We start from the raw sequence: 922,746 nt of genomic DNA on the forward strand, positions 1-922,746 counted from the left end.
GTCGGCCGGCCGGTTGGTCGTCAGGTCGTGCACGCCCGAACTGCCTCTCCAGACGCCCTCGGTGCCCCCGACCCGTACCAGCGCGGCCGTGGCATCGCTCGTCGGCAGCTCCGCGATGGCGGCCTCCAGCTCGGGAATCCCGGTCCGCGCGGAGGCCGTGGGCGACGAGGTGTCCGCGGGCGACGAGGCGGCCGCGAGGGCCGGCGGCACCGCCGGGCCCGCCACGACGCCCAGGACGAGCGCCGCGGCCAGCAGGGTGCGGCTGGTGCTCTTCATGGTCAACTCCAGTGAAATGAGCCGTTGTTCTCGGTGGCTCCATCCTGGTGACCGGCGGTCTCGCGCGGATCGCCCGCGCGAGCGGTGTCCGGGGGGTCAGTTCCTCGCCGACGCGGGGGAGGAGCCGGGCCGGGGCGCTCCCCCGGGCGGGGGATCCCCGGCCGTGATCAGGCCCGTCTCGTAGGCGCAGATCACCGCCTGGATCCGGTCCCGCAGCCCCAGCTTGGCGAGCACATTGCCGACATGGGTCTTGACCGTGTGATCGCTGACGACCAGCTCCGCGGCGATCTCGGCGTTCGACAGGCCCCGCGCGAGCAGCAGCAGTGTCTCCCGCTCCCGTCCGGTCAGCGCGTCCAGCCGGGGGTCGGGCCGCCGTGGCCGGGCGGTGGCCCGGGTGTACTGCTCCACCAGGCGCCGGGCCACCGACGGCGCGAGCAGCGAGTCGCCCCGTGCCACCACCCGTACCGCGTGCACCAGATCGTCCCTGCGCACATCCTTCAGCAGGAAGCCGCTCGCGCCCGCGTGCAGCGCCTCGTAGACATACTCGTCGGAGTCGAAGGTCGTCAGCATCACCGTCCGGCAGGCACCGGACGCGGCGATCTCACGGCATGCCTCGATGCCGTCCACACGTGGCATCCGGATGTCCAGCAGGGCCACGTCGGGCGTGTGCCGCCGCACCGCCTCGACGGCCTCGGCCCCGTCGCCCGCCTCCGCGACCACCTCGATGTCCGGCTGGGCGTCGAGGATCATGGCGAAGCCGCTGCGCACCAGCTCCTGGTCGTCGGCCACCACCACCCGGATCGTCAACCCGCCACCTCCGCCGCGGAGGGTACGGGGAGACGGACCCGTACCTCGAAGCCCCGGCCGTCCGGGCCCGGCCCGGTGACCGCCGTACCGCCGTGCGCCGCCGCCCGCTCGCGGACCCCGATCAGACCGTGGCCGCCACCGGAACCGGGCCGCGGTCCGCGCCCGTCGTCCAGCACCCGGATGTCCACCGCGCCTTCGCCATAGGCGAGTTGGACGGAAGCACCGCGGGCCGCCGCGTGCCTCACCACGTTGGTCAGGGCCTCCTGGACGATCCGGAAGACGCTCGCCCCGGTGGCCTCCGGCAGCGGCCGCACGGCCCCCGTCGACTCGTACGCCACCTCGATGCCACTCGCCCGTATCCGGTCGAGCAGCTCGGGCAGACCGGCCAGGCCCGGCTGCGGCTCACGCGGGGCGCGGCCCGGCTCATCGCCCTCGCGCAGCACACCCAGCATCCGGCGCAGCTGGGCCATGGCGTCCCGGCCCGTGGCGGAGATGGCGTCGAAGGCGGCCTCGGCCCGCTCCGGGGCCGTCCGCACCGCCACCGGACCGGCCTCCGCCTGCACGATCATCAGGCTCACCGCATGGGAGAGGATGTCGTGCATCTCCCGTGCGATCCGGGCCCGTTCACGCGCGGCGGCCCGCTCCGCCTCGATCCGGTGCTCCCGCTGCCGGGCATCGGTCAGCCGCCCGAAGACGTAGGCCGCCGCGAACACGAAGAGGGAGAAGGTCAGCTCACGCGCCGTCCGGGTGTTCAGCCACACCGACACCGGCACGGCGACCGTCAGCAGCCCCCCGGCGACCAGCCGCTTCCACGGCGGTGAAACGGCGGCGATCGTGTAGATGATGACGAGCCCGGTGTACGGCAGCGGCTGGCCGGGCCCCTCAACCGCCAGCTTGTACAGCGCGCTGGTCACGATGATCGCGGTCAGCACGGCGAGGGGAGCGCGCCGCCGCCAGAGCAGGGGGATGACGGTGAGCGTGGTCAGCCCGTAGGCGGGCCAGGTCGCCGGTTCCAGATCGGGTGGGCGTGGCACCACGAACGGCATCGTCATGGCCGCCTGGACCAGGAGCGCGATCCCGATGTCCACGGCCTGGGGGTGGGCTGCTCCCAGCACCCGGCCCCGCTCCCACCACCCCCGCATGAGACTGGATGGTAACGGCTGGGCCCTTGATCGTGACGGCTGCGTCCTTGATGGCGACGGCTATGCCGCCTCCAGCAGGACGCGTGCGGCCGCTTTCGCCTGATGCGCGGGTTCGGCGCTGCCGGTGATCGCCGCGGTGGTGATGGCGCCCTCGGCCAGCAGGGCCAAGTGGTCGCCCAGCGAGGCCGGTTTGCCCGCGGCCGCCGTCAGCCCGGCGAGGTAGCGGAAGAACTCCTCCTTGTGCGCCCGGGCCGTCTCGGCGACGGCCGAGGAGGTGGCGCCGAGTTCCCCGAAGGAGTTGCTGAAGGCGCAGCCGCGGAAGTCCGGCTCGCCGAACCACTCGTGGAGCCAGTCGAAGACCGCCAGGATGCTCTCCTCGGGGGTGGCCCGAGAGTCGGCGTACGTGGCGAGCTTCTGGCGCCAGCGGACGTCGCGCCGCCGCAGATACGCCTGTATGAGCTCCCCCTTGGACGGGAAGAGCTGGTAGAGCCGCTTGAGGGAGACGCCTGACGCGGAGCGGATCTCGTCCATGCCCACCGTCTGGAGGCCCCGTCCGTAGAACAGGGTCTCGGCCGCGTCGAGGATCCGGAGCTCCGCGGTCTCGGGACTGATCATGTCATCGCTCTCCTGGTGTCCGGCCGGTCAGCGGCCGGGGTCTCAGAGGCCGAGGTCGCTCAGCCCGGGGTGGTCGTCGGGGCGGCGCCCGAGCGGCCAGTGGTACAGCCGCTCCGACTCCTCGATGGGGAGGTCGTTGATGCAGGCGTGGCGCAGGCGCATCAGACCGTTGTCGTCGAACTCCCAGTTCTCGTTGCCGTAGGAGCGGAACCAGTTGCCGGAGTCGTCGTGGGATTCGTAGGCGAAGCGTACGGCGATGCGGTTGCCGTCGAAGGCCCACAGCTCCTTGATGAGCCGGTAGTCCAGCTCCCTCGCCCACTTGCGGGTGAGGAAGGCGACGATCTCCTCGCGCCCGGTGGCGAACTCCGCGCGGTTCCGCCAGCGCGAGTCGACGGTGTAGGCCAGGGCGACCTTCTCCGGGTCACGGGAGTTCCAGCCGTCCTCCGCCAGCCGGACCTTCTCGATGGCGGTCTCGCGGGTGAACGGGGGGAACGGAGGACGTGCGGCGTCGGTCATGTCGACTCCTCGAGTCGTGGCGGGGGGAGGGGAGAACGAGCATTCTCCCTTCTCGGTCACGACCCTAGGAGAACGCTGGTTCTCACGCAAGTGCCGACCCGCCGCCGGTCCGGTGACAGGGGGTGGTGATCACGCTCTCCGACGCCGGTGGGTACCGTGCGAGCGGGAAGCACCGTGCTGGACGACAAGGCAGGGGACCGGCGTGTTGATCGACGATCTGCGGCAGGAGCTGCCGGACGGCCGGATGGTCGAGGACCCCGGTGTCGCCGCCGGGTTCGTCCACGACGAGGCGGAGTGGGCGCCGTACGGCACGCCCCGCGTGGTGGTGCGGCCACGTACGGCGCCGGAGGTGCGCTCCGTGGTGCGGGCCTGCGTACGGCACGGCGTTCCGCTGGTCACCCGGGGGGCCGGCACCGGTCTCTCCGGCGGTGCCAACGCCGTCGAGGGCTGTGTGGTGCTCTCCACCGAGGCCATGGACACCATCCACGAGATCGACCCCGTGGAGCGCCTCGCGGTCGTCGGACCCGGGGTGGTCAACGACCAGCTGCGGGCCGCCTGCGCCGAGCGGGGGCTGTGGTACCCGCCGGACCCGGCGAGCGCGCCCTGGTCCACCATCGGTGGCAATGTGGCGACCAACGCGGGCGGGCTGTGCTGTGTGAAGTACGGCGTCACCCGCGACTATGTGCTCGGCCTGGAGGTGGTGACCGGCACCGGTGAGCTGGTGCGGCTCGGCCGCAGGACCGCCAAGGGCGTCGCCGGGTACGACCTGGCGGGGCTGATGGTCGGTTCCGAGGGCACCCTGGGAGTGATCACCGAGGTCACGGTGCGGCTGCGGCCGCGGCGCGAGGCGGAGCGCACGGTCGCCGGATACTTCTCCTCCGTCGTGGCGGCTGGACGCGCGGTCGCCGCGATCGGGGCCGCGGGGCTCACCCCGTCCGCGCTGGAACTCATCGACCGGCACTGCCTGGCGGCCGTCGACAAGTGGAAGAACATGGGCCTGTCCGTCGACGCGGACGTGGTGCTCCTCGGGCGTACGGACGCCCCGGGCCCGGCGGGCGCGCAGGAGGCCGAGCGCATGCTCGCCTGTTTCGAGGAGGCGGGGGCGACCTGGGCCGCGCAGTCCACGGACCAGGAGGAGGCCGACGCGCTGTTCGCGGCCAGGCGGCTCGCCTACCCGGCGCTGGAGCGGCTGGGCCCGGTGCTCACCGAGGACGTGTGCGTGCCCAAGGCGGCCGTACCGGAGATGCTGGCGCGCATCGAGCGCGCCGCCACCCGCCATGACACGCTCATCGCCAACATCGCCCACGCCGGAGACGGCAACCTCCATCCGCTGCTGATCACCCAGCCCGGCGACACGGCGGCCCGGGAGCGGGCCCAGGCCGCGTTCCACGAGATCATCGCGGACGCCATCGACCTCGGCGGCACGGTCACCGGTGAACACGGTGTGGGCCTGCTGAAACGGGACGGCTTGGAGCGGGAGCTCACCCCGGCCGTTCTGGACATGCACCGAGCGGTCAAGACGGCCCTCGACCCGCACGGCATCCTCAACCCGGGCAAGGTCATCGCCCGTGGCTGAGCGCGTGGCGAGGGACGTCGCGGACCACGCACACCGGGCGACACCTGAAAACCCCGAGAGGCAAGAGACACCCATGCCACACACCGACGTCCCCCAGCAGGTCAGCGGCCACGCCCGCGCACTGGACGGCACCCTCCTCGCCTACCAGCGCCAGGGCACGGGAACGCCGCTGGTGCTCCTGGCGGGCCAGGCCAACAACCACCACTGGTGGGACGGCATACGGGCGGACTTCCACGCCACGCACTCCACCCTCACCATGGACTGGCGCGGCACGGGGGAGAGCGGAAAGCCCGACCACCCCTACGCGACGCGGGACTTCGCCGACGATGTGATCGCCGTCCTCGACCATCTGGGCATCGAGTCGGCCGATCTGTACGGGACCTCCATGGGCGGACGGGTCGCCCAGTGGGCCGCCGCCCGCCACCCGGACCGGATCCGGCGGCTCGTCCTCGGCTGCACCTCACCCGGCGGGCCACGGGCGACGGAGCGCGACATGGCGGTACGGCGCTCCCTGGCCCAGACCGACGCGCGGGCGGCGAGGGAGGCGCTGATCGACCTCATGTACACCCCGGCCTGGCGGTCCGGGCACCCGGGGCCGTATACGACCCTCGGCGATCCCGGCATGCCCCCGCACGCCCGGCGGCGCCATCTGGTGGCCAGCAATGAACACGACGCCTGGGACGTCCTCCCGCTGATCGCCGCGCCCACGCTGATCCTGCACGGAGCGGACGACCGGCTCACCCCGGCGGCCAACGCACCGCTGCTCGCCTCCCGCGTCCCCCGGGCGCGGACGCATATTTTCGAGGGTGCCCGGCACGGCTACTTCGAGGAGTGCCGCCCGGAAGCGGGGGCGATCGTGTCGTCGTTCCTCACCGACTGACAGGCCTTCGTGGGTGGGGGTCGGCGGTGCGCTCGTCCTGGCGTATCGCCGTGGTGGTGCCGCGGGGTGCGATGTGGGCGCGCAGGGACACCACCGTCAGCAGGGCCAGGGCCGTGCCCACGAGCGGCACCGTGAAGGCGGCGCTCGCGCCGAAGCCGTCCGCCAGCTGTCCGCCCGCCGTCACCGCAGCCGCCTGCCCCAGCGCGACCGCGCCGGTCAGCCAGGTGAACGCCTCCGTCCGGGAGGCGGCCGGGACCAGCGCGTCCACCAGGGTGTACCCGGTGATCAGCGCCGGTGCGATGCACAGGCCCGCCAGCAGCCCCAGCCCGCCCAGCGGCAGCGGCGCGGACACCGCCCACAGCGTCGAGCAGATCAGCGTCAGCGCGGCGTAGGCGGTCAGCAGCCGCCGTCGGGGGGAGGTGCGCCAGGCGATGGCGCCGCAGGCCACGCCCGCGAGCATGTTGCCCGCCGCGAACACGCCGTACAGCACACCGTTCAGGCCCGGTTGACCCTGCTCCTGGGTGAAGGCGGTCAGGGCGACCTGCATCCCGCCGAAGACGGAGCCGATGCCCAGGAAGGCCACCGCCAGTACCCGTACGCCCGGCACGGACAGGGCCGAGGCGTGCTGCTCCCGCGTGTCCGCCCGCGCCGGGCTCGGCGGTGGCTCGGTACGGCGCCGGGCCGCGAAGAGCAGCCCGCCCACCAGCGTCAGCGCGGCCTCCGCGATCAGGCCGGAGGCCGGGTGCACGGCGGTGCTCAAGGCGGTGGCGAGCACCGGGCCGATGACGAAGGTGAGCTCGTCCGTCACGGACTCGAACGCGGCCGCGGTCGCCAGCAGCGGATGGCGTCCCGGGCGCGGCCCGGATCCGCCCGGCGCGCCGTCCCCGAGGGCGGTCGCCCAGCGGGCCCGCACCATGGGCCCCACCTGTGGGACGGAGGCGCCCGTGGGCACCGCGGTGGCGATCAGCGCCCACAGCGGCGCGTGGGCCAGTGCGAGCGCCGTCAGCAGGGCCGCGGCCGCCGCGTGGAGCAGTACGCCCGGCACCAGGACCGCGCGCTGCCCGTGGCGGTCGGCCAGTTTGCCGCTCCGGGGCGCGAACAGCGCCATGGAGACGCCGGTGACGGCCGCGACCGAACCGGCGACACCGTACGACCCGGTGGTGTGGCGCAGCAGGAGCACGATGCTGATCGTCAGCATCGCGAACGGCTGCCGGGCGGCGAACCCGGGCAGCAGGAAGGTCCATGCGCCCGGGGTGCGCAGCAGTTGCCGGTAGCCGACGCGCGGTACGGGGGGAGGGGTGTCGCTGGAGACCGCGGATGCCACGGCCGACGCCTTTCCGCCGCCTGGTAGCGCACCCGGGCCGGCGTGGCGGAGTGCGCCGAGAGCTGTCCTCTCGCGCTGGACCGGGGTAGATACCGGGTCCGCGCCGATCGGAGGGCTTGAAGGACCGCGGCCGCCGAGCGGTCGCGCCAGCTCTGCGTCAGGCAGAGTGGTTCGTTGCTTGCCGGCTCATCGTACAGGGGGAGCCGCCACCTCGCCGGTGGCGGCCTGTCACGTGCGCGCTCAGGTGCCGGGCAGGGGCCGGACGGTGAGGATCTGCTGGGCGTGGCCGACCGGACCGCGCAGATCGTGCAGCACGGTGCTGGTGATGCCCTGGCCGGTACTGCCGAAGGTGACCGTGGTGTCCAGCCCGGTCCAGCGGCCCTCGGGCTGCCGGTGGAGGTGGATGGTCAGGTCGACGTTGGGGAACATCCAGGCCGTGGGCGACTGCCGTACGGCGATGCCGTTGGCGGTGTCCACGAGCGTGATGTACGAGGCCAGCGGGGTGCTGGTCTGCCCGGCCACCAGGGCGAGCGGGGTGGAGACCCAGACGCTCGCGCGGCCCGGCTCGCGCGGCGCGAGCGGCCGGGAGTCCAGGGAGGCGATGTATCCGCCGGGCCACAGCGAGCCCATCGCCCAGGGGTCGAGCTTCTCGGGAGGGGTGAGCCGGTCCCCGGCGCCACCGGCCACGGACGCGGTGTCCACTTCGGCGAGGAGCCAGGCGCGCGCCCGGACCACGGGACGGTCGGCGATGAGCACCACGGCCTCGAGGAGTTCGATGGTGCGGCCGGGCCGGATGGTCTCCACCCGGATCTCGCACTCGTCGAGGGCGAGGCGTCCCAGGATGTCGAAGCTGATCCGGCTGAGCAGCAGCCCGGTGTGCGGACGGGTGGCGAGGTGGCGCTCGACGGCGTGGACGATGAGCCCGCCGAGCGGGCTGAAATGCTGTTCGTCGGTGCTCCAGGCGCCGCTGACGTGGGCGGTGGGCTTGTAGCGGTGCTCGTCGATCGGCTCGTAGTAACTATCGGTCGTCAACGGGGGCTTCTCCTCGGGGGGAACATCGCAGACACTTACTCAAGATCCTTGAGTATCTGCTCTTGATCAAGGGTTGCGTCATCCCCTAAGTTGAAATAACAACAGGTGGCATGAACCTGTTCAGCCGCAGTACCGCCCGCCGCGCGATCACCAGCGCCGCACCGGCGGCCCCCACTACGCGGGCGACGTCCGGCGCCGTCGCTCTGCCGGACCCCGGCCTCGCGGCTCTCACCGGAGAGTGGATCGTCGACCCGGCGCACAGCCGGATCGGTTTCTCCGTCCGGCACGCCATGGTGAGCACGGTGCGTGGCGCCTTCACCGAGTTCGAGAGCCGACTCTACTTCGACGGCCGCGACCCGCGCCGTTCCCGGGCCGAGGTCCTGCTGTCCACCGCAAGTGTCCAGACCGGTGTCGAGCAGCGCGACGACCACTTGATGGGCCGGGACTTCCTGGACGCCCGGAATTTCCCGCACATCCGGTTCATCAGCACCGCCGTTGAGGTCGCGGGCCCGGACGTCTACCGCATGGCCGGGGACCTCACGATCAGAGATGTCACCCGCCCCGTCGTCCTGGAGCTCACCTACATCGGACATGTCACGGACCCCTTCGGCTACCAGCGGGCGGGCTTCGACGGCACGACCACCATCAACCGCTCCGAATGGGGGCTGACCTACAACGCCAGGCTGGCCGAGGGCGGCGCCCTGGTGAGTGAGAAGGTCCGCCTCCAGTTCGACATCGCCGCCATCCGCACCGTCCCCACCGCCTGACAGGGCCCGGCCCGGGGCGCCCTCTCGTTCTGCGAGGAGGGTGCCGAGGGGGGGCCGGGCGGCGACCGGCAGGGGAACCGGCGCCGTCACGTCGGCTTCGCGGCCGCGGCCGTGGTGGTGAGATCCAGATTGTCCTCCACCCACAGACGCAGATTCCTGAGCGGGACGGACGCGCTGTGGCCCAGGGAGGAGAGCTCGTACTCCACATGGAGCGGAACTGCCGGGTAGACGGTCCGCTCCACCAGCCCGGCGTCCTCGAGACGCCGCAGTGTCTGGGTGAGCACCTTGGGGCTGACCCCCTGAAGCCGGCGCTGCAGCGCGCCGAACCGGAGGGGGCCGTCCTCCAGGGCGCCGATGGCCAGCGCCGACCATTTGTTCGCCAGCAGGTCCAGCATGGCGCGGCACGGGCACTGCGCCTCGTACACATCATGATGGGCGTGCTGGCCCGTGTGGCATCGCGTACTCATGGAGGAAACCTTCCGGGCCGCTTCGTACTACCTAAAAGGTAGCAGTGTCCCTTGTGGGTAACCAGGTCCCCGAGGTTAGCGTGCGAGCGCGTCCGGAGAGCGGGCGTGAGGATACGGATGAGCTCAGGAGGCACACGTGGCCAGGTCCATGATGCGTGCGGTGGTACAGGACGCGCCCGGCGGCCCGGAGGTGCTGCGCGTCGCGGAGGTCGCGCGGCCGGAACCGCTGCCCACCGAGGTGCTGGTGCGGGTGCACGCCGCCGGAGTCAACCCGGTCGACTGGAAGACCCGTCAGGGCGCCGGTATGGCGGGCGTGCTGGGCGAGCCGCCGTTCACCCTGGGCTGGGACGTCTCGGGTGTGGTCGAGGAAGTCGGGTTCGGGGTGACCACGCTGGCCCCCGGCGACGAGGTGTACGGGATGCCGTGGTTCCCCCGTCAGGCGGGTGGCTACGCGGAGTTCGTGACGGCCCCCTCCCGTCAATTCGCCAGTAAGCCCGCCACGTTGAGCCATGAGGCGGCGGCCGCCGTGCCGCTGGCGGCGCTGACGGCCTGGCAGATCCTGGTGGACACGGCCAAGGTGGAGGCCGGTCAGCGGGTTCTGGTGCACGCCGCCGCCGGTGGCGTCGGGCACTTCGCCGTCCAGTTCGCACGGCATCTGGGGGCGACCGTCGTGGGGACCGCCCGGAAGAGCCGCCACGAGTGGCTCGGCCGGCTCGGAGCGGCGGAGCTGATCGACTACACCGAGCAGCGCTTCGAGGACGCGGTCGAGGACGTCGATGTGGTGATCGACCTGCTGGGAGAGGAGCACGGCGCCACCAGCACCCGTTCCCTGGAGGTGCTCAAGAAGGGGGGACTGCTGGTCGCCGTCCCCGGTGGCGTCAGCCCCGAGCTGCGGGAGGCCGCGGACGCCCGCGCCGTGCGCACCAGCCCCTTCCTCGTCGAGCCGGACGGCGCCGCCCTGACCACCATCGCCGGGCTGATCGACCAGGGCGCGGTCGAGGTCGCGGTCGAGGACGTCTTCCCGCTGGAGGAGGCCGCCCGCGCCCACCGCCAGGGGGAGGACGGCCACACCCGCGGCAAGCTGGTGCTCCGCACCGGCGTCTGACCGCCCCCGGCCCCCGGCCGACGCCAGACGCCGGACGCCCGGGGCCACTTCGCACCACCCGTCACACCAGCCCGAGGAGACGCGCATGTTCTATGAGATCCGCCGCTACCAGACCAGGCCCGGCCGCCGGGAGGAATGGGTCAGCTTCATGGAGGAGGTGGTGATCCCCTTCCAGACGTCGCAGGGGATGAACGTCATCGCCTCGTTCATCGACGAGGAGGACCCCGACGGCTATGTGTGGATGCGGCGCTTCGCCGACGAGGCGGAGCGCGGGCGGCTCTACGAGGCCGTCTACCAGAGCGAGCGGTGGCGGCAGGAGCTCGGCCCCCGGGTCGACGAACTGCTGTTCCGGGAGAAGATCCAGGTCACGCGGGCCGTGCCCACACCCGCGTCCGGGCTTCGCTGACCGCGCCGGGGTCACCCGGAGGCGGTCCGGGCGGGGGCGGGCGCGGCGGCCTCCGCTCCGCCACGGCCGCCGCCCCGGCGGATGAAGTAGACGCCGGCGGTGGCGAGCAGCGAGGCCGCGGAGAGCGCGTAGAGGCCGCCGTTGGTGCTGCCCGTCGTCTCCTCCAGATAGCCGAAGAGGGTGGGGGAGACGAAGCCGCCCAGGTTGCCGAGGGAGTTGACGACGGCGAGCCCCGCGGCCGTGACCTTGAGGTCGAGCGTCGACTGGGCCAGCGGCCAGAAGAGGTTGGCGGCGCATTTGCTGCCGACGGCGGCCAGGGTGACGGCCGCGAGCCCGAACCACGGGGAGCCCAGGGTGGCGAGGAAGGTGCCGATGGCGGACAGCACCAGCACGATGGCGAGGTAGGGCCGACGGTCCGGCACCCGGTCGGTGTAGCGGCTCATCGTGTACATCGCGATGACCGCGCAGATCCACGGAACGGCCGTGAGCAGCCCGATCTGGAAGGACGAGAGCCCGCCGATGTCGTCCACCAGACTCGGCAGCCAGAAGGTGATCGCGTATCCGGTGAGCGCCATGGCGAAGAACACGCCGGTCAGCAGCGCCACCTGAGGGTGGACCACCAGTCGCAGCCTGGACACCTGAGGCTCGCGGCTGCGCGCCTCGCGGTCCCGCTCGACCGCCGCGCTGAGGGCGGCCTTCTCCTCGCCGCTCAGCCAGCGGGCGTCCTGGATCCGCGAGACGAGGAAGAAGGCGGCGACGAGGCCCACGGTGATGGAGAGGCCGCCTTCCAGCGCGAACATCCAGCGCCAGCCGGCGAATCCGCCCAGGCCGTGCATTTCCAGCAGCGCGCCGCTGATGGGACCGGTGACGATGTAGGCGGTGGCCGAACCGCCGAGGAAGATGGCGCTGGCCCGGCCGCGCGCGGAGTCCGGCAGCCAGGTGGTGAGGTAGTACATCACGCCGGGGAAGAACCCCGCCTCCGCGATGCCCAGCAGGAACCGCAGGGCGTAGAAGGAGGTGGCCCCCGTCATGAAGCACATGAGGACGGTCACCGCGCCCCAGCTGATCATGATCCGGGTGAGCCAGACGCGGGCGCCGAAGCGTTCCATGAGCATGTTGCTGGGGACTTCGAGCAGGGCGTAGCCGATGAAGAACAGCCCGGCGCCGAGCCCGTAGGCCGCGCTTCCGATGCCGATGTCGGCCTTGAGGTCGTCCTGGACGAAGCCGACGTTGGTGCGGTCCATCTGGTTGACCACGAGCATGATGACCAGGATGGGCATCACACGTCGCAGAAACTTGGTCACGGACCGTTGGACGAGCTCCGAGGAGGCGGCCGCGTCGCGGTCGGGGGCGGGGGGATTCACCATGGCGGCGCTCCTCGCTTGGTTCATGTACATGAACCCACTGGGAGTGGGGTGCAGACCTTACGATCACCCGTTGCCCCGGTCAATGGTTCCGGAAGCAACAATTCCGCGCGGAATCGCATGGGTTGTGCTGGGTGTTTTGGCTGCTCGTCGGTGGGGCAGCCCCTTGGTAGGGTTCACACACCTACCATCTGTTCAACCATATGAATGGACGTCGATGTCTGACGGAGCACCCCTGCGCATCACCGATGTCACCATCACCCCCGTCGCCTTCCGCGACCCGGCCCTGCTCAACTCCGTCGGCGTCCACGAGCCCTTCGCGCTCCGCTCGATCGTGCAGATCCACACCGACGCGGGCCTGACCGGGCTCGGCGAGACCTACGCGGACGAGCTCCACCTGGAGCGCCTCACGGCCGTCGGACAGGAGATCGTCGGCCTGGACGCCTTCGCCACCGAGGAGCTGCATCAGCGCGTCCAGCGGGTCATCGACCGCGTGGGCGGCTCCGGCGGCTCCGGGCTCACCGGCATGATCACCACCAGCAGCACCGTCGACCGCGTCGTCTCCCCGTTCGAGGTGGCGCTCCTGGACATCCAGGGCAAGGCCATCGGCCGCCCGGTCAGCGACCTGCTCGGCGGCGCCGTGCGGTCCGCCGTCCCGTTCAGCGCCTACCTCTTCTACAAGTGGGCCGCCCACCCGGGCCAGGAGCCGGACGAGTGGGGCGAGGCCCTCGACCCCGACGGAATCGTGGCGCAGGCCCGCCGGATGGTGGACGACTACGGCTTCACCGCGATCAAGCTCAAGGGCGGCGTCCGGCCCCCCGAGGAGGAGATCGAGGCGATCCGGGCGCTGCGCCGCGCCTTCCCCGGCCATCCGCTGCGCCTGGACCCCAATGCCGTCTGGACGACGGAGACCTCGGTGAAGGTCGGGCGCGCGCTCGAGGGCGTACTGGAGTACCTGGAGGACCCCACCCCCGGGATCGACGGCATGGCCGCGGTCGCCCGCGAGGTCCCCATGCCGCTGGCCACCAACATGTGCGTGGTCGCCTTCGACGAGCTGGCCCCCGCGGTGGCCGCCGACGCCGTCCAGGTCGTCCTCTCCGACCACCACTACTGGGGCGGGCTGCGCCGCTCCAAACTGCTCTCCGGCATCTGCGACACCTTCGGCATGGGCCTGTCCATGCACTCGAACTCGCACCTGGGCATCAGCCTGGCCGCGATGACCCACCTGGCCGCGGCCACCCCGAACCTCACCTACGCCTGCGACACCCACTGGCCGTGGAAGACCGAGGACGTGATCGTGGACGGCGCGCTGACCTTCGTGGACGGCGCGGTGCCCGTGCCGGACGCCCCCGGTCTCGGTGTGGAGCTGGACCCCGACGCCCTGGCGCGCCTGCATGAGCAATACGTCCGGTGCGGACTGCGCAACCGCGATGACACCGGGTACATGCGGCGCTTCGACCCGTCCTTCCAGGCGGACCTCGCCCGCTGGTAGCCCGCCGCCACCGCGGCTCACCTCCCGCGATACCTCGATCGAAGGAGGCCGCACTCGGTCACCTGGTGTATCCGGATTTCGGCTAAGCGTACGAAGCTGCAGGCCAGGGCCTCTTCATAGCCTCTGAGGGACGAAAAGAGACGCCGAACCCCCGGAAGTGCTGAGTCTTGTCTGCTACTGCTCCTCGCGTACGGATCACCCCTGACCGGACCGACCGCCGCCGCCGGCGCATGGTGGGCGCGGCGGTCGCGGCCGGACTGACCCTGGGCGCCCTGGCCGCACCCGCGGCGGGCGCCGTGGACCACCACGCGCGGCACGGCGCCGGGACGGCCGCTCCCAAGGCCGACACCGGCTCGCCGGTGCGGGTGAACCAGGTCGGCTATCTGACCAACGGCCCCAAGAAGGGCACCGTCGTCACCCCCGCCACCAAGCCGCTGACCTGGACGCTCCGGGCCGCCGACGGCACCGAGCGGGCGAGCGGCACCACCACCCCCGCGGGCGTCGACCCCAGCTCCCGGCAACGCGTCCAGACCTTCGACTTCAGCAAGGTCACGGACGCGGGCCAGGGGTACACCGTCACCGTCGGCGGGAAGAAGAGCGAGCCGTTCGGCATCGGTGACCACCTCTACGACTCGCTGCGGAGCGACGCGCTCGCGTACTTCTACCACAACCGCAGCGGCATCAAGATCGACGCGGATCTCGTGGGCTCCAAGTACGCCCGTCCCGCCGGCCATGACAAGGCGGCCCCGCACCGGGGCGACACCGACGTCCCGTGCGTCAACGGCGAGTGCGACTACCGCCGGAATGTCGCCGGTGGCTGGTACGACGCCGGTGACCAGGGCAAGTACGTCGTCAACGGCGGTATCTCGGTGGCCCAGCTGATGTCCGCGTACGAGCGCACCCGCACCACCAAGGGCGTCGACGCCGCGTCGCTGGGCGACGGCCGGCTCCGGGTGCCCGAGCGTGGCAACGGCGTCCCGGACATCCTGGACGAGGCCCGCTGGGAGATGGAATTCCTCCTGCGCATGCAGGTGCCGAAGGGCAAGCCGCTCGCGGGTATGGCGTTCCACAAGGTGCACGACAAGCAGTGGACCGGGTTCCCGACCCGGCCGGACCAGGACCGGCAACAGCGTGAGCTGCACAAGCCGTCCACCGCGGCCACGCTCAACCTGGCGGCGTCCGCCGCGCAGAGCGCCCGGCTGTTCAAGTCCTACGACCCGGAGTTCGCCGCCCGCTGTCTGCACGCGGCCCGGGCCGCCTGGGACGCGGCCAAGGCACACCCGAAGATCTACGCCAGCGACAAGGACTCCACGGGCGGCGGTGCCTACGGCGACCGGTACGTCGGCGACGAGTTCTACTGGGCGGCCGCCGAGCTGTTCATCACCACCGGCGACCACGGCTACGCCAAGGCGGTGCTCGACTCACCGCTGCACCGCGACGCGGGCGCGCTCTTCCCGCGCGGCGGCGGCATGTCGTGGGCCTCGACCGCGGGCCTCGGAGCGCTGGACCTGGCCACCGTCCCCAGCAAGCTCACCCCGAAGCAGCGCGCCGAGGCGCGCGCGATGGTGACGAAGGCCGCCGACCGCTACGCCGCGGACTCCGCCAAGTCGGCCTACGGCGTGCCGTACGCGCCGAAGGACGGCAAGTACGAGTGGGGCTCCAACAGCCAGGTGCTCAACAACATGATCGTGCTCGCCACCGCGCACGACCTGACGGGCAAGGACCGCTACCTCGACGCGGTGCTCCGCGGCATGGACTACCTGCTGGGCGGCAACCCGCTGAACCAGTCCTATGTCACCGGCCACGGCGAACGGGACTCGCACAACCAGCACCACCGCTTCTGGGCCCACCAGCGCGACCACCGGCTGCCGCATCCGGCGCCCGGCTCGCTGGCGGGCGGCCCGAACTCCGGGCTCCAGGACCCGGTGGCCAAGAAGAAGCTGAAGGGCTGCGCCCCGGCGATGTGCTACACCGACAGCCTGATGGCGTTCTCCACCAACGAGATCACCATCAACTGGAACGCCCCGCTGGCCTGGATCGCGTCGTACGTCGACGGTCTGGGCGGCGGCGCGGCGGAGCACTCCGTGCGCTGACCCGGCCCGGCCGGAACACGCCGCCGCTCACCCGCGCTCGGGCGCGGGTGAGCGGCGGACCAGGGGAGCGGGGAGGTCAGTCGGCGCCGAACTCCATCGCGGCGCGGTCGAGCAGCTTGTCCTGCCCGGACACCTGCCCGTCCGAGGCGATCGCCTCGGAGGCGCCCTGCGGCATCGCGCCGATCAGCCCGGTGGAGGCCGCCTGCGCGGCGCCGATCAGCGCCGGATGCGAGCTGCCGACCATGCCGAGACCGGCGTACTGCTCCAGCTTGGCGCGCGAGTCGGCGATGTCGAGGTTGCGCATGGTCAGCTGGCCGATCCGGTCCACGGGACCGAAGGCGGAATCCTCGGTCCGCTCCATGGAGAGCTTCTCCGGGTGGTAGCTGAACGCCGGTCCGGAGGTGTCCAGGATGGAGTAGTCCTCACCGCGCCGCAGCCGCAGGGTCACCTCGCCGGTGATCGCCGCGCCGACCCAGCGCTGCAGCGACTCGCGCACCATCAGCGCCTGCGGGTCCAGCCAGCGGCCCTCGTACATGAGCCGACCGAGGCGGCGCCCCTCGGTGTGGTAGGTGGCGACGGTGTCCTCGTTGTGGATCGCGTTGACCAGGCGCTCGTAGGCCGCGTGCAGCAGCGCCATGCCCGGTGCCTCGTAGATGCCCCGGCTCTTGGCCTCGATCACGCGGTTCTCGATCTGGTCGGACATGCCCATGCCGTGGCGGCCGCCGATGGCGTTGGCCTCCAGCACCAGATCGACGGCGGAGGCGAACTCCTTGCCGTTGATCGTCACCGGGCGGCCCTGCTCGAACCCGATCGTGACGTCCTCGGCCGCTATCTCGACCGACGGGTCCCAGAACCGGACGCCCATGATCGGCTGGACGATCTCGATACCGGTGTCGAGGTGCTCGAGCGACTTGGCCTCATGGGTGGCGCCCCAGATGTTGGCGTCGGTGGAGTACGCCTTCTCCGTGCTGTCCCGGTAGGGCAGGTCATGGGCGAGCAGCCACTCCGACATCTCCTTGCGGCCGCCGAGCTCGCTGACGAAGTCGGCGTCCAGCCACGGCTTGTAGATCCGCAGGGAGGGGTTGGCCAGCAGGCCGTAGCGGTAGAACCGCTCGATGTCGTTGCCCTTGAAGGTGGAGCCGTCGCCCCAGATCTGCACATTGTCCTCGAGCATGGCGCGCACCAGCAGGGTGCCGGTGACCGCCCGCCCGAGCGGGGTGGTGTTGAAGTAGCTGCGGCCGCCGGAGCGGATGTGGAACGCCCCGCAGGCGAGGGCCGCGAGCCCCTCCTCCACCAGGGCCGCCCGGCAGTCCACCAGACGGGCGACCTCCGCGCCGTACGTCGTGGCGCGCCCGGGGACCGAGGCGATGTCGGGCTCGTCGTACTGGCCGATGTCGGCGGTGTAGGTGCAGGGCACCGCGCCCTTGTCGCGCATCCACGCGACCGCTACCGAGGTGTCGAGGCCGCCGGAGAAGGCGATCCCGACGCGTTCGCCGACAGGGAGGGAGGTGAGTACTTTGGACACAGCAGGAGTATGCAGTCTTCCGCATGATCATGCAAGCGTCGCTGGTGATGACCTTGATCCACACCTCGCTCCCCGGCGCGAAGATGGGGGTCACGAGGAGGTCAGATACGCCTCCACCTCACTGACCTGGGCCGCCGGCCAGCCGGTGTTGCCGGTGACGTTGAGCCTCAGGTACCGCACATTGGTGCTGTCGGGCAGGGCGACGGTGACCTTGTTGCCGGACGCCGGGTCGAAGCGGTAGCCCTGCGAGCCCACCACCGTCGAGTACGCGGAGCCGTCGGCGCTGCCCAGCGGGCGCCCCACACCGACGAGGGCGGCAGCTTCAGCACCAGCCGGCGGACCGCCTGGCCGGAGCCGAGGTCCACGGTCAGGGCCTGCGGAAAGGCGTTGTTGACCGACTCCCAGTAGGTGTTCGCGTCGCCGTCGACCGCCTTGCCGGGGGTGTAGACGTCTTGGGAGCCGGTCGCGGTGGCCGGGCGGCCCTTGGCGAGGTTGCGGCCCGGCTCGGGATCCGGGTTGCCCTGGCCGGGCTGGGGCCAGCTGGCACAGTCCGACCAGCTGCTGCTCCAGCCGGAGTTGCCGCCGCCGTCGGTGAGGCTGAAGGTGCCCGAACCGGCGGGGTACGGGCAGTTGTAGACGCCCGCCGCGCCGACGCTGGACGCCGTGACGTCGCTGAACTTCGCCGCGCCCTGCGCCTCGGCCTGGACGACGACCGTTCCGGGGTTGTTGACGGTCGCGCCGGACACATTGACGTTCTTGACCGCGTAGCCCCTGCCGCCGCCGGAGACGAACTCGAAGGCGCTGTACGGGCTGTCGGTGATGGTCGTGTTGGTGATGTTGACGGTGGCCTCGATCGCGCTGTCGTAGGAGTCGACGCGCAGGGCCCCCATCGGGTGGTTCCAGTTGGGGTTCATGGCGCCCGCGCGGACCAGCGTGTTGCCGTCGACCGTGATCGTGCCCGCCAGCGGGTGGAACGGGTCCATGAACTTCTGGTTGGAGATGGCGATACCGCTGCCCAGGGCGTTGGTGTCGGAGATCAGGTTGTTCTTGACCGTGATGTCCGTACCGCCGTAGATCGCGATGCCATTGGCGAGGTTCGGCTGCGAGATGGTGTTGCTCTCGAAGCTGCTGTTGGTGTCCGGCGAGTTCAGTGACCACATGGCGAGCGCGTCATCGCCCTGGTTGCGCAGGAAGTTGTTCCGCACGCGTACGTTCTTCGCGGTGCCGTTGAGGTTGAGGCCGTCGGCCGTCATGTCCAGGAAGCGGTTGTTCTCGACCACCAGGTTGTCGTTGTTGCCCATCAGCCACAGACCGACCTTCAGGTGCTGCAGCCACATCCCGGACACGCTGGAGCCCGGGCCGAGCGAGCCGTTGACGAAGTTGTCGGGGTTGGAGTCGACGCGCTCGGTGACCTCGCCGATGACCGCGAAGTCCTTGATGTGCACGTTGCCGGAGGAGCTGGACTGGTCGATGAACCGCGAGGTGTGCACCACCGAGTGCCAGCCGCCGGCGCCCTGGAGGGTGACGTTGTGGACGCCGTTCAGCGAGGAGGTGAGCTTGTAGTCACCCGGCGGGATCCAGACCACTCCGCCCTGGGCGGCGGCGATGGCGTCCCGGAACGCCTGGGTGGAGTCGCCCTGCCCGCTGGGGTCGGCGCCCTTGGCGGTGACGGACACCGAACCGGCGGGCTGGGAGGCGGCCGACGCGACCTGCTCGAAGTCGGCCACGTCCACGGTGACCTGGGTGTTCGCCGCCTCAAAGGCGATCTTGTCACCTGCCTGGACGTGTCGGCCGAGCAGCACCCGGGCGTTGTCGTAGAGGTGGTGGGTCTTCGACCCCGCGATCCAGCCGGTGTCCACGTACGAGTACTTGGAGGTGACCGCGATGGTCTTGGCCAGCTTGGTGCCGTTGACATAGACGTTCAGCGTGCCCGACTGGCCGTCGGGCACGCTGTAGGCCACGTTCACCGCGTTGGCCGCGCGTGGTGCGGTGAACTCCACGCGCTGCCCGGAGGCGAGGCGGACGGCCTGGCGCCCGGACGCCTCGGAGGCGAGCGTGCCCTGGGTGAAGTCGGGACCGATCTTCGTCCCCGTGGTGGTGGCCGACTCGGCCTCGGCCGAGGTGAACGGCAGGGAGGCGCCCGCGGCCGCGTGTGCCGCCGTGGGGGTCAGGGTCACGAGCGTGCCGGCCGCGAGGGCGACGGCCACGCCGATCGCCGACAGGCGTTTGGTGGATGCCGATGCGGTACTGCTGCGGTGCATGTGCTGATCCCTTCATGGTGGGGGTGGTGGGATAGCGCGGTGCGGGGGTGGCGGTTCAGCGGAGCAGCCAGGCCGCCGTGTCCCGCGGAAGGCGGCCCCGGTCGTCCAGCGGGCCGCTGCTGAGCAGCAGCCGGGAGGTGCCGTCCAGTTCGGCGGGGGTGTCCGCGAGATTGACCACGCAGACCAGACCGTCCGTACGGGCGAAGGCCAGCACACCGTCGGCCGAGGGGAGCCAGGTCAGCGGCCCGTCGCCGAAACCGGGGGTGGCGCGGCGGACGCGGATCGCCGCGCGGTAGAGGCCGAGCATCGAGCCCGGGTCCTCCGTCTGCAGATCGGCCGCGTACGCCGCCCAGTGTGCGGGCTGCGGCAGCCACGGCTCCTCGCGCGAGCCGAAACCGGCGTACGGCCGCTCCGCCGCCCACGGCAGCGGCACCCGGCAGCCGTCCCGGCCCGGGTCGGTGCCACCGGAGCGGAAGTGCATCGGGTCCTGGATGCGGTCGCGGGGGATGTCGGCCTCGGGCAGGCCCAGTTCCTCGCCCTGGTAGACGTAGACCGCGCCGGGCAGGGCCAGCGACAGCAGGGCGGCGGCCCGCGCCCGCCGGGTGCCGAGGGCGAGGTCGGTGGGGGTGCCGAAGACCTTGGTGGCGAAGTCGAAACCGGTGTCCTCGCGCCCGTAGCGGGTGACCGTGCGGGTCACATCGTGGTTGCACAGCACCCAGGTGGCCGGAGCGCCCACCGGAGCGTGTTCGGCGAGCGTCTCGTCGATCGACGTCCGCAGCCGCCGGGCGTCCCAGGGGCAGGCCAGAAAGGAGAAGTTGAAGGCGGTGTGCAGCTCGTCGGGGCGCAGATAGCGGGCGAAGCGCTCGCTGTCGGGCAGCCACACCTCGCCGACGAACACACCGCCGTACTCGTCGGCCACACCGCGCCAGGAGCGGTAGATGTCATGGAGCTCATCGAGGTCGACGTACGGATGGGGATCGCGGCCCTCGACGAAGTCGGGCAGCCGGGGATCCTTGGCCAGCAGGGCGGCCGAGTCGATGCGCACCCCCGCGACACCCCGCTCGAACCAGAAGCGCAGGATGTCCTCGTGTTCCTGGCGTACGGCCGGGTGGGCCCAGTTGAGGTCCGGCTGCTCGGGGGCGAACAGATGCAGATACCAGTGGCCGCCCGGCAGCCGGGTCCACGCCGGCCCGCCGAACTCCGACGTCCAGTCGTTGGGCGGCAGTTCACCGTGGTCGCCGCGGCCCGGGCGGACGTGGAAGAGCTCGCGTTCGGCGCCGCCCGCGAGGGCTCCACGCCACCAGGGGTGCTGGTCGGAGACGTGGTTCGGCACGATGTCGACGATGGTGCGGATGCCCAGCTCGCGGGCCTCGGCAATGAGCTTCTCCGCCTCGGCCAGGGTGCCGAAGGCCGGGTCGATGGCGCGGTAGTCGGCGACGTCGTAGCCGCCGTCCTTCATGGGCGACTGGTACCAGGGGCTGAACCACAGCGCGTCGACGCCGAGTTCGGCGAGGTACGGCAGCCTGGCGCGGACGCCCGAGAGGTCGCCGGTGCCATCGCCGTCCCCGTCGGCGAAGCTGCGTACGTACACCTGGTAGATGACGGCGGAGCGCCACCAGTCGTTCGGTGTCCGGGCAGGGGTGGGCTGGGCCACGGTGGGAGCCTTTCTGTCGAGAAGGGGGCGGTGTCAGCCCTTCGTGCTGCCCGCGCTGATCCCGGCGATGATGTGCCGCTGGAAGACGAGGAACAGCGCGACCATCGGGATGCTGGCGATGACCATCGCGGCGATCAGCACCGTCAGCTGGATGTTCTGCGACAGCTGGACGAGTGCCACGCTGATCGGCTGCTTGCCGGTGTCGGAGAAGACCATCAGCGGCCACAGGAAGTCCTGCCACACCGCCACCAGCGCGAAGATCGACACAACGCCGAGCACCGGACGCGACATGGGCAGCACGATCGACCACAGGGTGCGCAGCTTTCCGGCGCCGTCGATCTCGGCGGCCTCCAGGACATCGCGCGGGATCTGGTCGAAGAACCGCTTGAGGAGATAGAGGTTGAAGGCGTTGGCGACGGCCGGCAGCCAGATCGCGAGCGGGTCGTTGAGCAGGCTGGTGTGGATCAGCGGCAGGTCGGCGACGGTCAGGTACTTCGGCACGACCAGCGCCTGGGCCGGGACCATCAGCGTGGCCAGGATGCCACCGAGGATCACCTTGCCGAAGGCGGGCTTCAGCCTGGACAGGGCGTAGGCGGCGGCCGTGCAGAAGACCAGCTGGAACAGCCAGGCCCCGGCCGCCTGGACCACCGTGTTCCACAGGTGCTGCGGAAGCTGCATCAGGTCCCAGGCGTCGCCGTAGCCGCTGAGGTGCCACTCCTTCGGAGCGAGGGTGGGCGGGGTCCGCGCCACCTCGTCCGGCGACTTCATCGCACCGGTCACCATCCAGTAGACGGGGAAGAGGAAGGCGATGGCGAACAGCACCACCACGGCGGTGAAGACCGTCCAGTAGACGGCCCGGCCACGGGGACGGGTCAGGGTGGCGGGGGAGACGAGGGTCCGGGTGCTCATGCGTCGTCCTCCCCGGAGCGGGTGAGCCGCAGATAGAGGGCGGAGAAGGCGCCGAGCAGCACCAGCAGCATCACGCTCAGCGCGCAGGCGCCACCGAAGTCGTTGTAGAGGAAGGCGTACTTGTAGATCAGGTAGAGAACGGTGACCGTGGCGTCCTCCGGGCCACCACCGGTGATCACGAACGGCTCGGTGAAGACCTGCATCGTCGCGATGATCTGCAGCAGCATCAGCATGAGGATCACGAACCGTGTCTGGGGGATCGTGACGTGGCGGATGCGCTGCAGCAGGCTCGCACCGTCCAGTTCGGCCGCCTCGTACAGCTCACCGGGGATGGACTGCAGCGCCGCCAGGTAAATCAGGACGGTGCCGCCCATATTGGCCCAGGTGGCCACGGCGACGAGGGAGATCAGGGCGGTGTCGGCGCCGTTGGACCAGTTCGAGGTGGGCAGGTGCAGGAAGCGCAGCGCCTCGTTGGCCAGCCCGGCGCCCGGGTCGTAGAACCACTTCCACAGCAGGGCGCTGACCACCGGCGGGATCATCACCGGCAGATAGACCACGACCCTGAAGAACGCCTTGGCGTGCCGGAGTTCATTGAGCACGAGGGCGAGCAGGAACGGGATCGCGAAGCCGATGAGCAGCGCCAGCAGGGTGAAGGTGAGGGTGTTCCGCCAGGCCGCGGTGAACTCCGGATCGTGCAGTACGCGGGTGAAGTTGGCGGTGCCGACCCATTCGGGGGACGACCCTGGCGTGTACTTCTGGAAGGCGATCACGACCGCACGGACCGCCGGATACCAGGAGAACAGCGCGAAGCAGATCAGGCCGCCGAGGAGGAAGCCATAGGCCCGGACCTGATCGGTGAGACGGCGCCGCCCCCGACCCCCCGCCGGGGGCGGCGCCTGCACGGGGTGGACGGCGATCGCCTCGGCGGGCGGCCGCGCAGCGGTCTTGGTCATCGGGTCAGCCCCGGGCCAGAATGCTGTCGATCTTGCCGGAGGCTTCCTTCAGGAGCTGGTCGACATCGGCGTCCTTCTTGGTGAGGACGGCGGAGACGGCCCCGTCGAGCACGGAGTAGATCTGCTGGGCGTGCGGCGGCTCGATCTTCATCCGCAGCTTCTGGTTGCCGTCGAGGAAGGTCTGGTAGTTGCCCACGGGAACATTGGCGTTGGCCTTCTTGATCCGCTGGTCCCTGGCGTCGGCGGCGCCGGTGAACAGCCGCGGCTCGGGCAGGCCCACCGGGGCGTTTTGCTTCTTGGCGCGCACGTAGTCGCCGAGGAAGCCCTTGCCCGGGGTGAGGAACATGTGGTCCAGCCACTTGAGACCGGCCCGGATCTGGGCGGGCGTGTCCTTCTTCTGGAACATATAGCCGTCGCCGCCGATGAGCGTGCCCTTGCCGCCGGGCATGGGGGCGATGGCGAGGTCCTTGTAGTTGCCGCCCTTCTCCTTCACCAGGATCGGGAGGTTGTCGGGCGCGGCCAGGTACATGCCCAGCTTGCCGGAGCCCATCAGCTGCTGGGCGTCGTTGATGACCAGGAGCTGTTTGCTGCCCATCGAGTCGTCCACCCAGCGCATGTCGTGCAGGTTCCGCAGGACGGTCCGCGCCTCGGGGGTGTCGATGGTGGCCTTCTCGCCGTCCGCGCTGACGACGTCGCCGCCCTGTGAGTACAGCTCGGCCGTGAAGTGCCAGCCGCCCTGGTTCTGGGCGCTGTAGTCCGCGTAGCCGACCGTGCCACCGCCCAGCTCGGCGATCCTCTTGGCGTCGGCGCGGACCTCCTCCCAGGTCATCGGCGGTTTGTCGGGGTCGAGTCCGGCCTTCTCGAAGAGCTTGCGGTTGTAGATCAGACCCATCGAGTAGCCGGTGCGCGGGATGCCGTAGATCTTGCCGTCGACCGTGTAGATGTCGCGCAGCTGCTTCTGGAGGGTGGAGTAGCTCTTCAACTCCTTGACGTACGGGGTGAGATCCGCCGCCTGGTTGATGTCGACCACATGTCCGGCGTCGGTGAAGTACGTGTAGAAGACGTTCTCCATCTGGCCCCCGGCCAGCTTGGCGTCGAACGTCTTCGGGTCCTGGCACGGGAACGCGTCATGCGCGACGACGTCGATGTCCGGGTTCTGCTTCTCGAAGGAGGCGATGTCCTCCTCGAAGAACCTGCGGTCGACCTCGGCGCTCTTGGGCGGCATGCAGTTGACCGTGATACGCGTCTTTCCGCCCGCCGAGCCGTCGCCCGACCCGCCGCAGGCGGTGAGGGCGAGGGAGAACGTGCTGAGCGCGATGAGAGTACGACGGAACCCGGTGCTTCTCATGGGTGGACCCCTCTGTACAGGAGCAGGGAAGCCCCACGGCCGCGAGCGGGGCGCACACAACCGTGAGTGCGCCGCACACTCAAGCACCGACGACATCGGCCCGCAAGATGTCGCGTAGATTCTGTAATTATTCAACTGCACTGCGAATGGGGTGGATTGAGCCTGCCTACCGCCTCTCGGCCGCCCTTTTGATCACCCCTCGACGGCCCTCCGCCCGCTCACTCCCGTGGCGCCTGTGCGGTGGAGCCGCGCACCACCAGCTCCGGCTCGAACAACAGCTCCTCGGCGGGTACGGCCACCCCGCCGATCCGCGCGTTCAGCACCTCCACCGCCGCCCTGCCCATGGCCTCGATGGGCTGGCGGACGGTGGTCAGCGGCGGCTCGGTGCAGTTCATGAACGCGGAGTCGTCGTAGCCGACCACGGACACCCGCGACGGCACGCCGAACCCCTTGCGGCGCGCGGCTCGTATCGCGCCCAGGGCCAGCGGGTCGCTGGCGCAGATGATGCCCGTGACACCCCGGTCGATCAGCCGGGAGGCCGCGGCGTGGCCGCCCTCGATCGAGAAGATCGCCCGAGCCACGAACTCATCCGGAAGGTGACCGGCGATCGCCCGCGCGGCGGCCAGCTTGCGCGCCGACGGCATGTGGTCGGCGGGCCCGAGCACCAGCCCGATCCGCTCGTGGCCGAGGGAGGCCAGATGCCGCCACGCCTGCTCCACGGCCACGGCGTCGTCGCAGGAGACAGCCGGGAAGCCGAGGTGTTCGATGGCCGCGTTGACCAGCACCACCGGGATGTTGCGCTCGGCGAGCTGCCGGTAGTGGTCATGCTCCGCGTCGGCCTGCGCGTACAGCCCGCCCGCGAACACCACTCCGGAGACCTGCTGTTGGAGCAGCAGGGCCACGTAATCGGCCTCGGAGACCCCGCCCTTGGTCTGTGTGCACAGCACCGGAGTCAGTCCAAGCTGGGCCAGTGCCCCGCCGATGACCTCGGCGAACGCCGGGAAGATGGGGTTCTGCAGCTCGGGCAGCACCAACCCCACCAGCCGGGCCCGGTCGCCCCGCAGCTGCGTGGGCCGCTCATAGCCGAGGACGTCCAGCGCGGACAGCACCGCCTGCCGGGTGGCTTCGGAGACCCCGGGCTTGCCGTTGAGGACCCGGCTGACCGTGGCCTCGCTGACTCCGACCTTCTTCGCCACTTCAGCAAGTCGTCGCGTCATGCACGCAAGCGTAGCGCAAGCACTGCAAGTGGCTTGCGTAAAAGGGGTGCAGAACCTGTGGCGCCGGCGGCGGCTCCCGGCTCGGAGTGCAAATCGCCGCGCCGCCGCCGACCCGCGGATCGGGCGGGCGGGTGAGTTCGCAGAGGTCGGCAATTCGCCCTATTTGCCGCCCCAAAAGTATGGGTTGACAGCGGATCAGCGAACGATCTAGGTTCCCTTCGAGGGGGCTCGTTGGACGGGGGACGGGGACTGCAGTGAGTGTTTCGGAGTTGCAAACCTCCGGGATTGCCGCCTTGGGCTGCGCGGAATACGACCACTCGGCGCTGCGTGGCGGATTCATCGGCAATATCGACGCCGACCACACAGTCGATGCCGGTCCTACGACCCGCGCCGAGGGTGGGCGCCGGCAGTCGGCGGAGTGCACCGTATTCGAGCCCCTCGACGCCCCCGGCTCCCTCGGCGCTGCGGGATCCACGCTCCAAGAACACTTCGCTTCCGATCCCTATTCTCGGGTTTGCCGCCGAATGTAATCCCGGCCGTACTGCCGTCTGAGAAGCGTTTGCGCCATCGTTTGGCAAGCGACAGCACCAGCGTAATAACCGCGAAAAGCAATTTCCATCAGTCGTCGGGGAAGGCTGTGTTGTGGGGAATTCAGGCGCATCCAAATCCCGTGGTCTCAGCGCGGCCATGAGCAATCTCTTCGAGCGGACCAGGAGAAACGAATCCACCGGCATTGTGCCGGTCGACCGGGGCCGGGAGCTGAGGGCGTCGTTCGCCCAGCAACGGCTGTGGTTTCTGGACCAGTTGGAACCCGGCAACGCTTCGTACAACCTCCCCTTCGCCGTGCGGGTGCGCGGCCGCTTGGACATCTCTCATCTCTCCCGGGCCCTTTCGCTCGTGGTCGCCCGGCACGAGGCGCTGCGCACCACCTTCGGCGAGACCGGCGGTCAGCCGGTGCAGCGGATCGAGCCTCCCGCCCCCGTCCCGGTGCGCCTCGAACCGGTGCCCGGCGGCTCGGAGGAGGAGCGGCTGGCAGAGGTCCGGCGGCTGGCCGGGGCCGAGATCACCGAGCCCTTCGACCTGAGCACCGGGCCCCTGCTGCGAGCCAAGGCGCTGCGACTGGACGAACAGGACCACGTCCTGCTGCTGACGGTGCACCATGTGGCGACGGACGCCTGGTCACAGGGCATTGTGGTGCGTGAGCTGTCCGTCGCGTACGCGGCGCTCGACGCCGGGCGCGAGCCCGTACTGCCCCCGCTGCCCGTGCAGTACGCGGACTACGCGGAGTGGGAGCGCGACTGGCTGTCCGGCCCGACCCTGCGCCGCCAGGTGGACTACTGGACGAAGCGGCTCGACGGCATGGCGCCCGCGCTGGAGCTGCCCACCGACCGGCCCAGGCCCTCGATCGCCCGCCAGGAGGGCGACGCGGTGCGCTGGGAGCTGCCGCCCGAACTGATCCGGTCGGCCCGCCGGCTGGGCGCCGGTGAGAACGCGACCCTCTATATGACCCTGCTGGCCGCGTTCCAGCTGGTACTGGGCCGGTACGTGGACAGCGACGACATCACGGTGGGCACCCCCGTGGCCAACCGGGGCCGCGCCGAGGTCGAAGGGCTCATCGGGTTCTTCGTCAACACCGTGGTGCTGCGGACCGACCTGTCCGGCGACCCCACCTTCCGCCAACTGCTGGGCCGGGTCCGCGACATGGCGGCCGGTGCCTTCGCCCATGGCGACCTGCCCTTCGAGTATCTGGTGGAGCAGGTGCACCCCGAGCGGGACCTGTCGCGGAACCCGCTGGTCCAGGTGCTCTTCCAGATGATCAACGTACCGGCGGAGCGGCTCGAGCTGCCCGGCGCGCGGACCGAGCCCTACGACCACGGCGGCATCCTCACGCGAATGGATCTGGAGGTCCATCTCGTCGAGACCGGGGACGGGGTTCTGGGACACATCGTCTTCAGCAAGGCCCTGTTCAACGCGAGCACCATCGAACGGCTGCTGCACCACGTCACCGTCGTCCTTCGGGGCGTCCTCGCCGAGCCGGACCGGCGCCTCTCCGAGATCTCGCTGCTCGACGAGGCGGAGCGGACGAAGGTCCTGGAGGAGTTCAACACGACCGCGGGCCCCGTACCCGCCGGATCCCTGCCCGGGCTCTTCACCGCCCAGGCCGAGCGCCGCCCCGACGCGGTGGCCGTGATCAGCGGTGAGGACCGGGCGACCTACGCCGAGCTGGATCAGCGGGCGAACCAGCTCGCCCATCTGCTGGAGGGCCGGGGGGTCGGCCCCGAGACCCTGGTCGGGCTCTGCGTCGATCGCGGCATCGAGATGATCGTGGGGATCCTCGCGATCCTCAAGCTCGGAGCGGCCTATGTGCCGATCGATCCCAACCACCCCCGAGACCGCGTCCAGTTCGTCCTGGCCGACTCCGGAGTGACCGTCGCCGTCACCCAGCAGCGCTTCACCAGCCTGCTCGAAACCCCGGAGGCAACCAGGACGCCCGACGCGTCCGGTACGGCCGGGATCCGGCTCATCCTGCTCGACGCCGAGCGTGAACCGCTCGCCGGGCAGCCCCGGACCCCGCCCATGGCACGGCCCAGCGCCCAGAACCTCGCCTACGTCATTTACACCTCCGGTTCCACCGGAGTCCCCAAGGGCATCCTCATGCCCGCCACCTGTGTGCTCAACCTGGTGGCCTGGCAGAAGCGGGCCCTGCCGATCGGTCCCGACGCCAAGACCGCACAGTTCGCCACGCTGACCTTCGACATCTCATTGCAGGAGATCTTCTCCGCGCTGCTGTACGGCGAGACGATCGTCGTCCCCGGCGAGGAACTGCGCATGGACCCCGTCGAGTTCGCCGACTGGGTCCACGCCCACGAGATCGACCAGCTCTTCGTCCCGAACGTGATGCTGCGGGCGATCTCCGAGGAGGTGGATCCGCACGGCACCGAGCTGGCCGCACTGCGCCACCTCTCACAGGCCGGCGAACCCCTCTCCCTCCACCACGATCTGCGCGAGCTGTGCGCCCGCCGCCCCGAGCTGCGGCTGCACAACCACTACGGTCCCAGCGAAGCCCACGTGGTGACGTCGTACTCGCTCCCCGCCGAGGTGGCCGAATGGCCGCTCACCGCACCCATCGGCCGCCCGATCGGCAACACCCGGGTGTATGTGGTCGACCGGCGGCTCCGGCCCGTCCCGGTGGGGGTGCCAGGTGAGCTGTGCGTGGCCGGAGCGGGGCTGGCCAGAGGCTATCTCGGCCGCCCGGACCTGACCGCTTCCCGGTTCGTGGCGGACCCGTTCCGCGGCGACGGATCGCGTATGTACCGCTCCGGCGACCTCGTGCGCTGGCTGCCCGACGGCAACCTGGAATTCCTCGGCCGGATCGATGACCAGGTGAAAATACGCGGCTTCCGGATCGAACCGGGCGAGATCGAGGCGCTCCTCGCCCGGCACCAGGACGTTCTGCACACGGCCGTGATGGTGCGCGAGGACACCCCCGGCGACAAGAGGCTGGTGGCCTATCTGGTGGCCGATGCCACCGCCGCGGACCGGCACGGCCGGCTGACCGAGAGCCTCCGCCGGCACGTCGAGTCCGCGGTGCCCGAATACATGGTGCCCTCCGCGTTCGTCCTGCTGGACACCATGCCCCTCACCTCCGGCGGCAAGATCGACCGGAAGGCGCTGCCCGCCCCTGATCTGCGCACCGTTCTCGAGGTCGGCTACGTCGCCCCCCGCACCCCCGAGGAAGAGGCCGTCTGCCGGGTTTACTCGGATCTGCTCGGCGCCACCAAGGTCGGCATCGACGACGACTTCTTCGCACTGGGCGGCCATTCCCTCATCGCCACCAGGGTGGTCGCCAGGCTCCGGTCCGCCCTCGGTATCGCCGTACCGCTGAAGACCGTCTTCCAGCAGCGCACCCCCCGAGAGCTGGCGGCCACGCTCACCGCCGCGGCCCGCTCCGGCCCCGAAGCCGAGCTGCCGCCACTGGTACCCACACGGCGCGACCAGCCCGTCCCCCTCACCTTCGCACAGCAGCAGACGGACCTCTTCTTCGACGATGTCCTGAACGCCGGGCACTGGAACATCCCCATGGCGGTGCGGGTGTCGGGCGAACTGGACCTCGACTGTCTGCGACGGTCGATGGACCTGCTGATCGACCGCCACGAGGCCCTGCGCACCACCTTCGTGCGGGAAGCCGACGGATACGTCCAGGTGATCCGGCCGAGCGCGCCGGTCCAGCTGGAGGTGGCCGAGGCGCACGACGAGACCGAAGCCTCGGTCCTGGCCGGCCAGGAGGCGGCCCGCCCCTTCGACCTCACCCGCGGCCCGCTGGCGAGACTGCGCGTTCTGCGGCTGTCCGAGTCCGACCATGTGCTGGTGCTCACCCTTCACCACCTGGTCACCGACGGCTGGTCCCAGGGAGTGCTGGTTCGCGATCTGTCCATCGTGTACGCGGCACTGCTACATGGCACCGAACCCGAGCTGCCACCCGTGCCCGTCCAGTACGCCGATCTCGCGAGCTGGGAGCGGAAGTGGTTGCGCGGTCCGCAGCTGCAACGCCAACTCGACTTCTGGAAGCGGCATTTCGAGGGCATGGCCCCCGCCGAACTGCCCACCGACCGGCCCCGCGCCGGGTCGGCCCGCTACGAGAGCGACATCTTCCACTGGCGACTGCCGAAGGACGCCGTCGAGACCGCCCGGCGGCTGGGCGAATCGTCCAACGCCACCTTGTACATGACGCTGCTGACCGCCCTGAAGGTGGTCATGTCCGCCCGCTCGGACAACCAGGACGTCATCGTCGGTGTGCCCACTGCCAACCGTGGCCGGGACGAACTGGAGAACACGGTGGGCCTCGTCTCCAAGATGCTCGCGCTGCGCACCGAAGTGTCCGGCGCCACGGAGTTCGGCACGCTGCTGACCAGGGTGCGCGATGCGATGTCCGACGCCCATGCACACCAGGACGTGCCCTTCGTTTCCGTTCTCAAGCACATCGGTGACCACATCGCTGAGCCCGCCGCTGAGCCCGCCGCTGACCCCGCCGGTGACCCCGCCGGTGACACCGTCGGCGGCCGGACCGGGACGCGGCTGTCGGACGATCCGCCGGTGAAGGTGATCTTTCAGATCGTCAACACTCCGCCGCGGCCACTCCGGCTCACCGGACTGACGGCCGAGCCGTTCCTGATGACTCACCCGCCGGTGACCGTCAACGTGGACATGGAGATCGACCTGTACGAGAGCGTGGAGGACGGCGGCCTCGCCGGCACCGTGCTGTTCAGCAAGTCCCTCTTCGACCGCGCCACGATCGAGCGGTTCTGCGACGACGTGGCGGCGGTCGTCTCCGCGGCCGCCACGGATCCCGGACGGCCGGTCTCACAGGTGTGGCAGGGCCGAGGCCGCGACCAGTGAACGATCCCGCCCCGAGGAAATGCATGGAACCGGATGAGGCCATCGCCGTTGTCGGAATGTCCTGCCGCTTTCCGCAGGCACCCGATCCCGAGGCGTTCTGGCGGCTGCTGAGCGAGGGCATCTCGGCCATCGGTGAGGTGCCCGCGGGGCGGTGGACCGACGACCGGTCCACGCCGTCCGGGACCGACGACCGGTCCACGCCGCCCGTCATCCGCCGCGGCGGCTTCATCGACGACGTCGACCGCTTCGACCCCGCGTTCTTCGGCATCTCACCACGGGAAGCCGCGGCGATCGACCCCCAGCAGCGGCTGATACTCGAGCTGGCCTGGGAAGGGCTGGAGGACGCGGGCATCGTGCCCGCCACCCTGCGGGGCGCCACCGTCGGAGCGTTCATCGGCGCCGGGTCCGACGACTACGCCTCGCTGATCCGCGCCCGCGACCGTTCACACCACACGCTGACCGGCACCCAGCGGGGCATGATCGCGAACCGGCTCTCCCATGTGTTCGGTCTGAGCGGCCCGAGCGTGACCGTGGACGCCGCCCAGGCGTCCTCCCTGGTCGCGGTACACATGGCCGTGGAGAGCGTGCGCCGTGGCGAGTCACGGCTCGCGGTCGCGGGCGGGGTCAACCTGAACCTCTCCGCGGAGACCGCCGCCGATATCGCCGCGTTCGGCGCTCTCTCCCCGGACGGCCGCTGCTTCACCTTCGACGCACGCGCCAATGGCTATGTGCGGGGCGAGGGCGGCGGACTCGTCGTCCTGAAGCCGCTATCCGACGCTCTCGCCGACGGCGACACCGTCTACTGCGTGATCGAGGGCAGCGCGGTCAACAACGACGGCGGCGGTGCGTCGCTCACCGCACCGGACCCGAACGGCCAGCGACAGGTGCTCCGGCTCGCCCAGCGGCGGGCCGCGATCTCCCCCGAGGCCGTTCAGTACGTGGAGCTGCACGGCACCGGAACGGCACTCGGCGACCCGGCGGAAGCGGCGGCCCTGGGCGCCGTCTTCGGCCGGAGCGGAGCGAGGCCGGTGCAGCTGGGGTCGGTGAAGACCAACATCGGCCACCTCGAGGCCGCCGCCGGTATCGCCGGACTCCTGAAGACCGCACTGGCCATCCACCACCGGCAGCTGCCGGCCAGCCTCAATTACCGCACGCCGAATCCCCGTATCCCCATGGGTGAGCTCAACCTGGAGATGCGCCTCGCACCGGGGGAGTGGCCGAAGCCGGACGACCGCCTGGTCGCCGGTGTCAGCTCGTTCGGGATGGGCGGCACCAACTGTCATGTCCTACTCGCCGAACCACTTGTCGGCGTCCCCTCCCACGACTCCGCGCATCACCCCGAGCCCGAGTCCCTCCCCAGCTCGCCCCCGGGCCCGATCCCGGCCCCGGCCCCGACCTTGGCCCCGGTCCCGATCCCGGTCCCGGTCCCGTTGTCCGGGGCGTCCGCTGCCGCGCTTCGCGGCCAGGCGATGCGGCTACGGCCGTATCTGGAGCGATCGCCGAACCTCACCGACCTCTCCTTCTCCCTCGCCACCACACGAACCTCCTTCGACCACCGCGCGGTACTGATCACCGGGCAGGCGACCGACGCGGCACACGGCCTGGACGCGCTCGCCGAAGGCGGCACGGTGGCAGGTTTGGTGACGGGCACGGCGGGCACGGCGGGGACGGCGGGGACTGCGGGAAAGCTCGCCTTCGCCTTCGCCGGCCAGGGCTCGCAGCGTCTCGGCATGGGACGTGAACTCAGCGCCGCCTTCCCCGTGTTCGCCCACGCTCTCGACGAAGTGTGCACGGCGTTGGACGCACACCTGGACCGGCCGCTTCGGGACGTGATCCACGGTGAGGACGCCGAACTGCTCAACCGGACGGTGTACGCCCAGGCCGGACTCTTCGCGGTGGAGGTGGCGCTGTTCCGGCTGCTCGAGGACTTCGGCCTCGTGCCGGACCTGCTGATCGGTCACTCCCTCGGTGAGGTGAGCGCCGCCCATGTCGCCGGTGTGCTGTCCTTGGCGGACGCCGCCGCCTTCGTCGCCGCCCGTGGGCGGCTGATGCAAGCCGTGACGGAGCCGGGCGCCATGGTGTCGCTCGAAGCCACCGAGGACGAGGTCACCCGGACGCTCATGGCGGGCGGCGCCCCGGACGACGGTGCCCGGGTCTGCGTGGCGGCGGTCAACGGCCCCACCGCCACGGTGATCTCGGGGGACGAGCACGCCGTACTCGATCTGGCGGCGGAGTGGACCCGCCGCGGACGCAGGACGAAGCGGCTCCGGACGAGCCACGCCTTCCACTCGCCCCATCTGGACCCCGTACTCGACGAGCTTCGGCACATCGCCGAGAGCCTCAAGTACCGGGCACCTCGGATCCCGCTGGTGTCGAATGTGACCGGCCGACGTGCCACGGCGGAAGAGCTGTGTTCTCCGGGGTACTGGGTCCGGCATGTCCGCCGGACCGTACGGTTCCTGGACGGCGTCCGCTGTCTGGAGGACGAGGGCGTCACCACCCTCGTGGAATTGGGCCCGGACAAAGCGCTCACCACCCTGGCCCGCGACTGCCTGACCGGGCCCGGGACGCTGGTGGGCACCCTCCGTCGCGACCGACCCGAGCCATCGGCCCTGGTCACCGCGCTGGCCGAGCTGTATGTCTCGGGTGTCGAGGTGGCATGGAGCCCGCTGGTGTCCGGTGGGCGGCGGATTCCACTGCCCACGTACGCCTTCCAGCGGCAGCGCTACTGGTTCTCCGCCCCCGGGACCGAGAGCGGAGCCACGCCTGGCCATGGGGTCACACCCGGGCCCGAGCGCACGGACACCGGCCCGAGCCGCGACGAGGCGCCCGGCGAGGTGCCCGACCCCGGCCTGAGCGGCGGCGAGATGCTCGGCATGGTCCGGACGCACGCGGCCGTCGTGCTCGGATACCCATCGGCAACCGCCATCGGTGCCGAGCACACCTTCAAGCAACTCGGGTTCGACTCGATCACCGCCGTCGAACTGTGCGAACGGCTCGGTGCGGCGACCGCCCTTCCGCTGCGCGGCACATTGCTGTTCGACTATCCGACGCCCGCCGCGCTCGCCGAGCATCTGCACCGCAGGCTCCACGGCCGGACGGATGAGCGGACCGCGCCCGCGACCGTGCCAACACCTGACGGCGGCGATCCGGTGGTGATCGTGGGGATGGGCTGCCGGTTCCCCGGCCGGGTCCACTCGCCGGAGGACCTATGGCGGATCGTGGCCGACGGCGAGGACGCCATCTCCGGCTTTCCGTCCGACCGGGGCTGGGACCTCGACGGTCTCTACCACCCCGACCCCGACCGCCCCGGCACGTCATACGCACGCGACGGCGGATTCCTGTACGACGCGGCCGAGTTCGACGCGGAGTTCTTCGGGATCTCACCGCGTGAGGCCGAGGCGATGGATCCGCAGCAGCGGCTGCTGCTGGAGACATCGTGGGAGGCGTTGGAACGGGCGGGGATCCCCGCGGAGCACATCAAGGGCAGCAGCACGGGCGTGTTCATCGGCGCCTCGTCGGTCGGCTACGCGGCGGACGCCGGAGAGGCGGCCGAGGGGTACCAGCTGACCGGCACCGCCGCGAGCGTGGCCTCGGGCCGGGTGTCCTACACCCTGGGCCTCGAAGGCCCGGCGGTCACCGTGGACACGGCGTGCTCGTCCTCGCTGGTGGCATTGCACCTGGCCGTACAGTCGCTGAGGGCGGGCGAGTGCTCACTGGCGTTGGCGGGCGGTGTGACCGTGATGGCCACACCGGCGATGTTCGTGGAGTTCTCCCGTCAGCGGGGGCTGGCCACGGACGGTCGGTGCAAGGCGTTCGCGGCGGCGGCGGACGGCACGGGGTGGGCCGAAGGCGCCGGGGTGCTGGTGGTCGAGCGGTTGTCGGACGCCGAGCGCAATGGGCACCGGGTGTTGGCGGTGGTGCGGGGCAGCGCGGTGAATCAGGATGGCGCGTCGAATGGTCTGACGGCGCCGAACGGTCCGTCGCAGCAGCGTGTCATCCGGCAGGCGCTGGTGAGTGCGGGTCTTGTGGTGTCGGACGTGGACGCGGTGGAGGCGCACGGTACGGGTACGACGCTCGGTGATCCGATTGAGGCACAGGCGCTGCTGGCCACGTACGGTCAGGGCCGGGATGCGGATCGGCCCTTGTGGTTGGGGTCGGTGAAGTCGAACATCGGTCATACGCAGGCGGCTGCGGGTGTGGCCGGTGTGATCAAGATGGTGATGGCCATGCGCCACGGGGTGCTGCCGCGAACGCTGCACGTGGATGAGCCGTCGCCACACGTCGACTGGTCCGGCGGCCGGGTAGAGCTGCTCACCGAGACAACGCCATGGCCCACGACCGGTGGCCTTCGCCGAGCGGGCGTCTCATCGTTCGGAGTGAGCGGCACCAACGCCCACGTCATCCTGGAGCACGCCCCGGAGACGGCCCCGCCGACCGGTCCCAGCGGGGAAGGCGATGGCGAAGCGGCGGCCGTCGCCTGGGTGTTGTCGGCACAGGGCGAGGCTGCGCTGCGAGCCCAGGCCGAGCGGCTGCGTGCCTTCATGGCGGCCGGTCCCCGCCTCACCCCGGCGGAAGTGGGATGGTCACTGGCATCGACGCGTACGACGTTGTCGCACCGCGCGGTGGTCGTGGGCGCGGGACGCGACGAGTTGCTGCGTGGTGTGAACGCGGTGGCGAACGGGATGCCCGCGCCGGGAGTGGTACGGGGCACCGGAGCCCCCGGAGACGTGGTGTTTGTCTTTCCGGGGCAGGGGTCGCAGTGGGTGGGGATGGCGTTGGAGTTGGTGGAGTCGTCGGCGGTGTTTGCGGGGCGGTTGGGTGAGTGTGCGGTTGCGTTGGCGCCGTTTGTGGAGTGGTCGTTGTGGGATGTGTTGGGTGATGAGGTGGCGTTGGGGCGTGTTGATGTGGTGCAGCCGGTGTTGTGGGCGGTGATGGTGTCGTTGGCGGAGTTGTGGCGTTCGTTTGGTGTGGTGCCGTCGGTGGTGGTGGGTCATTCGCAGGGTGAGATTGCGGCGGCGTGTGTGGCGGGGGGGCTGTCGTTGGAGGATGGTGCGCGGGTGGTGGCGTTGCGGAGCAAGGCGTTGCTGGCTTTGGCGGGTCGGGGTGGGATGGTGTCGGTTCCGGTGGCTGCTGATCGGCTGCGGGATCGTGTGGGGTTGTCGGTGGCGGCGGTGAATGGTCCGGTGTCGACGGTGGTGTCGGGGTCTGTTGGGGTGCTGGATGGGGTGTTGGCGGAGTTCCCGGAGGCCAAGCGGGTTCCGGTGGATTATGCGTCGCATTCGGTGCAGGTGGAGGAGGTTCGGGAGGGGCTGGCGGAGGCGTTGGCGCCGGTGCGGCCGCGTGTGGGTGAGGTGCCGTTCTTTTCGACGGTGACGGGGCGGTTGATGGAGACCGTGGAGTTGGATGCGGAGTACTGGTATCGGAATCTGCGGGAGACGGTGGAGTTCCAGAGCAGCGTTGAGGCTCTGATCGGCCAGGGCCATACGGTGTTCGTCGAGGCCAGTCCGCATCCGGTGCTGACCGTCGGCATCCAGGACACCGCCGACGCCACCGCCACCGACATCCTCGTCACCGGATCGCTGCGCCGCGATGACGGCACTGTCCAGCGGTTTCTGACCTCCCTGGCCGAGCTCCACGTGGGCGGTGTCCGGATCGACTGGGGCCCGCTCTTCGCCGGTGTCTCGCCCGTTGAGCTGCCGACGTACGCCTTCCAACGGGAACGGTTCTGGCTTGGGGCGGACATCGCCGAGTCCGCCGTGGACACGTGGCGTTACCAGATTTCCTGGAAGCCGCTGCCGGACATGGACACCCCGGCCCTCTCCGGCACCTGGCTTGCCGTGGTCCCCGAAGGGGACGAGTGGGCCATGGCGGGTGCACGGGCGCTGATCGAGTCGGGCATGGCCAGCGTCCGTACCGTCCAGGTGACCTGCGACGCGGACCGCCGGACCCTGGCCGGGCTGCTGACGGATGTGGCGGGATCCGAGGACATCACCGGTGTCGTCTCGTTCCTTGCCGCCGACGAAGTTCCGCATCCGGCCCACCCCGCGCTGTCCCGGGGGATGGCGCACACGGTCGAGCTGGTGTGCTCGCTCACCACTGCCGATGTCGGGGCCCCGCTGTGGTGTGTCACCCGAGCGGCCGTCACGGCACTGCCCGCTGACCCGGCGCCGAGTCCCGCCCAGGCGGCGGTATGGGGATTCGGACGGGTGGCCGGGCTGGAGCGATCCGAGCGTTGGGGCGGCCTGATCGACCTGCCCGTCCACTGCGACGCACACGTGCTGCGGCGGTTCGTCGCCGTACTCGCGCGGGCAGCCGGTGAGGACCAGGTGGCGGTGCGGCCATCGGCGGCCTTGGGCCGACGGTTGGAGTCGGCGCCGAGGACCGGACCGGCCGGCGCATGGCGCCCGCACGGCACGGTGCTGATCACCGGTGGCACCGGCGTGCTGGGCGCACATGTGGCACGGTGGCTGGCGCGGTCCGGCGCGGAGCACCTGGTGCTGCTCAGCCGCCGTGGCCCGCAGGCCCCTGGGGCGGCCGTGCTCGACGACGAACTGACCGCGCTCGGCGTACGAGTGACCGTGACGGCCTGCGACGTCACCGACCGGGCCGCTCTCGCCGGGGTGCTGGCATCGGTGCCGGACCTCACCGCCGTGGTCCATCTCGCGGGGACCGTGCGATTCGGCAACGCCATCGACGCGGACCTCGACGAGTACGCGGGCGTCTTCGACGCCAAGGTCACCGGTGCCCTGCATCTGGACGAGCTCCTCGACCACTCCTCACTGGAGGCGTTTGTCCTCTTCTCCTCTGCGGCAGCCGTCTGGGGCGGTGTCGGCCAGGCCGGTTACGCGGCGGCGAACGCAATGCTCGACGCGGTGGCACAGCGGCGTCGCGTACGCGGTCTACCGGCCACTTCGATCGGATGGGGCACCTGGGGCGGCAGCCTCGCGCCCGAGGACGAGGAGCGGCTGAGCCGCATCGGCCTGCGCCCGATGCGGCCGGAGGCGGCCGTCACCGAGCTGCGCCATGTCGTCGGATCGGCCGAGCCCTGCCCGGCCATCGCGGACGTCGACTGGGAGACCTTCGGCCCGGCCTTCACAACAGGTCGGCCCAGCCCCCTGCTCGGCGAGTTGCCGCAGCTGCGAAACACCTCCGGTTCCATGGCGATGACCGGCGACCACGCCGCGTTGCGGAGGCGACTGGCCGGGGTGTCCGCGGCCGACCAGGCCCGGACGCTGGTGGACCTGGTACGTGAACACGCGGCCGAACTCCTGGGGCACCGCGGCCCGGCGGCGATCGATCCCACAGTGCCATTCCGGCAACTGGGCTTCGACTCGCTGACGGCGGTCGAGCTGCGGACCCGGCTGAACGCGGCCACGGGACTGCGCCTCCCGGCCACCTTGCTGTTCGACCACCCGAGCTGCCGGGCGGTCGGCGATCTGCTGCGTTCGGAACTGCTCGGCGACCGGTCGGGCTCCCTCGCGGCGTCGTCCGCCACGGAGGCTGTGCCCACCGGCGTGGCCTCCGACGAGCCGATCGCCATCGTCGCGATGAGCTGCCGCTTCCCGGGAGGAATCGGAACTCCCGAGGACTTGTGGCGGGTGGTCAGCGAGGGCCGGGACGTGCTCTCCGACTTCCCCGACGACCGCGGCTGGGACGTGGACTCGCTGTACGACCCGGACCCGGACCGGCCCGGCACCAGTTATGTGCGTACCGGCGGATTCCTCCACGACGCTGCGGAGTTCGACCCGGAGCTCTTCGGGATCTCCCCGCGTGAGGCGCTGGCGATGGATCCGCAGCAGCGGCTGCTGCTGGAGTCGGCGTGGCAGGTCCTGGAGCGCGCCAGGATGGCGCCGACCTCCCTGCGATCCAGCAGGACCGGTGTCTTCATCGGCGGCTGGGGCCAGGGCTACCCCTCGGCCTCGGACGAGGGGTATGCCCTGACCGGCGCCGCGACCAGCGTGATGTCCGGTCGTATCGCCTACGCGCTGGGGCTGGAGGGCCCGGCCCTCACCGTGGACACGGCATGTTCGTCCTCGCTGGTGGCGCTGCATCTGGCGAGCGAGGCGCTACGGCGCGGCGAGTGCTCGCTGGCGCTCGCCGGCGGCGTGACGGTGATGGCGACACCCAGCACCTTCGTGGAGTTCTCGCGCCAGCGCGGGCTGGCCCCGGACGGGCGCTGCAAGGCGTTCGCCGGAGCGGCGGACGGCACGGGGTGGGGCGAGGGCGTGGGCATGCTGCTGCTGGAGCGGTTGTCGGATGCTGAGCGGCTTGGGCATCGGGTGTTGGCGGTGGTGCGGGGCAGCGCGGTGAATCAGGATGGTGCGTCGAATGGTTTGACGGCGCCGAATGGTCCGTCGCAGCAGCGGGTGATCCGGCAGGCGTTGGCGAGCGCTGGGTTGTCCGCGGTGGATGTGGATGCGGTGGAGGCGCATGGTACGGGTACGGCGCTGGGTGATCCGATCGAGGCGCAGGCGTTGCTGGCCACGTACGGTCAGGGCCGGGATGCGGATCGGCCGTTGTGGTTGGGGTCGGTGAAGTCGAACATCGGTCATACGCAGGCGGCTGCGGGTGTGGCCGGTGTGATCAAGATGGTGATGGCCATGCGGCACGGGGTGCTGCCGCGAACGCTGCACGTCGATGAGCCGACACCGAAGGTGGATTGGTCGGTCGGCGCGGTGGAACTGCTCGCCGAGTCGGCCGAGTGGCCGGAGGATCGACCGCGCCGAGCCGGGGTGTCGGCTTTCGGGGTGAGCGGCACCAACGCCCATGTGATCCTGGAGCAGGCCCCGGAGCAGGCCCCGGAGCAGGCACCGGGGGTGGCGGCGGAGGGCAGGAAGGGGCACGGTGAGCCGCCGACGGTGCCGTGGGCGCTGTCGGGCGCGAGCGAGGCGGGTCTGCGGGCGCAGATCGAAGGCCTGCGGGCCTTCGCTGACGACAACCCCACGCTCGATCCGGTTGATGTGGGCTGGTCGTTGGCATCCACACGTGCGCTTCTGCCGTATCGCACCGTCGTCGTGGGCACCGAACTCGATGAGTTGCGGCGTGGGTTGGACGCGGCGGAGGTGGTGGGCGCGGCCGAGCCCAACCGTGGCGTCGTGTTTGTCTTTCCGGGGCAGGGGTCGCAGTGGGTGGGGATGGCGTTGGAGTTGGTGGGGTCCTCGGCGGTGTTTGCGGGGCGGTTGGGTGAGTGTGCGGTTGCGTTGGCGCCGTTTGTGGAGTGGTCGTTGTGGGATGTGTTGGGTGATGAGGTGGCGTTGGGGCGTGTTGATGTGGTGCAGCCGGTGTTGTGGGCGGTGATGGTGTCGTTGGCGGAGTTGTGGCGTTCGTTTGGTGTGGTGCCGTCGGTGGTGGTGGGTCATTCGCAGGGTGAGATTGCGGCGGCGTGTGTGGCGGGGGGTCTGTCGTTGGAGGATGGTGCGCGGGTGGTGGCGTTGCGGAGCAAGGCGTTGCTGGCTTTGGCGGGGCGGGGTGGGATGGTGTCGGTTCCGGTGGCTGCTGATCGGCTGCGGGATCGTGTGGGGTTGTCGGTGGCGGCGGTGAATGGTCCGGTGTCGACGGTGGTGTCGGGGTCTGTTGGGGTGCTGGATGGGGTGTTGGCGGAGTTCCCGGAGGCCAAGCGGGTTCCGGTGGATTATGCGTCGCATTCGGTGCAGGTGGAGGAGGTTCGGGAGGGGCTGGCGGAGGCGTTGGCGCCGGTGCGGCCGCGTGTGGGTGAGGTGCCGTTCTTTTCGACGGTGACGGGGCGGTTGATGGAGACCGTGGAGTTGGATGCGGAGTACTGGTATCGGAATCTGCGGGAGACGGTGGAGTTCCAGAGCAGCGTTGAGGCTCTGATCGGCCAGGGCCATACGGTGTTCGTCGAGGCCAGTCCGCATCCGGTGCTGACCGTCGGCGTCCAGGACACCGCCGACGCCACCGCCACCGACATCCTCGTCACCGGATCGCTGCGCCGTGACGACGGCGGTCCTGCCTGTTTCCTCACCGCGCTGGCCCGGCTACATGTCCGGGGTGTCGCGGTGGAGTGGCGGGAGGCGTTCGCCGGGCTGGACGCCCATGCCGTGGACTTGCCGACCTACGCCTTTCAGCGTCGGCGCTTCTGGGCGGCCTCCCTGCGGCGGACACCCGGGGCGGCAGAGTTTGACCATCCCCTCCTGGGCGCGGTGGTGCCCTTGCCCGAGTCCGGCGGCGGTCTGCTCACGGGCGTGCTCACGCTGGCCGGACAGCCGTGGCTGGCCGAACACTCGGTGGCCGATGTGGTCTTGTTCCCGGGTACGGGGTTTGTGGAGTTGGTGTTGCAGGCGGGTTTGTGGTTGGGGTGTGGGGTGGTTGAGGAGTTGACTTTGGAGGGGCCGTTGGTGTTTCCGGAGCGGGGTGAGGTTGAGGTTCAGGTTTCGGTGGGTGGTGTGGATGAGGTGGGGTGTCGGTCGGTGTCGGTGTTTTCGTGTTGTGGGGGTGAGTGGGTTCGGCATGCGGTGGGTGTGCTTGGGGTGGGGGGTGGTGTGGTGCCGGGGGTGGAGGTGTGGCCGCCGGTGGGTGCGGAGCGGGTTGGGGTGGAGGGGGTTTATGAGGTGTTGGCGGAGCGGGGGTATGTGTATGGGCCGGTGTTCCAGGGGTTGCGGGACGCCTGGCGCCGGGGAGACGAAATCTTCGTCGAGGCGGTGATATCGGCGGAGGCGCGGGGCGATGCGGCTCGCTGCGCCATCCATCCCGCGCTGCTCGACGCAGCCCTGCACGGCGTCGGATTGGGCGGCCTGATCAGCGACGACGGCCGGGCGTACCTGCCGTTCTCCTGGAGCGGGGTCAGGCTGCACGCGGTCGGCGCATCCGCTGTCCGGATGACGCTGACGCCCGCCGGGCCGGACGCGGTCTCGCTGAGGGTGACCGATGAGTCGGGCGAGGCGGTGCTGACGGTGGACTCCCTCGTCCTCCGCCCGGTTGTCGAGGGACAGCTTGCCGAAGCCGAGATCGGCAACCGCGATGTGCTTCATCGGGTGGAGTGGGTGGATGCGGGGGCGTGTTCGGTGGGGTCGTTCGTGGAGTGGGGTGAGGTGGCTGCTGGTGGGGTGGTGCCGGAATGTGTGGTGTTGGCCGGAGCTGATGTGGCGGGTGTGTTGGAGGTTTTGCGGGCGTGGGTGGTGGAGAAGCGGTTTGAGGGTTCGCGGTTGGTGGTGGTGACGAGGGGTGCGGTGTCGGTGAGTGGTGAGGGCGTGGAGGATGTGGGCGGTGGCGCGGTGTGGGGGTTGGTGCGGTCGGCGCAGTCGGAGCATCCGGGGCGGTTTGTGCTGGTGGATACCGATGCGGACATGGATGCGGTTCCGGATGTGGTGGGGCTGGGGGAGTGGCAGGTTGCGGTGCGTGGGGGTCGGGTGTGGGTGCCGCGTCTGGTGGGTGTGGGTGCGGCTGGGGGCGTGGTGCGTGGGGGGTTGGGCTCGGGTGTGGCGTTGGTAACGGGTGGCACGGGGTTGTTGGGTGGGTTGGCGGCGCGTCATCTGGTGTCGGCGTATGGGGTGGGTGAGTTGGTGTTGGTGAGTCGTCGAGGGATGGCTGCGCCGGGTGCGTTGGAACTGGTGGGGGAGTTGGAGGGGTTGGGCGCGCGGGTGCGGGTGGTGGCGTGCGATGTGGCGGATCGGGGTGCGGTGGCGGAGTTGGTGGGGTCGATCGAAGGGTTGCGGGTGGTGGTGCATGCGGCGGGTGTGGTGGATGACGGGGTGATCGGTTCGTTGGACACGGGGCGGTTGCGTGGGGTGATGGGGGCGAAGGCATGGGGTGCTTGGCATCTGCATGAGCTGACGCGTGGATTGGATCTGTCGGCGTTCGTGTTGTTCTCGTCGGCGGCGGGTGTGTTGGGCAACGTGGGTCAGGGCGGTTACGCGGCGGCGAACGGGTTCCTGGACGCGCTGGCGGTTCACCGTCGTGGGCGGGGACTGCCCGCGGTGTCGATCGCGTGGGGCTTCTGGGAGGAACGCAGCGAACTGACCGCCGACCTGGCCGAGGTGCAGCTGTCGAGGATCGCCCGGTCCGTGGGGGCCAGCATCAGCAGCGCACAAGGACTGGATCTGTTCGACGCGGCGCTCGCCGCCGACGAGCCGATGGTGCTGGCCACACCCCTGAACCTGCCCGCTTTGCGGGACCAGGCCGCCGCGGGTTCATTGCCCTCGATCCTGAGCGGACTGGTTACCGCTCCCGTCCGCAGGGCGGCCGGCACCGGGCGCACTCCGGCCGGGCTCCGGCACCAACTCGCCGGGGTGACAGAGGCCGAAAGGCAGCACCGGGTCATGCGTCTGGTGCAGGAACATGCGGCCGGCGTTCTGGGCCATGCCTCCGCGGAGTCGGTCGACACCTCGCGGACCTTCCAGGAGATCGGCTTCGACTCGCTGACCGCGGTGGAACTGCGCAACCGGATCAGCGCCGCCACCGGCATACGGCTGCCCGCCACCGCGGTCTTCGACCACCCCACGCCCCGGCTGCTGGCCGAGCGGGTACTGGCCGAGGTACAGGGCTCCCTGCCGACCGCCGCCCCGATCGCGCCGGTGTCGGCTGTCGACGACGAGCCGATCGTGATCGTGGGTATGAGCTGCCGCTTCCCCGGCGGCGTCGAATCCCCCGAGGACCTGTGGCACCTGGTCCACTCGGCCACCGACGCGGTTTCCGCGCTGCCCACGGACCGGGGCTGGGACCTGGCCACCTTTTCCGGGGCCAAGGGCGGTGCCGGTGCCTCGAACGCCCGGGACGGCGGATTCCTTTACGACGCGGCTGAGTTCGACGCCGGATTCTTCGGGATCTCGCCGCGCGAGGCGACCGCGATGGATCCGCAGCAGCGGCTGCTGCTGGAGGCGGCCTGGGAGGTGTTCGAGCGGGCCGGAATCGCCCCGGACACGCTCAAAGGCAGCCGGACGGGCGTCTTCACAGGCGTGATGTACCACGACTACGGCTCGTGGCTCACCGATGTCCCGGAGGACGTCGAGGGCTATCTGGGCACAGGCATCGCGGGCAGTGTGGCGTCGGGTCGGCTCGCCTATACGTTCGGCCTGGAGGGGCCTGCCCTGACGGTGGACACGGCCTGCTCCTCATCACTGGTGGCGCTGCATCTGGCGACCGAGTCGCTACGGCGTGGGGAGTGCTCGCTGGCACTCGCGGGTGGAGTCACCGTACTGGCGACTCCGCAGGTCTTCGTGGAGTTCACACGCCAGGGCGGACTGGCACCGGATGGCCGCTGCAAGCCCTTCGCCGCCGGTGCGGACGGGACGGGCTGGTCGGAGGGGGTCGGGCTGCTGCTGGTGGAGCGGTTGTCGGACGCCGAGCGCAATGGGCACCGGGTGTTGGCGGTGGTGCGTGGTTCGGCGGTGAATCAGGATGGTGCGTCGAATGGTTTGACGGCGCCGAATGGTCCGTCGCAGCAGCGGGTGATCCGGCAGGCGCTGGCGAACGCCGGGCTCGTCGCCCGGGATGTCGATGCGGTGGAGGCGCATGGTACGGGTACGACGCTGGGTGATCCGATCGAGGCGCAGGCGCTGCTGGCCACGTACGGTCAGGACCGGGATCCGGATCGGCCACTGTGGTTGGGCTCGGTGAAGTCGAACATCGGTCATACGCAGGCGGCTGCGGGTGTGGCTGGTGTGATCAAGATGGTGATGGCGATGCGGCATGGGGTGCTGCCGCAGAGTCTGCACATCGACCAGCCGACACCGCACGTGGACTGGTCCACCGGTGCGGTGGAACTCCTGGGGGAGCACACGGGCTGGCCGGAGGCCGGGCGGCCTCGAAGGGCGGGTGTCTCGTCGTTCGGGGCGAGCGGTACCAACGCCCATGTGATTCTTGAGCAGGCTCCCAACATGGCGGGTGAACCTGAGCAAAGGCCGGATCGGCACGAACTACCGGCGATTCCCTGGGTGTTGTCCGCTGGCGACGAGGCGGGTTTGCGGGCGCAGGCCGTACGGCTGCGGGCCTTCGCGGACCGGAATCCTGATCTGGATCCGGTGGATGTTGGGTGGTCTTTGGTGGCTACTCGGTCTGGGTTGTCGCATCGTGCGGTGGTGGTGGGTGCGGATCGTGGTGAGTTGTTGGGTGGGTTGGGTTCGGTGGTGGTTGGTGTTCCGGTGGTGGGTGGGTTGGGTGTGTTGTTTGCGGGTCAGGGGTCGCAGCGGTTGGGGATGGGGCGTGGGTTGTATGAGGGGTATCCGGTGTTTGCTGCGGCGTGGGATGAGGTGTGTGGGGAGCTGGATCGGTATTTGGATAGGCCGTTGGGTGAGGTGCTGTGGGGTGATGATGCCGGGTTGATTGGGGAGACGGCGTATGCGCAGGCGGGGTTGTTCGCGCTGGAGGTGGCGCTGTATCGGTTGATCAGGTCGTGGGGTGTGAGGCCGGATTATTTGTTGGGTCATTCGATTGGTGAGTTGGCTGCGGCGTTTGTGGCGGGTGTGTGGTCGTTGGAGGATGCGGCTCGGGTGGTGGCGGCTCGGGGTCGTTTGATGCAGGCGTTGCCGTTGGGTGGTGCGATGGTTGCGGTGGCGGCGTCGGAGGGTGAGGTGCGGCCGCTGCTGAGCGAGGGTGTGGTGGTTGCGGCGGTGAATGGTCCTGAGTCGGTGGTGGTCTCGGGTGATGAGGGTGCGGTTCAGGTGGTTGTGGATGTGTTGGCTGGGCGTGGGGTGCGGACGCGGCGGTTGCGGGTGAGCCATGCGTTTCATTCGGCTCGTATGGATGGGATGCTCGCGGAATTTGGTGAGGTGCTGAACGGTGTTGAGTTCTGTGCCCCGAGCGTGCCCGTCGTGTCGGACGTGTCCGGTGCGGTGGCCGGTGAGGAGCTCTGTTCGCCGGAGTACTGGGTTCGGCATGTGCGGGAGACGGTCCGGTTCGCCGATGGCTTGGAGACGTTGCGCGAGCTGGGTGTTGGTTCGTTCCTGGAGCTCGGACCGGACGGGACGTTGGCCGCGCTGGCCGATGGCGATGGACTGCCCGTGCTGCGCCGGGATCGTCCGGAGCCTCTCACCGTTATGGCGGCTTTGGGCGGGCTGTACGTCCGGGGTGTCCAGCTCGACTGGGATGCGGTGTTCCCAGGTGGTCGGCGGGTCGATCTCCCCACCTATGCGTTCCAGCGTGAGCGGTTCTGGCTGGAGTCGGCCTCGGACCAGACCGCGACCAGTGCCGTTGACGCGGCGTTCTGGGACGCGGTCGAGCGCGGGGACGCGCTGGCGCTGGGCATTGACGAGGAACAGCCGTTGAGTTCCGTACTGCCCGCCCTCTCGTCGTGGCGGAGGGCGCGGCAGGAGCAGTCGGTCATCGATGGTTGGCGTTACCGGCTTGGCTGGACGCCGATCCCGGCGGTGTCCGGGGAGGTGGGCCTCACCGGCAGCTGGCTGGTCGTGGTCGAGGCGGGTACGGACAGTACCGATGTGGCTGCCGCGTTGCGGTGGGCCGGGGCCAGTGTCGAGGTCGTGACGGGCGAAGCGATCGGCGAGCTGGTCGCGGGGCCGGTCGCGGGTGTGGTGTCGTTGTTGTCGGTCGAGGCGACGGTGTCGTTGCTGCAAGTTCTTGTGGCGGCCGGGGTTGATGCGCCGTTGTGGTGTGTCACTCGTGGTGCGGTCTCGGTGGTCGATGGAGACCTGGTGGATCCTGGCCAGGCCGGAGTCTGGGGCCTGGGCCGTGTGATCGGTTTGGAGCATCCGGACCGTTGGGGCGGGCTGGTCGACCTGCCTGGTGAACTGGACGATGGCGCTGGGAAAGCGCTGGTCGGCATCCTTGCGAGGGGCAGCGGTGAGGATCAGCTGGCTGTCCGTGCCACCGGCGTATGGGGTGCCCGTCTGACGCGGGCGACGCCGGTCGGTGGCGCGGGTGAGGTTGCGGCGATGTGGTGTGGGCGTGGTACCGCGTTGGTCACCGGTGGTACGGGTGCTCTGGGTAGCCGGGTGGCGCGTTGGCTGGTGGACAGGGGTGTGGAGCGGGTGGTGGTGACGAGTCGTCGGGGGGTCGAGGCGCCTGGTGCTGCCGAGTTGGTGGCTGAGCTGGGGAGGCGTGTGCGGATTGTGGCTTGTGATGTCGGTGACCGTGAGGCGCTCGCGGCTGTTCTGGCGGCGGTCCCGGATGTGCGCACCGTCGTGCATGCGGCGGGTGTTCTCGATGACGGGGTGCTTGAATCGCTGGCTCCTGAGCGGGTCCGTGAGGTGATGCGGGCCAAGGCTGATGGCGCGCGCCATCTTCACGAGTTGACCCGTGACGTCGATCTCGATGCCTTCGTGTTGTTCTCCTCGGCGGCCGGGACTGTGGGCAGTGCGGGTCAGGGGAGCTATGCGGCGGCCAACGCTGTCCTGGACGGGCTGGCGTGGCGGCGCCGGGCGGAGGGCCTGGTGGCCACGTCGGTGGCCTGGGGAGCCTGGGCCGATACCGGCATGGGGGCGGCCCAGCGGCAGCTCCCCGGCATGGCCCCGGAGCTGGCGCTGGCAGCCCTCCAGCGGGCACTGACCGAGGACGAGACCGCACTCATGATCGCGGACGTGGATTGGTCGAGCTTCGGCTCCCGGTTCACCGCCGTACGGCCGAGCCCGCTGCTGAGCGAACTGCTGCCCCTCTCCACCGCGCCGATGGAACCGGTCGAGGCACTCGCCACCCGGTTGCGCGGCATGTCGCGGATCGAGCGCGAGCGGGCGGTGCTGGAGCTGGTCCGTGCCCAAGTGGCGGCCGTGCTGGGGCATGCGAAGCCCGCTTCGGTCGACCCCTCGCGGACCTTCCAGGAAGTCGGCTTCGACTCGCTCACCGCGGTGGAGCTGCGGAACCGGCTGGCCACCTCCACCGGCGTACCGTTCCCCGCGTCGGTCATCTTCGACTATCCGACTCCCGCGGCGCTCGCCGACCACGTCCGGGCCCGGTTCGTCCCGGACAAGGACGGTGACGAGGACGAGAGCGCCGCGACGTCCGTGCTCGACGAACTGACCAGGCTGGAAGCCGTGCTGTCCGACCTGTCCCCGAGCGACGTGGCCGGTGCCGAGGTCGCCGCGAAGATCAAGAGCCTGCTGTCCCACTGGGGAGCGGCCACCAACAGTGACATCGACATGGATTCCGCGACGGACGAGGAGATGTTCGACCTCCTCGGCAAGGAGTTCGGGATCTCGTGAACCTGCCGTCGAGTTCGTCTCCGAGTGAGTCCAGCACCGCGTTGAGAGGGCCGTCCCGTGGAGAATGAAGAGAAACTTCGGCATTACCTCAAAGAGGTCACGAAGGATCTGCGGCAGACCCGCCAGCGGCTGCAGGACGTCGAGGCGAAGAGCCGCGAGCCCATCGCGATCGTCGGCATGAGCTGCCGTTTTCCCGGTGGTATCGCGACACCGGAAGCGCTGTGGGACCTGGTGCGCGAGGGCGGCGACGCGGTGTCGGAGTTCCCGGCAGACCGTGGATGGGACACGGACGGCCTCTACGACCCCGCCGGCGGCTCCGGGAAGTCGGTCACTCGCTACGGCGGATTCCTGCGCGGCGTCGCCGATTTCGACGCGGCGCTCTTCGGGATCTCTCCCCGTGAGGCCATCGCGATGGACCCGCAGCAGCGGTTGATGCTGGAGACCTCCTGGGAGGCGTTCGAGCGGGCCGGTGTCAGCCGTGACGCGGTGCGGGGCAGCCGGACCGGGGTGTTCATCGGCACCAATGGCCAGGACTACGCGACACTGCTCAGCGCCGCCCGGGACGATGTGCAGGGCCACCTCGGCACGGGCAGCGCGGCCAGCGTGCTCTCGGGACGGGTCGCCTACACCTTCGGTCTCGAAGGGCCGACGGTCACCGTGGACACCGCGTGCTCGTCCTCGCTGATCGCCCTGCATCTGGCCGTCCAGGCACTGCGCAACGGGGAGTGCGAGCTGGCACTGGCGGGCGGCGTCACGGTGATGACGACGACGAACACCTTCGTCGAGCTGTCCAAGCAGGGCGGGCTGGCGCCGGACGGCCGGTCCAAGGCGTTCGCGGCGGCGGCCGACGGCACCGGCTGGGGTGAGGGCGCCGGGATGCTGCTGGTGGAGCGGCTGTCCGACGCCGAACGGCACGGCCACCCGGTACTGGCGGTGGTACGTGGCACCGCCGCCAACCAGGACGGCGCGTCGAACGGGCTGACCGCGCCCAACGGGCCCTCCCAGCGCCGGGTCATCCGCGCGGCGTTGTCCAACGCCCAGCTGTCCACGGGCGATGTCGACGTGGTGGAGGCACACGGCACCGGCACCCGGCTCGGCGACCCGATCGAGGCACAGGCCCTGCTGGACACCTACGGCCAGAACCGGGACCGGCCGCTGTGGCTCGGATCGGTCAAGTCGAACCTGGGACACACCCAGGCCGCCGCGGGTGTCGCCGGGGTCATCAAGATGGTGCTCGCCATGCGCCACGGTGTGCTGCCGCGCACCCTGCACGTGGACGAACCGACTCCGCATGTGGACTGGTCCGCCGGGGCGGTGCGGCTGCTCACCGAGCGGACCCCGTGGCCGGACACCGACCGGCCGCACAGGGCGGGCGTCTCCGCCTTCGGAGTGAGCGGCACCAACGCCCATGTGATCGTGGAGCAGGCATCGGGGGCCGAGCCCGTCGAGCCGCCCCGGACCGAACCGGTGGCGGTGCCCTGGGTGCTCTCGGGCCAGGGCGACGCCGGTCTGCGGGCGTTCGCGGCCCGGCTCGCCGACGTGGCCGCTGAAGCCCACCCCGGGGACCTCGGATGGACCTTGGCCACCACCCGCTCGGCGCTGTCGCACCGTGCGGTGGTGATCGGATCCACACCGGAGGAACTGCGGAGCGGCCTCGCGGCGGTGGCCGCCGGAGAGCCGGCCCCGAACGCGGTGGAGGGAGTGGCCGGTTCCGACACCGGCGTGGTCTTCGTCTTCCCGGGACAGGGCTCGCAGTGGGCCGGTATGGCCGTGGAACTGCTGGACTCCTCCCCGGCCTTCGCCCGCCGGTTCGCCGAATGCGCCCGTGCCCTCGAGACACACCTCGACTGGTCCATCGAGGACGTGGTGCGCTCCGCGCCCGGTGCGCCGTCGCTCGACCTCATCGAGGTCGTCCAGCCGGTCCTGTTCACCATGATGGTGTCCCTCGCCGAGCTGTGGGCCTCCTACGGGATCACTCCATCGGCCGTGGTCGGCCACTCCCAGGGCGAGATCGCGGCGGCCTGTGTGGCCGGGGCGCTGTCGTTGGAGGACGCGGCCAAGGTGGTGGTGTTGCGCAGCCGCCTCTTCGCCGAAACGCTGGTGGGCAACGGCGCCATCGCCTCGGTCGCCCTGCCGGCGGAACAATTGGCCACCCGGATCGAGCCGTGGGGCGAGCGCTTGGTGGTGGCCGGGGTGAACGGGCCCGCGGCTGCCACGGTGTCCGGCGACCCCCGGAGCCTGGAAGAGTTCGTCGCCGCATGCGCGGCGGACGGCGTACGCGCCCGCGTCGTGCCCGCCACCGTGGCCTCCCACGGCCCGCAGGTGGAACCGCTGCGGGAACGGCTGCTCGCCCTGCTGGCCGGCGTGGCGCCACGCCGGTCCACCGTTCCGTTCTACTCCACGGTGACCGGCGGACTCCTGGACACCACCGAACTCGACGCGGACTACTGGTTCTGGAACGCCCGTAAGCCGATCGACTTCCTCGGCGCGCTCCGGGCGCTGTTCGCCGACGGCCACCGCGTCTTCGTGGAATCGAGCACCCACCCCGCGCTGACCATGGGAATCCAGGACACCGCGGACGCCTCCGGCGAGTCCGTGGAGGTCACCGGCTCGCTGCGGCGTGGCGAGGGCGGGCTCGCCCAGTTCCACTCGGCCGTGGCGCGGCTGCATGTGCACGGGGTGCGGGTGGACTGGTCCGCGGCCTTCGGGGCGGCGCGGCGGGTGGAGCTGCCGACCTACCCATTCCAGCGGGAGCGTTACTGGCTGACGCCCCGGCCCGGCCAGGGTGACGCCTCCGCCCTGGGGCTGGGCGCGCTTGACCACCCCCTGCTGGGGGCCACGGTCGTGCTGCCCGAGTCCGGCGGTTGCCTGCTCACCGGTCGGCTGTCCCTGGCCGGCCACCCCTGGCTGGCCGATCACGCCCTCTCCGGAGTGGTGTTGCTGCCGGGTACGGGGTTTGTGGAGTTGGTGTTGCAGGCGGGTTTGTGGTTGGGGTGTGGGGTGGTTGAGGAGTTGACTTTGGAGGGGCCGTTGGTGTTTCCGGAGCGGGGTGAGGTTGAGGTTCAGGTTTCGGTGGGTGGTGTGGATGAGGTGGGGTGTCGGTCGGTGTCGGTGTTTTCGTGTTGTGGGGGTGAGTGGGTTCGGCATGCGGTGGGTGTGCTTGGGGTGGGGGGTGGTGTGGTGCCGGGGGTGGAGGTGTGGCCGCCGGTGGGTGCGGAGCGGGTTGGGGTGGAGGGGGTTTATGAGGTGTTGGCGGAGCGGGGGTATGTGTATGGGCCGGTGTTCCAGGGGTTGCGGGACGCCTGGCGCCGGGGAGAGGAAATCTTCGTCGAGGTGGCGGTGGCGCAGGAGGCACGCGCGGACGCGGCGCGGTGCGCGATCCACCCCGCGCTGCTCGACGCCGCGCTCCACGGGGTGCGATTCGGCGACTTCGTATCCGACGACGACCAGGCTTATGTGCCGTTCTCCTGGACCGGCGTCACGCTGCACGCGGTCGGTGCGACGGTCCTGCGCGTCACGCTGTCCCCGGCAGGACGCGACGCGATCGCCCTCCGGGCCACGGACACCACCGGTGCGCCGGTCCTGTCGGCACGCTCATTGGCCCTGCGCCCGGTCTCCGCTCAGCGGCTGAACGACACGCGGGGGAACAGGGCTGACGCCCTCCATCGGGTGGAGTGGGTGGACGCGTCCGGAACCGTGGCGGCGGGGGGTGAGGTGGCGCCGAGGACTGAGGTGGTGCGGGTCGTCTCCGACGGTCCGGATGTGGTGGGTGAGACGTACGGGCATGTGCTTGAGGTGCTGGAGCGGGTGCGGGCGTGGGTGGCGGATGAGGATCCGGCGGATGAGCGGTTGGTGGTGGTGACGCGGGGCGCTGTCGACGCGGGCGATGGTGTGGAGGACGTGGCGGGGGCCGCGGTGTGGGGCCTGGTGCGGTCCGCGCAGTCGGAGAACCCGGGGCGCCTGGTGCTGGTGGACACCGATGACCTGGACGGCGTCGACAGTCTGCTTTCCGGGGTGCCGGCTCTCGGCGAGGAGCAGCTGCTGGTGCGGTCGGGTGCGGTGCGGGTGCCGCGTCTGGGCCGGGTGCCGGTGCCGGGCGAGATGTCGGATGGGTTTGGCTCCGGTGCGGTGTTGGTGACGGGCGGCACTGGTGTGCTGGGTGGTTTGGTGTCGCGCCATCTGGTGGCGCGGCATGGGGTGAGCAGGCTGGTGCTGCTGTCGCGTCGTGGTGCGGACGCTGATGGCGCGGCGGAATTGCGGGCGGAGCTGGAGGCCGCGGGCGCCGAGGTGGTGATCGCGGCGTGTGACGCCGCGAATCGTGAGGCTCTGGCCGGGGTGTTGTCGGGGCTGTCGGCGGACTTCGCCTTGAGCGGTGTGGTGCATGCGGCGGGTGTGCTGGACGACGGGTTGCTCACGTCGTTGACGCGTGAGCGGGTCGAACTGGTGTTGCGGGCGAAGGTGGACGCGGCGTGGAATCTGCATGAGCTGACCTCGGGCATGGATCTGTCGGCGTTCGTGTTGTTCTCGTCGGCGGCGGGTGTGCTGGGCAACGCGGGCCAGGGCAGCTATGCGGCGGCGAACGGGTTCCTGGACGCGCTGGCGGCTCAGCGGCGGGCGCGAGGACTGCCCGCGGTGTCGATCGCGTGGGGCCTCTGGGAGGAACGCAGCGAACTGACCCAGCACCTCTCGCCCGACGACCTGGCGCGTGCCCACGCGGTGCCGATGCCCACCTCCCAGGCACTGGATCTGTTCGACGCGGCGCTCGCCGCCGACGAGCCGATGGTGCTGGCCGCACCCCTGAACCCGCGGGCATGGTCGGACGCCGGCCACCTGCCTCCCGTCCTCCGTGACCTGGTCCGGCCGCGGATCCGGCGCGCGACCGAGGCAACCGACGCCCCTGAATCGGCCTCCGCGCTCGGACACCGGCTGGCCACCGTGGACCGCTCCGAGTGGGACCAGGTCGTACGCGAACTCGTGCGCAACCACATCGCGGCGGTGCTGCGCCATGCCTCCGCGCAATCGGTCGACACCTCGCGGACCTTCCAGGAGATCGGCTTCGACTCGCTGACCGCGGTGGAACTGCGCAACCGGATCAGCGCCGCCACCGGCGTACGGATGCCCGCCACGGCCGTGTTCGACTATCCGACACCACAAGCGCTCGCCGAGTACCTGCTCGCCGAAGTCCTCGGGAAGGACAGCGGCGCCGCCGCGACATCCGCCGGAACCGCCCTCGTCGCCGACGATCCCATCGTCATCGTCGGAATGAGCTGCCGCTACCCCGGCGGGGTCACCTCGCCGGAAGCGCTGTGGGACCTGGTGCGCTCGGACGGCGATGCCATATCCGTCCTGCCGGCCGACCGCGGATGGGACCTGGACGGTCTCTACGACCCGGATCCGGACCGCGCCGGTACGTCGTACGCCCGCAGCGGTGGATTCGTCTACGACGCGGCCGAGTTCGACGCCGCGTTCTTCGGGATCTCGCCGCGCGAGGCCACCGCGATGGACCCGCAGCAGCGGCTGCTGCTGGAAACCTCATGGGAGGCGTTCGAGCGCGCGGGCATCCCCGCCACCTCCGTCAAGGGCGAGCGGATCGGCGTGTTCACCGGGGTGATGCACCACGACTACCTCACCCGCCTGCCGACCACACCGGACGGTGTCGAGGGCTATCTGGGCACGGGCGCGGCAGCGGGCGTCGCCTCGGGCCGCGTGGCGTACACCTTCGGGCTCGAGGGCCCAGCGGTCACCGTGGACACGGCCTGCTCGTCGTCGCTGGTCGCCCTGCACCTCGCCGTACAGGCGCTGCGCCTCGGTGAGTGCTCGCTCGCGCTGGCCGGTGGTGTGACGGTGATGTCCACGCCCACCGTCTTCGTGGAGTTCTCCCGTCAACGCGGGCTCGCGCCGGACGGCAGGTGTAAGGCGTTCGCGGGAGCGGCGGACGGCACCGGCTTCGCCGAAGGCATCGGCATGCTGCTGGTCGAACGGCTCTCGGACGCACGGCGCAACGGGCACCCCGTCCTGGCCGTGGTGCGTGGTTCGGCGGTGAATCAGGATGGTGCGTCGAATGGTTTGACGGCGCCGAATGGTCCGTCGCAGCAGCGGGTGATCCGGCAGGCGTTGGCGAGCGCTGGGTTGTCGGCGGCGGATGTGGACGCGGTGGAGGCGCACGGTACGGGTACGACGTTGGGTGATCCGATCGAGGCGCAGGCGTTGCTGGCCACCTATGGTCAGGGCCGTGATGCGGACCGGCCGTTGCTGCTGGGGTCGATCAAGTCGAACATCGGTCACACTCAGGCGGCCGCCGGTGTGGCCGGGGTGATCAAGATGGTGATGGCCATGCGCCACGGTGTGCTGCCGCAGAGCCTGCACATCGATGAGCCCACTCCCCACGTGGACTGGTCCACCGGCGCGGTGGAGCTCCTCAGCGAGCGGACGGCATGGCCGGAGACCGCACGGCCCCGCCGCGCCGGGGTGTCGTCGTTCGGCATCAGCGGAACGAACGCGCACCTGATCCTTGAGCAGGCGCCGCTGCCGACGGCAGTGGAGCGGCCCGGTGACGCGGAGCCCGGTGCGGCCGGGCCTGGTGCGGTGGTCCCGTGGATCGTCTCGGGACGCGACCGGCACGCCCTGCGCGCACAGGCGGAACGACTGCGCGCATACGTGGTGAGCCATCCTGACCGGAGCGTGGCGGACGTCGGTTTCTCGCTGCTGACCAGCCGCGCCGTGCTGGCCCACCGAGCGGTGGTACTCGGCGGTGACCATGCCGAACTGCTGGCCGGGCTGACGGCCCTGGCACGGGACGAACCCGCACCGGGCGTGGTGGAGGCCCTGGACGTGGCCGAGCCGGGGCGCAAAGTGGTGTTCGTCTTCCCCGGTCAGGGGTCGCAGTGGGCCGGGATGGCGCTGGAACTGCTGGCGTCCTCGCCGGTGTTCGCCCGGCGGATGGGCGAGTGCTCCGATGCGCTGGCCTCGCTGGTGGAGTGGTCGCTGCTGGATGTGCTGGCGGATGAGCGAGCGCTGGACCGTGTCGATGTGGTGCAGCCGGTGTTGTGGGCGGTGATGGTGTCGCTGGCCGAGCTGTGGCGTTCGTACGGAGTGGTGCCGTCGGCGGTGGTGGGTCATTCCCAGGGTGAGATCGCGGCGGCGTGTGTCGCGGGCGGCCTGTCCCTGGCGGACGGGGCAAGGGTGGTCGTGCTGCGCGGCAAGGCGCTGCTCGCCCTGTCGGGCCGGGGCGGAATGGTGTCCGTTCCGGTGCCCGCCGACCGGCTGCGGGACCGGCCCGGGGTCTCCATCGCGGCGGTGAACGGCCCATCCTCGACCGTGGTGTCCGGCGGCGACGAGGTGCTGGACGCGGTACTGGCGGAGTTCCCGGCGGCCAAGCGCATCCCGGTGGACTACGCCTCCCACTCGCCCCAGATCGACGACATCCGGGACGAACTGCTCATGGCCCTGGCGCCGATCGAACCGCGCACCGCGGCGATCCCCTTCCACTCCACGGTGACCGGACGGCCCATCGACACCGCCGGCCTGGACGCGGACTACTGGTACCGCAATCTGCGCGAGACCGTGGAGCTCGAGCGGGTCACCCGTGCGGCGGTCGAGGACGGCCACCACACCTTCATCGAGATCAGCCCGCACCCGGTGCTGACCACGGGCCTGCGCGAAACACTCGACGACGCGGACGCGCACGGCGGCCTCGTACTGGGCTCACTGCGCCGGGACGACGGTGGCCCCACCCGCTTCCGCACCGCCTTGGCCGAGGCTTACGCACACGGCGTCGAGGTCGACTGGCTGCCGCTGTTCCAGGGCGCCCGCCGGGTGGATCTGCCGACGTACGCCTTCCAGCGCGAGCGCTACTGGCTGGACGCCACCTCTGCCGAGGCCCCCACCAGCGCGATCGACGCGGAATTCTGGGCCGCCGTCGAGCGCGAGGACCTCGAGTCGCTCGCCGCGACGCTGCGCGTCGACGGGCAGCCGCTGCGCGAAGTGCTGCCCGCCCTGTCCCAGTGGCGACGCGAACGCCGTGACGGCTCCACCATCGACTCATGGCGTTACACGATCCGGTGGAAGCCGCTCACCCCGCCCGCCACTTCGGCCACCGGCACATGGATGGTCGTGGTCTCCCACGCCGAGGCCGGGCACGAGTGGGTCGCGGGGGTGACCGATGCGCTGACCCGTCACGGTGCCGAGCCGCTCGTGGTCGTGCTCGGCGAGCCCGAGCTGGACCGTGCCACGCTGGCCGCCCGGCTGGGCGCGGTACTGGCCGGCACCCCCAGGATCAGCGGTGTGGTGTCGCTGACCGCGTTGGACGAAAACCCGCACCCCGCGTACCCCTCGGTCCCTCAGGGATACGCGATGACGCTGCTGCTCTCACAGGCGCTCGGGGACGCCGGGGTGGAAGCTCCGCTGTGGTGCCTCACCCAGCGCGGCGTCTCGCTCGTCGATGCCGGAGCCAGTGCCAGTGCCAGTGGTAGTAGCGACGGCGACGGCACGGGCAAGGGCGATGTGGCCGTCAGCCGGAAGCAGGCCCTGACCTGGGGCCTCGGCAAGGTGATCGCCCTGGAACAGCCTCTGCGCTGGGGCGGTTTGATCGACCTGCCGGAGGACGTGGCCCCGCAAACCCAGGACTACCTCGCCGGTGTGCTGTCCGGCACCTCGGACGAGGACCAGGTGGCGATCCGCCCGACGGGGCTCTTCGGCCGCAGGCTGGCCCACGCACCGGCCCGCGAGCGTGGCGGGAGCTGGCAACCCCGCGGCACCGTACTGGTCACCGGTGGCACCGGAGCGCTGGGCGGCCATGTCGCCCGGTGGCTCGCCGGCCAGGGCGCTGAACACGTCGTGCTGACCAGTCGCCGGGGCCTGGCCGCGCCCGGTGCCGAGCGGCTGGCCGGGGAGCTGGAGGCGCTCGGCGCCCGGGTGACGGTGGCGGCGTGCGACGTCGGTGACCGGGACGCCCTGGCCGGGTTGCTGGCCGAGGTCGGGCCGCTGACCGCTGTGGTGCACACCGCGGCGGTGCTCGACGACGGCACGCTGAACTCACTCACCACCGACCAGCTGCAACGCGTGCTGCGCGTCAAGACCGATGGAGCGGTGCATCTGCACGAACTGACGCGGGACATGGAGCTGTCCGCGTTCGTGCTCTTCTCCTCGCTGTCCGGCACTCTGGGCGCACCCGGTCAGGGCAACTACGCGCCGGGCCACGTCTTCGTGGACACGCTGGCCGAGCAGCGGCGGGCCGAGGGTCTGGTCGCCACCTCCATCGCCTGGGGGCTGTGGGCCGGTGACGGCATGGGCGAGGGCGGTGTGGGCGAAGTGGCCCGCCGCCATGGCGTACCGGAGATGGCGCCGGAGATGGCGGTCGCCGCCATGGCACGCGCCGTCGAGCAGGACGACACCGTCGTCACAGTGGCCGAGATCGACTGGGACCGGCACTACGTCGCGTTCACCGCGACCCGCCCCAGCCCGCTGCTGTCCGACCTCCCCGAGGTGCGTACGCTGGTCGACGCCGGAGTCGGCCAGGAGAGCGCCGAGCCCGGCCACGAGCGCTCGGAATTCGCGGAGCGGCTCGCCGGGATGGCCGACGCCGACCGGAACCGCGCGTTGCTGGATCTGGTCCGGCGCCATGTCGCGGCCGTACTCGGACACACCGGCCCGGACGCGATCGACCCCGGCCGGGCCTTCCACGAGATCGGCTTCGACTCGGTCACCGCGGTCGAACTGCGCAACCGGCTCAACCGGGCCACCGGCCTACGACTGCCCGCCACCATGACGTTCGACCAGCCCACCCCGCTGGCGATGGCGCAGTACCTCCGTGGCGAACTGCTGCAGGACGCCCAGGACCGATCGGCCCCGGCCCTCCCGGTCCGCGCGATCGGCGCCGTGGACGACGAACCCATCGCGATCGTAGGAATGAGCTGCCGCTTCCCCGGGGACGTCGCGTCCCCCGAGGACCTGTGGCGCCTGCTCGCCGACGGCTCCGACGCCATCGGCGAGTTTCCCGAGAACCGGGGCTGGGACATCGCGCACCTCTTCCACCCGGACCCCGACCACCGAGGCACCTCCGCCACCCGAGCGGCCGCGTTCGTCCACGGGGCCGGTGAGTTCGACGCCGGATTCTTCGCGATCTCCCCGCGGGAAGCGGTGGCGATGGACCCGCAACAGCGGCTGCTGCTCGAAGTGTCATGGGAGGCGCTGGAGCGGGCCGGGATCGACCCCACGACCCTGCGGGGCAGCGAGACCGGCGTGTTCACGGGGACGAACGGCCAGGACTACGCGTCGTTGCTGAAGGCGGACGAGACGGGTGACTTCGAGGGCCGGGTGGGTACCGGCAACTCGGCGTCGGTCATGTCCGGCCGGATCTCCTACGTCCTGGGACTTGAAGGCCCCGCGCTGACCGTGGACACGGCGTGCTCGTCATCGCTGGTGGCATTGCACCTGGCGGTGCGGGCCCTGCGGTCGGGCGAGTGCTCAATGGCCCTGGCGGGCGGAGCGAGCGTCATGACGACCGCCGGCATCTTCGTGGAGTTCTCCCGTCAGCGCGCGTTGGCGGCCGATGGGCGCTGCAAGGCGTTCGCGGCGGCGGCGGACGGCACCGGCTGGGGCGAGGGCGCCGGAATGCTGGTGGTGGAGCGGCTGTCCGACGCGGAGCGCAATGGCCACCGGGTGCTCGCCGTGGTGCGTGGCTCTGCGGTGAATCAGGATGGTGCGTCGAATGGTTTGACGGCGCCGAATGGTCCGTCGCAGCAGCGGGTGATCCGGCAGGCGTTGGCGAGCGCTGGGTTGTCGGCGGCGGATGTGGATGCGGTGGAGGCGCACGGTACGGGTACGACGTTGGGTGATCCGATCGAGGCGCAGGCGTTGCTGGCCACCTATGGTCAGGGCCGTGATGCGGACCGGCCGTTGCTGCTGGGGTCGATCAAGTCGAACATCGGTCACACTCAGGCGGCCGCCGGTGTGGCCGGGGTGATCAAGATGGTGATGGCCATGCGCCACGGTGTGCTGCCGCAGAGCCTGCACATCGATGAGCCCACTCCCCACGTGGACTGGTCCACCGGCGCGGTGGAGCTCCTCAGCGAGCGGACGGCATGGCCTGCGACCGCACGGCCCCGCCGCGCCGGGGTGTCCGCCTTCGGGGTGAGCGGCACCAACGCACATGTGATTCTGGAGCAGGCCCCTGAGCCGACCGCCCAGCCCGAGCTCTCGCCGGAACGCGACGAAACGAGGGCCGTGCCGTGGGTGGTGACCGGTGCGAGCGAGACCGGTGTCCGCGCACAGGCCGCGCGCCTCAAGGCCTTTGTCGACGACCGGCCGGAACTCCGCCCGGTGGACATCGGCCGGTCACTGGCCTCGACCCGCTCGGTGTTGTCACACCGTGCGGTGGTCGTGGGCGCGGACCGCGATGAACTGCTGCGTGGGCTGGAGGCCGTGGCCGGTGGCAGTGCCGTGGTCGGGGAGGCCCGCATGCGTTCCGGGGTGGTGTTTGTCTTTCCGGGGCAGGGGTCGCAGTGGGTGGGGATGGCGTTGGAGTTGGTGGGGTCCTCGGCGGTGTTTGCGGGGCGGTTGGGTGAGTGTGCGGTTGCGTTGGCGCCGTTTGTGGAGTGGTCGTTGTGGGATGTGTTGGGTGATGAGGTGGCGTTGGGGCGTGTTGATGTGGTGCAGCCGGTGTTGTGGGCGGTGATGGTGTCGTTGGCGGAGTTGTGGCGTTCGTTTGGTGTGGTGCCGTCGGTGGTGGTGGGTCATTCGCAGGGTGAGATTGCGGCGGCGTGTGTGGCGGGGGGTCTGTCGTTGGAGGATGGTGCGCGGGTGGTGGCGTTGCGGAGCAAGGCGTTGCTGGCTTTGGCGGGTCGGGGTGGGATGGTGTCGGTTCCGGTGGCTGCTGATCGGCTGCGGGATCGTGTGGGGTTGTCGGTGGCGGCGGTGAATGGTCCGGTGTCGACGGTGGTGTCGGGGTCTGTTGGGGTGCTGGATGGGGTGTTGGCGGAGTTCCCGGAGGCCAAGTGGGTTCCGGTGGATTATGCGTCGCATTCGGTGCAGGTGGAGGAGGTTCGGGAGGGGCTGGCGGAGGCGTTGGCGCCGGTGCGGCCGCGTGTGGGTGAGGTGCCGTTCTTTTCGACGGTGACGGGGCGGTTGATGGACACCGTCGAGTTGGATGCGGAGTACTGGTACCGGAATCTGCGTGAGACGGTGGAGTTCCAGAGCACCGTTGAAGCTCTGATCGGCCAGGGCCATACGGTGTTCGTCGAGGCCAGTCCGCATCCGGTGCTGACCGTCGGCGTCCAGGACACCGCCGACGCCACCGCCACCGACATCGTCGTAAGCGGATCGCTGCGCCGCGACGACGGCGGTCCGGCGCGCTTCCTCAGCACCGTCGGCCGACTGTTCACCGAGGGTGTGCCCGTGGAGTGGCAGCCGCTGTTCGCCGCGACCGGAGCGCGGCAGGTCGATCTCCCGACGTATGCGTTCCAGCACGAGTGGTTCTGGCTGGATCCGGTGCGCGGTGCGAGTGATGTGGGCGGCGCGGGCCTCGTCGGCCTCGCTCACCCCTTGGCGAGCGCCGTGTTGCCCCTACCCGAATCCGATGGCTGTGTGCTGACCGGCGCGCTCTCCTCGGCCACCCATCCTTGGCTGCTTGACCACGCTGTGCTGGACAAGGTGTTGCTGCCGGGCACCGGGTTCGTGGAACTGGCCCTTCAGGCCGGGCTGCACCTGGGCTGTCGGACGCTGGATGAGCTGACCCTACAGGCGCCGCTCGTCTTGCCCGCGCACGGAGACGTACAGCTCCAGGTGGCGGTCGGCGGACCGGACGACAGCGGCCGGCGGCCGGTCACGGTGTACTCCAGGCCGGGCCAGGACCGGACCTGGACACGGCACGCCACCGGCACCCTCAGCCCCGGCGGTGAAACGGCCACCGCGGACCGGGCGGTGTGGCCCCCGGCGGACGCCACACCGGTCGACCTCACCGGTGTCTACGCCGAGATGAGCACACGCGGCTACGCGTATGGACCCGTCTTCCAGGGGCTGCGCGCCGCATGGCGGCGTGGCGACGAGGTGTTCGCCGAGGTGGTCCTGCCCGAGACGGCCGAGAGCGACGCGGGCCGTTGCGGCGTCCACCCCGCCCTGCTCGACGCCGCCCTGCACGGCGCCGGACTGGGCAGGTTCGTGACCGAACCAGGCCGACCGCACCTTCCGTTCGCCTGGACCGGTGTCACTCTGCACGCCGTCGGTGCCACGACCCTGCGGGTCGTTCTGTCGCCCGCCGGGCCGGACGCCATCTCACTGCTGGCCATGGACGGCACGGGTGCGCCGGTGCTGACGGCGGACTCTCTGGTCCTGCGCCCGGTGTCCGAGGGCGGGCTCGGTGGCGCCCACGACGACTCACTGTTCCGAGTGAACTGGACCGAACTCACCCTGGACACCTCGGACTCCTCAAACACCTCGAACACCTCGGACGAAGTCGCCTTCCCCGCCGTCGAGTCCGCGGCCCAGCTGACCGGGCTGGCGGCGCCCCAACTTGTGCACGGGGCCGTGGTGTTCGGGCTTTCCACCACGGAGACCACAGGAGGCACCGCCGAGGAGGGCCCGGAGGACGTCTACGCGTTCACCAGCCATGTCCTCGAGGTCGCGCAGGCGTGGCTGGCGGACGACCGGTTTGGGGACGCCCGCCTCGTCGTGATGACGCGGGGCGCGGTCGCGACCACGCCCGGCGAAGACCCGCGGAGCCTTGCCGCCGCCGCGGTCTGGGGTCTCATCCGGACCGCGCAGACCGAGAACCCCGGCCGTTTCGTACTCGTGGACACGGTGGACGAGGATCCGTCGGCGTTGCCGGCGGTGCTCGCCACCGATGAGCCACAGGTGGCGATCCGGGCGGGGAGGGCGCTGGTGCCCAGGCTGGTACGGGCCGCCCCGTCGGCATTGCCGGTACCGGCGCAGACGGACACCTGGCGGTTGAGGACCGGCGCTCAGGAGACTCTGGAGAACCTGGCCATCGCGCCCTGCGCGGAGGCGTCCAGGCCGCTGGCCGCGGACGAGATCCGGGTGGCCGTGCACGCGGCCGGGGTCAACTTCCGCGACGTACTGCTCGCCCTGGGGATGTACCCGGACAAGGCCGGTCTGCTGGGCAGCGAAGCCGCCGGAACGGTGTTGGAGATCGGCTCCGGGGTAGCGGGAGTGGCACCCGGAGATCGGGTGATGGGCCTGTTCTCCGGCGCCTTCGGACCGGTGGCGATCACGGATCACCGGCTGGTGGCGCCGATCCCGGAGGGGTGGTCCTTCCCGCAGGCCGCCGCCACCCCGATCGCCTTCCTCACCGCGATGTACGCCTTGATCGATCTGGCCGAAGTGCGGAGCGGCGAGTCGGTACTGGTGCACGCGGCGGCCGGTGGCGTCGGGATGGCGGCGGTGCAGGTGGCGCGCTGGCTGGGCGCCGAGGTGTTCGCCACCGCGAGCCCGGCCAAGTGGGCTGCGGTGCGCGCATGCGGGGTCGCCCCGCGGCGGATCGCGTCCTCCCGCACGACAGAGTTCGCGGACCGCTTCCGCTCCGACACACCGGACGGTGTGGACATCGTACTCAACTCGCTGACCGGCGAACTCCTCAACGCGTCGCTCGGACTGCTGCGCCCCGGTGGACGGCTGATCGAGCTGGGCAGGACCGACCTCCGGGACGCCGATGCGGTCATGGCGCGCCACGGTGTGTCGTACCGGGCCTTCGAGCTGCTCGACGCCGGTCCGGACCGTATCGGCCAACTGCTCACCGAACTGCTCTCCCTGTTCCGGCAGGGCGTGTTCACCCCGCTGCCACTGCGCGTCCAGGACGTACGGCAGGCGAGCGATGCCTTCCGCCACCTCTCTCAGGCGCGCCACATCGGCAAGCTGGCCCTCACCATTCCGCGACCGGTCTCCGGCGGCACCGTGCTGATCACCGGGGGCACCGGGACACTGGGCGGTCTGGTGGCTCGCCATCTGGTGCGGGAGCACGGAGCGACGGAACTGGTGCTGGCCGGGCGTCGCGGTGACGCCGCCCCGGGCGCGGCCGAGCTGGTCGCCGAGCTGGAGGCCGCCGGGGCACGAGTGCGGGTGGTCACATGCGATGTGTCGGACCGGGACGCCACCGCCGCACTCCTCGCCTCGCTGCCGGACCTGCGGAGCGTGGTGCACACGGCCGGTGTCCTCGACGACGCCGTGATCGGGTCGCTCACCGCGGAGCGGCTGCGGACGGTACTGCGCCCCAAGGCGGACGCCGCATGGCATCTGCATGAACTGACCCGGGACCGCGACCTGGCCGAGTTCGTGTTGTTCTCCTCGGCGGCCGGTGTGCTCGGCGGCCCGGGGCAGGGCAATTACGCGGCGGCCAACGCCTTCCTGGACGCGCTGGCCGCGCGCCGCCGGGCACAGGGACTCCCCGCGACCTCTCTGGCCTGGGGCTTCTGGGAGCAGCGCAGTGGACTGACCGAACACCTGACCACCGACCGGCTCGCCCGGTCCGGTGTGCTGCCGCTGTCCACCGACGAGGGGCTGGCCCTCTTCGACGCCGCCCGCGCGACCGGCGACACCCTGCTGGTGCCGATGCGTTATGAACCGTCGTCGCCGGGCCCCGAGCCGGTACCCGCCCTGCTGCGTGGCCTCGTACGTGCTCCGCTCGCCCGCGCCCTTCCGGGCCCGGCCGATGGTGCGGGCAACGGTGTGGCTGAGGGCCTCACCGGGCTGTCGGTGGACGAACGCCTCGGCGCCCTGCTCGACCTGGTCCGCCGGGAGGCGGCGGCCGTGCTCGGCCACGGCGGTCCGGAATCGGTGACACCCCAGCGTCCGTTCAAGGAACTCGGCTTCGACTCGCTCTCCGCCGTGGAGCTGCGCAACCGGCTGCGCACGGCGACCGGCCGACGCCTGCAGGCCACCCTGATCTTCGACCACCCCACTCCGGCCGCGCTCGCACGCCACCTCGACACCGAGCTGTTCGGCTCCACGGATGTGGCGGCGCCCGTACCGGCACCGGCGGCCGCGCACCCGGCCGACGAACCGATCGCCATCGTCGGCATGAGCTGTCGGCTCCCCTCCGGGGTGGACTCCCCGGAGGCGCTGTGGAAGCTGCTGATGAGCGGCACGGACGCGATTTCGGAGCTGCCCGCCGACCGAGGCTGGGACCTCGACACGCTCTACGACCAGGACCCGGGCCGGTCCGGTACGACATACGCCAGGACCGGTGGCTTCCTGAAGAACGCGGCGGACTTCGACGCGGGATTCTTCGCCATCTCCCCGCGAGAGGCGCTGGCCGCGGATCCCCAGCAACGGCTGTGGCTCGAGGCGTGCTGGGAAGCCTTCGAACGCGCCGGTATCGATCCCCTCGCCCTGAAGGGCACCCGAACCGGGGTGTTCGCGGGTGCCGCTTCGACGACGTACGGCGCGGGCCAGGCCGCCACTCCGGACGGCTCCGAGGGGTACCTGCTCACCGGGAACTCCACCTCCGTGATCTCCGGCCGCGTGGCCTACACCCTCGGCCTCGAAGGCCCCGCCGTCACCGTGGACACCGCGTGCTCGTCCTCGCTGGTCAGCGTGCACTGGGCGTGTGAGTCCCTGCGCCGGGGCGAAAGCACACTGGCGCTGGCGGGCGGCGTGGCGGTGATGACGACACCGGACCTGCTGGTCGAATTCTCCCGCCAGCGCGGACTCGCACCGGACGGGCGGTGCAAGTCGTTCGCCGCCGCCGCTGATGGCACCGGGTTCGCCGAAGGCGCCGGGGTGCTCGTCCTGGAACGGCTCTCCGACGCCACGCGGAACGGCCACCAGGTGCTGGCGGTGATCCGTGGCTCCGCCGTCAACCAGGACGGCGCGTCCAACGGCCTGACCGCGCCGAACGGCCCCTCGCAGCAGCGGGTGATCCGGCAGGCGCTGGCGAACGCCGGACTCGCCTCCCAGGATGTGGACGCGGTGGAGGCGCACGGCACGGGTACGACGCTGGGTGATCCGATCGAGGCGCAGGCGTTGCTGGCCACGTATGGCCAGGACCGGGATCCGGATCGGCCGCTGCTGCTGGGCTCGGTAAAGTCCAACATCGGGCACACCCAGGCGGCCGCGGGTGCCGCCGGACTCATCAAGATGGTTCTGGCGCTGCGCAACGGCGTACTGCCGCGCACCCTGCACATCGACGAGCCCTCCCCGCACGTCGACTGGTCCGCCGGGGCCATGGAGCTGCTGACCGAGCAGACCGCGTGGCCCGACCGGGACCACCTGCGCCGGGCCGGGGTGTCCGCGTTCGGGGTGAGCGGCACCAACGCCCATGTGATCCTCGAACAGGCCCCGGAGCCGGATGAGAACGGCGGACCGGACACCGGCCGGTCGGGGTTGCCCACGGTGCCCTGGGTGCTGTCGGGCGCGGGAGCGGCCGGGCTGCGGGCCCAGGCCCAGCGGCTGGCGTCCTTCGTACGGGAGAACCCCGAGCTCGACCCCGTGGACGTGGGCTGGTCCCTGGTCGCGACCCGCGCTGCCCTGTCGCACCGAGCCGTCGTCGTGGGCGCGGACCGCACGGAACTGCTGTGCGAGCTGGACGCGGTGGAATCCGTGGGCGCCGCCGAGGCGGGGCGCGAAGTGGTGTTTGTCTTTCCGGGGCAGGGGTCGCAGTGGGTGGGGATGGCGTTGGAGTTGGTGGAGTCGTCGGCGGTGTTTGCGGGGCGGTTGGGTGAGTGTGCGGTTGCGTTGGCGCCGTTTGTGGAGTGGTCGTTGTGGGATGTGTTGGGTGATGAGGTGGCGTTGGGGCGTGTTGATGTGGTGCAGCCGGTGTTGTGGGCGGTGATGGTGTCGTTGGCGGAGTTGTGGCGTTCGTTTGGTGTGGTGCCGTCGGTGGTGGTGGGTCATTCGCAGGGTGAGATTGCGGCGGCGTGTGTGGCGGGGGGTCTGTCGTTGGAGGATGGTGCGCGGGTGGTGGCGTTGCGGAGCAAGGCGTTGCTGGCTTTGGCGGGTCGGGGTGGGATGGTGTCGGTTCCGGTGGCTGCTGATCGGCTGCGGGATCGTGTGGGGTTGTCGGTGGCGGCGGTGAATGGTCCGGTGTCGACGGTGGTGTCGGGGTCTGTTGGGGTGCTGGATGGGGTGTTGGCGGAGTTCCCGGAGGCCAAGTGGGTTCCGGTGGATTATGCGTCGCATTCGGTGCAGGTGGAGGAGGTTCGGGAGGGGCTGGCGGAGGCGTTGGCGCCGGTGCGGCCGCGTGTGGGTGAGGTGCCGTTCTTTTCGACGGTGACGGGGCGGTTGATGGACACCGTCGAGTTGGATGCGGAGTACTGGTACCGGAATCTGCGGGAGACGGTGGAGTTCCAGAGCAGCGTTGAGGCTCTGATCGGCCAGGGCCATACGGTGTTCGTCGAGGCCAGTCCGCATCCGGTGCTGACCGTCGGCATCCAGGACACCGCCCACGTGATGGACACCCCAATCGTGGCCAGCGGTTCGCTCCGCCGGGACGAGGGAGGCGTACGACGGTTCCTGACGTCACTGACCGAGGTGTCCGTCCGCGGTGTCGAGGTCAACTGGCAGACGGCCTTCGACGGCACCGGCGCTCGACGAGTCGACTTGCCCACCTATGCGTTCCAGCGTGAGCGGTTCTGGCTGGCGCCGTCGACGGGCACGGGCGACGCGTCCGGGCTGGGCCTGGGCACCGTCGACCATCCGCTGCTGGGCGCGGCGGTGCCGCTTCCGGACGCGGACGGCTGTGTGCTGACGGGTGTGCTGTCGCTGGCCGGGCAGCCATGGCTGGCCGACCACTCCGTCCTCGGCATGGTCCTGCTGCCGGGCACCGCGTTCGTGGAGCTCGCGTTGCAGGCGGGGGCACGGTTCGGCTGCGACACACTGGAAGAGCTGACGTTGCACGAGCCGCTCGTCCTGCCCGAGCAGGAGACCGTGCAGCTCCAGGTGTCGGTCGGCGGCCCGGACGACCTCGGAGGTCGTCCCTTCACGGTGTTCTCCCGCTGTGAGGGTGACTGGACACGCCACGCCGGAGGCACCCTGCGGGCGGGCGAGCGTGGCGATCCGCCCGCGAACCCGTCGGTCTGGCCACCGGCCGATGCCCGGCCGGTCGATGTCGCCGAGTTGCATACGACGATGGCCGAGCGGGGCTATCAGTACGGCCCCGCCTTCCAGGGCCTGCGGAAGGCATGGGTCCGGGACAGCGAAGTGTTCCTCGACGTCGCGTTGCCCGAACAGATGAGGGGCGACGCCGCCCGCTGCGGAGTGCATCCCGCGTTGCTGGACGCGGCCCTGCAAGGCATCGGCCTTGGCGCCTTCGTCAGCGAACCGGGCCAGGCCCATCTCCCCTTCTCCTGGAGCGGGGTGACCCTGCACGCGGTGGGCGCCACCACCGTGCGGGTGACGCTCAGCCCGGCCGGACCGGACACGGTGGCCATCCGGATGGCGGACACCATCGGGACGCCCGTGCTGTCCATCGACGCGCTGGCGATGCGTCCGCTCGCGGAGCAGCGACTGCTCGAGGCGGGCGGCAGCCGCGGCGATGCGCTGTTCCGGCTGGAGTGGAAGGAGCTTCCCGTCCCCACGGCGGCCACCGGCCCGCAGGCCCTGTCCTGGGGCCTGCTGGGCGGCCACGACGAGCCTCGACTGACCGCGGCGCTGACCGCGGACGGTGTGTCGCCACAACACCATCGGGACCTCGCCTCCATCGACCAGGTGCCGGATGTGCTGGTCCTGTCGTGCCCGCCCGGGGCGGATGGCGGCCCGGCCCCGGAAGCGACCTCGTCCGCCCTCCGCCGAGTGCTGGGCGTGGTGCGGGAGTGGCTCGGGGACGCGCGGTACACCGACACCCGCCTGATGGTGCTCACCCGCCGCGCGGTGGCCACAACCACCGGTGACGACGTGGAGGATCTGGCGGCGGCCGCCGTACGGGGACTCCTGCGCACCGCACAACAGGAGAACCCCGACCGGCTCGTCGTGATCGACCATGACGACTCGGACCTTGGGGTACTGCCCGCGATGCTCGCGACAGGGGAACCCGAAGCGGCCGTCCGGGCCGGTACGGTGCTGGTGCCGAGGCTGGTCAAGGCGGCCGTACCGGATGGGAAGACTTCCGCCTGGGACACGGGCACCGTACTGATCACGGGCGGGACGGGGACACTCGGCGGCCTGGTCGCCCGCCATCTGGTGACCACCCATGGCGCACGTGACCTGGTGCTGGCCAGTCGCGGAGGTGACACCGCGCGCGGCGCCGTGGAACTGGCCACCGAACTGGAGGCGCTCGGCGCCCGAATCCGCGTCGCCGCCTGCGATGTGGCCGATCGTGCCCAGCTGACCGCGCTGCTCGACACCATTCCGGCGCTGCGCTCCGTCGTCCACACCGCCGGTGTGGTGGACGACGGTGTCATCGGCTCGATGACCGCAGATCGAGTGGAGACCGTCCTACGGCCGAAGGCGAACGCGGCGTGGCACCTGCACGAGCTGACCCGCCGACTGGACCTGGACGCGTTCGTACTGTTCTCCTCCGCCACCGGAGTGCTGGGCAGCGCCGGGCAGGGCAACTACGCCGCGGCCAACGCCTTCCTCGACGCGCTGGCCGTGCACCGGCGGGCCCAGGGGCTCCCCGCGGTGTCGGTGGCATGGGGCCTGTGGGAGCAGCGCAGTGGCCTGACCGCACATCTGTCGGAGCAGGACGTGGCCCGTATGACCAGTACGGGCGCCGTTCCCCTCTCCGACGAGCGCGGTCTCGAGCTGTTCGACGCCGCGTGCCGGAGTGGCGAACCCACACTCGTGGCCACCCCGTTGCACCTGCGTGCGGTGGCGGCCACCGGTACGGTGCCGCCCGTGCTCAGCGCGCTGGCACCGGCCCCGCCACGCCGGGCCGCCGAGGCCGGTGACGGTGGGGTGGCTCTACGGCAGAGCCTTGCCGAGATGTCGGGCGCGGAACAGAGCCAGACCGTACTGGGGCTGGTACGCGGGCAGGTCGCCACCGTGCTGCGGCACCCCGACCCGTCGGCGATCGACACGGCCCGGACCTTCCAGGAGATCGGCTTCGACTCGCTGACCGCGGTGGAGCTGCGCAACCGGCTGGGTGCTACCACCGGAATCAGGCTGGCGGCGACCGCGATCTTCGACTATCCGACACCTGTCGCGCTGGCGGAGCACCTGCTCGTCGGGATCGTGCCGGAGACCGCTGACCCGGTCGCGGCCCGGCTCAGCGAGCTGGACAAGGTGGCCGCCATGATTTCCGCGATGGCCGAGGACGACACCCTGCGCGAGCAGCTGTCCTCGCGAATGGAGACCATCGTTGCGATGTGGGCCGACCTGCACCGTCCGGAACGGCCGGGCACGGTTGAGCGGGACCTCGAATCCGCCTCGCTCGACGACATGTTCGGAATCATCGACCAGGAACTCGATGGGTCATGAGCAGCGAGAACGTCCGACCGGAAATCGAGGGGACTGGCACGGGGATGTCGAACGACGAAAAGGTACTCGAGTACCTCAAGAAGCTCACCGCCGATCTGCGCCAGACGCGTCAGCGTCTCCAGGACGTCGAGGCCAAGAGCCGCGAGCCGATCGCGATCGTCGGTATGAGCTGCCGTCTTCCGGGTGGGGTGAGCTCCCCGGAAGACCTGTGGCGGCTGACGGAGTCGGCGGTGGACGCGGTCTCCGGTTTCCCCACCGACCGAGGCTGGGACCTGGACGGACTGTACGACCCCGACCCGGATCGCGCGGGCCGGTCGTACGCCCGTGAGGGCGCGTTCCTCCCCGATGCCGGCCACTTCGACCCCGGCCTCTTCGGAATCTCGCCACGTGAGGCGCTGGCGATGGATCCGCAGCAGCGGCTGCTGCTGGAGGCATCGTGGGAGGCCCTGGAGCGGGCGGGTATCCCGACCGATTCCCTGAAGGGCAGCCGGACCGGGGTGTTCGCCGGACTGATGTCCTCCGACTACGTCTCGCGGCTGTCGGCGGTCCCGGACGAGCTCGAGGGGTACGTCGGAATCGGAAGCGCGGCGAGCGTCGCCTCCGGCCGCGTGTCGTACACGCTGGGGCTTGAGGGGCCGGCGGTGACGGTGGATACGGCGTGTTCGTCGTCGTTGGTGGCGTTGCATCTGGCGGTGCAGGCGTTGCGGTCGGGCGAGTGCTCGCTGGCGCTCGCGGGCGGTGTCACGGTGATGGCGACACCCGGCACCTTCGTCCAGTTCTCCCGGCAACGCGGCCTGGCCGCCGATGGGCGCTGCAAGGCGTTCGCTGCCGGGGCGGACGGCACCGGCTGGGGCGAAGGCGTCGGCATGCTGGTGGTGGAGCGGTTGTCGGATGCTGAGCGGCTTGGGCATCGGGTGTTGGCGGTGGTGCGTGGTTCGGCGGTGAATCAGGATGGTGCGTCGAATGGTTTGACGGCGCCGAATGGTCCGTCGCAGCAGCGGGTGATCCGGCAGGCGTTGGCCAATGCGCGTTTGTCCGTGGTGGATGTGGATGCGGTGGAGGCGCATGGTACGGGTACGGCGCTGGGTGATCCGATCGAGGCGCAGGCCCTGTTGGCCACGTACGGTCAGGATCGGGATGCGGGTCGGCCGTTGTGGTTGGGGTCGGTGAAGTCGAATATCGGTCATACGCAGGCGGCTGCGGGTGTGGCTGGTGTGATCAAGATGGTGATGGCGATGCGGCATGGGGTGCTGCCGCGGACGTTGCATGTGGATGAGCCGTCGCCGCACGTGGATTGGTCTGCTGGTGCGGTGGAGTTGTTGACGGGGCAGGTGGCGTGGCCGGAGGTGGATCGGCCACGTCGGGTGGGTGTGTCGGCGTTCGGTGTGAGTGGGACGAATGCGCATGTGATTGTGGAGCAGGCGCCTGAGGTGGAGGAGTCCCGCGCCGAGGGCGTTGCGCTGCCTGCGGTGCCGTGGGTGGTGTCGGGTGCGGGTGAGGCTGCGGTGCGGGCGCAGGTGGAGCGGTTGCGGGAGTTTGTGGTGGGTGATCCGGGGTTGGATCCGGTGGATGTGGGGTGGTCGTTGGCGACTGGGCGTGCTGGGTTGTCGCATCGTGCGGTGGTGGTGGGTGCGGATCGTGGTGAGTTGTTGGGGGCTTTGGAGGGTGTTCCGGTTGTGGGTGTTCCGGTGGTGGGTGGGTTGGGTGTGTTGTTTGCGGGTCAGGGGTCGCAGCGGTTGGGGATGGGGCGTGGGTTGTATGAGGCGTATCCGGTGTTCGCTGCGGCGTGGGATGAGGTGTGTGGGGAGCTGGATCGGTATTTGGATAGGCCGTTGGGTGAGGTGGTGTGGGGTGATGATGCCGGGTTGATTGGGGAGACGGCGTATGCGCAGGCGGGGTTGTTCGCGCTGGAGGTGGCGCTGTATCGGTTGATCAGGTCGTGGGGTGTGAGGCCGGATTATTTGTTGGGTCATTCGATTGGTGAGTTGGCTGCGGCGTTTGTGGCGGGTGTGTGGTCGTTGGAGGATGCGGCTCGGGTGGTGGCTGCGCGGGGTCGTTTGATGCAGGCGTTGCCGTTGGGTGGTGCGATGGTTGCGGTGGCGGCGTCGGAGGATCAGGTGCGGCCGCTGCTGGCCGATGGTGTGGTGGTTGCGGCGGTGAATGGTCCCGAGTCGGTGGTGATCTCCGGTGATGAGGGTGCGGTGCACGCTATCGAGGAGAGGTTCGCCGAGGGTGGGGTGCGGACGCGGCGGTTGCGGGTGAGTCATGCGTTTCATTCGGCTCGTATGGATGGGATGCTCGCGGAATTTGGTGAGGTGCTGAACGGTGTTGAGTTCTGTGCCCCGAGTGTGCCCGTCGTGTCGAACGTGTCCGGTGCGGTGGCGGGCGAGGAGTTGTGTTCGCCGGAGTACTGGGTGCGGCATGTGCGGGAGACGGTTCGGTTCGCCGATGGGCTGAGTACTCTCCGCGAGCAGGGGGTTGGTTCGTTCCTGGAGTTGGGGCCGGATGGCACGTTGACCGCGCTGGTCGACGGCGATGGTGTGCCTGTCTTGCGCCGGGATCGTCCGGAGCCCCTGGCCGTCATGGCTGCTCTGGGTGGGCTGTATGTGCGGGGTGTGGAGGTGGAGTGGGATGCGGTGTTCCCGGGTGCTCGGCGGGTTGATTTGCCGACGTATGCCTTTCAGCGTGAGCGGTTCTGGCTGGAGTCATCCCCTGGGCGGCCTGTGACGAGCGCGGTGGACGCGGGGTTCTGGGACGCGGTCGAGCGGGGCGATGCGGAGGCTCTTGGGGTTGATGCTGAGCAGCCGTTGAGTGTCGCGTTGCCCGCGTTGGCGTCGTGGCGACGGGCGCGGCAGGAACAGTCGGTCATCGACGCATGGCGGTATCGGCTGTCCTGGGCCCCGGTCACGGGCCCTTCTTCGCAGCTCTCCGGCCTGTGGTTGGTGGTGGTCGAGCCGGATGAGGCGGAGGCGGACGTTGTCGCCGCGCTGCGGGGCGCCGGTGCCGAGGTGCGTGTCGTAACGATCGATGAGCTGGACGCGGGGCCGGTCGCGGGTGTGGTGTCGTTGTTGTCGGTCGAGGCGACGGTGTCACTGCTCCAGGCCCTTGTGGCAGCGGGGGGCGATGCACCGTTGTGGTGTGTGACGCGGGGTGCGGTCTCCGTTGTGGACGGGGATGTGGTGGATCCGTATGCGTCGGCCGTCTGGGGTCTGGGCCGTGTGATCGGGCTTGAACACCCGGACCGTTGGGGTGGGCTGATCGATCTGCCCACCGCATGGGGCGAGCGAACCTCCGGTTTGTTGTGCTCGGTGCTTTCGGGCGCCACGGGTGAGGACCACACGGCGATCCGTGGCGACGAGGTGTTGGGCTGTCGCCTGAGCCGCGCGACGACGTCGGGCCCGGGGCCGTCCACTGCTTGGGAGGCGTCGGGGACCGCGCTGATCACCGGTGGAACGGGTGCCCTGGGGAACCATGTCGCCCGATGGCTCGCGGCTACCGGGGTCGACGAGATCGTGTTGACGAGCCGGCGAGGCGCGGACGCTCCCGGAGCACGGGAACTGGTCGCCGAACTGTCGGCCACTGGCCTATCGGCTCGCGTCGTGGCGTGTGATGTGGCCGACCGGGACGCGGTCGCGGAGCTGCTCGACACCATCCCGGAACTGCGCGTGGTCGTCCATGCCGCGGGAGTACCGAGCTGGGATCCGTTGAGCGCCCTCACCGCCCAGGCTCTTGAGGACGGGATGCGGGCGAAGGTCGCGGGAGCCATTCACCTGGATGAGCTGACTCGCGATATGCCCTTGGATGCCTTTGTGTTGTTCTCGTCGGTGGCGGGGGTGTGGGGGAGTGGTAGTCAGTCGGCGTATGCGGCGGGGAATGCGTTTTTGGATGGGTTGGCGTGGCGGCGTCGTGGTGTTGGGTTGGTGGCGACGTCGGTGGCGTGGGGGATGTGGGGTGGGGGTGGTATGGCTGTTGGGGGTGAGGAGTTCCTGGTTGAGCGTGGTGTGTCGGGGATGGCTCCGGGGTTGGCGGTGGCTGCGTTGGGGCGGGCGTTGGGTGATGGTGAGACGGCTCTTGTGGTGGCGGATGTGGATTGGGAGCGGTTCGGGTCGAGGTTCACCGCGTTGCGTCCGAGCCCACTGCTGAGCGAGCTGATCCCCGACGCGTCCGAGTCTGGGGCTTCACTGGGTGAATTCGCGGCCCGTTGCCAGACCATGTCCGAGGGCGAGCGCATGCGCGTGGCCGTCGAGCTGGTGCGTGTTTCGGCCGCGGCAGTGCTGGGGCACCAGGGGCCGGAGGCCATCGATCCCGTCAGGACGTTCCAGGAGATCGGCTTCGACTCGCTGACGGCGGTGGAACTCCGCGACCGGATCGCCACGGCCACCGGTATCCGACCGCCGGCCACGATGATCTTCGACTATCCGACTCCTGTGGCCCTCGCCGAATATCTGAGCGTGGAATTGCTCGGTTCGCCGCAGGACAGTGTGGCGCCGTTGCAGGCGACCGCACCGGACGACGGTGATCCCATTGTCATTGTCGGCATGAGCTGCCGCTTCCCCGGGGATGTCGAGTCTCCCGAGGACCTGTGGCGGCTGGTCGACTCCGACGGCGATGCCATAACGGCCTTTCCGACGGACCGTGGATGGGACCTGACCGGCCTCTTCGACGCGGCTGTGGGGGAGTCGGGGACGTCGTATGCGCGTGTCGGCGGGTTCGTCCAGGGCGCGGGCGAGTTCGATCCGGGCTTCTTCGGCATCTCGCCGCGTGAGGCGATCGCGATGGATCCGCAGCAGCGGCTGCTGCTGCACGCGGCATGGGAGGCATTCGAGCGGGCCGGTATCCCGGCTGCCTCGGTCAGGGGCAGTCGGACGGGAGTGTTCGTCGGAGCCTCGCCGCAGGGGTATGGCCATGCCGAAGCATCCGAAGGCTATTTCCTCACCGGTAGTTCGGGCAGCGTCATTTCGGGTCGGGTGTCGTACACGCTGGGGCTTGAGGGTCCGGCGGTGACGGTGGATACGGCGTGTTCGTCGTCGTTGGTGGCGTTGCATCTGGCGGTGCAGGCGTTGCGGTTGGGTGAGTGCTCGTTGGCGCTTGCGGGTGGTGTCACCGTGATGGCGACACCCACCGCTTTCGTGGAGTTCTCGCGTCAGCGTGGGCTGGCCGCCGATGGCCGCTGCAAGTCCTTTGCCGCTGGTGCGGATGGGACGGGCTGGTCGGAGGGTGTTGGGCTGTTGTTGGTGGAGCGGTTGTCGGATGCCGAGCGGAACGGGCATCCGGTGCTGGCCGTCGTCTCCGGCTCCGCGGTGAATCAGGATGGTGCGTCGAATGGTTTGACGGCGCCGAATGGTCCGTCGCAGCAGCGGGTGATCCGGCAGGCGTTGGCGAGCGCTGGGTTGTCGGCGGTGGATGTGGACGCGGTGGAGGCGCATGGTACGGGTACGGCGCTGGGTGATCCGATCGAGGCGCAGGCCCTGTTGGCCACGTACGGTCAGGGCCGGGATGCGGATCGGCCGTTGTGGTTGGGGTCGGTGAAGTCGAACATCGGTCATACGCAGGCGGCTGCGGGTGTGGCTGGTGTGATCAAGATGGTGATGGCGATGCGGTATGGGGTGCTGCCGCAAACGCTGCACGTGGATGAGCCCTCCCCGCATGTGGACTGGTCGGCCGGAGCGGTCGAGTTGTTGAAGGAAAGGGCTGCTTGGCCGGACGTCGATCGGCCGCGTCGGGCGGGCGTGTCGTCGTTCGGAGTGAGCGGGACGAACGCGCATGTGGTGTTGGAGCAGGCGCCTGGGGTGGTGGAGAAGTCCCGGGGCGAGGGCGTTGCGTTGCCTGCGGTGCCGTGGGTGGTGTCGGGTGTGGGTGAGGCTGCGGTGCGGGCGCAGGTGGAGCGGTTGCGGGAGTTTGTGGTGGGTGATCCTGGGTTGGATCCGGTGGATGTTGGGTGGTCTTTGGTGGCTACTCGGTCTGGGTTGTCGCATCGTGCGGTGGTGGTGGGTGCGGATCGTGGTGAGTTGTTGGGTGGGTTGGGTTCGGTGGTGGTGGGTGTTCCGGTGGTGGGTGGGTTGGGTGTGTTGTTTGCGGGTCAGGGGTCGCAGCGGTTGGGGATGGGGCGTGGGTTGTATGAGGGGTATCCGGTGTTCGCTTTGGCGTGGGATGAGGTGTGTGGGGAGCTGGATCGGTATTTGGATAGGCCGTTGGGTGAGGTGGTGTGGGGTGATGATGCCGGGTTGATTGGGGAGACGGCGTATGCGCAGGCGGGGTTGTTCGCGCTGGAGGTGGCGCTGTATCGGTTGATCAGGTCGTGGGGTGTGAGGCCGGATTATTTGTTGGGTCATTCGATTGGTGAGTTGGCTGCGGCGTTTGTGGCGGGTGTGTGGTCGTTGGAGGATGCGGCTCGGGTGGTGGCGGCTCGGGGTCGTTTGATGCAGGCGTTGCCGTTGGGTGGTGCGATGGTTGCGGTGGCGGCGTCGGAGGGTGAGGTGCGGCCGCTGCTGGCCGAGGGTGTGGTGGTTGCGGCGGTGAATGGTCCTGAGTCGGTGGTGGTCTCGGGTGATGAGGGTGCGGTTCAGGTGGTTGTGGATGTGTTGGCTGGGCGTGGGGTGCGGACGCGGCGGTTGCGGGTGAGCCATGCGTTTCATTCGGCTCGTATGGATGGGATGCTCGCGGAATTTGGTGAGGTGCTGCACGGTGTTGAGTTCTGTGCCCCGAGCGTGCCCGTCGTATCGAACGTCTCGGGTGTGGTGGCGGGCGAGGAGTTGTGTTCGCCGGAGTACTGGGTTCGTCATGTGCGGGAGACGGTCCGGTTCGCCGATGGCTTGGAGACGTTGCGCGGGCTAGGTGTTGGTTCGTTCCTGGAGCTCGGACCGGACGGGACGTTGGCCGCGCTGGCCGATGGCGATGGACTGCCCGTGCTGCGCCGGGATCGTCCGGAGCCCCTGACCGTTATGGCGGCTTTGGGTGGGCTGTACGTCCGGGGTGTCCAGCTCGACTGGGATGCGGTGTTCCCGGGTGCTCGGCGGGTTGATTTGCCGACGTATGCGTTCCAGCGTGAGCGGTTCTGGCTGGAGCCGTCTCCTGGGCAGCCTGCGACGAGCGCGGTGGACGCGGCGTTCTGGGACGCGGTCGAGCGTGGGGATCTCGCTTCGTTCGGCATCGATACCGAACAGCCGCTCAACTCCGCCCTGCCCGCCCTTTCGTCCTGGCGCCGCCGCCGCCAGGAGAGGTCACTGGTCGAGTCCTGGCGGTACCGCCTCGACTGGTCTCCGATCGGGGCCGTTTCCGAGCAGCCGAGTCTGCGCGGTACGTGGCTGGTGGTGGGTGACGCCGGAGACGACGTGGTCGCCGTGCTGCGGGGTGCGGGGGCCGATGCGCGAATGGTGACGACGGCGGAGCTGGGCGAGGTCGCGGCTGCGGGTGTGGTGTCGTTGTTGCCGGTTGAGGAGACGGTGTCACTGGTGCAGGCCCTGGGGACGGCCGGGATCGATGCGCCGTTGTGGTGTGTGACTCGGGGTGCGGTGTCGGTGGTTGATGGGGATGTGGTGGATCCGGGGCAGTCGGGGGTGTGGGGTCTTGGCCGGGTGATCGGTTTGGAGCATCCGGACCGGTGGGGTGGTCTGATCGATGTGCCGGCGGTGGTGGGTGAGGAGGCTGGGGTTTGGTTGTGTCGAGTGTTGGGCGGGGGTACGGGGGAGGATCAGGCGGCGGTTCGTGGTGGTGGGGCGTGGGGTGCTCGGTTGGTGCGGGTGTCGGGGTCGGTGTTGGGGTCGGGGTTGGGTGGGTCGGTTGTGTGGCGGGGTCGGGGGACGGCGTTGGTGACGGGTGGTACGGGTGCGTTGGGTGGTCATGTGGCGCGTTGGCTGGCGGGTTCGGGTGTGGAGAGTGTTGTGCTGGCCAGTCGTCGGGGGATGGCTGCGCCGGGTGCGTTGGAGCTGGTGGCGGAGTTGGAGGGGTTGGGCGTTGCGGTGCGGGTGGTGAGGTGTGATGTGGGGGATCGGGATCAGGTGGCGGAGTTGGTGGGGCCGATTGGGGATTTGCGTGTGGTGGTGCATGCGGCGGGTGTGCTGGATGACGGTGTGCTGGAGTCGCTGACGGCTGAGCGGGTCCGTGAGGTGATGCGGGTGAAGGTGGAGGGTGCGCGGTATCTGGATGAGTTGACGCGGGGTTGGGATTTGGATGCGTTTGTGTTGTTTTCTTCAGCTGCGGGGACTGTGGGTAATGCGGGGCAGGGGGGTTATGCGGCGGCGAATGCGGTGTTGGATGGGTTGGCTTGGCGGCGGCGGGCGGAGGGGTTGACGGCCACGTCGGTGGCCTGGGGCGCCTGGGCCGACACCGGCATGGGGGCCGGGCACGCACGGGCCATGGCACCACGGCTGGCGCTGGCCGCCCTTCAGCGAGCGTTGGAGGACGACGAGACCGCACTGATGATCGCGGACATCGACTGGGAACGCTTCGGGTCCCGGTTCACCGCCGTGCGGCCCAGTCCGCTGCTCGGTGAATTGCTGGGTGGCGCCGCTCATTCCACGCCCGCGGCGGGCGAGTTGGTCGACCGGCTACGCGTCCTCCCTCCGGCCGAGCGGGAACGGACGGTCCTTGAACTCGTACGTGGCCAGGTGGCCGTCGTTCTGGGACATGCCACCCCGGCGGCGATCGACACCGCAGCGACGTTCCAGTCAGCCGGTTTCGACTCCCTGACCGCGATCGAACTCCGCAATCGGCTCATGGCGGCCACCGGAGTGCAGACACCTGCCTCGGTCGTCTTCGACTACCCCACTCCGGAACTTCTCGCCGGTCACCTGCGGGAGCAACTGCTCGGGGCAGGGTCGGCAGCATTCTCGACGACGGTCGCCACGGCTCCGGTGGATGACGACTCGATTGCCATCATCGGCATGAGCTGCCGATTCCCTGGTGGTGTCAACTCGCCCGAAGAGCTGTGGCGGCTCCTGGAGTCGGGGACGGACGCCATTTCCGCCTTTCCACCGGACCGCGGCTGGGACCTCGTCGGCGGGGCCGATGGCGCGTCGGTCCGGGCGGGTGGCTTCCTCTACACAGCGGCCGAGTTCGACCCCGCGTTCTTCGGAATCTCGCCGCGCGAGGCGATCGCGATGGATCCGCAGCAGCGGCTGCTGCTGGAGGCTTCGTGGGAGGTCTTTGAGCGGGCCGGGATCGCTGCGGACGCGTTGCGGGGCAGCCCCACCGGAGTGTTCGTCGGCACCAACGGCCAGGATTACGCCGCCCTCGTCGGTAACGCGCCACAGCGTGAGGACGGTCATCTGGCCACCGGCAGCGCGGCGAGCGTGGCATCCGGCCGACTGTCCTACACCTTCGGGCTCGAGGGCCCGGCCATCACCGTGGACACCGCGTGTTCGTCGTCGTTGGTGGCCATGCACCTGGCCGCGCAGGCGCTGCGCTCGGGCGAATGCCGTATGGCCCTTGCGGGCGGCGCCACGGTAATGGCCACGCCCACCGCGTTCGCCGAGTTCTCCCGGCAAGGCGCGCTGGCCGCTGATGGCCGGTGCAAGGCGTTCGCGGCGGGCGCGGATGGCACCGGCTGGGGCGAAGGCGTAGGCGTTCTGCTGTTGGAACGGCTGTCCGACGCCGAGCGGAACGGCCACCGGGTGCTGGCGGTGATGCGTGGCTCCGCCGTCAACCAGGACGGTGCCTCGAATGGGCTGACGGCGCCGAATGGTCCGGCGCAGCAGCGGGTGATCCGGCAGGCGCTGGCGAACGCCGGACTCGCCTCCCAGGACGTGGACGCGGTGGAGGCGCACGGTACGGGAACGACGCTGGGCGACCCCATCGAGGCACAGGCACTGCTCGCCACCTACGGCCAGGACCGGGAGCCGGATCGGCCGCTGCTGCTGGGCTCCGTGAAGTCCAACATCGGCCATACGCAGGCCGCGGCCGGTGTGGCTGGTGTGATCAAGATGGTGATGGCGATGCGGCATGGGGTGCTGCCGCAGAGCTTGCACATCGACGAGCCCACTCCCCACGTGGACTGGACGGCCGGACGGATCGCACTGCTCACAGAACCGTCCCCCTGGCCTCAGACGGGAGCGCCGCGCCGCGCCGCGGTCTCATCGTTCGGTGTGAGCGGCACCAACGCGCATGTGATCCTCGAACAGGCATCCGTGGTGGCCGAACCCGAGGAAACCGACACGGCGCGAACGCCCGAACCGCCAGCTGTTCCGTGGGTGCTCTCGGCACGGAGCGAGGCGGGGCTACGGGCGCATGCCCTCAGGCTTCGGTCCTTCGTGAGCGCCGATGCTGATCTGCGTCCGGTCGATGTCGGCTGGTCGCTGGCGTCGGCTCGCTCGGTGTTGTCACACCGTGCGGTGGTCGTGGGCGCGGACCGCGATGAACTGCTGCGTGGGCTGGAGGCCGTGGCCGGTGGCAGTGCCGTGGTCGGGGAGGCCCGCATGCGTTCCGGGGTGGTGTTTGTCTTTCCGGGGCAGGGGTCGCAGTGGGTGGGGATGGCGTTGGAGTTGGTGGAGTCGTCGGCGGTGTTTGCGGGGCGGTTGGGTGAGTGTGCGGTTGCGTTGGCGCCGTTTGTGGAGTGGTCGTTGTGGGATGTGTTGGGTGATGAGGTGGCGTTGGGGCGTGTTGATGTGGTGCAGCCGGTGTTGTGGGCGGTGATGGTGTCGTTGGCGGAGTTGTGGCGTTCGTTTGGTGTGGTGCCGTCGGTGGTGGTGGGTCATTCGCAGGGTGAGATTGCGGCGGCGTGTGTGGCGGGGGGGCTGTCGTTGGAGGATGGTGCGCGGGTGGTGGCGTTGCGGAGCAAGGCGTTGCTGGCTTTGGCGGGTCGGGGTGGGATGGTGTCGGTTCCGGTGGCTGCTGATCGGCTGCGGGATCGTGTGGGGTTGTCGGTGGCGGCGGTGAATGGTCCGGTGTCGACGGTGGTGTCGGGGTCTGTTGGGGTGCTGGATGGGGTGTTGGCGGAGTTCCCGGAGGCCAAGCGGGTTCCGGTGGATTATGCGTCGCATTCGGTGCAGGTGGAGGAGGTTCGGGAGGGGCTGGCGGAGGCGTTGGCGCCGGTGCGGCCGCGTGTGGGTGAGGTGCCGTTCTTTTCGACGGTGACGGGGCGGTTGATGGACACCGTCGAGTTGGATGCGGAGTACTGGTATCGGAATCTGCGGGAGACGGTGGAGTTCCGGTCCGCGATCGAGGGGCTGTTGGAGCTTGGCCATACGGTGTTTGTCGAGGCCAGTCCGCATCCGGTGCTGACCGTCGGCGTCCAGGACACCGCCGACGCCACCGCCACCGACATCGTCGTAAGCGGATCGCTGCGCCGCGACGACGGCGGTCCGGCGCGCTTCCTCACCGCGCTGGCCGAGCTGTCCGTGCGAGGGGTGGCGACGGACTGGCGCCAGGCGTTCGAAGGGACCGGCGCCCAGTACGTCGACTTGCCGACCTACCCCTTCCAGCGGGAACGCTTCTGGGTCGAGCCCACCGCCCCGGACATGGACCGGGACGCTGGCGTCGCCACTGCGGACGGTGAGTTCTGGGCGGCCGTCGAGCGCGAAGACGCCGCATCACTGGCAGCCACCCTGCGGGTCGACGACGCCACACTGGGCGATCTGCTGCCCGCCTTGTCGGCCTGGCGCCGCCGGCGGCACGAATGGTCCGCGCTGGAGGCCGTCCGGTACCAGGTCAATTGGAAGCCGCTCGTCGACGACCGACCCGCGACGTTGTCAGGCGCTTGGCTGGTCGTGGTTTCCCAGGCCGATGCCGACCATGAGTGGGTCTCCGGCGTAAGCGAGACGCTCGCCGAGTACGGGGCCGAGCCAGTGGTGTGCCTGGTGGACGAGCGACACCTGGATCGTGCCCTGCTGGCCGACCGGCTGGCGAGCATGACCGGTGCGAGCAGCAGCAGGACCAGCGCAAGCGGCACGAGCAACACGACGGGCGCGGCGAGTGTCAGTGGCGTGGTGTCGCTGGTCGCGCTGGACCAGCGGCCGCACCCGGACTACGCCTCCGTGCCCATCGGTTTCGCGATGACGGTGCTGCTGACTCAGGCGTTGGGTGACACGGGGGTGGAGGCACCGCTGTGGAGTCTGACCCAACGCGCCGTGTCCACCGGGCCCGCCGACCCCCTCCTCGCATCCGCATCCGCATCCGCATTCGCATCGGCGCAGGCACTGGTGTGGGGCGTCGGCCGAGTGATCGCACTCGAGCAGCCCCTGCGCTGGGGCGGTCTCATCGACCTGCCGACCGAGGTGAACACGAGGGCGCGGGAACAGCTGGCAAGGGTCCTGTCAGGCGTTTCGGGCGAGGACCAGGTCGCGATCCGGATGGTGGGGGCCTTCGGGCGCAGGCTCGTCCATGCCCCCGTGTTGCGGACCGATCTGCCGTCCTGGCAGCCGAGCGGGACCGTACTGGTCACCGGAGGCACCGGAGCGCTGGGCGGTCATATCGCGCGGTGGCTGGCGCGCGAGGGTGCGGAGCACCTCGTGCTGACCAGTCGGCGCGGTATGTCCGCGCCCGGGGCGTCCGCACTCGTGGCGGACCTGGAAGCGGCCGGAGCGGTGGTGACGGTGGCCGTGTGCGACGTGGCCGAGCGCGCCCAACTGGCCGAGTTGGTGGCGGGTGTCGGCCCGCTGACGGCTGTTGTGCACACGGCCGCCCTGCTGGACGACGCGACGGTCGAGTCCCTCACCACCGAGCAACTGCACCGGGTGCTCCGCGTCAAGGTCGACGGTGCGAGGCATCTGCACGAATTGACCCGTGACATGGAACTGTCCGCGTTCGTGCTCTTCTCCTCCTTGTCCGGGACGGTCGGCACACCGGGGCAGGGCAACTACGCGCCGGGCAACGCCTTCCTCGATGCGCTGGCCGAGTACCGCAGGGCCCAGGGCCTGGTGGCGACATCAGTGGCCTGGGGCTTGTGGGCCGGTGGCGGGATGGGAGAGGGTGAAGCTGGCGAGGTGGCCCGGCGGCATGGTGTTCCCGCACTGTCGCCGGAGCTGGCGGTGGCCGCTCTGCGTACGGCCGTCGAACAGGGCGACGCGGTGGTCACGGTCGCCGACATCGAATGGGAACGCCATTACGCCGCCTTCACCGCGACGCGCCCCAGCCCCTTGCTAGCCGACCTTCCAGAGGTACGGCGACTCATCGACGCGGGGGCCGCTTCGGTCGTCGAGGAGACGGACCTCGACCGATCCGGACTCAGCGGGCACCTGGCAGGGCTCGACGGGGCCGAACAGCGCCGACTGCTGCTCGATTTGGTGCGCCGCAATGTCGCGGTGGTGCTCGGGCACACCGATCCAGAAGCCGTGTCGTCCCACCGCGCCTTCCAAGAGCTCGGTTTCGACTCCGTGACGGCGGTCGAGTTCCGCAACCGGCTGGGTGCCGCGACGGGGCTGCGGCTCCCGGCCACTGCCGTATTCGACTATCCGACCCCGCTGGCCCTGGCGGAGTACGCGCGGTCGGAACTGCTGGGGACGGCCGGGGAGCCCCTTCGCGCCGAGCCGAGCGGCTCCCCAGTGGACGACGATCCGATCGTGATCGTTGGAATGAGCTGCCGTTTCCCCGGCGGGGTGAGCTCGCCGGAGGATCTGTGGGACTTCCTCACCGAGGGTGGGGACGCGATGTCGGCGTTCCCCGGGGACCGTGGCTGGGACCTGACCGGGCTCTTCCACAGCGACCCCGGCCACCCGGGTACCTCGTATACCAGGACAGGTGGCTTCCTCCATGACGCGACCGCGTTCGACGCCGACTTCTTCGGCATCTCGCCACGTGAAGCGACCGCGATGGATCCGCAGCAGCGGCTGCTGCTGGAGGCGTCCTGGGAGGCGTTCGAGCGAGCGGGGATCGACCCTCGGTCGCTGCGGGGCAGCGAGACCGGGGTGTTCGCAGGCACCAACGGTCAGGACTACGCCAGCCTTTTGGGCGGAGACCAGCCGCAGGAGTTCGAGGGCCATGTCGGAACGGGCAATTCGGCATCGGTGATGTCCGGCCGGATTGCCTACGTCCTGGGGCTTGAGGGTCCGGCACTGACGGTGGATACGGCGTGTTCGTCGTCGTTGGTGGCGTTGCACCTGGCGGTGCAGGCGTTGCGGTTGGGTGAGTGCTCGCTGGCGCTCGCGGGCGGTGTCACAGTGATGGCGACACCGGGTCTGTTCGTGGAGTTCTCCCGCCAGCGCGGCTTGGCCGCCGACGGTCGGTGCAAGGCGTTCGCGGGGGCGGCCGATGGCACCGGTTTCTCCGAGGGTGTGGGGATGCTGGTGGTGGAGCGGTTGTCGGATGCTGAGCGGCTTGGGCATCGGGTGTTGGCGGTGGTGCGTGGTTCGGCGGTGAATCAGGATGGTGCGTCGAATGGTTTGACGGCGCCGAATGGTCCGTCGCAGCAGCGGGTGATCCGGCAGGCGTTGGCCAATGCGCGTTTGTCCGTGGTGGATGTGGATGCGGTGGAGGCGCATGGTACGGGTACGGCGCTGGGTGATCCGATCGAGGCGCAGGCGTTGTTGGCCACGTACGGTCAGGGCCGGGATGTGGATCGGCCGTTGTGGTTGGGGTCGGTGAAGTCGAATATCGGTCATACGCAGGCGGCTGCGGGTGTGGCTGGTGTGATCAAGATGGTGATGGCGATGCGGCATGGGGCGCTGCCGCAGAGCCTGCACATCGATGAGCCGACGCCGCACGTGGATTGGTCTGCTGGTGCGGTGGAGTTGTTGACGGGGCAGGTGGCGTGGCCGGAGGCCGGGCGTCCCCGTCGGGTGGGTGTGTCGGCGTTCGGTGTGAGTGGGACGAATGCGCATGTGATTGTGGAGCAGGCGCCTGAGGTGGAGGAGTCCCGCGCCGAGGGCGTTGCGCTGCCTGCGGTGCCGTGGGTGGTGTCGGGTGCGGGTGAGGCTGCGGTGCGGGCGCAGGTGGAGCGGTTGCGGGAGTTTGTGGTGGGTGATCCGGGGTTGGATCCGGTGGATGTGGGGTGGTCGTTGGCGACTGGGCGTGCTGGGTTGTCGCATCGTGCGGTGGTGGTGGGTGCGGATCGTGGTGAGTTGTTGGGGGCTTTGGAGGGTGTTCCGGTTGTGGGTGTTCCGGTGGTGGGTGGGTTGGGTGTGTTGTTTGCGGGTCAGGGGTCGCAGCGGTTGGGGATGGGGCGTGGGTTGTATGAGGCGTATCCGGTGTTCGCTGCGGCGTGGGATGAGGTATGTGCCCAGCTGGACCAGCATCTGGATAGGCCGTTGGGTGAGGTGGTGTGGGGTGACGATGCCCAGCTGATTGGGGAGACGGCGTATGCGCAGGCGGGGTTGTTCGCGCTGGAGGTGGCGCTGTATCGGTTGATCAGGTCGTGGGGTGTGAGGCCGGATTATTTGTTGGGTCATTCGATTGGTGAGTTGGCTGCGGTGTTTGTGGCGGGTGTGTGGTCGTTGGAGGATGCGGCTCGGGTGGTGGCTGCGCGGGGTCGTTTGATGCAGGCGTTGCCGTTGGGTGGTGCGATGGTTGCGGTGGCGGCGTCGGAGGGTGAGGTGCGGCCGCTGCTGAGCGAGGGTGTGGTGGTTGCGGCGGTGAATGGTCCCGAGTCGGTAGTGGTATCGGGTGATGAGGGTGCGGTGCACGCTATCGAGGAGAGGTTCGCCGAGGGTGGGGTGCGGACGCGGCGGTTGCGGGTGAGTCATGCGTTTCATTCGGCTCGTATGGATGGGATGCTCGCGGAATTTGGTGAGGTGCTGAACGGTGTTGAGTTCTGTGCCCCGAGTGTGCCCGTCGTGTCGAACGTGTCCGGTGCGGTGGCCGGTGAGGAGCTCTGTTCGCCGGAGTACTGGGTGCGGCATGTGCGGGAGACGGTTCGGTTCGCCGATGGGCTGAGTACTCTCCGCGAGCAGGGGGTTGGTTCGTTCCTGGAGCTGGGGCCGGATGGCACGTTGACCGCGCTGGTCGACGGCGATGGTGTGCCTGTCTTGCGCCGGGATCGTCCGGAGCCCCTGGCCGTCATGGCTGCTCTGGGTGGGCTGTATGTGCGGGGTGTGGAGGTGGGCTGGGGTGCGGTGTTCCCGGGTGCTCGGCGGGTTGATTTGCCAACGTATGCCTTTCAGCGTGAGCGGTTCTGGCTGGAGTCATCCCCTGGGCGGCCTGTGACGAGCGCGGTGGACGCGGGGTTCTGGGACGCGGTCGAGCGGGGCGATGCGGAGGCTCTTGGGGTTGATGCTGAGCAGCCGTTGAGTGTCGCGTTGCCCGCGTTGGCGTCGTGGCGACGGGCGCGGCAGGAACAGTCGGTCATCGACGGGTGGCGTTACCGGATCGGCTGGACGCCGATCCCGGCGCTGCCGGGGGAGCCGGGCCTCACCGGCACTTGGCTGGTCGCGGTCGAACCGGGTGTGGACAGCACCGATGTGGCTGATGCGCTGCGGTGGGCCGGGGCCAGTGTCGAGGTCGTGACGGGCGAAGCGATCGGCGAGCTGGACGCGGGGCCGGTCGCGGGTGTGGTGTCGTTGTTGTCGGTCGAGGCGACGGTGGCGCTGGTGCAGGCTCTCGGGGCGGCTGGGATCGATGCGCCGTTGTGGTGTGTGACGCGGGGTGCGGTTTCCGTGGGGGACGGGGACGTGGTGGATCCGTACGCGTCGGCCGTCTGGGGTCTGGGCCGTGTGATCGGGCTGGAGCATCCGGACCGTTGGGGCGGGCTGATCGACCTGCCCACGGAGGCGGATGCGCGTGTGGGCGCGTCGTTGGCCGGGGTTCTCGCCGGGCGCACCGGGGAGGACCAGGTGGCGATCCGGGCTGCCGGGGCGTGGGGTGCCCGGCTGAACCGGGCGACACCGGTGGCGGACACGTCTGCCGGGTGGCGTGGTCGGGGAGCTGCCTTGATCACCGGGGGTACGGGTGCGCTGGGCGGCCATGTGGCGCGCTGGCTGGCGGGGACCGGGGTGGAGCGCATCGTACTGACGAGCCGCCGGGGGATCGAGGCCCCGGGTGCGGCCGAGCTGGTGACCGAGTTGGAGGAGTGCGGGGTCCGGGTGACGGTGGTCGCGTGCGATATCGCCGATCGGGAGGCGGTCGCGACGCTGCTGGCCACCATCCCCGATCTCCGGGTCGTCGTACACGCCGCAGGGGTGCCGAGCTGGCGTGCGGTGGACAGCCTGACACCCGAGGAGTTCGAGGAGAGTACGCAGTCGAAGGTTGCCGGGGCGGCGAACCTGGACGCACTCCTGGCGGACGCCGAGCTGGATGCCTTTGTGTTGTTCTCGTCGGTGGCGGGGGTGTGGGGGAGTGGTAGTCAGTCGGCGTATGCGGCGGGGAACGCGTTTTTGGATGGGTTGGCGTGGCGGCGTCGTGGTGTTGGGTTGGTGGCGACGTCGGTGGCGTGGGGGATGTGGGGTGGGGGTGGTATGGCTGTTGGGGGTGAGGAGTTCCTGGTTGAGCGTGGTGTGTCGGGGATGGCTCCGGGGTTGGCGGTGGCTGCGTTGGGGCGGGCGTTGGGTGATGGTGAGACGGCTCTTGTGGTGGCGGATGTGGATTGGGAGCGGTTCGGGTCGAGCTTCACCGCGTTGCGTCCGAGCCCACTGCTGAGCGAGCTGATCCCCGACACGTCCGAATCACTCGCCTCGACGTTGGGTGAGTTCGCGGTCGAGCTGCGCGGATTGCCGAGCGAGGACCGGGACCGTGCGGTCGTGGAGCTCGTACGGACGCATGCCGCCGAGGTGTTGGGCCACCAGAACCCGACCGCGATCGGCCTCGACCGGACGTTCCAGGAGCTGGGCTTTGACTCGCTGACCGCCGTGGAATTGCGGGATCGGCTCGGCACGGCTACTCAGCTGCGATTCCCGGCGTCCGTGATCTTCGACTACCCGACTCCGGCGGCACTCGCTGAGCATGTGTGCGGAGCGGCGCTCGGACTGGCCGAAGAGATACAGATACCGCACACGCCCAGCGCGGTGGCCGACGATCCGATCGCGATCATCGGCATGAGCTGCCGGTTCCCGGGCGGTGTGGACTCTCCGGAGGCGCTGTGGCGGCTGGTCAGCGCCGGTGGCGACGCCGTATCGTCCTTCCCGTCCGACCGTGGCTGGGACCTGGCCGGTGTGTACGACGCCGACGCCACTCGCTCGGGCCGGTCGTACGTCCGCTCCGGTGGCTTCCTCCATGACGCGGCCGAGTTCGACGCCGGATTCTTCGGGATCTCGCCACGCGAGGCGACCGCGATGGATCCGCAACAGCGGCTGCTGCTGGAGGCGTCCTGGGAGGCGTTCGAGCGGGCCGGAATCCCGGCCTCGACGCTCAAGGGCAGCCAGACCGGCGTCTTCGTGGGCGCGTCCGCGCAGGGCTATGGCGGCGGGGACGGGCAGGCCCCGGAAGGATCCGAAGGATACCTCCTGACCGGCAACGCGAGCAGCGTGGTGTCCGGTCGCGTGGCCTATACGTTTGGGCTGGAGGGCCCGGCGGTCACCGTGGATACGGCGTGCTCGTCCTCGTTGGTGGCGCTGCACTGGGCGGTGCGGGCTCTTCGGTCGGGCGAGTGCTCCCTCGCGGTGGCCGGCGGAGTGACGGTGATGGCGACCCCCGCCACCTTTGTGGAGTTCTCGCGTCAGCGTGGGCTGGCCGCCGATGGCCGCTGCAAGTCCTTTGCCGCTGGTGCGGATGGGACGGGCTGGTCGGAGGGTGTTGGGCTGTTGTTGGTGGAGCGGTTGTCGGATGCCGAGCGGAACGGGCATCCGGTGCTGGCCGTCGTCTCCGGCTCCGCGGTGAATCAGGATGGTGCGTCGAATGGTTTGACGGCGCCGAATGGTCCGTCGCAGCAGCGGGTGATCCGGCAGGCGTTGGCGAGCGCTGGGTTGTCGGCGGTGGATGTGGACGCGGTGGAGGCGCATGGTACGGGTACGACGCTGGGTGATCCGATCGAGGCGCAGGCGTTGTTGGCCACGTACGGTCAGGGCCGGGATGCGGATCGGCCGTTGTGGTTGGGGTCGGTGAAGTCGAATATCGGTCATACGCAGGCGGCTGCGGGTGTGGCTGGTGTGATCAAGATGGTGATGGCAATGCGGCATGGGGTGCTGCCGCAAACGCTGCACGTGGATGAGCCCTCCCCGCATGTGGACTGGTCGGCCGGTGCCGTTGAGTTGTTGAGGGAAAGGGCTGCTTGGCCGGACGTCGATCGGCCGCGTCGGGTGGGTGTGTCGGCGTTCGGTGTGAGTGGGACGAATGCGCATGTGATTGTGGAGCAAGCGCCTGAAGTGGCGGGGCTTGAGGCTGAAGGTGTGGTGTTGCCTGCGGTGCCGTGGGTGGTGTCGGGTGCGGGTGAGGCGGCGGTGCGGTCACAGGTGGAGCGGCTACGGGCCTTCGCGGACCGGAATCCTGATCTGGATCCGGTGGATGTTGGGTGGTCTTTGGTGGCCACTCGGTCTGGGTTGTCGCATCGTGCGGTGGTGGTGGGTGCGGATCGTGGTGAGTTGTTGGGGGCTTTGGAGGGTGTTCCGGTTGTGGGTGTTCCGGTGGTGGGTGGGTTGGGTGTGTTGTTTGCGGGTCAGGGGTCGCAGCGGTTGGGGATGGGGCGTGGGTTGTATGAGGGGTATCCGGTGTTTGCTGCGGCGTGGGATGAGGTGTGTGGGGAGCTGGATCGGTATTTGGATAGGCCGTTGGGTGAGGTGGTGTGGGGTGATGATGCCGGGTTGATTGGGGAGACGGCGTATGCGCAGGCGGGGTTGTTCGCGCTGGAGGTGGCGCTGTATCGGTTGATCAGGTCGTGGGGTGTGAGGCCGGATTATTTGTTGGGTCATTCGATTGGTGAGTTGGCTGCGGTGTTTGTGGCGGGTGTGTGGTCGTTGGAGGATGCGGCTCGGGTGGTGGCTGCGCGGGGTCGTTTGATGCAGGCGTTGCCGTTGGGTGGTGCGATGGTTGCGGTGGCGGCGTCGGAGGGTGAGGTGCGGCCGCTGCTGAGCGAGGGTGTGGTGGTTGCGGCGGTGAATGGTCCCGAGTCGGTAGTGGTATCGGGTGATGAGGGTGCGGTGCACGCTATCGAGGAGAGGTTCGCCGAGGGTGGGGTGCGGACGCGGCGGTTGCGGGTGAGTCATGCGTTTCATTCGGCTCGTATGGATGGGATGCTCGCGGAATTTGGTGAGGTGCTGAACGGTGTTGAGTTCTGTGCCCCGAGTGTGCCCGTCGTGTCGAACGTGTCCGGTGCGGTGGGTGGTGAAGAGTTCTGTTCGCCGGAGTACTGGGTGCGGCATGTGCGGGAGACGGTTCGGTTCGCCGATGGGCTGAGTACTCTCCGCGAGCTGGGTGTTGGTTCGTTCCTGGAGCTGGGGCCGGATGGCACGTTGACCGCGCTGGTCGACGGCGATGGTGTGCCTGTCTTGCGCCGGGATCGTCCGGAGCCCCTGACCGTCATGGCTGCTCTGGGCGGTCTGTACGTCCGGGGTGTGGAGGTGGACTGGGGCACGGTGTTCCTGGGTGCTCGGCGGGTCGATCTCCCCACCTATGCGTTCCAGCGTGAGCGGTTCTGGCTGGAGTCGGCCTCGGACCAGACCGCGACCAGTGCCGTTGACGCGGCGTTCTGGGACGCGGTCGAGCGCGGGGACGCGCTGGCGCTGGGCATTGACGAGGAACAGCCGTTGAGTTCCGTACTGCCCGCCCTCTCGTCGTGGCGGAGGGCGCGGCAGGAGCAGTCGGTCATCGATGGTTGGCGTTACCGGCTTGGCTGGACGCCGATCCCGGCGGTGTCCGGGGAGGTGGGCCTCACCGGCAGCTGGCTGGTCGTGGTCGAGGCGGGTACGGACAGTACCGATGTGGCTGCCGCGTTGCGGTGGGCCGGGGCCAGTGTCGAGGTCGTGACGGGCGAAGCGATCGGCGAGCTGGTCGCGGGGCCGGTCGCGGGTGTGGTGTCGTTGTTGTCGGTCGAGGCGACGGTGTCGTTGCTGCAAGTTCTTGTGGCGGCCGGGGTTGATGCGCCGTTGTGGTGTGTCACTCGTGGTGCGGTCTCGGTGGTCGATGGAGACCTGGTGGATCCTGGCCAGGCCGGAGTCTGGGGCCTGGGCCGTGTGATCGGTTTGGAGCATCCGGACCGTTGGGGCGGGCTGGTCGACCTGCCTGGTGAACTGGACGATGGCGCTGGGAAAGCGCTGGTCGGCATCCTTGCGAGGGGCAGCGGTGAGGATCAGCTGGCTGTCCGTGCCACCGGCGTATGGGGTGCCCGTCTGACGCGGGCGACGCCGGTCGGTGGCGCGGGTGAGGTTGCGGCGATGTGGTGTGGGCGTGGTACCGCGTTGGTCACCGGTGGTACGGGTGCTCTGGGTAGCCGGGTGGCGCGTTGGCTGGTGGACAGGGGTGTGGAGCGGGTGGTGGTGACGAGTCGTCGGGGGGTCGAGGCGCCTGGTGCTGCCGAGTTGGTGGCTGAGCTGGGGATGCGTGTGCGGATTGTGGCTTGTGATGTCGGTGACCGTGAGGCGCTCGCGGCTGTTCTGGCGGCGGTCCCTGATGTGCGCACCGTCGTGCATGCGGCGGGTGTTCTCGATGACGGGGTGCTTGAATCGCTGGTCCCTGAGCGGGTCCGTGAGGTGATGCGGGCCAAGGCTGATGGCGCGCGCCATCTTCACGAGTTGACCCGTGACGCCGATCTCGATGCCTTCGTGTTGTTCTCCTCGGCGGCCGGGACTGTGGGCAGTGCGGGTCAGGGGAGCTATGCGGCGGCCAACGCTGTCCTGGACGGGCTGGCGTGGCGGCGCCGGGCGGAGGGCCTGGTGGCCACGTCGGTGGCCTGGGGAGCCTGGGCCGAATCCGGTATGGCCGCGGAGGTGGCGCGGTCGCAGGGAATGGATCCGACGTCGGCGCTCGCCGCTCTGGGGCAGGTGCTGGCCGCTGACGAGACCACGGTGATGGTGGCCGACATCGACTGGGCGGCCTTCGGGGCCCGGTTCACCGCCGCACGGCCGAGCCCGCTGCTCAGCGAGTTGCTCGGCGACGGATCCGTGCCGACCGCGGCGGCCGACGGCGAACCGGCCGACGCGTTCGCCACCCGTCTGGAGGCCATGGCCGAGCGGGAGCGGGCGGCCACCGTGCTGGACCTCGTCCGTAGGCAGGTGGCCGCTGTTCTGGGACACGCGGCAGCCGAGGCGATCGACCCGGCCCGGCCCTTCCAGGAGATCGGCTTCGACTCGCTCACCGCGGTGGAGCTGCGGAACCGGCTCACCGCGGCCACCGGGGTACGGTTCCCGGCTTCCGTGATCTACGACTACCCGACCCCGGCCGCGCTCGCCGAGCATGTGTGCCGGGAGGCGCTGGGCCTGGGCGGACGGACACCGGCCCCGGTGGTGGTACGCCCGGTGGACGGCGAACCGATCGCCATCATCGGAATGAGCTGCCGTTTCCCCGGCGGGGTGAGCTCGCCGGAGGACCTGTGGGGGCTGCTGGCCGAGGGCCGTGACGCCGTGTCGGAGTTCCCGGCGGACCGTGGCTGGAACCTGGCCGAGCTGTACGACCCGGATCCCGACCACCCTGGCTCCTCGTACGTCCGGGCGGGCGGATTCCTCGATGACGCGGCCGCGTTCGACCCCGGCTTCTTCGGCATTTCGCCACGCGAGGCGCTCGCGATGGACCCGCAGCAGCGGCTGCTGCTGGAGGTCGCCTGGGAGGCGTTCGAGCGCGCCCATACGTCCCCCGCCACCCTCAAGGGCAGCCGGACCGGCGTGTTCATCGGGACCAACGGCCAGGACTACGCCGCTCTGGCGAGCGGGGCCCCGCGGAGCGCGGAAGGGTATCTGGGCACGGGCAGCGCCGCCAGTGTCGCCTCGGGCCGGCTGGCGTACACCTTCGGCCTCGAGGGCCCGGCGGTCACCGTGGACACGGCCTGTTCGTCGTCGCTGGTCGCGCTGCACCTCGCGGCACAGGCCCTGCGCTCCGGCGAATGCTCCTTGGCCTTGGCCGGCGGCGCGACCGTCATGGCCACTCCGGCGGCCTTCCTGGAATTCTCCCGTCAGCGTGCGTTGGCGGCCGATGGGCGCTGCAAGGCGTTCGCGGCGGCGGCGGACGGCACCGGATGGGGTGAGGGCGTCGGCATGCTCCTGGTGGAGCGGCTCTCCGACGCGGAGCGCAACGGCCACCGGGTGCTGGCGGTGATGCGTGGCTCCGCCGTCAATCAGGACGGCGCGTCCAACGGGCTCACGGCGCCGAACGGCCCGTCGCAGCAGCGAGTGATCCGTCAGGCCCTGGCGAACGCCCGGCTGTCCGCCACGGACATCGACGTGGTGGAGGCGCACGGCACCGGCACCAGCCTCGGCGACCCGATCGAGGCGCAGGCACTGCTTGCCACGTACGGTCAGGGCCGGGCTGAGAACACGCCACTCTGGCTCGGCTCGGTGAAGTCCAACATCGGGCACACCCAGGCGGCCGCCGGCGTGGCCGGTGTGATCAAGATGGTCATGGCCATGCGACACGGTGTACTGCCGCCGACACTGCATGTCGACTCGCCCTCGCCCCATGTGGACTGGGCGGCGGGCCAGGTCGAGTTGCTCGTCGAAGCGAGGGAGTGGCCGCGGACCGGCGCTCCTCGCCGGGCGGGTGTGTCCTCGTTCGGGGTCAGTGGCACCAACGCCCATGTGATCGTCGAGCAGGGGCCGGTGGTGGCCCGGCCCGATCGGGCGCGCGGATCCGACCTGGAGCTGCCCGTGCCGTGGGTGTTGTCAGGTGCGGGAGAGGCCGGGCTGAGGGCCCAGGTCGAGCGTTTGGCGTCCTTCATCGACGCCCATCCGGGCCTGGATCCCGCCGATGTCGGGTGGACGCTGGTGGCCGGCCGTTCGCGTCAGTCGCACCGCGCCGTAGTGGTGGGTGCGGACCTCGCGGAGCTACGACGTGGACTGGACGTCGTCTCGACCGGTGGCGCCGCCCGGTCCGGCCGCAAGGTGGTGTTCGTCTTCCCCGGCCAGGGGTCGCAGTGGGCCGGAATGGCCTTGGAACTGCTGGAGTCTTCGCCGGTGTTCGCGGGGCGGATGGGTGAATGCGCCGATGCGCTGGCTCCGTTCGTCGAGTGGTCGCTGTTGGACGTGTTGGGTGACGAGGTGGCGCTCGGCCGGGTTGATGTGGTGCAGCCGGTGTTGTGGGCGGTGATGGTGTCGCTGGCCGAGCTGTGGCGTTCGTACGGTGTGGTGCCGTCGGTGGTGGTGGGTCATTCGCAGGGTGAGATCGCGGCGGCGTGTGTGGCCGGGGGTCTTTCGCTGGAGGACGGTGCCCGTGTGGTGGCCTTGCGGAGCAGGGCGCTGCTCGCCCTGTCGGGCCGGGGCGGGATGGTGTCCGTACCGGTGCCCGCCGATCGGCTCCGTGACCGTCCGGGGTTGTCGGTGGCGGCGGTGAATGGTCCGGCGTCGACGGTGGTGTCCGGGGCGGTTGAGGTGCTGGACGGGGTGCTGGCGGAGTTCCCGGAGGCCAAACGCATTCCGGTGGATTACGCCTCGCACTCCCCGCAGGTGGCCGAGATCCAGCGGGAGCTGGCGGACGTGCTGGCGCCGGTCCGGCCGCGCGGTGGGCACGTCGCGTTCCACTCGACGGTGACCGGACGGCTCACCGACACCTCCGAACTCGACGCCGACTACTGGTACCGCAACCTCCGGCACACGGTGGAATTCCAGAGCACCGTCGAAGCCCTGATGAACCAGGGCCACACCGTGTTCGTCGAGGTGAGCCCGCACCCCGTGCTGACCATCGGCATCCAGGACACCGTCGAGACCCCAGACACCCCCGACACCACGGACGCCACCGGCGCCCCCGATGCCGCTGACACCGCTGACGTCTCCGGCACCGCCGACGTCACCGGCGCCGACATCGTCGTCACCGGAACGCTGCGCCGCGACGACGGTGGCCCCGCCCGCTTCCTCACCGTACTCGGCGACCTCCACACCCGGGGCGTGGACGTGGACTGGCGCCCGGTCTTCACCGGGGCCCGGACGGTGGACCTTCCCACCTACGCCTTCCAACGGGAACGCTTCTGGCTGAAGCCCGCGCGGGCGGTGACCCAGGCGTCCGGGCTGGGCCTCGGCGATATCGAGCACCCCCTGCTGGGCGCGGTACTGCCCCTGCCCGGGGACGAGGGCGGCGTGCTGACCGGACTGCTCTCCCTGGACGGACAGCCCTGGCTGGCCCACCACATGGTGCGGGACACGGTGGTCTTCCCCGGCACGGGATTCGTCGAACTCGCCCTGCGGGCCGGTCAGCACTTCGGCCACTCGGTGGTGGAGGAGCTGACCCTGCAGACCCCGCTGGTGGTGCCGGACCAGGGCGGGGTCCAGGTACAGGTGGCCGTCTCGGCGGTGGACGAACGGGGCCGGAGGCCGGTCACGGTGCACTCGTGCCGCGCCGGGGAGTGGGTGCTGCACGCCTCGGGCACCCTCGGCATCCTCGGCACCCCCGGCGCCACCGGAGCCCCCGGCGCCACCGGAGCCCCCGGCGCCACCGGCGCCCCCGGCGCCCCCGGCGCCCCCGGCGCCCCCGGCGCCCCCGGCGCCCCCGACGTCACCGGGCCGCGCCCCGCCGAGGTGGCCCGGCCCCTGCAGGTCTGGCCGCCCGAGGGCGCGCGGAGCCTCGATGTCTCGGGGATGTACGAGGCGATGGCGGAGCGCGGTTACGGGTACGGTCCCACCTTCCAAGGGCTGCGCGCCGCGTGGACACGGGACGACGAGATCTACGCCGAAGTGGCTCTGGAGCCGGAGGCACAGGACGTGGCGGCGCGGTGCGGTGCGCATCCGGCCCTGCTCGACGCCGCGTTGCACGGAGTGGGGCTCGGCCGCTTCCTCACCGACCCCGGCCAGGCGTATCTGCCGTTCTCCTGGAGCGGGGTGGCGCTGCACGCGGTCGGCGCCTCCGCCATCCGCGTGGTGCTCTCCCCGGCCGGTCCGGACGCGGTGTCGCTGGAGGTGACGGACCCGACGGGAGCGCCTGTGCTGTCGGTGGCGTCGCTCTCGTTGCGTCCGCTGACCAGCGAGCGGATCGCGGACACCCGAGGGGTGGACCAGGATTCGCTGTACCGCGTGGACTGGGTCGAGATTCCGCTGCCGACTGCCCCGGCAGGTTCGGCCCCGGCCGAGTACGACGCGTCACCGACGTTCGACGCCCCGGTCGAGTACGACACTCTCGCCCTCGACGCCCTCGACGCCCTCGACGCTCCCGACGTTCCCGACGTTCCCGTGCCCGACGCGGTGGTGCTGCCGTGTGAGTCGGCCGGTGACGCGGTGTCCACCGTCGTGTGCCGGGCGCTGGCGGCGGTACGGCGATGGCTCGCCGACGAGCGCTGTGCCCGGTCGCGGCTGGCCGTGCTGACGCGCGGCGCGATGGCGACCGCTCCCGGCGAGAGCGTCGAAGACCTCGGCGCGGCGGCGGTCTGGGGCCTGCTCCGCAGCGCACAGGCCGAGCATCCTGACCGCTTCGTCCTCGTCGACCACGACGGCCACCAGGATTCCCGTACGGTGCTTGCCGCCGCGTTGGCCGCCGCGGCGGACGGTGGCCATGCGCATCTCGCGCTGCGCCGTGGCCGTGTCCTGACGCCTCAGCTCGCTCCGCTCACCCCGTCCGCGACCGCCCTGTCCACCACCACACCGCCCGCCACCACACCGCCCGCCGCCACTCCGCCCGCCGCCACTCCGCCCGCCGCCACCCCGGCCCCGGAGGCCGGGGCACCCTGGCGAATGGACGTCACCAGTCAGGGCACGCTGGAGAATCTGGCCGCCGTCCCCTGCCCGGAGGCCGCCGGTGTCCTCGGCGCCGGACAGGTGCGGGTGGCGATGCACGCGGCCGGGGTGAACTTCCGGGACGTCGTCGTCGCCCTCGGCATGATCCCCGGTCAGGACGTCATCGGCAGCGAGGGTGCCGGAGTGGTGCTCGACATCGGCCCCGATGTGTCCGGCCTGGCGCCCGGTGACCGAGTGATGGGTCTGTTCTCCGGGGCGTTCGGTCCCGTGGCGGTGACCGATCACCGGCTGTTGGCGCGGCTGCCGGAAGGCTGGTCGTTCGCCGACGCCGCGGCCACGCCGGTGGTGTTCCTGACCGCCATGTACGGGCTGATGGATCTGGCCGGTCTGCGCCCTGGCGAGTCGGTGCTGGTGCACTCGGCCGCGGGCGGGGTCGGCATGGCCGCGACACAGGTGGCCCGCTGGCTCGACGCCGAGGTGTACGCCACCGCGAGCCCCGGGAAGTGGGACGCGTTGCGCGCCGGAGGAGTGGCGGACGACCGGATCGCCTCGTCCCGCTCCTTGGAGTTCGCCGACCGCTTCGGCCGGGTGGACGTGGTGCTGAACTCGCTGGCGGGCGAGTACGTGGACGCCTCGCTCGGCCTGCTCGCCGACGGTGGCCGTTTCCTGGAGATGGGCAAGACCGACATCCGCGACGGTGAGCGCGTGGCCGCGGAGCACGGGGTGCGGTATCAGGCGTTCGATCTCATGGACGCGGGGCCCGACCGGGTCGGGGAACTGCTCCGGCTGCTGGTGTCGCTCTTCGAGCGAGGGATCTTCACCGCACTGCCGACCCGCGTCTGGGACGTCCGGCAGGCGGGTGACGCGCTGCGCTTCCTCTCCCAGGCACGCCACATCGGCAAGCTGGTGCTGTCCATTCCGCAGCCGCTGCGGGAGGGGGACACCGTGCTCATCACCGGTGGCACCGGCACACTGGGTGGGCTGGTCGCCCGTCACCTGGTCGAACGGCACGGAGTACGGGATCTCGTCCTGGCCGGCCGACGGGGGCCGGACGCCCCGGGCACGGCCGAACTCGCCGCCGCCCTGCGCGAATACGGCGCCCGCGTGCGGGTGGTGGCCTGTGACGTGGCCGACCGGGACCAGCTGGCACGGCTGCTGGACACCGTCCCCGGCCTGCGGATGGTGGTGCACACCGCGGGTGTGCTCGACGACGGGGTGATCGAGTCGCTCACCCCGGAGCGGGTGCGCGAGGTCCTGAGGCCGAAGGTGGACGCCGCCTGGTATCTGCACGAGCTGACGGCCGGTCGTGAGCTGGCGGAATTCGTGGTGTTCTCCTCGGCCGCGGGTGTTCTGGGAAGCCCCGGGCAGGGCGCCTACGCGGCGGCGAACGCCTGGCTGGACGCGCTGATGGCGCATCGCCGGGCCGCCGGGCTGCCGGGTCTCTCCGTGGCCTGGGGGCTGTGGGCCGAGCGCAGCGGGATGACCGGCCACCTGTCGGACCGGGACCTCGCCCGGATGGCCAGGGCGGGCGCCACGACTCTCACTACCGATCAGGGGCTCCGGCTCCTGGACAGCGCCAGGGCGGCCACCGAGGCGCTCGTGCTGGCCACACCGCTGGACGCCACGGCGCTGCGGGCACAGGCCGACGCCGGGGCGCTGCCCGCGCTCTTCCGCGGTCTGGTCCGCACGCCGATCCGCCGTGCGGCCGGCGCGGGCCCGGTGGCGGACGAGTCGTCGCTGCGGGGCAGGATGGCCGCGATGCCGGTCGCCGAGCGCGAACAGCTGGTGCTGGACCTGGTCCGTACGCAGGTGGCGACCGTGCTGGGGCACGGCACTCCCGCCGCGGTCGATACGGCGCGTACGTTCGCGGAGACCGGCTTCGACTCGCTCACGGCCGTCGAGCTGCGCAACCGGCTGCGCACCGCCACCGGGGTCGGGCTGCCGGCCACCGCGATCTTCGACTATCCGACACCGGCGGTCCTGGCCGGTCATCTCCTCCGGGAGCTGGACGGCACCGTCGGCGAGGCCGTGACACGGCCCGCCGCCCCGGCCACCGCCACCGACCGGGACCCGATCGTGATCGTCGGAATGGCCTGCCGCTATCCGGGCGGAGTGACGTCGCCCGAGGAGCTGTGGGAGCTGCTCGCCACCGGGCGCGACGCGGTCGCGGATCTGCCGGACGACCGGGGATGGGACCTGGACGGCCTGTACAGCGCCGATCCGGACAGCTCGGGCACCTCGTACGTCCGCGCCGGTGGCTTCGTGTACGACGCGGGCGAGTTCGACGCCGGATTCTTCGGGATCTCGCCGCGCGAGGCGCTCGCGATGGATCCGCAGCAGCGGCTGCTGCTGGAGGTGGCCTGGGAGGCGGTGGAGCGGGCCGGTATTCCGGCCGCGTCGCTGAAGGGGAGCCAGACCGGGGTGTTCGTCGGTGCCGCCGCACAGGGCTACGGAACGGGGGCCGGGCAGGCGGCGGAGGGCTCCGAGGGCTACTTCCTGACCGGTGGCGCGGGCAGCGTGGTCTCCGGCCGGCTCTCGTACACCTTCGGCCTGGAGGGGTCGGCGGTCACCGTGGACACCGCCTGTTCGTCGTCGCTGGTCGCGCTGCACCTGGCGGCGCAGGCGCTACGGTCCGGCGAGTGCTCGCTGGCACTGGCGGGCGGGGTGACGGTGATGGCCACCCCGGGCATCTTCGTGGAGTTCTCCCGTCAGCGCGGACTGGCCGCCGACGGCCGCTGCAAGGCGTTCGCCGACGCGGCGGACGGCACGGGCTGGGGTGAGGGCGTCGGCATGCTGCTGCTGGAGCGGCTGTCCGACGCCCGCCGCAACGGCCACCGGGTCCTGGCGGTCGTACGGGGCTCCGCCGTCAACCAGGACGGCGCCTCGAACGGCCTGACGGCGCCGAACGGGCCCTCGCAGCAGCGGGTGATCCGGGCCGCGCTGGCGAACGCCGGGCTGGCCGCGTCGGACGTGGACGCGGTGGAGGCACACGGCACCGGCACCAGCCTGGGCGACCCGATCGAGGCACAGGCGCTGCTGGCCACCTACGGGCAGGAGCGCGAACGGCCGTTGCTGCTGGGCTCGATCAAGTCGAACATCGGGCACACCCAGTCGGCCGCGGGAGTGGCCGGTGTGATCAAGATGGTGCTGGCGATGCGGCACGGGGCGCTGCCCCGGACCCTGCACGTGGACGAGCCGTCGACCCATGTGGACTGGTCGGCCGGTGCGGTGGAGCTGCTGACCGAGCCCGCGGAGTGGCCGGGGGCCTCCCGCCCCCGCCGGGCCGGGGTGTCCTCGTTCGGGGTGAGCGGGACCAACGCCCATGTGATCCTCGAACAGCCACCCGCGGAGGCGGAGTCCGGGCCCGCTCCGGAGTCGGAGTCCGGGCCCGCCCCGGCGGTGATGCCATGGGTGCTCTCCGGCCAGGGCGAGCGCGGACTGCGGGCGCAGGCCGCCCGGTTGCGGTCCTTTCTGGCCGCGCGCCCCGAGTCCGGCCCGGCCGACGTGGGCTGGTCGCTGGCCGCCACCCGTTCGGCGCTCTCGCACCGGGCCGCGGTGGTCGGGGCGGACCGGGCGGAGCTGCTGGACGGACTGGCCGCGCTGGCGGCCGGCGAGCCCGCGCCGGGCGTGGTCCTGGGCACCGCGGACCCGGGCCGGGTGGGCGTGCTGTTCGCGGGCCAGGGGACCCAACGGGTCGGTATGGGGCGTGAGTTGTACCAGGTGTTCCCGGTTTTCGCGGCGGCGTGGGACGAGGTGTGCGCCGCGCTCGACCCGCATCTGGACCGTCCGCTCGACGAGGTGGTGACCGACGCCACCGGCGCGCTGGACGCCACCACGTACACGCAGGCGGGCCTGTTCGCCCTCGAAGTGTCGCTGTTCCGGCTGATGTCCTCCTGGGGGGTGCGGCCGGACTATCTGCTGGGCCACTCCATCGGCGAGCTGGCGGCCGCGCATGTGGCCGGTCTGTGGTCGCTGGAGGACGCCGCCAAGGTGGTGGCGGCCCGGGGCCGGCTCATGGGCGCGCTGCCGCCGGGCGGGGCGATGGTGGCCCTGGCCGCGCCGGAGGACCAGGTACGGCCGTTCCTGGCCGACCGGGTCGCCCTCGCGGCCGTGAACGGGCCGTCGTCGGTCGTGGTGTCCGGGGACGAGGACGCGGTGTGCGGTGTGGCCGAGGCGTTCGCCGACCGCGGGGTGAAGACGCGGCGGCTGCGGGTCGGCCACGCCTTCCACTCGCCGCTGATGGACGAGATGCTCATCGCGTTCGCCGAGGTACTCGGCACGGTGGACTTCCACACCCCGCGGATAGCGGTGGTGTCGAACCTCTCCGGCGCGGTGGCGGGGGAGGAACTGTGCTCCCCCGGTTACTGGGTGCGGCAGGTGCGGGAGACGGTGCGGTTCGCCGCCGGGCTGGAGCGTCTGCGGGAGCTCGGCACGGGCACCTTCCTCGAACTCGGGCCGGACGGCACCCTCACCGCCTTGGCCCAGGCCCAGGTCGCCGGGGCGGACGCCGAGTTCATCCCCACTCTGCGCGCCGACCGGCCCGAGCCGGTCACGGTCACCACCGCCCTCGCCCAGTTGCACACCCACGGTGTGGAGCCGGACTGGTCCGCGGTCTTCCCCGGCGCCCGCCGGGCCGAGCTGCCGACCTACGCCTTCCAGCGCTCCCGCTTCTGGCTGGAGCCCTCCCGTACACCCGGCGACGCGGCCGACTTCGGGCTCGGCGCGCTGGATCATCCGCTGGTCGGCGCGAGCGTTCCGCTGCCCGACGCGGACGGCGTTCTGCTCACCGGCCGGGTCTCCGCCGACGCCCACTCCTGGCTGACCGGTCGGCGGACGCTGGGTGTGCCCCTGTTCCCGGCGACCGGCTTCCTGGAACTGGTGCTCCAGGCGGGGTTCCAGTGCGACTGCCGGACGGTGGACGAACTCACCATCCATGAACCACTCGTCCTCCCCGAGCGAGGCGGGGTCGAGGTGCAGGTGTCCGTCCGTGGCGCCGACGAGTCCGGCCGCCGCCCGGTCACCGTGTACTGTCGCCGCGACCAGCGGTGGGTCCGGCATGCCACGGCCGTCCTCGGCGCGGACCGGCCGCCCGCGCCGGAGCGGCGCCCCGAGCCCTGGCCGCCCACCGGCGCCCGGCCGCTGGAGTCCGGCGGGACACCGGCGTGGCGCCGTGACGACGAGGTCTTCCTGGACATCGAGCTGCCCGAGGTGGCCGGGGCCGGGGCCGAACGCTGGGCGCTGCATCCCGCCCTGCTCGAACCGGCGTTGCGCGGGGAGGCGCTGGCAGGGCTGGTCACCGCGGCCGAGGGGACCCATCTGCCGTTCTCCTGGGCGGGGATCACCCTGCACACGACGGGTGCCACGAGACTGCGGGCCACCCTCGCGCCCGTCGGCCCGGACACGGTCTCGCTCCACGTGGCCGACGCCGCCGGAACCCCCGTACTGTCGGTGAACTCGCTGGTGCTCCGCCCGGTGTCCGGACATCGGCTGCGGCAGGCCAACGCGGCACTGTTCCGTCCGGTGTGGGCGGCTTGCCGTACGCGGGCCGAACCGGACACCGGCACCGTCCGGTGGGGGCTCATCGGCGACCCGGATGCCTGGAAACCGGACACGCTCGGCGCGCCGGTCGCGGTGTATCCGGACCTGTCGGCCATCGAGGACGTGCCGGACGTCATCCTCCTGCCGTGCGTATCCGAGGGCGGGACGGCGTCCGAGGTGGCCGTCCGCGTAGCCGAAGCCGTGCGGACGTGGCTGGCCGGGGAGCGGTTCGCCGCTTCGCGTCTGGTGCTGGTGACCCGGGGTGCGCTCGCCACGGCGGCCGGTGAGGACGTCGAGGACCTGGCCGCGGCCGGGGTGTGGTCGCTGGTCGAGCCCCGCCAAGTGGCCGTGGCGGGACGGCTGACACTCGTCGACACCGATGCGTGCGATCTGCGTATGCTGCCCGCCGCGGTGGCCGTGGGAGAGGACCGGGTCGTGGTCCGGGCGGGAGCGGTGCTGGTACCGGACCTGGTCACGCCGGTGGCCACCCGGCAGGATCCGCCCGCCTGGGGCCCGGGGACGGTGCTGGTCACCGGTGGGTCGGCCATGGCTGTCTCCCGCCACCTGGCCGCCGAACACGGTGTGCGGGACCTGGTCCTGGCCGGGGACGGCGACGCGGCCGAACTGGCGGCCCTCGGAGCCACGGTTCGGCTCGCCCCGTGTGACCCGGCGGACGGTGAGGCGCTGGCAGCGCTGCTGGCGGAGATTCCCGGACTGCGGAGCGTGGTGCACACCGCGGCCGACGCCCCGGATCCGACCCGGGCCGGCGCGCTCTCCCCGGAAACCCTGCGGCCACAGCTGCGGTCGAGGGTGGAGGCGGCCTGGAACCTGCACCTGGCTACTCGGGGCCTGGAACTGGACCGTTTTGTGCTGTTCACTTGCGCCGACGGGACGCTGGGCCCCGCGTACGCCGACGCGCTGGCCGCACACCGGCGGGCTCGCGGACTGCCCGCGGTGTCCGTCTCCACCGATCTGGGCCTCACTCTGTTCGACGAGGCGTGCGCCGGGCTCGGGGAGGCGGTCCGGGTCACCACCGAAACGCCGGTCCCCGCACGCACCGAAGCGGACCGGCGGCCGGTGGAACAGCCCCCGGCGACCGAGGCTTCCGCGACCACGCTGCTGGAGCGGCTGGCCGGGCGGACGGAGGACGAGCAGGACGAGATCCTGCTGGAGCTGGTCCGTGGCCAGGTCGCCATGGTGCTCGGCCATCCCGACGCCACCATGATCGACCCGGACCGAGGCTTCGTGGACCTGGGCCTCGACTCGGTGGCGGCCCTGAAGCTCCGCAACCAGCTGGCCGGAGCCACCAGGCTCGAGCTGCCCGCCAGCCTCACCTTCGACCACCCCACGGCCGTCGACCTCGCCCGCCATCTGCGCGCCGAAATGCTGCCCGATGACGCGGCGGCCGCCATTCTCGTGCTCGAAGAGCTCAACAAACTCGACGATTCGATCCTCGTGCTCGACCCGGCAGGCGCGGCACGGGTGCGGATCTCGACCCTGCTCCAGGACCTGGCCGCGAAGTGGGTCGAGCCGATGGATCGTCCATGACCACACACCATCACTTGACACGCATACGAGGGAGTCAACAGTGAGCGAGACCTTGTCCCTTCCGGGGACCGTGAAGGCCGAACGGCGTTGTCCGTACGACCCGCCGGAGGCACACCGCCGACTGCGGGACGCGGGCGAACTGGGCAAACTGGAGCTGCCCGGCGGTCTGGTGATGTGGTTCCTGACCAAGCACGACGACATCAGGACCATGCTGGCCGACTCCCGGTTCAGTGGTGCGAGGGTGCCGTTCCCGGCGATGAGCCCGGAGATACCCGCGGGCTTCTTCTTCTCCATGGACCCGCCGGACCACACCCGCTACCGCCGCACCCTCACTGCCGAGTTCTCGGTGCGCGGTGCACGCGAACTGACCGGCCGGATCGAGCGGCTGGCCGACCGGCACCTCGATGCGATGGAGGCGGCGGGCACGAGCGCGGACCTCGTGGCGGCCTATGCCAGCCCGGTGCCCGCGATGGTGATCTCCGAAATCCTCGGCGTGCCGTACACCTACCACCAGAAGTTCGACCACGAGGTACGCACGCTCCGGGAGACCGGCGGCGACGATCAGGCCGTCGGCGCGATGGCGACCGCGTGGTGGGACGAGATGCGCGGATTCGTGCGTGCCAAGCGGGCAGAGCCCGGGGACGACATGATCAGCAGGCTGCTGCACGATGACGTCGAGGGCGGTGCGCTGACCGACGAGGAGGTGGTCGGCATCGCCATGACCATCATTTTCGCCGGTCATGAACCGGTGGAGAACCTGATCGGCCTCGGCATGCTGGCGCTGTTCCAGGACCATGAGCAGCTGACCCGGCTGCGGGAAAACCCCGACCTCATTGACAGCGCCGTGGAGGAGTTCCTTCGGTACTTCCCTGTCAACAACTTCGGCACCGTGCGTACCGCCACCGAGGATGCCGTGATCAACGGTCACCCCATCGCGAAGGGCGAGATCGTGGCCGGTCTGGTGTCCACCGCCAACCGGGACCCCGAGCGGTTCGCCGACCCCGACCACCTTGTCCTCGACCGGTCGCACACCTCGCACCTCGCGTTCGGGCACGGTGTGCACCAGTGTCTGGGCCAGCAGCTGGCGAGGGTGGAATTGAAGGTGCTCCTACAGCGGCTGCTCGTCAGGTTCCCCGCGCTGCGGCTGGCGGTGGCCCCGGAGGAGATCAGGTACCGGGAGAACACCTCGTTCTACGGTGTCCACGAGCTGCCGGTGACCTGGGCGGCCGAATAGCCGCGACCGGGGCCGTAAGGCACGGTGCGGGCGGTGGCCGCGGGGTCCGGCGCGAACGGTCGCCGGATACCCGGCCACCGGCTCATCGTGACCGCGGACCTCAAGAGCCGAGCCGGCCGCCGGTCAGCCGGGCCAGCGGGCGGCGACGGCGAGCCGCGCGCCTGCGCAGGACGACCGCGGTGGTGGCGCCCGCCGCGGCGGCACCGGCACCGGCGACGGCTGCCAGGACCTTCCGTGCCTTGATCGCCACCCAGGCCGAACCCGCCGCCGCGGCCGCCTTCTTGGGCGCCTCAGCGGCCACCGTACGACCGGTGGTCACGGCCTTCCCGGCGGCCACTTGAGCCTTGTCGGCGGCGACATGCGCGGTGTGCGCCGCGCTCGTCGCCGCGCCGGCCGCGGCGGTCTTCGCCGTGGTCTCCGCCTTGCCCGCGGTGTCCTTGGCCTTTTCCGCGGTCTCCTTGGCCTTGGTGGCGGTGGCCTTCGTGTTCACGTCGGTGCTCCGGGTAGTGTGTGCGTTCCTTTTCTCGGTCATGTTCACCGCGTTACCACTCGACCCGACAGCAAACCCGCGCCCCCGGGGGCATTGGCGCCCTCGGATCATTCGGTGTCCGAGCCACCCGAGTCGCCCGAGCCGCGCCGCTGCTGGAACAGCACAAACCCTCCGGCCAGGGCGAACAGACAGACGCCGATGATGATGCCCACGGCGGGCCACGCGGATCCGCCGTCAGACGCCTCCGACTCGAACGTCAGGGTGACATTCTTTGCCAGGGCGCGGGAGCCGGAGGCGCTCACCTCGGTGTGAGCCAGGGCGGGGGCCGCCGTGGCGAGGACGAGCGCCGAGGTGGCGACGGCCAGGGCGCCGATCCGCCGCGGGCGGCACGGCAGACGATGTGCTTTCACGGTATCTCTCCTCGTCCGAGGGGCGGGCACCCGAGCCCTCCGCACCGGTCACCCGGCGCGCTCACCAGGTGTGTTCACATTCTCCGGTACGTACGGCCCGGGTGCGATGTTCAGGACGGCACGGGAGCCGTGTCCCAGTGCGGTGATGTGCCCGGTGGTCAGGTGGTGGGCAGGTCGAGGGCCGTTCCGTACAGCCGGGACACCCGGATCCTGATCACGACCCGCCGGTCCGCCACCAACTGCTCCAGGAAGGCCGTCTCGTCGTGTGGATCGGCGAAACCGGGCGTCATGGACAGCAGTTCCCGCCCGACCGCGTCCCCGGCGACGGCCGTCACCTCCGACACCTCCGCTTCGCCCTCGGCGACAGCGAACGACCAGCCGTCCGGGGCGCCCACATGCACGGCGGCGCGCGGGTCGCGGCGCAGCTGACGCACCTTGAGCCGGTCGGCGGTCGAGGAGACGCGCAGCACGCGCTCCCCGGGGCTCCACTGGTGGATCACGGTCGACAGATGGGGGTGGCCGCTGCGCTTGACGGTGGCGAGCACACCGAACCGCTGGTCCCGCAGTGTCCGGGACAGCTCCTCCTCGGTGAGCACCCGGGGCGCGGGTCCGGCACCGGGCTTCGTCTCGGCGCCGCTCGCCGGGCTCTTGTCCTCGGTCGTCATCATATGAGTGAACCTTTCGCAGGTGGTGATGGCGGAGGAGGGGATCAGGCGGTGGTGACCGGTGTGGCGGGCGGATTGGCGTTCCGCGGCATGGCAGGGGGCTTCCGGGCAGGTCGTCGCAGTACGGTGACCGCCACCGCGAAGGCCGTCACGATGAGTCCGGTGCCGACGGCGAAGGCCAGGTGGTAGCCGCCGGTCAGCGCCTCGGCCCGGCCCTCGCCCCGGGCGAGCAGGGCGTCCGTGCGGGAGGCGGCCAGGGTGGACAGCACCGCGACGCCCAGCGCCATGCCGATCTGCTGGGTGGTGTTGAACAGCCCGGAGACGAGCCCGGCGTCGTCCTCCTTCGCGCCGGACATTCCAAGGCTGGTCAGCGCCGGGAGGGCCAGCCCGAAACCGGCGGCGAGCAGCATCACCGGGAGGAGGTCGGGGACGTACCGGGCGTGCGTGGGGACGCGGATGAGCAGGCCGAGAACGCCGGTCAGGAGGACCAGCCCGGTCAGCAGTACCGCGCGGTCGCCGAAGCGGGCGCTGAGCCGCGCGGGGACGCCGAGGGACACCGCGCCGATGGCGATGGCGGCCGGGAGCATGGCCAGACCGGTTCTGGTGGCGTCGTACCCCAGCACATTGCGCAGATAGAGGGCGACGAGGATCTGGAACGAGAAGAGCGCGGCCACCATCAGGAGCTGGACCAGATTGGCCCCCGCCACCCCGCGCGACCGCAGGATCCGCAGGGGCATCAGCGGCGTGCGGGCGGTGGCCTGGCGGACCAGGAACAGGGCGATCAGGACGATGGAGACGGCGCCGAGGGCGAGTGTGTGCGCCGCCGTCCAGCCGTAGTCCGCCACCTTGACCACAGTGTAGATGCCCAGCATCAGCCCGGCCGTGACGAGCAGGGCGCCGAGGACATCGGCGCCCGCCGCGAGGCCCGGCCCGCGGTCGGCGGGCAGGACGGGTATGGCGACCGCGAGCGTCAGCAGCCCGATCGGCAGATTGATCAGGAAGATCCAGTGCCAGCTGAGCGCGTCGGTGAGGAGACCGCCGAGCACCTGGCCGATCGACGCTCCGGCGGCGCCGGTGAAGCTGAACACGGCGATCGCCTTTGACCGTTCGGCGGGTTCGCTGAAGAGCGTGACGAGGATGCCCAGGCTGACCGCCGAGGCCATCGCGCTGCCGACCCCCTGGAGGAAACGTGCGGCGATCAGCGTCGCGGGGGAGGTGGCCACGGCCGCGAGCAGCGAGGCCGCGGTGAACACCGCGGTGCCGGCCAGGAATACGCGCTTGCGCCCGATGAGATCGCCGATGCGGCCGCCGAGCAGCAGCAGACCGCCGAACGCGATCAGGTAGGCGTTGACGACCCAGCTGAGCCCGGCGGGGGAGAACCGCAGATCGCTCTGGATGGCGGGCATGGCCACGGTCACGATGCTGCCGTCGAGGATCACCATCAGCATCCCGGTGGCGATGACCCCGAGGGCCAGTTGGCGTGAAGGGGGAACGCGGGGAGACGCCGGGTCGGAAGAGGTGGCGGACATGCGGACACTCCTGTCAGTAGGCGCGACAGGAGTGACCGTAGCAGATGGTTTTGTTGCAGACTATTTGTTTCGGCTCTACTTGGGCGGTCGTGTGACGGGCCGCGCGGGTGTCTCCGCTCTACTTCTCGCGCTGCCGCGCCCTCCGGGCCGGGCGGGGGCTCTCGGCGGGCGTGGCCAGATGCCCCTCGGACAGCCGGGTCAACGCCCTTACCAGTGCGGCGCGTTGGGTCTCGGGTAGCGCTGCCAGCGCCTCACGGTGGACTCGGTCCACGATCTCCTGGCTCCGCTCGGCGATCCGCGCACCCTCCTCGGTGACCGCGATGATCCGGGCCCGGCGATCATGGGTAGCGGCGCGTCGCTCCGCAAGCCCTGCCTTCTCCAGGGCATCCACCGTCACCACCATCGTGGTCTTGTCCATGTCGCCGATCTCGGCGAGCTGCGCCTGGGTGCGCTCCTCCGCCAGGGCGTGGACCAGTACGCAGTGCATCCGCGACGTCAGCCCGATCTCGGCGAGCGCGGCCGACATCTGGGTGCGGAGGACGTGGCTGGTGTGGTCGAGGAGGAACGACAGGTCGGGTTCGGTCTTGGTGGGCGCCATGGCGGTCATGTGGCCCAGGGTAACAATTCGATCCGTACTGGATTATCCGGAACAGTCCATCTGGAGGGTCGGAGGTCCAGGAGGTCCAGGAGGTCAGGGGGCCAGGCGGACCGCGGGCACGGGTCAGCCATTGCGGTAGAGGGTGGTGAGCAGCTCGACCGCGGTCTGGGTGGCGGGGTGCGGATCGTCCCGCCACCAGGCGAGGCGTACCGCGATCGGCTCGGCGTCGCGGACCGGCCGGTAGGCGATTCCGGGCCTCGGATACTGGTTGGCGGTGGACTCCGCCGTCATCCCGACGCAGCGGCCCGCGGAGATCACGGTGAGCCAGTCCTCCACGTCGTGGGTCTCCTCCGTGGCCGGCCGGGAGTCGGGCGGCCACAGCTCCGCGGTGGTCGTGCCGGTCCTGCGGTCGACCAGCAGGGTACGCCCGCTGAGGTCGGCCAGCCGGACCGAGCGGCGCCTGGCGAGCGGGTCGTCGGCGGCCACGGCGCACAGCCGCCGCTCCAGCCCGACGATGGCGGAGTCGAAGCGGCGCTCGTCGAGCGGTCTGCGCACCACGGCCAGGTCGCAGGCGCCCTCCGTCAGCCCCGCGGTGGCGGAATTGACGCGGACGAGGTGCAGCTCCGTTTCGGGGTACGCCTGCGCCCAGCGGCGCTGGAAGGCGGGGGTGTGGCGGCCGAGCGCGGACCAGGCGTAGCCGATCCGCAGATGGGCGTGGCCCGATACGGCCTCCCGGATCAGGCCGTCCACCTCGGCCAGCACCCGCCGGGCGTGTGCCACCACGCGCAGCCCGGTGCCCGTCGGGGTCACCTCGCGGGAGGTGCGCCGCAACAGCCGTGTGCCCAGGGCGCGTTCGAGCGCGGCCACGGCCCGGGACACGGCCGCCTGGGAGACGCCGAGCGCGATGGCGGCGTCGGTGAAGGTGCCCTCGTCGACGATCGTGACGAGGCAGCGAAGTTGCCGCAGCTCCACATCCATACGTCCAGCGTATAGATGGAGTGCGGAACGCATTTTGCGCATGCATGGGCCGGGCGCACGATCGACGCATGCGACTCGCCCCCGCGTCACGCACCCCGTCCCCACGAGCGACGGAAACCGCGCACCGGACCGCGCCGACCCCTGCCGACTCCGGCCCGGGGCCGGGCCTGGACCCGGACCCGGGCCCGGGCGCGGGCCCGGGCGCGGGCCCGAACCCGGAGCAGGGCCTGGAGCGGGACCTGGCCCCTGACCTGGATCAACGGCCGGCCGGACGGCGGTTCGCCGGAGTGGCCACGATGATCGGCAGCGGGCTGTCCAACCAGACCGGCGCCGCGATCGGATCCCAGGCGTTCCCCGTCATCGGCCCGGTCGGGGTCGTCGCCGTCCGCCAGTACGTGGCCGCGATCGTCCTGCTGGCTGTCGGCAGGCCGCGGCTGCGGAGCTTCACCGGGTGGCAGTGGCGGCCGGTGGTGGGGCTCGCCGTGGTGTTCGGCACCATGAATCTGTCCCTCTACAGCGCCATCGACCGCATCGGCCTCGGCCTGGCGGTGACCCTGGAGTTCCTCGGCCCGCTCTGCATCGCGCTCGCCGGGTCACGGCGCCGCGTGGACGCCTGCTGTGCGCTCGTCGCGGCGGCCGCCGTGGTGAGCCTCATGCGTCCGCGCCCCTCGGCCGACTATCTGGGCATGGGGCTGGGGTTGCTGGCCGCCGTGTGCTGGGCCTCGTACATCCTGCTCAACCGCACCGTGGGGCGGCGGGTCCCCGGCGCCGAGGGGTCGGCGGCGGCCGCGGGGATCTCCGCGCTGATGTTCCTGCCGGTCGGGATCGCCGTCGCCGTCCACCAGCCGCCGACCGTGAGCGCCGCGGCGTACGCCATCGTCGCGGGCGTCCTCTCCTCGGCCGTGCCGTACCTCGCGGACCTGTTCACCTTGCGCCGTGTGCCCGCCCAGGCGTTCGGGCTCTTCATGAGCGTCAACCCCGTCCTCGCCGCGCTGGTCGGCTGGGTCGGTCTGGAGCAGCGCCTGGGGTGGACGGAGTGGATCAGCGTGGGCGCCATCGTCGCGGCCAACGCGCTGAGCATCCTCACCCGGCGCGGCTGAATGACCAGCGGGGCCGGCCCGGCGCCTCGGATGGCCTGGGCCCGGGGGCGGAGGCGTCTTCCGTCCCCGGGCCACCGCTCAGCCCGTGGCCTCGAACAGCGCCTCCGCGGCGGCGATCGCCTCGGCCAGGGCGGTGGGCTCCGGCCGCAGCCCCGCCACGATCGTGTCGATGCCACGCAGGTCCGCCCGCTGGAGGAGCCGCTTCTCGTTGGTCACCCACTCACCGCGCGCCGCCAGCACCGCGTGCGCCGTCTGCAGGGCGGCGGTCGCCACCGCGCCCGCGACCTCGGTGGCCTGGCCACGTGTCACGTACGCGGCCGAGGCGTACCGCAGGGTCAGGGCCGCGCGCCCGCGCCATACCGGGGGCGCCGCCGCACGCAGCGCCCCCGGGTACTCGGGCCGGGGCAGGGTGCCCCGCAGCACCTGGTTGAGGGCGAGTTCGGCCACCACCAGATAGCTGGGGATGCCCGCGAGGTGGAACATCAGCGGCTCCCAGTGGAAGCGGCCCTGCCGCGACTCGGCGAGTTCGTGTTCCACCACCTCGAGGTCGCGGTAGTGGATGTCCACGCGCCGTCCGTCGATGGTCAGCCAGGCGCCCCCGTTGAAGACACCGCCGCCCCACTCGCCGAGCCCGGAGACCTCGCCCTCCCAGCCGACGGCCCGCAGCGTGGCCGGGTCGAAGCCGCCCCGGTAGTACAGGGCCAGGTCCCAGTCGCTCTCCGGGGTGTGGGTGCCCTGCGCACGCGAACCCCCGAGGGTGACGGCGCGCACGGCGGGCAGGGCGGCGAGTCGCTCCGCGACATCGTCGAGGAACATGGCGTCGGTCATGGCGTCGGTCATGGCGTCGGTCATACGGATTCCGATCGTGTGAAGTGGATGACGGGTGCCGCGGGCACACCGAACACACGCCGGAGCACAGGCTCCAACGACGGCGTTCATACGGATCGGTGTGCCGGGTCATCACTCCACGACGCCGACCTTACCGCCCCCGTCAGAGGGCGGCAGCGGCCAGGCGTGGATCAGCCCTTCACCAAGCCCAGGCGGAAGAGGCTCTCCGCGGTGTCGAGGATCGTCGTCACCGGATCGCGCGGGGTCCATCCGAACACGGAACGCGCCTTCTCGGTGCGCAGGATCGGTACCCGCTCCGTCACGCCGACCGCTTCCCGCGCTCGTCCGTCGTCGAACTCCCGCGTGGGCACCCGTGCGGCGCGCTCTCCGAGGTGCTCGGCCAGCACCCGGGCGATCCACAGGAAGCTGACGGTCCGGTCGCCGCTGGCGAGGAAGCGCTCTCCGGCCGCGGCGGGATGTGTCATGGCCCGGAGGTGGAGCTCGGCGACATCGCGTACGTCCACCATGCCGAAGTGTGCGCGAGGGACGGCCGGCATCGCCCCCTCCAGCATCGCCCGGACGTATCCCGTCGAGGCGGACAGCCGGGGGCCGAGTGCCGGACCGAAGATCCCGGTCGGGTTGATCACCGTCAGTTCGAGGCCGTCCCCCTCCTTCGCCACGAAGTCCCAGGCGGCCCGCTCCGCGATGGCCTTCGAGCGGATGTAGGGCGGGTTGTCGTCCTCGGGGTCGGTCCAGTCGCTCTCGTCGTACTCGTCGCCGTCCTTGCGGCTGTACCCCACCGCGGCGAACGAGGACGTCATCACGACCCGCTTCACACCGTGGTCCCGTGCCGCCCTCAGCACACGAAGGGTGCCGTCCCGCGCGGGGATGATCAGCTCGTCGGCGTTGTCCGGCTGGACGGAGGGGAACGGTGACGCGATGTGGTGGACGCGCGTACACCCCGCCATCGCGTCGTCCCAGCCGTCGTCCGTGGTCAGGTCGGCGCTGACGATGTCGAGCCGCCCGCCGGGATCGACACCGGAGGCCGCGACGGCCGACCGGACACTCGCGGCGGCGCCAGTGGCGGCGCCAGTGGCGGCGCTCGTGGCCGGGCCGTGTGAACGGACCGTGGTGCGGACCCGATGGCCGCTCCGCAGCACGCCGCTGATCACATGGGTGCCGAGATACCCGCTGCCTCCGGTCACCAGGACGAGTTCGCCACCACCGGTGTCGGCACCGGCGTCGGCACGGGCGGCGGAAACGGCGTCAGCGGACACGGGGGTCGTCTTGCCTTCCATCGGTTCCTTCGGATTCCTTCCCAAGTGTGTTCTCGCAGCGGTGTCTCTCACGGCTGCAACGCGTCGATGACGTCCGTGACCTCGTCGATCGCCCGGCGCTCCGCATCGGTGTCGGCGCGCTCCCGCGCATCCCACATGTCCGCCTTGAGCCGCAGATAGCGCAGGCGGACCTCCATGAGCGCGATCTCGTGCTCCAAGCGGTCCGCGTTGCGCTGGAAGAGGTCGCGCAGGGGAGCCGCGCCCTGGTCGCCTTCGTCGAGGTGGCCGAGGTAGGCGCGCATGTCCCGCATGCTCATGCCGGTGGATCTCAGGCACCCCAGTGACCTGATCGTCTCCACCACGGAGGGGTGGTAGCGCCGGTGGCCGCTGTCCGGGTCGCGGTCCACCGCGGGGATCAGGCCGATCTTCTCGTAGTAGCGCAGTGTCGGCTCCGAGAGGCCGCTCAGCCTCGACACCTGCTGGATGGTCATCGGGGAGCCCCGGACTTCTGTCCTCGTCGCTGTCATGGAACGAGCATCCGATACTTGAAGCGCTTGAGGTCAAGTGCGCCGATCGGCCTTCGCCGGGACGGCGGACGCGGGAGTGGGCGCGCCGGGGCGCTTTCCGGCCGTGGCGATGGGGATGTCCCGCATCCGGAGCAGCGCCCCGAGGGCGAGGAGCCCGGCCGCGCCGCCGCTCCAGGCGACGGTGGAGCCGATGGCCGTGGCGGTGGGCGCGGCCGCGCCGGAGTGGCCGATCAGGGACTGGGCGCCGGCCAGGCCGACCGCGCCACCGATCTGCTTGGTGAGCGCGGAGCCCGCGGTGGCGGTGCCCATGTCCGTGCGCGGGACGGCGTTCTGGGTGGCGATGGTGAGCCCGCCCATGGCCGGTCCGGCGCCGAGCCCGACGAGCAGCAGCAGGACGGACGTCAGCGCGAGAGGCGTCGTGGCCCGCAGGGCGACGAAGGCCGCGGTACCGGCGGTGAGCAGCCCCGCGCCGATCAGCAGGACCGGTTTGACGTGCCCGCTGCGCAGCACGGTGGCGGCGGTGAGCCGGTTGCCCAGGGTCATGCCGATGAGCAGGGGGAGCAGCAGCAGACCGGAGGCGGTGGCCGAGTGGCCGCGGATGTGCTGGAAGTACAGCGGCAGGAAGATCCCCACTGGCACCGCGGCGACCTGGAAGAAGAAACCGGCGGTCAGCAGGGCGGTGTAGGTGCGGTGCCGGAACAGCCGTAGGGGCAGGACGGGGACGGCGGCCCGCCGCTCGACCGGTATGAGCGCGGCGAGCAGCGCCGGACCGCCGAGCAGACAGCCGAGCACGGCCGGGTCCGTCCAGGAGGGCGCGCGTCCGGCGGTCGCGTTCCCCTTGAGGCTGAGACCGGTCAGCGCGAGGGAGAGCCCGGCGGCGAGCAGGAGGATCCCCGCCACGTCGAGCCGGCCGGACGGCGGGGTGGCGGGACGGCGGTCGGGCAGGGCCAGGGCGATGACGGCGCCCGCGGTCAGCCCGAGCGGGAGGTTGAGCCAGAACGCCCAGCGCCAGCCGATGTGGTCGGCGAGTAACCCGCCGAGGAGCGGGCCGCCCACCATGCCCAGGATCATCATGGCGGCCATCGCCGTCTGCATCCGGATCAGCCCCTGGGGGCGGGACGGCGGGTGGAGGTCGCGGACCAGCGCCATGCCGAGGGTCAGCAGGGATCCCGCGCCCAGGCCCTGGAGCGCGCGGGAGAGGACCAGGGCGGGCATCGAGGCGGACAGGCCGCAGGCGGCGGAGCCGACCAGGAAGACGGCGAGCCCGCCGATCAGCAGCCGGCGGCGGCCGTGGAGGTCGGAGAAGCGGCCGTAGACCGGCACGCTGACCGAGGAGGTCAACAGGTAGGCGGTGACGAGCCAGACGTACCAGGAGTCGCCTCCGCCGATCTGCTCGACGATGCGGGGCAGCGCGGTGCCGACCACGGTGCCGTCCAGCATGGCCAGGAAGGCGGAGCCCAGCAGGGCGACGGTGACCAGGGTCCGGCGGCGGGGCGGGAGCGCCTCGTACGCGTCGGGTCCGGTCACCGGGCCTCCCCGGGCGCCATGAGCGCGCCGTGCAGGAAGAGGTCCACGACCTCCTCGGTGGTCAGCGGCTCGGGGGCGCCCAGGCGCCCGGCCGACATCAGCGTCAGCTGGAAGGCGTCGGCGAGCCGCTCCGGGGCGAGCCGCAGGCGGTCCCGGTCGGGTTCGAACAGCGCGGCCAGCGCGGCGCGCGGCCGGACCAGGCCCGCCTCGCGGTCCGGGAGGCGCCCGTCCTTGCCGGGCTTGGGCGCCATGCGCTCCAGCCGCCCGGCCGCCGCGAGCGCTCCGGCGGCCGCGCCGATGCGGCCCATGTGCCCGCGCACCACATCGGCCGCCTCGGCGAGCCGGTCCGCGAGCGGCTGGTCCAGGGCGATCGACTCCAGGTGGGCCACGGTGTCATCGGGCCGTACGGCCTCCGCCATACAGGCCGCGAGCAGGGCGTCCTTGTCCTCGAAGACCCGGAAGATCGTGCCTTCGCCGATGCCCGCGGCCCGTGCGATCTTCGCGGTCGTCACGGAGGCGCCGTATTCGACGACGAGGGGGAGCGCCGCGGCGACGATCATCGCGCGGCGCTGCTCGGGATCCATGGCCGGTGCGCGGCGCCGGGGCGGGGTGGCGGGGTTCGCTGCCTTCTCCGTCATACGGGACACACTACGGAGTGAGTACTCACTCCGTCAATTGTGTGGCGCATGACCACAGGGGGAGTGGCGGGTGAGACCTTCGGCTTCGACGTCGTCGGTCAGCGCGCGGCGAGCAGGGTCCGGCGCAGGGCGCGGCCCGCCTCGGACGGGGGATGGTTGCGCGAGGCGGCGAGGCCGAGACCGTGGAGCGGCGGCGGATCGGCGAGATCGACCTGGGTGAGGCCGGGCTGCGAGGCGATGGTCTCCTCGGCCACGAAGGCGAGCCCGAGACGCCGCCGGACCATGGTCAGGGCGGTGGTGGTGTCCACGACCTCCAGTGCCACGGTGCGCTGGACCCCCGCGGTGCCGAAGAGGCTGTCGACGATGGTGCGGTCGCCCCACCCCGTGGGGAAGTCGATGAAGCGGCGGTCCGCGAGGTCGGCGTAGGTCACGCCGTGGGCCTCGGCCAGGGGGTCGTCGGCGCGGCAGACCAGCCCGAGGCGTATCCGCGACACATCATCGATGACCAGATCCGGGCCGAGGACGGCGGGGCCGTGCGGGGGCACGGGCAGCAGCATGAGGTCGAACCTGCCCTCGCGCAGGGCGGTGGCGTGTCCGGCCAGCGGACCGGTCGAGTGGCGCAGCCGCACCACGACATCGGGATGCTCGGCCTGAAACGCGCTCAGCGCCCCGATCAGATCGAACGAGCCGGTGGACAGGACCGTCCCGAGCGTGACCGTGCCACTGAGCCCTCCGGTGAGACGGCCCATGTCATCGCGCGCCCGCTGCGCCTCCGCGAGCAGGATCCGGGCCCGGGCCAGCAGCGTGCGCCCCGCGGTGGTCAGTTCCAGGGTGCGGTGCGAGCGGTCGAAGAGCGCGGTCTGGAACTCCTGCTCGAGCCGGGCCACGGCGGCGGAGGCCGCCGACTGGACGACGTGTTCCCGCTGGGCGCCGCGGGTGAAGCTGCGCTCCTCGGCCACCGCGACGAAGTACGCCAGCTGTCGGAGCTCCACCGTCATCTCCATTCGCGATGCCACACAGCACACATCATCGTTGGACACGATACCTATGGGCCCGCCACCGTGGAGGGGAAGCGGAACGCCCCCGCCGAATACCCCGGCCGAACCGCCCGGTTCGGCGCCGCATTCCCTCAACTTCCCCCTGCGCCAACGCACTTCACCACGGAAGGCATCCATCGTCATGAGCGTCTCAGCCATCCAGATCGGGCTCCACCCCGATTCCATCGACTACGAGGCGCCGGAGTTCACCGCCTTCGCCGGTCTGACGCGGGAGAGGTTGCGCGCAGCCAACGACGACAACCTCGCCCTGCTGCGCGACGCCGGATACGAGGCGGACGGATGTCAGATCGACTTCGGGGAGACCGCCCTCGACACCATCCGCGCCATGCTCGGCCGCAAGCGCTACGACGCGGTCCTCATCGGCGCCGGGGTACGGCTCACCGCGGGCAACACGCTGCTCTTCGAATCCATCGTCAACCTCGTCCACACCGCACTGCCCCACGCGCGGTTCATCTTCAACCACTCAGCCGCGGCCACCCCCGACGACATCCGCCGCCACTACCCCGACCCGGCCTCCACCGTTGCCCTCGACATCCCCCGTGACCTCGAGGAGGCCGCGGTGAAGAACCCCGGCAACGCCGCCCGCCCCGAAGCAGCCCACGGCCCGAGGGAGACGCGGTGACCGCCGCCCCGTCCCGGCCCCACGAGGAGGCGAACCCCGACCTCCACCCCACGGATGTGCTCGTCGTCGGCGGCGGACCGACCGGAATGACCCTGGCCGGGGATCTGGCCCGGGCCGGACGCGCGGTCACCGTGCTGGAGCGCCGACCGGAGATCCATCCGTCCAGCCGTGCCTTCGTCACCATGCCCCGCACCCTGGAAGTCCTCGACAGCCGCGGTCTGGCCGACGGCCTCCTGGCCGAGGCGAACACCACCGAAGCCGTCCACCTGTTCGCGGGCGCCACGCTCGACCTGACACATCTGCCCTCCCGCCACCGATACGGGATGATCACCCCGCAGACCAATGTGGACCAGGCGCTCGAACGCTACGCCCGCGACCAGGGCGCCCAGGTGCTGCGCGGCACCGAGGTCACCGGCCTCGTACAGGACGCCGACGCGGTCACCGTCACCGCCCGCCCCAACGCCGGCGGACCCGCCTCCACGTGGCGAGCCCGGTACGTCGTGGGGGCGGACGGGGCGCACAGCACCGTCCGCGACCTCCTCGGCGCCGACTTCCCCGGTAAGACGGTCCTGACCTCCGTGGTGCTGGCCGACGTCCGCCTCACCGACGGCCCGGCCGGAAACGGGCTCACCCTGGGCAACGCCCCCGGGGTCTTCGGCTTCCTCGTGCCGTACGGGCAGGCGCGCCCCGGCTGGTACCGGTCGATGACCTGGGACCGTCGCCACCAACTGCCCGACCGGGCCCCCGTGGAGGAGACGGAGGTCACCCGGGTACTGGCCGAGGCCATGGGGCGCGACGTCGGGGTCCGTGAGATCGGCTGGCACTCCCGGTTCCACTGCGAGGAACGCCAGGTCAGCTCCTACCGGCACGGCCGGGTCTTCCTCGCCGGGGACGCCGCCCACGTGCACTCCCCGATGGGTGGCCAGGGCATGAACACCGGTATCCAGGACGCGGCCAACCTGGCCTGGAAACTCGACCTTGCCCTCGGCGGCGCCGACCCGGCCATCCTGGACACCTACCACCGGGAGCGCCACCCCGTCGGCCGCCGTGTCCTGCTCCAGAGCGGTGCCATGATGCGCGCCGTCACCCTCGGGCCGCGCCCGGCGCGGTGGCTGCGCGACCACCTGGCCCCGGCCCTGCTGGGCGTCGGCCGGGTGCGCGACACCATCGCCGGAAGCTTCACCGGCGTCACCCTGTGCTATCCGCGCGGACGGCGCCGGCACGCGCTCGTGGGCACCCGCGCCACGGAAGTCCCCCTCGCCGAGGGCCGGTTGACCGAAGTGCAGCGGACCGGTGGCTTTCTGCTGATCCGTGAGAGGGGCGCGTCGCGCGTCGACACCACGGTGGCCCAGGCCGAGCGCGCCGACTCCGGCCCCGCCCTGCTGGTCCGCCCCGACGGCTATATCGCCTGGGCGGGACCCGGTGTCCGTACGGACGGCCCCGACGGCTGGCACACCACATGGCGGGCCTGGACCGGCCCGGCCGCCGAAGGGGTGCGCGCCGGGGGCTGAACAGGGAGATACCGGGGGCTGAACAGGGAGATGGGGGGATGGCGCCGGGCGGGTGGCCCGGCGCCGATGCCCTCATCCATTCCCCGCCGCCTGCCCGGCGGACTGGGAGCCGGACAGGGCGGTGGCGGCCGGTCCCTCCGGCCGTTCCTTGCGGAAGAACCGGAGCAGCGACGGGCCGCCCCGGAAACACCACAGCGCGATGACCGGATCGCAGATCGCACAGCCCAGCGACGAGCCATGGGCGAAGGGAACGATGGGGTTGCCCTTGATGTGGTGCACGATGTCCCACGCGGTGTGCAGCAGCCAGCCGATGCCGATGAAGGTCCACGACTCCAGGCCACGGTAGGCCACATAGGTGGCGACCACGGTGAAGGCGAACTCCCAGCCGTCCAGGCCGCCGCCGCTGAGGTAGGCGGCACCCGCTCCGCCGACCATGATCGCGTTGAAGCGCCGTCGGTGGGGTTCACGGATCAGGGACATCAGGAGCGCGTAGAGGAGTCCGATGAAGACCGGGGCGATGTATTGGATCACGGTTCATCACGCTAGATCCGCTCCCGGCCGCCCCACAGGGCTATTCCCGACACGTTCCAACGGATAATCGCCGGGGCGGATCACACCAGCCGCCACAGATGGTCATCGGTTCCGTTGTCGTCGTACTGCACCACCTGGGCGCTGTTGGCGGTGGACATCCCGTCGACCCCCAGCACCTTCTGGCTGTTCTTGTTGAGGACGCGGAACCAGCCGTCGCCGTTGTCCACCTTCCGCCAGAGGTGATCGGCCGTGCCGTTGTCCTCGTACTGGACGACGATGGCGCTGTTGGCGGTGGACATCCGGTCCACGCCCAGGACCTTGCCGCTGTGGCCGTTGCGGACCAGGAACCAGCCGTCGCCCCGGTCGATCCACTGCCAGGCGTGGTCGCCCGTCGGTGTGTTGTCGAACTGCACCACACGGGCGCTGTTGGCCGTGGACATCCCGTCGACCGCCAGCACCTTGCCGCTGTGCTTGTTGAGCAGTCGGCGGAAGGGCGGCTCCGGGGTCCACGCCCGGCCGTCCGGCGAGGCCGTCGGAAAGCAGGTGACGCGCAGCCGGGCGGCGCCCATGGGAATGAGGGTGACCGTCTCCGCCGGTGCGTCGGTACGGGCCGGGCTCTGCTGCAGCGGGGTGACCACCCGCTCGTCGTCCGAGACCCACTCGGGGATGCGGCGCGCCCGGGCGGCCATGCGGACCGGGGTGGTCTCGTGGGTGAAGGGGTTGGCGGCGAGCGGACCGTCGTCGCGGGTGAGGACGGGGAGGGCTCCGGGGGCGAGGCCGTAGTTCCACGGCGTGGTGGCGTGCACCTCGTACTCGGGGAAGGTGTCGGTTCCGGCGTAGCGCACGAAGTCCTCGCCGATGCGCAGGGAGTACGTCAGCGGGCCGTGGTCGACGCTGACCGCGCCGTGCTGCGCTGACCAGGTCCGCAGGGTGGTGCGCTGCGGCAGCCGGATCGTCACCACATCGCCGTCCGTCCAGCTCCGGTCGACCTTGACGAAGGCCGGACCGCCGCGCGCGGCCACCGCCCGGCCGTTGACCTCGATACGGGGCTCCTCACACCAGCCTGGGACACGCAGATGAAGCGGGAAGGCCACCTTCTCGGGGGTGGACAGCGTGAGTGTGATGATCTCGTCGAACGGATAGTCGGTGTCCTCGGTGACGGTGACCGTCGTGCCACCGGCCACCTTCGCGGTCACCTGGCAGGCGGCGTACAGGGAGGCGGCGAGCCCCTTGTCGGGAGTGGCCAGCCACAGCTCCTCCGTGAAATACGGCCAGCCCATGCCGTAGTTGTGCGGACAGCAGCGGTACTGGTCGACGCCCGGCTGGTAGGACTGCATCGCGAAGCCGTTCTGGAACTGCCCCTGGGACTTCACCGCGTTGTTCAGATCGATGCTGTTGGCGCTGGTGATGTAGTGGGTGCCGGTGCCCTGGGGGTCGAGCGCGGCGGGCAGCATGTTGAACGCCAGGTCCTCGCAGCGGTCCGCCCACACCGGGTCGCCGGTGATCCGGGTCAGCAGCTCATGGCTGGCCATGAACTCGACGACGCCGCAGGTCTCGAAGCCCTGCCGGGGATCGGCGAAACCCGGGCGGTAGTTCTCGTCCCCGGCGAAGCCACCGCCCGGGAACTGGCCGTACGCGCCCAGCACCGACGCATAGGCGCGGTAGGTCGCCTGTCTGAGCTCGGCGGAGCCGGTCAGCTGGGCGTACTGGGCGGGCTCGCGGAAGCCCTGGGCGATATTGACGTTGTGCGGGGTCGGGATGTTGTCGACCCAGTCGGCGCCGTACGTGTGCGTCTTCTGGACGAGGTCGAGGAGGAAGGCCTCGCCGGTGCGGCGGTGGAGCCACATCGCGGTGTCGATTCCATCGCCCCAGCGGTAGGAGACCCAGCTGGAGTCGAAGGCGCCCGGGCCCTGCGCGTTCATGAACCGCAGGAAGCGGGTGAGGAAGGGGACGATGCGCTCGTCGCCGGTGAACTCCTCATGGGTGCGCAGGGCCATGAGGAGGGGGAGGAACGGCCAGAAGTCGGGGCCGCCGTTCAGCTTTGTCCGCAGGGAGCGCGGTCCGAAGAAGCCGTCGCTCTGCTGGGTGGCGAGGATGGCGTCGATCCACTTACGGGAGTTCGCGAGGGCCGCCCGGTCACGGGTGGCCACGGCCAGTGGGACGTAGCCGCGCAGCCAGTAGGGCACCTCCTCCCAGCCCTCCCGGTCCGGGTGGGTCCACCCGGTGGCGTTGACGTCGAGGAAGTGCGAGCGCTCCTCGTAGCGGCCGCAGAGGCCGTGGAGTTGGAGGCGCAGCTGCTCGGCCAGCCAGCCGCGCGGGGTGATGCTCCCGGACGGGAGCCGGTCGAAGGCGTCGGGCAGCGGGGCCCTTGGCCGCCTGGCCGGGGATGCCACGGCGTCCGTGGCCAGGTGTCCGGCGAGCGCGGGGGCGCCGAGGGCGAGGGCGCCGGTGCGGAGGAAGCGACGTCGATCGAGGGGCATCGTGCGGCTCCTGTCGGTGGGGTGCCGAGGAAGACGGGTGGCGCCTGACATCGTTGTCGCGCATCACAGCACGCCACCGGCGCGCTGTCCATAAGTTCGACGGGCCGCCCTGCCCGGTGGGCTCTATGCTGAGCGCGATGTCCGCACCTCAGGGCCAGGGCCCCAGCTTCCGTGAACTCGTCGTCCAGGCGCTGTCCTCCGTCGAGCGCGGCTACGATCTGCTGTCCCCGAAGTTCGACCACACCGCGTACCGGACGTCGGCCTCGGTGCTGGACTCCGTGGCCGGCGCCCTGCGCCCGCTCGGGCCCTTCGGCAGTGGCCTCGACGTGTGCTGCGGAACCGGCGCGGGCATGGGCGTGTTGCGCCAGGTCTGCCGGGAGCGGATCACCGGCGTCGACTTCAGCGCGGGCATGCTGGCCGTGGGCCGGGCCCGTGCGCGGGCGGTGCCGGACGCCCCGCGCACGGACTGGGTACGCGCCGACGCGCGCGCCCTCCCGTTCGGTCCGGTCTTCGACCTGGCGGTGAGCTTCGGGGCGTTCGGCCACTTCCTGCCGCGCGAGCGGCCCGGGCTCTTCGCCCAGGTCCACTCCGTACTCCGCCCGGGCGGCCGGTTCGCCTTCCCGATCGTGGCACCGGCCCGCCCGGGCTCCCGGCCCTACTGGTCGCTCCTGGCGTTCGACACCGCGATGCGGGTGCGCAACGCGGTGTGGCGGCCGCCCTTTGTGATGTACTACCGGACCTTCCGGCTCGGGGATGTGTGGAAGGAGCTGATCGGGGCCGGGTTCGAGGTCGAACTGCGGGCACTTGAGGACCTCGGCCGCCGGGCGGACGGCAGCCCGCGTTGCCGCCTGGTGGTGGCCACCCGGCCGGTGTGAGCGGGCCGCACGCCACGGAGCCGTCGCCGGGCACGACGTCCGGGCCCTGCGTGGCGCGTGGGAACGCCTCGGTGGCCAGGTGCTCCTCGACCGCGACGGCCCTCATGCCCGCCGTCCGCCGTCGACCGACAGGGCGACCCCGGTGATGTAGGACGCGTCGTCCGAGCAGAGCCAGACGGCAGCGGCCGCGGCCTCCTGAGGGGTGGCCATCCGGCCGAGCGATGTGATCGCCTCCTGCATCGCGATCATGTCGGTACCGGCCGCCACCTGCTCGAACCCGGGGGTGCGGGTGGGGCCGGGGCAGGCGGCGTTGACCCGGATGCCATCCGGTGCGTAGTCGACCGCGGCGACCTTGGTGAGCCCGACGATGCCGTGTTTGGCGGCCACGTAGGCGGGGGCGGTCGGGATCGCGTACGGGCCACCGTTGGAGGCGACGTTGACGATCGCGCCGCCGCCTTCGAGCAGGGGCAGCTCGTACTTCATGCACAGGAAGGTGCCGGTCAGGTTGGTGTGGACCACGCGCTCGAACTCGTCCAGGGGCATTTGGTCGAGCTGCCGGTGGTGCGAGGCCAGACCGGCGTTGTTCACGGCGAAATCGAGTCCACCGTAGGCCGCGACCGTGCGCTCGACGGCCGCCCGCACGGAGTGTTCGTCGGCGATGTCGACGGGGACGGACAGCGCTGTTCCGCCGTCCTTCCTGATCATCTCGGTGGTCTCGGCGGCCGTGCTCTCGTCGATGTCGAGTACGGCGACCGCGGCGCCGGACCGGGCGAACTCCAGCGCCGCCGCGCGGCCGATCCCGCTGCCGGCGCCGGTGACCAGACCCACCTTCCCGGTCATGCCGCTCATACCAGCGGCTCGTGGTTCGCCCAGGCGACCTTGTACGGGTGCCGCGACTGCCAGTGCTCGATGACCTCGTGCATACCGGGCGCGGTGAACGCCCCTTCGCCAGCGCCTCGGTGTCGGCCACGGCCACCTGCACGATCGCGGTCGCGATCAGTGCCGGAATGGCCTCCTTGCCGGGGATGGGAAGGTGGCGCCGGGTCACCACCGACCGTACGAGACCGGAGTCGAGCATGACCCATTCGATGTCCGTGAGGTATTGGTCGAGTTCGGTCTCGTGCGGCGGCTGATCGAAGGAGATGATCATCGTGTGGTAGATCACGCCTCGATTCTTGGGGGCGCACGCCGCCGGTGTCCAAGCCCGGTTCGGAGTCCGGCGATAACCTGGAGGCATGATCGAACTGGAGACCCGCGAGCTCGAGTACTTCCTGGCGGTCGCCGATGAACGGCACTTCGGCCGGGCCGCCGTACGGCTCTCGATCGCCCAGCCGGCCCTGTCGAAGGCGATCCGGCGGATCGAGACCCGGCTCGGCGTCCAGCTGTTCGTCCGGTCCAGCCGACACGTCGAGCTCACCCCGGCTGGGGAGGCGTTGCGGGAACACGGGCGGCATGCGCTCAACGCGGTCGGCGCCGCCGTCCGGAACGCCCGGCGCGCCGGGGACACCCAGGCCCATCTGCGGCTCGTGCTCAAGCCCGGTGGCGATGCCGGTCTGCTGTCCGGGATCCTGGCCGGGTACGCCCACCAGCCCGACGCGCGCCGGGTGGACATCCTGTTCAGCGGCCCCGCCGACCGCTCCGACTTCCTGCGCGACGGCCGGGCCGACGTCGGCCTGCTCTACGCGCCGTTCGACGATCTCGACGGCCTGGCCCACGAAACGCTGCACACCGAGGACCGCGTGGTCATCGTCCCGTCGGGGCACCGGCTGGCCGGGCGCGCCGCGGTACACCTGTCCGATCTGGAGGGTGAGACGCTGCCGCGCTGGAAAGGGGTCCCCGGAGGCGACGGCACCGGGCCCGAGGTCGCCGACGTGGTCCAGATGCTCCACATGATCACGGTGAGCCGGATGATCGGGGTGCTGCCCCGTTCGCTGGTCGAGCCGGTCCCGGACGGCCTGGTCTGCGTCCCGGTGACCGACGCGCCGCCCAGCCGTCTCGTGTTCGCCTGGAACGAGCAGGACCGCCGGTCGCTGGTCGCGTCCTTCGTGGCCGCCGCGCTCACCGCTCAGATCCGCTCCGATACTCCCCGGGGGTCACACACGACGGCAACCGATGCGGCCGTGGCGGCGACCTGATGCTGACAACCTGTCAGCCACTCAAGGGAGTTCACAGTGCGTTCATTCCTCGCGCGCCTGGCCACCGTGCTGGCCGCCTTGGCCGCGCTGGTCGCCGCGCCCGGTGTCGCGACGGCCGCCCCGTCGCGGGCCGCCGACGACTGGAACCCGCCCGCGAACCTCGTACAGCCGCTGGGCGAGGTGTGGAACCACGTCGAGTCGACCTATCCGGACCTCTACGGCTTCCGCAACTACGGCTGGGACCAGGTCATGGCCAACAGGGGAAGCGTCAACTACTGCGTCCGCTGGGAGTCCGACGCCCCGGTCAGCGCCGCGCTGCGCGACCAGGTCCACGCCGCGCTGAAGAAGCAGTTCGCCAAGTGGATGGCGGCCATGGTGGAGAACGGCAAGGGCCACAACGCCTGGCCCTACACCAACGTCCCGGTCAACATCGTCGGCTGGGCGGTGAAGAACCGCTCGACGCTCCAGTGGACGGACAACTCGGTCGACGTCTACGCCGGGAACCTCGACAGCGGCGGCGCCCCGCAGTGCTCACCCGACTGCGGCCGCTTCTTCCACCAGGACGGCAACTACTCGCGCTGCCCCGGCGGTGCGGCCCGCCACTACGACCAGTCGCTGTGGCTGACGAAGGGGTTCCAGGGCGGGGCCGGCGGGGACTGGGGCCAGCGCGTGGGACAGGAGTACTTCACCGGTGCGCTGAACCAGGAGAACATCCACATCTACCTGCATGAAGTCGGCCACACCTTCGGCCTCGACGACTTCTACGACTGGACCCCGACCGGCCAGTGCTGCTTCCTCATGAAGGCGGGAAGCGCCACGCAGATCACGGACTTCGACAAATGGATGCTCCGTGACTTCTGGCGCCACCTGAAGAGCCGCTACGGCCTCTGAGCGCTTCCCCTGCCCTGCCGGGCAGGGGAAGTCGGCCCGCTCAGAAATCGCATTCGCCACGCCAGGTGAGGCTGGTGATGGTGGCGTGGTCACCGATGATCAACTTGTAGTCGCCGGGGCCGGGGTTGAAGTGGAGGCACCTGTCGTACGTCCGTCCGTTGAAGACCCAGGTGGCCTGGATGTGATCGTGGCCCGGCTGACGGGTGCCGTTGTTGAAGATGGTGCTGCCGACGATGCTGGTCTGGTGGGAGCCCCGCCAGTTGCCGGTCGTCTTGATGACGGCCGGACCGTCGGTGCCCACGTTGCTGTCGAACACACAGACGTTCCCTGAAGGGCAGTTGGGCGGACTGGGCTCGGCCGACGCGGTGGGCGCACTGGCCAGTACGGCGACGAGGGCCGCGGACATGGCCGCCGTGGCGGCGAGGCGCTGGTGCATGGTGTTCCTCCCGGCTTCCGCGGGGCGCCCTCCTGGTCGCCCCTTCCGGCAGACAGGGCACCACAATCCGCGGGGACTGGTCCCGAAGCGCCCGTCATCGGCCATCTACGAGGAAATCGGACCCACCCGGAACCAGTCGAACTCCGCCACGCCGGCCGTGCGTCCGGCCGCCACGTCGCCCGTGCCGTCGGCTGCCACGTCGCCCGTGCCGTCGGCCGCCACATCGCCCGTGTGTCCGGTCGCCACACCACCCGTGCCGTCCGTCGCCGGACCGGTGGCGAAGAGCCCCAGTGTGGCCCCGATCCACTTGCCCGCCATCGCCGGGAACGGCGCCCCGAGCGGTGTGAACCCCCGCCCGTCCACATCGGCCGCGAACTGGCACACCGCTCCCGGCCGCACACTCACCCGGAGCGGTACGGCCGAGCGCCCCCTCGGCAGTGGTACCGGTGTGATGGTGTCCGCCTCGGCGGCGTCCTTTGCAGCGGTACGGCATACGAGGACGATTCGGTCACCGTCGTGGCGCAGGCCCACCCAGGCGTAGGTCTCGCCCAGGACCACCAGCCCGGCCCGGGACCCCGCCGTCGCGGTGGACAGTTTCATCGAAGTCGTCGCGGTGAACGACTCGGCGGGCAGCCGCTGGCCCAGCACATTGGGCAGCAGCCGGAGGTCATGGGTGACCGGGCCCGGACCGCAGACCAGCGCGAGCCGGCTCGGGAAGCGGCGCAGCGACCACCAGGCCGGATCGGCGTTCGCCTGCCACATCCACTGCTTCCCCAGCCCCGACCCGGTGAAGTCGTCGCTGGTGGCCGGTGCGGTCACCTCCGTCCGCCCGTCCACCCGCGGCTTGGTGTGCACCAGCACCGGCGCGCCCCGGCCGCTGCCGTCGTCGGTGCCCATCACCGGCCAGCCGTCCGTACGCCACCGCATCGGCTGGAGGTGCACCACCCGTCCGTAGGCCCCGCGGTCCTGGAAGTGCAGGAACCAGTCCTCGCCGCCCTCGGTGGTCACCCACGCCCCCTGGTGCGGCCCGTTGACGGGGGTGTCGCCCTGGGCGAGCACGACGCGGTCCTCGTACGGGCCCCATACGGAGCGGGAGCGGAACGCCGACTGCCAGCCGTTGGTGACGCCTCCGGCCGGAGCGAAGATCCAGTACCAGCCGTCCCGCTTGTAGAGCTTCGGCCCCTCCAGAGTGGTGTAGCCGGGGAGGTCATCGCCGTTGATCACGATCCGGCCCTCGTCGAGCAGAGCGGTCCCGTCCGGGCTCATGCGGTGCAGGGTGAGCCGGTTGTTGATGCCGCTGCGGCTCTTCGCCCACGCGTGGACCAGATACGCCCGCCCGTCGTCGTCCCACAGCGGACACGGGTCGATCAGCCCCTTGCCCGGCTTGACCGGACGCGGTGTGCTCCAGGGCCCTCGCGGGTCGGTGGCGGTCACCATGAAGATCCCGAAGTCGGGATCGGGGTAGAAGATCCAGAACTTGCCGTCGTGATGGCGCAGGGCCGGGGCCCACACCCCTTCGCCGTGCCTGGGCTCGCCGAAGTGCTCCCTGGGCAGCAACTCGGTCAGGGCGTGTCCGATGACGGTCCAGTTGACCAGGTCGACCGACCGCAGTACGGGCAGTCCGGGAACGCGGTTGAAGGTGGAGGCCACCAGGTAGAAGTACGGGCCCACCCGGATCGCGTCGGGGTCGGACCAGTCGGCGTTGAGCACCGGGTTCTGATAGCGGCCGTCTCCCAGGTCGGCCACCCATGGCAGGTCCGCCCGGGCTGACTCCCGCTCGCCTCGCGTCACCCCGCCGCCTGCCCCAAGTGGCCCGTCGGGTCGTGGTGTCGCCGAAGCCGGGGTGGCGGCGCCGATGGCTCCGAGCACCGTCGATCCGGCGACCGCGCCGAGGCCGGTCCGTAACACCTGCCTGCGACCGTGTTCGCTCACTGTTCCCTCCGGGGCGACTCAGGGGTGTGGTGCGTCCGTTCGGTAAGCGCTTGCCGCCGGAGTCTGTCAGCGCGTCGTGGCGTGGGCAAGACGGGGTGAGAATCCGCCCCCCCGACGATCGGCCCGCCCCGGCAACCTCCTGGCCCGACCCGGCAACCTCCTGGTGCGCGGTGGCGACAGTCGCACGGCAGGAGCCGTCGAGCAGTGGGAGTGAGGGGTCATGGAAGCCGAACGTCGAGGGGTGGGGCGCGGCAGGCGTCGGGTGCTGGGGGTGGCCGCCGGAGCTCTGGCCCTGGCCAGTACGGTCGCCCTGCCGGGGCAGGGGGCGTTCGCCGAGGGCGGGCGGGGCCCGGCCGCCGCGTCCTGGAAAGCGGATGCCGCCGACGGCTTCGCGTCGGTCGACGCGCTGGGGCAGAACGGCACGTACGGGGGCCGGGACGGCCGTACGGTCACCGTGCGCACGCTGGCCGACCTGGAGAAGTACGCGACCGCGCCCGAGCCGTACGTCATCGTCGTGGCCGCGGCGATCACCATGGACCCCAAGGGCAAGGAGATCAAGGTCGCCTCGGACAAGACGATCGTGGGCTCGGGCACGTCGGGCCAGATCGTGGGTGGTGGCTTCTTCCTGGGCCAGGGCGTGCACAACGTCATCCTCAGGAATCTGACGATCCGCGACTCCTACGAGGGCACCTGGAACGACAAGGAGCACGACTGGGACGCCGTCCAGATGGACGGCGCCCACCATGTGTGGATCGATCACAACGATCTGCGCCACATGGCCGACGGCCTGATCGACAGCCGTAAGGACACCACCTACCTCACGGTGTCCTGGAACCGGCTGCAGCAGAACAACAAGAGCTTCGGAATCGGCTGGACGGAGAACACCACGGCCGACATCACGATCCACCACAATTGGTTCCGTGAGAGCGAGCAGCGCAACCCGTCCGCCGACAACATCGCCCACGCACATCTGTACAACAACTACCTGGAGGACGACCCCGGCACGGACATCAACTCCTCCTACGGCAACTACGCCCGGGGGAACACCAGGATGGTGCTGGAGAACAGCTACTTCCAGGGCTTCAAGAACCCCGTCATCAAGGACGCCACCGCCACCCTGGTCCAGCGCGGCAACGTCTTCGTCAACACCTCCGGCCGCAACGAGAGCGGTGGCACCGCGTTCGACCCGAAGGCGTACTACTCCTACTCCCTCGACCCCGCCGACCGGGTGCCGTCCATCGTGAGCTCCGGCTCGGGCCCCACCCCGGCCATCGGCGCCACCGGCTGACGCGGCGCCGTCCTCACGGGGCGTCGGAGCCGTCGTAGCCGGGGAGGGCCAGCGCCGAATGCACCTCCCGGCCGACGCTGTTGAGCACGGCGGACGGCTCGCGCAGCGCCCTGTTGCGCCGGGCCAGGTCCTCGGCGGTGCGAGGGGAGACGCTGCCGGCTCCTTCCCCGGCGAGGGCCTGGTTCCGCTCGGCGAACGACCGCAGGGTGCGCTCGTACGCCTCGAAGGCGCCGTCGTGATCGGCGTGTGCGGCCAGTTCACCGGCGAGGACGTACGCGCCGACCAGCGCCAGACTCGAGCCCTGGCCGGAGAAGAACGACGGCGCGTAGGCGGCGTCGCCGATCAGGGCGACCCGGCCCGTGGACCACCGTGGCATGTGGATCTGGCTGACCACGTCGAAGAAGAGGTCGTCGCTGTCGCGCATGGCGGCGACCATGCGCGGGACCTCCCATCCGTATCCGGAGAACACCTCGGCCACGAGGTCGCGCTGGGCGGCGGGGTCGTGGAAGGCGTCGAAGGACGGTTCGGGGTGCAGGAAGGTGAGGAAGGCGTGGACCCGGTCGTCGTCGCGGGGCGCGTAGAGGACGGCGGTCCGGCCCGGGACGTTCCAGGTGAGCCCCTCGTGCACCAGCCCCAGGTGGTTGGGCATGGTGAATCCGGCGAAGCAGTGGTCGAGGTAGCGGTGGTAGCCCTCCTCGGGGCCGAAGGCCAGGCTCCTGGTGTGCGAGTGGATGCCATCGGCGCCGATGACCACGTCGAAGGTGCGCCGGGCGCCGCCGCGGAAGGTCACGTCCACCCCGCCGTCGTGGTCGTGGAGGGTGGCGATGGAGTCGTTGAAGAGGATCTCGACGTCGTCGCGGATGGCGCCGTAGAGGATCTCGGCCAGCTCTCCGCGCGGGATTTCGAGGTCATGGCCTTCCTCGCCACCGGAGATGGCCTCGGGCGGGACGGCGCCTACCGGATCGCCTTGCTCGTTGAGGAAGGTGATCCGGTGCATGCCGACGTGGGCGTCCCGGAGCCGGGGGAGCACCCCCATCCGCCGGGCGACCTCGATCGCGGTGCCGCGGATGTCGATGGGGTAGCCGCCACCGCGCAGTGCGGCCGCCTTCTCGACGAGGGTGACCGCGAAGCCGTACCGGCGGAGCCAGTAGGCCAGCGCGGGGCCGGCGATGCTGGCACCGGAGACCAATACCGTACGCCGCGGTGTGATGTTCATAGCACCCATGGGTGCTCCTCTCCGGCCCTCCTGCGGGGAGGGCCCGGTCGCGTACCTAACTCAGGTATCCTTTTTCATGGCGTGAAAAGCCCCGGAGGTTCGGGGTCGATGAGAAGACTATATACCTAAGTTAGGTAGATGTGGAGGCCGGGCATGACCGCCGAGGGACCGGAGGCCGGGCAGGGCGGCGACGGTGAACACGACCTACTGGCCATGCTGCCCCGTCTGACGCAGCTCAGCGGCGCCGTGAACCGGGGCCGGGTGACCGAGCGCGCCATGGAGGCCGCCGGCGTATCCGTGGACCGCCCCGCGATGTCGGTCCTGGTCGCCCTGCACGTGGCGGGCACCCCACTGCGGGTGGGGGAGATCGCCGCGCGGATGCAGGTCGTCGGGCCCCACGTCACCCGGCAGATCAACGAGTTGGCGCGGCGGGGGCTGGTCCGCCGGGTCACCGACCCGGACGATCAGCGCGCCCGGCTCATCGAGCCGACCGCCGAGGGAGCCGCCGCGACCGACCGCTATATGCGGACCGTCCTCGGCTGGTTCAGCGACGCCCTCGCCGCCTGGAGCCCCCAGGACCGCGAGACCTTCGGCCGTCTGCTCGCGCGCTTCGTCGACGACCTCACCGCCCACCTGAACTCCTTCGACGACGATCGGGCCGGCTGAGCGGATACCGGTCGGCCGTCCGGGATCGGGGACCGGTGGTGGCCGACGGGCCGCTCAGCGAGGCGCCCCGCCCGCCTCGACGAGCTCGGCCAGCTTGTCCAGGGCCATGCGCTGCCCCAGCTCGTTGTCGGCGGCCGGTACGGCGTCGGGGATCCCCTCGTGCGCGAGGTGGACGTCGGTGCCGCCGCCCGCCGCGTCGGTGAGCGTGGTCGTCATCGTCATCGTGGAGCGCAGGGCGGGGTCCGCGGTCTCGAACTCGAGCACCTCGACCACCTGCTCATCCGGCACCAGCCGGGTGAATCGGCCGTGGTAGGTGTCCGTATGGCCGCCCGACTTGCCGGTGCTCGCCGGGTCGTCGTAGACGAGGGAGACACGGAAGGCGCCCCCTTCGCGGGGGTCGAACTCATGCACCCGGCTGGTCATGCCCTCGGGCACCCGCCAGGCCGCGACGGCGCCCGCGTCGAGGAGCGCCCGGTAGACGGCGGAGCGCGGAGCGTTCACCCGCCGGGAGAGTCGCATGCTGTACATGCGCTCAACCTAGCGGCCCGGTGGCGGGCATGTGACCCGATGGCACCGGAGCCACCGCCCTTGATGTACGGGGGCGGCGGAGGTCTAGCGTCCGGAAAGACCTCCGCCGCCGGGACACCCCATCCACGGAGCGTTGTCGAGGGGTGCCGTTCTGGGGGAGTGGGGTCAGCGCTTGACCTTGCGGGTCGCCCGCAGCCACTCCTTGTTCATCGCGGTGATGGAGAACAGCGGGATGCCCTTGGGGCAGGCCGTGGCGCACTCACCGGTGAGGGTGCAGCCGCCGAAGCCCTCGGCGTCCATCTGCGCCACCATGTCCAGCACCCGGGTCTCCCGCTCCGGAGAGCCCTGGGGCAGCACATTGAGATGGTTGACCTTGGCCGAGGTGAACAGCATCGCCGCGCCGTTGGGGCAGGCCGCCACGCAGGCGCCGCAGCCGATGCACTCGGCGTGCTCGAACGCGTAGTCCGCGTCCGCCTTGGGCACCGCGGTGGCGTGTGCCTCCGGCGCGGATCCGGTCGGGGCGGTGATGTAGCCACCGGCCTGGATCACCCGGTCGAACGCGGAGCGGTCCACCACCAGGTCCTTGATGACCGGGAAGGCGGAGGCGCGCCACGGTTCGATGTCGATGGTGTCGCCGTCCTGGAAGGACCGCATGTGGAGCTGGCAGGTGGTGGTGCGCTCCGGACCGTGGGCGTCACCGTTGATCACCAGGCTGCACGCACCGCAGATGCCCTCACGGCAGTCGTGGTCGAAGGCCACCGGCTCATCGCCCTTGACGATGAGCTCCTCGTTGAGGACGTCGAGCATCTCCAGGAAGGACATGTCCTGGGAGACGCCGTCGAGCTCGTAGGTGGCCATGGCACCGGGGGTGTCGGGGTTCTTCTGGCGCCAGACGCGCAGGGTGAGCTTCATGCGTAGCTCCGCTGAGTGGGATGGACGTGACTGAAGGTCAGCTGCTCCTTGTGGAGCACGGGGGCGGCGCCGGTGTCGGTGAACTCCCAGGCCGCGGCGTAGGAGAACTCCTCGTCCCGGCGGGCCGCCTCACCGTCGGGGGTCTGGGACTCCTCGCGGAAGTGGCCACCGCAGGACTCGGCCCGGTGCAGGGCGTCCAGGCACATCAGCTCGGCCAGCTCCAGATAGTCCACGATCCGGTTGGCCTTCTCCAGCGACTGGTTGAACTCCTCACCGGTGCCCGGCACCTTGAGCCGCCGCCAGAACTCCTCACGGATCTGCGGGATGCGGTCCAGCGCCTTGCGCAGCCCCTCGTCGGTCCGGGCCATACCGCAGAACTCCCAGACCAGCTCGCCGATCTCACGGTGGAAGGAGTCGGGGGTGCGGTCGCCGTCCACGGCCAGCAGCCTGGCCAGCCGGTCCTCGGTCTCCCGTACGGCCTCGACGGCCGCCGGGTGCGAGGCGTCGACCTCGTTCTTGTGCGGGTTACGGGCCAGATAGTCGTTGATGGTCGAGGGCAGGACGAAGTAGCCGTCGGCCAGGCCCTGCATCAGCGCGGAGGCGCCGAGCCGGTTGGCGCCGTGGTCGGAGAAGTTGGCCTCGCCGATCGCGAACAGCCCCGGCACGGTGGTCTGCAGGTCGTAGTCGACCCACAGCCCGCCCATCGTGTAGTGGATCGCGGGGTAGATGCGCATCGGGACCTCGTACGGGTTCTCCGCCGTGATCCGCTCGTACATGTCGAAGAGGTTGCCGTACTTCTCCTCGACCGCCTTGCGGCCCATCCGGGCGATGGCGTCGGCGAAGTCCAGATACACGCCCTGGCCACCGGGGCCCACGCCACGGCCCTCGTCGCAGACGTTCTTCGCGGCGCGGGAGGCGATGTCGCGCGGCACCAGATTGCCGAACGACGGATAGATCCGCTCCAGGTAGTAGTCGCGCTCGTCCTCGGGGATCTCGGCGGGCGGACGGGTGTCGCCCTTCGCCTTGGGCACCCAGATCCGGCCGTCGTTGCGCAGCGACTCGCTCATCAGGGTCAGCTTGGACTGGTGGTCCCCCGAGCGCGGGATGCAGGTCGGGTGGATCTGGGTGAAGCAGGGGTTGGCGAAGTACGCACCGCGCCGGTGCGCCCGCCAGACGGCGGTCGCGTTGGAGTTCATGGCGTTCGTCGACAGATAGAAGACGTTGCCGTAGCCGCCGCTGGCCAGCACCACCGCGTCGGCGAAGTACGTGGAGATCCGGCCGGTCACCAGATCGCGGGCGACGATGCCACGCGCCCGTCCGTCGACCACGATCAGATCCAGCATCTCGGTGCGGGCGTGCATCTCCACATTGCCCGCCGCGATCTGGCGGGACAGCGCCTGGTAGGCGCCGAGCAGCAGCTGCTGGCCCGTCTGGCCGCGGGCGTAGAAGGTGCGGGAGACCTGCACACCGCCGAAGGAGCGGGTGTCCAGCAGGCCGCCGTACTCCCGGGCGAAGGGCACGCCCTGGGCCACGCACTGATCGATGATCTCCACCGAGATCTGCGCCAGGCGGTGGACATTGGACTCGCGGGCGCGGAAGTCGCCGCCCTTGACGGTGTCGTAGAACAGGCGGTGGATCGAGTCGCCGTCGTTGCGGTAGTTCTTCGCCGCGTTGATCCCGCCCTGGGCGGCGATGGAGTGGGCCCGGCGCGGCGAGTCCTGGTAGCAGAACTGGACCACGTGGTAGCCCTGCTCGGCCAGGGTGGCGCCGGCGGCGCCACCGGCCAGCCCGGTGCCCACCACGATGATGGTGTGCTTGCGGCGGTTGGCGGGGTTGACCAGCTTGGCCTCGAAGCGGCGGGTGTCCCAGCGCTCGTTGACCGGCCCGGAGGGGGCCCGCTCGTCCTGGACCGGCTCGCCGACGGTGTACTCGGTGTATTCGCTGTACTCGGTGTACGAGGTCATGGTCAGCTCACCACTCCGGTCATGACACCGACGGGTATGGAGATGAACCCGGCGGTGAGAACGATGGCCAGGGCGTTGGCGATGGCCTTGAGGGCGCGGTCACGGGTGTGGCTGCCCGCGCCGAGGGTCTGCGCGGCGCTCCAGAAGCCGTGCCGGACGTGCATGCCCATGGCCAGCATCGCCACGATGTAGATGACGTTCCCGTACCAGGTGGAGAAGGTGTCCACCACGTTCTGGTACGGATGGCCCTCCTGGAATCCGCCGGAGTGCGTGGTGCCGGTGGTGAGGTCCAGGACGTGCCAGACGATGAACAGGCCCAGGATCACCCCGCCCCAGCGCATGGTCCGGGTGGCATAGCTCATCCGTGGCTTGGTATGGACGTACTTCTGCGGGCGGGCCTTGATGTCGCGCCGGCTCAGCTGGTAGGCGGACACGGCGTGCAGGATCACCGCGGCCAGGAGGACGATCCGGGCGATCCACAGGCCCCACTCATGGTGCAGAACGGGGGCTCCCATGACACGCAGCCAGTGTCCGTAGGCGTTGAACTCCCCAGGGCCGAAGAAGATCTTCATGTTCCCGAGCAGGTGGGCGCAGAGGTAGCCGATCATGATCAGACCGGTCGCGCCCATGACGATCTTCTTGCCGAGGGTCGATTGCCAGAAATTGAGCGCGATGGACGGCCGCCGCTCCGCCCGCGTCGGCCGCTGCTCCGGCCGCGTTGTCAATGCCATGCACACGACGGTAGAACCGGACGGGTCAAAAGGGCCAAGATATGATTCTGATCATCTCGATAGGCGATGCCTATCGAAGGCCGCTCGGATCCGGCCACGCTTGACGTTGTCGTCCATGCGGCCAGGGAAAAACGGCCAGGGAAAACCGGTCAGCGGAAGCCCTCGCGGGTGATGGCGAGCGCCCGGCGGAGGAGGTCCACGACGTCGCGCTCGCGGCGTTCGAGAGCCGTCTGCCCGACGACGCGGAAGGCGGCGAGCAGGGTCGCGGCGAGGATCTGGGCCCGCAGGGGCGTATCCGGTCCGGCGGGCAGGCGCTCCTCGACGGCCACGGCGAGATCGCGTTCCGCGGCGGCGTAGGTGGCGACCAGCTCGGACAGCAGCGCCGGGTGCAGCCGCAGGGTCCGGTAGCGCTCCTCCTGCTCCGGGTCGGCCGCGAACTCGGTGGAGTGCTGTTCGGCGGCGCCGATGACCGCCGCCATCAGGGATTCTCGCGCCGGGCGGGCGCGGATGAGCTCGACCAGCCGGACCGTACGCGCCCGGTCGTGGTGCAGCAGCGCCTGCTCCTTGCTGGCGAAGTAGTTGGAGAAGGTGCGCCGGGAGACGGTGGCGGCATCGGCGATGGCCTCCACCGTAAGGCTCTCGACGCCGTGCTCGGCGGCTAGGAGCACGGCGGCGTCGTGCAGTGACTGGCGGGTCGCCGCCTTCTTGCGCTCACGCAGGCCGGTAGTCATCGCCGATGAGCATACGGGAGAAGGCCGATTCTTTCCCGTTGGGCAATCTTGCGCACTGGGAATGTTTCTGTGAGGCTGAGCCGGCGCCGCCGATCAACCGTCGGCCGGTCAGCAGCGGCTGGTCAGTCGCCGACCGGTCAGCCGTCGACCGGTCAGCCACCGGTCAACGCCGCCCCGGATGGCATCCGAGCTCCGGACGGCATCCGAGCCCCGCACACCTTCCGACGCCAGAGGCCCGAGGACCCCCTATGCCCACCCCCCAACGCCCGCCCACCGCCACCACCCCCATGGACACCGAGGAGCTGGGATTCGACCCGGACGCCCTGCGGACGAAGTACCGGGCCGAACGCGACCGCCGGATCCGCCCCGACGGCAACAAGCAATACCGGCGCATCGCCGGGGAGTTCGGCTCGTACGCCCAGGACCCGTATGTGGAGCCGGGGTTCACCCGGGAGCCACTGCGCGACCGGGTCGAGGTGCTGATCATCGGGGGCGGATTCGGCGGTCTGCTCGCCGGTGCGAGGTTGCGGCAGGCCGGTGTGCGCGAGATCCGCCTGATCGAGCAGGGCGGAGACTTCGGCGGGACCTGGTACTGGAACCGCTATCCGGGGGTCCAGTGCGACATCGAGTCCTACGTCTATATGCCCCTGCTCGAGGAGGTCGGCTACGTACCGCGGTGGCGCTACGCACCCGGTGAGGAGATCAGACAGCACGCACGGGCGATCGGGCGACACTTCGACCTCTACCGCGATGTCCGCTTCCAGACCCAGGTGACCGAACTCCACTGGGACGACACCGAGTTGGAGTGGACCGTGCACACCGACCGGGACGACCGCATCCGTGCCCGCTATGTGGTCATCTCCAGCGGAACACTCAGCCGGGCGAAACTCCCCGGCATCCCCGGGATCGAGACCTTCCAGGGGCATACGTTCCACACGAGCCGCTGGGACTACGACTACACCGGCGGCGACGCGAGCGGCGGTCTGCGCAAACTGGCCGACAAGCGCGTGGCCCTCATCGGCACCGGCGCGACCGCCATCCAGGCCGTGCCACATCTGGGGCGCGACGCCGAGCAGCTGTATGTGTTCCAGCGCACGCCGTCCTCGGTCGATGTACGCGGCAACCACCCCACCGACGACGGCTGGGCCGCGTCGCTCACGCCCGGCTGGCAGCGGCGCCGCAGGGACAACTTCCTCGCCGTCGTCACCGGTGGCCAGGCGGACGAGGACCTGGTGGGCGACGGCTGGACGAGCACCGCCCGGTTACAGCAGAAGCTCATCCCGACCGACAGCTACGCGGACCTCCCGCCCCAGGAGCGCGAACGCCTCTACGAGCTCGCCGACTTCCAGAAGATGAACGGAATCCGCGACCGAGTGGACTCCATCGTCGAGAACACGGCGACGGCCGAGGCCCTCAAGCCGTGGTACCGCTATATGTGCAAGCGCCCCACGTTCAGCGACACTTATCTGGACACCTTCAACCGGCCCAATGTCACGCTGGTGGACACGGCCGACCACGGGGGCGTCGAGCGCATCACCGAGAAGGCCGTCGTGGTCGGCGGGGCCGAGTACGAGGTCGACTGCGTCATCTTCGCCACCGGCTTCGAGGTCGGCGTCTCCGGAATCACCTCCGGACTCCTCCCGGTGCACGGCCGGGGCGGTGTCGCCCTGACCGAAGCCTGGAGCGGCGGCCCGAAGACACTGCACGGCTTCTACAGCCACGGCTTCCCCAACCTCTTCCAGCTCGGCCCGCTGCAGAACGCCAGCTCCGTCAACTATGTGCACATCCTCGATGAGCAGGCCATTCACGTCGCCGAGGTGCTCGCCGAGGCGCGCAAGCGCGGGGCCCGGCATGTCGAGCCGACCGCCGAGGCCGAGGCGGCGTGGCGCGCCACGATCCGTGAGAAGGCGGCGGACCTGTACGCCTTCCATGCCGAGTGCACCCCCGGCTACTACAACAACGAGGGCATGCCGAGGGAGCGCAGCGAGTCCTTCGGCGACGGGCCGGTCGCCTTCCACGAACTGCTCAGGCGCTGGCGCGCGGACGGCGGCATGGACGACGTCCTGGTCCCCTGACACCGATGTGTGCCACTTGTACGGAAGGAGAGGCGATGCACCCCAGCCGGTTCGACGACACCGGCCGTACGCAGGTCACGAGCGATCGTATGGAGGTGCGGCGACTCACCCGGGCGAACCGGCTGTGGGGTTCCAACGGCGTCACCTTCGGCCCCGACGGGCGGCTGTACGTGGCGCAGTTCCTCGCCGGGCAGATCAGCGCCGTGGACCCGGCCTCGGGCGACATCGAGGTGGTGGTGCCGCTCGACGGCCCGGTGGAGGCGCCGGACGACCTGGCCTTCGGGGCGGACGGCTCGATGTACATCGCCGATCTGACCCCCGGCCGGGTGTGGCGGCGCGGCCCCGGGGGCGAGTACACGCTCGTCTCCGACCAGGTGTCGGTGCCCAACGGCATCACCTGCGTCGGCGACCGCCTCTTCGTCAACGAGATGAAGATGAACGGCCGCCTGATGGAGCTGTTTCCGGACGGTGGCGACCCGGCGGTGCTGACCGACGGACTGGCCCTGGGCAACGCGATGCAACTCGGCCCGGACGGATGTCTGTACTACCCGCAGATGATGCGCAACCAGGTCTGGCGGATCCCGCCCGACGGCGGGGTGCCCGAGCTGGTGGCCGAGGAGGTGGACGACCCGGTCGCGGTGCGGTTCGACCGTGGCGGCGTCCTCGTCGTCCTGTCCCGTGGCAGGGCCGGGGTGGTGACCCGTATCGATCTGAACACCGGGGCCCGGTCGGTCGTCGCCACCGGCGTCGTGGGGCTGGACAACGCCGCGTTCGACCACGAGAACCGCATGTTCGTGTCCAGCTTCGCCAGTGGCGGGATCGCGGAGGTGCACACCGACGGCCGGACCCGGGTGGTGGTCCCGCAGGGGTTCGACGGGCCCTTCGGCATTACGGTCGACCTCGGTGGCACGGTGTACGCGGCCGACCACTTCCGGCTGGCGAGCCCGGATGCCACCGGCCACGACGGGCAGGAGCCCGGTGTCGTCACCCATGAGCTGATGTACGCCGTGCACAACGTCACCGCCGACGACGGCCTGCTCCACCTCACCTCACAACTCGGCGATGTACGCACCCACGACCCCGTGGACCGGACCATGCGGGTGCGCGCGACCGGGCTGGACCAGCCCACCGGAATCGCCGTCGCACCGGACGGCTCCCTCGTGGTCGCCGAGACCGGCGTCGGCCGCGTCCTGCGCATCGATGACACCGACACGGTCAGCGTGCTCGCCGAGGGACTCGACCACCCTTTGGACATCGCCTTCGACGGCCAAGGGCGCTGCTACGTGAGCGACGACCGGCGTGGCGCGGTGCTCCGGCTGGAGGACGGCGAGGCGGTGGTCGTCGCGGACGGGCTCGGCGAACCGCAGGGCCTCGCCGTGCGCGGCGACGAGCTGTTCACGGTGGAGGTCGCGCACCGGCGGCTGCGGGCGATCTCGCTCGCCACGGGCGAGAGCAGGACCGACGCGGAGGGCCTGGCGGTCGGCCTGCCGCCCGGGGTCACCCGCACCGAACCCGAGCCGGTTCCCGGAGTCCCCGGCCGCCCGCGCCAGTTCGCCGGGCTCGCCGTGGCACCGGACGGGGCCCTCCTCGTATCGGCCAACGGGGAGGGGAGTGTGCTGCGTCTGGACGCGCCTGCCGAGTGAGCCACCGCGACTCCAGGACCTCATCAGGACCTCATCAGGATCCCATCCGGGATGATTTTCCCTCCTTCGTGTGATCTTCCAGGTGCATGCCCCCATGTGCTGGTCTGTTCCTGAACACTGGACGGACAGGGGAGGCACGTCGAGGAGGGGATATGGCGGGCGACACGGTTCTGTTCGCGGTGCGGGAGCACCCCGGGGACGACACGGTCGGAGCCGAGCAGCTGCGCAGGATCCGCACGGAGCTGGAAGCGGGCGGGTTCGCGGTGCGATGGGCCGGCACCGGCGCCGACGCCCGGACGGTGTTGCGCACCGAGGCCGGTCTCGCCGCCGCGCTGGTCGACTGGGGACTCGACTCGCGCGACGAACCCAGCGGCGAGTTGGGTGGCGAGTTGGGTGGCGCCGCGGTGCTGCGCCAGGTCGGCCGGCGGTTCCAGAATCTGCCGGTCTTCCTGATCGCGGCCGATGAGAGCCTTGAAGAACTGCCGCTGTGGGTGTCGGAGACCGTGGTCGGCTATGTCTGGCCCACGGAGGACACCGTCGCCTTCATCGCCGGGCGGATCTCCAGCGCCGCCCGCGTCTACCGCGAGGCCGTTCTGCCGCCGTTCTTCAAGGCGCTGCGCCGCTTCGACGATACGCATGAGTACTCATGGCACACCCCGGCCCACTCCGGCGGTGTCGCCTTTCTGAAGTCACCGGTGGGCCGGGCCTTCCACGACTACTTCGGGGAGCGGCTCTTCCGCAGCGATCTGTCGATCTCGGTCGAGGCGCTCGGTTCGCTGTTCGAGCACACGGGCCCGATCGGCGACGCGGAGCGGAACGCGGCCCGGGTCTTCGGCGCCGACCTCACCTACTTCGTCCTCCACGGGGACTCCACCTGTGACCGCCTGGTCGGCCACTTCAGCGTCACCCGGGACGAGATCGCGCTGGTGGACCGGAACTGCCACAAGTCGGTGCTGCACGGCCTGGTCGTCTCCGGCGCCCGGCCGGTCTATCTGATCCCCACCCGCAATGGCTACGGACTGTCCGGGCCGCTGCCCCCGGATGAGATCCGGGCAGCCACGGTGGCCGCCCGGATCGCGGGAAACCCGCTGACGCGCGGCGCGCTCTCCGCCGAGGCCCAGTACGCGGTCTTCACCAACTCCACCTACGACGGACTGTGTTACGACGCCGTGCAGGCCGCCCGAGGGCTCGCGGCCAGCACCCCACGCGTCCACTTCGACGAGGCATGGTTCGCCTACGCCCGTTTCCATCCCCTCTACGCGGGGCGCTACGGCATGTCGGTGGGGCCCGAGACCTTCCCCGGGCCCGAGCGGCCCACCGTCTTCGCCACCCAGTCCACCCATAAGCTGCTGGCCGCGCTCTCGCAGAGCGCCATGGTGCACATCAAGCCCGCGCCCCGGGCCCCGGTGGAGCACGACCGGTTCAACGAGGCGTTCATGATGCACGGCACCACCTCGCCGCTGTATCCGATGATCGCCTCCTTGGATGTGGCCACCGCGATGATGGACGGGCCACAGGGCCGCTGGCTGATCGACGAGGCGGTGGCCGAGGCGGTCCGCTTCCGTCAGTCGGTGGTGCGGATCGGGCGCCGTATCAAGGCCGCCGGGGACCGCCCCGCCTGGTTCTTCGGGATCTGGCAGCCGGAGACCGTGACCGACCCGGCCAGCGGTGAGCGGCTGCCCTTCGACGAGGCCCCGGCCGAACTGCTGCGCACGGACCCCTCGTGCTGGGAGCTGGAACCGGACGCCGAGTGGCACGGTTTCCCGGGGCTCGGCCAGGGCTACTGCATGCTCGATCCGCTCAAGGTCACCGTGACCTGCCCGGGGATCGACGCGAGCGGCCGGATGGCCGATTGGGGCATCCCCGCCCGGGTCCTCACCTCCTATCTGGCGACCCGGCACGTGGTGGTCGAGAAGACGGACAGCTACACCACCCTGGTCCTGTTCTCCATGGGCATCACCAAGGGCAAATGGGGAACCCTGCTGGACGCCCTGATGGACTTCAAGGCCCTCTACGACGAGGACGCGCCACTGGACCGCGTCCTGCCCGGACTGGTCGCCGCGTATCCCGGCCGCTACACCGGCCGGACCCTGCGTGAGCTGTGCCAGGAGATGCACGACCAGCTGCGGGAGGTGAGCCTGGTGCAGCTGCTGGACACCGCCTTTCAGGAGCTGCCGGAGCCGGTCGTCCCACCACAGCTCTGCTACCAGCGACTCATCCGCGGCGGTACGGAGCGGGTGCGGATTTCCGAGGCGGCGGGACGGGTGGCCGCGGCCATGGTCACCGTCACTCCACCCGGTATCCCGGTGCTGATGCCCGGCGAGGGCATCGGCACGCCCGACGGTCCACTGCTGCGCTATCTGACCGCGTTGGAGACGTTCGACCGGCGCTTTCCCGGATTCCGCAGCGAGACCCATGGCGTGACCCTCGACCCGGAAACCGGCGACTACCTGATCGAGTGTCTGTCCCAGGGCGAGGAGGCTCCCAGAGCGGCCCTGGGCGATGCGCGCGAGCTCGCTGTCCCGGCTCCGGCCACGGCTCCGACCGCGGCCCCGGCGGAGCACCCCTGAATTCGTCGGCGGCGCCTGTCGCCAGATCGGCGGCCGCTCGGACACCTCAGGACAGGTCGACCCACACCTTTCCCGACGCGGTGTACGCCGCGGTGAATGCCTCCTGGACGTCGTCGAGGGGGTAACCGTCGCTGACCACCGCGCCTAGCCGGGGTGGGGTCCGGGACTCCAGGGCACTGACGGTCTGTGCGAAGTCCACCGGATGGTCGTAGATCATGCTGCCGATGAGGGTGATCTGGCCCGCCACCAGATCCCGCGGCGAGACCCCGAGCGGGGCGGCGTTCATCCCGATCAGCACGGCGGTGCCGGGTTTGGCGAGCCGCCGCAGCCCCTGCTCGACCACGCCGGGGGCTCCGGAGGTCTCGAAGAGACAGGGGAGCCCGGCCACGTCCACCGGCAGGGGCGTCGCGCCGAGGGAGCACGCGCGGTCGAGCCGGGCCTCGTTGGGCTCCTGGACGAACACCGTCACACCATGGCCGACCAGCGCCTGGCACAGCAGCAGACCCTGGGAACCGGCCCCGATCACCAGGCAGCTCTGCCCCGGTGCGATCCCCGAGCGCCGCATCGCCGCCCGTGCCACCGTCGCGGGTTCCACACAGACCAGGTCCTCGAGGGGCAGACGCGGGGCGACCGGCCATACGAACGCGGCCGGAGCGGCCACATAGTCACTCAGCAGACCGGGGACGGTCAGCCCTACGGCGGCCCGCCCCTCACAGGCCGACGTCCGCCCGGCGCGGCAGGGTTCGCACATCAGACAGCAGTAGTCCGGTTCGATGACCACGTCCTGGCCGATGCGCGGACCGCTGACCTCACGGCCCAGCTCGACGATCCGCCCCGTCCCCTCGTGGCCCAGGACCCAGGGCAGGCTCGGTGGCCGCCGGCGTCCCGAGTGCACCGCGAGATCGGAGCCGCACAGCCCCGTGCCCCGCATGCGGATCAGCACATCTCCCGGGCCGCAGGACGGCTCCGGCACGGACACCACGGACAGCGCGCCGGGCTCGGTCAGCACGGCGGCCCTCAAGGGGGCGCCTGCTTTCCGATGGGACGCGCCGTCGGCATCATGCCAAAAGCGTGCCACACATGATCGGCGCGGCGGTAGACCACGGCACCGGCCCACATCAGCCGCCCACGCCACCGGCCCACCTGAGCGAGTCCCCGGCCACCGCACACCTCGTACGCGTACGCTGTGGGCGCAATCGACTTACCAGAGTTAGGAGTTGGAACGGCCATGTCGGACAGCACCCTGGCCCCCGATATAGATCAGGCCCTGTACGCACTCTCACCCGAGGGTCGGAAGCTTCTCTTCACCGAGGCCAAGACGGCCTATGACTTCAGCGACAAGCCGGTGGGCGACGACCGACTGCGGGCCATCTACGAACTGTTCAAATGGGCCCCGACGTCGGCGAATATCAATCCGCTGCGCATTCTGTACGTACGCACCGAGGAAGGAAAGCAGCGGCTGCTGCCCGGGGTGGCGCAGCCCAATCAGGAGCAGACCGCCTCGGCCCCGGTCACCGCGGTACTGGCCGCGGACACCCGTTACCCGGAGTATGTGCCGTTCCTCGCTCCGTCCAACCCGCAGTTACAGCAGATGCTGGAGGCCAACCAGGAACTGCGCGAGACCCACATGGACTTCAACGCGGTACTCCAGGCAGGCTACTTCGTGCTGTCCGTCCGCGCGGCGGGGCTCGCCGCCGGGCCGATGAAGGGATTCAACGCCGAGGCGGTGGACAAGGAGTTCTTCCCCGATGGCCGGTGGCGGTCGCTCCTGCTGGTCAACATCGGCTACCCGAGCCCCGAAGCCTTCCGGGACCGGCTTCCGCGGCCCTCGTACGAGCAGGCGGTACAGCTGGTCTGACCTCAACGGAGTGATGTGAGGCGCCCGCCTCCATGGGATCAGGCCACTTCAGCCGCGGTGGCCTGATCCCCCTTCGCACCGGCCTTCGCCGGACCTCCGCCCGGCTTTCGCACCGGGCGGCGCGCCCTCGCGCGCGTCCGTCTCGCCCGACGGCGGCACGCCGAGCCCCGTACGAGGAACCCATCAAGCACCGTCGATTTTCGGCCCAATCACCGACCCCCGCCCCCTCGCCCACACCGCCCGTACCGTGCCTTCCCATGGCGACGGGGGCCACGTAGCATCGGCCGAAAAGTGCGGCGTGATCGTTTCGTGATATACAACTCATTCGCTTGACAGTGCGGCGCGCCGGGACCTACGCATAGGACCCGAGAGTGCCCCCTACCCGGTGCATGTCGCCCCCTACCCGGTGCATGTCACAGCCACCACGCGCTGTTCGCATGCTGTTGAAACACAAGACTCCGGCCGGCTCGCGTCTTTCCCTCATCCATTTCTCTTCCCCTGGCGGTTGGCCACGGGCATCAAGGGTGGACAACGCACCTGTGCCGCTGAGGAGTTCTGCCTGCTCGTCATGCGCTTTCGCGCGGGCACGCCCCATGAGTGGCCGCGCGGATGGAGGAATGTCAGAAAGCGGGGTGCCTGTGAGCTTGTTGGAATGCCACGATTCCACGGTTGGCGCCGGTCGGTCGGCGATCGGTTTCCGGAAGGACCAGGAGGACCGGGAAAATGAGGGGGGCCGCGCGCCCGGCGGGGCGCTTCCCGACCTGGTCGAGCGCGATGACATCCTGACCGGCCTGGGTCGCCTGCTCGCCGATGCCACGAAAGGCAAGGGGCAGCTGGCCGTCGTGGACGGGCCGCTGGGAAGTGGCAAGAGCAGGCTGGTGCACGAGTTCCTCGAAGACCTCGAACCGGGCGGCGCCCGCGTGCTGAGGGCCACCGCCTCGCTCCGCGAGCACCTTCTGCCGTTCGGCGTGGTGACCCAGCTCTTCCACGGCATGACGATTCCGCCGCCCAGCCGGGACCGGGTGCGCGCGCTGCTCGCCTCGGCGGTCGAACACACGGTCACCGACGGGCGGTTAGCCGGGAGCGGCTGGGAGACGCAGGTCGTCGACGTCTTCCAGAAGCTGACCATGGAGCTGGCCCATCTGGCCGAGACCACCCCCTTGGTGATCTGCGTCGACAACGCCCACTACCTGGACCAGCCCTCGCTGCACTTCCTCGCCGGCCTCGTCCCCTGGCTGCATTCCGCCCGTATCCTGGTGCTCCTCACCGATGACCACACCCTGCGGTGGCCGCGCTCGCCCCTGCTGGCCGGGCTGCTCTCGCAGAGTCCCAACGCCCACCGGATCGCCGTGCGGCCCCTGAGCCGCAGCGGAGTCGACGCCCTGGCCGTCCGGCTGCTCGGCCCGCACACCGCGTCCCCCCGGCTCACCGCGGAGTTCCACCGCATCAGCGGCGGCAACCCCTTGGCCGTGCAGGCCCTGATCATCGATCAGCAGGCGGGGGGCGCCTGCTACCCCGAAGGCTACGGACGGGCGCTGCTCGAGCTGGTGGCGCACTCCCGGCCGTCGATGCTGTCCGTGGTGCGCGCCCTCGCCGTGCTCGGCGGCACGGCACCGGTGGCGGACGTGGCCCGACTGGCCGGAGTGGATTCCACGGTGACCGGCTGGGCCCTGCACGCCCTGTCCGGCGCCGGGCTGCTCACCAAGGGCCAGGCGTTCCGCCATCCGGTGGCCGCCACCGCCGTGCTGGACGACATGCCCGCCGACAGCCGGGCCGCACTGCACCGCGCGGCCGCCGAGCTGCTGCACGAGGCCGGGGCGCCCGCGCTGACGGTGGCCGGGCAGTTGCTCAGCGCCGGGGGCCCCGGTGCCGACTGCGCCACCGAGGTGCTGGTCACGGCCTCCGACGAGGCGCTGGCGACCGGCGATGTGGGCACCGCGCTCAGCTGCTTGGACCTCGCCCAGCACACCCGGGCCGACGACCCCACCGCGGCACGCATCCGCGCCCGGCTCAGCAGGTTGGAGTGGCAGCTGAAACCGCAGGTCGCCGTCCGCCATCTCCGCCCCCAGCTGCGCGACTTCACCGCGGGCCACCTGGACCGGCGGGAGGTCTCCGAACTGGTGCTGGGCCTGACCCAGGCCGGTGCGCTCGATGAGCTGACCGCCCTGCTGGAGGCCCTGCGCACCCGCGCCCACCAGGGCGCCGGCCCCGGAACCGAGGACATCCGCCCCCTGACGAACTGGGCGGCGATGGCGTACCCCCTCCACACCGGGCTGCGGAAACTGGCCCATTCGGTGGCCGCCGCCACCCCGGAGGCCGCCCCCTGCCATGACCCGTGGCTGCCCTCGGCGGTCACCCTGGCCGACGATCTGATCAGCGGACGCAACGACCAGCTGACGCACCGCGCCGAACTGCTGCTGCGCACCTTCCACCTCGACCACGGCTCGCTGTGGAACGCCGAGTCCGGAGCGCTCGCCCTGCGCGCACTGCTCCACGCGGGCCGCCTGGACGAGGTCGTGGTCTGGTGCGAAAAGCTCGAGACCGAGGCCGCCGCCCACCAGGCCGTCGCCTGGCAGGGGAAGTTCCTCGCCATCCGCGCCGAGGCCCATCTGCGGCAGGGGCGCCTGACCTCCGCCCATGACCTGGCGGCCCGCGCCATGGCCCTCGTACCGCCCCAGGGCTGGGGCATCGGCCTGGCCGGGGTGCTGGGCTGCGCCATCCTGGCCGCCACCCGCTCCGGCAGGCTGGAGCAGGCGGAGAAGTATGTGGCGCAGCCGATCCCCGAGCAGGCCCTGTACGGCCGCCACGGCGCGCACTATCTGCACGCCCGGGGCCACTACCGGCTGGCCACCCACCACCCTCAGGCCGCGCTCGCGGACTTCCTGGCCTGCGGCAGATTCGCCGAGACCTGGCAGACGCCCGGCCCCGACGTGGTCCCGTGGCGCACCAGCGCGGCCGAGGCATGGCTGGCACAGGACGACCAGGACCAGGCCAAGCGTCTGGTACGGGAGCAGATGGCCCGGCTGCTCCCGGGCCCCTCCCGGGCCCGCGGGCTGTCTCTGCGTACCCTGGCGGCGGTCAGCCGGGTCACCCGCCGCCCGCAACTGCTCACCGAGGCGGTCGACATGCTCAAGGACAGCGGCGACGACTACGAGCTGGCCTGTGCGCTGATCGACCTCAGCACGGCCTTGAAGGACACCGGGGACCAGCGCAACGCCCGCCGGGTGGCCCACCGAGCCTGGCACCTGGCGAAGCAGACGGGGGCCGAGCACCTGTGCCGGGAGGCCGCGCTCGACCCCATCGACCCCGAGGCGGCGATGTCCGCGCATCAGCGCCAGGACGGGTTGTCCGCGCTCACCACACAGGAGCGGAGGATCGCGCTACTGGCGGCCAAGGGCTACACCAACCGCGAGATCGCCGCCAAGCTCTACATCACCGCCAGCACGGTCGAGCAGCACCTCACCCGGGTGTTCCGTAAAGTCAACGTCAAGCGGCGGCAGGATCTGCCGCACTTCCTCTAGCCTCCTTCTCACTCCGGTCACTTCACCAGCCCGGACCTGAACTGGTTGACCAGCTCGGCGAGTTCACGTGAGGTGCGGGCCGCGCCATAGATGTGGTGATCCGGGCGCACCAGCAGGAACCGTGCCCGTGCCGCTCGCAGAAACGGCAGATACACCTCGTCGACGTCGATGACGGCACCCGGTGCCGCCTCGGCACCCTCCGCCACCATATGCACCACACGCGTACCGAGCCCGGTGAGGAAGGTGAGCTCGGACTCCTCAAGCGCCACGGCCGGATCCGCCGACCCCAGCAGCACCGGACCGGTGCCCACCACCTCGTCGAACAGCCCGGTCGCGCCCTCGTGCCGCACCCGGCCCTGGGGCATCACCTCCCCGGCCGGTGGCACCGGCGCCGTGCCGATGCCGGTGTACAGCAGGCCGGTCCGCAGCGGCGGACCCGCGGCGCCGCGCTGCCCGCCCCGGCCGGTGTCGGCGCCGCCCGCGAGCAGCGAGGCGTCCCGGCTCGTGGCGGTGGCGGCGTCGGTCACGCACAGCACTCTGCCCAGCCGCACCGCCGTGTCGATGGCCTCCCGCACATGGCCGACGCGCTCTCGCGGATAGGTGTCCAGCAGTCCCTCACCTGCGGCGCCCCGCAGCACCAGATCCAGCTTCCAGGACAGATTGAGCACGTCCCGGATGCCCGCGCACATGCCCTGACCGGTGAACGGCGGCATCAGATGGGCGGCGTCCCCGGCCAGCAGCACCCGCCCCCGCCGCCACTCGTCCGCCCAGGCGGCCTGGAAGCTGTAGACGGCGTGCCGGTGCAGGGTGGCGTTCTCCGGGGTGACGTCGAAGCGCTCCAGCAGCCGCCAGGCCGTCTCCGCCCGGTTCAGCTCGGCCACGCTCTCCCCGGGCAGCCGCATGAACTCCCAGCGCCTGCGCCCCGGTCCGCTTCCCACCGCCGTCGTGGGCCGGGCCGGATCGCAGTGCTGCACATTGAGCGGGGAGAACACCCGCGGTTCGTGGAGCACCACATCGCACAGCAGCCAGTCGAAGGAGAAGCCGAGATCCGTCCGGCGCACCCCGATGTGGTCGCGGACGAAACTGTTCGCCCCGTCGCACCCGACCACCCACGAGGCGCCGCACCGCAGCCGCTCACCCGCCGTGTCGGTCGCGGTGAGCTCCACTCCGGTACCGTCGTCCACCAGGTCCGCCGCCTCGTAACCGCGCAGCACCCGCAGGTTGGGCAACTCCTCGGCGCGGGCGCACAGCACCGCCTCCAGCGCGGGCTGGTGCATCGTGGTCGTCTCCGGCCAGCCGTGCACACCGCGTTCGGCGAGCTCGACCCGTAGCAGGGACCTGCCCTCGGCATTGCGCCAGTCGTAGGCGTCGGCCGGCAGACCGATCTCCGGATACGACCCGGCCACCCCCAGCGACGCCAGGGTCCGGGCCGTCTCACCGTCGAAGCTGGTCGCCCGCGGCAGTGTGTACGGCTGCTCCCACCGCTCCACGACCAGCACCCGCCACCCCCGGGTGGCCAGCAGGATGGACAGCACCTGACCGATGGGTCCGTAGCCGACGACGAGCACATCCGCATCCGGAGTGTCCGGCCCCCTGCCAGAGCCCGCAGAGCACATCCACGCCTCCCTCATCCGGTGCCGCGAAGCTATCAGCGGAGGCCCGAACGGACTGTGACAAAGGGGGCTTGACGATCACGAAGTAAGGGGGGATGAGGGGGGTGAATCAGGGGATTCTCCTAGTTTTCCGGTGTGAAGCTGGAGTGGGTGAAGCCGCTGACGCGTCACCTGGAACCCTGACCGCAGGGAGGGTAGAGGTGGCATGCTGCGCACCGAACTGATCCGCCCGATCCAGGACCTCCTCACCGAACAGAGCCGCCGCTTCGGCGCCAAGACCGCTTACGCCGACGCCCGGCGCGCCATCAGCTACGCCGAGCTCGAGGCGCGCACCCGCCGGCTCGCCGGCCATCTGGCCGGACTGAGCCTGCTGCCGGGCGACCGCGTGGCCATGTACCTCGGCAACCGCGTCGAGCTGGTGGAGAGCTACTTCGCCATCGTCCGCGCCGGGGGGATCGGCGTTCCGGTCAACCCACATGTCTCCCAGGCCGAACTGGAGCATCTGCTCACCGTCAGCGGCAGTCAGGTCGTCATCACGGACTCCGCCCACCTGCCGCTGCTGCGCCGGCTCGACCCCGGAGCGAGTCCGCTGACCGTGCTGGTGGTGGGGGAGGACCCGGTCCCCGCGGGCTGCCTGTCCTACGAGCGGTTCGCCACCACCGAGCCCGACACCCCGGCCCGCGACGCCCACGGACTCGACGACATCGCCTGGATGCTCTTCACCTCCGGCACCACCAGCAAGCCCAAGGGTGTGCTCGCCACCCAGCGCAACTGCCTCTGGTCGGTCGCCGCGTCGTACGTACCCGCGCTCGGCCTCACCGCCGAGGACCGGGTGCTCTGGCCGCTGCCCCTGTTCCACAGCCTCTCCCACATCGTGTGCGTGCTGGCCGTGACCGCCGTCGGGGCGACCGCCCGGATCACCGACGGACACTCCGCCGAAGACGTGCTGGAGCTGTGGGGCCAGGAGCGCTCCACGGTCATCGCCGGAGTCCCCACGCTGTACCACTACCTCGTCCGTGCCTCCAAAGCGCCCGGGTTCACCGCCCCTGACCTGCGGGTGGGCCTGGTCGGCGGCGCCGTGACCACGGCGGCGCTACGGCGCTCGGTCGAGGACGCCTTCGGGGCCCCGCTCATCGACGCGTACGGCAGCACCGAGACCTCCGGTTCCATCGCCATCAACTGGCCGACCGGGCCCAGGGTCGAGGGCTCCTGCGGACTTCCCGTCCCCGGCCTCGCCCTGCGGGTGGTCGACCACCGCACCGGCCTGGACGTACCCGACGGGACCGAGGGCGAGGTGTGGGTCCGCGGCCCGAACATCATGGCGGGCTACCACGACCAGCCCGAAGCCACCGCCGAGGCGCTGCGCGACGGCTGGTTCCACACCGGCGACCTCGCCCGCCGTGACCGGGACGGCTATCTGACGGTCACCGGGCGGCTCAAGGAACTCATCATCCGCGCCGGGGAGAACATCCACCCCGTCGAGGTGGAGGACGTCCTGCGGACGGCGCCCGGCGTGGCCGACGCCGCAGTGGTCGGCAAACCGCACGACGTCTTCGGCGAAGTCCCGGTGGCCTTCGTCGTCCCCGCCCCCGGCGGCTTCGACCCGGCCCAGGCGCTCGCCCTGTGCCGGGAGCGGCTCTCGTACTTCAAGGTGCCCGAGGAGCTGTACGAGATCGAGCGGATCCCGCGCACCGCGACCGGCAAGGTCACCCGGCACCGGCTGCTGGACGGCCCGGCACGGCTGCGCGCGGTGGGCAACGCCCACCATGACGCGCTCTTCCGTACGAGGTGGGTCCCACAGCCGTCGGCTCCACAGCCGTCAGCCCCTCAGGCATCGGTCCCTCAGATGGCTGCCTCACGCCCTCGGCCCGGCCGTTGGGTCCTGCTCGGGCGGCATGCCCCCGGGTTCGTCGGTCTGCTGCGGGCCTCGATTGGTACCGAGTTGGGCGAGCACGTCGACACGGTCGACCTGAGAGCGGCGGTGGCTGCCGGAAGTCCCCCGCCCGCCGTAGCTCTGCTTTCGGCCCCCGCGGACACCACCGAGGGTGTCCTGAGGGACGTCGAGACGTGGCTGGCCTCCGCCGAACTGTCCGATGCGCTGCTGGTGGTGGTCACCCAAAGCGCCGTGGCGACGACCGCGGGCGAGGATGTGCCGAACCCGGAACAGGCCGCGTTGTGGGGGCTGGCGCGCTCCCTGCAAGCCGCTCATCCCGGCCGTATCGCCATCGTCGACCTCGACGCGCCCGATGACGAGACGTGTGCCGGTGCGCTGTTGGCGGCGGTGGCGTCGGGCGAGCCCCAGAGCGCGGTGCGCTCGGGCGTCGTGCTGCTGCCACGGCTCGAACGCGTGGCCCTGGATATGGGTCTGGGCATGGGCCCGGACACCGAGCCGGATGCGTCCGTGGCCTTCGACCCCCATGGCACCGCGGTCGTCACCGGAGTGGACACCCGGCGCGGCGCCGCGATCGCCCGGCATCTGGTGACCGGTTACGGCGTACGCCAACTGTTGCTGATCGCTCCACCGGGGCAGGGCGGCCGGGCCTACGAGCTCTGCACCCAGCTCACCGATGCCGGAGCCGGTGTCCGACTGGTCGAATGCGACTTGGACAACCGCACCAAACTGCGGCGGGCGCTGGCGAAGGCCACCAGCCCCCTGAGCGTGGTCGTCCACGCCTGGGAGGCCGTGGACGAGCCGTCGGACGGGCGCGTGGTCGCCGAGGCCAGGACGCTGTACGAGCTCACCCGGAAGGCAGATCTCACCGCGTTCGTGCTGTCCTCCTCGACCAAGGGGTTGCTGGGCGCGGCAGGGGAGACCACCGAGGCCGCCTCCGCCGCCTTCCTCGACGCCTACGCCCAGCATCTGCGTATGCGAGGGGTACCGGCTCAGTCCATCGCCTGGGGGCCGTGGGAGGGAGAGACCGACGAGACGACCGGTGCGCTGAGCTCCAGGGAGGCGCTCGCCGCGCTGGACGCCGCCCTGGGCGTGGACCACGCCCAACTCGTCGCCATGAAGCTCGACCCGACCGCCGTGCCGACCGGGACGGCCTCCCCGCTGCTCCAGGACCTGATCGACGTCCCGGCCCGTACCGCCACCGTGGACGAGGCCGTCACGGTCGCCCTGCGGGAGCGGCTGATGGACACGCACGAGGCCGACCGGGACCGGCTCCTCACGGATCTCGTCCGCGAACACCTGGCCGACCTGCTCGGCCTGGCCGACAAGCACGCCGTAGAGCCCGAGCGGGCCTTCACCGACCTGGGCCTGACTTCGGTCACGGTGGTGGAGCTGCGCAACCGGCTGAGCGAGGCCACCGGGCTCCGCCTGCCCGCCACCTCCGCCTTCGACCACCCCACACCGGTGGCGTTGGGGAGCCTGCTGCGGCGGGAACTGCTCGGCGGTACGGGAGTGCCGACCGTCCCGCTCCTGGCCCCCGATTCGGTCCCGGCTCCGGCCCCGGTTTCGACTGTGGTCGCGGGGGCGGGTCCGGTCGATGACCCGATCGCGATCGTGGGGATGGCCTGCCGGTTGCCGGGTGGGGTCGGGTCGCCGGAGGAGTTGTGGGAGCTGGTTCTGGCAGGTGGTGAGGGTATCGGGGAGTTCCCGGCGGATCGGGGGTGGGATCTGGAGCACCTCTTCGACCCGGATCCGGATCACGCGGGGACGAGCTATGCGCGTCGGGGCGGGTTTCTGTATGACGCGGGGGAGTTCGACGCCGATTTCTTCGGGATTTCGCCGCGTGAGGCGCTGGCGATGGATCCGCAGCAGCGGTTGCTGTTGGAGACGTCATGGGAGGCTTTGGAGCGGGCCGGGATCGATCCGGTCTCGTTGCGGGGCCAGGACGTGGGCGTCTTCGCCGGGATGATGCATCAGGACTACGGAGTCGGCTCCACCGAAGGAGCAGATGCCCCCGCCGGTCTGGAAGGCCACCTGATGACCGGCACCTCGGCGAGCGTGGTGTCGGGTCGGGTGTCGTATGTGTTGGGGTTCGAGGGTCCTGCGGTGACGGTGGACACGGCCTGTTCGTCGTCGTTGGTGGCGTTGCATCTGGCGGGTCAGGCGTTGCGGGCGGGGGAGTGCTCGATGGCGCTGGCCGGTGGGGTGACGGTGATGGCGGGGCCGGATGCCTTTGTGGAGTTCTCCCGTCAGCGCGGCCTCGCCGCCGATGGTCGCTGCAAGTCGTTCGCGGCCTCGGCGGATGGTACGGGGTGGGCTGAGGGCGTGGGTGTGGTGGTTTTGGAGCGGTTGTCGGATGCGGAGCGGAACGGTCACCGGGTGTTGGCGGTGGTGCGGGGCAGTGCGGTGAATCAGGACGGTGCGTCGAATGGGCTGACGGCGCCGAATGGTCCGTCGCAGCAGCGGGTGATCCGGCGGGCGTTGGCGGGGGCTGGGTTGGTGGCGGGTGATGTGGACGCGGTGGAGGCGCATGGGACGGGTACGCCGCTGGGTGATCCGATCGAGGCGCAGGCGGTGCTGGCGACGTACGGCCAGGATCGTGATCGGCCGCTGTTGATGGGGTCGTTGAAGTCGAATATTGGTCATGCGCAGGCGGCTGCGGGTGTGGCAGGTGTGATCAAGATGGTGTTGGCGTTGCGGTATGGGGTGTTGCCGAGGACGTTGCATGTGGATGAGCCTTCGCGGCAGGTGGATTGGTCGTCGGGTGCGGTGGAGTTGCTGACGGAGGAGCGGGTGTGGCCTGAGGTGGGGCGTGTGCGTCGGGCGGGGGTGTCGGGGTTCGGGGTGAGTGGGACGAATGCGCATGTGATTTTGGAGCAGGCGCCGGGGGTGGCTGTGGGGGTGGTGGCGGAGGCTTCGGGTCGTGGTCGTGGTGGTGTGGTGCCGTTGGTGGTGTCGGGGCGTGGTGGTGCGGGGTTGCGGGGGCAGGCGCGGAGGTTGCTGGATTTCGTTGAGGGTCGTCCGGATGTGGGTGTGGTGGAGCTGGGGGCGGCGTTGGCTTGTGGTCGGGCGGGGTTGTCGGATCGTGCGGTGGTGGTGGCGGGGGATCGGGAGGAGGCTCTGGCGGGGCTGGTGGCGGTGGCGGAGGGTGGTGGTGCGGGGAGGGCTGAGGTTCGGGGTCGGGTGGTGTTGGTGTTTCCTGGTCAGGGGGCGCAGTGGGTGGGGATGGGTGCGGAGTTGTTGGAGTCGAGTGTGGTGTTTGCGGAGGGGCTTTGGGAGTGTGCGGGGGTGTTGGATCCGTTGACGGGTTGGTCGTTGGTGGATGTGGTGCGGGGTGTTGGGGGTGTGGGGTTGTTGGAGCGGGTGGATGTGGTGCAGGTGGTGTCGTTTGCGGTGATGGTGGGGTTGGCGCGGGTGTGGTTGGCGGCTGGTGTGGTGCCGTCGGCGGTGGTGGGTCATTCGCAGGGGGAGATTGCGGCGGCGTGTGTGGCGGGTGGGTTGTCGTTGGAGGATGCGGCGCGGGTGGTGGTGTTGCGTAGTCGGGCGATTGCGGCGGGGCTGTCGGGTGGTGGGGGGATGGTGTCGCTGGGTGTGGGTGTGGGTGAGGCGGAGTTGTTGGTGTCCCGTTGGGGTGGTCGGGTTGAGGTGGCGGCGGTGAATGGGCCGTTGTCGGTGGTGGTGGCTGGTGAGCCGGGGGCGTTGGGGGAGTTGGTGGGGGAGTGTGAGGGCGTGGGGGTGCGGGCTCGGTGGATCGATGTGGATTACGCGTCGCATACGGTGCAGGTGGAGGCGATCGAGGGGGAGTTGGCGCGTTCGTTGTCGCGGGTCCGGCCGGTGTCCTCGGGTATTCCGTTCTTCTCCACGGTGGAGGGGGAGTGGTTGGATACGGCTGAGTTGGATGCCGGGTACTGGTACCGCAATCTGCGGAGCACCGTCCGCTTCGCCCCGGCCATTGAGCGCCTGTTGGAGGAGGGCTTCCGGGCGTTCGTTGAGGTGAGTGCGCATCCGGTGCTGACGATGAGTATTGAGGCGGCGGCAGAGCAAGCGGACGCCGGACCGGTCGTGGTGACCGGGACGCTTCGCCGGGGTGAGGGTGGTATGCGCCGTGTGCTGACCTCCCTGGCCGAGGCGTATGTACGCGGTGTCACCGTCGACTGGTCCGCCCTGCTCGGCGACGTCCCCGCACACACCGCGTGTGACCTCCCGACCTACGCCTTCCAACGCCAGCATTACTGGCTGAAGCGCGGCCCCCGGACCGGTGAGGTGACCGCCATCGGCCTCGCCGGTGCTCAGCATCCTCTGCTGGGCGCTTGGGTGGAATTGCCGGATACGGACGGGGCGTTGTTCACCTCCCGCCTGTCGCTGAGCACCCACCCGTGGCTGGCCGATCACACGGTGGCCGGTATGGCCGTCCTCCCCGGATCGGCCCTTGTGGAGCTGGCGGTGCGCGCCGGTGACGAGGTCGGCTGCGGCGGTGTCGACGAGTTGCTGATCGAAGCCCCGATCGTGCTGACGGAGGGCATGAGTCTGCAGCTCCAGGTGGTCGTCGGTGGGGCGGATGACTCCGGCCGACGGCGCCTCACCGTCCACTCCCGCCCGCAGGGCAGCGGGCCGGGTCCGCGCGGTACGGACTGGACCCGACACGCCACGGGCACGCTCGCCCGGCCTGCCACCGCGCCTGACATCGACCTCGCGACGTGGCCGCCACCTGGAGCCACGCCCATCGATGTGGACCAGGTCTACGACGATCTGGCACGGGCTGGACGTGGCATCGGCCCGGCGTTCCGTGTGCTGCACTCGGCGTGGACCCGTGGCACCGACGTGTTCGCCGAGGTGGAACTGGCCGACGACCAGCAGGCCGAAGCCGCGCGCTACACACTGCACCCCGCCCTGCTGGAAGCCGTATGCCACGCCGACACGCACGCTGAGGCATCGGCCCTTCCCGTCGCCTACCGCGCGGTGTCCCTGTCCGCGACCGGCGCGGCCGAGCTGCGCGCGCGCATCAGCCCCGACGGTCAGGGCGGCGTGACGCTGCGACTGGCGGACTCCGCCGGGAGGGCGGTCGGGTCCGTGGGCTCGGTGACGTCGCGGCCGCTCCCGGCCGACGTATGGGTGTCGGCAGCCGGGACGGAACCGCAGGACGCGCTGTTCGAGGTGGAGTGGTTCCCCCTCCCTGTTCCCTCGCCCGCCTCGGATCCCGCGATGGTGACGGTGACGAGCCCGCCCGAGTTGACAACGTTGGCCGACCACGGCGACGCACCGCCCTTCGTACGCGTGGACCTGACGGACACCACCCACGGCCTCCGGGCGGTCACCTCGCGGGCGCTGGAGTGGGTCCAGGCCTGGCTGGCCGCGCCGGAGACGGACCCGCGGCTGGTCATCGTCACGCGCGAGGTCACCGACCCGATCTGCGCGGCCGTCTGGGGGCTGGTGCGTTCGGCACAGTCCGAGGCCCCGGACCGGCTGGTCCTGGTGGCGATGGACGCGGACGACGCCTCCGGCGCGCTGCTGCCCGCCGCCCTGGCCACCGGCGAACCGCAGATCGCCATCGCCGACGGGGTGGCATCCGTACCGAGGCTGGTGCGCGCCGCGCCAAACGAGGAAGTGACACGACGGCCGCTGGACCCGACCGGCACGGTGCTCATCACCGGTGGCACCGGTGCGCTGGGCGGGCTGTTCGCCCGCCACCTCGCCGCCGAGCACGGTGTACGTAACCTCCTGCTGGTCAGCCGCCGTGGCGGCGCGGCCGAAGGCGTGGCGGAGTTGGAGTCCGAACTCGGCGCGCTGGGCGCGTCCGTACGCGCCGTGGCCTGCGACATCGCAGACCGGACCGCGGTGGCGGACCTGTTGGCCTCGCTTCCCGCCGAAGCACCCCTCACGGCGGTCGTGCACACCGCGGGTGTCCTGGACGACGGCGTGGTCACCGCCATGACACCCGAACGGCTCGACACCGTCCTCCGTCCCAAGGCGGACGCGGCCCTCATCCTGCACGAGCTCACGCGCGGCATGGACCTCGCCGCCTTCGTGATGTTCTCCTCGGCCGCGGGCGTCTTCGGCAACCCCGGGCAGGCCAACTATGCCGCGGCCAACGCCTTCCTGGACGCCCTCGCCCAGCGACGCAGGGCGGAAGGGCTCCCGGCCACCTCCGTCGCCTGGGGCCACTGGGCGCTCAATAGCGAGATGACCGCACACCTCACCGCGGCAGACCTGCGGCAGCACACCCGGCGCTTCGGCATGACCGCCCTCTCGGAGGAGACCGGTCTGGCGCTGTTCGACGCCGGTGCGCGCAGTGCCACGCCCGCGCTGGTGGCGGCTCGCCTGGACCTCGCGGGACTGCGCGCCGGAGCGGCGGCCGCCACTCCGGTCGTCCCTCTGCTGCACAAGCTGGTGCCACCGGGCCGCCGGGTCGTGAGCCGTACGGCAGCGTCGCGGACCGACCTCGTACGGCGGCTGGAGTCGGTGGACCCCGCCGAACGGGAGCAGAGGCTGCTGGACCTGGTCACACACCACGCCGCCCAGGTGCTCGGACACTCATCGACGGACGGCATCGCCGCCGAACGGGCCTTCCGGGAGCTCGGGTTCGACTCGCTGACGTCCGTGGAACTGCGCAACCGGCTCAACGCCGCCACCGGCCTCCGGCTGCCCTCGACCCTGCTCTACGACCACCCCAGCCCACGGGCGCTCACCCGGCATCTGCACACCGAGCTGCTGGGGTCGCCGAGCGCCCCCGCCGCCCCGGTACCCGCCAGCAAGGCTTCGGACGAGGGCATCGCCATCGTGGCGATGAGCTGCCGCTTCCCGGGCGGGGCGAACAGCCCCGAGGACTTCTGGCGGCTGATCAGTGAAGGCGGGGACGCCGTCGGCGACTTCCCGGACGACCGTGGCTGGGATCTGTCCGCGCTCTACGACCGCGACCCGGACCACCCCGGCACCTCCTACGTCCGGCACGGCGCCTTCCTGTCCGACGCAGCCGGGTTCGACGCCGAGTTCTTCGGCATCTCGCCGCGTGAGGCGCTGGCGATGGATCCGCAGCAGCGGCTGCTGCTGGAGACCTCGTGGGAGGTGTTCGAGCGGGCCGGGATCGACCCGACCACGCTGGGCGGCAGTGGCATCGGAGTGTTCACCGGAATGAACACCCAGGACTACGCGATCCGCCTGCGCCATGTTCCGGACGAGGTCGAGGGGCACCGGATCACCGGCGTCTCCGCGGCAGTGCTGTCCGGGCGCGTGGCCTACACCCTGGGCCTGGAGGGACCCGCGGTCACGGTCGACACGGCGTGTTCGTCGTCGTTGGTGGCACTGCATCTGGCCGCGCAGGCGCTGCGGGCGGGGGAGTGCTCGATGGCGCTGGCCGGTGGGGTGACGGTGATGGCCGGTCCCGACGCCTTCGTGGACTTCTCCCGTCAGCGTGGACTGTCGGTCGATGGCCGGTGCAAGCCCTTCGCCGCCTCAGCCGACGGTACGGGGTGGGCCGAAGGTGTCGGTGTGCTGCTCCTGGAGCGGCTGTCGGACGCGGAGCGGAACGGCCACCAGGTGCTGGCGGTGGTGCGGGGCAGTGCGGTGAACCAGGACGGTGCGTCGAACGGTCTGACGGCGCCGAACGGCCCGTCGCAGCGGCGTGTCATCCGGCAGGCGCTGGCCGGCGCGGGTGTGTCGGCCGCCGAGGTTGACGTGGTCGAGGCGCATGGCACGGGTACGGCACTGGGCGATCCCATCGAGGCGCAGGCCATCCTCGCCACCTACGGACAGGACCGCGACCGGCCGCTGTGGCTGGGCTCGGTGAAGTCCAACATCGGCCATGCCCAGGCCGCCGCGGGCGTGGCCGGTGTGATCAAGATGGTCATGGCGATGCGGCACGGTGTCCTGCCGCGGACGCTGCACGTCGACGCCCCCACACCGGAGGTGGACTGGTCGGCGGGCTCGGTGGAGCTGCTGACCGAGGGGCGTGCGTGGCCGGAGGCGGGGCGTCCGCGCCGGGCCGGGGTGTCCGCGTTCGGCGTCAGCGGCACCAACGCCCATGTGATCGTGGAGCAGGCCCCAGCGATCGTGGAGCAGGCGCCGGTGAACCTGGAGCAGGCACCGGCCACCGCCGCCGAGCCCGCCACGCAGGACCCGGAAACGATCCCCGCCGTACCGTGGGTGATCTCGGCCAGGAGCGCCGAGGCGCTGTACGGCCAGGCGGCCCGGCTCGCGGAATTCGCCCGCAGCCACCCGGAGCTCGGCCCGAGCGACATCGCGCACTCCCTGATCACCACACGGGCCACATTCGACCACCGGGCCGTGGTCGTGGGCACGGGGCGGGCCGAGTTGCTGAGCGGACTGGACGCCATCGCCGGGCCGAGCGACGGCCCCGTGGCGCGAGGCGTGGCGAGCCCCGGCAGGCTCGCGGTGCTGTTCACCGGGCAGGGCAGCCAGCACCCGGGGATGGGCCGGGAACTGCACGCACGCCATCCCGTGTTCCGCGACGCCTTTGACGCGGCCTGCGCGCAACTGGACCGCCATCTGGTCGACGCCGGGCATGCCGCACACCCCGTCCGCGCGGTCGTGTTCGCCCGGCCCGGGACCCATGAGGCGGAGTTGCTCGACCACACCGTGTTCGCCCAGGCGGGGCTGTTCGCGCTGGAGACCGCGCTGTTCAGGCTGTACGAGTCCTGGGGAGCGCGCCCCGACTTCCTCGCCGGCCACTCCGTGGGCGAGCTGACCGCGGCCCATGTGGCGGGCGTGCTGTCCCTGGAGGACGCGGCCGCGTTGCTGGCCGCGCGGGGGCGGCTGATGCAGGCCCTGCCGGGTGGCGCGATGGTGGCGCTCAACGCCCCCGAGACCGTGGTGCGGTCTCTGCTGGCCGATGTACCGGGCGCCGTGGACATCGCCGCGGTCAACGGGCCCGCCTCTGTCGTCGTCTCCGGTGACCGGGACGCGGTGGCGGCCGTCGAGCGGCTATGCGCGGCCCAGGGGCACCGGACCAAGCGCCTGCGGGTGAGCCACGCCTTTCACTCCGCGCATATGGACGGCATGCTCGACGAGTTCCGCGCAGTCGCCGCCGGGCTGTCGTACGCGCCTCCGGCGGTGCCGATCGTCTCCGACGTCACGGGCGAGCTGGCCACCCCGGATCAGCTGTGCTCCCCGGAGTACTGGGTCGGGCACGCACGCAGGACCGTCCGTTTCCTCGACGGCGTCACCACACTCCACGCCCAGAACGTCACCACCTTCCTCGAACTCGGCCCCGGTGGTGTCCTCACCGCCATGGCGCAGGAGGCGCTGGGCGACGGCGCCGACCCGGGCATGTTCGTCCCCACGTTGCACGGTGGCGAACAGCCAGATCCGGTCGCCGCCGTGGCCGCGCTCGCTCGACTGCATGTCCGTGGTGTCCGGGTCGACTGGACCGCGCTGCTCCCGGGAACCTCGCGGCGCAGGATCGACTTGCCGACGTACGCCTTTCGGCACCGGCGGTACTGGCCGGACGCTCCCGTATCGGACGCCTCCGCAGTGGGTGAGCCGCGTCCTCGGCCGCTGCCGGAGACAGCGGCCCGGAATGGCAACGCCACGGCCTTCGTCGAACGGCTGAAGGCCGGCACCGAGGCCGAGCAGCACCGGCTGGTCCATGACCTGGTGCTGAGCAGCGTGGCCGCCGTGCTGGGGCACGACGAAGCGTCGGCGATCGACGGCGAACGGGCCTTCCAGGACCTCGGCTTCGACTCCCTGAACGTGGTCCGGCTCCGCAACCGCCTGCGAGACCTGAGCGGTGCCGAGCTCCCCACCACGCTCGCCTTCGACCATCCGACACCGGCCGCGCTCGCGTCATTCCTGCACGCCCGGCTGCTCGGACAGGACACCGGACGGACCGAACCGGTGCGGATGGCGGGCGATCCCACGGAGCCGATCGCCATCGTGGGGATGGCCTGCCGGTTGCCGGGTGGCGTGGCCTCGCCGGAGGACTTGTGGGAGCTGGTCCTGGCGGGGGCCGAGGGCATCGGGGAGTTCCCGGTGGACCGAGGCTGGGATCTGGAGAACCTGTTCGACCCGGACCCGGACCACGCGGGGACCAGCTACGCGCGACAAGGCGGTTTCCTCTACGACGCGGCCGAGTTCGACGCGGACTTCTTCGGGATTTCGCCGCGTGAGGCGTTGGCGATGGATCCGCAGCAGCGGTTGCTGTTGGAGACGTCTTGGGAGGCGTTGGAGCGCGCCGGGGTCGACCCCGTCTCGCTCCGTGGCCAGGACATCGGTGTCTTCGCCGGAATGGTCAACTACGACTACACCAGCCGCCTCGACACGGCTCCCGACGGTTCCGAGGGCTATCTCATGACCGGCGGCGCGGGCAGTGTGCTGTCGGGTCGGGTGTCGTATGTGCTGGGGTTCGAGGGTCCTGCGGTGACGGTGGACACGGCGTGTTCGTCGTCGTTGGTGGCGTTGCATCTGGCGGGTCAGGCGTTGCGGGCGGGGGAGTGCTCGATGGCGCTGGCCGGCGGGGTGACGGTGATGGCGGGGCCGGACGCCTTTGTGGAGTTCTCCCGTCAGCGCGGGCTCGCCCCCGACGGCCGATCCAAGTCGTTCGCGGCCTCGGCGGACGGCACGGGATGGGCCGAGGGTGCGGGCGTGCTGCTGGTGGAGCGGTTGTCGGATGCGGAGCGGAACGGCCATCGGGTGTTGGCGGTGGTGCGGGGCAGTGCGGTGAACCAGGACGGTGCGTCGAACGGTTTGACGGCACCGAATGGTCCGTCGCAGCAGCGGGTGATCCGGCGGGCGTTGGCGGGGGCGGGGCTGGTGGCGGAGGACGTGGACGCGGTCGAGGCCCATGGCACGGGCACACCGCTGGGTGATCCGATCGAGGCGCAGGCGGTGCTGGCCACGTACGGCCAGGATCGTGATCGGCCGTTGCTGATGGGGTCGTTGAAGTCGAACATTGGTCATGCGCAGGCGGCTGCGGGTGTGGCAGGTGTGATCAAGATGGTGTTGGCGTTGCGGTATGGGGTGTTGCCGAGGACGTTGCATGTGGATGAGCCTTCGCCGCAGGTGGATTGGTCGGCGGGTGCGGTGGAACTGCTGACTGAACAGCGGGTGTGGCCTGAGGTGGATCGCCCGCGCCGCGCGGGGGTGTCCGCGTTCGGCGTCAGCGGCACCAACGCCCACATCATCCTGGAACAGCCCTCGAACGTCCCTGACCTGGCATCGCCCGCACCGCAGCTGCCCAGTGGCCAGGCGCTTCTTCCGGTGTCCGCGCGAGGCGAGGGCGCCCTGCGGGCTCAGGCGCAGCGGCTGTTGTCCTTCCTGGATCAGCGACCTGACCAGGACCTGGGCGAGTTCGCCCTGGCGTTGGCTCGTGGTCGGGCGGGGTTGTCGGATCGTGCGGTGGTGGTGGCGGGGGGTCGTGAGGAGGCGTTGGCGGGGTTGGGTGTGGTGGCGCGGGGTGAGTCGGCTGCCGGGGTGGTGTCGGGTTCGGTGGTGCGTGGTCGGTTGGGGGTGTTGTTCGCTGGTCAGGGGTGTCAGCGGGTGGGGATGGGGCGTGGGTTGTATGAGGTGTTCCCGGTGTTCCGGGAGGTCTTCGACGCGGTGTGTGTGGCGTTGGACCGGGAGTTGAACACCGGGGGTGTGTCTGATTCGGTACGGGAGGTGGTCTTCGGGGGCGGTGAGCTGCTGGAGCGGACGGTGTTTGCTCAGGCGGGGTTGTTCGCGGTGGAGACGGCGTTGTTCCGGTTGGTGGAGTCCTGGGGTGTGGTGCCGGATGTGGTGGGTGGGCATTCGGTGGGTGAGGTGACGGCGGCGCATGTGGCGGGTGTGTTGTCGTTGGAGGATGCGGCGGTGTTGGTGGCGGCGCGGGGTCGGTTGATGGAGGCGTTGCCGGGGGGTGGCGTGATGGTGGCGGTGGGCGCGGGTGAGGAGCGGGTGCGTCCTCTGCTGGTGCCAGGAGTGGATATCGCGGCGGTGAATGGTCCTGCGGCGGTGGTGCTCTCCGGTGATGAGGAGCCGGTGTTGCGGGTGGCGGGGGAGTTGTCGGAGCGGGGGTGCCGGACGAGGCGTCTGGCGGTCTCGCACGCGTTCCACTCCGCCCGGATGGAGCCCATGCTGCGGGAGTTCCAGGAGGCGATCGCCGATCTGTCCTTCACCGCACCGCTGATCCCGCTGGTCTCCAACGTGACGGGCCGACTAGCGGACGCAGATGCGGTGTGTTCGCCCGAGTACTGGGTGGAGCATGTGCGTGCCGCCGTGCGCTTCGCGGACGGAGTGCGGGCGCTTGCCGACCACGGCGTGAGCACCTATCTCGAACTGGCGCCGGATGCGGTGCTGTCCGCGATGGTCGGGGACTGTCTGCCGGAAGAGGCGGCCGAACGGCCCGTGGTGGTGCCGTCGCTGCGACGTGAGGGTGACGAGCCCCGCGCGCTGCTGTCCGCCGTCGCTCACCTGCACGTGGCAGGCGTACGCATCGACTTCAGCGCTCTGTTCGGCGCCACCGTTCCGCCCGTCCACCTCCCCGATCTGCCCACCTACGCCTTCCAGCGCGCCCACTACTGGCTTCACGACACCCGGCCCGCCTCTGACCAGAGCCCCGCCGGTGCCCCCAGCGGCGCGGACGCCATCGACGCCCGGTTCTGGGCCGCGGTCGAACGCGGCGACCTCGGCGCGGTGGCCGATGCGCTTGACCTTGCCGACGCCGATGAGAACCGTGCCGCTCTGGACGCCATGGGTGGTGCGCTGGGCGTGCTGTCGGACTGGCGGCAGAAGCGCGGTGAGAAGTCCGCGGCGGACCGGCTGCGCTACCAGGTCACCTGGAAGCCACTCCCCGGCGCCACCTCCGGTGTACCCACCGGCACCTGGCTGGTCGTCCTGCCGTACGGCTGCCAGGACGAGGAGTACGCGGCCCAGGTGGCCCCGGCGCTGAATCGCCAGGGTCTGCGCACCACGACCCTGCGGCTCGACGGACCGGAACCACCCGACCGCGCCGCCTTCGCCGGGATGCTGCGCGGCGCGCTGGCGGACCATGACGACATCGGTGGTGTGCTGTCCCTGCTCGCTCTCGATCAGCGCGTACGTTCCGGCTCCGCGACGCTCACCGAGGGGTCCGCGGCCACGTTGGCGCTGGTGCAGGCCCTCGGCGACCTGGCCCCGGCAGGTGCGGCGGGCTCGGGGCATCGCCTGTACTGCGCCACCCAAGGCGCGGTGACCGTCGGCGCGACGGACCGGCTCAGTGCCCCGGAACAGGCGGCGGTGTGGGGGCTCGGCCTGGCCGTGGCGCTGGAGCAGCCGGACCGATGGGGGGCGCTGGTGGACCTCCCGGACGTGTTCGACGACCGGGCCGCCCGGACCCTGCTCGCCGCGCTGGCCGGTCCGGGCGATGAGGATCAGCTCGCGATCCGTGCCACGGGCGCGTTCGTACGCAGGCTGCGGAGCCATCCACTGACCACCGGCGCGACGAAGCCGGAGTGGCGGCCGCGTGGCACCGTCCTGGTCACGGGGGGTACGGAGGGTCTCGGCAGGCATGCCGCGCGCTGGCTGGCCGGTGCCGGCGCCGAGCATCTGGTGCTGACCGTCGGCTCGGATCCGGAGGCGCCGCATGAAGCACCGCACGTGGTGGCATTGCGGGACGAGCTGAGCGGTCTGGGCGCGAAGGTGACGGTGTGCCCGACGGACCTCACCGACCGGGACGCGGTGGAGCGGCTGCTCACCGGCCCCGCCGCGTATCCCGAGCTCTCCGGTGTCGTCCACACCGCCGACCTGGCACGGATCGCCCAGACCGACGCCACCAGCACCGATGAACTGGCGGAGACGCTGGCGGCCAAGGTCGACGGTCTGCTGCATCTCGACACGCTCCTCGCCGATCGGGAACTGGATCTGTTCGTGGTCTTCTCGTCGGTCGCCGGCGTCTGGGGCGGTGGCGGCCAGGGGCTGATCGGCGCGGCCAACGCCCAGCTCGACGCCCTGATCGAGCGGCGCCGTGCCAGGGGCCTGGTGGCCACCTCGGTGGCCTGGGGTGTGATCGACGGCTTCGGTGTGGCCGCCGATGCCACGGCCCAGGAGCAGCTGCGCCGCCGTGGTGTGCTGCCCATGGCGCCCGAGGCGGCCATGGCGGCTCTGACGCACGCCGTCCGCCATGACGACACGCTCGTGGCCGTGGTGGACATCGACTGGTCTGCGTTCGTTCCGGCCTTCACCTCACTGCGGCCCAGTCCGCTGATCGGTGATCTGCCGGGCGTTCAGGAGATCGTCGACAGCCTTCGTACGGACGACACCACCGACGGATCCGCCTCCGAGTTCCTGCGCGAACTGGCCGCGGGCTCCGACGCCGAGCGGGAACGCGCCCTGATGAAGGCGGTGCGCGAGAACGCGGCCGTCGCGCTGGGCCACAACGGTGTCGAGGCCGTCAAACCGCAACGCGCGTTCCAGGAGATGGGTTTCGACTCCCTCGCGGCCGTGAACCTGCGCAACACCCTCGGCGCCGCGCTGGGTACTCGGCTGCCGGCCACTCTCGTCTTCGACTACCCCACGCCCGCCGCGCTGGTGGAGTACCTGCGCGCCGAGCTCCTGGGAGACCAGGGCGATGACGAGGCCACCGAGGCCGATGAGGAGGAGATCCGCCGCGTACTGGCCGCCGTGCCGTTCAGCCGGTTCCGTGAGGCCGGAGTGCTCGATGCGCTGCGGTCGCTGGCCAGGACCGAGGCGGCCGCACAGGACGGCAGCCGGCCGTCCGCCGATGAGGAGCTCGACCTGATCGATGGAATGGATATCGCCGGACTGGTCCAACGGGCGTTCGACGGAACCCAGTTGTGAACGTACTCGACGCGGTGGGAGGCAGCCATGAGCAGCAGCCAGAGCGAACAGATCGTCGACGCACTGCGCGCCTCGCTGAAGGACAACGCCCGGCTGAAGCACGAGTACGACAAGGCGGTCGCTGCCACCTCCGCCCCCATCGCCATCGTCGGGATGGCCTGCCGGCTGCCGGGCGGGGTGAGCACACCGGAAGACCTGTGGGAGCTGGTGTCCACCGGCGGTGACGGCATCTCCGGCTTTCCGGTGAACCGCGGCTGGGACCTGGACAACCTCTTCCACCCCGACCCGGACCACCCAGGCACCAGCTATGCCACGGAAGGCGGTTTCCTGCACGACGCCGGGGAGTTCGACGCGGGCTTCTTCGGCATCTCGCCCCGGGAGGCCGTGGCGATGGACCCCCAGCAGCGGATCATGCTGGAGCTGTCCTGGGAGGTGTTCGAGCGCGCCGGGATCGACCCGGCCGGCAAGCGGGGCAAGGACGTCGGCGTCTACTCCGGTATCGCGTTCCACGACTACGGCGCCGGTCTCGCCGAGGTCCCCGAAGGGCTGGAGGGGTTCATCCTCACCGGTGGCGCGGGCAGTGTGCTGTCCGGGCGGGTCTCCTACGCACTCGGCCTCGAAGGCCCCGCCGTGACGATCGACACGGCGTGCTCCTCGTCGCTGGTGGCGCTGCATCTGGCCGCGCAGGCGCTGCGGGCAGGGGAGTGCTCGATGGCGCTGGCCGGTGGCGTCACCGTGATGGCGGCCTCCGACGCCTTCGTGGGCTTCTCCCGCCAGCGCGGACTGGCCCCCGACGGCCGGTGCAAGGCCTTCGCGGCCTCGGCGGACGGCACCGGGTTCTCCGAGGGCGCCGGTGTGCTTCTGCTGGAGCGTCTGTCCGACGCCGTCGACGCGGGGCACCCGGTGCTGGCGGTGGTGCGCGGCTCGGCGGTGAACCAGGACGGCGCCTCCAACGGCCTCACCGCGCCCAACGGCCCCTCTCAGCGGCGCGTCATCCGCCGGGCGCTGAGCAGCGCGCGGCTGTCGGGCGCCGATGTGGACGTGGTGGAGGCACACGGCACGGGTACGGCGCTGGGCGACCCCATCGAGGCGCAGGCCCTGCTGGCCACGTACGGCCGGGACCGCGACCGCCCGCTGTGGCTGGGGTCGGTGAAGTCCAACATCGGTCACACCCAGGCCGCCGCCGGTGCGGCCGGTGTGATCAAGATGGTGATGGCGCTGCGGCATGGTGTACTGCCGAAGACGCTGCATGTGGACGCGCCCACGCCCCAGGTGGACTGGTCGGCCGGTGCGGTGGAACTCCTGACCGGCGAACAGCCGTGGCCGGAGACGGGGCGGCCGCGCCGGGCCGCCGTATCGGGCTTCGGCATCAGCGGCACCAACGCGCATGTGATCATCGAAGAGGCCCCGGCCCCTCAGCTCACCGAACCCGGCCCCGCGACCGGCGCGGCCGCGGAGACCACCACCGCCGTCACCGATCCGGCGCCGTCGTCACCGCCGGTCCTGGACGACGCCCCGGTGCCGCTTCTGGTGTCCGGGCGGGGCGACTCGGGGCTGCGCGCTCAGGCCCAGCGCCTGCTGTCGTTCCTGGACGAACGCCCCGACGTGGCCCTGCCGGACCTCGGCTGGTCGCTGGCCTCCGGGCGGGCCGCGCTGGAGCAACGCGGCGTGGTGCTGGCCACCGACCGGGACGGCGCGCTGCGCGGTCTTGCCGCACTGGCCCAGAACACCCCCGCACCCGATGTGATCCGCGGCACCGGCCCGGCCACCGGCCACATCGCCTTCGTCTTCCCCGGCCAGGGCTCGCAGTGGCAGGGCATGGCGGCCGAACTGCTCGCCTCCTCACCGGCGTTCGCCGGCCGGTTCGCCGAATGCGACGACGCGCTGGGTCGCCTCCTGGACTGGTCCGTCACCGATGTGATCCAGGGGGCCGAGGGAGCGCCTTCCCTGGACCGGATCGAGATCCTGCAACCCGCGCTGTTCGCGGTGCACGTGTCCTTGGCGGCGGTGTGGGCGGCGGCCGGGATCGAACCCGCGGCGGTGGTCGGCCACAGCCAAGGGGAGATCGCGGCGGCCTACGTGGCCGGGGCGCTGTCGTTGGACGACGCGGCCAGGATCGTGGTCCTGCGCAGCGCCCTGTTCGCCGAGGAGCTGGTGGGCAAGGGCGCGGTGGCCTCCGTGGCGGTGGCGCCCGACGCCGTGGAGAAGCGGCTGGCGGACTGGGGCGAGCGACTGGTGATCGCCGGACGCAACGGCCCCTCGGCGGTGACCGTCGCGGGCGAGGTGGCCGCGCTGGAGGAGTTCGTGGCGGGGTGCAAGGCCGACGGGATCCGGGCGCAGGTCGTGGGCTCGACGGTGGCCTCGCACTGCGCCCAGGTCGATCCGTTGCGCGGCCGTATCCTCGCGATGTTCGCCGACATCACCCCGCGCCGCGGCCACATCCCGTTCTACTCGACGGTCACCGGCGGTGTGCTGGACACCGGCGAACTGGACGCCGAGTACTGGTTCCGCAACGCGCGCCACCCGGTGAACTTCGAGGGCGCCGTCCACGAACTCCTCGCCGACGGCTTCGGCTTCTTCGTCGAGTCCAGCGCCCATCCCGTGCTGGTGACCGCCATGCAGCAGATGTTCGAGGACGCCGGGGCAGACGCGGTGGCCGTGGGCTCCCTGCGGCGCGACGAGGGCGGTGCGCGACGGTTCCTGGCCTCCCTCGCCGAGGGCCATGTGAGCGGACTGCCGGTGGACTGGGCCACGGCGTTCGCCGGTTCGGACCCGCGCCGGATCGATCTGCCCACGTACGCCTTCCAACGGCACCATTACTGGCTGGAGTCGACCGACGTCTTCGGCGACGCGGCCGGGCTCGGCCTCGAACCGGCCCAGCACCCCCTGCTGGGCGCCGTCGCCGAAGTCCCCGAGTCCGGCGGGGTGTTGTTCACCTCCCGGCTGTCGTTGCGTGCGCATCCGTGGCTGGGCGACCACGCGGCGGCGGGCACGGTGTTGCTGCCCGGGGCGGCGTTCGTGGAGCTGGCGGTGCGCGCCGGTGACGAGGTCGGCTGCGGCGTCGTCGAAGAGCTCGTCATCGAGGCACCGCTCACCCTGGCCGAGGGCGATGGCGCGCGCCTCCAGGTGTTCGTGGGCGAGGCGGGCGACTCCGGGCGGCGCCCGCTCTCCGTGAGCTCCCGCGCGGAGGGAAGCGGCCCCGGGACGGCCTGGACCCGGCACGCAACCGGTGTCCTGGCCCCGGCCGCCGTCGCCACCCCACCCGACACCGGCCTCGCCCAGTGGCCACCGGCCGGGGCGGTCGCGGTGGACACCGAGCGGGTGTCCGAGGCGTACCAGGACATGGCCGCCGCCGGTTACGGCTACGGACCGGCCTTCCAGGGGCTGCGCGCGGTGTGGGCCCGGGGCGAGGAGGTGTTCGCCGAGGTCGCACTGGCCGACGACCAGGGGCTCTCGGCGGACGGCTTCGGCCTGCACCCGGTGCTGCTCGACTCCGCCATGCACGCGATCGCCTTCCGCGACGTCGGCGCCGTCCAGGCCACACTGGCACTGCCGTTCGCCTACCGCGATGTCGCCCTGCACGCCGCCGGGGCGTCCGCGCTACGCGTCCACATCACACCGAACGGCCCCGAGGAAGTGGCGCTCGCCTTGGCGGACACCGGCGGCGCGGCCGTCGCCACCGTCGGATCGGTGGTGTCCCGGCCGGTGGCCACCGAACTGCTCGACACCGGCACCAGCCCCGCCCGGGAGTGGATGTTCCGCGTCGGCTGGGACGAGCTCCCGGCACCGGCGGCCGACACCACACCGGACACCCTCCACCCCGTACCGGTGGCGACCGCCGAGGACATCCGCGAACTGGCCGGGACGGCCGACCTGGGCGTGCCCGACGCGCTGCTCCTGGACCTGGCCGCCGACGGCCAGGAGCCGACCGCGAGCGGCGTACGGGAGGCGACCGGCCGGGTGCTGGAACTGCTGCGGACCTGGCTGGCCGCACCCGAACTCGACGACACCCGGCTGCTCGTACTCACCCACGGCGCGGTGGCCGTGCACCACGACCGTGAGCTCACCGACCCCACCGCCGCCGCCGTATGCGGTCTGCTCCGGTCCGCCCAGGCCGAGAACCCCGGGCGCATCACACTGGTGGACACCGACCGGGCCCAGGCGTCCCTCGCCCTGCTGCCCGGCGTGTTCACCGGGGGAGAGCCGCAACTCGCCCTGCGCGACGGCATCCGCTACGCCCGCCGCCTCATCCGCGCGGACACCACCGGCGCGCTGGCCCCACCCTCGGGCGCGGTGGCCTGGCGGCTGGAGCCCGGCACCGACGGCACCCTCGAAGGTCTGGCGCTGCGCCCCGCACCCGCCGCGCTGCAACCGCTGGCGGCCGGTCAGGTCCGGATCGAGGTCCGGGCGGCGGGGCTGAACTTCCTGGACGTCCTGGTGGCGCTGGACATGAACCGGGTCGACGCCACCATCGGCAACGAGGGCTCCGGAGTGGTCACCGAGATCGGCCCCGGAGTGGCCGGGCTCGCCGTGGGCGACCGGGTGATGGGGCTGTTCCCCGACGCGGTCGGCCCGCTGGCCGTGGCCGACCACCGCACCGTGGCCAGGATCCCGCACGGCTGGTCGTTCCAGCAGGCCGCCACCGTGCCGATGGCGTTCCTCACCGCCTACTACGGGCTGCGCGACCTCGCCGGTCTGCGATCCGGTGAGTCCGTACTGGTCCACGCCGCCGCCGGCGGGGTCGGAATGGCCGCCGCGCAGCTCGCCCGGCACTGGGGCGCCGAGGTGTTCGCCACCGCCGCCCCCGCCAAATGGGACGCCGTACGCGCCACCGGAATCGGCGGGGACCGGCTCGGCAACTCGCGCACCGTGGACTTCGAATCGCACTTCCTGGACGCCACCCGGGGACGGGGCGTCGATGTGGTGCTGGACAGCCTCGCCGGGGAGTTCGTGGACGCCTCACTGCGGCTGCTGCCCCGAGGAGGCCGGTTCCTGGAGATGGGCAAGGCCGACCTGCGGAGCCCCGAGGAGGTCGCAACCACCCATCCCGGCGTCTCCTACCAGGCGTTCTCCCTCTACGAGGCGGGCAACGACCGCATCGGGGAGATGCTGCGCGAACTGGTCGAGCTGTTCGACCGAGGAGCGCTGCACCCCCTGCCGCTGAACACCTGGGACGTACGCCACGCCCCGGCCGCCTTCCGCCACATGAGCCAGGGACGGCACATCGGCAAGAACGTGTTCACCCTGCCCCGCGCCCCCGACGCCGGCGGCACCCTCCTGGTCACCGGCGGCACCGGCTCGCTGGGCCGCCTGGTGGCCCGGCGCATGGTCACCGGACACGGAATGCGCAACGTCGTCCTGGCCGGCCGGCGGGGCAGGGACGCCACGGGGATTCCCGAACTGGAGGACGAGCTCAGCGCGCTGGGCGCCACCGTGCACACGGTGGCCTGCGACCTCGCCGACCGCGAGGCGGTGGCCGCACTGCTCGGCTCGATCCCCGAGGACACCCCGCTGACCGCCGTGGTGCACACCGCCGGACTGCTGGACGACGGCGTGATCACCACCCTGACCCCGGAACGCCTGGACACGGTGTTCCGCCCCAAGGTGGACGCGGTGCTCAACCTGCACGAGCTGACCCGCGGCCTCGACCTCGCCGCGTTCGTCCTCTTCTCCTCCGGCGCGGGCACCTTCGACTCCCCGGGCCAGGGCAACTACTCCGCCGCCAACGCCTTCCTCGACGCGCTCGCCCGCTACCGCCACGCCAACGGGCTGCCCGCCACCTCCCTCGCGTGGGGCCTGTGGGGGCAGGTGACCGACATGAGCGCGCACCTGGACGACTCCGACCAGCGGCGCATGGCCCAGGGCGGCATGCTCGCACTCTCCGTACCCGAGGGCATGGAGCTGTTCGACACCGCGTTGCGCGGCCCCGACACCGTACTCGTCCCCGCCCACATGGACTTCGCCGCCCTGCGCGCCCTGGCCGCCTCCGGCTCGCTGCCCGCGTTGCTGCGCGCCCTCGTCCGCACCCCGCGCCGGGCCGTCGACAACGCGGCGGCGGACATGGATGACCTGGTGAGCAGGCTGGTCAGGGCAACCACCGGCCAGCAGGAGAAGATCCTGCTGGACCTGGTCCAGCAGGAGGCCGCCGCTGTCCTCGGCCACGCCTCGGCCGACCTGATCGAGCCCAGCCAGCCCTTCAAGGAGATCGGCTTCGACTCGCTCACCGCCGTGGAACTGCGCAACCGGCTCTCCCGCCGGGCCGGAGTACGGCTGCCCGCCACGCTCATCTTCGACCACCCCGCCCCCGCGTCCCTCGCCCGCTACCTCCTGGCCGAACTGGGCCAGGAGGTCGACACCTCGGAGGTGCTGATGGCCGAGCTCGACACCGTGGCCACGACCCTGGCCGAGGTGACCCCCGACGCCACGACTCACGCCACGGTGCTGGCCCGCCTCCATCTGCTGGTCGAGCAGTGGGAGACCACGGCAGGTGCCACAACCGCAGACCAGGACGAGGAGTTCGACGTGGACACCGCGACCGACGAGGCCATGTTCGAGCTCATCGACCGGGAGTTCGGCGCCTCGTGACCGCCCGGCCCCGCGCGACGACACACCACACGCCGCCGACCCTCCAGCAGACGCCACCGTTTCCTTCGGGAGTGAACACTCATGGCAGATGACGGGAAGCTGCGCGACTACCTCAAGCGCGTGCTGGCGGACGCCCGCCGTTCCCAGAAGCGGGTCCGCGAACTGGAGGCCGAGAAGTCGGAGCCGATCGCGATCGTCGCGATGGCCTGCCGGCTTCCGGGCGGGGTGTCGTCCCCGGAGCAGCTGTGGGAGCTGGTGCTGCACGGGCGGGACGGAATCACCGGCTTCCCCGTGAACCGCGGTTGGGATTTGGAAGATCTGTTTCATCCGGACCCCGACCACCGGGGCACCAGCTATGTCCGCGAGGGCGGATTTCTGCATGACGCCGGGGAGTTCGACGCGGGCTTCTTCGGGATCTCCCCGCGCGAGGCGGTCACCATGGACCCGCAGCAGCGCATCATGCTCGAGCTCTCCTGGGAGGCGTTCGAACGGGCGGGGATCGACCCGGCCGCGTGGCGCGGCGAGGACGTCGGTGTCTTCTCCGGGTTCGCGGGCAGCGACTACGGGGCCGGGCTGCCGGAGCTGCCCGAGGCCCTGGAGAGCTATCTGATGACCTCCGACGCCGGAAGTGTGCTCTCCGGCCGGATCTCCTACACCTTCGGGTTCGAGGGCCCCGCCGTCACGGTCGACACCGCGTGTTCCGCGTCCCTGGTGGCACTCCACCTCGCGGCGCGCGCCCTCCGGGCCGGGGACTGCTCGATGGCGCTGGCCGGTGGCGTCACCGTCCTGGGCACACCCCGGGCGTTCATCGGCTTCTCACGCCAGCGCGGACTCGCCGCCGACGCCCGCTGCAAGGCCTTCGCCGCCGCGGCGGACGGCACCGGATTCTCCGAGGGCGCGGGAGTGCTGCTGCTGGAGCGGTTGTCGGACGCGGAGCGGAACGGCCATCGGGTGTTGGCGGTGGTGCGGGGCAGTGCGGTGAACCAGGACGGTGCGTCGAATGGGTTGACCGCCCCGAACGGTCCGTCGCAGCAGCGTGTCATCCGGCAGGCGCTGGCCCATGCGCGCCTTGGTCCGTCCGACGTGGACGCGGTGGAGGCCCACGGGACCGGGACGGCGCTCGGCGATCCGATCGAGGCACAGGCGCTGCTGGCCACGTACGGCCAGGGGCGGCCCGAGGACCGCCCGCTGTGGCTGGGCTCGCTCAAGTCCAACATCGGCCATACCCAGGGCGCGGCGGGCGTGGCCGGGGTCATCAAGATGGTCATGGCGCTGCGGCATGAGGTATTGCCTCGGACGTTGCATGTGGATGAGCCTTCGCCACAGGTGGACTGGTCGTCGGGTGCGGTGGAGCTGCTGACCGAGCGGCGGGCGTGGCCGGAGGTGGGGCGTCCGCGCCGGGCGGGGGTGTCGGGCTTCGGGGTCAGCGGGACGAACGCCCACGTGATTCTGGAGCAGGCGCCGGAAGCGGCGGCTGAAGCGGCGCCGGTGGCGGAGGCTCCGGGGGGTGTGGTGCCGTTGCTGGTGTCGGGCCGTGGTGATGCGGGGTTGCGGGCCCAGGCGCATCGGCTGCTGGACTTCGCCGAAGGCCACCCCGAGGTGGGAGTGACGGAGCTGGGTGTCGCGTTGGGTTGTGGTCGGGCGGGGTTGTCGGATCGTGCGGTGGTGGTGGCGGGGGGTCGTGAGGAGGCGTTGGCGGGGTTGGGTGTGGTGGCGCGGGGTGAGTCGGCTGCCGGGGTGGTGTCGGGTTCGGTGGTGCGTGGTCGGTTGGGGGTGTTGTTCGCTGGTCAGGGGTGTCAGCGGGTGGGGATGGGGCGTGGGTTGTATGAGGTGTTCCCGGTGTTCCGGGAGGTCTTCGATGCGGTGTGTGGGGCGTTGGACCGGGAGTTGAATACCGGGGGTGTGTCTGATTCGGTACGGGAGGTGGTCTTCGGGGGCGGTGAGCTGTTGGAGCGGACGGTGTTTGCTCAGGCGGGGTTGTTCGCGGTGGAGACGGCGTTGTTCCGGTTGGTGGAGTCCTGGGGTGTGGTGCCGGATGTGGTGGGTGGGCATTCGGTGGGTGAGGTGACGGCGGCGCATGTGGCGGGTGTGTTGTCGTTGGAGGATGCGGCGGTGTTGGTGGCGGCGCGGGGTCGGTTGATGGAGGCGTTGCCGGGGGGTGGCGTGATGGTGGCGGTGGGCGCGGGTGAGGACCGGGTGCGTCCTCTGTTGGTGGCGGGGGTGGATATCGCGGCGGTGAATGGTCCTGCGGCGGTGGTGCTCTCCGGTGATGAGGAGCCGGTGTTGCGGGTGGCGGGGGAGTTGTCGGAGCGGGGGTGCCGGACGAGGCGTCTGGCGGTCTCGCACGCGTTCCACTCCGCACGGATGGAGCCCATGCTGGAGGAGTTCCGGCGGGTGGTTGAGGGTTTGTCGTTTGCCGCTCCCGAGATTCCTCTGGTGTCGAATGCGACCGGGGAGTTGGTGGATGCGGAGGTGGTGCGTTCGCCGGAGTACTGGGTGGAGCATGTGCGGTCGGCGGTGCGGTTCGCGGATGGTGTGCGGGCGCTTGCCGAGTACGGGGTGAGTACGTATCTGGAACTGGGTCCCGACGGCACGCTGTCCGCGATGGGCCGCGAGTGCCTGGACGACGGGCACGCGGCCTTCGTACCGGCCCTCCGTCGGGAGGGTGACGAGACCCGCGCCCTTGTCACGGCTCTGGCCACCTGCCATACGCGTGGTGTGCGTGTGGACTGGGCAACGGTGCTGGGCGGAACGCATACCGGTTCGGTCGATCTGCCGACGTACGCCTTCCAGCGGGAGCATTACTGGCTGGTGGGGGAGCGGCGGAGTGTGGGTGATGTGACGTCCGCGGGGTTGGTGGGCGTCGGGCATCCGTTGTTGGGTGCGGTGACGGAGGTGCCGGGGTCGGGTGAGGTGTTGTTCACCTCCCGACTGTCCCTGCGTACGCATCCGTGGCTGGCTGACCATATGGCCGCGGGTGCGGTGCTGTTGCCCGGGGCCGCGTTTGTGGAGTTGGTGGTGCGGGCCGGTGATGAGGTCGGGTGCGGTGGGGTGGAGGAGCTGGTGATGGAGGCTCCGCTGGTGTTGGCGGAGGGCGGGGCCGTTCAGGTCCGGGTGAGCGTGGCGGAGGCCGATGAGGGCGGTCGGCGTGTGGCACGGGTGTATTCGCGCGCGGACGACGCGGGCGTGGGCGCCGCGTGGGTGCGGCACGCGAGCGGGACGTTGCGTCCTGCGGCGGGGGTCTCCACTCCTGATGCGGAGTTGTCGGTGTGGCCTCCGGCGGGTGCGGTGGCGGTGGACCCGGCGGAGGTGGAGGGCCTGTACGACGGTCTGGAGCGGGCTGGGTATCGGTATGGGCCGGTGTTTCAGGGGGTGCGGGCGGCGTGGCGGCTGGATGGCGCGGTATATGCGGAAGTGGCTCTGCCGGAGGAGCATCGGGCCCAGGCCGCGGGGTTCGGGCTGCATCCGGCACTCCTCGACGCGGCCCTGCACGCCGCCGCGTTCCAGCACCGTGCGGAGCGTGCCGACCAGCGGACGGCGTTGCCCTTCGTCTGGCGCGATGTGGCGCTGTACGCCACGGGTGCCATGGCCTTACGGGTACGGGTGGTCCCCACCGGAGAGGACACCCTGACGCTGGAGTTGGCCGATGAGACCGGCGCCCCGGTGGCCTCGGTGGGTTCAATGGTGTCCCGCCCGGTCGAACCCGGGCAGTTCAAGACCGCCTCGACACATGACCGTCTGCTCCGCCCGGGATGGGAGGAGGCGGCGCTGACACCGGATGGCACCCCACTGGGCGCGGTGCGGGTGGCCACGGCCGAGGACGTGCGCGCGCTGGCCGAGCGAGGTGACCGGTTCGACGCCGTGACGGTCGAGGTGGCCGAGACCGGAGGTGTGCGTGAGCTGACCAGCCGCGTCCTGGAAGTCGTCCAGGCGTGGTCGGCCGAACCCGCGCTGGACAGCACGCGGATGGTCGTGCTGACGACGGGCGCGGTCGCCGTCGATCCGGGCGAGCCGGTCGACCCCGCCATTGCCGCCGTATGGGGGCTGGTCGGCACCGCGCAGTCCGAGAACACCGGCCGGATCCTGCTGCTGGACGTCGACAACGAGCCGTCCTCGTACGGGACGCTGAGCACCCTCGTGCCCGCCCTGTTCGCCGCCGACGAGACCCAGGCCGCGGTCCGCGCCGGAGCGTGCTTCCTACGGCGGCTCACCCGTGTGGTGGAACCGCCCGAGGCCGAACTGGGCGGTGTGGGCGTGGACGGGACGGTGTTGGTCACCGGCGGCACGGGGGCGTTGGGCGCGGTGGTGGCGCGGCATCTGGTGGCCGTGCATGGGGTGCGGAGCCTGGTGTTGGCGAGCCGGAGCGGGCCTGGGGGGCCCGGTGCCGCCGAGTTGGAGGCGGAGCTGGTGGGGGCGGGTGCACGGGTGCGGCTCGTCGCGTGTGATGTGGCGGACCGGGCGGCGGTGGCCGGGCTGCTGGATGTCGTCCCGGAGGATGCGCCGTTGTCGGCGGTGGTGCATACGGCCGGTGTTCTGGATGACGGTGTGCTGACGGCGTTGACTCCGGAGCGTATGGACGCGGTGTTCCGGCCGAAGGTGGACGGGGCGCTCCATCTGCATGAGCTGACCCGGGACCTGGACCTCTCCGCCTTCGTCCTGTTCTCCTCCGCCGCGGGCACCTTCGGCAGCTCCGGACAGGGCAACTACGCCGCCGCCAACGCCTACCTCGACGCGCTGGCACAGCACCGGGCCGCTCAAGGACTTCCCGCGATTTCCCTCGGCTGGGGCATGTGGTCCCAGGACACGGGGATGACCGCCCAGCTCGGCGACGCCGACCACCGCCGACTGGCACGCGACGGACTCGCCGCGCTGACCTCGGCCGAAGGCATGGAGCTCTTCGACGCCGCGCTGCGCACGCGCGAACCCACGGTCCTCCCCATCAAACTGGACCTCGGCGCACTGCGGGCCCAGGCCGCCACCGGGGCGGTGCCGCCACTGTTGCGCGGGCTGGTCCCCCAGTCCCGGCGGATCCGGCAGAAGGCCCAGTCGGCGCATGCACATGACGCCGACGCGCTCACCGCACGACTGGCCGGGGTGGGCCCCGCGGACCGGCAGGCGATCCTGCTTGACCTGGTCCGGCAGGAGGCGGCGTACGTACTCGGTTACGCCTCGGTCGGCCGTATCGGCCCCGAAGCGGCCTTCACCGACGTCGGCTTCGACTCGCTCACCGCTATCGAGCTACGGGACCGGCTCCTCGCCCGTACCGGGCTGCGACTCCCGGCCACGTTCGCCTTCGACTTCCCCACGCCCCTGGCCCTGGCGGACCATCTGGACACCCGCCTGGGCGCCGAGACCCCGCGGGACCCGGTGCTGGCCGAAGTGGCGAGGCTCGAAGAGCTGGTAGCCGCCCGGCCACCGGACGGTGCCAAGAACACGGGCGCCGCCGCCCGGCTCCGGGCGCTGGCGGCCAAGCTCAGCTCCGACGCCTCCGGGCCGGCCGGAGGCGCCGACATCGAAGCGACGCTCGATGCGGCGTCGGTCGACGACGTACTGGCCTTCATCGACGACGAGTTCGGAATCGTGGACCCGGCGGATTCCGACCGCGCCTACGAGTGAAGGGGAAGGTGACCTCCGGTGGAGAACGACGAGAAGCTGGTCCGGTATCTCAAGCGGGTGACCGCCGACCTGCACCAGGCGCGGCAGCGGCTTACCGAGATCGAGGCCGCGCAGTCGGAGCCGATCGCGATCGTGGGGATGGCGTGCCGGTTGCCGGGTGGGGTGACCACACCGGAGGAGCTGTGGGACCTGGTGGTGTCCGGCGGTGACGCGGTCGGTGGGTTTCCGGAGGACCGTGGCTGGGATCTGGAGAACCTCTTCGACCCGGATCCCGATCACCCCGGCACCAGCTATGTCCGCGAGGGTGGTTTTCTGCGCGACGCGGGGGAGTTCGACGCGGGCTTCTTCGGCATTTCGCCGCGCGAGGCGTTGGCGATGGATCCGCAGCAGCGGTTGCTGTTGGAGACGTCATGGGAGGCGTTGGAGCGCGCCGGGATCGATCCAACGGCCCTGCGTGGCAAGGACGTCGGTGTCTACTTCGGCACTCTCAACCAGGACTACGCCACGGACGTGGACACGGTCCCCGAGGGCGTCGAGGGCTATCTGATGACGGGCAGCTCGGCGAGCGTGCTCACCGGGCGGGTCGCTTATGAGCTGGGGTTCGAGGGCCCGGCGATGACGATCGACACCGCATGTTCCTCCTCACTGGTGGGCCTGCACCTGGCCGCGCAGGCGCTGCGCTCCGGCGAGTGCTCGATGGCGCTGGCCGGAGGGGCCACCGTCATGTCCACCCCCAGCGCCTTCGTCGGCTTCTCGCGGCAGCGCGGCATGGCTGAAGACGGCCGCTGTAAGTCGTTCGCGGCGTCGGCGGACGGTACGGGGTGGGCTGAGGGTGTGGGTGTGCTGGTGGTGGAGCGGTTGTCGGATGCGGAGCGGCTTGGACACCGGGTGCTGGCGGTGGTGCGGGGCAGTGCGGTGAATCAGGACGGTGCGTCGAATGGGCTGACGGCGCCGAACGGTCCGTCGCAGCAGCGGGTGATTCAGCAGGCGTTGGCGGGTGCGGGGCTGGCGGCGGGCGATGTGGACGCCGTGGAGGGCCACGGCACGGGCACCACACTGGGTGATCCGATCGAGGTCCAGGCGCTGATGGCGACCTACGGCCAGGACCGGCCTGAGGGGCATCCGCTGTGGTTGGGGTCGTTGAAGTCGAACATTGGCCACGCGCAGGCGGCTGCGGGTGTGGCTGGTGTGATCAAGATGGTGTTGGCGTTGCGGTATGGGGTGTTGCCGAGGACGTTGCATGTGGATGAGCCTTCGCGGCAGGTGGATTGGTCGTCGGGTGCGGTGGAGTTGCTGACGGAGGAGCGGGTGTGGCCTGAGGTGGGGCGTGTGCGTCGGGCGGGGGTGTCGGGGTTCGGGGTGAGTGGGACGAACGCGCATGTGATTTTGGAGCAGGCTCCGGGGGCGGCTGTCGAGGTGGCGCCGGTGGTGGTGTCGGAGGGCCCGGGCGGAGTGGTGCCGTTGGTCGTTTCGGGCTCTGACGGCGCGGGGTTGCGGGGGCAGGCGCGGCGGCTGCTGGACTTTGTGGAGCGACGGCCGGACCTGGAGCTGGGCCAACTGGCACGTTCCTTGGCCGCGTCGCGGGCCGGGCTGTCGGAACGTGCGGTGGTGCTGGCGGGGGACCGGAGTGAGGCGTTGGCGGGGCTGGAGGCCGTGGCCGGGGGTGAGGTGGCCGGTAGCGAGGTGGTGGGACGGGCGGACGCCCAGGGTCGGGTGGTGTTGGTGTTTCCTGGTCAGGGGGCGCTGTGGGTGGGGATGGGGGCGGAGTTGTTGGAGTCGAGTGTGGTGTTTGCGGAGGGGCTTCGGGAGTGTGCGGGGGTGTTGGATCCGTTGACGGGTTGGTCGTTGGTGGATGTGGTTCGGGGTGTTGAGGGTGCGGTGTCCTTGGAGCGGGTGGATGTGGTGCAGCCGGTGTCGTTTGCGGTGATGGTGGGGTTGGCGCGGGTGTGGTTGGCGGCTGGTGTGGTGCCGTCGGCGGTGGTGGGTCATTCGCAGGGGGAGATTGCGGCGGCGTGTGTGGCGGGTGGGTTGTCGTTGGAGGATGCGGCGCGGGTGGTGGTGTTGCGTAGTCGGGCGATCGCGGCGGGGCTGTCGGGTGGTGGGGGGATGGTGTCGCTGGCTGTGGGTGTGGAGGAGGCGGAGCGGCTGGTTGAGGGGTGGTCGGGTCGGGTTGAGGTGGCGGCGGTGAATGGGCCGTTGTCGGTGGTGGTGGCTGGTGAGCCGGGGGCGTTGGGGGAGTTGGTGGGGGAGTGTGAGGGCGTGGGGGTGCGGGCGCGGTGGGTCGATGTGGATTACGCGTCGCATACGGTGCAGGTGGAGGCGATCGAGGGGGAGTTGGCGCGTTCGTTGGTGCAGGTCCGGCCGGTGTCCTCACGTATTCCGTTCTTCTCCACGGTGGAGGGGGAGTGGTTGGATACGGCTGAGTTGGATGCCGGGTACTGGTACCGGAACCTGCGGAGCACCGTCCGCTTCGCCCCGTCCATCGACCGGTTGATCGGGGAAGGCTTCGCGGCGTTTGTCGAGGTGAGTGCGCATCCGGTGCTGACGATGAGTATTGAGGCGGCGGCAGAGCAAGCGGACGCCGGACCGGTCGTGGTGACCGGGACGCTTCGCCGGGGCGAGGGTGGCATGCGCCGCGTGCTGACCTCCCTGGCCGAGGCGTATGTACGCGGCGTCACCGTCGACTGGTCCGCCCTGCTCGGGTACACCCCCGCGCACGTCGCGATGGATCTGCCCACCTACGCCTTCCAACGCCAGCACTACTGGCTGGGACGGCGAGGCGGATCGGTGGACGCGACCGCGCTGGGGCTTGTGCGGGCCGACCACCCACTGCTGGGCGCCGTGACCGAACTGCCCGAGTCGGGGGGCTTGTTGTTCACCTCCCGCCTGTCGTTGCGTACGCATCCGTGGCTGGGCGACCACGCGGCGGCGGGCACGGTGTTGCTGCCCGGGGCGGCGTTCGTGGAGCTGGCGGTGCGCGCCGGTGACGAGGTCGGCTGTGGTGTCGTCGAAGAGCTCGTGATCGAGGCACCGCTCACCCTGCCCGAGCGCGACGGTGTGCAGGTACGGGTGAGCGTCGGCGCCGTGGACGATTCCGGCCGACGCCCGGTGGCAGTGCACTCACGCGGCGAGGACGGCGGCGGCGACACGCCATGGACCCGCCACATCAGCGGCACCCTTGCCCAGGACACCCCCGATGACCTGGACGCGGACCTGACGCAGTGGCCCCCCACCGGGGGGGTGGCGGTCCCGGAGGAGCGGGTGCGCGGCATTTACGAGGAGCTGGAGGCGAGCGGTTACGGATACGGCCCCGCCTTCCGTGGCCTACGGGCCGCATGGACGCGGGGCGACGAGATCTACGCCGAGGTGGCCCTGCCCGAGGAGCTGTCGGCCGAAGCCACCGCGTTCGGGCTGCACCCCGCACTGCTCGACGCGGCCCTGCACGCCACCGCGTTCCGAGACCGTACCGATGACCAGACAGGGCCCACCCTGCCGTTCGCCTATCGCGGAGTGTCCCTGCACGCCTCCGGCGCTTCGGCACTGCGCGTACGCATCACACCCAACGGCAAGGATGGGGTGGGCCTTCGGCTTGCCGATCCGAGCGGGGCGGCGGTGGCGGTGGTCGAGTCGTTGGTGTCGCGGCCGATGCCGGCGGCGCTGCTGGACGCCGCCACACGGACCTCGACCGACCGGATGTTCCTCGTAGGGTGGGAGGAACTGCCGGTCGACGCCGCCGACGCACCACTGGACACCGTCCACACCGTCTCCGTACACACCGCGCAGGACGTTCGGGAGTTGGCCACCCGAGCCGACGCCCCGGTCGGGGCGCCGCCGGTGTTGCGGTACGAGATCGGCCCCGACGATGCCGTAAGCGATGACACCAGCGCGGTCCGCGCGCATGAGCTGACGGGCCAAGTACTGGACGTGCTGCGGACGTGGCTGACCGAGCCCACGCTGGAGGACTCACGCCTGCTGGTGCTGACACGGCGCGCGGTAGGAGTCCGGGACACCGATCAGATCGATCCGGCGGTCGCCGCGGCCTGGGGGCTGGTCGCCACCGCGCAGTCGGAGAACCCCGGGCGCATCGTGCTCCTCGACCTGGACTGCGCACCGGCCTCCGCGGAGGCCCTGCCCGCCCTTCTGCCCGCCCTGCTCGCCGGAGACGAACCACAGCTCGCACTGCGCGCGGGCGTCTGCCGCCAACGCCGTCTGACCCGCGCGACGGCCGACGAGGCACTGGTGGCGCCCGAGGGAGAACCCGCGTGGCAGCTGGGCACCCGCGGCCCGGGAACGCTGGAGGGCCTGGCGCTGCTGCCGTCGCCGAAGGCACTGGCGCCACCGCCCCCGGGCCATGTCCGGATCGAGACACGTGCCGCGGGGCTCAACTTCCGCGATGTGCTGATGGCGCTGGGCATGTACCCCGGTGAGATCAGCATCGGCAACGAGGGCGCGGGTGTGGTCACGGAGGTCGGCCCGGGTGTCACCCGCTTCGCTCCGGGCGACCGCGTCATGGGGCTCTTCGAGGGCGCGGGCGGCCCCATCGCCGTCGCCGACTCCCTCACTCTCGTCCATATGCCAGAGGGGTGGTCCTTTCAGCAGGCGGCCGCGGTCCCCTGCGCATTCCTCACGGCCTACTACGGCCTGCGGGACCTGGCACGGCTGGAGCGCGGGGAGTCGGTCCTCATCCATGCGGCCGCCGGTGGCGTCGGCATGGCCGCGGTGCAACTGGCGCGGCATTGGGGTGCCGAGGTCTACGGCACCGCCGGCCCGGCCAAGTGGGACGCCGCGCGCGCCGCCGGTGTCCCGGACGGACGGCTGGCCAACTCCCGGACGCTGGAGTTCGAGCGGCGGTTTCTCGAGGTGACCGGCGGCCGTGGCTTCGATGTGGTGCTGGACGCCCTCGCCGGAGACTTCGTGGACGCCTCACTCCGGTTGCTGCCCAGGGGCGGCCGGTTCATCGAGATGGGCAAGAGCGATATCCGGGACGCCGAAGAGGTGGCCGTTCAGCACCCCGGCGTGGCCTATCGGGCGTTTGACCTGGCCGAGGCCGGTGGCGAGCGCATCCAGCGGATGCTGACCGAGCTGGTCGACCTCTTCGAGAAGGGGGTGCTGACCCCGCCACCGGTGACCGTATGGGACATCCGGCGCGCTCCGGCCGCCTTCCGCTTCATGAGCCGGGCGCAGCACATCGGCAAGAACGTGTTCACCCTGCCGCGCCGACTGGACCCGGACGGCACCGTGCTCATCACGGGTGGCACCGGATCGCTGGGCAAGGTGGCCGCCCGGCGCCTGGTGGTCGAGCATGGCGTACGGAATCTGGTGCTGACCAGCCGGAGCGGACCCCAGGCCGCCGGCGCCGCCGAGCTGGAGCGGGAACTGACCTCACTCGGCGCACGCGTACGGATCGCCGCCTGCGATGTGGCAGACCGCGATGCCCTGGCGGGGCTGCTGTCCTCGCTGCCCGAAGACGCACCGCTGACCGCCGTGGTGCACAGCGCGGGAGCGCTGGACGACGGCGTGATCACCGCATTGAACAGGGAGCGGCTGGACACGGTCTTCGCCCCGAAGGTGGACGCCGCACTCCATCTGCACGAGCTGACCCGGCACCTGGACCTGGCGGCCTTCGTCCTGTTCTCCTCGGCCGCGGGGACGCTCGGCAGCTCGGGGCAGGGAAGCTATGTGGCGGCCAACGCCTTCCTGGACGCGTTGGCACATCGGCGCCGCGCCGAGGGGCTCCCGGGCATCTCCCTGGGCTGGGGGCTGTGGGCACAGGGTGCGGGGGTCGGGCTGACCGGCCACCTCACCGACGCCGACCAGTGGCGCATGGCGCGCGGGGGAGTGGCCGGGCTGTCGGAGGGCGAAGGCGGAGCACTGTTCGACACCGCACTGCGCATGCCCCAGCCGGTGGTGCTTCCGATGAAACTGGACCTGAGCGCACTGCGAGCCCAGGCCGCCGCCACCGGACCAGTGCCACCGTTGCTCCGTGGCCTCGTCCGGCAGGGTCGGCGCATTGCGCGGACGGCCGCCGATCTGGACGCCTTCACCCAGCGCCTGACCAGGGCCACCCCCGAGGAGCAGGAGCAGATCCTGCTCGGCCTGGTCTGCCGGGAGGCGGCTCGGGTACTGGGCCACGCCTCCGCCCACGCCATCGGGCCGGACCTGGCGTTCAACGAAATCGGCTTCGACTCCCTCACGGCGGTGGAACTGCGCAACCGGCTGGCCAACCACACCGGGATACGGCTCCCGGCCACGCTGGTCTTCGACTATCCGACGCCCACCGCCCTGATGCGCCACTTGCGGACGAAGCTCTGCCCGGACGCCCCACCTGAGCAGGGCCCTGCTGGGAGGGAGGAGGATCTGCGCCGCGCGTTGGCCGGCACACCGCTGAGCCGCTTCCGGGAGCTGGGCATCCTCGACACCCTCATGGCACTGGTCCGGGAACCCGAAGCGGAGCAGCAAGTGGACGGGCAGTCGGCGGAGGAGCGACCGGCTGCCGCGATCGCCGACATGGATGTCGACAGTCTGGTGCAACGAGCCATGAGCAAGGCCGGGAAGTAATGTCGGTTCGGAATGCGGAGGCCGGGATGACCACTCCCGAAGCGAAGGTCGTCGAAGCGCTGCGTGTCACGCTCATGGAGAACGAGCGGCTCGAGCGGGAGAACGCCGACATACGCCGCGGCCTGTCGGAACCGATCGCGATCGTCGGGATGGCATGCCGGTTGCCGGGTGGGGTGACCACACCGGAGGAGCTGTGGGACCTGGTGATGGAGGGTGGTGACGCGATCGGCGGGTTTCCGGAGGACCGTGGCTGGGATCTGGAGAACCTCTTCGACCCGGATCCGGACCACCCGGGCACCAGCTATGTCCGCGAGGGTGGTTTTCTGCGCGACGCGGGGGAGTTCGACGCGGGCTTCTTCGGCATCTCGCCACGTGAGGCGCTGGCGATGGATCCGCAACAGCGCATCATGCTCGAGACCTCCTGGGAGGCGTTCGAACGCGCCGGGATCGACCCGACCGCTCTGCGGGGCAAGGACATCGGCGTCTTCTCCGGGGTGACCTACCACAGCTACGGCTCCGGAGCGCGGGTCCCCGAGGAGCTCGAAGCGGTCATGGGAACGGGCACCTCGGCGAGCGTCCTGTCGGGGCGGGTGTCTTATGTGCTCGGTTTCGAGGGGCCCTCGGTCGCGGTGGACACGGCGTGTTCCTCGTCGCTGGTGGCGTTGCACCTGGCCGTACAGGCACTGCGGTTGGGCGAGTGCTCGATGGCGCTGGCCGGAGGTGTGACCGTCATGGCCAACCCGGGCATCTTCGTCGGCTTCTCGCGGCAGCGCGGCATGTCCAAGGACGGCCGTTGCAGGGCCTTCGCGGCCGCGGCGGACGGCACCGGCTTCTCCGAGGGCGCGGGAGTGCTGCTGGTGGAGCGGCTGTCGGATGCGGAGCGGCTTGGGCATCGGGTGTTGGCGGTGGTGCGGGGCAGTGCGGTGAATCAGGACGGTGCGTCGAACGGTTTGACGGCGCCGAACGGACCGTCGCAGCAGCGTGTCATCCGGCAGGCGTTGGCGGGTGCAGGGTTGGTGGCGGGGGATGTGGATGCCGTGGAGGCGCATGGGACGGGCACGGCGCTGGGTGATCCGATCGAGGCGCAGGCGCTTCTGGACACGTATGGCCAGGGTCGGCCTGAGGGGCGTCCGTTGTGGTTGGGGTCGTTGAAGTCGAATATTGGTCATGCGCAGGCGGCTGCGGGTGTGGCTGGTGTGATCAAGATGGTGTTGGCGTTGCGGTATGGGGTGTTGCCGAGGACGTTGCATGTGGATGAGCCTTCGCGGCAGGTGGATTGGTCGTCGGGTGCGGTGGAGTTGCTGACGGAGGAGCGGGTGTGGCCTGAGGTGGGGCGTGTGCGTCGGGCGGGGGTGTCGGGGTTCGGGGTGAGTGGGACGAATGCGCATGTGATTTTGGAGCAGGCGCCGGGGGTGGCTGTGGGGGTGGTGGCGGAGGCTCCGGGTCGTGGTCGTGGTGGTGTGGTGCCGTTGGTGGTGTCGGGGCGTGGTGGTGCGGGGTTGCGGGGGCAGGCGCGGAGGTTGCTGGATTTCGTTGAGGGTCGTCCGGATGTGGGTGTGGTGGAGCTGGGGGCGGCGTTGGCTTGTGGTCGGGCGGGGTTGTCGGATCGTGCGGTGGTGGTGGCGGGGGATCGGGAGGAGGCTCTGGCGGGGCTGGCGGTGGTGGCGGAGGGTGGTGGTGCGGGGAGGGCTGAGGTTCGGGGTCGGGTGGTGTTGGTGTTTCCTGGTCAGGGGGCGCAGTGGGTGGGGATGGGTGCGGAGTTGTTGGAGTCGAGTGTGGTGTTTGCGGAGGGGCTTCGGGAGTGTGCGGGGGTGTTGGATCCGTTGACGGGTTGGTCGTTGGTGGATGTGGTTCGGGGTGTTGGGGGTGTGGGGTTGTTGGAGCGGGTGGATGTGGTGCAGGTGGTGTCGTTTGCGGTGATGGTGGGGTTGGCGCGGGTGTGGTTGGCGGCTGGTGTGGTGCCGTCGGCGGTGGTGGGTCATTCGCAGGGGGAGATTGCGGCGGCGTGTGTGGCGGGTGGGTTGTCGTTGGAGGATGCGGCGCGGGTGGTGGTGTTGCGTAGTCGGGCGATTGCGGCGGGGCTGTCGGGTCGTGGGGGGATGGTGTCGCTGGGTGTGGGTGTGGGTGAGGCGGAGTTGTTGGTGTCCCGTTGGGGTGGTCGGGTTGAGGTGGCGGCGGTGAATGGGCCGTTGTCGGTGGTGGTGGCTGGTGAGCTGGGGGCGTTGGGGGAGTTGGTGGGGGAGTGTGAGGGCGTGGGGGTGCGGGCGCGGTGGGTCGATGTGGATTACGCGTCGCATACGGTGCAGGTGGAGGCGATCGAGGGGGAGTTGGCGTGTTCGTTGTCGCGGGTCCGGCCGGTGTCCTCGGGTATTCCGTTCTTCTCCACGGTGGAGGGGGAGTGGTTGGATACGGCTGAGTTGGATGCCGGGTACTGGTACCGCAATCTGCGGAGCACCGTCCGCTTCGCCCCGGCCATTGAGCGCCTGTTGGAGGAGGGCTTCCGGGCGTTCGTTGAGGTGAGTGCGCATCCGGTGCTGACGATGAGTATTGAGGCGGCGGCAGAGCAAGCGGACGCCGGACCGGTCGTGGTGACCGGGACGCTTCGCCGGGGTGAGGGTGGTATGCGCCGTGTGCTGACCTCCCTGGCCGAGGCGTATGTACGCGGTGTCACCGTCGACTGGTCCGCCCTGCTCGGCGACACCCCCGCGCACGTCGCGACGGATCTGCCCACCTACGCCTTCCAACATCAGCACTACTGGCTCAAGAACGCCGCCCCCGCTGACGCGGGATCCGTAGACGATCAACTGCCGGGTCTGGCCGAACTGTCCGAGGAGACCGGCACGTTGACCGCTCGCCTTCGTGGGGAGTCGGCGCAGGAGCAGGAACGCATCCTGTTGGAGACCGTCCGCCAGGAGACCGCAGGCGTCCTGGGCCATCCCTCGCTGGATGCCATTGAACCGGACATGGTGTTCAACCAGATCGGGTTCGATTCGGCCACCGCCGTGCAGTTGCGTAACCGTCTGAACGCACTCACCGACCGGACTCTGCCGACCACCCTGCTCTTTGACTACCCCACCCCCCTGATCCTCGCCGACTTTCTGCGTGACGAGCTCATCGGGGACACGGCCGCCCAGGCCCCGGAGGAGGCAGTGGGACCGACGTCGGCGTCCGTAGCTGTGTCGACCGAGCCGGTGGCGATCGTGGGCATGGCGTGTCGACTTCCGGGGGCAGTCACCACGCCGGAAGAGCTATGGGAGCTGGTGCTTCAGGGCCGGGATGGGATCAGCGACTTCCCGGTAAACCGAGGCTGGGACCTGGAGAACCTGTTCGACCCGGACCCGGACCACCCCGGCACCAGCTATGCGCACCAAGGCGGATTTCTGCACGATGCCGGAGAGTTCGACGCGGGCTTCTTCGGGATCTCGCCACGTGAGGCGCTGGCCGTGGACCCGCAACAGCGTCTGATGCTGGAAACCTCGTGGGAAGCGCTGGAGCGGGCCGGGATCGACCCGACCACCCTGCGGGGCAAGGACGTGGGTGTCTTCTCCGGTGTGACGTACCACAACTACGGCTCGGGCGTGGAGCCGGTGCCCGCCGAGCTCGAGGGCATGCTGGGCCTCGGGGCCTCGGCCAGCGTGCTGTCGGGACGGGTGTCCTATGCGCTTGGGTTCGAGGGTCCGTCGGTCGCGGTGGACACGGCATGCTCCTCGTCCCTGGTGGCGTTGCATCTGGCGGCTCAGGCGTTGCGAGCCGGTGAGTGTTCGATCGCCTTGGCCGGTGGTGTCACGGTGATGCCCACGCCCGGTATCTTCATCGCCTTCTCGCGGCAGCGCGGCATGTCGATCGATGGCCGGTGCAAGTCGTTCGCCGCCTCGGCTGACGGTACGGGGTGGGCCGAGGGCGTGGGTGTGTTGGCGCTGGAGCGGCTGTCGGACGCGGAGCGGAACGGCCATCGGGTGTTGGCGGTGGTGCGGGGCAGTGCGGTGAACCAGGACGGTGCGTCGAATGGCCTGACGGCGCCCAACGGTCCGTCGCAGCAGCGTGTTATTCGGCAGGCACTGGCCAGTGCGGGCGTATCGGCCACCGAGGTGGATGTGGTCGAGGCGCATGGCACGGGCACGGCGCTGGGCGATCCCATCGAGGCGCAGGCGGTGCTGGCTACGTACGGCCAGGACCGCGATCGGCCGCTGTTGATGGGGTCGTTGAAGTCGAACATCGGCCATGCGCAGGCGGCGGCGGGGGTGGCCGGTGTCATCAAGATGGTGTTGGCGTTGCGGCATGGCATCGCGCCTCGGACGTTGCACGTGGAGGAGCCGACGTCGCAGGTGGACTGGTCGTCGGGTGCGGTGGAGCTGCTGACCGAGGAGCGGGTGTGGCCGGAGGTGGGGCGTCCGCGCCGGGCGGGGGTGTCCGCGTTCGGCGTCAGCGGCACCAACGCCCACGTCATCCTGGAACAGGCGGCGCCGGAGGCGACCGAGCCGACCGAGCCGACCGACCCGGCGATGTCCTGGCCGAAGGGCGTCCCCGTGCCGCTTGTGGTGTCGGGGCGTGGTGACGCGGCCTTGCGGGCCCAGGCACAACGCCTGCGGTCCTTCCTCGCAGACGAGCCGCAGCTCGATATGAGCGAACTCGGTGTCGCGTTGGGTTGTGGTCGGGCGGGGTTGTCGGATCGTGCGGTGGTGGTGGCGGGGGGTCGTGAGGAGGCGTTGGCGGGGTTGGGTGTGGTGGCGCGGGGTGAGTCGGCTGCCGGGGTGGTGTCGGGTTCGGTGGTGCGTGGTCGGTTGGGGGTGTTGTTCGCTGGTCAGGGGTGTCAGCGGGTGGGGATGGGGCGTGGGTTGTATGAGGTGTTCCCGGTGTTCCGGGAGGTCTTCGATGCGGTGTGTGGGGCGTTGGACCGGGAGTTGAATACCGGGGGTGTGTCGGGTTCGGTGCGGGAGGTGGTGTTCGGGGGTGGTGAGTTGCTGGAGCGGACGGTGTTTGCTCAGGCGGGGTTGTTCGCGGTGGAGACGGCGTTGTTCCGGTTGGTGGAGTCCTGGGGTGTGGTGCCGGATGTGGTGGGTGGGCATTCGGTGGGTGAGGTGACGGCGGCGCATGTGGCGGGTGTGTTGTCGTTGGAGGATGCGGCGGTGTTGGTGGCGGCGCGGGGTCGGTTGATGGAGGCGTTGCCGGGGGGTGGCGTGATGGTGGCGGTGGGCGCGGGTGAGGACCGGGTGCGTCCTCTGCTGGTGCCAGGAGTGGATATCGCGGCGGTGAACGGCCCCGCTGCGGTGGTGCTCTCCGGCGACGAGGAGCCGGTGTTGCGGGTGGCGGGGGAGTTGTCGGAGCGGGGGTGCCGGACGAGGCGTCTGGCGGTCTCGCACCCGTTCCACTCCACGCGGATGGAACCGATGCTGGAGGAGTTCCGGGAGGCGATTGCCGACGTGTCGTTCGCTGCCCCGGTGATCCCTCTGGTGTCCAACGTGACCGGGCAGCTAGCAGACACGGAGGCGGTGTGTTCGCCCGAGTACTGGGTGGAGCATGTGCGTGCCGCCGTGCGCTTCGCGGACGGAGTGCGGGCGCTTGCCGACTATGGCGTCGGCACATACCTGGAGTTGGCGCCGGATGCGGTGCTGTCCGCGATGGTCGGGGACTGTCTTCCTGAGAAGTTGGCCGAAGAGTCCGTGGTGGTGCCGTCGCTACGGCGTGAGGGTGACGAGCCCCGTGCGCTGCTGTCCGCCGTCGCTCACCTGCACGTGGCAGGCGTACGCATAGATTTCGGTGTCCTGTTCGGCAACACGGTTCTGCCTGCCCATATCTCGGATCTGCCGACGTATGCGTTCCAGCGCGAGCATTACTGGTTGGTGGGGGACGGGCGTGGAGCCGGTGATGTGACGTCTGCCGGGCTGGCCGGGGTGGGACATCCGCTGTTGGGCGCGGTGACGGAGGTGCCGGGGTCGGGTGAGGTGTTGTTCACCTCCCGGCTGTCGTTGGGGTCCCATCCGTGGCTGGCTGATCATGTGGCCGCGGGTGCGGTGTTGTTGCCGGGTGCGGCGTTTGTGGAGTTGGTGGTGCGGGCCGGTGATGAGGTCGGTTGCGGTGGGGTGGAGGAGTTGGTGATGGAGGCTCCGCTGGTGTTGGCGGAGGGCGGGGCGGTACAGGTGCGGGTGAGCGTGGCGGAGGCCGATGAGGGTGGTCGGCGCGGCGTGCGGGTCTATTCGCGGGCGGAGGACGCCGGTCTGGGGGCTGCGTGGGCGCGGCACGCGACCGGGACGTTGTGCCGTGCGGAAGAGCTCTCCGCTCCCGACACTGGGTTGTCGGTGTGGCCTCCGGCGGGTGCCGTAGCCGTGGATCCGGGGGACGTGGAGGGCCTGTACGACGGTCTGGAACAGGTCGGCTATCGGTATGGGCCGGTGTTCCAGGGGGTGCGGGCGGCCTGGCGGCTGGATGGCGCGGTGTATGCGGAAGTGGCTCTGCCTGAGGAACATCGGGTACGGGCCGCAGGGTTCGGGCTCCACCCGGCGCTCCTCGACGCGGCCATGCACACCATCGCCTTTCACGATCGCGACGAAGCCGATGCGGAGCTCGTTCTGCCGTTCGCCTATCGCGAGGTGGCGTTGCATGCCTCCGGGGCCTCAGCGCTGCGGGTACGTGTGACACCGTCCGGCACGAACACCATGACCCTGGAACTGGCCGATGAGAGCGGCTCTCCCGTGGCTTCGGTGGGCTCGGTGGTGTCCCGTCCGGTCAGCGCCGAGCAGTTCGGCACGGCGGCGACGGCGGACCGGATGTTCCGCATCGCTTGGGAGGAACTGCCGGTTCGGCCGGACGGTACGACCGTGGAACCCGTATCGGTGGCCGACGCCGAGGACGTACACCATCTGGCCACGGTCCCGGAGGCTTCCCAGCCGGACGTGCTGCTGCTGGACCTCGGCGGCGGCACAGCCGATGTGCGGGAGCTGACCGGGCGGGTGCTGCGGGTCGTACGGGCGTGGCTGGCCGAGCCCTCGTTGGCGTCCAGCCAACTGGTCGTGGCGACGCGGGGTGCCGTCGCCGTCCGGGAGGCCGATCCGGCCGATCCGGCAGCGGCCGCCGTATGGGGCCTGGTGGGGTCCGCACAAGCGGAGAACCCCGGGCGGATTCTCCTCCTCGACATCGACGAAGCGACGATACCCACCGCGTTGCTACCCGCGCTGCTCGCCGGTGACCAGCGCCAACTGGCCCTACGCGATGCCACGTGCTTCGCCCGGCGCCTCACCCGTGTCGCGGATGTGTCTGAAGCCGCTCCGGGCGGTTTCGGTTCCGGCGGGACGGTGTTGGTGTCGGGCGGTACGGGGGCGTTGGGCGCGGTGGTGGCGCGGCATCTGGTGGCCGTGCATGGGGTGCGAAGTCTGGTGTTGGCCAGTCGGAGTGGGCCCGAAGCCGTCGGCGCCGTCGAGTTGGAGGCGGAGCTGGTCAAGGCAGGGGCGCGGATACGGATCGTCGCATGTGATGTGGCCGACCGCGACGAGGTGGCCGGGCTGCTGGATGCCGTCCCGGAGGATGCGCCGCTGTCGGCGGTGGTGCATACGGCCGGTGTTCTGGATGACGGTGTGCTGACGGCGTTGACTCCGGAGCGTATGGACGCGGTGTTCCGGCCGAAGGTGGACGGGGCGCTCCACCTGCATGAGCTGACCCGGGACCTGGACCTTTCCGCCTTCGTCCTGTTCTCCTCCGCCGCCGGCACCCTGGGCAACGCGGGCCAGGGCAACTACGCCGCCGCCAACGCCTACCTCGACGCGCTGGCCCATCAGCGCCGGGCCCAGGGGCTGCCCGCCGTGTCCCTGGCCTGGGGCATGTGGCAGCAGGCGGCCGGAACGGGGATGACCGGCCGCCTCGGCGATGCCGATCAGCGCCGTATGACACGCGGCGGTGTCGCCCCCTTGTCCCCGGCCGAGGGCATGGGACTGTTCGACACCGCGCTGCGTATGGACGGACCCACGGTCCTCCCCATCAAGCTGGACCTCGGCGCGCTCCGCGCCCAAGCCGTCAGCGGGACGGTTCACCCGCTGCTGCACCGGCTCGCCCCGGTGACTCGCCGAGCCGCTGCCCCTCGGGCCACGGCCGATCAGGGCCTGGTGACCGGCCGACTGGCCGGGGCCACCCCCGAGGAGCGGGAGCGGATTCTGCTGGACATGGTGCAGCAGGAGGCCGCTCGGGTTCTGGGACACTCGGCGGCCGCCACCCTCGACCCCGACGTTCTGTTCACCGAGATCGGTCTGGACTCACTGATGGCGGTGGAACTACGCGATCGCCTGGCCAAGCGCACCGCGCTGCGGCTGCCTCCCAGCTTTGTCTTCGACCACCCGACTCTCCGGATGCTGGCCCGGCAACTGCGGGACGAACTGGAGAAAGCCGATGCGGATGATCCTCCTGGAACCGTCCCGGACCCCGGAGCCGCCCGGGAGTGACAGCGCCCAGCACACCCGGTTCAGCCTGACCGGGCACCGACCGAAGCGGCAAGAAAGGGATCGCGCATGTTCAGCACGGACACCTACCTGGCGCATCTGGGGTTCTCCCAGCCCCCCGCCCCCACCCTGCCGAACCTGCGGCAGTTGCACCGCGGCCATCTGATGACGGTCCCCTACGACACCAACCACACCCACCGCCTCAGTGCGGAGAACATGGCCGACATCGATATCGACAAGGCATTCACCGCCATCGTGCCGACCGGCGACGGTGGCATGTGTCTGGAGCTGAACACCTTGTTCGCCCGGTTGCTCCGCGAATTGGGCTATGACCTGGACGTCATCAGCGGAGGCACGTATCTGCCCGGTGACATCTTCGCCCCCGACCCCGAACACATGCTGATGCTCGTCCGTATCGAGGGGCAGGAGTGGCTGGCCGACGTAGGACATGCCGGTCTGTGCTTCACCGAGCCGCTGCGTCTGGCCGAGGAGGAGGTGCAGTGGCAGTACGGCTGTGCGTTCCGGCTGATCCGGCGGGACGGCTATCTCGTACTGCAGGCCAAGACCCTGGACCACGACTGGCGCACCACCTACCGCTTCACCACCCGGCCCAGGACCTATGACGCCTGGGCCGGTGTCGGTGAGGGCAATGGCCCGGCCATCCTGGCCGCGATGCGCCGGCGCAGGCGCGCCATCGACAAGGGGCAGGTCTTCCTCACCAACAACATGTTCACGATCGTGGAGGACGGCCGTGAGAAGGTCACTCTCCTCGTCGATCCGGAACAGCGCGCGAAGGTGCTCGACACGTACTGGGACGGTCGCGACTGACCGAACCGGTGCCGCTGCCGCCGACGACCAGCAGATGAGAGTGATGATGCGCCATGAAATTCGGCTTGCTGTACGGGGCCCAGCTGCCCCGCCCCTGGACCCAGGACTCTGAACACCGCTTGTTCAAGGAGATGTTGGAGGAGATCGAGCTGGCCGACCGGCTGGGCTTCGACCATGTGTGGTGCCCTGAACACCACTTCCTGGAGGAGTACTCGCACATGTCCGCGCCGGAGGTGTTCCTCGGCGCGGTCAGCCAGCGCACCAGCCGCATCCGCATCGGCCACGCGGTCGCCCTGATGCCCCCGGGGTTCAACCCGACGGCACGGGTCGCCGAGCGGATCGCCATGCTGGATCTGCTCTCCGACGGGCGAGTGGACTTCGGCACGGGCGAGTCCACCACCCCCACCGAACTGGGTGGCTTCGGCGTGGAGCGCTCCGTCAAACGGGACCAGTGGGCGGAGGCGGTGGACGCCGTCGCCCGTATGTTCGTAGAGGAGCCCTTCGCCGGGTACGAGGGCAAGTACGTGTCCGCTCCCATCCGCAATGTGCTGCCCAAGCCGCGGCAGAAACCGCATCCGCCGATGTGGATGGCCTGCGGCAACCGGGACGCGATCCGCATCGCGGCCACCAAGGGGCTCGGCGCGCTGAACTTCTCCTTCTTCGGTCCGGCGGAGACCAAGAAGTGGGTCGACGCCTACTACTCGGGCATCGAGTCGGTGGACTGCGTGCCCGCCGGGTTCGCGGTCAATGCCCAAATCGCCGCGACCATTCCGATGTTCTGCCACGAGGACGAGACCACGGCGGTGGAACGCGCCGTCGACGGCGTCCAGTTCTTCAACTTCGGCCTCGGCTTCTACGCGGGCTTCGGCACCGCCGCACCGGGCCGCACCCGGCTGTGGGAGGAGTTCCAGCGCGACCGCGACAAGCACGGCATGGGCCGCTCCTCCTTCGGCAAGCCCGGTATGCCACTGGGCAATCCGGCCCGGGGCGCGGTGGGCACTCCGCGCCAGATACGCGACTTCCTGCGGCTGCACGAGGAGGCCGGACTGGACCAGGCGATCTTCCTCGTCCAGGGCGGCGGCACCCGGCACGAGCACATCTGCGCGTCGCTGGAGCTCTTCGCCAACGAGGTGATGCCCGAGTTCAAGGAGCGCGACGAGACCGCCGAACGGCTGAAGGCGGCCCGGCTCCGGCCCGCCATCGACGCCGCCATGGCCCGGCGCGAGCCGCCACGGACGGCCGACCTCGACTACATCATCCCCGCCCGGAGCCAGAGCTGACACCGGAGCCAGAGCTGACCCCACAGCTGACACGGCACCGGCACCGGCATCGGCATCACCAAAGCAGAAGGAGAACGTGGTACCGCCATGGCTGACACCCCCGAAGAAGAACTTCGCATCCTCGACCCGCAGACCGTCGCCGAGGAGCTGCGCAAACACGGCCCGCCGAGGCAGATCACGATGAACGGGACCACGGCGTGGCTGGTCTCCCGCTACGAAGACGTCCGGGACTGTCTCGGACACCCCGGCATGAGCCCGGCCGCCGCCTACGCCGCATCCCAGGGCCAGACCACTCCGGTCAGCGGGTTGTTCGAGGACACGCTGCCCGGCACCAATCCGCCCCAGCACACCCGGCTGCGCAGGCTGCTCGCCAAGGCGTTCACGACACGCAGGGTGGAGAGCCTGCGGCCGCGGGTGCAGGAGATCACCGACACACTGCTGGACCGGATCGCCGTCGACGGCCGGGCCGATCTCGTCACCGCGCTGGCCGTCCCGCTGCCCATGCAGGTGATCTGTGAACTCCTCGGCGTGCCCATCGCCGACCGCACCGAATTCCACCAGTGGGCCGATCTGATGCTCATGCCCCCGCTGGACCCGGACACCGCCGCGCGCTCCCAGGACGCCTCCGCCAAGCTGTGGGCGTACATGGAGGATCTCGCCGAGGCCCGGCGGAAGGCCCCCGAGGACGACCTGATCAGCGATCTGATGTCCGCACACGAGGACGACCGGCTCAGCCACCGCGAGGTGGTCGCCACCGCCCGGATGATGCTGATCGCCGGGTACGAGCTGACCGGCAGCTTCATCAGCAACGCTGTCTTCTCGCTGCTGTCCCAGCCGGATCAGATGGAGCTGTTGCGCAAGGACCCCGAACTGGCCGGGCGCGGGCTGGAGGAGCTGCTCCGGCACGCCGGGCCGGGCATCCTCGTCGTGCGTTTCGCCAACGAGGACGTGGAGATCGGCTCCGTACCCATCCGCGCCGGCGACCAGGTGCTCCTGGACATGGACGCCGCACACTCCGACCCGGCACACTTCACCGACGGCGAGCGGCTGGACCTGACCAGGGACTCCGCCACGCATCTCCAGTTCGGCCACGGCATCCACTACTGCATCGGTGCGCCACTGGCCAGGGTGGAGGGGCAGATCGCCCTGGAGAGCCTGGTCCGGCGGTTCCCCGGCCTCCGGCTGGGCGTTCCCGCCGCCGAGATCGGCCACAGCAAGAACCCGTTCATCCGCTCGCTGACCACGCTCCCCGTCGAGCTCGAGGCTCAGCGGCCCGCGGGCGCTGGGTGATCGCGGGACGGCGTCGGATCGGCCAGGCCGGTGACCCGCATGGTGATGTTCAGCCGCCCGGACTTCAGTCCGGTGGCCGGGTCGCCGGTCCCCGGAAGGATCTTGGGGACGGCATGGTAGGCGTAACGGGAGGGGCCGCCGAAGACGAACAGATCGCCGGAGGCGAGTTCGAGGTCGGTGTAGGGCTTGGTACGGGTCTCGGTGTTGCCGAAGCGGAAAACGCAGCTGTCGCCGATGGTGAGCGAGACCACCGGGGCGGATGACCGCTCGTCCTTGTCCTGGTGCATGCCGAGTTTCGCCTGGGCGTCATAGAAGTTGATGAGTGCGGTGTCGGGGGTGTAGCCCTCACCGGCCGTCTCGTCGTCGTACGCGTCGGCCAGGGCGCGGCGGCCCAACTCGACCATCCAGTCCGGGAATTCGGCGACCCGCGCGCCGTTCACATCGTCGGCGGTGCGAGTGTAGGCATAGGGCTGCCAGTGCCAGCCGATGCACACCGTCCGCACCGACATGACGCCCCCGCGCGGCAGCTTGGTGTGCCGGATCGGGACCGGGCCGGTGGCCCAGCCCCGGCAGGCGATGACCAGCTCCCGCTGCTGCTCGAGGCCGAGCCAGCCCGGCACATGGACGGCGCCGGGAGCCACTTCGAGACGTGGGCGGGGGATCAGGGCGTTCATACGGGATTCTCCGCGGACGAGGACTGGATGAGAGCCATCAGGTGGCGTCGTGGAAGACCAGCCCCAGCGCGTGGCGCCGCCCGGACCGCACCGTGCTGACCCCGTGCCGCATGACCCCGGCCGACCAACCGCGTTTGGTGGCCACGGGGCGGTCACGGGTGGTGAAGATCAGGCCGTGGCCCTGCTGGAGGACGGTCGTGGTGCCCCGCGACTGGGCCCGGGGCCGCTGCTCGACCAGCAGGAACTCCCCGCCCGTGTAGTCCGTGCCGTACGCGTCCAGCCCGATCACCACCTGGAGCGGGAAGAGCATGGCGCCGAACACATCGCGGTGCAGGGCGTTCCAGTCGCCGGGTCCGTAGCGCAGCAGGATCTGCGCGGAGCGGCCCTGTCCGGCCTCATGGCACATGGCCAGCCACTTCTCGAGGCTGTCCGGCCAGGGCGCCGGGCGGCCGAGCCGCTCCGCCCAGTCACGGGCGATGGTCAGCAGCCGCGGATAGAGCGCCGCGCGCAACTCGGCGACCGGTTCGGGCAGGTCATGGGTGAAGTAGCGGTACTGACCGGAGCCGAAGCGGTGCCGGGCCATGTCGATCGTGCTCCGGAACTGCTCGTCCCGCTCATAGAGCCCGGCGACGCGGGCGCACTGCGCGGGGGTCAGCAGCCGTGGCGTGAGCGCGCACCCGTAGGTGTCCAGCTCCTCGGCCAGCTGTGTCCAGTCGGCCGCGGCCACGCGCTGGTGGAGGCGTGCGGTGTCGGTCGTGGTGCTCATCGGTGTGCTCCGGGTTCTCCGGGATCCGGGAGGGGTGCGCTACGGGCCCCGGCAGTGGGTGCGAGGCCCGCGCTCAGGCCGTCTGCCGGGCGCCTTCGTGGACGAGGAGCCGCTCCTTGCGCTCCAGCCCGCCCGCATAGCCGGTCAGCGCGCCGGTGGCGCCGATGACACGGTGGCAGGGCCGGACGACCAGCAGCGGATTGCGGCCGATCGCCGTGCCGACGGAGCGGACCGCGGTGCGCGGGGCGCCGATCTGCCGGGCGATGTCGCCGTAGCTGACCGTGGTGCCGTACGGAATGGACTCCAGCGCCTGCCAGACCCTGCGCTGGAACGCCGTACCGCCCTCGACACACTCGATGTCGAAGCGGGTGAGCTTGCCGTCGAAGTAGGAGCGCAACTGGGAGACGATCTCCGTGAACGCGTCGGCGTCCTCGCTCCAGCCGTCCTGGACGACGGCCCCGCCCTTCTGCCCGGGCACGGACAGGGAGACGAGCGCGGTACCCCCCGTCGCGGTGGCGGACATCTCGCCCACCAGCAGCAGCTCGCCGAGCGGGCTGTCGATCGTCGTGTGGACCGTCATGGCCGTGGTCCCTCTCTTCTTCTCGCCGTTCTGTCTTGCGTTGCTCCCAGCATGCGTCTTTCGGACACGGAAAGCTGGCGGGATTCGGACATGGCGTTTCGGACGCCCCTTCCCGCGCTCCCGCGCACCGGATGACGCGGCCGGCCTGCGGTGCTCAGTGGCCGTCCAGGGGGGTCTCGGCCCAGATGACCTTGCCGTGCGGGGTGTAGCGGGTGCCCCAGCGCTGGGCGAACTGGGCGACGAGGAACAGTCCGCGCCCGCCCTCGTCGGTGGTCGCGGCGCGGCGCATATGGGGTGCGGTGTTGCTGCCGTCGGAGACCTCGCAGATCAGGCGGCGGTCGCGCAGCAGGCGTAGGTGCACGGGAGGGGCGCCGTAGCGCAGGGCGTTGGTGATCAGTTCGCTGATGATCAGCTTGGCGGTGCTCGCGGCGTCCTCCAGGCCCCATGCCTGTAGCCGGCGGGCACAGGCGGTGCGCAGCGAGGCGACCGCCGCCGGGTCGGACGGCACATCCCATTCGGCCACGTTCTCCGGGTCGAGCAGGCGGGTGCGGGCCACCAGCAGGGCGACATCGTCGCTCGGGTGGGGTGGAAGGACGCTCTGGAACAGGCTCCGACAGGTCTCGTCGGGGTCGAGGTCCGGCTCGGCCGCGAGGGCGCGGCCCAGCAGGTCCAGGCCGGTTTCGGTGGTTCGGTCGTGGCCTTCGAGGAGACCGTTGGTGTAGAGCACCAGGCGGCTTGCGGCGGGCAGTGAGAGGCCGACCGCCTCGAAGGGCTCCCGGCCCAGGCCCAGGGGCGGGGAGACGGGCACCGCGGGGATCTCCACGGTGCCGTCGGGGTGGGCCAGGGCGAGGCCCGGATCGCCGGCCCGGGCCACGGTGCAGTGGCCCGACACCGAGTCGTGGATCGCGTACAGGCAGCCGGCGCCCGCGATGCGGGTGCCGTGGGCGTCGGCGTCATGCTCCAGGGCGAGACGCGTGACCAGCTCGTCCATATGGGAGAGGAGCTCATCCGGGGGCACGTCCCGGGCCGAGAAGTTCTGCACCGCCGTGCGCAGCCGGCCCATCGTGGCCGCTGTGTGCAGGCCCTGCCCGGCCACCTTCCCGACGACCAGCGCGACCCGGGCGCCGGGGAGAGGGATCACATCGAACCAGCTTCCGCCCGTCCCGCCCGGCGCGGGCAGATAGCGGGCAGCCACCTCCGCGGCGTTCTGATCGGGCAGGGCGCCGGGGAGGAGGGTGCGCTGCAGGGCGGTGACCATGGCGTGTTCGCGGGCGTAGCGGCGGGCGTTGTCGACGCAGACGGCGGTGCGCACGGCCAGCTCCCGGACGATGGCCAGATCCGTTTCGTCGAACGGCGCACGGTGCCGGGCCCGCCAGAAGGTGGCGAGGCCCAGGGTGACACCGCGGAACCGCAGCGGGACGGTGATCAGCGAGTGGATCCCGTGGTCGAGGAGGCGCCGGGCCTCTCCGGCCGGCCATTCGCCGGTACCGGTGGGATCGGCCTGGAGGAGGACGGCGGCTCCGGTCCGCACGGCCCGGCTCTGCGGTGTGGAGGGGGCGTGGACGACCCGCTCGCCCACGCGGAAGAGGGGGGCTTCGGCGGGTGTCCCGCCGACGGCGGTCCGGTGCGGTGCCAGGGGCTCGTACGGCGGCTCGGGCTCTTCGCCGCGCAGTACGGGGTCCAGCAACTCGACGGCGGCGATGTCGGCGAACCGGGGGACGGCCACCTCCACCAGCTTCTCGGCGATGCCCGTCAGTTCGAGGGTGGAGCTGATCCGCACACCGGCGTCGGACAGCAGCTTCAGCCGGTCGCTCGTCTCCACCGCCCGGTCGGAGAGCACCCGCAGCGCGGTGGTGTCCCGCAGCGTCACCACGCTTCCGGCGGGGGCGCCCGCACGATCCGTGGACCGCAGGTTGACCGACAGTAGCCGCTCCCCGCAGGGGTGCACCTCGTCCGTGACGTGCCGTCCCGACGTGAGCAGCTCCGTCAGGTGGGGTTCGAGGCCGAGCGCGCCGACGTGGCGCCCCTCCGCGTCCGGAGCCAGCCGCAGCAGCTCCCGGGCCTCGTCGTTGACGAGCAGCAGCCGCTTGTCCGCCGTCAGGACCAGCACCCCTTCGCGGACCGAGTGCAACACCGCGTCGTGGTGCTCGTACATCCGCGTCATCTGCGCGGTGCCCAGGCCGTGGGTCTGCCGCCGCACCCGCCTGTTCAGCAGCGCCGCCCCGCCCGTGGCCAGGACCAGCGCCCCGGCGCCGCTGCCGAGCAGCATCGGCAGCCGGCGGTCCATGGTGCTGTGCACGCTCTGGATCTTGACCCCGACCGACACTCCGCCGAGGAAGGTGCCATCGGCCCCGGTGATGGGGACCGCCGAGACGACGGATGGGCCCTGGCTGGCCCGGAAGGTCTGCGAGATCGTCTTTCCGCGCAGCTCTTCCCGCACCAGCCCGGCGGGTCCGACGATCCGTTTGCCGATCAAGGGCCTCTCGGGGTGGGTGAGGCGGATGCCACGAGTGTCGAACACGACGACGCTGTCGACGCCGGAGCCCTTCCGTGTCGCCTCCGCATGCGACTCCAGTGCCGATGTCGGTTTGTCGCCGCTCATGGCCCGGGCCATGCCGGGAGCATGCGCGAAGGTCTCGGCGACCGCGAGCGATCGCCGACGGGCGTCGACCGTACCGTGAGCCCGGGCATCCGCGGCGACGGCCGCCACCGCGGCGGCCACCAGAACCAGGATCAGCAGAAGCTGCAGGATGAACGCCTGCCCGGCGACGCTGCGCAGATGCGGCAGGAGCCCCAGCCGCCTCCGGGCCGGGCGAGCATGTCTGCTCATAACGGCATTTATAACACTCTCGTCCTCGTAGTCGGCGGGGAGTCCGCGGTATCGCTTGATCGATCAATGTGCTGATCAAGGGTGGTCCGCGATGACACGGGGAGGTGGGTTACGCGCCCGCCCGGCCACGGGCACAATGAGGCGGCTGGACCAACTACCGCCCCATTCAAGGAGGTTCGGGTGAGGACAGCACGCCGTACCAGAAGACGTGGTCGGTTCCGGTTGATCGCCGCGGTGTCCGGTCTGTTCGTCACGGCAGCCCTCGGGGCGGTCGGCACGAGTGCGGCCGCTTCCGCCGCGTCGACCTCCGCGGCCACGTCCCCGTCCGCGTCCGTGTCAACGTCCCCGTCCGCGTCAACGTCCGTGTCCGGTGCCGCCTCGGCCGTGGAGTCCCTGGATGTCCCGGGCACCGCCTGGACCGTGGACGAGCGCACCGGAACGCTGCGTGTCCTCGTCGGCTCCACGGTCCGGGGCGCCGACCGGGCCAGGATCGACCGCACCGCCGAGCGCTTCGGCGGCGCCGTCACCGTCGAGCGGCTCGACGGCCCGCTGCGGACCCTCCTCTCCGGTGGCGACGGGATCTACTCCTCCACGGGGGTGCGCTGCTCCGCGGGGATCAATGTGCAGAGCGGCGCCACGTACTACTTCGTCACCGCCGGCCACTGCGCCGATGGCAACGCCACCTGGTACACCGGCTCCGGTACGACCACCCCGGTCGGCCCGACGACCGGGACCAGCTTCCCGGGCAACGACTACGGCGTCGTCCGGTACGCCAACACCGCCGTTCCGCACCCCGGGACCGTGGGGACCGTCGACATCACCGGGACCGCCACCGCCCACGTCGGCCAGCAGGTCTGCCGCCGGGGCGCCACGACGGGTGTCCGGTGCGGTGTGGTCACCGCGCTCAACGCGACCGTCAACTATGGCGGCGGTGACATCGTCTACGGCCTGATCCAGACCAATATCTGCGCCGAACCGGGCGACAGCGGTGGCCCGCTCTACGCGGGCGACAAGATCATCGGCATTCTCTCGGGCGGCTCCGGGGACTGCACCTCCGGAGGCACCACGTACTACCAGCCGATCCAGGAGGTGCTGAGCGCCTACGGTCTCACCGTCTACTGACACCGACCGGCGGTGGTGGTGGCTCCGTGATGCGTCGCCGGGCCGGGATCGCCCGTGCCGGGCCGGGATCGCCCGTGCCGGGCCGGGATCGCCCGTACTGGGCCGGGACCGTCCGCGCCCGGAGGTCCCGGCCCGCTGGGCATGAGCCGGTGCGGGCCGACGAAGGACCGCGCGCCGTGCACCGCGCCTCACAGACCGTGGCGGCGGTCGCCCAACACCGCTTCGCAGACCCGCGATTCCACCTCCGCGGAGAACGCCACCTCACTGCGGGCCCGGGCCGCGGCGACCGCCTCTCGGGTCTCCTCGGCGATCAGATCCGCGTTGATATGGGCGGCAGCGGTCGCTCCCGCCGCCGCGGCGGCACCCACCTGGGCCGACAGATCGGTGACATTGCCCGCGACCCACACCCCGGGCACATCCGTGCGGCCGGTCGCGTCGGACGGGATGTGCTCACCGGCGCCACTCGGATGCTCCACCGGCCGCAGCCCGAGCGCCGCCAGGAAGCCGGTGTGCGCCACCATCCGGGGCGCGACGGCCAGTGCCTCGCGCTTGACCACGTGGCCATCGCGCAGGCGCACGCCGACGAGGCGGTCCTCGACGATCTCCACGGACGCCACCTCGCCGCTCACCACCCGGATGCCACGGGCGGCCAGCTGCTCCGCCTCCTCGCCGGTCGGCACCGGCAAGGTGTGGGAGAAGAAGGTGACATCGTCGCTCCACTGCCGGAAGAGCATCACCTGGTGCAGCGACAGCGGCCCGCTCCCCAGTACGCCGATGGCCTGGTCGCGGACCTCCCAGCCGTGGCAATACGGACAGTGCACCACATCCCGGCCCCACCGGGACCGCAGCCCGGGGATGTCCGGCAACTCGTCGACCAGCCCGGTGGCCAGCAGCAGCCGGAGTGCGCGGACGCTCCGGCCGTCGGTCAGGGTCACCTGGAACCCGGTCTCCTCCCGGGCCACGGCGCCCACCTCGCCGGACACCACCTGACCGCCGTAGCCGCGGACCTCGGCCCGGCCCCGCTCCACCAGCTCCTCCGGGGGGACCCCGTCCCGGGCCAGCAGTCCGTGCACCCCCGAGGCCGGGGCGTTGCGCGGGGCGCCCGCGTCGATCACCACCACCGAGCGCCGCGCCCGAGCCAGCATCAACCCCCCGCTCAGCCCCGCGGCGCCACCGCCGATCACCACCACGTCGTAGGCGTTCTTCAGCTCATCGGTCACCTTGACCACCTCCACGGCCCACCATGCGAGCCTGCCTCGTCGCTAGGCAAACCACCTTGCCGAGATGGCAAACGGCAGTTCGGGCTTGTCGGCCCCTGCCGGCTGCACCGGATAGTCGGCGAACCGCTGGACGTGAGTTCCGGGTATCTTCCGCGAGCCGGTTCACAGGGGTTGGGTGGCGGCGATGCATGGGCCACGCTTGTCACCCGCGTGATGAAGATTGAGCCACCGTCACGCTCACCGGCCACGGCTGGCACCATGGCTGCCATGTCCGCCGGGCCACCCTTCCGCCTCGCACGAGCCGCCGTCTTCGCGACGGTGTGCGTCGTGGTGACGGCGCTCGGACACGCGCTGATGTCCGGTGACACCCTGCCGGTGTGGGCCGTGGCCGCCGCGTTCGCCGGGACGACGGCCGCCGCGTGGTGGGTCGCCGGGCGCGAGCGCGGTGCGCTGGTGGTGACCGGTGCGACGGTGGTCGCGCAACTCGGCCTGCACATGGCGTTCCGGTTCGCGGAGGCGACAGCCGCTCCCGCGGCGGTAAGCGCCACGGGCGACGGGGTGCCGGGGACGCGGGACATGGGCGCCGCCCCGATGAGTGGCGGCGCCATGGGCCATATGCACCATGGCGCGGACGCGATGTCCGCCACCACGCCGTCCATGGGGCATCTGCCGTGGCCCTGGGCGGGTCCGGGCGGGCCGGGCATGGCCACGGCCCACCTTCTCGCCGCGCTGATCTGCGGGTTGTGGCTGTGGCGCGGTGAGCGGGCCGTCTTCCGGCTCGGCCGCGCGCTCGCGGCCCTGCTGTTCGTCCCGCTCGTTCTCGCCCTGCGCATCCTGGGCGCGGGCGCCACTCCGCTGCCCGCGTGGCCGTCCGCACCGGCCATCGCCCGCCGGTTGCGCGGAGTCCTGCTACGGCACGTCATCCTCCGCAGAGGGCCACCGGCGCGGTTCGCCGCCTGCTGAACCGCCCGTCCTTCCCCGCTCCTGTCGGGGCCCCGCCCCGATGCGGGGTCCTGACCCGAGCTGGGGCACCGCCCCGATCCGGGGTGAGCGCCGACGACGGGCGGAGTACCGGCGCCTGCCCGGCGCCGGCCCCATCCGTCGGCACCGCCGGCCCCTCGCCGCCCCGCAGCGCCCAAGCGCGCCGGTGGCGCCTGCCGGTGTGCCGTTCACCGCCTTCCGAAGGACGTTTGACGATGCCTTCCCCCATGCTGTCCACCGCACCGAGAAGGGCCGTGCAGCCCGTTGCCGTGCACGGGCAGGGCTTCGCCGCCGCGGCGAACGACCGGCAGGTCACCGAATGGGCCCTGGCCGCCCGCGACGGCGACCGCGACGCGGTCGACCACTTCATCCGCGCCACCTACCGCGATGTGCGCCGCTTCGTACTCCATCTCAGCGCGGACCCGCACGGCTGTGAGGACCTCGCCCAGGAAACGTATCTACGGGCGCTGACGGGGCTGTCGCGCTTCGCGGGCCGCTCGTCGGCCCGGACATGGCTGCTGTCGATCGCCCGGCGCGTGGTCGTCGACCGCTACCGCATGGCCGCCGCCCGCCCCCGCACCCTGGACGCGGACGACTGGCAGGAGGTGGCCGAACGGGCGCAGCCCGTCGGCCTCCCCGGGTTCGACGAGGGGGTGGCGCTGATGGATCTGCTGGCGGCGCTCGCCCCGGCGCGCCGTGAGATGTTCCTGCTCACCAAGGTGCTCGGCCTGCCGTACGCGGACGCCGCCACCGCCACCGGCTGCCCCATCGGCACCGTACGTTCCCGTGTGGCCCGCGCCCGCGAGGACATCAACGCACTGCTGGCCGCGGCGGAAAGGGCGGCGGGGCCCGTGCGGTTGGCGGGCTGAGTCCGAAGCCCGAACGACGATACGGGGCGCGGCGGGCGGCAGGCCATCAGCGGCTGCCCGCCGCGCCCCGCACGTCGCCGCCTGCCCGGCCGGTGACGTACAGGACCCGAGTCCTACGGAACGCGAGTGGGACGTGAGCTCTACAGACGCGAGCTCTACAGGCGGGAGCCCTACAGACGTGGGCCTTACAGACGGGAGGCCCTACAGGACGCGGACCAGCCGGGCGCATCGGCGGCAGGCGCGGGCCGAGGGAGCCACGACCGCGTGTGATACGGCGGCGAAGGCCCCGGCCAGCGCGATCAGCGGCCAGTCCGTGGCCAGGAGGGACGCGACGGTGAGCGTGAGCGTGGCGACCCCCATGGCCACGCCCGCCGTGGTACCGGCCCAGGCGATCGCCAGGGGCAGCCGGGGAGGTGTGGGCAGCCGACGGGCCAGGGTGCCGGTGACGGCCAGTGCCAGCGCGGCGAGCAGCGCGATGGTGCCGACGACCGTGGCCAGTTGCGTGGCGAGCAGCTGGGCGGCGCGTGGCACCGGAGCGTCCTGGCCGGATGCGGTGCTCGAGGTCAGATACCAGCAAGCGGTGAGGAAGGGGGCGGTGAGCGCGACCGCCCGGGCGGTATGGCGCGCCTGTGCGATGGTCAGCTCCCGCTGACAGCCGGGCGCGAGTTCTTGCGGCGTCCCGAACTCCCGGACCGCGTCGTCCGCCGCCCGGGTGGGGGTGCTCCCGGCGCGGATGTGCGCCGCCACCGTCTCCGTAAGGCCGTCGCGCATCTCCTCGATCATCCGCGCCTTGGCCCGCGCCGGACCGTGCAGGACGGCCGTCAGGTCGGCGACGTACACCTCGACGGGATCGGCTTCGACGGGATCGGCCTTGAAGGGATCGGCGTCTACGGGACCGGTCTGCCGGTCGTGGGTGTTCATACGGCGGACCGGGGCTCCGCCCCCGGGTTCAGCACGGAGCCGATCGCCATGGTGAACTCCCGCCATGCGGTGCGTTCCTCGGCCAGACTTCTCCGTCCCGCGTCGGTGAGCTGGTAGCTGCGCCGCCGTCGTTCGCCGACCGACTCCCAGCTGCTGGTCAGCAGCCCCAGCCGCTCCAGCTTGTTCAACGCCGGGTAGATCGTGCCCGTGCGCAGGTCGAGCACGCCTCCGCTGCGCCGCTGAACCGCGGTGATGATCGCGTACCCGTGCAGTGGTCCCTGTTCGAGAACGGCCATCAGCAGGCCGTCCAGGTGTCCTCGCACTCTGTCTGCCCTCATGGATAGGCAGCCTACCTATAGGGGGTGTAGGCGTGCTATGTATTGGCAGCCAACATATAGACCGCCGGGTCGGAAGGCCTCCCATGACCAAGCTGTTGCTGTCCATACATGTCATCGCGGCGATCCTGGCGATCGGGCCGATCGCGGTGGCCGCCTCGCTCTTCCCGCGCTATGCGCGCCAGTCCGCATCGAACCACTCCGCCCAGTCCACCCAGTCCGCATCGGCGCGGCCCGAAGGCTCCGACGCCCAACGCGCCACCGCGGTCGCCGCGCTCCTGCACCGGATCTGCCGTGGCTATGCCCTCGTGGGTATCGCCGTACCGCTCTTCGGCGTGGCCACAGCCGCCCAGCTCGGTGTGCTCACCGACGTCTGGCTCATCGCGTCGATCGTCCTGACCACGGTCGCCGTGCTCGTCCTCGCGCTGGCCATCATCCCGGCCCAGGGGGGTCTGCTCACCGCACCGGAGGACACGGCCACGAACGGGAATTCCGCGGTGGCGGCTCGGCTGGCCATGCTCACAGGGGTCTTCAACCTCCTCTGGGCGATCGTCGTCGTGCTGATGATCGTCCGACCGGGCTCGACCACCGGAGCGTGATGCCGTGCGCGAGCCGCATGGCCCGGGCCCTGTGCGGGGACCCGGACCCCGGGCGGAGGCATCGGCCGGATGGAGGGACGGACCTACGGAACCGTCAGCGACAGCAGCTCGGACGGCTTGTGCAGGATCACATCGGGCTCCGCCGCGAGCAGGGTCTTCTCATCGGTCTCACCCCACATCGCGGCCACCGCGGTGATTCCGGCCCCCCGCGCGCTGGCCAGGTCGGTCACCGCGTCCCCGACCATCACGGTCCGGTCGGGGTCCGCGCCCATGATGTCCATCGCCTTCAGCACGATGTCCGGCGCGGGCTTGGGCCGGGCCACCTCGTCCGAGCCGAGGATCACATCGAACTGCTCATGGATACGAAGGGTGTTGAGCAGCGAGCGCGCCCGCGGGCCGCTCTTCCCGGTGGCCACGGCGAGCCGCAGCCCGCGGTGGCGCAGCTCCGACAGCAGTTCGGGCACACCGTCGAACACCTCCACCAGGTGGGCGAGCCGGTAGCTCTCGCGGACGAACGGGCCCTCCATCTCCAGTGGCAGACCCATGATCCGCATGATGTCGGGGAAGTAGCGGCCCAGATGGCGGTTGTACTCCTCGAAGGGCGGCTCACCGTCGCCGACGACCTCGGCGTAGGCGAGGGTGAATGCCTGGCGCATCACCGCGAAGCTGTTGACGAGGACACCGTCGAGGTCGAAGACCACCGAGGTGGCCGGGGCGATACCCGCGCCGGAGGGCGGGCCGCCGTGACTGATCGGATGGCTGGTCATTGAGCACTCCCGTGGTGCGGGCGACGAGGGCGGAGCCGAGGAGGCGGTGGGAGGTGGGAGCAACCCGTGTCGGCGCGGTTCACACCGGCGCCGACTCCCGGACATCCCGGACCTCCCGGGGAATCCGGGCCGAGGCGTAGACCCGTTCGATGGCGCCGATGGTCCGGCGGACCTCCTCGATCACCCGCCCCCGCCCCGCCGGGTCGCGCAGCTGCGCGGGAAGCATGTCGAGCTGCCGGTCGTACTCGGTGCCGATCGGTTCGGTGGGTACGGCCACCGGGCGGGTCGTACCATCGACGGTGCGGGTCAGAGTGGACTTCTCGAGGCGGTTCGGGCTGAATCCGAAGGTACAGTGCAGGGTCGCGCTGCCGTCGCTGCCGTCGATCGTGACCCGGGTGGTGTCCAGCGCCTCGTGCGAGGCCCAGCTCGCGTGCAGTACGACCGAACGGCCGTCCTCGGTGATGAGGAACCCGCGGGCGGTGTCCTCGACATCGGTGGTGCCGTTGGTGGCGCCCGGGAGCGCGGGGCCGCCGTCGTCGCCGCGCCACGCGGCCCGGGAGGACCGCTGGGTGATGAAGTCGGCGGACACGGTGCCGATGGCGTGCCGGAACGCGGCGGTGCCCAGCAGCGGAACGGCGATGTCGAACAGATGCCAGCCCAGGTCGACCAGCGCCCCGCCGCCCGCGAGCGACCGCTGGGTGAACCAGCCGCCCCGGTCGGGTACGCCGCGCGCCCGCACCCAGGCGAGTTCGACATGGCGGATACGGCCCAGCCGGGCGGCGATCCGGTACAGCCCGCGCACATCGGCGCGGTAGCGCGCCGCGCTTCCGGCCAGCAGCACCGCGCCACCGGAGCGCTCCGCGGCGGCCAGCCGCTCGGCCTCCTCCGAGGTCAGGCACACCGGCTTCTCCAGGAACACCGGAATGCCCTTGGCCAGCAGCTCGCCCGCGACCGCGCAGTGCAGATGGTTGGGCACCGCGACCACCGCCAGATCCACCTCGGCGGGGTCGAGGTCATGGACCGCCGCCAGCAGCGGCAACCGGTCCGCGCCCTCGGCCTCGGCCTCCGCCACCGCCGCGCGGCCGCGTTCGTCGGGGTCCACCGCGGCGGTCACGGTGAAGGCGGGGTTGCGGCGCAGCCGGGGCAGCCAGATCGAGCGGGCCGCCCACCCCAGACCGACCACCGCGGTCCGGATCGGCGTCTCGCCGATGTGCGGGGCGCTCATGCGCCCGCGAGCACATCGGCGACGACGGCGGCCACTTCGTGCATCTGCGCCTCGCTGCCCAGCAGCACCCGGTGGTGCAGCCATACGCAGTCGCGGGTGAGCGCCTCGGAGTGCGGGCAGCGGCGGGCGAGTTCGTCCACCGTCAGATCCGGCGCCGCGGCCTCCCAGAAGGCGTCCGTGCGGTAGACCGCGCGGAAGGCGACGAACGCGGGCACTCCGCGCTCGATGAGCACGTCGACGACCTCGGCGCGGCGCTCCTCGGTGATGCCCGGCACCCGGAACATCGCCATGTAGTGCGGGTTGCGGTCGCCGCGGTCGTCGCGCGACTGCGGTACGACACCGGGGATCTCGGCGAGCAGCCGGCCCAGCACCGGCCAGCGCTGCTCACGCGTGGTGATCTGGTCCTCCAGACGGGCGAGTTGGGCGCGCAGCACCGAGGCGGAGAATTCGTTCAGCCGGAAGTTGGAGCCCGAGGTGCGATGGAAGTAGCCGCGGTCGGTGCGCGGACGTCCGCAGCTGTGCCGGACGAAGCCCTTCTCGTACATCTCGGCGTCGGGGAAGAGCACGGCGCCACCCTCACCGGCGGTCATCAGCTTGCCGTTCTGGAAGCTGAACGCCGCGACCGAGCCCAGCTCGCCGACCCTCTTGCCGCGCCATCGCGCACCGTGAGCGTGGGCCGCGTCCTGGATCAGCGGCACCCCCGAGTCGGCGGACAGCTTGTCCAGCGCGTCCATGTCGCACATCTGACCCGCCATGTGCACCGGCATGATCGCGCGGGTCCTCGGGCCGATGGCCGCCTCGACCGCCGACGGATCGACGCAGTACGTGTCCGGGTCCACGTCCACCGGAATGGCCACCGCGCCCAGCCGCTGCGCGGCCTGCGAGGAGGAGATGAAGGTGAACGCGGGAACGATCACCTCGGTGCCGGGGCCGACGCCGAGCACTTCGAGGGCGAGCTCCAGCGCGTGCGTCCCGTTGGTGACCGCCAGGACGTGCTCGCTGCCATGGGCCGCGGCGAACTCCGCCTCGAAGGCATCGACCTCACCGCCCCCGACGCGCCACCATTGCCCCTGCTCCAGGGCCCGGATCAGGGCCTCGCGCTCCTCGTCGCCGTACTGCGGCCATGCGGGCAGCTCGGATCCCAGTCGCACATCATTGCTCATGATTTCCCTACTCCCTTAATGCGTTATGGAGGCGGGTCCGCGGCGGACGCATTAGCACGCTAACCGGACGGCGGGCGAAACGTCATTCCCCCTCAGGGCCCCCCTACAGCCCCCTTAAAAACGTGGTTGATCAAACTCCCACACCGAGGCCAAGGGGGTCGTGCTATAAATGGCACTTCCGTGATGAGCCGCTGTAATTCAGCCGATCCCACATGGTGAGGTGCGCAGTGAGCAGGCTGTTGTTGGTGAACGGACCGAATCTCGGCATCCTCGGGAAGCGCCAGCCCGAGATCTATGGCACGGATACGCTGGAGGACATCGAGCGCTGGGTCGGGGAAGAGGTCGCGGAGCGCGGCTGGAAAGTGGATTCCTACCAGTTCGACGGTGAAGCGGAGATCATCCAGACCATTCAGGGGAACTACGACACGGCCGGCGCCATCATCAATCCGGCCGCGCTCATGATGGCCGGATGGGGACTTAGGGACGCACTGGCCAACTATCCGCGGCCCTGGATAGAAGTGCATCTGTCGAATGTCTGGGCCCGTGAGCAGTTCCGCCATGAGTCGGTGACCGGACCGCTGGCCGCGGGCGTCATCTTCGGGCTCGGCGCCGTGGGCTATCGGCTAGCAGCACGCGCCCTGCTGGAAAAGGTGCCGGACTGAGCGCCCGCCGCGCCGTCACCCCACACCGCGAAGGCTGACGAGCCGGGAGACGACCATCAGTCATCTGGGAATCGACGTGGGCGGCAGCAAAGTGGCGCTGCGCCTCGAACACGACGACCTGAGCGTCCGTGAATCCTCCTTCCGCTGGGCCGGGCCGGACGGTACGGACGCCATCACGCCCGGCGGTGCCACCCACGACCTCGAGCTGCTGGCGCGGCACATCAGGGAGCTGTGCGCGGGCCACCCCGAGCGGCTCACCGGCGTCGGGGTCGCGCTGCCCGCCACCCTCGACGCCACCGGCGCGGTCATCGCCTGGCCCGGCCGCCCCGGCTGGGCCGGAGTGGATCTGCGGGGCGCGCTGTCCGCGCTCTTCGGCGAGGCCGAGGTGCGCTGCGCCGACGACGGCGATCTGGCCGCCCTCGCCGAAGCACACGAGGCGGGCTGCCCCGATCTGCTCTACCTCGGTGTCGGCACCGGGATCGGCGGTGGCATCGTGCTGAACGGAAAGCCCGTCCCCGGTGTGGGCCGCGGCTCCTGCGAGGTCGGCCACCTGATCGTGGACCGCGACGGCCCGCTGTGCGACTGCGGCCGGCGCGGCTGCGTCCAGGCGGCGGCCTCGGGCCCGGCGACGCTGCGCCGGGCGGCGCGGCGGCGGGGCCAGGAGGTGGCGTTCACCGCGCTGCGCGAGGCCGTGCGGGACGGAAGGCAGTGGGCCGTGGCGGCGCTGCGGGAGAGTGGCCGGGCCCTGGCCACGGCCGTGACCGGTGTGTGCGAGCTGGTCCATCCCTCGCTCGTGCTGATCGGCGGAGGGTTCGCCGCGGTGATGCCGGAGCTCGTGGCGATGGTGGCCGAGCGGACGAAGGCGCTGGAGCGGCCGGGGCATCCGCTGCCACCGGTCCGGCCTGCGACACTGGGTGGGCTGTCGTCACTGCACGGCGCCGTTCTGCTGGCCAGGGGATTGCCGGACTGATCCGGCGCCCCTTGACCCTCACACCGTGTCAGGCGCTGAACTCGGAGCCATCATGTTCACCATCGGAGACTTCGCCCGGCACGGCCGCGTCTCGGTCCGGATGCTGCGCCACTACGACGCCACCGGACTGCTGCTCCCGGCCCATGTCGACCCCGCCACCGGATACCGCTCCTACTCGGCCGCCCAGCTCAGCCGGCTGAACCGGATCATCGCGCTGAAGGAGCTCGGCTTCACCCTCCAGCAGGTGCGGGACATCGTGGACGACAAGGTCGGCACCGAGGAGCTGCGCGGCATGCTGCGGTTGCGGCGGGCCGAGCTGGAGGCCACGGTGGCCGCCACGGCGGCACGGCTGGTGCAGGTCGAGGCGAGGCTCCGGTCGATCGAGAGCGAGGGGCACATGCCCACGAACGACGTCGTCATCAAGACCCTCCCCGCGGTCCGGGTGGCGGAGCTCACCGCCACCGCCGCCGGTTTCGGCCCCCAGGACATCGGCCCGGTCATCACGCCGCTCTACGACGAGCTGTTCCGGCGCCTCGACACGGCGGGCATCGCCCCGACGGGCCCCGGTGTCGCGTACTACGAGGACGCCCCGGAAGGCGGCGGCGCCGTCACCGTCCACGCCGCCGTCCAGGTCGCCGCCCCGCTCCGGGACGGTGCGGACCTGAGGATCCTCGATCTGCCGCCCGTGGACCGGGCCGCGACCATCGTGCACCGGGGCCCGATGGACGCCGTGGTGCCCACGGCCCAGGCCCTGGCCCATTGGATCGACGGCAACGGCTACCGGTCGGCCGGCTACCCCCGGGAGATCAACCTGGAGTGCCCGGAGAACCGCGACGAGTGGGTCACGGAACTCCAGGCACCGGTGGTCCGGGCCTGACGGCCGGGCCGCGGCGGGACGACAGGCGCGGCCACGCGAGTGGCGGCCATGCGAAGGGCGGCCACCGGCCGGGTGGCCGCCCAGTCGGCCGAGGTGGTCAGGAGGCCTATGATCGGCTCCTTCCGCGGGGGCGGCCCGCCCCGGGCGGTTCGGTGCGCGGGTCCACCCCCAGCTGCCTCAGCTGTTCGAAATCGGCCGTGTCCATCCTCTCCAGGATCTCCAACTGCCGGGCCAGGGCATCGGTTTGGCCCTCGACGTCGTCATGCCGTCGGAGCGCGGCCGCCGTGGTGATGTGGAAGCGGGCCAGGGCCACCTTCAGACTGCGGCTCTCCAGGATCATCCGGTAGCGGGTCTCCTCAGCCAGCGCGTCCTGTACCGATCGGACCGGCCGGGCGAAGAACAACGTGACGATCTGCCCCACCCCGAGCGCGCCGAGCACGGCGGGGCTCTGCCACCCGATACGGTCCGGGAGGAAGACGCCGACGAGCGACAGCAGAAGTGCGCCGGCCAGCAGACATGTGCCCAGCCCCAGCAGGAACTTGCTGGCGAAGCCCACCGTGTGCTGCGCTCGCCGGAGCCGTTCGGCGGTCTGGATGCGATAGTCCCGCATCCTGGCGTCCTCGTAGGACAGGATGCCCTGCTTGTCCTGGATGTACGAGGAGTAGCCCACGAACTCCGCGTCCCCGCCACGGGACAGCCGCCGGTCGTCGTCCGGCCGCGAGCCCAGGAAACGGGCCAGCTCCGCGAGACCGATCATCACCTCGGTGTGCAGCACACGCTGGCAGAAGTCCAGGGCCGTCAGATGGCGCTCCAGGGTCCTGCTGGCGGTGAGCGCGTCGGAGACGACGAGCTGCCGCACGTCGTAGCGGGAGCGGATACCGGTCAGCAGCAGCTGGACCTTGATGTCGGTGAGGACACCGATCACCACGACGTGCGTGGTGTCCTGCCGCCCGTCGCCCAGCAGACCGTCCAGCAGCGTCGTCAGCGGCGCCGGTTCGCCGAGGTCGGGGCGTCCGCCGGAGCTGTGCTGGAAGTCGAAGAGCGTATTGGACCGCACATGGTGGACGCGGAGTTTCCCGCCCCAGCCGTCCTCGGCGTCCGCGGGCGCGCGCAGATCCGGGGCCAGCACGTCGGTGAGCCCGTCGACGTACGCCGCCCCCCAGGTGCCGGCCTCGCAATGCGCCCCGTACTGCCTGCGCTCCAGGTCGTACGTTTCCCCCGGGACATGCCAGTCACGGATGTTGATCAGATGCAGGACGCCGTCGCCGTGTCCGCGCATCCGGGAACCGACGGTGGCGTCGAGGAAGCGGGCCAGTGGCGAACGGCGCAGCTCCGCCTCGGACAGGACCCGGCGGTGGCCCTCCGTGCGGAGGGACGCACCGCTCTCGCTGTCCAGCAGCAGCTTGGAGACCGCGCTGTCCGGCAGGGACAGCTGGCAGTCCAGGTTGAGGAAGAAGTCGTTCTGCAGGCACTGCGTGATGAGTATGTACTGCGACGGTGCCGTCGGCTCCATCGCCACCCCCCATGGATCTGAGTGTGTCTTCCCGGTGTGCCACAGGCCCTCAGCGCGGCAGCAGCGGCCACTGGCTGGACAGCCGCATGGCGGCCTCGGTGACCGCCGGATCGCCGGACTCCATGGCCACGCCGTCCAGATAGGCGTGGGCCGCCGCCTCGTACAGCTCGTCGACCGCGTAGAGCCGCTCCTCATGGGCCGCGCGGCGGGCGCCCGCTCGGGCGCTCACGGTGGCCTCGGCCTCCCTGGCGCGCTCGGAGCCGGCGAGGTCCGTCTCGATGTCCTGCTCCAGCTCCCGCAGCCGCTCGGCCGTGGTCCGGTACGCCGCCAGATACGGGTGCTCCTCGCCCAGCCCGATCAGGAAGGCGATGCCACCGGAGAGCAGCAGCAGCGCGACGAACATCCAGGACACGCTGTGCGGGTCCAGGTGCAGGGACTCGATGAGGCTCGGTGGGTTGCGCACGCTGTCCCCGACATCCGCGGCCACATCGGGCGGCAGATCCAGCGGAGGCTCCTCCCGGAACGCCACCTTGGCCCGCAGGTCCCCCAACGCCCAGGCGCCGTACGCCCATACGCCCAGCAGAGCGAGGGCGGGCACGGACGCCAGCCGGATCCCGCCGGTGACCGAGCGGCGCCGCAGGATCCAGCCCGCGATATGCGGGGCGAGGATCATCGCCACCGCCACGGCCACCATGAGGCTGTAGGAGAGCAGATCGGCGAACCGCCCGACACCGTGCAGATTCTCGAACACCGAGTAGTAGACGGGCAGTTCGACCACGATCAGCGCGGCCAGCACCCCGAACTTCATCCAGCGCGGCATGCCGGGGCGCGCCGCCGCGCCCTCCCACGCCGCCCTGGTGGACAGGGCCCGCTGGGCCGCGTCCGCCTCCGCCACCGGATCTTGGTCGGACACCGCCTGCCAGCCGGCGTGGCCGCCGGTGGTCTCCGGCTCGTCCTCGCGCCGCTTGGCGCCCGGCGGCTCGGGACCGGTGGCGCCGTTGCCGTCGGCGGGCATACGGGCGCGCAGCCACCGGCGCTCGAAACCGCCTCGTACGGTGTCGCGGAAGGTCTGCCACCGGTCGGCCCGCCGCGCCAGCCGGTCCAGTTGGTCGATGGTCACCGATTGCTGCTGCTCCAGGGCGGCCCGCCGCCGGCCCGCCCGCTCCAGCCGCACTCCGGCGGCGCCGGCGGCCGCCCGGACCCGGCTCGCCTCCAGCGCGCCGTCCTCCTCGGCCCGCGCCTGCTCCTCGGCGAGCCGGTGTCTGACCTTGTTGCGCACACTGGCCAGTTCGGCGAAGTAGGGCACCCGGTCGGGACTGGCCAGCACCCAGGGGTCGAAGACCTTGCGCGTGGCCGCCGAGGCGCCGTGCTTGCGCGCCCGGTCCAGCAGCCAGGCGCTGTCACCGGCCCGGATGACATCCGAGGCGACGGGCTCGGGCTGGGGCAGCGCCCCGTCGGGAAACCGCCGCGCGGCAGTCCGCCCGCCGCGGCGCCCGCGGTCCGCGTCGGCCCTGCGGCGGAGCAGCCTCAGCCGCCGCGGGGCCTCGTCGTCACCGGCGGTAGGTGGTGTGGACATGTGCCTTCACCCTCCCCTCCAGAAGCTCCGTCCAGAAGGAGTTGAACTGCTCGTACCGGGAGGTGTCGGTGCCGTACTTCATGCCGTAGCCCACCGGGTAGACGTCGGCGCCGGACAGCTCCGGCCTGCCGTGCGACTTCAGGAACCTGTCGATGACGGTCCGGCGGCTCGCGGCGGTGGACAGGTCCTGCCGCCCCAGCCGGAAGTCGGTGTCGCCCTGGTCGAAGTCGCTCACCACCAGGACGTCGAACGAGGCGTCGTCGCCGGACGGCTTGGACAGCGCGATGCGCGACAGGCCCCCGAGCACATCGGAGCCGGGCTCCTCCTTCTGGGCGCAGCGCAGCAGCTTCAGGGCGTTGGAGAGGGCCACCGCGCGCATGGTGGTGCGGGCCCGCTCGCGGTCGGCGGTCTTCGAGGTGCCCGGATCCAGGTCCAGCGGGCTGACCTGGCACTTGGACGCCTTGGACACCTTGGTGATGGGGGCGAAGGACGTCTTGCGGCACTTCTTGTCCGCCAGGAACGTCTGCAGGGTGGCCTTGAGCTTGGCCTCCGAGTCGAAGCCGGTCCGGGTGGCAGCCGCCGAGCCGGAGCCGTCGACCACGACGCCGCACGTCTGGGAGTAGCGTGACGGCTCGTCGGAGCCGCAGGCGGTGGCGCCCGCCGCCAGGGCGAGCGCCAGCGCGGCGGTGAGCGCGCGCCGCCGGTGCCGGCGCCGCCGGGCGCCCGGGTGCTGCGGAGCGGGGCTGTGGACGGTCTGGACGGTCATCGCGCGGTCCTCCCGTCGACGCGGTCGGTGTTCTGCCGTTCGAGTATGTGCAGCGCCCGAGAGGTGGCCGTCCGGGCGCTGTCGTCGTCGGCCAGCAGCCAGACGTCGGGCCGGTACCAGGACCCGTCCAACTCCACCCGGCCGGGCAGCCAGTCCCCGGGCGGGCGCCGGGGGAGCCGGGAGAGCTGGGGATGGGTCTCGCGCACCGCGTCCCAGTAGCAGGCCAGTCGCTGATTGGCCTGGTCGACGACGGCCTGGGCATGCGACCGGCACCGGTCAACGCTGGTGCGCCACTGGCCCATCCAGTGGCCGTACCGCGCGAGCGCCGCGGGCCGGGGGTCCTCCCGGACGTCGTACTGGGTGACCACGCGCACCGATTCCGCGCGCAACCTGCTGAGCAGGGCGTGCTCCCGCCCGATGAGGGCGGCGCGCATCTGCTCGGTGGCCCGGCGGACACCGGTGCGCACCTCCATCACATACGGAGTGATCAGCAGTTCGGGGGCCGGTGGCTCGATGGGCGGCGGTGGCGTCTTGCCCCGCTCCTCCTCGGGCGGCGCCGGGAGCGGGACGCGGGGGACGCCGCGGGCGCCGTCGCGCCTGCCCCGCCATCGGGCCGCGAAGCGGGCGGTACGGCCGAGCCTTCCCCGGCGCACCACCCCGTTGACACTGTCGGTTGTGATCATGGAAATGGATCCCCCGATTTCCCCGGCGCGGGAATTCCCGCACCGGACAGCCGCATTGCGGACAGTGGAATTCCGCTTTCTCCCGCAAAGGGCTCGCAGTCGATGTGGATGACGATGACGATGTCGTTGTCGATTCGATTCCCTGTCAGACCGTATCGATGAGGTCGTACCCGGGAATGCTCCCCATAGGACACGATCCTGAAAACGCCCGGAAGTCGACCGGAGAACGCCCTCGTCGATGCCTGACGCCGGGTCATACTGGAACGGTTCCGGGGCCACGCCTCTTTGATCATGAATCTCGGAACACGACCTCGGGGGAATGGGAGATGGGTCGGTGGAGAACGTTCCAGGGTGCGCGGAGCCCACGCTCCGGATCAGCCAGACGCACTTTCCGGTGGAGACCCTGGGCCCGGGGCGGCGCCTGGGCATCTGGTCCCAGGGGTGCGGACTGGCCTGCGCCGGCTGTATGTCCCGGCACACCTGGGATCCATCGGGCGGCGCCTCCCGTACGGTGTCGTCCCTGCTCGGGCTGTGGCGCGAGGCGTTGGCCCGGGGCGCCGACGGGCTGACGGTCAGCGGCGGCGAGCCGCTCGACCAGCCCACCGCCCTGGAGGCCCTGCTGGCCGGGGCGGCGCGGGCCCGTGCGGAGGCGGTGGCACCGGGCGGCCCGGCGGCGGGCCGCGAGATCGACATCCTCCTGTACACGGGATACGAGGAGGAGGAAGTGGAAGCCGACGCGGTGCGCTCCGCCGCCGTCCGCCACGCCGATGTGCTGGTGTCCGGGCGCTTCCGGGCGGCCGAACCCACCGCCCTGGTGTGGCGCGGCTCGGCGAACCAGCCCATGCGGCCGCGCACGGAGCGGGGGCGGGCGCGTTACCAGGAACATCTGGCCCGGACGGAGAGCGGGCCGCGTCTGCAGATGGTCGAGGGGGACGGCGATGTGCGGCTCTACGGAGTGCCGCGGCGCGGCGAACTGGCCGCGCTGGAGCGTCGGTTGCGGCGGGCGGGGATCGCCCTCACCGGTGCCAGCTGGCGCCCCTGAGCGGGGGCACCGGCCCGGCTGGTACGGCGCGTGGTGGGCCGGTCCGCCGTGCTCACAGCGCGCCCACGGCCTCGGCGATCTCCCGGCTGCGCACCACCAGATGCACCCGCCAGCGGGCGTCCCGGGCGAGTTCGTCGCGGATCGCCCAGCGCAGCCAGGTCGCGCTGACCGCCGGTGCCAGTCCGCCCCGCCCCGCGCCGAGCAGTGGAAAGCAGATGGAGGACAGGGCGGGCTCGTAGCGGTCGCGCTCGGCCCGGGCGAGCGCGAAGCACGCGCTGACCGCGCGGGCGATGCTCTCCGGGCGGACCTCGTACGTGTCGTCCAGCGGTGTGGCCACCGCGGCGTGGTAGATCCGCCGGACGCCGCGCGCGGCCAGCGCCCCCGGCGAGGTGGGCACCACCGTGCCCGGCCGGATCGGCAGCCCCGGGCGGCCGTGGGCGCGCAGCCACGCGGCCAGTTCGCGGGCGAGCACATCGTCGACGATCTCTCCGGCGGGGTCGCGTACGGCGGCGGCCAGGCGCAGCGCGCCGGAGACGGTGGGGCGGAAGGTCTTGGACATCTCCAGGTAGACGTTCTCCGAGGAGACCAGCACCTCGATGTCCCGCAGCAGTTCGATGGGGGAGACATGGAGGGTGAACGTGCTCTGCGCGTCCACCGGCACACTGTCCACCCGCAGCGGAGGCTCCTGGCCGATCCGGCTGACCCGGCCGCCGCGCGCGAGCGTGCTCTGCCCGGCCGCGCTCGGTTCGGCGGGAAGCCGGGCCCCGGCGCCCGGTCCGGGGCTCCGTCCCGTCGGGCCCGGTCCACCGGAGAGGGGCGGCGGCTCGCGCAGGATGGTCAGCACGGCCTCGGCGAGTTGCTGGACGACCTGCGGTTCCTGGTGCTTGCGGAACCGCTCGGAGGTGACTCCGTACACGGCGGCGGCCGTCTTACGGCGGTCATGGGCGGGCGCGCCCCGGCGGTCGGGGAGCAGTCCGAAGGTGTGGGCCGCGGCCTGGCCCAGCAGATCGCGCTCGCCGAGGCGCCGTACCGCCTCCTTGAGCAGCGCCTCGATACCGGCCGGGGCGTCGTCGGAGCCATCGCAGAAGCCGCCCGCCACGGCCGCGGCGCGCAGCGCCGGCCGATCGATGCTGCGCAGATCTGGCAGCCCGGGCCTGCGTATGCTTTTGAGTTCTTCCAGGAGTTGATCGTATGTGGGCAAATTTGACTCAAATGGCTCCTGACTCATGGTCACCAGGCTAGCGACCGGCCGAGAAAGAGGAAATCGGTCTCCCGGCGGCCGTTCCCTGCCGGGCTTTGTACCGCCGGTAATTCACGCCGCGCTGGAACAGATTTCCGATTTCCGGGGTTCCGCTTTCTTGATCCACGGCCCGGCGCCCCCCGCCCGCCGTCGCCGCCATGAATGCGACAACGCCTGCCCGTTCACGAGGTGACCTCTGTGACCCATCCGCACCGGCAACCGCCCCCCACGGAATACGAGGACGACGAGGAGTACGGGGTCTCCGGGGAGCCCGGAGGGCCGCGGCGCGCGCACGACGCCGGGCCGCCGCCCACCGAACACGAGGAGCCGCCCCCGTCGGCGGCCGCCGCATCGGCCGGGCCCACCGAGGACGAGGTCCCCTCGGCCGCCTCCGCGCAGGCCGCGGACGGGGGTCGCGACCTGCGCGGGGACACCGGAGCGCTGCCCGTCTCGCTGCGCGGCCGGTTCCGCCTGAGGGCCGTGCTGCGCCGCCCCGACCATCCGCACCAGGCGGCCGTCTACCGTGTCGAGGACGACCGCGGCAGCCACATCCTGAAGTGGTACCACCGCGGCCACGGCCCGGACCGCCGGGTGTGGGAGCTGCTGCGGGACCGCCCGCGCCGCCACCTCACCCACTTCACCGAGACCAGCGACACCGGGGCCGACGGCCATCCGTACGACCTGGCGCCCTCCTACGGCGAGACCGACCTGGCCGGATATCTGGGGGACAATCCCGGCCCGGCCGACCCCGTGCTCATCCACGGCGTCGTACGGCAGTTGCACGAGGCCCTCACCACCCTGCACGAACTGAACATCGTGCACCGGGACCTCAGCCCCGCCAACATCGTGCTCGGCAGCCTCGACCCGGCCCACCCGGACCTCGTCCTCGTGGACTTCGCCGTCTCCGCCCACGAACCCGCCGAGCGCTACACCCGGGACGAGCGCTGGGTCGGCACCGCCCTCTACATGTCCCCGCAGGCGTCGCTGCGCCACCAGCTGATCCATCCGCCCGCCGACTGGTGGTCGCTCGGCATGATCGTCGCCGAGATGGCCGGGGGACGCCACCCCATCCGGTTCACCGACAACGACTTCGTACGGGAGGAGATCAGCTCCCGCGCCCCGGATCTGTCCCCGGTCACCGACCACCGGCTGCGGCTGCTGTGCCGGGGGCTGCTCACCCGTGACCCCGACCACCGCTGGGGCACCGACGAGGTGGCGCAGTGGCTGGTGGGCGGCTCGCCGCCGGTCGCCCCCTGGGAGGCGGGCGCGGCCCCCGGCGCCTCGGACCCCGCGGACGACCCGGACATCGACCCGTTCGCCTTCCTCGGCGAGCGCTACACCAGGCCGAAGCAGCTGGCCAGGGCGTTCAGCGAGAACTGGCGGCCCGCCCGGCAACTCCTCTCCCGGCGGCGCGGCCGCAGTGAATTCACCCGCTGGCTACGGCAGTTCGAGGGCGTTCCGGGCCGCGACCCCGAGGAACTGACCGCGCTGCTCGGCCTCCTGGAGCCGCACCACCCCGCCCCGCCGCCGCGTGAGCCCAAGCCGGTCACGATGGTGCGGCTGATCACCTGGCTCGGCCCCACCCTCGACGCCTCCTACCGCGGGGTTCCGCTGGACCACGCGGGGCTGGGCGATCTGCTCCGGGAGGCCGGGCGCGGCGATGAGTTCGCCCTCTCCGTCGTGGCGGACCTGCGCGACCACACCATCCTGCCGCTGCTGGACTCACGGCCCGGCGGCGAAGGGCTCGCCGAGGTGCAGCAGCGCTGGCTGACGGCCCGCTCCCGCTGGCAGCACACCGTGGACGAGGCGCTGCACGCGTCGCCCTGGCTGCGCGACCGCCGTGCCGAGGTGCGCGCCGCCACCCGGCTCGACCGCTCCCGGCTGGCCGCCCTCCTCTCGCTCGCCGCCGCCCCCACCGCGCACCGGCGCAGGCTCCGGGAGCGGACCGCCCGTATCCAGGCGGCGTTCCCGAAGCCGGTGGCCTGGTACGGCCGGTTGCTGCGCGACCCCGACGACCTGGTGCGGATGCAACTGGCCGAGTGGCTGGCCGGATTCGCCGAGCAGGAGTCCACGGAGGCGCAGGGCCGGGTGAACGACGAGCGCGCCCTCCTCCGCCAGGAGCGCGACATGGACGTGGCCACGCTGTGGGTGCGCAGACAGGACATGCTGCCCACGCTCGGCTGGGCCCTCGGCGGAGCCGTCGGCCTAGTCCTCCCGTGGATCTTCGCGATCGGCCTCGGCGATCTGGTGGGATGGCCCGCCCAGCGCGCGGTGCTGACGGCGTGGATGCTGGCCGTCCCGGCGGCCGCCGCCGTGCTGGCGCTGGAGCTGTGGACGGCGTACCGCATCGGCAGCCCCGGCTACCATCCGGACCGTTCCCTGGCCGGGCTGCTGATCGACCGCGCGCTGCCCGTGGCCCGGTTCATCCGCCGCCCCGGCTCGCGCTTCCCCGTCCAGAGCCTGCTGATCCTCCCGGCCATCGCCCTGTTGTGGGCCACCGTGGCCTACGCCCCCTGGGTGTGGCCGGTCGCCACGGTGGCCGTTCTTCTCTGGTGGACCTGGCACCGGACGCGGTGCTGGCGCCGCTATGTGGCGGAGCTTCGTGGCCGGGACGGCCGGGTCCGCCCCGGCCGTCCGAGGGCAACCGCCCCGCCGACGTCAGGGAGTGTCACATGAGTTCGGGCCAGGCGATCCCCAGCATCGGCGATGTGATGCCGGATGTGTACTTCCCCCAGCCTCCGGCCGCCGAGACCCTCCAGCACACGGTCCAGGACACCGTCCAGAACACCGGAGTGCCGCACCAGACGGTCCAGGGCACCGGGCTGTCGGACCACATCGGCACCGGTGTCGGCCAGCACATCGGCGACGCCGTGCAGAACGCCGGGGGCCATGCGCTGCACGCCGCCATGGACCAGCTGCACGACCTGATGGTGCCCGCTCTGATCGGCCTCGGCTCGCTCAGCGGGGCGCTGCTCGTCGGCCGCGCCACCATGGCCGGGGCGCAGGTGCTCGCGGCCGCCGCCATCCGCGCCGCCGAGTACCAGGCCGAGCTGCGGGAGCGGCAGTTGGACGCCCGGCAGGCCGCCGAGTGCTGGCGGGACGCCGCCTTCGCCGCCGTCCGGGCCAACGCCCGCCTCGACACGCTCCGTGCGCGCATCCGGCGGGCCGCCACGGCCGCCGGACCCGACGGGCCCCCGGAGCCGCCCGACCTGCCGCCGCCGCTGGCCCTGACCGGCATGAGCCTGGACGAGGTGTGGCGACGGCTGGCCGACACCGACCGCCGGCTGCGCCGCGCGGAGGTCGCGTACGCACGCGCCACCATGGAGGCCGCCGCCCGCCCGGTGGCCGGAGCGCACCCCGCGGACTCCGGCTGGCACGCCACCCTGCGCGCCCGCCGCGTCAAGGCCCTGGAGGCGTACGAGGAGGCCGCCACCGAAACCGAGGCCCGCGACGCGCTGCCGCAGCCGCCGCCCGCCGCCACCGCGGCCCCGGGCGAGGAGGAAGTGCTGCGGCTGGGCGCCGACCTGCTGGCCATGCTGCCGCGGAATGTGGCGGTGGCCGACTACCGGCTGGTGGAGGAGAAGGTCACCGTCGCCGCGGAGGTGGCCGCCCAGCGGCCCGCGGCGGCCAGGCGCCATCTGCGGGAGGCCGCCCGGTTCGCCGAGCGGGTCTCGCGTGACGCCGAGCGGCGGCAGGAGACCGAGGAGTGGGCCGCCCAGCAGCTCGCCTTCCTCCGCGCCGACCACCCCGGCACCCCCGTTCCACTGCCCGACGCCGGGGCGGAGATCGCCGTCCTGGAGCGCTTTCTGCACCACGGCGGGACGCTGGAGGAGGCCGAGCGCGCCCGCGTCGCGGCCCGCGTGGGAGAGCGGGGCGACGCGCATCAGCGGATGTACGCCGCGGAGGTGATCCGCGCGGCGGTCCAGCGGTCGGAGCCGGAGACGGCCGGATACGCCACCTCCGGAGCGGTGCAGTTCATCGACTGGACCCCGCCGGGCTGGGGGGACGACCACTGGCTGCGCGTCAGCGTGGACGCCGAGGGCACCGCCCGGGTCTCCACCATGCACCGCGAGCGCGACCCCGCCGAGGAGACCGACGGCGATCTGGACCTCGACTGGCGGCGGTGCGTCGAGGCCCCCGACCATCTGCGCGAGCTGCGGAAGCTGGCCGAACGGGCTGGGCTCAGCGTGCCGTTCGAGTTCGACGAGCCACCCGCGCGGCCGGCCCCGCGCACGGCGGCCCGCCCCGCCCACGACCATCGCACCGGACCCAAGGTCCGCCACCGTGACCAGGAGACGTAAGTATGACCGAGGCAGCCACCTCCCCGGACCGCGGAGACCGCAGCCTCCCGGCCTTCGCCGAAGAGCTGGTCGGCACGCTCAGCGTCCACTCCCAGTACGTCCTGCACGGCAGCATCCGGGACATCCACCTCGTCCGCCACGACAAGGACCCCGACGTGGGCGGTCCCGAGCGGACGTACGACGCCCACCACACCCTCACCGAGGTGCTGTGGAACGCCCTGTGGCAGGAGGGGTACGAGGCGCTGATCCGCTTCGACATCGCCGACGGCTTCACCGTCGTCGCGGGCCCCGCGGCCAAAGAGGTCCGCGAGGTGCTGCACGGGCGGGACGCCACCGGAGCCGGGCGCGCCCGCCGTGCCGACACCCCCGTCCACCTGGCCGACGCGGAGCGGATCCTGGGTGACATCGTCACCGGCTGGAAGCAGCGGGGGCGGCAGCAGAAGACACCGGACGGACGCCCCCGCCCGGACACCGCACAGCGTCAACAGCCCTACCGGGTGGTCCTGTTGATCGACTACGCCGCCCGGATCCCCACCGATGTCACCCGGCTCAGCGATGCGGAGCGGGACTTCTTCCTCAACTGCCTGAAGCTGGCCGAGGACGCGCGGCCGATCTCCTCACCGGGCAGCGGACGGCGGCTGTTCAACCCCGTGATCTGGCTCGCCGACGGGGAGCGCGACCTGCCCACCTGGCTGGTGGCGGGCAGCGAACGGGTCCGTACCATCGGCATCCCGCTGCCCGACCTGGGCAGCAGACGGCGCATGGCCGAGCTGCTGGCCGGGGAGCACACCGCCGCGTCCGCGCCCGAGGACAACGGGGACGACGGGCCGGTGCGGCTCGACAAGCAACGGCCGCCGGACGAGCACGACCTCGACACCTTTGCCCGCGCCACCGCCGGACTGACCCTGCGCGCGATGCGGGAGAGTGCCCGGATGGCGCTCGACCGCGGGCTGTCGTTCGCCGAGATGCGGGACGCGGTCCGGGTCTACCAGCTCGGCGTCAAGGACAACCCGTGGCAGGCGGATTACATCCGCGCGCAGATCAAGAAGGGCGAGGCGGATCTGCGGGCGCGGGTGAAGGGCCAGGAGAAGGCGGTCGGCAAGACCCTCGACATCCTCAAGCGCGCCGCCCTCGGCCTCTCCGGCGCCCAGGCGTCCCACCCCGGCAGCCGGCCGCGCGGTGTGCTGTTCTTCGCCGGGCCGACCGGCACCGGCAAGACCGAGCTGGCCAAGTCGGTGGCCAAGCTGCTGTTCGGCACCGAGGACGCCTGTCTGCGCTTCGACATGAGCGAGTTCTCCGCACCGCACTCGGTGGACCGGCTGCTCGGCGCACCGCCGGGATACGTGGGCTACGAGGCGGGTGGCGAGCTGACCACGGCGGTGCGCAACGACCCCTTCCGGGTGGTGCTGTTCGACGAGATCGACAAGGCCGACAAGGGGGTGCTGGACAAGTTCCTCCAGGTGCTCGAGGACGGCCGGCTCACCGATGGGCAGGGGGTCACCACGTACTTCAGCGAATGCGTGCTGATCTTCACCTCCAACCTCGGGGTCAGGAAACCGACCGGCGAGGGCGGCCGCGAAGGGCGGGTGGCCGAGCCCGGTATGCCGTACCACCAGCTGGAGGAGATCATCCTGGCCAATGTGAAGGAACACTTCGTGGAGGGGATCGGCCGCCCGGAGCTGATGAACCGGTTCGGCGGCAATGTGGTGGTCTTCGACTACATCGACGCCAAGGTGGCCGCCGAGATCTTCGACTCCCAGGTGGGCAACATCCAGCGGGTGCTGCGCGAGGACCAAGGGGTGCATCTGCGCCTCTCCGACGAGGCGCATCAGGCGCTGTCCACCTACTGCACGGCGGATGTCGACAACGGCGGCCGGGGCATCGGCATGCTGCTGGAGACGCATCTGATCAACCCGCTGGCACGGGCGCTGTTCGACCAGGAGCAGCTGGCGGGCACGGTGGTCACCGTCACCGGTGTGCGGCCCGCCACGGACGGGACGGTGGCCCTGGACCTGCGGGTGGTACGCACCGGGGCCGCGGGTTCCGGTCCCGGCGGCGGCCGATGAGTGGTGGGGCCGCTCCGGCGGGGTGGTGGCGCGAGCCGGACGACGAGGAGGGGGAAGCACCGGCGGGTCCGCCGGAAGCGGCCCCACCGGCGGGACCGGCGGAAGCGGCGGGGAGGGCGGACGCGGAGGCCCCGGAGGCGCGGCCCGTGCCCGAGCCCCGGCCGGAACCCCGGCCCGCGCCGCCCCCGGCCGGGGTCGAGGTGTCCGCGCCCTGCTGGAACTGCCGTGCGCCGGTGGCCCCCCGGGACACCCGCTGCGCGTCCTGCGGCCGTGCGCGCACCCATGCGCTGCTGGTCTGCGCCGAGCCCTGTCTGGAGCTCCGCCACGGCCCGGGCCCACCGCTGGGCTTGGGCCGCCACCCGGACTGGGCGCCCCGGACCGCCGCCGCGTTCGCGGGCTGGAACAAGGTCTCCCGGCATCATGCCTCGATCACGGTGGAGCCGGACGGCACCGCCTGGGTCGAGGAGCCGGAGGCGGGCAGCCGCAACGGTACGTATCTCAACGGTGCCCGGATCGCGGCGGGTGTGCGCACCCCCGTCCGCGACGGCGACCAGCTGCGGCTCGGGCTGCGGGTCAGCTTCGCCATACGGCTGTACGGACCGGAGCCCGGCACCGGCTGAGCCGGTGCCGGGCGGGGTCGCGGGGCGGACCCCCGTGCCGCCCCGCGCGCTCATGCCCGCATACCGGGCGGAATGATGACCGCCCGCAGCGGTGCCAGCAGCTGGTTGGCCTCGCCCGCCCCCTCGAACGTGCCCAGGTTGTGGGCCTGGCCGGGCACCGCCTTCAGTGGCTCCTCCCCGCAGCGGTCGCCGAACAGCACCAGGGCGGGGTGCGGGCGGTGCCGCCGCGACTGCCACACCAGCCCCTGGGCGTCCGGCACCTGACGCCGGATCTCCCTCGCCCAGGCGCGGGTCTGCGCGTACTCGTCGGTCTCCAGCAGCCAGGAGGTCTGGAACACCGCGGCCAGGTCCTCCTCCTCGACCAGCCGTACCAGGAGCAGATGCTCGGTCACTCGCACCTTGGACAGCGAGCGGGGGGCCGCCAGCGCCCACGGCACCTGACGCCGCCCCTCCGGCCCGGTGAACTCCATGTCCCGCAGCATCACCTCGGCGAGGGTGGTGGCCGGTGCCACGGCCGCGTAGAGATAGGGGTACCGGTCCTCGGTGGTGGCGTCGAAGCGGTTGCCGCCGAAGAAGGAGTGCGCGGGCCTCGGGTTGAACTCGGTGCAGGCGTAGGCGGTTTCATGGCACCTCCACAGCTCGGTGCCCGCGCTCAGGACGAACAGGTTCGGACTCATCCGCGCGCCCTCGGGGGGCGCCTGCCTCACCATCCGCCGTCTCCGATCAGCGCGGCGGCGGCCTCGGTCAGCCGGGCGTCCGGCACCCGCCCCACCAGGGCGGCGGGCGCGTCGCGCAGCCAGGTGTTGCCGCCGAGCCACCAGTCGGCGGCGCCCCACGGGTCCTGGTCCGACAGCAGCATCCTGTTGATCCGCTGCACCACCGGCCGTGGCTCACCGGTGTCCGGGTCGAACTGGAACTCCGGGTAGCGGTCGCCGCGTTCGGGATCGGACAGCCGGATCAGCCCGGCCCCGGTGGGATCCTCGGCGGCCGTGCCGGTGAGCTGCTCCGGGCCCCGCGCGGGGGCGGTCAGCAGCCGTTGCCGTACGGCCCGGGCGATCTCGGCGCTCTCGGGGTCCAGCGCCGGCCAGTCCACGGAGTCCAGCAGCCGGATCAGCTCGGCCAGCCGGTCGGTGTCCGGCAGGACCGCGGCGGGAGCCGCGCCCCCGGACCTGAACTGGTCCAGCTTTCTGCGCAGTTCCATCTCGCGGGGGAGGGGCAGCAGCGCCAGCCGCACCTGCCGCACGGCACCGCGCACGGCCCTGGTGTCGTCTTCGGCGGCCCGCAGCCGCAGCACACTGTCCTGGAAGCCGCTGAACTGCGCGGCGGTGAGCGAGGCGCGGATCTCCGGCAGATGCCGGCGCAGCAGCTCCAGGAGATCGTCGGTGGTCATGCCTGTCGTCCTTCCACGGGTGCGTGGGGCGCGGGGTTCCCCTGGTGGATGAATCCGGCCCAGGAGACGGTCCGGGCCAGGCCGCCCGCGTCGCGCTGCGTCTCGGCCAGCAGAAGCCCGGTCAGCCCGGGGACGGGGTGGCGGTCATGGTCGAGCATCCACAGCTGGGCGGCGCGCAGGGCGTCCGGCGGGGCCAGCCCGACGACGGTCAGCCGGTGGTGGAAGACCACCATCAGCGCGGCCGAGGCGCTGTCCGAGACCTTCCACCGCGAGCCGACCACATCCGTGGCGCCGCGCGCCAGCAGTGCGGTGGTCGGGGTCAGCGCCTCGTCGTGGTCACGGCTGCTGAGGTCCGTCTCGCAGGCGCTGAGCACGATCAGCGGCCCGGTGGCGGCCCGTTCCCCGGCGGGTACGTCGAGGATGCGCGTAACCGTCAGCCTGCCCGGGGCCGGGGTGTCCGCGGGGTCGGGGGCGTCTGCGGTGTCCGGGCCGGCCAGGTGGAGGGCCGAGTCGGTGGGCCGCAGCCCGGCCAGGCCGTGCGCCACCAGGTGCAGCAGCGAGGCGGCGGGCGCGGCCGGGCCTCCGGGCAGGTGGAAGAGCACGTCGTCGGGCGTGCCCAGGGCGTGCCCGGGCGCGTCCTCGTGCCAGCCGTAGAGCAGGGCCTCGGTGTAGTACGCGGTACGCAGCGCCGTCACCTCGTCCTGCGCCCAGGTCAGATCCCCGCTGGGGTCGGCCACCAGCACCGCGCGCTCGTTCGCGGGCACCCGGCCGCGCCGGGCGGCCCGCAGGAACTCACCGCCGGACGCGGCGTACGAGATGACCGCGTCCTCGCAGGCGTACGCGTACCGGCGCCGCACACCGTCCCGTGGCCCGGGGAGGCGGGCGGCGTGCCACGGCACGGCACCGAGGTTGCCGCACGGCACGAGGACCAGCCGGACCGGCGCGTCGCGCTCCCCGCGCCCGTCCTCCGCTTTCCCGCGCCCGCCTTCCGTCGTCCCGTACCCCCGCACCAGATCGGAGCCGCGGCCCGGCAGCCGCTGCGCCGTCTGCTCGGCCAGGTCGGCCATCTGCCCGAGGTCCCGGGAGCGTACGACGGCGGGCACCCGCTCGAGGATGTCGGCCGCCCAGAACAGGGATTCGGCGGCTTCTTCGGGGAGCGTCGGCGCCAGGTCGGCCACCAGACCGCGCAGCTCGGTCAGATCGGCGGTGAGCTCAGGGTCCCCCAACGCCACTCGGCGCCCGATGTCGAAGGACTCCAGGAGACGGGACAGGGTGCCGTCCCATCCGGCCGTCATGGCGGGCGTCAGCAGCAACCGCACCAGGTGGAAGGCGGAGGCACGCTCGTCCCGTGGGCCGAGCACCGCAGGGGCGCGGGCGGCCCGCAGCACCCGCAGGCCCCTGCTCCGGTCGCCGTCCGTGGGATCGCGCCCGTAGCGCTCGGCGTACAGGCCTCCGAGCCGGGCGCGTACGGTGCACAGCAGCGCGTCCCCGTCCGCTACGGCCGCCGCCAACTCGGCTTCCAGGCCGTCGAGTTCGGTGATGTGCCGGTCGAGCAGGGTGGAGTCGGCGGTGAGCGGCGGCCGAGTGCCGTCGGGCGCTCGCGTGGCCGCCGGGCCGTCGGACGGGCCGTCCGGACCGGGGTCCTGCGATCCGGGGTCCTGCGATCTGGGGTCCTGCGATCCGGGGTCCTTCGAACCGGTGCCGGCCGCCGGGTGCTCGGGCGGGGGCGGGGCGATCCACGCCAGCGCGTCGGCCGCGGCCCGTTCGGCGCGGTCACGTAATGCCGCGAGATCCCTGCCGTGCATGAAACGTCCCCCTTCGTCATGCCGCTCTCAATCATCCGCCCGTCCGCGCGGGCACAGGAGTCCTTTGATCGCTCTTTCCGGAAACCGACCAGAAGACGTCCGCGAATCGCCCGGCCGGATACGCGGGTGCGGAGCATCACCGGGTGTCCGGACCGGACGGCGAGGAGCGCCGGGTGCCGGGCACGTGCCCCCGGCACAACCCCGCCCACCTGCGGCAAAGGGGAAAACGGACATGAGGTGAATCGCATGACATCCCGTCACGCCCGGTGAGACACCTTTATCGATGCGTGACCAAATGTGTGGGTGGCGTGCTCGGCCGAGCCCTACTCTCGCCGGTGAACCAACGTTTCTGCACAGGACCCCCGCGGCGAAAAGGGTGGAGCGTACATGTACGGCACGATCGACGGGTTCAACTACGGGGCCGTCACTCCGCTGGCGGCCTACCTCATGGCCTGTCTGGGAGGAGCCCTCGGCTTACGCTGCACCGCCCGGTCGGTGCGTACCCAGCGCCCCTGGAAGGCGGGCTGGCTCGCGCTCGGGTCCGCGTCGATCGGCTCGGGCATCTGGACGATGCACTTCATCGCCATGATGGGGTTCCATGTGAAGGAGACCCCGATCGGCTTCGACATACCGATCACCCTTCTCAGCCTCGTCGTGGCGATCGTCGTCGTGGGCATCGGCGTCTTCATGGTCGGCTACCGGGGCACCTCCCCGGGAGTGCTGCTCTCGGCCGGTGTCTTCACCGGACTCGGCGTCGCGGGCATGCACTACATCGGGATGTCCGCGATGCGCATGCAGGGGCATCTGGAGTACTCCGTGCCGACCGTCCTGCTCTCCGTCCTGATCGCGGTCGCGGCCGCGACCGCCGCCCTCTGGGCCGCCGTGACCATCTACGGCTTCCGCGCCAGTCTGGCGTCGAGCATGGTGATGGGGGTCGCCGTGACCGGGATGCACTACACGGGCATGGCCGCGGTCAGGGTGCGGCTGGACGATGTGCTCAGCGCCTCCGTGGGCGGTGAGGCGCCCGCTTCGCTCATCCTCCCGATGCTGATCGGCCCGGTGATCTTCCTGGTGATCGCGGGGACCATCATCATGTTCGATCCGCTGCTCGTCCTGGGCGAGGGGGAGTGGAACGAGAAGAAGGCGGACAGTGCGCGCAGGACCCCGCCGCCACCACCGCCCCGGCCGGTCTGGCCCGCCTGGCCACCGGAGGAGCCCGCCCGGGCCCGGACCTGGCCACCGGAGGAGCCCGCCCGGGCCCGGACCTGGCCACCGCAGGAGGAGCCCGCCCGGGCCCGGACGAGCCGCCCCGCCCCGCGCCACGGCCGCCGGGAGTACCGCGAGTGGTGAACCCACGACCGTTCCGGGGCCCTGTCGTCAAATGATTACGGGGTCCGGCTCACGGCCGGGTGGTACGTCGTTGTGGGCCCTCCGCATCCGTGGCGTCGTTCGTTGTCACCGGCGTCGGCGGCTTCCAGGACGCGGTGGCGGCCTCTCTGACCAGGGCCGTCACCGAGTCCGGGGTGACCCGCGTCGTCGGACTCAGCAGCTGGGGCGCCCAGCACGCCGAGGGCACAGGGCCGGTCGCGGGGCTCCACCGTTTCGAACGGCTCCTGTCGGCCGCCCCCGGGGTCGACACGCTGTGGCTGCGGGCGGGTTACTTCATGGAGAACCTGCTGGATCACGCGGACACCGCGAGGGAACACCGCCGTATCAGCGCTCCCCTCGACCCGGATCTACCGCTGCCGTTCGTCACCACCCGGGACATTGGCACAAGGGCCGCCGAGGAGCTGGTCACCGGCGCCTTCAGCGGTACGGAGGTGCTGGAGCTCCAGGGCGGGCGCGAGGCGAGTATGAGGGAGGTCACGGAGGTGATCGCGAATGCCGTGGGCGCGCACGACCTCGTGTACGCGCAGCTCAGCCTCGACGCCTTCCGTGCGGAGCTGCGCGGGAACGGCGTTTCCCCCAACGTCGAGCGGATGATGGCCGAGGTCGGCACGTCCCTCAACTCCCGGCACACGCGAATGCGGCAGCCCCGTACCGCCCGTACCTCAACTCCCACCTCCATCGAGAAGTTCGTCGAGGAGGAGTTCGCTCCCCGGTACCGCCGTGCCGCGCGGACCGAGTCGTCCGAGGCCACGCCCGCATCAGGCCGGAAACGGGGGCGGAGCGTGGCCCATGGACCGTACCGCTGAAGACAGCGCCTAATGGAACCGGTGCGTTCCCGACCAGCCGGGATCGCCGCTCATGGCGAAGCGCACCCACGCGCCGTGCATCTCCGTGGCCAGCGACGCCGGGACGTCCGGTCCGAGCAGTCCGTTCGCCGTACGGAGCGCGGGCAGATCGGTGGTGTCGAAGACGAACGGGAGCTCCACGGCGTGGCACGCGCCGAATGGCCCGCCCCGCCAGTCGAAGTCGTAGGTGAACGCCTTGCCGGAGCGGGACACCAGCCGCTCACGGGCGTCGCGGAAGATCGCGTCGATGGCCGCGCCCTGATCCGGCCGCTGGTAGAGCAGTGACTCCTGGGTGTTCGTGCCCACCAGCAGGTCCACCGGATGCGGCGGTGGCGTGTCGTCGAGCCCGTCGAGCACCACACCGAGCGGCGACAGCCTCGGCCCCACCCCCGGCACCTCGGCGAGCGCGGACACCAGACGCTCGTCGGGGATGTCGGCGAACGCCTCGACCGTCGCCGGAACGCCCAGCCGGTCCGCCAGGGCCCGGGTCGTCTCCGCCGCCTCGGCGCCGGTCAGGGCGTGGAGCCCACCGCTCTGGCTGATCGCGCCCCGGAACAGCCCGGCGGCCTCGGGCATCACCAGCAGCGCGCTGATGATCATCCCTCCCGCCGACTGCCCGAAGGCCGTGACCCGGTCCGGGTCCCCGCCGTAGTCCGCGATGTGCTCACGCACCCACCGCAGTGCGGCGAGCACGTCCAGCAGGCCCCGGTTGCGCGGGGCGTCCGGTAGATCGAGCCAACCCAGCGCGCCGAGGCGGTAGTTGAGGGTGACCAGGACCACGCCGTCGCGGGCGAAGGACGTCCCGTCGTACACCGGCGCCTGGCCGGTGCCGGAGAGGAACGCGCCGCCGTGCACGAAGACCATCACCGGGGCGTTTCCGTCGGTCCGCGGCGTCCAGACGTTGAGCGTCAGATAGTCCTCGCCACGCACCCAGCCCGGCCCCGTCAGCGGGCTCAGATCCGCCGGGAACCGCCGCTCGGGTGCCGGAGCCGTCGGCCCCGGCACCCGAGCGGCGCCGGGTGCGGCGGGTACGCCGGGCACGGGGGCCGGTGCGGCGAATCGCGCGGCGCCGGTCGGCCCGGCCGCGTACGGGATGTTCCGGAACACTTTCACTGCCATGCCGCCCACTCCTTCACCGCGAACCGCCCGCCGTCACGCCGCACTTCGGCCGCGCTCGCACCGGGGAAGTGCGCGGGGAACAACAACGCACCCTCGTCCGCGGCCGCGCCCAGCACCCGGCGCCGGGAGACCCGCGCCCGTGGCTCGTCCTCGTCGAAACAGGGACAGGCGTCCGGCTCCACGATCTGCAGCGGGCTGTGCATCAGATCGCCCACGAAGACCGCCCGATCCGTACCCGACCGCAGCCGCACCACCGACGAGCCGGGGGTGTGGCCCGCGGCGGGCTCGACGCGCAGCTGCGCGTCGACGTCGTAGTGGTCGCCCTCCCACAGCACGGCCTGCCCGGCCCGGTGGACCGGGGCGACGCTGTCCTCGAACACATTCGTCATCCGGCGGCCGGAGCGGGTCCGATGCCCGTTCTCCGGGTTCCAGTAGTCGAAGTCGACGCGGGGGAGCAGGTACCGCGCGTTGGGGAAGGTCGGCCGCCACTCACCGTCCGCCCATGAGGTGTTCCAGCCGACGTGGTCCCCGTGCACATGGGTGCAGATCACCAGGTCCACATCGGCCGGGCGGACCCCGGCCGCGGCCAGCTCCGCGAGGTAGTTCGTGTGCAGATGGTGGAAGGGCGGCATGCCCGGCCGCTCCCGGTCGTTGCCGATGCCCGTGTCGATCAGGATCGTCCGGCCCTCGCTGCGGAGCAGCCAGGTCTGGATCATCGTGCGGATCTCATCGGCGGCCGGATCCAGGAATTCGGGGGCCAGCCAGTTCTCGTGCGCGCGCCAGAGCTCAGGGGCCACGTCGGGAAAGACGAAGCCACGTGGCAGACCCCTCGGGGCCACCTCTACCACGCGGGTGATCTCGACGTTTCCAAGCGTGATGGTGTCCATGTCCCCAGCCTGCGCCCCGGCGGGCGCCGGCGGTATCGGTCAGATGACTGCACCACGTAGAGTCAAAGGATGACCATGGTCGGGCGGGAGAGTGAGAGCGCGGTCGTACTCGGTCTGACCAGCGGTGTACTGATCCTCACGGGTGAACCGGGCGCGGGCAAGAGCACCCTGCTCGGCCTCGCGGCGGATCGTCACCGGGGCCGGGTGCTGCGGATGACGGGCAGCGAGAGCGAGGCGAACCTGACGTTCGCGGGGCTGCATCAGCTGCTGCGTCCGGTGCTGGCGGAGACCGCGCGGCTGCCGGGGCGGCAGCGGTCGGCGCTGCTGGGGGCCATGGGCCTGGGGGCCGACTTCGGGGGCGGTGGTTTCGGGCAGGCCGAGCCCGACGACGCCCACCTCGGGGAGGCCGGACCCGACGGGTACGACACCGGACGCGGCGGCCCGCCCGATCGGCTGTTGCTCGGGGTGGCGCTGCTCACGCTGCTGTCCGACCTCGCCCGGCAGTCGCCCGTCCTCGTGGTCGCCGACGACCTGCAGTGGATCGACGCGGGCTCGCTGGAGCTGCTCGCCTTCGCCGCCCGGCGCATCGGCGACGAACCCCTCGCCGTGCTGGCCGGGGCCAGGGACAGGGCGGGCGAGGGCGCCCGGGGCGGGGCCACGGCGCCGTTCTCCGGCTTTCCCCTGCTTAACCTCGACCCGCTGGACGCGACCGCCGCGGGCCTCCTGCTGGACCGGCAGCCGTATCCGCCGACCGGCAGCCGCCGGCTGCGCATCCTCGACCAGGCCGCCGGAAATCCGCTGGCGCTGATCGAACTGTCCCGGGCGAACGGCGCCTGTGGCGTGGACTCGGCCGGCTCCGCCGACGGTGAGCTCCTGCCGCCCACCGATCGCCTGATGCGGGTCTTCGCCGCCGACCTCGAGGCCCTGCCCGAGGCCACCCGGCGGGCACTGCTCCTGGCGGCGGCGGACGACCGGGCGGTGGCGGACCGGGTCGAGGCGCTGGCCCCGGCCGAGGCCGCCGGACTGCTGCGGATCACCGGCGGTGGCCGTGACGGCTGGCGGGCCCGCTTCCGGCATCCGCTGATCAGGTCCGCCATCTACCACTCCGTACCGCTGGCCGCCCGCCGTCAGGCCCACCGCGACCTCGCCACGCTGCTCGGCGCCGAGCCGGACCGCCGGGCCTGGCATCTGGCCGCCGCCGCGGAGGGGCCGGACGAGGAGATCGCCGCCGCGCTGGAGGAGTCGGCGGCCAGGGCCCGGGAGCGGGGCGGATACACCGCCGCCACCACCGCGCTGGAGCGGGCCGCGGAGCTGAGCCCCGGGCGGCGCGACCGGGCCCGCCGCCTGGTGGCCGCGGCGGGTGCCGCGGTGTCCACCGGACAGCCGCACTGGGTGCGGCGGCTCGCCGCGCAGGCCGCCGCGCTCACCGACGACCCGGAGCTGTCGGCCGAGGCATCCCTGCGCGTGGGCCAGGTGCTCACGCTGAGCACCGAGCACGACACCGCGATGTCCTTGCTGCTGCGGGCGGCGGAGGACCCCAAGCTGCGCCGGGCCGCGCTCTCCTCGGCGTCGGTGGCGGGCTTCTACTCGGGCGACGAGGAATACCGCCGCACCGTACGGGCCCGGGCACACGACGACCCCTGGACACTCACGGTGACCGACCCCACCGCGCACCGGTCCGAGCGGGTGGCGGCGATCCCGGCGCTGGTCGAGCGGGCGGACGGCGACCCCGCCCGGCTCATCTCGCTCGGCGCGATGGCCTGGCTGCTCGACGAGACCGCACTCGCGGTACGGATCTTCGACGACGCCCTCCACCGCTGGCGGCTGGGCGGCTCCCTGCCCATCGGTCTCGGCTGCTCGGCCGGGTGGTCGTACCTGGACCACGGGCGGTGGGCGCAGGCCCGTACCGCCGCCGTGAACACCAACTCCGCGGGCGCCGGGCTGCCGCACCTCGACGCCGCCGCACGGTCGCTCGAGGCCGCCGCGCTCGCGCTGACCGGACGGACCGATGAGGCCCGTACCGCGGGCTCGGCCGCGCTGTCCCTCGTCGACCCGCACCGCAGCCGCGCCGTCGCCGTCCGGGCCCGGTGGGCGCTGGGCATGGCCGCGGTGGCCGACGGCGACCACGTCGGCGCGTACGAGCAGTTCCGCCTGCTGTTCACCGCCGACGGTGACCCCGTCCACTACGCGTGCTCCTACCCGGGGGTCGCCGAACTGGCCGCCGCAGCCATCCGCACCGGCCACGGCGCCGAGGCCGCCGCCATCGTGGAGCGCACCGCCGACCGGCTCGCCGAGGACCCCTCGCCCCGGATGCGCGTCCTGATCCACCGCGCCCGCGCCCTGCTCGAACCGTCCCGGGCCGAGCCGCACTTCACCGCGGCCCTCGCCGAACCGGCGGGCGGCCAATGGCCGTTCGAACGCGCGCAGATCCTGCTGGACTACGCCGAATGGCTGCGCCGCCGCCACCGCATCACCGAGGCCCGCCACCAGCTGAACACCGCGCTGGAGACCTTCCGCCGCCTCGGCGCCCCCTCCTGGATCGACCGCACCCAGGCCGAACTGCGCGCCGCCGGTGTCGAATCCGCCCCCGCCGGTCCCGACGCCCTCACCTCGCTGTCCCCGCAGCAGCAGCACATCATCCGCCTGGCCGCGCAGGGCCTGAGCAACCGCGAGATCGGCGAACGGCTCTTCCTCTCTCCCCGCACCGTCGGCTCCCACCTCTACCGCAGCTTCCCCAAGCTCGGCGTCACCGCCCGCTCCCAGCTGCGCGACCTGATCGAGGCGTCCGGCCGGTAGTAGTGGCGGTGGCCGGGTGCGCTCCCGGCGATCGCCACCGGCAGGGCAGCTCCACCGCGATGACCGTCGGCCCGCCGCGCGGGCTGCTCACCGTCACCGTTCCATCGAGCGCGGCGACACGGCGGCGTATCCCGAGCAGCCCGAGGCCACGTTCGGCGCCATGCCCGGGGCCACGCCCCGGACCACCCGTCTCCCCGGCGCCGGGCCCGTCCGCGCCGGGCCCGCCGGTGGCGGCCTCGGCGCCGCCACGTCCCTCGTCACGCACCGAGACACACAACCCGCTCGGGGTACGGGCCAGCCGGACCTCGGCCCGGTCGGAACCGCTGTGCCCGGCCACGTTCGCCAGCGCCTCCGCCACGACGAAGTACGCGGCCGCTTCCACCGCCGCCGGTGCCCGCGCCCCGTCCTCCAGACCGTCCGCCCGCACGGTGACATCGAGCCCGCTGCTCGCCGCGAGCGCCCGTACCGCCCCGGCCGGACCACGGTCGGTGAGGACCGGCGGATGCATGCCGCGCACCACATGGCGCAGCTCCGCCAGCGCCTCGTCGGCCAGGTCCTGCGCGTCGTCCAGCATCCTGCGCGCCGCCGTAGGATCCCGGTCGTACGCCCGCTTGGCCAGCCCGATCCGCAGGGAGAGGGAGACCAGCCGCACCTGGGCGCCGTCGTGCAACTCCCGCTCGATACGCCGTAGTTCGGCGCCGTGTGCGGCGACGGCACCCGCCCGAGTCTCCACCAGTTCCTCCACCCGCCGGGCCAGCCGGGCCGTGGCCCGCGCCGCGTGCCGCATTCGCCTACCCATACCGACGAGGCTAGAAGACCGGCCGGGCCCACGCGGGAGAGCGGGCCGCCCCTTCGGGGGTGGAGCCCGCTACACCCCCGTGCCCCCGGCCCGGGACTCACCGGCATGGGCGCGTCAGGGTGCGGGTACGGGCCGGGGGAGTCATGGTGGAGGAACCGGTCCGCCCAGAAAGGCACCCGATGACGGATCTTCAGGAAGTGGACCGCATCGCCGCGGCCGACCACCACTTGGCGGTCGTGTCGACGACGCGCGCCGACGGCTCGGTCCAGGCATCCGTGGTCAACGCCGGGATCGTCGGCCATCCGGCCTCCGGTGACCAGGTGGTCGCCTTCGTCACCTACGGCCCCGCCAAACTCGCCCATCTGCGGGCGCGTCCGCGGGCCACCGTGGTCTTCCGCGCCGGATGGAACTGGGCCGCGGTCGAGGGCCGCACCGAGATCGCGGGGCCCGACGACCCGTTCCCCGGGATCGACCCGGAGCGTCTGCGGCTGCTGCTGCGCGAGATCTTCACCGCCGCGGGCGGCAGCCACGACGACTGGGCGGCCTACGACCGTGTGATGGCCGAGCAGCGCCGCGCCGCGGTCTTCGTCCACCCCGAACGCGTCTACGGCAACTGACCCCCGTGGCGGCGCCGGGGCTACGGGACGGCCCCGGCGCCACCACGCGGTGGCTGATGCGGCCCGGTAGCCACCGTCACCCGGTGTGACACCGCACCATCGCCGGGTTGTGACACCGGCGGCGTCAGAAACGGACGTGGCCGTCCCCGCCGACCCTCGTCGCGGGCGCCAGCTCCCGGGAGACCTCTTCGACCTGCCGCAGGATCCGCCGCGCCGTGGAGGCCGAGGGAATCACCGGCTCGCCGTCGGCGGTGAGCTCGACCGGATGGAGGCGCAGCCGGGGCGGGCCGTCCCCCAGGGCCACCTCGAACACCGCGCTCTCGAACCACGGCCGGTCGAACATCCGCTCCTTGTAGCGGGTGGGCGGGCGCCGGTCGGCGGGAGCCACCTCCTCGCAGGGATGGAACAGGAAGTTCCCGGTCGAGTAGAGGATGAGGCCGTCCCCGTACCGCTCGACCGGATGGAGGCAGTGCGGATGGTGTCCGATCACCAGATCCGCCCCGGCGTCGACAAGACGACGCCCCAGCGGCCTCTGGTACTCGGCCAACGGCCCCTGGTTGCTGGGCAGATAGCACCAGGGCACACCCCAGTGCACCGCCACCACCACCGTGGCGGCCAGCTCCTTGGCCCGCCGGACCGCCTCCTCGGCCCGCACCACATCGGCCTCCCGCGCCGTGGTGCGGACATACGGCACGGTCCCGGGCTGCTCCTCGATCAGCACACCGTCGAACTCATAAGTCTGCTCGACCCGCACCGGCGCGATCCCGGGCCGGTGCGAGGTGGCGTTGAAGCCCGGCGGCAGGGCACAGCACAGGCTCAGAAAGGCCACCTCGGCGCGGCCCCGGCCGGAGACCCTGACGGCGCGCAACGCCTCGTCGAGGTTCTCCCCGGCCCCGGCGTGGGCGACACCGACCTCGTCCAGAGCCGCCCTGGTGCCGCGCAGACCGTCGATGCCGTAGTCGAGTGCGTGGTTGGTGGCCACCGAACAGGCGTCGAAGCCGAGCCGGGCCAGCTCGGGGGCCATGTCGCTGCCCACACGGAAGGCGACCGGCTTCTCGGCCGGGTACCCGGTGTCGGTCAGCGGGACCTCGAGATTGCCGATCGTCAGATCGGCGTCCCGCAGCAGCGGCAGCGCCGAGGTACCGGCGGAGAGGTCCCCGTCGAGGGCCACGGCCGGCCTCCGGGCGACCACCACGTCCCCCACGGCGATCAGCTTCATATGCCACTCCTCCCACTCGGGACGGTCCGCGACGGGATCAGGCTACGCGGGAGGCCGGGAGCCGTCGGCCGGGGTATCCGCCGGGCCGGTCAGCCGTCCGCGCGGAGGATCATGCAGGTGGTGGTCGCGTGGGCGATCAACTTCCCTTGTTCGTCCAGCACCTTGCCCTCGGCGGTGGCGGTGCGGCGACCGGCGTGGAGGACGGTGCCTTCGGCGCTGAGGGTCTGCCCGTCGGTGCGGGCGGCGCGGATGTAGTTCACCTTGAGCTCCAAGGTGGTGTAGCCCACACCGGCCGGGAGAGTGGTGTGAACGGCGCAGCCCATGGCCGAGTCGAGCAGGGTGGCGGCGATGCCGCCGTGCACGGTGCCGAGGGGGTTGGCGAAGTCGGGGCGGGTGTCGAGGGAGACGACGACGCGTCCGGGGTCGACCTCGTCGAAGCGCATACCGAGCAGCCGGCCGATGGTGGGTACGTCGGTGGGACCCTCGGACTGCACCCATCGGATGAGGTCGAGGCCGGAGAGGGTGGTGGGGTCGGTGATGGTCACAGGCGTTCCTTGCGGTCGTGGTGGCCCGCGCCGTTCGGGATGGGTACGGCGCGGGAGCCGGTGGGGCTGTCGTCCAAGAGGGCTGTCGTCCAACAGGGGTGTCAGCCGAGGGGTTTGGGTTTGTCAGCCGAGGGGGTTGTCCTTCGCACGCAGGGCGGCCAGTACGGGGGCGTACATCCGGGCCTTGATGGTGCCGAGGGTGTCACCGGCCTTGCCCGCCTGCGCCGCCGCGAGCTCGACGGCGGTCGACCGGACGGAGCCCTCCGCCACCGCGTGGTCGACGATCCCGGCGGTCAGCGCGTCATGGCCGCCGTAACGACGAGCGGTGACCATGGCCTCGTGGGCGGTTCGCGGGCCGAGCCGACCCTGGATGAGCGCGGACATGCCCGGGGTGAAGGGGATGTTGATGTCCGCCTCGGGCAGACACCAGAAGCCACGGTCGGCGCGCATCACCCGGATGTCATGGGCCAGGGAGAACATCGCGCCCGCCGCGAAGGTGTGCCCCTGCAGCGCGGCCACGGTCACGAGCGGCAGCGACAGCATCCGGGCCAGGAGTCCATGGACGGAGGTGACATAGTCCTGGTGCTGGTCGGCGTGTGCCAACAGCCACTCCAGGTCCAGGCCGTTGGAGTAGAACTTGCCGGTGGCGGCCGTCACCAGGGCGCGCGCCCCCTCGGCCTTCTCCACCTCGTCCAGTGCCCTGTTTACGGCGGCGAGCCAGTCGGGGTGGAAACGGTTCTCGTCGTCCCCGAGGTCGAGCACGAAGACGTTGTCCTGGCGGTCCAGCGTGGGCATGGCTGCTCCTTCACACAGGGCTGAGTCGGCCGACGGGTCCGCGCGCCACACATCCGGCGGCCCGCGGAACACGGCGGTGGTTCACCGCGGCTTGACGGCGGTTGATTCACCGTGGCCTCACGGTGGTGGCGTGTCGCGGTCGCGGGCACGATCCGCCGATGAGCCGGCGGTACGCAGAGCGTGGGCCAGAAGGTCGTGGATCTCGGCGGCGGCGGCCTCCAGCGGGGCGGTGCTCCGCTCGGCCCGGCACATGATGACGGCGCCCTCCACCGCGGCGATGATGAACGCGGCCAGCCGCCTTCCCCGCTCCTCCGGCAGACCGTGCCGGACGAACAGGGCGGCCAGCGCCTCCTGCCAGCGGGTGAACGCCGCGGCCGCGGAGCGGGCGAGCTGCGGGGCGTCGTCGTTGGTCTCGACGGCCACCGCCACGACGGGGCAGCCGGTCCGGAAGTCGTTTTCGACGAGCCGTCCGCGCCACAGCGTGAAGAACGCGTCGACCGCCACCGCCGGGTCATCGGCCCGCACACCGGTCTCGATCAGCCCGGCGATGAAGTCACCGGCGAGCGCCACCGCCTCATCGATCAACTGCGCCCGCCCGCCCGGGAAGTGGTGGTAGACCGAGCCACGCGGGGCCCCGCTGTGCGCGAGCACCCGGTCGATGCTCGTGGCGCTCGCACCGTACTCACGCAGCAGCGCCGCGGCGCTCAGCACCATCCGCTCACGGCTGTCGCTCTTGCGCCGGACCATGCGACCCACCACCTCCCTTACGTGTGGGTAACTTATGCTCCATGACATAGAACATGCAAGAGCCGTCGGCGAAGACGCCCGGCCACCGGCCGTTGTCCGAGGGCGTCGTCAGGGTGGTCCTCACACCCTGTGCCGATCAGTGGAGAAGGATCATGTTCGAAGAGCGGCTCGCGCAGTTCTCCCGGGACCGTCTGGACGGCCGCCCCGTCCCCGATGACGTGCGCGTCATGCTGGTGGCGCAGTGGGAGGCCCGCACCGACTTCAGTGCCCTTCTCGGCATGACGTTCCTGGAACGGTAAGGGCTGGATCGGCTACTGGGTGCACCCCGATGAGCCCACGGACCGTCCCTGGCCCCTCGTCGAGCTGGACACCGAGTTCTCGTACTGGGGCATGATGGGCAGCATCCTGGCCGAGGCGTGCGCCGCCGATCAGGTGCGCTACGAACCCGACCGGCGGATCGCGTTCTCGCGTCTCGCCGACCGGCTCGCCGAGCTCGGCCTGCCGCTCGGCGTGCGGGACTACGACGCTGTCCGCGACGGCGAGTTCACGGTGGATCCGGACGAGCTCACCGAGGAACTCATCGACGCCGAGCGGGTGAAACGGGGCCTCGCCTGAGCCCCGGAGCCGATCGCCCGGGGGCGAGCGTGCTCACACCGCATCGACCAGCTCCCGGGTGAGGTGGTGCAGGCGCAGTGCCGCTTCTCGGCCGAACGCATGGCCTTTGAGCGGCACTTGGCGGGTGGCGCGGTAGGCGCTGACGGGGGCGTCCGGCGGTTCGTCCAGCAGGCGTGCCATCGGGGCGACGGCCTTCGGCACGGAGGCCGCGAGCAGGGCGAAGGAAGCCTTGGTGACGGCACGCAGAGGCTGCGGGAGGTGGTGGGGCATGCCGGTTGACACCACGCCGGGGTTGTAGCCGATGTAGCGGATCGGCGTATCGGCGTGGAGGGCGGCGAAGGCCACGCCGAGCAGGTCGTTGGCGCGGAAGGACTGCAATGTGGCCCTGGTGCCGCTGTAGCGCCGCGCGAGTTGCAGATCGTCCCAGTGGATCCGGCCCAGGCGGACGCCGGGGGTGCCGACATTCATGATGACCGGCCGCTGCGAGGACTCCAGGGCATCGCGCAGGCCGTGGCTGAGGACGTATCGGCTCAGGTAGGCAAGAGCGAAGCTGTGCTCGAACCCCTCGCGGGTGACGGTGCGGGAGCCGAAGAGCCGGTACCGCTGAGCGCACAGGATGAGCTTGTCCACCGAGGAACAGGCGCTCTCGACCGTGGCGACGAGTTCTTTGGCCGCCGTGACCGAGGTCAGGTCGGCCTCCACGAAGACGGCGCGTCCAGCAGCCGAGATGGCCGCCGCTTCCGCCAGCAGCGCCTCTCCCTTCGTGGGGGTGCTGCCGACCGCGAGGACGCGCGCCCCTTGGCGCAGGTAGTGCAGGGCGAGCCCCTTGCCGAGCCCATCGGTTCCTCCGGTGATGACGACAGTCCGCATCCCTGACTCTCCTCCCCCTCGTCGTCGATCCGGATATGGCATATCCGCTTACGCGAGGACCATACCACGAACCGGATATGATGTATCCGCATCGCGGGCGTATCGGCGGGAGAGTCTCCATGGACAGGAAAAAGGCAGGCCAGGACCCTGCGGCAGCAGGGGCGCGGCCACTGAGACGGGACGCCGAACTCAACCGTCGGCGCATCCTCCAAGCCGGACGCGAGGTCTTCGCCGCCCGCGGACTTCAGGCCACGCTCAACGACGTCGCGCACCATGCCGGGCTCGGCGTCGGCACGGTCTACCGGAAGTTCCCCGACAAGCAGGCGCTCGCGGAGGCCGTCTTCGCGGAAGAGCTCAACGAGATCGCGGCGGCGGCACACAGAGCCCTGGCCGAGGACGACGCCTTCGGCGCCCTGGCCGACTTCCTGGAGGCGGCGCTGGAGCGGGCCGCGCACAACCGCGGACTGCGCGAGTTGATGCGCCACCCCACCTTCGAGGGCACGGGCCTCGCCCAGGCACGACGGGAGATCACCACCCACTGCGCGGGGCTTGTGGCCCGGGCCCGCGCCCAGGGCACACTGCGGGAGGGTGTCACCGAGGCCGATATCGCGCCGATCGCCGCGATGATCGACGCCGTCATGGCACTTCCCGGCGAACGCCCCTCCGCGTCGTGGCGACGCTATTTGGCGATCATCCTCGACGGGCTCCGCGCCCGTCCTGAACGCACACCGCTGCCCGCCCCCGGCGACGCCGTCTGACCTCGGCCCTCATCGCATGGCGGCCACATGGGGAACGGTCCCGCGGGACATCATGGTCCTGCGGTTCCAGAGATGAGCAGGGTACTGGTTGGGCCACGCGGATGGGCTGATGCTTCTTCCCGCAGGCCAGTCCGTGGTTGCCCGGGAGGCCGGGGGAACATCCGTTGTTCCGTCTTCATCCCGCTTGCCGCGGTGGCCTGACCGTTATGAAGCGCATCTCTCGGAGGCGATCATGTCGAAACACCTTGTCTTCCGCCTGGCGGTGACCACCGCGGGCGCGGTGATCGGACTCACCGCGGTCTCGTCGACAGCCGAAGCGGCCGCACCGCCCCTCTCGCACCCGCGGATCGTTGCCCACTTCGACCGCCCGGCCGGGCAGGTGGCGGAGAGCGTCATCGTGCGGCCGGACGGGTCCGCGGATGTCGGCCTCATCCTGTCGCGGCAGGTGGCTCACGCCACGCTTGGCGGGCGTGTTGAGGTATTGGCAACCATGCCTCTCCCCGCGGACGGGGGCGTGAACACCCCCGGCACCGGGTTCGCTGCCGTGACGGGGGTCGAACGAACTGGAGATGGAACCGTCTACTTCCTCTACTCGGCGGGAGACGAACACCTCACCGGTCTATGGGAACTGCGCCCGGGGGGCAAGCCGGAACGCGTCGCGGCCCTGCCGGCCGCGAGCTTCCTCAACGGACTGGCCAGGGACGGCCGTACGGGGAACTTCTACATCACCGACTCCACTCAGGGCCGAATATGGCGGGTCGGATCGCACGGCGGAACCGCTGAGCTCTGGGCCGGGGGAGAGGACCTTGCCCCGGTTCACTTCTTCGGCGCCAACGGCGTGAAGGTGCACAACGGAGCCGTATGGGTCTCCAATATCGATCGGGGAACGATCCTTCGTATACCGCTGACAGGCAAGGGAACGGCTGGTCCACATCAGATCAAGGCATCCGGACTCGACAGCGTCGATGACTTCGCCTTTACCGGTCGCGGCGATCAGCTGCTGGCCGCACTCAATGTCCCGAGTAAGGTGGTCCTCATTACCCCGGGCAAGGCTGACCGTATCGTCCTCGATGAGAGCGATGGCCTGCAGAACACCACATCGGTGGCGGCCGACGGGGATACGGTCTATGTCGCCAGCGGTGCGCTCACCACGGGCGGGGATGCGAATCTCCTGACGGCCCGCCTCGGACACCTCGACTGAGGCGGCGGCAGGTTCGCCCAGCGGATCAGTCGTCCGATTTATCCCAGGAATGGCAGTACCACGCTATCGACCGCGGGGTCGGTCACAATGGGAACATGAGTCGTCCAGAGAACTCGCTGGGTAACACGCTGCGTGCATGGCGTGCCCGGATCACGACTGAAGACGTTGGGCTGCCGGCCACCCGGCGGCGGCGCACCGCTGGCTTGCGCCGCGAAGAACTCGCTCTTCTGGCCGGAATATCCACGGACTACCTGCTGCGTCTTGAACAGGGCCGGGCCCTGCGCCCATCTCGGGACGTCGTGGCCTCGCTCGCCCGCGCGCTGCAGCTGAGTACGAATGAAACCTGCCACTTGCACCTGGTGGCCGGACTTCTTCCGCCGACGCCCAAAAACGTCCCGCATCAGATGCCGCCCGGTGTGCGACGGCTCGTCAGCCGCTGGGGGAACATTCCGGTGGGAGTGTTCTCCGCCTCATGGACCTTGCTGACATGGACATCCATGTGGGCGGCCTTGCTGGGTGACCCGTCCCTTCGGCCGCCGGAAGAACGAAATCTGGTACGCGCGGTGTTCAAGGAGCCGCCGGGCACGGGCCATCCGCTCTTTCCCATGGAGCAGAGCATCACCGAATTCAAAGCCGCTCTCGTCGCAGATCTTCGGATCACGTACGGAGCGTATCCTCATGACGAGGAATTGAGAGTTCTGATCGGTGAGGCCATGAGCAACAGCGAAGAGTTCCGGGGCATGTGGCGTACCCCGGCGCTCGGCTCGCGCCTGGGTGGCCACAAACGCCTGCAGCATCCTCTGGTAGGGGAGATAAGCCTCGACAACGATGTACTGAAGGTGCCCGACCACGATGTGAGGATCGTGACCTATACGGCAGAGCCGGGTACCTCGGATGAGGAAAAACTGGAGTACTTGCGAGTCGCCGCTATCCGGACCGCGCTGCCGCTGTCGTCCGGCTGAGCCGGGCGGGTCGTCAACGGGGGAGGAGCGGGCACGTCGCGCGCCGGGTGTGCTCCTACGGCACCCGCGCTGTCCACTCTTCGTTGCTGTATTTCACGAGAGCGAGTTCTTCGGCGCGTGCCATCTCCTCGTCGGTGACATGCCCCTGAGCGAGGCCGTAGCGGGCGCGGAAGGAGGCCAGCATGCGGTCGATGATCTCGGCTCTGGGCAGGCCGGTCTGACGGCGTAGCGGGTCGACGCGCTTCCTGGCGCTTTCGGTGCCCTTGTCGGACAGCTTCTCCTTGCCGATGCGCAGCACGTCGAGCATCTTGTCGGCGTCGATGTCGTACGCCATCGTCACGTGGTGCAGTACCGCGCCGTCACCACTGGCAAGGCGCTTCTGCGCGGCACCGGCGATCTTGCCTTCCGCGGAGGCGATGTCATTGAGGGGCTGGTACCAGGCCTTGATGCCCATGTCGGCGAGCGCGGTCAGAACCCAGTCGTCGAGGTAGGCGTAGGAATCGGCGAACGACAGGCCGGAGACGAGGGAAGCCGGCACCGAAAGGGAGTAGGTGATGGTGTTCTCGGCCTCCACGAACATGGCTCCGCCACCGGAGACGCGCCGCACTACCGTGACTCCGTGGCGAGCCGCGCCCGCAGGATCCACTTCGTTGCGGAGTGACTGGAAGCTGCCGATGATGACCGCCGGGCGGCCCCACTCCCACACCCGAAGCGTGGGTGGCCGCCGTCCGTCGGCGACCTCGTCGGTCAGCACCTCGTCCAGGGCCATGTGCAGCGCCGGGTCCTGCGGCCCGTCGTGGATCAGCTGCCAGTCGTAGTCCGTCCAGTCGGTGGCACGGGCCAGCGCCCGCCGCACCGCGATGCCCACGGCCTCGGGGGAGAAGCCGAACATCACGGTGTCGGCCGGCAGCCCCGCCCTGACGCGGGCGGCGAGCGCCTGTGCGTCGGCGTCGGCGGGCGCGCCCTCCAGGGCCCGGTCGATGGCGTGCAGTGCCTCGTCCGGTTCCAGGAAGAAGTCGCCCGCCACCCGCACCCCGCGCAGCGCGCCGTCGTGGACCTCCAGATCCACGACGACCAGCTTGCCGCCCGGCACCTTGTATTCACCGTGCATGTCCCGCACCGCCTCCTGTTTCCGCCCCGGCGCTCCCGATCATTATCCCGCGCCAATGGCCGGATCCCGCGCAGTGACCGGCTTCGGGCCATAGCGCGGGGGATGGGGCGGGGTCAGGCTCCGGTGGTCGAGCCCGGGCGGACGATCATAAGGATGGTCACCGTCGCCCACAGCAGGTTGAACACGCCCGTGAACATGGCCAGTTGGGCGGTGTCGGACCGTTCCAGGGCCTTGCTCGCACCGAGGCTGTCGATGAGTTCGCCCTGGCGGGGCAGGACGAAGGCGACCAGGACTCCGGCGGCCGCGGCTGTCAGGCCGATGGAGGCGGTGAGCCAGCCGCTGTCGAGGACGCCCATCACGGCCGCCGTGGCGAAGCCGAAGACGGGCACGGCCAGGCCCATCGTGGCGTAGACACGGCAGATGCGGTGCAGCAGCCGGACCGTGCCCAGGTCCGCCGAGCTCTCGGCGGCGGCAGCGTGGGCGCTGCGGGCCGCGGGCGGGAACATGCTGGCGGCGACGGTGACGGGGCCGATCGCGACAATGGCGGCGAGGACGTGCAGGGAGAGAAGGATCTTGGTCATCGGGTGGCGTCCGGCTCCCTTGCGAACGTGACAGGCACCGGCGTCTCCTTCCTGGCGTGGGGCGGGTGGTGCCCGCCCCACGCTAGGGAGCCGGGAGAAGATCGCCCAGGGGCTCGAACGACAGAAACCAACGGCTTCTCGCCATGCCGGGCCCGGGGGCGACCTCTCATCCCTCGACGTACTGCGCCACTCCGTGTCCGAACGACCAGTCGGCCGACTCGTTCTCGGTCAGGGTGATGAACACGTTCCGCGGCTCGGTCCCCGCGTACTCCTCGGCGAGTTCGGCGATCCGCCGGTACAGCGCCCGCTTCTGTGCCGGTGTGCGCCCCGAGCGCATCGTGAGGGCGACGTAGACGATGCCGTCGTCGCGCGGCACACCGAGGTAGTCGTCGTAGCGCAGCATGCCGCTGGTGCCGTCATGGCTGGCCAGGACCTGGAACCGGTCGTTGGGCGGGAAGCCGATGGTTTCCACCAGCGCGTCGTGCACGGCGCGGCCGAGCGCGTCGAGCCGGTCGGCGTCGGCCCGCAGTGCGTCAATGCGGACGAAGGGCATGTCGGGGCTCTCTTTCGGGCAAGGGGCGAAGGTCGCGGGCTCAGCGGACATGGGCGGTGAGCAGGCCGAGCGCCCCGTCCATCGCCCGGGCGTACACCTCGGCCGAGTCGGCGGCGCGGGCCAGCACATAGCCGCCCTGCAACACCGCGACCAGCGCGGTGGCCGTGGCCACCGGATCGAGCCCGGTGGCGAGCTCGCCGCTCGCCCGGCCCTCCGCCAGCAGCCCGGCCAGCCGGTCGGTGAGCCAGCCGAAGGTCTCCTCGACCGGTCGGCGCAGCTCCGGATCCGCCATCACATCGGGGTCCTGGGTGAGGCGGCCGACCGGACACCCCTTCAGCGCGTCCCGCTCCCGCCGCAGATAGGCGGTGATCCGCTCGACCACGGTGCCGGGACCGCCGAATTCGGCCTCCGCCCTGCCCCTCAGCTCCTCAACGCTGCGCCTGATCGCGGCGAGTGCCAGGTCGGGCTTGCCGCGGAAGTGGTGGTACATGCTGCCCTGGCCGGCTCCGGAGCGCTCCTGGATCGCCTTCGGGCTCGTGCCCACGTAGCCGCGCTCCCAGAGCAGCTCACGGGTGCTTGCGATGAGTCGTTCCCGGGTGTCCATGGATACGACCCTACATACTAGTAGGTACAAAAGGAAACGCGCGGACGGCCCCTCGGTGAGAGGATCGGCCCGTACTGCGCGAGCCGGTTCGGACGGTGGAAGGTGACGATGTACGCGATATCCCTGGGCGAGGACGGCGCGGAGCTGCGCCCGCTGGAGCCGTGGCAGGCCGAGGAGTTCCTCGCCCATATGGACCGCGGGCGGGAGTTCATCGGGCGGCATATCGCGCTGGCGGACGCCGCCGCCGACCTGGAGTCGGCCCGCGCTTTCCTCCAGGGGTACGCGGACAAGGCGGCGGCCGACACCGGGCGGATCCACGGCATCTGGACGGACGGGAAGCTGGTCGGCGGGGTCCTCTTCCGCACGATGGACGTCAAACAGCGCACCGCGGAGGCGGGTTGCTGGCTGGAGCCGTCGGCGGTGGGCAAGGGGCTGGTGACCCGCGCCACGCGCGTGATCATCGACTGGGCCGTCGAGGAGCGGGGCATCCAGCGCGTGGAGTGGTGGGCGGCGGCCGCGAACGAGGCCAGCATCGCCGTGGCCCGGCGGCTGGGGATGACCAAGGACGGTGTGCTGCGGGAGGGCCGTCTGCACCGGGGCAAGCGGCATGACATGGAGATCTGGTCGGTGCTCGCACCGGAGTGGCGGGCGGCCCGGCGGCCCGCCTGATGGGAACCTGGACCGACGCCTTCGTCGCGCCCGCCAGGCCGGACCCGCTTCCGCCGGAGTCCTTCGGCCGTCTCGTGGTGGACCTGGCCCGGGAGCGCGTGGTCCGTACGCCGTGGTGGCTCCTGGCGGGCAGGCTCTGTGCCAACGCGAGCCTCAACTGGGTCAGCGTCAGCGGACGGGCGCGCTATGACCGGCCCGCCCCGGGGACGTCGCTGCGCACCGAGCGGCATCCCCTGTGGCAGGAGGACGACGACCCGCCGCCCTGGGGCGATTCCCACGAGGAGGCCAGGCTGCTCGCCACCGGTGAGTCGATACGCCACGTCCTCCCGGCCATCCGGGCGGCTCCCTACGGCCGGGAGGACATCGCGGTCGTCTTTCCCTGTCTGGACTTCCGCCACCGCGGCGTCTCCGACTTCCTGATCCGCGAGGACCACCGCACCATGCTGGTGTGCTTCGCCCTCGCCCGCCCGCAGATCCGCCCGCTCGCCACGGATGACACGGCGGAGGCGGGCGGGGAGGTGCACCCGGTGCGGACCTGTGTGGTCCACACCTACAAACTCGCCCGCCGGACCGGCCCGGCCTCGGCCATCACCGCCGTCGCCGCCCGCCACTTCGGCCCCGACCTGGTCACCGGCAGAACCTGGGGCTGACGGCCGTGCCCGGCGTGGTCAGTGGCGTCGGGCCACGGTGATGATCTCCGGACTGGTGTCCGTCAGCGGCCCGCGGTCCCAGTCCCCGTACCGCTCCGCCACGGCCAGCCCCGCCTCGTCCAGGAACCCCGCGAGCGCGTCCTGGCCGAGGAACCGCAGGGTGCTGCGGCTCAGCATGGGCCGCTCCCAGCCCGGGCCGCTGTAGGTGTGCGTGGCCGCGACGAGATCGCCCCGCACCGGCCTCTCCACCTCGCACACACAGCGCACCACGGCCCCGGTGGCGTCCACCACCTCGCCCGAGTACCGCACGTCCCAGTCCTCCCACTCACGCACCAGCGGATTGCGGGTCTCGAAGACGAAGCGGCCATCGTCGGTCAGCGCCGTGGCGATCGCGGCCAGCGCACCGCGCAACTCCTCGTCTCCGAGCAGCGTCTGGAAGGCGTGGCCGGTCATCACGACCAGTTCGAACTCACGGTGCCACCGCGGCGCCGACGCCAGGTCGCCGAGCACCCACTCCACATCCGGGCACTCCCGAGCCACCTCCAGCATCCCCATCGCGGGGTCCAGCCCGCACAGCCGCCCCTCGTGCCCGTCCTCCCGCGCCCCGCGCAACAGCGCGCCCGTGCCGCATCCCACGTCCAGGACGGAACGGGCGGACATCACCAGGGGCAGATAGAACCCGAAGTCCCCGCGCTCGTCCCAGGGGCAGAACAGGTCGTACAGCGCGGCCAGCCGGCGATCGGAGAACTGCGTGTCCACCATGGCCGTCACAGTGCCCTCGGACCAGCGGGCGCGCAAGGCACGGCCCCGGCCGATGGTGCCGTGGACCAGCCGTCATACGATCGAAAGGGGCCTTTGTCGTCTCCGGGAGCCTTGGGAGCCTTCGATGTCCGACCCGACGCCTGACTCGTCCGAGCCTCCGGCGCCTGACTCGTCCGAGCCTCCGGCGCCTCACTCGGCCGAACCTCCGGCGCCTGACCCGGCCGAGCCGCTGCCTGATCCGTCCCCTCCGGCGCCCAACCCGTCCGGTCCGGGCCCCGGATCGCTCGACCGGCGGCTGGCGGCCATCGCGCGCCATCCGTTCCGCGCGAAGTTCCATCTGCGCGGTCGCGATCTTGCCACGGCCGAGCTGCGCGGACCGTCGACGTTGCGGTGGCACGCCTGCGACCTGATCGCCAAGCGGCTGGCCCCCGCCGAGCCGTACAAGGACGGCAAGCAGACGCCCTATCGCGGCCACCCCGTGTTCGTCGCCCAGCACGCGACCGCCACCTGCTGCCGCACCTGTCTTCAGCGTTGGCACGAGATCCCCAAGGGGCGGGAGCTGAGTCGCGCGGAGCGGGCCTATGTGGTCGATGTGATCTGCCGTTGGATCGAGCGCGAGGTGGCGGGGGCGCGGACCAGGCCGGGCCCATGAGGTTTTTTGCCATCGACGGAGCCGGACGGTAAACCTCTCCGGGTCCGATCGCGTCTAGATCGACAACGGACGCACAGCATCGGCGGCCCTGACGGGGTCGGTTTCCCGGCTCCTATACACGCCGTGTATACATAGGGTGCATACACCCCGTGTATGCACCCTATGTATAGAGGTGTGCGCTCCTGGGAAAAACAGACGGAAAGGCATCCATGTACGGCAAGGCATTCGCCCCTGAGTACCAGGGCTCTCTCACCACCCTGTCCGTGAACTCGTCCCTGGTCGAGGTGTTGGCGGCGGGCACCGAGCAGTTGCGGGCGGCCGAGCGGGGCGGCTCCCCGGGCGAGGCGGCCCGCGCGGGGCTCGCGGTCGCCGAGGCGCACCGGAGGCTGGGGCAGGTGGGCGAGGCCGACCGCGAGTGGAAGGCCAGCTACCGTGCGGCCCGTGCCGCGGGGGACCTCGGCGCGATGGCATGGGCGCTGTGGAGCGGAGGCACCCTCGCCCGGCAGCGGGGCGCGCTGGCGCTGGCGTGGCGGCTGCTCGGCCTCGCGGCCGACCTCGGCGAGCGCGGCGGGGACATCGTCGTCCGTGGCTACTCACTGGCCGGGATGGCGGAGACCGGCCGCATCCAGGGCGACTACGACGCCGTGGGCGCGCTGCACGAGCGACTCCTCGCCGAGGCACGGAAGCGCGGCGAGGCACGCCACACCGTGTGGGCGCTCGAGGGCATCGCCCAGATGCACCGCAACACCGGGTCGTACGACTCGGCCTACGCGATGTTCGAGGAGGCCGCGGAGATAGCCGCGAAGGCCGAGGACCGGCGCGGACACGCATGGGCGCTGCGGGGCATGGCCGACATCGTCTCCGTACGCGACGGGGACGTGGAGCGCGCGCTGGAGCTGCTCTCCGAGGCCGAGCTGACCTGCCGCGAGATGAACCTGGTGAGCGCGCTGGCGTACAACCACAAGATGCGCGGCAATGTGCTCTACCGCGCGGGCCGTTACGAGGCGGCCCGCGCGATGTACCAGCAGGCGCTGGACGAGTTCCGCGACATGAGCGAGCCGCGCGGCGAGGGTCTCGCCCGGCTCGGGCTCATCAAGTCCCTGGCCCGGCTGGGCCGCGACCGTGCCGAAACCGCCGATGACCTGTCCGAACTGGCCGGTGTGCTGGAGCGGATCGGGCTGCGGCACGCCCGCCGGATGGTGGACCGGGCCCGCGAGGAGTTCGGCCTCACGGAGGCCCTGGAGGTGGCACTGTGACGACGACGTTCCCCGAGCTCCTCGGAGCGGACGAGACCACCGCCACCGCGGGCGAGATCCTCGGCCGCTGCCGGGAGTTGGTGCGCCCCGCGCTGGCCGACACGGTCGGTCGGCTGCACCCATGGGTGGCCGAGATGGCCGCGTACTCCTTCGGCTGGTGCGATGTGGGCGGTACGCCCGCCGAGGGATCGGGCGGCAAGGGGGTGCGGCAGGCCCTGGCCGTGCTGTGCGCGGAGGCGGCCGGGGCATCCGGTGAGGCGGCGGTCGCCGGGGCGGTGGCGGTGGAGCTGGTGCACACCTTCTCGCTGCTGCACGACGACATCATGGACGGCGACCAGACCCGCCGCACCCGCCCCACCGTGTGGAAGGCGTACGGGACCGGCCCGGCGGTGCTCGCCGGTGACGCCCTGTTCGCGCTGGCAGTGGAGGCACTGGCCGGCGTGGACGGCGCCGGAGCCGCGGCCGCGGTGCGGCAGCTGAGCGCGGCGCTGGGCGACCTCGTCCGCGGCCAGGCGGACGACCTGCTCTTCGAGTCGCGCCCCTGGACGGGACCCGAGGCGGTGGGGCCGGAGGAGTACCGCACGATGGCCGAGCACAAGACCGGCGCGCTGCTCGGCTGCGCCGCCGCCCTGGGTGCCGCGCTCGCCGGGGCGCCGGAGCCCACCGTGGCCGCCCTGGACCGGGCCGGACGGCACATGGGCGTGGCGTTCCAGGTGGTGGACGATCTGCTGGGCATCTGGGGCGATCCCGCGGTCACCGGTAAACCCGTCCACCGCGATCTGCGGCAGCGCAAGAAGACCTTCCCCGTGCTCGCCGCGCTGAGCGCCCGCGGCCCCGGCGCCCCGGCCGCCGAGCGGCTGGCCACGCTGCTGGAGGAGTCCTCGGAGACCCCGGACGACGTCACCACGCGCCGGGCGGCCGCCCTGATCGAGCAGGCCGGTGGCCGCTCCGCGGCCCTGGAGGAGGCCGACCGCCACATCGCGGCCGTGGAGACGTGCCTGGAGAGCCTGTCGCTCGCGCCCCGGGCGAGCGCGGAACTGCGCACCCTGCTGGGCTTCCTCGTACGGCGTGACATCTGATCCGCGGCGGGCCTGCCGCCGCGTGGTCAGCGGCGGTCGCGCACCGCGTCCAGCCGGTCGCGGACCCACAGCTCCACATCGCCCACATGCCGGCTGGCCGCGGTGAACGCGGCCAGGCTGTCATGGGCGCGGAGCGCGGTGTAGATGTCCATGTGCTGCTGGTGGGTCCAGGACAGCACATCGGACTTGACCAGGGCGCGCCAGATGCGGGCCCGGGCGGTGCGCTGGGTGACCGAGTCGGCCAGCGAGGCCAGGGTGCGGTTGCCGGACGCGGCGACGATGTCGGCGTGGAAGGCGATGTCCTCGCGGACCAGCTCCTCCGGGTCGTGCAGACCGCGCATCCGCTCGATCCGCTCCTGGAGCCGGTCGAGAGTGGCCTCGTCCACGCGGGTCGCGGCCAGCGCGGTGGCGCCCGGCTCCAGGACCTTGCGGCATTCCAGCATCTCGTTCAGACCGGTGTCCTGGGCCAGGTCCAGGAAGCTGCCGAGGGCGCGCAGCAGCCGGTCGGGGCGCAGATCGGTGACGAAGGTGCCGTCCCCGCGGCGTACGTCCAGGACCCCGGCCATCGCCAGGGCGCGGACCGCCTCCCGCAGCGACGGGCGGGAGAGTTCGAGCTCGCTCGCCAGCACCGCCTCCGGCGGCAGACGGTGGCCCGGCGTGAACTCACCGCTCTCGATGCGATTGCGCAACCGGCCGATGGCTATGTCGACGACACTGCTCCCGGCGGCGGGGACACCGTCGCCGCCGGGGCCGGAGCGGTCTGGATTGGTGGACATGGCGACCAGGATGCCACTCAGCCGCGGTGGCTCCAGACCGGTCCGTCGGGGTAGCGGTACGCCTCCAGGGTCTCCCGCCGGATGCGGGCGCTGAAGCCGGGTGCCTCGGGGACGAGATAGCGCGAGCCACGGATGCGGACCGGGTCGTGGAAGTGTTCGTGGAGATGGTCGACGTACTCGATGACACGGTCGTCCATGGAGCCGCTGACGGCCACGTAGTCGAAGATCGACAAATGCTGGACCAGCTCGCACAGGCCGACCCCGCCGGCGTGCGGACACACCGGCACGTCGTACGCCGCGGCCAGCAGCAGAACGGCCACCGCCTCGTTCACACCGGCCAGGCGGCAGGCGTCGATCTGGCAGACGCCGATCGCGTCGGCCGCGAGGAACTGCTTGAACATCACCGCGTTGTGGGCGTGTTCGCCGGTGGCCACCCGGGTCGGGCCGATCCGCCGGGCGATGGCCGCGTGTCCGAGGATGTCGTCGGGGCTGGTGGGCTCCTCGAACCACCAGACGTCGAACTCCCGGAGCGCCTCGGCCCAGGAGACCGCCTCCGCCACGCCCAGGGTCTGATTGGCGTCGATCATCAGCCGGCGGTCGGGTCCGATGACACCGCGGGCGATACGGCAGCGCCGGATGTCGTCCTCCAGATCGGCGCCCACCTTCAGCTTCACCGAGTCCCAGCCCTGGTCGACGGCCTCCTGGCAGAGCCGGGCCAGCTTGGCGTCGTCGTATCCGAGCCAGCCCGCGCTGGTGGTGTACGCGGGATATCCGTGCTCGCGGACGTACGTCTCGCGCTCGGCGCGGCCCCCGGCACGGGATTCGAGCATCTTCAGGGCGGCATCGGGGGTGAGCGCGTCCTTGAGGTAGCGCCAGTCCACCAGGTCGACCACCTGCTGGGGCGAGAGGTCGGCGAGGAGCTTCCACACGGGTTTGCCCGCCCGCCGGGCGGCGAGGTCCCAGGCCGCGTTGATGACGGCGGCGCTGCCCAGGTGGATGGCGCCCTTGTCCGGGCCGAGCCAGCGCAGTTGGCTGTCGCCCAGCAAGTGGCGTGAGAAGGCGCCCAGATCGCCGGTGATCTCCGCCACGGACAGGCCGATGGCCCGCTCCCCGATGGCGCGCGCCGCCCGCACCGCCAGGTCGTTGCCACGGCCGATGGTGAAGGTGAAGCCATGGCCCTCCAGGGGTTCGGCGCCGGGCGCGGACTCCGGCGCGCCCTGGCCGGAGGGGGCGTCATCGGCGGTCTTGAGCACCACGTACGCCGCCGAGTAGTCCGGCGCCTCGTTCATGGCGTCGGAGCCGTCGAGGTGCTGGGAGGTCGGGAAGCGGACATCGATGGTCTCGACGTCGACGACACGAAGGGTCATGGCACGCGCTCCTGTGGGCAAAAGGGCGAGGGAAAGCGAGCAACGCCGACCAACATGTCAGATGTCTGCCGTAGTCGCCAAGGGTCATCTGGCAGAAAGCTCGTGGTTGTTGAGGTCTTGTCAAAGTCTGCAGATGACACCTACGTTCCACGGGTCAGATGTTTCCGCGAGACAGCGTGGTCCGCAGGGAGGCCCGGTGAACCCGGTTCGGGCTCGGCGCAGGTGTCTTCTTCATCGGCTACGCCCTGCTGGGCGTACCCTCCAGCCTGGTGCTGCACCGCTTCGGGGCCCGCCGGTGGTCGGCCGCGCTGATGTTCGTCTGGGGGCTGCTGTCCTGTGCGATGGCGCTGGTGTCCAACCCCACCGGGATGTTCCAGGCCGCCGTGGCGGTCGCCAGCATCATCGGCAACCCCCTCGGCGGCAGCCTCATCGGGCTGCACGGCATCGCCGGCCTGGAGGGCTGGCAGTGGATGTTCCTCCTGGAGGGCGCCCCGACCGTGGTCCTGGCGCTGGCCGTACCGTGGCTGCTCACCGACCGCCCCGAACCGGCCCGCTGGCTGACCGCCGAGGAGAAGGACCTGCTCGCCCGGCGCATCGAGGCCGACCGACCCGGCGAGAGCGTCAGACCGCCGCGCCGGGCCCGCGAAACGCTCCGCGACGGCCGGGTGCTGCGGCTGATGTTCGTGTACTTCGCCATCCAGATCGGCGTCTACGGCGTGACGTTCTGGCTCCCCGCCCTGGTCGGCCGGATCGACGGGCTGGGCGATGTGGGCATCGGCTTCGTCTCGGCGCTGCCGTGGGTGTGCGCGCTGCTGGGTGTGCTGATCCTGCCGTGGATGTCGGACCGCAGCGGCGACCGGCGCGGGCCGCTGCGGCTCGCCCTGGTGCTGACCGTCGTCGGTCTGCTCGGCGGGGTGCTGCTGCCCCCGGTCCCCGCCATCGCCGCCCTGTGCGTGGCCGCCTTCGGTTTCCTGGGCGCGCAGCCGGTGTTCTGGACCGTGCCGCCGACCATCCTGTCCGGCGTCCATATGGCCGGGACCATCGCGCTGATCTCCGGTTTCGGCAACCTGGGCGGCTTTCTGGGCCCGTATCTGATGGGCGTCGCGGAGTCGGCGACCGGCTCGGGCGCCACGGGCCTCTACGCCATCGCCGCCATCGTGGCGGCCGGTGTGTGCACGGCCACCACCCTCCGCTGGGTAGGAGCACCGACCACACCGTCACGAGAGGAGAGGACGACAGATGACACGCATCGTGCGCTTCGCCGATGAGGCGGGGACGGTCCGGACCGGAGTGGCCGACGACGCCGGCGGGATCCGGCCCTTCCCCGGTGTGCCGCTCATCGCCGAGCTGCTGCGGCTGCCCACGGCGGAGCTGCGGGCCCTGGTGGAGAACACCGCCACCGGCCCGGCCGCCGCCCATGAGCGGGACGTCCTGCCGCTGCCGCCGCTGGACGGGCTGATGGAGCTGTGGGCGGCGGGGGTGACGTATGAACGCTCGCGCGCGGCCAGGGTGGAGGAGAGCACCGAGCAGTCGGTGTACGAGCGGGTCTACGACGCCGAGCGCCCGGAGCTGTTCTTCAAGTCCCCGCCGTGGCGAGTGGTGACCGATGGCGAGCCGATCGCCGTACGGGACGACTCCGAGCTGAACGTCCCCGAGCCCGAACTGGCGCTGGTCCTCAACCGGCACGGCGAGACCGTCGGCTATCTGGTCGCCGACGACGTGAGTTCACGGTCCATCGAGGGCGAGAACCCGCTCTACCTCCCGCAGGCCAAGATCTACGCCGGAAGCGCCGCCGTGTCCTCGGCCATCGTGCCCGCCTGGGAGATCGGCGCGCCCGACGCGCTGGACATCACCATGGCGGTGTGGCGCGACGGCGAGGCGGCGTACCAGGGGGCCACCTCCACCAGGGCGTTCCACCGCACCCCGCAGGGGCTGGTGGACCACCTGTGGCGCTCCCAGCCCTTCCCCGACGGCGCCGTGCTGTCCACCGGCACCGGCATCGTGCCCGCGCTCGATTTCACCCTGCGCGCCGGGGACGTGGTGGAGATCTCCATCGAGGGGGTGGGCGTCCTGCGCAACCCGGTACGGGCCCATCAGTCCGAACTGGACTGGCTGGTGGAGGCCATCGCCGAGCCGCTGACCCGCCGTGCCCACCGCGGCCGCTTCCCGGAGTGAGCCGGGAAGTGACCCGGGAGGGGATCCGGGAGGGGATCCGGGAAGTGGCCCAGGAGGTGGCCCCGCGGATGGCACGGCCCTCAGCGCTCCAGTGAAGCCGCGTCGCCCATGACGACGACGGGCTCACGGCCGGGGTCCAGCGCCCGGAGCAGTTCCTTCATGGCACCCTCCGCGAGGCTGACACAGCCGCGGGTGGGGCCGCCGTGGTCGACGTGCAGCCAGATGCCGCCGCCCCGGTCCGGGCCGAGCGGGCGGGTCCGGTCCAGGGGGGAGGTGCCGGGCCGGCGGTTGTAGTCGATGGCGATCACGTAGTCGAACGAGCCGGACAGGGGCTCGCCTTCGAAGCCCGTACCGCTCGTGGTGAAGCGGGCCGACCGGTCGTAGGGCAGCCGCGTTCCGGGGTCGGCGAGCCGTCCGCCGGCGTCCGTGAGGGTGTGGACGCCGATGGGGGAGCGCAGATCGCCTTCCCGGTGGTCGTCGGTCCAGCCGTGGAGCGCGTTGTGCGCCGCCCGGGCCGCCCCGGCCCGCCACCCGTCCCCGGCGCGCTCGTACAGGACCGCCGTGGACACCGGTGAATTCCGGTCGTGGCCGGTCACCACCAGCACCTGCCGGGACCGGCGCGGCACCTCGGCCCAGGTCATGGGCCCGAGCCCCGGTGGCCGCGAGGGCGCCGGACACGGTGTGCGCCGTGGTGTGCCACGCGATGTGCCATGTGGTGTGCGCATGGTCATGGACCGGCCCCCGGCCTGGATGGAGAGCGACGCGTCAGGCCAAGTGTCGCGCGACGGCTCGAATGATGCCGCCGCTGCCGCTGTTCGGCGCCGAAGCGTCGCTGACCTGCGGTGTTGTCACCCAAGCGGCCATGGGTGCATCCGCCCGGACCCGCCAGTAGAACGCTTGCTCGATTACGCGGGTACGCTGCACATATGGGTGCGTATCTCCAGGGCTCGCTCTTCGACCAGACCGATGACATCGGTCTCGGCTCGCTGCGTGGGACACAACGGGCCGAACTCGGGTCCGGGGCCTGGATCGATCTGCTGCCCGGGTGGCTGCGGGGAGCGGACGACCTGTTCGCGCGGCTCGTCGCCGAGGTTCCGTGGAAGGCCGAGCGGCGCCATATGTACGAGCAGGTGGTGGACGTGCCACGGCTGCTCGCCCACTACGGCGCCGGGGACCCGCTGCCGCACCCCGTCCTGGCCGAGGCCCGGGAGGCGCTCTCCACGTACTACGCCACCGAGCTGGGGGAGCCCTTCACCACGGCCGGGCTGTGCTACTACCGCGACGGCCGGGACAGCGTGGCCTGGCACGGCGACCGCATCGGCCGCGGCAGGACCGAGGACACCGTGGTGGCCATCCTGTCCCTGGGCACGCCCCGGGACCTGCTGCTGCGCCCGCGTGGCGGCGGCAAGGCCATGCGGCGGCCGCTCGGCCACGGCGATCTGCTGGTGATGGGCGGCTCCTGCCAGCGGACGTGGGAACACGCCATCCCCAAATCCTCCCGCGCCACCGGCGCACGCATCAGCGTCCAGTTCCGTCCCAGCGGCGTGGGGTGACACCCGCCGACCACCCCGGTGCGATCAGGGGTCTCACGGCGCGCTGTTGATGCGGCTGGATTTTGGTACGGACCATTGACATATATGTTCGGGGGCGGTGTCATGGGGCCCGTCAGCTCTTGAGAGTGCCTCGGGTGGATGTCGTCATCCGGGGCCGGACCTCGGAGAGTTCCCCGTGAATGGACGTCCCGTCTCAGGGGTGTGGGCCGCTGCCGTGGCCACGCCGTCGCTGGGTCGATTATGGACGGACCGGGCCGCAGAGCCCGTGTCCGATGTGGAAGGTTGTCATGGTCGTGACAATCCATTCTTCCGTGTGCCCCCTCAGGTCGCGGCCGCGAAGGGCCTGAGCGGACCGAGTCACGGTCCACCGTGGCAGGGCCACGGCGCATGACCTCTAGTGGATTCACCAGTTTTCCGTAGCACCTTTCCCGCCGCGCCATCACGCGGCACCTTCCCACGGGCCTCCCGCCCCAAGGGCGGCGGCGCGTCGCCCGTGCGTCACCACGCCCGATGACCGCCCGAAGCGCACGTTCCCGTGCGTCATCGGCGCGGTGGCATCCAATGTTCCGCCACGAAAGAGAGATGAGACATGCCCATAAGACGTGCCCTCGTGGCCACGGCCGCGACGGCGGCGGCCGGAATATCGGCGCTCGCGCTTCCTCCTTCGGCCGCTGACGCGGCCTCCGGCGCGGCGCGGGACTCGTCGTCGGCCCAGGCGCAGGCCGCCGGCTTCGTGGTGAGCCGGGCCCAGTACCAGCGGATGTTCCCGAACAAGAACGCGTTTTACACGTATGACGCGCTGGTCAGCGCGATGAACCGGTTCCCCGCCTTCGCCAAGACCGGTACGGATACGGTCAAGAAGCAGGAGGCGGCGGCCTTTCTGGCCAACGTCGGCCATGAGACCGGTGGCCTCCGCCACATCGTGGAGCAGGACACCTCCAACTACCCGAAGTACTGCGACACGACGCGCCCCTACGGATGTCCGGCGGGGAAGGCCGCGTACTTCGGACGCGGGCCGATCCAGCTCAGCTGGAACTTCAACTACAAGGCGGCGGGCGACGCGCTGGGCGTCAATCTGCTCAACAAGCCGGGCCTGGTGCGGACGGACGCCGCCATCTCCTGGAAGACCGCGCTCTGGTACTGGACCACCCAGTCCGGGCCCGGCTCCATGCCCGCACACAAGGCCATGACCACCGGCGCCGGATTCGGGCAGACCATACGTGCCATCAATGGCGCGAAGGAGTGCAACGGGGCCAACCCGGCGCAGATGCAGGACCGGGTCAACCTCTACAAGAAGTTCACCAGCCTCCTCGGCGTCGCGCCGGGCGCCAATCTGACCTGCTGAGCGACGTTCCCACGGAGGAGTCATGCGCAGAATTCTGATCGGCCTGGCCACCGCGGCACTGGTGGTGCTGGCGGCCCTGCTGCCGACCGCGGGGACGAGCGCGGCCACGAGCGTGGCGCTGCCGACCGGCAACGCACCCGCCGCGGCCAAGGCGACACTCGCCGCCAACCACACGGTCACCTTCGTCAATCACACCGGACGGAAGGTGTGGATCGGCAGCGCCGTCAATGCCGATGGCTCGAAGCAATTCGCCAAACTGCCCATCCTGGAACCCGGTCGGTCGGCGTCGGTGACGGTCCCCGAGAACGCCGACCCCGGCCACTGGCGTGGAAAGTTCTTCGCCCGCCTGGGATGCACCGGCGCCTCGGGCAGCACCTTCCACTGCAAGGTGGGGGACTGCGGCAAGTTCGCCGACCGCTGTGAGCTGGGCGAGCAGCCCGTCAGCCTGGCCGAGTTCAATTTCGACACCAAGGACACGCTCGCTCCCTGGTACAACGTGAGCTACGTCAACGCGTTCTCCAACCCCATCACGATCGCCCCCAACAACCCCGCCGGTGGCGGAGGTTGCGGCACCCAGGGCTGCACTCAGAACCTGCTGCCGTTCTGCCCGGCCGCCAACCTCACCCGCTGGCCGGACGGCACGCCGATGCTGTGCACCAACCCCAACCGGGACGTGAAGACGCCGTACAGCAACGCGATCGCCTCACGGTGCCCCAAGGCGTACGCCTACTCCAAGCAGGACCAGGAGCCCGGCAACCAGGTGATGCAGAACTGCGGTAAGTGCAGTGGCTTCACCGTGACCTTCAACGCGGGGTCGTGACCATGCGCAGGATGCGACTTCTCGCCGTACTGCTGGCGGTGGTGACCCTGCTGACCGCGGGAAGCCAGACGGGCGCCGGCGCGTCCACGGCCGCGGTGAAGAAGAAGGGCGTCAGCGCCTGGAAGTTCAACGGGGTCACGGCGGCGATGTCCGATGCCAAGGTCGGCTGGTTCTACACCTGGGCCTCGGGCAAACAGCAGATCCAGGCTCCGGCCGGGGTCGAATTCGTGCCCATGATCTGGGGTCCCGGCTCGGTGACCGACGCCGAACTCAACCAGGCCAAGAGTCAGGGCACGACCCTGCTCGGCTTCAACGAACCGGACATGGCGGGCCAGGCCAATATGACCGTCGCCAAGGCGCTCGATCTGTGGCCCCGGCTCCAGTCGACCGGTATGCGGCTCGGCGCGCCCGCGGTGGCCTACGGCGGCGATGTCGCCGGGGGCTGGCTCGACCGCTTCATGAAGGGCGCCGCCGACCGCGACTACAAGGTGGATTTCATCCCCCTGCACTGGTACGGCGCCGACTTCGACGCCACCCGCGCGACCGAACAGCTGCGCGGTTATCTCCAGGCCACCCACAACCGCTACAACAAGCCGATCTGGCTCACCGAATACGCGCTGATCGACTTCTCGACCGGTACCCCGAGGTATCCGACCCCGGCCCAGCAGGCCGCGTTCGTGAAGAAGTCCACCGCCATGCTGCAAGGCCTGTCCTTCGTCCAGCGGTACGCGTGGTTCACGCTCTCCGCGGACCGCGGCGGCACCGGTCTCTACAACGGCGCGACGCCAAACCAGATCGGCACCGCCTACCGCGCGGCCGGCTGAGACAAGGCCACTCGCGCACGCCACACCACTCACACCACATCATGACAACCGAAACGAGGTCCTCCGCCATGCGCAAGGCAACGCTGATCGGCCGACTGGCGGTCGGAGCCGCCGCACTGACCGCCGTAGTGACCGTCGCCCCGACGAGCACCGCGGCCACCAGCGACACCCCGCCGCCCGGGCAGAACTGCTGGGCCACGCACTACGGGTACATACCGCCCGGTGCCTACACCGCCAGCGGCGAACTCTTCGACAACAACGCGAACACCGTCGCCACCTCCCTCAGCCGCAGCCCGCAGCTGCCGTTCGGCACCAAGGTGAAGGTCACCAACGTGGCCAACGGCAAGTCACTGGTCGTGCGCGTCAACGACCGCGGCACCTTCGGCTGGACGCCGTCCGTGCCCAAGTGTCTGGACCTGACCGACGGCGCCTACTCCCGGCTCGGCGGAGTCCTCAATCCCGACTCGGGCCACATCGTGGTCAAGGAAAAAATCGTGAGGTGAGAGGGTATTTGGTGAAGGATGTGGGGCGCCGGTTCCGGCGCTCCACATCGGCCCCCTGACGCCCGGCTCGCGAAGCGACCGTCGTGCGCCGGAGGCTTCCCTCTTTCCGGGGGCTGTCCGCCGGAAGCGCTACCCACTGACCTCGCGGGCAAGTACTCTCCGTGGCGACACTGGAACGTAACGGGTGATGAAGCGGGGTAGCGGGGGTGCGGGTGATGGCGGAGGCCGGTGACAAGGTCGCCGACCGATATCTCCTCCAGGAGCCCATCGGGAGAGGTGGGATGGGCGTCGTCTGGCTGGCGCACGATGAACTGCTGGACCGCCAGGTCGCGGTGAAGTGTGCCCGTCCGGACGACGACCGCGCGGTGGGGCGCCTGACCAACGAGGCGCGCAACGCCGCACGGCTGCACCATCCGCACATCGTCTCGGTGTTCGACTTCGTGGACGAGGGCGAGATCTGCTGGATCGTCATGGAGTACGTGTCCGGGGGCAGCCTCGCGGACATGGTGCGCGCCCGTGTCGCGCTCCCTCCGGAGGAGGCGGCCGCCATCGGCTGCCAGATCGCCGCCGCGCTGGCGAAGTCGCACGCCGAGGGCGTGGTGCACGGCGATGTCACCCCGGAGAACGTCCTGATCACCGAGGACGGGGTCGCCAAGCTGACCGACTTCGGCATCTCCCGGGCGCTGTGGAGCGAGGCCACCATGACCCAGACGGGCGGGGTGCGCGGCAAACCGCCGTATCTGCCGCCCGAGGTGGCCAGGGGAGAGGCGGCCGACCGGAAGTCCGATGTCTTCTCACTGGGCGCGACCCTCTACGCGGCGATCGAGGGGCGGTCCCCGTACGGCGAGGCATCGCATCCCATGGCCTATGTGGCGCGGGCCATCGAGGGCTATATCGAGACCCCGCACCGGGCCGGTCCGCTGGCGGACGCGCTCACCAAGCTGCTGCATCTGGAGCCGAGGCGGCGCCCCGCCGCCGACCAGGCCGTACGGCTGCTGCGACGGGTGGCGCCGTCGTCCACGCCGATCGAGGACACCGAGGGCCCGCACGACGGCGACACGCTGGACCGCACCCCCTTCACGATGCGCCTGGTGCCGCCGTCCGTCCGGGGGGCCCGGCGCCGCCCGGGCCGCCGGGTGGTCATCACCGCGGCCGCGCTGGTCACCGCCGCGGTCCTGGTGGGCTGGGCCACCCTCTTCGGCCCCTGGGGCGGCGGGCGCTCCGACGAGAGCGGCGGGTCAGGGAAGGACGGCGGGCGTGGCACGTCCGGTACGGCCGACTCGGCGACCCGGACGGGACCGGCCGGCACCATAGGCGACGCGCGGACCGCCGATCCCTGCAAGTTGCTCAACCCGGCCTCGCTCAGCCGCTTCGGCGAGACCGTGCTCGACCCGGACTACGGCGAGATCGACCGGTGCGATGTCCTGCTGCAGGGCGAGAGCGGCGATGACATCGCCGACGTCCAGCTCAACTTCAGCGCCGATCCGCCGGAGCCGGGTGGCGATGTGCCCACCAGAAGGGTCGGCAATGTCACCGTCGGCGCGTATCAGCGCGATGGCGACGAGTGCCTGCGGAACATCGCGTCCGCCGACCACAAGCAGATCTGGATCATCACCGAGCGGCTCGACGCCCCGGCGCCCGACCCCTGCCAGCTGGGCGACGCCGCCACCGACTACGTGGTCAGCGTGCTGGACCGCGGCCAGGTCCCCCGGCGTTCCGGGCAGCCGGTGGCGAGCTCCCTGCTCCGGGGACACGCATGCCGGGTGCTGGACGGCGATGAGCTCAAGCGGGTCGCCGGTGTCCGGGTGGCGGACCGCGACCCGGGCTTCGGGGACTGGCAGTGCGAGTGGACGGACGGCTCGGGCGACGCGGGGGTGAAGGTGGTGTTCAACCGGGACAACCAGTTCACCACGGACGACGGACAGTCGGCGGTCATCGCCGGCAGGCGGGGCTCGGTGTCGCCGAATGAGTGGGACGACGACTCATGCCTGGTCCGGGTGTTGCACCGGTCGTACCGCAACTCCCTCGGCGACGACACCGTCGAGTTCATGTCGTTGAACGTCTACGGACCGGAGTCCACCGGAAAGGTCTGCAAGACCGCCAAGGCGCTCGCCGCCGCGGCCGCGAAGAAACTCCCGGCATCATGATCACAACACCTCCCGGCAGCGACCGTCCTGCCACCGGGCGGGCACCCGCCGCCCGTCGCCCCGCCACCGGCCGTCCCGCCGCGGGCGGCCGCCCGCTGCCCGCCGCGCACGGCAGCCTGGCCCGCGGGGTGACCGCGCCGGTGCCGGGCACCGCCTTCGCGCTCGCCCTGACCGGTGGCATGACCCTCGGCCCCGGTGACGGCCGTGAGCTGCTCTTCGGGCGGAACCGCCCCGAGGTGCACATCTGTGTGGGCGAGGACGATCCACAGGTCAGCCGCTGCCAGGGCAGACTGACCCACCGCCACGGCCGCTGGTGGGTCGCCAACAACGGCCGGCTGCCGCTCCGGTTCCCGTCCCGGCTGCTCTTCACCGGCGAGGAGCCACTGCCCCTCGAGACCGGCTACACCCCGCTGTTCGTCCGGGGCTCGCGCGACCGTGAGCATCTGCTGGAGGTCTTCGTCAGCGGCCCCGAGACCGAGCGGCCGGTGGCCCTGCCCGGGGATGTCACCCGCCCGCCCCGCGTATGGGTGCTCAGCGACGAGGAGAAGCTCGCGCTCGTCGTCCTCGGCCAGCGGTATCTGCTCCACGAGCCCAGGCCGCAGCCCCTCACCTGGCGGCAGACCGCCTCCCAGCTCGCGGAGTTGCGCCCGGCAGAGGGCTGGAGCGAGAAGCGCGTCGAGCACCTGGTCAACCGGGTCCGCACGATGCTGTCCCGCGACGGAGTGCCCTGGCTGACCCGCGAAGAGGTCGGCGAACCGGTCGGCAACGCGCTCAACGACCATCTGATCCGGGCCCTGATGATGTCGACCACGCTCGTCCCCCCGGACCTGGCCCTGATCGACGCCGCCTGACCGCCCGGTGAGTTCCCACCGCTCAGCGCGCCCTGACCGTTCGTCGACCGTTCAGCGCGCCTCCTCGACCCCCGCCGTCGTGCCGGTCTCCGGGCGCTGGAAGAGCGCGTAGAGCCAGCCCAGGGACGGGATCAGCAGCAGCGCCCCGACCGCGAACACGATCAGCACGGCGGCCAGCACCGACGGCGGTGCGGCCGCCCGTGCCACGGTGAGGTCCGGGACCAGCATCAGCGGGTACTGCGCCACGCCCCAGGCCCAGACGATGAGGGCCACGGCGAGGGCGGCGGCGGCCCGGGCCCAGCCCCACAGCGACCGCATGAGCAGGACCAGCCCGGCCACTCCGGTGACGGCCGACAGCACCACCAGGGGCAGGGCGCGATGGGTGAGTCCGTGGAACAGCCGTGGCGCGTCGGCGTGCAGCACGGCGATGCCCGCCAGCGCCACGGCACCCGCGGCCAACCCGCTGGCCAGGGCCCGCCGCCGGAACGCCCGCACCAGGTCGGGCCCGCCGCCGCGCGCCGCGTCCGCGCACAGATAGACGGCGGCCAGATGGGCGCAGGTCACCACGGCCAGCACACCGCCGAGGAAGGACGCCGGATTGAGCCAGCTGGTGACCGTACTGCCCGCGGCGAGGCCCGGGGGTACGCGCCCGGAGGCCACACCACCGGCGACCGTGCCCAGGAAGAAGGGCGTGACGACCGAGGACGTGGCGAAGCAGGCCCCGAACAGCCGCTGCTGCCACAGCTGGGTGCTGGCCTTGCGGAACGCGAACGCGGCGCCGCGCGCGATGATGCCGAGCGCCGCCAGGGTCAGCGGCAGATAGAGGGTGGACATCACGGCGGCGAACACCTCGGGGAAGCCGCTCCACAGCATCACCACCACGAAGATCAGCCACACGTGGTTGGCCTCCCAGACCGGTCCGATGGCGTGCTCGATCAGTGCGCGCTGCGGCCGCCCGCGACGGCTGCCACCGGCCACCAGATCCCACAGCCCCGCCCCGAAGTCGGCGCCGGCGAAGAGGGCGTAGCACATCAGACCCAGCCACATCACCGCCAGGACGGTGTCCGCGAGCATCAGTACCTCCAGCGCTTCACACGACCGGATAGCCGGTCACATCGGCTTCCTGCGGGGCCACCGGGACCGGGCGCTCGCCCGCGAGCCGGCGCAGGACGTAGACGGTGGCCACCGTCATCGCGGCGTACACCACGAGCACCAGCCACAGCCCGGTCATGAGGCCGGGGGCGGGATTCACCGCGTCCCGGACGCTGAGGACCCCCTGCACCACCCACGGCTGACGACCCTCCTCGGTGACCACCCAGCCGCACTCCAGCGACACGACCGCCGCCAGACCGCTGAAGGAGGCCAGCCACAGGAAGAGGCGTGTGCCGCGGCGGGCCAGCGGGTCGCTCTCGCCCCGGCGCCGGGTGCGCCACCAGGCCAGCAGCAGCCAGACCCCGAGCCCGATCAGGAACAGCCCGCCGAGCACCATCAGGTCGAACGCCAGATGGGTGCCCGTGATCGGGGGCCGCTGGGCGGGAGGCACCTGGTTCAGACCCTCGACGACCGTGCTGGGACTGAAGCCGACCAGCAGCGACAGACCGTTGGGGATCTCCAGACCGCCCTTGATGCCGTGGTCGCCCGCGATACCGCCCACGGTGAGCGGCACATGGCTGGAGGTGGTGAGGACACCCTCCATGGCGGCGAGCTTGACCGGCTGGTAGTCGGCCACGAAGCGGGCGATCCAGTCGCCCACCACGAGCTGGACGGGTGAGACGACGGCGCCGAGGACGAACGGGATGAAGAACCCCGCGCGGTGGTAGCGGTCGGTGCGGCCGCGCAGCAGGGAGACCGCGTACACGCTCGCGGTCAGGAAGGACGCCACCATCAGCGCGGCGAGGATCATATGGACGGTCTGCGGCGGACTGGCCGGGTTGAACATCGCGGCCAGCGGATCGACGCCCACGACCCTGCCGTGGCGGACGGTGAAGCCACGCGGCTGGTTCATCCACGCGTTGGCGCACACCACGAAGAACGCCGAGGCCACACCGGCGATGATGATGGGGATCGCGGTGAGCATATGGACGCGCGGCGGCAGCCGGTCCCATGCGTAGAGGTAGATGCCGAGGAAGATGGCCTCGATGAAGAAGGCGATGCCCTCGATGGCGAACGGCAGCCCGATGACCTGGCCGTAGCGGCCCATCAGCCCCGGCCACAGCAACCCCATCTCGAAGCTGAGGATGGTGCCGGAGACCGCGCCCACGGCGAACAGCACCCCCATGGCCCGCGCCCAGCGCCGGGCGAGCAGCCGGTACGAGGGGTCGCCGGTGCGCACCCCCCACCATTCGGCGATCAGGGTGAGCAGCGGAAGCCCCACGCCCAGACAGGCCACCACGATGTGCCAGGCGAGCGAGAAGCCCATCTGGGCGCGGGCCGCGGCCAGATCGCCGGACGTGGCCGGGCCCGCCAGCCAGTCCCTCACCGCGGCCGCGGCCTGCGGCCACGGGTGCTGGTCGACAGCGGGCACGGCCGCTCCTCACTCGTCGCTGAGCCCCCTCCCGGAAAACACCTTTACCCGCCTCTGCCGTGTCGCGGTGGTTTCCCGGCCGCGACACGCCGGGGTGGGGCAACGGGCGGTCGCCCCACGACCGTCACTCGGTGTCCGCGCCGATGGCCTCCAGCATCGGGATGCGCGCGGCCTGACGGCCCGGCCAGAGCGAGGCCAGCACGCCGATCGCGGCACTCGCGAGGAAGAAGAGGGCCGTCCTGTCCCAGGGGATGACGAGCGGAACGGCCTCCTGGCCGAGGACCGCCGCCGCGCCGATGGCCGTACCGGCGACGACACCGAGCGCGGAGCCGAAGAGGGAGATGGTCACCGACTCCAGGCGCAGCACGGATCCGATGCCACCGCGGTCCAGCCCGATGGCCCGCAGGAGCCCGATCTCCCGCACCCGCTCGAAGACGGCCATGCTCATGGTGTTGACCACCCCGAGGGCGCCGATCAGCACGGTGACGCTGAGCATGGCGTACATGATGTTCAGGAACGGCGCGGTCCGCGCGGTGGCGGCGGCCCTCGCGTCGGCGCGGTCCTGGACGAGCAGCGCCGGGTTGTCCAGGGCGCGTCGGATCTCCTCCTGGAGCGCGGCGGTGCGGCCGGGGGCCGCCTTGACCAGGACCGAGCCGATGCTCGGCCGGCCCTCGGCGCCGGCCGGACGTGGCAGGGCGCGCTCGGAGACGAGGGCGGGGGTCAGCTCCTCCGGGCCGTCGTAGATCGCGACGACGGGCAGACTGGCCCTGGTGTCCGGCGTACGCCCGCTCGCACTGGTGAAGCTTCCGGTGACACGGGAGCCGAGCCGCCAGCCGTGGGCGGCGGCCAGTTCCTCGGTGACGGCGATGCCCCGGTCGAGGCGGTCCAGCGACCCCTCCCGGACCGTGAGCGACGCGGCGCGTTCCACCGCGGCGGGGTCGACCGCGGTGACCGAGAGGGGGGTCTTGCCGGCGAGGTCGAAGTAGGTGGGGATGACGGAGGTGACGGCCTCGGCGTCGGCGAGCCGCGCCACCCGGGCCGCCGTGCCCTGGCCGACCTCCCCGAAGTCGACGGCCGTGATGCGCAGGTCCGAGGCCATGGAGCGGTCGGCCTCCCGCTCGTCGAAGCGGTTCACCGAGGTGACGGCCACGGTGACCGCGGTGACCATCGCCAGACCGACCATCAGGGTGGTCGCGGTGGCCGCCGTACGCCGTGGATTGCGGCGGGCGTTCTCCACCGCCAGCTTGCCCCGGACGCCCGCCAGCCGGGTCAGCGGGGAGCGCAACAGCCCGGTGAGGCCCAGGGCGAGCAGCGGGGTGAGGACGATCAGCCCGACCAGCAGCAGGGGCGCGGCGCCGAAGAGGAGGTCCGGCTCGCCGACGGCGGCGGCGATCAGCAGCGCGCCGCACGCGGTGGTGATCAGCCCGATGGCGTTGCGGCGGCGCAGCGAGGCGGCGGTGGACGGCTGGACGGTCCGCAGCGCCGCCACGGGCGGTACGGCCGCCGCCCGGCGGGCCGGGAGGTAGGCCGCGAGGACGGTGACACCGATGCCCACGGCGAAGGCCGCGAGCAGCGGTTCGGCGGACAGCGCGGGCACGGTGGCGTTCCCCGCTCCGGCGGCGTCGAACAGGCCGCCCAGCAGATGTGCGACGCCGACGCCGAGACCGTAGCCGATGGCCGACGCGGCCGTGCCCACCACGGCGGCCTCGGTCAGGACCATGCGCATCACGTAGTTGGTGGTGGCGCCGATGGCCCGCAGCAGTGCGTGTTCCCGGGCGCGGGCCGCGCTGAGCATGGTGAAGGTGTTGGCCACCAGGAAGGTGGAGACGAACAGGGCGATCCCGGCGAAGCTGAGCAGCAGTGTGGTGAGCTTGTCCGCGTCACCCGCGGGAGCGGCACCGGACTCCAGCTCGGCGCGGGTGACCGCCCGCAGTCCGGAAGGCAGCGACGTCTGTGCCCGCTGGGCGAGTTGGGCGTCCGATGTGCCCTCGGCGGCGGTCAGTGTGATCGCCGAGTAGCCCTTCGGCGCGGGGGCGAAGTGCCGTTGCGCGGTGGCGGTGTCGAAGGCGGTGAGCGTGCCACCGGAGTCCACCCGGCTGTCATGGGCGGTGAAGACGCCGACCAGCCGTGCGTCGAGTGCCGTGCCCGCCACGACGATGCGCACCCGGGCGCCGACCCGGTACCCGGCCCGCTCGGCGGTCCGCCGGTCGACGGCGATCTCGGCGGCGCCACGGGGGCCACGGCCCCCGGCGAGCGGATAGCGGATGTCCTTGCCACTGCCGTCGGGCACGTAGTTGACGCCCGCGGCCTGGTTCAGATCGCCGACCAGAGTGCCGTCGGAGCCGACGAGGAAGGAGCGGCCCTCCACCACGCCGCGCGCCGCGGCCGCCGACGGCAGCGCGCGCAGCCGCCGCAGCAGCGTGTCGTCGAGCCGGTGTGGCGCGGCGGGGTCCGCGGTGATGGAGACGGACGCATCGGGCTGGGAGTTGGACCGGGCGCGGTTCACGGCCGCTCTGACGGAGTCGCCGTAGAGCAGCGAACCGGTCACGAAGGCCACCCCGAGCACGACGGCGAGGGCGGGCATCGCGAAACGGAGCCGATGGGATCGGAGGGTGCGCAGGGCGGTGCGGAACATCGACGGCCTTCGGGAGGGGTGAGGGGCAACGGTTGAGAAGGGGCGTGGCGCAGCGGGCTTGAGCGCTCTCCGGTCGCCCCGGATGCCATCCTTCGCGGGGACGTGGCGCGGCGGATCCACCGGAATGCCGAAGCGGGCCGTGCCACTTCCCCGGTTTCCTCGGCCGAAAGTCTGATGTGGCGACGGCGGCCGGACCGTAGCGTGACCTGCCATGATCTCCGAGTTCCGGTCCCGTTTCCGCTTCCGGCACCTCCGGCAGGGCCTGGTCGGCGTCGCTCTGGTCGTCCTCGTGGTCCTGGAGGGGCTGAACGCGCCGCATCCGGCGATGGCCGCGGCGACGATGGTGTCCGGGGTGCTGTGCCTGGCCGCGCTCGCGGTGCCGGAACGCCTCTTCGCGCGCTACGGCCTCGGCGCGGCGGCCCTCTCATGCGCGCTGACCGTGACGGAAGCGCAGCTGTCCGAGCGTCCCCCGAACACCCCGGGCATGGTGGAACTGGGTGCGCTGCTGCTGCTCAGTACCCGCGCCGTGCGGCGCTGCCCGCCCCTGCGAGCGACCGGGCTGGTCGCGGTATCCTCCCTCGCCGCCGTGGTCCTTCCGCTGCGGATCGAGCTGTGGGACGACTACCTCAAGAACCTGATCACCGTCATCGCGGTCTGCGCCGTGCCGTTCATGGTGGTGGTGGGGCTGTGTCTGCGTCTGTACGACACACTGCGGGAGCGGGAGCGCGAGACCATCCGGCAGGCCCAGCGCCTGGAACACGCCCGGGAGTTGCACGACTTCGTGGCCCACCACGTGACGGCGATCGTCGCCCAGACCAAAGCCGCGCGTTTCACCGCCGCGGCCGGACACACCCAGTCCCCGGAGGATCTGGACCGGATGCTCGCCCAGATCGAGCGGGCCGGATCCCAGGCACTCGGTTCGATGCGCGCCATGGTCACCAGCCTGCGGGACCATGCCACCGCCTCCGCCACGACCCGGCCCACGGGTGATCCGGCGGGCCCGCGCGGACCGCGTAGGCTGCGTGATCTGCGTGCCCTCACCGAGGAGTTCTCCGAGGTGGGGCCGGCCGCCGAGCTGATCCTCGCCCCGGAACTCGCCGATCGGCCGCTTCCGACCGGCATCGCCACCACGGTCCACCGCGTGGTGCAGGAGTCCCTGACCAACGTCCGCAAACACGCCACCGGGGTCGGCCGGGTGGAGGTGCGGATCGGCGTCCGGCCCGGCCATCCGGAGCGGCTGGAGGTGTCGGTCGTCGACGACGGGCAGGTTGGCGCCTCGCCCGCCGCCGGGCGGTCGGTCGAGGGGAGCGGCTACGGTCTGGTGGGGCTCGCGGAACGGGCCGAGAAGGTCAACGGGCACATCACATCAGGGCCACGGGACGGCGGCGGCTGGCACGTCCTGGCGGTCCTGCCGCTGGACAAGGCGGCCACTGACAAGACGGCCACCGAGGAGACGATCGCCTGCGATCATGCGTGACATGACGATCCAGGTACTCATCGCCGACGACCAGGAGATGGTCCGTGCCGCCTTCCGCATGATTCTCGACTCCCAGCCGGACATGCGAGTCGTCGCCCAGGCGAAGAACGGCGTCGAGGCGGTCGAGCAGGCCCGCCGCCTGCGGCCCGATGTCTGCCTCCTCGACATCCGCATGCCCGAACTGGACGGTCTGGAGGCCACCCGGCTCCTCGCCGGGCCCGATGTGCCGGATCCCCTCAACGTCCTCATCGCCACCACCTTCGACCTCGACGAATACGTCTACCGGGCGCTGCGCAACGGCGCGTGCGGCTTTCTGCTCAAGGACGGCGCACCGGGGCTGCTCACCGAGGCGGTACGGGCCGCGGCGTCGGGCAACTCGCTGATCTCCCCGTCGGTGACCGTCCGCCTGCTCGCGCACATGGCACCCCACCGCGACCGGCCTGCCCCTTCCGAGGCCCGTCCGGCCCGCCGGGGCAGGGGCGGGCTCAAGGATCCGATCGAGCCGCTGACCCAGCGTGAGGTCGAGGTGGTCCGGCGGGTCGCCCGTGGCCGTACCAACGAGGAGGTGGCCGCGGATCTCCATGTCACCCTGTCCACCGTCAAGACCCACCTCGGCAACGTCCAGCGCAAGCTGGCCGCCCGCAACCGCGTCGAGATCGCGGCCTGGGCCTGGGAGCACGGCATGGTGGACGAGTCCTCGCCGAACCGCGGCGGCTGACCCGCCCGGCGGGTGTCCCCGGTGTGTGCGCTACCAGGTGCGTGCGGTGCGCTGAAGCCGCTCCCGGACCCGGGCGACGTCCGGGTTGGCGTCGGCACCCGGCCGCTGTACGAGGAAGAGCGTGTTGAGCGGCGGCTCTTCGGGCTCATGGAGCAGGACGAGTCCACCGGAGGCGAGTTCGTCCTGGCACAGATAACGGGGGAGCACGCTGTAACCGGCGCCCGCGGCGACGGCCGACACGGCCCCGCGCAGATCCGGCACGGTCACCGCGGCCTGGGCGGTGAGCCGCTTGCCGAAGACATTGCGCCAGTACCGGCGGGCGATGGGGAGGTCCTCCGCGTAGGTGATCAGGGGTATGTCACGGACGGCCGCGCACGGCCCGTCGGCCGCCAGCCGCTCCCCGGCGCGCCGGGCCCAGCCGGGCGAGGCGACCAGCACATAGTCCTCGTCCGCCAGCGGGAGCGAGGTCAGCGTGCGGCCACCGGGGCGTCTGGTGGCGATCACGAGGTCGTGGTGTCCCGCCCGCAGCGCCTCCAGCAGCGGATCGGTCAGCCCCATGGTGATCCGCAGCCGCACCCCCTCGGCGACCAGCGGGGCGAGTGCGGGCAGGGCGCGGGCGCACAGCAACTCCGCGGGCCCGGCCAGGTGGACGAGGGTGGTGCGGCCGGTGAGTACGGTGTTCCGGCCGCCGAGTGAGGCGAGGGCGTCGAGTGGTCCGGCGATGTGTCCGGCCAGGTCATGGGCGAGGTGGGTGGGCTCCGCACCGCGCGGGAGCCGGGTGAACAACGCGCGTCCGGTCTGCTGCTCCAGGGCCCGGATCTGGGCGGTGACGGTGGGCTGGGAGAGCCCGAGCAGCGGGGCCGCGGCGGTGAACGAGCCGGAGCGGTAGACGGCCAGGAAGGTGCGCAGCAGATTCAGATCGGCATGTTGCGGGGGCGCCCCGCCGCCGATGACGATGTCGCCGTCCTGGTGTGTCCCGTCCGCCATGCGGCCCAGCATAGAGAGGTACCCGGCGCTTCCTTCCATCGGAAACCCGATGTCATCGATCGACTGATCTATTGGCATTCCGATGCCCAGTGGATCTACCTTCGAGCACGCCGCCAGGACGGCGGCGCGATGTCGGGGCGGCGACGCCCCAGGAGAACCCAGCGACCGCGCTCAGCGCGCGTGATCGCATCGAGGAGTGAGCATGGCGAAGATCCTGTTCGTGATGACCGGTGCCGACCAGTGGACACTGGCCGACGGTACGAAGCACCCCACCGGCTACTGGGCCGACGAGGCCGTGGTCCCCTATGAGGCGCTCAAGGCCGCGGGCCACGAGATCACGGTGGCCACCCCCGGCGGCGTCGTCCCGCCCGTGGACTCCGCCAGCCTCAGCCCCGAGGCCAACGGCGGCCCGGAGAACGCCGCCAGGGTCAGGAGCGTCACCGAGACCGCGGCGGAGTTCCGTGCCCCCATCGCGCTGAGCGACGTAACGCTGGACGACTACGACGCCGTCCATGTGCCCGGTGGCCACGGCCCCATGGAGGACCTCGCGGTCGACGCCGCCTCGGGCAAGATCCTCACCCTGGCGGTGCGCGGTGGCATGCCGGTGAGCGTGGTCTGCCACGGCCCGGCGGCGCTGTTGGCGGCGGTCACGGAGGACGGCACCCACGCGTACGCGGGCTACCGGATCACGGCCTTCACCAATGAGGAGGAGAAGATGGCCGGGAACGCCGACAAGGCCAAGTGGCTCCTTCAGGACCGGCTGACCGAGGCGGGCCTGACGGTGCGGGTCGGCGACCCCTTCGCACCGCATGTGGAGGTCGACCGCAACGTCATCACCGGCCAGAACCCGGCCTCCTCCGGCCCGCTCGCCGAAGAACTGCTCAAGAAGCTCGGCTGACCTCTCGACCCTCCCCCCCCGCCTCAGGCGGGCTCGGCCGTGGTGCCCCGGATGACGAGATGGGGGGCGACCACGGCCTCCCCGTCGGGGACCCGCTCTCCCTCCAGGCGGGCGATGGCCCGGCTGACGGCGAGTTCGGCGAGGCGGGGGATGTCCTGGCCGACGGTGGTGAGGTCGATATGGGCCAGACGCGCCAAGTGGCTGTCGTCGAAGCCGACGACGGAGATCTCGTCGGGGACGGGGACCCGGGCGCGCAGGAGGGTGTCCAGAACCCCGGTGGCGGAGCGGTCGTTGAAGGCGAGGACGGCCGTGGGCCGGGGAGTGGTGTCGAGGAGGGCGCGGGCGCCCGCGGCGCCGTCCTCCTCGGTGAGCCCGCCGGGCAGGACGCGGACGCGGTCGGCCAGGCCGTGGCGGCCCATGGCGGTACGATAGCCACGGCGCCGGTCGGCGGCGCCGGGTGCGCTGCCGCCGTCGATATGGGCGATGTCGCGGTGGCCGAGGGCCACCAGGTGGTCCACGGCCTGACGGGCGCCCTCGTCATCGGCGGTCCGCACCACCTCCACCCCCGGGGCGGCCCCGCGCAGCCGCCGGGCCACGGAGACCACCGGGAGCTGTGCGGCGAGTTCGGCCAGCCGCGCGGCCGGGGCCTGCGGGCCGAGCAGGATCAGGGCCTCGCAGCGGTCGGCCAGCAGGGTGTCGGTGGCCCGCTGCTCACCACGCCCGGCGGCCACGGCGCTCAGCGCGATCTGGTACCCGGCGGGCTCGGCCACCGCGTACACGCCCTCCAGCAGATCGGAGTGGAAGGGGTGCTGAAGGCCGAACTGCACGCCGAGGAGATGGGACCGGTGGCTGCGCAGCAGCCGGGCCCGGGCGTCCGGCCGGTAGCCGATCTCCTGTGCCGCCTGGAGGACCCGCTCACGGGTGGCGGCACCGGCGCCCTTGGCGTCCCGCATCACGATGGAGACCAGCGCCGTGGACACGCCTGCCCGCGCCGCCACGTCCGCGAGGGTCGGGCGCTTCCCATGGGGGACGGCCGGCGTCGGTGGCACCACTGGTCTCCCTGGTCTAGGTGTCGTCTTCGGTCGAGGAGTCGTCTCGGGCCGGGGTTTCGCTTCCGGGCGCGACGATCGTAGCCCAGGGCCCCGGGCGCACGCGCCCCCGCTGCTATAACGTTCTAGTGATTCCGCCGTCATCCCTTGACAGGGATGGTCGGCGGCTGGCGTACTGCTGCTCGACATCTAGAACGTTCTAGTAGCTGCAACGTTCTAGTCGCTTTGTTGCCGGGCCGGACAGGGAGCGAGAAGTAGCATGTACACATTGGCGGTCTGCGCCGAGATGGTCTTCCGGGATCTGCCGGTCCACGAACGGGCGCGGCGCATCCACGACGCCGGTTTCCAGGTCGAGATCTGGGACTGGAGCCGACACGATCTGGCCGCCCTCGAACGGACCGGCGCGGTGTTCTCCTCCATGACCGGCTACCTGCGCGGCAGCCTGACGGACAGGGACGGGGCGGCCGAACTCCTGCGCACCGCCGAGGAGTCGGTCAAGGTGGCCCATCAGCTCGGCTGCCCCCGGCTGAATCTGCACGGCACCGGGCTGGACGGCGACGGTCTGCCGGTGGCGCCGGTGGCGGGCGAGGCCACCGGCCCGATGTGGATCGCCGCCCACCGCACCCTCACCCGCCTCGCCGAGCTGGGCGAGCGCACCGGGGTCACCTTCACCCTGGAGAACCTCAACACCGCCGTGGACCACCCCGGTGTGCCGTTCGCGAAGGCCGCCGACACCCTGGCACTGGTCGAGGCCGTGGACCGGCCGGGGTTGCGGATGAACCTGGACTTGTACCACGCGCAGATCGGCGAGGGGAACCTCACCGAGCTCGTTCGCCGGGCCCACGGCCGGGGCCTGATCGGCGAGATCCAGGTGGCCGACGTACCCGGCCGCCGCGAGCCCGGAACGGGAGAGATCAACTACCCGGCCATCGCCCGGACCCTCGCCGACCTCGGCTACGAGGGCACCGTCGCCATGGAGGCATGGGCCTCCGGCGACAGCGACCTCGCCCTGGAGCGCTTCCGCTCCGCCTTCACCGGCTGAGGCGCGCGCCCGCGAGGCCGTCCAGCCCTCATCGCACGCCGCCACCCACCGACCCCACGGAGCACCGCATGACCACACCGCATCCCCTCCCCGTAGGCCTCATCGGCGCCGGACGCATGGGCTCCTTCCACGCCGAGACCCTCGCCCACCGTCTCCCCGGTGTCCGTCTCGCCGCCGTCGCCGACCCGGCGCCCGGCGCCGCGCAGGGGCTGGCCGACCGGCTGGGCGGCACCACGGCGTACACGGAGATAGCCGAGCTGCTCGCCGACCCCGGGGTCGAGGCGGTGGTCATCGCCACCCCGGCCCGTACCCACGCCGGGCTGGTCGAGGCCGCGGCCCGGGCGGGCAAGGCCGTCTACTGCGAGAAGCCCATGGCCGTCACCCTCGAGGAGGCGGACCGCGCCATCGCGGTCGCGGCCGACGCCGGTGTCCCCCTCCAGGTGGGCTTCAACCGCCGCTATGACACCGGCTTCCACGCCGCCCACGAGAAGGTCCGGGCGGGCGCCGTCGGCACCCCGCAGCTGCTGCGCTCGCTCACCCGCGACCCCAAGCTGGCCGACCCGGGCCGTATCCCACCGTGGACGATCTTCCTGGAGACCCTCATCCACGACTTCGACACCCTGCGCTACCTCAACCCCGGCGCCGCGCCGGTCGAGGCCTTCGCGTTCGCCGACGCACTGGTCCGCCCCGACTTCAAGGACCGCGGACTGCTCGACACCGCCGTGGTCACCATCCGCTTCGACAACGGCGCCCTCGCCACCGCCGAGGCGAACTTCCAGGCGCTGTACGGGTACGACGTGCGCGGCGAGGTCTTCGGCTCGGCGGGGATGCTCACCATGGGCGACATCCGCCGCGGCCATCTGACCGCCTACGGCCCGGACGGCGGCGCCACCGAATGCGTCACCTACGACCAGGAACTCTTCCATGACGCCTACGTGGCCGAACTCGCCGACTTCGCCGAGTGCGTGCGCACCGGCCGCGCCCCCTCCGTCACCGGACAGGACGCCCGCGCCGCCCTGTCCGTCGCGCTCGCGGCCATCCGGTCGGTCACCACCGGCGTCCCGGTCCGCATCGACGACATCGCGTAGTGACACCGCCCTTCGGCTCTTGGTGACGGCGTCCGGCGAGGTACGCCGATGACCATGTCCGGAGGCCGGGACTCGTTTCCGGAGAGGCGTTATATTCGGGCTATATAGGACGCGGCCGGCCTGCGATCCGTACGGCACCGGGCTCCCGAGGACGATGACAGGTGACGCCATGGGTGTGGATGAGCAGCACCCAGACAGCGCGGACACCCGGATCACTCGGTCGGCGCGGACACGGCTTCGGCTGATGGGTTCCGCGGGTGGCCAGCTGAGTGGCACCGGGCCGGTGAGACTCGCCCTCGGGCAGGCGGTCGCCGAACTCGGCGCCCTGGGCGGCATGATCCATGTGCGTGATCCGCGCCGGGGCGTGATGCGCCTGGTGGCCAGCATGGGGCTGCCGGACAACCTGGTCGCGGGGTGGGAGACCCTCACGGACGAGGACAGCGCGGCCCCGGTGTCCTGCGTCCGCTACCGCACCCACGTCTGGACGCCGCCACCGCCCGACGTACCGCACCGGGCGCCCCTCTCGTCGCCCGGCCGCCCCTCCCACGGGGACTTTTCTCCCGGTGCCGGGTCGCTGCCGCCCGGCAGCGGTGTGGTGTCGGTGCCGGTGGTCACGGCCGGCGGGCGGTCGGTGGGCGCGCTGTCCGTCCTGGTGGAGGCGCCGGATGAGCTCGATGACGGGCAGTGTGAGTTCCTGCGGAGGGTCGCCGACTGGGTCGCCGAGTATCTGCGGCCCGTCCGGCCCGCCGCCGCGGACGTCGAGCACGAGCGACAGCCCCTCGGCGGTGACGCCGTCGGCAGTGCCGTATGGCGGATGAACGACGGCCTCCTCGCTCTCGACGGCCAGGCGCGGCTGACCTTCGCCAACCCCGCGGCCCTGAAGTTGCTGGGTGCTTCCGCCCAGGAGGTGCTGGGGACGGTGCTGTGGGACCACCCGGTGGTCCGGGACACCGGGATGGCCGCCTGCCACGGGCGGGCCGTGACCACTCACGCACCGGCCGGATTCGACACCCGGTGGCCCGGCAGAGCGGGCTGGTACCACGCACGTTTCGACCCGGCCCCCGACGGACTGGTCATCCACATCGCGGACATCACCGAACGCCGGAGGGAGGAGGCCGAGCAGTCCGCGGCCCAGCGCACCGCGGCCGAGCGGGTCATGCGCATGGGCGAGCTGACCTCGGCGCTCGCCGAGGCGCTGACCGTCCAGGACGTGGTGAAGGCGGTCGCCGACCGGATGCTTCCGCCGTTCGGCGCCACCGGCCTGATCTGCGGGCTGATCGAAACCGCGCGGCTGCGGATCGTCGGTTCGGCCGGATATCCGGAGGAGTTCCTCGAGATCGTCAAGAAAATGATGGTCTCGGAGATGTCCGCGGTCGTCCAGGTGCTCAACACCCGCACTCCGACCTTCCTGTCCACCCCGCAGGAGTACGCCGAACGGCATCCGGACGCGGTCGGCTATCTCCACCGCAGCGGGATGAAGGCGTGGGCGTTCCTCCCTCTGATCGCCTCGGACCAGCAGATCGGCTATTGCGTGGTGAGCTTCTCGCGGCCGCGCCACTTCTCCGAGGAGGACCGCTCCCTGCTCATCGCGCTGAGCGGGCTGGTCGCCCAGGCGCTGGAGCGGGCCCGGCTCTACGACGCCGAGCACACCCGCGCCCAGGAGCTCCAGCGCGGGCTGCTGCCCCGTACGCTGCCCGTCGTACCGGCCGTCGCCGCCGAGGCGCGCTATCTGCCCGCCACCGAGGGCGTACAGGTCGGCGGCGACTGGTACGACCTCATCCCGCTGTCCGGGGAGCGGGTCGCCCTCGTCATCGGCGATGTCATGGGCCACGGGCTGTCCGAGGCCGCCACGATGGGGCGGCTGCGCACGGCCGTCCACACTCTCGCCGATCTCGAGTTCCCGCCCGATGAGCTGCTCACCCATCTCAACGATCTGGTCGGCGACCTCGGCGATGACTTCTACGCCACCTGTCTGTACACGGTCTACGACCCGGTCACCAATCGCTATGCCTTCGCGAGCGCCGGACATCCACCGCTCGCCATCGTCCACCCCGACGGCACGGCCCACTTCCCCCATGTCGACGCCGATCCGCCGCTCGGCGCCGCCAGCCCGCCCTTCGAGACCCATGAGGTCCAGGTGCCCGAGGGCAGCCATCTGGTGCTCTACACCGACGGCCTGGTCGAGTCGTCGACGGTCGACATCGACGAGGGCATGGCGCGGCTCGCCCAGGCCCTCACCAGGGCCGCCGCACCCCCCGCCGATTCGCCCGGGACCGCGTCCGCACCCACCTCCGCCCCCACCACGCTGCACGATCCCGGCCGGCTGTGCGACGCCGTCATCAACGCGCTGGTGCCGGAGCAGGCCGAGACCCACGACGACGCCGCGCTGCTGATCGCCCGAACGCGGTCGATGGCCGCCGACCGGGTGGTGTCGTGGGCGCTGCCGGACGGCCCCATCGCCGCGGCCGAAGCCCGCCACCATGTCACCGAGCAGCTGTCCGCATGGCATCTCGACGAGCTGACGATGACCACCGAGCTCCTGGTCAGCGAGCTGGTCGGCAACGTCGTCCGGCACGCCAAGGGCCCGCCGCGGCTGCGCCTGCTGTACGGCCGGACGCTGATCTGCGAGGTCTCCGACCGCAGCCTCACCACCCCGCGGATCCGCCGCGCCGCCGAGACCGACGAGGGCGGGCGCGGGCTGCAGCTGGTGGCGGCGCTGTCCGATCGATGGGGCATGCGGTTCTCGGCGGCGGGCAAGTGCATGTGGACGGAACAGGCACTGCCATCGCCCGGCCACCCGGCCGCCGCCTGAGGGGACGGGGCCCGCGGTGTGCCCGGCGGTGCGGCCCGCGACCGGCACGCTCTAGGATCGGTCGGTGACCGCCGTGAAACAGCAGACCACCAGGGACCAGGCGACACCGGGGCGGAAGCGCTCGGACGGTGCCGGCCGGAGCGCCACCGTCAAGGACGTGGCGACGCTCGCCGGGGTCTCCCCGAAGACCGTGTCGAATGTGATCAACGGCTTCGTACATGTGTCCCCGGCGACCCGGGAGCGGGTCCAGCGGGCCATTCGCGAACTCGGCTACCGGCCCAACCGGGTGGCGCGCAACCTCCGGCGCGGCAGCACCGGCATGATCGGTCTTGTCCTGCCCGAGCTGGACGTCCCGTACTTCGCCGAGCTGGGACGACACTTCCTCACCACGGCCGAGGAACACGGCCGCACCCTGCTGATCGAGCAGACCCTCGGCGACCGCGAGCGGGAGGCGGCGGTGATCCACGGCCTCGGCGACCAGGTCGTGGACGGCATGGTGGTGAGCCCGCTCGCCCTGCACGGCAGCGCCCTGGCGAACCACCTCGGCACCGTGCCGCTCGTGCTCATCGGCGAACGCCCCAGCGGCGGCCTCGCCGACCATGTGGTGATCGACAACGTGACCGCCGCCAAGGAGGCCGTGGCCCATCTGGTGGCCGGCGGGCGCCGCCGGATCGCCGCCATCGGCATCCAGCCCGAGCCGTACATCGGCACACCGCTGCTGCGCAGGACCGGCTACCGCGAGGCACTGGAGGAGGCCGGACTGCCGCTGGACCCCCTCCTGGAGCGGGAGACGCCCCGCTACCACCTGGCCGAGGGCGCCCGGGCGATGGCGGCACTGCTGGACCGGCCCGAACCGCCGGACGCCGTGTTCTGCTTCAACGACGCGCTCGCCCTCGGCGCGCTGCGCACCCTGTACGAGCGCGGACTGCGGGTGCCGGACGACATGGCCGTGATGGGCTTCGACGACATCGAGGCCGCGCGCTACAGCACACCGAGCCTGAGCAGCGTGGCGCCGGACAAGAGCGCCATCGCCCGGCGCGCCGTCGATCTGCTGCTGGAGCGGATCGAGACACCTGACCGTCCGGCCCAGGAGGTCGTCGTCGGCCACACCCTCCACACCCGTGAGTCCACCGAGGGCGGAATCGCCACTACCGCTCACTGACCTCCCAGACCCGTGGTGGCCACCGATTTCACGATCTGACGCTGGAACAGCATGAAGACGATGAGCAGCGGGATGGAGCCGAGGATCGAGGCGGCCGACTCCTGGGCGTTGCGGAGCCCGGTGGAGTCCTTCACGGTCGACAGCCCCACCGGCAGGGTCATCAGCTGGGGATCGCTCGTGCTGATGAACGGCCAGAGGAAGTTGTTCCAGGTGTTGATGAAGACGAAGATGGCCACGGCCGCGAGGATCGGCCGGGACAGCGGCAGCACCACACTCCAGAACACCCGGAAGCTGCCGGCCCCGTCGATCCGGGCCGCCTCCTCCAGCTCCCGCGGAATGCCGTCGAAGAACTTCTTCAGGATGAACACCATCGCGGGCGCCACCACCTGCGGCAGGATCACCGCCGCATAGGTGTCGACGAGGTTCATCGCGAGCATCTGCCGGAACAGCGGCACGATCAGGATCTGCGGCGGCACCATGATCGAGGCGACCGTGACGGCGAAGAGCACCCGGCGGCCGCGGAAGAGCGTCCGCGAGAAGGCGTACGCCGCCATCGCCGAGATGGCCACGGTGATGGCCGTGACGCACACGGCGATCACCACGCTGTTCACCGCCCACACCGGCAGATTGCCCTGGCCGAAGATGGTCCGGTAGGCGTCGAGGGTGAAGCCCGCCTTGGGGATCCAGTCGACGCCCGACGCGCTCGCGTCGACCTCCGTCTTGAACGAGGTGTCCACCCCCCAGCCGAACGGCACCAGCCAGACCACCGTCATCAGCGCCAGCGCCAGCAGCGTCAGCACACGGGGGAGGGGGCCCGTCCCGAGCGAGGGGTGCCAGACATGGCCGCCGTAGCGGCGCCGCCGGACCACCTCCCGGGGCATGGTCGACCGGGGCTTTCCGGGGGTACGGGGGGAGAGTGTGTCGGTGGTCATGGCGCGATCAGTCCTCCCTGCGCGAGAAGATCTTCAGCTGGGCGATCGAGAGGATGATGATGAGCCCGAAGAACACATACGACACCGCCGAGGCGTAGCCGAGCCGGTAGTTGGTGAAGCCGGTGTCGTAGATGTACTCCAGGATCGGCCGGGTGGCGCCGTTCGGGCCGCCCTTGGTCAGCAGATAGATCTGGTCGAACACCTTCAGCGACGCCATCACCTGCAACACCGCGATCAGCCCGGTGGTCCGGCGCAGCTGCGGCAGGGTGACCGACCACAGCCGGCGCCACGCCCCGGCGCCGTCCAGCGCGGCCGCCTCGTAGAGGTGGTCGGGTATGGCCTGGAGCGCGGCCAGATAGAGCAGGAAGTTGAACCCCACGGTCCACCACAGGGTCACCAGCGCGATGGACCACATCGCGTACTTCTCGTCGGTCAGCCAGCCGATCCCGTCGATCCCGAAGATCTTCAGCAGGCCGTTGAGCATCCCCCGGTCCGGCTGGAACAGCATGCTCCAGATCTGGTAGACCACCGCGACCGGCAGCAGGTGCGAGGCGAAGAAGGCCAGCCGCCACAGCCACTGCCCCGGCATCCCCGTGTACACCAGCAGGGCCATCGCCAGGGCGACGAGCACGAGGGGGACGGTGGTCAGAACGGTGAACCAGACCGTGTTGCCGAGGGTCTGCCACACCTGGCTGTCGCCGAACGCCTCGGTGTAGTTGTCCAGGCCGACGAGGGTGCTGTCACCGTGCCCGGTCAGACTGGCGTTGGTGAAGCTCATCCACAGGCCGATGCCGATCGGCACGATGAGGAAGAGCGTGAAGAACACCAGGAAGGGGGTGGCGAAGAGCCACCCGGCGCCGCCCGACCGAAGCCGGTCCGTGGCGGCGGCCCGCCGGAATCCGGCGCGCCGGGATCCGGCCGCGGCCCGCCGCGCGGGCGTGGAGACGGAAGCCATGACATCGCTCCTTTCCATTGCGACTCCGTCGCGATCAGGCCGGATTCGGCTGGGCCAGCAGGGTGTTGATCTGGGAGACCATCGTGCGCACCGCGCTCCGCGCGGACGACGAGCCGCCGAGCGCGGGATCGAGCGCCTGGCACATCCGGGTCTGGAAGTCCGAGCCGGAGCCCGCGAACCACACCGGCGGGTCGAGCACGAGCTGTTTCGCGGCGCCCGCGTACTCGGACTGCGGGCGCAGCTTCGCGTACTGCGGGGACGAGACGGCCGGTGTGTACGCGGGGATGTGGCCCGCCGTCGCCCAGGTCAGCCCGGACTTCACCAGCTCGGCCACGAACCGGTGGGCGCGCCGCCTGCGCTCCGGATCCGGGTTGTCCTGGTGCGGCAGGACCAGGGCGTGGCTGTCCGAGGCCCCGGCCGGACGGTCGTAGAAGGTGGGGATGGGGGAGCCGCCCAGCTTGTCCTTCAGGGTGGACTTGTAGGTGGCCATGTCCCACTCGCCCGAGAAGATCATCGGGGAGCGGCCGTTGGCGAAGGCGGCGATGGCCGTCTGGACGTCCATGGTGCGGCTGTCGCGCGTCAGGTCGGCCATGAAGCGCACCACCTCGACGGCGGTGTCCTCGTCGATCTCGGCCCGCTTCCCCGTGAGGTCGAAGGTGGCGCCGGTCTGGCTGAACAGCGTCCAGAACATCCGCCAGCCCATCGCCGCGTCGTTGGCGTGGCCGAAGACGGGCCCCAGCTTGCCGCCGTCCTTGCGGAGCTTGTCCAACAGCTCCAGGGCGTGCTTCGGCGATTCGAAGGGCACCAGCCGCCCGTCGCCCGTGAGGAGACCCGCCTTGTCCATGACGTCCCGGTCGAAGAAGACGACGAACGGGTGGGTGTCCAGCGGAATGGCATACGGGTCGCCCTGGTACAGACTCCGCTTGACGAGCGTCTTGTTGAGGTCCTCCTGCTTCAGCCCGAACTCGGCCAGCAGATCCAGGTCCCAGGGGTCGAGCAGACCGCCCGGGGCATAGCCCGCCAGCCGGGTCAGATGCATGATCGCCACATCCGGCGAGCGGCCACCGGCCGAGGCCATCGCCAGCTTGGTGTAGTACGGCGGGCCCCAGTCCAGCACCGTCGTCCTGACCTTGAGACCCGGGACGCGCTTCTCCACGTTCCGCGTCATGGTCTTCATCAGTTCGCCGTCGGGGCCGGTGAACAGGGTCCAGTACTCGATCTCGTCCGCGCTCCGCACGCTCCCGGCGATCGAACCGCAGCCGCTGAGCGCGGACGCCGACACGGCGGCCCCCGCCCCGTACACCGCGCCTCTCAGCAGACCACGCCGTGACAGGCCGCTCATCGCCCCTCCTCACCGGCCGGGCGCTCGAAGGCGGCGGGGCGCCGCTGCGCCGCGCGCAGCCGCTCCACGTCCAGCTTGTGGCTCCGGTCGAAGCGGTATACGCCGTTCTGCTCCTGGAACACGTCGGTGAGCTGGGTGTAGCAGTAGCCGAACATCAGGGGGTCGTCGAGCAGCGCCCCGGTCAGCCCCGCGAAGCGGGTCTGGAACTCCTCCTCGGTCCGCGGCCGCTGCCCGTACCCCCAGGACACGTCGCGGTCGTCACCGGCCGATCCATCCGCCTCCTCCGGATTCCACCAGATGCCGCCGAACTCGCTGCAGAAGTAGGGCTGGCCGCGGTACGGCAGCGACCACACCGCGTCGGTGTCCTTCTTGCCGGGGTTCCCCCGGTTGTCGGGGTTGAGATACGGGTCGTCCTTGTCCAGCCCCGCCATCTGGCGGCGGAACGCCTCCGGGTCCTGCTCATAGCTGTGCGAGTCGTACACGTCGGTCTCGGCCACGCGGTGGGAGTAGCCGGAGGCGTCCAGGACCGGACGGGAGGTGTCGGCGGCCTTCGTGGCCAGGAACATGCCCCGGGTGACATCGTCCAGGACGGTCTGCCGGTCGTGGAGTTCCTGGTGCGTCTCGTTGAGCGGGCACCAGCCCACGATCGACGGATGCGAGTAGTCCCGCTCCACGGCCTCCAGCCACTGGGCGATGAATCCGGCGGTGGGCCGCTGGTTGTCCCCCGTGGTGCGCCCGGTGCTGGCTCCCCAGTCGCCGAACTCGCCCCAGACGAGATAGCCGAGCCGGTCCGCGTGGTGCAGGAAGCGCTCCTCGAACACCTTCTGGTGCAGTCGCGCCCCGTTGAAGCCCGCGGCCAGCGACAGTTCGATGTCCCGGACGAGGGCGGCGTCGTCGGGCGCGGTCATCAGCCCGTCCGGGTACCAGCCCTGGTCCAGGACGAGCCGCTGGAAGACCGGGCGGCCGTTGAGCAGCAGCCGCTTGCCGTCGATGGCCACCGACCGCAGCCCGGCGGTGCACTCGGCGCGGTCCAGGGTCTCGCCGCCGCCGTCCAGCAGCTCGATCCGCACCCGGTACAGATGGGGGTCCTCCGGAGACCACGGGCGGCGCCGGTCCTCGGGCAGCGCGAGCACCATCCGGGGCGCCAGATCCAGGTCGGCCCGTACGCTCGCCTCGGCCACCGCCCGGCCGTCCGCGTCGCTCACCCGGGCCGTGATCCGGTGGCCCGGGCGGTTGGCGCTGAGCGGCAGTTCGAGGTGGAAGGCGCCGGACGCGAGGTCGGGGGTGATCCGGGGCCTGCGCAGATGGACCTCGGGCACCGGCTCCGCCCACACCGTCTGCCAGATTCCGGTGGTGCGGGTGTAGTGGCAGTCGCTGTTGGCGTAGTCGGTGGCCTGCTTGCCGCGGGCCTGAGTGCCGTGACGGGCGTCCCGGGCCCGCACCACGATCACCACCTCCGCGTCGCCGCCGGCCGTGCCCGCCACCGCGCCGAGGTCGGCGGTGAAGGAGGTGAAGCCGCCGCTGTGCCGGGCCACTTCGCGGCCGTCGGCCCATACGGTGGCGTCGTGGTCGACGGCCCCGAAGTGCAGCAGCACCCGCCGGCCGGCCCAGCCCGCCGGTATCCGGACCGTGCGCCGGTACCAGACCGCGGGGTGGAAGTCGGTGTCCCCGATCCCCGACAGCTCGGACTCGGGGCAGAACGGGACCAGGATCCGTCCGTCCAGCTCCTGGTGCACCAGGCCGCGCTCGAGCCCGCTGTCGCCGGGGTCGAAGGCGAACTGCCAGCCGCCGTTGAGATTGAGCCAGTCCTCACGGACGAAACTGGGCCGGGGATATTCGGGTCGTGGAACGTCGTTCGACACTTCGGGCGAGGTGATGTCCGGGTGAGCCATGGGATCTCCGGGAGGGCGGGGGATTCGACCGGGCAGGGGTATGCCATCACCCGTTTACATCGATGTAAAGATCCCGCGCAGCAACTTTTGCCACGACCTCGGACGGCCGCCGGTGGGCCTGGCTAGATCTCGCCCTTCCGCACCTTGTACAGCTCGACGTCCTTGTTGGCGAAAAGGTGCACATAGCCGCAGTTCCAGCAGATCAGCCCGGTGGCCGATTCGTTGGCCCAGCCGAACTTGAACAGCTCCATGCCGGTGCTGTTGAGCTTCACCTCGCGATCCCGGAAGAGATCGCCCTTGCAGAACACACATGTGATCCACACGTCCCCGACAGCCGCACGCACAGGCTTGGCCACGCTCTCTCACCTTTTCCGGCCACCGAAGTGGCCCCCGTCTCGCGTCAACAACGGTGATCAGCATAGGACGGGGGCCCACTCGGCACGTCAGCCGCGATAGGTGCGCAGATAGTCGAACCGCGCGACCGCGCCCGCGGTGTTCTGTGAGACCAGGCCGATCCTGAACTCGCTCACGGTCGGCAGGGTCCAGACGCCGGTGTGGACCCAGTGCACACCGTCCGTGCTGGTGGCGGCGCGCACCTCGGTCTCGTCCCGTGCGGTGTCGGCGTGGTACGACAGCCGCATCCACAGCGTGTCCGCGGGCGGGCCGCCGAACATCGGCCCGTAGGCCACCGGGGTCGGTGGTGTGGTGGTGGGCCGCTCGCCCTCCTTCGCGAACTCGGTGACATGCGTGGTCCTACCGTCCGCGTGGCTCACCGGCAGCACCCCGTGCACCAGCTTGTAGTAGCGGTCGTCGTTCCCGTACAGCACCAGCCCGGCCTGCTGATCGGCCCGCCCCGGCGCGAACCGGAGCCTGGTCTCCACGGTGTAGTCGCCCCGGGGAGCGTCCCGGGTCAGCACCGACGCCGTATTGGTGCCGAGATAGAGCTCGGCACCCTGAGCGGGCCAGGACAGGGCGCCATCGGACATCGTGACCCCGGACGCCGGTCCGCGCACCCAGGACCACGGGGAACCCGCGGTGGTGCCGGGGACGGTGGCGGTGTCGAAGTCATCGCTGTAGCCGGGCAGCAGCGGACCCGGCACATGCTCGGGGACGCGGCTGGTGACCGGTGTGTGGAGCGCCGCGGCCCCCACGTTGTCGGCCGCCGCACCGGCGCCCCGGGCGGCCACGCCGACCTTGCCGGAGCGGACCGCCGCCGCGGGCAGCGACCGCTCCTGGGTGGCCACCGCGTCCCGCAGCCGGTCCGCGCTCACCTCCACGGTCAGCCGGGTGCCACGGATCTCCGCCGACACGTTGTGCCAGGTGTCCCAGGCGAAGCCGGGTGGCAGCGGGGTCGTACGGGTGCCACGGCTGCGGCCGTCGACCCGTACGTCCGTCACCAGTGCGTCGCGCTGCCGGTCCAGCCACGCCACCACGAAGTCGTCCGGGCCGGTGTAGCCGGCCAGCAGCCCGGCCGCGCCGGTGGCCGAGGTGACCCGCAGATCGGCCTCGGCGCGCCGGGCCGCCGGGGCGGACCGGTCCGAGACCAGGTGGGCGGGGGCGGTGGGATTCCCGCGCGGTGTGACGAAGCCCCGCGCGTCCTGCTCATGGCCGACGCTCCAGCCGTCCGTACCGGAGCCGCCACCGCCGTGCCACCCCTTCAGCGAGCCGTCGTTGAAGGTGCCGCCCGCGGCCCAGGAGGCCACCGGGGCCCGCTGTGCGCCCTGGGAGGCGCCGGCCCCCGCCCGTACCACCGGCCAGCCGTCGATCCAGTCCAGCCGGTCCATCAGCATCGGCCGCTTGGACAGCTTCAGCGTGCCGCCCGAGGCCGGTTTCAGATCCGGGTCGTCGGAGGAGATGGCGTGGTAGACGAGCCAGTCCTGGCCGGACAGATCGGTCTGGAGGGCGTTGTGCCCGGGGCCGATCCAGCCGTTGCCGTTCGCGGTCAGCACCACACCGCCCTTGCTGGTGGCGGCCGTCAGCGGAACGCCCTGGTCGTCCACGAAGGGCCCGGTCGGGCTGGTCGCCCGGCCGACCTTGACCTGATAGCCGCTGTAGGCGCCGTCGCAGCAGCCCGCGTCGGAGTAGAACAGGTAGTAGTGGCCACCGCGCCGGACGACGAAACCGCCCTCCATCCGGCGGCCCTGCGCCACTTCGGTCACCGCGCCCTCGATGCGGGTCCGGGCGGCGTTCATCTTCGCCACGCAGATCGTGTCGTAGCTGCCCCAGTACAGATACGGCTGACCGCCCTCGTCCGTGAACTGGGCCTGGTCGATGTTGCCGGTGGCGCAGCCGCTCGGCGAGGGCAGCACGGCTCCCCGGTCGGTCCAGGGGCCGGTGGGGGTGGGCGCGGTCGCCACGGCGACGGTGTTGCCGGCGGACACCGAGTAGTAGAGGTTGTAGTGGCCGTTCACATAGCGGATGTCGGGGGCCCACAGCCGGGCGCCCTTGTGCCAGGCGGGTTTGGTCTCCGGGGTGAAGACCTCCCCGGCGTACTCCCAGTGCGCCAGGTCGGCCGAGCGGAGGATCGGCAGCATCCGCTCACCGTCCTCGCCCTTGCTCTGGAACACCGGGTTCTGAGTGCCGTACGCGTACCACAGGCCGTCCTTGCCCCGGATCATCACCGGGTCGGGGAAGGTGTCGACCACTCCGGCCGTGAGGGGGTTGTGGTAGGTGGGCGCCTGGTGGGCCGTGGTGGTGTGCTCCGTCGCCGGGCGCTGGGCGGCCGTCGCCCGGGCCGCGGGCAACAGCCCGGCCAGCAGCGCGCACAGCAGCGCGGCGACGAGGGTGCCGGGGCCGTGTCGAGTGCTCCGTCTACGGCTTGGTCTCATCTACGCGGTCCCTTCCGGCTCGAAGGAGCTCAGGCTCGGGTCGTAGTCCAGGTCGCCGATGTCGAACATCGGGGTCATCCAGTGGTAGAAGTTGTCGCCGCGCTCCCGCAGCAGGTCGTACAGGCGGCGCATCAGACGGCGGCGCACGGGCAGCAGCTCGGGGTGCTCATAGCGGTTGGTCAGCTCATGGGGGTCGGTGTCCAGGTCGTACAGCTCGTTGACCGACTCGGGGTTGACGATGAGCTTGTGGCGCTCGTCGCGGATCATCCGCTGTGGATACGGGAAGTGGTGGCCGTGGAACTCGGCGAGCAGCTCCTCCGGCCACCGCGGATGCTCACCCCGCACCAGCGGCACCAGGCTTCGGCTGTCCACGGCCGGTGAGGTGTCACAGCCCGCGAGGTCCAGGATGGTGGCGGTGCAGTCGGTGAGGCTGACGAACTCCTGGCGCACCTGGGGGGCTTCCCCGGGGATGCGGAGGATGCCGGGGATGCGGTAGATGTCCTCGTACATCGCCGGGCCCTTGTCGTGCAGCCGGTGGGCGCCGGTGAACTCGCCGTGGTCGGCGGTGAAGAACACCGAGGTGTCATCGGCCAGCCCGAGCTCGTCGAGCCGGGTGAGGATGCGCCCGATCTGCTCGTCGATCAGCGTGACATAGCCCCAGTAGACCGCGATCAGCTTGCGGGTCACCTCGATGGGGATGGTGTCGAAGGTCCAGTGGGCGCTGTAGTTGCGCTGTACCGGTGGCTTTCCCTCGAAGGTCTCGGCGATCGAGGCGGGCAGGTCCACCAGGTCGGGGTCGTAGCGGTCGAAGTACGCGTCGGGCAGCAGATACGGCAGATGCGGCCCGAAGAAGTGGGTGGCCAGGAAGAACGGCCGCCCGTCCGCGGCGTAGCGCTCCAGCTGCTCGATGGCGCGGGTGGCCAGATAGTGCTCGAAGGTGGCCTCCACCGGCTGGTGCAGCCGCGCCGCCAGCAGATTGCCCGGGTTGCCGTTGGGCGTGGTGCCGCGGATCGGATCGGATATCCGGTACGGCGGCAGGCCCCGCTCCGCCAGGTACGCCGCGTAGTCCGGGTGGTCCACGGGGTTGTGCCAGCCGGGCAGATCGGGTCCGTCGAAGCCGTACGAGGCGGCGTTGCGGTGGGTGCCGACATGCCACTTGCCGACCAGGCCGAGCTGGTAGTCGCGCTCGGCCAGGGCGCCGGGGAAGGTGAACGCGTCCTCGCGCAGATCCTCCAGATAGCCGACGTTGCGCTCGTAGTTGGCCAGCAGCCGGTGGCGAAAGGGCGCCTGCCCGGTGAGCAGACTGGCGCGGGCCGGGGTGCAGATGGCGGTGGGGGTGTAGAAGCGGTCGAAGCGGGTGCCGGTCGCCGCCAGCCGGTCGAGGTTCGGCGTGGCCACATGCGGATTGCCATAACAGCCGAGGGTGTCGACGCGGTGCTGATCGGTCATCAGGAACAGCAGGTTCATCGGGCGGCCGCCTTCGTGTAGAGGTCACCGGCGTAGAACGTGGACGAGTCGGGGGACTTCGGCAGCTGCCCGGTCCGGACGAAGAAGCTGCTCATGCCGTCCAGCCACTTCTCGACGGTGCCGTCCTTGGTCCTGGCCACCAGCTCGGCGGTCGTCATCGTCTTCACGTGCTTCGCGTCCGCCGCGACCTTCGCCTCATCGGCCTTGAGCAGCTTCGCGGCCAGCGCGATGGACTCCTTGGAGTGTGCGGCCCGCCAGTCGTTGGCCTCCTGAAGGACCTTCACGACCTTCTGGTCGCGCTCCGGCTTCGCCTTGGCGGCGGAGACGAACGCGGTGGGGAAGGAGGAGCCGGGGAGGTCCTCGGTGCTCGCCACCTCCTTCATCCCCGGTACCTTCTCCTTGATGGTGTCGATGAGCGGATACCAGATCCCGGCGCCGTCGATCTGCCCGGAGGCGAACGCGGAGACCACGGTGGGCGCGTCCATCACCACCTTCGAGATGTCCTTCATCGTCATCCCGGCCTTCTGGAGCGCCAGATTGAGCGCCATCTCACCGGAAGTGCCCTCGGGGACGCCGACCTTCTTGCCTCTCAGGCCCTGGATCGAGTCGATACCGGGCCTGGCGATGACCCGGTCGGCGTAGGTGAGGGTGTCGATGGCCACGATGGTGGCCTTGCCGGAGGCGGGCAGCCACAGGGCGCCAGGACCGATGTAGCCGTAGTCGAGATTGCCGGTGCGCAGGGCCTGGATCTGGACCGGACCGTTGACGAACACCTTGGGCTCGGCGGTCAGGCCGTGCTTCTTCCACAGCCCCCGCTCCTCGGCGATGGCCAGCAGGCTCGCGCCGTTGTAGTCGGCGATATAGCCGAACCTGACCGCGGAGCCGCCGCCGCCGGAGGACGAACACGCCGCCACCGAAAGTGCCGCTCCGGTCGCGGAGAGTGAGATCATGAAGTCGCGTCGGCTCATCCTCATCTCGGGTGAGTCCTTTCGAGAAATAAGTGCGGTTGGGGAGTGCGGTCAGGCGGCGGAGTCGGCCGGTGACTGGTGGTAGACGTGGGTCCAGACGTCGTTGCGGATGCGCGCGAACTCCGCGGAGAGCCGGATCTCCTCGGTCCGCGGATAGGGGAGGTCCACATCGATGACCCGGTGGATCCGGCCGGGCCTCGCGGCCATCACGACCACGCGACCGGCCAGATAGACGGCCTCGTCGACGTCATGCGTGATGAACAGGACGGTGCGCCGCTCCTGAGTCCAGGTGTCCAGCAACTGGTCCTGCAACTGCACCCGGGTCAGCGCGTCCAGCGCCCCGAACGGCTCGTCCATCAGCAGGACTTCGGGGTCCGCGGCGTAGGCGCGGGCGATGGCGCAGCGCTGTTTCATTCCTCCGGAGAGGGTCTTGGGCAGGGCGTCGGCGAAGTCGGCGAGCCCGACCAGCTCGATGGCGTGATCGGCGCGCCGCCGGCGCTCCGCGGCGGGGACGTGTGCCAGCTTCAGCCCGAACTCGACATTGCCGCGCACCGTCAGCCACGGGAACAGCGCGTACTGCTGGAAGATCACCCCACGGTCCGGCCCCGGCCCGATGACCGGCGTGCCGTCCACCGTGACCGAGCCGGAGGTGGGCTCCACCAGTCCGGCCACCATGGACAGCAGGGTGGACTTGCCACAGCCGGACGGGCCGACGACCGCGACGAACTCCCGGTCCCCGATGTCCAGGGAGACCTGGCCGAGGGCGGTGAAGGTGGTGTTCTTCATCGGGTACGTCTTGACCACGTCCCGGAAAGAGATCTTGGGGCTCATCGGCGCTCCTGCCACGCGGTGAGACGGCGTTCGGCCAGCAGCAACAGACGGTCCATGACCAGGCCGATGACACCGATACTGATCAGACCCACGAAGATCGTGGGCACGTCGTAGTAGGTCTGGGCGTGGACCATCTCGAAGCCGAGACCCTTCTGGGCGCCGATCATCTCGGCCGCCACCACGGTCGCCCACGCCGCGCCGAGCCCGATGCGCATGCCCACCAGGATGAACGGCGTGGACGCCGGAATGACCACCTTGAGGAAGACGGTCCGGTCCGAGGCGCCGAGCACCCGCGCCGCGTCGATCAGCGTCCGGTCCACTCCGGTCACCCCCTGGAAGGCGGCCACCACACAGGACATGAACGCGGCCAGGAAGATGACGAAGATCTTCGGGGCCTCGCCGATGCCCATCAACACGATCACCAGCGGGATCAGTGCGAGTGGCGGGATCGTGCGGAAGAACTGGACGTACGGCTCCAACAGGCCCCGGGCCACCGGGTACCAGCCCATCAGGAAGCCCACGGGCACGGCGACCAGAGTGCCGAGCGCGAACCCCAGGAGCACTCGCTGGAGGCTGGCCAGCGCGTCCTCGGTGAGGGTCCCGTCGGAGAGCAGTTCGCGCGCCCGGGAGCTCACGGAGAGTGGTCCGGGGATGTCCGCGAGCCCCGCCGCGGCGGTCAGCGCCCAGAGGGCGATGGCCAGGACGAGGGCGATCAGATTGAACACGAGGGGGTGGACGGTGCGTCGTGCGCCGCGTGGCGCTTGTGGTGCTGTGGGGGTCTTCTCGGGTGCGGTGACCACCGTCATGGACGCCTCGCGGGGTACATGGGTCCTCCTCTTCGGCCCGGGACCGGGCCGGATCAGCCCGGACGGGCCGGGTAATGGCTGAGCAGGGGGGATTCACGAAGGACGAGGGCGATACCGCCCAGGGCGCCACCGGCCTCGCCGAGTGTCGCCGGCCTCAGGTCCACGCGGTCCCGTGAGATCGGCATGATGTGTGCGCGCAGCGCCTGTTCGACCGGCTCGAAGAGCGGTGGACCGGCCGCGGCGAGTTCGCCACCGAGCACGATCACCCCGGGGCCGATCGCGTTGCACACCGCCGCCAGCACGGTGCCGATATGGGTGCCGGCCGCCTCCAGTGTGCGCAGTGCCACCGGATCACCGGCCTCCAGCGCCCCGAGGAGCGCGGCCAGGCCGTCCGCGTGGCCGCCGGCGCGGCGGTAGGCGGCGAGCACGGCGCCCACCGAGGCCACTGTCTCCAGGCAGCCGGTGGCGCCGCACGAACATCGTCCGTCGCCCGACTCGACCGCGATATGCCCGAACTCGCCGGACAGGCCGTACGCCCCGCGGTGCAGGGCGCCGGACACCACCAGCCCGCCGCCCACACCGTGCGACAGCCGCAGGTACAGCACGTCCTGACCGCCCGCCGCGGCACCCCAGGTGGCCTCGGCGAGCGCGGCGAGCCGGGTGTTGTTGTCCACCAGCACCGGGGCCTCGAAGCGCTTGCGCAGCAGGGCTGGCAGATCGGCGGAGGGGCACGGTTGCGCGGGCCCCGCGTCGGGGTCCCCGACCGGGCCGACGACACCCACGCCGATGGCGTGCAGCGCGTCCAGCCGCAGTGCGCCGTCGGCGAGCGTGCCGACCAGCCGCTCGGCCAGCGCGATCCGCTCCTCCCAGGGCAGCCCCGGGTCGTGCGGTTCACTGGCCGAACCGATCACCTCGTGGGCGACGTTGACCGCGGAGACATGCACCGCCCGGCGGGCGAAGTCGATACCGATGGCCTGGCCCGCGCTGGGGTTGAGCGTCAGCGCCTCCACCGGCCGCCCCCGCCTGCGCGGGGCCGTTCCGGGCGCCGTGGCGACCACGGCGCCGCTCTCGATCAGCTCCGTGACGATATCGCTGAGGGTGGTCCGGGAGAGCCCGCTGTGCTGCCCCAGTTCGGCCCGGCTGAGCGGGCCGTGTTTGCGCAACAGGTCCAGTACCAAGTCTTCGTGTCCCCGCCGTAGCCGGGCCAGCGGGCCGTCCTGATGGGGGTGCATGCCGACCAGCATGCGCACGCCGACCTATTTCGTCAACACCCCGGAATAAAAGAAGTCCCAGGCCCCGCCGCACCGTGCCTGCTATAGCTGTTGGCTGACTCTTCATCACGGCGACATATCCCGCCGCAGCTCAAGGAATGCGATCATGCTGACCTGAGCATGCCAACCCCCCCACCTTCCCGGCGTGCAGTCACGCCGCGGTCGTCCAGGAGGACCCAGTGAAGAAGAGTTCGCGGATCGGCAGAGTATCCGCCATCCTCGGCAGCGCCATCGCGCTGGTCGTGGCCTTCCCGGGCAGTGCGCTCGCGGATCCGCCCACGTCCCTGCCCGCCAACGCGGACGGCACGGAGCAGACGTTCCAGCCGGCGTTCGACTACGACACCGACGGTTGCTACCCCACGCCCGCCATCGGCCCTGACGGGACGATCGCGGGCGGTCTCGACCCGAGCGGCGCCCTCAACGGCCAGTGTCGCGACTCCTGGGACCTGGACAACACCAACGGATACTCCCGCTCCAAGTGCAACAACGGCTGGTGCGCGATCATCTACGGCCTGTACTTCGAGAAGGACCAGGCCGTGGCCGGGAGCGGTCTCGGCGGCCACCGCCACGACTGGGAACACGTCGTGGTGTGGGTGCAGGGCGACGAGGCCAAGTACGTGGCCACCTCGGCCCACGGCAACTTCAACATCTACAACCGGGACCAGATCCGCTGGGACGGCACCCACCCCAAGGTCGTCTACCACAAGGACGGCCTGAGCACCCACTGCTTCCGCCCGGCGAACTCCAACGACGAGCCGCCGGAGAACCACAAGCACACCTGGCAGTACCCCGCGCTGGTCGGCTGGAACGGCTACCCCGCCGGGCTGCGCGACAAGCTGAGCCAGGCCGACTTCGGCAGCGCCACCCTCGGCCTCAAGGACAGCACGCTCAACTCCCACCTCGCCAAGGCCAAGCCGTCCGACATCCCCTTCGACCCCAACGCGTGAGCGACACCGCCCCGGGAGGCGACATGGCGTCAGCCCCCGCCTCCCGGGGCCGGGGGCGGCTCGACCTCGAGGTAGCGGTGGCGGCGCGGCCCCCGGTACTCCAGCGCGTCCCAGCCCAGCCGCCGCAGTACGTCCGCACAGTTCCGCAGCGCCTCTTCCGCCGCGTACCCGGCGCCACTTCCCGGCGGCCCCAGCCACTCGACCCGCACCGCCCCGGTCCGCTCCGCCGCGCCGAGGCAGTATCCGGTCGCCGTACGGCGGCCCTCCGCGTCGACGGCCGACGGCGGAACACCGGCCGCCTCCAGCGCCAGGGCCACGGCCCGCACCGGTTGGCGCCGCTCCCACTCGGCGGGCACCCCTCCGGGGTCGGTGGCGCCGGTGTTCATCAGCCGGCGGATCTGCAGCAGCCCCTCGAAGGCGGTCCGCACCGCGGCCCCGCGGCCCCGGTCGTCGCCGGCGGGGAGTTCCGCGGCGCCGGTGGCCACCTCGAACTCCGCCATCCCCTGCCCCCTTCGGACCTGGCCTTCCACGGCCTCCCGTGGCCCGGCCGCGCTGCTCAGCCCAGTCGCGCTGCTCAGCCCAGTCGCGCCGCTCGGTGCCGTCGCAGACGGTCGGCCTCGACCACGGCGTCGGCGAAGGCTTCCGGAGCCTCCTGGGGCACATTGTGGCCGATGCCCGTCAGCGTCCGGTGGGCATACGGGCCCGAGAACTTGTCCCGGTACGCGGCACCGCCCCCGGCCGGGGTGAACGGATCGCGCCCGCCGTCCAGCGTGACCGTGGGGACGCCGATGACGGGCCCCTTGGCCAGGCGCCGCTCCAGACCGTCGTACCGGGGATCGCCCGCCGCGAGCCCCAGCCGCCAGCGGTAGTTGTTTATCACGATGCGCACGTGGTCCGGATTCCTGAAGGCGGCGGCGGTGCGCGCGAAGGTGGCGTCGTCGAAATGCCAAGTCGGGGAGTTGAACCGCCAGACGAGCCGCGCCAGTTGGCGTCGGTAGTCGGGATTCTCCAGCCCGAGCACACCCCTCTCGGTGGCGAAGTAGTACTGATACCACCAGGCCCATTCGACCTTCGGCGGCTGCGGCCGCTTGTTCGCCTTCCGGTTGGTGATCAGATAACCGGTCACCGAGACCAGGGCCTTGCAGCGCTCCGGCCACAGTGCCGCGACGATGTCGGCCGTGCGCGAGCCCCAGTCGAATCCGGCGAGGACCGCCCGCTCGATCCCGAGGGCGTCCATGAAGGTGATGAGATCGACGGCGAACACCGACTGCTGGCCGTCGCGGAGTGTCCGGGGCGACAGGAAGCGCGTCGTCCCGTAGCCGCGCAGATACGGGACGATCACCCGATAGCCCTCGGCGGCCAGCAAGGGCGCCACAGCCGCATAGCTGTGGATGTCATAGGGCCAGCCGTGCAGCAGGACGACCGCGGGGCCATGGGCCGGACCGGCCTCGGCGTAGCCGACGTTCAGCACCCCGGCCCTGATCTGCCGCGGGGCGGCGAAGGACGGGTGCGGCCGCGCGGCCGACGTGCCCCGCTCCGCCGAGTCCGAAAGCACCCCCGCGGCCTCCGCCGAGCCGGTGGCGGCCCGTGTGGCGAGCGGTGCACCGACCGCGCCCGCACCCACGATCTTCCAGAAGCTGCGCCTGCTGAACATCCGCACCCTCCACCAGTGCGCACCGCTCCCCGGGCCTGGCATCCACCATGGCGCACGGGGCCGCCCCTCGCACGCCGTGCGTCACCTGCCAGGGAGGTGATACGACGCGGGGCGGAAGGGTCTCCGCCCGGGTGGATGGGTCTCTGCCCGGGTGGATGGGCCTACTCGTAGAGCTCCTCCTCCTCGGCGAACTCACGCTCCGCGGTCACCGCCATCCTGCGCTTGATCACCGCGGCTGCCGCCAGCGCGCTCGTCGTGAACGCCGTCGCGATCAGCCACGGCCGGTCCAGCACATGGCAGGTGAGGTGGTCGAGGGAGTAGCGGCCGGGCCCCGAGATCCCGAGCGCCGCCGCCGAGCAGCCGAGCAGGGCCGGGAACTCATAGCCTCCGGACTGGGCGAAGAACCCGGCCGGCGCGCTCACCGACACCGCCCCCGCCATCGTCCCCGCGGCCGCCGCCCCGGCCCCGGGAGTGGCGAACCCGAGCGCCAGCAGCAGCCCGCCGCCCGCCTCGCCCAGCCCGGCCAGCACTGCGCCGGCCCGCCCCGGACGGAAGCCCATCGCCTCCATGGCCTCGGCGGTACGGCCCAGGCCGTCGCCCCCGCACCAGCCGAAGAGCTTCTGCGTGCCGTGCGCGACCAGCACCCCGCCCACGCCGAGGCGCAGGACGAGCAGTCCGAGGTCCTTGCGGTGGTGCATGGGGTCTCCTCCGCTCCGGGGCATGGGGTCTCCTCCGCTCCCGTACGGGCACACCACGGGTGGCCGCCCGGCCTCTCACCCAGTCTCGGTACGCCTCGCGGGCCCCGCCGTCGCTGCTACGCCATCGGAGTGCATCAGCTCCGTCGTGGTGACCGCGCGCAGCCCGCGCCGGTCCAGACCGTCGAGGACGGCGGGCAGCGCGGTCAGGGTCCCGGAGTGGCCGAAGTGCAGACTGACCACGGAACCGGCGCGGACCTGGCCGAGGACCGTGTCCCGCACCGCGTCCGGGCCCGGGTCCTGGAAGTCGAGCGAGTCCACGTCGTAGGAGAGGACGTGCGGGTATCCGGCGCGGGCCGCGAGACGGGTCACGAGGTCCGTGGCGGTACGGGCCTGTGACGGCCGGAACCAGCCGCCGATGGTCCCGGTGAGGCGGCGCAGCCGCTCGGCGCACCCGGCGATCTCCGCGTACGCCTCGTCGGCGGGCAGGGCGCATACGGCGCGGTGCCGCATGGTGTGGTTGCCGAGCTCATGGCCGCCGTCCAGGACCCGCCGGGCCATCTCCGGGTGCTCGTCCAGCCAGGTTCCGACGGCGAGGACGGTGACACGGGCCCCGGCGCGCTCGGTCTCGGACAGCAGCGAGCGGGCGAGTTCCGCGTCGCCCTGGCCGTGGAAGGTGAGGGCCACCGCGCTTCCGTCGCGCGGCCCGTGGTCGATCCGCGGTGGCAGCCCGGGGAAGCGCACCGGTCCGCGTGGCGCGTGTCCGGCGGGCGTGGCCCGGTCCGAGGCCGCGCCCGAGGAGGGCGTCTCGCCGGGACCGGCCGGCCGGGACGACGAGGAGTCGGCGTGCCGGCCGCAGCCGACGCCACAGGTCGTGGCCGCCACGGCACCGCTCGCGGACCGCAGGAGAGCACGGCGGGAGGGAGAGGACATCTGAAGCATGAGAGCACGCCCCCGGCCGATATCCGGCGATTCCTCTCCGGTGGGGTGTGTTTTTCCGTCGATCGCCTCGCACGGGCTCGCGCCGAGGCCCGGGGCGCGTCGGCGGAGCCCCTCGGCACGCATGGCACGCTGGGCCTTCGCATGTTCGTGCACCACCGAGGAGACGAGCCACCGTGTCGCAGAACCACCCGCCGGAGTCCATCGCCGCGCCGGCGGTGCTCGCCGAGGAGCGACGACTCCACAAGGACCTCGGATTCTGGGCCCTGACCGCGATCGGGTTCTCCAACATCCTGGGGTCCGGGTGGCTGTTCGCGGCCCTGTACGCCGCCCAGACCGCCGGCCCCGCCGCCCTGCTGTCCTGGATCGCGGCGGGTGTGCTGTGCGCCCTGATCGCGCTGGTCATGGTGGAACTCGGCGCCACCCGCCCGGAGGGCGGCGGCACCGTGCGATGGCCGCTGTACGCCAGCGGACGGCTGGTCGGCACGATGATCGGCTGGTCGGTGCTGCTCTCGGTGGGCGGTACGGCGGCCGAGATCAGCGCGATCATGCAGTATGCCGCCCACTATCTGCCGGGGCTCTACAACGGCGGCACCCTGAGCGCCTCGGGCCTCGCGGTGGCCGTCGCGCTCAGTGTCGTACTGACGGCGTGCAACTGGTTCGCCGTGCGGATATTCGCCCGGCTGAACAACCTGATCTCGGTGTTCAAGGTCGTCGTCCCCATCCTCACCATCGTCGCGCTGTTCCTGTCCGGCACCCATTCCGGACGCCTCACCGATCACGGCGGTTTCGCCCCGTACGGCTACGCGGCCTGCCTGACCGCGCTCGCCGGCGGCGGCATCGTGTACTCCGTCAACGGCTTCCAGGCCCCGCTCGACTTCTCCGGTGAGGCCCGTAATCCGCGCCGTAACGTACCGGCCGCGGTGCTCACCGGCATCGGCCTCGCCGTGCTGGTCTACCTCGGGCTCCAGCTGGCGTTCCTGTACACGGTGCCCGAGTCGCTGCTGGGCCACGGCTGGAAGGGAGTCGACTTCGAGTCGCCCTTCGGACAGCTCGCCCTGGTGCTCAACCTCCACTGGCTGGCCACGCTGCTCTACGCCGACGCGGTGGTCTCACCGGGTGGATCGGCCTATGTGGGCGTGGCCATCGACGCTCGCCATACGTACGCCCTGGCCAAGAACGGTCTGCTGCCCCGCTTCTTCATGCGCATCCACCCCTGGTCCGGGGTGGCGCGGCGGGCGCTGCTGCTCAACCTCGCGGTCATCGTCGTCTTCATGCTGCCGTTCGGCGGCTGGCAGGACATCGTGAGCGTGATGGGGGACATGTATCTGCTGATCTACGCCGCCTCGGCGGTGGCCGTCGCGGCGTTCCGGGCACACGACCGCGAGCGGGGAGTGGCGCGGGCCGAGGGCCAGGTGCCGGGGGTGCGCTGGATCGCACCGGTGAGCTTCGTGGTGGCGAGCGAGTTCGTCTACTGGTCGGGCTGGCACGATCTGCGGCTGGCGCTGCCCTTCGTGCTGGTCGGCGCTGTGTTGTTCCTGCTGCAGCGGCGCGAGGACGGAGGCACACCGCTGGGGGAGGAGCTGCGGCGCGGCGCCTGGCTGGTCTTCCACCTCGCCGCGCTGACCGTGCTGTCGTGGCTGGGCACCTTCGGTGGTTCCGGCCGCCTCCCGGCGCCGTACGACACCGTGACGGTGGGCGTCCTCGCGCTCGCCGTGTTCCTGTGGGCGGTCCGCTCGGGCGCCCAGCACCTGCGCACCTCGCGGCTCAGCGCAGCGTCGCCGTGAAGCTCCGGCCGTAGGCGTGCCGGGTGGTGACGACGATCCGGGTGCCGCCGGGGACCCGGCCCACCCGGACACCGTCGTCCACCGCCAGGGCCCTCATCCTCCGGCCCCGGATGACGACCGAGACCGTGTCGCGCTCGGTGGTCGGATCGGACACCGCGACCGACACACCGCCGTCCCGAGTCTCCCGCAGGATCACCGAGCCGGGGCCGCGCACCGACAGCCGCCCGGCGTGGTGGGTGCCGGGGGCGAAGGCGTTGAGCGCGGTGATCCGCAGGCCCCGGTGGGCCACGGCCTGCAGCCGGGTGGTGTTGGCCAGGACGGTGAGCGGGCGGCGGGCGTAGCCGCCCAGTTGACGCTCGGTGGCGTTCGGGACGAGGGCGTACGCCATCGAGGTGTGCGGCGCGCCCGCCGCCCGCTCGACCGTGACGGCGAAGAGCTGTTTGGTCACCGGGAGGTCGGGGTTGGCGAGGCGGACCGCGCGGCGGCTGCGGGTGACGGTGTCCAGCGTGACGGTGGGCGGCGGCCCGTCGAGGAAGACATATCCGACCGAGGCGGCCCGGGTGGTGTTGGCGTAGCGCAGCCAGGCGAGGGAGGCGGTGCCGGTGCCGGACCAGGGCGCACCGTCGCGGAGCCGCCCGGTGAGGGCGAGGGTGTCCGAGGGCGCGGCGATCCGGGTGTCGAGGGTGGTCGTCACCGCGCGGCCGGTGGCATCGCCGGCCCCCGCGGCCAGCACCACGATCTCGTCGTCGAACAGGAACCACGACTTGGTGGCATCGGCGTTGCGGTACACCACGAAGTCCTCGGGCAGGTCGCCCGCCCGCTTCGCGGCGTACGCCACGTCGTCGGACTGGACGAACCCCGCCAGACCGTACGGGCCCAGGGCGGCGCCACCGGAGAACGGGTGGGTGCTCCGGGGGAAGTAGACATAGGTGTTCTGCGCCTCCGAGGAGGAGGTGAAGCCACGTTCGGGGTTGTCGTACCAGAGCGTGCCGTACAACTCGGGGATCGTGCGGCGGGTCTCCACGGGGGCGGTGACACCGGCGAGGCGCTGGGGCGGGACGGTGGTGAGGTAGTCGATGCCGAACGCCTGGGTCTGGTCCTGGCCGGACAGATAAAGATGGTGGGCGCCGTCCCCTTGGAACCAGGGCATCAGGTTCTCACCGCTCATGTACTCGTATCGGCTGATCCTGGACGAGCTCCGGGCCAGGGCGAAGGCGTAGCCGGGGCGCCGGTGGACGGTTCTGTCCATCGCGTTGAACGCCACATGGCGCTCGGCGGGCCCGAGGTCGCTCGCCGGGATCGAGGAGTCGGCGAGGATGTCGGCGTAGCCCGCGATGCTCACCGGGGACACGAACCCCGAAGGGTCGAGCGTGGCCTTGGAGGTCTGCCGCAGATACGCCACATAGCCCTTGAGCGCCGTGGCGTCGGCGCCGGTGGCATGGCCGGAGAGGCCCACCACGGCCTCCACGACCTCGGCCGCGTCGGCGTACCCCGTGGCCGGCCGGGACACCCCGCGCCCCTTGACGATCTCCATCAGCCAGCCCTCGAAGATCAGCGGTGCGAAGCCGTCCACCACCCACCCCTGCACGACGCGGACCAGCTGGTCGTCGGTCGTGTAGCCGGTGCCTTCGAGCATCTTGACGCTCTGTACGACGCGGGTGAGCAGGCCCTTGCCGTAGGAGCCCGTGTAGGCCACGGACGCGTGCTGGATGAAGGAGCCGTCGGCGTAGAAGCCGTCGGTGACCCCGTGCCGGAGCTCGTACGGGTCGATGGTGGCCAGGATGGTCAGCTGGTCGGCGATGGCCTTGGTGATCCGGGCCTCGTCGCCGAGGACGGCGCCCTGGAGGATGCGGTTGGTGGTGATGTCGGCGAGGTTGGCGCCGGTGTGGAAGCGTGAGTCGAGGTCGACGTCGCCGTCCTCGCCGTTGCGCAGATACGCGTCCATCGAGGCCACGTAGGTGGCGGCGAGATCGGGCCGGTAGGCGGCGAGTTCGTCCGCGAGCAGCGCCAGCATCTTGCTGACGTGGGTGGAGATGCCGATCTCCCAGGTGAACCAGTTGCCGTAGTAGCCCTTCGACTGGTCGCCGTAGTAGTGCTCGTGGAGCCATATCAGACCGTCGATGACGCGCCGCTGGACATCGGTGTCGCCGTGGAGTGCGGACGGTGTGCCGCCGTCCGGGGTGCGGGTGGCGAGGGCGATCTCGTAGAGGTACTGGAAGGAGGTGACCAGGTTGGGATCGCTGGTGCCCAGGGCGAGACCCTGGAAGAGCTCGCCCTGCCCGGCGCGGTCCATCGCGGTGAGCCGGGAGCGGGCGGTCGCGGCGATGGAGGCGAGTTTGGCGCGCACCTCGGGGCGGGCGTTGGTCTCCGGTGTCCCGGCGAAGACGGCCAAGGTGTTGTCGATCAGCCGGGTGTGAGCGGCACCGGTCGCTTCACCGGCCGCGGCTCCCGCGGCCCGTGCGCGCAGCGGGAGGGCCATGGCCGCCAGCGCGGCCGCCGGGAGCGTGGAGACGAGAGCACGACGCGAGAGGGGCACGGGCACGCTCCAGCGGTCTACGGGGTCCGATGGGGAACCGCCGGACCATTGAAGCAACCCCGGCTTTCCCTGTCACGGGGCCGGAGCGAGGCCGGAATCAGGGGTGCGTGGGCCGGTTCCTGTCGCCAATATAGGCAACGAAATCGTTGACAATCTTGTTGGCCTAGATTTACCTTCGACAGGCACCCACTCAGGGAGGGCACACGATGCCGAAGGAAGCTCGTCCAGGCACCGGAGAGCAGGCCAAGCAGCATGCCTTGGAGCAGCTGCGGCAGGCGATTTTGCGCGGGGAGATGGCGCCGGCCCAGCGGCTGGTGGAGAACGAACTCGCCGAGCAGTTCGGTGTGACCCGGGCGAGCATCCGCGCGGCGCTGATCGATCTGGCCTCCGAGGGTCTGGTCGAGCGGATCCGCAACCGTGGCTCACGGGTGCGGGTGGTGAGCGTGGAGGAGGCCGTGGCCATCACGGAATGCCGCATGGTCCTGGAAGGGCTGTGCGCGGCCAAGGCGGCCGTCGAGGCAAGCGACGAGCAGCTGACCGAGCTGGCCGACCTCGGTACGGCGATGTCCAAGGCGGTCGCCGACGGCGAACCGCTGACCTACTCCGACCTCAACCACCAACTGCACGCCCGCATCCGGGAGTTCTCCGGTCAGCAGGTGGCGGTGGAGCTGCTGGAGCGGCTCAACGCACAGCTGGTGCGCCATCGCTTCCAGCTCGCGCTGCGGCCGGGGCGTGCCCAGCGGTCCCTGGGTGAACACCTGGCCGTGATCGAGGCGATCAGGGCCAGGGACCCACAGGCGGCCGAAGTGGCCGTCCGTGCCCACCTCGCCAGTGTGATCGACGCGTTGGGCGAATGACGCGGGGCTCGCGCCGCGGGGTGGGTCACCGACCTGTCCAGCAAGGAGATATCAGCAATGACGCACGGTAGCGCGGGTGACGTGCCCGCCGCCGCACGGCCGAGCGGTGTGATCGTCACCGGCCCGCCACGCGCCGGGGCCAAGCATGTGGAGGCCCTGCGGGAGTACGGCGTGGCCACGGTGCACGAGGCCATGGGCCGTACCGGATGCCTCGGCCCCGGGCTGCGCCCCGTCCAGCAGGACGTGCGCATCGCGGGCACCGCGGTCACGGCCCTGTGCTGGCCCGGCGACAACCTGATGATCCACGCCGCGGTCGAGCAGTGTGCCGAGGGCGACATCCTCGTCGTCGCCACCACATCGCCGTCCACGGACGGCATGTTCGGCGAGCTCTTCGCCACCGCGCTCCAGCACCGCGGGGTCCGCGGCCTGGTCATCGACGCCGGGGTGCGCGACACCGCCGAGCTGCGCGCGATGGGCTTCCCCGTGTGGTCGGCCGCCGTATGCGCGCAGGGCACCGTCAAGGCCACGGCCGGATCCGTCAATGTGCCCGTGGTGGTGGGCGGGCAGTGCATACGCCCCGGCGATGTGATCCTCGCCGACGACGACGGGGTGATGTGCGTACCGCGCCAGTCGGCCGCCACGGCCGTCGAGGCGGCCGAGGCCCGCGCCGCGAAGGAGGAGGCGACCAGGGCCGCCTTTGCCGGGGGCCAACTCGGCCTGGACCGCTATGGGTTGCGGGAGACCCTGGCCCGGCTCGGGGTGCGGTACCAGCCGTACGCCGAGTACGCCGGGGACGTCCGTGGCGGGGCCGTCTCATGAGCGGGCCGGAGGGCGTGCGCTGCATGCTGATGCGCGGCGGCACCTCCAAGGGCGCCTACTTCCTCGCGGAGGACCTGCCGTCCGGCCCCGGCGCCCGGGACGATCTGCTGCTGCGGATCATGGGCAGCCCCGATCCACGGCAGATCGACGGCCTCGGCGGAGCGCACCCCCTCACCAGCAAAGTGGCCGTGGTCTCCGCCGCCCGGGGCCCGGACACCGATGTCGACTATCTGTTCCTTCAGCTCGGCGTGGACAAGGCCGACGTCTCCGACCGGCAGAACTGCGGCAACCTCCTGGCCGGGGTCGGCCCCTTCGCCGTGGAGCGGGGCCTGGTCGCCGCCCGGGACGGGCGGACACCGGTACGGATCAGGATGGTCAACAGCGGCGACCACGCCACCGTGACCGTTCCCACCCCGGACGGGCGCGTCGACTACACCGGTTCGGCGGAGATCGCGGGTGTCCCGGGCTCCGCCGCCCCGATGGTGATCGGCTTCGAGCAGGGCGGCGGCCCGCTGCTGCCCACCGGCCACGCCCGCGACCTCATCGACGGTACCCCGGTGACCTGCGTCGACAACGGCATGCCGACCGTGCTCATCGCCGCGTCCGCCCTGGACGTCACCGGCTATGAGGACCCCGAGGAGCTGGAGGCGAACGCGGCGCTCGGCGCCCGGCTCCAGGAGATCCGGCGGGCGGCGGGCCGGTTGATGGGCCTGGGCGACGTGAGCGCCACGACCGTGCCCAAGCTCAGCCTGCTGGCCCCGCCCGCGCACGGTGGCACCGTGATGACCCGCACCTTCATCCCGGTCCGCTGCCATACGGCGATCGGCGTCCTGGGCGCCGCCAGTGTCGCCGCCGGGCTGTGCGTCGCGGGAAACACCGGCGAGGACGTGGCCCGGCTCCCGGCGATGGGGGAGCGGCTGCGCATCGAACACCCCACCGGCTTCCTGGACATCGGCACCTCCGTGGACGACGGCGCCACTCCGGTGGCGCAAGGGACGGCCGTCGTACGCACCGCACGGAAGATCTTCGACGGTACGGTCTTTCCCCGCCCGGCCTGATCCGGCGCCCCGTTCCGCGCCCGCACCACCCCTCCACTCCCGCCACGGCACCACCATGCCTCCTCCCCGCCCACTCGACTCAAGGAACTGCCGATGACCCCGCCGCTCGGGGACGTCGCCCACCTCGGGCATGTCGAACTGCTCACCCCCGACCCCGACCGCAGTCCGTGGTTCTTCACCACCATCCTCGGGCTGACCGAGAACGGCCGCTCAGGCGACTCGGTCCACCTGCGGACCTGGGACGACTACGAACACCACAGTCTGACCCTCACCGCACACTCCACCTCGGGCATCCGCCGCACCGCCCTGCGCGCGGCCGGCGCGGAAGCCCTCCACCGCCGGGTGGAGGAGGCCGAGGCCGCCGGGCTCCCCGGGCGCTGGGCCGATGCCATGTCCTCCATACCCACCCCTCGCGCCGCCGGTTCGCGCGGCAGGGCACTCGCGGTCCTCGTGGTCGCGCTGTGCTGGACGGTCGTCCTCTTCGACGGCCTCGACCTGTTCATCTACGGTGCCGTGCTGCCCGGCATGCTCGGCGACCCCGACCTCGGGCTGAGCCCCGGCCGGGCCGGTGACCTCGGCAGCTACGCCACGTTCGGCATGTTGCTCGGCGCCCTGTCGGCGGGCATCGTCACCGACCGGATCGGACGCAAGAAGGTGATCATCGGCTGTACCACGGTGTTCTCCCTGGTGTCCGCCGTCTGCGCCATGGCCCCCGGCCTGGGGGTCTTCGGCGTCGCCCGGTTCGTCGCCGGCTCGGCCTGGGCGGTCTGCTGCCCACCACCATCACCCTGGTCGCCGAATACGCCCCGCGCGGCCGCGGCAACCTCATGATCGGTCTGTTGATGACCGCCCATCAGGCGGGCGGCATCCTGGCGGCGTTGCTGGGCCTGTGGCTGGTGGAGCCGTTCGGCTGGCGCTCCGCCTTCTGGGTCGGGCTGGCGCCGCTGGTCGTCGCGGTGCCGCTGGTGGCGATGTACCTCCCCGAGTCGCTCGGTTTCCTCCTCGCCCGCGAGCGTACCGACGAGGCCCGCCGGCTCGCCGACCGGTACGGGGTCGAACTGCCCGCCGGCGAACCGGCCACCGGGATCTCGCCCGACCGCCGCCACGCCCTGTTCGCGCTGTTCCGCGACGGCCAGTGGAGGAAGACCCTGCTGTTCTGGTGCGCCTCCTTCGGCGGGCTGCTCCTCGTCTACGGCGTCAGCACCTGGCTGCCGACCATGATGCGCGGTCAGGGCTATGAACTCGGCTCCGCCCTGGCCTTCCTCATCGTCATCAACCTCGTCGGCATGCTGGTGGCCGGGCGCATCGCCGACGGCTTCGGCGCCGCCCGGGTGGCGGCGGTCTGGTTCGGCTGCACCGCCGTCGGCATCTATCTGCTGGGCATCCATATGCCGCTGGCGCTCACCTACATCGTGGTCTTCCTGACCGGTCTGTGGCTCTTCAGCGCCCAGACCATGGTCTACGCGACCGTCGCGGGGCGCTCCACCACCGAGAACCGTGCCACCGCCGTCGGCTGGACCTCCGGCATGGGCCGCTTCGGCGCCGTCTTCGGGCCCTGGCTCGGCGGGCGGCTCGTCGCCAACGAGGCGCAGGACTGGGGCTTCACCGTGTTCGCCGCCACCGCGCTGTTCGCCGCCGTGATGATCGGCCTCACCGGCCTCCGTACCGTGCGGAGCACACCGCGGAGCGGCCCCGCACGGCCCGTGTCCACCCCTGGCTGACGTATTCCACCACCGGCTGACGTCTCCACCCCTGGCCGACGTGTCCGCCCCTGCCCGGCCACGCCGCACAGCGGGGTCACAGCAACGCCTCATGCCCGTCAAAGGTTCGCGGTCTAGCCTCCGGGCATGCCGATGACGCGCTCCACGGACGAGGCACTGGCACGGGGCGCCGTGCTCGCCCTGATCGCCCAGGCGGAGCTGACGCCCAAACCGGGCCTCGCCGACACCCGCGATCTCCAGGCCCGCGCCACCGGTGCGGATCTGCTCGCGCTGCGCTGGTCGGCCAAGGCGCTGACGCCCGGGTTCGCGGCCATGGCCGCCGCGGCCCGCCGTCCCGGGGAGCCGACCCGGGCGCTGCGCGAGGAGTTGGGTGCCATCGGCCGCTGTGCCGAGTGGACGATGGCACGGGCCGGTGGCGGCGCGGCCACCGGCCCCCTCCACCACGGCGCGCTGTGGGTGATGGGCCTGCTGGTGGCGGCCGCCGCGCTGCGCCCCGGCGCCGGGCCCGACGAGGTGACCGCCACCGCCAAACGGATCGCGGACCACCCCGACCGCGGCGCACCGCGCCGCCCCTCACCGGGCTCGCACGTCTCCGCCACCTATGGGGCGCCGGGCGCGCGCGGCGAGGCACGGGCCGCCTTTCCCCATGTGCGCCGCGCCCTGGACGCCCTGTCCCGGGTGCGTGCGGCGGGGGCCACCGAAACCCAGGCGCGCCTGGACGCGCTGCTCACCGTGATGAGCACCCTCCAGGACACCGGGCCGCTGTACCGGGCGGGCCCGCCCGGCCTCCGGCGGGTGAAGGAGGGGGCGCATACCGTGCTCGAGGCGGGCGGCACCGCCACGCCCGAGGGCGCCGCCGCCCTGGCCGCGCTGGACACCGAGCTGCGGGAGCTGGACATCGCGCCGCGCGGAAGCGCCACGCTGCTCGCGGGCGCCCTGTTCCTGGACGGCCTCCCGGCACCGGCGGTCACGGTACCGGCGATCACGGCGCCGTCCGGGCGGTGACTCCCCTCGGACTTCGGGCTTCCGGGTGTTCAGTCCTTCGCCGGTGCCGTCAGCCCGTGGCGCTGGAGGAAGGCGTCGACGAGCCGGTCGGTGAACTTCTGGCCGACGGGTTCGCCGGTCACCAGCACCCGGTAGTAGACGGGGCCCATGAGCTGGTCGGTCTCGGCCGTCAGATCGAGGCCGGGCGACAACTCCCCGCGCTCCAGGGCCCGTTCCAGCGGAAGGCGGTCGCGGCGGCGCTGGTCGTCGAGGTACCGGGACCGGAAGTCCTCGGCGAACGCCGGATCGTGCTGCGCATGGGCGATCAGCGCCTTGAAGACGGCACCGGAGTCGGACGCGCTGAGGAACCAGGCCAGCTCGCGCAGATAGGTGCGCAGGTCCCGGGCGAGGTCACCGTGGTCGCGCACGGTCAGGTCCTCGGCCACGTCCTGGAGGAAGGCGTCCATGAGGACGCCGGTCTTGGTGCTCCACCAGCGGTAGATGGTCTGCTTGGCGACACCGGCCCGGGTGGCGATGCCCTCCATGGTGACGCCCGCGAAGCCCTTCTCGACCAGCAGGTCGTCGGCCGCGTTCAGCACCGCGAGCCGGGCCTGCTCGCTGCGTCCGTGCCGGTTGCCGTGGTGGCGTGCCGCCGGTCGGCCGGTGCCTGGTGTCCCGGTGGTCTGTGTCGCGCGTGCCATCTCGCCTCCCCGGTCAGGATAGCGACCCGCCGGGGCCGCTCCGACCGGGAGGCCCTCCCGGCGTGGGGGGCGGCATTACGCGTCAGCCGCCGCGTCCGGGGCACATGGCTGGGCCCGCCTGCCGGTGGGAGATCACCGGCCCGCGGGCCCGGGTGCCGAGAGGGGGCTAGGGCCTGTCTGGAGTTGTGATCTGGGCTCGCGGGGCGTGGCACGCACGCTCGCGGCGTTGCCGAAATGCCCTAGTAGCTCCGCTACGAGGGCCTTCCGGCGCCTTGCGATCGCACGCACCACGCCCCGCTCCCTGATCCAGATCACAACTCCAGACAGGCCCTAATCCCGTTCCCCTTCGGCCTGTGAGGGAGTCGTCCTCTGTACGTCGGGGTGGCCGGTGTCCATCTCGTCGTCGCGCTCGCCCTCGGCCTGCGAGGGGGTCGTCCACGGCACGTCCGGGTGGCCGGTTTCCCGTTTGCGTTCGGTGCGGGAGGGGGCTGCCTCGGTCATCTGATGCCTCCGCTCCTCGTGCCCTCCTGAGTGCGGACGCGGCCCATTTTACGCCCGAATGCCCACGTCGGCGTAGTACGGCCGGGTCGCGGGGGCCTCGCCACCGTGTGCCACCGCCTCTCACGGGCTGTCCCCGCCCGCCCATGCGCTGATGTCGGCACGTGAGAATGTCTAGACCAGTGTCATGTTCACTGCCATGATGACTCTGCACTTCCGGCACCCCCGCTTCATGAGACCCCCCATTCCCCCCGCAGACGCGGCCCCGTGGGGCCGCGCGAGAGGTGGCGTATGTCCAGACGCGTCTCCACCCGATTCCGGACCCTGCCCTGCTGGGCGTCGGCCTTGCTCCTGGCCCTGGGCATGACCGCACTGGCCCCCGAGGCGTCCGCCCGGCCGGCCGTGCCGAGCACGATCCCGCTGAAGTTCACCAACAACTCCGGGCGCGGCGACCAGATCTACGTCTATACGCTCGGCACCCTGCTCTCGACCGGGCAGCAGGGCTGGGCCGACGCCTCCGGGACCTTCCACCCCTGGCCCGCCGGTGGCAACCCGCCCACCCCGGCGCCCGACGCGTCGATCGCCGGACCGGCCAACGGCCAGTCCCTGACGATCCGCATCCCCAAGCTCTCCGGCCGGGTCTACTTCTCCTACGGCCAGAAGATCGACTTCCGGCTCACCACCGGCGGCCTGGTGCAGCCCGCCGTGCAGAACCCCTCCGATCCCAACCGGAACATCCTGTTCAACTGGAGCGAGTTCACCCTCGACGACTCCGGGCTGTACATCAACAGCACCCAGGTCGACATGTTCTCCGCGCCGTACGCGGTGGGCGTGCAGGGCGCCGACGGCAGCGCGAAGACCGCCGGGCACCTCAAGCCCGGCGGCTACAACGGCGTCCTCAACGCGCTGCGCGCACAGGCCGGCGGCTGGGGCAAGCTCATCCAGACCCGCCCGGACGGCACCGTGCTGCGGGCCCTGTCACCCGGGCACGGCATCGAGGCGGGCGCCCTGCCCGCCAACGCCATGGACGACTACATCAACCGGGTCTGGCAGAAGTACGCCGGCACCACCCTCACCGTCACACCCTTCGCCGACCGGCCGAACACCAAGTACTTCGGGCGGGTCTCCGGCGACGTCATGAACTTCACCAATGGTTCGGGAGCCGTGGTCACCAGCTTCCAGAAGCCGGACTCCGACTCCGTCTTCGGCTGCTACAAGCGCCTCGACGCACCCAACGACCAGGTGCGCGGCCCCATTTCGCGGACTCTGTGCGCGGGCTACAACCGCACGACCCTGCTCACCAACCCCAACCAGCCGGATACCGGCGCCGCCGGGTTCTACACCGACGGCGTGACCAACCACTACGCCCGGATCATCCACGGCCAGATGGCCGACGGAAAGGCGTATGCCTTCGCCTTCGACGACGTCGGCCAGCACGAGTCGCTCGTCCACGACGGCAATCCGCAGCAGGCGTCCATCACCCTGGACCCCTTCAACTAGGCCGGGAGGAGGCACGGCATGAGACGCAAGAGACCGCTGCGCACCCGCCTGGCCGCCCTCGCCGCCGGAGCACTCGCCCTGCTGGCTCCGCAACTCCTCCCGGCCACGGCCGAAGCGGCACCGTCCGCCACCGTGTGCAACAAGTACTGCGACGCCCGCGATCCGGCGCTCGCCCCGCAGAGCCGCACCCCCGTCACGGCCACCGTCTTCGCCCGCTCCATCGCCCTGCACTTCGACGACACCGACGCGATGGGCTGGGCCTCCATCGACAACGGCAGCCCCGGTGACGAGGTGTGGCTGGACCGCTCCTTCGACGGCGGCCGGACCTGGTCCTCGGGCAGCCGCCTCGGCAACACCGCCATCCCCGCCGGACAGCGCGGCTGGCGCACCCTGATGTACAACGTGGACGACTGGGGCGCCCAGGGCGTCGGCGCGCTGCGGGCCTGCGGCAAGGCCGGTGACCGCGCCGACATCGCGTGCACACCGTGGGCCCGTACGACCTGGAACGCATGGGACCGCCGTACGGCCGCCGCCACCGCCCAGATGGCGTTCTACTCGAACGGGACCGGCCTGTTCTCCACCACCGGCTGGTGGAACTCGGCCAACGCCCTCACGGCCGTCATCGACAACATCCGCGTCACGGGCATGCACAGCTATGAGTACGCGATCGCCCGCACCTACGACCTCAACCTCGGTGCGCAGGGCGGGCAGTTCCGCAACGACTACATCGACGACACCGGCTGGTGGGGTCTGGCCTGGGTGGCCGCCTACGACCTCACCGGGGACTACCGCTATCTCGCCACCGCCCGCGCCGACGCCGACTACATGGCCTCCTACTGGGACTCCACCTGTGGCGGCGGTGTGTGGTGGAGCACGGCGAAGACGTACAAGAACGCCATCGCCAACTCCCTCTACCTCCAGCTCAACGCCGCCCTGCACAACCGGATCCCCGGCGACACCGCCTATCTCCAGCGGGCGAGGGCGGAGTGGACCTGGTTCCAGGGCACCGGCATGGTGAACTCCTCGAACCTGGTCAACGACGGCATCGACCTGGGCACCTGCAAGAACAACGGCAGCGCGGTCTGGTCCTACAACCAGGGTGTGCTGCTCGGCGGCCTCACCGAGCTGTACCGGGCGACCGGTGACGGTTCCGTGCTCGCCACGGCCCGTCGCATCGGCACGGCCGCCACCACGTCGTCCCAGCTCAACACGGCCGACGGCATCCTCAGGGACCCCTGTGAGACCGGCGACTGCGGTGCCGACGGCCCGTCGTTCAAGGGTGCCCATGTGCGGGGGCTGGCCAAGCTGAACGCGGCCCTGGCCGACCACCCCTACACGGCCTACCTCAAACGGCAGGCGGACCGTGCCTACGCCGCCGACCGCAACGCCCTGGACCAGTACGGACTGCGCTGGTCAGGACCGCTGGACAAGACCGACGCGGCACGACAGCACAGCGCACTGGACCTGATGAACGCGGCCTCCTAGGCCACGACAGCGGCCACGACAACCGGCTACGACAACCGGCCACGAAAGCGGCTGCGGCAGCGCTCACCACGGCCGCAGGACGAGCTTGCCGCGGCTGTGGCCGGCCTCGCTCCGCTCATGGGCCGCGGCGGCGTCGGCGAGCGGGAAGCTCCGCACCACGGGCACCCGCAGCCGGCCCTCCGCGGCGAGCCGGGCGTAGTCGGCGATGGCCTCCATGGGGCGGGCGCCGCCACCTCCCGAGAAGGTGACACCGAGATCGGCGGCCGCGGGGTCGGCGATGGTCACGACGCGGTCGGTCGTGCCGCCCCGCAGCTCGATCGACACGGGCAGGGCGCCCTGCCCGGCCGCGTCGTACACGGCGTCGACACCCTTCGGCGCAACGGCGCGCACCCGGTCGGCCAGGCCCTCGCCATAGGCCACCGGGATCGCGCCGAGCGAGCGCAGATAGTCGTGGTTGGCGGGCGAGGCGGTGCCGATGACGGTGGCGCCCCGGGCCACCGCGAGCTGGACACCGACCCCGCCGACCGCACCTGCGGCCCCGTGCAGCAGCAGGGTCTCGCCCTCCGTCAGCCCCAGCAGGTCCAGGACGCGTGCCGAGGTCTCGGTGGCGACGGGCAGCGCGGCGGCCGTCTCCCAGTCGAGTCCGTCCGGTTTGGGGGCGACATCGGTGGCCAGCGCGTACGGGGCGTAGGCCCCGGTGTCCGTCCAGCCCAGCACCTCATCGCCCACCGACACATGGGTGACCCCGTCACCGACCTCGTCGACGACCCCGGCCGCCTCCCCGCCCGGGATCGCGGGGAACGAGGCGGGGCCCATCTGCGGCATCCAGCCACTGCGGATCTTGTAGTCGAGGGGGTTCACGGCGGCGGCCATGACCTTCAGCCGCACCTGCCCGGGTCCCGGATGGGGCTCCTCCGTCTCCTTCAGCCGCAGCACCTCGGGGCCGCCGTACTCCTCGTAGACGATCGCCTTCATCACTCTCACTCCCGTCAGCCCTGTCGAGGGGGCATGTCTGTGGCGACAACGCCATCCTCGGCCGGGACATGCCCCGCCCCGGCAGTTCCTCCGGCCAGGTGGAACTGGCCGGAGGAACAGCCGGGGCCGCGGGACGGGCCCATTACGCTGACGGACATGGACCTCACGGCCGCAGTCGATGTGATCCGGGCGCCCCTGGGCGAGATCCTGCCGCGCCTGTCCGCCGCGCTCTCCGGGGCGATCGCGCACCGGGCGGTGGCCGAGCTCTCCGGCAACTGCCCGCACTCACCGTTCAAGGCCCATGGCGACCCGCCCGGCGACCCCGGAACCACCATCACCAGCGCCGAGATGGCCGCCATCGCCCCGGTGGCGCGCGCCGAGGGAACCTGGCAGGGCCGGGCATGGATGGCCGGGGCCGAGGTGCCCGTACTGGCCGTGCACAGCGACGCCACCGCGCGGGGCGCGCTGTGGGACCTGGTGACCGCGCACCGCGACCGGATGGCGGTGGAGGCGGTGCCGGGGATGCTGGTCCAGTCGCGGGCCGCGGCGGCGGCGCGGGCCACGGCCATCGCCGAGCTCGTCGACGCCCACGGCGCCGCCTTGTCCGCCCTGCTCGGCGTGTTGCGCGGCCGCGATCTGGACGACCGGACCGCCCGGGCCCGCGCGGTGGACCTCGCCGTCGGCGCCCTGGCCGAACTGCGCGCCCGGACCGACCGCGATCAGGCGCTGGTGGAGGAGCCGGCCGGTGACGCCTTCGCCCGGCTCGCCGAATCGCTCCGCCCGGTGCTGCGCGGCCTGTCCGTACGGCTGGACCTCGGCCCGCCCGGTACCGAGGAGGGCGCGGACCGGCTGCTCGCCGCCGACGTGGCCAATACGGCCCGCGCGGTGGTGCGGGCCGTGGTGCACGCCATGCTCGACGAGCAGGGACCGGGCCGGGACGGCGCGCCGCGCCCGGTGCACCGCGTGCACATCGGCTGGAAGGTCGGCGAGGGCGAGCTGCGCGCCACCGTACGGGACGACGGCCCCGGCGTCCTGAGACGGACCGCACTGGACGCCCGCCGGGTCGGCGAGCGGCTGGCCGCGCTGGGCGGACGGCTGGACGTGGACGCGGTCCCGGAGTGGGGCACCACGGTGACGGCCACCCTGCCGCTCGGCCCGCCGCAGCCCGCCCGCGAGGATCCGCTGGACGGCCTGGGCGCGCGCGAGCCGGAGGTACTGGAGCAACTGGCCCGCGGCCGGCGCAACCGGCAGATCGCCCAGGAGCTCCACATCAGCGAGTCGACGGTGAAGTTCCACGTGGCGAACATCCTGGAGAAGCTGGGCGTCACCTCGCGCGGCGAGGCGGCCGCGCTGGCCCACGCATGGGAGGCCACCGGCTCCTGAGCCGCCGCCGACATGGCGTACCCGGCAGGCACGTCGGCGGACGGCCTTACGCTTCGGAACGTATCGTTGGCGAGGAACGGCGAGCGGAGCGTTTGATGACCACACCGCGGGACCTGCTGATCGTCACTCTGGACGTGGCGCCCATCCGACCCCTGGAGCGGGGCGACCTGTCGCTCGCGCTCGCGGGAGCCGAGCTGATCGACCTCCTCGGCACCGATGCGCTCACGATCGAGGACGAGCGGATCGTGCCGGGGCTCTGCCCGCCGACCGGGGACCGCCTGCTGGACGAGGCCGCGGCGTCACTCGTTCGCCAGCCGCCCCACGAGCCGGTCGGCGAGTGGCTGTGGCGCAGGGGCCGCGGTCTGTCCTCCGCCTATCTGGACGCCCTGGAGGAGGCGGGACAGATCACCCGGCGTCGCCACGGCTGGCTGCCGCTCCGCGCCGGGCAGGCGGTGCCGGTCGACTCGCCCGCCCGCCGCCACGCGACGGACCGCTGGGCCTCGGACGAGCCCGTCCTCGCCACCCTCGCGGCGGCCATCGGCATCCGTGAGGAGCCCGCCGAGGACGCCGCGGGCGCGGCCGGCGACGCGACCGTGACCGTGCTCGCCGCCGTCAACGACGCGGTGATGGAGCTGGAGGCCGAGCGGCAGCGGCGGGCCATCGAGGAAGCGGCCTACGACAACATCTGGCGCGGCGAATGATCGCGTGACGGTGACGGGGGAGTGGCGGACGCCGCCGGGGGTGGCGCGGTGTGCGGTTGTGGGTGGCGCGGCGCCGCCCACGATCCGCAACCGTGGCCGCGGGCGGGCCGTGCCGCCGTATCGTGTCGGGTGATCCACCACGTCCCATTGGGCACCACCCCCGAACGGAGACGCACATGGACACGTTAGCCGGAGCATCCGGTCACAGACCCCCCCACCGCGACGCCGGGCCCATCACGGCACCCTTCCCGCAGGCCCTCCTCGACGCCTTCCGTGCGCGGCCGGAGCTGCCCGCCTTCGAACACCGCTCACGCGTCCTCACGCGCGGCGAGGTGCTGGAGCTGATCGGCCGGTGCGCGGACGGGCTGCGGGCGGCCGGACTCGGCCCGGGCCGTTCGGTGGCGGTGGCCACCGATGTGACGCCCGAGGGTTTCGCGCTGCTGGTGGCGGCGTACGCGCTGGGCTGCCGGGTGACGGGGCTGCGGCCCGGCATGACCCCGGCCCATCTGGTGTACGTCCTTTCCGACGGAATCGACGTCCTGGTGGCCGACGAGACCGGTGACACCCCCGAATTGCTGGACGCGGCGGGTGGGGTGACCGGGTTGCGGCTGGGCCCGGACCTCCTGGACGCCCACCCGAAGGCCACGGGAGAGCTGACCGCTCAGGGCCGCCCCGATGACATCGCCCTGGTGACGCTGACCAGTGGCAGCACCGGACGCCCCAAGGGCTGTGCGCACAGCTACCGTTCGCTTGCCCTCAACTGGGCTTGGCAGCCCGCGCGTTGGCCCGAGCGGACCGCACGGCTCGCGGCGGGCTACGGGCGGTATCTGCTCTTCGGCACCCTGAGCAGCGCGGTGATCTTCGAGCATCTCGGGGTCTGCCTGATGGGGGGCGGCACCGCCGTCATTCCCGAACCGCCGTTCGCCTTCCCCCAGGTCTTCGAGCGCCACCGGATCAGCGCGTGTCTGACGACCGTGCCCCGGCTGCACCATGTGCTGGACGTCCTGCGCACGGAGCGCGTGGACACCTCCAGCCTCCGGGTGCTGCTGGTTGCCGGGTCCCCGCTCGCCCCGCACCGGCTCGCGGAGGCGGCCCGGCTGCTCGGCCCGGTGGTCCACCAGGGCTACGGGCAGACGGAGACCGGCATGCTCACCCTGCTCACCCCGGACGAGATGGCGGAGTTTCCGGGCCAGGTGTACGACTCGGTGGGCCGGGCGTGGTCCGGGGTGGAGATGGACGTCCGCGATCCCGAGGGGCGGCCGGTGCCCGGCGGGACCACCGGCGAGATATGGGTGCGCACCGACTCGGCGATGGCGGGCTACTGGAAGGACGAGGAGCGGACCCGGGAGGTGCTGCGGGCGGGGTGGGTGCGCACCCGCGATGTCGGACACCTGGACGACCAGGGCTTTCTGCGGCTCACCGGGCGCGCCCGGGACGTGGTCATCATCAACGCGATCGTGCACTACGCCGGGGCGATCGAACGCGCGCTGGCGGCCCATCCCGATGTTGACCAGGCGTATGTGGTGGGCACGCCCGACGAGCGCACCGGCGAGGCCGCGCACGCCTTCGTCGTCCCGGCCGAGGGCCGTGAGCCGGACCTGGACACCGTACGCGCGTTCGTCGTGGCGGAGTTGGGGGAGGCGAGTGTCCCCGCCACCGTCACCGTCGTGACCGAGGTGCCGGTGGCGCCGAGCGGGAAGCCGGACAAGCGGGCGCTGCTGTCGCGGATCACCGGGCCGCTGGAGACGGCGTGATGGTGTGGGGTCGCCCGGACTGAGAGGTCCCGGTGTGCCAGCGGGCACACCGGGACCTCTCCCGTGCGAAGGGTGGCGCTCAGCTCCCGGCCGGCACCGCCGCCGCGGTGCCGGCCGGCTCCCCGGCTGCCCGGGACCTGGCGTCCCGGCGGTCCAGCCAGTTGAGCACCGGGACGGTCATCACCGTGGTCACCAGGGCCACCAGGACCAGCGCCGCGAACAGCTCATCACCGACGATCCCGGCCGAGAGCCCGATGTTGAGCGCGATGAGCTGCATCAGCCCGCGCGCGTTCATCAGGGCGCCGACCCGGACCGCCACCGCACCCGGCTCCCCGCACAGCTTGGCGGCTGCCCAGCAGCCGCCGAACTTGCCGACCGACGCGAGCACGACACAGCCCGCGCCGAACGCCATCACGGCCGGGTCCGCGAACACGTCGAAGCGCGTGTTGAGACCGGAGTAGGTGAAGAACATCGGCACGAAGATGACCTGGGTTGATCCCTGAACCGTCCGCACCACCCGCTCGGATGCCTCGTGGCGGGGCATGGACAGGCCGATGCAGAACGCCCCGAAGACCGCGTACAGCTGGATGGTGTCGGTGAACCAGGCGCCGCAGAACAGCACCGCGACCGTGAGCAGCAGTCGGGACTCGTCGCTCAGCCCCGGCTTGGTCAGGATCCAGGCCAGCAGCCGCCGCCCCACCAGGAGCAGGACGGCCACGAAGAGCAGCGAACCGCCCAGCGCCTTGACGATCGGCCCCGTCTTCTCCGAGGCCACGCTGAGCACCCCGGCGAGCATGAGCCACGCGGCCGCGTCATCGGTGGCCCCCGAAGCGAGGGAGAGCGACCCGTGCCGGGTCCCGGAGATCCCCTGCTCGGTGATGATGCGGGCCAGCATCGGGAAGGCGGTGATGGCGAGGGCGACCCCGACGAAGGCCGCCGTCACCCAGATCGAGACCCCGTCGACGAAGATGGGGACATGGCCGTCGGACGCGAAGGTCAGCCCCACGCCCAGCAGCAGCGGCACCAGCACCCCGGCGGCGGAGACCGTCACCGCGGTTCCGGCCAGCCCGCGCCCGGCATGGGCCCGGAATTCGTACCCCGCGTGGAACATCAGGGCCACCAGGCCGATCTGCCCGGCCACGTACAGCACCGGTTTGAGCTCCGGCGGGAAGACCGCGTCCGACGCGCCCGGCGCCACCAGACCGAAGAGCGACGGGCCGAGCACCACACCGGCGATCATCTCCCCGACCACCGGCGGCTGGCCGAACCGGCCCATCACCAGCACCACCAGACGGCAGGTCAGCAGAATGACCACGGCGGCGATGAAGAAGGCGGGGGCGAGCTCTGTGGGAGTCATCGTCTCACCCTCCTCATCGGCTGCCGGCGACGGCGGGTACGGCGGTGTCACCGGCAGCCGTGGCGAAGTAGTTGCGGCACAGCCCCTGGCGCCGGGCGTCCCACACCATGTAGCCACCGAGCGCCAGCTGGATGAGGCTGCGCGGGATCGCCCCCCACCGGTCGCCCAGCCGCATCCCCGCGAGCCTCGCCGCCCGCGTGGCCGGTCGCCAGGCCACCGTGGTCCGCCGGGGGGTGTGCGGGATCAGCAGACAGGGGCCGCGGCTGGGCAGCGACCGGGTGTGCTCGGCCGCGGACGCCAGCCGGAAGCGCCGGAGCAGCTCCTCGGCCGCGACCCGCATGGTCAGCACGGCGAAACCACGGGCCGGGCACGGCCGGTTGGCGGTCACGCCGAACGGGATGAAGGCCGAGGGCCGGGTGTCGGCGGACAGCCAGCGGCCGGGGTCGAACCGCTGCGGACCGGTGGATCCCGACCGCTGATACTCGGGGTAGTTGAACAGCAGGACCGAGCCCGCCGGTATCGCAGGTCTTCCGGCCCGGGGGATCTCGTCGGTGGTGATGCGGTGGGCCACGCCGAACAGCGGGAAGTGCTGGAGCGTCTCGTTGATGACATGGTCCAGGTAGTCGGCGTCCTCCTCGCCGGAGAGCAGACGGTTCTGGACGCTCTGGTGCGTGGCGAGTGCCAGCAGCAGATGGGCCATCGCCTCCGACGTCTGCACCACGGCGGTGTTGAAGAACGTGCCCTGGAGGTAGTACGCCTGCTCCCGCCGACTGAGCAGCGACGGCAGCGGCACCGGCGGGGGATCGCCAGCCAGTCGATCGCGCAAATACGCGGTGAGCCGGTTCCGCCGGTCCATATGGCGCAGGCTGGTGCACTTCAGGGCGCTGACCACGTCATCGGCGTTGCCGACGATCAGGTCCCGGACATGGCGCGGGCACGGTTCACGGAACACCACTTCGTAGTAGACCTCGGCCCACACCGGCATCATGAGATCGCGCAGCCGTACCCGGTGTTCCCGGGCGCCGTATCCGCCGATGCCCTGGTCGAGTTCATCGAGCACCCGCCGGGTGCAGCGGCCGACCAGTTCGCTCCACCGTTCCCGGGAGAGCCCGGCGAGGATCTGCCGGGTCGTCCTGGCCACCTCGTCGTACCGCGGGCCGGGTTCCAGATGCTCCTGGTGGACCTCGGGGCCGGGGGAGAGCCAGTACCAGAAGAGGTCGGACAGGGCGGCGCCGCGGCTGCGGCCGTTAGCGGCCGGATGCCCGTAGACCCGCTTGAACTCCTCGACGGGCACCTCACGGCCGGGCGCCGGTATCCCCTCCTCTCCGTTGACCTGCGCGAAGAGACGCACCCGCAGGTCGATCACCAGCCGGGGCAGCCAGTACGGCAGGCTGGCCGTCAGCGCCACGGCCGTCGCACCGGTGGCCGCCCGTCTGAGGCGGCTCATGACGCCACTCCACCGGGCGGAGTGGTGGAGGCGTCGGCGGGAGGCCATGCCGGGGCACGCACCAGATCCGGGGTGAGGCCCTGGACACCGGAGGCGCCGCACAGCGCGAGGGCCTGGTCGAGCTCCTCGCGCAGCAGCTCCAGCAGCCGCCGTACGCCCTTCTCACCGCCCTCGGCCAGGGCCCACATCACCGGTCGGCCGATGCCCACGGCGGACGCGCCGAGCGCCAGCGCCTTGACCACATCGGTGCCCCGCCGCACACCGCCGTCCAGCACGATCGGGATCCGTCCGGCCACCGCCGCGTGGATCTCGGGGAGGAGCTCGATCGTGGCGGGCACGGTGTCCAGCTGACGGCCCCCGTGGTTGGACAGCAGCAGCCCGTCGACGCCGTGGCGCACCGCCAGCCGGGCGTCCTCGGGGTGCACGGCGCCCTTGAGCAGGATCGGCAGCGAGGTGATCCCGCGCAGCCAGTCGATATGGGTCCAGGAGATCTCCGGCGACATGGCGATCGGCCGCACCCGGCCGCCCTCGCACGGATCGACCATGTGCTCGCAGCGCAGTCCGTCCGGCAGGTCGAGGAAGCCGTTGCGCAGATCGCGCTCGTGCGCGCCGCGCACCGGGGAGTCCACGGTGACCACCAGCGCGGTGCACCCCGCGTCGGTGGCCCGCCGTACCAGGGACCGGGTGAACTCCAGGTCCGGCTGGAGGTAGAGCTGGAACCACAGGGGCGCCGGGTCGCCGCCCTCACCGGCGCCACGGGTGGCCTCCGCGATGTCCTCCACCGCCACTGTGGACGCCATGCTCACGATCATGATCGTGCCGGCGGCCGCGGCGGCTCGTGCGGTGGCCAACTCCCCTTCCTCGACGAGGAGTTTGTGGAAGGCGGTCGGCGAGAGCAGGATCGGCGTTCGCGCGCGGCTGCCGAGCACGGTGATGTCCAGCGCCCGCTCGGCGTTGCCGCGCAGCACCCTGGGCAGCAGCCGCAGCCGCCGGAACGCCTCTTCATTGGCCCGTACGGTGATCTCGTCCCCGGCGCCACCGGCGATGAAGTCGGCGTAGACGGGGTCGAGTCTCGTCCGGGCGGTGGTTTCGAAGTCCTGGACGGTCATCAGCATGGCGCGGTGTCACCGCCCCGCGCCGGCGGGTTGGGCGTCCGGCTCACGCGCGAAGAACTCGACCAGCGGGACATGGTGGACCTTCGGGTGGTTCCACTCGTTCTCCAGGTTCTCGGCCATGTGGTGGATGCCGAGGAGTTCACCGCCCCGGAAGTGGCGGATCACCGGATGCAGATAGGAGGCGTCGAAGGCTTCCCCGACCGAGTTCTGCGCCGCCCGGCGCACCGTGATGTCAAAGGGATCGACCTTGTCGTGGTCGGGGCCGTACTCCAGGGTGACGATGAAATAGTCGGCGCCCGCCGTCAGGGGGCTTTCATGGGCGTAGGCGACCGGCACCTCCTCGTGGTAGCGGGCCTGGTCGCCATCGGCCGCGACCAGCAGGTCGCCGATCACACCGAACTGCTGCCACAGCGCGGAACTGCGGTTGACCCGCGCCACCACGGCGTCCGCCAGCGCAGACGGATCTGTGGCCAGCGGCTGCGCCGGCCAGGCCCGGTCATGGTGGCGTTCGTCGAGAATGCGGCTCAACGCCCGTACGCCGTAGCGGAATCCGTGGATGAAGCCATTGGTGGACTTCTTGAAGTCGCGCTGCTGGGTGAGGGTACCGGCGAAGTACAGCCCGGGCACATTGACCGACTCGTACGCCGGTGTGAGGGCCGCGAAGCGGTCGTTGATGACCAACTCGGGGCGGCATTCGGGGTCGAACGGCGAGGCGTCGAAGCGGAAGCCGGTGCACACGATGATCCGGTCGTAGGGGATCTCCTTCACGACCTCGTTCGCCCGGGAGAAGCTGAACCGCACTCGGTACCGGCCGCCGTCGCCCGGCTCCTTCTCGATCGAGAGCACATTGCCGTCGAGTATGGCGTTCTGTGATTTGAGCTGGTATGTGTCGAGGAAGTTGTTGTTGACGGCGCGCAGATGGCCCACATAGTGGCTCGCCCATGCCAGCCGCAGGCTGTGCGGTCCGGCCACATGGATGACGGCGGCCGTCTCGATGAGGTTGTCGGCCGTCTCCAGTGCGGAGTTGCCCTTGCCGAGGATCAACACGCGCTGGTCGGTGAAGTTCTCGGGGTCCACCGAGACATCGGAGTAGTCCTCGGCGGTCTCGATACCGGGAACATCGGGGATATAGGGCCGGCTCACCCCGGTGGCCATCACCAGCCGACGGCCACGGTGGTCGCCGCCGTGCTGATCGGTGACGGTGAAGCCGTCGTCGTCGCGGCGGATCCGCACCGCCCGGGTGTCAAAGGCGATGTCGAGGTCGAACGCCTCGGCGAAGTCGGCCAGATAACGCACATAGTCGTCGGCGGCCGGGAAGTAGCGCTTGCTGTAACGGGTGAACAGCAGCTCCGGGTCGGGGGACAGCAGGGAGTTCCAGTCCATCCGGAGGTTGAACTCGGGGTCGTCGATACCGGTGTGCACCTTGTTGCTGGAGATCAGCTGGCGGTGGCGGGGGAACTTTTGGAAGAAGGTGCCCGGTCTGTTTCCGGCTTCCAGGATCCGGTAGGTGTGGCCCGCCGTCGCCAGCAGGTGCCCGAGCTGGAGGCCGGCGGGGCCGGCACCGATGACAAGGTAGTCAAGAGCCTCGGAAGAGTAGAGAGGTTGGTTGTGCACAGTGCCTTCCTTTCAAGAGCGCGATGCAGTGGGGAGCGCGATGACAGGGGAAAGCCGTGACAATTTTCCTTTAAATCTCAACAACTACTCTAATGAGCCGCCGTCACCTTGAGCAATATCGAAAACAGGCCAGTGTGATCGGCCCGGCATCGGATCAGACGGCCGACCAGCCGTTGTCCACGGGCAGGATGACGCCGTTGACATTGCTCGCGGCGTCGGAGGCCAGGAAGAGGATGGCGGCGGCCTGCTCCTCGGCCGTGGCGATCCTCCCGACGGTCGAGGTATGGGCTCCGATGACGGCCGGGCCATGCTCTCCCGGCCGGGCGTCGACCCGCATGGCGGTGGCGGTGCCGCCGGGGGCGATCGCGTTGGCCCGGATCCCCTGCTCGCGGTACATCACCGCGAGGGACTTCACCAGGCCCACCACACCGTGCTTGGAGGCGGTGTAGGCGGCGCCGGCCGTACTGCCGCGCAGCGACGCCTCCGAGGCGGTGAAGACGATCGCGCCCCGGCCCGCCGCCAGCATGTGCGGCAGCGCGGCCCGGGTGAGCATGAACGGGGCCGTCAGGTTGATCCGCAGCACCCGGTCCCATTCGGTGTCGTCGGTGTCCGCCACCGTCGAGAAGCGGTCCATGATGCCGGCGTTGTTCACCAGGACGTCCAGACCGCCGAACGCCTCGATGGCCGTGGCGACGACCTCGTCCACCACCCGCTGGTCGCCGAGGTCGCCGACGACCGCGCGGGCCACTCCGCCCGCCGCCCCTATCGCTGTGACAACCTGTTCGGCGCCGTCCCGGTCGAGGTCCGCGACCAGTACCTTCGCCCCCTCGGCGGCAAACGTCAGGGCCGTGGCCCGGCCGATCCCCGATCCCGCTCCGGTGACGATGACGCCGCGATCCCCAAGACCGGTGCTGCTCACGGTTGTCTTCCCTTCTTCATGATGTCCGAGATCGACGTGTTCTGAGGACCGTGCGCATCCCACGGGGTGTGCACGGGGTGGCGGCGGTGCGGACGAGGAAAACGCCCGCGCCGCTGCCCTGTTGCGGTCGTACGGTCCGGGACCCGGTCCCGGAACCCGCCCTAGTCCTGGACCTCGATGGCCACGGCCGGGCACACCGCCGCGGCGTGCCGGATGTCGTCGGCCTGCTCGGCCGGGGGCTCGGCGTTGAGCAGCACCACGATGCCGTCCTCGTCGCGCTGGTCGAAAACCTCCATCGCGGCGACCACACACTGGCCGGACGCGACGCACTTGTCCTGATCGACGGTCACCTTCATCGGGGTTTCCTCTCCGCTCACCAGGCCACGGGCAGTTCGTAGACGCCGTAGACCGATCCGTCGTGTTTGAACGGGATCCGCTCCAGCTCGGTGGCCGGCCGCAGGGTGGGGATACGGCGGTAGAGGGTGCCGTAGACGACCTGGAGCTCCATCCGGGCCAGTGGCTGGCCCAGGCACTGGTGCACCCCGAAGCCGAAGGCCACATGGCGGCGGGCGTCCCGCCGGAGGTCCAGCCGGTCGGGCTCGGCGAACATTCCGGGGTCCCGGTTGGCGATGTCATTGGCCAGGATCAGCCCCTCGCCCGCGCGGATGACCTCCCCGCCGATCTCGATGTCCGCCACCGCCACCCGGCGCCGCCCGCTGTGGGTGATGTGCAGATAGCGCAGCAGTTCCTCCACCGCCGACGCGGTCAGCCGGCGGTCGTCGGTGTCGCGCAGCAGGGCGAGTTGCCCGGGGTGCTCGAACAGGGCGAGAGTGCCGAGCGCGATCATGTTCGCGGTGGTCTCGTGGCCCGCGATCAGCAGCAGCACGCCCATCTGTGCCGCTTCGTTACGGGACAGCTCGCCCGCCGTGACCCGCTCGGCAAGACCGGACAGCAGATCGTCCACGGGACGGGCGATCTTCTCGCCCATCAGGCCGTCCAGATACTCGATCAGGTTGCCATGGGCGGCCGAGCGCTGCTCGGGGGTGACGTTCCGGTTGATGATGACCTTGCTGTTGTCCTGGAAGAAGTCGTGGTCGGCGTAGGGCACTCCGAGCAGCTGACAGATGACCAGCGAGGGCACCGGCAGGGCGAACGCCTCCACCAGGTCCACCGGGTTCGGACCGGCCAGCAGCTCGTCGATCAGGTCGTCCACGATCTTCTGCACACCGGGCCGCATGGCCTCCACCCGCTTGATGGCGAACGGCGCCGTCACCATGCGCCGCAGCCGGGCGTGCTCGGGGTCGTCCTTGAGGATGAAGCTGACCCCCGTACCTCCGGGTGGCATCGGGGCCTGGCGGGGGTAGCCGGGCCGGTGGATGTCGGCGCTGACCCTCGGGTCGCCCAGCAACGCCCGCTGATCGGCGTACCGGGTCACCAGCCACGGCGTACTGCCGTCCCACAGGCGGACCCTCGCCAGCGGGCCCTCTCGCTGCAGGTCCCGCAGCGCCGGGGGCGGGTCGAACGGGCAGCCCGACGCCCTGGCCATCGGAAACTCCGGGGCCCGCGCGGCGCGCTCGTCCACCGGGTTCACTGTGCTGGTCATCGCTTCCTCAATTCGTCCGAGGCGTGTGGTGGAACCCCCGTTGTCCCCCGGCGTCCCGCGGCGGGCCGCCGGTGTGTGCGGGCCGCGGTCAGCGGGTGACCGGCGCCAGCCACAGCCCGACGATCCCGTCGATCAGGCCGGTGGCGGCGTCGTGCCAGCTGGAGCGGGGCGTGGCGGTGTGCTCGGCGAGCGCGCGCTCCCGCTCGGCGCACATGTGCAGGATCAGATGGCGCGCCATGGCCCCGCGTTCGATGTGCACCTCGATCGGCAGCTCGGGGAGGCACCGGTTGAACCCCTCGACGGTCTGCCGCAGCGCCGGAGAGGCCATGGACTCATCGGCCATGATCTCGTGGAGCGCCGGGTCGGTCATCACCTGGGCGCAGAACCGCGCGTACCAGGTCGGGCTGGGCAGCTCCGCCAGATGCTCGAGGACCGGGCGCACCAGACAGGCCACCCAGTCCCGTACGTCGGTGGAGTCGCCGATCTCGCCCAGCATCCGCAGGCGCAACCGCTCGACCTGCTCGGCGTGTTGCCGGGCGATCGCCCGCACCAGGTCGGCCTTGGTGCCGAAGTGGTAGCCGACCGCCGCGTTGTTGCCCTGTCCGGCGGCCTCGCTGACCTGGCGGTTGGAGACCGCGTACACCCCGCGCTCGGCGAACAGCCGCTCCGCGGCGGCGAGGATCGCCCCACGCGTGGCATCGGCCCGCTCGTGCCGTACGGCCCTGCCCGCCATGGTCACCACCGCACCGGGAGCTCGCGCAGCCCGCCCACGGCCAGGCCCTCCAGTCGCCGCAACTCCGTTACCGAAACAGCGAGTTCGAGGGTGGGGAGGCGGCGCAGCAGTACGTCCAGCGTGGCCTGCAGCTCGGTGCGGGCCAGCGCCTGGCCCAGGCAGGAGTGTGCACCGGCGCCGAACGCCAGATGGGGGTTGGGGCTGCGGTCGAGCGTGAGCTCGCCGGCGCCCTCGAAGGCGGTCTCGTCACGGTTGGCGGCGGCCATGCTGCACACGACGGTGGTGCCGCGCGGCAGTACGGTGTCGGCCACTTCGGTGTCCTCGCCGATGTACCGGGGCATCCCGAACCCCGGATTGGCGTCGAACCGCAGCGTTTCCTCCACCGTGGTGCGCACCAGCGAACGGTCGGCCAGGAGCCGCTCCCAGTGGCTCCGGTCGGCCAGCAGCATGGCCATCATCTTCCCGATCATGTTCGCGGTGGTCTCGTGCCCGGCGACCAGCAGGGCCTGGCCGGTGGCCACCAGCTCAGCGTCGGGCATCCGATGGCCGCCGGGATCGGTGGCCGTGATGAGCTCACTGAGCAGATCCTCGCCCGGCCCGGTGCGCTTGGCGGCCACATGGGCGGCCATGTAGTCGGCGAACTCGGCCTGGGCGGTGTCGACTTCGTGCTGCCGGTACCGGGTGAGACTGAGCAGGGTGTCGGACCAGTGGGCGAACCGGTCGCGATCGCTGTCGGGGACGCCCAGCAGATCGCAGATCACCCAGACCGGCAGCGGGAAGGCGAGGTGGGCCTTGAGGTCCGCCGGATGGCCGTGGGCCAGCATGGCGTCGATGAGCCGCTCGGCCATCTCCTCGATCCCCGGCCGCAGCGCGTTCATGCGCTTGGCCGTGAACCATTTGGCCACCATCCGGCGCCATCGCTGATGGTCCTCGCCGCCCTGCGGGAGCGACTGCGCCATCGAGCTGTTGAACACTCCGCCCGATTCGCTGTCCGAGACCCGGGCCGCGTCGTCGGCGTTCAGCAGCCGGGTGAACCTCGGGTCGGACAGTACCTGTTTCACATCGTCGTAGCGGGTCAGCAGCGATGCCTCGTCCCCGCTGGGCAGGGCCACCTTCGCCACCGGACACCGCCGGCGCAGCCGGGCCCATTCGGCGGGTGGCCCCAGCGCCGTATCGCTGGGGATCGGATAGCTGAGTAACTGCTCGCCGTCTCCTGGAGTCACGACGCTCTCCCTCGGTCCGGGGCGGGGCGGTCATCGACAAGATCAGGCAACCCCATGGGCCATGCTTAAGTCAAGCGACTGATTTAAATTGTCCCTCATCGTTCACACCCCGAGGCGCGACGAGCCGCGTTCAGCCGCCGCCCGGCGCGCCGGCGTCATGGACCAGCAGGGCGATCTGGACGCGGTTGTTGAGATCCAGCCGGGTCAGGATGCGCGACACATGGGCCTTCACCGTCGGCAGCGCCAGATGCAACTCCCGGGCGATCTCCGCGTTGGAGCGGCCCCGCCCGACCGCCCGGGCCACTTCCCGCTCCCGTTCGCCCAGCAGCGCCAGCCGGGCCCGGGCGGCGGTGGCCCGGTCCTCCTGTCCGCCGCCCGCCACCTGTTCGATGAGCCGGCGGGTGACGGCGGGGGAGAGCACCGGATCCCCGGCGGCCACCGTGCGGATGGCCGCGACGATGTCCCGTGGCGGGGTGTCCTTGAGGAGGAACCCGGCCGCGCCGCCGCGCAGCGCCCGCAGCACATGGCCATCGGTGTGGAAGGTGGTCAGCACCAGCACCTCAGGGGCGCCGGGCCGGGCCCGGAGCTCCGTGGTGGCGGTCAGCCCGTCGACGCCCGGCATCCGGATGTCCATCAGCACCACATCGGGCCGGTGCGCGGCGACCAGGGGCGGCACCTCCGCCCCGTCGGCGGCCTCCGCGACGACCTCGATGTCCGGGGCGCCACCCAGCATCAGGCGCAGCCCGGCCCGTACGATCGCGTCGTCGTCCACCAGCAGGACATGGATCACCCGCGCCGTCCTCCCTCACCCCTGGCCCGCGGCGGAGACCGTGTCCGCCGCGGGCCAGGGTAGCCAGGCGCGCACCCGGAAACCGCCCTGGGCCGGGCCCGCGCTCAGCTCGCCGCCCGCCAGCCGGGCCCGTTCGGCCAGCCCGATCAGCCCCTGCCCGCCGCCTTCGCCATGGCTTCCGTCGCCACCGCCGGTGTCCGCGGCCGCCCCGGGCGGCGGCGCGTTGCGCACCTCCACCGTCAGCCCGCCGGCCGGGCCTCCGGCCACCCGTACCGCGACCGCCGCGCCGGGCGCGTGCTTGCGCGCGTTGGTCAGCCCCTCCTGGACGATGCGGTACGCCGTCCGCCCCACCACGGGCGGCGGGGCCGGGTCGTCGGGCGGCCCGGTCAGCTCGATCCGGCCGCCCGCCGTCCGGGCCTCCGCCACCAGCCGGGCCAGATCGGCCAGTTCGGGCTGGGGCCGCTCGTCCTCCGCCGGTCCCGCGCGCAGCACCCCGATCACCTCACGCAGATCGCTCAGCGCCAGGCGGGCGCTCTCCCGGATCACCCCGGCGGCCTTTCCGATCTCCTCGCGGGGTGCCTTCGTATGGAACTCCAGGGCCCCGGCGTGCAGGCTCAGCAGCGTCAGCCGGTGCCCCAGCACATCGTGCATCTCCCGCGCGATCTCCTCCCGCGCCTCCCGGCGGGCCCGCTCGGCCCGCAACTCCGCGTCCGCCTCGGCCAGTTCGGCCCGCGCCCGCAGGGAGGCGATCAGCTGCTGCCGGGACCGCCGGAACAACCCCCATCCGATGGTCCCGGCGATCAGCGCGAAGTACGTCAGCGCCGAGCTCTTCCGGTCCGCGGACACCTCCGGCAGCTGCCACAGGAACACCGGAAGCGGTACGAAGGCCACCGCCGCCACCCACGCGGTGGCCCGCCCCGGCCGGGTCGCGGCCACCGTGAACACCGCCACCATCGCGGGGCCGGTGAGATAGTGCGAGAGCTCGCTGCCGGCCAGCAGCAGCGCCACCGCCAGCGCCACCGGCCACCGTCGCCGCAGCAGGACCGTCGCACACCCCAGCCCGCCGATCACCTGATCGACGGTCAGCCACACCGGATCCAGGTTCTCCTCGATCGGTATGGAGTCGGAGCTGGCGGCGGCGAAGCAGGCGGCGAAGAGCATCAGCCCCAGATCGGCTGCCCAGTCCCGGCGGGTGCGGTGGATGCGGCGCATGTCCCGGAAATCTACGCGGACCGGGCGGGCGAGCGGGGACTCGTGCCGCGAGCGGATACTTAAGTACCACTCCCCGGTGGCGGACGGCCTCCTTTGGTCACCGCCGGGCCGCCTTGTGCCCGATCCGCCGCCCGGGGCGGCCCGCCTAGGTTCGGGTCATGACATCCACCAAGGACACCTCCCCGCTCGCCGCCGTGTCGCATCTGCTCTCCTTCACCCTCGTCGTCGGCGGCGGAAGCGGTCTGCTGCACGAATGGTGGGGCTGGCTCCACTTCATGGGGTTCGTCCGCTTCCTCGTCCCCGACGGCCATGCGGTGTACGGCTATGTCGTGATGGTCGTCCTCGGCCTGGCGCTGGGCGCGGCGGGCGGTGCGCTCGGCGATCGGAGCCGCGGATGAGCCCGCGGCCGGTGACCGCTCCGGTCACCGGCCGCGAGCCCGGCTCACTTCCGCGTGGCGATCCGCATGAAGGTGATGGAGTTGGCCGGGAAGGTGTAGCTGAAGGTGCTGTCCACGCCGTCGAACGTGGAGTTGCCCGGCTTGATGGGCTGATCGGACGCGGTGTTCACCGCGTCCGGGGCGCCCTGGAGCGTGGTCAGCCGTGCGGTCCGCCGGGCCTTGATCCCCTGGCCGAGGTCGATCCGGGTGCGGGCGGCGGCGTCCTGGGCGTTGACCACCTTGACGATGGGCTCACCGGTGGCCTTGTCGCGGGTCACCACCTGGCGGAACGGCTCGGCCACCTTGTCATCGGTGAACGCGCCCCACTTCTTCCTGTCCAGGTACAGCGTCACCTGCCGGCCGCGGACCTCGATCCGCAGGTCGTACGCCCGGCCCGTCTCGATCTTCGTGCCGTCCTCGGCCATCGTCTGCTTGGCGCCGTCCGTGGCCTTCTCCACGGCGGACCGGGTATTGCCCCAGCCGCCGAGGTTCCACCAGTAGTAGTTGCCGGTGTCCTTGACCCCGAAGGCGATGAGGAAGCCCTCGCTGCCCGCGCGCTTGGTGGCCTTCAGCTTCAGGTCGTAGTTCTGCCAGCCGCTGTCGCCCGCGGTGACCATGGTGTTCTCGGCGGCGGTGTCGGACTGGACGTACGCGCCGTCCCGCACCTGCCAGGAGCCGGTCCCGGTGGCCTTGGTCCACTTGCCGTCGCCGCCGGAGAAGTCGTCGCTCAGCAGGGTGGACCCGTCCGCCGAGGTGACCTGGACATCGTCGTACGCGGCGCCGGTGGCCCAGGTGGACAGGCCGACGGCGCCGGTGATCGGGCCGGAGGGGAGGGACGGGGTGGCGGGCGCCCGGCTCGGCACCACCTGGTCCCCGACGTTGTTCATGAACAGTTTCTGGGACTTCGAACGGACGATAGGCAGGGGACCGACGGGCGTCAATGGCCGGTGCGCGACGGTCAGTCGGCCGGACGCGGCGGCGCCGTCGTACCGCGGACCTCGAGGACCGGGGCAGTGAGTGCCACCTCGCCGGGGCGGGCGGGGTCGGCGATCCGGTCGAGCAGCCGCCGCGCGGCGCGGCGGCCGATGTCATGACCGGCGTTGTCCACGGTGGTGAGCCACAGATGGCGCAGCCGCGCGAGATAGGTGTTGTCGTAGCCGACGAGGGAGAGGTCGCCCGGCACCCGCAGGCCCAGCTCCTCGGCGGCCGACAGGGCGCCCACCCCCGCCATGTCGTTGAACGCGAAGACGGCGGTGGGCCGGTGCGGCGCGCCCAGCAGCCGGACCGTGGCCCGGTAGCCGCCCTCCTCGGTCAGATCGCCCTGCTCCACGGTCGCCGACCCGGACAGGCCGTGCTCGCGCATGACCGCCTCGAAGCCACGGCGGCGCAGTTCGCCCACCACGCCCTGCCCCGCGATATGCGCGATGTGCCGGTGGCCCAGGCCGATGAGGTGCTCGGTGGCCAGGCGGGCGCCCAGCTCGTCGTCGCCCGCGACGACGTCCACGTTCGGCAACACGGGCTCGCGGGTGCCCGCGACCACCGTGGGCACCCGCGCGGCCGCCGTGCGCACCGCCGCCGGGTCCGGGAGCGTGCCCACGGCGATCAGGCCGTCCACCCGCAGCTCGGTGAAGGTGTGGGTGAGGTCCTCGCCGAGCCGCCGGTTGAGCCGGCCGTCGGCCAGCAGGGTGCGCAGACCGCTCGCGTACAGCTCGGAGTTGAGGCCGTCGAGCAGCTCCACGAACCAGGGGTTGCGCAGATCGTTGAGGAGCACCCCGACGGTCCGGGTGCGCCGCTCGCTGAGGCTGCGCGCGGCGGCGTTGGGCCGGTAGCCGAGCTCCTCGACGGCGGCCAGAACGGCCCGCCGCTTCTCGGGGCGCACCTGCTGGGAGCCGCGCAGCACCAGGGAGACCAGCGACTTCGACACTCCGGCCCGTTCGGCGACATCGCGGATCGTCGGTGGTCTCATGGTCTGGACCGTTCCACAGGGCGGATGCGGTTGTCAAAGGGGTTGACACCTGCGAGGAGGACTTTCAGTGTGGGCCGGGAGAGATCTGGAACGGTCCAAAGAAGGTTTCGAAGAAGGGCAGTCATGGTGAGTACGCTCGGGGTCGCCGTCGTGGGATTCGGCTGGATGGGACGGGTGCACACCCAGGCGTACGTCCGGCTGCCGCACCACTTCCCGCAGCTGTCCGTACGGCCCGAACTGGTCGCCGTCGCCGACGAGGTGCCCGGCCGGGCCGAGGAGGCCGCCGGGCGGTACGGGTTCGCCACCGCCGCCCGGGACTGGCAGGAGGTCGCCGCGGACCCCCGGGTCCAGGCGGTGAGCATCGCCGCGCCGAACTTCCTGCACCGCGAGATCGGCGTCGCCATGGCCCGGGCGGGCAAGCACATCTGGATCGAGAAGCCCGTCGGGCTCACCGCCGACGACGCCCGCGCGGTCGCCGTGGCCGTGGCCGGGGCCGGGGTCCAGGGCGCGGTCGGCTTCAACTACCGCAACGCACCCGCCGTCCAGACCGCCCGTGCCATGATCGCCGCCGGGGAGATCGGCACCGTCACCCACGCCCGCGTCCGCCTCTTCAGCGACTACGCCGCCCACCCCGAAGGTGCCCTGACCTGGCGGTACGAACGTGCGCGCGGCGGCAGCGGAGTGCTGGGCGACCTCGCCTCGCACGGGGTGGACCTGGCCCGTTTCCTGCTCGGCGAGATCGACGCGCTGACCGCCGACACCGCCGTGTTCGTGCCCGAGCGGGCCCGCCCCACGGGCGCCACCGCCGGTCACACCCGGGCCACCGGCGGCGAGCTGGGCCCGGTGGAGAACGAGGACTACGTCTCCTGTCTGCTGCGCTTCGCCTCCGGCGCGCGTGGGGTGCTGGAGGCCTGCCGGGTCTCGGTCGGCGAACAGAACACCTACGGCTTCGAGATCCACGGCACCAAGGGCGCGGTCTTCTGGGACTTCCGGCGCATGGGCGAACTCGGCGTCAGCCGCGGCACCGCGTACCAGGACCAGCCCGTCTCCACCGTGTACATCGGCCCCGGGCACGGCGAGTACGCCGCCTTCCAACCCGGCTCGGCCAACGGCATGGGCTATGACGATCTGAAGGTGATCGAGGCGTACCACTTCCTGCGCTCCATCGCCGAGGGCACCGCCCACGGCGCCACCCTGGACGACGCCGTGCACAGCGCCACCATGCTGGACGCCATGACCCGCTCCGCCGACCTGGGCACTTGGGTGAGCCCCGGCTGAGCGAAGCGGCGGACGCCAGGGCGACTTCCGGCTCACGGTGGCCGCGGTGAGCACGCGGGGCCGAACCGACGTACTGGAGGGGGCGGGGAACCGCGCCACGCACCCTCGACGCCGGAGGTACCTCACCCGTGACCACCTCGACCGAAGCGGCCCCGACCGGGGCCGGCCGCCGCGACGCGGGCGATCCGCGGGGCGGGCGGTTCGATTCCTCCCTCGGCCTCATCATGCTGCTGCTCCTGGTGGTGGTCGCGCAGGGGCCGGTCCGCCGGGCGCTGTCGGCTCCGGTGGCGCAGAGCTGGATGACCGTGTTCACCGCGGTGGTTCTCCAGGCCCTGCCCTTCCTCGTCATCGGGGTGCTGCTGTCGGCGCTCATCGCGGTGTTCGTCCCGCCGTCGTTCTTCGCCCGCGCGCTGCCGCGGCGGCCCGCCGTCGCGGTGCCGGTGGCGGGCGTGGCCGGGGCGGTGCTGCCCGGCTGTGAATGCGCCTCGGTACCGGTGGCGGGGGCGCTGGTGCGGCGGGGCGTCACTCCGGCGGCGGCGCTCGCGTTCCTGCTGTCCGCCCCGGCGATCAACCCGATCGTGCTGACCGCCACCGCCGTCGCGTTCCCCCGCCAGCCGCAGATGGTGCTCGCCCGGTTCGTGGCGAGTCTGTTCGTGGCGTGCGCGATGGGCTGGCTGTGGCAGCGGCTGGGGCGGGCCGACTGGCTGCGCCCACCGGCCCGCCCCGCCTTCCACGGCCACGGAAAGGGCGCCGCGTTCTGGGCGTCCGTACGCCACGATGTGATGCACGCCGGTGGCTTCCTCGTCGTCGGCGCCATGGCCGCGGCCACCCTCAAGGCCGTGGTCCCGGCGAGCTGGCTGCGCGGCGCCGCCGATGACCCGGGCGTGTCGATCCTGGCCCTGGCGGTCCTCGCGGTGCTGCTGTCGATCTGCTCCGAGGCCGACGCCTTCGTGGCCGCGTCCCTGTCGCAGTTCTCGCTCACCGCCCGGCTGGCGTTCCTCGTCGTCGGCCCGATGATCGACCTGAAGCTGTTCGCCATGCAGACCGGCACGTTCGGCCGCGGTTTCGCGCTGCGGTTCGCGCCCGCCACCTTCGTCCTCGCCATCCTGGTGTCGACCCTGGTCGGGGCGGTGCTGCTGTGAACCGGAAGGCTCAGGCGATCGTGCTGTTCCTGGTCGGCGGGGCGGTGCTGCGGGCCGGATCCACCGACCTCTATCTGCGCTATGTGAAGGCGGGGCTGCGCCCGCTGCTCCTCGCGGCCGGTGTCGTCCTGATGGCGGCCGCCGTGGCCACCGTCTGGTACGAGCGGCGGCCGCGCCCGGCCGGCGAGGACGCGAGGGAGGGCGAAGACGGCCACGGTAAGGGCGAAGACGGCCACGGTGACGACGAAGACGGCCACGGTGAGGGCGAGGGTGGCAACGCTGAGGGCGAAGACGGCCACGCCCACCGGGAACCACGTGTCTCCTGGCTCCTCGTGCTCCCGCTGTTCGCCCTCATCCTGGTGGTGCCGCCCGCGCTCGGCTCGTACACCGCCATGCACACCGGCACGGCGCTGCAACGCCCTTGGGGCTTCCCCGCCCTCCCCGCCGGGGACCCGCTGCCGCTCAATGTGGCCGACTACGCCGGGCGCGCGGTGTACGACCACGGGCGCTCCCTGGAACACCGAAGGGTCAAGATCACCGGCTTCGTCGCCCTCGACGGCCACGGCGCCCCGTATCTCGTCCGGATGGCGCTCAACTGCTGCGCCGCCGACGCCCAGCCCGTCAAGATCGGCCTGACCGGGCGGATCCCCGCGGTGCTGGAACCCGACACCTGGCTCCAGGTCATCGGCACCTACACCCGCAAACGGACCAAGGACCCGGTGGGCGGTGGCGCCATCCCGTACCTCGAGGTCAGCCGGTCCAGGCCGGTCCCGGCCCCGCGCGATCCGTACGACGAGAGCTGGAACGGCTGAACGACGGGAGCCGGAACGGCTGAGGGCTGACCGTTCGTCAGGCCACCTCGTGCCGCCTCGCCACCCGGCCGATACAATCCGCCGCGCGGCTGCTGATCTTGGGGCAGTGGGCGGCCGACCACAGGAGTTCCCCCTGCCACCACCCTGGGAGTCGACCATGGAACACACCCCGCCCGTACGGACGGCCACCGCACCACTCGGGCCACCACCGCCGTTCGACCCGGAACTCACCACGGCGCTCGCGGCCATCTACGAGCTCCTGCCGCCCGGCGGCTCCGGGGCCGATCCGGGCGCGACGCCCCCTCAGAACGTGCCCGGCATGGAGCCGGTGACGAACGAGGCCCTGGAGCGCGACGGGGTGTTCCGGGTCGAGGAGCGGTCCGTCCCCGGCCCGGTGGGCGCGCCGGACGTCTCCCTGCTGATCTGCCGCTTGGCGGACGCGGCCACTCCGGTGCCCGCGCTCTACCACATCCACGGGGGCGGTATGACGGTCGGGGACAACCGCACGGGCGTGCCGGAGATGCTCGACCTCGCCCAGGAACTGCGGCTCTCCGTGGTCTCCGTCGAGTACCGCCTGGCCCCCGGGACCCAGCACCCCGGACCGGTCGAGGACTGCTACGCCGGTCTGGTGTGGACGGCCGAACACGCCGCCGGGCTGGGCATGGACCCCGGGCGCCTCATCGTCGTCGGGGGCAGCGCCGGTGGCGGCCTCGCTGCCGCGGTCGCTCTGATGGCCCGGGACCGCGGCGGCCCCGCCCTGTTCGGGCAACTGCTGATGTGCCCCATGCTGGACGACCGCAACGACACGCCCTCCGCCCTGCAGATGGCGGGAGTCGGGGTGTGGGACAGGGCCGCCAACGAGGCCGGGTGGACCGCGCTGCTCGGCGCCGCACGCGGTGGTGACGACGTATCGCCCTACGCCGCACCGGCCCGGGCGACGGACCTGTCCGGTCTGCCTCCCGCGTTCATCGACGTGGGGGCCGCGGAAACCTTCCGCGACGAGGACGTCGACTACGCCGGCCGCATCTGGCGAGCCGGGGGACAGGCCGAACTGCACGTCTGGCCGGGTGCCTTCCACGGATTCTCGGGCATGGCACCGCAGGCGGCCGTCTCGCGGGACGCGCGGGCGGCGCGGCTGCGGTGGCTGCGCAGGCTCCTGGCCAACTGACGGCCGGTGGTGGCGGGGCGGGTCAGATCAGCTCGGACAGCAGCCGAAGGGTCCGGCCGGCGGTCCGGTACGAGGCGCCGACGGGCAGCAACCGCAGCTGGACCTGGGTGACCCCCCAAGCGCGGTAGCGCTCCAGCCGCTCCCCCACCTCATCGAAGGAGCCGGCCAGCACGGGGGAGGGGCCGTCGGGCGATCCCCCGATGTTCCACAGGCCCCGGCTGGAGTAGTACCGCGTCACCACGCCGAACTCCTCGGTGGCCGCCCGGACCCGGTCGGCCGAGGTGTCCACCACGCACAGCCGGTTGACCGCGATCGTGGGCGACCGCCCCTCGGGAAGATGCGCGAGATACCGTGCGCACTGGGCCCGCAGCAGCTCGTCCGCGTAGTTGGTGGCCGCGTAGTAGCCGTCCGCGAGGGTGGCGGCGCGCCGGGCGGCGGCTTCCCCCTGGCCGCCCACCAGCAGTTTCGGCCCGCCGGGCTGGACCGGAGCCGGAACCACGGGTGCCGGGGCGTCGGCGCCGCCCGGCGCGGCGGCGGTCCAGCTCCGGCGCACCTCGGTGAGCAGGTCGTCCAGGCTCGCTCCGCCGGGCCGGTCCGGGCCGCCCAGTCCGCCGCGGAGGTCCGGCGTGCCGAGGCCGAGGCCCAGGGTGAGCCTGCCGCCGCTGAGCTGATCGACGAGCGCGCCTTCATAGGCCAGCCGCCGCGGGTGGTAGCCGCGGGCGAGGAGCACGCCGGTGCCGAGCCGCAACGGGGTGAGGGCGGCGAGGTGGGCCAGGGTGATCAGAGCCGAGGGCAGATGGAACGCCTGCGGGGAGCGGTGGTAGCTCTCGCCCACCCACACCGATGTCACCCCGGTGGCGACGGCGTCGTTCAACAGGGGCTGTGCGGCGGCGAGTTGGTCGGACAGCGGCCGGGTGGACCCTAGATCCAGGGCCAGCCCGAAGGCGAGTTCGGACATGGCGCGGCTACTCCTCGATGACGGGTACGAACTGGGGCAGGGCCGTATCGGCCATTGCTTCCCCGGGCTCCTCGATCAACGTGTGCACCCGCCCGCCGATGCGGATGTCCTCCGGGCGGTCGGTGATCAGGCGGCCCATGACCCGTACGCCCTCGTCCAGGTCCACCAGCGTCACCGCGTACGGGGCGAGTCCGGTGAACCCCGCGGGGGCCCGGTGCACCACGGTGAAGCTGTACACGGTGCCGTGGCCGGACAGCGCCAGCTGCTCGACCGGGCCGCCGCAGTGGACGCACAGCAGACGGGGGTAGAACTGGAGCCGGTCACAGTGGGTGCACCGCTGGCAGCTGCGGGCCCGGGCCGTGCGCACGGTGTCCCAGTACGCGTCGGCGTCAGGGGTGATCCTCGGCTTCGGCCGTGGGGCGCTGTCGCTCGGTGCGGTCATGTTCCGTCCCTTCGGAGAATCGCGGTCGCCGCCGTGGAGAGCTGCCCACCAGTGCCATGGCACAGGGCGACCTCGGGAGTGTCGGCCTGGCGTTCGCCCGCCTCCCCGCGGAGCTGCCGCACCGCCTCGATGAGCAGGAAGATGCCGAACATCCCGGGGTGGCAGTAGGACAGGCCACCGCCGCTGGTGTTGAGCGCGAAGCCGCCCCCGGGGCGGATCCTGCCGTCGGCGATGAACTCCGCGGCCCCGCCCTTGGCGCAGAACCCGAGGTCCTCCAGGCTGAGCAGCACGGTGATGGTGAAGGAGTCGTAGATCTGGGCGATGTCCACCTCCGTCGGGCCGAGTCCCGCCCGCTCGAAGGCCAGCCGTCCGCTTTCCCGGGCCGCGGTATCGGTGAGTTCGGCGGCGTTCGCCACCGACTCATGCGACTGTGCGTATCCGGTGCCGCTGACCAGGACCGGGTCGGAGCGCAGACTCCGGGCTCGGTGTGCCGAAGTCAGCACCACCGCGCCGCCACCATCGGTGACCAGGCAGCAGTCAAGGGTGCGCAGCGGGGAGCTGATCACGGGGGAGGCCAGGACGTCGTCGACCGTCAGGTCTCCCTTGCGTACGGCCTTGGGGTTGAGCCGGGCCCACTGGCGGGCGGCGACCGCGACCTCCGCGAGATCGGCCGGAGTAGCACCGTACAGATGTGCGTAGCGCTGGGCGGCAAGGGCGTATCCGCCCAGCGGCAGGGGCAGTCCGTAAGGTACCTCGAACTGGTAGCCGAATTCGGCGGGGCGGCCGCCGAGCGCCCGGGTTCTGCTGGAGTACTGCGTCGATCCATAGGAGATCAGCACGGTCTCGCACAGCCCGCAGTGAATGGCCGCCGCCGCCCGTTCGAGCGCTGCGATGAACCCCGAGCCGCCGGTGTTGGTGTCGTCCACGTACGACGGCCGGATGCCCAGATACTCGGCGAGGCTGACAGCCTGCCGCTCGGCGTAGGGATAGCCCGAGGTCATCAGTCCGTCCACATCGCGGGGGCGAAGACCGGCCTCGGCGAGGGCCGTCACCATGGCCTGCTGCTGGAGTGAGAAGACCGTGTGTCCCGGTGTCTTGCCGAGATCGCTCTCGGCGACGCCGACGATGGCCACCTGGTCCCGCAACGGATAATGCCGCTGGGTCGGCGGCATGGCACACCTCCTTGAAGGTCGTGGAGTGGTCAGACGGAGGCGGTCTCGGCGAGCGCCACCCGCACCGGGGCGTCGGTGCGGTTCACCACGTCGTCGGCGCTCACACCCCGGGCCAGTTCGGTGAGGGTGAACATCCCGTCCGAGGCGTCCAGCACCCCGAGATCGGTGATGACCCGGTTCACCACGCCCCGGCCGGTAAGTGGCATGGTGCACTCGGCCACGAGCTTGGGGGCGCCGTTCTTGTCCGTGTGGCTGGTCAGGACGAGCACCTTCTTCGCGCCCGCGACCAGGTCCATCGCGCCACCCATGCCCTTGACCAGGCTGCCCGGCACGGTCCAGTTGGCCAGATCGCCGTTGGCGCCCACCTGCATGGCGCCCAGTACGGCGAGGTCGATATGGCCACCGCGAATCATGGCGAACGACAGGGCCGAGTCGAAGCACGCGGCGTTCGCCGTCAGGGTGACGGTCTCCTTGCCCGCGTTGAGCAGATCCGGGTCGACCTCCTCCGGGGCCGGATAGGGGCCGACGCCCAGCAGCCCGTTCTCACTGTGCAGCACCACCTCACCGTCGTCGGGAAGGTGGTTCGCCACCAGGGTCGGCAGCCCGATCCCCAGGTTGACGTACCGTACGCCGCGCAGCTCATGCGCGGCCCGCCGGGCTATGTCGTCCCTGCTCCAGACCATGGCGGTCAGCCTCCTGCGGGCGTGGCGGCGGTGGCGGCCACGGTCGTGACCTTCTCGATGGGCTTGTCCTGGCGCCGTGCGAGGGTGAGCCGCTGCACGAAGATCGCTGGTGTGTGCACCTGATCGGGGTCGAGCGCGTCCACGATCCGTTCCGCCTCGGCTATGGTCACCGCGCCCGCGAGGGCGGCCATCGGATTGAAGTTGCGGGCGGTCAGCCGGTAGCGCAGATTGCCCGCGATGTCCGCGGTGTGCGCCCTCACCAGGGCGAAGTCGGCGCGCAGCGCCCGTTCCAAAACACACGGGCGCCCGTTGAACTCCCGGGTCTCCTTGGGCGCTCCGGCCTCGGCCACCGTACCGTCCGGGGCGTAGCGCAGTGGTAGCCCGCCCTCGCTGACCTGGGTGCCCGCACCGGTGGGCGTGTAGAACGCCTCGATTCCGGCGCCGCCGGCCCGCAGCCGCTCGGCGAGCGTGCCCTGCGGGGTGAGGTCGATCTCGACCTCCCCGGCCAGGACCTGCCGGGCGAACTCCTTGTTCTGACCGATGTAGGAGCAGGTGACGCGGCGCAGCCGGCGCGCGGCCAGCAGCCGGCCGAGTCCTTCGCCGTCGATGCCGCAGTTGTTGGCGATGATGTGCAGATCGCGGGCGCCGTGGTCGAGGAGCGCTTCGATCAGTTCGAACGGGGTGCCGCAGATGCCGAATCCGCCGACGGCCACGGTCGCGCCGTCGGGGATGTCGGCGACGGCGGCCGCGGCGCCGATCACGCCTCTGGACATTCCGGACCTCCCATTTCCCTGGTGAGCCGGCGCGCACAGTTCAGGAGCTGGCGCGTCTGGAGCGACTCGGGCTGAAGCGACACCGCCTCGGTGGTGTTGAGCAGGGCGATGGTGGCGCAGAGCCCGTGCTCGTCGAAGACCGGTGCCGCGAGGATGGCCACTCCGCGGCCGTTGTCCTGGGCGCAGTACCCGGTGGAGCGTACGTCCTTCAGCCGGGTCCGCAGCTCGGCCCGGGCGGCCTCGGGCCAGTTCGCGATCAGCCGGTCCATCTGGAGCTGGTCCTGGTGGAAGGCGAGGAACACCCCGGCCTGGGCCGTGTCGAGGCCCAGCTGTGTACCGACCTTCACCCGCACCGTGACGGTGCTGCCCAGATCCTCCTCGACCCGGGACACCACCGGGCCCGAGGACCCCCACAGGCCGAGGACGGCGGTGGAGTGGGTCTTGGCCGCCAGGTCGCGCATATGGGGAGTGGCGAGGTCGAGGATCTCCCGGCGGGAGAGGGCGAAGACGCCCAGTTGCAGCGCCAGGCGACCGGGGGCGAACGCGCCGTCGTTACGCCGCTCCAGAAGGCCCGCCGATGCCAGGGACGTGCAGTAGCGATACGTGGTCGTGCGGTTGAGGCCGATACGAGCGGCCGCTTCGGCGGCGGTGATCTCGGGGGTCTGTGGGCCGAAGAGCTCCAGGATTTGGCCCGCACGGCTGACCGCCTGGATATCGGCGGGCTGCCCCGGGGCTGCTTCGGCGTCGAGGGGGGTCATCTCCGAGGGCACTCCCTGTGCGTGATGTGAACGATGAGTTCGAATGCTAGGTGGGGACGTTGTGTCAGACAAGGGCTGAAGCGTTCTGACCTCGGTGGAGTGCTCCGGGCTCGCCAAATCTTGTTCGGAATGACGTATTGACTTTCATAATGCGAACGCTCAATCGTGAGAGGCGACTGCTGCGGCACTCACATCACGACGGCCCACGCCCACCCCAGAGAAAGCAGGGCTCCATGACCATGGCTTCGTCCCCTCCGATCGCCGAGGTTCTCAGCGGACTGGCCGATCTGCACTGCCACTCCGGCCCCAGCCCCTTCGCCAGGGAGTTCGACCATGTCGAGGGTGCCAAGGACGGCGGGCGCCTCCAGATGCGGGCGATGCTGGTGAAGTCGCACCACCACAACACCGTCATGGATCTGCTGGCCATGAAGGGCCGGTTGGCCGATGTGCGGACCGAGGTGTTCGGTGGTATCGCACTCAACGCCCAGGTGGGTGGTATCAACCCCTACGCGGTGGCGATGTGCCTGCGCATGGGCGGCCGCGCCGTGTGGTTCCCCACCTTCTCCTCCCAGCGCCACTTGGACGCCCACCCCGAAGGCACCGGCTTCCCCACCGCCACCGTCGAACTGCCCTCCAGGATCGTGCCGATGCGCGACGAGAGCGGAAAGTTCCTTCCCGAGGTGCACGAGGTGCTGGACCTGGTCCACGAGAACGAGGCGATCGTCTCCGGTGGACACGGCCACCCGGAGGACATCCGGGAGCTGTTCACCCACGCACAGGCCCGTGGCATCGAGCGGATGGTCATCAACCATCCCAACTTCGTGATCGGCGCCGACCCCGAGCTGTGCCATGAGTTCACCCGGATGGGCGCCTTCGTGGAACACGAGGTCGGGATGTACGACCCGCTCGGCAACAAGAAGTGGGACCCGGCACTGCTGCTCGACTGGATCCGCCGGATCGGCCCGGAACACACGGTCCTCGCCTCTGACCTCGGGCAGATCGGTCGGCCGATGCCGGTCGACGCCTTCACCAGGGTCGGCCAGGCCCTGCTCGACCTCGGCCTGCCGCCTGCCGACCTGCGCCGCATGGTCCGGGACAACCCGCTGTTCCTGCTGCGGGTCTCCGACTGACCCCGACCGTCCGACCGACCCAGCGAGCGAGAAGGAAACCCGACGTGTCCTACGCGTCCGACGACCCCAGGTCCCGGCTGGAGACCGCTCCGGCCACCACCGCGAAGTCCCCCGCGGCCGCCCCCGACCCGAACGCCCCCATCGCCGCCCCCGAGATCTTCGACTTCAGCCGCACCGGCCCCGACGAGACCAGCCCCGCCGGATCCCGCTCCTGGATCGTGCGGGCCCAGAACGTAGTGCTCTTCTACACCAGGGCCGTCCCCGGAGAACGGCTCACCCGGAACGGCCAGCAGGACGAGTACATGATGATCCTGCCGCACGACGACGCCAAGGCCACCCTCACGGCGGGCGAGCACACCGCGAGCACGAGCGGAAAGTCCATCGCCGTGGTTCCACCCGGCGACAGCGAGATCACCGTCCACTCCGCCACGGATGTGGTGCGGCTGTTCACCGTCCACGACCCCGAGCTCGCCCGGCGCGCCCGCAACGCCGACTCCTACGCCGCGCCCCACCCCCGGGCGAGCCTCCTCGACGAGTGGCCCGAGCCCGTCGGCGGCCACCGGCTGCGGGTCTACGGCGGCATCGCCGACATCGAGCGCAGCTCGCAGCGGCTGGGCCGGATCTTCCGCTCGCGGGCCTTCATGGCGAACTTCCTCTACCACTACGACGGGCCACGCGACCCCGGTAAGCTCTCTCCCCACCACCACGACGACTTCGAGCAGGTCTCGCTGGCCGTCTCCGGAGAATTCGTCCACCACATCCGCACCCCCTGGACCGGTAGCCGGATGAGCTGGCGCGAGGACGAGCATCACCGCGTCGGCAGCCCCTCGGTGGCGATCATCCCGCCGCCGACCGTGCACACCACGGAGGCCAGTGGACACGGCCGTAACCAGCTGCTGGACATCTTCGCCGGACCCCGTCGGGACTTCTCGGCGAGGGCCGGCTGGGTGCTCAACGCCGAGGACTACCCGGAACCGGACGATCTGGAGGTACGGGGATGAGGTTCCACAGGGCCTTCGAGGGCGCCCCCGGGCCCATCCCGGTCGGCACCTGGATCAAGCTCCCGGCCGGGGAGTCGGTGGAGGCCCTGGCGGCGGCGGGCTTCGACTTCGTGGTCATCGACCTGGAGCACACCCTGCTGTCCACCGAGACGGCGGCCCGGCACATCACCCTGGCCTCCGCACTCGGCGTGCGGCCGCTCGTACGCGTCCCCGACCACAACCCCTCGACCGTGCAGCGACTGCTCGACGGCGGTGCGGTGGGGATCCTGTTCCCGCACGTCGATGACGCCTCGGCGGCGCGGAGGGCCGCCGAGGCCACCCGTTTCCCGCCACACGGCGTACGGGGCAGCGGCGGCACCTCCCGGGCCGGGGGCTGGGGCACACTGTCCCGGGCCGAATATCTGCGGCGGGGCAACGAGGACGTGCTGTGCCTGCCGCAGCTGGAGAGCCGCAAGGCCATGGAGGCGGCACCGGAGATCCTGGCCGTCGACGGAGTGGACGGGGTGTTCATCGGCACCGCCGATCTGGCCCTCGACATGGGAGTGCCCGGCAACGCCCCGGAGATCGCGGAACTCGTCGCAGCGGTGGGCGCGGCCGCGAAGAAGGCGGGAAAGCCCTCGGGAGTGGCCTTCGGCGCCCAGCCCCGGGCCTTCGCCGAGGCCGTCCGGGACGGCCACGGATTCGTCGTCCTGGGCAATGACACCTCACTCCTCGCCGACGCCGCCCGCGAGCTGGTCACCGCGGCGCGGGAAGCGGCACACGACAAGGCCGGAGCGGACCCGGCGACACAGGAGGTCCCCTCATGAGCTACCGGCGCCAACCAGGGCGGCTGTACCGGATGCCGGCCCACTTCGGGCCCACCCCCGGGCCGCGGCAGCGGCTCGACGCATCCCGCTGGACGGGCGCGCCCTCCCCCCGGCAGACCACACTGTGGGCGGACTTCGCCACCCCGGCCGGGCAGCTGGAGCCGCTGCTGCCCGAGCGTTTCGCGCTCGACGGCGAGCCCCGGCTGCGGGTGCGCTTTCGCTATCTCAGCCAGATCGCCTGGCTCGCCGGACGCGGCTACAACATCCTCGACCTCGCCGTCCCGGTCGTCCACCAGCCCTCGGGCTGTGGCGAGCCGGTACACGGGGATCTGGTCCTGGTGCTGTGGGAGAGCCTTGCGGACCCGATCATCTCCGGACGGGAGGAGCTGGGCTACGCCAAGCTCTACGCCGAGATCCCCCCGGCCCGAGGAGCGGCCGGCACCGGATACATGGCCGGGCAGGCATCCTGGGATGGTTTCACCTTCGCCGAGCTGTCCATCGACGGCATCGGCGAGCCGCTGCCGTCGGGCAGCGGTGACGCCGAAGCACCCCTGTTGCACTGTCGGTACCTCCCCTCGGCCGACGATCCGGGGCGGGCCGACGTCGACGAGGTGACGGTCACCCCCGCCGGCTATCCCAAGCGGGAGGTCCTGGACCGGCGGACCGGCTCCGGTGCCACCGTCCGCTTCACGGCGGGCGACTTCGACCGGCTGCCGACGCTGTACCACATCACCGCGCGCCTCGCGGCGCTCGACCTCGCCGAGACGACCTCATGCGGGGTTCTCACCACCCTCGGCGGCAAGGACCTGTCGGATCAGTACGTCCTGCGCTGACCCCGCCTGAACGGAGCACACTCATGGCACGTCAACGGAGACGGCCCATCATCGAACTCGACCACGTCGACAAGCACTACCGGGCCAGGGGCCGGTCCGATGTGGTCGCCCTGCGCGACATCAGCGCATCCATCGCCGACGGGGAGTTCGTCTCCCTCGTCGGACCCAGCGGGTGCGGCAAGTCGACCCTGTTGAAGATCATCAACGGTCTGGAGCGGCACACCGCGGGAACCATGCGCTTCCACACCGGCACCGACGACCGGCGCCAGGCGATGGGCATGGTGTTCCAGCAGCCCCTGCTGCTGCCCTGGCGCACGGTCAAGGACAACGTTCTGCTGCCCCGCGACCTGGTCGGCGGTCGCCGTCGCCGGGACGACACCGAACGGGCCGAGACTCTGCTGCGCACCCTCAGCCTCGGCGACTTCATGGACCGCTATCCCCGGGAACTCTCCGGCGGTATGCAGCAACGTGTGGGCATCGCCCGGGCCCTGATGCACGATCCCCGGATCCTGCTGATGGACGAGCCGTTCGGCGCGCTGGACGCCATGACCCGCGACCAGATGTCCTTGGAGCTCCTCCAGATCTGGGAACGCGACCGCAAGACCGTCCTGTTCGTCACTCACAGCATCTCCGAGTCCGTTCTGCTCTCCGACCGGGTGATCGTGATGTCCTCCAGGCCCGGTCGCATCGTCAGCGTGGTCGACGTCGAACTGCCCCGTCCCCGCAGGCTCTCCGACATCAACACCGAGCAGTTCGGCCATTACGTCAAGGGGATCCGTCGCACCTTGGACTCCGAGCATGAACTCAGCCCCAGATGACCGCCCGGCAGGTCCTCCGTCCCCGGCACGAAGAGGCGCCATGAAGACGCATACCGATTCGTCGCAACCATTCCGCCCCGGCACATCCGGCACCGCGACCGATGCCGCGGACCCCGCCGACCGCGACGACCACACACAGATCATCGAGGCGGCCGGCGACCGCGTCCGTCGCCGGCAGCTCAAAGACCTCCCCGGATGGCTGCTCAGCTCCGCCCTGTTCGCCGTGCTGCTCGGCATCTGGGAAACGGCGGTGCGCGTGGCCGGAGTGTCGCCCATCATCGTCCCGCCACCCAGCGAGGTCTTCACCGCCCTCTGGGACGGCATCCTCGACGGGCAACTGGCGTTCCACACCTGGGTCACCCTCCAGGAGATCATCGGCGGCTTTCTGCTGGCCGTGGCGTTCGCGCTGGCGACCGCGCTGCTGGTCACCCAGTGGAAGGTGGCGGAGAAGGCGGTGCTTCCCCTGGTGGTGGTCGTCCAGACCGTCCCCAAGGTCGCCATGGCCCCGATGCTGCTCATCTGGTTCGGCTTCGGTATGACCTCCAAGACGCTCACCACCGCGCTGATCGCCTTCTTCCCTCTGCTCATCAACGCGATCCTGGGACTGAACTCCGCGGGCTCGGACGAACAGAACATGCTGCGCTCCTTCGGCGCCTCCCGCTGGCAGGTGCTGCGCCGACTGCGGATCCCCGCGGCGCTGCCCCACGTCATCGCCGGACTCGACTCCGCCGCGGTGCTGTCGGTACTGGGCGCCATCGTGGCCGAATTCGTCGGCGCACAGGCGGGACTCGGCTATGTCATCCAGGCTTCCAACACCCAGTTGGACACCGCGTCGATGTTCGCCGTGCTGGTGATCCTGTCCGTGATCGGTCTGTGTCTGCACTTCCTGATCACCGGCGTCGGCAAGAAGATCGCCTTCTGGTCCCATGACGACGATGTACGGATCAAGGACGTCTGACCATGATGACCATCAGGAAACGGCCCCGTACGACCGCGCGCAGGCTGACGCTGTGGCTGACCGTCGGCCTGCTGGGACCCTCGTGGCTGACCGCCTGCGGACTGCCGTCGGACGGGGTGGGCGCACGGGACGGTGACAAGGTCGTCATCAGTCTCTCGGCGAAGACCTGGAACGCCGGACTGGCGAGCCTCGCCGTCGCCGAGAAGCGCGGCTACTTCACCCAGGAGAACCTCAACGTCAACTTCGTCCTGCTCGACGGCGCCACCATCCAGGCGCAGCAGGTGGCCACGGGCAACACCACGGTCGGCGCGATCACCCCGGAGCCGGTGATCTACGTGGACCAGCCCAGCAAAAAGCTCGACCTGCGCTACTTCGCCTCCTTCTACCGGCACAACATCTACGGGCTGCGTGTCCCCGCCGCGTCCTCCATCAAGAGCCTGAAGGACCTGCGCGGAAAGACGGTCGGGGTGGCCTCGCTGGGCAGCGCCGCCGTCACCAACATCAAGGTGCTGCTCCGTGACGAGGGCATCCCCGAGAAGTCCGTCACGTTCGTCTCCATCGGCACTGGAGGGCAGCAGGCAGCCGCGGTGAAGAATGGGGACGTCGACGCGGTCGCCCTGTTCGACACCCAGTTCCAGATCCTCCAGAACAGCGGTGTGCCCCTGCGCCGTATCCCGCTGCCCAGGGTGGACAGCCTCGCGGGCGGCGGCCTGGTGGCCGACGCCTCCCGGCTGCGACGGGACCCGGACCTCTTCGCCAGGATCGGCCGGGCGGTGGCCAAGGGCGTCGTCTTCGCCCAGACCAACCCGGAGGCCGCCATCGACGACCTCTATGCCACCCACCCCGAGGCCCGCAACCGCGCCCTGCCGCGGCAGAAGTCCCGTGCCAACGACGCCAAGGTGCTCCGGGTCCGGATGAGGACGATGGGCGTGCAGTCCGGCGAGAGCGAATGGGGAATCCTCAAGCGCTCGGAACTGCAACGCAACATCGACTTCATGAACCATGCCGGGCTGATCGACGAGAAGGTGGACGTGGACAAGGTGTTCACCGGTCAGCTCACCGACGAGATCAACGACTTCGACGCCGATGCCATCCGGGCGCAGGCCCGGGCGGCGACGCCCGGCCACTGATCCGGTCCGCCCCGCGCCGGTTCCGGTCAGTGGGACTCGCGGGGCACCGGATGTCCGCTGCCACCGACCAGGAAGTCCAGGTCAAGGCCCTGGTCCGCCTGCAGCACATGCTCGGTGTAGAGCCTGCTCCAGCCACGGTCGGCGACCGGCGGCGGGGGCTCCCAGGCGGCCCGTCGGCGCTCCAGCTCCGCCTCGCCCACGTCCAGGGTCAGCGTACGCGCCGGGACGTCCAGGGTGATCCAGTCGCCGTCGCGCACCAGCGCCAGCGGGCCACCGACGGCGGACTCGGGGGACACATGGAGGACCACGGTGCCGAAGCCGGTGCCGGACATCCGGCCGTCACATATGCGCACCATGTCCTCGATGCCCTTGCGCAGCAACTTGGGCGGCAGCACCACATTGGACACCTCGGGCATCCCCGGGTAGCCGCGCGGGCCGCTGCCCCGGATCACCAGCACGGTGTTCTCGTCCACCGGCAGATCCTCATCCGCGTGCACGGCGAGGTAGTCCTCCGGGGTGTCGAACACCAGGGCCCGGCCCCGGTGGGTGAGCAGATGGCGCGATGCGGCGGACTGTTTGATCACCGCGCCGTTCGGCGCGAGATTGCCGCGCAGCACGGCGGTGCCGGTGCCCGCCTCCTGGAACGGGTCGTCGAGTGTCCGGATCACCTCACGGTTCCAGCACTCGGCGTCGGCGACGTTCTCCGCCACCGTACGGCCGGTCACCGTGGTCGGCTCCGGGTGCAGCAGCGCGCCCAGCTCGCGCATCACCACCGGCAGCCCACCCGCGTAGCAGAAGTCCTCCATCAGGAACCGTCCGGAGGGCTGGAGGTCGACCAGCGTGGGCACCTCCCGGGCCAGCGCGTCGAAGTCGTCGAGAGCCAGCGGCACCCCCAGCCGCCCCGCTATGGCCAGCAGATGGATCACCGCGTTGGTGGAGCCGCCGATGGCCGCGTTGACGCGGATCGCGTTCTCGAACGCCTCCCGGGTCATGATCTGCGACGGCCGCAGATCCTCCGCCACCATGGCCACGATCCGTTGCCCGGCGCGCTGCGCCGTCTCGTACCGCCGCGAGTCCACCGCAGGCCAGCTCGCCGAACCGGGCAGCTGCATACCGAGTGCCTCGGCCATGGAGGCCATGGTGGACGCGGTGCCCATGGTCATGCAGTGCCCGTTGGACCGGGCCATACAGCCCTCGGCGAAGAAGCACTCCTCCTGGGTCATCCGCCCGGCCGCCAACTCGGCCTCGAACCGCCACACCTGGGTGCCCGAGCCCACATCCCCGCCCCGGTACTTGCCGTTGAGCATCGGGCCGCCGGTGACCATGATGGCCGGCAGATCGACGCTGGAGGCGGCCATCAGCAGACCCGGGGTGGTCTTGTCACAGCCGGACAGCAGCACCACACCGTCCAGCGGATTGGCCCGCATCAGCTCCTCGGCCTCCATGGCCAGCAGATTGCGGTACAGCATCGCGGTCGGCCGCATCAGGGTCTCGCCCAGCGCCATCGCGGGGAACTCCAGCGGAAAGCCCCCGGCCTGCCACACCCCGCGCTTCACCGACTCCGCCACCCGCTGCAGATGGCTGTTGCAGGGCGCCAGCTCCGACCACGTCGTGGCGATGCCGATCACCGGACGGCCGTCGAACACCTCACCGGTATAGCCCTGGTTGCGCATCCAGGACCGATAGACCATCCCGGACCGGCCCTCCGCACCGAACCAGGCCGCGCTGCGCCGACGGCCGTGTGTTCCCGTGTCAGTCACTTCTGCACTCCCTCTGGCGATCCTTGTCAGCGAAGGGTGATGACGTTTCCGGTGATGAGCGCGGCCTCGTCCGAGGCGAGGAAGACGATGGTCTTCGCGACCTCCGCCGGATCGGCGACATGGAAATGGGTGGGGCTCGCGGCGACGAACCGCCGGACCTCGTCCGTGACCCACCCGGTGTCGGTCACCGGCGGCTGCACCACATTGGCCGTGATGCCGAGGCCGGCCAGCTCCGCGGCCGCCGACAGGGTGTAGTCGGTCTGTGCGGCCTTCGCCGCACCGTAGGACACCTCTCCGGGGAAGCCGAGTTCGCCTCCCGATGTCAGGCCCACGATCCGCCCCCAGTCGGCACCGCGCGCCCGGTGGCGGCGGGTCAGTTCGCCGATCAGCAGCGCGGGCGCCATCGCGTCCACCGAGAACTGCCGGGACCAGGTCTCCGCGGTGACGGGGCGCAGCGGCCGGTCGAACCGGTCGGCCGGATCGGGGGTGAAGGTGTCCTGGATCCACCCCGAGGCGTTGTTGACCAGGATGTCGACCGGGCCCAGGCGGTCCTCGGCGAGGTCGAAGAGCCGCTCCGGAACCGCCGGGTCGCCGAGGTCCGCCTCAAAGGCCTCCGCCCGCCCTCCGGCCCGGCGGATCTCCGCCGCGACCTCTTCACCGTCGGTGGATCGCGCGGCGTGGTACGGATCCGGGGCGTCCTCCTCGCCGGTGCCGGGTGGCGGTCGCAGATAGGCGCAGAGCATCGCGACACCGCGGGCCGCCAGCGCTCGTGCCGTCGCGGCGCCGATCCCCTGGTTCGCCCCCGTCACCAGGGCGACATGGCTGGTTGACGATGTTTTCCGCACCCAGGCAGTACAGCAAAGACGAGCGCCACGCGGAAGATCGTGTCCTCGGCCTTCTCGGCGAAGCTTCGACCCGGAGCCATTCGGCGGCTCCGCGCGGACGTCCGTTCAGCCCCTGCGGCGGCGAGCCGTACGGCCCGGTGGGGGTGGGTGCGGTAAGCATCCGGTGCGTGTGGTGTGGATCGGTGTCCGGCCTACGGTGAGGAGTGTCCGCATGAGTGGTGAGCTGTCCGGTGCCACGGCCCTGGTGACGGGCGCCACGGCGGGGATCGGCCGGGCCGTGGCCCTGCGGCTGGGGGCGCTGGGGGCCGAGGTCGTCGTCCACGGCCGGGACGCGCGCCGGGGCGCGGACGTGGTCCAGGAGGTGTCCGCGACGGGCGCCACGGCCAGGTTCGTGGCGGCGGATCTGGCCGAGGCCGACGATGTGCGGCGGCTGGCCGCCGCGGCGGGGGACGTGGACATCCTGGTCAACAACGCGGGTGTCTACCGGTTCGCGGACACCGCCGGGACCTCGTCCGAGATGTTCGACGTCCATATGGCCATCAACGCCCGTGCGCCGCTTCTGCTGGTGGGACGGCTCGCACCGGGTATGGCCGCCCGGGGCCACGGGGCCATCGTCAACCTCAGCACCATCGCCGCCGGTGCCCCCGCCCGCGCCGCCGGGGCGTACGGCGCATCAAAGGCCGCGCTGGAGCTGCTGACCCGGGTGTGGGCGGATGAGTTCGGCGGCCGCGGAGTCCGGGTCAACGCGGTCCGCTCGGGCCCGGTCCGCACCCCGGGCACCTCTGAGATGGGGGAGGAGGCCCTGCGGACCGTGGTACGGGCCACGGTTCTGGACCGGCCCGCGGCACCCGAGGAGATCGCCGAAGCCGTGCTCTTCCTCGTCTCCTCCCGGTCGAGTTACATCACCGGCGCCATCCTGGAGGCCCGGGGCGGCGAGCCGGCCATCGGCTGACGCCCGCCGGGCCCTGGGGGCCGCGTCAGGGCGGCGCACCGGTCCACGCGATGGGCTGTTCCGTCCAGATGCACTTGCCCTCGGCGGTGTAACGGGTCCCCCAGCGCTGCGAGAGCGCGGAGACCAACTGCAGCCCCCGCCCTCCCTCGTCCGTCTCGGCCGCCCGGCGGATCCGGGGGGTGGTGGCGCTGGCGTCCGAGACCTCGCAGATCAGCGATCTGCCGCGGATCAGCCGGAGCCTGGTGGGCCCCCTGGCGTGCCGGACGACATTGGCGACGAGCTCGCTGACCAGCAGTTCGGTGGTTGTGATGAGCTCGTCGAGCCCCCATGCCCGGAGTTGTTCGCGCACATGGGTGCGGGCGAGACCCGCGGCCACCGGGTCTTCCGGCAACGGCCACCCGGCGGTGTTCCCGGACGCCAGCCCGTGGAGCCGGGCGATCAGCAGGGCGGTGTCGTCGGCGGTCAGCAGCTTCGGGGGCAGCATGACCCCGACCAGGAGGTCGCAGAGCCGGTCGAGTCGGTCGTGGTCCACCCCGTGTTCACTGCCCGCGCTCCGGCCGCTCGTACGCGGACGGTCGGGAGGACAGGTGAGGAGTCGGCCGTACTCGCTGGTGAGCACCTGGGTGCACTCGGCGATGCCGGTGTCGATGTCGCGTGCCGCGGACTCGACCAGACCGTCGGTGTACAGCACCAGCAGACTGCCGTCGGGCAACTGGAGATCCACGGTGGCGAACGGGGGCTCGGCGGCGCCCAGCGGTGGATCGGGCGTCGGGTCCAGGCACTCCACGCTTCCGTCGGGCCGCACGATCAGGGGTGGGGGATGACCGGCGCGGGCCAGGGAGCACCATCCCGAGACGGGGTCGTACACCGCGTAGAGACAGGTGGCGTAGGAGTCGTCGCCCAGATCGCTGACGACCTCGTTCAGATGGGCCAGGACCTCCTCGGGGGGCAGCTCCAGGTTGGCGAGCGTGTGCACGGCGGTGCGCAGCCGCCCCATGGTGGCGGCCTCGGCCAGACCGTGGCCCATTACGTCTCCGATGACGAGGGCCACCCGCTCGGCGGACAGAGGGATGACGTCGTACCAGTCGCCGCCGATATCCGTACCGCTGCTGGCGGGCAGATAGCGGACGGCGGCGGTGAGGGCGGCCGGAGTGGGCAGCGCCCGGGGGAGCAGACCGCGCTGGAGCTCCTGGGCGCGGGCGTGCTCCGCGTCGTAGAGGCGGGCCCGGGCTATCGCCTGGGCGACCATGCCGGTGAAGGCGGTGAGCAGGGTGCGCTCATCGCCGGAGAACTGCCGGGGCTCGGCGAAGGAGACGATACAGACGCCGATGGCGACTCCCGAGGCGATCATGGGCAGCACTGCCCAGGCCTTCTTCTGCGAGAGGGCGGGTCTGCCGACCAGGTTGGGGAAGAGCTCCTCGTACTCCTCGACCGATGAGATGAAGTAGGGCAGGCGCGAGTCGAGTACATCATTGAGCGGGCGGAAGCCCTCGAATGCCGAGATCCCGTCGACCATGCGGAGGAAGACGCCCGGATACCCGACCGCTCCGCCCAGGTGCAATCGGCCGCCCTCCAGGATCTCGATCAGCAGACCCGATGCGCCGAACGGCGGCAGGACATGCTCGGCGACGACCTCGACGACGTCCTGGGTGGTCACCGCATCGGCGAGCGCACTCGTCAACTCTCGTATCCGGGTCGCCTGTTCGGTGCCGACCCGCTCGGCCTCCGCGCGCCGTGCGGCCTCGGTGCGTCCTTCGGTGACATCGGTGAGATAGGCCGTCAGCCCATCGGGCACGGAGACCAGCCGGATGTGGTACCAGCGGTCGTCGGTGGGCCACTGGATGTCGAACCCGGCCGGCCTGCCGTCGGCGGCGGCGCGCCGGCAGCGGTCCTCCAGCTCGGGGACCGTGCCCGCGGGGCCCTCCCAGAGCGGCCTGCCGAGCACCTCTCCGGCCGGGCCGACCAGACGCTCGGCCTCGACATTGAGGAAGGTGATCCGCCAGTCCAGGTTCACCGCGAAGAACGCGTCGCTCATGTACCGCAGCGCCTGCCCGACCGACTCCCGCGCCATCCGGCTCACGGTGGTGTCCCAGACCTTCCCGAGCATGCGGACAGGCTCGCCGTTCGCGTCGAGCTCGAGATGGGCACGGCTCTGCACCCAGCCGGTGGTGCCGTCGGGGCGGCGGACGCGGTACTCGGCCTCGTAACCGCTCCGCTCGCGCAGCGACTTCTCGGTGGCGGCCATCACCCGCGGCATGTCCTCGGGGTGGATGAGGTTGAGCCAGCTCTCGATCCGCCGTTCGTAGCCGCCGGGGAGGCCGAGAAGTGTCAGCCCCGCCCGGTCCCAGCGCATCTCACCGCTGTGGATGCCCCATTCCCAGGAGCCGGCCTTGACCGCGTCCAGGGACTGCTGGACCACCGAGCCGCCCGGCCGCTGCTGCCACCACGGGTACTCGTCGCAGTCGCCGACCCCGACTCCCGACCGCGAGAGGCGACGCTCCGCCCAGTGCCCCACCGCCTCGAGGAAGGCGGCCTGCTCGGGGGTCGGCTCCCGTGGGCCGGTGAGGACGGACAGCGCGCCCACCGGCCCGTCCGGCCCGGTCAGCGGAACGGACGCCACCGTGGTCGCGGCCGGAAGGCTCCCGGAGGCGGCGCGGGCGGTCTCCCCGGGGCTGGGGACCCCGCCGACCCCGGCGGTTTCCCCGACCCCGGCGGCCTCCTCGACCCCGGCGGTCTCCTCGGTCCCGGCGGTTTCCCCGACCCCGGCGGTCTCGCCGGAGGCCGCCGGCAGCCATACGAAGCGGCCGTCGCGCACTGCGCGCGCGGGGGCGAGCGGGGCCTCGTCCTGGCGGATCTCCTCCCAGCCGCCGAGGGCGGCGAGCGGCAGCCCGCCGGCGAGGACCAGGCGCAGCGTACGGCTCCCGGCCGGGCCGCAGGACCAGTGCACCAGGCCCGCGAGTCCGCCCAGCTCGGAGACCGCCTGGTCAAGGGCGTGCTGCATTACCTCGCGGTCGGTGAGCGCGGTGCCGACGGCCGAGAGGAGGGAGAGCCGTTCATCGCCCCATGAGTGGGAGCGCCCCACCGCGTCTGTTCCGCGCCACTCCGCCATCCCAGGACCTCACTCACGGAATAGGGCGTTCTCGGACAAACGTAGCACTGGCATATGCCGGACATCGCTCACCGGACGTCCGCCGCCAAGTTCCCTATTTTCCCTACTGGAAAAATAGGGAATGATGATGTCCGGCCGATGGAGGGGAGCGGGCGTGACGGTGGTGGATGCGGCGGCCGAAGCGGTCGACCGCGCGTGGTGGCTGCAGATCGCCGGTGAGGCGGCGGACGACCTCGCCACGGACGCGGTCGTCCGCGACCAGGCCGGTAAGACGCCGTACGACGAGATCGCGCGGCTCCGCGAGGCGGGGCTGCTGGCGCTGCTGATCCCCGTCGAGCGCGGCGGCGGGGGAGCGGGCTGGTCGACGGCCTGCGCCGTCGTACGGAAGATCGCCGCGGCCGACGGCGCGATCGGCCAGGTGCTCGGCTGCCACTACCTGCTGTCCTTCAGCGCCCGCTTCTTCGGCGGGGCCGATCTCGCCGCCCGGGTGGAGCGCGAGTCGGCGGCCGGGCAGTGGTGCTGGGGCGGGGGTCTGACCCCGCGCGAGCCACGGCTGACGCTGACCTCCGGGAGGGACGGCCGGCTGGTGAACGGACGCCAGGGGTACGCCACCGGCGTGCTGGTCGCCGACCGGCTGGCCGTCCGCGTCACCCACGCCGACACCGGCGAACCGCTGGCCGTGCTCGTCGACACCGCCCACCCCGGTGTGGTGTGCGGCAGCGACGACGGGGACACCTTCGGGCAGCGGCTGGCGGCCGGCGGCAGTGTGGAGTTCGACGGGGTGCCGGTCGAGGACGACGCGGTGCTCGGGCCGCTCTCCTGGGACGAGGACACCCTCTCGCCGTTCAGCGGGCTGGCCGCGCCGACCGGCCGGCTGGTCTCGGCGCAGATATGTCTCGGGATCGCGCAGGGGGTGCTCGCCGAGGCCCGCGAGTACACCAGGGCGGTGCACGCGCCCTGGCCGCACACCTCCCCGCGCGATCCGTACGCGCTGACCACCTACGGGGAGCTCACCGTCGCCACCTTCTCCGCCGCCGCCCTCGCCGACCAGGCGCTGGAGGCCCTGGACGGCGGGCTGGCGCGCGGCGAGGACCTGACCGACGACGAATGCGCCGAGATCACCGTGCTGGCCGCCGCGGCCGAGGCCGCCGCCTCCCGGGCCGCCCATGACGCCACCGCCCGTGCCCTGGACGTCGTCGGCGCCCGCGCCGCCTCCTCCGCCTACGGATTCGACCGCTTCTGGCGCAATGCGCGCACCCACACCCTCTACGACCCCGTCGCCCACCGGCTCCACGAGGTCGGGGACTACTTCCTCAACGGTGAGCACCCCCCGTTCACCCTGCCCTTCTGACGGCCCGGTGCTCAAGGGGCGGATAATCAGCGCATGCGGATCTCGGCGAAGGCGGACTATGCGGTGCGGGCGGCATTGGAACTGGCCGTGGCGGGGGAGGACACCTCGGTCAAGGCCGAGGTGATCGCCGGTGCGCAGGGCATCCCGCACAAGTTCCTCGAGGGGATCCTGGGCGATCTGCGCCGGGGCGGCCTGGTGGCCAGCCAGCGTGGCGGCAAGGGCGGCTACCGGTTGGCCCGCCCGGCGGACACCATCAGCATCGCCGAGGTGATCCGGGTGGTCGACGGCCCCCTGGTGTCGGTGCGCGGAGTGCGCCCGCCCGAGCTGTCGTACTGCGGCCCCGCGGAGTCGCTGCTGCCGTTGTGGATCGCGGTACGGGCCAACGTACGCAAGATCCTCGGCGAGGTGACCCTCGCGGAGGTGGCCGCGGCCGAGCTGCCCGGCGACGTCCTGGGCCTCGCCGAGGACCCGGAGGCGTGGACCAACCCCTAGGGGGCTTCTGACGCCCCGCCGCCGGCGCCCGGGCCGCCCTGCGAGCCGGCGTCCAGACCGTCGACCATGCGGTCGAGCAGCCGGGCGAACGTGGCGTCGGGGGTGAGCGGGCGGGCCGGGGCGGAGAGGGCCTCGGCGAGCTCCGGATGGTGTCCGTCGGCGGCCACCGCGGCGAGGTAGCGGGCCTCGGCGGCGGCCCGCTCGGGCGAGGCGGAGAGCGCGGCCTGGGCGATCTCGTCGGCGACGAGTCTGGCGGCGAAACCCGTGATCAGGCTGAACACCTCCAGCTTCGCGCCGCCGTCCAGCGCGGTGGGCCGCAGGGCGGCGAGCGCGTGTTCCAGGAAGGCCAGGGTGTTGGGCCCGAGGGACCAGCGGCGGTTGAACAGCGCGGTGGGGAGCCAGGGGTGGCGGAGCATCAGGGCCCGCTGGGCATGGGCGATGGCCTTCAGATCGGCACGCCAGTCGCCGGTCAGCGGGTCCGGCGGTGAGAGCTCGCCGCTCACATGGTCGACCATCAGCCGCAGCAGCGTCTCCTTGTCGGGGGCGTAGCTGTACAGCGACATGACCCCGGCGCCGACCTGCGAGGCCACCCGCCGCATGGTGACCGCGTCGATTCCCTCCGCGTCCGCGAGGGCGACCGCCGCTTCGGTGATCGCCGCCCGGCTGAAGGCGGGTTTGCGCCCCTTGCGGGGGCGGTCGGAGTTCAGCCACAGCTGCTGGGGGTCGACGCCTCCGGCGTCCGACCCGTCACCGCGCACCACGACCTGATCGCTCCTTCCCCGCCATGGCGACTCGCCTCGCCATGCCGACTTGCGGAATCCATCCAAGCATCTACTATTCTCGTACGTGGTACGGGATTAGGGGAGGGGAACGCGGGATGACGTCACACACGCGCGATGGAGTGTCCGGGGCCACGGACGGCGGGGCCGGAAACACCTGGATCGCGCCCCCGGGGAAGCCGCCGCTGTCCGCACGGATGATGAGGGCGACCTGGCGCGGCCTTCCGGCCAGGCGGTTCGAGGCGGGATGGGAGCCGGGCCTCGAGGTACCGGCCGCCGACGGCAGCCTCCTCCGCACGGACCACTACTTCCCGCGCGCGGACGGCGACTTCCCCACCCTGCTGGTGCGCTCGCCCTACGGCAGGGGTGTGCCCTGGTCACCCATGTACGGCATGCTCTTCGCCGAGCAGGGCTTCCACGTCGTGCTGCAGAGCTGCCGTGGCACCGGTGGCTCGGGCGGCGAGTTCCACTTCTGGCGGAACGAGGCGGCCGACGGCCTGGCCACCGTGGACTGGCTGCGGGACCAGCCCTGGTTCACCGGCGCGCTGGGCACCCTCGGCCCGAGCTACCTCGGCTATGCGCAGTGGGCGCTCGCCCTGGACCCGCCGCCGGAGCTGCGGGCGATGGTGGTGCAGGTCGGCCTGCACGACCCGCACGCCCTCTTCCACCGCAACGGCGCCCTGCAACTGGAGAACGCGCTGCTCGTCGGCTCCGGTATGACCTCCCAGCACCGGGGGTTCGGCCCCTTCCTCCGGGCCACGCTGCGGCTGCGGCGCCACTTCGCGGAGATGACCCGGGCGCTTCCGCTGCGCGGCAGTTACGTCCGCGGGCTCGGGGGTGAAGTGCCCTGGCTGGACGAGGTGATGTCACACCCGGACGCCGGCGACCCGTTCTGGGAGGGCGCGGCCACGGGTGGCGCCGCGGCCACCTCGCGCGTCCCCACCTGTCTGATCAGCGGGTGGCATGACGCGCTGGTGGACCAGACCTTCGAGCAGTACGGCCGGTTGCGCGGGGCGGGCTGCGAGACGTCCCTGCTCGTCGGCCCCTGGACCCACGCCTCCGCGCTCCAGAAGGGCTGGCCGGAGGTCTTCGCCGAAAGCCTCGCCTGGTTGCGCGCGCATCTGTGCGACGACCCCTCGGGGCCGCGCCCGGCCAGGGTGCGGGTGCACATCGGCGGTCAGGGGCACTGGCGGGACCTCGCCGAGTGGCCGCCGTCCCCGGCCGTCGGCCAGTGGTTCCCGGCGGGGGACGGGCGGCTCGTCCGGCAGCCGTCCGAGGCGCCCGTCCCGCTCGCCGCCTTCCGCTACGACCCGGCCGATCCCACCCCGTCCATCGGTGGGCCACTGCTCTCGGCCACCGCGGGGAGCCGTGACAACGGCGACCTCGAGGGGCGCCCCGATGTGCTGACGTTCACCAGTGAGCCGGTGAACGAGCCCATGGACGTCCTGGGCCCGGTGGCCGCACGGCTGCGGATCTCCACGGACACCGGCTACGCCGATGTCTTCGCCCGGCTGTGCGACGTCGACGAAAAGGGCCGCTCCGTCAATGTGTGCGACGGGCTGGTGCGGCTGCCCACCACACCGGAACACCCCCTGGAGGTCACCGTGCCGATGAGCTCCACCGCCCACCGCTTCGCCCCCGGCCACCGGGTCCGGCTCCAGATCAGCGGTGGTGCCCACCCGCGTTTCGCCCGTAACTCCGGAAGCGGCGAGCCGACGCTCGACGCGACCACCCTCACGCCCGTGCGCGTCACCGTGCACGGGGGCTCGGCGCTGGAGCTGCCTCAGGTCCGCGCCGAACGATGAAACGGTCGCTGGCGCGCGGGGGGCGTCAGCGGCCGTCTCATCCGTCGACCACATAGCCGAGGGCCTTGTCGACCACATTGCGCAGGGGGCGGCCCTCGCGGTGTCGGAGCAGATTGTCGAGGAAGAGTTCGCCCAGGTCGGCGCGCCAGTCCGTGACCTCGCCCGCGGTGTGCGGGGAGACGATGACACCCGGCATCTCCCACAGGGGCGATTCCACCGGCAGCGGCTCATGGGTGAAGACATCCAGCGCCGCCCCGGCCAGCCTGCCCTGGGCCAGGGCGTCCACGAGGGCCTGCTCGTCGACCAGCGGGCCACGCCCGACGTTGACCAGCCGGGCGCCCCGCTTCATCGCCGCCAGTACGGGCGCGTCGACCATGCCACGAGTGGCGGGGGTGAGCGGGGCGGCCAGGACCACATAGTCCGCCTCGCCCAGCGCCGCGCGCAGGCCCGCCGGGCCGTGCACCACGCCGAAGTCCGGGTCGGCGGTCCGCGGTGCGCGCCCCGCGCCACTGACCCGCATGCCGACCGCGCGCAGCAGCCGGGCGACGGCCCGCCCGATGGAACCGGTGCCCCAGACCAGGACCGTACGGTTGCCGATGCGCTCGCTGTCCGAGGGGCGCCACTCCCGGCGGCGCTGATGCTCCCAGGTGCCGGGGAAGTCCTTGGCGAGGGAGAGGACCAGCCCCAGGACGTACTCGGCGATGGGCCGGTCGTAGACGCCCCGCGCGTTGGTGAGTACCACCTCGGGGTTGCCGGTCAGCGCGGGGAAGAGGAACGGCTCCACCCCCGCCGCGGCCACATGCACCCAGCGCGGGGCCTTCGCCGGATCGTCCGGCCAGGCGCCGGCCACCGCTGAGGTCAGCGGCCACCACGCGAGCAGGGCGTCCGCGCCGGGGAGGAACAGCGGCAGCTCCTCCTCGGTGGCGTACACCGTCTCGGCGAGGGACTCGATCCGCGCCCGGTTGGGCGGCAGATGGTCCCGGTACAGGACGACCAGCCGGTCAGCCACGTCCGGCTCCCACGGAGTCGGACGCGGCGGTGGCATCGGTCATGACGGGGCTCCCACGGGCGTGACGGGTACGGGCGGACGCCTCAAGCGTGGCCGAGACCACGGCGGTGGACAACGGACAGAGTGTCCACCCGATGACGAGGGACGGAACACGGTGGACGTTGACGGTGGCCGACGGCTGAACCAGGGTGATGGCCAGCCGGAACGCGCCACCGGTCGCTCCGGAGCCCATCCCGTCCCCGACTCCCGGAGCCCGTCCCCGACTCCCCGGAGCCCATCCCCGTCCCCGGGGCGCCCCCCCCCCCCCGCCGCAGGCGTCCGCCCCCACCGCGTACCACGCCGTGCGTGTCCACCGAATGCTTGATCCACGATGCCCGCCACCGCCCCGGCATCGGCCCGCGCCGCAGCGCCCCTCCTCGTCCCCAGGAGATGCAAGCATGTCCCTTCCCAGAACCTCCCGCGATCCCTCCCGAGAGCCCCTTCAGGGTTCCGCCGCCACCCTGGACAACGCCCCCGTCACCGCCTTCCACCGCAGGATGGTCGCCGTCGCCATGGGCGGTCCGTTCTGCGACGGCTATCTGCTCGGCATCATGGGGGTGGCGCTCAGCCTGATCACCCCGGCCCTGGACCTGGACACGATGTGGACCGGGCTGGTGGCGGCGTCCGTCCTCGTCGGTGTCTTCCTCGGCGGTGTGGTGTTCGGCCCGATCACCGACCGGGTGGGCCGCCATCTGATGTACGTGCTCAATCTGGTCGCGTTCGTGATCGGCTCCGCGCTGCAGTTCTTCGTCACCGAGGCGTGGCAGCTGGTGGTGCTGCGGCTGTTCATCGGCGTGGCGATCGGCGCCGACTACCCGATCGCCTCCGCCCTCACCACCGAACTGGTGCCGCGCCGGATGCGCGGCCCCGCCCTGTCCGGGCTGGTCCTGGCCTGGTGGGTGGGGTACGGGGTCAGCTTCTGGGGCGGCTGGCTGCTCCTGGGCACCGGCGACGACTCCTGGCGCTGGATGCTCGCCTCCGGCGCGGTCCCCGCCGTGCTCTTCCTGCTCCTGCGGGCGGGTGTGCCGGAGTCGCCGCGCTGGCTGGCGTCGCGGGGACGGGTGGAGGAGGCCAGGGCGGTCGTACGCCGCCACCTCGGCCAGGAGGTCAGCGCCGAGGAACTGCTCGCCGAGGTCCGCCAGGACCGGCGCGGCGGCTCCGGGCTCGGCAACCTCGCCGAGATATTCCGCCGTGGCTATGGGATCCCCGCGCTGTTCTGCTCGCTGTTCTGGATCTGCCAGGTGGCCCCGGCCTTCGCGGTGCGGTCCTTCCAGCCGCAGATGCTGGAGTCCTTCGGGGTGACCGGCACCTTCGGCGCCAGCGCGCTGATCACCACACTCGCGGTGGCCGGAACGGGCCTGGGGCTGGTCGTCGTCAACCGCATCGGCAGGCGTCCGCTGCTCATCGGCAGCTTCCTGTGCGTCAACGTCTCCCTGATCGCGCTCACCGTGCTGCCGCTGCACTACGCGGCCCTGGTGGTGGCCCTCTTCGCCGCCTTCCAGTTCTTCGAGGCCGCGGGCAGCGGACTGCAGTTCGTCTACCCCAGCGAGCTGTTCCCCACCGACCTGAGGGCCACCGGCGTCGGCGTCGCCACCGCCATGAGCCGGGTGGGCTCCGCCTCCAGCACCTTCCTGCTCCCGATGGCCACCGCCGACCTCGGGGTCCGCGGCACCCTCGCCATCGGGGTGGCCATCACGCTCATCGGCCTGGTGGTGTCCGTCGTCCTCGCCCCCGAGACCAAGAACCTCGGCCTGGCCGAAGCCAGCAGCCGTGCCTGACACCCCGCCTGACGCCCTGACTGACGGCCCATCCGACGCTCCGTCAAAATCGTTCACCGGAAAGGACTCGTCCATGCGCAAGCTGGTCTCCTTCGACTGCTACCGCACGCTCATCAACTTCGACACCCGCACCGCCACCCACGAGATCGTCAAGGACCGGCTCGCCGAGCTCGGCGTCGACCCCGATCGGTTCCACCACGACGCGTATGTGATGCGCTTCCAGGGCGTCCTGGACGAGTACCTGCCCTACCGGGAAGTCGTCCGGCGCACCCTGCGCAACGTCATGACGCTGCACGGCCTGGTGTACCGGGACGAGGACGGCGAGGCGCTCATCGAGGCCATCAAGAAGTTCATCCCGTTCCGCGAGGTCCCCGACGCGCTGCGCCGCCTCAAGGGCGGGTACGACATCGCGATCCTCTCCAACAGCGAGGACGACCTGATCACTTACGCCGTCGAGGCACTGGGCGTGGACTTCGACTACGTGCTCACCGCCGAGCAGGCCGGTGCCTACAAGCCGCTGCCGCAGGCCTTCGAGTACCTCATGACGGCCACCGGCCGCGGCCCCGAGGACATCATCCACACCGCCCAGGGCTGGGAGTACGACATCATGCCGACCAAGCGGTATCCGGGCATGCGGCGGATCTGGGTGAACCGCTACGGCTTCCCGGGCTCGGCGGCCTTCCAGCCGTACGAGGAGATCAAGGACTTGTCCGAGCTGCCCCCGCTGCTCGGCGTCTGACCCTCGCCCCTCGCCTCCCGCCCCTCGCCCCCGGCCCCACCGCCACCCACCCCACCGCTCTTCGCCGCGAAGGGAACCCATGACCGCCACCACGGCCGGCCGGCCGGCACCGGTCAATGGCCGCGTCGCCCACTGGTTCGCCGAACTCCCCACCCCCCGTCCGGCGTTGCCCGGCGATCGCGACGCGGATGTGTGCGTCGTCGGCGCCGGACTGACCGGGCTGTGGACCGCGTACTACCTCAAACAAGCCGACCCCGGTCTCCGGATCACCGTCCTGGAGGCCGAGTTCGCCGGATTCGGCGCCTCGGGCCGTAACGGCGGCTGGGCCTCCGGGCTGATCCCCGGTGCCCGCGACCGGATGGCCAGGGCCTACGGCAGGCCCGCGGTCCTGGACTGGCAGCGGGCCATGAACGAGGCGGTGGACGAGGTGATCGACGCGGCCGCCCGCGAGGGCATCGACGCGGGCATCGTCAAGGGCGGCACCCTGCGCGTCGCCCGCACCCCCGCCCAGGCCACCCGGCTGCGCCACAAGGTCGAACAGGACCATGAGTGGGGGGTGGCCGACTCGGTGCTGCTCACCCCCGCCGAATCCGCGGCGCGCATCCGTATCGACGGGGTCACCGCCGCCGCCTTCACCCCGCACTGCGCCCGGCTGCAGCCCGCCACCCTGGTCCGCGGCCTCGCCGACACCGTCGAGCGGCTCGGTGTCACCATCCATGAGAAGTCCCCGGTCACCGCCATCGAACCGGGCCGTGCGATCACCGCGCACGGCACCGTACGGGCCCCCGTGGTGCTCCGGGCCACCGAGGGGTTCACCGCGTCCCTCAAGGGGCTGCGGCGCGCCTGGCTGCCCATGAACAGCTCCATGATCGTCACCGAGCCGCTGCCCGCCCGGATCTGGCGGGAGATCGGCTGGGAGGGCCGGGAGACCCTCGGGGACACCGCCCACGGCCATATGTACGCCCAGCGCACCGGCGACGACCGGATCGCGATCGGCGGGCGCGGGGTGCCCTATCGCTTCGGCTCGCGCACCGACCACGAGGGGAGGGTCGGCGAGCGCACGATCGGCCAGCTCACCCGGACCCTGGAGCGGATGCTGCCGCAGACGGCCGGGGCCCGGGTGGACCACGCCTGGTGCGGGGTGCTGGCCGTGCCCCGCGACTGGTCCGCCACCGTCGGCCTGGACCGGGCCACCGGGCTCGGCTGGGCCGGTGGGTACGTCGGCCACGGAGTCACCTCCACCAACCTGGCCGCCCGCACCCTCACCGATCTGGTCCTGGCCCGCGACACCCGGCTCACCCGGCTGCCGTGGACCGGCCACGCCCCGGGCACCTGGGAGCCCGAGCCGTTCCGCTGGCTGGGGGTGCGCGGCCTGTACACCGCCTACCGCCTCGCCGACCGCCACGAGGCGGGCGGACGTGTCCGTACCTCACCCATCGCCACCGTCGCCGACCTCATCGCACGCCGTCCGTGAGCCCGGGTGCCGCCGCGTCCGGGCCCGGTCCGACGGCCCTGGGCGCGGCGGCCCGGCTCTGCGATGATGAGCGGTATCCGGAGGGAGTCCGTCCAGATGCCGTTGCTCACGGTTGCCGACGTCCTGCGTCTTCCCGTCATCGTCGCGGGACTTCCCCGTGTGATGGCCGGTGAGGACCAGCTGGCCCGTGCGGTCCGCTGGGTGCACGTCACCGAGCTGCTCGACCCCGCCTCGTTCCTCGAAGGCGGTGAGCTGGTGTTGACCACCGGCATGCCCCAGCCCAACGACCCCAGCCGGTTGCGCGGCTATGTGGACCAGCTGGCCGACATCGGTGCCGCGGGGCTCGTGGTGGAGCTCGGCCGCCGCTACCAGCAGGCGCCACCGGACCTGGTGGCCGCCTGCCGCGCCCGGGACCTGCCGCTGATCGTCCTGTCCCGTGGCATCCGCTTCATCGAGGTGACCCAGCACGTCCACGCGCTGATCCTCGACGCACAGGGCGAGCTGCTGCGCCGCTCCCAGCAGGTGCATGAGATCTTCACCGGGCTGACGCTGCGCAACGCCGAACCGAAGGAGCTGGTACGCGCCGCCGCCGATCTGATGGGCCGCCCGGTGGTCCTGGAGAACCTGCTGCACCACGCGGTGTTCTCCGGTACGGCGGGCGGCACGGCCGGCCAGGTCCTGGAGGCGTGGCAGCGCCGTTCCCGCGCCACGCCGACCCCCGACACCACGCAGGCCAGCGGCCCGGAGGGCTGGCTGGTGGCCCCCGTCGAGCACAACGGCCGCCGCTGGGGGCGGCTGGTGGCGGTGCCGAACGCGGCCGCCCCCGCGGCCGACCCGGAACACACCATGATCCTGGGACGGGCCGCCACCGCCCTCACCCTCGCCCGGCTGACCGGCCACACCCAGTGGGACCGCCAGGCCCACACCTGCGCCCTGCTGGAGCTGCTGCGCTGGAGCTACCGCGGCCGCACCGAGGCACGCATCCGCATCGAGGCCCTCGGCATACCGGTCGTCGGCCACCGCCTGATCGCCCTGGCCATCGGCCACCACGGCGCCACCGCCGACGAGACGGGCCTGGACGACCGGCTCGCCGACGCCCTTCAGGGTTCCGGCATCCGGGCCCTGGTGGGACGGGTCTCCCCGGACCGGACCGGGGTGCTGCTCGCCCTGGCCCGGGCCAGCGCCTGGCAGCCGGTGGTGGAGCGGGTCAGCCGGCTCACCGAGGAGACACTGGGCGCGCCCGCGGTGGTGGCGGTCGGACCGGGGGTGACCGAGATCGACCAGGTGGCGAGGGTGTTCCGGGAGGCCGAGGAGGTGGCGGACGCCATCGGCCCCACCACCCCGCACCGGCCGTTCCACGTGCCCTCCGACGTCGGACTGCCCGAGCTGCTGTACGCGCTCCGCGACGACATCCGTGTGCAGAGGTACGTCGAGCACCAGCTGGGCAGGCTGATCGAGTACGACGAGCGCCACGCGGGCGATCTGCTGACCACGCTGCGCCACTACCTCGCCGCGGGCAACAAGTCCATCGCCGCCAAACAGATCGGCCTGTCCCGCCAGGCGTTCTACCAGCGGCTGCACACCATCGAACGGCTCCTCGGCCGCGACCTGGAGTCCGGTGTGCAGCGCACCCAGCTCCATGTCGCCGTCACCGCCCTGGACACGCTGACGGCGTCCGGCGCGGGAGGATGGGGCGCATGACATCCGAGACCGGCTATCTGCTGGACAACCGGCAGCGCGAGGCCGGCCGGCGCTTCGACGCGCTGGCCGAGCTCTTCGACCCCTGGACCCTGGACCACCTCGACCAGCTCGGCCTGGCCGCCGGATGGCGCTGCTGGGAGGTGGGAGCGGGCGGGCCCTCGGTGCCCACCGCCCTCGCCGGGCGGGTCGGGCCCACCGGACAGGTGCTGGTGACCGACATCGACACCTCCTGGCTGACGCGGCTGTCCGGCCCGGCCACCGGACCGGTCGAGGTGCGCCGCCACGACGTGGCCCGCGACGAGCCGCCGGGCGACGGTTTCGACCTCGTCCACGTCCGGCTGGTGCTGGTGCATCTGCCCGACCGGGCCGAGGCGCTGCGGCGGATGGCCGGGGCGGTGCGGCCGGGCGGATGGCTGGTCGTGGAGGACGCCGACCCGGCGCTCCAGCCGCTGGCCTGCCCCGATGAGCGCGGCCCGGCCGAGGAGCTGGCCAACCGGATCCGCCGCGGATTCCGCGCACTGCTCGCCGAGCGCGGGGTGGACCTCGCCTTCGGCCGCACCCTGCCCGCCCTGCTGCGCGGCGCCGGGCTGCACGACGTACGTGCCGAGGGCTGCTTCCCGCTGACCTCCCCGGCCTGCCGGGAGCTGGAGGCGGCCACCGTGCGTCAGCTGCGCGGACGGCTGGTGGCGGGCGGCCTGGCCACCGAGCAGGAGATCGAGCGCCACTTGGACCAGCTGCGCGGCGAGGGCATGGACGTCACCACCGCCCCGCTCATCACCTGCTGGGGCCGGCGCCCGCACTGAGAGCCTGTGTCATATCCCGGCCGTGGATATGACACAGGCTCTGAGCGCCGAACGCCCCGGGAATCCGCGCTCAGTCGAGCAGACCGAGTTGGCTCGCCGCCCGGATCGCCAGCCAGACCTCGGCGAACGCGCCGGTGGTGGACAGATCGCGGCCGGTCAGCTCGCTGAAGCGGCGCAGCCGGTAGGCGAGCGTATTGGGGTGCACATGGAGCGCCGCGGCCGCCTCGTCCGTACGGCGGTCGCGCTCCATCCAGGTGCGCACCGACGTCAGCAGCCGTGAGCCGTGGCCGGTGTCGTAGCGCAGCGCCTCGCCCAGCACATGCTCGACCAGATCGGTGAGCGCGGCCGGGTCGTCGGGCAGCCAGCGGCCGGTGACATCGTCGCCGTACCGCACGAGGGCACGGCCGGACGCGACGGCGTGGGACGCCGCCCACAACGCCTCGCGCTGGGCGATCCGCAGCGGGGAGCCGGGGCTGAACGGGCGGCTCATCCCGGCGGCCACACCCGGCAGGGACTCGACCGCCTCGCCCAGGCCGGGCGAGCCGAGCAGATAGCGGTCCTCGCCGCGCTTGAGCAGCAGACACGGCTGATCCTCCAGCGCCCGCAGTACGACATCCTCGGTGACGCCCCTGACCACCGCCAGCACGGTCTCGCCCTCGATGGAGTGGCGCAGCAGATGGCGGCGCGCCACCGCGGGTTCGAGGGCCCCTTGCAGCAGCTCGGCGAGGATCTCCGCGCCCTCGCGGCGCAGCGTCTCCCGCTCGGTGCGGACCATGGCGAGCTGGAGGGCGGCCACCGTGGCGATGTGCTGCACCACGGCGAGCCCCGCCGGGCGCGCGCCCTCCCGTTCGAAGGCGATGAGGAAACCCGCCGGGCCACCGGGGGAGGGGACCGGGAGGGCGAAGCCACCGGGGATGGTCGGCGGGGCGTCCGCCGAGCCGGGGATCACCGACGCGTCGGGCGCGGGCACCCCCGGCAGCAGCGGCCGGCCCTGGGTGGTGCACAGATAGATGTCGTAGCCGGACAGCTTCTCCAGCCGGCCGAACAGCGTCGCGGTGTCCAGGTTCTCCGAGGTCAGCCAGCGCAGCGCGCCGAACACCTGCAGCTGGGCGCCCAGCCGGTGGCGGGCGTCCTCCTGGACGGCGGCGGCCACCTCCTGCGCCACCGCCATGAACGGCACGGCCAGCGGGATCTCCAGGACCGGTATCCCCCGCTCCTCGGCGGCGTCGAAGAACGCCCGGCGCAGCGGGGGCATCCGCAGCTGGGCGGAGACCGCCAGGGCGGCCACCCCGGCGTCGTCCAGCCGCTCCAGATAGGCGCGCTGCCCGGCCGCCGAGCGGGGCATCGCTATCCCCGTCGTCATGATCATCTCGGAGCCGAGCAGCCAGGGCGTGGGGTCGTCCAGCTCGCTCACATGCGCCCAGGACACAGAGCGGTGCAGCCCCGCGCCACCCGCGATCAACCGCAGCTGCAGGGCCGGATACGACAGCAGATCGTCGACCGTCACACCCTGCTCTTTGTTGTTCACCACAAATTGAGCCTAACTCTTTGTCTCAGCAACGATTGTCGCGCGGTTCCTCCGCTGTGCAGACTCGCTCGACCGGACCCCACCGGCGCACGTCAAGAAGGGACCGCAACACCATGACCGAACCCCGAGGGCCCGTCGACTCCTCCCGGGTCCCGCGCTTCGCCGGCCCGGCCACCTTCGCCAGGCTGCCCCGCCTCGACGAGGTCGCGGGGGCCGACGTGGCGGTGGTGGGCGTCCCGTTCGACGGCGGTGTCTCCTACCGCCCCGGCGCCCGTTTCGGGCCCGCCGCGGTCCGCGAGGCCAGCCGGCTGCTGCGCCCCTACCACCCGGGCCTGGACGTGTCCCCGTTCGCCACCCAGCAGGTGGCCGACGCCGGTGACATCGCCGTCAACCCCTTCGACATCGGCGAGGCCATCGAGACCATCCAGGACGCCGCGGGCAGCCTCCAGGCCGAAGGCACCCGCCTGGTCACCATCGGCGGCGACCACACCATCGCGCTTCCGCTGCTGCGCGCCGCCGCGACGAGGCACGGCCCGGTCGCGGTGCTCCACTTCGACGCCCACCTGGACACCTGGGACACCTACTTCGGCGCCGAGCACACCCATGGCACCCCGTTCCGCCGGGCCGTGGAGGAGGGCATCGTCGACACCTCCGCCCTCTCGCACGTCGGCACCCGAGGCCCGCTGTACGGCAAGCAGGACCTCACCGAGGACGAGAAGCTGGGCTTCGGCATCGTCACCTCCGCCGATGTCTACCGGCGCGGCGCCGACGAGGTGGCCGACCAGCTGCGCCAGCGCATCGGCGACCGGCCGCTGTACATCTCCATCGACATCGACTGCCTCGACCCGGCCCACGCCCCCGGCACCGGCACCCCCGAGGCGGGCGGCCTGACCTCCCGCGAGCTCCTGGAGATCCTGCGCGGACTGGCCGGATGCCGTCTGATCGGCGCCGATGTGGTGGAGGTCGCGCCCGCCTACGACCACGCCGAGATCACCTCGGTCGCGGCCTCCCACGTCGCCTACGACCTGATCAGCCTGCTCGCACTCCAAGGGAAGCGGGAGACGACGGATGAGTGAATCCCCGGCACTGACCGAGGTCGAGAGCTACGGGGTCGAGCGCATCCCCGACGCGGACCGCAGCGCGACCCCCTTCGACCTGTTCCGCGTCGCGTTCGGCGGCGCCAACACCTTCGCCACCTGTGTGCTCGGCGCCTTTCCGATCCTCTTCGGGCTCTCCTTCTGGCAGGGCCTGGCGGCCACCCTGCTCGGCGTCGTGGGCGGCTCCCTGATCCTCGCCCCGCTCGCCGTGTTCGGCCCGTGCAACGGCACCAACAACGCCGTCTCCTCCTCGGCGCACCTGGGGGTGCACGGGCGGATCGTCGGCTCGTTCCTGTCGCTGCTCACCGCCATCGCGTTCTTCTCCATCTCGGTGTGGTCCTCCGGAGACGCACTGGTCGGAGGCGCCCACCGGCTGATGGACGTGCCGCAGAACGACGGGACGTTCGCCCTCGCCTACGGCGTCTTCGGGGCGCTGGTGCTGACGGTGTGCGTGTACGGCTTCCGGTTCATGCTCTTCGTCAACAAGATCGCGGTGGTGGCGGCCTCGACGCTGTTCGTCCTCGGCTTCTTCGCCTTCGTGGGGGACTTCGACCCCGGCTACCAGGGGGTCTTCCCCTCGGCTTCCACGGCCGGGTTCTGGCCCGCGTTCATCGGCTCGGCGCTGATCGTGCTGTCCAACCCGGTGTCCTTCGGCGCCTTCCTCGGCGACTGGGCGCGCTACATCCCCGCCGACACCTCGCGCCGCAAGGTCGTCACGGCGGCGTTCGCCTCGCAGATCGCCACCATCCTGCCGTTCTTCTTCGGTCTGGCCACCGCCTCGATCATCGCCAAGAAGGCCGCGCCGTACATGGACGCCGGGGCGCCGAACTACGTCGGCGGGCTGCTGGCCATCTCGCCCGGCTGGTACTTCCTGCCGGTGTGCCTGCTCGCGCTCATCGGCGGCCTGTCCACCGGCACCACCTCGCTCTACGGCACCGGCCTGGACTTCTCCAGCGTGTTCACCCGGTTCAGCCGGGTGCAGGCCACGCTGTTCGTCGGGGTCCTCTCGATCGGTTTCATCTTCCTGGGCCGGTTCGCCGCCAATCTGTCCCAGTCCATCTCCACCTTCGCCACGCTGATCATCACCTGCACCGCCCCCTGGATGATCATCATGGTGCTCGGCTATGTGACCCGGCGCGGCTGGTACGACCCCGATTCGCTCCAGGTGTTCAACCGGCGCCAGCGCGGCGGCCGTTACTGGTTCCACCACGGCTGGAACTGGCGTGGCATGTCCGCCTGGCTGACCGCGGCGGTGCTCGCCCTGCTCTTCGTCAACGTCCCCGGCCAGTTCGTCGGGCCGCTCGGCGATCTGGCCGACGGCGCGGACATCTCGCTGCCGGTGGGCCTCGCCACCGCCTCGCTCCTCTATCTGGCGCTGCTGTGGCTCTTCCCCGAGCCGCGCGAGGTGTACGGGCCCGAGGGGCCGCGGCTGGTCCGCGCCTCGGACGCGCCCGTACCGCCGATCACCACGGAGGCCGGCGCGCCCGTGCCCGCGGTGGCGGAAGGGGCGTGAGGCCACCGTGCGCCTCATCGACCTCTCCGTACCCGTAGCCACGGGGATGCCCGTCTACCCCGGCGATCCGCGGGTGGCCATCGCCCCCGCGCTGAGCGTCGCCGCCGACGGGGTGAACGTGCTGCACCTGGACATGGGGTCGCAGTCCGGCACCCATGTCGACGCCCCGTTCCACATCGACGACGCGCTGCCCACCCTCGACCGGCTGCCCCTGGAGCGCTTCTGGGGCCGCGCGGTGGTGGTGGACGCCCGTGGCGCGGAGCCCCGGACACCGCTCGGGCCGTCCCTGTTCGAGGGCCGGCTGCGGGCCGGGGCCATCGTGCTGGTGGCCACCGGCTGGTCGAGGTACTGGGGGCACGACGACTACCTCGCCCATCCGTATCTCACCCCGGAGGCCGCCGAACTCCTCGTGGACGCCGGGATCCGCACCGTCGGCATCGACGCGCTGAGCGTCGACGCCACCCCCGCCGACGACCTCCCCGCCCACCGGATCCTGTGCGGCGCCCACGCCGTCATCGCCGAGAACCTCACCGGTCTCGGCCCCCTGCTCGACGCGCAGACGGCGGGAGAGCCCATCGAGGTCTCCCTGCTGCCGCTGCGGCTCCCCGCCGCCGACGGCGCCCCGGTACGGGCCGTGGCCCGCGTCGGCTGAACCACCCACGCAAGGAGCACCACCCCATGCACGACGAGGTTCTGCGGGCCGCCGACGCCCTGGTGGCGGCGTTCGGCGAAGGCCGCCTCGACGACTACTTCGCGGCGTTCGCGCCCGACGCCACATTCGTCTTCCACACCGCCTCCGGACGTCTCGGCTCCACCGCGGACTACCGGGCCCTGTGGGACCGCTGGGTCGCGGAGGACGACTTCCGCGTCGTCTCCTGCGCCTCCACCGACCGGCTGGTCCAACTCCTCGGCGACAGCGCGGTGTTCACCCACCTGGTGCAGACCACGGTGCGCACCACGGCCGGTACGGAGACCACCCACGAGCGCGAGACCATCGTCTTCCGCCGTCAGACCCACGGCCACTGGCTGGCCGTGCACGAACACCTCTCGGCAGCGCCCGGCACGACGACGGCCCCGGCCACGACGACGGCCCCGGCCACGACGACGGCCCAGCCCCCGGCCACGTCCACGATCACGGAAACGGAACGATGAGCGAGCTTCTCGTACTGCGCAACCACATCGACGGCGAGTACGCCGACGCGGCCGACGGCCGCCGCCTGGAGGTCACCGACCCCGTCACCGGCGAGGTGTACGCCACCTCGCCCCGGTCCGGCGCCGCCGACGTCGACGCCGCGATGGCCGCCGCCGCGGCGGCCTTCCCCGCCTGGCGCGACGCCACCCCGTCCATCCGGCAGAAGCTGCTGCTGAGGATCGCGGACGCGGTCGAGGCGCGGGCGGAGGAGATCGCGGACGCCGAGTGCCGCAACACCGGAAAGCCGCGCGCCCTCACCCTCACCGAGGAGATCGCCCCGATCGTCGACCAGATCCGGTTCTTCGCCGGAGCCGCGCGTCTGCTGGAGGGCCGGTCGGCGGGCGAGTACATGGAGGGCCTGACTTCGATCGTCCGGCGGGAGCCGATCGGGGTGTGCGCCCAGGTGGCGCCCTGGAACTACCCGCTGATGATGGGCGTGTGGAAGTTCGCCCCGGCCCTCGCCGCGGGCAACACGGTCGTCCTCAAGCCGTCGGACACCACCCCCGCATCCACCGTGCTGCTCGCGGGCGTCATCGGCGACATCCTCCAGGAACTGGGCCTTCCGGCCGGCATCTTCAACGTGGTGTGCGGCGACCGCGAGACCGGCCGGCTGATGGTCGAGCACCCCACCCCGGCGATGGCGGCCATCACCGGCTCGGTGCGCGCGGGCACGCAGGTCGCCGCGTCGGCGGCGAAGGACATCAAGCGGGTCCACCTCGAACTGGGCGGCAAGGCCCCCGCGGTGGTCTTCGAGGACGCCGACATCGCGGCGGCCGTCGAGGGCATCTCCCTCGCCGGATTCTTCAACGCGGGCCAGGACTGCACCGCGGCCACGCGCGTCCTCGTCCACGAGTCCGTCCACGACGCGTTCGTGAGCGCGCTCGCCAAGGCCGCCGCCGCTACCGGGACGGGCGGTGGCATCGACGACGAGGACGTGCTGTACGGGCCGTTGAACAACGCCGGCCAGCTGGCCCAGGTCACCGGCTTCATCGACCGGCTGCCCGCGCACGCCACCGTTGAGACGGGTGGCCACCGGGTCGGCGACAAGGGCTTCTTCTACGCGCCCACCGTGGTCTCCGGGCTCGAGCAGGACGACGAGATCATCCAGAACGAGGTCTTCGGCCCGGTCATCACCGTGCAGTCCTTCCGGGACGAGGCCGAGGCCGTCGCGTACGCCAACGGCGTGGAGTACGCGCTGGCCTCGTCGGTGTGGACCAAGGACCACGCCCGCGCGATGCGGATGTCCAAGGCCCTGGACTTCGGCTGCGTCTGGATCAACACCCATATGATCCTCGCCGCCGAGATGCCGCACGGCGGCTACAAGAAGTCCGGCTACGGCAAGGACCTCTCCGCGTACGGCTTCGAGGACTACACCCGCGTCAAGCACGTCATGACGGCCCTCTGAAGCAACCGTCGCCACTCCGGTGTGTCAGCACCGCGCCGCCGACCCGGCGCGGTGCCGACACACCCGGTGCCGTACGTGCGTAGCCTGGTGCGCCATGAGCGAGATGACACTGCGCCGGGCCCAAGTCTCCGACCACGGGACGATCGTCGAATGCGTGCGGGAGTGGTGGGGCGACTCACGCACCCCCGGCCAGGCGCGTGAGCTTTCCATGCTGCTGCCCAGGCTGTTCCTGCAGTTCTTCGCCGGCACCAGCCTGGTGCTGGAGGACCGCGACGGCGTCAAGGCGTTCCTCGTGGGCTTCCACGCCGCGGACAACGACCACGAGGCGTACATCCACTTCGTCGGGGTGGCGCCCGAACTGCGCGGGCAGGGCGTGGGGCGCAGGCTCTACACGGCGTTCTTCCGGCGCGCCGCCGAGGCGGGCCGCCGTGAGGTGCACGCCATCACCTCGCCGCTGAACACCGGGTCCGTGGCCTTCCACCGGGCCATGGGGTTCATGCTGGAGGAGGGCGACCGTGAGGTCAACGGCCTTCCCGTGCACGGCGATTACGACGGACCCGGGCAGCACCGGGTGTGCTTCCGCCGGCAGATCGCCGTTCGTCCCTGACCGCGGACGAGAGGGCTTGACGGTGGGGGTGCGCTGCTCTACACCAGTATGGGAGCGCTCCCATGGCTCCCGTGACGTGTTCCACGGCCAGGGCGTCCGCACCCGTTCCTCGGGCGCCCACGCAACGAACCTCATGGACCGCCGAAAGGAAAGCGCATGGCACGCACCAGGCATCCGCTCGCCGCCCTGATTCCCTTACTCGCGTTCCTCGCCGTTCTCGTCCCGCTCGGCGCCGGGACGGCCCACGCCGAGTCCAACGGCGGGGTGAAGGTCATGCCGCTGGGCGACTCGATCACCGACGGGTTCAACGTCCCGGGCGGTTACCGCGTCGGCCTGTGGCAGAAGCTCACGGCGGGCCGTTACAAAGTCGACTTCGTCGGCTCGCTCTTCAACGGCCCGTCCGGCCTCGGCGATCACGACCACGAGGGCCACTCCGGCTGGACGATCCAGCAGATCGACGACAACGTCGTGAACTGGCTGCGCACCCAGAACCCGCATACGATCCTGCTGCACATCGGGACCAACGACATCTACGGCAGCAACCCCGCCGGGGCGCCGGCCAGGCTCTCCACCCTGATCGACCACATCACCGCCCAGGCGCCGGACGCGGAGCTCTTCGTCGCCACCATCACCCCGCTGGGCTTCATGGACTCCACCGTACGCGCGTACAACGCGGCGATCCCCGGCATCGTGCAGAGCAAGGTCAACGCGGGCAAGCACGTCCATCTGGTTGACATGTACAGCGCATTGACGCCCGCGGACCTGGCCGACGGAGTGCATCCCAACGCCGGTGGCTACGACAAGATGGCCGACGTCTGGTGGCGGGCGCTGCGGTCGGTGCCGGGCAGCATCGGCAACCCCACGTTCGCCACCACCGGGTCCGGGGCGCGTGGCAACGGGTCGGCCGCACGGGCGGCATGAACCGCCCCTTCACCGTCACAGCCCAGGAAGGACCGTCCATGAACCACACCCCCGCCTCCGCGGAAACCACGCACACGCCCGGGCGACGCCCAAGGGCCCCGAGGTCGATGGCCGCGGCGTTACTCGGCGGCGTACTGCCGCTGCTCGCCGCACTGTTCCTGCTGGCGCCGCCACCCGCCGCGGCCGCCTCGCTCACCGAGGTCACCGGCTTCGGCAACAACCCGAGCAACCTCCGCATGCACGAGTACGTGCCGGACAACGTCGCGGCACGGCCCGCCGTCCTCGTGGCGGTGCACTACTGCACCGGCTCGGGGCCCGCGTTCTACTCCGGTACCGAGTTCGCCTCCCTGGCCGACCGGTACGGCTTCATCGTCATCTACCCCTCCGCCACCAGAAGCGGCGCCTGCTTCGACGTCTCCTCCTCGCAGGCGCTGCGGCACGACGGCGGCAGCGACCCGGTGGGCATCGTCTCGATGGTCCGCTACGCCCAGCAGCGCCACAACGCCGACCCCAACCGGGTGTACGTCACCGGCGCCTCGTCGGGCGCCATGATGACCAACGTCCTGCTGGGCGACTACCCGGATGTGTTCAAGGCGGGCGCGGCGTTCGCGGGCGTGCCCTTCGGCTGTTTCGCCACCACGGACGGATCCGGCTGGAACACCGCCTGCGCCAACGGCACCATCACCAGGACACCGCAGGCGTGGGGCGATCTCGCACGCGGGGCCTACCCCGGATACCAGGGCGCCAGGCCGAGGATGCAGCTGTGGCACGGCACCGCCGACGGCACCCTGCGCTATCCGAACTTCGGCGAGGAGATCAAGCAGTGGACCAATGTGCTCGGCGTGAGCCAGACCCCCGCCGTCACCGACCATCCGCAGTCCTCCTGGACCCGCACCCGCTACGGCGCCACGGGCAACCAGGCCCCCGTTGAGGCGATCAGCGTTCAGGGCACCGGACACTCCCTCCCGACCGCCGGAATGGCCGCACGGGCCATCACCTTCTTCGGCCTGGACGCCGGATGACCCGCTGACGGGCCGAGAACACGAAGATCGAGCCGACCCGGTGAACCGGCCGACACGATGTTGAGAAAGGCGCCTCGGGGCCGCCGAAACCGGCCCCCTGGCGGCCTTCCACGGCTACCTGGGCGGCCGGTGCCCACGGCCGCGGACAGCTCCTCCGCCGCCCGGCCCCCGCCCCCGCCGACGCCCGCCCACGCCCTTGCCACATACCCTCTGAGCTGGTCTTTCTCCGGACCCGTGGCTAGGCCACCTCGCCCTCCGAGCTGACCGAGGTCGAGCTGCGCCGTATGCGCGACGAGCCGCCCGGCTCCCCGCTCTTCGGGGAGCCGTTCCTGTGGGCGGCCCTCTTCCGCCGTCCGACGGGGGCGGGGAGCACCGCGGCCTGAGGTGCCGCTTACGGTCAGCGTGCCGGAGCGGGGCCCGACACCGACACATCGGCCGAGGCGTCCCCGAGGCCGGCGTTCCACCGCTGGTCGTCGCGGTCCTCGGCCGAGCGCAGCCCAACCTCGCTGTCGGCGTCGTCGCCGTCCGGGGTGACCGCGAAGTCGGGTGCGATATGAGGGCGGATCACCCCGTCGCGGTCGACCGCGAACCGCAGGTTCTCGCCGTTGTCGCCGTCGGCGGACGAGCACGGCCAGATGCCGACACCCCGGTCGGTGTCACCGCGCGAGTCCAGACAGAAGTCGGGGTCGGCCTCGGTGTGCAGCAGCCCCTCCGAGTCCAGCCGCCACCGTTGGGTGTCGCTGCCGCTGCACCGGGCCAGGACCGCGTCCGTGCGCTTCTCCAACCGCTGGTCGCGGATGTCCAGACAGAGCCCGGACGCGGCGTTGATCACCGCCGAGAAGCTGTCGTCCGGAATCGGGGCGGAGGGCGCGGGGGCGGTGCCCGGGGGAGTGGTGGCGGGAGCGGTTGTCGGCGGTTCGGTCATGCCACCGGGGTTCGGTGGGCGCTGTGGCCTCTTCGTCGGAGCAGGCGAATCCGTCGTCGGGTCCGACGAAGGACCCGCCGGAGTGGCCGTGGGAGCAGGGGTGTTCGCGCGACCGGCCGGGGCCATGTCATCCCCGTCGGACACCAGGAGGGCGACGGTGAGGGCCACCGCCGCCACGACCGCCACCGCGACCAGCGCGGCCGTCGCGGGCGGCCGGGAGCCCGTCCGGGCCCGTCGGCGCCAGCCTCCCGTGGACCCACCGTCCATCGGCGCATTCACCGCGACTCCGACGGCACCGGTGGGCCCCACCGGCGGATACGGCGGCGGGGGAGCGGCGGCCAGGGGAGGCTCCGGCCGCGGCGGCTCCGCGGGCGACGGCGCCGCCGATCCCATCGAGGGCACACCGCCGACCGGTTCCGCCGTGACGTAGGCCGTTCCGCGCCACCCCAGGAGCCCATCGGCGATCACGGGCCGGGGATCCTCGTCCATCCGCATCAGGTCGCCGTACACCCCGGCGCACGAGAGACAGCCGGACAGGTGGCGGTCCAGGTCGTCGCAGCGCCGGGGGTTCTCCGGCCGTACCGCCGCCTCGATGAGGCCCCGGAACCCCCGACACGTCTGCTCGCCGCCACGCTCCAGATGGGTCCGCAGCCACGCCTCGCGCAGCGCGCCCTGAGCCGTTTCCCGGAGCGTGGGGACGGTGTGCGGCGCCACGCCCGCGAAGGTGGCCACCACCGTATCGGGCTCCTCCTCCACCACGCTGTACCACAGGACATCGCGGGTGCGTGCCGAGAGGGTGAGGAAGCCGCCGAGCATGGGCGAACGCTCCCTCGGCCCCGGGAGTCCGGCCGCACCGCCCGCGGCGGTACCGGAGTGGCCGAGCCACTCGGCGAACGCGGGATCCAGCCGCTCCTCCCGGCTGCCCTCCGCCCAGGTGGCGGCCACCCGCTGGACGAACAGCAGCAGATGGTGGCGCCACGGCCCCCAGGGATCGATACCCCGGCAGGTCTCCTGCGCGGCGAGGCCGAAGGAGAGGTCGGCGAGCTGGTCGGCGTCCGCCCGGGTCCTGCCGCAGAGCCGGGCGTAGGACAGCACCGCCGAAAGGTGGCGCTCCCTCAGTTCCTGGGTGGCGGGGAGGGCGGTGGGCGCTCCGGAGCGGATCCGTTCGGTGAGCTCGGTGTCGGACAGTTGGGCGTACGACCGCTGCCCGGTGGTGGCATCGGGTTCGGTTCCGTGCGGGTCGGTCACCCTCACCACTCCTCGCGTCACCGGCAGTGAGACGGGTGCCCATAGTGGTGGAGGGCGCGGGCGCGGGTAAAGGTATCCGCCAGTAACTCCCCTGAGGCGACAATTCTTTACCGGTCGGTTGGCTACTGGCCGGTTGGCTACTGGCCGGTTGGCTACCGACCGGTGGTGAAGCGTCCGGCGAGTTCGCGTTTGAGCACCTTGCCGCTGGGGCCCAGGGGGAAGGCGTCGATGAACTCCACCCGGCGCGGGTACTTGTGCCCGGCGAGCCGCTCCCTGGCCCACGCCACGATCCCGGAGCCGAGCGCCGCGTCCGGAACCGTCCCGGTGCGTGGCCGCACCACGGCGCACACCTCCTCGCCGTACACCTCGTCGGGCAGTCCGATGACGGCCACCTGGGCGATGGCCGGGTGGCGCATCAGCACGTCCTCCACCTCGCGCGGGTAGACGTTGTAGCCGCCGCGCACCACCAGGTCCTTCTTGCGGTCCACGAGGGTGAGATAGCCCTCCGCGTCCTTGGTGCCGAGGTCGCCCGAGCGGAACCACCCGTCGACCAGCACCTCGGCGGTGGCCTCCGGGCGGTTGAGGTAACCGGCCATCACATTGTGGCCACGGATGACGATCTCACCGACCGCGCCCGTCGGCAGCAACTCGACGCGGTCCTCCACATCGGCCGCGGCGATCTCCGCCTCGACGCCCCAGATCGGGCGCCCCACCGTCCCCGGTTTACACGGCCACGCCTTCTGGTTGTAGGCGACCACCGGTGACGCCTCGGTCAGCCCGTACCCCTCGTAGATCGGGCAGCCGAAGACCTCCTGGAAGTCCTCGAGCACCTTCACCGGAAGCGCCGAGCCCCCGGAGAAGGCGCGGTCGAGGGCCGGGCGGCGGGGGTCCTCGGCGGCGGCGTCGAGCAGGGCCAGATACATGGTGGGCACGCCCATGAAGACGGTGCACCCCTCGGTGACCATCAGGTCCAGCGCCCGGGGGCCGTCGAACCGGCTCATCAGCACCATCGTGCCGCCCGCCAGGAAGGTGGTGCTCATCCCGCAGGTCTGCCCGAAGGTGTGGAACAGGGGCAGACAGCCGAGCAGCACATCGTCGGGGCCGAGGTCGAACGGCGAGCGCATCGTGGTGCTCACGTTCATCACCAGGTTGAACTGGGTGATCATCGCGCCCTTGGGATGGCCGGTGGTGCCCGAGGTGTACAGGACCACGGCGAGGTCGCCCGGTTCGCGCGGAACACACCGCTCGATGGGCTCGGCGCCTTCGGCGAGGGCGTCCAGCCGCGGCCGGCCGCCGTCGTGCTCCGCCAGCACGGTGACCACCGGAACCCCGGCCACCTCCGCGCCCTTGGCGCCCTCGGTGAGCATCGGCGCCCCGCACACCAGCACCTTCGACTCCGAGTCGCGGAGCACATGGACGATCTCATCGGCCCGCAGCAGACCGTGTACCGGCACGGCCACGGCGCCGAGCGCCAGCACCCCGTAGTACACCATCGGGAAGTGCGGGGTGTTCGGCAGCAGCAGCGCAACCCGGTCGCCGGGGCCGATGCCCTGGTCGCGCAATACGGCGGCGTACCGCCGGGTGGCGTCCCACAGCTCGCGGTAGGTGATGCGCCGCGAGCCGAAGACGAGCGCGGGGTGGTCCGGGCGCCGCAGTGCGGACTCGGCGAGCACCGCCGCCGCGGTGAGCGTCACGCCTCGGCCCGCTCGGCGGCCAGCCGTTGCTTGTCCGGCTTGCCCGCGCCGGTCAGCGGAAGGTCGTCATGGAAGGTGATGGCGGCCGGCACATGCTTGGGCGAGAGCTCACCGGAGACATGGCCGAGCAGCGAGGTGAAGTCGGCGGCACCACCGGGCCGGAGCACCACGGCGGCGTGGATGTGCTCCACCCGGTCCCCGTCCGCCACTCCGTACACCGCGGCCTGGGCCACATCGGGGTGGGTCAGCAGCGCGTTCTCGACGGCGGTGGGATGGACCTTGATCCCGTTGGTCTTCATCACCTCGCCCACCCGGCCGTGCAGCCGTACGTAGCCGCGCTCGTCGAGGGAGCCGAGGTCGCCGGTGTACACCCAGCCGTCGCGTACGGTCTCCGCGGTCAGCTCCGGCTCGCGCCAGTAGCCGAGCATGTTGAACGGCGACCGTACGCAGATCTCGCCGATCTCGCCCACCGGCAGATCGCGCTGGTCCTCCAGGTCGCGGATGCGCACCTCCGCGGTCAGCCGGCCGGCGGTGAACCGCAGTTCGGGGTCGAAGTGGTCCGGCGGTGCGAGCACGCTGATCCCGCTGGTCTCGGTGGTGCCGTAGAACTGGAGCAGCACCGGGCCGAACACCTCGACCGCCTCGGCCAGCCGGGCCGGGGCGGCGGGGCAGCCGCCGTAGGAGATGATCTGGATGCTCGACAGATCGGTGTCCTTGATGGCCGGGTGGTCCACCAGCATGTACAGCTGCGGAGGGGTGAGGGTGAGCGCGGACACCCGGTGGCGCTCCACCGCGTCGAGCACCGCGCTCGCGTCGAAGCCCTCGTGCAGCACCACCGTGCCACCGGAGGCGAGCGCGAGGTCGGCGCCCGAGCCGTTGGAGTGGCTAACCGGCAGCGTGGACAGATAGGTGATCGGGCCGGGCGCCTCGAGTCCCGCGCGCAGATAGAGAGTTCGGACGCGGAAGGGGAGTGTCACACCCTTCGGGGTGCCGCTGGTGCCACTGGTGAACAGGACCACGGCCGGGCGCTCGGGGTCGGTCTCCACGACCTTCAGATCGAAGGCGTCCGCGTCGCCCGTGGTCAGGTCCAGCACATCGGGGCCGAGGGGGCCCAGCGCGGCGAGCCGGGGCGGCTTCGGCAGCCGCTCGCACAGCTCCCGGGCCAGGCTCAGGTTCTCCTCGTCCACGGCGAGGAACGTGGCGCCCGTCTTCTTCAGGATCTCGTGCCGTTCGCGGGTGGCCAGCTGATCGGTGGGGTCCACCGCGTTGGTGGAGTGCAGATGAACCACCGTGGCACCGATGAGGTTCGCCGCATAGCGCAGAATGATGGTGGCCGGGGTGTTGGCGACCGTCAGCACGGCCACGACCGGAATTTCTTCCTCCGCTGTCTGGCGGCGCAGCAATTCCGCCGCCGCGACCACGGTGCGGGTGAACTCACCGGCGGTGAACCGCTCATCGTCGCGGAGCAGGGCAACCCGCTCCGAATCGGCTGATAGAGCCTCGAGGACCCGTCGGACGTAATTGTCGGTCGGAGACATCGAAACTCCAGTTCGCCGTGTGCCGATGAGTTCAAGGTGCCGTTTCCCGCTGAAGGATGACACCCGGCCCCCGGCATGGCAACCTTCTTCCAACCACCCGTCAGTTTCCTGCCGTGAAACCGGGTCGGTGTGCGGAGGTTGCCTTTCGGTATACCGATTGACGGCCGACCGCATGTAGATTGGCGGCGGCGGGGGGTCGTTACGGCTCATCCCGCTTTCTGCGCGATCCCCAAGTAGCCTAAAAGCGAAGTGAGCGGACGTGACGACCCAATATCTGGACCTGTTTTCGCGCCTCACCGAAGGTTCTGACGGTGGAAAGCGGGAGTTCCTGGAGATCGGACGGCTCGCCGGTCAGTTCCCCGTCGCCAGCGTCATCGGCGTCGAGGACACCTCCCGGATCAGCGTCTGGTGCAGCAACGACTACCTCGGCATGGGCCAGCACCCCGCCGTCCTGGAGGCCATGAAGGAAGCCGTCGACGAGTACGGGGCGGGCGCCGGCGGCTCGCGCAACATCGGCGGCACCAACCACTACCACGTCGCTCTGGAGAAGGAGCTCAGCGCGCTCCACGGCAAGGACGACGCGCTGCTGTTCACCTCCGGCTACACCGCCAACGACGGGGCGCTGTCCGTCATCGCGGGCCGCATGGAGGGGTGCGTCGTCTTCTCCGACGCGCTGAACCACGCCTCCATCATCGACGGCCTGCGCCACAGCGGCGCCCAGAAGCGGATCTTCCGGCACAACGACACCGCGCATCTGGAGGAACTGCTCGCGGCCGCCGACCCCGACGCGCCGAAGCTGATCGTCAGCGAGTCGGTCTACTCGATGAACGGCGACATCGCGCCACTCGCGGAGATCGCCGACATCGCCGACCGCCATGGTGCCATGACCTTCCTCGACGAGGTGCACGCGGTGGGCATGTACGGCCCGCAGGGCGCGGGCATCGCGGCGCGCGAGGGGCTGGCCGACCGGTTCACCGTCATCATGGGCACGCTGGCCAAGGGTTTTGGCACCAACGGCGGATACATCGTGGGCCCGGCGGAGGTGATCGAGGCGGTGCGGATGTTCTCCCGCTCCTTCATCTTCACCACCGCGATGCCGCCCGCCGTGGCGGCCGCGGCCCTCGCCGCCGTCCGTCATCTGCGCTCCTCGGAGGCCGAAAGGGAGCGGTTGTGGGCAAACGCACAGTCGATGCACCGGCTGCTGAAGGAGCGCCGGATCCCGTTCATCTCCGACCTCACCCACATCGTGTCCGTGCTGGTGCGGAACGAGGCCCTGTGCAAGCGGATGTCCACGGCCCTGCTGGACCGGCACGGCATCTATGTGCAGGCGATCAACGCGCCCAGCGTACGGGCCGGTGAGGAGATCCTCCGGGTGGCACCCGGAGCCGTGCATTCCACCTCCGAGGTCGAGATGTTCGTCAAGGCTCTTGACCAGGTCTGGGAGGAGCTCGGCGGCCCCCGCGAGGACGCCGAAATACGGTTGCGCAATGAGACCCACCGGGGTTAGGCAAAGGTGGCGCAAGGCATGTGGATCTTGCTTGACACGCCTTGGCGGCGAGAGGTTTGATGAGCCCACGCGAACAGCTGGGTGATTCTTGAGACCCGCTAGCGGAACGGGGATCTCGGGGGAGCAGTTCATGGGGTGCCGCGGCGATGTGGCACGCTTTGGCCCGGCGCGAACGGGCGGAAACGGGGGTTTCGGGGTGACGCTTGCGTATGTCCTCGACGGTGGTATGAACGATCAGCCGGGAGCCGGCGCAGAGCTGTATGAACTCTTTCCGAGTGTGCAGCACACCTATCAACGAATCGCCGAGTGGACGGGTATCGACGTCCAGCGGATATTCGAAGAAGAACGGCAACCCGGACAGGAGCACCGACAAGGGATCGGTGCCATTCGTCAGGCCGCTGCTGTATTAGGAATTGCGGATGTCCTCGCCGAGGAATACGGCATAACACCGGTCGCCGTATGCGGACTGAGTTTCGGCGCACTGGTCGGCGCCACTCTCGCCGGAGCCGTCGAGCGTCAGGATCTCTTCACCCTTCTGATGCGATTGCGGGAAGTACCCCCGCCGGCCGCGGACAACGGCCCACAGGCCGTCGCCATGCTGCGCATCCCCTACGACACCGACGCCGACGAACTGCTCGCCGATGGCGCCGATGTGTATCTCTCCGCCGACCTCGGGAGGGTCGGCACGGGGCAGGAGCGCATGGTGCTGCTGGGCGGCTACCGTTCCGCGCTCCAGGAGTTCGGCACGGGGTTCCCGGCCGGCGCGCTGCATGTGTCCGACGACCACGGCGCGGCCTTCCACTCGCCGCTCCAGCAGCACATCAGCGACCACCTCGAGCCCACGCTGAAGGCCATGACCTTCCATGACCCACGAGTGCCCGTGCACTCGTGCATGGAGCGCAAGGCCCTCACCACCGCCGAGGAGATCCGCGACCTCTTCCGCCGCAACCCCACCGCCCCCGTGAGCGTCCCGCACATGATCGGCGGACTGGAGGACGGCGGCACCGAACTGGGTCTGGTGCTCGGCCCCGCCGCGTTCGGCACCTTCCAGAACGCGTCGTTCCCCGTGGTCCACGTGGAATCCCCGGACCATGTCTTCGAGGCGATGACCGCGGTCTACGACTTCGGCATCGAACTCCCTTCCACGGAAGCCGGGGTGACCCAGTGAAGGACGTGACCGAGCAGATCGACCAGTGGCTGTCGCAGGACATCGACGCCTGGACCCGCCGGGTCGTCCGCCGCCACTTCGACCCGGACACCGGCACCCCGTACTGGCTCAAGCGCGCGGCCGAACTAGCCATCGACCCACGGGACATCACCCGCCACGACGAGCTGTCGGCGTTCGGCCCGATGCCGCTGGGCGACCTGCGCACCCTGGACCCCACCGAGCTCGTGCCCCAGGCCGTGCCCCGGCCCCTGACCGGCCGGATCTGGGACTCCGGAGGCACCACCGGCAACCCCTGCCGCGTGTTCTACACCGAGCCGATGCTCCAGCACCGCGCCGCGTGGCGCCGCTGGGTGATCGAGCGTGAGGGATTCGAGCCGGGCCGCACCTGGCTCCAGGCCACCCCCACCGGGCCGCACCTCATCGGACAGGGCGCCGTGGATCTGGCCGACCTGTACGACGGCCGGGTGTACGGCATCGACTTCGACCCCCGCTGGGTCAAGCGGCTGCTCCGCGACGGCAGGCTCAAGGACGCACAGGAGTACACGGCCCACATCACCGAGCAGATCGCCGCGGTCCTGGAGCACCAGCCGGTCGACTACCTCGTCACCACACCGGCCCTGCTGCAGGCCCTGATCAAGGCCAGGCCCGAACTGGTGGCGCGGCTCAAGGGCGTACGGCTCAGCGGGACACACGCCACCCCCGCCATGCGCAGATCCTTCCACAAGGCCCTGGGCGGCGGACTGGTCGTCGTCACCTACGCCAACACCTTCGGGAACACCGTGGGCCTGCCCGCGGAGGACGACGGCGCCCTCATGCCGTACCTGCCGAACTACCCGCAGGTGACCATGGCCGTCGTCGACAAGGACGACTGGTCCAAGGTGGTCGGATACGGCGAACAGGGCCAGGTCCGGCTGACCGTCCTGCACGACGACCTCTTCCTGCCCAATGTGCTCGAGCGCGACCTCGCGGTGCGGTACGACACGGGCCCGGAGTGGCCGTGTGACGGCGTCGCCAACGTCAAGCCACTGCAGGTCGTGCGATCGGCGCCGGAAGGCATCTACTAGGCACCGCCAGACCCACAAGACATCCACGGAGCCCGGGGAACACGGTCCACGAATCAAGGACCACGGGCCACCGGACACGGGACATGAGCGCCCCGCGTGGCATCCGCCACGCGGGAGGTTCCCGCCCGCCCATGTCCCGTCCGTTCCCCGCCCGCTTCGCCATCTCGTTCTCCTGTCCCGCTGTCCTGCCCGGACGCGGCACAGACCTTCGCGTTGCGCTGGGGTGCGCCCGGCGTCCTACGTTCCTGGATCCAGGGAGTCACGCTCATGAAGGGTTCCGACGGCACCTCGCCGAGCACCACGGACGCGCCGATCGCGGTCGTCGGACTGTCCTGCCGCCTCCCCGGAGCACCCGACCCCGCCACCTTCCGGCAACTGCTCCGCGACGGCGCCGACGCCATCACGGAGGCCCCGGAGGGACGGCCGGGAGGGGACACCGGCGCCCCACACCGGGGCGGATTCCTGGACCGGGACCGGATCGACCACTTCGACGCCGCCTTCTTCGGCATCTCGCCACGCGAGGCCGCGGCCATGGACCCCCAGCAGCGCCTGACCCTGGAACTGACCTGGGAGGCCCTCGAAGACGCCGGAATCGTTCCGGACCGGCTCCGCGACAGCCGCACCGGCGTGTACATCGGTGTGATCGCGGACGACTACGCCACGCTGATCCGGCGGGGCGGCCCGGAGGCCATCGACCGGCACAGCTTCACCGGACTCCACCGCGGCATCATCGCCAACCGCGTCTCCTACCACCTCGGCCTGCGCGGCCCCAGCCTCACCCTCGACGCCGGACAGGCGTCCTCGCTGGCGGCCATCCACCTGGCCTGCGAAGGCATCCGCCGCGGCGAGACATCCATCGCCATCGCCGGCGGCGTCCACCTCAACCTCGCCCCCGAGAGCGGCATCAGCGCCGCCCGGTTCGGCGGGCTGTCACCGGACGGCGTCACCTACACCTTCGACGCCCGCGCCAACGGTTTCGTACGAGGAGAGGGCGGCGGCGCCGTCGTCCTCAAGCCGCTCGCGGACGCCCTCGCCGACGGGGACCCCGTGTACTGCGTCATCCGGGGCAGCGCACTCAACAACGACGGTGGCGGGGACCACCTCACCACCCCCCACCAGGGGGCCCAGGAGGACCTCCTGCGCCGCGCCTGCCGGCAGGCCGGAGTCGACCCGGCCCGTGTCCAGTACGTGGAGCTACACGGCACCGGTACGAAGGTCGGCGACCCGATCGAGGCGGCGGCCCTGGGCGCGGTCCTGGGCACGGCACGGCGGCCCACCGACGCTCCGCTGCTGGTGGGGTCGGCCAAGACCAACGTGGGCCATCTGGAGGGCGCGGCCGGGGTCGTCGGCTTCATCAAGACGGCCCTGGGGCTCAAGCACGGTGAGCTCTTCCCCAGCCTCAACTTCCGGACACCCAACCCGGACATTCCGCTGGACCGGCTGAGGCTGCGGGTGCAGACGGCATCCGAGCCGTGGCTCGCGGATGCGGCGGGGACGCGGGAGGCGCTGACCGCCGGGGTGAGCTCGTTCGGGGTGGGCGGGACGAACTGCCATGTGGTGGTGTCCGGGGCCCCGGAGCCGGTGGCCGTGGCACGGGTCGCGGTGGGAGCCGATGGGAAGGGTGCTCCGGGCCGGATCCCGTGGGTGGTGTCGGGGCGCTCCGACGCGGCGCTGCGGGCGCAGGCGGGCCGGCTGGGGTCGTATATGGGGGAGCGGGCGGAGCTGTCGGCCGGAGATATCGGGTTCTCTCTGGCGGTGACGCGTAGCGCGTTCGAGCATCGTGCGGTGGTGTTGGGGTCCGACCGTGCGGCTCTGGCCGAAGGTCTGAGCGCGGTGGCTGAGGGTGGCGGTGCTCCGGGGTTGGTGCGGGGTGTGGTCGCGGGTGGTGATGGTCGTGCGGTGTTGGTGTTTCCGGGGCAGGGGTCGCAGTGGGTGGGGATGGCGGCGGGGTTGTTGGAGTCGTCTGCGGTGTTCGCGGAGCGGTTGGGTGAGTGTGCGGCGGCGTTGGCGCCGTTCGTGGACTGGTCGCTGGACGATGTCCTGGGTGATGCGGTGGCGTTGGGGCGGGTGGATGTGGTGCAGCCGGTGTTGTGGGCGGTGATGGTGTCGTTGGCTGAGGTGTGGCGTTCGTATGGGGTGGAGCCTGCTGCGGTGGTGGGTCATTCGCAGGGTGAGATTGCGGCGGCGTGTGTGGCGGGTGGGTTGTCGTTGGAGGATGCGGCGCGGGTGGTGGCGTTGCGGAGTAGGGCGTTGCGGGCGTTGTCGGGGATGGGCGGGATGGTGTCGGTGTCGTTGCCGGTGGACTCGGTGCGGGAGCGGCTGGGCCGGTGGGGTGAGCGGTTGTCGGTGGCGGCGGTGAACGGGCCGTTGGCGGTGGTGGTTTCCGGTGACGCGGATGCGTTGGAGGAGTTGCTGGCCGTATGCGGGGGCGAGGGGGTCCGGGCGCGGCGTGTTCCGGTGGATTACGCCTCGCATTGCGCTCATGTGGAGGCGATCGAGGGCGAGTTGGCGAGGGAGCTTGCCGGGATCAGTCCTCGGTCGTCGTCGGTGCCGTTCTATTCGACGGTGACTGGTGGGGTGCTGGATACGGCGGGGCTGGATGCCGGGTACTGGTATCGCAATCTGCGTCAGACGGTGCGCTTCGAGGAAACCGTACGCGCCCTGCTGTCGGATGGCTTCCAGGTGTTCATCGAGGCCAGCGCCCATCCCGTACTCACGGTGGGCGTAGAGCAGACCGCCGAGCAGCATGGCTCCGACGTGGCGGCCGTCGGGTCGCTGCGCCGTGACGAGGGCGGTCTGGAGCGCTTCCTGACTTCCGTGGCCGAGGCCTATGTGGGCGGGGCATCCGTCGACTGGGCTCGGACGTTCGCGGGCACGGGAGCGCGTCGAGTTGAGCTGCCCACGTACGCATTCCAGCGCAAGCGGTACTGGCTGGACGTCCAGGCCCTGCCGCAGCCGAGCCCGCTCGCCCGGCCCGATGCGACCGACCTCGGTGACAGCGCGGACCACGCATCGGCGACCGACGCGGCGTCGTTCCTGCGCGCGCGTCTCGCCCCGCTGGACGACGCCCAGCGAGCGGAGATGCTGGCGGACCTGGTACGTGACCAGGTCGCCACCGCGCTGGGGTACGAAGGGCCGGACGCCGTCGAGCTCGGTCGGACCTTCAAGGAACTGGGCTTCGATTCGCTCGGCGCCGTCGACTTCCGCAACCGTCTGAACACCACTACCGGACTGCGGCTGTCGACCACGCTGCTGTTCGACCACCCCACGCCCCGGGCCCTCGTTCGCCATCTGCGGGACAGGCTCCTGGGTGACGACGGGCGCGAGGAGACCGCACCGGCGCCGGTCGGCGTGGCCCTGGACGAGCCCATCGCGATCGTGGGCATGAGCTGCCGCTACCCCGGTGGTGTGCGATCGCCCGAGGAGCTGTGGCAGCTGATCGCCTCCGGTGGCGACGCCATCGGGGCGTTTCCGGCGGACCGGGGCTGGGATCTGTCCGGGCTGTATGACGCCGACCCCGGACGAGCCGGGACGACGTATGCCCGCGAAGGCGGATTCCTCTACGACGCCGGGGACTTCGATGCCCCCTTCTTCGGGATCCCGCCGCGCGAGGCGCTGGCGATGGACCCCCAGCAGCGGCTGTTGCTGGAGACCTCCTGGGAGGTCTTCGAACGCGCGGGTATCGACCCGGCCGGGCGGGAGAAGAGCCGGACCGGTGTCTTCGTGGGCGCGATGTCCCAGGACTACGGCCCGCGGATGCACGACGCCTCGGACGAGCTGCAGGGATACCTGCTGACCGGCAACACCGTCAGCGCCGCTTCCGGCCGTATCTCCTACACCATGGGCTTCGAGGGCCCGGCGATGACGGTGGACACCGCCTGCTCGTCCTCCTTGGTGGCCCTGCATCTGGCGGTCCAGTCGCTGCGCCAGGGCGAGTGCGCGCTCGCGCTCGCCGGTGGTGTGACGGTGATGCCGACGCCGGGGCTGTTCGTGGAGTTCAGCAGGCAGCAGGGGCTGGCTCCGGACGGCCGGTGCAAGCCGTTCGCGTCGGCGGCGGATGGCACGGGCTGGGCCGAGGGCGCCGGGATGCTGCTGCTGGAAAGGCTGTCCGACGCGCGGCGGAACGGTCACCGGGTGCTCGCGGTGGTGCGCGGCAGCGCCATCAACCAGGACGGTGCGTCAAACGGTCTGACCGCGCCGAACGGTCCGTCCCAACAGCGCGTGATCCGGGCGGCGTTGACGAACGCCGGACTTTCGCCCGCCGACGTGGACGCGGTCGAAGCGCATGGCACGGGCACGGCCCTGGGCGACCCGATCGAGGCCGAGGCGCTGCTCGCGACCTACGGGCGGGAACGGAGTGCCGAGGACCGGCCGCTGTGGCTGGGGTCGGTGAAGTCGAACATCGGTCATACGCAGGCGGCGGCTGGTGTCGCGGGCGTGATGAAGATGGTGCTGGCGATGCGGCACGGTGTGCTGCCCAAGTCGCTGCACGTGGATGAGCCGTCGCCGCATGTGGACTGGTCGGCGGGTGCGGTGGAGCTGCTGACGGAGGCGGTGGAGTGGCCGGAGACGGGCCGGTCATGGCGTGCGGGTGTGTCGTCCTTCGGCATCAGCGGAACGAACGCCCATGTCATCGTGGAGCAGGCTCCCGCAGAGGTGGGCGTTGCCGAGCCGGTGGACGAGGGGCGGGAGACCCCGGCGTCGGTGCCGTGGGTGGTGTCGGCGAAGTCCGAGGATGCGTTGCGGGCCCAGGCGGAGCGGCTGCTGTCGGCGGTGTGTGGGGAGCTGGACGCCGAGGCGTCGGTCGTGGATGTGGCCTCGTCACTGGTGGCCACGCGCTCCATGTTTGAGCACCGGGCGGTGGTGCTTGCCGGTGACCATGAGGGGCTTACGGCCGGGCTGGAAGCGCTGGTGGAGGATGCACCGGCGGCGGGTGTGGTGCGGGGCTCGGTGGTGCCGGGGAAGTTGGCGGTGCTGTTCTCGGGTCAGGGTCGTCAGCGGGTCGGCATGGGCCGGGAGTTGTATGGGGCGTTCCCGGTGTTCGCGGACGCGTTTGACGAGGTGTGTGGGCACTTCGATGGGGTGTTGGAGTGTTCGTTGCGGGATGTGGTGTTCGGGGATGTGGCGGGGCTGGATGAGACGGGGTTTACGCAGTGTGGGTTGTTCGCGGTGGAGGTGGGGCTGTTCCGGTTGGTGGAGTCGTGGGGTGTGCGGCCGGATTTTGTGGCGGGGCATTCGATTGGTGAGCTGGTGGCGGCGCATGTGGCGGGGGTGTTGTCGCTCGAGGACGCGTGTGTGTTGGTGGCGGCTCGTGGGCGGTTGATGCAGGGGTTGCCGTCGGGTGGGGTGATGGTGTCGGTGCAGGCCGCCGAGGCCGACGTACTGTCGCTCCTGGCTGGTCGTGAGGCCGAGGTGAGTGTGGCGGCGGTCAACGGTCCGTACTCGACCGTGATCTCCGGGGCGGAAGAGGCGGTGTCGGAGGTCGCCGGGCGGTTTGAGGCTCAGGAGATCAAGACCAAGCGGCTGCGGGTCTCCCACGCCTTCCACTCGCCCTTGATGGAGCCGATGCTGGCGGAGTTCCGGCGGGTGGCCGAGGGGTTGTCGTACGCGCCTTCCCGCGTCCCCGTCGTATCGAATGTGACGGGTCTGGTGGCGGATGCCGAGGCGCTGTGCTCGGCCGAGTACTGGGTGCGGCATGTGCGTGAGGCCGTGCGGTTCGCGGACGGGGTACGGAGTCTGGCCGACGCGGGAGTCACCACCTTCCTGGAGCTGGGTCCGGACGGGGTGCTCTCCGGGATGGGACAGGAGTGCGTCTCGGACGCGGTCTTCTCATCGGCGCTGCGCGATGGCCGGGGCGAGATCCCTTCGCTGCAGGAGGCGCTCGCCGAGATCTATGTGCGGGGGCGGCAGGTCGACTGGACAGCCCTGTTGGCACCGGGCCGCCCCCGCCGTGTGGAGTTGCCGACGTACGCGTTCCAGCGGGAGCGCTTCTGGCTGGAGCCGGTCCGTACCGGCACGGCCCCGGCGCTGGCGCGGGTGGCTGATGGCTGGCGCTATCCGGTGTCGTGGTCGCCCGTTTCGGACGTGGTGGGTGCTGCCCTGACGGGCACGTGGCTGGTGGCGGTCCCGGCGGGGCTGGCCGGGGACGAGTGGGTCGCGGATTGTGTGGCCGCGTTGGCTGGGCGCGGTGCCCAGGCTGTCGTGGTCGAGCTTGGCCGGGACGACGCCGACCGTGCGGTGATGGCGGACCGGTTGCGCCGGGCCCTGGAGGAGACCGAAGTCTCCGACGCCGCGGGGGTGGTGTCGCTGCTGGCGCTGGCAGAGGGGCGGCACGGTGAGTACGGGTCGGTGCCGTTGGGGCTGGCGCTGACGTTGACCTTGCTCCAGGGGATCGGGGATGCGGGCGTGGGTGGCCGCGTGTGGTGTGTGACGCGGGGCGCGGTGGCGGTGGGCGGTTCGGAGAGCCCGTTGAGTGTGGAGCAGGCGGCGGTGTGGGGGATGGGCCGGGTGGCCGGGCTGGAGGCCCCGGAGCGCTGGGGCGGCCTTGTCGACCTGCCCGAGGTATGGGGTGCGCGGGTGGCGGACCGGCTGGTGGGCGCGGCGAGTGGCCGTGTCGACGAGACCGAGGTGGCGGTGCGGGCATCGGGTGTGTTCGGCCGCCGCGTGGTGCGTGCCGTCGAGGGTGCGCAGGGTGTCGGGGGGTGGGTGCCGTCGGGGACGGTGTTGGTGACGGGTGGTACGGGTGCGTTGGGTGCCCATGTGGCGCGGTGGCTGGCGTGTGCGGGTGTGGAGCATCTGCTGTTGGTGTCGCGTCGTGGTTCTGAGGCTGCGGGCGTGGGTGAGCTGTGTGCCGAACTGCGCGAGATGGGCGTTCGGGTGACGGTTGTGGCGTGTGATGTGGGTGATCGGGATGCGTTGGCTGGGGTGTTGGCGGGGGTGCCGGAGGAGTTGCCGTTGACGGGGGTGGTGCATGCGGCGGGTGTGCTGGATGACGGGGTGCTGGATGGGTTGTCGGTGGAGCGGTTCGAGGGTGTGTTGCGGGCGAAGTCGGAGGCGGCGTGGCATTTGCATGAGTTGACGCGGGGGCTGGATCTTTCGGCGTTTGTGCTGTTCTCGTCGTTTTCGGGGATGGTGGGTGCCGCTGGGCAGGCGAACTATGCGGCGGCGAACGCGACTTTGGACGCGTTGGCGGGGTGGCGGCGGGGTGCGGGGCTTCCGGCCACCTCGGTGGCCTGGGGTCCCTGGGCCGACAACGGCATGGCAGAGGCTGTCGCGGACCGGTGGCGGCGCCACGGCCTTCCCGCGATGGACCCCGAGTCGGCCGTCGCCGCCCTGGAGCACAGCGTCAACCATCCAGCGGCAGCGTCTCTGATCGTCGCCGACGTCGAGTGGGACACCCTGGCCCGGACGATGCCGGACACCCGTTCGCGTCGGCTCCTCCACGACCTCACGGCCCATGGCTCACCCGACACCGCCAACGAGGTCACCACCACCGATGGGTCGCTTCGGCGCCGACTCGCCGGGCTGGGGACGGCGGAACAAGACCGTATCCTCCTGGAGTTCGTACGCTCCCATGTGGCAGCCGTCCTTGGACACCGACGTCCCGGGGCCATCGACGCCGACCGGGCCTTCAAGGAACTGGGTTTCGACTCCCTCGCGGCGGTGACCCTGCGCAACCGGCTGAACGCGGCCACCGGACTGACCCTGCCGAGCACCCTGCTCTTCGACCACCCCACCGTGACGGCGCTGGTCAAACTGTTGCGCACCGAGGCGCTCGGGCTGCGGAACGGCGCGGACGACGCGTTGCCCGTCGCCGTGGCCACCGACGACGAACCCATCGCCATTGTGGCCATGAGCTGCCGCTTCCCAGGTGAGGTGCGGACACCGGAAGACCTGTGGCAGCTGCTGCTCGCCGGGCGCGAGGTGCTGACCGAGTTCCCCGCCGATCGTGGATGGGACCTGGAAACGCTCTACGGGCCGGACCCGGACGAGCACGGCAAGAGCTACGTCCGCGAGGGCGGATTCCTCGACGGAGCGGGCGACTTCGACCCGAAGTTCTTCGGCATCTCGCCGCGTGAGGCGGTGGCGATGGACCCGCAGCAGCGGTTGCTGCTGGAGACGTCGTGGGAGGCGTTCGAGCGGGCCGGGATCGATCCCACACTGCTCCGGGGCAGCCGGACCGGGGTCTTCGTGGGCAGCAACGGGCAGGACTACGCGACCAGCCTGCGCCAGGCGGCAGCGGAGCACGTCGAGGGCCACCTGGTCACCAGCAGCGCCGCAAGCGTCGTCTCCGGCCGTATCTCCTACACCTTCGGCTTCGAGGGCCCGGCGGTCACGGTGGACACCGCCTGTTCGTCGTCGCTGGTCGCCCTGCATCTGGCGGCGCAGTCCCTGCGCCAGGGCGAATGCTCGCTCGCGCTCGCCGGCGGGGTCACCGTGATGTCCACCCCCGAGCTCTTCGTGGAATTCAGCCGACAGCGCGGTCTGGCGGCCGACGGTCGGTGCAAGGCGTTCGCGGCGGCCGCGGACGGCACCGGCTGGGGCGAGGGTGTGGGCCTGCTGCTGTTGGAGCGGCTGTCGGACGCGCGGCGCGAGGGTCATCAGGTGCTGTCGGTGGTACGCGGTTCCGCCGTCAACCAGGACGGTGCGAGCAACGGCCTCACCGCGCCGAGCGGACCGTCGCAGCAGCGGGTGATCCGGGCCGCCCTGGCGAACGCCCGGCTGTCGGCCGCCGACGTCGATATGGTCGAGGCGCACGGCACGGGCACGACGCTGGGCGATCCCATCGAGGCGCAGGCGCTGCTGGCCACGTACGGCCAGGAGCGGCCCGGCGAGTGGCCGCTGTGGCTCGGCTCGATCAAGTCCAACATCGGCCACACCCAGGCGGCGGCCGGTGTGGCCGGGGTCATCAAGTCGGTGCTGGCCATGCGCCACGGCGTGCTCCCGCAGACCCTGCACATCGATGAGCCATCAGCGCATGTGGACTGGTCCACGGGCGCGGTGGAGCTTCTGACCGGCCCGACGGCATGGCCCGAGACCGGCCGGCCCCGTCGGGCGGGTGTCTCCTCCTTCGGCGTGAGCGGCACCAACGCCCATGTGATCCTGGAGCAGGGGCCGATGGTGTCCGATGCCGCCACGGACGCCACCTCCGAACCGGGCAGCGTGGTGCCGTGGGTGGTATCGGCGCGGTCCGAGGCGGGGCTCCAGGATCAGGCCGCACGCTTGCTGTCTATGGTGGGCGACGAGGCCGGTCCGGCGGCAGCGGATGTCGGTCTGTCGCTGGTCACCACACGTGCGGCGTTCGAGCGGCGGGCGGTGGTGCTGGGTGATGACCGTACCGCCCTCGTCAGTGGCCTGACCGCGCTGGCCGAGGGGCGCGAGGCCACGGGTGTGGTGCGCGGGACGGCCACTGGCTCCTCGGACCGCGTCGCCTTCGTCTTCCCTGGTCAGGGGTCGCAGTGGGTGGGGATGGCGGCGGGGCTGTTGGAGTCGTCGCCGGTGTTCGCGGAGCGGATGGAGGAGTGCGCGGCGGCGTTGGCGCCGTTCGTGGACTGGTCGCTGGTGGATGTGCTCAGCGACCCCGCGGCGCTGGAGCGGGTGGATGTGGTGCAGCCAGCCTTGTGGGCGGTGATGGTGTCGCTGGCGGAGCTGTGGCGTTCGTACGGTGTCGAGCCCGCGGCCGTCATCGGTCACTCCCAGGGTGAGATCGCGGCGGCGTGTGCGGCGGGTGCGTTGTCGCTGGAGGACGCGGCACGCGTGGTGGCCCTGCGCAGCAAGGCGCTGCGTGCGCTGTCAGGGCTGGGCGGCATGGTGTCCGTGTCGTCGCCGTTGGAGACGGTGAGGGAGCGGCTCGCGCCGTGGGATGAGCGGCTGTCGGTGGCGGCGGTCAACGGTCCCTCGGCTGTCGTGGTCTCCGGCGACGCGGACGCGCTGGACGAGCTGCTGGCGGCGTGCGAGGCGGACGAGATCCGGGCGCGTCGCATTCCCGTGGACTACGCCTCGCACTGTGCCCACGTCGAGGCCATCGAGGACGAGCTTCAGCGGACTCTCGGGGGGATCACCCCGCACTCGTCGTCGGTGCCGTTCTACTCCACGGTCACGGCAGGTGCGCTGGACACCAAGGAACTGGACGCCGGGTACTGGTACCGCAATCTGCGTCAGACGGTGCGCTTCGACGAGGCCGTCCGTGCCCTGCTCGCCGACGGCTTCGATACGTTCATCGAGGCCAGCGCCCATCCCGTCCTGACGATGGGCGTGGAGCAGACGGCCCAGGACCACGGCACGCACATCACGGCCGTCGGATCCCTGCGCCGCGACGAAGGCGGTCTCGACCGGTTCGCCGGCTCCCTGGCCGAGGCATACGTCGGCGGCGCGGCCGTCGACTGGGCGGCCATGTTCGCGGGCACGGGCGCCCGGCGCGTCGACCTGCCGACGTACGCCTTCCAGCACCAGCGCTACTGGGTCGAGCCCTCAGCCGTGGCGGGCGATGTGTCCTCGGCCGGACTGACCTCCGCCGACCACCCCCTCCTCGGCGCGGCGACCGCGCTGCCCGACTCGGACGGGTGGCTGCTGACGGGCCGCCTCTCGCTCCGTACGCATCCCTGGCTGGCCGAACACACCGTGCTCGGCCGGGCCCTGCTGCCCGCGTCCGCGTTCGTGGAGTTGGCGCTGCGCGCCGGTGACGCGGCCGGATGCGACCGCGTGGCGGAGCTGACTCTGGAGGCGCCTCTGGTGCTTCCCGAACAGGGCGCCGTACAGCTCCAGTTGACCGTCGGCGGGCCCGGGGAGGACGGCGGACGTCCCGTACGGGTGTACGCGCGGCCGGAGGGCAGCACGGACCGGCCATGGACCCGCTGTGCCTCGGGAACGCTGGTCCACGGCGAGGCCCACAGCGAGGCCCATGGCGAGGCCCACCTCCACGCCAATGACCTCAGCGTATGGCCGCCTACCGGCGCGGAGGCCGTCGACACCGCCGGTCTCTACGAGCGGTTGGCCGACGCCGGGGTGACGTACGGGCCCATCTTCCGCGGCGTTCGCGCGGTATGGCGCCGCGGTGAGGAGCTCTTCGCCGAGGTGGTGCTGCCCGAGGAAGCCCATGGCGAGGTGTCCAGGTTCGGCATCCACCCGGCCCTGCTGGACACCGCCTTGCAGCCGGGTCTGGCGCCCTTCTCGGGCGATGTGGACGGCATCCGCCTGCCGTTCCTCTGGAGCGGTGTGTCGTTGCACGCGACCGGGGCGTCGATGCTCCGCGTGCGGCTGACCCGCGAGGGCACCGACACCCTGTCCGCGCTGGTCGCCGACCCGGCCGGAACACCGGTGGCCACGGTGGACGCGCTGGTGGCGCGGCCGGTGACGGAGGAGCGGTTCGCGGCCGCGACAGCGCGGCCCGGCGACGGCCGACCGGAACGGGCCGCCGTGGTCCGCCGCGCACTGGCCCGGACGACGCCCGCAGCGGAGGAGGCGTCACTACGGCAGCGGCTGCGCCGGGTGGGCGAGGCGGAGCGGGAGCGGATCGTGCTGCGCATGGTCCAGGACCAGGCCGCCACCGTCCTCGGCCACAGCACACCGGACGCCGTCGAGCCGGAGATCTCCTTCAAGGAGCACGGCTTCGACTCCCTCACGGCGGTGGAGCTGCGGAACCGGCTGAACACGGCCACCGGCGAACGGCTGCCCGCCACGGTGGTCTTCGACTACCCGACCCCCACCGCGCTCGCGGAATACCTCCGCGCGGAACTGCTCGGCCTCCGGGAGGGCGATGCGCCCTCGGCACCCGCGCCCGTCACCCGGGCCGAGCCGGACGGCGATCCGATCGCCATCGTCGCCATGGGGTGCCGTCTGCCCGGCGGTGTCCGGTCCCCGGAGGAACTGTGGGACCTGCTGGCCGAGGGCCGTGACGCGATATCCGGCTTCCCCGAGGACCGTGGCTGGGAGCTCGACGGACTCTACGACGCCGACCCCGACGCCCCCGGGAAGACCTATACGCGCCACGGTGGCTTCGTCAACGGCGCGGGCGAATTCGACGCGGCGTTCTTCGGCATCTCACCGCGTGAGGCGGTGGCGATGGACCCGCAGCACCGACTGCTGCTGGAGACGTCCTGGGAGACCTTCGAACGCGCGGGCATCGACCCGGCCTCCCTGCGTGGCAGCCAGACCGGTGTGTTCGTGGGCGCCGGATCACACGGATACGGCGCGGGCCCGATCCGGCCGTCGAGCGGTGTCGAGGGCTATCTGCTCACCGGTAACGCCCTCAGCGTCACCTCCGGTCGGCTCGCCTATGCGTTCGGCTTCGAAGGGCCCGCCGTCGCCGTCGACACGGCGTGCTCGTCGTCGCTGGTGGCGCTGCACCTGGCCGCGCAGTCGCTGCGGCAGGGCGAGTGCTCCCTGGCCCTGGCCGGTGGCACCGCCGTCATGTCCACCCCCTGGACGTTCGTCGGCTTCAGCCGCCAGCGGGGACTGGCCCCGGACGGGCGCTGCAAGCCCTTCTCCGCCGCCGCCGATGGCTTCGGCCCGGCGGAGGGCGTCGGTGTGCTGCTGCTGGAACGCCTGTCGGACGCCCGCCGGAACGGACACCGTGTGCTCGCCCTCGTACGGGGCACCGCCATCAACCAGGACGGTGCGAGCAACGGCCTCACCGCGCCCAACGGCCCCTCACAACAGCGGGTGATCCGCCTCGCGTTGGAGAACGCCCGGCTGTCGCCGGCCGAGGTGGACGCGGTCGAGGCCCATGGCACCGGCACCAAGCTGGGCGACCCCATCGAGGCACAGGCCCTGCTGGCCACGTATGGCAGGGGCCGCCCCGAAGAACGGCCGCTGCTGCTGGGCTCGGTGAAGTCGAACATCGGACACACGCAGGCGGCGGCGGGTGTGGCCGGTGTGATCAAGATGGTGCTCGGCATGCGACACGGTGTGCTGCCGCGCACCCTGCACGTGGATGAGCCATCGCCGCATGTGGACTGGTCCGAGGGCGGATTGCGTCTGCTGACGGACGATATGACCTGGCCGGAGACGGGACGGCCGCGCCGCGCGGCGGTCTCCGCCTTCGGGATGAGCGGAACCAACGCCCACGCCGTGCTGGAGCAGGCCCCGCTCGACGACGCCCCCGGCCATGGTGTCGATGACGACACCCCGGCCGAGGGACTGCCGGAGATCACGCCATGGGTGATCTCCGGGCGGTCGGACACCGCGGTCGAGGCACAGGCGGAACGGCTGCTGACCCGCGTGCGCGAGCGCGGAGAGGTTTCGCCCGCCGATGTCGGGCTGTCGTTGGCGACCACGCGCAGTGTCTTCGAACACCGCGCGGTGGTGCTGGCAGGAGACAGGGACGGCCTCCTCAACGGCCTGGGCGCGTTGGCCGAGGGGAACGTGGCCCCCGGCATGGTGCGCGGGATGGCGACCGCCCGGGATCACGCGGTGCTGGTCTTCCCTGGCCAGGGGTCGCAGTGGGTGGGGATGGCTGCGGGGTTGTTGGAGTCGTCTGCGGTGTTCGCGGAGCGGTTGGGGGAGTGTGCGGTGGCGTTGGGGCCGTTCGTGGACTGGTCGTTGGTGGATGTGTTGGGTGATGCGGTGGCGTTGGGGCGGGTGGATGTGGTGCAGCCGGTGTTGTGGGCGGTGATGGTGTCTCTGGCTGAGTTGTGGCGTTCGTACGGTGTGGAGCCTGCGGCGGTCATCGGTCATTCGCAGGGTGAGATCGCGGCGGCGTGTGTGGCGGGTGCGTTGTCGTTGGAGGACGCGGCGCGGGTGGTGGCGTTGCGGAGTAAGGCGTTGCGGGCGTTGTCGGGGTTGGGTGGCATGGTGTCGGTGTCGTTGCCGGTGGGGGAGGTGCGGGAGCGGCTGGGCCGGTGGGGTGAGCGGTTGTCGGTGGCGGCGGTGAACGGGCCCTCGGCCGTGGTGGTCTCCGGCGATGCGGATGCGTTGGAGGAGTTGCTGGCCGTAAGCGAGGGCGAGGAGATCCGGGCGCGGCGCGTTCCGGTGGATTACGCCTCGCACTGCGCTCACGTCGAGGCCATCGAGGATGAGCTTCGGCAGGTCCTCGCGGGGATCGCGCCGCGCTCGTCGTCGGTGCCGTTCTATTCGACGGTGACCGGTGGGGTGCTCGATACGGCCGACCTGGATGCCGGGTACTGGTATCGCAATCTGCGTCAGACCGTGCGTTTCGACGAGACCGTACGCGCCCTGCTGGCCGACGGCTTCCAGGTGTTCATCGAGGCCAGCGCCCACCCCGTCCTGACGATGGGTGTGGAGCAGACTGCCGAGGAGCACGGGACCCGGGTCACCGCGGTCGGTTCGCTGCGCCGCGACGAAGGCGGTCTGGAGCGCTTCATGACCTCCTTGGCCGAGGCGTACGTGGGCGGCGCGTCCGTCGACTGGGCGGGGATGTTCGCGGGGACGGGCGCGCGGCGCGTCGATCTGCCGACGTATGCGTTCCAGCGCACCCACTTCTGGTTGGAGTCCGAGGCCATCGACGCCGCAGGCGATGTGGCATCGGTGGGGCTGGACTCGGCCGGGCATCCGTTGCTGGGGGCCGCCGTGCCGCTGCCCGACTCCGACGGCTTCCTGCTCACCGGTCGGCTCTCGCTCCGTACCCACCCCTGGCTCGCCGACCACGCGGTGTTGGGCCGGGCCATCCTGCCCGGTACGGCGTTTGTCGAGCTGGCGTCGAGGGCCGGTGACGCGGTCGGTTGTGACCGGTTGGAGGAGCTGACGCTGGAGGCGCCCCTGGTGCTGCCCGACGAGGGGGCGGTCCAGGTGCAGCTGGTCGTGAGCGGGCCCGGGCAGGACGGGCAGCGCGAGTTCAGCGTGCACGCCCGCCGCGACGACGTCCCGGACGCCTCGTGGACGTGCCACGCGAAGGGCGTCCTGGCACTGAACTCACCGGCGATCGACGGGACGACCGGCCCGGTGGACCTGAAGGCATGGCCACCGGCGGGCGCGGAGGCGGTCGAGACCGCGGGTTTCTACGAGGATGTGGCGGCCACCGGACTGGTGTACGGACCGGTGTTCCGAGGGCTGCGCGCCGTCTGGCGCAAGGCTGACGAGGTCTTTGCCGAGGTGGCGCTGCCGGAGGAGTCGCGCGCCGACGCGGCCCGGTTCGGGCTGCATCCCGCCCTCCTCGACACGGCGCTGCACGCCTGGCTGGTATGCGCCGCCTCCCATCCGGAGAAGGACGCGCGTAAGGCCGGGATCCGGCTGCCGTTCGTATGGAGCGGTGTGTCGTTGCACGCCACCGGCGCGACCTCTCTACGGGTACGGCTGGCCCGTGTGGGCGCCGATGGGATGTCCGTCCTGGTGGCCGACGCCGCCGGAACACCGGTGGCGACGGCGGAGGCGCTGGTCACCCGGCCGGTCTCGGAAGCGCAGCTCGCGTCGTCCGCCGACGACGGCGAGTCGCTGTACCGAGTGGAGTGGATCGCGGGGCCCACGACCGCCCGGGCCCCCGCCAGCGACCGATGCGCGGTGGCCGGACCGGACCCCTTCGGCCTGGCCAGGGCGTTGAAGTCGGCCGATGGATCGGTGGAGGAACACGCCGATCTGGCCGCTCTCGCAGCGCATGTGCGATCGGGCGCTCCCGTGCCGGACCTGGTGTTCGTGACCGTGTCCTCCGCCCCCGGTGAGGACGTCGTCCCGGCGGCACACGCCGTGGCCCACCGGACCCTGGACACGGTGCGGGCATGGCTGGCGGAGGACGGGTTCGCCGCGGCCCGGCTGGTGTTCGTCACCCGGGGCGCGCTGGCGACCGAGGACGGTGAGGACCCGCGCGACCTGGCCGCGGCTCCGGTCTGGGGGCTGGTGCGATCGGCGCAGGCCGAGCATCCGGACCGTTTCGTCCTGCTGGACGTGGACGGCGCCGAGCCGTCGCTCGCCGTGCTGCACCAGGCGGTGGCGACCGGGGAGCCGCAGCTCGCGGCGCGCGGCGCCGAGGTGCTGGTGCCACGTCTGGCCCCCGGCGCCGCGAGGGATGTGCTGACACCACCGGATGACACGGCGGCGTGGCGGCTGGAGGCGTCCGGAGCGGGCACGCTGGAGGGGCTGACCCTGGCCACGGCCACGGACACCACCCGGGCACTCGGCGAGCACGAGGTGCGGGTGGCCGTGCGCGCCACGGGCCTGAACTTCCGCGATGTCCTCATCTCCCTGGACATGTATCCGGACGAGGCCATGATGGGCGGTGAGGGGGCCGGTGTGGTCGTGGCCACCGGTTCCGGTGTGACCTCCCTCGCCGTCGGCGACCGGGTGATGGGGCTGTGGTCCGGGGGGTTCGGGCCGCTGGCCGTGGTGGATCACCGCACCCTGGTACGGATCCCGGACGGCTGGTCCTTCACCGAGGCCGCGTCCGTCCCCGTGGTGTTCGTGACGGCCCTGTACGCGCTGCGGGAGCTGGCGGGCGTACGGCGCGGTGAGTCGCTGCTGGTCCATTCCGCCGCCGGTGGTGTGGGGATGGCCGCGGTGCGGCTGGCGCGGGCCTGGGGCGTCGAGGTGTTCGCCACCGCGAGCGAGGCCAAGTGGGACGTCCTGCGCGGCCTCGGGCTTGACGAGGCGCATATCGCGTCGTCGCGCACGCTGGAGTTCGAGGAGCGGTTCACGGACTCCTCGGCCGGCCGTGGTGTGGATGTGGTCCTGGATTCCCTGTCCGGTGAGTTCGTGGACGCGTCGCTGCGGCTGCTCGCCGAGGGCGGGCGGTTCATCGAGATGGGCAAGACGGATGTGCGGTCCGCCGATGCGGTGGCCGCGGCCCATCCGGGCGTGCTGTACCGGGCGTTCGACCTGGGGGAGGCGGGGCCGGAGCACATCGGGGAGATGCTCGCGGAGATCGTGGCTCTCTTCGAGCGCGGTGTGCTGGAGCCGCTGCCCGCACGGGTGTGGGACGTGCGCAGGGCTCCCGAGGCGTTCCGGTTCATGAGCCAGGCCCGCCATGTGGGCAAGCTGGTGCTGAGCGTTCCGGCCGCGCCGGCCCCGGAGGGGACCGTACTGATCACCGGCGCCGGTGGCGTCCTGGGCGGACTGATCGCCCGGCATCTGGTGGCGGAGCACGGCATCCACCGGCTGCTGCTGGTCAGCCGCCGTGGCCGCGCGGCCGAGAGCATGGCGGCGCTCGAGGCGGAGCTGACGGCCCTGGGAGCCTCGGTCACCGTCGCCGCCTGCGATGTCGCCGACCGCGACGCGCTGGCCGACCTGCTGGCGGACCTCCCCGATGGCCACGGTCTGAACGGTGTGGTCCACGCCGCGGGCATCCTGGACGACGGAACGGTGGCCTCGCTGACACCGGAGCGGCTCGACGCGGTACTGCGCGCCAAGGTCGACGGGGCGTGGCATCTGCACGAGCTGACGCGCCGTTTCGACGTGGCCATGTTCGCCTTGTTCTCGTCGACCGCCGGGGTCCTGGGGTCCGCGGGGCAGGCCAACTACGCCGCCGCCAACACGTTCCTGGACGGACTGGCCCAGCGGCGCCGGGCGATGGGTCTGCCCGGAGTGTCGCTCGCCTGGGGTCTGTGGGCCGAGCGCACCGGAATGACCGGACACCTCGGCCAGGCGGACCTCTCGCGGATGACACGGGTCGGACTGGTGCCCTTCCCCACCGAGGAGGGGCTGCGGCTGTTCGACACGGCCGGGCGGCTGGCCGAGGGCGTGGTGGTGCCCGCGCGGCTCGACCTCGGCCACCTGGCGGCCGCCGCCGACGCCACGCCCGTACCGCCCTTGCTCAACGCACTCGTACGACGGCCCGCTCCGCCCCGGCGTGCCTCGGCCCAGGAAGACCCCGGCTCGCGGGAGGCGCCGCTGGCGCGGCGGCTGGCCGGGCTCGGCCAGGGGGAGCGGCAGCGGACGCTGCTGCGTCTGGTCCAGGAACACGCCGCCACGGTCCTCGGCCATGGGACGGCGTCCGCGGTGGTCACCGACCGCGGCTTCCTGGAGCTCGGCTTCGACTCGCTCACCGCGGTCGAGCTTCGCAACCGGCTGAACGCGGCCACCGGGCTGCGGCTGCCCGCGACCCTCGTCTTCGACTACCCGACCCCCGCCGCGCTGGCCGGACACCTGGGGGAGGAGATCGCCCCCGTGGCGGCGGACGACCCGTCGGACGCGGCCGCCGAACTCGACCGGCTGGAAGCCGCGTTGCTCGGCACGGAGACGGCGGCCGACGACACCACCCGCGCGATGGTGGCCGACCGGCTGAAGCGCCTGCTGTCCCACTGGGACGGGGACCGCGGCGGCCCGGCGCCGGACGGCCGGGCCGGTGGCCCCGCTCCCGGTGCCGCCCTCGGTCCCGCCCTCGGTCCCGCCACCGGTCCCGCCACCGGTTCCGCCACCGGTCCCGCCACCGGTTCCGCCACCGGTTCCGGCGACGCGGACGACGTCGCGGAGCACTTGGAGACGGCGGCGGCCGACGAGCTCTTCGCCTTCATCGACCAGGAGTTCGGGTCGTGATCCGAGCAGCAGCCGCCGCCATGGCGCACCCACGAACCCACCCCACCTGCCCGCCGAACACCCCGCTCCCGAAGCCCGACCCCGAGAGGTTCTGATGTCGGAACAAGAAAAGCTGCTCGGTTACCTCCGGCGGGTGACGGCTGATCTGCACCAGACACGGCAGCGGCTGCAGGACGTGGAGTCCGCGGCCCGCGAGCCGATCGCGATCGTCGGGATGAGCTGCCGCTTCCCCGGCGGGGTGCGCTCCCCCGAGGAGTTCTGGCGGCTGCTGAGCGGGGCCGAGGACGGCATCACACCATTCCCCGACGACCGCGGCTGGAACCTCGGCCCGCTCTACGACGCGGACCCCGACCGGCCCGGCACCTCCTACGCGCGCGAGGGCGGATTCCTGTACGACGTCGGCGACTTCGACGCCGACTTCTTCGGTATCTCGCCGCGTGAGGCGCTGGCGATGGACCCCCAGCAGCGGCTGCTGCTGGAAACTTCATGGGAGGCCGTCGAGCGGGCGGGCATCGACCCGGCCTCGCTCAGGGGCAGCCGGTCCGGAGTGTTCGTCGGGGCCGTGGCCCCCGACTACGGGCCGCGGGTGCACGAGGCCACCGACGGCGTCGAGGGCCACCTGGTGACCGGCAGCGCCATCAGCGTCGTATCCGGGCGCGTGGCCTACACCCTGGGCCTGGAGGGCCCGGCCGTGACGGTGGACACCGCGTGTTCCTCGTCGCTGGTCGCCCTGCACCTGGCCGTACAGGCCCTGCGCCAGGGGGAGTGCTCCCTCGCCCTGGCCGGTGGCGTCACCGTCATGGCCACGCCCGGTACCTTCATCGGCTTCAGCCGGCAGCGCGGACTCGCACCCGACGGGCGGTGCAAGCCCTTCGCGGCGGCGGCCGACGGTTTCGGGCCCGCCGAGGGCGTCGGCATGCTGTTCCTGGAGCGGCTCTCCGACGCACACCGCAACGGGCACCCCGTGCTGGCCGTCGTCCGGGGCACGGCGACCAACCAGGACGGCGCGAGCAGCGCGCTCTCCGCCCCCAACGGCCCGTCCCAGCAGCGGGTGATCCGCCAGGCGCTGGCCAACGCCGGACTCACGGCCGGGCAGGTCGACGCCGTCGAGGCACACGGGACGGGAACCAAGCTGGGCGACCCGATCGAGGCACAGGCACTGCTGGCCACCTACGGCCGTGAGCGCGCCACGGGCCACCCGCTGCTGCTGGGGTCGGTCAAGTCGAACATCGGACATACGCAGGCGGCGGCCGGTGTGGCCGGTGTGATGAAGATGGTGCTGGCGATGCGGCACGGAGTGCTGCCCCGCACCCTGCACATCGACGAGCCGTCCCCGCATGTGGACTGGACGGCGGGCACCGTCGAACTCCTCACCGAGGCCACCGCGTGGCCCGAGGGTGAGGAGCCGCGCCGGGCCGGTGTGTCCTCGTTCGGCATCAGCGGCACCAACGCCCACGCCATCATCGAGCAGGCGCCGCCACCGGCCGCTACCGATGCCACTTCCGACGCCGTTTCCGACGCCGCTTCCGGTGCGGACGTGGCGGAGGAAGCGGCGGTGCCCCGGGCGGCGCTCCCGCTCGTCCCCTGGCCGCTGTCCAGCAAGTCCGCATCGGTGCTGCGCTCCCAGGCGACGCGGCTGCTGGACCACGTGGAGCGGCACCCGGAGGTCACGGCCGAGGACATCGGACTGTCCCTCGCCACCACGCGGACCGCCTTCGAGCACCGCGCGGTCGTGCTGGCCCCGGACCGTGCGGAAGCCGTACGGACCCTGGCCGAACACCTCGCGGGCCGGTGCGCCTCCGGGCTGGTCGAAGGCGTCGCCAAGCGCAGCGCCGGAGTCGCCTTCGTCTTCCCCGGCCAGGGGTCGCAGTGGGTGGGCATGGCGGCCGGACTGCTGGATTCCGCGCCGGTGTTCGCCCGGCGGATGGAGGAGTGTGCGGCGGCGTTGGCGCCGTTCGTGGACTGGTCGCTGGTGGATGTGCTCCGCGACCCCGCGGCGCTGGAGCGGGTGGATGTCGTACAGCCCGCCCTGTTCGCGGTGATGGTGTCGCTGGCGGAGCTGTGGCGTTCGTACGGCGTGGAGCCGTCGGCCGTCATCGGCCATTCGCAGGGTGAGATCGCGGCGGCGTGTGTGGCGGGTGCGTTGTCGCTGGAGGATGCCGCGCGCGTGGTGGCCCTGCGCAGCCGCGCCCTGCGCGCGCTGTCCGGGCGCGGTGGCATGGCGTCGGTGTCGCTGCCCGTGGAGCGCGTACGGGAGCGGCTCGCGGCATGGGGCGAGCGGCTGTCGGTGGCGGCGGTGAACGGCCCGTCGGCGGTCGTGGTCTCCGGCGACGCGGACGCGCTGGACGAGTTGCTGGCGGCGTGCGAGGCGGAGGAGATCCGGGCGCGCCGCGTACCCGTGGACTACGCCTCGCACTCCGTCCACGTCGAGAGCATCGAGGACGAGATCCGGCGCACCCTCGCCGGGATCGCTCCGCGCTCCTCATCGGTGCCGTTCTACTCCACGGTGACCGGCGGCGTGCTGGACACCACGGAGCTGAACGCCGGCTACTGGTACCGCAATCTGCGTACGACGGTGCGTTTCGACGAGACCGTACGAGTGCTCCTCGGCGAGGGATTCCAGACGTTCGTGGAGGCCAGCGCGCATCCGGTGCTCACCATGGGCATCGAGCAGACGGCCGACGACCACGGCACCCCCGTGGCGGCCATCGGCTCGCTGCGCCGCGACGAAGGCGGCCCGGACCGGTTCCTGACCTCCCTGGCCGAGGCGCACGTCGGCGGCATCGCCATCGACTGGCGGACGGTGTTCGCCGGAACCGGCGCGCACCCCGTCGAGCTGCCCACCTACGCCTTCCAGCACCAGCGCTACTGGCTCACCTCGGCCACCACCGCGCGCCCCACCGGGAGCGCCCCGGCCGAAGACGGCGCGGACACGCACTTCTGGCAGGCCGTGGAGCGCGAGGACACCGAGGCGCTGGCCGCCGCGCTCCAGGTCCAATCCACCGAGCAGCACGCCTCGTTGGGCACCGTCCTGCCCGCCCTCGCACAGTGGCGTCGGCAGCGGCGCTCCGAATCGACCGTGGACGAGTGGCGCTACCGCGTGATCTGGCGCCCCAAGAGCGGCACCCCGGCCGCCTCGCTTCCGGGGCCATGGCTGCTGCTGGCCCCCAGCTCCCGCCCCGGCGACCCGCTGGTCACGGCCTCCCGCGAGGCACTCGCGGCACACGGCGCCGATGTCGTCCTGGTCGAGCTGGGCGCGGACGACGCACACCGCGCCACGGTGGCCGAGCGGCTGCGCGCCGCCACCGCCGGCCACCCGCTGGACACGCTGTCCGGCGTGCTGTCACTGCTGCCGCTCGACGAACGCCCGTACCCCGCACATCCCGTGGCCACCACCGGCCTGACCCTGACCCTCGCCCTGATCCAGGCCCTCGACGACCTCGGTGTCCGGGCGCCGCTGTGGTGCGCCACCCAGGGCGCGGTGTCCATCGGCAGCTCCGATCCGCTCACCAGCCCCGCCCAGGCGGCGGTGTGGGGCCTGGGCCGGGTGGCCGGAGTGGAGTACCCGGACAGCTGGGGCGGGCTGATCGACCTGCCGCGCACCATGGACGCCCGGGCCGGGGCCCGGTTCGCCGGAGTGCTCGCGGACGGCGGCCCCGAGGACCAGGCCGCGATCCGCGCCTCGGGGGTGATGCTGCGGCGGCTCGAGCCCGCACCCCTCGGGAACACCCCCGCGCGGCGCACCTGGAAGCCCCGTGGCACGGTCCTCATCACCGGTGGCACCGGCGCCCTCGGCAGCCGTCTGGCCCGGTGGCTGGCGCACAACGGCGCCGAACACCTGGTGCTGACCAGCCGCCGCGGGCTCGCCGCCCCCGGCGCCGAAGACCTGGTCGCCGAACTGGCCGAACAGGGCACCCGGGTCACCGTCGCCGCCTGCGACGTGGCGGACCGCGCCGCGCTTCAGCGCGTCCTCGCGTCCGTACCCGACGACCGGCCGCTCACCGCAGTCATCCACGCCGCGGCATATATCGACCTGGCCGGTCTTGGCGCGACGACCTCGGCGGAGTTCGCCCAGGTCATGGACGCGAAAGTGGCGGGCGCGGCCCATCTGGACGAGCTGCTGGGCGACACCCCGCTGGACGCGTTCGTGCTGTTCTCCTCGGTGTCCGGGCTGTGGGGCGTCGGCGACCACGGCGCGTACGCCGCCGCCAACGCCTACCTGGACGCGCTCGCCGAGCGGCGGCGGGCGAACGGCCTGACGGCGACCTCGGTGGCCTGGGGAGTGTGGGACGCCACCGGCGACAACATGCCCGAGGCCCTGGACCTGGACCAGTTGCGGCGGCGTGGACTGCGGTTCATGGACCCTGAGCTCGGCATCGCCGCGCTCCGGCAGACGCTCGACCACGACCAGACCCACCTGGCCATCGCCGATATCGACTGGGAGAACTTCATCCCGGTCTTCACCTCCGCCCGCCCCAGCCCGCTGCTGGACGAACTGCCCGCGATGCGACGGATCCAGGAGGGCACCGACCCCGCCGGGGCGGTCACGAACGCGTCGGCCGACGCCTCGTCGGGCCTGCGGCAGCGGCTGACCGGACTGACCCCCGCCGAGCGTGAGCACACCGTCCTGGAGCTGGTGCGCGCTCAGGTGGTTTCCGTCCTGGGACACGCCACCTCGGACGCGGTGGATTCCGAACGCGCGTTCAAGGACCTCGGCTTCGACTCGCTGACGGCCGTCGAACTGCGCAACCGGCTCAACGCGGCCACCGGGCTGCGCCTGCCCGCCACGCTGGCCTTCGACTACCCCAGCACCGCCGTCCTGAGCGACCACATCCTCACCGAGCTGACGGGCACGACGGCCGACGAGGCGGACGCCCCCGCCCTCCCGCAGACGGCGGCGCGGGCGGAAACGTCCCGGACCGTGCCCGTGGACCCCGACGACGACCCCATCGCCATCGTGGCGATGAGCTGCCGTTATCCGGGTGGGGTGTCCTCGCCCGATGAGCTGTGGCAGCTCGTCATGTCCGGCGGTGACGCGATCGGCGGGCTGCCCACCGACCGTGGCTGGGACATCGAGGCCATCTACGACCCGGACCCGGACGCGCCGGGCAGGACGTATGTGCGCGAAGGCGGTTTCCTCTACGGCGCGGGCCACTTCGACCCGGCGTTCTTCGGTATCTCGCCGCGTGAGGCGCTGGCGATGGACCCCCAGCAGCGGCTGCTGCTGGAGACCTCGTGGGAAGCGTTCGAGCGCGCCGGTATGCCCGCGCTCGCGCTGCGCGGCAGCCGCACCGGCGTCTTCATCGGCTCCAACTACCAGGAGTACGGACCGCGGGTACATGAGGCGCCCGAGGGCTCCGAAGGCCACCTGATGACGGGAAGCGCGGCCAGCGTCGTGTCCGGACGTGTCGCGTACGCCTTCGGCTTCGAGGGCCCCGCGGTGACGGTGGACACCGCGTGCTCCTCGTCCCTGGTGGCGCTGCACTTGGCGGCGCAGGCACTGCGGAACGGGGAGTGCTCCCTGGCGCTCGCCGGTGGCGTCGCCGTCATGCCGAACCCCGGCGCCCTCATCGGCTTCAGCCGCCAGCGGGGCCTGGCGCCCGACGGCCGTTGCAAGGCGTTCGCGGGGGCCGCGGACGGCATGGGGCTCGCGGAGGGCGTCGGCGTGCTGCTGCTCGAGCGGCTGTCCGACGCGCGGCGGAACGGTCACCGGGTGCTGGCCGTGGTGCGGGGCAGCGCGGTCAACCAGGACGGTGCGTCGAACGGCTTGACGGCGCCGAACGGCCCGTCGCAGCAGCGGGTGATCCGGGCGGCGCTGCGGAGTGCTCGGTTGTCGGCTGCTGAGGTGGACGCGGTCGAGGCGCATGGTACGGGTACGAAGCTGGGCGATCCGATTGAGGCGCAGGCGCTGCTGGCGACGTACGGCCAGGAGCGGACGGCCCAGGACCGGCCGCTGTGGCTGGGGTCGGTGAAGTCCAACATCGGCCATACGCAGGCCGCCGCCGGCGTCGCGGGCGTGATGAAGATGGTGCTCGCCATGCGGCACGGTGTGCTGCCGCAGACGCTGCACGTGGATGAGCCGTCGCCGCATGTGGACTGGTCGGCTGGTGCGGTGGAACTGCTGACGGACGCGGTGGAGTGGCCGGAGACCGATCGGCCGCGGCGTGCCGGTGTGTCGTCGTTCGGGATCAGTGGCACCAACGCACACGTCATCCTGGAACACCTCGCCGAGGAACTGCCCGTCGCCGAGCCGGTGACCGACGCGCCTGAGGAGTCGGCGCTGGTGCCGTGGGTGGTGTCGGCGAAGTCCGAGGGTGCGCTGCGGGCGCAGGCGGAGCGATTGCTTCCCTACGCCCGGGGTGAGGCCGGGGCGGAGGCGTCGCCGGCTGATGTGGCGTTGTCGCTGCTCACGACGCGGTCGGCCCTCGATGAGCGGGCCGTGGTGCTGGCGGGCGACGGTGCGGGGTTTGCCGCCGGGTTGCGGGCGCTGGTGGATGGCGTACCGGCGGCGGGTGTGGTGCGCGGATCGGTGGTGCCGGGGAAGCTGGCGGTGCTGTTCTCGGGGCAGGGCAGTCAGCGGGTCGGGATGGGCCGGGAGCTGTATGAGGCGTTCCCGGTCTTCGCGGACGCGTTTGACGAGGTGTGTGCCCTGTTCGACGTGGAGTTGGAGCGGCCGCTGCGGGATGTGGTGTTCGGGGATGTGGCGGGGCTGGATGAGACGGGGTTTACGCAGTGTGGGTTGTTCGCGGTGGAGGTGGGGCTGTTCCGGTTGGTGGAGTCGTGGGGTGTGCGGCCGGATTTTGTGGCGGGGCATTCGATTGGTGAGTTGGTGGCGGCGTGTGTGGCGGGTGTGTTGTCGCTGAAGGACGCGTGTGTGTTGGTGGCGGCTCGTGGGCGGTTGATGCAGGGGTTGCCGTCGGGTGGGGTGATGGTGTCGGTGCAGGCCGCCGAGGCCGACGTACTGCCACTGCTGGCCGGTCGTGAGGCCGAGGTGAGTGTGGCGGCGGTCAACGGTCCGTACTCGACCGTGATCTCCGGCGCGGAAGAAGCTGTGGTGGAGATTGCCGGGCTGCTGGGGGCCGATGGCGTCAAGACCAAGCGGCTGCGGGTCTCGCACGCGTTCCATTCACCCTTGATGGAGCCGATGCTGGCGGAGTTCCGGCGGGTGGCCGAGGGGTTGTCGTACGCGCCTCCCCGCGTCCCCGTCGTATCGAACGTGACGGGACTGGTGGCGGACGCCGAGGCGCTGTGCTCGGCCGAGTACTGGGTGCGGCACGTCCGCGAGACCGTGCGGTTCGCGGACGGTGTGGAGTGCCTGGCCGGGCAAGGCGTAGTCAGTTACCTGGAGTTGGGCCCCGACGGAGTCCTCTCCGGGATGGGGCAGGAGTGTGTGCCGGACGCCGTCTTCGCCCCTGTTCTTCGCGGCGGCTGGGAAGAGACCGCCTCGGTCATGGAGGGGCTGGCCCAGATCCATGTGCGGGGCCGCGCCGTGGACTGGGCCGCCCTGCTCGCACCGGCGCGCCCCCGGGCCGTCGAGCTGCCCACGTACCCCTTCCAGCGGGAGCACTTCTGGCTGGAGTCGTCCGTCCCCACGGCTGAGACGGGCCCCACGGACGCGGTGGACGCCGACTTCTGGGACGCGGTGGAGCGTGAGGATCTGCCCGCGCTCAGGGACACGCTGGCGGTCGCGGACGAGAACGGTGCCGGTGAGTCGCTGGCGGCGGTGTTGCCGGTGCTGTCGTCGTGGCGTCGCCGTGGACGTGAGCGTGCCACGGTGGACGGGTGGCGCTACCGCGTGTCGTGGTCGCCGATGTCCGACGGGGCGGGCACGGTGACCGGTCCGTGGCTGGTCGCGGTCCCCGCGGGGATGACCGCCGACCCGTGGGTGTCGGCGTGTGCGGACGCCCTCGCCGGGCGTGGTGCACGGCCGGTGATGGTAGAGCTGGGGCCCGATGACGCCGACCGTGAGTTGGTGGCGGCGCGGCTCCGCGCGGCTCTGGACGGGGCCGAAGCGGCCGCCGCCGCAGGGGTGTTGTCCCTGCTGGCGCTGGCCGGGGGACGCCACGGCCGGCATCGGTCGGTGCCCCTGGGCGTGGCCTTGACGCTGTCTCTGGTGCAGGCGGTGGGCGACGTGGGCGTAGCCGCTCCGGTGTGGTGTGCGACGCGCGGTGCGGTCGCCGTCGCTGGTTCCGAGGGCGTACGTACGGTGGAGCAGGCGGCGGTGTGGGGCCTGGGCCGCGTGGCCGGTCTGGAGGTGCCCGAGCGCTGGGGCGGCCTGCTGGATCTTCCCGAGGCGTGGGACGCGCGGGTGGCGGATCGCCTCGCGGATGTGGTGAGCGGTCGTACGGGCGAGAGCGAGGTCGCCGTGCGCGGCTCGGGATTGTTCGCGCGCCGTATCGTCCGGGCGTCGGGCGGCGGGCATGGTGTCGGGGGGTGGGTGCCGTCGGGGACGGTGTTGGTGACGGGTGGTACGGGTGCGTTGGGTGCCCGTGTGGCGCGGTGGCTGGCGTGTGCGGGTGCGGAGCATCTGCTGTTGGTGTCGCGTCGTGGTTCTGAGGCCGCGGGCGTGGATGAGTTGTGTGCCGAGCTCAGGGAGATTGGTGCTGGGGTGACGGTTGTGGCGTGTGATGTGGGTGATCGGGATGCGTTGGCTGGGGTGTTGGCGGGGGTGCCGGAGGAGTTGCCGTTGACGGGGGTGGTGCATGCGGCGGGTGTGTTGGATGACGGGGTGTTGGACGGGTTGTCGGTGGAGCGGTTCGAGGGTGTGTTGCGGGCGAAGTCGGAGGCGGCGTGGCATTTGCATGAGTTGACGCGGGGGCTGGATCTTTCGGCGTTTGTGCTGTTCTCGTCGTTTTCGGGGATGGTGGGTGCCGCTGGGCAGGCGAACTATGCAGCGGCGAACGCGACGTTGGACGCGTTGGCGGAGTGGCGGCGGGGTGCGGGGCTTCCGGCCACCTCGGTGGCCTGGGGTCCCTGGGCCGACAACGGCATGGCCGTCAGCAGCGCCGAGGTCAGCCGCACCATCCGGCGCAATGGCATGACCGCGATGGATCCACGGCTGGCTCTGGCGGCGCTGGAGCGCGCCGTCACCCACCCGGACGCCGCTCTCGCCGTCGTCGACGCCGACTGGGAGCGTTTCGCCGACACCTTCGAGGCCCGGCGGCTGTCCCGGCTGCTCAGCGGAGTCCCGGAAGTCCGGAAGCTGACCGCGACCGCCCGGCCCGGCGACACCGACCCCGCGCACACCGAGGAGTCCTCGGCACTCGTCCGCCGTCTGGAGACCCTGTCCGAGGCCGAACGGCAGCGCGCCCTGCTGGAGCTCGTGCGTGCCCACGTGGCCGCCGTACTCGGGCACAGCGGTGTGGACGCCATCGGCCCCGGCCGCGCCTTCATGGAGATCGGCTTCGACTCCCTGACCGCGGTGGGCCTGCGCAACCAGCTCAGCGAGGCCACGGGCGTTCAGCTCCCAGCCACCCTGGTCTTCGACTACCCCACCCCGAACGCGCTGGCCGGATATCTGCTCACCGAACTGCTCGGCGGCCACGCGCGGCCGGACGGCGCGCCGACGGACGCCGCCACGACCGCGTCCGCCGCGGCGGACGAGCCGATCGCGATCGTCTCGATGAGCTGCCGCTTCCCCGGCGACGTACGCTCCGCCGACGATCTGTGGCGGCTGCTGGCCGCCGGAGAGGATGCCGTCTCGGCCTTCCCCACGGACCGTGGCTGGGACCTCGACGGGCTGTACGACACGGATCCGGACGCGATCGGAAAGAGCTACGTGCGCGAGGGCGCGTTCCTCTCCGAGGTGAGCGGCTTCGACGCGTCCTTCTTCGGCATCTCGCCACGCGAGGCACTGGCGATGGACCCCCAGCAGCGGCTGCTGCTGGAGACGTCATGGGAGCTGTGGGAGCGGGCCGGAATCGACCCGGAAGCGGTGCGCGGCAGCCGTACCGGCGTGTTCATGGGCACCAACGGGCAGGAGTACGTGTCCCTGGTCGACCGGGCCCCGGAGACCACCGAAGGCTATGTGGCCACCGGCAACGCGGCCAGCGTCGTCTCCGGCCGCATCTCGTACACCTTCGGCTTCGAGGGCCCGGCGGTCACGGTGGACACGGCCTGCTCGTCGTCCCTGGTGGCGCTGCACCTGGCGGCGCAGGCGCTGCGCCAGGGCGAGTGCTCCCTCGCGCTCGCCGGTGGCGTCTCGGTGATGGTGTCACCGCGTGGCTTCGTGGAGTTCAGCCGTCAGCGGGGTCTCGCGCCCGACGGCCGGTGCAAGCCGTTCGCGGCGGCCGCCGACGGCACGGCCTGGGGCGAGGGCGTGGGCATGCTGCTGCTGGAGCGGCTGTCGGACGCGCGCCGCAACGGCCATCAGATCCTCGCGGTGGTACGTGGCTCCGCCGTCAACCAGGACGGTGCCAGCAACGGCCTCACCGCGCCCAACGGCCCGTCCCAGCAGCGGGTGATCCGCCAGGCCCTGGCCAACGCCGGGCTCCCGGCCGGGCAGGTCGACGTCGTCGAGGCGCACGGTACGGGTACGACACTGGGCGATCCGATCGAGGCGCAGGCGCTGCTGGCCACGTACGGCCGGGAGCACACCGATGACCAGCCCCTGTGGCTCGGCTCGATCAAGTCCAACATCGGGCATACGCAGGCGGCCGCCGGTGTGGCGGGCCTGATCAAGGTGGTGCTGGCCATGCGGCACGGTCTGCTGCCCGGGATGCCGAACGTGGACGAGCCCTCCCCGTATGTGGACTGGTCGCCCGGCACCGTCCAGCTGCTGACCGATGCCACGCCGTGGCCCGAGACCGGTCGCCCCCGGCGGGCGGGCGTGTCCTCCTTCGGCGTCAGCGGCACCAACGCGCACGTCATCCTCGAACAGGCGCCTTCGCCGCGACCGGAGCTCGAGCGGGCCGCCGTGGGCATGCCCGCCGGTGACCTGGGGCGGCTGCCCGTCACTCCCTGGCCGGTCTCGGGCAAGTCCGAGGCCGCGCTGCGCACACAGGCGGACCGGCTGCTGGCGCATGTGCGCGAGCGGGCGGAGCTCTCGGCCGATGACATCGGCCTGTCGCTGGCGACCACGCGCAGTGCGTTCGAGCACCGTGCGGTGGTCCTGGCCGGGGACCGGGCCGGTCTGGTCGATGGCGTGGCGGCACTCGCGGAGGACCGGGACGCCTCGGGGCTGATCCGGGGTGTGGCCGGTGCTGACGGTCGTGCGGTGTTGGTCTTCCCTGGTCAGGGGTCGCAGTGGGTGGGGATGGCGGCGGGGTTGCTGGAGTCTTCGCCGGTGTTCGCGGGGCGGATCGGGGAGTGTGCGGCGGCGTTGGCGCCGTTCGTGGAGTGGTCGCTCGGGGATGTGTTGCGGGGTGGTGAGGGTGCTGCGGTGGCGTTGGAGCGGGTGGATGTGGTGCAGGCGGTGTTGTGGGCGGTGATGGTGTCGTTGGCTGAGCTGTGGCGTTCGTACGGTGTGGAGCCTGCGGCGGTCATCGGTCATTCGCAGGGTGAGATCGCGGCGGCGTGTGTGGCGGGTGCGTTGTCGTTGGAGGACGCGGCGCGGGTGGTGGCGTTGCGGAGTAAGGCGTTGCGGGCGTTGTCGGGGTTGGGTGGCATGGTGTCGGTGTCGTTGCCGGTGGACTCGGTGCGGGAGCGGTTGGGCCGGTGGGGTGAGCGGTTGTCGGTGGCGGCGGTGAACGGGCCGTCGGCGGTCGTGGTCTCCGGTGACGCGGACGCGTTGGACGAGCTGCTGGCGGCGTGCGAGGCGGACGAGGTCCGGGCGCGTCGCGTTCCGGTGGATTACGCCTCGCACTGCGCCCATGTGGAGGACATCGAGGGCGAGTTGCTGCGGGAGCTCGCGGGGATCGCTCCTCGGCCGTCGTCGGTGCCGTTCTACTCGACGGTGACCGGTGGAGCGCTCGATACGGCCGACCTGGACGCCGCGTACTGGTACCGCAATCTGCGCCACACCGTGCGCTTCGAGGAGACCGTACGCGCCCTGCTGGCCGATGGCTTCGATACGTTCATCGAGGCCAGCGCCCATCCAGTGCTCACCATGGGCGTGGAGCAGACCGCCGAGGACCATGGAGCACGGGTCACCGCGGTCGGTTCGCTGCGCCGCGACGAAGGCGGGCTCGACCGGTTCCTCACCTCACTGGCCGAGGCGTACGTGGGCGGCGCGTCCGTCGACTGGGCAGGGCTCTTCGCGGGCACGGGCGCGCGGCGTGTCGATCTGCCGACGTACGCCTTCCAGCACCAGCGCTTCTGGGTCGAGCCGTCAGCCGTGGCGGGCGATGTGTCGTCGGCCGGGCTGGTCTCCACCGACCATCCACTGCTCGGCGCGGCGGTCGCGCTGCCCGAGTTCGGCGGGCAGCTGTTCACCGGTCGGCTCTCGCTCCGTACGCACCCGTGGCTGGCCGACCACACCATTCGCGGCACCGCGCTGCTCCCCGGATCCGCCCTGGTCGAGTTGGTGCTGCGAGCCGGTGACGCGGTCGGCTGCGGCCATGTGGAGGAGCTGACGCAGGAAACGCCCCTCGCCCTTCCCGAGAGTGGCGCCGTCCAGCTGCAACTGACGGTGGGCGGCCCGGACGACTCCGGACGCCGCACCGTGAACCTCTACTCGCGCTTCGAGGACGGGCCCCCCGACCTGTCGTGGACCCACCATGCCACCGGTGTGCTGGCCACGGAGGGGCCCACGGCGCCGACGGAGACCGGGCTCGGCCAGTGGCCGCCGGCGGATGCCTCGCCGATGGACCTCGGCGACCGGTACCCGAGCGCGGCCGCGCTCGGCGGTGTCGAGTACGGTCCGGCGTTCCGTGCCCTGCGCCATGCGTGGCGTCGCGGTGCGGAGATCTTCGCCGAGGTGGCGTTGGCGGAGGACATGCGCCCGGAGGCCGGTCGCTTCGGTCTGCACCCCGTGCTGCTCGACGCGGCCCTGCACGCCGCGGCCGAGCTGACGGCCGACGACGGCGGCCGCGTCCGGCTCCCGTACCGGTGGACCGGTATGTCCCTGTACGCCACCGGTGCGACGACCCTGCGCGTACGGCTCTCCACGGAACGGCCGGACGGCATGGCGATCCTGCTGGCCGACGAATCGGGCCACGCGGTGGCCGATGTCGACGCGGTGGCGACCCGCACCTTCACATCGGAGCAGCTCACCGGGGGTCGGAGGCCCCATGAGTCGCTGTTCCGGGTGGAGTGGATGAGTGTCCCGGCGGCCTCCGCCGGTGTCGAGCCGGACCGTGCCCACTGGTCGATCGTCGGCCCTGACGGCGCCGGACTGCGCACCGCGCTCGGAACGAGCGGTGGCCGGATCGACGAGTACGACGACATGGGCGCACTGCTCCGGCCCGACGCATCGGCCGCGGCCGTGCCCGACCTCGTACTCCTGCCGTTCCTCACCGACTCGGCAACCGACCCCGTCGCGGCGGAGGACGACCTGGTGTCCGCGACCCGTCAGGCGACGCATCGCGCCCTGGACGTGCTCCAGGCGTGGCTGGCAGAGGAGCGGTGCGCCGACTCGCGACTGGTGGTGGTGACGCGGGGTGCCGTGGCGGCCGTGGCGGGTGAGGACGTGCCGGACACGGCGGCTGCCGCGGTCTGGGGGTTGGTGCGCTCGGCACAGGCCGAGCATCCGGACCGATTCGTCCTGGTGGATCTGGAGAGCCTGGAGTGGGCCGCTGAGGCGATCGGCGCGGCGGTGGCCACCGGAGAGCCGCAGATCGCCGTGCGTGGGGGCGGCGCGTACGCCCCCAGGCTGACCCGGGCTCTGGTACCCGTGGCGCCTCAGCGAGAGCCGGTGTGGGAGCCCGATGGTTCGGTGCTGATCACCGGCGCCAGTGGTGTGCTGGGCGGTTTGGTGGCACGCCATGTGGCCGCCCGCCACGGGGTGCGCAGCGTGGTGCTGGTGTCGCGTCGCGGCCGCGACGCGGCGGGCGCGGCGGAGCTGGAAGCCGAGCTCGCCGACATCGGCGCACGCGTGGTGTTCGAGGCGTGCGACGTCGCCGACCGGGAGGCGTTGGCCGGGGTGCTGGCGCGTATTCCGGCGGATCGTCCGCTGCGCGGTGTGGTGCATGCGGCCGGTGTGCTGGACGACGGTCTGGTCGAGTCGTTGACGCCGGAGCGCATCGACGCGGTGCTGCGGCCGAAGGCCGACGCGGCGGTGCATCTGGATGAGTTGACGCGGGATCTGGAGCTGTCGGCGTTTGTGATGTTCTCCTCGGCCGCTGCGACATTCGGTGCGGCGGGTCAGGGGAACTACGCGGCGGCGAACATGTTCCTGGATGCGCTGGCGGCGCGGCGTCGGGCGCGTGGGCTTGCGGGGGTGTCGTTGGCCTGGGGTTTCTGGGCCGAACGCAGCGATATGACCGGCCACTTGGGCGAGGTCGACATGGCCCGGATGGCACGGTTCGGGATGACCCCCCTGACCGCCGACGAGGGACTCGCGCTCTTCGACGCGGCACACACGACCGATGACACCCTGCTGGTGCCGACGCGTATGGACGTGGCGGTGCTCCGCGCACACGCCCGGCCCGGAACCACACCCGCCCTGCTGCGCCACCTCATCGGAGCCCCGGCCCGACGGGTGATCGACGCCGCCACCGACGATCTGGGCGGCGCCACCGCCCTCGTACGCCGTCTCATGGATCTGCCCCGGTCCGGGCGGGAGGAGGTCCTGCTGGAGCTGGTGACCGATCACGCGGGAGCCGTCCTCGGCCACACGGAGTCGGACGCGATCGCTCCCGACCGCGCCTTCAGCGACATCGGCTTCGACTCGCTCACCGCGGTCGAACTGCGCAACCGCCTCAACGCCGCCACCGGTCTGCGGCTTCCGGCCACGCTGGTCTTCGACTATCCGACACCGACCGCGGTCGCCCGCCACATCCTCGGCGAGGTGATGGGCTCCGCGCGGGCCGAAGCCGAAACCCCGGCCCTCGACCGGACCCGGGCCACGCCGTCAGCGCGCCACGCCGTGACCGACGACGAGCCGATCGCCATCGTCGGAATGGGCTGCCGCTTCCCGGGCGGTGTCCGTACGCCCGAAGAGCTGTGGCAACTGCTCATCAGCGGCGGGGACGCGATCGCGGGGCTGCCCGACGATCGCGGCTGGGACCTGGAGGGTCTGTATCACCCGGATCCCGATCACCGGGGCACGGCGTATGCGCGTGAGGGTGGTTTCCTGTACGACGCGGGTGATTTCGATCCGGCGTTCTTCGGGATTTCGCCGCGTGAGGCGCTGGCGATGGATCCGCAGCAGCGGTTGCTGCTGGAGACGTCGTGGGAGGCGCTGGAGCGGGCCGGTATCGACCCGGCGTCGGTGCGCGGCAGCCAGACCGGCGTGTTCTGCGGGCTGACCTACCACGACTACACCGACGCGGTGCAGCAGGCCGGCGAGGCCACCGAGGGCTACCTCATGACGGGCAACGCGGGGAGCGTCGCCTCCGGGCGCATCTCCTACACCTTCGGCTTCGAGGGACCCGCGGTGACGGTGGACACCGCCTGCTCGTCGTCCCTGGTGGCGCTGCACTGGGCCGCCCAGGCGCTGCGGCAGGGCGAGTGCTCGCTGGCCCTCGCGGGCGGCGCCACGGTCATGGCCAGCCCGCTCGCTTTCGTCGAGTTCAGCCGTCAGCGCGGACTGGCCCCGGACGGGCGCTGCAAGCCCTTCGCGGGAGCCGCCGACGGCACCGGATGGGCCGAGGGCGTCGGGATGCTGCTGCTGGAACGGCTGTCCGACGCGCGGCGGAACGGTCACCAGGTGCTCGCGGTGGTGCGTGGCAGCGCCATCAACCAGGACGGTGCGTCGAACGGTCTGACCGCGCCGAATGGTCCGTCGCAGCAGCGGGTGATCCGGGCGGCGTTGGAGAGTGCTCGGTTGTCGGCTGCTGAGGTGGACGCGGTCGAGGCGCATGGTACGGGTACCAGGCTTGGTGACCCGATTGAGGCGCAGGCGTTGCTGGCGACGTACGGGCAGGAGCGGGCGGCCGAGGGGTGGCCGCTGTGGCTGGGTGCGATCAAGTCGAACATTGGCCATGCGCAGGCGGCTGCGGGTGTGGCGGGTGTGATGAAGATGGTGCTGGCGATGCGGCACGGTGTGCTGCCGCAGACGCTGCACGTGGATGAGGCGTCGCCGCATGTGGACTGGTCGGCGGGTGCGGTGGAGCTGCTGACGCATGCGGTGGAGTGGCCGGAGACCGGCCGTCCCCGGCGTGCGGGTGTGTCGTCGTTCGGCATCAGTGGCACCAACGCACACGTCATCCTGGAACACGCCCCCGAGGAACTGCCCGTCGTCGGGCCGGTGACGGACGGATCCGCCGGGTCGACGCTGGTGCCGTGGGTGGTGTCGGCGAAGTCCGAGGGTGCGCTGCGGGCCCAGGCGGAGCGGCTGCTGTCGTACGCGCGCGGTCAGGCCGGGGCGGAGACGTCGGTGGCCGATGTGGCGTCGTCACTGGTCACGACGCGTAGCGCGTTTGAGCACCGTGCCGTGGTGCTGGCCGCTGACCGGGCTGGTCTTGTCGATGGGCTGAAGGCACTGTCGAGTGGTGACCTGGCGCCGGGCGTGGTTCAGGGTTCTGCGGTGCCGGGCAAGTTGGCGGTGTTGTTCTCGGGGCAGGGCAGTCAGCGGGTCGGGATGGGTGAGGGGTTGTATGAGGCGTTCCCGGTGTTCGCGGAGGCGTTCGATGAGGTGTGTGCGTGGTTCGATGGGGTGTTGGAGTGTTCGCTGCGGGAGGTGATCCGTGGGGACGCGGCGGGGCTGGAGGGGACCGCGTATACCCAGTGTGGGTTGTTCGCGGTGGAGGTGGGGCTGTTCCGGTTGGTGGAGTCGTGGGGTGTGCGGCCGGATTTTGTGGCGGGGCATTCGATTGGTGAGCTGGTGGCGGCGCATGTGGCGGGGGTGTTGTCGCTGGCAGACGCGTGTGCTTTGGTGGCGGCTCGTGGGCGGTTGATGCAGGGGTTGCCGTCGGGTGGGGTGATGGTGTCGGTGCAGGCCGCCGAGGCCGACGTACTGCCGTTCCTGGCCGGTCGTGAGGCCGAGGTGAGTGTGGCGGCGGTCAACGGGCCGCACTCGACCGTGATCTCCGGGGCGGAAGGGGCGGTGTCGGAGGTCGCCGGGCGGTTTGGGGCTCAGGGCGTCAAGACCAAGCGGCTGCGGGTCTCGCATGCCTTCCATTCACCCCTGATGGAGCCGATGCTGGCGGAGTTCCGGCGGGTGGCCGAGGGGTTGTCGTACGCGCCTCCGCGCATCCCCGTCGTATCGAACGTGACGGGCCTCGTCGCGGACGCCGATGCGCTGTGCTCGGCCGAGTACTGGGTGCGCCACGTTCGCGAGACCGTGCGCTTCGCGGACGGTGTAGGGAGCCTGGCCGACGCGGGAGTCGCCACCTACCTGGAGCTCGGCCCGGACGAGGTTCTGTCCACGATGGGTGAGCAGTGCCTGCCGGAGGAGACAGCAGATGACGCCGTCTTCCTGCCTGCCGCGCGTTCCGGTCGCGACGAGGCCGAGACCGCACTGACGCTCGCCGCCGGGGCCCATGTCCGGGGTGTGCCGGTGGACTGGACGGCCGTGCTCGCGCCCATCGCCGGACGACCGGCGCGGCGGGTGGAGCTGCCGACGTACGCGTTCCAACGCACGCGCTACTGGGTTGCGACAGGCGCGGCGCCGGAACCCCATCGCGGCACGGCGGACGTTCAACGCGAGTCCGCCGACGCCGACTTCTGGGACGCGGTGGAACGCGGGGACCTGTCGGCGCTCGCGGACACGCTGGCCGTCGAGAGCGAGGCCGTCACGGGTGAGTCGCTCGCGACGGTGCTGCCGGTCCTGTCGTCGTGGCGGCGTCGTAGCCGTGAGCGGTCGCAGGTCGACGCGTGGCGCTACCGGATCGACTGGTCGCCGGTCTCGGAGGCGGCGGCCGCGTCGCTGACGGGAACGTGGCTGGTGGCGGTGGACGCCGGGCTGGCCGACTACGCATGGGTCGCGGACTGCGCGGCGGCCTTGGCCATGCACGGCGCGCTGCCCGTGGTCGTCGAGCTCGATGCTGCCGACGCCGACCGTGAGGCGGTGGCGGCACGGCTGCGCGAGGCCCTGGGCGGCGCGGAAAGGGCTGCCGCCGAGGTCACGGGAGTGCTGTCGCTGCTGGCTTTGGCCGAGGGGCGGCACAGCCGGTATGCGGCGGTGCCATCGGGTCTGGCACTGACGTTGTCCCTGCTCCAGGGGATAGGCGATGCGGGCGTGGGCGGCCGTGTGTGGTGTGTGACGCGGGGCGCGATGGCGACGCGCGGTTCGGAGAGCCCGTTGAGCCTGGAGCAGGCGGCGGTGTGGGGGCTGGGCCGGGTCGCCGGGATGGAGGCCCCGGAGCGCTGGGGCGGCCTGGTCGACCTGCCTCAGGACCCGGATGGCCGGGCCCTGCAGCGGCTGACCGCCGTCATCAGCGGTGCCACCGGTGAGGACGAGGTGGCCGTGCGGGCGTCGGGTGTGTTCGCTCGCCGTGTGGTCCGGGCGGCCGTGGGCGCCGAGAACGGGGAGACGTGGCAGCCGTCGGGCACCGTGCTGGTGACCGGTGGTACGGGTGCGCTGGGCGTTCACGTGGCGCGGTGGCTGGCGCGGGCCGGTGCGGAGCATCTGGTGCTGGTCTCGCGGCGCGGTCCGGCGGCCGAGGGCGTGGACAAGTTGCGGGCGCAGCTGGCCGAGTTGGGTGCCCGGGTGACGGTCGCGGCATGTGATGTGGGCGACCGCGAGGCGCTGGCCGGGGTGTTGGCCCGGGTGCCGGAGGAGTTCCCGCTGACGGCTGTGGTGCATACGGCGGGTGTGCTGGATGACGGGGTGCTGGACGGGCTGTCGGTGGACCGGTTCCAGGGTGTGCTGCGGGCGAAGTCCGAGGCGGCGTGGCATCTGCACGAGCTGACGCGCGAGCTGGACCTTTCGGCGTTCGTGCTGTTCTCCTCGTTCTCCGCGACGGTGGGCGGTGCCGGACAGGGCAACTACGCGGCGGCGAACGCCTTCCTGGACGCGCTCGCCGAACACCGCCGCGCCGAGGGCCTGCCCGCCACCTCCGTGGCCTGGGGGCCGTGGGCCGACGGCGGCATGGCCACCCAGGACGCGGCCATCAGCGGCCGCATGGAGCGGTTCGGCCTGCCCGCGATGGAACCCGAGCTGGCCGTCACCGCGATGGCCCGGGCCGTCAACCAGCCCGACAGCTGCCCTGTCATCACCGACATCGACTGGCCGAGGTTCACCGCCGGTGTCGACGGCACCCGGCTCGGCCTCCTCTTCGGTGACATCGCCGAGGTCAGGACGGCACGGCAGGCCGCCGACGCCACGCTGGACGGGCAGCCCGCCGGCCCCCACCGGCCGACGCTCGCCACGACACTCGCGGAGCTCCCGGCGGCGGAACGCGAACCCGCCCTGCGCGACCTGGTGCGTACGCATACGGCGGCCGTCCTCGGATACGCCACGCACGAGGGCATCGACACCGAGCGTGGCTTCTTCGACATGGGGCTCGATTCGCTGACCGCCGTGGAGCTGCGCAACCGGCTCAACGCGGCCACCGGGCTGCGGCTGCGGCCGACCGCACTGTTCGACTACGGATCACCGTCCGCGCTGGCCCGCCACCTCAAGGGGGAGCTGGTCGAGGACGAGGCCGCCCCGGAGAAGTCGCTGCCCGCCGAGATCGACCGACTCGAAACCGTCCTCACGGCCATGCCGCAGGACGACATCGCCCGGACGAAGGCCATCGTCCGGCTCCAGTCGGTGCTGGCCAAGCTGAGCGAACCCGTCGGCGGGGGCGGGAGCTCCGTACGGGACGACAGCGCCAACGACGACCTGGAAAGCGCATCGGTGGACGAGCTCTTCGACGTCATCGACCGAGAACTCGGAGACGCCTGACATGAACGAGAACCATCTGGTTTCTTCGAGGGGGCAGGGCCAAGTGTCAAACGAAGAGAAGCTCGTCGACTACCTCAAGCGCGTCATGGCCGATCTGCGCCAGACGCAGCGGCGTCTCCGCGATGTCGAGGAGAAGTCCCGGGAGCCCATCGCGATCGTGGCGATGAGCTGCCGCTTCCCCGGCGGTGTGCGGTCTCCGGAGGAGCTGTGGGGGCTGCTCGCCCGTGGCGAGGACGCCGTGGGCGCGTTCCCGGAGGACCGCGGCTGGGACCTGGAGGAGCTGTACGACCCGGACCCCGACCGCTCCGGCACCTCGTACGTCAAGGAGGGCGCGTTCCTCTCCGACGCGGGCGCCTTCGATCCCGCCTTCTTCGGCATCTCGCCCCGTGAGGCGCTGGCGATGGATCCACAGCAGCGCCTGCTGCTGGAGACCTCGTGGGAGGCCATGGAGCGGGCCGGTGTCGCTCCGGCATCGTTGCGGGGCAGCAAGGCCGGTGTCTTCGTGGGCACCAACGGTCAGGACTACACCGTCGCCCTGCGGCAGGCCCCGAAGGGCGTCGAGGGCTTCCTGGCCACCAGCGGTGCGGCCAGTGTGATGTCGGGTCGGCTCTCCTACACCTTCGGCTTCGAAGGGCCCGCGGTGACGGTGGACACCGCCTGCTCATCGTCGCTGGTGGCACTGCATCTCGCGGTGCAGTCCCTGCGGCAGGGGGAGTGCCCGCTCGCCCTCGCCGGAGGCGTGACCGTGATGTCCACGCCCGGCCTCTTCGTGGAGTTCAGCCGTCAGCGGGGTCTCGCCCCGGACGGCCGGTGCAAGGCGTTCGCGGCGGGCGCGGACGGCACGGGCTGGGGTGAGGGTGTGGGCATGCTGCTGCTGGAGCGGCTGTCGGACGCGCGCCGCAACGGCCACCCGGTGCTGGCGGTGATACGTGGCTCCGCCGTCAACCAGGACGGCAGCAGCAGCGGCCTGACCGTGCCCAATGGCATCTCGCAGCAACGCGTCATCCTTCAGGCCCTCACCAACGCGCGGCTGTCGGCCGCCGAGGTGGACGCGGTCGAGGCGCATGGCACGGGTACGACGCTGGGCGACCCCATCGAGGCGCAGGCGCTGCTGGCCACCTACGGGCAGGACCGCGCGGACGGTCGGCCACTGCTGCTGGGGTCGGTGAAGTCCAACCTCGGCCATACGCAGGCGGCGGCCGGTGTGGCCGGTGTGATGAAGATGGTCCTGGCCATGCGGCACGGTGCGCTGCCGAAGACCCTGCACGTCGATGAGCCGACACCGCATGTGGACTGGTCGGCCGGCGCGGTCCAGCTGCTGGCCGAGCAGATGGCATGGCCGGAGAGCGGCGAACCTCGCCGGGCCGGTGTCTCGGCCTTCGGCGTCAGCGGCACCAACGCCCATGTGGTGCTGGAACAGGCGCCGGTCGGCGATGACGATGACGCGGCGGATGAGGGGGTGCGCGGGGGCGGCTCCACGGTGGTGCCGTGGGTGCTGTCGGCCCGATCCGAGGCGGCCTTGCGGGCTCAGGCCGGTCGGCTGGCGTCGTACGCGGAGAAGCGGGCGGAGCTGTCGGCCGGGGATGTCGGGTGGTCGCTGGCGACGACTCGTACGGTCTTCGAGCATCGTGCGGTGGTGCTGGCGGGGGACCGGGGCGGTTTGGCCGATGGAGTGGCGGCGCTGGCGGCGGGCCGGGACGTCTCTGGCGTGGTGCGGGGTGTGGTCGCGGGTGGTGATGGTCGTGCGGTGTTGGTGTTTCCGGGGCAGGGGGCGCAGTGGGTGGGGATGGCGGCGGGGTTGTTGGAGTCGTCTGCGGTGTTCGCGGAGCGGTTGGGGGAGTGTGCGGCGGCGTTGGGGCCGTTCGTGGACTGGTCGCTGGTGGATGTGCTGGGTGATGCGGTGGCGTTGGGGCGGGTGGATGTGGTGCAGCCGGTGTTGTGGGCGGTGATGGTGTCGTTGGCTGAGGTGTGGCGTTCGTATGGGGTGGAGCCTGCTGCGGTGGTGGGTCATTCGCAGGGTGAGATTGCGGCGGCGTGTGTGGCGGGTGGGTTGTCGTTGGAGGATGCGGCGCGGGTGGTGGCGTTGCGGAGTAGGGCGTTGCGGGCGTTGTCGGGGCGTGGGGGGATGGTGTCGGTGTCGTTGCCGGTGGGGGAGGTGCGGGAGTGGCTGGGGGCGTGGGGTGAGCGGTTGTCGGTGGCGGCGGTGAACGGGCCGTTGGCGGTGGTGGTTTCCGGTGATGCGGATGCGTTGGAGGAGTTGCTGGCCGTGTGTGAGGGTGAGGGGGTCCGGGCGCGGCGTGTGCCGGTGGATTACGCCTCGCATTGCGCTCATGTGGAGGCGATCGAGGGCGAGTTGGCGAGGGAGCTTGCCGGGATCAGTCCTCGGTCGTCGTCGGTGCCGTTCTATTCGACGGTGACTGGTGGGGTGCTGGATACGGCGGGTCTGGATGCCGGGTACTGGTATCGGAATCTGCGTCAGATGGTGTGTTTCGAGGAGACTGTACGCGCCCTGCTGGTCGACGGTTTCCAGGTGTTTGTTGAGGCCAGTGCCCATCCGGTGCTCACGATGGCTGTGGAGCAGACGGCTGAGGAGCACGGCGCCCGTGTCACCGCTGTCGGTTCGCTGCGCCGTGACGAAGGCGGTCTGGAGCGCTTCCTGACTTCTGTGGCCGAGGCCTATGTGGGTGGGGCTTCTGTTGACTGGGCTCGGACGTTCGCGGGGACGGGTGCGTGTCGCGTTGAGCTGCCCACGTACGCCTTCCAGCGGGAGCGGTACTGGTTGGAGTCCGCGGGTGTGGTCGTTGGTGATGTGACGTCTGCGGGTTTGGGTTCGGCTGATCATCCGTTGTTGGGTGCGGTGGTGGGGTTGGCGGGTGTGGATGGGGTGTTGTTGACGGGGCGGTTGTCGTTGGTTTCGCATGGTTGGTTGGCTGATCATGCGGTGTGGGGTGTGGTGGTGGTGCCGGGGTCGGCGTTGGTGGAGTTGGTGTTGCGTGCGGGTGATGGGGTGGGGTGTGGGTGGTTGGAGGAGTTGACGTTGGAGGCGCCGTTGGTGGTGCCTGAGTGTGGTGGGGTGCGGGTGCAGTTGTCGGTGGGGGCGCCGGATGGGGTGGGTCGGCGTGTGGTGGGTGTGTTTTCGCAGGTGGAGGGTGAGGGTGAGGGGGTGTGGACGCGGCATGCGTCGGGGGTGTTGTCGGTTGGTGTTCCGGTGGTGGTGGATGGGTTGGGTGTGTGGCCGCCGGTGGGTGCGGTGGGGGTGGATGTGGGTGGTGTGTATGAGCGGTTGGCTGGGGTGGGTTTGGAGTATGGGCCGGTGTTTCAGGGGGTGCGTGCGGCGTGGCGTCGTGGTGATGAGGTGTTTGCTGAGGTGGCGCTTGCGGAGGAGCAGCGTGCGGAGGCGGGTCGCTTCGGTCTGCACCCGGCACTCTTCGACGCCGCCCTGCATATGGCCGGGGTGGGTCCGGAAGACGAGGAGGCGGGCCCCGCGCGTCTGCCGTTCGCCTGGACGGGCGTCTCCCTGTACGCCACGGGGGCGACGGAACTGCGGGTGCGCCTGTCGCCGTCGGGCGCCGACGGGATCTCGGTGCTGGTGGCGGACGCCGACGGAGTGCCGGTGGCTTCGGTCGACTCGCTGGTGGGGCGACCGGTGGCGGCCGAGCAGCTCACCGCGTCCCCGCAGGTCGCCAGGGACTCGCTGTTCACCGTGGAATGGGACCGCGTGCCCACAGAGGGCGTGCAGGGGGCGGCATCTCAGGCTCAGTGGGCGATGGTCGGATCGGACGATCTCGGCCTCGCCGCCGCGTTGGAGGCGGCAGAGCAGGATGTAGTGAGCGGCCCGGAGCTGGCCATCCTGACCGACTCCCCGGATGTCGTCCTCGTGACGTGTGCGTCCGAGTCGGATTCGGGTGCACAGGATCTTCCGTCCGCCACGCGCCATTTCGCGCACCGCGTTCTGGGTGTGGTGCAGGAGTGGTTGAGGGAAGAGCGGTTTGCCGGTTCGCGGTTGGTGGTGGTGACGCGGGGTGCGGTGGCGGCCGTACCGGGTGAGGATGTGCCGGATGTGGCGGCGGCCGCGGTGTGGGGTTTGGTGCGATCGGCGCAGGCTGAGCATCCGGATCGGTTCGTCCTGGTCGACGTCGATGACGTACCGGTGTCGGCCGGTGTGCTCCGGGCGGTGCTGGGGTGCGGGGAGCCCCAGGTGGCCGTGCGGTCCGGGGATGTGCTGGCGCCTCGGCTGTCGCGTGCCGTTGCTCCTGCGGCTTCTGCCGAGGGTGTTGGGTCGGGCTTTGCGTGGGATCCCGAGGGTACGGTGCTGGTGAGCGGTGCCACCGGCACGCTGGGTGGTTTGGTGGCGCGGCATTTGGTGGCCGAGCGTGGGGTGCGGCATCTGGTGTTGCTCTCTCGGCGGGGCCGGGAGGCCGTCGGCGCGGTGGAGTTGGAGGCCGAGCTGGCGGAGCTGGGCGCGTCGGTGACCATGGTGGCCTGCGATGCGGCCGACCGTGAGGCGTTGGCGGGGGTGCTGGCGCGTATTCCGGCGGATCGTCCGTTGCGCGGGGTGGTGCACGCGGCCGGTGTGCTGGATGACGGCGTGGTGGAGTCGTTGACGCCGGAGCGTATTGATGTGGTGTTGCGGCCGAAGGTCGATGCGGCGGTGCTTTTGGATGAGTTGACGCGGGATCTGGAGCTGTCGGCGTTTGTGATGTTCTCGTCGGCCGCTGCGACGTTCGGGGCGGCGGGGCAGGGGAACTACGCGGCGGCGAACATGTTCCTGGATGCGCTGGCGGCGCGGCGTCGGGCGCGTGGGCTTGCGGGGGTGTCGTTGGCCTGGGGTTTCTGGGCCGAACGCAGCGATATGACCGGCCACCTCGCCGACGCCGACGTCGCCCGGATGGAGCGCGGCGGCGTCATCCCGCTGTCGTCAAACGAAGGCCTTGCGCTTCTCGACGCGGCGAGCGCCATGGACCAGTCGCTGCTGGTTCCCGTGCGGATCGCCCCGGCAGCGCTCCGTGGTGGGGCCGGGGCAGTACCGCCGTTGCTTCGACGGCTGGTGCGTACCCCCTCGCGGAGGGCCCTTGCGGACGCCGCGCCGGGCATGGACACACCCCTGCACGGTGACCTTGTCCGGCTCGAGGGGCTTTCGGCGGCCGAGCAGGAGCAGACGCTGCTGGATCTGGTGCGCCGCGGGGTCGGCGCGGTGCTCGGCTACTCGGATGTGGAGCAGGTCGACCCGGAGCGTGCGTTCAAGGAGCTCGGGTTCGATTCGCTGACGGCGGTCGAACTGCGCAACCGGCTGAACACGGCCACCGGGCTGCGTCTGCCCGCCACCCTGGTCTTCGACTACCCCTCGCCCCTGGCGCTCGCCCGCCACCTCCGCGATGAGCTGCTCGGCAGGAGCGGCGAGGTGGCTGCCGACGCAGGACGTCGTGTGCCGGTGACCGTCTCTCAGGATGCGCCGATCGCCATCGTGGGCATGAGCTGCCGCTTCCCGGGCGGGGTGAAGTCCCCCGAGGATCTGTGGCGGCTGCTGGCCCGCGGCGGAGACGCCATCGCGGCCTTTCCGGACGATCGCGGCTGGGACCTGGAGGGTCTGTATCACCCGGACCCCGATCACCGGGGCACGGCGTATGCGCGTGAGGGTGGTTTCCTGTACGACGCGGGTGATTTCGATCCGGCGTTCTTCGGGATTTCGCCGCGTGAGGCGCTGGCGATGGATCCGCAGCAGCGGTTGCTGCTGGAGACGTCGTGGGAGGCGCTGGAGCGGGCCGGTATCGACCCGGCGTCGGTGCGCGGCAGCCAGACCGGCGTCTTCGCCGGAATCATGCACCACGACTACGGCTCGGCCACGGTGCCGGAAGGAGTCGAGGGCTACATCGGCAACGGCACCGCCGGCAGCATCGCCTCGGGCCGCGTCTCCTACACCTTCGGGTTCGAAGGGCCCGCCGTGACGGTGGACACCGCCTGCTCGTCGTCGCTGGTGGCGCTGCACCTCGCGACCCAGTCGCTGCGCCAGGGCGAGTGCTCGCTCGCGCTCGCGGGCGGCGTGACGGTGATGTCGACCCCCGCCCTGTTCGTGGAGTTCAGCCGTCAGCGGGGACTGTCGGCCGACGGTCGCTGCAAGGCGTTCGCGGGAGCGGCGAACGGTACGGGATTCTCCGAGGGCGTCGGCATGCTGCTGCTGGAACGGCTCTCGGACGCACGGCGCAACGGCCACCGGGTGCTGGCCGTCGTCCGTGGGTCCGCCGTCAACCAGGACGGCGCGTCCAACGGACTGACGGCCCCCAACGGCCCGTCGCAACAGCGAGTCATCCGGGCGGCGCTGGCGAGTGCCGGGCTGTCCGCCGCCCAGGTGGACGCGGTGGAGGCACACGGTACGGGCACGACGCTCGGCGATCCCATCGAGGCACAGGCACTGCTGTCGACCTACGGGCGCGAGCGGGGCGCCGAGGAGCGGCCGTTGTGGCTCGGCTCGATCAAGTCGAACATCGGCCATACGCAGGCGGCGGCCGGTGTGGCGGGTGTGATGAAGATGGTGCTGGCGATGCGGCACGGCGTACTGCCGCAGACGCTGCACGTGGATGAGCCGTCGCCGCATGTGGACTGGTCCGAGGGCGCGGTGCGGTTGCTCATGGACGCGACGGAATGGCCGGAGACGGGGCAGCCGAGGCGTGCGGGTGTCTCCTCCTTCGGCGCCAGCGGGACCAATGCGCATGTGATCGTGGAGCAGGCCCCCGAGGAGCTGCCCGTCGCCGGGCCGGTGACGGACGGATCCGCCGGGTCGACGCAGGTGCCGTGGGTGGTGTCGGCGAAGTCCGAAGGCGCGCTGTGGGCGCAGGCGGAGCGGCTGTTGCCGGTGGTGCGTGGAGAGCTGGACGCCGAGGCGTCGGTCGTGGATGTGGCCTCGTCGCTGGTGACCACGCGCTCGGTGTTCGAGCATCGGGCGGTGGTGCTGGCCGGTGACCGTCAGGGCTTCGTGGCCGGGCTGGAAGCGCTGGTGGATGACGTACCGGCGGCCGGTGTGGTGCGGGGTTCTGCGGCGCCGGGGAAGCTGGCGGTGTTGTTCTCGGGGCAGGGCAGTCAGCGGGTCGGGATGGGGCTGGAGCTGTGCGAGGCGTTCCCGGTGTTCGCGGAGGCGTTCGATGAGGTGTGTGGGCACTTTGAGGGCGCGCTGGAGCGTTCGCTGCGGGAGGTGATCCGTGGGGACGCGGCGGGGCTGGAGGGGACCGCGTATACCCAGTGTGGGTTGTTCGCGGTGGAGGTGGGGCTGTTCCGGTTGGTGGAGTCGTGGGGTGTGCGGCCGGATTTTGTGGCGGGGCATTCGATTGGTGAGCTGGTGGCGGCGCATGTGGCGGGGGTGTTGTCGCTGGCAGACGCGTGTGCTTTGGTGGCGGCTCGTGGGCGGTTGATGCAGGGGTTGCCGTCGGGTGGGGTGATGGTGTCGGTGCAGGCCGCCGAGGCCGACGTACTGCCGTTCCTGGCCGGTCGTGAGGCCGAGGTGAGTGTGGCGGCGGTCAACGGGCCGCACTCGACCGTGATCTCCGGGGCGGAAGGGGCGGTGTCGGAGGTCGCCGGGCGGTTTGAGGCTCAGGAGATCAAGACCAAGCGGCTGCGGGTCTCCCATGCCTTCCATTCACCCTTGATGGAGCCGATGCTGGCGGAGTTCCGGCGGGTGGCCGAGGGGTTGTCGTACGCGCCTCCGCGCATCCCCGTCGTATCGAATGTGACGGGCTTGGTGGCGGATGCCGAGGCGCTGTGCTCGGCCGAGTACTGGGTGCGCCACGTCCGTGAGACCGTGCGCTTCGCCGAAGGCATGGCGGCTCTCGCGGAGGCGGGTGTGACGACCTCCCTGGAGCTGGGGCCGGATGGGGTGCTGTCCGGCATGGGACAGGAGTGTGCGCCGGACGTCGAGTTCGTCTCCGCCCTGCGCAGCGGCCGAGGCGAGAGCGCCACGCTCCAGGAGGCATTGGCTCGGATCTTCGTCCGTGGCGTCCCGGTGGATTGGACGGCGTTGCTCGCGCCGACTCCCGTACGCCATGTGCCGACTCCCGTACGCCATGTGGAGCTGCCGACCTACCCCTTCCAGCGGAAGCGGTACTGGCTCGAGGCCGGTGGGGCGGCGGGCAACGTGGCTTCGGCGGGGCTGCGGCCCGAGGAGCATCCCCTGCTCGGTGCCGCCGTGAGGCTGCCCGACTCCGACGGATGCCTGTTCACCGGCCGACTGTCCGCGCGTACCCACGCCTGGCTGGCCGACCATGAGGTGCTGGGCGCGGTGGTGGTGCCGGGGACGGCCTTCGTGGATCTGGCGTTGCACGCCGGTGGCCGTTTCGGCTGTGACCAGGTGGACGACCTGGTGCTGGAAGCGCCGCTGGTCCTTCCCGAACGCGGCGCGATTCAGCTCCAGGTGCTGGTGGCCGGAGCCGATGACGACGGCCGCCGACCCGTCACCGTCTACTCCCGGCAGGAATCCGCTGATGAGGACGGGCCCTGGACGCGCCACGCCACCGGCGTTCTGGCCCAGGCCGAGGGGCCGGACGCGGCGATCTCGGCCGAGCTGAGCGTGTGGCCGCCCGCGGATGCGGAGGCGATCGACATCAGCGGCATGTACGAGCGCTTCGCGCTGGGCGGGCTCGCGTACGGGCCGGCGTTCCAGGGCGTGCGGGCCGCCTGGCGGCGCGAAGACGAGGCGTTCACGGAGGTGTTCGCCGAGGTGGCCCTGGCCGAGGAGCAGTGGCCGGACGCCGCGCGGTTCCGCGTGCACCCCGCGTTGCTCGACGCGGCCCTTCACATGGCGGGGCCCGGCGGTCTGGTGGCCTCGGACGCGGAACATGTCCGCTTGCCGTTCGCCTGGAACGGGGTGTCGGCGCACATCACCGGCGCGACAACGGTCCGCGTACGGCTGGCGGCGGCCGGGGCCGACGGACTGTCGCTCGCCGTGGCCGATGAGACGGGCCGGTTGATGGCCTCGGTGGCAGAGCTGGTGACGCGCCCGGTCTCCGCCGAGCAGCTCGACGCCGCGCGCGGCACCGACCATGAGTCGCTGTACCGGCTGCGGTGGGACGCCATGCCACCCCTGGGCGACGAGCCGTCCACCGCCCGCTGTGCGGTGATCGGTGAGGAGGACGGTGAGCTGGCCGTGGCGTTGCGGTCGGCGGGCTGGCAGGTGCGGACGCATCCTGACCTGGGAGCCCTTGCCCGGTCCGGCGCCGAGGGCGAGTCTCTGCCGGAGTGGGTGCTGCTGGCCTCCGCGACCGGCACCGGTGGCGACACCCGCCAGGGTCTACGTGGCGCGGCGCACCAGGCGCTGGAGCGGGTGCAAGAGTGGTTGGCCGAGGAGCGGTTCGCCGATTCCCGCCTGGTCATCACCACTCGCGGTGCCGTGGCCACCACCTCCACCGAGGGCGTGGACGACTTGGCCGGGGCGGCGGTATGGGGCCTGGTGCGATCCGCGCAGGCCGAACACCCCGGCCGACTGCTCCTCCTCGACGCGGACGGACCCATGGGGCTCGGCTCCGTTCCGCTGGCCGCTGCCCTCGCCTCGGGCGAGCCGCAGTTGGCCGTACGAGGTGGGCGCGTACTCGCGGCGAGGCTGGTCCGAGCCGAGGGGACGGCGGAACAGGGCGCTTCGGCGACATGGGATCCCGAGGGCACGGTCCTCATCACCGGGGCCAGCGGCACCCTGGGCGGTCTGCTGGCCCGGCACCTGGTGGCCGACCACGGTGTGCGGCATCTGGTGCTGCTCAGCCGCAGGGGCTCGGCGGCCGAGGGCGCGGCCGAGCTGGCTGACGAACTGACCTCGGCCGGGGCATCGGTGACCTGGGCGGCCTGCGATGTGGCCGACCGGGATGCCCTCAGCGCGGTGTTGTCGGACATACCCGCCGCACGTCCGCTCAAGGGCGTCGTCCACGCCGCCGCCGTGCTGGACGACGGTGTGATCGCGTCGTTGACTCCGGAGCGGCTGGACACGGTGCTGCGGCCGAAGGCGGAGGCGGCACTGGCCCTGCATGAGTTGACGGCCGGGCTCGACCTGTCGGCGTTTGTGGCCTTCTCCTCGGTGGCGGGCATGTTCGGGGCCGCCGGACAGGGCAACTACGCCGCCGCCAACGCCTTCCTCGACGCGCTGGTCTCACAGCGCCGGGCGCACGGTCTCCCCGGCCTGTCGCTGGCCTGGGGCCTGTGGGAGGAGCGCAGCGGAATGACCGAGGGGCTGGCCGAGGTGGACAGGCGGCGGATGGACCAGGTCGGCATCTCCGCCCTGTCGTCGACCGAGGGGCTTGCCCTGTTCGACGCGGCTTGTGCGGGCGATGGTCCGGTCATCGCGGCCGCACGGCTGAACACGACGGTCTGGAGGTCCGCCGCGCATGACGGCTTCGTGGAAGTACCGCATGTGATGCGGGAGTTGGTGCGCGTGCCCGCCCGTCGGGTGACGGCGGAATCCACCGGGGTGGCCGGAGCGGCCGGGGCGGCGGAGGCGTTGCGGGCGCGCCTGGCCGGAGCCTCGTATGCGGAAGGCGAACGCCTGGTGCTGGACACGGTACGACGGAATGTCGCCGCCGTGCTGGGCCATGGCGGCCCCGAAACCGTGGAACCGGGCCGTGCGTTCAAGGACTTCGGCTTTGATTCGCTGACGGCGGTGGAATTGCGCAACCGGCTCGGCACGGTGACCGGGCTGCGCCTGACCGCGACGCTGGTCTTCGACCACCCGACCCCCACCGCCCTGGCCCAGCACCTGCACCACGAACTGACGCGGGACACCAGCTCCGCCACCACCTCGGTGCCGGTATCCGTGGGACTCGATCAGCTCGAAGCCGGTCTGTCGGCGATGACCTGGGAGGAGATCGGCCGCACGGATGTGGTGTCACGCCTGCGGGAGCTCTTGGCAAAGTACGGCGACGCACAGGAAGTCCCGAGCAGCGACGCTGCTCTCGTCGACCAACTCGAATCGGCGACGGATGGCGAACTCTTCAAGATGGTGGACGAGGATCTCGGAATTCTCTGAAGCGATCCGAAGCAATACCCCTCCGCGATCTGCCGACAGCCTTGTGATTGGGAAAGCGCGATGAGCAACGAAGACAAACTCCGGGATTACCTCAAGCGAGTCATTGCCGAACTCCACCAGACGCGTCAGCGCCTCCAGGAAGCGGAGTCCGCGGACCACGAGCCGATCGCGATCGTGGCGATGAGCTGCCGCTACCCGGGCGGGCTGCGTTCGCCCGAGGAGCTGTGGCGGTCGGTGGCCGCCGGCGAGGACGCCATCTCGGGCTTCCCCCAGGACCGCGGCTGGGACGTGGAGGGGCTGTACGACGCCGACCCGGGCGCGGTCGGAAAGAGCTATGCGCGCGAGGGCGGCTTTCTGCACGGCGCCGGTGAATTCGACCCGGCCTTCTTCGGGATGTCCCCGCGCGAGGCGCTCGCGACCGACCCCCAGCAGCGGCTGCTGCTGGAGACGGCGTGGGAGGCGTTCGAGCGGGCCGGTATCGACCCGGAGTCGGTGCGGGGCAGCAAGACCGGTGTCTTCACCGGTGTGATGTACCACGACTACGGCACCGGTCTGACCTCGCTGCCCGCAGGTGTGGAGGGCTACCTGGGCAACGGCACCGCGGGCAGCATCGCCTCCGGCCGGGTGGCCTACACCCTCGGCCTCGAAGGCCCGGCGGTCACCGTCGACACGGCGTGCTCCTCGTCGCTGGTGGCGCTGCACTGGGCCGGTCAGGCCCTTCGGCGCCAGGAGTGCACACTCGCCCTCGCGGGCGGTGTCACGGTGATGTCCACCCCCGGAACGTTCGTGGAGTTCAGCCGTCAGCGCGGGCTGGCGCCGGACGGCCGGTGCAAGCCGTTCGCGGCGGCCGCCGATGGGACGGGCTGGGGTGAGGGTGTGGGCATGCTGCTGCTGGAGCGGCTGTCGGACGCGCGCCGCAACGGCCACCCGGTGCTGGCGGTGATACGTGGCTCCGCCGTCAACCAGGACGGTGCGAGCAACGGTCTCACCGCGCCCAACGGACCGTCCCAGCAGCGAGTGATCCGCCAAGCCCTGGCCGACGCGAAACTCTCCGCCAAGCAGGTGGACGTCGTCGAGGCGCATGGCACGGGTACGACGCTGGGCGACCCCATCGAGGCGCAGGCGCTGCTGGCCACGTACGGGCAGGACCGGCCCGACGAGAGGCCGCTGTGGCTCGGCTCCATCAAGTCCAACATCGGCCATACGCAGGCGGCTGCGGGCGTGGCAGGCGTCATCAAGATGGTGCAGGCGATGCGGCACGGGCTGCTGCCGCGGACCCTGCATGTCGACGAGCCATCGCCCCATGTGGACTGGTCGGCGGGCGGGGTGAGGCTGCTCACCGAGGCAACGCCGTGGCCGGAGGACGACGAGCCCCGTCGGGCGGGTGTCTCGTCTTTCGGGATCAGCGGCACAAACGCACACATCATCCTGGAGCAGGAGCCTCCGGCCGACCCGGAGGGCGAAGCGCCGGAGGAGACAGGGCAACTGCCTTCCGGCATCGTGCCGTGGCTGGTCTCGGCGAAGTCCGAGAGCGCGCTACGGGCCCAGGCCGAAGGACTGCTCGCCCACCTCGGCGCCCGGGCGGAGCTGTCGGTCACTGATGTCGGGTTCTCTTTGGCGGCGACGCGTAGTGCGTTTGAGCATCGTGCGGTGGTGTTGGGGTCTGATCGTGCGGCTTTGGTCGAGGGTTTGGGTGTGGTGGCTGAGGGTGGTGGTGCTCCGGGGTTGGTGCGGGGTGTGGTCGCGGGTGGTGATGGTCGTGCGGTGTTGGTGTTTCCGGGGCAGGGGTCGCAGTGGGTGGGGATGGCGGCGGGGTTGTTGGAGTCGTCTGCGGTGTTCGCGGAGCGGTTGGGGGAGTGTGCGGTGGCGTTGGGGCCGTTCGTGGACTGGTCGCTGGTGGATGTGCTGGGTGATGCGGTGGCGTTGGGGCGGGTGGATGTGGTGCAGCCGGTGTTGTGGGCGGTGATGGTTTCGTTGGCTGAGGTGTGGCGTTCGTATGGGGTGGAGCCTGCTGCGGTGGTGGGTCATTCGCAGGGTGAGATTGCGGCGGCGTGTGTGGCGGGTGGGTTGTCGTTGGAGGATGCGGCGCGGGTGGTGGCGTTGCGGAGTAGGGCGTTGCGGGCGTTGTCGGGGCGTGGGGGGATGGTGTCGGTGTCGTTGCCGGTGGACTCGGTGCGGGAGTGGCTGGGGGCGTGGGGTGAGCGGTTGTCGGTGGCGGCGGTGAATGGGCCGTTGGCGGTGGTGGTTTCCGGTGATGCGGATGCGTTGGAGGAGTTGCTGGCCGTGTGTGAGGGTGAGGGGGTCCGGGCGCGGCGTGTTCCGGTGGATTACGCCTCGCATTGCGCTCATGTGGAGGCGATCGAGGGCGAGTTGGCGAGGGAGCTTGCCGGGATCAGTCCTCGGTCGTCGTCGGTGCCGTTCTATTCGACGGTGACTGGTGGGGTGCTGGATACGGCGGGGCTGGATGCCGGGTACTGGTATCGGAATCTGCGTCAGATGGTGTGTTTCGAGGAGACTGTACGCGCCCTGCTGGTCGACGGTTTCCAGGTGTTTGTTGAGGCCAGTGCCCATCCGGTGCTCACGATGGCTGTGGAGCAGACGGCTGAGGAGCACGGCGCCCGTGTCACCGCTGTCGGTTCGCTGCGCCGTGACGAAGGCGGTCTGGAGCGCTTCCTGACTTCTGTGGCCGAGGCCTATGTGGGTGGGGCTTCTGTTGACTGGGCTCGGACGTTCGCGGGGACGGGTGCGTGTCGCGTTGAGCTGCCCACGTACGCCTTCCAGCGGGAGCGGTACTGGTTGGAGTCCGCGGGTGTGGTCGTTGGTGATGTGACGTCTGCGGGTTTGGGTTCGGCTGATCATCCGTTGTTGGGTGCGGTGGTGGGGTTGGCGGGTGTGGATGGGGTGTTGTTGACGGGGCGGTTGTCGTTGGTTTCGCATGGTTGGTTGGCTGATCATGCGGTGTGGGGTGTGGTGGTGGTGCCGGGGTCGGCGTTGGTGGAGTTGGTGTTGCGTGCGGGTGATGGGGTGGGGTGTGGGTGGTTGGAGGAGTTGACGTTGGAGGCGCCGTTGGTGGTGCCTGAGTGTGGTGGGGTGCGGGTGCAGTTGTCGGTGGGGGCGCCGGATGGGGTGGGTCGGCGTGTGGTGGGTGTGTTTTCGCAGGTGGAGGGTGAGGGTGAGGGGGTGTGGACGCGGCATGCGTCGGGGGTGTTGTCGGTTGGTGTTCCGGTGGTGGTGGATGGGTTGGGTGTGTGGCCGCCGGTGGGTGCGGTGGGGGTGGATGTGGGTGGTGTGTATGAGCGGTTGGCTGGGGTGGGTTTGGAGTATGGGCCGGTGTTTCAGGGGGTGCGGGCGGCGTGGCGTCGTGGTGATGAGGTGTTTGCTGAGGTGGCGCTTGCGGAGGAGCAGCGTGCGGAGGCGGGTCGCTTCGGTCTGCACCCGGCACTCCTCGACGCCGCCCTGCATACCGCGGCATTGGGAGGGGACGACCCGGAACAGGGCTCCTCCCGCCGGGGGCCCGGACTGCCGTTCGTCTGGAGCGGTGTGTCCCTGTACGCAACGGGCGCGGACACCCTGCGCGTACGGCTCACTCCGGCCGGACCGGATGCGGTTTCGCTTCTCGTCACTGACACCACCGGGGCACCGGTGGCCTCGGTGGCGTCGCTGGTGACCCGTACGGTGACTCCCGACCAGCTCCGGGGAGCGCGGAGCGTGACGCATGACGCGCTGTTCCACACCACATGGCGTGAGGCCCCCGCCCGGCATGAAACCCCCGCGGCCACGGGCCGGTGGGTGTTGCTCGGGAGCGTGGCGCCGCACCTTGATGCCCTGAGCGGTGCGGATGACACCACGTATCCGGAACTGGCGGATCTGCACCAGGCCATCAATGAAGGTATGGCCGCCCCCGACACCGTTCTGGTCTCCTTCACGGCGGACTCCGGAGCCCGCACCGGCGACCCGGCCGAGGCACGGGGGATGGCCCATCGTGCCCTGGGTGTGGTGCAGGAGTGGTTGGCTGAGGAGCGGTTTGCCGGTTCGCGGTTGGTGGTGGTGACGCGGGGTGCGGTGGCGGCCGTACCGGGTGAGGATGTGCCGGATGTGGCGGCGGCCGCGGTGTGGGGTTTGGTGCGATCGGCGCAGGCTGAGCATCCGGATCGGTTCGTCCTGGTGGACGTGGATGACGTACCGGTGTCGGCCGATGGGCTTCAGAGGGCGCTGTCGTGTGCGGAACCTCAGGTGGCTGTCCGTTCCGGGAAGGCCCTGGCGCCTCGGCTGTCGCGTGCCGTTGCTCCTGCGGCTTCTGCCGAGGGTGTTGGGTCGGGCTTTGCGTGGGATCCCGAGGGTACGGTGCTGGTGAGCGGTGCCACCGGCACGCTGGGTGGTTTGGTGGCGCGGCATTTGGTGGCCGAGCGTGGGGTGCGGCATCTGGTGTTGCTCTCTCGGCGGGGCCGGGAGGCCGCCGGCGCGGTGGAGTTGGAGGCCGAGCTGGCGGAGCTGGGCGCGTCGGTGACCATGGTGGCCTGCGATGCGGCCGACCGTGAGGCGTTGGCGGGGGTGCTGGCGCGTATTCCGGCGGATCGTCCGTTGCGCGGGGTGGTGCACGCGGCCGGTGTGCTGGATGACGGCGTCATCGAAGCCTTGACTCCCGAGCGTATCGACACGGTGCTCCGCCCCAAGGTCGATGCCGCCTTCCACCTGCACGAGCTGACCTGGGACCTGGATCTGGCGGCGTTCGTGGTGTTCTCCTCCGCGGCCGGCACGTTCGGCGGCGCCGGACAGGGCAACTACGCCGCGGCGAACGCATACGTCGACGCCCTGGCGGCACACCGACGCGCGCTCGGACTGCCGGCCGTCTCGCTGGCCTGGGGGTTCTGGGCCGAGCGCAGTGGAATGACGGGCCACCTGGCCGACGAGGACGTACGGCGCATGCGGCGCGGCGGCATCACCCCGCTGACGTCGGAAGAGGGCCTTGAACTGTTCGACGTTTCCGGGACCATGACGCAGCCCGTCCTGCTGCCCATACGTCTGGACCTCCCGGCGCTCCGCGCCCAGGCGGCGTCCGGGGCGGTGGCCGTTCTCCTCCGCGATCTGCTGTCCGCTCCCACGCGTCGTACCGTACGGCCGTCGAGCGGTGGCGCGGGCGAGTCGGAACTGTGGCGGCGGCTTGCGCCCCTGTCGACGGACGAACAGGACGAAGTCCTGCTGAACCTGGTGTGCACCCACGTCGCCGAGGTGCTCGGACACGCGGGGGCGGACTCCATCGAGGTGGGGCGTGCGTTCAAGGAGCTCGGGTTCGACTCGCTGACGGCCGTCGAACTGCGCAACCGGCTGAACACGGCCACCGGATTGCGCCTGCCCGCCACCCTCGTCTTCGACTACCCCACGCCCGTGGTGATCGCCCGCCGTCTGCGCGCCGAGCTGGCCGAGGCGCACCAGGGCACCACCCTGTCGGTCGCTCCGTCCGGCGCCGCCGCTACGGGCACGCTCGCCACCCTGGACGAGCCCATCGCGATCGTGGCGATGAGCTGTCGCTTCCCCGGTGGGGTGCGTACGCCGGAGCAGCTGTGGCAGCTGCTGGAGCGCGGCACGGATGCCATCTCCGCCTTCCCGGAAGACCGCGGCTGGGACGTGGAGGGCCTGTACGACCCGGACCCGGACGCCGCGGGGAAGAGTTATGCCCGCGAGGGCGGCTTCCTCTACGACGCGGGTGACTTCGATCCGGCGTTCTTCGGGATTTCGCCGCGTGAGGCGCTGGCGATGGATCCGCAGCAGCGGCTGCTGCTGGAGACGTCGTGGGAGGCGCTGGAGCGGGCCGGTATCGACCCGGCGACCCTGCGCGGCAGCCAGACCGGGGTCTTCGCCGGTGTGATGCACCACGACTACGGGCTGTTGCAGGGACCGGGCGGTGGCCCCGGCGCCCCCAGCGCGGGCAGCATCGTCTCGGGGCGTATCTCCTACACCTTCGGTTTCGAGGGCCCGGCGGTCACGGTGGACACCGCGTGTTCCTCGTCGCTGGTGGCGTTGCACCTGGCGACGCAGGCACTGCGGCGGGGCGAGTGCTCGCTCGCGCTCGCGGGCGGTGTGACGGTGATGTCGACACCGGGTCTGTTCGTGGAGTTCAGCTGGCAGCGCGGGCTGTCGGCGGACGGGCGGTGCAGGGCCTTCGCGGGAGCGGCGGACGGCACCGGGTTCTCCGAGGGCGCGGGGGTGTTGCTGCTGGAGCGACTGTCGGATGCGCGGCGAAACGGGCACCGCGTACTGGCGGTGGTGCGTGGTTCCGCGGTGAATCAGGACGGTGCGAGCAATGGGATGTCGGCGCCGAATGGTCCGTCGCAGCAGCGGGTGATCCGGGCGGCGTTGGAGAGTGCTCGGTTGTCGGCTGCTGAGGTGGACGCGGTCGAGGCGCACGGTACGGGTACGAAGCTGGGCGATCCGATTGAGGCGCAGGCGCTGCTGGCGACGTACGGCCAGGAGCGGGCGGCCGAGGGGGGGCCGCTGTGGCTGGGTGCGATCAAGTCGAACATTGGCCATGCGCAGGCGGCTGCGGGTGTGGCGGGTGTGATGAAGATGGTGCTGGCGATGCGGCACGGTGTGCTGCCGCAGACGTTGCATGTCGATGAGCCGTCGCCGCATGTGGACTGGTCGGCGGGTGCGGTGGAGCTGCTGACGCATGCGGTGGAGTGGCCGGAGACCGGCCGTCCCCGGCGTGCGGGCGTGTCGTCGTTCGGGATCAGTGGCACCAACGCACACGTCATCCTGGAGCAGGCCCCGGCGGCGCTGCCCGACGCCGAATCGCCCAGCCGGCCAAGGGCGTTGACGTCCTCGGTGGTGCCATGGGTGGTCTCGGGACGGTCCGAACCCGCGCTCCGAGCGCAGGCGAGTCGGCTTGCGTCGTTCGCGGAGGAGCGGTCGGAGCTGCCGCTCGTGGATGTGGCGCTGTCGTTGGCGACAACGCGTAGCGCGTTTGAGCATCGTGCCGTGGTGCTGGCCGCTGACCGGGCTGGTCTTGTCGATGGGCTGAAGGCACTGTCGAGTGGTGACCTGGCGCCGGGCGTGGTTCAGGGTTCTGCGGTGCCGGGCAAGTTGGCGGTGTTGTTCTCGGGGCAGGGCAGTCAGCGGGTCGGGATGGGTGAGGGGTTGTATGAGGCGTTCCCGGTGTTCGCGGAGGCGTTCGATGAGGTGTGTGCGCGGTTCGATGGGGTGTTGGAGTGTTCGCTGCGGGAGGTGATCCGTGGGGACGCGGCGGGGTTGGAGGGGACCGCGTATACCCAGTGTGGGTTGTTCGCGGTGGAGGTGGCGCTGTTCCGGCTGGTGGAGTCGTGGGGTGTACGGCCGGACTTCGTGGCGGGGCATTCGATTGGTGAGCTGGTGGCCGCGCATGTGGCGGGGGTGTTGTCGCTCGAGGACGCGTGCGTATTGGTGGCGGCTCGCGGTCGGTTGATGCAGGGGTTGCCCCCGGGTGGGGTGATGGTGTCGGTGCAGGCCGCCGAGGCCGACGTACTGCCGTTCCTGGCCGGTCGTGAGGCCGAGGTGAGTGTGGCGGCGGTCAACGGGCCGCACTCGACCGTGATTTCCGGCGCGGAAGGGGCGGTGTCGGAGGTCGCCGGGCGGTTTGGGGCTCAGGGCGTCAAGACCAAGCGGCTGCGGGTCTCGCATGCCTTCCATTCACCCTTGATGGAGCCGATGCTGGCGGAGTTCCGGCGGGTGGCCGAGGGGTTGTCGTACGCGCCTCCCCGCATCCCCGTCGTATCAAACGTGACGGGCCTCGTCGCGGACGCCGAGGCGCTGTGCTCGGCCGAGTACTGGGTGCGCCACGTCCGCGAGACCGTGCGCTTCGCCGAAGGCGTGAAGAGCCTGGCGGACCAGGGCGCCACGACCCATCTGGAGCTGGGCCCGGACGGTGTGCTGTCCGGGATGGGGCAGGAGTGCGCTCCCGACGCCACCTTCGCCCCGGCCCTGCGCACCGGTCGTGACGAGGCCGCCTCGCTGCTCGAAGCGCTGGCTGACCTCCATGTCCGGGGTCGCTTCGTGGACTGGGCGGCACTGCTCGCACCGGCGCGCCCCCGGACCGTCGAGCTGCCCACGTATGCCTTCCAGCGGGAGCGGTACTGGCTCGAGTCGGCCGCGTCCACTGCGGATGTGGCCTCGGCGGGGCTCGGTTCCGCGGAGCACCCGCTGCTCGGTGCCGCGGTGACGCTGCCCGACTCCGACGGATGCCTGTTCACCGGCCGGCTGTCCGCGCGTACGCACGCCTGGCTGGCCGACCATGAGGTGCTGGGGGCGGTGATGCTGCCGGGGACGGCGTTCGTCGAGCTGGCGCTGCACGCGGGCGACCGCGTCGGATGTGCCCGGCTGGAGGAGCTGACGCTCGAGGCACCGCTGGTCCTGCCCGAGCACGGTGGCGTACAGGTGCGGGTGACGGTCTCGGACGCCGATGACTCGGGGCGCCGGGCGCTGACCGTGCACTCACGCGAGGACGGCGGGGAAGGACCGTGGCTTAGGCATGCGACGGGCAGTGTCGCGCCCGAGCCGTCCACCCCCGCTCGCGCCGCCTTCCCCGCCTCCGTATGGCCGCCACGGGACGCCGAACCCGTGGCGCTGGACGGGCACTACGAGCGGCTTGCCGAGACGGGGCTGCGGTACGGGCCGGTGTTCCAGGGGCTGCGTGGCGTGTGGCGGCGCGGGAACGAGGTGTTCGCCGAGGTCGCGCTGCCCGACGAGGCGGAGCAGGATCCGCGCCGCTTCGGCCTCCACCCGGCCTTGCTGGACGCCGCCCTGCACGCCGTGGGCGCCGCGGCCGCCGGTATGCCGCAGGCCACCGGCGCCTCGGAAGCCACCGCCGCGTCGGAAGCCACCGCCGCCTCGGAGGAGATCCGGCTGCCGTTCTCATGGAGCGGGGTGTCGGTGTACGCGGCGGGCGCCGCCATGCTGCGCGTACGCCTCACCCTCACCGGACCCGATGGCATGGCGCTGTCGATGGAGGTGACGGACGGGACCGGTGCGCCGGTGGCCACAGTGGACTCGCTGGCGACGCGCCCCGTCTCCCCCGAGCAGGTCAACGCGGCGCGCGGGGCGGTGCACCAGTCCCTCTTCCAGCTGAACTGGACCGTACTGCCGGGCGCCGAGGCTTCGGTGAACAGCTCCGTGGCCCAGGTGGCGCCGCTGGACGGCGTCGACTGGCACGATATGGCGGCGTTCAGGGAGGCGATCGGCGCCGATGGGGCCGTGCCTCCGGCGGTGGCGTGTGTGGTCCCGTCCGCGCCCGCCACCAAGGGCGACGGGCCAGTCGAGGCCGACGCGATACGGGACGTGATCCATCGGACGCTGGAGCTGGTGCGGGGATGGCTGGCCGATGAGCGGTTCGCCGGATCGCGGATGGTGGTCGCCACGCATGGCGCGGTGACTGTCGAGGACGATGAGGGCGGCCAGAACGACAAGGCCGTGGTGGATCTCGCGGCGGCCGCCGTATGGGGTCTGGTACGGACCGCGCAGACCGAGCACCCGGACCGGTTCGTCCTGGTCGACCTGGACGGTGGGGATCGGGAACCGGAGCACGAGGCCGGGCGTCGGCCACTGCCCCCCAAGACCCTCTCCCTGCTGTCCGCGGCGGTGGCGAGTGGCGAACCCCAGGTGGCCGTGCGGGGTGGGCGGCTGCTGGCACCCCGTCTGGGCCGGGTACGGACCATCGGGACCACCCCGGCTCCCGATGCCACCCCGACCACCCGAGCCGCCACTCACTCGGCGGTGTGGGACGCGGAAGGCACGGTCCTGGTGACCGGCGCCACCGGCACGCTGGGCGGTCTGGTCGCCCGCCACCTCGTGGCCGAGCGCGGCGTACGCCATCTGCTGCTGGTGAGCCGTCGCGGCGCGGACGCCCCCGGCGCCCGCGCGCTGGAGGACGAGCTGGTGGCGGCGGGCGCGTCGGTCAGCTGGGCCGCCTGCGACGTGGCCGACCGGGACGCCCTGACCGCCGCCGTGAAGGGCGTCTCCGAGGCACATCCGCTGCGCGGAGTCATCCACACGGCCGGGGTGCTCGACGACGGCGTCATCGCGTCGCTGACACCGGAGCGCCTGGACGCCGTGCTGCGCCCGAAGATGGACGCGGCCGTCGCGCTGCACGAGCTGACCGAGGCGATGGACCTGTCGGCGTTCGTCGTGTTCTCCTCGGCCGCCGGGACCTTCGGCACCGCCGGACAGGCCAACTACGCCGCCGCCAACGCCTTCCTCGACGCCCTGATGCGGCGCCGACGGGCCTCGGGGCTGCCCGGCCTGTCCCTCGCCTGGGGCTTGTGGGACGAGCACGACGGAATGGCCGGCGGGCTGGCCGAGGCGGATCTGCGGCGTATGGGCCGGGCCGGAGTGGACGGCCTGTCGCCGGAGGAGGGCCTGGCCCTGTTCGACGCGGGATGTGCCGGGGAACTGCCCGTGGTCATCCCGATGCGGCTGGATCCGGCCAAGGCGCGTGGCGTCGACGGCGAAGTGCCCCACAGCATGCGGGAGTTGGTGCGTCCTATGGCGCGCCGGGCCGCGGCGGAGGGCACCGGGGCCGCGGGCGACCTGCGGGAACGGCTCGCCGCAGCATCGTCGGAGGATGGCGAACGCCTGGTGCTGGACCTGGTGCGGCGGTGCGTGGCCACGGTGCTCGGACACGGCGGGGCGGCCGCCGTGGAGCCGGGCCGCGCCTTCAAGGACTTCGGCTTCGACTCGCTGACGGCGGTGGAACTGCGCAACCGCCTGGGCACGGCCACCGGACTGCGCCTCACGGCCACGCTGGTGTTCGACTATCCGAACCCGATCGCTCTGGCCCGCCATCTCCACCAGGAGCTGACCGGCGGGGACGACGGCGTACGTCCTGCCCAGCCCGCCCTGCCCACCGGCAAGGCGGACACGGGTGACGACCTGGTGGCGATCGTCGGCATGGCCTGCCGATTCCCCGGTGGCGCCCGGTCCCCGGAGGAGCTGTGGCAGCTGCTCGCGGCGGGTGACGAGGCCATTTCCGGCTTCCCCGTCAACCGTGGCTGGGATGTGGCGGGGCTCTACGACCCCGACCCGGAGGCGGACGGCAAGAGCTATGCGCGGGAGGGCGGCTTCCTGCACACCGCCGGTGAGTTCGACCCGGCGTTCTTCGGCATCTCGCCACGCGAGGCGCTGGCGATGGACCCACAGCAGCGGCTGCTGCTGGAGACGTCATGGGAGGCGTTCGAGCGGGCCGGAATCGACGCGACGACCCTTCGGGGCAGCGCGACCGGTGTCTTCGCCGGTCTGATGTACCACGACTACGGCTCCCAGCTCCGGAGCATCCCCGAGGGCGCGGAGGGCTACCTCGCCACGGGTGGGTCCGGAAGCATCGCATCGGGACGGGTCGCCTACACCTTCGGTCTCGAGGGCCCGGCCGTGACCATCGACACCGCATGCTCGTCGTCCCTGGTGGCGCTGCACTTGGCGGCGCAGGCGCTGCGCCAGGGCGAGTGCTCGCTGGCGCTGGCGGGCGGAGTGGCGGTGATGTCCACCCCCGCCACCTTCGTGGAGTTCAGCCGTCAGCGCGGGCTGGCGCCGGACGGCCGGTGCAAGCCGTTCGCGGCGGCCGCCGATGGGACGGGCTGGGGTGAGGGTGTGGGCATGCTGCTGCTGGAGCGGCTGTCGGACGCACGCCGCAACGGCCACCAGGTGCTGGCGGTGGTACGTGGCTCCGCCGTCAACCAGGACGGTGCGAGCAACGGCCTCACCGCGCCCAACGGCCCCTCGCAGCAGCGGGTGATCCGGGCGGCGCTGGCCAACGCGCGGGTGTCGGCGGCCGAGGTGGACGCGGTGGAGGCGCACGGTACGGGTACGACGCTGGGCGATCCGATCGAGGCGCAGGCGCTGCTGGCCACGTACGGCCGGGAGCACACCGATGACCAGCCCCTGTGGCTCGGCTCGGTCAAGTCCAACATCGGACACACCCAGGCCGCGGCCGGTGTCGCGGGCATCATGAAGATGGTGCTGGCCATGCGGCACGGTCTGCTGCCGCAGACGCTGGGTGTGGACGAACCGTCGACGCACATCGACTGGACGGCGGGAGCCGTCGAACTGCTCACCGAGGCCAGGCCCTGGCCCGAGACCGGCCGCCCGCGCCGGGCGGGCGTCTCCTCCTTCGGCCTCAGCGGCACCAACGCGCACATCATCCTCGAGCAGGCGCCGTCGGCCGAGGGCGAAACCTCCGAGCAGAGCGGAGAGTTGGCGCCCACCGTGGTGCCATGGGTGCTGTCGGCGAAGTCCGATGCCGGTGTGCGTGAGCAGGGCGGGCGGCTGCTCTCGCTCGTGGCCGGGGAGACCGGTCCCGCGGTGGCGGACATTGGTCTCTCGCTGGTCACCACGCGCTCGGCGTTCGAGCGGCGCGCGGTGGTGCTGGGCGGTGACCGTACCGCCCTCGTCAGCGGCCTGACCGCGCTGGCCGAGGGCCGCGAGGCGCCGGGTGTGGTGCGCGGGGCCGTGGTCGGTTCCGATGCCCGTGCGGCCTTTGTCTTTCCTGGTCAGGGGTCGCAGTGGGTGGGGATGGCGGCGGGGTTGCTGGAGTCTTCGCCGGTGTTCGCGGGGCGGATCGGGGAGTGTGCGGCGGCGTTGGCGCCGTTCGTGGAGTGGTCGCTCGGGGATGTGTTGCGGGGTGGTGAGGGTGCTGCGGTGGCGTTGGAGCGGGTGGATGTGGTGCAGCCGGTGTTGTGGGCGGTGATGGTGTCGTTGGCTGAGCTGTGGCGTTCGTACGGTGTGGAGCCTGCGGCGGTCATCGGTCATTCGCAGGGTGAGGTCGCGGCGGCGTGTGTGGCGGGTGCGTTGTCGTTGGAGGACGCGGCGCGGGTGGTGGCGTTGCGGAGTAAGGCGTTGCGGGCGTTGTCGGGGTTGGGTGGCATGGTGTCGGTGTCGTTGCCGGTGGACTCGGTGCGGGAGCGGTTGGGCCGGTGGGGTGAGCGGTTGTCGGTGGCGGCGGTGAACGGGCCGTCGACGGTCGTGGTGTCGGGTGACGCGGACGCGTTGGACGAGCTGCTGGCGGCGTGCGAGGCGGACGAGGTCCGGGCGCGTCGCGTTCCGGTGGATTACGCCTCGCACGGCGCCCATGTGGAGGACATCGAGGAGGAGTTGCTGCGGGAGCTCGCGGGGATCGCTCCCCGGGCTTCGTCGGTGCCGTTCTACTCCACGGTCACCGCGGGTGTGCTGGACACCACGGGGCTGGACGCCGGGTACTGGTACCGGAATCTGCGTCAGACGGTCCGTTTCGAGGAGACCGTACGCGCCCTGCTGGCCGATGGCTTCGATACGTTCATTGAGGCCAGTGCCCATCCGGTGCTCACGATGGGTGTGGAGCAGACCGCTGAGGACCATGGGGCACGGGTCACCGCGGTCGGTTCGTTGCGCCGCGACGAAGGCGGTCTGGAGCGCTTCATGACCTCCTTGGCCGAGGCGTACGTGGGCGGCGCGTCCGTCGACTGGGCGGGGATGTTCGCGGGGACGGGCGCGCGGCGCGTCGATCTGCCGACGTATGCGTTCCAGCGCACCCACTTCTGGTTGGAGTCCGAGGCCATCGAGGCCGCCGGTGATGTGGCATCGGTGGGGCTGGACTCGGCCGGGCATCCGTTGCTGGGGGCCGCCGTGCCGCTGCCCGACTCCGACGGCTTCCTGCTCACCGGTCGGCTGTCGCTCCGTACCCACCCCTGGCTCGCCGACCACGCGGTGGCGGACGTCACGCTGCTGCCCGGCACGGCCTTCGTGGAGTTGCTGATGCGGGCCGGTGACGCGGTCGGCTGCGAACGGGTGGACGAACTGACCCTGGGAGCACCGCTGGTGCTGCCCGAGCAGGGCACGGTCCGGCTGCAGGTCGCCGTCGGCGGCCCCGACGAGGCGGGGCGGCGTTCGGTCGGTGTGTACGCACAGACGGAGGACGGCCCCTGGACACAGCACGCCACCGGTGTGCTCGGCAGCGGCGGCACCTCGGCGGCGGCCGATCGTGTCACCGCGCCAGAGGCATGGCCTCCGGCCGGTGCGGAGGCGGTGGACATCGGCGGGCTCTACGAGCGGTTCGCACGGACCGGACTGGGCTACGGGCCGTCCTTCCAGGGGCTGCACGCCGTCTGGCGCAAGGGCGACGAGGTTTTCGCCGAGGTCCGCCTGGCGGAGGAGGCACAGCGGGACACCGAGCGCTTCGGCCTGCACCCGGCCCTGCTGGACGCCGCGTTGCACGCGATGGCGTTCGGCGGCTTCGTCCGCCTCCCCGAGCCCGATGGCAACGTCCGCCGGGACGAGGGGTACGGCACCGGACGGGTCCGGCTTCCCTTCGCCTGGAGCGGCGTGGCGCTGCACGCCACCGGCGCGTCCGCGTTGCGGGTGCGGCTGGCCCCGGCCGGGGCGGACGCGGTGTCGCTGACCGCGCTCGACGAGTCGGGGCAGCCGGTGGCCTCGGTGGATTCGCTCGTTACCCGCGCGGTCGCCCGCGACCAGCTCGGTGCGGCGCATGGGGCCTTCCACGAATCGCTCTTCGGCCTGGAGTGGACGGCGCCCGCGGTGATGTCCCCGTCGTCCGGCGCCCCCGGCCGCTGGGCCGTGCTGGCCGAGGGCGACACGGGGCTGTCGGCGGGGCTGAAGTCGGCGGGTACGGCCGGTGCCCTGGCCGCGACGTATGCGGATCTGCCCGCCCTGCAAGAGGCCATCGAGGCGGGACGAACGGCACCGGATCTGGTGTTCGCCTCTCTGACCTCCCCGGCCTCTCTGACCTCCCCAATCTGCCCAACCTCCCCACCCTCTCTAGCCCACTTCTCCTCTCCGTCCTCCCTCGCTCCGACCGCCGAGGCGGTCCGTGCCGCGGCGCACCGGGCGCTCGCGCTGGTGCAGTCGTGGCTGGCCGATGAGCGGTTCGGACGGTCCCGGCTGGTGCTGGTCACCCGTGGGGCGGTCGGGGTCCGGCCCGGGGAGCCGGTGGCCGATCCGGCCTGCGCGGCGGTGTGGGGGCTGGTGAGGTCGGCGCAGTCGGAGAACCCCGACCGGTTCCTGCTGCTCGACCTGTACGACCAGGAGGCGTCGTTCGCCGCCCTGCCGCAGGCCCTGTCGGGCGACGAGCCGCAGATGGCGGTGCGCGGTGGCGCGGTGCTGGTGCCACGGCTCGCCCGGGTCCCCGCGGCCCGCCAGGCCACGTCCACGTCGGCCGGGGAGCGGGACGGTGAGCCCGTGGCCACCCCGCTGTGGGACCCGGAGGGAACGGTCCTCATCACCGGCGCCACGGGGGTGCTGGGCTCCCTGGTGGCGCGTCACCTGGTGGCCGAGCACGGGGTACGGCATCTGCTGCTGACCAGCCGCCGGGGCGGTGAGGCCACCAGCGCCGCCGAGTTGGTGGCCGAGCTGACCGCGTCGGGGGCATCGGTGTCCCTGGCCGCCTGCGACACGGCCGACCGCGCCGCGCTGGCGCGGCTGCTGGCCACCGTACCGGCCGAGCATCCGCTGACCGGGGTGGTGCACGCGGCCGGTGTGCTCGATGACGGGGTGATCGGGTCGCTGACCCCGGAGCGCGTCGACACGGTGCTGCGGCCCAAGGCCGATGCCGCCATCAACCTCCATGAGCTGACGGAAGACCTGCCGCTGTCCGCGTTCGTGCTGTTCTCCTCGGCGGCGGGCGTTTTCGGTGGCAGTGGCCAGGCCAACTACGCCGCGGCCAACGCGTTCCTGGACGCGCTGGCGCAGCGGCGCGGGGCGCGGGGGCTGCCAGCGGTCTCCCTGGCCTGGGGGTTGTGGGCCGAACGCAGCGCCATGACGGGGCACATGGACGACAGCGACGTCGAACGGCTCAACCGGGCGGGAGTGACCGCGCTGTCGTCCGAGGAGGGCCTGGCGCTCTTCGACGCGGCGACGGCGCGGGCGCATGCCCGGGCTGCCCGGGCCGGGGACCCCGGCCCGGGCGAGGGCGCCGACGCGAGCGGCGGCGGCCACCCGGAAAGCGTCACGGACGTGCACCCGGAAGTCACCACCGATGCGCACCCGCTCCTGGTGCCCATGCGGCTCGACACCGCCGCCCTACGAGTCCAGGCCGCCTCCCTCGGCGTCCCGCATCTGCTGCGCGGCCTGGTCCGGGTCCCGGCCCGCCGCGCCGCCCATAACGCCGCATCCGGCTCCGCCACCGGTGCCGGGGGAGTGGAGCCGATCGGGCAGCGCCTGAACGGGCTTTCGGCCAGGGAGCAGACCCAGGCCCTGACCGAACTGGTGCGCACCCATGCCGCCACCGTGCTCGGCCACGACTCACCGGACCTGGTGGAGGACGACCACGCCTTCCTGGAGCTGGGCATCACCTCGCTCACCGCCGTGGAGATCCGCAACCGGCTCAACCTCGCCACCGGTCTCAACCTGCCCGCCACACTGCTCTTCGACCACACCACGCCCGCGGCGCTCGCCGCCCACCTGCGCGCCCAACTGGTCACCGGCGCCCCGGACTCCGCACCCCAGGGCGCAGCGTCGGCCACGGCAACCGCACATCAGGTCACGAGTGCTGCCGGTGCGGCCACCAGCGCCGGCGCGGCCAAGGCCACGAGCGGATCGACGATCGAGGCGCTGTACCGGCAGGCGTGCGCCGATGAACAGTACGTGGCGGGCACCCAGTTGCTCATGGCGGCGGCCCGGCTGCGCCCGTCGTTCCGTACGGCGGCGGAGCTGACCACCCCGCCCAAGCTGGTGCGGCTCTCCAAGGGCAGTACGGCGCCCGGACTGGTGTGCTTCCCGTCGCTGGTCGCCATCTCGGGGCCGCGTGAGTACGCCCGCTTCGCGGCCGGGTTCCGGGGCCGCCGCGATGTCTCCGTGCTGCCCGAACCCGGCTTCGGCAAGGGGGAGTTGCTTCCGGCGAGCGTCGACGCCGTCGTGCAGATGCAGGCGGAGGCGGTGCTGCGCTGTGCCGGGGAGAAGCCGTTCGTACTCGTCGGACGCTCGTCCGGCGGCTGGATAGCCCAGGCGGTGGCCGGGTGGCTGGAGGCGCGTGGCAGCGCGCCTTCGGCGGTCGTCCTGCTGGACACCTATCTGCCGCGCAGCGAGGCGTTGCCGTGGATCCAGACGAATCTGTCCGGCAAGATGTTCGACCGGGAAAAGATGTTCGGCGTGGTGGACGAGGGCAGGCTGACCGCGATGGGCGGCTATCTGCGTCTCTTCTCCGACTGGGGGCCGACGCCGATCGGCGCGCCGATTCTCACGGTGAAAGCGGAGGAATCCTTTCCGGGATCCGGGGAGACGAACGACGAGGAATCGGCATGGGGTGCCGCGCTCACTCGTATCGACGTTCCCGGTGACCACTTCACCATGATGGAGGATTTCGCCGGCGTGGCCGCCGAAGCGGTCCTCAACTGGCTTGCGGAGAACGTGTGATTCGCATTGCCTGACATCCTGATAGGCTCGCGCTCATTCGAAGCGCGGAAGAAAAAACGGGGAAGGCGCTCGCGGATTTCTGATGTCGCCGAAGACCTTTCCATTACTGCGGGAGGAAACATCATGACGTCCAATGTCAGCGCGGTCGGTGAGCGGGTCGGCGAGTTCTACGACCAGCTGGTCGGCATGTTCGACGCCTCGCTGTACGGCCCGAACATCCATGTCGGCTACTGGAACAGCCAGGAGGACAGCACCACCCTGGCGGACGCCGCCGACCGGCTCACCGACATGATGATCGCGCGGCTGCGCATCGGCGCCGGCTCCCGGGTCCTGGACATCGGCTGCGGCTTCGGCGGGCCCGCGATCAGGCTGGCGCAGAAGACGGGTGCCGAGGTGGTGGGCGTCAGTGTCAGCCGTAAGCAGGTCGAGAAGGCCAATGAGCTGGCCGAGGCCGCCGGGGTGAGCGGCAAGGTCACCTTCCAGTACGGCGACGCGATGGACCTGGCCTTCGACGACGGCTCCTTCGACGCCATCTGGATGCTGGAATCCGTGATGCAGATGCCCGACCGCACGGCGGCGCTCGGGGAGGCGGCCCGAGTCCTGCGCCCCGGCGGACGGCTCGCGCTCACCGACAACTACGAGCGCGAGGAGATATCCGAGGAGCGGCGGCCGGTCATCGAGAACATTCTCCAGCGGTACCTCACCCAGCCGCCCGCGTCTTTCGAGACATACCCGGCGATGCTGCGCCAGGCCGGGCTGCGCTGTACGGAGCTGCTCGACGTCAGCGAAAGCACCACCAAGCAGTCGGTCCGGCGGCTCGGTGAGGCCATGGCCCAGAACATGGAGCAGCTGGCGTCCAAGGTCGACCCGGAGGTCTTCAACAAGTTGAAGCCCGCCGAGGGCGAGAACATGGAAATGCCCGAGCTGGGTTATCTGATCGCCACCGCGCGGCGGCCCGAAACCGCGTAAGTTCTCGGCGCCGGAATTTCCCGGTTCTCGTCGGGGAGTCATTCAGTCGGGGAGTCATTCAGGGGCGGGCCGGCACATTCGGCCCGCCCCTCGGCGCGGAGGCGCCGCGACGGACCACCGGGGCCACGCGGTGCGGACGTCGCATCGCCCGTGGCGTCGCCTACCGTGGGAGGCAGCCGGACAACCAGGGAGGCGGGCAGGATGACCAGCGCACCGGACACCGTCCAGCTGTCCTCGGGCGAGCGGATCCCGCTGCTCGGCCAGGGCACCTGGCACATCGGTGACCGCCCCCGGCGCCGTGCCGATGAGATCGCGGCGCTGCGGCGTGGCCTCGACCTCGGAATGACCGTCGTGGACACGGCCGAGATGTACGGCAGCGGGGCCTCCGAGGAACTCGTCGGAGAGGCGATCGCCGGACGCCGCGATGAGGTGTTCCTGGTCAGCAAGGTGCTGCCCGGCCACGCCGACCGCGGCGGCACCATCGCGGCCTGCGAGGACAGCCTGCGGCGCCTCGGCACGGACCGGCTGGACCTGTATCTGCTGCACTGGCGGGGGCGGATCCCGCTGGAGGAGACCCTCGGAGCCTTCACCGAACTCACCGAGACCGGCAAGATCCGCCACTGGGGGGTGAGCAACTTCGACGCCTCCGATATGACGGATCTCGTCTCCATCCCCGGTGGCGACCGTGTCGCCGTCAATCAGGTGCTCTACAACCTCACCCGGCGCGGTGTGGAGTACGACCTCATGCCCTGGTGCCATCGGCGCGACATCCCGCTGATGGCCTATTCGCCCATCGAGCAGGGACGCCTGCCGCGCACGGGCGCGCTGCGGGAGGTCGCACGGGCCCTTGACGCGACCCCCGCTCAGGTGATGCTGGCGTGGGTGCTCCGACAGGGGGTGATGGCGATCCCCAAGGCCGGGCGGGCCGACCATGTCGAGGAGAACCGCCCCGCGCTGGATCTCGAGCTGACGTCGGAGGACCTGGCCGCGCTGGACCGCGCCTTCCCACCGCCCACGGGGCCCGTACCCCTCGATGTCCTCTGATCCACCGGCAGCGGCCTGAGCCCGTTGTCAGACGTCCGCGCTACCTTGCCGCCATGACGGAATTCGTACTGGTGGCGGGTGCGTGGCTGGGGTCGTGGGCATGGGACGAGGTGGTGCCGGAGCTACGGGCGGCCGGACACGGCGCCCATGCCCTCACGCTGTCCGGACTCGCCGATAAACAGGGTGTGCCGGCCGGACAGCAGACCCACGTCCAGGACATCGTCGGCGAGGTCGAGCGCCTAGAGCTGCGCGATGTGGTCCTGGTGGGGCACAGCTACGCGGGCATCCCGGTCGGTCAGGCCGCCGAGCGCATCGGTGACCGGCTGGCCCATGTGGTGTTCGTGGACTCCAACGTTCCGGTGGACGGTGAGTCGTTCCTGTCGGCGTGGCCCAGCGGCCGGGCCACGGTGGAGGCGTCGATGGCCGCGAACGACGGCTTCTGGGCGCCCCTGACCGAGGCCGACTGCGAGGGCCAGGGGCTCTCCGACGAGCAGATCGCGCGGTTCGTGGCCGGTTCCACGCCGCATCCGGGTGCCACGCTCTCCGAGGCCGCCGTGCTGGCGCGCCCGCTCGGCGGGCTGCCGGCCACGTACATCAAGTGCCTGCTCGACGGCGATGAGCCGATGGGCGACGCGGCCGGGCTGCTGAAGAGCGAGCACTGGCGGCTGGCCGAGATGGACACCGGCCATTGGCCGATGTTCTCCCAGCCCCGTGAGCTCGCCCGGATACTGCTCGGCTGCGCCGGGGCGTCGTGACCCCGCACCACGCCTGACGGGCGATGGCACACGGCGGGCCGCGCCGTGTGCCATCGCACCGCCGGAGCGGTCACTCGCAGCCGTACCGCCAGTTCCACCCCACGAAGGTGTGCCGCAGCTCCACATCGAAGCGGCAGCTCGCCGTCCCGTCCGCCTTCAACTGGACATACGAGTGGTGGGTGTTGTCGTACCAGTCGCCGGTCGGGTCGAAGACCCCCTTGTACGCGAAGTCGGCGTGTGCCTCGGAGTTGACCTCGGCGCAGTCCGTGACGCAGTCGTCCTTCGCGTTCTGCGAGGTGAGCGACCAACCGGCGTCCCACGGCTCGCGGTTCCACTCCTGGGTGGCCGTGGTGGCGCCCGTGGTGACGCGCCCGTTCGCCGTGTCCCATGAGGAGGCGGTGTACAGGCCCGTCATCCGGATGTTGCAGCAGTCGTACATCTCGTTCCAGCCACGCAGCTGATGGCCGGCGGCGGTGGCTGCCGTGGCGGCGCTCCCGGCAGCGGCCGCGGTGCGGGCCGAGCGGGCCGACGCCGGGCCGTGCCGGACGGAGACCCGCTCCGGCTTGCAGTCGGCGCCAATGGTGATCTGCCCCGAAACGGCCTGGCCGGGCGCCGGAGCGGGGAGCTCGCCGGTCAGCCGGACACCGTCACAGGACTTCGGCGCCGGGTCGGACTCCTGCGCCGTCGCCACTGTCGCGCCGCCCAGGAGCGCCGCCAGGGAGACGGCCGACACGGCCGCGATGCTTAACCGGCTGTTCACTTCTCACGCCCCTTGATCCGATGATCCATGCGATCCGAAACGGGCGGCGCGCCTCGGTGCCGATGCGCCGCCAGGTCACGCGGATGATCGTAACGGCGGCCGTACGAGGCGGCGGGGGAGTGGGAAAGGTTGGCAGGAAGGTGGCAGCGTGGTCCCCGCCCGGCCGCGTCCACGACACCACAGGCCACGGCTGGGGTACACTGCCGGGGTCCTGTTGTCTCCGATAGAGGTGGACGTTGCGTATCTGAGGTTCGCGATCATCGCGCGGTACGGCACAAGCCGTAGCCCGTCACGCCGTAGTCGGCCTTCCTGCCGCCCGTGACCCGCGTGGATGCGACCTCGGTGCATACGCCGTCCCTCACCCTCCGGAGGGCCGCACCCCCCATTTCCCGGCTTGGTCGCCGCGTGGTGCTCGCATACGTAGCCCCTTGTTCACAGCGCTTACGAATGCGAGAACACCATGGCAGCATCCACCACCCCCAGCGCCTCCGTGACCTGCTCGGCCGTGTCCTTCCAGTGGGCCGACGGCACGCCCGTCTTCGACGGGCTCTCGCTCGGTATCGGGCGGGGCCGCACCGGTCTCGTCGGCACCAACGGCAGTGGCAAGTCCACCCTGCTGCGGTTGATCGCCGGCCGGCTGCGCCCCACCGAGGGGTCGGTGACCGTCGGTGGCAGCCTCGCCCACCTTCCGCAGAACATCACCCTGGACACCACCCTCCGCGTGGACCAGGCGCTGGGCATCGCCGAGCGGCGCGCCGCGCTGCGCGCCATCGAGGCCGGAGACGTCGACGAGGCCCACTTCGAGACGATCGGCGACGACTGGGACGTCGAGGAGCGGGCCCTGGCGACACTGGGCTCACTCGGGCTCGGCGATGTCGAACTGGACCGCACCGTCGGCCATCTGTCCGGCGGGGAGACCGTACTGCTGCGCCTGGCCGCCCTGCTCCTGGAGCGCCCGGACGTCCTGCTGCTCGACGAACCCACCAACAACCTCGACCTGTTCGCGCGGCGCCGGCTCTACGACGCCGTCGACTCCTGGCGCTCCGGTGTGCTGATCGTGGTCAGCCACGACCGTGAGCTGCTGGAGCGGGTGGACCGCATCGCCGAACTGCGGTCCGGGTCGGTGACCTGGTACGGCGGCGGCTGGTCCGCCTACCAGGAGGCGCTGGCCACCCAGCAGGAGGCGGCCGCGCGCATGCTGCGGGCCGCGGAGGCGGATGTGCGGCGGCAAAAGCGCGAACTGGAGGAGACCCATATCAAACTGGCACGCCGTCAGCGGCACAGCAAGAAGATGGACGTCGAGCGACGAGCCCCGAGGATCGTCGCCGGTGCCCGTAAGCGGGCCGCGCAGGAGTCGGCGGGCAAGCTCCGCGATCTGCACGAAGACCGCCTCCACGAGGCGCGCGAGCGACGTGAGGAGGCCGCGGACGCGGTCCGCGACGACGTCGAGATCCGGGTGAGCCTGCCGCACACCGCCGTGCCCGCGGGCCGTACCGTGCTCAGCCTGAGTGAACTGCGCCCCGTGTACGGCGCGTTGCGCGATGCCACCCTCCATGTGCACGGGCCCGAACGCATCGCGCTGGTCGGGCGCAACGGAGCCGGCAAGACGACACTGCTGCGCACCCTCACCGGCGAACTCGACCCGCTGTCGGGGGAGGCCAGGACGTACGTACCGCTGCGGTTCCTCCCCCAGCGGCTGGATGTGCTGGACGACGAGCTGAGCGTGGCGGCGAACGTGGCGAGCCGGGCGCCCGGTGTCACCGACAACCACATCCGTGCCCAGCTCGCGCGCTTCCTCTTCAAGGGGGCACGAGCGGAGCAGCCGGCGGGCACCCTCTCCGGTGGGGAACGCTTCCGGGCCGCACTCGCGGCCACCATGCTCGCCGCACCGGCCCCGCAACTGCTGATGCTCGACGAGCCGACCAACAACCTCGACCTGGCCAGTGTGCGACAGCTGACGAGCGCGCTGGATTCCTACCAGGGCGCGCTCGTGGTCGCCAGCCACGATCTGCCGTTCCTGGAGTCGGTCGGCATCACCCGGTGGCTGCTGGTCGGCGAGGAGCTGCGGGACATCGCCGCCGATGAGGTCCGGGAGGTGCTCGGGACGACATCCGAGGCAGGGGAAGTGACGGAAACGGGCTGAGGCCGGGCTCCTCCGGAAACCGGCTGAGGCCGAGCCGTCTGCGATCTCCCCGAGGGCGGGGCGCGCCGCTTGCCCCCAGGCCGGGCGTCCCGCCGCTCCCTTCCGCAGCCGAAATTCGCGACAGCGAAATGAGGATCCGATGTCCGCGCAGGTTAAGGCGCATTCAAGGTTCACTCATGCGCCTCGGCCTACCTTCGAAAACGATCTCGTTCGCACGAGATATATGAACGTTTAACAGGGGGGAGAGAAGGTGGCGACGCGGCCCGTGTCCTCGCGCCTGGCGAGATTCAGCCCGTCGCGGCGAGAGCGTGAACGACTGCTTGTTGACTCTTCAGTAATAACGTGGCTAATTTCAGTCGGCGCCGTTTCGCGGGATTGCCATGCCATACGTTCGACATGCCTTGCCCGAATTATCTCCATTTCCTGCCGCGCTAGCGATTTTGGAGAAAACATGTCAACCGCCGTGGACGCAGGCGATCTTGTCATCGGCATCACTCCGTTCGGGGAACCGGACGCCAGACTCGCCGCGGCGGTCAGCCGCGCGGGCGGACTCGGCGTCCTCGACCTGGGAACGACGGGCCGTGCGGCCCTCCAGGCATGGGAGGACGTCGGCGAGTGGGTGGCCGACGGCCGGTACGGTGTGCGGGTCGCGGCGGGCTGCCGCCTCACCCCCGCGGACCTCCTGGACGCCCCGCCCACCGGCGCCCCCACCGGCGCCCCCACCGGCGGCTCGCACGGTGGCCTGCCCGGTCCGCATACGGTGGTGCTCGGCGTGGACTCGCCCTGGCCGGTGGAGGCCGTTGCCGACCGCTGCCGTGTGCTGGCCGAGGTCACCGACCTGGACGAGGCGCTCGAAGCCATCCGCGCCGGGGCACACGGGCTGATCGCCAGGGGGAGCGAGAGCGGCGGCCGGATCGGTCCGCTGGGCACCTTCGTCCTGCTCCAGCGGCTCCTCGCCGACCCCCGGGTGTCCTTACCGGTGTGGGCCTGCGGCGGCATCGGCCCGAGCACCGCCGCCGCGTCCGTGCTCGGCGGCGCGGCCGGGGTCGTCCTCGACACCCAGCTGGCCCTGCTCGCCGAATCGGGGCTCCCGGAGGACCGCGCCGCCGCCATCCGCTCCATGGACGGCTCCGAGACCACCGTCCTCGACGGACACCGGATCCTGCGCCGCCGGGGGCGCGGTCCGCATACCGGACCCGATCTGGCGATAGGTCAGGATGGCTTTCTGGCCACGCGGTTGGCCGAGCGGTGGCGGGATGTCGGCCGCACCGTCCGGGGCATCACGGACGCCGTCCGGGAGGCAGCGCACGAGGCCGCACGGAACGGCTCCGCGGTCGTCTCGGGACTGCGCCCCGGCGCCCCGCTGAGTACCCGGCTCGGCACCCGGCTGCCCCTCGCACAGGGCCCGATGACCCGGGTCAGCGACCAGGGCGCGTTCGCCTCCGCCGTCGCCGCCGGGGGAGCACTGCCGTTCATCGCGCTCGCCCTGGCCGGACGCGAGCAGGCGCGCACGATCCTGGAGGAGGCCGCGGCCGCGCTGGACGGACGCCCCTGGGGCGTCGGCGTCCTCGGCTTCGCACCCGAGGAGATCAGAAACGCCCAGCTCCAGGCCGTACGGGAGGTCCGCCCCAGCCACGCGATCATCGCGGGCGGACGGCCGTCCCAGGCCAAGGCGCTGGAGCGGGACGGCATCGCCACCTTTCTGCATGTGCCCTCGCCGGGGCTGCTGCGCCAGTACCTCCGGGCCGGGGCCCGGCGGTTCGTCTTCGAGGGCTCCGAATGCGGCGGCCATGTGGGGCCGCGCAACAGCTTCCCGCTGTGGGAGGCCCAGATCGCCGTCATCGAGGACTTCCTCGACGAGGCCGCACACGACCCGCGTCACACGGCGGGCACGGACGGCGTCGGCGGGACGGGCGGGACCGAGTCCACCGACGGCGCGGGTGTCGAGATCTTCTTCGCCGGGGGAGTGCACGACGAACGCTCCGCCGCGATGGTGGCCGCGCTCGCGGCCCCGCTCACCCGGCGCGGCGTCGCCGTCGGCTCGCTCATGGGCACCGCGTATCTGTTCACCGAGGAGGCGGTGGCACACGGCGCCGTACAGCCGCTCTTCCAGCGCCGGGTGGTGGCCGCCGAGCACACGGTGCTGCTGGAAACCGCCCCCGGCCATGCCACACGCTGCGTGCCCAGCCCCTTCACCGAGAGCTTCGGCACCGTGAAGGAGCGGCTGCGGAACGACGGCCTGCCGGACCGGGAGGTCTGGGAGCGGCTGGAGCGGCTGAATGTGGGACGGCTGAGGATCGCCAGCAAGGGCATGGACCGCGGGCCCGACGGCGCGTTGGCCCCGGTGGATGAGGAAGGCCAGCTCAGCGGCGGGATGTTCATGGCCGGGCAGGTGGCCGTGATGCGTTCGGCCACCACCACGATCGCCGCACTGCACCATGCGGTGGGCCCCGGCGCCGCCGACTTCCTCACCGCACGCGCGGAGGCGGTGTGCGAGCGCCTGGGCGTGGCCACGGCCCCGGCGGCGGCCGAGCCGCCCGCGCCGCTGGACGTGGCCGTCGTCGGCATGGCGTGCATGTTTCCGCAGGCACCCGACCTCGCCGCGTTCTGGGCCAACGTGGTGGGCGGTGTGGACGCCGTCACCGAGGTACCCGCCGAGCGCTGGGACCCCGCCGTCCACTACACGGGCGACAAGGACGGCGCCTCCGCCTCCCAATGGGGCGGCTTTCTGCCGCCCATCCCCTTCGACCCGCTGCGCTACGGCATCCCCCCGGCCTCGCTCGGCAGCATCGAACCCGTACAGCTGCTGGCCCTGGAGGCCGCCCGCCGGGCCCTGGACGACGCCGGATACGGCGACCCCGGCGACGGCGGCCGGGCCTTCGAACGCTCCCGCACCTCCGTGGTGTTCGGCGCCGAGGCGGGCAGCGACCTGTCCAACGCCCAGACGCTGCGCGCCGTCCTGCCGTCCTACGTCCACGAGGTGCCGCAGGCCCTGGCGGACCAGCTGCCCCGGCTCACCGAGGACTCCTTCCCCGGCATGCTCGCCAACGTCATCTCCGGCCGGATCGCCAACCGGCTCGACCTCGGCGGCGCCAACTACACCGTGGACGCGGCCTGCGCGTCATCGCTGGCCGCCGTGGACGTGGCCTGCAAGGAGCTGACCGGGGGCACCAGCGACCTCGTGCTGTGCGGCGGAGCCGATCTGCACAACGGCATCAACGACTATGTGCTCTTCTCCTCCGTGCACGCCCTCTCCCCGACGGGCCGGTCCCGGACCTTCGACAGCTCGGCCGACGGGATCGCGCTCGGTGAGGGCGTCGCCTGCGTCGTTCTCAAACGGCTGGCCGACGCCGAACGGGACGGCGACCGCGTCTACGCCGTCATCAAGGGCGTCGGATCCTCCAGCGACGGCCGCTCGCTGGGGCTGACCGCCCCGCGCCCCGAGGGACAGCGGGCCGCACTGGAGCGCGCCTACGCCAATGCCCGCGTCTCGCCCGCCGACGTGGGCCTGATCGAGGCGCACGGCACCGGTACGGTCGTCGGCGACCGCACCGAACTCACCGTCCTGGGCGAGGTGTTCACCGAGTCGGGGGCCACCCCCGGGGCGTGTGCGCTGGGCTCGGTGAAGTCCCAGATCGGCCACACCAAATGCGCCGCGGGCCTCGCCGGGCTGGTGAAGGCCGCGATGGCGCTGCACACGGGCATCACACCGCCGACCCTCCATCTGACCCGGCCCAACGAGGCATGGGACGCGGACCGCAGCCCCTTCGCCTTCCACACCCGGGCCCGGCCCTGGGCCGCCGCGCCCGCCGAACGGGTGGCCGGGGTCAGCGCGTTCGGCTTCGGCGGGACCAACTTCCATGTGGTGCTCGCGGCACACGGCCGCGGAGCGCCGCCCGCACGGGGGCTGGACGACTGGCCCGCCGAGCTGTTCCTCTTCCGCGGGGCCGACCGGGCGGCGGCGCTGCGGGTGGTCCAGGAGACACTCGACCAGCTCATGGCCAATGAGGCGGCGGGCCGGCCGTGGCGGCTGCGCGACCTCGCGCTGACCGCCTCCCGGCGGGCCGACGCCGGCCGGGAACCGGTCCGGGCGGCCGTCGTGGCCGCGGACCTGGACGACCTGGCCGCGCGATTACGTCAGGTGCTCGCGGGCGATCCGCCGGGCCAGGGGCCGCGCGGAGCGGACGGGCTGTACCTGGCCCCGGACGCGCCCGAGGCGGCGGGGGACCCCGGGGAGGCCGAGGGCGAGCTGGGGCGCGGCAAGGTCGCGTTCCTCTTCCCCGGGCAGGGCAGCCAGCGGCCCGGGATGTTCGCCGACGCCTTCGTCACCTTCCCCGAGCTCCAGCGCCATCTGCGCCACGGACGCGGCTACGCCGACGCGCTGTATCCCCCCGCGGCCTTCGACAAGGCCGGGGAGGCGGCACAGCGCACCGCGATCACCGACACCCGCGTGGCCCAGCCGGCACTGGGCATCGTCGGGCTCGCCGCGTACACCCTGCTCACCTCGGCCGGAGTACGGCCCGACATGGCGGCCGGACACAGCTACGGCGAGCTGGTGGCGCTGTGCGCCGCGGGCGCCCTCGACCCCCGTACGCTGCCGCGGCTGAGCGCCGAGCGGGCGGCCGCCATCCTCGGCGCCGCCGAGGCCGCCGGGGAGGAGCCCGGCACCATGGCGGCCGTGACCGCGGCCCCCGGCGAGGTCGAGCCGGTGCTGAGCGCCGCCGGACTCGACGGGCGCGTGGTGGCCGCCAACCACAACGCGCCACGGCAGACCGTGATCTCCGGACCCCAGCAGGACGTCGACGAAGCGGTGCGGCTGCTGCGGGAGGCCGGGCACTCCGTCAAACGGATCCCGGTGGCCTGCGCCTTCCACAGTCCGCTGGTGGCCGGGGCCGGTGCGCGGTTCGCCGAGGCGCTGGCCCGTCATCCGGTGCGCGCGGCGGAGTTCCCCGTCTGGGCGAACCGCACCGCCGCCCCGCACGGCACGGAGCCGGATGCCATCCGCACCGAACTCGCCGCCCAGATAGGCGCGCCGGTCCGCTTCATGGCCCAGATCGAGGCCATGTACGAGGCGGGCGCACGGATCTTCGTGGAGGCGGGTCCGGGGGCGGTGCTCACCCGGCTGGTGGGGGAGATCCTCGACGGCCGCCCGCACCTCGCCCTCGCCTGCGAGGGGCGGCGGTCCGGCGCCGCCGGACCGCGGGGGCTTCTGGACACCCTCGCCCGGCTGGCCGTCGCGGGCGTTCCGGTGCGTACGGCCTGGCTGTTCCACGGCCGGGACGCGGTGGCGGCGGGATCCGCCCCGCCACCGAGGCGGCCCGGCTGGACGGTCGACGGACACCTCGTCCGCACCGCGAACGGTGAGCTACTGCCCGGTGCGCTGGCACCGGCCCGACGTGTCATGGAGGCTACGGTGAGCCGGACGGATCGGACGGGTGGCGGTGAGTACGGCGACAGAGACGCCCTGATCTCGGAGTTCCTGAGGACCAGCCGGGAGATGATCGCCGCCCAGCGCGATGTGCTCCTCACCTACTTCGGCAGCGCTCCGGGCGAACGGCGCGCGGCGCCACCGTCCCCGGTCGGCCCGGCCACGTCCCTGTCCGCCGAGCTCGCCCCGGTGGCCGCCGCCCCGGAGACCCCGGCCCCGGTCGACGTGGCTCCTGCCCCGTCCGCGCTCGCCACCGGGCCCGATGTGCTGCGCGCGGTCTCCGAAATCATCAGCGAACGCACCGGCTATCCGGTCGACATGATCGAACCGGACCTCGATCTCGAGGCCGATCTCAGCATCGACTCGATCAAACGCGCCGAGATCGCGGGCGAGTTGGCGCGGCGGCTCGGCGTCGCGGGCGCGGACACCGCGACCTTGGGCGATGAGGAGCTGGAGGAGCTGGCCAAGGCGCGTACCACCGCCGCCGTCACCGATTGGCTCACCGCCCGTCTCGCGCCCGCGACCTCCGCGACCTCCGCGACCCCCGCGACCTCCGCACCGGCCGCTGAGCCGGAGCCGGTGGCCGTGCCGATGGCTCAGCAGGTGGCCGGGCCCGTGGCCGAACCAGGGCCGGTGTCCGTGGCCGTGCCCGGCGTGGCGCCCAAGCGGATGCGGCTGGTGCCCGTGCCCCTCGGCGCACCGGACGACGGCGCCGCCGCGCCGCCCGACCTGACCGGCAGGCGCTTCGCCCTGCTCGGCGGGGACGCTGACGGGGTGGCCGAAGCGGTGGCCGCGCGCCTCGGCGAGCGCAGTGCCGAGGCCGTCATCCTCCCCGCCGGTCATCAGCTCACCGAGGACGACGGCCGGGTGGACGGTGTGCTGCTGCTCGATCCGCTGGCCGCCTCCGGTTCGCCGGTGCTGCCCGAGGCGTTCACGGTCGTCCAGTCGGCGCTGCGGCGCGCCCCCCAGTGGCTGCTGGCGCCGCGCCGCGCCGACCCGCTCGCCGCGCGCACGGCCGGGCTGCGCGGGGTGTTCCGTACGATGGCCAGGGAGTACCCGGACACGGTCACCCGGCTGGTGGAGTTCCCAGCTGAGGCGACCGGACTCGCCGAGGCGGCTGGATCCCCCGACGCGGCCGGGTCCGCTCACGCGGCCGGATCCGCCGACGCCCTGGCCGACGGGCTGCTCGACGAGTTGCTCGCCCCGGACCGTACGCCCGTCGTCGTGCGCACCGAGGGAGGGCGGCGCCACCGGCTGGACCTCGTGGAGGCCCCGCTGGGCGCGCTCGCCGGTTCGGGTGCCGGGCCCGCCGGGGGCGGCGCGGCGGAGGCCGAGGCGCTCGGGCTGGACCGGGACGCGGTGGTGGCGTTGGCCGGTGGGGCGCGGGGCATCACCGCGCGGTTCGCCGCCGCCCTCGCGTCCGCCGCCCGCTGCCGGATCGAGCTGCTCGGCCGTACGCCGGAGCCCGTGGGCCCCGAGGACCCGGCCACGGCCGGGGCCCGCGACGAGACGGCCCTGCGCGCGGCGCTCGCGGCCCGGGGCGGGCTGGGGCCCGCCGAGATCCAGCGGGAGGCCGCCCGGATCCTGGCGCGGCGCGAAGTGGCCGCCACCGTCGAGGAGTTGACCGCGCTCGGCGCCCGGGTCCGCTATCGCTCGGTGGATGTCCGCGACGCCGAAGCGGTGCTCCAGGCGGTGAAGCAGATCCACGCCGACCACGGACGGCTGGACGGTGTGGTCTACGGGGCCGGTGTGATCGAGGACCGGCTGATCGCGGAGAAGTCCGCCGAGTCCTTCCAGCGGGTGTACGGCACCAAGGTGGAGGGCGCCAGGACGCTGCTGGACGCGCTGGCCGAACTGCCCGAACCCCCGGCGTTCGCCGTGTTGTTCGGCAGCATCGCCGCCGTGCTCGGCAACCGCGGCCAAGTGGACTACGCGGCGGCCAACGACGCGATGGAGACCCTCGGCGCGCGATGGCGGGACCGCACCGGCCGCCGGGCGCTGACCGTGCACTGGGGTCCCTGGGCACCCGACGGAGCCCACGGCGGGATGGTCACACCGGAGCTCGGCCGTGAGTACGCCCGGCGCGGCATCTCGCTCATCGACCCCGAGGAGGGCACGCTGGCGCTGCTGCGCGAGCTGGCCTGGGGCGACGAGTCCACGGGGTCCGTCGTCTACACCGCCTCGGGCTGGTGAGCGTGACGGACGAGCAGCCGCACCGGCAGCCGCCGGTGGCCATCGTCGGGATGTCCGTGGTGCTGCCCGGCTCGCCCGACCTGGACACGTACTGGCGCAACCTGGTCGGTGGCGTGGACGCGATCAGTGACGTCCCGGAGGGCCGGTGGGACACCGGTTTCTACGCCCCGGACGGCGGTGGCGACACGCCGGCGGCGCCCGACCGGGTGTACTGCCGACGGGGCGGATTCGTCGACGAGTTCGCCCGGGTCGAGGCCGCCCGGTTCGGGATCATGCCGAACTCGGTGTCCGGCACCGAACCCGACCAGCTGATCGCCCTGGGTGTCGCGGCGGCGGCCATCGCCGACGCGGGCGGCGAGGACCGGCTGCCCGAGCGGCAGCGGGTGGGCGTGGTGCTGGGCCGGGGCGGCTATCTCACCCCCGGGCTGGTCCGGCTCGACCAGCGGGTGCGCACCGCCCACCAGCTCGTACGGACCCTCGGCGAGCTGCTGCCCGACCTCGGGCCCGGCCAACTCGACCGCGTACGTGAGGCGTTCACCGAACGTCTCGGCCCCGACCGGCCCGAGGCGGCCATCGGTCTGGTGCCCAACCTCGCCGCCTCGCGCATCGCCAACCGGCTCGATCTGCGCGGCCCCGCGTACACCGTGGACGCGGCCTGCGCCTCCTCGCTCGTCGCCGTCGACCAGGCGGTGGGGGAGCTGGCCTCGGGGCGGTGCGATGTGATGCTCGCGGGCGGGGTGCACCACTGCCACGACATCACCCTGTGGAGCGTCTTCTCGCAGCTGCGCGCGCTGTCGCCGAGCCAGCGGATCCGGCCCTTCCACCGTGCGGCCGACGGTCTGCTGATCGGCGAGGGCACCGGTGTGGTCGTCCTCAAACGGCTCGCCGACGCACTGCGCGACGGCGACCGCGTCTACGCGGTGATCCGGGGCACCGGCGTGACGTCCGACGGCCGTGCCACCGGTCTGGTCAACCCGGACCCGGGCGGTCAGACCCGTGCCGTACGGCAGGCGTGGCGGGCCACGGGACTCGATCCGCGCGAGCCGGGCGCCATCGGGCTGCTGGAGGCGCACGGCACCGCCACGCCCACCGGGGACACGGCCGAACTCGCCACGCTGGCTGAGGTGTTCGGCCCCGGTGGCACGCCCGGGGAGACGGCCGTCATCGGCTCGGTGAAGTCGATGATCGGTCACACCATGCCCGCCGCCGGTGTCGCGGGCCTGGTGAAGGCCGCCCTCGCGGTCCACCACGGCCGGCTGCTGCCCACCCTGCACTGCGACGACCCCCATCCGGCGCTCGCGGCCACCCGCTTCTCGGTGCTCGACGCGGCCGAGTCGTGGGACGCGCCCGTACGGCGCGCCGCCGTCAACGCCTTCGGCTTCGGCGGGATCAACGCCCACGTGGTGCTGGAGCAGCCGCCGCGGGTGCCGGAGAAGCGGCGCGCCACGACCCTCGTCATCGAACCGGAGCGAGTGCTGGCGCTGGCGGCGGACACCCCGGAGCGGCTGGCCGGACTGCTGGCGGCGGACGACACGACCGTACGGGCGACGGTGACGGGGCGGGACGCCCGTACCCGGCTGGGCATTGTCGAGCCCACCGCCAAACGGCTCGCGCTCGCCCGGCGCATGGTGGCCAAGGGCCGCCCGTGGCGGGGCCGCAACGACATCTGGTTCACCCCCGCGCCACTGCTCGGCGCGGGGCCGGCGCCGAGGGGGAAACTCGCCTTCGTCTTCCCCGGTCTCGAAGCCGAGTTCGTCCCCCGTGTCGACGGTGTCGCGGAGTACTTCGGGCTCTCCCGGCCCGCCGGGGACCGCTTCGGCGCGGCGGCGCGCGTGGGCGACATCGGCCGCCATGGCGTCGGCGTCTTCGGCGTCGGGCGGCTGTTGGACGCGGCGCTGCGGCGGATGGGGGCCGTACCGGACGCGGTGGCCGGACACAGCGTGGGGGAGTGGACCGCGCTGGTCGTGGGCGGCCTCTACGCGGGCGAGGAGGTCGATGCCTTCCTCGACTCCTTCGACCCGGACGCGCTGCGGGTGCCCGGTCTGGCCTTCGCCGTCCTCGGCGCGGGCGCGCGGCGGGTGTCCGACGCGCTCACCGGGCGGGCGGACGGCCGGATCGTGCTCTCGCACGACAACGCGCCCAGCCAGTCGATGGTGTGCGGACCGCGCGACGATGTCGGGGAGTTCGTCCGGGACATGCGCGCCGAGGGCGTGATCGCGCAGGTCCTGCCCTTCCAATCCGGCTTCCACACCCCGATGCTGGCGCCCTACCTCGACCCCATCCGAGCCGTCACGGAACGCTTCGAGCTGCTGCTGCCGCCCAGGGTCCCCGTCTGGTCCGGGACGACCGCCGCACCGTATCCGGCGACCGAGGTGGAGGTGCGCGAGCTGTTCATCCGGCATCTGCTGGAGCCGGTGCGCTTCCGGCTGCTGACGGAAGCGCTGTACGAGGCGGGGTTCCGTGCGTTCGTCCAGGTCGGTACGGGGCAGTTGGGGTCGCTCATCGGTGACACGCTGCAGGGGCGTGACCACCTGGTGGTGGCCGCCAACTCGCCCCACCGGGACGGCGTGTCCCAACTTCGGCGCGTGGCCGCGGCGCTGTGGGCGGAGGGGGCGGAGGTGGATCCCGCGCTGCCACGTGAAGCCTCGGGCACGAGATCGGCGCTTCCCGCGGTGCGGCTGGACCTGACCGGTTCGCTGGTCTCGCTCAGCGAGCCGCGCCTGAAGGAGTTGCGCGAGGAAGTACTCCATGTGGTGGGCAATCGTTCTGCGGGGCGGAACGGGTGGGCACCACCCCACCCGCACCCGGCAACGGCGAACTCGTCTCACGCAGCGCGCCCGCACACCGCATGGGGAGCCGAACTCGACGCCCTGCTCAGCGAGACCGCCGCCACCGCGACAGCGGTCATCGCGGCAAGCCGCCCACCGGCCCCCCGCACCCACGATCTGCGGGTCTCCACCGAGACCATGCCCTACCTCCGCGACCACTGCTTCTTCCCCCAACGCCCCGGCTGGCCCGATGAGCCGGACCGCTGGCCCGTGGTTCCGGCCACCACGATCGTCCAGCACCTCATGGACACGGCGGAACGCACGGCGGGCGGCAACACCGTGGCCGTCGCCGTGCACGGCGCCCGCTTCGACCAGTGGGTGACGGCGTCACCACCCACCACCGTCCAGGTCACCGCGACCCGCACCTCAGGGACGGCCCACCACACCGTCACCTTCGGGCGCGGCGCCCGCGCCACCGTGGAAGTGGCCGACCGCCACTCCGACACCCGCCCCACGCCCTGGAGCGTCGATCCCGCCACCGAGCGCACCCCGGACCACACCGCACAGCTCATCTACGCCGAGCGCTGGATGTTCCACGGCCCGGCCTTCCAGGGGCTCACCGAACTCACCGCGATCGGCGCATCGCACATTCGCGGCACGATCACCACACCCCCCGCGCCCGGAGCGCTGCTGGACAACGTCGGACAGCTCCTCGGCTACTGGATCATGGCGACCCGCACCGAACGGACCGTGGTCTTCCCCATCGGCATGCGTCTGATGCGCTTCTTCGGACCGCATCCGGCCCCCGGCACACCCGTGGAGTGCCTGATCAGGATCACCTCGCTGACCGACACCGCGCTCGAGGCCGACGCGCAGCTGCTGATCGGCGGCGAGGTGTGGGCGGAGCTGTCCGGCTGGCAGGACCGCCGGTTCGACAACCACCCCGAGACCCGGCCCGTGGAGCGCTTCCCGCAGCGCAACACGCTGTCCCGGCCCCAGCCGGGCGGCTGGGTGCTGCTCCACGAGCGCTGGCCGGACCTGGCCTCGCGCGACCTGATCATGCGTAACCACCTGGGCGGCGACGAGCGAACCGGCTATGAACACCAGCCGCCACGCGGCCGCAGACAGTGGCTGCTGGGCAGGATCGCGGCCAAGGACGCCGTACGACGATGGCTCTGGGACCACGGTGAAGGCCCGGTCTTCCCCGCCGAGATCGGGATCCGCGAGGACGCCCAGGGGCGCCCGTACGCCATCGGCGTGCACGGCCGGACCCTCCCCGAACTCGCCCTCTCGCTGGCACACCGGGCCGAGACCGGGGTCGCCCTCGTGGTACCGCGCCACGCGAACGGCGCCGCGGGCCCCGGGATCGCCCTCGAAGAGGTCACCGACCACGATGACGTGGCCGTCGCCCTCGCCCGGCCGGAGCGCGAACTCCTCGCCGCCGTCACGGCCGCGAACGGTGGGGCACGTGCCCGCTGGGCCGCCGCCTTCCGGGCCGCGAAGGAAGCGGTCGCCACAGCGGAGGGCACGCGTCTCCGCGACCGGCCACGGGACCTGACCATCGCCGAGGTACGGCCCGGTGCGGACCGCCCCGGCGCGCCACCGGCCCGGCTCATCGTCGAGGCGGCGGCCACCACCGCTCCCGGACAGCCCCCGCGCCGCTACGAAGTCCACACCATCACCATCGCCAACCCGCCCGGACTGCCGGACCGGGACTACGCCGTGGCCTGGACGACCGGCCCGGACCAACAGGAACAGGACGAGGAGAGCGATCAGTGACCACCGCCAATCAGACCGCCCCGTCACCAGCCGCCGACGCACCGGCCGAGGCACCGGCCGGCGCACCAGCCGACGCACCGGCCGTGCTCGCGGAGATATCCGGGATGCTCCGGACGATGCTCGACGAATACGGCCTCGACGATATCGAGGTCACCATGGAGACCCGCTTCACCGAGGATCTGGAGCTGGAGAGCATCGACCTGGTGGCACTGGCCGGGAGCCTGGAGGCCCGGTACGGCAGACAGGTCAACTTCGCCGAGTTCGTGGCCGGACTCGAGCTCGACGAGATCATCGACCTCACCGTGGGACAGCTCGTCGAGTATGTCGTCCGGTGCCTCAGGGCCGCCCGGGAGCGCTGACCGATGGCGATGATCGACACCGACCACGCCACCGACCACGACGGCCCACATACCGGGACGGACGGCGTCCGACTGCATGTCCAGCGGCTGTCCCCGCCCGACGGCCGTCCGCCCACCGCCACCGCCGTGCTCATCCACGGCCTGCTCACCGACTCCCTCGCCAGCTGGTACTTCACGGTGGCCCCGGACCTCGCCGCCGCCGGGCTTGAGGTGGTGATGTACGACCAGCGGGGACACGGCCGCAGCGAGCGCCCCGGCTCCGGGTACCGGCTGGACACCTTCGTCACCGATCTGGAGCGGCTGCTCGACCGGCTGGACATCACCGGTCCGGTCCATCTCGTGGGCAACTGCTTCGGCGGAACGGTGGCGTTCGCCTACGCCATGCGCCGTCCGGAGCGGGTGGCCGGTATCGCGGTCATCGAGGCGAAGCCCGCCACCGAGAGCTGGCTGACCGAGATCAGCGGGATCCTCCGGCGTGTCGAGGAGGAACTCGTCGTCCACGAGGCCGAGTCGCTGGCCTGGGTGAGCGCCCACCGGGGCGCCCACACCGCACGGCTGGCCAAGTCGGCCGCCCGTCTGGTCCGTACGACCACCATCGCCGAGGACGTACCGGCGAGCCGGGTGGTGAGCGAGGAGCAGGTCCGCGCGGTGCGCTGCCCGGTGCTGGCCGTCTACGGCGCCGATTCCGAACTCGCCGGGGAGGAGCGGTGGTTGGAGTCGGTGCTGCCCGCCACCCGGACCGTCGTCCTGCCGGGGCAGGGCCACTCGGTCCTCGCCGAGGCGCCCACGCGCATCCGCGAACTGCTGCTGTCGTGGATCGACGAGCGTGAACACGAGGGTGAACACGAGCGCCGTACGCCCACCGGCACCGCGGCGGCCCTGGAGGCCGATGCCCGATGAGCCAACCGAGCAGAGCCCCGGAGGCCTCATCCCGCACACCACGCCGCTTTCTCTTCGTCGTGCCGCCGCTCGTCGGCCACGTCAACCCCACCGTCGGCGTCGCGGCCGAACTCACCGCACGGGGACACCAGGTGGCCTGGGCCGGGATGCCCGAGGTCGTCGAGCGGCTGACCGGCCGGGGGACGACGGTCCATCGCTGCGCCGGGCCGGTGCTGGGCGAGGGCGGGGCGGGCCGTCCACCGGACGTACGCGGTCCCGCGGCGCTGAAATTCCTGTGGGAGCGGTTCCTGGTGCCGCTCGCCGAGGCCATGGCTCCGGACGTGGCCAAGGCCATCGGGGAGTTCCGCCCCGATGTGGTGATCGCCGACCAGCAGACCGTGGCGGGTGCCCTGGTGGCCGAACGACTGGGGGTGCGCTGGGCGACGTCCGCCACCACCTCGGCGGAGTTCACCGGCGCGCTGGACGGGATGCCCAAGATCGACGCCTGGCTGGATGGGCTGCTGCACGAGGTGCGGGGCCGGATCGGCGACTCGGACGGCACGGCCGATCCCCGGTTCTCACCGGATCTCGTCCTGGCCTTCACCACCGAGGAACTGGCCGGACGACCGGCCCGGGCGGGCGACCGCATCCACTACGTGGGCCCGTCGATCGCCGAGCGACCGGCCACGACGGACTTCCCCTGGGAGTGGCTGGACGCCACGCGCCCCGCCGTCCTCATCACACTCGGCACCGCGAACACCGACGCCGGGGCGCGCTTCCTCGCGGAGTGCCTGGAGGCCGTACGGGCGCGGGCCGGTCGTTTTCAGACTGTCGTCGTCGACCCCGACGATGTACTCACCCGGGCCGCCAGGGACATCCAGATCAGGCCCGTGACCCCGGCCGACAACGACGTCCTGGCGCTCCGCTACGTCCCGCAACTCCCCCTACTGCGAAGGGTGAACGCGGTCGTGTGCCACGCGGGCCACAACACCGTCTGCGAAACCCTCTGGCACGGCGTACCGCTCGTCGTGGCGCCCATCCGGGACGACCAGCCAGTGGTAGCCGCCCAGGTGGTGGACGCGGGCGCGGGCATCCGGGTGCGCTTCGGCAGGGCGCGGGCCGCCGCCATCGGCGAGGCGCTCGACGCCGTGCTGGACGAACCGCGCTACCGCGCCGCGGCCGAGCGCGTGAGCGCGTCCTTCCGCGCGGCGGGCGGTGCCACCGCGGCCGCCACCCACCTGGAGCGGCTGGCCACCGCGGGCGCCGCTACCCGTCCCACAGCGATCGCCCCTCACGCCACCGCGAGCACCGCCGGCCACGCCACCGCGAACCCGGAAGGGGAACGATGAGCCGAGAGAGTGCCCTGCCCCGCGCACCGGAGAAGCCGTCCCGCGCCGAGACCGTCGCCGCGCTGCGCCCCCGCTACCAGGCCGATCTGGCGCGGGGCACCGAGCGGTTCTTCGAACCCCGCCGCACGGACTGCCCGTGGTGCGGCTCCACGCGGCTGGTGCGGCGGCTGCGCACCAAGGACCGGTACCAGAGCAAACCCGGCCGCTTCCGGCTCGACAGATGCCGCGACTGCCGCCATGTCTTCCAGAATCCACGGCTGAACGACGACGGGCTGGAGTTCTACTACCGCGACTTCTACGACGGGATGGGGGAGATCGAGCTCGGCAACGTCTTCTCCGGCCGCGACAAGGTGTACCGGCGGCGCGCGATGTTCCAGGAGCCCTCCGCCGCGCCCCCGGAGACCTGGCTCGATGTCGGCACGGGACACGGCCACTTCCCCGAGGTGGCCCGTACCGTCTTCCCCGGCACCCGCTTCGACGGACTCGACTTCACCGCCGGTGTCGAACTGGCCGAGCGCACGGGCCGCGTCGACCGGGCCATCCGCGGCAGCTTCCCCGAACTGGCCGAGGAGCGGCTGGCCGGGAGCTACGACGTGGTGAGCATGTTCCACTACCTGGAGCACAGCACGGACCCCCGCACCGAACTCCGCGCCGCCCGCCGCGCCCTGCGGCCCGGCGGCCATCTGCTGATCGAGGTGCCCGACCCGGAGTGCTGGTTCGGCCGCCTCTTCGGCCGGTTCTGGCTACCGTGGCTCCAGCCCCAGCATCTGCACTTCCTTCCGGTGGCCAACCTCCGCGAGGAGCTGACCGCGCTGGGCTTCACCGTGACCGACGAACAGCACCGCGGGCCTTCGGACACCGTCGATCTGCTCGGTGCCGTCTGGCTGACGCTCAACGCGATCGCCCCGCCCGATGACGCCCCCGCCCTCGCCAAACCGCCCGGCCGGCTCCGCTGGCTGCTGCGCTGCGCGATCCTGCTGGCGGGCGTGCCCGCCCTCGTGGTCGCGACCACCCTCGACCGCCTGCTGCTCAAACCGCTGGCGGGGCTCGGCAAGATGTCCAACGCCTATCGGGTGGTGGCCCGGTGTGATGACTCCGCCCGTTCCGGCCCCCGTTAAGGTGGCCCCCGGGTCCCGCTCCGGGGCCCGGGGGAGGGGTGATGCACGGCGAAGCCGAGACCGAGGGGGCCAGACGGCCGCGCACGGCCGGAGGGCCACGCCCGCCCGGAGGGCTGCGCACGGCCGCGCGCGTCAGCACCATGGCCCTGGTCGCGGGGCTGCCGGTGGTGCTGCTCGGCGGTGTCGCCATCGCCCTGAGACCGGACATCACCGCCGCGCTGGACGACCGTGCGGTGGCCGCGTGGCGCACGGTGTTCACCGCGATCGTCATCCAGGGCGTGCCGTTTCTGCTGCTGGGCACGGTGGTGTCGGCCACCATCAGCGCGTTCGTACCGGCGTGGGTGTTCACCCGGGTGCTTCCGCGCAACCCGGCGCTCGCCGTACCCGTGGCCGGTGCCGCCGGGGCGGTGCTGCCGGGGTGCGAATGTGCTTCGGTGCCGGTGGCCGGCAGTCTGATGCGGCGCGGGGTGGCCCCGGCGGCGGCGCTGGCCTTCCTGCTGTCGGCCCCGGCCATCAACCCGATCGTGCTGGTCGCGACCTATGTGGCGTTCCCCGGCAACCCCTGGATGGTCGCCGCCCGTCTGATCGCCTCGCTGCTGACCTCCGTCGCCATGGGCTGGCTGTGGATCCGGGCGGGCCGCGAGGAGTGGCTGCGGCTGCCGAAGGGACCGGTCGGGCACACGCCCGGCGTGAGCCGCGCGGAGGAGTTCCGGCTCTCGCTCCAGCATGACTTCCTGCACGCCGGGGGCTTCCTCGTGGTCGGCGCGGCGGCCGCCGCCACGTTCAACGTCGCGGTGCCGCACTCCGTACTGCGGCTCTTCTCCGACTCCCCGTGGCTCTCGCTGCCCATGCTGGGGCTGCTCGCGGTGGTCCTCGCGGTCTGCTCGGAGGCCGACGCGTTCGTCGCCGCCTCGCTCAGCGGGTTCTCGCCCACCGCCCGGCTCGCCTTCATGGTGGTCGGCCCGATGGTGGACCTGAAGCTCATCGCCCTGCAGTCCGGCACCTTCGGGCGCGCGTTCGCGGTGCGCTTCTCGTCGGCCACCTGGGTGGTTGCGGTGCTGTGCAGCGGGCTGGTGGGGTGGTGGCTGCTGTGAAGCGCAACGTCCAGGTGCTGCTGCTCCTCTTCCTCGGGGTCGGTCTGCTGCACATCTCCCTGCTGACCGATCTGTATCTGCGCTATGTGCGCCCGGGGCTGCGGCCCGCGCTCATCGCCTCCGGGATACTGCTGATCGCGCTCGGCGCGGTGAGCGCCGCCCGCGACGGTTTCCCGTTCAACCGCCCCCGTACGGACGGTGACCAGGGCCACGACGGCGACCAGAGCGAGGGCGACGGCCACGGACGCGGCCACGCGGACGGCCACGGTCACAGTCACGCGGGCGGCCCGAAGGTCGCCTGGCTGCTGTACGTACCGGCCCTGACCATCCTCTTCCTGGCGCCGCCCGTACTCGGCTCGTACACCGCCTCCCGTGACGAGGCGAAGGCCCCCCAAGCCCCCTCCTCGGGCGACAGCGGCGACAGCCTCTTCCCGGCCCTGCCGGACACCGGTGTGGTGCCGATGACGCTGAACGACTTCAGCTCCCGCGCGGTCTGGGACACCGACGGCACCCTCAAGGGCCATATCGTCCGGCTCACCGGCTTCGTCACGCCAGGGCGCCACGGCACCTGGTACGTCAGCCGCCTCGTCATCAGCTGCTGCGCCGCCGACGCCCAGGTGCGCAAGGTGCGGGTGCACGGGGCATCGGCGCCGCCCGCCGACGCCTGGGTGACCGTCACCGGCACCTGGCATCCCACCGGAAAGGTGGGCACGGACGGTGCGAGCCCCGCCCTGGACGCCACCGCCGTACGGCGTGTCCCCGCGCCCAAGGACCCCTACCACGACATGGTGACCGGCCCGGACGGCGGTTGAGCCACCCCGCCGGGACCGGACGCGCCCCGCCGGGACCTGGTGTCAGGGGCCCGGCGCCGTGCCGTCGGGCCGCGGCGGCTCCTCCCCGGAGGTCTCCTGGGTCTGGGCCTGGGCCTGGGCCTGGGCCCGGGCCTGCGGCGGTGGCGGCGGCTCGGTGGCGGCCAGGGCCGTCGGCGTCCCGCCGGGCTTGCTGTTGACGTAGGTGGTGAGCCGGTGCACCTGACGTTCCAGGGCCCTGATCCGGTCCACGATGTCCTCGGGCAGGTTCGCCATCAGTCTGCCTCCTCCAGATACAGGTCGGCGGTCTCCGGACGTCCCCGCTCCGGGGCGGTGACCTTGATGCCGACGACGCGGTAGCGGGCGTCCAGCCCCTCGGAGAACCACACGTCCTTGATGCGCAGCCGCACGGCGGTGCCGAGCAGCGCGGGGGTGGTGCCCGAGCCGAGGCGGATCCGCACCGAGGGGATGACCACCGTGCCGCGCAGGGCGGCGAGTTCGGACCGGGCGAACGCGTCGAGCGTCGCCTTGTCGGTGACATTGCTGTGGTCGGACGAGGTGTCCAGACGGGGGAACCCGGCCGCGAGGAGATCCTCGGCCACCTGTTCCCCGGACATCGCCGGGCCGCCCGCCCCGCCCTCCGGGGTGCCGCCCCTGGCCCGCGCGGTCGTCCCGCCGCGCGTGGCGTCGCGGGGGAAGGAGTACGAGAGCACATCGCCCGGCAGATCCAGCATCACCGGCTGGCTGCCCACCCGGATCGTCGGAGAGCCCAGCTGGAGCAGCTTGACCCGCCGCCCGGTCACCGGATCCCGGTACACCGCGATCCGGTGCTCGAACCCCGGTTCCATCGCCGCGAGTTGCGCGATGGCCTCCTCCACCAGGGTCTCGTCACCATCGCTGTAGGCCACCGTACGGGCCGCGGTGGGGCCCGTCGGCTCGTACTCCACACCGATGTGACCGCCCTCGGACCCCTGCATGTAGTCCCACAGCCGGTGGACGATCTCCAGGTGGTCGAGCGCGGTGAAGCTCAGGTTCGCGCGGATGTAGCGACGGCCCGCGTAGGAGTCGAAGGTGGCCGCCTGAAGCCCGACGGTGGTGAGGCCCCGGTCGTCCGTGGCCGGGGTCAGCGTCCAGACGATGCCACCCCAGCAGACCTCGTCACCCCGTTCCAGGTAGACGGCGGTGCGCCCCTCCACCAACTCCCGGACGCGTCGGGCCATCCGGGTGTCGGGCACCGGGATGGTCGCGGTCAGGGATCCCGGCTTGCCGAGGTAGTCGTCGTACTCCACCTCTCGCAGGGGCAGTACGTCGATGGCCTGGTCGGTGCGCAGGTCGGTGAAGACGGCGCGGTAGCGGGCGTCCACGGCGCCTCACGCCACCGGGTCCACGCGGACGAAGCGGTTGTCGAAGTGCACACGCGTCCCCGCGATCGAGGAACGGTACGTGGCCGTCGCCGTGTAGACGGCGCCGGGGGTGAGGTTCCCCACCGGGAAACAGGTGGAGATCGAGGCCCGCCCGGCGCCGAAGAGGGCCGCCGCCCGGTCGTCGGCCGGGGCGAGCACCTCGGTGCCGCTCTGCGTCCTGAGCCGGAACGAGATGTACGCGGTGGCGTCCCCGTCCGCGGCCGTGAAGGCGCCGAAGGTGAGGGACACCCACCGGGACGCCGGGGCGGTGAAGGTGGCGGTGAGCGTGGCGACGGTGTCGGTGAGCATCTCCTGATAGGTGGCGGCGGTGGTGGCTCCCCAGTCCGCCGTGTGCCGGAGCACGGTGTCCGGAATGTACTTCGTCCACTGGGTGCCGTCCCAGCGCTCCAGCCGGCCGCCCGCGTCGCGGTACTGCCCGGCATACGCCCCGTTGTGCGGCGCGCCGCCCGCGGCGGGGACGATGCCGCCGAGCGCCGCGGTGTAGCGGCGGCGGTCGGTGATGGCGGAGGCCCAGGTGATGCCCTTGGCGGCGGACGCCCCGGCGGGGACGGCGATCTCGTAGAGAAGCTCCGCGCTCTTGGGCACGGCCGGGGCGGTGGGGGAGCCGGCCGGGGTGCCCTGGAGGAGTTCCAGGGCGGCCTCGTACTTGCCGGAGCCGTCGTAGTCGGTGTCGTAGACCCGTACGACGAGCGCGTCCACACGGGCCAGGCTGGAGTGCCCGTCGGCGACGGTCAGCAGGGTGTCGGAGTCGACGGTGACCGGATAGCCGCCCTGCGATCCGGTGGAGGTGCCCGGGATCCACACCTGGCCCGGGGAGAGCTTGGCCTGCATACCGGTGGCGGTGGTGCCGGTGAGCTGCAGCCCGCCGAACACGCATCCCGCCCGGGTCAGCAGCGGTCCGGCGGACGCCATGCCGAGGCTGACGGCCAGCCGGGTGTCCTCACGGGTCTGGCCGGTGGGCAGATGCCAGGCGGAACGGACGGTCATGAGACGGCTCCCACGGTCATCGGAGAACTCCTTGTGGTCGTACGGGATTTGAGGGTCGGAGCGGATGGTGGGGCGGCGCGGCGCCTCACCACTCGGCGCGGCGCCAGGTGATCGTGGCGGTGGCTCCCTCCCCTCCCGACGCGGCGCGGAAGGACAGCTGCGAGGTCCCGGACGGCAGGGTGAACGACTCCTCCGGGGCGCTGCCCGGTGTGGCGGTGTGGCGGCGCGACGCGGTGCCGTTGAACATCACGGTCCCCTCGGCGGTGTCGACGACGAGTTCGTCGTCCGGGGCGAGGGTGATCGCGTACTCCAGCCAGTCGCCGCTGGTCCGGTTGGCCAGCCGCGGCCGGGTGCACGGCCCGGTGAAGGTGATCACCGGATGGGCGGGTGCGCTGCCCTCGTTCTCCACCGCGAGGTCGCCGGTGGAACCGGGCGCGCCCCAGGCCAGCGGCCAGTTGAGCGGCCAGGTCAGCCCCGCCTCCGGCTGGGGGAGCCCGGCGGTGTCCCGCCGCCCCACCGCCTCGTAACGGCGTGGATCGCTCGCCTTCCACTGGAGCGTCATCTTGGCCAGGCGGCTCGCGGCGAACTGCCGGTCGGTGGGGACCACGCGCTGGGTGACCCGGGCCCGTACGGCCAGCGTCTCGCCGTGCAGCCGGACGGCCAGCCACTCCTCCTCGTCGCGGACGGCGGTGGCGGCGCGCAGCGTGCGCAGCGCGTCCCGCACGGCCTCCGGTCCGGCGTCCGGGTCGGGTGCGAACCACACCTGCGCGGTGACCGTACGGGCCTGCGCCCACTGGGAGCCGGGCCAGCCGCCGTGCCCCACCGGGCGGTCCGCGTCGGAGGTGTCCAGCGCGGGCAACTCCTCCCAGCCGGTGAGCCCTTCGGCGGCGATCCAGTAGTCGGTGCCGGGGCCCATCAGCAGCCCGGCCCACTGCGCCTGCCCGTCGGTGGTGATGAGCGGCCCCGGTTCGGTGGCGGTGGTCTCGTCCGCCATGTCACCCCCTCGCCTTCATCAGGAACATCAGATCCTCGGCGGTCTGCCGGGCGTTGCCGCCCGGGGCTTCGTGGTAGTGCTCGATGACGAATCCGCCGCCCGGCCTGCCGGATCCCGCCGGGGCGGGTGCGGGCCCGGTGCGGGCGAGCAGGGTGCTCAGCCGGTTCAGCGGCAGTACGGCCTCGGCCTGCCCGCCCTCGGCGAGCAGCGCGAGCGTGCCACCGGGGCGCGGCAGCACGATGCCGCCCTGGGCGAGCGTGGGGATGGTGGGGATGTTCACCCCGAACGACTTGCCGCCGATCCCCGGCACCCATGAGGGCACCGAGACCTTGACCCGGTTCAGCGCGCCGATCGCCCGGTTGACCAGCCCGATCACCCCGTTGAGCGGCCCGCGCACGGCCCCGAGCACGGCGCTGAACGCACCCCGGACGATGCCCGCCAGCCCGTTGAAGGCGCGCTGGATGCCGTTACGGGCGGAGCGGAAGGCGCCCGGGATCCGCTCCGAGAAGAAGGACAGCAGGGGCCGGACCACGGCCATGATGGCGTGGATGACCGTGGTGATGATGGTCTTGTAGATGTTGAAGTACGTCTTCACGACGGTCCAGATGACCTTCAGCACGACCGTGAACGCCGTCTTGATGCCGTTCCAGGTCGTCTGGACCACTTGTTTCGCCACGCGCATGGTGGAGCCGATGACCTGGCCGATGATCCTGAAGGCCGCCTGGACGATGCGCTGGACGGTCTTGGACTGCATCGCCATGTCGACGAGCTTCATGATCAGCGGCATCAGCAGCGCCATGATGGCGCCGAACACGTTTGACTTCATGGCGGTGTTGAGGCCCTTCTGGGCCGTTGTCACCCCCTGGAGCCCCGTCTTCATCCGCCCCATCAGCCCACCCCCGGTGGCCGCGCCGCGGCCGGCGGTGGTCATGGAGCGGCCGCTCCTGGCGACGCTGCGCTCGGCGGCGTTGGCCTCTCGCTGCAGGGTGCGCATCGAGTTGGCCGACTTGTCGACATCACCCTTGACGCGGCCCACGGCGCCGGATGCTCCGGTGACGGAGCCACGCAATCTGGCGACGGTGGTATCGGCCTGGCGAGCCGAGGTCGTGAAGTTCCGCAGGGCGCCGACGGACGACCGCAGGGCGGCCACGAGCGACATGGCATCCTCCTCGATGTAGGGACAGCGGCGGCTTCAGGAGCCGAGCTCACGCCGAAGGCCCGCCGCCCGCGTTTCCAGCGTCCGCATTCCCTGGTCCAGGGCGTTCATATGGTTGACGGTCTCCCGGCGCGTGTTTCTCGCCTCCTGCTCGGCCTGCGCGATGCGATGCGCTGCCGACACGACTCGCTGCTGGCTGCCTTCGACCCTCCCCCGGGCCTGCCGGGCGCGGCGCTCCGCCCCCTCCAGCGCGCGCAACTCCCGGCTCAGCGCCTCCTCGCGGAAGCGCTGCTCGCCGTACAGCGCGCGGCTGTCGCCGCCGGGCTGGGCGCGACGCTGCCGGGTCTCCTCCAGATCGCTGCGGCGTTGTTCGACACGCTCCAACTGCTGCTGGAAGCGGTCCACGGCGCCTTGCAGACGGTCCGTGCGCTGTTCCAGCTTCCGCTCGGCGGTCTGCAACCGCTCATCGGGCGTGCGCATATGGCGCCAGGTCACGACCTGGCGGCCAGCCACGAACACCCCGGTCTCATCGACCTTCAGCAGGGAGAACCCGATGCTCGCCGCGGCCGCGGCCCCCAGGACGCCGGCCAGATCCGACTTGCCGAGACCCGGCTCGATCTTCGGCTTGTAGGTCTGTATGAAGTTGTCCTGCTCCTTCTGCATGTGCGCGAGCGTGACGTTGGTGGCCGTCATGCGGCGCTTCAGCTGGGCAAGGGCCGTCTCGGTGCGCTCTTGGAAATCGCTCACGTACCCTCCTGCGGGTCACCCGAAGAACCGCGCCAACTCCGCGCCCGTCGGCGCGTGATCGGCGGCCGGGCCGTCGGGCGTATCGGCGGCCCCCACCCCCGGGCGGGGCACCGGAATCGGCGCCTCCGGCGGGTCCGCGTACTCGTCTCGATTGGCCGACGCGAACATCCAGTTGGCGATCGCCAAGTGGTCCACGACCGCTGCCAGCAGATGATCCGTCAGCCCCCACTCCGCGGCCTCGCCCTCCCGCGCCCGTACGAACGACGAGTCCGGCGGAAGGTGGCGCACCAGGACCGCCAGGCGCCGCGAGGACAGCGCCTCGCGGTGCCAGTCGAGCAGGTCGACGCCGTAGTACCGCAGCAGATCGGCCTCCAGCGCCTCGGCGTGCTCCTCCACGAGCGCGCCGAGGCTCAGCCTTCCCCCACGCCGAGCCCGGTGTCCTGGCCGTACGCCTCGAGGATCGCGGCGATGTCCTGCACGCTCACCTCGTGTTGGCACAGCCGCTGGTAGGCATCCTCGCCCATGAGGAGGGCGAGCAGCCCGTCCAGGTCGTTGTCCTTGAGCTCGGCCAGCGCCTGCGCCGAGCGGCGGGGGATCTCGGTGGGCAGCGAGAACGTCTCCCCGTCCACCTCGAAGTCCCAGGTCAGGCCCAGCGCCTCCAGACGCTGGGCGCGGGCGGCGTTGACGTTGAACGTGGCCATGGCGGCGGCTCCTTCGCGATCGACTTCGGGGATCGACTTCGGGGGAGGGGATCAGGATCCGGCGAATGCCGGGTCGTTCATCAGCCAGGTGGCCAGCGGGGTGTCGTTGTCCACGGCCAGTGCCGTGAAGGTGACCCCGAGCCGGACCGCGGCCGTGCGGGTGAGCTGGAGCTCCTCGGTCTCGGTGACCTGGCCGCGGCGGAGGACGAACCGGTACTTGATGACATCGCCGTCGGCGAACTCCACGCCCAGCATCCGCTCGTCCTTCTTCGGCTCGGCGGCGAGTTCGTAGCGGTACACCTTGGACTCGGCCTCCGTCTCCGTCACCAGGGCGCCGCCGAAGAAGAACGGCAGGGTGTCCTCGTTGAGCTGGAGCAGCTGGAACTTCACGGTGAGGTCGCGGTCGGAGTAGACGAAGCGGGCCGGGCTGACCGACTGCCAGGTGTCCACCGGGTCGATCTTGTCCTTCTTGTTGAACTTGATGCCGTCGGTGGTGGTGTACCCGAGGTCCTTCCAGCCCGCCGCCCACGCCGTGGAGACATCGGCCGGGACGGTGGTGCCGAGCGGGGCGGTGAGGATGCGGCCGGTGCCCGCGACGCGGATCTCATTGGGGTTCATTCCGGGCATGCGATTGCTCCTTGTGGCGTGGTGATGGGGGCGGACGGTCGGCGGTGACGTGGCCTACGCCGGGCGGATGGAGAGCCGGGCCGTGGACACATAGCGGCTGGCGGCGGCGTGCAGGTAGTCGGGCAGCCACCGGGGGCCGTCCACTTCGGAGACATCGGTGACACAGGCGGTGCCGAACGTGGTGCCGCGCACGGTGAACAGCGCCGTACGGGCGGCCGTGGCGACCGTGTGGGCCGTGGGTTTGTCCGGGCCGTACACCTCGAGGTCGACCAGCGGCTGGTCCAGATGGATGTCCTCGACCCAGACGCCGCCGGCCCGGGAGACCAGCACGGCCCTCTGGGTTCCGTCGAAGTCCGGCGGGGTCCGGTTGTCCACGAGTACCCCGGCCAGTTCGGGGCGGTTCTTCAGATGCTCGACGACGAGGCGCTCGACGTCAGGAAAGATCACCAGGGGCTCGGTCATGCGCGCACTCCTTGCTGTGGTCAGGGGCTGCGCACAGCGAAAAGCGGCGGGGCCGTGGCCCCTTCAGGGGGCACAGCTCCGCCGCTGGCACCAAGTGTGATGCAATGGATGCCCATTGACAACCACTTGTCGTCACTTATGCCGAGATGACCATGGGTCCCGCAGGTCACGTACGCCGTTGTGTGGCCCGCTCGGCCGCGAACACATCCTCCAGCCGATAGAGGAACGCCTTGCCCTGACGCCCCGCGGGCCGCAGATGCTTCAGCTGCACCCACTTGCGGATGGTGGCCGGGGCGACGCCCACCTCCGCGGCGGCCACGGCGGCGGTCAGCAACGGATACTCGGGCGCCTGTGTGGTCCTCATCGGCTCACCGCCACGGCGGTGGAGCCTCCGTCCAGGGCGGCGGTGATCTCCTCCAGGGTGAGCGCGCCGCCGGCCGCCAGCTCCGCCCACTCGTCCTCCGGCCAGGAGTGCCGATGTGCCCGGTCCGCATGGCAGCCGCACCCGGGGTGCGGACAGCGGCAGGCGGGGTTGATGCACAGCACCGCCCGGCGCAGCGGAAAGGCCCGCAGCGACACCGAGGCGCACAGCGGGCACCGGCCGCGCAGCCGGACCACGGGTTCGGCGTCCCCGAGCGTGCCCGAGCAGCGCCGCGCCATTGCGCTGACCTCCTCCAGCAGATGGCGCATCAGCGGCGGGTCGGCCTCGACCCGTTCCAGCAGCCCCGCGAGGCGGGCCAGCCTGACCTCGACCGTTCCCCTGTCCGTGGGCGGCAGCCCGAGCCGGTCGTGCACCGCCTCCTCCAGTTCCACGACGCCGTCGGTGATGTCGCGTACGGTGTCGGAGACCCGTAGGCGCAACGGCTCCGAGGGCCCGTGGCGGTCGGCGCCTCCCCGCTGCCGGCCGAGGCCGGAACGGTGCGGGGAGGGCGTCAACTCCGCCTGGAGCTCGGGGAATTGCCGTCTCAGAACGGTGATCCAGTGGCTCGCTCTGACGCGGTCAGGATGCGCGAGTGCGTCATTGCTCAACAGAACCCCCCAGGTTGTCTGCTTCTTCGCTCCCTAGGAACCCCGGTCCACGCGGAACGGTTCCCACCGGAAGGGCGCGCGGAAGCGGGGATCAGGGGGGCGCCGAAACGGGCATCGGGAAGGCGCCGGGGCGGGTGTCAGGGGAGGATCGAGTCGACGTAGCCGCCGTCCACGCGCACGGCTCCGCCGGTGGTGGCCGAGGCGAATGAAGAGCTGAGGTAGACCGCCATGTTGGCGATCTCCTCGGGCTCGATCAGCCGCTGGAGCAGCGACTGCGGCCGGTGCTTGGCCATGAACTCCCGCTGCGCCTCGTCCCAGGGCAGCTCCGGGTCCACCAGTTCGTACACGAAGTCCTCGACCCCGCCGGTGTGGGTCGGCCCGGCGATCAGCGAGTTGACCGTGACCCCGGTACCGGCGGCGTCCTTGGCGAAGCCGCGGGTGACGGCGAGCAGTGCGGTCTTCGACATCCCGTAGTGGATCATCTCGGCGGGGATGACGACGGCGGAGTCACTGGCGACGTTCATGATCCGGCCCCAGGAACGGTCCTTCATCCCGGGCAGGAAGCTCCGGATCATCCGGACGGCGGCCAGGACGTTCACCTCGAAATAGCGCCGCCACTCATCGTCGCTGATCTCCAGCGGCGGAGTGGCCCCGAAGATGCCGAGGTTGTTGACCAGGACATCGGTGTCCGGCACCGCTTCGATGACCTGGCGGGCGCCGTCATCGGTGGTGATGTCGCCGGGGGCGGGGATGAACGAGCCGCCCTCGGTGTCCTCCTCCAGCTTCTGGATGGCGGCCTCGACGGACTCCTGACGGCGCCCGTTGACGGCGACACGGGCACCCGCCCGCGCCAGCCCGGCGGCGATGGCGAAACCGATGCCCTGGGTGGAGCCGGTGACCAGGGCGGTCCTACCGGAAAGGTCGATCTGCACGGCGCTCCTTCGTCGATGCCTTATTGCTTGCGTGCGCCTTTAGTTGCACACGCGCCATACTAGCGTAGCCCGATGCGCCGACGGCCGTGGCAGCTCAGGAACCATGGCGGACCTCGATATGCCCCCGCAGCCTCGGATCGCGCGAGGAGGAGCCAACTTCCACGGTCCGGCGTCCGGTGCCCAGTACCCATCCATGGCGCTCGGAGTCCCATGCGGACAGCGCCCGGGCGGCCACCCGCACCGTCACCTTCCGCGCCTGGCCGGGCCGCAGATGGATCCGCCGGAATCCCGCCAGGGACCGCCCGGCCTGGTCGAGCGGCAGATCGGGCGAGGGCCCCACATACACCTGGGCCACCTCCGCCCCGGCCCGCCGCCCGGTGTTGCGCACGGTGAAGACCGCCTCCAGGCCGCTTCCACGCCGCCGCAGCCGCAGCCCCGCATAGGCGAAGGTGGTGTACGACAGGCCGTGGCCGAAGGGGAAGAGGGGCCGCACCCCCTCGGCGTCGTACCAGCGATAGCCGGTCCGGACGCCTTCGGAGTACTCCTCACGGCCGTTCACCCCGGGGTAGCGCCGGGGGTCCCCGGCCATCGGATGGCGGTCGTCGGAGACGGGGAAGGACTGGGTGAGCCTGCCACCGGGGTTGGCGTCGCCGAAGAGCAGGGCGGTGGTGGCGGCGGCGCCCTCCTGACCGGGGTAGTACATCTGGAGGACGGCGCCGGTGCGCTCCAGCCAGGGCATCGAGGTGCACGAGGAGGTGTTGAGGACGACGGTCGTGCGCGGGTTGGCCTCGGCGACGGCGGCGATCAGCGCGTTCTGGTGGCCGGGGAGGGCGACGGTGGTGCGGTCCCTGCCCTCGGTGGCGTCCTCGTAGCCGAAGAGCACCACACTGTGCGCGGCGCGGGCGGCGCGGACGGCCTCGGCCACATCGGCGGCGCGCGTGGCGGAGGTGGTGCGGCGCAGCCGGAAGGTCAGCCCCTCCCCGCCGCCCTTGGCGGCGACCTTCAGCCGGTGCCTTCCCGCCGTCAGCTCGACGGCCGTCCGGCGCACGGCGAGGCCGTCCGGGGTGGCGCTGACGAAGCCACCGGTGAAGTACTCGCCCAAGCCGGCCCGGAACGGGAACAGCTCCTCGCCGTCCAGCAGCACCTTCGGGCGGCCGGTGGGCGGACCGCTGAAGTGCAGCACGAACGTCCACTCATCGGCCTCGGCCACGGTGAGGGTGCCGTCATACGTCCAGCTCTTCCCCGCCGCCACCTTCCGCTTCTCCAGCCCGGCGGCCGGGGAGAGCGCGGCGGCGGGGATCTTCTTGCCGAACACGTCCTCGCCCCGGGCGTAGTCCACCCGGGCCCCCCTTCCGGCGCGCTCCCGGATCGCCTCCAGCGGGCTCGCGGCGTGGTCGGGGACCACATGGGCGCTGCCGCCGCCACTGACGAAGGGGATGGAGCCGGTGGGCCCGATCACGGCGATCGACCGGGCGGCGGGCCCGGTCAGCGGCAGTGTGCCGCGCTCGTTGCGCAGCAGGACGCCGCCGGCCGTGGCGACCTTCAGTGCGGTGCGCGCCCCGGCCCCGGGGTCCCGGCCGGGCCGGGGCGGGGCGCCGCCGTCCAGCAGGCCGAAGCGGTCCATGACGGTCAGGACGCGGCCGGCCGCGCGGTCCACCTCGGCCTCCGGTACGGTCCCGTCGGCCACCGCCTTCCGCAGCGCGCCGCCGAAGTACTCGCCGTCCGGCATCTCCATGTCGAGCCCGGCGCCGAGGGCCGCCGCGGTGCTGTGGGCGGCGTGCCAGTCGGTCATCACCCAGCCGTCGAAGCCCCAGTCCTCGCGCAGCACCCCGGTCAGCAGCGGCCCGCTCTCACCGGCGAAGGCCCCGTTGACCTTGTTGTAGGCGCTCATGACCGCCCCCGCGCCCGCCCGTACGGCCGCCTCGAAGCCGGGCAGCTCCAACTCCCGCATGGTCCGCTCGTCGACGATGACATCGATCGACTCCCGCTCGTGCTCCTGGTTGTTCATGGCGAAGTGCTTGACGGTGGCGATCAGGCCCTCGTCCTGGATCCCGCGCACCTCCTCGGCCACCAGCTCGGAGGTGAGCAGGGGGTCCTCGCCGAAGGTCTCGAAGTTGCGCCCGGCGTATGGAGTGCGGATGAGATTGACCATGGGGGAGAGCAGCACGTCCTGGCCCAGCGCACGGCCCTCGCGCCCGATGGTGCGCCCGTACTCCCGCGCCAGACCCGGATCGAAGGCGGAGGCGAGCAGCACCGGCGCGGGCAGCGCGGTGGCATGCCGGGTGACCCGTACGCCGGCGGGCCCGTCCGCGAGCCGGAGTGGGGGAATGCCGAGCCGGGGGACACCGGGGGTGTACCCGGCCTGCCCGAGGCCGTGGGGATCCTTCGCGCCGTGCAGCAGCGAAAGCTTCTCCTCGATGGTCATCCGGCCGATGAGGGAGTCCACCCGGGAGCCGGGCCCGGGGGCGGGCCCGGTGGCGGCTCCGGGGCCGGAAGCGGCCGCGGGCCATCCACTGCCACCAGTGGCGGCGACGGCCATCGTCCCGCCCAGGAGGGACAGGGCGGAACGGCGTGACAGGGCGCCCGGCATGGCGTCACTCCATCTCTCGCGGCTCGAAGACGTGTGTGTACGCAGGCGTGCTGACGTGGCTCCGGTGTCCGTCGGGTGAACACCGTGCGGACATCACATCACGGGGTCGGCCGCTCGTCGGGGTGCGCCGGGTTTCGGGATCGAGGTGTCGCCGGTCAGAGCCTGTGTCGTATCCCCGGCCGGATCAGCGTGCGGCGATCCGCGCGGCCACGCAGAGGTCCTCGTCGCGGTAGCCGAGGCGGGTGTAGAGCCGTTCGGCGGGGGCGTTGTCGGCGAGCTGCCACAGGGTGCAGAAGCCGTACCGGCGTACCGCGTACCGGGTGAGAAAGGAGGCCAGCGCCGCGCCGAGCCCCTGGCCGCGCAGCCGGGCGTCGGTCGCCACGGACGCCATCAGCGGGGCGCCGCTGTCCCGCAGGCTGCTCAGGGCACCGCAGGCCACCAGCCGCCCGTTCTCGTCCCGGATCCCGGCCCACAGGCTGATACCGGCGGAGCCGGGGCCGGTGGAATGGCCCGGGCTGTGCTCCCGCAGAAAGGCCAGCAACTCCTCGTGGTGGTGTTCACCGAGCTCGACCACCCGCTCCTCACCCGGATGGGCGGGCGGCTCGTCCGGCGTCCAGCGGCAGCTGAGCCGGTCGGCCGACCGTCGGCGCGCCGCGCCGAAGCGCAGCAGAGCGGAGCCCGGGCGGTTCTCCAGGCCCTGGGTGAACAGATCCGCGGTGCGGGGAGGGAACGTCGTGGACTGCATCACTCTCGGGGGAAGGAGCTCACAGGGGAGAGGGGGATGGGGGCGGCGGTCCACTCTGACACACAGCCCCTGGGCGGGCGCAAACGCGGTGGACCCCGCCCGGGGGCGGGGTCCACTGTCACGGGGAGACACGGGTGCGCGCCGGGCGCCTCAGGTGCGGTAGGCGTAGTAGAGCGAGTTCGGGTACGAGGCGATGATGCTCGCCACGGACTTCCGGTAGGTGTTCACCGAGTGGTACGTCATGTACGGCACCCCGCTGGAGCTCCGGTAGGTGACGATCATGGTGTGGTCCTTGGACCCGTCCTTGTCGAAGTCCATCTGCATGACGTCACCGACGCCCATGTAGTAGACGTTCGCCAGGTTGGTGGCCCGCTTGGCGTCCAGGGTGAACCAGGACCACTCGTTGGCGCCCACCCAGGACGTCGACTGGTACGAGGTGTCGTACCACCAGCTGCGGTAGTCCTCGGCGTCGCCGGACTTGTTGGCCCAGCCGCCCGCCTTCAGGGACTGGCTCACGAAGTTGGTGCAGTCCCCGCCGGCCTCGTTGAACTTCCGGTAGGCGGGGTTGTAGTTCTGCCAGTACTTCTCCGCGTACGAGGCCATCGCCGCGTAGTTGTGGCTTCCGGCGGGCTTCGTCTGCGGCTGGGACGGCTTGGAGATGGCGGCGGGCGTCGCCTCGGGCAGCGCCGTCGTCCGGGCCGTCGCCACCCGCGCGGTGGCGGGCTCGTTGACCGCCAGCGGGCCGTCGTCGGTCGAGGTGAGGCCGGTCAGCTGCCACTTACCGTCCGCCGTGGCGGCGAAGCTCAGCCGGTGGTGCGCCTGGAAGCCGGTGGTCGCGGGCTCGTCGCCGCGTATCTTCTTGTAGGTCAGCGTCGTGGTCTCGGTGGCCCGGACCGTGGCCTGCCCGGCCTCGACCCGTATCCGGTCCACCGCCACCCGGGTGTCGGCGGAGGTGTACGCCTCGCCCAGGGCGGCGAGCCGCGCCTTGCGGGTGTGCAGCGTGGACAGCGCGGTGTCCTCGGTCCGGGTCTGCCGGGCCGACAGGCGGACGTTCTTCTCGGCGAGCGGGGCCGCGCGCCGCACCGACTGCTTGTTGTTGTCCAGCAGAGCCGCCGTGCGCTGGGTCAGCACCGCGTCGGCCAGCCGTCCGAAGGACCGCGCGGTCGCGGTGTCCACGGTGCCGGCCGCCGCCGGGCTCTCCGCCGCGCTCGCGGCGGAGGCGGGCGGGACCACGGCGGACAGGGCCGCCGTCAGCACGGCCCCCACGGCGGATCTGAAGGTCGTTGACTTCACGTGTATTTCCCCTCCACACCCCCGGACCGGACGGGCCGGGGTCACCGAATCATCACATGAACTCCGCGTCCGTGGAGCTCATGTGATGATTTCGGCCGTGCGGGGGCCGGGCCCGGTCCGGCCCGGCGCCGTCACCAGGTGACGGGCAGTTCGTGCGCTCCGTAGATGACCATGTCGCTGCGCATCCGGACCTCCTCCGGGGGCACGGCGAGCCGCAGCCCCGGGAACCGGCGGAGCAGTCCGCGGTAGCCCGACACCAGCTCGATCCTGGCCAGATGCTGTCCCAGACACTGATGGATGCCGTAGCCGAAGGCGAGGTGGCTGCTGCGGGGACGCCCGACGTCGAGCGTGTCCGGGTCGTCCACCAGCGCCGGGTCCCGGTTCGCCGCCGGGACCGAGACGGCCACGGACTGGCCCGCGGTGACGGTGACCCCGCCGACGACGACGTCCTCCAGCGCGATACGGACGGGGAAGGCGTTGACGATGCTCAGGTAGCGCAGCAGCTCCTCGACGGCCTGGGGCAGGAGCGACTCGTCGGCCCGCAGCCGCTCCAGCTGCTCGGGGTCGCGCAGCAGGGCGAAGGTGCCGAGGCTGAGCATATTGGTGGTGGTCTCGTGACCGGCGATCAGCAGCAGCCCCGCGATGCCGCCGATCTCCTCGTCGTCGAGCTCGTCGACGGCGGTCAGCAGGGAGATCAGATCGTCCCTCGGGTCCTTGCGCTTGGCCTCGACCAGGGTGCGCAGGAAGGTGTCGAGCTCGGTCTTCCCGGCGACGAACTCCGCGTCGGTGCGGTCCTGGCGGAGCAGCCGTGCGGCGACGGACTGGAAGAGCTCCCGCTCCTCGTACGGCACGCCGAGCATCTCGCAGATCACCAGCGAGGGGATGGGCAGGGCGAAGTGCCGCACCAGATCGGCCGGTTTGCCCGCCGCTTCCAGCGCGTCCAGCTGGTCGGCCACGATGTCCTCGATGCGGGCCTCCAGCTCCCGCATCCGACGCACCGTGAAGTACCGCGTGAGCTGCCCCCGGTAGTGGCCGTGCTCCGGCGCGTCCATGGCCAGGAACGACCCCGCCCCGCTGCTCCGGTCCCTGCGGATCGACTCGGGGACCGGCCGCATCGCGTCGTCGCCCCGCCAGCGCTCGGCGCTGAACCGGGCGTCCCGCAGCACCTCCCGCGCCTCGTGATAGCCGGTCACCAGCCAGCCGGTGCTGCCGCCCGCGAACCTCAGCGGGCTGATCGGCGGCCCGGTGAGCAGTGCGCGTGCCGGGTTGATGTAGTCGTCCCGCTCTTTCGGATACGAAGGGAGGTCATGGAGGTCTCGGAGGTCGTCATGGGTTGTGGGCATCGGAGCGTTCACGATGGCTCTCCTTCGTGATCCTCGAACTGTCCCGGGGCGAACGTCCCGGAGCCGTCGGCCGCGGCCTTCGATAGGGAACGCTACCGATAGGGTTCCCTACTGAACAGGGGGACAGATCGGCTACCGTACGGATCTGGCCAGGTTTCCGAACAGCTGGGGGAGAGGGGCACACCGATGCCGCCGCAGCGGTCAAAGACCGTGGAAGCGCTGATCGTCGGGGCGGAGCGGGCGTTCGCCGAACGCGGCTTCCACGGGGCGTCGATCGGCTACATCTGCCAGTGCGCGGGCAGGACCACCGGGGCCTTCTACTCCAACTACGACAGCAAACTGAAGCTCTTCCTCGACGTCTTCCGGCGGCACAGCGACCGCACCGCCGACTACATCGGGGAGCGGATCGACGAGATGGACACCGGGCGGGATCTGGCCCCCCAGCTCGCCCGGACCTTCGCCGAGATCTTCAACGGCGAGCACCTGGACGTCCGCTGGGTCTTCATCCACCTGGAGTTCCGGCTGATGGCGCTCCGGGACGGCGATGCCGCCGCCGCGCTGGTGGACCATGAGAAGCGGTTCAGCCGCCGGATCGGCGCCATGCTGGACGGGCTGTTCGACCGGGCGGGCCACCAGCCCGTCCTGCGGGGCACCGAAATGGCCTCGCTGCTCGGCGCGATGACGCGCGGCATCAAACTGGACCGGGGCGTCTACGCGGCGGGCGGTGTCGACGACCCGCTCTCCACCGACCAGGTGGCCATGGCGCTGGAAGGCCTGTTCCGCTCGGTGGTCTGAAGGCCGGTCCCGATCCGTTCGGCGTGGTGCTTCGGCAAGCGGCTGAACGCTGATGTGTCCTGAGGGCCCTGTGGTCAGCCCGCCCTGCGGAAGCTGTCGACGGGGCCGCCGAAGCCGCCCTCGGGGCCCTTCCAGTTGATCGCCAGGGCGTCGTCGCCCTTCATTCCGACCGTGCCCCGGCCCCGCCCTCCGTCGCTGCCGCCCTTGCACGACAGGGTCAGGGAGGGCTCGTCCTCGCCGCCCTTCTGGCCGGGCTCGAGCGTCCCGGTGCAGTCGAGCTTCGGGCCCTTCGCCGTGACCTTGCCGTCCGCGATGGTGAGGGTCGCCAGGTCGTCGTCGGACTTCGCCGCCACGATGGACTTCCAGGAGCCCGCCGAACGCTCCATGATCGTGCCCCGCGCCGAGGGGGCGGAGCTCGGCGACTGCTGGGCGGCCCGAGTGGCCTTGGTGGCTCCGCCGCTCGGCTTCGATTCCTTCTTCCCGTCGTCGCCGCCCCCGCAACCGCTGACGACAAGACCGACAATGACCGAAGTGACCGCCATGTGCACTGCCTTGCGCACGTGAATTCCTTTCCCCGTACAACTGAGCATGTCAACCTAACAGGCCCCACCACGGCCCCAGGCAGGGCCCTGGCCTGCGCGGACACTCCCTGATGGGACAGACCCGCCGCGCGAAACCGGCCTGATACGTACGGCACTGTCCGGGGTCCCGCGTACCGGTCAATAAAGTACGTCGGAGCGCGGATCGCCGATCGGTCCGCGCGGGATGACGCGGCGCGGGGGGTGAGGAGGAGTACGGCTGTGGAGGCACGGGCCCACACCGGGCGGCTGGACGAGCTGCTGCACGAGGTGCGGCGGCAGATGAGCCGAGGGGCCGGGGCGGACCCGCGGCCGGTACTCGACTGGCTGGCCCGGCAGATCGACGCCGATGTCGCGCTGGTCGGCGGCGCGGGCGCGGTCGAGACCTCCACCGCGCGCTTCCCGCGGCGGATCCTGCCCTCGCTCGAACCGACGCTGGCACGGCTGTCCGGTGGGCAGATGGCCGCGGCGGCCACCGAGAGCGGCGCCCTTCGGGTGCGTCTCGAGGCGCTCGGCGCGCACGCGCCACGCCCCGTGCTGGTGGTGGCGGGCACCTCGGCGCCCACCCGCGAAGCGGCGTCGCTGGTCTCGCACGCCGGGAGTCTCATCGCGCTCCTGGACCGCGCGCAGGACGCGGACACCACTTTCCGCGGCTATCAGTACAAGGCGCGGCAGCTGCGGTTCGCCGTCTTCAGCGCCCTGCTGGCGGGAGATCTCACCCTGGCCCGCCGGATGACCACCGGCGCCGTCCCCGCGCTGCTGGACGCCGCACGGCTGCGCGTCTATCTGCTGCACTGCCCGCCGGAGGACCGGGACCGGCTGGCGCAGACCTACCAGGACGGCTCGGGCTACCACGGCACCGGCCTGATGGTGCACTGTCCGGCCTTCAAGGAGCACCTCATCTGTCTCGTCGCGGACGGGGCCGCCGACGGAGCCGCCGAGGGGTCCGGCGACGAGACCGGTGGCCGGTCCGACGGCGATCCCGACACCGACCCCCATGACTCCGCCGACGGCCCCGGGACGTCACACGGCCAGGGCGCGGTGCTGCGCCGCCTGGTACGGGACAACCCGCTCTACGCGCTGGGCATCAGCAGCCCGTATCCGCTCGGCGCCACGGCCGAGGCGTACGGGCAGGCCCTGCACGCCCTGGCCGCGGCGCGCCATACGCCCGAGCGGATGGCCGCCTACCTCGGCCAGACCCCGCTGGTGCCCCTGCTGCCCCATGCGGAGGCGGGCAACTGGGCCCGCGCCCTGCTGCGGCCACTGGGGTCCACCCCGAGAGCCACCCTGGACATCACCCGGCTCGCCGTCACCTTCCCCCGGTCCGCGGTGGCCCGGCTGCTGGACATCAGCCGCAACACCGTGTCCCACCACCTCAGCCGGGTGGAGGCCACCCTCGGCCTGGACCTGGGGGAGGTACGTACCCGGGCCGCCCTCGACCTGGCCTTCGGCCTGACCGGAGGGCAGCCGGAGGGCGGCTTCGGGGCCCGGGGCGGGCGGCCGGTGCCCACCCTGGAGGAGCTGTTCCGCACCGAGCCCGCCCACGCTTGGGCGCGGGAGTTCCTCCGCCCGCTCCAGGACACCCGCGGCCGCGATCTGCACACCACCCTGCGCGCCTGGATCGACGCGAACACCGACGCCCAGCGGACCGCCCGCCATCTCGGTCTCAGCCGGAACACCGTCAGGGCGCATCTGCGAGCCGCCGAACACCGGCTCAGCCGGGACCTGCTCACCACCGGCTCCGGGATCCACGACCTGGTGCACGCCCTGCACATCACCGGGCTCCACCCGGCGGACTGACTGCGCACCGTGCACATGTCGCGGGCGGGCGATGCGCACCGTGCACCGTTGTCCGCCCGCGTGATCGGCTTTAGCGTCACTCCTGCCGCACCGCGCGGGAAACGAAGCCCCGCCTCCCAGCGTGGCGGGCGGTCCGCATCACCACGAGGGGAGTGATGCAGACCGGCGCCGTACGGTGCTCACAGCTCCGAGGGCTTCTTTCCCGCGGTGGGCGCGGTGCGCGCTCGGGGACGTGCCGGTACACGTCCCCGAGTGACGGCGAGCACCGCGCCCGACAGCAGCACCAGGGCGCCCAGCGCCTGGAGACCGCCGAAGGACTCGTCCAGGAAGGCCATGGCGCACACGGTGTTGACCACCGGGACCATGAACATCATCAAGGACGCGGACGCCGGACCCACCGTCCCCACTCCCCGGTAGTACAGGAGATTGGCCACGGCGGCCGGGCCGATGGCGAGGAACACCACGTTCAGCCAGAGGCCGGCCGGCAGTCCGTCCCAGTGCACCTCGCCGAGGTCGGGCGCGGCGAGCACCCCCAGCAGCACCGCCCCCGCACACGTCGCGTACGTCGTGGCGCGCAGCGGGTCGGTCCCGGCCAGCACCCGGGGCCCGATGAGCGTGTACGCGGCCCAGCACACCGCGCTGAGCAGATACAGCAGATCGCCCGAGAGCCGGGTGGTGCCGCCGTGCGCGCTGCCGCCCGCGCCGAAGAAGAACACCACCGCCCCGGCGAGCCCGAGGGCGAGCCCCGCCAGCCGCCCCCCGGAGGCCCGCTCACGGCCGGTGACCAGGAGGAAGGCGCTGGTCAGCACCGGGCTGAGGACGGGGATGACGATGCCCGCGTCGAGCGAGGGGGCCAGCGACAGCCCCCAGAAGAAGAAGCCGTTGTAGGCGAAGACCCCCAGGACGCCCGCGAGCGCCGCGCGCCGCCCGCCGCCCCGCGCGGAAGCCGGGGCGGCCGCCGGTTTGCCGAAGACCGCCACCGCCGCCAGCAGGGCGATCGCCCCGCCACCGAAGCGCAGCAGCGCCGCCACGGTGTGCGGCAGCTGGGCCACCACCGACTTGGAGCTGGAGAAGGCGCTGCCCCACAGCAGCATGGTGACCGTGAGCAGCAGGTACGGGCTCTTCCATCCCTTGTCTTCAGACATGCCCCGACCCTGCCCGTGGCCTCGCCTCCGGTCTTGAACGCTGGTGCGCCGCCCCGGCGCCACCCGTTCCGCATCGCCACCCTGTCCGTTCCGTGAGGAATACCCCTTCCCGAGATGTGGAACCGGGTAGGTGTCACCCGTGGCACCAGAGCCCGGCAGCCGATTCGTGACCCGGGCCGTCCACGACGGTTCCCGCTTCGGAAGGTGGTAGGTGGTCCCGTTGAACACCGCTGACCAGGAGACACCCCGCGAGCGCAAGGAGTTCCGCCGCTCGGCACCGCACTTCGCCGACCGGATCACCGCCGACGGCCGGGACGGCTGGCCGGTGGAGGCCGGCCGCTATCGGCTGGTGGTCAGCCGGGCCTGCCCCTGGGCGAGCCGCGCGCTGGTCTCACGGCGGCTGCTCGGCCTGGAGCCGGCCCTCTCGCTGGCCGTCACCGACCCCATCCAGGACGAGCGCAGCTGGCGCTTCACCCTGGATCCGGGGGACCGGGACCCGGTGCTGGGTATCGGGTTCCTCAGCGAGGCGTACGACGCCCGTGAGACGGGATACCCGGGCGGGGTGAGCGTGCCCGCGGTGGTGGACGTCCCCAGTGGACGGCTGGTCACCAACGACTACCACCGGATCACCCTGGACCTCGCCACCGAGTGGACCGCCCTCCATCGCGAGGGCGCGCCGGATCTGTACCCCGAGGAGCACCGCGACGAGATCGACGACGTGGCGGAGGGCATCTACCGCGATGTGAACAACGGTGTGTACCGCGCGGGCTTCGCCGAGCACCAGCACGGCTACGACGACGCGTACCGGCGGCTCTTCGCCCGCCTCGACGAGCTGTCCGAGCGGCTGGCCACGCGGCGCTATCTGGTCGGCGACACCATCACCGAGGCCGACATCCGGCTGTTCACCACGCTGGTCCGGTTCGACGCCGTGTACCACGGCCACTTCAAGTGCAACCGCAACAAGCTCAGCGAGGACCCGGTGCTGTGGGGGTATGTCCGTGATCTCTTCCAGACGCCGGGTTTCGGGGACACCGTCGACTTCGACCACATCAAGCGCCACTACTACCAGGTGCACACCAACATCAACCCCCGCCGCATCGTCCCGCTCGGTCCCGGCCTCTCCGGGTGGCTGACGCCACATCACCGGGAGGAGCTGGGCGGGCGCCCGTTCGGCGACGGCACCGCACCCGGGCCGGTTCCGGACGGCGAGGCGGTGCCGGAGGAGGGCCGGGTGGCTTGAAGTCGCACATGTCGCATTCCCGTGCCGTCCAGCGCCGCATGTCGCTTCGTTCGCCCGGTCTTCAAGTGATCGGCACACCTGTTACACACATCCCATGTGTGCGCCCCGGCCCGTGCGCCGCCTGAGCCCCGGTGGTGGCGGGCAGGTCCGACATGACGCGCGTCACCTCGCACAAGGGGCGCGCCCGGCGGTGAGCTCGGTGACCTTTCTGTGAGGGAACGGCGCCGAGGAGGTGCGCACTTGTGCCCGCCGTGTGATCGGAAAGTGGCGGAATGCCCGGTTCCGGACTTGGCTGATTCGCAGCGTGGCGAGCCCCGTGATTACATCCGTTTCCGCGCTAAGGCATCCACGGATCCCCGGTTCCCACCGGAACCCCGTGACCGTGCCGCGGGTGCCGATTCCCCTCGGCACCCATGCGCTGTTGCAAGCTCAAAGAGACAGTCACCCAAGGGAGACGCAACAATGAACAACGCGCCCAAGGTCGCCACCCAGGAGATCTCCGACGCCGAACTGGACAACGTGGCCGGCGGGATCGGCAACCCGGTGGGCGACGTCCTCGGCACCGTGGACTCCGTCACCGGCCCGGTGACCGGCGCCCTCGGCACCGTCACCGGCACGGTTGACGGCGTCACCGGCCTGAACACCACCGGCATCGTCGGTGGGGTCGTCGGCAGCCTCTGAGGCTGACACACCGCCTTCCCTGTGCCCCGGGCCTGCCTGGTCCGGGGCACTCGGCGGTCCACGGCGCCCTTTTCGATCACTCCCTTCGCGGTTTTCCATCACTCCCTTCGCGGTTGAGGAAAGACTCTCGTGCAGTTCCGCCAGCAGGCCCTCTCCAAAGCACAGTCGGCAGAGGACATCGACCTGCCGGTGCGCTACGCCCGTCCCCAGGGATGGCTGGCGCTGGCGGTCACGGTGGTGGTCATGGCCGGGGCCGCCGTATGGGCCGTCACGGGCACCGTGTCCAACACCCTCGACGCCACCGGGATCCTCACCCACGGCCAGGGCAGCTATGTGCTGCAGAGCCCGATCGCGGGCCAGGTGACCTCCGTCCTCGCACAGGAGGGCAGCACCCTCCCGGCGGGCGCGCCGCTGCTGAAGGTCCGCACCAGCCGTGGCACCACCGTCGTGCGCACCATCGCCGCCGGCCGCCTCACCACCCTCTCCGCCTCGATCGGCTCCGTGCTGAACACCGGCGCGAACGTGGCCTCCGTGGAGCGGGTCCGCCACTCCAACGACCCCCTGGTGGCGACCCTGTACGTCCCCGCGGACCGGGCGGCCTCGGTGCGGCTGGGCGCGTCGGTCGACCTCAGCGTGCAGTCCGCGCCCACGCAGACCTACGGTGTGCTCCGCGGTGAGGTGCGTGCCGTCGGCCGGACCGCCCAGTCCAGCCAGCAGATCGGCTCCTACCTCGGCAGTGAGCAACTGGGCGAGGAGTTCTCCAAGCACGGCCCGCCGGTCGCCGTCCAGATACGCCTCGACCGCGACTCCGGCACCCGTTCCGGCTACCGCTGGTCGTCCCCCGAAGGCCCGCCGTTCGCCCTCGGCTCCATGACCCTGACCGACGGCACCGTCCACCTGGACGCCCAGCACCCCATCGATTGGCTGCTCCCGTGACCGCGACGAACGAGGCCGGACCGCCCCGGCCCGCACCCGCCGGAAGCAGCGGGGCGCGCCGCCCCCAGCCGGCCCGCGGACGGCGGCGCGCCCCGCGTGGCGGAGCCGGGCCGAGGAAGCCCCGGCGCCGTACCGTACGCACCCCCACCGTGCTCCAGATGGAGGCACTGGAGTGCGGTGCGGCGTCGCTCGCCATGGTGCTCGGACACTACGGGCGCCATGTGCCGCTGGAGGAGCTGCGGATCGCCTGCGGAGTCTCCCGGGACGGCTCGCGCGCCAGCAATCTGCTCAAGGCCGCCCGGAGCTACGGTCTGCGGGCCAAGGGCATGCAGATGGAGCCCGATGCCCTCGTGGAGGTCCAGGCCCCGGCCATCCTGTTCTGGGAGTTCAACCACTACGTCGTCTACGACGGCATGGGGCGGCGGTTCGGCAAGCGCGGCGTCCACATCAACGACCCCGACAAGGGGCGCCGCTTCGTCCCCGTCGAGGAGTTCGACACCAGCTTCACCGGTGTGGTCCTGGTCCTCGAACCCGAGGATTCCTTCCGCCGCGGCGGGCGCCGCCCCGGGGTGCTGGGCGCCCTGCCCGCGCGCATGCGCGGCACCACCGGCACCTTGCTCGCGTCGCTGCTGGCCAGCCTGCTGCTGGTGGCGGTGGGGGCCGCGGTCCCGGCGCTCAGCCGCACCTTCATCGACACCTTCCTGATCGCCGGCCAGGACTCGACGCTTCAGCCGCTGTTCGCGTCCATGGCCGTGGCGGTGGTCCTCACCGCCGTACTGACCGGTGTCCAGCAGGCGAACCTGCTGCGCGGGCGCATCATCTCCTCCACCCTCAGCAGCGCGCGGTTCCTGCGCCATCTGCTGCGGCTGCCCGTCACCTTCTTCGCCCAGCGCAGCCCGGCCGACCTGGTCCAGCGGCTGCGCTCCAACGACACCGTCGCCGAGACGCTCGCCCGCGATCTGGCCGCCGCGGCCGTCGACGGGGTCGTCGTGGTGCTCTACGCCGTGCTGCTGTGGACCTACGACCCCCAACTCACCGGCGTCGGCGTCGGGTTGGCACTGCTCAACGTGGTGGCGATACGGGTGGTGGTGCGGCTGCGGGCCACCAGGACCCAGAAGCTGCGGGCCGACACCGCGCGGCTGACCACCACCTCGTACACCGGTCTCCAGCTCATCGAGACGGTGAAGGCCACCGGCGGCGAGGCGGGCTACTTCCGCCGCTGGGCCGGTCAGCACGCCATCACCCTGGAGGAGCAGCAGCGCCTCGGCGTGCCGAGCTCCGTACTGGCCGTGGTCGCCCCCACCCTCGCCACGCTCAACAGCGCCCTCATCCTCTGGATCGGCGGGCTGCGGGCCGTCGAGGGCCATATCTCCATCGGTCTGCTGGTGGCCTTCCAGGCGCTGGTGACCCGTTTCACCGCGCCCATCACCCGGCTCAACGGAGTGGCCGGGCGCATCCAGGACTTCTCCGCCGACGTGGCCCGGCTCAAGGACGTGGAGAACTTCCCGGTGGACTCCCTCTACACCCGCGACGAGCCGCGCGCGGACACCCGCCGGCTGACCGGGCAGGTGACCCTGGAGAACATCACCTTCGGCTACAACCCGCTGGACGAGCCGCTGCTGCGCGACTTCTCGCTGTCCGTCGGGCCCGGCCGTCAGGTGGCACTGGTCGGCGCCTCCGGCAGCGGCAAGTCCACCGTCTCCCGGCTCGTCTCCGGCCTCTACACCCCCTGGGAGGGGGTCATCCGCATCGACGGACAGCGCCTGGAGGACATCCCCCGCGGCGCCCTGGCCGCCTCCGTCTCCTTCGTGGACCAGGAGATCTTCCTCTTCGAGGGGACGGTGCGGGACAACGTGGCGCTGTGGGACCCGTCGATCCCGGACGAGGCGGTGGTGGAGGCCCTGCGGGACGCCGCGCTCCACGACGATGTGATCGCACGGCGCCCGGAGGGGATCCACTGCCGGGTGGAGCAGGACGGCCGCAACTTCTCCGGCGGCCAGCGGCAGCGGCTGGAGATCGCCCGTGCCCTGGTGCGCCGCCCCAGCGTGCTGGTGCTCGACGAGGTCACCAGCGCCCTGGACGCGCGGACCGAGCAGCTCGTCATGGACAACCTGCGCCGCCGCGGCTGTGCGTGTGTGGTGATCGCCCACCGGCTCAGCACCGTGCGGGACAGCGACGAGATCCTCGTCCTGAACCGCGGCACGGTCGTCGAACGCGGCCGGCATGAGGACCTCGCCGCCGCCGGAGGCCCGTACGCCGAGCTGATGAAGGAGCACTGACATGGCGTCCGTTCACCCGGCCGCGGCGGTGGCCGCGGACGGCGGCGACGCGGTGGTCCAGGCACTGGGCGCCCTCGGCGCGCCCGTCGACTGCGCCGGGCTGCGCAGCCTCCCGCTGGAGGGCCCGCAGGTGCTCTGGCTCGTCGTCGGCGGCGCCCTGGACCTGTTCGCGGTGGACGCCGCCGAGGAGGGGCAGTGGCACTTCCTCGGCCGCCTGGAGACGGGCGCGGCGCTCCCCGGCCCGGTCGAGGGGCCGCGCCACACCCTGCTGGGGAGGCCCTCGCAGGACTGCCTGGTGCGCCGCATCCCGCTGCGCGAGCTGTACCGCCCGGAGGCCTACGACGCCTACGGCACCGGCCAGTCCGGCGATCCGTACGCCACGTACGGCGGCGGATTCCAGGACACCCCGCCCACCCCGCTGGAGCACGCCGTGGCGCTCGGGGTGAGCCGCAGCCTCGGCGTCCTCTTCCAGGCCCCGCTGGACGGCGGGGCCGCGTCCGAGGCGGAGGCGGCCGACGAGGACCTGCTCTGGCTCCCGGTGCCGCCCGGCAGTGTGCGCTACGGCGCCGAGTACAGCGCCCAGGCCGCCGGTGACCTGCTGATCGACGGCGCGCTGTGGCAGCGGATGGTCAACCAGCAGTACCGCCTCGGCACCGCGGTGGACCGCTGGATCGAGACCATGGAGCGGGCCCACGCCGACCGTACGGCGGCCGGTATCCGGGCCGGTGAGGCCGTGCGCACCCGCGCCGACCAGGCGCTGATCGCCTCCATCGGAGGGCCCCGGCGGGACCGGCGGCCGTCGGAGGAGAGCACCGACGACGCCGTGCACGCGGTGTGCCGCGCCGTGGCGGAGGCCGCCGGGATCACCCTGCCCGACGCGCAGCGGGGCCGCGCCACCGACGACCGTACGGACCCGGTGGAGCGCGTCGCCGCCCACGCCCGGATCCGCACCCGCGCCGTCCGGCTGGAGGGCCGCTGGTGGCGGGAGGACGCCGGACCGCTGGTGGGCTACCGCGCCAAGTCCGGGGCCCCGGTGGCGCTGCTGTGGCGGCGCGGCCGGTACGAGGCGGTCAACCCCGCCTCCGGCCTGCGGATCCGGGTGGGCGGCGGCAACGCGGACGAGTTCGAGCCGCGGGGCGTGATGTTCTACCGTCCGCTGCCCGACCGGCCGATGACGGTGTGGCGGCTGATGCGCTTCAGCGTGCGCGGCGCGGCGGGGGACGTCCGCAACCTCCTGATCAGCGGGCTGGTGACGGTGGCGCTCGGCGCGCTGGTGCCGCTCGCCACCGGCCAGGTGCTGGGCGGCTTCGTGCCCCGCGCCGAGAAGAGCCCCATCGTCCAGATCTCCCTGGCCCTGATCGTCGCCGGCGTCGTGGCGGCCGCCTTCATGCTGCTGCAGAACCTGACCCTGCTGCGTCTCGAGGGGCGGCTGGAGTCCACCCTCCAGCCCGCGGTGTGGGACCGGCTGCTGCGGCTGCCCACCACCTTCTTCGCCCAGCGCTCCACCGGAGAGCTGGCCAGCGCGGCACTCGGCATCAGCACCATGCGCCGGGTGATGTCCGGGATCGCCCCGACGGTCCTCCAGGCCGGGACCGTGGGCGTGATGAACCTCGCCCTGCTGCTGTACTACAGCGCCTCCCTGGCGCTCGCGGTGATCGCCGTACTGCTGGTCGTCTCCGGGGTCTTCCTCGGCATGGGGCTGTGGCAGGTGCGCTGGCAGCGACGGCTGGTGGAGAGCGAGAACAAGCTCAACAACCAGGCGTTCCAGACCCTGCGCGGGCTGCCCAAGCTGCGGGTCGCCGCGGCCGAGAACTTCGCCTACGCGGCCTGGGCCCGTGGCTTCGCCCACTCCCGCGATCTGCACCAGCGCACCGGGCGCATCAAGAACCTCACCCAGGTGCTGGACTCCGTCTACCTCCCGCTGGTCTCCCTCGCCGTGTTCATGCTGCTGGCCGGTCCGGCGCGGGGGAGCATGTCGGCGGGCGCCTTCCTGACCTTCAACACCTCCGTGACCATGCTGCTCACCTCCCTCACGCAGCTCACCAACTCCCTGGTCTCGGTGGTCGCCGTGCTGCCCATGTTCGAGCAGGTCAAGCCGATCCTGGACGAGCCGCCCGAGGTGCGCGGCGGCAGCGCCCAGCCGGGGCGGCTCTCCGGCGACCTCCGGGCCCGAAACCTCACCTTCCGCTACGGCGACGACGGGCCGCTGGTGCTCGACGACGTCTCGCTGGAGATCCGGCCGGGCGAGTTCGTGGCCGTCGTCGGCCCGAGCGGCTGCGGCAAGTCGACCCTGCTGCGGCTGCTCATCGGCTTCGAACGGCCGGTGTCCGGCAGTGTGCTCTACGACGGCCAGGACCTCGCCGCCCTCGACCAGGCGGCCGTGCGCCGCCAGTGCGGGGTGGTCCTCCAGAACGCCCAGCCCCTGGGCGGTACGATCCTCGACTGCATCCGCGGCGCCGAGCCGTACACCCCCGAGGAGGCCATGGAGGCCGCCGAACTGGCGGGTCTGGCCGAGGACATCCGGCAGATGCCCATGGGGCTCCAGACCATGATCTCCGGCAGCGGCGCCATCTCCGGCGGCCAGCGGCAGCGGCTGATGATCGCCCAGGCCCTCATCCGCCGTCCGCGCGTCCTCTTCTTCGACGAGGCCACCAGCGCCCTGGACAACGAGACCCAGCGCATCGTCATCGACAGCACCCGCCGGCTCAACGCCAGCCGGCTGGTGATCGCCCACCGGCTGTCGACCGTCATGGACGCCGACCGCGTACTGGTCATGGAGGACGGCCGGATCGTGGAGCAGGGCGCCCCGGCCGAGCTGATGGCCATCCCGGGCGGCAAGCTGCACGAGCTGGTGCGGCGGCAGACGCTCTAGTGCGGCGCCCCCCGGCGAGTTCGCGCGACGCTCCGGCGAAGCGCGCCTCGGCGAGTTCCACGGGGCGGCGGAGCGTCCGCGGCGCTACGGGGCGGCCGGGGTGGCGGCCTCCTCGGCCTTCCGCGGCTGGGCCGCCGGGCCCGGCCTGCCCCGCAGCGGGACCTCCTGCACGCACAGGGCGGCGATGAAGGCCACGGTGCATACGACGGCCGCGGTCAGGAAGATCCGCTGGGTGCCGGTGGCCACCGCGTGGAGATAGCCGTCCCGGACGGACTCCGGCAGCCGGGCCAGCGCCGCCGGATCGGGCTGGGCCTCGCCCGTCTCCGCCCCGGCGGGCGCGTGGCCCCGTACGGCGCCGGTGAAGAGCGAACCGAAGACCGCCACGCCCAGGGAGCCGCCGATGGTGCGGAAGAGGGTGACCGACGCGGAGGCGGCTCCCATGTCGCGCATCTCCACGCTGTTCTGCGCGATCGTGGTGACCATCTGCATCTGGCAGCCCATGCCCGTGCCCACCAGGGCCATGAAGCACCCGGTGGCCGTGCGGGAGGTCGTGGTGTCCATGGTGGCCAGCAGGAACAGTCCGACGGCCATGCAGACGGTGCCCACGATGGGGAAGATCTTGTACCGGCCGGTGGCGGACATGACCTTGCCGCCGACCTGGGACATGATCACCACGGGGATCATCAGGGGGAGCAGCAGCAGACCGGAGCGGGAGGCGGAGACGCCCTGGACGGTCTGCTGGTACAGCGGCAGATACAGCGAGCAGCCGAACATCACCACCCCGCCCACCAGGATCAGCGAGGACGCCAGGGAGAAGTTGCGGTGCCCGGTGAAGATGCGCAGCGGCATGAGGGGTTCGGGCGCGCGCCGCTGCCGGGCCACGAAGGCGGCCACGCCCACCGCGGCCAGGGTGAACAGACCCACGATCTGCCATGAGCCCCACGCGTAGGTGGAGCCGGCCCAGGTGGCGGCCAGGGTGAGGGCGCATACGGTCGTCGTCATCACGGTGATGCCCGGCCAGTCGATACGGGCCTTGGCGCGGGTGGCGGGCAGCCGCAGCATCAGCTGACACCACACCAGGGTGAGGACGCCGAGCGGCAGATTGATGAAGAAGGCCCAGCGCCAGCCGAGATGGCCGGTGACGAAGCCGCCGAGCAGCGGGCCGCCGATGGTGCCGATGGCCATGATGGAGGCGGTCATGCCCTGGTAGCGGCCGCGCTCCCGGGGCGGTGCCAGCGAGGCGATCAGGGCGAAGGCACCGGCGCCGATCCCGCCCGCGCCCAGGCCCTGCAGCGCTCGGAAGACGATCAGCTGGGTCATCGTATGGGCCGCGCCGGACAGCGCCGAGCCGAGCACGAAGACGACGACGGCGATCAGATACATGTGCTTGCGGCCGTACAGATCGCCGAACTTGCCCCAGACGGGGGTGGAGGCGGCCGTGGCCAGGGTGTAGGCGGTCACCACCCAGGAGATGTGCTCCAGGCCGCCGAGATCGCCGACGATCGTCGGCATCGCGGTGCCGACGATCGTGGAGTCGAGCATCGACAGCAGCATCGCGAGCAGCACACCGAGCAGGGCCAGACGGACGCTTTTCGGGGTGGTCTCCGGCGGGGCGGGACTGCCGGACGGCGGTGCGTCGGATACGGACATGGCGGATCACTTCCTTGTCAACGCGCTCGGCGCGGGGTTTCCGAAAGACGGGAGCCGAAAGGGCGGGGCCCCACCCCGAACAGAAGAGCACACCGACTAAAAAAGTGCAACGACTCAACTTTTCAATTCGGTCCACCTGTAGGTAGGGTGGTCCTCGTGAGCGAGACGATGGGGCGCCGTGAGCGCAAGAAGGCCGCCACCCGCCAGTCGCTGGCGGACGCGGCCCTGAGGCTGTTCCTCGACCATGGCTTCGACCAGGTGAGCGTGCGGGACATCGCGGAGGCCGCCGACGTCTCCACCACCACGGTCTTCAAGCACTTCCCCAGCAAGGAGGCCCTGCTCTTCGACCTCGACTCCGACCGGGAAGCCGCCCTCATAGCCGTCGTGCGCGACCGGCCCGAGGGGACGTCCATCCCCCGCGCCCTGCGCGAGCACACGCTGCGGACGCACTCCGAGGGTGCGGGGGACCCCGAGATGGCGCGGTTCGTCGAGCTGACGGAGAGCACCCCGGCGCTGCGGGAGTACGGCCGCCGCATGTGGATGCGCCACGAGACCGCTCTCGCCGCCGCCATCGCCGAGGCCACCGGCGCCCCCGAGGACGACCCCGGGTGTGCGGCGCTCGCCCACTTCGCGCTGGAGACCGTCAGCTTCGCCCGGGGCCGGGCCGACTCCCGGCAGGCCATCGAGGCCGCCTTCGCCCTCCTCGAACACGGCTGGCCCGCGGCCGGTCAGCGATAGCCCGCCGCAACGTCCGGACCGGTTTGCGGACTTGGCGCAAGTTTCGGGCGGCTGCCGGATGCGGGGGCACGAGGGCGTTAGCGTCTGTCGCTATGCGGTGGGCCGGTGTGATCGACAGCGTGACCAGGACCGTCGGCGGGCCGAAGGGCCGGTGGCCGGCGGCGCCGGCGCGGCATCGGCGGTGGCTGGTGGTGGCCGCCGTCGTGGCGCTCCTCGTCCAGATGGCCGTCGCGATGGTCACCACGGCAGTGGAGCAGACGCCGACCATCGACGAGCCCGTGTACGTCGGCGCGGCGGTGGACTCGCTGCACCATCACCGGGTGCGCTACAACCCCGAGCACCCACCGCTGGGCAAGCTCATCGTCGCGACGGGGGTGGCGTTCGCCCGGCCGCACCTCGACGCCGGGTTCGCCGGCGACCAGACGGCGCTCGGGCGGCATGTGCTGTACGAGGCGGGCAACGACCCCTGGCGGCTGATGCTGTGCGCACGGCTGCCGATGATCGCGCTGACGCTGCTGTTCGGGCTGGTGGTGTTCGCGTTCGCCCGCGAACTGACCGGCCCCGTCGGCGGGGCGGTGGCCCTCGCCCTCTACACCTTCTCGCCGGACATCATCGCGCACGGCTCGCTCGCCACGCTCGACGTACCGGCGGCCGGGTTCCTGCTGACATCGGTCTGGCTGCTGTGGCGGGCGCGGCGGCGGCCACGATGGCACCTGCCACTCGCGGGGGTTGCGCTCGGAGCGGCCCTCGCCACGAAGATGAGCATGCTGGCCGCGGTCCCGGTACTGCTGCTCCTGGCTGTGTTCTCCGTCTGGTGCGCCCGCCGTACGCGCCACCGCGCACCGCGCGACCACGCGCGGTCGCTCGGCATCGGAGTGGCGGCGGCGGTGGCCATGGCGCTGATCGCGGTGGCCGTGGTGTGGGCCACCTACCTCGTGGTCGACCCCCGGCTGCGCTGGACGCCCACCGGGCCGGTGCCCGCCGTTCACGGACTGCGCGGGCTCGCCGTCCACTGGCTGCCGCTCCCGGAGGCGTACCGCGACGGGATGCGCATCCAGTTCGGCTTCGAGCAGGACACCTGGCGCGGTTTTCTGCTCGGCCGCCGCTACGTCGGGTCGCTTTGGTACTACCTGCCCGTCGCGCTGCTGGTGAAGACGCCCCTGGGCATGCTCGCGCTCTGGTCGGCCGGGGCGGTCACGATGGCGGCGGTGCCCCGGCTGCGGCCCGCCGCGCCGTATGTGCTCGTCCCCGCGGCCGTACTGCTGCTCGCCGCGATGGACGGGGCCCGCAACCTCGGGGTGCGGTACGCAATCTTCCTGCCGATGTTCCTGGCGGTGGCGGCGGCCGGGCTGATGGCCGTGCGGCGGCGATGGGCGTACGGGGCCACGCTGGCGCTGGTCCTGTTCGTCGCGGTCAGCTCGCTGCGGACGTATCCGTACTACCTGCCGTACTCCAACGAGGCGTTCGGCGGCCCGTCCCGAACCCATCTGCGGCTGCACGACTCGAACGTGGACTGGGGGCAGGATCTGGGGCGGTTGGCGGACCGCCTCCGGGAGCGCTACCGGGGCGAGCGGATCTGGCTCGTCTACAAGGGCAGCGGTGTGCCGTCCGCATACGGCATCCACGCCTCGGACCCACGCCGGGCCGCCCCGGAGCAGGTGCGCGGGCTGCTGGTGGTCTCGGACTCCTCGATCGCCCAGGCCACCGGACGGCTGGCGGCGCTGATCGACGGCGGCCGGCCGATCGACGAGGTCGGCCACTCGATCACCATCTACCGCTGCTGACCGCCCTCCGCCATGTCATGACATCTCTCACATCGAGCGCCGGAGTAAAGGGGTCGTAGCGGTGCATATCGACTAGGCGGCATAGTGGCTTTTGTCTGCCCTGTCGGACATGGAGGATTCTGCGTCGCTCCGGCCCCCGGCACTTCGGGCCCGCCGCCCACTCGCCTGGTTGCCGGGATTTCTGAGGGCGTGTCGGGTCACCGTGGCCACCCCCGGTACCCGTTCAGCATGACTCGCCCCTGAGCGCAAGTTCCGTCCGCGCTACGAACCCGTGTCGTACGAACACGTGTGTTGCCCGTGTGGCGGACGGCTCCAAGAATGACGGGCCTCAACCGAGTGTGAGGTCCCGAATGAGCAAGCATCGCAGCAGCACGACGCACCGCCGCAAGATAGCCATCGCCACGCTCGCCGTGGCCGCCGTGGGCGTTCCCTCGGCCGCGATGGCGTCGCAGTCCGCCGCACCCGCCGGCTCCCCCTCCGCCACCTCCGCGGCCGCCACCGACCAGCAGGAAGTGGTGGACCTCGTCAACAGCGAGCGCAGCAAGGCCGGTTGTGAGCCGCTGACCGTGAACGAGAAGCTGACCAAGGCCGCCCAGGACCACAGCGAGGACATGGCGGCCCACGACAACATGTCGCACACCGGCTCCGACGGCTCCTCCCCGGGCGACCGGATCGAGCGCGCGGGCTACTCCTGGAGCAGCTACGGCGAGAACGTGGCCTACGGCTATGACTCGCCCAAGAGCGTCATGGCGGGCTGGATGAACAGCTCCGGCCACAAGGCCAACATCCTGAACTGTGACTTCAAGGAGATCGGCGTCGGCCTGGCGCAGCCCGGCAACTACTGGACGCAGGACTTCGGCACCGCCCGATAGCTCATCCTCCGGATGTCCGGGGCAACCGGCCTGGGATCCGTCAGAAGGACCCCAGCCCCAGCGGGGCGGGTGGCGGGAGGGGGCGGGCCGGTTCGGCCCGCCCCGCCTCGAAGGACCGCAGGAGGTGGGCGATCAGCCGCCGGGACGCGGCCGGTGCCGTCGCCGCGTCGCCGATGACACCTCTGTTGGCCAGGAAGACGAGGCTCAGGTCGGACACGTCGAAGTCCTCGCGCAGCCGCCCCGCGGCCTTGGCGCGCCGGACCACCTCGGCGAAGCCCTCTTCGATGCGCAGCCGCTCCCGCTCGAAGCCGGCCGCGTCGGGGAGCGACGACAGCAAGGCGTCGTTGAACTCCCGGTCCCGCGTCTGCGACGCGCACACCGTCTCGATGGTCCGGCGGAAGGCCCGCCACGCGTCGTCGTCGGCCAGGGCGTCGTCGACGATCGTCGCGCAGGCGGCGAACTCGTCCGAGAACACCTCCGAGACCAGCGCCTCCCGGGTGGGGAAGCGCCGGTAGAGCGTGGCCACCCCGACCCCGGCATGACGGGCGATGGTGGCCATCGGCACATCGAGCCCACGCGAGACGAACAGCGTCCGGGCCGCATCGAGGACGCGCCGGCGGTTGGACGCCGCGTCGGACCGCAACCCCGGACTTCCGGTGTCCCGGACACCGGTCGCGGGCGCTATATGAGAGACGTGAGCAGGCATGTTTCTCACCTTACGCCGAGCGGGCGGTTTCCCTATTTGCGCGCATTAGCGTGGCGGCGACCCCGATGTGCGAAAGGGACGATGAGGGCGATGAGCGAAATGCGCGCGGCGCGGTACGACCGGTACGGACCCCCCGAGGTGCTGTACGAGGGCACTCTGCCGAAGCCGGTGGCCGGTCCGGGCGAGGTGCTGGTGCGGGTACACGCCACGAGTGTGAACGGCGGCGAGCTCTCGGGCCGGGCGGGCAAGCTGAAGCTGGTGACCGGGAGGAGGTTCCCGAAGGGCACCGGCGTGGACATCGCCGGGGAGATCGCCGAGGTGGGCTCCTCCGTGCGCCGGCTCGCGGTGGGCGACCGGGTGTGGGGTGCGATGCCGCACCTGAGGTTCGGGGCGGCCGCCGAGTATGTGGCCGTCCGGCCCCGTCAGCTCTCCTACGCCCCCGAGAGCCTCGATCTGGTCCGGGCCGCGGCCCTGCCCGGAGTGGGCACCACGGCCATCACGGCGCTGCGCGACAAGATCGGCCTGATGAGCGGTGAGCGGCTGCTGGTGCGTGGCGCGGCCGGCGGTGTGGGCAGTGTCGCCGTCCAGCTCGGACACGCGCTCGGCGCCCATGTCACCGCGCTCGCCGGGGCGAAGGCGCTCGACCTCGTCCGGGAGCTCGGCGCCGATGAGGCGCATGACTACCGGACCACCGGCCCGGCCGACCTCGGGCCGTTCGACGCGGTGCTGGACACGGTGGGCACCGAGCTCGGCGTCTACCGCGGGCTGCTGGCGCCCGGCGGGCGCATGGTGGGCATCGCCTTCGACACCGACCGCCCGCTGTCCTCGCTGGGCTCCGTGCTCCTCTCCACCGTGCACGGCGCCCGGCGGGTGCGGTTCTTCACGGGAAATCCCCTGCACCAGCTCTTCGCCGACCTGGCCGGGTATGTGGAGAACGGGGCGATCCGGCCGGTCGTCGACACCGTCCATCCGCTCTCCGGCATCGCGGAGGCCCATCGCGCCATGGAAGCCGGTGGTGTCCGCGGCAAGCACGTCATCCAGGTGAAATAAGGCCATAAAACAGAGAAACGCCCCGGCTGCCTTGACGGCCGGGGCGTTTCTCGGCGTATATTGGGGATTTCCTTTGCCGTTGCATTTATGGCATGGGGAAACCTGATGAAGTCATCGTATCCCGGCGGGAGTCGAATTGTCAAACGAGGAATGGGACCGTGAGCAAGAGTTCCTTGATCTGCTCAACGGGCGCCTCGCCGAGCTCAGGGCACGAGCCGAGGAGTCGGTGACCGAGGCCCTGTCCTTGGAGGGCACCACCTTCCAGGCGCGGCTGGAGCGCGATGTGCTGGTGGCCGAGCGGTCCGGGCTGCTCGCCGCGTTCGAGGCGGGGGAGCGGGGGCTGTGCTTCGGCCGGCTGCTGTTCCGCGACGACAGCGACTACCACATCGGCCGCATCGGCATCCGGCGCGATGACGCGGACCGCACCCCGCTGGTCATCGACTGGCGGGCCGATGTGGCCCGTCCGTTCTACCTCGCCACCGGGCACACCCCCATGGGGCTGCGCCGCAGGCGCCACATCACCACCGAGGGACCCAAGGTCACCGGGCTGCACGACGAGATCCTGGACCTCTCGGACACCATACGGACCGGGCATGAGGGATCCGACGCGGACGCCGTGCTGCTCGCCGCGCTCGACGCCGCCCGCACCGGCCGGATGCATGACATCGTGCAGACCATCCAGGCCGAACAGGACCAGATCATCCGCGCCCCGCACCACGGCGTTCACGTCGTGGAGGGCGGCCCCGGCACCGGCAAGACCGTCGTCGCGCTGCACCGCGCCGCGTATCTGCTCTACGCGCACCGGGAGTCACTGGCCCGCCGTGCGGTGCTGATCGTCGGGCCCAACCCGGCGTTCCTCGGCTACATCGGCGAGGTGCTGCCCTCGCTCGGCGAGACCGGTGTGCTCCTGGCCACGCTCGGCGAGCTCTTCCCCGGTGTGACGGCCACCGGCACCGACACCCCCGAGGCAGCCGAGGTCAAGGGCCGTGCGGCGATGGCGGATGCGCTGGCGCGCTTCGTACGGGACCGGCAGACGCTGCCCGACCCCGCGATCGTCATCGAGCACGACGACGGCGATCTGGTGCTGGACAAGGACATCGCGTCCGAGGCGGGCCACAAGGCACGGGAGACCGGGCTACCGCACAACCTCGCCCGTCCGCACTTCGCCTTCCGTGTCATCGACGCCCTCACCGACCAGCTCGTGGACCGGATCGGCGCGGACCCCTTCGGCGGGCCCAACCTCCTCGGCGCGGACGACGTCGCCCAGCTCGGCAAGGCGATCGCGGTCAACCCCGAGGTGCACGCGGCCATCGCGGAGCTGTGGCCGGTCCTCACCCCGCGGCAGCTCGTGGCCGACTTCCTCGGCGACCCCGTCCACCTCGCCGGCGCCGACGCCGCCGCGATCCGCCGCACCGACGGCGAATGGACCCCCGCCGACGTCCCGCTGCTGGACGAGGCGGCCGAACTGCTCGGCCACGACGACGCGGCGGCCCGCGCCGCCGCGGAGGCCGAGCGCCAGGAGCGCATCGAGTACGCACAGGGTGTGCTCGACCTCTCCTACGGCTCCCGCACCCTGGAGTTCGAGGACCGCGAGGACGAGGAGTCGGAGGTGCTGGCCGCCCACGACCTCATCGACGCCGAACGGCTGGCCGACCGCGCCGAGGAGCGCGACCACCGCAGCGCCGCCGAACGCGCCGCCGCCGACCGCACCTGGGCCTTCGGCCACATCATCGTGGACGAGGCCCAGGAGCTGTCCGCGATGGCGTGGCGGCTGCTGATGCGGCGCAGCCCGACCCGCTCGATGACCCTGGTCGGCGACCCCGCGCAGACCGCGGAGCCGGGCGGCTGCGGCTCCTGGTCCTCGATCCTGGAGCCGTACGTCGGCGACCGCTGGGAGCACAGCCGGCTCGGCGTCAACTACCGCACCCCGGCCGAGATCATGGACGTCGCGGCGCGGGTGGCCCGTACCGTCGACCCCGCCTTCCAGCCGCCGCGCTCGGTCCGCGCCACCGGGGTACGGCCCTGGGCGGAGCACACCGGCGATCTGCCGGGCGCGGTGGCCGACGCCGTGGCGCGGGAGACCCGCACCGAGGGCCGTCTCGCGGTGATCGCCCCGAGGGACCGCCATGACGCGCTGTCGGCCGCCCTCCCGCAGGCGTCCACCGGCCGGTCACCGGACCTGACCAGCGCGGTGGTGCTGCTCGACCCCCGGCAGGCCAAGGGTCTTGAGTTCGACACCGTGATCGTGGCCGAGCCCGTGGAGTTCGGCACCAGCGACCTCTATGTGGCGCTCACCCGGGCCACCCAGCGGCTGGGCGTGGTGCACACCGGGCCGCTCCCGGCGGGCCTGCGCGACCTGGCCGACGTGGCCGGGGACTCCGCCCGGGCGTCCTCGGTGTAGGCGCCGGTGCTCCCCGCCGTGTACGGCGTTCCCGGTCGGTGAGGTCGTGCGGCCCACCGGCGGGACCGCACCACGGCGGGGTGTGGTCAGCCGTCGTGGGTCACGAGGCGCAGTTCTCGCTGGATCCGCTGGTGCTCACCCGCAGCGCCCCGCCGGAGGTGTTGGCGCTGTCGGCGAGGCAGTAGCCGGACACGTTCTGGACGATGACGTCAGCCGGGCTGTCGCCGCCGCGCTGTGCGGTGAAGTGGTTGAACCGCAGCGCGCTCCCGGAGTTGGCGATGACCGCCGGACGGCCGTCGTCCTTGGCGAACCGCACCGAGCTGTCGTTGAAGGTGATGTGATCCGCGTTGTGCAGATACCAGCCGAAGGCGGGACGGGTGCCGATGCTCTTCGGGTTGTAGTCGTCGGCGTCATTGCCGGGAACACCGGTGGACATGGTGCCGTTGCCGCCGGGGACGGTGAGATTCACATGGTCGAAGGTCACACCGCTGATGTGATTGCCACCGGACTCGCCCCACAGCGTCGGGCTGAAGGACGGGCTGTTCCCGGTCCCGGTGATGTTGTCGTAGGTGATGTCGCTGATGTGACCGACTCCCGGATTTCCACCACACCGTTTTCTCGTCCCGATCTTCTGCATGATGGGGGAGTGCACATTGGTCATGGTGATGTCGCGGTAGTGCACATCGGAGATGTTGGCGCCGTCCATCGAAACCATGCCGAGCCCGGACTTGTCCGCACCGGTGATGGTGATGCCCTGGAAGTCGTAGTCGGAGAAGTCACCACAGGTCTCGGAGCCGAACATCAGGGCGTTGCAGCACTTCGCGGAGAGATGTGAATCGGTCACCCGCACATGGCCGTTGGACAGCTTGGCGCCCAGGGCGTAGTCGCTCTTGAAGGCGAGCGCGTCGTCGTTGGCGGCGATGTCGGCATGGGTGATGGTCACATTGGTGGTGCTGATGATGTTCCAGCCGTCACGGTCGCTCGCCGTGTCGATGGTGAGGTGGTCCGAGGTCACGTTCGCGCAGCCGTTGATGAGGGCCGCGAAGTGGCCACCGCGCCGCAGGGTGATCCCGTCGAGGGTCAGCCCGTCGCAGCGGGTCAATGAAATGATCTTGTCCGCCTCGCCGGAGTCGGGGGTGCCGGTGATGAGGTTGCCCGCGCCGTCGATGGTTCCCGAACCGGTGAACCCGATGTTGGTGAGCTTGTCGCCGTAGAACATCGCGTTGTGGAAGTGGCTGTGGCCGTAGTCCTGGTAGTCGTCGTTCGGATTGGACTCGGGCTTGTCATAGGTGTCCGCGCTCGACCCGAGGATCGTGGCCCCGGAGTCCAGCTGGAGGGTCACCTCGCTCTTGAGGTGGACGGTGTTCTTGGACTTGTACTGTCCGGACGGGAAGCGGACGATTCCGCCCCCGGCGCCGTTGGCCGCCGTGATGGCCTTCTCGATGGCGGCGGAGTCATTGGACGAACCGTCGGCCTTCGCGCCGTAGTCCATCACGCTGAACACCGGTGCCGCGGAGGTGGCCGTGTCCTGTGCGGGGACGGCGGCGGCCTGGGGCACTTGCGATAACCCGAAGACGGCGGCGAGGGCGAGCGCCGCGCCTGCGGCGAGTCTCTTCATCTCTCGTTCTCCTTCTCCTGTGGAGCCGTGGAGATCCGATGTGTTGGTAGGTCTGAACCTGATTGAGCTGCGGAAATCCCATTGATGGGGCGACTTCTGTCCGTGCCGGGCCAGAAAGGTAGGATCTCTCTCTTTCTGTGGAAGGTAACAGGCGGATCCGAGCTGTCAATGGCCTCAGCCGCCACGACCGCCTCCCCGGCCGTCGTTCGCCTACGATCCCGCTGTGGCCCCCTTCCGTATCGAGCGGTGCTCCCCGCTGTCCGTCGAGGAGACCTGGCGACGGCTCACCGACTGGCCGCGCCACGGCGCTCATGTGCCGCTGAGCGGCGTCACCGTCCGCCCGGCGGGGCCGACCCGGGTGGGCACCGTGGTCGTGGTGCGCACGGGCGTCGGCCGTGCCGGATTCGACGACCCCATGGAGGTCGTGCGCTGGGACCCGCCCACCGGGGACGCTCCCGGCGGCTGCAGGCTGGAGAAGCGCGGTTCGGTGGTACTCGGATGGGCCGAGATCGAGGTGCGTCCCCGGGACGGCGGATCCGAGGTGGTGTGGCGCGAGGAGGCCCGGATCCGGGGCCTGCCCCGCCTGTTCGACCCGCCGACGGTCTGGTCCGGCCGCCTGCTCTTCGGCCGGGTGGTCGACGCGTTGCTCAAGGGGTGACGGCGCCTCGGTTTCGCCGGTGGCCCCGCCGCCGCGCCGATCATCCGTACCCATCGCTGGGTAGGGATACGCCGGGCCCGCCGCGGGCTCGCTCCGCACACCGCACGCTACCTCCGCATCACCGCACCGCCCCCGAAGGCACCGCCCCCGAAGGCCCCGCCCTCGAACGCCACGGAGGAGATGTCCCATGCGCAGTCGCTTCAGAACCCTGGCACCCGTCACGGTGTTGTTCACCCTCCTCGCCCTGCTGCTGCCCACCGGCGCGGTCACCACCGCGGCCGCCGCCGCCCCCGGGCCGCTGCCGGTCGTCACCCCGCGCCCGCAGGAGATGTCCCGCATCGGAGCGGACGTCCACGTCCCCTCCCGCGTCCGCCTCGTCATATCGGACGGTGTGGACCGTCCGACCCGCGATCTCGTCGCCGCCGTGCTGCGCCGAGCGGGGGCCTCGCGGATCCAGGACGGCCCCGGGCCGAAGCTGACCGTGGCCGTCGGCCGGATCGCCGATCCCCGGGTCGCGCGGGCACTCCGGGCCGCCGGGGGCCGGGTGCCCGGCCCGCTGCCCGCCGAGGGCTACGCACTCGCCGCCGGACACGGCTCGGTGGCGCTCGCGGGCGCCGACTCGGACGGGACGTACTACGCGGCGCAGACGCTGCGTCAGCTCGTGTCCGGACACCGCACGATCGCGTCCGTCTCGGTCACCGACCATCCGCTGATGCCGCTGCGCGGGGTGATCGAGGGGTTCTACGGCAGCCCCTGGACCCACGCCGAGCGCATGGACCAGCTGGCGTTCTACGGGGACGTCAAGATGAACACCTACATCTACGCGCCCAAGGACGACCCGTACCACCGCGAGAAGTGGCGCGAGCCGTATCCGGCCGCCAAACTCGCCGAGCTGGGCGAGCTCGTCCGGCAGGCCACCGACCACCATGTGCGGTTCACGTTCGCCGTCTCCCCGGGCAACTCCATCTGCTACAGCGACCCCACCGACCTCGCCGCCCTGGAGGCCAAGCTGGACGCGGTCCACGACCTCGGGGTGCGCAGCTTCTCCATGCCGCTGGACGACATCAGCTACACCCGCTGGAACTGCGAATCCGACCGCGCCGCCTACGGAGACCCCTCGTCGGAGACCGCCGCCAAGGCCCAGTCCGACCTGCTCAACACGGTGCAGAAGACCTTCCTGGACGAGCGGGCGGACACCAGGCCGCTCCAGATGGTGCCCACCGAGTACGGGGACGTCACCGACACCCCGTACAAGCGCGTCCTGCGCGAGCGGCTGGACTCGCGGGTCGAGGTGATGTGGACCGGAACCGATGTGGTGCCGCCGCGGATCACCGTGGCCGACGCGGAGCGGGCCGCCACCGTATGGGGGCGCAAGGTCTTCGTCTGGGACAACTACCCGGTCAACGACTACGGCCAGGCCGAGGGACGGCTGCTGCTCGCGCCCTACGACGCCCGTGAGCCCGGACTGCACCGGCAGCTCTCCGGCCTGGTCCTCAACCCGATGAACCAGGCCGCCGCCAGCAAGGTCGCCCTCTTCGGCGGAGCGGACTTCGCCTGGAACGACACCGGCTACGACGCCACCCGCGCCTGGGAGGCGGCCGCCCGCCACCTCGCCGGGGACGGCCTCGGCGCGCACCCGGGCCGTACGGCCGCGACCGTTCGCTCGCTGCTGGCCTTCTTCGACACCCAGCACCTCGCACCCACCTTCGGCGCCGAACCCTGGCAGCCGCAGGCCCCCGAACTCGCCGCCCGGCTCGACCGGTTCCACGCCGCCTGGGACGCGGGGCGCGAACGAGCGGCCCTGCGGGAGCTGGGCCCGTACGCCCGGCTGCTCGCCGCCGCCCCCGAGCGCATCAGGGCCGGTGCCGCGGACCGGGGATTCGTGGCGGACTGCGCGCCCTGGCTGGACGCGCTGTCGCTGTGGGGGCGCGCCTTCGAGCGCACCCTGGACGCGCTGGGCGCCCGTCTCGACGGCCATGACGCCCAGGCCACGCGGTGGTTCGCCGAGGCGGCGGCCGACGCGCGGCGGGCCGGGGAGATCCGTACCATCCCGGGCGAGACCCGGCCCGAGGGCCCGGTGCGCATCGCCGACGGAGTCCTCGACACCTTCATCACGGAGGCCGCCGAAGGCGCCTGAGCCGTCGGAGCGGTTGTATTTACCACCCTTGGGGGTGGTGACGCTCGGATGGTTCTGCACTACGCTCCGTAGTATGGGGGTACCGGGGGAAGGTACGGAGCGAGGGACCGCGGTAGTGATCGGCGGAGGTCTCGCCGGGCTGCTGGCCGCATGGGCGCTGCGGGGATATGCCGAGCGCATTGTCATAGTCGAGCGCGACCGCTATCCCGAGGGGCCGGCGTTCCGCTCGGGCGTTCCGCAGGCGCGCCACGCGCATCTGCTGCTCGAGGCCGGGCATCGGGCGCTGGAGGAGCTGATGCCCGGCGCGCGCGAGGAGTTGCTGGCCGCCGGCGCGGTGCGGGTGCCGATGTCGGGCGTGCGCTGGCTCAGCGCGGCCGGGTGGCTCGCGAAGTACGAGAGCGAGGTCGCGTTCCTCTCCTGCACCAGACCGCTGCTCGACCATACGGTGCTGCGCCGGGTGCGCGCCGAGCCCTCGGTGCGCTGGCTGGAGAACACCGACGTCGTCGGACTCCTCGGCACCCCGGGCGAGCTGACGGGCGTCCAGGTCCGGACGCGGGGCGACGCCCGCGCCCCGGTCCGCGAGCTGCGCGCGGAGATGGTGGTCGACGCCTCCGGGCGCACCTCCTCGGTCCCGTCCTGGCTGGCCGGGCTGGGCTGCCCGCCCACCCCCGAGGAGCATGTCGACGCGGGGGTGTCGTACGCCAGCCGGATGTACCACCGCCCGGCCGGGGCGGATCCGGGCTTCGACGCGCTCTATCTGCAGACCAAGGCGCCCGACGCGCCAAGGCTCGGCGTGGTGCTGCCCGTGGAGGACGGCCGGTGGATCACCAGCGTCGGCAGTATGCGGGGAGCGCAGGCCGAGCCGGGTGCGGCCGGTTTCGACCGGCAGCTGCGTCTGCTGCGGGACCCCAGCCTGCACGAGCTGCTGGCCGCGGCCGAGCCCGCCGGTGCGGTCCGCGGCTTCTGGCCCGGCCCCGGTGTGCGGCGGCACTACGAGCGCCGCGCGCCGCGGGGTCTCGTCGTCATCGGCGACGCCGTGTGCACCTTCAACCCGGTCTACGGCCAGGGCATCACCGTGTCCGCGCTCGGCGCCCGCGCCCTGCGGGCCGCCGCCGAGCGCCACGGCGGCATCGGCCACCGTACGGCGCACACCGCCCGTAAGGGCATCGCGGCCGCCACGGACACCGCGTGGCTGCTGTCCTCCAGCGAGGACGTGCGCTTCCCCACCACCACCGGCGGCCCCGCCGGATTGGGGGTGCGCGCCCAGCACCGCTATCTGGACCGGGTCATCCGGCGTGCCACCGTCGACCCGGGGGTCTGCAAGGCCCTGCACGAGGTGATGTCGATGGTCGCCGCGCCCACCGCGCTGATGCGCCCCGCCGTCCTCGGGGCCGTGCTGCGCGGGGGAGGGAGCGGCCGACCCGCATCCCCCTAGTGATCGTCGCGGATCACGGACGGTGCCGGGCGGCCGCCCTAGCATCGGCGGCATCCGGGTGTTGTGAGACCACCCGCACCCATGCCCCGACGGCATGTCAATGGACCGGACGCCCTACCAGGAGCACAGCGTGCGAGCGACTTTTGCGGATTTCACCATCGATCCGCCTCGATTCGGCAATGGCACGGCCCGGTACATACGGTGCCATCCCGACCGGGACCGTCTCGCGATCGGCGCGGGTGGACGTGTCGAGCTCGACTTCGCGCTGGACGGCGGGGAACTGCCGGAGCAGCTGACGCTGACCCTGGTCGCGCGGGTCTCACCGCTGGGGGAGTCCCTGGGATCGGCGCCCATCGACATCACCGTCAACGGGCATGCGGTGATCTCGCGGTTCACCGTGCCCGGTGGCGCCCGCCCCCGGGAGGTGGCCTTCGCGGTCCCCGGTGAGGCGCTGGTGGCGGGCCCGAACACGCTGTGCGTCCGGGGCTGCGCCGAGGCGCGCGGGCTGCTCTGGCTGTACCGGATCGGCGTCGAGCCGTCCCGCATCTGCGCCCCGATGCACCTCATGACTGAGGAGCGCCCCGCCGAGGCGGCGGTCTGCGCCTACCGCACCGAGTGGCGCGCCCCGGGCTCCGCCGAATGGCGGCCCGCCCCACGGCTGCTGGTCCACCTCGACCGGGGCGAGGGCTCGCTGCCGGTCCGGCTCGCCTGGCGCGGGCAGGACGGCGCGGAGGCGTCGATCGGCTTCCAGCCGGCGATGACGGAGTTCTACGGACACCGCCGGGCCGCCGACGGCACGCTCACCGAGTACCGGGGGGTGCTGGAGGGCCGCTCACCGCTGCGGGACAGTGCGCTGGAGGAGGTGATGCACCGCTTCCGTACGGTGGAGGGCTGTGGGTCCGGGGGTCCGGGGCACCGTCAGGAGCTGCGCCTGCTGATCGAGGACGGAGGGCCGCCCGTCGAGCGGGTCATCTGGGGCGATCCGTCGGGCCACTCGGGCACGGTGGCGCTGCTCGCCGCCGAGCCCGGTCCGGAGGCCGAGGTGACCGACCTGGTCACCAAGGTCCGGGCGCACAGCGAGTTCGCCGAGGTGGGCGAGGTCGCGGAGAACCTGCTGCACGACTCGTGGCACAAGTGGCTGGGCCATGGCGGCCGCGCCTGGCTGGAGTTCACCCTGCGGCGGCCGGTGGCCGTCGGCCACTACGTGCTGACCTCGGCCAACGACGTCCCGGGCCGCGACCCGAAGGACTGGACCCTCAAGGGCTCGAACGACGGGGAGCACTGGGTGGACCTGGATTCCCGGGTCGAGGAGAGCTTCGCGCACCGCCATCAGCCCCGGGGATTCACCTTCGCCGCCGCCATGGCCTACCGCCACTACCGCCTGGAGATCACCCGGAACGCGGGGGCGGACCAGATCCAGCTCTCCCAGGTCCGCCTCTTCACCTCCGCCCCGCAGCCGAAGGGTTTCATCGGCCACTACCAGCGGGCGGGCGAGGCGCCCACCGGATACCGCGGCACGTCGGTGTCGGCCGACCCGGAGCCGGGGTCCATGACGGCGCCGCCGCGGACCGTCGAGCAGTGGCGGTCCTATCTGGCCGAGTACAGCGCGACCATCCTGCGGGTGGCCGACGAGGAGGAGCTGAGCGAGGTCGACGACGGGCAACGGGCCGCCGGATGGCTCGGATTCGAGGGCGCGGACGAGGAGAGCGTCCTCGCCCTGGAGGAGCGGCTCGGCACCCGGCTCCCGCCGAGCTACCGCGCCTTCCTGGGCGCTTCCGACGGCTGGCTGAACATCAGCCCGTTCATGTGGCGGATGCGCCCGGCCAAGACCGTCGGCTGGCTGCGCGAGGCCGACCCCGAGACCTGGAGCGTCATCCGGGGCGGCGAGGGCGAGGACTGGGACGACACCGCGTTCATGGACCGGGCGCTGCTGGTCTCCGAGGAGGGGGACGCCCAGCACTGGCTGCTGGACCCCGCCGATGTGTCCGAGGACGGGGAGTGGGCCGCGTACATCTGGGCGAGCTGGTATCCGGCCCTGGGGGACCGGCACGCCTCGTTCGCCGAGCTGGTGGCCGAGGAGCGCACCGGTTTCGAGGGCCAGGCGGCCCATGAAGTGCGCGTGGGGCGTCCCGGGACCGCCGAGGATCTGGTGGCCGAGGGCAGGGCGCAGGCCCTGCGGGGCGAGGTGCGCAAGGCGATGGCCACCTTCGAACAGGCCGCGGTCAAGGGCTCGGGCGCCGGAGCGTATCTGGGCATCCTCCTGGGGGCGTTCCTCGACATCAGCGCCGCCCACCACTGGATACGCACCGGCATCCTCGGGGACCCGCGCGTCCTCGAGGCGATCGGCATGGAGCAGTTACGGGCCGAGGCCGCCCCGCTCTATCTGCGCTGCGCGGCCGAGGAGTGGACCGGCGCCCCCGGGGGCTATCTCTCGGCCCTCGGTGACATCCTGCCGCGGCTCCCCGACGGCGTGGACGGTGTCGTGGGCGCGGGCGGTGTGGCCGCGAGCGGCGCCGCCACCGAGGGCGACGACACCGCCGCCTGGATGGCCAGGGCCGCCGCCTTCGTCCCGCCCGCCCTGCCCGAGTCCCGCACCTTCCAGCAGGCCCTGGACCTGGCCAGGGCGCTGGCCGACCGGGGCGCCACCGATCAGTCCTGGGCCGTGATCGAGGCCGCCCTGCCGCACTGGCACTGCGACTCCCCGCACCGCATCGCCCCGGTCGTGCTGCTCACCGACCCGGCCTTCCGCGAGGTGGTCACCCCGGCCCGGGCCCGTCGCGTCGTCACCACGCCCCGCGGGGAGTTCCGCGAGTAGCGCCTGACCTCTTGCGGCCCGGCCCTCTTGCGGCCCGGCCCTCTTGCGGCCCGGCCCTCCTCCGGCATGGCCGCCTACCGCCTGCCGTCCGCCGCCGGAAGGCCGTCCAGGAGGGTGCCGAGCGCGGACGTGACCAGCGCGCACACCTCGTCCGGGTCCGCGTTCGCCAGCGGCTCCTTGCCCACCAGCACCCGCATCATCCCTATGCCGAGCAGCCAGGACAGGGCCAGATCCGCCCGCAGTCCGTGGTTGTCGGCGCTGGACAGGGAGGCCAGCACCCGCGCGTAGTCGTCGCTGATGGCGCGCACCGCCGTACCGATCTCGTCGCCGCTGCCCACCGAGCGCAGCAGTGTGGCCAGCGCACGGCTGCCCGGCTCCCTGCCGCCGTGGCCCAGCAGCCCGCGCAGGGCGGCCTCCAGCAGCTCATGGGGTGGGGTGGTGCGCAGTTGCTCCTCCCCATTGTGCGCGATCACCTCGCCGAACAGCGCTCTCTTCGAGCCGAAATAGCGGAACAGCAGCGCCTGGTTGACCCCCGCGCGATCGGCGATGTCCCGGACCGTCGCCCGTTCATAGCCCCGCTCGGCGAACAGCGCCGCAGCGGCCTCCAGCAGCCGCCGGCGTGTGTTCCGCGCGTCCCGGCGCTGCCCCTCGGACACGGTCGTCCCCATCACGACACCCCTCTCGTCTGCCTCCGGCGATTCCCTCCGGCCCGTCAGATCAACGGCGCAAAGGGGCCGTTGACCGTACCAGCCGCCGCCTCCTAGCTTTGTAAGCACGTGCTTACGCAAGGGAGGTCACGGTGACCACAGCGGAGACCACGCCCATCGCCTATCCCTTCAACTCCGCCGAGGGGCTCGCGCTCAGCGAGGCGTACGACCAGGCCAGGAACCACACCGGATTACTCCGGGTGCGCATGCCCTACGGTGAGCCCGCCTGGCTGGCCACGCGGTACGCCGACGCCCGGCTGGTGCTCGGGGACCGGCGCTTCAGCCGGGCCGCGGCGCTCGACCACGACGTGCCACGGCAGTCCGAGGGGCGGCGCGACAGCGGCATCCTGAGCATGGACCCGCCCGACCACACCCGGCTGCGCACCCTCGTCGCCAAGGCGTTCACCGTCCACCGGGTGGAGAAACTCCGCCCGTGGGTCCGGCAGTTGACCCAGAACCTGCTCGACGAGCTCGAGGCCGCGGGACCACCCGCCGATCTCGTGGACAGCTACGCGCTGCCCATTCCGGTCGGGGTCATCTGCGCCATGCTCGGCGTCCCGGAGGAGGACCGGCCCAAGTTCCGCACCTGGAGCGACGCCGCGCTGTCCACCAGCTCCCTGAGCGCCGAGGAGTTCGACCGCAACCGCGATGAGCTGCGCGCCTATATGGCCGGGCTGATCGAGGACCATCGCATCCGCCCGCGGGACGACATCATGACGTCGCTGATCGAGGCGAGGGACGCGGGCGACCGGCTGTCCGAGCTCGAACTCGTCGATCTGTGCGTGGGCATCCTGGTGGCCGGGCACGAGACCACGGCCACCCAGATCCCCAACTTCGTGCTGACGCTCCTGGACCACCCGGACGAACTGCGCCGGCTGCGCGAGGAGCCCGCACTGCTGCACGGCGCCGTCGAGGAACTGCTGCGCTTCGTCCCGCTGGGCATGGCCGCGTCCTTCCCCCGCTACGCCACCGAGGACGTCGAGGTGGGCGGCACCCTGGTGCGCGCCGGGGAGCCCGTGCTCGTCGCCGTCGGCTCGGCCAACCGCGACGCGCTGCGCTTCGACGAGCCGGGCACCCTGAACGTGGCCCGCCCCGCCACCCAGCACCTGGGCTTCGGCCATGGTGTGCACCACTGCCTGGGCGCGTCCCTGGCCCGGCTGGAGCTCCAGGAGGCGCTCGGCGCGCTGCTCGCCCGCTTCCCGGAGCTGCGGCTGACCGGGGATGTGGAGTGGAAGGGCCAGATGCTGGTCCGCGGGCCCCGTGTCATGCCCATCGGGTGGTGAGCCGGATGACCTGGAAGGCGGAGGTCGACGGCGGCCGGTGCATGGCGTCCGGGATGTGCGCCGGTATCGCCCCCGACCTGTTCGCCCTCGACGAGGACCACGCCAGGCCTCGACGCGAGGAGGTCCCGGAGGAGGAGCGGGTGCTGGACGCGGCGGACTCCTGTCCCGCGCTGGCGATCACCATCCGCGACGGCACCACGACCGTCGGACCGCGTCCCTGAACCCCGTCCGGGAGGCCCCGCGTCAGGACTTGTGCGCGACGCCCGCCCAGAAGGACACCTCCGCGTCGGTCACATCGCCGGTCTCCACATGGGAGTCCCTTTCGGCCAGGTCGGCCCGCCAGCGGTGCGGCACCTCCAGGCCCGGTTCGACCAGCTCCAGACCGGTGAAGAAGCGCTCCACCTCGTCCCTGGTGCGGATTTTCCCCTGGATGCCGCCGCTGTGGTAGACCTGCACGGTCTTCTGGGTGGCCTCGGGGTCGAAGTCCGGGGTGATGTGGCTCAGTACCAGGAAGGAGCCGGGGGCGAGCGCGTCGACCAGCCGCTGGACCAGGTCGTACGGGCCCCACTCGTCGGGGACGAAGTGCAGGAGCGAGACCAGGCTCAGCGCGACCGGCTGGGACAGGTCCAGCACCTCGGTGAGGTCGGGCGAGGCGAGGATGGCCTCGGGCTCGGTGATGTCCCCGTGCACATAGGCGGTACGGCCCTCGGGGCGGCTCTTGAGCAGGGCCTGGGCGTGGGCGAGGACGATGGGGTCGTTGTCCACGTAGACGACGCGGGACTCCGGGGCGATCCCCTGGGCGACCTCGTGCAGATTCGGCCGGGTGGGAATGCCGGTGCCGATGTCGAGGAACTGGCGGATGCCCCGCTCGTCGGCGAGGAACCGGATCGCGCGGTGCATCCAGGCCCGGTTGGTCCGCGCGGCGATCATGACACCCGGCCACAGGGTGAGCACCTTGGCCGCGGCCTCACGGTCGGCGACGTAGTTGTCCTTGCCGCCCAGGAAGTAGTCGTACATCCGGGCGCTGTGCGGTCGCCCCTGGTTGAGGGGGGTGTTGGGGGGCTCCGGCCCGCTTCCGGTCTGGGATGCTACCCCTTGCGCGGTCACGTGGTGTTCTCCTCCGTATCCGGGCGCGATCCCTCACGCCGCGGCCGACTGTTCTTCAGGATGGTAACCGCGTGACCGTACGGGGAAGTTGATGGGCCCCGGTGCGGCCGGCGCCATCACGCGCCGGCCGCGCCGCGTCACGAGGCCCGGGTCAGGAGGCCGCGTTGTCCATGCGTTCGCGCAGGCTGCGCGGCCGCATGTCGGTCCACACCTCGTCGACGTACGCGGAGCACTCGTCCTTGGTGCCCTCCTTGCCGACGGCGTGCCAGCCCTCGGGCACCTCGAGGTCGGCGGGCCACAGCGAGTACTGGTCCTCGTCGTTGCGCAGCACCTGGTAGCGGGCGGTGTCGTCCATGGTCGTTCTCTCCTGTCGGTGATCGGTCAGGTCGGTCAGGTCGCTCAGGTCGGTCAAGTCGGGAATGGTCGGTCAGATCGGGAATGGTCGGTGAAGTGCCGGATGGCGGTCAGCCGGCCGGCCGTCCGGACTCATGGCGGCGGGACAGCGTGCGCAGGGTCGGGCTGACGGTGGCCAGGACGGCCGCGGCGGCCATCCCCGCCGAGCAGAGCAGGATGGCCCGGTCGCCCGGCAGGGCCTGGGCGAGCGATCCGCCCAGCGCGGGGCCTGCCGCGCCCGCGGCACCGCAGGCCAGGACGAGTGTGCTGGTGAGCCTGCCGCGCAGCTCGTCCGGGGTGCGCAGCAGTTGGTCGGTCATGATGGCGGTGTTCGCCGTCGGCGGGAACAGCGCCATCAGGGCGAACAGCACCCCGATGAGATAGCCGCTGTCCATCAGCACGGTGACCGGGGCGAGCACGGCCAGGGCCCAGAACACCGCGATGATGCCGCCGTACGGGCCGAGTCGCCGGTGCAGTGCGGGCGCCAGCAGCGCGCCCGCCACCCCGCCCACCCCGAGCATGGCCGCCATCACGCCGACCTCCCCGGAGGGCACCCCCCGGGATTCGGCGAGCACGATGACGACGAGGTAGAAGGCGCTGAAGAACAGGTTGAGCACCACCGCGCACACCACCGTGACCCGGATCCGGCGCTCCCGCCACACCCACCGCAGCCCGGCCAGGGCCTCCCGGCCCAGCGGGCCCACCCCGTCAGCGGACCGCTCGCGCCGGGGCAGCCGGACGAAGAGCAGCGCGAAGAAGGAGAGCGTATGTGTCACGGCGTCCACCAGGAAGGGCACGAACCGCCCCACGGCGAACAGGAACCCGCCGGTGGCGGTGCCCGCCAGCTGCCCCATCGAGGCCCGTGCCGTGTTCATCGCCACCGCCGTGGGCAGATGCTCGTCCGCCACCAGGGCGGGCAGCGACGCGCTCTCGGCCGGTTCGAAGAGCGCCGCGCTCGCCCCGAACACCGCCGCCACCACGACCATGTGCCACACGGTGGCCGCGCCCGCCCACACGGCGGCCACCAGGCTGATGGCGGAGACCGCCTGGGCCGCCTCGCAGCCCAGCATGATGGCCTTGCGGTCGTAGCGGTCCACCAGGACGCCCGCCGGGAGCCCGGCCACCATCTGCGCGGCGGCGATGGTGCCCATGACCAGACCGGAGGCGGCGCCCGATCCGGTGAGCGCGAGGACCAGCAGCGGAAACGCGATCAGCGCCGTGTGGAAGCCGAACTCCGAGAGCGCCTGACTGCCCCACAGCAGCCGGTAGTCCCGGTTGTGGGACAGCGGAACCGGCGGCGACACCGGCGGGGCGGCGGTCATACGGAGCCCCGGCAGTCCCCGGCGATCCACCGCAGGGCCTCCGCGAAGTCCCCGGCCACCGCCTCCACGGTCGCCCTCTCGTGCACATCGGGGCGGTAGCGCCAGGTGAAGCCGAGCCGGCCGTCCTGCACCGCGCCCACCACCTCCAGCAGATGGGAGCCGCCCTCGCGCGGATCGTGGTCCTGGCCGAACGAGCCGTGTTCGGCGTGGACCAGACCGCCCTGGGACTCGGCCGACCGGGCGCCCCACTGGCCCAGGTAGTTGAACACGATCTGCGGTCCGGCGCCGTGCCGGGACAGCCGCTCGCGCAGCTCGGGCGGGCCGAAGACGCGCAGCGCCCCGAAGCCGAAGCCGTTGCCGGGGACGGTCCGCAGCCGCCGCCGCACCGACTTGACCAGCCCCCGCCAGTCGGCCGGCCCGCCGTCGGGGAGGTCCGGCAGCTCGAAGGAGACCGGATACATGGTGGTGAACCAGCCCACCGTACGGGAGAGATCGACACCGTCCAGGACGTCCTCGCGCCCGTGGCCCTCCAGCTCCACCGACACCCGTTCCCGGCCCGTCCAGCGGGACAGCGCCAGCGCGAGGGCGGCGAGCAGCACATCGTTGATCCGGGTGCGGTAGGCGGTGGGCGCCGAGCGCAGCAGCGCCTCGGTGTCCCGCTCGCCGAGCTCGACCGGCACCGTACCGATCCCGGGTCCGGGCGTGGCCACTTGACGGTCGACCGGCAGCGGCCGGGCGTCGAGGGCCTCGCACCAGTGGTCGGCCTCGTGGTCCAGGCCGCCCTCGGCGACATGCTCCGCGAGCCGCCGCGCCCAGTCGCGGAAGGCGGTGGTCTTGGTGCCGAGGTCCACCGGTTCGCCCCGCACGCCCTGCTGATAGGCGATGTCCAGATCGTCCAGCAGGATCCGCCAGGACACCCCGTCGATGACCAGGTGGTGCGCGGTCAGGAAGAGGAACGGCCGCCGGGCCTCGCCGAAACGGAACAGCGCGGCCCGCAGCAGCGGCCCCCGGCCCAGGTCGAAGCCCGCGTGGAGGGCGTCGGCCGCCTTCTCCATCGCCGCGTCCGCCTCCCGCGCCGGCAGACCGGACAGGTCGTGGCGGTCCAGGACGGCGCCGTCGCCATCCGGTTCCGGGACGTGGCCGCGCCACTCGCCGCCGTCCTCGGTGAACCGGGTGCGCAGCGCGTCATGGTGGACCAGGAGCGACGCCAGCGCCCCCTCCAGCGCCTTCTCGTCCGGCTCCTGGTGCAGCTCGAGCAGCGTGGACTGGTTGAAGTGGCGCGGATTCACGGTGTGGGTGGCGAAGAACCAGCGCTGGATCGGGGTGAGCGGAAGCGACCCGGTCACCGGCTCCGCACGGCCCTCGTCCCGTTCGGCGGTGGCCACGGTGGCGAGCGCGGCCACCGTCTGATGGGCGAACAGATCCTTGGTGGTCAGCCGCAGCCCGGCCTGCCGGGCGCGGGAGACCACCTGGATGCTGAGGATGGAGTCCCCGCCGAGCTCGAAGAAGTTGTCCTCCACGCCCACCCGCGCCAGACCGAGCACATCGGCCCAGATGTCCGCGATCCGGCGCTCCATCGGGGTGCGCGGGGCGACATGGCCCGCACCGGAGGTGATGGGCGCCGGGTCCGGATCGGGCAGCGCCCGGCGGTCCACCTTGCCGTTGGCCGTGAGCGGAAGGGCGTCCAGAACGGCGAACGCCGACGGCACCATATGGGACGGCAGGGTCCGCCCCAGGACGTCGCGCAGCGAGGCGGCGGTCGGCGAGGTACCCGGCGCCGGGACGACATAGCCCACCAGACGCTTCCCGCCGGAGGGCCGCTCCGGGGCCGGGGCGGTCTCCCGTACGGCGACCACCGCTTCCCGCACCTCCGGGCTGCGCCGCAGCGCGCTCTCCACCTCGCCGAGTTCGATCCGGAAGCCCCGCACCTTGACCTGGTCGTCGGCCCGGCCCAGGAACGTGAGCTCACCGTCGCCGGTCCACCGCACCACATCGCCGGTGCGGTACATCCGTCCGCCCGCCGGGCCGAACGGATCGGCCACGAACCGCGCGGCGGTCAGCCCCGGGCGGCCCAGATAGCCCCGCGCCAGCCCCGCGCCCGCCACATACAGCTCCCCGGCCACGCCCACCGGCACCGGGCGCAGCGCGTCGTCCAGTACGTAGACCCGGGTGTTCGGGATCGGCCGGCCGATCGGCGGCACCCCCGACCCGGCGGTCAGCGGCCCGGACCAGGTGCTCACCACCGTGGCCTCGGTCGGGCCGTAGGAGTTGACCATCCGCCGGCCCGGCGCCCAGCGGTCCACCAGCTCCGCGGAGCAGGCGTCGGCGCCGACGATCAGGGTCCGCAGATCCGGCAGCCCCGCCCGCCGATCCGCCTCCTCCACGGTGGCCAGCGCGGCCGGGGGGATCAGCGCATGGGTGATCCGCTGCCCGCCGAGCACCTGGGCCAGCCGCTCGCCCAGCAGTGGGCCCTCGTCACCGATCACCAGCGCCGCGCCACGGGGCAGCGAGACACACAGCTCCAGGACGGAGGCGTCGAAGCTGGGGGAGGAGAACTGCAGCACCCGGTCCCCGGCCCGCACGTCGTAGTGCGCGGCCGCGGCGGCCGAGAAACCGGCCAGCCCCGCATGGGTGACCACGACCGCCTTGGGCACACCGGTGGAGCCGGAGGTGTAGATGACATACGCCGGATGGTCCGGCGTCAGGCCACGGAGTGGCGGCGGCCCGGCGGGGCCCGCCTCGGCCCACACCGAGGCCGCGTCGTCGAGCACCACCGAGGGCGCGGCGTCGCGCAGCATGAACGCCACCCGCTCCTTCGGATAGCCGGGGTCGACCGGCAGGAACGCACCGCCCGCCTTCGCCACGGCCAGCTGCGCCACCAGCATCTCCACCGAACGCGGCAGCACCAGCGCCACCAGCCGCTCCGGCCCCACGCCCCGGCCGATCAGCCGGTGCGCCAGCCGGTTCGCGGCCACCTCCAGCTCGGCGAAGGTGAGATCGCCCTTCCCGTACCGCACGGCCGTGGCATCCGGCGAGACGGCCACCTGCCGCTCGAACAGTTCGCGCAGCGTGGCCCGCTCCACCTCCAGCCGGGTGTCGTTCCACTCGACCAGGGTGCGCCGCAGCTCGGCCGGGGTGGTCAGGGGCAGCGCGCCCACCGGCCGCTCCGGATCCTCGGCGATCCCGGCGAGCAGCGCCCGCAGGGCCGTGCCCATTCGCTCCACCGTCGAGGCGTCGAACAGATCGGTGCTGTAGCCGATCAGCCCGCGCAGCACACCCTCCTCGGCCTCGGCGAACTCGAAGGTGAGGTCGAAGGCGGCGGTCCGGGTGTCGAGTTCCACGTCCGCCAGCTCCAGACCGGGCAGCTCCAGCCCCCGGCCCAGGGCGTTCTGGAGCACCACCATCACCTGGAACAGCGGTGTCCGGCTGGTGTCCCGCACCGGCCGCACCTCGTCCACCACCCGCTCGAACGGCACGGACTGATGGGCGAAGGCGTCCAGGACGGTGCCGCGCACCTCGGCCAGGAAGTCGCCGAAGCGGGTGTGCGGATCGACGGTGGAGCGCAGTACCAGGGTGTTGACGAAGAAGCCGATCAGCCGTTCCACCTCGGGGCGTTCGCGTCCCGAGGTGACGGTGCCCACGGCGATGTCCCGCCCGCCGGACAGCCGGGCCAGCAAGATCTGGGCCGCCGCCACCAGCGTCATGAACAGGGTGGTGCCCCGCGTCTGCCCGAACTCCTTGAGGCGCGAGCTCACCCCGGCGGGCACCGTGAACTCCACCGTGGCGCCGTGCTTCGTCCGCACCGCCGGGCGGGGCCGGTCGGTGGGCACCTCCAGCGGCGGCACCCCGACCAACTGCCGTTTCCAGTAGGTCAGTTCCTCATCCGTCCGGGGAGCGGAGAGTTCGGTGCGCTGCCAGGCGGCGAAGTCCGCGTAACTCACCGGGAGCGGGGGCAGCGCCGCGGGCTCACCGCTCAGCGCCGCCCGGTACAGCTCCCGCAGATCGCCGGTGAGCACACCGGTGGACCAGCCGTCCGTGATGATGTGGTGCAGGGTCAGGCTCAGCATGTGCTCCTGGGGGCCGAGCCGGATCAGCCCGGTCCGCAGCAGCGGGCCGCGCCGCAGATCGAACGGGCGCGCCCGTTCGTACGCCAGCAGCTCCCGCAGCTCCGCCTCCCGCTCGGCGGCGGGCAGATGGGACAGGTCGTACGGGTCGAGCCGGATCTCCCAGGGGCCGTGCACGATCTGCACCCCACGGCCGTCCACCGCGTCGAAGGTGGTCCGCAGCGACTCGTGCCGGGCCACCAGCGCGGTCAGCGCCGCACTGAGCGCGGCCACGTCGAGGGCTCCCCGCATCCGCAGTGCCAGCGGGGTGATGTACTCGGCGCTGTCGGGGGCGAAGGAGTCCAGGAACCACAGCCGCTGCTGCGGATACGACAGCGGCAGCTCGCCGTCCCGGGCCACCGGTGTGATCGGGGCGGGCCGGTCCGCGCCCCGGCCGTCCGCGCCGTCGAGCGCCTCGGCCAGGGCGGCGACGGTCGGATGGGTGAACACCAGACGGGGTGACGGCTCCACCCCGAGCACCTCCCGCAGCCGTGAGGTGAGCCGGATGGAGAGGATCGAGTCGCCGCCGAGTTCGAAGAAGTTGTCCCCGGCGCCGACGCGTTCGACCTCCAGCACCTCGGCCCAGACCGCCGCCACGGCCCGTTCGGCCCCCTCGCGCGGCGCCCGGTAGGGCGTACGGCGGGTGTCAGGACCGGGTGCGGGCAGCGCCGCGCGGTCCAGCTTCCCGGTGGGGCCGAGCGGCAGCGCCTCCAGCGGGACGACGGCCGACGGCACCATGTAGTCCGGCAGCCGCTCGGCCGCGTACGCCCGCAGTGGGTCACCCTCCACCGGGGCATCGCCGGCGGCCACCAGATAGGCCACCAGCCGCTTGCCACCGGGGCCGTCCTCCCGGGCCACCACCGCGACATCCGCCACCTCGGGGTGCCCGGCCAGCACGCCCTCCACCTCGCCCGGCTCGATCCGGAAGCCACGGACCTTGACCTGGTCATCGGCGCGGCCGAGGAACTCCACCGTGCCGTCCGGGCGCCGTCGCGCCAGATCGCCGGTGCGGTACATCCGCTCCCCGGCGGGCGCGTACGGATCGGGGAGGAAGGCCGCCGCGGTCGGTCCTGGGCGGCCGAGGTAGCCACGGGCCACCCCCTCCCCGGCGACGAAGAGCTCGCCGACCACACCCGGCGGCACGATCCGCATCCTGGAGTCCAGGACGTGGACCCGCGTGTTGTCCAGCGGACGGCCGATCGGCACCACCTCGGGCACCTCGTCGGCGCGGGACATCGGGAAGTACGTGGCGAAGGTGGTGGTCTCGGTCGGCCCGTAGCCGTCCACCACGGTCAGCCCGGGGCAGCGCTCCAGCACCCGGCGCACCGCGGCCGCGGGCACCACGTCGCCACCGGTCCACACCTCGTGCAGCCCGGTGAAACAGTCCGGCGCGTCCCCGGCCAGCAGCCGGAACAGCCCGGCGGTCAGCCAGAGACCCGTCACCTTCTGCTCGGCCACCAGTCGGCGCACCACCGCGGCGTCCAGTTCGCCCGATGTCACCACCACCCGGCCACCGTTCAGCAGCGGCACCCACATCTCGTAGGTGGCGGCGTCGAACGCCACCGGCGAGTGCAGCGGCACCCGCTCATGTCCGCCACCGGCGAAGGCACGGTCCAGGGCGAGCGCCGCCACATCGCGATGGCGCACCCCCACGGCCTTCGGCACACCGGTCGACCCGGAGGTGAACATCACATACGCCAGCTGGTCCCGGTGCACCGGCACCGCCGCCACCACCGGCCCGCCCTCCCGGGCGGCGGCCACCTCCTCCGGTGTCAGCACGACCGCGGCGCCGGCCTGGTCCAGCAGCGTGCGCCGCCGGTCGCGCGGGGCGCGGGCGTCCACCGGTACGTACACCGCACCGGCCCTGACGACCGCGAGCTGGGCCACGACCAGCTCCACCGACCGGTCCATGAGCAGCGCCACCCGGTCCTCGGGACGCACCCCGGACCGCAGCAGATGACCGGCTAACCGGCCCGCCCACTCGTCGAGTTGGGCGTAGCTGAGCGACGTGGCGCCGTCGGTGGCGGCCACGGCGTCCGGGGCCCGGTGGACCCGCTCGGCGAACAGCTCCGCGAGCGAACCCTCCGGCAGCGGCCGGGCGGTGGCATTCCACTCGCCCGCCGCCCGCAGGCGCTCCGCCTCCGTCAGCAGCGGCAGCTCGTCCAGCGACCGCCCGGCGCCGTCCGCGATGCCGGTCAGCAGCGTCTCCAGATGGGCCGCCGCCCGATCCACCGTGGCCGCGTCGAACAGCGCCGGATCGTAGGCGAGGTCGAAGCCCAGCCGGTCGCCGAGATAGGCGCGCAGACACAGCGGGAAGCTGGTGGAGTCCTCGGCCCGCACCTCCCGCACCCGGATTCCGGCACCGGCGGCCGACGCCTCGTCGAAGGGGTAGTTCTCGAACACCATCATGCTGTCGAAGAGCGCCTCACCGGCCGGGACCGCGCTGAGTGCCTGGATCCGGGGGAGGGCGACGAAGTCGAAGCGGCGGGACTCGCTCTGCCGCTCCTGGAGCTCCCGCAGCCACGCCACGACCTCACGGCCGCCCTCGGCCACGGCCCGGGTGGGGACCGTGTTGATGAACATGCCGACCATCGTCTCCACGCCGGGCAGCCCCTCCGGACGGCCCGAGACGGTGGTGCCGAACACCACGTCGCGCACCCCGCCGTACCGCGACAGCAGCAGCGCCCACGCGCCCTGCACCACCGTGTTGACCGTCAGCCCGCCGCCGCGCGCGGTCTCCCGCAGCCGGGCGGACACCTCATCGGTCAGCTCCAGCCGGGTCAGCGCGGTCGAGGTGGTGCGATGCGCCTCCCGGGGCGGCCGGTCGTACGGCAGCGGTGTGCGGGTGCCGAACCCCGCCAGCACCTCGCGCCAATGCCGCTCCGCACGCTCGTGGTCCTGCTCGCGCAGCCAGCGCAGGAAGTCCCGGAAGGCCCGGCGGGCGGGCGGCCGGGGCGAGCGCCCGGCCACGAGGGCCGCGTAGGTCTCGCACACCTCGGCGAAGACCTGGCCGGTGCTCCAGCCGTCGAGCATCAGATGATGCGAGGTCCACACCAGCATGACCTCGTCATCGGGCAGCCCGGCCACCGCGATCCGGCTCAGCGGGGCCGAGGTGAGCTCCATCCCGGCGGCGCGGTCCTCGGCCAGCAGCCGCCGCAGCGCCTCCTCCCGCGCGGATGGCGTCAACTCCCGCCAGTCCAGCCGGACGGTGGGCAGATCGGCCCGGCGGTGGACGACCTGGACCGGCTCGGCGAGCCCCTCCCAGCGGACGGAACTGCGCAAGCCCGGTGTACGGTCCACCACCCGCTGCCAGGCGGCCGCGAAGGCGTCCGGGTCGGCGATCCCGCCGATCCGGATGGCGATCTGGTCGAAGTAGGCGCCACCGGTGGCAGCGCTGTCCACGAGGCCGTGGAAGAGCATGCCCGCCTGGAGCGGGGTCAGCGGATACACGTCCTCCACCGCGCCGCCGTCACCGGCGATCAGATCCACCTGCCGCTGGCCGAGCCGGGCGAGCGGGAAGTCGGACGGGGTGCGCCCGCCCGCGCCGGGCTCGGCGCAGTGCGCGACGATCTCCCTCAGCGCGGCCAGACAGTCGTCCGCGACCCGGCGCACGGTGGCCTCGTCGTACATCCGGGCCGGATAGCTCCAGCCCAGCTCCAGCCGCCCGTCCTGGACCGCCCCGGTGACCTCCAGCAGACACGGGCGGGTCTCCCCGGGAGCGGCGTCCTGGCCGGTCACGGGGAGGGCCGCGCGGTACAGGCCCGGGGCGCTTTCGTCGATTGCCCCTACGTCCCACTGGCCGTGGTAGTTGAAGACGATCTGCGGCGACGGACCGCCCCGCGGCTCCCCGGCCGGGGAGCCCCCGGGGGCCAGATGGCGCAGCGCTCCGTGGCCGAGCCCGTGGTGCGGAACGGCCCGCAGCTGCTCCTTGACGGACCGGAGGGTGTCGCGCCACCCCGCCCCGGCGTCGACGGCCAGCGCGAGCGGGTACTCGGCGGTGAACCAGCCGACCGTACGGGACAGATCCAGATCCTCGAAGAGGTCCTCGCGGCCGTGTCCCTCCACGCCGATCAGCACCGTGTCCCCGCCGGTCCAGCGCGCCAGGCTCCGGCCGAGCGCGGCGAGCAGTACGTCGTTGATCCGGGTCCGGTAGACGCCGGGGACCCGGCGCAGCAGCGCCTCGGTCTCGGCACGGCCGAGGACCGTGGTCACCGTGGCCGCCGTCTCATGGGTGTTGGGGCCCTCGCGGTCGACGGGGAGCGCGGCGGGCGCGGAGCGCGCCACGCCCGTCCAGTACGCCAGGTCGCCGTCGAACCCGCCGGAGCGCACATGGTCCGCCAGCCGGACGGCCCACTGGGTGAAGGCGCTGCTCGCCGGGGGCAGGGTGGCCGCGCCACCGGCGGCGGCGCCTCGGTAGGCGGTCTCCAGATCGCCGAGCAGGATCCGCCAGGAGACGCCGTCCACCACCAGATGGTGGGCGGTGAGCAGCAACTCGGACGCCTGCCCGGGGCCGAAGGTGAACAGCAGCGCCCGCAGTACGGCCCCCTCGGCGATGTCCAGCCCCGTCTGGGCCGCGACCGTGGCCTCCCGTACGGCTCCGGCGCGTGCCGCGTCGTCCAGACCGGACAGGTCGTGCCGCTCCAGGACGCCGCCGGGGGCGGTGGGCAGGATCTCCTGGCGCCACCGCCCGTCGACGACCAGGAAGCGGGTGCGCAGCGCGGCGTGGTGCGCCACCAGGGCGTCCACCGCCTGCCGCAGGGCGGCCTCGTCGAGGTCGCCGGTGAGCTCCAGCCGGTGGCTCATGGTGAAGTGGTGCGGGTCGCCGGGCCGCCGCCCGTCCAGATACCAGTGCTGGATGGGGGTCAGCGGCGCCGCCCCGGTCGCCGCCCCGGCCACCGCCCCGGCCGTCTCGGCGAGCGGCCGCCGCCCGGCCGTCTCGACGCTCAGCGCGAGCTCCGCGATGGTCTGGTGGCGGAAGACGTCCTTGGAGGTGAGCGTCAGTCCGGCCCGGCGGGCGCGGGAGACGATCTGGATGCTGAGGATCGAATCGCCGCCCAGGGCGAAGAAGTTGTCCTCCACCCCCACCTCGGGGACGCCCAGCACCTCGGCCCACACGCCCGCCAGCACCGTCTCGGCCGGGTTCCTGGGCGCCACATGCGGCGAGCCCCGCTCGGGGCGGTCCGGGGGAGCGGGCAGTGCGCGCCGGTCCACCTTGCCGCTGTCGGTGCGGGGCATCCGGTCCAGCGTCACGAAGGCGGCCGGGACCATGTAGTCGGGCAGGGTGCGCTTGAGCAGCGCGCGCAGCTCCACCGGATCGGGGGAGCCGGCCGAGTCGCCGGAGCGGGTCACCAGATAGGCCACCAGCCGCCGGTGGCCGGTGTCCTCGCGGGCCACGACCACCGCCTCCTGGACCGCCTGATGGCCCAGCAGCGCGGCCTCGATCTCGCCGGGCTCGATCCGGAACCCACGGACCTTGAGCTGTTCATCGGCGCGGCCGAGGAACTCCAGCGTCCCGTCCGCCGTCCAGCGCGCCCGGTCGCCGGTGCGGTACATCCGGCCGCCGGGAGGGCCGTACGGGTCGGCGGTGAAATGCGCCGCGGTGAGCCCCGGGCGGCGCAGATAGCCGCGGGCGACCTGCGCCCCGGCCAGATGGAGTTCGCCGGGGACGCCGGGCGGCACCGGCCGCAGCGCTCCGTCCAGGACGTACGCCCGCAGATTGCGGCCGGGGCGTCCGATGAGCGGCCGGTCACCGAGACCGGCCAGGTCGCCGTAGACCGCGTCCACGGCGCATTCGGTGGGCCCGTAGAAGTTGTACGCCGCCACGCCCGGCACCGCGCGCAGCTCCCGCCACAGCGCCGCGCCGAGGGCCTCGCCGCCCACCATGACGATCCGCGGGCGGTGGCGGTCCCCGGCGAACAGCCCGGCCGCCATCAGCTCATGCAGGTACGACGGGGTGACGTCGAGGAAGTCCAGGCCACGGTCCTCGACCAGCGCCACGAGGGCGGCCGGGTCCAGCCGTACCGCGTCGTCCACCAAGTGCACCTCCTGGCCCGAGGCCAGGAACACCGCGCCCTCCCAGGAGGTGTCGAAGGAGAACGCGGCGGTCAGCGCCGAGCGCAGCGGACGGCCCGCCTCGGCCTGGTGCGGTGCGATGAGCCCGGCCCGGTGGTCGAGGCAGAGGTTGACCAGCTGGCGGTGTTCGACGGCGACACCCTTGGGGCGGCCGGTGGACCCCGAGGTGTAGGTGATGTACGCGGTGTGCCCGGGCAGCAGCGGGGACAGCAGGTCCGCGTCGGTGGGATCGGTGTCCGGCAGCCGGTCGAGGGGCGCGTCCCGCAGGGCATCGGGGGTGAGGACGACCTCGGGCGCCGCGTCTTCCAGCAGGAACCGCGCGCGTGTCGCGGGCAGCCCGGGGTCCACGTACAGGTGGGTACCGCCCGCCTTGAGGACCGCGAGCAGGGCCACCACAGAATCGGCGGTGCGCGGAAGCCTGACCGCGACCACCCTCTCCGGGCCCACGCCCTGGGCGATCAGATGGTGGGCCAGCCGGTTGGCGGCCGCGTTCAGCCCCGCGAAGTCGTAGCCGGCGTCGGAGGCCACCAGCGCGGTGGCGCCCGGGGTGCGGGCGGTCTGCTCCTCGAAGAGCCGGGGGAAGGTGGTGTCCGGCACGGCGAGCGCGGTGTCGTTCCACTCCTCCAGCACGGTCCGCCGCTCCCCGGCGGTCAGCAGCGGCAGTTCGCCCACCCGGAGCCCGGGGTCCTCGGCCACCGCTGCCAGCAGCAGCCGCAGCTGATGGACCATCCGCTCCACGGTGGCCGCGTCGAACAGATCGGTGTTGTACTCCACGAAGCCGGTCAGCCCGCCGGGGCCCGCCACGAAGTCGAAGCTCAGGTCGAAACCGGCGGTCCGGCCCGGGACCCGTACCGCCTCCACGGTGAGGCCGGGCAGGTCGGGCACCTCGGCGCCCAGGTTGTGCAGCGCCACCATGACCTGGAAGAGCGGAGTGCGGCTGGTGTCCCGCTCCGGCTGGAGCGCGTCCACGATCCGCTCGAACGGCACGTCCTGGTGGGCGAAGGCGTCCAGCACGGTGCCCCGCACCCGGGTGAGCAGCTCCTCGAACGAGTCGTCGGCGTCCACCCGGGTGCGCAGCACGAGCGTGTTCACGAACATCCCGACCAGACGCTCCAGTTCGGGCCGCTCCCGTCCCGAGGTCACGGTGCCCACCGCGATGTCCCGCTGTCCCGACCAGCGGGACAGCAGTACCTGGCAGGTGGCGAGGAGCGTCATGAAGAGGGTGGAGTCGCGCCGCCGCCCGGCCGCGCGCAGCCGCTCCACCAGCGCGGCGGGCAGGGTGAACTCCCGCAGTGCGCCGTTCTTGGTCTGCACGGCCGGCCGGGGACGGTCGGTCGGCAGCTCCAGCGGCACCGGATCCGCCAGCCGTGCCCGCCAGTACTCCAGCTGCGGCTCCATCCGCGCCGCGCCACCGAGCGGATCGCGCTGCCACGCCGCGTAGTCGGCGTAGCCCAGCGGCAGCGGGGCGAGCGCGGGCCGCCGTGCCATGACCGCCGCGCCGTACAGCTCGCTCAGATCGGCGCTGATGACGGCCGTGGACCAGCCGTCCGTGACGATGTGGTGCATCGTCAGGGTGAGCACGTGCTCCTCGTCGTCCAGCCGGACCAGGGACGCCCGCAGCAGCGGCCCGGTGCGCAGATCGAAGGGGGTGGCGCCCTCCCGCTCCAGCAGCCGCTCCAGCTCCCGCTCGCGCTCGGTTACGGGACGGACCGCGAGATCGTGCACCGGCAGCGCCACCGGATACGGCTCGTGCACCCGCTGCACCCCACGGCCGTCCACCTCGGCGAACGTGGTCCGCAGCGGCTCATGCCTGGCCACCAGGGCGTCCAGGGCGGTGCGCAGCGCGGCGGTGTCCAGGCGGCCGCGCAGCCGCAGCGCGAACGGTGTCACATACTCCGTGCCGCCGCCGTCGAAGGAGTCGAGGAACCACAGCCGCGCCTGCGGATACGACAGCGGCAGCTCCCCGTCCCGTGGCACGGCCGGTATGACGTCCGCCGTCCCGCCGACCTGCGCCGCCTCGCCCGTCTCCGGCGCGTCCAGCGCGGCGGCGAGTTCGGCCACGGTGGTGTGGGTGAACAGCGCACGCGGGGTGACCTCGGTGCCGAAGGCCGCCCGCAGCCGGGAGGCCACCCGGATGGCCAGGATCGAATCGCCGCCCAGGGCGAAGAAGTCGTCCGTCGCCCCGGCCTCCTCGACCGGGAGCACCTCGGCCCACACCCGCGCCACCGTGCGCTCGGCCTCGGTGCGCGGCGCGATCCGCTCCGCGCTCGCCGCGAAGCCGTCGAGGCCGGGCGCGGGCAGCGCGCGCCGGTCCAGCTTGCCGTTGGCGGTCAGCGGCAGCGCGTCCAGCGCCACGAACGCCGCCGGGACCATCTGCGCGGGCAGCGTCCGCTGGAGGAACTCCCGCAACTCACCGGCCCGTGGTGGCGCGGCCGAACCGGCGGCGGCCACAGCGGCCGAACCGGCGGCCACCACATGGGCCACCAGCCGCCGTACCCCGGGCTGGTCCTCACGCACCGTCACCACCACGTCGCCGACGCCCGGATGGGCGGTCAGGGCGGCCTCGATCTCCCCGGGCTCGATCCGGAAACCACGGATCTTCACCTGGTCGTCGGCGCGGCCCAGGTACTCCAGCTCGCCGTCCGCGCTCCACCGGGCCCGGTCGCCGGTGCGGTACATCCGGCTCCCGGCGGGCCCGTACGGATCGGCCACGGAACGGGACGCGGTCAGGCCCGGGCGGCGCAGATAGCCCCGGGCGAGCCCGGCCCCCGCCACATACAGTTCGCCGACCGCCCCCGGTGGCACCGGCTCCAGCGCCTCGTCCAGCACATACACCCGCAGATCGGGGATGCCGGTGCCGATGGTGCTCACCGCGACGGACGTCGCCGCGCGGTCGAGCGGGGCGTAGGTGACATGCACGGTGGTCTCGGTGATCCCGTACATGTTGACCAGCACCGGCGCGGTGTCCGGATGCCGTGCGTACCAGCCCGCCAGCCGCCGCGCGTCGAGCGCCTCACCGCCGAACACCACTCGGCGCAGGGCGAGTTGGGCTCCGGGGCGCTCCTCGTCGGCGCGCATCAGCCCCTGGAAGGCGGACGGCGTCTGGCTGAGCACCGTCACCCCCTCCTCCGCCAGCAGCCGCAGGAACTCCTCGGGGGAGCGGGAGACGGCGTACGGGACCACCACGAGCCGGCCGCCGTGCAGCAGCGGCCCCCAGATCTCCCAGACGGAGAAGTCGAAGGCGTAGCTGTGGAACAGCGTCCACACATCGCTCGCGTCGTACGAGAACCACTGACGGGTCCGGGAGAACAGCCGGACCACATTGGAGTGCGGGATCACCACTCCCTTGGGCACACCCGTGGACCCGGAGGTGTAGATGGCGTAGGCGGGGCTCTCCGGCAGCGGCCCGGAACCGGCCGGGAGGGCGGCGGGGCGGCGCTCTAGATCGGCGATCAGGGCGGGGTCGTCCAGGCAGAGCCGGGCCGGGCAGGTGTCCGCGTCGTCGTCCCCACCCAGCCGTGCCGCGAAGGCCGAGGTGGTCAGCAGGGCCACCGGTGCGGCGTCGGCGAGCATCCGGGCGATCCGGCCGGACGGCTGGTCCGGGGCGAGCGGCAGATAGGCCGCCCCCGTCTTCAGCACCGCCACGATCGCCACGATCATCTCCGGCGAACGGGGCAGCGCCAGCGCCACATACCGCTCCCGCCCGGCGCCCTCGGCGATCAGCCGGTGCGCCAACCGGCCCGCCCGCACGTCGAGTTCGGCGTACGACAGCGAAACCCCGGCATGCGAGACGGCGATGGCGCCGGGGGCGCGGGCGGCCTGCTCCTCGAACAGGTCCACCAGGGTCCGCTCCGGCGCCTCAGGGGGCGTGCCGCCGCCCCATTCCACCAGGATCCGCCGCCGCTCCTCGGCGGTGGTCCACGGAAGCGCCCGCAGCGGACGGTCGGGGTCGGCCGCGATCGCGGTGAGCAGCAGACGCAGCCGGTCGGCGAGCGCGGCCGCGGTCCGGGCGTCGAACAGCCCCGGGTCATAGCCGAGGTCGAGGCCCAGCCGGTCGGAGAGACGGGCTCGCAGACTCAGGCCGAAGTTGGTGGCGTCCATCGAGCGGACCTCGATGATCCGCAGGCCCGCCTCGCGCGCCGAGGAGTCGTCAAAGGGGTAGTTCTCGAAGGCCACCATCGAATCGAAGAGCGAGGTCCCGGCCGGAATCTCGCTCAAGCCCGCCACCTGCGCCAGCGAGACGGACTCATGGCGCCGGGACGCGGTCTGCGCCATCTGGAGGTCCCGCAGCCAGTCCCCGGTGTTCCGGGCGGCGTCCACCCGCACCCGGGTCGGCAGGGTGTTGATGAACATCCCCACCATCGACTCGACCCCGGCCAGCTCCGCCGGACGGCCGGAGACGGTGGTGCCGAAGACCACGTCCTCCTCGCCGCCGTACCGGGACAACAGCAGCGCCCAGGCGCCCTGCACGATCGTGTTGACGGTCAGGCCGCCGCCGCGGGCCGTACGGCGCAGCTCCTCCGACACCTCGGGGGTGAGCGAAACCGCCACGGTCGCCGAGGACCGTGCCCGGTGGGACTCGACGGCCTTGCGGTCGGCGGGGAGCGGCGTCGGCGCGGTGAAACCGGCGAGCACATCCCGCCAGTGGCGCTCGGCCTCCCGCCCGTCCCGCCCGTCCAGCCACTGCAGATAGTCGCGGAACGGGCGGCGGGCGGGGAGCGCCGGAGCACGGCCCTGGGCGGCCGCGGTGTACCGCTCGCACACCTCGGTGAACACCTGCGCCAGGCTCCAGCCGTCCAGGACCAGATGGTGCGAGGTCCACATCAGCGCCACCCGGTCGTCGGTCAGCCGGGCGATGGCCAGCCGCATCAGCGGCGGCGCGGCCAGATCGATGCCCCGGGCCAGGTCCTCGGCCCGGTACCGCTCCAGTTCGGCCTCGCGCCGCTCCTCCGGCAGCTCGCGCCAGTCCAGCCGGGTCACGGGCACCTCGGCCCGGTGGCGGACGATCTGCAGCGGCCGTTCGACGCCCTCCCAGACGACGCCGGTGCGGAGCACCGGTGTGCGGTCCACCGTCCGCTGCCAGGCGCGGGCGAACGCCTCCGGGTCGCCCACCCCGTCCAGGATCAGCGTGGCCTGATCGAGGTAGACGTCCTCCTCGCCGCCGACCAGCCGGTGGAAGAGCATGCCCTCCTGAAGCGGCGTCAGCGGATACACGTCCTCGGCCCGGCGCCCGTCGCCCACCAGCCGGTCGACGGCGGCCTGGTCCAGCCGGGCCAGCGGGAAGTCGGAAGGGGTACGGCCGCCCGCGTCCGGTCCTTCGCAGTGCGCCACGATCTCCCGCAGTGCCGTGAGCATCGCGTCCGCGAGCCCCCGCACCGTGGCCGCGTCGTGGACCCGGTCGGAGTACAGCCAGGTCAGCTCCAGCTCACCGTCCGTCACCACGGCGGACACATCGAGCGGATACACCGACGGCTCGTCCGCTGCCAGATCCCGCCCCAGGCTCTCCCCGGTGAGCGTGAACGCGCCCCCGTCCCCGCCCGAGTCCCACTGGCCGTGGTAGTTGAAGCAGATGCCCGGCAACGGCGCGCCGGCGAGGGCCCGCGCGGGGGAGTCAGGGGCGCTCAGATACGCCAGCGCCTCATGGCTCAGCCCCCGGTGCGGCACCGCGCGCAGCTGCTCCTTCACCGACTTCAGCACCGCGCCCCAGCCGTCCCCGGGCAGCGTCAGCGCCACCGGGTACTGCGTGGTGAACCAGCCCACGGTCCGGGACAGATCGACGGCCGCGTCCAGCTCCTCCCGGCCATGGCCCTCCATGGCCACCAGCACCCGGTCCTCGCCCGTCCACCCGGCCAGCACCCGCCCCAGGGCGCTCATCAGCACATCGTTGATCTGCGTCCGGTACACCCCGGGCACCCGGCGCAGCAGCCCGTCGGTGACCTCGCGGTCGAGCGTCACGCGCACGGTGCGGGTGGACCCGGCGGTGGCCGTGCCGGAACGGTCCACCGGAAGGTCCCGGCCGCCCGCCCGCCGTACGCCCTCCCAGTACGGCAGCTCGTCGTCCAGCTCACCCTCCCGCACCCGCCCGACCAGCCGATGGGCCCAGGTGGTGAAGGGGGTGGAGGCGGGCTCCAGGCGCACCGGCTCCCCGGCGGCGGCCTGCCGGTAGGCGCTCTCCAGGTCGCCCAGCAGAATGCGCCACGAGACGCTGTCCACGGCGAGGTGGTGCACGGTGAGGAACAGCCGCGGCCGGGCCCCCGCCCCGCGCCGCAGCAGGGCGCCCCGCAACAACACCCCTGCGGTCAGGTCGAGTTCGGCGCGGGCGGCCTCGGCGGCCGCCTCGGCCGCGGCCGTCTCGGCCGCGGCCGTCTCGGCCGCGGCCGTCTCGGCCGCGGCCGTCTCGGCCGCGGCCGTCTCCTCGGCGCCGCCGCGCCCGGACAGATCGTGGCGGCGCAGCACCGGCCCGCCCGGCGCGCCGTCCGCGAACTGCCGCCACCCGCCGTCGTCGCCCTGGGTGAACCGGGTGCGCAGGGCCGGGTGGTGCGCGACCACGGCCTCCAGCGCCGCCTCCAGCGCGTCCTCGTCCACGTCGGTCGGCAGATCGAGGACCATCGACATGGTGAAGTGGCGGAGCGGGCCATGGGTGGCGAAGAACCAGTGCTGGATCGGGGTGAGCGGCGCCGGGCCCGCCACGTCCGCCGACGCGTCGCCGTCCTGAGGTGCTGTGCGCGGTGCCACGGCGGCGGCCAGCTCGGCGATGGTCTGGTGCAGGAAGACATCCCGCGAGGTGAGCGCGAGCCCGGCCTGACGGGCGCGGGAGACGATCTGGATGCTGAGGATCGAATCGCCGCCCAGCTCGAAGAAGTTGTCGTTCACCCCCACCGTCCGGGCGCCCAGCACCTCGGCCCAGATCCGCGCCAGCTCCCGCTCCGCCTCGGTGCGCGGCGCGGTGGTGTCCCGCTCCGGCCGGTCCGTGGCAGGCCGCGGCGCGGGCAGCGCCCGGCGGTCCAGCTTGCCGCTGGTGTTGAGCGGCATGGCGTCGAGGGCGACGAAGGCGCCGGGGACCATATGGCCGGGCAGGGTGCGCCCGAGGGCCGCGCGCAGCTCACCGGGGGCGGGCGGCTCACCGCCGGGCTCGGGCACGTAGTAGGCGGCCAGCCGGGTGTGGCCGCGGTCGTCGGTCACCGCGACGACGGCCGCCTCGGCGACGGCCGGCAGATCCAGCAACGCCGCCTCGATCTCGCCCGGTTCGATCCGGTGGCCCCGGATCTTCACCTGGTCGTCGGCCCGGCCGAGGTAGTCAAGATCCCCGTCCGCGGTCCAGCGGGCCAGGTCCCCGGTGCGGTACATCCGGCTCCCGGCGGGCCCGTACGGATCGGCCACGAAGCGGGACGCGGTCAGCCCAGGACGGCCCCGGTACCCCCGGGCCACCTGCGCACCCGCCAGATACAGCTCACCCGCCACCCCCACCGGCACCGGCTGGAGCCGGGAGTCGAGCACATGGGCGCGGAGATTGCCCAGCGGGCGGCCCACCACCGGGCGCCCCGCGCCGCCGATCCGGGCGGCGAGCGCGTCGATGGTGCACTCGGTCGGACCGTAGAAGTTGTACGCCGTCGTCCCCGGTGTGTCCGCCAGCCGCCGCCACAGCGACGTACCGATGGCCTCGCCGCCCAGCATCAGCACCCGCGGCCGGTGCCGGGGGTGGTCCAGCAGCCCGGCCGGGAGGAGCTGCCGCAGATACGAGGGGGTGAGGTCGAGGAAGTCGATGCGCCGCTCGGCGACGCGCGCCACGAGCGCGGCCGGGTCGAGCCGGGTGGCCTCGTCGATGAGGTGCAGTTCATGGCCGTCGGCCAGCAGCAGCAATCCCTCCAGCGAGGTGTCGAAGGAGAACGAGGCGGTCAGCGCCGCGCGCAGCGGCCCGCCGCCCGCCTCGGCCACAAAACCCTCGCGGTGGCCGACCAGCAGATTGACCAGCGACCGGTGCTCCACGGCCACCCCCTTGGGGCGGCCGGTGGAGCCCGAGGTGTACAGGACGTAGGCGGCGCCGTCGGGGTGCAGTACGGCGGTCCGGTCCGCGTCCGTGGGGTTCGCCACCGGCAGCGTGGCCGGCACGGCGCGCAGGGCGGACTCGTCGAGCACCAGCGCGGGTTCGGCCTCGGACAGGAGGAACGCGAGGCGCTCGGCGGGGAGTTCGGGATCGAGGGGCAGATAGACCCCGCCCGCCTTGAGCACACCCAGGATCGCCACGACCATGTCGGAGGTCCGGGGCAGCTTCACCCCGACGACGCGCTCCGGGCCCACGCCCTGGGCGATCAGATGGTGGGCCAGCCGGTTGGCGGCCGCGTTCAGCTCCGCGAAGCCGTAGGTGGCGTCGGAGGCCACCAGCGCCGTGGCCTCCGGGGTACGGGCCGCCGCCGCCTCGAACACCGCCGGGAACGTGGCCGGTTCGACCGCGAGCGCCGGGCCGTGCCCGGCGGCCGTCGTCCGCCGCCGCTCCCCGTCCGTGAGCAGGGGCAGCTCGCGCACCGGCCGGTCCGGTTCGGCCGCCACCCCGTCCAGCAGCACCAGCAGATGTCCCGCCATCCGCTCGGCGGTCGCCCGGTCGAACAGCTCGGTGCTGTACTCCAGCAGCCCCCGCAGCTCCTCCCCGTCCTCCACGAACTCGACGCTGAGGTCGAAGGTGGCCGACCGGCGGGGCACGGCCACGCCCGTCGCCCCCAGGCCGGACAGCCGGGGCGCGCTCCTCGGGGCGCTGTGCAGCAGCACCATCACATCGAACAGCGGATTGCGGCCCGCCTCCCGGCGCGCCCCCACGGCCTCCACCAGCCGCTGGTACGGCGCCTCGTCATGGGCGAAGGCGTCCAGCACCGTGGCCCCGGCGTCGGCCAGCAGCGCGCGGTAGGAACGGGCCGTGTCCACCGCCGACCGCAGAACCACCGTATTGACGAAGAAGCCGACGGCGCGCTCGAGTTCGGTCCGGCCACGGCCGGAGGTGACGGTGCCGATGGCGATGTCGTCCTGCCCCGACCAGCGGGCGAACAGCCCCTGGCAGGCGGCGACCAGCGCCGTGAACAGCGTGGTCCGCTCGCGCGCCGCGAGCGTCCGCAGCCGGTCCGCGGTGGCGCGGCCCACCGTGAACTCGTGGATCGCCCCCGCCGAGGTGGGCGCGGCGGGCCGGGGCCGGTCGGTGGGCAGCTCCAGCGGGACGACGCCGTCCAGCCGCTCCTTCCAGTAGTCGAGCTGGCGGTCCAGGGCGGCCCCCGAGAGCCGTTCCCGCTGCCACACGGCGAAGTCCGGGTACTGCACCGGCACCGGGGGCAGAGGGTCCGCGCCGGGCCCGGCGCCGTACAGCGCGCACAGCTCGTCCTGCAGCACACCCATCGACCAGCCGTCGGTGACGATGTGATGGGCCGTGAGCAGCAGTACGTGCGCGTCCTCGGCCAGGCGGATCAGCAGCGCCCGCAGCGCCGGACCGGTCCGCAGCCCGAACGGCCGGGCGTACTCGGCCAGCAGCAGCCGGTCCAGCGCCCCGGCATCCCCGCCCTCGCCGGTGAGGTCGGCCACCGGCAGCGGGACGGGCGCGGCCAGGCGCACCACCTGGGCGGGCCGGCCGTCGAGGTCGTCGAACGTGGTCCGCAGCGCCTCATGGCGCTCCACCAGCGCATCCAGCGCCCGGGAGAGCGCCGCCACGTCCAGGGCGCCGGTCAGCCGCAGCGCCAGCGCGCTGTTGTACCCCGCCTCCTCCGGCTGGAGGGTGTGCAGGAACCACAGCCGCTCCTGGGCGAAGGACAGCGGCAGCGGCCGTGCGCGGTCCGCGCGGGGGATGGCCTCGGTGCACCCGGCCTTGCCCGCGAGGCGGCGGCGCAGCGCCTCCCGCAACTCCTCGGGCAGGGCGGAGGCGCGATCCTTCCTCGAAGACGTCATGTCGTCCTTCCTCACCGGTCGTCGTGGTCGCTGCCGCCGGAAGCGGCGTCTTCGAGCTCGCGCAGGATGTGCTCCTCGACCAGGTCGGCGAGGGCGGAGACGGTGCGCGCGGTCAGGATGTCCCGCGGCGTCAGATCGACGGCGAACGCCTCCTTTGCGCGGGAGGCGATCAGCAGGCTGCGGACCGAGTCACCGCCCAGGGCGAAGAACTCGTCCTCCGCGCCGACCGGCGACACCTCCAGCACCTCCGACCAGATCTCCGCGATGACCTCCTCGGTGGGAGTGCGCGGGGCGATGTGGGCGGCCGGTGCGGCGGCGGTGGTGGCGGGGCCGGGCGCGGGCAGCGCCGCGCGGTCGGTCTTGCCGTTCTGGTTGAGCGGCAGCCGGTCCAGCACGGCGAACGCCGACGGGACCATCGGACCCGGAAGCGTCCGGCCCAGATGGGTGCGCAGCTCGGCGTCGGCCGGGGCGCCGGCCCCGGGCGCGAGGACCAGATGGGCCACCAGCCGGCGCACCCCTGGCTCGTCCTCCCGCACCGTCACCACGGCCTCCGCGACGGCGGGGTGGCCGCACAGCGCGGTCTCCACCTCACCGGCCTCGATGCGATGGCCGTGCAGCTTGAGCTGGTGGTCGCCGCGCCCCAGATGGTGCAGTCGGCCCTCCGCGTCGTAGCGGGCGAGGTCGCCGGTGCGGTACATCCGGGAGCCGGGCGGCCCGAACGGGTCGGCGACGAAGCGGGCGGCGGTCAGCCCGGCGCGGCCCAGATAGCCGCGGGCGAGCGACGGACCGCTGACCCACAGCTCGCCCACCGCCCCCACCGGCACCGGGCGCAGCCGCGCGTCGAGCAGCTGGACCCGGGTGTTGGGGATGGGCCGCCCGATCAGCGGCGGGGCCCCGTCGGGGGCGAGCGGCTCGGACCAGGTGGCCACCACGGTGGTCTCGGTCGGCCCGTACGCGTTGATCATGCGGTGGTGCGGCGCCCAGCGGGCGGCCAGGTCCGCGCCGCAGGCGTCCCCACCCACGATCAGCGTCCGCAGATCGGGCAGCTCCCGCTCGGTGCCCGGGGGCAGGGTCGCGAGGGCGGCGGGCGGGATGAGGGTATGGGTGATCCGCTGCCGCCGCAGGACGTCCGCGAGATGGCCGCCCAGCAGCGGGCCGGGCTCGGGCACCACCAGCGTGGCCCCGGACGGCAGCGCCATGCACAGCTCCAGGACGGAGGCGTCGAAACCGGGCGAGGAGAATCGCAGCACCCGGTCGCCCGGCCGCACCTGGAAGTGCTCGGCCTCGGCGGCGGCGAACCCGGCGATCCCGCGGTGGGTGACCACCACCCCCTTGGGGGTCCCGGTGGACCCGGAGGTGTAGATCACATAGGCGGGGTCGTCCGGGTGGACGGCGCTGAGCCGGTCCCCGTCCGTGGGGCGGTGCGCCGGGCCGTCCGGGGCCTCGGCCTCGGCGGCCCGCTCGATCACCAGATGCGGGGCGGAGTCCTTGAGCATCAGCTCGACTCGCTCGGCCGGGTAGCCGGGGTCGATGGGCAGATAGGCGCCACCGGCCTTGGCCACCGCGAGCCGGGCCACGACGGACTCCACCGAGCGGGGCAGCACCAGCGCGACGATCCGGCCGGGGCCCACACCCCGCCCGATGAGGTGATGGGCGAGGCGGTTGGCCCGACCGTCCAGCTCCGCGTAGGTCAGCCGGAGGCCGGGGGAGTCCACCGCCGTGGCGTCGGGACGGCGGTCCGCCACCGCCTCGACAAGCTCCGCCCAGGTCGCCCGGGGCACCTCCCGGGCGGTGTCGTTCCAGTCCACCAGGAGGCGGCGGCGCTCGGCGGCCGGGAGGATGTCGATCCGGTCCAGCGGCAGTTCGTCGGGTGCCGCGGCAAGTGCGCCGAGGAGATGGATGAGCCGGTCGGCCAGCGCCCCGGCGGTGGACTCCTCGAAGAGCCGCGGGTCGTAGCCGAGTTCCACGGACAGTTCGGATCCGGGCGAGACCACCACGGTCAGCGCGTAGTTGGTGGACTCCAGGGCGTTCAGATCGCGCACCCGCAGCCCGTGCTCGGCCGCGGCCGAGCTGTTGATGGGGTAGTTCTCGAACACCACCAGGCTCTCGAAGAGGTCCACCCCGGCGGGCAGTTCGCTCCAGCCCCGCAGCCGGGCCAGCGGCACATGGCCGAAGCCGCGCGCGTCCGCCTGCTCGGCCTGGAGCTCGCGCAGCCAGGCGGCGGCACCGGCGGTGCCCTCCACCGCGCACCGCACCGGGAGGGTGTTGATGAAGATGCCGGTGATGTCGTCCGCCCCGGGCAGCTCCGCCGGCCGCCCGGAGACCGTCGTCCCGAAGCAGACGTCCGACTCGCCGCTCAAGCGAGATACGAGCAAGGCCCAAGCGCCCTGCACGATCGTATTCAGGGTGAGTCGGTGCCGCCGTGCGAAGTCCTGGAGGGCGGCGGTGTCCCGCTCACCGAGCCGATGCGACAGCCAGCGCGAGGACCGGGTGGCGATCTCCGGCGTCGGCCTGCGGTCGTAGGGGAGGGGAGTGGGAGAGGTGAATCCTTCCAGGGTTTGCCGCCAGTGCGCCTCGGCACGCGTGCGGTCCTGACGGGCGAGCCAGGCCACATAGTCGGCGAACGGCCTGCGAGCCGGCAGCCTCGGCTGCTCACCGGCGGCCAGGGCGGCATGGGCGGCGAAGACATCGCCGAGCACCTGGAAGACGCTCCAGCCGTCCAGCAGCACATGGTGGAAGGTCCACAGCACCCGTACCTCACCGGGCGAGAGCCGGGCCAGCGTGACGCGGAGGAGCGGGGTCGCGGTGAGATCGATCCCGCGGGCGCGGTCCCGGTCCAACAGCCGCTCCAGCTCGGCCGTGCGCTCGTCCTCCGTGAGGCCGCTCCAGTCGAGCTCCTCGACCGGTACGGCCGCGGTGCGGCGCACGATCATCAGCGGCTCGGGCACATCGTGCACCACCACCGCGCCGCGCAGCACCGGGGTGCGGTCCACGACATGCTGCCAGGCGGCGGCCAGCACTCCGGAGTCGCCGACCCCGTCCAGCACGAACGTCGCCTGCTCCACATAGAGCCCTTGGCCCCGCTGGGCCAGGGCATGGAAGACCAGCCCGGACTGGGTCGGGGTCAGCGGATGGATATCGGCCACGTCCCGGCCGTCGCCCGCCAGCCGGTCGACGGTCTCCTGGTCAAGACCGGCCAGCGGGAAGTCCGACGGCGTCCGCCCGCCCGCCTCCGGACGGGTGCACAGCCGGACGATCGCCCGCAGCTCCTCGGCCATCTCCTCCGCGAGTCGGCGCACCGTGGCGCGGTGGTGCAGCGACCTGGAGTACGACCAGCTGAGTTCGAGCCGCCGGTCCGCCACCCGGCCGATCACATCGAGCAGATGCGGCCGGGGCGCCTCCGGGCTCATATCGCCTTCCAGCCCACCGGCCAGGGCGTGCAGCAGACCACCCGCCGGGGGCTCCCAGTCCTGCTGGCCCAGATAGTTGAAGCTGATCTTCGGGGTGGCGGGGAGGCCGGAGGCGGCCACGCCGGACAGCTGGCGCAGCGCGCCGTAGCCCAGGCCGTTCCCGGGGACCGCCCGCAGCCGTTCCTTGACGGCCTTCAGCGTCCGCCCCAGCCCCCAAGAGGCGGGGGCTTCGAGCGCGACGGGGAACATGCTGGTGAACCAGCCGACCGTACGGGACAGATCGACCCCGTCGAAGATCTCCTCCCGGCCGTGCCCCTCCAGGGCCACCGTCACCGTGTCCCGGCCGGTCCAGCGTGCCAGTACCCGTCCCAGGGCGCACAGCAGCACGTCGTTGATCCGGGTCCGGTACGCGCCCGGCACCTCCTGCAGCAGCAGCCGGGTCTCCTCGGCGTCCAGCCGGACGTTCACCTCCTCCGCCGAGGCGGCGGTATTGGGGCCCTCGCCGTCCGTGGGGAGGTCGCCGTCCGTGGGGAGGCCGACGCCGCCGGGGGAGGCCGCCCAGTGGCCGCGCTCGGCGTCGAAGCCCCCGGCGGCGGTGTGCTCGGCCAGGCGCAGCGCCCAGGTCCGGAACGACGTGGTCCTGGGGCCAGGCTCCGGCGTCCGGCCCGCCACGATCTGCCGGTAGGCGGTGTCCAGGTCCTCCAGCACGATGCGCCAGGAGACGGCGTCCACCACCAGGTGGTGGGCCGTCAGCAGCAGTACGGGCCGTTCCGTCTCGCCCCGGGTGAAGAGCGCGGCGCGCAGCAGCGGTCCCCGGACCAGGTCGAACCCGGTCCTGATCCGCCCGGCCGTCTCCCGCGCCACCGCGTCCCGCCGCTCCGGCGCCACGGCGGACAGATCGTGGACGTCCAGTACCGGCTCCGTGTCCGGCGGGGCGTTGTGCTGGCGTACGGTGCCGTCGTCGGTCCGCTCGAAGCGCAGCCGCAGGGCGTCATGGTGGGTCAGCACCGTGGACAGGGCGGTGCGCAGCGCGTTCTCGTCCACCGGCGCGGTCAGTTCGGCCGAGATCGACTGGCTGAAGTGCGCTGCGGTGGCGTCGAGTTGGGCGAAGAGCCAGTGCTGGATCGGGGTCAGCGGCACCTCGCCGACGACCGGACCCCGCTCGCTCCCGGCCACCGTGGCGGTGGCCTCCCGCGCGGCCGTCGCCAGATCCGCCACGGTCTGGTGGACGAAGAGGTGGCGCGGGGTCAGCTCGATCCCGGCCCGCCGGGCGGCGGAGACGATCTGGATGCTGAGGATGGAATCGCCGCCGAGGGCGAAGTAGTTGTCCTCCACGCCGATCCGCTCCACGCCGAGCACCTCCGCCCAGATGGCGGCGAGGGCCTTCTCGGTCTCCGTACGCGGCTCGACGTGGCCGGTGGCGCGGGCCGCCCAGACGGGTGCGGGCAGCGCCCGCCGGTCCAGCTTGCCGCTCGACCCCAGCGGCAGCCGGTCCAGGACGACCACGGCCGAGGGGACCATATGGTCCGGCAGACTCGTGGCGAGGAAGGCGCGGATCGCGGTGGTGTCCATCGGCGGGGAGCCCGGGACCCGCACCACATAACCGGCCAGCCGCTTGTGGCCGCCGGTGTCGACGACCGCCGCGGCCGCCTCGGCGACATCGGGATGGCGCGCCAGCGCCGCCTCGACCTCGCCCAGTTCGATACGGAAACCGCGCACCTTGACCTGTTCGTCGGTTCTGCCGAGGTACTCCAGCTGCCCCCGCTCGTCCCAGCGGACCAGGTCGCCGGTGCGGTACATCCGGCCGCCCGCGGGGCCGTACGGATCGGCCGTGAACCGCTGCGCGGTCAGCCCCGGCCGGCCGAAGTACCCCCGGGCCAGGCCCGGCCCGGCCAGATAGAGCTCTCCCGGCACCCCGACCGGCACCGGCCGCATCCGCGCGTCCAGGGCGTAGGCCCGGGTGGCGGCCACCGGGGCGCCGATGGGCGGGGTGCGGTCCGGATCGTCGGGGTCGCAGATCCAGGCGGTGGCGTAGACGGTGGCCTCGGTGGGCCCGTAGATGTTCGCCACCCGGCAGCCGGGGATGGCCGCCCGGACCTCCTTGACGGTACGGGCCGCGAGGCCTTCGCCCGCCAGCACCACGGTCCCCGCCGTCACCGAGACCGACCCCTTGCCGAGCACCTGCCCGAGCGCCGAGGGCACGGCGCTGATCAGGCTCGCCGTTCGGCCTTCCGTTCGCTCGGCCAGGGTGAGCAGATCGCGGACGATCTCGATGGCGCCGCCGGCCAGCAGCGGGCAGAGGATCTCGAAGACCGACACATCGAAGTTGAGGGAGGTCGAGGCCACCACATGGGAGAGCTCCCGGGCGCCGAACTCCTCCCGTGCCCACGCGGCCAGCGCCGCCACGCTCTCATGGGTGACCACGACGCCCTTGGGCGTACCGGTGGACCCCGAGGTGTGGATGGCGTACGCCGGATGGGCGGGGAGCAGTGGGCCGCGCCGCTCGTCGTCGCCGACGTTCCGGGCGGGCAGTTGGGCCGGCCGCCCCCGGAACTCCGCGCCGTCCAGCAGGATCCGGCCGCCGCCCGCCCCGGCGGGGATCCGGTCCGCCACCTCCTCGGTGGTCACCACCGTGTCCGGGGCGATGTCGCCGAGCATGAAGGCGATCCGCTCCGCCGGATACGCCGGGTCGACCGGGAGATAGGCCGCCCCGCTCTTGAGCACCGCCAGCACCGCCACCACCAGCTCCGGTGTGCGCGGCAGGGCCAGGGCCACGAAGTGTTCAGGACCGGCGCCCGAGGCGATCAGCAGCCGGGCCAGCCGGTTGGCGCGCTCGTTCAGCTCCCGGTAGGTCAGCGGCCCGCCGTCGCCCAGCACCGCCACCGCGTCCGGCGTACGGGCCGCCTGCGCCTCGAACAGCGCGGGCAGTACCGCGTCCGGCGCGGCGGAGACCGGGCCGCTGAAGCGGTCGAGGATGCCGCGCGTCTCGGCCTCGCCGACCAGCGGCAGTTCGTCCAGCCGCCGCTCCGGATCGGTCGCCATCTCCACCAGCAGATTCCGCAGACAGCCGCCCAGCCGCTCGATCGTCGGGGCGTCGAACGCGTCGGGGTCGTAGTCCAGGCAGATCGACAGCCGCTCCTCGGGCGCCACCACCACGCTGAGCGCGTAGTTGGTGGGCTCCACATCCCGCTCCTGCCGGATGCCCAGGCCGTGGGCGGCGATGGCCTCGCTGTCGAACGGGTAGTTCTCGAAGACCACGATGGAGTCGAAGAGGCTCACCCCGCCGGGCACCTCGCTCCAGCCGCCCAGCTGCGCCAGGGACACGAACTCGAAGAGCCGGGACTCCGACTGGGCCGACTGCAGCTCCCGCAGCCAGTCCAGCAGTCCGCTCTCCCCGGCCACCCGGACCCGGGTGGGGATGGTGTTGATGAACACTCCGACCATGGACTCGACACCCGGCAGCGCGGCCGGCCGCCCCGAGACGGTGGTGCCGAAGCACAGGTCGTCGGCCCCGGTGTACCGGGACAGCAGCAGCGCCCAGGCGCCCTGCACCACCGTGTTCATGGTCAGCCCGCCCCGCTGCGCGGTGGTACGCAGCCGGGCGGACTCCTCGGCGTCCAGCGTGACCCGGTGCGAGCCCGAGGAGGCGCTGCGGTGGGCCTCCGGCTCGGGCCGGTCCCGCGGCAGTTCGGTGGGCGAGGTGAACCCGGCCAGCGCCGTACGCCAGTACCGCTCGGCCTCCGCCGTGTCCTGCTCGCCCAGCCAGCCCAGGTACTCGCGGAACGGCCGGCGGGCGGGCACCACGGGCGCCCGTTCCGAGGTCAGCGCCGCATACCGCTCGCAGACCTCGTCGAAGACCTGCGCCGCGCTCCAGCCGTCGAGCAGCACATGGTGGAAGGTCCACACGATCCGCACCTCGTCGGCGGACAGCCGGATCAGCGCCAGCCGCATCAGCGGCGCCGTGGCCAGGTCGATCCCCTCGGCCCGGTCCTCGGCGAGCATCCGGAGCAGCTCGGCCTCGCGCCACTCCTCGGGCCGCCGGGTCCAGTCGTGGTGGACGATCCGGAGCGCCGCCCGGTCCGTCACGACCTGGAGCGGCTCCGGGGTGTCCGCCCACACCAGATGGGTGCGCAGGATCGGATTGGCGTCCACCGTCTGCCGCCACGCGGTGGCCAGCGCCCGCGGATCGCCCGCCCCGGTCAGCGTCAGCTGGACCTGGTTGACATACGCGTCCGACGCCGGGTCCATCAGCCCGTGGAACAGCATCCCGGCCTGGGTCGGGGTCAGCGGATAGATGTCCTCCACCGCCCGGCCGTCGGCGGCGATCCGGTCCACCGCGGCCTGGTCGAGCCGGGCCAGCGGGAAGTCCGACGGGGTGCGGCCGCCCGCCCCGGGGCCGGCGCAGTGGCCGATGATCTCTTCCAGCGCGCGAAGCATCCCCCGCGCCAGCCCGGCCACCGTCTCCTCGGTGTGCGTCCCCGAGCCGTAGTACCAGGTGATCTCCAGGCACCTGCGCTCCACCCGGCCCACGACGTCCATCAGATGCGCCCGGGCCGTGTCGGGCGCGGCGTCACCGCCGAGACCGTCCCGTACGGTGCGGACGAGACCGCTGTCGTCGTCCGCCGCCGACCAGTCGAACTGCCCGAGGTAGTTGAAGCTGATCCCCGGCTCCGCCGCGTCCAGGAGCCCGGAGCCGGGGGAGAGGTGGCGCAGCGCGCCGTAGCCGATGCCGCGTGCGGGCACCGCCCGCAACTGCTCCTTGACGGACTTCAGCGTCTCGCCCCAGCCGCCGCCCGGCACGTCCAGGGCGACCGGATAGAGGCTGGTGAACCAGCCGACGGTGCGGGACAGGTCCACCCCGTCCAGCAGATGCTCCTCCCGGCCGTGGCCCTCCAGGTCCACGGCGATCCGGCGCCGCCCGGTCCAGCCGCCGAGCACCCGGCCCAGCGCCGCGAGCAGCACATCGTCCACACGGGTGCGGTAGACCTCGGGGACCTGCCGCAGCAGCGCCTCGGTGCGCTCCCGGTCGAGACGGACGGTGACCGACGCCATGGATGCCACCGTGTTGTCCCCTTCACCGTCCACGGGCAGTCCCGCGGCGCACTCCGCGGTCACCGCCCGCCAGTGGGGGAGTTCGGCGTCGAAACCACCGGCGGCGGTGTGCTCGGTGAGCTTTCGGGACCAGTCCCGTACGGAGGTGGTGCGTGGGCCGAGGTCGGCCCGGTTGTCCGTGAGCAGTTGCCGGTACGCGGTGTTCAGATCCTCCAGCAGCACCCGCCAGGAGACCCCGTCCACCACCAGGTGGTGGGCGGTCAGGAAGAGTGTCGGCCGCTGGCCGTCGCCACGGTGGAACAGCCGCGCTGCCAGCAGCGGGCCCCGCGCCAGGTCGAACCCGGCCTGCGCCTCGGCCATCGCCGCGGCCTCGGCGGCCCGGCACTGGTCCGCGTCGAGCCCCGACAGGTCGTGCTCCCGCAGGGGCGCCGGGGCCGTCAGGTCCGGCTGCGGGCAGTACTGTCCCGGGCCTCCGTCGGCGCCGGGCCCGAACCGCGTGCGCAGCGCGTCATGGTGGACCAGCAGCGCGTCGAGCGCCGCGCGCAGCGCGCGGAGGTCGGGCTCCCGCTGGAGTTCCACGACCACGGACTGGTCGAAGTGGCCGGGCCGGTCGGTCCGCATCCCGAAGAACCAGTGCTGGATCGGGGTGAGCGGTACCTCGCCGGTCACCGGCCCGGTGTCGGCGGCGGGCGTGGCGGTGGGCGTGGTGACGGCTGCGAGCGAGGCGATGGTGGGATGCCGGAAGAGCTCGCGGGGGGTGAAGGCCAGCCCCGCCTGCCGGGCGCGGGAGGCCACCTGGATGCTGAGGATCGAATCCCCGCCCAGATGGAAGAAGTTGTCCTCGGCGCCGATCCGCTCCCGGCCCAGCAGGGTGCCCCAGATCTCCGCGAGGGCCCGCTCGGTGTCGGTACGGGGCGCCACATAGCCCGCCGTCCCGGCCGCCGCCGGGTCGGGCGCGGGCAGCCGTCGGCGGTCCACCTTGCCGTTGCGGGTGAGCGGCAGCGCGTCGAGGGTGACGAACGCCGAGGGCACCATGTAGTCGGGCAGCAGGCCGCCCAGGAAGGACCGCAGCTCCCCGGCGTCCGGCACCTCGGCCCCGCCCACCGGCACCGCGTAGCCGGTCAGCAGCGTGCGGTCGCCCACCCGGGAGAGCGCGACGACCGCCTCCGCCACGGCCTCGTGGCGGGTCAGCGCCGCCTCGATCTCGCCCGGCTCGATGCGGAAGCCCCGGACCTTCAGCTGGTCGTCGGCGCGGCCCACGAAGCGCAGTTCACCGTGGTCGGTCCAGGCCACGATGTCCCCGGTGCGGTACATCCGGGAGCCGGACGGCCCGAACGGATCGGCGACGTACCGCTCGGCGGTGGCGCCGGGGCGGCCGTGGTAGCCGCGCGCCACCCCGGCCCCCGCGATGTACAACTCCCCGGGGATGCCCGGCGGTTGCGGCTGGAGGGCGCCGTCGAGGACGTACGTGCGGGTGTTGTCCAGCGGCCGCCCGATGGGCAGCGAGCGCGGCAGCTCCTCCCCGGCGCGGAAGGGGCGCCGGGTGGCGAACGTCGTGGTCTCGGTGGGCCCGTAGCCGTCCGTCACCGTCAGCTCGGGGCAGGCCGCGAGCACCCGGCGCACCGCGCCCGGGGGCACCGCCTCGCCGCCGGTCCACACCTCCCGGGCGCCGCGCAGACACTCCGGCGCCTCCTGCGCCAGCAGCCGGAACAGCCCGGCGGTCAGCCACAGGCAGCTCACCCCGTACTCGGCGACCGCCCGGCGCACGGTGTCCGCGTCCACGTCCCCGGCGGGCGCCAGCACGGCCCGGCCGCCGCGCAGCAGCGGCACCCACAGCTCGTATGTCGAGGCGTCGAACGCCTGGGGCGAGTGCACCAGCACCCGGTCGTGGTCCGCGAAGGCGCGGTCGGCGACGAGGGCGGCCACATCGCGGTGGCGCACCGCGATCCCCTTGGGCCGCCCGGTGGAGCCCGAAGTGAACATCAGATACAGGGCGTTGTCGGGGGAGAGCGCCACGCTCGGCGGCCCCGACGGGCTGTCGCCGCCGCCGTCGCCGGGCCCGGAGACCACGAGCAGGGTCCGCGCGGCGTCCGAGGTGCCCGCCGCCGTGCGCTCCCACGCGCGGTCGGTCAGCAGCACCTCCGCGCCCGCCTCCGCCAGCACGCTCCGCAGCCGGTCCCCGGGGGCGCGGGTGTCCAGCGGTACGTACACCCCGCCCGCCTTGACGACCGCCAGCAGCGCCACCACCAGCTCCACCGACCGGTCCATCAGGACGGCCACCGGGCGCTCCGGGCCGACGCCGTGTCCGATGAGCCGGTGGGCCAGCCGGTTGGCGCGGCTGTCCAGCTCCCGGTAGCTCACCGGGCCCGCCTCGCCGTCCAGGGCCACCGCGTCCGGCGCACACCGCACCCGCTCGGCGAACAGCCCGGCCACCGTGGACTCGGGCAGCGGAACGGCGGTGTCGTTCCACTCCCGGAGCACCTGGTGGCGCCGGGTGGCGGTGAGCGTCGGAAGGTGTGCGGGCGCCCGGTCCGGGGTGTCGGCCATGGCCGTCAGCAGCACCGTCAGATACTCCGCCATCCGCCGGGCGGTGGCCTCGTCGAACAGCGCCGGGTCGTAGCCGAGCCGCAGCGCCAGCTCCGCACCGGGGTAGACCACCAGGGACAGCGGGTAGTTGGTGGTCTCGACGCCGTTCAACTCGCGCAGGGCGAGACCGTGCGCGGCGGCGAGGTCCCCGCCGATCGGATAGTTCTCGAAGACCACGATGGAGTCGAAGAGGTTCACCCGCTCGGGCAGACCGGTCCAGGACCGCAGCCGGGTGAGTGGCACGAAGTCGAACCGCCGGTCCTCGGTCTGCCCGGACTGCACCGCGCTCAGCCAGGACAGCAGGGTGGACCCGGCCGGCACCGTGAGGCGGGCCGGCACGGTGGTGATGAACAGCCCGTTCATCGTCTCCACGCCCGGCAGCTCCGGCGGCCGTCCGGACACCGTGGTCCCGAAGACCACGTCCTCGCGGCCGGACTGCCGGGCCAGCAGCAGCGCCCAGGCGCCCTGCACCACCGTGTTCAGGGTCAGCCCCTCGTCCCGGGCCAGGGCCTGGAGCCGCTGGGTGGTGGCGGCGGGCAGGGTCACGCGGAGATCCTCGGTGGACTCGGCGTGATGGGTCTCGGTGGGCTCCCGGTCGTACGGCAGCGGGGTGGGCTCGGTGAGATCGCCCAGCCGGGTCCGCCAGTGCTCCTCGGCCAGGGCCCCGTCGCGCTCCCGCAACCAGGCCACATAGTCGCCGAACGGGCGGCGGCCGGGCAGCCCGGCGGCCATGGCCGCGCCGGACGCCCCGTCACGCGCCCGTGCGTGGCAGTGGAAGACGTCGGAGAGCACCTGGAACAGGCTCCAGCCGTCCAGGATCAGATGGTGGAACGTCCACACCACCTGGACCTCGGTCTCCGACAGCCGTGCCAGCGCCAGCCGCGTCAGCGGTGCGGCGGCCAGGTCCAGGCCGCGCTCCCGGTCCTCGGCGAGGAACCTCCGCAGCTCCTCCCGGCGCTCGTCAGGGCCGGACAGATGACGCCAGTCGAGCAGGGCCACCGGGATCCGGACCCCGCGCTCCACCACCTGGACCGGCTCGGGAACCCCCTCCCACACCGCGCGGGCGCGTAACACCTGGGTGCGGTCGGCGACCTGCTGCCAGGCCGCGGCCAGCGCCGCCGGCTCCGGCACCCCGCCGAGGACGAAGGTGAGCTGCTGGAAGTAGGCCCGCCGGTCGTCCTGCGCCAGCGCGTGGAACAGCATGCCCGCCTGGGTGGGGGTGAGTGGGTAGATGTCCTCCACCGTGCCCCCGTTCCCGGCCAGCCGGTCCACGGCGGCCTGGTCGAGGGCGGCGAGCGGGAAGTCGGACGGGGTGCGGCCGCCCGCGCCGGGCGCGCCGCCGTGCCGGGCGATCTCGCACAGCGCCTCGCGGAACTCCCCGGCGAGCCGGGCGACCGTCTCCTCCCGGTGCAGATTCGCGGAGTAGAACCAGGTGAACTCCAGGTCGTCACCCTCGACCCGGCCCACCACCTCCAGCGGATGCGGGCGCGGCGAGGTGGGGTCGGCGTCCAGGGCCAGCTCCCGGTGCAGACCGCGGAAGAGCCCGTCGGCACCGCCCGGCGCCCCGAACCGGCCCAGGTAGTTGAAGCTGATCCCGGCGGTGGGGCCGTCGGGGAGGCCCGCGCCGTCGAGCAGATGGCGCCGCACCCCGTAGCCAAGACCACGCCGCGGCACGGCCCGCATCTGCTCCTTGACGGACTTGAGGACCTCGCCCCAGCCGCCGTCCGGGAGGTCGAGCGCCACCGGGAAGCGGGTGGTGAACCAGCCGACCGTACGGGACAGATCCAGGTCCGCGAAGAGCTCCTCGCGGCCGTGGCCCTCCACGTCCACCGGCACCCGGGCGCGCCCGGTCCAGCGGCGCAGCACCCGGGCCAGGGCGCTCAGCAGCACGTCGTTGACCTGTGTGCGGTAGACCTCGGGAAGCGTCTGGAGGAGTGCGGCGGTCTCCTCCGGGCCGAGCCGGACGGTGACCGACCGGGCCGAGGCATAGGTGTTCTCCGCCTCGTGCACCCCGTCCGACCCGTGCAGGTCCGTAGGCAGCGAGGGGTCGCAGGCCCCGGCCAGGCCGGTCCAGTACGCCTCCTCGTCGGCGAACCCGCCCTCCCCGGCATGGGTGTTGAGCCGCAGCGCCCAGCGGCGCAGCGGGGAGGACTTCGGGGGAAGCCCGGCCCCCTCGCCCCGGGCCGCCCGACGGTAGGCGCTGTCGAGATCCTCCAGGACGACGCGCCAGGACACCCCGTCCACCACCGCGTGATGGATGGTGAGGTGGAGGACCGGGCGCGGCCCGGCGTCCCGGTCCAGCACCGCCCGCATCAGCGGCCCCTCGGCCAGGTCGAAGCGGCCCAGGTGCGCGGCGCCGGTGTTCTCGAGCGGTACGCGGACGGCCGCCGCGTCCTCGATCCACTGGTACCAGCCGCCGCCCCGGCGCCCGAAGCGGGAGCGCAGGGCGTCATGGTGGTCCACCAGCGCGTCCAGGGCGTGGCGCAGCGCGTCCTCGTCCACGTCCTCGGGCAGCACCAGCGAGATGGTCTGGTTGAAGTGGCCGGCCCGCTCGGGGTCGGCGGTGAACAGCCAGTGCTGAATGGGGGTCAGCGGCAGCTCCCCGGTGGCCGTGTCGTCCCCGCCGGAGACGGGCTCGGCCGGGGCGGTGGTGGTGTCCAGGTGCAGGGCCAGCGCGGCGATCGTCTGATGGCGGTAGACATCGCGCGAGGTGACGGCGAGCCCGGCCTGGCGTGCCTGGGAGACCAGCTGGATGCTGAGGATCGAATCGCCGCCGAGGGAGAAGAAGTTGTCCTCCATCCCCACGCGGTCCACCCGCAGGATCCGGGCCCAGACCGTCGCCAGGGCCCGCTCGGTGGCGGTCCGGGGCGCCACATAGCCCGGTGCCGCGGCCTCGGCCCAGTCCGGCTCGGGGAGCCGGCCGCGGTCCAGCTTGCCGTTGGGGTTGAGGGGCATCCGCTCCAGGACGACGACGGAGGCGGGCACCATGTAGTCGGGCAGCGAGCGCCGCAGGAACCGCCGCAGCCCCGCCGGGTCGGGCCCGGCGCTCGCGGCGGCCACCACATAGGCGATCAGCCGCTGGCGGCCGTGCGTCTCCCGGGCGACGGCCGCCGCCTCGGCGATGTCCGGATGGCGCAGCAGCGCCGTCTCCACCTCGCCCAGTTCGATGCGGAAGCCGCGGATCTTCACCTGGTCATCGGCTCTGCCGACGTACTCCAGCTGACCCTCGCCGTTCCAGCGGACCAGGTCACCGGTGCGGTACATCCGGCTGCCGGGCGGCCCCAAGGGGTCCGCGAGAAAGCGGTGGGCGGTCAGCCCGGGCCGCCGCAGATAGCCCCGGGCCAGGCCCTGCCCGCCCAGATACAGCTCACCGGTCACCCCGGGCGGCACCAGCCGCAGCGTCGGGTCCAGGACGTACGCGCGGGTGCCCGCGACCGGGCGGCCGATCGGCGGGGCCTGCGCGGGCGCCCGGCCGTCGCAGAACCAGCCGGTGGCGTACACCGTGGCCTCGGTCGGTCCGTAGAGATTGGCGATCCGGCAGGACGGCATGGCCTCCCGGATGTCCCGTACGGTCTGGGCGGGCAGCGCCTCGCCCGCCAGTACGACGGTCCGGGCCCAGTCCGCCGGGCGATCCCCGCCCAGCAGCCGGGAGAACACCGACGGCACCCCGCTGAGCAGCCCCGTCGCCCGCGGCCGCCCCTCGGGATCGGTGAGGGCGAGCAGGTCGCGCACCACCTCGACGCTGCCGCCGGCCAGCAGCGGGCAGAGGATCTCGAAGACCGACACATCGAAGTTGAGCGAGGTCGAGGCGACCACGTCGGTCAGCCGCTCCCGCCCCAGCTCCGCCTCGGCCCAGGCCGCGAGCCCCGCCACGGCGTGGTGGGTCACCACCACGCCCTTGGGCCGGCCGGTCGATCCGGAGGTGTAGATGACATAGGCGGGATGGGCCGGGAAGAGCGGCCGGAGCCGTTCGGCGTCGGTGATGTCGCCGTCCGCGAGCCCGCCCAGCCGGGCGCGTACCTCCGGGTCGTCCAGCAGCAGCGGCGCGGCGTCCGCGGGCAGGCAGCCGGCCGCCCCGGTGGTGGTGAGGACGGTCGAGGGCGCGGCGTCCGCCAGCATGAACGCGATGCGCTCGGCCGGGTATCCGGGGTCCACCGGCAGATATCCGGCGCCCGCCTTGAGCACCGCCAGCAGGACGACGACGAGCTCGGCCGAGCGGGGCAGGGCGAGCGCCACCAGCCGCTCGGGACCGGCACCCCGGTCGATGAGCAGCCGCGCCAGCCGGTTGGCGCGCCGGTTCACCTCGTCGTAGGAGAGGCTGGTGTCCCCGCAGGTCACGGCGGTGGCCGCGGGCCGCCGCGCCACCTGGGCGGCGAAGAGGCCGGGCAGGGTGGCCTCGACCGCGGGCCGCTCCGGCCCGTTCCAGGCGTCGAGCATCGCATGCCACTCGGCGTCGGCCAGCATCCGCAGCTCGATCAGGGTGGCGCCCGGATCGGCCACCATGGCGGTCAGCAGCCGGTGCAGATGCCCGGCCATCCGCTCGATCGTGGCCGGGTCGAACAGATCGGAGTTGAACTCGACGGTCAGCCCCAGCGAGCCGTCGTCGCGGGGCAGGAACTCCAGCACCAGGTCGAACCGCGCGGCCGGGCGCGGCAGGGAGTGCTCGGTGATCCGCACACCTCCCGCCTCCTGGCCGGGCACCATGGCGCTCTGCTGGACGACCAGCGCCTGCACCAGCGGATTGCGGCTGGGGTCGCGGCGCGGGGCCAGCTCCTCGACGACGCGCTCGAACGGCAGCCGGTCATGGCTGAAGGCGTCCAGCACCGTCTCGCGCATCGCGTCCAGGAACCGCTCGACGGTGCTGTCCCCGTCCACATCGGCGCGCAGCACGAGGGTGTTGACGAAGAATCCGGCGACCGACTCCAGCTCCTTGCGGTGGCGCCCGGCGGTGACGGTGCCGAAGGCGATGTCCCGCTGGCCCGAGTAGCGGGAGAACAGCACCGCGACGGCGGCCGCGAGCAGGGTGAACCGCGTGGTGTCCCGCTCCCTGCCGAGCCGGGCCAGCTCCGCCACCAGCTCGGCGGGCAGCTCACGGCGGTGCACCGCGCCCGCCGTGGTGCGCACCGGCGGGCGCGGGCGGTCGGTGGGCAGCTCCAGCGTCCGCATCCCGGCCAGCCGGCCCCGCCAGTACTCCAGATCGGCGTCCGCACCGGCGGTGGCGGGACGGCTCCGCTCCCACACCGCGAAGTCCGGGTACTGGAGGGCGGGTTCGGGGAGATCGGCGTCGGTGCCGGACACCTCGGCGGCGTAGAGCGCGGCCAGTTCGCGCACCAGCAGCCCCACCGACCAGCCGTCGGTGACGATGTGGTGCTGCGCCAGCAGCAGGATGTGCTCGTCGTCTGCGAGCCGGATCAGCAGCGCCCTGGTCAGCGGGCCCTGTCTCAGGTCGTAGGGGCGGTTCAGCTCGGCGGTTAGCGTGGCGTCGAGCGCCTCGGCGCGCCGCCGCGCCGGATGCCCGCCGAGGTCGAGCCGCTCGAGCGGTACGTTCCCGTGCGCGGCCACCCGCTGCACTCCGTGCCCGTCCACGGTGGCGAAGGTGGTGCGCAGGGCGTCATGGCGGGCGGTGAGCCGGTCCAGCGCCCGGCGCAGCGCGGCCGCGTCCAGCGGTCCGTCGAGCCGTAGTCCGGCCCCGGTGTTGTACTCGGTTCCGCCGGAGGTCAGATCGTCCAGGAACCACAGCCGCCGCTGGGCGGAGGACAGCGGCAGCGGACGGTCGCGCGGCGCGGGCGGGATCGGCGCCTCGGGCGTCTCGGCCGCCGTGGCGGGCAGCCTGCCGGCCAGCCGCGCCACCGTCCTGGCGTCGAGCAGATCGCGCAGCGAGAGCTCCACGCCCAGCTCGGCGCGGATCCGGGTCAGCAGCCGCACTCCGAGGACGGAGTCGCCGCCCAGGCCCAGGAAGTCGTCCTCCACGCCCACGGTGTCCACCGGCAGCACCTCGGACCAGATGCGGGCCAGGGTCCCCTCGGCGGGGGTGCGCGGGGCGATGTGGCGCGAGTCGCCGTCCGGTGCGGAGCGCGGGGCGGGCAGCGCCTCCCGGTCGATCTTGCGGTGCGGGGTGAGGGGGAACGCGTCCAGTACGACGTAGGCGGACGGCACCATATGCGCCGGCAGCACCCGGGCCACCGCGGCGCGCACCTCCGCGGCCTTCGGCGGGGCCCCGCCGCCGGGCGGCACCAGATAGGCGACCAGCCGCTTCTGACCGGGCTCGTTTTCCCGCACCGTGACCACGGCGGATCCCACCCGGGGGTGGCGGGCCAACGCCGCCTCCACCTCGCCCAGTTCGATGCGGAAGCCGCGTATCTTCACCTGGTGGTCGGCCCGGCCGAGGAATTCCAGTTCGCCGTCGGCGTTCCAGCGGACCAGGTCACCGGTGCGGTACATCCGCGAGCCGGGCGGGCCGAACGGGCAGGCGGTGAACCGCTCGGCGGTCAGCCCCGGCCGGTCGAGATAGCCGCGGGCCAGCCCCGCGCCGCCGATGCACAGCTCTCCGGTCACCCCGACCGGCACCTGCCGCGCCGCCTCGTCCAGTACGAAGACCCGGGTGTTGGGCAGCGGACGGCCGATCGGCGGGGCGCCGGTCCCCGCCGCCAGGGCGTCCGTCCAGGAGGCCACGACCGTGGCCTCGGTCGGGCCGTAGGAGTTCACCATCCGCCGCCCGGGCGCCCACAGGTCCACCAGATCGGCGGGGCACGCCTCCGCGCCCACGATCAGCGTGCGGAAGTCGGGCAGCCCGTCGTGGAGCTGCTCCGGGGGCACGGTCGCGAGCGCCGCCGGGGGGATCAGGGCATGGGTCACCCGCCTCTCCCGCAGCACCGACGCCAGTTCGGCGCCCAGCAGCGGCCCTTCCGGGGGCACCACCAGGGCCGCCCCGGCGAGCAGGGAGGAGCACAGCTCCAGGACGGAGGCGTCGAAGCTGGGCGAGGAGAACTGCAGCACCCGGTCGCCGGGCCGGACCCGGTAGTGGGCCGCCGTCGCGGCCGAGAAGTTGCCCAGACCGGCATGTGGCACCAGCACGCCCTTGGGCACGCCCGTGGAGCCGGAGGTGTAGATGACATACGCGGGATGCTCGGGGCACAGCGGGCCGAGCAGCTCCCCGCGGCCGGGCGCGTGGTCCGGGCCCGCCCCGGCCCCCACCTCACGGATCCACGCCGGGTCGTCCAGCACGGCCACCGGCCGGGCGTCGGCCAGCATCATGGCCCGGCGCTCCCGGGGGTGCGCGGGGTCGATCGGGAGGTACGCGCCCCCCGCCTTCGCCACCGCCAGCTCGGCCACCACCAGTTCCGCCGAGCGGGGCAGCACCAGCGCCACCACCCGCTCCGGACCCACGCCCTGCCCGATGAGATGGTGGGCCAGCCGGTTCGCCCAGCGCTCGACCTCCCCGAAGGACCACTCGCGCCCGTCCGCCACCAGGGCCGGCGCCTCGGGGGCGCGCTCCGCCCGGACGGCGAAGAGCTCGCCGAGCGGCGCGCGCGAGACGGCGCGGTCCGTGGCGTTCCACGCCTCCGGAGGGAGGTCCGGGACGGGCTGGGGTGCGGACACCGATGAGGTCTCGTAGTGGTCCGTCATGGTGGGTTGTGGCCCTTCAGAGCGGTTGAACGGGCGGATATGGGGGCGGCTCGGGCCGGCCGGCGCCGAGCCGGTGCGCCCGCGCCCGGCCGGGGGAGACGTGGGGAGAACGGCCGTGTGCGGGGCGGTGGGAACCTCAGACCAGGGCGCTCTTACGGGCCATCCGGCCCGAGAGCTGGATCCGGTCCACGGCGCCGGTCCGCGGATCGCGGACGAAGCGTCCGCCGGGGAGCCGGCGTCCGGAGGAGGGGTCCACCAGATCGCAGGTGAGGTCCTCGTGGCAGACCAGCGGCGCGGGGAGGTCGCCGTCCACGGACAGGGCGAGAACGCCGCCGTCGCTGATGGTCACCTGGTACTCGACGTCGCCGTTGAGGTAGACCCCGGTGCACTGCGAGGTGGTGGCCATGGGAGTGGCCCGGCGCCGTGGGGTGGGTGTGGGGGGCACCCGGACGCCGGTGATCTCGACGAGGACATCGGTCAGTTCGTGCCACAGCTCGGTGCCGGTGCCCGCGTTGGCGGTGAAGCCGACCACCGCGCCCGTGGCGGGCTCGGCCCGCAGGAAGCAGGAGGTGCCCTGGGCGTTGCCGTCGTGCCCGAACCACAGGGCGTCGCCGTGCCGGAAGAGCCCCCAGCCCAGGCCCCAGCCGTCGGCCAGCACACCGGGGTCGGCGCCGGGCACCGGGCGGCGCATCTCCTCCGCGAGCTCGCGGGGCGGCAGCCCCGCGGCCCCGTCGCCGAGATGGGCCCGGCCCAGCGCCACCAGATCGAGGGCACTGACCCTCAGCGCACCGGCCGCGGCCTCGGCGGGGGCGAGGTTCTGCCGCACCGGCCGCGTTCTGCCCGTGGCCTTGTTGGCCGAGTGGCCGCGCGCCGTGGGCCGGTGCGGGGCGCCGGCCGTGCCGATGAAGGACGGCACGGTGCCCAGCGGATCGAGCAGAACGGACCGCACGGTCTCCTGCCAGCTCATTCCGGTGACCGTCTCGATCAGCCGGCCCGCGGCCACATAGCCCGCGTTGGAGTAGGAGAAGTCCGTCCCCGGGGGCATCACCAGGGTGCGGTCGGTGCAGTGGTCCAACAGATAGCGCGCGGCGCTCAGCGAGGCCACCTGGTCGGAGTCGGGCCCGGACGGCAGCCCCGCGGTGTGGCTGAGCACCTGGCGCACCGTGCACGGAGGACCGGCCCGCCGCAACTCCGGCACATGGTCGCCGAGCGGGTCGTCCAGCTCCACATCGCCGTCCGCCACCAGGAGCATCACCACGGTCGCGGTGTACGCCTTGGTGATGGAGCCGATGGGCACGGCCGCGTCGGCGGTGCACGGCTCGCCGGTGTCCGCGTCCAGGACGCCGGTCTCCACGGCGAGGGTCATTCCGCCGCTGTGCACGGCGAGTTGGGCCCCGGGCACCTGATGGGCGCGGGCCAGGGCGGTCAGCCGGTCCTCGAGGACGCGGCGTATCTTCGACTCCTCCTCGACGGACGGGGCCGGGGTCGGACGTAACACGGTGCACTCCTTGCCGGGGGACGGGACGGGCGACGGGGACCGGGTCATGGCAACTGGCTCGTGGCCGTGAGGTCCCGGGGCACGATCCTGAAGCCCTGCCAGTGGGTGGGCATGGGGTCCTGGTCCTCGTCCCTGGGCACATGGTGGAAGTCGACACTGACCCAGGCCACCGGGTCGGTCAGCTTCTCGTCGCCGGTGTACTTGTCGACCGAGGTGGCGCAGTCCGGGGCGGTGTTGCCGTAGGCCAGCCGTTCGCACTCCCGGTACTGCGTGAAGTACATGTCGTGGTGGGTGAACTCCTCGGTCTCGTGCGGGCCCCGGTACTGATCGCTCTGGTGGTTGTCGATCTCCCAGGACTTGGCGTGGCCGTCGGAGTTCTCGGTGGCGGGGTTCACCACCCGCCAGAAGCGGGTGGGCGCGAGATCCGCCGCGGTCTCATGGGAGAACACCGTGCGCTTGGTGGTGCGCGCGGCCGTGCCGCTGCCCAGGTAGTCGTACTGCTCCACGGTGTTCTTCGACTCTCCGTCGACGTCGAAGTCCAGCCGCCAGAAGATGTTGTGCGAGTGGTTCTCGCTGAACCGGGTGGAGCCCACCCCGGTCGGCCAGCCGCTGCTCGCGTCGGAGAACTGGAACGGCGAGAGGCTTCCGGTGGCGCCCGACCGGGGGGTGATGGAGCCGTCGTCCGAGAAGCGCCACTCGGTGATGTAGTCGTACCAGCCGATCTCGGAGACCGAGAAGACGACCAGATCGGTGCCGTGCAGCACGCCCTTCTCCACGGCGCTCTTGTAGGCGAACGGCCGCGGCTGCTCCTCGACGCACAGCACCGGGGTGTCCGAGAAGTCGCGCAGCCGTCCGTCGGGGCAGTCCTCGGCGCTGAGCGGGGTGAGCGTGCCCTGCTCCAGATCGCCGAAGCCGATGGCCGAGACGTCGTAGAAGCGCGGCTGACCGCTGTCGTAGGGCACATGCACCTCGGCCAGCGAGGCGCTCTTGAGGACCCGGGTGGGGGTGGAGCGGTTCGGGGTGTAGATCACATCGCTCAGCACCGCACCGGTGTTGCGGTCGATGTCCCAGCACATCTGCCACCGGGCACCGTTCTTGAGAGTTGTGTCGATGCGATCCGCGGCGGGGCAGGACGGGTCCGCCGAGGCCTTCGCGGGCGCGGCGGAGGCCGGGCCCGGCACCCACAGGGTCAGCAATCCCACCACGGCGATCAGCACACGAGCGCGTCGAAGCGGATGGGCACGCCGAAACACCCGGGCACGCCGAAACAGACTGGACACGGACAAGGCTCCCCTCACAGGCCGATGACGGCGGCGCGCCTGGCCGACAGATCGATGACGATCCGGCTGGTGTCGATCCACTTGCCACCCGGAATGCGCACGAACAGCTGCACACACCGGTGCTCACCGCACCGGGACACCTTCCGGGCGCCGTCCACCCCCTCGGCCCGGGAGCCGAGGAACGACATGCTCTGGAGCCGCAGTTGGGCGGGCGAGGCCAGCCGCTTCCCGGTCTGCGAGGCGTAGGACTCGCGCATCCCCGGGCCGAGCCGGCGGTCGGCGAGGATGACCTTCACCGCCTCGCGTGCCTCGGCCAGGGTGGGCGGCGGCTGGACGCCGTGCCGGCGGGTGGCGTCGAGGACCTTCTTGGAGCGCAGATCGACCACCCTGGTGATGAGGGTGTCCGAGGCGTAGTCGTAGAGCTGGACCTCGGCCCGGCTGTCGGTGGCGGATGACGCCGACTTGGCCCGGGGCACACGGCGGGTGTCCAGCGGCTCGGCGCCGGAGCCGCCCGCGGCGTTCCGCTCCCCGTCACTCTTCTTCGTCGCTTTCTGACGGTCCTTCGCGGTCCTGGTCCCGGTGGCGGCGTCGATGGCGATACGGGACGCCTCGCGCGATTCCTCCGATGTCAGCCGGCCGGAGTGTGAGGCGACGGCGGCCGCGGGCTCCGAGGCATCGGACGCGGGCGATCCGGCGGTGCGGAGGGCGGCGATCCCGCCGCCCGCCAGCACCGCGGTCAGACCCAGCGCCGCGGATACGCGCCATCTCCGGTGACGGCGCCTCCTGGTATCGGCCGCACCCTTGTCCGTCGCGTTGTCTGTCATCACCCAGCCGTTTCCGTTGTCGGTCAAGTAAGCCCGGTGGGGCTCGCGGTGACAGCACTCGGCCGGATACCGGATTGTCGCTGGTGCGTTCCCCGTCGTGCAGACGGGATTCAAGCCGCTGACAACGGCTCGCGCGGACTCCCCCCGGACTCTTCGCTGTCCACTGTTAGCTCACGCTTTCACCACTCCGGGCGGCGTAACAGTCGCATTTGTCATCAAGCGGCTGTGAGAAACGCATGTCCCATGGACGGCCGAGCGGCCGCAAAGCGATGACGGGGAAGGCTCGTGGGAAGGCTCTCTGCCATCATGCTCACATGAGCCATTCGATCACCATTCGATGTGACATCTGTGGCGCCACTCATTCCTCCTCAGCGGCCGACAGCGTCGGTGCGCTCCGCGAAGTCATCGTCCAAATGAGCTGGTCGAGGGCGCGATGGGATGGCCGGGTGATCGATATGTGCGGTGGTTGCGGAGCCCGGGAAATGGCGCCCAGCGCACCCGGACGGAGCTGCGGTTCCTGCGAGGGGGGCGAACTCTTCGATGCCCTCGGACACGACAGAATCGGACATCGTTTGGCCAACGCATTGCTCAGGGCCGGTGTCGATAATCTCGAACTGCTCTCCGGTTTTTCCGCGCGTCAGCTTCGTGATCTGGACGGTATCGGTGCGGTGAGCGCACGTCACGCACTCAATCGTCTGCACTCCGCACCGAACGAAAGGCGATCGTGAACGAATATTCCACCGGAACATCCGCACGGCCCGCTCTCTACGGCAGTCGGCGGCACCGGGTGCTGTGGGTGGCGGGCGTGGTGTTTTCGGCCGGGCTGCTGGCGCCGCTGTTATTCCTCGGCGCCGCCCGAAAGGGGATCGTGCCGCGTACCGTACCCGCCGGATACGCGGTGGCGATCTGTCCGATCGCGCTGGGGCGGCAGTGGCTGCCGGACCCGGGGGACTGGATCTCATGGGCACTCGCGGCCGCGGTGCTCACCGCGGCCGTCCATGCCGCGGTCCTGGACACCGGCCGCACGCCCGCCCATTGCCCCCCGGGCACGGACCTCAGCCCTGCGCGGTGGGACGGACCACGATCTCATTGACGTCGACATCGGCCGGCTGCTCGATGGCGAACGCGATGGCGCGGGCGATGGCGCCCGGGGAGATCGCGATCTTGTCCATGCGGGTCTGGATCCCGCCCCTCGTGTCCGGGTCGGTGATGGAATCCGCGAGCTCCGTCCGGATGAACCCCGGCGAGACGGTGGTCACCCGCAGCGATTCGCCCGCCTCCTTGCGCAGCCCTTCGGAGATGGCGCGCACGGCGTTCTTGGTGCCGGCGTAGACCGACATCGTCGGGACGATGGTCAGCCCGGCGGTGGAGAGGGTGTGCACGAAATGCCCGGAGCCCTGCTCCCGGAAGACGGGCAGGGCCTCGGCGATGCCGTACAGCACCCCCTTGATGTTGACGTCGACCATCGCCTCCCAGTCCTCGACGCGCAGATCGTCGAGGGCGGAGATCGGGCTGATACCGGCGTTGCCGACCAGGACGTCCAGCTTTCCGTACCGCTCGCGTGCCGTCGCGACCAGACGGGCCATATCCGCGCGCCGCTTCACATCCGTGACGACGGCGACGGCCTCGCCGCCCGCCCCGGCGATCCGGGCCGCCAGTGCCTCGATGCGGTCCGACCGCCGCGCCGCGAGGGCGACCTTGGCGCCGCGCTCGGCCAGCAGCAGCGCGGTCGCCTCGCCGATACCGCTGCTCGCGCCCGTAATGGCGACGACCTTGCCTTCGATACCCGATGTCATGGGGGTTCCTTCCAGTGGAAATATTGCGGGAGGGCAGGGGGAAAGGAGGTGGCGGCGATGGCCTACAGTGAGAAGTGGAGGCGCCGCCACTTCACCCCACACTAAGTGGGTGCTCCTCCACTTAGCAACCGGGAATGAGGAGAGCCGCCGATGGCCAGGGATCCAGGGCGCCCGCTGCGCGCCGACGCACAGCGCAACCGGGAGAAGATCCTCTCCGCCGCGGTGCGGGTGTTCGCCGAGGAGGGGCTGGACGCCCACCTGGAGCGCATCGCCAAGGAGGCGGGCGTCGGCACCGGCACCCTCTACCGGAACTTCCCGACCCGTGAGCTGCTGATCGAGGCCGCCTACCGCAATGAGCTGGCCCGGCTCTGCGACGCCGCCCCCGAACTGCTGGCGGCCCTGCCCCCGCGCGAGGCCCTGCGGGCGTGGCTGGCCCGCTTCATGGACTACGCCAACGCCAAGCTGGGCATGGCGGACGCGCTGCGGGGCGTGGTCGCGTCGGGCGTCAATCCGTACGCGCGGAGCCACGAGATGATCCAGGACGCGCTCTCGCGGCTGATGGACGCCGCCGTCGCGGCTGGTGTGATCCGGTCGGACATCACCGCCACCGATATGTTCGCCGCCCTCACCGGCATCGCCCTCGCCTCGGGGAAGCCCGAACAGCGGGAGCAGGCCGACCGCCTCCTCGACCTCACCCTGGACGGGCTGAGCGCCGGATCCGGTCAGTAAAGATTTCTGAGTTTTCAGTTCAGACTCTTGTGTCATCCACTCAGTGCTCTTAACGTGTGCGGCCATGGAGAACGAACACACCACGGACCGGGCCGCGGAAACCGGCGACGAGTCCGTGGGCGACCGGCTGCGCGCGCTGCGCAAGGCGCGCCGGCTGACGCTGCGGACCGTCGCCGAGGCAGCCGGGATCAGTGAGGGCTATCTCAGCCAGATAGAGCGCGGGCAGGCCAATCCCAGCATCGCCACCCTCCAGCAGGTCGCCCGCGCCCTCGGCCTGAAGGTGGCGGATCTGTTCGGCGACGACTTCACCAGCGGCCCGAGCGTGCTGCGCGCCGAGGAGGCGCCCCGGCTCGCCCTCGGGGTGCTCGGCGGGCGCAAGTTCCGGCTGACCCCGGGGCCGCAGCACCATCTCGAAGTGTTCCTGGGGGAGTTCGACGCCCATGGCTCCACGGGAGAGACCCCCTACAGCCACGGCGACTCGGAGGAGTTCCTGTACGTCCTCGAGGGCACGGTCGGACTCCAGCTCGGCGAGCGCTCCTTCACCCTCGGCGCCGGTGACAGCATCCGCTACTCCTCGGCCGTACCCCACCGGCTGAGCGAGACGGCCGGGGCGGCCGCCCGGGTGCTGTGGGTGATCAGCCCACCCAGCTACTGATCCACCCCGCCCCGGCCCATCCCACCTCCAACCACTTCGATCCGCGATGAAACCGGGGCCATCCCAGGCCGCCCGACCAGCGGCCGTTCGACCACGATTGGCTGAGTGCCGCAGTGCTGAACGGAAATGTGTCCTTCTGGTACCGACAGACCGGCTTCCCCGAACGGCGTCCGCCGCTCGACGGCGACCTCGCCACCGATGTGTGTGTCGTGGGCGGGGGCTTCACCGGGCTGTGGACCGCGTACTACCTCAAACAGGCCGCCCCCGATCTCGACATCACCGTCGTGGAGCGGGAGTTCGCCGGATTCGGCGCCTCGGGGCGGAACGCCGGCTGGCTCAGCTGCAAGATCGCCGGATCGGCCGGGACCTATGCGAGGAAGCGCGGGCGCGAGGCCGTGATCGCCCTCCAGCGGGAGATGATCCACACCGTGGACGAGGTGATCTCGGTGGCCCGTACCGAGGGCATCGAGGCCGACATCGTCAAGAGCGGCTATCTCACCGTCGCCCATGGTGCCGCCCAACTGCCCCGGCTGCGCGCCGCGTACGACCAGCTGCGCCACTGGGGCGGGCAGGACCTGGAGTGGTTGAGCGCACCCCGGCTGGGCGAGCGGCTGCGCCTGGACGGGGCGCTGGCCGGCTACCACAATCCGCACTGCGCCCGGGTCCACCCGGCCAAGCTGGTGCGCGGCCTGGCGGCCGCGGTGGAGGCGCTGGGCGTGCGAATCCTGGAGTCCACCCCGGTCACCGCCATCGCCCCCGGCCGGGTCAGCACTCCGTTCGGCACCATCCGCGCGGGCCGGATCGTCCGCGCCACCGAGGGCTTCACCAGCGGTATCGAGGGCGAGCGGCGCACCTGGCTGCCGATGAACTCCTCGATGATCGTCACCGAGCCGCTCCCCGGCGAGCTGTGGAAGCGGCTCGGCTGGGAGGGGCAGGAACTCCTCAGCGACGCCACTCACGCCTACACCTACGGACAGCGCACCGCGGACGGCCGCATCGCCATCGGCGGCCGCGGAGTGCCCTACAGGTTCGGCTCCCGCACCGACCGGGCGGGGCAGACCAGCGCGGACACCGTGCGCGCCCTGCGGCGGATCCTCACCGGCCTGTTCCCGGACACCGCCGAGGCCGCCATCGACCACACCTGGTCGGGGGTGCTGGCCGTGCCCCGCGACTGGTGCGCCTCGATCGGCTACGACCCCGCCACCGGCGTCGGCTTCGCCGGTGGCTACGTCGGCCATGGCGTGGCCGCCACCAACCTCGCCGGGCGCACCCTGCGCGATCTGCTGCTCGGCCACTCCACCGAGCTGACCGCGCTGCCCTGGGTCGGCCACCGCACCCGGCGCTGGGAGCCCGAACCGTTCCGGTGGATCGGGGTGCACGGTATGTACGCCGCGTACCGTGCCGCCGACCGCTCGGAGTCCTCCGGCCGCACCACCACATCGCCCATCGCCCGTCTCGCCGACCGCATATCTGGACGCTGACCATGAGCAAGCCCACCGCCACCGCGGCGGCCACCGGCCGCGCCCCGGCCACCGACCGCGAGCGGACCGCCCGCAAGGCCGGTCTCGCCTCGTTCATCGGCACCACCGTCGAGTGGTACGACTTCTACATCTACTCCACCGCCTCCGCGCTCGTCCTCGGCAAGATCTTCTTCGGCGGCGGCGGGGACACCACCGGCGCGCTGCAGGCGTTCGGCAGCCTGTGGCTCGGCTTCCTCGCCCGGCCGATCGGCGGCATCGTCTTCGGCCACCTCGGCGACCGGATCGGCCGGAAGAAGACGCTGGTCACCACGTTGCTGATGATGGGCATCGCCACCACCCTGATCGGGCTGCTCCCCGGCTACGACGAGGTCGGCGTCGCCGCGCCGATCGCGCTGGTGCTGCTGCGCTTGGTGCAGGGCATCGCGGTCGGCGGCGAGTGGGGTGGCGCCGTCCTCATCGCCAGCGAACACGCGCCCAAGGAGAAGGCGCTGTCCTTCGGCGCCTTCGCACAGCAGGGGTCCCCGGCCGGATCGATCCTGGCCACCGGGATGTTCGCGCTGCTCACCCAGCTTCCGGACGACGACTTCGACGCCTGGGGCTGGCGCGTGCCGTTCCTCTTCTCCGCCGTGATGGTGGTCATCGGCCTGGTGGTGCGCCTCAAGGTCGAGGAGTCCCCGGAGTTCGCCCGGCTGCGCGATGAGAAGCGGGTAGCGAAGGTGCCCCTGCGGGAGCTGGTCACCGGCCACCCCGGATCCCTCGTGCTCGGCGTGCTCGCCAGCTCCATCGGCATCGCCGCCACCTACTTCATCACCACCTTCGTCCTGGCCTGGTCCACCGACAGCCTCGGCATGGAGCGCTCCACCATGCTGAACGTGCTGCTCGTCTACAGCGTTCTGCAGTTCATCACCCAGCCCTTCGGGGTGGTGCTGGCCGCCCGTTTCGGCCCGCGCCGCACCGTGGCGGCCCTGCTGGGGCTCAACTTCGCTCTGGTGCCGGTGATGTACGCCTGTGTCTCGACGACCCAGCCGGTCGTCGTGGGGCTCGGCATCTCCCTGCTGGGCATCACCGGCGCGATGAACTACGCGATCCTGGCCGGACTGCTCGCCGCGGCCTTCCCGATCTCGGTGCGCTACACCGGTATCTCGCTCTCCTACCAGCTGTGTTCGGCGCTCATCGGCGGTACGGCACCCCTAGTCGGCGAGTGGCTGCTGCACTCGGCCGGCGGATCCATCGTGCCGGTCGTGATCTACCAGATGGTGCTGGTGGCCGTGTCCCTCGTCTGCTCCCTGGCGCTGCTCAACCGCTCGCGGACGGCATAGCCGCGGCCGGGCCTTGGCCGAACGGTCAAAGCCACGGGTGGGTCTTTGGCCGATGCGTGCACCTCCCCGCCCGCTCCCTTCCGCATCATCAGGGGCCGTACAGCGCGGCGGCGCGGACAAGGGAGGCAATGTGAACGGTGTGCGAACACAACCGCACGGCCGGCGGACCCCGGGGCGGGCCACCGGCCCGGTCGGCAGGCTGACCCGCCGCCGGGAGGTGGCGGAGCTGGTCGCCGAGGCCGGTGGCGGTCCGCTCCGCCGGACCCTGGGCCTGACCCAGCTCACCCTGCTCAGCGTCGGCGCCACGCTCGGCACCGGGATCTTCGTGGTGCTCGGCGAGGCGGTGCCCCAGGCGGGCCCGGCGGTGGTGCTCTCCTTCGTCCTCGCCGGGGTCACCGCGCTGTTCTCCGCCCTGTCCTACGCCGAGCTCGCGGGCATGATCCCGGGCGCCGGGTCCTCGTACAGCTACACCTACGCCACCTTGGGCGAGCTGGTGGCCTGGGTGTGCGGCTGGTGTCTGATCCTGGAGTACGGCGTCTCCGTGGCCGCGGTCGCGGTCGGCTGGGGCCAGTACGTCAACGAACTGCTCCAGCTCACCGTCGGCCGGACCCTGCCCGACGCGCTCGCCGCCCCGCCCGGCGACGGCGGGGTGCTGAACGCCCCCGCCGCCGCCATCGTCGTCCTCGCCATGGTGGTGCTGCTGCGCGGCGCCCGGGAGAGCGCCGTGGTCAACACCGTGATGGTGGCGGTGAAACTGGCCGCGCTCGTCATCTTCTGCGCGGTGGCCTTCACCGCCTTCCACGCCGGGAACTTCCGGCCGCTCTTCCCCCTCGGCACGGCCGGGATGACCGCGGGCGCCTCCTCGCTCTTCTTCTCCTACATCGGCTTCGACGCCGCCTCCACGGCGGGGGAGGAGGCCAAGCACCCACAGCGCGATCTGCCGCGCGCCATCGTCCTCTCGCTCGGCCTGGTCACCGCCCTGTACTGCGCGGTGGCGCTGGCGGCGGTCGGCGCGATGCCCTGGCAGCGGTTCGAGGGCACCGAGGCCACGCTCAGCCAGGTCCTCGTCAGCTCCGTCGGCGGTGGCGAGCTGTGGCCGATCCTGCTCTCCATCGGCGCGGTCGTCGCCACCACCAGCGTGGTCCTCACCGTGCAGTACGGACAGATCCGCATCCTGTTCTCGATGTCCCGCGACGGGCTCGTCCCCGGCCTCTTCTCCAGGGTCCACCGGCGCACGGGGGTGCCGCGCGCGGGCACCGTCATCGTCTCCGCCTTCGTCGCCCTCCTCGCCGCGCTCATCCCGCTCGGCGACCTCGCCGACGCCACCAGCATCGGCACCCTCTTCGCCTTCGCCCTGGTCAACCTGGCCGTGCTGATCCTTCGCCGCCGCAAGCCGGACGCGCCACGCAGCTTCCGGGTGCCACTCGCACCCGTGACACCCCTGCTGGGAGTGGCCTGCTGCGGGTATGTGATGTACGGGCTCGGGGCCGACACCTGGATCGCCTTCGGCGCCTGGATGGCGGTCGGACTCGCGATCTACGGGCTCTACGGCATCCGGCACTCCACCCTCAACCGCCCCGCCCCCGAACCGGAGGCCACCCCATGACCCCGCTCGACCCCACCGCCGATGTGCTCGCGCTCACCCGCGCCCTGGTCGACATCCCCTCGGAAAGCGGCCATGAGGCGCCGCTCGCCGACGCCGTCGAGAGCGCGCTGCGCGCCCTGCCGTGGCTGACCGTCGAGCGGATCGGCCACTCCGTCGTGGCCCGCACCCAGCTGGGCCGCGACCGGAGGGTGGTCATCGCCGGGCACCTGGACACCGTCCCGGCCGCGGACAACCTTCCCTCCCGGCTGGCCGGGGGACTGCTGTACGGGCTCGGGGCCTGTGACATGAAGGGCGGTGTCGCGGTCGCCCTCCGGCTCGCGGCCGCGCTCCCCGCGCCCGCGCACGACATCACCTACGTGTTCTACGAATGCGAGGAAGTGGCCGGCGACCGCAATGGACTGGCCAGGATAGCCGCGGAACGCCCCGAGCTGGTCCGGGGCGATCTGGCGATCCTCATGGAGCCCTCGGACGCCGGTGTCGAGGCGGGCTGCCAGGGTGTGCTGATGGCGGACATCGCCGTACGCGGCGAGCGAGCGCACACCGCCCGCGCCTGGAAGGGGGTCAACGCCGCCCACCGCGCCGCCGCCGTCCTGCGGCGCCTGGACGACCACACCGCCGGGCGGATCACCATCGACGGGCTGGAGTACCGCGAGGGGCTGAGCGCCGTGGCCGTACGCGCGGGCGTGGCCGGGAATGTGGTGCCCGACCTGTGTGTGATCACGGTCAACCTGCGATTCGCGCCCAGCCGTTCACCGCGGGAGGCCGAGGCGTACGTACGCGACCTCTTCCCCGAGTACGAGGTCGAGATCACCGAGAACACCCCGGGCGCCCTTCCCGGCCTGGACCGGGAAGCGGCCGCCTCGCTCGTGGCGTACCTCGGCGTGGCGCCCCGCCCCAAACTGGGCTGGACCGATGTCGCCCGCTTCACCGCGCTCGGCACACCGGCACTCAACTACGGCCCCGGCGACCCGTCCCTGGCCCATACCGCGGGCGAGTGCGTGCCGGTGGAGCAGCTGCGGGAGTGCGAGGCGCGGCTCATGGGCTGGCTCGGGCCTTCCAGCCCTTCCAGGGGGTACCTCCCAGCGGTAGCTGGGGGAGATTGAGGAGCGGGGTCTGGGGCGGAGCCCCAGTTGCGGGAAGGGGCGGGGAGGGGAACAGCCCGCCGCAGGCGCCAAGCGCCGCCGGACAACCCCCTAGACGCCCGCGCCCCGCAGCCCCGCGAGGGTGCGCAGCTGGAGCCAGAGCACCAGCCGCTCGTCCGGGTCGTCCAGGTCGATCCCCAACTGCGCCCGGGCCTGCCGCAGCCGGTAGCGGCAGGTGTTGGGGTGGACGGCCAGCAGCCGGGCCGCCCGCGCCATATCGCATCCGGCGTCCAGCCAGCACACCAGCGTCCGGGCGTAGTCCGTGCCGTGCCCGGCGTCGTACGCCACGATGTCCCGCCAGGCCCCGGCCGCCAACTCCCGCCGCTCGCCCAGGAGTTCGCCGAGCCGGAGCAGTACGGCCCGGGCCCGGACCTCCGCCATCGCGGCCACCGTCTCCTCCGGGCCCAGCACCCGCAGCACCAGATCGGCGTCCTCCCGCGAGCCGCGGACCTCCGCCACCTCCGGCACCACATCGCCGAGACCGGCCCGTACCGGCACCCTCAGCGCCTGCCCGGCGCGGCGCACGATGTCCTCGGCGAGCCGCCGCTGCCGCTCCCCGGCCCGCCCGTCGGCCACCGGCAGCAGCGCGTACACCACCCCGTCGACCAGCACACAGGCATGCCGCCCGTACCGCGCCTCACACTGCAGCCGTACGAGATCCAGCAGCCGCAGCGCGGCCTGCTCCCCGTCCGGCGCGCCCGCCGCGCCCTCCAGCGCGAAGGCGGCCACCCGCACCGGTGTGCCGGGGGCCAGCCCCAGCCGCTCGGCGGCGGTGGCGGGCTCGGCGGTGCCGTCCAGGAGACGGCGCAGCAGATCGCCGGTCATATGGCGGGACAGCTCCTGTGCCGCCCGCGCCCGCAGCAGGAGCAGGGCGGCCGTCGAGGCGCCCTGGGCCAGCGCCTCCTCGGCATCCGGTGCGAGGGTCCCGTCGTCGACGACCCACAGCGAGCCGAGGGTCTCACCGCCCGCCCGTACGGCGACGGCCAGCCGTGGCAGTTCCTCGGCGCTCAGGGCGGGCAGGCGCACCGGCCCGTGGGAGGCGAACAGCACCCGGTACTGCTCGGTGTTCTCCGGGCTGCCCGGCACCTGACGGCCCAGGATGCCCTGGCGCCGGGGCTCGTCCACGGGCTGGCCCGGGATGGTGGAGTGGGCGAGGATGCGCTGGCGCGGATCCTCGATCACGGTGGCGCCGCCCACGGCCGTGGCCACGGCGCCCGCGAGCGAGAACAGGTCGCCGAGCGCGGCGCCGCCCGCGGGGGAGGGCCGGGCCCCGACCGCACCGGCCAGCAGCAGATGGACATGGTGCCAGGCGGCGTCCTCGTCCACGGTGAGCAGGGCCAGCCCCCGCTCCCGCGCCCGGGCGACGGCGTCCGCGAGTCCCTGCCCTTGCCCGGACGAGGGCCCTTGCCCGGACGAGGGCCCGTTCTCACCGCGTACGACGAGACCCGCCATCCGCGCGGCCGCCGCCTCGTCCACCAGCGCCCCGGCCGCGTCCGCCCGCACCCCGACCGCCAGCAGCAGGGCGCCGGGCGCCCGGTCCGGGAAGGGGGAGTGGGGGTCGTACAGCAGCACCTCGGTGACGGGCGTGGTGAGCCCGGACGGGGCGGTGACCAGCCGCAGCGCGGGCTCGCCCAGGGTGTCCAGAAGCTCCCCGAGGGTGCGGGTGTCCATGGGTGGTACCGGGCCTTCCAGGGGCTGACGCGCGAGGCGATTGGCTGATCGCAACAGGACCCTAGGCCGCGCTTGTGCGTCCGGACAAGCCGAGCGCGGGCCCGTCCCGGGAGACTCGGGCCCATGACATCAGTGACGATGGACGCCGAGGCGCTGGCCACCGCCGCCGCCCGCGCCGCCGGGGTCGCCGTCCGCACCGTCCACGACGTGGCCGGTGTCCAGGCGGTGGCCGACTTCTTCGCCGAGGTGTGGCGGCTGCCGCGCAGCCATCCGCCCTATCCGGCCGAGGTGCTGCACAGCATCGTCCACGCGGGCGGCGCGGTGCACGCCGCGTACACCACCGGGCCCGACGGGCGGGAGGGCGAGCGGCTGTCCGGTGCCGCGGTCGCGGTCTTCGGCCCACCGGCCGACCGGGAGGTGTACTCGCTCGTGGCCGCCGCCACCGCCTCCGACCGGGGCGTCGGCCACGCCGTCAAACAGGCCCAGCGCGGCTGGGCCCTGGCGCGCGGGGCCCACACCATGCGCTGGACCTTCGACCCGCTGGTCGCCCGTAACGCCCGCTTCAACCTGGTCAAACTGGGTGCCGTCGGCGCCGAGTACCTGGTCGACCTCTACGGCCCCATGAACGACGGGGTGAACGACGGCGACGAGAGCGACCGGCTCACCGCCCGCTGGGACCTCCTCGCACGACCCGCGCCCGCACCCGCCCCCGCCGATGACACCGGCGACCGGGCAGCCGCCCCGGTCGTCCGCCACGCCCCCGACGACGGCCCGCTCGCCGCCCGCCACGCGGACCGGCTGTGGTGCAGGGTGCCCGGGGACATCGTCGCGCTGCGCACCGCCGACCCGGCCCTGGCGCTGCGCTGGCGGCACGCCGTGCGCGAGGTCTTCACCGAGGCGTACGCCGAGGGCTTCCGGGCCACCGCGATGTCCCGCGACGGCTGGTACCGGCTCACCCGGAACCCCGCCCCGACCACCCCCGGAGAGGATCCGCGGCCATGAGGCTCGAACGCGCCGAACTGCTCCATGTCGCCCTTCCGCTGATCACCCCCTTCCGTACCTCCTTCGGGACGATGACCAGCAAGGACACCTTTCTGCTGCATATCGTCACCGACCGGGCCGAGGGCTGGTCGGAGTTCGCCGCCGATCCGGAGCCGCTGTACTGCGCGGAGTTCATCGCCGGCGCCGAGATCGTGATCCGCGACTTCCTGCTGCCCCGGGTGGCCGCCCTCCCCACGCCCACGACGGCGGCCCTCGCCCCCGCCATGGCCGCCGTCAAGGGCCATGAGCTGGCCAAGGCCGCCCTGGAGACCGCACTGCTCGACGCCGAACTGCGCGCCCATGGCATGCCGCTGGCCACCTTCCTCGGCTCGGTCCACGAGCGGGTGCCCGCAGGGGTGTCCGTCGGCATCAAGGACTCACTCCCCGAGCTGATCGACGACGTCGAGCGGTATCTCGCCGAGGGCTATGTGCGCATCAAGCTGAAGATCGAGCCGGGCTGGGACGTGGCGCCGGTGCGCGCGGTACGGGAACGGTTCGGCGAGGCGCTGCCGCTTCAGGTCGACGCCAACACCGCGTACACCCTCGCCGACGCCGAACACCTCAGGAAGCTCGACGAGTTCGGGCTGCTGCTCATCGAGGAGCCGCTGGAGGAGAACAACCTCCACGCCCACGCCCGGCTCCAGCGGCGGCTGACCACCCCGGTCTGCCTGGACGAGTCCATCCACAACGCGCGCGACGCCGCGTCCGCGATCGCGATGGACGCCTGCCGGGTCATCAACATCAAACCGGCCCGGGTCGGCGGCTATCCGGAGGCCCGCCGCATCCACGACCTCGCCGCCGCCCACGGCGTCCCGGTGTGGTGCGGGGGCATGCTGGAGACCGGTATCGGCCGCGCCCCCAACCTGGCCCTCGCCGCCCTGCCCGGCTGCACCCTGCCCGGCGACACCTCGGCCTCCGGCCGGTACTTCGCCGAGGACATCACCGAGCCGTTCGTCCTCCAGGACGGCCACCTCCCGGTGCCCACCGCGCCCGGCATCGGCATCGACCCGCTCCCGGACGTCCTCGCCCGCTTCACCACGGCGCGGCGGCAGCTGTACCCGCGCTGACCCGCACCCGCCACCGTCCCGGTCAGGTCCGGCCGTTCAGGTCCGTCAGGTCAGGTCCGGCCGGTCAGCACGACCGTGCAGCCGCGCAGCTCGTAGCTGTCGATCCCGTCCTTGAAGCCGACCCTGGGCGGGGCCGCCATACGGATGCCGGGCAGGGCGAACAGCCGGCTGAGGAAGACATCCGTCTCCAGGAGCGCGATGGTGGCCCCGGGGCATTTGTGCGCACCGTCCCCGAACGACAGCCCCGGCGCCCCCGCGCCCGCGGCCATCGGGCGCCCCGGACACAGCCGCTCCGGCCGCTCGCCCACCGTACGGGCGTCGACATTGGCGCGGTGCAGCAGGACGTCGACCAACTCCCCGGCCGGGACGGTCACTTCCGCGTCCGGGTCCCGGCCGTCGCCGGTCAGCCGGAGCGGTGCGGTGGTACGGCGGCGGAGCCGGCCGATGACCGGTTCGAGCCGGAGGATCTCCTGGAGGACCGCGATCCGGTCGGGCTCGTCGGCGGCCCGGTAGCGCGCCAGCAGGGCGGCGTCGCCGAACAGATGCCACGCGGCCACATTGACGAACTCCCGGGTGGTGACCATGCCCGCGGCCGCGAACGTGAGGCATTCCCCCAGGATCTCGCCGGATGAACACCCCTCGTCCAGCAGATGGGAGATCAGGTCGTCGCGCCGCCGTCGCCGCCGGGCCCGTACGGCCGGGCGGACATCGCCCCAGTAGAACCGCAGCCAGTTGGAGTTCTGCCGCACCAGCCAGCGGATTCCGTGGAGGCTGGTCAGCCCGGGCGTCCCGAACTTCTCGGGGAAGAAGCGCTCCAGCCGTCCCCGGATCCCGGGCCGGCTCTCCGTGAGGCCGATCACGGCACTGGCCACCTCGATGGCCAGGTGGAAGCTCAAGCGGGCGAGGTGGCCCCGGCCGGTCTCCCGGACGGTGTCGAGCTGTGCCTCCGCCACCTCGACCATGACCTCGCGGTAGTGCTCGTCGACCCGGCGCGGGGTGAAGAACCGGGCGGTCTGCCGCCGGTCCTCGCGGTGTTCCGCACCGTCCCGGTAGAGCACCGGCCGCCGGAATCGGGACGGCAGCTTCTCCACCGTCTCGACGCCGAGCCCGGCCTGCACGGTGGCCGTGGCGCGCAGTACGGCGCGGGCCTCCTCGTAGCCGGACACCTGCCAGATCCCGTCCGGCCTCCGCCGCACCGGACAGCCGTCTCCGTCCGGCCCCCGGCCGACCCTGCGCTCCCCGTAGTGGTCCATGGGCGGCACCCCCCGGCCCAGGGTAGGAGTAGCGCGGCCACCTTACGAGGCCCTGACCGTGCTTTCCCCGGTCTACGCTCGGTTTCATGGACAGCGAGAACCCTCTGGGGCGCTTTCTGCGCGCCCGCCGTGAACAGGTGCGGCCCGAGGACGTGGACATCCTGCCCGCCGGCCGACGCCGGGTGGCGGGGCTGCGCCGGGAGGAGGTCGCGCTGCTGGCCGGGGTCAGCACCGACTACTACATACGGCTGGAGCAGGGCCGGGAGCGGCATCCCTCGGCACAGGTGGTCGAGGCGCTGGCCCGGGCGCTGGTGCTGGAGGAGGACGCGGTCGCCCATCTGCACCGGCTGGCCCGTCCGGCCCCCGGCCGGCGCCGCCCGGCCGCGCGGCGGGAGCGGGTGAGCCCGACCCTGCTGCGGATGATGGAGGGCTGGCCGCGGACCCCGGCCGTGGTCCTGGGCCGCTGTCTGACCGTACTGGCCCACAACACCCTGGGCAGGGCCCTCTTCGACGGGCACACCCACAGCCGGGATCTGATGCGGCTGGTCTTCCTCGACCCGGACGCGCGGGAGTTCTACCCCGACTGGGAGCGGGTGGCGGTCAACACCGTCGCCGGGCTCCGCGCGGCGGCCGGAATCGACGCCGAGGACCCGGAACTGATCGCTGTCGTCGGCGAGCTGTCGCTGAAGAGCGAGACGTTCCGGCGGCTGTGGGCCCGCCATGACATCCGCCAGAAGACCCATGAGACCAAGCGCTTCCGGCACCGCCTGGTCGGTGAGCTGACCCTGGAGTACGAGGCACTGACCGTGAACAGCGCCCCCGGTCAGCAGCTCATCGTCTACCAGGCCGAGCCGGGCAGCCCCTCCGAGCAGGCGTTGGCCCTGCTGGGCAGCCTCACCGCCGACGTGGTGGAGGCGCCCCACGACCCCATGAGCACCACGACGAAGGACTCTTCCGCATGACCGTCAATGACTCGCCCGTCTGGTTCATCACCGGCTGTTCCACCGGTCTGGGCCGGGCCCTGGCCACCGCCGTCCTCGGCCACGGCCACCGCGCGGTGGTCACCGCCCGCGACCCCCGGCAGGTGGCCGACATCGTCGCCGGTCACGGGGATCGCGCGCTGGCCCTGGCGCTCGACGTCACCGACAAGGACCGGGTGGCGGAGGCGGTGCAGGAGGCGGAAACCGCCTTCGGCCGCATCGACGTACTCGTCAACAACGCGGGCTACGGCTATCTCGCCGCGCTCGAGGAGGGCGAGGACGAGGAGGTCCGGGCCCTGTTCGACACCAACGTCTTCGGCCTGGTGGACGTCACCCGCGCGGTGCTGCCGGGCATGCGCGCCCGCCGCGCCGGCCACATCGTGAACATCTCCTCACTCGGCGGCCTGGCCGCCTTCGGCACCACCGGCTACTACCACGCCACCAAGTTCGCCGTGGAGGGCCTGTCCGAATCGCTCGCCGCCGAGGTGGCGCCGCTGGGCATCAAGGTGACGATCGTAGAACCGGCCGCCTTCCGCACCAACTGGTCCGGCCCCTCCATGCGCCAGTCCGCCACCACCATCGACGACTACGCCGGGACCGCGGGCGCACGGCGCGCCGGCACTCTCGCCACCTACGGCCATCAGCCCGGCGACCCGGTCCGCGCGAGCGAGGCCATCATCGGCGCGGTGGAGGCGGCGGAACCCCCGCTGCGGCTGCTGCTGGGCAAGGCCGCCTACGACATCGCCCAGGCCCGGCTCGACACCCTCAGGGCCACCTTCGACACCTGGCGCGAGGTCACCCTCGGAGCCGACTACCCGGTGGCCGCGACGTCCTAGGGGCGCCCGGCGGCACGCGTACGCCTGCGGCGGCCTGTTCCCCGCCCCTTACCGGGGCTGCGCCCCGGGCCCCCGAACGGGGGCTGCGTCCCGGACCTCGGATGGGGGCTGCGTCCCGGACGCCGGGCGGGGGCTGCGTCCCAGCCCTCCGCAGGGGCTCCGCCCCTTGACCCCAGGGTCCAGGGGCGGAGCCCCTGTCACGCGGCGGAGCCGCAAATGCGTGCTGTGGGAAGGGGCGGGGAGGGGAGAGATCAAGATCCGCCGGGCACCCCCTGGGCCCGCTGGGCGGCCCTCAGCGCCCCCGCACCCGGCGGCCCCACCGGCGCAGCAGCCCCCGCCGGGCCCGGGGAGCCCGCGGGCCGGAGGGCCTGCGGCCCTCCGGCCCTATGCGGCTCGGCGTCCACTGACCGTCGGGGGAGAGGATCGGCGCCTTCCGCTCCGCCTGCGCCACGATCTCGTGGTGGGAGTCGTAGGCGGTCACTCTGAACGCCTCGTCGTGGGAGGCCAGCGCCGCCCGCAGGGCCGCGCCGGTGGCGCCACGGCGACGGGCGAGGGACGCCACCCAGCCGAGGAAGCCCATGAGCCCGGCGAGCACACCGGCGACGATCAGATAGGGCAGTAAGTCACTCATGGGCCGAGGCTACGTGAGGCCGTACGCCGTCGAGGAGGCCCAGTTCCAGACCGCTCAGCCGCTCGGGGTCGGCGATCACCTCGTACGCGGCGATCCTCCCGCCCTCGACGGTGACGGTCAGGGCGAGGAGCAGCCGGCCGTGCGGGGCCACGACGACCCCTACGGACCCGTTCACCAGCGCGGGCTCCGCGAACCGCGCCCTCGGCGCGAAACCGGCGGTCTCCTCCGCCACCGCCCGCGCACCGCGGGCCACCGTGGGCACCCCCTCGGGCAGGGCGGCGCGGTCGGCACGCCGGACGACATCCGGGTCCAGCACCGCGAGCAGCGCCGCCATGTCCCCGCCGCGCGCGGCGGCGAGGAAGGCGTCGACGGTGCGCCGCTGCCGGTCCAGCTCGGCGCGGGGCACCGCCGCGATGCCCCGCACCTTCTGGCGGGCGCGGCTGGCCAGCTTCTTCGTGGCGACCGGTGAGCGCTCCACGATGGGCGCGATCCGGTCAAAGGGCACCGCGAACACATCGTGCAGCACAAAGGCGATCCGCTCGGCCGGGCCCAGCGTGTCCAGCACCACCAGCAGCGCCCTGCCGACCGAGTCGGCCAGCACCGCCTCGTCCTCCGGACCGCCGCCGTCCCCGGTCTCCCGGGCCATCTCGGGCAGCTCCTGGCCGACCGGCTCCTCCCGGCGCGCGGTGCGGGAGCGCAGCATGTCCAGGCAGATGCGGGAGACCACCGTCCGCAGCCAGCCGGTCAGGTTCCCGACCGCCTCGGCGTCCGCGCGGCTGAGCCGCAGCCATGTCTCCTGCACGGCGTCGTCCGCCTCGCTGAGCGAGCCGAGCATCCGGTAGGCGACCGCCCGCAACTGGCCGCGGTGGGTCTCGAAGCGCTCCGCCAGCCCGTCCTGCGGGTGCCGACGCTGTCCGTTCCCCGGTTTCCGCCCGTCCATCGGTCACCTTTCCTCGCCGCGCTCCGTCACTTCCCCAGACGTAACCACGACGTATCCCATGCGGCAGAGGTGACGAGGAGAGACACCATGACCACCACCTGTTCGACCGTCCTGGACCAGCCGCTGCTGCGCCCCGCGGCGCTGGGGGACCTCCAGCTGCCCAACCGGGTGGTGATGGCGCCCATGACCCGGGCCCGGGCCACGGGCGAGGGGCTGGTCCCGAACGGTATGCACACGGACTACTACGGGCAGCGGGCCGGGGCCGGGCTGATCATCACCGAGGGGACCTGGGTGAGCGAGCGGGCCATCGGCTTCCCGAACGTCCCCGGTGTCTACAGCGAGGAGCAGATCGGCGGATGGCGCCGGGTCACCGACGTCGTCCACGCACTCGGCGGCCGGATCGTGCTGCAGCTGTGGCACACCGGCGCCGCCTCGCACCCCGACCACCTCGGGGGCGCCCTTCCGGCCGGTCCGTCGGCGGTCGACCCCCGGGAGCGGACCCACACCCCCGGCGGGCCCAAGGTCACGGTCACCCCACGGGAGATGACGATCACCGACATCCGGGACACGGTCGCGGAGTACCGCGCGGCCGCGGTGCACGCCCGCCGCGCCGGTTTCGACGGCGTCGAGGTGCACGCCGTCGGCTCGTTCCTGATCCCGCAGTTCCTCAATCCACGGCTGAACCGCCGCCGCGACGCCTACGGCGGCGACCAGGCAGGACGGCGGCGACTGCTGATGGAGATCGTCGACGCGGCCGCCGCGGTCTGGGACGGCCGCCGGGTGGGCGTGCGCCTGTCGCCGTACTGGACCGCCGAGCGGTTCACCGCCGACGAGCGGACGCTCGCCGACTACGACGCGCTGGTGGCGGAGCTGGGCGACCACCCCTTGGCCTATCTGCATCTGCGGGGACCGGCCCCCGCCGAGCCCGGCGCCGCCCCGGACCACGACGCCTTCGCCCGCTACCGCCGCCTCTTCGGCGGCCCGCTGATCGCCAACCACGGCTTCGGCCGGGAGACCGGCAACGCGGTGATCGAGGCCGGGCTCGCGGACGCCGTCTCCTACGCCACCCACTTCGTGGCCAACCCCGACCTCGTGGCCCGGTTCGCCCTGGACCGCGAGCTGGCGGCGGGCGACCCGGGCACGTACTACACCGGCGGGGCGGGCGGCTATGTCGACTATCCGGCGAGCCGCTGGAGCGACGGCGTCAGGCGTTGAGGGGCGCCCACAGCGGCGTCAGGCGTTGAGGGCACCCGCGCCGAGCAGTCCGAACAGCGCCAAGCCGATCACGATCCGGTAGATCACGAAGGCGTTGAACGAATGCTTGGCGACGAACTTCAGCAGCCAGGCGATGGAGGCGTAGGCCACCGCGAAGGACACCACCGTGCCCACCGCGAGCGGCATCGTGCCCACGCCACCGCCCATGGCGTCCTTGAGCTCGTAGAGCCCCGCGCCGGTCAGCGACGGAATGCCCAGGAAGAACGAGAGCCGGGTGGCGGCCACCCGGTCCAGGTCGAGCATGAGGCCGGTGGCCATCGTGGCGCCCGAGCGGGAGAAGCCGGGGAAGAGCAGCGCGAGGATCTGCGAGGAGCCGACCAGCATCGCGTCCTTGGCGCTGGTGTCGTCCTCCCCGCGCTTGTGGCGGCCCATCCGGTCGGCCAGCCACATCAGCCCGCTGCCCACGATCAGCGAGGCGGCCACCACCCACAGGGAGGCCAGCGGGCCCTCGATCAGCGGCTTGGCGGCCAGGCCCACGACCACGATGGGGATCGTGGCGTAGATGACCCACCACGCGAACTTGTAGTCGTGGTGGTACCGCTCCTCGCGGTTGACCAGCCCCCGCGCCCACGCGGTGGCGAAGCGGCGGATGTCGCGGAAGAAGTACAGCAGGACGGCGGCGATGGCGCCGACCTGGATCACCGCGGTGAAGGCCACGACGGACTTGTCGTCCACCGGGATGTCCATCAGCCCCTCGGTGATCTTGAGGTGGCCGGTGGACGAGACCGGGAGGAACTCCGTGACCCCCTCCACGACGCCGAGAACGACGGCCTGTCCGATGTTGATCGCGCTCACGTGGTCCGTCCCGCCGGTGGCTTTCCGTGATCAGTTGTCCACGGGACGGTAGACGATGAATCGGGACGATGGCCAATCAGCGAACGGCCCGCCGGGAGCGGGCATCGCCGCGGCCCGTGCCCGTACGGAGCGGGGGCACGGACCGCCGCGGGAGGGTCAGGCGGCCGGGCCGGAGCCGCTGAGCAGGCTCCGCACGCCGTTGGCCGAGAGGGTGACGGCCTCCGGGGCGCCCGCGTCGATGGTCAGCGAGAGCTCTTCGGAGGGCCATCCCTGGGCCAGCGCGCCCAGCGGCACCAGGTGGTACCGCTCGATCTGGGGCAGGGCCTGGTGCATCCGGGCCGGAGTGGTGAAGACCGGTACCAGCTGCGCGCCGTCCTCCTGCTGGAACACGGGCAGGGTCACGGCCTGCGGGTCCGCCTCCTCTCCGGTCTCGGCGGAGGGGAGGAGGACCTCACTGTTGGCAAGGGTGTTCAGCGCCGACTCGTCCGCCCGGTCGGCCGCCAGCTCGCCGAGGGCCTGCTGGGTGGCGGAGACGTTTTCATCGGAAGGGCTGGTCATGATTCCGTCCATGGATCGGGTTTTGGGTCTTGATGGGTTTCTGGGTCCCAGAGCGGCTCGGGTGAACAGCCGCGGCTGGCTCGAATACCCCGCCTCAGGGAACTCACACGTCCCGTTCCGCCTCGATTCCCGCGCGGCCCGTGGAGGAATATGCCCCGGGCTACGACCCGGCCCAGCCCAGCGACCTCTCGACCGCCCGCCGCCAGCTCTCGTACTCCGCGTCCCGCCGTGCGGGGTCCATCGTGGGCATCCACTGGGCCGCGCGGTGCCAGTTGCGGCGCAGCCCCTCCAGATCCGGCCAGTAGCCGGAGGCGAGCCCGGCGGCGTAGGCGGCGCCGAGGGAGACGGTCTCGGAGACCATGGGGCGCACCACGGGCATGTCCAGAACGTCGGCCAGGAACTGCATCAGCAGATTGTTCGAGGTCATTCCGCCGTCCACCTTCAGCTGGCGCAACGGCCGGGGCGAGTCGGCGTTGACGGCGTCGACCACCTCCCGGGTCTGCCACCCGGTGGCCTCCAGGACGGCCCGGGCCAGATGCCCCTTGGTGATGTACGAGGTGAGCCCGACGATCACCCCGCGCGCGTCGCTGCGCCAGTGCGGGGCGAACAGCCCGGAGAAGGCGGGGACGATGTAGCAGCCGCCGTTGTCCTCGACACCGCGGGCGAGCGTCTCGATCTCCGGGGCGCTGTGGATCAGCCCCAGGCGGTCGCGGAACCACTGCACCAGTGAGCCGGTGACGGCGATCGGGCCCTCCAGGGCGTAGACCGGCGGCTCGCCGCCGACCTTGTAGCCCACCGTGGTCAGCAGCCCGTGCCGGGACCGTACGAGCTCGGTGCCGGTGTTGACCAGGAGGAAGCTGCCGGTGCCATAGGTGCACTTCGCCTCGCCGGGGGCGAAGCACGTCTGCCCGAACAGCGCCGCCTGCTGATCGCCGAGGGCCGCGCAGATCGGGACGTCCGGCAGCAGGGCGCGGGCCATGCCGTAGCACTCGGCGGAGGAGCGGATCTCCGGCAGCATCGCCCGGGGCACATCGAAATAGGCCAGCAGTTCATCGTCCCAGGCCAGGCTGCGGATGTTCATCAGCATGGTGCGGCTGGCGTTGGTGGCGTCGGTCAGGTGCAGTCCGCCGTCGGGCCCTCCGGTGAGGTTCCAGATCAGCCAGCTCTCCATGGTGCCGAACAGCACCTCGCCGCGCTCCGCGCGCGCATGCAAGCCGTCGACATGGTCGAACAGCCAGCGCAGCCGTGGCGCGGAGAAGTACGTCGTGGGCGACAGTCCGCAGCGCTCCAGGAAGAAGTCGTCACCGGTGGTCCGCCGCAGCTCCTCGACATAGCCGCTGGTACGGGTGTCCTGCCAGGTGATGGCGTGGCCCACCGGAACGCCGGTGCGGCGGTCCCAGACCACCGTGGTCTCGCGCTGATTGGCGATGCCGATCGCCGCGATCTGCTCGGGGCGGATCCCGGCGCCCTCCAGGGCCCGGGGGACGACGACACGGCGCAGATGGGACCAGATCTCGGTGGGGTCGTGCTCGGCCCAGCCGGGCCTGGCGAAGTACTGCTCGTGTTCACGCTGGCCGACTGAGACCAGCCGTCCCTGGTGGTCGAAGAGGATGCACCGGGTGGACATGGTGCCCTGGTCGATGGACATCACATAGCGTTCAACCATGGCCTGGCCTGTCTTCGGGCGGGTTGGAGCAGGGCATGGGGCATCACCAGCGGGCCGCGCCGAGATCGCGGGAGATCGCCCGGGCGGCGTCGCGCGTCAGCCCGACGAGCGAGCCGAGCGGCCGGCCCTTGCTGTCGCAGAGGCGGTCCATGGCGCCGGAGATGCCGACGGCGCCCACCACCAGGCCGCCCTGTCCGCGGATCGGCGCGGCGATGTCCGCCTCGCCCATCATCATTTCCTGGGCCGCGAACGCCCACCCGGTGTCGCGGATCTCGGCCAGCGCCCGGTTCAGCCGCTGGGGGGAGTCGAGCGTGTGCCGGGTGTAGCTCTCCAGTTCGGTTTCCATGAGCGGCTCCAGGGGAGTCGCCCCGTACGCCAGCAAAATCTTGCCCAGCGCGCTGGCGTGCAGGGGCAGCAGCGAGCCCACGTCCAGGGTCTGGAAGGTGTCATCGGGCCGGAAGACGTGGTGGACGATGAGGACCTTGCCCTCCAGGGGCACTCCGAGGCGGACCGCCTCACCGCTGCGCGCGGCCAGGGCGTCGGTCCAGTTGATGGAGCGGGACCGCAGCTCGTTGATGTCGAGATAGCTGGTCCCCAGGTGCAGCAGCGCCGCGCCGAGCTGGTACTTCCCCGTCGCCTTGTCCTGTTCGACGAAGTCGACGCTCTGCAGGGTGCGCAGAATCCCGTGCGCGGTGCCTTTCGCGAGGCCGAGGGAGGCCGCCACCTCGCCCAGACTGAGCCGACCGGACCCCTGGGCGAGCAGCCGCAGGATCGCCGCCGCCCGCTCGATGGACTGCACCGGGCCGGCCATGTCGCGATCGTAGCTCTTCGGCCAGTGGCACAGCCTGTCGGCGAGAACGCCAAACGTTCGGCAATGCCGACCCGGATTCGTTGACCCCGGCGGTTGGTGCCCATAGCGTCCGTATCGGGACAAGAAGAGCAGTATGTCGAAAGGTGACCCGAAGGGTGCCCGGCAGAGAGACACAACCCGGCTTGGAGAGGAGGAGACGTGGCGGAACAACTGAGCCTGCCGACGCCCGGCGTCACCGGGCACGGCGCCACCGGGCCCGGTATCACCAGGCACGGCGTGACCGGGCAGGCCGCGGGGACCGTCGATCTCACCGACGTCCGTCTCATCGGCTCCCAGGCGCCGGACTCGGACTCCCTGATGGCCTCGGGGGCCACCCGCGCCGAAATCCCGGACCGGCCGTCGGCGGCGATGCGCGATGAGGCCCCGGACCGGCCCTCGGCGGACGAGGCCGGCGACCATGTCCTGCCCGTCCCGCACATCTGCGAGGCCGTCGCCACCGTACGGCGGCGGGCGCACGCGCTGCTGTCCGAATGGGAGCTGTCGGCCGACCGGGTCGACGAGGCGCTCATGGTGATCTCGGAGCTGGTCACCAACGCGATCCTGCACGCCCTGCCCCCGGCCGTGCTGCGGCTGAGCTGGACCGAGTGCGAGGGCCGCGCCGGACTGCGCATCGAGGTCACCGACGGCGGCCCGATCCCCGCCGATCAGCGGGCGGACGAGGACATCGAGCCCGATGAGCACGGCCGCGGGCTCGGCATCGTCACCGCGCTGTCCTCGCGCCACGGCAGCCACACCTGCCATGAGGGCATCACCTGGTGGGCGGACCTGCCGGCCGCCTAGGGGGCTGCTGCCCGGTCCCAGGTGACCGGGAGCCGGTGGACTCCGTAGATCAGCATGTCGTGGCGCAGCGGCACCTCGTCGGGCGGCACCGCCAGGCGGAGCGTGGGGAAGCGCCGCAGCAGGGCGGGGTAGCCCGTCCGCATCTCCATCCGCGCCAGATGCTGGCCCAGGCACTGGTGAACGCCGTGGCCGAAGGCGATCTGATCACCCGGATCGCGGGTGACGTCCAGGGTGTCCGGGGCGGCGAACCGCGCGGCGTCCCGGTTGGCCGAGGCCAGCGCCCCGACCACGGTCTCCCCGGCCCGTACCCGCGCCCCGGCGATCTCGAGGTCTTCCCGCGCGACCCGTACGATCCCGAACTGGACGATGGTCAGATACCGCAGCAGCTCCTCTACCGCGTGGTCGATCACCTCGGGCCGCTCGCGCATCCCGCGCGACTGCTCGGGGTGGCGCAGCAGCGCGTAGGTGCCCAGGGCCAGCATGTTCGCCGTCGTCTCATGGCCCGCGACGAGCAGCAGCAGCCCCACACCGGTCAGCTCCTCGTCGGTCAGCCCGGCCGCCGTGGCGCTGCCGGGGCCGCCGGGCGCGTCGTGATCGCCGTTGACGAGACGCGAGAGCAGCGCCTCGTCCGGCCGCTGCCGCTTGGCGTCGATCAGCCCCCGCATGTAGTCCCACAGCGCGTCCCGGGCCGCGTAGACCTCCTCCTCGCGCTGGCCGAGCCGGAGCAGAACGGTGGCCCACCGCTGGAAGTCGGCCCGGTCCTCGTATGGCACCCCCAGCAGCTCGCAGATCACCAGCGACGGGATCGGCTGGGCGAACGACGTCACCAGGTCGACCGGGGGACCGGCGCGCTCCATCGCGGCCAGGTGGTCCTCGACGATCTCCGCGATCCGCGGTTGCAGCCCCCGCAGCCCCCGGGCGGTGAACCACTTGCTCAGCAGCCGCCGGTAGCGGGTGTGCTCGGGCGGGTCCATACCGATGAACGAGCCCAGCATGCGGCGGTCGCCCGGGCGGACCGGAAACGCGTGTACGGGTGAGGAGGTGCGGCGGCGGTCCGAGCTGAAGCGGTCGTCCGCCAGCAGCCGCGTCACGTCCTCGTGCCGGGTGAGCAGCCAGCCCGCCTTGCCGTCCGGGAAGGCCAGCCGGCTGGCCCCGCCGTCCTCCCGCAGCGCCGCGTAGGCGCCGGGCGGATCGAAGGGGCAGTCGCGATGTCTGGGCAGTGGCGCCGGAGCCGCCGCGCGTGATGTGACGGACACGGAAACGCTCCCTTCGAAGACGAACCGAGTCCCTCCCTTTCGAGCGTAGCTCCGCACGGTGGGCCGGGCGACGGGAGCCTTACGGCAACGGGCCGCCACCGTGGGCGGCTTCCCGGGCCACCTGCGTGGTGCCGGGCCACCTGCGTGGCGCCGGGCCACCTGCGTGGTGCCGGGCCACCGGCGCGGTGGCGGGGCTTCATGGAGTGGCGGGGGCTTCGTGGCGGGGCCGGGGCGGAGCGGACGCCGGAAGGTCCCGGGAGCGCCGGATGGGGGAGAAGAGCAGGATCAGCCCGGCGAGCGGAATGCCCGCCGTGGTGATCCACATGGCGGCGCGCAGGCCCAGCGCGGTGCCGAGCGCACCGCCGAGCAGGGCCCCGAGGGGCAGCGTTCCATAGCTGACGAACGCCGAGGTGGCGGTGAGCCGGCCGAGGAGCTCCGGCGGGCAGTAGCGCTGCTGGAAGCTCGCCTTGATCACATTGCCGGCCACCACACCGGCGCTGACGCAGAAACCGCCCGCCACGAACAGCGCCATCCCCGGCCCCCCGGTGGTCATCGGCATGAACAGGGCGCCCACGGCCAGCCCCAGTTCGAACAGGAGCGTCGCCCGTGCGTCGCCGACCCGGGCGGCCACGCGGCGGGCGCAGAACGCCCCGGCGACGCCTCCGAGGCTGACGGCCGCGGCGAGGCCACCGACCAGCCCCGGTGACAGACCGACGGTCCGGACCAGGAAGACCACCCGGATCGACTGGTATCCCATCAGCGCCAGATTGGACGCGGCCGCGAAGAGCGTCAGGGTGCGCAGCCATTGGTCGCCGGCGATCAGCCGCAGTCCCTCGGCCACCTCGCGGACCAGCGCCCGGGGCGGGCGTTCGGCCCGGGGGACGCGCGGTTCGCGGAAGCGGATGCCGGTCAGGCAGAGAAGGGAGACCAGAAAGGTCGCGGCGTTGACGAACATCCCGTTCACCGCGCCCGCCAACTGTGCGATCAGACCGCCGGAGCCCTGGCCGGCGATCTGCGCGGCGGACGCGCTGCCGTGCAGTTTGGCATTGCCCTCGGGCTGGTCGGCGGGGTCCAGGAGACCGGCGAGATAGGCGCTGTAGGCGGTCTGGAAGAAGACCGTCGCCGTACCCGTCAGCAGGGCGACGGCCAGCAGCAGCCCGACGCTCAGCAGCCCGGACCGGGCGGCCACCGGGACGGACGCGAACAGCACCAGCGAGACCGCGGCGGCGGCCACCATGACCGGCCTTCTGGGCAGCCGGTCGACCCACGCCCCCACCGGGAGGCCGATGAGCAGCCAGGGGGCCCATGTGGCGGCGGCCAGCAGACCGACCTCGAAGGTGTCCGCGTGCAGCGTGGAGACGGCGATCAGGGGCATCGCCACACCGGTGACGGCCGCACCGTACTTCCCCGCGGTCTCACCGCACCACAGCAGCCGGAAGTCGCGGTGGCGCCGCAGCAGGCCACCGGAGGTTCTGGGAGTCAAGCCGGTCGGGCTCCTCGGTCGGGGAGAAGGGCGGCCGCGTGGCGGAGAAGCGCGTGCAGGGCCGGGTTGTCATTGTTCTTGCGCCACACGAGGTTGAGTTCTACCGGCTCCGGAGTGGTCAACTCCACCGATTTGAAGACGGTGTTGGGGTAGCGCGGCCGGGCGGCGGTCTCCGGGACCAGGGCCACTCCCCAGCCGCCGTTCACCAGCGCCAGGATGGTGTGGACCTGGCTCAGGTACTGGGCGAAGACCGGGGTGGCGTGTGCGGCCCGGAAGATGCTGATGAGCAGCTCGTTGAAGTAGCGCGCCTCGATGGGCGAGTACATCAGCAGTTCCTGCCCGTCGAAGTCGGCCACCTTCAGCGGCCCGTCGCCCGCCGCCAGCGGATGTCCGGTCGGCAGGGCGGCCAGCAGCCGCTCCCGGGCCGCGGGCCGGGAGCGCAGATCCGGTCCGGTGACCGCGGGCCGCACCAGACCCAGGTCCAGGCTCTGCTCGGTGACGGCCTCCAGCTGGTCACGGGTGACCATCTCGCGCAGGGTGATCTCCGCGCCCGGCATGGCCGCACGGGCGATCTCCAGCAGTGTGCCCAGCACGGAGTGGGCACTGGCCGCCGTGAAGCCGATGGCGATGCTCCCCGCCTCGCCCGTGGCCACCTGCTGGGCGGCGAGCGCGGCGTGCTCGGACTGGCGCAGGATGCGGCGGGCCTCGGTGAGGAAGGCGCGTCCCGCGGGGGTGAGCCGCACCGAGCGGTTGGTGCGCTCCAGCAACTGGACCCGCAACTCGGTCTCCAGCAGCTGGATCTGGCGGCTCAGCGGCGGCTGGGTCATCTTCAGCCGCTCCGCGGCCCGGGTGAAATGCAGCTCCTCGGCGACCGTCACAAAGCTGGTGAGTTGCATGAGCGTGAACAACGATGCTCTCCCGGTATCAACGCATGCCAATTTTAAGTTAGACGTAGATCGTCCGGCGACCTTAGCTTGCAAAGGAGCTCGCCGGCCGCCCGGGGGCGGTTTCGACGACATCCACTCGCCCCGCATACGGGCCCCACACACAGGGACAACACGTGGTGACCACATCGCATACGGCAACGCACGCCGCGCAGCAGGCAGGTGAGGCGACCCTCGACCGGGTCTCCTGGATCCGAGTGTCCTCGGTCGTCCTTCCCCTGGCCACACCCATCAGCGACGCCAAGGTGCTCACCGGGCGCCAGAAGCCGATGACGGAAGTGGCCTTCCTCTTCGTCGAACTCGCCACCGAGGAGGGACACGAGGGCATCGGCTTCAGCTACTCCAAGCGCGCCGGAGGGCCCGGCCAGTTCGCCCACGCCCAGGAGATCGCGCCCACCCTCCTCGGCGAGGACCCCAGCGACATCGCCAAGATCTGGACGAAACTGGTGTGGGCCGGCGCCTCCGTGGGCCGCAGCGGACTGTCCACCCAGGCGATCGCGGCCTTCGACATCGCCCTGTGGGACCTCAAGGCCAAGCGGGCCGGGCTGCCGCTGGCCAAGCTGCTGGGCGCACACCGCGACACCGTCCGCTGCTACAACACCTCCGGTGGCTTTCTGCACACGCCGACCGAGGAACTGCTGGAGAACGCGACGGCGTCCCTGGCCAGCGGAATCGGCGGCATCAAGATCAAGGTGGGCCAGCCGGACGGCAAGGAGGACCTGTGCCGGCTGACCGCCGTACGGGAGCACCTGGGCGACGGCGTACCGCTCATGGTGGACGCCAATCAGCAGTGGGACCGGCCCACCGCACAGCGCATGGGGCGCGCCTTCGAGGAGTTCGGCCTGGTCTGGATCGAGGAGCCGCTGGACGCCTATGACGCGGCCGGCCACGCGGCCCTCGCCGCCTCGCTGGACACCTCCGTGGCCACCGGGGAGATGCTGGCCAGCGTGGCCGAACACTGGGAGCTGATACGCCACAACGCGGCGGACATCATCCAGCCCGACGCACCGCGCATCGGCGGCATCACCCAGTTCCTGAAGCTGGCCACTCTCGCCGAGCAGCACCATCTGCAACTCGCCCCGCACTTCGCGATGGAGATCCACCTCCATCTCGCGGCCGCCTATCCGCAGGAGCCGTGGGTGGAGCACTTCGACTGGCTGGAGCCGCTGTTCAACGAGCGGCTGGAGATCCGCGACGGCCGGATGCGGGTGTCCGCACGGCCCGGGCTCGGCATCACCCTCAGCGAGCAGGCCCGCGCCTGGACGGGTGCCAAGGCGGAGTTCGGGGCCCGATAAGCCCGTTTCGCACCGCGCCGGTCACTGATCCCTGGCCGTACCCATTGACCGGTGGTGTTCACCCCTCTAGCCTCCATCTGCATATATAGACGGAGTGCATGTACGTGGACTCCTTGGCCCGTCTGGCAGCCGTTCGAGTCTCCGGCTCAACCGCCCGCAGTTCAAAGGGGAACTGAAGACATGCCTCTAGTCGTCGTCGGAATCAGCGTGGCGATCCTGCTGTTCCTCATGACCAAGCTGAAGCTCAACGGCTTCATCGCCCTGCTCCTCGTGGCCGTCGGCGTCGCGCTGGTGCAGGGGGTCGAGATGGAGAAGATCCCCGATGTCCTCGGAGAGGGCGTCGGGGGTCAGATCGGCGACACCATGCTCGTCGTCGGTCTGGGCGCCATGGTCGGCCGGGTCATGGGCGACTGCGGCGCGGCCCAGCGCATAGCCAACACCCTCATCGACACCTTCGGACTGCGCTGGGTCCAGGTGGCGATGGTGGTCACCGCCATGCTCATCGGCGTGACCATGTTCTACGAGGTGGCCTTCGTCATCATCGTGCCGGTGGCGTTCACCATCGTCCGGGTCACCCGCAAGAACCTGCTGTGGGTCGGCCTTCCGATGTCCATCGCCCTGTCCACCATGCACAGCTTCCTGCCGCCCCACCCCGGGCCCACCGCGGTGGCCTCGACCTTCAACGCCTCCGTCGGCCTGACCCTGTTCTACGGGCTGTTCATCGCCGTTCCGGCCGGTGCGCTGATCGCCCTGGTGTGGCCGCGCCTTCCGTTCGTCCGCCGGATGGACCCCGAGATCCCCAAGGGCCTGGTCAGCGAGCGCACCTTCACCGAGGAGGAGATGCCGGGCCTCGGCTGGTCGCTGTCGGTGGCCCTGGTCCCGGTGGTGCTGATCGCCGGCGCCGCGGTGACCGACATGGCCGTGTCCGGCTCCAGCCCGGTCCTGCACTTCGTCACCTTCATCGGATCCGCGCCGATCGCGCTGCTGCTGACCCTGCTGCTGGCGGTGTGGGCGTTCGGCCCGCGGATCGGCCGCAGCCTGTCCGAGGTCAGCGCCTCCTGCAACTCCGCCGCCCAGGCGATGGCGATGATCCTGCTGGTCATCGGGGCCGGTGGCGCGTTCAAGCAGGTCCTGGTCGAGGGTGGGATATCCGACTACATCAAGGACCTCACCGACGACTGGTCCATCTCGCCGATCATCCTCGCCTGGCTCATCGCCGTCGTCCTGCGGGTGGCGCTCGGATCCGCCACGGTCGCCGTGGTCACCGCCGCCGGTGTGGTGCAGCCGCTCCTGGAGAACAGCGGGGTCCACCCCGAGCTGATGGTCCTCGCCGTCTCCTGCGGATCGATCGCCTTCAGCCATGTGAACGACCCCGGCTTCTGGATGTTCAAGGAGTACTTCAACCTCTCCGTCATCGACGCCATCAAGGCGCGCACCACCTACACCACCGTGCTCGCGGTCCTCGGCCTCGGCGGCGTGCTGGCCGTCGAGGCCGCCCTCGAAGCACTCAATGTCTGACACTCGAGGTCCGACACTCAAGGTCTGACCGCCCCCGACCCAAGGACGCCACGATGAGCCAGCAGACCGTCACCTCGTTCTCCGTCTACCCGGTCGCCGGCCGGGACAGCATGGAGCTGAACCTCTCCGGTGCCCACGGCCCCTACTTCACCCGCAACGTGGTGGTCCTCGAGGACTCCGAGGGCCGTACCGGACTGGGCGAGGTGCCCGGCGGTGAGAAGATCACCCAGACGCTGCGGGACGCCGAATCCCTCGTCGTCGGGGCGCGGGTGGGCGACTACAAGCGGGTGCTGCGCGAGATCGGGCAGCGGTTCGGCGACCGCGACGCCGGGGGCCGGGGCACCCAGACCTTCGATCTGCGCACCACCGTGCACGCCGTCACCGCCGTCGAATCGGCCATGCTGGACCTGCTGGGACAGCATCTGGAGGTGCCCGTCGCGGCGCTCCTGGGCGACGGGCAGCAGCGCGACTCGGTACGGGTCCTGGGCTATCTGTTCTACGTCGGCGACCCCGACCGGACCGATCTGGAGTACGTCCGGGAACCCGGCGCCGACGCCGAGTGGTACCGCATCCGCCACGAGGAGGCGCTGACCCCCGAGGCGATCGTCCGCCAGGCCGAGGCCACCTACGACCTCTACGGCTTCGCGGACTTCAAGCTCAAGGGCGGGGTCCTGGAGGGAAACGAGGAGGTCAAGGCGGTACGGGCGCTCAAGGAGCGGTTCCCCGAGGCCCGTATCACCCTCGACCCCAACGGCGCCTGGTCGCTGCGCGAGGCGATCGAACTGTGCCGGCCGCTGCTCGGCACGCTCGCCTACGCCGAGGACCCGTGCGGCGCCGAGGACGGCTACTCCGGCCGGGAGATCCTGGCCGAGTTCCGGCGCGCCACCGGGCTGCCCACGGCCACCAACATGATCGCCACGGACTGGCGGCAGATGACCCACGCGCTGGCGCTGCAGTCCGTCTCCATCCCGCTGGCCGACCCCCACTTCTGGACCATGCAGGGGTCGGTACGGGTGGCCCAGCTCTGCCATGAGATGGGGCTGACCTGGGGCTGCCACTCCAACAACCACTTCGACATCTCCCTGGCCATGGTGGCCCACTGCGGAGCCGCCGCCCCGGGCGCGTACAACGCCCTGGACACCCACTGGATCTGGCAGGAGGGGCTGGAGCGGCTGACCGTCGAGCCGCCGCGGATCGCCGGTGGTGAGATCGCCATCCCGGACGCCCCCGGGCTGGGGATCCGGCTCGACCGCGACCGGCTCCTCGCCGCCCACGCCCTCTACCAGGAGAAGGCGCTGGGGGCGCGGGACGACGCGGTCGGCATGCGCTACCTCATTCCGGGCTGGACCTTCGACAACAAGCGTCCCTGCCTGGTGCGCTAGCGGGCCGCCGTCCGGCGGGCCGGACCGGCCCACCGGATTCGCGGGCTCCGGACCGGGCCGTACGGCTCAGACCTCCAGCTCGGTCTCGATCTTGCGCAGCTGGTGGCGTGCCATCGCCAGATTGGCCCGGTTCTTGTCCAGCGCCAGATAGAGGAAGAGGCCCTGGCTGTCCCGGCCCTTCAGCAGCCGGATCAGGTGGTACTGGTTGCCGAGGGTGATGAGGATGTCCTCGATGGTGTCCTGCAGACCGAGCTGTTCCATGGTCCGCACCTTGGCGCGCACCACATCGGTGTTGCCCGCCGCGGCCACCGTCAGGTCGAGCTCCTTCCCTCCGCCCACGGTGCCGAGGGCCATCCCGCTGGAGTAGTCGACCAGCGCGACGCCGAGGGAGCCCTCGATGGACGTCATCGCCTCTTTGAGCGCGGTCTGGGTGTTCGCCATGATCGTGGCTGTTCCTTTCGATGTCATTGACGTGCGGTTGGATCTCGGCGCGCGGGGTGCGCGCCGGGCGGGGGAGGTCATGGGGTCAGGGCTGCTCGGCCCGGCTGAGGGCGACGCCCATCAGATCGGCGAGTCGGGCGCCCGAGCGCCGGGCCTCCATATGGAGGCGGCCGACGTTGGTGCGGTCACCGGCCAGTACGGTCAGCACGGCCGTGGACCCCGCGGCGTAGGTGGCCACGTAGCCGTTCTCACCGCGGACCAGCAGCTCGCGGAAGGAGCCCCGCCCGGTGGCACCCGCCAGCGACTGCGCCACCCCGAGGGCCGCGGCGGTGAGCGCCGCTACGCCCTCGGGCTCGACGGTGGCCGTGTCATGCGCCAGCACCACGCCATCGCTGGTGGCGGCGAGGGCGCCGGTCACATGGGTCACCCGGGCCCGCAGCCGGCGCAGCTCCTCCAGCACTTCGGGCTCGGCGGCCAGCAGCCACTTCCGCTCCGTGCGCTGCCGCAGGGTGAGCCTCATGACGCCGCGCACGGGGCGGGCGGGTCGGTCGGGGGAATCACGGGGTTGCCTCCAAGGCATCGCGGAGCCGACGCAGCAGGTCGATATCGGGATCGGTGAAGACGACCGCGCCGGGACCGCGGTCCGGGGCGGTCGGTGCGGAACCGGCGGAACCGGCGGGCGGGCCGGGGTGGCGGCCCGGATGTTCCGGACGTGCGGAGCGTGGGGTGGCGACATGGCCCGCCGCCGCCAGCCGCCGTATGTCGATCAGCGTGTGGAAGGCGGGTCGGCCCAGCTCGTGGGCGATACGGGCGGGGGTGCGGACCCCGTCGGCCAGCGCCAGCACCGCGCGCTGACGGGGGGTGACGGCCGGGGCGCGGCCATCCGGCCGGCGCAGCACCACCGGCTCCGTGTCCACCTGGGGATACGGCCACAGGGCGGCCAGCAGCTTGCCCCGGCGCCGGGTCTCGCGCTCGACGGCCACCGCGCCCACCGGTCGCACCGGCCCGAGCCAGTGGGCCGCGCCCCGCTGGAAGCCGCGCGGCCCGCTGCCGTGCCCCAGTGCGAAGTACGCCGCGTCGAACAGCGCGCCCAGATGGCAGATCTCCAGCTCCGCGCCCGACAGCCGGCCGCTGTCGACGAGGAACCGCCCGACCCCACCGGCCCGGCCGGTCCGGCCCACCGCCTCCCGCCAGCTGTCGGCGGTCAGCCGTCCACCGGTGGTGAGCAGCACCTCGATCCCGGGGGCCACCGGGCTCTCGGCGTGCACCACCTGGCCGTCCCGGAGATAGACCGTGCCCGCGTCGCACAGCAGGGCGCCGCTGGCCCGCTCGTCGGCGAGCCCGGTGAGGCTGGGGGCACGCCCGGCTCGGGCTCCGGTCCGGTGCGGCAGGCTCATATCAGCGCCAGCCGCCCGCACAGGTCGCGCAGCCGGATCCGGGCGAGCGCCAGATTGCCCTCCCGGCGGTCGAGCCACAGGTAGAAGAAGACGCCGCTGTCGAAGGCCGTGTCGACGAAGCGCAGCAGGTGGTAGCAGGTGCGGGTGGTGACGATGACGTCCTCGACGGTGGGCTCCCCGTCCGCCTCGTCCGGGCCGGCGCCGCTTTTGTCGCTCCCGGGGTCCAGCGCGGCGAACGCCCGCTGTTCGGCGGCCATCCGGGCCAGCTCCGCCGTCTCCGCCGCGGTGGCCTCGGGGTCCTCGTCGCGCACCTCGCCGACCATGCCGAGCGCGAGTCCGCTGGTCCACTCGATCACGGCGGCTCCGCGCGCGCCGTTCACGGTCATCGCTTCCAGTAAGCACTCGTCGATTCCGGGCATGCGGCCTCCCCTCCCTGCGTCACCCATGGCAGGCGCCCACCGGTGGCGCTTCGCCAGTGACGGTGAGGTTACGCAGGGTTCAGCTGTTGGGGGTCAAATCCAGTAATGCTCGGAAATGGCGGGCGGTGCGTAGTAAGGTCCGCCGCCCCATGGGCCCCGCAGGTCCCGGCAGCCCCTGCCAGGAGCCGTACCGGGCCCGGTCATCGGCCCTCTGGACGATTCCTAGCGGGTGCGGAGCCCACCGGGCCACAAGTGGGCGGGCGCATATTCCACCGTCCTATTGCAGGCGTGGTGGATGGGTCAGTAGACGGTCGTGCGATGGTCGAGTACGCATACGCATGGAGCCGGGGCGCGGCGCGGTGCCCGCCAGGGGTGGTCATGAGACTCTCCCGGAGCCGTTTCGCACCCCCGCGGCGCACAGAGTGGCGTGATTTGACGGTACCGATGTGGCGGAAACCGCCCGCGTTTCACCCGGCTTGTCTGCGCTCTCCTGACGGTGTGTTACGGAACGGCGGGCGCGGAGGGGGAGGAGGTGGCGCCCGGAGTGGCCGGGGAGGCCGACGAGCCCGGCGCGTCGTCGACCGGGGCGGGCGGGGACGCCGTGGGGGGTTCACCCTTGCCCTCGAGCGAGGCCGGCTTCTTCAGGACGACCATGGGCTCACCGGGCTTGGGCAGCACCGGCTTGGTGAAGTTCGGACCCTGGGTCGGGGTCGCGGTGATCTGGGCGGGAAGCCGCTCGTAGTCGACCATCCCGGTGTTCTCCATCTGCGTGATGTGATCCAGCACCGTGTTGTTGGCCTGGGTGGCGAGCTGACGCACCAGGGTGTTCTTGCTGGTCGCCCGGATCTTGGCGATGGAGCTGAAGATCTGGCCGTGGGTGATGCGCAGGATCTGGGCCATCTGGCTGTCGAAGTTCTTGCCCGTGGCGGCCGTCAGGGTGTCCAGGAACCCCTGCTGCTGCGGTGTGGGCTTGTTGGGCAGGGTGATGCCGAGTTTGGGTGCGATGTCCCGTGAGGCGTCGTCCAGTTGCGCATGCCCCACGACCAGGTGTTCACCGGCTGTCTTCACCGCCGCCGTGGTGCCCTTCTTGATGGCCAGCTCACCGACGGGGTACTCCCACAGCCCGGCGAGCCGGACCTTGACCACGAAGTCCCGGTCGGCGCCGGTGAGCGGTCCGTACTGCGTCGTGCTCGTCTTCGCCAGGTTCGTCTGGTTCGTCTGCTGCACACCCGTCAGGACGGGCGACATGATCACACCGAGGGTGACCACCACGGAACCTATGAGGAGGGAGGTACCTGTCACGAAGTACCGGGATCGCATAGAGCCTCCTGGCGGGGACGCCGGTCGTTGTGCGGAGCAATGTCTGCCCGTGCTTGCACCGGCGAATACGGATCACGAGGGCCCTCTGCTCAATGGCCTGGCGGCTGTTTATATATCTTTGGGCCGTTACTCACCGCCGCATATGGTCTATCTCACAGCCGCCTCCCGGGCGCTCCTGGCTGAGGACGTCCACCAGTCGCTGGAGCGCCGGGTTGGGGCTGTCCGGGCTCCAGCAGGCGTGGAGGGTGACGGAGTGGGCGTCGGCCGGGGCCAGTTCGCGGTAGCGCACGCCGTGGACGCCCATCGCCATGATCGAGCGGGGGATCAGGGCGCAGCCCAGGCCCGCGCGGACCAGGGCGAGCATGGTGGGGACCTGGGAGGTCAACTGGCTGACGGCGTAGCGGTCCACGCCGATCATCGCGGCGCAGATGTCGTGCAGATAGCGGGAGCCCTCGGGGCTGTAACCGATGTAGTCGTCGGCCGCGTCGGTCAGGGCGACGGGGGTGTCATCGTGGTCATGGGCCAGTGGATGGCCGGAGGGGACCGCGAGGACGAGGTCCTCGGAGTGGACCAGGAGCGAGGCGTACCCCTCGGGGATGGGCGGCCGCACCAGACCCAGGTCGATGCGCAGCTCCGAAAGGGCGGCGAACTGATCGGGGCTGACCAGTTCGGTCAACTCGACGGTGACATCGGGGAGATGCCGCTTCACCAGGTCCAGCACGTCGGCCAGGATGGCGTACGCGCCGATCGCGGTGAAGGCCAGCCGCAGGGTGCCGGTGCGGCCCTCGGCGGCGCGGCGGGTGGCGGTCGGCGCCGCGTCCAGCAGGGCCAGCACCCGGTGGCAGTGGTCGAGGAAGACCCGGCCCGCGGCGGTGATCCGGGCGCCCCGTCCGGTGCGCTCGAACAGGACGACGTCCAGGGCGCGTTCCAGCGCCTGGATCTGACGGGTCAGCGGGGGCTGGGTCATGTTGAGGCGGGCGGCGGCACGGCCGAAGTGCTGCTCCTCCGCCACCGCCACGAAGCCGCGGAGCTGCTGCAGGGAGAGGTTCATGCCCTCACGGTATGGGGCGATGCGAAAGTGGGCTTGGACGGGCATGGCGGCGCGCCCCTACGGTCATGACGACCGCGCAGGGCAGATCCGCACCGATCCCGTCCGAGGAGCCAGGTTGTCCAGACTCGCCGTCGCCATGACCCCCCAGCGTGCCGCCGATGTGATCAGCGCCGAGGCACGGCGGCTGATGGCGGAACGCTACGAGGTGAGCTGGGCCGATGAGCCGCTGACCGCGGACGTGGTGGCCCGGCTCGCCGTCGGCAGCGATGTGCTGCTGACCAGCTGGGGCACACCCCCTCTGGACCGGGCGATCTGGGCCGGTGGCGATGGCCCCCGGGTGGTGGCCCACGCCGCCGGGACGGTGAAGAAGCTCATCGACCGCGAGGTGCTCGACCAGGGCGTCGCGGTCTTCTCGGCCGCCGGGCGGATCGCCTGGTCCGTGGGGGAGTACTGCCTGGCGGCGATGCTCACCCTGGCCCGCAGGCTGCCGCTGTTCGACACCGCGATACGCGCCGGCGGCTGGAAGCAGAGCGGCTTCCGGGGCGGTGAACTCACCGGCCGGCGGGTGGGCGTCCTCGGTGCGAGCTCCACGGCCCGCGCCCTGATCACCCTGCTCAGGCCGTTCCGCTGCGATGTGGTGGTCTACGACCCGTATCTGGACCAGGAGGCGGCCGCCGCGCTGGGGGTGCGGACCGGCACGCTGGAGGAGGCCCTCGGCTGCCCGTTCGTCTCCGTCCATGTGCCCGATCTCCCCGACACCCGGGGTCTGGTGAGTGCCCGGCTCATCGAGCGGATCCCCGACCACGCCGTGGTCGTCAACTCCGCCCGGGGACCGGCCGTCGACCAGGGCGCGCTGCTTGAACAGGTTTTGGCGGGGCGGCTGTTCGCCGCGCTGGACGTCTTCGACCCCGAGCCGCCGCGGCTCGGCGAGTCCGTGCTGAGCTGCCCGAATCTGCTGCTCACCCCGCATATCGCCGGGGACACCGTGGACGGGCATCTGGCGCTGGCCGGATATGTGATGGCGGATGTGGCCGACTGGCTGGACAAGGGTGTCCGCGGTCCGAGCTTCGTGGACCCCGCCTCCTGGCCCATCGCCGCCTGACCGGCCCCCGCGCTCCGCAGCCGGCCGTTCGCGTCATCGACCTCATGTCAGGAGTCACTTCACCATGTCGCGTATCACGGCGGTCGAGGTCTTCCCCGTGGCCGTGCCCTTCGCCCGGCGGTTCGTACTGGGCAGCGGCGCCGTCGGCACCCCCGATCAGGCCGGGTCGGTCATCTTCGTCAAGCTGACCACCGAGGACGGGGTGGTCGGCTGGGGCGAGCAGCGCGCCCTGCCCAGCTGGAGCTATGAGACCGCCGAGACGATCGCCGTCGTCATCAAGCGCCATCTGGCCCCCATCCTCCTCGAACTCACCCCGTTCGACGTGGAGTTGTTCCACGCCCGGGCGAGCCGCCTGCTGAGCCCGTCGGTGTCCAACGGCTTTCCGTTCGCCCGCGCCGCGGTGGACATCGCCCTGCACGACGCGGCCGGCAAACTGGCCGGGCTGCCGGTCCACGCCCTGCTGGGCGGCAAGCTCCGGGACACCGTGCCGCTCTGCTCGGCCATCGGGGTGGGCGAGCCCGCCGCCGTCCGCGAGCACGCCCAGCAGTCCTCGGACTACACCGCCTACAAGGTGAAGATCGGCGGCGACCCCGCGGCGGACACCGCGGCCATCACCGCTGTCGCGGAGGTCGCCGCGGGCAAACCCCTCTGGCTGGACGCCAATCAGTCCTACCGGCCGACCGCCCTCACCCGCCTGATGGGCGCCGTGCGCGAGGTGCCGCACCTGACGTGCGTGGAGCAGCCCGTGCCGGGCACCGACACCCTCGGCCTGCGCCGGGTGCGGGACCTGATCGGCCTGCCGGTGGCCATCGACGAGGGCAGCTTCACCGCCCAGGACCTCGCCCGCACCCTGCGCCTGGACGCCGCCGACCTGGTGGTCGTCAAGATCTGCAAATCCGGCGGGCTGCGCAACGCCCTGAAGACCGCCCAGGTCGCACTGGCGAGCGGCCTTGAGGTGCTGGCCAGCGGGCTGACCGACTGCGGCATCGGCTTCGCGGCCGCGCTGCACCTCTTCAGCCAGCTGGAACTGGCCCTGCCCGCCGAACTGAACGGACCGGAGCTGCTGGCCGACCTCTACGTGGAGAACCTGGACATCGTCGCGGCCACCGCCACCGTCCCCTCCGGCCCCGGGCTCGGCGTCGAGGTCGACGAGGAACGCATCCGCGCCGAATCCCTGGACATGGCCTGGTCCTGAACATCCGCGCACCCAGACCCAGCAGCGAGGAGACGACGATGTCTTCCAGCTTTTCCCGGCGCGCCCTGCTCAAGGGGGCGACCCTCGGCGGACTCGCCACCACGGGAGCCCTCAGCGGCTGCTCCTCCGGTCCGCCGCCCTCCACGGCCACCTGGTCCATGTGGTCCAGCAGCCCGGAGGAGAACCGGGTCTGGGCCGACTTCGGACACTATGTCGAGCGGCGCATGCACATCAGATCGTCCTCGACCCTCACCCCCTCCGACGGCTACCCCACCAAACTCGACCTGCAGCTCGTCAGCGGAACGGCCGGCATGGTCACCGCCCTGAACGGCTGGCTGATCCCCACCTACGCCTCCCGCGGCGCGCACCGGCCGCTGGACGCTCTCATCGCCGCCGACCCCGACTTCGACCTCGACGACTTCTACCCCGCCATCCGGTCCATCTCCTCGTTCGCCGGCCACACCTACGCCATCGGCTTCGACGTGGCACCGACCGTGCTCTACTACAACAGGACACTGCTGGAGCGGAACGGTGTCGATCCGCCGTCCCCGACCGAGCCCATGAGCTGGGACACCTTCCGGGAGCTGGCCGTCGAGCTGAGCAAGCCGACGGACCAGTACGGCTTCACCTGCGCCCCGACCATCGACGACCTGGTGTCCTGGATCTACTGCGCCGGTGGCGACGTCCTCGACGGGGACCGTGACACCAGCCCCCTGGACGCCCCCGAGGCTCTGGAGGCGATCCACTACGTGGTGGAGCTGTTCGTCAAGGACCGGGTCACCCCGCCGATCGACAATCTGGTCGCCCAGAACGCCTCCGGCACCGCCCTGGCCAACTTCCTCCAGGGCAACGTGGCATTCATGCAGAACGGCCCGTGGCAGGTGCTCAATGTCCGCAAGGCGCCCTTCACATGGGACATCGTGCCCTTCCCCGCGGGACCGGCCGGATCCACACCGCGGGTCTCGGGCTCCAGCTTCGCCATCCCCTCGGGCGTCAAGGACGACGACCTCGACCTGGCGTGGCGGCTGCTGAAGACCCTCACCAGCACGGGCGCGCTCAACATCTACGCACGGGCCGGGCGCAACAACCCCGCGCGGCTCTCCGCCGCGAGCGCCTTCGAACCGCCGCCCGCCAACCTCGGCATCGTCCAGCGGATCCTGAAGGGCGAGGTCGCCGGCGGCCATCCCTTCAACGTCACCACCAACTGGAACCGCGTCCGGCTGCTGCTGGGCCAGGAACTGCCCCGGGCCTTCCTCGGCCAGGTGAGCGTCCGCGACGCGATCGACGGTGTGATGCCACGGCTGAACGCCCTGATGCGCCAGCACCGGGACGCCGTCCGCCAGGCCACCTGAGGAGGATCACGATGGCTGTCGAAACCCCCGCCGCGGCGACCGCGGCCCCACGGCGTACCCCGCGCGGCCCGCTGCGCGGCCCCCGGTTCGGGCGGAACGGCTCGGAGACGCTCGCCGCCTGGCTGTTCCTGCTGCCGAGCCTGGCCGGATTCCTGATCTTCACCGCCGGTCCCGTGGTCGCGGCCGGGGTGATCTCGCTGCTGGACTGGAACCTGTTCAGCCCGCCCCACTTCACCGGGCTGGACAACTTCGCCCGGCTCGGCCCGGACACCACCTTCTGGTCGGCGCTCGGCAACACCGCGTACTTCACCTTCGTCAGTGTGCCGCTGACGCTGCTGGTCAGCCTGGGCCTGGCGCTACTGCTCAACCAGGGGCTGCGGCGCATGGCGGTGTTCCGGTCGCTGCTCCTGCTGCCCTACGCGACGATCACCGTGGCGGTGGCCTTCGTCTGGGTCTGGCTCTACATCCCGCACGACGGGCTGATCAACGCGGTGCTCGGCGTCTTCGGAATAGACGGCCCTGCCTGGCTGATCTCGGACGACTGGGCCATGCCCGCCCTCATCCTGATGAGCGTCTGGAAGAGCTTCGGCTTCGGCATGGTGATCTTCCTCGCCGGGCTGCAGGCCATTCCACAGCAGCTCTACGAGGCGGCCAGGGTGGACGGTGCCTCGCCCTGGCGGACCTTCCGCGCGGTGACGCTCCCCCTGCTGTCGCCCTCGGTGTTCTTCACCGTGGTCACCTCGATCATCGGCTCCTTCCAGGTCTTCGACCAGGCGCTGGTGATGACGGACGGCGGGCCGGGATCCAGCACCACCACGCTGGTGATGTACATCTACCGGACCGGATTCCAGAACTACGAGCAGGGCTACGCGGCCGCCCAATCGATGGTGCTGTTCGCCTTCATCGTCGTCATCACCGCGGCGCAGTTCCTGCTCCAGCGGAGGCTGGTGCACTATGACATCTGACGTGCCCGCGCTCGTGGCCCTCCGCCGCTCGCCCGTGGCGGCCCGGCGGCTGCTGGTGTTCACCTGTTTCCTGGTCACCGCGGTCACCCTCACCCCCATCGTGATGATGGTGCTGGTGGCCTTCCAGTCAGACGCCGAGTCGATGGCGGCACGGCCGTCGTTCTGGCCCGGCAGCTGGCACCCGGAGAACATCGGCCGCGCCTTCGACCTCGTCCCGCTGGGCCGCTATCTGCTGAACACCGTCTTCTTCGCCGGTGGTACGGCGCTCCTGGAGACGGTCACCGCGGCGCTGGCCGCGTACGCCTTCGCCCGGCTGCGCTTCCGGGGCCGGAGCGTGCTGTTCGGCGTCTATCTGACCACCTTGATGATCCCCTCGCAGGTCACGCTGATCCCGCAGTTCATCCTGGTGGCGAAGTTGCACGGGGTGGACACCTGGCCCGGGATGATCCTGCCGCACGCCTTCACCGCGCTCGGGGTGTTCCTGCTCCGCCAGTTCTTCCTGGGCGTGCCCCGCGACTACGAGGAGGCCGCCCGCCTCGACGGCGCGAACCGCTGGCAGACGTTCATCCGGGTGATCGTCCCGCTGGCCATCCCGGCCATCGCCACCCTGGCGGTGTTCAAGTTCATCAGCCAGTGGAACAACCTGCTCTGGCCGCTGGTGATATCCAACAGCGACTCCACCAGGACCGCGGCCGTCGGGCTCCAGGTGTTCCAGTCCACCAACGGCACCCAGTGGAATCTGCTGCTGATGGCGGCCGCCATCACCACCGTGCCGCTCATCCTGCTCTTCTTCCTCACCCAGCGCTGGTTCGTCAAAGGCATCACCATGAGCGGGCTCGGAGGCCGCTGACACCATGACATTTCTCTGGTCCGTGTTCACCAAACCGTGGTCCACGCTGCCCGGCGACACCCTGGGCCGGCTGGTGTCCGGCCTCGGCTTCACCGGCGTGGAGGTCCCGGTCCGGGACACCGCGTACGTCACCCCGGGCGAAGCGGGGCGGCTGCTGCCGGAGTTCACCGCGCGGCTGCGGGCGGAGGGCGTCGAGGTGATCAGCGTCGCGAGCGACCTCCGCGAACCCGTCTTCGCGGCGTGCCGGGAGGCGGGCGTGCCGATGATCCGGGTCATGGCCGAACTGGGCCCCGACGGCTATGCCGCCTCGGTCCGGCGGGCACGGCGACGGCTGGAGGACGCGGCGCCGCTCGCCGAGGGGTATGGCGTCCAGGTCGGGGTGCAGCCGCACCACGGGCGCTATGTGTCCTCCGCACTGGGGGTGCTGGACCTCCTCGACGGCCTGCCGGTCCAGCACTTCCGGGTGATCTGGGACGCCGCCCATGACGCGCTGGCGGGCGACGATCCGCGGGTCACGCTGCCGCTGGTCGCCGAGCGGCTCGGCATCGTCAACCTCAAGAACGCCATCCAGGTGCGCACCGAACCGGCCGGTGAGGCCGTCGGCGGGCACTGGAAACCCTGGTTCGTGCCGGGCCCCGAAGGGCTGGCCGACTGGTCGGCGGCGCTCGGCCGGCTGGCGGAGCTCGGCTTCACGGGCCCGGTGTGTCTGTCCGGGCAGTACTCCGACCCCGGTGTCCCGGTCGAGAAGCGCCTGGTGGCGGATCTGGCGGCGGCACGCGGTGCGGCGGGCGCCGCATGACCGGGCGTCCGCTCTCCCGAGAGGAAAGAAGGAAGGTACCCCGGGGGGAGCGGGAGAACCCCGCGCCCCCGCTCCCCCCGGCTCCTCCTCCCAGAGGCCCCTACGGCAGGCCGCCCGGCTTCGGCCCCCGGTAACCCGGACGGGACGAGGCGTCGATGCCCACCTCGTAGCGGATACCGGGGTGCAGGGTGTTGCCGCCGACCCGGGCGCCGGTCGAGTGGTAGGCGAGGCCGATGGCGTGGTGGGTGGGCGCGGCGAACTCATTGCCGGTGATGGTGGCGTTCCGTACGTCCTCGAACATCAGCGCCTGGGAAGCGCGGAGCGTCTCGCAGTGGTTGCCCCTGATGGTGAAGTCGCCGGTGGTGCCGTGGCCGTCACCCTCGCCGTCGTTGGGGCCCTCCGCCATCAGACACATGTTGTCGATGTCCTCGCAGCGGTTGTTCTCGATGCGGACACGGTGGCTGGTCGGGGTGTCGCTGGCGAAGGTCTGCATGCAGTCGGCGTGCCGGCCATGGCCGTTGTCGGTGTCGCGGACGGTGTTGTACGCGATGGTCAGATCGTCGCCGAAGAACCGGATGCCGTCGCCGTCCCCGCCCCTCGGGCCGATCACGGTGTTGTTCCGCACGGTGACGCGGTGGCCGGTCAGCTCGATCCCGGGCGCCTCCGGCCGGAGGGACCGGAACCCGTCCACGATCACATCGTCGGCCTCGATGGTGATGCCGTCCACCGCTTCCCCGCCCCCGGCGTAGGCGATCGGGTGCTCCCGGCTCCCGCCCTTGGTGATGACCAGCCGCTGCCGGGACAGATCGCCGTCGAAGCAGACGGTGTCCCCCGGCTTCGCCCGGCGCGCCGCCTCCCGCGGGGTGGCGGCACGCAGGGTGCAGCGCTCGGTCCCCTTCCCGGTGGTGAGCGACGCCGTCGGCCCGGCGGCGTCCCGCCCCTGGGGCCATGACGGACGCGCCAGGGCGGCCAGGAGGGCGAGGACCGAGACGGCGAGGAAGCCGAGGACGAGTCTCCAAGTGATCCGCATGGCGGGAACCGTAGAGCGGGACCCCGGGGACCGGTCCCGCCGTCAGCCGTGCGCCGCTGGCGTCCAGTTCACTCCGGCGTCACCATACGCCCCTAGGTTCACTCCGACACATGGAAGGGCGTGATCCCCGATGGAGACGCACAGAGCGCAGCGAAAGAGACTCAGGTGCCGGTCGGCGCTGGTCGGCGGGGGAGTGGCGGTGGCGGTCGGCGCCCTGCTCGCCCCGCTCGTCGAGGCCCCCGCGGCGAGCGCGGCGCCACGGGCCGACGAGGTACGTCACCCCGTCGACCACGTGGACCCGCTGATCGGCTCCGCGGGCGGCGGCAACACCTACCCGGGCGCCACCCTGCCGTTCGGCATGATCGCCTGGTCCCCGACCAGCACCACCGGCGACCAGACCAACACCGCGGCGGCCAACGGCTATTCGTACGACACCACCCGGGTCCGGGGCTTCAGCCTCACCCATGTCAACGGCGCGGGCTGCCACCCCGGAGCCGCGGGCGATGTGCCGATCATGCCGTTCGTGGGCGAGGTCGACAGCTCTCCCACCGCCGACACCAAGGACCAGAAGTACGCCGCCACCTTCTCGCACGAGAAGGAGAAGGCCGAGCCCGGCCACTACCGGGTGGGGCTCGACTCGGGCGCGGCCGCCGATCTCGCGGTGAGCGAGCGGGCCGGTGTCGCCGACTTCTCCTTCCCCCGGAACGCCCCGGCCCGACTGCTGTTCCGCACCTCCAACTCGCTCAACGGCAGCGAGAACGCCCACATCGAGATCGACCGCCGGCGGCACAAGGTGACCGGCTGGGTGCTCACCGGGGCGTTCTGCGGACGGCGCGCCAACGGCGGCGAGAACAACCGCAAGACCTACTACCGCCTCTACTTCAGCGCGTCGTTCGACCGTGCCTTCTCCACCGTGGGCACCTGGGAGAACGACCGGCTCTCACCCGGTGCCACCACCGCCGACGGCGGCGAGGGCTATCTCACCGGCGCCGACCGGGCCGGGCGCGGCTCCGGCGGATACGTCGGCTTCGACACCGTGCGCGACAACGATGTCCGGATGCGGCTCGGCATCTCGTACGTCTCCCTCGCGGGCGCCGAGGCCAATCTCCGCACCGAGATAGCGCCCCGGGCGAGCGTCGCCGACGTGGCCGCCGCGGGACGGGCCGCCTGGGACCGCCGGCTGCGCGCCATCCGCGTCAGCGGCGGCAGTGAGCCGCGCCGCGCCGCGTTCTACACCGCCCTCTACCACGCGCTCCAGCAGCCCAACCTGATCAGCGACGCCGACGGCCGCTACCCGGGCATGGACGGCACACCGCACCGGATCGAGCGCGGGCAGACGGCGCAGTACAGCAACTTCTCCGGCTGGGACCAGTACCGTGCCCAGGTGCAGCTGCTCGCCCTGCTCCAGCCCGAGGTCGCGGGGGACTTCGCCCAGTCGCTGCTCAACTTCGCCCGGCAGAACGGCGGGGTGTGGGACCGCTGGGTGCACATCAGCGGCGCCACCCATGTGATGACCGGCGACCCCTCCGCCGCCACACTCGCCACCTTCTACGCCATGGGGGTGCGGAACTTCGACGCCAAGGGCGCCTTCGACTCCCTCTACCGCCAGGCCACCGTCCCCCACCCCGACGGGCTCTCCGACAAGGGCTGCCCGGGGCAGTGCGAGGGCCAGCGCCCGGGCCTCGCCCAGTACCTGGAATCCCGGTACGCCGCACAGGACGCCTGCCACTGCTGGGGCGGCGCCGCGGAGACCCTGGAGGACTCCGTCGCCGATGACGCGCTCGCCCGCTGGGCCCGGCTGCTCGGCCGCACGAAGGAGGCCGACGAACTCGGCGCGCGCGGCGGCTACTGGCGCAATGTGTTCAACCCCCGGGCCACCGGCACGGCGGGCTACATCCAGGCCAGGAACCGGGACGGCTCCTGGGTGACCCCCTTCGACCCGGCGTCCGACCGGGGCTTCGCCCAGGGCAGCGCGGCCACGTACACCTGGATGGTGCCGCAGGACGTCCAGGGGCTCGCCGACGCCATGGGCGGCCGCGACAAGGCGGCGGCCCGGCTGGACGGCTTCTTCCACAAGCCCGACGGCTCCTGGTCGGTCCGCGGCGGCGACCCGCTCCGCTACGACCCCACCAACGAACCCGGCATCCACGCCCCCTGGCTCTACAACGCGCTCGGGCAGCCCTGGAAGACCCAGGAGACGGTGCGCCAGATCGTCACCACCGTGTACGGCACCGGGCCGAAGGGGCTGCCCGGCAATGACGACCTGGGCACCATGTCCGCGTGGTACGTGTTCGCGGCGCTCGGCCTCTATCCGCAGGCCCCGGGGCGCGCCGAGGCACTGCTCACCGGTCCGCTCTTCCCGCGCGCGGTGATCGCCCCGGCGGGGCAGCGGCGCGCCCTGACCATCGACGCCCCGGACGCGTCCGACACCCACCCCTATGTGCACGCGGTGCGGGTGAACGGCAGGCCGCACGACACCTCCTGGCTCGACGGCTCCGTCGTGCGCCGGGGCGGTTCGCTCTCCTTCGACCTGGCCGACCGGCCCGACACCAGCTGGGCCACCGACCCGGGCGGGCTGCCCCGCTGACGGACTAGGCCGTCGCGTCGGCGAACGTGTCGGCGCGGATATGGGTCATGGGCCGGCCCACCACCCGGTACCTGCCGTTGGGCACCCGGTCGGACCGGGACACGTGCACGGTGAGCGGGCCGACCCACTCATAACCCTTGTCCTCCGCATGGCGCATCAGCTGGTCCGTCAGTTCCTGCCCCACATGACAGCCACGCCGGGTGAGCTCCTCGTGGACCGGGTCGGCGAGCTCGACGTCATAGACGTTGGGCACGACCACCCGGGTCGGTCCGCACACCACGGTGTGGCTGTCGCATTCACGTTTCAGCGCGCCGAGGAGTTCGACGGGCTCGCCGCGGACCACCTTGGCGAGCAGCGACGCCTCCCAGCGCTCTATCGCCCGTTCCCATCGGTTCAGCGTCTGCATGCCCACCCGCGTTCCCGAAACGGATCACCTCATGCCTTGATCGGCGCGGCTCACCGGTCATCGGCGCCGCTCACCGTCGCTACGGGTCCGCCGGAGCGTGAAGGTGTCCACGGGCTCGATACGGCCGTAGAGCCCGGTGACCGCGTAGTAGGTCACCGACATGGTGGTGGGGCCGCCCGGCCTGGTGCCGGGGTCGACGGTGAACGCGGCGAAACCGTAGGGGTTCACCCGGTCGCGCACCGCCGACCACGGGGCCGCCTCCGTCACATAGACCGGGGTTTTCCGGCCGTTCGCACCGGTGTCGCCGACACCGGTGATGACATTGCACCGAGGGGTGTCGAACAGGACGTCCATCGACGGGATCGAGGTGCCACCGCCACCGATGACCATGTGCACCGTTCCCGCGCCGGTGTCCACCAGATCGGTACGGGTGGCGGCGGGGGTCGGCGTCATCGTGTCGTTGGGCTCCCGGCCACGGATCGGGTGGGAGCGCTCGTAGTGGTGTTCATGGCCGCAGACGACCAGGTCGACGCCGTACTTGTCGAAGAGCGGCAGCCACTCCTGCCGGATGCCGAGGTCGGCGCCGTTGCCCGGGTGGTCGGCCGTGGAGACGACCACCTGGTGCATGACGACCACGATCCAGTCGATGTCCCGGTCGGCCCGGGCCCGGCTGAGCTCGGCCTCCAGCCAGCGCCGCTGCGCCCCGCCGGAGTAGCCCCGCACATAGGTGTTCCCGGCGTCCTGAAGGGCCACGTCGTCATTGGCCAGGCTCACCACGCGCACCGAGCCGACGGTGAAGGCGTACCACAGCCCCTGGGTCTCGTCGTCGCCACCGTTGCCGGGCAGTGAGAAGTACGCCTGGTAGGCGGCGAACCCGATCGGCCCGTTGCCCAGCTCGTTCTCGTGGTTGCCCGCCGCGGGCATCCACGGCCGGAACCGCGAGGACCGGCTGGTCATGTCGAACCAGTCCGCCCAGGTGCGCAGCCGGTCCTCGGACAGATTGGCGTAGCACAGATCGCCGTTGATGAGGTGGAACAGGGGCGCGACCCGCTCGACGGCGGTGGTCACGTCGTTGGCGTACGGCGAGCCGAGGTTGTCGTTGAGATAGGTGAGCTTCTCGGTGATCTTCGGCGGCTTGGGGCCGTTCAGCTTGCCCACCGTGGGCGTGCCCTGGTCGCCGAAGCTGGTGAAGGTGAACGGCGCCCGGCCCGCCGGCCCGGTGCGGAACGACCCCGCCTCCGGCGTCGCCCCGTCGTGGACTGCGGCGTAGACGTAGTCGGTGCCGGGGCGCAGCCGGCCCAGCCGGGCGTGGTGGACATACACGCTCTGCCGGGACTTGGCGTCGCGGTAGAAGGTGGTCCGCGCGGTGACCTCGGTGCCCATGCCCTGGGACGGGGTGCCGAGCATGACACGCGGCCGTCTCACCGGGACCGGTGTCTGCCAGGACACCACGACCTCCCGGGCGGCGTCGGCCCCGAACTGCAGATGCGGCCCGCTCACCGGTGGCGTCCCGGACCCCTCCGGCCGGGTCCACAGCACCGGCGAGGCCGCCACCGCCTCCTGCTGGGACAGATATGTGCCCGCACCGGCCGCCGCGGCGCCCGCCACGCCCAGCAGCTCCCGGCGGCTCACCCGGGACGTGGCGGATGCGGTGGCCGCCGTCGCCGATCCGGTGGCCGGCGCGGCCGATGGGGTGGCCGTGTTCTTCGGTGTCGTCGTCATGGGGCCGAAGCTCCCACGCGCCCGCCGTCGCCGGACACCGTGGCGCCGTGAACAGCGCGGTACGGCGGGCTACCGGCGGACGACCGGACGGCGAACCCCGACAACCATCTGGGTGGACGGTGGCGGATGCGCGTTGCCATCGGCGGTGGCGGCGCCGCACGCTGGTGTCCGTGAGCGATCGGGACGAGGAATTGCGCGGGCTGGACGTGGTGCTGCGGGAGCTGCGCCACGCCCGGCACGGGCTGTACGGACCGCTGGTGCGGGAGCGCTTCCTGGGCGGGCTGCCCGCCGGTGTCACCCCGACCGGCTACCGGGTGCTGCGCCTCGTCGAGGCCAGCACCCCACCGCCGCCCACCGTGTCCGACATCGCCGCCCTGCTGCTGTCCGACCGGGCCCGCGCCGTGCGCGTCGTGGACCGGCTGGCGGCGGCGGGGCTGGTGACCCGGGTGCGGGACACCGTGGACCGGCGGATACGGAGGGTGGCGCTGACCGACACCGGGCGCCGCCATGTCGCCCTGGCGGCCGCCCGGCGGACCCGGCTGCTCGGCGAGGCCGTCGCGGACTGGCCGGACGAGGACCTCGCCCGGCTGACGGACTGCCTGGAGCGGCTCAACGCCTCCGTGGCCCGCCATCTCCCGGTGCCCGGCGACCGGTGACGTCGGCTACGCCTTGGACGCCCGGAAGTTCCGGAACAGCAGATAGGTGTCGAGGATGTCCGACGAGGCGCTTTCGACCGAGCGGTAGATGCCCCACTTGGGCCGCTGGTAGTCGTCCTGGTCGGGCATCTTCACATTGGACATGCTGCCCTGGACCGCCACCGGGGCGCCGGACCCGGTGCCGTTGCGCACCACGCAGGCCGCCTTGCCGTTCGAGCCGACGGTGAAACTCCACTCGATGGTGATCCACTTGTTGCGCAGCGGTGCGAGGTTGGTCGAGGCGATGTCCGGTGAGCCGGAGTTGGCGTACGCACGCGCCCGCAGCAGTTCCGTACTGCCGCTGCGGCCCAGGTCCAGGGTGATGTACGGACCGCCGTTGTCCACCGGGGTCTTGGTCTGGAAGATATGGGTGAACTTGCTGGTGCCGTGCAGCGAGGTGGGCATGAACATCTCGTAGCTGAGGCTCCACGTCTCACCGTCGCGCATCTTCAGGGCGGAGCCGCCCTGCACCATGCCCTTGGACTCGGTGCGCTGGCGGTCGCCGCCCCCGGTGGTGTCCCGGTCGTCCTTCCAGATGTTGAAGCGGTAGTGGTCACCACCCTCGACGATCACGTACTTCCGGTCGGGGTGAGCGCCGCCTCGGTCGGCCTCGATGCCCTCGAACGCCTTGAGCCCGTCGCTGGACGGGTCAGGATGCCAGAGCAACTGCGCGGCCGCGGCGCGCGAGGCGGCGGAGGCCGGGGTGGCGCCCGAGGTCAGCTGTCCGAGGGCGATCGGTGTTCCGACGGCTGCCGCGGCCATCGAACCGAGGACCCGGCGGCGGCTCAACGGGCGGGGAGGGGGGAGTTCTGCCATGGTCGTTGACTTCCTTCCTGATCCGGTAAAGGAGTGGCGTGCTCATGGCGCACCACGCAGATTGGACCGGACCAAATGGACCGTCAAGGCTCACGGGTGGTTCTTTACCCGAGAATTGGTTCAGGTAGCTGAACAAAATCTGACGCCTTCTGGCGTATATGGTGGCATCTCCGTCCCTCATTTTGAGCGTTTGTTCGTTCTTATGAACTCGTAGACAGTGTCTACGCACCTCTGGTAGACAGTGTCTATGGCTGAGCGTGAGCAGGACACAGGTCTCCGGTCCCGGTTGGTGGACGTTGGAGTGCAACTGGTGGACGAGGAGGGCGTCGGGGCCCTTTCGCTGCGGGAGATCGCCCGCCGGGCCGGGGTGTCCCACGGGGCCCCGCGGCGGTATTTCCCGACGCACCTGTCCCTGCTGTCCGCCATCGCGCGCCGCGGCTTCGAGAGCCTGGCCGCCCAGGCCGGTGAGGTGATCGCCGCCCATGAGGGTGATCCGCGTGAGCAGTTGACGGCGCTGGCGCGGAGCTGGCTCGACTTCGCGCGGACCGACTGCGGCATGTTCGAGCTGATGTTCCGTCACGATCTGCTGGAGAGCGGCCATTTGGGCCTGCGGGAGACGAGCCTGCCGCTTTTCGCCACCCTCGTCGACCTGGTCGCCAGGGCGCGGCCGGACTCCGGCACGGAGCCACGGATCGTCGCGGGCGCGCTGTGGGCGAATCTGCACGGCATCGCCCAGCTGTGGGGCTGGGGCAGCCTTCAGCTCGCGGTGGGGGGCGACGACCCCGAGCCGCTGCTGCGGGCCGCGCTCGACGCACACCTCGGCCCGGAGGCCCGATGAACTCCCCGCGCGGACGGCGCCTCACCCTCGTCGCGAGCGTCACCGGGGCCGTGATCGTCGCACTGGACGGCACCGTGCTGACCGTCGCCCAGCCCCGGCTGCAACGGGACCTGGATGCCACGTTCGCCCAGGTCCAGTGGACCAGTACCGGATATCTGATCGCCGTGGCGAGTCTGCTGGTCTTCGCGGGCCGCCTCGGCGACCGCTACGGCCATCGGCGCGTCTTCGCCCTCGGAATGCTGGGCTTCGGCGCCGCCTCGGCGGGCATCGGGCTCGCGGGCGGCATCGGCTGGGTGATCGGACTGCGGGTCGCCCAGGGGGTCTTCGGGGCGCTGCTGCAACCCGCCACCCTCGGGATGCTGCGGGCCGCGTATCCGCCCGACCGGCTCGGCAGGCCCGTCGCGGTGCGGACCGCCGCCATCGGGCTGGCGGCCGTGGCCGGTCCGCTGGCCGGCGGGGCACTGACCACCCATCTGGGGTGGCGGGCGGTGTTCTTCGTCAATGTCGCGCCCGCCCTCGCCATGGGGCTGGTGGCACTCGCCGTCCGCGCCCCTTCGGCACTTGCCTTCCAGACCCCGGCGGCACTCGCGGTCCACGCCCCGGCGGTGCCCCGTGAGACCGCCCGGCCGAGGCTCGATCTGCCCGGTGCGGGCCTGCTCGCGGTGGCGCTCGCCGGGCTGGTGCACACGCTCGTCGGCATCCCCGAAACCGGCTGGACGGTGGCGACCGCGCTCGGGCTCGGCTGCGCCGTGGTGGCCGGGGGCGTCTTCGTACGGCATGAGCGCCGGACGGCGGATCCGCTGGTGCCGCCCGGCGTGCTGCGGTCGGGCGCCGCGGGCCCGGCGCTCGGTGTGCTGGTGGCCGCGTCGGCCGCACTGTTCGGGGCGCTGTTCCTCGGCACGTACTACCTCCAGGACGCGCTCGCGCTTGATCCGCTCGACAGCGGGCTGCGGGCGCTGCCGCTCGCGGCGATGATGGTGCTGGCCGCGCCGGTGGCGGCGATGCTGACGCGTCGTCAGGGGCCTCGCCGGACGGCGGTGGCGGGGATGGTTCTGGTGGCGGCCGGTGTGCTGCTGATGTCCCGTCTCGGCCGGGGCTCGGGCGCCGAGGCGATCGGTGGCTGCTTCCTCCTGCTGGGCGCGGGCTTCGCCACCGTGATGGTCACCGCGACCACCGTCGTCGTACGCGACGCGTCCGTGGACACCGCCGGGGTGGCGGGCGGGCTCCAGCAGACCGCCATGAACATCGGGCCCGCGCTGGGAGTCGCCGCCGCGACCACGCTGATGAGCGTGGCCGGGCGGGGCGACACCGCCGGACGGCCGCCCGGCGACGGGCCGCGCTTTGCGGCCGATGTCTTCCTCTCGGCGATGGGACCGGCGCTGACGGTCCTCGCGGCCGTGGCCGCGGCCGGTGTGCTGCCGGCCGCCATGCTGCCGGGCCGTGCGGCGGCGCGGCGGCCCGGGGATCAGCCGGTGGAAGAGCTCCCGGACGGACCCCCGAGGTCCGAGATCGCGTCGAGCGCCTGACCCCACCGCGGGTGCGTCGCCACCTTCCTCAGATGCATGCCCATGACCCGTTCGCCGAGGGTGGGGTCCATGTCGTCCGACAGCTGGAACGCCGAGAGCTTCGCGATATGGGGAAGGATCTCGTCGTCACCCGCGATATGCACCGGGTCGTGCAGGTACCGGTCCAGCGCCTCCAGATCGGCCACCGCCGCGCAGTAGGCGTGGGTGAAGCCCTCGGCGGAGTCGCCGAGGAACTGGCCGGCGGTGGAGAACGAGACCGCCTCCACCCCGCCCGTCCGGCGCATCGCCGCCAGAACCTTGGCCTTCTCCTTCTCCGTCGTGCCGTCCTTGAAGCTGAACCGCAACACATTGACCAGCATGGGTAGTTCCCTTCGTATATGAACTGGCGGGTTCAAATTAGTGGCCCGATCGGTCAATGAACAAGAGGGTTGAGATTCTTGAACCCATGAGTTCAGTTCGAGGTGTCGTGGGATACGATGCGCGGATGACGGCAGTGACAGCCTCGTCCGGGCGTAAGGTTCCGCGAGGGCGCATCGACAAGCGGCAGGCGATCCTTGACGCCGCGTTCACCGTCTTCGCGCGCCGGGGGTACGCACAGTCGTGTGTCCAGGAGATCGCGAATGAGGCGGGGGTCGCCAAGCCCACGGTGTACAACCACCTCACCGACAAGGAGACCTTGTTCCGCCATGCCATCGAGGCCGCCGCCGATGCCGTGATGGCGGAGAACCTCGCCGTCGTCGAGCGGCTGCGCGAGCCGGGCGACGATCTGCGCGCCGCCCTGGAGGACATGGCGTACCGGATGCTCCAGGTGTGCTGCGGTGAGCGGTCCCGTGCGCTACGGCGGCTCACCTACGCCCAGGCGGCCGACTTCCCCGATCTGATCGAGACCGTCCAGGGGCGTACGGCCATCCGGCTCGGTGAGGCGCTGGCCGACCGGCTGGCCCGGCTGTCGCTGTCCGGGCGGCTGCGGCCGGGTGATCCGGCGCAGGCCGCGGAGCAGTTGCTCGCGCTGCTCACCGGCCCCATGGAGGTGAGGTCCCGGCTGGGCACCCACAAGGTCGCCACGGCCGAGACGCGCACGGTCGCCCGGTCCGCGGTGGACACCTTTCTGCGGGCATACGGAACCGCCGCCACCGGCCACCCCTGACCCGAGGGCCGGGGGGACCGGTGGCGGCGGCGTGTGGCGGGTGTGCTCGGCTCAGCTCAGGGCGACCAGCAGATCGCCGCCCTCCACCTGCTGAATCGTGTTGATGGCGATGCGCGACACGGTCCCGCCCTTCGGGGCCGCGATGGTGGCCTCCATCTTCATCGCCTCGATCGTGCCGATGGTGGCACCGGCCTCCACCTGATCGCCCTCGGCCACCGCCAGTGTCACCACACCCGCGAAGGGCGCCGCCACATGGCCGGGGTCGCTCCGGTCGGCCTTCTCGGTGGCCGGCACATCGGAGGCCGCCGAGGTGTCCCGCACCTGGACCGGGCGCAACTGCCCGTTCAGCGAGGCCATCACCGTGCGCATGCCGCGCTCGTCGGCGTCGCCGATGGCCTCCAGCTCGATCAGCAGCCGGACACCGGGCTCGAGGTCCACCGTGTACTCGTGCCGCGGGCGCAGCCCGTAGAAGAAGTCCTTGCTGTCCAGCACGCTGGTGTCGCCATGGGCCTGCCGGTGCGCCTCGAACTCCTTGGTCGGGCCGGGGAACAGCAGCCGGTTCAGCGTGGCCCGCGGATCCTTCTCCAACTGCTCCCGGTCCTCCGTGGACAGCTCCGCGGCCACCGGCTTGGCGGCGGCACGGCCCTCCAGCGCCTTGCCGCGGAACGGCTCGGGCCAGCCGCCCGGCGGATTGCCCAGCTCGCCGCGGAGGAACCCGATGACCGAGTCCGGGATGTCGTACCGGCCCGGCTCCGCCTCGAAGTCCTCCGGCGACACCCCCGCCCCCACCAGGTGCAGCGCGAGGTCGCCGACCACCTTCGACGACGGGGTGACCTTCACCAGATGACCCAGGATCCGGTCCGCCGCGGTGTACATCGCCTCGATGTCCTCGAAGCGGTCGCCGAGCCCCAGCGCGATGGCCTGGGTGCGCAGATTGGACAGCTGACCGCCGGGGATCTCGTGGTGGTACACCCGTCCGGTCGGCGAGGCGAGACCCGCCTCGAACGGTGCGTAGATCTTGCGCACGGCCTCCCAGTACGGCTCCAGTCCGCCGATCGCCTCGAGGTCGAGCCCGGTCGGCCGGTCGGAGTGGTCGGTGGCGGCCACGATCGCCGACAGCGACGGCTGCGAGGTGGTGCCCGCCATGGAGGCCACCGCGCCGTCCACCGCGTCCGCACCGGCCTGGACCGCCGCGAGATAGGTGGCGAGCTGACCGCCCGCGGTGTCATGGGTGTGGATGTGCACCGGCAGGTCGAACTCCCGGCGCAGCGCGGAGACCAGCTTCACCGCGGCCGGGGCGCGCAGCAGTCCCGCCATGTCCTTGATGGCCAGCACATGCGCGCCCGCGTCCACGATCTGCTCGGCGAGCCGCAGATAGTAGTCGAGGGTGTAGAGCCGCTCCGAGGGATCGGACAGGTCGGAGGTGTAGCAGAGCGCCACCTCGGCGATCGCGGAGTTGGTCTCCCGTACCGCGTCGATCGCGGGCCGCATCTGCCCGATGTCGTTCAGCGCGTCGAAGATCCGGAAGATGTCGATCCCGGTGGCCGTGGCCTCCCGTACGAAGGAGGTGGTCACCTCCGTCGGGTACGGCGTGTAGCCCACGGTGTTGCGACCGCGCAGCAGCATCTGGAGACAGATGTTGGGCACCGCCTCGCGCAGCTTGGCCAGCCGCTCCCAGGGGTCCTCGGCGAGGAAGCGCAGCGCCACGTCGTAGGTGGCCCCGCCCCAGCACTCCAGCGACAGCAGCTGTGGCACGGTCCGCGCCACCACCGGGGCCACGGCCAGCAGGTCCTTGCTGCGGACCCGGGTGGCCAGCAGCGACTGGTGCGCGTCCCGGAAGGTGGTGTCGGTGATACCGATGGTGGGCGACTCGCGCAGCCGGCGCGCGAAGCCCTCCGGACCCAGCTCGGTGAGCAGCTGCTTGGAGCCGGCGGGCGGCTCGGTGTCCGGCACCGGGGGCAGCTTGGTGGTCGCGTCGATCAGATGGGGCCGCTCGCCATGGGGCTTGTTCACCGTGATGTCGGCGAGATAGGTGAGCAGCTTGGTGCCGCGGTCGGCGGAGTGGCGCGCCGTCAGCAGATGCGGCCGCTGCTCGATGAACGAGGTGGTGACCTGCCCGGCCCGGAAGTCCGGATCGTCCAGCACCGCCTGGAGGAAGGGGATGTTGGTGGACACCCCGCGGATGCGGAACTCGGCCACCGCGCGCCGGGCGCGGCCGACCGCGGTGGCGAAGTCCCGCCCCCGGCAGGTCAGCTTGACCAGCATCGAGTCGAAATGGGCGCTGATCTCCGCACCGGAGTGGGTGGTGCCACCGTCCAGCCGGATGCCCGAGCCGCCCGGGGAGCGGTACGCGCTGATCATCCCGGTGTCCGGGCGGAAGCCGTTGGCCGGGTCCTCGGTGGTGATCCGGCACTGCAGCGCCGCCCCCCGCAGATAGACGGTGTCCTGGGCGAGGCCGAGGTCGGACAGCGTCTGACCGGCGGCGATCCGCAGCTGGGACTGGACGAGATCCACATCGGTGATCTCCTCGGTCACCGTGTGCTCGACCTGGATCCGCGGATTCATCTCGATGAACACATGGCGGCCGTCGCGGTCCAGCAGGAACTCCACCGTACCGGCGTTGCGATAGCCGATCTCCCGGGCGAACTTCACCGCGTCCTCGCAGATCCGGGCCCGCAGCTCCGGATCGAGGTTGGGCGCGGGGGCCAGCTCGATCACCTTCTGGTGGCGCCGCTGCACCGAACAGTCGCGCTCGAAGAGATGGATGACACCGCCCTGCCCGTCGGCGAGGATCTGCACCTCGATATGGCGGGGCTCCACCACCGCCTTCTCCAGGAAGACCGTGGAGTCACCGAAGGCGGACTCGGCCTCCCGCGCCGCCGCTTCGATGGACTCGCGCAGCGTCTCCCGGCTCTCGACCCTGCGCATCCCGCGCCCGCCGCCACCGGCGACGGCCTTGACGAACACCGGGAAGCCGAGCTCGTCCGCGGCCCGGACCAGCTCGTCCACATCGGTCGACGGCTCGGAGGAGCCGAGCACCGGCACCCCGGCCGCACGGGCCGCGGCCACCGCGCGCGCCTTGTTCCCGGTGAGCTCCAGGATCTGCGCGCTGGGCCCCACGAATGTGATCCCCGCCTCCTCGCACGCGCGCGCGAGATCGGGATTCTCGGACAGGAAACCGTATCCGGGGTACACCGCGTCCGCGCCCGCCTGGCGCGCCGCGTTGACGATCTCCTCGACGGAGAGATAGGCCCGCACCGGATGGCCCGGCTCACCGATCTCGTACGCCTCATCGGCCTTCAGCCGGTGCAGTGAGTTGCGGTCCTCGTGCGGGAACACGGCGACGGTTCTCGCGCCCAGCTCATAGCCGGCGCGGAAGGCGCGAATGGCGATCTCACCACGATTGGCGACCAGCACCTTGCGGAACATGCCCGATCCCTTCTACCTGCCCGTTACCAACACACACGCTTGTCGGCGAACCCTACTGCCGCCTGCCACGTGGGACGCCCGGGGTGTGATCGAGTTCTCGTGGATGGTGTGCGGCTCGGCATCCGGTCCTCCCGTCCATGGTCGCCGGGGATACACAGAGTGGCCCTGCGACCGCGTCGGGTGGTGCTATACATGGACCCGGAACGCCGCTTCAACGCTGGGATCGGTGGGGGATGGAGCCAGGAACCATCGGCGTCGGGGCGCGCGCGGCCTCGGCGGCGGCCGGTCCGCTGATCCGCAGACTGTTCGCCCAGCCGGCCCCGGGCGCCGAGCTGGTCCACCAGCCGGTGCGCATCTCCGGCCTGGTGGCCTGGCGGGGCGAGAAGCGGACCCTGACCGAGGACGACGTCCGCAAACTGGTCGAGGAACTGGTCGAGCGCGCGGCCACCGCCGACCCCAATGAGCCCGCCGTCCCCGAGGGCGAGCGTCAGGCCGTCACCGACGCGCTGACGACGACCCTGCTGGCCCTGGGCCATATCGGCATGGGTGACGTCCAGGCCGTACGCCTGGGGTACCGCACCCTCGCCCACACCCTCAAGAAGCGGGTCCCGCAGGCCACCCGCCAGCTCAGCTCGGACGGCACCCACCTCTACAACAGCCTGCTGGACCTCAGCTGTCTGCAGATCCTCCACTTCTTCAGCCAGCGCTCCACCTTCATCGCCCGCACCCTGGCCGAGGCCACCCAGCAGCTCCAGGAGCAGTCCCGGCAGCTCGGCATCCTCCTGGAGCGGGTCCCGCAGCCGGTGCGGGACGCCGGCTTCGAGCACCGCTACAGCGAGCACATCGTCGACAAGCACGGCATGCTCCGGATCCTCGGCCTCAGACTGCGCCACCAGGAAGGCGACAGCTGGCCCCTGGACGCCGCCTATCTGAGCCTGGAGGCCACCGCCCCCGAAGGCCCCGCCCCCGAGAGCCTCGCGCCCGAAGGCCTCGGCGCCTACCACCACCCCCGGCCGACCTCGGTGGCCCCGCGCCGGGTGGAGATGCTGCTCCAGGGGCAGCGCCGGGTACTGCTGCGCGGCCACGCCGGATCGGGGAAGACCACCCTGCTGCAGTGGCTCGCCACCACCACGGCCCGCCGCGCCTTCCCGGCCGAGCTCGACGAGTACAACGACTGCGTCCCCTTCGTCCTCCAACTGCGCACGCTCACCCGGCGCGAGGCGCTGCCCAGCCCCGCCGGCTTCCTCGCCGCGGTGGGCAGCGTCCTCGCCGACGCCCAGCCGGACGGCTGGGCGGTCCGCACCCTGGAGTCCGGGCGCGCCCTGCTGCTGATCGACGGGGTGGACGAGGTGACCCAGCACCACCGGGAGCGCACCCGGGAGTGGCTGCGCGAACTGCTCGCGGCCTACCCCGACGTGCGCTGCCTGGTGACCGTGCGCCCCTCCGCCGTCCAGGACGGCTGGCTGCGCCGCGAGGGGTTCGCCGAGCTGTGCCTGCTGCCCATGGGACGCGACGACATCGCCGCGTTCATCAGGCACTGGCACCGCGCGGCACGCGCCGAGTCCGCCGGTGAGCAGGAGCGCGCCCGGCTCGACGCGCTGCGGACGGCGCTCACCGAGACCGTGGCCGTCAACCAGAGCATCGCCCGGCTCGCCGAGAACCCCCTGATGTGCGCGCTGATCTGCGCCCTGCACCGGGACGAGCAGGCGCGGTTGCCACGGGACCGCAAGGGGCTCTACGAATCGGCGCTCGAACTGCTGCTGGTCCGGCGGGACGCCCACCGCAGCATCGACGCCCCCGAGGGCATCCACCTGTCCAAGGAGGCCCAGCTGCGGCTGCTCTCCCGCATCGCCGCCTGGTTCACGCTGCAGAAGCAGTCGGAAGCCGAGCAGGAGGACGTGGTCGAGGGCGTCCTCGCCGAGACGCTCCCCTCCATCCGGGAGGCCCAGGAGCAGGGCGGACCACAGGAGATCTTCCGCTATCTGCTGCTGCGCAGCGGACTGCTGCACGCCCCGACCGAGGACTCGGTCGCCTTCATCCACCGCACCTTCCAGGACTACCTGGGCGCCAAGGCGCTCCAGGAGACCCGCTACTTCAACACGATGGTGCGCAACGCCCACGACAACCAGTGGGAGGACGTCATCCGCATGGCGGTCGCCCACGGGGACCGCAAACAGTGCGGGCAGCTGCTGCGCAAGCTCATCAAACGCGGCGACGACGTGCGCAGGCACCGCCACCGCCTCCACCTGCTGGCGGCCGCGTGCCTGGAACACGCCACCGAACTGGACCCCGAGGTCCGGCGGGATGTGGAGGAGCGGATGGCCTCGCTCATCCCGCCGCGCACCGTCGAGGACGGCCACACCCTGGCGGCCGCCGGATCCGTGGTGCTGGATCTGCTGCCCAAGGAGCCGGACGGGCTGGGGGACGCGGAAGTGGCGGCCGTGGTGGCCACGGTCTGCCGGATCGGCGGCGAGCCCGCCCTGGGCCGCCTCAAGCGGTTCCGCCACCATCCCTCGCCCGCGGTCCACGGGCAGTTCATCGAGGCGTGGGACACCTTCGACTGCGGACTGTTCGCCCAGGAGATCCTGGCCCACCTGCCGGAGAACTCGCTGTTCACGGCGAGCTCCCGCGATCAGCTCCATGAGCTGCGCCGGATGGGCGGCCGGGCCACCGTCCAGTGCGCCGGCCCGATCAGGACCGTGGACTTCGCCACCGAGCTGGTGCCTGACGTCCTCAAACGCCTCAGCGTCTTCAACAACCCGCTCCTGGACGACCTGGCCTTTCTGCGCACCCTCCCGAGGCTCACGGAGCTGATGATCGGCCACTGCCCGGAGGTCAGAAGCGTCGAGGGGCTCGCCGGTCTGCCGATCGCCCTCCTCGCGCTGTACGCGACCACCGCGCTCGACGGCATGGAGGCCCTCGGCTCGCTGACCGCCCTGGAGACGCTGGCGCTCGATCTTCCACTGCCGTGCGGCGCGCTCGGCGATCTGCCCGTGGACGCGCCCCTCACCGCGCTCTACGTCGGCCCGGCCACGTATGCCACCTCCGGGATGCGGGGCATCGCGCGATGGCCGACCCTGCGGCACATCTCGCTCTTCGACTCGGTACGGCTCTCGGCGGCCGACCGGTCCGAAATCCTCTCCCTGCCACAGGTGGAGTCCCTCAGTCTCACCGGGGAGAGCGTCGCCCGGATGCGCGACGCCGTGCCGATGCCGGACGTCTCCCATCTCTCCCTCGCGGGCGCCCTGGAGGCCGAGGACCTCACCCCGCTGCGTGACGCGTTTCCGGGGCTGCGGCGGCTGTTCCTGTCCTGGCGCCCGGGCCAGGGGCCGGTGGTGGACCTGACGCCGCTGAGCGGGATGCGGGAGCTGATCGTGCAGGTGAGCAATGCCGAGCTGGTCAAGGGCGTGGGCCGGTTCCCGGACGGCCGCGCCCTGGTGGTCCCGGCGCCGTCGCGCTGAGCCGGGCGGCCACCGGCGACCGGCTCAGCCACGCTCGTACGGGACCGGGGCTCCCTCGTACGGGACCGGGGTTCTACGGTCTTACGGGAGGGGGCTCACCACTCGGCGAGCGAGCCGTCCGCGTGGCGCCACACCGGATTCCGCCAGGCGTGGCCACGGCGGTCGGCGGCGCGCACCGCGGCCTCGTCCACCTCGATCCCGAGCCCCGGGCGGTCGGTGCGCGAGAGCTGCCCGGCGGTGAACCGGAAGGGCTCCGGATCGGCCACGTAGTCCAGGAGTTCGGCGCCCTGGTTGTAGTGGATGCCGATGCTCTGTTCCTGGATGAGGAAGTTCGGGGTGGTGAAGGCGATCTGGAGACTGGCGGCGAGCGCCACCGGGCCGAGCGGGCAGTGCGGGGCGAGCTGGGCGCCGTGGGGCTCGGCGAGGGCGGCGATGCGCCGCAGTTCGGAGATGCCGCCCGCATGGGAGATATCGGGCTGGAGGATGGCCACCCCGGCCCGCAGCGGGGCGATGAACTCGCGTCGCGAGTACAGGCGTTCACCGAGCGCGATGGGGATGGGGGAGGCGTTCACCAGGTCCGGGACGATGTCCATGTGCTCGGAGAGCACCGGCTCCTCGACGAACAGGGGCGCCGCCTCGGCGAGCAGCGGCAGCAGCCGGCGGGCGTTGGCGGGAGAGACCCGGCCGTGGAAGTCGAGGCCGAAGTCGCGATCGTCGCCGAGGACCTCACGGGCGGTCTCGGCGCGGCGCACCGCGGCGCGTATCTCCGCGCGGGTGGCGACCGGGGTCATCCGGCCGCAGCCGTTCATCTTGACAGCGGTGAACCCCGCCTCGATCTGGGCGGTGAGCGCGTCGCGGATCTCCTCGGGCTCATCCCCGCCGATCCAGGCGTAGGCGCGGATCCGCTCTCGCACCGGACCGCCGAGCAGCTGGTACACCGGTACGCCGTAGTGCTTGCCCTTGATGTCCCACAGCGCCTGGTCGAGCCCGGAGACGGCGCTGGAGAGGACCGGTCCGCCACGGTAGAAGCCACCCTTGGTCATCACCTGCCAGTGGTCCTCGATCCGCATCGGGTCCCGGCCGATCAGATACTCCGTGAGCACCTCGACCGCGGCGCGGACCGGTTCGGCCCGCCCCTCGATCACCGGCTCACCCCAGCCGACCACCCCCTCGTCGGTCTCCACCCGGACGAACATCCAGCGCGGCGGGGCCAGGAATGTCTCGATACGAGCGATCTTCACGGGCGGTGTCCTTCCCTGGGAGGGGCGCGGCTGAGGGAATAAAGAATAAATTACGAGAACTTCGCATGGATTCGGGGCCGAAAAAGACCTTGCGTCACACCATGGCGAGTTCCGGCGATTCCGCCCATCATGCCGCCATGACAGCAAATCTGACGCGTCGTCATATTCTTGGTCTGGCCGCCCTGCAGAGCGCGGCGGCCCTCGGACTCACCCGTATCGGACTCACCCCGGCGGCCGCCGCCGAGAGCGCCGACCACTTCCCGGCCGTCGTCATCGGCTCCGGCTACGGCGGGGCCGTGGCCGCGCTCCGGCTCGGCGAGGCGGGCATCAGAACGCTCGTCGTGGAGATGGGCCGGTTATGGGACGACCCGGGCCCCGACGGCCGGGTCTACTGCTCGATGACCGCCCCCGACCAGCGCTCCATGTGGTTCAAGAGGAGAACTGAGGCACCCCTGTCCACCTTCCTGTGGCTGGACGTCATCAACAAGGACATCACCCCCTACCCCGGCGTCCTGGACCGCGTCCGCTACCCCGGCATGTCCGTCTACGTGGGCCGCGGGGTCGGCGGCGGCTCGCTGGTCAACGGCGGTATCGCGGTCACCCCGCCGCGCTCGTACTTCCAGCAGATGCTGCCGCAGGTGGCCGCGGACCCGATGTACGACACCTACTTCCCGCTGGCCAACCGCATGCTCGGCGCCACCACCGTGCCGTCGGCCTGGTTCGAGGCCACCGAGTGGTACACCTACGCCCGGGTCGCCCGCGCCCAGGCCGCCAAGGCGGGCCTGAAGACCGTCTTCGTGCCCAACGTCTACGACTTCGACTACATGCGGCGCGAGGCCGACGGAACGGCGGCCAAGTCCGCGCTCGCCCAAGAGGTCATCTACGGCAACAACTTCGGCAAGCGCAGCCTCGACAAGACCTATATCGCCGCCGCGCTCGGCACCGGTCAGGTCACCCTGCAGACGCTGAGCCGCGCCCGCGCCCTGCGGCGGGCGCCGGACGGCACCTATGTGCTCACCGTGGAGCGCGTCGACACCACCGGCACCGTCGTCGCCACCGACGAGATCACCTGCAACTCGCTGTTCCTCGGCGCCGGCAGCCTCGGCACCACCGAACTCCTGCTGCGCGCCCGGGAGACCGGCGCCCTCCCCGGGCTGAGCGCGGAGGTCGGCCGGGGCTGGGGCGGCAACGGCAATGTCATGCTGGGCCGCGCCAACCACGTGTGGAACCCGACCGGCGCCAAGCAGTCCACCATCCCGGTGATGGCGATCGACGACTGGTCCAACGCCACCAATCCGGTCTTCGCCGAGATCGCCCCGCTGCCGGCCGGCCTCGAGACCTGGGTCAGCCTCTACCTCGCCATCACCCGGAACCCCGAGCGCGCCACCTTCACGTATGACGCGACGAAGGACACCGCCGTACTCAACTGGACCCGCGCCCAGAGCGCTCCCTCCGTGGCCGCGGCCAAGGCGCTCTTCGACCGTGTCAACTCCGCGAACGTCACCATCTACCGCTATGACCTCTTCGGTGACACCCGGGCCTTCGCCGACGACTTCTGCTACCACCCGCTGGGTGGCTGCGTCCTGGGCCGGGCCACCGACGCGTACGGCCGGGTGACCGGCTACGACGGGCTCTATGTGACCGACGGCTCCCTCATCCCGGGCTCCATCGGCGTCAATCCGTTCGTCACCATCACCGCCCTGGCCGAGCGCACCATGGCCCGGGTCCTGGCCGAGGACCCCGTCGGTGGCCGGTGACCCCGCGGGGGGCGTGCCTCGCGCCGTCAGCCGAGGGCCCGGTCCAAGTTGAACGCGGCGCTGATGAGCGCGAGATGGGTGAACGCCTGCGGGAAGTTGCCGATCTGCTCTCCGGTGCGGCCGATCTCCTCGGCGTACAGCCCGACATGGTTGGCGTAGGTGAGCATCTTCTCGAAGGCCAGCCGCGCCTCGTCCACCCGGCCGGCCCGGGACAGCGCCTCGACGTACCAGAACGAGCAGATCGAGAAGGTGCCCTCCTCGCCACGCAGCCCGTCCGGGCTCGCCGTGGGGTCGTAGCGGTACACCAGCGAATCGGCCACCAGTTCCTCGCCCAGCGCGTCCAGGGTGGACAGCCACTTGGGGTCGGTGGGGGAGATGAACTTCGACAGCGGCATCATCAGCAGCGAGGCGTCGAGCACCTCCTCGCCCTCGCGCTGCACGAAGGCGCGCCGCCGCGGCGACCAGCCGCGGCGCATGATCCGGCGGTAGATGTCATCGCGCGCCGTCGACCAGCGGGACATGTCCGCGGGCAGTCCGCGGTGGCGGGCGATGCGCATCGCCCGCTCGATCGCGACCCAGCACATCAGCTGCGAGTACAGGAAGCGCTGTGGACCGGCGCGGGTCTCCCAGACGCTCATATCGGGCCGGTCCCAGTTGTCGCACACCCAGCCGACCAGCTTGCACACGGCGTCCCAGTGGTCGCTGGACAGCGGCTGCCCCCACTTGTCGTAGAGGTAGAGGGAGTCCACCAGCGCCCCGTAGATGTCCAGCTGGAGCTGGTGGACCGCCGCGTTGCCGACCCGGACCGGGGACGAGCCCAGATGCCCCTCCAGATGGGGGAGCATCTGCTCGGGGATCTCGCTGCGGCCGTCGATGCCGTACATGATCTGCAGCGGGCCACCGGGGCCGTCCCCCAGGGTGATGCCCTCGGACAGGAAGCGCACGAACGCCTCGGCCTCCTGGGTGAAGCCCAGCCTCAGCAGTGCGTAGATGCAGAACGCGGCATCGCGGACCCAGACGTAGCGGTAGTCCCAGTTGCGCTCGCCGCCGATCTGCTCGGGCAGGCTGGTCGTCGGGGCCGCCACGATGGCGCCGGTCGGCGCGTAGGTGAGCAGCTTGAGGGTGAGCGCGGAGCGGTGCACCATCTCCCGCCACCGCCCGCGGTAACGGGACTGCGCGAGCCAGCGGCGCCAGTAGCGGACGGTGGCGTCGAACAGCTCCTCCGCCTCCGCCTGCGGACAGTGCCGCGGCTGCACCGTACCGCCGATCCGGTCCAGCGCGAACACCGCGGCCTCGCCCTCGACCAGCTTGAACGTGGACACCGCGTCGGGCCCGTCGACCTCCACGGTGACGCCGGAGGTCAGCGCCAGCGACAGCTCCGGGGACTCGAAGATCGTGAGCCCCTTCTCGGCGCGCACCGTATGCGACTGCCGGCCGTAGTCGAACCGGGGTGCCACCCGGGCGGTGAAGGGCAGCGATCCGCGGACGCACAGCACCCGGCGGATCAGCCGGTGCCGGTCCGCCTCGCGCGAGTCGTCCACGATCGGCATGAAGTCCTGGACCTCGGCGACCCCGTCGTCCGCGAAGAAGCGGGTGATGAGGATGTTGGTGTCCGGGAAGTAGAACTGCTTCGTCCGGGCGGGCACCTCGGGTGTGAGCTGGAAGGAGCCGCCACGGCCGGCGTCGAGGACGGACGCGAACACACTGGGGGCGTCAAACCGGACCGGACAGTACCAGTCGATGGTGCCGCGCGTGTCCACGAGCGCGGCGGTGCGCAGATCGCCGATCAGACCGTGCTCGGCGATCGGCACATAGCGGGACGCGTCCGTCGGGTGGCGGATGCTCTCGGCGACGGTCATCGGAACCTCCCGCGCTGGGGGAGGGGCTGGAAACCCCTGGGCGGCGCGGACTCTCACTTCACCATACGACCGGCGGACCGGTCCGGCGCAGCGCCCGGCCCACCAGGGCGCCCCCGACGCCCCGGTGTCCGGGCGCCCCGGCGCCCGCGCCGCACACGACGGCCGCGGGCGCTGCCTCCGCGTCACCGGTCGCCACCGTATGTGGTCGCGGGAGCCGGAAAACCGGCGGGGCGCCCGGCCCTCAGTGCGGGGCGGCGCCGGGGGCCGCCAGCCAGGACGCGACCGCCGCCGCGATGGGCTGACCGGTCTCGAGCTCGACAAAGCCGAATTGCCCGCCCTGGTTGCACTCCAGGAACCACCACACGCCCTCGGCGTCCTCGGCGAAGTCGAAGGCCCCGTAGGCAAGACCGGTGAGCGTCATGTACTCATGCACGGACCGCACGATTCTGGCGGGCACCTCGACGGGTTCCCAGCGGTGTCCATGACAGCCATAGCGCCCGTCCACCTGGCCGGAGGCGGCGGTCTTGCGCGCCGCGAATAACTGACTGCCGACGCAGATCAGCCGGATGTCCGCCGCTTTGGGAATGTAGCGCTGGAGAAGGGTCGCCCCGGCCGCGACATCGGAGAAATCCGTGTCCGGTCCGATACGGGTGGTGGGCAGCGCGACCGGTGGATCGACGGACGGCGGACCGGAGGCGGATTTCACCACGATGTCCGAGTACTGGACGGCGAAATCGCGCGCCGCGCGCGGATAGGTGGTGACAAGAGTCGAGGGCACGGCGAAACCGCTGTGCTGGGCGACCCGCAACTGGAAGGGTTTGTGGCGGGCCGGTTCGGCGGCCGCGGGATGGTTCATCCAGCGTGCCGTTGTCCCGTAGAGCATCCCGTACAGGGCCTGTCCGCACTCGGCCGTCAGCCACTCCGACGGATTCGCCGCGTGCGCCGCCGGCCGCCCCGGCCTGCGCACCCAGATGGACCGCACACCGTGGATGCTGACGAGGCGTCCCTCGGTCGACAGAAATCCAGTGAAGTCACCACGGTCGAATTCGACCGACAGGGCGGCCTGATCCGGAAGGTCCGCCGGATCGAAACGCACCAGAGGGACGCCTTGTTCGCGCAGCTCCGCCACCACCAAGTCGGCAGTGACATCCTGGCGACAGGTCAGGATGAGTACCGTCATCGATGTGTGTGCAGGTCAGTCGTCGAAGTGCGTCTTGGAGCCGGCTGTGGACGTGGTCGTGCCGGTCGCCAGCAGCACCGCCCGGTCGGCGATGGCCGGACGGCCGTCGGAGAGGACATTCAACTGCAGGGCGGCGTTATAGGCGTAGGGAACACTGGCCGACGACCGCTCGGCGGGGATTGCGTGCTTCAGTACGAAGGGCTGCATGAGTGACCTCTTGGTGCTCCATGTATTCGTCTATCCACCACGCAACAGTACGTACTAAAAGTCTACGGCACTCACTACCAACGATTTTGTCCTGTGTAGGGCGATATGAAGTGTGTCACAGGCTTCGAAGGCAACATATGCCTCAGGAATTGCGTCTTCGAATAGTCGGCCTGTTCCCGGGGAGCACCGGGTCCGCCCCGCCGTTCCGAGGCGGACCACCGGGCTTGACCGCCCGTCGGGTCAGGACGTCCGTCCGCCCTCGCGGTGGGTGACGCGGATCTTCGACTGGCCGTGCGGCAGCTCCTCCCAGTCCGCCATGAAGCGCGCGGCCAGACCGTGTTTCTCCGCCAGGGCGATGAGCGTCTCGGTGCGGTAGTAGAAGTCCTCCCGCAGCACCTGGTGTTCCATGCCCTCGGTGCGGTCGAAGGTGAAGTCGAACCAGCCGCCAGGCGCCATGACACGGCCGACGTGGGCCAGGCACTCCTCTATGACCGGCAGTGGCGAGTGCGAGAACACGCTGTGCGCGTGCACCACGTCGAAGTGGGCGTCGGGCAGGAACCGCAGCGTCAGATCGCGGACCGGGGTGAGAGTGGGCAGACGGCCCTGCAGCCCCTGGCGCACCAGCGTGTCCTGCGCGGCCGCCAGGATGTCGGGCGAGATGTCGATGCCGTAGTAGTGGCCCGGCTCCAGATGGCTGATGAACCGCCAGCCCGCCCGCAGATTGCCACAGCCGATCTCCAGCATCCGGTGCTCCGGGCGCAGCCCGTGGCCGAGGAGATAGTCGAATTGCATCGCGCCCAGCGCCAGCCACCGCTCATGGCTGTGGCTGCCGACCGCCGCCTCCGGACTGGTACGGGTGTCCGACCTCATCACCGCGCGGTAGTACGCGACATGGTCCGGGTAGCGGTAGCGCAGCCAGGCGTCCCGGCCGGCGCGGACCAGATGGCGCGGTACGCGCTGCGGATGGCGCAGTGCGTAGGAGACCCGGTGGCCGAGGGCGGAGCGGTTGACGCTGAGGTTCTTGGCGGGCATGGGGACTCTCTCGTGCTGGTGGTGTGGACGCGGTGGCCTGGCGACCCATGCGTTCCCGCGTCGTCGTGGTCGGTACCAGCCTCGGCGCCGTGGCGGCGGCGGGGATCGGCGGAGCGGCCCCGGTCAGGAGGCGGTCCGGATGATCGCCGTATCAACCGATCGGATGATGCGGCGCCCGGTCCGGCGCGTTAGGACTGGCTGAGGGAGTGAACCGGAGAGCAGGGGAGGGGTCGGGGTGCGGTCGGCGGTCAGGGCGGTCGGGCGGTCCGGGTGGGCGCCGAGGCCGAAGGCGTGGTCGGCACCGTGGTCGGCGTGGTCCGGGCGGTCCGGATCCGACGGGCCGGACGATCCGGACGAGCGGTGGCTGACCGCGGTCCTGCACATCGCGTTCTTCCTGCTGCTGGGGTCCTCGCTGATCCGCTATCTGATCCGCGACACCGGCAGCGTGCCCAACGGCTGGGTCGTCGCCCTCTTCGTGGCCTTCGGCGCGCTCTATCTGCCCGGCCGGTGGCCGGCGCCCGCGCCGAGCCCCGGCGGCCGGCCCTCCGGCCGCTATCTGCTCTGGCTGACCGCGGTGCTCGCCGCATGGGTGGCGCTGCTGGTCCTCGCGCCGAGCGCCGCGTGGTGCGCCATGCCGCTGTTCTTCACCGGTCTGCACACCCTGCCCACCCGGTTCGCGGTGCCCCTTGCCGCCGTGCTCACCGCGCTGGTCGTCGCCTCCAAACTGCGGTTCATGCACGACGGCTTCGACCCCAACGCGCTGATCGCGCCGCCCGCCATCGCCGCCGTGGCCGCCGCCGTCCTCATCCATCTGCGGCGCCAGTCGGCGCGGCAGCGGGTGCTGATCGACGACCTGGTCCGCACCCGCCGCGATCTGGCCGCGACCGAGCGGCGGGCGGGGATCCTGGCCGAGCGCCAGCGGCTGTCCTCGGAGATCCATGACACCCTCGCCCAGGGCCTGTCCAGCCAGCGGATGCTGCTCCAGGCCGCCGACCGCACCTGGGAGACGGACCCGCAAGCCGCCCGGGGACATATGCGGAACGCGGCGGAGATCGCGTCCCGCAGCCTCACCGAGGCCCGCCGGTTCGTCCAGGACCTGGCCCCGGCCGACCTCGCCGAGGGCTCGCTGGCCCAGGCGCTCGGCGCGCTCGCCGAGCGGGAGAGCGATGCCGGTTCGGCGGTGGACTTCCGGCTCGACGGACCGCCCGGCCCGCTGCCCGAGCGGGTGGAGGCGGCGCTGCTGCGCATCGCCCAGGGCGCGCTGGCCAATGTGCGGGAGCACGCCGGGGCGAGCCGGGCCGCGCTCACCCTGACCTGCCTGGGCGACCAGATCTGTCTGGACATCGCCGATGACGGCCGCGGTTTCGACACCGACGCCGTCCCCGCCCCCGGCGCGGACCGGTCGCGCGGACACGGGCTCCCGGCCATGCGGGCCCGCGTACGGCAGCTGGGCGGCACGCTCACCGTCGAGTCCGTACCGGGCGAGGGAACCGTGGTCTCGGCCGCGATCCCCGTCGAACCCCTTCCTGCCTCCGTCCCCGACCGCCCCGTGGAGGCCACGCCATGAGCCCGACCCCGTCCCCGACGCCGTCGGCCACCCCCGCCATCCGGCTGCTGCTCTGCGACGACCACGCCGTGGTGCGGGCCGGGCTGCGGGCGCTGCTGGCCAGCACCGACGGCATCGAGGTGGTCGGCGAGGCGGGCAGCGGCGAGGAGGCCCTCGCCATGGCCGCCCGGCTCCGGCCCGATGTGGTGCTGATGGATCTGCAGCTCGGAGAGGGGATGGACGGGGTGACCGCCACCCGGCGGCTGGTCTCCGGCGATCCCCCCGCGCCCCGTGTCCTGGTGCTCACCATGTTCGACACCGACGCCGACATCACCCGTGCCATCGAGGCCGGGGCCACCGGCTATCTGCTCAAGGCCGAGCGGCCGGAGGAGCTGTTCGCGGCGATCCGGAACGCGGCCTCCGGCCGTACCGCGCTGTCGGCTCCGGTCGCCGACCGGGTGCTGGCCCGGATGCGCAGCCCGCGCCCCGCGCTTTCCGAACGGGAGCGCGACATCCTCCGGCAGCTGGCCCGTGGCCTGGGCAACCGGGAGATCGCCCGGGCCCTGTTCATCAGCGAGGCCACGGTCAAGACCCATCTGGGACGGATCTACGGGAAATTGGGGGTCGAGACCCGGGCCGGGGCGGTGGCGGTGGCCACCGAGCGGCGGTTGCTGCCTTGACGGCTGGCGGCTGGCGGCTGACGGCTGGGAGCGTCAGATCGCCGGCCGGCTGGGCAGCGGCGTCCGGTCCTGGTCGGGCAGTACGAGCGTCCGCGTGGGCAGCGGGATCTCGATCCCCTCGGCGCGGAACCGGCGGTGCAGCTCCTTCATGAACTCATGCTTGATGAGGTACTGGTCGCTGAACTCCAGGGCCCGCAGAAACACCGAGAAGTCGATGCCGGACTCTCCGAAGGTATGGAAGCGCACACTCGTCTCGTGGTCGACGACCCCGCCCTCGACCCCGGACATCACCTTCCCGGCGACCTCGATGGTCACCCGCTCGACATGGTCCAGATCGCTTCCGTAGCCGACCCGCGCCTGGACCATGACCGACATCTGCTGCTCGGGCTGGTGAAAGTTGGTCATGATGGTGTTGCCCAGCTTGGCGTTCGGGATGATGACGAGGTTGTCCGACAGCTGCCGTACCGCCGTGTTGCGCCAGTTGATGTCGACCACATACCCCTCCTCCCCACTGCTGAGCCGGATGTAGTGGCCGGGCTGCACCGTCTTGGAGGCCAGGATGTGCACCCCCGCGAAGAGGTTGGCCAGCGTGTCCTGCAAGGCCAGGGCGACCGCCAGACCACCCACGCCCAGGGCGGTGAGCAGGGGAGCGATCGAGACGCCCAGCGTCTCCAGCAGGATCAGCACGCCCATCGCCAGGACGGCGATCCGTGTGATGTTGACGAAGATGCTGGCCGTTCCCGCCACTCCGGAGCGGGACAGCGCCAGCGAGCGCACCAGATCGGCCACCACCCGCGCCGCCGTGACCGTGGTGACCAGGATCAGCACGGCCACGAGCGTCTGATTGACGTCATGGCCGACCGTGCGGTTCAGCGGCAGCGCTGCGGCCGCGGCGGCGACACCTGCGGCCATCGATGCCCACGGGGCCAGGGTGCGCAACGTGTCGACGATGATGTCGTCGCCGCTCCACCGGGTGGACCGGGCCCGCTCACCCAGCCAGCGCAGCGCCAAGCGCAGCAGCACACCCCCGGCCGCGCCGCAGACCAGCGCCGCTCCGACGACGATGACATCGTGCAAGGTGAGAGCCCGGTTCATCGGCCACCGTCCGCTATCCCGGAAAGCGCGTCAGAAGCGGCCGTGCGGCATGCCGTCGTCGGTGCGGCCCCCGGTCTGGAGTTCAGTGGAATCACCTTGTCACCTGCTCGTGCCTGGGTTCTACGGGCGGTGCCGGGGGTACATGTGTACGGCTCCGGCGTAAGGTGCCATCCTGCCGCATGCGATGAGGGCCGAATGACGGGATGCCCCGCTACCGCACGTAACCCGCCAGGCAGGGGGCGGCGCGCCACCGCGTTTGACGGACAGGTGTTTTGTGGTGGAATCGGGTCGTATGGATAGCCGCCGCGGTGACGTGGACGACGGGGGGCGGGGATGGCCGTTCCTGGCGGCCGCCTACGCCTTCGTGGTCACGATGTGCGGTACGACGCTGCCCACTCCGCTCTACTCGCTCTACCAGCGGGAGTTCGGCTTCTCCTCGTTCATGGTCACGGTGATCTTCGCCGTGTACGCGGCGGGGGTCATCGTCGCGCTGCTGCTGCTCGGAAGCGTGTCCGACTTCATCGGGCGACGGCCCGTCATGCTCGCCGCGCTGGTGCTGTCGGGCCTGAGTGCGGTGTGCTTCCTCCTCGCCCAGGGACTGCCGGAGCTGTTCGCGGGACGCACCCTGTCGGGGCTGTCCGCCGGTCTGGCCACCGGCACCGCCACCGTGACGGTGATCGAGCTGGCGCCCGAGCGTCGGCGCCGTGGCGCCACCCTCCTCGCGACCGGGGCCAACCTGGGTGGGCTCGGGCTCGGTCCGTTGCTGGCGGGGGTGCTGGCGCAGTACGCCCCGGCGCCGCTGAAACTGGTGTTCGTGGTGGACCTGGTGCTGGTGGCGGTCGGCGCCGCCGTGGTGCTCGCCCTCCCGGAGACCGTACGGAGGCGGAGCCGCCCGCCGCTGAGGCCGCAGCGGCTGCGGGTGCCCAAGGAGATGCGCTCGACGTTCGCGGCCGCGGCCATGGCGGGGTTCGCCGGCTTCGCCACGCTGGGCCTGTTCACCTCGGTGTCGCCCACGTTCCTGAGCGAGGTGGAGGGGGAGGGCAGTCTCGCGGTCGCAGGTGCCGTGGCGTTCTCCGTGTTCGCCGCCTCGATCGCCGGGCAGGCGCTGGGGGAGCGGCTGGGTCCGGGACGTTCGCTGCCCGGGGGATGCGCGGTGCTGGTGGCCGGTATGGCGGCCATCGCCGGCTCGCTCGCGATCGCGTCACTGGAGTTGCTGGTGCTGGGCGCCGTCATCGCGGGGACGGGTCAGGGTCTGTCGTTCCACGCGGCCGTACGGGTGGTGACCGAGCGCAGCCCGGCCGACCACCGCGCCGAGGTCACCTCCGCCCTGTTCGTACTGATGTATCTGGCGATCTCGATTCCGGTGATCGGCGTGGGCGCGCTCACGGTCGCGGTCGGGCTGCGGCCCGCCGGGCTGATCTTCACGGGCTGTGTGGCCCTGCTGGCCGTGACCACCCTGCTGCGGCTGCGGACGCTCTCCGCGGAGGCGCCCGGCCGCTGACGGGCCGTCGGCGGGGACCGTCTCTGAGGGGGCTCCGCGTTACAGCTCCAGGACCGTCCGCACCGGCAGATGGTCGCTGGGGAACTGGCCGTCCCGCGAGTAGGTGTCGATGACGGCGTGGCGGGTGCGCACACCGGGTGAGGTCAGGATCCAGTCGATCCGGTCGCCGTCGGGGACCAGCGGGCCAAAGCCGTGGAACGTCCCGTACAGCGGGCCGTGCCGCTCGGCGGTGTCCCAGGTGTCCACCAGCGTGCCGCCGCCCAGCATGGCGTCGTAGACCGGGTTGCCGTGGGCCGCCACATTGAAGTCACCGGTCACGATGCGGGGGAGCGCGGAGTCCAGAGCGCCGAGGCGCTCGGTGATCAGGGCGGCGGAGCGCTCACGGGCGTTCTGGCTCCGGTGGTCCAGATGGGTGTTGAGGGCGTAGAACTCCTTGCCGGTGTGCCGGTCGTGGAAGCGCACCCAGGTGACCATCCGGACCACGGCCCCGCCCCAGGTGTTGGAGCCGATCACATTCGGGGTGTCGGACAGCCAGAAGTGGTCGTACTCGAGGGGTTCGAGCCGCGTGGTGTCGTAGAAGACGGCCATGAACTCGTCCCGGCTGCCCCCCATCCGTCCGGTGCCGATCCACGAGTAGCGCTGCCCGAGGTCGTGGGCGATGTCGCGCAGCTGGCCGTACAGCCCCTCCTGAGTGCCCAGCAGATGGGGCCGGGCCTGGCGCAGCAGCTCCCGCATGACGGGGCGGCGCTGCCCCCAGGAGTTGGGCTCGGCGTCGCTCGCGTAGCGCAGGTTGAACGTCATGACGGCCAGCCGGGGACCGTCGGCGGGGGCGATCGGGGTGACGGGGGCGGCCGCGGCCACGTTCTGCGGCTGGGAGGCGAGCGGAAGCGCGACGGCCGCCGCGGCCGCGGCGCGCATACCGTGACGGCGGCTGAACACAGGTGCGGACATGGCTCCTCCAAGGTCTTGAAGGTGCGGTGACGGCCTCAAGTGTCGGACCCCGCGGTGTGCGGGGTGTGTCCTGCGGTGGCCGTCCGGTGGAACGTACGGTCACGCCGAGCCGACCTCAAGAGCGCCTGCGGGGACCACTGGTGACGAGGTATGCCACGAGTGGCGGGAGTGGCCGGGGGTGCGCGGGGGCGGCGATGGGTAGGGAGGCCGGTAGTCGTCGGAGACGGAAGGGGCACCTGGGGTGACCGTACGGCCGCTGACCTTCGTCGTGGGGACCGGACGCTGCGGTTCGACCGCTCTGTCGCGCATCCTGCGGCTGCATCCGGATCTGCTGAGCGTGAGCGAGCTGATCGCCTCGCTGGAGCCGGACGCGCTGCCCGGGGCGCCGCTGACCGGGGCGGAGTTCTGGCGGATCCTCGCCGCTCCGCGCTCGTTCGCCAACCGTGTCATCCGCGATGGCATCCCACTGCCCGAGTACCGGTATCCGCATGTCAAGGGGGGGCGGTTCTCGGTGCCGGGCGGTGGCATTCCGGCGGTGTGCATGATGACGCTGCCGCATCTCACCGACGACCCCGACGCGCTGTTCGACGCCCTGGAGCCAGAGCTGTCCCGGCGGCCCGCGGCGCCCGTGGCCGATCACTACCGGGCGCTGTTCGGACTGCTGGGGGAGCGGTTCGGCGGACGGGCCGTCGTGGAGCGGTCCGGCTATTCGCTGCGCTCGGTGCCCCGGCTGAGGGAGGTCTTCCCCGAGGCCCGGTTCGTCCACCTCCACCGGGACGGCGCCGACTGCGCGCTCTCCATGAGCCGCCACCCGGGATTCCGGCTGATCCAGCTGATGACGGAGCGCGCGACGAGCACCGAGGACCTTCCGGCCGGTCTCGCGGCGCTGCTCAGCGACGACGAGGCCGATCTGCGGCCGCTGTACGAACGGTCCGTGCCGGTGGCCGAGTTCGGCGAGCTGTGGTCGAGCACGATCGTCGAGGGGCTGGGGCATCTGTCGCGGCTCCCCGCCGCGATCCGGATGTCCCTGTCCTACGAGGGCCTTCTCGACGCGCCCGAGCGTGAGCTCACCCGGCTGGCCCACCACCTCGGGGTGGAACCGCTGCCGGAGTGGCTGGCGGCCGGACGCGCCCTGCTCGACGGCGACCGCCGCGGCACGGCCGCCGCGACCCTGCCGCCCGCCGAACTGACCGCCCTCCGCGAGAGCTGTGCCCCCGGCACCCGGGCCCTGAGCCTGGCCCACGGTGGGTGAGCGGGGCTCTGAGCCTGGTCCACGGCGGATGAGAGGGCCCCGGCGCCGGATGCGACAGGCGCGGCGCCGGAGACGACGGGCCCCGCACCGGATGCGATAGCGCCCCGCACCGGATGCGATAGCCCCGGCGTCAGGCCGTCGCCGCCTCGACGGCACCCCCCGCCTGCTCGACCGCCACCGCACGCAGCGCCTCCAGCAGGGCGGCCACCGCGGGCACCCTGGCCGCCTCCGGCCGCAGCAGCGCGCAGACATGGCGCCGGGGCCAGTCGTCCAGCGGGCGCGGCTCGACCCGCGGATGGGGCCGGGGGAGCAGCCCGAGGCCGTCCATCAGGGCGATGCCCACCCCGTCGCCCACCAGGCCGAGGGTCGTCGCCTGGTCATCGGTCGTGGTCACCACCCGGGGTTCGAACCCCGCCTCCGCGCAGCGCCGCAGCAGCCGCTCGCGGTCCCGCTCCAGGATCCACCGCTCCCGCGCCAGATCGGCGAGGCGGACGCTGCGCCGCGCCGCGAGCGCGTGGCCACGCGGCAGCAGCACATGGCGGCGGTCGACCAGCAGCGGGACCCGGCGCAGCGGGGTCTCCGCGGGCTCGTCGGCCTCTCCCGGCTCGTCGTCGGCGACGATCGCCAGATCCGTCTCGCCCGCGTCCAGCAGCCGGTACGCGTCATGGGAGGCGGTCTGGCCCAGCTCGACCTCCACCTCGATACGGGAGGCGCCCAGCCTGGCCAGCGCCGCGGGCAGCACGGCGACACAGACGCTCTGCACGGAGGACATCCGCACCCGGCCACGGGTGCGCGCGGCGAGCGCCTCGAACTCGTTCTCCACGTCCCGCAGCCCGGCCAGCACTCCCCGGGCGCGCTCGGCGAGTCTGTGCCCCGCGGGCGTGAGCCGCACCCCCCGTCCCGCCTTGACCGTCAGCGGCACGCCCACGGCACGTTCCAGCGCGCGCATGTGATAGCTGATGGCCGGTTGGGTGTAACCGAGGTGGTCCGCCGCGGCGCTGTACGAGCCGGAGCGACAGACCTCTGCGAGCACGGTGAGCTGGCGAAGTTCGATCACCACAGGACGATAGAAATCGTTTATCAATTCCCGAAAGACTTTAATTGGACGCGTGATCGATAGGCCGTCAAAATCATGGTGACGGATTTCGCCCGTACTCGCCCATTGGACTGACCGATCGGACACGGCCCCAACCGCACTGGCTGACCGTACGGTCATAGCCCGCCCACGACGGTTTCCTTCCCGACGATCCGGCCGGACCGGCAAGGGGAACCGGGCGCGGTGACTTTCCTCCCTCCGCCCGAATCCCCGCTGGAATGGATGGATGGTGCCCGATGCATGATGGCTGGAATCGCATGACTCCGGTGGTCGCGGAGAACAATCCCTTCCATCAGATGTCGCTCAACGAAACCGTTCACCCTCCGCTTCCGGAAGTGGTGGACGCCGTCCTGCGCACCGCGCGGACCGCCCACCGTACCCTGGATGCCCTCGGCGGCGGGCTCTGTCAGGCCCTCGCCGCACATCTGGGAGTGGCGCCGGAGCACGTGCTCGCCGGACCGGGCTCCGGGGCGCTGCTCCAGCAGCTCTTCTCCACCCTCACCGGACCCGGCACCGACACGGTGCACGCCTGGCCCTCCTGGGAGGCGTACCCGATGATGGCGGCCAACGCCGGATCTACCACCGTCCGGGTGCCGCTCACCGGATACGACCACGATCTGAAGGCGATGGCCGACGCCGTCACCGACCACACCCGCATGGTCCTGCTGTGCACCCCCAACAACCCCACCGGCACCGCGCTGGAGCATGACCGGATCCTTCGCTTCCTGGACCGGCTCCCCGCACACGTCACCGTCGTCATCGACGAGGCGTACCGGGACTTCGCCGACCCCGGCGCCATCGCCGACGGCATCGCCCTGCACCGCGCCGATGAACGGGTCTGCGTGGTACGGACGTTCTCCAAGTCGTACGGGCTGCTCAGCCTGCGGGTCGGCTATCTCGTGGCGCATGAGCCCGTGCTCGCCCCGCTCCGCACGATCCTGCCCTTCTACCGGGTGAGCGCCGTGGCGCAGGAGGCCGCCCTGGCCGCGCTCGGCGCCCATGAGCGGGTGCTCCGGCAGTGCGCCGAGACTGCCGGGGAGCGCGACCGGCTCCACCGGATCCTGCTCGACCAGGGCTGGGAGGCGCCCGCGAGCCAGGGCAACTTCCTGTGGCTGCCCATGACATCCGGTGTGGAGCGCTTCACCCAGTTCTGCGCGGACCACGGCGTGGTGGTGTGCGGCAAACCGGGCGAGGGGATACGGGTGACCGTCGCCGAGCCCGAGGCCAACCAGGCGTTCGCGGAGCTCGCCGGGAAGTACCGGGAGGCGTCCCGGTGACCCCGCCCGACGTCGCGGTCACCGAGCTGGCCGACCCGCTGGCCGAGGCCGCCCCGACCATGGAGCTCCTGCTGCGCGAACTCGACCGGCGCTGGCCGCGGGAAGCCGAACGCCTCCACCAGATCTCCCGGTACGCCCTGCTCCCGGCCGGGAAGCTGCTGCGCCCGCTGCTGCTCATGGAGTCGGCCGAGGCGGTGGGCGGCGGCGGACCCGCCGTCGTCCCGGCCGCGCTGAGCGTGGAGTACCTCCATGTGGGCTCCCTCGTCCACGACGACGTCATCGACGGGGACACCATGCGGCGGGGCCGTCCCTCCGTCGCGGCGCGCTACGGCACCACCGACGCCATCGTCACCGGGGACGCCCTGATGCTGGGCATGTTCGGCGTGCTCACCGACGGCGCCGAAGACGCCGGACCGCTCGGCGAGGGCGCCGGACCGCTCGGCGAGGGCGCCGGACCGTTCACCGAGGCCGCCGGACCGTTCACCGGGGACGCAGGCGGGCTGCCGCCGGGCCGTGTCCTCGGCGCGGTGCGGGTCTTCGCCCGGGCGGGCGTCGACCTGTGCCGCGGCCAGGCGATGGAGAGCGAGCTCAGGGGCGACCTCGGCTGCGGCCTCGACCGGTACCTCACCATGAGCTCCCTGAAGACCGGGGCGCTGTTCCGGGCCGCCTGCCGGGGCGGGGCGATCCTGGGCGGCGGATCCCCCGCCCAGCAGCACGCGCTCACCTCCTACGCCGAACATCTGGGGCTGGCCTTCCAGATGCACGACGACCTGCTGCCGTACACCAGCGACAGCCGCACCACCGGCAAGTCCGCGCTCAGCGACATCGCGGCCGCCCGGCCCACCTTCCCCGTCCTGCTCTGCCACGCCATGGCCGACGCCCCGGCCCGCGCCCGGCTGGAGGCGGCGCTCGGCGGCGTCCTGCCCGCCGCCGACGCACTGCGGACGGTGCACGAGCTGCTGGAGACGACCGGCGCGCTCACCGCCGCGCGGGACCGGGCCACGGCCCAGGCCGACCGCGCCAAGTCCTGTCTGGAGCCGCTGCCCCGCTCCCGGGCCACCGCCGTACTCGCGGCGGTGGCCGATCTGTCGGTCAGCCGGGACCGGTGACGCCGTGGCGGCCCCGCGCACCGCACTCCTGGCCCATCTGCAGACCTGGCGCCCGTACACCCTCTGGTACCCCGGGCTGGTCGGGCTCGCCGGAGCCACCCTCGCCGGAGCGCACCCCACCACCGGGCAGCTGACGGTGGCCTGGGCCGCGCCGACCCTCGGCTGGGTCGCCGGCCACTATCTCGGCGACTACTACGACCGTGACCTCGACGCGCTCAGCAAGCCCCAACGGCCCATACCCTCCGGGCGGTTGAGCCCACGCACGGCGGTGGTCACGGGCATCGGCTGCATCGTGGCCGTCGCCGCGCTGGCCCTGTGGGCCAACTGGCGCGCCGTGGCCGTGGCCGCCGCCGCCATGGCGGGCATCGTCGCCTACAGCCGCGTCCTCAAGGGGCGGGGCCTGCCGGGCAATCTCATCCGCGGCGTGCTGACCGCGCTCACCGTGCTCTTCGGCGCGATGGCCGTACAGCCGTGGCCACCGTGGCGGGCGCTGCCCTTCGCCCTGGTGTTCCTGGCCCATGACACCGCGTCCAACCTCGTCGGCACCCTCCGCGACGTCGACGGCGACCGCGAGGGCGGCTACGCCACCGTGCCGGTGCGCCGGGGTCTCCGCAGCGCCACCCACACCGCCGCCGCGCTGTATCTGGCCGCCGTGGCCGTGGCCTTCGCCGCCACCGGGCTGGTGCCCAGGGACACCGCCGGGTATCTCGTACTGCTGTCGGCGGCGGCGCTGTGCGGCGCGGGCGCCTTCGGGCTGCTGCTGAGGGCCTGTGTCATATCCCCGGCCGGGCGTGCGACGCCTGGCACGTTCCCCCAGCTACCGCTGGGAGGTGCCCCCCTGACGCCGCACGCTGATCCGACCGGGGATATGACACAGGCTCTGAGGCCACCGGGGCACCTCGCCCCCGCGCTGGCACTGCGCGCCCACGCCGTCCTCGTCGCCGAACGCCTGGTGCTGGCCGCGGCGGTGGTGGCCGCGGGCGCCGGAGCGGCACCCGCCCTGGCGCTGCTGACGCCGCTCCTCGCGGTCAGCGTCATCACCCAGAGCCGGATGCGGTCCCGCCATGAATTCCCCGCGCCGCCCCTGGCCGACGGCGGGCCCACCCTCCCCGATCCCCGCCCCTGAGACGGCGCGCCACCAGCAGAAGGGTTCGATCGCATGCCCGCTTCCGCCTTGACCGAGAGCGTCGGCACCGCCGTCACCACGGGTGCCGAGGCGCTCCTCGCCCACCGGCGCGACGACGGCGCCTTCGTCTTCGGCGCGCACCACGCCTCCCCGTTGAACACCGCCGGGGCCCTCACCGCACTGCACTTCGCCGACCCTGAGGGCTCGGCGGAGACCATCGAGCGCGGTGTCACCTGGCTGTGCGAGACCCAGCGGGACGACGGCGGCTGGGCCATGCGCTCGGTGCCCACCGAACCCCTCACCACCGCGCTCGCCGCCGCGGCGCTCCACCTGCTCGCGCCCCGCCGGGCGGCGTCGGCCGTACGCGCCGCACGGGCCCGGTTCGAGGAGCTCGGCGGCTCGGCGGCCGTCCCGGAACCCGCGATGACCGCCCTCATCCGCCAGTTCCACACCTTCGCCGGACTGCCCCACGAGGGCGCCCAGCGCCGACTCCCCCTGGAGCTGCTGCTCTTCCCCGGCCTCAGCCGCCGCCTGCTCAGCCTGCGGCTGCCGATCTACGCCAGCCAGGCGCTCGCCCAGTCCGCCCACCGCCGCCGCGGCCCCGCGGGCCGCGCCCTGGACCGGCTGGCCCGGCCGAGGGCCCTGGCCATCGTCCGCGACGCGTACGAACGCGAGGGCGCCACCGGCGGGTTCAGCACCGACCCCTGGCTCACCGGACTCATCTGCCTGGGCCTCGCCCGTTCCGGCCAGGCGCCCGACCTGGTGAGTGCCGCCGCCCGCTGGCTCCGCTCGGCGGCGGGCCCCGACGGCTCCTGGGATCTGATGCCCCTCGACGTGACCTGGACGAACTTCGCCACCGCCGCGCTGATCGAGGCCGGTCACGCCGACGACCCCCAGCTGATCGGCACCCGCGAGATGCTTCACCGCCACCAGCAGCCCGAGCCGTTCGACGCGCTCGGCTGCCCGGCCGGCTACTGGGGGTTCTCCAGCCCGCGCAGCTGGCCGATGGCCCTGGAGACGGCCGAGGCCGGCGCCATCCTGCTGCGGCTGCCCGGCGGCGCGGACGACCGCCATGTGCGCGCCGGGCTGGCCTGGCTGACCGCCACCCAGGATGCGGCCGGGTCCTGGAGCCTCGCCGTACGGAACAGCAAACCCGGCGGCTTCGGCCCCTGCCCCCAGATGACCGCCAAGGTCGTGGGGGCCCTGCTCGACTCGGGGGCCCGGGCCGACGATCCGCGCGTGGTCAGGGCGGTGCGCTGGCTGGTCGGCCGGCAGCGCCCCGACGGCTCGTACGAGGCGATGTGGTACCGCGGCGGCACCCCCGGCACCGCCGCGGCGCTGGAGGCGCTCAGCCGGGCGGGCCGTACCGAGGAACACCACCGGGCGGCGGCCCGGGCCAGGGACTGGCTGCTGCGCACCCGGCACCCCGACGGCTCGTGGAGCACGGGGGAGCGCACCGGGCCGGGCACCACCCGGCGGGGCACCGTCGAGGAGACCGCCTGGGCGCTGCGCGGGCTGCTCGCCGCCGGGCTGAGCCCCACCGACCCGGCCCTCGCGGCGGCGGCGCGCTGGCTCGTCGACGCCCAGCGGGCGGACGGCTGCTGGACCCCGGCCCCGGTCAACGAGTACATCCGCGGCTGTGCCCGCTACGCCGACGACGGCATCGCGGCGGGCCTGGCGGTGCGGGCCCTCGCCCAGTACCGCTCGGCGGAGGCCGCGGAGGTCGTGGAAGCCACGCGCGGATCCGGCACGCGCGGCACCGGCCCCCGCGGATCCGGCCCCCGCGGATCCGGCACAGACGAAGGAGGCAGGCGATGAGCCCCGATGTGCTGGTGTGCGGGGCGGGCGTCGGCGGTCTCGCGGCGGCCCGCGCGCTCGGCGGCCTCGGACTGGACGTCCTGGTGGTCGACAAGCAGCCGAGGATCCGCCCGATCGCCAAGGGCGAGGTGCTCCAGCCGGGCGCGCTGCGCCTGCTGCGCTCCTGGGGCGTGGAGAAGCGGCTCGACGCCCAGGGCGCGGTCCGGCTCGGACGGCTGGTCGTCCGCGATCCGCGCGGCACCGCGCTGATGTCCCTCGACTACGGCCAACTGCCCGCCCCCGACCAGTGGTTGCTGGCCCATGACCACACGGCCATCCTCGCCGCCCTGGCCGACAGCCTCGGGCCGGGTGTCGAACTGCGCCGGGGAGTGCGCGCGGAGGCGCCGCTGCGCGACGACTCCGGCCGGATCACCGGACTGCGGCTGGCCGAGGGCGGCAGGGTCCACGAGGAGCGGGCCCCGCTCGTGGTCGCCGCCGACGGCATCTCCTCACGGCTGCGGGCCTGGGCGGGCATCGAGGCCAAACGGATCGACTACCCGCACCGGCTGGTCTCCTTCGACATCGCCGACGCCGAAGCCGCCGCGCGGGCCGACGACTTCTCCGCGTACGTCACCGACCGAGGGCTGCGCCTGCTCTATCCGCTGCCGGGCGGTCGGCTGCGGCTCTACCTCCAGGCCGGGCCCGATGAGCTGCGCGGCGTCACGGCGCGCGGGGAGCCGGCCGACTGGACCACCCGGGCGCTGTCCCAGGTGCCCGCCCTGGAGCCGCTGACCGAGTCCCTGCTCGCCCATATCGACAGCCGCCAGACACTGCCCGTCGGACGGCTGCTGTCGCCCCGGCTGGCCGGCCACGGCCTGGCGCTGGTAGGCGAGGCCGCGTACGCCGTCCATCCGATGGCCGCGCAGGGCATGAACACCGCCATCACCAGCGCCGGTGCCCTCGCCGAGCGGCTGTCGGGCCATCTGGAGCGCACCGGCGAGATGTCGGCCGAGACGGTGGACGGCGCACTGCGCGACTACCACGACCGGCAGTTGCCCCTGCTCGCCCAGGCGGCCACGACCAGCGGCAACGCGGCGCGGATGGTCACGGATCTGTCATGGGGCGGCCGGGTCCTGGGCCGCCGGGCCGTCCGTCACACCGGCGCCAACCCCCGACTGCTGCACACCGTCACCCACAACATGTCGGGCCTCGGCCCGCGCCCGCTGACCCTGCTGGACCGGCTTCAGCAGCTCGGTCTCCTCCCCGATCCGCGCGCCCACCGAGTGCCGGCCGCCCCGGCCGGCCGACCGCAACCCATGTGAGGACGGTTTCCCATGCCCACTCCCGAACCGGTCGTGACCCCCGTCTCCGGAGCGCTCGGCGCGGAGATCCGTGGTGTCGATCTGACCGAGCTCACCGACGAACTCTTCGAGCGCGTCCATGAGTGGCTGCTCAAGCACCTCGTGGTCTTCTTCCCGGACCAGGAACACCTCACCCCGGAGGCGCATATCGCGCTGGGACGGCGGCTGGGAGAGCTGGAGGTCCATCCGTTCCTGCCGAAGGTCGACGGCCATCCCGAAATCGTGGTGCTCGACGCGGACCAGGGCGCCAAGGCCGACGAGTGGCATATCGACGTGACCTTCCAGCCCAATCCGCCGGTCGCCTCGATCCTGCATCTCCAGGTGTGCCCCGCCTCCGGCGGCGACACCATGTGGAGCAACCAGTACCTGGTCTACGAGACGCTCTCCGAGCCGATGCGCGAACTCCTCGACGGGCTCACCGCCGTCCACGTCCTCAACACCCCGCAGACCGGGGAGCACTCCGCCGAACACCCGGTGGTGCGGATCCACCCCGAGACCGGCCGGCGCTCGCTGTACGTGACGCGCATGTGGACCTCGCACATCCCGCAGCTCAGCCGCCCGGAGAGCGACGCGCTGCTGCAGTACCTCTTCGAGCACTCCGAGTCGCCCCGGTTCAACTGCCGCTACCGCTGGCAGCCCGGCGCCGTCGCGATGTGGGACAACCGCGCCACCCAGCACCTGGCGGTCAACGATTACACCGGGCCCCGCAGGGGGCAGCGGGTGACCGTCCTCGGCGACCAGCCCACCGGCGACACCCCGCGCTGGAAGGAGTACCGGCCCGCGCCCGACGAGCGCTACTACCCGCGTCACGTCACGGCCCGGCACGGCTACCGGTGACGGCCCGCCAGGCCCGCCAGGCCCGCCAGGCCCGCCAGGCCCGCCAGGCCCGCCAGGTCCGTCGGTCCCGTCAGGCCGGTCAGCGGCCCGGGCGTCGCCGTCGTACGGTGGCGGCGACACCCGCGCCGAGCACCAGCACGGACGCGCCACCGGCGAGCAGCACCGGAGTGGTGTTGCCGTCGCCCTCGTCGGCGGCGGAGGAGGCGGCGGCCCGGGCGGGCGTGGCGGCGGTACGGGACGGCTCCGTGGCGGCCTGAGACGGCGGCGCGGCGGCCCCGGACGACGGGGCCGCGCCCGACGAGCCCTTCGCCGGGGTCCCCAACACCACATCGGAGCAGGAGTAGTAGGTGTCCGGGGTGCTGGTGTTCCGCCAGATCGTGTAGAGCAGCTGACGGCCGGTCCGGTCGGCGGGCAGCGTGGCCTTGATGTGGTAGGCGTCGTCCACCAGTGCGGGGTCCTTGGCCGTGGCGAACGGCTTCGCCTCCAGATCGGACCACTTCAGCGGCCGCCCCGGATCGTAGCCCTCCTTGGTGAGATACAGCTCGAAGGTCCCGGTGTGCGGGATGGTCGACCGGTAGGTGAGGGTGAGATCCGCCCCGGCCGACAGTCGCGTCGAAGGCCAGTCGGCGCGCGGCAGATCCAGGCCCCGGTACGCCTCCAGGCCCCCGCTGCACAGCTTTCCGTCCGGGATCCGCTCCCGGTCCTCGCCCGCCACCCCCGCGATCCGCAGGTTGTCCCAGTCCGCGGCCTCCGGGTCGCCCGCGGCTCGGGCCGCCTGGCACGCCGCCGACCGCGCCGCGCCCCCGCCCTCGGGGGAGCAGGCGAACGTCCGGCTCACCGGGTCCGTCGGCGCGCCGTGCGCCTGCGCGGGCTGAGCGGCCAGCGCCGTGAACAGACAGGGGAGGGCCCCGAGAAGAGCGCCCACGGCGGCGGTGCGGTACGAGGTCATCCGGTGCGGCCCTCCGGGGTCGGTGCGGCGGCGGGCGGCTGGCCCGTCCCGAGGAGTACGGGAGGCCCGGCCCGTGCGTTCAACGGGCCGCCGTGAGCCGGGCCATGACGGCGTACAACCATCCGCCATCTCCATATGTCTCCTTAGGCAGACGCAAACAGCGCCTACGCCCATGAAGAATCATTAAGGGGGACAAATGAATCTTTCTCGCCGTATGGCCGCCACCGCGGTCCTCGCCACCGCCATCGCGGGCACCGTGGCCCTGACGCCCCAGGCGTCCGCCGCCGCCACGGCCTCGTACAACGGGGTGTGCGGCAGCGGGTACAAGGTGGTGAACTCGGCGCCCATCGGCTCCAAGGGCACCGTCTTCCTCACCTACAACTCCGCCAAGGGCAAGAACTGCGTGGTCACCGTCCGGAACACCACGGGCAAGCCGATTCCCATGTTCGCCTACCTGTACGTTCAGGGCGCCGACGAGTCGGCCGAGGACGGCGGCGCGTACACCTCGTACGCGGGCCCGGTGTACGGCGATGGGCGCGGCAAGTGCGTGGACTGGGCCGGGGGCATCGACAACCAGTCCACCTGGACCTACGGATCGAACTGCGGATCCCTGAAGGCCTACCGCGTGACCAAGGGCTGGTAAGCCCGAAGCGCGCGGTCGGCAGAGCCGGCGGGGGAACACGCGGGGGAGCGGCGGTCACCTCTTCGAGGTGGCCGCCGCCATCGTCGTACGGTGCGAGCCGAGCGGGCTTACGCCTGACGCTCGGTGAAGGCCACCGCGTGGGTGTCCAGCACGGTGTGGAGCTCCGCGAGGCGGTAGGCGGCGCCGTCGGAGCGGACCACGCAGCGGACCACACCGCTGGCGATCGGGGTTACCTGACCGTCGGTGATGTTGGTGGCGTGCATATAGGACACCACCGAGATGTCGTCGCCGTCGACCCGTTCTATATGGATGTTCGAGGCGTTGTGGCGCAGCGGATAGCCGGCCGCCTCGCGGTGCTGCCGCTGCCAGGCGATCACCTGCTCGCGGCCCCGGTTGTCGGAGGCGATGAACTCCTCGTACGGGGACGTGCCGGTGTCCGAGCGGGAGGTGATGTGGACGTCCTCGGTCAGCAGCTCGGGCCAGACGTCGAACTGCCCCTCGTCGAAGGCGAACCACCAGCGGTGGATCAGCTCATGGACCGCCAGACGATCGAGCATGCGGAACGCTCCCCCCGAGGATTCAAGTGATCGACAGCATATCCCGCGGCCGCCAGTACGGTGGCCCCATGTCCGCCGTCCACGACCATCCCCCACGCCGCCATGACGCCATCGAGACGGACCGGTGATGCCCCCCGCCCGGCGAGCTGATGTACCGGTTGTTCCGGCACGGTCTGGACGGCGAGGAGGGCGAGTGGACCGTCACCACGCTGAAGCGTCTGCACGCCCCCTGGGCCATCAGCGACGACGCCTACCGCTATGTACTGTCCTGCTTCGACCTGGCCCCGATGCGCTGGTGCGCCGCCTACGCCTGGCGGGTGCCCACCGACGCCGAACGGGACGCGTCCCACACCCTCTGTCTCGCCCTCGCCGAGCGCATGGGCATTCCGGACGTCCCGCCGGACCGGCGGGAGTTCGAGGCGTGGGCGGAGGGCTTCGAGCGGGCTCACTTCACCTTCACCCCCGAGGCCCAAGCCCTGTGGGGGGCCACCCGCGAACTGCTCGCCGGGCGGGTTCCCGGTGCGCTGGGCCCCCTCGCGGGCAGCGCAGCCGACAGCCTTCTGGACGACGGGCTGCGCCGGGCGCTCGGCGTTCGGCGGCCCCCGATGCCGGTCCGCGCCGTGACCCGTTCCGCGCTCCGGCCGCGCGCCGCCGCGGGCCGGACGCACAGGAGAATTCGCGGAAGGCACCGACCCACCGGTATGTCGATGGTGCAATAGCCGTGCAGGCTCTGGTATCAAACCTGGCCGTGGCCTCACTGCGGTGTTGAGCTGCGCATTGCCCGTCACAGGTGGAGGAACGTTCATGCACCCAGTCACCGGCTCCCGCGCTTCCGTCCCCGCCATGGGCCGCGGCCCCCGCCTCTCCGCCGACCGGATCCGGACGCCGCCCCGGATGCCCGCCGCCCGTCCGCCGATCCGGTCGCGGGCCGACGCCGAGACCGTGGCGCTGCTGCACCGCGTCGCCCGGGTGCTCATCGAGGAGGTGCCACGGCTGACGGACCGTATCGTCGCGCTGATGAAGGAGCGGGAGCCCGCCTACCGTTCCGCCGTCGTGGACCCGCACGAGGTGTGGCGGGAGGTCCACGACTCGCTGAGCCACAATGTGCGCTCGCTGGTGCACCCCAAGGAGACGCGCGAATCGGCCCGGTCCTGCGCGTGGCGGATCGGCACCGACCGCGCCGCCCAGGGCTTTCCGCTGGACGCGCTGCTGCACGCGTACCGCATCGGCTGCACCGTGGTCTGGGAGCAGCTTCTGGAGACCGCCTCGAAGGAGGACCCGCTCGGCGCCCAGGCGCTGGTCCACGTCGCCGCCGATGTGTGGAACTTCGTCGACGAACACTGCACCCTCGTCGCCACGGCGTACCAGGAGGTCGAGCGGCAGCTCTCCTGGCACCGGGAGAACCGCTACCGGATCATCGTCGCGGCCCTGCTCGACGGCACCGCCCGGGTGAGCGACTTCCCCGAGGCGGAGCAGGTCCTGGGCCTGCCCGAGCAGGGGCGTTACGCGGTCGTGGCGCTGGAGGACGCCGACGCACCGTGCCGGACGCCGCACTCCGTCAAGGTGGGCGACGGACTCCGTGCGGTCTGGCACACGGCGGACGGCACCGCCCACGCCATCGTGCTGCTCGGCGATGGAGACGGCGGCGACGACGACGGTGACAGCGGCGGCGGCAGCGGCCCGGAGCGGCTGGTGCGCGGGCTGGAGGTGCCGCCCGGCGCACGGGCCGGGGTCAGCCCCGCCGTGACCGGCCTCGCCGCGATCAACACGGCCCGGCGGCTCGCCGATACGGCGCTGCGCACCCGCCCGGCCGCCGGGTCGGCGGCGCTGCTCGAGGAGCGCTATCCGGAGGCGCTGGTGGTGTCCTCCCCGGACCTCGGCACCGCGCTCGCCGACCGGATGCTCGGACCGGTCCTGGCCCTGGAGTCCGCCGACCGGGAGATGCTGCTCACGACGCTGGCCGCCTGGCTGGAGGCCGGAGGATCGGCGCGCCGCGCGGGCGGACTGCTGTTCTGCCACCGCAATACGGTGCTCAACCGGCTGCGCCGCTACGAGCAGTTGACCGGGCGTTCGCTGGACCACCCGCGCGAGGTCATGGAGTTGTCGCTCGCGCTGTCCGCGCACCGGCTGCTGACACCCTGAGAACCACCCGCCCGCCTGAGCCGATGTGGGCGTGCACAACGGCCCCGCGCCGATCATGTGCGCCCGTCACACGGTCCGCCGGTTGGGCTGTACGCGACCCTTCTGACCTGCTGTCGTGGCGTTTCCGTCCCGGCGACCCGGGACGGGACCCGCACAAGGAGCCGCGACATGTCCGACCCCGACCGCCCCTGGGGTCCGTTCCCGTCCACCCCGTCCCGCACCGCGCCCCGCACCGCCACGTTCCCGTCCCGCCCCGCGGCCCCGCCTCCGCCGACACGGCGCTCACCGTGGCAGCGGCCGTGGCCCTGGTCGGCGCGGGCGGCCTGTACCGCGCTCACCTGCCATGTGGCCGCCGTGGTGGTCAACTGCGCCGCCGAGGGCGTCGTCAACCTCGGCGCGGGCGGCGGGTTCACCGTGGGCGCCATGCTGATCGGCCTGGACACGGCGGTGCTGCTCACCGTCCTGGCCCGGGCCCACCGCCGGGCCGGTGCCACGGGGGAGGGGGAGCGGTGAGCTTCCTGGACCCCAGAACGCTCGCGTTCGTGCTCTTCGCGGGCTTCATGGCCGTCTCGTTCCTGCTGTGCATCCTCGCGGCCACCGGCAACGACGACCCCACCGAGTTCTACCTGGGCACCGGGGCGCTCAGCCCGATGCAGAACGGCCTGGCCATCGCGGGCGACTACATCTCCGCCGCCACCGTGCTCAGCACCACCGGCACCATCGCCCTGGCCGGATTCGACGGGGTGCTCATCGCCACCTCCACCGTGCTCTCCATCCTGATGTTCATGCTGGTCCTCTCCGGACCGCTGTGCGGACGGGGGCGGTTCACCCTCGGCGACGTCCTCTCCGAGCGGCTGAGCGAGCGCCCGGCCCGGATCGGCACCGCCGTCGTGGTGCTGGTGGTCGTCATGCCGCTGCTGCTGGTCCAGCTCAACGGCGCGGGCGCCATGCTGGCCCTGCTGCTCGGCATCCCGGGAAGCGGCGCGGTCACCGGGTGCACCGTCTTCATCGGCTCGCTCATGGTCTGCTACGCCGCCCTCGGCGGGATGAAGGGCACCGGATTCGTCCAGATCCTCAAGACGGTGCTGCTGCTCGCCGCGTTCGTCCTGCTCGCCTGTCTGGTGCTGAAGCGCTTCTCCTGGAACCCGGCCACCCTCTTCGACGCCGCGGCCGGCGCCAGCGGCTACGGCGACGGCTTCTGGCAGTCCGGCCGCCAGTACGGAGACTCCCTCAGCGGCCGCCTGGACGTCATCAGCGTTCAGCTCACCCTCGCCCTCGGCGCGGCCTGCATGCCCCACCTCACCATGCGGCTCCACCCGATCCGCGGCATGCGGGCCGCCCGCGCCGCCACCACCTGGGCGGTGGGCGCGGTCACCACCATCCTCGGGCTGATCGTGATCGTGGGCGCCGGAGCCACCGCCGTCGTCGGCGCCCGCGCCCTGCGCGCCTCCGACCCCACCGGCAGCGACTCGTTGCTGCTGCTGACCCTCGCCCTGGACCCGGCGGCGCGGGAGGCCGATCAGAGTCTGCTCTTCTCCGTCGTGGCCTGCGCGGTCGTCGCCACCACCCTCGCGGCGGTCGCCGGACTCACCCTGGCCGCCGCGGCCTCCCTCGCCCATGACGTGCTGGCCAAGGTCGTCTTCAAGGGCGGGCTGTCCGCGAACCGGGAGCTGGCCGCCGCCCGTACGGCCATCGTGGTCGTCGGCGTCGCGGCCGTCGTCCTCGCCATCCTCACCCAGCACTGGAACCGGCAGGTCCTGATCTCCTTCACCTTCGCGGCCGCCGCCTCGGCCCTGCTGCCGGTCGTGCTCTACGGCACCCTGTGGCGCGGCTTCACGGTGAACGGACTGCGCTGGGCGCTGTACGGGGGGCTCCTGCTCACCGCCGTGGCCATCGCCTTCTCCCCGGCGATCTCCGGCAATCCGCTCGCGGTCTTCCCCGAGCGCGACTTCCACTGGTTCCCGCTCCGCAATCCGGGCCTGATCACCATTCCGGCCGGGTTTCTGCTCGGCTGGCTCGGCTCGCGGTTCGGCGGCCGCGGACGGCGGGCCCGGGATGTGCTGGACCCGGCGCGGGGGGACACGCCCTACGCGATGCACACCGGCTGACGTGAGGAACCCCTGTGGAACCCTTACGGAGTCCGGGGTGCGGCCCTCGCCCTGGCGCGCCGGTGGGCGGCCACCCGCTCACGGGTCGCACACCGGCGTGAGCAGTAGCGGCGCTCCGGTCCGCTGCCCACGGTGAGGAAGACATCGCCGCAGCCGGGGGAGGAGCACAGACCGCCGGGCGGGCGCTGCCCCTCCCAGAGCAGCACGGTCAGCGCCATGCACGACGAGGCGAGGAACCACTCGCCCCAGGGCGCCTCGTCATCGCTGTCCAGGTGCGGATGCCACGGCGAGCGGCCGTCGTGCGAGCTGAGCCGGAGCGGGCCAGTGCCCTCCCGCAGCAGCCGGTTCAGCACCCCGGCGGCCTCGTCGACATGGTCGGCGGCGAACACCTCGCGCAGCCGCAGCGCGGCGGCGCGCATCCCCGCGACATCGTCGGCGGTGAGCTCGAGCGGTCCGGACTCACCGTGGTCGAGCAGAAGCCCGGCGATCGCGGTGGGGTCCGGGCCCGGCTCCGCGGTCAGGGCGTTGACGAGGGCGGCGGTGCGCCGGGCGGTGCCCCGCACCGAGTGCCGGGTGGACCAGTCGTCGTTCGAAGGCGGTGACACGAGCCCAATGTAACGCACCTGGCGAGATTTTGCGTTAGCACCGTAACGTCCTGCGCATGCCGAAGCGTTACGCGATGGGGTGCTATCTGGGCGGGGCGGCCGCCGCCCGTGCGGGGGACGAGATGTCCGGTCCCGCGCTGCTGCTGGCCGGGCCGGTGCTGACCGGCTCGCCCTCCTCGGGCCCGGCGCTGCTGGCGGGCACCATGGCCGCGGCCGCGGTCGGCGGACCGCTTTTCGGGGTGCTGCTCGACCGCTCGGCCCGGCCGGGCCGGCTGCTGGCCGCGGCGCTCGCCCTCTACGCGGCGGGGCTGGCCGCGATCCTCCTGGGCCTGGGGCGGCTGCCGTTCGCCCTCACGGTTCTCCTCGCGGTGGGCGCGGGGCTGCTGGGACCGGCCCTGTCCGGCGGATGGACCTCCCAGCTGCCCCGGGTGGTACCGGCACTGGTTCTCCCTCGCGCCACCGCGCTGGACGCGATGACGTTCAGCCTCGCCGCGCTGGTGGGGCCCGCACTCGCCGGGGCCGTGGCGGGCGCGGCCGGGGCGCCGGCCGCCGTGGCCGTGTCCATCGCGCTGATCGGCCTCGCGCTGCCCGCCGCCTGGGCGCTCCCCGCGCCCGCGCGATCCGGCCCGTCTGCCCCACCGCCGGGCACGCCGGTCGTCACCGATCTCACCGCCGGGCTGCGGGTCATCGTCCGCAACCGGCCCCTGGCCCGGGCCACCGCCACCTCCGTCGTCTCCTGCGTGGGCCAGGGCGCGCTGCTCACCTGCTGGCCGCCGCTCGGCGCGGCCGTGCTCGGCGGCGCCGACCGCGGCGCCCTGCTGCTGTCCGCCACCGCCGCGTCGGCCCTCGTGGCCAACGCGGTCCTCTCCCGCCGCCCCCACCCGCCGCGCCCGGACACCGTGCTCCTCGGTGGGGCACTGCTGCTCGTCCTCGCACCCCTGCTCGCGGCCACCGGCCACCCGGCCGCGCTGATCGCCGCCGTGCTGCTCACCGGCGCCGCCGAGGGGCCTCAGCTCACGGCCCTGTTCGCGATCCGCCACCGGGAGGCGCCCGAGCGGCTGCGCGGCCAGGTCTTCACCACCGGCGCCAGCCTGAAGATCACCGGCTTCGCCCTCGGCGCGGCCCTGGCCGGTCCGCTCGCCACCTGGTCGCTGCCCGGCGCCCTGGTGGCGGCCGGGGGGTGCGAGGCGCTCGCGGTCCTCGTCTTCGTATGCTTGCCGGACACTGCGGAGGCTGTCGCTCCGCTTCCGCCCCCGGGGGCTGTGTGACAGAGCCATGTCATGCATGATGACCTGCATGGAAGACCTGAAATACCTGCTCCCCGTCGAGGCCGTCCGGCTCGACGTACGGGCGGCCGACTGGCGTGCGGCGATAGGCGCCGCCGGCCGTCTGATGGTGGAAACGGGAGCCACCACCGACGACTACACCCGCGAGATGGTCGCCAACGTCGAGGAGAACGGGCCGTACATCGTCATCGCGCCGGGTGTGGCCTTCGCCCACTCCCGGCCGTCCCCGGCGGTGCTGTCCACCGGGATGTCCTGGGTCCGGCTCGCCGAGCCCGTGGAATTCGGGCATGAGTCCAATGACCCCGTCACCCTCGTCGTCGCCCTGGCCGCCCAGGACTCCGCCGCGCACACCTCCGCGATGGCGAGCCTGGCGCGGCTCCTGGGCGACCCCGGCACGGCGGCCGCCCTGGCGGCCGCGCCCACCCCGGAGGCGCTGCACGCCGTACTGGCCGGGGAGCGGCCGGAGGACGGCCCCGAGAATCCCGCACCCGCCACCACCTCCGCCCCCACCGAGCCCCGGGCGGGCTCACTGCACAAGATCCTCACCGTCTGCGGCAACGGCGTCGGCACCAGCCTGTTCCTCAAGAACACCCTGGAGCAGGTGCTCGACCGCTGGGGCTGGTCGAGGTTCGTCACCGTGGAGGCCACCGACACCATCTCCGCGAAGGGCAAGGCGTCCGAGGCCGTGGCCCTGCTCACCTCCCGTGAGATCGCCAGGACCCTGGGCGATGTGGGACGGCCGGTCAAGGTCATCCAGGACTTCACCAGCACCGCCGAGGTGGACGCGGTGCTCCGGGACACGTACGACGTCTGAACGACGGGGACTGAGGAAACACCATGGGCTGGTTTGTCACCCTTGCCACGTTTCTCGTCAATGAGATTCTGAGCGAGCCCGCGTACCTGATCGGCATCATCACCGCCGTCGGACTCATCGCGATGAAGAGGAGCACCGGGCAGATCATCGGCGGCGCCATCAAGGCGACCCTCGGCTTTCTGCTGATCGGCGCGGGAGCGGGGCTGGTCACCGACTCCCTCGCCCCGCTGGGCACCATGATCCAGGGCGTCACCGGCGCCCATGGCGTCATCCCCACCAACGAGGCCATCGTCGGCATCGCCCAGGACCAGTTCGGCTCCCGGGTCGCCTGGCTGATGATCCTGGGCTTCGTGGTCAGCCTGCTGCTGGCCCGGTTCACCCCGCTCCGCTATGTCTTCCTGACCGGGCACCACATGCTCTTCATGGCCACGCTGCTGACCGTGGTCCTGGCCAACGGCGGCCGCTCGACCATCGCCGTGGTGGCCGTCGGCGGTGTGCTGCTGGGCATCATGCTGGTCGCGATGCCCGCGTTCGCGCACCCCTGGACCAAGCGCGTGACCGGCAGCGACACCGTCGCCATCGGCCACTTCGGCACGGCCGGTTACATCGTGGCGGGCGCTGCCGGAAAGGTGGTCGGCAAGCGCAGCCGCTCCACCGAGGAGATGAAGCTGCCCGAGGGGCTGCGCTTCCTGCGCGACTCGATGGTGGCCACCGCCCTGTCGATGCTGCTGATCTACCTGGTGATGGCGGTCCTCCTGCTCGTCAAGGAGGGACAGAAGGCCGCCTTCAAGGCGTTCGCCACGGGCACCGGCGGTGCCGTGGCCACCGACACCGGCAACTATCTGATGCGGTCCGTGATGCAGGGGCTGCAGTTCGGCATCGCGGTCGCGGTGATCCTCTTCGGCGTCCGTACGATCCTCGGTGAGCTCGTTCCCGCCTTCCAGGGGATCGCGCAGAAGGTCGTCCCCGGCGCCCTGCCCGCGCTGGACGCGCCCATCGTCTTCCCGTACGCGCAGAACGCGGTGCTGATCGGCTTCATCTCCAGCTTCACCGGCGGGCTGATCGGGCTGGCCCTGCTCACCTGGGTCTTCAATCCGGCCTTCGGCCTCGCCCTGGTGCTGCCCGGTCTGGTGCCGCACTTCTTCACCGGTGGCGCGGCCGGGGTCTACGGCAACGCGACCGGCGGCCGGCGCGGCGCGGTCGTGGGGGCGTTCCTCAACGGGCTGCTCATCACCTTCCTCCCCGCCCTGCTGCTCAAGGTGCTCGGCGCGTTCGGCGACCAGAACACCACCTTCGGCGACGCCGACTTCGGCTGGTTCGGCGCGCTCATCGGCAACGCGGGCAAGGCCGGTGGCGCCGCCGGGCTCGTGGTCATCGTGCTGCTCGGCCTCGCGGTACTCGGGGCCGCGATCCTGGTCCAGAAGCGGGTGGTCGACACCGGCTGGGACCCGGGCGCGGCGCGTGACGCCCTGATGCCGCGCGAGAGCGCCGTGGCGCCCGCCGAGACGGGCACCGCCACGGCCGCCTACGCCAAGATCCCGCCGCCCGCGGGCGCTCCCGCACCTCCACCCGCGCCCTGACCGGCCGTGCCGCCCTGGTGGTCCCGACGACGGGACCACCAGGGCGGGGCTCACGCCCGCTTGACGTAGTCGCGCAGGTGGACGGCGGTGAGGGAGCCGCCGGTGTCCACGAGGTCGGCGGGGGTCCCGGTGAACACCACCTGACCGCCGTCGTGGCCCGCCCCCGGACCCATGTCGACGATCCAGTCCGCATGGGCCATCACGGCCTGGTGGTGCTCGATGACGACGACCGTGTTGCCCGTGTCGACAAGCCGGTCGAGCAGGGCGAGCAGCTGGTCCACATCGGCGAGGTGCAGCCCGGTGGTCGGCTCGTCCAGGACGTATGTCGAGCCGCTCCGCGCCATGTGGATGGCCAGCTTCAGCCGCTGGCGCTCACCCCCGGAGAGCGTGGTGAGCGGCTGGCCCAGCGCCAGATAGCCCAGCCCCACCGCGGCCAGCCGGTCCAGGATCACCCGGGCCTGGCCGGTGGTGAAGAACTCCAGCGCCTCGGCCACCGACATGCCCAGGACATCGCCGATGTTCTGCCCGCGCAGCCGGTACGTCAGCACCTCGGGCCGGAACCGCCTACCCTCGCAGTCCTCGCACACCGAGGCCACTTCGGCCATCATGGCGAGGTCGGTGTAGATCAGCCCGATGCCCTTGCACCTCGGGCAGGCGCCCTCCGAATTGGCGCTGAACAGCCCCGGTTTGACGCGGTTGGCCTTGGCGAACGCCGTCCGGATCGGATCCAGGAGCCCCGTATAGGTGGCCGGGTTGCTGCGGCGGGAGCCACGGATCGCCGACTGGTCCGCGACGATCACCTCCTCCCGCTCGGACAGCGACCCATGGATCAGGGAGCTCTTGCCCGATCCGGCGACACCGGTGACGACGGTGAGCACACCGAGCGGGATGTCCACGCTCACGTCCCGCAGATTGTGCAACCGGGCGCCCCGGACCGGCAGTTGCCCGGTGGGCCGCCGCACCTTCTCCCGCAGCCGCACCCGGTGGTCCAGATAGCGCCCGGTCAGGGTGTCGGAGGCGCGCAGGCCCGCCAGGTCGCCCTGGTAGCAGATCCGCCCGCCCGCCACCCCGGCGCCGGGCCCCAGGTCCACCACATGGTCGGCGATCCGGATGGTCTCCGGTTTGTGCTCCACGACCAGCACCGTGTTGCCCTTGTCCCGCAGCTGGAGCAGCAGCCGGTTCATGCGCTCGATGTCATGTGGGTGCAAACCCACCGTGGGCTCGTCGAAGACATAGGTGACATCGGTCAGGCTGGAGCCCAGATGCCGGACCATCCGCACCCGCTGGGCCTCGCCGCCGGACAGGGTGCCGGACTCCCGGTCCAGGCTCAGATACCCCAGGCCGATCTCGACCAGTGAGTCGAGGAGTGCGCGCAGGCTCTCCAGCACCGGCCCGACGGAATCGTCCCGGATCCCGCGTACGAACTCCGCCAGATCGCTGATCTGCAGGGCCGAGCAGTCCGCGATGGAGCGGCCGTCGATCCGGCAGGACCGGACGGCCGCGCACAGCCGGGCGCCCTCACACTCGGGGCACTCGGCCAGGGTCATGGCCCGGTCGGCGAACGCGCGCATGCGCGGCTGCATCGTCTCCCGGTCCTTCGCCAGGTACTGCCGGCGGACCTTGGTCACCAGCCCCTCGTAGGTGAGGTTGTTCTTCCCCGCCTTGATCTTGGTGGCCGGTTTGTGGAGGAAGTCCTCCCACTGGGCCGGGGTGTAGTCCCGGAGCCTGGTATCGGGGTCGAAAAGGCCGGAGGCCGCCATAACCTGCCAGTGCCAGCTGTCCACCTCGAATCCGGGGACGGTGATCGCCCCCTCCTTCAACGACTTCTCCCTGTCGATGAGTTGGCCTATGTCGATGTCGGTGACCCGGCCGAGCCCCTCGCACCGCGGACACATGCCCTCGGCGGTGTTGAAGCTGAAGGCGAGGGGAGGGCCGACGTACGGGCCGCCGATCCGGCTGAACAGGATCCGCAGCAGGGTGTGGGCATCGGTGGCGGTGCCCACGGTGGAACGGGAGTTGGCGCCCATCGGCTCCTGGTCCACGATGATCGCCGCGCTCAGATTCCGCAGCGAGTCGACGTCCGGACGGCCGAGCGTCGGCATGAAGTTCTGGACGAACGCCGTATAGGTCTCATTGATCAGCCGCCTCGACTCCGCGGCGATGGTGTCGAAGACGAGCGAGGACTTACCGGACCCGGAGACACCGGTGAAGACCGTGAGCCGCTGCTTGGGAATGTTCACACTCACGCCCTGGAGATTGTTTTCCCTGGCGCCACGGACCTTGATTTCGCTGACATCCATGCCTTCAAGTGTTTCATTGAAGTGCACGTTGAGACTTTTCCCGGCTTTCCGCCCAACCCCCGCCGGACACACCGCGAGGGAGCCGACGCTAACCTTCAACTCGCCCGTGAACCCTCGACCCGAAGGTGACGAACCGTGAGCCGTACGGACGCCGCGCTGCGCCCCGTCGATCTGGCCCGGATGGCGGGTGTCTCCACCCAGCAGATCCGCAACTACGTCGACGCGGGCATACTGCCCCCGGCCACCCGCACCCGCACCGGATACCGCAGACTCGACGACCGGCACCGCAGAGCCCTGGTGACCTACCGGGCCCTGATGCCGGGGTACGGCGCGGAGACCGCCCGCGCGGTCATGCGGGCCGTCCACGACGAGGACGTCGCCCTGGCGCTCACCCTGGTCAACGCCGGCCATGCGGCGCTCCATGACCAGCGGCTCTCCCTCGAGGCGGCGGGGAAGGCGCTCGAAGCGGTCGCCGAGCAGACCCCGGACGCGTCGGCGCCGTCACGCTCCGGGCCGCTGCGCATCGGCGAGGTGGCCGCCCGTCTGGGGTTGCGCACCTCGGCCCTGCGGGTGTGGGAGTCCGCCGGTCTGCTGCGCCCGCGGCGCGACCGGAGCACCGGCTACCGCGTCTACGGGCCGTCCGACGTCCGGGACGCCCGGATGATCGACCTGCTGCGGCAGGTCCGCTATCCGCTGCCCCAGATCCGGCCCGTCCTCGACGGCCTGCGCCGCACCGGGAGCAGCGAGGCCCTGCGTACGGTCATCGCCCGACGTCAGGAGGGGCTCGCCCAGCGCGCCACGGCGATGCTCGAGGGCTCCTGCCGGCTGCATCACTACCTCACCGAAAACGCGTCGGCCGAGGACCGATGAGTCCCCGGCGGGGGAGCGGTCTGTAGGGGTAGTAAACGCTCCCCAACGCAGGAGGTACCGATGGCCAGCGACGGATTCACCACGTGCCTGTGGTTCGACGGCCGGGCCGAAGAGGCGGCGCAGCACTACATCTCGATCTTCAAGAACTCCAGGCTCGGACGGATCACCCACTACACCGGGGTCGAGCCCGGCGGCCCGGCGGGGAGCGTGCTGACCGTCGAGTTCGAGGCCAACGGACACAGGTTCGTGGGGCTCAACGGCGGGCCGGAGTTCACCTTCAGCGAGGCCATCTCCTTCCAGGTCCACTGCGCGGACCAGGACGAGGTGGACTACTACTGGAGCAAGCTCTCCGAGGGTGGCGAGGAGGGTCCCTGCGGCTGGGTGAAGGACAAGTTCGGGGTGTCCTGGCAGATCGTCCCCAACGCCCTGCTCGGCATGATCGCCGACGCGGACCCGCAGAAGGCCAAGCGGGCCACCGAGGCGATGATGAAGATGGGCAAGCTCGACATCGCCACGCTCCAGGCGGCGTACGACGGCGCGTAGCGCGTCCGTGGCGGCGGGTGAGGCTTTCCCCTCCCCGCCCCTTCCCTCAACTGGGGCTCCGCCCCAGACCCCGGGGGGGGGCCAGGGGCGAAGCCCCTGGTACGGGAAGGGGCGGGGAGGGGAAAGCCCGCCGCAGGCGTCAAGATCCGTCGGACATCGCTCAGCGGCCGTGGGTGAGGTCCGCGGGGTCGGTGTTGGCGCCGCAGAGGAGCACGGCGACCTTCTCCCCGGGCCGCGGCCGGTAGGCGCCGGAGGCCAGGGCCGACAGCGCCGTGGCCGCCGCGTGCTCGACCGCGATCCTGCGGTCGTCCCACAGCGCCTGGCGCGCGGAGACGATCGCTTCGTCGGACACCAGCACGGATCGCACCCCGTCCTTACGGGCCCACTCCAGGGCGGCCGAGGACACATGGCGGGCCCCGAGCGAGTCCGCAGCCACCGAGTCCACCGGGACGTCGACCACCGCACCGGCCTCCAGCGCGGCGTTCAGGGCCCGGCATCCGTACGGCTCCACGGCGACGACCCCCACCCCGCGCTCCAGGGCGGACACCGCGACCCCGGTGAACAGCCCGCCGCCCCCGACCGCCACCACTACGGTGTCCAGGTCGGGCCTGGCCTGGAGGATCTCCTCCATCACGGTGCCCGCCCCGGCGGCGATCAGCGGATGGTCGTACGCGTGCGACAGCAGGGCACCGGTCTCGGCGGCGTGCTTCTGGGCGGCGTCCCGCGCGTCGGCGTACTCGGTGCCGATCTGATGGACCTCGGCGCCGAGCTTGCGCAGCCGGTCCACCTTCACCGCGGGCGCGGTCTCCGGCACGAACACGGTGGCGGGCACGGAGTGCCGGGCGGCCGCCCAGGCGCACGCCAGCCCGGCGTTTCCGCCCGAGGCGATGACGGCACCCGCGTCCGGCAGGGTGCCCGCCTCCCGGTGGGCCCTGATGAAGTTGAAGGCGCCCCGTGCCTTGAAGGTGCCCGTGTACTGCAGGAACTCCAGGGCCAGCCATCCCTCGGCCGCACCCCACGCCCCCTGCTCCACCGGCGCGAGCGCCACGGGTCGGATATGTCCCGCGACCCGCTGGGCCGCGGCTGTTACGTCCTCAATGGAAACAGTCACTGAAACACTGTAACAACCACTGGTACGCTCGGGGCGTGCGAAACAATCGGGACCGAGCCGACCAGCCCACCCTGGAGGCCGTCGCCGAGGCGGCCCTGACCGTCGTCGACGACGAGGGGCCCGAGGCGCTGAGCTTCCGCAGGGTGGCGCAGCTGCTGGGGGTCTCCCACGCCACGGTCTTCCGCCGCTGCGGCGACTTCGACGGTCTGGTGAACGCGTGCGCGGACCGGCTGGCCGCACGGATGCCGCTGGTGGGTCAGGACCAGGACTGGGCCACCGCCACCGAGGCCCGCTTCGCCGCGTTCTACGAGGTGCTGATCGAGCATCCGGGGCTGGTGGCGCTGCGGTCGGGCCGCGCCTGGTGGGGGCCGCATCTGCTGAGCCGCCTCGTCGAGCCGCAGCTGGCGCACAACATCGCCGCCGGAATGACCCCCGAGGCGGCGATCCGCGTCTACCGGCGGCTGTACCTGCTCACCCTCGGCGCGGTCGCCTTTGTCGACCACCGCAACGCCAAGCAGGTCCGCACCGCCGCGCGCACCGCGCTCGCCGCGCTGGACCCCGAGGACTTCCCGGCCCTCACCGGAAACCTGGACGTCGTCCTGCCCGCACTGACCGACCACGAGGTCTACCACGGCGCGCTGCGGCAGCTGATCGACGCCTCCGCGGCGGCCTGTCTCGGACGGTGACCCACGCGAAGCGGGGCGGGTCCCGAGTGGGCCCGCCCCGCTTCACGCCGAGGCGTGGCTACAGCGTCTGCTGCACCCGCTCCGCCACCAGCTTGATGAAGCGGGACGGATCGCTCAGCTCACCGCCCTCGGCGAGCAGCGCCATGCTGTAGAGCAGCTCCGCCGTCTCCCCGAGACCGCTGTCGTCGTTGCGCTCGGCGTGGGCCTTGCGCAACCCGCTGACCAGCGGATGGGTCGGGTTCAGCTCCAGGATGCGCTTGATCTGGGGCAGGTTCTGGCCCATCGAGCGGTAGATGTTCTCCAGGGCCGGGGTGACATCGAAGGTGTCCCCGACGATGCAGGCCGGGGAGGTGGTCAGCCGCGAGGACAGCCGCACCTCCTTGACCTGCTCGCTCAGCGTCGAGGTCATCCAGGAGAGCAGCTCGGCGAAGTCCTTCTGCCGCTGCTCCCGCTCGGCCTCCGCCTCCTCGTCCTTCTCGTCCTGGGAATCCAGGTCGACCTGCCCCTTGGCGATGGAACGGAGCTGCTTGCCGTCGAACTCCGGCACGGCGTCGACCCACAGCTCGTCGATGGGGTCGGTGAGGAGGAGCACCTCGAAGCCCTTGTCCCGGAACGCCTCCATATGGGGGGAGCTCTCCATGATCGACCGGGACTCGCCGGTCATGTAGTAGATGTGCTCCTGCCCGTCCTTCATGCGCTCGGCATAACCGCGCAGCGTGGTCGGCTGCTCGGCGTCATGGGTCGAGGCGAACGAACACACCTCGAGGATCGCCTCGCGGTTCTCCAGATCGCTGAGGAGACCTTCCTTGAGAACGCGGCCGAATTCCTTCCAGAAGGTCCCGTAGCGCTCCGCGTCGGAGGACATGATGTCCTTCACCGTCGAGAGCACCTTCTTCACCAGACGGCGCCGCATCAGCTGAATCTGACGGTCCTGCTGAAGGGTTTCCCGCGAGACGTTCAGCGAGAGGTCCGCGGCGTCCACCACGCCCTTGACGAAGCGGAGGTATTCCGGCATCAGCGCTTCGCAGTCGTCCATGATGAAGACGCGCTTCACATAGAGCTGCACACCCCGCTTGCGGTCCTGCATATACAGGTCCTGCGGGGCCCGGGCCGGAATGAACAGCAGCGACTGGTATTCGAAGGTGCCCTCCGCCTGCATGCGGATGGTCTCGAGCGGATCGCTCCAGTCATGGCTGATGTGCTTGTAGAACTCGTGGTATTCCTCGTCGGTGACCTCGTCCTTGGGACGGGCCCACAGCGCCTTCATCGAGTTGACGGTCTCGAGTTCGGGCGCCTTCTCGTCGCCCTCCTCCGCCTGCTCCGCCTCGTCCGCCGCGGCCGGGGCCTGGGCGGGGGCCATCCTGATCGGCCAGGTGATGAAGTCCGAGTGCTGCTTGACGATTTCCCGGATCTTCCAGGGCGAGGCGTAGTCGTAGAGGTGGTCCTCGGTGTCCTCCGCCTTGAGCTTCAGCGTCACGGAGGTGCCCTGGGGGGCGCCGTCGAGCGGCTCGATCGTGTAGGTGCCCGCGCCGCTGGAGACCCAGCGGGTGCCCTGGCTCTCCCCGGCGTGACGGGTCTCCATGGTCACCTCGTCGGCCACCATGAAGCTGGAGTAGAAGCCCACTCCGAACTGCCCGATGAGATCCGCGGAAGCGGCCGCGTCCTTCGACTCCCGCAGCTCCTTGAGGAACTTTGCGGTGCCGGAGTTCGCGATGGTGCCGATGAGCTCCACGACCCCCTCATGCGACATGCCGATGCCATTGTCACGGACGGTCAGCGTGCGCGACTCCTGGTCGATCTCGATCGCGATATGGAGATCAGAGGTGTCCGCCTGGAGGTTTTCGTCGCGGAGCGATTCGAGGCGCAGTCTGTCCAGCGCGTCGGAAGCGTTGGAGATGAGCTCGCGCAGAAAGACGTCCTTGTTCGAGTAAATCGAATGGATCATCAACTGCAGAAGCTGTCGTGCCTCGACCTGAAACTCGAAAGTCTCGACCCCTGTAGTCAACTGTTTCCCCTCGTGAGATAAGTGTCGACGCCATCAAGCACGGTGCGTCGTCGGCAGCTTATCGAAGGTGAGGGGTGTCGAGCGGCCTTCCGGGCAGATGACGGACGGCCGCTCACGGAGCCGGGTGCGGTGGCCCCGGGCGGCGGGGCCGGACTGCGTCAGCCGCCGCCGCGCACCTTGCTCCAGTCCAGAGCCTCGGCGGCCTCGCGCTGGATTTCCTCGGCCGCCTCCCGGGCCTCCGCGGGGACGTCGCCGTGCTCCGCCACGAGGCTGTCGTAGATCGGCACGAAGTCTGATTTGTCTGTCGTGGTCATGTAGCGCACTTCCTTGGGTACGGATTCCGGGTCGGCTCCCGGCTACCCGATCTATCAAACAGGCATGCTTTGATGTCGATCACAGGGGGGCTCCCGGTGATCCACGGGCGCCCGGCGCGCCGGAACGCGCCGGGACCCACGGGGTCAGTGCGCGGTGGCCGCCGCCTCCAGTACGAAGACCGGGATCTGGCGGTCGGTCTTCGTCTGGTAGTCGGCGTAGTCCGGGTACGCCTCGACGGCGCGCTCCCACCACCGGGCCTTCTCCTCGCCGGTGACCTCGCGCGCGGTCATGTCCTGCCGCAGCGGGCCGTCCTGCAGCTCGACCCGCGGGTCGGCCACGACGTTGTAGTACCAGACCGGATGTTTGGGGGAGCCGCCCAGCGAGGCGACGACGGCATAGGCGCCGTTGTGCTCCACCCGCATCAGCGGGGTCTTGCGGATCTTCCCGCTCTTCGCTCCCAGCGTCGTCAGGACGACCACGGGCATGCCCCGCATGGTCGTGCCCTCGGTGCCACCGGAGCTCTCGATCAGCTCGACCTGATCGCGTACGAACTTCTCCGGGCTCGGCTCGTACTCACCCTGCAACGGCATGATGTCCGTCCCCTTGTCTCGTGTGCGAAGACTCGCCTTGCGTATCCCCGTGCCGATGGTCAACACGGGGAGTGCGCGAGATCATCCCGGCGGCTCCGGCCGTCGGGGCGGCGATGCGAGGGGAGGGGCGGTGACACGAGGGGATCGGTCGCGGGCTGGGGATTCGTCCGTCACGCCGCCAAGCGGCGCCGGCCGGGGGAGGGTGCGGGCGAGGACGAAGAGGGCGAAGGGGAGGGGGCGGAGGTGGGGGTTTCCTGGTCACCGTTCCGCTCCGCCGCGCGCTTCGACTCACCGGAGTGACGTCCGTGAGGGGGGAAGGTCAGGTCCGGTACGTCGACGACCGGCGGCAGATCGGGAGTGAGCATTGACTGCTCATTTCTGTTCATGGCGAGCGGGTACCCAAGTGCGCAGGACTCACCCTGCGATACCGGTCACAGTCGGACATGGCGGTCAGATCGACCGTTCGCGCCCGTGCGGGGCGGACCGCCGAACGGCCGGTGTGCACCCCCGCGGCACACCGGCCGCCGCACACCGGGGCCGCCCGGCGGCCGGTGTGGCCGGTTCAGCCCACGCGTTCGATGCGCGCGTTGCGGATCAGGAATTTGCCCGGCTCACGGACCTGCTCGAAGGCGGCGTTGTTGAGCAGCGCGCAGCTGCCCGAGGTCGAGGTGACGGAGACGGTTGTCGACTTGTCGTTGTCGAGATTGGTCACCTTGAGCTTGGTGCCGACCGGGAACTCATTGCTGGAGGCGGCCGGGGCCCCGTCCTCGCCGGACAGGGTGACGGTCGACCCCGCGCAGACGACCTCGCCCGCGGCGCCGGCGTCACCGGCTCCACCGGCGCCGGAGTCCGAGGCCCCCGCCGACGCGGAAGCCGATGCGGAGGCGCCGCCCTCGGCCGGAGCGGCCGCCTCGTCCTGGCCCGCGGCGTCATCGGCGGCGCATCCCGAGGCCTGCTGCTTCCGCTTGATCTCCTCGATGACGGCCTGCCGGTTGGCTATCCGCGCCTGCGACTGCGCATCCGGATTGGCCTGCTGATCGGCGATGAACTTCTCGTTGTTGGCCAGCGCCTGCTCCAGCCCGGCGCACGCCGTCGAGGACTGTGCCGCGCCCTCGGTGCTGGCGTTGCTGGTGGCGGCCAGCACCCCGGCGCCGGTGCCCGCCAGCGCCAGCGAACCGATCAGCAGGCCAAGCTTCTTCTTGCCGCTGAGTGTCCTTTTGCGTGTCATGTCGACTCCTTTTCGAGCTGTCCGCCATGCAATACGGGCGGATGCGGGAGTCGTCTCAGGGCCGGACGGAAATTTTTCGGGAAATGTGGTTGAGAATTGAACGGTGGCGGCTTCGGCGGGCCTCACCTTAAAAGGGCCTTAAGGCTTCATGAAGCCTTAAGGCCCTTTCCGCGGTGAGCCGATTTCGTCAGTCCAGCCGCTGGTGCAGGAAGCCCAGCGTGCTCTGCCAGGCGGATGCCGCGGATTCCGCGTGATAGGACGGGCGCTCGTCATTGAAGAAGGCGTGACCCGCGGGGTAGAGCCGGAAATCCGGCTCCACGCCGGACTCCTCCCGCATGACCCGGCGCAGCCGCTCCAGACCGTCCAGCGGAATGGTGTTGTCGTTCTCCCCGAAATGGCCCAGGATGTCGGCCCGCAGTCCCGAGAAGTCCGGCAGCTCGCCCTGGATGACGCCGTAGAAGGGCACCGCCGCGCTGACCCGGGAATCGGCGGCGGCCAGATACAGCACGAAGCCGCCGCCCATGCAGAAGCCGACCGCACCCACGGTGGCGGAGGTGACCTCGGGCCGGCCGAGGAGATGGTCCACCGCCCCGGAGAGCAGCTCGACTCCGCGCCCCACCGGCAGTTCCCGCATCATGCGGTACGCCTCGTCGGCGTTGTGGGCGACGCTGCCCCCGTACAGATCGGGCGCCAGCGCGACGAAGCCCTCGCGGGCCAGCCGGTCGGTGACATCGGCGATGTGATGGTCCAGGCCCCACCACTCCTGAATGACGATCAGCCCGGGGCCCTGCCCGGACGGCGGCAGCGCGAGGTAGCCGTGCGCGGTGGTCCCGGCGCTGGGGAAGGTGATGTTCTGGCGGGCGGGGGAGCCGGTCGGCTTCGGGGCCTCGGGCATGCGGGGTCGCTCCTGTCGTACCGATCGTCGGTGGCCCCACCCATCGTAGGGACGGCCCGCGCCACCAGGGCGCGGCGCGCGCTGCCGCCGCGGGCGCTACTGGAGGATTCCGCTCGTGGCGCGGCGGTGGGTGGAGCGGCGGTCGTCGATCTCGGCCCAGCGGTCGCCGTAGATGTTCGCGGTGATGCCCGGGTCCCGTACGAAGTCATGCGGGAAGCCCAGCGGCACCGCGCTGACCTCGTCCAGCCGTGCCACGGCGGCGGCATCGAGCCGGACGTCGACGGATCCGAGGGCGTCGGCGAGCTGGGACTCCCGGGTGACGCCGACGATCGGGATCACGGTGCCGGGGCGGCCGCGCAGCCAGGCCAGCGCCACCTGGGCCGGGGTCCAGCCGCCCTGTTCGGCGATCTCCAGTACCGCGGTGATGGTGGCCTCCTCGTTGTGCTCCGTACGGTCGTCCCAGGTGTCATGGGTGGTCAGTCGTCCCGGCTCACCACGGCGGTACTTGCCGGTGAGCTTGCCGCCCGCGAGCGGACCCCACGCCAGCACGGCCAGGTCGAAGGCGCGCGCCTGGGGGAGGAGTTCGCGCTCGGGGGTGCGCTCCAGCAGGTTGTAGCGCAGCTGTGAGCCCGCGAAGCAGGTCCAGCCGCGCAGCTCTGCCAGCGTGTTGGCCTGGGCGATCTCCCAGGCGGGCCAGTCGGACACCCCGATGTACAGCACCTTTCCGGCCCGCACCAGATCGTCGAGCGCCCGCATCACCTCCTCGACGGGGGTGAAGTTGTCCCGGGCGTGCACCCACAGGACATCGAGGCGGTCGGTGCGCAGCCGCTCCAGGCTGTCCTCCACCGAACGCACCAGGTTCTTGCGGTGATTGCCCGCCGCGTTCACATCGCCCTCGCGGGTCGCGCAGGTGTACTTGCTGGCCAGGACGAAACTCTCCCGGCGGCCCCCGAGCAGTTCGCCGAGGATGGCTTCCGAACTGCCGCCGGTGTAGTTGTTGGCGGTGTCGATGAAGTTGCCGCCCGCGTCCGCGTAGCGGTCCAGCAGCCCCCGGCTGGTCTCCTTGGCGGCCCCCCAGCCCCAGTCCTCGCCGAAGGTCATGGTGCCCAGGCTCAGCTCGCTCACCCGGAGGCCGGTCCTGCCGAACAGTGTGCAGCGCACGGTGGTCCCTTGCGTCGGTGGTGTGGTGACGTGCGCCGACGCTAGGAGTTGAAGAGCGCTCCACGGCAACTCGCCGGGTGTGGCGGCGGTCGCCGCCACACCCGGCGAGGCGGGTCACGACACGGCCGAGGCGCGGATGTCGTGTCCGTCCGCGGTCAGACAGCGGCCCGTGGTCAGGTCGTAGCGCCAGCCGTGCAGGGTGCAGGTGAGCACCTCGCCCTCGATCTGCCCGAACCGGCCGAGGTCGGCGCGCAGATGGGGGCAGCGCCGCTGTACCCGCCAGCCGTCCAGCTCGATGTCCTGGCCGTCGTCCTGGCAGGAGTCGTAGTAGTTCTCCACGTACTCGATGCGCTCCATCGACAGGCACTTGAAGAACACATACAGGAATTCGTTGTACGGCCCGACCCGGCTGGCGGTGAACCGCATCGAAAGCAGCAGGCTGTTGGACCAGTCCACCTCGCGCCGCTCGATGTTGGTGGCCACCAGATCGGCCGAGGTGGACAGCGTGTAGCGGCAGCGCTCACCGTCCCAGAGGCGGACCTCCCGCGCCGGGAAGTCGATCACGATCGGCACCTCGCCCACATCCAGCCGCGCCGGGCCGCCGACGCCTGCGCAGATCCGGTCGGCCCTGGTCAGCAGCGGCTCCCACCACTGCTTGAGCTCGGTCAGCAGCCGCTCGCGCGGCAGTGCGGCGGACCGTGAGGCGCGTTCGGCGGCGAGCGCGGGCCGCTGCCGGCGGGCGAACTCCCGCAAGTACGCGGGCTTCTCGCCGAAGATGTGCTCGATCTCCGCCTCGGTGTAGCGGTGGGTGAGCTTGCACGCGGTCTCCTCCGGCTCCGCCACCGTTCCCGGCAGCAGCAGATGAGCCGCCACCCGCGGGCGCGCCCGGCCCAGCTGGCGCAGGAACTCCAGCTGGTCCACGAAGATGCTCTCCCCGTCCTGACCGGTGCCGTTGTGCTCGAAGAGCTCGTCGTCGAGGAAACACGGCGGGCCCGCGTTGGGGAACACATGCTTGGCTTCCACCGCGTCGATGTAGCGCAGCGCCCGGTCGAACTGCCCCTGCCGCTTGCGCGCGGCGAACTCCTTCTTGGCGGAGAGCGGCAGCTGGTACACCATCGGGTACCAGATCGCCCCGGAGAACTGGACGAAGTACGCGTCCACCTCGCCGAACTCCCGGATCGCCGCGATGTCCAGCGGATGGGCGTCGTTCTGGTTGAGCAGCACGGTCCGGCCGTCGTCCAGCGAGAGCGCGGAGTCGCCGATGGGGCCGTCCCCCGGGCCGGTCAGCGCGGTGATCATGATGCGCAGACCGTCGCGCTCGACCGGTGTGCCGGAGGGGGCGCGGAGGAAGTTGGCGAATCCCAGCGCGCTCAGCTCGCGTTCCAGCTCATCGGTGGCGAAGGCCGGAAGCAGCACGGTGATGTCCTTGCGCACGTTCCGGCGCAGGTTCTCCGCGTCGAAGTGGTCGCGGTGCAGATGGGAGACGTACAGATAGTCCGCCGCGCGCCCGTAGTGCGCCCAGTCCAGATCTGTGTTGTCCGGAAACGGAAACCAGGAGCCGAAGAAGGCGGGGTTGACCCATGGATCGCAGAGCACCGACCCCGCCGCGGTCTCGATGAACAGCCCAGCATGCCCAAGTCCGGTCACGCGCATACCACAGCACCCCAACCCGGTCGGTGATGTCCGATATCTCCACGGTGTCGGGGTTCATGGCCGTGTGCATCCGCGGCTGCGCTTGCCGGGTGGTGCGATCCGCCACCCGGGTCATGCCGGTGCCTTCGTCATGAGACGGTGGGCCCGAGGGTCGTCCGCCGCTCGGCGCTGATCCCGGAAGGCGCCCTCCATGTCGGCGAAGGGTGCGGATGAGGAGGGTCTTGGGTGGTGCGGATCACGTTGGTCGCGCCCGCCGTCAACGCGGCGCTGCGGCAGGTGCGGTTCGACGACGCTCCGCCGGACGCGGCCGGATTGCGCCGGGCGACGGCGGCGGCCGCGGCGCTGCCCCACCACGACATGGCGTTCACCGCGCCCTCCGAGCGCTGCCGCGGTACCGCCGCGGCCCTGGGGCTCGACGCCGCCGTGACGCCGGAGCTGCACGATCTCGATGTGGGCCGCTGGCGGGGCCGCTCGCTGGACGAGGTGGGGCAGGAGGCGCCGGAGGAGGTCGCCGCGTGGCTGTCCGACCCGGCGGCGGCGCCGCACGGCGGCGAAACGCTGCTGGAGCTGGTGGAGCGGATCGGGGCCTGGCTGGAGGCGCGGCGGCAAAGTCCGGCACCGGCGGCACCGGTCGCACGGCCCGCCCCCGCCGATGAGACCCACCGGGAGGGTCCGCCCCCGGCCGCGCCGCCCGCACCACCCGCCCCCGCCCGTGAGGCGCGGCTGCTCGCCGTAGTGGAACCGGCCGTGGTCCGGGCCGCGCTCGTGCACGCCCTCGGCCTGCCCGCGCCCACCTTCTGGCGGCTGGACGTCGCCCCGCTGACCGCGACGGAGCTCAGCGGCCGCGCGGGCCGGTGGAATCTGCGCTGCGGACACCCGCTGGCGGGGAGCGCGTCGTAACGAGGGGAGCGCGCCGTAACGAAATGATCTCTCCGATGGCGTGTCACCACCGGATGCGCTGTCGTGTCCTGATGGCATCCCCCACCACCAGGCTCCGCCCCGCCACCGCCACTCTCTGCGCCGCCGCGCTGGCGCTGCTCACCGCGTGCGGCGGTGGCGGCGGTGGTGGCGACGATGAGACCAAGGGTGGCGACGCGGCCGGGAAGAGCACGACCGCCCCCGTCGTCACCCCCACCGCGACCGCTCCCGTCCCCCAGGGGAAGGGCAGCGCCCTGGCGGACGACCTCAACGGCGACGGCCGCCCCGAGCTCAGAATCCCGATCGCCTCCGACGACGAGGGGCTCGGCGGCCTGCGCCGTATCGCCTATGTGTACGGCTCCGCGAAGGGCCCCGACCCCGCCGTCCGCACCGTGCTCGGCCGGGACGACCTCTCGCTGCCCACCGGCGCCGGGTGGCAGGGCACCGCGGGCGAGATGGACTCCGCGACCACCGCCGACCTCGACGGCGACGGCTACGCCGATGTGATCGCCACCGCCACCAAGGAGCGCGACCCGGCCAGTAGCGAGCGCGTGCACATCACCACCCGGACGCTGCCCTACATCGCCTGGGGCGGCCCCGACGGGCCACGCCGGGGAACCCCCGCCACCCCGGTGCGGCTGACCGACGCCGACGACGGCCTCGAGAACTCGCGGCCCCTGGCGACGGGCGACTTCAACGGGGACGGACACCACGATCTGGCCGCCGTGCGCCAGAGCGGCAAGGACTTCCATGTGCTGTACGGCCCGTTCGGCCGCGACGGCAGGGCCGCCCGTACCGAGACGTACGCCAACCCCCTCGGCTCCAGCGGCCAGATCGCGGAGCTGTACGCCGACGCCATCGACGGCGACCGCCCCACCGATCTGGTGGTGCACGAGCAGGGCGACGACGATCAGACGAGGTCCGCGCTGCTCACGGCGGGCCCGGACGGCCTCGCCACCACCGGCCGCACCCTCCGCAAGGGCAACGCGATCGCCTTCGGCGACTTCGACGGCGACGGGAAGCGGGATGTGGCGGTCGCCGACACCGGCAGCCGCAACGACGAACCGGGCTACGAGACCGAACCCGCGGACGTCAGCCAGTCGGTGAGCGTGTACACCAAACGCACGGCCGGCTCGACCCCCGAGCCGATCAGGATCCCCGCCCTGGGCGGCGATGTGCTCGCCGCCGTCGACACCGACGGGGACGGCACCGACGAACTGGCCGTCTCGCTGCGCACCGGCGGCACCGAACTGCTGACGATCCGCCCGGACGCCCCCGGAGAGATCGCCCACCGCCGCACCCTCGACCGCACCGTCCCGTCCCGCGTGGACGGCCGCGCGGTGCCGAAGAAACGGCGCGCCGTCAGGCTCTACGGCACCGGGGACTTCGACCACGACGGCAAGGACGAGATCGTGCTGGCCTGGGGGCCGGACCCGCTCTTCGCGCTCTACGGGGAGAAGCCGCAACGGTTCTGGGTGACCGACGGCACCGACGACAGGGTGGTGTTCACCAGCGCGCCCTACGGCAAGGGCGGTTCATGAGGTCCGGTGCGCCACCGCACGCGTGTCCGTGCGCCCGGCCCCCTTCGCCCGGCCCGGCCGACGCCTTACTGTGGGCGCCAGTCGGCTGGGGAGGGGGAGGCGGATGACGACCGGGGGAACCTCCGGTGAGGATGAGTGGGGGAGTGGTCCGGAATCGCCCCGAGGGACCATGATCGGCGGCCGGTACGAGCTGCGCGGGCGCATGGGCAGCGGCGGCATGAACATGGTCTGGGACGCCTACGATGTGACGCTCGGCCGTCCCGTCGTCGTCAAGGAGCTGTGGCCGGGCCTTGATCCGGACCCGGAGGCGCACAGGCGGCGGGTCGAACGGTTGCGCCGTCTGGTCCGCGTCCTCGCCGCGACCGCGCATCAGCACCTGGCCGCCGTCTACGACCTGGGCGAGATCGACGGCCGGCTCTGGATCGTCATGGAGCGCGTCGGCCGGCGTTCGCTGGCGGATCGGCTCAGCGATCGGAGCGGGCGGTTCACCGTGCCCGAGACGGCCCGGACCGGCCTGGAGGTGCTGCGCGGATTACGCGCGCTGTACGCGGTGGGCGTGGCCCACGGGGACGTCAAACCGGAGAACGTCCTCTTCCGCCCGGATGGCAGCGCGGTGCTGGTGGACCATCTCGGCCTGGCCTTCGCGGACGAGGACAGCATGCCCGGCACCCCCGCCTACATGGCACCGGAACGCTTGATGTCCTTCTTCTCCCCGTCGACCGGAGAAGCAATGCTGAAGGCCGACCTGTGGTCACTGGGGGCGACCCTGTACCAGGCCGTCGAGGGCCGCGCACCGTTCGAGAGGGCGACGGTGTTCGAGGTGATGCACGCGGTGCTCAACGACCCGCCGCCGCCCATGACCTACGCGGGCCCACTGCGGCCGCTGATCGAGGGTCTGCTGGTCAAGGACCCCGAAGGACGGCTGACGGCCGAGCAGGCCGAGGAGCTGCTGCGCGACCTGGCCCGGGGTGGGCCCATGTCCGTCCCCAGGGCCGAGGCAATGCCCCTCCCGGCCCCCGCGGGGGCCGCGACGCGGTCGGCCCCCCCGGCGAGCGGGGCGGGCACCGGACTCCTCGCCCCGGTCGCCGTCATGCTGGGGGTCCTGCTCGCCGTGTCGGGGGCGGTGGCCCTGCCCTCACTGAGCCCGGGCTCCTGGGACGACGTCCCGGGATGGGTGGGGCCCGGGTGCCTCGGCCTGCTGTGGCTGGGGCTCGCGGCGCGCGGCTTCGCGTCGGCCAGACAGCGGGACCGGCGGGCGCGCCGGCTCGACGCCCTGCGCCCGGACGCGGCGGAGGCGGCCGCCCGCCCCGCCGGGCCCTGGCAGGCGCTGCGCGAGGGATATCTGGCGTCCCTGGCGATCCCTCAGCCCCCGGCCCGGCGGGCGCGACGTCCGGTGGAGCGGGAGATGGAGCGGGACATGGCCGACTTCCTCACCGCGCTCGGTCCGCCTCCGCCACGGGCGGCCGACCCGGGCCCCGCACCCCGTCCGGACCGCCCGGGGGAGGCCCCGTGACCGAGAACACGAGTGAGAACCCCGCGCCGGGCGGCCCGCCGGAGACCGCGGTGCCCTGGGGCGACCGGCTGCCGGTGGAGCAGGCCAAGGAGTGGGAGGCGGTCAGGCCCGGCACGGTCGAGTGGATGCTCACCGAGCTCCAGCGGGAGCGTGAGCACCGCCGCCGCATGGAGTGGGTCCACACGGGGCTGCAGGCGTTCGGCTCGCTCCTGGGCGCGGGCACGGTCGTGGCGTACATCTGGGCGGCCACGTACTTCCTCGACCACGACGCCGCCACCCAGGGCGCGGCCATCCTCGGCGGCGGCACGGCCGCCCTGGTCGGGGGGTTCCTCGGCAAGCGCTACGGCGACCGGCGCTGATCCCGGGAACCGCGGTCCGCCCCACCGGGATCCGTGGCTCCGTCCCAGGAGTGAGCAGGACGTCGCCTCCTTACGTATGAGGGGTTGGGCCCTCGCCGTCCAGGGCCCCGGCTGGATCGACGTAAGGAGACAGGGTGGTGAAGCACATGCGGCGCGGCGTGCGCCGGGTCGTGCGGTTCGCGGCTGTCGGGGCACTGGTCTGTGGCGGGGTGATGGTCTCTCAGGCCGGGCCGGGCGGATCGGCCCACGGGACGACCGGAAGCGACGGTCCGAGAGCCCTGAGCGCGGACCGGACGGACGATGTGGGCGGACGGCTGGTGTCCGCGCTCGGCGCCTCCCGTACGGCGGGCAACTGGATCGGGGCCGACGGCCGCCCGGTGGTCGCGGTGACGGACGACACGGCGGCGGACGAGGTCAGCCGGGCCGGGGCCACCGCCAAACGGGTCCGCTACAGCATGGCGGACCTGGACTCCGCGACCGAGAAGCTGCGCTCGGCGCCCCGGGTGGCGGGCACCGCCTGGATGGTGGACCCCAAGTCCAACCAGGTGGTGCTGGTCGGCGACAGCACCGTCTCCACCGCCCGCTGGACGAAGATGAAGGACCTCGCCGCGGAGGTGGGCGGCAAGGTGCGCGCGCAGCGGACGGAGGGCTCCTTCGCCACCAGAACCGCCGGTGCCTCGCCCATGTTCACCAACGGCAGCCGCTGCTCGGCCGGTTTCAACGTCACCAACGGCCAGACCGGCTTCATCCTGACGGCGGGACACTGCGGCCCCAACGGCACTCCCTGGTTCACCGACGGTACCGGCTCCACCCGCATCGGCACCACGGTCCAGAGCAGCTTCCCCGGCAATGACTTCTCGCTGATCCGCTACGACAACGCCTCGCTCGACCAGAGCAGCGTGGTCAACGTCGGTGGCGGCCAGGCGGTGCGGGTCACCGGGGTGGCCGATCCGGTCGTGGGCCAGGAGGTGTTCCGCAGCGGCAGCACCACCGGGCTGCGCTCGGGCAAGGTGACCGGGCTCAACGCGACGGTCAACTACCCCGAGGGCACGGTCACCGGGCTCGTCCAGACCACCGTGTGCGCCGAACCCGGCGACAGCGGGGGGCCGCTCTTCGCCCAGGGCGTGGCGCTCGGCGTCACCTCCGGCGGCAGCGGCGACTGCGACCGGGGCGGGGTGACCTTCTTCCAGCCCGTGACCAAGGCGCTGACCGCGCTCGGGGTGTCCATCCCGGGCGCCAAGGCCCAGAGCCCCAACCCGTCCATCGCCTCCGGCACATCCGGGAGTTCAGGGGCCGACGACGGTGTCTCGACGCTCGACGACGTCGTGGCGTACGCCCAGGGCTTCGGGCCCGGTCTGGTGGTCATCGTGGTGGGGTTCGTCGGGCTGCTGTCGACGCTGACCATCCGGCCCAGGCGGCGCCGCTACCGCGGCTACTCCACCGGCTGGGGGTGAGAGCCTGTGTCATATCCCCGGCCGGGCGTGCGACGCCTGGCACGCTTCCCCCAGCTAGCGCTGGGAGGTGCCCCTCTCGCGGCGTTGCCGAAACGCCCATGTGGCTCCGCCACGAGGGCGCTCCGGCGCCTTGCGATCGCACGCCCCAGACGCCGCACGCTGATCCGGCCGGGGATATGACACAGGCTCTAAGCCGCCCCGGCGGCCTCCCGGGGCGGTGGCAGCGGGCAGACCGCGATACCCCGCTCGACGAGGCTGCCCATGACGAGCAGACCGCCGAGCGCACACGCGCTCGTGGCCATCCGGTACGGGGTCCGGCGCCGCACCAGATGGCGGACGACCCGGCCGTCGGGGCCGATCGCCAGGACGCGCACCGTGCGCCGCGGGCGGGGGCGGAGCCGGGTGGTGACGGGCACCGCCGCCCTTCTGAGCGGGGCGGGTGCGCGGTGCAGCAGATCGAGGGCGGGTTCCCGCGGCGCGGCTATGGCCACCCAGATGACACCGTCGGGGCCACGGGTGAGGTTGTCGGGGAAGCCCGGCAGATCGCGGAGGAGAAGGTCCCGGGTCCCGGCCCGGCGGCCGGTCAGCCACAGCCGGCTGATCCGGTAGGCGCCGCTCTCGACCACGGCCACGTACGACTCGTCGGCGGCGAGGGCGACCCCGTTGGCGAACCGCAGCCCGTCCAGCACCACTTCCAGACGGCCGCCCGGCCGCAGCCGGAGCAGCTGCCCGGTGGCGGTGTTCTCCAGGATGTCGCCGAGCCAGTCCTCCAGGCCGTGGCGGCGGCTGGACACGGTGAAGTACACCGTGCCGTCCGCCGCCGTGGCGACATTGCTGCAGAACCGCAGCGGCCTGCCGGCCACCTCGTCGGCCACCACCCGTACCGACCCGTCGTCCGGCCCGACCCGCAGCAGCCCGCGCCGCGCGTCGCACACCAGCAGCGCGCCGTCGGGGCAGGGGACGAGCCCCAGCGGCCGGCCACCGGTGTGCGCGAGCACCTCGGAGCGGACGAGCTCATGGTCCGGCGACAGCGTCAGCCGCCGTACGGCCCCGTCCGCGGTCCCGGTGAGGATCCGGCCCGCCGCGTCGACGGCGACGTGTTCGGGCCCGTGCGCCTCCGGTGCCAGGATCCGCGGATACGGCAGCGGTTCGGCCGCCGCACCCGTCGCCGTACGGGACCGTGTCCGCCTACCGGCTCGCTCGCGCGGCATGGGCTCACACCGCCTTACGGGTCTTGGCGGCCCTGAGGCACCGCCGCATCTCCTCGGCGTAGGGCAGCGCCACACAGGCGCCGATGCCGAGCCCGATGGCCGCCAGATAGCGGGCGGACAGCGGGTTGTCCTTGGGCAGCAGCTTCCAGTCCTCCGGGCGGTCCCCGCCGCGCAGCGCCGCCCGGACCTGGTCCCAGTGCAGACAGCAGGTGAAGGCCATCGCCGACAGCGGCAGCACCTCCAGGAAGCTGTGGATGTGCTGCTCCACCGGGCGCACCTCGCGCTCCCCGGTGGCCAGGCTCACATCCCACAGCGCGGTGGCGCCATGGGCGACGGCCGCTCCGCCCATCACCGACAGCACCAGCGGATTGACCCGGGCCAGCAGCCCCATCGCGACGGGGACACCCGCCTCGGTCATCATCAGGGCGTGGACCGCCGACTCCTTCGTGCCCGACGTCTCCTCGATCCTGGTCCGGCGGTGCATGAGCCAGTCCGCCACCGCCGGGACGAACCACAGCGGCATCACCCCGTACATCAGGAACCGCCGGTTGGCGTCCTCGACGTCCACGGCATCGCGCGGCACCTCCAGATCGCGTGGCCGCCACCGCCGCCACGCACGGGTCACCGGGATACGGGAAAGAGTCATCTCGCCTCCAGCACGACGTCGGAGAAGTCGGGTGCCCTCTTCGTATCGCGGACAAACGGCCGCGGAAGGCTTCCACCCGTCCGGCGTGGCGCCGCTCAGCGTATGACCCGGCGGCTCACCCGCCCGCCCCCTCAGCCGTCACCGGCCTCGAGGGCGACGATGCGCTGGGCGCCGTCCGCCGCGCCCGGATGACGGCTGGTGAGGTCCAGCCGCAGCCGTGCGGTGCGCACCGGGTCGAAGGTGATGACGGTCGGGGTGCCGGAGGCGGTGGCCCAGGTGATGGACGCCCCGCGCACCGGGACGTACGCGTGGCCGTTCCACGCGGACACCTCGATCGAGGCGGGCAGGGTGTGCGTGGCGTCCACGGTGAACGACACCTCGACACGGCGCAGCCGCCGCCTCCCGCTCCAGGTCACCGAGACCCAGTCGGCCTTCCGGGCGCCGTCGAAGGCGGGGAGCAGCGCCGTCGCGGGCTTGCGGAAGGCGTTCGACCAGCCGGTGGCCGGATCGCCGTCCAGCATCGCCGCGGGCAGGGTCGTCGGCGCGCCCGAATAGCTCGCGTCGGCCAGTGGGTGGTGCGGGGCGCCGGGGCCGGGGCCGGGCGCGAACGGCGTGGGGCGGGTGACCGGCTCCGAGGTCCCGCCGGTGGCGCGGACGGTGGCGGTGGCGGTGCGCAGCCCCGCCGAGCGGGCGGTGATGGTGAGCGGCCCGGCCTCGGTCCCGGCGCGGACGATGGCCAGGGCCTTGCCGTGGAAGGCGGTGCGGGTGCTCGCCTGGTAGCGCTCGGTGCTCTCCTGGCGGCCGTTGTCGACCCCGGCCAGGGAGCCTCCGGTGACCTTGAAGGCGATCAGATGATCGGCGTCCGGCACCACCACACCGTCGGCGTCGACGACTTCGGCGGTCACGAAGCACAGCGAGCGGCCGTCGGCCTCGACGGTCTTCCGGTCGGGGGTGAGCCGTACGGCGTGCGGGCGTCCCGCCGTGCGCAGCACATCGGTGGCCACCACCCGGCCACCGCGCCGGGCCACGGCCTTCAACTCGCCCGGTGCGAACGGCACCTTCCAGATGAGGTGGAGCTTTCCGGCGCTGCCGCCCGGGCTGGTGTAGCTGCCGGGGTAGGGGCCGGAGGTGACGGTCTTGTCGTCGCCGGTCGGCTCGGTGGTCTCCAGATAGGCGCGGCCATCGGTGGTCTTCTTGGTGTCGAACTCACGGACGCCCAGCGATCGGCCGTTGAGGAACAGCTCCACGGTGGCGACGTTGGAGTAGGCCCACACCTCCACGGTCTCGCCCGGCCGGTGGCCGGTCCAGTCCATGGGGACCAGATGGACCATCGGTTCGCTGGTCCACTGGCTCCTGAAGAGGTGGTACATGTCCTTGGGGAAGCCCGCGGTGTCCACCGCGCCGAAGAACGACGCCTTCACCGGGAACACGTCGTACGGGGTGGGCTCGCCGATGTAGTCGATGCCCGACCACAGGAACTGCCCGGCGAAGAACCTCCGGTCCCGGTCCTTCTTCAGCCCGTACTCGCCGCTCATCGTCCAGGACGCGAGGTTGTTGTCGTAAGCGGAGGTCTGGCGCCTGCCGGGGGTGTGGTTCTCGCCCGTGTTGAGGTGCTCGGGCTCCTGATAGGCGCCGCGGGTGGAGGTTTCCGAGGAGGATTCGGACTCGAAGAGGAACAGCCGCGGATAGCGGGCGTGCAGGGCGTCCACCGAGGCGGCGGTGTTGTAGTTCAGGCCCAGCCCGTCGAGCTTGGCCAGCATCAGATCGGCGGGGGAGCCCTCGGCGGGCAGCGCGCGGTACTTGTCCGAGCCGATCACCACGGGCCTGGTGTCATCGGCCGCGCGCACGGCGTCGATGAGCCGCTGGGCCATCCCCAGCCCCGGGGTGCTGGTGGAGTCGGGGATCTCATTGCCGATGGACCACATGACCACGGCGGGGGAGTTGCGGGTGGCGCGCACCATCTCGGTGATGTCCGCTTCGCAGTGCTCGTCGAAGAAGCGCCCGTAGTCATAGGTGTTCTTGCCGGTGCGCCAGCAGTCGAACGCCTCCACCAGCATCACGATGCCGAGCCGCTCGCAGACCTCGATCAACTCCGGCGCGGGCGGATTGTGCGAGGTGCGCAGCGCGTTGACGCCCATGCTCTTCATGATGGTCAGCTGGCGCAGCACGGCGTCGGCGCTGACGGCGGCGCCGAGCGCGCCCAGGTCATGGTGGAGATCGACGCCCTGGAGCTTGGCGTATTGGCCGTTCAGCGAGAATCCGCGCTCGGCGTCGAAGGTGGCATGGCGGATCCCGAAGGGGGTGCGGTACCGGTCGGTGGTGTCCTGGCCCACCCGCAGTTCGGTCTCCAGGACATAGCGCCACGGAGTGTCGAACGACCACAGCAGCGGCCGGTCGATCCGCAGCTCCTGGGTGGCGGTACGGGTGTCACCCGCCCCGACGGTGAGGGCGGAGTGCGCCTGGACCACCAGATGCCCGTCGGGGTCCTTGACCGTGGAGACCACGGTCACCGGCTTCCGGCCGTCCGACTCGTTGACCACGAGCGTCCGCGCCCGCACGGTGGCGTGTCCGGCGCGCAGGGTGGTTGCCAGGCCGGGGGTGGTGAGGTACGTGCCCCACCGGGCCACATGGACCGGGTCGGAGACCACGAGCCGGGCGTGGCGGTAGATGCCGCTGCCCGAGTACCAGCGGCTGCTGGGGAGCCGGTTGCGCACCTTGACGGCGAGGACGTTGGGCGTGGCGCCGTCGGTGTGGGCCACCTCGCTGAGGTCGAGGGCGAAACCGGTGTATCCGTAGGGGTGCTCTCCGACGAGCCGTCCGTTGCAGTACACGGACGAGTCCATGTACACGCCGTCGAATTCGACGGAGATCCGCTTGCCCTCGAGGGCGCGCGGCAGGGTGAAGGTGGTGCGGTACCAGCCGAGGCCGCCGGGCAGGAAGCCGGTGCCGCCGCTGGTGCCATGGTCGGTGGTGGGGGTGAGCTCGATGCTCCAGTCGTGCGGAACCGCGACCTCGCGCCAGGCCGAGTCGTCGTACGCCGGGTCGTGGGCGTCCTCGTACGCGCCGGTCGGGTCCGTGATACCGCCGGGGTTGACGAGGGCGAACCGCCAGCCGTCCGTGAGCGGGACGGTCCGTCCCCCCATGGCGCGGGACACGGTGGCGGACTGGGCGGGAGCGGCCGTGACGAGTGCCCCGGCCATCGGGGTGGCGGTGCCTGCGATCAGTAACGATCTGCGAGTGACCGCCATCGCGATCCCCTTCTCTTCGATTGTGTGGTGTGTGCAAGAGCTGGTTGTGCGAGGGCTTGGTGGTGTGCGAGGGGCCGTTGACCGACCACAACAGCCCTTTGCGCACCAGATTCTGACAGTTTCAAACAGGGAACTGTCAAGGGTCCCGCAAGGGCTTACCGGGCGGTCTCAGCGCCCCAGCGCGCTGCTGCCGAGGTGGCGGAATTCCCACCAGGCGACGGTGCGCAGGTAGTTGGTGTCCACGAGCATGCCCTCCACAGGACGAGGTGGCCCCCACCCGCGGCGGGGGCCACCTCGTCGGAAAGGGGACTGGCCGGCACTCAGTAGTCGTAGTGGTGGTGGTGCCGGTGATGGTCAGGCTCCTCGACCACCGGGGGCGCCACGGCGCCCGGCTCCACGACGCGCCGGCGCTTGTAGACACTCACATACGCGCATGTGCCGATGACGCCGACCGCCATCAGAATCAGGCCGACCAGGTGGACATTGAAGCCGTTGGCGTTCCAGTCGGTGGCGAAGGTGAGAATCCCTCCCACCGCGATCATCAAAATGCAACCGCCGAGGCCCATCAGTTCTGCCTCCGTACATGAGTTCGCTGTTGTGGGCTGGTTTTCACCGAGTACCCAGGCCCGCCGGGGCCAATCTCACGCCCCGCCGTCCTCGCGCTCCACGGCAGCCACCGTCTCCTCCAGCGCCTGGCGGTCCGCCCGCGCCCGCGCCCGGTCCTTGGCCGAGGCGTCGGTGACGTCGAGGAAGACCTGGTCGGCATGCGGCCAGAGCTCCGCCATCGCCGTCTTGACGCGTACCAGGACCTCCTCGACCACCTCGCTGTCGAGTCCGGGGACGAGATCGACCCGGGCCGCCACCAGCGTCGAGTCATTGCCCAGACGCATCGTCAGCAGCGTGGTCACGGTGTCGATCTCCGGCTGCGTCTCGAGGAACCGGCGGAGCTCCCGGCGCTGGACCGGGTCGATCGCCTCGCCGATGAGCCGTCCGCGCGACTCCCTGGCCAGCCGGTAGGCCACATAGACCAGCAGCGCCCCGATCAGGAAGGAGGCCGTGGCCTCGTAGACCACCTGGCCGGTCACCATGTGCAGCCACATGCCGAGCAGGGCGAACACCACGCCGAGACAGGCGGTGGAGTCCTCGGCCAGAACGGTGCGCAGTGTGGGGTCGTCACCCCTGCGCAGCTCGGTCGCCATGGAGCGGCCCGCTTCCCGGGCGTGCCCGCGCACCTGGACCAGCGCCCGGACCAGTGAGGAGCCCTCGGCGATGAGCGCCACGCCCAGGACCGCGAGGCCCACCAGATAGCCGCTGTGATCCTCGGAGCTGCCAGCGCTCAGCGCCTCGGCACCCTGGAAGAAGGAGAAGCATCCGCCCATGACGAAGATGCCGACGGCGGCCAGCAGCGCCCAGAAGTAGCGCTCCTTGCCGTAGCCGAAGGGATGCTGGTTGTCAGGGGCCCGCCTGCTGCGTTTGAGGGAGGCGAGCAGGAACACCTCGTTGAGGCTGTCCGCGACGGAGTGAGCGGCCTCCGAGAGCAGCGCGGGGGAGCCGGCGAAGAGCCCGCCGACGGCCTTGGCCAGCGCGATCACCACATTGGCGCCGAGCGCTACGAAGACGGTGACGGCGGTTCGGGAGTCCTGCGGCGGGTCCGGCGTGCGCGGCGTACGCGGTGTTCCGTGCCGGTCGGAGGAGTGCGTGGTGGAACGGCTCATCGGCGGGAAACTCCGTGGGCGGGAAGTCCGTGCCGTCCTGATGGCCCTCTCCGCCGGGGCGGCCGGACGGCCTGTCCCCTTCGCGTGTGTCCCGATGTCGGGACCTCAATCGTGACACGCCCGCCCGAGGGAGCGCGCCCCGCCGGATCCATCCGGTCCACGGGGCGCGCTCGGATGGGGTCAGCCGGCCGGGGCGTTCGGGGACGCGGGCACCTTCGGCAGGTCGCTGAAGATGTCGAGCCCCATGGCGGCGGCGATCAGCAGACCGATCACGCCCAGCGCCACCGCCCCCCAGGCCACCGCGGTCACCCAGGGTGTCCCGGCCGTGACGGGCCGCCGCTGCCGCAGCAGCACCACGGCGGCGATCACCACGGCGGCCAGCGCGAACAGCCCGTTGACGAGGGCCGTGGTGTGCCACGGAGTGCCGTACACCGCGGAGATCTGATCGGCGGCCGACCCGGACTGGGCCTTGATCTGGCCGGTCAGCTGCTTGCGCTCCTGGAGCATGGTGCCGAGCCAGGTGCCGGAGAGCGAGGCCAGCCCGAGGCCCGCGGCGACGACCGAGGCGGCGCCGGGGACGATGCCCGGCGTGGTGGCCGGGGGCGGGGTCGCGATGTCGTCATCGAGGTCCGATGCTTCCAGCGGGTCCGGGGTTTCCTCCGGGCCCGGGGTTTCCTGCTGGTCCGAAACAGCGTTCGGGACACCCTCCGCCGTGGCTTCCTCGGCTTCTGCGGGCTGCGCTGCGGTGTCGGTCGGTTGGTCGGTCTTGGTGGTGTCCATGTGCCGCAACCGTACGGACCGAAGATGAAAACTCACTGAGAAAGCGATGTCCTTCGGCCGGCGGCACCGGCCGGGTGGTGGCCGGCCGCGCCACATACGCTGGCCGAAGGGTCTCACCGATGGCCGGGGACCCCCTTCGAGCACGACGGGAGCACCCCGTGGTCTCCTCCACCTCTGGCGGCGCCGCCCCCGACTGCGGGACACGGCACCGGCTGCGCGCATGGCTGCTGGAGGGCCTGACCGACATCGCCAAGCGTCAGCCCGGCCCGCACGCCGAGCCGGAGGGCGCACACCAGGGCCGGCCGTGGTGGCGGGTGATGTGCCTGACCGGTCTGGACTACTTCTCGACCCTCGGCTACCAGCCCGGAATCGCCGCCCTGGCGGCCGGGCTGCTCTCCCCGCTGGCCACCGTGGTGCTGGTGGTGGTGACCCTGGCGGGCGCGCTGCCGGTGTACCGCAGAGTGGCCGAGGAGAGCCCGCACGGCCAGGGCTCGATCGCGATGCTGGAGCGGCTGCTGACCTTCTGGAAGGGCAAGCTGTTCGTCCTCACCCTGCTGGGCTTCGCGGCCACCGACTTCCTCATCACCATCACCCTCTCCGCCGCCGACGCCACCGCCCACCTGGTGGAGAACCCGCATCTCACCGCGAGCCTGCGCGGCCATGAGGTGGCCGTCACCCTGATCCTGGTGGGAATGCTCGGGGCGGTGTTCCTCAAGGGGTTCACCGAGGCCATCGGGATCGCGGTGGCGCTGGTCGCCGCCTATCTGCTGCTCAACGCCGTCGTGGTGGCGGTCGGGCTGTGGCATGTGTGCACCGCGCCCCATGTGATTCCCGACTGGTCCCAGGCGCTGGTCGCCGAGCGCGGCAGTCCGCTGGTGATGGTCGGCGTGGCGCTGGTGATCTTCCCGAAGCTGGCCCTCGGCCTGTCCGGGTTCGAGACGGGCGTGGCTGTCATGCCGCATATCGAGGGCAAGCCGGGTGACACCGAGGAGCGCCCCGCCGGGCGCGTCCAGGGCGCCCGGAAGCTGCTGACCACCGCCGCGGTGATCATGAGCATCTTCCTCATCACCTCCAGCTTCATCACGACGCTGCTGATCCCGCAGCGGGCGTTCGAACCGGGTGGCGAGGCCAATGGGCGCGCCCTGGCCTATCTCGCCCATGAGTATCTGGGCTCGGCGTTCGGCAGCGTCTATGACGCCTCCACCATCGCCATCCTCTGGTTCGCCGGCGCCTCGGCCATGGCCGGACTGCTCAATCTGATGCCCCGCTATCTGCCGCGCTACGGCATGGCGCCCCACTGGGCGCGCGCGGTCCGTCCCATGGTGCTGGTGTTCATCGCCATCGCGTTCCTGGTGACCTGGCTCTTCAAGGCGGATGTGGACGCCCAGGGCGGCGCCTACGCCACCGGGGTGCTGGTGCTCATCACCTCGGCCGCCATCGCCGTCACCATCGCCGCCCGGCGCGCCCGGCAGCGCGGCTGGACCATCGGCTTCGGTGTCATCTCGCTGATCTTCCTGTACACCACCGCGGTCAACGTCATCGAGCGGCCCGACGGCGTCAAGATCGGCGCCTGTTTCATCGCGGGCATCATGGCCGTATCGCTGCTGTCCCGGGTGGCGAGGGCGTTCGAGCTACGGGTCACCAGCGTGACGTTCGACGCCCTGGCCGAGCGATTCGTCCGTGACACCGCCCACCGCAGGATCCGCTTCATCGCCAACAAACCGGAACGCCGCGACCTGGCCGAATACCGCGAGAAGCAGCACCAGATCCGGGGGGACAACGACATCCCGCCCGAGGACGACATCATCTTCGTCGAGGTCACGGTGGCGGACCCGTCCGAGTTCGAGAGCGAACTGCGGGTGTGCGGCGAGGTGGTGCACGGCCGCTACCGCGTGCTGACCCTGCAGAGCGCCACCATCCCCAACGCGCTGGCGGCGCTGCTGCTGCGGGTGCGGGACCTGACCGGGCAGCGCCCGCATATCTACTTCGAATGGACGGAGGGCCATCCGCTGGCCCACTTTCTGCGCTTCTTCCTCTTCGGCCAGGGAGAGGTCGCCCCCGTCACCCGTGAGGTGCTCCGCGAGGCCGAGCCCGACCGCGGCCGCCGCCCCCACGTCCACGTCGGCTGACCGGATCCCGCCGAGCCGGGGGCGGCGGCCACGTCAGGGCGCCGTCGGGTCTGTCAGGGTGCCACCGGCTCCGGGGCCGGGTCCACGGCGGGCAGGCTGTCCATGAACGAGCTCACCGAGAACACCGCCCGCCCCGGCCCCGGCGGGCCGTATCCGGGCGGCGAGGACAGCCCGAAGTCCTCGAGCGTCGCCCGGTAGCTCTCCAGCAGCCGGATGTGGTACTCCAGCGGGGCGCCCTGCGGATTCTCCTTGCCCAGCGGTGTCGTCGGCTCGGGGCACCAGGTGGTGAACCGGGGCACGACCCCGTGCGACATGAAGAAGCGCAGCCCCTCGGCGGTGGAGTCGATCGCCTCGGACACGGACGCGAAGCCGAGCGGCTGGGCCATCTCCACGCCCGCCACGAAGTTGGGGATCACATTCCGGGCGCCGAACACCTCGGCCGAGTCCAGGATCCGGCGGTGCCACTCGTCCCGGCCGATGTAGCGCTCCTTGCCCGGGCAGTACAGCTCGAACAGCCGCCGGTCCCACACCTCGAAGTTGGGGTGGTAGATCCGCACCCCGTAGTCGTGGAACCGCTGGACGTCTTCCTTGGGCAGCGCCTGCGCCACCACCTTGCCGATCCACCGGCCCGGGAAGCGCTCCTCGATGGCCTTCGCGTACTGCCCGTAGAAGTCGGCCTCGTCACGGCCGCCCACATGCGAGGTGATGGCGCCACCGGTGAGGGTGTACGCCTGCGAGGCGCGGGCGGTGTCATGGCGGTCGATGATCTCCAGCGCCTCCAGCACCTCCTCGACCGGCTTCACCCCGGTGTACGGGCGGCCCGCCGCCTTGTGCTGACGCCAGTTGTGGTTGATGTCGCAGTACTGGCACTCCTCCTTGGCGCCGAAGTACTGGCACACCCGGAAGACCGTCAGATAGACCAGATAGCCCCACTGGATGGTCGGCGCGACCTCCATCACCGACTTGCCGTTCGACAGCGTGTGGCGGTAGTAGTCCGGCATCGGCGGCAGCCCCACATCGGCGATGCGCGCGCCGTCCAGATACAGCCCCAGCGCACCGTCCTCCCCGGCCCGGACCACATACGGCGACTCGGGGTTGACGCGGACGGACACCACGGTGCGGCGGAGCTCGTACGGCCCGCCGGTGAGCACGATCTCCTCGGGCGGCCGGTTGAGGGCCGCGGCCCCCAGCTCCGGCAGGGTGCGGTGGTCGAACGAGAAGATGAAGTACGACTTCGGCTTGACGTCGCCGTCCTCGTTGCCGCTGAGCGCGGACTCGTCGAAGGCCATGCCGCCGCGCAGCAGGTCCTCCTTGAGCACGGCCTCCCGGGGCACCTGGGGGAAACGCCCCATCAGCCCCTCGATCAGCGCGGTTCGTCTCTCACTCGCCATCTGCTGCACCATCCCCCTGGCTCCGTACGGATGTGGTGTGGTCCCCACGCGGGTCTCTGTGCCGCTGAACACCATAGATCAGGACGGATGTTCGGCTCCAGGGCAGCCGCCCCGAGCCCGTGCCGTGTCCGCCCCGAGTCCTCCGACGGGCGCTTCGGGACCGGCCGACCTACGGTGGAGGGGCCATGGCTGTCAACCGGCTCGGCATGGTCGTCCACCAGGCCCGCCCCACCGCCGTCGCGGCGGCCCGCACCGCCCGCGCATGGGCCGCTGCCCATGGCATCTCCTGCTTCGAGCTGGACGTCTGGCGCGGTGACCGGCCCCGGCGCAGCGCCCAGGAGGAGTCGGAGGCGGCCGGCCACCCCGATCTGATCGTCACCTTCGGCGGCGACGGCACCTTTCTGCGCGGTGCCCGGCTCGCCGCCAGGAACGGGGCCGCGGCACTGGGGGTGAACGTGGGGCGGGTCGGCTTCCTCACCGAGATCAGCGTCGACCAGGTGGAGGACGCGCTGAACGCCGTCCACGACGGCCGGGCCACGATCGAGGAGCGCATGCTGCTCACCCTGCGGGCGTCCCGGCCGCTGGAGATGCCCGAGGGCATGGAGGCGCTGCTGCGGTACGGGCGGGGCCCCGTGCCGCCCCCGCCCAAGGTCCGCCCCGGCCGCGGCGGCCCCGAGGAAGCGGGGTGGGGCGTTCCGCTGGATGTCAACGCCGTCAACGACGTGGTCTTCGAAAAGCTCGCCCGCGATCGCCAGGCCGGTCTCGGCGTGTACGTGTCCGCGCAACTGCTCGCCTCGTACTCGGCCGACGCGATCATCGTGGCCACCCCGACCGGCTCCACCGCCTACAGCTTCGCCGCCGGCGGGCCGGTGGTCTCCCCGTACCTGGACGCGGTGGTCTTCACCCCGGTCGCCCCGCATATCGCCTTCGACCGCACGGTGGTGGCCGCGGTGGACGAACCCGTCGCCGTACGGGTGCTGCCGACCTCGGGGCGGGTGGCGGTCAGCCTCGACGGGCAGCTGCGCGGGGTGCTGAATCCGGGCGACTGGGTGGCGGCCTACCGGGCACCGGTCCGGCTGCGGCTGGTACGGCTCGCGCCGACGCAGTTCTACCACCGGCTGCGGGACCGCTTCCGGCTGGCCGACTCGCCCGCCGCCGACGCGGCCCCGCCGTTCTACCGCCCCAGCTCCCCGATCCCGCCGGACCTGGCGCATCTGCGGCTGCCCCCGGTGCCCGACGACCCACCGGAGCCGGGGCCGGACGGCCCACGCTGAAGATGCGGGGCGCACACCCCGATGCCAGGCTGAGGGGTGTGACAGCTCACGCGTTTCACAGCGACTTCGCGCTGCGTGTCAACGGTGCCGACCGCCCCCTCACCCTCGACCACCGGGTGACCCTGCTGGACGCCCTCCGCGAACACCTGGCGCTGACCGGGGTCAAGAAGGGGTGCGACCACGGGCAGTGCGGGGCCTGCACCGTCCTGATCGACGGGGAGCGCGTCAACAGCTGCCTGGTGTTCGCCGTGGCCGCCCAGGGCCGGGACATCACCACCATCGAGGGCGTGGCCGGGCTCGCCGCCCCCGAGGAACTCCACCCGCTGCAACGGGCGTTCCTGGACCACGACGGCTTCCAGTGCGGCTACTGCACACCCGGCCAGATCTGTTCCGCCATCGGCGCGCTCACCGAGGCCGCGCGCGGCTGGCCCAGCCATGTGACGGCGGACATGGCGGCCGGGGTCGGCGCGCCGGATGAGCTGGACGCCGATGAGATCCGGGAGCGGATGAGCGGCAACCTGTGCCGCTGCGGGGCGTACCCCGGCATCGTGGCCGCCATCCGCGAGGTCGCCGGGGCCGACGGCGGCGGGGCGCCCGCCCGCGCCGGTGCGGCGGGAGGGGCGCGATGAAGCCCTTCGGCTACGAGCGCGCCACCGATCCCCAGGCCGCCGTCGCGCTCGTGGCCGACTCCACCGAGGCGGTGTACCTGGCCGGCGGCACCAATCTGGTGGACCTGATGAAGCTCGGGGTGACCGAGCCCGCCCTGCTCGTCGACATCACCGGGCTCCCGTACGACTCCGTCGAGCACCGCCCGGACGGCGGTGTGCTCATCGGCGCGCTGGTCCCGGGCAGCCGCCTCGCCGGGGACCCCGGCATCCGCGAGCGGTTCCCTGCGTTGGCCGAAGCGCTGCTGTCGGGGGCCTCCGGGCAGCTGAGGACCGTGGCCACCACAGGTGGCAATCTGCTCCAGCGCACCCGCTGTGTGTACTTCCAGGACGTGACCAAACCCTGCAACAAGCGGCGGCCGGAGACCGGCTGTTCGGCCGTCCAGGGCCTCCACCGCGACCTGGCCGTGCTCGGCACCTCCGACTTCTGCGTGGCCGGCCACCCCTCGGACATGGCGGTGGCGATGGCCGCGCTCGACGCGGTCGTCCATCTGCGGCGGGTGAACGGCAGCCCCCGTACGGTGCCGCTCAACGACTTCTATCTGCTGCCCGGTGACACCCCGCACCGCGAGACGGTGCTGCAGCCCGGCGACCTGATCACCGGCGTCGAGCTGCCACCGCCGCCCGGGGGCGCCGCCATGTCCTACCGCAAGGTCCGCGACCGCTGGTCCTACGCGTTCGCGCTGGTGTCGGTGGCCGCCGTCGTGGCCACCGAGGACGACGGCACACTGCGGGAGATCCGGCTGGGGCTCGGCGGAGTGGGCAGCCGCCCCTGGCGGGCCCGCGAGGCCGAGCGGCTGCTGACCGGGCGGCAGCCGACCGAGGAGCGCCTGCGGGAGGCGGCCCGGGCCGAGTTCGCCTCGGCGCGCCCGCTGCCGCAGAACGCGTTCAAGATCGACCTCGCCGTGGACGTCATCGCCGCGGCCGTGCGCGACCTGGCGGGAGGGCAGCGGCGATGACCACGCTCCAGCGGACCGTGGGCGCGGAGGTGACCCGCGTCGAAGGGCGCGAGAAGGTCACCGGTGCCGCGCTCTACGCGTACGAGTACCCGGTGCCGGACGCCCTGTACGCGTGGCCGGTGCAGTCCACCGTCCCGCGCGGCACGGTGCGCGCCGTCGACACCGTCGCGGCGCTGTCCCTGCCGGGCGTGGTCGCCGTGCTCGACAGCCGTAACGTGGCCCGGCTGCGCCCGACCGACACCCCCGAACTCGCCGTTCTGCAGTCCCCGGAGGTGGCGTACCGCGGGCAGATCGTGGCGGCCGTGGTGGCGGACACCTTCGAGACGGCCCGTCAGGCGGCGGCCGCCGTACGGGTCGAGTACGACGTGGAAGACCACGACGCCGAGCTGATCGACGGCGATCCGCGCGTCTTCGTCCCCGAGACGGTCAACGGCGGCTACCCGGGGCATACGGAGACCGGCGATGTGGAGGCCGCCCTCGACACGGCGCCAGTCGTCCTCGACGCCACGTACACCACACCCCCCGAGCACACCGCCACGATGGAACCGCATGCCACCATCGCCGTCTGGGACGGCGACACGCTCACCCTCTACAACGGCGACCAGGGCCCCTGGATGACGGCCGCCAGGGTGGCCGAGCTGTTCGGCCTGCCCGAGGGCGCCGTCCGGATCGTCGCCGACCACACCGGCGGCGGCTTCGGCTCCAAGGCGATTCCCCGCCCGCCCACGGTGCTCGCCGCGCTGGCCGCCCGCGCCGTGGGCCGCCCGGTCAAGGTGGCGGCCACCCGGCAGCAGATGTTCACCATGGTCTCGTACCGCACGCCCACCCTCCAGCGCATCCGGCTCGGCGCCGAACGGGACGGCGGGCTCACCGCCATCTGGCACGACGCGCTCCAGCAGAGCTCGACGCTCTCCCCGTACTGCGAGCAGACGGTCACCTGCACCCGCGTCATGTACGCCGCGCCCCACCGCCGGACCACCCACCGCCTGGCGCAGCTGGATGTGCCGACGCCCTCGTGGATGCGGGCCCCCGGCGAGGCGCCCGGGATGTTCGCGCTGGAGAGCGCGATGGACGAGCTGGCCGTGGCGCTGGGCATGGACCCCATCGAGCTGCGGGTGGCCAACGAGCCGTCCGTGGACCCCGGCACCGGCCATCCCTTCAGCAGCCGCAATCTGGTGGCCTGTCTGCGGGAGGGCGCCGCGCGCTTCGGCTGGGCCGGCCGCGACCCCGCGCCGGGGGCCCGCAGGGAGGGGCACTGGCTGCTCGGCACCGGAGTGGCGGCGTGCAACTATCCCGCCCTCACCTGGCCCTCCACCGCGACCGCCCGCGCCGAGCCCGGCGGAGGCCTCACCGTACGGATCGCCGCGGCCGACATCGGCACCGGCGCCCGCACCGCGCTGACCCAGGTGGCGGCGGACGAGCTCGGTGTGGGGATCGACCGGGTCACCCTCGACATCGGCCGCAGCGCCTACGGCCAGGCACCGTGGGCGGGCGGCTCGATGGGCCTCAGCTCCTGGGGCTGGGCGGTGTCCAAGGCGTGCCGGGCGCTGACCAAGCGGCTCGACGAGGTCTCCGGCGCGGTCCCGCCCGGCGGTCTCGAGGAGCGGGCGGACACCGCCGAGGACGTCGAGGCGCGCCGGGCGTTCTCGCGCCACGCCTACGGCGCCCAGTTCGCGGAGGTACGGGTGGACTCCGTCACCGGCCAGGTGCGGGTCGACCGGCTGCTGGGGATGTTCGCCGCCGGACGCGTCATCAATCCCCGGACGGCGGGCTCGCAGCTGCGCGGCGGCATGTGCATGGGGCTGTCGATGGCGCTGCACGAAAACCTGGAGCCGGACCCGCGGTTCGGCGACTTCGCCAACCACGACCTCGCCACGTATCACATCGCGGCCAACGCGGATGTGCGCGATGTCCAGGCGCACTGGCTCGAGGAGAACGACGACGAGCTCAACCCGATGGGCAGCAAGGGTATCGGGGAGCTGGGCATCGTCGGCACGGCGGCGGCGATCGCCAACGCGGTGTACCACGCCACGGGGGTGCGGGTCCGCGATCTGCCGATCACGGTGGAGCGGGTGCGCGCGGGGCTCTCCGCGAGCCGGCCCGCCGGGTTCTCCGCCGGGCCGTCCGCCCGCTGAGGCCGCCCGGCCCGGCGCGGCTCCCGGGGTGTCCCGCGGTGACGGCGCGGGACACCCGGTCGCGTGGGATCAGCCGTTGTCGGCTGCCCCACCGGCGCCGTCCGCGCCCGCGCCGTCCCCGGCGGCCCCGGAGCCGTCAGCAGCGTCGCCGCCCGCCGCGCCAGCGTCGTCCGCCGCGCCGCCGCCTCCGGCCGCGCCGCCGTCCCCGATCTGCGCACCGACCGCCTCCAGCGCGGTCGTCACCGGCTGGAAGAAGGTCTCCCCGCCGGAGGTGCAGTCACCGCTGCCGCCGGAGGTCAGGCCGATGGCCTGGCCGTCCGCGCTGAACAGCGGGCCGCCGCTGTCGCCGGGCTCCGCGCAGACATCGGTCTGGATGAGCCCGCTGACCGTGCCCTCGGGGTAGTTGACCGTCGCGTCGAGACCGGTGACCGAGCCGTCGTTCAGCCCGGTGGTGCTGCCCATGCGCTGCACCTGCTGGCCCACCGTGGCCTCGCCCGCCGCGGTGATGTCCACGGTCTGGTCGCCGGTGTTCACCGTGCTGGGGGCCTCGGTGTTGGCGTCGTCGTAGGTGACCAGCGCGAAGTCCCCGTCACCCGGGAAGGTGGCGTCCTGCACGGTGCCGATCGCCGCGCCGTTCTGGGAGTCCGACCACTGCTCGGCGGCCACGCCGCAGTGACCGGCGGTGAGGAACGCCGGGGCGCCGCTGTCCGTGGTGACGTTGAAGCCGAGCGAGCAGCGCGCGCCGCCGCCGAAGATGGCGTCGCCGCCCGCGACGAAGGGCTTGAACTCGCCCGTGGACTTCTTCAGGGTGGCCATGCCGTCGCCCAGCGACTTCACGGTGGACTCGAGGGTGTCCCACTTCGCCCCGGTGACCGTGGAGTCCGCGGTGACCCGCAGCTCGTTGGTCTTGGGGTCCACCGACCAGGAGGTGCCCGGGATGGTCGCCTTGGTCTTGAGGGTCTTCGCGGCGGTCTGCAGCGCCTTGGTGCTGTTGTCGACCTTTCTGGCCACCGCCCCGGCGCTCTTGACCTGGACGTTCACATTGTTGTTGTCGCCGACGACATTGACGATGACCTGCTGCTTGTCCTTGTCGTAGTAGGCCCCGCCGAACGCCTCGCCCAGCTGCGACGCGAGCTCCGCGGCGATGTCCGCCGCCGACGCGGCGTCCACCTTCTTGGGCTGGGCCGCCTCGGCCTTGTCGTCCTGTGAGGCGTTGGCGTTGGGCAGGATGATCGCGGCTGCCGCCACGGCGGCGGCCCCGGCCCCCGCGAACACGATCTTTCGCTTGGGTACCCGTTTGTGGCTCAACTCATGACCTCCTGTTGGGGGGTTACGGGATCCGCTCATCCGCGACGAGCACGACCCGGCAGTGGATACGGGCGGGGCACGAGTTGCGTTCAGAGTGATTTAGGAGATCTTTACGGGGCCGCCCCCAGCAGCCCGGTCCCCGGCGGCCCCTGCGCGCTGACCGGGGCGGCGATCAGCTCGCGCCACTCGGACGCCCGGTGGCAGGCGGCCGTGCGCCCCCTGCCCACCGGGGCGGGTACGGGCCCGGTGCGGCAGGCGTCGGTGACGAACGGGCAGCGGTGGGCGAAGACACAGCCCTCCCGCGCCGTCCAGACGGGCGGTCCGGCCGACGGGCGCAGCGCCGCCGCGCCCGGCCCCTCCTCGGCGCGTACGCTCGGCGCGGAGGCGAGGAGCAGCGCGGTGTACGGATGCAGGGGCCGGCCGAACACCTCCCGTACGGGGCCCTGTTCCACCGCCCGGCCGCGGTAGAGCACCGCCACCCGGTCGGCGATGCCCGCCAGCGAGCTGAGGTCGTGCGAGATGACCACGACGGCCATGCCGCGCTCGGTGCGCAGCCGGTCCAGCAGCCGCAGCACCCGGTTGCGGTTGGAGGCGTCCAGGGCGCTCACCGGCTCATCGGCGATCAGCAGCCGGGGCCGGGTGACGATCGCCCGCGCGAGCAGCACCCGCTGGCGCTGACCACCCGAGATCGATCCCGGCAGCCGATCGCCGAGCCGCGCCGCGTCCAGGCCCACCGTCTCCAGCGCCTCGGCCACGCGGGCGGCGATGTCCGTGTCGCCGAGGTCCCGCGCCACATCGAGCGGCTCGGCCACGGCCCGCCGGACCGTCAGCTCCGGGTCCAGTGCCCGCAGCGGATCCTGGAACGCGTAACTCAGCTGCCCCGAACGGCGGAACGCGCGCAGCCCCCGCCCCCGCAGCCCGGAGATCTCGCGCCCGTCGAAGACCACCCGCCCCGAGCGCGGAGGGACCAGCCCCACGGCCGTACGGGCCAGTGTGGTCTTGCCGGATCCGGTCTCCCCGATGACCCCGACGATCTCCCCCTCGCCCACGGACAGTTCCACGCCATCGAGCACCGGCCGGGCACCCCGCCGGCCGAAGGCCACGGTCAGCCCGGAGAGCTCCAGCAGCCCGCTCATACCGCCACCCCCTGAGTGGAGCGCCCACCGGCCCGCGACAGATCGAGTTCCTCGCCGCGGACACACCGCACCCGCCGTCCGTCGGCGGTCTCCCGCAGCGGCACCGGACCGCTGAGGCATTCGGGCGCGGCGAACGCGCAGCGGTCCGCGAACCGGCAGCCCGGCAGCCGCGCGCCCACCTCGGGCGGCGCGCCGGGGATCACCTCCAGCTCGCGCCGCTCCCAGTCGCCGACCGTGGCCACGCGCAACAGCGCCTCGGTGTACGGATGCAGGGGATCGTTCAGCACCCGCTCGGCCGGGCCGTCCTCGACCAACTCCCCGGCGTAGGCCACCAGAACGCGGTCGCACACCTCGGCGATCACCGCCAGGTCATGGCTGACCAGCAGCAGCGCCAGATCCTGCTCGGCGCGCATCCGGGCCAGCAGCTCCAGGACCTCGGCCTGGACCACCACATCCAGCGCGGTGGTCGCCTCGTCCGCCACCAGCAGATCCGGTGCGCAGGCGACCGCCACGGCGATCAGCACACGCTGCAGCATTCCGCCGGACAGCTCGTGCGGATGGCGCCGGGCCACCTCGGCCGGGTCGTGCAGCCCGACCGCGGCGAACAGCTCGACGGCCCGCGCATCGGCCCGCGCCCGGTCAAGGCCCAGCTTCACCCGCAGCACTTCGGTCAATTGACGCCCCACGGTCAGCGAGGGGTTGAGATACGAGGCGGGGTCCTGGAACACTGCGCCTACCCGGGTGCCCCGTACGCGGTCCCACTCCCGGCGGGACAGCCCGGTCAGCGTCTCACCGGCCAGCGTGATCTCGCCCTCGGACACCGCACAGCCCGCGGGCAGCAGCCCGAGCACCGACCGGCAGATGAGGGTCTTGCCGCTGCCGGACTCGCCGACCAGGCCGACGGCCTCACCGCGGCCCACGGTGAACGACACATCGCGTACGGCCGTCAGTCGCCCGGACAAGACGGTGACGCCGAGCCCCTGGACCGACAGCGCGGCCGACGGGTCAGTGGGCGCGCCGGGTGTGGCGGGGTCAGACGACGGGGAGTGCGGCATCGGCCCGCTCCTTGGTGGTGTCGGGGGATTCGGCGGCCGCGGCGGGGGAGCCGGTGGCCGGGTCAGGAGCGCCGCCGGGCAGCAACTCGTCCGCCCCGGCGTCACGTACGGCGTCGGCGAGCAGATTGAGCGCACCGGCGGTGATGACGATCAGCGCGGCCGGGAACACCGGCGCCCAGATCTGCTGGGTGAGGAAGCCCAGATCGGTGGCGAGCATGCCGCCCCAGGTGGCGGCGGGCGGCTGCACACCGACCCCGAGGAAGGTCAGCGAGGAGACCACCAGCAGACAGGTGGCCAGCGCGTGGGCGGCCGTGACGATGACCGTCGGCAGGACCTTGCTCCAGATATGGGTGCGCAGCACCCGCCCCACCGAGGCGCCGAACAGCTCGGCCGACTCCACGTACTGGGCGTGCCGCAGGCTCAGGGCGGCGGCGCGGGTCATCCGGAAGAACAGCGGGGCGTAGAGCACCCCGAGCGCCAGCATGGCCTGGTGCATCCCGTTGCCCAGCGCGCCCACCACCGCGATGGCGAACACGGTGAACGGCAGCGTCATCAGCGCGTCGACGGCGCGCTGCGCGAGCCACTCGCCCACCCGCCCCATCCACAGCGAGGCCAGCCCGGTCGGCACCCCGACCGCCATCGCGGCGGCCACCGCCTCCACGGCGCCCGCCACCGAGCGGCCACTGCCCTCCAGCAGCCGGCTGAGCACATCGCGGCCCAGGTAGTCGGTGCCCAGAAGATGGCCGGGGCCGGGCCCGCGCAGCATGTTCCGGGGGTTCTGGGCCAGCGGGTCATGGGGCGCGAGCCAGCCGCCGAACACCGCCAGCAGCGCGATGGCCAGCAGCACCAGCAGCGCCACCTTGGCGGAGGCCGGCCGCCAGGCCCGTCGCAACGTCCTCATCGCCGCGTCACCCCCCGGCGCCGGGCGGCCGGATTCAGCGCGAGCAGCGCCGCGTTGACGGCCACATTGACCACCAGCACCACCGCGATGGTCACCAGCAGCGTCCCCTGGATCACCGGGATGTCGTGCTGCTCCGCCGACTGCAGGGTGAGCTGGGCCAGCCCGGGCAGCGCGAAGATCTGCTGGGTGACCACCGCGCCGCCGAGCAGCATCGGCACGCTCATCCCGAGCGCCGTCAGCGCGGGGCCCGCGGCGTTGCGCAGGGCGTGGCCGAACACCACCCGCCGGGCGGGCAGTCCGCGCATCACCGCGCCCGTCACATAGTTCTCCCGCAACGTTCCCACCAGCGAGGTGCGCAGCTGACGGGCGATGGCGGCCGCGGCCTCCAGGCTCAGCGCGAACGCGGGCATCACGGTGTACCGCAGCCACTGCGCGGGGTCCATGTCCAGCGGCACATAACCACCGGACGGCAGCCACCCCAGCTTCAGCGAGAACACCGTGACCAGCACGATGGCCACGACGAAACCCGGCAGCGTGCCGAGCAGCGCGCACAGCGCGGTCACGGCGCGGTCCAGCCGTCCGCCCGCCCTGAGCGCGGCGGCGACACCGGCGGCCCCGCCCAGCACCACCGCGATCAGCAGCGCGAGCCCGGCGATGGACAGATCCACCGGAATGGCCTGCCGGATGCTCGTCGCCACCGGGACCGTGGTGAACCACGAGCGGCCCAGGTCGCCGGTGAAGGCATGCCCGAGCCAGGACAGGTACTGCTCCCACAGCGGCCGGTCGAGGCCGAACTGATGGTTCATCCGGGCGATGTCGGCGGGCGTCGCCGTCTCGCCGAGCACGGCCGCCGCCGGATTGGCCCCGGAGAGCGCGCCGAGACCGAAGGTCAGCGCGGACGACAGCAGGAACACCGTGCCCGCCGTGGCGAGGACCCGGCCGAGCGAGCGCGGCAGACGGGCCGGGCGTACGGCCTTACCTCGCGTACGCGTGAGGCGTGCGGCGAGCGTGGTCATCCGGCCGTCACCCCCTCGAACCGCTGTACCACCGGGAGCGAGGGGATGGCGGAGACGGAGGACGTACGGGCGAGGGCGCGCGGCACCGTGTAGAGGAATACGTTCGGCATCGTGCGCACCGCCACCGCGGTGGCCGCCCGCAGCACCTCCGGATAGCGCGGCGACTCCAGCGGGGTGCGGCGCACCGCGGCCACGGCCGCGTCCAGTTCGGGCGTGGTACGGCGTGCGGGGTTCATCAGCCCCTCCGCGCCGAAGAGCACCTGCATGGCCTGCACCGGTGACTCCCGCCCGGCGAACTGGTCGATGTACAGGGCGCGCGAGTGCTGGACGTACACCACCTGGGACGCCCGCGCCTCGGGGATGACCTCGATCCGGGCCCGGAACCCGACCCGGTTCAGCTGCGCCTGCAGTTGCTCGGGCGCGCCCTGCGGCTGGGCGGTGGTGATGGTCACCTCGACACCGCCGTGATACCCGGCCTCCCGGAGCAGTGCGCGCGCCCGCCCCGGATCGTGCCGGTACACCGCGCCGAGCGACGGGTCGAAGCCCGTATAGCCGGGCGGGAAGGGCTGGTGGTCCACCTCGCCATGGCCGAACTGCTCGCTGTCCAGGAGGGCCTGGCGGTCCACGGCGTACTTCAGGGCCTTGAGGACGGCGGGGTCGTCGAAGGGCTTCATGGAGGTGTTCACGTCCAGGACGCGCACCACCATCGACGGGATGAGCTGCACCGTGAATCCGGCCTCACGCGCCGCCTCGACCTGGCTGAACGGGATCTGGGCCACATTGAGCCGCCCGGACTGGAGCGCGGCGAGCGCCGTGGTCTCATCGGGCTTGGGAAACGCCTCGAAGCGCTCGACGGCGATGTGCCCGGCGTTCCAGTAGCCGGGGTCGCGGCGCAGGCTCGCCATGGAGTTCTGGGTGTACGACACCAGCCGGAACGGGCCGTGGCCGACCGGCCTGGTGGCCAGCCGCGCCTCGTCCTTCCCGAACGCGGCGGGGCTGACCACCATGCCGGTCTTCCCGGCCAGCAGCGCGGGCAACTGGTAGTCGGCCTCGGTGAGTTCGAGGACCACGGTGTGCGGGTCGGTGGCCCGTACCGCGTCGATGCTGGTCAGCTGGGAGGCAATCAGGGACTTGGGGTGGTTCTTGCCGCGTTCGAGGCTCTTCCTGACGGCCTCGGCGTTCACCGGTGTGCCGTCGGAGAACCGCAGTCCCCGGCGGAGGGTGAAGGTGAGCCGCCGGCCGTCGTGGGAGTAGCGCCAGGAGGAGGCGAGGGCGGGCTTGGCGCCGCCCTTGGCATCGAGTCGGGTCAGCCCGGAGTAGACGAGCGACAGCAGATGGACATCCCAGCCCTTGGAGGAGAACACCGGGTCCCAGGTGGAGGGCAGGTCCCAGCCCCAGCGCAGGGTCTCGCCCCCGCCGCCCGCGCCGGTGGTCGCCACCCCGCCGCAGGCGGCCAGCAGCAGGGAGCCACCCGCCCCCAGGGCCAGCCCGAGCACGGAGCGCCGGTCCGGCGCGGGGGCCGGAGCGGGGCCCGGTGGCGGATCGGGCGGACGGCGGACGGGAGGTGGCGGGGCGGCGGGAGTCATGGCTGGACGTCGCCTTTCGTGGTGTCAACCGCCCCCGGACGGCGCGGATTCACAGCCGTACGCGGCCGCACACGTCAGCGAGGGCACGCGGACGGGCAGCGGTCGGGAAGGCCGGCAGCGGTGGGCCCGGGGAGGAAACGGGGAAAACGAGGGGGACGAGCGACACAAGGCGCTCGGGACGCGGCGGACCGCGGTGGACCGTCGCGGATCGCGGATCGCGGAACCGAAAAGGGGCGATCAGCGACAGATGGCGCTGGCGGTGCGCCGGAAGTCCACGTATCGGCACACCACACCGGGGTGCGTCGTCAGCATGTGTCCATGGTGAGGGGCGAGGACCGGCGAAGTCAATGGACACCTTTCGGTGTCTCATTCGCCAAGACGGCTACGACCTGGGGCTTTTCGACTCCGCGGCGGCGATGAGCGCCGGATGGGTGGCCGCCTCGTCCGGGTGCAGCCACAGTGGCCCGCCCGCCGTGTCGACCCGTACGGCCGCGGGCGGGGGAGTGGTTCCGCCCGTCAGGAGGGACAGATCGGGCCCGGTCAGGCTTCGGTACCTCGCCAGGGCCTCCCCGGGGCCGATCGGCGCCGTCTCCCAGGGCCGGCGGGGAGCCACCGTGCGCAGCGCCGCGAGGTACTCGGGCAGGCTCCGCCACCCCGGTGCGGCCACGCGCCCGCCGGGGCCGGAGAACACCAGCGTGGGCAGCGCGTAGCGCACCCCGTCGCCGGTTTCCTTCACGCCCGTGCCATGCGGCCCCGGTGCGTGGAAGGCATGCGCCTCCGGGATGGGGGCACGGGCCTCGGCGTGGTCCCGCCGGACGGCCGCCACCACCTCCGGGTCGCCCAGCTCCGCGCCCAGCCGCCCCACATCGACACCGTCGAGGCCGGTCACGGCGGACCGCACCCGTTCCGCCGTATCGGCCGGAGTGCCCAGCACGAACGTGGTCTCGCGCAGCCGCCGCAGCACCCGCTCCGCGGCCGTCGGGCCCTGCCGCTCGGCCGCCTTCGCGGCGAGCGAGGCGGGCCGGCTGGTGGCCGCCACCCAGCCCAGCCGGTGGGCGTACGGCGCCCGGGTATGGCGGGCGATATCGGTGATGTAGCGGCCGTACCAGGCGGTCTCGGCGGCCGGATCCGGTGCCGGATCGTCGTCCTCGTCGAAGAGGATGCCGAACACCCGGCGCCAGCGGGCCCGCCCCGCGGTGAGCGCCCGCAGCAGGCGGAACGCGGGCTCGGAGCCCCACGCCCACGGGCAGGCCGGATCGGTGTACTCCACGACCTCGACGGCCCCGTCGCCGTCCGCCCCGGGGTGCCGGAGGCGGTCGGGGCGTACGGACGTCATGCGGCCAGCCGTTCGCGGACCAGATCGCTCAGGGCGGTGGAGGTCAGCACCTGGCGCACATGCGCCTCCATCCCGCGCCACACCCCGGGCAGCCCGGCCGCCGGACCGCGGTAGCCGAGGTCGTCCAGCCGCTCGCCGCGCAGCGTCAGGAACGCGCCGTCCACCGCGAGCACGATGTCCGCGAGGGTGGTCTCGGCGGGGTCGCGGGCCAGCCAGTAGCCACCCTCGCAGCCGCGCTGGCTGCGCACCAGACCGGCCTGGCGCAGATCGCGGAAGACCGCCTTGAGGAACCGGAAGGGAATGTCCTGGGAGGTCGCTATCGCCTCACACGTGAGCGGCCTGCCGGTGTCCGCGGCCAGCTCCGCCAGCGCCCGGACCGCGTAGTCCGCCTTCGCCGAGATCTGCATACGGCCATTATGCAGCGTGGATTTCACGGTGTTGTGCCTGGTGAGCGAAAGGACACCTGTTGACATCCATTACCGGTGCTTTCTACGGTCGGGGGCATGACGACGCCCGGCGGCGAGCCCGCGCAGCAGCACGACGCGTTCCATCCGCATCTGAACGCCACCGCCCCCGACGGTCCGTTGCGGTCGCGTCTGCACCACATCCGCACCGAGGACGTCGACCCCGGCACCGCCCAGACCGAGGGCATGCGGCGGTTCGCCGCGATCAGCGGCCAGTCGGTGGGGTCCGAGCGGCTCTGGATGGGCCAGACCCATGTGGCGCCGGACACCGTCTCCGCCAACCACCACCACGGCGAGTCCGAGACGGCCATCTTCGTGGTGCGGGGCCACCCCGAGTTCGTCTTCGCCGAGGAGCGGGACGGACACGTCGAGGAGATCAGGCTGCGCACCCGGCCGGGCGACTACATCTTCGTACCGCCCTATGTGCCGCACCGGGAGGAGAACCCGGACCCCGACGACGAGGCGGTGGTGGTCATCGCCCGCAGCACCCAGGAGGCCGTCGTGGTCAACCTGCCGGAGCTGTATGTGCTGGAGGGCGGGGAGTAACCGGCCGCGCGCACGGATGGCCGCATCGGACCGCTCGGCCGCATCGGACCGGCCGGCCGTGCATCCGCCCGGCGCTCGTGGGTAATCGCCTCTGCTGTGCCCCCTCCATCGACGAAAGGAGCGGCATCGTGAGCGACGACCGGCGACCGGAGGAGCGCGAGGAGCGGGGCGGGATCCCCAGGGACCTCCCCGACCAGCAGGCGCAGGACGGGCCCGACCACCTGGATGTGGCGGGCGCCGGCCACGAGCCGGGCGATGTGGACGACCTCCCCGAGACGGACGAGTCCGGCACCGGACGGGAGGGGAGGCCGCAGACCGGGAGCGTGCACCCCGAGCAGCCCGTCCCGGACGAGCCCTCGGGGTGAACGCCCCCGGTGACACGGGGACGGGTCAGGTACCGGCGGGGCGGGCGCGGACATGGATGCGCTCGCCCTGCGCCCCGAACAGGGAGAGGAACTCCACCGGCTGGTCCCCGGCGTTGGCGAAGCCATGGGGGGTGCGGGTGTCGAATTCGGCGGCCTCGCCGGCCGCGAGCACCAGATCGTGCTCACCCAGCGCCAGTCGCAGCCGCCCGGAGAGCACATAGAGCCATTCGTAGCCCTCGTGCACCCGCTGCTCCAGCGGTTCGTCCCTGCTGCCCTGCGACCGGGGCGGCATGATCTGCTTGTACGCGTGCAGCCCGCCCAGATAGCGGGTCAGCGGAATGAACGTCTGGCCGTGCCGGGAGAACGGCCGTGGATGGACGCGGGGATCCCCGGTGGCCGGCGCCCCCACCAGCTCGTCCAGCTGCACTCCGTACGCCTTGGCCAGCGGCAGCAGCAGCTCCAGGGTCGGCTTGCGCTGCCCCGACTCCAGCCGCGACAGGGTGCTCAGCGAGATGCCCGTCGTCTCGCTGAGCTGGGCGAGGGTCGTGCCACGGGTGCGCCGCAGCGCCCGCAGCCGGGGTCCTACGGCGGTCAGCACCTCGGTGAGGTCTTCGTCAGCCATACTTTCATTTGCCACCCCGGCAAAGAAGTTTGTCAAGTGGCCACGGCCGGACGCACTCTTATGACCCAGCGAAGGGAGCGCATCCGACATGACCACCAAGCCGCACGGCATCTCGCCCGACACCACGCACGGGGAGTTCTGGGACACCTTCTACAGCGCCGAGGACCGCGTCTGGAGCGGCAGGCCCAACGCCGCCCTGGTGCGTGAGGTCACCGGGCTGACCCCCGGCCACGCACTGGATCTGGGCTGCGGCGAGGGCGCCGACGCCATCTGGCTCGCCCGGCAGGGCTGGCGGGTCACCGCCGTCGACGTCTCCCAGGTGGCCCTGGACCGCGGCGCCGGACACGCGGCGTCGGAAGGTGTCGCCGACCGCATCGAATGGCAGCCGCACGACCTGTCCGTGTCCTTCCCGGCCGGCACCTTCGACCTGGTCTCCACCTACTTCCTCCACTCCTGGCTCGAGCTGCCCCGGGAGCGGATCCTGCGCAGCGCCGCGGGCGCCGTCGCACCGGGCGGAGTGCTGCTGATCACCGGACACGCCGGATTCCCGTCCTGGGCGACTGACCCCGATCCGGACATCCACTTCCCGACCCCCGAGGAGGTGCTCGCCGGGCTCGACCTCGCGGACGGGGAGTGGGACGTCCTCGTCAGCGAGGCCCACGAGGAGAAGATGACCGACCCCGAAGGAAAGCCGGCCACCCGCGTCGACAACACCGTGAAGGTCCGCCGCCGCTGACGGGGATTCCCGGCCGCCGACGGGGAAGCGCCCCGCCGCCCTCAGGGAGCGCCGGCCGCCTCAGGAACCGGCTGACGAACCGGTGCGCCGGAACGCCCAGTCCATGCGTGGCTCCACCAGAGCGCGCAGGACCCGCCGCACCGGCTCCGTGCACAGTGCGGTGATCATGAGCACCGCGGCCGCCGTGACGGCGAGTTCCCCGAGCGGGGTGTGCAGCCACGGATGGTCGTACCAGTCCCAGAAACGGGACGACTTGATGATGAAGCCGTGCAGCAGATAGCCGTACAGCGTGCCCGAGCCGAGCGCGGTGAACCAGGTCCGGCGCCCCGGCACCCAGGCCAGGAAACAGGCCGTCAGCACCAGCGCCAGACCGAAGAGGGCGGGGGTGGTGAGCAGACCGGCCCAGGACGGTACGCCGTCCAGCTTGGCGACGCTCTTGCGGTGGTAGAACCACTCCGCGTCCATCCAGGGCGCCACCGCGTACGCCGTGCACAGGGCGAAGGCCGCCACCGGAAGGGCGGCCAGCCGGGCGCGCCGGGTCCGCAACCGGGTGAAGTGGTCCGGGCGCAGGGTGAGCCCGACCACGAAGAACGGGAGGAACGCCAGCACCCGCTGGAGACCGAGATCCCCGCCGGCCTCCGGTGAGATCGAGGCCAGCGCGGCCACCGCCAGCGCGACCGGCACCGGATGGCGCAGCGCGAGCCACAGCGGGGTGGTGACCCGCCAGATGAACAGCGCGGCCAGGAACCACATCACGTACCAGGGGTCGAGCAGGCTGATCGGATAGCCCGGATCGTCCTGCGCCCAGCGGTAGAAGAGCGTGTACGCCACCTCGAAGACCAGGTACGGCACGACGACGCCCGTGAGCAGCCGCTTCACCCGCCCCGGCGCCATGTCGAAACTCCGCGAGAAGTAGCCCGATATGAGGGCGAACGCGGGCATGTGGAACGCGTACACCGTCAGGTAGATCGCGGTGGCCGCCCGGCTGCCGTAGGTGAGCGGCTCCCATGCGTGGCCGCACGCCACCAGCACGATGGTGAGGTACTTCGCGTTGTCGAAGTACGGGTCGCGCGTCCGGCCTCCGGTCGCGCCGCCTTCGCGTGGCCGTGGCACGGCCGGTGGCGTGGTCACATGGGCGGCGGTCTCCTGCTGCACAGATTCTCCCGGACACCTTTGATCGAGCCGACAGTCGAATCCTGGTCGTCTGCCCCGCTCTGCTCCTCTCATGCGGGCCAGGACTCGGATCCCAGTACGTGCGGCCCGGCCGTGGCGTTCACCGGCGGGCGGCACGTTCCGGGGATCCCCTGATGGCCTCGGCCTTCCTCCTCAGGACACGGGGAGCCGGCCGATCGAGGTGAGCTCGGCGTGTGCGGAGGCGAACAGCAGGGCGACGGCCAGGGCGCCCGGGTCGGGTACGCCGCGCGAGTGGTCGCCGGTGTAGCTGGCGCGCCCGCGGCGGGCGCGCAGATCGGTCGTGGAGCGGGCGCCCCGATGGGCCGCCACCGCGGCCACATGGAGCGCGTGCGCGGGGTCGGCGGTGGGTTCGCAGGAGGCGAGGGCCCGCGCGGCGGGGACGAGGGCGTCCACCATCGTCTTGTCGCCCACCTCGGCCTCGCCGACCCGCTGGATCGCGGCCGCGCCGGCGGCGGTGCCGAGGGCCAGCGCCGCGGTCCCGGGTGGGGCGGCCGCCATCCCCAGCGCGTCCGCGAGCTCCTGGAAGAGCAGCCCGAACAGGGGGCCGCTGGTGCCGCCGACGTCGTCGAGGAAGACCCGCGCGGCGGCGTCCAGCGGCGCGTCCGGGCCCCGCCGGTCCCGCTCGCCGTTCCCGGCGCCCGCCGCCAGGGCGTCCAGCGCGCGGCGGACACCGTCCATCCCGGTGACCAGATTGGCGCCGAAGTCCCCGTCGCCCGCCTTCTGGTCGAGCGCGGTGAGCTCGGGTTCCACGGAGCGTACGGTGGCGGCGAACCGTGTCATCCAGTCCATGACGGCGGTGTGGGTGAGGCCCTTCGGGCCGGGCTGGTCGGGCATGAGCGGGGCAACTCCTCGGGGCGGTGGCGGGGTCACGGGGGCCGGACGGATCACAGGGGCCAGGCGGGGGTGCGGGCGGGGGCGTCCCACAGCCGCAGCGCCTCCGCGTCGGTGGCGAACAGGGTCAGCGAGAAGCCCCGCATGTCCAGGGCGCTCACGAAGGTGCCGGTCAGCGACCGGTCGAGGCCGACACCGCGGTCGTCCAGGGCCTTGGCGACCGCGTGGCGGATGCCGTACAGCTCCAGCGAGGTGATCGAGCCCAGCCCGTTGACCAGGGCGAGCACCCGTGACCCGGCGCTGTCCGGCAGCGCGGCCAGCAGCTGGTCGGTCATGGTCTCGACCAGCTTGCCGAGCGGTGCGTGCGGGGTGGTCCCCTCGGCCCGCTCGCCGTGGATGCCGACCCCGAACTCCAGGACGTTGTCGGGCAGGGTGAAGGCCGGTGTGCCGGACTGGGGCGTGGTGTGGGCGGCCGCGGCGACGGCGAGGCTGCGGGCCCGCCGGGTCACATCGGTGCCGAGCGCCACCAGGTCCTCGAGACCGCGGCCCTCGTCGGCGGCGGCGCCGAGGATCTTCTCGACGATCAGGGTGGCGCCGGTGCCGCGGCGGCCGACCGCGATGTCGTCGGAGTCGGTGGCGAGGTCGTCGTCGATGAGGAGACGGGCGCAGCGGATGCCCTCGTGGGCGAGGCGTTCGGCGGCGATGCCGAAGTTGATGCGGTCGCCGGTGTAGTTCTTGACGATGTGCAGCACCCCGTCGGCCCGGGCGACGGCCCGGCTGGCCTCGAAGATCTGCCGGTTGTGGGGCGAGGCGAAGATCCGGCCGGGGCAGGCGGCGTCCAGCATCCCCGTACCGAGGAAGCCGGAGTGCAGCGGTTCATGGCCGGAGCCGCCGCCCGAGACCAGCCCGACGCGGCGGGTGGGCGCGGTGTGGCGGGTGCGGAAATATCCGTGGTCGGGGTTGTAGGCGACGAGATCGGCATGGGCGGCGGCGAAGCCCGCGAGCGCGTCGGGAACGAGAGACTCGGGCGAGTCGCGGAAGTACTGGGGCATGGTCTCGGCTCCCTGGGCGAGTGGGGCGGGGACGGGGTGGACTCGGCGGTCGAGCGCCGTCTCGGCGGTACGAGGGCTCAGGCACAGATAGTCGCCGCGTCCCGGCGGCAGGGTGCTCAGGCTGGACAGCAGCGGGACCCCAACGGCCTACTGGCATACGCCGGTCGGGTACTGACGGGGGCGGCCTGGGAGGGCTCGGCTCGTGTGCCGGCGGGACGGTGGAGAGGGAACCGTGTGCCGAGGGGGAGGGGCGGGGCAGGGATCGGCGGATATCCGGCACCACCCACAAGGAGCCACCCATGTCCCTCGATGACTTCGAGCGCCACCCCCTGCTGTTCGGCCCCAGCCCGGTCCACCCCCTGGACCGGCTGAGCGAGCGTCTCGGCGGGGCGCGCGTCTGGGTCAAGCGCGAGGACTGCAACAGCGGACTGGCCTTCGGCGGCAACAAGACCCGCAAGCTGGAGTACCTCGTCCCCGACGCGCTCCGGAAGGGCGCGGACACCCTGGTGAGCATCGGCGGTGTGCAGTCCAACCACACCCGCCAGGTCGCCGCGGTGGCGGCGAAGCTGGGGCTGAAGGCCGTCCTGGTGCAGGAGAGCTGGGTGGACTGGCCCGACTCCGTCAACGACAAGGTGGGCAACATCCTGCTCTCCCGGCTCATGGGCGCGCGGGTGAAGCTGGTCGACGCGGGATTCGGCATCGGCTTCAAGGACAGCTGGAGCCAGGCCCTGGAGGACGTACGCGCCGAGGGCGGTACGCCGTATCCGATCCCCGCCGGGGCCTCCGACCATCCGCTGGGCGGTCTGGGCTTCGCCAACTGGGCGCGGGAGGTCCAGGAACAGGAGCGGGAGCTGGGGGTCTTCTTCGACACCATCGTGGTGTGCAGCGTCACCGGCTCCACCCAGGCGGGCATGATCGCGGGCTTCGCGGGCCAGGACCGCCCCCGCCGGGTCCTGGGCATCGACGCCTCCGCGAAACCGGCCGAGACCCGTGCCCAGGTGGAGAAGATCGCACGCGGGACCGCCGGGCTGATCGGCCTCGGCCGGGAGCTGCGCGATGAGGAGATCACCGTGCTGGAGGGCTGGGCCGGGGACCTCTACGGCGTCCCGGTCGACTCCACCATCGAGGCGATCCGGCTCACCGGAAGCCTCGAAGGGGTGATCCTCGACCCGGTCTACGAGGGCAAGTCCATGGCCGGGCTCATCGACCTCGTCCGCGACGGCGACATACCCAAGGACTCCAACGTGCTCTACGCCCACCTCGGCGGCCAGCCCGCGCTCAACGCCTACAGCGGCGCCTTCGGCTGAGAAGCCCGCCGGGAAGCGCGCCGGGAAGCCCGCCGGTAAGCCCGCCGAGAAGGAGGAACGGGGGCGATGGATGGCCTCCGCCGGGGTACCCGGTCCACGCCCCGGCCACGTGAACCCCGTGGCCTCCCCACCCCCGTAAGACCAGGGAGCCAGGGTGACGGATATGAACACCGGGAACGACCGGCACGCCGCAGGGGCCGCGCCCTCCTACGGCCCGCTGTCGGGCTGCATGGCGCTGGTGACCGGCGCGTCCAGTGGCATCGGAGCGGCCGCCGCCGTGGCGCTGGCCCGGCAAGGAGCCGATCTCGCACTGGTGGCCCGCCGTACCGAACGGCTGGAGGACCTGGCCGCCACGGTGCGGAAGGAGGGCCGCTCCGGCGTCGTCCTCACCGCCGATCTGCGGGACACGGCGCAGGCCCGCCGGTGCGTCGAGGACGCCGTCGAGCAGTGCGGACGGCTCGATGTGCTGGTGAACAACGCCGGCTTCGTGGTGCCCGGCAAGGTCGAGGAGAGCGACCCCGAGGGCTGGGAGCGGATGCTCGACCTCAACGTCAGGGCCGTGCTGCACACCTCCCAGCAGGCGCTGCCACATCTGCTGCGGACGGCGTCCGACGGCCCGCGCGGAGTGGCGGATGTGGTGAACGTCAGCTCGGTGGCCGGCCGGCTGGTACGTCCCGGCAACGGCGTCTACTCGGCCACCAAACACGCGGTGGGCGCCATGAGCGAGGCCATGCGCCAGGAGGTGACCGCCCGCGGTGTCCGGGTGGGGCTGGTCGAGCCGGGCATGGTCGCCACGGAGCTGACGACCGACAGCGCGATCGCCGCCGCCGGGCGCGGCATGCCGCGCGAGTCCTGGCTGCACCCCGAGGACATCGCCCGCGCGATCGCCTTCATGGTCACCCAGCCCTCGCACGCCGCCGTCAACGAGATCATGGTGCGCCCCACCGCCCAGGAGCACTGACCGCACCGCCCCGACCGCCCCGTTACGCCGTGGCGCAACGGGGCGGAGGCGCGTGCCGCCCCCGGCCCTCGCGAAGCCTGCGCAAGGGATTTACAACGTTGGAAATTCTCTCTAGCGTTGCGCCACGCAGGGCCCGGGCCCCTCTCCCCCTTCACCACTCCTCCCGAGGGAGCGTGCATGACCACGCCGTACCGAAGACTCCTGCCCACCCTGCTGACCCTCCTGGCCGTCCTGGGCTCGCTCCTGGCCCTCCAGGCACCCCCGGCCGCGGCCGCCTCCGGCACCCTGCTGCGCGACGGCACCGGCCTCTACCCCCGCGCCCTGCGCCTTCAGCACAGCGGCGCCGCCAACGGCCGCGTCCTCGCCTCGGTGGTCACCTTCCGCGGCTCGGACGGGCTCGGTGCCATCTACGAGAGCACCGACGACGGCGCCACCTTCCGGCAGGTGGGCGAGGTGGCCGACCCCGAGGCGTCGGGCGGACAGGGCGAATGCTGCGCCACCCTGTACGAACTGCCGCGGGCCGTCGGCGCCATGCCCGCGGGGACCCTGCTGTGGGCGGCCTCCATCGGCCAGGACGAGCCGGATCGCCGGATGGCCATCCGGGTCTTCCGCAGCAACGACCAGGGCCGTACCTGGTCCTATCTGTCCACCGTGGCCACCGCCCCCAACACCAAGGGACTGTGGGAGCCGGAGTTCTCCGTCGACTCCGGCGGACGGCTGGTGGCCCACTACTCGGACGAGACCGACCCCGCGCACAGCCAGAAGCTGGTCGCCGCCCGCAGCGCGAACGGGATCACCTGGACGGGCCACCACGCCACCGTCGCCAGCAAACTCGCCTCCGACCGGCCCGGTATGCCCATCGTGCGCAAACTGCCCGACGGCCAGTACTTCATGGCATACGAGATCTGCGCCGCCCAGGGGCAGTACTCATGCGTGGTCCACTACCGGACCTCGTGGGACGGCTGGGACTGGGGCGACCCCGCTCACCTCGGCTACCGTCCCGAGACCGCCGACGGGAAGTACTTCACCCATACGCCGAACCTCGCCTGGGCCCCTGAGCCCGGGAATCCCCGGGGCAAGCTGTTCCTCGTCGGTCAGGTCCTGAACAACGCCGACGGCACCACCGCCACCGGCAGCGGCGCCACCGTCTGGACCAACAGCAATGGCGGCACCGGAGCCTGGCGTTCGATCTCCGCACCGGTGCGGGTGGATTCCAAGGTGGTCGACTGGTGCCCCAACTACAGCTCGGCGCTGCTGCCCTCGGCGGACGGCAGCCGAGTGCTGGAGATCGCCACGGACTACGTGGGCACCGTGTGCAAGCCGTTCTACGCCACCGGGGGGAGCTGACCCGGCGGAACGCCCGCTGAGCGGCGCGGTGTTCACCGGGCCGCGGATCCCCCGTCCGGCCGTTCGGGGCCGGCGCCCAGCATGGTGCGTACGACTGTCTCCACCAGGGCGTCGGCCTCGGCGCGCGTCGGTGTGCCGAGCCGTTCGTCCAGCAGCAGTGTGCTCAGCCCATGGACGAGGGCCCAGATCCCGATCCGCAGCGCCTCGCGCCGCTCCGGTTCCGCGACGGCCGCGATGCGCTCCGCCACGATGGCGATCGCGGCGTCGGAGGCCGCGATGGTGTCGGGGTGGCTGCTGCACGCCTGCCCGAACATCAGGCGGTACACCCCGGGGTGGTCCAGCGCGTAGTCGACCGCCGCGCACGCCATGGCGATGACCTCCGCGTCGGGCTCCTCCCCGGGGGCGACCGCGGCGAGTCGTTCGCCCAGCTCCGTGAAGCCCCGGGTGGCGAGGGCGGCGAGCAGCGCCTCCTTGTCGCGGTAGTGGCGGTAGGGGGCGTTCGGGGAGACTCCGGCGTGCCGGGCGACCGCCCGCAATGACAGCTCGCCCGGGCCCTCGGTGTTGAGGAGCGCCAGAGCGGAGTCCAGCAGGGCCGCTCGCAGATCCCCGTGGTGGTACCCCGAGCCAGTGGATGTTGACAGTGTCCACACCTCCATCCTTCAATGTGGACATCGTACACATCGATGCGGGCCGGTCCGTGGGGACGCGGCCCGCGCACAGGAGTGCCCGATGACCGAACGACTCGCCCCGCCCGCTCAACGCCCCTGGCTGTGCCTGTGGGCCGGCGCCGCGGCGTCCTTGCTGTCCGTCGGCGGCCGGTTCGACGTGCCCCTGGCCGCATGGGTGGCGCCGCTGCTCCTCCTCCGCTTCCTGCGCCACGCCCGCCCGCTCGTCGCCCTGCCCACGGTGTTCGCCGTCACGGTGGCGTCGGCCGCGGTGTGGATGGCCGAACTCGCCGTACCCATCACCTGGCTCACCTTCCTGGGCGATGTGGCCTTCGGAGTGGCCTACGGTCTGCCGTATGCGGTCGACCGGCTGCTCGGCCCGCGCGCCGGCACCCTCGGCCGGGTGCTGCTGTTCCCCGCCGCGGCCATGTCCGTGGAATTCCTCCTCGGCACGTACGGCCCCTTCGGCACCGCGTACGGCATGCGGGCCGCGTCCCAGCACGCGAGCACCGCACTGCTGCAGATCACCGCGCTGACCGGGCCGTACGCCATCGCCTTCGTCATCGGGGCGGGAGCGACGATCGGCAATCTGGTCTGGGAGCGCGGGCCGCACCGGCCCGCGCCGCGCTGGGCCGCCGCCTACGCCACGGCCGTCGCGCTGATCGTCGTCGGCGGACAGCTCCGCACGATGTCCACGGACACGGGCGGCGACACCGTCAAAGTGGCGGGTATCAACCCGAGCCACGCGGCCATCGACGCCGAGACGGCGGTACACGGCGCCTCCCGGCTCGCCGTCACCGACCCGCGCCGCGTCGACCGGGCCGATGTGCGCCGGGCCATGGGACCCCTCCTGGACGACCTCTTCCGCCAGACCGCCCGGGCGGCCGCGGCCGGTGCGCGGATCGTCGTCTGGTCGGAGAACGCCGCGCGGGTGGCCGACGAGGACCACCGCACGTATCTGCGGCAGGCATCGGCGACAGCCGACGCCAACAACGTCTATCTCCTGGTGGCCGACCTGACGTATCTGCCGGACGCGCCCCACGGCAGGGACGAGACCCATCTCTTCGGCCCCGACGGCAGGAAGCTGTGGGACTACGAGAAGGCCCGGCCCATCCCCGGGCTCGAGATCTACACACCCGGCGACGGCCACGTGCCCGTCGTCGACACCCCGTACGGCCGGCTGGCGAACGTCATCTGCTACGACGCCGACTTCCCGGCGGGCAATCACATCGACGCCGACATCGTCTTCGTCCCCGGCGGCGACTGGCCCGAGATGGGGCGCACCCACACCGCCATGGCCGGGCTGCGCGCGATCGAGAACGGGTACGCGCTGGTCCGGCAGGACTTCAACGGCCAGTCCAGCGCCTACGACGCCACCGGACGGCTGCTGTCCACCCAGGACACCACCACCGACACGGGCGTCTGGTACGCCGACGTTCCCGTCGATGGTTCGCGCACCCCGTACTCCCGCACGGGCGACATCGTCTCCTGGGCCGTGCTCGCCGCCACCGTGGCCGCGGCGGTGGTCCTCGCCAGGCGCACCCGGCGCCACCCCGCTCCGCCATCCGGGTCCGCCTCCGCCGCGCGGGCGTCCGCCGTTGGCCCGGGCAGGTGACGGACACCGGCCGCGCCATGACCCGAACGCCGTACGGCGGTGGCCGGGGGAGCGGACCCGGGACACCTGCCGCGATGTGACCACCCCACCCCGTACGGCCGTCGCACCGCACCCCAAGCCACGCCGCTGACCTGCACCGACGGTCGCGGCGGTGGCGCGGTGGCGACTCATCGTGCGGACGGAAGGCGAGCGGCCGGAGCCACTTTCCGAGGCGCCGGACGCCCGCCATCCGGCCGACGGCACGGGCCGTGTGGGTGCTCGACCTGCCCCGCCCCGGATGACAGCGTGGCCGGCATGGAGCACAGCCCAGGACCGCAAAACGTGCGCGCGAGGCTGCTGCTGGCCAGCGCCACCATGCTCTTCGTCGAGCTGGCGCTGATCCGGTGGACCGGCGCCAATATCGTCCATCTGAGCTATTTCTCGAACTTCATCCTCTTGGGCTCGTTCCTCGGGATCGGCCTGGGATTCCTGCTGCCCGCCGGCCGTGGGCAGTGGCTGACCCGCTGGACGCCCGTCCCGCTCGCCGTTCTCGTCGTCCTGGTGCGCGAGTTCCCCGTGCAGGTGCGGCAGACCAGCGGCGAGGTCATCTACTTCACCGCCGTGAAGACCACCGGTCTGCCCCAGTGGGTGACCCTGCCGGTGCTCTTCGGGCTGACCGCGCTGATCATGATGGCCATCGGGAAGATGACGGCCGATCAGTTCCGGCGGCTGCCCTCGCTCGAGGCGTACCGCTTCGACCTGCTGGGCTCGCTCACCGGCTCGGTGTCCTTCGCGCTGCTGTCGTGGCTGCGCGCACCGTCGGTGGTGTGGGGGGTGATCGCCGCGGCGGCGCTGCTGACCCTCGGCGGCCGCCGCAACACCATCAGATATTCGGTGCCGCTCGCGCTGATGGTGGCCATCCTGGCGCTGGAGACGGCGGCCAGCGGCATCTCCTGGTCCCCGTACTACAAGATCGAGGTCACCAGGCCGACCTCCGGCAGCCGGGACTACAAGATCTCCGCCAACGGCGTACCGCACCAGTCCATCGCCCCGCTGAAGGTGCTCAGACGCCCCGACTCCCCGTACGAGCAGCCCTACCGCGAGACCCCGCGCAACTCCCACCGCCGGGTGCTGGTCATCGGGGCGGGCAATGGCAACGACGTCGCGATGGCGCTCGCCCACGGCGCCCAGCGGGTGGACGCCGTGGAGATCGACCCCCGGCTGCAGGAGATCGGTGCCTCACTGCACCCGGCCCGGCCCTACGCCAACCCCCGGGTCCATGTGCACATCAACGACGGCAGGGCCTTCCTCGAGCGCACCAAGACCCGCTACGACCTGGTCGTCCTCGCCCTGCCGGACTCCCTGACCCTGGTGTCCGGCGCCAGCAACCTGCGCCTGGAGAGCTATCTGTTCACCCGGCAGGCGTTCGAGGCGGCCCACCGCCACGTCGCCCCCGGCGGCGCGTTCGCCATGTACAACTACTACCGCCAGAACTGGCTGATCGACCGGTTCGGCTCCACCGTCACCTCCGTCTTCGGACACGCCCCCTGCATCACCCACTACGGGGGCAAGAAGGCAGCCGTGCTGGTGGCCGGTGTCACCTCCGGCGACCAGTCCTGCACCGCCTCCGCGTGGCGCCCCTCCGGCCCGGTGCCCCCGGCCGCCAGCGACGACCACCCCTTCCCGTATCTGCTGCACCGCACCATCCCCACCCTCTACATCGGGGTCCTGGGCGCGATCCTGCTGGTGACGCTCGTGTCGGTACGGCTGACCGGGGTCCGGCTGAGGCGCACCGCCCGCTACGTGGACATGTTCCTGCTCGGCGCGGCGTTCATGCTGCTGGAGACCAAGAACGTGATCGGGTTCGCCCTCTACTTCGGCACCACCTGGCTGGTCAACGCGATGGTCTTCGCGGGGGTGCTGCTCGCCGTGCTGTGCGCGGTGGAGGTCCGGCGCAGGCTGCGCCGGGTCAATCAGCTGGTGCTGCAACTGATGCTGTTCGCCAGCCTCGCCATCGCCTGGCTGGTCCCGTCCCATGTGGTGCTGGGGCTGCCCTTCGCCGCCCGGCTGGCCGCCGCGATCGCGCTGGCCTTCGCCCCCATCTTCTGCGCCAACCTCATCTTCTCCGACCGGCTGGCGGCGGCCGCCGACCCCACGTCGGCGTTCGGCGCCAACCTGCTGGGCTCCCTGTTCGGCGGCACCCTCGAGTATCTGGCCCTGCTCACGGGCTATCAGGCGCTGCTGCTGGTGGTGGCGGTGCTGTACGTGGGGGCCTGTGTGGCCATGCGCTTCACCCGCCGCGGCCCCGGCGACGTCGCCACCCAGGAACCCCTCACCGTGCAGACGGCGCCACGCCCCTGAGCGCCCCTTCCCCAGCCGCCCCCGGCCGCCTTCCGGCCGGGGGCGGCCGCGTGCGTGGCACGGGCCGCCCGATTCCCGGCGCGGGCCACCGCGGTCACTCGAACATGACGTAGTCCGGGCGTGGCCGCAGGGCCAGCACCTCCTCCGGGGTCATCAGCCGGCTCCCCTCGGTGTCCTCCTCGTAGAAGAGCTTGAAGCCGGTGCGCACGCCCTCGGGCTGGTTCCTGACCAGCTGCCGCCAGGTGTCGCGCTTCATCCCCGGCGAACCTATGCCGTCCGCGCTCTTGATGAACACCACCCCGGGCTGCGGGCGCAGCGCGGACTGGTCGCTGACGACGGACACGGCCACCTGGTGGAAGACGAGCGGCTTCTGCGGCAGATCGTGTTCGTCGACGATCCCGGAGAGGTAGCGGGCCACATCGGTGAGCTCCTTGCCGCTGGTGTGGCCGTAGGTGTTCCCCGGCACCTCGCCCGGACCCATCTCCCACTCCGGGTCCAGGGCGATGCCGACATCGGGGTGGACCAGCCATTCGCGCAGCGCCTTGACCTCGCCGAGGACCGAGGCCCGGCCCGGCTGGATGTTCAGCAGCAGCAGGGCGCGGTGGCGCTTGGCCGCGTCGTGGAAGCGGCGGACCGTGTCGGAGGAGGTGCGGGAGCGGTAGGTGCCGTCGGGGCCCGCGGCGCTGTTGGCGACCGTCGCGAGGAGTTCGAGCACCGGCTGCGGTTCACGGTCCGCGGCGTAGGCCCGGGCGGTCTTCTCGATCTGCCGCACCCGGTCGTCGAGGTCCCCGATGCCGAGCCGGCCGAGCGCGGCGGCCCCGGGCAGCCCGCAGTAGCCCACCAGCCGGTAGCGGGACAGTTCCCGGCCGCCTCGCGGCAGCTCGGGCCGCGGTTTCGGAGTGGGGGAGTGGGAGTGCCTGGACGGGGTGGCGGACGGGGAGCGCCGCGCCTTCGTGGACCCCTGCGGGCCCGCTCCGGAAGTGGAGCCGGCCGACTCCTCGCCGCAGCCGGCGAGCAGGCCGAGCCCGGCCGCCGCGGCCACCGAGAGCATGCCGCGCCGGCTCGGTGGCGGGGTCCCCGGCCCTCCGCCGCCGTCGCCGTCGCCGTGCCATAGGGCGTCCTGCCCGGCCGATGCCCCCTCGGCCGTCGGCTTTCCGGATGTGCTGTGAGCCACGTTTCCCTCCGTCCGCGGCGCCGGGTCGGTGGACCGGGCACCGGTCTGTTGTGCGGGCCGATGGGTTGTCCGTGCCAGGCAGCCTGTCCGGTATGACGAAGGCGAAACGGAATAGTGTCCACCGGGCGGAGGGCATGCGTCGGTTTCAGCCCGGGCAGACGCACAGTGGTCGGGTACGGGACGTTCGTACGAGGTCGGCGAGGTCGCCGACCGGCTCCAACACGTGTCGGAATACGCCCCCTTGGCGCTCCTCGGGGTCGAGTCAGCCGACTGGTTCGGGCGGGGTCAGCCGGCGGATCGGCGCGCCCTGAAGATAGGCGCTGATGTCCTCCACCACATCGCCGTAGAACCGCTCGTAGTTGCCCCGGGTGACATAGCCGAGGTGCGGGGTGGCCAGCAGATTCGGCAGCGTACGGAACGGATCGCCCGGCGGCAGCGGCTCCCGCTCGAACACATCGACGGCCGCGCCCGCGATCCAGCCGTCCCGCAGCGCCCGCGCGAGCGCGGTCTGGTCCACGATGGCGGCGCGGGAGGTGTTCACCAGGAGCGCCGTGGGACGCATCCGCCTCAGCTCCGGCGCGCCCAGCAGCCCCCGGGTGCGGTCGCTGAGCACCAGATGCACCGAGACGATGTCGCTGGTCTCCAGCAGCTCCTCCTTCGAGTCCGCCGCCCGGACCTGCTCCGCCTCGGCGCGTTCGGCCGTCAGGTTCTCGCTCCAGGCGGCCACCTCCATGCCGAAGGCCCGGCCGACCCGCGCCACCTGGGCGCCGATCCTGCCAAGCCCCAGCAACCCCAGCCGGCGGCCGTGCAGCTCGGTGCCGACGGTGCTCTGCCACGGTCCGCCGTCCCGCAGCGCCGTGCTCTCCGGCACCAGATGGCGGGCGAGCCCCAGGATCAGCGCCCAGGTGAGCTCGGCGGTCGGTTGCGCGGAGCTGCCCGTGCCGCACACGGTGACGCCGTGGCGGGCGGCGGCCTCCAGGTCCACCGACGCATTGCGCATCCCGGTGGTGACCAGCAGCTTCAGCCGTGGCAGCCGGGCGAAGAGGGACCCGGGGAAGGGGGTGCGCTCCCGCATGATGACCACGATCTCGCAGTCCCCGATCGCCTCGGCCACCGCGTCCTCACCGGCGATGTGCTCATGGATGGGCACCACGTCCACCGCGTCGAGCCCCCCCCGACCAGTCGGCCGCCGACAGCGCCACGTCCTGATAGTCGTCGAGCACGGCACAGCGCAACTTCATGGGACTACCTCGACTACCTCGGTTTCCTCGGACAGGTACGGTGTTTCTACCACCCATGTGATGGCACCCCGGAAACGGGGGCCTGACACGTCGTCACCGCGTTTGCGGCGCCACCCTTCCGGATGACATCGGTCGCGCGGGCGTGGTGGCGCAGACGTGTTTTTTCACCGAAAGTTGGCCTCTCATGGGGTGCTGAGACATGTGTGGTTGTTTTGCGTAGTGGCACACAGGGCACCGCACACCACTGACAGCAGGCATAATCGCTGCTGCGATGGGCGCAGACGCCCAGAAAGGGGACGAAGTGAAGTGAACGCGTTGAGCGCGGACAGCAGTGTTGGTTCGACCATCGAGGTGCTGGAGGCCGAACTCCCTCAGCTGCAGAAGCAACAGGAGGCACTCAAGGGTGATTTGGAGGCCGTCACCAAGCGGCTGGAGGCGGTCAGCACCGCCCTGAGCAGTCTTCAGTCCCTCTCCACCTCCGCGGTGCCCGAGCAGGGCGGCAACGGAGCCCCGGTGGCGGTGGCGGAGCCCGTGGCCCAGCCGGCCGCGGAACCGGCCACCGAGGCCACCGCCGAGGCCGCCGCGCCCGAGTCCGCCGAGGACACGGCCACCACCGGCCGTACCTCCGCCGCCACCCGCAAGGCGGCCATCGGCCGTCAGCGCAGTGGCGGCAAGGCGGGCAAGGCGCCCGCCACCGGACGGGGCACCAAGGCGGCGGCCAAGAAGACCGCCGCCAAGAAGACGGCCGCGAAGGCCGCGGCGAAGGCTCCCAAGTCGGCCAAGGCCACGGTGAAGGCCACCAAGGCCACGGCCAAGACCGCCAAGAGCACCAAGGCCGCGGAGAAGCCGGCGGAGAAGGCCACCAAGGACACGGCCACCACCTCCGAGCGCTCCACCGGGCTCGCCGACAGCGTGCTGACCGCGCTGCGCAAGGCCGGCCGCCCCATGCGGGCCTCCGAGGTCAACGAGGCCCTGGGCCGCGAAGAGTCCCGCACCAATGTGAACTCGGTGCGCAACACCCTCGAGCGGCTGCGCTCCTCGGACCGGGCCCAGCGCTCCGGCCGTGGCCTGTACGAGGCCACGGCCACCAGCTGAGGGGTGCCGTCAGTTCACCGCCACCCATGTGTAGCGGTGTTCGGGACGGCCGGTGTCCCCGTACTTGAGCGTGAGGCTGATACGGCCCGCATGCTCGAGGTACTTCAGATAGCGCTGGGCCGTGGAGCGGCTGATGCCGGTGCGCTCCGCCACTTCATGGGCGGAGAGCGGGTGGTCGGCCTGGTCCAGGACCCGGCGTATGAGGTCGACGGTGGGCGCGGAGTGGCCCTTGGGGAGGGCGGGACCGGAGGTGTCGGCGGCCGCGAAGGCGCCGAAGATCCGGTCCACCCTCTCCTGACCGGTCTCGCCGCGCCCGCCGACGCCATCGAGGGTGCGGCGCAGTCCCGCGTAGCCGTCCAGCTTGGCCCGCAGTCCGGCGAAGCTGAACGGTTTGACCAGGTACTGCAGTGCGCCATGGCGCATCGCGGCCTGCACGGTGGCCACATCACACGCCGCCGTCACCATGATGACGTCCGCGTGGTGGCCGAGCTGGCGCATCCGGCGCACCAGCGTCAGCCCGGTCTCGTCCGGCAGGTAGTGGTCGAGCAGAACGAGGTCGACCGGGGTGCGTTCGAGGGTCGCGAGGGCCTGGGCGGCGGTATGGGCGCGGGCGGTCACCCGGTAGCCGGGCACCTGGGCCACATACGCAGCGTTGATCTCGGCGACGTGGAAGTCGTCGTCCACGACAAGAACGTCGATCATCGTGACTCTCCTGCTGCGGTGAACTCATGAGTGGGTGTGTCGTCCCCGGTGAGGGCCTCGGGCAGGACGACGGTGAACACCGCCCCGCCACCCGCCCGGGCGGTGACCCGGGCCATCCCTCCGTATCGCTCGGCCAGCCGCCGCACCAGGGCCAGTCCGATGCCCCGGCCGCGCGGCGACACCGCGGCGGACCCGCCGTGGGCGTCGGGGCCGTCCGGGCCGCGAGGGGCGGACCGCTTGGTGGACCAGCCCTCGGTGAAGATCTGTTCGCGCATCCCAGGTGGCACCCCCGGACCGGTGTCGCTCACCCGCAGCACGGCGGTGGTGCCCTCGGCCCTCAGCTCGACCTCGATGAGCGGGGTGGGCGAGCGGTGTGCGGCCACCGCGTCCAGCGCGTTGTCGATGAGGTTGCCGAGCACGGTCACCAGATCGCGCGGATCGACCACCCGCCCCGGCAGCAGCGTCGCGGGGGAGATCCGCAGGGCGACCCCGCGCTCGGCCACGATGGCCGACTTGCCGACCAGCAGCGCCGACAGCATCGGATCGTGCACCCGTTCGGAGATCTGCTCTGCCGAGGCACGCCGGGCGTTGGTCAGCTCGGCGACGAACTGCGCCGCCCGCTCGTGCAGTCCGAGCTCCAGCAGCCCCAGCAGGGTGTGCAGCCGGTTGGCGTGTTCGTGGTCCTGGGCGCGCAGCGCGTCCAGCAGCCCGCGGGTGCTGTCCAGCTCACGGCCCAGCAACTCCAGCTCGGTGCGGTCCCGCAGCGTCGCCACCGCCCCGCCGTCCTTGGTGGGCATGCGGTTGGCCACCAGCACCCGGCCGCCGCTGACGGTCAGCAGATCCGCCCCGTCCACCCGCCCCGCCAGCACCTCGGTGGTACGGCCCGGGGGCAGCGACTCCTCCAGGGTGCGTCCGGTGGCGTCCGGGTGGATCCCCAGCAGCCGTCCGGCCTCGTCGTTGACCAGGCGGATCCGGCCCCGCCGGTCGAAGGCCACCACCCCTTCGCGGATGCCGTGCAGCATCGCCTCCCGCTCGTCGAGCAGCGCCGAGATGTCCGCGAACGCCACACCGTGGGTGCGGCGGCGCAGTCGGCGCGAGACGGCGATCGCCGCGAGGACGCCCACCGCGAGCGCCGCCCCGGCGTACAGCAGCAGCCGGGGCACCGCCGCCAGCAGCTGGTCGCGCACGCTGCCGTAGCCGATGCCCACCGAGACCGCCCCGATGATCCGGCCGTCCCTGGCCCGCAGCGGCACCTTGGCGCGGGCCGAGCGGCCGAGCGTCCCCACGTCGATCTGGAGGACCTGCCGGCCGGAGAGCGCCTCGCGCGGATCGGTGGAGACGTGTTCGCCGATCCGGGCGGTGGTGGTGTGCGACCAGCGCACCCCCCGGGAGTCCATCACCACGATGTACAGCGCCCCGGTGGACCGGCGGATCCGCTCCGCCGCCCGCTGCACCGGACCCGACGGGGTGGGCTTCGTAGCGGCGAGGTCCCGGGCGATGTCCGGATCGGCCGCGGTGGTCTGGGCGATGGCGAGCGCCTGGTGCATCGCCTGGTTGTCGATCTCGGAGCTGAGCGGGGCCAGGAAGAGCGCGGTCGCCAGCACCATCACCCCGGCGGTGATGGACAGCTGTGCGGCGAGCACCTGACCGGAGACACGCCGGGGCCATCGGATACGCATGATGGGCCCCCTGTCTCCCGTCTCGAGGTCCCGTGTGGTCCCGTACGCGAGCGGTAGTGCTTCGTCCGTTTATGGTGCTGTGAAGGCACCGTAAAGGCGCCCGGGGCGTATGCCCAGTCTCCGTAGCGTTTTCGTTGCGCGGGCGCGAGCAAAACGAGCAGAACGCGGTTTGTGAGCGCAAGGGCGCGTTGTGCTCACAAGACTGCCGCTGTGGCGCGGGTCACTCCTACCCTCCCGGCCATGAGCAGCCACACCAGCCCCGCCATCGAGCTGCGGGGAACGAGCAAGGCGTTCCGGACACCGTCCGGGGCCCTCCACACCGCGGTCAAGGATCTGGACCTGACCGTCGGACACGGTGAGTTCGTCGCCGTCGTCGGACCCACCGGCTGCGGCAAGTCCACGACACTGACGCTGGTCAGCGGGTTGGAGGAGCCCACAGAGGGCGATGTGCTGGTGGCCGGTGAACCGGTCCGCGGCATCGCCTCCAACGTGGGCTTCGTCTTCCAGCAGGACGCGGTGTTCCCCTGGCGCAGCGTGCTGTCGAACGTGATGGCCGGACCGCGCTTCCGCGGTGTGCCCAAGGCGGAGGCGAAGGTGCGGGCCCGTGAGTGGCTGGCCCGGGTCGGCCTCTCCTCCTTCGAGGACCGCTATCCCCACCAGCTGTCGGGCGGCCAGCGCAAGCGCGTGGCGCTGGCCTCCACCTTCGTCAACGACCCCGAGATCCTGCTGATGGACGAGCCGTTCTCGGCGCTCGACGTACAGACCCGCGCGCTGATGTCGGACGAACTCCTGGAGCTGTGGGCGGGGACCGGCGCCTGCGTCGTCTTCGTCACCCACGACCTGGAGGAATCCATCGCCCTGGCCGACAAGGTCGTGGTGATGACGGCCGGACCGGCCACCGTCAAGGAGGTCTTCGAGATCGATCTGCCCCGGCCCCGCAAGGTGGAGCAGGTGCGGCTGGAGCCGCGGTTCGTGGAGATCTACCGGGAGATCTGGTCCTCGCTCGGCGAAGAGGTCCGCATCACCCGCGAGAGGGGTGCCGTCGATGCCTGAGACCATCTCCGCCACGGCCGCCCCCGCCGTCGGCAAGACACCCGGTACCGAGCGCTCCAGGGCCCGGGCGCGCGCCGCCCGCAACCGCGCCATCCTCGTCCAGGGCACCCGGGCCCTGGTGCTGCTCGGCGTCATCGGGCTGTGGGAATGGCTGGCCCGCACCTCCGTCATCGACCCCTTCAACTTCTCGATGCCCTCGAAGATCTGGGAGCAGCTCAAGCAGTGGGCACTGCACGGCACCGCGCAGGGCTCGCTGTGGGAGCAGATCTGGTACACGCTCTACGAGGCGCTCCTGGGCTGGGGCATCGGCGTCGTGGCCGGTGTGGTGCTGGGGATCGCGTTCGGCCGGATCGCCTTCCTCGCCGATGTGCTCGGCCCGTACATCAAGGTGCTCAACGCGCTGCCGCGGATCGTCCTCGCGCCCATCTTCCTCATCTGGTTCGGCCTCGGCCCGGCCTCGAAGGTGGCCTCGGCCGTCGTCCTGGTCTTCTTCCCTGTCTTCTTCAACGCCTTCCAGGGCGCCCGGGAGGTCGACCGCAACCTGGTGGCCAACTCCCGGATCCTCGGCGCGAGCAACCGCCAGGTCACCCTCCAGGTGGTGATTCCCTCCGCCACCTCATGGATCTTCACCAGCCTCCATGTCAGCTTCGGCTTCGCCCTCATCGGCGCCATCGTCGGCGAGTACATCGGCGCCACCAAGGGGCTCGGCCTGCTGGTGTCCTCCTCGCAGGGCACCTTCAACGCCGCCGGTGTGTACGCCGCCATGGTGATCCTCGCCGTGGTGGCCCTGCTCGCCGAGGGGCTGCTGACCTTCCTGGAGAAGCGGCTCTTCCGCTGGAAGCCCGCCCAGCCCGGCGAGGACCGCTGAGCCCCGCCCCCTTCTTCCCGGCTCCCGCCGGGCCCCGCCCTCCGTCTCCCCGTTCATCCCCGCTCATCCCCGCTCACAAGGACGTGACCCCATGCACAGCAGTGCCAAGTTCTCCGCGGCCGCCGTCGCCGCGGCGCTCGCTCTGACCACCCTCACCGCCTGCGGCGGCGACTCCAGCGCCTCCGGCGGCGAGGACGGCAAGGTCAAGATCATGGTGGGTGGCCTGGACAAGGTCATCTACATGCCCGCGATGCTCACCCAGCGGCTCGGCTACTTCAAGGCGGAGGGCCTCAAGGTCCAGCTGCTCACCGAGCCCGCCGGGGTGCAGGCCACCACCTCGCTGGTCGCGGGCGACGTCCAGGGCGTCGTCGGCTTCTACGACCACACCCTCGATCTGCAGGTCAAGGGCAAGCAGGTGGAGTCCGTCGTCCAGCTCGCCCAGGCCCCCGGCGAGGTCGAGGTGGTCTCCAACAAGGCGGCGGGCGACCTGAAGTCGCCCGAGGACTTCAAGGGCAAGAAGCTCGGTGTCACCGGTCTGGGCTCCTCCACGGACTTCCTGACCAAGTACCTCGCGGTCGACAGCGGCGTGAAGACCAGCGAGTTCACCCCGGTGGCGGTCGGCGCGGGGCAGACCTTCATCTCGGCCCTCAAGCAGGGCTCCATCCAGGGCGGTATGACCACCGATCCGACGGTCGCCCAGATCGTGGAGCAGAAGATCGGCAAGGTCCTGATCGACATGCGCACACCGGAGGGCTCCAAGCAGGCCCTCGGCGGTCTGTACCCCTCCTCCTCGCTGTACATGAACGCCGACTGGGTGAACGGCCACAAGGGCACCGTGCAGAAGCTCGCCAACGCCTTCGTGAAGACCCTGAAGTGGATGTCCACCCACTCGGCCGAGGACATCGCCGCCAAGATGCCGAGCGACTACGCGCAGGGCGGCGCCAAGCTCTACGCGGAGTCCATCAAGAGCACCCTGCCGATGTTCACCAAGGACGGGGTGATGCCGGCGGACGGCCCGGCGACCGTCGAGCGCGTCCTCAAGGCGTTCAACCCCAATCTGAAGAACGCCACGGTGGATCTGAAGAAGACCTACACCACCGAGTTCGTCAAGAAGGCGGGCTAGGGCTTTCCGGCGGATCGTGACGCCTGCGGCGGGCTGTTCCCCTCCCCGCCCCTTCCCGATACTGGGGCTCCGCCCCAGGCCCCGGGCTCCGGCGGAGCCCCTGCCATGCGGCTCCGCCGCGTGATCCGCCGGACACCCCGTAGGCCCGGGGCGGGTTGCGCGGATTGACAGTCCCGCGCCCGTGGCGGGCGGGTGTTTTCTCCCTGGTTCACGAAGACGCGCCGGGTGGCCGGGCGGAAGGCTGTGCGGCGTCACTCCGTATCCCTTCCGAGGAGGAACACCGCATGACCCGACACGGAAGCAGACGCCTCACCGCGCTGCTGGCCTGTACCGCGGCCCTCACCGGTGCCGCCCTCAGCACCGCCGGGGCCGCTCAGGCGGCGGCCCCGGCGACGGCGCCGACGGCGACCACCTGCACCGACCCCAAGACCGGCGTCCCGCTCACCGCCACGATCGAGGGCGACAAGAACGCCAATGCCATCTGGGGCACACCCGGCAGCGTCGTCAACGCCTTCTCCGGGGACGACTGGGTCTTCTCCGACCTGATCAGCACCTCCGCCGTGGTCTGCCTCGGTGACGGCTCGGACAACTTCAACCCCAGCGACCCGGCCAATGTGTCGGTGGGGACGTACTTCGGCGTGAGCGGCCAGAACGGCAACGACAACATCACGGGGGGCACCGGCAACGACTACCTCTTCGGCGACAGCCCCGACAACGCGTCCCACTCCGGCAACGACACCCTGATCGGCGGTCCCGGCTACGACGTGGCGAACGGCGGCCCGGGGATCGACCGGTGCGACGCCGAGGTCGAGATCAACTGCGAGCTCTGAGGACGGGCGGCGGGGGGCCTGGTAGGCCGCCGGGGGGCTCCCGGGCGGCCTACGTCCCGTCGGCGCACCCGGCTCATGCCGGCCAGGCGCCGGAGGCGGCCCTGGCGACCACGGTGCTCAGGATGCGTACGCCACGGGCTGATCCGGGGTCGACGTCGGTGAGCCGGCGCACCCGCTGGAGACGGTAGTCCAGGGTCCGCGGATGGATGTTCAGCGCGGCGGCGGTGTTCCTGCGGTGCATGTCGTGGGCGTAGTACGTCTCCAGGGTGGCGAGCAGCTCGGGGCCCCGGGCGAGGGACCGGGCCATGCCGGACAGCCAGCTGTCGATGTCGCGGTCCTCGGCGACGGCCAGTTCGACGAAGACATCGGCCAGGGTGTGCGGGCGGCGGGGCACGGGCTGGAGCGGAGCCGCCAGACTGATGCGCCGGGCGCGAGCGTACGCGTCGGCCAGCGCACGGACACGGCCCGTACTGGTGCCGACCGCGCAGGGCCGCGCCACCGCCTCGCCCGCGTCGCGCACGAAGGCGAGCGCCCGGTCCCGCGCCGACCGGTCGCGGTCCGGCCGGGCCGTGTCAGGGGCGCGGTCCCGGCCGGCGGGCACCAGGGCCACCAGCTCCTCCGCCCGGGGCCAGGCGATCGGCATCCGGTGGTGGGCCAGGAGGGCTTCGACGATCGCCTCGCGCCCTCCGGCGGCCGGGGCGGGACGTCCGGGGACGCGGACGACCACCACCTCGTACGACGCGGCCGGGCTCATGCCGACGGCGCGGGCGAGGCCCGGGGCCAGTGAGTCGTCGGCGAGGAGGGCCGTGGTGAGGGCGCGCACCCGGGCGACGAAGGGGAGGCGGCGCTTCTGCTCCGCCGCATGGCCGCGGGTGTAGGCGTCGATGCCGCGGGTGCCCTGCGTGGTGAACCAGGCCATGACCCGCATCAGTTCATCGGTGTTCTCCGGGCCGGACGCCTCCTGGATCTCCCGGAGCATGAGGTTGGTGTGCAGACCGAGGACCCGCCGCCGGGACGCGGCGGACATCCCCGTCCTGGCCCGCGACGCGCCCATCGACGCGATGTGGTCGAGGTCCTCCTGGGTGAGGGGGGTCCCGTCGGGGGCTAAGTCCAGGGTGCGGCGTCTGAGCCAGACCGCGTAGTCCAGCGCCTCGGCTCGTCGCCGGCCGTCGTGCTCGACGAACCGGTACTCGGGGATCTCCTGTCCGTAGACCTCCACTTCGTGGCGCGCGTCGTCCAGGGTGCGCCGGGCCAGCTCGGCGAAGAGATGACTTCCCATCGGGCGGTGCCTCCGTCAGTCGTTCGGGAACTCCCGCGGGACCGCACGGGGACAACTCCCGCGCGGGGGGCGGTGCTCCACGCGGCGTTCCCGAGGTCGGATGGGTCGGGGCCGAGCATGCCACCAGCCGCCGTCGGCCGGACGGCACGGACGGCATCGCGTGCGCGGAATTTCACCTCGCGGCCGTCCGGGCGCTCACCTAGCGGCACGTCCGGGCGCTCACCTCTCGGCCGTCCGGGCGACTCACCTCGCGGCCGGTCGGGCGACCATGCCGGTCAGCTGGACGACGGCATCGTCGGCGAACAGCCCGCGGCCCGCCGCGATACGGCGCTCCCGCCACCCGGAGGGCTCGGTGACCGCGTCGAGCAGCCGCACCAGCTCCCACGGGTCCCGCGCGTGGTCCGAGAGCCCCAGCGCCGCCATCCGCCGGACGCCCTCGCGGCCATGGCCCGGGATGGGGCGGTAGCCGATCACGGGCACACCGGCGGCCAGCGCCTCCAGCGCGGTCTGACCGGCCGCGTTGTCCACCACGGCCCGTACGGCGGCCAGCAGACCCGGCATGTCCGGCTCCCAGCCGAGGGCCGCCACCTCCGGGCGGCGCGACAGCTCGGCGCGCAGCCGCTCGTCCCGGCCGCACAGCACCACCGGCAGATACCCCGCCCCGGACACCAGCCGCGCGGTGTCCGCCACGCGTGTGCCCGCGCCCCACGCCCCCACGGACAGCAGCACCGGCGGCCTCCCGGGCGCGAGCGCGCCCAGGCGCCGCCGCCACCGCCCCGCGCCGTGCGCCGGGCCGAAGAAGCGCGCCGCCACCACCGGCCCGGTGGCCACCGACGGGCGGCCCAGTGCCCGGCGCACGGTGTCGGCGGCGTCCGGGGTGACACACAGATGCAGATCGTTGCCCGGGTGCAGCCACTGGCGGTGCACCGCGAAATCGGTCACCACGACCGCGCTGGGCACCCCCAGGGCCCCGCGCGCCCGCAGTCTGCCGGTCAGCTGCGCGGCCAGGTGGAACACCGGGACGACGACGTCCGGCCGTTCCCGCTCCACCAGCGCCAGCAGCCGGTCCTCGGCGAGCGCGGCCAGCGGGGCACTGCCCGGCCGGGGGCCTTTGCCGGGGCGGAAGAACGCCCGGTAGATGCCCTCGTACACCACCGGTGCGCGGCGGATGGCCGTCCGGTAGAACGAACGCAGCCCCGCCCCGATCCGGTGCGGCAACAACTCCAGCACGTCCACCCGGCCGGCCCCCTGGCCCCGGTCCTCCAGCCTGCGGACCAGTTCGGCGGCGACCGCGTCATGTCCGGCTCCCATCCCGGCGCTGACAACGAGAAAGCGTGCCGACAGCGGGTGCATGACCACCTCCGATGGTGCGAGGCGCGGCTCCTCATGGCTCACTGGAGGTATCCGCTCCGCATGCCGTCAAACCGCGCGCTCGACGGCCGGTGACCCAGGACCAGCGGCCGGTCGGCGGCGAGACAGGGAGATGCCATGATCCGCCCCCTCCCGGACACCCCCCTGGATCGCGGCCAGGTACGGGACACCGGGCATCCGGCAGCCCCCGGGACGAGGGTCGCGCTGGTGACCGGCGCCTCCTCGGGCATCGGGGCCGCCATCGCCGACCGGATCGCGGCCGAGGGCGGATGGCGGCTGCTGGTCAGCGGCCGCCACCGGGAACGGCTCGACCGCGTGGCCGCCAGGACGTCGGCCCTCGCCCTCCCCGCCGATCTGGCCGCGCCGGAGGGCCCGGAGGCGCTCTTCAGGGACGCCCTCCGTGCCGCCGGACGGGTGGATCTGCTGGTCGCGGGGGCGGGCGTGGGCTGGGCGGGCCCGTTCGCCACCATGCCGCCCGCCGCTATCGACCAGGTGGTCCGCGTCGATCTGCTCGCCGCGATGCGCCTGGTCCGCATGGTCGTCCCCCGGATGGAGGCCGAGCGGCGCGGGCAGATCGTGCTGATCGGCTCGGTGGCCGGGACCGTCGGGGTGCGCGGCGAGGCGGTGTACTCCGCGGCCAAGGCCGCGCTCGGCGTCTTCGCCGACGCCCTGCGCCACGAGCTGGGCCGGGCCGGGGTGCGCGTCACCCATGTGGTCCCCGGCGTGGTGGACACCCCGTTCTTCGCCCGGCGCGGCGCCCCGTACACCCGGCGGCTGCCCCGCCCGCTGCCGCCCGAGCGGATCGCCGACGCGGTCTGGGAGGCGGTCGAGCACGGCCGGGACGAGGTGTACGTACCGGCCTGGATGCGGCTGCCGGCGGTGGTCCGGGCCCTGGCCCCCCGGCTGTACCACCGGTTGGCCACACGCTTCGGGTGACCCCCGGTGAGCGCCCTGACCGTCGTACTGGCCCTGCTGTCCGCACTGGGCAACGGAGCGGCCTCGGTACTGCAGCGGCGGGCCGCGATGGACCAGGTCCGGGAGGAGCGGGGCGACGGCGGGCCGATGCGGAGCCTGCTGCGGCTGGCGCGGCTGCTGCGCCGCCCGTTCTGGCTGGCCGGTCTCGCCGCGATGATGGTGTCCGCGGTGGCGCAGGTGGGCGCGCTGGCGGTCGGGCGGCTCTCGGTGGTCCAGCCGCTGCTGGTCAGCGAGCTGCTGTTCACGCTGGTGGTCGGCAGTCTGGTGTTCCGCCACCGCCCGGACGGCCGGACCTGGCTGTCGTTCGTGATGCTCGCCGCCGGGCTCGCGCTGTTCCTGGTGGCGGCCGACCCCTCCAGCGGCTCGCCCACCGCGCGCAACGGCCACTGGATGCCGGTGGGCGTGGTGGTGGCCATCGTCGTGGGCGCCCTGATCGCGGTGGCCCGGGTGCTGCGCGGGGCCGCGCGCGCCGTGGCCCTGGGCAGCGCCACCGCCGCCTGCTTCGCCTGCACCGCGGCGCTGATCAAGGAGTTGACCGGGCGGTTCCCCGGTGGGGTGGTGGAGGTGCTCACCGACTGGCCGCTGTACGCGGTGTGCGCCGTGGGACTGCTGAGCTTCCTGCTGCTGCAGAGCACCCTGCGTGCGGGCACCCTGGCCGCCTCGCAGCCCGCGCTCACCCTCGGCGACGCCCTGGTCAGCATCGCGCTGGGCTGGATGCTGTTCGGCGAGCGCATCGAGCTGGGGCTGCGCATCGTGCCCGAAGTGGCCGGGATCCTGCTGATGGCGGCCGGAATCGTGGGCCTGACCCGCTCGCCCGCCATGTCCGGCGCCTGGGACCAGGCCGTCCCCGAACCGCCGCGGAACGCCGGGACACCGCTTCCCGGCGGGCGGAGCGGCCCCGGCGGCGAGGGAACACCATGAGCGTGCGCCACCGCTCCGGTGTCCTGGTGCGCAACGCCGCGCTGCTCGCGGCGGCCGCGCACCTCGCCCCCGCCGGCACCTGGCTGCCCGGGCCCCGGCGCGCCCTGTTCCCCACCCTGGCGGGCCGCGGCCGGCGCGGCCATGTGGCCCTCACCTTCGACGACGGACCCGATCCACGCACCACCCCGCGCTTCCTCCAGGTGCTCGACGAGCTGGGTGTCCGCGCCACCTTCTTCGTCCTGGGGGACGGCGTGACGCGCTTCCCGCACACCACCCTGGAGATCGTCCGCCGGGGGCATGAGCTCGCCGTCCACGGCTGGACCCACAGCCGCCCCTGGCTGCCCACGGTGTCCCGGGACGCCCACGAGGTGGCCCGGGCCGCCCGCGCGATCCGGCTGGCCACCGGCGCGGTGCCGCGGTGGTACCGGCCGCCTTACGGCATCCTCACCGGCGGCCGCTGGCTGGCGGCGGCCCGGGCCGGGCTCACCCCGGTCCTCTGGTCGGCCTGGGGGCGCGACTGGACCGCGGACGCCACCCCGGGGTCGGTGGCCGCCGCCGTACGGCGCGATCTGCGCGGCGGGGCCACCGTTCTGCTGCACGACACCGACCGCGCCGCGGCCACGGGCTGCTGGCGCGCCACGCTGGCCGCGCTGCCCGTGCTGGTGGCGGAGTGCCGGGCCGCGGGTCTGCAGGTGGGACCGCTGGCCGAGCACGGGATACGACACCGATGAGCTCAGCCGTCGCGCAGCCGGGCCATCCTCCGGGGGTCCACGATCCGGTCGAAGTCCTCGGCGCCGATGTGGCCGCTGGCGATGGCCGCCTCGCGCAGGGTCGTTCCCTCGGCGGCGGCCTTACGGGCGATCTCGGCGGCCTTGTCGTGGCCGATCCGCGGGGACAGCGCGGTGACCAGCATCAGCGAACGGGCCAGATAATCGTCGATCCGCTCGCGGTTCAGCTCGATGCCCTCGACGCAGTACGCGCGCAGCTTCTCGCAGGCGTCGGCGAGGATGCGGGCGGAGTGCAGGAAGTCGCTGATGACCAGCGGCCGTGCCGCGTTGAGCTGGAAGTTCCCCCGGGTGCCCGCGTGCGCCACGGCGGCGTCGTCGGAGAGCACCTGGATGCACACCATCATCATGGCCTCGCACTGCGTCGGGTTGACCTTGCCGGGCATGCTGGAGCTGCCGGGCTCGTTCGCGGGCAGCGTCAGCTCCCCGATCCCGCCGTGCGGGCCGGAGGCGAGCCAGCGGATATCGTCGGCGATCTTCATCAGGGGGACGGCGAGACCCCGCAGCCCGGCGGAGGCGGCCACCATGGTGTCCACACCGCTCTGCGCCGCGAAGGAGTTGGACGCCACCTTGAACGGATGGCCGGTGGCCACGGCGATCTCCCGGGCCACCGCCGGTCCGAAGCCCTCGGGGGCGCCCAGACCGGTGCCGACCGCCGTGCCGCCGATGGCGAGCTGGTACAGATCCGGCAGCGTGGCCCGCAGCCGCTCCAGCGCGTCGGAGAGCTGGGCGGCGTAGCCGGACCACTCCTGCCCCACGGAGAGGGGGACCGCGTCCCGCAGATGGGTGCGGCCGGTCTTGACGATGTCGTACCAGGTCCGGGACTTGGCGGCGATGGCCTCCTGGAGCAGGCTGACCTGCGGCAGCAGCGGGTCGTGCAGGACGCGCACCGCGGCGATGTGCATGGCCGTGGGGAAGGTGTCGTTGGAGGACTGGCCCAGATTGACGTGGTCATTGGGGTGCACCGGCTCCTTGCTGCCCACGACGCCGCCGACCAGCTGGATCGCGCGATTGCTGATGACCTCGTTGACGTTCATATTGGTCTGGGTGCCGGAGCCCGCCTGCCACACGTACAGCGGGAAGTGGTCGTCCAGCGCGCCGGAGACCACCTCGTCGGCCACATGCGCGATCAGATCCGCCTGCCACCCCGCCAGCCGCCCCTCCCGGCCGTTGACCAGCGCGGCGGCCTTCTTCACATAGCCGTACGCGTGGTAGACCGCCTTGGGCATGCGGTCGTCACCGATCGCGAAGTGGACCAGGGCCCGCTGGGTCTGGGCGCCCCAGTACCGGTCGGCCGGGACCTCGACGGTGCCCAGCGCGTCCGTCTCCCGCCGGGTGCCGGTGGCGTCGATGCGGGTGGGCAGGTCCCGCCGCACCCTCGGGGTGCCCCGGGGTCCCCGGCGCCGGTGGGGCGTGTTCATCGCGTGCTCTCCCAGACGGATGGCAGCCCATCCATACGCACACTCCGCATCACGGCTGTGGCCCTCCCCGCCAGTGTCGCTCCGCACCGTCCCGGCCGCATCCGGCCGGGACGGCGCCGCGTTCGGCCGATCCGGGCGTCAGCCCCGGCCCGCGCCGCCGTGCACGGCCTTGCTGACGGCGGTGGTGAACTCGGTGGTGGAGGCGGCGCCGCCCGGCGATATCGGGGGCGGAGCCGTGGGACGCCTGGGCGACCTCCTGGCACACGGTGCGGAACAGCCCGGTGGTGAGCTTGAGGACATTGGCCTTGTGGACGACGGTGAGCTTCTTACGGCGGGAGCGGGCCGGCTCGAAGGCGACGCGGGCGACCCGCTCGGTGGCCGCCCGGGTGACGGTTCCCATCATGATGGCCGTGTCGGGCGTGGGCTTTCAGCAGGCACCGAGTACTTCGTCCATATGCTCGGCCCGATGGCCCTGACCAGCCTGGCCATCATCGCCTTCGCCGTCCTCACCGGGGCCATCACCGTCACCTGACCCCGGCCATCATCGGCCCGGCACCCCGGGACCTCAGATCCGGGTGCGCAGCCGGATGAGGGTGCCGTCCGCGTCGGCCTGCATCTGCACCACGTCGCACAGCATGCGGACGCCCCACAGCCCGAACCCGGGCTCGGAGTCGGCCGGCGGGGCGAAGCCCCACAGCGCGTCCGGGTACCAGTGGCCGGGCCCGGAGATCTCGCAGACCAGATCGCCGTCGTGGACCCACGTGCCCAGCCGCGCCGGGGCCCCGCCGTGCCGGATCGCGGTGGTGGACACCTCGCTCACGGCCGCGACCATGTTGCGCAGCGCGTCATGGCCCATGCCGTGCCGGCTCGCCCGCTCGGCCACGAAGGTGCGCACGGCGTCCAGGTCGGTCGAGACGATCGACACGGACTCGGCCGTGCGCGGGGCGGACGGCAGGGGGCGCCGGTCGCAGGTGGCGCTGAACGGGCCGGGGTCGGTGTAGGCGTCGCTCTTCTCCGGACCCTGGCCGTCGATGATCTCGGGGTGGGTCTGGCGCGCGTAGGCGAGGATCTCGGGGTGCAGCAGACGACGGTCGTAGCAGCAGATGGCGCGGGCGCCGGAGTGGGCGAAGGCCGCGTTGACGATCGACTCGTAGCGCGCCCACTCCACCACCTCGAGCGGGGTACGGCCCTGCCACACCGGTTCGGCGATCACCCGGACCCGGCGCGGCTTCTCGGCCTTCACGAAGGAGTCATAGGCGGCGATGGTCTTGACGGGGTGCTGGTACCAGCTGAGCGCCTCCTCGAACTGCACCGCCTTGGCGTCCGGCCCGAGCGCGTCCCGCAGCGCGTCGATGTTGGAGGTGGCCGCGACGACGGCCACGGCGTCGTCCGCCTCCAGGCCTTCGCGGAGGAACGGGACGCAGATGTCGACCACGTCCTCCTCGTCGCGGTAGAGGAATCCGCGATGCATCATCGCATCGCGGTGGTCCGCGACGGGGCTGCTCGGGCTGGTCATCGGGCCTCCCTGGGGCTCGGCCGGCGAAAACACGCGGTGCGTCATCGAATTTCCGGACGGTATAGCGCAGTCTGCCACTTCCCCGGCCCGGTGCGCAGCCTGTTCCGGCCATACATGGACGGCGTCCTGACGGTGCATTAGCATTCTCGGGCGTGACAGAGCTGAAGAACATCAACGCAAATGGACTTGATTTCGGGTATTTCGAAGCGGGCCCGGCCGACGCCCCATTGGCGCTCTGCTTGCACGGCTTCCCGGACTCCGCGCACTCCTGGCGCCATCTGCTTCCCGCGCTCGCGGACGCGGGCTACCACGCCGTGGCGCCCTTCCTGAGGGGCTACGCGCCCAGCGGCATACCCGCCGACGGCGCCTACCAGGCGGGTGCGATCGCGGCGGACGCCAACGCGCTCCACGAGGCGTTCGGCGGCGACGGCGACGCCGTGCTCATCGGCCATGACTGGGGCGCCATCGCCGCGTACGGCGCCACCGGCAGCGCCCCCGGGCGCTGGCGGCGCGCGGTCACGATGTCGGTGCCCCCGCTGGGCGGGGTGCTGGCCGACTTCTTCAACTATGACTACGGCCAGTTCAAGCGCTCCTTCTACATCTTCCTGTTCCAGACGCCGCTGGCCGAGGCCGGGGCGGCGGCGCACGACATGGCCCTGATCGACGGTCTGTGGCGCGACTGGTCGCCCGGGTACAAGGACGCCGCCGAGGACATCGCGCACGTCAAGGAGAGCCTGCGGGACCCGGCCCACCTCGCCGCCGCGATCGGCTACTACCGGGCGCTGTTCGACCCGTCGCGCCATGTGGAGGCGTACGCGGCCGAGCAGGAGGCCGTCACCCGGACCGGGGAGGTCCCCATCCTCTATCTGCACGGCACCGATGACGGCTGCATCGGCGCCGATGTCGTCCAGGGGGCCGGGGACCACCTGCCCGCGGGCTCGCGGATGGAACTGATCGACGGCACCGGGCACTTCCTCCACCTGGAGCGGCCCGAGCGGATCAACCGGGAGGTCCTGGCCTGGCTCGCCGGGTGACCGGGCGGCCCTGGGCGCGTGCCAAGCAGCCATATGGCGTGTGAGCAGGGCATTTTCCAACGCGGAACGCGATGCGGCCGCGGCGGGACCCCGACCGGGGGCGGACCCGGTCGAGCCGCCGCGGCCGTCGCTTTACCGCCGGTATACCGCCGCTGATCCACCCTCTTCCATGCTGGACGCATCGCTACAGCCGCCCGGTAGGGACGCGTCTGGAGAGGGCCTGTGAACGTCGACCAGCAGCATCAGCCTCATGTCGAGGACGAACCCCTCTACGCCTGGAGCACGTTTCAGCTCTGCGGCGGGGTGGAGGGGTCCGGCCCGAGCGGCACCTGCCGGGCCGAACGCACCGCCCGTGCCTGTCTCGAAGCGGCGCTCCAGGCCACCGCGGCCCACTCCGGGGCGTACTCCTGGGGCCAGCTCAGCCGGGTGTCCGCGGATATCGACCTGCCCTTCCACCTGTGGGCGCGGGATCCGCTCGCCTGGGCCGAACCGGGGCCGAAGAAGACGGTCACGTGGCGTCCGGGCGCGGCTCCGCACCCGCAGTGATCCGGAACCGTCGGGGGTGAGGCGAGGCAGTGCTAGTGGTAAGGGAATCACGATGAAGAGCAGCGGACCCGGCATCGGGCTCAGGACGAGGGAGTGGCGGCCGGCCGACCACGGACGTCTTGCGGTCAGCGAGGCGAACCCGGCCAGGGTCTACAACTATCTCGTCGGCGGCAAGGACAATTACCTCGCCGATTACGAGCAGGCTCAGCGATTTCTCGGTGTCGCATCGGAAGTCCGCGACACCGCGCTCTCCAATCGGAGATTTCTGCACCGTGCCGTCCGTCATCTCGCCGCCAATGGAATCAGCCAATTCCTGGATATCGGCGCGGGATTGCCGGCGACCCCGAATGTGCATGAAATCGCCCAGGCCGTGAATCCCCGGGCCCGGGTGGTCTACGCCGACAACGACCCCATCGTGGCGAGCCACGGCCAGGCCCGGCTCTCCGTCTCCGGCACCACGATGGTCAAGACCGACATCCGCTCGCCCGAGGAGCTCCTGGGCCATGAGGAGCTGCGGCGGCTGCTCGACCCCGCACAGCCGGTCGCGATCCTGCTGACGCTCGTCCTCGACTACATCGAAGACCTGGCGAACCCCGTCGGCATCGTCCGCCGGCTCATGGACTGGGCCGCGCCGGGCAGCTGTCTGGTCCTCTCCCACGCCACCGGTGACTTCACGCTCGACACCGACCGGGACTGGGAGGTCATCAGCTTCGAGGACCCGGTGTCCCTGGTCGCCCGCGACCATGCCGGGATCATGGAGTTCTTCGCCGGGCTCGACCTGCTCGCCCCGGGCCTGGTGCAACTGCCCTCGTGGCGTCCGGGCATCGGCGCCGAGTCCGATCCGAGCCGGGTGTGGGCCTACGGCGGGGTGGCCCGCAAGCCGTAGCCCCCGGCCGTCCCTTCAGCCGTAGCCCCGGCAGCCCCTTCGCCCGCCCGACGTCCGCCCCGGACCCCGCCTCAGCGAGGGCCGGGGCCGATCTGCAGGGTCATACAGGCGGGGAAGAGCCCGCTCCAGGTGTGCCCGCGCCAACTCTCGTACGTACCGGGGCGCTTCCACACCGGCAGGGCCTGGTCCATATGGGCCCGGCCCTCGGGGAACCTGCCCTGCTCCATATAGGTGATCCCGATCTCGTAGAGGGCGAAGCCCTCATGGTGGATGTTGCCCGTGCGGCGGGCGTACTCCAGGCTCTCCTTGAAACAGGTCAGGGCGTCCTCGGGGCGGCCCAGGCCCCGGTGGGCCCGGCCGAGGTTGCCCAGGCCGATCACCTCGGCCGGCAGATCCCCGGCCTCCCGGGCGAGGGCGAGCTGCCGCTCCTGCACCGTGATGGCCTCCTCGTACAGGCCCAGTTCGCACAGCGCGTCCGCGAGATTGCACGCGGTGCGCAACTCGCCCTCCCGATGGTCCAGTTCGCGCCAGATCTCCAGCGCGGACTCCAGGGTGGTGCGCACCTCGTCATAGCTGTGCTGCAGCCAGTACGCGGCGGAGAGGCCGTCCAGCCCCCACGCCTCACTCTCCGGGTCGCCCAGGCGGCGGGCGGTCTCGACGGCCAGCTCGTTGATGGTCTGGAGATCCTGGGCGTGGGCCCGGGGGAAGAGGAACCACTGGAGCGCCCGCGCCAGCCGCAGCCCCAGGCGCGCGATCGCCTCGGGCTGGGCGGGCTCGGCGGCGTGGGCGACGGCGGCCAGCAGATTGGGCAGCTCGTCCTTCAGCCAGCTCTCCGCCTCGTCCTGGCCGCTCAGCGGCACCGCCGGGCCCTCGACGGGGTGCCGGGGCCAGGGGCGGAGCGGGTCGAGCAGGGTGACCGCCCGCTGGGCGGTGGCCGCGTAGCAGGTCAGCGCCCGCTCCAGCGCCGCCGCGCGCTCCGCCCCGGGCTCCTCCTGCTCCGCCTGCTCCGACGCGAACAGCCGCAGCAGATCGTGCATGTGGTAGCGGACGGAGTCCCGGCTCTCCAGGAGCTGGGCGTCGACCAGCCGCTCCAGCGCGTTCTCGGTGCGGTCTGCGGGCAGGTCCAGCAGCGCGGCGGCCACCGGCAGGCTCACATCGTGCCCGTGCACCACGCTGAGCAGCCGGAAGGCGCGGACCGCGTCCAGGTCGTCGGAGCGGCGGCCGAGCCGGAAGCCCTCGTAGCTCACCTGGAAGCTGACGCGGACGGCCAGATCACCGAAGCGCAGCTCGTCCAGCCGGCCCCGGGCGTCCGTCAGTTTGGTCACGAGGGTGCGCAGCGGCCACGCGGGGCGGGCGGCCAGCCGGGCACCGGCGATCCGCAGCGCCAGCGGCAGCCAGCCGCACAGCCGGGTGATCTCCTCCGCCTCGGCGGGCTCGGCCCGCACCCGCTCCGCGCCCACGACCCGCTCCAGCAGCGCCACCGCCTGGTCCTGCGGGAGCACGTCCAGATGCAGATGGGTGGCGCCCTCCAGGGTGGTCAGCATCTCGCGGCTGGTGACCAGCGCTGCGCAGCCCGGCCCGGCGGGGATCAGCGGCCGCACCTGGTCCACACCGGCGGCGTTGTCGAGGATCACCAGCAGTCTCCGGCCCGCCGCCAGCGAACGGAACTGCGCGGACGCCTCGTCGGTGTCGCTCGGCACGTTGGAGCCGTCCACACCGAGGGCGCGCAGAAACCTGCCGAGCACCTCGCCGGGGTCCAGGGCCGACTGTCCGGCGGTCGCCCCGTACAGATCCACATAGAGCTGGCCGTCGGGGAAGCGGTCGGCGAGCTGGTGCGCGGTGTGGATGGCCAGGGTCGACTTGCCGACCCCGCCGGTGCCGTCGATGGCCGCGAGCACCACCGACCGGCCGCCCTCGCCCGCCTCCGGGTCCCCGGCCGCGTCCATCAGCGCCTGGATCACCGCGACCTCGCCGTGGCGCCCGGTGAACGCGGGGCTGGCGGGCGGCAGCTGGCGGGGGCCCCGGTTGGCCTTGCGGGCAGCGGCGGCGGGGTCGGGCCGGTCCGCCTCCGGGGCGGGCGCGGCCATCAGGGAGGCGTCGGCGTTCAGGATCCGCTCGTGGAGGTCGCGCAGCGGCGGGGTCGGCTCGACTCCCAGCTCCTCGCTCAGCAGCCGGTGCAGATCGCGGTAGGCGGCCAGGGCGTCGGCCTGCCGCCCGGACCGGTACAGCGCCAGCATCAATCGGCCGCGCAGCTCCTCGCGGAACGGATACTCGCCGGTGAGCGCCTCCAGTTCGCCCAGGACGGCCGTATGGCGCCCGCACCGCAGGTCCGCGTCGATCCGGGCGTCCACGGCCTGCAGCCGGCACTCCTCGAGCCGGGTGACCTCCGCCGTCACCGCCGGGGTCGGGGGCACATCGGCGAACGGGGTGCCGCGCCACATCGCCAGCGCCTCGCGCAGCCGCTCCGCCGCGGTCTCGGGCGCCTCCCGGTCGAGCGCCCGCCGCCCCTCCTCGACCAGCTGCTCGAAGCGGTGGGCGTCGAAGTCGGCGGCCTCCACCGCCAGCCGGTAGCCCTGTGCCTTGTAGCCCTGCTTCTCGGTGATCAGGGTCTGCCCGGCCTCGTCGCCCAGGGTCTGGCGGAGCCGGGAGACATAGGTCTGCAGCAGCTTGGTGGCACTCTGGGGCGCCCGGTCCTCGCCCCAGAGCTCGTCCAGGAGCCGTTCGGTGGAGACGGTCTGGTTGGCGTGGCACAGCAGCACCGCGAGCAGCGTCCGCCACTTGGCCGGCCCCAGGGAGGCCCACCCCTCGCCGGTGCGCAGCTCAAGCGCCCCCAGGACCCGGTATCGCACCCGTCCCCTTCCATCGGCTCGTCAACTGGCCACTCCGCAATGGTTATACCTCCGATGTGGCCGCTGCCGTGCATCGTTCCATCCGCCGGGAACAAGCCCGCGCCGGGTATGGGCTCGCGTGGCTGGCCGAAAATCGCCGCACCAGGGGCCGTGGCGGAACGGCCGAGGTCAGAACGGGCGGTCGCCCTCGATGGCGACGCGTTCGGCGACCCGGCGGTGCGGGGCGTAGTCGTTGACCGCGTAGTGCTGTGTGGCGCGGTTGTCCCAGAACGCGATGTCGCCCGGCTGCCAGTGGAAGCGCACCTGGTACTCCGGGACGTGCGCCTGCCGGCACAGGAAGCTCAGCAGCCGGTCGCTCTCCTCGCGCCCCATCCCGGTGATCCGGGTGGTGAAGGAGGTGTTGACGAACAGCGTCCGCCGGCCGGTCTCCGGATGGGTGCGCACCACCGGGTGCTCCACCGGCGGGAACATCTCCTGGAACGGGGCCAGCCGCTCCGGTCCGTAGAAGCGGACGAAGCCGGGGATGACGTCGTGGACGGCGGTGGCGCCGTCGACGCGCTCCCTCACCTCCGCCGGGAGGTTGTCGTACGCCGCCGCCATGTCGGCCCACATGGTGTCCCCGCCCACCGGCGGCACCTCGCGCAACTGGAGCACGGCGCCGAGCGCGGGCCGGGTGCGGAAGGTGACGTCGGTGTGCCAGACGTTCTCGAAGGTCGGCGTGGCGCCGGACGCCTTGTCGAAGCGGACCACATCCTCGCTGGACCCGGCGGCGAGCAGTGGATTGGTCTCCAACTCGCCCCAGTTCCGGGCGAATCCGCGCTGCTGCTCCGAGGTGAGGTGCTGACCGCGGAAGAAGAGCACCTTCCACTCCAGCAGGGCGCGGTTCAGCTCCTCGCGCAGCGCGGGCTCCAGCGGCCGGGACAGGTCCAGGCCGCGGATCTCGGCGCCGATGACGCGTCCGAGGGGCGCGATCTCGAACCGCTCGTACGGACGCTCCTCCCACTCCTCGGGCAGTCGCCGCAGGACGCGCGCGCCCTCGTACATGCCGTCCGGCGGGATGGTGGCCTCGCGCAGAGTCGTGGGCGGAGTGTCGACGACGGTCATGGCGTCTCCTCATACGTGACAGCGGACGGGGGCAGGCGGGGGGTGGGGAGGTGCCCTCGTGCCGCGGGGGGAGACCACGGGAGTGTCGTCCTGAGCGTCGCGATGTCCGGATCGTCAGGGGATGACCGGCGATCGCGAGAGGAATGACCGGCGTGGCTTCGGGGCGCGGGGGCGGTGGCCGCGGGATACGGAGAGTCCCGGTTAGAGGCCCGAGCGCTCACACCCGGTCCGGTCCGGGGCGCGTAGAAGTCCCGTCGCGTCGAACCGGTGCCTGATCATGAGCGCAATTGTGGGATCCGCCCCGGCGAGCTGTCAACGGGGAGTGCGGTGTGCGCGGGGAGGACGAGTGCTCACCCGGCGGCGCGCTGAGGTGGCCGAGGCGGCCGCCAGGGCGGTACGGGCGCGCTCGACCAGGGCCCGGCCGGCCGGACCGCTCGGGCCGTCCGCCCGCCAGGCGAAGGCCAGCCGCCCCCGCAGGGCCGGCCGGTCGATGCGGACCGACCGCAGCCGGTCCGACCGCGTCTCGGCGAACGCACCGGGCAGGATCGCCGCGCCCAGCCCCCGCTCGGCGAGCTGTGCCAGCACCTCCGGATCGCTGGCCTCGAAGGCGATGTGCGGGGTGAAACCGGCGGCCGCGCACGCCTCGTCGATCCGGGTGCGCAGCCCCGTGCCGCGCGGCAGGCTGATCAGCGCACGGCCCCGCAGGGTGTCCAGCGAGATGGCCGTGTGCGCGGCGAGTTCGTGGTCGGGGCGAACCGCGGCCACGATCGGCTGATCCGTGATCACCTCCAGTTCGACCCCGGCCGGGGTCGTGGCGCCCACGCTGACGATCGCCGCGTCGAGCCGTCCCGTGCGCAGACCCTCCAGCAGCTCATCCGAAGTGGCCTCGGTGAGGGTGATCTCCACCGCCGGATGGGCGTCGTGGAACTCCGCCAGCAGCCCCGGCAGATCCACGCTGTGCGAGGTGACCGTCCCGACCGCCACATGCCCGCGCAGCAGCCCCGTCAGTTCGTCCACGGCGAGCCGGGCGCCCTCCACCGCCGCGAGCGCCGCCCGCGCGTACGGGAGCACCGCCGCGCCCGCCTCGGTCAGCCGCACCGAGCGGCCCGAGCGGTCCAGCAGCCGCTCGCCCAGCTCGCGCTCCAGCCGGCGGATCTGTGCGCTGACCCCCGGCTGGGCCACATGCACCTTCTCCGCGGCCCGGGTGAAGTTCCGCTCCTCGGCCACCGCCACGAAGTACTCAAGCTGCCGCAGCTCCATAAGCGATGATTCTAGCAACCAGACCAACCATCTCTTGGACTTCTGGTCGCGCCCGCCGGAGGGTGGAGGCGGAGATAAGGAGTCGACCATGACCGAGACCCGTGCCCGCGCCACCACCCCCGAGGATCTGGCCCGGCTGTTCGTGGAGCGTGCCAACGCCGGGGACGCCGAGGGGCTGGCCGAGCTGTACGAACCCGACGCGGTTCTGGCCTACCCGCCGGGTGCCACGACCGTCGGCCGCGAGGCGATCCGTGCCGTCTGCGAGCGGATGCTGGCGCACGCCCCGCGCCCCTTCCGGGTGGAGGAGGCGCTGCCGACCGTCCGCTACGGCGATCTGGCCCTCACCTCGACCCGCCCCGCCGACGACACCGGCGGCCGGGTGCAGGTGGCCCGCCGCCAGCCGGACGGCACCTGGCTGCGCATCATCGACCGCCCCGAGATCCGCTCCGCGGACGGCCCCGGGATCCGTCCCGAGGTCCCCTCCGAGATCCGCCCCGGGGCCGGGGCCGAATGATGCGTGTGCTCATCGCCGGGGGCGGGATCGGCGGACCGGCCACCGCCCTGAGCCTGCACGCCGCCGGGGTCGAGACGGCGGTCGTCGAGAGCACCCGCGAGATCCGGCCACTCGGCGTCGGGATCAATCTGCTGCCGCACGCCGTGCGCGAGCTCATCGAACTCGGCCTCGGCGACGAGCTCGCCGCCATCGGCGTGGCCACCGCCGAGAACGTGTACTGCGACCGGTTCGGCAAGCGGATCTTCACCGAGCCGCGTGGCCTGGCCCAGGGCTACCGCTGGCCGCAGTACTCGGTCCACCGCGGGGAGCTCCAGCGGCTGCTCCTCGCGGCGGTCCGCGAGCGCCTGGGCGCGGACGCGGTCCGCACCGGGGCGCGGATGGTGGGATTCGAGGACTCTGGGCAGCGGGACAGCGTACGCGTACGCGTCCTCGACCGGGCGACGGGGACGGTCGAGGAGACGGCCGCGCGGGCGCTGATCGGCGCCGATGGGCTGCATTCCGCGGTCCGTGCCGCGCTGCACCCGCAGGACGGCCCGCTGCTGTGGTCGGGCATCCGGATGTGGCGGGGCACCACACGAGCCGAGCCGTTTCTGACCGGGCGCTCGATGGTGATCGTGCGCGACGAGGACGCCGAGCTGGTCGCGTATCCGATCGGCGGCGGCCGGGCCAATTGGGTCTGCCAGGTGCGGATGTCCGAACCCGGGCCGCTCACCGGGGAGGCGGCCTGGCACCGGGCGGGGCGGCTCGCCGATGTGCTGCCGCACTTCGAGGACTGGCGGCTCGGCTGGCTCGATGTGCCGGGTCTGCTGACCGGCTGCGACGAGATCCTCGAATACCCGATGGTCGACCGGGAGCCGCTGCCGTGGTGGGGGAGTGGCCGGGTGACCCTGCTCGGCGACGCCGCACATCCGATGTATCCGGTGGGGGCCAACGGCGCGTCCCAGGCCGTCGTGGACGCCCGCGTCCTCGCCAGCGAGCTCGCGCGGACGGACGATGTGCCCACCGCGCTGGCCCGCTACGAGACCGAGCGCCGCGAGGCGACGGCGGCCGTCGTACGGGCGAACCGGGCCATGAACCGGGCCGGTGCCCGGACCCCCGAGGAGCTCGCCCGCGTCACCGACACCTACCGGGACACCACCGGAGGCGATGTGCGCACGCTCAACGCCCGCGCCTCCCTGAGCCGCCCGTGAGCCCTCCGGCCGGCGGGAGCGGCACGGCACCGGAGCCGGGCGGGGCCGTATTCCACGGCGCCGACCCGGCCCGGCCGTTGGGCCGTACATCAGCGTTGGCGCCCGTCTGACACCGCGCTTAGCGTGGACATCAGACAGTGGACATCAGACAGCGGTCCTCACGAGACGGTCCGACGCGGTCGATGTGCCGGGCCACTCCTGGTGCGGGAGGTCGGGAATGGACTCCGTCTCCTTCCTTCTGGTGGCCGTCATCCTCACGGCACTGGCCTTCGACTTCACCAACGGCTTCCACGACACGGCCAATTCGATGGCCACGTCCATCGCCACGGGGGCGCTGTCGCCCCGGCTCGCCGTCCTCGTCGCCGCGGTGCTCAATCTGGCCGGGGCGTTCCTCTCCACGGAAGTGGCCAAGACGATCTCCAACGGCATCGTCGACGACGCCAAGGTCTCCCCGGTCATGATTTTCGCGGGGCTGATCGGGGCGATCCTGTGGAACATGATCACCTGGCTCGCCGGGCTGCCGTCGAGCTCCTCGCACGCCCTGTTCGGCGGGCTGATCGGCGCGGTGTGGGTGGGCGCCGGGGAATCCGCGGTGCGCTTCACCGCGATCGTCCAGAAGATCGTGATTCCGGCGGTCACCTCACCGGTGGTGGCCTGTGTGGTGGCCATGCTGGCGACCTATCTCGCGTATGTGATCACCCACCGCGCGGCCGCCCCCGTGACGCGGAAGGGCTTCCGTGCGGGCCAGGTGGGATCCGCGTCCCTGGTGGCCCTCGCCCACGGCACCAACGACGCGCAGAAGACGATGGGGGTCATCACCCTCACCCTCATCGCCGGTGGTGTGCTCGGCCATGGCTCCGGGCCACCGTGGTGGGTGGTGCTCAGCGCCGGTCTGGCGATCTCACTCGGCACCTATGTCGGCGGGTGGCGGATCATCCGGACCATGGGCAAGGGGCTGACCGACATCCAGCCCCCGCAGGGCTTCGCCGCCGAGACCAGCGCCACGGCGGTGATCCTGGCCTCCTCGCACCTGGGCTTCCCGCTGTCCACCACGCAGGTGTGCACGGGCAGCATCCTGGGCGCCGGGCTCGGCCGCAGGCTGGCCCATGTGCGCTGGGGGATCGCCGGGCGGATCGCGGTGTCCTGGCTGCTGACCCTGCCCGCGGCGGCGGCCGTGGGTGGGGTGGCGGCCTGGGTGGCGGGCCAGGGCAACACGGGGGTGGCCCTGGTCGCGGGCGTCGCCGTCGCGGCGGCGGTGGGCTTCTACGTGCTCTCGCGCCGGCGCCCGGTGAACCCGGACAACGTCAACGAGCCGCGGGTTCCCGAGCGCGCCGGGCGCACCCTGGACACGACCGTCCGACCCGGCTAGGGGGCTTCTGACGGATCTCCGTGGAGGAAGGAGCGGCGTCAGGGGGCACCTCCCAGCGGTAGCTGGGGGAGCGTGCTCTCGGCGTGCCGGGCGGAAGCCCTCGTAGCGGAGCTACTAGGGGTTTTGTCCGGTGCGGCGAGAGGGCGTGCCGGGCGTCGCGACGCCGCGGAGATCCATCAGAAGCCCCCTAGGACCCACGAGAAGGAGGTGATCCGTATGGGCACCACCTGGGGCACGATCGGCGGGGTCTTCGGGGTCAGCCTCGGGGTCACCGTCCTGGTGGTCGTGATGTTCTCCCTCGGCGTCACCGCATGGGCCCGCGCCGGTGGCGGCACCCCGCGCCACGGGGGCCGCCGCGGCCGTCTCGACAGGGTGGCGGCGGCCGCGGCGGTGGTGTGCTTCGCCGCGTGCCTGGCGATCGCCGCCTATGGAATCGAGCTGATCATTCCCGGCTGACTCCGCTTGCGACAATGGAACGCCACCGAGCACCGCCCGCACCGCGGTGCTCTTGTCCACGCGGGAGACCACGCACGGTGTCAGATACGACCGAACCCCCCTCCGCCGACCCGGCCGCCGCGCACCGCCCCGCCCTGCGGGCCGACTGCGCCAACTGCTTCGGGCTGTGCTGTGTCGCCCTGCCCTTCGCGGCCTCCACGGACTTCGCGATCGGCAAGGACGCGGGGGAGCCCTGCCGCAACCTCCGGGCCGACTTCCGCTGCGGTATCCACTCCCGGCTGCGCGAGGAGGGCTTCCCGGGCTGCACGGTCTACGACTGCTTCGGCGCCGGGCAGAAGGTCTCCCAGCTCACCTTCGACGGCCGCGACTGGCGGCGGCACCCCGGGACGGCCTCCGAGATGTTCGCCGCCTTCCCCGTCATGCGCCACCTCCACGAACTGCTCTGGTACCTCACCGAGGCGCTGGCCCTCCCGGCCGCCCGGCCCGTCCACGGCGCGCTGCGTGAGGCGCTGCGGGAGACCGAGCGCCTCACCCTCGGCAGCGCCTCCGAGCTGAGGGAACTCGATGTGGCGGCCCACCGCGACCGGGTCAATCAGCTGCTGCTGCGCACGAGCGAGCTGGTGCGGGCCCGGATCCCGGGCAAGAAGAAGAACCGCAGGGGAGCCGATCTCATCGGCGCCGACCTGAGGGGAGCCGATCTGCGGGGCGCCAACCTCCGCGGCGCCTGTCTCATCGCGGCGAACCTCACCCGGGCCGATCTGACGGCGGCCGATCTGATCGGAGCCGACTTCCGGGACGCCGACCTGAGCGCGGCCGACCTGCGGGGGGCCGTCTTCCTCACCCAGGCCCAGCTGAACGCGGCCAAGGGTGACGCCGCCACCCGGCTGCCGCCGTCCCTCACCCGCCCCGCGCACTGGTGACCCCGCCGCGCCACCACGCGGTGTGCGACCCTGGCTGCCATGTCCGACACCGTCGACGCGCCCGTGATCCGCAGCGATGAGCCAGGATCGTTCGCTCGGAGTGTGCTGGCCGAGCGCCATCCCGCACTGATCGAGAAGGTGCGCGACGCCTTCCCGTACGGCCCCGGGCAGCACCGCGCCCTCGACGCGTTGCGCGACAACGCCGCCGAGGGCACCATCGCCCCGCTCCCGCCCACCGCGTACGACCACGACCGGTGGGCGGTGTGGGGCCGGGAACACTTCGGCCGGTCCTGGTTCGACGTCCCGTTCCTGTGGGCGGAGAGCTACTTCTACCGCCGGCTCCTGGAGGCCGTGGGCTACTTCGCGGACGGCCCCTGGCGGGGCGTTGACCCGTTCCGCCCCTTCAAACAGGCCGAGCTGGACACCCCCGAGGCCGAGGCCGAACTGGCCACGCTCGACGACCTCCTGCGCAAGCCCGCCGGGGAACAGGCGGCCGCGCTGGTGCACGGCTCACTCTGGGGCAACCGTGCGGACCTGGGCTTCCGCATCTCCGCATCGGCCGCGGACGCGCCTGGCGCCGACACCCCGCCGCTGGTCGCGGACGACTCGGAGGCGCTGTGGTCGCTGCTGCCCGTCGGCTCCCCGGCCACACTGTGCGTGGTGGCGGACAACGCCGGGCGGGAGCTGCTCCCCGACCTCGTCCTCATCGACCATGTGCTCCACCACGGGCGCGCCGAGCGGGTGGTGCTCCAGGTGAAGCCGTATCCGTACTACGTATCCGACGCCACCACCGAGGATGTCGTCGACTGTCTGCGCCGTCTGGTGCGGGCGGAGGGCGCCGCGGCGGGGACCGGCGGACGGCTGTGGGCCGCCATGGGCGACGGGCGGCTCACGGTGCGGGCGCACGACTTCTTCCGCGCCCCGCTGCCGTACGAGCAGATGCCCGGCGATCTGCGCGGCGAGTTCGCCGCGGCCACGCTCACCGTCCTGAAGGGCGATCTGAACTACCGCCGCCTCGTCGGCGACCGGCTGTGGCCCCCGACCACCTCCTTCGCCGACCGCACCGGGTACTTCCCCGGCCCGGTGGCCGCGCTGCGCACCCTGAAGTCGGATGTCATCGTCGGGCTCGACGAGCGGACCGTGGCCACGCTGGACGCGCACGAGGACCACTGGCGCACCAGCGGCGCCCATGCGCTGATCCAGGTACGGGGATGAGTCGGCGCTCCCCTCACTCCTGAGGGGGGTGAGGGGAGCGCGCTGCTTCAGCGACTGTGGCGGCCAGGGTTCCGTTGGAGGTTATCCGCCGATGTTGTTCAGGCAGGTGCTGCCGATCTTGATGTCACCGCTCGGGCCTACCGCGCCGGTGGAGAACGCCTGCCCGTTACGGGTGTCACAGTCATTCTTCTGGAAGATGAAGGTGGAGATGTCGACGCTGGTGGGGACGTCGGAGCTTCTGTCGGAGCCGCCGCCGTAGCCGTTGGCGGTGGCGGTGCCGGTGCCGAGGAGCGCCAGGGTGCCGGCGGTCGCGGCCAGCAGGGCGGCCTTCTTCGCGATCTGCATGGATTCCTCCGTGTCGGGTCGCAGTGCGAGATATCTGACGATCAGATTTAACGGAGGAAATGCGGAGAAAGTCGGGTAAGCGCACCGGGAAGTGACCCGTTTGGTGCACCATGTCATCCGGGTCGAAAGAGACGTGCTCCTCTCACCGCTGTGAGGTGAGGGGAGCACGCCGAGACGGCGACCCCGTTCGCCGGGGTTCCGCCGGAGATTACCCGCCGATGTTGTTGAGGCAGGTGCTGCCGATGTTGACGTCACCGCTCGGGGCGGCACCGCCGATGGAGTAGGCGCCCCCGTTGAGGGTGTCACAGTCGTTGCTCTGGAAGATGAAGCTGGACAGGTTGATGCTGCTGGGGACGTCGGAGCTTCTGTCGGAGCCGCCGCCGTAGCCGTTGGCGGTGGCGGTGCCGGTGCCGAGGAGCGCCAGGGTGCCGGCGGTCGCGGCCAGCAGGGCGGCCTTCTTCGCGATCTGCATGGATTCCTCCGTGTCGGGTCGCAGACTGAATGGATCTGACAGTCCGATTTAACGGAGGGGGCCCCGGAGAAATGCGCTCAGCACACCGGAGAATGGGCCATCCGGCGCACGTAATCGCCCTCCGGCGAGTGTACGGCGGTCCAGAGGCCGCCCCTCCGGCGCTCCCGGCGGGGATGTCGGTGGGGGATGGCACTATCGGCCTCGTACGCGGTCCGCCCCCCCGAAAGTGAGCCCTCGCATGGTGCCGTCCCCCCGTGAACTCACCGATCTGCCCTTCGCGGACCATCTGCGGCCGTTCGACGGGGACTTGGTGGAAGGAGGCGACTACGACACCGTTCATCTGGACGGCGACGCCTTCGACGGAGCCGTGTGCGACCACGCCAGGTTCCTCGAGTCCGCGTTCTCCTCGGTGACGTTCACCGGGGGCCGTGGCCGCGGGGCCCGGTTCAACGAGGTGTGGCTGGACGGGGTGCGATGGGTGGGCACCGACCTGGCGGACACCGACTGGCTGGACGGCGAGCTGGGCGGCTGTGTGCTGGCCGGTCTTGAGATGTTCTCCGCGCGGCTGCACCGGGTGACCTTCCACCGATGCAAGCTGGAATCGGTGAACCTCCGCACCGCCACGCTGCGGAATGTCACCTTCGTGGACTGTCTGCTGCGCGATGTGGACCTCGGCGGCGCGGGGCTGACGGAGGTGGCCTTCCCGGGGTCGGCGCTGGAGGGTGTGCGGTTCGGCAAGGCACGGATGGCCAAGGTCGATCTGCGCGGGGCCACCCGGCTGGAGATCGCCGACGGTTATGACGCGCTGGGCGGCGCCACCATCGACGGCGGGCAGCTGATGGAGCTCGCGCCGATGCTCGCCGACGCCTTGGGGATCACGGTCCGGGACGGTGGGGCCGCACGGTGAGCCCCCACGTCCCACGGTGACCGAGGTTCACTGGGGGATCAGCCAGGGCTGCTGCGGCAGCGGGCTCCCCGTCTCGATCAGCGACTTCAGATTGGACAGCACCGCGGCCCAGCCACCGGCCGCCGCGGTCCGCTCGGCCTCGTCGGCCAGGTTCTCATGGGTCACGGTCAGCCGGACGATGTCGCCGTGCGGCTGGATGTCGAAGGTGACCCGGGAGGGCTCGGCGGTGGCATCCGCGTCGGGCGCGGCCCAGGTGGTCACCAGCCGGGTGGGCGGTGAGCTCTCCACGACCGTGCCGACGACATCGGCGGTGCCGGAGCCGTCCGTCCGCCGATGCTCCCACGGGGAGCCGACCCGCCAGTCCGACACATTGCTGTGGCCCCAGTACTCGGCCGTGAGGTCGGCGTCGGTCAGCGCGTGCCAGACCTTCTCCGGTGTGCTCTCGATATAGATGACGTACACGAACGCCGGCTTGTCGGCCATCGTTTCCTCCGCTTGTCGCTTCACCAGGCTCAGCGCGCGCAGTCGCGGGCGCTCGAACTTGTCGATCCAGCGCTCCTGGATCTCATTGAGGGGGACGGGGTTGAGGTAGTGGAGTTTTTCGCGGCCCCGCCGCACCGTGCTGACCAGATTGGCGGCCTCGAGGACGGCCAGATGCTGGGTGGCCGACTGGCGGGTCATCTCCAGCCGCCGGCACAGCTCGCCCAGCGTCTGGCCGTTGTGCTCATGCAGCCGGTCCAGCAGATACCGCCGGGTCTGGTCGGCCAGCGCCTTGAAGACCTTGTCCATCTCTGAGCTCACACCGAACGTTATGCAGGTGATTGCCTGCATGTCAATGCGGGCGGTGCGACAGCCCCGCATCCCGGTGATTTCGCGCTATCGCCTGCGGATCGCGCCGTGGATGAACGCCGCCTGCCCTGCGTGCTGCAGATCGTCCGAGACCACGCTGACCAGCCGGACGCCGAGGGTCACCGCCGGGGTCCACCGCTCGTCCACGATCCGGTCGAGATCGGAGTCGCGCAGGCCGCGCACGAACGCCAGGGTGTTCTCGTGGACGGCGTCGTAGTACCCGGTGAGCAGTTCGGCGTCCGCCCGCACCGCCGCCACGTCCTTGCTCCGGTGGCCGTAGCCGGTGGCCTCGGGCGGGAACGGCAGACCGAACCGCTCGGCCCAGCCCTCCGACGTCCACAGCTGCTCGGTGCCCGCGGCGTCGGCGATGTGGTCGTCCTGGACCCGGGTCAGATGCCACACCAGCCAGGCGATCGAATTGGCCCCGCCGTCCAGCCGTACGGCCAACTCGCCCTCCGAGAGCCCGTCCACGGCCGTCCGCACCTCCTCGCGTACCCGCTCGAAGGCGTCGGCCAGCAGATCGGCGCTGTTCATTCGCGGCTCCCTCGCTCGTGGTCGGCTCCGGCCATGGTCGCACCCCGCGGCCCCGGCCGCGGGGTGCCGACTCGCCGGGCCGCGGTTCACACGGGCGGGACGAGGGTGAAGTAGCGGTCGAGCGCCGCCTGGTCGCCGGTCACCTTGTCGAGCCGGTCGGCGGGGAGCCGCTGCCACAGGAACAGCATCAGGTCCGACGCGGTCCCGGCCAGCTCGACATCGCCGGACCCCCCCTCGGTGTCCTCGTCCCCGGCGCCGGTGGTGAGCCGTACGTCGTCGCCGTCGAAGCGGACCGTCCACCGGCCCGGACCGTCGGTCCGGCGGAACCGGAAGCGCTCGCCCGTCCCGGGCGGGGCCTCCCGCCACGCCCGCCGGGCCGGGGCCATCACCTCGAAGGTCTGGGCCACGGCGTCCACCGCGAGGTCGGGCTCCACCGGCCGGGCCGGTCCGCCGGCCGCCTGCTCGGCGTCCCAGCGGTGCAGGGCCGCCTCGATGGTCTGCATCCGCAGCCAGAAACCCGCGGTCCGCTCCGCCGACCACGTCCACACCGCCAGCCCCGGATCCTCGCTCCGGAACAGCCCCCCGAGCCGCGCGGCCCCTTCGGCGAACCAGTCGACGAGACTCACCGGCACCGGCCCGTGATGCGGCCCGCCCGTGGCCGCCGGCCAGCCCTCGCGGTCCTCGGGAAGCTCGAAGAGGGCGGCGTCCGTGATGTCCGGCTGCCGGTCGAGCCGCTCCCGGATGACGCGGGCGACCAGGCGATGCACCCCGCCCAGGTGCAGTACCAGATCCGACATCGTCCAGTCGGGGCAGGAGGGGATCAGCGGCGCGTCCGCCCCGTCGGCGGCGCCACGGGCCGCCTGCTCGAACGCCACGATCTCACGGTGGAAATGGGCTGAATAGTCCATGCGCCGCACTCTGCCAGGTGGTGGCCGCCGTTGCCATACACCGCCCGGCCACTCGGTGCGCCTTCGCTGTCGGCAGACCGAATCGGCCCCCGGCGAAGCCGCACGAACCCGGCGCACCGCCGCTGTTAGCTTCCCCTCAATCCCCAAGGCGAAGAACAAGGAGCCCGGCGATGGTGACGACCAGACGCATCGAATACCCCGTGGACGGCACCACCATGGTGGGCCATCTGGCGCTGCCCGGGGGCACGGACCCGCGCCCCGCCGTGCTGATCGCCCATGAGGGCCCCGGCATCACCGACCACCAGCGCGAGCGCGCCGACCGGCTCGCCGAACTCGGCTATGTGGCATTCGCCCTCGACTACCACGGCGGCGGACGGTTCATCGAGGACCGCGAGGAGATGTTCGCCCGGATCGACGAACTGCTCGCCGACCCCGACCGCATGCGCGCGCTCGCCGGAGCCGGGCTCGCGGTGCTGACCGCCGAACCCCGGGCCGACACCTCGCGGCTCGCCGTCATCGGCTACTGCCTGGGCGGCACCTTGGCCCTCGAACTCGCCCGGAGCGGCGTGGACCTCAAGGCCGTGGTCGGTTTCCACCCCGGTCTGACGAGCACCCGGCCCGAGGACGCCGCCAACATCACCGGCAAGGTCCTGGTCTGTGTGGGGTCCGAGGACCCGTTCATCCCGGTCGAGCGGCGTCTGGCCTTCGAGGCGGAGATGCGGGCCGCCGGGGTGGACTGGCGCATGCACCTCCACGGCGGCGCACTGCACAGCTTCACCCACCCCGGCCTCGACCCCGATCCGGTGGCCCGCCCGGGGATCGGGTACCACCGGCCCTCCGCCGAGCGGGCCTGGCGGGCCATGCTCGACCTGTTCGACGAGGTGTTCCCGGCCATGGTGTGAACAGCGCACGGCCCTTATCGTGAAATGCCATGAGAGTCCAACTGCGCTTACCCCCGGCAAAGTTGGCCGCGACCGCCACGGTCACCGCCGTGCTTCTCGCCGGATGCGGCGGCTCCGACGAGGACTCCGGCGCCGGGAGCGGGCCGGAGAAGAAAACGATCACGGTCGCCGGACTGCCGCTCGCCGATGTGGCCGCCCTGCACATCGCCATGGACCGCGAGCTCTTCGAGAAGGAAGGGCTGAACGTCCGCGTCCAGCCGGTCCAGCAGAGCGTCCAGGCGCTGCCCGCGCTCGCCCACGGCCAGGTGGACGTCATCGGCGGCGCCAACTTCGTGACGTTCCTCCAGGCCCGCGAGAAGGGCACCCTGGCCACCCGGGTGCTGGCCGAGGGCGCGCGCAACGCCCCGCGCATGATGGAGGTGCTGGTGCCCGCCGACTCCAAGATCAAGGAGCCGCGGGACCTCGAGGGCAAGAAGGTCGCGGTCAACATCCTCAACAACATCCAGTCGCTCACCCTCAACGCCACCCTCGGCAAGGCCGGAGCCGGCCGGCCCGACTACCGGCAGGTGCCGTTCCCGCAGATGGGCTCGGTACTGGAGCGGGGCCAGGTGGACGCCGTGCACGCCGCCGAGCCCTTCGCCACCGCGCTCAAGCGCGAGCTGAAGGCCCGCACGGTGGTCGACGGCAACGCGGCCCCCGTCGCCGGACTGCCGCTCAGCGGCTATGTCACCACCGACACCTTCATCGACAAGTACCCCAAGACCGCCGCCGCCTTCCAGCGCGCCATCTCCGCCGCCCAGGCCGTGGCCGCCAAGGACCGTGGCGCCGTGGAGAAGACACTGCCCGGCTATACGAAGATCAAGCCGGCGGAGGCCGCCGCCATCGGCCTGCCCGGCTACCCGGCCACCTCCAGTGCCGTCCAGCTGAAGCGGCTCATCTCGCTGATGCGGGCGCAGAAGCTGCTCACCAAGGACCTCGACCCCGCCGCCGTCCTCTACCAGCCCGCCGAGTGAGCCCCGCGACGGTCAGGCGGAAGCGCGCCGGGCGGGCCAGGAGCGCGCTGCTCGGCGCCGTCGGCGTGCTCGTGGCCTTCGCCGCCTGCGAGGCCCTGGGCCGCTCCGGGACGGTGCGGAGCGCTTTCCTGCCGCCCGCCTCCGAGGTGCTGGTACGGGCCGTCGAACTCGGCGGCGACACCGCCTTCCTGAACGGCGTCGGCGCGACCCTCCAGGCATGGGCCACCGGGCTCGCCCTCGCCTGCGCCCTCGCCATCCCCCTCGGGCTGCTGCTGGGCAGTGTCCCGGCGGCCGCGCAGGCAACGCGGGTGCTGATCGAGTTCCTGCGCCCGGTGCCGTCGGTGGCCCTCATCCCCCTGGTGTCGCTGCTGCTCGGCGCCGGCAGCGAGACCACGGTCGCCCTCGTCACCTACGCGTGTGTCTGGCCCGTGCTGTTCAACACCGTCTACGGGCTCGGCGAGACCGATCCGCTGGCCAAGGACACGCTGCGCGCCTTCGGCTTCGGGCGGCTCGCCGTCCTCTTGATGGCGGGTCTGCCGTCGGCCGCCCCGTTCATCGCCGCCGGGGTGCGCATCGCGGCGGGCACCGCCCTGATCCTCGCCGTGGCCGGCGAGATCCTCGCCGGATTCGGCGAGGGTCTTGGCACCTTCATCGCCCAGGCGGGCATGGCCACCGACGGCACCCGCGACGTACTGGCCGGAGTGGTGTGGGCGGGAGCGCTCGGCCTCGTCATCAACCTGGCGCTCACCGCGGTCGAACGGCGGCTGTTCCCCTGGGCGCCCGAGCACCGCGGGAGCGGCACATGACCGCGCAGGCCACCCCGCCCGGTGCCGCACAACGGCTGCCCCGGACCCTCGCGCTGCGGCTCGGCGTCCCGGTGGTGGCCGTGGCGCTGTGGCAACTCGCCGCGCGGGCCCGCGGCAGCGTGTTCTTCCCGACCCCCGCCCGGATCGTCGACCACGGTTATCACCTGTGGTTCTCCGGCCCCGCCGAACGGGCGTTCCTCACCGACGCGGCGGTCCGCGACCTGCTGCCCAGCCTCGGCCGGGTGCTCGCCGGATTCGCCCTCGCCGCGGCCGGTGGCATCGTGCTGGGGCTCGCTCTGGGCCGCTCGCGCACCGTGTACGCGCTGTGCGATCCGGTGCTGCAGTTCGCCCGCGCCGTGCCCCCGCCCGCGCTGGTGCCCGTCTTCGTCGTGGTCTTCGACCTCGGCACGCCGATGCAGCTCGCCTCCATCGTCTTCGGCGCCATCTGGCCCGTACTGATCAACACGGCCGAGGGGGTCCGCGGCATCGATCCGCTGCGCCTGGACGTCGCCGCCACCGTGCGGATGCGGCCCGCCGCGCGGATCGTGCTGCTGTATCTGCCCGCCGCGCTCCCGCGCATCTTCGCCGGGCTGCGGCTGAGCCTGTCGCTCTCGCTCATCCTGATGGTGTTCTCGGAGCTGCTGCCCGGCACCGCCGACGGCATAGGCTTCTCGCTCACCGACGCGCAGACCCGCTCCGATCTGCTCACGGTGTGGGCGGTGATGGTGCTGCTCGGCGCGCTCGGGCATCTGCTCAACAGCGCGCTGCTCGCCGTCGAGCGCCTGGCTCTCGGCAGACACCGCGCGGCGCACCGCACCTGACCACCCGTGAGCAGGACCCGCCCCCGTCCAGCAGACGCAGGACACGCCCCCACACCCAGCAGAGGAGGTGGCCCCATGGCCGGGCCCACCACCCACCCCCCGACCACCACGGTCCGCGAGGCGGTGCTGGCACTGTGCCGCGCCACCGGGATGACGACCGTCTTCGGCAACCCGGGCTCCACCGAACTGCGGATGTTCCGCGACTGGCCCGAGGACTTCCGCTATGTGCTCGGCCTGCAAGAATCCACCGCCGTCGCCATGGCCGCGGGCCACGCCCTGGGCACCGGGCGGGCGGCGCTGGTCAGCCTGCACTCCGCCGGGGGAGTGGGCCACTCCCTGGGAGCGGTGTTCAACGCCTACCGGGACCGGGTGCCGGTGGTGATCATCGCGGGGCAGCAGTCCCGTGCGCTGCTGCCGCTGCGGCCCTTCCTCGGCGCCGACGAACCGGCCCGGTTCCCGCGCCCGTATGTGAAGTTCAGCAGGCAGCCGGAGCGGGCCGCCGATGTGCCCGCCGCGCTCGCCGAGGCCCACCGCGTCGCCATGAGCCACCCCCGGGGCCCGGTCTTCCTCTCCGTACCGGAGGACGACTGGGACCGCCCCGCCCAGCCGGTCGCCCCGCGCACCGTGCACGGCGGCTACACCGCCGACCCCGCCGCGCTCACCGGCCTCGCCCGAGCACTCGACGCCTCGGCGCGCCCCGCGCTGGTCGTCGGGCCGGGCGTGGACGACGAGCGCGCCGTACGGGAAGTGGCCGGACTGGCCGAGCGGCTGCGGGCCGCGGTGTGGATCAGCCCGCTCTCCGGACGCTCCGGCTTCGACGAACGCCACCCGCTCTTCCAGGGGTTTCTGCCACCCGTCGCCGACCAGCTGGCGGAGCGGCTGGCCACCCATGACGTGGTGGTCGCGCTCGGCGCCCCGCTGTTCACCTACCACGTGCACAGCGAGGCCCCGCCGCTCGCCGACGGCACCGAGCTGTACCACCTCGACTGCGACCCCGCGCAGGCGGCGTGGCTCCCGGTGGGCACCAGCGTCGTCACCACCCTCCGCCCCGCCCTGCGCACCCTCACCGAACTCGTCCGGCCCGTCGACCGGCCCGCGCCACCGCCGCGGCCCGCCCCCGGGCCGCCGCCGGTCACTTCGACGGAGGAGATCTCGCCCGAGCTGGTGATGGACCTGCTGCGCGAGCGGCTGCCCCGGGACACCGTGCTGGTCGAGGAGACTCCCAGCCACCGCGACGCCCTCCACGCCCGCCTCCCCATCAGCGGCGAGGGCCGTTTCCTCACCACCGGCAGCGGCGCGCTGGGCTGGGGGCTGCCGCTCGCGGTCGGCCGCGCCCTCGCGGACGGCGAACGGGTGGTGTGCGTCGTCGGCGACGGCTCGGCGCTCTACTCGGTGCAGGCCCTGTGGACCGCGGCCCGGCACCGCGCCCCGGTGAGCTACGTCCTGCTCGACAACGGCGGCTACGGCGCGGTGAAGGCACTGGGCCACCGCATCGGCATCGCACCCGTGCCGGGCACCGACATCGGCGGTATCGACTTCGCGGCGCTCGCCGGGTCCTTCGGCTGCCCGGCCGAACGGGTGGAGCACCCCGGCCACCTCCCCAAGGCCCTCGACCGGGTGCTCGCCCTCGGCCGCGACGACGGGCCGCTGCTGCTCCAGGTCCGGGTCCCCGCCGACGACTCCCCGGCGTACGAGCCCTGGGCCCGGTGAGGCGGACATGCTGCGGATCGACCGGCTCAGCCATCGCTACGGCGACGGCCCCGATGTGCTCCAGGACATCGAACTCACCGTCCCCGACGGGCAGTTGGTCACCCTTGTCGGCCCGTCCGGCTGTGGCAAGTCCACCCTGCTGCGCTGTGTCGCGGGCCTGATCCGCCCCTCCGCCGGGCGGATCACCCTGGACGGGGAGGTGGTGGACGGCGTCCCGGACCGGCTCGGAGTGGTCTTCCAGGACTACAGCCGCTCGCTCTTCCCCTGGCTCTCGGTGCGGGAGAACGTCGCCCTTCCGCTGCGGCGGCGCGGACTGCCCCGCGCGGAACGCCATGCGGCGGCGGTGGCCATGCTGGAGCAGGTGGGCCTGGCCGACGCCGCCCGCCGCCACCCCTGGCAGCTGTCGGGCGGCATGCAGCAGCGTGTCGCGCTCGCCCGCGCCCTGGCCGCCCGGCCCGCGCTGCTGCTGATGGACGAGCCGTTCGGCGCGCTGGACGCGCAGACCCGGGAGGATCTGGAGGATCTGCTGCTGCGGCTGCACCGGGCCGAGGGAATGACGATTCTGCTGGTCACCCATGACATCGACGAGAGCGTCTATGTGGCGGACCGGGTGGTGGTGCTGGCTCCGGAACCGGGCCGGGTGCGGGCGGATCTGCCGGTGGCGCTGCCCGCCGAACGCGACCAGATCGCCACCCGGGGGCTGCCGGAGTTCATCGCGCTGCGGACGGAGGTGGGGCGCGCGGTCCGCCAGGGAGCGGCCACGACCCCACCTCCGAGCGGCTAACGCAACGTCAGCCAGTCCACGGCGGCCACCCGGTGGCCGCCCGTGGCGACGAGATAGACGTCATGGGAGCCGGTCACCGTGCGGGGGAGACGCACCGAACGCTCCCGCCACTCGTCCGTGCCACCGGTCCCGCGCACCGGAAGCGTGGCCGCCACCGGTCCTTCGGGTGAGTCCAGGCGCAGCCGCAGGGCGCAGTCCCCGCAGCCGCCGGACGCCAGCCGCACCGTCAACGTGTCCGCGCCCGCGCCGAACCGTACGCCCCGGAAGCCGATCGCGTCCCCCGTTCCGAGGACCGAGGTGGCCGCCTCGCCGCGTTCGACACCCCGGACCACCTCGGCGCGCTCCGCCTGAAGAGCGGCGGCCGCGTCGGGGCCGTCGGCGTAGAGCCGGATCTCGTTCACCGCCCACGGGTTCTCGCCCGGCCGCGTCAGCTCGATCCGCAGATAGCGGGCGGTGCGCTGCCCGAAGACCGCGTCCTGGGTGAAGGAGCGGCCGCTGACCCGGGCCACCGGCGTCCCCCAGTGCTCACCGTCGCGGCTGACCGAGACGGTGAAGCCAGAGGGGTGTCCGGTGGCGTCAAGACCCGCGTCGATCGCCAGCCGGCCGAAGGTCTTCGCGGTGCCGAGATCCACGGTGAGGGACTGACCGGCGGCCTGGGGGGCGTCGCCCTTCCACTGGGTGGTCTGCACCCCGTCCACGGCGGCCGAGGCATCGGCGCCACCCGAGGCGGTCGCCTTCCAGCCGTCGTTGCGGACCCGGGTCTCACAGCCCGCCAGCCGGCAGCCGGAGGACCAGATGGGCTCGCCGTACTCGTACGCGCCCTGGTCCGGTCCGTCGCCCCGGACCTCGCCGGTCACCCCGTCGACCTGCTCGCCCGCGTCGATGGCGGGGGAGTCCGCGCGCGGCCAGAGTTCGCCGTTGCGCGCGTCGGTGTAGCGCGGATCGGCCGGCGGCAGCAGGTTGTTCCGTACGACGGGGGCGGGGTCGCCGGGGCCGGAGATCTCCATCGGTGTGAGCGCCACGTCGTTGCTCACATACGTCCCGGTGGCGTCGGTCGCGCCGCTCAGCCGGACGGCGGCGGTGGAAATGCCCGTGCCGTACGAGGAGTTGTGGTCGCGGTTGCCGAGGCTGACACTGCTGTGGCCGTTGAAGAAGGTGCCGCGGGTGCCGGTGTTGTACGCCACGTTGTGGTGCAGCAGGAAGTTGCCGGAGGAGTTGTCGATGTAGTAGCCCACCTGGCCGTCCGCGTCATGCACGGTGTTGTGGTCGACGCTGGTGCCCTTGGCGTCCAGGTTGCAGCACACATAGAACGGGCTGCCGTCGCGTGAGGTGCGCATCGCCTCGGAGAGGTCGTTGTAGGCGATCCGGTTGTCGTGGAAGGGCACCCCGTTCAGCTGCCAGGCGGTGTCGATGCTCGCGCGGCCGGTGCGGCGGATGGTGTTGTGGGTGACGGTCTGGCCGCCGCCGTTGACCTCGATACCGGGGGTGTAGCTGCCCATCCAGCCCACGTCGTGGATGTAGTTGCCGGTGACGGTGTTGCCGCTGCCGCGCAGCAGCACACCCGTGCCCGCGGAGTAGCCGATGTCGCTGTCGCGCAGGGTGTTGCCCCGACCGAGGATCTGGACACCGGAGTTCAGCACCCGCGAGGCGACGATGTGGCCCTCGCCGGGCGGGATGGCCAGTTCGTCGTCGCGTGGCATGGGGAGCGTGGAGAACTCCGAGATGTAGCGGGCCCGGACCCCCTCGACCAGCACACCGGTGCTGTCGGCGCCGGTGCGCAGCGAGGTGCCCCACAGCTCGAGGCCGCGGACGGTGACATGCGAGCTGTGCGAGAGGTCCACGCCCCAGCTCTCGTGCTTCGCGGTCACGGTGTGGCCCGCGATACCGCCCTTGGGCGGGACCAGATAGAGGCGGCCCGCGTCCTTGTCGTAGTACCACTCACCGGGCTGGTCCAGCGTGGCCTTGGCGCCGACCAGGTAGTAGTTGCGGTAGTTCTGGTCGCCCATGCACAGCGGGGTGCAGCGGTAGTTGCCGCCCTTGAAGTCGAGGGCGCCGTCCGATGTGGCGGTCACGGTGCCGGTCTGCTGGCTCCACGGGTTGGAACCGGCCCACAGATGGACGGTGGCGCCGGTGAAGTCGCCGTCCGGCAGATCCGGGTCGTCGATGTGCTGGTCGGTGGAGGAGCGCTCGGCCACCGCCCAGGACGGATTGAGCGGATCGGAGCCGGAGTTGGGCCAGCGGCCCTCCATGGCGCGCTCGCCGTCCAGGAACAGCGCGTTCTCGCTGCGGTCGAGCGGGAGGTCCACATCGGCGGCCACCAGACCGCCGCCCGCGTCCTGCCACCCGGTCACCGCCCGTGTCCCGTCGATGGTGACCGCCCCGTCCCCGTACGCCGCCAGGGTGACCGGGGCGTCGGCGCGGCCCGAGGGCGGGGCGACCCGCTCACGGTAGTTCCCGCGGTGGATCAGACAGGTGTCCCCGGGCCCGACCTGCTCGGTGCAGCGGCCGATGGTGCGGAACGGATGGCGCGAGCTGCCGCTGTCGTGGTCGGCGCCCCAGGTGGCGACGTGATACGTACGCCCCTGCTGTCCCTGCCCGTCCTGCGCCGTCGCGGTGCCCGGTAATGCCGCGGTGAAGACCGCCGTCGCCGCGGCGACGGCCAGGGATATGCGCCTGAGCGTGGATCTCATCTACCGCCTCCAGTGTTCAGGGTCGACCGAAACCTAGGAGAAACATCGGATGAGGTCAACGGATGGAGGCAAATTCAAGGTCAGGACTGCGGATATTCCTCGAGACAGATCCGATGTCTCTTTCCGCAAGTCGACTTATTGATGAAGATGCATTCGCTCGCCGAGCATGGCTCGCACATCCTCTGACAGCACAGCCATCACTCGAAACGACGGGCGCTGATCTCCGCCGCGAGGGCGCAGACATCGGGCAGGTACTGGTTGCGATTGAGGGCGTAGCCGTCCCGCCGGACCCGCTCGAGCTCCTCGCGCAGCTCGTGCGGATCGGCGATGGTGGCATCGCCGTAGCGGTCCAGTCCGTCCGCGATGACCTCGTCGACCTCGTCGGCGGGGAGGAGGGCGAGGACCGCGTGGCCGGTGGCCGTGGCGTGCATCGGCGAGGTGTCGCCGACTTGGTGGTACGTGCGCACTGCCTGGTTGCAGTCGACCCGGTCGACCCGGTCGACCATGACCATGCAGCGCAGTCCGTCCGGCACGGCCAGATGGATGGTCTCGTCGACCGCGTCGCGCAGCCGGCACATCGGCTCGCGTGCCGCCGCGAACAGGCTCGACCCCTGGTGGGCGGCCGGGCGGACCGCGAGCACCCGGGCGCCGACCTCCCAGCGTGTGATGTCGCCCCGGCTGGCGCGCAGCCACCCCGCCTCGTTGAGCGTCACCAGGGTCCGCCGCACGACCTGACCACCGCGATGCGCCTCGCCGACGGGATCAGGGCCGGGCAGGTCAACGTCAACGCGGTGGGCGTGGGCACCGGGGTGGAGCTGCCGTTCGGCGGCTACAAGCACAGCGGATGGGGACGCGAGAAGGGGCTGGCCGCCCTGGACGGCTACACCCGGCTGAAGAACGTGTGCATCGGCTTCGGCCAAGGCCCCGCGGTGGGGGAGGGCTGATGCGCTACCGGCGGCTCGGGGCCACCGGGCCACGCGTCTCGGTCGTGGGCCTCGGCGGCAACAACTTCGGCTCACGGCTGGACGGCGACGCCACCCGGGCCGTCGTCCACGCCGCGCTGGACGCGGGCATCACCCTCTTCGACACCGCCGACACCTACGGCGGTTACGGCGGGGCCGGTCAGGCGGGGGACAGCGAACGGCTGCTCGGCGCGGCGCTCGAGGGCCGCCGTGACACCGTGGTGCTGGCCACCAAGTTCGGCATGGCCATGGGGCCGGAGTACGACCGCTTCGGCCCGCGCGGCTCCCGGGCGTACCTCCGGCACGCCGTCCGGATGTCGCTGCGGCGGCTCGGCACCGACTACATCGACCTGTACCAATACCACGAGCCGGACGGTGTCACCCCGGTCGCCGAGACCGCCGCCGCGCTGGAGGAGCTGGTGGCCGAGGGCGTGGTGCGCCACTACGGCTGCTCGAACATGGCCGGGCCCCAGCTGGTGCCCGGATTCGTCTCCACCCAGGTCCGCTACCACCTGCTGGACCGCACCGCCGAAACCGCGCGGGCCCCCGCCGCCACCCGGGCGGGCACCGCGCCGCTGCCGTACTGCCCGCTGGCCAACGGCCTGCTCAGTGGCAAGTACCGGCGTGGCGAACCACCGCCGCCGGGCAGCAGGCTGTCCTGGCGGCAGGGGTGGCTGACCGACGCGGCCCTCGACCGGGCCGAGGCGCTGACGGCATACGGCGCCGAGCGCGGCCAGCCGCTGCTGCGGGTGGCGGTCGGCGGGCTCGCCGCCCTCCCCGGGGTGGGCTCCGTGATCTGCGGAGCGATGACCCCGGAGCAGGCCACCGCCAACCCGGCGGCCGCCGCCTGGATACCCGACGCGGCCGATCTGGCCGCCCTCGACGACATCGTGGCCCCCGGCGAACGGGTGGTGTGAGTTGCCCCCAACGATGCTGAACCCAGTGCGGTGGAGTACATGCGCCAGGTAGTGACCTTCGACGCCTACGGCACCCTCGTCGACTTCGAACTCGTCCCCGCGACCCTCAAGACGCTCCAGGACCGGCTCGACCTGGACGGGCTGGATGTCGACAAGTTCCTCGACAACTTCCGGGTCATGCGCTTCCAGGCCGTGCTGGAGGCGTACCGCCCGTACGACGAGGTGCTGCACTCCAGCCTGGAGAAGGCGATGCGGCTGCACGGACTGGAGTTCCGCACCTCGGACGGCGACGCCCTGGTGGAGGCGGTGTCCGGCTTCGGGCCGTTCCCCGAGGTGCCGGACGCGCTGCGGGCCCTGAAGTCCCGCTACGAGATCGCCATCATCTCCAACACCAACGACGATCTGATCGCCCGGAACATCGAGCGCGTCGGCGTGGACTTCGACCATGTGATCACCGCCCAGCAGGCGGGTGCGTACAAGCCCTCCCGGGAGACCTTCGCGTACGCGCACAAGACCATCGGCGTCGACCCGTCCCAGGTCATCCACACCGCCCAGGGCTCGGCGGCGGCCTCACCGGACTGTCCACCGCGCTGCACACCGCCCGCAAGGGCGCGGACGTCCTGCTCGTGGAGAAGGGCAAGATCGGCTCCGGTGCCTCGGGGCGCAACGGCAGCATGTGCACCCAGGGCATCACCATCTCCACCGGCGAGGCGCGCAAGCGCTACGGGCAGCCGCGCGCCCGCGAGCTGTACGACGCCTTCCGCGCGGCGGTGGACGTCGTCGAGGAGCTGACCGAGAAGGAGGGCATCGACTGCGACTTCACCCGGTGCGGCCGGCTCGGTGTGGCGTACAAGGCCGAGCACTTCGAGCGGAAGAGGGCCCAGCAGCGCGATCTGGCCGAGAACTTCGGCCATGAGACGGTGCTGCTGAGCCGGGATGAGCTGCGCGCCGAACTCGGCTCGGACTACTACCACGGCGCGCTGCTGGACCCGCTCAGCGCGGCGCTGCACGTCGGCAAGTACGTCCACGGCCTCGCGGCCGCCGCCGAACGGGCCGGGGCGCGGATCCACGAGCGCAACGCCGCCACCGCCGTGACCCGCGAACCGGACGGCTCCTTCCTGGTGGAGACGTGGCACGGCACCGTCCGGGCGAAGCAGGTGATGGCGGCCACCGACGCGTACACCGACCGTTCGCTGCCGTGGTTCCGCAAGCGGCTGGTGTCCGTCGGCAGCTTCGTCATCGTCACCGAGCCGCTGGGCGAGGAGCCGGCCCGGGAGATCATCCCGAAGGCCCGGCTGGTGGTCGACTCCAAGGACATCGGCCACTACATCCGGCTCACCCCCGATCAGCGCCTCGCCTTCGGCGGCCGGGCCCACTTCGCCCCCTCCGACCCGGCCTCGGACCGCCGCGGCGGAGCGGTGCTGAAGCGCGAAATGGCGGAGGTCTTCCCGCAGTTGCGCCATGTGGACATCGACTGTGTGTGGGGCGGCAGCGTCGGGTTCTCCTACGACCGCGTCCCGCACGCCGGCCAGGCCGACGGCGTGTACTACTCGATGGGCTACTGCGGCCACGGTGTTCAGCTGGCCACGTACATGGGCCGTGCCATGGCCGAGGTGATGGACGGCCGCCCGGAGGCCAATCCACTGCGCGGCATCGGCTTCCCGCGGATCCCGGTGCCCTTCTACAACGGGACGGCCTGGTTTCTGCCGTTCGCCGGGGCGTACTACAAGGCCAAGGACCGGCTCATGTGAGCCACTGTGTGGTCAGCCGTCCTCGGGGAGGTACGGGCCGGCGAGCGTGACCCCGGCCCGTTCCAGGGCGTGGGCCAGCTCATCGCCCGGCGGCCGCTCGCTGACCAGTACGTCGACACGGCTGAGCGGGCAGATCAGGGCCAGCGCCCGGCGCTCGAACTTGGCCGAGTCCGCCAGCACCACGACCCGGGACGCGGAGTCCATCATCTCCTGGATCATCTGGGCCTCCGGGATGTTGGACACCGAAAGTCCCGAGGCGCTGACCCCGCCCACCGCGATGAGGGCGGTGTCCGCGCTCACCCCGGCGGTGTCGGGGAAGCGTATCGGGCCGATGGTGACCAGCGCGGTGGTCCGGCAGCCACCGCCGAGGACGAACAGATCGCGCAGGGCCTGAACCGGGACCATCCCCGGCACCCGCAGATTGTTGGTGACGATCGTCAGCCCCCGGTGGCCGCCGAGCGCGGCCACCGCCGAGAGCACCGTGGTGCCGCCGTTGACGAGCAGCGTCTCGTTGTCCCGCACCAGCCGGGCGGCGGCGGTCCCGATGGCCTCCTTGGCCTCCCGGCGCTCGTTCAGCCGGTCCGTCATCGGGCTGTCCGCCGTGGCGAGTTCGCCCCCGGGCACGGCCCCGCCATGGGTGCGCGCCACCAGGCCGCGCGCCGCCAGATGGTCCAGATCCCGCCGTACGGTGTCGACCGAGACGGCGAACTCCTTCGCCAGCTCCGCGATGGTGGCCTGGCCGCGCTGCTGGATGAAGGCGGTGAGGTCGGCGCGGCGGCGCGCGGGCAGGTTCGCCGCCCGGGTGCCCTCTGCTGACGTCATCGTGTGGTCCCCCTTTTCGACGCTGCGTAACACCGCAGATTCTCGCACCTTACCGCAAGAAGCCGCAGCACGACCCTTGACCGTGGGGTGTGGCCGCCGTAGCTTGCAGCAAAGAGCCGCATAAACCAGCGCAGCTTTGTACGCCTTTCTGCGCGTCAATGGAGTCGCCGTGGAGCCGCACCACCCACCCATACGCCCCGAGCCGCCCTGGACCCGCCGACGGGTCGCCGCCACCGCCGCCACCGCCGCCACCGCCCTCGGCGGCCTCGCCGCCGCCCCCGCGCTCACCGCCTGCGGGGGCGATGAGCCCGGCCGGAGCGTCGGCGGAGGCGGTGGCCGCAGAAGAGAACTCACCTTCGCCTGCGCGGCGTTCACCGGTGGCGCGGCCGGTATGCAGTCGTTCGCCGACCGCTACAACGCCGCCCAGACCCGCTACCGGGTCACCGTGCGCGATCTGCCGCCGCCCAGCTCCAGCACCGAATGCCATCAGCAGCTCACCCAGCTGCTGGCGCGCAAGGACGGCACGGTCGACGTCTTCGCCCAGGACGTGGTGTGGATCGCCGAACTGGCCGCGGCGGGCTGGGCGCACCCGCTGGACAGGGACGTCTCCGCGGCGCTGCGGCGCTCCTTCTTCCCCGGTGTGGTCGAGGCGTGCACCTATCGGGGCCGACTCGTCGCCCTGCCCTGGTACGTGGACGCGGGCGGCCTCTACTACCGCACCGACCTGATGCGGGCGCTCGGCCGCAAGCCGCCGACCGACTGGCACCAACTGGCCGACCTCGCGGCCGAGATGCGGCACCGCCGGGTGCCCATGGGCTATCTGTGGCAGGCCAAGCAGGCCGAGATCCTCCTGTGCGACCTGGTCGAGTTCATCGCCTCCAACCGTGGCCACATCATCGACCCCTCGGGCGCGGTGCGCGTGGACAGCCCCGCATGCGTCGAGGCCGTCCAGTTCATGCGCGACCTGGTGTACCGCTACAAGGTCAGCCCGTCCGAGGTGTTCTCGTGGGACGAGGAGCCCAGCCGCCGCCCCTTCACCGCGGGCCGGGTCGGGATGATGCGGCACTGGAGCTATGTCTACGGCGTCTCCCAGAACCCGGACCAGTCCAAGGTCGTCGGCAAGGTCGGCGTCGCCCCGCTGCCCAGTTTCCCCGGCGGCACGTCCTCCTCCTGCCTCGGTGGCTATCAGCTCGGCGTCGCGGCGGGATCCCGCAACAAGGAAGGCGCCATGGACTTCCTGCACTGGCTCGCCGGCACCGAGGCCCAGCTCGCCTTCGCGCTCGACTTCGGCAACGCCCCCTCCCGCGTCTCGGTCTACGACGAGAAGAAGCTGGCCGAGGGCCAGCCCGCGATGGTCAAGCTGAAGGAGGCGTTCGGCAACGGCGTGCCCCGCCCCGTCACCCCGCACTACTCCCGGGTCAGCCTCGCCCTCCAGTCCGCGGTCTCCCGCGCCCTGGTCTACGGCGATGTGCGCGGCACCCTCCGCTCCGCCCGGCGCGACCTGGAGGCGATCGTCTGATGGGCCACCTCGCCTTCTTCCACAGAACGCCCGGGCACACCCCGCTGCGCGGCAAGCACCGCGCACCCTCCCTGGAGCAGCCGCGGCTCACACCCGGCGAGGGCGCCCCGCGCCGCCTGGTACCCAGGCGCGAGTCCTCGTCCGCGGGCCCGCGCCTGGTGGGCATCGTCCTGCTGGCCCCCGCGCTCGCCGCCGTCCTCGCCGTCTCCCTATACCCGGTGCTGCGCACCCTGTGGCTGTCCCTGCACGACGCGGGGTTCTCCACCGGATCGCACTTCACCGGCACCGCCAATGTGTCCCGGCTGCTCGGCGACGACCTGTTCTGGAACGCCTGGTGGCGCACCGTGGCCTTCGCCTTCGGCACCACGCTCGTGGAGACCGCGCTCGGCATCGGCTTCGCGCTCGTGCTGCACCAGTCCTTCCGCGGCCGCGGCTGGGCCCGCGCCGCCGTGCTCATCCCGTGGGCCATCCCCACCGTCGTCACCTCGCGCATGTTCGGCTGGATCTTCGACGGGCAGTCCGGTGTCGCCAACTACCTGCTGACCCGGCTCCATCTGACCGACGGCTACATCAACTTCCTCGGCGATCCGCACACCGCGCTGCCCACCATCGGGCTCGCCGACATATGGAAGACCACCCCGTTCATGGCGCTGCTGGTGCTCGCCGCGCTCCAGACCGTGCCCAGGGAGCTCGGCGAGTCCGCGAAGATCGACGGCGCCTCGCCCTGGTGCACCTTCCGCTGCGTCACCCTCCCGGTGATCGCGCCCGCCCTGCTGATCGCCGCGCTCATCCGGGTCCTCGACGCCTTCCGGGTCTTCGACCTGCCGTACGTCCTCACCGGCGGCGGCCCCGCGGACTCCACCGAGACGCTGTCCACCTTCGGCTACAAGACCCTCTTCTCCGGCCTCGAACTGGGCTACGGCTCGATGATCGCCACCGCCGCCTTCGTCACCGAAGTGCTCATCGCCGCGGGCTTCGCCTACTACCTGAGCCGGCGCTACCGCGCCCTGGAGGGCTGAGCCATGACCGCCATCCCCGCGCCCCTCCCCGCCGCGCCCGCCGCCATCCGGGCCCGCCGCCGGGCCCTGACCCGCCGGGTGCTGTTCCGGACCGCCGTCGGCGCGGTCGTGCTCTGGTCCGTCGCACCGTTCCTGTGGCAGCTCAGCACCTCGTTCCAGCGGGACCGCGATCTGTCCTCGGTGACCCCGCACTGGCTGCCCGTCCCGGGCACGCTGGAGCACTACCGGGCCGTCTTCACCGACTACGAATTCGGCAAGTACATGATCAACAGCGTCATCGTCACGGTCACCGCGACCGCGATCGGACTGCTGCTGGCGGCGCTGGCCACCTATGCGCTCGCCCGGCTGCCGGTGCCCGGCAAGGGCGTGGTGCTCGCCGTGGTCCTCGGCCTGTCGATGTTCCCGCAGATCTCGATCGTCGTCCCGCTCTATCTGGTGCTCAACACCCTCGGGCTGCTCGACACCTATACGGGGCTGTCCAGTTCGTACGTCGGGCTCGCCCTGCCGCTCATGATCTTCGTGCTGTACGCGCACTTCCGGTCCCTGCCCACCCAGCTGGACGAGGCCGCCGCCATCGACGGGGCGGGGCTGCTGCGCACCCTGCGCAGTGTGATCCTGCCGCTCGCGCTGCCCGGGATCGCGGCCGCCGGAATGCTCGGCTTCATCACCAACTGGAACGAGTTCATGCTCGCGCTGGCCTTCACCTCCTCACCCGAGCACCAGACCGTGCCGGTCGGCATCGCGGGCTTCCAGTCCCAGTACTTCGTCCCCTGGGGCGACATGGCCGCCGCCTCCGTCGTGGTCACCGTGCCGCTGGTGCTGATCGTCATGCTCTTCCAGCGCCGCATCGTCGCGGGCATCACCTCCGGGGCGGTGAAGGAATGACCGGGCGGGCCACCGCGCGGCCGCTGCGGGCGGTCAGCCGGGACGAGGTCTGGGCGGACCGGTACCGCGCCCTCGCCGCGCGGGTCCGCGCCCGGGCCCGTACGGCCGCACCGGTCCTCGCCGGATTCAGCGCCTGCGTCGACCACGTCTACCGGATGGACCCCGCCCGGATCGCCGCACTCGTCGAGTGGGCGGGGACCGCCGGACCGGCGGGCCGGGTGGCCGCCGAGGTCCACCGGCGGATCCGCCAGGGCCACGGCGGGGAGATCGTCGAGCTGTGGCCGGGCGGCACCGAGTGGGTGAGCACACTGCTCGGCGCCCCCGACCAGGTGCAACTCGGCGGCAGCGGTCCGCAGGCATCCTGGGCGCTGGCCGTGCTCGGCGCGCCCAGCGTCGTTCCGCTGGCCGACCGCGGCACCGAGCAACTGGCGGTGCTCCACCCCGAGGTACGGCTGTGCACCGCCACCGGCACCGTCGCGGCCGGACAACTGGCCACCGCCACCACACCCACGGGCCGTACCGCGTACGGCCCGTACGGCCGGGGCGGTTCGGGCGGCCCCGGTGGCCGTCCGGGCGACCTCGGCGGTGCGGGCGGTGCGGGCGGCCTGGGTGATCCGAGCGGTCCCGGCGGCCTCGGCAGCCCTTACAGCCCTGGCGGTCCCGGCCGTCCCGGTGCGGTCAAGCAGCCGCACAGTGTCCTGGAGTTCGCCGCGGGCACCCCCGTGCCCGGACTGCCGGACGGGCTGCCGCGTTCCTCCCGGATCATCCTGCGGTTCGTGGACGACGGGATCGAGCGCGACGAGTGGTTCGCCGCCCGCTCCGGCGAACTGGCCCGCACCGCCGCGGCGGGCCTGCTGTCCGGCATGAACGGGCTGCCCGAGGATGGCACCGGGCCCGCCGACCGGGCCTGGCTCACCGAGGTCGTCCGCACCTGGCGGGACGCCGGACTGCCGCTGCTCCACCTCGAGCTCGCCGAGTTCGCCACCGTCCGCGCCCTGCGCGCGGGATGCGACGAGTACGCCCCGCTGGCCGACTCCGTCGGCATGAGCCTGTCCGAACTCGCCGCGCTCGCCGGGCCCTCGGCCCGTGCCTCGCCCGTCACCGCCGCGGCCCGGTTCGCCACCGCGTACCACCTGGAGCGGGTCTGTGTGCACGCCGACGGCTGGGTCCTCGCGGTCCACCGCGGCGACCCCACCGAGCAGCGGACCGCGCTGATGACCGGCAGTCTGCTGGCCGCCGCGCGGGCCGCCCACGGCGAGCCCACCGCCGACCTCGAACCCGCGGCCGCGGCCGGTTACACCGAGGACCGCCCGGCCGACGGCTCGCTGGGGGATGGGCTGCGGGCGGACTGCGTACCCGCGCCCCACCTCTGCCGGCCCGCGGCCACCATCGGCCTCGGCGACACCTTCGTGGGCGGGCTGCTGCTCGCACGCTCGCTCCCGCCGGACGACCCGCCGCACCGGCCACCGTCCCGCACCACGACCGACCCTCCCAGCGCCACGACCGTCACCACGACCGACACCACGACCGACCTTGACGCCCCTTGATGAAAGGACTTCCCAATCGTGATGTCAAGCCGCAGTCGTGACGGGAGGTGAACCTTGGTAGCACTGTCCGTCACGGATCATCGCCCACAGGACGTTGAGCCTGCGGCGGGCGAGCGCGAGCAGGGCCTGCTTGTGGCCCTTACCCTCGCTTCTCTTCCGCTGGTAGTACGCCTTGGACGCGGGGCATGTCGTGATGCTGACCATCGCCGAGAGGTACATCGACCGCAGCAGTCCGCGGTGGTAGCGCCGGGGGCGGCGCAGGTTGCCGCTGACGCGGCCGGAGTCACGGGGCCTGGGGGCAAGGCCGGCGAAGCCGGCCAGGCGGTCGGCGCTGCCGAAGGCGTCCATGTCACCGCCGGTCGCGGCGATGAATTCGGCGCCGAGCTTGGGGCCCATACCGGGCAGGCTACGGATCACCTCGGCGTGCGGATGCTCGCGAAACGTGGCCTCGATCAGGGCGTCAAGCTCGACGATCTCCTCATCAAGGGCCATCACCCCCTTCGCGAGGCGGACCACCATGGCGGCCGCCAGCTTCTCGCCGGGCAGTGCGGTCATCTGGGCCCGGGCGGCCTCCACAACCGTCTTCGCCAGCGCCGCGGCACCGCGGACCTTGCGGTTCTTCAGCCAGGTCTCGATCCGCTGGACGCCGGCGCGGCGGATCGCGGCCGGGGTCTGGTAGCCGGTCAGCAGCATCACCGGGCCTTTATTGACCAGGTCCAGCGACCGCTCCAACGCGGGGAAGATCTCCAGCAGTTGGGCGCGGAGCCGGTTGATCTGCCGGGTGCGGTCGAAGACCACGTCAAGGCGCCGGTTGGTCAGCGTGCGCAGGTCGACAGCGATCTCGTCACCGGGCCTCAGCAGCCCGAGGTCCCGGCGAACGCGGGCCTGGTCGGCGATGACAAAGGCGTCCTTCGCGTCCGTCTTGCCTTCGCCCTTGTAGGTGGCCGAGGCACGGTGGACTGCCAGGCCGGTCAGATAGGCCATCGGCTGATCGTGGCTGAGGAGCAGGCAGATCAGCAGGGCAGCTCCGCCGTGGTTGAGATCGACGGCCCACAGCACGTCCGCGGATATCGCCAGGACATCGCCGATGAGGTGAAGCAACTCGGTCTCATCGTTCAGGACCCGGCGCGACAGCAGCCGTTCGCCGTCCGCGTTGATCACCACGCAGTGGTGGTGTTCCTTGCCGATGTCCACTCCGGCCCAGATCTCGGGCACGGCCACCTCCGCCAGCTCGCCGTCTCACATGTCACCCGCAGACGACCTCGCCGACGTTGTCCTACAGCAGCGATCGAGTCGCGTCTCCCAATTGGCGGTCGAGTCGTCGCGGGGTCCCGGGCGGCCAAGTCCTTTGAGCCTTGCCAACGGCGCCCACATGCCAGCCATACCCAGAACCCCTGGGCCCTCCGATCTTACGAATGACCAGAGCAACCACCCTTGAAAGGTAGGACCCTCATGAGCACCTCCGACCTGACCACCGATCCGGGCAAGTTGCGCGGCCTGACCCGGGTGACCAGCGCGGACGGCTTCTTCCTGATCTGCGCCCTGGACCATCTCTCGGACTTCGCCGAGCTGCTGGCCCCGGACCCCGGGACGGTGAGCTTCGCGGATGTGGTCCGGGCCAAGGACGCCGTGATCCGGGCCGTCGCGCCCAGCGTGACCGCCGTACTCCTCGACGCCCACTACGGCATCGGCCATCTGACGGCGAGCGGCGCCCTGCCCCGCGACGTCGGCCTGATGGCCAGCATCGAGGACGAGGACTACAGCATCCCCGAGGGGCCGCGCCGCACCCGGCACCGCGAGGGGTGGTCCACCCGGCAGATCAAGCTGGCCGGCACCGATGTCGCCAAGCTGCTGTGGTGGTACCGCCCGGACGGCGACCCGGCCACCGCCGAACACCAGCGCCAGGTGGTGCGCGACCTGGTCGCCGAATGCGCCGAGCTGAGCCTGCCCCTGGTCGTGGAGCCCATCTGGTACCCACTGCCCGGGGAGGACCCCGGCTCGGCGGAGTGGAAGGAGCGGCGGGTCGAGGGCATCATCCGGTCCGCCGTGGACGCCGACCGGCTGGGCGTCGACATGCTCAAGGTGGAGTTCCCCGGCTACGTGGACACCGAGCAGGGGCGGGAGCGTGCCGCGGCCGCCTGCAAGGAGCTGGACTCCTCGGTGCGGGTCCCCTGGGTGATCCTCTCCGCCGGGGTGGGCTACGAGGACTTCCGCACCCAGGTGCGGATCTCGGCGCAGGCCGGGGCGTGCGGCTATCTGGCGGGCCGGTCGATCTGGCGGGACGCGGTGTCCACCCACGACCCCGAGGGGCGCGCCAGGGGCATCGAGCAGGCCAGGGGCCGTTTGGACGAACTGAACGCGGTCATCCGTGAGCACGGCAGGCCGTTCCTGCCCGGGCGCTCCCTCGACCAGGCGCTGGACCGCCTGCCCGAGGGGTGGTTCCACGACTGGCACCCGGCCGTCTGACGCCCGTCGTGGCCCCGTGACGGGGGCGGTGGGCGACCCTGACCCGCCCACCGCCCCTCGCCAACGGCTCACCCGCCACCGCCCGTTCACCCGCCACCGCCCGATCTGGGAGGACCCCGGATGACCGCCGAGCCCGTCCCGCTGCCACCGAACCAGCCGCGCTCCTTCTACCGCGACTCCGGCGCCATCGCCCGCTTCCGGCGCACCGCCCCGGACGGCGACGGCTATCGCCCCGAGGACTGGGTCGCCTCCACCACCTCGCGGTTCGCCCAGGCCCCCGCCGGGCTGACCACGCTGCCGGACGGCACCCGGCTGTCCGATGCCGTGGCCGCCGACCCCGGCGCCTGGCTGGGCCCCGAGCACACCGGGGCGTACGGAGCCGACACCGCGCTGCTGGTCAAGCTGCTGGACGCCGGGCAGCGGCTGCCGCTGCACAGCCACCCCGGCCGGGCCTTCGCCCGGGCCCATCTGGGCAGCGCCCATGGCAAGACCGAGGCGTGGTTCGTGGTGGCCGCGGCCCCGGGCGCCGAGATCCGCATGGGTTTCAGCCGCGATGTCACCGCCGATGAGCTGGCGGGCTGGGTGGAGCGCGGCGATACGGCAGCGCTGCACGGCGCCGTGCACCGGGTGCCGGTGGCCGCGGGGGACGCGCTGCTCTGCCCCGCCGGGATGCCCCATGCCATCGGAGCGGGCGTGCTGCTGGTGGAGCTTCAGGAGCCCACCGACTTCTCCGTCCTGCTGGAGTGGGAGGGCTATGCGATCGACGGAGCCAGCGAGGGCCATCTGGGACTGGGCTTCGACCGCGCGCTGGCCGCCGTGGACCGCGCCGGTGTGGACGCCGCCGCGCTCGCCCGGCTGCGCGGACCCGGCGCGGACGTGGCCTCCGGCGCCAGTGTGCTGCCACCGGAGGCCGGGAGCTCCTTCCGGGCCGAGCTGTGCCGGGGCGAGCCGACGGCCGCGCTGGACCCGGGCTTCTCGGTACTGGTGGTCCTCGACGGTGCCGGGGCGCTCGGCCATGAGCGGGGACGTCCGCTGGCCGTGAGCGCTGGGCAGACCGTGCTGATTCCGTACGCCGCGGGGCACACCGAGCTGTCCGGGCCGGTGAGCGCCCTGCGCTGCCGCCCGCCCGCGTCCGGCGCGGCCGGCTGATCGCCGTTCTCCCCAGGGCCCGGACTCCCGCGGGCCCTTCAATCAGTTGCGTTATTTAATTCACGCGTTTTAGAGTGGCCGCGACAGCTCACAGGAACCACGGAGACTGGAGGCCACGGTGACCGACGCACGCACCGTCCGCTCCGCCGGGACCCGCGAGGCCATCATAACCGCGGCGGAGCGGCTCTACGCCGAGCACGGCCTGGTCGCGGTGTCGAACCGGCAGATCAGCGAGGCGGCCGGACAGGGCAATGTCGCCGCGGTCGGCTACCACTTCGGCACCAGGGCGGATCTGGTGCGCGCCATCATGCGCAAGCACTCCGAGGCGATCGAGGAGATCCGGCAGCGGATGGTGGCGGAGGCCCGCGGCAGCGAGGAGGTCCGGGACTGGGTCGCCTGCCTGGTGCGCCCCGCCACCGAGCACCTGGCCACCCTGGGCGTCCCCTCGTGGTACGCCCGGTTCGCCGTCCAGGTGATGACCGACCCCGTGCTGCGGGCGATCGTCACCGACGAGGCCCTCACCCGGGAGCCGCTGCGGGAGACCCTCTACGGCCTGGGCGGTTGCCTGGACGCGCTGCCCGCCGAGGTGCGGGCCGAACGCGGCGACATGGCCCGCCAGTTGATCACCCACACCTGTGCCGAACGGGAGCGCGCCCTCACCGAGGGGACCAGTACGCGCCAGCCGTCCTGGGACGACACGGCCGGCGCGCTCACCGACGCCATCACCGGTCTGCTGCTCGCCCCCGTCACCCGCCGTTCCCCAGCCGAGGAGGCCCGGACATGAAGATCACCGTCGACGAGGAAAAGTGCTGCGGCGCGGGCCAGTGTGTGCTCATCGCGCCCGAGGTGTTCGACCAGCGCGAGGAGGACGGCATCGTCGTGCTGCTCGACGCCGAGCCCGCCGACGGGCACCACACGGCCGTCCGGGAGGCCGCGAGCGTCTGCCCGGCCGCCGCGATCCAGCTGGGCGAGGCTCCGGACTGATCAACGGGGCCCCACTGCCGACCGACCCTCGGAGGAAGACCATGACCACCTCGCCCGTGGCCGACGACGCGTCGGCCGAGATCCCCGCCTTCCCCCAGCCGCGCGCCGCGGTCTGCCCCTTCGACCCGTCCCCGGAGCTGCGCGGGCTGGCGAGCTGGGGTCCGCTGACCCGGGTCCGGTCCTGGAACGACAGCACCCCCTGGGTGGTGACCGGCCACGCCGAGCAGAAGACCCTGCTCTCCGACCCCCGGCTCAGCGCCGACTTCTCCCACCCCGGCTTCCCGAGCCCCGTTCCCCACACGGGTGGCGAACGGCCGTCCACCGACCTGAGCTTCGTCGGCATGGACGATCCGTCGGTGAAGCCCTTGACGCGGTCGAAATAGAGGGCGGGGGCGTGGCCGCCCAGGCGCGGGGCGGCGTTCGCGGCGGCGGCGACGTCCGGCTCGGGCATCACCTCGTCCTCGATGTGCAGCAGCTGATCCTCCTTCCGGAGGGCGTCGAGGAAGCCGCGGAAGTCGTCGTAGGCCATGGGGACTCCAAATGAGGGAGGGTGGGGGGAATCAGGCGGCGGTGGGCTTCGGGCCGCGGGCGGCGCGCATGCCCGCCCACCGCTTGGCGGCGGGCGCGGGCAGGTCGAACTGGTCGAGGAGGCGGGCCGTGAGGTGGTCGACGATGTCGTCCACCGACCGGGGGTGGTTGTAGAAGGCGGGCATGGGCGGGACCATCCGCACGCCCATCCGGGAGAGCGCCAGCATGTTCTCGAGGTGGATCTCGCTGAGCGGGGTCTCCCGCGGTACGAGGACGAGCCGGCGCCGCTCCTTGAGCACCACGTCCGCGGCGCGGCCCACCAGCCCGTCGGCGTATCCGGCGCGGATCCCGGCGAGGGTCTTCATCGAGCACGGCGCGATGATCATGCCGTCGGTGCGGAAGGAGCCGGAGGAGATGGCGGCGCCCTGGTCCTCGGGGGAGTGGGTCACCTCGGCGAGCCCGGCCACCTCACGGGCGGACCGGCCGGTCTCCAGCTCGATCGTGGTGCGCGCCCAGCGGCTGAGCACCAGATGGGTCTCCACCTCGGGCAGCTCGGCCAGCGTCTCCAGCAGCCGGACGCCGAACACGGCACCCGTCGCTCCTGTCATGCCCACGATCAATCGCACGGCGGCGCGCTCCCATCGGCTGCTCTCGGCGGAATGCTCTCGGTGAAAGGGGAAGCGGTGACCACGGGGATTCTTTCGGTCACCCGTTCACCACAACGCACTCCACGCTAGATGCGGACCAGGGCACACCGGCCGTACACTGAGGACGCGCTATGGACAGAAACGGACACCGTGATGTCACCGAGGTTCCGTTCCGGCCCTCCGTGGGAGCCCCGCCGGGAGCGGCCGTCCTGGACTTCCCCGGACTCGCCGCCCGCGCCCGGAGCCATGGCCTCGATGTCCACGCCCCGATGCGGCTCGCCTTCCACCAGCTGATCACCGTGCGCTCCGGGACGCTGCGCTGCTCGGTGGACTTCACCGAGCACGAGCTGACCGAGGGCGGCTGGATGTGGGTGCGCCCCGGACAGATCCACCAGTTCCGGTCCGCCCTCGGCGCGGCGGACGGCGCCGCCGTGCTCTTCCCGTCCGGCTATCTCGGCGCCGCCACCGCCGCCGTCGCCCGGCTGGACCGGCCCGTGTCCCGGTCCCCGCTGGTGGTGCCCGAGGGCGCCGCCACCGCCGCCGTCGCCCGGCTGGACCGGCCCGTGTCCCGGTCCCCGCTGGTGGTGCCCGAGGGCGCCGACGCCGAGGCCGTCCGAGGCGTCCTGGGCCTGCTGGAGAGCGAGTACCGGACGGTGGCAGGGCCGCTGGAGGCGCATGTCGAGGTGGTGCGCCACCTCGTCGCCGTCCTCGTGCTGCGGCTGGCCCATCTGCCCGGCGCCCAGAGCGGGGACACGGCGGGCAGCGAGGCGTTCCGCCGCTTCCAGCAGGCCGTGGAGCGCGACTACACCCGCACCCACCGGGTCGAGGACTACGCGGACCGGCTGGGCTACAGCGTCCGCACCCTGACCCGGGCCACCCGCGCCACCGTGGGATGCGGCGCCAAGCGGTTCATCGACGACCGGGTGCTGCTCGAGGCCAAGCGGCTGCTGGTGCACACCGGTCTGTCCGCCACGGCCATCGGCGAGCGGCTGGGCTTCCCGGACGCCACCGTCTTCACCAAGTTCTTCCGGCGGCGCTCGGGCGAGACCCCGGCCGGGTTCCGCATCCGCGCCTCGGGCGCGCGGCGCTGACGGCCCGAGCACGTCATGCGCGGTGGGGAGACGCACCGCGCGCCCGCCCGGCGGGGAGCCGGACGGGCGCGCGACGAGGGGCCGGTGGCGGTGGCTCAGTCCGCCGAGAGCGCGGGGTCGCTCATCCCCGCTCGGCCGGTCTCCACATGCCCGGCCAGCCGGCGCAGATAGCCGCTGTCGTGGTCGGAGACCACCGACAGGTCGTACCAATGGTGGCTGCGCCCGGTGCGGGCGGTGTGCACCACCCGCGCGCCCGGCCGGAGCCGGTAGTCCGCCTGCTTCTCCTGGTGGTAGCCGTCGGTGACGGTGAGCCGCAGCGTCGCGTCGCCCTGGTTGACGAGGGTCAGCTCGACCGCCCCGGTCGCCCGGTCGTGACGGGCGCTCACCTCGGGGCCCTCGCCGGTGGCGTGGCCGGTGAAGTGGCGCAGGAAACCGGCCGGACCGTGCACCTGGAGGTCATAGGCGCCGTTGTCCGCCGAGGAGCGCTGCCAGCTGCCGGACAGCCGCTTGCCCGCCTCGACGGTGTAGCCCCACGGCCCGCCCTCATGGCTCGCGGAGGTCACGTGGAAGTGCGCGGCGGTGCCCTTGCCGTGGTGCACGAAGTCGATCCGCAGACCGCCGTCGGCGCCGGTCGTGGCATCGGCCGACAGGTCGTACGGCAGCGGCCTGGCAGGGCGCAGCCCGGACTCCTGCGGGGGCAGCGAGGGGTTCGCCGGGAGCGCCGGTACGTAGTCCGGGTGCCGCTCGTTGTCCTTGGGCCGGTAGCCGCTGGTGTCCGGCAGGGCCGGGACCTTCACATCGGTCCGGGAGAAGTCGAAGGCCTCGGTCAGGTCGCCGCACACCGCCCGCCGCCACGGCGAGATGTTCGGCTCCTCGACGCCGAAGCGCCGCTCCATCAGCCGGATGACCGAGGTGTGGTCCAGCGTCTGCGAGCACACCCAGCCGCCCTTGCTCCACGGCGACACCACCAGCATCGGCACCCGCTGCCCCAGCCCGTACGGGCCCGCGGGCTGCGCGGAGGAGCCGGCGTACAACTCCCCGGTGGTGTCCACGGTCGAGGCGCCCCGCTCGGCGGCGGGCGCGTACGGCGGCACCACGTGGTCGAAGAAGCCGTCGTTCTCGTCGTAGGTGATGAGCAGCGCGGTCCTGCTCCACACCTCGGGGTCGGAGGTGAGCGCGTCCAGCACCTGGGCGACGTACCAGGCGCCGTAGTTCGCGGGCCAGTTGGGGTGCTCGCTGAAGGCTTCGGGGGCCGCGATCCAGGAGATCTGCGGCAGCTTCCCGGCCTTCACATCGGCCCGCAGGACGTCGAAGAAGCCGTCGCCGTTCTTGGCGTCGGTACCGGTGCGGGCCTTGTCGTACAGCGGGTCGCCGGGCTTGGCGTCGCGGTACTGGTTGAAGTACAGCAGCGAGTTGTCGCCGTAGTTGCCGCGGTAGGCGTCGTCGATCCAGCCCCAGCCGCCCTTGGCGTCGAGCCCGTCGCCGATGTCCTGGTAGATCTTCCAGGAGACCCCGGCCTGTTCCAGGCGCTCGGGGTAGGTGGTCCAGCCGTAGCCGGCCTCCGCGTTGTCCAGCACCGGGCCGCCGCCCTTGCCGTCGTTCCCGGTGTAACCGGACCACAGGTAGTAGCGGTTGGGGTCCGTGGAGCCGATGAACGAGCAGTGGTAGGCGTCGCAGATGGTGAAGGTGTCGGCCAGCGCGTAGTGGAACGGAATGTCCTCGCGGGTCAGATACGCCATGGTGGTGGCCGACTTCGAGGGCACCCACTTGTCGTACGCGCCGTCGTTGAACGCCACATGGCCGTCGCCCCAGCCGTGCGGCAGGTCCTGGAGGAACTGCAGCCCGAGGTCGTTCACCTCGGGACGGAACGGCAGGACCTCCTTGGAGCCGTCGGACTGGTGCCACACCGGCTTGCCGCTGGGCAGCCGCACCGGCCGCGGATCGCCGAATCCCCGTACCCCGCGCAGGGTTCCGAAGTAGTGGTCGAAGGAGCGGTTCTCCTGCATCAGCACGACGATGTGCTCGATGTCCCGCAGGCTTCCGGTCCGGCGGTTCGCCGGAATCTCCGCGGCGCGCGCGATGCTGGCGGAGAGGAGGGACATGGCCGTGCCGGTGCCGGCAAGTTGCATGAATCTTCGACGGTCTATGGAGGTCATGGCGCTCCGGTCTCCTGTGGCGTTCGAAGGGAAGCGGGGGAACCGGTGCAGTCTCTTCCGCCAAGACGGTACGGACAACGGCGGATGGGCGAAACGGCGGGAAAGCCTCCGTAAATCTTGATCGTGGGCCGGATCCTTGTCGTGGGCTCTTCCCGCATGCCCATACGGTCAGGAATCGGACCGATGTGACGTACGGCGCACCGGATGGACCGGCGGCCATGGAGGCGAACTCCGTTTCGCCATGCCGAGGAAGGGCACGCGAACAGTGTGCTTCGGACCGGAGGCACGCCACGGGAGCAGCCCGGCTGCGGAAGGCGTGTTCACGGTCGCCCGAGTTGTCCGGATTGCCAGATCCTGTGGTGACACCGACGACAGCCCAAGGGAGACCGCCCATGACGTCCGCACGAGCACACCCCCGAACACACCCCAAGCACGCACACGACGACGCCCCCGACACCTCCGCCGACTTCCGCCGGATCGCCGATCTGCCGGACGGTCAGGAGAGGGAGACCCTGCGACAGGATGTCGTCCGGGCCTGGATGCCGATGGCCGAGCGCATCGCCGCACAGTTCCGCAATCGCGGTGAAAGCTCCGAGGATCTGCGGCAGGTGGCCATGGTCGGACTGGTCAAGGCGGTCAAGCGCTATGAGCCGGACCGGGGTTCGGCCTTCGAGAGCTACGCCGTCCCCACCGTGGTCGGAGAGGTCAAGCGGCACTTCCGCGACCACATGTGGGGCCTGCACGTCCCGCGCCGGGTCCAGGAGCTGCGCAACCGGGTCCGCACCGCCGTGCAGGAGCTGACCCGCTCACCGGACGACCGTTCGCCCAGCGTCAAGGACATCGCCCGGCACACCGGCATGACCGAGGAGGACGTCCTCGTCGGCATGGAGGCGCTCGACAGCTTCCGCACGCTGTCGCTGGACGCCGCACTGCGCGGCGCCGACGACGGCTACGCACTGGTGGACACCCTCGGCGCCACCGAGTCCTCCTACGAGCGGGTGGTCCAGCGCGAATCCCTCAAGCCGTGCCTGCGCAGGCTTCCCGAGCGGGAGCGGGAGATCCTCTACCTGCGATTCTTCTGCGACGAGACCCAGAGCCGGATCGCCGATCGGCTCGGCATCTCCCAGATGCATGTCTCCCGGCTCATCAACCGCACCTGCGCCCACCTGGGCCAGGAGGTCGGCGCCCGTGCCGCGTGACGCCCACGCCCCCGGCGGCCCGCGTGCCCACGCCCGCTGCCCGGGTGACGCCCACGCCCCCGGCGGCCACGGCCGCGCGCCCGGACGCCGTGCGCGGGGCGCGCGTCATCAGTCGCCCGATCAGCCGCCCGGCCCCGCCCCCGCTCCCCGGCGCATACGACGCACAGCTCCGCGTGGGGCAGGGCCAGCGCCCGCTCCCGGCCCTGAGGCCGGCCGCACCGCGTGCAGATCCCGAAGGATCCGCCGCGCAGCCGGTCCAGCGCCGCGACGGTCCGCTCCAGCAGGGCCGCGTCCGTCTCCGCCCGCGAGTGGAGCTCCCTGAGCGTCATGGCCTTGGCACCCGTGTCCGCGGCGTCGAGATCGCAGTCCGCGCGCAACGCCGAAGCGGTCTCCTCGTTCCGGGCGAGCTGCGACCGCAGCCGGTCCGCCTGCTCCGACAGCCGGGCCGTGGCCTCCTCCAGGTCCCCGGGCCGCAGCGGGCTCTCACTCGTCTCCGCTCTGTTCATCCGCCGCACCTCCCTGCGCGTCCGCCCCGCCGGGTCCCCGCCCCGGCCACGGTCACTCATGGCGACGCACGCCTATCGTTGAGATATGCACGACACGGCGGTGACGCTGTTCCTCTGCGGCGATGTGATGCTCGCCCGCGGTGTCGACCAGATCCTGCCGCATCCGGGCGATCCGGAGCTCCACGAGCCCTACATCCGCGACTCCCGGGCCTATGTGGAGCTGGCCGAGGAGGCCAACGGCCCGATCCCGCGCCCGGTGGACTTCTCCTGGCCCTGGGGCGACGCCCTTGCGGTGCTGGACGAGGAGGCGCCCGAGGTGCGGGTGCTCAACCTGGAGACGAGCGTCACCCGCAGTGATGAGTTCGCCCCGGGGAAGGACGTCCACTACCGGATGAGCCCGGACAACCTCCCCTGTCTGACCGCGGTCCGGCCCGATGTCTGCGTCCTGGCCAACAACCATGTCCTCGACGGCGGCCGGCGCGGGCTCGACGAGACGCTCGACTCGCTGGCCGCCGCCGGCCTCCGGGTGGCCGGAGCGGGCCGTGACGCGGCCGCCGCGCGGCGCCCCGCCGTCGTCCCGGCCGGGGACCGCCGCCGGGTGCTGGTCTTCTCGTTCGGCACGGCCTCCAGCGGCATCCCGGGCCGGTGGGCCGCGACCGGGAACCGGTCCGGGGTCGACTTCCTGCCCGAACTGTCGGACGCCCGCGCGTACGCGATCACCGTCCGGGTACGGCAGCTCAAGCGCCCCGGCGACCTCGCCGTCGCCTCGGTCCACTGGGGCGGCAACTGGGGGTACGGCGTCTCACCGGACCAGATCCACTTCGCCCATGCCCTGATCGACGGAGGCGTGGACCTCGTCCACGGCCATTCCTCCCACCACCCCCGCCCCCTCGAGGTGTACCGCGGCAAGCTGGTCCTCTACGGCTGCGGCGACATGGTCGACGACTACGAGGGCATCGGCGGCTATGAGCGGTACCGCGACGATCTGCGGCTGCTCTACTTCCCCGGGCTGGACCCGGACACCGGCCGCCTGGTGAGCCTTCGCATGGTGCCCCTGCGGTCCCGGCGGATGCGGCTGGAGCGCACCGGCCACGACGACGCCGCATGGCTGGGCGGAACCCTCGACCGGGTCGGGGCCCTCCTCGGCTCGCACGTCGACGTCCGGCCCGACGACGTCCTCACCCTGCGCCGGCCCTGAGAGCCTGTGTCATATCCCCGGCCGGGCGTGCGACGCCTGGCACGCTCCTCCAGCTAACGCTGGGAGGTGCCCCCTGACGCCGCACGCTGATCCGGCCGGGGATATGACACAGGCTCTGACCCCGCCGGGTCAGACGATCTTCCAACGCACCAGCCCGCCCAGCACCAGCGCCCCGGGGATCAGCGGCAGCCACACCGTGATGAAGCGGTACGCCAGCACCGTGGACGTGGCCGACTCGACCGGCGCCCCCGCCGCCACCAGCGCGATGACCAGCGCCGCGTCGACCGAGCCGATACCACCGGGGGCGGGGACCACGGCGGCCACCGCCGTGGCGGCCAGATACGCGAGCATCACGTGCGCCGGCCGCACCTCGAGCTCGAGCGCCAGCGCGACCGCCACCAGCCCCGTCGCCTGGAGCAGCGGAAACGCCAGCGAACCGCCCCACAGCGCCAGCGCCCTGGACGGCCGCATGTGCAGCGAACGGGCGTCGGCCAGCGCGGTGCGCAGGAACGTCATCACGAGCCGGCGCACCGGACGGATCAGGGCCACCCCGGCCACCAGCACCCCGGCCGCCGCGACCACCCCGGCCACCACCGTCCCGCTCACCGACTCCGGGAGCAGCGGGCCCAGCCGCAGCGCCTCGGGAAACGCCACGAGCAGCACCAGCAGCAACCCCACCCGGGCCGTGGCCTCCGCCAGGAAGTACAGGGCGAGCGCCGCCGAGGAGCGGGCGGGCGGCAGCCCGCAGCCCGTCATGAACCGGATGTTGACTGCGCTGGCGCCGATCCCCGACGGCAGCAGATGGTTGGCCGCCCCGGCGGCGAACTGGGTGGCGAACAGCCGCCTGGCCGGCAGCCGCTCCAGCACCGTGCCCTGCCGGGCGAACGACACCGCCACCCAGCCGAGCCCGGTGGTGGCAACCGCCGTCAGCAGCCAGTACGGATTGGCGGTGAACATCTGACGGGCGCCGGAGCCGATCAGCGAGCGGTGCTGGACCACCCAGACGGCCACGACGAGCAGCGGCAGCAGACACAGGATCTGGCGCAGCGGCAGCCGCCGGTACCGGGACCGGCGCTCCGTGCGCTCCGCGGGCCGGTCCAGGGGCTGCTCCGCGGGGCGCGGCATCGCTTCAGGCATCGGTCCGGACACTCCTGTCGGTCATGGGATACGTGCCGGATACGGCTCTTGGCTCAGCATCGTCGCGGAGCGCGCGCCGCGCAGCGGGAGCGCGATCAGCAGGCCGAGGCAGATCCACACATAGGTGTTGCTGCCGAGGAAGCCGTCGACCCCGGTGGAGTCGACCCGCCACAGCCACACCACACTGCTGCACAGCAGCACGTACACCACCGCACCGGCCTGGAGCAGCAGCCTGCGCCGGGCCGGTGGCGCGTCCGGCCGCAGCCCGCTGTCGACCAGCACCGCCAGGGCCGGAATCAGCCACACCAGATGGTGCACCCAGGTGATGGGGCTGATGAGACAGGCGGTCACCCCGGTCAGCGCGAACCCGGCCCGCTCGTCCCCGACGGCCACCGCGGAGCGCACCCGGTGCGCCCAGACGGCCAGTACGGCGAGCACCCCGAGCGCCCACACCACCCCGCTCGGCTCCACCGGATCGACCAGCCGGGCCAGCACCCCTTCCCACGACTGGTTGGAGACGTAGGAGAGTACCCCGATCCGGTCGGTGTCCCACAGCGCCTCGGTCCAGTAGACCCGCGAGGCCCCCGGCGCCACCGCAAGGGCCAGCAGGGTGGCGGCCGCGGCGGTGGCCGTGGCGGTCGCGGCGGCGCGCCACCTCCGGGTGATCAGCAGATAGCCGATGAAGATCGCCGGGGTGAGCTTGATGGCGGCGGCGAGCCCGATACCGCAGCCGGCGAACCGGCCGCGCCCCGTGGACAGCAGCCGGGCGTCGAAGAACACCAGCACCAGCAGCAGCAGGTTGACCTGCCCGAAGCTGAAGGTGTCCCGCACCGGCTCCAGGAGGACGAACAGACAGGCCGCCACCACGAAGGCGAACCACTTGTTCCAGCCGTGCCGCCGCACGATCGGCCCGATCAGCCAGGTCAGCAGGGTCGCCGAGGCGGCCACGTTGAGCACCATGCTCAGGGTGATCGCGGCCGGCCAGGTGAACAGGGCCATCGGCAGCATGCACAGCGCCGCGAAGGGCGGATAGGTGAAGCCGTAGTCCGCCCCGTCCGCACCGGGGATGGTGAAGTCGTAGATGCGGCCGTCCCGCATCCAGTGGCCCACCGCGTCGTAGTAGACGTTGAGGTCGAACCAGTGCCGGTGCAGCGGGACGAAGGCCAGGAACAGCGCCACCGCCACCGTGAGGGCGAGCGCCAGCACCAGCCGTCCGCGTGCGGTGGCGGGCCCCGTCATGCCGAACGCCCCGATCGGTGGCCGCCGGGGACGGCGGGCAGCGCGTCGCCGGCGGCGAACCCCGGCGCGTGCCGTACGCACCACAGCGCGCACACCGCCAGCGCACCCCCGCACACGGCGTACGTCAGCTGCCGCGAATCCGGCGCGAACCCATTGGGCAGCACGGCCAGCGCGAGCACCCCGCTCCCGGCCACCACCGCCTTGCGCACCGTGCCGCCCGGACCGGCCGCGGCGATCACGAACAGCCCCCACAGCACGTACCAGGGCCGGATCGCCGGGCCCAGCACGGCCACCGCGATCAGGCTCAGCCCCAGCGCGTACACCGGCCGGGGGCGGGGCGGGCGCAGCCAGGCGGCCCCGATGGCCACGGCGGTGGCCAGCAGCCCCAGACCGTGCCACGCGGGCGCGGCCAGCGGCGCCAGACCGCTGCCGACGGCCTCCAGCAGGGCGCCGGTGGCGCGGCCGAGGGTGCTGGTCAGCGCCCAGTTGTCCGGTGAGGCCGGGGTGGTGAGCGCGGAGATCCAGCCGTAGCCGGTGCCGGTCACGGCCGTCGCCACCCCCGTGGTGGCCAGGGACAGCGCGGCGGTGGCCGCCACGGCGCCGACGCGGCGCCCGCTGCCCTCCACCCGGCGCGCCCACAGCGTGGCGACCGCCAGCAGCCCCAGCGCCGCCGGGGCCTTGACCAGGGCGGCGAGCGTGACCAGCACCGCGCCACAGGCCGGCCATCGGCCCGTCGCGGCCACCAACCCGGCCCCGAGCAGCCCGAGCATCACGGCATCATTGTGCGCCCCGCCCACCAGATGCAGCAGCAGGAGCGGGTTGAGGCCGCCCAGCCACAGGGCGGCGCTCGGATCGGTGCCGCAGCGGCGGGCCAGAACGGGCAGCGCGAGCACCATCAGCGCCACCCCGAGCAGCGCGATCAGCCGCAGCCCGATCACCCCGAGCGACGGCTCGGCGCGCGAGGCGTGGGCGACGGCCGATTCGAAGGCCAGCGAGACCGGGCCGTACGGCGTCGGGGTGTGCTGCCACACCGGCGCCACCTCGTCCGCCAGCGGCCCGCCGAGGCGGATGGGGCCGTGGGTGTAGACGTCGATGCGGGCGTGCACCATCGCGCCCTGTGCGAGATAGCTGTACACATCCCGGCTGAACAGCGGCGGCCCGGGCAGCAGGGGGGCCGCCCAGGTGGCGAGCGTGATCAGCAGGGAGCGCGGGCCGGGCGGCTTCGGCCCGCGCACCTCGCGCCCCAGCAGCCACCACGCCGCGATCAGCAGCACCAGCCCGAAGTAGGTGCCGATCAGCCCGAGCGCCTCTCTCCCGGAGTCAGGGGTGAGGGCGTCCCCCACCGGTAGCGCTCCGGCGGTCGCCCCACCCGCTGCCAGGGCCACCGACCCGGCGAGCCCGAGGAGCCGGCAGTGGCCGGGAGCGACGGCGACACGTTGAAGGAGAAGGCGACGGACCAGCACCCGGCCAGCCTCGCGAGAGTGCATGGCCGGAAATTGACCTCGCGGTCACCGGAGACTGGCCGAGAGGTGTCGGCCGGGCCACACCGCCTGGGGAGCGGGCAGGATCGATGCCCACGGTGCCCGGTCAACCACGAGTTGACGCAGTTTGCGCAGCTCGCACGGGCTGTTCCAGCCGAGCACCCCGACCACCCGGCCCCGGTGTCCATAGGCGACGACGAAGTGGCCGCCCTCGAGCTCACCGTGGAGCACGGCGAGTTCGGCATCGGCGGGAAAGACGCCGTACGCCTGGATATGGGCGTCGTACTGATCGGTCCAGAAGTACGGTACGGGGGCGAACGGCTGGTTCTCGCCGAGCACATTGTGGGCGACGGCCCGCGCCTGTTCCGTGGCGTTCAGCCGGTGTTCCAGCCGCATCCGGCAGCCGAAGTGGTTGTTGTGCCACGAGGCGACATCACCGGCCGCGTACACTCCGGGCGCCGCGCGGCAGGTGGGATCGCATTCGACACCGTTGCGCAGCTCGAGGCCGGATCCGGCCAGCCAGCCGATCGCCGGGGCGGCACCGATGGCGACCACCACGACATCGGCGTCCAGCAGTGTGCCGTCGGTGAGTTCGAGCCCCGTCACCCGCCCGCCGGACTCGAAGAACCGCCGCACCCCGGTGCCACAGCGCATGGATACCCCGTTCTTCTTGTGCAACCGCCCGACCAGAGCGGCTATCCGGTCGCCGAACTGCCGTCGCATCGGCACCGGCCGGGGGTCGATCATGGTGACGTCCAGCCGCATCCGGCGGGCCGCCGCCGCGGCCTCCGAGCCGAGGAAACCCGCGCCGACCACCGCCACCTTCACATCGGGTTCGCGGCGCAGATCGGCGCGCAGGGCGAGGGCGTCGTCGAGGGTGCGCAGCAGATGCACCCCGGCCAGATGGTGGGCGCCGGGCAGGCTGTTGGGGGTGACACCGGTGGCGATGACCAGGGCGTCGTAGGAGACGCTGTCGCCGCCGTCCAGCACCACCCGGCGGGCGTCGGTGTCCAGACCGGTGGCGGATCTGCCGAACAGCAGCCGCGCGTCGAGCGCGGACAGCTCCTCGTTGGTGCGCAGCTTGATCCGGTCCGGCTCCCAGGTGCCCGCCAGGATCTGCTTGGACAACGGCGGCCGGTTGTAGGGAGTGTGGGGCTCGTCGCCGATGAGGGTGAGCCTTCCGCCGTATCCCTCGGTGCGCAGTGTGACGGCCGCGGTGAGCCCCGCGACCGAGGCACCCACGATCACGACGTTCCGCGGTGCGCTCACTGGTCGGCCAGGGCGATCGCCAGGGCGGGGCAGACGGCGGCCGCGTGACGGACGTCGTCGTGCAGCTCCGCCGGCGGGCGGTCGTCGAGGAGTACGGCGACACCGTCCTCGTCCCGCTGGTCGAACACGTCCTGGGCGGCGAGGACGCACTGCCCCGAGGCGACGCATTTGTCCTGATGCAAGGTCACCTGCATGGCGTTCTCCGGCGCTGGGGATCAACGGAAGGCGGTTACCAGACGAATGTTCGGTAACGGGCGGAAGGGAGGCTAGTTCCCCCGCGTACCCAGCACAACACGCTCCGCAAGAAGCTGGCCACGGAGCGAGACATATGAGCCTGGCATGTGCGCCCCGAACAGGCCGACCGGCCGGTCCCGGAAGACTGTGCAAAAGACCAGGTCACACCCGGGTCCACGGGCCGGGGGCCGCTTTCGCGCGGGATGGGGCATCAGCGGCTCACATGGCGGAAATACGCAGGTTACGAAAGTTCCGCATTGCTCACGTACGGTTCGAAGAGCCCCACGATTTCCACCGCACGGAGGATCCTTGCGCGCGCTCCGCACACCGCCCGACTGGCTGACGCACCCCCTGCGCGGGGTGCGGGCGCTGCGGGGCCCCGTGCCCTGGTCGGCGGTGGTCCGCGGAGCCCTCGGCGTGGGACCGGTGGTGGCCGTCGGCGTGGCGTCGGGACACACCCCGTTCGGGATGCTCGCCGGGCTGGGGGCGATGTTCGCCCATATCAACGACCGCCCCGCCACCCGCGCCACCCGCGTCGTGCGCATCGGCCTGCCCGCCCTCGCCGGGGCCGTCGGGCTGCTGACCGGGGCCTGGCTGGGCACGCTCGGCCTCGGGATGTGGATCGCGCTCGCCCTCGCCGCCGTCGGCCTGGTCTCCGGTGCGATGAGCGCCATCGGCCCGGTCTGCTCCTCCGCCGGGGTGCAGCTGATGGTGCTCGCCGTGGTCGGCGCGGGCATGCCCCTCCCGGTGGCCCCGCCTGCCCGGGCGGGCCTGCTGCTCATCGGCGCCGCATGGGTGATCGCCATGGCCGCGCTGCTGCCACGCGTCATCCCCTCACGCCAGGCCGCGCCCTCCGGCGAACGGGAGGCGGTGGCCGCCGTGTACGACGCCCTGGCCGACCTGATGACCGCGGTCGGCACCGACGACGGCCAGGCCGCCCGGCGCGAGCTGACCGCCGCCTACGACTCGGCGTACGAGGCCCTCTACGCCCATCGGCTCCCCCTGCACCGCGTCGACGAGGAGGAACGGCGGTCGCGCGACCGGCTGGCGGTGGCCGGGGCGCTCAGCGAGGGCATCCTGACCCTCCTGTGGGAGGACGAACCCGTACCCGAGCGCATCGCGCGCACCCCGGCCCAACTGGCCCGCTCGGTACGGACCGGACTGCCACCGGGCCGGCTGCCCGCCCCGGTGCCCGACACCGAGGGCAACGTGGCCATGCACCGGGCCGTGCTGCTCGCCGCCCGGGTCTTCGACGGCGAACCGGCGCCGCCCGTCGGCGCGGTGGTCCCCGGCCACCGGCAGCGGCTGCGCCGTGCGCTCGGCCCGGCGGGCCGGGAGTACGCCGCCCGGGTGGCCCTGTGCGTGGGCGTCAGCACCGCCCTCGCCCAGCAACTGCCGGGCGCGCACTGGTACTGGCTCCCCGCCACGGCCGCCTTCCTGGTCAAGCCCGACATGGGCCCACTCGTCTCGCGGGCCCTCTCCCGCGCCCTCGGCACCGCCGTGGGCGTGGCCGTCTTCGGCGCCCTCGCCACGCTGTTCTCCCCCGGCGCGGACGACCCCGGCATCTGGCCGGTCGCCGTCGCGGCGGTCTGCTCCGCGCTGATCCCCGTCTCCGTACGCCACTTCGCCCTGCAGACCGCCGTGCTCACCCCGCTGCTGCTCTCCCTGGTCTACCTCGGCGGCGACACCGACCCCGGGTTCACCCGGCTCACCGACACGCTGCTGGCCTGCGGTGTGGTGCTGGCCGCCGGGGCGCTGCCCGGGCTCGGCGGCCCGCGCGCCCAGGTGTCGGTGCGGCTGTCGCTCGCGGTCCGCGCCACCCGCGACCACCTCGACCGGGTGCTCACCGCCGAGGCGCCGTACGCCACCCGGCTGCGGCTGCGCCGCGAGGCCTACCGCGCGCTCGCCGACGCCCGCCGCGCGGTGGAGGTGGCCGGTGCCGAACACCCGCCGTTCGGCCGTGACCTGGCGGCCTGGGCGCCGGTGGTGCTGGCCCTGGAGAAGATCGTGGACGCGGTCACGGCCTGCGGCGTACGGCTCGACCAGGGCGCCCCACAGCCCGATCCCGCCCTGGCGGCCCGGCTGCGGGCCGCGCTGTCCGACCTGGCCGACGCCGTCGCCACTCGCCGGCCCCCGACGGACCTCGTCCTGCCCGTGGGGGCGGCGGTGGGCGACTGCGCGACCATCGCCGATGTCACCGCCGGGCTGCGCACGGTGCGCGACCTGGCGGCCCGTTGACCCCGTTCACCTCCCCGGCGGCCGCCGGTTGAGCCCGTGCACCTCCTCGGCGACCGCCGACCGCCGACCGCTCACCCCTCCCGGCGGCGGATTGCCCGGCGCGCAGAGTGGCACACCCCTCCCGGCGATGAGCTGGCGGACGCGGTGCCGCTCGGCGGGTGTCTCCCAGCGGGTGTCCCTCGGTGGTGTGTCTCCCTCGGCGGGTGTCTCCCGGCGGGGTCACGCGGGCCGGGGCCGCGGGGCGTTCCAGAGGTGGTGCATGGCGTACGAGCGCCAGGGGCGCCAGCCCTCGGAGTCCTCCAGATGGGCCCCGGTGCCGCGGGCCCCGGCCCGTACGGCGACATCCGACTCCAGCAGTACATCGGGGTCGCTCAGCGCTCGCATCCTGATGTAACCGGACGTCCAGGGGCCCATGCCGCGCAGCCCCAGCAACTCCTTCTCGGTCCGGTCGCGGTCGGCGCCCGCGTCCAGCCGCACGGTGCCGTCCGCGAGCGCCGCGGCGAGCGTGCGCAGCGTGCCGCGGCGGCTCTCCGGCATGCCGAGCTCGGCCAGCGGCGCCTCGGCGAGGTCCTCCGCGCGCGGGAAGAGATGGGTGAGCCCGCCGTCGGGCCGCTCCAGGGGCTTGCCGTACGCGGCGATCAGCCCATCGCCCAGCACCCGCCCGGCGGCCACCGAGACCTGCTGGCCGAGCACGGCGCGAAGGGCGAGCTCATGCGGGTCGGTGGTGCCCGGCGAACGCAGTCCCGGCCGCGCGGCCACCAGGGGCGCGAGCGCGGCATCGGCGCCGAGGCGCTCGGCGACCGCGTACGGATCGGCGTCCAGGTCGAACAGGCGCCGGATCCGCTGGATGGCGGTGGTCAGATCGCGCAGCTCGGCCAGGCGCAGCCGGCACTCCAGCCAGCCGTCACCGGGCCGCTCGTCGACCTCGACGACGGCGCAGGCGTGCGGCAGCCGCAGGGTGCGGCGGTAGGTCCGGGCGCCCGGCGCGCCCACCATCTCCTCCAGGCCGGTGAGGGCACGTCGGGCGAGATAGTCGAAGACCTGCGTGGTGTCGTACGGACCGCGGTAGGCGAGCCGCAGCGGCACCCCGGCCGTTCCGCCGTTGGTGCCGCCGTTGGTCCCCAGGACCCCGCCGGGCGCCCCCGCGGGCCCGGGCAGGGAGGACTTCTCCGGCCGGGCGGCGCGCAGTTCGGTGGGGGTGGCGGCGTAGATCTCGCGCAGCGTGTCGTTGAACTGCCGGACGCTGGAGAACCCGGCCGCGAACGCGATCTCCGAGGCCCGCAGCGCGGTGGTCTGCAGCAGGATCCGCGCGGTGTGGGCGCGCTGGGCGCGGGCGAGCGCCACCGGCCCGGCGCCGAGCTCGGCCGTCAGCTGCCGCTGCACCTGCCGGGCGCTGTACCCGAGCCGCGAGGCGAGCCCGGACACCCCCTCCCGGTCCACCACCCCGTCCCCGATCATCCGCATGGCGCGGCCGACGGCGTCGGCGCGCGCGTTCCAGTCGGCGGAGCCGGGCACGGCGTCCGGACGGCAGCGGCGGCAGGCCCGGAACCCCGCGCCTTGCGCGGCGGCTGAGGTCGGGAAGAACCGGACGTTCTTGCGCCGGGGCGTGGTGGCGGGGCAGCTCGGCCGGCAGTAGATCCCGGTCGTGGCGACGCCGAAGAAGAACTCGCCGTCGAATCGCGCGTCGCGGCTGCACACCGCCTCGTACCTGCTGTCGTCGCTCATCACACCTCCACTGTGCGCCCTGGGAGGGAGGCGTGCTGGCGGAAAACGGACATGGCGCTCCCGCTCCAGCGCTCCAGTGGTGCGGCGGCCGCGGCAGGGGCCGGGGCGGGGGCGGGGGCGGGGGCGGGGCAACCGTGCAGCCGTGGGGGAGGGGCGTGCCCGGTCCGGTGCTGCGGGGTGTCCGCCGCGTGGCGAGGGCTTCGCCCCTGGACCCGGGGTCTGGGGCGGAGCCCCAGTTGTGGGAAGGGGCGGGGAGGGGAGCGGCCCGCCGCAGGCGTCACGATCCGTCGGACATCCCCTGGCGGGAGCCGAGGGCGATGACGTCGCGCAGGTCGCGATGGTCGTGATGAGCCTGGGCGATCCCCGCGAGGGAGGGGCGGCCCAGCGCCTGGTAGGCGCCGACCGGCAGCTCGTTCGCCAGCGACTCCCTGACGGGGTCACCGGCCGACGCCCAGTGCAGATCGCGGCCCAGCGCCAGCGCCTCGGCCGGGTCGCCGTGCGCGAGGCGCCGCCGGGCGTCCTCCGCGAGCCTGGCCGAACCCGCGGGGTCGTCGAGCAAGGGGTACTTCGGCCGGACCCGGCCGGGGCAGCTCCAGTGCACTCGGCTCCAGTGCACTCGACTCCAGCGCATTCGACGGCGGTTGTACGGAGCCGGACCGCCGATGGTAAGTTCGGCGACGTGACTGCCGGGTCGGCCATGGGCCACGCACGAGTGAGGCGCCCGGCCTCGGCGTGAGCCCGAGGCGGGCCAGAGGCCCGCCCCTTTCTCCGTGTCCTTCCTCCTGGCGCCCGGATGTGGCGCCTGTTCCAGCGGATTCCACGATGCGGAGACACCACCACAGATGCCCCACCACGCCCAGCCCCAGCACGACTCCGAGTCCCCGGCCACCGCCGTCCAGCTGAATCACACCGCCGTCTACGCCCACGACCGGCAGTTGTCCGCCGAGTTCATCGCCGCGATTCTGGGGGTGGAGGTCGGAGCGCCGTTCGGCCCGTTTCTGCCCGTCGATCTCGGCAACGGCGTGACGCTCGACTACTACGAGAAGCGCGACGGGCCGATACAGCCGCAGCACTACGCGTTCCTCGTGCCCGATGAGCGGTTCGACGCGATGATCGCCCGTCTGGAAGCGGTCGGCGTCACCTACTACGCCGACCCCAACCACACCGATCCCGGCCGGATCAACCGTCTCTTCGGTGGCCGTGGCGCGTACTTCGACGATCCCGGCGGCCACAACATGGAGATCATCACCCGGCCCTACATCCGTCCCTAGCCGACCGCTCAGCAATCCACCCGTACGCCGGTCAGCCCCGTCTGCCGCCGGGCGGCGTCCACGGTCTGTGCCAGCAGGACGGCGATGGTCATGGGCCCCACCCCGCCCGGCACCGGAGTGATCAGCCGGGCGCGCTCACGCGCGGAGTCGAAGTCGACATCGCCGATATTGCCGGGGTTGTATCCGGCATCGATCACCACGGCGCCCGGCTTGATGTCCTCGCCGTGGATGGGCCGGGGCCGGCCCACCGCCGCCACGACGACATCGGCTTCCCGGAGCACCGCGCCCAGGTCGGCGGTCCTGGAGTGGCAGTACGTCACCGTGGCGTCCCGGGCCAGCAGGAGCATTCCAACGGGCTTGCCCAGGATCGGGCTACGGCCCACCACCACGGCGCGCCGCCCCGCGAGCTCGACGCGGTACTCGTCCAGGAGGCGCATGATCCCTCCCGGAGTGCACGACGCGAACCCCGGCAACCCGAAGCTCATGGCCCCGAAGGAGTTCATGGTGACGCCGTCGACGTCCTTCTCGGGAGCGATGGCCTCGAACGCCGCCCGCTCATCGATATGAGCCCCGACGGGATGCTGCAGCAGGATGCCGTGCACTTCGGGGTCCTGGGACAGAGAGCCGAGGGTGTCGACCAACTCCGAGGTCGTCGTGGCGGCAGGCAACGCGACGAACCGTGACGCGATCCCCGCCTTGGCGCAGCGGGCGCGCTTCATACGGACATACGTGGCCGAGGCGGGATCCTCGCCCACCAGCACCGTTGCCAGACAGGGGGTGGCTCCCGTGCGTCGGGCGATGTCCGAGGCGTGGCCCGCCGCTTCCGCCACGATGCGCCGGGCAAGACCGGCGCCATCCATGAGCTGGGCCGTCTGTGTCGAGGACAAGGTCGCCTCCCAGGCGTTACCGACTACTCGCCCAGGCGCACGGCACCGACCCGATCGTCAGGCCGCTCCCCGGTGGTGCTCCACCTCAGCGCCAGTCACGGCCCGGACACCACTGTAGGGCACCCCGGACGGCCTTTGCCGGGCGTTTTTCTCCTCTTTTCCCGCCGCCGTCCATCAGGCGTTTTCCCGCGGATGGGCGAATGCCACCCCTGGCCGGGCCATGATCCGGTGCCCCCTAGACTGTCTCGCAATCCTCACGTTGATCGGAGCACGACATGCGTCGCCTTGCCCTTGCCCTCCTGGCATGTTCAGCCCTCACACTCGCCGGGTGCGCGCAGGACTTTGACCGGGGCCCTGATGGGACAGTCAGCGACAAGGTCAAGGACGGGAAGAAGTTCTACCTGGTCGTCGATCCGGCCAAGGGCGGCGAGGGGAAGAAGTTCCGGGTCAGCAAGTACGACTACCACGACTGCAACCGTGGCTCGAAGTACCCCAAGTGCGTTGACGACTAAGGACGATTGAGCCTGAGCGTACTCATCGTCGGCCCCGGCCGTCCGCGGTCGGGGCCGACGATGCCTTCGCGGTCGGGGCCGGCCATGCTCTGGTTTCAGACGCCGGCCGGGGTGGCCACGTCCGTGGCCGCCTGCCGCAGCGCGTGGCGACAGGCCGCGATCGCCGGGTGGCGGCTGCGGCCCCGGCGTACCGCGGTGAAGACACGGCGGGCGCGCCGGCCCCGCGGGAGCTGTCGCACGGCGACGGTCGGGGGCGCTCCGTTCCATACGAGGCTGGGGAGCAGGGCGGCGGCGTGGCCCTGCTCGACGAGGCGGAGATGGATCAGGAGGTCCGTGGTCTCGAACCGCACATCGGGCTCGAAACCGGCGTTCCGGCACAGGGTCATGGCCCAGTGGCGGGCGGCCGTGCCCTCGGGCTCCATGGCCCAGGGATGACCGGCGAGCGAGCGCAACGACGCGGTGGGGCCGCCCTGGGGATCGGGCCCGGTGCCGCTCCGCTCACCGGCCGGTACGGGCGGCAGCGCGAGGTGGAGGGGGTCGTCGAGCAGATCCTCCTGCTCGAGACCGGGCGGCCGGGGGTTGGGATTGCCCGGGTACTCCTCGGCGACGACAAGGTCGAAATCGCGGGCCTGAAGCGCGGGGAGGGCCGTTTCCGGTGGCATCTGTGTGACGTGCACCCGAAGGCCGGGATGACGGTCGCGCAGCAGGCTCAGCATGCCGGGCGCCAGGGCGAGGGTGGCCGTCTGGAACGAGGCGATGCGCAGGGTGCCGGTCAGATCGGTGAGGGAGGTGGCGATGTCCGCCTCGGCGTGCTCCAAGCGCTCCAGCACCGCCTCGGTATGGGCGACGAGGATCTCCGCCTGCTCGGTGAGCCGCACCCGCCGTCCCACCGGCTCCAGCAGCCGGACACCGACCTCCGCCTCCAGCTGGGACAGCTGCTGGGAGACGGACGAGGGGCTGTAGGAGAGGGCGGCGGCGACGGCCGCGAGGGTGCCGCGGTGCTTGAGCTCGCGCAGCAGCCGCAGTCGGTGCAGATCGAACACGGGGGTCCCGCTCTCCTCGCTGTGAAGGGCTCGCCATTCGTCAGTTCTCCCGATGAATATAGATGGGAAACATTCGCTGGACCGATGGGAGGCGTCGGCCGCACGCTGGCTACGTGTCCGCATACGTTTCCTCCACCGCCGAGCCACCGTGGTTCGCCCGCCCCGCCGCCCGGGCCTGGACCTGTCCGCCCGCCCCCACCGGGGTACGGGATTTCCACACCGCCCTGCCCGGCTACGCCCCCACCCCGCTGACCGAACTCCCGCCAATGGCAGCCGAATTGGGTGTCGGGCGGGTCTTCGTCAAGGACGAGTCGTGCCGACTGGGTCTGCCCGCCTTCAAGGCCCTGGGCGCGTCCTGGGCCGTGCACCGCGCCCTCGCCGCGCGGGCCGCGCGGGGCGATGCCACCGTGCCCGTCACCCTGGTGAGTGCCACCGACGGCAATCATGGCCGCGCCGTGGCCCGGACGGCACGGCTGCTCGGCCACCGCGCCCGGATCTTCGTTCCGCGAGGTGTCCATCGGGCGGCCGTGACGGCCATCGCCGCGGAGGGGGCGGAGGTCTCCCAGGTCGCGGGCGCGTACGACGAGGCCGTGCGCCGGGCGGCCGAGGCGTCCGCCGCACCGGGCGGGCTCCTGGTCCAGGACACCGCCTGGCCCGGCTATGAACGGATCCCGGGCTGGATCGTCGAGGGCTACTCCACGCTCTGCGCCGAAATCGACGAACAACTCGCGGCCGCCGGAGCGGGGACGCCCGGCCTCATCGCCATCCCGGTGGGCGTCGGTTCGCTGGCCCACGCCGTCGTCACCCACTACCGCGGCCGCCCGGCCGGACCGCCCCCGGCGCTGCTGTCGGTGGAACCCACGGCCGCCCCGTGTGTCCTCGAAAGCCTCATGCGTGGCGAACCGGTCAGCGTCACCACCGGCGAGACCATCATGGCCGGACTGAACTGCGGCACTCCCTCCAGCATCGCCTGGCCCCAGCTGCGCGACGGGCTCGACGCGGCCATCGCCATCCCCGATGCCGCGAGCGCCCGCGCGGCGGGTGACCTCGCCCGGCTCGGCATCTCCAGCGGCCCCTGCGGCGCCTCCTCGCTCGCCGGACCGCGCGCCGCGCTCACCGGCGACGGCGCCGACGAGCGCCGCGCCGCACTGGGTCTCGGCCCCGCCTCCACCGTGGTGCTGCTGAGCACGGAGGGCAGCACCGCCAACCCCGCCACCACCACCGCGGACAATTGACGACCCATCCGCGTCCGACCAGCCATGGGAGAACGAACATGACCGGCCCCACCCCCGACACGATCACCGTCAACGGCCACCGGCTCTGGCAGTCGCTGATGGACCTCGCCGAGATCGGCGCGTACGACGACGAGCGCACCGGTCTGCGCGGGGTGGACCGGCTGGCCCTCACCGACGCCGACGCCGCCGGGCGGCGTCAGGTCATCGCATGGATGGAGCAGGCCGGACTGAGGGTCCGGATCGACCGGATGGGCAACATCTACGGCCGCCGCGAAGGCACCGACCCCACGGCGGCTCCCGTGCTGACCGGGTCGCATATCGACAGCGTGGCCACCGCCGGTGCCTTCGACGGCTGTCTCGGTGTCCTGGGCGGTATCGAAGTCGTGCGGATCCTCGACGAGCGGGGCATCAGCACCCGCCGCCCCGTCGAGATCGGTGTCTTCACGGAGGAAGAAGGCGTCCGCTTCGGCACCGACATGCTCGGCAGCGCGGTCGCCGCCGGGCGCCTCTCACCGGAGTACGCCCACGCCCTGACCGATCGCGACGGCCGCACCCTCGGCGGCGAGCTGATCCGCACCGGATTCCACGGCCCCGCCGATGTACATCTCGACCCGCCGTACGCCTACGTCGAGTGCCACATCGAACAGGGCCCCGTGCTCGCCGAGAACGATGTCCAGGTCGGTGTCGTCACCGGCGTTCAGGGCATCTCCTGGCAGGAGATCACCATCCACGGCCGCGCCGCCCACGCCGGTACCACCCCGACCCATCTGCGCGCCGACGCCGGCCTCGCCGCCGCCCGGATCGGCGTCCACCTGCGGTCCATGGTCGACTCCGGCGCCTACGGCGAACTGCGCGCCACCGTCGGCCACTTGGCCGTCCACCCGGACCTGACCAACATCGTCCCGGCGCGCGCCGAGCTCACCGTCGACCTGCGCAACCCCGACGATGCCCGGATGGCCCGCGCCGAGGAGGACCTCACGGCCTTCCTGCGCACCCTGGAGGACGGCACGCCGGGGCTCACGCTCGCCACCCGGCGCATGGCCAAGACCGCGTACATCCCCTTCGACGAGCGCCTCCAGAAGGTCATCGCGCAGGCCGCCGACGACCACGGCCTGGAACACATCTCCCTGCTCTCCGGCGCCGGACACGACGCCCAGGAGATCGCCGCGCTCTGCCCCACTGCCATGGTCTTCGTACGTGGTGAGTACGACGGCATCAGCCACAACCCCCGCGAGTACTCCACCCCCGAAGCGTGCGCCCACGGCGTCAACGTCCTCGCCACCACCCTTCTCCGACTGGCCACGCAGCGCCCGTCCTGACGGGCGCGCCGGTCAGGCGAGCCCGGTCAGGCGAGCATGGTGGCGAAGCGCCGCGCGAAGAGATACGCGTCGCCGGGCCAGCGGGCGGAGAGGTAGGTGTCGTCCTGGACGACGAACGCGGGGCTGTCATCGGTGGCCGTGCCACGGCGCCGCAGCTCGATGGGCCCGCGTTCGAACTGGGCGGGGTCGTCCAGGGCGGCGACGACCTCGTCCTCGACGTAGGCCGGGTAGGTGCGGTAGTAGCGGCCACGTCGCCAGGCCGTGAGGTAGTACGCGGTCCGCTCCATGTAGCCGGGCAGACAGGTGGTGCGCCGGTCGGCGAGCACACTGCGGCCGGTGGCCGGGTCGCGGGTGCGGGCCAGCGCGAGTACGCCGTGGCATATGGCGCCCACCGGGCGGTCCAGCCGCCAGAACTCCGCGATCTTCTCGCGCAGGAGGCCGGAGCCGAGGTACTGGCGCATCCCGGGGGCGTGGCCTCCCGGCAGGATCAGCCCGTCGTACGCCTCGGGCCGGAGGTCCGCCCACGCCACGGGATGGCGGAAGGAGGTCTCGCCGGTCAGCTGCTCGTAGAACTCCTTGGGCTCGGGTTCCGCGCCGAGTTGCCCGAAGAGCACTCCGGTGAGCAGCAGCGGATCGGCGGCGGGCGGACCGTCGCCGTGTTCGGTGGCGAACACCACCTCATGGCCGAGGTCGGTCAGCGACTTCCAGGGCACGGCCACCTCGGTGACGTCGAAGTCCCGGTCGGGCAGCGGCAGAAGGATAAGCACGGGGACTGCCTACCACAGGACCGGCGCCCCTGCCTCGGCGCGTCTTCGTGCCGGGGCAGGGGACCAGGGCCGGGGGCTGGACTACTTCCAGATGGAGTCGACCCACTCCGGGTGGTCGATGAACGGATTCCGGTTGTGCTGGAAGCTGTCGTAGATGACCTCGTTGCGGTTCTTCTCGAAGTCGTCGGGCGGGTCCTCGGCGCTCCACTCCTTCAGTACGGAGAGACGGCCGATGTTGGGCGCGGAGCCGTTGTCGACCTTGTCGTTGGGCTCGAGGTCGGGGAAGCCGTCGTCCCCGTCGTATCGGACGGCCATGTAGAGGATCATCCGGGCGATATCGCCCTTGACCTGGTCACGCGGTTCGAAGGAGTCGTCGTCGGTGCGGTTGCCCGCGGCGTCGGGCACCTCCTCGCCGCCGTTGTCGAAGTCCTTGTTGCCGCGGATGCTGTTCACCTTCACATTGGCCGGGCGCAGATGGTGCAGATCGGTGCCGGGCCCGGTGGATGTGCCGAAGTCGCCGTGCGACTTCGCCCAGACGTGCTCGCGGTTCCAGTCGTCGGGGTCGCCGCCATTGGCGTCCTTGGCCTGGGAGTGGCCGGAGTAGAGGAGGATGACGTTCGACGGGTTGTCCGGGTCCTCGTCCGTGGACTTCAGCGCGTCCCAGACCTCGTCGTAGGACAGCTTGGTCTGCTCGCTGATGATCGTGTGCAGCGCGGCCTTCAGCTCCGGGCCGCTCTTGCCCGTCGCGTCCTGGTAGTAGTCGTCGGGCGCCTGCACGGCCGCGGGCCGGGTGGTGTCCGCCGGGGCAGGTGTGTTGGCGACGGCGACCGAAGGGGCGGCCACACCGGCCGCGGCCACGACAGCCAGCAGGGGAAGGCGCCGTGACCGGCGCGCGCGATGAGTGGACATGATGTGGGGGGTGTCCTCTCCGAGACGAGTACCCGGGCCGCCAACTGGCGCCGCGAGTACGGACGTTCAAGGCACAAGCCCTCGGAGACTCGCACGTGTGACGCCCGAACGCGTGTACACGATGTGACCGTTCCGCGCGGATCCGGTGGACGCCCCGGGGTCGCGGAGCGGGCCGACCGAAGGGTCTGCCGTCGGGCCGGATCAGCGGAGCTGGCAGTATCGGCCTATGGCTGAACAGATCATCGCCGCGTGTGACGGGGCATCGAAGGGAAACCCCGGGCCCGCGGCCTGGGCATGGGTCATCGCGGGCACCGGCGGCGAGGTGGAGCGCTGGGAGGCCGGGCCGCTGGGCACCGCGACCAACAATGTCGCCGAGCTGACCGCGCTGCGAGAGCTGCTGGAGTCCACCGACGCGGGCGTGCCGCTGGAGGTGCGCATGGACTCCCAGTACGCGATGAAGGCGGTCACCACATGGCTGCCCGGGTGGCGGAAGAAGGGGTGGAAGACCGCCTCGGGGTCGCCGGTGGCCAACCGCGAGCTGGTGATGCGCATCGATGAGCTGCTGGACGGCCGTACGGTGGAGTTCGTCTACGTGCCGGCGCACCAGGTCGACGGCGACCCCTTCAACGCGGCCGCCGACCGGGCGGCCAGCCACACGGCCCGTACCCAGCAGCCCGTGGGCACCTCGCTCGGCTCCGCCCTGCCGCCGCCCGAGGCCCGGACGGGGACACGCTCGGCCGGTCGTGGCGGCACGGCGCGCCCGCGTACGGCGGCGGCACAGGGGCGGGGGAGCGGCACCGGCACGAGGAGGGGCACCGGCTCCAAGGGGTCCATCAAGGCGAAGTTCCCCGGCCGGTGCCGCTGCGGTACGCCCTACGCCAAGGGCGAGAGCATCAGCAAGAACTCCGACGGCTGGGGCCATCCGTCCTGCGCCACCTGAGCCACGGGGTGGATCAGGGCGGCGAGAAGAGCGCGGGGAAGCGGGGCGCGAGCCAGGGCTTGCGGCCCCAGGTGAGGACGCGGCCCCTGGCGACGGCGCTCCACGGTCCGAGGCGGCCCAGCGCCATGAGGAGGAAGGCCACGGGCTCGGTGAGGATGGTGCAGTCCGGGCGGCTCGGCGGCCGCGGTGTGACGGTCACCGCACCGTCGGTGAAGGTGGCGCCGAAACAGGCGCCACCCCTCAGGCGGATGGCGTAGCGGGCGGTGAGCCCGGCGGTGGCGGCGGTGTCGAACACCCGTGGCATGGCCGTGGTGAGGAAGGGCAGGGTCAGCTCGACCCGGGTCCGGTCGAGCATATGCGGGCTGCCCAGCGCACGGGCGAGGTCATAGCCGTGGCCGAGCATATGGGTCAGCAGATACGACCCCAGTACCTCCAGGCTCATCGGGCCCATCGGTGTGACCAGTTCGTCGCGTGACGCATGCGACCCGCGTGTCGCGGGCTGAGCCGCCGACTGGAGGAAGGCGTCGGCCTGCTCCACGATCATGGCGGCCAGCGGCTCGGCCCGGCGCTCGGTGAACGCGGCGAGCGCGCGCTGGTTCGCCTCCGCCAGCCCCTGCGGTGTGCCGTCCCCGTAGCCGCGTTCCTTCCCGTCCGCGAGGTGTGCCATCAGCTCATTGGCCTGCGCCAGATGCGCCGCCGCCTCCCCGACCGTCCATCGCGACCCGGGCACCGGAGCCCCGGTGCCGGACGCGCCGCGCAGTGTGGCGGCGATGTCGGCCGCGGTGGCGCGGATCGCCTCGTCCAGCCCCGCGGGCCACGTGTCGCCGCCGCTCTGCCCGTTCACCGATTCCACGCGTCCTCCCTGCACCCGGCCGGGAAGATCCCCCGGGGTACGTACGGTGCCACGCGTCCCACGGTCGCCGGTATCGCGTCGCGGGTTACGGTGTCAGTACGATCCTGCCGAACACCTCGCCGGTGTCCATCTTCCGGTGCGCCAGTACGGCTTGTTCCAACGGCAGCAGCTCGTGCACCACCGTATGCAGTTCGCCGCGGCTCGCGGCGGCGAACTGCTCGGTCCGCACCGCACGGCGATCGGGCTCGGCCACGGTGGCGGCGCTGAAGGCGGCGAACGACATCGACTTCTGGAACGCCGCCATCATCGCCATGCCGAAGTCCGCCGGTGGCATGCCTCCGACCGCGCCGACGGCCACCATGCGACCGTTCGGGTTGAGCTTGGCGAAGAAGGACGGCATGTCCGCACCGGCGATGATGTCGATGATGACGTCGTAGCCGGAGGGAGCGTCGCCGGAGGGGGCGGCGTCGCCTCCCTCACCGGAGCGGTCCAGCACATGGGTGGCGCCGAGCTTGCGCAGCCGGTCGCCACGCTCGGCCGACGACGTCGTGACCGCCACCGCCCCGGCACCGCCATGCGCCGCGAGCTGGACCGTCATGATGCCGAGGCTGCCGGCCGCGCCCCGCACCAGCACCGACTCGCCCGGAGCGAAGTGGGCATGGGACAGGGCGAAGTGGGCCACGATTCCGGAGCTTCCCAGCGTCACCGCGTCGACAGCGGAGAGGCCCGCGGGGAGGGGGAGGATCTCCTCGACCGCGGCGATCGCCTGCTCGACGTAGCCGCCGTTTACGCCGGTGAAGGCCCACACCCGCCGACCGACCCATGACGCATCGACGCCGTCGCCGACCGCGGCCACGGTGCCCGCCACCTCACTGCCCGGGATATGGCCTTCCTTGAAGCCGTAGCCGGTGAGGGTCCCGCGGCGGATCACGGCGTCGGAGCCGCCGACGCCCATCGCCTCGTTGGCGATCAGCACCTGTCCGGCGGCGGGGGTCGGGACGGGGATGTCGATCACTGCCAGACCTTCGGGAGGTCCGAACGCCTGGATCGCGACTGCTTTCAAGGTCGTCTCCTTGCTCTGGGATCGGTGAGATCGCCGGGGTCGATCGGAACCGGCCCGAGGGACGCTAACGGACGCCCCCGTCCACTTGGCTAAAGTGAGAGCGGTGACCGACCGTTTGCCTCACACCCTGCGCTCCGACGCCACGGACAACCGGGAGCGCATCCTCGACGCGGCCCGCGCGCTGTTCGCCACCGAAGGGCTGAAGGTGCCGATGCGGGAGATCGCCCGGTACGCCGGGGTCGGCCCCGCCACGCTGTACCGCCGTTTCCCGACCAAGCAGATGCTGGCCACCGAAGCCTTCACGGACGAGATGCGCGCATGCCGCGCCATCGTCGACAAGGGGCGTGCCGAGCCGGATCCGTGGCTCGGCTTCTGCCTCGTGATCGAGGAGACCTGTGAGCTGCACGCCCGCAGCCGGGGCTTCACCGAAGCCTTCATGTCGACCTTCCCCGACGCGATGGACTTCGTCGCGGAGCGCGAATACGCGCTGAGGGCGATCGCCGAACTGGCTCACCGCGCCAAGGACGCAGGCCATCTGCGCCCCGACTTCGTCCTGGACGACCTGGTCCTGATGCTCATGGCGAACAGGGGCATCCACACCACGTCGAAGGCAGCCCGGGTCGCGGCATCCCGGCGCTTCGCCGCGTTCGTGATCCAGGCATTCCAAGCCTCGCCGCAGCACTCACCGCTGCCGCCGGTGGCACGCTTGGCACCCGCGGCACCCGCGGCACCCGCGGCACCAGGCAAGAACACATGAAGACACGCCGGAAGACCGAGGAACCTGGAGGGTGGTCGGGCATGGGCCTGTGGGACAGGGCGCTGGATGCCGCGGGGGTCGGCGATCCCAGTCTGCGCGAGGACTACACGCGGCAGCGGAAACTGGTCGCGGGCTACCGGCGCAGCTCCTACCTCGCCGTGCGCCTGCTGCTGCCTCCGCCGTTGCTGCCGCATGTGATCGCGGCGACCGCCTTCATGCACCGCACCGACACCCTCCTCGACAGCGGCCCCGTCGCGGAGCGCGCCGGGGCCTGCGCGGAGTGGGTGAAGGAGGTACGTGACGGTCTGGCCGGTGGCGGAAGCGATCAGGCCGCCGTACGGCCGCTGCTGCACACCGTCTCGGCGCACCCCGGGATGCGCGGCCGGGTCGAGGACTTCCTCGACGCGGCCGCCACGGAGCTGGAGTTCACCGGATTCGCCACCGAGGCGGACTATCAGCGCTACGTCGACGCCTATGCGCTACCGGCGTTCATGCTGATCGCGGGCCTGATCGCCGGGGAGGATCCGGCAATGGACTACCGCGAGGCGTGCCGTATGTACATCGACGGCAGCCAGCGCCTCGACTTCGTCAACGACCTGGCGGAAGACCTCGCCGACGGGCGCCTGAATCTGGTGCGGGAGACGCTCGACGCTCACGGTGTCACCCGCACCGACCTGGAGAACGCCCGGGACACCCCCGCGATCCGGAGCCTTCTGGCGCACCTGCTCGGCGAGGCCCGCGAGTGCCTGTCCGCCAGCCGAAGCCTGGTCGGGCTCGCACCGCCCGAGGGCCGCCCGCTCTTCCGCGCCATGATCGAGATCGAGCTCCTCACGGCCACGGCGGCCGCCGCCAAGGGCCCCGGCCTCCTCCGCGCTCCCGCCCGTCCGCCCCTACCGGCCACCGCGCGGGCACTGCTCCGGGAGCGCCGCCGTGCCCGCCACCCGCGTTGAACGCCACGCCTCGTCAGGAAGCGCGCGCCTCGCTGGGCTCGCCCGCGTCGGCGGCCCCATCGGCGGCCGCGTCCGTGGTGACAGCGGAGTAGAAGACGGACCGCTTCTGCTTGGTGCGGTGTGCTTGCCCCTTGGCGACCAGCGATTCGAGAGTGCCGCGCACGACCGTGGGCTTGATCTCGCGCTCCGGAAGAGCCTGGCTCAGCGCCGCGGTCACCTCGGCCGCGGAGCGGGGCTCGCCGTGCTGGGCGAGGTCATCACGCACAAGCTCCCGAAGCGTGGGCACCACCGCTTCCCGCACCCGCACACGACTCGAACGGTTCCCGCCCGGCTCCGCCCCCTTCCGCTTGCCACCGGCCGCGTCGGCCTTCTTCCTCGCCTTCCGCGTGGCGGACACCGCCGCGACCTCTCGCTCCGCGGACGAACCATCCGCGGAGCCACTGACACCACCGTTCTCCGTCGCCCCACCGGCGGCATCGCCACCAAGGCTCTGCCGCATGCTGAGCAGAAGCGCCCGGTTGTCTTCCAGCATCGCCAACTGTCCTCGCAGCGCCACGATTTCGGAGCTGAGACGTTCGTGCTCGGCGGAGTTGCGTTCCAGATCGGCCGCGACCTGAGCCGCGTACTGGGACTTCAGGCTGGCGCTCTCGGCAGGAGTGTCCACTACGAGCTCCCTCACTGGGCACGTTGCACGTTGGTGCTGGATGGTACATCCGCGTGACTGCCACGTGGGGCTGATCCCACCGCTGAGCTGGGTCTGTGACCACCCGCCCACACCCTGACACCCCGTCAGCCTCTTGTGCCGGTGAGGTGACATTCGTAAGGTGACAAGCATCAGGCTATTCATGAGGCAGTGGCGGGCCCGGGGCGGGGGAGTGGCTGTGAGGTGCCGCCGGGGCCTCGACTCCGCAACGAGGAAGGTGAGATGACGACCACCGCATCCGGGACCGCTTCCGCCGGGGAAGCACCGTTCTTCCCCGCTCCGCGTGGCTGTCCGTTCAGCGCGCCTCCGCAGCACACCGCGTTCCGGGAAGCCGGCGGGCTGCACAAGGTCACCATCTGGGACGGCTCCACGCATTGGCTGGCCACGCGGCACGCGGACATCCGAGCCGTCCTCTCCTCCCCGTCCTTCAGCGCCGACGTACGGAACCCGGACTTCCCGCTGGTTCACTCCAACCAGCCCGAACACGAGGGCGGTCTGTTTCTGCGGCTGGACGACCCCGAGCACGCCCGGCTCCGGCAGATGCTCACCAAGGAGTTCAGCGTCAGGCGCACTCAGGCGATGCGCGAGAAGCTGCTGCGGATCACGGACGAGTTGATCGACGCCATGCTCGCCAAGGGCGGTCCGGTCGACTTCATCCAGGACTTCGCGCTGCCCCTGCCCTCCCGGGCCATCTGCCTCATCCTCGGTGTCCCCTACGAGGACCACGCCCTCTTCGAGCGGCACGCCAACGCCGGGACGGACCTGGACGTCAGCCACGAGGAGCGTGCCCGTACGCAGCGGGAGGCGTTCGCGTACTACGAGGCCCTGGTGGAGCGGAAGCGCCGTGAGCCCTCGGACGACATGATCAGCCGGTTGCTGGCGGACCACACCGGGCCGGACGGGTTCGCGCCCGAGATGCTGCCGGTCCTGGTCGGGATCCTGGTCGGGGCCGGGCACGAGACCACCGCCAATATGCTGGGCCTGGGCACGGTGGCGCTCCTGGTCAACCCCGATCAGCGGGACCGGCTGCGGGACCGCCCCGAGTTGGCCCCCGGCGCCGCGGAGGAGATGCTGCGCTACTGGAGCATCGTCTCCACCGATCCGCGGCGTGTGGCCATCGAGGACGTCGAGGTGGGCGGGCGGGTTGTCCGCAAGGGGGAGGGAGTCATCGTCTCGCTGATCGCGGGGAACCGGGACCCCCGCGCGTTCGGCGCCAACGAGGGTGAGAGCCCCGCGGACACGCTCGACATCGGGCGCAACGCCCGCCGCCACCTGGCGTTCGGATTCGGCTCCCACCAGTGTCTGGGGCAGAACCTGGCGCGGGTGGAGACGCAGGTCGCCTGGCCACGGCTCTTCGAACGCATCCCCGGGCTGCGGCTCGCCATCGCCGAGGACGAACTGCCCTTCAAGAAGAACTCCATCGTCTATGGCCTCACGTCCCTTCCGGTCACCTGGTGAGTGACGTACGGAAGCGCGCTGGACCACCCCCTCCGGGCCCGGCCGGGCAAGGCATCGACGTACCGCAGAATGTGACGCATGAACGAGGACACCGCCACCGACACCACACGTAGGCGCAATCCCCGTGGCCAGGGGGACCGGCTCCGCGCGGAGATTCTGGCCGCCGTGGCGCGGCTCCTCGACCAGAAGCTCACCGGAAACCCCCTGCCGGTGTCCCTGCGGGAGGTGGCGCGCGAAGTCGGCATCGCCGCCCAGAGCATGTATCTGCACTTCGCCGACAAGGATCAGCTCGCCCGCGCAGTCGCCGAGGACGGCTACCAACGCGTTGTCGCGGCCATGCGCGACGCCGACGCCCAGGCGGCTGCCCGGGGAGTCGACGCCGGTGAACGTCTCCGCGCCCAGGCGAACGCCTTCTGCGCCTTCGCCCGCACCGAGCGCGGTGTCATCCGCCTGATGTTCGGTCACAACTCGTCCAGCTTCGGCGCATCCGGCCGCACCCACCCGGCCCGTCTGCTGTGGCGGCAGTGGGTCGATGCCATCCACAGCTGCGAAGCGGAAGGGCTGCGCTGGCCGGACGGCGCCGAACAGACCGCGATGCTCCTGTGGTCCGCCCTCTTCGGCCGGTTCGCCCTGTGGACCTCCAGCTTCGGGCGGCAGGACGCGCGGGAGCTCGTCACCTTCGTCGACCGTGTCGTCGACACGCTGCTGCGCGACGCGCATCGCTGACCGGGCGGTGGCACACGGCGTGGGCCCATACGGCAGACTGCGTGCGGCATCATGATCACTCGCCGTTCCCGCACCGGCTCGGTGATCGGCGCGCCAACCGGCCAAGTACGTGAAAGGAACCACGGATGACCTTGGACGCAGGACCGGTACGCACCGGCGCGGACTCAACGGCGGACGGGGTGGCGGACGACCTCCCGGCCACGATGCGCGCGGCGCGGTTCGACACGGCAGCGGGCACGTTGACGGTCGAGGATGTGCCGGTGCCCCGGCCGGGAGTGGGCGAGGTCGTGGTCAAGGTGGCCGCGTGTGGCATCTGTCAGTCGGACCTGAGCCAGCTCGACGGCCATATCCCGCCCCGGCTGCCGGTGGTCACCCCCGGACACGAGGCGTCGGGCGTGGTGGCGGCGGCCGGTGACGGGGCCGGGCACTGGAAGGCGGGCGACCGGGTGGTCCTGGGGGCGGGGAAGGCATGCGGTGCGTGCCCCGCCTGCCGGTTCGGCGGCGGCACGAACACGTGCGAGGACCTCCAGGTGATGGCCTTCCACTATGACGGGGCCTGGGCCGAGTACGTGCTGACCGATGCCACCACACTCATCGCCGTGCCCGACTCCGTACCCCTGGAACACGCCGCGGTGCTCGCCGACGCCGTCTCCACCCCGTACGGCGCCATCGACACCGCCCAGCTGCGGTCCGCCGAATCCGTGGGCATCTGGGGGCTGGGAGGTCTGGGCACCCACCTCGTGCAGCTCACCCGCATCTGCGGAGCGTCCCCGATCGTCGCCCTCGACCCGCTGCCCGCCGCCCGCGAGCGCGCCCTCGCCCTGGGAGCCGACTTCGCGCTCGACCCGACGGACGGTGACACCAGGGCCAGGCTGAAGGAGATCACGGGCGGCAAGGGCCTGGACGTCGCCTTCGACTGCGTCGGCCGTACGCCCTCCTTCACCCAGGCGGAGCGTGCCCTCGGCCACCGGGGCCGCCTGGTGCTCGTCGGCATCTCTCCCGACCCTCTTGCCGTGGGCCCGGAACTCCATTTCGTGCGCAACCGCCACACCGTGATCGGACACACCGGGTATCGCATGGCGCATCTGGAGGACCTGGTCGAGCTGACCGCCCGGGGCCGTCTGGACATCTCCGGATCGGTCAGCGCGGTCCTGCCGCTGGAGGAAGTGAACGAGGGCATCCGGCGGTTGCGTGAGCGGGAGGGCAACCCGATCCGCATCCTGCTGCGGCCCTGAGCGCGGGGCCCGGGCCAACGGCCGGGCCCCGCCGTGGGCGGAGGCCGCGGACCGCGCTCAGGTCCCGGCCGACCGGGCGGTCTGATCGACCCGTGCGCGTACCCGGGCCAGGAAGGTCCGTACCTCGGCGGCGGGCAGCGGGAGCGCGGAGGAGCGGGGGCGCTCGAAGCTGCGCACCGCGGCCTCGATGAGCGGCCGGAACTCCTCCTCGGCCAGGGCGGCTTCGCGCGCCGCCGCGCGCTTGGCCAGCCAGCGGCCCGTACGGCAGAACACCACCGAGCGGCAGCCGTTGAGCACACGGTTGTCCGCGAGGTGACCTTCGCCGTCGCTGTGCTCACGGACGGAGGCCCGGATCGCGGCGAGCAGATCGGGGCGGTCCGGTGCGGCGACCACCTCCCGGGCCGGGCGGCCGAACAGCGTGAGCCCGGTCTGGTGGGCGACGGAGCGGTCGATGACGTACCAGAACGCCGGGGACCGCGCCGCGTCGAAGTCGGCCCGGTCGGGCAGCAGCGGGCCGGTGTTGAGGTCCAGGAGGTACCCGGCCGCACCGGAGGGACGGCGGACGAAGTCCGCTCCGTAGACCACCAGTTCCAGCCCCGCGGCCGGGCAGGGCAGCCGCGGGTGGGCGAGGGTCCCGGCCAGGTCGTGCGGGGCCGATCCGGGCAGCGACGGCTCCACCACGACCGTCACATCGATGTCGCTGCGCCCATGCCGGTAGTCCCCGAGCGCGAGGGAACCGACCGCGAGGACACTCACCAGATGGGGCCCGCACACCGCGCGGGTGCGCCGGACGAGTTCTGCCAGATAGGGCCGCAGTTCGGTGGGGACGGACCGCGGATCCTCGCGCGTGTGGGCCACGTGCCCAGTATCCCCGGTGTGTGGCGCGTGCGCGGCCGTGACTCAGCCCGCCGTGTCCGGGAGCCGCGAAGAGGTGTCGGCGAAGGTCGCCGGATCCAGTCCGGCCTCGCCGAGCACCGTGGCGGCCACACCGCGGGCGATCTGAGCGAGCCCCAGGAGCAGGTGGTCGCAGTCGATGTGCGCCGAACCCGCCGTCCCGGCCCGCTCCTCCGCGATCGCGATGGCCTTGCGGGAGTAGGGGGTCCAGGCGATGCGTTCCGCCGCCTGCGACGCTCCCATGGTCAGCCGGCTACCGACGGCCTTGTGCACGTCTTCGGGTGGTACACCGGCGGCACGCAGGAGCCGTGTGGCGTTGTTGTCCTCTGCGGTCAGTCCCCAGAGCAGGTGTTCGGTGCCGATGTAGTTGTTGCGATGCTGTACCGCCGCCCGCTTGATGTGCGTCATGGCCTGGCGGAGGTCCTCGGACATGGTCTCGGGGTCGTAGCGCTTGTGTGGGGCGTGAAAGCGCTGCTGCACCGCTTGCCGGGTCACCCCGAGTGCCGCGCCGATGTCCGTCCAGGAGGAGCCGTGCATCCGGCAGTGCTCGACATAGTCCTCCACCAAGTCATCGGCCAGGGCCTGCAGTTGGCCCGCCAGGCTCGCCGCCGTCGACAACAGTGCGAGCCAGTCGGGCTGCTCCTGTCCACCGGGGCGGTGTGCGGCATCGCAGGTCCGGTCCACTTCCGCGATGAGGTCGTCCAGATCAGGAAGAGGCATGAGGCAAGTACGCCTTGACAAAGTGAGATTGTCAAGGCGTACTTGCGTTTCTTGAGGCGGGGGCGGGCTGTGCCCGTGATCGGCCGGGAGCTGTCGGCCTCGCTCACCGGCATCCAGTGGATCACCGACGGGTACACCCTGGTCTTCGCCGGTTTCCTGCATGAGCGGCGGAGCGCTGGGGGACAGGCTGGGAAACCGCCGGATCTTCTGCACCGGCGTGGTGGTGTTCACCGTGTCATCGGCCGCGTGCGCCTTCGCGCCGAGTGCCCCCTTCCTCGTCGCCGCCCGGGTGGTGGAGGGCCTCGGCGCGGCGTTGATCGTGCCCGGCTCGCTGGCCCTCCTCCAGCAGGCGTACCCGGCTCCGGCCGCCCGCTCGCGGGCCTTCGGGGTGTGGGGCTCCATCGCGGGGATCGCGGCGTCTGCGGGGCCGCTGCTGGGCGGGCTGCTGGTCTCCGCCGTGGGCTGGCGGTGGGTGTTCCTCATCAATCTGCCCGTCGGCGTCGCCTGCTCGTCACCGGTCTGGCGCTGTTCCCCGCGGTGGCGATGACCATGTTCGCGTCCATCCTCTCCGGGCGGCTGGCCCGCACGACCGGCGACCGTCCGCTGGTGTGCACCGGCATGCTGCTGGCGGCCCTGGGACTGGCGGGCTGGGTCGCGGCGGGAGCCGAGCCCGCCTACCCGCTGCTGGTGGTCCCGATGATGGCGGCGGGATTCGGCACCTCCTTCGCGCTCACCGGCTCCGCCTCCACCGTCATGGGCGCCGCGCCCCCGGCGTACTCGGGGACCGCCTCCGCGCTGTTCAACACCACCCGCCAACTCGGCAGTGCCACCGGCGTGGCGCTCGGTGGCACCCTGCTCGTCACGGCCGCCGACTACGGCGAGGGGCTGCGCACCAGCATGGCCATCGGCGCCCTCGCCTATCTGACCGGCGCGGGTCTGGCATGGTTCTGCGTACCGCCCGAGCCCGGGAGCGAGGCACCTGACGCGGAGGCCCACGCGGGCTGATCGAGGCGTGCGCGGTGGGCCGTCACGGCACGTCGCCCGCGGTGTCGGGCTCCCACGCGTACACGGCGGTGACGGCCTTGACGAAGGCGCTGTGACGCTCCTCGATCAGGCTCGCCATCCACGACTCGATCGGCTGACCCTCATCGAGGACACGTTGCACATTGATGAAGGTGACCGACAGCTCATGGGCCGCGTTCCGGACCGCCTCCGGGCCTACCACCTTGACCCGTAACTCGGCCGAGTGGAACCGCTGCTTCGCGGCCTCCATGGCCGCTGCCTCCGCCGTGGGCAGAACCAGGGCACCCTCGTACGCGTGGATGGTACCCAAGATCAACTGATAGGCGTCGTGGCGGGCCTGCATGAGCCACCGCTCCGACTCCGCCCGCGCCTGGTCCCTCACCTGCTCGCGCGCCGCCTGTACGGTCTTCTCGCCGCCGATACGCGCCGCCCGTGCCGAAAAGCCGCCACCGATCAGGGCGCCGACAAGTGCCGCCACGCTGGCGAAGAACGCCGCGAGTCCCTGGTCCATAAGGTCTCTCCCCCCACCTCACCGGCTTGACTACTCGGCTCCCCCGGCAAAGCCATAATGAAGCCCGCGCCCCGGGACCGGCAGCCCCGCGGGCAGCCGGGCACCGGAAAGTTCGGGTACGGTGACGGCGTCCCAGTCCACACCACCGTCCGCGAGGTGCGGGCCGAGGTCGGCCGAGCCCACCTCCGCGCCGTCCACATAGGAGGTCAGGGTGGGTTCGCCACCGATGCCGCCCTCGGACAGGGCGAACCACTTGTCGCAGGCCCAGCGGATCTCAGCGGCGTCGGAGGCGACGATGGTCGCGCTGTGACGCACCGAGCCGCCCCATGCCTCGTCCTCCATGACATAGAAGCTGTACGCGTACTCCGCCGGGGGCTTGTCGCCGACACCGAGGAGCACGGCCAACTCGTCCAGTCCGGCCCCCGCGTGGCGGGTGGGGGCAGCCGCGCGTATCCGGGCGTACAGCTTCTCCGCCTCGATGTGCCGCCGTTCGACGGTGCTCTCGTCCTCCCTGTACCACTTCATGACGTCGGGGTTCATGTCCAGACACGCCTGCCAGTAGGAGATCTGCTGGGCAAGGCGCCCGGTCAGCAGGGTCAGAGCCTCGACATCATCGGGGTGTGCCGCCACGGCGGCGCGCAGCCAGGGCTCTTCGGGCCAGGTCGGTTCGCCGTCCCCGGGCTCGGCCGGGTCCGCTGCCGTCAGGCACAGCAACCGCCCCACCCGCAGGGCGGCCTGGGCATCGCCCGCGGCCGCCGCGCTCCGCAGCCGGATGAGGGTCTCGTCGGTGATCGTCATGGGACGACGCTACGCCCCGCCACGGTGCGCTCAGCGGGCCGTGCCCAGAAGGTCAGGCGGCCATGGCCGGCAATCCGGGCAACAGCTTCTCGAGCGTGATGGGGAAGTCCCGCACGCGCACTCCGGTGGCGTTGAACACCGCGTTGGCCACCGCCGCGCCGGATCCGCAGATGCCCACTTCACCGATGCCCTTCGCGCCGAGGTCATTGGCCTTGTCGTCGTACCCTTCCAGGACGAGGGCCTCGATGTCGGCGGGGATGTCGCCGTGGACCGGCACCAGATACCCCGCGAAGTCCCGGTTGACGAAGGCGCCGGATCGCGGGTCGACGACGGCCTCCTCCTCGAGGGCCGCGCCGACGCCCCAGATCATGCCGCCGATCAGCTGCGAGCGGGCCGTCTTCGGATTGAACACACGGCCCACCGAGAACACGCTGAGCATCCGCCGCAGACGGATCTCGGCGGTGTCCGCGTCGACGCCCACTTCGGCGAAATGGGCACCGTAGGTGTTGATCGAGTAGTCCGAGTAGTTCGGATCGTCGCCCATGAAGCGCGTCTGGCCCTCCGCCTCCACACCGTCGGGATGGTGGCGCGCGACGATCTCGCGCAGCGCCTCGGACGCGCCACCGATGGCCACGTTGCCGTCGGAGAACACCGCCGCCGCGGGATCCTGTCCGTGCAGCGGGGAGCGGGTGTCGCCGCACGCCGCGTCCAGCAGCTTCGTGCGCAGGGCCGCGCACGCCCGGTGCAGCGCGGTGGACGAATTGGTGGCGCCCCACGAGCCGCCGGACCCCCAGCTGGAGGGGTGGTCCGAACGCCCGAGGTCGATCCGCACCCGTTCCAGCGGGAGCCCGAGTCCCTCGGCCCCGACCTGGGTGAGGATGGTGTAGGTGCCCGTCCCGATGTCGGTCATGTCGGTCTGGATGACGGCGGTGCCGTCCGGCTCCAACCGCACCCGTACCGTCGTCGGCCCCTGGAAGTGCCCCCGGATGGCGGCCGACATGCCGTAGCCGATCAGCCACCGTCCCTCGCGCACACTCGCGGGCGCGGCCGGACGGTTCTCCCAGCCGAACCGGCGGGCGCCTTCGCGCAGGCACTCCACCAGGTGCCGGTCGCTGTACGGCACGTTCCGCTCGGGATCCACGGTGGGCTCGTTGCGGATGCGCAGTTCGACCGGGTCCATCCCGAGCGCCTCGGCCAGCTCGTCCATCGCCGACTCGACCGAGAGCATGCCCGGCGCCTCGCCCGGCGCGCGGACGTCCGTCCCGCGCGGCAGGTCGAGGGCCGTCAGCCGGTGGCTGGTCAGCCGGTGGGGCGCGGCGTAGAGGCTGCGGACGGTGGCGGCGGTCTGCTCGGCGTACTCGACGTCGGGGTTGGTGTGCATGGTGACGTCGTGGGCGATCGCGGCCAGCCGTCCATCGTGCCCCGCGCCCAGCCGGACCCGCTGGTCCGACGTGGGGCGCATGCCCACGAGCTGGAAGACCTGCTGGCGGGTCAGCGTGACCTTGACCGGCCGGCCCAGTGCGCGGGCGGCGAGCGCCGCCAGGATCGTCTCGGAGTGGATGCCCAGCTTGGAGCCGAAGCCGCCGCCGACGAAGGGGGTGACGATGTGCACCCGCTCGGGGTCCATCATCAGCGTGCCGGCGACCGAGTCCCGCGCCGCGTCGGTGATCTGGCAGCTCACGTAGACGACCAGGTCCTCGCCGCGCGGTGCCACCATGGACGCGTTCGGTTCGATCGGCATCGAGAACTCGTACGGGGTCGTGTACCGCTGGTCGACCTTGACCTCCGCACCGGCGAACCCGGCGTCGAAGTCGCCGACCGCGGTGTCGGTGGGGAGACCGGCGTTGACCGTCTTCGGGATGTAGGTGTCGTCCTCGAACTCGCCGAAGTCGAAACGGCCCCGCCCGGCGCGGTATTCGACCTCGACCAGATCGGCCGCGTCCCGGGCCTGCTCGAAGGTCTCGGCGACGACCAATGCCACCGGCTCGCCGTAGAAGTGGATGTCCGGGCCGGTCAGCATCGGCTGCGCGCGCCAGTACTCGAAGGGAATGGACTCGTCGCGGGGGCCTTGCGCCGGGGTGTTGAGGTGGGTCATCACCAGCTGGACACCGGGCGCGCCTTCCGCGTCCTCGGTGTCGATCCGGGTGATGCGGCCCTTGCCGATCGTCGCGCCGACGATGAAGCCGTAGAGCGGCTGACCGGCCTCCCAGTGCTCGTAGGCGTAGGTGGCCCGGCCGGTGGCCTTCAGCGGGCCGTCGACGCGGTTCACAGCTTGCCCGATCATCTCGCCTCCTCAGCTCGCCCCGGCCGCTTGCGCCAGCGTGCGGCACAGGGTGCGCTTGGCCAGTTCGACCTTGAAGTCGTTGTCACCCCGCCCGACCGCGCCGCGCAGCGCCGCCTCGGCGGCGGCGCGATAGGTGTCCATCGTGGCCGGACGGTCGGTCAGCGCGTCCTCCGCCTCGACGGACCGCCACGGCATGTGTGCCACACCGCCGAACGCCACCCGCGCCTCCCGGACCGTCCCCTGGCGGACCGAGACGACCGCCGCCACCGAGACCAGCGCGAACTCGTACGACGCCCGGTCCCGCACCTTGCGGTAGATCTGCCGGCCCGGCAGGGGCGGGGGCAGCACAACGCCCGTGATCATCTCGTCGTCGCCCAGCACGTTCTCGATATGCGGCGTATCGCCCGGCAGCCGGTAGAAGTCCGTGATGGCGACGCGGCGCACCGACCCATCGGCCCGGAGCAGCTCGATCTCCGCATCGAGCGCGGTCATCGCGACGGCCATGTCCGAGGGGTGGGTGGCGATGCAGGACTCGCTCGCGCCGAGGATCGCGTGGATCCGGTTGAACCCGCCGATCGCCGCGCACCCCGATCCGGGGTCGCGCTTGTTGCAGTCCGCGGCCGTGTCGTAGAAGTAGGGACAGCGCGTGCGCTGCACCAGGTTTCCCCCGGTGGACGCCTTGTTGCGCAGCTGCCCCGAGGCGCCCGACACCAGCGCCTCCGACAGCACCGGATAGCGGGTGCGCACGCGGGGATCGGCGGCCACATCGGAGTTCCGCGCCTGGGCGCCGACGCGCAGTCCACCGTCCGGCGGCTCCTCGATGTCCCGCAGCGGAAGCCGGCTGATGTCCACCAGGTGGCTGGGGTATTCGATGTCGAGCTTCATCAGGTCGAGCAGATTGGTGCCGCCGCTGATGAACTTCGCGCCCGGCTGGGCAGCCGCGGCGACGGCGGCCCGGGTGTCCGTCGCCCGCTCATAGGTGAAGGACCTCATGTGGCGCCTCCCTCCGCGCTGTCGCGGATGGCCGCGACGATGTTCGGATAGGCGGCGCACCGGCAGATGTTGCCGCTCATCCGCTCGCGGATCTCGTCATCGGTCAACGCGACCCGGGGCGAGGACACATCGGTGGTGACATGGCTGGGCCAGCCCGCCTTCACCTCGGCGAGCATGCCGACGGCCGAACAGATCTGGCCGGGGGTGCAGTAGCCGCACTGGAAGCCGTCGCATTCGACGAAGGCCCGTTGCATGGGGTGCAGATGGTCGGGGTCGCCCAGGCCTTCGATCGTCATGATCTCGTCGTCCTCGTGCATCACGGCGAGTGTCAGACAGGAGAGGACGCGTCGGCCGTTGATGAGCACCGTGCAGGCGCCGCACTGCCCGTGATCACACCCCTTCTTGGTCCCGCTCAGGCGCAGGTGTTCACGCAGCGCGTCGAGCAGCGAGGTCCGCGGATCCACCTCGAGCTGCCGCACCTGATCGTTGATGTTCAGCTTGATCGCCGAGGGCGGGGCCGGCTCAGCCTGGTCCCGCCTCATGGCGTGCGTATCCGAAGCGCTCATCACGGCCCGCCTTCCTCGCTAGGTGCAGGTGTCACCCCGGATGTGCGGCGCGACTGCCGGGCACGCTCCCTGCCTCCAGGCTCTCGCAAGAAGGCGGGCGTCGCACCGCGAGAATCCTGGTGACGGTGTGTTGTCGGCTGGTGACCAAATGTGTGCCGGTGGCGCCGTGTGCCGTGGCCGCCCGCGCCCCGGCGACCGCAGGTGTAAGAGGCGCGCCTCTCGGGCACCCGCGCCCGGAAGGATCACGTTTGATCAAGAGAGCGGGCCCGGTCCGGACACCTGGCCGGGACCGCGGAACGGAAGGCCATGAGCAGCGGTTTCATGGGTCCGGGGGACTTCGGTCCAGACCCGTTCGAGGAATTCATGGCGCGATTCCTCGGCGGCGGACCGCGCCCCGGCCTCCGCCATATCGACATCGGCCGCCTGATGAGCGACCCCGCCCGGCAGCTCGTCGCCGACGCGGCCACCTATGCCGCCGAGCACGGCAGCGCCGATCTGGACACCAAACATCTGCTGCGTGCCGCGCTGGCCGCCGAGCCGACCCGGGAGCTGCTGGCGGGGGCGGGCGCCGACACCGACGCGCTGGCCGCGGAGATCGACCGGATGAGCGGCGAGGGGCCGCGGCGCACCCAGCTGTCCGTCACCCCAGCGGTCAAGCGCGCCCTGCTGGACGCGCACGAACTGGCCCGTATGAACGGCGCCTCCTACATCGGCCCCGAGCATGTGCTCGGGGCGCTGGCCGCCAACCACGACTCCACGGCCGGCCGCATCCTCAACTCCCTGCCCTTCGACCCCGCGGCGGGCCGGGGCGGACCGCAGAGCGCACCGGGCCAGCCGCCGGTGAGCAGGGCGGCCGGGCAGCAGTCCGGCCGACGGCAGAACACGCCCACCCTCGACAAGTTCAGCCGCGATCTGACCGACCTCGCCCACGCGGGGCGGATCGACCCGGTCATCGGCCGCGAGCAGGAGATCGAGCAGACCGTCGAGGTGCTGTCCCGCAGGGGCAAGAACAACCCCGTACTGATCGGCGACGCCGGAGTCGGCAAGACCGCCATCGTCGAAGGGCTCGCCCAGCGCGTGGCCGAGGGAGACGTCCCCGACATCCTCCTGGGCCGCCGGGTGGTCGCCCTGGACATGTCCGCGGTCGTCGCCGGCACCCGCTACCGCGGCGACTTCGAGGAGCGGCTGAGCGGCATCATCGACGAGATCCGCACCCACTCCGAGGAGCTGATCGTCTTCATCGACGAGCTGCACACCGTGGTCGGCGCGGGCGCGAGCGGCGCCGAGGGCGGTTCCATGGACGCGGGCAACATGCTCAAGCCCGCCCTGGCCCGTGGCGAACTCCATGTCATCGGCGCCACCACGCTGGAGGAGTACCGCCGCCACATCGAGAAGGACGCGGCGCTGGCCCGGCGCTTCCAGCCAGTCCTGGTCCCGGAGCCCTCCGCCGCCGACGCCGTGGAGATCCTGCGCGGTCTGCGCGACCGCTACGAGGCCCATCACCAGGTCCGCTTCACCGATGAGGCGCTGCTCGCCGCCGTGGAGCTGTCCGACCGCTATCTCACCGACCGGTTCCTGCCCGACAAGGCCATCGACCTGGTGGACCAGGCCGGCGCCCGGGTGCGGCTGCGCTCGCGCACCAAGGGCACCGACACCCGAATCCTGGAGCGCGAGGTCGAGCAGCTGACCCGGGACAAGGACCAGGCGGTGGCCGCGGAGGAGTACGAGCGGGCCACCGAACTGCGCGACCGCATAGCCGAGTTGAACCGCCGCATCGAGGCCGACGGCGGCACCGAACCCGACGACGGGCAGGGCCTCGAGGTCACCGCCGAGGACATCGCCGAGGTGGTCTCCCGCCAGACCGGGATCCCGGTCAGCAGCCTCACCCAGGAGGAGAAGCAGCGCCTGCTCGGCCTGGAGGAACACCTGTCCGAGCGGGTCATCGGGCAGGACGAGGCCGTCGGCGCCGTGGCCGAGGCGGTGCTGCGCTCCCGTGCCGGTCTTGCCGACCCCGGCCGTCCCATCGGCAGCTTCCTCTTCCTCGGTCCGACCGGCGTCGGCAAGACCGAACTCGCGCGGGCGCTGGCCGAGGCGTTGTTCGGCAGCGAGGACCTGATGGTCCGGCTGGACATGAGCGAGTACCAGGAGCGGCACACCGTCAGCCGGCTGGTCGGCGCGCCACCCGGATACGTCGGCCACGAGGAGGCCGGACAGCTCACCGAGGCGGTGCGCCGCCGCCCCTACGCGCTGCTCCTGTTCGACGAGATCGAGAAGGCGCATCCGGACGTGTTCAACACCCTGCTCCAGGTGCTCGACGACGGCCGGCTCACCGACGCCCACGGCCGTACGGTCGACTTCCGCAACACGGTCGTCGTGATGACCAGCAACCTCGGCTCCGAGGCCATCGGCGGGCGCGGCGCCCTCGGCTTCGGGACCGCGGACGCCGATACGGACGAGCAGGCCCGGCGCGAGCGCGTCCTGCGACCGCTGCGCGAGCACTTCCGCCCCGAGTTCCTCAACCGCGTCGACGAGATCGTGGTCTTCCGGCAGCTCACGGACGAGCATCTGCGCCAGATCACCGATCTGCTGCTGGAGGAGACCCGCCGTCGGCTGCACGCCCAGAACGTCACCGTGGAGTTCGCCCCGGAGGCCGTCGACTGGATCGCGCGGCGCGGCCACGAACCCGCGTACGGTGCCCGGCCGCTGCGCCGCACCATCCAGCGGGAGGTGGACAACCGTCTGTCGCGACTGCTGCTGGACGGCGAGATCTCGTCCGGCGACCGGGCCCGGGTGGAGGTCGCGGACGGACAGCTGGTGTTCCACACCGACACCGCCTCGAACGCCGGGCAACCGTGACGCTCACGGTGTGCCGCGAACGCCCGGCGGTGCCCGGCCGCTCTTCCGCCGTATGGTGGGAAGAGTCCACCGGGGACGGCGCCTCGAACGGGGTGGCGGACCGGGGGAGCCGGCGCGCCGCAGGCGGAAAGGAGCGCATCGGACATGGACCAGCAGAACCCGCATCCTGACCGCACTCCCGGGCCTGCCGGATCTCCTGGGCCTCCCGGAGGCCCTTCGACTCCCGGATCTTCCGGACTCCGGCCGAGCGTGGGCGTGCCCCCGGGCGAGACCCCACCGGCCGAGGACGGCCTGTCGGAAGCGGGCCCCCGCGAGACGTACAACCCCACGAAGGGCTGGTCGAAGGGGCCCACGATCGTCATTTGGCTCTTTGTGGCGCTGTTCGCGACCTTCTGCATCGCGTTCGCGGTCGCCGTGCTGGGGTGACCTGAGCTGATGCACGACGACCGCGACGCGCCCGGAAACCGTGGCCGTGAGGCTCGGTCCGGCCGTGTGGAGACTCGCGAGGAGCGGGCCGACCGCAAGTGGGCCGAGTTGCTCCAGGAGGTGAGGGTGACGCAGACGGGTGTGCAGATCCTGTTCGCGTTCCTGCTCACGGTCGCCTTCACCCCGCGCTTCCACGACCTGGGCCAGGTGGACCGGGCCATCTACGTCGTGACCGTCCTTCTGGGCGCGGCGGCCACCGGCGCGTTGATCGCACCCGTCTCCTTGCACCGGATCGTCACCGGCCGCCGGCTGAAGCCGGAAACGGTGGACTGGGCCTCCCGTTTCACCGTGGCCGGGCTGGTGCTTTTGCTGTGCACGGTGGCGTCGGCGCTGCTGCTGATCCTGCGTGTCGTCGTGGTCGATGTCACCGCCTTCTGGCTGGCGGCCGCGGCCCTGCTCTGGTTCGTGATCTGCTGGTTCGTACCCGCGGCGTGGCTTTTCCACCGCTCGCGCAAGGAGCGCTGAGGAGCGCTGAGGAGGCACGGTTTTCTCCGCAGGTGGAAGGGGACTCGTCCGCCATGGATCACATGCAGGCTCCGATTCTGGCGGCCCTGGCTCGCTACCACGAGCGCGGGGCCCTCCCGTTCACTCCGCCCGGCACAAGCAGGGCAGGGGCGCCGACCCGGAGGTCGTCAAGGTTCTGGGGGACGAGGTGTTCCGCACCGACCTCCTCGCCTTCGGCGGCCTTGACGACCGGCTGGGGTCGGGCCGTGTGCTGGACCGCGCGGAGGAGTTGATGGCCGACGCGGTGCGCGCCGAGCACACCTTCTTCTCGACCTGCGGCAGCTCGCTCTCCGCCAAGGCCGCGATGCTGGCGGTGGCGGGCCCCCACGAGACCCTGCTGGTGGGCCGGGACGCGCACAAATCGGTGGTCTCCGGCCTGGTCATCTCCGGCGTCCGGCCGATCTGGGTGGAACCCGAATGGGACGGTGCCCGCCATATCGCGCATCCGCCGTCGACCGCGTCGTTCGAGCGGGCATTCGATGAGCACCCGGAGGCCAGGGGAGCGCTGGTGACCAGCCCCACTCCGTACGGATCCTGCGCCGACCTGGCGGGGATCGCCGAGGTCTGCCATCGGCGCGGCCGTCCGCTGATCGTCGACGAGGCCTGGGGAGCACATCTGCCGTTCTGCTCCGAGCTGCCGAGCTGGGCCATGGACGCGGGTGCCGACGTCTGCGTGACCGGCATCCACAAGATGGGCAGCGGCCTGGAGCAGGGCTCGGTGTTCCATCTCCGGGGCGACCTGATCGAGCCGGCCGTCCTGAAGTCCCGCGCCGGTCTGCTCGGCACCACGAGTCCGTCCGTGCTCCTCTACGCGGGAATGGACGGGTGGCGCCGGCAGATGGTGCTGCACGGCGAGGAACCGCTCGGCGCGGCCCTGCGCCGGGCGCATGCGGTGCGCGACGAGATCGCGGCCGTAGACGGACTGCACGTGGACGGGCCCGCGGACTACGTGGGCCCCGGCCTGGGCAGTGACTTCGATCCGTTTCCGGTCGTCATCGACCTCACCGGTCTCGGGGTCAGTGGCTACCGCGCCGCCGACTGGCTCCGGGAACAGCACGACGTCAACGCCCATCTCGCCGACCACCGGCGGATCAGCACCCAGCTCACCCACGCCGACGACCCCTCGACGACCGGAGCGCTGCTGACGGCGCTGCGCGAGCCGGCCGCGCACGCGGAGGATCTGCGGCCCGCCCCCGAGGTGGCCGTGCCGACGCCGGACGAGCTGCGGATGGAACAGTCCTGCCTGCCGCGGGACGCCTACTTCGGCGCCACGGAGGATCTGCCCGTGGCCCGTGCGGCAGGCCGGGTGGCGGCCGAGATGATCACTCCCTACCCGCCGGGCATACCGGCCGTGCTGCCCGGCGAGGTACTGAAGCAGCCGGTCCTTGACTATCTGCGCTCCGGGCTGAAGGCCGGGATGAATCTCCCCGACGCGGCCGACCCCGGGCTGGACACCATCCGCGTCCTGGTCGAAGGGACCGGAGCCGACTGAGTCGTCGCATGCCGTGGCACGGTCCGGTGGCGTTGTCCGCGCCGCGATTGCGGAAGGTGGTGAGGGGCACCCGGCCCACGAAGGCGAAGCCGAAGCCCACCACGACAGAGGCGGACGGAGCACAAGGAACGGTGAGCGACACGCACCCCGCGACGACGACCCGGCCGATGCCCCTGCCCACGGCGCGGGGAGAGGTGTCCGGCGCGCTCGTCGACGCCCTCGTACGCGAGCCCGGCGGGGCGACGCCGCCCGGCGGCCGGTCGCTCCGGGCGGCCGATCCGTACGGCGACGATCTGCAACTCGCGCTCTATGTGTGCTACGAACTCCACTACCAGGGCTTCTCCGGTGTGGACGACGCATGGGAGTGGGATATCGAGCTGCTCCGGACGCGGCAGACGCTGGAGCGGCGCTTCCTGGACGCGCTGCGCTCCGACGCCACCACGCACGACGACCCGGACGCCGCCGTGTCCGGGCTGCTGGTGGAGCCCACCGACGGGACGGGCGTGTCGCACTTCCTCCGGGACGAGGGCGAGCGGTGGCAGATGCGCGAGTACATCGCGCATCGGTCGCTCTACCAGCTCAAGGAGGCCGACCCGCATGTATGGGTGCTGCCACGGCTTCGGGGCCGGGCCAAGGCGGCGATGGCGGCCGTGGAGTACGACGAGTTCGGGGCCGGGCACGGGGACCGGGTGCACGCGGAGCTGTTCGCCGCTCTGATGGCCGACCTGGGCCTGGACCCGACGTACAACCACTATCTGGACGCCGCGTCGGCGCGGATGCTGGCGGTGGTCAACATGATGTCGCTGCTGGGACTGCACAGGGCGCTGCGCGGCGCCCTGGTGGGCCACTTCGCCACCGTCGAGATCACCTCCCCGCCCGCCTCCGACCGGCTGGCCCGGGCCCTGCGACGACTGGGCGCGGGCGAGGCGGCGGTGTTCTTCTACACCGAACACGTGGAGGCCGACGCCGTACACGAGCAGGTCGTACGCCATGAGGTGATCGACGACCTCCTGAAGCGCGAACCCGGGCTCGCCGCGGACGTGGCGTTCGGCGTCGATGCCACCGTGTTCCTGGAGGACCGCTTCACCGATGAGGTCCTGGACACCTGGCGGAAGGGCCGGTCCTCACTCCGCGTCCCGCTGTGACCCCGGCTGCCCCGCCTCCTCGGACTCCGGCTCGGGTGCCACCACCGGTGAGGTGCGGCCCGGCAGTGCGAGCAGCGCCACGGCCGCGCCGGTCAGGGCGGCCGCCACGCCGACGCCCATCGTGACGGACTGGGCGTCGGTGAAGGCCGAGCGGGCCGCGTCGGCCAGTGCCGCGCCGTCCGCGCGGTCCCGGGCGTGCGACAGGGTGGCGCCGAGCGAGGACATCGCGTCCTCGGGCAGACCGTCCGGCAGCTTGCCCCGGTAGACGGTGGCGAGCAGGCCGCCCAGCCCGGCCACGCCCAGGGCGATGCCGAGTTGCTGATGGGTGTCGTTGAGCGCGGAGCCCATACCGGCCCGCTCGGGCGGCACCGCCCCCAGCACCGTGCTGGTCGCCGAGGGCCCCGCGATACCGGATCCGAGGCCCGCCAGCCCCAGCCCGATGGACACCGCCGCGGAGCCGCCGCTCTCGGAGAGCGAGGCCAGCACCGCGAATCCGGCCGCGGTGACGGTGAATCCGGTGACGATGCAGGCCCGCGCCCCGAGTCTGGCCGGGGCCCGGCCGCCCACCGCCGAGCCCGCGACGACCCCCGCGGCGAGCGGCACCGCGGCGAGCCCGGTCTCGAACGCGCTGTAGCCGAGCACCAGTTGCAGATACTGGCTCAGCACGAAGAGGGTGCTGCCCGTGGCGATCGTCATCACCGCCACCGCGAAACCCGCCCCGGCGAACCGCCGGTCGCGGTAGAGCCGCAGATCGACCATCGGCGTCGCGGAGCGCCGCTGCCGTACGCCGAAGCCGACCAGCGCCAGCACCGCCACCGCCGCCCCGGCCACCACCGCGGGCGCGGTGTACCCGTACGCCGGGGCCTCGATCAGGGCCCAGACCAGGCCGGTCATGCCCGCGGTGACCAGGACGGTGCCGTACGGATCCAGTCCCCGGCCGTCGGCCGCCCGGGTCTCGGGCACCAGCCGTACGACCCCGAACAGGGCCACCGTCACCACGGGGACGTTGATCAGGAAGACCGCCGCCCAGCTCCACGCGTCCACCAGGGCGCCCCCGAGCAGGGGCCCCGCCGCCATGCCGACGGAGGCGACCGCGCTCCACAGCGCGAAGGCCCGCGGGCGCTCCCGCTCGGGGAAGACCACGACGAGTACCGCGAGCGTCGCGGGCATCACCAGCGCCGCGCCCACCCCCATGAGCGCCCGCGCCGCGATCAGCCACCACACCGACGGGGCCGCCGCGGCCAGCGCCGACGCCGCCCCGAAGACCAGCAGCCCCACGACGAGGGCGCGCCGCCTGCCGTAGCGGTCGGAGAGCACCCCCGCGGTGATGAGGAGCCCGGCGAAGACCACGACATAGGCGTCGATCACCGCCTGGAGCTGGTCCGTCGAGGCGTCGAAGGCATCGCCGATGGCGGGCACCGCGACATGCAGGACGGTGTTGTCGACGACGATCACGAGCAGGGCGGCACACAGGGCCACCAGGATCGCCCACCGGCGCGGATGGCCTTCCTCGTCGCTCATGACTCTCCCTCGTTCTCCTACAGTGTTGGATTACCTCCAACACTGTAGGAGCGGTGGAGCGGTGACCGCAAAGAGGTAGGCTGCGGGCTCGTGAGCACGAAGCCGGACGGGAACAGGGGAACGGACGCGGACCAGGGGAAGAAGGTGCTGGACAACGCACCGGGAGCGGTGTGGTTCCGTACCGGGAAGACCGCCCGCCCACGGCCTCAGCTGTCACATGAGCGAATCGTCACCACCGCCGTCGAGCTGCTGGACCGCGACGGTGTGCGGAAGCTGAGCATGCGCCGGCTCGCCGAGCGGCTCGGCGCCCACGCGACCAGCCTCTACTGGCACGTGGCCACCAAGGACGACGTCCTGGACCTCGCTCTCGACGCGGTCTTCGCCGGACTCGACCTCCCCGAGCTGCACAGCGCCTCATGGCAGGACGACGTCGAGGCGTTCATGACCGGCCTGCGCTCGGTCCTGCTGCGCCACCCATGGGCCGGCGCCCTGGCCAACTCCCGCCCCCTCATGGGACCCAACGCCCTGCGCTGCTCGGAGTTCGCCTACACCGCGCTCACCACCGGCGGCTTCGAAGGGGTCCACCTGTCGTCCGCCGCGGCCACCATCACCCACTATGTGATCGGCTCCGCCTCCTCCGAAGCCGTGTGGCGGCAGCGCTCCGACGAGGCGGCGACCCGCTCGGCCGTGGACGCCCACATCCGCGCCCACATCGACGAATACCCGACCCTCGCCGGCCACTTCCCGCTCCTGGAGGAGGACGACTGGGACTCCCACTTCCACCGCGGTATGCGCCTGCTGCTGGCCGGTCTGGCCTCCCCCGACGCTCGGGAGCGGTCATGACCGCCTCGACCGCGACGCTGATCGGAGCGGCCCGGCGCCTCGCCCGCGAGGTGCTGGCACCCGGCGCCGAGGCCGCCGACCGCGAGGGCGTCTCCCCGGCCGTGATCGGCGAGGTCAAGAGGTCCGGGGTGCTCGGGGTGAGCGGCCCGGCGGCGTACGGCGGGGCGCAGGCGCCGGACGCGGTGGCCCGCGAGATCGCCGAAATCCTCGCCGGGGCGTGCTGCTCCACCTACTTCGTCCAGGCCCAGCACCACAGCCCGGTCAGGATGCTCGCCGCCGCCGGCTCCCCGGCGCGCGAACGGCTGCTGCGGCCGCTGTGCGACGGCACGCTGCTGTCCGGTATCGCCTTCTCCCATCTGCGGGCCTTCCCCCGCACGCCGGTGCGGGTCACCCGGGTCCCGGGCGGCCGGCGCTTCGACGGCCGGGTGCCGTGGTACACCGGCTGGGGCCTGAACGATGTGATGCTGCTCGCCGGGGTCACCGACGACGGCGAGGCGCTGTTCGCCGTCGCGGACGCCCGTGAGCAGCCCGGTCTGCGTCCCACACCGCGGCTCGAACTCGCCGCGCTGACCGGCACCCGCACGGTCGGCCTGGAGCTGGACGGCCTGCTGGTGCCCGAGGAGGCGGTGGTCTGGAGCCGCCCCTACGAGGAGTGGGCGGTCGCGGACCGGCCGAAGAACACCAACCCCAGCCCGGCCGTGTTCGGCGTGGCCGGCGCCGCCCTGGATCTGCTGGAGACCGCCGGGGACGCGGAGGCGAAGGAGACGGCGCAGGTGCTGGGCGAGCGGCTGCGCGAGGTGCGCCGGGAGGCGTACGCGCTGGTGGACGAGGTTCCCCCGGGCGAGCGCCTGGCGGACCGGCTCGTGGTGAAGACCCGGGCCTACGACGTGCTGCGCGCCGCCACCACCGCGGCGATCGTGGCGGGCGGCGGCCGGGCCTTCGGCCTCGGCAGCCCCGCCCAGCGGCTGGCCCGGGAGGGCCTGTTCCTGCTGGTGCAGGGCCAGACCACGGACGTCCGCAGCGCCCATCTGCGGGCCCTGCGCGGCTGACCGGCCCGCCTGTCCTTCGGCGGGACTCCTGCGCCCGGCCGCCGGGTCTCACACCGCGAGTTCCTTGCGGATGCGGTTCAGCATGAAGGCGGAGGACTCCCGCGCCCGTTCCTCCCAGGCGAAGACGCAGGACGTGGCGACACCGTCGAAGTTCAGCTCGCGGAGGGTGCCGAAGAAGGTGTCCCAGTCGACCTCGCCCTGGCCGACGTCCAGGTGCTGGTGGATACGGGCCGGGGTGCCGGGCGGGTTGAGGATGTAACGCAGCCCGGAGGAGCCCTTGTGGTTGAAGGAGTCCGCGATGTGCACATGCTGGAGCTTGTCGCCCGCGTAAGCCATCATCGCCGCGATGTCCGCCGTCGGCTCGGCGCCGGAGAGGTGGAAGGTGTGCGGAGCGCAGTACAGGTAGTTCACGTTGATGGCGCGGACCAGGTCGACCGCGGGGGTGTTCTCCTCGCAGAAGTCGTCCGGGTGGGCCTCCAGGTTGAGGGCGATGGCCTCGCGTTCGAAGAGCGGCAGCAGCTCCTCCAGCGAACGCCAGAAGGCGGCCTCGCTCTCGGCGGCGCGCTCGGGGCGGCCGTTGAACTCCGAGTTCATCAGCGGGCATTCGAGGTCGGCGGTGATCTCGATCATCCGCTGCCAGTAGCGGAAGGCGGTCTGCCGCTCGGTCTCGTCGGGCGAGGACCACTTGTACAGCGGCAGCACGGAGGAGAGCTGGACACCGTGCGTGCGCAGGGCCCGCTTCAGCTCCGCGACGCGCTCGTCGCCCGCCCGCGGGTGGAGGAAGAACGGCATGAAGTCGTCGCGCGGGGACAACTCGATGTACTCGTAGCCGAGTTCGGCGACCGTGCGCACCATCTCGTCGAGCGGCAGCGCGCGGAGCATATAGGGGTCGAGTGCGATTTTCACGAGGCGGCTCCGTGGAACGCGGGTCGGGGCTTCATATCGACGGTGACGATCTGGCCGCCCGACTCCAGGGACTGGACGGCGGCATCGGTGATGACGGTGGCGGCGTAGCCGTCCCAGGACGACGGGCCGGTGGGTTCGGCGCCCGCCGCGACCGAGGCGATCCACTCGCGGAACTCGGTGTCGAAGGCATCGCCGAACCGGCCCTTCCAGTCCTGGAGCACGCCGGTGCCGTGCCGCCCGGCGGCGCGGATGCCGACGGCCGCCGGATCCGGCAGTCTGACCAGGCCGTCCTCGCCCACGGTCTCGCGCTGGATGTCGTAGCCGTACTGGCAGTTGACGAAGACCTCCAGGTCGATCCGGACACCGTTCGCCGTCTCGAAGAGCATGATCTGAGGGTCCTTGAGGTGGCCGAACCGCTTGCCGGTGGCGCGCGGGGTGGTCACCTGGACTGAGCTGATCTCGTCGTCGAGCAGCCAGCGCAGTACGTCGATCTCGTGGACGGCCGTGTCCTGGGCCGCCATCGCGGAGACGTAGGACTCCGGCACGGTCGGGTTGCGGTGTGCGCAGTGCACGATGAGCGGAGTGCCGACGGCGCCCGAGGTGAGCACGTCCTTCATCTGGCGGTATCCGGCGTCGAAGCGGCGCATGAAACCGACCTGCACGAGGCGGCGGCCGTGGGCGCGCTCGCCCTCCACGACGCGCAGACAGTCCCCGGCGGTGGTGGCGAGCGGTTTCTCGCAGAACACCGGCTTGCCCTCCGCGATGGCGTTCAGCACATGCTCCGCGTGGGTGGAGCCCCAGGAGGTGACGAGGACGGCGTCCACTTCGTCAACTGCGCCGGAGCCATCGGCAGGCGCACCCCGTCCGGCGACGAGATCCGCACCGACGAGGACTTCGCCGCCCATCTGCTGGAGTCGCGGCGGGTGGCGGTGATCCACGGAGCCGCGTACGGCGCACCGGGGTACTTCCGTATCTCCTTCGCGACCTCCCACGACATCCTCACCGCGGCGTGCGAGGGCATCGCCCGTGCCTGTGCGGACCTTTCCTGAACACATCGAGGAGCCACATGCTGCGCGTCACCACCCGGTTCGACCGGCCCGACCCCGCCCTCGTCGACCAGCTGAGCGGGTACTCCGCCGCCACTGTCCACGAGGCCCAGGGCCGCCTCGGGGCCCTGGACTCCACCATCAAGCCGATCGATCCCGCCATGCCGGTCTGCGGCCCCGCCTTCACCGTGCGCTGCGCGCCACGGGACAACATCATGCTCCAGGTGGCCATCGCCAACGCCCGCCCCGGCGATGTCATCGTGGTCTCCGCGGGCCAGTACGCCGAGGCGGGCTCCTTCGGCGATGTGCTGGCCAACGCGTGTGTGGCCAAGGGGCTCGGCGGTCTCGTCACCGACACCGGTGTCCGCGACACCCAGGAGCTGCGGAAGCTGGGCTTCCCGGTGTTCTCGTACAGCGTCAGCATGAAGGGCACGGTCAAGGAGACCGTCGGCCCGATGGCCGAACCCGTCCTGATCGGCGGCGAGATCGTCCGCCCGGGAGACGTGGTGCGCGCGGACGCCGACGGGGTCGTGGTGGTGCGCCGCGAGGACCTGAAGGACGTCATAGCCAAGTCCCGGGCCCGCGTCGACGCGGAAGACGCGTATATCGCCGCCTACCGCGCGGGGAAGAGCGTGATCGAGGTCAGCCGGCTGGCGGCGGTGCTCGAGGCCAAGGGGCTCGTCATCGACGAGTAGCGCCGGGCGGCGCGCGGCAGATCCACAGCTTCGCGAACGGATCGTGCGGCTACAGCTTCTCGAAGGGATCGTGGTTCGCGAGCAGCTGCTCCACCCGCGCCTGATCGACCCGGCTGACGATCTGCCCGGCCTCCTGCCGGTCCCGGATCACCTTGGCGAGGGTGAAGGCGGAGGTCACCAGGTAGAGCACGGAGATGGCGAGGAAGCCGCGCACCCAGGCGTCGGCGCTCAGCTGGAAGATGCCGACGGCGGTGGCGGCCATGGCGACGGCGAAGGAGGCGACCGCCTGACCGTAGAACGCGGCCGTGCTCTGCTGCTTGACCGGTGTCTCACTCATGCGGACAAGGATGGGCGGATGCGGTCGGCTCCGTATCCGTCCGGATACTCAGGTACGTACTCAGACATCGGGCGCCGTCAGCGCGGTTGGCGCAGCCCCTCGACGAGGAGTGCGACCAGTCGTCGTGCGTCATAGCCGGGGTCGTGCTCGGCGCCGATGCAGAGGTTCCCGACGCCGCGCATGAGCTCGTACGCCTTCAGGCCGGGTCGGATCTCCCCGGCGTCGGCCGCCGCGTCGAGCAGCTGGGTGCACACGGGCAGGAGACGGTCGATGAAGTACGAGTGCAGCGTGTCGAAGCTCGTGTTGTCGGACCGCAGCACGGCGGCGAGGCCGTGCTTGGTGACCAGGAAGTCGACAAAGAGATTGATCCACTGGCCCAGTGCGGCATGCGGTGTCGCGCTGCTCGCCAGCAGGGCCGGACCGGCCTCGGCGCAGGCCTCGACCTGATGCCGGTAGACGGCGATGATCAGGTCCGCCCGGGTCGGGAAGTGGCGGTAGATCGTGCCCACTCCGACACCGGCCTTGGCCGCGATGTCGCGCACCGGCGCTTCCACGCCCGAGGCGACGAATACCGAGGCGGCAGCGTCGAGCAGGGTCTCCTGATTGCGCCGGGCGTCCGCCCGCTTGGACCGGGCCGAGGGCCCCGCGCCCCTGTCGCCGTCGTTCACCGCGCCGCTCCCTCCACTGCCGGACTTGCCAAGCGGAACAGTGTTCCGTATCTTTACCGGAGCCAGGTTCCGTTTGCTTATGATGCCAGAGTGGGGGCCCGGCGACCAAACCGCGCATTGCCGCCGCGCAATGCCACCACGCTTCCCCGCAGTGGAGGAACACGGTCATGCAGTACCGCACCTTGGGCCGCACCGGTGTGCAGGTCAGCTCCCTCGCGCTCGGCGCGATGAACTTCGGCAGGATCGGGCGCACCAGCCAGGACGAGGCCACCGCCCTCGTCGACGCCGCTCTCGAGGCGGGGATCAACCTCATCGACACCGCCGACATGTACAGCGCCGGTGAGTCGGAGGAGATGGTCGGCAAGGCCATCGCCGGCCGCCGCGACGACGTCGTGCTGGCCACGAAGGCGGGGATGCCCATGGGCGACAAGCCCAACCACGGGGGCAGCTCACGCCGCTGGCTGGTCACCGAGCTGGACAACAGCCTGCGCCGGCTCGGCGTCGACCACGTCGACCTCTACCAGATCCACCGGTGGGACCCGGCCACCAGCGACGAGGAGACGCTGTCGGCGCTCACCGACCTCCAGCGCACGGGGAAGATCCGCTACTTCGGCTCCTCGACCTTTCCCGCCTACCGCGTCGTACAGGCCCAGTGGGCCGCCCGCGAGCACCGCCTGCGCCGCTATGTCACCGAACAGCCCAGCTACTCGATACTGCAGCGCGGAATCGAGCGCGACGTACTGCCCGTCGCCGAGGAGTACGGGCTCGGGGCGCTGGTGTGGAGCCCGCTGGCCTCCGGCTGGCTGTCGGGCGCCATCCGTGCGGGCCGGTCCATCACCACCAGCCGCTCGGCGATGATGCCGGAGCGCTTCGATGTCACCATCCCCTCCAACCGGGCCAGGCTCGACGCCGTCGAGCAGCTGGCCAAGGTCGCCGACGAGGCCGGTCTGACCATGATCCAGCTGGCGCTCGGATTCGTCACCGCGCACCCCGCCGTGACCAGCGCGCTCATCGGCCCCCGCACACTGGACCATCTGCGCACACAGCTCGCCGCCGCCGACATCCTGCTCTCCGCCGATGTGCTCGACGCGATCGACGCGATCGTGGCCCCCGGCACCGACCTCGCCGCGCACGAGAAGCACGACACTCCGCCCGCGCTGCTCGACCCGTCACTGCGGCGCCGCTGACGGATCCGGCGCCACCTCCGTCCGGGCCCGGGTGAGCGCGGCGACCGCTCCACGTGGATCGTCCGCGTGGAACCGGAGCGTACGGGCGACGCCCCGGCGCCCGAGGGGCCGTACGAACGGCACCGGCTCCGTCAGCTCCACCGTCACCGTGGTCTGGCTGCCCACCGCGAGGTCGAGCACCCCGTCCGGGCCCAGCCGCACCAGCCGTCCGTCCGGATAGCGCCGGTCGACCCGGGCGGCGGCGATGGTGGCGGCCGGAACCCGCAGGTCGAACAGTGCGCCGTAGCGGATGCGCAGCGAGCCGTCGGACCCCACGACATGCGGCCGGACCACACAGGCCGCGTGCAGGGCGAGGACCAGCACCACCCCGTACACATCGATGACGAGCAGGATCGCGTGCACCACCGGCCAGGGGATCACCAGGGCCAGCCCCACCGTCTCGATGACCGACACGAAGATCATCGCGTACATCATGGCCGTCTGGGGTCCGGTGTACGGGACGGCCAGCGCCCCCTCGGGGACCTGGTGGCGGCGGCGCAGCACCCACAGCCCGAGGCTGTGCAGGGACCGCGCCTCGTGCCGGAGGAGCCGGCGCGCGACCAGCGGGATCACGGACTCCGCCACGCCTTTCGCCCACACCGCCGCCCGTGCGAACCGCCGGTTCATGACGCCCTCCTGCCCCGTCGGACGGCCAGCTGCTCCATCACCCGGCGCACCACCTCGGCCTGGGCAGGCGAGTAGTCGTCGAGCAGCGCCTGCTCGAAGCCGGTCGCCGTCGGGCCGCCGTCCGGGATGGCCGCCAGCACCCCGTCCGGTACGGCGGCGGACAGCTCCTCGGCCAGCGGCGCGATCCGGGGATCGTCCGCCGTGGCCCCCTCCAGTTCGTCCAGCCGCTCGTACAGCGGGAGCACGGCGCGGTCCTCGGCCAGCGGCCGCAGCGCCGCGTACACCGCGTCCCCGCCGATGATCCCCTCGAGCAGCATCAGGTGCTCGCGGTCCTTGGCGGCGGTCGGCGAGGAGGTGGCGGGGGCCACCTTCAGGAGCTCGGCGAGCGCGGGGGAGAGCGGTGCGTCCGCTGTGAGCGGGCCCTCCAGCAGCGCCGCCAGCACCTGGCGGCGCCGCTGGATCTCGTGTTCCTGACGGGCGAGATCGGCGTCCAGCTCGCCCAGCACCTCGGCCAGCTCACGCCCGGCGTCGTCCGCGAGGACGTCCCGCACCTCGTCCAGGGCGAGCCCGAGCTCGGTCAGCCGCCGGATCCGGGCCAGCAGAACGGCGTCCCGGAGGGTGTAGACCCGGTATCCGTTGGCGCGCCGCTTGGGCTCGGGCAGCAGACCGATGTGGTGGTAGTGCCGCACGGTCCGGGATGTGACTCCGACGAGCGCGGCGATTTCTCCGATGCGCATACGGCCAGTAGAAACCCTGCCGTTGCGACAAGGTCAAGCGTGTCCGCCCGGTGGCCCCTCGACGGCGCCGATATCGGGACGGCCGCGGTAGAGCGGGGCGCCACGGTAGTCACGGCCACCGTTGTCCGGGATGACGGTGCCGGTGCCGATCAGCGGTGAGCCCGGCCGGGGAGCGAAGCCCAGCGCGGTGTCCAGCCGCGGTCCGCTGTCGGCCGTGCCGTACGGCCCCGACACCTCCGGGTTCACCAGCAGCGGGTCGCCCGTGCGCGCGGTGGGGTCGGTTTCGGGAACGGTCAATGAGGCACCGCCGTAGAAGTTGTTGGCGTAGGCGATGGTCGGGCTGGCGGTCAGGCTCGCGCCGGCGATCGCCGAGGAGAAGGCGTTGTCGTGCAGGTCGTAGCGCGCGTTCAGGGAGGAGCCGTAGCCGTAGACCAGGTACCGGCTCGCCGGGTTGTGCACCGTGTTGTTGTAGACCTCGGCCGAAGCGGCCCGGTCGGAGTGCAGATAGAGCGGATACCGGGAATTCCCGCTGAGGATGTTGTAGCGCACCACGACATCGCCGAAGGAGAACTGGCACAGCAGAATGCCATCGCCGTTGTCGTGTACGAAGTTGTACTGGATCCGCACCCGTGTGGTGCCCTTGTCGGCGTCGATGCCGTTGGAGTCGGCGCCCCCGGCCTTCTGCTCCGTCCGGTACACCTCGTTGCGCTGGATCACCACATCGTCCGCGTAGTACGCCTCGATGCCCGATGTCCCCGCCTCGTCCACCATTGTGGTCGACCACGGCGCCGCGCACATTGGTCAGATACATCGCGTTGCAGCCGTAAGCCGTCCCGCCCTGGGAGATGAAGTTGTTCCGGATCGTGATGTCCGTATGCGGGGTGAAGGCGGTGTCATCGGGTGAGGTCCGGGTGCCCCAGCCGGTCGGCACCGCGACGGGGGCGCCGTTCGCGTCCTTCGCGTCGCCGGTGTACTGCTTGACGACGATGCCCGCGAACGAGGTGTCGCGCACCGTGGAGTTCCGCACCTGGATGTCGTGGAGCACGGTCGCGGCGGACGGCAGCGTGGCCGAGAAAGCGCTGTCACACGGGGTGTCAAGAGTCCGGCCCGCCCTTCGCGTCCCTCCGGCGGCGACCCGTGTAGGGGCCAACGGGACGGTAGCGTAAGGAGGTCCCGATACGGTCAGGTGCGGCGAGAGCGCACATCCGGGAACAGTGAGGGAGCCTTATGCGGCAAGAGATCAGCCCCGAGCCCATCCTTGAGGTCGGGCTCGGCTTCATGGCGTCGAAGGCGCTGCTCACCGCGGTGGAACTGGATCTCTTCTCCCGGCTCGCCGAAGCTCCCCGCACCGGCGGTGACCTGGCCGGGGCGCTCGGGCTGCACTCGCGCGGCGCCGCCGACTTCCTCGACGCGCTGGTGGCCCTCGGATTCCTGGAGCGGTCCGAGGGCGTGTACCGCAACAGCCCGTCCGCCGACACCTTTCTCGACCGGGGGAAGGCCACCTATGCGGGCGGCATCCTGGAGATGGCCAACAGTCGGCTGTATCCCTTCTGGGGGTCGCTCACCGAGGCGCTGCAGACCGGGAAGCCGCAGAACGAGCACAAGCACGGCGGCGACGTCTTCGACGCCATTTACCACGATCAGGAGGGTCTTGAGCGATTCCTGCACGGAATGACCGGGCTCAGCATGGGCAAGGCGATGGTGATAGCCCAGCGGTTCCCCTGGGCCGACTACCGGACCGTGCTGGACGTCGGCGGAGCGGTGGGCTGCGTCCCGGTGGCGGTGGCCCAGCGCCACGCCCATATGAGCGGCGGTGTCTTCGAACTGCCCCGGGTGCGGCCCGTCTTCGAGAAGTACGTGGCGTCCTTCGGCCTGGGGGACCGGCTCACCTTCCACGGCGGCGACTTCTTCACCGATGACCTGCCCGGCGCCGATGTCATCGTGCTGGGCCAGATCCTGCACGGCTGGGGCCTGGAGGAGAAGCGGCTGCTGCTGAAGAAGGCGTACGACGCGCTGCCCGACGGGGGAGCGGTCCTCGTCTACGACGCCATCATCGACGACGACCGCAAGGAGAACACCTTCGGTCTGCTGGCCAGCCTGAACATGCTCATCGAGACCCGGTCCGGCTTCGAGTACACGGCCGCCGACGGCCGGGCCTGGCTGGCGGAGACGGGATTCAGCAGCAGCCGGATCGAACCGCTGACGGACGGCTACTCCATGCTGGTGGGCATCAAATAGCGGTCACCCGACCGGCCCGCCCGGCGCCGGGACCAACCCGGCGCCGGGCCGGAGCCACTAGAAGCGGTAACGCAGGATCCGGCCCACATCCCGGAAACCGGGCAGACGCGCCATCACCCGCATGCTCATCCGGCCGGAGGCCGGCATCTTCTCCACCCCCGGCATGTCCACGCTGCGCACCGCGTCGAGGCAGGTCAGCCCCGGATGCCAGGTCTCGACCTCATGAGGGTCGTCCAGACCCCAGTGGAGGGTGGCGCCCGCGTTGCGCACCGCGGGGACCATCTTCTGGAGCCGGATGCCCAGCGGCCCGTAGACGTCGAAGAGCAGCTGCCCGCTGGGGAACCGCTCGGTGATCCGCTGGATCAGCCGCTTGCCCTCCTCCTTGCGCAGATACATCGTCAGCCCCTCGGCGACGACCACGGTGGGCCGGTCGTCCGGCACCTCGCGCAGCCATGCCTCATCGGTCACCGAGGCGCCGACCATCTCGTAGTTCCCCGACGGCTCGGGAAGCAGCCGCCGGCGCAGATCGATCACCTCGGGGTAGTCGATGTCGAGCCAGCGCACCGACGCCGGCGGGTCGAGACGCTGTACCCGGGTGTCGAGACCACACGCGAGGTGCAGCACGGTCGCCTTCTGATGCTCGGCCAGGAATTCCATGGCCCAGTCGTCGAGCTGTTTCGCCCGCAGGGCGATGCCGACCGCCGTCGTGTCCGTCATCCCCGTTTTGCCGAAGTCGTAGGCCACGCGCTCCACGGCCTCCCGGGCCGCGTGGTCGTGCAGGACGGAGTCCGGTGAACGGCTGTCCACGGCCCTGCCGTACAGCGTGGCGAGCAAGGTCTCCTGAGCGCCGCTGAGAGTGATCTTTTCGCGATCCATGGTTCCTCGTCGATGTGGGGGTACCGGACGGACCATTCCGTACGGTTGCGTACGGAACGGGCAGAACCCGTGTCCGTACGGTCCCACGTTCCCCCCGGCAAAGGCGACCGGCCTCTGGGCCATTCGAGTTCATCCGGCCAACATCGGGCGGACGGGTGCCGGTGAGCGTCAGTGGCCCTCGCCGTCGTCCCGCGTCAGCCACAGATCGGGGCCGAAGACCTCGTAGTGGATCGCGGAGGGGTGCACACCCCGCTCCAGCAGCTGGGTCCGCACCGACCGCATGAAGGGCATCGGCCCGCACAGATACGCCTGGACGCCGTCCGGGATCTCGACGCCGGACAGGTCGACGCGGCCGGTGCGCTCGGCAGGCCAGTCGCCCTCGGGCCGCTCGTACCACGTGTGGGCGGTGCCCCGCGCCAGCTTGGTGACCAGCCGCTCCTGGTCGGCGCGCAGCGCGTGGTCGGCGGGGGAGCGGTCGGCGTGGACGGCGATGACCGGGGCCTGGTGTCCGCCGGCCGTCAGCTCCTCCAGCATGGCCACCATCGGGGTGCAGCCGATCCCGGCGGAGGCGAGCAGCAGCGGTGTGTCCGTGGCGTCGAGCACGACGTCACCGTAGGGCGCGGAGACGGTCAGCTCATCGCCCTCGTGGACATGGCCGTGGAGGTGGCCGGAGACCTCACCGGCCGGTCCCTCGCCCGTGTCCTCGCGCTTGACGGAGAAGGAGCGCACCGTGGCGCCGGGGCCGTTGGTCAGACTGTACTGGCGGATCTGCCGCGCCCCGTCGGCCAGTTCCACCTGCACCGAGACATACTGGCCCGCCCTGAACGCCGGGGCGGGACGGCCGTCAGCCGGCCGGATACGGAAGGTGACCACATCGGCCGTCTCCCGGATCCGCTCGGCCACCTCCCACGGCCGCCAGGTCCCGCCGACGAGCACGCCCTGCTCCGCGTACAGCCGCCGCTCGATCTCGGTCAGGGCGTTGGCCATCAGCCAGTAGACCTCGTCCCAGGCGGCGGTCACCTCCTCGGTGGCCGCGTCGCCGAGCACCTCCGCGATGGCGGCGGACAGATGACGGTGCACCACCGGATACTGCGCGGCGCTCACCCCGAGCGAGGCGTGCTTATGGGCGATCCGGCTCAGCAGGGCGTCGGGGCGGGTGCCCGGCCGCTCCACCAGGGCGGTGGCGAACGCGGCGATGGCGCCCGCGAGGGCCTGCCGTTGGGTGCCCGCGGCCTGGTTGGCCCGGTTGAACAGATTCCGCAGCAGTTCCGGGTGGGCCTCGAAGAGCTTCCGGTAGAACAGCTCGGTGATGGTGCCGATGGCCTCACCGACGGCGGGAAGCGTGGCGCGGACGGTCTCGGCGGACTTCTGGGAGAGCATGAGCGGGCCTAACTGGTATCTCAGATTCGCATTCAACGGCATGGGTGAACCGGGCATGGTGGCCTCCGTGCCGGCACGGCTCGGCGGGACGGGATCCGGGCTCCGTAACCCGGACGACGGCCTCACGGGGACAGCCCGGGTGCGCGCCCGACCAGCCCCAGCAGCACCGGGCCCGTCGGGGACGCCACCAGATCGTCGACCGTGAGGGGATCGAGCGAGGTGAGGAACGCCTCCTGCGCCCGGCGCAGCGCCATCCGCAGCCGGCAGCCCTGCCGCAGTGGACACGGCATGTCCCCCTCGCAGTCGACGACATCGCCGACCCCCTCGAGGTCCCGGACCAGCTGGCCGACCGAGGCGGTGCGCCCGGTCGCGGTGAGCGTCAGCCCGCCGCCCCGTCCGCGCCGCGTCTCGATCAGGCCCAGGTGCTGCAGCCGGGCCGCCACCTTGGCCAGATGGCTGTAGGGCACCTGCATCTCCCCGGCGACCTGCCGGGCGGTGCAGGGCTCCGCGTCGGTGACCGCCAGCCGCATGATCGTGCGGAGTGCCGGGTCCGTTGACTTCGTCAGCCGCATGGCGGCAGATTACGTTAATACGAATCTGAGATGCAATTTATAGCGGTGCGGCGCCGGTCAGGCCTCACCGGGCGGCCGCCCGCGCAGCGCCCGCGTCACCGACCAGGCGACGGAGACCATGGGCACGGCCACCACCGCCCCGACCACCCCCGCCACGATGCTTCCGGCGATGACCGAAATCGCCACCACCACCGGATGGAGACGCACCGCCCAGCTCATCACCAGCGGATGCAGCACATGGCCCTCGAACTGACCGACCGCCACGATCAGCAGCAGCACCACGGCCGCGATGGCCGGACCCCGCCCGGCCAGGGCCACCACCGTCGCCACCGCCAGCGCGATCGGCGAACCGATCAGCGGGACGAACGTCGCGAAGAACACCAGCAGCGTCAGCGGCAGGGCCAGCGGCACCCGCAGCAGGAACAGGGCGATGCCGACCAGCGTCGCGTTGGAGGCCGCCACGACGATGATGCCCCGGGTGTACCCGGCGAAGGTGGTCCACGCCGCCCGCGCCGCCCGGTCCCACGGGGACCGGGCACGCTCGGGGAGCTGGCCCCGGAACCACTGCCACATCCGGTCGCCGGAATGGATGAAGAAGATGGAACAGAACAGGGCCAGGAACACCGCCGTGCCCGCCTCCACGACCCGTCCCGCACTGCTGAGCGCCCTGCTGATCAGCGCCGCGCGATGGCGTGACACAAAGGCGGTGACCTTGTCGTGGGCCCCCGACAGCGCACCGTGCCGCACATGGAACGGCGGCCCCTCCAGCCACCGCTCGATCCGCCCGATCCCGCCGCGCAACTCGCCCACCAGCCGGCCCGCCTCCGCGGCCGCCGCGTTCCCCACCAGCGCCAGCAGCCCCAACACCGCGAACAGCGTGCCGAACACCGCGAGTGCCACCGCCAGCGGCCTGGGACACACCCGCGCCAGCAGATCGGCCAGCGGCCGCAGCAAGGCGGTGGCCACCAGCGCCAGGAACACCGCGATCGCGACGAGCTCGAACCGGCCCAGCACCGTGAACGCCAGATAGACGGCCACCCCGATGACCATCAGACGCCATGCGTACGCGGCGGCCAGCCGCAGCCCGGGATGGACCCGTCCCTTCTCGTCCCCCGCCCGGCGCACCGCCGCCGTCAGGGCCGCGGATCCGGAGCGGCGGGCCCGCGCCACCGCCCGTGAGGCCCGCCCCGCCGGTCCGCCGGTCACGCCACGCCGAGGGCGTACGCCCCGCCCTCCCGGCCGCTCGGGCGGGGGAGGAGAGTCGCTGCTCACGTCGGCGCCACCGCCTTCTGCGTCCCGGTCCTGCGCGGCGGAAGAGGATGGTGATTCATCCCGCTGCGTACAGATTCAATCAGGGTGGCCGTCCGGGCGCCGGACACCTCTCCCCGGCGCGGCGGGCCGTCCTCTCCCCGGCTCCGCGGCCGTCCTCGCCCCCTGCCGTTCCGCACCCCGGCCTGCCTAAGATCGCCCTGGTCACCCGCTCGTCAAGGCACTCTGCAAGGAGCCGCTCATGACATACGACATCACCGCCATCCGTGCGCAGTTCCCCGCGCTGAAGGCCGGGTCGGCCCATTTCGACGGCCCGGGAGGCACCCAGACCCCGCTCCCCGTCATCGAGGCCGTCTCCGACGCGCTGGCCAACCCCCTGGCCAACCGCGGCCACCTCACCGCGGGGGAGCGCAACGCCGAGGCACTGGTCCAGTCGGCCCGGCAGGCCATGGCCGATCTGCTCGGCGCCGACCCGGCCGGGATCGTCTTCGGGCGCAGCGCCACCGCCCTCATCTACGACTTCTCCCGCACCCTCGCCAAAACCTGGTCGCCGGGCGACGAGGTGGTGGTGTCCCGGCTGGACCACGACTCCAACATCCGCCCCTGGGTCCAGGCCGCCGAGGCCGCCGGGGCCACCGTGCGCTGGGCCGACTTCGACCCCGCCACCGGCGAGCTGACCCCCGATGACATCAGTGCCCAGCTCGGCGACCGCACCCGGCTGGTCGCGGTCACCGCCGCCTCGAACCTGATCGGCACCCGCCCGGACATCCCGGAGATCTCCCGGCGGGTGCACGCGGCCGGGGCGCTGCTCCACGTGGACGGCGTGCACTACGCCGCCCACGCCCATGTCGACATCCGGCGGCTCGGAGCGGACTTCTTCGTCTGCTCCCCCTACAAGTTCCTCGGCCCCCACCTCGGCGTGCTGGCGGGCAGCCCCGGGCTCTTGGAGACCCTGACCCCGGACAAGCTGCTTCCCTCGACGAACGCCGTTCCCGAGCGCTTCGAATTCGGCACCCTGCCCTATGAGTTCCTCGCCGGGACCCGCGCCGCCGTCGACTTCCTCGCCACCCTGGACCCCGGCGCCGAAGGCAGCCGCAGGGAGCGGCTGGCGTCGTCGTTCGCGGCCCTCGATGAGCACGAGGCCACGCTGCGCGGGCGCATCGACGAGGGCCTGGCCGCACTGGACCCGCTCACCATCCACTCGCGGGCCGCGGACCGCACCCCGACCGTGCTGCTGACCATCGACGGCCATGACACCACCGACGCCTACCGCTACCTCGCCGGCCGTGGCGTCGACGCCCCCTCCGGCTCGTTCTACGCGGTGGAGGCATCCCGCAGGCTGGGCCTGGGCGACACCGGAGGGCTGCGCATCGGCCTGGCCCCCTACACCAGCACCGAGGACGTGGACCGGCTGCTGGAGGCGCTCTCGGACTTCCTGCGCACTCCTGCCCCGCGCGGCTGACCCACCACCCGGCGCTCACAGCCCGCGCTCACCGCCCGGCGCTCAGGGCCGGTCTCACTTCTCGGCGGCGTCCCCTTCGAGGAGCCCCGCCACGAGTCCGCGGGCATGCGCGGCGTCGAGCCCGGCGGGGCGGAAGAGTATGCGGTACATCAGAGGCGCCACGACGTGGTCGACGACCGTTTCGACACCGGGGGTGTCCTCCCCGCGCCCGGCCGCACGGGTCAGGATGACATCGACCTGGTCGGCGGCGTAGGCCGAGCACTGGCCGGCGTTGCTGCCGTCCGGGTCGCCGAGCAGGGCGTCGCGGATGTAGGCACGTCCGGCCGGGGAGGCCATCTCGTCGAGGAACTGCTCGGCCCAGGCGGTCAGATCGGACTCCAGACCGCCGTGGTCCTGGGGCGTGGTCTCGGGCCGCAGGCGCTCGACCGCCACGTCCGACAGCAGTTGGGTGAGGTCTCCCCAGCGGCGGTAGATCGTGGAGGGGGTGACGCCCGCGCGCTGGGCGATCAGCGGCACCGTGAGACCGTCGCGACCCACCTCCGCCTCCAGTTCGCGCGCGGCGGTGTGCACCGATGCCTGGACCCGGGCGCTGCGCCCCCCGGGGCGCACCATCTGCTTGCTCATTCATCCCACCTTAAAGCAAATCCGTTGCTTCTGGGGAGGCGGTGCGCCCCGGGGTCGCTCATGCGCTCCGGGGCCGCTCAGCGGACGTGTCAGGCCGCGGGAGCCACCTCGCGGGCGGGCCGCGTCCGCTCGTAGGCGTGACCGACCCGCAGGAGCACGCTCTCCCCGAGCGGCCGCCCGAGCAACTGCATGCCGATCGGCAGGCCGCCGGTGTCGTGGCCGACCGGGACGGACAGCGACGGCACTCCGGTGAGGTTGGCGGGGGCCGACAGGCGCACATAGGCGTCCGAGACGGCTTCGACGGTGCCGTCCGGCCAGGTGATCGCCTCCTGGCCGGACGGCACCGCGGTCGCCGGAACCGTCGGGGCGGCGATCACGTCGACGTCCTCCATCACGCGCGCCCACTCCCGCCGCATCAGGGTGCGGGAGCGCTGGGCGCGCAGATAGTCCCCGGCGGGCATCAGCTCGCCCGCCTCCAGCAGAATGCGCACATCCGCCTGGTACAGCTCCGGTGCCGTGCGCAGGGTGCGCTCGTGATAGGCGGTGGCCTCCGGCACCATCAGGCCCCACTGAGTGGCCTGGATGTAGCGGGTCATGGGGATCTCGACCTCGACGAGGCGGGCGCCGAGTGCCTCGAGCCGGTCGACGGCCCGCCGGACCGCGGCTTCCACCTCCGCGTCGACGTGCTCGAAGTAGTAGTTGCGCGGCACGCCGACGCGCAGTCCCGTCAGGTCCTCTGCCGCGCCCGGCCGGTAGTCCCGCGCGGGGACGGCCAGGGAGGCGGGGTCTCGGGGGTCGTGCCCGGCGAGGACCGCCAGGACCAGGGCCTGGTCCTCGACGGTTCGGGTGAGGGGGCCGACGTGGTCCAGCGACCACGACAGGGAGGTGACGCCGTGGCGGGGGACGAGGCCGTACGTGGGCTTGAGGCCGACGACCCCGTTGAGCGCGGCGGGGACGCGGATGGATCCGCCGGTGTCGGTGCCCAGGGCGAAGGCTGCGGTGCCCGCGGCGACGGCCACGGCGGATCCGCCGCTGGAGCCGCCCGCGACCCGGCCGGTGTCCCAGGCGTTGCGGGTCTGCGGAGTGGTCAGCCCGTAGGCGAACTCATGGGTGTGGGTCTTGCCGACCAGGACCGCGCCGGACGCGCTCAGCCGGGCGGCGACCGTGCTGTCCGCCCGCGCGCGGTGGTCGGCGCGGACCCGGGAGCTCGCCGTGGTGGCCACACCCGCGACGTCGATCAGGTCCTTCAGGCCCATCGGGATGCCGTGCAGCGGGCCGCGGAGGCGGCCGGCCGCGACGTCGTCCGCGGCCTCGCGGGCCGCCCGGCGCGCCCGCTCCGCCGTCACCGTGGCGTAGGCGTTCAGCTGGGGTTCCAGCCGCTCGACGCGGTCCAGGACGGAGTCCACCAGCTCGACGGGGGACAGCAGGCCGGTCCGGATCGCGTCGGCGGCCGCGGTGAGGGACAGCTCATACGGCCGCATCGTGGTGCTCCTCTCCCACGCGGTAGGCGGGGGCGGGCGGGGCGTCGCCGAAGTCCAGCTCGCGCAGGACGGCGACGACGGCGTGGATGTGGTTGGCGGTGGCCGCCGCGGCGGCATGGCGCTCGGGCGGCAGCGGGAGCCCGGCGCGCGCGGCCCAGCGGGCCGCCTCCGGAGGGGTGAGTTCAGCGGCGGACAAGGTGTCTCCCTCAACGAGATCTCATCGAGATAAAAGCTAACTGTTTGCGTTAGCCGACTGTAGAGCCTACGGTGGCTTAAGGCAAACAGATTGCGTTTAGAGAGAGCGGGTCATGCACACACCCCAGGCCATCGACATCCCCTTCTGGACCGTCGGCGACATCGCCGTCCACCGCGTCGACGAGGTGCTCCTGCCGCCGCAGACCGGGCCGTGGCTGCTGCCCGACGCCACCACGGACGTGGTCTCGCGTCAGGACTGGCTGCGCCCCGACTTCGCCGACCAGGACGGCACCCTGCGCATCGCCAGCCACAGCTTCGCCTTCGAAGTGGGCGGGGCGCGGGTCCTGGTCGACACCGGCATCGGCAACGGCAAGACGCGCGCCAACCCGGCCTGGCACGGTCTGCGGACCGACTACCTGGAGCGCCTGGCCGCCGCCGGGTTCCCCCGGGAATCCATCGACCTGGTGATCCTCACCCATCTGCACACCGACCACGTCGGCTGGAACACCCACGAGGTGGACGGCGCCTGGGTGCCCACCTTCCCCCACGCGCGCTACCTCACCTCCCGCACCGAGCGGGAGTTCTGGGCGGCCTACGACATGGACGAGCCGCGCACCCAGATGTTCCTCGACTCCGTGATCCCGGTCGAGGACGCGGGGCGGCTCGACCTGGTCGACGTCCCGGACGAGGGCACCGAGGCCATCCCCGGACTGCGGCTGATCCCCACGCCCGGGCACACCCCCGGCCATATCGCCCTCCAGCTCGACAGCCGCGGCGAGCGGGCGCTGATCACCGGCGACTGCGTCCACCACCCCGTCCAGCTCGCCCACCCCGCCATCGGCTCGTGTGTCGACATCGCCCCCGAGCAGTCCGAGGCCACCCGCCACAAGCTCTTCGGCGCCCTCGCCGACACGGGCACCCTGCTGCTCGGCACCCACTTCCCGCCGCCCACCGCCGGTCATGTGATCACCCACGAGAACGCCTACCGGCTCTCGCCCGTGCTCCCCGGCGCGCGCTGACGCGCCCCTCCGCGGGTGGTGGTGTTCGCCTGGATGTTCCCGTAGGGGCGGTATTGGGGCCGGGGCGGTGCGACGGGCAGGCTCGTGGGTGCTGTGCCTGTTCCGTATGGGGAGGGGTCTCCTTTGGCCGGTGTGTTGCCGCGTGGCGATCGGCTGCCGTCGTTGACGGGGCTTCGCTTTCTGCTGGCCGGTGTGGTGTTGGCGGGCCATGTGCTGACGCTGGGCAGATTCTTCGAGGACCAGGGGGTCTACGAGGCCGCCGACGCCTCGTCCATGGCGAGTGCGGCGGCGGTCTCCTCGTTCTTCCTGCTCAGCGGTTTCGTACTGGCGTGGAACGCCTCTCCGGCCGACACCGCCGTCCGGTTCTGGCGCCGCCGGCTGGTGAAGATCTTCCCCAACCATGTGGTGACCTGGTCGCTGATGCTGGGCCTGCTCATGGCGACGGGCACCGCCGCGCTGCTTCCGGTGCCGGACCCGGGGCTGGGGGAGGCGGTCCGGAATCTGCTGCTGGTGCACGCCTGGGTGCCGGACATGGCCGATTTCAGCAGCGTCAATCCGGTGACCTGGTCCATCTCCTGCGAGGCGTTCTTCTACCTCCTCTTCCCCCTGCTGATCCGGCCGGTGCGCGCGCTCCCGGAACGGCTGCTCCGGCCGGTGATCGCCCTGGTGGCTGTGCTGGTGGTGACGATGCCGCTGGTGGCGACGGCCGTCACCGACGAGGCGGCTCCCGGGAGCTGGTCGCCGCTCTCGACGGAGCGCTGGTGGCTGATCTACTTCTTCCCGCCGGTGCGGCTGCTGGAGTTCGTCCTCGGACTGGTGCTCGCCCGGGCGGTCCGGCTCGGCCGCTGGCCGACGCTGCGTCCGCGGTGGCCGCTGCTCGCCCTGGCGGGAGTCTTCGCGGCACGGACGGAACTGCCGGAGGAGTACCTGTGGGGAGCCGCGACCTGTCTGCCGATGGCCGCCCTCATCCCGGCCATCGCCACCCGTGACATCGAAGGGCGGGAGAGCCTGCTCGGCCGCCGTGGCCTGGTGGTGCTGGGCGAGGCGTCGTTCGCGCTGTACATGGTCCACTTCCCGCTGCTGTACGAGATCCGGGTGCTGCTGGACCGGCGGACGTTCGACACGGTCACCGCCGCGCTGCTGTCCTTGGCGGTGTCGGCGTTCTGTGTGGCGGTGTCGCTGCTGCTGTGGCGCGGTGTCGAGGTGCCGATGATGCGCCACTTCGCCCGCCCCCGCGGCCGTTCCGCGCCGACCGCCGGCCCCGCGCCCGGCGACCGGACCGCACCGCTGCGCCAGCAGGACCCCGCGCCATGACCCAGGCGGCCCGTTCGCATCGCTCAGCCTGACGACGTGGCGACGCGTACGCGGTGGCTCTCGCCGTCGGAGAGGAACGACGCCAGTCCCCGGCCCTCCTCTCCGACGGCCGTACGGTCGGCCGAGGAGAGGCGGCCCAGCGGGGTGACGACCACGGTGGCGGCGTCGACCCTCCAGGTCGCGGCGACGCGGCCGTCCACCAGCACCACGCGCTCCCCGGCGACCGACAGGCCGCGGTGGGCGCCGTCGATGATCCGGCCGCGGTCGTGGTACCCGAGGAGCGCGTTGTCGAACGCGGGCAGGAACCGCACCGGCGCGGGGGTGTCGGGGTCGGGACGTGGCGCGTCGGGCAGGTCGAACAGCTCCCGGCCGCGTTCATCGCGGAAGGTGACCAGTTCCTCCCGTATCGCCGCCACCGCGGCCGGGAGCCCGGCCAGACCGCACCAGGCGCGCAGATCGGCCGAGGCCGCGGGGCCGAAGGCGGCCAGATAGCGCCGTACCAGCGCCTGCCCGACCGGGTCGGAGCCGTCGGGAGCGGGCGGGTCCACCTGCCGGCCCAGCCAGGAGGAGAGCAGGACGTTACGCACCCCTCCCCGGGAACGCCACAGGCCGCGCGGCGGTGTCTGCGCCACCGGGACGAGGGCGGCGATCAGCATTTCGCCCAGTGCCCGCGGTGCCGGGGCGGGCCAGCGGTCGGCCAGCGCCCGCACCAGCTCGGCCATCGAGCGGGGCTCGCCGTCGGCCATCACCGCCCGGCCCGCGGCGGCGAGTTCGTCGAGGTCCATCCCCGCCAGCTCGCGGCGGTAGGTCCCGAGCACCCGCTGGCGCAGCATGGCGTCGTGGCGGGCGCGCCAGGCCACGACGTCATCGGCGGTGAGGAGGTGGACGGTGCGGCGCATGAGGTGGGTGCGCACCACGCTTCGCCCGGTCAGCAGGTCGGAGAGGGCGCCCGGGTCGAACGCGCGCAGCCGTGACCAGAGCCCGGTGAACGGCTCCTGCGGTTCCTGCGCCTGCATGCCGCACAGATGCGCGACGGCGTCGCGGACCGGTAGGCCCGCGCGATCGAGCAGCAACTGCCGGGCGAGCGTCGCACGGCCCAGCGCCCGGTTGCCGAGAACGGTCATCGTGCCACCGCGGCGCGCTCGTCGGCCGATCGCCGCCGTAGCGCCGGGCGCTGGACGGACGGCGGGGTGTAGGACACATCGAGCGGGCCGATGTCGGTTCCGGGCGCCACGATCCGGTCGATCCGGTCGAGGACCTCGTCATCGAGGGTGACCGCGGCCCCGGCCAGGAGATCCTCCAGCTGGTCCATGGTGCGTGGCCCGATGATGGCCGAGGTGACGCCGGGATGGGTGATGGCGAAGGCCATCGCCAGGTGGGTCAGCGACAGACCGGCCTCCTCGGCCAGCGGGATGAGCCGCTCCACGGCGTCGAGTTTGCGCTCGTCGGTCAGATGCCGGGGCACCCACTTCATCCGCGCGTTCCGCACCGTGGGCCCGCCCTTGCGGTAGCGGCCGGTGAGCAGGCCCATCGCCAGCGGACTCCACACCAGCACGCCCATGCCGTAGCGCCGGCAGACCGGCAGGACCTCCCGCTCGACGGCGCGGTTGAGGATGGAGTACGGGGGCTGCTCGGTGCGGAAGCGGTGCAGTCCGCGCCGGTCGGCGACCCACTGCGCCTCGACGATCTCCGAGGCCGGGAGGCTGGAGGACCCGATGGCGCGCACCTTGCCGCCGCGCACCAGATCGGTCAGGGCGGAGAGCGTCTCCTCGATGTCGGTGTGCGGGTCGGGATGGTGTACCTGATAGAGGTCGATGTGGTCGGTCCCGAGACGCCGCAGCGACTGCTCGACCTCGGCGATGATCCAGCGCCGGGAGCTGCCGCCACGGTTGGGGCCCTCACCCATCGTGCCGTTGACCTTGGTGGCCAGCACGATGTCGTCACGCCGCCCCTTCAGCGCCTTGCCCACGATGTCCTCGGACTCCCCGCGGGGTCCGTACACATCGGCGGTGTCGATGAAGTTGATCCCCGAGTCCAGCGCCCGGTGGATGATCCGGACACAGTCGTCGTGATCGGGGTTGCCCGCCTGGCCGAACATCATCGTGCCCAGGCAGTAGGGGCTGACCCGGATACCGGTCCGCCCCAGCTCACGCGTCTTCACAGTCGCGCCGTTCCCTTCGGTTCCTTGGCTCTTGGGTTCCGGAGCCGCGCCGGTGACGGCCGTCACCGGCGCGGCTCCGAGCAGATCCGGTCGTCGGTCAGCCGGACTTCTGCCCGTCGAGCGACTCGCGGATGATGTCCGCGTGCCCGGCGTGCTGGGCGGTCTCGGCGATGACGTGCATCAGCACCCGGCGCACGCTGTGCACCGCCCCCGGCTCGTTCCAGGGCGCCTCCGGCAGCGGATGTGTCGCCGACAGATCGGGGACGGTGGTGATGATCTCCTCGCTCCGGGCGGCGACCTCCTCATAGCGCTTGAGGATCCCGGCCAGCGTCTCACCGGGCAGCATCTGGAAGTTGTTCTGGTTGTCGATCGCCCACTGCGGGACCTCACGTGCGGTACCGGCCGCGAGGTCGGCCCAGGTGACACCGTCGGGCAGGTCGAAACGCAGCGCCGAAGGGCCTTCGAGTACGAAGCGCAGCCATCCTTCCTCGACGGCCGCGACGTGCTTGATCAGCCCGCCCAGGCACAGTGTGCTGGCCGTCGGACGCTCGCCGGCCTGCTCGTCGCCGAGCCCGTGCACCGTCTTGGTGAGGGCGGATCGCGCGGTGGCGAGCTCGGCGAGCAGATCGGCCCGCTCGCTGTCGAGCCCGGAGGAGGGCGTGGTGGTGGCGGTCACGGTGATCGGGTCCTTCTGGTCGTACTGGTTGCTCTCTGACGGAGACAACAGTCGCAGGGGAAGCGGACAGGTTGTGGCCGCTACCCGGGGCAGAATGGGAGTCATGCCGAAGACCTCAGCGCGACTGCTCTCACTGCTCTCGCTGCTCCAGGCGCGCCGGGACTGGCCTGGGCAGCTGCTGGCCGAGCGGCTGGACGTCAGCCCGCGCACCGTGCGCCGCGATGTCGACCGACTGCGCGAGCTCGGCTACCCCATCGTGGCCACCAAGGGCCCCGACGGGGGCTATCGGCTCGGCGCCGGTACGGAACTGCCGCCGCTGCTGTTCGACGACGACCAGGCCGTGGCCGTCACCGTGGCACTGCAGACCGCCACCGCCACCGGGGCGGGGATCGAGGAGGCGGCGGCCCGTGCGCTGAGCACCGTCCGGCAGGTGATGCCCGCACGGCTGCGCCATCGCGTCGACGCCCTCCAGGTCACCGCCGTCGACGGCGCGGGAACCAGGCCGAACCCGCAGGTCGGCCCGCAGGTGCTCTTGACCCTCGGCGCGGCCGTCCGCGCCCGCGAGGTGCTGCGCTTCGACTACGCCCCCGTGTCCGCACCGGGTGCCTCCGGCGCCGGCCCCGCCGCCGCTCCGCCGCGCCGGGTGGAGCCACACCACCTCGTCACCCGGGGCGGGCGCTGGTATCTCGTCGCCTGGGACCTCGACCGCGACGACTGGCGCACCTTCCGCGTCGACCGGATCACCCCGCGCACCCCGACGGGCCCCCGCTTCACCCCGCGCGATGTGCCAGGAGGGGATGTGGCGGCCTTCGTCGCGAGCAGGTTCCAGGGCTCCGACGGCTCGGGCGGCTGGCCGTGCCGGGGCGAGGTCATCCTCGCCCTGCCCGCCTCCGTCGTGTCCACCTACACCCGGGACGGAGTCGTCGAGGAACTCGGCCCGGACCGGTGCCGACTCGTCCTGGGCGCGTGGTCATGGCCCGGACTGGCCGCCACCATCGGCAGGTTCGACGCCGACATCGAGGTCATCGGGCCCCCCGAGCTGAGCGAAGCCTTCGCGCGGCTGGCCCGCCGCTTCGCCGACGCCGCGGCCGAGGCACCCAGCGGATCCACGACGCCACCCCCGAGCCGCTGAACGACGCGCGCCGCCCATCCGCTGAGCGCCGCGCGCCGCTCCTCGTGCCTCAGGGCGCGGCGTCGAGATCCACCTCGAGGCTCTCGGTCCCGGTCCAGAACCCGTCGTCCGCGTCCTGCAGCCGGGACGCCGCGTGCCTCAGATGGAGCAGCGCCGCGTCGCGTGCCGCCTCGGCGTCGCGGGCCTCGATGGCGGCCAGGATGGCGTGGTGCTCCTGCCGGACCGCCTCGAGGAAGTCGCCGCGGCGCGCCTCGTTCGCACGCGTGACGCGGATTCCGCCGCGCAGCACCTCGCCGAGATAGCGCAGCGTGGAGAGCATCACCGCGTTTCCGGTCGATTCGGCGATGGAGCGGTGGAAGGCGAGATCCTCGTCCACGCCGTCGCCACCGGCCGTCACCGCCGTGTCGATGGCCTCCAGAGCCTGACGCATCCGGGCGAGGTCGGCCGGGGTGGCCCGGGTGGCCGCGAGGTACGCCGCCTCGCCCTCGATGGGGCGGCGCACCTCCACGATCTGCCGCACCTTGGACTTGGTGTCCTCGGCGGTCTCGGCCTCCAGATCCAGTGGCCGGGTGCGGCGCGGCATCACGAACACGCCGAGCCCCTGACGGGGTTCGACCAGGCCCGCGTTGCGCAGCCGGGACACGGCCTCGCGTACGACGGTCCGGCTGACGCCCAGCTGCTTGACCAGCGCCACTTCGGTCGGGAGCTTGTCGCCCTCGGCCAGCCGTCCGGACTCGATCTCTTCCGAGAGTATCGCCGCGACCCGATCCGCGAGCCGCACGGGACCGCTCACCTTGGAGAACATGGTCTTCAGTTTATCGGCACCTCCCCGGTCGCCCCGGCCGCTACGGCGCCTCCGGCGGATCTCTCCCCATACCCGCCCCTTCCCGTAACCAGGGGCTTCGCCCCTGGACCCCGGGGTCCAGGGGCGAAGCCCCCCCCACGCGGCGAAAGCCCCCCCCACGCGGCGGAGCCGCGTATCGATGCTGCTGGGGGTGGGGCGGGTAGGGGAGCAGCTCGCCGCAGGCGTCAAGATGCGTCGGACGCTCCTAAGAGTGCGCAGCGTTCACGACCGCGTCGGCGTGGTCTTCGGCGTAGGCGCGCACCACCGAGGCGAAATCCGGGTCGGGGGCCAGCCCGAGCGCGGCGGCGCGTGCGTTGTCGAACACGGCGGGCCAGGAGCCGACGAGGGCCTCCACATCGGGGTCGGGCGCGATCGTCACCAGGTCGGCGACGGCGTCGCCGGCCACCTGCCGCAGCGTGTTCAGCATGTCGGCGACCGAGACCGTGAGCGCCGGAAGGTTGACCGGCACCCCGCCGTCGATCCGGCCCGGCCCGGTGCCGCGCTCGGCCTCCGCGACGCGGAGGAGGCCCTCCACGGTGCGCCGTGGCGAGGCCAGTGCCACCTTCAGCCCGGGGTGGACCGGGCAGGTGGCCGGGAGGCCCGCGAGCGGTTCGCGGATGATGCCGGACAGAAAGCCGGAGACGGCCGCGTTCGGTTTGCCCGGCCGTACCGACACGGTCATCAGACGGGCGACGCGCCCGTCCAGGAAACCGCGGCGGGTGTAGTCCGCGATCAACTGCTCGCAGACGAGCTTCTGGATGCCGTAGCTCGACCGCGGTGTGGGCAGGGTGGACTCGCTGACGACCGGTGGCAGCGGCAGCGCGGGATCGGAACCGTAGACGGCGACGCTGCTGGAGAACACCACCCGCGGTACCGGCCCGCCGGCGGCCGACTGGGCCCGTGCGGCCTCCAGCACCGCGCGTGTGGTGTCCACATTGGCGCTCATCCCGAGGTCGAAGTCGGCCTCGCACTCGGCCGAGACCGCGGAGGCGAGATGGATCAGCAGATCCACCGGCTCCGCGAACACCTCGTCAAGACGGTCGGCCAGATCGCCCTGGACGATGTCCACGAGGGGGTCGTCCGCCGCCGGAACAGGCGGCACCACGCGGTCGGCGAGCACCAGTCGGTCGATCGGCGCACCGCGGAACGTCCGTGACGTGAGCAGTGCGGCGGCGACCCGCCGGCCCAGGAAGCCGAAGCCGCCCGTGATGACGATCCTCATGCGTTGTCTCCTCGGTAGTCATGGCGCCAGCCGAGCCCCTCGCTCGTACCGGCGCGGGGGATGTACTCACAGCCGATCCACCCGTCGAAGCCCAGGTCGTCGATGACGCCGAACAGATGGCGGATGTTCAGCTCGCCCCGGTCGGGCTCATGGCGATCGGGTACGCCCGCGATCTGCAGATGGCCGACCCGGCCGGTCGGCAGGTCACGGCGGAGGGTCGTGGTGAGGTCGCCCTCGACGATCTGGCAGTGGTAGAGGTCGAGCTGCACCTTGAGGTTCGGGGCCCCCACCTCCCGTACCACGGTGTGCGCTTCGGACTGCCGGTTCAGGAAGTAGCCGGGCATGTCACGGCCGTTGATCGGCTCGATCAGGATGTCGACGCCCGCCGCGGCGGCCCGTTCCGCGGCCCAGGCGAGGTTGGCCAGATAGGTGTCGCGGTGCTCGGCCGGATCGCCCGAGCCCACCAGCCCGGCCATCACATGCACTCGTGGGCAGCCGAGCTCCGCCGCGTATTCCAGGGCCCGGCCGATCCCGGAGCGCGCCTCCGCCTCGCGGCCGGGCAGCGCCGCGATCCCGCGCTCCCCGGACTCCCAGGCGCCGGGGGGCGCGTTGAAGAGCACCTGCCTCAGACCGTGGTCGTCGAGCCCGCGGCGCAGTTCGGTGGCGTCGTACGGGTAGGGGAAGAGGTACTCGACGGCCTCGAAGCCGTCCGCCGACGCCGCGGCGAAGCGGTCGAGGAAGTCGTGTTCGGTGTACATCATGGACAGGTTCGCGGCGAACCTCGGCATGCTGGCTCCTGCGTTCGGGCCGGGACGTCCCGGTCAGCGGTTGACGACCTGCTTCTTGGTGGTGAGCACCGCGGCGGCTCCCACGACCAGGGTGAACGCCAGGACGTACATCGGGATCGACGCCGAGCCGGTGGCGTCCTTGAGCGCGCCGATCATGTAGGGGCTGACGAAACCGGCGAGGTTGCCCACCGAGTTGATGATGGCAAGGCCCGCTGCCGCCGCGGTGCCGCCCAGGAACGCGGTGGGCAGCGACCAGAACAGCGGAGCGCAGGTCAGCACCCCGGCCGCGGCGATGGACAGCGCGGTCAGGGACAGCGCCGTCGACCCGTTCCACACGGCGGACAGCGAGAACCCGACGGCGCCCATGAGGCTCGGGATGACCAGGTGCCAGCGTCGCTCGCGGCGCTTGTCCGCCGAGCGCCCGAACAGGTTCATCGCGACGAGCGCGGCCACGAACGGCACGGCGCTGAGCACGCCGATCGCCACGTTGCCCTCGATGCCGGTGGACTCGACGAACGTGGGCATCCAGAAGGTCAGGGCGTACTGGCCCATCACGAAGCAGAAGTAGATGAGGCACATCAGCCACACCCTGGGCTCACGGAAGGCGTCCCGGACCCGGCCGTGCACCGTCCGGTGCGCGCTGTCGTCGGCGACCGCCCGTTCGACGACGGCCTTCTCCTCATCGGTCAGCCACTTCGCCTCCCGCACGCCGTCGTCCAGGTAGAAGAGCGTGACGACACCGACGAGGAGCGCGGGGACCGCCTCCAGCAGGAACATCCACTGCCAGCCCTGCCAGCCGTTCACACCCTGGAAACTGTCAATGATCCAGCCGGAGAGCGGGTTGCCGAAGATGCCCGCCACCGGGATGGCCGACATGAACATCGCGATCACCCGGGCCCGGCGGTGCGAGGGGAACCAGTAGGTGCAGTAGAGGATCACCCCGGGGTAGAACCCCGCCTCGGCGGCACCGAGCAGAAACCTCAGCACATAGAAGGTCGCCTCGTTGGTGACGAACATGAACGCCGCCGAGACCAGGCCCCAGCTGATCATGATGCGGGCGATCCAGGTGCGGGCTCCGACGCGTTGCAGCATCAGGTTCGAGGGCACCTCCAGGAGGAAGTAGCCGATGAAGAACAGGCCCGCCCCCAGTCCGTACGCCGCCTCGCTGAACCCGAGGTCGTCGGACATCTGGAGCTTCGCGAAGCCGACGTTGACCCGGTCCAGGTAGGAGGCCACGTAGCACAGGATGAGGAAGGGGACGATGCGGCGTACGACCTTGCGGTAGACGGTGTTCTCGCGGGCAAGCGCGGGCGTCTCGGCCGCCATTGCGGGCATGGGCATGACGGAATCCTTTTGCGGCTCAGGGATTCTGCGATGGGGACGGGGACGGGGGAGAGGGAGGGAACGGGGACGGGGGAGCGGCAGGTCACCAAGTGGCGTCGAACGTGGTCCTCAGTTCGTCGATCGCGTCGGTGGTGAGAGGCCCCGGTCGACGGTCGGTCAGGAGCCAGAGACGTGCCGTCTCCTCGAGTTCTTCGAGGACGGCGAGGGCGGCGGCCGCGTTCGGGCCCCAGACCACGGGGCCGAGCCGGTCGAGCAGGACGGCCCTGATCGGCGTGTGGCCCGCCAGGTGGTCGGCGATCCGGGCGGTCACCAGGTCGGCCACGCGCGGGTCGCCGGGCCGGTGGTAGGGGATGAGCGGAACGTGCCCCACCTTCATCACGAAGTACGGCGTGATGGGCGGGAGTACGTCGTCCTGGCTCCACACCCCGGCCAGGGTGAGCGCGACCAGGTGGGTGGAGTGGGTGTGGATGATGAACCGGGCCGTGGGGTCGGCCGCGTAGATACGCCGATGGAGCGTCAGGGTCTTGCTCGCGCGGTCGCCCGCGCGCTGCTCGCCCCGGGCGTCGACCAGCGCGAGGCGGTCGCGTTCGAGGAAGCCCAGGGCGGCGTCGGTGGGCGTGATCAGATGGCCGTCGCCGATCCGGGCGCTGATGTTCCCGGCGCTGGCGTGCACATAGCCCCGGTTGAACAGGCTCGTGCCCACCCGGACGATCTCGTCGCGTGCCTCGTCCACGGCGGTGTCGAGGAGCTCGGTCATGAGACCTCCCGGTCGAGCAGGGCGAAGGAGTCGGTGAAGAACCCGGGACCGCCGAAGTTGCCGGACTTCAGCGTGATGTGGAGCGTGTCCCCGCCGGGCAGCGCCGCCGCGCACCAGGGCACACCGGGGTCGATCTGCGGTCCGATACGCAGTCCGGTGATGCCGAGCGCCCGGACGACCGCTCCCGAGGTCTCGCCGCCCGCGACGACGAGTTGACGCACACCGCGCTCCACCAGGCCCGCGGCCACACGGGCCAGGGTCCGCTCCACGAGCTCGCCGGCCTCGGCGGCGCCGAGCCGGGTCTGGACGGTGCGGACCGCCTCGGGCGCCTCGGTGGAGTAGCAGAGGACGGGCCCGTCGGCCAGCCGCGCCTCGGCGAAGGCGAGCGCCTCGCCGGACACGTCCGCACCGGCCGCGACCCGCAGCGGATCCACGCTGAACGCGGGACGGCCGGTGCGCAGGAACTCCTGGACCTGCTGGTTGGTGGCGGCGGAGACCGATCCGGAGATGACGGCCCGGTGGCCGCCGGGCGGTGGCAGCTGTGCGGCGGCGTGGGACGGTGTGAACCCCCAGTTCGCGGGCAGCCCGATGGCCAGCCCCGAACCGGCGGTCACCAGGGGCATCCCCTGGACCGCCGCGCCGAGGCGCACCAGGTCGTCGTTGGAGACGGCGTCGACGATGGCGATTCCGGCACCCTGTTCGCGTAGTTCGTCGATCCGGGCCCGGACCGCCGTGGCATCGCGGCCGACCACCGTGTGGTCGATCAGGCCGACCGGTCGCGCGGTCTGCGCGCCGAGCACCGAGACCAGATCGGGGTCGGTCATCGGGGTGAGCGGGTGATGGCGCATACCGCTCGCGCTGAGCAGCACGTCGCCGACGAAGAGATGACCCTTGAAGACCGTGCGCCCGTTGTCGGGGAACGCGGGCGTGGCGATGGTGAAGTCGGTGCCGAGCGCGTCCATCAGGGCCTCGGTGACCGGCCCGATATTGCCGGCGGGCGTCGAGTCGAAGGTGGAGCAGTACTTGAAGTAGATCTGCTCGGCGCCCGCGGACCGCAGCCAGGCGAGGGCCCGCAGCGACGCGTCGACGGCGTCGGCGGCCGGAACCGTCCGTGACTTGAGCGCGATGACCACGGCGTCCGCGTCCACCGGCCGCTCGGCGCCGGGCGGCGGTACGTCGATCAGCTGGACCACGCGCATGCCCGCCCGCACCAGGTTGTTGGCCAGGTCCGTGGCGCCGGTGAAGTCGTCGGCGACGCAGCCGAGTCGGATGCCCATGTCAGGCCCCCGCCGGCTGGGGCAGATCGACCCCGGGGAAGATCTTGATGACCGCGCTGTCGTCCTCGGCGCCCAGGCCGGACGCCGACGCCTGGAGGAACATCTGGTGAGCGGTGGCGGCCAGGGGGAGCGGAAACCTCTCCGGCCTCGCCGAATCGAGGACGAGCTCCAGGTCCTTGACGAAGATGTCGACCGCGGAGAGGGGTGTGTAGTCCCCGGCGAGCACATGCGCCATCCGGTTCTCGAACATCCACGAGTTGCCCGCGCTGTGCGTGATGACCTCGTAGAGCGCCTCGGCCGGGACACCGGCCTTCAGGCCCAGCGCCATGGCCTCGGCCGCCGCGGCGATGTGCACACCCGCGAGCAGCTGGTTCACGATCTTGACCTTCGAACCGAGACCGGGCTGCTCGCCCAGCCGGTAGACCGTGCTGCTCATGGCCTCCAGCACCGGGTCGGCGACCGCGTACGCCGCGGCGGGGCCCGACGTCATCATGGTCAGCTCACCGGCCGCCGCACGTGCGGCGCCACCGGAGATGGGGGCGTCCAGGTAGAGCGCACCGCGCTCGGCCAGACGTCCCCCGAGCTCCGTCGACCAGCCCGGGTCGACCGTGGAGCACATCACGAAGACGGCCCCCGGGCGGAGCCGGTCGGCGGCCCCGTCGGCGCCGAACAGCACCGACTCCACCTGCGCCGCGTTGACCACGACACCGACCACGACGTCCACCGCGGCCGCCAGGTCGCCGGGGGAGGCGTACGCCGTGCCGCCGTCGCGGGCGAAGCCCTCGGCCACCTCCGGCCGCAGATCGTGGACCCCGACGTCGTAGCCCGCCGTCCGCAGGCTGCGCGCCATGCCGAGTCCCATGGCCCCGAGCCCCACCACGCCCACGCGCGGCCGCACCGGCCTGTCCTGGTCGCTCATGCCCCTCCTCGTCCCTGCTGTGTGTATGGGGGAGCGCCGCTGCTTGCTGTGGTGTCAGGGGCGCGAGCGGCCCCGGCCGCCTGCGGCGATCGGGTCATATGATGACCTGAAGACAAGGCTCCCGCATACCGTGACGTCCGTCACATAGGAGGGATGGGTCGGGTGGGACGTGGCACGGCCGGGCGTGGCGTGTCCGGCTCCGGCCGGTAAGGCCGCGCGGACTCAGCCGATGTCGACGGAGGTGCCCGCGGCCAGCCCGTGGTAGCGGGCGCCCGTGCCGGGGCCGTTGTCGCCCAGGAACCCGCCGAGCATCGTCTTGCCGACGTCATTGAGGGCGCCGTCGTGGATGGCGAAGGCGTCCCGTGGGGCCACTTCCCGTACGTAGTCGATCAGCTGCCCGGTGGTCGACCAGGGGCCGTGCACGGGCAGCAGCAGGGTGTCGACGGCGGCATCGGGGACGGTGAGCGCGTCTCCGGGGTGGAACAGGGCGTCGTCGACGAGGAAGCCGACGTTGCCGACCGGCGGGATGTCGGGGTGGATGGGCGCGTGCCACGTGCCGTAGACCTTCACCTCGAATCCCGCCGCGGTGAAGGACTCGCCCTCGCCGACGGTGGTGACCCGGGTGCCGAGGCCGTCCAGTTGCTTGGCGACGGAGGTGTTGGTCCAGATCCGCAGGGCCGGGTTGTTCTCCGCGGCCTTGCGGAGCGCCTCCTCGGAGAAGTGGTCGAAGTGCTCGTGGGTCACCAGGACCGCGTCCGCGCCGTCCAGGGCTTGCGGTTCGGTGAGGCCGCCCGGGTCCACGACCAGGCGGCGGTCGTCCTTGTCGATGCGGACGCAGGCATGGCCGAACTTGGTGAGCTGCATCGTGGGTCTCCTTGTTCCATGTTCCACGGCAAAACCGCACAACCAGATTGTGCAACTAAACTGTACAACATGGTTGTACAACCTGGCTTCATGATCTGAGTAGGGTGGGGCCATGGAAGACGACGCACTGGCTGAAGACCTGCGGCAGGCGGTCGGCGAACTCGTCCGCGCCGTACGGGCCGCCGACACCATGCCCTCCGGGGGAGCCGCCATCCTCGGCCACCTCGACCGCGGTGGCCCGCAGACCACGGCCGACCTCGCGCACCGGCGCGGAGTGACCCACCAGTCGGCCGCCAAATCCGTCAAGGAACTGCTCGGCGACGGCTTGGTGCGCACCGAGCCCCACCCCAGTGACGGCCGCAAGCTCCTGCTGCACATCACCGATGCCGGCCGCACCCGCCTCCAGCGGGAGCGCGCCCTGCGCGCCGGCTGGCTGGGCGCCGCCATCAGCGACACGCTCACCCCCGACGAACAGCGGCAACTGCGGGACTGCGTACCCCTGCTGACCCGTCTGACCGCCCGCATCACCGAAAGGTGACCGGGGGGATGCGCCGGGTTCGGCATCTTCTGGGGATGAATGAGTTATATCCCGGAGGGAGATGCCAGGCATAAGCACATCGGGATTTCCGAGCGCGCTGTGCGGTGGCTAGCGTGAACCCCGACGCCGCCAATGGCGGATTCGAGCAAGCGGGTGGATCGGGGGAGTGGGATGCGGCTGCTCGTGAAGCGGTCATCCGATCAGGTCAAGGGGCAGATCGCCGTTCCGACCTCGAAATACCACGCGCATCGCGCCCTGATCCTGGCGTCGCTCGCTCCCGGGACCAGCCGCATCGTAGGGCTGTCGAACGCGCAGCACATCCGGCACACCATCACCGCGCTGCGCGGCCTCGGTACGCGTATCGAGGTGGACGGGGACGACTTCCTCGTGCACGGGGGCCCGTACCGTCCGCTGCGGTCGCAGGTCTCGGTGGGCAGCGCGGGTACGGCGCTGTATTTCCTCACCGGGCTCGCCTCTCTCGCGAGCGCGCCGGTGACCATCGTGGGGCAGAAGTCCTTCCCCCGACGTCTGATGGGCCCGCTGCTACAGGCCCTGTCCGATCTCGGTATCGACCTCGATTCGCCCACCGGCGGCCCGCCGATTTCCGTACGGCCGCGCCGCCCGAAAGGGGGTCATACGCGTATTGAGGGCATTCTTTCGCAGTGGATTTCCGGATTGCTCATGGTGGCGCCTTTCGCGACCGGGCCGAGCACCATCACGGTGGAGGGCGAGTTCAACGAACGCTCCTATGTGGATCTGACGGTCCGGATGATGCGGCGGTTCGGGCTGCGGGTCGATGTCTCCGAGAACGGGCGGCGGTTCGACATCGAGCCCGGCCAATGCCCCACCCCGGCAACCGTGGTGCTGCCCCCCGATGTCGGCGCGGCGGCCTTCGGCCTGGCCGCGACGGCGCTGCACCCGGCCGATGTGCTGTTCCGGGGGCTGCCCGCGCTCCCCGTGGACCAGGTGGACCACCCCGAGGCGGATCTGCTGGACATCGTCGCCGGGATGGGCCTGCCGATGGCGGCAGACCCGGCGACCGGCATGGTGCGCGTCCGCCACGACGGGATCACACTGCGCCCCGCCCGGGCCGACTGCCGGGCGGCGCCCGACATCCTGCCCGCGCTGGCCGTGCTCGGGGCGCTGGCGGACGGCACCACCGTGTTGGACAACGTGGCCCACGTCAGGCTCAAGGAGTCGGACCGGGTGGCGGCGATGCTGCAGCTCACCAGGATGGGCGCCCGGATCGAGCAGCGCGGGCAGCGACTGCTCTGCCACGGTGTCGAGCGGCTGACCGGTGCCGAGCTGTCGTCGTTCAACGACCACCGCGTGCTGATGGCGCTGGCCGTCGCGGGCACGGCGGCCGACGGCGAGACCCGGCTCACCTACCCGAACGCCTACCGCGGCTCCTATCCGTGCTTCCTCGAGGAGATGAACGGCATCGGTCTGGGCATGTCGGTGGAACGGGACCGGGCGCCGGACCGGAGCCGCACCCGGACTCCCGCCCTCGCCGCGCCCGCGAAGTGATCACCCGTCATGCCGTGAGCCGCGCGCAGGACCGGTGCCGTCGTGCGGCCGGTCCGGAAGGTCGGTGGCGCACAGGCGCAGGACCCGCTCGCGCAGCCATCGGTGGGCGGGATCGACGGTGTTCCTGGGATGCCAGTACATCGACTCGACGAGCCGTGGCAGCGGCACGTCGAGCGCCACGGTCCGAAGACCGATACCCGGGCCGAGCTGGTCGAACAGGCGCCGCTGTATCACCGCGACCATACGGGTGCCGGGGAGCAGACAGGCCGCGTTGGTGAAGTTGTCGGTGGCGGCGACGGCCCTGAGGGGCAGGTTGAGTTGAGCGAGTACGGTGTCGGCGATCGTGGGCTGCGGGCCCCCGATCTGGACGTACGGCAGGGTGCAGAGCTGATCGGCGGTCAGGACGTCACCGACCTCGGGGTGGTCCTGGTCCACCACGGCCACGAACTCATCGGTGAACAACGTGGCGCTGGAGAACGTCTCCAGCTCCTTGTCCTGGATCATGGGCGGCCAGATGACCAGATCGCACTGGCCTCTGCGGAGTTGGTCGACCATGCCGTGGTTCAGCGGGGCGACCTTGATCTGCACATGGGGGTAGGCGGTGTCGATCTCCCGCAGCAGCGGCCGCAGCAGAACGATGGCCACGTAGTCGCTCGCCGTCACGGTGAACACCCGGCGGTCGGTGGTCGGGTCGAAGGCCGCGTTGGCACCCACCACCTCCCTGATCGCCTCCAGCATCTCCGTGACCGGCTGGACCAGCGACTCCGCGAAGGGAGTCAGCACCATGCGACGGCCGTCCCTGACCAGCAGCGGCTCGTTGAAGTGGCGGCGGAGCTTGGCGAGCGAGGTGCTCATCGACGGCTGGGTGACCTCGACGCGCTCCGCCGCCTTGGTCACACTCCGCTCCATCAGCAGGGCGTGCAGCGGGACCAGGAGGTCCATGTTGAAGTTGCTGAGGGACGGTGGCATCGCTCTGAGTCCTCGTCATGATCTGGCCTGGAACGGGCAGCCGAGGCGAGTCCTGTCCGAGCAGGAATCCGGTTCGCGGCGCGTGACGACGGAACCGTACTACGGATGGCACCCCGGCGCAGACGCCTGCGCCGGGGTGCCATTCCGGTGATGAGCCGACGAGGAGTCAGGGCATCAGGACGACAGGACCAGCTTGGCCTTGTGGCCGCTGACCGACCGCACCCCGATGCTCAGGTTGTTGAGCCTGACGGTGCCGCCCGGGCTGGTGCTGCCGCTCAGGCGCGCGCCGCCCGTGGTGGTGGCCGCCATCTTCACGGACCGGGAGCTGATGTGGGTGATCCGCAGCTTCCCGAACCCGAACCGGTGGCTGTCGACCTTGATGCTCGTGGGCCTCGACACGGTGACCTTGCACCGCCCGTCGTAACAGGGCCCGTGGGCGGCGGCCTGCGCCACCGGCGACATCAGGCCGAGTCCCAGCGTGCCCGCCAGAGTCGTCGTCACCGCGGCCGTCGCGGTCCTCCAGCGCATACCGGTACTCATCAGTGGAACCTCCTGGGTCGGGAACGCGTGCGCCGCATTTCTAACCCGCGGGTCCCGGGACCGCTCCCGAGGAGACCCCGCGAATGCGGTGGCGGGCGCGTGGCCGGACCGGGCTCTGGTCACCCCCATGCGACCCGGGCGGCGACCGGCAGGTGGTCGCTGCCGGTTGCGGGCAGGGTGCGGATGTCGCCGACGGTTGCCGAGCGGGCCATGACCTGGTCGATCCGGGCCAGCGGGAAACCCGCGGGGAAGCTGAAGGCGAAGCCCCGCTCCGCCACGTTCATCCGCGAGGTCAGCGGGGCCAGCCCACGGTCGTCGACCGTGCCGTTGAGATCGCCCAGCAGGATCACCCGATCGCGCTTCTCGGCGGCGATGGCCTCGCCCAGCAGACCGGCGCTCTCATCACGCCAGGAGGACGCGAGGCCACTGGCCCGGATGCGCACCGACGGCAGGTGTGCGACATACGCCGCGATCTCGCCGTGCGGGGTGCGGATGGTGGTCCGCAGTCCGCGATTCCACCCCTCCGCGATGCCCTGGGGTTTGATGTCCAACGGCCGGGCATCGGTGAGCGGATGCCTCGACCAGAGGCCGACGGTGCCCCGGACGGCGTGGTACGGGTAGTCCGGGGCGAGGGTCTTCTCGTAGACCGGCAGCGCCGTGGGCACCAGCTCCTCCAGCGCGATGAGATCGGGCTCGGCGCCGGCCAGGGCGCGGGCCGTACCCGCCGGATCGGCGTTCACATCGCTGACGTTGTGCTGCACCACCACCAGGCCACGCGGGCCGGGCTCCGCCCCGGGCAGGAACAGTCCGCCGAAGAGATACGTCCACGCCGCCACCGGCAGCAGCAGTGCCACCAGCGCGAGGGCCGAACGGCGCAGCAGCGCCAGGGCGAGCAGCACCACGACCACCACGCCGAGCCACGGCAGAAACGCCTCCAGCAAACTGCCCACGTGGCCAACGGAGTTGGGCACCGTCCGGTGGAATGCCAGCAGCCCGGCCGTCAGCACCGCCGGCGCGGCGAGCACCCGCCCCCGCGTCCAGGGCGACCCGCCCCGCGCGTCCCCCGCCGCGTCACCCCACCGGGCCCACCGCGCCACCCGGTGCCCGGCCCGCCGGACCGCCCCCGCCCGCACCGGCGCCGTCGTACCGCTGTCCACCTGCTCCACCATGGCTTCCCATCCGTGTGATCCCGCCCCCCCCAAGACGGGCCACCAGGCGGATCGGTTTCCGTGCGCGAGGGCGGCGGCACGGGCCGCCGGATATTCCGGTGACGGTGGCCCACCCGCTCCCTAGGATCGGGTCCTGTGCTCACCCGTCCCTCCTTCATCAGCGACGAAGCGATCGCGCATGCCATCGCCGCGCATTGGCTGCCGGAAGCCGCCGAGGTCGCGTATCTGCCCTGGGGTTTCGGCGCACACCACTGGCGGGTGGCCGGTGGCGGCAGGACCCTGTTCGTGACGTTGGACCAGCTGGAGCCGCGGCATACCGAGGCGACGCTGGAGGCCGCCTACGCGGGGGCGGCGGCACTGGCCGCAGCCGGTGTGGACGTGGTGTGCGCGCCGTTGCCCGCCCGGTCGTCCGGCCGGTTCACCGTCGGCGTCGAGGCGGGCGCGCTCAGCGTGACGCCCTGGCTGGACGGACGGAGCCCCACCGAGGAGGAGGCGAGCCGATTCCCGCACGTCCGCGAGGTCGAGGCCGCGCTGGCCACGCTGCACCGCGCCACACCGCCACCCGGTCTGCGGCACTGGACTCCTCAGGTCGGCCCCGGGTTCGCGGAGGAGCTGCGGGCCCGGACCGCCCGGCCCTGGACATCCGGCCCGCTGGCGGAGGAGGCGCGGGCCGCGATCGCCGCACACGATGCCGCGATCATCCGCTGGACGGACCGCTACCTCCACCTCGCGGACCTCGCCCACTCCCGCCGGGGCCAATGGGTGACAACCCATGGCGAGCCGCACAACGACAACCAGGTCGTGGGCGCGTGCGGGCTGAAGCTCGTCGACTGGGAGTCGCTGGCCCTCGCGCCACGCGAGCGGGACTACGCCGATCTGCTCGCGGCCGGTGCGGGTGACCGGCTGCGCCCCGACCCGGCGATGGCCGAGCTGTTCGCGCTCGACTGGCGCCTTTCCGAGATCGCCGAGTACGCGCGCTGGTTCGCCGCCCCGCACACCGGCACGGACGACGACCACACCGCCCTGGAGGGGCTGTACGAGGAGCTGCGGCAGGTCACCGCGCCAGGGCGGCCCGGGCCACCGTGACCGCCTGCCCGGCGTAGCCGCGGCCGAACAGCACGGTGTGCACCAGCAGCGGGAAGAGCTGGTGCAGTCCGACCCGGTCGGCCCAGCCGTCGGCGAGCGGCGCCACCTCCTGGTAGCCGTCCAGCACCTGATCGAGATGCGGACAGCCGAACAGGTGGAGCATCGCCAGATCGGTCTCCCGGTGGCCACCGTGCGCGGCCGGGTCGATCAGCCAGACCTGCCCGTCGGCGCCCCACAGGACGTTGCCGTTCCACAGGTCGCCGTGCAGCCGGGCGGGTGGCTCGGCGGGTCCGGCCAACTCGGGCAGCCGGTCACATGCGCGTTCGATCACCTCGGCCTCGCCGTGGCGCACCGAGCCGTCGTCGACGGCGCGCCGCAGATAGGGCAGCACCCGGTGTTCGGCGTACCAGCGCGGCCAGTCGGCGCCCGTGACATTGCGCATCGGGGCCATGCCGATGTACGCGTCCGTGGGGCCGTCGGGCGGCGGGGCGCCGAACGCGGGCGCGCTGACGGCGTGCAAGCCGGCCAGGTCGCGGCCGAACCGGGCCGCCGCCCGGACGCTCGGCCGGCCGACCGGCACCTGGTCGGTGACCAGCCAGTGCCGGTCGTGGCCGTGCACCGCCGGGACGCGGACCGCACCGGCGTCGGCCAGCCAGCGCAGCCCCGCCGCCTCGGCCTCCACCGCGCCGGGATCGTCACCCCGCTTGACCATCACCGTCCGCCCGCCGTCGAGGGTGACTTCGGTGAGCATGGCGGACAGCGGCCGCCTGCGGGTCGCCGGACGGCCGGTGAGACGGGCGGCCGCGGCACCGGGATCCTCGCCCGTCCCGGCCCCGGCACGGGCGCTCATGAACCGAGGCGCTCGCGCACCCAGGCCAGCAGGCCGGGCACCGAGGCTTCGATCATGGTCAGCACCTCGTCGAACCCCTCCGGGCCGCCGTAGTACGGGTCGGGCACGTCCAGGTCACCGGTGGCGTCCGGATCGAAGGACCGCAACATCCTGACCCGGGACGGATCGTCGACCAGCCGGCGCAGCGCCTTCTCGTGGCCGCGGTCCATCGCCAGGAACAGCTCGGCGTCCCGGTGCTCGGCACCGACCTGGGCCGCGACATGCCCGACCGGATAGCCGTGCCGTGCGAGCAGTTCGCCGGCCCGTTCGTCGATGGGCTCACCGGCGTGCCAGGGGCCGATACCGGCGCTGCTGACCCGTACCGCGCCGTCGAGTCCCGCCCGGCGCAGATGCTCGGCGAAGACCAGCGCGGCGGACGGCGACCGGCAGATGTTCCCGCTGCAGACAAAGCAGATGTGCACGGCCACCAGGGTAGGGCCTGACTCCGCGGTGGCGCAGGGGGCGGGCCGCCCGGGGAAGACTCCCGCTCACCCCGCCCACGGCTTGTCCACCAGCGGTGTCCGGAGCCACCCCACGCCTCCGGTGCTCTCATCGGGCCTCAGCTCCAGCATGTGGCCACCGGGCCGATCCGAGGCCCGCGCGATCGCGCTCACCAGCCGCTCGGCGAGATCGGGGCCCTCGGCGTGGTCCATGCCGTCGACCGGCGCTCCGGCCCGTACGTCCTGGCGGACCTCGTCACCGCCGTGGAGGGGGCTGTACCGGACGGAGCCCCGCGTCAGGCGCCGTGGTCCGCGAACGGACCATCGGCGGCGAAGGCCAGCGCGGCGAAGCGTTCCCCGATACGGCGGTGGGTGGCCGCGTCCGGGTGGATCTCGTCGGGCAGCGGCAGCTCCACGGCATCGGCCTCGCCGTAGAGGTCGCGGCCGTCCAGGTAGTGGAGGTGGGGGTCGTCGGCCGCCCGCTGCTTGACGATCCGGGACAGCTCATCCCGGATGACGCCCAGCGTCAGCTTCCCGGCGGCGCGCTCGGCGGGGTCGCCGGTGGCCAGGAACCGCAGCTTTCCGGCGCTGAGCGCGCCGAAGTCGAAGGACGCGGGGCCGGGGGTGTCCTCGTGGATGGGGCACAGGATGGAGGAGACGACCAGCAGGGGTGTGGTCGGATGCCCCTCGCGGAGCGTGTCGAGGAAGCCGTGCACCGCCGGGCCGAAGGCACGCAGCCGCATCAGGTCGGCGTTGACCAGATTGATGCCGATCTTGACGCTGAGCAGATCGGCGGGGGTGTCCCGCATCGTCCGTGCGGTGAACGGGTCGAGCAGGGCGCTGCCGCCCAGACCCAGATTGATCAGTTCCACACCGCCGAGGGAGGCGGCGAGCGCGGGCCAGATGGCGGTGGGGCTCGCGGCGTCGGAGCCGTGGCTGATCGAACTGCCGTGGTGCAGCCACACCCTGCGGCCCCGGTCCGGTACGGGCTCGACGGGGGCGTCGGTGCGCAGGGCGACGAGCTCGGTGGTCTCGTTGTGCGGCAGCCAGATCTCGATGTCCTTGACGCCGTCGGGCAGGTCGGCGAAGCGGAGGGTACCGGCCGGGCCGGGGTGGGTCTCGGCGGTCCCGGCCGCCATGTCGATGGCCAGGGTATTGCCGCCGGCCACCGTGGACTGGGCGGTCGGACGGCCGTCGACCAGCAGGTCGTAGACGCCGTCCGGGCGGGGCGGGATGCCCGCGTAGACCCGCTTGGTGGGCAGCGTGTCCAGTTCGACGGCGGTGGCCCGGGTACGGAACACCAGCCGTACGCCGGACGGCTGGGCCTCCGCCATGGCGAGCTGCCCGTCGGCACACTGGGCGCGGGCCCAGGCGGGCAGCCGGTGCGGGAGCAGCCCGTGCGCGGTGCGCTCCAGGTCGAGGACGCCCCGCAGGATGTCGGCGGTGATGGGCGTGGTGATCCAGTGGTGCTCGGTGGTGTGCATCGTTCCAGCCTGTTGATCAGGGATGTATGCGTCGATCAGGGATGTATGTACGGATCGCGCGGACACGCGATGAGCGATGCGCGCCTCGTCAGGGCGCGGGCCAGTTCCGCAGCAGGGCGTCGAGGGCGTCCAGGGTCCGCGACCAGCTCTCCTGGCTGTCCGGGGCGCTGTGGCTGAACCCGCCCGCCATCTCGAGGCTGACGTAGCCGTGGAAGACGCTGCCCAGCAGCCGGACCGCATGCGTCTGGTCGGGTTCGGTCAGGTCGTAGCCGCGCAGAATCGCCCGGGTCATCTGTGCGTGCCTGACCCCGGCGCTGGCGGCCGCGGCCTCCGGGTCGAGCCTGAGCCGGGCCGCGGTGTAGCGGCCGGGGTGCTCGCGGGCGTAGTCGCGGTAGACGTTGGCGAAGGCGGTCAGGGCGTCCTTCCCGGCCCGTCCCGCCAGGGCGTCGGCGGCCCGGTCGGCGAGCTCCTCCAGGGCGAGCAGGGCGATTCTGGTCTTGAGGTCCTGGGAGTTCTTCAGGTGCGAGTAGAGACTCGCGACCTTGACGTCGAACCGTTTGGCCAGCGCCGAGACGGTCACCTGGTCGAAGCCGACCTCATCGGCGAGCTCCGCCCCCGCCCGGGACAGGCGTTCCGTGGTCAGTCCTGCCCGTGCCATACCCATCCTCTCCTCAGCCAGAATCGATTATGCGTTTGCCTAAGTCCTTTAGGCAAATTAGCGTGCGGCTCATGAAGCCGATGACTGAGCAAGAGATCCGTGCCGCGTTCGTGAACTGCACCAAGGGCGAGACCAAGCGCCTGTCCATCCCTCGCGACCTGGCCGACCGGCCCTGGGACGACCTGGACTACCTCGGCTGGCGAGATCCGCAGGCCCCCGACCGTGCCTATCTGGTCACCGTGCTGGACGGCCGCCCGATCGCCCTCGCGCTGCGCTGCCCCGGCCCCGCCTCCTGGCAGGCGCGGCGCAGCATGTGCTCGATGTGCCTGACCGCCCACACGGGCGGGGTGTCCCTGATGGTGGCGCCGAAGGCGGGGAAGGCCAGGCAGCAGGGCAACTCGGTGGGCGCCTACATATGCAGCGACCTCGCCTGCTCGCTGTATGTGCGGGGCAAGAAGGACGCGGGCGCCGGATCACGCCCGCAGGAGTCGCTCACCCTGGAGCAGAAGATCGACCGGACCGTGGCCAACGTCGCCGCGTTCCTCGCCAAGGTGACCGCGTAGCTCGTATCGCCGGGGGCATGCCACGGCCCGTGAGACAGCGGTGGTGCCCCGCACGCCACGGCGTGCGGGGCAGCGAACGGGGCGGACGCCAGCCGCAGTTGGTGGCGCGCCCAATCGGGGCTCGGAGTACCCGAAGTGCGCCGGACCCTTTCAATGTCAACTACCGGCGGCGGGAGTACCTTTGGGGAACCCTCCCACCTGACGAGTGTCAGCGGCGGCCCAGTACCTCGGCCACGCGGATGAACCCGTCCGTGCCATGGCCCAGCCCGATGGCGCGGCGGGTCATGCCCTCGGCCGCGCGCATCACCCCCGCGTCGATGCCGTGCCCCTCGGAGGTGTGGACGATATGGGCCATGGACGATACTCCCGAGGTCATCGGGTTGCCCTCGCCGGAGAAGGTACCGCCGTCCATCTCCTCCGCGGTCTCTTCGAAGAGCGGTGGAAGGATCGCGCCGATGCCCTTGGCGAAGGGTGCCAACTCCCGGGCACTGATCCCCTCCGCCCGCGCCACGGCCAGGGCGTGCGCATAGCCCGCCATCGCCGTCCAGAAGATGTCGAGCAGCGCGATGTCGTACGCCGCCGCCCGGCCGATCTCCTCGCCGAGGTGGGTATGGGTACCGGCCAGCGCCTCCAGTACGGGCCGGTGCTCCTGGTAGAGCTCCGCCGGACCGCTGTGGATGAACACCGAGGCGGGCGTTCCCATGGTGGTCGTCGGCGTCATGATCGCACCGTCGAGGTAGCGGATGCCGTGCCCGGCCGCCCAGTCCGCGGTGTCCCGGGCCCGGTCCGGAGTGTCCGCGCTCAGGTTCAGCACAGTGCGTCCCTTGAGCGCGTCGGTGACCGCATCGCGCCGCAGGATCGCGTCCGACGCGTCGTAGTTCACCACACACACCACGGTCAACGCGCTCGCGGCGACGGCCTCTTCCGCCGAGGACGCGCCAACCGCGCCCCGCTCGATCAGCTCCCGATCCCTGCCCGGCGTCCGGTTCCAGACCGTGATCCGCAGCCCGGCGTCCAGGAAAGCGTCGGCCAGGGCGCGGCCCATCGGCCCCAGACCGAGCACCGTGACGGCAGACTGTTCGGAGTACATGGACATGACTCAACCCCCATATGGATATACGCGTACATAGCGCGAAGGAAAAAGAGCGAAGATGACACGCAGCCGTGCTCAGGACACCAATGTCTGCGGAGTGACCGCCGCGATCTCCGTGATCGACGGCAAGTGGAAGACCGCCCTGCTCTGGGCGCTGGAGTCCGGACCGCATCGCCCCGGTGAGCTACGCCGGCGGTTGCCGGGTCTCAGCGAGAAGGTTCTGACTCAGGCGCTCCGTGAGATGGAGACGGACGGGCTGGTGCACCGGGAAGTCCACGATGTGCTGCCACTGAAGACCGTGTACTCCCTCACCGCGTTCGGCCGCGACCTCTCCCAGGCGTTGGCCCCGCTGTCCGATTGGGGACACCGTCGCCTGGAGAAGCTGGCCGAGGCCCAGTCGGCACCCTGACGCAACGCCACCTCCGTGTCATCCGGTCCGGCGGCCCTCCGACCGCCCACCACCAGATTCGCCGGACGGCGCGTCGGTGCCAAGTACCCACAAATAAGTGGGTACCGCGGATGACACGGGTCAGCCGGGTCGCATCGGCCGGCGTTATGTGCGCATGGACGCGCTGTGCGTTGATGAGGACGGGGTGTTCCGGGCCTTCGACGCCGGACGGGGGCGACCTCTACTCGGCCACTCCCTCAACCAGGAGGAGCCGCCGTTCCAGGGCCGTCTCGCGGAGCTCGAGCGCTTCGGCGTACTCAGAGGACGCGTACCACTCCTTGGCCCGGTCCGCGTCCGGGAACTCGACGACGACCACCCGCTGAGCAGCGGGCCAGATACCCTCCATGGCTTCGGGCGCGGCACCGCGGACGATATAGCGACCGCCGTAGCGACGGATGGAAGCCTCCGCCCTCGTCCGGTAAGTGTCGGCCAGTTCCTCGTCCAGTACCTCAACCTCAGAGATCACGTAAGCAGGCATGCCGGTCATGGTGCCAGGCTTGGCGCTGGGACCAATCGGGATTAGGTTGGTTGATGTCAAGCAACCAACTCCCGACGGGAGTGATGCTCGGTGGGTTGGACGACCGAGCGGCGTACGGCCGGAGCCGAAAGGGCCGTACGGCCCGATGACGACAGTGGTCCGGGGCCGCGCTACAAGTGGATCGCGCTGTCCAATACCACGCTGGGCGTCCTGATCGCGACGATCAACATCTCGATCATGCTGATCGCGCTGCCGGACATCTTCCGCGGCATCGGAGTGGATCCGCTGCGCCCGGGGAACACCAGCCTGCTGCTGTGGCTGATCATGAGCTATATGGTCGTCACCGCCGTGCTCGTGGTGAGCTTCGGACGGCTGGGGGACATGTTCGGCCGGGTGCGGATGTACAACCTGGGGTTCGCGGTCTTCACCGTGTTCTCCGTGCTGCTCTCCGTGACCTGGATGCACGGCACGTCCGGCGCGCTGTGGCTGATCGGGATGCGAGTGCTGCAGGGCGTGGGCGGCGCCATGCTGATGGCCAACTCCAACGCCATCCTCACCGACGCCTTCCCCGCCGATCAGCGCGGTCTCGCCCTGGGGCTGAACCAGGTGGCGGGCATCGCCGGATCCTTCATCGGGCTGATCCTGGGTGGACTGCTCGGCCCGCTCAACTGGCACCTGGTGTTCCTGGTCTCCGTCCCCATCGGGCTGTTCGGCACGGTCTGGGCGTATCTGAAGCTGCGGGACACCGGTGTGCGCACCCCGGCCCGGCTGGACTGGTGGGGCAATCTCACCTTCGCCATCGGCCTGATCGCCGTGTTGTCCGGTATCACCTACGGCATCCAGCCCTACGGCGGTCACACCATGGGCTGGGGCAACCCCTGGGTGATCGCCGCGATCGCCGGGGGAGTGGCGGTACTGGGCGTGTTCTGCCTGATCGAGAACCGGGTCGCGCAGCCCATGTTCCACCTGGGCCTGTTCCGCATCCGCGCGTTCACCGCCGGGAACGTGGCCAGTCTGCTGGCGGCGCTGGGGCGCGGTGGCCTGATGTTCATCCTGATCATCTGGTTGCAGGGCATCTGGCTGCCCCGCCACGGCTACGGCTTCGAGGAGACCCCGCTCTGGGCGGGCATCTACATGCTGCCGCTGACCATCGGGTTCCTGATCGCGGGCCCGTTCTCCGGCTGGGCCTCCGACCGGTTCGGCGCCCGTACGTTCGCCACCGGCGGGATGCTCCTGGCCGCCGCCACCTTCGTGGCCCTGGAGGAGCTGCCGGTGGACTTCGGCTATCCGGTGTTCGCCGCGATCCTGCTGGTCAACGGGATCGCCATGGGGCTGTTCAGCTCGCCGAACCGGGCGGCCATCATGAACAGCCTGCCGCCCGATCAGCGTGGAGTCGGCGCCGGGATCAGCACCACCTTCCAGAACTCGGCCACCGTCCTGTCCATCGGCATCTTCTTCTCCCTGATGATCGCCGGGCTCGCCGGTTCGCTCCCCGGCGCCCTCACCCACGGCCTGACCGCGGAGGGGGTCCCGGCCGGTGATGCGGCGAGGGTCGCCGCCCTGCCGCCGGTCGGGGTGCTGTTCGCCTCGCTGCTCGGCTACAACCCGGTGAAAACCCTGCTGGGGCCGCAGGTGCTCGACCATCTTCCCGCCCACCACGCCGCCTATCTCACCGGGCGCGGCTTCTTCCCGGCGCTGATCTCCCCGCCGTTCTCCCAGGGCCTGTCCGCCGCGTTCGACTTCGCCATCGCGGCATGTCTGGTGGCGGCGGTGGCGTCGCTGCTGCGGGGCGGGCGGTATGTGCACGGGGGCGGGCCGAAGGCGGGCCCCGGCGCACCGGCGGTGGTGGCGGCCGCCCCGGGCGGCGACGCGGGCACGGAGAGCGCCGAGAGCGCCGAGAACGTCACCGGAGACACGTCTCACCACCCGGCGCCCGCGTCCCGGCAGGAGGCGTCCCCTCCGGAGTCCGGGCCACCGCCCCCGTCGCCGCCACCATCGCCACCCGGCCAAGGACCGGGACCATCCTCAGAGGAGCCGAGATGACCGCGCTCGACCCCACCACCCCCGGGCCCGTTACCCCGGAATCCGTAACCCCGAATCCCGCCGCCCCGGAATCGGCGGAGCTGGCCGAGCGGCTCCGTACCGCCCTCCAGCATCTGCTCCCCGCCCTGCGGGGCGCCCGGAGCGAACACGGCGATCTCACCCCCAGCCGCCAGGCGGCCCTCGGAGCGCTCGCCACCCATGGCTCGATGCGCATCAGCACCCTCGCGACCCGGCTGGGCATCGCCCTGCCGACCACGTCCCGCATGGTCGAACTGCTCGACGCCGCCGACTGGATCGAGCGCACCCCCGACCCCGAGGACCGCCGGGCCAGCCTGATCGCCCTCACCGACACCGGCCGTGAACTCCTCGGCGCCGTGCGCCGAGAGGCCGCCACCCGGCTCGCCACGCGAATCGAGAAGCTGAGCCCCGAGGAGCGACAGACGCTGTCCGCCGCGCTGCCCGCCCTGGAGTCCCTGGCCGCCGACGGCTCCGCGGCGGCCGCCGATCCGGAGCGGCGGTAGACGCCCGACGCCAGTAGTACGCGGTGACGCGCAGCGGCCCCGCCTCGGATGGCCTCGCCGCCGCCGGGGCTACCGGCTCGGCGGGATTCGGTACACGGAGACGTGGGAGCGCGACTCGGCGGTGAATTCGCCGCCGCACCAGTCCGCGTGCCTGCTCTCCAACTCGAATCCCGCCAGCTGGGCCATCAGGTCGAGTTCGGCCGGCCAGATGTAGCGGTGCGGGCTGCGGGTCAGCCGGGCCTGCCGGGTGTCGTCGAACCGGAAGTGGTGTGAGACGACGTGCTGGCGCAGTACGTCGTAGGTGTCCAACCCGATGTAACCGGGCTCGGCTTGCCACACGGTGGCCGTCTGGCCCGGCGGGAGCTTGCGCAGCTCGGGCACCCAGAGCTCGATCACGAACCGGCCACCCGGCTCGAGGTGGCGGGCGGCGTTGCGGAAGCACTCGACCTGCTCGGCCTGGGTGAGCAGATTGGAGATGGTGTTGTAGACGAGATAGACGAGGGTGAAGCCCCCGGGAGCCACGGACGTCGCCATGTCGCCCACGATGACCGGGATCGCCGCTTCGTCGGCCCTGGTGCGCAGTTGCCGGACCATCGGACGCGACAGCTCGATACCGGTGACGGGAACGCCTCGTTCGGCGAGCGGAATGGCCACCCGGCCGGTGCCGATGGCGAACTCGAGCGCCGCTCCGCCGCCTGCGAGCTCGGCCAGGCGGTCCACGGTCGGCCTCAGGATCTCGGGCGCGAACATGCCCGTGCCGGGCGTGTCATAGCGCTGCGCGGCGTCGATGTCCCAGATCTCCTCCTGGTTCATGCCGTCACCCTTCACCGCCGGGGCACGCGATGTCCAACGAATTTGCCCCCGGGGCCCGGGTCCGGCCTCGCCCATGTGGTCGGCACCGCGCTTGACCTTCACATCATTCCCACACAACACCGTTGGCGCGCTGGGCTGTCGCGGGCACCCGGACGGGGTCGCCTGCTGAGGAAGGGGCCCTCCGTCGTGATCGTAGTAGCGGTCTCAGTGCTGCCCACGCTGGTTTTGATGTTGCTGGTCATGGACCGTGTCGAGGACTGGCTGTCCGGGTCCTCCCCGGCCCCGCCGCACGCACGCGAGCGGCGTCATCTGCGGTTGATCCCCGGCGCGGCGCGGAAATCGGGCTCCCGGCCGGTGACCGCGTCGTCCGAGCGGCGGTCGAAGGCCGCCTGAAGCCGGTGGCCGGGAGTAGGCGTGGCGGGCGCTACCGCCTCACCTGCCGTCCGCCCGGGTGGCGGCGGGACCGGTGGTGGAATCCGCGCCGCCCGGCTCATCCAGCGGGCCTCGGCTCGGCGTTCCTGGAGTGAGCGAGGAGGCGCCTGAGCCAGCGGGTGCGGGCGTTGCGCGCGTCCTCGCTGATGGCCGCCCGTGGTGCCCTGCCGTCGAAGCCGTGGTACGCGCCGGGCCATACGTGCAGTTCGGCCTGGCCGCCGGCCTGCCAGAGCCCGTTCGCGTACGCCACGTCCTCGTCGCGGAACATCTCCGCCGAACCGACGTCTATGAACGCCGGAGGAAGACCGGAGAGGTCCGTGCTGCGGGCGGGCGCCGCGTAGGGTGGCACGTCCGCCGCGCCGTAGCGGTCACCCAGCAGCGCCTTCCAGGCGGTCTCGCCGGAGACGAGGTCCCACATGCCGAGGCCCGACATCTGGTGGCTGGAGAAGGTGTGTCCGCGGTCGTCGAGCATCGGGCACAGCAGGAGCTGCCCGAGGATGCCGGGGCCGCCGCGGTCCCGGATCAGCAGGGCGAGGGCCGCCGCGAGGCCGCCGCCGGCGCTCTTCCCGCCGACGATGACGCGGTCCGCGTCGACGCCCAGTTCGACCGCGTGCCCGGCGGCCCAGAGGAGCCCCGCGTAGCAGTCCTCCAGCAGTCCGGGGTACCGCGTCCGCGGCGCCAGCCGGTATTCGACCGAGATGACGGCCATGTCCAGCGGGAGGACCCACTCGCGAAGGATCCGCGGAAGCACCGACCATGCGTTGCCCATGATCATCGCGCCGCCGTGCATGTAGTACAGCAGCGGCAGCGGCCCCTCGCGCCCGGCGGGCCGTACGCTCACCAGCGTGACATCGGGCCCGTCCCGCAGCCCCGGGACGGACAGCTCCGCCACCTCGAAGCGGCCGTCGGCCCGTAGGTCATCGGCCGTCGGCCTGGGCCGGGTCGCGGCGTCCCGCTCCTGCCGGGCGGCGAGATTTCCCGGAGTGACCGGCTCTCTCGGCCCGTTGCCCAAGGACTCGAGCGCGACGCTCAGCTCGGGGTCGAACGGAGGCACCGGCATCGGCCTCGGGACGGAAGGTCTTGTGTGGGGGAGGTCCATACCGCGCATCCAAGCATCCGGCGCCGCCCGGTGACACCGATGGCCACGGCGGCTCCTGCGTCCGTCGCGCGTTCGGTACGCCCGCGCCCCGGTCCCAGTCCCGGTCCCGGCCCCGGGAGATCGCGGGCGGTAGCATTTCGCCCGGGGGCCGCACCAGGGTCGACCGTGGCCGGGGGGAGACGTGGAGAGCACCGGGCATCACAGCGACTCACTCGTCGTGCTGACCGCGCTGGACGTGGAGTACGAGGCGGTCCGGGCACATCTGGTCGATCCGCGGCCGCGACTCCACCCGGCGGGCACCCTGTTCGAGGTCGGCCGGCTCGACGGTACGCCATGGTGGGTGGCGCTTGCCGAGCTCGGCGACGGCAACCAGGGGGCGGCCGTGCTGACCGAGCGGGCGATCACCATGTTCCGCCCGCGCGCCGTGGCATTCGTCGGGGTGGCGGGAGCCCTCAAGGGCGACGTGGAGCTCGGGGACGTCGTCATGCCCACGCATGTGTACGCGTACCACGGCGGCAAGGACGAGGACGGGGAGTTCCACTCCCGCCCGCGGGTCTGGCCGGTGCGTCAGGAACTCGACCAGCTGGCCCGCATGGCCCGCAGGTCCGGTGCGTGGACCGGTCTGCTCCGGGACCGCCCGCCCGGCGCCGCCCGCCCGGCCGTACACCTCAAGCCCGTGGCCGCCGGTGAGGTCGTCCTCAACTCGGCCGACTCGCCCCTGAGACGGCAACTGCGCAGCGACTACCAGGACGCCGCCGCCATCGAGATGGAGGGCGCGGGCGTGGCGCAGGCCGCCCATCTCAACGCCGCGTTACCCGCCCTGATCGTCCGCGGGATCAGCGACCGGGCCGATGGCGAGAAGTACGACGCGGACGCCGAGGGCTGGCAGTCCCGAGCGGCGCGCCACGCGGCCGCCTTCGCCTTCTCCGTCCTCCGTGAACTGCCACCCGGCGGCGGCCCCGCCGTCACACCTGGGCCGGTGACGCCCATGGACCCGGTACCGGAACGGTTCCCGGAAGGCCCGGCACCCCCAGATGCGGGAACCCCACCTGACACCGGACCGGCCGCGCACCGCCAACTCCTGCGCTGGGCACGGAGGTTCTCCGACGACCTGGACCTCGTGGACTCCCCGCGGCCGGACGGCGACACCGGCTCCGCACCGCAGCTCAGCGGCGGGCTGTATGTGCGACGCGCCATCCAGGACCGGGTGGTGGAGGCCCTCTACGACGACGATCCGAAGGCGGTCCTGGTGACCGGGGACGCGGGGAACGGGAAGAGCAGCCTGCTGTGGGGCCTCGCCCGGGACCTGACCGTTCTGGAGGACGCCGAGGTCTTCCTGGTGAACGCCGCCTGGCTGCTGCGCCCCCTGGGCGGCGTCTCCGCAACGCCCATGCTGACCCCCGCGGCCGTCGTGTCCGGGGCCACGCACGCCCGGACGCGGGGGCGTACCCCCGTCGTGCTCCTCGACACCGCCGATCTGCTGCTGCACGACGACCACCACGAGATGACCCTGCTCGACCTGTGCGAGGACCTCGCCGCCGCCGGTGCCCGCCTGGTGCTGACCTCCCGTCCGGAGGAGGCGAACCGGCTGCGCACCGGCTTCCTCCGGATGTCGCTCGGCCCCTACGACGACGGCGAGATCCCCCACGCCATCCGTGGCCACGCCGCGCTCTACTGCCCCGACGCCGTTCCCCGGGACGACGGGGCACGGGTGCGGAGGCTGATGGAGCCCGTGGCCCGCGGACTGCCGGTGCGCGAGGTGTGCCGAAGCCCCCTCCAGCTGCGGCTGCTGTTCGAACTCGCCCGGGACGACGGGGCGTTCCCCAGCGCCGAGATCGACGCCACCGGCCTCTACCGCCGCTACTGGGACCACCGGGTCGTCACCGACCGGCGCCATCACGGCAACCAGAGCGCCACGGCGCCGGAGGACCTCTCCTCGATCACCGGCGCGATCGCCGTCGTGCTGATGTCGGCGGGCCGTACCGAGCTGTCACGCGGGGACCTGGTCGAGCGGCTCACCTCGCCGCACGGCGGCCCACGCCCCGCGTGGCCGTACGAACCCGCCCGCGTCCGGTCGTCCCTGGATCTGCTGATCGACCGGGGTGTGCTGGGCAGGGGAGCCTCGGATGCCATCCACTTCTTCCACCAGACCATGTTCGAGTACGCGGCGGCGCGCGGCCTGCTGCACCTCACCGGGGCACCGGCGCTGCTGTCCCTGTGCGAGTGGGTCGGATCCCATCCCCGTGACTTCTTCGTGGGGGCGATCCTCGAACAGCTCCTCATGCTCGCCGCGGGATCCGAACGGTATCGCGGCCCGGTGCGGGACACGCTGATCCGTATGGCGGCGCACGAGGACGCCATGATCCTGCACACCGTCGCCGTGGCCGTCGCGGCCCGGAACCCGGCCGTGGGCGTGCCCGTCGAGCCGCTGCTCGCGACGGCGCCGCACGGTGTCGCGCGACGATATGCGGTGCTGGCCCCGACCGTGCGCGAGACGGACGTCGACGCCCTGCTCCCGCGGCTCCACGGGCTGTGGCAGAGACAGGAGCCCAGCCTGCAAGGGGCCGTGCTCGAAGCGCTGGAACGGCTGGCCGCCCAGAACTCGCTCGCGGTCCACGCCGCGCTCGCCGACTGGGGCTGCGTACGGGAGCTGACCGGCCGCCGTACGGCCGGCGCGGGCCTCGACGTCCTGCCCCGGCTGCTCGTGCTGACGTCACACGTCGATGTGGCGTCAGCCCGGACGGGACTCATGGAGATGCTCGACTTCGCCCTGACCCGGGGGCTGTCGGAGCTGGCCTCCGGCGTGATGACCCTCTGGGCACGGCACTGGGAAACACTGGGCTCGGTGGAATGGGCCGCAGCCGTCCAGGAGCGTCTCCAGCGTGTGCGCCTCGCGCGGAAGTCGTACGACGTCGAGCTCTTCCAAACGGCCCTGGCCAGGGTGGTGGCCGCCTCCTGGACCCACGACCAGGGACTTCCGGGTGACCACGGACTCCCCGCCGACGGCCCCGACGGCGGTCCCGGCACCACGCCCCACCCCTGGATCCGCCGCCTCGACGCCGCGGTGGCGCTCCTCGAAGCGGACGACCACGACACCGCGGGCAACGCCGGACTCATCGCCGCCACAGCCGTCCTGACCACTCTTCCGCCCGGCCACTGGGCCATCGAGGCCACCCTGGACCGCTGTCTGGCGATGACCGGGCCGGGAGCGCCGCACGCGCTCCAGCACCGGATGGTCTTCCCGCTGCTGCTCAGCGCCGACTGCGCCGCTGCGGAACGCCTCGTCCACCGGCTCGCCGCCATGCTCAAGGCGCTGCCCTGCCCCGAGAACCAGCCGGTCACGCCCTCGCAGCGGCTCGCGCTGGTGGCCCGCCGCGTCCTCGCCCACCGCGACGTACCCGCGTATCGCGTGCGGCAGGTTCTGGAACGCTCCGGCTGGGAGGCCGACTCCGAGCTGTGGCTGTCCCGGGACGGCCTGGCCACGCTCCTCCTGCCGGCCGCACTCGGCGGTCACCCCACCGCCGTGAGCAGGATCGAGAAGGCGACGACCGCCCCGGCCGCCGCCCGGAGCCTCATCCGCCAATCCCTGCACCGGGCGGTCACGGACGCCGGGCTCCACACCGAGCGCCACATCGGCCTGCTGGTGAACCTGTCGCTCATCGACGCCGACACCGTACTCCTGGAGGCCATCACCACCGGCCGGGCCAAGAAGGGCACCGGTCCGCTGCCGCCCCTCGCCCATGAGCGGGTGCTGGCCGCGCTACGGGCATCGGCACCCGCCCTCACCGGGCTGATCGCGGACGAGATCGCCGAGGGCAACAGCGGAAAGCGGCAGCGCCAGGCACTCACGCTCTGGGAGTGCTCGGTGTCCGCCGGCGTCCTGCCCGCGCCCGGCCTGACCGAACTCCTGCCCCGGTACCGCACCTTCTCCGACCAGAAGACCCGTGCGGCCCTCCTCGGGCTGGTGGGAACCATCGCGGCACTCGAACCCGCCCAGTACGGCACGGCACACACCTTCCTCTCGGAGCTGGTGTTCGACGCCACGGGAGGCATCCTCCTCCTCGACGACGCGTCGGCCGCCACCCGGAACGCCGCCCGCAAGGCCCTGCTCCAGGCCGCCTGCGAGTCCGGCCCGCTCACCCCCACGGCTCTCAACACGGCCCTCGACCTGGCCTTCGCCCCACCCACCGACGCCGGACTGATCAGCGGGCTCGGCCAGCTGGTGCGGCGGCTCAGCGCCGCACACGGCGCGGCACCCGCCGCCGAACTGCTGATCCGTGTCATCGGCGCGGCCGTGGCCTCGCAACAGGGCCGCGCCGCGGAGAACCACCTGGCGAAGGCACTCCGTGGCGCGATGGACAGCGTCTTCGACCGCGGTTCCCCGGCCGTGTACCGGAGACTGTGGGAGCACCTCAAGGAGCGCGGCCCGGAGGACGACGCCGATCGCGTGGTCTTTCCGGAGCGGTACGCCCTGGGGCTGGTGAGCTGCGCGATCCGCCGCTCGTACGCGACAACGCGCCAGGATCTGGAGGCACTTGTCGCCGATCCACGGGTGCCGCGTCCCACCAAGATGTGGATCGGCGACCAGCTCAGCGCCCGGTCGCGGGAACACACCGAACACGACCTCGGCTGGGTGCTGGGTGGCCGGACGGCCCGGCAGCCAGTGGCAGGATGCTCGCGGTAGTCGTCATCGAGGTCACGGGTGCGTGCGGGGCCCCGTTCGATCGCGGGAAGCCGAAGGAGCCCGATGAGCCGGAAGAACCACCATGTCGTCGTGCTCGTGCTCGACGGTGCGAAGCCACTCGACGTCGGCATCCCCGCGCAAGTGTTCTCCAACCGCCCGAGCATGCCGTACGAGCTGCGGGTGTGTGGCGCCGCGCCCGGACCGGTGACCGGTGGCGAAGGACTCTCGTACCACGTGGCCGAGGGACTCGAGGCGTTCGAGCACGCCGACACCGTCTTCATCCCCGGCTACCGGGAGCCGGCGACCACGGAACCACCGGCGGCGGTCGTCCGCGCGCTGACGGCCGCCCACGAGCGTGGCACCCGGCTCGCGGCCATCTCCACCGGGGCGTTCGCGCTGGCGGCCACGGGTCTGCTCGACGGCAAGCGGGCGACGACCCACTGGCACTACACCAAGGCTCTCGCCGAACGGCATCCGCTCGTGCGGGTGGACGAGAACGTGCTGTTCGTGGACGAGGGCGACGTGCTCACCTCGGCGGGCGCGGCATCCGGCATCGACCTCTGTCTGCACCTGGTGCGCCGTGACCACGGCGTCGGGCTCTCCAACCACGTGGCGAGACGGCTGGTGGCGGCGCCGTATCGCAGCGGGGGACAGGCACAGTACGTGCCCCGGAGTGTGCCCGAACCGCTCGGCGACCTGTTCGCGAGCACGCGGGAGTGGGCCCTGGCACACCTCGCCGAGCCACTGACCCTCGAAGCGCTCGCCCGCAACGCGCGGGTGTCGGCGCGCACCTTCTCCCGGCGGTTCGTGGAGGACACCGGCTACACACCGATGCAGTGGGTGCTCCGGGCGCGCGTGGACGTGGCGCGTGAGCTGCTCGAACGCACCGATCTGAGCGTGGAGCAGATCGCCGGCCGGGTCGGGCTCGGCACCGGCGCGAATCTGCGTCTGCACTTCCACCGCATTCTCGGCACCTCCCCGACGGAGTACCGCCACACCTTCTCGGCCTGACACCCCCGCCGAGCGCCGTTCATGTGAAGGGGTGCGGTGGCTGTGGCGAGATCCTTGCGTGTGGTGGCGTTCATGCCGCTGTCGGCCGGGGATCCGGATGCCGACGATGGGGGCGGAAACGAAAGGAATCTCCATGACCCGCATCGCCATCAATGGATTCGGCCGCATCGGACGCAACACCCTCCGTGCCCTGCTGGAGCGCGACAGCGACCTCGAGGTGGTCGCCGTCAACGACCTCACGGCCCCCGAGTCCCTCGCCCATCTGCTCAAGTACGACAGCTCGCTCGGCCCCCTCGGCCGCTCCGTCGAGGTCGACGGAACCGACCTCGTCGTCGACGGCCGCCGCGTCAAGGTGCTCGCCGAGCGAGAGCCCGCCGACCTGCCGTGGGCCGAGCTCGGCGTCGACATCGTGCTCGAGTCCACCGGCCGCTTCACCGCGGCGGACGCCGCCCGCGCGCACCTCCGTGCCGGTGCCCGGCGCGTGCTGGTGAGCGCCCCCTCCGCCGGTGCCGACGTCACGCTCGCCTACGGCGTGAACACCGATGCCTACGACCCCGCCGAGCACGTGATCGTCTCGAACGCCTCGTGCACCACGAACGCGCTGGCCCCGCTGGCAGCCGTACTGGACGACCTGGCCGGGATCGAGCACGGCTTCATGACCACGGTGCACGCCTACACCCAGGAGCAGAACCTCCAGGACGGCCCCCACCGCGACCTGCGCCGCGCCCGCGCCGCCGGGGTGAACATCGTGCCCACCACCACCGGGGCAGCCAAGGCCATCGGCCTGGTGCTGCCGAACCTCGACGGCAAGCTGTCGGGCGACTCGATCCGGGTACCGGTGCCGGTGGGCTCGATCGTGGAGCTGAACACCGCGGTCTCCCGGGAGGTCAGCCGCGACGAGGTGCTCGCGGCCTACCGCGCCGCCGCCGACGGTAAGCTCAAGGGCGTCCTCGACTACTCCGACGAGCCGCTCGTCTCCAGCGACATCACCCGCCGCCCGGCGTCGTCCATCTTCGACGCCGCCCTCACCCGCGTCGACGGAAAGCACATCAAGGTGGTGGCCTGGTACGACAACGAGTGGGGCTTCTCGAACCGCGTCATCGACACGCTCGAACTGCTCGCACGCGACTGAGCGGCCCGACTGACCGGCCGTGAGGGGCCGGAAACCACCGGCCACCGTGAGGGGCCGGGGCCCACCGGCCCTTCACCGGGCGTCTGCGCCCGAGCCGCGCGTTCGTTCAGGCGCGGTCCGCGCCCCGGGGGGAGGGCCGGGTGCGTGTCGCGTGGATGGAGCCGAGCAGATGCAGCGCCTCCGCGCTGCCGCTTCCGGGCTCCGCGTGGTAGATGACGAGTTGCTGGCCCGGGGCCTCCCGTACGTCGAACGACTGGTAGCCGAGGGTGAGGGGGCCGACGTCGGGGTGCAGGAACCGCTTGGCCTCCTGGGTCTTGCCGCGCACGGTGTGGCTGTCCCACAGGCGCGCGAACTCCGCGCTGTCCTCGGTGAGGGTGTTCACCAGCCCGCGCAGGCGCGGATTGTCCGGCTCGTAGCCCGCCGCGTGGCGCAGATTGGCGACGGTGGCCTGTGCCGCCCGGTCCCAGTCCTGGTAGAAGGCGCGCCCCGCGGGGTCCGCGAACGCCATGCGGGCCAGGTTGTCCGCCGGGTGGAACGGCGAGTAGAGGGCGTCGGCCAGCGCGTTGGTGGCGAGGATGTCCAGGGTCCGGTTGAGCACGAAGGCAGGTGTGTGCGGATAGCCGTCCATCAGCTGCCGCAACCCGGGACTGACCTGGTCGGGCACGCGGGCGGCGGGTTCGCCGGGCACCGTGCCGCCGAGCCGGTACAGATGGTCCCGGGCGTCGCCGTCGAGGCGCAGCGCGCGGCTGAGCGCGTCGAGCACCTGCGCGGAGGGGTGGCGCTCCCGGCCCTGTTCCAGGCGGGTGTAGTAGTCGGCGTTGACACCGGCCAGCACCGCGACCTCCTCACGGCGCAGCCCGGGAACGCGGCGGGTGCCGTGGCTCGCCATCCCGACCTCTTCGGGCCGAAGTCCTGACCTGCGGCTTCGCAGGAATTCTCCAAGGTCGTTGTCACCCATACCGCCAGGCTACGAAACGCCACGACCGGCTGCCTGGGTGTGTCGCACCCAGGCAGCGGGCGTCCTGGCCGGTCCATGGGGCACCGCCCAGACTCGGTGGCGCGGGACGACCCCCGCCGCTTTCCGCAGCGGCACCGAAGAAGGGCGGCACCATGACGACAACCACTCACTCCGTCGACTCCGCGGAGTTCACGGGCAGGATCGCCCTGGTCACCGGGGCGGCACGCGGCGTCGGCAAGGAGACCGTCCGGCTGCTGCACCGCCGCGGCGCGCGGATCGTCGCCGTCGACCGGCGCCACGAGGTGCAGGAACTGCCCGGGGACTTCCCGGGCGTGCGCCCCCTGGTCGGCGACATCACGGACGAGGCGACCGCCCACCGCGCGGTGCGGGAAGCCGTCGATGCCTTCGGCGGCCTGGACATCCTGGTCAACAACGCCGGGCGCACCCTCAACAAGCCGGTCACGGAGACGACGGTGGAGGACTGGGACACCGTGCTGGCGGTCAACGCCCGGGGCTCCTTCCTCTTCGCCCGTGAGGCATTCCGTGCCATGAAGGAGCGCGGTGGCGGAGCCATCGTGAGCACGGGTTCCTACACGTGCACCGTCGCACTGCCGGAGGGCGCCGCATACAGCGCCTCCAAGGGTGCCCTGGCCCAATTGACGAAGGTCCTCGCCGTGGAAGGCGGGCCGCTGGGGATCCGGGCGAACATCGTGGCCGCGGGTGTCATCGAGACGGATTTCCTCGATGCGTTCCGCCCCGACAGCCGTGCGTACCTGGCGTCCTTCGCCGACGCGCAGCCGCTCGGCCGGGTGGCCCAGCCCGAGGAGATCGCCGAAGTGCTCTGCTTCCTCGCCTCGCCGCGCTCCAGCTTCGTCACGGGCGCGATGGTCGCGGCGGACGGCGGCTTCACCGCGATCTGATCGGGGGCCCGCGCCATTTCTCCATGTAGTGCTATACGAGATATGACCGGAATGGTGAATACACTCCATGAGCACTAATGGAATGGGCAATTCCATTAGTGCTCATTCCTTGACTTGTGACTTGCGTCACAAGCGCATCATCAATGGATCACATTTTCGTATCCCTGTGAAACGATGCCTCGGTGCTGGCCTCGAAGTAGCTCATCGCGAGACATCACCGATCCACCGGTCCACCCGAATCCATTTCGGGCGGCAGTACGGCAATGACTTCTTCAAGTTTTGGCCAGCCGTAACGGGGAGGCGAGAATGCCGGCGATGATTGTTATCGGGTACAGAGGCGATCTCGATCAGGCACTGCGGCGCCGCGGCATTGATCCTTACTATATTGTCCAGGTGCCGGCGAGCCCGCCGAAGAGTCGGAGATTCACATGGGTCGCCGACATGGAGAACGCCCAGGAAATCTTCCGAGCGGTGCTGTCCGCGGACATTGACGAAGTGGCCGGGGTGCTGAGCGTCCATGAAATGGGCGTATTCGGGGCAACCTACTTACGGCAGCAGCTGAACCTTCCCGGGAATGCCGATTCCAGGACGGCTCTCCACTTCCGGGACAAGCACCTCCAGAAGAGCATGCTGCCGCCTGGGATCAGGCGAGCGCGCTGCCGTCACGTGCCCATGGGCACGTCGTTCACGGAGCTCGCCGACGATCTGGGAGAGGTCTTCGTGGTCAAGCCGGCGACCGGAGCCGGCGCTCTCCGTACGAACATCGTGCGCACCCCGGAAGAGTACGCACAGGCCCTGACGCCCTTCACCGGTCAGTCGGATGTCGAGATCGTCGCCGAGTCCTTCATGGACGCTCCGGAGGTCTATCTCGACGGTGTCTGGGAAAAGGGCGACCTTCAGTGGTCGTCCATGAGCAGCTATCACACCTCACCGCTCAGGGCCGTACAGGGCGGCATCCTGTCCGCGTACGTCCTGGACCGGAAGCGGCATTCCGTCTTGTTCGATGAGATGGAGACGCTCGCCGGGCAAGCGCTCACCAGTCTGAACGCGCCTGACTGTGTATTCCATATGGAAGCGTTCACGGCAGAAGAAGGGCTGACCTTCGGCGAGTGCGCCATCCGCCTCCCCGGGGCGCTGTCCCCTCAGGTCAATCAGCTGACATACGGCGTCGATCTCTTTGACGTCGAAATCAGTCTCGCGCTGGGGGAGGGGGCGACTAGGGCCCTGGGCGGCCGGCATGGGCCGGAGCGCTTCCATGGATACATTCTTCTGCGCCGCCCCAACGGGTGCAATTTAACCCAGATCGACTTTGAGCGGAACTTCCTTTTCGATGAGATCGTCTACGATTCATCGCCTGATGCGCCGGTCGGGCCGTATGGCCGCGTGGGACAGGCCGTCGTCTCCGACCCGGATGAGCTGAAACTGCAGAAGACGATCGAGGACATCGTGCGATTCAACGAGGTCGGATCCACCTGATCTGACGGCCGGTCCCACCGGGCCACCGGCCCGGGACATCCCGGCGCCGGCCCAGTCGCCCCCACCTCGATCACATGTGCCGCGGGCGCCAAGCTCCGCCCGCCCCAGCCGCGTTCAGCCGCGTCCCCACGATCCGCACCACCGTCGACGGCGATGTCAGAGCCCGGCCCCGGTGCCCTTCCCCGGCGCGACGTCGCGCCCCCGGCCCTGCTCGCCATGGTTTTCCGTCCCTTCTGATCGGAGGACTTCCCCCATGCCGGATCAACGTCATGCTTCGACACTCCCTCAGTTGCTCGAGCGCGCGGCCCGCGACACGACTCAAGGCATCGCGTTCATCGGCGGCCCGTTCCTCTCCTACGCCGAGTTGCGGGAGTGCGCCTGCCGCATCGCGCAAGGACTGCGGGAGCGCGGCACCGCCCCGGGCGACCGAGTGCTCATCGCGGCCGGTGATCCGGAGATCTTCGTCCGCGCCTTCTGGGGATGCGTACTCACCGGTGCCGTGCCGTGCCCGATCGCACCGCCCGCCGACCCTTCCCGGTGGCGTACCCAGCTGGAGCATCTGCGGACGCTCCTGGGCGACCCGTTGGTGATCGTGTCCAAGACGGCTCATGGAGAGCTGCCCGAGGCCGGGCTGCGGTCCGTGACGGTCGAGGAGCTGAGCCATGCGGCGGCCGAGCCCGATCAGCTCCATGTGCCCGCGCCCGACGATCTCACCCTGCTGATGCTCACCTCCGGGTCCACCGGATCGAGCAAGGCGGTCAGGCTCACCCACGCCAATCTGCTGGCGGCGCAGGCCGGTAAGGCGGGCGCACTGGAACTCGGGCCCGACGACACCTCGTTGAACTGGATCTCGGTCGATCACATCGCCGCGATCGAGGCGCATCTGCTGCCGATGTTCAACGGCGCCGCCCAGGTCATGACGGTGCCGGCCACCGTGCTGGCCGACCCCGTGGAGTTCCTCAGGCTGCTCACGGCCCATCGGGTGAGAGTGACGTTCACCCCCAACTTCCTGTTCGGGCAGATCAACCAGGCACTCGCCGGGCGGCCCGCATCGCGGCAGGAGGTGGACCTGTCACAGGTGCGGCACATCATCTCCGGCGGTGAGGCAACCGTGACCGCCACCGTACGGGCGTTCCTGGACACGCTCGCGCCCTACGGACTGCGCGGAGATGTGATCGTGCCCGCGTTCGGGATGACCGAGACCTGCGCGGGCAGTGTGTTCAACCGCGACTTCGCCACCCGCGACCTGGAGACGGAGTTCCCCCCGCTGGGCCGACCGGTGCGGGGCCTGCGGATTCGCGTCACCGACGACGACGGCACGGTGCTGGCCGCCACCGACCGGCCCGTAACGGCCGAGCCGGGGGAGGTGCAGCTGCACGGCCCGATGGTCTCCGACGGCTACTTCGGCGATGCGCGGGCCACCGCGCAGGCGTTCACCGCCGACGGCTGGTTCCGCACCGGAGACCTGGGCCACCTCGGCTCCGACGGCCGGTTGACGCTGGTCGGCCGCAGCAAGGACTCCATCATCGTCAGCGGTGTCAACTACTACAGCCACGACCTGGAAGCGGTCCTGGACGAGCTGGACGGGGTGAAGCGCGGCCACGTCGCCGCGTTCCCGATACGGCCCGAGGGGGCCGACACCGAACAGCTCGCCATCGCGTTCGTCCCGGCGGGCGACCCCGCCGACGAGATCGCGGTGTACCGGGCCATCGTGGCGATCCGCAGCTCCACGGTGATGCACTGGGGCTTCCGCCCTCAGCTGATCCTCCCCGTCGCCGAGGACGAGATCCCCCGTGGCAACCTCGGCAAGACCCAGCGGTCGCGGCTGCGCGCGGCCGTCGAGAACGGGAGCCTGGACGCGGCGGCCCGCCGGTCGGACGAGATCAGCACCCGGTTCCTCGGCGGCCATGTCGCGCCGGACGGCGAGGTGGAGACCGCACTGGCCGAGATCTACGCCCGCGTCCTGGACACCGAGGCGGTGTCGGCCACCGCCAGCTTCTTCGACCTGGGCGGTACCTCACTGGACGTGCTGCGGCTCAAGCTGGAGATCCAGGCCGCGTTCGGCATCGAGGACGTGCCGATGTCCACGCTCCTCCAGGCCCCGACCGTACGAGCCCTGGCCGGCCGCCTGGCCGCGGGGCAGGGCGCCGGTGGCGACGCCACCTACGATCCGCTGGTGCCGCTGCAGATCACCGGGGACGGGACGCCGCTCTTCTGCGTACACCCCGGTCTGGGGGAGGTGCTGGTCTTCGTCAACCTCGCCAAGTACTTCACCGGCGAGCGGCCGTTCTACGCGCTGCGGGCCCGCGGATTCGGGCAGGGGGAGACCCACTTCGGATCGTTCGGCGACATGGTGTCCACCTACGTCGAGGCCATCCGGCGGGCGCAGCCCAGCGGCCCCTACGCCGTCGCCGGGTACTCCTACGGCGGGGCGGTGGCATTCGAGATCGCCAAGCGGCTGGAAGCCGACGGCGACAGGGTCGACTTCGTGGGCGTCTTCAACCTGCCACCGCGGATCTCCGACCGCATGAACGAGATCACCTTCACCGACGGCGCGATCAACCTGGCGCTGTTCCTCGAACTCATCGACGCCACCGACATCGAGCGGCTGACCGCAACCCTGCGCCCACTGCCCGAGGCCGATCAGCTGGCCCATCTGATCGACCACGCCCCGAAGCGGCGGCTGACCGAACTCGACCTCACCCTCGAACGGTTCGCCGACTGGGTGCACCTCGCACAGAGCATGGTGCACCTGGGCCGCGACTACGAACCGTCGGGTTCGGTCGGGCGGGTGAAGGTCTTCTACTGCACTCCGCTGCGCGGCACCAAGGAGGAGTGGCTGGACCACCAGCTCAGCCACTGGGACGAGTTCACCCGCGACCCCAACACCTATATCGAGGTCGACGGGGAGCACTACACCCTGATGAGCCCGCAACATGTGCACACCTTCCAGGCGACCCTGCGGCACGAACTGGCCCGTGCGCTCGGCTGAGGACCGGCAAGGCAACCGCCGACACCACCAGGAGCGGCCGATCATGCAAGGCAAGAAGATACTCATCACCGGCGGGACCGGGCAGGTCGCGAGGCCCGTGGCCGAATCGCTCGCCGTCGACAACGAGGTGTGGTGCCTGGGCCGGTTCGGCGACCCACACGCCCGCAAGGCGCTGGAGGAAGTGGGCGCCCACACCGCCGTCCGGGACATGGCCACCGACGACCTGGAGGGCCTGCCGCGCGACTTCACCCATGTGCTGCACTCGGCGGTGCACCGGGGCGACGGCAAGGACTTCGAGGACACCGCGCGCGTCAACGCGGTGGGCACCGCACGGCTGATGACCCACTGCTCCGCCGCCGAGTCGTTCCTGTACGTCTCGTCCGGGGTGGTCTACAACCGGGCCGATCGGACACATCGCTACCGGGAGAGCGATCCGCTGGGCGGGGCCGCGCCGTGGCTGCCGACCTACCCCGTCGCCAAGATCACCGCCGAAGGGGTGGCACGCGGTCTGGCCGAGACACTCGGGCTGCCGACGGTGATCGCCCGCCTCAACATCGCCTACGGCCCGTACGGCCACGGTGGCGTGCCCATGATCCTCTTCAACCAGATGCGCAAGGGGCAGCCCTGCGCGGTGCCCCGCGAGGGCCAGAACTACTGCAATCTGCTGCACACCGATGACGTCGTGCGCCAGGTGCCGCTGCTGTGGGACGTGGCGCGGGCGCCCGCGAGAGTCGTGAACTGGGGCGGGGACGAGGAGGTCGGCATCACCGACCTGCTGGAGTACCTGTCCGCGCTCACCGGAGTGCCGGTGCGGCTGGAGCGCGGCGACTACAGCCGGGAAACGGCCATCTTCGACCACGACGTCCGCCGTGGCCTGATCGGCGACTGCACCATCGGCTGGCGGGCCGGTATCGCCCGCACTGTGGCCGACCTGTTCGAGGAGTACCGCGACCGCGTCGACGCGTACCTGGACGCGCACGGAGCCGGGACACCCCAGTGACCACGAGGAGTGGAGAACGAGCATGCGCAGGTCCGCAGATATCGACGCGCTTCAGCATGTGCTGTCGGCCGCCCTGGGGTCCCCGGACCCGGTGTGCTCCCTGCGTCGACTAGACCGAGGCACGGGCGCGTTCGTCGCCCTGGACGCCGCCGTGGTCGAGCGCCCCACCCTGGTGGGCGGCGGGTCCCCGTACCACCCGAGCAGCCCCGCCCCCAGCCGCCACGCCCTCGACGAACTGGTCCGCCGCGCCGAGACACTGGGCGTGCCCCAGATCCTGGTGCCTAATGTGCGCCGCAGCGACGACACCAGCGCGCTGCGGGCGGCAGGGCTCGTTCCGGTCGCCGCCCAGAGCGAGTGTGTCGTCCGGCTGACCGGGGAAGTGGACGAGATCCTGCGGACCCGCATCGGCGCCGAACGGCTCGACGGCCTCCGCCGCCGCGACCGAGAGGTCTCCCTCGGGGTGACCTGGGAGCGGATCCGGCTGAGCGAGCTCGACGGGAGCCCCTGGGCGCGAGACGCCTTCGTCACGCTCCACCGGCGTCAGGCCGAACGCCACGACGGTCACGCCAACCTGTACAACGCCGACGCCCTCGACGTCCTGGCCCACGGCCCGTTGGCGGATCGCACCGAGCTGCTCGTGCGCCGCCAACAGGACGCCGTGGTCCAGGCCGGGCTCATCACCACGTCCCACAACGGCCGGGGGATCTACTCCCTCACACAGGCCATTGACCACGACGACCCCGCCGCACGGGACGGCCTCTTCGCCGCGTCCGTGTACCGGCTGTACCTCCATGCCCGGCGCTCCGGCCTGGAGTGGGTCCACCTCGGCCGGGGAGACGTCCCGCGCATGCGCCGCCTCGGAGCCGATCTGTTCGTACCCCTCGACCACTGGCTGCGCGCCCCCGGCCTCGCCTCCCCGGAGGAAGCGGGAGCGGAACACCCGCTGTCGGAGTACGCGGCTCCGCCCGTCACGGGGGTGCCGGTCCCGGGCCCGGCCCGCTTCCGCCAGGTGCCACGGTTCGACACGATCGACCTGTCCAGCAACACCAACCCGTTCCTGGGCGCCTCGGGTGAGTACCCCCACCTCGACACGACAGAGCTGGCCGGCACCTACCTGGCCACGATCGCGACATTGCCCGGCCACGAGGGCGTGGACGCGCTGAGCGCGGACCACCTGCTGTTCAGCAGCGGCTCGGTGGACGGCGTCATGCTGCTCCTGGCGGCGCTGGCGTCACCCGGCGAGCGCGTCTGCGTCACGCCACCCACCTTCCCGCTCTACGGCCACTTCGCCCACCTCCTGCGCCTGCCCGTCGTCGAGGTGCCGCTGCACGGCGACGACCTGTCCCAGCTCGACACCGACCGCATCCTGGCGGCCGATCCACGGGTGACCATCCTGTGCGACCCCAACAACCCCGCCGGGACCAGACTCGACCCGGAGCAGGTGCACGACCTGGTGGTTCACGGCCGCGGGCTGGTGGTGATCGACGAAGCCTATGTCGAGTTCAGCGAGAAGCCCTCGTACGCCCGGCTGATCGCCCAGCACGACAACCTCATCGTGCTCAGGACCCTCTCCAAGGCATGGGGACTCGCCGGGGCGCGCTGCGGAATCGCACTGGCCCAGCCCGGCATCATCGACGCACTGCGCCGGGTGCAGGTGCCCTTCGGGTTCACCAACGCCTCCCAGCACGCCGTGCGGGACCGGCTGACCGATGTGCGGCGGGTGCTCGCCGGTATCCGGCGCATCCGTGCCGAGCGTGACCGGATGGCCTCGGCGCTGACCGAACACCCCGCGGTGGCCCGGGTGTTCCCCTCGGAGACCAACTTCCTCTTCGTCCGACTGCACAAGCACGAGCGCGTGATGGACCAGCTCCGGGGCGCGGGCATCGTCGTGGCCGACACCGGGCGGGTGATCCCCGATACCTGCCGTATCACCATCGGCGATCGGCGCGCGAACACGGCCCTGCTCGAAGCGCTCTCCTCCGCCCTGTGAACCATGCCGTTCAGCGAAAGGACCCCGCTCGTGGGCAAAGATTCCCACTCCGAAATCCCGCTGTCCAGCACCGTCGTCGCCGAGGGTTATGCTCGCTGGAGCCCGCAGCTGCACAAGGAATTCGACACCAACGCCCATCATGGCTGGATCGGCCAGACGCTGGTGAAAGAGACCGATTCACTGCGCATCTGGGAGACCCACCTTCAACCGGGCGAGCGAATTCCCGTCCATCGGCATGTGCTGGACTACTTCTGGATAGCTCTGACAAACGGCCGGGCCCGCCAGCACTCGAGCAATGGCACCACCCACGAGATCTCTTATGCCCGCGGCCAGTCTCAGCATTTCTGCTGTCCCGAAGGGCGATATCACCTGCATGACCTGAAGAACATCGGCGATGACGTTCTGTCGTTTCTGACCATCGAGACAAAGGGCGGGGGGAACGAGCCCATTCAGCTCCCGAAGAATTGAGGACGACCGGCCCGCGGGGCAACACGCACCCTGCGGGCCGGCGGCTCAGCTCCCCTTCTTGGTGATCACGAACCGGTCGATGACCAGATAGTCGATCTCGGTGGCGAGGAAGCACTCCAGCGCGTCCCGCGGCGAGCAGACGATGGGCTCACCGGCCACGTTGAAGGACGTGTTGAGCAGGCAGGGCACATCCGTCCGCGCCGTGAAGGCGCGCAACAGCCGGGCGAGCGCGGGGTTCTGCCGCTCGTCCACCGTCTGGGCCCGCGCCGTGCCGTCCACGTGACAGGCGCCGGGGATCCGCTCCCGGTACTCCTTCCGCACCGGGAAGACGAAGGTCATATACGGCGACGAGGTCTTCTTGCCCATCGAGAAGACGTGGGGGGCCTCCGATTCGAGGATGACCGGCGCGAACGGCCGGAAGGGCTCCCGGTGTTTCACCCGGAGATTGATGATGTCCTTGATGTCGGGGAAGGCCGGGTTGGCGAGGATGCTGCGGTTGCCCAGGGCGCGCGGCCCGAACTCGCTCCGGCCCTGGAACCAGCCCACGACGTTCTTCCCGGCCAGCAGCTCCGCCGTCCGGTCGGCGATCGAGTCGGCGTCGGGCTCCTCCCGCCACTCGACGCGGTCCGCGTACTCCGCCAGCGCGCCCCGGACCTGCCGCTCGTCGTACGAAGGCCCCAGATAGGGCGTGGTGACCGCGTCGGCCGGCCGGTTCCTGAGACCGGCGGCGTACACGGCCGCGCCAATGGCGACCCCGGGATCACTGGCCCCGAAGCTGACCTCCATACCGGTGAACGGCGACCGCTCCAGCATCTTCGTGTTGGCCACGCAGTTCAGCGCCAGCCCGCCCTCGAAGAGCAGGGTGTCCAGACCGGAGGCCGCGGTCAGCGCCCGCACCTGATGAGCGGTGACGGCCTCGACCATGTGCTGTGCCAGCCCGGCGACCTTGACGCGGAAGTCGAACTGCTCGCGCTTCTCGCTGTCGCCGCCGAACAGGTCGTCGAACAGCGCGTAGTACGCCGATATGTCGCGGGGGGTGGAGATGGTGTACGAGCCGTTCTCGTGCAGCCGCACCACGCGTTCGAGCAGCGGGTTGTGGCGCGGCGGTGGGCCGTACGCGGCCAGGCCCATGACCTTGTACTCGTCGTTGTTCGGCACGAACCCCAGATAGCGGGTGATCCGCCCGAACGCCACCCCGAGCGAGCTGGTCATGGGGACCGCGCTCTCGTCGAACTGGCGGACCACGCCGTTCCGCAGCTCGCCCATGACGGAGGACAGCGTCTCCGCCCGGCCGTCGCTCACCAGGAAGGCGGCGTCACCCCCGCCGGCCAGGTACGCGCCGCACATGAGATGGGCCAGATGATGGGGCACCAGGGTGAGCTTGTTGAGATCCAGTTCGTAGCCGGTGCGCTCGACGAAGTCGTGGTACACCGCGTCGGGGCTGAGCATGCCGGTGTAGAGCTCACCCGTGCTGCGCAGGGCGTCGAACTTGGCCGCGACCGGCATGTCGGAGTCGCATATCCCCGAAATCATCTCCTCGGCCACCGTCGTCGAAAACCGCCAGGGGAAAGCGAAAACGTCCACCTGGTCGAGGTCGACACCGGCGGAGTTCAGACACCAGCTGATTGCGTGCGCCGGGAAATCGGAGGTCTTCTTGACCCGGCTCAGCCGCTCCTCCTCGACCGCCGCCACCACCTCGCCGTCGATCACCAGAGCCGCCGCGGCGTCATGACCCACCAAGAGATTACGGCCGACACCAGTCGCCCCGTAGAGACGCCCGAAAAGCTCCGCACCTCTGCTGAATCCGTTGTAACCGAGCACGATCACTGGCTCTCAGCCTCCCAAGCACGACAGTATCGGCGGGAGAACAGGCTACTCGGGCCGGATACTTGAGGGATAGGCATGATGCACAAGCAGATTGTGGATTTCCTTCCCGGGGATACGGCGGACCGCGGGGAATTCCGCACCGAATGCCCGGCGGGCCAGGGCCGCGGACGGGCGCGGCCCTCGGTACGTATACTTTTGCGCATGTTGAGGTTGGAACGGCTCCGGGCCGACCACGCGCCCGCCCTGCTGGCCTTCGAGCGCGAGAACCGGGAGTACTTCGCCCGGTCGATCTCGGACCGGGGGGACGCCTACTTCGAGGAGTTCGCCTCCCTGCACCGGGCCCGGCTCGCCGAGCAGGACGCCGGTGTGTGCCACTTCCATGTCGTCATGGACGGCCAGGGGGAGTTGGCCGGCCGCGTCAATCTCGTGGACGTCGAGGAAGGCGACGCCGAACTCGGCTACCGGATCGGCGAGCGCGCCGCGGGCCGGGGGATGGCAACCGCCGCGGTGCAAGAGGTGTGCCGCCTGGCCGCCACGGAGTACCGGCTCGCCACCCTCACCGCCTACACCGCCCTCGACAACGTGGCCTCCATGACCGTGCTCGGCCGCAATGGATTCACCGTCGTGGCGGACGCCATCGTTGGCGGACGCCCCGGCCTGCGCCACCGCCGCCGGCTCGGCGCGGAGCCCGGTTGCGGCCGGTGATGTGCGCCTGCGGGGTGTCGCGTTTCGGCAGTAGTGGTGGCCCGTCCGGCCCGCGGTGAGGTGTGGCTGATACGCCCACACAGCGGTGGGGCCCCCGCGCATTCGGTCGATCGCGGCCGTGTCGGGGCCGGAATTCCCGCACTCGGGACGGGATGTGTGCACACATGGCCTTGTTGTCGGGCGATGACCGAGGTGGGCAGTGGTGAGTGCGTCGACGCTTCCTTTGGCCGAGGGAGCCGTGATCGGCCCGGACGGGCTGACCGCTCTGGTCGATCTTCTGCGGGCACGCGGTTACACGGTGGTCGGACCCACTGTGCGGGACGGTGCCATTGTCCTGCAGGAGCTGGAATCCGCCGCTCAGCTGCCGTACGGGTGGGGCGTGGACCTCGAAGCCGGGCAGTACCGGCTGCGGTCGCGTACGGATGGCGCGGCGTTCGCCAACGCGGCCGGTCCGCAGTCGTGGAAGACGTTTCTGCACCCCGCCCGGGTCCGCCAGTGGACGGCCGAACGCGCGGGCGGAGAGTTGGTCATCGAGGCGGACGACACCGCGCCTCCCCGTTTCGCGTTCCTCGGTGTCCGCTCCTGCGATCTGCGGGCCATCGCCGTCCAGGACCGGATCCTCACCGCCGGGCCGCACTCCGACCCCGTCTATCGGGGCAGGAGGTCCGGGGCGTTTCTGGTGGCGGTCGAGTGCACCGAGCCCGGTGGGACCTGCTTCTGCGTCTCGATGGGCACTGGTCCCGCCGCCGGGCCCGGGTACGACCTGGTGCTGACCGAGCTGGTCGATGACGAGGGGCACCGGTTCTGGATCCGCGGTGGCAGCACGGAGGGGGCCGAGATCCTGGCGGAGCTGCCGAGCGAACCGGCCCCGGAGGCCGTCTGCCGGGCCGCCGTGGACGCCGTCACGTCCGCCGCCGAGCGGATGGGCCGCACGATGCCGGACACCGACATGCAACGGCTGATGGCGGAAACGCTGGAGGCACCCCGCTGGGACGACGTCGCTGCCCGGTGCCTGACCTGCGGCAACTGCACCATGGTATGTCCCACCTGCTTCTGCACCACCACCGAGGACGTCACGGACCTGACCGGGGACCACGCCGAGCGCTGGCGGGTCTGGGACGTCTGCTTCGACCTGGACTTCTCCTATCTGCCGGGCGGCCCCGTCCGCGCCACGCCGCGCAGCCGCTACCGGCAGTGGCTCACCCACAAACTGGGCACCTGGTACGACCAGTTCGGGTCGTCGGGGTGTGTGGGATGCGGTCGGTGCATTGTCTGGTGTCCGGTCGCCATCGACATCACCGAGGAGGCCGCGGCCCTGTACGACTGGACCCGGCGTGCGGAGGACGAGCCACGATGACCGGGTGGCCGCTGCTGCTGGACACCCTTCCGCAGGTGCAGCGCGACCGGCTGTTCACGCTCGCCGACGAGCGGGACTTCCGCGCCGGCAGCACCCTGTTCGACGAGGGCGGTGTCGCCGACCGGTTCTGGCTGATCCGTTCCGGCGAGGTCGCCCTGGATGTGTATGTCCCCGGGCGCCGGGCCCAGGTGGTGGAAACCCTGGGGCCGCGGCAGCAGCTCGGATGGTCGTGGATCTTCCCGCCGTACCGCTGGCACCTGGGCGCCCGAGCGTTGGGGCCCGTGCGGACCTGGGAGTTTCCCGCGGCCGAGGTACGTGAGCTGTGCATGGCCGACACGGAGCTCGGATACGAGCTGATGCTGCGGTGCGCGGCGCTGATCGCCGACCGGCTCCAGGCCACCCGGTTGCGGTTGCTCGACCTGTACACGCCGCAGGGAAGCGTCCCGTCGTGACCACCGTGCCCCTGCCGTACCGGGTGACCGCCGTTTCCGCGGAGACCGCGGACTGTGTGTCGCTCGAGGTGACACCGGTGGAGCGGGCGCTGCCGGAGTTCTCGCCGGGCCGGTTCGCCATGGTGTACGCCTTCGGCGTCGGTGAGGTGCCGATCTCGGTCAGCGCGACCGGTGACGGCCACCGTCTGGTGCACACCGTCCGCGCGATCGGCGCGGTCACCGGCGCGCTGTGCCGGCTCAGGGCCGGGGACGCGATCGGCCTGCGGGGCCCCTACGGCACCGGCTGGGACCTCGGCGCGGCAGCCCGGTCGGACGTCCTGGTGATCGCCGGTGGCATCGGGCTCGCCCCGCTGCGCCCGGTGGTGCGCCATGTGCTCGACCACCCCGGGCACTACGGCCGCCTTCATGTGCTGATCGGGGCCCGCACCCCTGAGGATCTGCTCTATGGGGAGGAACCGGAGCACTGGCGGCGCGCCTCGGCCCAGGTGGAGGTGACCGTCGACCGGCCCGGCCCGGGCTGGCGTGGCAGCGTGGGCGTGGTCACCACCCTGCTGGACCGGGTCGACTGGCGCCCGGATCGGACCGCCGCGCTGCTCTGCGGCCCCGAGGTGATGATCCGGCACACCGCCCGCGCGCTGCTCACCCGCGGCCTGCCCACGCGCCGGATCCAGGTGTCGCTGGAGCGGAACATGCGCTGCGGCACTGGCCACTGCGGTCACTGCCAGCTCGGGCCGCTGCTGCTGTGCCGGGATGGCCCGGTGGTCGGCTACGACCGCGCCCGGCCCCTGCTCGCCGTCAGGGAGCTGTGAGATGGAATCCGACCCCCGCCCCTCCCTGGCCGTGTGGAAGTTCGCCTCGTGCGACGGCTGCCAGCTGACCCTGCTCGACTGCGAGGACGAACTGCTCCCGCTCACCGACCGGGTGCGCATCACCCACTTCCTGGAGATGTCCAGTGCGGAGGAGTCCCGGGAGCGGGCCACCCTGTCGGGGGCCGGACCGTATGACCTCTCCCTGGTGGACGGGTCCATCGCCACCGCCGAGGATGTCGGGCGCATCCACCACATCCGGCGGATCTCCCGTCGCCTGGTCACCATCGGCGCCTGCGCCACCGCGGGCGGCATCCAGGCCCTGCGCAACTTCGCGGACGTCGAGGAATTCCGGGCCGCGGTCTACGCCAGCCCGGAGTACATCGCGACACTGGACACCTCCACCCCCATCTCGGCGCATGTGCCGGTCGACTTCGAGTTGCGCGGCTGCCCGATCGACCGCGGCCAGCTGCTGGAGGTGATCACGGCGTTCCTGGCCGGGCGGAAGCCGAACGTCTCCGGTCACAGCGTCTGCTTCGAGTGCAAGCGGCGCGGCACGACCTGTATCACCGTCGCCCAGGGCGTCCCGTGTCTGGGGCCGGTCACCCATGCCGGGTGCGGCGCTCTCTGCCCCGCCTACGGGCGCGGCTGCTACGGCTGCTTCGGGCCGATGGTCCAACCCAACCTGGAGGCCATGGTGCGCGAGCTGCGGCACGACGGCATGACCGAGCGCGACATCGTGCGTGTCTTCCGCACCTTCAACGCGGCCTCGCCCGAATACGGCCCCGTACCCGAGCTCGCGGCCCAGGAGGCCACCGAGCCCCCGGCGGAAGAAGAGCCCCGATGAGCCACCGCGGATCCCGTGTGCTGCGTCTGGACGCACTCGCCCGGGTGGAGGGAGAGGCGTCCCTCCACCTGGCGGTGCGCGACGGGAGGGTCACCGAGGCGCGGCTGCGGATCTACGAGCCGCCGCGCTTCTTCGAGGCGTTCCTGGTCGGCCGCGGCCATGGCGAGCCACCCGACATCACCTCACGGATCTGCGGAATCTGCCCGGTCGCATACCAGACGACCGCATGTCAGGCCATCGAGCGGGCCTGCGGGGTGACGGTCGACGGACCACTCGCGGAACTGCGGAGGCTGCTCTACTACGGCGAATGGATCGAGAGCCAGGCCCTGCACATCCACCTGCTGCACGCACCCGACTTCCTCGGTCACCCCAGCGCCGTCGAACTCGCTCGCGAGCACCGCGCCGCCGTGGAGCGCGGCCTGAGGATCAAACAGGCGGGCAACACCGTCATGGAGCAGCTCGGCGGCCGCGCCATCCACCCGATCAACGTCCGGGTAGGAGGCTTCTACCACGTGCCCGCTCCGGCCGAACTCGTCCCGCTGACCGAGCGGCTGCGCCGGGCCCATGACGACGCGCTGGAGACCGTGCGCTGGGTGGCCGGCTTCGACTTCCCGGATGCCGAATACCACGGCCCGCTGCTGGCGATGTGCGACCCCGGTCGGTACGCCATCGACTCCGGAACCCCGGCCGTCATGGCCGCGGTGGCGGGCTCGAACGGCCCCGCCCCGGTACGAGCGCTTCCGGTGGAGGAGTTCGAGCGCCGTGTGGTCGAACGACAGGTTTCCCATTCGACCGCCCTGGTGTCCGAGCTGGACGGCCACCACTACCTGACCGGTTCACTGGCCCGGTACGCGGTCAGCGGACGGTGGCTCCACCCCTCGGCTCTCGACGCCGCGCGGGAGGCGGGGCTCGGCGATCCGGCCACCGGCGCGGTGTGCCGCAATCCCTTCCGGAGCATCATCGTCCGTGCCGTCGAGGTGGCCCATGCCGTGGCCGAGGCGCTGCGGATCATCGACGCCTACGAGCCGCCCTCCCGGTCGTACGTCGCGGTGCCACCGCGCCCGGCGACCGGCTGCGCGGCCACCGAGGCGCCGCGTGGGCTGCTCTACCACCGCTACGCCATGGACGCCGATGGCACCCTCACCCTGGCCCGTATCGTGCCGCCCACCGCGCAGAACCAGGCGGCCATCGAGGACGACCTGCGCCGCCAGGTGCAGTCCCGCCTGGACCGGCCGGGCGAGCCGCCCGGCGACGAGGAGCTGACCGCGCTGTGCGAGCGCGCCGTCCGCAACCACGACCCGTGCATCTCCTGTTCCGCGCACTTCCTGGACCTGACGGTGGAGCGCGGATGACGGGCCGGGTGGTGGTCATCGGAGTGGGCAATCGTTTCCGCCGGGACGACGGTGCCGGGCCGGCCGTCATCGAGGCCCTGCGCGCCGACCCGCCGAAGGACACGCTGCTGACCGACAGCGACGGTGAGCCCGGGCGGATGCTCGGCCTGTGGCGTCCTCACGACGCCGTCGTCGTGGTCGAGGTGGTGCACGCGCATCCTGGGAAGCCGGGGCGGCTGCACACGCTGACGGCGGAGCGGGCCGCGCGATGCGCCGCACGCTCCGCCAGCACCCACGCCCTCGGGCTCGGCGAGACCTTCGCCCTGGCCGCGGCGCTCGACCGGATGCCCAGGGAGCTGACGGTGCACGCGGTGGAAGGGGAGGACTTCGGCCTCGGCCGCGGGTTCAGCACCGCGGTGGCCGACGCGCTCCCCGAGTTGATCCGCCACGTGGCCAAGGCCATCGACCAGGCGCACGACCGGCTTCGGTGCGCGAGCGCGCTGAGCGACGATCGGGGAAGCGCATAGTCCGCCCGCTGGGCGACGTGGTGCGCCACCTGGGCCGTTCGGGGCGGGTCGGGCCGCCGCGCGGGCGTGTTCACCCACCGTGGCCGCACCCTTTCCTAACATGACGAACGGCCTGGTCGGACGGGATTCGTGGCACGGCCGGAACCTCGCGCAGGCTCGACCACTCCGGACGGAGCGCCGTGTCCATGAAACAGCCAGTGGTGTCCGGCTCCGCCACGGCGGAGCCGGACACCAAGGGTTCGCAACGGCCGGTCCGCCGCCTGGTGGCGGTCGGTGGCGTGGTGCAGGGAGTCGGCTTCCGGCCCTTCGTCCATGCCCTGGCCACCGAACTGGGCCTGTCCGGTCAGGTAGCCAACGGACCGGCCGGGGCACGGATCGAGATCGAGGGCGGCTCCGAGGCGGTGGCCGCCTTCTGCAACCGGCTGACGGCGGACGCACCCCCGCTGGCGGACATCGTCTCGGTGACCACCTCCGAGCTGCGCCCGACCGGCGGCACCGGTTTCGTGATCGTGCCCTCCCTAATGGGCCACGGCCGCACCCTGGTTCCGCCCGACGCCGCCACCTGTGACGCCTGCCTGACCGAGCTGGCCGATCCGGCCGACCGCCGCCACCGGCACCCGTTCCTCACCTGCACCGACTGCGGCCCACGCTTCACCATCACCACCGCCATGCCGTACGACCGGGCCACCACCACCATGGCGGCGTTCCCGATGTGCCCGGACTGCGCGGCGGAGTACACGGACCCATCCGACCGGCGGTTCCATGCCCAGCCCATCGCCTGCTGGGCCTGCGGGCCACGCCTGAGGCTCACCGGCGCCGTACGACGGGAGGGCGGGGCCGCGTTGGCCGAGGCCCGGCGGTTGTTGGCGGCCGGGGCGATCGTGGCGGTCAAGGGCCTCGGCGGCTATCACCTGGTCTGCGACGCCACCGCCCCGAGCGCCGTGGGCGAACTGCGACGCCGTAAGGCCCGTGGCGACAAGCCGTTCGCCGTGATGACCCCCGATGCCGACACCGCCGCCCGGCTCGGCCACCTCCGCCCGGCGGAGCGCCGCGTCCTGGCGGAGCGGTCCCGCCCCATCGTGCTGCTGCGCCGCCGATCCCCGACTCCGCTCGCCCCGCAGGTGTGTCCGGGGAGCCCGGACATCGGGGTGATGTTGCCCTACACCCCGTTGCACCGGCTCCTGTTCGGCCTTCCGGGCGATCCACCCGGTCCCGGCGTCCTGGTGGTGACCAGCGGGAACCTCTCCGGCGAGCCGCTGGTGACCGACGACCGGGAGGCGATGCTCCGTCTGGACGGGCTGGCCGACGCCTGGCTCTGGCACGACCGGCCCATCGTGGTGGCCTGCGACGACTCGGTGGTCCGGGTCCGCGCTGACGGTTCGCCCCTGCCGATCCGCCGCTCGCGCGGCTTCGCACCGGCGCGCATCCGCCTTCCGGTGCCCGTCCGTCCGGTCCTCGCGGTCGGCGGAGACCTGAAGAACACCCTGTGCCTGGCGGAGGGCGACGCCGCCTGGCTGTCCGCCCACGTCGGAGACATGGACAGCCTGTCCGCCCAGCACGCCTTCGAACGCGCCGAGAGCCACCTGCGGGCGCTCACCGGCGTCGAGCCGGTCCGCATCGCCGCCGACCGCCATCCTGGCTACCGGTCCGCGCGATGGGCACTGCGTGACGGCCGGCCGCTCGCCCTGGTCCAGCACCACCACGCGCACATCGCTTCCGCCATGGTCGAGCACGGGCTGGACGAACCGGTACTCGGTATCGCCTTCGACGGCACCGGCTACGGCGACGACGGGGCCGTATGGGGCGGCGAGGTGCTGCTGGCCGACTACGCGGGCTACCGCCGCCTGGCGCATCTGGCCTATGTGCCCCTGCCGGGCGGTGACGCGGCGGTGCGCAACCCGTATCGGATGGCACTGGCCCATCTGCGCGCGGCCGGGCTCGCCTGGTCACCCGACTTGCCGTGCGCCGCCACCTGCCCGCCCGAGGAACGTCGTCTGCTGGAGGCCCAGTTGGCACGCGGTATCGCGTGTGTGCCGACGTCCAGCGTGGGGCGGCTGTTCGACGCCGTGTCCTCGCTGGTGGGCGTCTGCCACCGGGCGGGGTACGAGGCTCAGGCCGCCATGGAGCTGGAGGCCGAGGCCGTGACCGCCGACGAGGTGCGGGACGGCTACCCCTTCGCGCTCGAGGATCCCGCACCGCTGCTGGCGGCGATCGTGGCCGATCTCCGTGCGGGTACGGCGGTTCCGCTGATCGCCGCCCGCTTCCATCTGGCGGTCGCCGGCGCGGTCCGCACGGCCTGCCGGAAGGCACATCGGAGCACGGGCGTGCGGACGGTCGTCCTCACCGGCGGCGTGTTCGCCAACGCCCTCCTGGACGGGATGTGCACCGCCGGGCTGGCCGAGGACGGATTCACCGTCCTCGGGCACACGGTGGTCCCGCCCGGTGACGGCGGCCTGGCCCTGGGACAGGCGGTCGTCACCGCCCGTGTCGCCGAGACGTGAGGAACCGAGGAGGAGCACATGTGCCTGGCGGTACCCGGCCGCGTGGTCGGCATCGAGGAACGGGACGGCACGCCCATGGCGCGGGTCGATTTCGGCGGGGTGGTCAAGGACGTCTGCCTCGCCTATCTACCGGAGATCGAGGTCGGTGAGTACGCGATCGTCCATGTCGGCTTCGCGATCCAGCGGCTCGACGAGGAATCCGCCCTGGCCACCCTCCGGCTCTTCGAGCGAATCGGGGCGCTGGACGAAGAGTTCGGCGATGCCTGGGCACATGCGGCGGCCGAGGCGGAAAGCGCGCCCGAGGAGGAGAACCGGTGAAATACATCGACGAGTTCCAGGACCCTGCCCTGGCCCGACGGCTCCTGGACGACATCGCCCGGACGGTCACCCGGCGCTGGTCGATGATGGAGGTCTGCGGCGGTCAGACGCACTCGATCATCCGGCACGGCATCGACCAACTGCTGCCCGGGAACATCGAGTTGATCCACGGGCCGGGGTGTCCGGTCTGCGTCACTCCGCTGGAGGTGATCGACAAGGCGCTGGAGATCGCATCCCGCCCGGGCGTGGTCTTCTGCTCGTTCGGCGACATGCTCCGGGTACCGGGGAGCGACCGTGACCTGTTCCGGGTCAAGGGCGACGGCGGCGACGTCCGTGTCGTCTACTCGCCGATGGACGCGTTGCGGATCGCCCGGCAGACCCCGGACCAGGAGGTGGTGTTCTTCGGTGTCGGCTTCGAGACCACCGCGCCCGCTATCGCCATGGCGGCCCACCAGGCCAAACGGCTCGACGTGCGGAACTTCAGCCTGCTGGTCTCCCACGTCCGGGTGCCACCGGCCATCGAGGCGATCATGCGATCCCCGGACTGCCGCGTCCAGGCGTTCCTCGCCGCCGGGCACGTGTGCAGCGTGATGGGCACCCTCGAATACCCCGCCCTCGCCGACACCCACAAGGTGCCCATCGTGGTCACCGGATTCGAGCCACTGGACATCCTGGAAGGCATCCGACGGGCGGTCCGCCAACTCGAACGGGGCGAACACCGCGTCGAGAACGCCTACCCACGCGCCGTGCGCCCACAGGGCAACCCGGTCGCCCTCAGCGTGCTGCGAGAAGTGTTCACCACCACCGACCGCGCCTGGCGCGGCATCGGCACCATCCCGGACAGCGGCTGGCGGCTCTCGGACGCCTACCGCGACTACGACGCCGAGCACCGGTTCGAGATCACCGGCCTGGCCACCGAGGAGCCCGCGGTGTGCCGCAGCGGAGAGGTGCTCCAGGGACTGATCAAACCCCACGAGTGCGCGGCCTTCGGCACCGCCTGCACCCCGCGCACACCGCTCGGCGCGACCATGGTCTCCAACGAGGGCGCGTGCGCCGCCTACTACCTGTACCGGCGTCTGACCACGCCCCGCACGGAGGAGACGGCTTCCGTTGACTGACAGCACCGCCGAGACCACCGGCTGGTCCTGCCCGATGCCGCTGCGCGACCACCCAGTGGTGGTGATGGGCCACGGCGGTGGCGGAGCGCTTTCGGCGGAGCTCACCCGGCACCTGTTCCTCCCGGCCTACGGTGGCCAGACGCTGGGAGCACTCACCGACTCGGCCGCCATCACGCTCGGCGGCGCTCGGCTGGCCTTCTCGACCGACTCCTACGTCGTCCACCCGCTGTTCTTCCCCGGCGGGAGCATCGGAGATCTGGCGGTCAACGGCACCGTCAACGACCTGGCCATGAGCGGAGCCGTTCCCGCCTACCTGTCCTGCGCGTTCATCCTGGAGGAGGGAACGGAGCTGAGCACCGTCGGGCGGGTCGCCCAGGAGCTCGGTGCGGCCGCCCGAGCGGCGGATGTCACCGTGGTCACCGGCGACACCAAGGTGGTCGACTCCGGCCACGGCGACGGGGTGTACGTGAACACGGCGGGGATCGGGCTGATCCCCGAGGGGGTGGACATCCGTCCACAGCGTGCCCGGCCCGGCGACGTGCTGATCGTCAGCGGGCCGATCGGACAGCACGGCATCGCTATCCTCAGCGTCCGCGAAGGGCTGACGTTCGGCACCGAGGTGGTCAGTGACACCGCGCCCCTGGCCGGACTGGTCCAGGCGATGCTCGCCGTCACACCCGAGATCCACGTCCTGCGCGACCCCACGAGAGGCGGCCTGGCCGCCGCACTCAACGAGATCGCCACAGCATCCGGCACCGGCGTCATCCTGGACGAGCGGGCGGTGCCCGTCCCGGAAGCGGTCGCCACCGCATGTGCCCTCCTCGGCCTGGACCCGATGTACGTGGCCAACGAGGGACGCTTGGTGGCCTTCGTGCCCAGGACCCACGCCGACGCGGTCCTGGACGCGATGCGCGCGCATCCGCTGGGACGTGGGGCGGCCGTGATCGGCGCGTGCGTGGCCGAGCACCCTGGCATGGTCGTGGCCCGTACCGGACTGGGCGGGACCCGGATCGTGGATCTGCCGCTCGGCGAGCAGCTGCCCCGGATCTGCTGAACGGCGTGGCCCTCGGGTGGCCGAGCGACACCGGCGAGCCGGACACTGAAGGGGCAAGAGCCGCCGGAATGCCGCGCGGAGGGAGGTACGCCCGTGTCCGAGACTTTCCACATCGTGAGCGATGTGATGACCCGAACGGTGGTCGCCGTCGGGCGTGACGCGTCGTTCAAGGAGCTGGTGCAGACGCTTGGCCGGTGGCGGGTGAGTGCCATGCCGGTGCTGGAGGGCGAGGGCCGTGTCATCGGCGTCGTCTCCGAGGCGGACCTGCTGCCCAAAGAGGAGTTCCGGGACAGCGATCCGGACCGCTTCCAGCAGCTGCGGCGCCTCCCCGACCTCGCGAAGGCGGGGGCGCTGACGGCGGAGGAGCTGATGAGCTCCCCGGCGGTGACCGTGCACCCGGACGCCACGCTGCCCGAGGCCGCCCGGATCATGGCCGTCCGAGGGGTCAAACGGCTTCCCGTGGTTGACGCCGAGGGCAAGCTGCTGGGAATCGTCAGCCGGGGCGATCTGCTGAAGGTCTTCCTCCGCTCGGACCAGGACATCGCGGAAGAGGTCCATCGCGCGGTGGTGTCCTACCTCTTCCCCGGCAGCAGCGTCCATGTCCACGTGAGGGAGGGAGCCGTCACGCTCAGCGGACAGCTGCGCGACACCTCGCTGATCCCCGTGGCCGCGCGCCTTGCCCGGGCCGTGGAGGGGGTCGTGGACGTGGAATGCCACTTCCGGGGCGTCGGACGCGACGAGACGGAGCACACGGCCTGAGGGCGATCCCCCGGAAACGCGTGGACGGGGCTACGGTTCGATGTCCAGCACGTCGTGGACCGGCCGTCTGGGGGTCTGTGTGCCCGGAGGGCCGTATCCGAGCCGCAGCACCATCTGTACGTAGGCCATGCCCGACATCGGGTCGCGCAGCGGCCAGCGCAGGTCCTGCCATTCCAGGGCCTGGGTGACGAACGAGGCGGACAGCCCCTCCAGCGTTGCCCGCAACAGAAGCCGCTCGACCGCCTGGCCGGTGCGCAGCCAGTCCACGGGACGGTTGCGGGAGGTGCTCAGCAACACCAGATGGGGGAAGGTCTCGAAGTCGGCGGTCGGGCGGCCGGGGATGGACTTGCCACCCGCGAAGTCGCGCATGGGAGCGTTGCCGACCCGGCGGCGGGGCCCGAAGGCGTACTCCGGGACCCCTTCGGTGGCCGGCCGTGCGTCGTCCGTGGCGCGGGTGAAGCGGGCCAGGTCCGCGGCGACGCCCGCGTCGGTGAGGTTGCGGGCCTCGCCCTCCAGCGCCAGGTCCACCACGGACCGCAGATGCCAGTCGGAGGCGAAGGACAGCGAGACCTGCTCCCGGTCTGCGGCGTCGACCAGGGCCGTCCGCACCGATGGGGGGATCTCGGTCTCGGCGAAGGGGTACCGGCTGGTGTGCCGGGTGCGCACGGCCGGGTACAGGGCGGCCGGATCGGCCTCGTCGCCGAGCGGGCGGGTCAGTGTCACGGAGGCCAGCAGCATCGGGTCGGCGGGGTCGGGCAGTGGCCGGGTCTGCGCCTCCCAGCCCTCGTGGGCCACCGCGACCCGCAGGTTCATCAGGGCGGCGCCACAGGCGATGTGCAGGGCGCGGAGTTCGGGGTCGAAGTGGGGCAGAGAGCCCCGGAGATCGGCCCGCAGATGGAAGACACGCCTCCGCCGGGAGTACTGGAACCGCCAGGGCTGGGCGTTGTGCATCGAGGGCGCCGCCGTGGCGTCTTCCACCAGCGACATGACCACCGCTTCGGAGAGCGAACGAGTGCTGCGGTGTGTTGTAGCGGACGCACGCTGCCCGGTTGCCTCCCGCTGCCCTTCGGCCCCGTGGCCGATGGGGTGAATGTGTGCGTCCGGTCCGGGGAACACAAGGGTGATCTGGTCGGTGTCCGACCACCGCACGTCATAGGGAGGTGTCCCGTCGTCATGGTGGAGTCCGACGATCTCACCGTCCCGTTTGGTGGCACCGCTGGTGGGGCTTTCGACAATCAGCTGGTCGCCGACATGGGCACGCATCGACATCCCGCCTCTCCTGCCTGACGTCGTCCACTGTGACACCGCCGGTGAGCGGTGTCCTGGGGGCGGAACGCCCTCGGCCGAGGGGCCGGATGGCCCCGTGGTGGGCCGAGTGGCCGGGAGAGGGAGCCATGAGGCTCATCCGGCGGCGCGGGCGAGCTGGCAGGCTCGGTGGCGGAGCCGGGCTCGACGAGGGAGTCGGGCTCCGCGGCGGAAACACCGGCCGGCCCACCGCGGGTGTGCGAGAGGAGTCGGAACATGCACCACAGAACGGTCGGAGACCTCATGACGCGCCCGGTGGTCCAGGCGCCCCGTGACATGCCGTTCAAGGAACTCGTGGCGCTGCTCGCGGAGAGCGACGTCACCGCCGTGCCGGTCGTGGACGGTTCGGGACGCCCGATCGGCGTGGTGTCCGAGGGCGATCTGCTGCGCAAGTCGTCCGGCCGGGCCGATCCCTCCGGTCTCCTGCCGGTCCCGCACCTGGAGGCGTGGGAGCGCGCGAAGGCGGAGGGGGCGAGGGCGGAGGAGCTGATGTCGGCGCCCGCCGTGTGCGCGCGTCCGGAGTGGACCGTCATCGAGGCGGCCCGGGTGATGTCGGACCGGAACATCAAACGGCTTCCCGTGGTGGACGAGACCGACAAGCTGCTCGGCATCGTCAGCCGTGGCGATCTGCTACGGGTCTTCCTGCGCCACGACGACGCGATCCGCGACGAGATCGAAAGGGACCTGCTGCTGCGGACCCTGCGGCTGGCGCCCTCGGCCGTGACGGTCGACGTACGGAAGGGCGAGGTCACGCTGGACGGATCGGTCGAGGCCAGGAGCCTGGTCCCGGTCATCGTGCGGCTCTGCCGCGGCGTGGACGGGGTGGTCTCGGTCACCGAACACATCGCCTACGGCACCGATGACACCGGCGGCTCCGCCCTGGCCGCGTGAAACCCCGGAAACCCGGAAACCCGGCGGGAGGCACTGCCATGGAACAAGTGGTCACCGTTGGTCTCGACGGCTCGCCCGAGAGCCTGGCCGCCGCGCACTGGGCCGCCGACGAGGCGGAGCGGCGTGAGCTGGCGCTGCGCCTGACACACGCCTGGATCCTGCTGTGCCCGCCCACACCCGACAGCCCCGCGGCGGACGACCAGAACTACTGGCCGAAGCGGATCATGCACGACGCGCACACCGAGCTGGCCCGTGACCATCCGAAACTCACCATCACCGAGGACTTGGTCGCGGACGAGCCCGAGACAGCCCTGCTCGACGCGGCGGCGCACTCCCGCATGCTGGTGCTCGGATCGCGCGGGCTGGACCGGGTGGCCAGCTTCTTCCTCGGCGACATCGGACTGCACACCATCGCCCGCGCCGAGCGCCCGGTGATACTGATGCGCGCGGGACAGGGAGCACGAGAACACCCGCGGCGGGTGGTCGTGGGCCTGAGCCTGCACGGCCCCCAGGACAACCTCCTGGAGTTCGCCTACGCCACCGCGTTCACCCGCGATGTGCCACTGCACGCCGTCCACGGCCGAAAACCCGACCGGACCCACACCCCCACCGGGGGCGATGACACGGCCCGGGACACCGTGGAGCGGGCGCGACAGGAGCTGGACGAAGTACTGCGGCCGTGGCGGGAGAAGTTCCCCCGGGTACGGGTCGTCGACGAGGTCCGGCTGGAAAGCCCGGCCCGGGCCGTCGTCCGGGCCGCGGCCGACAGCGATCTGCTGATGGTCGGACGGCGGAAGCACCCGCCCGCGCTGGGGCCACGCCTGGGGGCCGTGGTGCAGGCGGCGGTGCACCACGCGAGCTGCCCGGTCGCCGTCGTCCCCCACGAATGACGGGACGCGGCCGTCCTCGGAGATCACCATGAGTCATCCCATCACCGCAGGCGTGGACGGGTCACCCGAAAGCCTGGCCGCCGCCGACTGGGCGGCACGGGAGGCTCAGTGCCGTCGGGCTCCGCTGCGGCTGATCCACGCCTGGATGCTGCCGCCGCAGACAGCTCGTACCGCCCAAGCACCTGAGATGCGCAAACTCTGGGCGCAGGAGGCCCTGGAGTACGCCAAGGCGCGTCTGCTGGCCGACTACTCCGGGGTGCCAGTCTCTACCGAACTGGTCTCCGAGACGGCCGTCGAGGCCCTGGTGGCCCGGGGCGCGGACTCGGAGATGCTGGTGCTCGGCTCACACGGGCGTGGTGCTGTGGGGGGCTTTTTGCTCGGGTCCGTCGGCCTGCATGTGCTTGCGTTGTCCACGAGTCCCGTCGTGATGGTGCGGAGGTACGGAAGGAAGCGGGCCGGGCTTGGCACCGGCGATGTTGTCGTCGGCATCCAGGATCCGCCGGAGTCGGCCGCGCCGATCGAGTTCGCCTTCGCCACCGCCGCGGCACATGGAACGGGAGTGCGCGCCGTACGGGCCTGGGCGCCAGTGCCCGTGTTCGCCCACGGTCCACGGTCCCGGCGGCTTCTCGACGAGACGCGAGGCACCGACGCTGGCGAACGGGAGCGGCAGCGGTTGGCGGAAGCCGTTGGACTGTGGCGGGAGAAGTATCATGATGTCCCGGTGACCGAGCGGGTCGAACACGGCCACGCCACCGAGGTCCTGCTGGGGGCGGCTGCGCAGGCCGGGTTGATGGTGGTTGGCCGCCCCGCCCACCGGCCCGCCGTGGGCCCACGCCTCGGCCATGTCGCTCACGCGCTCCTCCACCACGCCGCGTGCCCCATCGCTGTCGTGCCCCACGACCCCTGACGCCACGTGCCTCAGCGGGCCCGGAAGGGAGAACCCATGGCGCGCCACACACCGCCGGGTGAGAGTGAACCAGTACGACTGCCGCGTGCCCCGTACGAGAAGGAGCTGCGCCGTCTGCAGATCGAGTTGGTGAAGCTCCAGGAGTGGGTGCGGGCCGAGGGACAGCGCGTCGTGGTGGTCTTCGAGGGGCGGGACGCGGCGGGGAAGGGCGGCGCGATCAAACGGGTCACCGCACGCCTCAACCCGCGTGTCGTACGCACCGTCGCCCTGCCCGTGCCCACGGACCGCGAACGCACCCAGTGGTACTTCCAGCGCTATGTCGAGCAGTTCCCGGCCGCGGGAGAGATCGTGCTCTTCGACCGCAGCTGGTACAACCGGGCCGGCGTCGAACGCGTCATGGGATTCTGCACCGATGAGGAGCACCAGCGTTTCCTCCACCAGTGCCCTCTCTTCGAGCGGATGCTGGTCGAGGACGGGATCCTGCTGCGCAAGTACTGGTTCTCGGTGATCGACGCCGAGCAGGAGCGACGGTTCCGCCGGCGCCTGAGCGATCCCACGCGGCGCTGGAAGATCTCCGCGATGGACCTGGAGTCCATCACCCGCTGGGAGGCGTACTCCCGCGCCAAGGACGAGATGTTCGCGTGCACCGATACCTCGGAGGCTCCGTGGTACGTCGTCGAGAGCGACGACAAGCGCGCCGCCCGGATCAACATGATCGCCCATCTGCTGTCGACCGTTCCGTACGGCGACGTCCGGCTCCCCGAATTGCGTCTGCCGCGCCGCCCCGCGCCCACCGGCTACCAGCGGCCGCCCAAGCACCTGCAGACCTTCGTGCCCGACCACGCGGCCTCGCTCCGGGCACCGGGCCGTGGGCCGGCGCCCGACGCGGACACGGCCGAGGGAAGGGGCCACGGATGACGGACACCACATACCGTCCCGGGACCGTCCACGCCCTGCTCGCCGACGGCTCCACCGTCGAGATACGCCCCGCGCTGCCGCGGGACCGGGACGCGGTCCTGCGGATGCATCGGGAGATGTCTCCCGAGGCCATGCGGCTGCGGTTCTTCGCCGTCAACCCGCGCTACGCACAGGAGGCGGCGGACCGCATCTGCGCGCCGGGACACCGAGGTTACCGTGCGCTCCTCGCGCTGGCCGGTGGCCGGGTGGTGGGGGTGGCCGAGTACACGGTGCTGCCCTTGGCACCAGGCGAACCGGTGTCCGCCGACATCGCCCTGGCCGTCGCCGAGGGCCGCCACGGGCAGGGCATCGGCACACTGCTGCTGGAACACCTGGTCCACGCGGCCCGGGAGGCGGGCATCTCCGGCTTCACCGCCGAAGCGCTCGCCGAGAATCACCAGGTCCTGAAGGTCTTCGCCGATCTGGGGCTGCGCACTTCCCGCCACTTCGACGGCACCGACGTCCACTGCATCGTGCACCTGGAGGAGGACGAGCACTACCTGGCGGCGGTGGACCGACGGGGCCGGATCGCCGATGTGGCCAGCCTGCGGCCACTGCTGCTGCCACGCTCGGTGGCCGTCGCGGGGGCGGGCCGGCGGCCCGGATCGGTCGGGCGGGCCGCGCTGAGGAACGTGCGGTCCGGTGGCTTCACCGGGGCGCTGTACGCGGTCAATCCGCACGCCCGGGTCATCGAGGGGACACCGGCGTTCCCCTCCGTGGCGGCTCTCCCGCTCGTACCGGATCTCGTCGTGCTCGCCGTACCGGCGCCCGCCGTGGCCGATGTAGCCGGGCAGTGCGGTACGGCGGGTGTGGGGGCGCTGGTCGTCCTGACGGCGGGGCTTGACACCGGTCAGGCGGAGGCGCTGTTCACCTGCTGCCGCCGCCACGGGATGCGGCTGGTGGGCCCCAACTGCCTGGGGATCGCCGATACGGCAGACGAGGCGCGCCTGAACGCCACGTTCGCCGCGCATCCTCCGCTGCCGGGGTGCGCGGGGGTCGCCGTGCAGTCCGGAGGGGTCGGCATCGCGCTGCTCGAGCGGTTCGGCCGGCTCGGCGTCGGCGTGTCCAGTTTCGTGTCGCTGGGCGACAAGTACGACGTCAGTGGCAATGACATGCTCCAGTGGTGGGAGGCGGATACGCGCACCCGGCTCGCCGTGCTCCACCTGGAGTCCTTCGGGAATCCGCGGGCCTTCTCCCGCACCGCGCGTCGTGTCGCCCGCACCATGCCCGTGCTCACCGTGGACGCGGGCCGCTCGGAGGCCGGGCGGCGCGCGGCCGCCTCGCACACCGCCGCCGCGGCCACCCCCACCATGACCCGCGGTGCCCTGTTCACCCAGGCGGGCATCATCGCCACCCGGAGTATCGCCGAACTGGTCGACACCACGGCCCTGTTGCACGCCCAGCCGCTGCCCGCGGGCCTCCGCGTCGCGGTGGTGAGCAACGCGGGAGGTGCCGGTGTGCTCGCGGCTGACGCCTGCGTCGACGCCGGACTCACCGTTCCCGCGCTGGACCCCGGTCCGGCCGGTGAACTGCGGGCTGTCCTGCCACCCGGCGCCGCCACCGGCAACCCCGTGGACACCACGGCCGCCGTCAGCGCCGACCGGATGCGCTCCTGTGTAGACCTGCTGGCGGCGCACGCAACCGTGGACGCCGTGCTGGTGGTGCTCGTGCCCACGGCCCTGGCCACCGGAACGCGGGACGACCCGTTGCTGGCCCTCACCGGCTCCCCGGGCCGGCACCCCTGCCCGGTGGCCGCGGTCCTCCTCGACCAGGAGGTGCCCGTACGGTTCCTCGTGAGCGGCGACGACCGCCCCGTCCCCGCCTATTCCGAGCCGCAGTCCGCCGCCCGTGCACTGGCCCCTGCCGCCCGCTACGCGCGCTGGCGCGCCGAACCGCCGGGCAGCGTGCCACCGCTGTCGGGCATCGACCCCGCCGGTGCCACGGCCGTCGTGGCGGAGTTTCTCACCCGTCACCCCGACGGAGGGTGGCCCGACCCCCGTGACTGCGCGGCCCTGCTCGACCGCTACCGCGTCCCCCAGCTGCCCTGGGCCTGGGCCGAGGACGAGGACACCGCCGTGGCGGCCGCACGGCACCTGGTGGCGGACGAGCGCGGCCGGGTGGCCGTCAAGGCGTACTGGCCCGGGCTGGTGCACAAGAGCGACCTGGGAGCGCTGCGGCTCGACCTGGAGGGACCGGACCAGGTGCGCCACGCCTATCGGGACCTGCGGGCGCGCTTCGGGGACCGTATGACCGGTGCGTTCCTCCAGCCCATGGCGCGCCGGGGTGTCGAGCTGTTCGCGGGCGTCGTCCAGGACGAGGTGTTCGGCCCCCTGGTGCTCTTCGGCCTCGGCGGCACCGCCACCGAGCTTCTCGCCGACCACGCCGCGAGGCTCGCCCCGCTCACCGACCGCGATGTCCACAGCCTCCTCACCGCTCCGCGCTGCGCCCCGCTGCTCTTCGGCTACCGGGGCGGCGAGGCCGTGGACCTGGAGGGACTGGAACAGCTGCTGCTGAGGCTGTCCCGGATGGCCTGTGACCTGCCTCAGCTCGCCGAGACCGACCTCAACCCGGTAGTGGCCCGGCCCGACGGAGTCGTCGCCCTGGACGTTCGGCTGCGCCTCCTGCCACGCCACGCCCACGACCCCTACCTGCGGCGACTCCGTGCTGCCCGGCAGTGGCGGACCTGAGCGAGCGTGGTGGCGTGCGCGCTCACACTCGCTGGGGCACGATCACGACCGGGCATGCGGAGCGGTGGAGTACGGCGTGGCTGACCCGGCCGAGCTGCAGCCCGGTGTGGTCACGGCGCCGGAGGGCGCCGACGACCAGCAGGTCGGCCTGCTCGGACACGTCCAGCAGGACCCGGTGCGCCGGTCCTTCGATGACTTCGCGATGGACCGTGATGCCCTCGTGCTCGCGTTCGGCCTGTTCCAGAACTTCGCTGAGGACGCCCGCCGCCTGCTCCTCGTAGATCAGGCCGCTCGCTTCACGCTCCAGCGGCGACTGACCTGCGCGGGGGTGTGCGGGGCGCAGCCAGGAGCGTACGGCGTGCAGTGCGGCCTCCCGCGACCGCGCCTCGCGGAAGGCGAACCGGACGGCCGCCGACCCCTCCACCAGGTCGCCGACCGCGAGGACGACGCGCCGGAGGGCGCCCGCGCGGTTCTTCTCCCCGCCTCGGACCACGGCCACGGGGGAGACGGCGCGTGCCGCCACCGCCAGACTGACCGACCCCAGAAGCGCTCCCGCGACCGCGCCCCTGCCACGGGACCCGGTGACCACGGCGAACGCCTCACGACTCTGCTCCAGCAGCGCCATCACGGTGTCCTCGGCCAGGACCTCGGCGGACACCTTCACGTCAGGGTTGCGCAACGTCGCGCGTTCCGCGCAGGCGGCGACGATGTTCTCGGCCGCCACATCGCCAGTGGGACGGTCGGTGCCGAACGAGGGCAGGCGGCCCTCATACCGTTCCCATCGGGAGGCATTGACCAGGTGCAAGGGGAGCTCATGGCGTGCCGCCTCGTCCACGGCCCAGTCCACGGCATCCAGGCTGGACTCCGATCCATCGACACCCACGACCAGCGGGAGCGCCATCATCCCCACCGCCTTTCCTCCGGTCGACTCGTCCGCCTCGGGTACCCCGTGGCCACGCACACACCGCCCCGCTTCGTCGCTTGGACCAATCCGTTCTGATGGCGGAGCTGGTCGGCTTCGGTCCCCATCGCCCGGTCCCGCGGGCGCCGGATGCGATCCCGGAACATCGGCCACACGATGAAGGCATGCCGACCCCTCGCCGCGCCGGGCGCTTCGCCGCGGGTCTGTCGCGGGAGGAAGCGGCGCGGCGGCTGGAGGAGCACGGGGCCAATGTCGTGGCCCGGGAACGGCGTACTCCGGTGTGGCGCCGTGTGTTGCAGCAGTTGCGCGACCCGCTGATCGTGGTGTTGCTCGTAGCCGCCGTGCTGACCCTGGCCACGGGAGACCTGCCCGACGCCTCGGTGATCCTGCTCGTCATCACGGTGAACACCGTGGCCGGCGTCGTCCAGGAGGTACGGGCGGAACGGGCCGTGGCCGCCCTGACGGCCCTCAGCGCGCCCACCGCCCGGGTGGTGCGCGACGGCGGGGAGTGTTCCGTACCGGCTGCCGACGTGGTGCCGGGAGACCTGGTCCTGCTGGGCGAGGGGGACATCGTGCCCGCTGACGGTGAGGTCGTCGACGCGGCCCTGCTCCTGCTCGACGAGTCGGCGCTGACGGGCGAGTCCGTCCCGGTGGAGAAGGCCGCCGACGCGGACCGGCCGCCGTCCACGGTGTCAGCGGGCACGGTGGTCGTCCGCGGCCGCGGACGGGTCCGGATCACCGGGACCGGCCCGGCCAGCGCGCTCGGCCGGATCGCCGCGCTGATGGGAACCGCGTCCGGACTGACCCCGCTGCAGCGCCGGCTGGCCCGGTTCGGCCGGGTGCTGGCGGCCGTCACCGTCGCGCTGTGCGCGGTGGTGCTCGCCTTGGGACTGGTCCGCGGACAGCCCGTCGAGCTGATGGTCGTGGCCGCGATCAGCCTCGCCGTCGCGGCCGTACCCGAGTCCCTGCCCGCCGTGGTCACCCTCGCCCTGGCCCTGGGGGCGCGGCGGATGGCGGAGCGACACGCCATCGTCCGGCGGCTGCCCGCGGTGGAGACCCTGGGCTCGGTCACGGTGCTCGCCACCGACAAGACGGGCACCCTGACCGAGGGCCGGATGGCCGCGGAGAGGCTATGGACGCCACAGGGCGAGGCCACTGTCAGCGGCATCGGCTACGGCCCCGAAGGCCACGTCGTACGCGACGGCCAACCGGTGACCGTGAGCGACGCCCCGGACCTGGCCGCGCTGCTGCGCGCCTCGATGCTGTGCAACGACGCAGCGCTGGAGCCTCCTCCGGACGCTGACGGACGGTGGCGTGCGATGGGCGACCCCACCGAGGCGGCCCTGCTCGCGGCCGGAGCCAGGCTGGGCCTGGACCGGCTCGCGCTGGAACGCGAACTGCCACGGGTCGACGAGATCCCCTTCGACAGCGCACGCAAGCGCATGACGACGGTGCACCGCGCGCCCCACGGCGGCGGACTGCGGGTCATGTGCAAGGGAGCCCCCGAGGTCATGCTCCGGCCGCCGGTCCTCATCGATCCCCCGGACACGCGGACCCGGGCCGCCGCCCAGGCCGAGACACTGGCCCGCGACGGATACCGAGTCCTCGCCATCGCCTCGGCCGACCACGACGAGAGGCGGCCCGAGAGCTCCGACGCCTGGGAATCGGAGCTTTCACTGCTCGGCCTGGTCGGCATCCTCGACCCGCCCCGCGACACCTCCCGAACCACCGTCACAGCGTGCCAACAGGCCGGTATCGCCCCGGTCCTCATCACCGGCGACCACCCCCTCACGGCACGGGCGGTGGCCGCGCGTGCGGGCATCGTGGCCCGGGAGGACGAGGTCACCACAGGTGAACGCATCCGTCAGGGCACCGCGGGTCCGCTGACCGCCTCGCGCGTCTACGCCCGGACCACGCCCGAGCAGAAGCTGGACATCGTCCAGGCGTGGCGCGCGGCGGGGCATGTGGTGGCGATGACCGGCGACGGCGTCAACGACGGCCCCGCGCTGCGCCGCGCGGACATCGGCGTGGCCATGGGCCGACGCGGCACCGAAGTGGCCCGCCAGGCGGCCGACCTGGTGCTCGCCGACGACAACCTGGCCACCGTCGTCGCCGCCGTCGAGGAGGGCCGCCGCGTCTATGCCAACGTGCGGCGGTTCCTGCTCTACGCTCTCGCCGGAGGAACGGCGGAAATCCTGGTCATGCTCGTCGGCCCGTTCCTCGGCATGCCCCTGCCACTGCTCCCCGCCCAGATCCTGTGGATCAACCTGCTCACCCACGGCCTCCCCGGTGTGGCACTCGGAGCCGAACCCGTCGAGCCGGGGGTGATGCGCCACCCACCACGCCCGCCCGAGCAGAGCGTCCTGGGCGCCGGACTCTGGCCGCGGCTCCTGGCCATGGGGGTCTTCGTCGCCGGTGTCACCCTGGTCGCGGCGGTCTGGGCCCGGGAGGCCGGACGCCCCTGGCAGTCCGTGACGTTCCTGGTCCTCGGCGCCACCCAACTCGGTGTCGCTCTGGGCTCCCGCGCCCGCCCCGGCAGCCTCGCCAACCCGTTCCTGCTGCTGGCTGTGGGGACGGCCCTGGCCCTGCAAGTGGCGGGCGTCTATCTCCCACCCCTGCGCGCTCTGTTGGGCACGGAACCACTTCCCCTGGTCGACCTCGCGATCGCCGGTGCGCTCTCCGGCCTGGGGCACATCGTCATGCGTGTACAACGAGGGCTCTTCCCGTCTCGCCCGCCCCGCACCCGCTCGGCGCCCGGCCCGGCATGACTGAACCGGCCGACGGCCGGGGTGGCGGCGCGGCCTCACGGCCCGGCGCCGGTGGCCCGGGGAAAGCCTGGGGTGCGCCAGATTTCGCCCGCCGTGGTGATCCCCAGGCCCTCGTGGCCGTCCAGTGCCTCGACCCAGTCACGGGCCCCGGCGCCCATGGCGAACGCGGCCGTGGCGTAGGCGTCGGTCCGGGTGAGGCCGCGGCCGGTCAGCGTGAGAGAGGCCAGGGCGGTGGCGGGCTCGCCGGTGTGCGGGTCCACCACATGCGCGCCGCGCTCGGCCGTTCCCGAGGTGGCGACGGCCAGATCGCGGCCGGTGACCACGGCGGCCAGCTCCCCGGGGCGGGTCGGGTGGGCGATGCCGATCCGCCAGGGTGTGCCGGGAGCGGCCGCGCCGCGCAGCTGAACGTCGCTGCCGCCGTTGACGCAGGTGTTGTGCGCCCCCGCCTCGTACAGCGTCCGTGACGCCCGCTCGATCGCCCAGCCCTTGACCATCCCGGAGGGGTCGAGCCGGCCGCCGGGGGTGTGGCTGAACCAGCCGCCGGTGGTGTGCGCCACCTCCTCGCACAGCGCGAACACCTCGGCCACCTCCGGCGCGCACCGCTCCGGGACCGGCTCGCCCCGACCCAGGCGGCTGATCACGCTGCCGGGGCGGTAGGTGGAGAAGACCTCGTCCACGTGGTGCAGCCAGGCCACGGCCTCCTTCAGGGCCCGGCGGACGGGCGGGGTGACCGGATCGCGGAGGTCGAAGGAGAACACCGTGCCCATGGCGTGCTCGACGTGGCGCGTTCCGCGCACGGCGGCGGACGCCTCAGACACCAGCTCTGTCCAGCGCGCTCTGCAGGGACCTGGCGTACCCCTCGCTGGTGTAGGTGGCACCGGAGACCGCGTCGATGTGCGCGCTCTGGGCGCTCAGCGCCTCCTGCGTCAGCCGGGGCACGGCGTCGGCGGCGATCTGCTGGGAGCGGGGGCGGTCGGATGGTGTCCGGAGCGCCCTGACGGCGGTGATCCTGCCGTGGGAGAGCGTGACGGACACCTGGACCGGTCCGTACGAGGTATTGATCACGCTGCCGGTGTACGTGCCGGAGGCGCCGCCACCCGTGGGCCTGTGCCCAGTCGGCGCGGGGGACGGTGACGCTCCCGGTGTCCCGGAGGAGGGTGGCGATGCCGTCATGTCCGGGGCCGGGTTCTGGTGCGGTTTGAGCGACAGCAGCAGGATCACTCCCGCCACGGTCGAGACGGTGGTCACGGCGGCCTTGCGCACGGTGGATCTCCTTCGGACGTGGCGCGGATCGGACTCAGAGCGCGAACGACTCGTGGTGGACACGGCGGCGCCGCACCCCCGCCTCGCGCAGGGCGCACAGCGCGGCCTCCGTCATGCCCGGCGGTCCGCACAGGTAGACGTCCCGTTCGGCGATGTCGGGCACCAGAGCGCGCAGTGCCCCAGCGGTCAGCGGAGAGGAGTAGGCGGCCGGCTCGTCGACGACGTAATGGACGGCCGCCCCGCGCGCGGCGGCGAGCGCGTCGAGCTCGCCACGGAGGGCCAGGTCCTCGGGGCGCCGGGCCCGGTAGACGAGGATCACCTCACCGGGCAGCGTCTCGAAGAGGGCCCGCAGCGGGGTGATCCCGACGCCGCCACCCAGCAGGAGGGTCTTGCGGGCGCGGCGGCGGCGTGCGGTGAAGGCCCCGTACGGACCCTCCGCGAATACCCGGGTGCCGGGTCGGAGACGGGCGAGGGCCGCACTGTGGCCACCGGACGCCTTGACCGTGATCCGCAGATACGCGGGGTGCGGAGCGGCCGACAGGGAGTAGGGATTGGCGGCCCACCACATGCCCCGGGTCAGAAACCGCCACCGGAAGAACTGGCCGGGCTCCGCGCGCAGCTCCGCCAGTCCGCTGCCCGACAGATAGACCGATACGACACCCGGAGCCTCCGGCCGGACCTCGGAGACGTACAGCCGGTGGCGCAGCGCCCGGCGCACCGGGACGGCGAACCGGTACCACCCCAGCAGCGCCGCCACGGCGATGTAGAGGGCGTACCAGGCCAGCTGGGCGGGGCGGTCTCCGGCGAAGTCGGCCCCGTCGGAGAGCTGGTGCCCGAAGGCCAGGAAGACCGCGAGGTAGGTCGCGAAGTGCAACAGGTGCCAGGTCTCGTAGGGGATGCGACGGCGCACGGCGCGCGCGGACACGATCGCGGTGATCAGGAACAGCAGGAAGCCGATCGTCCCCTTGAGCAGGTCGGGGTAGTGGAGGACCAGGGTGGTGGTCTGGTGCACCACCCCGGTGTGCGATTCCAGCGCGTACCCCCAGATGATCAGCAGGACATGGGCGCAGGCCAGCGAGATCGTGTAGCGGCCGCCCAGGGCGTGCCAGCGGGCCAGCCGGTCGGTGCCGATGGCGCGGTCCAGCAGCGGTACGCGCGCCATCAGCAGCAGGAGGATCGCGCAGGCGTAACCGGCGAGCAGCCCGGTGATCCGTCCGGCGCCGGTCAACCAGCCGGCGGCGCCGACGACCGAGGGGGTGTCGTTCCACCACAGCGCCAGGACAGTGGCGGCCCCGCCCCAGACCATCACGTGTGCGAGCACCGGGACGGGGCTGGGCGGGCGCGGTGCCGACCGGGACGGGCGGGTCCTGGCCGGGGCCGGCGGCGTCGTGCTGGTCATGGGGGTCCTCTCGGTGATGTGCCAGGTCAGCGTCGCCCGCGAAGCTCTGAGGACCCTCTGAACCCGGGCGGACGCCTTCGGATTCAGAGGAAACTCAGAGGAAGGGCGGGTCTCGGCACCGCGCACCGCGAGAGATGCTGGACGCATCATGGATACGCACTCCACCGGCCGTTTTCTGCTGCGACCTGACGGGACCCGGGTCCGCGTCCTCGTCGTCGACGACGAACCCGACCTGACCGAGGTGCTGTCGGGTGCGCTGGCTTACGAGGGCTGGGAGGTCCGTACCGCCGCCGACGGCGCGTCCGCGCTGGACGCCGCGCGGGCGTTCCGCCCGGACGCGGTGGTGCTCGACTGGATGCTGCCGGACACCGACGGACTTGCGGTGCTGCGCGCGATGCGGGCGGAGCTGCCGGATGTGTGCGTGCTGTTCCTGACCGCGCGCGACGCGGTGGAGGACCGGATAGCGGGCATCACGGCGGGCGGCGACGACTATGTGACCAAGCCGTTCAGCCTGGAGGAGGTGCTGGCCCGGCTGCGCGGACTGCTGCGCCGGGCCGGGATGGCGCGGGAGCCGGGCGACGACCGGCTGGTGGTCGCGGACCTGGTGATGGACGAGCAGGCGCGGGAGGTGACGCGCGGGGGTGTGGCGGTGGAACTGTCCCGCACCGAGTTCGAGCTGCTGCGGTTCCTGATGCGCAACCCCCGGCGGGTGCTGTCCAAGGCGCAGATCCTGGATCGGGTGTGGAGCTACGACTTCGGTGGTCAGGCCCATGTGGTCGAGCTGTACATCAGCTATCTGCGCAAGAAGATCGACGCGGGGCAGGCGCCGCTGATCCACACGGTGCGCGGGGTCGGCTACGTGCTGAAGACGGAGCCTTCATGAGGCGGCCGCTCACCAGGGGGCTGTCGTGGCGGCCGCCCCGTACGCTGCGTGCCCGGCTGACCGCGGGGCTGGTGGTGCTGCTGGCGGTGGCGAGTCTGGCGGTGGGGCTGACCACGGTGTTCGCCCTGGAGGGGTTCCTGGTGCGGCGGCTGGACCAGCAGCTCACGGCGGCCGGAGGCCGGTTCCCGGCCAGCCTGGAACACGGTGAGCGGCACCCCGATGCCGACAACGCGCCCGACACCCGCGGCCAGTCGGACCGCACCTTCGGCGCCCGGCTGCTGCGCGGCACGACGACCGACGCGGCGGTGGTGCGCGACCAGACGGACTCCGCCGTACCGCTGACCGGCGCCGACCGGCGGGTCCTGGCGGGGCTGCCCGCGGACGGCGACGGCCACAGTGTGCGTCTGTCCGCGCTCGGCGGCTACCGCGTGGTCGCGGTCCACGGAGACGACGGGGATGTCCTGGTCACCGGGCTGCCGCTGCGTCCGGTGGAGGAGACCGTGCACCGGCTGGAGATCGTGGAGAGCGTGGTGTTCGGCAGCGCGCTGCTGGCCACCGGGGTGGCCGGGGCGCTGTGGGTACGGCTGTCGCTGCGCCCCCTGCGACGGGTGACCACGACCGCCGCCGGGGTGGCCGAGCTGCCGCTGGCCAGTGGTGAGGTGGCCATGCCGCCGCCGGTGCCGGACACCGATCCGCGCACCGAGGTGGGCCAGGTGGGCACCGCGCTCAACCGCATGCTCGGGCACGTCGGGGACGCGCTGGCCCGTCGCCAGGCGAGCGAGGAGCGGCTGCGGCACTTCGCCGCCGACGCCAGCCATGAGCTGCGAACGCCGGTGGCCTCCGTCCGCGGCCACGCCGAGCTGGCGCTGCGCCATCCGGGCCCGGTGCCGGATGACGTGCGGCACGCCCTGGAGCGGATCCAGGCCGAGTCGGAGCGGATGTCCACGCTGGTGGACGATCTGCTGCTGCTCGCCCGGCTCGACGCGGGACGGCCACTGGCCCGGCGACCGGTCGATCTGACCCGGCTGGTGCTGGACGCGACGGGCGACGCACGGGCCGCCGGGCCGGACCACCGCTGGACGCTGGAGCTGGCCGAGGAACCGGTGACGGTCCTCGGCGACGCACACCGTCTCCAGCAGGTCGTGGGCAACCTGCTCACCAACGCCCGCACCCACACCCCACCCGGCACCCGGGTCACGGTCAGGCTCGCCGTGGCGGACGGCGCCGCCGAGCTGACGGTGGCGGACGACGGGCCTGGCGTCCCGGACGCACTCCGGAGCGAGGTGTTCGAGCGGTTCGCGCGCGCCGATCCCGGCCGCTCGCGGGTGGCCGGCGGAACGGGACTGGGGCTGGCGATCGTGCGGGCCGTGGTCGCTGCGCACGGCGGCACGATCACACTGACCAGCGGGCCGGGCGCCACCGCCTTCCGGGCCCGGCTCCCCTGCCGTACCGCGGCGTCCGATCCGGGCCGAACGGGCTGAACGGGCCGAACGGGCTGAACGCGGCCTTCGCGGGTCGCGGTCGGCGAAGGCCCTGCGAGGGCCCCTCCTCAGTCGTCCACCGGACCCATCGGGAAGATGGCCAGCTCGGCCATCCCGCGGTGGAAGCCCTCGTCGGAGAGGGGCTCCAGGGCGGCGGCGAGCCAGCGGTTGTCCGGGGACCAGCTGAGGGCGTCGACGTAGGTACGCATCT

631 protein-coding genes, 14 pseudogenes and 1 riboswitch (2 of these 646 only partly in view) are annotated in these 922,746 nt (G+C 71.8%); of the genes and pseudogenes, 329 read left to right on the forward strand and 316 right to left on the reverse strand.

What is annotated here, in order from left to right; all coding sequences use genetic code 11:
• From LIV37_RS45690 to LIV37_RS45710, 5 genes are all read right to left on the reverse strand, one after another.
• A protein-coding gene (locus LIV37_RS45690) for a serine hydrolase domain-containing protein (RefSeq protein ID WP_020873866.1) crosses the window boundary here: on the reverse strand, positions 1-276 show its 5' portion. Its footprint begins 906 nt before the window's first position; the window shows 276 of its 1,182 coding nt (coding positions 1-276); the start codon lies at positions 274-276; the stop codon falls past the left edge of the window.
• A 96-nt stretch (positions 277-372) separates the two neighbouring features.
• On the reverse strand, positions 373-1,083 hold the full coding sequence (locus LIV37_RS45695; RefSeq protein ID WP_020873867.1) for a response regulator: 711 nt from the start codon (positions 1,081-1,083) through the stop codon (positions 373-375).
• On the reverse strand, positions 1,080-2,225 hold the full coding sequence (locus LIV37_RS45700; RefSeq protein WP_121826597.1) for a sensor histidine kinase: 1,146 nt from the start codon (positions 2,223-2,225) through the stop codon (positions 1,080-1,082). The genes LIV37_RS45695 and LIV37_RS45700 overlap by 4 nt, the downstream gene beginning before the upstream one ends.
• Positions 2,226-2,285: 60 nt before the next feature.
• Positions 2,286-2,840: a TetR/AcrR family transcriptional regulator gene (locus LIV37_RS45705; RefSeq protein ID WP_020873869.1), complete on the reverse strand. Its 555-nt coding sequence runs from the start codon at positions 2,838-2,840 to the stop codon at positions 2,286-2,288.
• A gap of 42 nt (positions 2,841-2,882) precedes the next feature.
• Positions 2,883-3,356 (reverse strand): nuclear transport factor 2 family protein, encoded by a 474-nt coding sequence (locus tag LIV37_RS45710; protein ID WP_020873870.1) that lies wholly within the window; start codon positions 3,354-3,356, stop codon positions 2,883-2,885.
• 244 nt (positions 3,357-3,600) lie between these two features.
• Here LIV37_RS45710 and LIV37_RS45715 point away from each other — a divergent pair, with 244 nt between their 5' ends.
• Together LIV37_RS45715 and LIV37_RS45720 are read left to right on the forward strand one after the other, a co-directional pair.
• On the forward strand, positions 3,601-4,932 hold the full coding sequence (locus tag LIV37_RS45715; protein WP_214664330.1) for an FAD-binding oxidoreductase: 1,332 nt from the start codon (positions 3,601-3,603) through the stop codon (positions 4,930-4,932).
• Between the two features lie 73 nt (positions 4,933-5,005).
• The gene (locus tag LIV37_RS45720; RefSeq protein ID WP_020873872.1) at positions 5,006-5,812 is read left to right on the forward strand and encodes an alpha/beta fold hydrolase; all 807 of its coding nucleotides are present in this window, start codon (positions 5,006-5,008) and stop codon (positions 5,810-5,812) included.
• On the opposite strand, the gene LIV37_RS45725 is transcribed toward LIV37_RS45720, so the two are convergent.
• Both LIV37_RS45725 and LIV37_RS45730 read right to left on the reverse strand, forming a co-directional pair.
• A complete protein-coding gene (locus LIV37_RS45725; protein ID WP_020873873.1) occupies positions 5,802-7,136 on the reverse strand; it encodes an MFS transporter in 1,335 nt (444 codons plus the stop codon). The genes LIV37_RS45720 and LIV37_RS45725 overlap by 11 nt on opposite strands.
• A gap of 240 nt (positions 7,137-7,376) precedes the next feature.
• Positions 7,377-8,168, reverse strand: coding sequence for a thioesterase family protein (locus LIV37_RS45730; RefSeq protein WP_020873874.1), 792 nt, complete (start codon positions 8,166-8,168; stop codon positions 7,377-7,379).
• Between the two features lie 110 nt (positions 8,169-8,278).
• On the opposite strand from LIV37_RS45730, the gene LIV37_RS45735 reads away from it, so the two are divergent.
• Entirely contained in the window at positions 8,279-8,935 is a 657-nt protein-coding gene (locus tag LIV37_RS45735; RefSeq protein ID WP_020873875.1) for a YceI family protein, read from the forward strand.
• Positions 8,936-9,021: 86 nt separating this feature from the next.
• On the opposite strand, the gene LIV37_RS45740 is transcribed toward LIV37_RS45735, so the two are convergent.
• Entirely contained in the window at positions 9,022-9,402 is a 381-nt protein-coding gene (locus LIV37_RS45740; protein WP_121826596.1) for a winged helix-turn-helix transcriptional regulator, read from the reverse strand.
• A 151-nt stretch (positions 9,403-9,553) separates the two neighbouring features.
• On the opposite strand from LIV37_RS45740, the gene LIV37_RS45745 reads away from it, so the two are divergent.
• Together LIV37_RS45745 and LIV37_RS45750 are read left to right on the forward strand one after the other, a co-directional pair.
• Complete coding sequence (locus LIV37_RS45745) at positions 9,554-10,507, forward strand: NADP-dependent oxidoreductase (RefSeq protein WP_121826750.1); 954 nt, start codon at positions 9,554-9,556, stop codon at positions 10,505-10,507.
• 85 nt (positions 10,508-10,592) lie between these two features.
• Positions 10,593-10,913, forward strand: a complete 321-nt coding sequence (locus LIV37_RS45750; protein WP_020873878.1) for an NIPSNAP family protein — start codon at positions 10,593-10,595, stop codon at positions 10,911-10,913.
• A gap of 11 nt (positions 10,914-10,924) precedes the next feature.
• Here the strand turns inward: LIV37_RS45750 and LIV37_RS45755 are convergent, their stop codons facing one another.
• Positions 10,925-12,280, reverse strand: coding sequence for an MFS transporter (locus tag LIV37_RS45755; protein ID WP_020873879.1), 1,356 nt, complete (start codon positions 12,278-12,280; stop codon positions 10,925-10,927).
• 214 nt (positions 12,281-12,494) lie between these two features.
• Here LIV37_RS45755 and LIV37_RS45760 point away from each other — a divergent pair, with 214 nt between their 5' ends.
• Both LIV37_RS45760 and LIV37_RS45765 read left to right on the forward strand, forming a co-directional pair.
• Positions 12,495-13,769, forward strand: coding sequence for a glucarate dehydratase family protein (locus tag LIV37_RS45760; protein WP_020873880.1), 1,275 nt, complete (start codon positions 12,495-12,497; stop codon positions 13,767-13,769).
• 230 nt (positions 13,770-13,999) lie between these two features.
• Complete coding sequence (locus tag LIV37_RS45765; RefSeq protein ID WP_020873881.1) at positions 14,000-15,862, forward strand: glycoside hydrolase family 9 protein; 1,863 nt, start codon at positions 14,000-14,002, stop codon at positions 15,860-15,862.
• A 76-nt stretch (positions 15,863-15,938) separates the two neighbouring features.
• Here LIV37_RS45765 and argG read toward each other — a convergent pair whose 3' ends face one another.
• The 7 genes and pseudogenes from argG to LIV37_RS45800 all read right to left on the reverse strand — a co-directional run bounded on the left by argG (position 15,939) and on the right by LIV37_RS45800 (position 25,729).
• Entirely contained in the window at positions 15,939-17,387 is a 1,449-nt protein-coding gene (argG, locus tag LIV37_RS45770) for an argininosuccinate synthase (protein ID WP_020873882.1), read from the reverse strand.
• A 90-nt stretch (positions 17,388-17,477) separates the two neighbouring features.
• Positions 17,478-19,648: pseudogene (locus tag LIV37_RS45775) on the reverse strand (discoidin domain-containing protein).
• Between the two features lie 55 nt (positions 19,649-19,703).
• Complete coding sequence (locus LIV37_RS45780) at positions 19,704-21,302, reverse strand: glycoside hydrolase family 13 protein (RefSeq protein WP_020873883.1); 1,599 nt, start codon at positions 21,300-21,302, stop codon at positions 19,704-19,706.
• Between the two features lie 33 nt (positions 21,303-21,335).
• Positions 21,336-22,211 (reverse strand): carbohydrate ABC transporter permease, encoded by an 876-nt coding sequence (locus tag LIV37_RS45785; protein ID WP_020873884.1) that lies wholly within the window; start codon positions 22,209-22,211, stop codon positions 21,336-21,338.
• The gene (locus LIV37_RS45790; protein ID WP_020873885.1) at positions 22,208-23,164 is read right to left on the reverse strand and encodes a carbohydrate ABC transporter permease; all 957 of its coding nucleotides are present in this window, start codon (positions 23,162-23,164) and stop codon (positions 22,208-22,210) included. The genes LIV37_RS45785 and LIV37_RS45790 overlap by 4 nt, the downstream gene beginning before the upstream one ends.
• A 4-nt stretch (positions 23,165-23,168) precedes the next feature.
• Complete coding sequence (locus LIV37_RS45795) at positions 23,169-24,512, reverse strand: ABC transporter substrate-binding protein (protein ID WP_020873886.1); 1,344 nt, start codon at positions 24,510-24,512, stop codon at positions 23,169-23,171.
• 218 nt (positions 24,513-24,730) lie between these two features.
• A complete protein-coding gene (locus LIV37_RS45800) occupies positions 24,731-25,729 on the reverse strand; it encodes a LacI family DNA-binding transcriptional regulator (RefSeq protein WP_338060251.1) in 999 nt (332 codons plus the stop codon).
• A gap of 687 nt (positions 25,730-26,416) precedes the next feature.
• On the opposite strand from LIV37_RS45800, the gene LIV37_RS45805 reads away from it, so the two are divergent.
• From LIV37_RS45805 to LIV37_RS45825, 5 genes are read left to right on the forward strand one after another with little or no spacing between them, the layout of a single operon-like run.
• Positions 26,417-31,126: a non-ribosomal peptide synthetase gene (locus tag LIV37_RS45805; protein WP_121826595.1), complete on the forward strand. Its 4,710-nt coding sequence runs from the start codon at positions 26,417-26,419 to the stop codon at positions 31,124-31,126.
• Between the two features lie 23 nt (positions 31,127-31,149).
• The gene (locus LIV37_RS45810; protein WP_121826594.1) at positions 31,150-48,234 is read left to right on the forward strand and encodes a type I polyketide synthase; all 17,085 of its coding nucleotides are present in this window, start codon (positions 31,150-31,152) and stop codon (positions 48,232-48,234) included.
• A 57-nt stretch (positions 48,235-48,291) separates the two neighbouring features.
• Positions 48,292-69,597, forward strand: a complete 21,306-nt coding sequence (locus LIV37_RS45815) for a type I polyketide synthase (protein ID WP_243146538.1) — start codon at positions 48,292-48,294, stop codon at positions 69,595-69,597.
• On the forward strand, positions 69,594-103,277 hold the full coding sequence (locus LIV37_RS45820; RefSeq protein WP_167525946.1) for a type I polyketide synthase: 33,684 nt from the start codon (positions 69,594-69,596) through the stop codon (positions 103,275-103,277). Before LIV37_RS45815 ends, LIV37_RS45820 begins: the two co-directional genes overlap by 4 nt.
• 40 nt (positions 103,278-103,317) lie before the next feature.
• Positions 103,318-104,511, forward strand: coding sequence for a cytochrome P450 (locus LIV37_RS45825; protein ID WP_020873898.1), 1,194 nt, complete (start codon positions 103,318-103,320; stop codon positions 104,509-104,511).
• A gap of 100 nt (positions 104,512-104,611) precedes the next feature.
• On the opposite strand, the gene LIV37_RS45830 is transcribed toward LIV37_RS45825, so the two are convergent.
• From LIV37_RS45830 to LIV37_RS45855, 6 genes are all read right to left on the reverse strand, one after another.
• Positions 104,612-105,001, reverse strand: coding sequence for a hypothetical protein (locus tag LIV37_RS45830; RefSeq protein WP_020873899.1), 390 nt, complete (start codon positions 104,999-105,001; stop codon positions 104,612-104,614).
• A gap of 107 nt (positions 105,002-105,108) precedes the next feature.
• The gene (locus tag LIV37_RS45835) at positions 105,109-105,411 is read right to left on the reverse strand and encodes a hypothetical protein (protein WP_020873900.1); all 303 of its coding nucleotides are present in this window, start codon (positions 105,409-105,411) and stop codon (positions 105,109-105,111) included.
• 158 nt (positions 105,412-105,569) lie between these two features.
• On the reverse strand, positions 105,570-106,079 hold the full coding sequence (locus LIV37_RS45840) for a pyridoxamine 5'-phosphate oxidase family protein (RefSeq protein ID WP_020873901.1): 510 nt from the start codon (positions 106,077-106,079) through the stop codon (positions 105,570-105,572).
• Positions 106,080-106,120: 41 nt separating this feature from the next.
• Positions 106,121-107,605 carry an MFS transporter gene (locus tag LIV37_RS45845; RefSeq protein WP_020873902.1) on the reverse strand — a complete coding sequence of 495 codons (1,485 nt, stop codon included), beginning with the start codon at positions 107,603-107,605 and terminating at the stop codon, positions 106,121-106,123.
• Positions 107,606-107,723: 118 nt separating this feature from the next.
• Entirely contained in the window at positions 107,724-108,212 is a 489-nt protein-coding gene (locus LIV37_RS45850; RefSeq protein ID WP_020873903.1) for a MarR family winged helix-turn-helix transcriptional regulator, read from the reverse strand.
• Positions 108,213-108,326: 114 nt separating this feature from the next.
• A complete protein-coding gene (locus LIV37_RS45855) occupies positions 108,327-109,181 on the reverse strand; it encodes a LysR family transcriptional regulator (protein ID WP_020873904.1) in 855 nt (284 codons plus the stop codon).
• A gap of 68 nt (positions 109,182-109,249) precedes the next feature.
• On the opposite strand from LIV37_RS45855, the gene LIV37_RS45860 reads away from it, so the two are divergent.
• Entirely contained in the window at positions 109,250-110,281 is a 1,032-nt protein-coding gene (locus LIV37_RS45860) for an EamA family transporter (RefSeq protein WP_020873905.1), read from the forward strand.
• A 78-nt stretch (positions 110,282-110,359) separates the two neighbouring features.
• On the opposite strand, the gene LIV37_RS45865 is transcribed toward LIV37_RS45860, so the two are convergent.
• From LIV37_RS45865 to LIV37_RS45890, 6 genes are all read right to left on the reverse strand, one after another.
• Positions 110,360-111,133 (reverse strand): nucleotidyltransferase domain-containing protein, encoded by a 774-nt coding sequence (locus LIV37_RS45865; protein WP_020873906.1) that lies wholly within the window; start codon positions 111,131-111,133, stop codon positions 110,360-110,362.
• A gap of 167 nt (positions 111,134-111,300) precedes the next feature.
• Positions 111,301-112,407: an SDR family oxidoreductase gene (locus LIV37_RS45870; RefSeq protein ID WP_020873907.1), complete on the reverse strand. Its 1,107-nt coding sequence runs from the start codon at positions 112,405-112,407 to the stop codon at positions 111,301-111,303.
• 47 nt (positions 112,408-112,454) lie between these two features.
• Complete coding sequence (locus LIV37_RS45875) at positions 112,455-112,913, reverse strand: MerR family transcriptional regulator (protein ID WP_121826590.1); 459 nt, start codon at positions 112,911-112,913, stop codon at positions 112,455-112,457.
• 33 nt (positions 112,914-112,946) lie between these two features.
• The gene (locus LIV37_RS45880) at positions 112,947-114,440 is read right to left on the reverse strand and encodes an MFS transporter (RefSeq protein ID WP_243146537.1); all 1,494 of its coding nucleotides are present in this window, start codon (positions 114,438-114,440) and stop codon (positions 112,947-112,949) included.
• Complete coding sequence (locus LIV37_RS45885) at positions 114,437-115,078, reverse strand: TetR/AcrR family transcriptional regulator (RefSeq protein ID WP_243146536.1); 642 nt, start codon at positions 115,076-115,078, stop codon at positions 114,437-114,439. Before LIV37_RS45885 ends, LIV37_RS45880 begins: the two co-directional genes overlap by 4 nt.
• Before the next feature lie 98 nt (positions 115,079-115,176).
• A complete protein-coding gene (locus LIV37_RS45890) occupies positions 115,177-116,070 on the reverse strand; it encodes a LysR family transcriptional regulator (protein ID WP_158635003.1) in 894 nt (297 codons plus the stop codon).
• Between the two features lie 187 nt (positions 116,071-116,257).
• Between LIV37_RS45890 and LIV37_RS45895 the strand changes: the two genes are divergently transcribed.
• Positions 116,258-116,758 (forward strand): hypothetical protein, encoded by a 501-nt coding sequence (locus LIV37_RS45895; protein ID WP_020873911.1) that lies wholly within the window; start codon positions 116,258-116,260, stop codon positions 116,756-116,758.
• Positions 116,755-118,269: an FAD-dependent oxidoreductase gene (locus tag LIV37_RS45900; RefSeq protein WP_020873912.1), complete on the forward strand. Its 1,515-nt coding sequence runs from the start codon at positions 116,755-116,757 to the stop codon at positions 118,267-118,269. Before LIV37_RS45895 ends, LIV37_RS45900 begins: the two co-directional genes overlap by 4 nt.
• Positions 118,270-118,341: 72 nt before the next feature.
• On the opposite strand, the gene LIV37_RS45905 is transcribed toward LIV37_RS45900, so the two are convergent.
• Entirely contained in the window at positions 118,342-118,797 is a 456-nt protein-coding gene (locus tag LIV37_RS45905; protein WP_243146576.1) for a DUF6010 family protein, read from the reverse strand.
• Between the two features lie 83 nt (positions 118,798-118,880).
• Positions 118,881-121,280 carry a beta-L-arabinofuranosidase domain-containing protein gene (locus LIV37_RS45910; protein WP_020873914.1) on the reverse strand — a complete coding sequence of 800 codons (2,400 nt, stop codon included), beginning with the start codon at positions 121,278-121,280 and terminating at the stop codon, positions 118,881-118,883.
• A 137-nt stretch (positions 121,281-121,417) separates the two neighbouring features.
• Here LIV37_RS45910 and LIV37_RS45915 point away from each other — a divergent pair, with 137 nt between their 5' ends.
• Complete coding sequence (locus LIV37_RS45915) at positions 121,418-122,155, forward strand: class I SAM-dependent methyltransferase (RefSeq protein WP_121826741.1); 738 nt, start codon at positions 121,418-121,420, stop codon at positions 122,153-122,155.
• A 102-nt stretch (positions 122,156-122,257) separates the two neighbouring features.
• Here LIV37_RS45915 and LIV37_RS45920 read toward each other — a convergent pair whose 3' ends face one another.
• On the reverse strand, positions 122,258-123,004 hold the full coding sequence (locus LIV37_RS45920) for an SDR family NAD(P)-dependent oxidoreductase (RefSeq protein ID WP_020873916.1): 747 nt from the start codon (positions 123,002-123,004) through the stop codon (positions 122,258-122,260).
• A gap of 386 nt (positions 123,005-123,390) precedes the next feature.
• Here LIV37_RS45920 and LIV37_RS45930 point away from each other — a divergent pair, with 386 nt between their 5' ends.
• Together LIV37_RS45930 and LIV37_RS45935 are read left to right on the forward strand one after the other, a co-directional pair.
• On the forward strand, positions 123,391-124,290 hold the full coding sequence (locus tag LIV37_RS45930) for a LysR family transcriptional regulator (RefSeq protein WP_020873917.1): 900 nt from the start codon (positions 123,391-123,393) through the stop codon (positions 124,288-124,290).
• 36 nt (positions 124,291-124,326) lie between these two features.
• The gene (locus tag LIV37_RS45935; protein ID WP_020873918.1) at positions 124,327-125,181 is read left to right on the forward strand and encodes a hypothetical protein; all 855 of its coding nucleotides are present in this window, start codon (positions 124,327-124,329) and stop codon (positions 125,179-125,181) included.
• Positions 125,182-125,221: 40 nt separating this feature from the next.
• Here LIV37_RS45935 and LIV37_RS45940 read toward each other — a convergent pair whose 3' ends face one another.
• Together LIV37_RS45940 and LIV37_RS45945 are read right to left on the reverse strand one after the other, a co-directional pair.
• A complete protein-coding gene (locus tag LIV37_RS45940; protein ID WP_020873919.1) occupies positions 125,222-125,617 on the reverse strand; it encodes a hypothetical protein in 396 nt (131 codons plus the stop codon).
• A 105-nt stretch (positions 125,618-125,722) separates the two neighbouring features.
• Complete coding sequence (locus LIV37_RS45945) at positions 125,723-127,408, reverse strand: glycoside hydrolase family 43 protein (protein WP_373920805.1); 1,686 nt, start codon at positions 127,406-127,408, stop codon at positions 125,723-125,725.
• A 361-nt stretch (positions 127,409-127,769) separates the two neighbouring features.
• On the opposite strand from LIV37_RS45945, the pseudogene LIV37_RS45950 reads away from it, so the two are divergent.
• Positions 127,770-128,831, forward strand: a pseudogene (locus LIV37_RS45950) (pectate lyase family protein); the annotation flags it as partial.
• Positions 128,832-128,850: 19 nt separating this feature from the next.
• Here the strand turns inward: LIV37_RS45950 and LIV37_RS45955 are convergent.
• Positions 128,851-130,062, reverse strand: a complete 1,212-nt coding sequence (locus LIV37_RS45955) for an FAD-dependent monooxygenase (RefSeq protein WP_243146535.1) — start codon at positions 130,060-130,062, stop codon at positions 128,851-128,853.
• Between the two features lie 144 nt (positions 130,063-130,206).
• Between LIV37_RS45955 and LIV37_RS45960 the strand changes: the two genes are divergently transcribed.
• Positions 130,207-130,719, forward strand: a complete 513-nt coding sequence (locus LIV37_RS45960) for a MarR family winged helix-turn-helix transcriptional regulator (protein WP_020873923.1) — start codon at positions 130,207-130,209, stop codon at positions 130,717-130,719.
• 54 nt (positions 130,720-130,773) lie between these two features.
• Here LIV37_RS45960 and LIV37_RS45965 read toward each other — a convergent pair whose 3' ends face one another.
• From LIV37_RS45965 to LIV37_RS45985, 5 genes are all read right to left on the reverse strand, one after another.
• A complete protein-coding gene (locus LIV37_RS45965) occupies positions 130,774-131,247 on the reverse strand; it encodes an SRPBCC domain-containing protein (protein ID WP_020873924.1) in 474 nt (157 codons plus the stop codon).
• Between the two features lie 165 nt (positions 131,248-131,412).
• A complete protein-coding gene (locus LIV37_RS45970) occupies positions 131,413-132,159 on the reverse strand; it encodes a succinate dehydrogenase/fumarate reductase iron-sulfur subunit (RefSeq protein ID WP_020873925.1) in 747 nt (248 codons plus the stop codon).
• Positions 132,156-134,123: a fumarate reductase/succinate dehydrogenase flavoprotein subunit gene (locus LIV37_RS45975; protein ID WP_020873926.1), complete on the reverse strand. Its 1,968-nt coding sequence runs from the start codon at positions 134,121-134,123 to the stop codon at positions 132,156-132,158. Before LIV37_RS45975 ends, LIV37_RS45970 begins: the two co-directional genes overlap by 4 nt.
• Positions 134,124-134,125: 2 nt before the next feature.
• The gene (locus LIV37_RS45980; protein ID WP_121826587.1) at positions 134,126-134,854 is read right to left on the reverse strand and encodes a succinate dehydrogenase; all 729 of its coding nucleotides are present in this window, start codon (positions 134,852-134,854) and stop codon (positions 134,126-134,128) included.
• A 149-nt stretch (positions 134,855-135,003) separates the two neighbouring features.
• Positions 135,004-135,585: a TetR/AcrR family transcriptional regulator gene (locus tag LIV37_RS45985; protein ID WP_020873928.1), complete on the reverse strand. Its 582-nt coding sequence runs from the start codon at positions 135,583-135,585 to the stop codon at positions 135,004-135,006.
• A gap of 248 nt (positions 135,586-135,833) precedes the next feature.
• Between LIV37_RS45985 and LIV37_RS45990 the strand changes: the two genes are divergently transcribed.
• The 3 genes from LIV37_RS45990 (at position 135,834) to LIV37_RS46000 (ending at position 141,873) form a co-directional block, all read left to right on the forward strand.
• Positions 135,834-137,660, forward strand: a complete 1,827-nt coding sequence (locus tag LIV37_RS45990; RefSeq protein WP_020873929.1) for a flavin-containing monooxygenase — start codon at positions 135,834-135,836, stop codon at positions 137,658-137,660.
• 35 nt (positions 137,661-137,695) lie between these two features.
• Positions 137,696-139,303: an NHL repeat-containing protein gene (locus tag LIV37_RS45995; RefSeq protein ID WP_020873930.1), complete on the forward strand. Its 1,608-nt coding sequence runs from the start codon at positions 137,696-137,698 to the stop codon at positions 139,301-139,303.
• A 152-nt stretch (positions 139,304-139,455) separates the two neighbouring features.
• Positions 139,456-141,873: an Orn/Lys/Arg family decarboxylase gene (locus LIV37_RS46000; RefSeq protein WP_020873931.1), complete on the forward strand. Its 2,418-nt coding sequence runs from the start codon at positions 139,456-139,458 to the stop codon at positions 141,871-141,873.
• Positions 141,874-141,919: 46 nt separating this feature from the next.
• Here the strand turns inward: LIV37_RS46000 and LIV37_RS46005 are convergent, their stop codons facing one another.
• Positions 141,920-142,894, reverse strand: coding sequence for a zinc-dependent alcohol dehydrogenase (locus tag LIV37_RS46005; protein ID WP_214664192.1), 975 nt, complete (start codon positions 142,892-142,894; stop codon positions 141,920-141,922).
• 207 nt (positions 142,895-143,101) lie between these two features.
• Here LIV37_RS46005 and LIV37_RS46010 point away from each other — a divergent pair, with 207 nt between their 5' ends.
• Complete coding sequence (locus tag LIV37_RS46010) at positions 143,102-143,731, forward strand: malonic semialdehyde reductase (RefSeq protein WP_020873933.1); 630 nt, start codon at positions 143,102-143,104, stop codon at positions 143,729-143,731.
• 638 nt (positions 143,732-144,369) lie between these two features.
• The gene (locus tag LIV37_RS46015; RefSeq protein ID WP_158635002.1) at positions 144,370-147,252 is read left to right on the forward strand and encodes a helix-turn-helix transcriptional regulator; all 2,883 of its coding nucleotides are present in this window, start codon (positions 144,370-144,372) and stop codon (positions 147,250-147,252) included.
• A gap of 17 nt (positions 147,253-147,269) precedes the next feature.
• On the opposite strand, the gene mhpA is transcribed toward LIV37_RS46015, so the two are convergent.
• Positions 147,270-148,868: a bifunctional 3-(3-hydroxy-phenyl)propionate/3-hydroxycinnamic acid hydroxylase MhpA gene (gene mhpA, locus LIV37_RS46020; protein WP_121826585.1), complete on the reverse strand. Its 1,599-nt coding sequence runs from the start codon at positions 148,866-148,868 to the stop codon at positions 147,270-147,272.
• Between the two features lie 202 nt (positions 148,869-149,070).
• Here mhpA and LIV37_RS46025 point away from each other — a divergent pair, with 202 nt between their 5' ends.
• The 8 genes and pseudogenes from LIV37_RS46025 to LIV37_RS46060 all read left to right on the forward strand — a co-directional run bounded on the left by LIV37_RS46025 (position 149,071) and on the right by LIV37_RS46060 (position 196,099).
• A complete protein-coding gene (locus tag LIV37_RS46025) occupies positions 149,071-165,519 on the forward strand; it encodes a type I polyketide synthase (RefSeq protein ID WP_121826584.1) in 16,449 nt (5,482 codons plus the stop codon).
• A gap of 27 nt (positions 165,520-165,546) precedes the next feature.
• On the forward strand, positions 165,547-172,104 hold the full coding sequence (locus tag LIV37_RS46030; RefSeq protein ID WP_020873938.1) for a type I polyketide synthase: 6,558 nt from the start codon (positions 165,547-165,549) through the stop codon (positions 172,102-172,104).
• A 120-nt stretch (positions 172,105-172,224) separates the two neighbouring features.
• On the forward strand, positions 172,225-177,720 hold the full coding sequence (locus tag LIV37_RS46035; protein ID WP_373920803.1) for a type I polyketide synthase: 5,496 nt from the start codon (positions 172,225-172,227) through the stop codon (positions 177,718-177,720).
• A gap of 36 nt (positions 177,721-177,756) precedes the next feature.
• A pseudogene (locus LIV37_RS46040) lies at positions 177,757-184,278 on the forward strand (SDR family NAD(P)-dependent oxidoreductase); the annotation flags it as partial.
• A gap of 173 nt (positions 184,279-184,451) precedes the next feature.
• The gene (locus LIV37_RS46045) at positions 184,452-192,704 is read left to right on the forward strand and encodes a type I polyketide synthase (protein WP_425507169.1); all 8,253 of its coding nucleotides are present in this window, start codon (positions 184,452-184,454) and stop codon (positions 192,702-192,704) included.
• Positions 192,705-192,770: 66 nt separating this feature from the next.
• On the forward strand, positions 192,771-193,529 hold the full coding sequence (locus LIV37_RS46050) for an arylamine N-acetyltransferase family protein (protein ID WP_020873942.1): 759 nt from the start codon (positions 192,771-192,773) through the stop codon (positions 193,527-193,529).
• 53 nt (positions 193,530-193,582) lie between these two features.
• On the forward strand, positions 193,583-194,809 hold the full coding sequence (locus tag LIV37_RS46055) for an LLM class flavin-dependent oxidoreductase (RefSeq protein WP_020873943.1): 1,227 nt from the start codon (positions 193,583-193,585) through the stop codon (positions 194,807-194,809).
• A gap of 87 nt (positions 194,810-194,896) precedes the next feature.
• Positions 194,897-196,099 carry a cytochrome P450 gene (locus tag LIV37_RS46060; protein ID WP_020873944.1) on the forward strand — a complete coding sequence of 401 codons (1,203 nt, stop codon included), beginning with the start codon at positions 194,897-194,899 and terminating at the stop codon, positions 196,097-196,099.
• Here the strand turns inward: LIV37_RS46060 and LIV37_RS46065 are convergent.
• The 4 genes from LIV37_RS46065 to LIV37_RS46080 all read right to left on the reverse strand — a co-directional run bounded on the left by LIV37_RS46065 (position 196,075) and on the right by LIV37_RS46080 (position 200,949).
• The gene (locus LIV37_RS46065) at positions 196,075-196,773 is read right to left on the reverse strand and encodes an alpha-ketoglutarate-dependent dioxygenase AlkB family protein (RefSeq protein ID WP_020873945.1); all 699 of its coding nucleotides are present in this window, start codon (positions 196,771-196,773) and stop codon (positions 196,075-196,077) included. The two genes, LIV37_RS46060 and LIV37_RS46065, sit on opposite strands and share 25 nt — an antisense overlap.
• A gap of 37 nt (positions 196,774-196,810) precedes the next feature.
• Positions 196,811-197,539 (reverse strand): 2OG-Fe(II) oxygenase, encoded by a 729-nt coding sequence (locus LIV37_RS46070; RefSeq protein ID WP_020873946.1) that lies wholly within the window; start codon positions 197,537-197,539, stop codon positions 196,811-196,813.
• 73 nt (positions 197,540-197,612) lie between these two features.
• Positions 197,613-198,119: a methylated-DNA--[protein]-cysteine S-methyltransferase gene (locus LIV37_RS46075; protein ID WP_020873947.1), complete on the reverse strand. Its 507-nt coding sequence runs from the start codon at positions 198,117-198,119 to the stop codon at positions 197,613-197,615.
• Positions 198,120-198,273: 154 nt separating this feature from the next.
• On the reverse strand, positions 198,274-200,949 hold the full coding sequence (locus tag LIV37_RS46080) for a SpoIIE family protein phosphatase (RefSeq protein WP_020873948.1): 2,676 nt from the start codon (positions 200,947-200,949) through the stop codon (positions 198,274-198,276).
• A 180-nt stretch (positions 200,950-201,129) separates the two neighbouring features.
• On the opposite strand from LIV37_RS46080, the gene LIV37_RS46085 reads away from it, so the two are divergent.
• Positions 201,130-202,071, forward strand: a complete 942-nt coding sequence (locus tag LIV37_RS46085) for a S1 family peptidase (protein ID WP_121826583.1) — start codon at positions 201,130-201,132, stop codon at positions 202,069-202,071.
• 188 nt (positions 202,072-202,259) lie between these two features.
• Here the strand turns inward: LIV37_RS46085 and LIV37_RS46090 are convergent, their stop codons facing one another.
• A complete protein-coding gene (locus LIV37_RS46090; protein WP_202979696.1) occupies positions 202,260-203,291 on the reverse strand; it encodes an NAD(P)/FAD-dependent oxidoreductase in 1,032 nt (343 codons plus the stop codon).
• Between the two features lie 267 nt (positions 203,292-203,558).
• Here LIV37_RS46090 and LIV37_RS46095 point away from each other — a divergent pair, with 267 nt between their 5' ends.
• Positions 203,559-204,254: a hypothetical protein gene (locus tag LIV37_RS46095; protein ID WP_148717926.1), complete on the forward strand. Its 696-nt coding sequence runs from the start codon at positions 203,559-203,561 to the stop codon at positions 204,252-204,254.
• Between the two features lie 233 nt (positions 204,255-204,487).
• Positions 204,488-205,141: a sigma-70 family RNA polymerase sigma factor gene (locus LIV37_RS46100; RefSeq protein WP_121826582.1), complete on the forward strand. Its 654-nt coding sequence runs from the start codon at positions 204,488-204,490 to the stop codon at positions 205,139-205,141.
• A 201-nt stretch (positions 205,142-205,342) separates the two neighbouring features.
• On the opposite strand, the gene LIV37_RS46105 is transcribed toward LIV37_RS46100, so the two are convergent.
• On the reverse strand, positions 205,343-206,062 hold the full coding sequence (locus LIV37_RS46105; RefSeq protein WP_020873953.1) for a permease prefix domain 1-containing protein: 720 nt from the start codon (positions 206,060-206,062) through the stop codon (positions 205,343-205,345).
• A complete protein-coding gene (locus tag LIV37_RS46110; RefSeq protein WP_121826581.1) occupies positions 206,059-206,400 on the reverse strand; it encodes a PadR family transcriptional regulator in 342 nt (113 codons plus the stop codon). Before LIV37_RS46110 ends, LIV37_RS46105 begins: the two co-directional genes overlap by 4 nt.
• A gap of 83 nt (positions 206,401-206,483) precedes the next feature.
• Between LIV37_RS46110 and LIV37_RS46115 the strand changes: the two genes are divergently transcribed.
• Positions 206,484-206,996, forward strand: a complete 513-nt coding sequence (locus tag LIV37_RS46115; protein ID WP_020873955.1) for a hypothetical protein — start codon at positions 206,484-206,486, stop codon at positions 206,994-206,996.
• An 83-nt stretch (positions 206,997-207,079) separates the two neighbouring features.
• Here LIV37_RS46115 and LIV37_RS46120 read toward each other — a convergent pair whose 3' ends face one another.
• From LIV37_RS46120 to LIV37_RS46130, 3 genes are all read right to left on the reverse strand, one after another.
• Positions 207,080-207,763, reverse strand: coding sequence for an HAD-IA family hydrolase (locus LIV37_RS46120; protein WP_020873956.1), 684 nt, complete (start codon positions 207,761-207,763; stop codon positions 207,080-207,082).
• Positions 207,764-207,842: 79 nt separating this feature from the next.
• Positions 207,843-208,988 (reverse strand): Gfo/Idh/MocA family protein, encoded by a 1,146-nt coding sequence (locus LIV37_RS46125; RefSeq protein ID WP_020873957.1) that lies wholly within the window; start codon positions 208,986-208,988, stop codon positions 207,843-207,845.
• Positions 208,985-210,151 carry a DegT/DnrJ/EryC1/StrS family aminotransferase gene (locus LIV37_RS46130; RefSeq protein ID WP_020873958.1) on the reverse strand — a complete coding sequence of 389 codons (1,167 nt, stop codon included), beginning with the start codon at positions 210,149-210,151 and terminating at the stop codon, positions 208,985-208,987. The genes LIV37_RS46125 and LIV37_RS46130 overlap by 4 nt, the downstream gene beginning before the upstream one ends.
• A gap of 227 nt (positions 210,152-210,378) precedes the next feature.
• On the opposite strand from LIV37_RS46130, the gene LIV37_RS46135 reads away from it, so the two are divergent.
• The 3 genes from LIV37_RS46135 (at position 210,379) to LIV37_RS46145 (ending at position 212,660) form a co-directional block, all read left to right on the forward strand.
• Entirely contained in the window at positions 210,379-210,813 is a 435-nt protein-coding gene (locus tag LIV37_RS46135) for a type II 3-dehydroquinate dehydratase (RefSeq protein ID WP_121826580.1), read from the forward strand.
• Positions 210,814-210,889: 76 nt separating this feature from the next.
• Positions 210,890-211,783 carry an ROK family protein gene (locus tag LIV37_RS46140; protein ID WP_243146534.1) on the forward strand — a complete coding sequence of 298 codons (894 nt, stop codon included), beginning with the start codon at positions 210,890-210,892 and terminating at the stop codon, positions 211,781-211,783.
• Positions 211,784-211,835: 52 nt separating this feature from the next.
• The gene (locus LIV37_RS46145) at positions 211,836-212,660 is read left to right on the forward strand and encodes a MerR family transcriptional regulator (RefSeq protein WP_020873960.1); all 825 of its coding nucleotides are present in this window, start codon (positions 211,836-211,838) and stop codon (positions 212,658-212,660) included.
• A gap of 106 nt (positions 212,661-212,766) precedes the next feature.
• On the opposite strand, the gene LIV37_RS46150 is transcribed toward LIV37_RS46145, so the two are convergent.
• From LIV37_RS46150 to LIV37_RS46165, 4 genes are read right to left on the reverse strand one after another with little or no spacing between them, the layout of a single operon-like run.
• Positions 212,767-214,173, reverse strand: a complete 1,407-nt coding sequence (locus tag LIV37_RS46150) for a hypothetical protein (RefSeq protein WP_020873961.1) — start codon at positions 214,171-214,173, stop codon at positions 212,767-212,769.
• Between the two features lie 49 nt (positions 214,174-214,222).
• Positions 214,223-215,749 carry a hypothetical protein gene (locus LIV37_RS46155; protein ID WP_020873962.1) on the reverse strand — a complete coding sequence of 509 codons (1,527 nt, stop codon included), beginning with the start codon at positions 215,747-215,749 and terminating at the stop codon, positions 214,223-214,225.
• Positions 215,724-216,515 (reverse strand): hypothetical protein, encoded by a 792-nt coding sequence (locus LIV37_RS46160; protein WP_020873963.1) that lies wholly within the window; start codon positions 216,513-216,515, stop codon positions 215,724-215,726. The genes LIV37_RS46155 and LIV37_RS46160 overlap by 26 nt, the downstream gene beginning before the upstream one ends.
• Positions 216,512-217,198: a hypothetical protein gene (locus tag LIV37_RS46165; RefSeq protein WP_020873964.1), complete on the reverse strand. Its 687-nt coding sequence runs from the start codon at positions 217,196-217,198 to the stop codon at positions 216,512-216,514. The genes LIV37_RS46160 and LIV37_RS46165 overlap by 4 nt, the downstream gene beginning before the upstream one ends.
• A gap of 334 nt (positions 217,199-217,532) precedes the next feature.
• On the opposite strand from LIV37_RS46165, the gene LIV37_RS46170 reads away from it, so the two are divergent.
• A complete protein-coding gene (locus tag LIV37_RS46170; RefSeq protein WP_121826578.1) occupies positions 217,533-218,240 on the forward strand; it encodes a 4Fe-4S cluster-binding domain-containing protein in 708 nt (235 codons plus the stop codon).
• 52 nt (positions 218,241-218,292) lie between these two features.
• Here LIV37_RS46170 and LIV37_RS46175 read toward each other — a convergent pair whose 3' ends face one another.
• Positions 218,293-219,468, reverse strand: coding sequence for a macro domain-containing protein (locus LIV37_RS46175; RefSeq protein WP_214664190.1), 1,176 nt, complete (start codon positions 219,466-219,468; stop codon positions 218,293-218,295).
• A 210-nt stretch (positions 219,469-219,678) separates the two neighbouring features.
• On the opposite strand from LIV37_RS46175, the gene LIV37_RS46180 reads away from it, so the two are divergent.
• The 4 genes from LIV37_RS46180 (at position 219,679) to LIV37_RS46195 (ending at position 226,467) form a co-directional block, all read left to right on the forward strand.
• On the forward strand, positions 219,679-222,156 hold the full coding sequence (locus tag LIV37_RS46180; RefSeq protein ID WP_020873967.1) for a protein kinase domain-containing protein: 2,478 nt from the start codon (positions 219,679-219,681) through the stop codon (positions 222,154-222,156).
• A complete protein-coding gene (locus LIV37_RS46185) occupies positions 222,153-223,781 on the forward strand; it encodes a hypothetical protein (protein ID WP_020873968.1) in 1,629 nt (542 codons plus the stop codon). Before LIV37_RS46180 ends, LIV37_RS46185 begins: the two co-directional genes overlap by 4 nt.
• 2 nt (positions 223,782-223,783) lie before the next feature.
• Positions 223,784-225,847: an AAA family ATPase gene (locus LIV37_RS46190; RefSeq protein ID WP_020873969.1), complete on the forward strand. Its 2,064-nt coding sequence runs from the start codon at positions 223,784-223,786 to the stop codon at positions 225,845-225,847.
• 146 nt (positions 225,848-225,993) lie between these two features.
• Positions 225,994-226,467, forward strand: a complete 474-nt coding sequence (locus LIV37_RS46195; protein WP_020873970.1) for an FHA domain-containing protein — start codon at positions 225,994-225,996, stop codon at positions 226,465-226,467.
• Positions 226,468-226,517: 50 nt separating this feature from the next.
• Here LIV37_RS46195 and LIV37_RS46200 read toward each other — a convergent pair whose 3' ends face one another.
• From LIV37_RS46200 to LIV37_RS46210, 3 genes are read right to left on the reverse strand one after another with little or no spacing between them, the layout of a single operon-like run.
• Positions 226,518-227,144, reverse strand: coding sequence for an RES family NAD+ phosphorylase (locus LIV37_RS46200; RefSeq protein ID WP_121826735.1), 627 nt, complete (start codon positions 227,142-227,144; stop codon positions 226,518-226,520).
• Between the two features lie 26 nt (positions 227,145-227,170).
• The gene (locus LIV37_RS46205) at positions 227,171-227,857 is read right to left on the reverse strand and encodes a hypothetical protein (RefSeq protein ID WP_020873972.1); all 687 of its coding nucleotides are present in this window, start codon (positions 227,855-227,857) and stop codon (positions 227,171-227,173) included.
• Positions 227,854-229,662 (reverse strand): CHAT domain-containing protein, encoded by a 1,809-nt coding sequence (locus tag LIV37_RS46210; protein ID WP_121826576.1) that lies wholly within the window; start codon positions 229,660-229,662, stop codon positions 227,854-227,856. The genes LIV37_RS46205 and LIV37_RS46210 overlap by 4 nt, the downstream gene beginning before the upstream one ends.
• A gap of 387 nt (positions 229,663-230,049) precedes the next feature.
• On the opposite strand from LIV37_RS46210, the gene LIV37_RS46215 reads away from it, so the two are divergent.
• Positions 230,050-231,012, forward strand: coding sequence for an MHYT domain-containing protein (locus tag LIV37_RS46215; RefSeq protein WP_020873973.1), 963 nt, complete (start codon positions 230,050-230,052; stop codon positions 231,010-231,012).
• Positions 231,013-231,101: 89 nt separating this feature from the next.
• Positions 231,102-231,857 carry a Rossmann-fold NAD(P)-binding domain-containing protein gene (locus tag LIV37_RS46220; protein WP_020873974.1) on the forward strand — a complete coding sequence of 252 codons (756 nt, stop codon included), beginning with the start codon at positions 231,102-231,104 and terminating at the stop codon, positions 231,855-231,857.
• A 9-nt stretch (positions 231,858-231,866) separates the two neighbouring features.
• Here LIV37_RS46220 and LIV37_RS46225 read toward each other — a convergent pair whose 3' ends face one another.
• Complete coding sequence (locus tag LIV37_RS46225; protein WP_020873975.1) at positions 231,867-233,015, reverse strand: carboxylesterase family protein; 1,149 nt, start codon at positions 233,013-233,015, stop codon at positions 231,867-231,869.
• Positions 233,006-233,902, reverse strand: coding sequence for an MBL fold metallo-hydrolase (locus LIV37_RS46230; RefSeq protein WP_020873976.1), 897 nt, complete (start codon positions 233,900-233,902; stop codon positions 233,006-233,008). The genes LIV37_RS46225 and LIV37_RS46230 overlap by 10 nt, the downstream gene beginning before the upstream one ends.
• Before the next feature lie 69 nt (positions 233,903-233,971).
• Here LIV37_RS46230 and LIV37_RS46235 point away from each other — a divergent pair, with 69 nt between their 5' ends.
• Complete coding sequence (locus LIV37_RS46235) at positions 233,972-236,698, forward strand: helix-turn-helix transcriptional regulator (RefSeq protein ID WP_243146533.1); 2,727 nt, start codon at positions 233,972-233,974, stop codon at positions 236,696-236,698.
• Positions 236,699-236,732: 34 nt separating this feature from the next.
• On the opposite strand, the pseudogene LIV37_RS46240 reads toward LIV37_RS46235, so the two are convergent.
• Positions 236,733-237,461: pseudogene (locus tag LIV37_RS46240) on the reverse strand (sensor histidine kinase); the annotation flags it as partial.
• Between the two features lie 215 nt (positions 237,462-237,676).
• Here LIV37_RS46240 and LIV37_RS46245 point away from each other — a divergent pair.
• A complete protein-coding gene (locus LIV37_RS46245; RefSeq protein WP_020873979.1) occupies positions 237,677-238,114 on the forward strand; it encodes a TIGR03618 family F420-dependent PPOX class oxidoreductase in 438 nt (145 codons plus the stop codon).
• Positions 238,115-238,238: 124 nt separating this feature from the next.
• On the opposite strand, the gene LIV37_RS46250 is transcribed toward LIV37_RS46245, so the two are convergent.
• From LIV37_RS46250 to LIV37_RS46265, 4 genes are all read right to left on the reverse strand, one after another.
• Positions 238,239-239,333, reverse strand: coding sequence for a CapA family protein (locus LIV37_RS46250; RefSeq protein ID WP_020873980.1), 1,095 nt, complete (start codon positions 239,331-239,333; stop codon positions 238,239-238,241).
• 89 nt (positions 239,334-239,422) lie between these two features.
• A complete protein-coding gene (locus tag LIV37_RS46255) occupies positions 239,423-239,878 on the reverse strand; it encodes a PaaI family thioesterase (RefSeq protein WP_020873981.1) in 456 nt (151 codons plus the stop codon).
• 123 nt (positions 239,879-240,001) lie between these two features.
• Positions 240,002-240,673, reverse strand: a complete 672-nt coding sequence (locus tag LIV37_RS46260) for an enoyl-CoA hydratase-related protein (RefSeq protein WP_020873982.1) — start codon at positions 240,671-240,673, stop codon at positions 240,002-240,004.
• Positions 240,674-240,790: 117 nt separating this feature from the next.
• Positions 240,791-241,420, reverse strand: a complete 630-nt coding sequence (locus tag LIV37_RS46265) for a TetR/AcrR family transcriptional regulator (protein ID WP_020873983.1) — start codon at positions 241,418-241,420, stop codon at positions 240,791-240,793.
• A 152-nt stretch (positions 241,421-241,572) separates the two neighbouring features.
• Between LIV37_RS46265 and LIV37_RS46270 the strand changes: the two genes are divergently transcribed.
• The gene (locus tag LIV37_RS46270) at positions 241,573-241,719 is read left to right on the forward strand and encodes a hypothetical protein (protein WP_243146532.1); all 147 of its coding nucleotides are present in this window, start codon (positions 241,573-241,575) and stop codon (positions 241,717-241,719) included.
• 19 nt (positions 241,720-241,738) lie between these two features.
• Complete coding sequence (locus tag LIV37_RS46275; RefSeq protein ID WP_020873985.1) at positions 241,739-242,035, forward strand: hypothetical protein; 297 nt, start codon at positions 241,739-241,741, stop codon at positions 242,033-242,035.
• Between the two features lie 33 nt (positions 242,036-242,068).
• Here the strand turns inward: LIV37_RS46275 and LIV37_RS46280 are convergent, their stop codons facing one another.
• Positions 242,069-242,905 carry an SDR family NAD(P)-dependent oxidoreductase gene (locus LIV37_RS46280; RefSeq protein ID WP_020873986.1) on the reverse strand — a complete coding sequence of 279 codons (837 nt, stop codon included), beginning with the start codon at positions 242,903-242,905 and terminating at the stop codon, positions 242,069-242,071.
• 119 nt (positions 242,906-243,024) lie between these two features.
• On the opposite strand from LIV37_RS46280, the gene LIV37_RS46285 reads away from it, so the two are divergent.
• From LIV37_RS46285 to LIV37_RS46295, 3 genes are all read left to right on the forward strand, one after another.
• On the forward strand, positions 243,025-243,663 hold the full coding sequence (locus LIV37_RS46285; RefSeq protein ID WP_020873987.1) for a TetR/AcrR family transcriptional regulator: 639 nt from the start codon (positions 243,025-243,027) through the stop codon (positions 243,661-243,663).
• Between the two features lie 109 nt (positions 243,664-243,772).
• Positions 243,773-244,864 carry an SMP-30/gluconolactonase/LRE family protein gene (locus tag LIV37_RS46290; protein WP_243146531.1) on the forward strand — a complete coding sequence of 364 codons (1,092 nt, stop codon included), beginning with the start codon at positions 243,773-243,775 and terminating at the stop codon, positions 244,862-244,864.
• A gap of 95 nt (positions 244,865-244,959) precedes the next feature.
• The gene (locus tag LIV37_RS46295) at positions 244,960-245,826 is read left to right on the forward strand and encodes a helix-turn-helix domain-containing protein (protein WP_121826572.1); all 867 of its coding nucleotides are present in this window, start codon (positions 244,960-244,962) and stop codon (positions 245,824-245,826) included.
• A 55-nt stretch (positions 245,827-245,881) separates the two neighbouring features.
• Here LIV37_RS46295 and LIV37_RS46300 read toward each other — a convergent pair whose 3' ends face one another.
• The 4 genes from LIV37_RS46300 to LIV37_RS46315 all read right to left on the reverse strand — a co-directional run bounded on the left by LIV37_RS46300 (position 245,882) and on the right by LIV37_RS46315 (position 248,675).
• Entirely contained in the window at positions 245,882-246,937 is a 1,056-nt protein-coding gene (locus tag LIV37_RS46300; protein WP_020873991.1) for a lipoate-protein ligase LplAB, read from the reverse strand.
• Positions 246,938-247,050: 113 nt separating this feature from the next.
• On the reverse strand, positions 247,051-247,518 hold the full coding sequence (locus LIV37_RS46305; protein ID WP_020873992.1) for a DUF2269 family protein: 468 nt from the start codon (positions 247,516-247,518) through the stop codon (positions 247,051-247,053).
• A 166-nt stretch (positions 247,519-247,684) separates the two neighbouring features.
• A complete protein-coding gene (locus LIV37_RS46310) occupies positions 247,685-248,071 on the reverse strand; it encodes a tautomerase family protein (protein ID WP_020873993.1) in 387 nt (128 codons plus the stop codon).
• A gap of 40 nt (positions 248,072-248,111) precedes the next feature.
• A complete protein-coding gene (locus LIV37_RS46315; RefSeq protein ID WP_020873994.1) occupies positions 248,112-248,675 on the reverse strand; it encodes a TetR/AcrR family transcriptional regulator in 564 nt (187 codons plus the stop codon).
• A 108-nt stretch (positions 248,676-248,783) separates the two neighbouring features.
• Between LIV37_RS46315 and LIV37_RS46320 the strand changes: the two genes are divergently transcribed.
• Both LIV37_RS46320 and LIV37_RS46325 read left to right on the forward strand, forming a co-directional pair.
• Positions 248,784-249,344, forward strand: coding sequence for a GNAT family N-acetyltransferase (locus tag LIV37_RS46320; protein WP_020873995.1), 561 nt, complete (start codon positions 248,784-248,786; stop codon positions 249,342-249,344).
• The gene (locus LIV37_RS46325) at positions 249,344-249,994 is read left to right on the forward strand and encodes a hypothetical protein (RefSeq protein ID WP_148717925.1); all 651 of its coding nucleotides are present in this window, start codon (positions 249,344-249,346) and stop codon (positions 249,992-249,994) included. Before LIV37_RS46320 ends, LIV37_RS46325 begins: the two co-directional genes overlap by 1 nt.
• A gap of 18 nt (positions 249,995-250,012) precedes the next feature.
• On the opposite strand, the gene LIV37_RS46330 is transcribed toward LIV37_RS46325, so the two are convergent.
• Positions 250,013-250,756 (reverse strand): class I SAM-dependent methyltransferase, encoded by a 744-nt coding sequence (locus tag LIV37_RS46330; RefSeq protein ID WP_020873997.1) that lies wholly within the window; start codon positions 250,754-250,756, stop codon positions 250,013-250,015.
• Between the two features lie 124 nt (positions 250,757-250,880).
• Between LIV37_RS46330 and LIV37_RS46335 the strand changes: the two genes are divergently transcribed.
• From LIV37_RS46335 to LIV37_RS46345, 3 genes are all read left to right on the forward strand, one after another.
• A complete protein-coding gene (locus LIV37_RS46335; protein WP_020873998.1) occupies positions 250,881-251,408 on the forward strand; it encodes a DUF4186 domain-containing protein in 528 nt (175 codons plus the stop codon).
• Positions 251,409-251,617: 209 nt separating this feature from the next.
• On the forward strand, positions 251,618-252,664 hold the full coding sequence (locus tag LIV37_RS46340; protein WP_020873999.1) for a tetratricopeptide repeat protein: 1,047 nt from the start codon (positions 251,618-251,620) through the stop codon (positions 252,662-252,664).
• Positions 252,661-253,743, forward strand: coding sequence for a polyprenyl synthetase family protein (locus tag LIV37_RS46345; RefSeq protein WP_020874000.1), 1,083 nt, complete (start codon positions 252,661-252,663; stop codon positions 253,741-253,743). The genes LIV37_RS46340 and LIV37_RS46345 overlap by 4 nt, the downstream gene beginning before the upstream one ends.
• A gap of 26 nt (positions 253,744-253,769) precedes the next feature.
• Here LIV37_RS46345 and LIV37_RS46350 read toward each other — a convergent pair whose 3' ends face one another.
• Positions 253,770-254,519 carry a FadR/GntR family transcriptional regulator gene (locus LIV37_RS46350; RefSeq protein ID WP_020874001.1) on the reverse strand — a complete coding sequence of 250 codons (750 nt, stop codon included), beginning with the start codon at positions 254,517-254,519 and terminating at the stop codon, positions 253,770-253,772.
• Positions 254,520-254,536: 17 nt separating this feature from the next.
• On the reverse strand, positions 254,537-255,886 hold the full coding sequence (locus tag LIV37_RS46355; RefSeq protein WP_020874002.1) for an enolase C-terminal domain-like protein: 1,350 nt from the start codon (positions 255,884-255,886) through the stop codon (positions 254,537-254,539).
• 269 nt (positions 255,887-256,155) lie between these two features.
• On the opposite strand from LIV37_RS46355, the gene LIV37_RS46360 reads away from it, so the two are divergent.
• Positions 256,156-257,154 carry an MFS transporter gene (locus tag LIV37_RS46360; RefSeq protein WP_020874003.1) on the forward strand — a complete coding sequence of 333 codons (999 nt, stop codon included), beginning with the start codon at positions 256,156-256,158 and terminating at the stop codon, positions 257,152-257,154.
• Entirely contained in the window at positions 257,126-258,061 is a 936-nt protein-coding gene (locus LIV37_RS46365; RefSeq protein WP_020874004.1) for a fumarylacetoacetate hydrolase family protein, read from the forward strand. Before LIV37_RS46360 ends, LIV37_RS46365 begins: the two co-directional genes overlap by 29 nt.
• Before the next feature lie 80 nt (positions 258,062-258,141).
• Here the strand turns inward: LIV37_RS46365 and LIV37_RS46370 are convergent, their stop codons facing one another.
• On the reverse strand, positions 258,142-258,792 hold the full coding sequence (locus LIV37_RS46370) for a L,D-transpeptidase family protein (RefSeq protein WP_121826571.1): 651 nt from the start codon (positions 258,790-258,792) through the stop codon (positions 258,142-258,144).
• A gap of 195 nt (positions 258,793-258,987) precedes the next feature.
• On the opposite strand from LIV37_RS46370, the gene LIV37_RS46375 reads away from it, so the two are divergent.
• The 7 genes from LIV37_RS46375 (at position 258,988) to LIV37_RS46405 (ending at position 266,104) form a co-directional block, all read left to right on the forward strand.
• Positions 258,988-259,614: an alpha-ketoglutarate-dependent dioxygenase AlkB gene (locus LIV37_RS46375; protein WP_020874006.1), complete on the forward strand. Its 627-nt coding sequence runs from the start codon at positions 258,988-258,990 to the stop codon at positions 259,612-259,614.
• A 589-nt stretch (positions 259,615-260,203) separates the two neighbouring features.
• On the forward strand, positions 260,204-260,959 hold the full coding sequence (locus LIV37_RS46380; protein WP_121826570.1) for a chitinase: 756 nt from the start codon (positions 260,204-260,206) through the stop codon (positions 260,957-260,959).
• Between the two features lie 22 nt (positions 260,960-260,981).
• Positions 260,982-261,779 carry a thaumatin family protein gene (locus LIV37_RS46385; protein WP_020874008.1) on the forward strand — a complete coding sequence of 266 codons (798 nt, stop codon included), beginning with the start codon at positions 260,982-260,984 and terminating at the stop codon, positions 261,777-261,779.
• Positions 261,780-261,790: 11 nt separating this feature from the next.
• Positions 261,791-262,603, forward strand: a complete 813-nt coding sequence (locus LIV37_RS46390) for a glycoside hydrolase family protein (RefSeq protein WP_020874009.1) — start codon at positions 261,791-261,793, stop codon at positions 262,601-262,603.
• 68 nt (positions 262,604-262,671) lie between these two features.
• Complete coding sequence (locus LIV37_RS46395) at positions 262,672-263,106, forward strand: septal ring lytic transglycosylase RlpA family protein (protein WP_020874010.1); 435 nt, start codon at positions 262,672-262,674, stop codon at positions 263,104-263,106.
• A gap of 215 nt (positions 263,107-263,321) precedes the next feature.
• Positions 263,322-265,253: a serine/threonine-protein kinase gene (locus tag LIV37_RS46400; RefSeq protein ID WP_121826733.1), complete on the forward strand. Its 1,932-nt coding sequence runs from the start codon at positions 263,322-263,324 to the stop codon at positions 265,251-265,253.
• Complete coding sequence (locus LIV37_RS46405; RefSeq protein WP_202979715.1) at positions 265,253-266,104, forward strand: FHA domain-containing protein; 852 nt, start codon at positions 265,253-265,255, stop codon at positions 266,102-266,104. The genes LIV37_RS46400 and LIV37_RS46405 overlap by 1 nt, the downstream gene beginning before the upstream one ends.
• 51 nt (positions 266,105-266,155) lie before the next feature.
• Here the strand turns inward: LIV37_RS46405 and LIV37_RS46410 are convergent, their stop codons facing one another.
• The 3 genes from LIV37_RS46410 to LIV37_RS46420 all read right to left on the reverse strand — a co-directional run bounded on the left by LIV37_RS46410 (position 266,156) and on the right by LIV37_RS46420 (position 271,263).
• Complete coding sequence (locus LIV37_RS46410; RefSeq protein WP_020874013.1) at positions 266,156-267,178, reverse strand: cytochrome d ubiquinol oxidase subunit II; 1,023 nt, start codon at positions 267,176-267,178, stop codon at positions 266,156-266,158.
• Positions 267,179-267,194: 16 nt separating this feature from the next.
• Positions 267,195-268,628, reverse strand: a complete 1,434-nt coding sequence (locus LIV37_RS46415; protein ID WP_020874014.1) for a cytochrome ubiquinol oxidase subunit I — start codon at positions 268,626-268,628, stop codon at positions 267,195-267,197.
• Between the two features lie 124 nt (positions 268,629-268,752).
• Positions 268,753-271,263 (reverse strand): ABC transporter permease, encoded by a 2,511-nt coding sequence (locus LIV37_RS46420; RefSeq protein WP_020874015.1) that lies wholly within the window; start codon positions 271,261-271,263, stop codon positions 268,753-268,755.
• A gap of 211 nt (positions 271,264-271,474) precedes the next feature.
• On the opposite strand from LIV37_RS46420, the gene LIV37_RS46425 reads away from it, so the two are divergent.
• Both LIV37_RS46425 and LIV37_RS46430 read left to right on the forward strand, forming a co-directional pair.
• The gene (locus tag LIV37_RS46425; protein ID WP_020874016.1) at positions 271,475-272,740 is read left to right on the forward strand and encodes a sensor histidine kinase; all 1,266 of its coding nucleotides are present in this window, start codon (positions 271,475-271,477) and stop codon (positions 272,738-272,740) included.
• Entirely contained in the window at positions 272,733-273,458 is a 726-nt protein-coding gene (locus LIV37_RS46430) for a response regulator transcription factor (RefSeq protein ID WP_020874017.1), read from the forward strand. The genes LIV37_RS46425 and LIV37_RS46430 overlap by 8 nt, the downstream gene beginning before the upstream one ends.
• 30 nt (positions 273,459-273,488) lie before the next feature.
• Here the strand turns inward: LIV37_RS46430 and LIV37_RS46435 are convergent, their stop codons facing one another.
• Positions 273,489-274,445 carry a LysR family transcriptional regulator gene (locus LIV37_RS46435; RefSeq protein WP_243146529.1) on the reverse strand — a complete coding sequence of 319 codons (957 nt, stop codon included), beginning with the start codon at positions 274,443-274,445 and terminating at the stop codon, positions 273,489-273,491.
• Positions 274,446-274,647: 202 nt separating this feature from the next.
• On the opposite strand from LIV37_RS46435, the gene LIV37_RS46440 reads away from it, so the two are divergent.
• Positions 274,648-275,343, forward strand: a complete 696-nt coding sequence (locus tag LIV37_RS46440; protein WP_020874019.1) for a type 1 glutamine amidotransferase domain-containing protein — start codon at positions 274,648-274,650, stop codon at positions 275,341-275,343.
• Positions 275,344-275,366: 23 nt separating this feature from the next.
• Here LIV37_RS46440 and LIV37_RS46445 read toward each other — a convergent pair whose 3' ends face one another.
• On the reverse strand, positions 275,367-276,392 hold the full coding sequence (locus LIV37_RS46445) for a LacI family DNA-binding transcriptional regulator (protein ID WP_121826730.1): 1,026 nt from the start codon (positions 276,390-276,392) through the stop codon (positions 275,367-275,369).
• Between the two features lie 259 nt (positions 276,393-276,651).
• Here LIV37_RS46445 and LIV37_RS46450 point away from each other — a divergent pair, with 259 nt between their 5' ends.
• The 4 genes from LIV37_RS46450 to LIV37_RS46465 all read left to right on the forward strand — a co-directional run bounded on the left by LIV37_RS46450 (position 276,652) and on the right by LIV37_RS46465 (position 282,496).
• On the forward strand, positions 276,652-277,434 hold the full coding sequence (locus LIV37_RS46450; RefSeq protein WP_020874021.1) for a TIM barrel protein: 783 nt from the start codon (positions 276,652-276,654) through the stop codon (positions 277,432-277,434).
• Positions 277,435-277,502: 68 nt separating this feature from the next.
• A complete protein-coding gene (locus LIV37_RS46455) occupies positions 277,503-278,522 on the forward strand; it encodes a Gfo/Idh/MocA family oxidoreductase (RefSeq protein WP_020874022.1) in 1,020 nt (339 codons plus the stop codon).
• Between the two features lie 169 nt (positions 278,523-278,691).
• Entirely contained in the window at positions 278,692-281,334 is a 2,643-nt protein-coding gene (locus LIV37_RS46460) for an ATP-binding SpoIIE family protein phosphatase (protein ID WP_121826566.1), read from the forward strand.
• A gap of 64 nt (positions 281,335-281,398) precedes the next feature.
• Positions 281,399-282,496: a LacI family DNA-binding transcriptional regulator gene (locus tag LIV37_RS46465; RefSeq protein WP_020874023.1), complete on the forward strand. Its 1,098-nt coding sequence runs from the start codon at positions 281,399-281,401 to the stop codon at positions 282,494-282,496.
• Here the strand turns inward: LIV37_RS46465 and LIV37_RS46470 are convergent.
• The 11 genes from LIV37_RS46470 to LIV37_RS46520 all read right to left on the reverse strand — a co-directional run bounded on the left by LIV37_RS46470 (position 282,490) and on the right by LIV37_RS46520 (position 295,761).
• Entirely contained in the window at positions 282,490-283,428 is a 939-nt protein-coding gene (locus LIV37_RS46470; RefSeq protein ID WP_020874024.1) for a carbohydrate ABC transporter permease, read from the reverse strand. The genes LIV37_RS46465 and LIV37_RS46470 overlap by 7 nt on opposite strands.
• Positions 283,429-283,435: 7 nt before the next feature.
• Positions 283,436-284,383 carry a carbohydrate ABC transporter permease gene (locus LIV37_RS46475; protein WP_020874025.1) on the reverse strand — a complete coding sequence of 316 codons (948 nt, stop codon included), beginning with the start codon at positions 284,381-284,383 and terminating at the stop codon, positions 283,436-283,438.
• A 34-nt stretch (positions 284,384-284,417) separates the two neighbouring features.
• Positions 284,418-285,725 (reverse strand): extracellular solute-binding protein, encoded by a 1,308-nt coding sequence (locus tag LIV37_RS46480; protein ID WP_020874026.1) that lies wholly within the window; start codon positions 285,723-285,725, stop codon positions 284,418-284,420.
• The gene (locus LIV37_RS46485) at positions 285,722-287,617 is read right to left on the reverse strand and encodes a glycoside hydrolase family 2 protein (RefSeq protein WP_020874027.1); all 1,896 of its coding nucleotides are present in this window, start codon (positions 287,615-287,617) and stop codon (positions 285,722-285,724) included. Before LIV37_RS46485 ends, LIV37_RS46480 begins: the two co-directional genes overlap by 4 nt.
• Before the next feature lie 122 nt (positions 287,618-287,739).
• On the reverse strand, positions 287,740-287,973 hold the full coding sequence (locus tag LIV37_RS46490) for a hypothetical protein (protein WP_020874028.1): 234 nt from the start codon (positions 287,971-287,973) through the stop codon (positions 287,740-287,742).
• Positions 287,974-288,060: 87 nt separating this feature from the next.
• Complete coding sequence (locus tag LIV37_RS46495; RefSeq protein ID WP_020874029.1) at positions 288,061-290,445, reverse strand: family 43 glycosylhydrolase; 2,385 nt, start codon at positions 290,443-290,445, stop codon at positions 288,061-288,063.
• The gene (locus tag LIV37_RS46500; RefSeq protein ID WP_020874030.1) at positions 290,446-291,912 is read right to left on the reverse strand and encodes a sulfatase family protein; all 1,467 of its coding nucleotides are present in this window, start codon (positions 291,910-291,912) and stop codon (positions 290,446-290,448) included.
• Positions 291,909-292,886, reverse strand: coding sequence for an aliphatic sulfonate ABC transporter substrate-binding protein (locus LIV37_RS46505; protein ID WP_121826565.1), 978 nt, complete (start codon positions 292,884-292,886; stop codon positions 291,909-291,911). Before LIV37_RS46505 ends, LIV37_RS46500 begins: the two co-directional genes overlap by 4 nt.
• A gap of 45 nt (positions 292,887-292,931) precedes the next feature.
• Positions 292,932-293,711, reverse strand: coding sequence for an ABC transporter ATP-binding protein (locus LIV37_RS46510; RefSeq protein ID WP_020874032.1), 780 nt, complete (start codon positions 293,709-293,711; stop codon positions 292,932-292,934).
• Positions 293,708-294,517: an ABC transporter permease gene (locus LIV37_RS46515; RefSeq protein ID WP_020874033.1), complete on the reverse strand. Its 810-nt coding sequence runs from the start codon at positions 294,515-294,517 to the stop codon at positions 293,708-293,710. Before LIV37_RS46515 ends, LIV37_RS46510 begins: the two co-directional genes overlap by 4 nt.
• Positions 294,518-294,570: 53 nt before the next feature.
• Complete coding sequence (locus tag LIV37_RS46520; protein ID WP_121826564.1) at positions 294,571-295,761, reverse strand: ROK family transcriptional regulator; 1,191 nt, start codon at positions 295,759-295,761, stop codon at positions 294,571-294,573.
• Positions 295,762-295,967: 206 nt separating this feature from the next.
• Between LIV37_RS46520 and LIV37_RS46525 the strand changes: the two genes are divergently transcribed.
• A complete protein-coding gene (locus LIV37_RS46525) occupies positions 295,968-296,735 on the forward strand; it encodes an NPP1 family protein (RefSeq protein ID WP_020874035.1) in 768 nt (255 codons plus the stop codon).
• Positions 296,736-296,764: 29 nt separating this feature from the next.
• On the opposite strand, the gene LIV37_RS46530 is transcribed toward LIV37_RS46525, so the two are convergent.
• The 4 genes from LIV37_RS46530 to LIV37_RS46545 form a co-directional block, all read right to left on the reverse strand.
• Positions 296,765-297,235 carry a hypothetical protein gene (locus tag LIV37_RS46530; RefSeq protein ID WP_020874036.1) on the reverse strand — a complete coding sequence of 157 codons (471 nt, stop codon included), beginning with the start codon at positions 297,233-297,235 and terminating at the stop codon, positions 296,765-296,767.
• Positions 297,236-297,309: 74 nt separating this feature from the next.
• Positions 297,310-298,389: an alpha/beta fold hydrolase gene (locus LIV37_RS46535; protein WP_020874037.1), complete on the reverse strand. Its 1,080-nt coding sequence runs from the start codon at positions 298,387-298,389 to the stop codon at positions 297,310-297,312.
• Between the two features lie 161 nt (positions 298,390-298,550).
• Positions 298,551-299,087 (reverse strand): DoxX family membrane protein, encoded by a 537-nt coding sequence (locus LIV37_RS46540; protein ID WP_020874038.1) that lies wholly within the window; start codon positions 299,085-299,087, stop codon positions 298,551-298,553.
• Between the two features lie 75 nt (positions 299,088-299,162).
• The gene (locus LIV37_RS46545) at positions 299,163-300,017 is read right to left on the reverse strand and encodes a polysaccharide deacetylase family protein (RefSeq protein WP_121826729.1); all 855 of its coding nucleotides are present in this window, start codon (positions 300,015-300,017) and stop codon (positions 299,163-299,165) included.
• A 182-nt stretch (positions 300,018-300,199) separates the two neighbouring features.
• Here LIV37_RS46545 and LIV37_RS46550 point away from each other — a divergent pair, with 182 nt between their 5' ends.
• A complete protein-coding gene (locus LIV37_RS46550) occupies positions 300,200-301,810 on the forward strand; it encodes an APC family permease (protein ID WP_020874040.1) in 1,611 nt (536 codons plus the stop codon).
• Here LIV37_RS46550 and LIV37_RS46555 read toward each other — a convergent pair.
• Complete coding sequence (locus tag LIV37_RS46555) at positions 301,791-304,346, reverse strand: polysaccharide lyase family 8 super-sandwich domain-containing protein (protein ID WP_020874041.1); 2,556 nt, start codon at positions 304,344-304,346, stop codon at positions 301,791-301,793. The two genes, LIV37_RS46550 and LIV37_RS46555, sit on opposite strands and share 20 nt — an antisense overlap.
• A gap of 206 nt (positions 304,347-304,552) precedes the next feature.
• Between LIV37_RS46555 and LIV37_RS46560 the strand changes: the two genes are divergently transcribed.
• The 6 genes and pseudogenes from LIV37_RS46560 (at position 304,553) to LIV37_RS46585 (ending at position 309,806) form a co-directional block, all read left to right on the forward strand.
• On the forward strand, positions 304,553-305,203 hold the full coding sequence (locus LIV37_RS46560; RefSeq protein ID WP_121826563.1) for a GntR family transcriptional regulator: 651 nt from the start codon (positions 304,553-304,555) through the stop codon (positions 305,201-305,203).
• 57 nt (positions 305,204-305,260) lie between these two features.
• On the forward strand, positions 305,261-306,022 hold the full coding sequence (locus tag LIV37_RS46565) for a 4-carboxy-4-hydroxy-2-oxoadipate aldolase/oxaloacetate decarboxylase (protein ID WP_020874043.1): 762 nt from the start codon (positions 305,261-305,263) through the stop codon (positions 306,020-306,022).
• Entirely contained in the window at positions 306,019-307,080 is a 1,062-nt protein-coding gene (locus tag LIV37_RS46570) for a 4-oxalomesaconate tautomerase (protein ID WP_121826562.1), read from the forward strand. The genes LIV37_RS46565 and LIV37_RS46570 overlap by 4 nt, the downstream gene beginning before the upstream one ends.
• 525 nt (positions 307,081-307,605) lie before the next feature.
• Positions 307,606-308,333: pseudogene (locus LIV37_RS46575) on the forward strand (MFS transporter); the annotation flags it as partial.
• A 33-nt stretch (positions 308,334-308,366) separates the two neighbouring features.
• Positions 308,367-308,801: an MFS transporter gene (locus LIV37_RS46580; protein ID WP_251983410.1), complete on the forward strand. Its 435-nt coding sequence runs from the start codon at positions 308,367-308,369 to the stop codon at positions 308,799-308,801.
• A 132-nt stretch (positions 308,802-308,933) separates the two neighbouring features.
• Positions 308,934-309,806: a triphosphoribosyl-dephospho-CoA synthase gene (locus LIV37_RS46585; protein WP_121826728.1), complete on the forward strand. Its 873-nt coding sequence runs from the start codon at positions 308,934-308,936 to the stop codon at positions 309,804-309,806.
• Between the two features lie 29 nt (positions 309,807-309,835).
• Here LIV37_RS46585 and LIV37_RS46590 read toward each other — a convergent pair whose 3' ends face one another.
• A complete protein-coding gene (locus LIV37_RS46590) occupies positions 309,836-310,486 on the reverse strand; it encodes a TetR/AcrR family transcriptional regulator (RefSeq protein ID WP_020874046.1) in 651 nt (216 codons plus the stop codon).
• 330 nt (positions 310,487-310,816) lie between these two features.
• On the reverse strand, positions 310,817-310,987 hold the full coding sequence (locus LIV37_RS46595) for a hypothetical protein (RefSeq protein WP_020874047.1): 171 nt from the start codon (positions 310,985-310,987) through the stop codon (positions 310,817-310,819).
• A gap of 288 nt (positions 310,988-311,275) precedes the next feature.
• Here LIV37_RS46595 and LIV37_RS46600 point away from each other — a divergent pair, with 288 nt between their 5' ends.
• A complete protein-coding gene (locus tag LIV37_RS46600; RefSeq protein WP_020874048.1) occupies positions 311,276-312,484 on the forward strand; it encodes a glycoside hydrolase family 64 protein in 1,209 nt (402 codons plus the stop codon).
• 18 nt (positions 312,485-312,502) lie between these two features.
• Complete coding sequence (locus LIV37_RS46605) at positions 312,503-313,969, forward strand: glycoside hydrolase family 76 protein (RefSeq protein WP_020874049.1); 1,467 nt, start codon at positions 312,503-312,505, stop codon at positions 313,967-313,969.
• 63 nt (positions 313,970-314,032) lie between these two features.
• On the opposite strand, the gene LIV37_RS46610 is transcribed toward LIV37_RS46605, so the two are convergent.
• Positions 314,033-314,944 carry an NADP-dependent oxidoreductase gene (locus LIV37_RS46610; RefSeq protein ID WP_020874050.1) on the reverse strand — a complete coding sequence of 304 codons (912 nt, stop codon included), beginning with the start codon at positions 314,942-314,944 and terminating at the stop codon, positions 314,033-314,035.
• 156 nt (positions 314,945-315,100) lie between these two features.
• On the opposite strand from LIV37_RS46610, the gene LIV37_RS51935 reads away from it, so the two are divergent.
• The 3 genes from LIV37_RS51935 (at position 315,101) to LIV37_RS46625 (ending at position 318,782) form a co-directional block, all read left to right on the forward strand.
• A complete protein-coding gene (locus LIV37_RS51935; RefSeq protein WP_020874051.1) occupies positions 315,101-316,327 on the forward strand; it encodes a LuxR C-terminal-related transcriptional regulator in 1,227 nt (408 codons plus the stop codon).
• A gap of 95 nt (positions 316,328-316,422) precedes the next feature.
• Positions 316,423-317,028, forward strand: coding sequence for a GOLPH3/VPS74 family protein (locus LIV37_RS46620; RefSeq protein ID WP_020874052.1), 606 nt, complete (start codon positions 316,423-316,425; stop codon positions 317,026-317,028).
• Positions 317,029-317,204: 176 nt separating this feature from the next.
• Positions 317,205-318,782 (forward strand): class I adenylate-forming enzyme family protein, encoded by a 1,578-nt coding sequence (locus LIV37_RS46625; RefSeq protein ID WP_020874053.1) that lies wholly within the window; start codon positions 317,205-317,207, stop codon positions 318,780-318,782.
• 79 nt (positions 318,783-318,861) lie between these two features.
• On the opposite strand, the gene LIV37_RS46630 is transcribed toward LIV37_RS46625, so the two are convergent.
• The 11 genes from LIV37_RS46630 to LIV37_RS46680 all read right to left on the reverse strand — a co-directional run bounded on the left by LIV37_RS46630 (position 318,862) and on the right by LIV37_RS46680 (position 330,795).
• A complete protein-coding gene (locus LIV37_RS46630) occupies positions 318,862-320,139 on the reverse strand; it encodes a cation:proton antiporter (RefSeq protein WP_020874054.1) in 1,278 nt (425 codons plus the stop codon).
• Between the two features lie 13 nt (positions 320,140-320,152).
• A complete protein-coding gene (locus tag LIV37_RS46635) occupies positions 320,153-321,586 on the reverse strand; it encodes a cytochrome P450 (protein ID WP_020874055.1) in 1,434 nt (477 codons plus the stop codon).
• Positions 321,583-322,701 carry an alpha-hydroxy acid oxidase gene (locus LIV37_RS46640; RefSeq protein ID WP_020874056.1) on the reverse strand — a complete coding sequence of 373 codons (1,119 nt, stop codon included), beginning with the start codon at positions 322,699-322,701 and terminating at the stop codon, positions 321,583-321,585. Before LIV37_RS46640 ends, LIV37_RS46635 begins: the two co-directional genes overlap by 4 nt.
• 9 nt (positions 322,702-322,710) lie before the next feature.
• On the reverse strand, positions 322,711-324,315 hold the full coding sequence (locus LIV37_RS46645; RefSeq protein ID WP_020874057.1) for an NAD(P)-binding domain-containing protein: 1,605 nt from the start codon (positions 324,313-324,315) through the stop codon (positions 322,711-322,713).
• 154 nt (positions 324,316-324,469) lie between these two features.
• Positions 324,470-325,234 (reverse strand): SDR family NAD(P)-dependent oxidoreductase, encoded by a 765-nt coding sequence (locus LIV37_RS46650; protein ID WP_020874058.1) that lies wholly within the window; start codon positions 325,232-325,234, stop codon positions 324,470-324,472.
• 161 nt (positions 325,235-325,395) lie between these two features.
• Positions 325,396-325,590 (reverse strand): ferredoxin, encoded by a 195-nt coding sequence (locus tag LIV37_RS46655; protein WP_020874059.1) that lies wholly within the window; start codon positions 325,588-325,590, stop codon positions 325,396-325,398.
• Positions 325,591-325,607: 17 nt separating this feature from the next.
• The gene (locus tag LIV37_RS46660; RefSeq protein ID WP_020874060.1) at positions 325,608-326,837 is read right to left on the reverse strand and encodes a cytochrome P450; all 1,230 of its coding nucleotides are present in this window, start codon (positions 326,835-326,837) and stop codon (positions 325,608-325,610) included.
• A gap of 88 nt (positions 326,838-326,925) precedes the next feature.
• The gene (locus tag LIV37_RS46665) at positions 326,926-327,570 is read right to left on the reverse strand and encodes a TetR/AcrR family transcriptional regulator (RefSeq protein ID WP_121826560.1); all 645 of its coding nucleotides are present in this window, start codon (positions 327,568-327,570) and stop codon (positions 326,926-326,928) included.
• Between the two features lie 2 nt (positions 327,571-327,572).
• The gene (locus tag LIV37_RS46670; protein ID WP_121826559.1) at positions 327,573-328,793 is read right to left on the reverse strand and encodes a cytochrome P450; all 1,221 of its coding nucleotides are present in this window, start codon (positions 328,791-328,793) and stop codon (positions 327,573-327,575) included.
• Positions 328,794-328,923: 130 nt separating this feature from the next.
• Positions 328,924-329,583 carry a response regulator transcription factor gene (locus LIV37_RS46675; protein WP_020874063.1) on the reverse strand — a complete coding sequence of 220 codons (660 nt, stop codon included), beginning with the start codon at positions 329,581-329,583 and terminating at the stop codon, positions 328,924-328,926.
• Between the two features lie 15 nt (positions 329,584-329,598).
• On the reverse strand, positions 329,599-330,795 hold the full coding sequence (locus LIV37_RS46680; protein ID WP_020874064.1) for a sensor histidine kinase: 1,197 nt from the start codon (positions 330,793-330,795) through the stop codon (positions 329,599-329,601).
• 158 nt (positions 330,796-330,953) lie between these two features.
• Here LIV37_RS46680 and LIV37_RS46685 point away from each other — a divergent pair, with 158 nt between their 5' ends.
• Positions 330,954-331,193, forward strand: a complete 240-nt coding sequence (locus LIV37_RS46685) for a hypothetical protein (protein WP_020874065.1) — start codon at positions 330,954-330,956, stop codon at positions 331,191-331,193.
• Between the two features lie 44 nt (positions 331,194-331,237).
• Here the strand turns inward: LIV37_RS46685 and LIV37_RS46690 are convergent.
• Positions 331,238-332,137: pseudogene (locus LIV37_RS46690) on the reverse strand (alpha-L-arabinofuranosidase C-terminal domain-containing protein); the annotation flags it as partial.
• 53 nt (positions 332,138-332,190) lie between these two features.
• Positions 332,191-333,198, reverse strand: coding sequence for a LacI family DNA-binding transcriptional regulator (locus tag LIV37_RS46695; protein WP_020874067.1), 1,008 nt, complete (start codon positions 333,196-333,198; stop codon positions 332,191-332,193).
• Between the two features lie 123 nt (positions 333,199-333,321).
• On the opposite strand from LIV37_RS46695, the gene LIV37_RS46700 reads away from it, so the two are divergent.
• The 4 genes from LIV37_RS46700 to LIV37_RS46715 all read left to right on the forward strand — a co-directional run bounded on the left by LIV37_RS46700 (position 333,322) and on the right by LIV37_RS46715 (position 337,598).
• Complete coding sequence (locus LIV37_RS46700; protein ID WP_020874068.1) at positions 333,322-334,476, forward strand: Gfo/Idh/MocA family protein; 1,155 nt, start codon at positions 333,322-333,324, stop codon at positions 334,474-334,476.
• A 128-nt stretch (positions 334,477-334,604) separates the two neighbouring features.
• Complete coding sequence (locus LIV37_RS46705; protein WP_020874069.1) at positions 334,605-335,618, forward strand: permease; 1,014 nt, start codon at positions 334,605-334,607, stop codon at positions 335,616-335,618.
• Complete coding sequence (locus LIV37_RS46710; RefSeq protein ID WP_020874070.1) at positions 335,615-336,430, forward strand: TIGR03943 family putative permease subunit; 816 nt, start codon at positions 335,615-335,617, stop codon at positions 336,428-336,430. The genes LIV37_RS46705 and LIV37_RS46710 overlap by 4 nt, the downstream gene beginning before the upstream one ends.
• Positions 336,431-336,587: 157 nt before the next feature.
• The gene (locus tag LIV37_RS46715; RefSeq protein WP_020874071.1) at positions 336,588-337,598 is read left to right on the forward strand and encodes an alpha/beta hydrolase fold domain-containing protein; all 1,011 of its coding nucleotides are present in this window, start codon (positions 336,588-336,590) and stop codon (positions 337,596-337,598) included.
• 22 nt (positions 337,599-337,620) lie between these two features.
• Here LIV37_RS46715 and LIV37_RS46720 read toward each other — a convergent pair whose 3' ends face one another.
• From LIV37_RS46720 to LIV37_RS46745, 6 genes are read right to left on the reverse strand one after another with little or no spacing between them, the layout of a single operon-like run.
• The gene (locus tag LIV37_RS46720; RefSeq protein WP_020874072.1) at positions 337,621-338,556 is read right to left on the reverse strand and encodes an LLM class flavin-dependent oxidoreductase; all 936 of its coding nucleotides are present in this window, start codon (positions 338,554-338,556) and stop codon (positions 337,621-337,623) included.
• A gap of 7 nt (positions 338,557-338,563) precedes the next feature.
• Complete coding sequence (locus LIV37_RS46725; RefSeq protein ID WP_020874073.1) at positions 338,564-338,998, reverse strand: Zn-ribbon domain-containing OB-fold protein; 435 nt, start codon at positions 338,996-338,998, stop codon at positions 338,564-338,566.
• Entirely contained in the window at positions 338,995-340,170 is a 1,176-nt protein-coding gene (locus LIV37_RS46730) for an acetyl-CoA acetyltransferase (protein ID WP_020874074.1), read from the reverse strand. The genes LIV37_RS46725 and LIV37_RS46730 overlap by 4 nt, the downstream gene beginning before the upstream one ends.
• A gap of 29 nt (positions 340,171-340,199) precedes the next feature.
• Positions 340,200-340,853, reverse strand: a complete 654-nt coding sequence (locus LIV37_RS46735; protein WP_020874075.1) for a 3-oxoacid CoA-transferase subunit B — start codon at positions 340,851-340,853, stop codon at positions 340,200-340,202.
• A gap of 5 nt (positions 340,854-340,858) precedes the next feature.
• Positions 340,859-341,626, reverse strand: a complete 768-nt coding sequence (locus tag LIV37_RS46740; protein WP_121826558.1) for a CoA transferase subunit A — start codon at positions 341,624-341,626, stop codon at positions 340,859-340,861.
• A complete protein-coding gene (locus tag LIV37_RS46745) occupies positions 341,611-342,384 on the reverse strand; it encodes an IclR family transcriptional regulator (protein ID WP_020874077.1) in 774 nt (257 codons plus the stop codon). The genes LIV37_RS46740 and LIV37_RS46745 overlap by 16 nt, the downstream gene beginning before the upstream one ends.
• A 233-nt stretch (positions 342,385-342,617) precedes the next feature.
• Here LIV37_RS46745 and LIV37_RS46750 point away from each other — a divergent pair, with 233 nt between their 5' ends.
• The 7 genes from LIV37_RS46750 to LIV37_RS46780 are packed head-to-tail and all read left to right on the forward strand — an operon-like array spanning position 342,618 to position 349,060.
• Entirely contained in the window at positions 342,618-343,514 is an 897-nt protein-coding gene (locus LIV37_RS46750) for a DUF6282 family protein (protein ID WP_020874078.1), read from the forward strand.
• 44 nt (positions 343,515-343,558) lie between these two features.
• Entirely contained in the window at positions 343,559-344,515 is a 957-nt protein-coding gene (locus LIV37_RS46755) for a cupin domain-containing protein (protein WP_020874079.1), read from the forward strand.
• Complete coding sequence (locus LIV37_RS46760; RefSeq protein ID WP_020874080.1) at positions 344,512-345,321, forward strand: HpcH/HpaI aldolase family protein; 810 nt, start codon at positions 344,512-344,514, stop codon at positions 345,319-345,321. The genes LIV37_RS46755 and LIV37_RS46760 overlap by 4 nt, the downstream gene beginning before the upstream one ends.
• Positions 345,318-346,154 (forward strand): acetoacetate decarboxylase family protein, encoded by an 837-nt coding sequence (locus LIV37_RS46765; protein ID WP_020874081.1) that lies wholly within the window; start codon positions 345,318-345,320, stop codon positions 346,152-346,154. Before LIV37_RS46760 ends, LIV37_RS46765 begins: the two co-directional genes overlap by 4 nt.
• A gap of 23 nt (positions 346,155-346,177) precedes the next feature.
• Positions 346,178-346,972 carry an ABC transporter ATP-binding protein gene (locus tag LIV37_RS46770; RefSeq protein WP_020874082.1) on the forward strand — a complete coding sequence of 265 codons (795 nt, stop codon included), beginning with the start codon at positions 346,178-346,180 and terminating at the stop codon, positions 346,970-346,972.
• A 40-nt stretch (positions 346,973-347,012) separates the two neighbouring features.
• Positions 347,013-347,930 (forward strand): ABC transporter permease, encoded by a 918-nt coding sequence (locus tag LIV37_RS46775; RefSeq protein WP_020874083.1) that lies wholly within the window; start codon positions 347,013-347,015, stop codon positions 347,928-347,930.
• 2 nt (positions 347,931-347,932) lie between these two features.
• On the forward strand, positions 347,933-349,060 hold the full coding sequence (locus LIV37_RS46780) for an ABC transporter substrate-binding protein (RefSeq protein WP_020874084.1): 1,128 nt from the start codon (positions 347,933-347,935) through the stop codon (positions 349,058-349,060).
• Positions 349,061-349,086: 26 nt separating this feature from the next.
• On the opposite strand, the gene LIV37_RS46785 is transcribed toward LIV37_RS46780, so the two are convergent.
• Complete coding sequence (locus LIV37_RS46785; protein ID WP_020874085.1) at positions 349,087-350,751, reverse strand: IlvD/Edd family dehydratase; 1,665 nt, start codon at positions 350,749-350,751, stop codon at positions 349,087-349,089.
• 95 nt (positions 350,752-350,846) lie between these two features.
• Positions 350,847-351,665, reverse strand: coding sequence for an SDR family NAD(P)-dependent oxidoreductase (locus LIV37_RS46790; protein ID WP_167525945.1), 819 nt, complete (start codon positions 351,663-351,665; stop codon positions 350,847-350,849).
• Positions 351,666-351,876: 211 nt separating this feature from the next.
• Between LIV37_RS46790 and LIV37_RS46795 the strand changes: the two genes are divergently transcribed.
• Complete coding sequence (locus tag LIV37_RS46795; protein ID WP_020874087.1) at positions 351,877-352,617, forward strand: SDR family NAD(P)-dependent oxidoreductase; 741 nt, start codon at positions 351,877-351,879, stop codon at positions 352,615-352,617.
• Between the two features lie 25 nt (positions 352,618-352,642).
• On the opposite strand, the gene LIV37_RS46800 is transcribed toward LIV37_RS46795, so the two are convergent.
• A complete protein-coding gene (locus tag LIV37_RS46800) occupies positions 352,643-355,726 on the reverse strand; it encodes a SpoIIE family protein phosphatase (protein ID WP_020874088.1) in 3,084 nt (1,027 codons plus the stop codon).
• 154 nt (positions 355,727-355,880) lie between these two features.
• On the opposite strand from LIV37_RS46800, the gene LIV37_RS46805 reads away from it, so the two are divergent.
• Together LIV37_RS46805 and LIV37_RS46810 are read left to right on the forward strand one after the other, a co-directional pair.
• Positions 355,881-357,077: an acyl-CoA dehydrogenase family protein gene (locus LIV37_RS46805; RefSeq protein WP_020874089.1), complete on the forward strand. Its 1,197-nt coding sequence runs from the start codon at positions 355,881-355,883 to the stop codon at positions 357,075-357,077.
• A gap of 33 nt (positions 357,078-357,110) precedes the next feature.
• Complete coding sequence (locus tag LIV37_RS46810) at positions 357,111-357,569, forward strand: RrF2 family transcriptional regulator (protein ID WP_020874090.1); 459 nt, start codon at positions 357,111-357,113, stop codon at positions 357,567-357,569.
• Here the strand turns inward: LIV37_RS46810 and LIV37_RS46815 are convergent.
• Positions 357,566-358,330: a TetR/AcrR family transcriptional regulator gene (locus LIV37_RS46815; protein WP_020874091.1), complete on the reverse strand. Its 765-nt coding sequence runs from the start codon at positions 358,328-358,330 to the stop codon at positions 357,566-357,568. The genes LIV37_RS46810 and LIV37_RS46815 overlap by 4 nt on opposite strands.
• A gap of 218 nt (positions 358,331-358,548) precedes the next feature.
• Between LIV37_RS46815 and LIV37_RS46820 the strand changes: the two genes are divergently transcribed.
• A complete protein-coding gene (locus LIV37_RS46820) occupies positions 358,549-360,153 on the forward strand; it encodes a CocE/NonD family hydrolase (protein ID WP_243146572.1) in 1,605 nt (534 codons plus the stop codon).
• A gap of 37 nt (positions 360,154-360,190) precedes the next feature.
• Here LIV37_RS46820 and LIV37_RS46825 read toward each other — a convergent pair whose 3' ends face one another.
• Both LIV37_RS46825 and LIV37_RS46830 read right to left on the reverse strand, forming a co-directional pair.
• Positions 360,191-361,162 carry a D-2-hydroxyacid dehydrogenase gene (locus LIV37_RS46825; protein WP_020874093.1) on the reverse strand — a complete coding sequence of 324 codons (972 nt, stop codon included), beginning with the start codon at positions 361,160-361,162 and terminating at the stop codon, positions 360,191-360,193.
• The gene (locus LIV37_RS46830; protein WP_020874094.1) at positions 361,155-361,394 is read right to left on the reverse strand and encodes a hypothetical protein; all 240 of its coding nucleotides are present in this window, start codon (positions 361,392-361,394) and stop codon (positions 361,155-361,157) included. Before LIV37_RS46830 ends, LIV37_RS46825 begins: the two co-directional genes overlap by 8 nt.
• 205 nt (positions 361,395-361,599) lie before the next feature.
• Between LIV37_RS46830 and LIV37_RS46835 the strand changes: the two genes are divergently transcribed.
• The 5 genes from LIV37_RS46835 (at position 361,600) to LIV37_RS46855 (ending at position 367,696) form a co-directional block, all read left to right on the forward strand.
• Entirely contained in the window at positions 361,600-362,979 is a 1,380-nt protein-coding gene (locus LIV37_RS46835) for an MFS transporter (protein ID WP_020874095.1), read from the forward strand.
• A gap of 73 nt (positions 362,980-363,052) precedes the next feature.
• Positions 363,053-363,718, forward strand: a complete 666-nt coding sequence (locus LIV37_RS46840; protein WP_020874096.1) for an HAD-IA family hydrolase — start codon at positions 363,053-363,055, stop codon at positions 363,716-363,718.
• Positions 363,719-363,797: 79 nt separating this feature from the next.
• Positions 363,798-365,192 carry an NAD(P)/FAD-dependent oxidoreductase gene (locus LIV37_RS46845; RefSeq protein WP_020874097.1) on the forward strand — a complete coding sequence of 465 codons (1,395 nt, stop codon included), beginning with the start codon at positions 363,798-363,800 and terminating at the stop codon, positions 365,190-365,192.
• A 96-nt stretch (positions 365,193-365,288) separates the two neighbouring features.
• On the forward strand, positions 365,289-366,893 hold the full coding sequence (locus LIV37_RS46850; RefSeq protein ID WP_020874098.1) for a PucR family transcriptional regulator: 1,605 nt from the start codon (positions 365,289-365,291) through the stop codon (positions 366,891-366,893).
• Positions 366,890-367,696: a methyltransferase gene (locus tag LIV37_RS46855; protein WP_020874099.1), complete on the forward strand. Its 807-nt coding sequence runs from the start codon at positions 366,890-366,892 to the stop codon at positions 367,694-367,696. The genes LIV37_RS46850 and LIV37_RS46855 overlap by 4 nt, the downstream gene beginning before the upstream one ends.
• A gap of 70 nt (positions 367,697-367,766) precedes the next feature.
• On the opposite strand, the gene LIV37_RS46860 is transcribed toward LIV37_RS46855, so the two are convergent.
• Positions 367,767-369,227: a PucR family transcriptional regulator gene (locus LIV37_RS46860; protein ID WP_020874100.1), complete on the reverse strand. Its 1,461-nt coding sequence runs from the start codon at positions 369,225-369,227 to the stop codon at positions 367,767-367,769.
• Positions 369,228-369,337: 110 nt separating this feature from the next.
• Here LIV37_RS46860 and speB point away from each other — a divergent pair, with 110 nt between their 5' ends.
• From speB to LIV37_RS46905, 9 genes and pseudogenes are all read left to right on the forward strand, one after another.
• Positions 369,338-370,300: an agmatinase gene (gene speB / locus LIV37_RS46865; protein ID WP_020874101.1), complete on the forward strand. Its 963-nt coding sequence runs from the start codon at positions 369,338-369,340 to the stop codon at positions 370,298-370,300.
• Positions 370,293-371,834, forward strand: a complete 1,542-nt coding sequence (locus tag LIV37_RS46870) for a purine-cytosine permease family protein (RefSeq protein WP_020874102.1) — start codon at positions 370,293-370,295, stop codon at positions 371,832-371,834. Before speB ends, LIV37_RS46870 begins: the two co-directional genes overlap by 8 nt.
• A gap of 7 nt (positions 371,835-371,841) precedes the next feature.
• Positions 371,842-372,486, forward strand: a complete 645-nt coding sequence (locus LIV37_RS46875) for a cyclase family protein (protein WP_020874103.1) — start codon at positions 371,842-371,844, stop codon at positions 372,484-372,486.
• A gap of 26 nt (positions 372,487-372,512) precedes the next feature.
• A complete protein-coding gene (locus LIV37_RS46880; RefSeq protein WP_020874104.1) occupies positions 372,513-372,986 on the forward strand; it encodes a YybH family protein in 474 nt (157 codons plus the stop codon).
• Positions 372,983-374,431 carry a gamma-aminobutyraldehyde dehydrogenase gene (locus LIV37_RS46885; RefSeq protein WP_020874105.1) on the forward strand — a complete coding sequence of 483 codons (1,449 nt, stop codon included), beginning with the start codon at positions 372,983-372,985 and terminating at the stop codon, positions 374,429-374,431. Before LIV37_RS46880 ends, LIV37_RS46885 begins: the two co-directional genes overlap by 4 nt.
• 94 nt (positions 374,432-374,525) lie before the next feature.
• A complete protein-coding gene (locus tag LIV37_RS46890; RefSeq protein ID WP_121826553.1) occupies positions 374,526-375,038 on the forward strand; it encodes a GNAT family N-acetyltransferase in 513 nt (170 codons plus the stop codon).
• 156 nt (positions 375,039-375,194) lie between these two features.
• Complete coding sequence (locus LIV37_RS46895) at positions 375,195-375,959, forward strand: SGNH/GDSL hydrolase family protein (protein WP_020874107.1); 765 nt, start codon at positions 375,195-375,197, stop codon at positions 375,957-375,959.
• 107 nt (positions 375,960-376,066) lie between these two features.
• A complete protein-coding gene (locus tag LIV37_RS46900; protein ID WP_020874108.1) occupies positions 376,067-376,981 on the forward strand; it encodes an extracellular catalytic domain type 1 short-chain-length polyhydroxyalkanoate depolymerase in 915 nt (304 codons plus the stop codon).
• Positions 376,982-377,235: 254 nt separating this feature from the next.
• Positions 377,236-377,364, forward strand: a pseudogene (locus tag LIV37_RS46905) (SAM-dependent methyltransferase); the annotation flags it as partial.
• Between the two features lie 14 nt (positions 377,365-377,378).
• Here the strand turns inward: LIV37_RS46905 and LIV37_RS46910 are convergent.
• From LIV37_RS46910 to LIV37_RS46920, 3 genes are all read right to left on the reverse strand, one after another.
• The gene (locus LIV37_RS46910) at positions 377,379-379,154 is read right to left on the reverse strand and encodes an RICIN domain-containing protein (protein ID WP_020874110.1); all 1,776 of its coding nucleotides are present in this window, start codon (positions 379,152-379,154) and stop codon (positions 377,379-377,381) included.
• A gap of 152 nt (positions 379,155-379,306) precedes the next feature.
• Entirely contained in the window at positions 379,307-380,848 is a 1,542-nt protein-coding gene (locus tag LIV37_RS46915) for a long-chain-fatty-acid--CoA ligase (protein WP_020874111.1), read from the reverse strand.
• The gene (locus LIV37_RS46920; protein ID WP_020874112.1) at positions 380,845-382,386 is read right to left on the reverse strand and encodes a class I adenylate-forming enzyme family protein; all 1,542 of its coding nucleotides are present in this window, start codon (positions 382,384-382,386) and stop codon (positions 380,845-380,847) included. Before LIV37_RS46920 ends, LIV37_RS46915 begins: the two co-directional genes overlap by 4 nt.
• A 259-nt stretch (positions 382,387-382,645) precedes the next feature.
• On the opposite strand from LIV37_RS46920, the gene hemA reads away from it, so the two are divergent.
• The 10 genes and pseudogenes from hemA to LIV37_RS46970 all read left to right on the forward strand — a co-directional run bounded on the left by hemA (position 382,646) and on the right by LIV37_RS46970 (position 455,537).
• Positions 382,646-383,893 (forward strand): 5-aminolevulinate synthase, encoded by a 1,248-nt coding sequence (gene hemA, locus LIV37_RS46925; protein ID WP_020874113.1) that lies wholly within the window; start codon positions 382,646-382,648, stop codon positions 383,891-383,893.
• Positions 383,894-384,170: 277 nt separating this feature from the next.
• The gene (locus tag LIV37_RS46930) at positions 384,171-385,061 is read left to right on the forward strand and encodes an ACP S-malonyltransferase (protein ID WP_148717924.1); all 891 of its coding nucleotides are present in this window, start codon (positions 384,171-384,173) and stop codon (positions 385,059-385,061) included.
• Positions 385,058-386,125 (forward strand): acyl-CoA synthetase family protein, encoded by a 1,068-nt coding sequence (locus tag LIV37_RS46935; protein WP_020874115.1) that lies wholly within the window; start codon positions 385,058-385,060, stop codon positions 386,123-386,125. Before LIV37_RS46930 ends, LIV37_RS46935 begins: the two co-directional genes overlap by 4 nt.
• A 267-nt stretch (positions 386,126-386,392) precedes the next feature.
• Positions 386,393-404,542, forward strand: coding sequence for a type I polyketide synthase (locus LIV37_RS46940; protein WP_020874116.1), 18,150 nt, complete (start codon positions 386,393-386,395; stop codon positions 404,540-404,542).
• 94 nt (positions 404,543-404,636) lie between these two features.
• Complete coding sequence (locus LIV37_RS46945) at positions 404,637-424,415, forward strand: type I polyketide synthase (protein ID WP_121826551.1); 19,779 nt, start codon at positions 404,637-404,639, stop codon at positions 424,413-424,415.
• A gap of 43 nt (positions 424,416-424,458) precedes the next feature.
• Positions 424,459-435,408 (forward strand): type I polyketide synthase, encoded by a 10,950-nt coding sequence (locus LIV37_RS46950; protein ID WP_243146527.1) that lies wholly within the window; start codon positions 424,459-424,461, stop codon positions 435,406-435,408.
• 99 nt (positions 435,409-435,507) lie between these two features.
• Positions 435,508-452,703: pseudogene (locus LIV37_RS46955) on the forward strand (type I polyketide synthase); the annotation flags it as partial.
• A gap of 189 nt (positions 452,704-452,892) precedes the next feature.
• Positions 452,893-453,738: an SAM-dependent methyltransferase gene (locus LIV37_RS46960; protein ID WP_020874123.1), complete on the forward strand. Its 846-nt coding sequence runs from the start codon at positions 452,893-452,895 to the stop codon at positions 453,736-453,738.
• A gap of 201 nt (positions 453,739-453,939) precedes the next feature.
• The gene (locus LIV37_RS46965; protein WP_020874124.1) at positions 453,940-454,782 is read left to right on the forward strand and encodes an aldo/keto reductase; all 843 of its coding nucleotides are present in this window, start codon (positions 453,940-453,942) and stop codon (positions 454,780-454,782) included.
• A 53-nt stretch (positions 454,783-454,835) separates the two neighbouring features.
• On the forward strand, positions 454,836-455,537 hold the full coding sequence (locus tag LIV37_RS46970) for an alpha/beta fold hydrolase (protein WP_020874125.1): 702 nt from the start codon (positions 454,836-454,838) through the stop codon (positions 455,535-455,537).
• 70 nt (positions 455,538-455,607) lie between these two features.
• Here LIV37_RS46970 and LIV37_RS46975 read toward each other — a convergent pair whose 3' ends face one another.
• On the reverse strand, positions 455,608-456,297 hold the full coding sequence (locus LIV37_RS46975) for a hypothetical protein (RefSeq protein ID WP_121826548.1): 690 nt from the start codon (positions 456,295-456,297) through the stop codon (positions 455,608-455,610).
• A 460-nt stretch (positions 456,298-456,757) separates the two neighbouring features.
• Here LIV37_RS46975 and LIV37_RS52820 point away from each other — a divergent pair.
• The 10 genes and pseudogenes from LIV37_RS52820 to LIV37_RS47020 form a co-directional block, all read left to right on the forward strand.
• Positions 456,758-457,369: pseudogene (locus tag LIV37_RS52820) on the forward strand (ATP-binding cassette domain-containing protein); the annotation flags it as partial.
• Between the two features lie 219 nt (positions 457,370-457,588).
• On the forward strand, positions 457,589-458,440 hold the full coding sequence (locus LIV37_RS52825; RefSeq protein ID WP_476718420.1) for an ATP-binding cassette domain-containing protein: 852 nt from the start codon (positions 457,589-457,591) through the stop codon (positions 458,438-458,440).
• 451 nt (positions 458,441-458,891) lie between these two features.
• Positions 458,892-466,061 (forward strand): type I polyketide synthase, encoded by a 7,170-nt coding sequence (locus LIV37_RS46985; protein ID WP_121826547.1) that lies wholly within the window; start codon positions 458,892-458,894, stop codon positions 466,059-466,061.
• Positions 466,058-470,608, forward strand: a complete 4,551-nt coding sequence (locus tag LIV37_RS46990) for a type I polyketide synthase (protein ID WP_121826546.1) — start codon at positions 466,058-466,060, stop codon at positions 470,606-470,608. Before LIV37_RS46985 ends, LIV37_RS46990 begins: the two co-directional genes overlap by 4 nt.
• The gene (locus LIV37_RS46995; protein ID WP_020874130.1) at positions 470,605-470,967 is read left to right on the forward strand and encodes an acyl carrier protein; all 363 of its coding nucleotides are present in this window, start codon (positions 470,605-470,607) and stop codon (positions 470,965-470,967) included. Before LIV37_RS46990 ends, LIV37_RS46995 begins: the two co-directional genes overlap by 4 nt.
• A gap of 3 nt (positions 470,968-470,970) precedes the next feature.
• Positions 470,971-471,867, forward strand: a complete 897-nt coding sequence (locus tag LIV37_RS47000) for an alpha/beta fold hydrolase (protein WP_020874131.1) — start codon at positions 470,971-470,973, stop codon at positions 471,865-471,867.
• Entirely contained in the window at positions 471,864-473,195 is a 1,332-nt protein-coding gene (locus LIV37_RS47005; RefSeq protein WP_020874132.1) for a glycosyltransferase, read from the forward strand. The genes LIV37_RS47000 and LIV37_RS47005 overlap by 4 nt, the downstream gene beginning before the upstream one ends.
• Positions 473,192-474,313: a class I SAM-dependent methyltransferase gene (locus LIV37_RS47010; RefSeq protein WP_020874133.1), complete on the forward strand. Its 1,122-nt coding sequence runs from the start codon at positions 473,192-473,194 to the stop codon at positions 474,311-474,313. The genes LIV37_RS47005 and LIV37_RS47010 overlap by 4 nt, the downstream gene beginning before the upstream one ends.
• Positions 474,314-474,354: 41 nt before the next feature.
• Entirely contained in the window at positions 474,355-475,407 is a 1,053-nt protein-coding gene (locus LIV37_RS47015; protein ID WP_020874134.1) for a permease, read from the forward strand.
• Positions 475,404-476,219, forward strand: coding sequence for a TIGR03943 family putative permease subunit (locus tag LIV37_RS47020; protein WP_020874135.1), 816 nt, complete (start codon positions 475,404-475,406; stop codon positions 476,217-476,219). The genes LIV37_RS47015 and LIV37_RS47020 overlap by 4 nt, the downstream gene beginning before the upstream one ends.
• A gap of 42 nt (positions 476,220-476,261) precedes the next feature.
• Here LIV37_RS47020 and LIV37_RS47025 read toward each other — a convergent pair whose 3' ends face one another.
• The 17 genes from LIV37_RS47025 to LIV37_RS47105 form a co-directional block, all read right to left on the reverse strand.
• On the reverse strand, positions 476,262-476,492 hold the full coding sequence (locus LIV37_RS47025) for a hypothetical protein (protein WP_020874136.1): 231 nt from the start codon (positions 476,490-476,492) through the stop codon (positions 476,262-476,264).
• Positions 476,492-477,580 (reverse strand): hypothetical protein, encoded by a 1,089-nt coding sequence (locus LIV37_RS47030; protein WP_020874137.1) that lies wholly within the window; start codon positions 477,578-477,580, stop codon positions 476,492-476,494. The genes LIV37_RS47025 and LIV37_RS47030 overlap by 1 nt, the downstream gene beginning before the upstream one ends.
• Before the next feature lie 6 nt (positions 477,581-477,586).
• Positions 477,587-478,627 carry a hypothetical protein gene (locus LIV37_RS47035; protein WP_020874138.1) on the reverse strand — a complete coding sequence of 347 codons (1,041 nt, stop codon included), beginning with the start codon at positions 478,625-478,627 and terminating at the stop codon, positions 477,587-477,589.
• A gap of 85 nt (positions 478,628-478,712) precedes the next feature.
• Positions 478,713-479,621, reverse strand: a complete 909-nt coding sequence (locus tag LIV37_RS47040; RefSeq protein ID WP_020874139.1) for a phage distal tail protein — start codon at positions 479,619-479,621, stop codon at positions 478,713-478,715.
• A gap of 1 nt (position 479,622) precedes the next feature.
• A complete protein-coding gene (locus tag LIV37_RS47045) occupies positions 479,623-480,780 on the reverse strand; it encodes a phage tail family protein (RefSeq protein ID WP_020874140.1) in 1,158 nt (385 codons plus the stop codon).
• 33 nt (positions 480,781-480,813) lie between these two features.
• Positions 480,814-481,524, reverse strand: a complete 711-nt coding sequence (locus LIV37_RS47050; protein WP_020874141.1) for a hypothetical protein — start codon at positions 481,522-481,524, stop codon at positions 480,814-480,816.
• A gap of 15 nt (positions 481,525-481,539) precedes the next feature.
• Positions 481,540-481,920, reverse strand: coding sequence for a hypothetical protein (locus LIV37_RS47055; RefSeq protein ID WP_020874142.1), 381 nt, complete (start codon positions 481,918-481,920; stop codon positions 481,540-481,542).
• Between the two features lie 14 nt (positions 481,921-481,934).
• The gene (locus LIV37_RS47060; RefSeq protein WP_020874143.1) at positions 481,935-482,225 is read right to left on the reverse strand and encodes a hypothetical protein; all 291 of its coding nucleotides are present in this window, start codon (positions 482,223-482,225) and stop codon (positions 481,935-481,937) included.
• A 51-nt stretch (positions 482,226-482,276) separates the two neighbouring features.
• A complete protein-coding gene (locus LIV37_RS47065; RefSeq protein ID WP_020874144.1) occupies positions 482,277-482,852 on the reverse strand; it encodes a phage tail tube protein in 576 nt (191 codons plus the stop codon).
• Between the two features lie 54 nt (positions 482,853-482,906).
• Positions 482,907-483,314 (reverse strand): hypothetical protein, encoded by a 408-nt coding sequence (locus LIV37_RS47070; protein WP_020874145.1) that lies wholly within the window; start codon positions 483,312-483,314, stop codon positions 482,907-482,909.
• A gap of 166 nt (positions 483,315-483,480) precedes the next feature.
• Positions 483,481-483,678 carry a helix-turn-helix domain-containing protein gene (locus tag LIV37_RS47075; protein WP_020874146.1) on the reverse strand — a complete coding sequence of 66 codons (198 nt, stop codon included), beginning with the start codon at positions 483,676-483,678 and terminating at the stop codon, positions 483,481-483,483.
• The gene (locus LIV37_RS47080; RefSeq protein ID WP_185058112.1) at positions 483,675-484,343 is read right to left on the reverse strand and encodes a hypothetical protein; all 669 of its coding nucleotides are present in this window, start codon (positions 484,341-484,343) and stop codon (positions 483,675-483,677) included. Before LIV37_RS47080 ends, LIV37_RS47075 begins: the two co-directional genes overlap by 4 nt.
• Before the next feature lie 137 nt (positions 484,344-484,480).
• Entirely contained in the window at positions 484,481-485,275 is a 795-nt protein-coding gene (locus LIV37_RS47085) for an SDR family NAD(P)-dependent oxidoreductase (protein WP_020874148.1), read from the reverse strand.
• A gap of 94 nt (positions 485,276-485,369) precedes the next feature.
• Complete coding sequence (locus LIV37_RS47090; protein ID WP_020874149.1) at positions 485,370-487,865, reverse strand: beta-glucosidase family protein; 2,496 nt, start codon at positions 487,863-487,865, stop codon at positions 485,370-485,372.
• 184 nt (positions 487,866-488,049) lie between these two features.
• Positions 488,050-488,610, reverse strand: coding sequence for a GNAT family N-acetyltransferase (locus LIV37_RS47095; protein ID WP_020874150.1), 561 nt, complete (start codon positions 488,608-488,610; stop codon positions 488,050-488,052).
• Positions 488,611-488,760: 150 nt separating this feature from the next.
• Positions 488,761-489,903, reverse strand: coding sequence for an amidase domain-containing protein (locus tag LIV37_RS47100; protein WP_121826545.1), 1,143 nt, complete (start codon positions 489,901-489,903; stop codon positions 488,761-488,763).
• Positions 489,904-490,034: 131 nt separating this feature from the next.
• Positions 490,035-491,258, reverse strand: a complete 1,224-nt coding sequence (locus tag LIV37_RS47105) for a cytochrome P450 (protein WP_020874152.1) — start codon at positions 491,256-491,258, stop codon at positions 490,035-490,037.
• Positions 491,259-491,432: 174 nt separating this feature from the next.
• Here LIV37_RS47105 and LIV37_RS47110 point away from each other — a divergent pair, with 174 nt between their 5' ends.
• Positions 491,433-492,041, forward strand: coding sequence for a TetR/AcrR family transcriptional regulator (locus LIV37_RS47110; RefSeq protein ID WP_020874153.1), 609 nt, complete (start codon positions 491,433-491,435; stop codon positions 492,039-492,041).
• A 74-nt stretch (positions 492,042-492,115) separates the two neighbouring features.
• On the opposite strand, the gene LIV37_RS47115 is transcribed toward LIV37_RS47110, so the two are convergent.
• Complete coding sequence (locus LIV37_RS47115) at positions 492,116-492,601, reverse strand: hypothetical protein (protein WP_148717923.1); 486 nt, start codon at positions 492,599-492,601, stop codon at positions 492,116-492,118.
• A 240-nt stretch (positions 492,602-492,841) separates the two neighbouring features.
• On the opposite strand from LIV37_RS47115, the gene LIV37_RS47120 reads away from it, so the two are divergent.
• On the forward strand, positions 492,842-494,419 hold the full coding sequence (locus LIV37_RS47120) for a helix-turn-helix domain-containing protein (protein WP_020874155.1): 1,578 nt from the start codon (positions 492,842-492,844) through the stop codon (positions 494,417-494,419).
• 179 nt (positions 494,420-494,598) lie between these two features.
• On the opposite strand, the gene LIV37_RS47125 is transcribed toward LIV37_RS47120, so the two are convergent.
• Positions 494,599-495,564, reverse strand: coding sequence for a DMT family transporter (locus LIV37_RS47125; protein WP_020874156.1), 966 nt, complete (start codon positions 495,562-495,564; stop codon positions 494,599-494,601).
• 220 nt (positions 495,565-495,784) lie between these two features.
• Here LIV37_RS47125 and LIV37_RS47130 point away from each other — a divergent pair, with 220 nt between their 5' ends.
• The 5 genes from LIV37_RS47130 (at position 495,785) to LIV37_RS47150 (ending at position 503,572) form a co-directional block, all read left to right on the forward strand.
• On the forward strand, positions 495,785-496,804 hold the full coding sequence (locus tag LIV37_RS47130; protein WP_020874157.1) for a glutathione S-transferase family protein: 1,020 nt from the start codon (positions 495,785-495,787) through the stop codon (positions 496,802-496,804).
• Positions 496,805-497,266: 462 nt separating this feature from the next.
• Complete coding sequence (locus tag LIV37_RS47135; protein ID WP_020874158.1) at positions 497,267-497,485, forward strand: hypothetical protein; 219 nt, start codon at positions 497,267-497,269, stop codon at positions 497,483-497,485.
• A 129-nt stretch (positions 497,486-497,614) separates the two neighbouring features.
• Positions 497,615-498,421 carry an HlyD family efflux transporter periplasmic adaptor subunit gene (locus LIV37_RS47140; RefSeq protein ID WP_020874159.1) on the forward strand — a complete coding sequence of 269 codons (807 nt, stop codon included), beginning with the start codon at positions 497,615-497,617 and terminating at the stop codon, positions 498,419-498,421.
• Positions 498,418-500,700, forward strand: coding sequence for an NHLP family bacteriocin export ABC transporter peptidase/permease/ATPase subunit (locus LIV37_RS47145; protein WP_373920789.1), 2,283 nt, complete (start codon positions 498,418-498,420; stop codon positions 500,698-500,700). Before LIV37_RS47140 ends, LIV37_RS47145 begins: the two co-directional genes overlap by 4 nt.
• Before the next feature lies 1 nt (position 500,701).
• Positions 500,702-503,572 carry an NHLP bacteriocin export ABC transporter permease/ATPase subunit gene (locus LIV37_RS47150; protein WP_020874161.1) on the forward strand — a complete coding sequence of 957 codons (2,871 nt, stop codon included), beginning with the start codon at positions 500,702-500,704 and terminating at the stop codon, positions 503,570-503,572.
• A gap of 84 nt (positions 503,573-503,656) precedes the next feature.
• On the opposite strand, the gene LIV37_RS47155 is transcribed toward LIV37_RS47150, so the two are convergent.
• A complete protein-coding gene (locus LIV37_RS47155) occupies positions 503,657-505,222 on the reverse strand; it encodes an MDR family MFS transporter (RefSeq protein WP_020874162.1) in 1,566 nt (521 codons plus the stop codon).
• A 168-nt stretch (positions 505,223-505,390) separates the two neighbouring features.
• On the opposite strand from LIV37_RS47155, the gene LIV37_RS47160 reads away from it, so the two are divergent.
• From LIV37_RS47160 to LIV37_RS47170, 3 genes are all read left to right on the forward strand, one after another.
• On the forward strand, positions 505,391-505,960 hold the full coding sequence (locus LIV37_RS47160; RefSeq protein ID WP_121826722.1) for a TetR/AcrR family transcriptional regulator: 570 nt from the start codon (positions 505,391-505,393) through the stop codon (positions 505,958-505,960).
• A 221-nt stretch (positions 505,961-506,181) separates the two neighbouring features.
• Positions 506,182-507,744: a phospholipid carrier-dependent glycosyltransferase gene (locus LIV37_RS47165; RefSeq protein ID WP_243146569.1), complete on the forward strand. Its 1,563-nt coding sequence runs from the start codon at positions 506,182-506,184 to the stop codon at positions 507,742-507,744.
• Positions 507,745-508,094: 350 nt separating this feature from the next.
• Complete coding sequence (locus LIV37_RS47170) at positions 508,095-508,616, forward strand: CAP domain-containing protein (RefSeq protein ID WP_020874165.1); 522 nt, start codon at positions 508,095-508,097, stop codon at positions 508,614-508,616.
• Between the two features lie 40 nt (positions 508,617-508,656).
• Here LIV37_RS47170 and LIV37_RS47175 read toward each other — a convergent pair whose 3' ends face one another.
• Positions 508,657-509,322, reverse strand: a complete 666-nt coding sequence (locus LIV37_RS47175) for a TetR/AcrR family transcriptional regulator (protein ID WP_121826544.1) — start codon at positions 509,320-509,322, stop codon at positions 508,657-508,659.
• A gap of 90 nt (positions 509,323-509,412) precedes the next feature.
• Here LIV37_RS47175 and LIV37_RS47180 point away from each other — a divergent pair, with 90 nt between their 5' ends.
• A complete protein-coding gene (locus LIV37_RS47180) occupies positions 509,413-510,372 on the forward strand; it encodes an NAD(P)-dependent alcohol dehydrogenase (RefSeq protein WP_121826543.1) in 960 nt (319 codons plus the stop codon).
• 136 nt (positions 510,373-510,508) lie between these two features.
• On the forward strand, positions 510,509-512,773 hold the full coding sequence (locus tag LIV37_RS47185) for a HelD family protein (protein ID WP_020874168.1): 2,265 nt from the start codon (positions 510,509-510,511) through the stop codon (positions 512,771-512,773).
• Positions 512,774-512,873: 100 nt separating this feature from the next.
• Here LIV37_RS47185 and LIV37_RS47190 read toward each other — a convergent pair whose 3' ends face one another.
• The gene (locus LIV37_RS47190) at positions 512,874-514,391 is read right to left on the reverse strand and encodes a glycoside hydrolase family 28 protein (protein WP_020874169.1); all 1,518 of its coding nucleotides are present in this window, start codon (positions 514,389-514,391) and stop codon (positions 512,874-512,876) included.
• A 223-nt stretch (positions 514,392-514,614) separates the two neighbouring features.
• On the opposite strand from LIV37_RS47190, the gene LIV37_RS47195 reads away from it, so the two are divergent.
• The 4 genes from LIV37_RS47195 to LIV37_RS47210 all read left to right on the forward strand — a co-directional run bounded on the left by LIV37_RS47195 (position 514,615) and on the right by LIV37_RS47210 (position 521,436).
• Positions 514,615-515,049 carry an SRPBCC family protein gene (locus tag LIV37_RS47195; RefSeq protein ID WP_020874170.1) on the forward strand — a complete coding sequence of 145 codons (435 nt, stop codon included), beginning with the start codon at positions 514,615-514,617 and terminating at the stop codon, positions 515,047-515,049.
• 187 nt (positions 515,050-515,236) lie between these two features.
• Positions 515,237-517,186 (forward strand): glycoside hydrolase family 84 protein, encoded by a 1,950-nt coding sequence (locus LIV37_RS47200; RefSeq protein ID WP_020874171.1) that lies wholly within the window; start codon positions 515,237-515,239, stop codon positions 517,184-517,186.
• Positions 517,187-517,301: 115 nt separating this feature from the next.
• Positions 517,302-518,621: an NAD(P)/FAD-dependent oxidoreductase gene (locus tag LIV37_RS47205; protein ID WP_020874172.1), complete on the forward strand. Its 1,320-nt coding sequence runs from the start codon at positions 517,302-517,304 to the stop codon at positions 518,619-518,621.
• 130 nt (positions 518,622-518,751) lie between these two features.
• Positions 518,752-521,436 carry an SMI1/KNR4 family protein gene (locus LIV37_RS47210; RefSeq protein WP_020874173.1) on the forward strand — a complete coding sequence of 895 codons (2,685 nt, stop codon included), beginning with the start codon at positions 518,752-518,754 and terminating at the stop codon, positions 521,434-521,436.
• Positions 521,437-521,510: 74 nt separating this feature from the next.
• On the opposite strand, the gene LIV37_RS47215 is transcribed toward LIV37_RS47210, so the two are convergent.
• Entirely contained in the window at positions 521,511-522,104 is a 594-nt protein-coding gene (locus LIV37_RS47215; RefSeq protein WP_020874174.1) for a TetR/AcrR family transcriptional regulator, read from the reverse strand.
• A gap of 131 nt (positions 522,105-522,235) precedes the next feature.
• Between LIV37_RS47215 and LIV37_RS47220 the strand changes: the two genes are divergently transcribed.
• Complete coding sequence (locus LIV37_RS47220; RefSeq protein ID WP_020874175.1) at positions 522,236-523,426, forward strand: cytochrome P450; 1,191 nt, start codon at positions 522,236-522,238, stop codon at positions 523,424-523,426.
• Positions 523,427-523,431: 5 nt separating this feature from the next.
• A complete protein-coding gene (locus LIV37_RS47225; protein WP_020874176.1) occupies positions 523,432-523,647 on the forward strand; it encodes a ferredoxin in 216 nt (71 codons plus the stop codon).
• Positions 523,648-523,669: 22 nt separating this feature from the next.
• On the opposite strand, the gene LIV37_RS47230 is transcribed toward LIV37_RS47225, so the two are convergent.
• The 8 genes from LIV37_RS47230 to LIV37_RS47265 all read right to left on the reverse strand — a co-directional run bounded on the left by LIV37_RS47230 (position 523,670) and on the right by LIV37_RS47265 (position 568,620).
• Positions 523,670-524,533, reverse strand: coding sequence for an SAM-dependent methyltransferase (locus tag LIV37_RS47230; protein ID WP_121826541.1), 864 nt, complete (start codon positions 524,531-524,533; stop codon positions 523,670-523,672).
• 151 nt (positions 524,534-524,684) lie between these two features.
• Entirely contained in the window at positions 524,685-524,945 is a 261-nt protein-coding gene (locus LIV37_RS47235) for an MbtH family protein (RefSeq protein ID WP_020874178.1), read from the reverse strand.
• Positions 524,946-524,997: 52 nt separating this feature from the next.
• Entirely contained in the window at positions 524,998-526,248 is a 1,251-nt protein-coding gene (locus LIV37_RS47240; protein WP_121826720.1) for an MFS transporter, read from the reverse strand.
• The gene (locus LIV37_RS47245; protein ID WP_121826540.1) at positions 526,245-546,344 is read right to left on the reverse strand and encodes a non-ribosomal peptide synthase/polyketide synthase; all 20,100 of its coding nucleotides are present in this window, start codon (positions 546,342-546,344) and stop codon (positions 526,245-526,247) included. Before LIV37_RS47245 ends, LIV37_RS47240 begins: the two co-directional genes overlap by 4 nt.
• An 11-nt stretch (positions 546,345-546,355) precedes the next feature.
• On the reverse strand, positions 546,356-565,018 hold the full coding sequence (locus LIV37_RS47250) for a non-ribosomal peptide synthetase (protein ID WP_020874182.1): 18,663 nt from the start codon (positions 565,016-565,018) through the stop codon (positions 546,356-546,358).
• A 136-nt stretch (positions 565,019-565,154) separates the two neighbouring features.
• On the reverse strand, positions 565,155-566,516 hold the full coding sequence (locus tag LIV37_RS47255) for a serine hydrolase domain-containing protein (RefSeq protein WP_121826718.1): 1,362 nt from the start codon (positions 566,514-566,516) through the stop codon (positions 565,155-565,157).
• Positions 566,517-566,560: 44 nt separating this feature from the next.
• On the reverse strand, positions 566,561-567,721 hold the full coding sequence (locus tag LIV37_RS47260; RefSeq protein WP_251983346.1) for a copper amine oxidase: 1,161 nt from the start codon (positions 567,719-567,721) through the stop codon (positions 566,561-566,563).
• Positions 567,722-567,810: 89 nt separating this feature from the next.
• Positions 567,811-568,620, reverse strand: coding sequence for a hypothetical protein (locus LIV37_RS47265; RefSeq protein WP_020874185.1), 810 nt, complete (start codon positions 568,618-568,620; stop codon positions 567,811-567,813).
• 314 nt (positions 568,621-568,934) lie between these two features.
• Here LIV37_RS47265 and LIV37_RS47270 point away from each other — a divergent pair, with 314 nt between their 5' ends.
• Together LIV37_RS47270 and LIV37_RS47275 are read left to right on the forward strand one after the other, a co-directional pair.
• On the forward strand, positions 568,935-569,348 hold the full coding sequence (locus tag LIV37_RS47270; protein WP_148717922.1) for a hypothetical protein: 414 nt from the start codon (positions 568,935-568,937) through the stop codon (positions 569,346-569,348).
• Entirely contained in the window at positions 569,345-569,713 is a 369-nt protein-coding gene (locus LIV37_RS47275) for a hypothetical protein (protein WP_185058111.1), read from the forward strand. The genes LIV37_RS47270 and LIV37_RS47275 overlap by 4 nt, the downstream gene beginning before the upstream one ends.
• Here LIV37_RS47275 and LIV37_RS47280 read toward each other — a convergent pair.
• Positions 569,676-570,416, reverse strand: a complete 741-nt coding sequence (locus LIV37_RS47280) for an SDR family oxidoreductase (RefSeq protein WP_020874186.1) — start codon at positions 570,414-570,416, stop codon at positions 569,676-569,678. The two genes, LIV37_RS47275 and LIV37_RS47280, sit on opposite strands and share 38 nt — an antisense overlap.
• A 150-nt stretch (positions 570,417-570,566) precedes the next feature.
• Here LIV37_RS47280 and LIV37_RS47285 point away from each other — a divergent pair, with 150 nt between their 5' ends.
• The 6 genes from LIV37_RS47285 to dapE all read left to right on the forward strand — a co-directional run bounded on the left by LIV37_RS47285 (position 570,567) and on the right by dapE (position 577,309).
• Positions 570,567-571,145: a TetR/AcrR family transcriptional regulator gene (locus tag LIV37_RS47285; RefSeq protein WP_020874187.1), complete on the forward strand. Its 579-nt coding sequence runs from the start codon at positions 570,567-570,569 to the stop codon at positions 571,143-571,145.
• 64 nt (positions 571,146-571,209) lie between these two features.
• Positions 571,210-571,800 carry a helix-turn-helix domain-containing protein gene (locus LIV37_RS47290; protein WP_020874188.1) on the forward strand — a complete coding sequence of 197 codons (591 nt, stop codon included), beginning with the start codon at positions 571,210-571,212 and terminating at the stop codon, positions 571,798-571,800.
• A gap of 113 nt (positions 571,801-571,913) precedes the next feature.
• The gene (locus LIV37_RS47295) at positions 571,914-573,281 is read left to right on the forward strand and encodes an NAD(P)/FAD-dependent oxidoreductase (RefSeq protein WP_020874189.1); all 1,368 of its coding nucleotides are present in this window, start codon (positions 571,914-571,916) and stop codon (positions 573,279-573,281) included.
• A gap of 2 nt (positions 573,282-573,283) precedes the next feature.
• Positions 573,284-574,600: an MFS transporter gene (locus LIV37_RS47300; protein ID WP_020874190.1), complete on the forward strand. Its 1,317-nt coding sequence runs from the start codon at positions 573,284-573,286 to the stop codon at positions 574,598-574,600.
• 139 nt (positions 574,601-574,739) lie between these two features.
• Positions 574,740-576,206 carry an amino acid permease gene (locus LIV37_RS47305; protein ID WP_373920800.1) on the forward strand — a complete coding sequence of 489 codons (1,467 nt, stop codon included), beginning with the start codon at positions 574,740-574,742 and terminating at the stop codon, positions 576,204-576,206.
• On the forward strand, positions 576,203-577,309 hold the full coding sequence (gene dapE / locus LIV37_RS47310) for a succinyl-diaminopimelate desuccinylase (RefSeq protein ID WP_020874192.1): 1,107 nt from the start codon (positions 576,203-576,205) through the stop codon (positions 577,307-577,309). The genes LIV37_RS47305 and dapE overlap by 4 nt, the downstream gene beginning before the upstream one ends.
• Positions 577,310-577,399: 90 nt before the next feature.
• Here dapE and LIV37_RS47315 read toward each other — a convergent pair whose 3' ends face one another.
• The gene (locus LIV37_RS47315) at positions 577,400-579,019 is read right to left on the reverse strand and encodes a PucR family transcriptional regulator (RefSeq protein WP_020874193.1); all 1,620 of its coding nucleotides are present in this window, start codon (positions 579,017-579,019) and stop codon (positions 577,400-577,402) included.
• Positions 579,020-579,142: 123 nt separating this feature from the next.
• Between LIV37_RS47315 and LIV37_RS47320 the strand changes: the two genes are divergently transcribed.
• Both LIV37_RS47320 and menC read left to right on the forward strand, forming a co-directional pair.
• Positions 579,143-580,021 carry a chorismate synthase gene (locus LIV37_RS47320; protein ID WP_243146525.1) on the forward strand — a complete coding sequence of 293 codons (879 nt, stop codon included), beginning with the start codon at positions 579,143-579,145 and terminating at the stop codon, positions 580,019-580,021.
• Positions 580,018-581,127 carry an o-succinylbenzoate synthase gene (menC, locus tag LIV37_RS47325; protein ID WP_020874195.1) on the forward strand — a complete coding sequence of 370 codons (1,110 nt, stop codon included), beginning with the start codon at positions 580,018-580,020 and terminating at the stop codon, positions 581,125-581,127. Before LIV37_RS47320 ends, menC begins: the two co-directional genes overlap by 4 nt.
• A 50-nt stretch (positions 581,128-581,177) precedes the next feature.
• Here the strand turns inward: menC and LIV37_RS47330 are convergent, their stop codons facing one another.
• Positions 581,178-582,380, reverse strand: coding sequence for a cytochrome P450 (locus LIV37_RS47330; RefSeq protein WP_020874196.1), 1,203 nt, complete (start codon positions 582,378-582,380; stop codon positions 581,178-581,180).
• A gap of 86 nt (positions 582,381-582,466) precedes the next feature.
• On the opposite strand from LIV37_RS47330, the gene LIV37_RS47335 reads away from it, so the two are divergent.
• Positions 582,467-583,342 (forward strand): helix-turn-helix transcriptional regulator, encoded by an 876-nt coding sequence (locus LIV37_RS47335; RefSeq protein ID WP_020874197.1) that lies wholly within the window; start codon positions 582,467-582,469, stop codon positions 583,340-583,342.
• Positions 583,339-584,196, forward strand: a complete 858-nt coding sequence (locus tag LIV37_RS47340; protein WP_020874198.1) for an oxidoreductase — start codon at positions 583,339-583,341, stop codon at positions 584,194-584,196. The genes LIV37_RS47335 and LIV37_RS47340 overlap by 4 nt, the downstream gene beginning before the upstream one ends.
• 292 nt (positions 584,197-584,488) lie before the next feature.
• On the opposite strand, the gene LIV37_RS47345 is transcribed toward LIV37_RS47340, so the two are convergent.
• Both LIV37_RS47345 and LIV37_RS47350 read right to left on the reverse strand, forming a co-directional pair.
• Positions 584,489-584,827, reverse strand: a complete 339-nt coding sequence (locus LIV37_RS47345; RefSeq protein WP_020874199.1) for a hypothetical protein — start codon at positions 584,825-584,827, stop codon at positions 584,489-584,491.
• Complete coding sequence (locus LIV37_RS47350; protein ID WP_020874200.1) at positions 584,820-585,767, reverse strand: sigma-70 family RNA polymerase sigma factor; 948 nt, start codon at positions 585,765-585,767, stop codon at positions 584,820-584,822. The genes LIV37_RS47345 and LIV37_RS47350 overlap by 8 nt, the downstream gene beginning before the upstream one ends.
• A gap of 87 nt (positions 585,768-585,854) precedes the next feature.
• Here LIV37_RS47350 and LIV37_RS47355 point away from each other — a divergent pair, with 87 nt between their 5' ends.
• Entirely contained in the window at positions 585,855-586,982 is a 1,128-nt protein-coding gene (locus LIV37_RS47355; RefSeq protein WP_020874201.1) for an alkene reductase, read from the forward strand.
• A gap of 18 nt (positions 586,983-587,000) precedes the next feature.
• Here the strand turns inward: LIV37_RS47355 and LIV37_RS47360 are convergent, their stop codons facing one another.
• The 4 genes from LIV37_RS47360 to LIV37_RS47375 form a co-directional block, all read right to left on the reverse strand.
• Positions 587,001-587,837, reverse strand: a complete 837-nt coding sequence (locus tag LIV37_RS47360; RefSeq protein WP_020874202.1) for an undecaprenyl-diphosphate phosphatase — start codon at positions 587,835-587,837, stop codon at positions 587,001-587,003.
• Positions 587,838-587,993: 156 nt separating this feature from the next.
• Positions 587,994-588,395: an SseB family protein gene (locus tag LIV37_RS47365; protein ID WP_020874203.1), complete on the reverse strand. Its 402-nt coding sequence runs from the start codon at positions 588,393-588,395 to the stop codon at positions 587,994-587,996.
• 160 nt (positions 588,396-588,555) lie between these two features.
• A complete protein-coding gene (gene glpK, locus LIV37_RS47370) occupies positions 588,556-590,061 on the reverse strand; it encodes a glycerol kinase GlpK (RefSeq protein WP_121826537.1) in 1,506 nt (501 codons plus the stop codon).
• A 43-nt stretch (positions 590,062-590,104) separates the two neighbouring features.
• Complete coding sequence (locus LIV37_RS47375; protein ID WP_020874205.1) at positions 590,105-590,872, reverse strand: IclR family transcriptional regulator; 768 nt, start codon at positions 590,870-590,872, stop codon at positions 590,105-590,107.
• 198 nt (positions 590,873-591,070) lie between these two features.
• Here LIV37_RS47375 and LIV37_RS47380 point away from each other — a divergent pair, with 198 nt between their 5' ends.
• Entirely contained in the window at positions 591,071-591,712 is a 642-nt protein-coding gene (locus tag LIV37_RS47380; protein WP_020874206.1) for an ATP-binding protein, read from the forward strand.
• On the opposite strand, the gene LIV37_RS47385 is transcribed toward LIV37_RS47380, so the two are convergent.
• The 3 genes from LIV37_RS47385 to LIV37_RS47395 all read right to left on the reverse strand — a co-directional run bounded on the left by LIV37_RS47385 (position 591,709) and on the right by LIV37_RS47395 (position 595,359).
• Positions 591,709-592,968: a cytochrome P450 gene (locus tag LIV37_RS47385; RefSeq protein WP_020874207.1), complete on the reverse strand. Its 1,260-nt coding sequence runs from the start codon at positions 592,966-592,968 to the stop codon at positions 591,709-591,711. The two genes, LIV37_RS47380 and LIV37_RS47385, sit on opposite strands and share 4 nt — an antisense overlap.
• Positions 592,969-593,164: 196 nt before the next feature.
• Positions 593,165-594,451, reverse strand: a complete 1,287-nt coding sequence (locus LIV37_RS47390; protein WP_020874208.1) for an MFS transporter — start codon at positions 594,449-594,451, stop codon at positions 593,165-593,167.
• The gene (locus LIV37_RS47395; protein ID WP_020874209.1) at positions 594,448-595,359 is read right to left on the reverse strand and encodes a LysR substrate-binding domain-containing protein; all 912 of its coding nucleotides are present in this window, start codon (positions 595,357-595,359) and stop codon (positions 594,448-594,450) included. The genes LIV37_RS47390 and LIV37_RS47395 overlap by 4 nt, the downstream gene beginning before the upstream one ends.
• 152 nt (positions 595,360-595,511) lie before the next feature.
• Between LIV37_RS47395 and LIV37_RS47400 the strand changes: the two genes are divergently transcribed.
• The 3 genes from LIV37_RS47400 to LIV37_RS47410 all read left to right on the forward strand — a co-directional run bounded on the left by LIV37_RS47400 (position 595,512) and on the right by LIV37_RS47410 (position 599,590).
• On the forward strand, positions 595,512-596,690 hold the full coding sequence (locus LIV37_RS47400; RefSeq protein ID WP_121826536.1) for an L-talarate/galactarate dehydratase: 1,179 nt from the start codon (positions 595,512-595,514) through the stop codon (positions 596,688-596,690).
• Between the two features lie 180 nt (positions 596,691-596,870).
• The gene (locus LIV37_RS47405; protein WP_020874211.1) at positions 596,871-598,208 is read left to right on the forward strand and encodes a gluconate:H+ symporter; all 1,338 of its coding nucleotides are present in this window, start codon (positions 596,871-596,873) and stop codon (positions 598,206-598,208) included.
• Positions 598,209-598,261: 53 nt separating this feature from the next.
• The gene (locus LIV37_RS47410) at positions 598,262-599,590 is read left to right on the forward strand and encodes an enolase C-terminal domain-like protein (protein ID WP_020874212.1); all 1,329 of its coding nucleotides are present in this window, start codon (positions 598,262-598,264) and stop codon (positions 599,588-599,590) included.
• A gap of 66 nt (positions 599,591-599,656) precedes the next feature.
• On the opposite strand, the gene LIV37_RS47415 is transcribed toward LIV37_RS47410, so the two are convergent.
• The 6 genes from LIV37_RS47415 to LIV37_RS47440 form a co-directional block, all read right to left on the reverse strand.
• Positions 599,657-600,031: a hypothetical protein gene (locus tag LIV37_RS47415; protein ID WP_020874213.1), complete on the reverse strand. Its 375-nt coding sequence runs from the start codon at positions 600,029-600,031 to the stop codon at positions 599,657-599,659.
• An 85-nt stretch (positions 600,032-600,116) separates the two neighbouring features.
• Positions 600,117-600,551 (reverse strand): roadblock/LC7 domain-containing protein, encoded by a 435-nt coding sequence (locus tag LIV37_RS47420; RefSeq protein WP_121826716.1) that lies wholly within the window; start codon positions 600,549-600,551, stop codon positions 600,117-600,119.
• A gap of 37 nt (positions 600,552-600,588) precedes the next feature.
• Positions 600,589-601,428 (reverse strand): hypothetical protein, encoded by an 840-nt coding sequence (locus tag LIV37_RS47425; protein WP_020874215.1) that lies wholly within the window; start codon positions 601,426-601,428, stop codon positions 600,589-600,591.
• Positions 601,425-601,847 (reverse strand): hypothetical protein, encoded by a 423-nt coding sequence (locus LIV37_RS47430; RefSeq protein ID WP_020874216.1) that lies wholly within the window; start codon positions 601,845-601,847, stop codon positions 601,425-601,427. Before LIV37_RS47430 ends, LIV37_RS47425 begins: the two co-directional genes overlap by 4 nt.
• Before the next feature lie 501 nt (positions 601,848-602,348).
• Entirely contained in the window at positions 602,349-603,167 is an 819-nt protein-coding gene (locus tag LIV37_RS47435) for a DUF4142 domain-containing protein (protein WP_020874217.1), read from the reverse strand.
• 130 nt (positions 603,168-603,297) lie between these two features.
• On the reverse strand, positions 603,298-604,218 hold the full coding sequence (locus LIV37_RS47440) for a LysR substrate-binding domain-containing protein (protein ID WP_020874218.1): 921 nt from the start codon (positions 604,216-604,218) through the stop codon (positions 603,298-603,300).
• Between the two features lie 115 nt (positions 604,219-604,333).
• On the opposite strand from LIV37_RS47440, the gene LIV37_RS47445 reads away from it, so the two are divergent.
• From LIV37_RS47445 to LIV37_RS47470, 6 genes are all read left to right on the forward strand, one after another.
• Positions 604,334-605,320, forward strand: coding sequence for a hydroxyacid dehydrogenase (locus LIV37_RS47445; RefSeq protein ID WP_121826534.1), 987 nt, complete (start codon positions 604,334-604,336; stop codon positions 605,318-605,320).
• Positions 605,321-605,384: 64 nt separating this feature from the next.
• Complete coding sequence (locus LIV37_RS47450; RefSeq protein ID WP_020874220.1) at positions 605,385-606,515, forward strand: mandelate racemase/muconate lactonizing enzyme family protein; 1,131 nt, start codon at positions 605,385-605,387, stop codon at positions 606,513-606,515.
• Between the two features lie 38 nt (positions 606,516-606,553).
• A complete protein-coding gene (locus LIV37_RS47455; RefSeq protein WP_020874221.1) occupies positions 606,554-607,867 on the forward strand; it encodes an ABC transporter substrate-binding protein in 1,314 nt (437 codons plus the stop codon).
• An 11-nt stretch (positions 607,868-607,878) separates the two neighbouring features.
• On the forward strand, positions 607,879-608,832 hold the full coding sequence (locus tag LIV37_RS47460) for a carbohydrate ABC transporter permease (protein ID WP_020874222.1): 954 nt from the start codon (positions 607,879-607,881) through the stop codon (positions 608,830-608,832).
• Positions 608,822-609,682, forward strand: a complete 861-nt coding sequence (locus tag LIV37_RS47465; protein WP_121826533.1) for a carbohydrate ABC transporter permease — start codon at positions 608,822-608,824, stop codon at positions 609,680-609,682. The genes LIV37_RS47460 and LIV37_RS47465 overlap by 11 nt, the downstream gene beginning before the upstream one ends.
• Before the next feature lie 4 nt (positions 609,683-609,686).
• Positions 609,687-610,481: a sugar phosphate isomerase/epimerase family protein gene (locus LIV37_RS47470; RefSeq protein ID WP_020874224.1), complete on the forward strand. Its 795-nt coding sequence runs from the start codon at positions 609,687-609,689 to the stop codon at positions 610,479-610,481.
• Between the two features lie 100 nt (positions 610,482-610,581).
• Here the strand turns inward: LIV37_RS47470 and LIV37_RS47475 are convergent, their stop codons facing one another.
• Positions 610,582-611,511 carry a right-handed parallel beta-helix repeat-containing protein gene (locus LIV37_RS47475; protein ID WP_020874225.1) on the reverse strand — a complete coding sequence of 310 codons (930 nt, stop codon included), beginning with the start codon at positions 611,509-611,511 and terminating at the stop codon, positions 610,582-610,584.
• 193 nt (positions 611,512-611,704) lie between these two features.
• Here LIV37_RS47475 and LIV37_RS47480 point away from each other — a divergent pair, with 193 nt between their 5' ends.
• The gene (locus LIV37_RS47480; RefSeq protein ID WP_373920799.1) at positions 611,705-614,098 is read left to right on the forward strand and encodes a GH92 family glycosyl hydrolase; all 2,394 of its coding nucleotides are present in this window, start codon (positions 611,705-611,707) and stop codon (positions 614,096-614,098) included.
• 4 nt (positions 614,099-614,102) lie between these two features.
• Here LIV37_RS47480 and LIV37_RS47485 read toward each other — a convergent pair whose 3' ends face one another.
• Together LIV37_RS47485 and LIV37_RS47490 are read right to left on the reverse strand one after the other, a co-directional pair.
• Positions 614,103-614,504, reverse strand: a complete 402-nt coding sequence (locus tag LIV37_RS47485) for a DUF3662 domain-containing protein (protein ID WP_020874227.1) — start codon at positions 614,502-614,504, stop codon at positions 614,103-614,105.
• Between the two features lie 57 nt (positions 614,505-614,561).
• The gene (locus LIV37_RS47490; RefSeq protein ID WP_020874228.1) at positions 614,562-616,226 is read right to left on the reverse strand and encodes a purple acid phosphatase family protein; all 1,665 of its coding nucleotides are present in this window, start codon (positions 616,224-616,226) and stop codon (positions 614,562-614,564) included.
• A gap of 170 nt (positions 616,227-616,396) precedes the next feature.
• Here LIV37_RS47490 and LIV37_RS47495 point away from each other — a divergent pair, with 170 nt between their 5' ends.
• Positions 616,397-616,882, forward strand: a complete 486-nt coding sequence (locus LIV37_RS47495) for a MarR family winged helix-turn-helix transcriptional regulator (RefSeq protein WP_158635001.1) — start codon at positions 616,397-616,399, stop codon at positions 616,880-616,882.
• A 6-nt stretch (positions 616,883-616,888) separates the two neighbouring features.
• Here the strand turns inward: LIV37_RS47495 and LIV37_RS47500 are convergent, their stop codons facing one another.
• Positions 616,889-617,737 carry a hypothetical protein gene (locus tag LIV37_RS47500; RefSeq protein WP_121826531.1) on the reverse strand — a complete coding sequence of 283 codons (849 nt, stop codon included), beginning with the start codon at positions 617,735-617,737 and terminating at the stop codon, positions 616,889-616,891.
• A 247-nt stretch (positions 617,738-617,984) separates the two neighbouring features.
• Here LIV37_RS47500 and LIV37_RS47505 point away from each other — a divergent pair, with 247 nt between their 5' ends.
• A complete protein-coding gene (locus tag LIV37_RS47505) occupies positions 617,985-618,575 on the forward strand; it encodes a TetR/AcrR family transcriptional regulator (RefSeq protein WP_121826530.1) in 591 nt (196 codons plus the stop codon).
• Positions 618,572-620,101: an MFS transporter gene (locus LIV37_RS47510; protein ID WP_020874232.1), complete on the forward strand. Its 1,530-nt coding sequence runs from the start codon at positions 618,572-618,574 to the stop codon at positions 620,099-620,101. The genes LIV37_RS47505 and LIV37_RS47510 overlap by 4 nt, the downstream gene beginning before the upstream one ends.
• On the opposite strand, the gene LIV37_RS47515 is transcribed toward LIV37_RS47510, so the two are convergent.
• Complete coding sequence (locus LIV37_RS47515; protein ID WP_020874233.1) at positions 620,041-620,460, reverse strand: Dabb family protein; 420 nt, start codon at positions 620,458-620,460, stop codon at positions 620,041-620,043. The genes LIV37_RS47510 and LIV37_RS47515 overlap by 61 nt on opposite strands.
• A gap of 125 nt (positions 620,461-620,585) precedes the next feature.
• On the opposite strand from LIV37_RS47515, the gene LIV37_RS47520 reads away from it, so the two are divergent.
• Positions 620,586-621,248: a TetR/AcrR family transcriptional regulator gene (locus tag LIV37_RS47520; RefSeq protein ID WP_121826529.1), complete on the forward strand. Its 663-nt coding sequence runs from the start codon at positions 620,586-620,588 to the stop codon at positions 621,246-621,248.
• Between the two features lie 51 nt (positions 621,249-621,299).
• Here the strand turns inward: LIV37_RS47520 and LIV37_RS47525 are convergent, their stop codons facing one another.
• A complete protein-coding gene (locus tag LIV37_RS47525; protein ID WP_020874235.1) occupies positions 621,300-624,677 on the reverse strand; it encodes a pyruvate carboxylase in 3,378 nt (1,125 codons plus the stop codon).
• A 233-nt stretch (positions 624,678-624,910) separates the two neighbouring features.
• Between LIV37_RS47525 and LIV37_RS47530 the strand changes: the two genes are divergently transcribed.
• On the forward strand, positions 624,911-628,138 hold the full coding sequence (locus tag LIV37_RS47530) for an NACHT domain-containing protein (protein WP_020874236.1): 3,228 nt from the start codon (positions 624,911-624,913) through the stop codon (positions 628,136-628,138).
• 95 nt (positions 628,139-628,233) lie between these two features.
• On the opposite strand, the gene dgoD is transcribed toward LIV37_RS47530, so the two are convergent.
• Positions 628,234-629,379 carry a galactonate dehydratase gene (gene dgoD, locus LIV37_RS47535; RefSeq protein ID WP_020874237.1) on the reverse strand — a complete coding sequence of 382 codons (1,146 nt, stop codon included), beginning with the start codon at positions 629,377-629,379 and terminating at the stop codon, positions 628,234-628,236.
• 137 nt (positions 629,380-629,516) lie between these two features.
• Here dgoD and LIV37_RS47540 point away from each other — a divergent pair, with 137 nt between their 5' ends.
• Positions 629,517-631,136 carry a GMC oxidoreductase gene (locus LIV37_RS47540; protein WP_121826714.1) on the forward strand — a complete coding sequence of 540 codons (1,620 nt, stop codon included), beginning with the start codon at positions 629,517-629,519 and terminating at the stop codon, positions 631,134-631,136.
• Between the two features lie 26 nt (positions 631,137-631,162).
• Here the strand turns inward: LIV37_RS47540 and LIV37_RS47545 are convergent, their stop codons facing one another.
• The 4 genes from LIV37_RS47545 to LIV37_RS47560 all read right to left on the reverse strand — a co-directional run bounded on the left by LIV37_RS47545 (position 631,163) and on the right by LIV37_RS47560 (position 635,414).
• Entirely contained in the window at positions 631,163-632,995 is a 1,833-nt protein-coding gene (locus tag LIV37_RS47545) for a glycoside hydrolase family 15 protein (protein ID WP_020874239.1), read from the reverse strand.
• A gap of 241 nt (positions 632,996-633,236) precedes the next feature.
• A complete protein-coding gene (tgmB, locus tag LIV37_RS47550) occupies positions 633,237-634,175 on the reverse strand; it encodes an ATP-grasp ribosomal peptide maturase (protein ID WP_020874240.1) in 939 nt (312 codons plus the stop codon).
• Positions 634,176-634,190: 15 nt separating this feature from the next.
• Positions 634,191-634,382, reverse strand: coding sequence for a putative ATP-grasp-modified RiPP (gene tgmA / locus LIV37_RS47555; protein WP_020874241.1), 192 nt, complete (start codon positions 634,380-634,382; stop codon positions 634,191-634,193).
• 240 nt (positions 634,383-634,622) lie between these two features.
• Positions 634,623-635,414 carry a class I SAM-dependent methyltransferase gene (locus LIV37_RS47560; protein WP_020874242.1) on the reverse strand — a complete coding sequence of 264 codons (792 nt, stop codon included), beginning with the start codon at positions 635,412-635,414 and terminating at the stop codon, positions 634,623-634,625.
• Between the two features lie 235 nt (positions 635,415-635,649).
• Here LIV37_RS47560 and LIV37_RS47565 point away from each other — a divergent pair, with 235 nt between their 5' ends.
• Complete coding sequence (locus LIV37_RS47565) at positions 635,650-636,981, forward strand: sensor histidine kinase (protein WP_020874243.1); 1,332 nt, start codon at positions 635,650-635,652, stop codon at positions 636,979-636,981.
• Positions 636,978-637,640, forward strand: coding sequence for a response regulator (locus tag LIV37_RS47570; RefSeq protein WP_020874244.1), 663 nt, complete (start codon positions 636,978-636,980; stop codon positions 637,638-637,640). Before LIV37_RS47565 ends, LIV37_RS47570 begins: the two co-directional genes overlap by 4 nt.
• A 33-nt stretch (positions 637,641-637,673) precedes the next feature.
• Here the strand turns inward: LIV37_RS47570 and LIV37_RS47575 are convergent, their stop codons facing one another.
• Positions 637,674-638,735: a mechanosensitive ion channel family protein gene (locus LIV37_RS47575; RefSeq protein ID WP_020874245.1), complete on the reverse strand. Its 1,062-nt coding sequence runs from the start codon at positions 638,733-638,735 to the stop codon at positions 637,674-637,676.
• A gap of 292 nt (positions 638,736-639,027) precedes the next feature.
• Between LIV37_RS47575 and LIV37_RS47580 the strand changes: the two genes are divergently transcribed.
• Positions 639,028-640,236: an MFS transporter gene (locus LIV37_RS47580; protein ID WP_020874246.1), complete on the forward strand. Its 1,209-nt coding sequence runs from the start codon at positions 639,028-639,030 to the stop codon at positions 640,234-640,236.
• A 39-nt stretch (positions 640,237-640,275) separates the two neighbouring features.
• Here LIV37_RS47580 and LIV37_RS47585 read toward each other — a convergent pair whose 3' ends face one another.
• Complete coding sequence (locus LIV37_RS47585; protein WP_121826527.1) at positions 640,276-641,187, reverse strand: endonuclease/exonuclease/phosphatase family protein; 912 nt, start codon at positions 641,185-641,187, stop codon at positions 640,276-640,278.
• A 241-nt stretch (positions 641,188-641,428) separates the two neighbouring features.
• On the opposite strand from LIV37_RS47585, the gene LIV37_RS47590 reads away from it, so the two are divergent.
• A complete protein-coding gene (locus tag LIV37_RS47590) occupies positions 641,429-642,439 on the forward strand; it encodes a sulfotransferase family protein (protein WP_020874248.1) in 1,011 nt (336 codons plus the stop codon).
• 130 nt (positions 642,440-642,569) lie between these two features.
• Here the strand turns inward: LIV37_RS47590 and LIV37_RS47595 are convergent, their stop codons facing one another.
• On the reverse strand, positions 642,570-643,496 hold the full coding sequence (locus tag LIV37_RS47595) for a LysR family transcriptional regulator (RefSeq protein ID WP_158635000.1): 927 nt from the start codon (positions 643,494-643,496) through the stop codon (positions 642,570-642,572).
• A 296-nt stretch (positions 643,497-643,792) separates the two neighbouring features.
• On the opposite strand from LIV37_RS47595, the gene LIV37_RS47600 reads away from it, so the two are divergent.
• From LIV37_RS47600 to LIV37_RS47625, 6 genes are read left to right on the forward strand one after another with little or no spacing between them, the layout of a single operon-like run.
• On the forward strand, positions 643,793-644,812 hold the full coding sequence (locus LIV37_RS47600; protein ID WP_020874250.1) for an aminotransferase class I/II-fold pyridoxal phosphate-dependent enzyme: 1,020 nt from the start codon (positions 643,793-643,795) through the stop codon (positions 644,810-644,812).
• Entirely contained in the window at positions 644,809-645,921 is a 1,113-nt protein-coding gene (locus LIV37_RS47605; protein WP_020874251.1) for a polyprenyl synthetase family protein, read from the forward strand. The genes LIV37_RS47600 and LIV37_RS47605 overlap by 4 nt, the downstream gene beginning before the upstream one ends.
• A gap of 4 nt (positions 645,922-645,925) precedes the next feature.
• Positions 645,926-647,047, forward strand: a complete 1,122-nt coding sequence (locus tag LIV37_RS47610) for a UbiA family prenyltransferase (protein ID WP_020874252.1) — start codon at positions 645,926-645,928, stop codon at positions 647,045-647,047.
• A 33-nt stretch (positions 647,048-647,080) separates the two neighbouring features.
• The gene (locus LIV37_RS47615) at positions 647,081-648,865 is read left to right on the forward strand and encodes a prenyltransferase/squalene oxidase repeat-containing protein (protein ID WP_121826524.1); all 1,785 of its coding nucleotides are present in this window, start codon (positions 647,081-647,083) and stop codon (positions 648,863-648,865) included.
• Complete coding sequence (locus LIV37_RS47620; RefSeq protein ID WP_121826523.1) at positions 648,862-650,166, forward strand: FAD-dependent oxidoreductase; 1,305 nt, start codon at positions 648,862-648,864, stop codon at positions 650,164-650,166. Before LIV37_RS47615 ends, LIV37_RS47620 begins: the two co-directional genes overlap by 4 nt.
• A gap of 12 nt (positions 650,167-650,178) precedes the next feature.
• Complete coding sequence (locus tag LIV37_RS47625) at positions 650,179-651,042, forward strand: TauD/TfdA dioxygenase family protein (protein WP_020874253.1); 864 nt, start codon at positions 650,179-650,181, stop codon at positions 651,040-651,042.
• 79 nt (positions 651,043-651,121) lie between these two features.
• Here the strand turns inward: LIV37_RS47625 and LIV37_RS47630 are convergent, their stop codons facing one another.
• The gene (locus LIV37_RS47630) at positions 651,122-651,991 is read right to left on the reverse strand and encodes a lytic polysaccharide monooxygenase auxiliary activity family 9 protein (protein WP_020874254.1); all 870 of its coding nucleotides are present in this window, start codon (positions 651,989-651,991) and stop codon (positions 651,122-651,124) included.
• Between the two features lie 214 nt (positions 651,992-652,205).
• Here LIV37_RS47630 and LIV37_RS47635 point away from each other — a divergent pair, with 214 nt between their 5' ends.
• Positions 652,206-652,634 (forward strand): hypothetical protein, encoded by a 429-nt coding sequence (locus tag LIV37_RS47635; protein ID WP_020874255.1) that lies wholly within the window; start codon positions 652,206-652,208, stop codon positions 652,632-652,634.
• A gap of 107 nt (positions 652,635-652,741) precedes the next feature.
• Here the strand turns inward: LIV37_RS47635 and LIV37_RS47640 are convergent, their stop codons facing one another.
• Positions 652,742-653,191, reverse strand: a complete 450-nt coding sequence (locus tag LIV37_RS47640; protein ID WP_020874256.1) for a nuclear transport factor 2 family protein — start codon at positions 653,189-653,191, stop codon at positions 652,742-652,744.
• A 149-nt stretch (positions 653,192-653,340) separates the two neighbouring features.
• On the opposite strand from LIV37_RS47640, the gene LIV37_RS47645 reads away from it, so the two are divergent.
• From LIV37_RS47645 to LIV37_RS47660, 4 genes are all read left to right on the forward strand, one after another.
• Positions 653,341-653,910 (forward strand): oxygenase MpaB family protein, encoded by a 570-nt coding sequence (locus tag LIV37_RS47645; protein ID WP_020874258.1) that lies wholly within the window; start codon positions 653,341-653,343, stop codon positions 653,908-653,910.
• Positions 653,911-653,995: 85 nt separating this feature from the next.
• The gene (locus LIV37_RS47650) at positions 653,996-655,333 is read left to right on the forward strand and encodes a PucR family transcriptional regulator (RefSeq protein ID WP_020874259.1); all 1,338 of its coding nucleotides are present in this window, start codon (positions 653,996-653,998) and stop codon (positions 655,331-655,333) included.
• Positions 655,334-655,501: 168 nt separating this feature from the next.
• Positions 655,502-655,846, forward strand: coding sequence for a hypothetical protein (locus LIV37_RS47655; RefSeq protein WP_020874260.1), 345 nt, complete (start codon positions 655,502-655,504; stop codon positions 655,844-655,846).
• Positions 655,843-657,441, forward strand: coding sequence for a sodium/solute symporter (locus LIV37_RS47660; RefSeq protein WP_020874261.1), 1,599 nt, complete (start codon positions 655,843-655,845; stop codon positions 657,439-657,441). Before LIV37_RS47655 ends, LIV37_RS47660 begins: the two co-directional genes overlap by 4 nt.
• A gap of 23 nt (positions 657,442-657,464) precedes the next feature.
• Here LIV37_RS47660 and LIV37_RS47665 read toward each other — a convergent pair whose 3' ends face one another.
• Positions 657,465-658,046, reverse strand: a complete 582-nt coding sequence (locus LIV37_RS47665; RefSeq protein WP_020874262.1) for a CGNR zinc finger domain-containing protein — start codon at positions 658,044-658,046, stop codon at positions 657,465-657,467.
• Between the two features lie 56 nt (positions 658,047-658,102).
• Between LIV37_RS47665 and LIV37_RS47670 the strand changes: the two genes are divergently transcribed.
• The 3 genes from LIV37_RS47670 to LIV37_RS47680 are packed head-to-tail and all read left to right on the forward strand — an operon-like array spanning position 658,103 to position 661,726.
• On the forward strand, positions 658,103-659,314 hold the full coding sequence (locus tag LIV37_RS47670; RefSeq protein ID WP_243146523.1) for an MFS transporter: 1,212 nt from the start codon (positions 658,103-658,105) through the stop codon (positions 659,312-659,314).
• Between the two features lie 28 nt (positions 659,315-659,342).
• A complete protein-coding gene (locus tag LIV37_RS47675; protein ID WP_020874264.1) occupies positions 659,343-660,146 on the forward strand; it encodes a PTS sugar transporter subunit IIAB in 804 nt (267 codons plus the stop codon).
• Between the two features lie 23 nt (positions 660,147-660,169).
• A complete protein-coding gene (locus LIV37_RS47680) occupies positions 660,170-661,726 on the forward strand; it encodes a PTS ascorbate transporter subunit IIC (RefSeq protein WP_020874265.1) in 1,557 nt (518 codons plus the stop codon).
• A 50-nt stretch (positions 661,727-661,776) separates the two neighbouring features.
• On the opposite strand, the gene LIV37_RS47685 is transcribed toward LIV37_RS47680, so the two are convergent.
• A complete protein-coding gene (locus LIV37_RS47685; protein WP_020874266.1) occupies positions 661,777-664,026 on the reverse strand; it encodes an ATP-binding cassette domain-containing protein in 2,250 nt (749 codons plus the stop codon).
• Positions 664,027-664,161: 135 nt separating this feature from the next.
• Here LIV37_RS47685 and LIV37_RS47690 point away from each other — a divergent pair, with 135 nt between their 5' ends.
• Both LIV37_RS47690 and LIV37_RS47695 read left to right on the forward strand, forming a co-directional pair.
• Positions 664,162-664,896, forward strand: a complete 735-nt coding sequence (locus tag LIV37_RS47690; protein ID WP_020874267.1) for a MerR family transcriptional regulator — start codon at positions 664,162-664,164, stop codon at positions 664,894-664,896.
• Between the two features lie 60 nt (positions 664,897-664,956).
• On the forward strand, positions 664,957-665,439 hold the full coding sequence (locus LIV37_RS47695) for a VOC family protein (protein ID WP_020874268.1): 483 nt from the start codon (positions 664,957-664,959) through the stop codon (positions 665,437-665,439).
• Positions 665,440-665,599: 160 nt separating this feature from the next.
• Here LIV37_RS47695 and LIV37_RS47700 read toward each other — a convergent pair whose 3' ends face one another.
• Positions 665,600-666,550, reverse strand: a complete 951-nt coding sequence (locus tag LIV37_RS47700; RefSeq protein ID WP_121826520.1) for a serine/threonine dehydratase — start codon at positions 666,548-666,550, stop codon at positions 665,600-665,602.
• Between the two features lie 35 nt (positions 666,551-666,585).
• Here LIV37_RS47700 and LIV37_RS47705 point away from each other — a divergent pair, with 35 nt between their 5' ends.
• Positions 666,586-667,236, forward strand: coding sequence for a TetR/AcrR family transcriptional regulator (locus tag LIV37_RS47705; protein WP_020874270.1), 651 nt, complete (start codon positions 666,586-666,588; stop codon positions 667,234-667,236).
• 58 nt (positions 667,237-667,294) lie between these two features.
• Here the strand turns inward: LIV37_RS47705 and htpG are convergent, their stop codons facing one another.
• The 7 genes from htpG to LIV37_RS47740 all read right to left on the reverse strand — a co-directional run bounded on the left by htpG (position 667,295) and on the right by LIV37_RS47740 (position 675,083).
• Positions 667,295-669,241, reverse strand: a complete 1,947-nt coding sequence (gene htpG / locus LIV37_RS47710; protein WP_121826519.1) for a molecular chaperone HtpG — start codon at positions 669,239-669,241, stop codon at positions 667,295-667,297.
• A 158-nt stretch (positions 669,242-669,399) separates the two neighbouring features.
• Positions 669,400-669,555 (reverse strand): hypothetical protein, encoded by a 156-nt coding sequence (locus LIV37_RS47715; protein WP_020874272.1) that lies wholly within the window; start codon positions 669,553-669,555, stop codon positions 669,400-669,402.
• Between the two features lie 144 nt (positions 669,556-669,699).
• Complete coding sequence (locus LIV37_RS47720) at positions 669,700-670,146, reverse strand: nitroreductase family deazaflavin-dependent oxidoreductase (RefSeq protein WP_020874273.1); 447 nt, start codon at positions 670,144-670,146, stop codon at positions 669,700-669,702.
• Between the two features lie 562 nt (positions 670,147-670,708).
• Positions 670,709-671,374: a hypothetical protein gene (locus LIV37_RS47725; RefSeq protein ID WP_020874274.1), complete on the reverse strand. Its 666-nt coding sequence runs from the start codon at positions 671,372-671,374 to the stop codon at positions 670,709-670,711.
• Between the two features lie 187 nt (positions 671,375-671,561).
• The gene (locus LIV37_RS47730; protein ID WP_020874275.1) at positions 671,562-672,269 is read right to left on the reverse strand and encodes a dienelactone hydrolase family protein; all 708 of its coding nucleotides are present in this window, start codon (positions 672,267-672,269) and stop codon (positions 671,562-671,564) included.
• Between the two features lie 96 nt (positions 672,270-672,365).
• On the reverse strand, positions 672,366-673,430 hold the full coding sequence (locus tag LIV37_RS47735; protein WP_020874276.1) for an aldo/keto reductase: 1,065 nt from the start codon (positions 673,428-673,430) through the stop codon (positions 672,366-672,368).
• A gap of 114 nt (positions 673,431-673,544) precedes the next feature.
• Positions 673,545-675,083, reverse strand: a complete 1,539-nt coding sequence (locus LIV37_RS47740; RefSeq protein ID WP_020874277.1) for a Rieske 2Fe-2S domain-containing protein — start codon at positions 675,081-675,083, stop codon at positions 673,545-673,547.
• Positions 675,084-675,308: 225 nt separating this feature from the next.
• Between LIV37_RS47740 and LIV37_RS47745 the strand changes: the two genes are divergently transcribed.
• From LIV37_RS47745 to LIV37_RS47765, 5 genes are all read left to right on the forward strand, one after another.
• Entirely contained in the window at positions 675,309-675,983 is a 675-nt protein-coding gene (locus LIV37_RS47745; protein ID WP_020874278.1) for a histidine phosphatase family protein, read from the forward strand.
• A 71-nt stretch (positions 675,984-676,054) separates the two neighbouring features.
• Positions 676,055-677,542, forward strand: coding sequence for an FG-GAP repeat domain-containing protein (locus tag LIV37_RS47750; RefSeq protein WP_243146522.1), 1,488 nt, complete (start codon positions 676,055-676,057; stop codon positions 677,540-677,542).
• 103 nt (positions 677,543-677,645) lie between these two features.
• A complete protein-coding gene (locus LIV37_RS47755; protein ID WP_121826518.1) occupies positions 677,646-679,055 on the forward strand; it encodes a serine/threonine-protein kinase in 1,410 nt (469 codons plus the stop codon).
• Positions 679,052-679,414 carry a hypothetical protein gene (locus LIV37_RS47760; protein ID WP_121826517.1) on the forward strand — a complete coding sequence of 121 codons (363 nt, stop codon included), beginning with the start codon at positions 679,052-679,054 and terminating at the stop codon, positions 679,412-679,414. Before LIV37_RS47755 ends, LIV37_RS47760 begins: the two co-directional genes overlap by 4 nt.
• 146 nt (positions 679,415-679,560) lie before the next feature.
• Complete coding sequence (locus LIV37_RS47765; RefSeq protein ID WP_185058130.1) at positions 679,561-680,868, forward strand: S1 family peptidase; 1,308 nt, start codon at positions 679,561-679,563, stop codon at positions 680,866-680,868.
• Positions 680,869-681,056: 188 nt separating this feature from the next.
• Here the strand turns inward: LIV37_RS47765 and LIV37_RS47770 are convergent, their stop codons facing one another.
• From LIV37_RS47770 to LIV37_RS47795, 6 genes are all read right to left on the reverse strand, one after another.
• Positions 681,057-682,079 carry an SMP-30/gluconolactonase/LRE family protein gene (locus LIV37_RS47770; RefSeq protein WP_020874281.1) on the reverse strand — a complete coding sequence of 341 codons (1,023 nt, stop codon included), beginning with the start codon at positions 682,077-682,079 and terminating at the stop codon, positions 681,057-681,059.
• A gap of 4 nt (positions 682,080-682,083) precedes the next feature.
• A complete protein-coding gene (locus LIV37_RS47775) occupies positions 682,084-682,725 on the reverse strand; it encodes a hypothetical protein (RefSeq protein ID WP_020874282.1) in 642 nt (213 codons plus the stop codon).
• 131 nt (positions 682,726-682,856) lie between these two features.
• Positions 682,857-685,973 carry a glycoside hydrolase family 2 TIM barrel-domain containing protein gene (locus LIV37_RS47780; RefSeq protein WP_121826514.1) on the reverse strand — a complete coding sequence of 1,039 codons (3,117 nt, stop codon included), beginning with the start codon at positions 685,971-685,973 and terminating at the stop codon, positions 682,857-682,859.
• Between the two features lie 320 nt (positions 685,974-686,293).
• Positions 686,294-686,539, reverse strand: coding sequence for a hypothetical protein (locus LIV37_RS47785; protein ID WP_121826513.1), 246 nt, complete (start codon positions 686,537-686,539; stop codon positions 686,294-686,296).
• 75 nt (positions 686,540-686,614) lie between these two features.
• Positions 686,615-687,688: a cation diffusion facilitator family transporter gene (locus LIV37_RS47790; RefSeq protein ID WP_020874285.1), complete on the reverse strand. Its 1,074-nt coding sequence runs from the start codon at positions 687,686-687,688 to the stop codon at positions 686,615-686,617.
• Between the two features lie 180 nt (positions 687,689-687,868).
• Positions 687,869-688,468, reverse strand: a complete 600-nt coding sequence (locus LIV37_RS47795; protein WP_020874286.1) for a hypothetical protein — start codon at positions 688,466-688,468, stop codon at positions 687,869-687,871.
• A 119-nt stretch (positions 688,469-688,587) separates the two neighbouring features.
• Here LIV37_RS47795 and LIV37_RS47800 point away from each other — a divergent pair, with 119 nt between their 5' ends.
• Positions 688,588-690,597 (forward strand): APC family permease, encoded by a 2,010-nt coding sequence (locus LIV37_RS47800; protein WP_243146521.1) that lies wholly within the window; start codon positions 688,588-688,590, stop codon positions 690,595-690,597.
• A gap of 53 nt (positions 690,598-690,650) precedes the next feature.
• Here LIV37_RS47800 and LIV37_RS47805 read toward each other — a convergent pair whose 3' ends face one another.
• Complete coding sequence (locus LIV37_RS47805) at positions 690,651-691,988, reverse strand: radical SAM protein (RefSeq protein ID WP_121826711.1); 1,338 nt, start codon at positions 691,986-691,988, stop codon at positions 690,651-690,653.
• Positions 691,989-692,173: 185 nt separating this feature from the next.
• Between LIV37_RS47805 and LIV37_RS47810 the strand changes: the two genes are divergently transcribed.
• From LIV37_RS47810 to LIV37_RS47825, 4 genes are read left to right on the forward strand one after another with little or no spacing between them, the layout of a single operon-like run.
• Positions 692,174-693,262 (forward strand): NAD(+)/NADH kinase, encoded by a 1,089-nt coding sequence (locus tag LIV37_RS47810; RefSeq protein ID WP_020874289.1) that lies wholly within the window; start codon positions 692,174-692,176, stop codon positions 693,260-693,262.
• Positions 693,263-693,264: 2 nt separating this feature from the next.
• A complete protein-coding gene (locus LIV37_RS47815) occupies positions 693,265-693,891 on the forward strand; it encodes a 2Fe-2S iron-sulfur cluster-binding protein (RefSeq protein ID WP_121826512.1) in 627 nt (208 codons plus the stop codon).
• Positions 693,888-694,886, forward strand: a complete 999-nt coding sequence (locus tag LIV37_RS47820; protein ID WP_020874291.1) for an FAD binding domain-containing protein — start codon at positions 693,888-693,890, stop codon at positions 694,884-694,886. The genes LIV37_RS47815 and LIV37_RS47820 overlap by 4 nt, the downstream gene beginning before the upstream one ends.
• Complete coding sequence (locus tag LIV37_RS47825; RefSeq protein ID WP_020874292.1) at positions 694,883-697,021, forward strand: xanthine dehydrogenase family protein molybdopterin-binding subunit; 2,139 nt, start codon at positions 694,883-694,885, stop codon at positions 697,019-697,021. The genes LIV37_RS47820 and LIV37_RS47825 overlap by 4 nt, the downstream gene beginning before the upstream one ends.
• A gap of 69 nt (positions 697,022-697,090) precedes the next feature.
• Here LIV37_RS47825 and LIV37_RS47830 read toward each other — a convergent pair whose 3' ends face one another.
• The 8 genes from LIV37_RS47830 to LIV37_RS47865 all read right to left on the reverse strand — a co-directional run bounded on the left by LIV37_RS47830 (position 697,091) and on the right by LIV37_RS47865 (position 705,766).
• Positions 697,091-698,329 (reverse strand): S1 family peptidase, encoded by a 1,239-nt coding sequence (locus tag LIV37_RS47830; protein WP_121826511.1) that lies wholly within the window; start codon positions 698,327-698,329, stop codon positions 697,091-697,093.
• Between the two features lie 110 nt (positions 698,330-698,439).
• Entirely contained in the window at positions 698,440-699,465 is a 1,026-nt protein-coding gene (locus tag LIV37_RS47835; RefSeq protein ID WP_020874294.1) for an ABC transporter ATP-binding protein, read from the reverse strand.
• The gene (locus LIV37_RS47840; RefSeq protein ID WP_020874295.1) at positions 699,462-700,520 is read right to left on the reverse strand and encodes an ABC transporter ATP-binding protein; all 1,059 of its coding nucleotides are present in this window, start codon (positions 700,518-700,520) and stop codon (positions 699,462-699,464) included. Before LIV37_RS47840 ends, LIV37_RS47835 begins: the two co-directional genes overlap by 4 nt.
• A complete protein-coding gene (locus LIV37_RS47845; RefSeq protein ID WP_121826510.1) occupies positions 700,498-701,421 on the reverse strand; it encodes an ABC transporter permease in 924 nt (307 codons plus the stop codon). The genes LIV37_RS47840 and LIV37_RS47845 overlap by 23 nt, the downstream gene beginning before the upstream one ends.
• On the reverse strand, positions 701,418-702,437 hold the full coding sequence (locus tag LIV37_RS47850; protein ID WP_020874297.1) for an ABC transporter permease: 1,020 nt from the start codon (positions 702,435-702,437) through the stop codon (positions 701,418-701,420). The genes LIV37_RS47845 and LIV37_RS47850 overlap by 4 nt, the downstream gene beginning before the upstream one ends.
• Positions 702,434-704,023, reverse strand: a complete 1,590-nt coding sequence (locus tag LIV37_RS47855; protein WP_121826509.1) for an ABC transporter substrate-binding protein — start codon at positions 704,021-704,023, stop codon at positions 702,434-702,436. Before LIV37_RS47855 ends, LIV37_RS47850 begins: the two co-directional genes overlap by 4 nt.
• 382 nt (positions 704,024-704,405) lie before the next feature.
• Entirely contained in the window at positions 704,406-705,359 is a 954-nt protein-coding gene (locus tag LIV37_RS47860) for a DsbA family oxidoreductase (protein WP_020874299.1), read from the reverse strand.
• Positions 705,356-705,766, reverse strand: coding sequence for an RrF2 family transcriptional regulator (locus LIV37_RS47865; protein ID WP_020874300.1), 411 nt, complete (start codon positions 705,764-705,766; stop codon positions 705,356-705,358). Before LIV37_RS47865 ends, LIV37_RS47860 begins: the two co-directional genes overlap by 4 nt.
• Before the next feature lie 96 nt (positions 705,767-705,862).
• On the opposite strand from LIV37_RS47865, the gene LIV37_RS47870 reads away from it, so the two are divergent.
• Together LIV37_RS47870 and LIV37_RS47875 are read left to right on the forward strand one after the other, a co-directional pair.
• Positions 705,863-706,369: a cupin domain-containing protein gene (locus LIV37_RS47870; protein ID WP_020874301.1), complete on the forward strand. Its 507-nt coding sequence runs from the start codon at positions 705,863-705,865 to the stop codon at positions 706,367-706,369.
• A 128-nt stretch (positions 706,370-706,497) separates the two neighbouring features.
• Positions 706,498-706,734, forward strand: coding sequence for a hypothetical protein (locus LIV37_RS47875; RefSeq protein WP_020874302.1), 237 nt, complete (start codon positions 706,498-706,500; stop codon positions 706,732-706,734).
• 25 nt (positions 706,735-706,759) lie between these two features.
• Here LIV37_RS47875 and LIV37_RS47880 read toward each other — a convergent pair whose 3' ends face one another.
• The gene (locus LIV37_RS47880; protein ID WP_020874303.1) at positions 706,760-707,356 is read right to left on the reverse strand and encodes a helix-turn-helix domain-containing protein; all 597 of its coding nucleotides are present in this window, start codon (positions 707,354-707,356) and stop codon (positions 706,760-706,762) included.
• Positions 707,357-707,444: 88 nt separating this feature from the next.
• On the opposite strand from LIV37_RS47880, the gene LIV37_RS47885 reads away from it, so the two are divergent.
• The gene (locus tag LIV37_RS47885; RefSeq protein ID WP_020874304.1) at positions 707,445-708,092 is read left to right on the forward strand and encodes a class I SAM-dependent methyltransferase; all 648 of its coding nucleotides are present in this window, start codon (positions 707,445-707,447) and stop codon (positions 708,090-708,092) included.
• Between the two features lie 60 nt (positions 708,093-708,152).
• On the opposite strand, the gene LIV37_RS47890 is transcribed toward LIV37_RS47885, so the two are convergent.
• The 3 genes from LIV37_RS47890 to LIV37_RS47900 form a co-directional block, all read right to left on the reverse strand.
• Entirely contained in the window at positions 708,153-709,247 is a 1,095-nt protein-coding gene (locus LIV37_RS47890; RefSeq protein ID WP_020874305.1) for an acyltransferase family protein, read from the reverse strand.
• 171 nt (positions 709,248-709,418) lie between these two features.
• Positions 709,419-710,120 carry a DAK2 domain-containing protein gene (locus LIV37_RS47895; RefSeq protein WP_020874306.1) on the reverse strand — a complete coding sequence of 234 codons (702 nt, stop codon included), beginning with the start codon at positions 710,118-710,120 and terminating at the stop codon, positions 709,419-709,421.
• A gap of 50 nt (positions 710,121-710,170) precedes the next feature.
• On the reverse strand, positions 710,171-711,169 hold the full coding sequence (locus LIV37_RS47900; protein WP_020874307.1) for a dihydroxyacetone kinase subunit DhaK: 999 nt from the start codon (positions 711,167-711,169) through the stop codon (positions 710,171-710,173).
• Positions 711,170-711,468: 299 nt separating this feature from the next.
• On the opposite strand from LIV37_RS47900, the gene LIV37_RS47905 reads away from it, so the two are divergent.
• The 3 genes from LIV37_RS47905 (at position 711,469) to LIV37_RS47915 (ending at position 714,784) form a co-directional block, all read left to right on the forward strand.
• Positions 711,469-712,476 (forward strand): 1-aminocyclopropane-1-carboxylate deaminase, encoded by a 1,008-nt coding sequence (locus LIV37_RS47905; protein ID WP_020874308.1) that lies wholly within the window; start codon positions 711,469-711,471, stop codon positions 712,474-712,476.
• 163 nt (positions 712,477-712,639) lie between these two features.
• Complete coding sequence (locus LIV37_RS47910) at positions 712,640-713,437, forward strand: SDR family oxidoreductase (protein ID WP_020874309.1); 798 nt, start codon at positions 712,640-712,642, stop codon at positions 713,435-713,437.
• 177 nt (positions 713,438-713,614) lie between these two features.
• Positions 713,615-714,784, forward strand: a complete 1,170-nt coding sequence (locus tag LIV37_RS47915; protein ID WP_020874310.1) for a sialidase/neuraminidase family protein — start codon at positions 713,615-713,617, stop codon at positions 714,782-714,784.
• A gap of 32 nt (positions 714,785-714,816) precedes the next feature.
• Here the strand turns inward: LIV37_RS47915 and LIV37_RS47920 are convergent, their stop codons facing one another.
• Positions 714,817-715,434: a TetR/AcrR family transcriptional regulator gene (locus tag LIV37_RS47920; RefSeq protein WP_158634999.1), complete on the reverse strand. Its 618-nt coding sequence runs from the start codon at positions 715,432-715,434 to the stop codon at positions 714,817-714,819.
• Positions 715,435-715,513: 79 nt separating this feature from the next.
• On the opposite strand from LIV37_RS47920, the gene LIV37_RS47925 reads away from it, so the two are divergent.
• Both LIV37_RS47925 and LIV37_RS47930 read left to right on the forward strand, forming a co-directional pair.
• Complete coding sequence (locus tag LIV37_RS47925; RefSeq protein WP_020874312.1) at positions 715,514-717,064, forward strand: nitrilase-related carbon-nitrogen hydrolase; 1,551 nt, start codon at positions 715,514-715,516, stop codon at positions 717,062-717,064.
• Positions 717,065-717,385: 321 nt separating this feature from the next.
• Entirely contained in the window at positions 717,386-719,404 is a 2,019-nt protein-coding gene (locus LIV37_RS47930; RefSeq protein ID WP_020874313.1) for a spermine/spermidine synthase domain-containing protein, read from the forward strand.
• Positions 719,405-719,498: 94 nt separating this feature from the next.
• Here the strand turns inward: LIV37_RS47930 and LIV37_RS47935 are convergent, their stop codons facing one another.
• On the reverse strand, positions 719,499-720,578 hold the full coding sequence (locus LIV37_RS47935) for a hypothetical protein (RefSeq protein ID WP_121826508.1): 1,080 nt from the start codon (positions 720,576-720,578) through the stop codon (positions 719,499-719,501).
• A 262-nt stretch (positions 720,579-720,840) separates the two neighbouring features.
• Positions 720,841-721,819 (reverse strand): annotated as a pseudogene (locus tag LIV37_RS47940) (D-2-hydroxyacid dehydrogenase family protein).
• A gap of 306 nt (positions 721,820-722,125) precedes the next feature.
• Between LIV37_RS47940 and LIV37_RS47945 the strand changes: the two are divergent.
• On the forward strand, positions 722,126-722,914 hold the full coding sequence (locus LIV37_RS47945; RefSeq protein ID WP_121826507.1) for a prephenate dehydrogenase: 789 nt from the start codon (positions 722,126-722,128) through the stop codon (positions 722,912-722,914).
• Between the two features lie 9 nt (positions 722,915-722,923).
• Here the strand turns inward: LIV37_RS47945 and LIV37_RS47950 are convergent, their stop codons facing one another.
• Together LIV37_RS47950 and LIV37_RS47955 are read right to left on the reverse strand one after the other, a co-directional pair.
• Complete coding sequence (locus LIV37_RS47950) at positions 722,924-723,616, reverse strand: response regulator (RefSeq protein WP_020874316.1); 693 nt, start codon at positions 723,614-723,616, stop codon at positions 722,924-722,926.
• Positions 723,613-725,295, reverse strand: a complete 1,683-nt coding sequence (locus LIV37_RS47955; protein ID WP_020874317.1) for a sensor histidine kinase — start codon at positions 725,293-725,295, stop codon at positions 723,613-723,615. The genes LIV37_RS47950 and LIV37_RS47955 overlap by 4 nt, the downstream gene beginning before the upstream one ends.
• A 240-nt stretch (positions 725,296-725,535) precedes the next feature.
• Here LIV37_RS47955 and LIV37_RS47960 point away from each other — a divergent pair, with 240 nt between their 5' ends.
• The 4 genes from LIV37_RS47960 (at position 725,536) to LIV37_RS51940 (ending at position 729,169) form a co-directional block, all read left to right on the forward strand.
• The gene (locus LIV37_RS47960) at positions 725,536-726,348 is read left to right on the forward strand and encodes an ABC transporter ATP-binding protein (protein WP_020874318.1); all 813 of its coding nucleotides are present in this window, start codon (positions 725,536-725,538) and stop codon (positions 726,346-726,348) included.
• Positions 726,341-727,216 (forward strand): ABC transporter permease, encoded by an 876-nt coding sequence (locus tag LIV37_RS47965; protein ID WP_020874319.1) that lies wholly within the window; start codon positions 726,341-726,343, stop codon positions 727,214-727,216. Before LIV37_RS47960 ends, LIV37_RS47965 begins: the two co-directional genes overlap by 8 nt.
• Before the next feature lie 91 nt (positions 727,217-727,307).
• Positions 727,308-728,339, forward strand: a complete 1,032-nt coding sequence (locus tag LIV37_RS47970; RefSeq protein ID WP_020874320.1) for an ABC transporter substrate-binding protein — start codon at positions 727,308-727,310, stop codon at positions 728,337-728,339.
• Positions 728,340-728,623: 284 nt separating this feature from the next.
• Positions 728,624-729,169: a calcium-binding protein gene (locus LIV37_RS51940; protein WP_020874321.1), complete on the forward strand. Its 546-nt coding sequence runs from the start codon at positions 728,624-728,626 to the stop codon at positions 729,167-729,169.
• A 73-nt stretch (positions 729,170-729,242) separates the two neighbouring features.
• Here the strand turns inward: LIV37_RS51940 and LIV37_RS47980 are convergent, their stop codons facing one another.
• Both LIV37_RS47980 and LIV37_RS47985 read right to left on the reverse strand, forming a co-directional pair.
• Positions 729,243-730,448 carry a PucR family transcriptional regulator gene (locus LIV37_RS47980; protein WP_020874322.1) on the reverse strand — a complete coding sequence of 402 codons (1,206 nt, stop codon included), beginning with the start codon at positions 730,446-730,448 and terminating at the stop codon, positions 729,243-729,245.
• A 243-nt stretch (positions 730,449-730,691) separates the two neighbouring features.
• On the reverse strand, positions 730,692-731,801 hold the full coding sequence (locus tag LIV37_RS47985) for an MGDG synthase family glycosyltransferase (protein ID WP_121826709.1): 1,110 nt from the start codon (positions 731,799-731,801) through the stop codon (positions 730,692-730,694).
• Between the two features lie 135 nt (positions 731,802-731,936).
• Here LIV37_RS47985 and LIV37_RS47990 point away from each other — a divergent pair, with 135 nt between their 5' ends.
• The 3 genes from LIV37_RS47990 to LIV37_RS48000 are packed head-to-tail and all read left to right on the forward strand — an operon-like array spanning position 731,937 to position 734,446.
• On the forward strand, positions 731,937-732,755 hold the full coding sequence (locus tag LIV37_RS47990) for an SDR family NAD(P)-dependent oxidoreductase (RefSeq protein ID WP_020874325.1): 819 nt from the start codon (positions 731,937-731,939) through the stop codon (positions 732,753-732,755).
• Between the two features lie 6 nt (positions 732,756-732,761).
• Positions 732,762-733,715, forward strand: coding sequence for a DMT family transporter (locus tag LIV37_RS47995; RefSeq protein ID WP_020874326.1), 954 nt, complete (start codon positions 732,762-732,764; stop codon positions 733,713-733,715).
• Positions 733,712-734,446 carry a polysaccharide deacetylase family protein gene (locus LIV37_RS48000; RefSeq protein ID WP_121826506.1) on the forward strand — a complete coding sequence of 245 codons (735 nt, stop codon included), beginning with the start codon at positions 733,712-733,714 and terminating at the stop codon, positions 734,444-734,446. Before LIV37_RS47995 ends, LIV37_RS48000 begins: the two co-directional genes overlap by 4 nt.
• A gap of 2 nt (positions 734,447-734,448) precedes the next feature.
• Here the strand turns inward: LIV37_RS48000 and LIV37_RS48005 are convergent, their stop codons facing one another.
• From LIV37_RS48005 to LIV37_RS48015, 3 genes are all read right to left on the reverse strand, one after another.
• Positions 734,449-735,921, reverse strand: a complete 1,473-nt coding sequence (locus LIV37_RS48005) for a class II fumarate hydratase (RefSeq protein ID WP_020874328.1) — start codon at positions 735,919-735,921, stop codon at positions 734,449-734,451.
• A gap of 49 nt (positions 735,922-735,970) precedes the next feature.
• Positions 735,971-736,324 (reverse strand): isocitrate/isopropylmalate family dehydrogenase, encoded by a 354-nt coding sequence (locus LIV37_RS48010; protein WP_243146520.1) that lies wholly within the window; start codon positions 736,322-736,324, stop codon positions 735,971-735,973.
• Between the two features lie 162 nt (positions 736,325-736,486).
• Positions 736,487-737,437 carry a sensor histidine kinase gene (locus LIV37_RS48015; protein ID WP_020874330.1) on the reverse strand — a complete coding sequence of 317 codons (951 nt, stop codon included), beginning with the start codon at positions 737,435-737,437 and terminating at the stop codon, positions 736,487-736,489.
• 152 nt (positions 737,438-737,589) lie between these two features.
• Between LIV37_RS48015 and LIV37_RS48020 the strand changes: the two genes are divergently transcribed.
• The 3 genes from LIV37_RS48020 to LIV37_RS48030 all read left to right on the forward strand — a co-directional run bounded on the left by LIV37_RS48020 (position 737,590) and on the right by LIV37_RS48030 (position 739,903).
• Positions 737,590-738,471 carry an alpha/beta fold hydrolase gene (locus tag LIV37_RS48020; RefSeq protein WP_121826505.1) on the forward strand — a complete coding sequence of 294 codons (882 nt, stop codon included), beginning with the start codon at positions 737,590-737,592 and terminating at the stop codon, positions 738,469-738,471.
• A gap of 222 nt (positions 738,472-738,693) precedes the next feature.
• A complete protein-coding gene (locus tag LIV37_RS48025; protein ID WP_020874332.1) occupies positions 738,694-739,017 on the forward strand; it encodes a hypothetical protein in 324 nt (107 codons plus the stop codon).
• 52 nt (positions 739,018-739,069) lie between these two features.
• Complete coding sequence (locus tag LIV37_RS48030; RefSeq protein ID WP_020874333.1) at positions 739,070-739,903, forward strand: SAM-dependent methyltransferase; 834 nt, start codon at positions 739,070-739,072, stop codon at positions 739,901-739,903.
• A 71-nt stretch (positions 739,904-739,974) separates the two neighbouring features.
• Here LIV37_RS48030 and LIV37_RS48035 read toward each other — a convergent pair whose 3' ends face one another.
• From LIV37_RS48035 to LIV37_RS48045, 3 genes are all read right to left on the reverse strand, one after another.
• Entirely contained in the window at positions 739,975-742,752 is a 2,778-nt protein-coding gene (locus LIV37_RS48035; RefSeq protein WP_121826504.1) for an AfsR/SARP family transcriptional regulator, read from the reverse strand.
• Positions 742,753-742,920: 168 nt separating this feature from the next.
• A complete protein-coding gene (locus tag LIV37_RS48040; RefSeq protein WP_020874334.1) occupies positions 742,921-743,856 on the reverse strand; it encodes a TauD/TfdA dioxygenase family protein in 936 nt (311 codons plus the stop codon).
• 312 nt (positions 743,857-744,168) lie between these two features.
• Entirely contained in the window at positions 744,169-745,116 is a 948-nt protein-coding gene (locus tag LIV37_RS48045) for a LysR family transcriptional regulator (protein WP_020874335.1), read from the reverse strand.
• Between the two features lie 88 nt (positions 745,117-745,204).
• Here LIV37_RS48045 and LIV37_RS48050 point away from each other — a divergent pair, with 88 nt between their 5' ends.
• From LIV37_RS48050 to LIV37_RS48075, 6 genes are all read left to right on the forward strand, one after another.
• Complete coding sequence (locus tag LIV37_RS48050) at positions 745,205-745,630, forward strand: YybH family protein (RefSeq protein ID WP_020874336.1); 426 nt, start codon at positions 745,205-745,207, stop codon at positions 745,628-745,630.
• Positions 745,630-746,820, forward strand: coding sequence for a flavin-dependent oxidoreductase (locus tag LIV37_RS48055; protein WP_121826503.1), 1,191 nt, complete (start codon positions 745,630-745,632; stop codon positions 746,818-746,820). Before LIV37_RS48050 ends, LIV37_RS48055 begins: the two co-directional genes overlap by 1 nt.
• A 217-nt stretch (positions 746,821-747,037) precedes the next feature.
• Positions 747,038-748,189, forward strand: a complete 1,152-nt coding sequence (locus tag LIV37_RS48060) for an inorganic phosphate transporter (protein WP_020874338.1) — start codon at positions 747,038-747,040, stop codon at positions 748,187-748,189.
• A 216-nt stretch (positions 748,190-748,405) separates the two neighbouring features.
• The gene (locus LIV37_RS48065) at positions 748,406-748,645 is read left to right on the forward strand and encodes a hypothetical protein (protein WP_020874339.1); all 240 of its coding nucleotides are present in this window, start codon (positions 748,406-748,408) and stop codon (positions 748,643-748,645) included.
• 77 nt (positions 748,646-748,722) lie between these two features.
• Entirely contained in the window at positions 748,723-749,565 is an 843-nt protein-coding gene (locus LIV37_RS48070) for a pentapeptide repeat-containing protein (RefSeq protein WP_020874340.1), read from the forward strand.
• A gap of 39 nt (positions 749,566-749,604) precedes the next feature.
• Positions 749,605-750,780: a damage-control phosphatase ARMT1 family protein gene (locus tag LIV37_RS48075; RefSeq protein WP_020874341.1), complete on the forward strand. Its 1,176-nt coding sequence runs from the start codon at positions 749,605-749,607 to the stop codon at positions 750,778-750,780.
• A gap of 81 nt (positions 750,781-750,861) precedes the next feature.
• Here LIV37_RS48075 and LIV37_RS48080 read toward each other — a convergent pair whose 3' ends face one another.
• Both LIV37_RS48080 and LIV37_RS48085 read right to left on the reverse strand, forming a co-directional pair.
• Positions 750,862-751,125 carry a hypothetical protein gene (locus LIV37_RS48080; protein WP_020874342.1) on the reverse strand — a complete coding sequence of 88 codons (264 nt, stop codon included), beginning with the start codon at positions 751,123-751,125 and terminating at the stop codon, positions 750,862-750,864.
• A gap of 208 nt (positions 751,126-751,333) precedes the next feature.
• The gene (locus tag LIV37_RS48085; protein WP_020874343.1) at positions 751,334-751,597 is read right to left on the reverse strand and encodes a hypothetical protein; all 264 of its coding nucleotides are present in this window, start codon (positions 751,595-751,597) and stop codon (positions 751,334-751,336) included.
• A gap of 238 nt (positions 751,598-751,835) precedes the next feature.
• Between LIV37_RS48085 and LIV37_RS48090 the strand changes: the two genes are divergently transcribed.
• Positions 751,836-752,504 carry a pentapeptide repeat-containing protein gene (locus LIV37_RS48090; protein ID WP_020874344.1) on the forward strand — a complete coding sequence of 223 codons (669 nt, stop codon included), beginning with the start codon at positions 751,836-751,838 and terminating at the stop codon, positions 752,502-752,504.
• A gap of 27 nt (positions 752,505-752,531) precedes the next feature.
• On the opposite strand, the gene LIV37_RS48095 is transcribed toward LIV37_RS48090, so the two are convergent.
• From LIV37_RS48095 to LIV37_RS48105, 3 genes are all read right to left on the reverse strand, one after another.
• Positions 752,532-753,293, reverse strand: coding sequence for an ArsR/SmtB family transcription factor (locus LIV37_RS48095; RefSeq protein ID WP_020874345.1), 762 nt, complete (start codon positions 753,291-753,293; stop codon positions 752,532-752,534).
• 87 nt (positions 753,294-753,380) lie between these two features.
• Positions 753,381-753,887, reverse strand: coding sequence for a mycothiol transferase (locus tag LIV37_RS48100; protein WP_020874346.1), 507 nt, complete (start codon positions 753,885-753,887; stop codon positions 753,381-753,383).
• Between the two features lie 86 nt (positions 753,888-753,973).
• The gene (locus LIV37_RS48105) at positions 753,974-754,795 is read right to left on the reverse strand and encodes a maleylpyruvate isomerase family mycothiol-dependent enzyme (RefSeq protein ID WP_020874347.1); all 822 of its coding nucleotides are present in this window, start codon (positions 754,793-754,795) and stop codon (positions 753,974-753,976) included.
• 170 nt (positions 754,796-754,965) lie between these two features.
• On the opposite strand from LIV37_RS48105, the gene LIV37_RS48110 reads away from it, so the two are divergent.
• The 6 genes from LIV37_RS48110 (at position 754,966) to LIV37_RS48135 (ending at position 760,831) form a co-directional block, all read left to right on the forward strand.
• Positions 754,966-755,697 (forward strand): dienelactone hydrolase family protein, encoded by a 732-nt coding sequence (locus LIV37_RS48110; RefSeq protein WP_020874348.1) that lies wholly within the window; start codon positions 754,966-754,968, stop codon positions 755,695-755,697.
• Between the two features lie 29 nt (positions 755,698-755,726).
• Positions 755,727-756,710 carry an ABC transporter substrate-binding protein gene (locus tag LIV37_RS48115; protein ID WP_185058109.1) on the forward strand — a complete coding sequence of 328 codons (984 nt, stop codon included), beginning with the start codon at positions 755,727-755,729 and terminating at the stop codon, positions 756,708-756,710.
• Positions 756,707-757,516: an ABC transporter permease gene (locus LIV37_RS48120; protein WP_121826502.1), complete on the forward strand. Its 810-nt coding sequence runs from the start codon at positions 756,707-756,709 to the stop codon at positions 757,514-757,516. Before LIV37_RS48115 ends, LIV37_RS48120 begins: the two co-directional genes overlap by 4 nt.
• The gene (locus LIV37_RS48125; protein ID WP_020874351.1) at positions 757,513-758,337 is read left to right on the forward strand and encodes an ABC transporter permease; all 825 of its coding nucleotides are present in this window, start codon (positions 757,513-757,515) and stop codon (positions 758,335-758,337) included. The genes LIV37_RS48120 and LIV37_RS48125 overlap by 4 nt, the downstream gene beginning before the upstream one ends.
• A gap of 75 nt (positions 758,338-758,412) precedes the next feature.
• Entirely contained in the window at positions 758,413-760,047 is a 1,635-nt protein-coding gene (mdlC, locus tag LIV37_RS48130; protein WP_020874352.1) for a benzoylformate decarboxylase, read from the forward strand.
• Between the two features lie 7 nt (positions 760,048-760,054).
• Positions 760,055-760,831 (forward strand): ABC transporter ATP-binding protein, encoded by a 777-nt coding sequence (locus LIV37_RS48135; protein ID WP_020874353.1) that lies wholly within the window; start codon positions 760,055-760,057, stop codon positions 760,829-760,831.
• Here the strand turns inward: LIV37_RS48135 and LIV37_RS48140 are convergent.
• Together LIV37_RS48140 and LIV37_RS48145 are read right to left on the reverse strand one after the other, a co-directional pair.
• Positions 760,828-763,521 (reverse strand): carbohydrate-binding protein, encoded by a 2,694-nt coding sequence (locus tag LIV37_RS48140; protein WP_020874354.1) that lies wholly within the window; start codon positions 763,519-763,521, stop codon positions 760,828-760,830. The genes LIV37_RS48135 and LIV37_RS48140 overlap by 4 nt on opposite strands.
• 197 nt (positions 763,522-763,718) lie before the next feature.
• A complete protein-coding gene (locus LIV37_RS48145) occupies positions 763,719-764,249 on the reverse strand; it encodes an IclR family transcriptional regulator (protein WP_020874355.1) in 531 nt (176 codons plus the stop codon).
• Positions 764,250-764,264: 15 nt separating this feature from the next.
• Between LIV37_RS48145 and LIV37_RS52830 the strand changes: the two genes are divergently transcribed.
• The 4 genes and pseudogenes from LIV37_RS52830 (at position 764,265) to LIV37_RS48165 (ending at position 767,151) form a co-directional block, all read left to right on the forward strand.
• Complete coding sequence (locus LIV37_RS52830; RefSeq protein WP_020874356.1) at positions 764,265-764,465, forward strand: aldehyde dehydrogenase family protein; 201 nt, start codon at positions 764,265-764,267, stop codon at positions 764,463-764,465.
• The gene (locus tag LIV37_RS48155) at positions 764,465-765,400 is read left to right on the forward strand and encodes an aldo/keto reductase (protein ID WP_020874357.1); all 936 of its coding nucleotides are present in this window, start codon (positions 764,465-764,467) and stop codon (positions 765,398-765,400) included. The genes LIV37_RS52830 and LIV37_RS48155 overlap by 1 nt, the downstream gene beginning before the upstream one ends.
• Positions 765,401-765,439: 39 nt before the next feature.
• Positions 765,440-765,934, forward strand: a pseudogene (locus LIV37_RS48160) (HAD-IA family hydrolase); the annotation flags it as partial.
• Positions 765,935-766,020: 86 nt separating this feature from the next.
• Positions 766,021-767,151: an NAD(P)/FAD-dependent oxidoreductase gene (locus LIV37_RS48165; protein ID WP_243146567.1), complete on the forward strand. Its 1,131-nt coding sequence runs from the start codon at positions 766,021-766,023 to the stop codon at positions 767,149-767,151.
• A gap of 12 nt (positions 767,152-767,163) precedes the next feature.
• Here LIV37_RS48165 and LIV37_RS48170 read toward each other — a convergent pair whose 3' ends face one another.
• Positions 767,164-767,973: a DeoR/GlpR family DNA-binding transcription regulator gene (locus LIV37_RS48170; RefSeq protein WP_020874360.1), complete on the reverse strand. Its 810-nt coding sequence runs from the start codon at positions 767,971-767,973 to the stop codon at positions 767,164-767,166.
• Positions 767,974-768,142: 169 nt separating this feature from the next.
• On the opposite strand from LIV37_RS48170, the gene LIV37_RS48175 reads away from it, so the two are divergent.
• From LIV37_RS48175 to LIV37_RS48190, 4 genes are read left to right on the forward strand one after another with little or no spacing between them, the layout of a single operon-like run.
• Positions 768,143-769,492 (forward strand): ABC transporter substrate-binding protein, encoded by a 1,350-nt coding sequence (locus tag LIV37_RS48175; protein WP_020874361.1) that lies wholly within the window; start codon positions 768,143-768,145, stop codon positions 769,490-769,492.
• On the forward strand, positions 769,492-770,511 hold the full coding sequence (locus LIV37_RS48180; RefSeq protein ID WP_020874362.1) for a carbohydrate ABC transporter permease: 1,020 nt from the start codon (positions 769,492-769,494) through the stop codon (positions 770,509-770,511). Before LIV37_RS48175 ends, LIV37_RS48180 begins: the two co-directional genes overlap by 1 nt.
• 3 nt (positions 770,512-770,514) lie before the next feature.
• Positions 770,515-771,396 (forward strand): carbohydrate ABC transporter permease, encoded by an 882-nt coding sequence (locus tag LIV37_RS48185; protein ID WP_020874363.1) that lies wholly within the window; start codon positions 770,515-770,517, stop codon positions 771,394-771,396.
• Complete coding sequence (locus LIV37_RS48190; RefSeq protein WP_121826500.1) at positions 771,393-772,943, forward strand: ADP-dependent glucokinase/phosphofructokinase; 1,551 nt, start codon at positions 771,393-771,395, stop codon at positions 772,941-772,943. The genes LIV37_RS48185 and LIV37_RS48190 overlap by 4 nt, the downstream gene beginning before the upstream one ends.
• Positions 772,944-772,967: 24 nt before the next feature.
• Here LIV37_RS48190 and LIV37_RS48195 read toward each other — a convergent pair whose 3' ends face one another.
• Positions 772,968-774,164, reverse strand: coding sequence for an IS110 family RNA-guided transposase (locus LIV37_RS48195; RefSeq protein ID WP_167525938.1), 1,197 nt, complete (start codon positions 774,162-774,164; stop codon positions 772,968-772,970).
• 231 nt (positions 774,165-774,395) lie between these two features.
• Between LIV37_RS48195 and LIV37_RS48200 the strand changes: the two genes are divergently transcribed.
• From LIV37_RS48200 to LIV37_RS48220, 5 genes are all read left to right on the forward strand, one after another.
• Positions 774,396-775,409, forward strand: a complete 1,014-nt coding sequence (locus LIV37_RS48200) for a tagatose 1,6-diphosphate aldolase (protein ID WP_020874364.1) — start codon at positions 774,396-774,398, stop codon at positions 775,407-775,409.
• A gap of 120 nt (positions 775,410-775,529) precedes the next feature.
• A complete protein-coding gene (locus LIV37_RS48205) occupies positions 775,530-776,558 on the forward strand; it encodes a class I mannose-6-phosphate isomerase (RefSeq protein ID WP_020874365.1) in 1,029 nt (342 codons plus the stop codon).
• A 118-nt stretch (positions 776,559-776,676) separates the two neighbouring features.
• Positions 776,677-777,342, forward strand: coding sequence for a TetR/AcrR family transcriptional regulator (locus tag LIV37_RS48210; RefSeq protein WP_020874366.1), 666 nt, complete (start codon positions 776,677-776,679; stop codon positions 777,340-777,342).
• Positions 777,339-777,542 carry a ferredoxin gene (locus LIV37_RS48215; protein WP_020874367.1) on the forward strand — a complete coding sequence of 68 codons (204 nt, stop codon included), beginning with the start codon at positions 777,339-777,341 and terminating at the stop codon, positions 777,540-777,542. The genes LIV37_RS48210 and LIV37_RS48215 overlap by 4 nt, the downstream gene beginning before the upstream one ends.
• A gap of 41 nt (positions 777,543-777,583) precedes the next feature.
• Positions 777,584-777,925 carry a hypothetical protein gene (locus LIV37_RS48220; RefSeq protein ID WP_020874368.1) on the forward strand — a complete coding sequence of 114 codons (342 nt, stop codon included), beginning with the start codon at positions 777,584-777,586 and terminating at the stop codon, positions 777,923-777,925.
• A gap of 35 nt (positions 777,926-777,960) precedes the next feature.
• Here the strand turns inward: LIV37_RS48220 and LIV37_RS52285 are convergent.
• Together LIV37_RS52285 and LIV37_RS48230 are read right to left on the reverse strand one after the other, a co-directional pair.
• Positions 777,961-778,071 (reverse strand): annotated as a pseudogene (locus LIV37_RS52285) (hypothetical protein); the annotation flags it as partial.
• A gap of 31 nt (positions 778,072-778,102) precedes the next feature.
• Positions 778,103-778,696, reverse strand: a complete 594-nt coding sequence (locus tag LIV37_RS48230) for a non-oxidative hydroxyarylic acid decarboxylases subunit B (protein ID WP_121826499.1) — start codon at positions 778,694-778,696, stop codon at positions 778,103-778,105.
• A 152-nt stretch (positions 778,697-778,848) separates the two neighbouring features.
• Between LIV37_RS48230 and LIV37_RS48235 the strand changes: the two genes are divergently transcribed.
• Entirely contained in the window at positions 778,849-779,808 is a 960-nt protein-coding gene (locus LIV37_RS48235; protein ID WP_020874371.1) for an AraC family transcriptional regulator, read from the forward strand.
• Between the two features lie 95 nt (positions 779,809-779,903).
• Here LIV37_RS48235 and LIV37_RS48240 read toward each other — a convergent pair whose 3' ends face one another.
• On the reverse strand, positions 779,904-781,964 hold the full coding sequence (locus LIV37_RS48240) for a phosphocholine-specific phospholipase C (protein WP_121826498.1): 2,061 nt from the start codon (positions 781,962-781,964) through the stop codon (positions 779,904-779,906).
• 392 nt (positions 781,965-782,356) lie between these two features.
• On the opposite strand from LIV37_RS48240, the gene LIV37_RS48245 reads away from it, so the two are divergent.
• Positions 782,357-783,163, forward strand: a complete 807-nt coding sequence (locus LIV37_RS48245) for a SigB/SigF/SigG family RNA polymerase sigma factor (RefSeq protein WP_020874373.1) — start codon at positions 782,357-782,359, stop codon at positions 783,161-783,163.
• A gap of 188 nt (positions 783,164-783,351) precedes the next feature.
• Here the strand turns inward: LIV37_RS48245 and LIV37_RS52290 are convergent.
• Positions 783,352-783,729 (reverse strand): annotated as a pseudogene (locus LIV37_RS52290) (hypothetical protein); the annotation flags it as partial.
• Between the two features lie 25 nt (positions 783,730-783,754).
• Between LIV37_RS52290 and LIV37_RS48250 the strand changes: the two are divergent.
• Positions 783,755-784,867 carry a CapA family protein gene (locus LIV37_RS48250; protein WP_020874375.1) on the forward strand — a complete coding sequence of 371 codons (1,113 nt, stop codon included), beginning with the start codon at positions 783,755-783,757 and terminating at the stop codon, positions 784,865-784,867.
• A gap of 129 nt (positions 784,868-784,996) precedes the next feature.
• On the opposite strand, the gene LIV37_RS48255 is transcribed toward LIV37_RS48250, so the two are convergent.
• The 5 genes from LIV37_RS48255 to LIV37_RS48275 are packed head-to-tail and all read right to left on the reverse strand — an operon-like array spanning position 784,997 to position 790,187.
• Positions 784,997-786,004 (reverse strand): lysylphosphatidylglycerol synthase transmembrane domain-containing protein, encoded by a 1,008-nt coding sequence (locus tag LIV37_RS48255; protein ID WP_121826497.1) that lies wholly within the window; start codon positions 786,002-786,004, stop codon positions 784,997-784,999.
• A gap of 21 nt (positions 786,005-786,025) precedes the next feature.
• Positions 786,026-787,243 (reverse strand): glycosyltransferase 87 family protein, encoded by a 1,218-nt coding sequence (locus LIV37_RS48260; RefSeq protein ID WP_020874377.1) that lies wholly within the window; start codon positions 787,241-787,243, stop codon positions 786,026-786,028.
• Positions 787,240-788,730: a polyprenol phosphomannose-dependent alpha 1,6 mannosyltransferase MptB gene (mptB, locus tag LIV37_RS48265; protein ID WP_167525944.1), complete on the reverse strand. Its 1,491-nt coding sequence runs from the start codon at positions 788,728-788,730 to the stop codon at positions 787,240-787,242. The genes LIV37_RS48260 and mptB overlap by 4 nt, the downstream gene beginning before the upstream one ends.
• A gap of 21 nt (positions 788,731-788,751) precedes the next feature.
• Positions 788,752-789,966 (reverse strand): NAD(P)/FAD-dependent oxidoreductase, encoded by a 1,215-nt coding sequence (locus LIV37_RS48270; RefSeq protein ID WP_243146519.1) that lies wholly within the window; start codon positions 789,964-789,966, stop codon positions 788,752-788,754.
• A 23-nt stretch (positions 789,967-789,989) separates the two neighbouring features.
• Entirely contained in the window at positions 789,990-790,187 is a 198-nt protein-coding gene (locus LIV37_RS48275) for a ferredoxin (RefSeq protein ID WP_020874380.1), read from the reverse strand.
• Between the two features lie 349 nt (positions 790,188-790,536).
• Here LIV37_RS48275 and LIV37_RS48280 point away from each other — a divergent pair, with 349 nt between their 5' ends.
• Positions 790,537-792,465 (forward strand): FUSC family protein, encoded by a 1,929-nt coding sequence (locus LIV37_RS48280; RefSeq protein WP_020874381.1) that lies wholly within the window; start codon positions 790,537-790,539, stop codon positions 792,463-792,465.
• 219 nt (positions 792,466-792,684) lie between these two features.
• Here the strand turns inward: LIV37_RS48280 and LIV37_RS48285 are convergent, their stop codons facing one another.
• On the reverse strand, positions 792,685-794,190 hold the full coding sequence (locus tag LIV37_RS48285) for an AlkA N-terminal domain-containing protein (protein WP_020874382.1): 1,506 nt from the start codon (positions 794,188-794,190) through the stop codon (positions 792,685-792,687).
• A 277-nt stretch (positions 794,191-794,467) separates the two neighbouring features.
• Positions 794,468-794,806 (reverse strand): hypothetical protein, encoded by a 339-nt coding sequence (locus tag LIV37_RS48290; RefSeq protein ID WP_148717920.1) that lies wholly within the window; start codon positions 794,804-794,806, stop codon positions 794,468-794,470.
• A gap of 226 nt (positions 794,807-795,032) precedes the next feature.
• On the opposite strand from LIV37_RS48290, the gene LIV37_RS48295 reads away from it, so the two are divergent.
• Positions 795,033-795,461 carry a VOC family protein gene (locus LIV37_RS48295; RefSeq protein ID WP_020874384.1) on the forward strand — a complete coding sequence of 143 codons (429 nt, stop codon included), beginning with the start codon at positions 795,033-795,035 and terminating at the stop codon, positions 795,459-795,461.
• An 8-nt stretch (positions 795,462-795,469) separates the two neighbouring features.
• Here the strand turns inward: LIV37_RS48295 and LIV37_RS48300 are convergent, their stop codons facing one another.
• Positions 795,470-796,348 (reverse strand): bifunctional 5,10-methylenetetrahydrofolate dehydrogenase/5,10-methenyltetrahydrofolate cyclohydrolase, encoded by an 879-nt coding sequence (locus LIV37_RS48300; protein WP_274596708.1) that lies wholly within the window; start codon positions 796,346-796,348, stop codon positions 795,470-795,472.
• A 22-nt stretch (positions 796,349-796,370) separates the two neighbouring features.
• Positions 796,371-796,457, reverse strand: a riboswitch (ZMP/ZTP riboswitch).
• A gap of 166 nt (positions 796,458-796,623) precedes the next feature.
• On the opposite strand from LIV37_RS48300, the gene LIV37_RS48305 reads away from it, so the two are divergent.
• Positions 796,624-796,860, forward strand: coding sequence for a hypothetical protein (locus LIV37_RS48305; protein ID WP_020874386.1), 237 nt, complete (start codon positions 796,624-796,626; stop codon positions 796,858-796,860).
• Between the two features lie 95 nt (positions 796,861-796,955).
• Here LIV37_RS48305 and LIV37_RS48310 read toward each other — a convergent pair whose 3' ends face one another.
• The gene (locus tag LIV37_RS48310) at positions 796,956-797,903 is read right to left on the reverse strand and encodes a LysR family transcriptional regulator (RefSeq protein WP_020874387.1); all 948 of its coding nucleotides are present in this window, start codon (positions 797,901-797,903) and stop codon (positions 796,956-796,958) included.
• Positions 797,904-798,016: 113 nt separating this feature from the next.
• Between LIV37_RS48310 and LIV37_RS48315 the strand changes: the two genes are divergently transcribed.
• Together LIV37_RS48315 and LIV37_RS48320 are read left to right on the forward strand one after the other, a co-directional pair.
• Positions 798,017-799,138 carry a diaminopropionate ammonia-lyase gene (locus tag LIV37_RS48315; RefSeq protein ID WP_020874388.1) on the forward strand — a complete coding sequence of 374 codons (1,122 nt, stop codon included), beginning with the start codon at positions 798,017-798,019 and terminating at the stop codon, positions 799,136-799,138.
• A gap of 38 nt (positions 799,139-799,176) precedes the next feature.
• Complete coding sequence (locus LIV37_RS48320; protein WP_020874389.1) at positions 799,177-800,457, forward strand: Zn-dependent hydrolase; 1,281 nt, start codon at positions 799,177-799,179, stop codon at positions 800,455-800,457.
• 26 nt (positions 800,458-800,483) lie between these two features.
• Here LIV37_RS48320 and LIV37_RS48325 read toward each other — a convergent pair whose 3' ends face one another.
• Positions 800,484-801,224, reverse strand: coding sequence for a type 1 glutamine amidotransferase domain-containing protein (locus LIV37_RS48325; protein ID WP_020874390.1), 741 nt, complete (start codon positions 801,222-801,224; stop codon positions 800,484-800,486).
• 81 nt (positions 801,225-801,305) lie between these two features.
• Entirely contained in the window at positions 801,306-802,133 is an 828-nt protein-coding gene (locus LIV37_RS48330; protein ID WP_020874391.1) for an endonuclease I family protein, read from the reverse strand.
• A 226-nt stretch (positions 802,134-802,359) separates the two neighbouring features.
• Between LIV37_RS48330 and LIV37_RS48335 the strand changes: the two genes are divergently transcribed.
• Complete coding sequence (locus tag LIV37_RS48335) at positions 802,360-803,073, forward strand: ribonuclease H family protein (protein WP_020874392.1); 714 nt, start codon at positions 802,360-802,362, stop codon at positions 803,071-803,073.
• Between the two features lie 13 nt (positions 803,074-803,086).
• Here LIV37_RS48335 and LIV37_RS48340 read toward each other — a convergent pair whose 3' ends face one another.
• Positions 803,087-803,926: a maleylpyruvate isomerase family mycothiol-dependent enzyme gene (locus LIV37_RS48340; RefSeq protein ID WP_020874393.1), complete on the reverse strand. Its 840-nt coding sequence runs from the start codon at positions 803,924-803,926 to the stop codon at positions 803,087-803,089.
• A gap of 85 nt (positions 803,927-804,011) precedes the next feature.
• Positions 804,012-804,989 (reverse strand): zinc-dependent alcohol dehydrogenase family protein, encoded by a 978-nt coding sequence (locus LIV37_RS48345; protein WP_020874394.1) that lies wholly within the window; start codon positions 804,987-804,989, stop codon positions 804,012-804,014.
• Positions 804,990-805,092: 103 nt separating this feature from the next.
• Here LIV37_RS48345 and LIV37_RS48350 point away from each other — a divergent pair, with 103 nt between their 5' ends.
• Both LIV37_RS48350 and LIV37_RS48355 read left to right on the forward strand, forming a co-directional pair.
• Positions 805,093-805,746: a TetR/AcrR family transcriptional regulator gene (locus LIV37_RS48350; RefSeq protein ID WP_020874395.1), complete on the forward strand. Its 654-nt coding sequence runs from the start codon at positions 805,093-805,095 to the stop codon at positions 805,744-805,746.
• Positions 805,743-806,696 carry a squalene/phytoene synthase family protein gene (locus LIV37_RS48355; protein ID WP_309471223.1) on the forward strand — a complete coding sequence of 318 codons (954 nt, stop codon included), beginning with the start codon at positions 805,743-805,745 and terminating at the stop codon, positions 806,694-806,696. Before LIV37_RS48350 ends, LIV37_RS48355 begins: the two co-directional genes overlap by 4 nt.
• A gap of 13 nt (positions 806,697-806,709) precedes the next feature.
• On the opposite strand, the gene LIV37_RS48360 is transcribed toward LIV37_RS48355, so the two are convergent.
• The gene (locus LIV37_RS48360) at positions 806,710-807,360 is read right to left on the reverse strand and encodes a hypothetical protein (protein ID WP_020874397.1); all 651 of its coding nucleotides are present in this window, start codon (positions 807,358-807,360) and stop codon (positions 806,710-806,712) included.
• 261 nt (positions 807,361-807,621) lie between these two features.
• Between LIV37_RS48360 and LIV37_RS48365 the strand changes: the two genes are divergently transcribed.
• The 3 genes from LIV37_RS48365 (at position 807,622) to LIV37_RS48375 (ending at position 810,818) form a co-directional block, all read left to right on the forward strand.
• Positions 807,622-808,857 carry a cytochrome P450 gene (locus LIV37_RS48365; RefSeq protein ID WP_020874398.1) on the forward strand — a complete coding sequence of 412 codons (1,236 nt, stop codon included), beginning with the start codon at positions 807,622-807,624 and terminating at the stop codon, positions 808,855-808,857.
• Between the two features lie 78 nt (positions 808,858-808,935).
• Entirely contained in the window at positions 808,936-809,583 is a 648-nt protein-coding gene (locus LIV37_RS48370) for a TetR/AcrR family transcriptional regulator (RefSeq protein ID WP_020874399.1), read from the forward strand.
• Between the two features lie 125 nt (positions 809,584-809,708).
• Positions 809,709-810,818 (forward strand): zinc-binding dehydrogenase, encoded by a 1,110-nt coding sequence (locus tag LIV37_RS48375; RefSeq protein ID WP_020874400.1) that lies wholly within the window; start codon positions 809,709-809,711, stop codon positions 810,816-810,818.
• A gap of 57 nt (positions 810,819-810,875) precedes the next feature.
• Here LIV37_RS48375 and LIV37_RS48380 read toward each other — a convergent pair whose 3' ends face one another.
• Together LIV37_RS48380 and LIV37_RS48385 are read right to left on the reverse strand one after the other, a co-directional pair.
• The gene (locus LIV37_RS48380) at positions 810,876-811,676 is read right to left on the reverse strand and encodes an aminoglycoside adenylyltransferase domain-containing protein (protein ID WP_020874401.1); all 801 of its coding nucleotides are present in this window, start codon (positions 811,674-811,676) and stop codon (positions 810,876-810,878) included.
• Between the two features lie 42 nt (positions 811,677-811,718).
• A complete protein-coding gene (locus LIV37_RS48385; RefSeq protein WP_020874402.1) occupies positions 811,719-812,432 on the reverse strand; it encodes a Clp protease N-terminal domain-containing protein in 714 nt (237 codons plus the stop codon).
• 160 nt (positions 812,433-812,592) lie between these two features.
• Here LIV37_RS48385 and LIV37_RS48390 point away from each other — a divergent pair, with 160 nt between their 5' ends.
• Together LIV37_RS48390 and LIV37_RS48395 are read left to right on the forward strand one after the other, a co-directional pair.
• The gene (locus LIV37_RS48390) at positions 812,593-812,979 is read left to right on the forward strand and encodes an MFS transporter (RefSeq protein ID WP_243146518.1); all 387 of its coding nucleotides are present in this window, start codon (positions 812,593-812,595) and stop codon (positions 812,977-812,979) included.
• Between the two features lie 2 nt (positions 812,980-812,981).
• A complete protein-coding gene (locus tag LIV37_RS48395; RefSeq protein ID WP_243146517.1) occupies positions 812,982-813,437 on the forward strand; it encodes an MFS transporter in 456 nt (151 codons plus the stop codon).
• 22 nt (positions 813,438-813,459) lie between these two features.
• Here the strand turns inward: LIV37_RS48395 and LIV37_RS48400 are convergent, their stop codons facing one another.
• From LIV37_RS48400 to LIV37_RS48420, 5 genes are read right to left on the reverse strand one after another with little or no spacing between them, the layout of a single operon-like run.
• Positions 813,460-813,966, reverse strand: coding sequence for a hypothetical protein (locus tag LIV37_RS48400; RefSeq protein ID WP_020874403.1), 507 nt, complete (start codon positions 813,964-813,966; stop codon positions 813,460-813,462).
• A 30-nt stretch (positions 813,967-813,996) separates the two neighbouring features.
• Positions 813,997-814,764, reverse strand: coding sequence for a hypothetical protein (locus LIV37_RS48405; RefSeq protein ID WP_121826494.1), 768 nt, complete (start codon positions 814,762-814,764; stop codon positions 813,997-813,999).
• A 52-nt stretch (positions 814,765-814,816) separates the two neighbouring features.
• A complete protein-coding gene (locus tag LIV37_RS48410; RefSeq protein ID WP_020874406.1) occupies positions 814,817-817,048 on the reverse strand; it encodes a xanthine dehydrogenase family protein molybdopterin-binding subunit in 2,232 nt (743 codons plus the stop codon).
• A gap of 9 nt (positions 817,049-817,057) precedes the next feature.
• A complete protein-coding gene (locus LIV37_RS48415) occupies positions 817,058-818,041 on the reverse strand; it encodes an FAD binding domain-containing protein (protein WP_020874407.1) in 984 nt (327 codons plus the stop codon).
• The gene (locus tag LIV37_RS48420) at positions 818,038-818,607 is read right to left on the reverse strand and encodes a 2Fe-2S iron-sulfur cluster-binding protein (protein WP_121826493.1); all 570 of its coding nucleotides are present in this window, start codon (positions 818,605-818,607) and stop codon (positions 818,038-818,040) included. The genes LIV37_RS48415 and LIV37_RS48420 overlap by 4 nt, the downstream gene beginning before the upstream one ends.
• A gap of 306 nt (positions 818,608-818,913) precedes the next feature.
• Between LIV37_RS48420 and LIV37_RS48425 the strand changes: the two genes are divergently transcribed.
• From LIV37_RS48425 to LIV37_RS48445, 5 genes and pseudogenes are all read left to right on the forward strand, one after another.
• The gene (locus tag LIV37_RS48425) at positions 818,914-821,463 is read left to right on the forward strand and encodes an ATP-dependent Clp protease ATP-binding subunit (RefSeq protein WP_020874409.1); all 2,550 of its coding nucleotides are present in this window, start codon (positions 818,914-818,916) and stop codon (positions 821,461-821,463) included.
• 144 nt (positions 821,464-821,607) lie between these two features.
• Positions 821,608-821,889, forward strand: coding sequence for a DUF6480 family protein (locus LIV37_RS51955; protein WP_274596707.1), 282 nt, complete (start codon positions 821,608-821,610; stop codon positions 821,887-821,889).
• Positions 821,890-821,898: 9 nt separating this feature from the next.
• The gene (locus tag LIV37_RS48435; protein WP_020874411.1) at positions 821,899-822,414 is read left to right on the forward strand and encodes a DUF6328 family protein; all 516 of its coding nucleotides are present in this window, start codon (positions 821,899-821,901) and stop codon (positions 822,412-822,414) included.
• Positions 822,415-822,467: 53 nt separating this feature from the next.
• Positions 822,468-823,945: pseudogene (locus tag LIV37_RS48440) on the forward strand (aminotransferase class I/II-fold pyridoxal phosphate-dependent enzyme).
• A gap of 167 nt (positions 823,946-824,112) precedes the next feature.
• Positions 824,113-825,090: an iron-containing redox enzyme family protein gene (locus LIV37_RS48445; RefSeq protein ID WP_121826705.1), complete on the forward strand. Its 978-nt coding sequence runs from the start codon at positions 824,113-824,115 to the stop codon at positions 825,088-825,090.
• Here the strand turns inward: LIV37_RS48445 and LIV37_RS48450 are convergent.
• On the reverse strand, positions 825,070-826,611 hold the full coding sequence (locus LIV37_RS48450) for an MFS transporter (protein WP_020874414.1): 1,542 nt from the start codon (positions 826,609-826,611) through the stop codon (positions 825,070-825,072). The genes LIV37_RS48445 and LIV37_RS48450 overlap by 21 nt on opposite strands.
• 90 nt (positions 826,612-826,701) lie before the next feature.
• Between LIV37_RS48450 and LIV37_RS48455 the strand changes: the two genes are divergently transcribed.
• Positions 826,702-827,454, forward strand: coding sequence for a TetR/AcrR family transcriptional regulator (locus LIV37_RS48455; RefSeq protein ID WP_020874415.1), 753 nt, complete (start codon positions 826,702-826,704; stop codon positions 827,452-827,454).
• A complete protein-coding gene (locus LIV37_RS48460) occupies positions 827,451-828,503 on the forward strand; it encodes an acyl-CoA dehydrogenase family protein (RefSeq protein WP_020874416.1) in 1,053 nt (350 codons plus the stop codon). The genes LIV37_RS48455 and LIV37_RS48460 overlap by 4 nt, the downstream gene beginning before the upstream one ends.
• A gap of 48 nt (positions 828,504-828,551) precedes the next feature.
• Here LIV37_RS48460 and LIV37_RS48465 read toward each other — a convergent pair whose 3' ends face one another.
• Together LIV37_RS48465 and LIV37_RS48470 are read right to left on the reverse strand one after the other, a co-directional pair.
• On the reverse strand, positions 828,552-829,409 hold the full coding sequence (locus LIV37_RS48465) for a sugar phosphate isomerase/epimerase family protein (protein WP_020874417.1): 858 nt from the start codon (positions 829,407-829,409) through the stop codon (positions 828,552-828,554).
• Positions 829,406-830,401 carry a Gfo/Idh/MocA family oxidoreductase gene (locus tag LIV37_RS48470; RefSeq protein WP_373920788.1) on the reverse strand — a complete coding sequence of 332 codons (996 nt, stop codon included), beginning with the start codon at positions 830,399-830,401 and terminating at the stop codon, positions 829,406-829,408. Before LIV37_RS48470 ends, LIV37_RS48465 begins: the two co-directional genes overlap by 4 nt.
• A gap of 74 nt (positions 830,402-830,475) precedes the next feature.
• On the opposite strand from LIV37_RS48470, the gene LIV37_RS48480 reads away from it, so the two are divergent.
• Positions 830,476-831,150, forward strand: a complete 675-nt coding sequence (locus LIV37_RS48480; protein WP_020874420.1) for a 4-carboxy-4-hydroxy-2-oxoadipate aldolase/oxaloacetate decarboxylase — start codon at positions 830,476-830,478, stop codon at positions 831,148-831,150.
• 49 nt (positions 831,151-831,199) lie between these two features.
• Here LIV37_RS48480 and LIV37_RS48485 read toward each other — a convergent pair whose 3' ends face one another.
• On the reverse strand, positions 831,200-831,487 hold the full coding sequence (locus tag LIV37_RS48485) for a YiaA/YiaB family inner membrane protein (protein WP_020874421.1): 288 nt from the start codon (positions 831,485-831,487) through the stop codon (positions 831,200-831,202).
• 77 nt (positions 831,488-831,564) lie between these two features.
• Complete coding sequence (locus LIV37_RS48490) at positions 831,565-832,155, reverse strand: TetR/AcrR family transcriptional regulator (RefSeq protein WP_020874422.1); 591 nt, start codon at positions 832,153-832,155, stop codon at positions 831,565-831,567.
• Between the two features lie 167 nt (positions 832,156-832,322).
• On the opposite strand from LIV37_RS48490, the gene LIV37_RS48495 reads away from it, so the two are divergent.
• Positions 832,323-833,342, forward strand: a complete 1,020-nt coding sequence (locus tag LIV37_RS48495) for an aldo/keto reductase (RefSeq protein WP_020874423.1) — start codon at positions 832,323-832,325, stop codon at positions 833,340-833,342.
• Here LIV37_RS48495 and LIV37_RS48500 read toward each other — a convergent pair.
• From LIV37_RS48500 to LIV37_RS48510, 3 genes are read right to left on the reverse strand one after another with little or no spacing between them, the layout of a single operon-like run.
• Complete coding sequence (locus tag LIV37_RS48500) at positions 833,325-834,008, reverse strand: hypothetical protein (RefSeq protein WP_020874424.1); 684 nt, start codon at positions 834,006-834,008, stop codon at positions 833,325-833,327. The genes LIV37_RS48495 and LIV37_RS48500 overlap by 18 nt on opposite strands.
• Positions 834,005-834,745 carry a MerR family transcriptional regulator gene (locus LIV37_RS48505; RefSeq protein ID WP_020874425.1) on the reverse strand — a complete coding sequence of 247 codons (741 nt, stop codon included), beginning with the start codon at positions 834,743-834,745 and terminating at the stop codon, positions 834,005-834,007. Before LIV37_RS48505 ends, LIV37_RS48500 begins: the two co-directional genes overlap by 4 nt.
• Before the next feature lie 33 nt (positions 834,746-834,778).
• Positions 834,779-835,516: a right-handed parallel beta-helix repeat-containing protein gene (locus LIV37_RS48510; protein ID WP_020874426.1), complete on the reverse strand. Its 738-nt coding sequence runs from the start codon at positions 835,514-835,516 to the stop codon at positions 834,779-834,781.
• A 456-nt stretch (positions 835,517-835,972) separates the two neighbouring features.
• Between LIV37_RS48510 and LIV37_RS48515 the strand changes: the two genes are divergently transcribed.
• Complete coding sequence (locus LIV37_RS48515) at positions 835,973-836,983, forward strand: methyltransferase (RefSeq protein WP_020874428.1); 1,011 nt, start codon at positions 835,973-835,975, stop codon at positions 836,981-836,983.
• 57 nt (positions 836,984-837,040) lie between these two features.
• Here the strand turns inward: LIV37_RS48515 and LIV37_RS48520 are convergent, their stop codons facing one another.
• The 4 genes from LIV37_RS48520 to LIV37_RS48535 form a co-directional block, all read right to left on the reverse strand.
• Entirely contained in the window at positions 837,041-837,859 is an 819-nt protein-coding gene (locus tag LIV37_RS48520; protein WP_020874429.1) for a class I SAM-dependent methyltransferase, read from the reverse strand.
• Positions 837,860-838,027: 168 nt separating this feature from the next.
• Positions 838,028-839,239, reverse strand: a complete 1,212-nt coding sequence (locus tag LIV37_RS48525; protein ID WP_020874430.1) for a globin domain-containing protein — start codon at positions 839,237-839,239, stop codon at positions 838,028-838,030.
• Between the two features lie 122 nt (positions 839,240-839,361).
• Complete coding sequence (locus LIV37_RS48530) at positions 839,362-839,811, reverse strand: RrF2 family transcriptional regulator (protein ID WP_254807157.1); 450 nt, start codon at positions 839,809-839,811, stop codon at positions 839,362-839,364.
• Positions 839,812-839,868: 57 nt separating this feature from the next.
• The gene (locus LIV37_RS48535) at positions 839,869-840,981 is read right to left on the reverse strand and encodes an AI-2E family transporter (RefSeq protein WP_185058129.1); all 1,113 of its coding nucleotides are present in this window, start codon (positions 840,979-840,981) and stop codon (positions 839,869-839,871) included.
• A gap of 340 nt (positions 840,982-841,321) precedes the next feature.
• On the opposite strand from LIV37_RS48535, the gene LIV37_RS48540 reads away from it, so the two are divergent.
• Entirely contained in the window at positions 841,322-842,542 is a 1,221-nt protein-coding gene (locus LIV37_RS48540; RefSeq protein ID WP_020874433.1) for a cysteine desulfurase-like protein, read from the forward strand.
• A gap of 54 nt (positions 842,543-842,596) precedes the next feature.
• Here LIV37_RS48540 and LIV37_RS48545 read toward each other — a convergent pair whose 3' ends face one another.
• The 3 genes from LIV37_RS48545 to LIV37_RS48555 form a co-directional block, all read right to left on the reverse strand.
• Positions 842,597-843,166 (reverse strand): TetR/AcrR family transcriptional regulator, encoded by a 570-nt coding sequence (locus LIV37_RS48545; protein ID WP_020874434.1) that lies wholly within the window; start codon positions 843,164-843,166, stop codon positions 842,597-842,599.
• Between the two features lie 89 nt (positions 843,167-843,255).
• Entirely contained in the window at positions 843,256-844,647 is a 1,392-nt protein-coding gene (locus tag LIV37_RS48550) for an Asp-tRNA(Asn)/Glu-tRNA(Gln) amidotransferase GatCAB subunit A (protein WP_020874435.1), read from the reverse strand.
• A complete protein-coding gene (locus tag LIV37_RS48555; RefSeq protein WP_020874436.1) occupies positions 844,634-844,843 on the reverse strand; it encodes a hypothetical protein in 210 nt (69 codons plus the stop codon). The genes LIV37_RS48550 and LIV37_RS48555 overlap by 14 nt, the downstream gene beginning before the upstream one ends.
• Positions 844,844-844,955: 112 nt before the next feature.
• Here LIV37_RS48555 and LIV37_RS48560 point away from each other — a divergent pair, with 112 nt between their 5' ends.
• Positions 844,956-845,861, forward strand: coding sequence for an MBL fold metallo-hydrolase (locus LIV37_RS48560; protein WP_020874437.1), 906 nt, complete (start codon positions 844,956-844,958; stop codon positions 845,859-845,861).
• Between the two features lie 132 nt (positions 845,862-845,993).
• Entirely contained in the window at positions 845,994-847,175 is a 1,182-nt protein-coding gene (locus LIV37_RS48565; RefSeq protein ID WP_243146565.1) for an acyltransferase family protein, read from the forward strand.
• Between the two features lie 23 nt (positions 847,176-847,198).
• On the opposite strand, the gene LIV37_RS48570 is transcribed toward LIV37_RS48565, so the two are convergent.
• The 3 genes from LIV37_RS48570 to LIV37_RS48580 all read right to left on the reverse strand — a co-directional run bounded on the left by LIV37_RS48570 (position 847,199) and on the right by LIV37_RS48580 (position 850,012).
• Positions 847,199-848,299, reverse strand: a complete 1,101-nt coding sequence (locus LIV37_RS48570; RefSeq protein ID WP_020874439.1) for a winged helix DNA-binding domain-containing protein — start codon at positions 848,297-848,299, stop codon at positions 847,199-847,201.
• Positions 848,296-849,336: an aldo/keto reductase gene (locus tag LIV37_RS48575; protein WP_020874440.1), complete on the reverse strand. Its 1,041-nt coding sequence runs from the start codon at positions 849,334-849,336 to the stop codon at positions 848,296-848,298. Before LIV37_RS48575 ends, LIV37_RS48570 begins: the two co-directional genes overlap by 4 nt.
• Positions 849,337-849,433: 97 nt before the next feature.
• The gene (locus LIV37_RS48580; RefSeq protein ID WP_020874441.1) at positions 849,434-850,012 is read right to left on the reverse strand and encodes a DinB family protein; all 579 of its coding nucleotides are present in this window, start codon (positions 850,010-850,012) and stop codon (positions 849,434-849,436) included.
• Positions 850,013-850,115: 103 nt separating this feature from the next.
• Between LIV37_RS48580 and LIV37_RS48585 the strand changes: the two genes are divergently transcribed.
• Positions 850,116-851,144, forward strand: coding sequence for a helix-turn-helix transcriptional regulator (locus LIV37_RS48585; protein ID WP_185058107.1), 1,029 nt, complete (start codon positions 850,116-850,118; stop codon positions 851,142-851,144).
• Positions 851,145-851,193: 49 nt separating this feature from the next.
• On the opposite strand, the gene LIV37_RS48590 is transcribed toward LIV37_RS48585, so the two are convergent.
• The 8 genes from LIV37_RS48590 to LIV37_RS48625 form a co-directional block, all read right to left on the reverse strand.
• Entirely contained in the window at positions 851,194-851,949 is a 756-nt protein-coding gene (locus LIV37_RS48590) for a FadR/GntR family transcriptional regulator (protein ID WP_020874443.1), read from the reverse strand.
• Positions 851,950-852,193: 244 nt separating this feature from the next.
• Positions 852,194-853,210 carry a D-erythronate dehydrogenase gene (gene denD, locus LIV37_RS48595; RefSeq protein WP_020874444.1) on the reverse strand — a complete coding sequence of 339 codons (1,017 nt, stop codon included), beginning with the start codon at positions 853,208-853,210 and terminating at the stop codon, positions 852,194-852,196.
• A complete protein-coding gene (gene otnI / locus LIV37_RS48600) occupies positions 853,207-853,998 on the reverse strand; it encodes a 2-oxo-tetronate isomerase (RefSeq protein WP_020874445.1) in 792 nt (263 codons plus the stop codon). Before otnI ends, denD begins: the two co-directional genes overlap by 4 nt.
• A 33-nt stretch (positions 853,999-854,031) precedes the next feature.
• On the reverse strand, positions 854,032-855,339 hold the full coding sequence (locus LIV37_RS48605) for an MFS transporter (protein WP_121826489.1): 1,308 nt from the start codon (positions 855,337-855,339) through the stop codon (positions 854,032-854,034).
• 85 nt (positions 855,340-855,424) lie between these two features.
• On the reverse strand, positions 855,425-856,099 hold the full coding sequence (locus LIV37_RS48610; RefSeq protein WP_020874447.1) for a class II aldolase/adducin family protein: 675 nt from the start codon (positions 856,097-856,099) through the stop codon (positions 855,425-855,427).
• Entirely contained in the window at positions 856,096-857,376 is a 1,281-nt protein-coding gene (gene otnK, locus LIV37_RS48615; RefSeq protein ID WP_020874448.1) for a 3-oxo-tetronate kinase, read from the reverse strand. Before otnK ends, LIV37_RS48610 begins: the two co-directional genes overlap by 4 nt.
• A 1-nt stretch (position 857,377) precedes the next feature.
• Complete coding sequence (gene ltnD, locus LIV37_RS48620) at positions 857,378-858,295, reverse strand: L-threonate dehydrogenase (RefSeq protein WP_020874449.1); 918 nt, start codon at positions 858,293-858,295, stop codon at positions 857,378-857,380.
• Between the two features lie 222 nt (positions 858,296-858,517).
• Positions 858,518-859,159, reverse strand: coding sequence for an MBL fold metallo-hydrolase (locus LIV37_RS48625; RefSeq protein ID WP_020874450.1), 642 nt, complete (start codon positions 859,157-859,159; stop codon positions 858,518-858,520).
• 112 nt (positions 859,160-859,271) lie between these two features.
• Between LIV37_RS48625 and LIV37_RS48630 the strand changes: the two genes are divergently transcribed.
• Positions 859,272-859,697 (forward strand): MarR family winged helix-turn-helix transcriptional regulator, encoded by a 426-nt coding sequence (locus LIV37_RS48630; protein WP_020874451.1) that lies wholly within the window; start codon positions 859,272-859,274, stop codon positions 859,695-859,697.
• Between the two features lie 171 nt (positions 859,698-859,868).
• Complete coding sequence (aroA, locus tag LIV37_RS48635; protein ID WP_020874452.1) at positions 859,869-861,224, forward strand: 3-phosphoshikimate 1-carboxyvinyltransferase; 1,356 nt, start codon at positions 859,869-859,871, stop codon at positions 861,222-861,224.
• Here the strand turns inward: aroA and LIV37_RS48640 are convergent, their stop codons facing one another.
• The 3 genes from LIV37_RS48640 to LIV37_RS48650 all read right to left on the reverse strand — a co-directional run bounded on the left by LIV37_RS48640 (position 861,225) and on the right by LIV37_RS48650 (position 863,902).
• The gene (locus LIV37_RS48640; protein ID WP_020874453.1) at positions 861,225-862,193 is read right to left on the reverse strand and encodes a LysR family transcriptional regulator; all 969 of its coding nucleotides are present in this window, start codon (positions 862,191-862,193) and stop codon (positions 861,225-861,227) included.
• A gap of 174 nt (positions 862,194-862,367) precedes the next feature.
• On the reverse strand, positions 862,368-862,733 hold the full coding sequence (locus LIV37_RS48645; protein ID WP_020874454.1) for a hypothetical protein: 366 nt from the start codon (positions 862,731-862,733) through the stop codon (positions 862,368-862,370).
• A gap of 119 nt (positions 862,734-862,852) precedes the next feature.
• Entirely contained in the window at positions 862,853-863,902 is a 1,050-nt protein-coding gene (locus tag LIV37_RS48650; protein ID WP_121826488.1) for an endonuclease/exonuclease/phosphatase family protein, read from the reverse strand.
• Positions 863,903-864,037: 135 nt separating this feature from the next.
• On the opposite strand from LIV37_RS48650, the gene LIV37_RS48655 reads away from it, so the two are divergent.
• Complete coding sequence (locus LIV37_RS48655; protein ID WP_020874456.1) at positions 864,038-864,988, forward strand: hypothetical protein; 951 nt, start codon at positions 864,038-864,040, stop codon at positions 864,986-864,988.
• Here the strand turns inward: LIV37_RS48655 and LIV37_RS48660 are convergent.
• The 5 genes from LIV37_RS48660 to LIV37_RS48680 all read right to left on the reverse strand — a co-directional run bounded on the left by LIV37_RS48660 (position 864,957) and on the right by LIV37_RS48680 (position 868,459).
• The gene (locus LIV37_RS48660; protein WP_020874457.1) at positions 864,957-865,838 is read right to left on the reverse strand and encodes a fructosamine kinase family protein; all 882 of its coding nucleotides are present in this window, start codon (positions 865,836-865,838) and stop codon (positions 864,957-864,959) included. The two genes, LIV37_RS48655 and LIV37_RS48660, sit on opposite strands and share 32 nt — an antisense overlap.
• Positions 865,835-866,299, reverse strand: coding sequence for a low molecular weight protein-tyrosine-phosphatase (locus LIV37_RS48665; protein ID WP_121826704.1), 465 nt, complete (start codon positions 866,297-866,299; stop codon positions 865,835-865,837). The genes LIV37_RS48660 and LIV37_RS48665 overlap by 4 nt, the downstream gene beginning before the upstream one ends.
• A gap of 66 nt (positions 866,300-866,365) precedes the next feature.
• Positions 866,366-866,530, reverse strand: a complete 165-nt coding sequence (locus LIV37_RS48670; protein ID WP_020874459.1) for a hypothetical protein — start codon at positions 866,528-866,530, stop codon at positions 866,366-866,368.
• Positions 866,531-866,613: 83 nt separating this feature from the next.
• A complete protein-coding gene (locus LIV37_RS48675; RefSeq protein ID WP_020874460.1) occupies positions 866,614-867,801 on the reverse strand; it encodes a GDSL-type esterase/lipase family protein in 1,188 nt (395 codons plus the stop codon).
• An 88-nt stretch (positions 867,802-867,889) separates the two neighbouring features.
• Complete coding sequence (locus tag LIV37_RS48680) at positions 867,890-868,459, reverse strand: TetR/AcrR family transcriptional regulator (protein ID WP_020874461.1); 570 nt, start codon at positions 868,457-868,459, stop codon at positions 867,890-867,892.
• A 71-nt stretch (positions 868,460-868,530) separates the two neighbouring features.
• Between LIV37_RS48680 and LIV37_RS48685 the strand changes: the two genes are divergently transcribed.
• Positions 868,531-869,022: an FBP domain-containing protein gene (locus tag LIV37_RS48685; protein WP_121826703.1), complete on the forward strand. Its 492-nt coding sequence runs from the start codon at positions 868,531-868,533 to the stop codon at positions 869,020-869,022.
• Positions 869,023-869,230: 208 nt separating this feature from the next.
• Here LIV37_RS48685 and LIV37_RS48690 read toward each other — a convergent pair whose 3' ends face one another.
• Positions 869,231-870,118 (reverse strand): NAD(P)-dependent oxidoreductase, encoded by an 888-nt coding sequence (locus tag LIV37_RS48690; RefSeq protein WP_121826487.1) that lies wholly within the window; start codon positions 870,116-870,118, stop codon positions 869,231-869,233.
• Between the two features lie 55 nt (positions 870,119-870,173).
• Here LIV37_RS48690 and LIV37_RS48695 point away from each other — a divergent pair, with 55 nt between their 5' ends.
• On the forward strand, positions 870,174-870,524 hold the full coding sequence (locus tag LIV37_RS48695) for a winged helix-turn-helix transcriptional regulator (RefSeq protein WP_020874464.1): 351 nt from the start codon (positions 870,174-870,176) through the stop codon (positions 870,522-870,524).
• 220 nt (positions 870,525-870,744) lie between these two features.
• Here LIV37_RS48695 and LIV37_RS48700 read toward each other — a convergent pair whose 3' ends face one another.
• Positions 870,745-871,050 carry a DUF1330 domain-containing protein gene (locus tag LIV37_RS48700; RefSeq protein ID WP_202979693.1) on the reverse strand — a complete coding sequence of 102 codons (306 nt, stop codon included), beginning with the start codon at positions 871,048-871,050 and terminating at the stop codon, positions 870,745-870,747.
• Between the two features lie 81 nt (positions 871,051-871,131).
• Between LIV37_RS48700 and LIV37_RS48705 the strand changes: the two genes are divergently transcribed.
• Together LIV37_RS48705 and LIV37_RS48710 are read left to right on the forward strand one after the other, a co-directional pair.
• Positions 871,132-873,084 carry an MFS transporter gene (locus LIV37_RS48705; protein WP_020874466.1) on the forward strand — a complete coding sequence of 651 codons (1,953 nt, stop codon included), beginning with the start codon at positions 871,132-871,134 and terminating at the stop codon, positions 873,082-873,084.
• Positions 873,081-873,605 (forward strand): MarR family winged helix-turn-helix transcriptional regulator, encoded by a 525-nt coding sequence (locus LIV37_RS48710; RefSeq protein ID WP_020874467.1) that lies wholly within the window; start codon positions 873,081-873,083, stop codon positions 873,603-873,605. Before LIV37_RS48705 ends, LIV37_RS48710 begins: the two co-directional genes overlap by 4 nt.
• 69 nt (positions 873,606-873,674) lie before the next feature.
• Here LIV37_RS48710 and LIV37_RS48715 read toward each other — a convergent pair whose 3' ends face one another.
• Entirely contained in the window at positions 873,675-874,418 is a 744-nt protein-coding gene (locus tag LIV37_RS48715) for a class I SAM-dependent methyltransferase (protein ID WP_020874468.1), read from the reverse strand.
• A 186-nt stretch (positions 874,419-874,604) separates the two neighbouring features.
• Between LIV37_RS48715 and LIV37_RS48720 the strand changes: the two genes are divergently transcribed.
• Positions 874,605-874,811, forward strand: coding sequence for a hypothetical protein (locus LIV37_RS48720; protein WP_148717919.1), 207 nt, complete (start codon positions 874,605-874,607; stop codon positions 874,809-874,811).
• A gap of 97 nt (positions 874,812-874,908) precedes the next feature.
• On the opposite strand, the gene LIV37_RS48725 is transcribed toward LIV37_RS48720, so the two are convergent.
• Positions 874,909-875,910, reverse strand: a complete 1,002-nt coding sequence (locus tag LIV37_RS48725) for an alpha/beta hydrolase (RefSeq protein WP_020874470.1) — start codon at positions 875,908-875,910, stop codon at positions 874,909-874,911.
• A gap of 220 nt (positions 875,911-876,130) precedes the next feature.
• On the opposite strand from LIV37_RS48725, the gene LIV37_RS48730 reads away from it, so the two are divergent.
• From LIV37_RS48730 to gap, 3 genes are all read left to right on the forward strand, one after another.
• The gene (locus LIV37_RS48730; protein ID WP_020874471.1) at positions 876,131-880,633 is read left to right on the forward strand and encodes a 5'-methylthioadenosine/S-adenosylhomocysteine nucleosidase; all 4,503 of its coding nucleotides are present in this window, start codon (positions 876,131-876,133) and stop codon (positions 880,631-880,633) included.
• 63 nt (positions 880,634-880,696) lie between these two features.
• Positions 880,697-881,644, forward strand: a complete 948-nt coding sequence (locus tag LIV37_RS48735; protein ID WP_020874472.1) for a GlxA family transcriptional regulator — start codon at positions 880,697-880,699, stop codon at positions 881,642-881,644.
• A gap of 133 nt (positions 881,645-881,777) precedes the next feature.
• Entirely contained in the window at positions 881,778-882,776 is a 999-nt protein-coding gene (gap, locus tag LIV37_RS48740; RefSeq protein ID WP_020874473.1) for a type I glyceraldehyde-3-phosphate dehydrogenase, read from the forward strand.
• Between the two features lie 106 nt (positions 882,777-882,882).
• Here gap and LIV37_RS48745 read toward each other — a convergent pair whose 3' ends face one another.
• Positions 882,883-883,734, reverse strand: a complete 852-nt coding sequence (locus tag LIV37_RS48745; RefSeq protein ID WP_121826485.1) for a helix-turn-helix transcriptional regulator — start codon at positions 883,732-883,734, stop codon at positions 882,883-882,885.
• Positions 883,735-883,886: 152 nt separating this feature from the next.
• Between LIV37_RS48745 and LIV37_RS48750 the strand changes: the two genes are divergently transcribed.
• From LIV37_RS48750 to LIV37_RS48775, 6 genes are all read left to right on the forward strand, one after another.
• Entirely contained in the window at positions 883,887-884,654 is a 768-nt protein-coding gene (locus tag LIV37_RS48750) for an SDR family NAD(P)-dependent oxidoreductase (protein WP_020874475.1), read from the forward strand.
• Between the two features lie 306 nt (positions 884,655-884,960).
• Positions 884,961-886,130, forward strand: a complete 1,170-nt coding sequence (locus LIV37_RS48755) for an ATP-grasp domain-containing protein (RefSeq protein WP_020874476.1) — start codon at positions 884,961-884,963, stop codon at positions 886,128-886,130.
• A 253-nt stretch (positions 886,131-886,383) separates the two neighbouring features.
• Positions 886,384-889,122, forward strand: a complete 2,739-nt coding sequence (locus LIV37_RS48760; RefSeq protein WP_121826484.1) for a non-ribosomal peptide synthetase — start codon at positions 886,384-886,386, stop codon at positions 889,120-889,122.
• A 43-nt stretch (positions 889,123-889,165) separates the two neighbouring features.
• A complete protein-coding gene (locus LIV37_RS48765; RefSeq protein ID WP_121826702.1) occupies positions 889,166-890,122 on the forward strand; it encodes an NAD-dependent epimerase/dehydratase family protein in 957 nt (318 codons plus the stop codon).
• A 22-nt stretch (positions 890,123-890,144) separates the two neighbouring features.
• On the forward strand, positions 890,145-892,112 hold the full coding sequence (locus LIV37_RS48770) for a pyridoxal phosphate-dependent aminotransferase (protein ID WP_020874479.1): 1,968 nt from the start codon (positions 890,145-890,147) through the stop codon (positions 892,110-892,112).
• A gap of 30 nt (positions 892,113-892,142) precedes the next feature.
• Complete coding sequence (locus tag LIV37_RS48775; protein WP_020874480.1) at positions 892,143-892,580, forward strand: cupin domain-containing protein; 438 nt, start codon at positions 892,143-892,145, stop codon at positions 892,578-892,580.
• A 45-nt stretch (positions 892,581-892,625) separates the two neighbouring features.
• Here LIV37_RS48775 and LIV37_RS48780 read toward each other — a convergent pair whose 3' ends face one another.
• Positions 892,626-894,407, reverse strand: a complete 1,782-nt coding sequence (locus LIV37_RS48780; RefSeq protein WP_020874481.1) for a carbamoyltransferase family protein — start codon at positions 894,405-894,407, stop codon at positions 892,626-892,628.
• Positions 894,408-894,608: 201 nt separating this feature from the next.
• Here LIV37_RS48780 and LIV37_RS48785 point away from each other — a divergent pair, with 201 nt between their 5' ends.
• The 12 genes from LIV37_RS48785 to LIV37_RS48840 all read left to right on the forward strand — a co-directional run bounded on the left by LIV37_RS48785 (position 894,609) and on the right by LIV37_RS48840 (position 906,182).
• A complete protein-coding gene (locus tag LIV37_RS48785) occupies positions 894,609-895,112 on the forward strand; it encodes a GNAT family N-acetyltransferase (protein WP_121826483.1) in 504 nt (167 codons plus the stop codon).
• A gap of 199 nt (positions 895,113-895,311) precedes the next feature.
• Complete coding sequence (locus tag LIV37_RS48790) at positions 895,312-896,469, forward strand: 4Fe-4S dicluster domain-containing protein (protein ID WP_121826482.1); 1,158 nt, start codon at positions 895,312-895,314, stop codon at positions 896,467-896,469.
• A complete protein-coding gene (locus LIV37_RS48795; RefSeq protein ID WP_020874484.1) occupies positions 896,466-896,921 on the forward strand; it encodes a cyclic nucleotide-binding domain-containing protein in 456 nt (151 codons plus the stop codon). The genes LIV37_RS48790 and LIV37_RS48795 overlap by 4 nt, the downstream gene beginning before the upstream one ends.
• Entirely contained in the window at positions 896,918-897,730 is an 813-nt protein-coding gene (locus LIV37_RS48800; RefSeq protein ID WP_020874485.1) for an FAD/NAD(P)-binding protein, read from the forward strand. The genes LIV37_RS48795 and LIV37_RS48800 overlap by 4 nt, the downstream gene beginning before the upstream one ends.
• 1 nt (position 897,731) lies before the next feature.
• Positions 897,732-898,574: an NADH-quinone oxidoreductase subunit B family protein gene (locus tag LIV37_RS48805; protein ID WP_020874486.1), complete on the forward strand. Its 843-nt coding sequence runs from the start codon at positions 897,732-897,734 to the stop codon at positions 898,572-898,574.
• Positions 898,571-899,926 (forward strand): Ni/Fe hydrogenase subunit alpha, encoded by a 1,356-nt coding sequence (locus tag LIV37_RS48810; RefSeq protein WP_020874487.1) that lies wholly within the window; start codon positions 898,571-898,573, stop codon positions 899,924-899,926. Before LIV37_RS48805 ends, LIV37_RS48810 begins: the two co-directional genes overlap by 4 nt.
• Complete coding sequence (locus LIV37_RS48815) at positions 899,923-900,432, forward strand: hydrogenase maturation protease (protein WP_020874488.1); 510 nt, start codon at positions 899,923-899,925, stop codon at positions 900,430-900,432. The genes LIV37_RS48810 and LIV37_RS48815 overlap by 4 nt, the downstream gene beginning before the upstream one ends.
• A 185-nt stretch (positions 900,433-900,617) precedes the next feature.
• On the forward strand, positions 900,618-902,933 hold the full coding sequence (gene hypF, locus LIV37_RS48820) for a carbamoyltransferase HypF (RefSeq protein ID WP_121826481.1): 2,316 nt from the start codon (positions 900,618-900,620) through the stop codon (positions 902,931-902,933).
• 18 nt (positions 902,934-902,951) lie between these two features.
• Positions 902,952-903,251, forward strand: a complete 300-nt coding sequence (locus LIV37_RS48825) for a HypC/HybG/HupF family hydrogenase formation chaperone (protein WP_020874490.1) — start codon at positions 902,952-902,954, stop codon at positions 903,249-903,251.
• Entirely contained in the window at positions 903,248-904,369 is a 1,122-nt protein-coding gene (gene hypD, locus LIV37_RS48830) for a hydrogenase formation protein HypD (RefSeq protein ID WP_020874491.1), read from the forward strand. The genes LIV37_RS48825 and hypD overlap by 4 nt, the downstream gene beginning before the upstream one ends.
• A gap of 34 nt (positions 904,370-904,403) precedes the next feature.
• Positions 904,404-905,423 (forward strand): hydrogenase expression/formation protein HypE, encoded by a 1,020-nt coding sequence (gene hypE / locus LIV37_RS48835; protein ID WP_121826701.1) that lies wholly within the window; start codon positions 904,404-904,406, stop codon positions 905,421-905,423.
• A 93-nt stretch (positions 905,424-905,516) separates the two neighbouring features.
• Entirely contained in the window at positions 905,517-906,182 is a 666-nt protein-coding gene (locus LIV37_RS48840; RefSeq protein ID WP_020874493.1) for a CBS domain-containing protein, read from the forward strand.
• Positions 906,183-906,212: 30 nt separating this feature from the next.
• Here the strand turns inward: LIV37_RS48840 and LIV37_RS48845 are convergent, their stop codons facing one another.
• Positions 906,213-907,451 carry an Acg family FMN-binding oxidoreductase gene (locus tag LIV37_RS48845; RefSeq protein ID WP_020874494.1) on the reverse strand — a complete coding sequence of 413 codons (1,239 nt, stop codon included), beginning with the start codon at positions 907,449-907,451 and terminating at the stop codon, positions 906,213-906,215.
• Positions 907,452-907,703: 252 nt separating this feature from the next.
• On the opposite strand from LIV37_RS48845, the gene LIV37_RS48855 reads away from it, so the two are divergent.
• Genes LIV37_RS48855 through LIV37_RS48875 form a run of 5 tightly spaced genes read left to right on the forward strand, consistent with a single transcriptional unit; the run spans position 907,704 to position 913,819 of the window.
• Positions 907,704-908,378, forward strand: a complete 675-nt coding sequence (locus tag LIV37_RS48855; protein WP_121826480.1) for a CBS domain-containing protein — start codon at positions 907,704-907,706, stop codon at positions 908,376-908,378.
• A 38-nt stretch (positions 908,379-908,416) separates the two neighbouring features.
• On the forward strand, positions 908,417-909,268 hold the full coding sequence (locus tag LIV37_RS48860) for a universal stress protein (protein WP_020874496.1): 852 nt from the start codon (positions 908,417-908,419) through the stop codon (positions 909,266-909,268).
• A 28-nt stretch (positions 909,269-909,296) separates the two neighbouring features.
• On the forward strand, positions 909,297-910,175 hold the full coding sequence (locus tag LIV37_RS48865; RefSeq protein ID WP_121826479.1) for a universal stress protein: 879 nt from the start codon (positions 909,297-909,299) through the stop codon (positions 910,173-910,175).
• 36 nt (positions 910,176-910,211) lie between these two features.
• A complete protein-coding gene (gene ppk2, locus LIV37_RS48870) occupies positions 910,212-911,093 on the forward strand; it encodes a polyphosphate kinase 2 (RefSeq protein WP_020874498.1) in 882 nt (293 codons plus the stop codon).
• Positions 911,090-913,819, forward strand: coding sequence for a bifunctional acetate--CoA ligase family protein/GNAT family N-acetyltransferase (locus LIV37_RS48875; RefSeq protein WP_020874499.1), 2,730 nt, complete (start codon positions 911,090-911,092; stop codon positions 913,817-913,819). The genes ppk2 and LIV37_RS48875 overlap by 4 nt, the downstream gene beginning before the upstream one ends.
• Before the next feature lie 22 nt (positions 913,820-913,841).
• On the opposite strand, the gene LIV37_RS48880 is transcribed toward LIV37_RS48875, so the two are convergent.
• Entirely contained in the window at positions 913,842-914,720 is an 879-nt protein-coding gene (locus tag LIV37_RS48880) for a universal stress protein (protein ID WP_121826699.1), read from the reverse strand.
• A 185-nt stretch (positions 914,721-914,905) separates the two neighbouring features.
• On the opposite strand from LIV37_RS48880, the gene LIV37_RS48885 reads away from it, so the two are divergent.
• Positions 914,906-917,509: a cation-translocating P-type ATPase gene (locus tag LIV37_RS48885; protein WP_121826698.1), complete on the forward strand. Its 2,604-nt coding sequence runs from the start codon at positions 914,906-914,908 to the stop codon at positions 917,507-917,509.
• 35 nt (positions 917,510-917,544) lie between these two features.
• Here LIV37_RS48885 and LIV37_RS48890 read toward each other — a convergent pair whose 3' ends face one another.
• From LIV37_RS48890 to LIV37_RS48900, 3 genes are read right to left on the reverse strand one after another with little or no spacing between them, the layout of a single operon-like run.
• Positions 917,545-918,276 carry an FAD:protein FMN transferase gene (locus tag LIV37_RS48890; protein WP_121826478.1) on the reverse strand — a complete coding sequence of 244 codons (732 nt, stop codon included), beginning with the start codon at positions 918,274-918,276 and terminating at the stop codon, positions 917,545-917,547.
• A gap of 43 nt (positions 918,277-918,319) precedes the next feature.
• Positions 918,320-918,772, reverse strand: a complete 453-nt coding sequence (locus LIV37_RS48895; protein WP_020874503.1) for an FMN-binding protein — start codon at positions 918,770-918,772, stop codon at positions 918,320-918,322.
• Positions 918,773-918,806: 34 nt separating this feature from the next.
• The gene (locus LIV37_RS48900; protein WP_121826477.1) at positions 918,807-920,171 is read right to left on the reverse strand and encodes a ferredoxin reductase family protein; all 1,365 of its coding nucleotides are present in this window, start codon (positions 920,169-920,171) and stop codon (positions 918,807-918,809) included.
• A gap of 148 nt (positions 920,172-920,319) precedes the next feature.
• Between LIV37_RS48900 and LIV37_RS48905 the strand changes: the two genes are divergently transcribed.
• Together LIV37_RS48905 and LIV37_RS48910 are read left to right on the forward strand one after the other, a co-directional pair.
• The gene (locus tag LIV37_RS48905; RefSeq protein ID WP_020874506.1) at positions 920,320-921,054 is read left to right on the forward strand and encodes a response regulator transcription factor; all 735 of its coding nucleotides are present in this window, start codon (positions 920,320-920,322) and stop codon (positions 921,052-921,054) included.
• The gene (locus LIV37_RS48910; protein WP_020874507.1) at positions 921,051-922,535 is read left to right on the forward strand and encodes a sensor histidine kinase; all 1,485 of its coding nucleotides are present in this window, start codon (positions 921,051-921,053) and stop codon (positions 922,533-922,535) included. The genes LIV37_RS48905 and LIV37_RS48910 overlap by 4 nt, the downstream gene beginning before the upstream one ends.
• 68 nt (positions 922,536-922,603) lie before the next feature.
• Here LIV37_RS48910 and LIV37_RS48915 read toward each other — a convergent pair whose 3' ends face one another.
• Positions 922,604-922,746: the 3' end of a WD40 repeat domain-containing protein gene (locus LIV37_RS48915; RefSeq protein WP_020874508.1), read on the reverse strand. 1,258 nt of this gene lie beyond the right edge of the window; 143 of the gene's 1,401 nt are visible here — the last part of the coding sequence; its start codon lies off the right edge, out of view; it ends in the stop codon at positions 922,604-922,606.

It is taken from the genome of Streptomyces rapamycinicus NRRL 5491 (assembly GCF_024298965.1).
GTDB lineage: Bacteria > Actinomycetota > Actinomycetes > Streptomycetales > Streptomycetaceae > Streptomyces > Streptomyces rapamycinicus.

What these genes read in the sequence shown, in the direction of transcription:
- LIV37_RS45700 (WP_121826597.1), bottom strand. Translation starts at nt 2,225, where the DNA reads ATGCGGGGGTGGTGGGAGCGGGGCCGGGTGCTGGGAGCAGCCCACCCC.
- LIV37_RS45705 (WP_020873869.1), bottom strand. Translation starts at nt 2,840, where the DNA reads ATGATCAGTCCCGAGACCGCGGAGCTCCGGATCCTCGACGCGGCCGAG.
- LIV37_RS45710 (WP_020873870.1), bottom strand. Translation starts at nt 3,356, where the DNA reads ATGACCGACGCCGCACGTCCTCCGTTCCCCCCGTTCACCCGCGAGACC.
- LIV37_RS45715 (WP_214664330.1), top strand. Translation starts at nt 3,601, where the DNA reads ATGGTCGAGGACCCCGGTGTCGCCGCCGGGTTCGTCCACGACGAGGCG.
- LIV37_RS45720 (WP_020873872.1), top strand. Translation starts at nt 5,006, where the DNA reads ATGCCACACACCGACGTCCCCCAGCAGGTCAGCGGCCACGCCCGCGCA.
- LIV37_RS45735 (WP_020873875.1), top strand. Translation starts at nt 8,279, where the DNA reads ATGAACCTGTTCAGCCGCAGTACCGCCCGCCGCGCGATCACCAGCGCC.
- LIV37_RS45740 (WP_121826596.1), bottom strand. Translation starts at nt 9,402, where the DNA reads ATGAGTACGCGATGCCACACGGGCCAGCACGCCCATCATGATGTGTAC.
- LIV37_RS45745 (WP_121826750.1), top strand. Translation starts at nt 9,554, where the DNA reads ATGCGTGCGGTGGTACAGGACGCGCCCGGCGGCCCGGAGGTGCTGCGC.
- LIV37_RS45750 (WP_020873878.1), top strand. Translation starts at nt 10,593, where the DNA reads ATGTTCTATGAGATCCGCCGCTACCAGACCAGGCCCGGCCGCCGGGAG.
- LIV37_RS45755 (WP_020873879.1), bottom strand. Translation starts at nt 12,280, where the DNA reads ATGGTGAATCCCCCCGCCCCCGACCGCGACGCGGCCGCCTCCTCGGAG.
- LIV37_RS45760 (WP_020873880.1), top strand. Translation starts at nt 12,495, where the DNA reads ATGTCTGACGGAGCACCCCTGCGCATCACCGATGTCACCATCACCCCC.
- LIV37_RS45765 (WP_020873881.1), top strand. Translation starts at nt 14,000, where the DNA reads ATGGTGGGCGCGGCGGTCGCGGCCGGACTGACCCTGGGCGCCCTGGCC.
- LIV37_RS45785 (WP_020873884.1), bottom strand. Translation starts at nt 22,211, where the DNA reads ATGAGCACCCGGACCCTCGTCTCCCCCGCCACCCTGACCCGTCCCCGT.
- LIV37_RS45790 (WP_020873885.1), bottom strand. Translation starts at nt 23,164, where the DNA reads ATGACCAAGACCGCTGCGCGGCCGCCCGCCGAGGCGATCGCCGTCCAC.
- LIV37_RS45795 (WP_020873886.1), bottom strand. Translation starts at nt 24,512, where the DNA reads ATGAGAAGCACCGGGTTCCGTCGTACTCTCATCGCGCTCAGCACGTTC.
- LIV37_RS45800 (WP_338060251.1), bottom strand. Translation starts at nt 25,729, where the DNA reads ATGACGCGACGACTTGCTGAAGTGGCGAAGAAGGTCGGAGTCAGCGAG.
- LIV37_RS45805 (WP_121826595.1), top strand. Translation starts at nt 26,417, where the DNA reads ATGAGCAATCTCTTCGAGCGGACCAGGAGAAACGAATCCACCGGCATT.
- LIV37_RS45810 (WP_121826594.1), top strand. Translation starts at nt 31,150, where the DNA reads ATGGAACCGGATGAGGCCATCGCCGTTGTCGGAATGTCCTGCCGCTTT.
- LIV37_RS45820 (WP_167525946.1), top strand. Translation starts at nt 69,594, where the DNA reads ATGAGCAGCGAGAACGTCCGACCGGAAATCGAGGGGACTGGCACGGGG.
- LIV37_RS45840 (WP_020873901.1), bottom strand. Translation starts at nt 106,079, where the DNA reads ATGATGACGACCGAGGACAAGAGCCCGGCGAGCGGCGCCGAGACGAAG.
- LIV37_RS45845 (WP_020873902.1), bottom strand. Translation starts at nt 107,605, where the DNA reads ATGTCCGCCACCTCTTCCGACCCGGCGTCTCCCCGCGTTCCCCCTTCA.
- LIV37_RS45850 (WP_020873903.1), bottom strand. Translation starts at nt 108,212, where the DNA reads ATGACCGCCATGGCGCCCACCAAGACCGAACCCGACCTGTCGTTCCTC.
- LIV37_RS45855 (WP_020873904.1), bottom strand. Translation starts at nt 109,181, where the DNA reads ATGGATGTGGAGCTGCGGCAACTTCGCTGCCTCGTCACGATCGTCGAC.
- LIV37_RS45860 (WP_020873905.1), top strand. Translation starts at nt 109,250, where the DNA reads ATGCGACTCGCCCCCGCGTCACGCACCCCGTCCCCACGAGCGACGGAA.
- LIV37_RS45865 (WP_020873906.1), bottom strand. Translation starts at nt 111,133, where the DNA reads ATGACCGACGCCATGACCGACGCCATGACCGACGCCATGTTCCTCGAC.
- LIV37_RS45870 (WP_020873907.1), bottom strand. Translation starts at nt 112,407, where the DNA reads ATGGAAGGCAAGACGACCCCCGTGTCCGCTGACGCCGTTTCCGCCGCC.
- LIV37_RS45875 (WP_121826590.1), bottom strand. Translation starts at nt 112,913, where the DNA reads ATGACAGCGACGAGGACAGAAGTCCGGGGCTCCCCGATGACCATCCAG.
- LIV37_RS45885 (WP_243146536.1), bottom strand. Translation starts at nt 115,078, where the DNA reads ATGACGGAGAAGGCAGCGAACCCCGCCACCCCGCCCCGGCGCCGCGCA.
- LIV37_RS45895 (WP_020873911.1), top strand. Translation starts at nt 116,258, where the DNA reads ATGAGCGTCTCAGCCATCCAGATCGGGCTCCACCCCGATTCCATCGAC.
- LIV37_RS45910 (WP_020873914.1), bottom strand. Translation starts at nt 121,280, where the DNA reads ATGCCCCTCGATCGACGTCGCTTCCTCCGCACCGGCGCCCTCGCCCTC.
- LIV37_RS45915 (WP_121826741.1), top strand. Translation starts at nt 121,418, where the DNA reads ATGTCCGCACCTCAGGGCCAGGGCCCCAGCTTCCGTGAACTCGTCGTC.
- LIV37_RS45920 (WP_020873916.1), bottom strand. Translation starts at nt 123,004, where the DNA reads ATGAGCGGCATGACCGGGAAGGTGGGTCTGGTCACCGGCGCCGGCAGC.
- LIV37_RS45930 (WP_020873917.1), top strand. Translation starts at nt 123,391, where the DNA reads ATGATCGAACTGGAGACCCGCGAGCTCGAGTACTTCCTGGCGGTCGCC.
- LIV37_RS45940 (WP_020873919.1), bottom strand. Translation starts at nt 125,617, where the DNA reads ATGCACCAGCGCCTCGCCGCCACGGCGGCCATGTCCGCGGCCCTCGTC.
- LIV37_RS45955 (WP_243146535.1), bottom strand. Translation starts at nt 130,062, where the DNA reads ATGGGTGCTATGAACATCACACCGCGGCGTACGGTATTGGTCTCCGGT.
- LIV37_RS45960 (WP_020873923.1), top strand. Translation starts at nt 130,207, where the DNA reads ATGACCGCCGAGGGACCGGAGGCCGGGCAGGGCGGCGACGGTGAACAC.
- LIV37_RS45965 (WP_020873924.1), bottom strand. Translation starts at nt 131,247, where the DNA reads ATGTACAGCATGCGACTCTCCCGGCGGGTGAACGCTCCGCGCTCCGCC.
- LIV37_RS45970 (WP_020873925.1), bottom strand. Translation starts at nt 132,159, where the DNA reads ATGAAGCTCACCCTGCGCGTCTGGCGCCAGAAGAACCCCGACACCCCC.
- LIV37_RS45975 (WP_020873926.1), bottom strand. Translation starts at nt 134,123, where the DNA reads ATGACCTCGTACACCGAGTACAGCGAATACACCGAGTACACCGTCGGC.
- LIV37_RS45980 (WP_121826587.1), bottom strand. Translation starts at nt 134,854, where the DNA reads ATGGCATTGACAACGCGGCCGGAGCAGCGGCCGACGCGGGCGGAGCGG.
- LIV37_RS45985 (WP_020873928.1), bottom strand. Translation starts at nt 135,585, where the DNA reads ATGACTACCGGCCTGCGTGAGCGCAAGAAGGCGGCGACCCGCCAGTCA.
- LIV37_RS45990 (WP_020873929.1), top strand. Translation starts at nt 135,834, where the DNA reads ATGCCCACCCCCCAACGCCCGCCCACCGCCACCACCCCCATGGACACC.
- LIV37_RS45995 (WP_020873930.1), top strand. Translation starts at nt 137,696, where the DNA reads ATGCACCCCAGCCGGTTCGACGACACCGGCCGTACGCAGGTCACGAGC.
- LIV37_RS46000 (WP_020873931.1), top strand. Translation starts at nt 139,456, where the DNA reads ATGGCGGGCGACACGGTTCTGTTCGCGGTGCGGGAGCACCCCGGGGAC.
- LIV37_RS46010 (WP_020873933.1), top strand. Translation starts at nt 143,102, where the DNA reads ATGTCGGACAGCACCCTGGCCCCCGATATAGATCAGGCCCTGTACGCA.
- mhpA (WP_121826585.1), bottom strand. Translation starts at nt 148,868, where the DNA reads ATGTGCTCTGCGGGCTCTGGCAGGGGGCCGGACACTCCGGATGCGGAT.
- LIV37_RS46025 (WP_121826584.1), top strand. Translation starts at nt 149,071, where the DNA reads ATGCTGCGCACCGAACTGATCCGCCCGATCCAGGACCTCCTCACCGAA.
- LIV37_RS46030 (WP_020873938.1), top strand. Translation starts at nt 165,547, where the DNA reads ATGAGCAGCAGCCAGAGCGAACAGATCGTCGACGCACTGCGCGCCTCG.
- LIV37_RS46050 (WP_020873942.1), top strand. Translation starts at nt 192,771, where the DNA reads ATGTTCAGCACGGACACCTACCTGGCGCATCTGGGGTTCTCCCAGCCC.
- LIV37_RS46055 (WP_020873943.1), top strand. Translation starts at nt 193,583, where the DNA reads ATGAAATTCGGCTTGCTGTACGGGGCCCAGCTGCCCCGCCCCTGGACC.
- LIV37_RS46060 (WP_020873944.1), top strand. Translation starts at nt 194,897, where the DNA reads ATGGCTGACACCCCCGAAGAAGAACTTCGCATCCTCGACCCGCAGACC.
- LIV37_RS46065 (WP_020873945.1), bottom strand. Translation starts at nt 196,773, where the DNA reads ATGAACGCCCTGATCCCCCGCCCACGTCTCGAAGTGGCTCCCGGCGCC.
- LIV37_RS46070 (WP_020873946.1), bottom strand. Translation starts at nt 197,539, where the DNA reads ATGAGCACCACGACCGACACCGCACGCCTCCACCAGCGCGTGGCCGCG.
- LIV37_RS46075 (WP_020873947.1), bottom strand. Translation starts at nt 198,119, where the DNA reads ATGACGGTCCACACGACGATCGACAGCCCGCTCGGCGAGCTGCTGCTG.
- LIV37_RS46080 (WP_020873948.1), bottom strand. Translation starts at nt 200,949, where the DNA reads ATGAGCAGACATGCTCGCCCGGCCCGGAGGCGGCTGGGGCTCCTGCCG.
- LIV37_RS46095 (WP_148717926.1), top strand. Translation starts at nt 203,559, where the DNA reads ATGTCCGCCGGGCCACCCTTCCGCCTCGCACGAGCCGCCGTCTTCGCG.
- LIV37_RS46100 (WP_121826582.1), top strand. Translation starts at nt 204,488, where the DNA reads ATGCCTTCCCCCATGCTGTCCACCGCACCGAGAAGGGCCGTGCAGCCC.
- LIV37_RS46105 (WP_020873953.1), bottom strand. Translation starts at nt 206,062, where the DNA reads ATGAACACCCACGACCGGCAGACCGGTCCCGTAGACGCCGATCCCTTC.
- LIV37_RS46110 (WP_121826581.1), bottom strand. Translation starts at nt 206,400, where the DNA reads ATGAGGGCAGACAGAGTGCGAGGACACCTGGACGGCCTGCTGATGGCC.
- LIV37_RS46115 (WP_020873955.1), top strand. Translation starts at nt 206,484, where the DNA reads ATGACCAAGCTGTTGCTGTCCATACATGTCATCGCGGCGATCCTGGCG.
- LIV37_RS46120 (WP_020873956.1), bottom strand. Translation starts at nt 207,763, where the DNA reads ATGACCAGCCATCCGATCAGTCACGGCGGCCCGCCCTCCGGCGCGGGT.
- LIV37_RS46125 (WP_020873957.1), bottom strand. Translation starts at nt 208,988, where the DNA reads ATGAGCGCCCCGCACATCGGCGAGACGCCGATCCGGACCGCGGTGGTC.
- LIV37_RS46130 (WP_020873958.1), bottom strand. Translation starts at nt 210,151, where the DNA reads ATGAGCAATGATGTGCGACTGGGATCCGAGCTGCCCGCATGGCCGCAG.
- LIV37_RS46145 (WP_020873960.1), top strand. Translation starts at nt 211,836, where the DNA reads ATGTTCACCATCGGAGACTTCGCCCGGCACGGCCGCGTCTCGGTCCGG.
- LIV37_RS46150 (WP_020873961.1), bottom strand. Translation starts at nt 214,173, where the DNA reads ATGGAGCCGACGGCACCGTCGCAGTACATACTCATCACGCAGTGCCTG.
- LIV37_RS46155 (WP_020873962.1), bottom strand. Translation starts at nt 215,749, where the DNA reads ATGTCCACACCACCTACCGCCGGTGACGACGAGGCCCCGCGGCGGCTG.
- LIV37_RS46160 (WP_020873963.1), bottom strand. Translation starts at nt 216,515, where the DNA reads ATGACCGTCCAGACCGTCCACAGCCCCGCTCCGCAGCACCCGGGCGCC.
- LIV37_RS46165 (WP_020873964.1), bottom strand. Translation starts at nt 217,198, where the DNA reads ATGATCACAACCGACAGTGTCAACGGGGTGGTGCGCCGGGGAAGGCTC.
- LIV37_RS46175 (WP_214664190.1), bottom strand. Translation starts at nt 219,468, where the DNA reads ATGAGTCAGGAGCCATTTGAGTCAAATTTGCCCACATACGATCAACTC.
- LIV37_RS46185 (WP_020873968.1), top strand. Translation starts at nt 222,153, where the DNA reads ATGAGTTCGGGCCAGGCGATCCCCAGCATCGGCGATGTGATGCCGGAT.
- LIV37_RS46190 (WP_020873969.1), top strand. Translation starts at nt 223,784, where the DNA reads ATGACCGAGGCAGCCACCTCCCCGGACCGCGGAGACCGCAGCCTCCCG.
- LIV37_RS46200 (WP_121826735.1), bottom strand. Translation starts at nt 227,144, where the DNA reads ATGAGTCCGAACCTGTTCGTCCTGAGCGCGGGCACCGAGCTGTGGAGG.
- LIV37_RS46205 (WP_020873972.1), bottom strand. Translation starts at nt 227,857, where the DNA reads ATGACCACCGACGATCTCCTGGAGCTGCTGCGCCGGCATCTGCCGGAG.
- LIV37_RS46210 (WP_121826576.1), bottom strand. Translation starts at nt 229,662, where the DNA reads ATGCACGGCAGGGATCTCGCGGCATTACGTGACCGCGCCGAACGGGCC.
- LIV37_RS46215 (WP_020873973.1), top strand. Translation starts at nt 230,050, where the DNA reads ATGTACGGCACGATCGACGGGTTCAACTACGGGGCCGTCACTCCGCTG.
- LIV37_RS46225 (WP_020873975.1), bottom strand. Translation starts at nt 233,015, where the DNA reads ATGGCAGTGAAAGTGTTCCGGAACATCCCGTACGCGGCCGGGCCGACC.
- LIV37_RS46230 (WP_020873976.1), bottom strand. Translation starts at nt 233,902, where the DNA reads ATGGACACCATCACGCTTGGAAACGTCGAGATCACCCGCGTGGTAGAG.
- LIV37_RS46235 (WP_243146533.1), top strand. Translation starts at nt 233,972, where the DNA reads ATGACCATGGTCGGGCGGGAGAGTGAGAGCGCGGTCGTACTCGGTCTG.
- LIV37_RS46245 (WP_020873979.1), top strand. Translation starts at nt 237,677, where the DNA reads ATGACGGATCTTCAGGAAGTGGACCGCATCGCCGCGGCCGACCACCAC.
- LIV37_RS46250 (WP_020873980.1), bottom strand. Translation starts at nt 239,333, where the DNA reads ATGAAGCTGATCGCCGTGGGGGACGTGGTGGTCGCCCGGAGGCCGGCC.
- LIV37_RS46260 (WP_020873982.1), bottom strand. Translation starts at nt 240,673, where the DNA reads ATGCCCACGCTGGACCGCCAGGACAACGTCTTCGTGCTCGACCTCGGG.
- LIV37_RS46265 (WP_020873983.1), bottom strand. Translation starts at nt 241,420, where the DNA reads ATGGTCCGGCGCAAGAGCGACAGCCGTGAGCGGATGGTGCTGAGCGCC.
- LIV37_RS46270 (WP_243146532.1), top strand. Translation starts at nt 241,573, where the DNA reads ATGTTCGAAGAGCGGCTCGCGCAGTTCTCCCGGGACCGTCTGGACGGC.
- LIV37_RS46280 (WP_020873986.1), bottom strand. Translation starts at nt 242,905, where the DNA reads ATGCGGACTGTCGTCATCACCGGAGGAACCGATGGGCTCGGCAAGGGG.
- LIV37_RS46285 (WP_020873987.1), top strand. Translation starts at nt 243,025, where the DNA reads ATGGACAGGAAAAAGGCAGGCCAGGACCCTGCGGCAGCAGGGGCGCGG.
- LIV37_RS46290 (WP_243146531.1), top strand. Translation starts at nt 243,773, where the DNA reads ATGCTTCTTCCCGCAGGCCAGTCCGTGGTTGCCCGGGAGGCCGGGGGA.
- LIV37_RS46295 (WP_121826572.1), top strand. Translation starts at nt 244,960, where the DNA reads ATGAGTCGTCCAGAGAACTCGCTGGGTAACACGCTGCGTGCATGGCGT.
- LIV37_RS46300 (WP_020873991.1), bottom strand. Translation starts at nt 246,937, where the DNA reads ATGCACGGTGAATACAAGGTGCCGGGCGGCAAGCTGGTCGTCGTGGAT.
- LIV37_RS46305 (WP_020873992.1), bottom strand. Translation starts at nt 247,518, where the DNA reads ATGACCAAGATCCTTCTCTCCCTGCACGTCCTCGCCGCCATTGTCGCG.
- LIV37_RS46310 (WP_020873993.1), bottom strand. Translation starts at nt 248,071, where the DNA reads ATGCCCTTCGTCCGCATTGACGCACTGCGGGCCGACGCCGACCGGCTC.
- LIV37_RS46315 (WP_020873994.1), bottom strand. Translation starts at nt 248,675, where the DNA reads ATGGACACCCGGGAACGACTCATCGCAAGCACCCGTGAGCTGCTCTGG.
- LIV37_RS46320 (WP_020873995.1), top strand. Translation starts at nt 248,784, where the DNA reads ATGTACGCGATATCCCTGGGCGAGGACGGCGCGGAGCTGCGCCCGCTG.
- LIV37_RS46325 (WP_148717925.1), top strand. Translation starts at nt 249,344, where the DNA reads ATGGGAACCTGGACCGACGCCTTCGTCGCGCCCGCCAGGCCGGACCCG.
- LIV37_RS46330 (WP_020873997.1), bottom strand. Translation starts at nt 250,756, where the DNA reads ATGGTGGACACGCAGTTCTCCGATCGCCGGCTGGCCGCGCTGTACGAC.
- LIV37_RS46335 (WP_020873998.1), top strand. Translation starts at nt 250,881, where the DNA reads ATGTCCGACCCGACGCCTGACTCGTCCGAGCCTCCGGCGCCTGACTCG.
- LIV37_RS46340 (WP_020873999.1), top strand. Translation starts at nt 251,618, where the DNA reads ATGTACGGCAAGGCATTCGCCCCTGAGTACCAGGGCTCTCTCACCACC.
- LIV37_RS46350 (WP_020874001.1), bottom strand. Translation starts at nt 254,519, where the DNA reads ATGTCCACCAATCCAGACCGCTCCGGCCCCGGCGGCGACGGTGTCCCC.
- LIV37_RS46355 (WP_020874002.1), bottom strand. Translation starts at nt 255,886, where the DNA reads ATGACCCTTCGTGTCGTCGACGTCGAGACCATCGATGTCCGCTTCCCG.
- LIV37_RS46365 (WP_020874004.1), top strand. Translation starts at nt 257,126, where the DNA reads ATGACACGCATCGTGCGCTTCGCCGATGAGGCGGGGACGGTCCGGACC.
- LIV37_RS46370 (WP_121826571.1), bottom strand. Translation starts at nt 258,792, where the DNA reads ATGACCATGCGCACACCACATGGCACATCGCGTGGCACACCACGGCGC.
- LIV37_RS46375 (WP_020874006.1), top strand. Translation starts at nt 258,988, where the DNA reads ATGGGTGCGTATCTCCAGGGCTCGCTCTTCGACCAGACCGATGACATC.
- LIV37_RS46380 (WP_121826570.1), top strand. Translation starts at nt 260,204, where the DNA reads ATGCCCATAAGACGTGCCCTCGTGGCCACGGCCGCGACGGCGGCGGCC.
- LIV37_RS46385 (WP_020874008.1), top strand. Translation starts at nt 260,982, where the DNA reads ATGCGCAGAATTCTGATCGGCCTGGCCACCGCGGCACTGGTGGTGCTG.
- LIV37_RS46390 (WP_020874009.1), top strand. Translation starts at nt 261,791, where the DNA reads ATGCGACTTCTCGCCGTACTGCTGGCGGTGGTGACCCTGCTGACCGCG.
- LIV37_RS46395 (WP_020874010.1), top strand. Translation starts at nt 262,672, where the DNA reads ATGCGCAAGGCAACGCTGATCGGCCGACTGGCGGTCGGAGCCGCCGCA.
- LIV37_RS46400 (WP_121826733.1), top strand. Translation starts at nt 263,322, where the DNA reads ATGGCGGAGGCCGGTGACAAGGTCGCCGACCGATATCTCCTCCAGGAG.
- LIV37_RS46410 (WP_020874013.1), bottom strand. Translation starts at nt 267,178, where the DNA reads ATGCTCGCGGACACCGTCCTGGCGGTGATGTGGCTGGGTCTGATGTGC.
- LIV37_RS46420 (WP_020874015.1), bottom strand. Translation starts at nt 271,263, where the DNA reads ATGTTCCGCACCGCCCTGCGCACCCTCCGATCCCATCGGCTCCGTTTC.
- LIV37_RS46425 (WP_020874016.1), top strand. Translation starts at nt 271,475, where the DNA reads ATGATCTCCGAGTTCCGGTCCCGTTTCCGCTTCCGGCACCTCCGGCAG.
- LIV37_RS46430 (WP_020874017.1), top strand. Translation starts at nt 272,733, where the DNA reads ATGCGTGACATGACGATCCAGGTACTCATCGCCGACGACCAGGAGATG.
- LIV37_RS46435 (WP_243146529.1), bottom strand. Translation starts at nt 274,445, where the DNA reads ATGGCGGACGGGACACACCAGGACGGCGACATCGTCATCGGCGGCGGG.
- LIV37_RS46440 (WP_020874019.1), top strand. Translation starts at nt 274,648, where the DNA reads ATGGCGAAGATCCTGTTCGTGATGACCGGTGCCGACCAGTGGACACTG.
- LIV37_RS46450 (WP_020874021.1), top strand. Translation starts at nt 276,652, where the DNA reads ATGTACACATTGGCGGTCTGCGCCGAGATGGTCTTCCGGGATCTGCCG.
- LIV37_RS46455 (WP_020874022.1), top strand. Translation starts at nt 277,503, where the DNA reads ATGACCACACCGCATCCCCTCCCCGTAGGCCTCATCGGCGCCGGACGC.
- LIV37_RS46460 (WP_121826566.1), top strand. Translation starts at nt 278,692, where the DNA reads ATGGGTGTGGATGAGCAGCACCCAGACAGCGCGGACACCCGGATCACT.
- LIV37_RS46470 (WP_020874024.1), bottom strand. Translation starts at nt 283,428, where the DNA reads ATGACCACCGACACACTCTCCCCCCGTACCCCCGGAAAGCCCCGGTCG.
- LIV37_RS46475 (WP_020874025.1), bottom strand. Translation starts at nt 284,383, where the DNA reads ATGGCTTCCGTCTCCACGCCCGCGCGGCGGGCCGCGGCCGGATCCCGG.
- LIV37_RS46480 (WP_020874026.1), bottom strand. Translation starts at nt 285,725, where the DNA reads ATGAGCGGCCTGTCACGGCGTGGTCTGCTGAGAGGCGCGGTGTACGGG.
- LIV37_RS46485 (WP_020874027.1), bottom strand. Translation starts at nt 287,617, where the DNA reads ATGGCTCACCCGGACATCACCTCGCCCGAAGTGTCGAACGACGTTCCA.
- LIV37_RS46495 (WP_020874029.1), bottom strand. Translation starts at nt 290,445, where the DNA reads ATGAGACCAAGCCGTAGACGGAGCACTCGACACGGCCCCGGCACCCTC.
- LIV37_RS46500 (WP_020874030.1), bottom strand. Translation starts at nt 291,912, where the DNA reads ATGAACCTGCTGTTCCTGATGACCGATCAGCACCGCGTCGACACCCTC.
- LIV37_RS46505 (WP_121826565.1), bottom strand. Translation starts at nt 292,886, where the DNA reads ATGAGGATGAGCCGACGCGACTTCATGATCTCACTCTCCGCGACCGGA.
- LIV37_RS46510 (WP_020874032.1), bottom strand. Translation starts at nt 293,711, where the DNA reads ATGAGCCCCAAGATCTCTTTCCGGGACGTGGTCAAGACGTACCCGATG.
- LIV37_RS46515 (WP_020874033.1), bottom strand. Translation starts at nt 294,517, where the DNA reads ATGACGGTGGTCACCGCACCCGAGAAGACCCCCACAGCACCACAAGCG.
- LIV37_RS46520 (WP_121826564.1), bottom strand. Translation starts at nt 295,761, where the DNA reads ATGCTGGTCGGCATGCACCCCCATCAGGACGGCCCGCTGGCCCGGCTA.
- LIV37_RS46530 (WP_020874036.1), bottom strand. Translation starts at nt 297,235, where the DNA reads ATGGCGGAGTTCGAGGTGGCCACCGGCGCCGCGGAACTCCCCGCCGGC.
- LIV37_RS46535 (WP_020874037.1), bottom strand. Translation starts at nt 298,389, where the DNA reads ATGTTCAGCAGGCGCAGCTTCTGGAAGATCGTGGGTGCGGGCGCGGTC.
- LIV37_RS46540 (WP_020874038.1), bottom strand. Translation starts at nt 299,087, where the DNA reads ATGCACCACCGCAAGGACCTCGGACTGCTCGTCCTGCGCCTCGGCGTG.
- LIV37_RS46545 (WP_121826729.1), bottom strand. Translation starts at nt 300,017, where the DNA reads ATGTCCTCTCCCTCCCGCCGTGCTCTCCTGCGGTCCGCGAGCGGTGCC.
- LIV37_RS46560 (WP_121826563.1), top strand. Translation starts at nt 304,553, where the DNA reads ATGCCGAAGGAAGCTCGTCCAGGCACCGGAGAGCAGGCCAAGCAGCAT.
- LIV37_RS46565 (WP_020874043.1), top strand. Translation starts at nt 305,261, where the DNA reads ATGACGCACGGTAGCGCGGGTGACGTGCCCGCCGCCGCACGGCCGAGC.
- LIV37_RS46570 (WP_121826562.1), top strand. Translation starts at nt 306,019, where the DNA reads ATGAGCGGGCCGGAGGGCGTGCGCTGCATGCTGATGCGCGGCGGCACC.
- LIV37_RS46580 (WP_251983410.1), top strand. Translation starts at nt 308,367, where the DNA reads ATGCTGGTGGCCGGGCGCATCGCCGACGGCTTCGGCGCCGCCCGGGTG.
- LIV37_RS46585 (WP_121826728.1), top strand. Translation starts at nt 308,934, where the DNA reads ATGACGCGCTCCACGGACGAGGCACTGGCACGGGGCGCCGTGCTCGCC.
- LIV37_RS46590 (WP_020874046.1), bottom strand. Translation starts at nt 310,486, where the DNA reads ATGGCACGCGCGACACAGACCACCGGGACACCAGGCACCGGCCGACCG.
- LIV37_RS46595 (WP_020874047.1), bottom strand. Translation starts at nt 310,987, where the DNA reads ATGACCGAGGCAGCCCCCTCCCGCACCGAACGCAAACGGGAAACCGGC.
- LIV37_RS46600 (WP_020874048.1), top strand. Translation starts at nt 311,276, where the DNA reads ATGTCCAGACGCGTCTCCACCCGATTCCGGACCCTGCCCTGCTGGGCG.
- LIV37_RS46605 (WP_020874049.1), top strand. Translation starts at nt 312,503, where the DNA reads ATGAGACGCAAGAGACCGCTGCGCACCCGCCTGGCCGCCCTCGCCGCC.
- LIV37_RS46610 (WP_020874050.1), bottom strand. Translation starts at nt 314,944, where the DNA reads ATGAAGGCGATCGTCTACGAGGAGTACGGCGGCCCCGAGGTGCTGCGG.
- LIV37_RS51935 (WP_020874051.1), top strand. Translation starts at nt 315,101, where the DNA reads ATGGACCTCACGGCCGCAGTCGATGTGATCCGGGCGCCCCTGGGCGAG.
- LIV37_RS46620 (WP_020874052.1), top strand. Translation starts at nt 316,423, where the DNA reads ATGACCACACCGCGGGACCTGCTGATCGTCACTCTGGACGTGGCGCCC.
- LIV37_RS46625 (WP_020874053.1), top strand. Translation starts at nt 317,205, where the DNA reads ATGGACACGTTAGCCGGAGCATCCGGTCACAGACCCCCCCACCGCGAC.
- LIV37_RS46630 (WP_020874054.1), bottom strand. Translation starts at nt 320,139, where the DNA reads ATGACTCCCACAGAGCTCGCCCCCGCCTTCTTCATCGCCGCCGTGGTC.
- LIV37_RS46635 (WP_020874055.1), bottom strand. Translation starts at nt 321,586, where the DNA reads ATGAGCCGCCTCAGACGGGCGGCCACCGGTGCGACGGCCGTGGCGCTG.
- LIV37_RS46640 (WP_020874056.1), bottom strand. Translation starts at nt 322,701, where the DNA reads ATGCTGATGACCGTCCAGGACTTCGAAACCACCGCCCGGACGAGACTC.
- LIV37_RS46655 (WP_020874059.1), bottom strand. Translation starts at nt 325,590, where the DNA reads ATGAAGGTGACCGTCGATCAGGACAAGTGCGTCGCGTCCGGCCAGTGT.
- LIV37_RS46660 (WP_020874060.1), bottom strand. Translation starts at nt 326,837, where the DNA reads ATGACCAGCACAGTGAACCCGGTGGACGAGCGCGCCGCGCGGGCCCCG.
- LIV37_RS46665 (WP_121826560.1), bottom strand. Translation starts at nt 327,570, where the DNA reads ATGGCGGGCAGGGCCGTACGGCACGAGCGGGCCGATGCCACGCGTGGG.
- LIV37_RS46680 (WP_020874064.1), bottom strand. Translation starts at nt 330,795, where the DNA reads ATGCGCCGCATCCACCGCACCCGCCGGGACTGGGCAGCCGATCTGGGG.
- LIV37_RS46685 (WP_020874065.1), top strand. Translation starts at nt 330,954, where the DNA reads ATGACATCCACCAAGGACACCTCCCCGCTCGCCGCCGTGTCGCATCTG.
- LIV37_RS46695 (WP_020874067.1), bottom strand. Translation starts at nt 333,198, where the DNA reads ATGAGACCACCGACGATCCGCGATGTCGCCGAACGGGCCGGAGTGTCG.
- LIV37_RS46700 (WP_020874068.1), top strand. Translation starts at nt 333,322, where the DNA reads ATGGTGAGTACGCTCGGGGTCGCCGTCGTGGGATTCGGCTGGATGGGA.
- LIV37_RS46715 (WP_020874071.1), top strand. Translation starts at nt 336,588, where the DNA reads ATGGAACACACCCCGCCCGTACGGACGGCCACCGCACCACTCGGGCCA.
- LIV37_RS46720 (WP_020874072.1), bottom strand. Translation starts at nt 338,556, where the DNA reads ATGTCCGAACTCGCCTTCGGGCTGGCCCTGGATCTAGGGTCCACCCGG.
- LIV37_RS46725 (WP_020874073.1), bottom strand. Translation starts at nt 338,998, where the DNA reads ATGACCGCACCGAGCGACAGCGCCCCACGGCCGAAGCCGAGGATCACC.
- LIV37_RS46730 (WP_020874074.1), bottom strand. Translation starts at nt 340,170, where the DNA reads ATGCCGCCGACCCAGCGGCATTATCCGTTGCGGGACCAGGTGGCCATC.
- LIV37_RS46735 (WP_020874075.1), bottom strand. Translation starts at nt 340,853, where the DNA reads ATGGTCTGGAGCAGGGACGACATAGCCCGGCGGGCCGCGCATGAGCTG.
- LIV37_RS46740 (WP_121826558.1), bottom strand. Translation starts at nt 341,626, where the DNA reads ATGTCCAGAGGCGTGATCGGCGCCGCGGCCGCCGTCGCCGACATCCCC.
- LIV37_RS46745 (WP_020874077.1), bottom strand. Translation starts at nt 342,384, where the DNA reads ATGACCCCCCTCGACGCCGAAGCAGCCCCGGGGCAGCCCGCCGATATC.
- LIV37_RS46750 (WP_020874078.1), top strand. Translation starts at nt 342,618, where the DNA reads ATGACCATGGCTTCGTCCCCTCCGATCGCCGAGGTTCTCAGCGGACTG.
- LIV37_RS46760 (WP_020874080.1), top strand. Translation starts at nt 344,512, where the DNA reads ATGAGGTTCCACAGGGCCTTCGAGGGCGCCCCCGGGCCCATCCCGGTC.
- LIV37_RS46765 (WP_020874081.1), top strand. Translation starts at nt 345,318, where the DNA reads ATGAGCTACCGGCGCCAACCAGGGCGGCTGTACCGGATGCCGGCCCAC.
- LIV37_RS46770 (WP_020874082.1), top strand. Translation starts at nt 346,178, where the DNA reads ATGGCACGTCAACGGAGACGGCCCATCATCGAACTCGACCACGTCGAC.
- LIV37_RS46775 (WP_020874083.1), top strand. Translation starts at nt 347,013, where the DNA reads ATGAAGACGCATACCGATTCGTCGCAACCATTCCGCCCCGGCACATCC.
- LIV37_RS46780 (WP_020874084.1), top strand. Translation starts at nt 347,933, where the DNA reads ATGATGACCATCAGGAAACGGCCCCGTACGACCGCGCGCAGGCTGACG.
- LIV37_RS46785 (WP_020874085.1), bottom strand. Translation starts at nt 350,751, where the DNA reads ATGGTCTATCGGTCCTGGATGCGCAACCAGGGCTATACCGGTGAGGTG.
- LIV37_RS46795 (WP_020874087.1), top strand. Translation starts at nt 351,877, where the DNA reads ATGAGTGGTGAGCTGTCCGGTGCCACGGCCCTGGTGACGGGCGCCACG.
- LIV37_RS46800 (WP_020874088.1), bottom strand. Translation starts at nt 355,726, where the DNA reads ATGGCGGAGTGGCGCGGAACAGACGCGGTGGGGCGCTCCCACTCATGG.
- LIV37_RS46810 (WP_020874090.1), top strand. Translation starts at nt 357,111, where the DNA reads ATGCGGATCTCGGCGAAGGCGGACTATGCGGTGCGGGCGGCATTGGAA.
- LIV37_RS46820 (WP_243146572.1), top strand. Translation starts at nt 358,549, where the DNA reads ATGAGGGCGACCTGGCGCGGCCTTCCGGCCAGGCGGTTCGAGGCGGGA.
- LIV37_RS46830 (WP_020874094.1), bottom strand. Translation starts at nt 361,394, where the DNA reads ATGGGCTCCGGAGCGACCGGTGGCGCGTTCCGGCTGGCCATCACCCTG.
- LIV37_RS46835 (WP_020874095.1), top strand. Translation starts at nt 361,600, where the DNA reads ATGTCCCTTCCCAGAACCTCCCGCGATCCCTCCCGAGAGCCCCTTCAG.
- LIV37_RS46840 (WP_020874096.1), top strand. Translation starts at nt 363,053, where the DNA reads ATGCGCAAGCTGGTCTCCTTCGACTGCTACCGCACGCTCATCAACTTC.
- LIV37_RS46845 (WP_020874097.1), top strand. Translation starts at nt 363,798, where the DNA reads ATGACCGCCACCACGGCCGGCCGGCCGGCACCGGTCAATGGCCGCGTC.
- LIV37_RS46850 (WP_020874098.1), top strand. Translation starts at nt 365,289, where the DNA reads ATGCCGTTGCTCACGGTTGCCGACGTCCTGCGTCTTCCCGTCATCGTC.
- LIV37_RS46855 (WP_020874099.1), top strand. Translation starts at nt 366,890, where the DNA reads ATGACATCCGAGACCGGCTATCTGCTGGACAACCGGCAGCGCGAGGCC.
- speB (WP_020874101.1), top strand. Translation starts at nt 369,338, where the DNA reads ATGACCGAACCCCGAGGGCCCGTCGACTCCTCCCGGGTCCCGCGCTTC.
- LIV37_RS46870 (WP_020874102.1), top strand. Translation starts at nt 370,293, where the DNA reads ATGAGTGAATCCCCGGCACTGACCGAGGTCGAGAGCTACGGGGTCGAG.
- LIV37_RS46880 (WP_020874104.1), top strand. Translation starts at nt 372,513, where the DNA reads ATGCACGACGAGGTTCTGCGGGCCGCCGACGCCCTGGTGGCGGCGTTC.
- LIV37_RS46885 (WP_020874105.1), top strand. Translation starts at nt 372,983, where the DNA reads ATGAGCGAGCTTCTCGTACTGCGCAACCACATCGACGGCGAGTACGCC.
- LIV37_RS46890 (WP_121826553.1), top strand. Translation starts at nt 374,526, where the DNA reads ATGAGCGAGATGACACTGCGCCGGGCCCAAGTCTCCGACCACGGGACG.
- LIV37_RS46895 (WP_020874107.1), top strand. Translation starts at nt 375,195, where the DNA reads ATGGCACGCACCAGGCATCCGCTCGCCGCCCTGATTCCCTTACTCGCG.
- LIV37_RS46900 (WP_020874108.1), top strand. Translation starts at nt 376,067, where the DNA reads ATGGCCGCGGCGTTACTCGGCGGCGTACTGCCGCTGCTCGCCGCACTG.
- LIV37_RS46920 (WP_020874112.1), bottom strand. Translation starts at nt 382,386, where the DNA reads ATGTCTCCGACCGACAATTACGTCCGACGGGTCCTCGAGGCTCTATCA.
- LIV37_RS46940 (WP_020874116.1), top strand. Translation starts at nt 386,393, where the DNA reads ATGAAGGGTTCCGACGGCACCTCGCCGAGCACCACGGACGCGCCGATC.
- LIV37_RS46945 (WP_121826551.1), top strand. Translation starts at nt 404,637, where the DNA reads ATGTCGGAACAAGAAAAGCTGCTCGGTTACCTCCGGCGGGTGACGGCT.
- LIV37_RS46960 (WP_020874123.1), top strand. Translation starts at nt 452,893, where the DNA reads ATGACGTCCAATGTCAGCGCGGTCGGTGAGCGGGTCGGCGAGTTCTAC.
- LIV37_RS46965 (WP_020874124.1), top strand. Translation starts at nt 453,940, where the DNA reads ATGACCAGCGCACCGGACACCGTCCAGCTGTCCTCGGGCGAGCGGATC.
- LIV37_RS46970 (WP_020874125.1), top strand. Translation starts at nt 454,836, where the DNA reads ATGACGGAATTCGTACTGGTGGCGGGTGCGTGGCTGGGGTCGTGGGCA.
- LIV37_RS52825 (WP_476718420.1), top strand. Translation starts at nt 457,589, where the DNA reads ATGGACGTCGAGCGACGAGCCCCGAGGATCGTCGCCGGTGCCCGTAAG.
- LIV37_RS46985 (WP_121826547.1), top strand. Translation starts at nt 458,892, where the DNA reads ATGTCAACCGCCGTGGACGCAGGCGATCTTGTCATCGGCATCACTCCG.
- LIV37_RS47000 (WP_020874131.1), top strand. Translation starts at nt 470,971, where the DNA reads ATGGCGATGATCGACACCGACCACGCCACCGACCACGACGGCCCACAT.
- LIV37_RS47005 (WP_020874132.1), top strand. Translation starts at nt 471,864, where the DNA reads ATGAGCCAACCGAGCAGAGCCCCGGAGGCCTCATCCCGCACACCACGC.
- LIV37_RS47010 (WP_020874133.1), top strand. Translation starts at nt 473,192, where the DNA reads ATGAGCCGAGAGAGTGCCCTGCCCCGCGCACCGGAGAAGCCGTCCCGC.
- LIV37_RS47015 (WP_020874134.1), top strand. Translation starts at nt 474,355, where the DNA reads ATGCACGGCGAAGCCGAGACCGAGGGGGCCAGACGGCCGCGCACGGCC.
- LIV37_RS47025 (WP_020874136.1), bottom strand. Translation starts at nt 476,492, where the DNA reads ATGGCGAACCTGCCCGAGGACATCGTGGACCGGATCAGGGCCCTGGAA.
- LIV37_RS47035 (WP_020874138.1), bottom strand. Translation starts at nt 478,627, where the DNA reads ATGACCGTCCGTTCCGCCTGGCATCTGCCCACCGGCCAGACCCGTGAG.
- LIV37_RS47040 (WP_020874139.1), bottom strand. Translation starts at nt 479,621, where the DNA reads ATGGCGGACGAGACCACCGCCACCGAACCGGGGCCGCTCATCACCACC.
- LIV37_RS47045 (WP_020874140.1), bottom strand. Translation starts at nt 480,780, where the DNA reads ATGTCGCTCGTGGCCGCCCTGCGGTCGTCCGTCGGCGCCCTGCGGAAC.
- LIV37_RS47060 (WP_020874143.1), bottom strand. Translation starts at nt 482,225, where the DNA reads ATGGCCACGTTCAACGTCAACGCCGCCCGCGCCCAGCGTCTGGAGGCG.
- LIV37_RS47065 (WP_020874144.1), bottom strand. Translation starts at nt 482,852, where the DNA reads ATGCCCGGAATGAACCCCAATGAGATCCGCGTCGCGGGCACCGGCCGC.
- LIV37_RS47070 (WP_020874145.1), bottom strand. Translation starts at nt 483,314, where the DNA reads ATGACCGAGCCCCTGGTGATCTTTCCTGACGTCGAGCGCCTCGTCGTC.
- LIV37_RS47075 (WP_020874146.1), bottom strand. Translation starts at nt 483,678, where the DNA reads ATGAGGACCACACAGGCGCCCGAGTATCCGTTGCTGACCGCCGCCGTG.
- LIV37_RS47090 (WP_020874149.1), bottom strand. Translation starts at nt 487,865, where the DNA reads ATGCCGGGCGCCCTGTCACGCCGTTCCGCCCTGTCCCTCCTGGGCGGG.
- LIV37_RS47095 (WP_020874150.1), bottom strand. Translation starts at nt 488,610, where the DNA reads ATGCAGTCCACGACGTTCCCTCCCCGCACCGCGGATCTGTTCACCCAG.
- LIV37_RS47110 (WP_020874153.1), top strand. Translation starts at nt 491,433, where the DNA reads ATGCCGCCGCAGCGGTCAAAGACCGTGGAAGCGCTGATCGTCGGGGCG.
- LIV37_RS47125 (WP_020874156.1), bottom strand. Translation starts at nt 495,564, where the DNA reads ATGTCTGAAGACAAGGGATGGAAGAGCCCGTACCTGCTGCTCACGGTC.
- LIV37_RS47135 (WP_020874158.1), top strand. Translation starts at nt 497,267, where the DNA reads ATGAACAACGCGCCCAAGGTCGCCACCCAGGAGATCTCCGACGCCGAA.
- LIV37_RS47150 (WP_020874161.1), top strand. Translation starts at nt 500,702, where the DNA reads ATGGCGTCCGTTCACCCGGCCGCGGCGGTGGCCGCGGACGGCGGCGAC.
- LIV37_RS47155 (WP_020874162.1), bottom strand. Translation starts at nt 505,222, where the DNA reads ATGTCCGTATCCGACGCACCGCCGTCCGGCAGTCCCGCCCCGCCGGAG.
- LIV37_RS47160 (WP_121826722.1), top strand. Translation starts at nt 505,391, where the DNA reads ATGGGGCGCCGTGAGCGCAAGAAGGCCGCCACCCGCCAGTCGCTGGCG.
- LIV37_RS47165 (WP_243146569.1), top strand. Translation starts at nt 506,182, where the DNA reads ATGGCCGTCGCGATGGTCACCACGGCAGTGGAGCAGACGCCGACCATC.
- LIV37_RS47170 (WP_020874165.1), top strand. Translation starts at nt 508,095, where the DNA reads ATGAGCAAGCATCGCAGCAGCACGACGCACCGCCGCAAGATAGCCATC.
- LIV37_RS47175 (WP_121826544.1), bottom strand. Translation starts at nt 509,322, where the DNA reads ATGCCTGCTCACGTCTCTCATATAGCGCCCGCGACCGGTGTCCGGGAC.
- LIV37_RS47180 (WP_121826543.1), top strand. Translation starts at nt 509,413, where the DNA reads ATGAGCGAAATGCGCGCGGCGCGGTACGACCGGTACGGACCCCCCGAG.
- LIV37_RS47190 (WP_020874169.1), bottom strand. Translation starts at nt 514,391, where the DNA reads ATGAAGAGACTCGCCGCAGGCGCGGCGCTCGCCCTCGCCGCCGTCTTC.
- LIV37_RS47200 (WP_020874171.1), top strand. Translation starts at nt 515,237, where the DNA reads ATGCGCAGTCGCTTCAGAACCCTGGCACCCGTCACGGTGTTGTTCACC.
- LIV37_RS47215 (WP_020874174.1), bottom strand. Translation starts at nt 522,104, where the DNA reads ATGGGGACGACCGTGTCCGAGGGGCAGCGCCGGGACGCGCGGAACACA.
- LIV37_RS47225 (WP_020874176.1), top strand. Translation starts at nt 523,432, where the DNA reads ATGACCTGGAAGGCGGAGGTCGACGGCGGCCGGTGCATGGCGTCCGGG.
- LIV37_RS47240 (WP_121826720.1), bottom strand. Translation starts at nt 526,248, where the DNA reads ATGACCGCCGCCCCGCCGGTGTCGCCGCCGGTTCCGCTGTCCCACAAC.
- LIV37_RS47245 (WP_121826540.1), bottom strand. Translation starts at nt 546,344, where the DNA reads ATGACGTCTTCGAGGAAGGATCGCGCCTCCGCCCTGCCCGAGGAGTTG.
- LIV37_RS47250 (WP_020874182.1), bottom strand. Translation starts at nt 565,018, where the DNA reads ATGACGGACCACTACGAGACCTCATCGGTGTCCGCACCCCAGCCCGTC.
- LIV37_RS47265 (WP_020874185.1), bottom strand. Translation starts at nt 568,620, where the DNA reads ATGACAGACAACGCGACGGACAAGGGTGCGGCCGATACCAGGAGGCGC.
- LIV37_RS47270 (WP_148717922.1), top strand. Translation starts at nt 568,935, where the DNA reads ATGAGCCATTCGATCACCATTCGATGTGACATCTGTGGCGCCACTCAT.
- LIV37_RS47280 (WP_020874186.1), bottom strand. Translation starts at nt 570,416, where the DNA reads ATGACATCGGGTATCGAAGGCAAGGTCGTCGCCATTACGGGCGCGAGC.
- LIV37_RS47285 (WP_020874187.1), top strand. Translation starts at nt 570,567, where the DNA reads ATGGCCAGGGATCCAGGGCGCCCGCTGCGCGCCGACGCACAGCGCAAC.
- LIV37_RS47290 (WP_020874188.1), top strand. Translation starts at nt 571,210, where the DNA reads ATGGAGAACGAACACACCACGGACCGGGCCGCGGAAACCGGCGACGAG.
- LIV37_RS47300 (WP_020874190.1), top strand. Translation starts at nt 573,284, where the DNA reads ATGAGCAAGCCCACCGCCACCGCGGCGGCCACCGGCCGCGCCCCGGCC.
- dapE (WP_020874192.1), top strand. Translation starts at nt 576,203, where the DNA reads ATGACCCCGCTCGACCCCACCGCCGATGTGCTCGCGCTCACCCGCGCC.
- LIV37_RS47315 (WP_020874193.1), bottom strand. Translation starts at nt 579,019, where the DNA reads ATGGACACCCGCACCCTCGGGGAGCTTCTGGACACCCTGGGCGAGCCC.
- LIV37_RS47320 (WP_243146525.1), top strand. Translation starts at nt 579,143, where the DNA reads ATGACATCAGTGACGATGGACGCCGAGGCGCTGGCCACCGCCGCCGCC.
- menC (WP_020874195.1), top strand. Translation starts at nt 580,018, where the DNA reads ATGAGGCTCGAACGCGCCGAACTGCTCCATGTCGCCCTTCCGCTGATC.
- LIV37_RS47330 (WP_020874196.1), bottom strand. Translation starts at nt 582,380, where the DNA reads ATGGACCACTACGGGGAGCGCAGGGTCGGCCGGGGGCCGGACGGAGAC.
- LIV37_RS47335 (WP_020874197.1), top strand. Translation starts at nt 582,467, where the DNA reads ATGGACAGCGAGAACCCTCTGGGGCGCTTTCTGCGCGCCCGCCGTGAA.
- LIV37_RS47340 (WP_020874198.1), top strand. Translation starts at nt 583,339, where the DNA reads ATGACCGTCAATGACTCGCCCGTCTGGTTCATCACCGGCTGTTCCACC.
- LIV37_RS47345 (WP_020874199.1), bottom strand. Translation starts at nt 584,827, where the DNA reads ATGAGTGACTTACTGCCCTATCTGATCGTCGCCGGTGTGCTCGCCGGG.
- LIV37_RS47350 (WP_020874200.1), bottom strand. Translation starts at nt 585,767, where the DNA reads ATGGACGGGCGGAAACCGGGGAACGGACAGCGTCGGCACCCGCAGGAC.
- LIV37_RS47355 (WP_020874201.1), top strand. Translation starts at nt 585,855, where the DNA reads ATGACCACCACCTGTTCGACCGTCCTGGACCAGCCGCTGCTGCGCCCC.
- LIV37_RS47365 (WP_020874203.1), bottom strand. Translation starts at nt 588,395, where the DNA reads ATGACCAGCCCTTCCGATGAAAACGTCTCCGCCACCCAGCAGGCCCTC.
- glpK (WP_121826537.1), bottom strand. Translation starts at nt 590,061, where the DNA reads ATGGTTGAACGCTATGTGATGTCCATCGACCAGGGCACCATGTCCACC.
- LIV37_RS47375 (WP_020874205.1), bottom strand. Translation starts at nt 590,872, where the DNA reads ATGGCCGGCCCGGTGCAGTCCATCGAGCGGGCGGCGGCGATCCTGCGG.
- LIV37_RS47405 (WP_020874211.1), top strand. Translation starts at nt 596,871, where the DNA reads ATGCCTCTAGTCGTCGTCGGAATCAGCGTGGCGATCCTGCTGTTCCTC.
- LIV37_RS47410 (WP_020874212.1), top strand. Translation starts at nt 598,262, where the DNA reads ATGAGCCAGCAGACCGTCACCTCGTTCTCCGTCTACCCGGTCGCCGGC.
- LIV37_RS47415 (WP_020874213.1), bottom strand. Translation starts at nt 600,031, where the DNA reads ATGGCGAACACCCAGACCGCGCTCAAAGAGGCGATGACGTCCATCGAG.
- LIV37_RS47420 (WP_121826716.1), bottom strand. Translation starts at nt 600,551, where the DNA reads ATGAGGCTCACCCTGCGGCAGCGCACGGAGCGGAAGTGGCTGCTGGCC.
- LIV37_RS47425 (WP_020874215.1), bottom strand. Translation starts at nt 601,428, where the DNA reads ATGAGCCTGCCGCACCGGACCGGAGCCCGAGCCGGGCGTGCCCCCAGC.
- LIV37_RS47430 (WP_020874216.1), bottom strand. Translation starts at nt 601,847, where the DNA reads ATGCCCGGAATCGACGAGTGCTTACTGGAAGCGATGACCGTGAACGGC.
- LIV37_RS47435 (WP_020874217.1), bottom strand. Translation starts at nt 603,167, where the DNA reads ATGCGATCCCGGTACTTCGTGACAGGTACCTCCCTCCTCATAGGTTCC.
- LIV37_RS47440 (WP_020874218.1), bottom strand. Translation starts at nt 604,218, where the DNA reads ATGAACCTCTCCCTGCAGCAGCTCCGCGGCTTCGTGGCGGTGGCGGAG.
- LIV37_RS47450 (WP_020874220.1), top strand. Translation starts at nt 605,385, where the DNA reads ATGTCGCGTATCACGGCGGTCGAGGTCTTCCCCGTGGCCGTGCCCTTC.
- LIV37_RS47455 (WP_020874221.1), top strand. Translation starts at nt 606,554, where the DNA reads ATGTCTTCCAGCTTTTCCCGGCGCGCCCTGCTCAAGGGGGCGACCCTC.
- LIV37_RS47460 (WP_020874222.1), top strand. Translation starts at nt 607,879, where the DNA reads ATGGCTGTCGAAACCCCCGCCGCGGCGACCGCGGCCCCACGGCGTACC.
- LIV37_RS47465 (WP_121826533.1), top strand. Translation starts at nt 608,822, where the DNA reads ATGACATCTGACGTGCCCGCGCTCGTGGCCCTCCGCCGCTCGCCCGTG.
- LIV37_RS47470 (WP_020874224.1), top strand. Translation starts at nt 609,687, where the DNA reads ATGACATTTCTCTGGTCCGTGTTCACCAAACCGTGGTCCACGCTGCCC.
- LIV37_RS47475 (WP_020874225.1), bottom strand. Translation starts at nt 611,511, where the DNA reads ATGCGGATCACTTGGAGACTCGTCCTCGGCTTCCTCGCCGTCTCGGTC.
- LIV37_RS47485 (WP_020874227.1), bottom strand. Translation starts at nt 614,504, where the DNA reads ATGCAGACGCTGAACCGATGGGAACGGGCGATAGAGCGCTGGGAGGCG.
- LIV37_RS47490 (WP_020874228.1), bottom strand. Translation starts at nt 616,226, where the DNA reads ATGACGACGACACCGAAGAACACGGCCACCCCATCGGCCGCGCCGGCC.
- LIV37_RS47500 (WP_121826531.1), bottom strand. Translation starts at nt 617,737, where the DNA reads ATGGCAGAACTCCCCCCTCCCCGCCCGTTGAGCCGCCGCCGGGTCCTC.
- LIV37_RS47505 (WP_121826530.1), top strand. Translation starts at nt 617,985, where the DNA reads ATGGCTGAGCGTGAGCAGGACACAGGTCTCCGGTCCCGGTTGGTGGAC.
- LIV37_RS47510 (WP_020874232.1), top strand. Translation starts at nt 618,572, where the DNA reads ATGAACTCCCCGCGCGGACGGCGCCTCACCCTCGTCGCGAGCGTCACC.
- LIV37_RS47515 (WP_020874233.1), bottom strand. Translation starts at nt 620,460, where the DNA reads ATGCTGGTCAATGTGTTGCGGTTCAGCTTCAAGGACGGCACGACGGAG.
- LIV37_RS47520 (WP_121826529.1), top strand. Translation starts at nt 620,586, where the DNA reads ATGACGGCAGTGACAGCCTCGTCCGGGCGTAAGGTTCCGCGAGGGCGC.
- LIV37_RS47525 (WP_020874235.1), bottom strand. Translation starts at nt 624,677, where the DNA reads ATGTTCCGCAAGGTGCTGGTCGCCAATCGTGGTGAGATCGCCATTCGC.
- LIV37_RS47530 (WP_020874236.1), top strand. Translation starts at nt 624,911, where the DNA reads ATGGAGCCAGGAACCATCGGCGTCGGGGCGCGCGCGGCCTCGGCGGCG.
- LIV37_RS47540 (WP_121826714.1), top strand. Translation starts at nt 629,517, where the DNA reads ATGACAGCAAATCTGACGCGTCGTCATATTCTTGGTCTGGCCGCCCTG.
- LIV37_RS47545 (WP_020874239.1), bottom strand. Translation starts at nt 632,995, where the DNA reads ATGACCGTCGCCGAGAGCATCCGCCACCCGACGGACGCGTCCCGCTAT.
- tgmB (WP_020874240.1), bottom strand. Translation starts at nt 634,175, where the DNA reads ATGACGGTACTCATCCTGACCTGTCGCCAGGATGTCACTGCCGACTTG.
- tgmA (WP_020874241.1), bottom strand. Translation starts at nt 634,382, where the DNA reads ATGCAGCCCTTCGTACTGAAGCACGCAATCCCCGCCGAGCGGTCGTCG.
- LIV37_RS47560 (WP_020874242.1), bottom strand. Translation starts at nt 635,414, where the DNA reads ATGCCCGCCAAGAACCTCAGCGTCAACCGCTCCGCCCTCGGCCACCGG.
- LIV37_RS47570 (WP_020874244.1), top strand. Translation starts at nt 636,978, where the DNA reads ATGAGCCCGACCCCGTCCCCGACGCCGTCGGCCACCCCCGCCATCCGG.
- LIV37_RS47575 (WP_020874245.1), bottom strand. Translation starts at nt 638,735, where the DNA reads ATGAACCGGGCTCTCACCTTGCACGATGTCATCGTCGTCGGAGCGGCG.
- LIV37_RS47580 (WP_020874246.1), top strand. Translation starts at nt 639,028, where the DNA reads ATGGATAGCCGCCGCGGTGACGTGGACGACGGGGGGCGGGGATGGCCG.
- LIV37_RS47585 (WP_121826527.1), bottom strand. Translation starts at nt 641,187, where the DNA reads ATGTCCGCACCTGTGTTCAGCCGCCGTCACGGTATGCGCGCCGCGGCC.
- LIV37_RS47600 (WP_020874250.1), top strand. Translation starts at nt 643,793, where the DNA reads ATGACTCCGGTGGTCGCGGAGAACAATCCCTTCCATCAGATGTCGCTC.
- LIV37_RS47615 (WP_121826524.1), top strand. Translation starts at nt 647,081, where the DNA reads ATGCCCGCTTCCGCCTTGACCGAGAGCGTCGGCACCGCCGTCACCACG.
- LIV37_RS47620 (WP_121826523.1), top strand. Translation starts at nt 648,862, where the DNA reads ATGAGCCCCGATGTGCTGGTGTGCGGGGCGGGCGTCGGCGGTCTCGCG.
- LIV37_RS47625 (WP_020874253.1), top strand. Translation starts at nt 650,179, where the DNA reads ATGCCCACTCCCGAACCGGTCGTGACCCCCGTCTCCGGAGCGCTCGGC.
- LIV37_RS47630 (WP_020874254.1), bottom strand. Translation starts at nt 651,991, where the DNA reads ATGACCTCGTACCGCACCGCCGCCGTGGGCGCTCTTCTCGGGGCCCTC.
- LIV37_RS47635 (WP_020874255.1), top strand. Translation starts at nt 652,206, where the DNA reads ATGGCCGCCACCGCGGTCCTCGCCACCGCCATCGCGGGCACCGTGGCC.
- LIV37_RS47640 (WP_020874256.1), bottom strand. Translation starts at nt 653,191, where the DNA reads ATGCTCGATCGTCTGGCGGTCCATGAGCTGATCCACCGCTGGTGGTTC.
- LIV37_RS47645 (WP_020874258.1), top strand. Translation starts at nt 653,341, where the DNA reads ATGTACCGGTTGTTCCGGCACGGTCTGGACGGCGAGGAGGGCGAGTGG.
- LIV37_RS47650 (WP_020874259.1), top strand. Translation starts at nt 653,996, where the DNA reads ATGCACCCAGTCACCGGCTCCCGCGCTTCCGTCCCCGCCATGGGCCGC.
- LIV37_RS47655 (WP_020874260.1), top strand. Translation starts at nt 655,502, where the DNA reads ATGTCCGACCCCGACCGCCCCTGGGGTCCGTTCCCGTCCACCCCGTCC.
- LIV37_RS47670 (WP_243146523.1), top strand. Translation starts at nt 658,103, where the DNA reads ATGCCGAAGCGTTACGCGATGGGGTGCTATCTGGGCGGGGCGGCCGCC.
- LIV37_RS47675 (WP_020874264.1), top strand. Translation starts at nt 659,343, where the DNA reads ATGGAAGACCTGAAATACCTGCTCCCCGTCGAGGCCGTCCGGCTCGAC.
- LIV37_RS47680 (WP_020874265.1), top strand. Translation starts at nt 660,170, where the DNA reads ATGGGCTGGTTTGTCACCCTTGCCACGTTTCTCGTCAATGAGATTCTG.
- LIV37_RS47685 (WP_020874266.1), bottom strand. Translation starts at nt 664,026, where the DNA reads ATGGATGTCAGCGAAATCAAGGTCCGTGGCGCCAGGGAAAACAATCTC.
- LIV37_RS47695 (WP_020874268.1), top strand. Translation starts at nt 664,957, where the DNA reads ATGGCCAGCGACGGATTCACCACGTGCCTGTGGTTCGACGGCCGGGCC.
- LIV37_RS47715 (WP_020874272.1), bottom strand. Translation starts at nt 669,555, where the DNA reads ATGACCACGACAGACAAATCAGACTTCGTGCCGATCTACGACAGCCTC.
- LIV37_RS47720 (WP_020874273.1), bottom strand. Translation starts at nt 670,146, where the DNA reads ATGCCGTTGCAGGGTGAGTACGAGCCGAGCCCGGAGAAGTTCGTACGC.
- LIV37_RS47725 (WP_020874274.1), bottom strand. Translation starts at nt 671,374, where the DNA reads ATGACACGCAAAAGGACACTCAGCGGCAAGAAGAAGCTTGGCCTGCTG.
- LIV37_RS47730 (WP_020874275.1), bottom strand. Translation starts at nt 672,269, where the DNA reads ATGCCCGAGGCCCCGAAGCCGACCGGCTCCCCCGCCCGCCAGAACATC.
- LIV37_RS47740 (WP_020874277.1), bottom strand. Translation starts at nt 675,083, where the DNA reads ATGCGCGTGACCGGACTTGGGCATGCTGGGCTGTTCATCGAGACCGCG.
- LIV37_RS47750 (WP_243146522.1), top strand. Translation starts at nt 676,055, where the DNA reads ATGGCATCCCCCACCACCAGGCTCCGCCCCGCCACCGCCACTCTCTGC.
- LIV37_RS47755 (WP_121826518.1), top strand. Translation starts at nt 677,646, where the DNA reads ATGACGACCGGGGGAACCTCCGGTGAGGATGAGTGGGGGAGTGGTCCG.
- LIV37_RS47765 (WP_185058130.1), top strand. Translation starts at nt 679,561, where the DNA reads ATGCGGCGCGGCGTGCGCCGGGTCGTGCGGTTCGCGGCTGTCGGGGCA.
- LIV37_RS47770 (WP_020874281.1), bottom strand. Translation starts at nt 682,079, where the DNA reads ATGCCGCGCGAGCGAGCCGGTAGGCGGACACGGTCCCGTACGGCGACG.
- LIV37_RS47775 (WP_020874282.1), bottom strand. Translation starts at nt 682,725, where the DNA reads ATGACTCTTTCCCGTATCCCGGTGACCCGTGCGTGGCGGCGGTGGCGG.
- LIV37_RS47780 (WP_121826514.1), bottom strand. Translation starts at nt 685,973, where the DNA reads ATGGCGGTCACTCGCAGATCGTTACTGATCGCAGGCACCGCCACCCCG.
- LIV37_RS47785 (WP_121826513.1), bottom strand. Translation starts at nt 686,539, where the DNA reads ATGGGCCTCGGCGGTTGCATTTTGATGATCGCGGTGGGAGGGATTCTC.
- LIV37_RS47790 (WP_020874285.1), bottom strand. Translation starts at nt 687,688, where the DNA reads ATGAGCCGTTCCACCACGCACTCCTCCGACCGGCACGGAACACCGCGT.
- LIV37_RS47795 (WP_020874286.1), bottom strand. Translation starts at nt 688,468, where the DNA reads ATGGACACCACCAAGACCGACCAACCGACCGACACCGCAGCGCAGCCC.
- LIV37_RS47800 (WP_243146521.1), top strand. Translation starts at nt 688,588, where the DNA reads ATGGCCGGGGACCCCCTTCGAGCACGACGGGAGCACCCCGTGGTCTCC.
- LIV37_RS47805 (WP_121826711.1), bottom strand. Translation starts at nt 691,988, where the DNA reads ATGGCGAGTGAGAGACGAACCGCGCTGATCGAGGGGCTGATGGGGCGT.
- LIV37_RS47810 (WP_020874289.1), top strand. Translation starts at nt 692,174, where the DNA reads ATGGCTGTCAACCGGCTCGGCATGGTCGTCCACCAGGCCCGCCCCACC.
- LIV37_RS47815 (WP_121826512.1), top strand. Translation starts at nt 693,265, where the DNA reads ATGCGGGGCGCACACCCCGATGCCAGGCTGAGGGGTGTGACAGCTCAC.
- LIV37_RS47820 (WP_020874291.1), top strand. Translation starts at nt 693,888, where the DNA reads ATGAAGCCCTTCGGCTACGAGCGCGCCACCGATCCCCAGGCCGCCGTC.
- LIV37_RS47825 (WP_020874292.1), top strand. Translation starts at nt 694,883, where the DNA reads ATGACCACGCTCCAGCGGACCGTGGGCGCGGAGGTGACCCGCGTCGAA.
- LIV37_RS47835 (WP_020874294.1), bottom strand. Translation starts at nt 699,465, where the DNA reads ATGAGCGGGCTGCTGGAGCTCTCCGGGCTGACCGTGGCCTTCGGCCGG.
- LIV37_RS47840 (WP_020874295.1), bottom strand. Translation starts at nt 700,520, where the DNA reads ATGCCGCACTCCCCGTCGTCTGACCCCGCCACACCCGGCGCGCCCACT.
- LIV37_RS47845 (WP_121826510.1), bottom strand. Translation starts at nt 701,421, where the DNA reads ATGAGGACGTTGCGACGGGCCTGGCGGCCGGCCTCCGCCAAGGTGGCG.
- LIV37_RS47850 (WP_020874297.1), bottom strand. Translation starts at nt 702,437, where the DNA reads ATGACCACGCTCGCCGCACGCCTCACGCGTACGCGAGGTAAGGCCGTA.
- LIV37_RS47855 (WP_121826509.1), bottom strand. Translation starts at nt 704,023, where the DNA reads ATGACTCCCGCCGCCCCGCCACCTCCCGTCCGCCGTCCGCCCGATCCG.
- LIV37_RS47860 (WP_020874299.1), bottom strand. Translation starts at nt 705,359, where the DNA reads ATGACGTCCGTACGCCCCGACCGCCTCCGGCACCCCGGGGCGGACGGC.
- LIV37_RS47865 (WP_020874300.1), bottom strand. Translation starts at nt 705,766, where the DNA reads ATGCAGATCTCGGCGAAGGCGGACTACGCGGTCCGGGCGCTGGCGGAG.
- LIV37_RS47870 (WP_020874301.1), top strand. Translation starts at nt 705,863, where the DNA reads ATGACGACGCCCGGCGGCGAGCCCGCGCAGCAGCACGACGCGTTCCAT.
- LIV37_RS47880 (WP_020874303.1), bottom strand. Translation starts at nt 707,356, where the DNA reads ATGGCTGACGAAGACCTCACCGAGGTGCTGACCGCCGTAGGACCCCGG.
- LIV37_RS47885 (WP_020874304.1), top strand. Translation starts at nt 707,445, where the DNA reads ATGACCACCAAGCCGCACGGCATCTCGCCCGACACCACGCACGGGGAG.
- LIV37_RS47895 (WP_020874306.1), bottom strand. Translation starts at nt 710,120, where the DNA reads ATGCCCGACCAGCCCGGCCCGAAGGGCCTCACCCACACCGCCGTCATG.
- LIV37_RS47900 (WP_020874307.1), bottom strand. Translation starts at nt 711,169, where the DNA reads ATGCCCCAGTACTTCCGCGACTCGCCCGAGTCTCTCGTTCCCGACGCG.
- LIV37_RS47905 (WP_020874308.1), top strand. Translation starts at nt 711,469, where the DNA reads ATGTCCCTCGATGACTTCGAGCGCCACCCCCTGCTGTTCGGCCCCAGC.
- LIV37_RS47910 (WP_020874309.1), top strand. Translation starts at nt 712,640, where the DNA reads ATGAACACCGGGAACGACCGGCACGCCGCAGGGGCCGCGCCCTCCTAC.
- LIV37_RS47915 (WP_020874310.1), top strand. Translation starts at nt 713,615, where the DNA reads ATGACCACGCCGTACCGAAGACTCCTGCCCACCCTGCTGACCCTCCTG.
- LIV37_RS47925 (WP_020874312.1), top strand. Translation starts at nt 715,514, where the DNA reads ATGACCGAACGACTCGCCCCGCCCGCTCAACGCCCCTGGCTGTGCCTG.
- LIV37_RS47950 (WP_020874316.1), bottom strand. Translation starts at nt 723,616, where the DNA reads ATGATCGACGTTCTTGTCGTGGACGACGACTTCCACGTCGCCGAGATC.
- LIV37_RS47955 (WP_020874317.1), bottom strand. Translation starts at nt 725,295, where the DNA reads ATGCGTATCCGATGGCCCCGGCGTGTCTCCGGTCAGGTGCTCGCCGCA.
- LIV37_RS47960 (WP_020874318.1), top strand. Translation starts at nt 725,536, where the DNA reads ATGAGCAGCCACACCAGCCCCGCCATCGAGCTGCGGGGAACGAGCAAG.
- LIV37_RS47965 (WP_020874319.1), top strand. Translation starts at nt 726,341, where the DNA reads ATGCCTGAGACCATCTCCGCCACGGCCGCCCCCGCCGTCGGCAAGACA.
- LIV37_RS47970 (WP_020874320.1), top strand. Translation starts at nt 727,308, where the DNA reads ATGCACAGCAGTGCCAAGTTCTCCGCGGCCGCCGTCGCCGCGGCGCTC.
- LIV37_RS51940 (WP_020874321.1), top strand. Translation starts at nt 728,624, where the DNA reads ATGACCCGACACGGAAGCAGACGCCTCACCGCGCTGCTGGCCTGTACC.
- LIV37_RS47980 (WP_020874322.1), bottom strand. Translation starts at nt 730,448, where the DNA reads ATGGGAAGTCATCTCTTCGCCGAGCTGGCCCGGCGCACCCTGGACGAC.
- LIV37_RS47985 (WP_121826709.1), bottom strand. Translation starts at nt 731,801, where the DNA reads ATGCACCCGCTGTCGGCACGCTTTCTCGTTGTCAGCGCCGGGATGGGA.
- LIV37_RS47990 (WP_020874325.1), top strand. Translation starts at nt 731,937, where the DNA reads ATGATCCGCCCCCTCCCGGACACCCCCCTGGATCGCGGCCAGGTACGG.
- LIV37_RS48000 (WP_121826506.1), top strand. Translation starts at nt 733,712, where the DNA reads ATGAGCGTGCGCCACCGCTCCGGTGTCCTGGTGCGCAACGCCGCGCTG.
- LIV37_RS48005 (WP_020874328.1), bottom strand. Translation starts at nt 735,921, where the DNA reads ATGAACACGCCCCACCGGCGCCGGGGACCCCGGGGCACCCCGAGGGTG.
- LIV37_RS48010 (WP_243146520.1), bottom strand. Translation starts at nt 736,324, where the DNA reads ATGATGGGAACCGTCACCCGGGCGGCCACCGAGCGGGTCGCCCGCGTC.
- LIV37_RS48015 (WP_020874330.1), bottom strand. Translation starts at nt 737,437, where the DNA reads ATGACCAGCCCGAGCAGCCCCGTCGCGGACCACCGCGATGCGATGATG.
- LIV37_RS48030 (WP_020874333.1), top strand. Translation starts at nt 739,070, where the DNA reads ATGAAGAGCAGCGGACCCGGCATCGGGCTCAGGACGAGGGAGTGGCGG.
- LIV37_RS48040 (WP_020874334.1), bottom strand. Translation starts at nt 743,856, where the DNA reads ATGACCGTCGTCGACACTCCGCCCACGACTCTGCGCGAGGCCACCATC.
- LIV37_RS48045 (WP_020874335.1), bottom strand. Translation starts at nt 745,116, where the DNA reads ATGGAGCTGCGGCAGCTTGAGTACTTCGTGGCGGTGGCCGAGGAGCGG.
- LIV37_RS48050 (WP_020874336.1), top strand. Translation starts at nt 745,205, where the DNA reads ATGACCGAGACCCGTGCCCGCGCCACCACCCCCGAGGATCTGGCCCGG.
- LIV37_RS48055 (WP_121826503.1), top strand. Translation starts at nt 745,630, where the DNA reads ATGCGTGTGCTCATCGCCGGGGGCGGGATCGGCGGACCGGCCACCGCC.
- LIV37_RS48060 (WP_020874338.1), top strand. Translation starts at nt 747,038, where the DNA reads ATGGACTCCGTCTCCTTCCTTCTGGTGGCCGTCATCCTCACGGCACTG.
- LIV37_RS48065 (WP_020874339.1), top strand. Translation starts at nt 748,406, where the DNA reads ATGGGCACCACCTGGGGCACGATCGGCGGGGTCTTCGGGGTCAGCCTC.
- LIV37_RS48075 (WP_020874341.1), top strand. Translation starts at nt 749,605, where the DNA reads ATGTCCGACACCGTCGACGCGCCCGTGATCCGCAGCGATGAGCCAGGA.
- LIV37_RS48080 (WP_020874342.1), bottom strand. Translation starts at nt 751,125, where the DNA reads ATGCAGATCGCGAAGAAGGCCGCCCTGCTGGCCGCGACCGCCGGCACC.
- LIV37_RS48085 (WP_020874343.1), bottom strand. Translation starts at nt 751,597, where the DNA reads ATGCAGATCGCGAAGAAGGCCGCCCTGCTGGCCGCGACCGCCGGCACC.
- LIV37_RS48090 (WP_020874344.1), top strand. Translation starts at nt 751,836, where the DNA reads ATGGTGCCGTCCCCCCGTGAACTCACCGATCTGCCCTTCGCGGACCAT.
- LIV37_RS48095 (WP_020874345.1), bottom strand. Translation starts at nt 753,293, where the DNA reads ATGGACAAGGTCTTCAAGGCGCTGGCCGACCAGACCCGGCGGTATCTG.
- LIV37_RS48100 (WP_020874346.1), bottom strand. Translation starts at nt 753,887, where the DNA reads ATGAACAGCGCCGATCTGCTGGCCGACGCCTTCGAGCGGGTACGCGAG.
- LIV37_RS48105 (WP_020874347.1), bottom strand. Translation starts at nt 754,795, where the DNA reads ATGGACTATTCAGCCCATTTCCACCGTGAGATCGTGGCGTTCGAGCAG.
- LIV37_RS48110 (WP_020874348.1), top strand. Translation starts at nt 754,966, where the DNA reads ATGGTGACGACCAGACGCATCGAATACCCCGTGGACGGCACCACCATG.
- LIV37_RS48115 (WP_185058109.1), top strand. Translation starts at nt 755,727, where the DNA reads ATGAGAGTCCAACTGCGCTTACCCCCGGCAAAGTTGGCCGCGACCGCC.
- LIV37_RS48125 (WP_020874351.1), top strand. Translation starts at nt 757,513, where the DNA reads ATGACCGCGCAGGCCACCCCGCCCGGTGCCGCACAACGGCTGCCCCGG.
- mdlC (WP_020874352.1), top strand. Translation starts at nt 758,413, where the DNA reads ATGGCCGGGCCCACCACCCACCCCCCGACCACCACGGTCCGCGAGGCG.
- LIV37_RS48135 (WP_020874353.1), top strand. Translation starts at nt 760,055, where the DNA reads ATGCTGCGGATCGACCGGCTCAGCCATCGCTACGGCGACGGCCCCGAT.
- LIV37_RS48140 (WP_020874354.1), bottom strand. Translation starts at nt 763,521, where the DNA reads ATGAGATCCACGCTCAGGCGCATATCCCTGGCCGTCGCCGCGGCGACG.
- LIV37_RS52830 (WP_020874356.1), top strand. Translation starts at nt 764,265, where the DNA reads ATGCGCCTCGCCGACGGGATCAGGGCCGGGCAGGTCAACGTCAACGCG.
- LIV37_RS48155 (WP_020874357.1), top strand. Translation starts at nt 764,465, where the DNA reads ATGCGCTACCGGCGGCTCGGGGCCACCGGGCCACGCGTCTCGGTCGTG.
- LIV37_RS48170 (WP_020874360.1), bottom strand. Translation starts at nt 767,973, where the DNA reads ATGACGTCAGCAGAGGGCACCCGGGCGGCGAACCTGCCCGCGCGCCGC.
- LIV37_RS48180 (WP_020874362.1), top strand. Translation starts at nt 769,492, where the DNA reads ATGGGCCACCTCGCCTTCTTCCACAGAACGCCCGGGCACACCCCGCTG.
- LIV37_RS48185 (WP_020874363.1), top strand. Translation starts at nt 770,515, where the DNA reads ATGACCGCCATCCCCGCGCCCCTCCCCGCCGCGCCCGCCGCCATCCGG.
- LIV37_RS48190 (WP_121826500.1), top strand. Translation starts at nt 771,393, where the DNA reads ATGACCGGGCGGGCCACCGCGCGGCCGCTGCGGGCGGTCAGCCGGGAC.
- LIV37_RS48200 (WP_020874364.1), top strand. Translation starts at nt 774,396, where the DNA reads ATGAGCACCTCCGACCTGACCACCGATCCGGGCAAGTTGCGCGGCCTG.
- LIV37_RS48205 (WP_020874365.1), top strand. Translation starts at nt 775,530, where the DNA reads ATGACCGCCGAGCCCGTCCCGCTGCCACCGAACCAGCCGCGCTCCTTC.
- LIV37_RS48215 (WP_020874367.1), top strand. Translation starts at nt 777,339, where the DNA reads ATGAAGATCACCGTCGACGAGGAAAAGTGCTGCGGCGCGGGCCAGTGT.
- LIV37_RS48220 (WP_020874368.1), top strand. Translation starts at nt 777,584, where the DNA reads ATGACCACCTCGCCCGTGGCCGACGACGCGTCGGCCGAGATCCCCGCC.
- LIV37_RS48235 (WP_020874371.1), top strand. Translation starts at nt 778,849, where the DNA reads ATGGACAGAAACGGACACCGTGATGTCACCGAGGTTCCGTTCCGGCCC.
- LIV37_RS48240 (WP_121826498.1), bottom strand. Translation starts at nt 781,964, where the DNA reads ATGACCTCCATAGACCGTCGAAGATTCATGCAACTTGCCGGCACCGGC.
- LIV37_RS48245 (WP_020874373.1), top strand. Translation starts at nt 782,357, where the DNA reads ATGACGTCCGCACGAGCACACCCCCGAACACACCCCAAGCACGCACAC.
- LIV37_RS48250 (WP_020874375.1), top strand. Translation starts at nt 783,755, where the DNA reads ATGCACGACACGGCGGTGACGCTGTTCCTCTGCGGCGATGTGATGCTC.
- LIV37_RS48255 (WP_121826497.1), bottom strand. Translation starts at nt 786,004, where the DNA reads ATGCCTGAAGCGATGCCGCGCCCCGCGGAGCAGCCCCTGGACCGGCCC.
- LIV37_RS48260 (WP_020874377.1), bottom strand. Translation starts at nt 787,243, where the DNA reads ATGACGGGGCCCGCCACCGCACGCGGACGGCTGGTGCTGGCGCTCGCC.
- mptB (WP_167525944.1), bottom strand. Translation starts at nt 788,730, where the DNA reads ATGCACTCTCGCGAGGCTGGCCGGGTGCTGGTCCGTCGCCTTCTCCTT.
- LIV37_RS48275 (WP_020874380.1), bottom strand. Translation starts at nt 790,187, where the DNA reads ATGCAGGTGACCTTGCATCAGGACAAATGCGTCGCCTCGGGGCAGTGC.
- LIV37_RS48285 (WP_020874382.1), bottom strand. Translation starts at nt 794,190, where the DNA reads ATGAGCGACGACAGCAGGTACGAGGCGGTGTGCAGCCGCGACGCGCGA.
- LIV37_RS48295 (WP_020874384.1), top strand. Translation starts at nt 795,033, where the DNA reads ATGCCCCACCACGCCCAGCCCCAGCACGACTCCGAGTCCCCGGCCACC.
- LIV37_RS48305 (WP_020874386.1), top strand. Translation starts at nt 796,624, where the DNA reads ATGCGTCGCCTTGCCCTTGCCCTCCTGGCATGTTCAGCCCTCACACTC.
- LIV37_RS48320 (WP_020874389.1), top strand. Translation starts at nt 799,177, where the DNA reads ATGACCGGCCCCACCCCCGACACGATCACCGTCAACGGCCACCGGCTC.
- LIV37_RS48330 (WP_020874391.1), bottom strand. Translation starts at nt 802,133, where the DNA reads ATGTCCACTCATCGCGCGCGCCGGTCACGGCGCCTTCCCCTGCTGGCT.
- LIV37_RS48335 (WP_020874392.1), top strand. Translation starts at nt 802,360, where the DNA reads ATGGCTGAACAGATCATCGCCGCGTGTGACGGGGCATCGAAGGGAAAC.
- LIV37_RS48355 (WP_309471223.1), top strand. Translation starts at nt 805,743, where the DNA reads ATGAAGACACGCCGGAAGACCGAGGAACCTGGAGGGTGGTCGGGCATG.
- LIV37_RS48365 (WP_020874398.1), top strand. Translation starts at nt 807,622, where the DNA reads ATGACGACCACCGCATCCGGGACCGCTTCCGCCGGGGAAGCACCGTTC.
- LIV37_RS48370 (WP_020874399.1), top strand. Translation starts at nt 808,936, where the DNA reads ATGAACGAGGACACCGCCACCGACACCACACGTAGGCGCAATCCCCGT.
- LIV37_RS48375 (WP_020874400.1), top strand. Translation starts at nt 809,709, where the DNA reads ATGACCTTGGACGCAGGACCGGTACGCACCGGCGCGGACTCAACGGCG.
- LIV37_RS48385 (WP_020874402.1), bottom strand. Translation starts at nt 812,432, where the DNA reads ATGCCTCTTCCTGATCTGGACGACCTCATCGCGGAAGTGGACCGGACC.
- LIV37_RS48390 (WP_243146518.1), top strand. Translation starts at nt 812,593, where the DNA reads ATGAGCGGCGGAGCGCTGGGGGACAGGCTGGGAAACCGCCGGATCTTC.
- LIV37_RS48395 (WP_243146517.1), top strand. Translation starts at nt 812,982, where the DNA reads ATGTTCGCGTCCATCCTCTCCGGGCGGCTGGCCCGCACGACCGGCGAC.
- LIV37_RS48400 (WP_020874403.1), bottom strand. Translation starts at nt 813,966, where the DNA reads ATGGACCAGGGACTCGCGGCGTTCTTCGCCAGCGTGGCGGCACTTGTC.
- LIV37_RS48405 (WP_121826494.1), bottom strand. Translation starts at nt 814,764, where the DNA reads ATGACGATCACCGACGAGACCCTCATCCGGCTGCGGAGCGCGGCGGCC.
- LIV37_RS48410 (WP_020874406.1), bottom strand. Translation starts at nt 817,048, where the DNA reads ATGATCGGGCAAGCTGTGAACCGCGTCGACGGCCCGCTGAAGGCCACC.
- LIV37_RS48415 (WP_020874407.1), bottom strand. Translation starts at nt 818,041, where the DNA reads ATGAGGTCCTTCACCTATGAGCGGGCGACGGACACCCGGGCCGCCGTC.
- LIV37_RS48420 (WP_121826493.1), bottom strand. Translation starts at nt 818,607, where the DNA reads ATGAGCGCTTCGGATACGCACGCCATGAGGCGGGACCAGGCTGAGCCG.
- LIV37_RS48425 (WP_020874409.1), top strand. Translation starts at nt 818,914, where the DNA reads ATGAGCAGCGGTTTCATGGGTCCGGGGGACTTCGGTCCAGACCCGTTC.
- LIV37_RS51955 (WP_274596707.1), top strand. Translation starts at nt 821,608, where the DNA reads ATGGACCAGCAGAACCCGCATCCTGACCGCACTCCCGGGCCTGCCGGA.
- LIV37_RS48435 (WP_020874411.1), top strand. Translation starts at nt 821,899, where the DNA reads ATGCACGACGACCGCGACGCGCCCGGAAACCGTGGCCGTGAGGCTCGG.
- LIV37_RS48445 (WP_121826705.1), top strand. Translation starts at nt 824,113, where the DNA reads ATGCCCCTGCCCACGGCGCGGGGAGAGGTGTCCGGCGCGCTCGTCGAC.
- LIV37_RS48450 (WP_020874414.1), bottom strand. Translation starts at nt 826,611, where the DNA reads ATGAGCGACGAGGAAGGCCATCCGCGCCGGTGGGCGATCCTGGTGGCC.
- LIV37_RS48460 (WP_020874416.1), top strand. Translation starts at nt 827,451, where the DNA reads ATGACCGCCTCGACCGCGACGCTGATCGGAGCGGCCCGGCGCCTCGCC.
- LIV37_RS48480 (WP_020874420.1), top strand. Translation starts at nt 830,476, where the DNA reads ATGCTGCGCGTCACCACCCGGTTCGACCGGCCCGACCCCGCCCTCGTC.
- LIV37_RS48485 (WP_020874421.1), bottom strand. Translation starts at nt 831,487, where the DNA reads ATGAGTGAGACACCGGTCAAGCAGCAGAGCACGGCCGCGTTCTACGGT.
- LIV37_RS48495 (WP_020874423.1), top strand. Translation starts at nt 832,323, where the DNA reads ATGCAGTACCGCACCTTGGGCCGCACCGGTGTGCAGGTCAGCTCCCTC.
- LIV37_RS48500 (WP_020874424.1), bottom strand. Translation starts at nt 834,008, where the DNA reads ATGAACCGGCGGTTCGCACGGGCGGCGGTGTGGGCGAAAGGCGTGGCG.
- LIV37_RS48505 (WP_020874425.1), bottom strand. Translation starts at nt 834,745, where the DNA reads ATGCGCATCGGAGAAATCGCCGCGCTCGTCGGAGTCACATCCCGGACC.
- LIV37_RS48510 (WP_020874426.1), bottom strand. Translation starts at nt 835,516, where the DNA reads ATGGTGGACGAGGCGGGGACATCGGGCATCGAGGCGTACTACGCGGAC.
- LIV37_RS48515 (WP_020874428.1), top strand. Translation starts at nt 835,973, where the DNA reads ATGCGGCAAGAGATCAGCCCCGAGCCCATCCTTGAGGTCGGGCTCGGC.
- LIV37_RS48520 (WP_020874429.1), bottom strand. Translation starts at nt 837,859, where the DNA reads ATGGATCGCGAAAAGATCACTCTCAGCGGCGCTCAGGAGACCTTGCTC.
- LIV37_RS48525 (WP_020874430.1), bottom strand. Translation starts at nt 839,239, where the DNA reads ATGCTCTCCCAGAAGTCCGCCGAGACCGTCCGCGCCACGCTTCCCGCC.
- LIV37_RS48530 (WP_254807157.1), bottom strand. Translation starts at nt 839,811, where the DNA reads ATGCGGCTGACGAAGTCAACGGACCCGGCACTCCGCACGATCATGCGG.
- LIV37_RS48540 (WP_020874433.1), top strand. Translation starts at nt 841,322, where the DNA reads ATGACATACGACATCACCGCCATCCGTGCGCAGTTCCCCGCGCTGAAG.
- LIV37_RS48545 (WP_020874434.1), bottom strand. Translation starts at nt 843,166, where the DNA reads ATGAGCAAGCAGATGGTGCGCCCCGGGGGGCGCAGCGCCCGGGTCCAG.
- LIV37_RS48550 (WP_020874435.1), bottom strand. Translation starts at nt 844,647, where the DNA reads ATGCGGCCGTATGAGCTGTCCCTCACCGCGGCCGCCGACGCGATCCGG.
- LIV37_RS48560 (WP_020874437.1), top strand. Translation starts at nt 844,956, where the DNA reads ATGCACACACCCCAGGCCATCGACATCCCCTTCTGGACCGTCGGCGAC.
- LIV37_RS48570 (WP_020874439.1), bottom strand. Translation starts at nt 848,299, where the DNA reads ATGACCGTTCTCGGCAACCGGGCGCTGGGCCGTGCGACGCTCGCCCGG.
- LIV37_RS48585 (WP_185058107.1), top strand. Translation starts at nt 850,116, where the DNA reads ATGCCGAAGACCTCAGCGCGACTGCTCTCACTGCTCTCGCTGCTCCAG.
- LIV37_RS48590 (WP_020874443.1), bottom strand. Translation starts at nt 851,949, where the DNA reads ATGTTCTCCAAGGTGAGCGGTCCCGTGCGGCTCGCGGATCGGGTCGCG.
- denD (WP_020874444.1), bottom strand. Translation starts at nt 853,210, where the DNA reads ATGAGGATCGTCATCACGGGCGGCTTCGGCTTCCTGGGCCGGCGGGTC.
- otnI (WP_020874445.1), bottom strand. Translation starts at nt 853,998, where the DNA reads ATGCCGAGGTTCGCCGCGAACCTGTCCATGATGTACACCGAACACGAC.
- LIV37_RS48605 (WP_121826489.1), bottom strand. Translation starts at nt 855,339, where the DNA reads ATGCCCATGCCCGCAATGGCGGCCGAGACGCCCGCGCTTGCCCGCGAG.
- LIV37_RS48610 (WP_020874447.1), bottom strand. Translation starts at nt 856,099, where the DNA reads ATGACCGAGCTCCTCGACACCGCCGTGGACGAGGCACGCGACGAGATC.
- otnK (WP_020874448.1), bottom strand. Translation starts at nt 857,376, where the DNA reads ATGGGCATCCGACTCGGCTGCGTCGCCGACGACTTCACCGGCGCCACG.
- ltnD (WP_020874449.1), bottom strand. Translation starts at nt 858,295, where the DNA reads ATGAGCGACCAGGACAGGCCGGTGCGGCCGCGCGTGGGCGTGGTGGGG.
- LIV37_RS48625 (WP_020874450.1), bottom strand. Translation starts at nt 859,159, where the DNA reads ATGCAGCTCACCAAGTTCGGCCATGCCTGCGTCCGCATCGACAAGGAC.
- LIV37_RS48630 (WP_020874451.1), top strand. Translation starts at nt 859,272, where the DNA reads ATGGAAGACGACGCACTGGCTGAAGACCTGCGGCAGGCGGTCGGCGAA.
- aroA (WP_020874452.1), top strand. Translation starts at nt 859,869, where the DNA reads ATGCGGCTGCTCGTGAAGCGGTCATCCGATCAGGTCAAGGGGCAGATC.
- LIV37_RS48640 (WP_020874453.1), bottom strand. Translation starts at nt 862,193, where the DNA reads ATGCCACCGTCCCTCAGCAACTTCAACATGGACCTCCTGGTCCCGCTG.
- LIV37_RS48645 (WP_020874454.1), bottom strand. Translation starts at nt 862,733, where the DNA reads ATGAGTACCGGTATGCGCTGGAGGACCGCGACGGCCGCGGTGACGACG.
- LIV37_RS48650 (WP_121826488.1), bottom strand. Translation starts at nt 863,902, where the DNA reads ATGGTGGAGCAGGTGGACAGCGGTACGACGGCGCCGGTGCGGGCGGGG.
- LIV37_RS48660 (WP_020874457.1), bottom strand. Translation starts at nt 865,838, where the DNA reads ATGAGCGCCCGTGCCGGGGCCGGGACGGGCGAGGATCCCGGTGCCGCG.
- LIV37_RS48670 (WP_020874459.1), bottom strand. Translation starts at nt 866,530, where the DNA reads ATGGACCACGCCGAGGGCCCCGATCTCGCCGAGCGGCTGGTGAGCGCG.
- LIV37_RS48675 (WP_020874460.1), bottom strand. Translation starts at nt 867,801, where the DNA reads ATGCACACCACCGAGCACCACTGGATCACCACGCCCATCACCGCCGAC.
- LIV37_RS48680 (WP_020874461.1), bottom strand. Translation starts at nt 868,459, where the DNA reads ATGGCACGGGCAGGACTGACCACGGAACGCCTGTCCCGGGCGGGGGCG.
- LIV37_RS48685 (WP_121826703.1), top strand. Translation starts at nt 868,531, where the DNA reads ATGAAGCCGATGACTGAGCAAGAGATCCGTGCCGCGTTCGTGAACTGC.
- LIV37_RS48690 (WP_121826487.1), bottom strand. Translation starts at nt 870,118, where the DNA reads ATGTCCATGTACTCCGAACAGTCTGCCGTCACGGTGCTCGGTCTGGGG.
- LIV37_RS48695 (WP_020874464.1), top strand. Translation starts at nt 870,174, where the DNA reads ATGACACGCAGCCGTGCTCAGGACACCAATGTCTGCGGAGTGACCGCC.
- LIV37_RS48700 (WP_202979693.1), bottom strand. Translation starts at nt 871,050, where the DNA reads ATGACCGGCATGCCTGCTTACGTGATCTCTGAGGTTGAGGTACTGGAC.
- LIV37_RS48710 (WP_020874467.1), top strand. Translation starts at nt 873,081, where the DNA reads ATGACCGCGCTCGACCCCACCACCCCCGGGCCCGTTACCCCGGAATCC.
- LIV37_RS48715 (WP_020874468.1), bottom strand. Translation starts at nt 874,418, where the DNA reads ATGAACCAGGAGGAGATCTGGGACATCGACGCCGCGCAGCGCTATGAC.
- LIV37_RS48725 (WP_020874470.1), bottom strand. Translation starts at nt 875,910, where the DNA reads ATGCCGGTGCCTCCGTTCGACCCCGAGCTGAGCGTCGCGCTCGAGTCC.
- LIV37_RS48735 (WP_020874472.1), top strand. Translation starts at nt 880,697, where the DNA reads ATGAGCCGGAAGAACCACCATGTCGTCGTGCTCGTGCTCGACGGTGCG.
- gap (WP_020874473.1), top strand. Translation starts at nt 881,778, where the DNA reads ATGACCCGCATCGCCATCAATGGATTCGGCCGCATCGGACGCAACACC.
- LIV37_RS48745 (WP_121826485.1), bottom strand. Translation starts at nt 883,734, where the DNA reads ATGGGTGACAACGACCTTGGAGAATTCCTGCGAAGCCGCAGGTCAGGA.
- LIV37_RS48750 (WP_020874475.1), top strand. Translation starts at nt 883,887, where the DNA reads ATGACGACAACCACTCACTCCGTCGACTCCGCGGAGTTCACGGGCAGG.
- LIV37_RS48755 (WP_020874476.1), top strand. Translation starts at nt 884,961, where the DNA reads ATGCCGGCGATGATTGTTATCGGGTACAGAGGCGATCTCGATCAGGCA.
- LIV37_RS48760 (WP_121826484.1), top strand. Translation starts at nt 886,384, where the DNA reads ATGCCGGATCAACGTCATGCTTCGACACTCCCTCAGTTGCTCGAGCGC.
- LIV37_RS48765 (WP_121826702.1), top strand. Translation starts at nt 889,166, where the DNA reads ATGCAAGGCAAGAAGATACTCATCACCGGCGGGACCGGGCAGGTCGCG.
- LIV37_RS48770 (WP_020874479.1), top strand. Translation starts at nt 890,145, where the DNA reads ATGCGCAGGTCCGCAGATATCGACGCGCTTCAGCATGTGCTGTCGGCC.
- LIV37_RS48785 (WP_121826483.1), top strand. Translation starts at nt 894,609, where the DNA reads ATGTTGAGGTTGGAACGGCTCCGGGCCGACCACGCGCCCGCCCTGCTG.
- LIV37_RS48795 (WP_020874484.1), top strand. Translation starts at nt 896,466, where the DNA reads ATGACCGGGTGGCCGCTGCTGCTGGACACCCTTCCGCAGGTGCAGCGC.
- LIV37_RS48805 (WP_020874486.1), top strand. Translation starts at nt 897,732, where the DNA reads ATGGAATCCGACCCCCGCCCCTCCCTGGCCGTGTGGAAGTTCGCCTCG.
- LIV37_RS48810 (WP_020874487.1), top strand. Translation starts at nt 898,571, where the DNA reads ATGAGCCACCGCGGATCCCGTGTGCTGCGTCTGGACGCACTCGCCCGG.
- LIV37_RS48815 (WP_020874488.1), top strand. Translation starts at nt 899,923, where the DNA reads ATGACGGGCCGGGTGGTGGTCATCGGAGTGGGCAATCGTTTCCGCCGG.
- hypF (WP_121826481.1), top strand. Translation starts at nt 900,618, where the DNA reads ATGAAACAGCCAGTGGTGTCCGGCTCCGCCACGGCGGAGCCGGACACC.
- LIV37_RS48825 (WP_020874490.1), top strand. Translation starts at nt 902,952, where the DNA reads ATGTGCCTGGCGGTACCCGGCCGCGTGGTCGGCATCGAGGAACGGGAC.
- hypE (WP_121826701.1), top strand. Translation starts at nt 904,404, where the DNA reads ATGCCGCTGCGCGACCACCCAGTGGTGGTGATGGGCCACGGCGGTGGC.
- LIV37_RS48845 (WP_020874494.1), bottom strand. Translation starts at nt 907,451, where the DNA reads ATGTCGATGCGTGCCCATGTCGGCGACCAGCTGATTGTCGAAAGCCCC.
- LIV37_RS48855 (WP_121826480.1), top strand. Translation starts at nt 907,704, where the DNA reads ATGCACCACAGAACGGTCGGAGACCTCATGACGCGCCCGGTGGTCCAG.
- LIV37_RS48860 (WP_020874496.1), top strand. Translation starts at nt 908,417, where the DNA reads ATGGAACAAGTGGTCACCGTTGGTCTCGACGGCTCGCCCGAGAGCCTG.
- LIV37_RS48865 (WP_121826479.1), top strand. Translation starts at nt 909,297, where the DNA reads ATGAGTCATCCCATCACCGCAGGCGTGGACGGGTCACCCGAAAGCCTG.
- ppk2 (WP_020874498.1), top strand. Translation starts at nt 910,212, where the DNA reads ATGGCGCGCCACACACCGCCGGGTGAGAGTGAACCAGTACGACTGCCG.
- LIV37_RS48875 (WP_020874499.1), top strand. Translation starts at nt 911,090, where the DNA reads ATGACGGACACCACATACCGTCCCGGGACCGTCCACGCCCTGCTCGCC.
- LIV37_RS48880 (WP_121826699.1), bottom strand. Translation starts at nt 914,720, where the DNA reads ATGGCGCTCCCGCTGGTCGTGGGTGTCGATGGATCGGAGTCCAGCCTG.
- LIV37_RS48885 (WP_121826698.1), top strand. Translation starts at nt 914,906, where the DNA reads ATGCCGACCCCTCGCCGCGCCGGGCGCTTCGCCGCGGGTCTGTCGCGG.
- LIV37_RS48890 (WP_121826478.1), bottom strand. Translation starts at nt 918,276, where the DNA reads ATGGGCACGGTGTTCTCCTTCGACCTCCGCGATCCGGTCACCCCGCCC.
- LIV37_RS48900 (WP_121826477.1), bottom strand. Translation starts at nt 920,171, where the DNA reads ATGACCAGCACGACGCCGCCGGCCCCGGCCAGGACCCGCCCGTCCCGG.
- LIV37_RS48905 (WP_020874506.1), top strand. Translation starts at nt 920,320, where the DNA reads ATGGATACGCACTCCACCGGCCGTTTTCTGCTGCGACCTGACGGGACC.
- LIV37_RS48910 (WP_020874507.1), top strand. Translation starts at nt 921,051, where the DNA reads ATGAGGCGGCCGCTCACCAGGGGGCTGTCGTGGCGGCCGCCCCGTACG.